Annotated in this window: 791 protein-coding genes, 3 tRNA genes, 3 rRNA genes, 6 pseudogenes and 1 riboswitch (2 of these 804 running past the window's edge); of the genes and pseudogenes, 394 read left to right on the forward strand and 409 right to left on the reverse strand. The window is 66.1% G+C overall.

The features are described from left to right. Nucleotides 1–135, reverse strand: the beginning of a protein-coding gene (locus FAZ98_RS23765; RefSeq protein ID WP_158956445.1) for a MarR family winged helix-turn-helix transcriptional regulator. 357 nt of this gene lie to the left of the window's left edge; only the first 135 of its 492 coding nucleotides appear in the window; the start codon lies at nt 133–135; the stop codon falls past the left edge of the window. A gap of 247 nt (nt 136–382) precedes the next feature. Between FAZ98_RS23765 and FAZ98_RS23770 the strand changes: the two genes are divergently transcribed. The 4 genes from FAZ98_RS23770 to pdeM are packed head-to-tail and all read left to right on the forward strand — an operon-like array spanning nt 383 to nt 6,597. Then, entirely contained in the window at nt 383–1,486 is a 1,104-nt protein-coding gene (locus FAZ98_RS23770) for a ligase-associated DNA damage response exonuclease (protein ID WP_158954662.1), read from the forward strand. Continuing rightward, the gene (locus FAZ98_RS23775; RefSeq protein ID WP_158954664.1) at nt 1,483–3,162 is read left to right on the forward strand and encodes an ATP-dependent DNA ligase; all 1,680 of its coding nucleotides are present in this window, start codon (nt 1,483–1,485) and stop codon (nt 3,160–3,162) included. The genes FAZ98_RS23770 and FAZ98_RS23775 overlap by 4 nt, the downstream gene beginning before the upstream one ends. Then, nucleotides 3,159–5,945 (forward strand): ligase-associated DNA damage response DEXH box helicase, encoded by a 2,787-nt coding sequence (locus tag FAZ98_RS23780; protein WP_158954666.1) that lies wholly within the window; start codon nt 3,159–3,161, stop codon nt 5,943–5,945. Before FAZ98_RS23775 ends, FAZ98_RS23780 begins: the two co-directional genes overlap by 4 nt. Then, a complete protein-coding gene (gene pdeM / locus FAZ98_RS23785) occupies nt 5,935–6,597 on the forward strand; it encodes a ligase-associated DNA damage response endonuclease PdeM (protein ID WP_158954668.1) in 663 nt (220 codons plus the stop codon). The genes FAZ98_RS23780 and pdeM overlap by 11 nt, the downstream gene beginning before the upstream one ends. A gap of 139 nt (nt 6,598–6,736) precedes the next feature. Here the strand turns inward: pdeM and FAZ98_RS23790 are convergent, their stop codons facing one another. Beyond that, a complete protein-coding gene (locus FAZ98_RS23790; protein ID WP_158954670.1) occupies nt 6,737–8,605 on the reverse strand; it encodes a TolB-like translocation protein in 1,869 nt (622 codons plus the stop codon). 513 nt (nt 8,606–9,118) lie between these two features. Between FAZ98_RS23790 and FAZ98_RS23795 the strand changes: the two genes are divergently transcribed. Next, on the forward strand, nt 9,119–10,084 hold the full coding sequence (locus FAZ98_RS23795) for a hypothetical protein (protein WP_233272901.1): 966 nt from the start codon (nt 9,119–9,121) through the stop codon (nt 10,082–10,084). A 126-nt stretch (nt 10,085–10,210) separates the two neighbouring features. Here FAZ98_RS23795 and FAZ98_RS23800 read toward each other — a convergent pair whose 3' ends face one another. The 24 genes from FAZ98_RS23800 to FAZ98_RS23915 all read right to left on the reverse strand — a co-directional run bounded on the left by FAZ98_RS23800 (nt 10,211) and on the right by FAZ98_RS23915 (nt 40,322). Further along, the gene (locus FAZ98_RS23800; protein ID WP_158954672.1) at nt 10,211–11,932 is read right to left on the reverse strand and encodes a dihydroxyacetone kinase family protein; all 1,722 of its coding nucleotides are present in this window, start codon (nt 11,930–11,932) and stop codon (nt 10,211–10,213) included. Nucleotides 11,933–12,104: 172 nt separating this feature from the next. Beyond that, nucleotides 12,105–13,004, reverse strand: a complete 900-nt coding sequence (locus FAZ98_RS23805; protein ID WP_233272902.1) for a hypothetical protein — start codon at nt 13,002–13,004, stop codon at nt 12,105–12,107. A 131-nt stretch (nt 13,005–13,135) separates the two neighbouring features. Beyond that, nucleotides 13,136–14,338: a type VI secretion system protein TssA gene (gene tssA / locus FAZ98_RS23810; protein WP_158954674.1), complete on the reverse strand. Its 1,203-nt coding sequence runs from the start codon at nt 14,336–14,338 to the stop codon at nt 13,136–13,138. Then, nucleotides 14,335–18,549: a type VI secretion system protein gene (locus tag FAZ98_RS23815; RefSeq protein ID WP_158954676.1), complete on the reverse strand. Its 4,215-nt coding sequence runs from the start codon at nt 18,547–18,549 to the stop codon at nt 14,335–14,337. Before FAZ98_RS23815 ends, tssA begins: the two co-directional genes overlap by 4 nt. A 73-nt stretch (nt 18,550–18,622) precedes the next feature. After that, the gene (locus FAZ98_RS23820) at nt 18,623–19,375 is read right to left on the reverse strand and encodes a DotU family type IV/VI secretion system protein (RefSeq protein WP_158954678.1); all 753 of its coding nucleotides are present in this window, start codon (nt 19,373–19,375) and stop codon (nt 18,623–18,625) included. A 70-nt stretch (nt 19,376–19,445) separates the two neighbouring features. Further along, nucleotides 19,446–20,780, reverse strand: coding sequence for a type VI secretion system baseplate subunit TssK (tssK, locus tag FAZ98_RS23825; RefSeq protein ID WP_158954680.1), 1,335 nt, complete (start codon nt 20,778–20,780; stop codon nt 19,446–19,448). Then, a complete protein-coding gene (locus tag FAZ98_RS23830; protein WP_199272437.1) occupies nt 20,777–21,274 on the reverse strand; it encodes a hypothetical protein in 498 nt (165 codons plus the stop codon). Before FAZ98_RS23830 ends, tssK begins: the two co-directional genes overlap by 4 nt. Then, a complete protein-coding gene (locus tag FAZ98_RS23835; protein ID WP_158954682.1) occupies nt 21,271–22,695 on the reverse strand; it encodes a dicarboxylate/amino acid:cation symporter in 1,425 nt (474 codons plus the stop codon). Before FAZ98_RS23835 ends, FAZ98_RS23830 begins: the two co-directional genes overlap by 4 nt. Next, entirely contained in the window at nt 22,692–23,393 is a 702-nt protein-coding gene (cuyB, locus tag FAZ98_RS23840) for a cysteate racemase (RefSeq protein ID WP_158954684.1), read from the reverse strand. Before cuyB ends, FAZ98_RS23835 begins: the two co-directional genes overlap by 4 nt. An 8-nt stretch (nt 23,394–23,401) precedes the next feature. Then, on the reverse strand, nt 23,402–24,676 hold the full coding sequence (locus tag FAZ98_RS23845) for a dicarboxylate/amino acid:cation symporter (protein ID WP_158956451.1): 1,275 nt from the start codon (nt 24,674–24,676) through the stop codon (nt 23,402–23,404). Nucleotides 24,677–24,736: 60 nt separating this feature from the next. Next, nucleotides 24,737–25,735, reverse strand: a complete 999-nt coding sequence (locus FAZ98_RS23850) for an ABC transporter substrate-binding protein (RefSeq protein ID WP_233272936.1) — start codon at nt 25,733–25,735, stop codon at nt 24,737–24,739. A gap of 61 nt (nt 25,736–25,796) precedes the next feature. Continuing rightward, nucleotides 25,797–26,069, reverse strand: a complete 273-nt coding sequence (locus FAZ98_RS23855; RefSeq protein WP_158954686.1) for a hypothetical protein — start codon at nt 26,067–26,069, stop codon at nt 25,797–25,799. Between the two features lie 7 nt (nt 26,070–26,076). After that, on the reverse strand, nt 26,077–26,463 hold the full coding sequence (locus tag FAZ98_RS23860) for a DUF4280 domain-containing protein (RefSeq protein ID WP_158954688.1): 387 nt from the start codon (nt 26,461–26,463) through the stop codon (nt 26,077–26,079). Between the two features lie 68 nt (nt 26,464–26,531). Then, complete coding sequence (locus FAZ98_RS23865; protein WP_325072778.1) at nt 26,532–27,296, reverse strand: toxin-antitoxin system YwqK family antitoxin; 765 nt, start codon at nt 27,294–27,296, stop codon at nt 26,532–26,534. A 15-nt stretch (nt 27,297–27,311) separates the two neighbouring features. Beyond that, the gene (gene tssI, locus FAZ98_RS23870) at nt 27,312–29,240 is read right to left on the reverse strand and encodes a type VI secretion system tip protein TssI/VgrG (protein WP_158954690.1); all 1,929 of its coding nucleotides are present in this window, start codon (nt 29,238–29,240) and stop codon (nt 27,312–27,314) included. 4 nt (nt 29,241–29,244) lie between these two features. Then, entirely contained in the window at nt 29,245–31,977 is a 2,733-nt protein-coding gene (gene tssH, locus FAZ98_RS23875) for a type VI secretion system ATPase TssH (protein WP_158954692.1), read from the reverse strand. Between the two features lie 14 nt (nt 31,978–31,991). Beyond that, nucleotides 31,992–33,146 carry a type VI secretion system baseplate subunit TssG gene (gene tssG, locus FAZ98_RS23880; protein ID WP_158954694.1) on the reverse strand — a complete coding sequence of 385 codons (1,155 nt, stop codon included), beginning with the start codon at nt 33,144–33,146 and terminating at the stop codon, nt 31,992–31,994. Further along, nucleotides 33,101–34,858 carry a type VI secretion system baseplate subunit TssF gene (gene tssF, locus FAZ98_RS23885; protein ID WP_158954696.1) on the reverse strand — a complete coding sequence of 586 codons (1,758 nt, stop codon included), beginning with the start codon at nt 34,856–34,858 and terminating at the stop codon, nt 33,101–33,103. The genes tssG and tssF overlap by 46 nt, the downstream gene beginning before the upstream one ends. 1 nt (nt 34,859) lies before the next feature. Further along, on the reverse strand, nt 34,860–35,312 hold the full coding sequence (tssE, locus tag FAZ98_RS23890; RefSeq protein WP_158954698.1) for a type VI secretion system baseplate subunit TssE: 453 nt from the start codon (nt 35,310–35,312) through the stop codon (nt 34,860–34,862). An 86-nt stretch (nt 35,313–35,398) separates the two neighbouring features. Continuing rightward, complete coding sequence (locus FAZ98_RS23895; protein ID WP_158954700.1) at nt 35,399–35,890, reverse strand: Hcp family type VI secretion system effector; 492 nt, start codon at nt 35,888–35,890, stop codon at nt 35,399–35,401. 74 nt (nt 35,891–35,964) lie between these two features. Beyond that, nucleotides 35,965–37,464: a type VI secretion system contractile sheath large subunit gene (gene tssC, locus FAZ98_RS23900; RefSeq protein ID WP_158954702.1), complete on the reverse strand. Its 1,500-nt coding sequence runs from the start codon at nt 37,462–37,464 to the stop codon at nt 35,965–35,967. Nucleotides 37,465–37,527: 63 nt separating this feature from the next. Next, the gene (gene tssB / locus FAZ98_RS23905; RefSeq protein ID WP_158954704.1) at nt 37,528–38,076 is read right to left on the reverse strand and encodes a type VI secretion system contractile sheath small subunit; all 549 of its coding nucleotides are present in this window, start codon (nt 38,074–38,076) and stop codon (nt 37,528–37,530) included. A 748-nt stretch (nt 38,077–38,824) separates the two neighbouring features. Beyond that, nucleotides 38,825–39,241: a PPC domain-containing DNA-binding protein gene (locus FAZ98_RS23910; protein WP_158954706.1), complete on the reverse strand. Its 417-nt coding sequence runs from the start codon at nt 39,239–39,241 to the stop codon at nt 38,825–38,827. 148 nt (nt 39,242–39,389) lie between these two features. Continuing rightward, entirely contained in the window at nt 39,390–40,322 is a 933-nt protein-coding gene (locus tag FAZ98_RS23915; protein ID WP_158954708.1) for an SMP-30/gluconolactonase/LRE family protein, read from the reverse strand. A gap of 306 nt (nt 40,323–40,628) precedes the next feature. Between FAZ98_RS23915 and FAZ98_RS23920 the strand changes: the two genes are divergently transcribed. Together FAZ98_RS23920 and FAZ98_RS23925 are read left to right on the forward strand one after the other, a co-directional pair. Then, complete coding sequence (locus tag FAZ98_RS23920) at nt 40,629–41,885, forward strand: DUF2252 family protein (protein WP_158954710.1); 1,257 nt, start codon at nt 40,629–40,631, stop codon at nt 41,883–41,885. Nucleotides 41,886–41,952: 67 nt separating this feature from the next. Further along, nucleotides 41,953–43,104: a hybrid sensor histidine kinase/response regulator gene (locus FAZ98_RS23925; protein WP_158954712.1), complete on the forward strand. Its 1,152-nt coding sequence runs from the start codon at nt 41,953–41,955 to the stop codon at nt 43,102–43,104. Here FAZ98_RS23925 and FAZ98_RS23930 read toward each other — a convergent pair. The 3 genes from FAZ98_RS23930 to FAZ98_RS23940 form a co-directional block, all read right to left on the reverse strand. Next, nucleotides 43,101–45,773, reverse strand: coding sequence for an ATP-binding response regulator (locus FAZ98_RS23930; RefSeq protein ID WP_158954713.1), 2,673 nt, complete (start codon nt 45,771–45,773; stop codon nt 43,101–43,103). The genes FAZ98_RS23925 and FAZ98_RS23930 overlap by 4 nt on opposite strands. 357 nt (nt 45,774–46,130) lie before the next feature. Further along, nucleotides 46,131–48,245, reverse strand: a complete 2,115-nt coding sequence (locus tag FAZ98_RS23935) for a phosphocholine-specific phospholipase C (RefSeq protein ID WP_158954715.1) — start codon at nt 48,243–48,245, stop codon at nt 46,131–46,133. A 109-nt stretch (nt 48,246–48,354) separates the two neighbouring features. Continuing rightward, nucleotides 48,355–48,885: a hypothetical protein gene (locus FAZ98_RS23940; protein ID WP_158954717.1), complete on the reverse strand. Its 531-nt coding sequence runs from the start codon at nt 48,883–48,885 to the stop codon at nt 48,355–48,357. A gap of 400 nt (nt 48,886–49,285) precedes the next feature. Between FAZ98_RS23940 and zapE the strand changes: the two genes are divergently transcribed. The 6 genes from zapE (at nt 49,286) to FAZ98_RS23970 (ending at nt 58,139) form a co-directional block, all read left to right on the forward strand. After that, on the forward strand, nt 49,286–50,314 hold the full coding sequence (zapE, locus tag FAZ98_RS23945) for a cell division protein ZapE (protein ID WP_158956457.1): 1,029 nt from the start codon (nt 49,286–49,288) through the stop codon (nt 50,312–50,314). Then, a complete protein-coding gene (locus FAZ98_RS23950; protein WP_407672144.1) occupies nt 50,311–51,795 on the forward strand; it encodes a 3-deoxy-D-arabino-heptulosonate 7-phosphate synthase in 1,485 nt (494 codons plus the stop codon). The genes zapE and FAZ98_RS23950 overlap by 4 nt, the downstream gene beginning before the upstream one ends. Before the next feature lie 150 nt (nt 51,796–51,945). Next, a complete protein-coding gene (locus FAZ98_RS23955; RefSeq protein WP_158954720.1) occupies nt 51,946–52,563 on the forward strand; it encodes a glutathione S-transferase family protein in 618 nt (205 codons plus the stop codon). A 41-nt stretch (nt 52,564–52,604) separates the two neighbouring features. After that, complete coding sequence (locus FAZ98_RS23960; RefSeq protein WP_158954722.1) at nt 52,605–54,683, forward strand: 2Fe-2S iron-sulfur cluster-binding protein; 2,079 nt, start codon at nt 52,605–52,607, stop codon at nt 54,681–54,683. Between the two features lie 46 nt (nt 54,684–54,729). Then, complete coding sequence (locus FAZ98_RS23965; protein ID WP_158954724.1) at nt 54,730–55,638, forward strand: LysR family transcriptional regulator; 909 nt, start codon at nt 54,730–54,732, stop codon at nt 55,636–55,638. Between the two features lie 119 nt (nt 55,639–55,757). Continuing rightward, nucleotides 55,758–58,139, forward strand: a complete 2,382-nt coding sequence (locus FAZ98_RS23970; protein ID WP_158954726.1) for a bifunctional diguanylate cyclase/phosphodiesterase — start codon at nt 55,758–55,760, stop codon at nt 58,137–58,139. Nucleotides 58,140–58,170: 31 nt separating this feature from the next. Here the strand turns inward: FAZ98_RS23970 and FAZ98_RS23975 are convergent, their stop codons facing one another. After that, nucleotides 58,171–59,112, reverse strand: coding sequence for a LysR family transcriptional regulator (locus tag FAZ98_RS23975; protein WP_158954728.1), 942 nt, complete (start codon nt 59,110–59,112; stop codon nt 58,171–58,173). A gap of 181 nt (nt 59,113–59,293) precedes the next feature. On the opposite strand from FAZ98_RS23975, the gene FAZ98_RS23980 reads away from it, so the two are divergent. Further along, on the forward strand, nt 59,294–60,805 hold the full coding sequence (locus FAZ98_RS23980) for a CoA-acylating methylmalonate-semialdehyde dehydrogenase (protein WP_158954730.1): 1,512 nt from the start codon (nt 59,294–59,296) through the stop codon (nt 60,803–60,805). Nucleotides 60,806–60,814: 9 nt separating this feature from the next. Here the strand turns inward: FAZ98_RS23980 and FAZ98_RS23985 are convergent, their stop codons facing one another. Next, nucleotides 60,815–62,107 carry an FAD-dependent oxidoreductase gene (locus FAZ98_RS23985; RefSeq protein ID WP_158954732.1) on the reverse strand — a complete coding sequence of 431 codons (1,293 nt, stop codon included), beginning with the start codon at nt 62,105–62,107 and terminating at the stop codon, nt 60,815–60,817. A 202-nt stretch (nt 62,108–62,309) separates the two neighbouring features. Between FAZ98_RS23985 and FAZ98_RS23990 the strand changes: the two genes are divergently transcribed. Beyond that, nucleotides 62,310–63,716: a uracil-xanthine permease family protein gene (locus FAZ98_RS23990; protein ID WP_158954734.1), complete on the forward strand. Its 1,407-nt coding sequence runs from the start codon at nt 62,310–62,312 to the stop codon at nt 63,714–63,716. A 200-nt stretch (nt 63,717–63,916) separates the two neighbouring features. On the opposite strand, the gene FAZ98_RS23995 is transcribed toward FAZ98_RS23990, so the two are convergent. Beyond that, nucleotides 63,917–64,228, reverse strand: coding sequence for a hypothetical protein (locus FAZ98_RS23995; RefSeq protein WP_158954736.1), 312 nt, complete (start codon nt 64,226–64,228; stop codon nt 63,917–63,919). A 315-nt stretch (nt 64,229–64,543) separates the two neighbouring features. Between FAZ98_RS23995 and FAZ98_RS24000 the strand changes: the two genes are divergently transcribed. Together FAZ98_RS24000 and FAZ98_RS35430 are read left to right on the forward strand one after the other, a co-directional pair. After that, complete coding sequence (locus FAZ98_RS24000) at nt 64,544–65,095, forward strand: type 1 glutamine amidotransferase domain-containing protein (protein ID WP_158954738.1); 552 nt, start codon at nt 64,544–64,546, stop codon at nt 65,093–65,095. Nucleotides 65,096–65,182: 87 nt separating this feature from the next. Then, nucleotides 65,183–65,335, forward strand: coding sequence for a DUF6496 domain-containing protein (locus FAZ98_RS35430; protein WP_199272439.1), 153 nt, complete (start codon nt 65,183–65,185; stop codon nt 65,333–65,335). A gap of 118 nt (nt 65,336–65,453) precedes the next feature. On the opposite strand, the gene FAZ98_RS24005 is transcribed toward FAZ98_RS35430, so the two are convergent. Continuing rightward, nucleotides 65,454–65,657 (reverse strand): hypothetical protein, encoded by a 204-nt coding sequence (locus FAZ98_RS24005; protein WP_158954740.1) that lies wholly within the window; start codon nt 65,655–65,657, stop codon nt 65,454–65,456. A 313-nt stretch (nt 65,658–65,970) separates the two neighbouring features. Here FAZ98_RS24005 and coxB point away from each other — a divergent pair, with 313 nt between their 5' ends. Genes coxB through FAZ98_RS24025 form a run of 4 tightly spaced genes read left to right on the forward strand, consistent with a single transcriptional unit; the run spans nt 65,971 to nt 71,442 of the window. Further along, on the forward strand, nt 65,971–67,047 hold the full coding sequence (coxB, locus tag FAZ98_RS24010; RefSeq protein ID WP_407672133.1) for a cytochrome c oxidase subunit II: 1,077 nt from the start codon (nt 65,971–65,973) through the stop codon (nt 67,045–67,047). Continuing rightward, nucleotides 67,044–69,701, forward strand: coding sequence for a cytochrome c oxidase subunit I (ctaD, locus tag FAZ98_RS24015; protein ID WP_158954744.1), 2,658 nt, complete (start codon nt 67,044–67,046; stop codon nt 69,699–69,701). Before coxB ends, ctaD begins: the two co-directional genes overlap by 4 nt. Then, the gene (locus FAZ98_RS24020; RefSeq protein WP_158954746.1) at nt 69,698–70,147 is read left to right on the forward strand and encodes a hypothetical protein; all 450 of its coding nucleotides are present in this window, start codon (nt 69,698–69,700) and stop codon (nt 70,145–70,147) included. Before ctaD ends, FAZ98_RS24020 begins: the two co-directional genes overlap by 4 nt. Further along, on the forward strand, nt 70,144–71,442 hold the full coding sequence (locus tag FAZ98_RS24025) for a c-type cytochrome (RefSeq protein ID WP_158954748.1): 1,299 nt from the start codon (nt 70,144–70,146) through the stop codon (nt 71,440–71,442). The genes FAZ98_RS24020 and FAZ98_RS24025 overlap by 4 nt, the downstream gene beginning before the upstream one ends. Nucleotides 71,443–71,536: 94 nt before the next feature. Here the strand turns inward: FAZ98_RS24025 and FAZ98_RS24030 are convergent, their stop codons facing one another. Continuing rightward, on the reverse strand, nt 71,537–71,842 hold the full coding sequence (locus FAZ98_RS24030; RefSeq protein ID WP_158954750.1) for a hypothetical protein: 306 nt from the start codon (nt 71,840–71,842) through the stop codon (nt 71,537–71,539). A gap of 190 nt (nt 71,843–72,032) precedes the next feature. Between FAZ98_RS24030 and FAZ98_RS24035 the strand changes: the two genes are divergently transcribed. Further along, on the forward strand, nt 72,033–72,479 hold the full coding sequence (locus tag FAZ98_RS24035; protein WP_158956459.1) for a CBS domain-containing protein: 447 nt from the start codon (nt 72,033–72,035) through the stop codon (nt 72,477–72,479). A gap of 18 nt (nt 72,480–72,497) precedes the next feature. Here the strand turns inward: FAZ98_RS24035 and FAZ98_RS24040 are convergent, their stop codons facing one another. Continuing rightward, on the reverse strand, nt 72,498–73,466 hold the full coding sequence (locus FAZ98_RS24040) for an NADP-dependent oxidoreductase (RefSeq protein ID WP_158954752.1): 969 nt from the start codon (nt 73,464–73,466) through the stop codon (nt 72,498–72,500). Nucleotides 73,467–73,787: 321 nt separating this feature from the next. Here FAZ98_RS24040 and FAZ98_RS24045 point away from each other — a divergent pair, with 321 nt between their 5' ends. From FAZ98_RS24045 to FAZ98_RS24065, 5 genes are all read left to right on the forward strand, one after another. Continuing rightward, the gene (locus FAZ98_RS24045; RefSeq protein WP_407672134.1) at nt 73,788–74,984 is read left to right on the forward strand and encodes an HlyD family secretion protein; all 1,197 of its coding nucleotides are present in this window, start codon (nt 73,788–73,790) and stop codon (nt 74,982–74,984) included. Between the two features lie 144 nt (nt 74,985–75,128). Beyond that, nucleotides 75,129–75,401, forward strand: coding sequence for a BrnT family toxin (locus tag FAZ98_RS24050; protein ID WP_158954754.1), 273 nt, complete (start codon nt 75,129–75,131; stop codon nt 75,399–75,401). Then, nucleotides 75,361–75,639, forward strand: a complete 279-nt coding sequence (locus FAZ98_RS24055; RefSeq protein ID WP_158954756.1) for a BrnA antitoxin family protein — start codon at nt 75,361–75,363, stop codon at nt 75,637–75,639. Before FAZ98_RS24050 ends, FAZ98_RS24055 begins: the two co-directional genes overlap by 41 nt. 132 nt (nt 75,640–75,771) lie before the next feature. Beyond that, nucleotides 75,772–77,358 (forward strand): DHA2 family efflux MFS transporter permease subunit, encoded by a 1,587-nt coding sequence (locus tag FAZ98_RS24060; protein ID WP_233272904.1) that lies wholly within the window; start codon nt 75,772–75,774, stop codon nt 77,356–77,358. A 1-nt stretch (nt 77,359) separates the two neighbouring features. Beyond that, on the forward strand, nt 77,360–78,976 hold the full coding sequence (locus tag FAZ98_RS24065; protein ID WP_158954758.1) for an efflux transporter outer membrane subunit: 1,617 nt from the start codon (nt 77,360–77,362) through the stop codon (nt 78,974–78,976). 9 nt (nt 78,977–78,985) lie between these two features. Here the strand turns inward: FAZ98_RS24065 and FAZ98_RS24070 are convergent, their stop codons facing one another. Together FAZ98_RS24070 and katE are read right to left on the reverse strand one after the other, a co-directional pair. Beyond that, complete coding sequence (locus FAZ98_RS24070) at nt 78,986–79,807, reverse strand: CHAD domain-containing protein (protein WP_158954760.1); 822 nt, start codon at nt 79,805–79,807, stop codon at nt 78,986–78,988. A 42-nt stretch (nt 79,808–79,849) separates the two neighbouring features. Continuing rightward, nucleotides 79,850–81,973 (reverse strand): annotated as a pseudogene (gene katE, locus FAZ98_RS24075) (catalase HPII); the annotation flags it as partial. 155 nt (nt 81,974–82,128) lie between these two features. On the opposite strand from katE, the gene FAZ98_RS24080 reads away from it, so the two are divergent. The 3 genes from FAZ98_RS24080 to FAZ98_RS24090 all read left to right on the forward strand — a co-directional run bounded on the left by FAZ98_RS24080 (nt 82,129) and on the right by FAZ98_RS24090 (nt 85,488). Continuing rightward, nucleotides 82,129–83,685 (forward strand): FAD-dependent oxidoreductase, encoded by a 1,557-nt coding sequence (locus tag FAZ98_RS24080; RefSeq protein WP_158954764.1) that lies wholly within the window; start codon nt 82,129–82,131, stop codon nt 83,683–83,685. Beyond that, on the forward strand, nt 83,682–84,776 hold the full coding sequence (locus tag FAZ98_RS24085; RefSeq protein WP_158954766.1) for an acyl-CoA dehydrogenase family protein: 1,095 nt from the start codon (nt 83,682–83,684) through the stop codon (nt 84,774–84,776). The genes FAZ98_RS24080 and FAZ98_RS24085 overlap by 4 nt, the downstream gene beginning before the upstream one ends. A gap of 94 nt (nt 84,777–84,870) precedes the next feature. Then, entirely contained in the window at nt 84,871–85,488 is a 618-nt protein-coding gene (locus FAZ98_RS24090; RefSeq protein WP_158954768.1) for an SAM-dependent methyltransferase, read from the forward strand. A 207-nt stretch (nt 85,489–85,695) separates the two neighbouring features. Here the strand turns inward: FAZ98_RS24090 and FAZ98_RS24095 are convergent, their stop codons facing one another. The 3 genes from FAZ98_RS24095 to FAZ98_RS24105 form a co-directional block, all read right to left on the reverse strand. Beyond that, nucleotides 85,696–86,439: a PIG-L deacetylase family protein gene (locus FAZ98_RS24095; protein ID WP_158954770.1), complete on the reverse strand. Its 744-nt coding sequence runs from the start codon at nt 86,437–86,439 to the stop codon at nt 85,696–85,698. Nucleotides 86,440–86,520: 81 nt separating this feature from the next. Next, complete coding sequence (locus FAZ98_RS24100) at nt 86,521–87,324, reverse strand: glycosyltransferase (RefSeq protein ID WP_199272440.1); 804 nt, start codon at nt 87,322–87,324, stop codon at nt 86,521–86,523. 447 nt (nt 87,325–87,771) lie between these two features. Then, entirely contained in the window at nt 87,772–89,694 is a 1,923-nt protein-coding gene (locus FAZ98_RS24105) for a potassium transporter Kup (RefSeq protein ID WP_158954772.1), read from the reverse strand. 191 nt (nt 89,695–89,885) lie between these two features. Between FAZ98_RS24105 and FAZ98_RS24110 the strand changes: the two genes are divergently transcribed. After that, nucleotides 89,886–90,899, forward strand: a complete 1,014-nt coding sequence (locus tag FAZ98_RS24110) for a bifunctional helix-turn-helix transcriptional regulator/GNAT family N-acetyltransferase (protein ID WP_158954774.1) — start codon at nt 89,886–89,888, stop codon at nt 90,897–90,899. On the opposite strand, the gene FAZ98_RS24115 is transcribed toward FAZ98_RS24110, so the two are convergent. Next, entirely contained in the window at nt 90,896–92,236 is a 1,341-nt protein-coding gene (locus FAZ98_RS24115; protein WP_158954776.1) for an MFS transporter, read from the reverse strand. The two genes, FAZ98_RS24110 and FAZ98_RS24115, sit on opposite strands and share 4 nt — an antisense overlap. Nucleotides 92,237–92,277: 41 nt before the next feature. Beyond that, nucleotides 92,278–93,162, reverse strand: a complete 885-nt coding sequence (locus tag FAZ98_RS24120) for an isocitrate lyase/PEP mutase family protein (protein ID WP_158954778.1) — start codon at nt 93,160–93,162, stop codon at nt 92,278–92,280. A 208-nt stretch (nt 93,163–93,370) separates the two neighbouring features. Between FAZ98_RS24120 and prpR the strand changes: the two genes are divergently transcribed. After that, a complete protein-coding gene (prpR, locus tag FAZ98_RS24125) occupies nt 93,371–95,371 on the forward strand; it encodes a propionate catabolism operon regulatory protein PrpR (protein WP_158954780.1) in 2,001 nt (666 codons plus the stop codon). Between the two features lie 51 nt (nt 95,372–95,422). Here prpR and FAZ98_RS24130 read toward each other — a convergent pair whose 3' ends face one another. Next, entirely contained in the window at nt 95,423–95,692 is a 270-nt protein-coding gene (locus FAZ98_RS24130) for a hypothetical protein (protein ID WP_158954782.1), read from the reverse strand. 292 nt (nt 95,693–95,984) lie between these two features. On the opposite strand from FAZ98_RS24130, the gene FAZ98_RS24135 reads away from it, so the two are divergent. Genes FAZ98_RS24135 through FAZ98_RS24150 form a run of 4 tightly spaced genes read left to right on the forward strand, consistent with a single transcriptional unit; the run spans nt 95,985 to nt 102,269 of the window. Continuing rightward, nucleotides 95,985–99,548: a response regulator gene (locus FAZ98_RS24135; RefSeq protein WP_158954784.1), complete on the forward strand. Its 3,564-nt coding sequence runs from the start codon at nt 95,985–95,987 to the stop codon at nt 99,546–99,548. Nucleotides 99,549–99,584: 36 nt separating this feature from the next. After that, complete coding sequence (locus FAZ98_RS24140; protein WP_199272441.1) at nt 99,585–100,451, forward strand: CheR family methyltransferase; 867 nt, start codon at nt 99,585–99,587, stop codon at nt 100,449–100,451. A 7-nt stretch (nt 100,452–100,458) separates the two neighbouring features. Beyond that, nucleotides 100,459–101,112 (forward strand): chemotaxis protein CheB, encoded by a 654-nt coding sequence (locus FAZ98_RS24145; RefSeq protein WP_158954786.1) that lies wholly within the window; start codon nt 100,459–100,461, stop codon nt 101,110–101,112. 23 nt (nt 101,113–101,135) lie between these two features. After that, complete coding sequence (locus FAZ98_RS24150) at nt 101,136–102,269, forward strand: hybrid sensor histidine kinase/response regulator (protein WP_158954788.1); 1,134 nt, start codon at nt 101,136–101,138, stop codon at nt 102,267–102,269. A gap of 73 nt (nt 102,270–102,342) precedes the next feature. On the opposite strand, the gene FAZ98_RS24155 is transcribed toward FAZ98_RS24150, so the two are convergent. Next, nucleotides 102,343–103,746 carry a sugar porter family MFS transporter gene (locus FAZ98_RS24155; RefSeq protein ID WP_158954790.1) on the reverse strand — a complete coding sequence of 468 codons (1,404 nt, stop codon included), beginning with the start codon at nt 103,744–103,746 and terminating at the stop codon, nt 102,343–102,345. Between the two features lie 83 nt (nt 103,747–103,829). On the opposite strand from FAZ98_RS24155, the gene FAZ98_RS35715 reads away from it, so the two are divergent. From FAZ98_RS35715 to FAZ98_RS35725, 4 genes are read left to right on the forward strand one after another with little or no spacing between them, the layout of a single operon-like run. Next, entirely contained in the window at nt 103,830–103,967 is a 138-nt protein-coding gene (locus FAZ98_RS35715) for a hypothetical protein (RefSeq protein WP_233272905.1), read from the forward strand. 18 nt (nt 103,968–103,985) lie between these two features. Then, nucleotides 103,986–104,600 carry a LysE family translocator gene (locus FAZ98_RS24160; RefSeq protein ID WP_158954791.1) on the forward strand — a complete coding sequence of 205 codons (615 nt, stop codon included), beginning with the start codon at nt 103,986–103,988 and terminating at the stop codon, nt 104,598–104,600. Next, nucleotides 104,597–104,986 (forward strand): hypothetical protein, encoded by a 390-nt coding sequence (locus tag FAZ98_RS35720; protein ID WP_233272906.1) that lies wholly within the window; start codon nt 104,597–104,599, stop codon nt 104,984–104,986. Before FAZ98_RS24160 ends, FAZ98_RS35720 begins: the two co-directional genes overlap by 4 nt. After that, nucleotides 104,983–105,447 carry an alpha/beta fold hydrolase gene (locus FAZ98_RS35725; RefSeq protein ID WP_233272907.1) on the forward strand — a complete coding sequence of 155 codons (465 nt, stop codon included), beginning with the start codon at nt 104,983–104,985 and terminating at the stop codon, nt 105,445–105,447. Before FAZ98_RS35720 ends, FAZ98_RS35725 begins: the two co-directional genes overlap by 4 nt. Before the next feature lie 31 nt (nt 105,448–105,478). Here the strand turns inward: FAZ98_RS35725 and FAZ98_RS24170 are convergent, their stop codons facing one another. Continuing rightward, nucleotides 105,479–106,267: an AraC family transcriptional regulator gene (locus FAZ98_RS24170; protein ID WP_158954794.1), complete on the reverse strand. Its 789-nt coding sequence runs from the start codon at nt 106,265–106,267 to the stop codon at nt 105,479–105,481. 96 nt (nt 106,268–106,363) lie between these two features. On the opposite strand from FAZ98_RS24170, the gene FAZ98_RS24175 reads away from it, so the two are divergent. Continuing rightward, entirely contained in the window at nt 106,364–106,663 is a 300-nt protein-coding gene (locus FAZ98_RS24175; RefSeq protein ID WP_158954796.1) for a hypothetical protein, read from the forward strand. Continuing rightward, a complete protein-coding gene (locus FAZ98_RS24180; protein ID WP_158954798.1) occupies nt 106,660–107,616 on the forward strand; it encodes a quinone oxidoreductase family protein in 957 nt (318 codons plus the stop codon). The genes FAZ98_RS24175 and FAZ98_RS24180 overlap by 4 nt, the downstream gene beginning before the upstream one ends. A 39-nt stretch (nt 107,617–107,655) precedes the next feature. Here FAZ98_RS24180 and FAZ98_RS24185 read toward each other — a convergent pair whose 3' ends face one another. The 3 genes from FAZ98_RS24185 to FAZ98_RS24195 form a co-directional block, all read right to left on the reverse strand. After that, nucleotides 107,656–107,943, reverse strand: a complete 288-nt coding sequence (locus FAZ98_RS24185; protein WP_158954800.1) for a hypothetical protein — start codon at nt 107,941–107,943, stop codon at nt 107,656–107,658. Between the two features lie 224 nt (nt 107,944–108,167). Next, nucleotides 108,168–108,470 carry a hypothetical protein gene (locus tag FAZ98_RS24190; protein ID WP_158954803.1) on the reverse strand — a complete coding sequence of 101 codons (303 nt, stop codon included), beginning with the start codon at nt 108,468–108,470 and terminating at the stop codon, nt 108,168–108,170. 17 nt (nt 108,471–108,487) lie between these two features. Next, entirely contained in the window at nt 108,488–108,703 is a 216-nt protein-coding gene (locus tag FAZ98_RS24195; protein WP_158954805.1) for a hypothetical protein, read from the reverse strand. Between FAZ98_RS24195 and tkt the strand changes: the two genes are divergently transcribed. From tkt to FAZ98_RS24210, 3 genes are read left to right on the forward strand one after another with little or no spacing between them, the layout of a single operon-like run. Then, a complete protein-coding gene (gene tkt, locus FAZ98_RS24200) occupies nt 108,702–110,807 on the forward strand; it encodes a transketolase (protein WP_158954807.1) in 2,106 nt (701 codons plus the stop codon). The genes FAZ98_RS24195 and tkt overlap by 2 nt on opposite strands. A 1-nt stretch (nt 110,808) precedes the next feature. Further along, entirely contained in the window at nt 110,809–111,192 is a 384-nt protein-coding gene (locus FAZ98_RS24205) for a DUF3175 domain-containing protein (protein ID WP_158954809.1), read from the forward strand. 20 nt (nt 111,193–111,212) lie between these two features. Next, nucleotides 111,213–111,467, forward strand: coding sequence for a hypothetical protein (locus FAZ98_RS24210; RefSeq protein ID WP_158954811.1), 255 nt, complete (start codon nt 111,213–111,215; stop codon nt 111,465–111,467). A gap of 27 nt (nt 111,468–111,494) precedes the next feature. Here the strand turns inward: FAZ98_RS24210 and FAZ98_RS36090 are convergent, their stop codons facing one another. The 3 genes from FAZ98_RS36090 to FAZ98_RS24225 form a co-directional block, all read right to left on the reverse strand. Continuing rightward, the gene (locus FAZ98_RS36090; RefSeq protein ID WP_325072807.1) at nt 111,495–113,033 is read right to left on the reverse strand and encodes a methyl-accepting chemotaxis protein; all 1,539 of its coding nucleotides are present in this window, start codon (nt 113,031–113,033) and stop codon (nt 111,495–111,497) included. Between the two features lie 293 nt (nt 113,034–113,326). Beyond that, nucleotides 113,327–113,521, reverse strand: coding sequence for a hypothetical protein (locus FAZ98_RS24220; RefSeq protein ID WP_158954815.1), 195 nt, complete (start codon nt 113,519–113,521; stop codon nt 113,327–113,329). After that, the gene (locus FAZ98_RS24225; protein ID WP_199272451.1) at nt 113,518–114,693 is read right to left on the reverse strand and encodes a PepSY-associated TM helix domain-containing protein; all 1,176 of its coding nucleotides are present in this window, start codon (nt 114,691–114,693) and stop codon (nt 113,518–113,520) included. The genes FAZ98_RS24220 and FAZ98_RS24225 overlap by 4 nt, the downstream gene beginning before the upstream one ends. Before the next feature lie 220 nt (nt 114,694–114,913). Here FAZ98_RS24225 and FAZ98_RS24230 point away from each other — a divergent pair, with 220 nt between their 5' ends. The 3 genes from FAZ98_RS24230 to FAZ98_RS24240 are packed head-to-tail and all read left to right on the forward strand — an operon-like array spanning nt 114,914 to nt 117,398. Further along, nucleotides 114,914–115,423: a hypothetical protein gene (locus tag FAZ98_RS24230; RefSeq protein WP_158954817.1), complete on the forward strand. Its 510-nt coding sequence runs from the start codon at nt 114,914–114,916 to the stop codon at nt 115,421–115,423. 31 nt (nt 115,424–115,454) lie between these two features. Beyond that, nucleotides 115,455–116,078, forward strand: coding sequence for a superoxide dismutase (locus tag FAZ98_RS24235; RefSeq protein WP_158954819.1), 624 nt, complete (start codon nt 115,455–115,457; stop codon nt 116,076–116,078). 27 nt (nt 116,079–116,105) lie between these two features. Then, nucleotides 116,106–117,398, forward strand: coding sequence for an Nramp family divalent metal transporter (locus FAZ98_RS24240; RefSeq protein WP_158954821.1), 1,293 nt, complete (start codon nt 116,106–116,108; stop codon nt 117,396–117,398). Nucleotides 117,399–117,413: 15 nt separating this feature from the next. Here FAZ98_RS24240 and FAZ98_RS24245 read toward each other — a convergent pair whose 3' ends face one another. Together FAZ98_RS24245 and FAZ98_RS24250 are read right to left on the reverse strand one after the other, a co-directional pair. After that, complete coding sequence (locus FAZ98_RS24245; RefSeq protein WP_158954823.1) at nt 117,414–118,571, reverse strand: fatty acid desaturase; 1,158 nt, start codon at nt 118,569–118,571, stop codon at nt 117,414–117,416. A gap of 3 nt (nt 118,572–118,574) precedes the next feature. After that, nucleotides 118,575–119,264, reverse strand: coding sequence for a DUF2325 domain-containing protein (locus FAZ98_RS24250; protein ID WP_158954825.1), 690 nt, complete (start codon nt 119,262–119,264; stop codon nt 118,575–118,577). Nucleotides 119,265–119,610: 346 nt separating this feature from the next. On the opposite strand from FAZ98_RS24250, the gene FAZ98_RS24255 reads away from it, so the two are divergent. After that, nucleotides 119,611–120,582, forward strand: a complete 972-nt coding sequence (locus FAZ98_RS24255; protein ID WP_158954827.1) for a sulfonate ABC transporter substrate-binding protein — start codon at nt 119,611–119,613, stop codon at nt 120,580–120,582. A gap of 47 nt (nt 120,583–120,629) precedes the next feature. Here FAZ98_RS24255 and FAZ98_RS24260 read toward each other — a convergent pair whose 3' ends face one another. From FAZ98_RS24260 to FAZ98_RS24275, 4 genes are all read right to left on the reverse strand, one after another. Beyond that, nucleotides 120,630–121,640, reverse strand: a complete 1,011-nt coding sequence (locus FAZ98_RS24260; protein WP_158954829.1) for an alpha/beta hydrolase — start codon at nt 121,638–121,640, stop codon at nt 120,630–120,632. Beyond that, nucleotides 121,637–122,932 (reverse strand): MFS transporter, encoded by a 1,296-nt coding sequence (locus tag FAZ98_RS24265; RefSeq protein WP_233272938.1) that lies wholly within the window; start codon nt 122,930–122,932, stop codon nt 121,637–121,639. Before FAZ98_RS24265 ends, FAZ98_RS24260 begins: the two co-directional genes overlap by 4 nt. Before the next feature lie 98 nt (nt 122,933–123,030). Continuing rightward, nucleotides 123,031–124,152 (reverse strand): alpha/beta hydrolase, encoded by a 1,122-nt coding sequence (locus FAZ98_RS24270; protein ID WP_233272909.1) that lies wholly within the window; start codon nt 124,150–124,152, stop codon nt 123,031–123,033. A gap of 70 nt (nt 124,153–124,222) precedes the next feature. Then, nucleotides 124,223–125,323: a porin gene (locus tag FAZ98_RS24275; RefSeq protein WP_158954833.1), complete on the reverse strand. Its 1,101-nt coding sequence runs from the start codon at nt 125,321–125,323 to the stop codon at nt 124,223–124,225. A gap of 175 nt (nt 125,324–125,498) precedes the next feature. On the opposite strand from FAZ98_RS24275, the gene FAZ98_RS24280 reads away from it, so the two are divergent. Beyond that, nucleotides 125,499–126,476: a LysR family transcriptional regulator gene (locus FAZ98_RS24280; RefSeq protein ID WP_158954835.1), complete on the forward strand. Its 978-nt coding sequence runs from the start codon at nt 125,499–125,501 to the stop codon at nt 126,474–126,476. 99 nt (nt 126,477–126,575) lie between these two features. Continuing rightward, nucleotides 126,576–126,872, forward strand: a complete 297-nt coding sequence (locus tag FAZ98_RS24285) for a hypothetical protein (RefSeq protein WP_158954837.1) — start codon at nt 126,576–126,578, stop codon at nt 126,870–126,872. A 96-nt stretch (nt 126,873–126,968) separates the two neighbouring features. Here FAZ98_RS24285 and FAZ98_RS24290 read toward each other — a convergent pair whose 3' ends face one another. Then, nucleotides 126,969–127,982 (reverse strand): zinc-dependent alcohol dehydrogenase family protein, encoded by a 1,014-nt coding sequence (locus tag FAZ98_RS24290; RefSeq protein WP_158954839.1) that lies wholly within the window; start codon nt 127,980–127,982, stop codon nt 126,969–126,971. Nucleotides 127,983–128,143: 161 nt separating this feature from the next. Here FAZ98_RS24290 and FAZ98_RS24295 point away from each other — a divergent pair, with 161 nt between their 5' ends. After that, nucleotides 128,144–129,028, forward strand: a complete 885-nt coding sequence (locus tag FAZ98_RS24295; RefSeq protein ID WP_158954841.1) for a LysR family transcriptional regulator — start codon at nt 128,144–128,146, stop codon at nt 129,026–129,028. Nucleotides 129,029–129,253: 225 nt separating this feature from the next. On the opposite strand, the gene FAZ98_RS24305 is transcribed toward FAZ98_RS24295, so the two are convergent. The 3 genes from FAZ98_RS24305 to FAZ98_RS24315 all read right to left on the reverse strand — a co-directional run bounded on the left by FAZ98_RS24305 (nt 129,254) and on the right by FAZ98_RS24315 (nt 130,784). After that, nucleotides 129,254–129,694, reverse strand: coding sequence for a hypothetical protein (locus tag FAZ98_RS24305; protein WP_158954843.1), 441 nt, complete (start codon nt 129,692–129,694; stop codon nt 129,254–129,256). Nucleotides 129,695–129,951: 257 nt separating this feature from the next. After that, nucleotides 129,952–130,176, reverse strand: a complete 225-nt coding sequence (locus tag FAZ98_RS24310; protein ID WP_158954845.1) for a hypothetical protein — start codon at nt 130,174–130,176, stop codon at nt 129,952–129,954. Continuing rightward, nucleotides 130,173–130,784, reverse strand: coding sequence for a hypothetical protein (locus FAZ98_RS24315; protein WP_158954847.1), 612 nt, complete (start codon nt 130,782–130,784; stop codon nt 130,173–130,175). The genes FAZ98_RS24310 and FAZ98_RS24315 overlap by 4 nt, the downstream gene beginning before the upstream one ends. 82 nt (nt 130,785–130,866) lie before the next feature. On the opposite strand from FAZ98_RS24315, the gene FAZ98_RS24320 reads away from it, so the two are divergent. The 10 genes from FAZ98_RS24320 (at nt 130,867) to FAZ98_RS24365 (ending at nt 142,018) form a co-directional block, all read left to right on the forward strand. Continuing rightward, nucleotides 130,867–131,034, forward strand: coding sequence for a hypothetical protein (locus tag FAZ98_RS24320; protein WP_158954849.1), 168 nt, complete (start codon nt 130,867–130,869; stop codon nt 131,032–131,034). 29 nt (nt 131,035–131,063) lie between these two features. Continuing rightward, nucleotides 131,064–131,441 (forward strand): DUF3022 domain-containing protein, encoded by a 378-nt coding sequence (locus FAZ98_RS24325; protein ID WP_158954851.1) that lies wholly within the window; start codon nt 131,064–131,066, stop codon nt 131,439–131,441. Nucleotides 131,442–131,806: 365 nt separating this feature from the next. After that, a complete protein-coding gene (locus FAZ98_RS24330) occupies nt 131,807–132,958 on the forward strand; it encodes a porin (protein WP_158954853.1) in 1,152 nt (383 codons plus the stop codon). Nucleotides 132,959–133,083: 125 nt separating this feature from the next. Next, nucleotides 133,084–133,971, forward strand: a complete 888-nt coding sequence (gene dapA, locus FAZ98_RS24335; protein ID WP_158954855.1) for a 4-hydroxy-tetrahydrodipicolinate synthase — start codon at nt 133,084–133,086, stop codon at nt 133,969–133,971. A gap of 57 nt (nt 133,972–134,028) precedes the next feature. Continuing rightward, nucleotides 134,029–135,198: an iron-containing alcohol dehydrogenase gene (locus tag FAZ98_RS24340; protein ID WP_158954857.1), complete on the forward strand. Its 1,170-nt coding sequence runs from the start codon at nt 134,029–134,031 to the stop codon at nt 135,196–135,198. Next, a complete protein-coding gene (pdxA, locus tag FAZ98_RS24345) occupies nt 135,195–137,564 on the forward strand; it encodes a 4-hydroxythreonine-4-phosphate dehydrogenase PdxA (RefSeq protein WP_158954859.1) in 2,370 nt (789 codons plus the stop codon). The genes FAZ98_RS24340 and pdxA overlap by 4 nt, the downstream gene beginning before the upstream one ends. Nucleotides 137,565–137,678: 114 nt before the next feature. Beyond that, the gene (locus FAZ98_RS24350) at nt 137,679–139,088 is read left to right on the forward strand and encodes a sodium:solute symporter family protein (RefSeq protein ID WP_158954861.1); all 1,410 of its coding nucleotides are present in this window, start codon (nt 137,679–137,681) and stop codon (nt 139,086–139,088) included. Between the two features lie 55 nt (nt 139,089–139,143). Next, entirely contained in the window at nt 139,144–140,367 is a 1,224-nt protein-coding gene (locus tag FAZ98_RS24355) for a sialidase family protein (protein ID WP_158954863.1), read from the forward strand. A gap of 147 nt (nt 140,368–140,514) precedes the next feature. Continuing rightward, nucleotides 140,515–141,318, forward strand: coding sequence for a DeoR/GlpR family DNA-binding transcription regulator (locus FAZ98_RS24360; protein ID WP_158954865.1), 804 nt, complete (start codon nt 140,515–140,517; stop codon nt 141,316–141,318). 10 nt (nt 141,319–141,328) lie between these two features. Beyond that, nucleotides 141,329–142,018, forward strand: a complete 690-nt coding sequence (locus FAZ98_RS24365; RefSeq protein WP_158954867.1) for an SDR family NAD(P)-dependent oxidoreductase — start codon at nt 141,329–141,331, stop codon at nt 142,016–142,018. 153 nt (nt 142,019–142,171) lie between these two features. Here FAZ98_RS24365 and phbB read toward each other — a convergent pair whose 3' ends face one another. The 5 genes from phbB to FAZ98_RS24390 all read right to left on the reverse strand — a co-directional run bounded on the left by phbB (nt 142,172) and on the right by FAZ98_RS24390 (nt 147,828). Next, nucleotides 142,172–142,915, reverse strand: a complete 744-nt coding sequence (gene phbB, locus FAZ98_RS24370) for an acetoacetyl-CoA reductase (protein WP_158954869.1) — start codon at nt 142,913–142,915, stop codon at nt 142,172–142,174. A 190-nt stretch (nt 142,916–143,105) separates the two neighbouring features. Continuing rightward, complete coding sequence (locus FAZ98_RS24375; RefSeq protein WP_158954871.1) at nt 143,106–144,287, reverse strand: acetyl-CoA C-acetyltransferase; 1,182 nt, start codon at nt 144,285–144,287, stop codon at nt 143,106–143,108. A gap of 203 nt (nt 144,288–144,490) precedes the next feature. Then, the gene (phaP, locus tag FAZ98_RS24380) at nt 144,491–145,114 is read right to left on the reverse strand and encodes a TIGR01841 family phasin (protein ID WP_158954873.1); all 624 of its coding nucleotides are present in this window, start codon (nt 145,112–145,114) and stop codon (nt 144,491–144,493) included. Between the two features lie 409 nt (nt 145,115–145,523). Then, complete coding sequence (locus FAZ98_RS24385; protein ID WP_158954875.1) at nt 145,524–146,534, reverse strand: DNA-binding protein; 1,011 nt, start codon at nt 146,532–146,534, stop codon at nt 145,524–145,526. A 289-nt stretch (nt 146,535–146,823) separates the two neighbouring features. After that, nucleotides 146,824–147,828, reverse strand: a complete 1,005-nt coding sequence (locus FAZ98_RS24390) for a fatty acid desaturase (RefSeq protein WP_233272939.1) — start codon at nt 147,826–147,828, stop codon at nt 146,824–146,826. Nucleotides 147,829–147,990: 162 nt separating this feature from the next. On the opposite strand from FAZ98_RS24390, the gene FAZ98_RS24395 reads away from it, so the two are divergent. Continuing rightward, nucleotides 147,991–148,788 carry a phosphate/phosphite/phosphonate ABC transporter substrate-binding protein gene (locus tag FAZ98_RS24395; protein WP_158956472.1) on the forward strand — a complete coding sequence of 266 codons (798 nt, stop codon included), beginning with the start codon at nt 147,991–147,993 and terminating at the stop codon, nt 148,786–148,788. Here the strand turns inward: FAZ98_RS24395 and FAZ98_RS24400 are convergent. Together FAZ98_RS24400 and FAZ98_RS24410 are read right to left on the reverse strand one after the other, a co-directional pair. Further along, complete coding sequence (locus tag FAZ98_RS24400) at nt 148,785–149,009, reverse strand: hypothetical protein (RefSeq protein WP_158954879.1); 225 nt, start codon at nt 149,007–149,009, stop codon at nt 148,785–148,787. The two genes, FAZ98_RS24395 and FAZ98_RS24400, sit on opposite strands and share 4 nt — an antisense overlap. 222 nt (nt 149,010–149,231) lie before the next feature. Further along, complete coding sequence (locus FAZ98_RS24410; RefSeq protein ID WP_158954881.1) at nt 149,232–150,740, reverse strand: MFS transporter; 1,509 nt, start codon at nt 150,738–150,740, stop codon at nt 149,232–149,234. A 173-nt stretch (nt 150,741–150,913) separates the two neighbouring features. Here FAZ98_RS24410 and FAZ98_RS24415 point away from each other — a divergent pair, with 173 nt between their 5' ends. Beyond that, entirely contained in the window at nt 150,914–151,741 is an 828-nt protein-coding gene (locus FAZ98_RS24415) for a MetQ/NlpA family lipoprotein (protein WP_158954883.1), read from the forward strand. A gap of 96 nt (nt 151,742–151,837) precedes the next feature. Here the strand turns inward: FAZ98_RS24415 and FAZ98_RS24420 are convergent, their stop codons facing one another. Then, complete coding sequence (locus tag FAZ98_RS24420) at nt 151,838–153,211, reverse strand: LLM class flavin-dependent oxidoreductase (protein ID WP_158954885.1); 1,374 nt, start codon at nt 153,209–153,211, stop codon at nt 151,838–151,840. Nucleotides 153,212–153,366: 155 nt separating this feature from the next. Then, the gene (locus FAZ98_RS24425; RefSeq protein ID WP_158954887.1) at nt 153,367–154,296 is read right to left on the reverse strand and encodes a DMT family transporter; all 930 of its coding nucleotides are present in this window, start codon (nt 154,294–154,296) and stop codon (nt 153,367–153,369) included. 100 nt (nt 154,297–154,396) lie between these two features. Here FAZ98_RS24425 and FAZ98_RS24430 point away from each other — a divergent pair, with 100 nt between their 5' ends. The 3 genes from FAZ98_RS24430 to FAZ98_RS24440 all read left to right on the forward strand — a co-directional run bounded on the left by FAZ98_RS24430 (nt 154,397) and on the right by FAZ98_RS24440 (nt 158,044). Next, nucleotides 154,397–155,311, forward strand: coding sequence for a LysR family transcriptional regulator (locus FAZ98_RS24430; RefSeq protein WP_158954889.1), 915 nt, complete (start codon nt 154,397–154,399; stop codon nt 155,309–155,311). 254 nt (nt 155,312–155,565) lie between these two features. Then, nucleotides 155,566–156,951, forward strand: a complete 1,386-nt coding sequence (locus tag FAZ98_RS24435; protein WP_158954890.1) for a dihydrolipoyl dehydrogenase — start codon at nt 155,566–155,568, stop codon at nt 156,949–156,951. A gap of 100 nt (nt 156,952–157,051) precedes the next feature. Further along, entirely contained in the window at nt 157,052–158,044 is a 993-nt protein-coding gene (locus FAZ98_RS24440) for a zinc-dependent alcohol dehydrogenase family protein (protein ID WP_158954892.1), read from the forward strand. 107 nt (nt 158,045–158,151) lie between these two features. On the opposite strand, the gene FAZ98_RS24445 is transcribed toward FAZ98_RS24440, so the two are convergent. After that, nucleotides 158,152–158,781, reverse strand: a complete 630-nt coding sequence (locus FAZ98_RS24445) for a CDP-alcohol phosphatidyltransferase family protein (protein ID WP_158954894.1) — start codon at nt 158,779–158,781, stop codon at nt 158,152–158,154. 352 nt (nt 158,782–159,133) lie between these two features. On the opposite strand from FAZ98_RS24445, the gene FAZ98_RS24450 reads away from it, so the two are divergent. Continuing rightward, the gene (locus FAZ98_RS24450; protein ID WP_158954896.1) at nt 159,134–159,778 is read left to right on the forward strand and encodes a lysophospholipid acyltransferase family protein; all 645 of its coding nucleotides are present in this window, start codon (nt 159,134–159,136) and stop codon (nt 159,776–159,778) included. 18 nt (nt 159,779–159,796) lie between these two features. After that, nucleotides 159,797–160,726, forward strand: coding sequence for a phosphatidate cytidylyltransferase (locus tag FAZ98_RS24455; RefSeq protein WP_158954898.1), 930 nt, complete (start codon nt 159,797–159,799; stop codon nt 160,724–160,726). 33 nt (nt 160,727–160,759) lie between these two features. Here the strand turns inward: FAZ98_RS24455 and FAZ98_RS24460 are convergent, their stop codons facing one another. Then, nucleotides 160,760–161,659 (reverse strand): TauD/TfdA dioxygenase family protein, encoded by a 900-nt coding sequence (locus tag FAZ98_RS24460; protein ID WP_407672135.1) that lies wholly within the window; start codon nt 161,657–161,659, stop codon nt 160,760–160,762. 194 nt (nt 161,660–161,853) lie between these two features. Next, a complete protein-coding gene (locus tag FAZ98_RS24465) occupies nt 161,854–163,170 on the reverse strand; it encodes a sensor histidine kinase (RefSeq protein ID WP_158954900.1) in 1,317 nt (438 codons plus the stop codon). 259 nt (nt 163,171–163,429) lie between these two features. On the opposite strand from FAZ98_RS24465, the gene FAZ98_RS24470 reads away from it, so the two are divergent. Beyond that, on the forward strand, nt 163,430–164,113 hold the full coding sequence (locus FAZ98_RS24470) for a response regulator (RefSeq protein ID WP_158954902.1): 684 nt from the start codon (nt 163,430–163,432) through the stop codon (nt 164,111–164,113). 101 nt (nt 164,114–164,214) lie between these two features. Here the strand turns inward: FAZ98_RS24470 and FAZ98_RS24475 are convergent, their stop codons facing one another. The 14 genes from FAZ98_RS24475 to FAZ98_RS24540 form a co-directional block, all read right to left on the reverse strand. Further along, complete coding sequence (locus FAZ98_RS24475) at nt 164,215–165,312, reverse strand: NAD(P)H-dependent flavin oxidoreductase (RefSeq protein ID WP_158954904.1); 1,098 nt, start codon at nt 165,310–165,312, stop codon at nt 164,215–164,217. A gap of 207 nt (nt 165,313–165,519) precedes the next feature. Continuing rightward, nucleotides 165,520–166,773 carry a YbfB/YjiJ family MFS transporter gene (locus FAZ98_RS24480; RefSeq protein WP_158954906.1) on the reverse strand — a complete coding sequence of 418 codons (1,254 nt, stop codon included), beginning with the start codon at nt 166,771–166,773 and terminating at the stop codon, nt 165,520–165,522. Nucleotides 166,774–166,912: 139 nt separating this feature from the next. Further along, nucleotides 166,913–167,836: a LysR family transcriptional regulator gene (locus FAZ98_RS24485; protein WP_158954908.1), complete on the reverse strand. Its 924-nt coding sequence runs from the start codon at nt 167,834–167,836 to the stop codon at nt 166,913–166,915. A gap of 84 nt (nt 167,837–167,920) precedes the next feature. Then, a complete protein-coding gene (locus FAZ98_RS24490; protein WP_158954910.1) occupies nt 167,921–168,238 on the reverse strand; it encodes a hypothetical protein in 318 nt (105 codons plus the stop codon). A 97-nt stretch (nt 168,239–168,335) separates the two neighbouring features. Beyond that, nucleotides 168,336–169,835 (reverse strand): alginate export family protein, encoded by a 1,500-nt coding sequence (locus FAZ98_RS24495; RefSeq protein ID WP_158954912.1) that lies wholly within the window; start codon nt 169,833–169,835, stop codon nt 168,336–168,338. Beyond that, entirely contained in the window at nt 169,832–170,779 is a 948-nt protein-coding gene (locus tag FAZ98_RS24500) for a VOC family protein (protein WP_407672136.1), read from the reverse strand. The genes FAZ98_RS24495 and FAZ98_RS24500 overlap by 4 nt, the downstream gene beginning before the upstream one ends. 32 nt (nt 170,780–170,811) lie before the next feature. After that, entirely contained in the window at nt 170,812–171,564 is a 753-nt protein-coding gene (locus FAZ98_RS24505; protein ID WP_158954914.1) for a YoaK family protein, read from the reverse strand. Beyond that, nucleotides 171,561–171,803 (reverse strand): DUF1427 family protein, encoded by a 243-nt coding sequence (locus FAZ98_RS24510; RefSeq protein WP_158954916.1) that lies wholly within the window; start codon nt 171,801–171,803, stop codon nt 171,561–171,563. The genes FAZ98_RS24505 and FAZ98_RS24510 overlap by 4 nt, the downstream gene beginning before the upstream one ends. Further along, nucleotides 171,803–172,234, reverse strand: coding sequence for a DoxX family protein (locus tag FAZ98_RS24515; RefSeq protein WP_158954918.1), 432 nt, complete (start codon nt 172,232–172,234; stop codon nt 171,803–171,805). Before FAZ98_RS24515 ends, FAZ98_RS24510 begins: the two co-directional genes overlap by 1 nt. Before the next feature lie 20 nt (nt 172,235–172,254). After that, nucleotides 172,255–174,141: an amidohydrolase gene (locus FAZ98_RS24520; RefSeq protein ID WP_158954920.1), complete on the reverse strand. Its 1,887-nt coding sequence runs from the start codon at nt 174,139–174,141 to the stop codon at nt 172,255–172,257. Nucleotides 174,142–174,254: 113 nt separating this feature from the next. Next, nucleotides 174,255–174,890 carry a hydrolase gene (locus FAZ98_RS24525; protein WP_158954922.1) on the reverse strand — a complete coding sequence of 212 codons (636 nt, stop codon included), beginning with the start codon at nt 174,888–174,890 and terminating at the stop codon, nt 174,255–174,257. Between the two features lie 250 nt (nt 174,891–175,140). Continuing rightward, nucleotides 175,141–176,142 (reverse strand): alpha/beta fold hydrolase, encoded by a 1,002-nt coding sequence (locus tag FAZ98_RS24530; protein WP_233272910.1) that lies wholly within the window; start codon nt 176,140–176,142, stop codon nt 175,141–175,143. A gap of 203 nt (nt 176,143–176,345) precedes the next feature. Further along, nucleotides 176,346–178,430 carry a winged helix-turn-helix domain-containing protein gene (locus FAZ98_RS35740; RefSeq protein ID WP_233272911.1) on the reverse strand — a complete coding sequence of 695 codons (2,085 nt, stop codon included), beginning with the start codon at nt 178,428–178,430 and terminating at the stop codon, nt 176,346–176,348. Between the two features lie 387 nt (nt 178,431–178,817). Next, nucleotides 178,818–179,195, reverse strand: a complete 378-nt coding sequence (locus FAZ98_RS24540; protein ID WP_158954924.1) for a response regulator transcription factor — start codon at nt 179,193–179,195, stop codon at nt 178,818–178,820. A 689-nt stretch (nt 179,196–179,884) separates the two neighbouring features. On the opposite strand from FAZ98_RS24540, the gene FAZ98_RS24545 reads away from it, so the two are divergent. The 4 genes from FAZ98_RS24545 (at nt 179,885) to FAZ98_RS24560 (ending at nt 188,117) form a co-directional block, all read left to right on the forward strand. Continuing rightward, nucleotides 179,885–180,538 (forward strand): response regulator transcription factor, encoded by a 654-nt coding sequence (locus FAZ98_RS24545; protein ID WP_158956480.1) that lies wholly within the window; start codon nt 179,885–179,887, stop codon nt 180,536–180,538. Next, nucleotides 180,535–186,159, forward strand: a complete 5,625-nt coding sequence (locus FAZ98_RS24550; RefSeq protein ID WP_158954926.1) for a trifunctional serine/threonine-protein kinase/ATP-binding protein/sensor histidine kinase — start codon at nt 180,535–180,537, stop codon at nt 186,157–186,159. The genes FAZ98_RS24545 and FAZ98_RS24550 overlap by 4 nt, the downstream gene beginning before the upstream one ends. A 119-nt stretch (nt 186,160–186,278) precedes the next feature. Next, the gene (locus FAZ98_RS24555) at nt 186,279–187,193 is read left to right on the forward strand and encodes a helix-turn-helix domain-containing protein (protein ID WP_158954928.1); all 915 of its coding nucleotides are present in this window, start codon (nt 186,279–186,281) and stop codon (nt 187,191–187,193) included. A gap of 228 nt (nt 187,194–187,421) precedes the next feature. Beyond that, a complete protein-coding gene (locus tag FAZ98_RS24560) occupies nt 187,422–188,117 on the forward strand; it encodes a response regulator transcription factor (protein ID WP_233272912.1) in 696 nt (231 codons plus the stop codon). Nucleotides 188,118–188,165: 48 nt separating this feature from the next. Here the strand turns inward: FAZ98_RS24560 and FAZ98_RS24565 are convergent, their stop codons facing one another. Both FAZ98_RS24565 and FAZ98_RS24570 read right to left on the reverse strand, forming a co-directional pair. Continuing rightward, nucleotides 188,166–188,834 (reverse strand): glutathione S-transferase, encoded by a 669-nt coding sequence (locus FAZ98_RS24565; protein WP_158954932.1) that lies wholly within the window; start codon nt 188,832–188,834, stop codon nt 188,166–188,168. A 176-nt stretch (nt 188,835–189,010) separates the two neighbouring features. After that, nucleotides 189,011–189,175, reverse strand: a complete 165-nt coding sequence (locus FAZ98_RS24570; protein WP_158954934.1) for a hypothetical protein — start codon at nt 189,173–189,175, stop codon at nt 189,011–189,013. A gap of 129 nt (nt 189,176–189,304) precedes the next feature. On the opposite strand from FAZ98_RS24570, the gene FAZ98_RS24575 reads away from it, so the two are divergent. Next, complete coding sequence (locus tag FAZ98_RS24575) at nt 189,305–192,502, forward strand: bifunctional diguanylate cyclase/phosphodiesterase (RefSeq protein ID WP_158954936.1); 3,198 nt, start codon at nt 189,305–189,307, stop codon at nt 192,500–192,502. Nucleotides 192,503–192,531: 29 nt separating this feature from the next. Here the strand turns inward: FAZ98_RS24575 and FAZ98_RS24580 are convergent, their stop codons facing one another. Then, nucleotides 192,532–193,530 (reverse strand): serine hydrolase domain-containing protein, encoded by a 999-nt coding sequence (locus FAZ98_RS24580; RefSeq protein WP_158954938.1) that lies wholly within the window; start codon nt 193,528–193,530, stop codon nt 192,532–192,534. A gap of 104 nt (nt 193,531–193,634) precedes the next feature. Here FAZ98_RS24580 and FAZ98_RS24585 point away from each other — a divergent pair, with 104 nt between their 5' ends. Beyond that, nucleotides 193,635–194,045: a DUF1801 domain-containing protein gene (locus FAZ98_RS24585; RefSeq protein WP_158954940.1), complete on the forward strand. Its 411-nt coding sequence runs from the start codon at nt 193,635–193,637 to the stop codon at nt 194,043–194,045. A gap of 12 nt (nt 194,046–194,057) precedes the next feature. Here FAZ98_RS24585 and FAZ98_RS24590 read toward each other — a convergent pair whose 3' ends face one another. Then, nucleotides 194,058–195,158: an aromatic ring-hydroxylating oxygenase subunit alpha gene (locus FAZ98_RS24590; protein ID WP_158954942.1), complete on the reverse strand. Its 1,101-nt coding sequence runs from the start codon at nt 195,156–195,158 to the stop codon at nt 194,058–194,060. Nucleotides 195,159–195,455: 297 nt separating this feature from the next. Between FAZ98_RS24590 and FAZ98_RS24595 the strand changes: the two genes are divergently transcribed. Further along, the gene (locus FAZ98_RS24595) at nt 195,456–196,184 is read left to right on the forward strand and encodes a DeoR/GlpR family DNA-binding transcription regulator (protein ID WP_158954944.1); all 729 of its coding nucleotides are present in this window, start codon (nt 195,456–195,458) and stop codon (nt 196,182–196,184) included. A gap of 168 nt (nt 196,185–196,352) precedes the next feature. Here the strand turns inward: FAZ98_RS24595 and FAZ98_RS24600 are convergent, their stop codons facing one another. The 12 genes from FAZ98_RS24600 to FAZ98_RS24655 form a co-directional block, all read right to left on the reverse strand. Beyond that, the gene (locus FAZ98_RS24600) at nt 196,353–197,402 is read right to left on the reverse strand and encodes an ABC transporter permease (RefSeq protein ID WP_158954946.1); all 1,050 of its coding nucleotides are present in this window, start codon (nt 197,400–197,402) and stop codon (nt 196,353–196,355) included. A gap of 21 nt (nt 197,403–197,423) precedes the next feature. Next, complete coding sequence (locus FAZ98_RS24605) at nt 197,424–198,959, reverse strand: sugar ABC transporter ATP-binding protein (RefSeq protein ID WP_158954948.1); 1,536 nt, start codon at nt 198,957–198,959, stop codon at nt 197,424–197,426. A gap of 72 nt (nt 198,960–199,031) precedes the next feature. Further along, nucleotides 199,032–200,033 carry an autoinducer 2 ABC transporter substrate-binding protein gene (locus FAZ98_RS24610; protein WP_158954950.1) on the reverse strand — a complete coding sequence of 334 codons (1,002 nt, stop codon included), beginning with the start codon at nt 200,031–200,033 and terminating at the stop codon, nt 199,032–199,034. A gap of 85 nt (nt 200,034–200,118) precedes the next feature. Continuing rightward, nucleotides 200,119–201,168 (reverse strand): ABC transporter permease, encoded by a 1,050-nt coding sequence (locus FAZ98_RS24615; protein WP_158954952.1) that lies wholly within the window; start codon nt 201,166–201,168, stop codon nt 200,119–200,121. A 102-nt stretch (nt 201,169–201,270) separates the two neighbouring features. Then, nucleotides 201,271–202,215 carry a ribokinase gene (gene rbsK, locus FAZ98_RS24620; protein WP_158954954.1) on the reverse strand — a complete coding sequence of 315 codons (945 nt, stop codon included), beginning with the start codon at nt 202,213–202,215 and terminating at the stop codon, nt 201,271–201,273. A 4-nt stretch (nt 202,216–202,219) separates the two neighbouring features. After that, a complete protein-coding gene (locus tag FAZ98_RS24625; RefSeq protein ID WP_158954956.1) occupies nt 202,220–202,690 on the reverse strand; it encodes an RbsD/FucU family protein in 471 nt (156 codons plus the stop codon). A gap of 57 nt (nt 202,691–202,747) precedes the next feature. Further along, nucleotides 202,748–205,129 carry an aldehyde dehydrogenase family protein gene (locus FAZ98_RS24630; RefSeq protein ID WP_158954958.1) on the reverse strand — a complete coding sequence of 794 codons (2,382 nt, stop codon included), beginning with the start codon at nt 205,127–205,129 and terminating at the stop codon, nt 202,748–202,750. Nucleotides 205,130–205,154: 25 nt separating this feature from the next. Then, nucleotides 205,155–206,159 (reverse strand): deoxyribose-phosphate aldolase, encoded by a 1,005-nt coding sequence (gene deoC, locus FAZ98_RS24635; protein ID WP_158954960.1) that lies wholly within the window; start codon nt 206,157–206,159, stop codon nt 205,155–205,157. Between the two features lie 230 nt (nt 206,160–206,389). Then, the gene (locus FAZ98_RS24640) at nt 206,390–208,066 is read right to left on the reverse strand and encodes a cyclic peptide export ABC transporter (RefSeq protein ID WP_158954962.1); all 1,677 of its coding nucleotides are present in this window, start codon (nt 208,064–208,066) and stop codon (nt 206,390–206,392) included. 35 nt (nt 208,067–208,101) lie between these two features. Next, a complete protein-coding gene (fhuB, locus tag FAZ98_RS24645) occupies nt 208,102–210,129 on the reverse strand; it encodes a Fe(3+)-hydroxamate ABC transporter permease FhuB (RefSeq protein WP_158954964.1) in 2,028 nt (675 codons plus the stop codon). Further along, nucleotides 210,122–211,045, reverse strand: a complete 924-nt coding sequence (locus FAZ98_RS24650; RefSeq protein WP_158954966.1) for an ABC transporter substrate-binding protein — start codon at nt 211,043–211,045, stop codon at nt 210,122–210,124. Before FAZ98_RS24650 ends, fhuB begins: the two co-directional genes overlap by 8 nt. 108 nt (nt 211,046–211,153) lie before the next feature. Further along, nucleotides 211,154–213,442: a TonB-dependent siderophore receptor gene (locus FAZ98_RS24655; protein ID WP_233272913.1), complete on the reverse strand. Its 2,289-nt coding sequence runs from the start codon at nt 213,440–213,442 to the stop codon at nt 211,154–211,156. A gap of 346 nt (nt 213,443–213,788) precedes the next feature. Between FAZ98_RS24655 and FAZ98_RS24660 the strand changes: the two genes are divergently transcribed. Continuing rightward, entirely contained in the window at nt 213,789–214,649 is an 861-nt protein-coding gene (locus FAZ98_RS24660; protein WP_158954968.1) for an AraC family transcriptional regulator, read from the forward strand. A gap of 72 nt (nt 214,650–214,721) precedes the next feature. Here the strand turns inward: FAZ98_RS24660 and FAZ98_RS36205 are convergent. Next, a pseudogene (locus FAZ98_RS36205) lies at nt 214,722–215,893 on the reverse strand (GNAT family N-acetyltransferase). 359 nt (nt 215,894–216,252) lie between these two features. Here FAZ98_RS36205 and FAZ98_RS24670 point away from each other — a divergent pair. After that, complete coding sequence (locus FAZ98_RS24670; RefSeq protein WP_199272445.1) at nt 216,253–216,660, forward strand: VOC family protein; 408 nt, start codon at nt 216,253–216,255, stop codon at nt 216,658–216,660. Nucleotide 216,661: 1 nt separating this feature from the next. On the opposite strand, the gene FAZ98_RS24675 is transcribed toward FAZ98_RS24670, so the two are convergent. The 8 genes and pseudogenes from FAZ98_RS24675 to FAZ98_RS24710 form a co-directional block, all read right to left on the reverse strand. After that, nucleotides 216,662–217,066 (reverse strand): 5-carboxymethyl-2-hydroxymuconate Delta-isomerase, encoded by a 405-nt coding sequence (locus FAZ98_RS24675; RefSeq protein WP_158954970.1) that lies wholly within the window; start codon nt 217,064–217,066, stop codon nt 216,662–216,664. Between the two features lie 108 nt (nt 217,067–217,174). Next, on the reverse strand, nt 217,175–218,416 hold the full coding sequence (locus FAZ98_RS24680; protein WP_158954972.1) for a metal-dependent hydrolase family protein: 1,242 nt from the start codon (nt 218,414–218,416) through the stop codon (nt 217,175–217,177). Between the two features lie 12 nt (nt 218,417–218,428). Then, a pseudogene (locus FAZ98_RS36210) lies at nt 218,429–219,749 on the reverse strand (MFS transporter). 161 nt (nt 219,750–219,910) lie between these two features. Beyond that, the gene (locus FAZ98_RS24690) at nt 219,911–220,825 is read right to left on the reverse strand and encodes a LysR substrate-binding domain-containing protein (RefSeq protein ID WP_158954974.1); all 915 of its coding nucleotides are present in this window, start codon (nt 220,823–220,825) and stop codon (nt 219,911–219,913) included. 83 nt (nt 220,826–220,908) lie between these two features. Then, nucleotides 220,909–221,307: a VOC family protein gene (locus FAZ98_RS24695; protein WP_158954976.1), complete on the reverse strand. Its 399-nt coding sequence runs from the start codon at nt 221,305–221,307 to the stop codon at nt 220,909–220,911. 82 nt (nt 221,308–221,389) lie between these two features. Further along, the gene (locus tag FAZ98_RS24700; protein ID WP_158954978.1) at nt 221,390–222,946 is read right to left on the reverse strand and encodes a methyl-accepting chemotaxis protein; all 1,557 of its coding nucleotides are present in this window, start codon (nt 222,944–222,946) and stop codon (nt 221,390–221,392) included. Between the two features lie 213 nt (nt 222,947–223,159). Continuing rightward, the gene (locus FAZ98_RS24705) at nt 223,160–223,621 is read right to left on the reverse strand and encodes a CBS domain-containing protein (protein ID WP_158954980.1); all 462 of its coding nucleotides are present in this window, start codon (nt 223,619–223,621) and stop codon (nt 223,160–223,162) included. Between the two features lie 194 nt (nt 223,622–223,815). After that, nucleotides 223,816–224,844, reverse strand: a complete 1,029-nt coding sequence (locus FAZ98_RS24710) for a DUF2891 domain-containing protein (RefSeq protein ID WP_158954982.1) — start codon at nt 224,842–224,844, stop codon at nt 223,816–223,818. A gap of 440 nt (nt 224,845–225,284) precedes the next feature. On the opposite strand from FAZ98_RS24710, the gene FAZ98_RS24715 reads away from it, so the two are divergent. Genes FAZ98_RS24715 through FAZ98_RS24725 form a run of 3 tightly spaced genes read left to right on the forward strand, consistent with a single transcriptional unit; the run spans nt 225,285 to nt 226,755 of the window. Then, a complete protein-coding gene (locus FAZ98_RS24715; RefSeq protein WP_158956486.1) occupies nt 225,285–225,761 on the forward strand; it encodes an Hcp family type VI secretion system effector in 477 nt (158 codons plus the stop codon). 14 nt (nt 225,762–225,775) lie between these two features. Further along, a complete protein-coding gene (locus tag FAZ98_RS24720) occupies nt 225,776–226,258 on the forward strand; it encodes a DUF2778 domain-containing protein (RefSeq protein ID WP_158954984.1) in 483 nt (160 codons plus the stop codon). Beyond that, nucleotides 226,255–226,755 (forward strand): hypothetical protein, encoded by a 501-nt coding sequence (locus tag FAZ98_RS24725; protein ID WP_158954986.1) that lies wholly within the window; start codon nt 226,255–226,257, stop codon nt 226,753–226,755. Before FAZ98_RS24720 ends, FAZ98_RS24725 begins: the two co-directional genes overlap by 4 nt. Nucleotides 226,756–226,767: 12 nt before the next feature. On the opposite strand, the gene FAZ98_RS24730 is transcribed toward FAZ98_RS24725, so the two are convergent. From FAZ98_RS24730 to FAZ98_RS24740, 3 genes are all read right to left on the reverse strand, one after another. Next, on the reverse strand, nt 226,768–227,385 hold the full coding sequence (locus tag FAZ98_RS24730) for a 2OG-Fe(II) oxygenase (RefSeq protein ID WP_325072850.1): 618 nt from the start codon (nt 227,383–227,385) through the stop codon (nt 226,768–226,770). Between the two features lie 77 nt (nt 227,386–227,462). Next, on the reverse strand, nt 227,463–228,215 hold the full coding sequence (locus FAZ98_RS24735) for a 2OG-Fe(II) oxygenase (protein ID WP_158954990.1): 753 nt from the start codon (nt 228,213–228,215) through the stop codon (nt 227,463–227,465). A 78-nt stretch (nt 228,216–228,293) separates the two neighbouring features. Next, nucleotides 228,294–229,235: a LysR family transcriptional regulator gene (locus FAZ98_RS24740; RefSeq protein ID WP_158954992.1), complete on the reverse strand. Its 942-nt coding sequence runs from the start codon at nt 229,233–229,235 to the stop codon at nt 228,294–228,296. Nucleotides 229,236–229,522: 287 nt separating this feature from the next. On the opposite strand from FAZ98_RS24740, the gene FAZ98_RS24745 reads away from it, so the two are divergent. The 6 genes from FAZ98_RS24745 to FAZ98_RS24770 all read left to right on the forward strand — a co-directional run bounded on the left by FAZ98_RS24745 (nt 229,523) and on the right by FAZ98_RS24770 (nt 236,625). Further along, nucleotides 229,523–231,166 (forward strand): ATP-dependent acyl-CoA ligase, encoded by a 1,644-nt coding sequence (locus FAZ98_RS24745; protein WP_158954994.1) that lies wholly within the window; start codon nt 229,523–229,525, stop codon nt 231,164–231,166. Nucleotides 231,167–231,341: 175 nt separating this feature from the next. Continuing rightward, complete coding sequence (locus tag FAZ98_RS24750) at nt 231,342–232,694, forward strand: MFS transporter (RefSeq protein WP_158954996.1); 1,353 nt, start codon at nt 231,342–231,344, stop codon at nt 232,692–232,694. A 13-nt stretch (nt 232,695–232,707) separates the two neighbouring features. After that, a complete protein-coding gene (locus FAZ98_RS24755) occupies nt 232,708–233,874 on the forward strand; it encodes a thiolase family protein (protein WP_158954998.1) in 1,167 nt (388 codons plus the stop codon). Next, entirely contained in the window at nt 233,871–234,176 is a 306-nt protein-coding gene (locus tag FAZ98_RS24760) for a Zn-ribbon domain-containing OB-fold protein (protein WP_158955000.1), read from the forward strand. Before FAZ98_RS24755 ends, FAZ98_RS24760 begins: the two co-directional genes overlap by 4 nt. Nucleotides 234,177–234,271: 95 nt before the next feature. Continuing rightward, nucleotides 234,272–235,363, forward strand: a complete 1,092-nt coding sequence (locus FAZ98_RS24765; RefSeq protein WP_158956488.1) for a porin — start codon at nt 234,272–234,274, stop codon at nt 235,361–235,363. 212 nt (nt 235,364–235,575) lie between these two features. Beyond that, a complete protein-coding gene (locus FAZ98_RS24770) occupies nt 235,576–236,625 on the forward strand; it encodes an AraC family transcriptional regulator (protein ID WP_158955002.1) in 1,050 nt (349 codons plus the stop codon). A 54-nt stretch (nt 236,626–236,679) separates the two neighbouring features. On the opposite strand, the gene FAZ98_RS24775 is transcribed toward FAZ98_RS24770, so the two are convergent. Together FAZ98_RS24775 and FAZ98_RS24780 are read right to left on the reverse strand one after the other, a co-directional pair. Beyond that, nucleotides 236,680–237,849 (reverse strand): FAD-dependent oxidoreductase, encoded by a 1,170-nt coding sequence (locus tag FAZ98_RS24775; RefSeq protein WP_158955005.1) that lies wholly within the window; start codon nt 237,847–237,849, stop codon nt 236,680–236,682. A gap of 67 nt (nt 237,850–237,916) precedes the next feature. Next, entirely contained in the window at nt 237,917–238,975 is a 1,059-nt protein-coding gene (locus FAZ98_RS24780; RefSeq protein ID WP_158955007.1) for a VOC family protein, read from the reverse strand. Between the two features lie 431 nt (nt 238,976–239,406). On the opposite strand from FAZ98_RS24780, the gene FAZ98_RS24785 reads away from it, so the two are divergent. From FAZ98_RS24785 to FAZ98_RS24795, 3 genes are read left to right on the forward strand one after another with little or no spacing between them, the layout of a single operon-like run. Beyond that, the gene (locus FAZ98_RS24785) at nt 239,407–240,684 is read left to right on the forward strand and encodes an MFS transporter (RefSeq protein WP_158955009.1); all 1,278 of its coding nucleotides are present in this window, start codon (nt 239,407–239,409) and stop codon (nt 240,682–240,684) included. Nucleotides 240,685–240,700: 16 nt separating this feature from the next. Then, a complete protein-coding gene (locus tag FAZ98_RS24790) occupies nt 240,701–241,567 on the forward strand; it encodes an alpha/beta hydrolase (RefSeq protein ID WP_158955011.1) in 867 nt (288 codons plus the stop codon). A 16-nt stretch (nt 241,568–241,583) separates the two neighbouring features. Continuing rightward, the gene (locus FAZ98_RS24795; protein WP_158955013.1) at nt 241,584–242,681 is read left to right on the forward strand and encodes a porin; all 1,098 of its coding nucleotides are present in this window, start codon (nt 241,584–241,586) and stop codon (nt 242,679–242,681) included. A 6-nt stretch (nt 242,682–242,687) separates the two neighbouring features. Here FAZ98_RS24795 and FAZ98_RS24800 read toward each other — a convergent pair whose 3' ends face one another. The 8 genes from FAZ98_RS24800 to andR all read right to left on the reverse strand — a co-directional run bounded on the left by FAZ98_RS24800 (nt 242,688) and on the right by andR (nt 251,333). Next, nucleotides 242,688–244,277, reverse strand: coding sequence for a phytoene desaturase family protein (locus FAZ98_RS24800; protein ID WP_158955015.1), 1,590 nt, complete (start codon nt 244,275–244,277; stop codon nt 242,688–242,690). 22 nt (nt 244,278–244,299) lie between these two features. Further along, on the reverse strand, nt 244,300–245,772 hold the full coding sequence (locus FAZ98_RS24805; RefSeq protein ID WP_158955017.1) for an aldehyde dehydrogenase family protein: 1,473 nt from the start codon (nt 245,770–245,772) through the stop codon (nt 244,300–244,302). 63 nt (nt 245,773–245,835) lie between these two features. Beyond that, on the reverse strand, nt 245,836–246,639 hold the full coding sequence (locus FAZ98_RS24810; protein WP_158955019.1) for an SDR family oxidoreductase: 804 nt from the start codon (nt 246,637–246,639) through the stop codon (nt 245,836–245,838). Continuing rightward, nucleotides 246,636–247,253 carry a cysteine hydrolase gene (locus tag FAZ98_RS24815; RefSeq protein ID WP_158955021.1) on the reverse strand — a complete coding sequence of 206 codons (618 nt, stop codon included), beginning with the start codon at nt 247,251–247,253 and terminating at the stop codon, nt 246,636–246,638. The genes FAZ98_RS24810 and FAZ98_RS24815 overlap by 4 nt, the downstream gene beginning before the upstream one ends. Then, on the reverse strand, nt 247,253–247,783 hold the full coding sequence (locus tag FAZ98_RS24820) for an aromatic-ring-hydroxylating dioxygenase subunit beta (RefSeq protein WP_158956490.1): 531 nt from the start codon (nt 247,781–247,783) through the stop codon (nt 247,253–247,255). Before FAZ98_RS24820 ends, FAZ98_RS24815 begins: the two co-directional genes overlap by 1 nt. Then, nucleotides 247,783–249,126 (reverse strand): aromatic ring-hydroxylating dioxygenase subunit alpha, encoded by a 1,344-nt coding sequence (locus FAZ98_RS24825; protein WP_158955023.1) that lies wholly within the window; start codon nt 249,124–249,126, stop codon nt 247,783–247,785. The genes FAZ98_RS24820 and FAZ98_RS24825 overlap by 1 nt, the downstream gene beginning before the upstream one ends. A gap of 33 nt (nt 249,127–249,159) precedes the next feature. Continuing rightward, nucleotides 249,160–250,161, reverse strand: coding sequence for a PDR/VanB family oxidoreductase (locus tag FAZ98_RS24830; protein ID WP_158955025.1), 1,002 nt, complete (start codon nt 250,159–250,161; stop codon nt 249,160–249,162). Nucleotides 250,162–250,349: 188 nt separating this feature from the next. Beyond that, nucleotides 250,350–251,333 (reverse strand): anthranilate 1,2-dioxygenase regulatory protein AndR, encoded by a 984-nt coding sequence (gene andR / locus FAZ98_RS24835; protein ID WP_158955027.1) that lies wholly within the window; start codon nt 251,331–251,333, stop codon nt 250,350–250,352. A gap of 300 nt (nt 251,334–251,633) precedes the next feature. Here andR and FAZ98_RS24840 point away from each other — a divergent pair, with 300 nt between their 5' ends. Continuing rightward, nucleotides 251,634–252,893 (forward strand): MFS transporter, encoded by a 1,260-nt coding sequence (locus tag FAZ98_RS24840; protein ID WP_158955029.1) that lies wholly within the window; start codon nt 251,634–251,636, stop codon nt 252,891–252,893. 98 nt (nt 252,894–252,991) lie between these two features. Next, on the forward strand, nt 252,992–254,074 hold the full coding sequence (locus FAZ98_RS24845; RefSeq protein ID WP_158955031.1) for a porin: 1,083 nt from the start codon (nt 252,992–252,994) through the stop codon (nt 254,072–254,074). Nucleotides 254,075–254,146: 72 nt separating this feature from the next. Here FAZ98_RS24845 and FAZ98_RS24850 read toward each other — a convergent pair whose 3' ends face one another. The 5 genes from FAZ98_RS24850 to FAZ98_RS24870 form a co-directional block, all read right to left on the reverse strand. Beyond that, on the reverse strand, nt 254,147–254,368 hold the full coding sequence (locus tag FAZ98_RS24850; protein WP_158955033.1) for a hypothetical protein: 222 nt from the start codon (nt 254,366–254,368) through the stop codon (nt 254,147–254,149). 145 nt (nt 254,369–254,513) lie between these two features. Further along, complete coding sequence (locus FAZ98_RS24855) at nt 254,514–255,323, reverse strand: alpha/beta hydrolase (RefSeq protein WP_158955035.1); 810 nt, start codon at nt 255,321–255,323, stop codon at nt 254,514–254,516. Nucleotides 255,324–255,463: 140 nt separating this feature from the next. Continuing rightward, the gene (locus tag FAZ98_RS24860) at nt 255,464–256,267 is read right to left on the reverse strand and encodes a DNA-binding transcriptional regulator (RefSeq protein WP_233272914.1); all 804 of its coding nucleotides are present in this window, start codon (nt 256,265–256,267) and stop codon (nt 255,464–255,466) included. A gap of 96 nt (nt 256,268–256,363) precedes the next feature. Beyond that, on the reverse strand, nt 256,364–257,089 hold the full coding sequence (locus FAZ98_RS24865) for an HpcH/HpaI aldolase family protein (RefSeq protein ID WP_158955037.1): 726 nt from the start codon (nt 257,087–257,089) through the stop codon (nt 256,364–256,366). Nucleotides 257,090–257,108: 19 nt separating this feature from the next. Continuing rightward, entirely contained in the window at nt 257,109–258,428 is a 1,320-nt protein-coding gene (locus tag FAZ98_RS24870; RefSeq protein WP_158955039.1) for an MFS transporter, read from the reverse strand. 424 nt (nt 258,429–258,852) lie between these two features. Between FAZ98_RS24870 and FAZ98_RS24875 the strand changes: the two genes are divergently transcribed. The 4 genes from FAZ98_RS24875 (at nt 258,853) to FAZ98_RS24890 (ending at nt 262,557) form a co-directional block, all read left to right on the forward strand. Further along, on the forward strand, nt 258,853–260,028 hold the full coding sequence (locus FAZ98_RS24875) for a porin (RefSeq protein WP_158955041.1): 1,176 nt from the start codon (nt 258,853–258,855) through the stop codon (nt 260,026–260,028). Nucleotides 260,029–260,100: 72 nt separating this feature from the next. Beyond that, entirely contained in the window at nt 260,101–261,033 is a 933-nt protein-coding gene (locus FAZ98_RS24880; RefSeq protein WP_158955043.1) for an amidohydrolase family protein, read from the forward strand. A 50-nt stretch (nt 261,034–261,083) separates the two neighbouring features. Next, nucleotides 261,084–261,710, forward strand: a complete 627-nt coding sequence (locus FAZ98_RS24885; RefSeq protein ID WP_158955045.1) for a flavin reductase family protein — start codon at nt 261,084–261,086, stop codon at nt 261,708–261,710. Nucleotides 261,711–261,735: 25 nt separating this feature from the next. Further along, nucleotides 261,736–262,557 (forward strand): cupin domain-containing protein, encoded by an 822-nt coding sequence (locus FAZ98_RS24890; protein ID WP_158955047.1) that lies wholly within the window; start codon nt 261,736–261,738, stop codon nt 262,555–262,557. A 35-nt stretch (nt 262,558–262,592) separates the two neighbouring features. On the opposite strand, the gene FAZ98_RS24895 is transcribed toward FAZ98_RS24890, so the two are convergent. Next, complete coding sequence (locus FAZ98_RS24895; protein WP_158955049.1) at nt 262,593–263,576, reverse strand: ketopantoate reductase family protein; 984 nt, start codon at nt 263,574–263,576, stop codon at nt 262,593–262,595. A gap of 142 nt (nt 263,577–263,718) precedes the next feature. Between FAZ98_RS24895 and FAZ98_RS24900 the strand changes: the two genes are divergently transcribed. Continuing rightward, nucleotides 263,719–264,591 carry a fumarate hydratase gene (locus FAZ98_RS24900; protein ID WP_158955051.1) on the forward strand — a complete coding sequence of 291 codons (873 nt, stop codon included), beginning with the start codon at nt 263,719–263,721 and terminating at the stop codon, nt 264,589–264,591. A 2-nt stretch (nt 264,592–264,593) separates the two neighbouring features. Further along, the gene (locus FAZ98_RS24905; RefSeq protein WP_158955053.1) at nt 264,594–265,202 is read left to right on the forward strand and encodes a fumarate hydratase C-terminal domain-containing protein; all 609 of its coding nucleotides are present in this window, start codon (nt 264,594–264,596) and stop codon (nt 265,200–265,202) included. Between the two features lie 6 nt (nt 265,203–265,208). Here the strand turns inward: FAZ98_RS24905 and FAZ98_RS24910 are convergent, their stop codons facing one another. Beyond that, on the reverse strand, nt 265,209–266,291 hold the full coding sequence (locus tag FAZ98_RS24910) for an aromatic acid exporter family protein (protein WP_158956494.1): 1,083 nt from the start codon (nt 266,289–266,291) through the stop codon (nt 265,209–265,211). 350 nt (nt 266,292–266,641) lie between these two features. On the opposite strand from FAZ98_RS24910, the gene FAZ98_RS24915 reads away from it, so the two are divergent. Then, entirely contained in the window at nt 266,642–267,652 is a 1,011-nt protein-coding gene (locus FAZ98_RS24915) for a glycosyltransferase family 2 protein (protein WP_158955055.1), read from the forward strand. A gap of 53 nt (nt 267,653–267,705) precedes the next feature. On the opposite strand, the gene FAZ98_RS24920 is transcribed toward FAZ98_RS24915, so the two are convergent. Both FAZ98_RS24920 and FAZ98_RS24925 read right to left on the reverse strand, forming a co-directional pair. Continuing rightward, nucleotides 267,706–269,187 carry an MmgE/PrpD family protein gene (locus FAZ98_RS24920; protein WP_199272446.1) on the reverse strand — a complete coding sequence of 494 codons (1,482 nt, stop codon included), beginning with the start codon at nt 269,185–269,187 and terminating at the stop codon, nt 267,706–267,708. A gap of 60 nt (nt 269,188–269,247) precedes the next feature. Then, nucleotides 269,248–270,660: an MFS transporter gene (locus FAZ98_RS24925; protein WP_158955057.1), complete on the reverse strand. Its 1,413-nt coding sequence runs from the start codon at nt 270,658–270,660 to the stop codon at nt 269,248–269,250. 207 nt (nt 270,661–270,867) lie between these two features. Here FAZ98_RS24925 and FAZ98_RS24930 point away from each other — a divergent pair, with 207 nt between their 5' ends. Both FAZ98_RS24930 and argG read left to right on the forward strand, forming a co-directional pair. Beyond that, nucleotides 270,868–271,551 carry a GntR family transcriptional regulator gene (locus FAZ98_RS24930; protein WP_158955059.1) on the forward strand — a complete coding sequence of 228 codons (684 nt, stop codon included), beginning with the start codon at nt 270,868–270,870 and terminating at the stop codon, nt 271,549–271,551. A gap of 240 nt (nt 271,552–271,791) precedes the next feature. Continuing rightward, nucleotides 271,792–273,126: an argininosuccinate synthase gene (argG, locus tag FAZ98_RS24935; RefSeq protein ID WP_158955061.1), complete on the forward strand. Its 1,335-nt coding sequence runs from the start codon at nt 271,792–271,794 to the stop codon at nt 273,124–273,126. A gap of 140 nt (nt 273,127–273,266) precedes the next feature. On the opposite strand, the gene FAZ98_RS24940 is transcribed toward argG, so the two are convergent. After that, nucleotides 273,267–274,022, reverse strand: a complete 756-nt coding sequence (locus FAZ98_RS24940) for a helix-turn-helix domain-containing protein (RefSeq protein WP_407672138.1) — start codon at nt 274,020–274,022, stop codon at nt 273,267–273,269. A 433-nt stretch (nt 274,023–274,455) separates the two neighbouring features. Continuing rightward, nucleotides 274,456–275,817, reverse strand: a complete 1,362-nt coding sequence (locus FAZ98_RS24945; protein WP_233272916.1) for a replication initiation protein — start codon at nt 275,815–275,817, stop codon at nt 274,456–274,458. A 1,414-nt stretch (nt 275,818–277,231) separates the two neighbouring features. On the opposite strand from FAZ98_RS24945, the gene FAZ98_RS24950 reads away from it, so the two are divergent. After that, complete coding sequence (locus FAZ98_RS24950; protein WP_158955066.1) at nt 277,232–278,440, forward strand: AAA family ATPase; 1,209 nt, start codon at nt 277,232–277,234, stop codon at nt 278,438–278,440. After that, complete coding sequence (locus FAZ98_RS24955; RefSeq protein WP_199272447.1) at nt 278,437–279,432, forward strand: ParB/RepB/Spo0J family partition protein; 996 nt, start codon at nt 278,437–278,439, stop codon at nt 279,430–279,432. Before FAZ98_RS24950 ends, FAZ98_RS24955 begins: the two co-directional genes overlap by 4 nt. Before the next feature lie 2,922 nt (nt 279,433–282,354). Here FAZ98_RS24955 and FAZ98_RS24960 read toward each other — a convergent pair. Together FAZ98_RS24960 and FAZ98_RS24965 are read right to left on the reverse strand one after the other, a co-directional pair. Continuing rightward, on the reverse strand, nt 282,355–283,032 hold the full coding sequence (locus FAZ98_RS24960; protein WP_233272917.1) for a TetR/AcrR family transcriptional regulator: 678 nt from the start codon (nt 283,030–283,032) through the stop codon (nt 282,355–282,357). After that, nucleotides 283,029–283,994: a LysR family transcriptional regulator gene (locus FAZ98_RS24965; RefSeq protein ID WP_158955070.1), complete on the reverse strand. Its 966-nt coding sequence runs from the start codon at nt 283,992–283,994 to the stop codon at nt 283,029–283,031. Before FAZ98_RS24965 ends, FAZ98_RS24960 begins: the two co-directional genes overlap by 4 nt. Nucleotides 283,995–284,279: 285 nt before the next feature. Here FAZ98_RS24965 and FAZ98_RS24970 point away from each other — a divergent pair, with 285 nt between their 5' ends. The 3 genes from FAZ98_RS24970 (at nt 284,280) to FAZ98_RS24980 (ending at nt 289,676) form a co-directional block, all read left to right on the forward strand. Further along, nucleotides 284,280–285,536 carry a metallophosphoesterase family protein gene (locus FAZ98_RS24970; protein ID WP_158955072.1) on the forward strand — a complete coding sequence of 419 codons (1,257 nt, stop codon included), beginning with the start codon at nt 284,280–284,282 and terminating at the stop codon, nt 285,534–285,536. 3 nt (nt 285,537–285,539) lie between these two features. After that, the gene (locus FAZ98_RS24975; protein WP_158955074.1) at nt 285,540–289,025 is read left to right on the forward strand and encodes an ATP-binding protein; all 3,486 of its coding nucleotides are present in this window, start codon (nt 285,540–285,542) and stop codon (nt 289,023–289,025) included. Between the two features lie 171 nt (nt 289,026–289,196). Then, nucleotides 289,197–289,676 carry an H-NS histone family protein gene (locus FAZ98_RS24980; protein WP_158955076.1) on the forward strand — a complete coding sequence of 160 codons (480 nt, stop codon included), beginning with the start codon at nt 289,197–289,199 and terminating at the stop codon, nt 289,674–289,676. A gap of 75 nt (nt 289,677–289,751) precedes the next feature. On the opposite strand, the gene FAZ98_RS24985 is transcribed toward FAZ98_RS24980, so the two are convergent. Beyond that, complete coding sequence (locus FAZ98_RS24985) at nt 289,752–291,077, reverse strand: MFS transporter (protein WP_199272453.1); 1,326 nt, start codon at nt 291,075–291,077, stop codon at nt 289,752–289,754. A gap of 341 nt (nt 291,078–291,418) precedes the next feature. Continuing rightward, nucleotides 291,419–291,943: a hypothetical protein gene (locus tag FAZ98_RS36215; protein WP_407672139.1), complete on the reverse strand. Its 525-nt coding sequence runs from the start codon at nt 291,941–291,943 to the stop codon at nt 291,419–291,421. A gap of 277 nt (nt 291,944–292,220) precedes the next feature. Here FAZ98_RS36215 and FAZ98_RS24995 point away from each other — a divergent pair, with 277 nt between their 5' ends. The 6 genes from FAZ98_RS24995 (at nt 292,221) to FAZ98_RS25020 (ending at nt 297,844) form a co-directional block, all read left to right on the forward strand. Then, nucleotides 292,221–293,414, forward strand: coding sequence for an MFS transporter (locus tag FAZ98_RS24995; RefSeq protein ID WP_158955080.1), 1,194 nt, complete (start codon nt 292,221–292,223; stop codon nt 293,412–293,414). A 78-nt stretch (nt 293,415–293,492) separates the two neighbouring features. Further along, entirely contained in the window at nt 293,493–294,065 is a 573-nt protein-coding gene (locus FAZ98_RS25000) for an ester cyclase (protein WP_233272918.1), read from the forward strand. Nucleotides 294,066–294,171: 106 nt separating this feature from the next. Continuing rightward, entirely contained in the window at nt 294,172–295,095 is a 924-nt protein-coding gene (locus FAZ98_RS25005) for a LysR family transcriptional regulator (protein ID WP_158955083.1), read from the forward strand. 150 nt (nt 295,096–295,245) lie between these two features. Then, nucleotides 295,246–295,680 (forward strand): PRC-barrel domain-containing protein, encoded by a 435-nt coding sequence (locus FAZ98_RS25010; protein WP_158955085.1) that lies wholly within the window; start codon nt 295,246–295,248, stop codon nt 295,678–295,680. Nucleotides 295,681–295,896: 216 nt separating this feature from the next. After that, complete coding sequence (locus tag FAZ98_RS25015; protein ID WP_158955087.1) at nt 295,897–296,802, forward strand: LysR family transcriptional regulator; 906 nt, start codon at nt 295,897–295,899, stop codon at nt 296,800–296,802. A gap of 121 nt (nt 296,803–296,923) precedes the next feature. After that, on the forward strand, nt 296,924–297,844 hold the full coding sequence (locus FAZ98_RS25020; RefSeq protein ID WP_158955089.1) for a bifunctional helix-turn-helix transcriptional regulator/GNAT family N-acetyltransferase: 921 nt from the start codon (nt 296,924–296,926) through the stop codon (nt 297,842–297,844). A gap of 132 nt (nt 297,845–297,976) precedes the next feature. Here the strand turns inward: FAZ98_RS25020 and FAZ98_RS25025 are convergent, their stop codons facing one another. Further along, nucleotides 297,977–298,555 (reverse strand): TetR/AcrR family transcriptional regulator, encoded by a 579-nt coding sequence (locus tag FAZ98_RS25025; protein WP_233272919.1) that lies wholly within the window; start codon nt 298,553–298,555, stop codon nt 297,977–297,979. 179 nt (nt 298,556–298,734) lie between these two features. Here FAZ98_RS25025 and FAZ98_RS25030 point away from each other — a divergent pair, with 179 nt between their 5' ends. Continuing rightward, nucleotides 298,735–299,100: an H-NS histone family protein gene (locus FAZ98_RS25030; RefSeq protein WP_158955093.1), complete on the forward strand. Its 366-nt coding sequence runs from the start codon at nt 298,735–298,737 to the stop codon at nt 299,098–299,100. Between the two features lie 60 nt (nt 299,101–299,160). On the opposite strand, the gene FAZ98_RS25035 is transcribed toward FAZ98_RS25030, so the two are convergent. The 4 genes from FAZ98_RS25035 to FAZ98_RS25050 form a co-directional block, all read right to left on the reverse strand. Next, on the reverse strand, nt 299,161–300,393 hold the full coding sequence (locus FAZ98_RS25035) for an NAD(P)/FAD-dependent oxidoreductase (protein WP_158955096.1): 1,233 nt from the start codon (nt 300,391–300,393) through the stop codon (nt 299,161–299,163). A 110-nt stretch (nt 300,394–300,503) separates the two neighbouring features. Next, nucleotides 300,504–300,857, reverse strand: coding sequence for a RidA family protein (locus FAZ98_RS25040; RefSeq protein ID WP_158955098.1), 354 nt, complete (start codon nt 300,855–300,857; stop codon nt 300,504–300,506). A 2-nt stretch (nt 300,858–300,859) separates the two neighbouring features. Next, a complete protein-coding gene (locus tag FAZ98_RS25045) occupies nt 300,860–302,386 on the reverse strand; it encodes an amidase (RefSeq protein ID WP_158955100.1) in 1,527 nt (508 codons plus the stop codon). Nucleotides 302,387–302,414: 28 nt separating this feature from the next. Continuing rightward, nucleotides 302,415–303,707: an MFS transporter gene (locus FAZ98_RS25050; protein WP_158955102.1), complete on the reverse strand. Its 1,293-nt coding sequence runs from the start codon at nt 303,705–303,707 to the stop codon at nt 302,415–302,417. A gap of 115 nt (nt 303,708–303,822) precedes the next feature. Between FAZ98_RS25050 and FAZ98_RS25055 the strand changes: the two genes are divergently transcribed. Both FAZ98_RS25055 and FAZ98_RS25060 read left to right on the forward strand, forming a co-directional pair. Next, entirely contained in the window at nt 303,823–304,602 is a 780-nt protein-coding gene (locus FAZ98_RS25055; protein WP_158955104.1) for a helix-turn-helix domain-containing protein, read from the forward strand. A 115-nt stretch (nt 304,603–304,717) separates the two neighbouring features. After that, entirely contained in the window at nt 304,718–305,281 is a 564-nt protein-coding gene (locus FAZ98_RS25060) for a cysteine hydrolase family protein (protein WP_158955106.1), read from the forward strand. A gap of 171 nt (nt 305,282–305,452) precedes the next feature. Here the strand turns inward: FAZ98_RS25060 and FAZ98_RS25065 are convergent, their stop codons facing one another. The 4 genes from FAZ98_RS25065 to FAZ98_RS25080 all read right to left on the reverse strand — a co-directional run bounded on the left by FAZ98_RS25065 (nt 305,453) and on the right by FAZ98_RS25080 (nt 311,039). Beyond that, a complete protein-coding gene (locus FAZ98_RS25065) occupies nt 305,453–308,008 on the reverse strand; it encodes a TonB-dependent siderophore receptor (RefSeq protein ID WP_158955108.1) in 2,556 nt (851 codons plus the stop codon). Nucleotides 308,009–308,180: 172 nt separating this feature from the next. Then, nucleotides 308,181–309,128 (reverse strand): FecR domain-containing protein, encoded by a 948-nt coding sequence (locus FAZ98_RS25070; RefSeq protein ID WP_233272920.1) that lies wholly within the window; start codon nt 309,126–309,128, stop codon nt 308,181–308,183. Between the two features lie 73 nt (nt 309,129–309,201). Then, the gene (locus tag FAZ98_RS25075; RefSeq protein WP_158955112.1) at nt 309,202–309,708 is read right to left on the reverse strand and encodes a sigma-70 family RNA polymerase sigma factor; all 507 of its coding nucleotides are present in this window, start codon (nt 309,706–309,708) and stop codon (nt 309,202–309,204) included. 389 nt (nt 309,709–310,097) lie between these two features. Further along, nucleotides 310,098–311,039 carry a LysR family transcriptional regulator gene (locus FAZ98_RS25080; RefSeq protein ID WP_158955114.1) on the reverse strand — a complete coding sequence of 314 codons (942 nt, stop codon included), beginning with the start codon at nt 311,037–311,039 and terminating at the stop codon, nt 310,098–310,100. Between the two features lie 104 nt (nt 311,040–311,143). On the opposite strand from FAZ98_RS25080, the gene FAZ98_RS25085 reads away from it, so the two are divergent. Genes FAZ98_RS25085 through FAZ98_RS25095 form a run of 3 tightly spaced genes read left to right on the forward strand, consistent with a single transcriptional unit; the run spans nt 311,144 to nt 313,284 of the window. After that, complete coding sequence (locus FAZ98_RS25085; protein WP_158955116.1) at nt 311,144–311,878, forward strand: SDR family NAD(P)-dependent oxidoreductase; 735 nt, start codon at nt 311,144–311,146, stop codon at nt 311,876–311,878. A gap of 13 nt (nt 311,879–311,891) precedes the next feature. Beyond that, nucleotides 311,892–312,659, forward strand: coding sequence for an SDR family NAD(P)-dependent oxidoreductase (locus tag FAZ98_RS25090; RefSeq protein WP_158955118.1), 768 nt, complete (start codon nt 311,892–311,894; stop codon nt 312,657–312,659). Between the two features lie 13 nt (nt 312,660–312,672). Next, nucleotides 312,673–313,284 (forward strand): NADPH-dependent F420 reductase, encoded by a 612-nt coding sequence (locus FAZ98_RS25095; RefSeq protein ID WP_407672145.1) that lies wholly within the window; start codon nt 312,673–312,675, stop codon nt 313,282–313,284. Between the two features lie 63 nt (nt 313,285–313,347). Here the strand turns inward: FAZ98_RS25095 and FAZ98_RS25100 are convergent, their stop codons facing one another. Further along, nucleotides 313,348–314,256 (reverse strand): LysR substrate-binding domain-containing protein, encoded by a 909-nt coding sequence (locus FAZ98_RS25100; RefSeq protein WP_158955122.1) that lies wholly within the window; start codon nt 314,254–314,256, stop codon nt 313,348–313,350. A 212-nt stretch (nt 314,257–314,468) separates the two neighbouring features. On the opposite strand from FAZ98_RS25100, the gene FAZ98_RS25105 reads away from it, so the two are divergent. After that, nucleotides 314,469–314,636 (forward strand): hypothetical protein, encoded by a 168-nt coding sequence (locus tag FAZ98_RS25105; protein WP_158955124.1) that lies wholly within the window; start codon nt 314,469–314,471, stop codon nt 314,634–314,636. A 122-nt stretch (nt 314,637–314,758) separates the two neighbouring features. Further along, nucleotides 314,759–315,157 (forward strand): tautomerase family protein, encoded by a 399-nt coding sequence (locus tag FAZ98_RS25110; protein ID WP_158955126.1) that lies wholly within the window; start codon nt 314,759–314,761, stop codon nt 315,155–315,157. A gap of 81 nt (nt 315,158–315,238) precedes the next feature. On the opposite strand, the gene FAZ98_RS25115 is transcribed toward FAZ98_RS25110, so the two are convergent. The 8 genes from FAZ98_RS25115 to FAZ98_RS25150 form a co-directional block, all read right to left on the reverse strand. Beyond that, entirely contained in the window at nt 315,239–317,740 is a 2,502-nt protein-coding gene (locus FAZ98_RS25115; protein ID WP_158955128.1) for a TonB-dependent siderophore receptor, read from the reverse strand. A 230-nt stretch (nt 317,741–317,970) separates the two neighbouring features. Then, a complete protein-coding gene (locus FAZ98_RS25120) occupies nt 317,971–318,966 on the reverse strand; it encodes a FecR domain-containing protein (RefSeq protein WP_233272921.1) in 996 nt (331 codons plus the stop codon). Continuing rightward, nucleotides 318,963–319,508, reverse strand: coding sequence for a sigma-70 family RNA polymerase sigma factor (locus tag FAZ98_RS25125; RefSeq protein WP_158955132.1), 546 nt, complete (start codon nt 319,506–319,508; stop codon nt 318,963–318,965). The genes FAZ98_RS25120 and FAZ98_RS25125 overlap by 4 nt, the downstream gene beginning before the upstream one ends. Nucleotides 319,509–319,938: 430 nt before the next feature. After that, complete coding sequence (locus tag FAZ98_RS25130) at nt 319,939–320,751, reverse strand: helix-turn-helix transcriptional regulator (RefSeq protein ID WP_158955134.1); 813 nt, start codon at nt 320,749–320,751, stop codon at nt 319,939–319,941. Nucleotides 320,752–320,832: 81 nt separating this feature from the next. Continuing rightward, on the reverse strand, nt 320,833–321,954 hold the full coding sequence (locus FAZ98_RS25135) for a porin (protein ID WP_158955136.1): 1,122 nt from the start codon (nt 321,952–321,954) through the stop codon (nt 320,833–320,835). A gap of 74 nt (nt 321,955–322,028) precedes the next feature. Then, nucleotides 322,029–322,487, reverse strand: coding sequence for a RidA family protein (locus FAZ98_RS25140; RefSeq protein WP_158955138.1), 459 nt, complete (start codon nt 322,485–322,487; stop codon nt 322,029–322,031). A 241-nt stretch (nt 322,488–322,728) separates the two neighbouring features. Next, on the reverse strand, nt 322,729–323,403 hold the full coding sequence (locus FAZ98_RS25145; RefSeq protein WP_158955140.1) for an LrgB family protein: 675 nt from the start codon (nt 323,401–323,403) through the stop codon (nt 322,729–322,731). A gap of 2 nt (nt 323,404–323,405) precedes the next feature. Next, nucleotides 323,406–323,807 (reverse strand): CidA/LrgA family protein, encoded by a 402-nt coding sequence (locus tag FAZ98_RS25150; protein WP_158955142.1) that lies wholly within the window; start codon nt 323,805–323,807, stop codon nt 323,406–323,408. Between the two features lie 135 nt (nt 323,808–323,942). On the opposite strand from FAZ98_RS25150, the gene FAZ98_RS25155 reads away from it, so the two are divergent. Next, the gene (locus FAZ98_RS25155; protein ID WP_158955144.1) at nt 323,943–324,413 is read left to right on the forward strand and encodes an Lrp/AsnC family transcriptional regulator; all 471 of its coding nucleotides are present in this window, start codon (nt 323,943–323,945) and stop codon (nt 324,411–324,413) included. Nucleotides 324,414–324,707: 294 nt separating this feature from the next. Continuing rightward, a complete protein-coding gene (locus tag FAZ98_RS25160) occupies nt 324,708–325,961 on the forward strand; it encodes an aminotransferase class V-fold PLP-dependent enzyme (protein WP_158955146.1) in 1,254 nt (417 codons plus the stop codon). A 195-nt stretch (nt 325,962–326,156) separates the two neighbouring features. On the opposite strand, the gene FAZ98_RS25165 is transcribed toward FAZ98_RS25160, so the two are convergent. From FAZ98_RS25165 to FAZ98_RS25175, 3 genes are all read right to left on the reverse strand, one after another. Further along, nucleotides 326,157–326,531 carry a MarR family winged helix-turn-helix transcriptional regulator gene (locus FAZ98_RS25165; protein ID WP_158955148.1) on the reverse strand — a complete coding sequence of 125 codons (375 nt, stop codon included), beginning with the start codon at nt 326,529–326,531 and terminating at the stop codon, nt 326,157–326,159. Nucleotides 326,532–326,794: 263 nt separating this feature from the next. Further along, nucleotides 326,795–327,436 carry an HD domain-containing protein gene (locus FAZ98_RS25170; protein ID WP_158955150.1) on the reverse strand — a complete coding sequence of 214 codons (642 nt, stop codon included), beginning with the start codon at nt 327,434–327,436 and terminating at the stop codon, nt 326,795–326,797. 97 nt (nt 327,437–327,533) lie between these two features. Then, complete coding sequence (locus FAZ98_RS25175; RefSeq protein WP_158956504.1) at nt 327,534–328,997, reverse strand: catalase; 1,464 nt, start codon at nt 328,995–328,997, stop codon at nt 327,534–327,536. 887 nt (nt 328,998–329,884) lie between these two features. Here FAZ98_RS25175 and FAZ98_RS25180 point away from each other — a divergent pair. After that, nucleotides 329,885–330,895, forward strand: coding sequence for a helix-turn-helix domain-containing protein (locus tag FAZ98_RS25180; protein WP_158955152.1), 1,011 nt, complete (start codon nt 329,885–329,887; stop codon nt 330,893–330,895). A 285-nt stretch (nt 330,896–331,180) separates the two neighbouring features. Continuing rightward, a complete protein-coding gene (locus FAZ98_RS25185; protein WP_158955154.1) occupies nt 331,181–332,170 on the forward strand; it encodes a GlxA family transcriptional regulator in 990 nt (329 codons plus the stop codon). A gap of 123 nt (nt 332,171–332,293) precedes the next feature. Here FAZ98_RS25185 and FAZ98_RS25190 read toward each other — a convergent pair whose 3' ends face one another. Further along, nucleotides 332,294–333,079 carry a GntR family transcriptional regulator gene (locus tag FAZ98_RS25190; RefSeq protein ID WP_158955156.1) on the reverse strand — a complete coding sequence of 262 codons (786 nt, stop codon included), beginning with the start codon at nt 333,077–333,079 and terminating at the stop codon, nt 332,294–332,296. A 246-nt stretch (nt 333,080–333,325) separates the two neighbouring features. On the opposite strand from FAZ98_RS25190, the gene FAZ98_RS25195 reads away from it, so the two are divergent. The 5 genes from FAZ98_RS25195 to FAZ98_RS25215 all read left to right on the forward strand — a co-directional run bounded on the left by FAZ98_RS25195 (nt 333,326) and on the right by FAZ98_RS25215 (nt 338,345). Beyond that, a complete protein-coding gene (locus tag FAZ98_RS25195) occupies nt 333,326–333,595 on the forward strand; it encodes a UxaA family hydrolase (protein ID WP_158956506.1) in 270 nt (89 codons plus the stop codon). Between the two features lie 78 nt (nt 333,596–333,673). Further along, nucleotides 333,674–334,849, forward strand: coding sequence for a UxaA family hydrolase (locus FAZ98_RS25200; RefSeq protein WP_158955158.1), 1,176 nt, complete (start codon nt 333,674–333,676; stop codon nt 334,847–334,849). Nucleotides 334,850–335,030: 181 nt separating this feature from the next. Next, complete coding sequence (gene dctA, locus FAZ98_RS25205) at nt 335,031–336,371, forward strand: C4-dicarboxylate transporter DctA (RefSeq protein ID WP_158955160.1); 1,341 nt, start codon at nt 335,031–335,033, stop codon at nt 336,369–336,371. Beyond that, a complete protein-coding gene (locus tag FAZ98_RS25210) occupies nt 336,368–337,336 on the forward strand; it encodes a hydroxyacid dehydrogenase (RefSeq protein ID WP_267904868.1) in 969 nt (322 codons plus the stop codon). The genes dctA (FAZ98_RS25205) and FAZ98_RS25210 overlap by 4 nt, the downstream gene beginning before the upstream one ends. A 7-nt stretch (nt 337,337–337,343) precedes the next feature. Then, nucleotides 337,344–338,345 (forward strand): Ldh family oxidoreductase, encoded by a 1,002-nt coding sequence (locus tag FAZ98_RS25215; RefSeq protein WP_158955162.1) that lies wholly within the window; start codon nt 337,344–337,346, stop codon nt 338,343–338,345. Between the two features lie 69 nt (nt 338,346–338,414). Here FAZ98_RS25215 and FAZ98_RS25220 read toward each other — a convergent pair whose 3' ends face one another. After that, nucleotides 338,415–339,293: a LysR family transcriptional regulator gene (locus FAZ98_RS25220; protein ID WP_158955164.1), complete on the reverse strand. Its 879-nt coding sequence runs from the start codon at nt 339,291–339,293 to the stop codon at nt 338,415–338,417. Nucleotides 339,294–339,513: 220 nt separating this feature from the next. Between FAZ98_RS25220 and FAZ98_RS25225 the strand changes: the two genes are divergently transcribed. The 10 genes from FAZ98_RS25225 (at nt 339,514) to FAZ98_RS25270 (ending at nt 348,096) form a co-directional block, all read left to right on the forward strand. After that, the gene (locus FAZ98_RS25225; protein WP_158955166.1) at nt 339,514–340,305 is read left to right on the forward strand and encodes a sulfite exporter TauE/SafE family protein; all 792 of its coding nucleotides are present in this window, start codon (nt 339,514–339,516) and stop codon (nt 340,303–340,305) included. 75 nt (nt 340,306–340,380) lie between these two features. After that, nucleotides 340,381–340,662: a UxaA family hydrolase gene (locus tag FAZ98_RS25230; protein ID WP_158955168.1), complete on the forward strand. Its 282-nt coding sequence runs from the start codon at nt 340,381–340,383 to the stop codon at nt 340,660–340,662. A 220-nt stretch (nt 340,663–340,882) separates the two neighbouring features. Then, entirely contained in the window at nt 340,883–342,157 is a 1,275-nt protein-coding gene (dctA, locus tag FAZ98_RS25235) for a C4-dicarboxylate transporter DctA (RefSeq protein ID WP_158955170.1), read from the forward strand. 67 nt (nt 342,158–342,224) lie between these two features. Beyond that, entirely contained in the window at nt 342,225–342,989 is a 765-nt protein-coding gene (locus FAZ98_RS25240; protein WP_158955172.1) for a succinate dehydrogenase/fumarate reductase iron-sulfur subunit, read from the forward strand. Then, on the forward strand, nt 342,989–343,336 hold the full coding sequence (locus FAZ98_RS25245; RefSeq protein WP_158955174.1) for a succinate dehydrogenase: 348 nt from the start codon (nt 342,989–342,991) through the stop codon (nt 343,334–343,336). Before FAZ98_RS25240 ends, FAZ98_RS25245 begins: the two co-directional genes overlap by 1 nt. Beyond that, nucleotides 343,336–343,689, forward strand: coding sequence for a succinate dehydrogenase, cytochrome b556 subunit (gene sdhC, locus FAZ98_RS25250; protein WP_158955177.1), 354 nt, complete (start codon nt 343,336–343,338; stop codon nt 343,687–343,689). The genes FAZ98_RS25245 and sdhC overlap by 1 nt, the downstream gene beginning before the upstream one ends. Before the next feature lie 80 nt (nt 343,690–343,769). Next, nucleotides 343,770–344,645, forward strand: a complete 876-nt coding sequence (locus tag FAZ98_RS25255) for a fumarate hydratase (protein WP_158955179.1) — start codon at nt 343,770–343,772, stop codon at nt 344,643–344,645. 1 nt (nt 344,646) lies between these two features. Continuing rightward, the gene (locus FAZ98_RS25260) at nt 344,647–345,261 is read left to right on the forward strand and encodes a fumarate hydratase C-terminal domain-containing protein (RefSeq protein ID WP_158955181.1); all 615 of its coding nucleotides are present in this window, start codon (nt 344,647–344,649) and stop codon (nt 345,259–345,261) included. Next, nucleotides 345,258–346,985, forward strand: coding sequence for an L-aspartate oxidase (locus FAZ98_RS25265; protein WP_158955183.1), 1,728 nt, complete (start codon nt 345,258–345,260; stop codon nt 346,983–346,985). Before FAZ98_RS25260 ends, FAZ98_RS25265 begins: the two co-directional genes overlap by 4 nt. A gap of 115 nt (nt 346,986–347,100) precedes the next feature. Further along, nucleotides 347,101–348,096 (forward strand): Bug family tripartite tricarboxylate transporter substrate binding protein, encoded by a 996-nt coding sequence (locus tag FAZ98_RS25270; RefSeq protein ID WP_158955185.1) that lies wholly within the window; start codon nt 347,101–347,103, stop codon nt 348,094–348,096. Nucleotides 348,097–348,273: 177 nt separating this feature from the next. On the opposite strand, the gene FAZ98_RS25275 is transcribed toward FAZ98_RS25270, so the two are convergent. The 3 genes from FAZ98_RS25275 to FAZ98_RS25285 form a co-directional block, all read right to left on the reverse strand. Further along, the gene (locus tag FAZ98_RS25275; RefSeq protein ID WP_158955187.1) at nt 348,274–348,435 is read right to left on the reverse strand and encodes a hypothetical protein; all 162 of its coding nucleotides are present in this window, start codon (nt 348,433–348,435) and stop codon (nt 348,274–348,276) included. 180 nt (nt 348,436–348,615) lie between these two features. After that, entirely contained in the window at nt 348,616–350,175 is a 1,560-nt protein-coding gene (locus FAZ98_RS25280) for a tripartite tricarboxylate transporter permease (protein WP_158955189.1), read from the reverse strand. A gap of 8 nt (nt 350,176–350,183) precedes the next feature. Beyond that, complete coding sequence (locus tag FAZ98_RS25285; protein ID WP_158956510.1) at nt 350,184–350,609, reverse strand: tripartite tricarboxylate transporter TctB family protein; 426 nt, start codon at nt 350,607–350,609, stop codon at nt 350,184–350,186. 484 nt (nt 350,610–351,093) lie between these two features. On the opposite strand from FAZ98_RS25285, the gene FAZ98_RS25290 reads away from it, so the two are divergent. The 5 genes from FAZ98_RS25290 (at nt 351,094) to FAZ98_RS25310 (ending at nt 358,263) form a co-directional block, all read left to right on the forward strand. Next, on the forward strand, nt 351,094–352,746 hold the full coding sequence (locus FAZ98_RS25290; protein WP_158955191.1) for a thiamine pyrophosphate-binding protein: 1,653 nt from the start codon (nt 351,094–351,096) through the stop codon (nt 352,744–352,746). Nucleotides 352,747–352,947: 201 nt separating this feature from the next. Then, the gene (locus FAZ98_RS25295) at nt 352,948–355,884 is read left to right on the forward strand and encodes a molybdopterin oxidoreductase family protein (protein ID WP_158955193.1); all 2,937 of its coding nucleotides are present in this window, start codon (nt 352,948–352,950) and stop codon (nt 355,882–355,884) included. Between the two features lie 15 nt (nt 355,885–355,899). Further along, complete coding sequence (locus FAZ98_RS25300) at nt 355,900–356,634, forward strand: 4Fe-4S dicluster domain-containing protein (protein ID WP_158955195.1); 735 nt, start codon at nt 355,900–355,902, stop codon at nt 356,632–356,634. Between the two features lie 44 nt (nt 356,635–356,678). Then, nucleotides 356,679–357,632 (forward strand): dimethyl sulfoxide reductase anchor subunit family protein, encoded by a 954-nt coding sequence (locus FAZ98_RS25305; RefSeq protein ID WP_158955198.1) that lies wholly within the window; start codon nt 356,679–356,681, stop codon nt 357,630–357,632. Nucleotides 357,633–357,816: 184 nt separating this feature from the next. After that, entirely contained in the window at nt 357,817–358,263 is a 447-nt protein-coding gene (locus FAZ98_RS25310) for a hypothetical protein (protein ID WP_158955200.1), read from the forward strand. A 128-nt stretch (nt 358,264–358,391) separates the two neighbouring features. Here the strand turns inward: FAZ98_RS25310 and FAZ98_RS25315 are convergent, their stop codons facing one another. From FAZ98_RS25315 to FAZ98_RS25330, 4 genes are all read right to left on the reverse strand, one after another. Continuing rightward, on the reverse strand, nt 358,392–359,456 hold the full coding sequence (locus FAZ98_RS25315; RefSeq protein WP_158955202.1) for an alpha/beta hydrolase: 1,065 nt from the start codon (nt 359,454–359,456) through the stop codon (nt 358,392–358,394). Nucleotides 359,457–359,461: 5 nt separating this feature from the next. Further along, the gene (locus FAZ98_RS25320) at nt 359,462–361,906 is read right to left on the reverse strand and encodes a TonB-dependent siderophore receptor (RefSeq protein ID WP_158955204.1); all 2,445 of its coding nucleotides are present in this window, start codon (nt 361,904–361,906) and stop codon (nt 359,462–359,464) included. 87 nt (nt 361,907–361,993) lie between these two features. After that, nucleotides 361,994–363,082, reverse strand: a complete 1,089-nt coding sequence (locus tag FAZ98_RS25325; protein WP_158955206.1) for a FecR family protein — start codon at nt 363,080–363,082, stop codon at nt 361,994–361,996. A gap of 19 nt (nt 363,083–363,101) precedes the next feature. Next, a complete protein-coding gene (locus FAZ98_RS25330; RefSeq protein WP_267904869.1) occupies nt 363,102–363,647 on the reverse strand; it encodes an RNA polymerase sigma factor in 546 nt (181 codons plus the stop codon). Nucleotides 363,648–363,956: 309 nt separating this feature from the next. On the opposite strand from FAZ98_RS25330, the gene FAZ98_RS25335 reads away from it, so the two are divergent. Continuing rightward, on the forward strand, nt 363,957–366,038 hold the full coding sequence (locus FAZ98_RS25335) for a putative bifunctional diguanylate cyclase/phosphodiesterase (RefSeq protein WP_158955210.1): 2,082 nt from the start codon (nt 363,957–363,959) through the stop codon (nt 366,036–366,038). Between the two features lie 66 nt (nt 366,039–366,104). Here the strand turns inward: FAZ98_RS25335 and FAZ98_RS25340 are convergent, their stop codons facing one another. Further along, nucleotides 366,105–366,989, reverse strand: a complete 885-nt coding sequence (locus FAZ98_RS25340) for a LysR family transcriptional regulator (protein WP_158955212.1) — start codon at nt 366,987–366,989, stop codon at nt 366,105–366,107. 137 nt (nt 366,990–367,126) lie between these two features. Here FAZ98_RS25340 and argC point away from each other — a divergent pair, with 137 nt between their 5' ends. Next, nucleotides 367,127–368,056 (forward strand): N-acetyl-gamma-glutamyl-phosphate reductase, encoded by a 930-nt coding sequence (gene argC, locus FAZ98_RS25345; protein ID WP_158955214.1) that lies wholly within the window; start codon nt 367,127–367,129, stop codon nt 368,054–368,056. 61 nt (nt 368,057–368,117) lie between these two features. On the opposite strand, the gene FAZ98_RS25350 is transcribed toward argC, so the two are convergent. Continuing rightward, complete coding sequence (locus tag FAZ98_RS25350) at nt 368,118–368,585, reverse strand: hypothetical protein (protein ID WP_233272923.1); 468 nt, start codon at nt 368,583–368,585, stop codon at nt 368,118–368,120. Between the two features lie 33 nt (nt 368,586–368,618). On the opposite strand from FAZ98_RS25350, the gene FAZ98_RS25355 reads away from it, so the two are divergent. After that, nucleotides 368,619–369,341, forward strand: a complete 723-nt coding sequence (locus FAZ98_RS25355) for a flavin reductase family protein (protein ID WP_158955216.1) — start codon at nt 368,619–368,621, stop codon at nt 369,339–369,341. A gap of 100 nt (nt 369,342–369,441) precedes the next feature. Next, nucleotides 369,442–369,729 (forward strand): putative quinol monooxygenase, encoded by a 288-nt coding sequence (locus tag FAZ98_RS25360; RefSeq protein ID WP_158955218.1) that lies wholly within the window; start codon nt 369,442–369,444, stop codon nt 369,727–369,729. 113 nt (nt 369,730–369,842) lie between these two features. Here FAZ98_RS25360 and FAZ98_RS25365 read toward each other — a convergent pair whose 3' ends face one another. The 3 genes from FAZ98_RS25365 to FAZ98_RS25375 form a co-directional block, all read right to left on the reverse strand. Beyond that, complete coding sequence (locus FAZ98_RS25365; RefSeq protein WP_158955220.1) at nt 369,843–370,379, reverse strand: isochorismatase family protein; 537 nt, start codon at nt 370,377–370,379, stop codon at nt 369,843–369,845. A 215-nt stretch (nt 370,380–370,594) separates the two neighbouring features. Continuing rightward, complete coding sequence (locus tag FAZ98_RS25370; protein ID WP_158955222.1) at nt 370,595–371,221, reverse strand: hypothetical protein; 627 nt, start codon at nt 371,219–371,221, stop codon at nt 370,595–370,597. A gap of 27 nt (nt 371,222–371,248) precedes the next feature. Further along, nucleotides 371,249–372,100 carry a hypothetical protein gene (locus FAZ98_RS25375; protein ID WP_158955224.1) on the reverse strand — a complete coding sequence of 284 codons (852 nt, stop codon included), beginning with the start codon at nt 372,098–372,100 and terminating at the stop codon, nt 371,249–371,251. An 84-nt stretch (nt 372,101–372,184) separates the two neighbouring features. Between FAZ98_RS25375 and FAZ98_RS25380 the strand changes: the two genes are divergently transcribed. From FAZ98_RS25380 to ptsP, 11 genes are all read left to right on the forward strand, one after another. Beyond that, the gene (locus FAZ98_RS25380; protein WP_158955226.1) at nt 372,185–373,168 is read left to right on the forward strand and encodes a sugar-binding transcriptional regulator; all 984 of its coding nucleotides are present in this window, start codon (nt 372,185–372,187) and stop codon (nt 373,166–373,168) included. A gap of 337 nt (nt 373,169–373,505) precedes the next feature. Then, nucleotides 373,506–374,837, forward strand: a complete 1,332-nt coding sequence (locus FAZ98_RS25385) for an NAD(P)H-dependent oxidoreductase (RefSeq protein WP_158955228.1) — start codon at nt 373,506–373,508, stop codon at nt 374,835–374,837. A 34-nt stretch (nt 374,838–374,871) separates the two neighbouring features. Next, entirely contained in the window at nt 374,872–375,015 is a 144-nt protein-coding gene (locus tag FAZ98_RS35445; protein ID WP_199272408.1) for a hypothetical protein, read from the forward strand. After that, nucleotides 375,003–375,899, forward strand: coding sequence for a thiamine pyrophosphate-dependent dehydrogenase E1 component subunit alpha (locus tag FAZ98_RS25390; RefSeq protein ID WP_199272409.1), 897 nt, complete (start codon nt 375,003–375,005; stop codon nt 375,897–375,899). Before FAZ98_RS35445 ends, FAZ98_RS25390 begins: the two co-directional genes overlap by 13 nt. Further along, nucleotides 375,892–376,899 (forward strand): alpha-ketoacid dehydrogenase subunit beta, encoded by a 1,008-nt coding sequence (locus tag FAZ98_RS25395; RefSeq protein ID WP_158955230.1) that lies wholly within the window; start codon nt 375,892–375,894, stop codon nt 376,897–376,899. Before FAZ98_RS25390 ends, FAZ98_RS25395 begins: the two co-directional genes overlap by 8 nt. 1 nt (nt 376,900) lies before the next feature. After that, nucleotides 376,901–378,235 carry an acetoin dehydrogenase dihydrolipoyllysine-residue acetyltransferase subunit gene (locus tag FAZ98_RS25400; RefSeq protein WP_158955233.1) on the forward strand — a complete coding sequence of 445 codons (1,335 nt, stop codon included), beginning with the start codon at nt 376,901–376,903 and terminating at the stop codon, nt 378,233–378,235. Between the two features lie 291 nt (nt 378,236–378,526). After that, nucleotides 378,527–378,973 carry a transcriptional regulator GutM gene (locus FAZ98_RS25405; protein ID WP_158955235.1) on the forward strand — a complete coding sequence of 149 codons (447 nt, stop codon included), beginning with the start codon at nt 378,527–378,529 and terminating at the stop codon, nt 378,971–378,973. A gap of 126 nt (nt 378,974–379,099) precedes the next feature. After that, complete coding sequence (gene srlA, locus FAZ98_RS25410) at nt 379,100–379,645, forward strand: PTS glucitol/sorbitol transporter subunit IIC (RefSeq protein ID WP_158955237.1); 546 nt, start codon at nt 379,100–379,102, stop codon at nt 379,643–379,645. 52 nt (nt 379,646–379,697) lie between these two features. Next, nucleotides 379,698–380,786, forward strand: a complete 1,089-nt coding sequence (srlE, locus tag FAZ98_RS25415; protein WP_158955239.1) for a PTS glucitol/sorbitol transporter subunit IIB — start codon at nt 379,698–379,700, stop codon at nt 380,784–380,786. A 38-nt stretch (nt 380,787–380,824) separates the two neighbouring features. Next, nucleotides 380,825–381,202: a PTS glucitol/sorbitol transporter subunit IIA gene (locus tag FAZ98_RS25420; protein WP_158955241.1), complete on the forward strand. Its 378-nt coding sequence runs from the start codon at nt 380,825–380,827 to the stop codon at nt 381,200–381,202. Between the two features lie 55 nt (nt 381,203–381,257). Continuing rightward, nucleotides 381,258–383,324 (forward strand): phosphoenolpyruvate--protein phosphotransferase, encoded by a 2,067-nt coding sequence (ptsP, locus tag FAZ98_RS25425; RefSeq protein WP_199272410.1) that lies wholly within the window; start codon nt 381,258–381,260, stop codon nt 383,322–383,324. Between the two features lie 12 nt (nt 383,325–383,336). On the opposite strand, the gene FAZ98_RS25430 is transcribed toward ptsP, so the two are convergent. Further along, complete coding sequence (locus tag FAZ98_RS25430; protein WP_158955243.1) at nt 383,337–383,843, reverse strand: universal stress protein; 507 nt, start codon at nt 383,841–383,843, stop codon at nt 383,337–383,339. Between the two features lie 234 nt (nt 383,844–384,077). Between FAZ98_RS25430 and FAZ98_RS25435 the strand changes: the two genes are divergently transcribed. After that, nucleotides 384,078–385,079, forward strand: a complete 1,002-nt coding sequence (locus tag FAZ98_RS25435; RefSeq protein ID WP_158955245.1) for an alpha/beta fold hydrolase — start codon at nt 384,078–384,080, stop codon at nt 385,077–385,079. A 109-nt stretch (nt 385,080–385,188) separates the two neighbouring features. Here FAZ98_RS25435 and FAZ98_RS25440 read toward each other — a convergent pair whose 3' ends face one another. The 6 genes from FAZ98_RS25440 to FAZ98_RS25465 all read right to left on the reverse strand — a co-directional run bounded on the left by FAZ98_RS25440 (nt 385,189) and on the right by FAZ98_RS25465 (nt 392,364). Then, the gene (locus FAZ98_RS25440; protein ID WP_199272411.1) at nt 385,189–385,731 is read right to left on the reverse strand and encodes a glycine zipper family protein; all 543 of its coding nucleotides are present in this window, start codon (nt 385,729–385,731) and stop codon (nt 385,189–385,191) included. 101 nt (nt 385,732–385,832) lie between these two features. Continuing rightward, nucleotides 385,833–387,014, reverse strand: coding sequence for a porin (locus tag FAZ98_RS25445; RefSeq protein WP_158955247.1), 1,182 nt, complete (start codon nt 387,012–387,014; stop codon nt 385,833–385,835). 172 nt (nt 387,015–387,186) lie between these two features. Then, entirely contained in the window at nt 387,187–388,290 is a 1,104-nt protein-coding gene (locus FAZ98_RS25450; RefSeq protein WP_233272840.1) for a cupin domain-containing protein, read from the reverse strand. A gap of 123 nt (nt 388,291–388,413) precedes the next feature. Further along, a complete protein-coding gene (locus FAZ98_RS25455; RefSeq protein ID WP_233272841.1) occupies nt 388,414–389,589 on the reverse strand; it encodes an aminotransferase class V-fold PLP-dependent enzyme in 1,176 nt (391 codons plus the stop codon). A 17-nt stretch (nt 389,590–389,606) separates the two neighbouring features. Continuing rightward, nucleotides 389,607–390,914, reverse strand: a complete 1,308-nt coding sequence (locus FAZ98_RS25460; protein ID WP_158955249.1) for an MFS transporter — start codon at nt 390,912–390,914, stop codon at nt 389,607–389,609. A 31-nt stretch (nt 390,915–390,945) separates the two neighbouring features. After that, complete coding sequence (locus tag FAZ98_RS25465) at nt 390,946–392,364, reverse strand: M20 family metallopeptidase (RefSeq protein WP_158955251.1); 1,419 nt, start codon at nt 392,362–392,364, stop codon at nt 390,946–390,948. Nucleotides 392,365–392,509: 145 nt separating this feature from the next. Here FAZ98_RS25465 and FAZ98_RS25470 point away from each other — a divergent pair, with 145 nt between their 5' ends. Beyond that, entirely contained in the window at nt 392,510–393,418 is a 909-nt protein-coding gene (locus FAZ98_RS25470; protein ID WP_158955253.1) for a LysR family transcriptional regulator, read from the forward strand. A 66-nt stretch (nt 393,419–393,484) separates the two neighbouring features. Here FAZ98_RS25470 and FAZ98_RS25475 read toward each other — a convergent pair whose 3' ends face one another. Then, entirely contained in the window at nt 393,485–394,372 is an 888-nt protein-coding gene (locus FAZ98_RS25475) for a LysR family transcriptional regulator (protein ID WP_158955255.1), read from the reverse strand. Nucleotides 394,373–394,482: 110 nt separating this feature from the next. Between FAZ98_RS25475 and bla the strand changes: the two genes are divergently transcribed. Continuing rightward, nucleotides 394,483–395,355: a class A beta-lactamase gene (gene bla, locus FAZ98_RS25480; protein ID WP_158955257.1), complete on the forward strand. Its 873-nt coding sequence runs from the start codon at nt 394,483–394,485 to the stop codon at nt 395,353–395,355. Between the two features lie 88 nt (nt 395,356–395,443). Here bla and FAZ98_RS25485 read toward each other — a convergent pair whose 3' ends face one another. Both FAZ98_RS25485 and FAZ98_RS25490 read right to left on the reverse strand, forming a co-directional pair. Further along, nucleotides 395,444–396,796, reverse strand: coding sequence for an MFS transporter (locus tag FAZ98_RS25485; protein WP_158955259.1), 1,353 nt, complete (start codon nt 396,794–396,796; stop codon nt 395,444–395,446). A 77-nt stretch (nt 396,797–396,873) separates the two neighbouring features. Next, complete coding sequence (locus tag FAZ98_RS25490; RefSeq protein WP_158955261.1) at nt 396,874–397,722, reverse strand: FAS1-like dehydratase domain-containing protein; 849 nt, start codon at nt 397,720–397,722, stop codon at nt 396,874–396,876. A gap of 367 nt (nt 397,723–398,089) precedes the next feature. Here FAZ98_RS25490 and FAZ98_RS25495 point away from each other — a divergent pair, with 367 nt between their 5' ends. After that, nucleotides 398,090–399,490: an MmgE/PrpD family protein gene (locus FAZ98_RS25495; RefSeq protein ID WP_158955263.1), complete on the forward strand. Its 1,401-nt coding sequence runs from the start codon at nt 398,090–398,092 to the stop codon at nt 399,488–399,490. A 38-nt stretch (nt 399,491–399,528) separates the two neighbouring features. On the opposite strand, the gene FAZ98_RS25500 is transcribed toward FAZ98_RS25495, so the two are convergent. From FAZ98_RS25500 to FAZ98_RS25515, 4 genes are all read right to left on the reverse strand, one after another. Then, nucleotides 399,529–400,425 (reverse strand): LysR family transcriptional regulator, encoded by an 897-nt coding sequence (locus FAZ98_RS25500; protein ID WP_158955265.1) that lies wholly within the window; start codon nt 400,423–400,425, stop codon nt 399,529–399,531. Nucleotides 400,426–400,603: 178 nt separating this feature from the next. Then, on the reverse strand, nt 400,604–401,782 hold the full coding sequence (locus FAZ98_RS25505) for a CaiB/BaiF CoA transferase family protein (protein WP_158955267.1): 1,179 nt from the start codon (nt 401,780–401,782) through the stop codon (nt 400,604–400,606). 11 nt (nt 401,783–401,793) lie between these two features. After that, a complete protein-coding gene (locus FAZ98_RS25510) occupies nt 401,794–402,954 on the reverse strand; it encodes an acyl-CoA dehydrogenase family protein (RefSeq protein ID WP_158955269.1) in 1,161 nt (386 codons plus the stop codon). Nucleotides 402,955–402,992: 38 nt separating this feature from the next. Further along, on the reverse strand, nt 402,993–403,838 hold the full coding sequence (locus FAZ98_RS25515; RefSeq protein WP_158956522.1) for an FAS1-like dehydratase domain-containing protein: 846 nt from the start codon (nt 403,836–403,838) through the stop codon (nt 402,993–402,995). A gap of 177 nt (nt 403,839–404,015) precedes the next feature. On the opposite strand from FAZ98_RS25515, the gene FAZ98_RS25520 reads away from it, so the two are divergent. Together FAZ98_RS25520 and FAZ98_RS25525 are read left to right on the forward strand one after the other, a co-directional pair. Next, the gene (locus FAZ98_RS25520) at nt 404,016–404,966 is read left to right on the forward strand and encodes a LysR substrate-binding domain-containing protein (protein ID WP_158955272.1); all 951 of its coding nucleotides are present in this window, start codon (nt 404,016–404,018) and stop codon (nt 404,964–404,966) included. A gap of 139 nt (nt 404,967–405,105) precedes the next feature. Beyond that, on the forward strand, nt 405,106–405,522 hold the full coding sequence (locus tag FAZ98_RS25525; protein ID WP_158955274.1) for a hypothetical protein: 417 nt from the start codon (nt 405,106–405,108) through the stop codon (nt 405,520–405,522). A gap of 56 nt (nt 405,523–405,578) precedes the next feature. Here the strand turns inward: FAZ98_RS25525 and FAZ98_RS25530 are convergent, their stop codons facing one another. Together FAZ98_RS25530 and FAZ98_RS25535 are read right to left on the reverse strand one after the other, a co-directional pair. Further along, entirely contained in the window at nt 405,579–406,010 is a 432-nt protein-coding gene (locus FAZ98_RS25530; protein WP_158955276.1) for a hypothetical protein, read from the reverse strand. Nucleotides 406,011–406,151: 141 nt separating this feature from the next. Beyond that, the gene (locus FAZ98_RS25535) at nt 406,152–408,308 is read right to left on the reverse strand and encodes a TonB-dependent siderophore receptor (protein WP_158955278.1); all 2,157 of its coding nucleotides are present in this window, start codon (nt 408,306–408,308) and stop codon (nt 406,152–406,154) included. 414 nt (nt 408,309–408,722) lie between these two features. On the opposite strand from FAZ98_RS25535, the gene FAZ98_RS36105 reads away from it, so the two are divergent. After that, nucleotides 408,723–410,294, forward strand: a complete 1,572-nt coding sequence (locus tag FAZ98_RS36105; protein ID WP_325072546.1) for a methyl-accepting chemotaxis protein — start codon at nt 408,723–408,725, stop codon at nt 410,292–410,294. A 415-nt stretch (nt 410,295–410,709) separates the two neighbouring features. Then, complete coding sequence (locus tag FAZ98_RS25545; protein WP_158955280.1) at nt 410,710–412,458, forward strand: methyl-accepting chemotaxis protein; 1,749 nt, start codon at nt 410,710–410,712, stop codon at nt 412,456–412,458. Between the two features lie 83 nt (nt 412,459–412,541). On the opposite strand, the gene FAZ98_RS25550 is transcribed toward FAZ98_RS25545, so the two are convergent. Beyond that, nucleotides 412,542–413,963: an aldehyde dehydrogenase family protein gene (locus FAZ98_RS25550; RefSeq protein WP_158955282.1), complete on the reverse strand. Its 1,422-nt coding sequence runs from the start codon at nt 413,961–413,963 to the stop codon at nt 412,542–412,544. Nucleotides 413,964–414,064: 101 nt separating this feature from the next. Between FAZ98_RS25550 and FAZ98_RS25555 the strand changes: the two genes are divergently transcribed. From FAZ98_RS25555 to FAZ98_RS25565, 3 genes are all read left to right on the forward strand, one after another. Next, nucleotides 414,065–415,039, forward strand: coding sequence for a LysR family transcriptional regulator (locus tag FAZ98_RS25555; RefSeq protein WP_158955284.1), 975 nt, complete (start codon nt 414,065–414,067; stop codon nt 415,037–415,039). Nucleotides 415,040–415,236: 197 nt separating this feature from the next. After that, a tRNA-Leu gene (locus FAZ98_RS25560) sits at nt 415,237–415,321 on the forward strand. Nucleotides 415,322–415,518: 197 nt separating this feature from the next. Further along, the gene (locus FAZ98_RS25565; protein WP_158955286.1) at nt 415,519–416,187 is read left to right on the forward strand and encodes a glutathione S-transferase family protein; all 669 of its coding nucleotides are present in this window, start codon (nt 415,519–415,521) and stop codon (nt 416,185–416,187) included. A 33-nt stretch (nt 416,188–416,220) separates the two neighbouring features. Here the strand turns inward: FAZ98_RS25565 and FAZ98_RS25570 are convergent, their stop codons facing one another. Together FAZ98_RS25570 and FAZ98_RS25575 are read right to left on the reverse strand one after the other, a co-directional pair. Next, nucleotides 416,221–416,448 carry a hypothetical protein gene (locus tag FAZ98_RS25570; RefSeq protein WP_158955287.1) on the reverse strand — a complete coding sequence of 76 codons (228 nt, stop codon included), beginning with the start codon at nt 416,446–416,448 and terminating at the stop codon, nt 416,221–416,223. 58 nt (nt 416,449–416,506) lie between these two features. Next, nucleotides 416,507–417,145, reverse strand: coding sequence for a CGNR zinc finger domain-containing protein (locus tag FAZ98_RS25575; RefSeq protein ID WP_158955289.1), 639 nt, complete (start codon nt 417,143–417,145; stop codon nt 416,507–416,509). A gap of 190 nt (nt 417,146–417,335) precedes the next feature. Here FAZ98_RS25575 and FAZ98_RS25580 point away from each other — a divergent pair, with 190 nt between their 5' ends. From FAZ98_RS25580 to FAZ98_RS25595, 4 genes and pseudogenes are all read left to right on the forward strand, one after another. Continuing rightward, the gene (locus FAZ98_RS25580; protein WP_158955291.1) at nt 417,336–418,187 is read left to right on the forward strand and encodes an alpha/beta fold hydrolase; all 852 of its coding nucleotides are present in this window, start codon (nt 417,336–417,338) and stop codon (nt 418,185–418,187) included. 457 nt (nt 418,188–418,644) lie between these two features. Beyond that, nucleotides 418,645–418,917 (forward strand): annotated as a pseudogene (locus tag FAZ98_RS25585) (DUF3649 domain-containing protein); the annotation flags it as partial. A 92-nt stretch (nt 418,918–419,009) separates the two neighbouring features. Beyond that, the gene (locus FAZ98_RS25590) at nt 419,010–420,626 is read left to right on the forward strand and encodes a PepSY-associated TM helix domain-containing protein (protein WP_199272412.1); all 1,617 of its coding nucleotides are present in this window, start codon (nt 419,010–419,012) and stop codon (nt 420,624–420,626) included. Beyond that, the gene (locus FAZ98_RS25595; RefSeq protein WP_158956528.1) at nt 420,626–420,910 is read left to right on the forward strand and encodes a DUF3325 domain-containing protein; all 285 of its coding nucleotides are present in this window, start codon (nt 420,626–420,628) and stop codon (nt 420,908–420,910) included. The genes FAZ98_RS25590 and FAZ98_RS25595 overlap by 1 nt, the downstream gene beginning before the upstream one ends. Nucleotides 420,911–421,020: 110 nt before the next feature. Here the strand turns inward: FAZ98_RS25595 and FAZ98_RS25600 are convergent, their stop codons facing one another. The 4 genes from FAZ98_RS25600 to FAZ98_RS25610 form a co-directional block, all read right to left on the reverse strand. Then, complete coding sequence (locus FAZ98_RS25600; RefSeq protein ID WP_158955295.1) at nt 421,021–421,203, reverse strand: hypothetical protein; 183 nt, start codon at nt 421,201–421,203, stop codon at nt 421,021–421,023. A gap of 269 nt (nt 421,204–421,472) precedes the next feature. Beyond that, a complete protein-coding gene (locus FAZ98_RS35980; protein ID WP_267904864.1) occupies nt 421,473–421,601 on the reverse strand; it encodes a hypothetical protein in 129 nt (42 codons plus the stop codon). A 102-nt stretch (nt 421,602–421,703) separates the two neighbouring features. Beyond that, nucleotides 421,704–422,864, reverse strand: coding sequence for a DNA polymerase IV (dinB, locus tag FAZ98_RS25605; RefSeq protein ID WP_267904865.1), 1,161 nt, complete (start codon nt 422,862–422,864; stop codon nt 421,704–421,706). 196 nt (nt 422,865–423,060) lie between these two features. Beyond that, the gene (locus FAZ98_RS25610) at nt 423,061–423,948 is read right to left on the reverse strand and encodes a LysR family transcriptional regulator (protein WP_158955297.1); all 888 of its coding nucleotides are present in this window, start codon (nt 423,946–423,948) and stop codon (nt 423,061–423,063) included. A gap of 184 nt (nt 423,949–424,132) precedes the next feature. Between FAZ98_RS25610 and FAZ98_RS25615 the strand changes: the two genes are divergently transcribed. From FAZ98_RS25615 to FAZ98_RS25640, 6 genes are all read left to right on the forward strand, one after another. After that, the gene (locus tag FAZ98_RS25615; RefSeq protein WP_233272842.1) at nt 424,133–425,389 is read left to right on the forward strand and encodes an MFS transporter; all 1,257 of its coding nucleotides are present in this window, start codon (nt 424,133–424,135) and stop codon (nt 425,387–425,389) included. Between the two features lie 118 nt (nt 425,390–425,507). Beyond that, nucleotides 425,508–426,767 carry a M20 aminoacylase family protein gene (locus FAZ98_RS25620; protein ID WP_158956533.1) on the forward strand — a complete coding sequence of 420 codons (1,260 nt, stop codon included), beginning with the start codon at nt 425,508–425,510 and terminating at the stop codon, nt 426,765–426,767. Nucleotides 426,768–426,904: 137 nt separating this feature from the next. Then, entirely contained in the window at nt 426,905–427,195 is a 291-nt protein-coding gene (locus tag FAZ98_RS25625) for a hypothetical protein (protein ID WP_158955301.1), read from the forward strand. Between the two features lie 270 nt (nt 427,196–427,465). After that, the gene (locus FAZ98_RS25630; RefSeq protein ID WP_158955303.1) at nt 427,466–427,789 is read left to right on the forward strand and encodes a ribonuclease E inhibitor RraB; all 324 of its coding nucleotides are present in this window, start codon (nt 427,466–427,468) and stop codon (nt 427,787–427,789) included. A 388-nt stretch (nt 427,790–428,177) separates the two neighbouring features. Continuing rightward, nucleotides 428,178–428,729, forward strand: coding sequence for a sigma-70 family RNA polymerase sigma factor (locus tag FAZ98_RS25635; protein WP_158955305.1), 552 nt, complete (start codon nt 428,178–428,180; stop codon nt 428,727–428,729). Nucleotides 428,730–428,807: 78 nt separating this feature from the next. After that, on the forward strand, nt 428,808–429,905 hold the full coding sequence (locus tag FAZ98_RS25640) for a FecR family protein (RefSeq protein ID WP_158955307.1): 1,098 nt from the start codon (nt 428,808–428,810) through the stop codon (nt 429,903–429,905). A 99-nt stretch (nt 429,906–430,004) separates the two neighbouring features. On the opposite strand, the gene FAZ98_RS25645 is transcribed toward FAZ98_RS25640, so the two are convergent. Then, entirely contained in the window at nt 430,005–431,450 is a 1,446-nt protein-coding gene (locus FAZ98_RS25645; protein WP_267904871.1) for a DHA2 family efflux MFS transporter permease subunit, read from the reverse strand. Between the two features lie 144 nt (nt 431,451–431,594). On the opposite strand from FAZ98_RS25645, the gene FAZ98_RS25650 reads away from it, so the two are divergent. Next, complete coding sequence (locus FAZ98_RS25650) at nt 431,595–432,455, forward strand: LysR family transcriptional regulator (protein WP_158955311.1); 861 nt, start codon at nt 431,595–431,597, stop codon at nt 432,453–432,455. A gap of 39 nt (nt 432,456–432,494) precedes the next feature. Here FAZ98_RS25650 and FAZ98_RS25655 read toward each other — a convergent pair whose 3' ends face one another. Next, complete coding sequence (locus FAZ98_RS25655; protein ID WP_158955313.1) at nt 432,495–433,373, reverse strand: LysR family transcriptional regulator; 879 nt, start codon at nt 433,371–433,373, stop codon at nt 432,495–432,497. Nucleotides 433,374–433,524: 151 nt separating this feature from the next. On the opposite strand from FAZ98_RS25655, the gene FAZ98_RS25660 reads away from it, so the two are divergent. Continuing rightward, nucleotides 433,525–434,481, forward strand: a complete 957-nt coding sequence (locus FAZ98_RS25660) for an AEC family transporter (protein WP_158955315.1) — start codon at nt 433,525–433,527, stop codon at nt 434,479–434,481. Between the two features lie 109 nt (nt 434,482–434,590). On the opposite strand, the gene FAZ98_RS25665 is transcribed toward FAZ98_RS25660, so the two are convergent. Further along, nucleotides 434,591–435,760 carry a hypothetical protein gene (locus tag FAZ98_RS25665; protein ID WP_158955317.1) on the reverse strand — a complete coding sequence of 390 codons (1,170 nt, stop codon included), beginning with the start codon at nt 435,758–435,760 and terminating at the stop codon, nt 434,591–434,593. 416 nt (nt 435,761–436,176) lie between these two features. Here FAZ98_RS25665 and flhD point away from each other — a divergent pair, with 416 nt between their 5' ends. Next, nucleotides 436,177–436,494 carry a flagellar transcriptional regulator FlhD gene (gene flhD / locus FAZ98_RS25670; protein ID WP_158955319.1) on the forward strand — a complete coding sequence of 106 codons (318 nt, stop codon included), beginning with the start codon at nt 436,177–436,179 and terminating at the stop codon, nt 436,492–436,494. Nucleotides 436,495–436,515: 21 nt separating this feature from the next. After that, nucleotides 436,516–437,154, forward strand: coding sequence for a flagellar transcriptional regulator FlhC (gene flhC / locus FAZ98_RS25675; RefSeq protein ID WP_158955321.1), 639 nt, complete (start codon nt 436,516–436,518; stop codon nt 437,152–437,154). Nucleotides 437,155–437,274: 120 nt separating this feature from the next. Here the strand turns inward: flhC (FAZ98_RS25675) and FAZ98_RS25680 are convergent, their stop codons facing one another. After that, entirely contained in the window at nt 437,275–437,934 is a 660-nt protein-coding gene (locus tag FAZ98_RS25680) for an NAD(P)-dependent oxidoreductase (RefSeq protein WP_158955323.1), read from the reverse strand. Between the two features lie 135 nt (nt 437,935–438,069). Between FAZ98_RS25680 and FAZ98_RS25685 the strand changes: the two genes are divergently transcribed. After that, nucleotides 438,070–439,068, forward strand: coding sequence for a LysR family transcriptional regulator (locus tag FAZ98_RS25685; protein WP_158955325.1), 999 nt, complete (start codon nt 438,070–438,072; stop codon nt 439,066–439,068). A gap of 41 nt (nt 439,069–439,109) precedes the next feature. Here the strand turns inward: FAZ98_RS25685 and dctA (FAZ98_RS25690) are convergent, their stop codons facing one another. After that, nucleotides 439,110–440,477: a C4-dicarboxylate transporter DctA gene (dctA, locus tag FAZ98_RS25690; protein WP_158955327.1), complete on the reverse strand. Its 1,368-nt coding sequence runs from the start codon at nt 440,475–440,477 to the stop codon at nt 439,110–439,112. A 162-nt stretch (nt 440,478–440,639) separates the two neighbouring features. Beyond that, a complete protein-coding gene (locus tag FAZ98_RS25695; RefSeq protein WP_158955329.1) occupies nt 440,640–441,806 on the reverse strand; it encodes a mandelate racemase/muconate lactonizing enzyme family protein in 1,167 nt (388 codons plus the stop codon). A 140-nt stretch (nt 441,807–441,946) separates the two neighbouring features. On the opposite strand from FAZ98_RS25695, the gene FAZ98_RS25700 reads away from it, so the two are divergent. Further along, nucleotides 441,947–442,909 (forward strand): LysR family transcriptional regulator, encoded by a 963-nt coding sequence (locus FAZ98_RS25700; RefSeq protein WP_158955331.1) that lies wholly within the window; start codon nt 441,947–441,949, stop codon nt 442,907–442,909. Between the two features lie 18 nt (nt 442,910–442,927). Here the strand turns inward: FAZ98_RS25700 and FAZ98_RS25705 are convergent, their stop codons facing one another. Next, on the reverse strand, nt 442,928–443,911 hold the full coding sequence (locus FAZ98_RS25705; protein WP_158955333.1) for an aldo/keto reductase: 984 nt from the start codon (nt 443,909–443,911) through the stop codon (nt 442,928–442,930). 9 nt (nt 443,912–443,920) lie between these two features. Continuing rightward, nucleotides 443,921–444,331, reverse strand: coding sequence for a (R)-mandelonitrile lyase (locus FAZ98_RS25710; protein ID WP_158955335.1), 411 nt, complete (start codon nt 444,329–444,331; stop codon nt 443,921–443,923). Nucleotides 444,332–444,431: 100 nt separating this feature from the next. On the opposite strand from FAZ98_RS25710, the gene FAZ98_RS25715 reads away from it, so the two are divergent. Beyond that, nucleotides 444,432–445,334 carry a LysR family transcriptional regulator gene (locus FAZ98_RS25715; protein WP_158955337.1) on the forward strand — a complete coding sequence of 301 codons (903 nt, stop codon included), beginning with the start codon at nt 444,432–444,434 and terminating at the stop codon, nt 445,332–445,334. Nucleotides 445,335–445,353: 19 nt separating this feature from the next. Here the strand turns inward: FAZ98_RS25715 and FAZ98_RS25720 are convergent, their stop codons facing one another. Beyond that, nucleotides 445,354–445,725: a winged helix-turn-helix transcriptional regulator gene (locus FAZ98_RS25720; protein WP_158955339.1), complete on the reverse strand. Its 372-nt coding sequence runs from the start codon at nt 445,723–445,725 to the stop codon at nt 445,354–445,356. A gap of 100 nt (nt 445,726–445,825) precedes the next feature. Between FAZ98_RS25720 and FAZ98_RS35985 the strand changes: the two genes are divergently transcribed. Then, nucleotides 445,826–446,086: an NmrA family NAD(P)-binding protein gene (locus FAZ98_RS35985; protein WP_199272413.1), complete on the forward strand. Its 261-nt coding sequence runs from the start codon at nt 445,826–445,828 to the stop codon at nt 446,084–446,086. Further along, nucleotides 446,022–446,792: an NmrA family NAD(P)-binding protein gene (locus tag FAZ98_RS25725; protein ID WP_199272414.1), complete on the forward strand. Its 771-nt coding sequence runs from the start codon at nt 446,022–446,024 to the stop codon at nt 446,790–446,792. The genes FAZ98_RS35985 and FAZ98_RS25725 overlap by 65 nt, the downstream gene beginning before the upstream one ends. 122 nt (nt 446,793–446,914) lie before the next feature. Here the strand turns inward: FAZ98_RS25725 and FAZ98_RS25730 are convergent, their stop codons facing one another. Continuing rightward, complete coding sequence (locus tag FAZ98_RS25730) at nt 446,915–447,418, reverse strand: DUF1993 domain-containing protein (protein ID WP_158955341.1); 504 nt, start codon at nt 447,416–447,418, stop codon at nt 446,915–446,917. A 76-nt stretch (nt 447,419–447,494) separates the two neighbouring features. On the opposite strand from FAZ98_RS25730, the gene FAZ98_RS25735 reads away from it, so the two are divergent. Continuing rightward, nucleotides 447,495–448,427, forward strand: a complete 933-nt coding sequence (locus tag FAZ98_RS25735) for a LysR family transcriptional regulator (RefSeq protein ID WP_233272843.1) — start codon at nt 447,495–447,497, stop codon at nt 448,425–448,427. Between the two features lie 16 nt (nt 448,428–448,443). On the opposite strand, the gene FAZ98_RS25740 is transcribed toward FAZ98_RS25735, so the two are convergent. Further along, nucleotides 448,444–449,010 (reverse strand): winged helix-turn-helix transcriptional regulator, encoded by a 567-nt coding sequence (locus FAZ98_RS25740; RefSeq protein WP_407672122.1) that lies wholly within the window; start codon nt 449,008–449,010, stop codon nt 448,444–448,446. A gap of 262 nt (nt 449,011–449,272) precedes the next feature. Here FAZ98_RS25740 and FAZ98_RS25745 point away from each other — a divergent pair, with 262 nt between their 5' ends. The 5 genes from FAZ98_RS25745 (at nt 449,273) to FAZ98_RS25765 (ending at nt 457,359) form a co-directional block, all read left to right on the forward strand. Next, the gene (locus FAZ98_RS25745; protein ID WP_158955343.1) at nt 449,273–450,523 is read left to right on the forward strand and encodes an efflux RND transporter periplasmic adaptor subunit; all 1,251 of its coding nucleotides are present in this window, start codon (nt 449,273–449,275) and stop codon (nt 450,521–450,523) included. Then, the gene (locus FAZ98_RS25750; RefSeq protein WP_158955345.1) at nt 450,520–453,711 is read left to right on the forward strand and encodes an efflux RND transporter permease subunit; all 3,192 of its coding nucleotides are present in this window, start codon (nt 450,520–450,522) and stop codon (nt 453,709–453,711) included. The genes FAZ98_RS25745 and FAZ98_RS25750 overlap by 4 nt, the downstream gene beginning before the upstream one ends. Then, the gene (locus FAZ98_RS25755) at nt 453,708–455,222 is read left to right on the forward strand and encodes an efflux transporter outer membrane subunit (RefSeq protein WP_158955347.1); all 1,515 of its coding nucleotides are present in this window, start codon (nt 453,708–453,710) and stop codon (nt 455,220–455,222) included. The genes FAZ98_RS25750 and FAZ98_RS25755 overlap by 4 nt, the downstream gene beginning before the upstream one ends. A gap of 76 nt (nt 455,223–455,298) precedes the next feature. Beyond that, entirely contained in the window at nt 455,299–456,474 is a 1,176-nt protein-coding gene (locus FAZ98_RS25760) for an MFS transporter (RefSeq protein ID WP_158955350.1), read from the forward strand. A 60-nt stretch (nt 456,475–456,534) separates the two neighbouring features. Continuing rightward, nucleotides 456,535–457,359, forward strand: coding sequence for an isocitrate lyase/PEP mutase family protein (locus FAZ98_RS25765; protein ID WP_158955352.1), 825 nt, complete (start codon nt 456,535–456,537; stop codon nt 457,357–457,359). A gap of 81 nt (nt 457,360–457,440) precedes the next feature. On the opposite strand, the gene FAZ98_RS25770 is transcribed toward FAZ98_RS25765, so the two are convergent. Continuing rightward, on the reverse strand, nt 457,441–458,355 hold the full coding sequence (locus tag FAZ98_RS25770) for a LysR family transcriptional regulator (protein ID WP_158955354.1): 915 nt from the start codon (nt 458,353–458,355) through the stop codon (nt 457,441–457,443). Between the two features lie 104 nt (nt 458,356–458,459). Between FAZ98_RS25770 and FAZ98_RS25775 the strand changes: the two genes are divergently transcribed. Genes FAZ98_RS25775 through aroE form a run of 5 tightly spaced genes read left to right on the forward strand, consistent with a single transcriptional unit; the run spans nt 458,460 to nt 462,332 of the window. Continuing rightward, nucleotides 458,460–459,419: a ketopantoate reductase family protein gene (locus FAZ98_RS25775; protein ID WP_158955356.1), complete on the forward strand. Its 960-nt coding sequence runs from the start codon at nt 458,460–458,462 to the stop codon at nt 459,417–459,419. After that, nucleotides 459,416–459,808, forward strand: a complete 393-nt coding sequence (locus FAZ98_RS25780; protein ID WP_158955358.1) for a VOC family protein — start codon at nt 459,416–459,418, stop codon at nt 459,806–459,808. Before FAZ98_RS25775 ends, FAZ98_RS25780 begins: the two co-directional genes overlap by 4 nt. 1 nt (nt 459,809) lies before the next feature. Further along, nucleotides 459,810–460,280, forward strand: a complete 471-nt coding sequence (locus FAZ98_RS25785) for a MaoC family dehydratase (RefSeq protein ID WP_158955360.1) — start codon at nt 459,810–459,812, stop codon at nt 460,278–460,280. Then, entirely contained in the window at nt 460,277–461,491 is a 1,215-nt protein-coding gene (locus FAZ98_RS25790; protein ID WP_158955362.1) for a CaiB/BaiF CoA transferase family protein, read from the forward strand. Before FAZ98_RS25785 ends, FAZ98_RS25790 begins: the two co-directional genes overlap by 4 nt. Before the next feature lie 7 nt (nt 461,492–461,498). Further along, nucleotides 461,499–462,332: a shikimate dehydrogenase gene (aroE, locus tag FAZ98_RS25795; protein WP_158955364.1), complete on the forward strand. Its 834-nt coding sequence runs from the start codon at nt 461,499–461,501 to the stop codon at nt 462,330–462,332. A 5-nt stretch (nt 462,333–462,337) separates the two neighbouring features. Here aroE and FAZ98_RS25800 read toward each other — a convergent pair whose 3' ends face one another. After that, the gene (locus FAZ98_RS25800; RefSeq protein WP_158955366.1) at nt 462,338–462,913 is read right to left on the reverse strand and encodes a dihydrofolate reductase family protein; all 576 of its coding nucleotides are present in this window, start codon (nt 462,911–462,913) and stop codon (nt 462,338–462,340) included. 288 nt (nt 462,914–463,201) lie between these two features. Here FAZ98_RS25800 and bfr point away from each other — a divergent pair, with 288 nt between their 5' ends. Then, entirely contained in the window at nt 463,202–463,678 is a 477-nt protein-coding gene (gene bfr / locus FAZ98_RS25805) for a bacterioferritin (RefSeq protein WP_158955369.1), read from the forward strand. 57 nt (nt 463,679–463,735) lie between these two features. Here bfr and FAZ98_RS25810 read toward each other — a convergent pair whose 3' ends face one another. Both FAZ98_RS25810 and FAZ98_RS25815 read right to left on the reverse strand, forming a co-directional pair. Then, on the reverse strand, nt 463,736–464,482 hold the full coding sequence (locus tag FAZ98_RS25810) for a glucose 1-dehydrogenase (protein ID WP_158955371.1): 747 nt from the start codon (nt 464,480–464,482) through the stop codon (nt 463,736–463,738). A 181-nt stretch (nt 464,483–464,663) separates the two neighbouring features. Next, nucleotides 464,664–465,674 (reverse strand): zinc-dependent alcohol dehydrogenase family protein, encoded by a 1,011-nt coding sequence (locus tag FAZ98_RS25815; protein ID WP_158955373.1) that lies wholly within the window; start codon nt 465,672–465,674, stop codon nt 464,664–464,666. 94 nt (nt 465,675–465,768) lie between these two features. On the opposite strand from FAZ98_RS25815, the gene FAZ98_RS25820 reads away from it, so the two are divergent. From FAZ98_RS25820 to FAZ98_RS25830, 3 genes are all read left to right on the forward strand, one after another. Next, nucleotides 465,769–466,680, forward strand: a complete 912-nt coding sequence (locus FAZ98_RS25820; RefSeq protein WP_158955375.1) for a LysR family transcriptional regulator — start codon at nt 465,769–465,771, stop codon at nt 466,678–466,680. A 103-nt stretch (nt 466,681–466,783) separates the two neighbouring features. Next, nucleotides 466,784–468,085 carry an ABC transporter substrate-binding protein gene (locus tag FAZ98_RS25825; protein WP_158955377.1) on the forward strand — a complete coding sequence of 434 codons (1,302 nt, stop codon included), beginning with the start codon at nt 466,784–466,786 and terminating at the stop codon, nt 468,083–468,085. Next, nucleotides 468,082–471,021, forward strand: coding sequence for a bifunctional diguanylate cyclase/phosphodiesterase (locus FAZ98_RS25830; protein ID WP_158955379.1), 2,940 nt, complete (start codon nt 468,082–468,084; stop codon nt 471,019–471,021). Before FAZ98_RS25825 ends, FAZ98_RS25830 begins: the two co-directional genes overlap by 4 nt. 24 nt (nt 471,022–471,045) lie before the next feature. Here FAZ98_RS25830 and FAZ98_RS25835 read toward each other — a convergent pair whose 3' ends face one another. Genes FAZ98_RS25835 through FAZ98_RS25850 form a run of 4 tightly spaced genes read right to left on the reverse strand, consistent with a single transcriptional unit; the run spans nt 471,046 to nt 476,093 of the window. Continuing rightward, entirely contained in the window at nt 471,046–472,065 is a 1,020-nt protein-coding gene (locus FAZ98_RS25835) for a FecCD family ABC transporter permease (protein ID WP_158955381.1), read from the reverse strand. Beyond that, nucleotides 472,062–473,045 (reverse strand): ABC transporter substrate-binding protein, encoded by a 984-nt coding sequence (locus FAZ98_RS25840; protein WP_158955384.1) that lies wholly within the window; start codon nt 473,043–473,045, stop codon nt 472,062–472,064. The genes FAZ98_RS25835 and FAZ98_RS25840 overlap by 4 nt, the downstream gene beginning before the upstream one ends. After that, nucleotides 473,042–473,845 (reverse strand): ABC transporter ATP-binding protein, encoded by an 804-nt coding sequence (locus FAZ98_RS25845; protein ID WP_158955386.1) that lies wholly within the window; start codon nt 473,843–473,845, stop codon nt 473,042–473,044. Before FAZ98_RS25845 ends, FAZ98_RS25840 begins: the two co-directional genes overlap by 4 nt. 28 nt (nt 473,846–473,873) lie before the next feature. Beyond that, complete coding sequence (locus FAZ98_RS25850) at nt 473,874–476,093, reverse strand: TonB-dependent receptor (RefSeq protein ID WP_158955388.1); 2,220 nt, start codon at nt 476,091–476,093, stop codon at nt 473,874–473,876. Between the two features lie 526 nt (nt 476,094–476,619). Between FAZ98_RS25850 and zigA the strand changes: the two genes are divergently transcribed. Then, nucleotides 476,620–477,831: a zinc metallochaperone GTPase ZigA gene (zigA, locus tag FAZ98_RS25855; protein ID WP_158955390.1), complete on the forward strand. Its 1,212-nt coding sequence runs from the start codon at nt 476,620–476,622 to the stop codon at nt 477,829–477,831. Nucleotides 477,832–477,871: 40 nt separating this feature from the next. Here the strand turns inward: zigA and FAZ98_RS25860 are convergent, their stop codons facing one another. Together FAZ98_RS25860 and FAZ98_RS25865 are read right to left on the reverse strand one after the other, a co-directional pair. Next, the gene (locus tag FAZ98_RS25860) at nt 477,872–478,318 is read right to left on the reverse strand and encodes a hypothetical protein (protein WP_158955392.1); all 447 of its coding nucleotides are present in this window, start codon (nt 478,316–478,318) and stop codon (nt 477,872–477,874) included. A gap of 72 nt (nt 478,319–478,390) precedes the next feature. Continuing rightward, nucleotides 478,391–479,308 (reverse strand): LysR family transcriptional regulator, encoded by a 918-nt coding sequence (locus FAZ98_RS25865; protein ID WP_158955394.1) that lies wholly within the window; start codon nt 479,306–479,308, stop codon nt 478,391–478,393. A 102-nt stretch (nt 479,309–479,410) separates the two neighbouring features. Between FAZ98_RS25865 and FAZ98_RS25870 the strand changes: the two genes are divergently transcribed. Then, nucleotides 479,411–480,490, forward strand: coding sequence for an SDR family oxidoreductase (locus FAZ98_RS25870; RefSeq protein ID WP_158955397.1), 1,080 nt, complete (start codon nt 479,411–479,413; stop codon nt 480,488–480,490). 113 nt (nt 480,491–480,603) lie between these two features. On the opposite strand, the gene FAZ98_RS25875 is transcribed toward FAZ98_RS25870, so the two are convergent. Beyond that, the gene (locus tag FAZ98_RS25875) at nt 480,604–480,903 is read right to left on the reverse strand and encodes a hypothetical protein (RefSeq protein ID WP_158955399.1); all 300 of its coding nucleotides are present in this window, start codon (nt 480,901–480,903) and stop codon (nt 480,604–480,606) included. Between the two features lie 297 nt (nt 480,904–481,200). Between FAZ98_RS25875 and FAZ98_RS25880 the strand changes: the two genes are divergently transcribed. Further along, nucleotides 481,201–482,868, forward strand: coding sequence for a thiamine pyrophosphate-binding protein (locus FAZ98_RS25880; RefSeq protein ID WP_158955401.1), 1,668 nt, complete (start codon nt 481,201–481,203; stop codon nt 482,866–482,868). Nucleotides 482,869–482,870: 2 nt separating this feature from the next. Further along, on the forward strand, nt 482,871–484,457 hold the full coding sequence (locus FAZ98_RS25885; RefSeq protein WP_158955403.1) for an aldehyde dehydrogenase (NADP(+)): 1,587 nt from the start codon (nt 482,871–482,873) through the stop codon (nt 484,455–484,457). Between the two features lie 111 nt (nt 484,458–484,568). On the opposite strand, the gene FAZ98_RS25890 is transcribed toward FAZ98_RS25885, so the two are convergent. The 19 genes from FAZ98_RS25890 to FAZ98_RS25980 all read right to left on the reverse strand — a co-directional run bounded on the left by FAZ98_RS25890 (nt 484,569) and on the right by FAZ98_RS25980 (nt 505,444). Next, the gene (locus FAZ98_RS25890) at nt 484,569–485,522 is read right to left on the reverse strand and encodes a LysR family transcriptional regulator (protein ID WP_158955405.1); all 954 of its coding nucleotides are present in this window, start codon (nt 485,520–485,522) and stop codon (nt 484,569–484,571) included. A 122-nt stretch (nt 485,523–485,644) separates the two neighbouring features. Then, nucleotides 485,645–486,670, reverse strand: coding sequence for a porin (locus FAZ98_RS25895; protein ID WP_158955407.1), 1,026 nt, complete (start codon nt 486,668–486,670; stop codon nt 485,645–485,647). 240 nt (nt 486,671–486,910) lie between these two features. After that, nucleotides 486,911–488,023 carry a lactonase family protein gene (locus tag FAZ98_RS25900; RefSeq protein ID WP_233272844.1) on the reverse strand — a complete coding sequence of 371 codons (1,113 nt, stop codon included), beginning with the start codon at nt 488,021–488,023 and terminating at the stop codon, nt 486,911–486,913. Nucleotides 488,024–488,358: 335 nt separating this feature from the next. Beyond that, nucleotides 488,359–489,294 (reverse strand): helix-turn-helix domain-containing protein, encoded by a 936-nt coding sequence (locus FAZ98_RS25905; RefSeq protein ID WP_158955411.1) that lies wholly within the window; start codon nt 489,292–489,294, stop codon nt 488,359–488,361. A gap of 260 nt (nt 489,295–489,554) precedes the next feature. Next, the gene (locus tag FAZ98_RS25910) at nt 489,555–490,580 is read right to left on the reverse strand and encodes a porin (protein WP_158955413.1); all 1,026 of its coding nucleotides are present in this window, start codon (nt 490,578–490,580) and stop codon (nt 489,555–489,557) included. A gap of 143 nt (nt 490,581–490,723) precedes the next feature. Then, nucleotides 490,724–491,617: a substrate-binding domain-containing protein gene (locus FAZ98_RS25915; protein ID WP_158955415.1), complete on the reverse strand. Its 894-nt coding sequence runs from the start codon at nt 491,615–491,617 to the stop codon at nt 490,724–490,726. Between the two features lie 54 nt (nt 491,618–491,671). Further along, a complete protein-coding gene (locus tag FAZ98_RS25920) occupies nt 491,672–492,541 on the reverse strand; it encodes an HpcH/HpaI aldolase family protein (RefSeq protein WP_158955417.1) in 870 nt (289 codons plus the stop codon). Between the two features lie 44 nt (nt 492,542–492,585). Then, nucleotides 492,586–493,572 (reverse strand): DODA-type extradiol aromatic ring-opening family dioxygenase, encoded by a 987-nt coding sequence (locus FAZ98_RS25925; RefSeq protein WP_158955419.1) that lies wholly within the window; start codon nt 493,570–493,572, stop codon nt 492,586–492,588. 121 nt (nt 493,573–493,693) lie between these two features. Further along, a complete protein-coding gene (locus FAZ98_RS25930) occupies nt 493,694–494,974 on the reverse strand; it encodes an MFS transporter (protein ID WP_158955421.1) in 1,281 nt (426 codons plus the stop codon). 111 nt (nt 494,975–495,085) lie between these two features. Continuing rightward, nucleotides 495,086–495,937, reverse strand: a complete 852-nt coding sequence (locus tag FAZ98_RS25935; protein WP_158955423.1) for an amidohydrolase family protein — start codon at nt 495,935–495,937, stop codon at nt 495,086–495,088. A 52-nt stretch (nt 495,938–495,989) separates the two neighbouring features. Further along, on the reverse strand, nt 495,990–497,015 hold the full coding sequence (locus FAZ98_RS25940) for an amidohydrolase family protein (protein ID WP_158955425.1): 1,026 nt from the start codon (nt 497,013–497,015) through the stop codon (nt 495,990–495,992). Between the two features lie 16 nt (nt 497,016–497,031). After that, the gene (locus FAZ98_RS25945; protein ID WP_158955427.1) at nt 497,032–498,009 is read right to left on the reverse strand and encodes an ABC transporter substrate-binding protein; all 978 of its coding nucleotides are present in this window, start codon (nt 498,007–498,009) and stop codon (nt 497,032–497,034) included. A 300-nt stretch (nt 498,010–498,309) separates the two neighbouring features. Continuing rightward, entirely contained in the window at nt 498,310–498,699 is a 390-nt protein-coding gene (locus tag FAZ98_RS25950) for a DUF779 domain-containing protein (protein WP_158955429.1), read from the reverse strand. Nucleotides 498,700–498,768: 69 nt separating this feature from the next. Then, nucleotides 498,769–500,289, reverse strand: coding sequence for an aldehyde dehydrogenase (adh, locus tag FAZ98_RS25955; RefSeq protein WP_158955431.1), 1,521 nt, complete (start codon nt 500,287–500,289; stop codon nt 498,769–498,771). Between the two features lie 185 nt (nt 500,290–500,474). Then, nucleotides 500,475–501,002 carry a molybdopterin-dependent oxidoreductase gene (locus FAZ98_RS25960; RefSeq protein WP_158955433.1) on the reverse strand — a complete coding sequence of 176 codons (528 nt, stop codon included), beginning with the start codon at nt 501,000–501,002 and terminating at the stop codon, nt 500,475–500,477. A gap of 291 nt (nt 501,003–501,293) precedes the next feature. After that, nucleotides 501,294–502,496, reverse strand: coding sequence for an NAD-dependent formate dehydrogenase (locus tag FAZ98_RS25965; RefSeq protein ID WP_158955435.1), 1,203 nt, complete (start codon nt 502,494–502,496; stop codon nt 501,294–501,296). Between the two features lie 205 nt (nt 502,497–502,701). Continuing rightward, nucleotides 502,702–503,619, reverse strand: coding sequence for a LysR family transcriptional regulator (locus tag FAZ98_RS25970; protein WP_158955437.1), 918 nt, complete (start codon nt 503,617–503,619; stop codon nt 502,702–502,704). A 104-nt stretch (nt 503,620–503,723) separates the two neighbouring features. Next, the gene (locus FAZ98_RS25975) at nt 503,724–504,341 is read right to left on the reverse strand and encodes a M24 family metallopeptidase (protein ID WP_233272845.1); all 618 of its coding nucleotides are present in this window, start codon (nt 504,339–504,341) and stop codon (nt 503,724–503,726) included. A gap of 335 nt (nt 504,342–504,676) precedes the next feature. Beyond that, nucleotides 504,677–505,444, reverse strand: a complete 768-nt coding sequence (locus tag FAZ98_RS25980; RefSeq protein ID WP_158955441.1) for a DUF899 domain-containing protein — start codon at nt 505,442–505,444, stop codon at nt 504,677–504,679. Nucleotides 505,445–505,596: 152 nt separating this feature from the next. On the opposite strand from FAZ98_RS25980, the gene FAZ98_RS25985 reads away from it, so the two are divergent. Then, a complete protein-coding gene (locus FAZ98_RS25985; RefSeq protein WP_158955443.1) occupies nt 505,597–506,817 on the forward strand; it encodes a helix-turn-helix domain-containing protein in 1,221 nt (406 codons plus the stop codon). 82 nt (nt 506,818–506,899) lie between these two features. Next, nucleotides 506,900–507,544, forward strand: a complete 645-nt coding sequence (locus FAZ98_RS25990; RefSeq protein WP_158955445.1) for a Vgb family protein — start codon at nt 506,900–506,902, stop codon at nt 507,542–507,544. A 112-nt stretch (nt 507,545–507,656) separates the two neighbouring features. Here FAZ98_RS25990 and FAZ98_RS25995 read toward each other — a convergent pair whose 3' ends face one another. After that, nucleotides 507,657–509,564: a TonB-dependent receptor domain-containing protein gene (locus FAZ98_RS25995; RefSeq protein ID WP_158955448.1), complete on the reverse strand. Its 1,908-nt coding sequence runs from the start codon at nt 509,562–509,564 to the stop codon at nt 507,657–507,659. Nucleotides 509,565–509,672: 108 nt separating this feature from the next. Further along, a riboswitch (cobalamin riboswitch) is annotated at nt 509,673–509,865 on the reverse strand. Nucleotides 509,866–510,061: 196 nt separating this feature from the next. Beyond that, complete coding sequence (locus FAZ98_RS26000; RefSeq protein WP_158955450.1) at nt 510,062–512,041, reverse strand: S9 family peptidase; 1,980 nt, start codon at nt 512,039–512,041, stop codon at nt 510,062–510,064. A gap of 299 nt (nt 512,042–512,340) precedes the next feature. Between FAZ98_RS26000 and FAZ98_RS26005 the strand changes: the two genes are divergently transcribed. The 3 genes from FAZ98_RS26005 to FAZ98_RS26015 all read left to right on the forward strand — a co-directional run bounded on the left by FAZ98_RS26005 (nt 512,341) and on the right by FAZ98_RS26015 (nt 515,958). Next, nucleotides 512,341–514,149, forward strand: coding sequence for a cytochrome c biogenesis protein DipZ (locus tag FAZ98_RS26005; RefSeq protein WP_158955452.1), 1,809 nt, complete (start codon nt 512,341–512,343; stop codon nt 514,147–514,149). Nucleotides 514,150–514,211: 62 nt separating this feature from the next. Next, the gene (msrA, locus tag FAZ98_RS26010; RefSeq protein WP_158955454.1) at nt 514,212–514,949 is read left to right on the forward strand and encodes a peptide-methionine (S)-S-oxide reductase MsrA; all 738 of its coding nucleotides are present in this window, start codon (nt 514,212–514,214) and stop codon (nt 514,947–514,949) included. Nucleotides 514,950–515,154: 205 nt separating this feature from the next. Then, a complete protein-coding gene (locus FAZ98_RS26015) occupies nt 515,155–515,958 on the forward strand; it encodes a transporter substrate-binding domain-containing protein (RefSeq protein ID WP_158955456.1) in 804 nt (267 codons plus the stop codon). On the opposite strand, the gene FAZ98_RS26020 is transcribed toward FAZ98_RS26015, so the two are convergent. Next, nucleotides 515,952–516,245 carry a hypothetical protein gene (locus FAZ98_RS26020; RefSeq protein WP_158955458.1) on the reverse strand — a complete coding sequence of 98 codons (294 nt, stop codon included), beginning with the start codon at nt 516,243–516,245 and terminating at the stop codon, nt 515,952–515,954. The genes FAZ98_RS26015 and FAZ98_RS26020 overlap by 7 nt on opposite strands. Here FAZ98_RS26020 and FAZ98_RS26025 point away from each other — a divergent pair. Then, on the forward strand, nt 516,238–517,605 hold the full coding sequence (locus tag FAZ98_RS26025) for an ATP-binding protein (RefSeq protein ID WP_158955460.1): 1,368 nt from the start codon (nt 516,238–516,240) through the stop codon (nt 517,603–517,605). The two genes, FAZ98_RS26020 and FAZ98_RS26025, sit on opposite strands and share 8 nt — an antisense overlap. A gap of 78 nt (nt 517,606–517,683) precedes the next feature. Here FAZ98_RS26025 and FAZ98_RS26030 read toward each other — a convergent pair whose 3' ends face one another. Further along, the gene (locus FAZ98_RS26030) at nt 517,684–518,463 is read right to left on the reverse strand and encodes a dienelactone hydrolase family protein (RefSeq protein WP_158955462.1); all 780 of its coding nucleotides are present in this window, start codon (nt 518,461–518,463) and stop codon (nt 517,684–517,686) included. A 187-nt stretch (nt 518,464–518,650) separates the two neighbouring features. On the opposite strand from FAZ98_RS26030, the gene FAZ98_RS26035 reads away from it, so the two are divergent. The 3 genes from FAZ98_RS26035 (at nt 518,651) to pstS (ending at nt 522,115) form a co-directional block, all read left to right on the forward strand. Continuing rightward, nucleotides 518,651–519,304, forward strand: coding sequence for a glutathione S-transferase family protein (locus FAZ98_RS26035; protein ID WP_158955464.1), 654 nt, complete (start codon nt 518,651–518,653; stop codon nt 519,302–519,304). A 211-nt stretch (nt 519,305–519,515) separates the two neighbouring features. Further along, on the forward strand, nt 519,516–521,003 hold the full coding sequence (locus tag FAZ98_RS26040) for an MFS transporter (protein ID WP_158955466.1): 1,488 nt from the start codon (nt 519,516–519,518) through the stop codon (nt 521,001–521,003). A 59-nt stretch (nt 521,004–521,062) separates the two neighbouring features. After that, nucleotides 521,063–522,115, forward strand: coding sequence for a phosphate ABC transporter substrate-binding protein PstS (gene pstS / locus FAZ98_RS26045; RefSeq protein WP_158955468.1), 1,053 nt, complete (start codon nt 521,063–521,065; stop codon nt 522,113–522,115). A 38-nt stretch (nt 522,116–522,153) separates the two neighbouring features. Here pstS and FAZ98_RS26050 read toward each other — a convergent pair whose 3' ends face one another. Continuing rightward, complete coding sequence (locus tag FAZ98_RS26050; RefSeq protein WP_158955470.1) at nt 522,154–522,720, reverse strand: TetR family transcriptional regulator; 567 nt, start codon at nt 522,718–522,720, stop codon at nt 522,154–522,156. An 82-nt stretch (nt 522,721–522,802) separates the two neighbouring features. On the opposite strand from FAZ98_RS26050, the gene FAZ98_RS26055 reads away from it, so the two are divergent. After that, a complete protein-coding gene (locus tag FAZ98_RS26055; protein ID WP_158955472.1) occupies nt 522,803–523,696 on the forward strand; it encodes an SDR family oxidoreductase in 894 nt (297 codons plus the stop codon). Nucleotides 523,697–523,825: 129 nt separating this feature from the next. On the opposite strand, the gene FAZ98_RS26060 is transcribed toward FAZ98_RS26055, so the two are convergent. The 7 genes from FAZ98_RS26060 to FAZ98_RS26090 all read right to left on the reverse strand — a co-directional run bounded on the left by FAZ98_RS26060 (nt 523,826) and on the right by FAZ98_RS26090 (nt 529,324). After that, nucleotides 523,826–524,587: an ABC transporter permease gene (locus FAZ98_RS26060; protein WP_158955474.1), complete on the reverse strand. Its 762-nt coding sequence runs from the start codon at nt 524,585–524,587 to the stop codon at nt 523,826–523,828. Then, on the reverse strand, nt 524,584–525,561 hold the full coding sequence (locus FAZ98_RS26065; protein ID WP_158955476.1) for an ABC transporter ATP-binding protein: 978 nt from the start codon (nt 525,559–525,561) through the stop codon (nt 524,584–524,586). The genes FAZ98_RS26060 and FAZ98_RS26065 overlap by 4 nt, the downstream gene beginning before the upstream one ends. A 243-nt stretch (nt 525,562–525,804) precedes the next feature. Continuing rightward, a complete protein-coding gene (locus FAZ98_RS26070; RefSeq protein ID WP_158955478.1) occupies nt 525,805–526,086 on the reverse strand; it encodes a hypothetical protein in 282 nt (93 codons plus the stop codon). A gap of 291 nt (nt 526,087–526,377) precedes the next feature. Further along, nucleotides 526,378–527,100, reverse strand: coding sequence for an amino acid ABC transporter ATP-binding protein (locus FAZ98_RS26075; protein ID WP_158955480.1), 723 nt, complete (start codon nt 527,098–527,100; stop codon nt 526,378–526,380). Then, on the reverse strand, nt 527,087–527,737 hold the full coding sequence (locus FAZ98_RS26080) for an amino acid ABC transporter permease (RefSeq protein ID WP_158955482.1): 651 nt from the start codon (nt 527,735–527,737) through the stop codon (nt 527,087–527,089). The genes FAZ98_RS26075 and FAZ98_RS26080 overlap by 14 nt, the downstream gene beginning before the upstream one ends. Continuing rightward, the gene (locus FAZ98_RS26085) at nt 527,734–528,411 is read right to left on the reverse strand and encodes an amino acid ABC transporter permease (RefSeq protein WP_158955484.1); all 678 of its coding nucleotides are present in this window, start codon (nt 528,409–528,411) and stop codon (nt 527,734–527,736) included. The genes FAZ98_RS26080 and FAZ98_RS26085 overlap by 4 nt, the downstream gene beginning before the upstream one ends. A gap of 106 nt (nt 528,412–528,517) precedes the next feature. Beyond that, the gene (locus tag FAZ98_RS26090; protein WP_158955486.1) at nt 528,518–529,324 is read right to left on the reverse strand and encodes a transporter substrate-binding domain-containing protein; all 807 of its coding nucleotides are present in this window, start codon (nt 529,322–529,324) and stop codon (nt 528,518–528,520) included. Nucleotides 529,325–529,601: 277 nt separating this feature from the next. On the opposite strand from FAZ98_RS26090, the gene FAZ98_RS26095 reads away from it, so the two are divergent. Further along, the gene (locus FAZ98_RS26095; protein WP_158955488.1) at nt 529,602–531,134 is read left to right on the forward strand and encodes an MFS transporter; all 1,533 of its coding nucleotides are present in this window, start codon (nt 529,602–529,604) and stop codon (nt 531,132–531,134) included. A gap of 39 nt (nt 531,135–531,173) precedes the next feature. On the opposite strand, the gene FAZ98_RS26100 is transcribed toward FAZ98_RS26095, so the two are convergent. Then, nucleotides 531,174–532,070, reverse strand: a complete 897-nt coding sequence (locus tag FAZ98_RS26100; protein WP_158955490.1) for a LysR family transcriptional regulator — start codon at nt 532,068–532,070, stop codon at nt 531,174–531,176. 149 nt (nt 532,071–532,219) lie between these two features. Between FAZ98_RS26100 and FAZ98_RS26105 the strand changes: the two genes are divergently transcribed. Both FAZ98_RS26105 and FAZ98_RS26110 read left to right on the forward strand, forming a co-directional pair. Continuing rightward, complete coding sequence (locus FAZ98_RS26105; RefSeq protein WP_158955493.1) at nt 532,220–533,800, forward strand: MFS transporter; 1,581 nt, start codon at nt 532,220–532,222, stop codon at nt 533,798–533,800. A gap of 103 nt (nt 533,801–533,903) precedes the next feature. Beyond that, nucleotides 533,904–534,863 (forward strand): LysR family transcriptional regulator, encoded by a 960-nt coding sequence (locus FAZ98_RS26110; RefSeq protein ID WP_158955495.1) that lies wholly within the window; start codon nt 533,904–533,906, stop codon nt 534,861–534,863. A gap of 48 nt (nt 534,864–534,911) precedes the next feature. On the opposite strand, the gene FAZ98_RS26115 is transcribed toward FAZ98_RS26110, so the two are convergent. Further along, complete coding sequence (locus FAZ98_RS26115; protein WP_158955497.1) at nt 534,912–536,063, reverse strand: alpha/beta fold hydrolase; 1,152 nt, start codon at nt 536,061–536,063, stop codon at nt 534,912–534,914. Nucleotides 536,064–536,331: 268 nt separating this feature from the next. Here FAZ98_RS26115 and FAZ98_RS26120 point away from each other — a divergent pair, with 268 nt between their 5' ends. From FAZ98_RS26120 to FAZ98_RS26125, 3 genes are read left to right on the forward strand one after another with little or no spacing between them, the layout of a single operon-like run. Continuing rightward, the gene (locus tag FAZ98_RS26120; RefSeq protein ID WP_158955499.1) at nt 536,332–536,703 is read left to right on the forward strand and encodes a GFA family protein; all 372 of its coding nucleotides are present in this window, start codon (nt 536,332–536,334) and stop codon (nt 536,701–536,703) included. Next, nucleotides 536,700–536,837, forward strand: coding sequence for a hypothetical protein (locus tag FAZ98_RS35455; RefSeq protein WP_199272415.1), 138 nt, complete (start codon nt 536,700–536,702; stop codon nt 536,835–536,837). The genes FAZ98_RS26120 and FAZ98_RS35455 overlap by 4 nt, the downstream gene beginning before the upstream one ends. Then, complete coding sequence (locus FAZ98_RS26125) at nt 536,834–537,577, forward strand: response regulator (RefSeq protein ID WP_158955501.1); 744 nt, start codon at nt 536,834–536,836, stop codon at nt 537,575–537,577. Before FAZ98_RS35455 ends, FAZ98_RS26125 begins: the two co-directional genes overlap by 4 nt. A gap of 6 nt (nt 537,578–537,583) precedes the next feature. On the opposite strand, the gene FAZ98_RS26130 is transcribed toward FAZ98_RS26125, so the two are convergent. From FAZ98_RS26130 to FAZ98_RS26145, 4 genes are all read right to left on the reverse strand, one after another. Further along, nucleotides 537,584–538,507: an alpha/beta fold hydrolase gene (locus tag FAZ98_RS26130; RefSeq protein ID WP_158955503.1), complete on the reverse strand. Its 924-nt coding sequence runs from the start codon at nt 538,505–538,507 to the stop codon at nt 537,584–537,586. A 76-nt stretch (nt 538,508–538,583) separates the two neighbouring features. Beyond that, nucleotides 538,584–539,141: a TetR/AcrR family transcriptional regulator gene (locus FAZ98_RS26135; protein ID WP_158955505.1), complete on the reverse strand. Its 558-nt coding sequence runs from the start codon at nt 539,139–539,141 to the stop codon at nt 538,584–538,586. A gap of 130 nt (nt 539,142–539,271) precedes the next feature. Beyond that, on the reverse strand, nt 539,272–541,320 hold the full coding sequence (fusA, locus tag FAZ98_RS26140) for an elongation factor G (RefSeq protein WP_158955507.1): 2,049 nt from the start codon (nt 541,318–541,320) through the stop codon (nt 539,272–539,274). Nucleotides 541,321–541,613: 293 nt separating this feature from the next. Then, entirely contained in the window at nt 541,614–542,501 is an 888-nt protein-coding gene (locus FAZ98_RS26145; RefSeq protein WP_407672141.1) for an AraC family transcriptional regulator, read from the reverse strand. 184 nt (nt 542,502–542,685) lie between these two features. On the opposite strand from FAZ98_RS26145, the gene FAZ98_RS26150 reads away from it, so the two are divergent. Together FAZ98_RS26150 and FAZ98_RS26155 are read left to right on the forward strand one after the other, a co-directional pair. Then, a complete protein-coding gene (locus FAZ98_RS26150; protein WP_158955509.1) occupies nt 542,686–543,573 on the forward strand; it encodes an NmrA family NAD(P)-binding protein in 888 nt (295 codons plus the stop codon). A gap of 82 nt (nt 543,574–543,655) precedes the next feature. Next, nucleotides 543,656–544,798 carry an aromatic ring-hydroxylating dioxygenase subunit alpha gene (locus FAZ98_RS26155; protein ID WP_158955511.1) on the forward strand — a complete coding sequence of 381 codons (1,143 nt, stop codon included), beginning with the start codon at nt 543,656–543,658 and terminating at the stop codon, nt 544,796–544,798. A gap of 119 nt (nt 544,799–544,917) precedes the next feature. On the opposite strand, the gene FAZ98_RS26160 is transcribed toward FAZ98_RS26155, so the two are convergent. The 4 genes from FAZ98_RS26160 to FAZ98_RS26175 all read right to left on the reverse strand — a co-directional run bounded on the left by FAZ98_RS26160 (nt 544,918) and on the right by FAZ98_RS26175 (nt 548,868). Further along, the gene (locus FAZ98_RS26160) at nt 544,918–546,060 is read right to left on the reverse strand and encodes a branched-chain amino acid ABC transporter substrate-binding protein (RefSeq protein WP_158956541.1); all 1,143 of its coding nucleotides are present in this window, start codon (nt 546,058–546,060) and stop codon (nt 544,918–544,920) included. 169 nt (nt 546,061–546,229) lie between these two features. Next, nucleotides 546,230–546,967, reverse strand: coding sequence for a cysteine hydrolase family protein (locus FAZ98_RS26165; RefSeq protein WP_158955513.1), 738 nt, complete (start codon nt 546,965–546,967; stop codon nt 546,230–546,232). A gap of 88 nt (nt 546,968–547,055) precedes the next feature. Beyond that, a complete protein-coding gene (locus FAZ98_RS26170) occupies nt 547,056–548,327 on the reverse strand; it encodes a Zn-dependent hydrolase (RefSeq protein WP_158955516.1) in 1,272 nt (423 codons plus the stop codon). Beyond that, a complete protein-coding gene (locus FAZ98_RS26175; RefSeq protein WP_158955518.1) occupies nt 548,320–548,868 on the reverse strand; it encodes an L-2-amino-thiazoline-4-carboxylic acid hydrolase in 549 nt (182 codons plus the stop codon). The genes FAZ98_RS26170 and FAZ98_RS26175 overlap by 8 nt, the downstream gene beginning before the upstream one ends. Nucleotides 548,869–549,057: 189 nt before the next feature. Between FAZ98_RS26175 and FAZ98_RS26180 the strand changes: the two genes are divergently transcribed. Then, nucleotides 549,058–549,987, forward strand: coding sequence for a LysR substrate-binding domain-containing protein (locus tag FAZ98_RS26180; protein ID WP_158955521.1), 930 nt, complete (start codon nt 549,058–549,060; stop codon nt 549,985–549,987). A 488-nt stretch (nt 549,988–550,475) separates the two neighbouring features. Here FAZ98_RS26180 and FAZ98_RS35990 read toward each other — a convergent pair whose 3' ends face one another. Both FAZ98_RS35990 and FAZ98_RS26185 read right to left on the reverse strand, forming a co-directional pair. After that, the gene (locus FAZ98_RS35990) at nt 550,476–550,604 is read right to left on the reverse strand and encodes a hypothetical protein (RefSeq protein ID WP_267904866.1); all 129 of its coding nucleotides are present in this window, start codon (nt 550,602–550,604) and stop codon (nt 550,476–550,478) included. Between the two features lie 262 nt (nt 550,605–550,866). Further along, nucleotides 550,867–551,973: an alkene reductase gene (locus tag FAZ98_RS26185; RefSeq protein ID WP_158955523.1), complete on the reverse strand. Its 1,107-nt coding sequence runs from the start codon at nt 551,971–551,973 to the stop codon at nt 550,867–550,869. 184 nt (nt 551,974–552,157) lie between these two features. On the opposite strand from FAZ98_RS26185, the gene FAZ98_RS26190 reads away from it, so the two are divergent. Next, the gene (locus FAZ98_RS26190; RefSeq protein WP_233272924.1) at nt 552,158–553,039 is read left to right on the forward strand and encodes a LysR family transcriptional regulator; all 882 of its coding nucleotides are present in this window, start codon (nt 552,158–552,160) and stop codon (nt 553,037–553,039) included. Between the two features lie 403 nt (nt 553,040–553,442). Next, on the forward strand, nt 553,443–555,020 hold the full coding sequence (locus FAZ98_RS26195) for a methyl-accepting chemotaxis protein (protein WP_158955527.1): 1,578 nt from the start codon (nt 553,443–553,445) through the stop codon (nt 555,018–555,020). 6 nt (nt 555,021–555,026) lie between these two features. Here FAZ98_RS26195 and FAZ98_RS26200 read toward each other — a convergent pair whose 3' ends face one another. Continuing rightward, the gene (locus FAZ98_RS26200; protein ID WP_158955529.1) at nt 555,027–555,941 is read right to left on the reverse strand and encodes a LysR substrate-binding domain-containing protein; all 915 of its coding nucleotides are present in this window, start codon (nt 555,939–555,941) and stop codon (nt 555,027–555,029) included. A 196-nt stretch (nt 555,942–556,137) separates the two neighbouring features. On the opposite strand from FAZ98_RS26200, the gene FAZ98_RS26205 reads away from it, so the two are divergent. The 5 genes from FAZ98_RS26205 (at nt 556,138) to FAZ98_RS26225 (ending at nt 560,390) form a co-directional block, all read left to right on the forward strand. After that, nucleotides 556,138–556,863 carry an amino acid ABC transporter ATP-binding protein gene (locus FAZ98_RS26205; protein ID WP_158955531.1) on the forward strand — a complete coding sequence of 242 codons (726 nt, stop codon included), beginning with the start codon at nt 556,138–556,140 and terminating at the stop codon, nt 556,861–556,863. 38 nt (nt 556,864–556,901) lie between these two features. Beyond that, nucleotides 556,902–557,720, forward strand: a complete 819-nt coding sequence (locus FAZ98_RS26210) for an ABC transporter substrate-binding protein (protein ID WP_158955533.1) — start codon at nt 556,902–556,904, stop codon at nt 557,718–557,720. 60 nt (nt 557,721–557,780) lie between these two features. Beyond that, nucleotides 557,781–558,587, forward strand: coding sequence for an amino acid ABC transporter permease (locus FAZ98_RS26215; RefSeq protein WP_158955535.1), 807 nt, complete (start codon nt 557,781–557,783; stop codon nt 558,585–558,587). A gap of 17 nt (nt 558,588–558,604) precedes the next feature. Next, nucleotides 558,605–559,942, forward strand: coding sequence for an NAD(P)/FAD-dependent oxidoreductase (locus FAZ98_RS26220; RefSeq protein WP_158955537.1), 1,338 nt, complete (start codon nt 558,605–558,607; stop codon nt 559,940–559,942). Between the two features lie 97 nt (nt 559,943–560,039). Then, nucleotides 560,040–560,390 (forward strand): cupin domain-containing protein, encoded by a 351-nt coding sequence (locus tag FAZ98_RS26225; RefSeq protein WP_158955539.1) that lies wholly within the window; start codon nt 560,040–560,042, stop codon nt 560,388–560,390. A gap of 93 nt (nt 560,391–560,483) precedes the next feature. Here the strand turns inward: FAZ98_RS26225 and FAZ98_RS26230 are convergent, their stop codons facing one another. The 10 genes from FAZ98_RS26230 to FAZ98_RS26275 form a co-directional block, all read right to left on the reverse strand. After that, on the reverse strand, nt 560,484–561,641 hold the full coding sequence (locus FAZ98_RS26230; RefSeq protein ID WP_158955541.1) for an iron-containing alcohol dehydrogenase: 1,158 nt from the start codon (nt 561,639–561,641) through the stop codon (nt 560,484–560,486). 8 nt (nt 561,642–561,649) lie between these two features. After that, nucleotides 561,650–562,264 (reverse strand): ANTAR domain-containing response regulator, encoded by a 615-nt coding sequence (locus FAZ98_RS26235; RefSeq protein WP_158955543.1) that lies wholly within the window; start codon nt 562,262–562,264, stop codon nt 561,650–561,652. Continuing rightward, nucleotides 562,261–563,430 carry a transporter substrate-binding domain-containing protein gene (locus tag FAZ98_RS26240; protein WP_233272848.1) on the reverse strand — a complete coding sequence of 390 codons (1,170 nt, stop codon included), beginning with the start codon at nt 563,428–563,430 and terminating at the stop codon, nt 562,261–562,263. Before FAZ98_RS26240 ends, FAZ98_RS26235 begins: the two co-directional genes overlap by 4 nt. Then, a complete protein-coding gene (locus tag FAZ98_RS26245; protein WP_158955547.1) occupies nt 563,427–564,968 on the reverse strand; it encodes an amidase in 1,542 nt (513 codons plus the stop codon). Before FAZ98_RS26245 ends, FAZ98_RS26240 begins: the two co-directional genes overlap by 4 nt. A gap of 13 nt (nt 564,969–564,981) precedes the next feature. Further along, nucleotides 564,982–565,686: an ABC transporter ATP-binding protein gene (locus FAZ98_RS26250; RefSeq protein WP_158955549.1), complete on the reverse strand. Its 705-nt coding sequence runs from the start codon at nt 565,684–565,686 to the stop codon at nt 564,982–564,984. Continuing rightward, nucleotides 565,679–566,416, reverse strand: a complete 738-nt coding sequence (locus FAZ98_RS26255) for an ATP-binding cassette domain-containing protein (RefSeq protein ID WP_158955551.1) — start codon at nt 566,414–566,416, stop codon at nt 565,679–565,681. The genes FAZ98_RS26250 and FAZ98_RS26255 overlap by 8 nt, the downstream gene beginning before the upstream one ends. Further along, nucleotides 566,413–567,456, reverse strand: a complete 1,044-nt coding sequence (locus FAZ98_RS26260; RefSeq protein ID WP_158955553.1) for an ABC transporter permease subunit — start codon at nt 567,454–567,456, stop codon at nt 566,413–566,415. The genes FAZ98_RS26255 and FAZ98_RS26260 overlap by 4 nt, the downstream gene beginning before the upstream one ends. Further along, nucleotides 567,456–568,325 carry an ABC transporter permease subunit gene (locus FAZ98_RS26265; RefSeq protein WP_158955555.1) on the reverse strand — a complete coding sequence of 290 codons (870 nt, stop codon included), beginning with the start codon at nt 568,323–568,325 and terminating at the stop codon, nt 567,456–567,458. The genes FAZ98_RS26260 and FAZ98_RS26265 overlap by 1 nt, the downstream gene beginning before the upstream one ends. 8 nt (nt 568,326–568,333) lie before the next feature. After that, nucleotides 568,334–569,569, reverse strand: a complete 1,236-nt coding sequence (locus FAZ98_RS26270; RefSeq protein WP_158955557.1) for an urea ABC transporter substrate-binding protein — start codon at nt 569,567–569,569, stop codon at nt 568,334–568,336. Nucleotides 569,570–569,951: 382 nt separating this feature from the next. After that, on the reverse strand, nt 569,952–570,614 hold the full coding sequence (locus FAZ98_RS26275; protein WP_158955559.1) for a TetR/AcrR family transcriptional regulator: 663 nt from the start codon (nt 570,612–570,614) through the stop codon (nt 569,952–569,954). Nucleotides 570,615–570,827: 213 nt separating this feature from the next. Between FAZ98_RS26275 and FAZ98_RS26280 the strand changes: the two genes are divergently transcribed. The 6 genes from FAZ98_RS26280 (at nt 570,828) to FAZ98_RS26305 (ending at nt 578,293) form a co-directional block, all read left to right on the forward strand. Further along, entirely contained in the window at nt 570,828–572,576 is a 1,749-nt protein-coding gene (locus tag FAZ98_RS26280; RefSeq protein ID WP_158955561.1) for an FAD-binding protein, read from the forward strand. Nucleotides 572,577–572,677: 101 nt separating this feature from the next. Further along, on the forward strand, nt 572,678–573,616 hold the full coding sequence (locus tag FAZ98_RS26285; RefSeq protein ID WP_158955563.1) for a VOC family protein: 939 nt from the start codon (nt 572,678–572,680) through the stop codon (nt 573,614–573,616). A gap of 23 nt (nt 573,617–573,639) precedes the next feature. Continuing rightward, nucleotides 573,640–574,896 carry an MFS transporter gene (locus FAZ98_RS26290; protein ID WP_158955565.1) on the forward strand — a complete coding sequence of 419 codons (1,257 nt, stop codon included), beginning with the start codon at nt 573,640–573,642 and terminating at the stop codon, nt 574,894–574,896. 55 nt (nt 574,897–574,951) lie between these two features. Beyond that, nucleotides 574,952–575,449: a DUF3237 domain-containing protein gene (locus FAZ98_RS26295; RefSeq protein WP_158955567.1), complete on the forward strand. Its 498-nt coding sequence runs from the start codon at nt 574,952–574,954 to the stop codon at nt 575,447–575,449. 13 nt (nt 575,450–575,462) lie between these two features. Then, nucleotides 575,463–576,266 carry an SDR family NAD(P)-dependent oxidoreductase gene (locus FAZ98_RS26300; RefSeq protein WP_158955569.1) on the forward strand — a complete coding sequence of 268 codons (804 nt, stop codon included), beginning with the start codon at nt 575,463–575,465 and terminating at the stop codon, nt 576,264–576,266. Beyond that, nucleotides 576,266–578,293 carry an FUSC family protein gene (locus FAZ98_RS26305; RefSeq protein ID WP_158955571.1) on the forward strand — a complete coding sequence of 676 codons (2,028 nt, stop codon included), beginning with the start codon at nt 576,266–576,268 and terminating at the stop codon, nt 578,291–578,293. The genes FAZ98_RS26300 and FAZ98_RS26305 overlap by 1 nt, the downstream gene beginning before the upstream one ends. A gap of 57 nt (nt 578,294–578,350) precedes the next feature. Here the strand turns inward: FAZ98_RS26305 and FAZ98_RS26310 are convergent, their stop codons facing one another. The 6 genes from FAZ98_RS26310 to FAZ98_RS26335 all read right to left on the reverse strand — a co-directional run bounded on the left by FAZ98_RS26310 (nt 578,351) and on the right by FAZ98_RS26335 (nt 584,865). Beyond that, nucleotides 578,351–579,520 (reverse strand): porin, encoded by a 1,170-nt coding sequence (locus tag FAZ98_RS26310; protein WP_158955573.1) that lies wholly within the window; start codon nt 579,518–579,520, stop codon nt 578,351–578,353. A gap of 182 nt (nt 579,521–579,702) precedes the next feature. After that, complete coding sequence (locus FAZ98_RS26315; RefSeq protein WP_158955575.1) at nt 579,703–580,956, reverse strand: MFS transporter; 1,254 nt, start codon at nt 580,954–580,956, stop codon at nt 579,703–579,705. Between the two features lie 95 nt (nt 580,957–581,051). Further along, a complete protein-coding gene (locus FAZ98_RS26320) occupies nt 581,052–581,822 on the reverse strand; it encodes an SDR family NAD(P)-dependent oxidoreductase (protein ID WP_158955577.1) in 771 nt (256 codons plus the stop codon). A 57-nt stretch (nt 581,823–581,879) separates the two neighbouring features. Further along, the gene (locus tag FAZ98_RS26325) at nt 581,880–582,659 is read right to left on the reverse strand and encodes an SDR family oxidoreductase (protein WP_158955579.1); all 780 of its coding nucleotides are present in this window, start codon (nt 582,657–582,659) and stop codon (nt 581,880–581,882) included. Nucleotides 582,660–583,071: 412 nt separating this feature from the next. After that, nucleotides 583,072–583,734, reverse strand: a complete 663-nt coding sequence (locus tag FAZ98_RS26330; RefSeq protein ID WP_233272849.1) for a TetR/AcrR family transcriptional regulator — start codon at nt 583,732–583,734, stop codon at nt 583,072–583,074. A gap of 213 nt (nt 583,735–583,947) precedes the next feature. Further along, nucleotides 583,948–584,865, reverse strand: coding sequence for a helix-turn-helix domain-containing protein (locus FAZ98_RS26335; RefSeq protein WP_233272850.1), 918 nt, complete (start codon nt 584,863–584,865; stop codon nt 583,948–583,950). Nucleotides 584,866–584,878: 13 nt separating this feature from the next. Between FAZ98_RS26335 and FAZ98_RS26340 the strand changes: the two genes are divergently transcribed. After that, a complete protein-coding gene (locus FAZ98_RS26340; protein ID WP_158955583.1) occupies nt 584,879–585,709 on the forward strand; it encodes an NAD-dependent epimerase/dehydratase family protein in 831 nt (276 codons plus the stop codon). 233 nt (nt 585,710–585,942) lie between these two features. Here the strand turns inward: FAZ98_RS26340 and FAZ98_RS26345 are convergent, their stop codons facing one another. Further along, nucleotides 585,943–586,260: a hypothetical protein gene (locus FAZ98_RS26345; RefSeq protein WP_199272416.1), complete on the reverse strand. Its 318-nt coding sequence runs from the start codon at nt 586,258–586,260 to the stop codon at nt 585,943–585,945. Between the two features lie 480 nt (nt 586,261–586,740). After that, the gene (locus tag FAZ98_RS26350) at nt 586,741–588,882 is read right to left on the reverse strand and encodes a TonB-dependent siderophore receptor (protein ID WP_233272851.1); all 2,142 of its coding nucleotides are present in this window, start codon (nt 588,880–588,882) and stop codon (nt 586,741–586,743) included. A gap of 479 nt (nt 588,883–589,361) precedes the next feature. Between FAZ98_RS26350 and FAZ98_RS26355 the strand changes: the two genes are divergently transcribed. Next, nucleotides 589,362–589,802 carry a hypothetical protein gene (locus FAZ98_RS26355; protein ID WP_158955586.1) on the forward strand — a complete coding sequence of 147 codons (441 nt, stop codon included), beginning with the start codon at nt 589,362–589,364 and terminating at the stop codon, nt 589,800–589,802. Nucleotides 589,803–590,168: 366 nt separating this feature from the next. After that, nucleotides 590,169–591,200, forward strand: coding sequence for an alpha/beta fold hydrolase (locus FAZ98_RS26360; protein ID WP_158955588.1), 1,032 nt, complete (start codon nt 590,169–590,171; stop codon nt 591,198–591,200). 142 nt (nt 591,201–591,342) lie between these two features. On the opposite strand, the gene FAZ98_RS26365 is transcribed toward FAZ98_RS26360, so the two are convergent. Beyond that, nucleotides 591,343–591,903 (reverse strand): thioredoxin family protein, encoded by a 561-nt coding sequence (locus FAZ98_RS26365; RefSeq protein ID WP_158955590.1) that lies wholly within the window; start codon nt 591,901–591,903, stop codon nt 591,343–591,345. Between the two features lie 345 nt (nt 591,904–592,248). Here FAZ98_RS26365 and FAZ98_RS26370 point away from each other — a divergent pair, with 345 nt between their 5' ends. Continuing rightward, complete coding sequence (locus tag FAZ98_RS26370) at nt 592,249–592,638, forward strand: DUF4148 domain-containing protein (protein WP_158955592.1); 390 nt, start codon at nt 592,249–592,251, stop codon at nt 592,636–592,638. 130 nt (nt 592,639–592,768) lie between these two features. Here the strand turns inward: FAZ98_RS26370 and FAZ98_RS26375 are convergent, their stop codons facing one another. After that, the gene (locus FAZ98_RS26375; protein WP_158955594.1) at nt 592,769–593,242 is read right to left on the reverse strand and encodes a winged helix-turn-helix transcriptional regulator; all 474 of its coding nucleotides are present in this window, start codon (nt 593,240–593,242) and stop codon (nt 592,769–592,771) included. A gap of 142 nt (nt 593,243–593,384) precedes the next feature. Between FAZ98_RS26375 and FAZ98_RS26380 the strand changes: the two genes are divergently transcribed. The 5 genes from FAZ98_RS26380 to FAZ98_RS35460 all read left to right on the forward strand — a co-directional run bounded on the left by FAZ98_RS26380 (nt 593,385) and on the right by FAZ98_RS35460 (nt 596,827). Further along, entirely contained in the window at nt 593,385–594,731 is a 1,347-nt protein-coding gene (locus FAZ98_RS26380) for a pyridoxal phosphate-dependent decarboxylase family protein (RefSeq protein ID WP_158955596.1), read from the forward strand. Between the two features lie 449 nt (nt 594,732–595,180). Further along, nucleotides 595,181–595,390 (forward strand): hypothetical protein, encoded by a 210-nt coding sequence (locus tag FAZ98_RS26385; protein WP_158955598.1) that lies wholly within the window; start codon nt 595,181–595,183, stop codon nt 595,388–595,390. 11 nt (nt 595,391–595,401) lie between these two features. Continuing rightward, nucleotides 595,402–595,809: a DUF3331 domain-containing protein gene (locus FAZ98_RS26390; protein WP_233272852.1), complete on the forward strand. Its 408-nt coding sequence runs from the start codon at nt 595,402–595,404 to the stop codon at nt 595,807–595,809. A 274-nt stretch (nt 595,810–596,083) separates the two neighbouring features. Continuing rightward, complete coding sequence (locus FAZ98_RS26395) at nt 596,084–596,551, forward strand: hypothetical protein (RefSeq protein ID WP_158955601.1); 468 nt, start codon at nt 596,084–596,086, stop codon at nt 596,549–596,551. Nucleotides 596,552–596,683: 132 nt separating this feature from the next. Further along, a complete protein-coding gene (locus FAZ98_RS35460) occupies nt 596,684–596,827 on the forward strand; it encodes a hypothetical protein (RefSeq protein ID WP_199272417.1) in 144 nt (47 codons plus the stop codon). 86 nt (nt 596,828–596,913) lie between these two features. On the opposite strand, the gene FAZ98_RS26400 is transcribed toward FAZ98_RS35460, so the two are convergent. Continuing rightward, the gene (locus FAZ98_RS26400) at nt 596,914–597,771 is read right to left on the reverse strand and encodes an NmrA family NAD(P)-binding protein (protein WP_158955603.1); all 858 of its coding nucleotides are present in this window, start codon (nt 597,769–597,771) and stop codon (nt 596,914–596,916) included. Nucleotides 597,772–597,930: 159 nt separating this feature from the next. On the opposite strand from FAZ98_RS26400, the gene FAZ98_RS26405 reads away from it, so the two are divergent. Next, nucleotides 597,931–598,863, forward strand: coding sequence for a LysR family transcriptional regulator (locus FAZ98_RS26405; protein WP_158955605.1), 933 nt, complete (start codon nt 597,931–597,933; stop codon nt 598,861–598,863). A 4-nt stretch (nt 598,864–598,867) separates the two neighbouring features. On the opposite strand, the gene FAZ98_RS26410 is transcribed toward FAZ98_RS26405, so the two are convergent. Further along, on the reverse strand, nt 598,868–599,296 hold the full coding sequence (locus tag FAZ98_RS26410) for a hypothetical protein (RefSeq protein WP_158955607.1): 429 nt from the start codon (nt 599,294–599,296) through the stop codon (nt 598,868–598,870). A 318-nt stretch (nt 599,297–599,614) separates the two neighbouring features. On the opposite strand from FAZ98_RS26410, the gene FAZ98_RS26415 reads away from it, so the two are divergent. The 4 genes from FAZ98_RS26415 to FAZ98_RS26430 all read left to right on the forward strand — a co-directional run bounded on the left by FAZ98_RS26415 (nt 599,615) and on the right by FAZ98_RS26430 (nt 605,118). Further along, the gene (locus FAZ98_RS26415; RefSeq protein ID WP_158955609.1) at nt 599,615–600,967 is read left to right on the forward strand and encodes an MFS transporter; all 1,353 of its coding nucleotides are present in this window, start codon (nt 599,615–599,617) and stop codon (nt 600,965–600,967) included. 10 nt (nt 600,968–600,977) lie between these two features. Beyond that, a complete protein-coding gene (locus tag FAZ98_RS26420) occupies nt 600,978–602,714 on the forward strand; it encodes a dihydroxy-acid dehydratase (protein WP_158955611.1) in 1,737 nt (578 codons plus the stop codon). A gap of 72 nt (nt 602,715–602,786) precedes the next feature. Beyond that, on the forward strand, nt 602,787–604,376 hold the full coding sequence (locus FAZ98_RS26425) for a TonB family protein (protein ID WP_158955613.1): 1,590 nt from the start codon (nt 602,787–602,789) through the stop codon (nt 604,374–604,376). A 244-nt stretch (nt 604,377–604,620) separates the two neighbouring features. Further along, on the forward strand, nt 604,621–605,118 hold the full coding sequence (locus FAZ98_RS26430) for a hypothetical protein (RefSeq protein ID WP_158955615.1): 498 nt from the start codon (nt 604,621–604,623) through the stop codon (nt 605,116–605,118). A gap of 11 nt (nt 605,119–605,129) precedes the next feature. Here the strand turns inward: FAZ98_RS26430 and FAZ98_RS26435 are convergent, their stop codons facing one another. After that, nucleotides 605,130–605,291 (reverse strand): DUF1328 domain-containing protein, encoded by a 162-nt coding sequence (locus tag FAZ98_RS26435; RefSeq protein ID WP_158955617.1) that lies wholly within the window; start codon nt 605,289–605,291, stop codon nt 605,130–605,132. 478 nt (nt 605,292–605,769) lie between these two features. Between FAZ98_RS26435 and FAZ98_RS26440 the strand changes: the two genes are divergently transcribed. The 3 genes from FAZ98_RS26440 (at nt 605,770) to FAZ98_RS26450 (ending at nt 610,229) form a co-directional block, all read left to right on the forward strand. After that, nucleotides 605,770–607,689 carry an AAA family ATPase gene (locus FAZ98_RS26440; protein ID WP_158955619.1) on the forward strand — a complete coding sequence of 640 codons (1,920 nt, stop codon included), beginning with the start codon at nt 605,770–605,772 and terminating at the stop codon, nt 607,687–607,689. Nucleotides 607,690–607,872: 183 nt separating this feature from the next. Beyond that, nucleotides 607,873–608,259, forward strand: a complete 387-nt coding sequence (locus FAZ98_RS26445; RefSeq protein WP_158955621.1) for a response regulator — start codon at nt 607,873–607,875, stop codon at nt 608,257–608,259. A gap of 185 nt (nt 608,260–608,444) precedes the next feature. Beyond that, on the forward strand, nt 608,445–610,229 hold the full coding sequence (locus tag FAZ98_RS26450) for a PAS domain-containing hybrid sensor histidine kinase/response regulator (RefSeq protein WP_158956547.1): 1,785 nt from the start codon (nt 608,445–608,447) through the stop codon (nt 610,227–610,229). 24 nt (nt 610,230–610,253) lie between these two features. Here the strand turns inward: FAZ98_RS26450 and FAZ98_RS26455 are convergent, their stop codons facing one another. Continuing rightward, the gene (locus FAZ98_RS26455; protein ID WP_158955623.1) at nt 610,254–610,658 is read right to left on the reverse strand and encodes a hypothetical protein; all 405 of its coding nucleotides are present in this window, start codon (nt 610,656–610,658) and stop codon (nt 610,254–610,256) included. A gap of 505 nt (nt 610,659–611,163) precedes the next feature. Between FAZ98_RS26455 and FAZ98_RS26460 the strand changes: the two genes are divergently transcribed. Next, the gene (locus FAZ98_RS26460; RefSeq protein ID WP_158955625.1) at nt 611,164–612,372 is read left to right on the forward strand and encodes a GGDEF domain-containing protein; all 1,209 of its coding nucleotides are present in this window, start codon (nt 611,164–611,166) and stop codon (nt 612,370–612,372) included. Between the two features lie 400 nt (nt 612,373–612,772). Then, nucleotides 612,773–613,483 carry a substrate-binding domain-containing protein gene (locus tag FAZ98_RS26465; protein ID WP_158955626.1) on the forward strand — a complete coding sequence of 237 codons (711 nt, stop codon included), beginning with the start codon at nt 612,773–612,775 and terminating at the stop codon, nt 613,481–613,483. A 121-nt stretch (nt 613,484–613,604) separates the two neighbouring features. Here FAZ98_RS26465 and FAZ98_RS26470 read toward each other — a convergent pair whose 3' ends face one another. Together FAZ98_RS26470 and FAZ98_RS26475 are read right to left on the reverse strand one after the other, a co-directional pair. After that, nucleotides 613,605–614,174: a DsbA family protein gene (locus FAZ98_RS26470; protein ID WP_158955628.1), complete on the reverse strand. Its 570-nt coding sequence runs from the start codon at nt 614,172–614,174 to the stop codon at nt 613,605–613,607. Between the two features lie 268 nt (nt 614,175–614,442). Then, complete coding sequence (locus FAZ98_RS26475; RefSeq protein ID WP_158955629.1) at nt 614,443–616,437, reverse strand: SMP-30/gluconolactonase/LRE family protein; 1,995 nt, start codon at nt 616,435–616,437, stop codon at nt 614,443–614,445. Between the two features lie 555 nt (nt 616,438–616,992). Between FAZ98_RS26475 and FAZ98_RS26480 the strand changes: the two genes are divergently transcribed. The 3 genes from FAZ98_RS26480 to FAZ98_RS26490 are packed head-to-tail and all read left to right on the forward strand — an operon-like array spanning nt 616,993 to nt 619,643. After that, nucleotides 616,993–618,435, forward strand: coding sequence for a cytochrome ubiquinol oxidase subunit I (locus FAZ98_RS26480; RefSeq protein ID WP_158955631.1), 1,443 nt, complete (start codon nt 616,993–616,995; stop codon nt 618,433–618,435). A 22-nt stretch (nt 618,436–618,457) separates the two neighbouring features. Next, on the forward strand, nt 618,458–619,465 hold the full coding sequence (gene cydB / locus FAZ98_RS26485; protein WP_158955633.1) for a cytochrome d ubiquinol oxidase subunit II: 1,008 nt from the start codon (nt 618,458–618,460) through the stop codon (nt 619,463–619,465). A gap of 25 nt (nt 619,466–619,490) precedes the next feature. Continuing rightward, nucleotides 619,491–619,643 (forward strand): DUF2474 domain-containing protein, encoded by a 153-nt coding sequence (locus FAZ98_RS26490; protein WP_158955635.1) that lies wholly within the window; start codon nt 619,491–619,493, stop codon nt 619,641–619,643. A 22-nt stretch (nt 619,644–619,665) separates the two neighbouring features. On the opposite strand, the gene FAZ98_RS26495 is transcribed toward FAZ98_RS26490, so the two are convergent. The 5 genes from FAZ98_RS26495 to FAZ98_RS26515 form a co-directional block, all read right to left on the reverse strand. Beyond that, nucleotides 619,666–619,881, reverse strand: a complete 216-nt coding sequence (locus tag FAZ98_RS26495) for a zinc ribbon domain-containing protein (protein WP_158955637.1) — start codon at nt 619,879–619,881, stop codon at nt 619,666–619,668. A gap of 153 nt (nt 619,882–620,034) precedes the next feature. Beyond that, nucleotides 620,035–620,907: a substrate-binding periplasmic protein gene (locus FAZ98_RS26500; protein ID WP_158955639.1), complete on the reverse strand. Its 873-nt coding sequence runs from the start codon at nt 620,905–620,907 to the stop codon at nt 620,035–620,037. Next, nucleotides 620,900–621,631 (reverse strand): ABC transporter permease, encoded by a 732-nt coding sequence (locus tag FAZ98_RS26505; protein ID WP_233272925.1) that lies wholly within the window; start codon nt 621,629–621,631, stop codon nt 620,900–620,902. Before FAZ98_RS26505 ends, FAZ98_RS26500 begins: the two co-directional genes overlap by 8 nt. Before the next feature lie 160 nt (nt 621,632–621,791). Beyond that, on the reverse strand, nt 621,792–622,646 hold the full coding sequence (locus tag FAZ98_RS26510; RefSeq protein WP_158955641.1) for an ABC transporter ATP-binding protein: 855 nt from the start codon (nt 622,644–622,646) through the stop codon (nt 621,792–621,794). Further along, complete coding sequence (locus tag FAZ98_RS26515; RefSeq protein WP_158955643.1) at nt 622,643–623,740, reverse strand: ABC transporter substrate-binding protein; 1,098 nt, start codon at nt 623,738–623,740, stop codon at nt 622,643–622,645. Before FAZ98_RS26515 ends, FAZ98_RS26510 begins: the two co-directional genes overlap by 4 nt. A gap of 298 nt (nt 623,741–624,038) precedes the next feature. Here FAZ98_RS26515 and FAZ98_RS26520 point away from each other — a divergent pair, with 298 nt between their 5' ends. Together FAZ98_RS26520 and FAZ98_RS26525 are read left to right on the forward strand one after the other, a co-directional pair. Next, nucleotides 624,039–624,224, forward strand: a complete 186-nt coding sequence (locus FAZ98_RS26520) for a hypothetical protein (RefSeq protein WP_158955645.1) — start codon at nt 624,039–624,041, stop codon at nt 624,222–624,224. Nucleotides 624,225–624,719: 495 nt separating this feature from the next. Then, on the forward strand, nt 624,720–625,910 hold the full coding sequence (locus FAZ98_RS26525) for a porin (RefSeq protein ID WP_158955647.1): 1,191 nt from the start codon (nt 624,720–624,722) through the stop codon (nt 625,908–625,910). A gap of 181 nt (nt 625,911–626,091) precedes the next feature. Here FAZ98_RS26525 and FAZ98_RS26530 read toward each other — a convergent pair whose 3' ends face one another. Both FAZ98_RS26530 and FAZ98_RS26535 read right to left on the reverse strand, forming a co-directional pair. Continuing rightward, nucleotides 626,092–627,273 (reverse strand): GGDEF domain-containing protein, encoded by a 1,182-nt coding sequence (locus FAZ98_RS26530; protein WP_158955649.1) that lies wholly within the window; start codon nt 627,271–627,273, stop codon nt 626,092–626,094. Nucleotides 627,274–627,420: 147 nt separating this feature from the next. After that, complete coding sequence (locus tag FAZ98_RS26535) at nt 627,421–628,380, reverse strand: LysR family transcriptional regulator (protein WP_158955651.1); 960 nt, start codon at nt 628,378–628,380, stop codon at nt 627,421–627,423. A 129-nt stretch (nt 628,381–628,509) separates the two neighbouring features. Between FAZ98_RS26535 and FAZ98_RS26540 the strand changes: the two genes are divergently transcribed. After that, nucleotides 628,510–629,811, forward strand: a complete 1,302-nt coding sequence (locus tag FAZ98_RS26540; protein ID WP_158955653.1) for an aspartate aminotransferase family protein — start codon at nt 628,510–628,512, stop codon at nt 629,809–629,811. A gap of 135 nt (nt 629,812–629,946) precedes the next feature. On the opposite strand, the gene FAZ98_RS26545 is transcribed toward FAZ98_RS26540, so the two are convergent. The 6 genes from FAZ98_RS26545 to FAZ98_RS26570 form a co-directional block, all read right to left on the reverse strand. Then, nucleotides 629,947–630,966, reverse strand: a complete 1,020-nt coding sequence (locus tag FAZ98_RS26545; protein ID WP_158955655.1) for an alcohol dehydrogenase — start codon at nt 630,964–630,966, stop codon at nt 629,947–629,949. Between the two features lie 250 nt (nt 630,967–631,216). Next, nucleotides 631,217–632,206: an NHL repeat-containing protein gene (locus FAZ98_RS26550; protein ID WP_158955657.1), complete on the reverse strand. Its 990-nt coding sequence runs from the start codon at nt 632,204–632,206 to the stop codon at nt 631,217–631,219. Between the two features lie 309 nt (nt 632,207–632,515). After that, nucleotides 632,516–633,901 (reverse strand): efflux transporter outer membrane subunit, encoded by a 1,386-nt coding sequence (locus FAZ98_RS26555; protein ID WP_158955659.1) that lies wholly within the window; start codon nt 633,899–633,901, stop codon nt 632,516–632,518. Between the two features lie 4 nt (nt 633,902–633,905). Then, nucleotides 633,906–635,963 (reverse strand): MacB family efflux pump subunit, encoded by a 2,058-nt coding sequence (locus tag FAZ98_RS26560; protein WP_158955661.1) that lies wholly within the window; start codon nt 635,961–635,963, stop codon nt 633,906–633,908. Continuing rightward, a complete protein-coding gene (locus FAZ98_RS26565) occupies nt 635,957–637,150 on the reverse strand; it encodes an efflux RND transporter periplasmic adaptor subunit (protein WP_158955663.1) in 1,194 nt (397 codons plus the stop codon). The genes FAZ98_RS26560 and FAZ98_RS26565 overlap by 7 nt, the downstream gene beginning before the upstream one ends. Before the next feature lie 121 nt (nt 637,151–637,271). After that, a complete protein-coding gene (locus FAZ98_RS26570; RefSeq protein ID WP_158955665.1) occupies nt 637,272–638,129 on the reverse strand; it encodes an AraC family transcriptional regulator in 858 nt (285 codons plus the stop codon). Nucleotides 638,130–638,385: 256 nt separating this feature from the next. Between FAZ98_RS26570 and FAZ98_RS26575 the strand changes: the two genes are divergently transcribed. Beyond that, a complete protein-coding gene (locus FAZ98_RS26575; protein ID WP_158955667.1) occupies nt 638,386–640,614 on the forward strand; it encodes a TonB-dependent siderophore receptor in 2,229 nt (742 codons plus the stop codon). Nucleotides 640,615–640,734: 120 nt separating this feature from the next. Further along, nucleotides 640,735–641,184 (forward strand): low affinity iron permease family protein, encoded by a 450-nt coding sequence (locus FAZ98_RS26580; protein WP_158955669.1) that lies wholly within the window; start codon nt 640,735–640,737, stop codon nt 641,182–641,184. A 33-nt stretch (nt 641,185–641,217) separates the two neighbouring features. Here FAZ98_RS26580 and FAZ98_RS26585 read toward each other — a convergent pair whose 3' ends face one another. Together FAZ98_RS26585 and FAZ98_RS26590 are read right to left on the reverse strand one after the other, a co-directional pair. Continuing rightward, nucleotides 641,218–641,979 (reverse strand): hypothetical protein, encoded by a 762-nt coding sequence (locus FAZ98_RS26585; RefSeq protein ID WP_158955671.1) that lies wholly within the window; start codon nt 641,977–641,979, stop codon nt 641,218–641,220. A gap of 102 nt (nt 641,980–642,081) precedes the next feature. Further along, nucleotides 642,082–642,975, reverse strand: coding sequence for an AraC family transcriptional regulator (locus FAZ98_RS26590; protein ID WP_158955673.1), 894 nt, complete (start codon nt 642,973–642,975; stop codon nt 642,082–642,084). Between the two features lie 133 nt (nt 642,976–643,108). On the opposite strand from FAZ98_RS26590, the gene FAZ98_RS26595 reads away from it, so the two are divergent. Further along, nucleotides 643,109–643,864: an SDR family oxidoreductase gene (locus FAZ98_RS26595; protein WP_158955675.1), complete on the forward strand. Its 756-nt coding sequence runs from the start codon at nt 643,109–643,111 to the stop codon at nt 643,862–643,864. 96 nt (nt 643,865–643,960) lie between these two features. On the opposite strand, the gene FAZ98_RS26600 is transcribed toward FAZ98_RS26595, so the two are convergent. Continuing rightward, nucleotides 643,961–645,259, reverse strand: a complete 1,299-nt coding sequence (locus FAZ98_RS26600; RefSeq protein ID WP_158955677.1) for a gallate dioxygenase — start codon at nt 645,257–645,259, stop codon at nt 643,961–643,963. 103 nt (nt 645,260–645,362) lie between these two features. Here FAZ98_RS26600 and FAZ98_RS26605 point away from each other — a divergent pair, with 103 nt between their 5' ends. After that, nucleotides 645,363–646,358 (forward strand): LysR substrate-binding domain-containing protein, encoded by a 996-nt coding sequence (locus FAZ98_RS26605; protein ID WP_158955679.1) that lies wholly within the window; start codon nt 645,363–645,365, stop codon nt 646,356–646,358. Nucleotides 646,359–646,399: 41 nt separating this feature from the next. Continuing rightward, on the forward strand, nt 646,400–646,876 hold the full coding sequence (locus FAZ98_RS26610) for a pyridoxamine 5'-phosphate oxidase family protein (RefSeq protein ID WP_158955681.1): 477 nt from the start codon (nt 646,400–646,402) through the stop codon (nt 646,874–646,876). A 99-nt stretch (nt 646,877–646,975) separates the two neighbouring features. Here FAZ98_RS26610 and FAZ98_RS26615 read toward each other — a convergent pair whose 3' ends face one another. Beyond that, nucleotides 646,976–647,566 (reverse strand): TetR/AcrR family transcriptional regulator, encoded by a 591-nt coding sequence (locus tag FAZ98_RS26615; RefSeq protein ID WP_158955683.1) that lies wholly within the window; start codon nt 647,564–647,566, stop codon nt 646,976–646,978. Nucleotides 647,567–647,755: 189 nt separating this feature from the next. On the opposite strand from FAZ98_RS26615, the gene FAZ98_RS26620 reads away from it, so the two are divergent. Both FAZ98_RS26620 and FAZ98_RS26625 read left to right on the forward strand, forming a co-directional pair. Next, nucleotides 647,756–648,589 carry an aldo/keto reductase gene (locus FAZ98_RS26620; RefSeq protein WP_158955685.1) on the forward strand — a complete coding sequence of 278 codons (834 nt, stop codon included), beginning with the start codon at nt 647,756–647,758 and terminating at the stop codon, nt 648,587–648,589. A gap of 79 nt (nt 648,590–648,668) precedes the next feature. Next, nucleotides 648,669–648,950: a DUF1488 family protein gene (locus tag FAZ98_RS26625; RefSeq protein WP_158955687.1), complete on the forward strand. Its 282-nt coding sequence runs from the start codon at nt 648,669–648,671 to the stop codon at nt 648,948–648,950. Nucleotides 648,951–648,980: 30 nt separating this feature from the next. On the opposite strand, the gene FAZ98_RS26630 is transcribed toward FAZ98_RS26625, so the two are convergent. The 6 genes from FAZ98_RS26630 to FAZ98_RS26655 form a co-directional block, all read right to left on the reverse strand. Then, entirely contained in the window at nt 648,981–649,877 is an 897-nt protein-coding gene (locus FAZ98_RS26630) for an alpha/beta fold hydrolase (RefSeq protein ID WP_158955689.1), read from the reverse strand. Nucleotides 649,878–650,075: 198 nt separating this feature from the next. Then, a complete protein-coding gene (locus FAZ98_RS26635) occupies nt 650,076–651,329 on the reverse strand; it encodes an MFS transporter (RefSeq protein WP_158955691.1) in 1,254 nt (417 codons plus the stop codon). A gap of 185 nt (nt 651,330–651,514) precedes the next feature. Then, on the reverse strand, nt 651,515–652,000 hold the full coding sequence (locus FAZ98_RS26640) for a lytic transglycosylase domain-containing protein (protein ID WP_158955693.1): 486 nt from the start codon (nt 651,998–652,000) through the stop codon (nt 651,515–651,517). 92 nt (nt 652,001–652,092) lie between these two features. Beyond that, entirely contained in the window at nt 652,093–652,425 is a 333-nt protein-coding gene (locus FAZ98_RS26645; protein WP_158955695.1) for a hypothetical protein, read from the reverse strand. 4 nt (nt 652,426–652,429) lie between these two features. Then, on the reverse strand, nt 652,430–652,807 hold the full coding sequence (locus FAZ98_RS26650; RefSeq protein ID WP_158955697.1) for a hypothetical protein: 378 nt from the start codon (nt 652,805–652,807) through the stop codon (nt 652,430–652,432). Beyond that, complete coding sequence (locus FAZ98_RS26655) at nt 652,804–653,118, reverse strand: hypothetical protein (RefSeq protein ID WP_158955699.1); 315 nt, start codon at nt 653,116–653,118, stop codon at nt 652,804–652,806. The genes FAZ98_RS26650 and FAZ98_RS26655 overlap by 4 nt, the downstream gene beginning before the upstream one ends. On the opposite strand from FAZ98_RS26655, the gene FAZ98_RS26660 reads away from it, so the two are divergent. Both FAZ98_RS26660 and FAZ98_RS26665 read left to right on the forward strand, forming a co-directional pair. Beyond that, nucleotides 653,117–653,746 (forward strand): LysE family translocator, encoded by a 630-nt coding sequence (locus tag FAZ98_RS26660; protein WP_158955701.1) that lies wholly within the window; start codon nt 653,117–653,119, stop codon nt 653,744–653,746. The genes FAZ98_RS26655 and FAZ98_RS26660 overlap by 2 nt on opposite strands. Nucleotides 653,747–653,940: 194 nt before the next feature. After that, a pseudogene (locus FAZ98_RS26665) lies at nt 653,941–654,270 on the forward strand (ATP-binding cassette domain-containing protein); the annotation flags it as partial. Between the two features lie 112 nt (nt 654,271–654,382). Here the strand turns inward: FAZ98_RS26665 and FAZ98_RS26670 are convergent. Continuing rightward, the gene (locus FAZ98_RS26670; RefSeq protein ID WP_158955703.1) at nt 654,383–655,141 is read right to left on the reverse strand and encodes a 4'-phosphopantetheinyl transferase family protein; all 759 of its coding nucleotides are present in this window, start codon (nt 655,139–655,141) and stop codon (nt 654,383–654,385) included. Nucleotides 655,142–655,294: 153 nt separating this feature from the next. Next, nucleotides 655,295–655,915, reverse strand: a complete 621-nt coding sequence (locus FAZ98_RS26675) for a nitroreductase family protein (RefSeq protein ID WP_158955705.1) — start codon at nt 655,913–655,915, stop codon at nt 655,295–655,297. A gap of 248 nt (nt 655,916–656,163) precedes the next feature. On the opposite strand from FAZ98_RS26675, the gene FAZ98_RS26680 reads away from it, so the two are divergent. Further along, a complete protein-coding gene (locus FAZ98_RS26680; protein ID WP_158955707.1) occupies nt 656,164–657,000 on the forward strand; it encodes an ATP-binding cassette domain-containing protein in 837 nt (278 codons plus the stop codon). A gap of 21 nt (nt 657,001–657,021) precedes the next feature. Here the strand turns inward: FAZ98_RS26680 and FAZ98_RS26685 are convergent, their stop codons facing one another. Together FAZ98_RS26685 and FAZ98_RS26690 are read right to left on the reverse strand one after the other, a co-directional pair. Continuing rightward, the gene (locus FAZ98_RS26685) at nt 657,022–657,696 is read right to left on the reverse strand and encodes a cation transporter (RefSeq protein ID WP_158955710.1); all 675 of its coding nucleotides are present in this window, start codon (nt 657,694–657,696) and stop codon (nt 657,022–657,024) included. A 205-nt stretch (nt 657,697–657,901) separates the two neighbouring features. Continuing rightward, the gene (locus tag FAZ98_RS26690) at nt 657,902–658,342 is read right to left on the reverse strand and encodes an Rrf2 family transcriptional regulator (RefSeq protein ID WP_158955712.1); all 441 of its coding nucleotides are present in this window, start codon (nt 658,340–658,342) and stop codon (nt 657,902–657,904) included. A gap of 141 nt (nt 658,343–658,483) precedes the next feature. On the opposite strand from FAZ98_RS26690, the gene FAZ98_RS26695 reads away from it, so the two are divergent. Continuing rightward, a complete protein-coding gene (locus tag FAZ98_RS26695; RefSeq protein WP_158955714.1) occupies nt 658,484–659,389 on the forward strand; it encodes an NAD(P)/FAD-dependent oxidoreductase in 906 nt (301 codons plus the stop codon). A gap of 66 nt (nt 659,390–659,455) precedes the next feature. Here the strand turns inward: FAZ98_RS26695 and FAZ98_RS26700 are convergent, their stop codons facing one another. Beyond that, the gene (locus FAZ98_RS26700; RefSeq protein WP_158955716.1) at nt 659,456–660,139 is read right to left on the reverse strand and encodes a TetR/AcrR family transcriptional regulator; all 684 of its coding nucleotides are present in this window, start codon (nt 660,137–660,139) and stop codon (nt 659,456–659,458) included. A gap of 191 nt (nt 660,140–660,330) precedes the next feature. Between FAZ98_RS26700 and FAZ98_RS26705 the strand changes: the two genes are divergently transcribed. Both FAZ98_RS26705 and FAZ98_RS26710 read left to right on the forward strand, forming a co-directional pair. Next, nucleotides 660,331–661,473: an FAD-dependent oxidoreductase gene (locus tag FAZ98_RS26705; protein WP_158955718.1), complete on the forward strand. Its 1,143-nt coding sequence runs from the start codon at nt 660,331–660,333 to the stop codon at nt 661,471–661,473. Nucleotides 661,474–661,834: 361 nt separating this feature from the next. Continuing rightward, nucleotides 661,835–662,986 (forward strand): GGDEF domain-containing protein, encoded by a 1,152-nt coding sequence (locus FAZ98_RS26710; RefSeq protein WP_158955720.1) that lies wholly within the window; start codon nt 661,835–661,837, stop codon nt 662,984–662,986. 136 nt (nt 662,987–663,122) lie between these two features. Here FAZ98_RS26710 and FAZ98_RS26715 read toward each other — a convergent pair whose 3' ends face one another. Both FAZ98_RS26715 and FAZ98_RS26720 read right to left on the reverse strand, forming a co-directional pair. Next, nucleotides 663,123–663,410, reverse strand: a complete 288-nt coding sequence (locus FAZ98_RS26715) for an H-NS histone family protein (protein WP_158955722.1) — start codon at nt 663,408–663,410, stop codon at nt 663,123–663,125. Between the two features lie 132 nt (nt 663,411–663,542). Then, nucleotides 663,543–664,538 carry an MDR/zinc-dependent alcohol dehydrogenase-like family protein gene (locus tag FAZ98_RS26720; protein ID WP_158955725.1) on the reverse strand — a complete coding sequence of 332 codons (996 nt, stop codon included), beginning with the start codon at nt 664,536–664,538 and terminating at the stop codon, nt 663,543–663,545. A 126-nt stretch (nt 664,539–664,664) separates the two neighbouring features. Between FAZ98_RS26720 and FAZ98_RS26725 the strand changes: the two genes are divergently transcribed. The 4 genes from FAZ98_RS26725 (at nt 664,665) to FAZ98_RS26740 (ending at nt 671,393) form a co-directional block, all read left to right on the forward strand. Next, nucleotides 664,665–665,555, forward strand: coding sequence for a LysR family transcriptional regulator (locus FAZ98_RS26725; RefSeq protein ID WP_158955727.1), 891 nt, complete (start codon nt 664,665–664,667; stop codon nt 665,553–665,555). A gap of 46 nt (nt 665,556–665,601) precedes the next feature. Then, the gene (locus tag FAZ98_RS26730) at nt 665,602–667,560 is read left to right on the forward strand and encodes an amylo-alpha-1,6-glucosidase (RefSeq protein WP_158955729.1); all 1,959 of its coding nucleotides are present in this window, start codon (nt 665,602–665,604) and stop codon (nt 667,558–667,560) included. Nucleotides 667,561–667,728: 168 nt separating this feature from the next. Further along, the gene (locus tag FAZ98_RS26735) at nt 667,729–670,452 is read left to right on the forward strand and encodes an MGH1-like glycoside hydrolase domain-containing protein (protein ID WP_158955731.1); all 2,724 of its coding nucleotides are present in this window, start codon (nt 667,729–667,731) and stop codon (nt 670,450–670,452) included. Between the two features lie 41 nt (nt 670,453–670,493). Beyond that, complete coding sequence (locus FAZ98_RS26740) at nt 670,494–671,393, forward strand: VOC family protein (protein WP_158955733.1); 900 nt, start codon at nt 670,494–670,496, stop codon at nt 671,391–671,393. Between the two features lie 60 nt (nt 671,394–671,453). On the opposite strand, the gene FAZ98_RS26745 is transcribed toward FAZ98_RS26740, so the two are convergent. Further along, nucleotides 671,454–672,476, reverse strand: coding sequence for an alpha/beta hydrolase (locus tag FAZ98_RS26745; protein WP_158955735.1), 1,023 nt, complete (start codon nt 672,474–672,476; stop codon nt 671,454–671,456). A gap of 311 nt (nt 672,477–672,787) precedes the next feature. Between FAZ98_RS26745 and FAZ98_RS26750 the strand changes: the two genes are divergently transcribed. The 3 genes from FAZ98_RS26750 (at nt 672,788) to FAZ98_RS26760 (ending at nt 675,107) form a co-directional block, all read left to right on the forward strand. Then, entirely contained in the window at nt 672,788–673,360 is a 573-nt protein-coding gene (locus tag FAZ98_RS26750; protein WP_158955737.1) for a TetR/AcrR family transcriptional regulator, read from the forward strand. Nucleotides 673,361–673,465: 105 nt separating this feature from the next. Next, entirely contained in the window at nt 673,466–674,344 is an 879-nt protein-coding gene (locus FAZ98_RS26755) for an NmrA family NAD(P)-binding protein (RefSeq protein WP_158955739.1), read from the forward strand. Nucleotides 674,345–674,390: 46 nt separating this feature from the next. After that, nucleotides 674,391–675,107, forward strand: a complete 717-nt coding sequence (locus tag FAZ98_RS26760) for an SDR family oxidoreductase (RefSeq protein WP_158955741.1) — start codon at nt 674,391–674,393, stop codon at nt 675,105–675,107. Between the two features lie 82 nt (nt 675,108–675,189). Here FAZ98_RS26760 and FAZ98_RS26765 read toward each other — a convergent pair whose 3' ends face one another. After that, a complete protein-coding gene (locus tag FAZ98_RS26765) occupies nt 675,190–676,086 on the reverse strand; it encodes an AraC family transcriptional regulator (RefSeq protein ID WP_158955743.1) in 897 nt (298 codons plus the stop codon). A gap of 139 nt (nt 676,087–676,225) precedes the next feature. Between FAZ98_RS26765 and FAZ98_RS26770 the strand changes: the two genes are divergently transcribed. Both FAZ98_RS26770 and FAZ98_RS26775 read left to right on the forward strand, forming a co-directional pair. After that, nucleotides 676,226–677,020 carry an SDR family NAD(P)-dependent oxidoreductase gene (locus FAZ98_RS26770; RefSeq protein WP_158955745.1) on the forward strand — a complete coding sequence of 265 codons (795 nt, stop codon included), beginning with the start codon at nt 676,226–676,228 and terminating at the stop codon, nt 677,018–677,020. A 120-nt stretch (nt 677,021–677,140) separates the two neighbouring features. Further along, a complete protein-coding gene (locus FAZ98_RS26775) occupies nt 677,141–677,539 on the forward strand; it encodes an FKBP-type peptidyl-prolyl cis-trans isomerase (RefSeq protein ID WP_158955747.1) in 399 nt (132 codons plus the stop codon). Between the two features lie 139 nt (nt 677,540–677,678). On the opposite strand, the gene FAZ98_RS26780 is transcribed toward FAZ98_RS26775, so the two are convergent. Continuing rightward, on the reverse strand, nt 677,679–678,059 hold the full coding sequence (locus tag FAZ98_RS26780) for a cupin domain-containing protein (protein WP_158955749.1): 381 nt from the start codon (nt 678,057–678,059) through the stop codon (nt 677,679–677,681). Between the two features lie 2 nt (nt 678,060–678,061). After that, on the reverse strand, nt 678,062–678,685 hold the full coding sequence (locus FAZ98_RS26785) for a LysE family translocator (protein WP_158955751.1): 624 nt from the start codon (nt 678,683–678,685) through the stop codon (nt 678,062–678,064). Between the two features lie 112 nt (nt 678,686–678,797). Between FAZ98_RS26785 and FAZ98_RS26790 the strand changes: the two genes are divergently transcribed. Then, a complete protein-coding gene (locus FAZ98_RS26790) occupies nt 678,798–679,688 on the forward strand; it encodes a LysR substrate-binding domain-containing protein (RefSeq protein ID WP_158955753.1) in 891 nt (296 codons plus the stop codon). Nucleotides 679,689–679,825: 137 nt separating this feature from the next. Here FAZ98_RS26790 and FAZ98_RS26795 read toward each other — a convergent pair whose 3' ends face one another. Continuing rightward, a complete protein-coding gene (locus FAZ98_RS26795; protein WP_158955755.1) occupies nt 679,826–680,455 on the reverse strand; it encodes an alpha/beta fold hydrolase in 630 nt (209 codons plus the stop codon). A 375-nt stretch (nt 680,456–680,830) separates the two neighbouring features. Between FAZ98_RS26795 and FAZ98_RS26800 the strand changes: the two genes are divergently transcribed. After that, nucleotides 680,831–682,900, forward strand: a complete 2,070-nt coding sequence (locus FAZ98_RS26800; protein WP_158955757.1) for a putative bifunctional diguanylate cyclase/phosphodiesterase — start codon at nt 680,831–680,833, stop codon at nt 682,898–682,900. On the opposite strand, the gene FAZ98_RS26805 is transcribed toward FAZ98_RS26800, so the two are convergent. Next, nucleotides 682,890–684,095 carry a sugar transporter gene (locus FAZ98_RS26805; RefSeq protein WP_158955759.1) on the reverse strand — a complete coding sequence of 402 codons (1,206 nt, stop codon included), beginning with the start codon at nt 684,093–684,095 and terminating at the stop codon, nt 682,890–682,892. The genes FAZ98_RS26800 and FAZ98_RS26805 overlap by 11 nt on opposite strands. Before the next feature lie 200 nt (nt 684,096–684,295). On the opposite strand from FAZ98_RS26805, the gene FAZ98_RS26810 reads away from it, so the two are divergent. The 4 genes from FAZ98_RS26810 to acpA all read left to right on the forward strand — a co-directional run bounded on the left by FAZ98_RS26810 (nt 684,296) and on the right by acpA (nt 690,842). After that, the gene (locus FAZ98_RS26810) at nt 684,296–685,183 is read left to right on the forward strand and encodes a LysR family transcriptional regulator (protein WP_158955761.1); all 888 of its coding nucleotides are present in this window, start codon (nt 684,296–684,298) and stop codon (nt 685,181–685,183) included. 130 nt (nt 685,184–685,313) lie between these two features. Further along, on the forward strand, nt 685,314–687,374 hold the full coding sequence (locus FAZ98_RS26815) for an aconitase family protein (protein ID WP_158955763.1): 2,061 nt from the start codon (nt 685,314–685,316) through the stop codon (nt 687,372–687,374). A 162-nt stretch (nt 687,375–687,536) separates the two neighbouring features. After that, entirely contained in the window at nt 687,537–688,931 is a 1,395-nt protein-coding gene (locus FAZ98_RS26820; protein ID WP_407672142.1) for an MFS transporter, read from the forward strand. Between the two features lie 147 nt (nt 688,932–689,078). Continuing rightward, nucleotides 689,079–690,842, forward strand: a complete 1,764-nt coding sequence (gene acpA / locus FAZ98_RS26825) for an acid phosphatase (protein WP_407672124.1) — start codon at nt 689,079–689,081, stop codon at nt 690,840–690,842. 40 nt (nt 690,843–690,882) lie between these two features. Here acpA and FAZ98_RS26830 read toward each other — a convergent pair whose 3' ends face one another. Continuing rightward, nucleotides 690,883–691,812 (reverse strand): LysR family transcriptional regulator, encoded by a 930-nt coding sequence (locus FAZ98_RS26830; protein WP_158956556.1) that lies wholly within the window; start codon nt 691,810–691,812, stop codon nt 690,883–690,885. Nucleotides 691,813–692,352: 540 nt separating this feature from the next. On the opposite strand from FAZ98_RS26830, the gene FAZ98_RS26835 reads away from it, so the two are divergent. From FAZ98_RS26835 to wecB, 4 genes are read left to right on the forward strand one after another with little or no spacing between them, the layout of a single operon-like run. Next, nucleotides 692,353–694,782 carry a cellulose biosynthesis cyclic di-GMP-binding regulatory protein BcsB gene (locus tag FAZ98_RS26835; RefSeq protein ID WP_233272853.1) on the forward strand — a complete coding sequence of 810 codons (2,430 nt, stop codon included), beginning with the start codon at nt 692,353–692,355 and terminating at the stop codon, nt 694,780–694,782. A gap of 2 nt (nt 694,783–694,784) precedes the next feature. Then, nucleotides 694,785–696,968 (forward strand): glycosyl transferase family protein, encoded by a 2,184-nt coding sequence (locus FAZ98_RS26840; RefSeq protein ID WP_158956560.1) that lies wholly within the window; start codon nt 694,785–694,787, stop codon nt 696,966–696,968. Then, nucleotides 696,965–699,508, forward strand: coding sequence for an NfrA family protein (locus tag FAZ98_RS26845; protein ID WP_158955767.1), 2,544 nt, complete (start codon nt 696,965–696,967; stop codon nt 699,506–699,508). The genes FAZ98_RS26840 and FAZ98_RS26845 overlap by 4 nt, the downstream gene beginning before the upstream one ends. A gap of 52 nt (nt 699,509–699,560) precedes the next feature. Continuing rightward, the gene (wecB, locus tag FAZ98_RS26850; protein ID WP_158955769.1) at nt 699,561–700,715 is read left to right on the forward strand and encodes a non-hydrolyzing UDP-N-acetylglucosamine 2-epimerase; all 1,155 of its coding nucleotides are present in this window, start codon (nt 699,561–699,563) and stop codon (nt 700,713–700,715) included. A gap of 87 nt (nt 700,716–700,802) precedes the next feature. Here wecB and FAZ98_RS26855 read toward each other — a convergent pair whose 3' ends face one another. Then, complete coding sequence (locus tag FAZ98_RS26855) at nt 700,803–701,849, reverse strand: DUF4434 domain-containing protein (protein ID WP_233272854.1); 1,047 nt, start codon at nt 701,847–701,849, stop codon at nt 700,803–700,805. A 130-nt stretch (nt 701,850–701,979) separates the two neighbouring features. On the opposite strand from FAZ98_RS26855, the gene FAZ98_RS26860 reads away from it, so the two are divergent. The 3 genes from FAZ98_RS26860 (at nt 701,980) to FAZ98_RS26870 (ending at nt 704,781) form a co-directional block, all read left to right on the forward strand. Then, nucleotides 701,980–702,540: a flavin reductase family protein gene (locus FAZ98_RS26860; protein ID WP_158955771.1), complete on the forward strand. Its 561-nt coding sequence runs from the start codon at nt 701,980–701,982 to the stop codon at nt 702,538–702,540. Nucleotides 702,541–702,692: 152 nt separating this feature from the next. Beyond that, complete coding sequence (locus FAZ98_RS26865; RefSeq protein WP_158955773.1) at nt 702,693–704,045, forward strand: MmgE/PrpD family protein; 1,353 nt, start codon at nt 702,693–702,695, stop codon at nt 704,043–704,045. After that, nucleotides 704,038–704,781 (forward strand): MmgE/PrpD family protein, encoded by a 744-nt coding sequence (locus FAZ98_RS26870; protein WP_158955775.1) that lies wholly within the window; start codon nt 704,038–704,040, stop codon nt 704,779–704,781. The genes FAZ98_RS26865 and FAZ98_RS26870 overlap by 8 nt, the downstream gene beginning before the upstream one ends. 138 nt (nt 704,782–704,919) lie before the next feature. Here FAZ98_RS26870 and FAZ98_RS26875 read toward each other — a convergent pair. The 4 genes and pseudogenes from FAZ98_RS26875 to FAZ98_RS26890 all read right to left on the reverse strand — a co-directional run bounded on the left by FAZ98_RS26875 (nt 704,920) and on the right by FAZ98_RS26890 (nt 710,578). Continuing rightward, nucleotides 704,920–706,226, reverse strand: a pseudogene (locus tag FAZ98_RS26875) (chloride channel protein). Between the two features lie 45 nt (nt 706,227–706,271). Continuing rightward, on the reverse strand, nt 706,272–706,715 hold the full coding sequence (locus tag FAZ98_RS26880; protein ID WP_158955777.1) for a MarR family winged helix-turn-helix transcriptional regulator: 444 nt from the start codon (nt 706,713–706,715) through the stop codon (nt 706,272–706,274). A 145-nt stretch (nt 706,716–706,860) separates the two neighbouring features. Further along, entirely contained in the window at nt 706,861–709,446 is a 2,586-nt protein-coding gene (gene acnB, locus FAZ98_RS26885; RefSeq protein WP_158955779.1) for a bifunctional aconitate hydratase 2/2-methylisocitrate dehydratase, read from the reverse strand. A 184-nt stretch (nt 709,447–709,630) separates the two neighbouring features. Further along, on the reverse strand, nt 709,631–710,578 hold the full coding sequence (locus FAZ98_RS26890) for a GlxA family transcriptional regulator (RefSeq protein WP_158955781.1): 948 nt from the start codon (nt 710,576–710,578) through the stop codon (nt 709,631–709,633). Nucleotides 710,579–710,802: 224 nt separating this feature from the next. Here FAZ98_RS26890 and FAZ98_RS26895 point away from each other — a divergent pair, with 224 nt between their 5' ends. Both FAZ98_RS26895 and FAZ98_RS26900 read left to right on the forward strand, forming a co-directional pair. Beyond that, complete coding sequence (locus FAZ98_RS26895) at nt 710,803–711,642, forward strand: SDR family NAD(P)-dependent oxidoreductase (protein WP_158955783.1); 840 nt, start codon at nt 710,803–710,805, stop codon at nt 711,640–711,642. 45 nt (nt 711,643–711,687) lie between these two features. Continuing rightward, complete coding sequence (locus FAZ98_RS26900) at nt 711,688–712,083, forward strand: tautomerase family protein (protein ID WP_158955785.1); 396 nt, start codon at nt 711,688–711,690, stop codon at nt 712,081–712,083. 157 nt (nt 712,084–712,240) lie between these two features. On the opposite strand, the gene FAZ98_RS26905 is transcribed toward FAZ98_RS26900, so the two are convergent. The 3 genes from FAZ98_RS26905 to FAZ98_RS26915 all read right to left on the reverse strand — a co-directional run bounded on the left by FAZ98_RS26905 (nt 712,241) and on the right by FAZ98_RS26915 (nt 719,432). Continuing rightward, on the reverse strand, nt 712,241–713,134 hold the full coding sequence (locus tag FAZ98_RS26905; protein WP_199272418.1) for a transglutaminase family protein: 894 nt from the start codon (nt 713,132–713,134) through the stop codon (nt 712,241–712,243). After that, nucleotides 713,131–715,815 carry a circularly permuted type 2 ATP-grasp protein gene (locus FAZ98_RS26910; protein ID WP_158955789.1) on the reverse strand — a complete coding sequence of 895 codons (2,685 nt, stop codon included), beginning with the start codon at nt 715,813–715,815 and terminating at the stop codon, nt 713,131–713,133. Before FAZ98_RS26910 ends, FAZ98_RS26905 begins: the two co-directional genes overlap by 4 nt. A gap of 86 nt (nt 715,816–715,901) precedes the next feature. Next, the gene (locus FAZ98_RS26915) at nt 715,902–719,432 is read right to left on the reverse strand and encodes a transglutaminase family protein (RefSeq protein WP_158955791.1); all 3,531 of its coding nucleotides are present in this window, start codon (nt 719,430–719,432) and stop codon (nt 715,902–715,904) included. A gap of 164 nt (nt 719,433–719,596) precedes the next feature. On the opposite strand from FAZ98_RS26915, the gene FAZ98_RS26920 reads away from it, so the two are divergent. Continuing rightward, nucleotides 719,597–720,664: a zinc-binding metallopeptidase family protein gene (locus FAZ98_RS26920; RefSeq protein ID WP_158955793.1), complete on the forward strand. Its 1,068-nt coding sequence runs from the start codon at nt 719,597–719,599 to the stop codon at nt 720,662–720,664. A 23-nt stretch (nt 720,665–720,687) separates the two neighbouring features. Here FAZ98_RS26920 and FAZ98_RS26925 read toward each other — a convergent pair whose 3' ends face one another. Both FAZ98_RS26925 and FAZ98_RS26930 read right to left on the reverse strand, forming a co-directional pair. Beyond that, a complete protein-coding gene (locus tag FAZ98_RS26925) occupies nt 720,688–721,656 on the reverse strand; it encodes an alpha-E domain-containing protein (RefSeq protein WP_158955795.1) in 969 nt (322 codons plus the stop codon). Between the two features lie 52 nt (nt 721,657–721,708). Then, entirely contained in the window at nt 721,709–723,181 is a 1,473-nt protein-coding gene (locus FAZ98_RS26930; RefSeq protein WP_158955797.1) for a circularly permuted type 2 ATP-grasp protein, read from the reverse strand. A 391-nt stretch (nt 723,182–723,572) separates the two neighbouring features. Here FAZ98_RS26930 and FAZ98_RS26935 point away from each other — a divergent pair, with 391 nt between their 5' ends. Then, on the forward strand, nt 723,573–724,439 hold the full coding sequence (locus FAZ98_RS26935; RefSeq protein ID WP_158955799.1) for an AraC family transcriptional regulator: 867 nt from the start codon (nt 723,573–723,575) through the stop codon (nt 724,437–724,439). A gap of 67 nt (nt 724,440–724,506) precedes the next feature. Then, the gene (locus tag FAZ98_RS26940) at nt 724,507–724,914 is read left to right on the forward strand and encodes a DUF2000 family protein (RefSeq protein WP_158955801.1); all 408 of its coding nucleotides are present in this window, start codon (nt 724,507–724,509) and stop codon (nt 724,912–724,914) included. 12 nt (nt 724,915–724,926) lie between these two features. On the opposite strand, the gene FAZ98_RS26945 is transcribed toward FAZ98_RS26940, so the two are convergent. Next, complete coding sequence (locus FAZ98_RS26945) at nt 724,927–726,318, reverse strand: aminotransferase-like domain-containing protein (protein ID WP_158955803.1); 1,392 nt, start codon at nt 726,316–726,318, stop codon at nt 724,927–724,929. A gap of 384 nt (nt 726,319–726,702) precedes the next feature. Here FAZ98_RS26945 and FAZ98_RS26950 point away from each other — a divergent pair, with 384 nt between their 5' ends. From FAZ98_RS26950 to FAZ98_RS27005, 12 genes are all read left to right on the forward strand, one after another. Next, nucleotides 726,703–727,185, forward strand: coding sequence for an MSMEG_0572/Sll0783 family nitrogen starvation response protein (locus FAZ98_RS26950; protein ID WP_158955805.1), 483 nt, complete (start codon nt 726,703–726,705; stop codon nt 727,183–727,185). Nucleotides 727,186–727,212: 27 nt separating this feature from the next. Continuing rightward, nucleotides 727,213–728,229 (forward strand): Nit6803 family nitrilase, encoded by a 1,017-nt coding sequence (locus tag FAZ98_RS26955; protein ID WP_158956564.1) that lies wholly within the window; start codon nt 727,213–727,215, stop codon nt 728,227–728,229. Beyond that, entirely contained in the window at nt 728,180–729,301 is a 1,122-nt protein-coding gene (locus tag FAZ98_RS26960) for an MSMEG_0568 family radical SAM protein (protein WP_158955807.1), read from the forward strand. Before FAZ98_RS26955 ends, FAZ98_RS26960 begins: the two co-directional genes overlap by 50 nt. Further along, nucleotides 729,298–729,858, forward strand: a complete 561-nt coding sequence (locus FAZ98_RS26965; protein WP_233272855.1) for an MSMEG_0567/Sll0786 family nitrogen starvation N-acetyltransferase — start codon at nt 729,298–729,300, stop codon at nt 729,856–729,858. The genes FAZ98_RS26960 and FAZ98_RS26965 overlap by 4 nt, the downstream gene beginning before the upstream one ends. After that, nucleotides 729,855–730,859, forward strand: coding sequence for a sll0787 family AIR synthase-like protein (locus tag FAZ98_RS26970; protein ID WP_158955811.1), 1,005 nt, complete (start codon nt 729,855–729,857; stop codon nt 730,857–730,859). Before FAZ98_RS26965 ends, FAZ98_RS26970 begins: the two co-directional genes overlap by 4 nt. A 13-nt stretch (nt 730,860–730,872) precedes the next feature. After that, nucleotides 730,873–731,154, forward strand: coding sequence for an MSMEG_0570 family nitrogen starvation response protein (locus tag FAZ98_RS26975; protein WP_158955813.1), 282 nt, complete (start codon nt 730,873–730,875; stop codon nt 731,152–731,154). Nucleotides 731,155–731,173: 19 nt separating this feature from the next. Next, entirely contained in the window at nt 731,174–732,433 is a 1,260-nt protein-coding gene (locus tag FAZ98_RS26980; RefSeq protein ID WP_158955815.1) for an MSMEG_0569 family flavin-dependent oxidoreductase, read from the forward strand. Beyond that, on the forward strand, nt 732,417–733,304 hold the full coding sequence (locus FAZ98_RS26985; protein WP_233272856.1) for a Pnap_2097 family protein: 888 nt from the start codon (nt 732,417–732,419) through the stop codon (nt 733,302–733,304). The genes FAZ98_RS26980 and FAZ98_RS26985 overlap by 17 nt, the downstream gene beginning before the upstream one ends. Beyond that, nucleotides 733,297–735,381 (forward strand): methylmalonyl-CoA mutase, encoded by a 2,085-nt coding sequence (gene scpA, locus FAZ98_RS26990; RefSeq protein WP_158955817.1) that lies wholly within the window; start codon nt 733,297–733,299, stop codon nt 735,379–735,381. The genes FAZ98_RS26985 and scpA overlap by 8 nt, the downstream gene beginning before the upstream one ends. A gap of 140 nt (nt 735,382–735,521) precedes the next feature. Continuing rightward, complete coding sequence (locus tag FAZ98_RS26995) at nt 735,522–737,039, forward strand: DHA2 family efflux MFS transporter permease subunit (RefSeq protein WP_158955819.1); 1,518 nt, start codon at nt 735,522–735,524, stop codon at nt 737,037–737,039. Nucleotides 737,040–737,058: 19 nt separating this feature from the next. Further along, complete coding sequence (locus FAZ98_RS27000) at nt 737,059–737,934, forward strand: ABC transporter substrate-binding protein (protein ID WP_158955821.1); 876 nt, start codon at nt 737,059–737,061, stop codon at nt 737,932–737,934. Between the two features lie 292 nt (nt 737,935–738,226). After that, complete coding sequence (locus FAZ98_RS27005; protein ID WP_158955823.1) at nt 738,227–739,381, forward strand: hypothetical protein; 1,155 nt, start codon at nt 738,227–738,229, stop codon at nt 739,379–739,381. Nucleotides 739,382–739,442: 61 nt separating this feature from the next. Here FAZ98_RS27005 and FAZ98_RS27010 read toward each other — a convergent pair whose 3' ends face one another. Continuing rightward, nucleotides 739,443–740,621, reverse strand: coding sequence for a CaiB/BaiF CoA transferase family protein (locus tag FAZ98_RS27010; protein WP_158955825.1), 1,179 nt, complete (start codon nt 740,619–740,621; stop codon nt 739,443–739,445). A 116-nt stretch (nt 740,622–740,737) separates the two neighbouring features. Between FAZ98_RS27010 and FAZ98_RS27015 the strand changes: the two genes are divergently transcribed. After that, nucleotides 740,738–741,499 carry an IclR family transcriptional regulator domain-containing protein gene (locus FAZ98_RS27015; protein ID WP_158955827.1) on the forward strand — a complete coding sequence of 254 codons (762 nt, stop codon included), beginning with the start codon at nt 740,738–740,740 and terminating at the stop codon, nt 741,497–741,499. A 29-nt stretch (nt 741,500–741,528) separates the two neighbouring features. Here the strand turns inward: FAZ98_RS27015 and FAZ98_RS27020 are convergent, their stop codons facing one another. From FAZ98_RS27020 to FAZ98_RS27040, 5 genes are all read right to left on the reverse strand, one after another. Continuing rightward, nucleotides 741,529–742,854 carry an MFS transporter gene (locus FAZ98_RS27020; protein ID WP_158955829.1) on the reverse strand — a complete coding sequence of 442 codons (1,326 nt, stop codon included), beginning with the start codon at nt 742,852–742,854 and terminating at the stop codon, nt 741,529–741,531. Between the two features lie 21 nt (nt 742,855–742,875). Continuing rightward, the gene (locus tag FAZ98_RS27025) at nt 742,876–743,649 is read right to left on the reverse strand and encodes an isochorismatase family protein (RefSeq protein ID WP_325072549.1); all 774 of its coding nucleotides are present in this window, start codon (nt 743,647–743,649) and stop codon (nt 742,876–742,878) included. Between the two features lie 155 nt (nt 743,650–743,804). Next, complete coding sequence (locus tag FAZ98_RS27030; protein ID WP_158955833.1) at nt 743,805–745,055, reverse strand: MFS transporter; 1,251 nt, start codon at nt 745,053–745,055, stop codon at nt 743,805–743,807. Between the two features lie 322 nt (nt 745,056–745,377). Beyond that, on the reverse strand, nt 745,378–746,193 hold the full coding sequence (locus FAZ98_RS27035; RefSeq protein ID WP_158955835.1) for an AraC family transcriptional regulator: 816 nt from the start codon (nt 746,191–746,193) through the stop codon (nt 745,378–745,380). 29 nt (nt 746,194–746,222) lie between these two features. Continuing rightward, nucleotides 746,223–748,007, reverse strand: coding sequence for a hybrid sensor histidine kinase/response regulator (locus FAZ98_RS27040; RefSeq protein ID WP_158955837.1), 1,785 nt, complete (start codon nt 748,005–748,007; stop codon nt 746,223–746,225). Nucleotides 748,008–748,245: 238 nt separating this feature from the next. Between FAZ98_RS27040 and FAZ98_RS27045 the strand changes: the two genes are divergently transcribed. After that, a complete protein-coding gene (locus tag FAZ98_RS27045) occupies nt 748,246–748,761 on the forward strand; it encodes an SRPBCC family protein (RefSeq protein WP_199272419.1) in 516 nt (171 codons plus the stop codon). Nucleotides 748,762–748,791: 30 nt separating this feature from the next. Here the strand turns inward: FAZ98_RS27045 and FAZ98_RS27050 are convergent, their stop codons facing one another. Continuing rightward, entirely contained in the window at nt 748,792–749,463 is a 672-nt protein-coding gene (locus FAZ98_RS27050; protein WP_158955839.1) for a GntR family transcriptional regulator, read from the reverse strand. 263 nt (nt 749,464–749,726) lie between these two features. On the opposite strand from FAZ98_RS27050, the gene FAZ98_RS27055 reads away from it, so the two are divergent. From FAZ98_RS27055 to FAZ98_RS27080, 6 genes are all read left to right on the forward strand, one after another. After that, nucleotides 749,727–750,989: a major royal jelly family protein gene (locus tag FAZ98_RS27055; protein WP_233272857.1), complete on the forward strand. Its 1,263-nt coding sequence runs from the start codon at nt 749,727–749,729 to the stop codon at nt 750,987–750,989. A 129-nt stretch (nt 750,990–751,118) separates the two neighbouring features. Further along, nucleotides 751,119–752,120 (forward strand): C-terminal binding protein, encoded by a 1,002-nt coding sequence (locus FAZ98_RS27060; protein ID WP_199272420.1) that lies wholly within the window; start codon nt 751,119–751,121, stop codon nt 752,118–752,120. 103 nt (nt 752,121–752,223) lie between these two features. Then, on the forward strand, nt 752,224–752,874 hold the full coding sequence (locus tag FAZ98_RS27065; protein WP_158955841.1) for an RraA family protein: 651 nt from the start codon (nt 752,224–752,226) through the stop codon (nt 752,872–752,874). A 22-nt stretch (nt 752,875–752,896) separates the two neighbouring features. After that, nucleotides 752,897–753,826: a sugar kinase gene (locus tag FAZ98_RS27070; RefSeq protein ID WP_158956574.1), complete on the forward strand. Its 930-nt coding sequence runs from the start codon at nt 752,897–752,899 to the stop codon at nt 753,824–753,826. A gap of 86 nt (nt 753,827–753,912) precedes the next feature. Then, nucleotides 753,913–755,235 carry an MFS transporter gene (locus tag FAZ98_RS27075; RefSeq protein ID WP_158955843.1) on the forward strand — a complete coding sequence of 441 codons (1,323 nt, stop codon included), beginning with the start codon at nt 753,913–753,915 and terminating at the stop codon, nt 755,233–755,235. Nucleotides 755,236–755,246: 11 nt separating this feature from the next. Next, complete coding sequence (locus FAZ98_RS27080) at nt 755,247–756,566, forward strand: MFS transporter (protein WP_158955845.1); 1,320 nt, start codon at nt 755,247–755,249, stop codon at nt 756,564–756,566. A gap of 44 nt (nt 756,567–756,610) precedes the next feature. On the opposite strand, the gene FAZ98_RS27085 is transcribed toward FAZ98_RS27080, so the two are convergent. From FAZ98_RS27085 to FAZ98_RS27105, 5 genes are all read right to left on the reverse strand, one after another. Further along, nucleotides 756,611–757,435: an IclR family transcriptional regulator gene (locus tag FAZ98_RS27085; protein WP_158955847.1), complete on the reverse strand. Its 825-nt coding sequence runs from the start codon at nt 757,433–757,435 to the stop codon at nt 756,611–756,613. Nucleotides 757,436–757,505: 70 nt separating this feature from the next. Continuing rightward, nucleotides 757,506–758,234: an SDR family NAD(P)-dependent oxidoreductase gene (locus tag FAZ98_RS27090; protein WP_158955848.1), complete on the reverse strand. Its 729-nt coding sequence runs from the start codon at nt 758,232–758,234 to the stop codon at nt 757,506–757,508. 32 nt (nt 758,235–758,266) lie between these two features. Continuing rightward, on the reverse strand, nt 758,267–759,568 hold the full coding sequence (locus FAZ98_RS27095; protein ID WP_158955850.1) for an MFS transporter: 1,302 nt from the start codon (nt 759,566–759,568) through the stop codon (nt 758,267–758,269). 43 nt (nt 759,569–759,611) lie between these two features. Further along, nucleotides 759,612–760,349: an SDR family NAD(P)-dependent oxidoreductase gene (locus tag FAZ98_RS27100; RefSeq protein ID WP_158955852.1), complete on the reverse strand. Its 738-nt coding sequence runs from the start codon at nt 760,347–760,349 to the stop codon at nt 759,612–759,614. Further along, on the reverse strand, nt 760,346–760,867 hold the full coding sequence (locus FAZ98_RS27105) for a 2,4'-dihydroxyacetophenone dioxygenase family protein (protein WP_158955853.1): 522 nt from the start codon (nt 760,865–760,867) through the stop codon (nt 760,346–760,348). Before FAZ98_RS27105 ends, FAZ98_RS27100 begins: the two co-directional genes overlap by 4 nt. A gap of 416 nt (nt 760,868–761,283) precedes the next feature. On the opposite strand from FAZ98_RS27105, the gene FAZ98_RS27110 reads away from it, so the two are divergent. From FAZ98_RS27110 to FAZ98_RS27145, 8 genes are all read left to right on the forward strand, one after another. Continuing rightward, nucleotides 761,284–763,665 carry a TonB-dependent hemoglobin/transferrin/lactoferrin family receptor gene (locus FAZ98_RS27110; RefSeq protein ID WP_158955854.1) on the forward strand — a complete coding sequence of 794 codons (2,382 nt, stop codon included), beginning with the start codon at nt 761,284–761,286 and terminating at the stop codon, nt 763,663–763,665. Nucleotides 763,666–763,690: 25 nt separating this feature from the next. Then, nucleotides 763,691–764,788, forward strand: a complete 1,098-nt coding sequence (locus FAZ98_RS27115) for a hemin-degrading factor (RefSeq protein ID WP_158955855.1) — start codon at nt 763,691–763,693, stop codon at nt 764,786–764,788. Then, on the forward strand, nt 764,785–765,699 hold the full coding sequence (locus tag FAZ98_RS27120; protein WP_158955856.1) for a heme/hemin ABC transporter substrate-binding protein: 915 nt from the start codon (nt 764,785–764,787) through the stop codon (nt 765,697–765,699). The genes FAZ98_RS27115 and FAZ98_RS27120 overlap by 4 nt, the downstream gene beginning before the upstream one ends. Further along, nucleotides 765,699–766,856, forward strand: a complete 1,158-nt coding sequence (locus FAZ98_RS27125) for a FecCD family ABC transporter permease (RefSeq protein WP_158956576.1) — start codon at nt 765,699–765,701, stop codon at nt 766,854–766,856. Before FAZ98_RS27120 ends, FAZ98_RS27125 begins: the two co-directional genes overlap by 1 nt. A 24-nt stretch (nt 766,857–766,880) precedes the next feature. Beyond that, entirely contained in the window at nt 766,881–767,702 is an 822-nt protein-coding gene (locus tag FAZ98_RS27130; protein ID WP_158955857.1) for an ATP-binding cassette domain-containing protein, read from the forward strand. A 100-nt stretch (nt 767,703–767,802) separates the two neighbouring features. After that, nucleotides 767,803–768,519 (forward strand): GNAT family N-acetyltransferase, encoded by a 717-nt coding sequence (locus tag FAZ98_RS27135; protein ID WP_158955858.1) that lies wholly within the window; start codon nt 767,803–767,805, stop codon nt 768,517–768,519. A 76-nt stretch (nt 768,520–768,595) separates the two neighbouring features. Then, nucleotides 768,596–769,558, forward strand: a complete 963-nt coding sequence (locus FAZ98_RS27140) for a GlxA family transcriptional regulator (protein ID WP_158955859.1) — start codon at nt 768,596–768,598, stop codon at nt 769,556–769,558. Nucleotides 769,559–769,677: 119 nt separating this feature from the next. Further along, nucleotides 769,678–770,112, forward strand: a complete 435-nt coding sequence (locus FAZ98_RS27145; protein ID WP_158955860.1) for a Fur family transcriptional regulator — start codon at nt 769,678–769,680, stop codon at nt 770,110–770,112. Nucleotides 770,113–770,203: 91 nt separating this feature from the next. On the opposite strand, the gene FAZ98_RS27150 is transcribed toward FAZ98_RS27145, so the two are convergent. The 8 genes from FAZ98_RS27150 to FAZ98_RS27185 all read right to left on the reverse strand — a co-directional run bounded on the left by FAZ98_RS27150 (nt 770,204) and on the right by FAZ98_RS27185 (nt 777,023). Continuing rightward, nucleotides 770,204–770,674, reverse strand: a complete 471-nt coding sequence (locus FAZ98_RS27150; protein ID WP_158955861.1) for a DUF2269 family protein — start codon at nt 770,672–770,674, stop codon at nt 770,204–770,206. Between the two features lie 3 nt (nt 770,675–770,677). After that, nucleotides 770,678–771,925 (reverse strand): SDR family oxidoreductase, encoded by a 1,248-nt coding sequence (locus FAZ98_RS27155; protein ID WP_158955862.1) that lies wholly within the window; start codon nt 771,923–771,925, stop codon nt 770,678–770,680. A gap of 94 nt (nt 771,926–772,019) precedes the next feature. After that, entirely contained in the window at nt 772,020–772,550 is a 531-nt protein-coding gene (locus tag FAZ98_RS27160) for a GbsR/MarR family transcriptional regulator (RefSeq protein WP_158955863.1), read from the reverse strand. Nucleotides 772,551–772,619: 69 nt separating this feature from the next. Next, nucleotides 772,620–773,363: a VWA domain-containing protein gene (locus FAZ98_RS27165; protein WP_158955865.1), complete on the reverse strand. Its 744-nt coding sequence runs from the start codon at nt 773,361–773,363 to the stop codon at nt 772,620–772,622. Next, the gene (locus tag FAZ98_RS27170) at nt 773,348–774,409 is read right to left on the reverse strand and encodes a hypothetical protein (protein ID WP_158955867.1); all 1,062 of its coding nucleotides are present in this window, start codon (nt 774,407–774,409) and stop codon (nt 773,348–773,350) included. Before FAZ98_RS27170 ends, FAZ98_RS27165 begins: the two co-directional genes overlap by 16 nt. A gap of 19 nt (nt 774,410–774,428) precedes the next feature. Beyond that, nucleotides 774,429–775,067 (reverse strand): TerD family protein, encoded by a 639-nt coding sequence (locus FAZ98_RS27175; protein ID WP_158955869.1) that lies wholly within the window; start codon nt 775,065–775,067, stop codon nt 774,429–774,431. A 15-nt stretch (nt 775,068–775,082) separates the two neighbouring features. Further along, nucleotides 775,083–776,276, reverse strand: a complete 1,194-nt coding sequence (locus FAZ98_RS27180) for a hypothetical protein (RefSeq protein ID WP_158955871.1) — start codon at nt 776,274–776,276, stop codon at nt 775,083–775,085. A gap of 9 nt (nt 776,277–776,285) precedes the next feature. Beyond that, nucleotides 776,286–777,023 carry a YjbE family putative metal transport protein gene (locus FAZ98_RS27185; protein ID WP_158955873.1) on the reverse strand — a complete coding sequence of 246 codons (738 nt, stop codon included), beginning with the start codon at nt 777,021–777,023 and terminating at the stop codon, nt 776,286–776,288. An 838-nt stretch (nt 777,024–777,861) separates the two neighbouring features. Here FAZ98_RS27185 and FAZ98_RS27190 point away from each other — a divergent pair. The 4 genes from FAZ98_RS27190 (at nt 777,862) to FAZ98_RS27205 (ending at nt 782,394) form a co-directional block, all read left to right on the forward strand. Then, nucleotides 777,862–779,013: a porin gene (locus FAZ98_RS27190; protein WP_158955875.1), complete on the forward strand. Its 1,152-nt coding sequence runs from the start codon at nt 777,862–777,864 to the stop codon at nt 779,011–779,013. Nucleotides 779,014–779,022: 9 nt separating this feature from the next. Then, entirely contained in the window at nt 779,023–779,703 is a 681-nt protein-coding gene (locus FAZ98_RS27195; protein WP_158955877.1) for an ABC transporter ATP-binding protein, read from the forward strand. A 76-nt stretch (nt 779,704–779,779) separates the two neighbouring features. Further along, complete coding sequence (locus FAZ98_RS27200; RefSeq protein ID WP_407672129.1) at nt 779,780–780,682, forward strand: ABC transporter substrate-binding protein; 903 nt, start codon at nt 779,780–779,782, stop codon at nt 780,680–780,682. Beyond that, nucleotides 780,682–782,394, forward strand: a complete 1,713-nt coding sequence (locus FAZ98_RS27205; RefSeq protein WP_158955882.1) for an ABC transporter permease — start codon at nt 780,682–780,684, stop codon at nt 782,392–782,394. The genes FAZ98_RS27200 and FAZ98_RS27205 overlap by 1 nt, the downstream gene beginning before the upstream one ends. A gap of 70 nt (nt 782,395–782,464) precedes the next feature. On the opposite strand, the gene FAZ98_RS27210 is transcribed toward FAZ98_RS27205, so the two are convergent. After that, nucleotides 782,465–783,040: a hypothetical protein gene (locus FAZ98_RS27210; protein ID WP_158955884.1), complete on the reverse strand. Its 576-nt coding sequence runs from the start codon at nt 783,038–783,040 to the stop codon at nt 782,465–782,467. Between the two features lie 117 nt (nt 783,041–783,157). On the opposite strand from FAZ98_RS27210, the gene FAZ98_RS27215 reads away from it, so the two are divergent. Continuing rightward, nucleotides 783,158–783,511: a hypothetical protein gene (locus FAZ98_RS27215; RefSeq protein WP_158955886.1), complete on the forward strand. Its 354-nt coding sequence runs from the start codon at nt 783,158–783,160 to the stop codon at nt 783,509–783,511. 16 nt (nt 783,512–783,527) lie between these two features. Here the strand turns inward: FAZ98_RS27215 and flhC (FAZ98_RS27220) are convergent, their stop codons facing one another. Further along, entirely contained in the window at nt 783,528–784,106 is a 579-nt protein-coding gene (gene flhC, locus FAZ98_RS27220) for a flagellar transcriptional regulator FlhC (protein ID WP_158955888.1), read from the reverse strand. 445 nt (nt 784,107–784,551) lie between these two features. On the opposite strand from flhC (FAZ98_RS27220), the gene FAZ98_RS27225 reads away from it, so the two are divergent. Next, complete coding sequence (locus FAZ98_RS27225; protein ID WP_158955890.1) at nt 784,552–785,490, forward strand: tyrosine-protein phosphatase; 939 nt, start codon at nt 784,552–784,554, stop codon at nt 785,488–785,490. A gap of 57 nt (nt 785,491–785,547) precedes the next feature. Here the strand turns inward: FAZ98_RS27225 and FAZ98_RS27230 are convergent, their stop codons facing one another. The 3 genes from FAZ98_RS27230 to FAZ98_RS27240 all read right to left on the reverse strand — a co-directional run bounded on the left by FAZ98_RS27230 (nt 785,548) and on the right by FAZ98_RS27240 (nt 788,496). Continuing rightward, on the reverse strand, nt 785,548–786,816 hold the full coding sequence (locus FAZ98_RS27230) for an ATP-binding protein (RefSeq protein WP_158955892.1): 1,269 nt from the start codon (nt 786,814–786,816) through the stop codon (nt 785,548–785,550). A 12-nt stretch (nt 786,817–786,828) separates the two neighbouring features. Further along, complete coding sequence (locus FAZ98_RS27235; protein ID WP_158955894.1) at nt 786,829–787,566, reverse strand: response regulator; 738 nt, start codon at nt 787,564–787,566, stop codon at nt 786,829–786,831. Nucleotides 787,567–787,644: 78 nt separating this feature from the next. Beyond that, nucleotides 787,645–788,496, reverse strand: coding sequence for a lysozyme inhibitor LprI family protein (locus FAZ98_RS27240; protein WP_158955896.1), 852 nt, complete (start codon nt 788,494–788,496; stop codon nt 787,645–787,647). A 375-nt stretch (nt 788,497–788,871) separates the two neighbouring features. On the opposite strand from FAZ98_RS27240, the gene FAZ98_RS27245 reads away from it, so the two are divergent. Continuing rightward, nucleotides 788,872–789,465: a hypothetical protein gene (locus FAZ98_RS27245; RefSeq protein WP_233272858.1), complete on the forward strand. Its 594-nt coding sequence runs from the start codon at nt 788,872–788,874 to the stop codon at nt 789,463–789,465. Between the two features lie 83 nt (nt 789,466–789,548). Further along, the gene (locus tag FAZ98_RS27250) at nt 789,549–790,283 is read left to right on the forward strand and encodes a response regulator (protein ID WP_158955898.1); all 735 of its coding nucleotides are present in this window, start codon (nt 789,549–789,551) and stop codon (nt 790,281–790,283) included. 66 nt (nt 790,284–790,349) lie between these two features. On the opposite strand, the gene FAZ98_RS27255 is transcribed toward FAZ98_RS27250, so the two are convergent. The 4 genes from FAZ98_RS27255 to FAZ98_RS27270 all read right to left on the reverse strand — a co-directional run bounded on the left by FAZ98_RS27255 (nt 790,350) and on the right by FAZ98_RS27270 (nt 792,461). Next, nucleotides 790,350–791,048, reverse strand: a complete 699-nt coding sequence (locus tag FAZ98_RS27255; protein ID WP_158955900.1) for a flagellar basal body L-ring protein FlgH — start codon at nt 791,046–791,048, stop codon at nt 790,350–790,352. Nucleotides 791,049–791,137: 89 nt separating this feature from the next. Continuing rightward, nucleotides 791,138–792,037, reverse strand: a complete 900-nt coding sequence (locus FAZ98_RS27260; RefSeq protein WP_158955902.1) for a hypothetical protein — start codon at nt 792,035–792,037, stop codon at nt 791,138–791,140. 14 nt (nt 792,038–792,051) lie between these two features. Continuing rightward, nucleotides 792,052–792,285 carry a DUF6726 family protein gene (locus tag FAZ98_RS27265; protein WP_158955904.1) on the reverse strand — a complete coding sequence of 78 codons (234 nt, stop codon included), beginning with the start codon at nt 792,283–792,285 and terminating at the stop codon, nt 792,052–792,054. After that, the gene (locus FAZ98_RS27270; RefSeq protein ID WP_158955906.1) at nt 792,282–792,461 is read right to left on the reverse strand and encodes a hypothetical protein; all 180 of its coding nucleotides are present in this window, start codon (nt 792,459–792,461) and stop codon (nt 792,282–792,284) included. Before FAZ98_RS27270 ends, FAZ98_RS27265 begins: the two co-directional genes overlap by 4 nt. Nucleotides 792,462–792,748: 287 nt before the next feature. Here FAZ98_RS27270 and FAZ98_RS27275 point away from each other — a divergent pair, with 287 nt between their 5' ends. Further along, the gene (locus tag FAZ98_RS27275) at nt 792,749–793,516 is read left to right on the forward strand and encodes a GntR family transcriptional regulator (RefSeq protein ID WP_233272859.1); all 768 of its coding nucleotides are present in this window, start codon (nt 792,749–792,751) and stop codon (nt 793,514–793,516) included. A 38-nt stretch (nt 793,517–793,554) separates the two neighbouring features. Here the strand turns inward: FAZ98_RS27275 and FAZ98_RS27280 are convergent, their stop codons facing one another. The 10 genes from FAZ98_RS27280 to FAZ98_RS27325 all read right to left on the reverse strand — a co-directional run bounded on the left by FAZ98_RS27280 (nt 793,555) and on the right by FAZ98_RS27325 (nt 804,756). After that, entirely contained in the window at nt 793,555–795,237 is a 1,683-nt protein-coding gene (locus FAZ98_RS27280) for an ABC transporter ATP-binding protein (protein WP_158955908.1), read from the reverse strand. 16 nt (nt 795,238–795,253) lie between these two features. Next, nucleotides 795,254–796,084: an SDR family oxidoreductase gene (locus FAZ98_RS27285; protein WP_158955910.1), complete on the reverse strand. Its 831-nt coding sequence runs from the start codon at nt 796,082–796,084 to the stop codon at nt 795,254–795,256. Continuing rightward, the gene (locus tag FAZ98_RS27290; RefSeq protein ID WP_158955912.1) at nt 796,081–797,622 is read right to left on the reverse strand and encodes a class I adenylate-forming enzyme family protein; all 1,542 of its coding nucleotides are present in this window, start codon (nt 797,620–797,622) and stop codon (nt 796,081–796,083) included. Before FAZ98_RS27290 ends, FAZ98_RS27285 begins: the two co-directional genes overlap by 4 nt. Nucleotides 797,623–797,661: 39 nt before the next feature. Beyond that, a complete protein-coding gene (locus FAZ98_RS27295) occupies nt 797,662–798,555 on the reverse strand; it encodes an ABC transporter permease (RefSeq protein ID WP_158955914.1) in 894 nt (297 codons plus the stop codon). Further along, complete coding sequence (locus FAZ98_RS27300) at nt 798,552–799,544, reverse strand: ABC transporter permease (protein WP_158955916.1); 993 nt, start codon at nt 799,542–799,544, stop codon at nt 798,552–798,554. The genes FAZ98_RS27295 and FAZ98_RS27300 overlap by 4 nt, the downstream gene beginning before the upstream one ends. A gap of 13 nt (nt 799,545–799,557) precedes the next feature. Further along, on the reverse strand, nt 799,558–801,228 hold the full coding sequence (locus tag FAZ98_RS27305; RefSeq protein WP_233272860.1) for an ABC transporter substrate-binding protein: 1,671 nt from the start codon (nt 801,226–801,228) through the stop codon (nt 799,558–799,560). Nucleotides 801,229–801,274: 46 nt separating this feature from the next. Then, a complete protein-coding gene (locus tag FAZ98_RS27310; RefSeq protein WP_158955920.1) occupies nt 801,275–801,715 on the reverse strand; it encodes a PaaI family thioesterase in 441 nt (146 codons plus the stop codon). Next, nucleotides 801,712–802,728, reverse strand: coding sequence for a quinone oxidoreductase family protein (locus tag FAZ98_RS27315; protein ID WP_158955922.1), 1,017 nt, complete (start codon nt 802,726–802,728; stop codon nt 801,712–801,714). The genes FAZ98_RS27310 and FAZ98_RS27315 overlap by 4 nt, the downstream gene beginning before the upstream one ends. Before the next feature lie 70 nt (nt 802,729–802,798). Then, on the reverse strand, nt 802,799–803,902 hold the full coding sequence (locus FAZ98_RS27320; protein WP_158955924.1) for a M14 family metallopeptidase: 1,104 nt from the start codon (nt 803,900–803,902) through the stop codon (nt 802,799–802,801). Then, nucleotides 803,899–804,756 carry a VOC family protein gene (locus tag FAZ98_RS27325; protein ID WP_158955926.1) on the reverse strand — a complete coding sequence of 286 codons (858 nt, stop codon included), beginning with the start codon at nt 804,754–804,756 and terminating at the stop codon, nt 803,899–803,901. The genes FAZ98_RS27320 and FAZ98_RS27325 overlap by 4 nt, the downstream gene beginning before the upstream one ends. Before the next feature lie 313 nt (nt 804,757–805,069). Here FAZ98_RS27325 and araD point away from each other — a divergent pair, with 313 nt between their 5' ends. The 6 genes from araD to FAZ98_RS27355 all read left to right on the forward strand — a co-directional run bounded on the left by araD (nt 805,070) and on the right by FAZ98_RS27355 (nt 813,334). After that, nucleotides 805,070–806,872 (forward strand): L-arabinonate dehydratase, encoded by a 1,803-nt coding sequence (gene araD, locus FAZ98_RS27330; protein ID WP_158955928.1) that lies wholly within the window; start codon nt 805,070–805,072, stop codon nt 806,870–806,872. 25 nt (nt 806,873–806,897) lie between these two features. Continuing rightward, nucleotides 806,898–807,650 carry a ribonuclease activity regulator RraA gene (locus FAZ98_RS27335; protein ID WP_158955930.1) on the forward strand — a complete coding sequence of 251 codons (753 nt, stop codon included), beginning with the start codon at nt 806,898–806,900 and terminating at the stop codon, nt 807,648–807,650. 124 nt (nt 807,651–807,774) lie between these two features. Next, nucleotides 807,775–809,058 carry an MFS transporter gene (locus tag FAZ98_RS27340; protein WP_199272459.1) on the forward strand — a complete coding sequence of 428 codons (1,284 nt, stop codon included), beginning with the start codon at nt 807,775–807,777 and terminating at the stop codon, nt 809,056–809,058. Between the two features lie 253 nt (nt 809,059–809,311). Further along, nucleotides 809,312–810,508 carry a porin gene (locus FAZ98_RS27345; RefSeq protein ID WP_199272421.1) on the forward strand — a complete coding sequence of 399 codons (1,197 nt, stop codon included), beginning with the start codon at nt 809,312–809,314 and terminating at the stop codon, nt 810,506–810,508. A gap of 30 nt (nt 810,509–810,538) precedes the next feature. Beyond that, nucleotides 810,539–812,128: an aldehyde dehydrogenase (NADP(+)) gene (locus tag FAZ98_RS27350; RefSeq protein WP_158955934.1), complete on the forward strand. Its 1,590-nt coding sequence runs from the start codon at nt 810,539–810,541 to the stop codon at nt 812,126–812,128. 75 nt (nt 812,129–812,203) lie between these two features. Then, nucleotides 812,204–813,334, forward strand: coding sequence for a LacI family DNA-binding transcriptional regulator (locus tag FAZ98_RS27355; protein ID WP_158955936.1), 1,131 nt, complete (start codon nt 812,204–812,206; stop codon nt 813,332–813,334). Between the two features lie 45 nt (nt 813,335–813,379). Here FAZ98_RS27355 and FAZ98_RS27360 read toward each other — a convergent pair whose 3' ends face one another. Further along, nucleotides 813,380–814,135: an SDR family NAD(P)-dependent oxidoreductase gene (locus FAZ98_RS27360; RefSeq protein WP_158955938.1), complete on the reverse strand. Its 756-nt coding sequence runs from the start codon at nt 814,133–814,135 to the stop codon at nt 813,380–813,382. Nucleotides 814,136–814,308: 173 nt separating this feature from the next. After that, nucleotides 814,309–815,214: a LysR family transcriptional regulator gene (locus tag FAZ98_RS27365; RefSeq protein ID WP_158955940.1), complete on the reverse strand. Its 906-nt coding sequence runs from the start codon at nt 815,212–815,214 to the stop codon at nt 814,309–814,311. Between the two features lie 123 nt (nt 815,215–815,337). Here FAZ98_RS27365 and FAZ98_RS27370 point away from each other — a divergent pair, with 123 nt between their 5' ends. Further along, nucleotides 815,338–816,477, forward strand: coding sequence for an Ldh family oxidoreductase (locus tag FAZ98_RS27370; RefSeq protein ID WP_158955942.1), 1,140 nt, complete (start codon nt 815,338–815,340; stop codon nt 816,475–816,477). 62 nt (nt 816,478–816,539) lie between these two features. After that, nucleotides 816,540–817,862, forward strand: a complete 1,323-nt coding sequence (locus FAZ98_RS27375; RefSeq protein ID WP_233272861.1) for an MFS transporter — start codon at nt 816,540–816,542, stop codon at nt 817,860–817,862. A gap of 79 nt (nt 817,863–817,941) precedes the next feature. Here FAZ98_RS27375 and FAZ98_RS27380 read toward each other — a convergent pair whose 3' ends face one another. Together FAZ98_RS27380 and FAZ98_RS27385 are read right to left on the reverse strand one after the other, a co-directional pair. Further along, entirely contained in the window at nt 817,942–818,925 is a 984-nt protein-coding gene (locus tag FAZ98_RS27380) for a 2-hydroxyacid dehydrogenase (RefSeq protein WP_158955944.1), read from the reverse strand. Between the two features lie 76 nt (nt 818,926–819,001). Continuing rightward, nucleotides 819,002–820,363 carry an MFS transporter gene (locus tag FAZ98_RS27385; RefSeq protein ID WP_158955946.1) on the reverse strand — a complete coding sequence of 454 codons (1,362 nt, stop codon included), beginning with the start codon at nt 820,361–820,363 and terminating at the stop codon, nt 819,002–819,004. Nucleotides 820,364–820,500: 137 nt separating this feature from the next. Here FAZ98_RS27385 and FAZ98_RS27390 point away from each other — a divergent pair, with 137 nt between their 5' ends. The 6 genes from FAZ98_RS27390 to FAZ98_RS27415 all read left to right on the forward strand — a co-directional run bounded on the left by FAZ98_RS27390 (nt 820,501) and on the right by FAZ98_RS27415 (nt 826,253). Continuing rightward, a complete protein-coding gene (locus FAZ98_RS27390; protein ID WP_325072570.1) occupies nt 820,501–821,673 on the forward strand; it encodes a citrate synthase family protein in 1,173 nt (390 codons plus the stop codon). Nucleotides 821,674–821,701: 28 nt separating this feature from the next. Next, a complete protein-coding gene (locus tag FAZ98_RS27395; RefSeq protein WP_158955948.1) occupies nt 821,702–821,920 on the forward strand; it encodes a DUF3717 domain-containing protein in 219 nt (72 codons plus the stop codon). Between the two features lie 104 nt (nt 821,921–822,024). Continuing rightward, nucleotides 822,025–822,807 (forward strand): DeoR/GlpR family DNA-binding transcription regulator, encoded by a 783-nt coding sequence (locus FAZ98_RS27400; RefSeq protein ID WP_158955950.1) that lies wholly within the window; start codon nt 822,025–822,027, stop codon nt 822,805–822,807. A gap of 52 nt (nt 822,808–822,859) precedes the next feature. Next, nucleotides 822,860–824,008, forward strand: coding sequence for an MFS transporter (locus FAZ98_RS27405; protein WP_158955952.1), 1,149 nt, complete (start codon nt 822,860–822,862; stop codon nt 824,006–824,008). 224 nt (nt 824,009–824,232) lie between these two features. Then, nucleotides 824,233–825,885, forward strand: a complete 1,653-nt coding sequence (locus FAZ98_RS27410) for an ankyrin repeat domain-containing protein (protein WP_158955954.1) — start codon at nt 824,233–824,235, stop codon at nt 825,883–825,885. A gap of 173 nt (nt 825,886–826,058) precedes the next feature. Beyond that, complete coding sequence (locus FAZ98_RS27415) at nt 826,059–826,253, forward strand: hypothetical protein (protein WP_158955956.1); 195 nt, start codon at nt 826,059–826,061, stop codon at nt 826,251–826,253. Between the two features lie 72 nt (nt 826,254–826,325). On the opposite strand, the gene FAZ98_RS27420 is transcribed toward FAZ98_RS27415, so the two are convergent. Beyond that, the gene (locus FAZ98_RS27420) at nt 826,326–827,072 is read right to left on the reverse strand and encodes an AraC family transcriptional regulator (protein ID WP_158955958.1); all 747 of its coding nucleotides are present in this window, start codon (nt 827,070–827,072) and stop codon (nt 826,326–826,328) included. Between the two features lie 321 nt (nt 827,073–827,393). On the opposite strand from FAZ98_RS27420, the gene FAZ98_RS35755 reads away from it, so the two are divergent. Continuing rightward, a complete protein-coding gene (locus tag FAZ98_RS35755; RefSeq protein ID WP_233272862.1) occupies nt 827,394–827,606 on the forward strand; it encodes a hypothetical protein in 213 nt (70 codons plus the stop codon). 128 nt (nt 827,607–827,734) lie between these two features. Here FAZ98_RS35755 and FAZ98_RS27425 read toward each other — a convergent pair whose 3' ends face one another. Both FAZ98_RS27425 and FAZ98_RS36110 read right to left on the reverse strand, forming a co-directional pair. After that, nucleotides 827,735–828,967: an MFS transporter gene (locus tag FAZ98_RS27425; RefSeq protein WP_233272863.1), complete on the reverse strand. Its 1,233-nt coding sequence runs from the start codon at nt 828,965–828,967 to the stop codon at nt 827,735–827,737. A gap of 98 nt (nt 828,968–829,065) precedes the next feature. Then, nucleotides 829,066–829,383 (reverse strand): zinc-binding dehydrogenase, encoded by a 318-nt coding sequence (locus FAZ98_RS36110; protein ID WP_199272423.1) that lies wholly within the window; start codon nt 829,381–829,383, stop codon nt 829,066–829,068. Between FAZ98_RS36110 and FAZ98_RS27435 the strand changes: the two genes are divergently transcribed. Further along, on the forward strand, nt 829,367–829,690 hold the full coding sequence (locus tag FAZ98_RS27435; protein WP_158955962.1) for a winged helix-turn-helix transcriptional regulator: 324 nt from the start codon (nt 829,367–829,369) through the stop codon (nt 829,688–829,690). The two genes, FAZ98_RS36110 and FAZ98_RS27435, sit on opposite strands and share 17 nt — an antisense overlap. Before the next feature lie 54 nt (nt 829,691–829,744). On the opposite strand, the gene FAZ98_RS27440 is transcribed toward FAZ98_RS27435, so the two are convergent. Further along, nucleotides 829,745–830,578 carry an oxidoreductase gene (locus FAZ98_RS27440; protein ID WP_158955965.1) on the reverse strand — a complete coding sequence of 278 codons (834 nt, stop codon included), beginning with the start codon at nt 830,576–830,578 and terminating at the stop codon, nt 829,745–829,747. Between the two features lie 154 nt (nt 830,579–830,732). Here FAZ98_RS27440 and FAZ98_RS27445 point away from each other — a divergent pair, with 154 nt between their 5' ends. The 10 genes from FAZ98_RS27445 (at nt 830,733) to FAZ98_RS27490 (ending at nt 840,670) form a co-directional block, all read left to right on the forward strand. Continuing rightward, nucleotides 830,733–831,644: an AraC family transcriptional regulator gene (locus FAZ98_RS27445; protein ID WP_199272424.1), complete on the forward strand. Its 912-nt coding sequence runs from the start codon at nt 830,733–830,735 to the stop codon at nt 831,642–831,644. Between the two features lie 478 nt (nt 831,645–832,122). Beyond that, nucleotides 832,123–833,652: ribosomal RNA gene (locus tag FAZ98_RS27450) — 16S ribosomal RNA — on the forward strand. A 66-nt stretch (nt 833,653–833,718) separates the two neighbouring features. Further along, a tRNA-Ile gene (locus FAZ98_RS27455) sits at nt 833,719–833,794 on the forward strand. Nucleotides 833,795–833,888: 94 nt separating this feature from the next. Then, a tRNA-Ala gene (locus FAZ98_RS27460) sits at nt 833,889–833,964 on the forward strand. Between the two features lie 307 nt (nt 833,965–834,271). Then, a 23S ribosomal RNA gene (locus FAZ98_RS27465) occupies nt 834,272–837,141 on the forward strand. A 200-nt stretch (nt 837,142–837,341) separates the two neighbouring features. Next, nucleotides 837,342–837,455: ribosomal RNA gene (rrf, locus tag FAZ98_RS27470) — 5S ribosomal RNA — on the forward strand. Together the 16S, 23S and 5S rRNA genes with 2 tRNA genes alongside form the textbook arrangement of a ribosomal RNA operon. A gap of 398 nt (nt 837,456–837,853) precedes the next feature. Beyond that, nucleotides 837,854–838,891 carry a zinc-dependent alcohol dehydrogenase family protein gene (locus FAZ98_RS27475; RefSeq protein WP_158955969.1) on the forward strand — a complete coding sequence of 346 codons (1,038 nt, stop codon included), beginning with the start codon at nt 837,854–837,856 and terminating at the stop codon, nt 838,889–838,891. 91 nt (nt 838,892–838,982) lie between these two features. Next, nucleotides 838,983–839,111 carry a CBS domain-containing protein gene (locus FAZ98_RS27480; protein WP_158955971.1) on the forward strand — a complete coding sequence of 43 codons (129 nt, stop codon included), beginning with the start codon at nt 838,983–838,985 and terminating at the stop codon, nt 839,109–839,111. Between the two features lie 334 nt (nt 839,112–839,445). After that, nucleotides 839,446–840,324: a PilZ domain-containing protein gene (locus tag FAZ98_RS27485; RefSeq protein WP_158955973.1), complete on the forward strand. Its 879-nt coding sequence runs from the start codon at nt 839,446–839,448 to the stop codon at nt 840,322–840,324. A gap of 124 nt (nt 840,325–840,448) precedes the next feature. Next, on the forward strand, nt 840,449–840,670 hold the full coding sequence (locus FAZ98_RS27490; protein WP_158955975.1) for a hypothetical protein: 222 nt from the start codon (nt 840,449–840,451) through the stop codon (nt 840,668–840,670). Between the two features lie 30 nt (nt 840,671–840,700). On the opposite strand, the gene FAZ98_RS27495 is transcribed toward FAZ98_RS27490, so the two are convergent. Further along, nucleotides 840,701–841,801, reverse strand: a complete 1,101-nt coding sequence (locus FAZ98_RS27495) for a TAXI family TRAP transporter solute-binding subunit (RefSeq protein WP_158955977.1) — start codon at nt 841,799–841,801, stop codon at nt 840,701–840,703. Between the two features lie 73 nt (nt 841,802–841,874). Beyond that, entirely contained in the window at nt 841,875–842,873 is a 999-nt protein-coding gene (locus FAZ98_RS27500; RefSeq protein WP_158955979.1) for a zinc ribbon domain-containing protein, read from the reverse strand. 404 nt (nt 842,874–843,277) lie between these two features. Here FAZ98_RS27500 and FAZ98_RS27505 point away from each other — a divergent pair, with 404 nt between their 5' ends. The 9 genes from FAZ98_RS27505 (at nt 843,278) to FAZ98_RS27545 (ending at nt 850,485) form a co-directional block, all read left to right on the forward strand. After that, a complete protein-coding gene (locus FAZ98_RS27505; protein ID WP_158955981.1) occupies nt 843,278–843,871 on the forward strand; it encodes a cytochrome b/b6 domain-containing protein in 594 nt (197 codons plus the stop codon). A 5-nt stretch (nt 843,872–843,876) separates the two neighbouring features. Further along, complete coding sequence (locus FAZ98_RS27510) at nt 843,877–844,662, forward strand: molybdopterin-dependent oxidoreductase (protein ID WP_158955983.1); 786 nt, start codon at nt 843,877–843,879, stop codon at nt 844,660–844,662. Between the two features lie 46 nt (nt 844,663–844,708). Further along, on the forward strand, nt 844,709–845,323 hold the full coding sequence (locus FAZ98_RS27515) for a hypothetical protein (RefSeq protein WP_158955985.1): 615 nt from the start codon (nt 844,709–844,711) through the stop codon (nt 845,321–845,323). Between the two features lie 349 nt (nt 845,324–845,672). Beyond that, entirely contained in the window at nt 845,673–845,876 is a 204-nt protein-coding gene (locus FAZ98_RS27520; RefSeq protein WP_065064791.1) for a cold-shock protein, read from the forward strand. A 363-nt stretch (nt 845,877–846,239) separates the two neighbouring features. Next, complete coding sequence (gene infA, locus FAZ98_RS27525) at nt 846,240–846,506, forward strand: translation initiation factor IF-1 (protein WP_158955987.1); 267 nt, start codon at nt 846,240–846,242, stop codon at nt 846,504–846,506. Between the two features lie 302 nt (nt 846,507–846,808). Continuing rightward, nucleotides 846,809–847,876 carry a hypothetical protein gene (locus FAZ98_RS27530; RefSeq protein WP_158955989.1) on the forward strand — a complete coding sequence of 356 codons (1,068 nt, stop codon included), beginning with the start codon at nt 846,809–846,811 and terminating at the stop codon, nt 847,874–847,876. A 253-nt stretch (nt 847,877–848,129) separates the two neighbouring features. After that, on the forward strand, nt 848,130–848,963 hold the full coding sequence (locus tag FAZ98_RS27535; protein ID WP_158955991.1) for an ABC transporter substrate-binding protein: 834 nt from the start codon (nt 848,130–848,132) through the stop codon (nt 848,961–848,963). Between the two features lie 110 nt (nt 848,964–849,073). Beyond that, a complete protein-coding gene (locus tag FAZ98_RS27540) occupies nt 849,074–849,805 on the forward strand; it encodes an amino acid ABC transporter permease (protein WP_158955993.1) in 732 nt (243 codons plus the stop codon). Beyond that, nucleotides 849,802–850,485 (forward strand): amino acid ABC transporter permease, encoded by a 684-nt coding sequence (locus FAZ98_RS27545; protein WP_158955995.1) that lies wholly within the window; start codon nt 849,802–849,804, stop codon nt 850,483–850,485. The genes FAZ98_RS27540 and FAZ98_RS27545 overlap by 4 nt, the downstream gene beginning before the upstream one ends. Before the next feature lie 42 nt (nt 850,486–850,527). Here the strand turns inward: FAZ98_RS27545 and FAZ98_RS27550 are convergent, their stop codons facing one another. The 3 genes from FAZ98_RS27550 to FAZ98_RS27560 form a co-directional block, all read right to left on the reverse strand. Further along, entirely contained in the window at nt 850,528–851,301 is a 774-nt protein-coding gene (locus tag FAZ98_RS27550) for a YoaK family protein (protein ID WP_158955997.1), read from the reverse strand. Nucleotides 851,302–851,428: 127 nt separating this feature from the next. Continuing rightward, nucleotides 851,429–852,775, reverse strand: a complete 1,347-nt coding sequence (locus FAZ98_RS27555) for a sensor histidine kinase (protein WP_158956000.1) — start codon at nt 852,773–852,775, stop codon at nt 851,429–851,431. 189 nt (nt 852,776–852,964) lie between these two features. Then, entirely contained in the window at nt 852,965–855,232 is a 2,268-nt protein-coding gene (locus FAZ98_RS27560; protein ID WP_158956002.1) for a TonB-dependent receptor, read from the reverse strand. A gap of 1,072 nt (nt 855,233–856,304) precedes the next feature. On the opposite strand from FAZ98_RS27560, the gene FAZ98_RS27565 reads away from it, so the two are divergent. From FAZ98_RS27565 to FAZ98_RS27590, 6 genes are all read left to right on the forward strand, one after another. Further along, on the forward strand, nt 856,305–857,849 hold the full coding sequence (locus tag FAZ98_RS27565; protein WP_199272425.1) for a TolC family protein: 1,545 nt from the start codon (nt 856,305–856,307) through the stop codon (nt 857,847–857,849). Nucleotides 857,850–857,906: 57 nt separating this feature from the next. Then, nucleotides 857,907–858,749, forward strand: a complete 843-nt coding sequence (locus tag FAZ98_RS27570) for an efflux RND transporter periplasmic adaptor subunit (protein ID WP_199272426.1) — start codon at nt 857,907–857,909, stop codon at nt 858,747–858,749. Nucleotides 858,750–858,850: 101 nt separating this feature from the next. After that, a complete protein-coding gene (locus FAZ98_RS27575; RefSeq protein WP_158956006.1) occupies nt 858,851–872,080 on the forward strand; it encodes an Ig-like domain-containing protein in 13,230 nt (4,409 codons plus the stop codon). Next, entirely contained in the window at nt 872,073–873,458 is a 1,386-nt protein-coding gene (locus FAZ98_RS27580) for an HlyD family efflux transporter periplasmic adaptor subunit (RefSeq protein WP_158956008.1), read from the forward strand. Before FAZ98_RS27575 ends, FAZ98_RS27580 begins: the two co-directional genes overlap by 8 nt. Beyond that, complete coding sequence (locus FAZ98_RS27585; protein ID WP_158956010.1) at nt 873,455–875,563, forward strand: HlyD family efflux transporter periplasmic adaptor subunit; 2,109 nt, start codon at nt 873,455–873,457, stop codon at nt 875,561–875,563. The genes FAZ98_RS27580 and FAZ98_RS27585 overlap by 4 nt, the downstream gene beginning before the upstream one ends. Before the next feature lie 206 nt (nt 875,564–875,769). Then, nucleotides 875,770–876,114, forward strand: a complete 345-nt coding sequence (locus tag FAZ98_RS27590) for a zinc ribbon domain-containing protein YjdM (RefSeq protein ID WP_158956012.1) — start codon at nt 875,770–875,772, stop codon at nt 876,112–876,114. Nucleotides 876,115–876,126: 12 nt separating this feature from the next. On the opposite strand, the gene FAZ98_RS27595 is transcribed toward FAZ98_RS27590, so the two are convergent. Together FAZ98_RS27595 and cls are read right to left on the reverse strand one after the other, a co-directional pair. Beyond that, the gene (locus tag FAZ98_RS27595) at nt 876,127–876,534 is read right to left on the reverse strand and encodes a DUF6632 domain-containing protein (protein ID WP_158956014.1); all 408 of its coding nucleotides are present in this window, start codon (nt 876,532–876,534) and stop codon (nt 876,127–876,129) included. A 142-nt stretch (nt 876,535–876,676) separates the two neighbouring features. Continuing rightward, a complete protein-coding gene (cls, locus tag FAZ98_RS27600; protein ID WP_158956016.1) occupies nt 876,677–877,948 on the reverse strand; it encodes a cardiolipin synthase in 1,272 nt (423 codons plus the stop codon). Between the two features lie 204 nt (nt 877,949–878,152). Here cls and FAZ98_RS27605 point away from each other — a divergent pair, with 204 nt between their 5' ends. Both FAZ98_RS27605 and map read left to right on the forward strand, forming a co-directional pair. After that, nucleotides 878,153–878,365, forward strand: a complete 213-nt coding sequence (locus FAZ98_RS27605) for a ParD-like family protein (RefSeq protein ID WP_158956018.1) — start codon at nt 878,153–878,155, stop codon at nt 878,363–878,365. Then, the gene (map, locus tag FAZ98_RS27610) at nt 878,362–879,129 is read left to right on the forward strand and encodes a type I methionyl aminopeptidase (RefSeq protein WP_158956021.1); all 768 of its coding nucleotides are present in this window, start codon (nt 878,362–878,364) and stop codon (nt 879,127–879,129) included. The genes FAZ98_RS27605 and map overlap by 4 nt, the downstream gene beginning before the upstream one ends. A 56-nt stretch (nt 879,130–879,185) precedes the next feature. On the opposite strand, the gene FAZ98_RS27615 is transcribed toward map, so the two are convergent. Then, entirely contained in the window at nt 879,186–879,827 is a 642-nt protein-coding gene (locus FAZ98_RS27615; protein WP_158956023.1) for a LysE family translocator, read from the reverse strand. Nucleotides 879,828–879,981: 154 nt separating this feature from the next. Between FAZ98_RS27615 and pdxR the strand changes: the two genes are divergently transcribed. Continuing rightward, nucleotides 879,982–881,475 (forward strand): MocR-like pyridoxine biosynthesis transcription factor PdxR, encoded by a 1,494-nt coding sequence (gene pdxR, locus FAZ98_RS27620; RefSeq protein WP_158956025.1) that lies wholly within the window; start codon nt 879,982–879,984, stop codon nt 881,473–881,475. 25 nt (nt 881,476–881,500) lie between these two features. Here the strand turns inward: pdxR and FAZ98_RS27625 are convergent, their stop codons facing one another. Then, the gene (locus FAZ98_RS27625; RefSeq protein WP_158956027.1) at nt 881,501–882,262 is read right to left on the reverse strand and encodes a 3-oxoacyl-ACP reductase; all 762 of its coding nucleotides are present in this window, start codon (nt 882,260–882,262) and stop codon (nt 881,501–881,503) included. Nucleotides 882,263–882,672: 410 nt separating this feature from the next. On the opposite strand from FAZ98_RS27625, the gene FAZ98_RS27630 reads away from it, so the two are divergent. The 3 genes from FAZ98_RS27630 to FAZ98_RS27640 all read left to right on the forward strand — a co-directional run bounded on the left by FAZ98_RS27630 (nt 882,673) and on the right by FAZ98_RS27640 (nt 886,428). Next, a complete protein-coding gene (locus tag FAZ98_RS27630) occupies nt 882,673–883,122 on the forward strand; it encodes a hypothetical protein (RefSeq protein ID WP_158956029.1) in 450 nt (149 codons plus the stop codon). 110 nt (nt 883,123–883,232) lie between these two features. Further along, nucleotides 883,233–885,611 carry a TonB-dependent receptor gene (locus tag FAZ98_RS27635; RefSeq protein ID WP_158956031.1) on the forward strand — a complete coding sequence of 793 codons (2,379 nt, stop codon included), beginning with the start codon at nt 883,233–883,235 and terminating at the stop codon, nt 885,609–885,611. Between the two features lie 97 nt (nt 885,612–885,708). Continuing rightward, on the forward strand, nt 885,709–886,428 hold the full coding sequence (locus tag FAZ98_RS27640; protein ID WP_158956033.1) for a Fe2+-dependent dioxygenase: 720 nt from the start codon (nt 885,709–885,711) through the stop codon (nt 886,426–886,428). Between the two features lie 23 nt (nt 886,429–886,451). On the opposite strand, the gene FAZ98_RS27645 is transcribed toward FAZ98_RS27640, so the two are convergent. Beyond that, nucleotides 886,452–887,780 (reverse strand): sensor histidine kinase, encoded by a 1,329-nt coding sequence (locus tag FAZ98_RS27645; RefSeq protein WP_158956035.1) that lies wholly within the window; start codon nt 887,778–887,780, stop codon nt 886,452–886,454. Then, nucleotides 887,758–888,459 carry a response regulator transcription factor gene (locus FAZ98_RS27650; protein ID WP_158956037.1) on the reverse strand — a complete coding sequence of 234 codons (702 nt, stop codon included), beginning with the start codon at nt 888,457–888,459 and terminating at the stop codon, nt 887,758–887,760. The genes FAZ98_RS27645 and FAZ98_RS27650 overlap by 23 nt, the downstream gene beginning before the upstream one ends. Before the next feature lie 452 nt (nt 888,460–888,911). Between FAZ98_RS27650 and FAZ98_RS27655 the strand changes: the two genes are divergently transcribed. Beyond that, nucleotides 888,912–890,456 (forward strand): methyl-accepting chemotaxis protein, encoded by a 1,545-nt coding sequence (locus tag FAZ98_RS27655; RefSeq protein ID WP_158956039.1) that lies wholly within the window; start codon nt 888,912–888,914, stop codon nt 890,454–890,456. A 105-nt stretch (nt 890,457–890,561) separates the two neighbouring features. Here FAZ98_RS27655 and FAZ98_RS27660 read toward each other — a convergent pair whose 3' ends face one another. The 4 genes from FAZ98_RS27660 to FAZ98_RS27675 all read right to left on the reverse strand — a co-directional run bounded on the left by FAZ98_RS27660 (nt 890,562) and on the right by FAZ98_RS27675 (nt 894,008). Beyond that, complete coding sequence (locus FAZ98_RS27660; protein WP_158956041.1) at nt 890,562–891,482, reverse strand: hypothetical protein; 921 nt, start codon at nt 891,480–891,482, stop codon at nt 890,562–890,564. Between the two features lie 94 nt (nt 891,483–891,576). Then, nucleotides 891,577–892,926, reverse strand: a complete 1,350-nt coding sequence (locus FAZ98_RS27665; protein WP_158956043.1) for a sensor domain-containing diguanylate cyclase — start codon at nt 892,924–892,926, stop codon at nt 891,577–891,579. Between the two features lie 160 nt (nt 892,927–893,086). Continuing rightward, the gene (locus FAZ98_RS27670; protein ID WP_158956045.1) at nt 893,087–893,671 is read right to left on the reverse strand and encodes a hypothetical protein; all 585 of its coding nucleotides are present in this window, start codon (nt 893,669–893,671) and stop codon (nt 893,087–893,089) included. A gap of 103 nt (nt 893,672–893,774) precedes the next feature. Then, nucleotides 893,775–894,008 (reverse strand): hypothetical protein, encoded by a 234-nt coding sequence (locus FAZ98_RS27675; RefSeq protein WP_158956047.1) that lies wholly within the window; start codon nt 894,006–894,008, stop codon nt 893,775–893,777. A gap of 305 nt (nt 894,009–894,313) precedes the next feature. On the opposite strand from FAZ98_RS27675, the gene FAZ98_RS27680 reads away from it, so the two are divergent. The 3 genes from FAZ98_RS27680 (at nt 894,314) to FAZ98_RS27690 (ending at nt 897,127) form a co-directional block, all read left to right on the forward strand. Beyond that, nucleotides 894,314–895,708, forward strand: a complete 1,395-nt coding sequence (locus FAZ98_RS27680; RefSeq protein WP_158956049.1) for a DNA-binding protein — start codon at nt 894,314–894,316, stop codon at nt 895,706–895,708. 185 nt (nt 895,709–895,893) lie between these two features. Further along, complete coding sequence (locus FAZ98_RS27685; protein ID WP_158956052.1) at nt 895,894–896,277, forward strand: hypothetical protein; 384 nt, start codon at nt 895,894–895,896, stop codon at nt 896,275–896,277. 154 nt (nt 896,278–896,431) lie between these two features. Then, complete coding sequence (locus FAZ98_RS27690) at nt 896,432–897,127, forward strand: O-methyltransferase (protein ID WP_158956054.1); 696 nt, start codon at nt 896,432–896,434, stop codon at nt 897,125–897,127. A 42-nt stretch (nt 897,128–897,169) separates the two neighbouring features. Here FAZ98_RS27690 and FAZ98_RS27695 read toward each other — a convergent pair whose 3' ends face one another. The 9 genes from FAZ98_RS27695 to FAZ98_RS27735 all read right to left on the reverse strand — a co-directional run. Next, complete coding sequence (locus FAZ98_RS27695; protein ID WP_158956056.1) at nt 897,170–898,981, reverse strand: ABC transporter transmembrane domain-containing protein; 1,812 nt, start codon at nt 898,979–898,981, stop codon at nt 897,170–897,172. A gap of 98 nt (nt 898,982–899,079) precedes the next feature. Next, nucleotides 899,080–899,322 carry a hypothetical protein gene (locus FAZ98_RS27700; RefSeq protein WP_158956058.1) on the reverse strand — a complete coding sequence of 81 codons (243 nt, stop codon included), beginning with the start codon at nt 899,320–899,322 and terminating at the stop codon, nt 899,080–899,082. Nucleotides 899,323–899,359: 37 nt separating this feature from the next. Beyond that, nucleotides 899,360–899,695: a hypothetical protein gene (locus FAZ98_RS27705; protein ID WP_158956060.1), complete on the reverse strand. Its 336-nt coding sequence runs from the start codon at nt 899,693–899,695 to the stop codon at nt 899,360–899,362. A 96-nt stretch (nt 899,696–899,791) separates the two neighbouring features. After that, the gene (locus FAZ98_RS27710; RefSeq protein ID WP_158956062.1) at nt 899,792–900,379 is read right to left on the reverse strand and encodes an RNA polymerase sigma factor; all 588 of its coding nucleotides are present in this window, start codon (nt 900,377–900,379) and stop codon (nt 899,792–899,794) included. Nucleotides 900,380–900,474: 95 nt separating this feature from the next. After that, entirely contained in the window at nt 900,475–901,689 is a 1,215-nt protein-coding gene (locus FAZ98_RS27715) for an SAM-dependent methyltransferase (RefSeq protein ID WP_158956064.1), read from the reverse strand. Next, on the reverse strand, nt 901,686–902,735 hold the full coding sequence (locus FAZ98_RS27720; protein WP_233272864.1) for a DUF1365 domain-containing protein: 1,050 nt from the start codon (nt 902,733–902,735) through the stop codon (nt 901,686–901,688). The genes FAZ98_RS27715 and FAZ98_RS27720 overlap by 4 nt, the downstream gene beginning before the upstream one ends. Continuing rightward, nucleotides 902,732–904,087 (reverse strand): NAD(P)/FAD-dependent oxidoreductase, encoded by a 1,356-nt coding sequence (locus FAZ98_RS27725; RefSeq protein ID WP_158956066.1) that lies wholly within the window; start codon nt 904,085–904,087, stop codon nt 902,732–902,734. Before FAZ98_RS27725 ends, FAZ98_RS27720 begins: the two co-directional genes overlap by 4 nt. A 192-nt stretch (nt 904,088–904,279) precedes the next feature. Then, nucleotides 904,280–904,894, reverse strand: coding sequence for a lipocalin family protein (locus FAZ98_RS27730; protein WP_158956068.1), 615 nt, complete (start codon nt 904,892–904,894; stop codon nt 904,280–904,282). After that, nucleotides 904,891–905,823 carry the 3' portion of an SAM-dependent methyltransferase gene (locus FAZ98_RS27735; protein WP_158956070.1) on the reverse strand. The gene runs 267 nt beyond the window's last position, so only the last 933 of its 1,200 coding nucleotides appear in the window; its start codon lies off the right edge, out of view — the gene reads right to left on this strand; the stop codon is at nt 904,891–904,893. Before FAZ98_RS27735 ends, FAZ98_RS27730 begins: the two co-directional genes overlap by 4 nt.

Genomic DNA, 905,823 nt, shown 5'->3' on the forward strand with positions numbered 1-905,823 from the left:
GCTGGACTGCGAGAGATTGAGATCGCCGGGATGCGCTTCCGTGCGCAGGCGGCGGATGAGCTGGCCGATCGCCATCGTAAGATCGGCGACGACGGTATCGAGCGGTGGAGGAGTGCGAGCCATGTGCCGGAGCATAGAGGACGACAGTTTGACTTGCAAGTTAACCTGTTGATTCGAGCCGTATGCGCGAGCCGGGAACGGCGTTCGCTACGGGCTGTGTATCCGACCCAATTACGGTTCGATGTCGAGGTTGCGCGAGCGGCGCGGCATCGGCGCAATGCAGTTTCGTCCGTCCGATTAGACTCGGCCTGACCGGGCGGGCGGCCCCGTCCGCCCTCAACGCCGCGCGTCCGATGTCGCGCCTTAACGCCGGGAACCCCGCGTGGAGCATTCGTCCGACCTGATCGTCGCCCGCCCCGAAGGGCTCTACTGTCCGCCGGGCGACTTCTATATCGATCCGTGGCGGCCCGTGGAGCGCGCCGTCATCACGCACGCGCACGCGGATCACGCGCGCTTCGGCCACGCGCACTACCTCACGGCGCAGCCGGGGCTCGGCGTGCTGCGCTCGCGCCTGCCCGGCATCGACGTACAGGGTCTGGCCTACGGCGAGCAGATCGACCACCAGGGCGTGCGCGTCTCGCTGCATCCGGCGGGCCACGTGCTCGGCTCGGCGCAGGTGCGCGTCGAGCACGGCGGGCGCGTCTGGGTCGCCTCGGGCGACTACAAGGTCGAGCCTGACCCGACCTGCGCGCCGTTCGAACCCGTGCGCTGCGACACCTTTATCACCGAATCCACCTTCGGCTTGCCCATCTACCGCTGGGAGCCGCCGCACACCGTGTTCGAGGGCATCGACGCCTGGTGGCGCCACAACGCCGCCGAAGGCCACGCCTCGGTGCTGTTCTGCTATTCGTTCGGCAAGGCGCAGCGCGTGCTCGCGAGCGTGGATCGCGGTATTGGCCCGATCTTCTGCCACGGCGCCGTCGAGCCGCTCAACCGCGCGTATCGCGAAGCCGGCGTCGATTTGCCGGCCACGCGCCTCGTGAGCGAAATCGCCGCGCGCGACAAGGCCGCGTTCCGCGAAGCGCTGATCGTCGCGCCGCCCTCCGCGCAAGGCAGCACGTGGATGCGGCGCTTCGGCGACTACCGCGACGCGTTCGCCTCGGGCTGGATGCGCCTGCGCGGCACGCGGCGGCGGCGCGGCGTGGACCGTGGTTTCGTGCTGTCCGATCACGCCGACTGGCCTGGCCTGCAACACGCCATCGACGCGACGGGAGCCGAGCGCGTGATCGTCACGCACGGCCAGATCGAGCCGATGGTGCGCTGGCTCACCGAACAGGGGCTCGACGCGGGCGCCTTCACGACCGAATACGGCGACGACGCGATCGAAGCCGACGCGGCCGATGCGGCTCAAGCAACGGAACCCGGCGCGCAGGCCGCGCCGAATGACGCTCCTTCCACCATCTCTCCCACGAGCACGCCGCGATGAAACGCTTCGCAGCGCTCTACGCGGCATTGGACGCCACGACGTCCACCAACGACAAGCTCGAAGCGCTCGTCACCTATTTCGCGAGCGCCGAGCCCGAGGACGCCGCGTGGGCCGCGTACTTTCTCGCGGGCGGCAAGCCGCGTCAGTCCGTGCCCACGCGGGTGCTCGTGGAATGCGCGCGCGAGCGCGCACGCCTGCCCGAGTGGCTGTTCGAAGAGTCGTATCAGGCCGTGGGCGACCTCGCCGAAACCATCGCGCACGTGCTGCCGCCCGCCACGCGCGAATCCGAACTCGGCCTCGCACAATGGATCGAAGACCGCGTGCTGACCTTGCGCGGCGTGGATCCGGACACGCTGCGCGCCCGCCTCTACGACTACTGGGACGAACTGAACTGGAGCGAACGCTTCCTGCTCACCAAGCTCATCGGCGGCGGCTTTCGCGTGGGCGTCTCGCGGCAACTCGTGGTGCGCGCGCTCGCGCGGGTTGCCGACGTCGATCACAAACGCATCGCGCAGCGCATGGTCGGCTGGACCGATTCGCGCCAGTCGCCGAGCGCGGCGCGCTATCTTCGGCTGGTCGCGCCCGCGGCCGATGGCGACGACGTCGACACACCGCACGAAAGCGATATCGGCTTGCCCTGGCCGTTCTTTCTCGCGCACCCGCTGCAGGTCGATCCCGCCACGCTCGGGCCGCTCACCGACTGGATCGTCGAATGGAAATGGGACGGCATTCGCGCGCAACTCGTGAAACGCGCGGGCCGCGTGTGGATCTGGTCGCGCGGCGAAGACCTCGTGACCGAACGCTTTCCCGAACTCGCGGCGCTCGGCGAGGCATTGCCCGACGGCACCGTGATCGATGGCGAAATTCTCGCGTGGGAGCCGGGCGCGAGCGCGCCGCTGCCGTTCGCGCGGCTGCAACCGCGCATCACGCGCAAATCGCTGACGAAGAAAGTGCTCAGCGACTCCCCCGCCACGATGCTCGCCTACGATCTGCTCGAAGCCGAAGGGCGCGACTTGCGCACCGAACCGCTGCACGCACGGCGCGCGCGGCTCGACGCGCTCGCGCAGACGCTCTCGCCGGCCGGCACGCCGCCACTCGCCGCCGGCTTGCTGCGCGTTTCGCCGCTCGTGCACGCCGAAGACTGGCAAGCGCTCGCCGCATTGCGCGAGGAAAGCCGCGCGCGCGGCGTGGAAGGCCTCATGCTGAAGGAGCGCACGTCGATGTATGGCGTGGGGCGCACCAAAGCCTCGGGCACCTGGTGGAAGTGGAAGATCGACCCATACGCGATCGACGCCGTGCTGCTCTACGCGCAACGCGGCCATGGCCGGCGCGCGAGCCTCTACACCGACTTCACCTTCGCGGTGTGGGACGAAGCCAATGGCACGCGCACGCTGGTGCCGTTCGCGAAGGCGTATTCCGGTCTCACCGACGAAGAGATGCGCAAGGTCGACGCCATCGTGCGCAAGACGACCGTCGAGAAGTTCGGGCCCGTGCGCAGCGTGACGCCCACGCTCGTGTTCGAGATCGGCTTTGAAGGCATCCAGGCGAGTCCGCGCCACAAGTCGGGCATTGCCGTGCGCTTTCCGCGCATGTTGCGCTGGCGCACCGATAAAGCCATCGAAGACGCCGACACGCTCGACATGCTCAAGGGCTTTCTCAACGAGGCGCAGGCATGAGCGATCACGACGACTCGCGCGAGATCGACGAGAACGACGCCAGCGACCTCGACGAAACCAGCGCCGGAGCCAAAGCCAAAGCCGGAACGAAACGCAAGCCGCGCCCGCGACGGATTCCGCGCACGCAGGCGGCGCAGGCCAGGCTCGATGCCGCCGCCGAGTCGTTCAAACCCGCGCCGTTTCACTACGATCCCGACGAAGCGGCCAAACCCATGGAAACGCGCATCGCGCAGTGGTTCGCGACGCGCGGCTGGCAGCCGTTTCCGTTCCAGCGCGAGGTGTGGCGCGAAATGGCGCGCGGCGCGAGCGGGCTGTTGCACGCGACCACGGGCGCGGGCAAGACATGGGCCGTGTGGCTCGGCGCGCTCGCCGCGTATGCCGGGCACGGCGCCCAAGACCGGGCGGCCAAGAACGCGGCCCAAAACGCAAAGGCAAGCGCAAAGGCAAGCGCCAAGGCAAACGCGAGCAAAAGCGCGCAGGCGAAAGCACCGGCCGTGACGGCCAGACTGCCGCTCCCCGCGCCGCTCACCGTACTCTGGATCACGCCGATGCGCGCCCTCGCCGCCGACAGCGCACGCGCCTTGCAGCAAGCCGTGGAGGCGCTCAACGTGCCGTGGAGCGTGGGCCTGCGCACCGGCGACACCTCGTCCACGGAACGCGCGCGCCAGAGCCGCCGCATGCCCTCGGCGCTCGTGACCACGCCCGAGAGTCTTTCGCTGATGCTCACGCGCACCAATGCGCGCGAGGAACTCGCGCATCTGCGGCTCGTCGTGGTCGACGAATGGCACGAACTGCTCGGCAACAAACGCGGCACGCAAACGCAGCTCGCGCTCGCGCGTCTCGCGAGCTGGCGACCCGATCTGCAGGTGTGGGGCCTTTCCGCGACGCTCGGCAATCTCCCGCTCGCGCACGATGCGCTGCTGCATTCCACGCACACGCCGCGCGTGGTGGTGCGCGGCGCGCAACCGAAAACCCTCGTCGTCGATACGTTGATTCCCGAGCGGATCGAGCGCTTTCCGTGGGGCGGCCATCTCGGCACGCGTCAGGTGGGCGCGGTCGCCGACGAAATCGACGCGGCGCAAAGCTCGCTCGTGTTCACCAACACGCGCTCGCAATCGGAAATCTGGTATCGCGCGCTGCTGGAGTTGCGGCCCGAGTGGGCCGGCCTGATCGCGCTGCACCACGGCTCGCTCGACAAGGAAGTGCGCGACTGGGTCGAACTCGGCCTGAAGAACGGCAAGCTCAAGGCGGTCGTGTGCACGTCGAGCCTCGATCTGGGTGTCGATTTTCTGCCCGTGGACCGCGTGTTCCAGATCGGCTCGCCCAAAGGCGTCGCGCGCCTGATGCAGCGCGCCGGCCGCTCGGGGCACGCGCCGGGGCGCGTCTCGCGCGTGACCATCGTGCCCACGCATGCGCTCGAACTCGTCGAGGCGGCGGCCGCGCGCTGGGCCATCGAAACGCAGCGCATCGAAGGCCGCGACATGCCGCTCAAGCCGCTCGACGTGCTCGTGCAGCATCTCGTGACCGTGGCGATCGGCGGCGGCTTCACGCCCGGCGCGATCTACGACGAGGTACGCACCGCGTACGCGTACCGCGATCTCACGCAGGCGGAGTTCGACTGGGCGCTCGCCTTCGTCGAACGCGGCGGCGCCTCGCTCGGCGCGTATCCCGACTATCACCGCGTGGTGGCCGGCGACGACGGCGTCTACCGCGTGCCGCGCGAAGACCTCGTGCGCAGGCATCGCAACAACGTCGGCACAATCGTTGCTAACGCAACCATCAACGTGGCGTATCTCTCGGGCGGCCGCATTGGCGCGATGGAGGAATCGTTCATCGCGCGGTTGAAACCCGGCGACGTCTTCACGTTCGGCGGCCGCGCGCTCGAACTCGTGCGCGTGCGCGACATGACCGCCTACGTGAAGCGCGCCACCTCGTCGCGCGGAGCCATGCCGCAATGGGCGGGCAGCAAGATGCCGCTCTCCTCGGAACTCGCCGAAGCCGCGCTCGTGATGCTCGCGCGCGCCAACGACGGCATTTACGACGAACCCGAAATGCGCGCGATCAAGCCGCTGCTCGACCTGCAGGCCACGTGGTCGGCGTTGCCCGGTCCCGGCGTGCTGGTGGCGGAAAGCGTGCGCTCGCGCGAAGGGCACCACTTTTTCTGCTATCCGTTCGCGGGCCGTATGGCGCATATCGGGCTCGGCGCGCTGATCGGCTGGCGCGTGGCGCGCGATCAACCGAGCACGTTTTCCATATCGATGAACGACTACGGCTTCGAGCTGCTCTCGGCGCAACCGTTCGACTGGCAAGCGTTGATCGACGGCGGCCTGTTCTCGCCGGAGCATCTCGAACACGACATCCTGGCGAGCCTCAATGCCTCCGAACTCGCCGCGCGGCGGTTTCGCGAAATCGCGCGCGTCTCGGGGCTCGTCTATCAAGGGCATCCCGGGCAGCAAAAAAGCGCGCGCCAGCTTCAGGCGTCGAGCAGCCTCTTTTACGAAGTCTTTCGCAAGCACGACAGCGCGAACCTGCTGCTCGCGCAAGCCGATCAGGAAGTGATGTTGCAGGAACTCGAACTCAAACGTCTGCGCGAAGCCCTCGTGCGCATGAGCGAAAGCCGCTTCGTGCTCACGCACCCGAAGAAGCCCACGCCCTTCGCGTTTCCGCTGATCGTCGCGCGCCTGCGTGAGAAAGTGACCACGGAAAAGCTCGCCGATCGCGTCGAACGCATGCTCGCGGAACTCGAAAAGGCCGCGCAACGCGAGGACAGCCATGAGCGCTGATTCGCTGACCGTCGACGTGCAGGGCCACGCGTTGACGTTGTGCGCCGAGCGCGCGGCCTTCGACCCCGTGCTCAAGAGCCTGTTTGTCGCCGACGTGCATCTCGGCAAGGACGCCGTGTTCCGCGCGCGCGGCATTCCGGTGCCCGCGGGCTCGACCGAAGAAACGCTCGGACGGCTCGATCGTTTGATCGCCGCGCATGCGCCCGAATCGATCGTGTTTCTCGGCGACTTGCTGCACGCGCGCGAATCGCACGCTGCCGAAATGCTCGGCGCGTTGCGCCGCTGGCGCGCGCGGCACCCCGCGTTGCCGCTCGTGCTGGTCGAAGGCAATCACGACCGCCACGCGGGCGCGCTCCCCGACGAGTTCGGCATGGAAACCGTGATCGAGCCCTACCGGTTCGGGCCGTGGGCGTTGTGCCATCATCCGCAAACCACGGAGCACGCGTATGCGCTCGCGGGCCACGAACATCCCGTGCTGCGCATTGCCACCGGCAGCGATCGCGCGCGCTTGCCGTGCTTTCGCTTCGGCGCGCGCGCGGGCGTGCTGCCGGCGTTCGGCGCGTTCACGGGCGGCTTCGAAGTCAGCGCGCAAACGGCGGGCGAAGCCGTGTACGTCGTGGCCGGCGACCGCGTGTTTCGCGTCAAGCGATAAACACGTGGCGGTCAGCGCGTGACGATATGCGCATGGCGATATGCGCATAACGGTCGCTCACGCCATCGACGATAAAAAAAGCGCCGTGCAATGCACGGCGCTCAAGTCGCTACCTGCGGGAGATCGCTAGAACCCGGCGTTATGGGTTCGGCACATACATCGGCATGGCTTCTTCCCAGAGCGTGTCGGTGATCGCGTGCGGGTCGCTGCCGTCCGCGTTCATCACCCAGTTCTGGCCATCGGGCTGGAAGCTGTTGTCGTAGAGCGCGAGTTCGTCGCGAAAGCCATACGTACCCGAGCTATAGGCGATACGGCCGTCGTAGGTCCACACCGCATGGCCCTGGTTCGAACCGTCCGAAGTGAGGCGGCGCAGATCGCTGCCGTCCGGCTTGATCGTGAACACGTCGTAGTTGAATTTGTTCGGATCGGCCGGGTTGATCTGCTTGCGCGTGAACACGATCTTCGAGCCGTCCGGCGACCAGCCCGGCAGATTGTCTTCCGCCGTGGTCAGCACGGTGGTCTGATGCGTACCGAGATCAAGGATCCGCAGGCCCTTGTCCTTCTCGCTCCACACGCGGTACACGAGCTTCGTGCCGTCCGGCGAATAGCTCGGGAAGCCTGCGTTTTCCGTGCCGTCGGTCAGCACTTCGGGCTTGCCGTCCATGCTGCCGTCCGTCTTGATGCGCATGATGCGGCCGGGACCGCCCGCGCGCATGAAGAACCAGTTGCCCACGCCGAACGCGACCCACTTGCGGTCGGGCGACCACGTGGGCTGAAACGCGCCCGCGAGACCTTGCTTCACGAGCGTGGCGTCGAGACCGCTCGTGGCCGGATCGTAAATGCGCTGGTAACCGCTGAGATCCGCGTTCATGATCGCGATCGACGAGTTGATCGCTTTTTCCGTGTACACGAGTTGCTTGCGGTCGAGCGAAAGCTGCGGGAACACGTCGATATACGTGTACTTCCACTTCGGATCGAAACTGAACAGCGGCGTGCCGTTCGCATGCGCGGGACGGAACGTGACCTTCTCGTACACGACCTGCTTGCCGTCGTATGAATAATGCGGCGAGCGCAGGCCCGTGTCGCGCGTGCCGCGGAACATGCCCGCCGTGTTGTAAAGGCCTTCGGTGTCGCCGCCCTTCACGTGATACGCCACGGTTGTGTCGTTCACGTATTGCGGAAATACCTTGAAACCGGGCGTGGCAGTGAGTTCACTGCGCGCGTGCGAGGCGAGATCCACGGCCACGATCTGCGAGCTGACCTTGTTGATGCCCTCGGGACGATGCGCGCCCCAGGTGGATTCGACCGGCGTTTCGTAGAACACCACGCGCTTGCCGTCGGGCGAGAACGAGGGCGAGCCTTCGTCGTAGCCCGCGCGCGAGGCGATCTTCCTGAAACCCGTGCCGTCCGGATGAATCATGTAGATGCTGCTTTCCTGCGTGCGCTCCCAGCCCACCGGCAGATTGTGCCCGCGCCAGTCGCTGCCGATGTCGGACGACAGCGCGATCCACTTGCCGTCCGGCGACCACGAAGGACGGAAGAAGCTATGCGGCTTCGACGCATCAAACGGGAGCTTTCCAGTCACGTTTTTCAGCGCGCCCGTGGCGATATTCAGCGTCCAGATATTCGTGGTGCCGAAACCGTTCGCGCCGCGGCGCGACGACACGAACGCGATCACGTTCGGGTTCGTGGGCGAGAACGCGGCCGCGTCGTCCACGGCAATATGGTCGGTGAGTTTTTGCAGACCCGACCCATCGATTTTCACGCGATACAGATTCGATTCGCCGTAGCCGTCACGCTCGGAAGTAAACACGATCCACTCGCCGTCTTTCGAGAACGACGCGTGATAGTCGAAGCCCGGCGTGGGCAAGAGCTTGTGCTCGTTCGAGCCGTCGGCGTTGGCCACATAGAGGTCGGAGGTGACGGGACCGATGCGGTTGAGCAGCAGCATGCCTTCTTGCGCCGCTTGCGTTGCCGGTTCCGCCGCATTCGCCTGCGTCAACGTCATCGCGCAGGTTCCACTTAGCGCCACGCCCGCCGCGCTTGCCACGAGAGTTTTCAAAAACGTACTGAAATCCACTGCGAAGTGCCTCCGTTATTTATTCGTCAACGCGTGCCATGCGCTTATTGCCACCGCTCGTTGCCACCGCTTATTGCCACTACGCATGGCCACAGGGCGTTGCCGCATTGCGTTGCGCGTGCTGTCTCCGTTCGCGTGAGTCGCCGCCGCGCGGGATGTCGTGGCTTGCCGGCCCGCATTTTTATCCCTTAACGCCAAGGTTAGGCGAAGCGCAGGCGGGCGTCCCTACACAAATCGCAGTTTCACTGGGACTTTTTACCGCGCCCCTCGCACGCCCTGCGAAGAAAGAGAAAAAGTGCCAGCGAATCGGCGTTTTGTATAGGGGCACGCGGCGATTGTTCTCTTAGTATCAGCGGCAGCCGAGGCCACCCGGCTTTCCATCGCCCGATGGAATCGAGACAACGCACGTGGTCGATAAAGAACAGAAAGGCAACGGAGACAATGAAGACGACACTGAGCGCTATGCGCAAGCCCCTCGTTGGCATCGCCGTATTGTGCTGCCTGACCGAATTCGCACACGCGGAAGTGGTATCCGCGCCGAACGGCTCAGCGCCCCCGCAATCGCAGTCCACGCAACCCAACGGCGCGGCGCCCACCGCCGGCCAGGTGCAGCCCGACGACGGCAGCCCGCCGCTTGTCTGGAACGACACGTATATCGGCTACCGTTACGGCAGCAACTTCCACTACCCCGGCGTGCCCGACAAGGTCGCGCAGAACATCGGCTACCTCACCACCACGGGCGGCTTCCGCTTCGGCAGCTACGCGTTCAATGTCGATTACCTCGTCTCCAACTCGGCGAATCCCGAGGCGGGCGGCCCGTCCAACGGCGGCGCGCAGGAAGTCTACAGCGTGGGCCGGGTGGAACTGAGCGCGGGCAAGATTCTCGGCCGCTCGGTGGGTCATGGTTTCGTGCGCGACTACGGCGCGACCATCGGCTATGAGTTCGGCACGAAAAACGATTCGTACTCCGAACGCGCACGCATGCTGGTGTTCGGCCCGACCATCGAATTCGCGGTACCGCGCGGCTTCTGGAACATCACGGCGGGCGGCCGCACCGAGAGCAACCACAACGGTATCGTGGGCGTGGACGTGCACTTCCACACCGCGTGGCACATCGAAAGCTCGTGGCTCGTGCCGTTCCGCGTGGCCATGGTGCCGTTGGTGTTTCGCGGCTTCGCGAGCGTGACGGGACCGAAGGGCCGCGACGGCTTCAACGTGCCGACCACCACGGAATTCCTCACGCGCGTCTCGCTGCTCGCGGACGTGGGCTCGTTCGCGGGGCATCCGCGCACGGCATATGTGGGCGTGGGCTACGAATACTGGAAGAACATGTACGGCACGCCGTCGAGCGAAACTGTCAGCACGAAAACCTCCGCGCCGATGGTAATGGCGGAGTTTCACTTCTGAGCGTCGACGTTCCGTGATTCCGCCTCCATCGGCTGAATCATCTGGATTCCTGATCATGTGAAGGCAAACGAAAACGCGCGTGGCAGGCGCTTGCCACGCGCGTTTTCGCGTCTTCGTTTTTGCCTGTTATTTCGTATCGACGATAAACGGCGTCAACGCTTCGAGCCAGCACGCCACCACCACCGCACCGCCGTCACGCGTACCCACGGCGCGTTCCCCCAGATAGCTCGCGCGGCCCGCGCGCGGCATCATTTGCGCCGTGTCTTGCGCGCCCGTTTGCGCGGCGTGCACCGCATCCTGCCACGCTTGCGCAGCGGGCTTGCTTGCGTCGAGCGCTTTCTCGAACGCCTCCGCCGCGGGCACGAGCGCGTCGAGCATCGTACGGTCGCCCGGTTTCGCGCCGCCCAATTCGCCAATCGCTTGCCCCGAAGCGCGCAGCGCGTGTGCCCAGTCGCGCGCGCCAGGTTGCGGGAGATCCGCCAGCACGCGGGACGCGCGCAGCAAAGCCGTGGCGTAGAACGGGCCGGAACTGCCCGCGATCGCACGCCGCAAGGCGCCGCCTAACGCGGCGAGCGCACCGGCGGGCGAACCCAGGGCGCTCGCCGGCACCGCGCGCATTGCCTCTGCGGCGCGCCGCATGCTCGCGCCCAGGTCGCCGTCGCCTGCTTTCTCGTCCAGTTCGGTGAACACGGCTTCGTGCTCGAGCAGCGCTTGCGCCACGGCGGCGAACGCGGGCTGAAGCCGCGCCGACCATGCCGGATCATGCGCGCGCGCGTCGGGCGCGGCGGGCGCGTCGTCGCGCGCGATCGCCGTATCCGCTTCGATGCGGATGCGCGGGTTCACCGCGCCGCCGCCTGGCCACGCGCGAGCCTGCGTGGCGGCGTCGAGCAACGCGAGGGTGTCGTCGCTCACGCGCAGCAGCGAGATCGAGCAGCCCGGCATGTTCAGCGCCGACAACAACGTGCCCGTCCATGCGCGCTCGACCGTCAGGCCGCGCGCGCCCAGTTGCTCGAACGCGGCGCGGGTCACGATCGCCAGTTCCATTTCGGGCGTCGCGCCCAGGCCGTTGACGAGCAGCGCCACGCGCTCGCCGCGCTGGAGCCCGAGTTCGTCGACGATATTCGCAAGCAGCGTTTGTGCGATGGCGTCGGCGCTCATGGGCGCGACGCGTTCGACGCCTTTCTCGCCGTGTATGCCCATGCCGAGTTCGATTTCGTCGGCGGCGAGCTGGAAGCCCGCGTGGTCGGCGCCCGGCAGCGTGCAGCCGTCGAGCGCCACGCCCATGGTGCCGAGATTACCGGCGGCGGCACGCGCGAGCGCGGCCACCTCGTTCAACGGCAGGCCGCGCGCGGCCGCCGCGCCCGCGATCTTGTGCACGAGCACCGTGCCCGCAATGCCGCGCCGTTGCGCACGCGAGGTGGTCGCGCGCAGCGAAACGTCGTCGGCGACCGTGGCGATCTCCACGGGAATGCCCTCGGCGCGTGCGAGCTCCGCCGCGAGGCCGAAGTTGAGCCGGTCGCCCGTGTAGTTCTTGACGATGAGCAGCGCGCCGTTCGGCCCGGCGCTCGCGCGAATGGCGGCGAGCACGGCGTCGGTGGACGGCGAGGTGAACACTTCGCCGCACACGGCCGCGCTCAGCATGCCCTCGCCCACGTAGCCGCCGTGCGCGGGTTCGTGGCCGCTGCCGCCGCCCGAGATGACGGCCACCGCACGCGCTTCGCGCGCGGGCAGCGGCTGGCGCACGAGTACGTTTTCGTCGCCGAGCACGGCGACATGCGGTGCGGTGCACGCGATGCCTTCGAGCATCTCGCGCACGACCTGCGACGTTGCGTTGACGAGTTTCTTCATGGCGGTCTCCGGGCCGGGAAAGCGAATGACGGAAGCGGCACGGGCGAATCGCCAGGGATTCGCCCGTGGGCATGCCGTCTATTGAAGCACGAGTGCGCCGTGCGCCTTGCCGGCGTGCGCAATCGTGCTCGAGAATCGCTCGTGTGCCCGGGAAACGCGCCGTGCTGCCGGATCAGCTCGTGAACTTCGAGTTGTTCGAGTCGGACGAGTAATCCTGGCCGCGCACCGCGATGGAGGCTTGCGCGACCGGCGCAAGGAAGCGCGACACGTCGCCGGCGCGCCGCTTCACAGTTTCCCAGTTGGTGTTGGCGTCGTACTTCGCTTCGAGCTTGAAGCAGCACCAGTTCTTGCAGTTGGTGTGCTCGGCCATCATCTGGTTGATGAGCGTCGCGTGCGCGGGCACGGTCTTGTTGAGTTTCACGGCGAAATCGGCCTGCACGCGCGTATAGCTCTTGATCGACTCCTTCTCGGTATGCAGTTGCGGGAACTGCACTTTTTCGAGGTCCTCCACCCACTCGTTCACGCTCTTGAGTGCGGCGGTAAACTTGCCGAGTTCCTCGAGCAGCAACGATTTGCGACGCTCCACCTGTTCGACCAGCAGTGCGAAAGCATACAGGTCGTCGCAATTCTGGCCGCTGTTGTTATAAGCCTGCATGCCGGTGTTGAGTTCCTCGAACGCATGCGCCAATTTCCAGCGATAACGATCGAGATTTTCGACCGTCAGGTCCTTGATCTGGAATTTCGCGAGATCGGCCTTCGAGAGTTTCTTGGTGCCGGGCTTGGTGCTGGCGTGCTCGTCGAGCATGGCCGTGCGCTTCGCGCCGCGTAGCGCGCCATCGATCTGGTCGACCACCGCACCCACCACCGAACCCACCACCGGCACCGGAATCAACGCGAGAAACAGCTTGCCCGTGCCGAGCGCCGCGCTCGCTGCCTTGCTGACAAACGAGCCCTGGCTGGAAAACGCGCTACGCACCGAATGGAACAAGGATGAGTGCCCGATCTGATCGGTCCAGCTTTTGTTCGCGACATGTTCCGCGGCCTGCGCGAACGGATCGGCTTTAAACGGCATTTCAATCTCCTCGAATGAGTTGGCTTATCCGCGGCGGCACGTTTGGCACACTCGACAAAATAAGTAATCCTGATCGACACTTCCACTTCGCCGCGCCGTACCCCCGCGCGGGCTTTTTTACCGCGTCCGGGTCACTCGACGCCGAGCATCGAGAGATAGCGCGACATGTCGCCTTCCGTGCGCACGATCTCGCGCATCAGTTCGGGCAGCGGCATTTGCCCCCATTGCACCGCGCGGCGCAGCAGGAACGGCGTCGGGCTGTGCGGCTCGTGCTCGCTCAGATAGCGCGCCACGAGTTCGAGCAACTGATACGCGTGCGCGCGGCTTTCCACGCGCGCGGTATTCGCGACGGCGCCCGCATGCACGGCGGGCAGGATCGGGGTCGCGGGCGCCACGATGGCGCTGTCCAGCAGGATGTCGCTCATGGCGCGCTCTCCGGAAACGGGGGCGAAAATCGCCTCGGAAGCCATCGGTTCATAACCGTTCGATTCGACTGCGACCGGCACGGGGACCGGCTCGAGATGCCGCTGCACGGGCAGCGCGCGGTCGCCGATCAGGCTCGTGACCGCCTGCGCGAGCCGCATCAGCACGTCGCGCACGCGGCCGAGATGCGGTGCGTCGTGGCCGAGGCGGTCGTCGAGCATGCGGCCGAACGCGTCCCACGCCGCGATTCCCGCTTCGAGCTGCTGATGCAAGGCAACCAGCGCCGCGAGATTGCCGCCACGCGTGGTCTGCTTGTCGAGCGCTTCGCGGGCGGTGCCCGGTTCGTCGTCCTCGTCGTCCATCGCGCCGGTGATCACGCGCTGCCATTCGTCGAGATTCACGAAGCCCGGCTCGCGGCCCTCGATCGTCACGAGCGGCACTTCGAGCGTGAGCACCATGGCGAGCGTGTCGTTGAGCCACATGAACGGGCCGACGCGCGCCTCGGTATCGCCCGGCTCCAGCTCGGGCCACGCGTGCTCCCAGTAGCGCTCGGCGAGCGCGGTCATGACGCGCGTGCCCGCGATCAGCCCTTCGATGTGATGCAGATGCGTCCACGCCTCGCAGAGCCACGCCGCCAGCTGAAAGTCCTTGCTGCGCGTGGCGATGGCGTCCGCGCACAGCGCCGCCACGCGCTTCCAGTCGGCCTTGATGAGCGGGCGTTCCCATTCGCCCATCGGCACGCTCGCGTCGTCCTGCGTGCGCGCTTCGCGAATCTGCGGATACACCGCGTCGTAGCGCAGCGAGATGCCCACGCCATGCGCGGCCTCGTCCTCGCCGGGCACGGGCGCGAGCAACGCGTCGGCATCCACGCTGAAGCGCGACGCGACCTCCATCGGATACGACTGTTTCATAGGGCGCTCCAGTCCGGTGCGCGCACCGGGAAGTTGCCGGGCCACGGCAGCGGCGTTTTCTTGCCCGCGGGCATCAGCGTCACGCGCAGATACGCGCGCCCGTGCGCCTGCTTCGGCAGATAAGCGGAATCGGAGGCGGACAGCGTGCCGAGCGGGAATTCGAGCTTGAGCGTCTGCGCGGCGCGGTCGCCGCGCGGGCCGGCGTCGGGCACGCGCTCGCGGCTAATGAAGCTGATGAGCGCCCACGGGTCCGGGAACTGCCACGTGAGCGTGCGGCCGTCGGTGCTATAGCCGCGTTGCGTGGGATCGGCCACGGCCGTGAGCGGCGAATCCTTCGCGAAACGCAGCACCAGCGTGACCGGCGTGCCGTAGTCCCAATGCAGCGTGCGCGGCGCGTCGTTCATCGAGAGACTCTGCGAGCCGATCGTGATGGTCCAGTCGATCATCTGGTTCGCGGCGACTTCGGCGTTGCGGTTCACGCGGAACTCGACGTTGAGGTCGTAGCCCGTGGGCGCGCCGTCGTCGGCCGGATACAGCGGCGCGAGCAGCGTCTTCACCTGGTCGAAATTGTCGATGAAGGTGCGCACGCGCGCCGCCGTGAGCGCCGCCGAGCCGCTCGCCGCGCCATGCGAGGAGGCGCGATACGTCTCCGAGACCGCGGCGTAGCGCTTGAGCACCTGGCCGAGTTCGCCGAAGTCGGCGGCGTTGACGGGGTTCAGGTTGTTGCGCGCGGCCACGTGCTGCAACTCGCCGTTGTCGAACGGCGCGCGGCCCGCCACGCTCTCGTTGAAGGCGCTCGCGAAGCTGCCCCATTGCTGGCGCAGGTCGAGCACGTAGCCTTGGCTGCAACGCGCGTAGAGACGGTCGTAGAGGCGGGCGTGCAGCGTGGCGAAGTAGTCGTCGCCGCCATTGGTGGACGGCCGTCCCGCAAACTTCGACATGCAACCATCCGGGCCGGAATCCGCCGCCACCTGCAGCGCGAACTGTTCGAGGCGCAGCAGGCTGCTGTTCGGATTCTTCAGCCGATACCGCTCGAGGTCGCGGTCGATCGCCTGCCAGCGCTGCGCGAGCGGCGAACCCGCATCGCTCGTATCCAGCGCCGCGAGGTACACCGAAGCCTGTTTGCCGAGCGCGAGCGCGCGCGACGACTGCTGGTCGAGATACGGCGCGAGTCCCGCCGCGTCGTTCACGCCGAACGCGGCCAGCACCGGCGAGCGCGTGCGGGCGCTCGCCGCGCCGCCGTCCTCGCGCGTGGCGTACAGCTCCGACTGCGCGAGCGCGTCGTCCACGCGGCGCAGGTGCGCCATCGCGTCGGCGGAAACCAGAGCGTTGAGGTCTTCGAGTTGCGCGCTCGCGCCCAGCTCCGCGAGCAGCGTGCCGATGCGCGCCAGCCGCGCACGCGCCGCCTCGAACGCGGCGCTGTCCGGCTCGCCCTGGAGCGGCGCGACGGTCGCGGCCGCGGCGGTCTGGTCGAGCACGAGGCGCGCGAACTGCGCGTCGAGCGCGGCTTCGATGCCGGGTCGCGCGGTCGCGGGCAAGCTGGCGAGGCCATCCGTGAGGAAGCGCTTGCGCACGTCGCCGAGCGCGAGCGCCTGGTCGAGCTGCGCGCGGTCCCACGTCACGCCCATGCCGTCGGGCAGCGTGGGCAGGTCGCGGTTGTGCGAGGCCACCATGAACGGCTGGTTCAGCAGATTCGCGAGACCGTCGCGCAACGCGGCGCGCGCGGGCGAGACGCTGTAGCGCGCGTCCTTGTCGACCCAGACGATGCCGCTGTCCGCGCCGCCGAAATGCAGCGCGAGATCGCTGCGGAACGCCTGGAACGCGCTGTCGTCGCGCGAGCGGATCTGCGCCGCGAGATCGGCGCCCAGCAAGCGGTTCTGCGCGACGTGCGAAAGCGTGCGCTCGTACACGGGACCCGGCGCGAACTGCGCCTGATGCAGCCAGCCGCCCTTGCCCGAGGCCAGCAGGTCGCGTTGCGCGTCGATGCCCGACACCACCGAGCGATAGCCCGTGGCGATCTGCGTGACGTCGCTCGCGCCCGCGTCGGCGGCCGAAAGACTGCCGAGATTCGCGCCGATCGTGCGTTCGGCCACGAGCAGCGGATTGTTGGTGAACAGACCGGCGTCCAGTTGCTGCGCGCCCTTGTCGAGCGTGCAGCGCAGCGCCTGCTGCACGGCCGCCACGTTCACGCCGGGCGCGCCGTCCGCATAGGCGTCGCGGCCGTTGGCGCGGCGGTAGAAGTACGGCACGCTGCCCGCCACGTTGCCTTGCAGGTCCGCGCCCAGCGCGTAGCGCACCACGAGGCGCAGCGCGTCGGCGTTGTCGGGTGCCGGATGCTGAAGGCGCTGCAACGCCTGCAAGGCGGCATCGAATTGATCGACGTTGTTCACGTACAGCTGCAGCGCACGCATGGCGGGCTGATCTTCCACGGCGAGGCTCGGCGGCACGCCCGCGTCGGTGCGCGTGAGCGGCGCGGCGCAGTCGTCGCCGATAATCAGCTGGCCCGTGTTCGGGTCGCGGCCCACGCCGGTCAGCTGGCTCACGCGCGCATACATCTCGCGCTCGAGCGCGGCCACCGCGATCTCGCCGAACTCGCGCTCGAAGCGCTCCTTCACGCGCGGCTTGAGATCGTCGACAAAGCTCCACGAGCCCGGCATGAACACGGTCCACGCGCTGTCGGTGCGCAGCGTCTGGTTGAGCGCGATGAGCGCGAGCGCCTTGCGCCGATACCACTCGGCGGGCAGATCCTGGCCCTGTTGCGCGGCCATCGCGCGTTCGCCCGCGTCGCGGCGCAGCGAGCCGAGCGCGGCCACGAGTTCGCCGTTGCGATGATTCAGTTGCACGGTCGCGACCACGAGGCCCACGCCCCACGTGCCGAGCAGCGCGATGCCGCCCCAGCGCAACGCGCGATGCAGCACGGGCCGCGCGAGATGCTGCGAGCGCGACGGCCGCGTGAGCCCGTACTCGGAGAAGATCTTCTTCTCGAACAGGTCGCGCAGAAAGGCGGGTTGCAGCATCAGGTCGTTGACCTGGCCGGCCGGTTCGCGGCGGCCGTCGCCCATTTCGGCGTCTTCCGCGAACTCGTCGCGCGTGTCGCGACCCTCGCGCGCCGGCGCTTCGGCGGCGCTCGCGCCGGCCACGTAGGCATCGGCGGAATCGTAGTCGCGTGCGGCCTCGTACGAATCGGCGTGGCGCGCGCTCGCCTGCGCGAAACTCATCTGCGCGAATTCGCTCGCGTCGCCGGTCAGATAGATGCCGCGAAAGAAGAACGGCTCGTGGTAGGCACTCGCGGCGAGCAGTTCGTCAACGTAAAGCTGCAACTGCGCGCGCATGGCGTCGATGCGCGAGGGCAATTGCAGGAACTGGCGCGCGTCGAGATGCGCGGGATCGAGCGCGAACAGTTCCGCGCTCGCGTCCGAGACCGAGCGCATCACGCTGTTCATCGCCGTGTCGACCCAGCCGGGCTGATACGTGGTCGAAAGATCGTACGGGGAGGACCAGCCGAGCATGCTCGCGCGCAGCGGTTCGGGCAGTGCGCGCGCGAAGGTCGAGAAGCCAGGCAGCGCCTCGCAGCCCGTCACCACCACGTACACGGCGAAGCGCATGGCGAAGCGGTTCTGCGCGAGCCACAGGCGGCGATGCGCGAGCTTGGCATGACGCACGAGTTGCAGGCGCGCGTCGGTGTCGTCGGCGAGCAGCGTGGCGGCGGGCACCGTGATCACGACCGAGTCGAACGGCCGCTGCTGGCGATACGCGCGGCACAGGCTCAGGAATTCGTCCCACGGCTTGCCTTCGCCGTCGTCGTCGGGCGAGCCGAGATAGGCCGCCTTGATGTCCACGACGATGCCGCGATCGAAGAAGTGCCACGAGATGCCTTGCGTGGCGGCAGGGCTCGCCGTATCCGCGCCGAGCACGCTCGCCACGCCGGACTGCGCGATCGGCAGCGGGCGCGGGTCGTCGTTCTCGTCGAGCACCATGATCCACGGAATGCTGTAGCGCTCCGCGCGCGTGGCGATATTGCCTTCGATCAGTTCGACGGCCTGGCGGAACGCGCTGCGCAGCGAGTCGGAACGCAGCCGCACGACCTTGCGCTCGGCGGCGGGCTTCGCGTGCGAGCCGTGCAGCGCGAACCAGATCACGGCGCCGAGCACCGCGCACACCACGAGCACGAGCACCGCGATCGACAACAGGAACAGATTGCTGGTCAGCATGGGCGCACTCCGGCCAGCGACACATGTCCCGGCGACTGCATTTCAAGCGGATGACTCATCGGACGGCGCGGCCTCATGGGTTGGCTCCCGGCGCGGCGTCGGCGTGCAGCGCGTCGCGCACGGGCCAGGACTGCCACAGCCACAGCACCTCGGAAACCGCCAGCATCGACACGGCCGTGAGCATGAAGATCACGGCCCAGCGGCTCACCGTGGGGAGCTTGCGCGGCGCGACGTGCGAAAGCGTGTTCGCGTAAGCGGCTTCGGCCAGCACGCGGTCGCGGCCGCCCAGGTCCGCGCGGCGCTGATAGACGAACTCGTAGAGTTCCTCGCGATAGCTGCGCAGGCGAGCGTTGGCGTCCGTGCCGCGAAAGCGGCCCTGGAAGCCCATGGCGAGCGCGAACAGGTAAAGGCGCGCGATGCTGCGGCGCGACGGCTCGCGGTCGGACAGCAATTGCTCGATACGGCGAAACACCAGATCGCCCGCCACGTTGGTGCGAAACAGCGTGGATTCGAGCAGATACGCGGTCCAGCGCTCGCGCCCGGCCCACGCCGTGTTGAGCAGGATTTCGTCGGCCAGCACGGCTTTCAGGTAACGCGCGTCCGCCACGGTTTCCATCTCGAAGCGCGTGGAGTCGCGGCGCGATTGCAGCGTCTGGATTTCGAGCAGGTTCAGCAGGTCGCGCGAGAGCCCTTGCGCGGCGAGATCGGGGTCGGCGTCGGGCAGCTCGGAATAGCGCGCCTGGGCGCGCATCAGCTCGTCGAGAAAAGTGCGGAACTGTTCCGTGACGAGATCGTCTTCTTCGGGTTCCGGTCGGTTGCGTGCCATGCTCTAGCCTGCCTTGTTCATCACGGTCGTCGCTTGCGCGATCGTTGCAAAGTGCGTCATCGCCGCGCCATCAGCCCTTCACGAACAGCAGCATTTCCTGCGGCCGCTGCGCGCTCGCGCCTTCGTTGGGATTGCCGATCACGAGCAGTTCGCTCGCGAGCACGAGCGCCGCTTCGGCCTCGACTTCGAACAGCAGATAACCCGAGCCCGAGCGCAGGCCGAGGTCTTCCGCGTAGTCGATACCGCGGCGCGCCGCGCCCAGCACGCGGCGGCTGCGCAACGAGGCGTAGACCGACTGCGAGCCGATCACGGCGCCGTCCATCCATGCGAGCAGGTCGCGGTCGGACTGGCCGCGCAAACCCACGACGAGCCGCTCGCCGATCCAGTCGGCGTTGAGCGCGATCTCGAACGCGCCGTGGCGGAACTCGAACTTGTGCTCGCGATATTCCTCGTTGACCTCCGACATCGACTCGCGCAGCGAACGCACGAGCGGCGTGAACACGGCGAGCGGATCGGCGTGGTCGTAGTCGGGCGGCACGGGCGGCAGGCCGCCGGGCTTGAGCATGGCGAGCGAGCCGTTGAGCGCCGCGAGCGCGTGATAGAGCGCGAGCGGATGCAGATGCGGCGTGCGCAGCACGGCTTCGGCGAGCGGCAGCGCGCTCAGCAGGCTGCGCAGGCGGTCCTTCAGTTCGAGCTGGGTGAGGCGGTCGTCCACCTTCGACGACGGATTCGCCGTCTGGCGCGCGACGAACGCGGCCTTGCCGCGCAACTGGCCGAGCAGCGAGGCCACCGCGGTCCAGAGCGGATTGTCGCGGGCGATCTCGAGCAGCGGCGGCTGATGCTCGCCGAGCCGCACGACCTCGTTGTCCTTGTAGAGCGAGCCGAGACGCAGCCACACGTGACTCGCCGAAGGCAGTTCGCCGGCCGCGAGCGCGAGATTCGGCACGAGCCGCGCGATGTCGGCGGCCGGGGCATCGGACACCTGATCTTCCACCGGCGCGCCCGCGCTCGAGCGATAACGCTTGAGTTGCGCGCCACGGCGCAGCGTCGCCACAGCGGGCAGCGTCAGGTAGAAGTCGAGCGGGCCGAGCGAGAGTTGATCGGCGAACGGATCGAGCGCGAGTTCGAGGCGCGCGGCGCCTTCGGCCTGCGCGTCGTAGGTGAGCGCGGTGCCGTCGGGCAGGATCGCGTCGAGTTCGAGCACGCGCAGCAGACCGGCGGGCAGCAGCCCCTGATCGAACACGAGGCGGCGCACGCCCCAGCTGAACGGCGCGGCCGCCAGCGTCTGCCAGGCCACCAGCGAGTCGAGACGCGCGCTCGTCTGCTGGAAGTGCTGCGGCGAGAGCACCATGCCCTCGAACCATTCGATACGCTCGGTCACCGCGAGGTGGCGGTCATGCATCATTTCGAATCCGTCACGGAAAGATTGTTGCTGTTCAGCTCGACCACCATGTGGCCGCTGAACTTCTCGATGCGCACGCGGTGCGCGCCGGGATCCTGATAATTGGCGAACACGAACGCGCCCTTCACGCGCGGGCCCGCGAAGTCGTCGCCGCTCACTTCCAGACGCTGGCTCGGCACGATCTCCCAGCTGCGATAACGCAGGCTGGTGGGGAACGTGCTGGCCAGATCGTTACGGCCCGCGAACCACTTCGAGGCGGGCATGTCGGCGAGGCGCGCGAGCATGGCGTCGTCGCTCACCAGCACGACGTCCACGGCCACGGGCGAGTTGTAATTGGCGTCGTCGGTCGCGCGCAGCGTCACATCGCTCCATTTGGCTTTTTCGCCGCTGAACATGCCGCAGCCGCCCAGCAGCAACACGGCCGCCATCGACATCGCCAGCGTCATTGTCGTGACCCCATGGCGCGCGCGGCGCATGTCGGTTCCCTGCTTGCTCATCTCGCTCCTACTCCCATTCCCAACAGCACGATCAGCGAAGCCACCGTGACCGCGCAACCGCCCGCGAGCACGAGCTGGCCGCGCGTGAACGTGAAGCGCAGCACGCGGTCGAGCGCCGCCGCGCCGCCCTCGGGCGCGGCCACGGCCATGCGCTCCGAAGGCAGCCCCGCCGAAACCAGCGCGATCACCGTGCACGCCGCGAGCAGGCTCAGCACGTTGCGCGGCCCTTCGCAGATCAGGTCGATGGTGACGAACAGCACGCCCGCCGCTTCCACCGGCAAATGCAGCAGCGAGAGCACGAGGCCCGTGTAGCCCACCGTCGCCACCCCGCTTTGTCCCGCCGAAAGCAGCGCCGCCGCCACCGAAGCCGCGCACACGATGGCAAGCTCGACCGCGCCGAGCGGCCTCTCGTACAGATTGGCGACGAACAGCGTCGCCAGCGTGAAATAGAGCGCCGCGCCCGCGCGCACGAACACCGAGCCGAACGGCACGACGAGTTCGACCACGCCGCGCGAGAAGCCGAGCTTCTCGCTCATCGCCTCGATCGTGTGGGGAATGGGCGCCGTGGCGCTGCCCGACGTGAGCGCGACCAGCAGCGGCGCCTTCAGGTTGGAGAGCGCCGTGAAGAACGGCTGGCCCGCGCGCGCCGCGATGGTCGCGAGCGCGGCGATGGCGAGCGCGGCCGCGGCGAGCGCGAAGCACACGAGGAAGCGGCTCATGGCGTCGAGCGTCGCGCCCTGGGTTTGCGACGTGAGGTGCGCGGCCACGCCGAACACCATCACCGGAATCAGCAGATTGGCCTGCGCGATGATGGTTTCGAAGCCGCGATACACGCCCTCGAACACGCTGCTCAGCATGCGCGTCTGCTCGCGCGAGAGCGCCGCGAACGCGAGGCCGAACAGGATCGTGCCCGTGAGGATGCCGAGCGAATGGCCCTGCGCGAGCACGCGGTAGAAGTTGTCGGGCACGATGTCGTTGACGTCGACGAAACTCGCGCCGCCCGCCGGGTCCGCGCCGTGGGCGAACAGCGCCACGTGCATGTCCTCGGCTTCGCTCGCGCTCTGGAACACGAGCTTGCCGAGCTGCGCGTGCGCCGCGTCGCTCAAATGCTGGCCCGGCCCCACGGCCACGCCCAGCAGCGTGCCGCCCACGGCGCTCAGCACCACGATACCGAGCGCGAGCAGCATGATCGTGCCCACGCGCGTACGCGGACGCGGCAGCGCGATCACCTGGCGCAGGCCGAAGAAGGTCGCCACCACGAGCAGCGGAATGGCCGCCATGTTGACGACCGAGAGATACAGTTGACCGACGAAGTAAGCCACCGCGCCGGCCGGCTCGGCAAAGACGCCGCACAGACCGCCCACCGCGAGGCAGACGATCAGTCCCAGCGTGCTTTGCGAGAGCGTGTGCAGTGCTTTCATTGCGCGCGGTTCCAGCCGCGCTCGCACGCGTATTTCACGGTGGCGCGCGCGAGTTCGAGCGTGCTGTCGATCAGCTTGACGGCCGGTTCGGCGATGCGCGCGGCGGCGAGCGGAATCTCGGTGCACGCCATCAGCGCCGTGCTCACGCCCTGCTCCGCGAGCAAGCCGAGCACCGCTTGCAGATGCGCGCCCGCGGCGTCGAGATCGCCCGCCTTCACTTCGCGAATGCACGCGGCCACGAGCGGCTGCATCTCGGCGTTCGGCACCATTGGCTCGATGTCGAGATCGGCGAGCGCCTGCTGATAGAACCCGGAGACCAGCGCGCCGCCGGTCGCGAGCACGGCCACGCGGCGCGCCTCGCGCGGCACGGCCGCGACGCAGGTCTGCGCGATGTGCAGCACGGGCGCGCCGCTATGCGCGCTCATCTGCGCATACCAGTGGTGCGCCGAGTTGCACGGGATCGCGATCAGGCCCACGCCGTTGCGGTTGAGCAGGTCGATGCCGTCGAGCAGCGCGGGCAGCGGGTCGGCGCCGTGGTCGAGAATCGCGCTCGAACGGTCGTCGATATGCGGCAGATTCGCCACCAGCAGCGGCAGGTGTTCCTGGTCGCGGCTCGCCGTGGTCAGGCGCACGACCTTGTCCATGAAGTCGACGGTAGCGAGCGGACCCATGCCGCCGAGAATGCCGATCAGTGCCATGCGGGCTCCTAGATTTTCAGCGGACGCGGGCAAATCACGCACACGGCCGCGGCATTGCCGATCACGAGCACGAGCGTGCGCAGCATGTCGCAGATCGGATCGACGGCGAGGAACAGAATGAACGCGGCTTCGAACGGCAGGCGCAGGTACGCGCAGGTCATGCCCACGAGCGACACCGTGACGAGACCCGTCATGCCCGCCGAGGCGAAGCCCGCGAGCACCGAGGCGAGCAGCACCGTGACGATTTCCACCACGCCGAGCGCGTGACCGTAGAGCTGCGCGATGAAGAGCGTCGCGCACACGTAGTACACCATTGGCCCGATGCGCAGCAGCGAGATCGTGAGCGGCACGAGCAGTTCGACGCGCGAGCGCGCGAAGCCGAGTTCGTCGGCGAGACTTTCGATCATGCTCGGCATGCACGCGGCGCTGTTGCGCGTGGCGAGCGCGAGCGCGAACGGCGCGCGCAGCGCGTCGAGCGTCTTGCCGAGGCTGTGGTTCGAACGCTTCCAGATGATCGCGCCGGCCACCACGACCAGCAATGCCGAGGCGATCAGGAACGCGAGCACGAACTGCAGCATGGCGTGCAGCGGACCCACGCCCGACTTGCCGAGCTGCGCCGCGCTCATGCAGAACAGGATCAGCGGCAGCGGGTAGCTGAGCCAGTGCATGAGCTTCTGGCACGCGTGATAGATGGTTTCGAGCGACTGCGACAAGCCCACCGAGATGCGCTCGGGCACGCGGCCCACGGCGAGACCGAACAGCAGCGCGAACACGAGCGCCTTGAGCGCGTCGCCGTTGGCGAGCGCGGCGAAGATGTTGGTCGGCACGAGGCTCGTGAGCACGTCGGAGAGGCTCAGCGACTTCTGCGGCAGGTCGGCGCCGTAGAGATTCATCACCGTGTCGCTGGACGAGCTGTCGCTGCCCACCATCAGGCCGAAGGTCTGCATCGTCGCCGTGGAAATGTTCGCGCCCGGATGCATCACCAGCAGCACGATCGCGCCGACGATGGCCACCGTGGCCGACGCGCCGATGAACACGGTGAGCACGCGCATCAGCAGCTTCGAGGTGCCGCCGTCGCGGAACAGGCGTTGCAGGCTGAAGATCACGGCCGAGATCATGAACGGCAGCGTGGTCATCTTCAGCAGATCGACGTAGATGTCGCCGAGGAAGCCGAGCTTTTGCGCGACCTCCGGCAGGAACAGGCCGAACGCGCCGCCCAGCGCGAGGCTGCCGATCACGACCCACGGGTTGAGGACGAGCGCATAGATCCGGCTGGCGCTCAGGAAGCTGATTTTCGGTTCGGTATTGACGCTGGCGTGCATGGCTGGGGCCTTTATCCGTATTTAATGATCGGCCGCTTGCAGCACGGTGCTCACATCGAGCTTGACGCTGCGGTCGGACAGAAACTGGTTGATGAACGAAAGCATGGCGGGCGCATTCACGTTCACGCCAATGGCGAGCGTGTCCTCGAGGTCTTGCAGCGTCACCACGCGCAGGCGCAGCGAGGCGGTCGGGTCGACCTTGAGCACGCGCTTCACTTCGAATTCGTCGCGATAGGCGGCCGTGACTTCGCCCGCGTTGAGCGCCTTGAGCACGTCGTCCCACGTGGCGTAGCTGCGCACCTGGGCATGCGGGAAGTTGCTCACCACGTAGCCCGCATACGACGAATTGGCGACCACGCCGATGGTGCTGTCGTACGAACGCACGACCTCGGGCACCGAACGGCCGTGCGCGAGTTGCGCGAACTTCACGCGGTTGAGCAGCAGCGCGCGCTTCAGGCGCAGGTACGGCGTGCTGAACGAGATCACCGTGGCGCGCGTGAGCGTGCGCGAGAGCTTGCTCACGGCGATGTCGGCCTGGCCGCGCGCGAGCAGCGTGACCACGTCGTCGAACGAATGGGCGTCGCGGTTGAAGCGCACCTTCACGTGCAGCTTGTCGGCGATCTCTTTCGCGAGGTCGATGTCGAGGCCTTCGAGCTTGCCGTTCTTTTCTTCGAAGAACGGCGGTTGATCGACGCTCAACACGGCGACCACGAGTTCGCCGCGGCCGATGATGCGGGCGAATTCGGGCGCGAGCAGACGGCCGTCGGGCATCTGCACGAGGCCCGTCGAGGTGGTGACGAGCGGCGCGGCCGGGGCATCCGCGGGCGCGGGCGTGGCCACGGCGGCCACCATGGCAGCCGATGCGGCCGGCGGCGTGGCGGCGTGCGCGGCCGACGCGAAGCCCGCGGCGAGCGCGACGGCGGCGCAGGCCGCGACGGCGACGCCGCGAAGCCCGGCGCCGAGCGCGCGCAACGGACGGCGCGCGTCCCAGGAAGTGTGAAGGTGCGGTGTTTGCAGCATGGAGAGCGGTCTCTGGTTTCTCAATCGGTATTCGTTGGAATGCGCGGGTACGTGTCCTGCCTCACAGCGCCGACGACGAAGCGGGCGTGGCCACTGCCGCCGACGTGGTCGTGGCCGGTGCGTCGCCGTTATCGTTGGTGGCGCCGCTAACGGTCGGTACGGTCGGCACCGTGGGCACGGCGGCCGCGGCGAGCGCCGTGCTCGCCGCCGGCGCGCCATGCGTCATGCGCGCGCCGATCTCCACGCCCAGCAGGAACAGCAGGATGCAGAGCAGCACGGCGCTGGTCACGGCGATCGTCACCATGCGCGAGGTCATCGAAAAAACGTATTGCATGGCGGGCTCAGGCGGTCATGGTGGTGAATTGCGCGGGCGCGACGACCTGGATCACGCCGCCCCACATGCACATCAGCTTCGAGGAGTTCTGCAGCGCGGGCAGCGAGCCGATCAGCACGGTCGGCGAGCCCGGCGCCCAGGGCGCGACGGTCGCGGGCACGCACGGCATGGGCGTGAGCACGCCCAGCGCGGCGGCCGTGGCGGCGGCGACCATGGGGTTCGCCATCGACATGCACTGGCCGAACGGCTGCACGTTGACCATCGGCGCGCTGTCCATGATGTTGGCGGCCGGCGCGCCGCACAGCACGCGGTTCGCGGGCAGCACCTGCAACGCCGCAGGCGCGGCGCCGAAGCTGCATTGCAGCATCGCGCCCGAAGTCACCTGAATTCCCATCGCTCAACCCCCGTATTGCTTTTTGTCGCTGCTGCTTTGTTGCTCGATTGCCCGCTTCGCTCGCGAGGTCAGCCCCGCACCCACTTTTCCATCTTGTTCACGAGGCGCTGGCCGCGGCCGCCATTCGCGTCGCTGGCCGCGTCCACCGCGCGCCATTCGCCCACGGGCTTGCCCTCGCGATAGACGCGCTCGTGCGTCACGGCGCCGTCCGGCGCATAGCGGCGCGCCGTGCCGTGCAGCAGATTCGCGCGATACGGCAGGCTCTGCGCGAGCGCGCCGCTTTCGGCGTATTCGCGCGTCTCGCCTTCGAGCTTGCCCTTCGCGTAGCGCGCGCGGCGCACCACGATGCCGTCGTGCAGCCACAGCGCCTCGCGTTCGAGCTTGCCGTGCTCGTAGTGCAGGCGCGACGTCACGAGCCCCGAGGCCGCGTACGTGAGGCTTTCGCCGTGCAGCACGCCCTGCGCGTAGTGCTGGCGCCCCGCCACGCGGCCTTCCTGGTACACCGCGAGCACGCCGTCGAGCTTGCCCTTGCGGTACTGCGCTTCCTGCACCGGCAAACCGGCCGCGTCGAAGCTGCGCAACGTGCCGTCGAGCAGCCCGTTCCGGTACTGCGCCGCGAGTAGCGTCGTGCCGTCGCTCGCGTAGTGCACGGTCTCGCCGTGCGGCACGCCGTTCGCGAAAGCCGCACGGTTCACGAGGCGGCCCGCTTCGTCGTACGCTTCGACGATCTGCATATCGGCGTGCGTGTCGACGTGCGGGTCGACGCGCGTTTCGGCATGCGCGGCGCCCGCGTGAGCGTCGCTCTGTTTATCGGCAGAAAACCCGGCGGACATGAACGTAAATTCCGCTTAATTCAACTGCACGATGCCGCCCTTCAGGGCGAGCTGGCCACCGCCGTCCACGGTCTGCGAAGCGGAAGCCTTGTGCGACACCGTCATGCCTTCGCTGCTGAGCGTCGTGCCCGCCTTGATCGCGTACGAGGTGCCCGCTTCGGTGGACAGCGAGGTGCTCGACTTGATGCTGACGGAGCCGCTCACTTCGATCGTCAGGTTGCCGCCCACCTTCAACGTGTAATTGCCGTTGATGGTGTGCGCATGGTCGCCCGTGATCGTCTGCGTGTACTTCGCGTGGTTCGTGTGGGTTTCGTCGCCGGTCACGTCGAGCGTGCGCGTGCCCTTGACCGTGTGCGTCTCCTTGCCCGCGCTCACTTCCACGCTGCGGTCGCCCTTCTGCACCACGTGGGTTTCCGCGCCCGCCTTCACCGTGGTCGTGAGCGCGTTCTCGATCTCCACGTTCATGTCCTTCTGCGCATGCAGATACAGCTCCTCCGAGTCGAGCTTGTCTTCCATGCGAATTTCGTTGCCCGCCGAGCCGTTCTTCGAGGAGCGCGAGCGGATCACGCTCTGCGTCTGGTTCGCGGGCAGCGTGACCGGCACCGCATTGGTGCCGTTGTAGACGCAGCCCGTCACGAGCGGCCGGTCCGGGTCGCCGTCGACATAACTCACCACCACTTCCTCGCCAATGCGCGGCAGGAACAGATGCCCCCAGCCCGGCCCCGCCGTGCTCTGCGCCACGCGCACCCAGCACGAACTGTTCTGGTCCGTCACCGTGGCGCGGTCCCAGTAGAACTTGACCTTGATGCGGCCCTGCGAGTCGGTCCAGATTTCCTCGTCGCTCGGGCCCACCACCCTGGCCGTGTGCGTGCCCGCCACGACCGGGCGCGGCGTGAGCGCGGGCGCGCGAAACGGCACGGTCGCGGGCAGCACCTCGAACTCGTTGCTGTACGACCGATGCGAGGCCGTGTGCGTGACCGCGCGCACCACGTAGCTCACGTCGAGCGCCGCGTTCGGATGCCCCGCGAGCGTGAACGTCGTGCCCGCCGTGAGGCCGTAGTAGCCGCCGCGGCCGTTGCCGGTCTGCTGCGCGGCCATGTGCGCTTCGAGTTGCGTGCCCGAAATCTGGTCGCCCGCCGAGGCGCTCGTGTACTTACCCGGAAACGTGAAGCGCTGCCCGGTGTTCAGCGTCGACGACCCCTTGGCCGTGGACAGCAGCGTGGCCGGCTGCGTGTAGTCGTAGTCGCTCACCACGTGCTCGCCCGCCACCACGCCCTGCGCCATTTCGAACGCCGTGAGCCGCTGCGCCTGCGCGGCGATACTGGCGTCCGGCGCGAAATACAGCGTGCTCACGCTCGCGGCCGTGTGCGCGGAAGGGTCGTCGGCGAGCACCATGGTGTGCGTGCCGTTCGCGAACGTGAAGAAGTAGAAGATGCCTTCCTCTTCCATCAGCCGCGAGATGAAGCTGAACGCGCTTTCGTCGTACTGCACGCAGTATTCGCGCTGCAAATAGGCGCTGCCGCGCTGGGTGCGGTCCTCGACCGTCACGCCGAAGGTGCCCAGCACGCTCGTGACGATGTCGAGCGCCGTCTGGTTTTGCCAGATCACGCGGTCGCGGCCGAGCGTGAGCAGCCACAGGCGCGGCGAGAGTTCGGCGGAATAGAAGCCGTACTGCACGTCGGCGCCCGCGTGCGCGAAGCGCGTGACAATGCCGTTGAAATAGCGCGCGACGCCCGTGCTGTCGGTGAGCGTCACCGTCACGCTCTTGCCCACGATCTGCGTCGCGTCGAGCGCCTTGTTGGTCGAACGCATGCGCAGGTCGAAACGGAACAGCTCGGACATGGCCTCGCGGCCGCCGAACCCGTCGAGCAGCAGCACGTCGTCGCCGAACGGCGTCGAGACCGATACGAAGCAGTTCGCCTGGCTGGGCGTCGTCGACGACATGCGCTCAGGCCTCCTCGGGCGCGCGGAAACGGTACGCGATCTCGTCCGCCGCCGTGAGCGAGAGATGCACGCCGCCGAACGGCTCGGCGATCGAAATGCGCTCCAGCACCTGGCGCGCGAGTTCCGGCAGCAGCGACTGCGTGAGGATGTGATCCACGTTGCGCGCGCCGCTGTCCACTTCCTTGCAGCGTTGCGCGATCAGCGTCGCGAGCGCCTCGTCCCACGTGAGACGCGCGTGATGATTGCGCTCGAAGCGCTGCGCGATGCGTTCGAGCTTGAGGTTCACGATCGCGTTGATCTGCGCGTCGCCGAGATGGTAGTAAGGCACGATCACCATGCGGCCGAGGAACGCCGGGCTGAACTGGCGCAGCAGCGCCGGGCGCAATTGCTCGACGATCGCTTCCGGCGCGGGACGGCGGCCGCCGCGGCACGCCTCGGTAATCACGTCCTGCGCCGCGTTCGAGGTGAGCAGGATGAGCGTGTTCTTGAAGTCGATCGGCACGCCTTCGCCGTCTTCCATCACACCCTTGTCGAACACCTGGAAGAACAGTTCGAGCACGTCCGGGTGCGCCTTCTCCATTTCGTCGAGCAGCACGACGCTGTACGGACGGCGGCGCACCGCTTCCGTCAGCACGCCGCCGCGCCCGTAACCCACGTAACCGGGCGGCGCGCCCTTGAGCCCGGAGACGCTGTGCGCCTCCTGAAACTCCGACATGTTCACGGTGATCATGTTGCGCTCGCCGCCGTAGAGCATGTCCGCCAGCGCGAACGCCGTTTCGGTCTTGCCCACGCCGCTCGGTCCCACGAGCAGGAACACGCCCACCGGCTTGCCCGGATCGTCGAGATCGGCGCGGAACGTGCGCACGCGGCGCGCGATCGCGTCGAGCGCTTCGTCCTGGCCCACCACGCGCTCGGCGAGCTTGTCCTGCAGATACAGCACGGTGTGCAGTTCGTCGGCGAGCATGCGGCCGACGGGAATGCCGGTCCAGCCCGAAATGACCTTGGCGACGGTGGCCGAATCCACGCACACGGGCACCATCGGCTCGTCGTTCTGCACGGCTTCGAGGCCTTTTTCGAGGCGCGACAGATTGGCCGCGAGCGATTCGGCGTCCTCGCCGTCGGCGGCGCTGGTTTCGTCGGCGAGAAAACCGCGAATCTTCTTGCGCCACGCGATGATCTCGTCCACCGCGCGCTTTTCCGTGCCGAGTTTTTCGGTGAGGCGCGTGCGCTGGGCGCGTTCCTCATCGAGCTGTTTCGTGACAGCGGCGATGGCGTCCGCGCGGTCGGCGCCCGTGGCCGCTTCGTGGCGCAGGATGCGCAGCTGGTTCTCGGCGCCGTCGATCGACCGCGCGAGCGCCTCGATCTCTTCGGGCACGCCGTTCTGGCCGATCGCCACGCGCGCGCAGGCGGTGTCGAGCACGCTGATCGCCTTGTCCGGCAACTGGCGGCCCGAGATATAGCGATGCGAGAGCTTCACGGCGTCGCGCACGGCTTCGTCGAGAATCTCCACGCCATGATGTTCTTCGAGCTTCTGCACCATGCCGCGCAGCATGTCGACGGCGACGGGTTCGCTCGGCTCCTCGACCTTCACCACCTGGAAGCGGCGCGCGAGCGCCGGATCGCGCTCCACGTACTTCTTGTACTCGGCCCACGTGGTCGCCGCGATGGTGCGCAGCTCGCCGCGCGCGAGCGCCGGCTTGAGCAGGTTCGCGGCGTCGCCCTGGCCTTCGCTGCCGCCCGCGCCGATCAGCTGATGCGCTTCGTCGATGAAGAGGATCACCGGCACCGGCGACGCCTTCACTTCGGCGATCACCGACTTCAACCGGTTCTCGAATTCGCCCTTCACGCCCGCGCCCGCCTGCAACAGCGCGAGGTCGAGCGAGCGCACGCACACATTGGCGAGCGCGGGCGGCACGTCGCCCTGCACGATGCGCTGCGCGAAGCCTTCGACCACGGCGGTCTTGCCCACGCCCGCTTCGCCCGTGAGGATGGGGTTGTTCTGGCGGCGGCGCAGCAGGACGTCCACGAGTTGGCGGATCTCGCTGTCACGGCCGCGAATGGGATCGATCTTGCCTTCGCGCGCGAGCGCCGTCATGTCGACGGTGAATTGATCCAGCGCCGACTGACGGCCGCCGTTGCCTTTACCGCCCGCGCCCGGATTCATGCTCGGCATGGCCGCGTTCGCACCGTGCGTTGCCGCCGCCGGGCTCGACGCCTGCGGCTGCCCGGCCTGCGCCGCCGCGTTGCGCGCGCCGCCCGCGTCTTCGGCGGAACCCGCGAGGATCGCCGCGAGCTGGTCGCGCAGCGTCGCGCGCGGCACGTTGAGCAACGCGGGCGCGGAGTCGAGCAGCATGCCGCGCAGGCTGTCCACTTCGAGCAGCGCGAGCACGAGCGTGCCCGAGCGAATCTGCTGCTCGCCGAGCAGCATCGAACTCAACAGCCACGCTTCCTGAAACAGCGGCGAGAGATTCGGCGAGAGCGCGGGCGTACGGCCGTTGCCGCGCTTGAACGCGTCGACGGCCTTTTGCAGTTGCGTCGTGAGCGTCTGCGGCTTGAGGCCGAAGTGCGCGAGGATCGCCTGCAGATCGGGGGCGTCGGATTCGAGCAGCGTGAGCAGCAGGTGCTCGACGTCGACGTTGTAATTCGTCTGACGCACGCACAGTTGCGCCGCCTGCTCCATCGCGTGCTTGCATTCCGGATTGAGCCGGGAAAGCAGGGTGCGAATATCGATATCCATGCGCGGCGTGGTCCTCAAAGTGTCGTCGGAGCGGGCACGGCGGCCTCGCGCATCGCGAAGCGCACGGGCGCGCTCGCATGGTTGGGATGGCGCGGCGCGCCGAGCCACGTGGTCCAGCCGAGCCGCGCGGCATGCGCGCCGCCGGCCTCGCACGCGCGCGGTTGCGGCGCGAGATGCAGCACGAACTGCACGTCGAAATCCTGTTGCAGATACGCGCGCACGAGCCACGCGGCGAGCGCGTGATCGGCGCCGCCGGGCAGCAGCGCCTCGAAGCGTTCGCGAGAAAGCGCCGGAAATTCCAGGCAGATGCCGCTCGCCTGATCCCACGTACGGCGGCCGAGCACGGCCACGCCGTGCGGGCCGCCCAGACGCGGCGCGGCCGTGCGCGCGAGGCGCAGCGAATCCGCCGCGTCGATCTCGCGCCAGCCGCCCACGAACTGCGCGCCGCGCACCGTCACGCCGAGGCGGTCGGAGAGCAGCGCCGTCAAGCCCGCCATCGAGCGCGGCGCGGCGCTCATCAGACCCGCGTGACGCAGCCACGGCCGCGCGCCCCGCGGACCTTGCACGCCCGCGCGCAAGCCCAGATTGCTCGCCGCGTCGAGCGTGCCCGCGAGCGCCGAAGCGTGCGGCGAACGCCAGTTCAGCGCGGGCGCGTGCTTCTTGCGGCTGCGGTACAGAAACGACAGAAAGCGGTGATTGAAGATGTCGAGCAGGTCGCCCGTGGCCGTGTCGCGCTGCGCGCGCCGTTCGAGCACGAGTTCCGTGAACGCCATCGGCAGCGGCGCGTTCGCGCCCGCGAGCGTGAGCACGGGCGTCGAAAGCGTGTAGGTCGTGCGGGGGGCGTAGTTCGCGTCGGCGGGCCGGTCGACGTTTCGGTTGACGTTCCGGTCGGCGACCGGGTTCGGCGCGCGTGCGACATCGGCATCGCCCTCCGGCAACGCCTGCGCACGCACGCCGCGCACGTCGCTCGGTTCGAACGTCAGCGAAACATGACCCGAGAGCCGCACCGCCTCGCCCGCGCCGTTGCCGCGCCCGAGCGGCCGCGCCCACGGCGTCGCCCGCTCCAGCAGACTGATCGCCTGGAACAGATCGAAGCGCTGCGGGTTCGCCGTGAGACGGGCGATCAGAGCAGCTGCTGGCAACCGGTCATCGGCTCCCATTGCTTCCATATCTCGTCTCCACGGCGTACCACCAGCCGTACAAAGGAATTGACCGACGTGTAGAGCGCGAAGAATCGCGCGAGCACGGCGCCCATCAACAGGGGCGAACCGCCCACGAAGGCTTCGGGATCGAACTCGACGGTCACTTCGGTGCCACGGCAGTAGCCGCGCCACGCCTCGCCGCCCACGTGCGCCGTGACGCCGCGCGCCTCCACGCTGCGAATGCCGCGAATCTGGTCCTGCTCGCGCGTGCCTTCCGAGGCGAACAGGCGCAGCATTTCCTGCAACTGCGCGCGGCCCGTGGCACCGCTCACGAGCGAGTGATAGTTGAGCGTGAGCAGCGAGATCAACCGCCAGAGCGTTTCGCTGCCGAGCGCGGGACTGCGCTGCGCCGTGGGTTCGTAGAGACAGCGCACGCGCGCGTTCTGCGAGACCTTTTCGACCAGCAGCCGCGCGCCCACGGGCACCTGCTCCGCGAGACGCCGGTTCGTGCACAGCACGTTCGCGTAGATCACGGGCGCGCCCGGATCGGCCTGGGTATTGCTCGCATCGACGAAACTCAGGAACGTGTCGGTGCCCTGCACGTTCTCGCGCAGGCTGTGCTCGCGGCGCGCCGACCAGAACGCCGCGCCGCCTCCGGCATCCCCATGATCGATGGCGGAGAAACACGGCACCGTGGCCGTGCGTTCGAGCGACGGGTCCGACGCGACCACCGAAACGATCGAATGAATTTCGGTGATGGACTCGCGGCGCTGATCGGCCACGAGACGATATTCGTAATGGCGATGATCGACGACGATCGGCTCGCTCGTCTGCGAAAACAGATTGACGATGGGCGTGCAGCCGAGCGCGAAGTGCGTGGCGCGCAGCATGCCGAGCCCGCGCGGCGCGCGCGACAGATGCAGCACGATTTCGCAGCTGCGGCCCGTGCCCAGACGGCCGCGCAGATGATGCAGATCGAAGAAGTGGAACTTGCGCGGAAACGCGAAATATTCCTGCATCAGCGCATAAGCGGGCTGCGCGTTGGCCGGGCGCGGCAGCACGTCGTCGGCTTCGCCGTAGCCCACTTCGCGCCACGCGCGCGCGGGCAGCGGCAGCGCATGCGCGCGGCCTTCGGCGCGCACGGACACGTCGGCCACGCCCGACACGAGCAGCTCGTAGAGCGGCATCGTCGTCATCCAGTCGCCGTTCAGATGCAGGCGCAGCGTGTCGATCTCGAGTTCGGCGAAGTCGGTGCCGGGCGCGCATTCGAGCGTGAGGCGCAGCGTGGCGTCGTCGCCGAACGCCGCGCGGCTGATCGTGAGCGGCCACAGCACGGTGTCCCACGCGGTGCGAAAGCGGCACACGTCGCCGCCTTCGGTGCGCGCCTGCAACGCGGTGTGGCGCGGCACGGCAAAGCCCGCCGTGACCTTGCCCTGGGTGGGATCGAGCTCGAACTGCGCGACTGTCATCGACGGCACGGGCTGCACGAGCGTCGGACACACGTTGTCGAGCAGCGAAGAGGCAACGTGCGGAAACTCCTGGTCGAGGTCGCGATGCACGCGCGCGGCGAGAAACGCCGTCGCCTCGACAAGGCGTTCGGTATGCGGGTCGAGCGATTCGGTGCCGTGCAGCGCCAGCTTCGAAGCGATCTTCGGGTAGCGGCGCGCGAAGTCGGCACCCTGCGTGCGCAGGTACGACAGCTCGCGTTTGTAGTATTGGAGAAGGTCGTCGGCGGCCATGTCATTCACCGCGCGAACGGGCGGCCTGCGCGGCGCCGGCGTCCGCCGCCAGCTCGAACGACACGTGCGCGACGTGCGGCCCCGAACGCACTTCGCCGCCGATCATCATCACGGCGCGCGGAGCATGGTCCGAGGCGAAAGCGAAATTCACGCTCACGTTGGCGAGCCGCGGCTCGAACAACGTAATGGCATGACGGACGGCCGCGGCGATAGCGTCGCGGTCCGGGCCCGAGTGCAGCGAGCGCTCGGCGAAGTCGGGCACGCCGTAATCGAGCACGCCGCCCTCGCTCGCGGCAAAGGCCTCGAACGTGAGCGGCGAACGCGTATTCATGAGTCTCGCGAGGTCGCGCGCGACCGACTCCCGCAGCGCCTCGGCGCCCGAAAGCTGTGCCTCGCCATGAGCGGCGAGACGGTCGAACAGTGGCATCGGTGAACCGCTGACGATGGCCGGCATTGCGCGAAAACTCCAGGGAGCGCGGGCGGTAACGGCAACCGCCCGCGTGGGACTCGATGCGATCAAACGAAGCGGATCGCGAACGATCAGGACGCAGCCGGCGTGGCCGCGACGTTCTTCGTCAGATCCCAACCGAACGGCGCGTTGCCCTTCTTCGTCGAGTCGGTGTTCTGCTGCGTGTAGACGCAGGTCACCTGGGTGTAGTTGATCGTGAAGCTGTCGTGGCTCGAACCGCCGCCGCCCGTGTTGACCGACGAGATCATCGCGTTGCTCAGCACGTACTTGAACAGCGACATGAACGTGCCGTTTTCGTTACGGCCGACCGAGATGGTCGCGTCGCCGAGCTTGGTGCCCGCGGCGCAGGCGCTGTAGAGACCCGGCGTTGCCAGGTCGGTCGACTTCGAGAAGCTGAACTCGTTGAACGTCGGACGGCCGAGCGTACGCTCGGTGTTCGTGACGTCGTGGTTCATGGGCAGCTGAAGGCCGAACGAGAACGAATCCAGCACGATCTGGTCGGTGGCGCCTTCGAGCGTCGAGTTGCCCTTGATGTCCTTGATCTGCAGAAGAACGATATCCATGACTGTCTCTTTTCAATAGATGACGAATGCGTGGCTCGCGCGCGGCGCTCGCCGCGCGCGTTCGGGTAGGCGTGTTAAGCCGCGGCGGCCGGCAGTTCCGCGACGAGGCGGATCGAAGCCGTCAGCTCTTCCATCTGGAAGTGCGGCTTCAGGAAGCACGTTGCGCGATACGCGCCCGGCTTGCCCGGCACTTCGGTCACGTCCACGCGGGCTTCGCCCAGCGGGAAGCGCGCCTTTTGCGCGTGCGACGCCGACGGGTTGATCAGCACGTAGTCGGCCACCCAGTTGTTGAGGTAAGCCTCGATGTCGCCGCGCGTCTGGAAGCTGCCCACCTTGTCGCGCATGATGACCTTGAGGTAATGCGCGAAACGCGAGGCCGCGAGCACGTACGGCAGACGCGCGGAGAGTTGCGCGTTGGCGTTGGCGGCGTCCTTGTTGTACGTCTTCGGACGATTCGTCGTCTGGCCGCCGAAGAACGTGGCCGAGTTCGAACCCTTCGAGTTCACGAGCGCGATGAAGCCGAGGTCGTTCAGTTCCTTCTCGCGACGGTCGGTGATCGTCACTTCGGTCGGGCACTTGAGGACGATGTCGCCCTCGCCGGTCTTGTAGGCGTGCGCAACCATGTTGTCGACCTTGCCGCCGCCTTCCACGCCGCGGATCGCCGTGGTCCAGCTGTATTGCGCGAACGCGTCGGTGATACGCAGGCCGAGCTGGTACGCCGAGTTCGCCCACAGGTACTTGCTGTGATCCGTACCGTCGACGTCTTCCTCGAAATTGAAGTTATCGACCGGCTTGGTCTTCGCGCCGTACGGCAGACGCGCGGCGTACGACGGCAGCACGAGCGAGACGTAACGCGAGTCTTCGGTGTCGCGGAAACCGCGCCATGCGGCGAGTTCGGCGCTCTCGAAGGTCTTCGAGAGATCGCGCGTGACGCCCAGTTCCGTGTACGACTTGAGGTCGAACAGGCTCGGCGCGGCCGAAGCGATGAACGGCGCGTGCGCGGCGGCGGCCACCTTCGAAATGCGTTCGAGCAGTGCGATGTCCTGCGGATGACGGCCGAACGAGTAGTCGCCGATCAGCAGCGAGTACGGGTAGCCGCCGAACGTGCCGTATTCCTCTTCGTAGATCTTCTTGAAGAGCGTGCTCATGTCGTGATCGACCGCGGTCTCGAGGTCCTTGAGCAGTTCCTTCTTCGTCACGTTCATGAGACGCAGCTTGAGCTTCGGGCCCGTTTCCGTGCCTTGGACCATGTCGTGCAGACCCGTCCACGAGGCTTCGAGCGCCTGGAACGACTCGTCGTGCATGATCGCGTTGAGCTGGTCCGAGAGCAGCTTGTCGATTTCGGCAACGCGCTCGTTGATCATCGCCACAACGCTCTTGTCCGGGCTCGTGCGCATGCCTTCGTCGAGAATCTGCGAAGCGAGCTGGCCGATCAGCTTCTTGGCGTAGCCGCTTTGCGACGGCTCGACGGCCATGTTGCCTTCCTGAACGATCTGCTCGAGCAGGCTCAGGTTGGCGCCTGCGAGCGTCTGGGTTTCGCTTGCGGCGTGGCCGGCGGCGGAAGTGCTTTCCATCTGGATCACCTATGAAAGTTCGTGGTGCCCGCGTGCGGGCATGAGAGTTCGGGCCGTGGAGCGTCAGGCAGCCGGTGCGTCTTCCGACGCGACAGCAGCCTCGCCTTGCGCCGGCGCGTCGCTGGCGTTGGCCTGGCTCTGAACTTTCTTCAGCTCTTCGCTGTTCTGCACGATGCGCTCGAGCATCGAATCCAGCTCGTCGTTACCGTCGAGCTTGCCGAGCAGGTCGCGCAGTTGCTGGCGCGCTTCGAGCAGCTTCGCGAGACGCGGCACCTGCTTGACGATGCTTTCCGGATGGAAGTCTTCGAACTTCTCGAACGTGAGTTCGACCTTGATGTTGCCTTCGCCCTTGAGCGTGTCGGCGACCGAGAGGTCGAGACGCGGGGCGATCTTGCCCATGATCTCGTCGAAGTTGTCGCGGTCGATTTCGACGAAGCGACGCTCCTTGAGCTTGGGCAGCGGCGTGGCCGGCTGACCGGAGAGGTCCGCAAGCAGGCCGACCACGAGCGGAAGCTCGCGCTTTTCAACCGCGTCGCCGACTTCTACGTCGTAGGTAATCTGGACACGCGGCGGACGGTTACGTCCGACCCACTTCTGCAAACTGTTCGACATGGATTTCTCCGGGAAACGCTCGGCTGTGTTTAGAAAAGCCCGCCTGGCCCGCGGGCAATGGGCATCGATACGAAATGGGTCGAAAAGCGTGGGCCGGCCGCCGCGCGAAAGACGCGCGTGCACCAACCCCGCGTGACGGGATATCGTCAACGTGGCGCTGTTCTTTAGTACTCTTGATTAAACAGGCTACCCACTGCGATGGGATGGAGCGCGCCTGCGCTGGTAGCAGGCGGCCTTATGGAGGGCACCGGTAGCAACGGCGCCCTTTTCCCCCGTGGCGGCTTCCAGGCCAAAAACGTTACCTTGGTCAGGGGTAATGGCAAAACCGGAAACCACCGTTTATTTCTAATTGGGGCCGACGAGATTCACGCGATCGGCGTGTCCTCTTTTTAGTCGACCCAAAAAACTGGCTGCATTAGAACACAGACTTATTACAGCCACAATACACTAAACACAGTATTCAGGAGTCCTGGTAAACGGCCGTAAACCACGCGAAACAAGCCCGCACGGATGTGCTTTTTTGCATTGGCAAAAGCGGGGTTTTTACCGGAAAACCCACAGCTCGACAGCCAGCCGAAGCCGAATTAATTGGCGTCTCGCGCGCGAGTTTTAATTCGTCTTATGAATACTTTTAAACGAAGACTTCACAACTTTATCTTCCGCTTGCGTAACGGCTTTTGCTGTGTATAAGCACAATTAACGGCGCGGAGTATACGTCCTGCGCAAGTCGGCGGCTTGACCCTGCGTCTCAACAACGATCTTTTTTATTCGTTGACGCGTGAATTTTTAATTCGGCGTAGCCCGTTTGCGGGTCGATCTCACGCGCAAAGCGGTATTCGGGGAGCAGCGCGAGCAGTAACTCCGCCGTCGTGCGGACGATACAGCCGGCCGCGACATGGCCGCCGTACACCTTGCCGTGCGCGTCGGATACTGTCATGTGCAGATGTGCGCCGTCGGGAGAAACAGAACCGGCGAGCGTGAGAATTTCGAGGTCGCCGCGCAATTCGGTGGGCACTTCGGCGCCCGCGTAGCGCAACTGCACGATGCCGAGACTGCCGATGCCTTGCAGCACGAACGCGGCGCTCACGTTGCATTGCGCGAGCGCCGCGACGATCGTCGAACGCAGATCGTCGCCGGGCGAAAGACGAAGGGGCTGGGTTCGCATGAGCGCCGCTCCTTGACGATGAATCCTCGTGCGCCGCCAGCGAATTTGACCGGCGGCGCGCGAGAACGTTTGCGTGATGCGTTTATTGCCTACACGCGAGCAAGCCAACGTTTGCGCCGCGTACCCGGGCGGCGCGTTCACGGCCGCATCACGTGCCGGCGAAGTCGATGCCGGTGAGCGGCCCGAGATGCGCCACGTTGGTGAAGTGCGCCGCTTCCTTCGTGTCGATGTCGAACTCGTGCACCGTGCCGCCGAGGTCGGTCACGAACGCGCGGCGACCGCGCGCGTCGAGCGACACTCCGATGCCTTCCTTCAACTCGCGCGCGAGCACTTCGCGATCGACGAGACCGCCCGCCGTGATGCGCGCGCGATTGAGCGTGTTGCCGTCGTGCGCGTCGTCGCCGCGATCGGTCCAGTAGAGCATGCCGTCACGATGATCGATGTCGAGATCGATCGGCTCGGGCAGATTCTCGAGCAGGCATTCGATATCCGGACGATCGTGCGGCACCGCACCTGCGGGCAGATCGATGCCCGCGCGGAAAATGCGGCCCTGCCCCGCGTCGGGCGCGCCCTTCTGGGTCCAGTAGAGGTGACCGTTGGCCTTGTCGAGCACGATGCCCACGCAATGGCGCGTGGCGTCGGCGATATCTTTCGGGAATTCCCCCGTGCGCACCAAAACGGTGACGTCGCTGCCGTCGAGCCGCGCGCGCATCACGCGCATGCCTTCGCGGTCGCACCAGTAGAGGTGGCCGCTCTCGGCGTCGAGCACGATCTCCTTGGGCGTGCCGGCCTGGCCCGAGGGCACCAGCACGCGATGGCCGCTACCGTCGAGCTTCGCGCACTCCACGGTGCCGTCGTTGGGTGGCAGGGGACCGGAAACCGGATCCCCGTCGACCAGATGAATGCCCGTGCCCATGTTGGTCCAGTAGACCAGTTCGTACACGGCATCGACCTTGATGCCGTCGGGCGTGCGCGTGAGATTGGCGAGCACGACTTCGTGCGAGCCGTCCGGCCACAGCGCGATGATCGCGGGAGGCCGCGCTTGCAGAACGTACAGCGTACCGCCGTTGTTGGTAGTCACAGTCAATACCCTCCGTGTGGAAGTGAAGTGCCGCTGCAAGTGCCTCATGAGCTATCCCATGAGGCGCACCATGAAGCGACGCCGGTTTCGTGGACCCGCTTGCCGCCAACCCGTTCCCCAGAGGCTACATGAGGTCGCGGAAATCTCCGTGAATACTGCGCAAGCTCAACGCGGTTGCGCCGAGGCTTTCAACGTGAAGGCTTTCAATTAGCCGTCACCTCCACGGCACGCGATTTGCGATCGCTAACGCGCGCGCGAGCCACGACGGCACGCGCGTCGTAACATCAAAACAAAAGAGGAATTCGTATGGCCAACGACAAGCGCAGCCAGAGCGCGAAGCGCAACGAGCACAACAAGCGCAACAAACGTCTTCCGCAACCCGACGAACGCCAGGCAATCCTCACTGAACAGCGGCGCCTCAAGATGGCGCGCTCGCCGCACGCCTACGTGCGCGGCGCCACCGCGCAGTTCTACGAATGGATCGTGGAGACCAACGGCAGTTCGCTGCCGCACGGTCCGGCCGTCTGGATTTGCGGCGACTGCCACACGGGCAATCTCGGACCGCTCGCGAATCAGGACGGCAAGGTCGAAATCCACATTCGCGATCTCGACCAGACCGTGATCGGCAATCCCGTGCACGATCTCATCCGTCTCGGTCTCTCGCTCGCCACGGCCGCGCGCGGTTCGGCGCTCGCGGGGCTCACCACCGTGCACATGATGGAAGCACTCGCGGCCGGTTATGAATCGGCGTTCGCCACGCAGCGCAAGAAGCCCGCGCTGCCCGAGCGGCCCGAACCCGTGCATCTCGCGATGAAACAGGCGGTGCGCCGCTCGTGGCGTCATCTCGCCGAGGAACGGATCGACGATCTCAAGCCGACCATTCCGCTCGGCAAGCGCTTCTGGCCGCTCTCGCGCAACGAATGCAAATCCATCGACGCGCTCTTTCGCGACGAAGCCATCGCGAGCCTGCCCACCGGTTTGCGCGGCCGCAAGGATACGGGCGCCGTGGAAATTCTCGACGCCGCCTACTGGGTCAAGGGTTGCAGTTCGTTAGGACGCCTGCGTTACGCGGTGCTGCTCGACGTGGACGGCGGCGTGATCGAGGGCGACGACCTGTGCCTCATGGACATCAAGGAAGGCGTGAAAGCGGCCGCGCCCCGCTACGGCGACGCCGCCATGCCGCGCGACAACGCCGAGCGCGTGGTGGAAGGCGCGCGTCATCTCTCGCCGTTTCTCGGCGAACGCATGCGCGCCGCGCGCATGCTCGACCGCGCCGTGGTGATCCGCGAATTGCTGCCGCAGGACCTGAAACTCGAGATCGACGAAATCAGCGAGGACGAAGCCCGCGAGGTGGCGTTCTATCTCGCCGCCGTGGTGGGCAAGGCGCACGCGCGCCAGATGGACCCGCCCACGCGCCGCGCCTGGCTCGCCGAGTTGCGGCGCAACCGCTCGAAAACCATCGACGCGCCGCTGTGGCTCTGGAACAGCGTCGTGCAACTCGTGAGCAGCCATGAAGCGGGCTATCTCGAACACTGCCGCCGTTATGCAACCGGCGTAAATTGACCGTCAATCGGGCACCGCGCGGCCGCACTCCGGGTAAGATGTCCTCAATACCCACGGGCGATACATCATGACTGCATCACCGCCGCCGCTTGCCATTCTGTTCGTCGACGACGACGAGATGTCGCGCGTGCTGTTCGAGCGCGCCATTCAAGGCCTCTTTCACGGGCTGTACCCCGTGCATTTCGCGCGCAGCGCCGAAGAAGCCTTCGAAACGCTCGAACGGCACGGTCACGAAATCGCCGTGCTCGTCACCGACTTCCGACTGCCGGGCCGCAACGGCGACCATCTGCTGCGCGAAGCGGCGCAGCGCTACCCGCATATCGTGCGCATTCTCGTGACCGCCTACGCGGACAAGGAAATGCTGATCGAAACGGTGAATTCGGGCGAGGTGTTCCGCATTCTCGAAAAGCCGCTGCGCGCGAACGTGCTGCGCGAACTGCTGCAACTCGCGTTCGACCGCTATACGGAAACGCGCGCGCACCGGCAGCAACTGCTGGCAATGGACGAAACGCTCGCGTTTCTCGTGCACGAGTTGAGCACGCCGCTCGCCACCATCGCGCTGTTCGCGCGCACGCTCGAAGGCGAGCACAAGGAGCGGACCGGGGAACCGGCGCCCGCGCGGGAAGGCGGCGCGGCAAGCCCGGCCGCCGCCATGCTCAACAATGCGCAATACTGCCTCACGCTGGTCTCGTCGTTCTGGGAAACGGTGCATAAGAGCAGCGGCGCGCAGGGTTCGCCGAAGGAATCGAATCGCGAGATGAGCGCCTCGCGGCTCGTCGCCAATCTGCTCGACACGTACCCGTTCGCGGGCGCGCAGCGCGAGTGGATCAGCGTGCACGTACGCAACGATTTCGTGGTGCGCGCCATGCCCAATTGCGTGGCGCTGGTGCTCTCGTCGCTCATCTCCAATGCGTTGCGCGAACTCGCGGCGATCGAATCGCCCGCGCTGGAAATCGACGTGATCGCGCAGGACGAGCCGCAAATCCGCATTCGCGACAACGGTCCCGGCATCGCGCCCGAGATCATGGCGCGATTGATGCAAGACCCCGTGACCACGCATGCGGAGTCCGGCGGTCACGGCATGGGCATGATCTTCTGCAATCGCATCATGCGCTCGGCGGGCGGCAGCCTGCGTATCGACTCGGCGCTGCACCAGGGCACCACGGTGACGATGGCGTTCGGCAAGCCCAAAGACGCCGGCGCGGAGGCCGCCAGCTAGTCTTCCGGAGTCGACGCGGAGGCGGCCACGAAATAGCGGTGCAACGCGTCGGCGGAGCGTTTGCCGAGCGCGAGCACCTGCGCGAGCCAACTGGCGTCTTGCGGCCACTGCCCCTCCAGCACGCGCGGATAAATCAGCCTCACGTGGTCGTGCAGCGCCTTCGCCCCAATATTGCCGCTGATGCCGAGCAGGATATGCAGCGTGTAGTGCGCGCTCTTGATGTCGTCGGCCTGCACGCTCGTCGTGAGTTGTTCGAGCAGCGAGCGAATCTGCACGATGCCCTTGAGAAACGTGGGATCGAGCATGTCGAGCGACGCCAGTTCCTCCAGATGCGCCTCGTCGAGCAACGCGCTGTCGTCGGCCTCCTGCAAGGCGGCCTCGCTCATGGCGATGCCGTCCGGCTCGAACGCTTGCGCAACGTGCAAGACGGCTTCGCGCGGCACGTTCTCGCCGCGCACGGCAGCCGCCGATTGCGAGAACTGCCGCGACAGACACGTGTAGAGCGCGCCCACGCGCACCGGCTTGATGAGCACTTCGTTCATGCCCGCCGCGAGACACGCGCGCAGCGCCTCCACGCCCGACTGGCCCGTCAACGCAATCACGGGCACCTTCTCGAACACGCCGCCGCGCGCGCGAATGCGCGCCGCCGTGGCGAGGCCGTCGAGGCCCGGCATGTTCAGATCGAGCACGATGGCGTCCACGCTGCGTTGCGCACCGAGCGTGTCGAGCCAGTCGAGCACGGCCTGGCCGTGCTCCGCTTCGATCACGCTCGCGCCGCAGCGCTCGAGATAATTCTTCGCCATCATGCGGCTATAGGTTTCGTCGTCGGCGAGCAGGATCGTCTTGCCCGCGAAACCGTCGAAGCGCTGATTGCGGTTGCGGCGGTCGCCGTTTTCCATCAGCGCCTGCAACGCGCCCATCAGCTCCACGGCGCTGCTCGACTTGCTGATCGACTCGTCCATGCCCGCCGCCAGCGCGAGCCGGTGCGCGACGCTATGCGGCTCCACGGTATGGCCGATCACGAGCACGTTGCGGTTGCGATTGCTTTCGTCGGCGCGCAACAGTTCGGTGGTCGCGTAGCCGTCCATGCCGGGCATGTTCAGGTCCATCAGCACGGCGTCCCACGGCGCGGCTTCGCGCAGCATGGCGAGCGCGACTTCGCCGCTGCTCGCCTCGCCCACGTGCGCATGCACGGCGGACAGCGCGAGATGCACGCGCGCGAGCTGGCTCACGTCGTCGTCCACGACCAGGATGCGCTTGCCCTCGAAGAACTGCGCCGCGCGCGCGACCAGATGGCGGCGATGATCGGCGATCTCCAGTTCGGATACCGGCGGGAATGCGAGCGTGAATTCGGTGTACTTGCCCGGCTCCGCGTGACAGGCAATCGTGCAGCCGAACGCGAGCATCGCGCGTTGCCAGTAGGCGAGACCGAGGCCCGAGCCGGCCGCGTAGCCGGGCGCGCGCGCCGCGTTCGAAGCACTGGATGCACCCGGCGCTTCGATGCGATGCGGCTGCAGGTCGGGCACGACGCCGGGCGCGGTGTCGAGCACCGTCACCTTGTGACGCTCCACGGTGATCGTGAGCGTGGAGGCCGGCGCGCTCGCCATCTGCTGCAAGGCGCTGCGCACGAGGTTGAACATCGTGAACAGATAGACCGTTTCGTCCACCTTGAACGTGAAGTCCTCCAGCACGACGAGGCGCACGCGGCTGCGCTCCTTGCGGTCGCTGAAACCGTATTCGTCGAGCGCCTTGCGCGTGGTGGCCGCGGCGCTGAGATAGGCGAGATTGTCGGCGCGAATGGGTTTGGCGCTCACTTCGTCGAGCGTCATGGCGATGATGCGCAAGCCGCGATCGATCGCGAGCTGACCATGCGCGACGTGCTGCGCGAGCGACGCGACGTTCTCGGCCTGGGACACGTGTGACGCTTGCGGCGAGGATTCCGCGCGCGCCACGCGGGCGGCGTGGCCGGGGTTGGCGGCGTCGAGACCGTCGAGCGCGTCCTCGATACGGTCGAGCACGTAACGGAGCTGGCTGAGCGGATTGCGCATCTCGTGCGCGATGGTGCCCGCGAGCGCGCGCAGCGCTTCGCTCTTCGCCTGGGCCGTCATGCCCTTCAGGTTGCTATAGCTGAACGTCACGCCCGCCACGATGCCGAACGTGAACACGGGCAAATACGTATAAAGGAGCAGATGCGGATCGGCATGCAAGGATTGCGGAATCAACCAGTTCGCGCACAGCACGGCCAGCCCGACACCAATCACGAGGTTCACCGTGAGCGCGATAATCGACGGGAATATCGCGATCAGAAAGAACACCATGCCCACTTCCGCCATCGACCAGATCATCGAATAGTGGCTGGACACGAGATACCACGTGAAGAAAAACGGCAGCGTATAGGTGACAGTCGCGAAGTAATACCAGGGCAGAAAGCGCGCGGCCCACGCGGGCCAGAAGCGGCGCAGCAGCAACAACAGGCACGACAGCGAACCGGCGAGTCGCATCCAGCCGTTTTCGTTCGGTTGCGGGTCGACGAAGGTCCACCACAGCCAGTACAGCGGATGCCCGATCGTCCCGACCAGCCCGACCGCGAATACGCTGTAACCGGATACGCGATACGCATCGCGCACCCGCCGCGCCAGATGACGAATGCCTCCTTCAATGGCTTCCATATTGCCTTTCGCTGCCCTTTTTTATTACCGGCCTTACCCGCTATGGCAATGCATTACCGCTCGATTGCGATGTAAAACGCATAGCCCATTTTTACCGATGCGCTTATCGATACTTTTAACGATACTTTTATCGATACTTTTTCGACGCTTTCGCCCTGTTTATATCGGCGAATTCGCCTGCCCGAGCCTCGTGCGCGAGGCACCGAAACGGGAGGATGGTAGCGCGGATTCGCGCCGCGCGTGACGCTCCACGAGTAAATTTCGGAGTCGGAAGCATGGCGTCAATGGCGCGCCCATAAAAAAACCACGGCGGCGCGCGAGGCACCGCCGTGGTCTTGACTGCGCACCGCGCGGAACTTAGCCGCCGAGCGCCGGGTCGCTGAAGCTCGCGCGGCCCGTTTCCACGTGACCCGCAAGACGGCGCACGAAGGTCGGGTCGCTGTCGACGGTGACCGTCAGGTCGTACCAGCCGTAGGCGTTGCGCAGGTCGAGGTAGAGCGACTCCGTGTCGCCGCCGCGCACGCTATGCGTGATTTTCGTCGACGGATCGTAGGCGTTCACGATGGTGAACTGGCAACGCGCGCCGCCCGGATTTTCGAGCCGCAATTGCAGGTTGCCGTTCGCCACGTCGTAGCCTTCGACCACTTCGGGGCGCGCCGTGGCCTTGCCGCCGAACCAGCTGCCCTGTTGCACCTGCGTACCCGCGAAGCGGCGCAGGAAGCCGTTCGGACCGTGCACGCTGAAATCGTATGCGCCCGTGGCGGGAATCGTCAGCGTGTCCTGCAGATGCTTGCCTGCCTCCACCGTGTAGGTGCGCGGCGCATCGGTGCTGTCTGCCGTGTAGACGAGGAACACGGCGCCCGCGCGGCCCGAATTCACGAAGCGCATGCCGCCCGCATGGTGACCGCTCGCGTCGAAGCGCACGAACAGCTCGTACGGCAGCGCACGCGCGTGACGCACGCCGCTCTCCTGCTTCGGCACGCTGCCCACAGCGGGCGGCAGCGGCACGTAGTCGGGGTGACGCACGCTGTCGGGCGGCGCGTAGCCCGCCGTCGAGGGCAGCGTGGGCAGCGCGGCATTGGGCGTGGAGAAGTCGAACGCCGTGGTGAGGTCGCCGCACACCGCGCGACGCCAAGGCGTGATGTTCGGCTCCCGCAAATCGTGGCCCGCGCCGAAGCGTTTTTCGATGAAGCGGATCACCGAGGTGTGATCGAAGGTCTGCGAGCATACCCAGCCGCCACGCGACCACGGCGAGACCACGAGCATCGGCACGCGCGGCCCGAGGCCGTAAGGCCCCGCCGCATACGTGCTGCTGCCCGGGAAGATTTCGTTGGCGGTGGAGACCGTGGAGAGACCGTTCGCGCTCGAAGCCGGCGGGAACGGCGGCGCGATGTGATCGAAGAAGCCGTCGTTCTCGTCGTAGTTCACGAGCAGCACGGTCTTGCTCCACAGGTCCGGGTTCGACGTGAGGATCTGCAGGACCTGATCGACATACCACGCGCCATAGTTCGCGGGCCAGTTTGGATGCTCCGAATACGCTTCCGGCGCGACGATCCACGAGACCTGCGGCAGCGTGTTGTTCGCCACGTCCTGCTTCAGCACGTCGAAGTAGCCGCCGCCCGCGAGCACGTTCGTACCCGTGCGCGCGTTGTCGTAGAGCGGGTTGCCCGGCTGCGCGTTCTGATACTGATGGAAGTAGAGCAGCGAGTTGTCGCCGTAATTGCCGATATACGGGTTGTCGCCGGTCCAGCCCCACGAGCCCTTCGCGTCGAGGCCCTCGCCCACGTCCTGATAGATCTTCCAGGAGATGCCCGCGTTTTGCAGGACTTCCGGATAGGTGGACCAGCCGTAGCCGGCCTCGGCGTTGTCGACCACGGGGCCGCCGCCGCTGCCGTCGTTGCCCACCCAGCCCGTCCACATGTAGTAGCGGTTCGGGTCCGTCGAGGTCAGCGTCGAGCAGTGGTAGGCGTCGCAGATCGTGAAGGCGTCGGCGAGCTGGTAGTGGAACGGGATGTCGTCGCGCGTGAGGTACGCCATCGTCGTCGTGCCTTTCGAGGGCACCCACTGGTCGTAGCGGCCGCCGTTCCACGCGGCGTGCGTGGTGGGCCAGTCGTGCGGCAGATCCTGGATGAACTGCAGGCCGAGATTGGCCGCCGTGGGATGGAACGGCAGCACTTCGCCGAGCCCGGCCGCGAGCGGCTGGTTCCACACCGGCTTGCCGTTGGGCAGATTGATCGTGCGCGTGTCGCCAAAACCGCGCACGCCGCGCAGCGTGCCGAAATAATGATCGAACGAGCGGTTTTCCTGCATGAGGATGACGATGTGCTCGACGTCGCGAATGCTGCCCGTGCGATTGTTCGCCGGAATCGCGAGCGCGTTGCGGATGCCTTGCGGCAGCATCGTCAGGGCGGTGGCCGAACCGGCGCTCATCGCGGCGGCGCGGAGAAAGTCACGGCGGCTTCTCGAATTCATATTGTGGTTTCCTTCTTCGGTTGAGAAATGCGCGCGCGGTGCGCCCTCGCCGCCCGTCGTGCTGACGACGTTCGGACGGCGAGCGGCAAAGGCCGCGCGGCCGGTTACGTCATTCGGCGGTGTGAATCTCGGGTGGTGCGAGCGGCGCGTTCTGCGCCGTTTGTGCGTCTTGCGCGGTCTGAGCGGCGTCGGCGTTCAAGGCGTTGGCGTTGCCGGGCGCGTTGGCCCCGGCGTTCGCGGGTGCGTTGCCTTGGGTATCGATGGCGAACGGCTTCGCGGGCGAGCGCACGGTGTTCGCGGGCAAGGTCACGCCGGAGTCGGCGCTTTGGCTGCTATCGGCGAAACTGGCAGACGTGGCGCCCGGCGATGGCGCGCCGAACGCGGCGTGCGCGCTGCCTGGCGCGGTGGTTTGGGTATCGGCGAGTTCGCGCGCGGCATTCGCGGTGAGCGCGACGCGCGCGTCGCCGGGGCGATCGCCGCAGCCCGTGATCGCACAGGTGGCGAGGGCCGTGCAGGCGCACGCGAACAGCATGAGCGCGGCGCGCCAGTGCGCGCGGGCCTGTGGCTCCAAACGTTTGCGCAGCGGTTGGCGCGGCGCGAGGCGCGATAGCTCGTGCGCCGGCGCGGATTCGACCGTCATCGAAGTCTCCGTCCAGATAGGGGCAAGATAGAGGCACAACAACGGCTCGAGGAGGCGGCCCGAGCTGCGCTCGCCACGCCATGCAAAAGCACGGCGGCGGCTGAGCGACGGCCCAGCATAGCGAGGCCGCTTTTAAGTTTTGTGACGGCGAGAACGTTTTCGTGGCCGCCTTCGCGGCACTTCGCAGGATTTCGCAGCCCTTCGCGGCACGGCTTTCATCCACATTACATGTCGATCGCCGCCCGGCGCGCGCGAGGTGCCCTGCTACACTGGCGCGATCGCTTCGGGCGCCCGTGCGCGAGGCCCGGCCTGCCTGCCCTGGCGTACGGGCCGGCTGCGCGTCTCGCGCGCGCGGCGCGGCATCTCGCCCGGCTTGCCTCCGCTCAACCGTCTTTCCCGCATGTTCGACGCTTCCACCATCGACCGCGCGCTGGCCGCGAAACACATCGTCGCCGACGCCAGCCAGCGGCGCGCCATCGCCGCGCTCGACGCGCTGCTCAACGGCACCGGCCCGCAAGGCGTGCAAGGTGTGTATTGCCACGGGCTGCCGGGGCGCGGCAAGAGTCTCGTCGTCGACACCCTGTTCGCGCTCGCGCCGTGCACGAAGCGCCGCCTCCATTTCCACGCGTTCATGCGCGACGTGAACCGCCGCGTGGTGCAGGCGCCGCCCAGCGAAGACCGTCTCGGCGATGTCGCGCGCGCGTGGCTCGACGGCATCGAGCTGCTCTGCTTCGACGAATTCCACGTGCACGATATCGCCGACGCGTTCCTGATCGGCCGCTTCCTCGAAACGGCGCTGGCGCTCGGCACACGCATCGTGCTCACCTCGAACTACCGGCCGCAGGACTTGCTGCCCGACCCCGAGTTTCACGCGCGCTTCGAGCCGACCATCGCGCTGATCGAGCAGCACTTCGCCGTGATCGCCTTCGACGGCGCGCGCGACTACCGGCAGCACGGCGAACGCGCCGCCGAGCCACGTTTTTTCGCGCCGCTCGACGGCACGCGCGAGGCGCTCTGGGCGATCTATCGCGCGCACGAAACCCAGGCCGCCGTGCATCCGGCCACGGTGGAAGTGGCGGGACGCCTGCTGCCCGTGACGGCGGCGGGCAAGCACCTGCTCTGGGCCGATTTCGAGGCGTTGTGCGGCGCGCAGCGCTCGCATCTGGACTTTCTCGCGATCGCCGAGCGCTGGCAGGGCGTGATCGTCGACAGCCTCGACACGGCGCAGCTCGCGCGCCGCGACGTGCTGCAGCGTTTCGTGTGGCTCGTCGACATTCTTTACGAGCACCGGCGCGCGCTTTACATTGCCGCCGACAAACCAGTGCGCGCGGCGCTCGAAGGCCTGGAGGGCGCGCACGACGTCTCGCGCACCACCAGCCGTCTCGCGGAAATGCAGTCGCGCGACTACGCGCTGGCAACGGGGCACTGAACGCGATGCCGGCCGCGCCGTTGCTCGCCGCGATTTTGCGCAGCACCGCGCGGCGTTATCGGCTGCCGCCGCTCGACACGCCAACAGACGAGCAAGACGCGCACGACACGCGGCCCACCCGCAGCGCACCGCCCGCCACCGTACTGGCGATAGCGATCGAGCACGCGCGCCGCGCGCTCGCACGCAACGAGGCGCCGGGCCCGCATCTCGAACGAACCTGGGTTGCCGCGCTCGCGGCGCTGATTCGCGAAGCCCTGCGCGACGACACCGTGTTTCAGGCGATGCTGCTGCGTCATCGCGACGTGCGGGTGCGCGAATACGCGTCGCTTTCCGCGCATGCCGAGCAGGACCGCCGTTCGATCTACGCGAACGTGAACGCGATCGCGCATCCCGCGCGGCTGGCGCGCATCGCCGATACCGCGCAACGCGAGGCGCTCGCCCAGGTGCAGGCGAGCGCGTCAGCGATGGCGTGGCCCGCCTTGCACGCCGCCGCGCGCGCCCTGTTCGCGCTGCCCGACCTCGCGCACGAGAGCGAGTTGCAACGCGGCCTCGCGCGCCTCGTCGACAATCCCGCGCTGCCCCGCCTGCAACGCCTGAACACGCTCGCCACCCACGCGGCCGTGCAGCAGTACGAAGCACTCTGGGACCGCCAGGGACCGCGCCCCGGCAGCGCCGACGCCATGGCGCAAGGCTCCGCTTCGCAGCAGCGCGGCGCGGCCGTGGAGGCGCTGGCCGCGCAGGCGCTGAGCGCATTGGCGGCGCGGCTCGACGCGGCGGAAGGCGAGCGCGGGCGCTACCGCGTGGTCACGTCGATGCGCGTGCCGGCCGCGATTCCCGCCAGCGCCGAGCGCGCGAAAAGCGAATGGGACGCGGTGCTGCTACGGCGCGCCGATACGTCCGATACGTCCGATACGTCCGATACGCATCGTGCCGGCGAGGCCGCCGGCGTGTGGGACGTGTGCCTGCTCGTTGAGGCGAAAGCCTCCATCGACGCCGCGACGACCGATTTCCCGCGACTGCTGCGTGGCCTGCGCCTGCTCGCGCACGCCCGCGCGCACGAGACCTATGCGTTCGACACGCGGCAAGGCGCCGTGCGCCTGAACGGCGCCGCGCTCCACGCACTGTCCACCGGCGAGGCCGCCGTACGCGACACCGTGCTCTATTGCTCCGACGCGGCCGCCGTACGCGACACCGTGCTCTATTGCTCCGACGCGGCCGCCGAAACCGCGCCGCGCCTGCTCGGCGCAGCGAGCCGCATGCAGTTGCTCTCGGCGCCCGCGAGCCTCGCGTTCGCGAGCGCCATCGCCGAGGGCCGCACGCCCGACACCGCGCTGCTCCACGACGTGTGGCGCGACCTGCTCGCTTCGCCGCGCTGGGCCACGGTGCGCGATCAATATCCCATGCTCGACCGCGTGCGCGGCCTGATGGTCCATGCCGACGATCTCGCGGCCGCGGCCGCCGAGACCATGCCGGAAGCCTGAGGGAAGCCTGAGGAAGGCCGATCCGCGCCACTATTCTCGTAACGAGAATAATCAATTCTCGCCGCGGCGGATTCTATGCGGCGCCCGCGCTTCTTACACTGCGTACTCGAGTGACGGGGCCGTCCCGTCGCGTGAACCGAGGACACCATCATGAAGCTCTATCACTTCCCGCTTTCCGGCCATTCGCATCGCGCCCGGCTGTTCCTTTCGCTGCTCGGCATGCAGCACGAACTGGTCGAAGTCGACTTGCGCGCGGCCGAGCACAAGTCGCCCGAATTCCTCGAACTCAACGCGTTCGGCCAGGTGCCCGTGCTCGTGGACGGCGACACCGCCATTGCCGACTCGAACGCGATCCTCGTCTACCTCGCGCGCAAATCCGGCAACGCGAGCTGGCTGCCGCAAGCGCCCGAGCACGAAGCCGTCGTGCAGCGCTGGCTTTCCGTGGCCGCGGGCGAGATCGCGTACGGGCCCGCCGCCGCGCGCCTGATCAACGTGTTCGGCGCGAAGTTCAACGCGGAGGAAGTGATCGCCCGCGCGCACCGCGTGCTGAAACTGATCGACGACACGCTCGCGCAACACGACTTCGTCACGGCCGCGCATCCCACCATCGCCGATGTCGCGCTCTATAGCTATATCGCCCGCGCGCCCGAAGGCAACGTCGATCTCTCGTACTACCCGCAGGTCCAGGCATGGCTGCGCCGCATGGAAGCGCTGCCCGGTTTCGTCGAGTTCGTGAAGACGCCCGTGGGTCTCGCCGCCCACGCCTGATCTCGCCGCTCGCCGCCCGCCCCGCTCGCAAGGACATTATTATGGATGCCGAATCGATTCAAACCGGCTCGCCGTGGCATGCGGGCGAACTCGCGCTGCAAACGCAGGCGGGTGTGGTGGAAAAGATGAGCAGCGTCGGGCGGCGCGTGATACGCGACTATCTGCCCGAGCAGCACCGGGCGTTCTACGCGCAACTGCCCTTTATCGCCGTCGGCGCCGTGGCGCGGGATGGCGACGTGTGGGCCACCTTCGCGTGCGGGCGGCCGGGCTTCATCGCCTCCCCCAGCACGAAACATCTGCATCTGGCGGCGCGATTCGATCCGCACGATCCGGCCGCCAGCGGAATTGCCGAAGGCGCGGCCATCGGTCTGCTCGGCATCGAGTTGCACACGCGCCGCCGCAATCGCATGAACGGCACGATCCGCCATGCAACGCCGGACGGTTTGGATATCGAAGTGGGCCAGAGCTTCGGCAATTGCCCGCAATATATCCAGTTGCGCGATTTCGATTTCGCGCGCGAACCGCAGACGTTTTCCGCCATCGCGCCCGAGGCATCGAACGCGCTGGACGAACGCGCGCGCACGCTGATCGCACACGCCGACACGTTTTTCGTGGCCTCATATGCCGACGAAGCCGCGCGCCGCCAGGTGGACGTCTCGCATCGCGGCGGCAAGACCGGCTTCGTGCGCATCAACGCCGACGGCACACTCACGGTTCCCGAGTTCGCGGGCAATCTGTTCTTCGCCACGCTCGGCAACTTTCTGCTCAATCCGCGTGCGGGTCTCGCGTTCGTCGACTTCCGCACCGGCGACGTGCTGCAAATGACGGGCGACGCGCGCGTCGATCTGGAATCGGCGGAAATTGCCGCATTTCAGGGCGCGGAACGGTTGTGGCACTTCACGCCGCGCCGCGTGATCTGGCGCGCCGAGGCGCTGCCGCTGCGCTGGTCGTTCCAGACCGAAGGCTGGTCGCCGAACGCGCTCATGACGGGAAGCTGGGACGAAGCACAAAGCCGCCTCAAGGCCGCCGCATTGGCGAACGCGTGGCGGCCGTTCCGCATCGCCAGGATCGTCGACGAAAGCACGCAGATCCGCTCGTTCCATCTCGAACCCGCCGACGGCGCCGGTTTCATCGCGCACGCGGCCGGCCAGCACTTGCCGATACGCGTGACGCTGCCCGGCAACGACCAACCCGTGCTGCGCCACTACACGCTCTCGACCGCGCCATCGGACCGTTTCTATCGCATCAGCGTGAAGCGCGAGGGCGCGGTGTCGTCGTATCTGCACACATTGGCGGTGGGCGGCACGATCGAGGCGCGCGCCCCCGCCGGGCAATTCACGCTCGACGCGCTCGCGAAGCGCCCCGCCGTGCTGCTCGCCGCGGGCGTGGGCATCACGCCCATGCTCGCCATGCTGCGCCATATCGTGTACGAAGGCCTGCGCAAGCGCGCGGTGCGGCCCACGTGGTTGTTGCAGTCTGCCCGCACGTTGCGGGAGCGCGCTTTCGCCGACGAAATCGCGCAACTCCAGCAGGCGGCCAACGGCGCGGTTCGCGTGGTGCGGGTCTTGTCCGACACGAGCGCTGCCGCCGAATCTCAGGATTACGAATCAACCGGCCGTATCGACCTAGCCTTGTTGCGCAACACGCTACCCTTCGACGATTACGACTTCTATCTCTGCGGGCCGGCAGGGTTCATGCAATCGATTTACGACGGCCTGCGCGACCTCAACATCGCCGACGAACGCATTCATGCCGAAGCGTTCGGCCCTTCGGGACTCGAGCGCCGCCGCGACCCCGCCACCGCCAGCAGCCCACCGCCACGCGTGGCCGCGAGCGCACCGGTGCCCGTCGTCTTCACGAAAACGGCGAAGGAAGCGCGCTGGCACCCGCAAAGCGGCACGCTGCTCGAACTCGCGGAAGCGCGCGGCCTCACGCCCGAATTCGGCTGCCGCAGCGGGGGTTGCGGAAGTTGCCGCACGCGCATCGTGGCGGGCGCGGTGGCGTACCCCACGCCGCCGGCGTTCGCCGTGCCCGAGAACGAAGCGCTGATCTGCTGCGCCGTGCCCGCACAAGCCGAAGCGGGTGGCGAGGGTGGCGGGCGTTTGATGCTCGACCTGTAAGCGCGCGTGCCACGGCACGCCGAACGCCGATGCTACTATTCGACCCATGGACAGACTTCAGGCAATGACCACCTTCGTGACCGTCGTGGAAACGGAGGGTTTTGCATCGGCGGCGCGCAAGCTCGGCGTCTCGCCTTCGGTCATCACGCGGTTGATCACCGAACTGGAGGAACACCTGGGCGTGCGCCTTCTCACGCGAACCACGCGTGTCGTGCGCGTGACCGATGCGGGCGCAACTTTCTTCGAAGACTGCCGCCGCATTCTCGCCGACCTCGAAACCGCCGAGTCCTCGGCGGCCGGCGCGAACACCACGCCGCGCGGGCAGCTCACCGTCACCGCGCCCGCGCTGTTCGGCAAGCTGTACGTGATGCCCGTGGTGGCCGAATATCTCTCGCGCTATCCGTCCGTGAGCGCGAATTGCTGGTTTCTCGACCGCGTGGTCAATCTCGTGGACGAAGGCGCCGACGTGGCCGTCCGGATCGGCGAGTTGCCCGACTCCACCTTGCAGGCCGTCGCGGTGGGCAAGGTGCGCCGCGTGCTGTGCGCCTCGCCCGGCTACCTGCGCCGGCATGGCACGCCCACGCACCCGAAGGACCTGAACGGCCACGTCACCATTCAGGCCACGGCGCTCACGCATATTCCCGAATGGCGCTTTCGCGTCGACCGCAAGACCACGACCGTGCCCATCCAGCCGCGCCTCGTCACCACGACCAACGATTCGGCCATCGCCGCCGCGATGGAAGGCGTGGGCATCGCGCGCGTGGCGTCGTACCAGATTCCGCAGGAACTCAAGGACGGCACGCTCGAGATCGTGCTCGCCGACTACGAACTCCCGGCCTGGCCCGTGCACGTGATTCATCGCGAAGGACGGCACGTGAACCAGAAAGTGCGCGGCTTTCTCGACCTCGCCATCGAAAGACTGCGAGCGAGCGCCGCGATCTGGACCGTGGACTGAGGACGCGCAAGGTGCGGGCGTGACCTGAAGCGAGCGCTTCCTAACCCGCGCCTCCCCGTCCGGCTTTCGTAAAGCTATACTGGGCGCCATTTCGTCTGACAAGTCGTCGGAGCGCGTCCATGCGGCCCACCGTTTTCCCTTTTGCGATCGCCAAAGGCGACCGGAAACGTTTTCATGATCGCTCGCTCGATCATCAGCGGCCGCTGTCATTCGGCACGATGATGCTGTCCATCGGCGCGTATGTGCTGTTCGCCGTCGCCCGCGCGACGCTCGTGGCCGCGCCGTTTCCGCTGGCCGTGAGCGTCACCGCGCTCGTGAGTCTCGCCTTGCTCGTGATGGCCATTCCGCGCACGCACACCACGGCGCAATTCGGCCTCGTGGGCGTGTGTTACGTCGTCATCATGCAGATGGCGGCCAACGAACTCGTTGCGGGCACACTCAATCCGCTCGCGTGGATGCTGCCCGCCGTGGTGGCGATCATGGTCTGCGCCGCACCGTTGTGGCTCACGCCCGCGCATTTCATCACCGGCTCGATCTGCTATTACGCGGCCACGCTGCCGTTCTTTTTCGGCCTGCATGGCCAGCCCGAGAGTCAGGCGATCTTTCTCGTCTGGGTGGCCATTTCGTTCATGACCGCGTGCGTGTTTCATTTCGGCTTTTATCGCTTTCGCTATCGCCATTTCCAGCTCGAACAGCAACTCACTTCGCGCGCCGACACCGACCCGCTCACCGGCGTGAAGAATCGCCGCGCGTTTCTCGATGCCGCGACCGCGCGTGTCGAAGCGAGCCAGCGCGCGAAGCACGGCCTCATGCTGTTGCTCATCGACGTCGATCTCTTCAAGTCGATCAACGAGCAATTCGGTTACGGCGCGGGCGACAAGGCCTTGCAAAACGTGGCGAACGCGATCGTCGAAACGGCGCCCGTGCCTGCGCTCAGCGCGCGCATGGGCGGCGAGGAATTCGTCGTGCTCGTCGACGAGAACGCCTTGACGTCCCCCGCCGAATTCGCCGAAGCCATGCGCGCCGCGATCGCGCGCGTGCCGCGTCCTGACGGCTACGTGAGCGCCAGCATCGGCGCCGCGCGGCTCACGCCCGAGGACACCATCGCCTCGCTGCTCGAGCGCGCCGACGAAGCGCTGTTCCGCGCGCGCCAGGCCGGCCGCAACCAGGTGGCGTTCGAGCGCGGCCGCACGCTCGTGCCCGTCCGCAACACGGCATCCTCCGGCGCTGCGAGCACGCTGGCCTCGTTCGCGCCGCTCGCAGCGCCGCCGCACGATGCGTCACGAGAAGCCGCTACGCCCACGCGCTGGCGCAACGCCACGCTGGTCTCGCATTTCCAGCCGCTATGGAGCTTGCCGCGCGAAACGCTCGTGGGCGTGGAAGCGTTGCTGCGCGGCGAGGACGATGCCGGCAACCTGGTCGCGCCCGCCACGCTGTTCGCCGGACTCACGCTGGCCGAACTCGGCGAACTCGACGTGCTCTCGCACGCCTGCCATCTGCGCAACGCGAGCGGGCGACTGCCCGCGGGCGCACGGCTTTTCCTCAACATCCTGCCGTCCACCTTCGTGCGCGCGGGCTATGAGAACGAACTCGCGCGCATGGCGGACGAAGCCGGGCTCGACCCGCGCAACATCGTGCTGGAATTGCTCGAATCCGACGATGCGAGCCCGGACGCGCTTTCGCTCGCGGCCAACCGTTATCGCGATTGCGGCTTCCTGATCGCCGTCGACGACTTCGGCGCGCGCTATTCGAATCTCGACCGGCTGCTGCGCATTCAGCCCGACCTCGTGAAACTCGACGGCGAACTCATTCGCGCGCGCAACCGGCGCTCGGGCCGGCCGCTGCTGCGCGACCTCGTGATGCTGCTGCATCAGGCCGACATCGCCGTGGTCGTGGAAGGCGTGGAAACCACCGAGGAACTGGTGCTCACCGTCGAGTCGAAAGTGGACATCGTGCAAGGCTTTCTGCTCGGCCGGCCCACGGCTTCGCTCAGCCCGCCCGCGCTCGCGCCGGCGCGTATCGACCATGCGTTCGACGTGGTGGCCGAATCGCGCAGCGTGCGCATGTGCCGCTTCGACATGATGATGCAGCCGCTGCTGGACACGCTCGCGCAGGCGGCCGCGCATGTGCGGGCCGGCATGCCCTTCGCCGGCGCGCTCGAGGAGTTGCGCGCGGGCGCCTTGTGCGTGCGCGTGTTCGCGCTGGGGCCGCTGGGGCGCCCCGCGCTGTACGAGGCCCATGGCGCGGCCAACGCGTGCGTGAACGACGGCCGCTCGGTCAGCACGGGCACGCTCGACGGCCGCTGGGATCATCGCGCGTTCTTCTGGAAGGCCGCGCGCAAACAGGGCCGCGCGATCTACTCCGGCCCGATGCTTTCGCCGCTCACGCATTGCCTGTGCATCATCGCCTCGATCGCCATCGAGATGCACGGCGAACAGATCCTGCTCGCGGCCGAACTCGACTGGGCCTCGCCGGAATTGCCGTGGCCGGAAGCAGCTTGATTTGCGCCTGATCCTCGCTCGAACTGCGCGATCAGTCGAGCGGGAAGCCTTCCTTGAAGGTCGCGCGCAGATATTCGGCAAAGCGCTTCACGGCGCGCGGCACCTGCGCGCCGTACGGCCTCACCACGTGCAGTTGCGAGGCGAACGCGTCCACGGGGCGCCAGTCCGGCAGCAGCACCACCAGCTTGTTCGCGTGCAACGCAGCCTGCGCGCTGAAGTCGGGCAAGAGCGCAATGCCGAGATGTTCGAGCGCGGCGTCGCGCAACGCCTCGCTGTTGTTCGCCGAGAACGGGCCGTTGACCGTCACGCTCACGCGGGTTCTATCGGCTTTGCGCCCGGGTTTCTCGAACGACCACTGCGCCGCCCCGAGACTGCGCGGATAAAACAGGCAGTCGTGCTGCGCGAGGTCGTCGGGGCTTTGCGGCGTGCCGCGCTGTTTCAGGTACGTGCGCGTCGCGACGATCACCGAACGCGTCTCGCACAACTTCCAGGCCACGTGCGTTTCGGGCACCTGCGCGCTATGGCGGATCGCCAGATCGAAGCCTTCGCTCGCGATGGACGTGAGGCGGTCGGAGAGTTCGAGCTGCACGCGCACTTCGGGATTCGCCCGCGAGAATGCCGCAAGACGCGGCACCAGTTGCTGCCGCGCGAACGCCACCGGCGCGGTCACGCGCACCGTGCCGCGCGCGACGTCGGCCATTTCGCGCACGCTCGCAAAACTCTCGGCAATGCGGTCGAATTCCGCCCGGGTTTCCTCCACGAGACGCTGTCCCGCCTCCGTGAAGCGCACACTGCGCGTGGTGCGCTGCACCAGCGCGACACCCGCCACGCGCTCCAGTTCCGCGATGCGCTGGCTCATGGCGGCCTTGCTCACGCCGAGCCGCGCGGCGGCCGCCGTATAACTGCCCTGGGCGGCAAGCACGTTGAGCCAGTGCAGATGCGTCCAGAGTGCTTCGATTCGCTGCGTATCCACGGGTGATAGTCCTCGCTGAAATCGCGCTCGATACTAGCATCTTTCACCGCTAGAACCGGCGATTGTTCACATCGGCAAACAATCAATTCAGCGCCCATGGCTTTGCCAGCGCTCGCGCGCTTCGTACACTGCGAGTCACGACATTGCGCTCACGCGATTTTGCACACGAGGAGAAGAGGACATGCAGGCTTATACCGATTCGGCGGACGTGGTTCATTACATCGGCGGCAAGATCGCGCGCGGCGCGGGCGACCGCACGCAGGCCGTGTTCAACCCGGCCACGGGCGCCGTGGCGCGCCGGCTCGTGCTGGGCGAAGCGGCCGACGTGAATAGCGCCGTCGCCGCCGCGAAGGCCGCGTTCCCCGCATGGCGCGACACGCCGCCCATTCGCCGCGCGCGCGTCATGCTGCGCTTCCTCGAACTGATGAACCGCCACAAGGACGAACTCGCCGCCATCATCACGGCCGAGCACGGCAAGGTGTTCGCCGACGCGCAGGGCGAGGTCGCGCGCGGCATCGACGTGATCGAATTCGCCTGCGGCATTCCGCAGTTGCTCAAGGGCGATTACACCGAACAGGTTTCCACGGGCATGGACAACTGGACCGTGCGCCAGCCGCTGGGCGTGGTGGCGGGCATCACGCCGTTCAATTTCCCGTGCATGGTGCCGTGCTGGATGTTCCCGGTCGCGCTCGCGGCGGGTTGCACGTTCGTGCTCAAGCCGAGCGAGCGCGATCCGTCGGCCTCGCTGTTCATGGCGAAGCTGCTCACGGAAGCGGGCCTGCCCGACGGCGTGTTCAACGTCGTGCAGGGCGACAAGATCGTGGTGGACGCGCTGCTCGAACATCGCGACGTGAAGGCCGTGAGCTTCGTGGGCTCCACGCCCATCGCGAACTACATCTACGAAACCGGCGCGAAGCACGGCAAGCGCGTGCAGGCGCTGGGCGGCGCGAAGAACCACATGGTTGTGATGCCCGACGCCGACATCGAGCAAGCCGTGGATGCGCTGATCGGCGCGGGCTACGGTTCGGCGGGCGAGCGCTGCATGGCGATCTCGGTGGCCGTGCTGGTGGGCGACGTCGCCGACAAGATCGTGCCGCGCCTCGCCGAACGCGCCCGCGCGCTGATCGTGAAAAACGGCATGGAAGCCGACGCCGAAATGGGCCCGATCGTCACGCAGCAGGCGCTGGAGCGTATCGAGGGCTATATCGCCACGGGCGTGGCGGAAGGCGCGACGCTGGTGGTCGACGGGCGCGGCCTGAGCGTGCCCGGCCACGAGAACGGCTTCTTCACGGGCGGCACGCTGTTCGATCACGTCACGCCCGCAATGCGCATCTACAAGGAAGAGATCTTCGGACCGGTGCTCGCGTGCGTGCGGGCAAAGGACTTTGCCGAAGCCGTGCAACTCATCAACGATCACGAGTTCGGCAACGGCGTGGCGTGCTTCACGCGCGACGGCAACGTGGCGCGCGAGTTCGGCCGCCAGATCGAAGTGGGCATGGTGGGCATCAACGTGCCGATTCCGGTGCCGATGGCGTGGCACGGCTTCGGCGGCTGGAAGCGCAGCCTGTTCGGCGACATGCACGCGTACGGCGAGGAAGGCGTGCGCTTCTACACGAAGCAGAAGTCCATCATGCAGCGCTGGCCCGAGAGCACCGAGAAGGGCGCCGAGTTCACGATGCCGGTGGCGAAGTGATGCTCGCGCTCACGCGAGCAGGCTCTTGAGCTTGACGGCGGCGTCCGCCAGCACGGCGGGCGCCGCCGTCACCTCGCGCTCCACCAGCATGCGCGCCACGCGCATCTCTTTCGCGAGGGCATTCGCTGGACCGAAACCGCTCGCCGCAACCAGGCGCGGTACGTGGCCGTCATGGCCGGCGCGGCGCTCATCGGCGAAATCAAAGCGGATCTGCGTGTTGCCGTCGAGCGCTCGCACCACGGTCTGCCGCGCCAGCGCGGGCTCGCCCGCCACCTGCAGCTGATGGTCGTACTGGTCCGACCAGAACCACGGCAATTCTCGATATACCTCGCGCGCACCGAGCAGATTGTGCGCGGCCACGCGCGCCTGGGTTTCGGCGTTGTGCCACGTTTCCTGGCGCAGGCGATGCGCACCGAAGCGGCTCGGAAACACGGCCACGTCGCCGGCCGCGTAGATGCCGGGCGCGGACGTCTGCAAGGTTTCGTCGACAAGAATGCCGCGCTCCACCGCCAGCCCCGCCGCGCGCGCGATCTCGTCGGCGGGCTCGATGCCAATGCCGACCACCACCGTGTCGGCCTCGACCGAATCGGCGGACTCGCCACTGCCGTGCAAAACCGCGAGCGCGCCGTTCGCGTGCGCCTCGATCGCCTGCACGGCGGCTCCCAGCACGATGCGCACGCCGTTACGCGCGTGCAGCGCGTGGACCTGCGCGGCGAGTGCCTCGGGCACCGCGCGGCCCAGCAGGCGCGGGCCGCCTTCGATCACCGTCACTTCGCAACCGCGCGAACGCGCCGACGCCGCGACTTCGAGGCCGATGAAACCGCCGCCCACGACCGCGAGGCGCGCGCCCGGCGCGAGGCGTGGCGCGATGGCGGCCGCGTCGTCGAGCGTACGCAGATACAGCACGCGAGCGCTCGCCGCGGCCGAAACGGGCACGGCGAGCCGCCGGACGTGGCCACCCGTGGCGAGCAGCAGCGCTTCGTAGTCCAGGTGGGCGACGTGGGCCAGCATGCCGCCCGTGTCCAGCGTGAGCGTGCGCCGCGCGGGGTCGAGCGCGAGCACGCGGGCATGCAGGCGCTCGATATGGTCGTCGCGCCAGGCCTGCGGCGCGCGCAACGCGCATTGCTGCGCCGCGCGCTCGCCGGTGAGCAGGCCTTTCGAGAGCGGCGGCCGCTCGTACGGCCAGTGCGGCTCGGCGCCCACCAGCACGATGCGTCCTTGCCACCCGGCCTCGCGCAGCGCCTGCGCGGCGCGTCCGCCCACGTGTCCCGCGCCGACGATCGCCATCGCCCGTTGCGTCATGTTGCGCTCCTCATGGCCGAACATGGCTTCACGATAGGCCGCGCGCCCGAGGCGCTCAACGCGAATCGTGATGAAATTTCGTCAGCGCGCGGCAACGGCAGGCGATTTCCGTGACGTGCCGAATCGCTCAGGCGCCTGCCCGCCTGCGCCCATCCGCTAAAATCCCGCCTTTCTTTCGTTTTCGCTCATCCGCCGCTTCCCGATGCAAGCCCCCGATTCCCGCACCACCCAGCCCGCCGCCCTTCAAGATCACGACAGCGATCACAACAGCGAACCGGTCCACGACCTCGTCTACGGTCCCGACGACCGCCCCGCGCCCACGGTCGCCTTCGTGGCCGCGCTTCAGCATTTGCTGGCGATCCTCGTGCCGATCGTCACGCCCGGCCTGCTGATCTGCCAGGCGATCGGCGTGTCGAGCCGCGACACCACGCTGATCGTCTCCATGTCGCTCGTGATTTCCGGCATCGCGACCTTTTTGCAGTGCAAGCGCTTCGGCCCACTCGGCGCCGGTCTGCTGATCGTGCAGGGCACGAGCTTCAACTTCGTGGGGCCGCTCATCGCGGGCGGCAGTCTGATGGTGAAGCAAGGCACGCCGGTCGAAACGGTCATGGCGGCGATTTTCGGGGTGGTGATCGCCGGTTCGTTCGTGGAAATGGGCGTGTCGCGCATCCTGCCGTTCGTGAAACGGCTCATCACGCCGCTCGTGACGGGCATCGTCGTCCTGCTGATCGGGCTCACGCTCATCAAGGTCGGCCTGATCAGCATGGGCGGCGGCTACGGCGCCATCGCCAAGGGCAATTTCGCGAGCGTGCAGAACCTCACGCTGTCTTGCCTCGTGCTTGGCACGATCGTCGTGCTCAACCGCGTGCCCGTGGTGTGGGTGCGCAGCACGGCGCTGGTGATCGCGCTCGCGCTCGGCTATCTCGTCGCGGGCCTGATGGGGCGGCTCGATTTCACCGGCGCGCGCGAAGCCGCGTTGTTTCAGATTCCGACCCCGCTGCACTTTGGCATCGGTTTTTCGTGGGCGCTGTTCGTGCCGATGCTGATCATTTATCTCGTCACCTCGCTCGAAGCCATCGGCGACGTGACCGCGACCAGCAAGATCTCGAAGCAACCCGTGGAAGGTCCGCTGTGGATGCGGCGCATCAAGGGCGGCGTGCTCGTGAACGGCGCGAATTCACTGCTCGCAGGCGTGTTCAACACGTTTCCGAGTTCGGTGTTCGCGCAGAACAACGGCGTTATCCAGCTCACTGGCATTGCGAGCCGTCACGTAGGCCTCTGGATCGCGGCCATGCTCGTGGTGCTCGGTCTCTTTCCGCCCGTGGCGGGCGTACTGCAAGCGGTGCCCGAGCCCGTGCTCGGCGGCGCGGCCATGGTGATGTTCGGCGCGGTGGCGGCATCGGGCATCAATATCCTGGCGGGCACGCGGCTCGACCGCCGGGCGTTGCTCATCATCGCCGTTTCCCTGGCACTGGGTCTGGGTGTTTCGCAGGTGCCTGAAATTCTCGTGAGCCTGCCGCATGCGCTCAAGAACGTGCTCGAATCGGGCGTGGCAACCGGCGGCATTTGCGCGCTGCTGATGAACTGGTTCTTGCCCGAAAAGCGCTAAGAAGCAGGCGGACGATGGCGCGCGTCATGGCCTGATACACCATGGCGCGCGACCCGCTGAAGCGAGATGTCGATACACAATCAAACCGGCTGATCCGGCAACATCGTTTCGGATGCCGAATCAACCGGTAGTCAGACCACTCCGTCAGGCCACGCCAGGTGGCAAACTTACCTGGGCGAACGAGGCGCCCTCATCGCCCCTCATTGACCGTTGCTGCCGCCATTCATGGTGCCGTTGTTCATGGTGCCGTTCGGCGACATTGTCGAGTTGCCCCGCATCGACGAGCCCCGCGCGGGAGCCGGCGCCGCGCCCGTTCCCGTGCCCGCACCGCCGCCCATGGCCGCCGTGCCTGGCGAGCCGTAGCCGCTGTCCGCGCCGCCGTTCATGTTCTGCGCCGGTCGCGCGGTGTTCACGCCGCCCGCGCCGCCCGCCGTGCCGCCGCCCGCGCCCACGCCGTTGCTACCGCCCATCGCGCCGCCGCCCGCGCCGCCCGCGGACTGGGCAAACGTCATTGCGGAACACGTCGCCAGAGCGACCCCTGCCAGCACACGCTTCATCGATCCGTTCATGTCGATCTCCTTGAGTTCGGGTGGATGGAACTGCGGCGTGGCGCTGGTGCTTCGCCACGCCCCACGCCTCGTTCATCACGCAAGCGCCATACCGCGCCAGGGCATCGCTGAGCGCGGCTTCCAGGCGCCCAATGCCAAGGCACCCTTCGCGCCCCGACATCAGCCGATATTGCGTGCGATGCGCGGCATCCGTCTTGCGGGACGATGACCACGAAGTTGCCGTTCAACGTTGACACTCATTTAACGGAGGAAATCGCCATGGCCAACTCACTCCAACACTGCAAGGTCGCCATTCTTGCCGTCGATGGTTTCGAGGAATCCGAACTCACCGAGCCGCAGCGCGCGCTCACCGAAGCGGGCGCCAAAGTCGAGATCGTCTCGCAAAAGCGCGGCGAGATTCAGGGCTTCAAGCACGTCGACAAGGGCAGCAAAGTGAAGGTCGATCGCACGTTCAGCGACGCGAGCGCCGACGACTACGATGCCGTCGTGCTGCCCGGCGGGGTGGTGAACGGCGACGCGATTCGCGTGATTCCCGAAGCGCAGGCGTTCGTGCGCGCCGCCAACGACGCGCACAAGACGATCGCCGTGATCTGCCACGGCGGCTGGCTGCCGGTCTCGGCGGGCATCGTCAAGGGTCACACGATGACGAGCTGGCCCACGCTCCAGGACGACATTCGCAACGCGGGCGGCAAGTGGGTCGACAAGCAGATGGTTCACGACGGCAATCTCATCACGAGCCGCAAACCCGACGATCTCCCGGCGTTCAACGCGGAATTGATCTCGACGCTTTCGGCGGCGCGCGCCGCGTGATGCGCGAGGCCGTGATGCGCGAGGCGTGCGGGCCACGATGCGCGCACGCCGCATTTTGTTCGATCAGTCTCGATCAGGAGATCCATCATGCCGCTCAGCAAAGGAAAAACTCGCGAAGCGATCTCGAAGAACATCAAAACGGAAGTGAAGGCAGGCAAGTCGCAGAAGCAGGCCGTGGCGATCGCACTCAATCAGGCACGTAAATCAGGGGCGAAAATCCCGAAGAAAAGTCACAAGTAATTTGCCACTTAATTTGCCACCTTAATTTGCCAACCCGATTGCCGATAGAAAAAGCGCCGCCATCATCTGGCGGCGCTTTTTATCGCGTGATTTTCAACGCGGCGTCTGCGCCCGGCGCTCAGCCGTCTTCGCCTACCTCCACGGGATCGGGCAATTCGGGCAGCCCTTCGTTCGGGTCGGGGTGCGTTTCCCCCTCGCGATCCGGTTGCGCGCCGTCGTCGCCTTCGGCGGGTTTCTGTGCAGCCGTCATTGCCGTCAGATCGAAATGGGCGATGTCGAAATGCACGTCGCGTCGGAGCAAATCATAGTGGAGTGGCGTCATGTCGGTTCTCCTTTCGGTATCGTTCGCAAACACTCACTGCGCCTGCATGCCCGCCTCGGGTACGGGCCCTTGCACCATGCGGTAGTGGTCTTCGAGTCGATCTGCAAAGCGCAATCGACATACCGCCCGTTTCGCGCTGCGATCCGGCCAATCCGCATTAATATCGGGCACGAAGAATGCGCGCGTAGCCCCGATAAGGTTTGAAAACACCTGGCTTTTCCCCGCTTGCCTCGCCCCAAGGAGACTCTTCCATGTCACGCGCTCGCCCCGCCACCGCGCCGTCACGCGCGCCTTTGTCGCGGGAACGTTGGCGTTGGCTGCCGTGAAGTCTCGCGTGCCGCGCGCGTTACGCCCGTGCTGCTCGCCGGGGCGAGTGGCACGCGTTGCGGTGGGCATTTCCCTGGGCGCTTTCGCCGCCATCGGCCGCGCACAAGACCTGCGGGAGTCCGCGACTCCGCTCGCTTATTTCCTGCATAGCGCGGGTCCCGCCGCCGCTCCGGTGCGCGTGCTCGACTGGGCACTCGCGGCGTTGTGCGCGGGCGTCTGCGTGGTGATCGCGGGCTTGCTGGGGTTCGCGATGCGGCGCAAACGCAACGTTGCCGATCCCGCGGCAACCACCCGTGACGTCACCGCGAATCGCATCGTCCTCGTGGGAACGATCGTCTCTTCGCTGCTGCTGCTCGGTGCGCTCGTGGCCATGCTGCGCGTGCTCGCCGCCGTTGCCGAACCGCCCCGCGAGCCCGCGCTCACCATCCAGGTCACGGCCTACGACTGGTGGTGGAAAGTGACCTACATCGGCCCCTCGGGTCTGCCGTTCAACACCGCCAACGAGATCCACATTCCCACCGGCGAGCCCGTGCGGATCCTGCTGCAAAGCGCCGATGTGATTCACGCGTTCTGGGTGCCCGCGCTCGCGGGCAAGACCCAGGCGATTCCCGGCCAGGTGAATCGTCAGTGGCTGCAAGCCGACCGGCCCGGTATCTGGCGCGGCCAATGCACGCAGTTTTGCGGGCCGCAGCACGCGCATATGGCGATGGAAGTCATCGCGCAATCGCCCGACGACTTCGCGCATTGGCTCGACGCCCAGGCGCATCTCGTGACCGCGCCGGACAACGAAGCAGCGCAACGCGGCGAGCACGTGTTCGCCGTGCACTGCGCCGCGTGCCACGCGGTGCGCGGTTCGCTCTCGAGCGGCGCGCAGGCCCCCGATCTCACGCATCTCGCCTCGCGCCGCTGGCTGGGCGCGGGCACGCTCGTCAACACGCATGCGAACCGGCTCGACTGGGTCGCGCACGCACAACAGATCAAGCCGGAATCGCTGATGCCGAACATCGTGCTCACGCCCGATGAAACGCACGACCTGGGCGCATGGATGGACACCCTGCAATGAACGACCTTCCGACCACGCCTTCCGCCAACGGGCCCGCACGCGCCGCGCTGCCGCGCCGCCCGCGCGCCGGGCGGCTCTCGCGCGTGCCCGAAACCGCCACCGCGCCGCTCGACGCCGAAGCCGAGCGCCGCCTCGCCGCGATCTGGGCAACGCGCCCCGGCTGGCGCGGCTGGCTTTCCACGGTCGACCACAAGACCATCGGCCTGCGCTATCTCGTCACAGCGTTCGTGTTTCTCGTGCTCGGCGGCGTGGAGGCGCTCATCATGCGCGCGCAACTCGCGCGGCCGAACGAGACGCTGCTCACGCCGCAGCAATACGATCAGCTCTTCACGATGCACGGCGTGACGATGATCTTTCTCTACGCGTTGCCGGTGCTCAGCGGCTTTTCGAATTATCTGTGGCCGCTCGTGCTCGGCTCGCGCGACATGGCGTTTCCGCGCCTCAACGCGCTCTCGTACTGGCTCTTTCTGGGCGCGGGCATCCTGCTCTATGCGAGCTTTCCGCGCGGCCAGGGTCCGGACGCGGGCTGGTTCAACTACGTGCCGCTGTCCTCCGCGACCTACGACCCCGGCCCGAACATCGACATCTACGCGCTCGGCATGGTGCTGCTCGGCATCTCCACGACCGTGGGCGCGGCCAACTTCGTCGTCACGTTCCTGCGCATGCGGGCGAGCGGCATGTCGATCGCGCGTCTGCCGATCCTCGTGTGGGGCACGCTCACGGCGTCGTGCGCGAACCTGCTCGCGGTGCCTTCGGTGAGCCTCGCGTTCCTCATGCTCTGGCTCGACCGCAATGCGGGCGCGCACTTCTTCGACACGTCCGCTGACGGCCGCCCGCTGCTCTGGCAACATCTCTTCTGGATCTTCGCGCACCCGTGGGTCTACGTGGTCGTGCTGCCCGCCATGGGTATCGTCTCCGAGGCGCTGCCCGCGTTCTGCCGCCGCCCGATTGCCGCGTACGCCGCCGTCGCGCTCTCGACCGTGGCGACCATGCTGATCGGCTTCGAAGTGTGGCTTCATCACATGTTCGCCACGGGCTTGCCGCCGCTCGCGCTGGCTTTCTTCGGCGCGGCCAGCATGGTGATTTCAGTGCCGAGCGCGATTGCCGTGTTCGCGTGGATCGCCACGATCTGGACCGGCAAGCCCGTGTTCAAGACGCCCTTCCTCTACTTCGCGGGCTTCGTGCTGATGTTCACCGTGGGCGGCGTGTCGGGCGTGATGACGGCAGCCGTGCCGCTCGACTGGCAACTCACCGACACCTATTTCGTGGTCGCGCATCTGCACTACGTGCTGCTCGGCATCAACGTGTTTCCCGTGCTCGGCGGCATCGCGTACTGGTTCCCGAAATTCACGGGCCGCATGATGCACGAACGCTTCGGCAAGTGGACCTTCTGGGTGCTGTTCGCCGGCTTCAATCTCGGCTTCTTTCCGATGCATATCTCCGGGCTGCTCGGCATGCCGCGCCGCGTGTACACCTACCCGGCGCACATGGGCTGGGACACCGCGAATCTGCTCACGAGCGTGGGCGCGTTCGTGTTCGCCATCGGCATCGCGATGTTCATCGGCAACGCGCTTGTGAGCGCGAAGCGCGGCGCGCGCGCGGGCGCGAATCCGTGGCAAGCGGCGGGACTCGAATGGTCGACCTCGTCGCCGCCACCGCCGTACAACTTCGCGATCCTGCCGAGCGTGCGGTCGCGCGATCCGCTCTGGGCCGACGCCAACGACAACACGCCGCGCCCCGGTTATCTGCTGCATCGCGGCCGCGAAGCGCTCGGCGTCACGCCGCTCGGGGGCGAACCCGACGTGATCCTCAAGATGCCCGCGGACGCCTATTCGCCCTTCGTGCTGGGCGTGGCCGCAACCGTGGTGTTCGTCGGCGTGCTGCTGCATTCGGCCATGCTCACCGCGCTCGCCGCCATCGTCTGCGCGCTCGCATTGCTCGCGTGGATGTGGCCGCAGCGCGCGCTCGGCCAGCGCGAACCGTTCCCGGCGCACGCGCAGAGCGATGCCGCCGATGCCGCGGATTCCACCGATACCCGGCACGCTTCACGCCACAGCGAGCACGACACGCTCGCATTACCCGTGGGCAGCGCGGGCGAGCATGCGGGCGGTTGGTGGGGCGTGCTCACGCTCATCGTGACCGAAGCTGCCTTGTTCGGATACCTGATCTTTTCGTATCTCTATCTCGCCTCGCAAAGCGCGCAGCCCTGGCCGCCCGAAGGCCTGCCGAAGCTCGGCATCAGCGGCATCAATACGGCGCTGCTGCTCGCGAGCAGCGTGTTCGTCTGGCTCGCGGGATGGTTCGTGCGGCGCGCGCGCAAGTGGCCCGCGTTCACTGCGATGCTGGGTGGCATCGCGCTCGGTGTGGCTTTCGTGACGATCCAGTGGTTCGAGTGGCGCGCGCGGCCCTATGGTCTCGCTTCGAATCTTTATGGCTCGCTCTATTTCACCCTCACCGGTTTTCACCTCGCGCACGTGATCGCGGGCGTGCTCATGCTCGCCTGCCTCGCGTTCTGGATCGCGCGCGGTTATTTCGACGGGCGCCGCGACGCCGCGCTCACCATCGGCGGCCTGTATTGGCATTTCGTCGATGTCGTGTGGCTCTTCATCTTCGCCGTGCTTTATCTTTCCCCGTACGGAATGCGAGGCCGATGATGTCGCCGCCCGCTCACGTTCCCGCACCTGAACCGGAATCCGGCTCCCGATCCGCCGCGCCCACGCGCGCGCAGCGTGTCGCCGTGGGGTTCGCACTGCTGGGCGTGCCGCTGGTGTGGGCGGCTCACGTGCTGCTCTGCCAGTGGCTCGCAGCAACCACCTGCACGGGTGGCGTCGTGCAACGCAATGCGCAATCGTGGAGCGTTGTGCACGGGACGCTCGCGGTCTTCTCTGCGCTCGCGTTTGCGCTGTCCCTGGCGGGCGCGCTCGCCGCGCGGCGCGTGTTGCGTGAGGCCACGCGCTTCGCCGCGCCACAGCGCGAAACATTCCGCTTTCTCGCGTGGTGCGGCACGGCCGTCGCCATTGCGTTCACGGTCGCGCTCATGTTCACGATCTGCGTGCTGTTCGCGTTGCCGCTCGAACGGCTCTGCGGGGCACTGTCATGAAACGGCGCGCCCTCTCCGTGCTCTACGCCGCCACACTAACGTTGCTCGCGGCGTGCCAACACCACGACGACTTCGCGCAAACGAAGCCGCCGCCCGACGCCGCGCAAATCGCGCTCGGCGAAAAACTCGCCAAGGCCGGCGACTGCGCCTCGTGCCACGACTCTGCGCAGCACGAGCCGTTCGCGGGCGGCGTGGCCGTGAATTCGCCGTTCGGACCGATCTACGCGAGCAATATCACGCCCGATCCGCAGCACGGCATCGGCCGGTACACACCCGCCCAATTCGCGGCCGCCGTGCAGCGTGGCGTCGCCCCCGGCGACAAGCGGCTCTATCCCGCCATGCCTTATCCGTCGTTTGCGGCGCTGGACGGCAGTGAAGTCAACGCGCTCTATCAGTACTTCATGTACGGCGTGCAGCCCGTGCCGAACGCCGCGCCCGCGACGCGTTTGCCGTTCCCGTTCAACCAGCGCTGGGCGCTGTCGATCTGGCGATTCTTCTTTGCGCGGCATGGCCGCTACGAAGCCGATCCCGCGCGCTCCGCGCAATGGAATCGCGGCGCGTGGCTCGTGCAAGGGCTCGGACATTGCGGCGCCTGCCACACGCCGCGCGGCCCGGCCTACGACGAAATGGGCTACACGGAACGCAGCCCGCTCTATCTCACGGGCGGCGTGGTCGACCACTGGTACGCGCCCAATCTCACGGGCGATCCGGGCAGCGGACTCGGACGCTGGAGCGAGGACGAGATCGCCACGTTTCTGCGCGACGGCCACAACGACCGCGCCTACGCATTTGGGGCGATGGCGCCCGTGGTGAGCGCGAGCACGCAATTCATGAGCGACGACGACCTGCATGCCGTGGCCGTGTATCTGAAGTCGCTGCCGGCACGCGAACCCTATGGCGATTACGCCGATACCCCGGCCGCGCGCAACGCGACGATGGCCAGCCTGCGCCGCGGCATGCCCTCGCGGCCCGGCGCCGGCCTCTATCTCCAGTTCTGCTCGAAGTGTCATGGCGCCGACGGCTACGGCACGCAAAGCAAGGCGCCGCCGCTCGCGGGCAGTTCGCTCGCGCTTTCGCGGGACGCCACGAGCCTGCTGCGCCTGATCCTGGAAGGCAGCGCGAGCCCCGCGACGGCGGGCGGCGGCGAGCCGCGCAAGATGCCCGCATTCGGCGCATCGTTCACCGACGGCGAAGTCGCCCAACTCGCGAGTTTCGTGCGGGGCGCGTGGGGCAATCACGCGCCGCCCGTGGCCGCCGCCGACGTCACGCGCCTGCGCGCCGCGCTTCGTCGCTGATCGTTCCGGCGCAACGCCACGCGCAAACAACAATGGCGCGACAAACGTCCTGCTTGTCGCGCCATTCCCTGGCATCGCTAACTAATGACCCGCGTTACTGGCCCTTCGTGTCGCTGCTGGCGTCGGCGCCCGGCGTATTGGTCGTGTCGTTCATCGGCTTCTTGGCCTTCGACTTCGAGTGCATGCTGTGCGTCTTCGACTTATGCATGGTCGAACCCGTGCCCGATGCGGCCTGGTCGGGATACGCGTTGGCACCCGCGCCGCCCGCGCCTACCGTGCCGGTTCCGGTGCTGCTGCTACCGCCACCCGAGCCGCCGCCCGCACCTTGTGCGAGCGCGGCGCCAGAGGCCGCAAGCGTGAGCGTGGTAACTGCCGTAATCAGGTAGTGACGTGCTTTCATGACTGGTTTCCTCATCGTCGCGTTAAAAAAAGAACCGCGGGCGCAGCGCCCGCGCGGTCATTCCGTAACCCGCACGTCGCGTGCCTTGCATTCCTGCGCATGCCGCGCAGAACACCGCCTCGAACCTCGCGCGCGAGGCACGCGCGATGCGCGCCCACACGCCTTGAATCCCGCTTTCGAAGGAGCCAACATGACACCGGTACGCGAAATCATGTCGCGCGATATCGTGCGTATCGCGCCTGCCTCGACCATTGAAGACGCCGCGCGTTTGATGCGGCAATACGACGTCGGCGCGTTGCCTGTCTGTGACGGCAAGCGGGTGGTAGGCATGGTGACGGATCGCGATCTCGCGGTTCGCGCGCTCGCCCTGCAGCGCGCCCCGCACGACGCGATCGAGCAGATCGCGACCGAGAACGTTCAATGCTGCTTCGAAGACGAGGACCTCGACACCGTGCAGCGTCGCATGGCCGAGGCGCAGGTGCGCCGCGTGCCCGTGCTGAACCGGCAGCGCGAGATCGTGGGCACCGTGTCGATCGGCGACTTCGCGACGCGCTGCGCGGGGGCGCAACGCGCACACGTCATCAATACACTCGAAGATATTTCGCAGCGGCGCGTGGCAGGAGAGCCGAAGGAATAGCCGGGCACGAGTGCCGCATCATGGCACCGCGCGCGCCTGACGCAGCACGGCGAGCTTGCCGTGCAGATGCCCCTTCTTCAGTCGCTCGAAACCTTTGGCGGTTTCGTCGAAGGCGAAGCGTTCGACGACTTCGATCTTGACTACGCCCAGCTCCACGAGTTCGACGATCTGCGCCAGTTGACCGCCGTCGGGACGCGCGGTGTAGCGCGTGCCCCGCGCACCCCGCGCCGACGCTTCGGATTGCGAAGGTTCGTCGAGGGTGGACACGAGCGCGCCGCCCTGCTTCACGCGCGGCCAGGCGTGCGTCTGGGCTTCGCCGCCGAGCAGGTCGAACACGAGATCGACTTCGTCCCCGATATCCTCGATATCCTGCGACGTGTAGTCGATCACGTCCTTTGCCCCGAGCGCGAGCAACGCACTGTGCTCGTGCGCGGAGGCCGTTGCGACGACCTGCGCACCCGCATGGCGCGCGAACTGCACGGCGAAGCGCCCCACGCCGCCGCTGGCCCCGAGAATCAGCACACGCTGGCCGCCTTGCAGCTTGCCGTAGTCGAACAGACCTTGCCACGCCGTGAGCGCGGCAAGCGGCAACGCACCGGCGGCGTCGATCGCGCAGCTCGACGGAACGCCCGCCAGCGCGCTCGCGCTCGCCACCACGTATTCGGCGAGCGCGCCCTGGCCCTGGCCAATGAAGCCGCAGACGCGCGCCCCTTGGGGCCACGCCTGCGCATCGGCGCCGCGCTTCACAATCACGCCGGCCACGTCGCGCCCGAGCGTGAGCGGCAAGGTGTCCTGCTTGACGAGTGGAAAGTGCCCTTGCAGCGTTTTCAGATCGACGGGATTGAGTCCGGCGGCCTGCATCTCGATCAGCACTTCGTCGGCGCGCGGTTCGGGCACCGGAATGTCGAGCTGGCGCAGCGCGTCGAGTCCGCCAAAGCGCGTGGCGCGCCAGGCGAGCATGGTGTGAGGCAGCGAACTGGCGGTCATCGTGCGGCTCCTTTTCCTGGTGCAACGCGCGGCATCAAGCGGATTGAAAGCCGCGCCATACGGCGTGCGCCGCGCAATCGGCGAACCCGCGTGCAAGCGCGAGCCACGCAGGCATGCTAGACCATGGGCACATGCTTTGCTAACTCAACGCGCCGTCTCGCCCGCGAGACGCTTCCGGCCGATGCCTTGCATCGTCGCCTCGATTCACCGCCTTCCCCAGGAAGCCGCCTTCATTCGAGCGCCGCATGACCTCTCCTGATTTTGCCGCGGCGTCGACCACGGCCTTCGCCATCGACATGATCCGCCAGCCGGGAGCCGCACATGGCTGACGAGCGCGCCGCACCGAACGACATCGGCGCATTCTCGCGCCGGCATCGCGGCAAGCCGCGCAAAACCGACGCCGCCCGATCGTCGAAAGAGGACGACATGCCGAACGACGGCAAGAGCGGCGGAAAAAACGGCGAGGCGGCAGACCGCAAAAAACCCGGCAAAAAGCCGCTCATCATTCTCGGCCTGGTGGTGCTGGTGATCGCCATTGCCGCATTGATCTGGTGGCTCCTCACGCGCAATCAGATCAGCACCGACGACGCCTACACGGACGGCAACGCCATCACCATGGCGCCCAAGGTGTCCGGTTACGTCACGAAGCTCAACATCAACGACAACGTCTACGTGCACAAGGGCGACCTGCTGCTCGAGATCGATCCGCGCGACTACGCGGCGCAGGTTGATCAGGCGCGTGCGCAACTGGGTCTCGCGAAGGCGCAACTGCTCTCGGCGCAGGCGCAACTCGACATCGCGCGCGTGCAATATCCGGCGCAGTACGAGCAGGCGCGCGCGCAGATCGAGACCGCCAACGCCAACTACGCGAAGGCGCAAGCCGACTACGAGCGCCAGCACGCGGTCGACCCGCGCGCCACGACGCAGCAGAACGTGGATACGGCCACCGCGCAGCAACGCAGTTCGCACGCGGACGTCATGAGCGCGAAGGCGCAATTGAAAACGGCGAGCCTCGTGCCGCAGCAGATTCGCCAGGCCGTGGCGGCCGTGGAGGCGCGCCGCGAGCAGGTTGCGCAAGCCGAGGCGCAACTGGAAACGGCGCAGCTCAATCTGGCGTGGTGCGACCTGCGCTCGCCGTCCGACGGCTGGATCACGCGCCGCAACGTGCAGTTCGGCAGTTTCCTGCAGGCGGGCACCTCGCTCTTTTCCATCGTGACGCCGCAGGTGTGGATCACGGCGAACTTCAAGGAGTCGCAACTCGCGCGCATGCGTCCCGGCGACAAGGTCAAGATTACCGTGGACGCGTATCCGAATCTCGAGTTGCACGGTCATGTCGACAGCGTGCAGCTCGGCAGCGGTTCGCGCTTCTCCGCGTTCCCCGCCGAGAACGCCACCGGCAACTTCGTGAAGATCGTACAGCGCGTGCCGGTCAAGATCGTCGTGGACGACGGCTTGCCGAATAACCAGCCGTTGCCGTTGGGGATTTCGGTGGTGCCAACGGTGTACTTGCGGCATTGAGCGCGGCGCCCGGCGCGCTTCCATCTCGATACCCATCTCGATATTTCTGGACATTCGGCCGACTGGCGCGGCCGGATGACTCGAATTATTGTACTTACAAAAATTCGTGGTCTTCCCTATTTTTTGTAAGTACAATAATTCGCAATGCAGATCGAGTTCGACGCAAACAAGCGCGACTGGACTTTCGTCGAGCGGGGTCTGGAGTTTGGCCGGGCCGCGGAAGTCTTTCTGGGACCGCATCACACGCGCCCCGACGCTCGCAGGCACTACGGCGAGGACCGCTATCTCACGATCGGTCTGCTCGACCAACGCGTCGTCGTGGTGGTCTGGACCCAACGCGGCCACGCGCGCCGCATCATCAGCATGAGAAAAGCCAATGAACGTGAAATTGCGTACTTCGCCCGAAACAGCGGTTGATCCGGACGACGCCCCCGAACTCACGGAAGAATGGTTCGAGCAAGCCGACTTTTATATCGGCGACAAACTCATTCGTCGCGGGCGCCCGGCCGGCAGCAACAAAACGCCCACCACCATCCGCCTCGACGACGACATTCTCGAAGCCTTCAAGGCCACCGGGCCGCGCTGGCAGTCGCGCCTGAACGCCGCCGTACGCGACTGGCTCAAAACCCACTCGCCGGACGAAGTCACGATCTGAGCCCCGGCCGGCCGCACCTCGCCGGCCACACCTCGCCGGCCGCCCGTCAAGGCGCTTTGCAAGGAACAACTTTTGCTGTCCTTCGCGCGACCTGAACCGCCGTTCCCACGGCGCACGGGAACCGGAGGACACGTGCCTGGCTCATCCCGACAAGCGAACTGGCGTCCCGCGGGCAACCCGTGGCTGATCGCCATTTCGGTCACGCTCGCGGCGTTCATGGAGGTGCTCGACACCACCATCGTCAACGTCGCGCTGCCGCACATCGCAGGCACGATGTCGGCGAGCTACGACGAGGCCACGTGGGTGCTCACCTCGTACCTCGTCGCCAACGGCATCGTGCTGCCCATTTCAGCGTTCTTCGCGCGCGTGCTCGGCCGCAAGCGCTACTTCATGGTGTGCATCGTCGCGTTCACCATTTGCTCGTTCCTGTGCGGCGTGGCCACGAGTCTCGGCCAGCTCGTGATCTTCCGCGTGCTGCAAGGCTTCTTCGGCGGCGGCCTGCAACCGAATCAGCAGTCGATCATTCTCGACACCTTCGAGCCCAGCCAGCGCGGCCGCGCGTTCTCGATTTCGGCCATCGCGATCGTCGTCGCGCCCGTGCTCGGGCCCACGCTCGGCGGCTGGATCACCGATAACTTCACGTGGCGCTGGGTGTTCCTGCTCAACGTGCCGGTGGGCATTCTCACGACGCTCGCCGTCATGCAACTCGTGGAAGATCCGCCGTGGGTCAAGAAGGAAACGGCGCAGGGCCTGAACTGGCGCACGGTGGACTTCCCCGGCATCGCGCTGATCGCGGTCGGGCTCGGCTGCCTCCAGGTCATGCTCGATCGCGGCGAGGACGACGACTGGTTCCACTCGCCGTTCATCGTCACGTTCACGGTGCTTTCCGTGCTCGGGCTGGTGGGCGCGACCTTCCGGCTGCTTTACGCGAAGCATCCCGTGGTGGATTTGCGATGTCTGCGCGACCGCAATTTCGCGCTCGGTTGCCTGATGATCTTCGCGTTCGCCACCGTGCTCTATGGCAGCTCGGTGATCGTGCCGCAGCTCGCCCAGCAGCAACTCGGCTACACGGCCACGCTCGCGGGTCTCGTGCTCTCGCCCGGCGCGCTGCTCATCACGATGGAGATTCCCGTCATCAGCAAGCTGATGCCGCATATTCAAACGCGGCTGCTCATCATGACGGGCTTCATCCTGCTGACGGCCGCGCTCATCTACGCGCGCACGCTCGTGCCCGATGTCGATTACGACACGCTGGTGAAGATGCGCGCCGCGCAGTCGATCGCCATCGGCTTTCTGTTCGTGCCCGTCACCACGCTCGCCTATCTCACCGTGCCAAGCGCGCTCAACAACGACGCCTCGGCGCTCTTCACGATGTTCCGCAACGTCGCGGGCTCGATCGGCATCTCGGTGTCCACGGCGCTGATCCGCGAACGCTCGCAGGCGTGGATGGCGCATCTCTCGGGGCACATGTCGCCGCTCTCGCAGAACTATCAGGACACGCTCATGCGCGACGCGCAAACCGTCATGGCAAGCACCGGGCAGCCGCTCGCGCAGGCCCTTCAGACCGCCAACGGGCATCTCTACGAAACCTTCGTGTCGCAGGCGACGATCCTCGCCTATATCGACGTGTTCGGCATTCTCGCCGTGTATTGCGCGATCTTCGTGCCGGTCGCGCTGTTCTTCTCGCCGGTGAAGGCCGCGGGTCAGGGAGGCCATTGAGATGCGCCTGCGCTCATCCACGCTGGTAATCCGCCTGCTGCCCTGCGCGCTCGCGGCGGCGCTCAGCGCCTGCACCGTGGGCCCCAATTTCAAACCGCCCGACGCGCAAGCGCCCACCGACTGGAACGCCACGCACGCCGGCAATCCCGCCAATGCGCCGGGCGAGAAAGTGGCGGCGTCCACGCCCACGGTGCAATCCGATCCCGATCCGCGCTGGTGGCAAGGCTTTCACGACACCACGCTCGACTCGCTCATCGACCGCGCGCTGCGCGGCAATCCCGACCTGCGTATTGCCGTTGTGCGCATTGCCGAGGCCCGCGCGCAAACGCAGCAGGCCGCCGCGCAGGGCCTGCCGAACGTGCGCGCGAGCGCGAGCTACGAGCGCGAGCAACTGGGCGCGAAAGGTCTGCTCGAATCGCAAGGCGTCTACGACAAGGTCGATGCGCTCGGTGCGCCCGGTTCGCCGGTCAACCAGTTCGCGCCCGGCGAAGGGCCGGCGCTCGAAAGCGGCGTGCGCAACGCGCTCAATCAGCTCACGACGCCCGTGAATCTCTGGCAAGTGGGCTTCGACGCCTCGTGGGAAATCGACCTGTTCGGCCGCGTGCGCCGCTCCGTCGAAGCCGCGAACGCGCAAACCGACGCCGCCATCGAATCGCAGCACGACGCGCAGGTCTCGCTCGAAGCCGAGGTGGCCGAGACCTATCTGCAATTGCGCGGCGCGCAGATGTTACGCGCCACCGCCGTCGACATGATCCGCCAGCAGCGCGAGACCGTCGACCTCGCGCGCAACGCCGCGAAGCACGGCCTGGAAAGCCAGCTCGACGTGGAGCGTTCGCAGGCCGAGCGCGCGCAAACCGAAGCGCTGCTGCCGCAATACGATCAGCAAATCGCGCAGTCGCTCAACGCGCTCGCCGTGCTGGTGGGCGAAGCGCCGGGCGCGCTCGACGCCGATCTCACGCCGCCGGGCACGCTGCCCGCCACGCCGCCTTCGGTGCCCGTGGGTTTGCCGGCCACGCTGGCGCGCCGCCGCCCCGACATCCGCCGCGCCGAAGCCTCGCTGCATGCGGCCACGGCCAACGTGGGCGTGGCGGTCGCGCAGTTCTATCCCGACATCTCGCTCACCGGCGAGGTGGGCACGCGCGCGACCACGCCGCACGATCTCGCGCATTGGTCCAACTTGTTCTGGTCGTGGGGGCCGAGCGTTTCGCTGCCAATCTTCCAGGGCGGCGCGCTGGTGTCGAACCTGAAACTCTCGAAGCTGCAGCAGCAGGAAGCCGCGCTCGACTATCGCAAAACCGTGCTCGGCGCATTGCGCGACGTGAACAATGCGCTCACGGTGTATCAAACCGATCAGTCCAAGCTCGTCTCGCTCGACGAAAGCGTGGCCGCCCAGCGCCGCGCGTTCGCGCTCGCGCGCGACAGCTATCGCAAAGGCATCGTGACCTTCATCAACGTGCTGGACGCCGAGCGTCAACTGAGCAGCGCGCAGCAGAACGCGCAGCAAGGCGAGTTGCAGGTGTGTACCGACCTCGTCTCGCTCTACAAGGCGCTGGGCGGCGGCTGGAGCGACGCCGCCGCGCCGGTCGCGTCAGCGCCCGCACCGGCTTCATCGCCCTGAAAAAACGCATCAATGCAACGACTTCGCCGCCGCCCGGCGGCGACGCTTGCGCTCGCGTTTGAGGGCGGCGAGCGCGGTCTCGGCGCTGGCCGAGTCGGCGAACACTTCGGGATGCGCGGCGAGCAACTGCTCGGTCGCCACCGCGTCGTTGAGCTTGCCGAAGCGCTTTTGCAGCTTCTTCAGCGACTCGAGCCGGTCGATATCGCGCGCTTTTAGCTCGGGCCCGAAAAACTCCAGCAGATAGCGCAGTTTCTTCGCGCCCTTGCGCACCTCGTGCCACGCTGCGTAGTCGCCGCGTTTGGCCTTTTCAGCGCGCCGCCTGCGCTGCTTGAGCGCGCGCCGCGCGTCGTCCACACGCTCGCGCGCGAGCCGCTTCACCGGCGTGCGTTGCGAGGACGTGTTCAACGCGCGATTGGTCGCGTGCAGCATCTCGCGCAACGCGTGCTTGAGATCGGCGGCCGAGAGCGTGACCGCCGCGCGAGCGCGCGCCTCGCGCCGCGCGGCCTCGAGACGTTCGCCCGCGAGCGACTCGCCGGCTTCGTCTTGCGCGCCCAGCAGCTTGACCGCGATATCCCAGTCGCGCGCCTCGCCCGCCGCCGCGGCGGCGCGCTTGAGAAACGCGCGCTCGCGCTCGGCCGCGTCGCGCCCGAGTAGCGGCCGCCACGCCCACAACAGCGTGCGCAACCGCCGCAACGCGATGCGCAGCTTGTGGAAGTCGTCCGCGTTCGGATCGACGAGCGCCGCACGTGTCAACGCTTCGTCGACGAGCGGCCTCGCGTAATGCGCGAACTGCGACTGCGCACTCTCGGCCGGATCGGTGGATTTCGTCATGGCTCGCTCCTTGCGCGACTCGGGTTGAGGAAGATGCCGCGTTCAGGCCGGCACGCTTTCGGCCTGCGCCGCGCGCGACCACACGCGATGCTGGCCCGCCGTATCGACGAACTCCTTCAACACGCGCGCCAGCTCCTTCGCGTCGCCGGTCGCCACGCCATCGGCCTGGTCGGGCAAATGCGCGGCCTGCAGCACGAGCCGGCCCGTGTCCACCGCGCCCAGCGCCTTCAGATGCTTGAACGCTTCGAGCACGAAGTGGCGCGCGTCGCCGGACTGCGAAAGCACCTGCGCGGCCGCCTCGCCGCCCGGCACGAACACGGCGTCGAACATGACCGAGGGCATGCCCGCGATGGTGGCGTCGGGCGTGATGTCGCCAATGGCCGCGAGCGTGGGCGCGATCACGAGCGCCGTGGCGCCTTCCTTCGCGAACGCGTCGCGCAATTGCTTGAGCATGGCGGCGTCCGCGCCCGGCGCCGTGAGCAGCGCGATCTTGCGCGTCTTGATACCGGGCTTCACGCGATTCATCAGGCTCAGCGCGGGCGAATCCGCCGTCTTCGGCTTGCCGGGCTTGCTGCCCGCCTTGGGCTTGGGCAGACCGAGCGCCTCGGCCACGCTCGCGGCGAGGTCGGCGTCGATGTTGGCGAGAATCTCGTTCACCTCGCGCTCGCGAATCTCGGGCCTCGTGACCTTGCCGAGTTCGAACGCATAGGAAGCCTTGATGTGATCCTTCTCCGGCTCCGACATGCTGTTGTAGAACATCGTGGCCTGCGAGAAGTGATCGGCGAACGAGTCGCTGCGCACGCGAATCTTCGTGCCTTCCATCTTCTCCTGGTAGCTCTCGAAACCGCCATCGGCCGGATCGGTTTCCTTGGGCCAGCCGCCGCCCACCGAGTTCGGCTCGTACGACGCCTGTCCCACGTTGAGGGTTTGCCGGTGCATGGCGTCGCGCTGGTTGTTCTGGAACGGACACACCGGGCGATTGATCGGCAACTCGTGGAAGTTCGGGCCGCCGAGACGGCTGATCTGCGTATCCGTGTACGAGAACAAACGGCCTTGCAGCAAGGGATCGTTCGAGAAGTCGATGCCCGGCACGATATGGCCAGGATGGAACGCGACCTGTTCGGTCTCGGCGAAAAAGTTGTCGGGATTGCGATTGAGCGTCATCTTGCCGATGATCTGCACCGGCACGAGTTCCTCGGGAATCAGCTTGGTCGGATCGAGCAGGTCGAAGTCGAAGCTATGTTCGTCGCTTTCCTCGATCACCTGCACGCCCAGTTCCCATTCGGGGAAATTGCCGCTCTCGATCGCTTCCCACAGATCGCGCCGGTGAAAGTCCGGGTCCTTGCCCGAGATTTTCTGCGCCTCGTCCCACACGAGCGAATACGAGCCGAGCACGGGCCGCCAGTGCCATTTGATGAAGCGCGCCTTGCCCTGCGCGTTGACGAATCGAAACGTATGGACGCCGAAGCCTTCCATGGTGCGCAGGCTGCGCGGAATCGCGCGATCGGACATGGCCCACACGACCATGTGCGCGCTTTCCGGCACGAGCGAAACGAAGTCCCAGAACGTGTCGTGGGCGGTCGCGCCGGTGGGCATTTCGTCGGGCGCCTCGGGCTTCACCGCGTGCACGAAGTCAGGAAACTTGATCGCGTCCTGAATGAAGAACACGGGCATGTTGTTGCCGACCAGATCGAAATTGCCTTCCTCGGTGTAGAACTTCACGGCGAAGCCGCGCACGTCGCGCACCGTATCGGCGGAACCGCGCGGGCCTTGCACCGTGGAAAACCGCACGTACACCGGCGTTTCCTTCGCGGGGTCCTGCAGAAAGCCGGCGCGCGTCAGTTCGGACTGCGATTCGTAGACCTTGAACACGCCATGCGCGGCCGACCCGCGCGCGTGCACGATCCGTTCGGGAATGCGCTCGTGATCGAAATGCGTGATTTTTTCACGCATGATGAAATCTTCGAGCAGCGACGGGCCGCGTGGGCCCGCGCGCAAACTGTTCTGGTTGTCGGCGATCTTCACGCCTTGATTGGTACGCAACGCTTCGCCGTCGGCGCGTGCGCGAAACGGTTCGAGGCTCTGCGATTTGGCGTCGGATGAAGACGGCTTGCCCGGCGAGCGGTGACTCTTCGACATGGGGAACTCCTTGGAATCGGTCGCGCATGCGGCCTTGGGTGAGTGACCGTCCTCCGCAAACGTTGTGCCGTTTGTCGTGCTGTTTGTTATGTCGATATGAACGCGCCCGCACTCGATCAGCGAATTGAAAGGCGGCACGGCGATTGCGCTCCCATGCGGATAACCACACTGGGGAGCCGCACATGGCTGGCTGGATCAAGGCGATGGACGCCGCCGCGCTACCCGCGCACGGCATGAAGCGCGTCGAGCCGAATGGCGTGCCGATCCTGCTCGTGCATAGCGGAGAACGTTTGCGCGCGTTCGGCGCGGATTGCCCGCACGCGGGCGCGCCGCTCGACGAAGGCGCGCTCTGCAACGGCCGCATCGTGTGTCCGTGGCATAAGGCGACCTTCGAGATCGAAGACGGCGCGCTGGTCGAACCGCCCGCGCTCGAAGGCCTCGCTTCGTACGCGGTGCGCGTAGACGGCGATCAGGTCCTCGTGAATCTCGACAACGCGCAACGGCCCGCGGCGGAGCGCAAGCCTGCCGCGAACCGCGCAGCTTCGAACGCAACACCGCCGCGCAGGTTTGCGATCGTCGGCGGCGGCGCGGCGGGCGCGGCCGTGGCGGCCACGCTGCTGGAAGGCGACGCGAACTGCGAAGTCACGCTGTACGCCGCCGAACCCGAAGCGCCCTACGACCGCACCTGCCTCAGCAAATTCGTGCCCGCAGGCGAAATGCAGCCCGGCGAGGTTCCGCCGATCCTGCCCGACGCCATCGCACGTGACGCGCGTCTTCACATCGAACATGCCGGCGTCGAGCAGGTCGATGCGCGCGCCAAACGCATCAGCTCGCGCGACGGCCGCGCGGCCACTTACGACGCCGTGGCGCTCGCAAGCGGTTCCGTCGCGCAACGTCCCGACGTGCCCGGCGCGGAACTCGGCAACATTTTCACGCTGCGCAACGTGCACGACGCGGGCGCGATCCTGCACGCGCTCGCACCCGGCGAACACGCCGTGATTCTCGGTGACAGCTTCATCGGCCTCGAAACCGCTTCGGCTTTGCGCAAGCGCGGCGTGGATGTCACCGTCGTCGCGCCGAGCGGCCTGCCGCTGCAAAAGCCGCTCGGCGCGCGTGTAGGCGCGCGGTTTCGCGAATGGCACGAAGCGCACGGCGTGGTGTTCCGGCGCGCGAAGGCCGTAGGCTTTATCGGCGAAAACGACGTGGACACGATCGAACTCGACGACGGCTGGACCACGCGCGCGAAGGCCGTGATCGTCGGCATGGGCGTGCAGCCGGCCACGGGTTTCGTCGGCGGCATCGTGCTGGACGACGACGGCGGCTTGAGCGTCGACAACACGATGCGAGCGTGCCCCGACGTCTACGCCGTGGGCGACATCGCCCGCTTTCCGTGGGGCGGCAAAACGCTGCGCATCGAGCATTGGCGCGTGGCGCAGCAACAGGCGCGCGTGGCCGCGCTGAACATGCTCGGCCGCGAGACGCGCTACGAAGGCGTGCCGTACTTCTGGACGCAGCATTACGACCAGCGCGTCGATTACCTCGGCCACGCCGCAGACTGGGACGATCTCGTGATGCAAGGCAAGCCCGGCGACGCGCGCTTCGGCGTGCTTTACGTGCGCAGCGGCCGCGTGCTGGCCGTGCTCGCCTGCGGCTACGAACGCGAGACGGCCGAACTGAGTGAGCGCATGCGCGAACGGCTTTCCGTCGATACCGCGCGCGACATCCTGGGGTTCCAATGACGCGCGATCTCCACCTCGTCTCCACGCGATCCGTTGCGGCGGTCATGCCGGAAAACGGTGCCGTCGATTGCGCCGCGCTGCTCGACGGGCTCGCGCTGCCGCTCGACGCCGCGAGCTTGCCCGACGCCACGCGCCAGGTGATTGCCGCATGTCCTTCGCTGCCGCAGCCCGGCGGCGGTCATACGCTCGCGCGCTGGCAATTTCTCGCGGGTCTCGCGGGCCGCGATCTCTCGCTCGTGAAGATCTACGAAGCGCACGCCGACGCGCTCGCGATCCTCGCCGAAATCGGCGCGCCGCGAACCTGCGCGGCGGGTGCCGACAGCGCCACGCCGCCGATCTGGGCCGTGTGGGCCGCGCGGGCGCCGCACGACGACTTGCGCTTCACGCACACGCGTGGGTCGAACGACGAAACGCGCGTGCTGCTCTCGGGCACCAAGCCGTGGTGCTCGGGCGCGGCGTTCGTCACGCATGCGCTCGTGACTTGCATCGACGACGAAGGCCGCGACTGGCTGGCCGCGCTGCCGCTCGATCAGCCGGGCGTGACCGTGACCGGGCGCGGCTGGGAAGCGGTGGGCATGGCGGCCACGCGCAGCGTGGAAGTCGAGGTGCGCAACGCGCACGCCACGCTGATTGGCGCGAGCGGCGCGTATTTGCGGCGCGCGGGCTTCTGGCAAGGCGGCGCGGGTATCGGCGCGTGCTGGTACGGGGCGGCCGCCGCGCTCGCCGTGCACCTGCGCCATGCGGCGCAACGGCGCGACGATCCGCATCTGCATGCACACCTGGGCGCCGCCGACACGGCGCTCGTGGCCGCACGCGCCGTGTTGCGCGAAGCCGCGCAGCACCTCGACGCCCACCCGCAAGACGACGCCATGACGCTCGCACTGCGTGTACGCGCGGCTGTGGAAAGCGCCGTGGAAACGGTGCTCACGGCCTGCGCGCGCGGCCTGGGCGCGGGACCGTACTGCCGCGACGCGTGGTTCGCGCGCATGGCCGCCGACCTGCCGGTGTTCGTGCGGCAAAGCCACGCCGAACGCGATCTCGCGGCGCTCGCGAAAGCGGTGGCGGAGCGCGGCGAAGACTGGGCGCTCTGATGCGCTAAAGCACGCATCCCGCCTCGAACCGGTATTGCCTCAACACGACATCGACATCGACACACCTACTACGACATCAATGACCGCACACGCCATGGAACAACCCACGTCGCTCGCCGAGTATTTCGACGGCCAGTTCGCCGAAGATCCCGACCCATGGCGCTATCGCACGAGCTGGTACGAAGCGCGCAAGCGCGCGATGCTGCTCGCCTCGCTGCCGCGCGTGCGTTACCGGCGCGCGTTCGAACCGGGTTGCGCCACCGGCGAACTGTCGGCGGCGCTCGCCACGCGCAGCGACGCGCTGTTGAGCGCCGACTTCGCGCCGCGCGCCGTGCACACCGCGCGCATGCGCCTCGCGCCGTTCGCGCAGGTGCAGATCGAGTGCCTCGCCATGCCCAACGATTGGCCCTCGGGCCGCTTCGACCTGATCGTCGTGAGCGAGATTGCGTACTACCTCGGCGCGGAGGGTTGCGCCGCGCTGGCTTCGCTCGCCACGGATTCGCTCGATGCGGACGGCACGCTCGTCTGCTGTCACTGGCGCCACGGCGGCGAGGCGTGGATGCTCGACGCCACCGACGTGCACGAGACCTTTGCGCTCGCCGCGAAGCGCGCGTCGCTGCATCAGGTCACGCGAGTGGAAGACGCCGACTTTCTGCTCGACGTGTGGAGCGCCGATCCGTTGAGCGTGGCGCGCCGCGAACGCGCAAGATGAGCGGGTGTGTCGCGTACGCATCAAGCGGGTCGATCGCGCAATCTGCGTGCGGATGTTTCGCGTTGTCCGCGTGAGGCGCTGTCGCGTATGACGCTTTTGGTGAACGCATAACGCGCGGTTGGATCGATCGCGTAACGCATCGCTCGCGTATCCCGCCCGCGCGCGTTATCCGCTCGCGAAGCGCGTGGCTTTCGCGAAGCGCGTGGCTTAGATCCGCTCCACGCGCCAGAACCGCTCGGGCTTGGCGAGATCGGCGGGCACGCGCTCGCCGAACGCGCGCAACTGGCTGTCGTAGGCCACGATCCCGCGCCGCTTGATGTCGAGCGCGCGCGCGCTCAGCCGTTCGGGGCACCACGTCGCGTCGAGTGCGGTGAGGCGCAACCCGGCTTTATCGAGTTCCGCGAGACGCTTTTCGACCACGCCGCGCGCCGCGCGATGGATCGCGTCTTCGTAGACGATGCACGACGCCACGCGACCCGCGCGCAACAGCGTGGTCCAGGCTTCGCCCACGCGGACATGGTCGGGGTGATGCACCCCGAGCGGCACCACGAGCGTGGTGTCGTCGGCATGCTTGCTGCGCTTTTGCGCGAGCAGCGCGTCGTAGAGTGCGTCCGCGAGCGTGGGCGTCTCGGGCAGCGGGCCGTACTGGCCGTCGAGAAAACCGAGGCGCACTGGTTTGGCGCTGCACACGTCGAGCGCGCGGTCGTCTTCCCGGTAGCGTCCGCGCATCGCGAGCGTGGAGTCGGCGAACCCGGCGGCGCGATCCCATTCGGTATCCTGACGATTGGGCGGCGTGCCCGCGAACACGGTGCAGACGCGCGCGCCCGGGCGTGCGGCTAGCAACGCGGCGCAACCGAACACGGCGTCGTCGAGATGCGGCGAGACCACGAACAGCGTGCGCGCGGCGTCGAGTTTGCGGGTGGGCGAAAGCGTGTCAGGATCGATATACATGGCGCGATTTCCGTCGATGTGTTGTGTCGATGCGGTGGGCAACAATGAGCCATACGTGCCGCAAACGCCGTTCCGTGCCGATCAAGGCGCCGTCACGGCGGGGGCTTCGCCGTCGCGTTCCTCGCGTCTTGCCCGCACCGCACGCCTCGCCGCGTCGTGGACCGCGGCAGCGGCCACCGGCGCGGGCGCCGCGCCGCCTTCGGCGTCCGCCTCGACGCTCGGGCCATCGCCCAGTTCGTGCGCCCAGGCCGCGAGCGTGTCGCCGAAACCGCCGCGCACGCGTGCGTCCGTGCGCGCGCTCGTGACCACGCGCGGCGCGGCGCTCCAGGCGATCACGGCGCCGCTCGCGCTCAACAGGTCGACGAGCGCCACGTCTTCGCCGCACGCGAGCGGCGCGAATCCGCCCGCGCGCCGGTAGGCCTGCGCCGAGACGCCGAGATTCGCGCCGTGCACGTGCCGGTGGCCGTCGGCGTCGTGATAACGCTCGAGCCATGTTTGCCGCGTGCGCGCCGGATGATCGCGCCAGCTGTCGACCATCACGGGCCCGCACACGGCGTCGGCGCCCAGCGCGAGTTGCGCGGCGAGCCAGTCCGGCGCGACGCGGCTATCGGCATCGGTAAACGCCAGCCAGCGCGCACCCTGCTCCAGCAGAAGACGCGCGCCCGCCGCTCGCGCGGCGCCCACGTTACGCGCATGAATCGCCAGCGTTTCCACGTTCGAGCGGCGCGCGATGTCGGCCGAGGCGTCGGTGCAGGCGTCGAGCACGACGACCACGCGCACGGCTTCACCGCCGAGCGCGGGATGCCGCGCCGCTGCTTGCGCCGCGACGAGGCATGGCGCGAGCAGCGCCGCTTCGTTGTGCGCGGGTATCACGATACCGATCATGGTCAATCCTCGAACCGCGGTGGATGCCGTGAAGTTCCGGCGGATTCGCCCGGCGCCGCGCGCCGGTTGCGTTCGAGCGTTACCGCAACCGCGATACCTGGCTTTCCATTGCCCGCGCGCGCAGAAGGGCACGAGGTCTGCGGAAGCGCAGCCCGCTCAGGGCGATCGCGCGACACCTGCATTCGCGCGGACTGTGCATTCACAACAAAACGCAGTCACGAGCAGAAACAATGATCGCCACCGAAACCCGCCCGGCCCGCTGCATCGTCACGTTCTATCCGGTTAGCCGCATCGTGCACATCAGCGCGGAAGGCGGCCGGTGTTTCGAGGAAATGCGCTGGCTGTGCGGCTGGCGGGCCTTGCTCGAAGCGATGGGACAAGTGAAAAACGAGGTACAGCCCAGACGCCGGGCGCGTATGCCGTCGTGTCATCCCGCGGCGATCCGCCTCACAGCGCCACCTGCACCCCCAGCTCCACCACGTGCTCCGGCTGCAGCCCGTAGTACTCGGCGCTGGAGGCCGAGTGAAACGACATGAACGCGAATAGCCGCGCGCGCCATGCGCTCACGTCGTGCGCCGCGGGGCTGCGCAGCACTTCGTCGCGCGGCAGATAAAACGTCGTGAGCTTCGGCTCGAAGCGCCACGGCCCCAGCCGCCCTTGCAACGATTCGAGCAGATTCGGCAAATTGGGCCGCTCGACGAAGCCGTGATGTGCGATCACTTCCCAGCAACCGCCGCCGAGATCGCGCGTTTCGATACGCGTTTTCTCGTTGGCCTGTGGTGCGGACTCCGAAACATTCGCGAACACGATCACGGTGTCGTGCAGCACGTGATTGTGGCGCACGTTGCTCTTGAGCGCGGCCGGCGTCATGCCCGGCGCGTTGCCCGGATACACGGCCGTGCCGGGCACGCGCGCGGGCCCGTCGGCGGCGCCGCACAGATCGCGCAAAAACGCGTCGACGGGCAGGCCGCCGCGCGCATGGCGCGCTTCGAGCTGGCGCCCGCGATGCCACGTGCTCATCGTCACGAACAGCAGTGCGCCAACGGAAACGGGAAACCAGCCGCCGGTGGGAATCTTCGGCACGTTCGCGGCGAGCAGCATGCCGTCCACGGCCAGCAGCGGCACGCAGGCGAGCGCCGTCGCGAGGCGCGACCAGCCCCACACGTGACGGCACACGGCCAGCATTTGCAGCGAGGTCGTCAGCATCGTGAGCCCGACCGCCAGCCCATACGCCGACGTCAGCTTCTCCGAGCTGCGGAAGAACAGCACGAGAAACACCACGGCCACGAGCAGCCCCGCGTTGACCGCCGGTACATAAACCTGGCCGCGCCGTTCGCGCGAGGTTTCGATCGTGCGCATACGCGGCAGAAAGCCCAGTTCGATCGCCTGGCTCGTCATCGAAAACGCGCCCGAAATCACGGCCTGCGAAGCGATGATCGTCGCGAGCATCGCAATGCCCACGGCCGGAATCAACGCCCAATGCGGCACCGAGCGAAAGAACGGCTGGCTCGCGCCCTGTGGATCGGCGAGGATGGTCGCGGCCTGGCCGAAATAGCCGAGCACGATCGCGGGCAGCACCACGCAGAAGAACGCGAGCCGGATCGGGCGTTTGCCGAAATGGCCGATGTCGGCGTACAGCGCTTCGGCGCCCGTCAGCGCGAGAATCACGGCGGCGAGCACGCCGAACGCAAGACCCGGCTGCGTCGCGGCGAGCCGCAGCGCCCACAGCGGGGAAGCCGCCGCGAGGATCGCCGGATACCGCACGATGTGATAGACGCCCACCGCGGCGAGGCTCACGAACCAGAGCGCCATGACCGGGCCGAACGCGCGCCCGACCGCCGCCGTGCCGCGCGACTGGAACAGGAACAACGCCACGAGAATGACCAGCGCGATGGGCAGTACGGCGGGACCGAACGCGGGGCTGATCTCCTTGAGCCCTTCCACGGCCGAAAGCACGGAAATGGCGGGCGTGATCATGGAGTCGCCGTAGAACATCGCCGCGCCCACGAGGCCTGCGAGCAGCAGCGCGGGCGGCGCGTGGCGTCCGGCGCGCTGAAAACCCGTGCGCACGAGCGCGGTGAGCGCGACGATCCCGCCCTCGCCTTCGTTGTCGGCGCGCATGACGAAGCACGCGTACTTGAGCACCACGACAATCAGCACCGCCCACAAGATCATCGAGAGCACGCCCATCACCACGAATTGCGCGGTGGAATGGGCGGTCTGCACCGCCTCGCGCAACGCATAAATCGGACTCGTGCCGATGTCGCCGAATACCACGCCCAGCGAGCCGAACACGAGTGCGGCAGGCCCGGGTCCCTTGCGCGACGGCGCCGCCGTGCGGCTGGAAGAGGAAAGGCGAGGCTCGAGCATGGTCGCGCGCTTATTTCGGCGAAAAGCCGTGGAGCTTCGTGCAAAGCAATCGGCATTCCGCAAGGCTTCGGCGAGCTTGCGTTCGTCGCGGCGCTCTCCTATATTTCGATCGTTGGTTGCGAGTCGCAACCAACCACGCCTGTACGCCTGTAGCCTGACCGTGTCACGGCGCATTGCACCGGAGAGCGAACATGGATTTCGTCGATGCCCCCGCGCAACCGCGCGAAGCGACCATTCTGGAATTGCGCGAGTTCTCGCGCCGGCTCGTGCGCGAACTGGGCTTCATGCGTTCGACGCTCGCGGGCAGCGAGCTGGCGCCCTCCGCCGTGCACGCGATCATCGAGATCGGTGCGGCGCCCGGCATCAACGCCAAGGCGCTCGGCGAGATTTTGCGGCTCGACAAGTCGAACACGAGCCGCCAGGTCGCGCGGCTCGAAGCGGAAGGCCTCGTGCGCCGCCAGGCCGACGACGCCGACGCCCGCTCGTCCACCCTGCACCTCACCGCCGCCGGACAGAAGCTGCGCGCGAAGATCGACCGCTTCGCGACCGACCAGGTCTCGAGCGCGCTGCGCCGCCTCGTGCCCGCCGATCAACAGGCGCTGGTCCGCGCACTCGCGCTCTATGCCGACGCGCTCGCGCACGACAATCCCAACAGTGCAGGCCACACGGCGTCGGCGAGTACCACGGGCGTGCAGATCGTCGAAGGCTACCGGCCCGGCTGCATCGGCGACATCGCAAGCCTGCATGCGCGCTTCTACGCGGCGAACTGGGGCTTCGGCGCGTTCTTCGAACAGCTCGTCGCCACCGGGCTCGCCGCATTCGCGCAAGGCTTGCCCGCGGCGAACCAGGCACTCTGGCTCGCCATGGAACGCGGCCGCGCGCTCGCTTCGCTCGCCATCGACGGTCATGGCGGTCAAGATGGCCAGCCCGGCGACGGCCACGCGCATTTACGCTGGTTTATCGTCGACGATTCGTTGCGCGGCACCGGTATCGGGCGGCAACTCATGACGCGCGCGATGGATTATGTCGACGCGCGTTTCGCGCAAACGTACCTGTGGACGTTCAAGGGTCTGGATGCCGCGCGACATCTCTACGAATCGTTCGGCTTCGAACTCGCCGAGGAAGCCGAGGGCAGCCAGTGGGGCACGAAAGTCACCGAGCAACGCTTCGTGCGCCACCAGCCTGCCAACGGAAAACGCGTTTAAGCCGACGCCGGCGCGCGCCCGCGCGTTTCCGGCATGCGCAGATAGACGATCAGCGAGATGGCCGCGCAAGCCGTGACATACCAGTAAAAGTACTGCTCGTGCCCGCTCGCCTTGAAACGCAGCGCGACGAACTCGGTCGTGCCGCCGAGGATCGCCGTGGTGAGCGCGTAGGGCAGACCCACGGCGAGTGCGCGGATGCGCACGGGGAACAACTCGGTTTTCGCGAGCATGTGCACGGAAGTAAAGCCGCTTAGCATCACGAGCCCCGCGAACGAGAGCAGGAACGCCACGAGCGGGTCGTGCGTGTGACTGAGCGCCGTGAAGAGCGGCACGGAAAACAACGTGGTCGAGAGCCCGAAACCGATCAGCACGGGGCGGCGGCCGAACACGTCGGAGACAAGGCCGAACAGCGGTTGCAGCGGCATATACAGCAGCAGTGCGCCGGTGGAAACGAGCGTCGACATCTCCTTGGAAAGGCCCACGGTATTCACCAGATACTTCTGCATATACACCGTGAACGTGTAGAAACCCACGGTGCCGCCGACCGTAATACCAATGGCGAGCAGGATCTGCCGCCAATGCGCAAGCAACTGCTGCAGCACGGGCGGCCCTGCGTGGCGCGCGCCACGCTCGAATGCTTCGGATTCCGTAACGTGACGCCGCATGTAAAGAGCGAATAGCGCCAGCGCCCCGCCAATCACGAACGGCACGCGCCAGCCCCAAAGCTCGATCTGGTGCGGCGTCATCAGCAGGTTCTGCATCACCAGCATGAGCGCGAGCGCCACGAGCTGCCCGGCCACCACGCTCACCTGCAGGAAGCCGAGATAAAAGCCGCGCCGGTTCGCGGGCGCGATCTCGCTGAGATAGGTCGCGCTCGTGCCGTACTCGCCGCCCATGCTGAGGCCTTGCAGCAGGCGCGCGGCGATCAGCACGACCGGCGCGAGTACGCCGATGGTTGCGTAGCCCGGCGTGAGCGCGATCATCAGCGAACCCACGCACATGGCGGTGACCGACCATGTGAGCGCGCGCTTGCGGCCATGGCGGTCAGCGTAAAAACCCACCAGCCAGCTACCGAGCGGCCGCGCCACGTAGCCCACGGCGGCAATGGCCGCCGTGTTCATGAGTTGCACCGTGGGTTTGTCGCTCGGAAAAAACGACTTCGCGAAGTAGATCGAAAAGATGCTGTACGCGAGAAAGTCGTACCACTCGATCAGATTGCCCGCGAGCCCGCCCACGATCGAACGAATGCGCGGACGCGCTGGCTCATGGGTATCGGCGCTATGTAACGTCTGCGTTATCGACTTGTTTCGGACTGCGAATTCCGTATCGCTCGACATCGGTCTCTCTCCTCCCCGCCTTCAAAATTTATTGGATGTTGTTAGTCTTTCGCGGCGTAGTCGCGGTCGAGCTGGTCGTAGAACGGCTTGTTGACGAGACGCTGGCGCTCCGCGAACGGCGCGACAATATTCGCGTCTTCGTCGAGGCGGCCGTTCGCGCTCAACTGGCCGAGCGCGCGCTGCATGCCGACCACCGCGCCTTGCAGCGCCGCGTTCGCGTAAAGCACGAGCGCATAGCCGAGACCCGCGAGCGTCTCGCGCGACTGCACCGGCGTCTTGCCGCCGATCACGATGTTGATGAGCTGCGGCGCGTCGATGAGCTTCGGCAGGCGTTCGATGTCTTCGAGCTTTTCGGTCGCCTCGATGAAGAGAATGTCGGCGCCCGCTTCAATGAACGCCTGACCGCGCGCGATCGCGTCTTCAATGCCGTGCACGGCCGCCGCGTCGGTGCGCGCCATGATGAGCAGATTGCCGTCGTCGCGCGCGTCCACGGCCGCGCGGATCTTGCCCACCATCTCCGCCTTGCCGATCACTTCCTTGTTGGTGAAGTGGCCGCACTTCTTCGGCATCACCTGATCTTCGAACTGGATCGCGTCGGCGCCGCTGCGCTCCAGCGTGCGCACGGTGTGGCGCACGTTGAGCGCGTTGCCGAAGCCCGTGTCCGCATCGACGATCAGCGGCAGACCCACCGCGTCGCGCACGCGCGCCGTGTGCTCGGCGATATCCGAAAGGCCGATGAAGCCGAGGTCCGGCATGCCGAACGACATGTTCGTGACGCCCGCGCCCGTGAGGTAGAGCGCCTCGAAACCGGCGTCCTCGATCACGCGCGCGCTCATGGCGTTGAACGCGCCGGGCACGAGCAGGCCGCGGCGTTCGTTGACCTTGGCGCGGAAGGCGGCGCGGCGGGCGGCGGTGGAAGTGGTCATCGCATGACTCCGTTGTGTCTGGTTTTCAGGATGCGCGACGGGAATGCACGATATGTGCCAATTCGCAGTCGCACGATCCGAGCTTAGACGAATCAAGGGGTTAGCGTGCACGGACGTTTCATGTCAAAATCGCTGAAACGTTTCATGGAACGTTTTTTGGAACGCACCATGAAACAATCTTCGTTTCGAGAACGATCGAGGTTTCGCCGTGCTACCCGCTTCGCCCGCTTCCGCCAGCCGCCCGAGCATCGCGCTCGTGAGCATCAGCCGTTTGCGCAACCTCTGCGAGACCATCGCACCGCGTTACGCGAGCGAGGCGCGCTTCTTCTACGTGCGCGAGGGTTACGGCGACGCCGTCACCGCCTTGCAGCCCTATATCGAATCGGGCGGCGTGGACGTCGTGCTCGCCGCCGGCTCGAACGGCGCGTACCTGCGCGACAACCTCGGCGTGCCCGTGGTCATGGTCAAGGTGAACGGCTTCGACGTGCTCGCCGCCATCACGCACGCGAACGCCACGTGGCCCGGCGCGCCCATCGGCCTGATCCTGCACGACAGCGTCTCGCACGAACTCGCCGACCTCGGCGCGTGGCTCAATCTGCAACTCACGCAGCGCGCGTATCGCTCCGTCGACGAAGTCCGCGCCGCCGTGAGCGCGCTCGCGAGCGCGGGCTGCCGCGTCATCATCGGGCCGGGCATGGCGTGCGATCTGGCGCAGGCGGCCGGGCTCGAGAGCGTGTTCCTCTATTCGATGGGCGCGGTGCACGAGGCGTTCGAGCGCTCGGTGGAACTCGCGCGCGTGAGCCGCGAAAAGGAATCGAAGCGCGTGCGCCTGAACACCATCGTCGCTCACCTGCGCGACGGCGTGGCCGCGTTCGACGCGGCGGGCCAGCTCGAAGCCGTCAATCCGGCCATGCTCGACCTGCTGGGCCTCGACCGCGCGCGCGACGTGCCCGCGCAACTCGCGCGGTCGGTCGCGCCGCTGCTGCGCGATCTCGCCGATGGCGCCGCGCCCGTGGACGACCGCATCGAGCAGATCGGCGGCCGCTCGCTGATCGTGAGTTGCGTGCCCATCGTCGAGCAGGGCGCGCGCTCGGGCGCGGTGGTCACGGTGCAGGACGCGCTGGTCGCGCAGCGCATCGACCGTTCGCTGCGCACGACGCAACGCCCGCGCCATCTCGTCGCGCGCTACGAACTCGACGATCTCGTCGGCGGCTCGGCGGCCATGGCGCGCGTGCGGCGTCTCGCGGCGATGAGCGCGGCGCACGACGCCACCGTGCTGATCGGCGGGGAAAGCGGCACGGGCAAGGAACTCGTCGCGCAGGGCATCCACAACGCGAGCCCGCGACGCGGCAATCCCTTCGTCGCTTTCAATTGCGCGGCGCTGCCCGAAGGGCTCATCGAAAGCGAACTGTTCGGTCACGAGGAAGGGGCATTCACGGGCGCGCGGCGCGGCGGCAAACCGGGGCTCGTCGAAATCGCCCATACGGGCACCTTGTTTCTCGACGAGATCGGCGAAATGCCGCCCGCGCTGCAAAGCCGCCTGCTGCGCGTGCTGCAGGAACGCGAGGTGATGAAGCTCGGCGCGAGCCGCGCGACGCCCGTGGACGTGCGCGTGATCGCGGCCACGCACCGCGACTTGCGCGCGATGGTCGCAGCGGGCGCGTTTCGCGCCGACCTCTATTTCCGGCTCAATCTGCTGCAAATCGCGCTGCCGGCGCTGCGCGAGCGGCGCGAGGATCTGCCCGCGCTCGCGCGCCATCTGCTCGAACGCATGGCCGCACGTTATGCGCTGCGCCCCGCCGCCATCGAGCGCGTGCTCGCGCGCTTCGCGCCGTATTTCGCCCGCTATGCGTGGCCGGGCAACGTGCGCGAACTGGAAAATCTGCTGGCGCGCGCCGCGATTTTTTTCGCCGATGAAAATACGGAAACAAGCGCGGACAGTACCGGCGCAGCGCATGCCGATACTTCGCTATCCGAAATATTTCCGGAATTCGCCGAGGAAGATGGCGATAGCAACAGCGGCACCAACGGCGTCACGCCGCCGGCGATCGCGCACCGAACCACGCTTTCCGCGCCACGCGACGCAACCCCGCTCACCCGCGCCCAGATCGAACGCGTGCTGGCGGCGCATGGCGGCAACCGCGCCGCCGCGAGCCGCGCGCTCGGCATCGGCCGCACGACGCTATGGCGTCTGATGAAGGACGATTGATCGCGCGGGTGCTACGCCCGGCACAGGGAACGGGAGACCCGGGCAGCGATCTCAGGCAGCGGCGAACTGCGCGCCGCCAACCGGGAATCCGCCCGCGAGATCCGCGCCGCGCGGTGCCGGCTTCGCCGCCGCCGCGCTTTCCATGGCGATCTCGCGCAGGGTCGTGAGCAGTTGCGCCCAGCTCGCTTCCCAGCGGTCTTCGCGCAGGCAGCGGCCGGCGGCGTCGGAGACGCGCAGCACGCAGGTGTCGGGGTAATAGGTGAACGTCACGGGCGCGCCGTCGATGACGCAAGTCGTGGTGCAGGGCCGGGTCGTGTACATGGTGTTATCCGCGAAGTTAGTTAGCGTGTAGCAGCGAGCCCTTCGAGCAATCGGCGTACCCGACCCCGGCGTTGCGCGTTTTCCCGTGTCAAACTGCAACGCCGCAACCCGCAATGATCGCTTCGCGCCCAGGCCGCGATTTTGTATGATTGCGTATGCATCGATTTCGCCCTTAATTGACGGGCAAAAAGCGGCAAAGCACGCTAACGCCAGACTAAACAGCGTGACTTGGCCCGAATAAACCGGTCGACTTTTCCGAACGTCGACCCACCACACGACCCATTCGGAAAAAATGCCCGCTTTTATCGCGATCGACCAGGAACGCTTCAAACGCATCATTCAACGCAACGTCGCCCTGCCGCTCGCGGCGGGATTCGCCATTGCCGTGGCCTTCGTCGCGCTGATCGCCTATCTCGTCTCGACCATGAACTGGGCCGAGCATTCCGAGCGCGTGATCGGCGAAGCTTACGAACTCATGCGCGTGCAGGCCGACCGCGAGTCGAGCCTGCGCGGCTTTCTGCTCACCGGCGACGAACGCACGCTGGCGCAATACGAGGTGGGCCGCCCGCGCTTCGACGCGCAAATCGACAGCTTGACCGAACTCGTCGCCGACAACCCGCCCCAGGTCGAGCGCCTCAAGCGCGTGCACGCCATGGCGGCGCAATGGGACGGCTTCGCGCACGACGCCATTGCCGCGCGCCGCGACCATGACTCGACGCTCGCGCTGGTGCAGGTCGACCGCAGCATGACCAACGCCAACGCGATCCGCAGCGAATTCGCCAATTTCCTCGACGAGGAAACGCGCTTGCGGCAGGAACGCACGACCTCGGCGCGCCAGCTCACGATCACGACCGTCGCCATTTTCCTCGCGCTCACGATCATCGTGAACGGTCTGCTCGCGTGGCTCGGGCGCCGCGAAATGACCTCGCTCTCGCGCACCTACGACGACGCGTTGCGCGGCCAGGCCGAGCAGTCGGAAGCGCTCGCGGAACAGGTGTGGCTGCGCTCGGGTCAGCGTCTGCTCGCCGAAAGCGGCATGAATCACAACGCGCTTTCCGAGGTCGGCGGCGCGATGCTCGATTGCCTCGCCGGTTACCTGAGCGCGAGCGTCGCCACGCTGTACGTGCGAGATCCGCAGGCGGGCGTTCTACGCCGCATCGCCACGTTCGGCTTCGGTGCCGAAAGCGCCTACGACATTGCCGAGCTGCAAGACGGCGAAACGCTCGTGGGCCAGGCCGCCGCGTCGCGCCGCGTGATGGAGTTGCGCGAGGCGCCGGCCGGTTACCTCAAGGTCGAATCGGGTCTCGGTTCCGCCACGCCCGCCTCGCTGCTGATCGCGCCCATCGACACGGCGGGGAAGATCAACGGCGTGGTCGAACTCGGCTTCCTCCGGCCGCTGCTGTCGCGCGACAGCGAATTCCTCACGCGCGTCTCCACGACCCTGGGCGACCTGATCGAAGCCGCCATCGCGCGCGAACGCCTGCAAGCGTCGTACGCCGAATCGCAGCAGCTCAATCACGAGTTGCAGGTGCAGCAGGAAGAGTTGCGCGTGGCGAACGAAGGTCTGGAGGAACGCGGCCGCGCGCTGATGGATTCGCAGGCACGCCTCGAGGCGCAGCAGGTCGAACTCGAACAGACCAACGTGCAGCTCGAGGAATACGCGCGCCGGCTGGAAACGCAAAAGAGCGAACTCGTGCGCGCGCAGGACGAACTCACGCGCAACGCCGAACGCCTCGCGCAGTCGAGCCGCTACAAGTCGGAGTTCCTCGCCAACATGTCGCACGAGCTGCGCACGCCGCTCAACAGCTCGCTGATTCTCGCGAAGCTGCTGCAGCAGAACCGCACCGGCAATCTCAGCGAGGAACAGGTGCGCTACGCGGCCACCATCCACGCTTCGAATACCGACCTGCTCGCGCTCATCAACGACATTCTCGATCTTTCCAAGGTCGAAGCGGGCCAGGTTCAGCTGGTGCTCGAAACCGTCAAGCTCGACGACATCACCGACTCGCTGCGCGACACGTTCTCGCCGCTCGCGCGCGAAAAGCGCGTCGAACTCGCGATCGACCGTCTGCCCGGCGTGGCCGACGCGCTCATGACCGACGGCCAGCGCGTGCTGCAAATCCTGCGCAACCTCATGTCGAACGCGCTCAAGTTCACCTCGGAAGGCGAAGTGTCGCTGTCGATTTCGCCCGTCGATGCCAACGTGGTGCGCTTCGACGTGCGCGACACCGGCATCGGCATCGCGGCGGACAAGCTCGAAATGATCTTCGAGGCGTTCCAGCAAGCCGACGGCTCCACGAGCCGTCAATACGGCGGCAGCGGCCTCGGCCTGTCGATCTCGCGCGAACTCTCGCGTCTGCTGGGCGGCCGTATCGGCGTGGCGAGCGAACTGGGCAAAGGCAGCGTGTTCACGCTCTGGCTGCCGCTCGACAGCACCAACGCCGCCGCCGCGAACGACGCGCAGGCGCAGGCCGCCGCACAGCCCAAGCTGTTCGCCGCCACGCCCGCCCCGCGCGTGCAGGCTGGCGCCCCCGCCCGCCTGCACGCCAACCCGGCCGCGCTCGAAAACGCCGCCGCGCCGGTCAACGTGCCCGCGGCCATGCTCGAGGCCAGCGCGCCGCGGCCCGCGGAAGCCGCTGAAGTCACCGGTCTCGCCGACGACCGCGACCAGCGCACGCCGGGCAACCGCGCGATCCTCGTGATCGAAGACGATCTGCACTTCGCCGAAATCCTGCGCGACCTCGTGCGCGAACTGAACTTCGACTTTCTGCACGCGCCCGACGCCGCGAGCGGCTTCGCGCTCGTGAAGGACGCCGCGCCCGTGGCCGTGCTGCTCGACGTGGGCTTGCCCGACCGCTCGGGCCTCTCGGTGCTCGAATGGCTCAAGAGCGACCCGCTCACGCGTCACATTCCCGTGCATATCGTCTCGGCCACGGACCATGCCGACAAAGCGCTGCATCTGGGCGCGATCGGCTACACGCACAAGCCCACGGCGCGCAGCACGCTCGAAGCCGCGATCCGCCGCCTCGAAACGCGCCTCGAACAGCGCGTGAAGCGCGTGCTCGTGATCGAGGACGACCAGGCGATGCGCGAAAGCATCCGCGCGCTGCTGGTCGGCGACGGCGTGGAGATCGTGGCCGTGGGCACGCTCGCCGACGCCCACGCGCAAATCGCCGAAGGCGCGTTCGACTGCATCGTCACCGACCTCACGCTGCCCGACGGCACCGGCTACGATCTGCTCGAAACGCTCGCGGGCAACGCCGACACCGCGCCGCTGCCCGTGATCGTCTATACGGGCCGCATGCTTTCCGACGACGACGAGCAACGCCTGCGCCGTTATTCGAAATCGATCATCATCAAGGGCGCGCGCTCGCCCGAACGCCTGCTCGACGAAGTCACGCTGTTCCTGCACAGCGTGGAGTCGCAGCTCGCGCCCGAACAGCAGCGCATGCTGCGCGCGGTGCGCCAGCGCGACGACACGTTCGAGGGCAAGACCGTGCTGCTCGCCGAAGACGACGTGCGCAATATCTTCGCGCTCTCGCACGTGATCGAGCCGCTCGGCGCGAAGCTGCTGATCGCGCGCAACGGCCGCGAGGCGCTCGACCTGCTCAACATCACGCCGCGGATCGACCTCGTGCTGATGGACGTGATGATGCCGGAGATGGACGGCATCGCCGCCATGCGCGCGCTGCGCCAGGACACGCGCTTCGAGCGCCTGCCGGTGATCGCGCTCACGGCGAAGGCCATGGCCGACGACCGTATGCGCTGCCTGGAGGCAGGCGCCGACGACTACGTGTCCAAACCCATCGACGTGGACAAGCTCGTGTCGCTGTGCCGCGTCTGGCTGCGCAAGTAAGCCGCACGAAGACGTACCGAACGGAAAACGCGATTCATGACCGACACTCCGACTCCCGCTCCCCCGCCCGCGCTGCACGCGCGCCGGACCATGAGCGACTTCGACATCGAGCTGCGGCTGTTGCTCGAAGCGATCTACCTGAAGTATCAGCACGACTTCCGGCACTACTCGCTGCCCTCGCTGCGGCGCCGCCTCGAACAGGCGCGCCAGGATTTCGGCGTGGCGAGCCTGAGCCAGTTGCAGGACCGCGTGCTGCGCAGCACCGACGACTTCTCGCGCCTGTTCGGCTACATGACGATCCAGGTGAGCGACATGTTCCGCGACCCGGAATATTTCCTCGCCCTGCGCCGCAACGTGCTGCCGGTGTTGCAAACGTATCCGTCGCTCAAGGTGTGGGTGGCGGGCTGCAGCACGGGCGAGGAACTGTGGTCGCTGAAGATTCTGTTCGAAGAGGAAGGGCTCGCCGAGCGCACGCTGTTCTACGCGACCGACATCAGCCCGGAAGCGCTGGAGCGCGCGGAATCGGGAATTTATCCGGTCGACCGCTTCGCCGGTTTCAGCCAGAACTATCTGGCCGCGGGCGGCAAGCGCACGCTTTCCGACTACTATCACGCCGCGTACGGCAGCGGCCGCATTGCGAGCGCGCTGAAAGAACGCGTGGTGTTCGCCGACCATAGCCTCGCCACCGACGAAGTCTTCCTCGAAGCGCACCTCGTCTCGTGCCGCAACGTGCTGATCTATTTCGACCGGCCGTTGCAGGACCGCGCGATCGGCCTGTTCGAGCACGCGCTCGTGCGACGCGGCTTTCTCGGGCTCGGCAGCAAGGAAAACCTGCGCTTCTCGAAGCGCCACGAAGCGTTCGACGAGTTTTGCGCGGCCGAACGCATTTACCAGAAACGCTAAGCTCACCATGCGCGACGCACCCCGCAAACCGCCCGCCTCGCCCGACCTGCGCCGCACGCCGCGCAGCGCGGGCCGGCGCGCGCGCGGACCGTTCGACTGCGTGGTGATCGGCGCGTCGGCGGGTGGCGTGGACGTGCTCGGGCAGATCCTGCCCTCGGTGCCCGCGAGCTTCGAAGCCGCGTTGCTGATCGTGATGCATCTGCCACCCGCCTCGCCGAGCTTTCTCACCCAGGCGCTCGGCAGCCGCTGCGCGCTGCCCGTGTCCGAACCGGACGCCGGCGAGCCGCTCGTCGGCGGTCACGCGTATGTCGCGCCGCCCGACTATCACATGCTGGTGGACGCCGACGCCACCGTGGCGCTCTCCATCGAGGCGCCCGTGCGTTACTCGCGGCCCTCCATCGACGTGCTGATGGAGTCGGCGGCGAACGTGTACGGCGCGCGTCTGCTCGGCGTGCTGCTTTCCGGCGCCAACGACGACGGCACGCGCGGCCTCGCGGCGATACGCGCGGCGGGCGGCACGACGTGGGCGCAACTGCCGTCCACGGCGGTCGCGCCGCAAATGCCCGAAGCGGCGATCGCGGCGGGCGCCGTCACTGAAATACTCTCTCCCTCGGCACTCGCGGCGCGCCTCGCCGCGTGGCCGAGGCTGACAAACGAATGACAGGTATGACCGGGATTGACCGCATGACACAGCCCACCGTCAATGTTCTGATCGTCGACGACATCGAACACAACCTCACGGCGCTCTCGGCCCTGCTCGCGCGGCCGGAAGTGCGGCTGCTGCTCGCGCGCTCGGGCGTCGAGGCGCTCGAACTGCTGCTCGAACACGACGTTGCCGTGGCCGTGCTCGACGTCAACATGCCGGGCATGAGCGGCTTCGAGCTGGCCTCGTTGATCCGCGGCAGCCCGCGCACCTCGCACGTGCCGATCATCTTCCTCACGGCCACCTCGCAGGACGCGATCCGCACGTTTCAGGGCTACGAAGCCGGTGCCGTCGACTTTCTCTACAAGCCGATCGAGCCGCGCATCGTGCAATCGAAAGTGGGCATTTTCGTGCAGCTCGAAATGCAGAAGCGCCAGCTCGCGGAACAGCTCGCGGCCACGCGCCAGATGCTCGAAGCGAACGAGATGCTGATGGCCGTGCTGAGCCACGATCTGCGCACGCCGCTCTCGGCCGTGATGGTGTCGGCGGAATATCTGATGCGCGCCTCCAGCGACGAGAAGATCGTCACCGTGGGCCGCCGGATCGAGAACTGCGGGCGCCGCATGACGCGCATGGTCGAGCAACTGCTCAATCTCGCGCGCCTGCAAGGCGGCCGCCTGCCGCTGCGCCGAACCATCGTGCAGCTCGACACGCTGTGCCAGAACGTGCTGGAAGAGTTCGCGCCGAACGTGGCCGAAGGACGCCTCACGCTGGAACGCAGCGGCGACCTGAGCGGTTACTGGGACGCCGATCTCGTCGCGCAGGCCATTTCGAATCTCGTGAGCAACGCGCTCACGCACGGCGCGGCCGGCACCGCCGTGCACCTGAGCGTGCGCGGCGAAGCGGCGGGCGAAGTGCTGGTGACGGTGTCCAATCGCGGCGCGATCGCCTCCGACGTGGTGCCGCTGCTGTTCGACGCCTACAGCGCGGCCACGCGCGCCGGGCATCAGGGCTCGGGCCTCGGGCTCGGCCTGCACATCGTGCGGCTCATCGCGCGTTCGCATGGCGGCGACGTGAGCGTGACCTCGAACGAGCAGGACGGCACGGCGTTCACGGTGCGCCTGCCGCGCGCGGGCGTGGGACGCAACGAGGTGGTGAGTTCGTTGGGGCGCTGAGCCGCAAAAACAAAGGGCGGCGCCTCGCGCGCCGCCCTTCGGTGTTGACAGGCGCCCTCCGGCGCTTGCGCGGTTACCGCCCGATCTCGCGCAGCGGCTTGCCCGCCAGCAGATTTTCTTCGATCTTTTCGAGCGGCACGCCGCGCGTTTCCGGCACGAAGAAGAACGTGAACGCGATGAACGCGGCGTTCAGCACGGCGTAGAGCCAGAAGGTCTGCGCGTGACCGAGCGAGTTGAGCAGCGTGAGAAACGTTGCGCCCACCACGGTATTCGCGACCCAGTTCGTGAACGTCGAAGCCGCAATGCCGAAGTCGCGGCCCTTGATCGGCTGGATCTCCGAACACAGGATCCAGATCATCGGGCCCGCCGACATGGCAAACCCCGCGATGAAGATGAGCAGCATCGCCACGGCAAAGAGCTGCTCTGCGTGCGTGGAAACGCCGAGATGCAGGAGCCAGCCGAGCGCGCCCATGCCCACCGTCATGACGCCGAAGCCCGTGAGCAGAATCGGGCGGCGGCCCCAGCGATCCACGAGGCCGATGGCGATGAACGTCGCCACCACGTTGACCACGCCCACGATCACGGTGCCCCACAGCTGCGCCTGATGGCCGCTGTAGCCCGCGAGGCCGAAAATGCGCGGTGCGTAGTACATCACCACGTTGATGCCGGTGAGCTGCTGCACGACCTGCAAGCCAATGCCGAGCGCGAGCGAGCGGCGGAAGTCGCGGTTCTTGCGCAGCAGCGAGAAGCCCTGCTCCTTGACCTGCAACTGGCGCGCGATGTCTTTCATTTCCTGCTCGACCACGGCCGTTTCCGGCCGCACGCTGTTGAGCACCTTGCGCGCTTCGTCGTTGCGGTTCTTCATCATGAGCCAGCGCGGGCTGTTCGGCAGCGCGAGCACACCCAGCAGAAAGATGCCGGCCGGAATCGCCACCACGCCCAGCATCCAGCGCCAGGCGCCCGACGAAGCGAAGGCCGTATCGGAGAGAAACGCCACCAGAATGCCCACCGTCACCATCAGCTGATACGCGGACACCATCGCGCCGCGCACCTGCCCCGGCGCGATTTCCGAGAGATAGAGCGGCGCCGTGAACGTGGCGATACCCACGGCCACGCCCAGCACGAGCCGCGCGCCAATCAGGAACGCGGGATTCGGCGCGCTCGCGCACAGCAGCGAACCGACGATGAACAACGCCGCGCCGAGCAGCAGCGAATATTTGCGGCCGAGCCAGAACGAAAGGCCGCCCGCCGCGAGCGCGCCCACGGCGGCGCCCACCATCATCGAACTGACGATCCATTCCTGCAGGTGGTCGCTGACCTGAAAGTCTTTGGCGATGAACGGCAACGCGCCCGCGATCACGCCGATGTCGAGACCGAACAGCAAGCCCGCGAGCGCGGCCATCGCGCAGGTCATGAAAACGCGCGTGCGCGCGCTGCCGTGCAGCCCGGTGTGGGTAGATGAGGCGTAAGTGCCCATGTCGAATCTCCTGCTCAAACGCGTATGCGTGACCGTTATTGTGCGGAGCCCGCGCGCGACTTCACGCGGCGCCACGTGTTTATGTGATCTCCGTCATCGCGCACGGCGCGTGCGAAGCGGGCATCGACCTCGCGCGCGAAGCGGAGCAACACGTCACGCCCAGCAATCGACGTGCCTTGCGCTTACGCGGCTCGGGTAAGATGAAAGGTCCCACCTTCTGAATGCGCACGCATCCGATCATGGCCAATTCTTTCAGCGTTCTGCTCGCGCTCGCGGGCGTGTTGTTTCTGAGCGTCGCGAGCCCCGGTCCCAACTTCGTCGTCGTCACGTCCACGGCGCTGGCTTCGCGTCGCGCGGCGCTCGCCACGGGCCTCGGTCTCGCGGCCGCCTCGGGCACGTGGGCGTGGGTCGCCATCGCGGGCTTGAGCTTCCTCGTCGCGCACGTGGCGTGGATGGCCACCGCGTTGCGTCTGGCGGGCGCGGCGTATCTGATCTGGCTCGGCGCGAAGATGCTGTGGACCGCGCGCGACCCCTTGCCGTTGCGCGCGCAAGCAGCGGCTTCGGCGTGGCGCGCCGCGAAGAAGGGCTACGTGGTGAGCATGACCAATCCGAAGGCGCTGGCGTTCTACGGCAGCATCTTCGCGTTGATGGTGCCCGCAAGCGCACCGTTCGCGCTGAACGCCGCCGTTGTCGTACTCGCGGTGCTGATCTCGTTCGCGTGGTATGGCTCGATGGCGCTGCTCGCCTCGCATCCCGTGGTGCGCGAGTTTCTGCTGCGGCGCAAGGCCGTGCTCGACACGGTCGCGGGCGCGGTGCTGGTCGCGCTCGGCGGCCGCATGCTGGCAGGTCGATGACGATGCGCGCCCTTGCCTTGCGGCTGGCCCTCGCGCTCGCGCTGGTGCTCGCTTTCGCGCAGCGCCCGGCCTTCGCACAGGAAGCAACACCGCGCGTGATCGACATTCCCACGCGCGAAGGCGTGACGCAGCGCTTCCTCTATCTCGCGCCGCCCGCGCCCAAGGCCATCGCCGTGTTGTACGCGGGCGGCCACGGCGGCTTGCAGATCGGCTCGAACGGCACGTTCGGCTGGGGACGCAACAACTTCCTCGTGCGCGCGCGGCAGTATTTCCTCGAAGAAGACGTGGCCGTGGCGATCGTGGATGCGCCGAGCGACCGTCTCTCGCCGCCCTGGCTCACCGGCTTCGCGAGACGCCCGAGCACGCGGCCGACGCGCGCGCCGTGATCGCCTGGTTGCGCGCGCAAGCGTCGCATGCGACGCAATACGCGGTGCCCGTCTGGCTGATCGGCACGAGTCGCGGCACGCAGTCGGTGGCCGCCATCGCCATCGCGCTCGGCTCCGGCGACGGCGGCCCGGACGGCATCGTGCTCACCTCCACCATCCTGCGCGAAGGCCGCGCGGGTCACGCCGCCGACAAAGCCGTGCCCGACCTCGATCTCGCGGCCATCAAGATTCCCGTGCTGGTCGTGCATCATCAGGACGACGCGTGTCCGCTCTGCCCAGTCGCCGACACGGCCGCGCTCATGACGAAGTTCACGCAGTCGCCGCGCACGAAGCTCATGGTCGTCTCGGGCGGCAACACGCAAGGCGATGCCTGCGAGGCTTTCGCCTACCACGGCTACAACGGCATCGAAAGCGAGGTCGTGCACGCGATCACGGCATGGATGCTCGCGCCTTCGCCGTGAAGTTTCGCCACGCGCCCAGGCGAACTCGCGGCTAGCTCGCGGCCTTCTCGGCCAGCGCATAGCGCCCCGGCGTCGTGCCGGTCGCGCGCTTGAACATGTCGATGAACGCGCTCACGTTGTCGTAGCCCAGTTCGAGCGCGATGGTCGTCACGCTCACGCCTTCGGCCACGCGTTCGAGCGCCCGCAGCACGCGCGCCTGCTGACGCCATTGCGCGAACGTCATCCCCGTTTCGGCGATAAAGCGCCGGCTCAGCGTACGCGGCGACAAACCGGCCCACTCGGCCCATTCCTCCAGGCGGCGCGTATCGGCAAGATCGCACGCGAGCGCGTCGGTGATCTTGCGCAGGCGCGGCTCGTCCGGGCTCGGCAAACCGAGCGGCGCGGGCGGCGCGGCGGCCAGTTCGTCGAGAATGATTTCGGCGATGCGGGTTTGCGCCGCGTCGAGCGTCGCGCCCGGCCACGAAGCGGCGCGATGCACGGCTTCGCGCAGCAGCGCCGTCGCGCGAATCGCACGCGGTTCGATCGGCAGATCCGCGCAGCGCGCCTCGGCGATAAACACGCTCCAGCCCGAAAACGGCCCGTACGAACGCACCGAATGCTCGCAGTGCGGCGGAATCCAGATCGCGTGGATCGCGGGCACGACCCACTGCTGCCGGTTCACGCCCACCGAAACGAGACCGCTCAGCGCGCCCATCAACTGCCCGCGCGCATGGCTATGCGCGGACGTCGTGCGTGCCTCCGGTTGCGTGAGTTCGCCGGCCGCGAGAAACGGGCCATGGGCGGAGAGCACGAGATCGGGGCGGATCAGCGGAATGTTCATTGGCCAGAATGCAGTATCGATTGACCTTTATACCGGAGACGGGGCAAACGTGCTTTCGTAGAGTGTCGACATCTCTTTCGATCACGGAGCCAAGTCATGCGAGCCGAACACTTACTTCCCGATGCCGTCGATGCGGCGCAGCTGCACGGCGTGACCATCCGCAAAGGCACCGTGGGTGCGTTTCTCGTCAACGCGCGCGTCTGGTGCGATCCCGACGCGCCCGAGGCGGCGCGTGCGGTCGCGGCCGCCGACATGAGCGACGCGCTGCCCGCGCTCGCGGCGCTCGGCTTATTCGACGTGCTGGCGCTTCGCGACCCGGCCTTGCGCGCGTGGGTCGACGCGCGAATCGCCGCGCAACGCGGCGCGGCCGATTTGCACAACGAGGTGCACGCATGAAAGCCGCCGTCGTAACGCAAGCGGGCGCGGCGCCCGCCTATGCCGATTTCGCCGATCCCGCAGCCACGCCCGGCCATCGGCTGATCGATGTCGATGCCAGTGCGCTCAGCCACGTCACGCGCGGACGCGCCTCGGGCACGCACTATTCGTCGTCGGGCGCGTTCCCGTTCGTTGCGGGCGTGGATGGCGTGGGCCGCGGCGAGAACGGCGAGCGCGTCTATTTCTTCGCGCCCGCTGCGCCGTTTGGCGGACTCGCCGAGCGGACGCTCGTGGCCGACTCGCATTGCGTCGCGCTACCCGCTTCGCTCGACGCGCGCACGGCGGCGGCCATCGCGATTCCGGGCATGTCGTCGTGGGCGGCGCTCACCGAACGCGCCCACTTCAAAGCGGGCGAAACGGTGCTCGTGAACGGCGCCACCGGCGCCTCGGGCTTTCTGGCCGTGCAGATCGCGAAGCACCTGGGCGCCGCGAAAGTGATCGCCACGGGGCGCCACGCGCCAACCCTGGCCGCGCTCGAAGCCGCGGGCGCCGATGCCGTCGTTTCACTGGATCAAGACGCTGCCGCGCTTACTGGCGCGCTCGAGTCGCACTGCCGCGCGGGCGTGGACGTGGTGCTCGACTACCTGTGGGGCGAAAGCGCGCAAATGCTGTTGACCACCGCGGCGAAGACGTTGCCCGAGGCGTGGCCGCTGCGCTTTGTGCAGATCGGCTCCATTAGCGGGACGCACATCGACCTGCCCGGCGCGGTGTTGCGCGCCTCCGCGATCACGCTGCTCGGCAGCGGGATTGGCAGCGTGCCGCTGTCACGTCTGATGAATGCGCTGCGCGAAGTGATGCTCGCGGCAGCGCCCGCGAAATTGCGCATCGAGACGCGTGAGGTCGCACTCGCCAATATCGCGGAAGGCTGGAAGCGCCACGATGCGCGGGCGCGTACAGTCGTCACGATGAGCTAACCCCGGCGTGAACCGGCGTCGGCTCGACCTCTCGATCCATCACGCGCCCGGTTTCCCGTCCCGCGTCACGGGCGGGCTGTTGTGGCCGCGCGAGCCGGGCGGCGCCGATTCGCCGTGGTGGCCGAGCGGCACTTCCGCCGTCTGCTCGGGGTGCGGGCCGCCTTCGCGCGGCATCACCTCCGGGTGCGGTTCGGGCTGATCGAAACTACCTGGCGCACCGCGCGCGGGCTTGTCGCGTTCGGCGGCTTTCTGCTGGTTTGCGGCGTCGAGGTCGTCGTCGCTCGCACTCGCCTCGTCAGGTAGCGGATTTTGCGTCGAAAGTCCCATTGCGTCCTCCTTGAGCCCACTGATTTTGCGATCGCGACAACCCGGCCATACAGCGAGCCATACAGCGCGCGTCGTCGAATTCCTGCCAATATCGGCATAGGCGCTTTCACTTATCGCAACAATCGCCGGGTCTGCTGCCATTGCCTGTGTTGACCGAATTGAAAATCCGCGCGGCATGCTTGTAAATTCGCACGCACGCGAACTCGCCAACTCACGCCAATACCTCACTCCAGTTCCGCTTCGCGATACGCGGCCATGACGATCCACATATCGCGCTCGCCATTGCTGACCTCCGCGGCGAGCGCATAAGGATCGTGCGGGCTGCACGCGGCCTGCAACGCCTTGCGCGCCTGCTCCGTGTTGTCGAACTCCCGCCTTTCCAGTGGCCGCACGTCGTCCCGGCCCTCAAACATCTTGTGGTCTTTGCGATAAATGAGCGGTTCGTTTTTCCACTCGTGAAAAACTTCGCGCACGTGATGAAAATCACCGCCACAAACATTCACCTGATAGCGTGTAGTGGATTTCATTTCGATTACCTCCTTATTCACTGCCGCGCCCGCGCGGGCTCCTCGAGCCGCGCGCGCGCCTGCACACACCAGTTGGACGCATCGCGCGTTCCCATGGCGCCGCGCGAGCCAAGATTTTTCGCCTCGATGCGCGCGCCCGTCTCACGCATGGCATCGCATTTGCTCAATGTCGTGACCTGTTCGCTGCGCCGCTCGCGCCGCAGCGCCCCGCCGCCAGAGGAGTTCTCGCTCATGTCCAGCACCGCACCGAAGTCTTCCGCCGATCTCGACCTGCTCACCATCGACACGATCCGTACCTTGTCGATGGACGCCGTGCAGAAGGCCAATTCCGGCCACCCCGGCACGCCCATGGCGCTCGCGCCGCTCGCGTACCAGCTCTGGCAGTACAACCTGCGCTATGACCCCGAGGCGCCGCAGTGGCCCAACCGCGACCGCTTCGTGCTCTCCAACGGACATGCGTCGATGCTGCTGTATTCGCTGCTGCATCTTGCGGGCGTGCAGGCCGTGGATGCGCACGGCAAGCGCACCGGCAAGCCCGCCGTGTCGCTCGACGACATCAAGCAGTTCCGCCAGATCGACAGCGTGACGCCAGGCCACCCGGAGTACCGCATGACGACCGGCGTGGAGACGACCACGGGCCCGCTCGGTCAGGGCCTCGGCAACAGCGTGGGCATGGCGATGGCCGAGCGCTGGCTCGCCGCGCGCTACAACAAGCCCGACATCAAGCTGTTCGACTACCGCGTCTACACGATCTGCGGCGACGGCGACATGATGGAAGGCATCTCGCACGAGGCCGCCTCGCTCGCGGGTCATCTCGGGCTTTCGAACCTGATCTGGTTCTACGACAGCAATCGCATCACCATCGAAGGCCATACCGATCTCGCCTACAGCGACGACGTGGAATCGCGCTTCAAGGGCTATCACTGGCACACGCTGCACGTGGACGACGCCAACGACACGAAGGCGATCGAAGCCGCCATCGAGCAGGCGCGAGCCGTGACCGACCGCCCGACACTGATCGTCGTGAAGAGCATCATCGGCTGGGGCGCGCCGCACAAGCAGGACACGGCCTCCGCGCACGGCGAGGCGCTCGGCGAAGACGAAGTGAAGCTCGCGAAACGCGCCTACGGCTGGCCCGAAGACGCGCAGTTCCTCGTGCCCGACGGCGTGCGCGAGCATTTCGCGCAGGGCATGGGCGCGCGCGGCAAGGCAGCGCACGCCGAATGGCAAAAGCAGTTCGACGACTACGCGCAGCGTTACCCGCAGGAAGCGAAGGAAATTCGTTTGCTGCTCGAAGGCAAGCTGCCCGATGATTGGGATGCCGAAATACCTACGTTCGAGCCCGACGCGAAGGGTCTCGCCACGCGCGAGTCGTCCGGCAAGGTCGAGAACGCGATTGCGAAGCGCGTGCCGTGGATGATCGGCGGCGCGGCCGATCTCTCGCCATCGACGAAAACCAACCTCAAGTTCGACGGCGCGACGAGCTTCGAAAAAGGCCACTACGACGGCGCGAATCTGCACTTCGGCATTCGTGAGCACGGTATGGGCGCCGTGGCGAACGGCCTCGCGCTCTCGGGCCTGCGGCCGTTCGCCTCCACGTTCCTGATCTTCAGCGACTACATGAAGCCGCCTATCCGGCTCGCGGCGATCATGGAGCTGCCGGTCGTGTTCGTGTTTACGCACGATTCGATCGGCGTGGGCGAAGACGGCCCCACTCACCAGCCGATCGAACAACTCGCCTCGCTGCGCGGCGTGCCTGGCCTCACCACGCTGCGCCCCGCCGACGCCAACGAAGTGGGCGAGGCGTGGCGCGTGGTCATGACGCGCCCGCACGAACCGTCGTGCATGGTGCTCACGCGCCAGCCGCTGCCCACGCTCGATCGCACGAAATACGCGAGCGCCGAAGGTGTGCGCCGCGGCGCCTATGTGCTCGCCGACGCGCCCGACGGCAAGCGCCCCGAAGTGCTGCTGCTCGCCACCGGCAGCGAAGTGTCGCTGTGTATCACCGCTTACGAAACGCTCAAGCAGGAAGGCATCGCGGCACGCGTCGTTTCCATGCCGTCGTGGGATATCTTCGAGAAGCAGGACGACGCGTACAAGGACGAGGTGCTGCCGCCCGACGTGCACGCGCGCGTGGCCGTCGAGCAAGCCGCGACGCTCGGCTGGGATCGCTACGTGGGCCGGCTCGGCTCGCAGATCGTGATGCACACCTTCGGCGCCTCCGCACCGCTGCAGGCCTTGCGCACCAAGTTCGGCTTCACGCCCGAGCGCGTGGTGGAAGAGGCGAAAAAGCAGATGGCGCGCAGCAAGAACGAGAAGGCGCCACGCGGCGAATGACATGAGCACGGCGCACCCTTCCACGCGGCGCAAGGGCGGCCGGCCCGCGCGCCAGCGTCATGCGCACGCGAGCACGACGAAGCGCGCCACCGCCGCGGCGCCGCGCGGCGGCAAGCCGCGCTGGTCGCAGCACGTGACCGAAACGAGCGACGCCATGGACCTGAAGTCGGGCGTGTTCACGAGCGGCAGCGCGGAGGAGATCGCGCGCTCGCTGAAGGCTTCGGCACAGCGCAGCAAGCGGCGCAAGGGCACGCCGTATCAATCGGCCATGTCGATGCTCAACTTCTATATCAACCGCGCGGGCCGCAACTTGCCCAAAGCGCAACGCAACACGCTCGCGCGGGCCAAAGGCAAGTTGCGCGAAGCGTTTGGCCGCAAGCCGTGAATGACTCCAGGGAGACACGCATGAACATTCGGATTGCCAGATCACTCGCCTGCGCCGTGGTGGCAAGCGGCGCGGCCGCTGCCGCCGTGACGGCCTACGCGCAGGCCATCGCGCCGCAGCCCGTCACGCCGATGGCGAAAACGCCCGAGGTGGCGTCGGGTGCAGCAAGCGCGACCAACCCCGACCATATGCCGATGAAAAAACCGCACAAGCGCGCGACGAACGACGAAGACATCGCGCGCCCGCCGCCCGCAAGCGGCGCGGCGGCGAAATAGGCGCAGCTCGCTCGCGGGCGTCGACGCTTACGCGCGCACCTTGAAGATCGACACGGCCTCGCTGAGGCCGCTCGCCTGGTGCGCCATCGACTGCGCCGCCGCCGAGGCCTGCTCGACGAGCGCCGCATTTTGCTGCGTCACATGGTCCATCTGCGAGACGGCCACGTTGACCTGACCGATGCCCGTGCTCTGTTCTTCGGACGCCGAAGCAATTTCCTGCAGGATGTCGTTGACGCGCGAGACGTCGCGGATGATGTCGGCAATCGTGCTGCCCGCGTCGTGCACGAGCTTCGACCCCGCGTCCACGCGCGTGCTCGACTCGCCGATCAAACCGCGAATCTCGCCGGCCGCCGTGGCCACACGTTGCGCGAGCGTGCGCACTTCCGAGGCGACCACCGCGAAGCCGCGGCCCTGATCGCCCGCACGCGCCGCTTCCACGGCCGCGTTGAGCGCGAGAATGTTGGTCTGGAACGCGATGCTTTCGATCACGCTGATGATCTCGTTCATGCGCGACGAGCTGTCGGCGATCTCGCGCATCGTGTCCACCACGTGACCCACCACGGCGCCGCCGCGCTGCGCGGTGTCCGAAGCCGCGCCCGCGAGCGAGGTGGCCTGGCGCGCGTTGTCCGCGTTGCGGCGCACGGTGGCCGTGAGTTCTTCCATGCTCGAGGCCGTTTCTTCGAGCGACGCGGCCTGTTCCTCGGTGCGTTGCGAGAGATCGGTATTGCCGGCCGCAATCTCGTGCGCGGCCGTATTGATGGCGCTCGCGCCTTCGCGCACCGAACCGATCATGTCGATGAGTTTTGCCTGCATCGACTTCACGCCTTCGAGCAACTGGCCCATTTCGTCGAACGAGCGCACTTCGATACGCGCGGTGAGATCGCCGTTCGAGATCGCCTTGAAGTGGTCGAGCGCCTGCGCGAGCGGCCGGCCGATCGCGCGTTGCAGCGAAATCCACGCGAATCCGGCGGCGGCGAGCGCGAACAGCACGCCGATCACCGCAATGACGATGAACCAGTGAAAGCGCGCCTGCGCGCTGTCGTAGGTCGTTCGCGCGGCGACGTTCTGCTTCTTCTGCAACACGTCCAGACTACTCGTCACATCGCCGTAAATGGCCGCCGAGGTATTGGCGACCGCCGTGCGGATCTGTGCGCTGTCGCCGCCCGCGATCACTTGATAGATCGGCTCATAGGCGCTGGTCACGAGATTCTGAAGCTTCGCGTCGATCTGGTCCGAGCTGCGCGCTTCGTCTTCGTCGTAAGTGGGCAGCTTGCGATAGGCGTCCCATGAATGCTTGGCTTTCGCGAGCTGATCGCGCGAGTTCTGCTCGAATTTGGCGATATCGGGCACATCCGGGTTGATCGCGATGCGGAACAGCCACAGGCGGCTGCGCGCGAGGGCCACGCTGGTTTCGCCGAGCGCCACCGACGAAGCGAGCTGATTCGCATAGAGCGCGTTCAAGTCGCGATTACTGAAATTGACGCCTGCGATCCCCATTGCCCCACCGAGCACGAGTAACGCCCCGAGAAACCCCATTGCCAGCGCGAGACGCGCGCGGATTGTCATTTTCCTGAACATATCTTTATTAAAAACTTGCAGGTAAGGCTGGATGATTGACCCAGAACGGGCCGCCGAACGCTTATACGGCGCGGAAAAGAAAAACTTGAGGCAAACGTGTGCGTGCGCGACGAAATTCTCCCATTACCTTGCTGGAAGGCATGAATGGTGCATTTCGTGCCAAGGAAATGGGTTGAACGGCGTGCGGGCGTCGATTGAAAACCGACGCCCGTGAATGCGTCACGAATGCGCCGTGAATGCGCGTGATGCATGCCACACGCCGGCGCGCGATTTCGGCGGCTTCAGCGCGTGTTTCGCGCGCCCGCGCGCAACACGAAGCGCGCCGCCACCGCGATCGGCGCGGCGAGGCACAGCCACGACAGCGGCCGCCACGCTTCGTCGCCGAGCAAGGCCGCGCCAAGACCGAGCGCGGTCACGACGAACAGGATCACGGGCATCAGCCAGATTTCCCGCAAGGTATTGGCTCGACGGCTCATGACGCGGCTTCCTCCGATTCACGCGCTGCGGCGAGCGCTTCGATACGCGCGGCCACGGCATGGCGGCGCGCGAACCACAAATACAAACCGCTGCCGAGCACGACGATCGTCAGCAGATCGAGCAGCGCCCAGAGCACCTTGAGCGGCATGCCGCCGTAATCGCCGAAATGCAGCGGCCGCGACACTTCGAGCGCGCGCAGATACCACGGCATTTGCAGCACGTGCGCGAGCTGGCCCGTGCGCGCGTCGACCAGAACGGGGCTGAACAGGCGCGAGGTGAGCGTGGTATCGCCCTTCGCCCACAGCAGGTAATGCCACGGGCTGCCGTTCACGCGCGTGGGGAACGTCACGCCCGTGATCGTCATGCCCGGCACGGCGCGCTTCGCGGTATCCAGCGCCGCCTGCACCGAGGTGAGTTCGTTCTGCGCGGGCGGCGTGGCGTCGCGATACTGCGCGAGCATGTGGCTCACGTCGCCGCGCTGCCAGAGCGCAAATAGCGGCGTGGCGAGTTCGTTCATCACGCCCGTGGCGCCCACCACGAACGCCCACGCGAGCGTGACGATGCCGAGCAGATTGTGCAGGTCGAGCCAACGGATGCGCGGCGCGCGGTCCGCGCGCACGGTGCCGAATTTGAGGTTCTTCATGAACGGGCCGTAGAGCACGACGCCCGAGACGATGGCGATCACGAACAGGAGACCCATCACGCCGAGAAATAACTCGCCCGGCAGCCCGGCGAACAGGTCGCGATGCACGCTCAGCATCACGTTCATGAATTGCCAGCGTTGTGCCTGCATCGACTGCGAGCGTTCGAGCAAGGCGCCCGTGCGCGCATCGAAGCGCAGAAAGTGGCGCGACGCGGGCTCGTCCTGCATCGCCTGCCACGAGGGCGCCATCCACACGTAGGCCTGCGGTTCGTCGTCGTCGATAAATACCGAGGTGACGATCTCGCCCGGGTAGCTCGCGCGCGCCTGCGCGACGAGGCGGTCGAGGCTCGCGGGCGGCGTGCCCGCCGGTACGTCGGCGTAGACATGCGGCGTGAGCCAGCCGTCGATTTCGTCGGAGAAGAGCAAGGGCAGCCCCGTCACGCAGATGGCGAACAGGAACAGCGTGCAGACGAGACTGGTCCAGCGATGCACGAGGGACCAGCGGCGTATCGAAAGGGTTGGCACGATCGAATGTCTCGGTGGGCGGTGCGGTCCGCCGGTGTCGGGTGGCTGAAGCGTACGGGGCTCGGGCGGTCATGCCGCCGCGGCGTTGACCCTGCCGCCAGGCGGGGTTTGAGCCGAAGCTTGCCAATTATAGATGAGAATGATTACTATTAAGAGACCCGAGTACGAAGGCGCAGTTGTCCACGCAAAGGGGCACCCACAGGAATCGCCTGGAGCCTTCGTCATGCATGCACGCACCGCGCCGTACCTTGCCGTTTCCCCCGCTCGCCTGAGCCCGAGCCTCGCCGTCTGGGAGGCCGTCACGCGCGGCGCGCTAGCCGCCGAACGCGCGGGCCGCGCCGTGGTCGCGCTGGGCGGGTATCGCCGCGCACTCGCCCTCGCGCGCCAGTTGATCGATTTCGCCCCGCTCTCGCCCCGTGCGCCGCTGCCGCCGGCCGAAGACCGCGTGGCCGCGCTGGTGGCGTCGTGGCACAACCTCGCCACCCTGCTCGCCGCGCGCGGCGATCTCGCCCGCGCCGCCGCCCACCTCTGCGAGGCGCACGAGGCCGTGGTCGCCCTTTATCTCGACACGCATCGTGACGCCACATTGCGCCGCGCGGCCCTGCGTCATAGCCGCGAAACCCATCTCGCGCTCGTGTACCACGAAAAGGCACACGGGCCCCATCCGCTCACGACGCGCGCGCTGCGCGCCGGCCAGCTCGCGCTCGACGTCGACCGCGCTCGCACCCACTGACACCCGCCACTCTCGCGAAAGGAAACCGCGCATGCCCTATACGCTCCCCGCCCTGCCCTACGCCACCGACGCGCTCGAACCGCATATCGACACGCGCACAATGGAGATTCATCACTCGCGTCACCATCAAACCTACGTCAACAACCTCAACGCGGCGCTCGAGGGCACGGAGTACCAGAATCTGCCCGTGGAAACGCTTGTCGCCCAGATTATTTCGTTGCCCGAAGCATTGCAGACGCCCGTGCGCAACAACGGCGGCGGTCACGCGAACCACAGCCTGTTCTGGACGGTGATGTCGCCGCAAGGCGGCGGCACGCCCACGGGCGAACTGGCGCGCGCCATCGACACCGACCTGGGCGGTTTCGACGCGTTCAAGGACGCCTTCACCAAGGCCGCGCTCACGCGTTTCGGCAGCGGCTGGGCGTGGCTTTGCGTGAACCGCGAGGGCAAGCTCGTGGTCGAGAACAGCGGCAATCAGGACTCGCCGCTCATGGCGGGCCTGCTCTCGGGCAACACGCCCATCCTCGGGCTCGACGTCTGGGAGCACGCGTATTACCTCAAGTACGAGAATCGCCGCCCCGAGTACATCGCCGCGTTCTACAACGTGATCCACTGGTCCGAAGTGGCCCGACGCTACGCCGCCGCGCGCGGCTGACGTCGCTTGCGGCGCGGGGAGACCTCCATGAATACCGTGGCCGGCAAAGGCACGTTGACGGGCCGCGCCACCGCGGCGATGCAGGACGTGCTCGCCGGCAAGCGCCGCGGGCCGGGCTCGGCGCTGCTGTTCGCCGGGCCGGCCGTGATCACCTCGATCGCGTACATGGACCCCGGCAACTTCGCGACCAACATTCAGGCGGGCGCGCAGTTCGGCTACGCGCTGCTGTGGGTCGTGCTGATGGCGAACGTGATCGCCATGCTGTTTCAGGCGCTCTCCGCGCGGCTCGGCATTGCCACCGGGCGCAATCTGGCCGAATTGTGCCGCGAACGTTTTCCGCCGCGTGTCGTGCTGGCGATGTGGGTCGTGAGCGAAATCGCGGCCATGGCCACCGACCTCGCCGAATTCCTCGGCGGCGCCATCGCGCTCGCGCTGCTGCTGCACATTCCGCTGCTTGCGGGCATGGCCATCACGGCCGCGATCACCTGCGCGATTCTCGCCATCGACAAGAACGGCTTCCGGCCGATGGAGCTCATGATCGGCGTGCTCGTGGCCGCGATCGGTCTCTGTTACGTGGCCGAGATGTTCATCGCGCCCATCGCGTGGGGCGACGTGGCGCGCCACACCTTCATCCCGTCGCTGCCCGCGCTGCCCAAAGGCGAAGCGCTCACCGTGGCCGTGGGCATTGTCGGTGCGACGGTCATGCCGCACGCGATCTTTTTGCACTCGGGGCTCATGCAGGCGCGCTTTCCCTCGCCCGGCGCGAGCGAGCGCCGCCAGCTCATGCGCTTTTCCGGCTACGAAGTGGTCGTGGCGCTCGGCGTGGCCGGGCTCGTGAACATGGCGATGGTGATCATGGCGAGCGCGGCGTTTCACCCGGGCCACAGCGGCGTGGCCGACATCGGCGTGGCGTACAGCACGCTCACGCCGCTGCTCGGTGCGGGCGCGGCCGGACTCTTTCTCGTTTCGCTGATTTGCGCGGGCGTGTCCAGCTCGGTGGTGGGCACGCTCGCGGGACAGTTGATCATGCAGGGCTTCGTGGGCTTTCGCATTCCCGTGTGGGTGCGCCGCGCCGTGACGATGGTGCCCGCATTCGTAGTGGTGGCGATGGGCTGGAACCCGACCCAGGCGCTCGTCATGAGCCAGGTGGTACTCTCGCTCGCGTTGCCCGTGCCGATGATCGCGCTGGTCTACTTCACGCGCCGCCGCGACGTGATGGGCGAATTCGCCAATAACCGCCTGACCGACGCCGCCGCCATTGCCGCGACGGCGGTCATCGTGGTGCTCAATCTCGTGCTGGTGGTACAGGCGGTTTCGTGAGGCTTCCGCCGATCGTCAGGATGACTGACGACCGTCGAACTTCAACCACTGCCGCGCCTTGAAATCGTACAGCTTGCAATGCTGTGCCGTGGCGAAATACCAGCGCCACGAGAACGGCTGGATCACGATACGCTGCGGCAGCATGGCTTCGAGTTGCGCCTGCGCCTCTTCGAGCTTGTAGAGCGGAATGCTCATGTCGAGGTGATGCGCCGTGTGCTCCATGATGTGATGCAGCAGCGCGCCGAAGCGCCAGCGGAACGTGAGATGCACGGTGGTCGTGACGAACGGCTGCGCGCGCGCCCATTCGGCGCGATCGTCGTACCAGCTCACGCGCTCGTGCGTGTGATGCACGTACACCACGAAGCCGATCATCGCGCACCAGAACAGGAACGGCACCACGAAGCCCAGGACCAGCACGAGCGTGACCGACTGCGCGGTGGCGAGCGCGGCCCACACGAGCACGGCGAGCCACACGGCCGCGAACACGCTCACGAGCCAGCAGTCCTTGAAGAAGATCGGGCGGCGCGTGGGCATGGCGGCCCGGCTCGGGAACATCATGCGGCGCCACCAGATTTCCAGCATGTAGTAGAGGCCCGGCCCCCAGCCGCTGCGGTAGATGCGCTCCATCACACGGCGCGGACGCGACAGCGCCTGATACTCCTCCACGCTCAACGGCGCCCAGATGAAGTCGAAGCCCTTGAGGTTGGTGTAGCCGTGATGCACCACATTGTGCCCCGCTTCCCACAGGCTGTACGGCGTGAGCGACGGCAGGAACGCGATGCGCCCGAGCCACTTGTTGAGCCTGCGGTGCGGCGTGAGGCTCTGATGGCACGCGTCGTGACCGATGATGAAGAGCCGCCCGATCACGAAGCCCGCCACCAGCGCGCACACCAGCTTCACGATCCCGCTTTGCGCGAACACGATCCCCGCTTGCAGGCCGCCAAAGATCGCGTAATCGAACACGAGCAGCAGCAGCGGGTAGAGCGTCGTGCGCTGCACGAGCGGTTCGAGCCAGCCACGCAGGATCTTGCGATGCGGCAGCGGGTCGCCGGGCGGGATCGGTTGCAGCGGCGGTTGCGCCGGAGTTTCCGGGGTTTGCGCGCGCGCCGTATGGGGCGCCTGCTGTGCCTGAGGCACTTGCGCCATGGATTGCGCGGTTTGGTGAGTCGTCATTCGTTAGCTTTCCTCATCTTTCGTGTCCACGCCGGCCGCAACCGGTACGCGCGCCGCGATCACGCGCCGCAAGGCATCCGGTTCGTCGACGAGCACGCAGGGCTTGCCCGTGCGCGTGCAGTAATTCTTCATCCGCCACCAGTCGCCGTGGCTCACGCAGCCGACCTGGCAGATCACGAGGTCGGCGTCGGCGAGATCGCTGTCCAGCCGCGCCGCGTTCTCGCCGCTCGTTTGCACGAGACGCAGGCCCGCGCTCGCGGCCGCGCGCTGCGTGAACGCCGATTGCAGGTCCGGTTGCACGTCGGCGCGGCTCACCCAGAGCACGACTTTTTCCGCGGATGCCGGTGCGCGCGCGGCCGCGGGAGCGGCCACCGCGGGTCGCGCCGTTTGCGCGCGGATCAGCGCCCGTATGCGCGTTTCCAGCGTGCGCACATGCCCGGCGAGCGCGCGCCGCTTCGGCAAACCGGGAATGGCCGCGTGCAAGGCGTCCGTGTCCTCGCGCGCCCATACCAGCGCCGTCTGCCGCACGATCGCCGCCGCGCGCAACTGCATGACCTGCGCCTCCAGCGCCTCGATGCGGCGCGCTTGCGCCGCGATGAGCCGCGAAGCGCGGCGCTGTGCCCGCCCGTAGGCGGAGACCACGCGCCCGTGCTCGTCGCACAGGCGCAACCAGTCCAGTTCGTTCGGGGTCATGGCGCTCGCTCCTCGCGTTCCCTGCGTGGCTCGCGCGCGCCACGGCGGCGCGCGCGGACGGCACGGACCCGCGCCGCCCTCAAATAGAAATGATTCTCATTATCGTAAAATCAGGCGGATTCGCCAAGTCGCGCAGTCGAAAAAAAAGCGGCGTCTCGAGGTCGCGCACATTCTCGGCGTTTCGCTTTATTTCGTGTCGCGACATAAGGGCGCGTTATCGAAGCATCAAAACGCGCTATTTGCGCGTTATCAATTTTGGGAATGAGGAACGGACGATTCGTTGTTTTCCACTTCGCGGCGCGGCTTCTACCATCGGCGGCTATCTTCACTCTCGAGCCCACCGCGCATGAACGCACGCCGCCGCTTTCTCCAGCTTTCCGCCAGCACCGCCGCGCTTGGCGCGCTTCCCGCGCTGAGCGCGTTTTCCCTGCGCGCGAACGCCGCCACGGGCGCGCCGCGCACGCTGCGCATCGGCAATCAAAAGGGCTATCTGACGTTGCTGAAGGGCCGCGGCACGCTCGAAAAGCGGCTCGCGCCGCTGGGCGTCGGCGTGACGTGGACGGAGTTCGAGGCGGGTCCCGTGCAGCTCGAAGCGCTCAACGTGGGGTCGATCGACTTCGGTGACGTGGGCGAAGCGCCGCCGATCTTCGCGCAGGCCGCGGGCGCGCCGCTCGCCTACGTGGCCGCGACGGTGCCGCGTCCGCAATCCGAGGCCGTGCTGGTGCCGCGCTCATCGGCCATTCATGGCGTGGCCGACCTCAAGGGCAAGACGGTCGCCCTGAATCGCGGCAGCAATGTGCACTATTTCCTCGTGAAGCTGCTGCGCGCGCATAACCTGAACTATGCCGACGTGAACCTCGTGTTCCTCGCGCCCGCCGACGCGCGCGCGGCGTTCGAGCGCGGTTCTATCGACGCATGGGTGATCTGGGATCCGTTCCTCGCGGCCGCGCAGAAGACGCTGGACGCGCGCATTCTCGCCGACGCCACCGGCGTGGTCGGCAATCGCGCCTATTATTTTTCTTCGCTGAAATACGCGGCGCAGAACCCCGACGTCATCAAGATTCTCATCGACGAACTGAGCCAGATCGATCAGTGGGGACAGCGCAACCGGCCGGAACTCGCGGCCCAGCTCGCCAGGTTGTGGGGCTTGCCGCCCGAGGTGGCGAATGTCGCGATCGAGCGCGTGCAGTTCGGCACGGGCCCGATCACGAAGGCGATTCTCGCGGAACAACAGCAGATCGCCGATACCTTCTTCGACCTCAAGCTGATCCCGAAGCGCGTGAGCGTGCTCGAGGCGGCGGCGCCGGGGCTCGCCTGACGCGCGAACCACAGCCGCAGCCGCAGCCGAAGCCGCGGCGCTCGCGTTCAGCCGAACAGCGCCGCGCGGCCGGCGGCCGAACCGAACACGGCGTCGGCGTCGTGGCCCGCGCCCGCGATCTCGTGCACAGGGTGCGCCGGCTCGCCCAAATGGCGTTCACGCAAATACTGTGCATACGCACGGCCGCGTTCGAGCCGGTTCGCGCCTTGCGCGAGCGCGGCGCACGAGCGGTCGAGCGCGGGATGCTCGGGGTCGCAGTCGCGGTCGCCGAGCAGCAGCGTCACGTCGCGGCGCACGTAGGCCGCTTCGAGCGCGGCCGGCGTGAGCGCAGCCTCGGGCGATAACCCGGCGTTCCGCGCATACGAAGGCAGCGCTTCGAGCCCGTACTTCCAGCGATTGAAACCGGGGCAGCGCGCCTCGTCGAATGCGGCAAAACCGCCGTGCGCGTCGGGGCGTTGCACATCGAAATACACATACGACGACGGATTCGCGATCACGTAGCTCAGCTTCACGCCGCGCGCCGCGAGCGGCGCCTCGCCACGCGCGAGCACGGCATAGCGATGCGCGACCTGCGCGCCGCCCGAATGCCCCGCCACCACCACTTCGCGCAGCGAGGGAAACGGCAACGGGTCGGCGAGCGTGGCGAGCAGCGCGTCGAGCACGTCGAACGAACTGAGCGGCGCGGGCGCGAGCGCGTCGTCGCCGCCCATCCAGCTGGTCCAGTCCCAGCGCAGCGTGGAGGCCGGCAGGCGGTGCGCCTCCACATCCTCGCTGGCGAGAAATTGCGGCACGAGCAGCAGCGTGTGCGCCGCCGCCTCGCCCGCATGGGCGCGCGCGCGGTGCGCGAGCTGGAAGTAGGCGTCGGCGTTGCGCAGGCGGCCGTGCAGCAGGATCACGGCGCGCGTGACCTCGGGCTGCGGCGCGTGCCAGGCGCCCGAGGCGTAGAGCGGCACCGTGCCGCGTCCGCGCGCGGTCGCGACTTCCAGATGCATCGGTGCGACGACAGCGACGGGCCGTTCGTTGGGCGCGCGTTCGTCGTTGGGATCAAGCAGGGTCATGCAGCGGAGTTCCTTGTGGAGGGATGGCGTTCGCCGTCGGCGCGGGCGTGGCCGCGTCGCGTGCCATAGACGAGCACGAGCGAGAACAGCCCGGCAAAAATCAGGTAGAACGCGGGCGTGAGGCTCGAACCCGACATGCGCGTGAGCCCGGTGATGGTGAACGGCGCGAGGCCGCCGAACAGCGTCACGGCGATGTTGTACGAGATCGCCACGCCCGAGGAGCGGCTGCGCACCGGGAAGAGCGTCGCGAGCATGCCGGGATGCGCGCCCGACATCGCCGCGAGAAACACCGTCGAGATCACCTGGGCGACGAACAGCCGCTCGGCCGAAGGCGCCGACACCACGTACACGAACAGCGGGTACGCGCACACCATCCACGCGATCGTCACCGGATAGAACAGCCGGTACGCGCCGAAGCGGTCGGCAAGCTTGCCCGAGAGCGGAAACAGGAACAGGTTGAGCACGCCGCAGAAGAACGCGCCGCGCAGCGCGACGGCCAGCGGCAAATGCAATTGCCGCTCGACGTACACGGCCATATACGAATGCCACACGTAGTTGGTCGCGGCGCCCACGGCGATCACGCCCATCGCGCACAGCGCGGCGCGGCCGTTGTCGCGGCAGAACTGCCGCAGCGTCGTGCGCGGCGCGCGGCTTTCGTGCGCGCGCAGTTCGACGAACTCCGGCGACTCCGCCACGCGATGGCGGATATAGAAGCCGATCGGCCCGGCGAGCGCGCCGCACAGGAACGGCACGCGCCAGCCCCACGCCACCAGTTGCGCATGCGTGAGATGTGTGGTGAGCAGATAGCCCGTGCCCGAAGACAGCAGCAGCGCGAACGACTGCGCCGTCATGTTGAAGCTGCCGTAGTACATCTTGCGGCCCGGCGGCGCGTACTCGACCAGCATGGCCGAGGCCGTGGCGAACTGGCCGCCCACCGAAAGCCCTTGCAGCACGCGCGCGAACACGATCAGCGCGGGCGCGGCGAGGCCGATGTGCGCGTAGCCGGGCGTGAGCCCCATCAGCAGCGTGCTCACCGCCATCGAGATGATGATGAGCGAAAGCGCGCGGCTGCGGCCCATGCGGTCGGCGTAGAGGCCGAGCAGGATGCCGCCGAACGGCCGCACCACGAAGCCGATCGCGAAGGTCGCGAGCGCGAGCATGATCGACAGGAAACCGCTGCCCGCAGGAAAGAACACCTGCGCGATCGTCTTCGAGAAGTACGCGTAGATCAGGAAGTCGAACCATTCGAGCCCGTTGCCGAGCACGGAGGAAAAGATCGCGCGGCGCACCATCGAAGGCGAGAGCGCGGCGCGCGCCTGCGCGACGGCGCTGCTTTCGGCGCTGTTTTCCGGATCGGCTGACACGGTGAGATTGGAAGTCGATTGACGGTTCATGGCGTGCATCCCGGCGTGTCGTACATGGCGGCGAGCGCGCACGCCGAAGTCAGCATGCGCGCGCCGTTGTGGCCCACGCCCGGCACGACGTCGAGCCGCTGGTCGATGCCTTCGGGGTGACGCGCCTGCAGGTAGTGAACATACGCCTGCGCGCGCGCGACGCGCTGCGGGCCTTGTGCTTCGGCGGGACAGCTCTGGTCGAGCGCCTTTTGCCGCGGATCGTTGTCGTTGCCGCCAACAAGATATTGCACGCGGCGCTTCACGTACGCCGCTTCGAGCTGCGCGGGCGTGCGGTCGGCGAGATACGCGGGGCGCTTCTGCATGCCGTATTTCCAGTCGTCGAAGCCCGGGCACGCGTTCGCGTCCACCGGCTCGGGGCGCGTGGCGTCGAAATACGCATACGACGACGGGCTCGACACCACATAGCGCACGTCGATGCCGTCCCGCGCGAGCGCGCCGGTTTCGCGCGCGGCCACCGCGTAGCGCTGCACGACCTGGCCGCCGCCCGAATGGCCCGCGAAGATCACGTGACGCAGGTTCGGAAAGCGCGTGCGGTCGGCGAGCCGCGCGACGATGGCGTCGAGCACCGCGTACGAACTCACGGGCGCGGGCGCGACGGCGTTTTCGCCCGCCATCCAGCCGTTTTCGTGCCAGCGCAGCAGGTCGGCGGGTTCGTCGCGGCCCGCGAAGTCGAGCGTGGCGAGGAACTGCGGCGCGATCAGCAGCGTGCCGGCCGTGTCCGCGCCTTGCGCCCTGGCCGCGTCGCGGGCTTGTTCGGCGCTGTGGAAATACGTGTCGGCGTTGCGCAGCTTGCCGTGGATCACGATGATCGCGCGCGTCACCTCCGGCTGCGGCTGCGCCCAGTCGCGCGACACGTAGAGCGCGAATTCGGCGGCGCCCGCGGGGGTGTCGATACGCATGCGCGTGTCCGAAATCTGCGACACGGGCCGCAAATGCGGGTTGTAGACGTGCGCGGCGGTGGCGGCCTGCGCGCTCGCCGGCATCATCGCGCCGAATGCGCCCAACGACGCGAGCGCACCGAACACCGCCAGCGCCGCGGCGCCGCGTGCGAACCGTCGCGCCTTCGTGCGCGGGCCTCGAACCGGAATTGCTGTCATGCGAACCACTCCCTCGAAGGCCCGCGTCGCGCGCGGGCCGCATTGCAAACTCGCCTGCCTGACTCGCCGATCAGAACTTGTGGAACATGCCGAGCGTCACGCCCGTCTGGTTCGGACCGAACGCCGTGCTGTCGTTCGTGCCGACCGGCGTGTAGGTGCCGTTGGCGTAACGCGTGGCTTCGGCGTAGGCCACCGTCGCGTAGAGCGAGGTGCGCTTCGACAGCGCGTACTGCGCACTCAGCACGCCCATCCACGTATTCGACATCTTCGGCGTCTTGTCGACGTCGTAGTAATACGCCGCCGTGAGCTTCAGGTTGCGCATCACGGGGTAGCGCACGCCCGCGAAGAACAATTCCTGCGCCACCGAAGCGCTCTTCGTGGGGTTGTACAGATAGTGCTCGTAACCGCCCAGGATTTCGCCCGCGCCGATATTCTGGCGTGCCGAGAGGCTCAGGTTGCGCGACTTCGTCCACGTGCCGGTCGAATTGATCGCGCCGTTGCGATAGTCGTAGGCCACCGCGAGGCCGAAGGTGCCGCCGTCGTAGTCGAGACCGCCGCTATAGGCCGCGCTGCTCTGGAACGAGCCCGCGTCGCCGCCGAAGCTGTAGTCGGCGATGGCCGTGAGACCGCCGAAGCTGCCCACGTACTTGACCGAATTGCTGTCGCGCGCGCGAAACGCGAAGTCGTCGGAGGAACCCGTTGTCGGGAACCACGTGTATTGCTGCGAGAACGACATCGGATCGTAGTGCAGCAAAATGTCGTACATCGCCGTGTACTGCAAGCCGAACGAGAGCGAGCCGAAGCGCGGGTTCGACAGACCGACCGCCGCCGTGCGGTTGAACAGGGTGCCGGCGGTGGCCTGCGTGCCGTCGTTGCTGTTGAAGCCCGATTCGAGCACGAACCACGCCGTGTTGCCGCCGCCGAGCGCCTCGCTGCCGCGCACCCCGAAGCGCGAATTGTGGATGCCGCCCGAGTTCTCGCGCACGAGCGAGCCGCCCGTGGCGCTGGCGTGCGAGAGGAATTCCACGTTGGCGTCGACCACGCCGTAGAGCGTGACGGAACTGCCGCCACCGCCGCCCATGGCGGTAGCGAGGGCTTCGTCGATTTCCTGGGCGTGGGCGGCGCTACAGCCCGCGACCAGCGCGAACGCGGCGGCGTGGTGCTTTTTCATGGAGGGTCTCCGATGTTGTTGTAAGACGCGCGCAACGGTGAAGTCAGCGCGGAATGGTCGCCATCGTAGGGCCGGCACCGGTAGATGTAAAATATCGATTGAATGACCCCGCCATATATTCTGAATATGGCAGGAGCCGCGCCGTTCGTTTCCACCTCTCACCGGAAGCCCCACGATGGAGCTACGCCATTTGCGCTACTTCCTGGCCGTTGCCGAGGAAGGCCAGTTCACGCGCGCCGCCGAGCGTCTTGCGATGCAGCAGCCGCCGCTTTCGCAGCAGATCCGTCTGCTCGAGGAAGAGGTGGGATTCGACCTGTTCGTGCGTCTGCCGCGCGGCGTGGAGCTGACGCCCGCGGGCGAGGCGTTCGCGCAGAACGCGGCGGTCGTGCTCGACACGCTCCAGCAGGGGCTCTCGCACGCGCGGCGCATCGCGCGGGGCGAGCTGGGCTCGATCTCGATCGGGCTCACGAGTTCGGCGGGGTTTCATCCGCTCACGACGCATTTGATCCGCGCGTTCGGCGCGGCGCATCCCGACATCGAAATCGACCTGGCCGAACTCAACGCGGCCGAACTGATCGAGCGACTGCTTGCGCGGCAGATTCACCTCGCGTTCCTGCGCAAGCCCGTGGAAACGCCCGCCGATCTCGCGTTCACGCAGTTGCTCGACGAGCCGATGGTGGTCGTGCTGCCGCTCGGGCATCGGCTGCTCGCGGGCAAGAAAGGCGCGAGCGCCGCGGCGAAAGGCGGCACGAACAAGCGCATGAAAGGCGGCACGCCCGCCATCCCGCTCGAAGCGCTCGCGGAAGAAAACTTCATTCTCGTGCGCCGGCCCGGCGCGCCCGGCATGTACGCCGACATTCTCGCGGCGTGCAGGAGCGCGGGCTTCCTGCCGCAAGTCTCGCGCGAAGTGCCGCGCATGCTCACGGGTATTCACATGGTCGCGGCGGGGCTGGGCGTCACGCTCGTGCCCGCGTCCATGCGCCACTACGATCACGAGAACGTGGCGTTCTGCCGGCTCAGCAACGCGCACGGCTTGAGCGCGCCGCTGCATCTCGCGTATCCCTCGGAGATGCACAATCCGGCGGCCGGGCGCTTCGTGGCGTTCGCGCAGGCACGGCTCGCGAGCGGGCTGGACGCGCCTGCGTCGCGCTGACGTGCGGTATCGGCGGATCGAGCGGCCGGGCGGGAAAGCGCCACGGCATGACGATTGCTCCCTTTCAGCCCACGTACAACTCACACAGGGAGCCACGTCATGCCGACGATCCTGAAACCCGCCCGCCGCCTCAATGCCTCGCTGAGCGCTGTCGTGCTCGCCCTTGCGGCGGCAGGCGCATGGTCCGTGACGAACAGCGCCGTCGCGCAAACCAACGACGATCCGTCCGCCGCGCCGGCGACGCACGCGGACCAGAAGGCCGCGAAGAAGCAGTCGAAGGCCGACAAGAAGGCGGCCGTCGCGCAGGCCAAGGCCGACAAGGAAAAGACCGACGCGCAAGCCGACGCCGACAAGGAAAAGGCCAACGCGCGCGTGAAGGACGCGAAGGATCAGTAAGCGGATGATGAGGCGGCGCGTACCGCTATCGATCGATTCGCCGATTAATCGGGATGGCTAATCAATCGGCGAATCGACTGCACGGCGCCGCCGCGCTCACCACGTCGCGCAGATCTTGCCGAAGTGCGCGCCGGCCTCCTGATGCCGGAAGGCCTCGGCGAGTTCGTCGAGACCGAACGTGCGATCGATCGCCGGGCGCACGCCCGCGCGATCGAGTGCGGCCACGTACTCCTGCTGCTGCCGCCGGCTGCCGACGATCAGCCCTTGCAGCCGCGCCTGTTTCGCCATCAGCGTGGACGTGGGCACCGTGCCCTCGCGGCCGGTGAGCACGCCGATCAGCGCGATATGGCCGCCCACGCACACCGCGTCGATCGATTGCGCGAGCGTGCCCGGGCCGCCCACCTCGATCACGTGATCGACGCCTCGGCCGCCCGTGAGATTGCGCACGAGCGTGCCCCAGTTCGCATGCTGCCGGTAATTGACGACGTGATCGGCGCCCAGCGTTTTCGCGCGCGCGAGCTTCTCGTCCGACGACGAGGTGACGATGACCGTCGCGCCCATCATCCGCCCGATCTGCAACGCGGCGATCGACACGCCGCCGGTGCCGAGCGTGAGCACCGTGTCGCCGGCCTTGAGGCCACCGTCCGCGACCAGCGCGCGCCAGGCGGTCAAACCGGCCGTGGTGAGGGTGGCGGCTTCGGCGTGGGTCCAGCCGCGCGGGGCGTGCGTGAACGCGCTCGCGGGGCGCACCGCGTAGTGGGTGGCGAAACCCTCGGCGCCGTCGCCGGGCGTTTGCGCGAAGTTGCCAACCGCCTGCCACGGCAAACCGTCGGGCCATTGCGGGAAGAAGCAAGAAACGACGTGATCGCCCGCCTTGAAGTCGCTCACGCCCGCGCCGACCGCTTCCACCACGCCCGCGCCGTCCGACATCAGCACGCGGCCGTCGGCGGTGGGAATCGCGCCGTTGGCGACCAGCAGATCGTGGAAATTCAGCGAGGTCGCGTGCAGCGCCACGCGAATCTCACCGGGGCCGGGCGCGCCGGGATCGTCGATCTCGCGCAACTCGATGCGATCGAGCCCGCCCGGCGCGCGCACCACGGCGGCCTTCATGGCCGCGCTCCCGGCAGTGAGCGGGTTGCATCGGCAACTGTCTGCACGTTCATGTTCGCTTTCCTCGTTCGATACGGATTGGACCGGATTCGGCTCGCGCCTCGCTGACATCACTTTCGCCGCATAATGACGGCGTCGCCATCAGTTAGGCTGATATCAGCATGCTAGACCTGAATCTCTTGCGGGCGCTCGACGCCTTGCTCGACGAACGCAACGTCACGCGCGCCGCGCAACGCCTGTCGCTCACGCAACCGGCGGTGAGCGCGATGCTCACGCGTCTGCGTGAGAGTTTCGACGATCCGCTGTTCGTGCGCACGCAACGTGGCATTGTGCCGACCGAACGCGCGCTGCAACTGGCCGTGCCGCTCAAGCAGGTGCTCAGCGACATCGAACAGATGATGCAACCGCAGGCCTTCGTGCCCGAGACGGCGGAACTGACCTTCACGATTGCCTCGACGGATTACGCGCTGCGTGCGCTCGTCGTGCCGTTTCTCGCGCGGCTGCGCGAAACGGCGCCCGGCATTCGCGCCGTGGTCGTGCCGGTGCAGCACGAGCGCCTGAGCGCGCAACTCGAGAGCGGCAACGTGGACATCGCGCTCATCACGCCCGAGACCACGCCGGCCGACCTGCACGCGCGCCATCTCTTCGAGGAGCGCTACGTGTGCGTGATGCGCACCGATCATCCGGCGGCGGCGCAGCCGCTCACGCTCGAACGCTTTTGCACGCTCGATCACGCGCTCGTGTCGTACACGGGCGGCAGCCTGCGCGGCGTCACCGACGAAGCGCTCGCGCGCATTGGGCGCTCGCGGCGCGTGACGGTGTCGGTGAACAGCTTTCTGGTGCTACCCGAGATCCTCTCGACCAGCGACCTGATCGCGGTGGTGCCGTCGCGGCTCGCGCACGGGTTGCAGGGGCTCAAGATCGTGGAGCCGCCGCTGGCCATCCCGGGCTTTACGAAGACGATGGTGTGGCACGAGCGCACGCATCGCGCGCCGGCGCACCGGTGGGTGCGCGAGGTGATGGGGGAGACGGGGGCGGGGATGTGAGGGCGACGATGTGACAGGCGTTGCCGGCCGGGACCGTCAGGCGTCGAACGGATTGAGCGAGCGAACACCCGTGCCCGCGAAATCGCCTACGTCGCGCGTGACCACGACGAGATCGTGAATCCAGGCCGTCGCCTCGAGCGTCATGCCATCAACGATGGCAGCAGCGAGAAACGCCAAAAACAGAGGTCAAGAACGGGCGTACGCGACGCTGGCAACGCGAGTGCTTCAGCAAGCCCCACCACGCCCCATGCACCCCACCGCCGCCGGTTGCGCATGCGCCACCATCACGCCGATCGCCCCGCACCACTGCACGCTGCTCGTCACGCAGGCTTCGGGCGCCACGTGGGTATTGTCCAGACCGCGCTGCACGTTCTGCGCATTGAATTCATGGCGCTGGCGCGCGGCCAGCGCGGGGCGTAGCGTGGCGTCGAGCCACCATGCGAACGCGACGATGCAACCCGCCGCCACCGCGAGCAGGATCAAATGCGGCACGCGCAGGCGCATGGCCGCCAGCACGCGCGGTTTGACCGGCGCGGTCCGCGCGCCCTGCACTTTGTCCACGAGCGCCGACACCTGCGCCGGCATCGCTTCGAGGCGTTCGGCAACGCCTCGCTCCACGTGCTCGATGGCCGCGACGGCCGGTGTTTCGATGAGTTCGGTTGCCACTGTCTGTTCGTCTTGCTGTTGTTGCTCTTGTGATTGCACGCACGCCCGGCTGGCGGCTCCGGTCGTACGGGTTAACGGCAAGTCGCCGCATTACGACAGGGCGGCGGCGAGATTATTTTCGGCTATCGGCGTAACGGCTGTGCGCTAGCGCACGAAATAAAGCAAAAAGCATCGTCCCAACCCTTCGACAAAAACGCCCTGCCCGTCCGGGCAAACCGGACGAACAGGGCGACGCGCTAAACCCCCGTCATCGGCGGCTAGTGCCGCTCTTTGGGTGTACTGCCATTGTCCGGCGAACTCCCGCCGGTGCGCCGCTGATAGTCGTCGCCACCGCGCCGGTCGGTGTCCTGCAAGCCGCGTTCGAGATCGCGCTGCGCCTGCCGGCCGACCGAACGCGTGTCGTGCGACTCGTTGCGCCCCACCGGCTCGCTGCCCTCATGCTGGGGACGCTTCGTATGCGGCTCGACGTTGCCCGGTTTCATCGTGCGCCTCCTTCCGCCGCGCGCAGCGGCTGGACCGTGCGCGTCGGGTCGAAATCGGCCCAATGGCCTTGCTGCCAGCGGCCGTCGGCGCGCTCGATCTCCATCCCGCCCGCCGCGCCCAGCACCTGCGCCGCCGTCTGCTGCGTGCCCGGGCTCACATGCACGGCCACCAGCACGCCCGACTCGCGCGCCTTGGGCGTGCCGTCGGGTTCATGGCCGAGGTCGCTGTGATCGACCTCGCGCTCCGCCGTCTTGCCGCCGCCGCGCGTCTGCCACAGCGCGCCGCCCAGCGTACCGACGTAGGCGCCCACGCCCGCCGCCACCGCCAATACCAGCAATGACCGGAACAGCACGTACGACAACAGCACGCCGACGATCAGACCGACCACGGCACCCGCCGCCGCCCCCGTTGCCGCGCCCAGCGACGACTTGCGCGCGCCCGGGTCGGCGAATTCGTCACCGCCCACCGGAAAACGCGCATGCTGGCCGCCCGGATTCACATAGAACGAGGCGACATCTTCGTGAACGAAACCATTGGCCTGCAACTTCTCGACCGCCACCTCCGCATCGTGCAGCGTCGTGAAGCGACTCGCTACGATCAGTGACATGACTCCCTCCTTTGGCCCTCGACGTCCGGGCGCTCGCTGCGTCACGCGATTGTTGTGCTGCCATCCATGACGCCATTCCCGCATGCGCCGTGCCGTCTCGTGCGATGCGTACAACCGTTTCGTGCCGACGATGGTTGCGCCGACGATGGCAAACCGGCTCGCCTGCAATAAAGCGCATCGCGTGTGCCTGTTTGACGATCCCGACGATTACGTGCGGCTTCGCATGCCTGCGGTATGCGCGATGCGCTGAAGCCTTGTCCGACTCAATGAGGAACGCTCATGAAAACCTTCGACTTCGATCAACGCGTCGAGGAAATCCAGCTTGCCATGGTGGATGTTTTCGACTCGCCTAAACGGCCCGCCATCAGCCTCGTCGACGAGGGCGAGACCGTCTTCCTGCAAATCTCGTGGGTCGTGGAGTCGCATCGCGATACCACGCTCGACGCCCGCTGCGCCGCCACGCTGCGCTTCACGCGCGCGCAACTCGACCGCTACGCGGCGCTCGACACCGCACGCCGCGTCGAGGTTCAACAGCGCCTGCGGCAGCGCGTACGCGAACGATTCGAGGCCGAACGTCCGCCCGCGCATGACGGCGAGTGCGCATTCGAACTCGCGATCTCCGACACCGAATTCGACACGCGCCCCGCTTTCCAGTAACGCCATCCTTCCGCGCCGTGGTCAGCGTGCAACGCGCTGGCCCGCCCGCTCGGGTTTCGCGCAATCGGCAATCAAACTCCTACGAAAATGATCGATTCGCGCATTGATGCGCCTGACTGAGTCCGCCACCGTCCCTTCCCCCAAGTGCGAATTACCCGTCGACAGGCCGGACAGCGCGCCGCGCAGCGGCTGTTCGAGCCTTTTAAATGATCGATTCAATCATAATTCGGGGTTTTCCCTCGGTTGAAACGCGCGTTTCGCTCAAATAAGATGACGCAAACGGTCATTCCAGCCGCATCGGCATGGCCGCAGCACCGCAATACTGATCGAATCAGTCAAATAAAAACCTGCCGGAGACACCACAGATGATGAGAAGGTCCACCGCATTGCTTGGCTTGTTGGGCGTCGCGATCGGCGCGCATGCGCAGAGCAATGTCACCCTCTACGGTTTGATCGACACTTCGCTCGTGTACACGAACAACCAGAAAGGCGCCGACAACTACCAGATGTCGAGCGGCGTCGAATCCGGCAGCCGCTGGGGCCTGAAGGGCGCGGAAGATCTCGGCGGCGGCTACGCGGCCATCTTCCAGCTCGAAAACGGCTTCAGCAGCACGGCGGGCACGCTCGGCCAGAACGGCCGCATGTTCGGCCGCGCCGCGTGGGTGGGCGCCGCCACGCCGTACGGCACGGTCACGCTGGGCCGCCAGAACGAACCGTCGGCGGACTTTCTCGGGCCGCTCGCGGCGTCGAACCAGTGGGCGGGCGGCATCGGCGCGCATCCCGGCGACACCGACAACCTCTACGTCAACTCGCGTATCAGCAACAGCGTGAAGTTCCTGAGCCAGAGCTATCACGGCTTCCGCGCGGGTGCGTTGTTCAGCTTCGGCGGCACGGCGGGCGACTTCAACAACAACCGCATCTGGAGCGTCGCGGCCGGTTACAACCAAGGGCCGCTCGCGGTGGGCGTGTCGTATATCGACACTTCGCGCCCGAACACGGCGCTGTGGGACGGCACGGCGGGCTCGGCCGCGATCTCGCCGAACAACTCGCCGATCTTCTCCGGCTACACCTCGGCGCGCACGCAGCGCGTGGCGTCGGTGGCGGGCAACTACACGTTCGGCCGGGCGAAGTTCGGTCTCGCGTATTCGAATTCGCGCTTCGAGGATCTCGGCTCGGGCGCCGCGGCGGCGCCGCTCGCCGCGTACCGCAACGCCACGGCCGTGTTCGACAACGCCGAAGTCAACTTCAACTATCAGTTCACGCCGTCCGTGCTGCTCGGCGTGGCGTACGACTACACCAACAGCCACGGCGCGGGCGACGCGCACTATAACCAGTTCAACCTCGGCGGCGACTATCTGTTCTCGAAGCGCACCGACGTCTATCTCACGGCCGCCTACCAGCACGCGAGCGGCACGGATTCGACCGGCAAGGCCGCCGTGGCGGCGCTCTGGCCGATCACGGCGTCGAGCAATTCGCACCAGATCGTCGCGGCAGTGGGGCTGCGTCACAAGTTCTGAGCCGGTGAACGCAGACTGAAACCCGGCGGCGTTCGAGGCGAGCGCCGCCCCCTCCGTCGCACGGCGCGACAATGCACGCAGTGTGCCAAAGAACCGCCGCGCGACGGCGAAGTGGAGATACGAGCATGACAGTGAATTTCCGGGGCATCGTCCCTGCCCTCATCACCCCGATGACCGCCGACGAGGAAGTCGACGAAGCGGGCCTGCGCACCCTCGTCGAGCGCCTCATCGAAAAGGGCGTGCATGCGCTGTTCGTGCTCGGCACCAACGGCGAGTTCATCGCGCTCTCGGAAGCGGAAAAGCTGCGCATCGCGCGCATTGCCGTCGACCAGGCGCGTTCGCGCGTGCCCGTGATCGCGGGCACCGGCGCCTACGCCACGCGCGACGTGATCGCCCTCAACGCGAAGATGCAGGACGCGGGCGTGGACGCGCTCTCGGTCATCACGCCGTATTTCAACGGCGCGACGCAAGCGGAACTCTTCACGCATTACGAACGCATCGCGCGCGCAACGCCGCTGCCCGTGATGCTGTACACGATTCCCGCCAAGGCCGGCATTACCTTGACCGTCGATACGGTGCGCCGTCTCGCCGAGATTCCGAACATTCGCGGCATTAAAGACAGCGGCGGCGACTTCGACCGCCTGCTCCAGCTCATCAACCTGCGCCGCGACGACTTCGCCGTGTTCACCGGCACCGACTCGATGATCCTGTGGACGCTCATCGCGGGCGGCGACGGCGCCGTGGCCGCCACGACGAACGCCGTGCCCGACGTCGTCATGTCGATCTGGAATCACTTCCAGGCTGGCGAGATCGAAGCCGCGCGCCGCGCGCAGGAATCGCTGCGCGCACTGCGCGACGCGTTCGCGCTCGGCACCATGCCGGTCGTGCTCAAGACCGCCGCCGCCATGCTCGGCATGCCGGCCGGCCCGGCGCGCGCACCCGCTCAGGCGCTCGACGCCGCCACGCGCGAGAAGCTCGCCAAGGCGCTGGCGATCTATCCGCGCGTCGCCTGACCTTGTTATCGAAGCCCTGACGAACACCGCCACATCGCCGAAACCGAGACTCACGCCATGAACCCCGTTTATCACTTCCAGACCGTCAAGCACGTCGTGCACGGCGCCCACAGCCTCGCGCAGTTGCCCGAAAAACTCGCGCTGCTCGACACGCCCGTGCGCCGCGTCGCGTTCATCACGCAGCCCGTGATGGAGGAGACAGGCGTGGCCGCGCGCGTGGTCGCGGCGCTCGAAGCGAAAGACATCGAAGTGCTGATCGTGCGCGACGTGCAACCCGAGCCGACCATCGAAAACGTGGAGACGGTGTTTCGCGGCCAGATCGAACCGTTCAAGCCCGACGCGGTGCTCTCGATCGGCGGCGGCAGCGTGCTCGACGCCGCCAAGCTGTTCGCCGTGCGCCTCACCAACGACCAGCCGCTGCGCGAATGGCTCGGCATCGACCTCATCAAGGCGCCGGGCGTGCCGCTCATTCTCGTGCCGACCACGGCGGGCACCGGCTCCGAAGTCACGCCCAACGCCATCGTCACGCTGCCCGACGAGGAACTGAAAGTGGGTATCGTGAGCCGCCACCTGCTGCCGCAGCTCGTGATTCTCGACGCCACGCTCACGCTCGATCTGCCCAGGCCCATCACCGCGGCCACCGGCATGGACGCGTTCATTCACGCGCTCGAGTCGTATATCTCGACCAAGGCCAACCCCATCAGCGACATGTTCGCGATGGAGTCGATGCGCCTGATCGGCGCGAACCTCGTGGAAGCCTACGAGAACGGCCATTCGCTCAAGGCGCGCGAAGCCATGATGCTCGGCTCGATGTACGGCGGCCTCGCGCTCACGGCGGCGGGCACGGCGGCCGTGCACGCGCTCGCGTACCCGCTTGGCGGCATGTTCAACATCACGCACGGCGTGGCCAATTCGATGCTGCTGCCGCACGTGATGGCGTTCAATCTCGACGCTATCGTCGGCCGCCTCGCCACCGTCGCGCACGCGCTGAACATCGCGCAACACGACGACAGCGAACAGGCCGCCGCCGACAAGTTCCTCGCCCGCCTGCGCGAGTGGACGGCGGCGCTCGCGATCCCGCAGGATCTGCGCGAATTCGGCGTTTCGGAAACGCATCTCGACGCGCTCTCGGTCGCCGCCGCGAAGGTCAAGCGCCTGCTCGGCAACAACCCGAAGGCGTTGAGCCTCGACGACATCAAGTCGATTTACGCGCGCCTGCTGCCATGAACACGCCGCGTCTGCTGATTCTCGGCGACGACCTCTCCGGCACCGCCGACTGCGCCGTGAAATGCACGCATCGCGGGCTGACGAGCGTGGTGTGCCTCGACGCTGCGCACGCGCTCGCGAGTGCCGCCGTCGCCACCGAAGCCGCCAGCGCCGACGTGCTCGCCATCGACACGGACACGCGCCGCGCGACGCACGCCGCGGCGGCCACGGCGAACGCGAACGCGTGGCGCGCGCACGCGGCCGACCGGCGTCTCTACAAGAAGATCGACTCGACGCTACGCGGCAACGTGGCCGCCGAAGTGGCCGCGCTCGCGGCGCACGCGGGCATGGCGATCGTCGCGCCCGCGCTGCCCGAAGCGGGCCGCACCGTGGTGAACGGCCATCTGCTCGTGCACGGCACGCCGGTGGAAGCCACCGAAGTGTGGCGCAACGAAGGCATCGCGGGCAGCGGCGACGTGCCCGCCATGCTCGCCGACGCCGGTCTGAACGTCGCGCATGTCGATACGCACGCCGTGCGCGAAGGCGTGAGCGCATTGCGCGCGCGGCTCGACGCGTATCGCACGCAAGGCGTGAACGCCGTGATTTGCGACAGCGCCACCGACGACGATCTGCGCATCGTCGCGCAAGCGTCGGCCGCGCTCGACGGCGTGTTCTGGGTGGGCTCGGCGGGTCTCGCGCAAACGCTGATCGGCGCGCTTTGCGGCGATGAAACCCGCACGGAGCAAGCGGTTGCGTCCGCAACGATCATGCCTGCGCGTCAATCGAATCACGCGCGCCACGCGAACCATCCGCGCGGCGTGCTCGTCGTGGTCGGCAGCATGTCGAGCGTCTCGCACGCGCAGATCGAGGCGTTGCGCGGCGAAGCCGCCGCGGCTTTCGAATACTTCAGTGTTGATGTCGCCGCGCTGCTCGATCCCGTGAGCCCCGCTTCACTCACGCTCGGCACGCGCGTGGCGAATGCGCTGATGCGCGGCCGTCACGTGGTGGTGGCGATGAACCAGGCGGAGCGCGCAAGCGCCGCTATCGGCGATCAACTCGCGCGCCAGCTCGCGGAGCGCCTCGCGCCCGCCGCCGCGCACGCGGGCGCGCTCGTCGCCACGGGCGGCGAAACGGCGCGCGCGCTGCTCGCGGCCATGGGCGTGCAGTCACTGCGCGTGCTCGAAGAACTCGAACCCGGCGTGCCGCTGATGGCCGCCACCGGAACGGCGCGCGTCTTGCCCGTCGTCACCAAGGCGGGCGGCTTCGGCGCGCCCGATACGCTTTATCGCGCGTGGCGGCGGCTCGCCCACGCGCAACCCGACTCCCCCCGATCCACCGAATCCAGCGCAACCCGCGCATTGAGCAACGAGGAAGCCATGACTTATCGTCCCGTAATCGGCATCACGATGGGCGATGCCGCCGGCGTGGGCCCGGAAATCATCATGAAGAGCCTCGCGCACCAGTCGGTGTACGACGGCTGCCGCCCGCTCGTGATCGGCGACGCGAAGCGTCTCGTCGACGCGGCGCAGCGCACCGGCGTCTCGCTCGAAGTGCGGTCGATCGCCACGCCCGCCGACGCGCGTTTCCAGCCCGGCGTGGTCGACTGCATCGACCTCGACCTGATTCCCGCAGCGCTGCCCTACGGCCAGCTCTCGCCCGTGGCCGGCGACGCCGCCTACCAGTACATCGCGCGCACCGTCGAACTCACCTCGGCCGGCGAACTCGACGCGATCTGCACCGCGCCGCTCAACAAGGAAGCGCTGCACGCGGGCGGCCACATCTTCCCCGGCCACACGGAAATGCTCGCGCACCTCACCGGCATTCCCGAAGTGTCGATGATGCTCGTCGCGCCCAAGCTGCGCGTGATCCACGTGACCACCCATATCGGTTTGCTCGACGCCATCCGCAAGATCGAACCGGGCCTCGTGCAGCGCACGATCGAACGCGCGCACGACACGCTGGTGCGCGCGGGGATCGAGAACCCGCGTATCGGCGTGTGCGGGATCAATCCGCATGCGGGCGAAAACGGCCTGTTCGGTTACGGCGAGGAAGAGGAAAAGATCATGCCGGCCGTGGCCGTGCTGCGCGAACGCGGCTGGAACGTGGAAGGCCCGCTGCCCGCCGACACGCTGTTCTTCCGCGCCGGCCGCGGCGACTTCGACGTGGTCGTGGCGATGTATCACGACCAGGGCCACGGCCCCGTGAAGGTGATGGGTCTCGAAGCGGGCGTGAACGTCACGGTTGGTTTGCCCGTGATCCGCACCTCGGTCGACCACGGCACCGCGTTCGATATCGCGGGCACCGGCATCGCCGACGAACGCAGCATGCTCGAAGCGCTCAAGCAGGCACAAGACCTCGCTACGCGCCGCGCCGTCCACGCCGCCTGACGCATCGCGCGACGCCCGCGCGCGCCGCGTGCACAGCGTGCCCGGTGCGCCGGGCGGGCAATCGCAGGCGGATTCGCGTGCGTTCGTTGAGTACACAACAATCGGAGACACAAGATGAATCACTTCACCGCGTGGGACACCACCGTCATCATTGCGATGGTGGTCGTGTACATCGTCGTCACGGCCTGGATCAGCATCCGGCTGCGCAGCAAGACCACCGAGCAGTTCATGGTCGCGGGCCGCTCCACGCCCGCCGTCGTGATCGCCATTCTGCTGATGTCGGAATACATCGGCGCGAAGTCCACCATCGGCACCTCGCAGGAAGCGTTCAATGTCGGCATCGCGGCGTCGTGGTCGGTGATTTCGGCCTCCATCGGCTTCCTGTTCTTCGGCCTCTTCATGGCGAAACGCCTGTATCGCTCGGGCGAATTCACCATCTCGGGCTTCATCGCGCAGAAGTACGGCAAGGCGGCGAAACTCGTGGTCTCGGCGATCATGATCTACGCGCTCTTCATCGTGAACGTGGGCAACTACGTGAGCGGCGCGGCGGCCATTTCCACCGTGATGCGCGTGAATCTGCCCACCGCGGCGTTCATCACCGCGATCGTTTCCACGATCTACTTCGCGTGGGGCGGCCTGAAAAGCGTGGCGTACGTAACGATCCTGCATAGCGCGGTGAAGCTCATCGGCATCGGCATTCTCGTGTGGGTCGCGTTGTCGATGACAGGCGGCATCGCCCCGATGATGCACGCCATGCCCGAAAAATACTTCACCTGGAACGGCGCGCTGAGCGGCGGCACGATTGGCGCATGGATCATCGGCACGGCGGGCGCGATCTTCTCCACGCAGTTCATCATTCAGGCTATCTCGGGCGCGAAGTCGGCGGAAGACGCGCGCAACTCCACGCTGATCGCGGGCGCGCTGTGCATTCCCATCGCGCTGGCGCTCGGCTTTCTCGGCGTCGCGGCCAAGTTCCTGTTCCCGAACATCAAGAGCCTCTACGCGCTGCCGATCTTCCTGCAGCACATGAACCCGCTGCTCTCGGGCGTGGTCACGGTCTCGCTGGTGGCGTCGATCTTCGTGAGCGTGAGCACGGTGGCGCTCGCCATCGCCTCGCTGATCGTGAAGGACTTCTACGTGCCGCGTTATCGCCCGACGCCGGAGCGCGAACTGCGCGCCACGCGCATGATCTCGTTCGTCGTGGGCTTCCTGCCGCTGATCTTCGTGCTGTTCGTGCCGCAGATTCTCGCGCTCTCGTTCTTCACGCGCGCGCTGCGTCTTTCGGTGACAGTGGTCGCGCTCATCGGCATCTATCTGCCCTTCTTCAACAGCAACCGCGGCGCGATCTGGGCGCTCGTGGTCGCCACGCTCGCCACCACGGTCTGGTACGTGCTCGGCAATCCGCTCGGTATCGACAACATGTACGTGGCGCTCGTCAGCCCCGCGATCGTGATGGTCATCGACAAGCTGCTCACGCCTTCGGCGAACAACAATGCCCGGCGCGTCGCGCATACGGACTCGTAAGCGCGCGGTATTGCGCCCCGCATTGCGCCCTCGCCCAGCAATCAAGGAATTCATCATGACGACTGTTTCCACCCTGCCCGACGCCGCGTTTACGATGCCCGGCCGCCTGCACGCGGCCGCCGGCGACGCCGCGCGCACCGACGCCTATCTGCCCGCCGCGACCGTGCAATGCCACGCGGCCAACCTGCTCGCGCTCGCCAACGGCGACGTGCTGTGCGCGTGGTTCGGCGGCACCCAGGAAGGCGTGCCCGACATCTCGATCTATTGCTCGCGCCTCGAAAAAGGCAGCGAAACGTGGAGCGAACCCGTGCGCCTCTCCGAGGACGCCACGCGCTCCGAGCAGAACCCCGTGCTGTTCGCCGCGCCCAACGGCGACCTCTGGCTCATCTACACGGCGCAGCTTTCCGGCCACCAGAACACCTCCATCGTGCGCCGGCGCATTTCGAAGGACCAGGGGCGCACGTGGGGCGCCATCGACACGCTGTTCGACAAACCGGGCACCTTCGTGCGTCAGCCCATCGTGGTGGCGCGCGACGGCGCGTGGCTGTGCCCCGTGTTCCTGTGCCGCGTGCAGCCGGGCGAGCGCTGGTCGGGCAACGACGACGTGAGCGTGGTGATGCGCTCGACCGACGGCGGCGCGAGCTGGCGCGAACACGCCGTGCCCGGCAGCGTGGGCTGCGTGCACATGAACATCCAGACGCTCGCTGACGGCACGCTGCTCGCGCTCTACCGCAGCCGCTGGGCCGACCATATCCACGCGAGCCGTTCGCGCGACGGCATCGCGTGGAGCGCGCCCGAAGCGCTGGCGTTGCCGAACAACAATTCGTCGATCCAGTTCGTCGCGCTCGCGAACGGCCATCTCGGCCTCGTGTTCAACGCGAGCAGCGCGGCGCAAAGCAAGGAACGCCGCGCCTCGCTCTACGACGACATCGAAGACGCCGAAGACAGCGGCGAACTCGTCACGCAGGCGGCCTCGGCGCACGGCACCGCGTTCTGGGGCGCGCCGCGCGCACCGATGACGCTCGCCATTTCGAGCGACGGCGGCCGCACATGGCCCGTGCTGCGCAACCTCGAAACCGGCGATGGCTACTGCATGACGAATAACTCCACGGACAAGCTCAACCGCGAGTTCTCGTATCCGTCGATCGCGCAGTCGCCCGACGGCCGCCTGCATATCGCTTACACGTACTTCCGCCAGCGCATCAAGTACGTGAGCGTGACGGAGGACTGGGCCAGCGCGGCGACGCAGGACGCCGGCGCGGCGCACGCAAGCGTGTAAGCGCGTGAGACGCCGACGAGATCCCGCGCCATGGGCAAAGTGCAGCGGAACCGGCAGCGGAAAGTGGATAAACTACGTGCGCGCCGGATTGTCCACGCCGTTTGCCTCGCTGCGGGGCGACGTCCCGAACCCAACCTCGAATCGTCCATGAAAGTAGCCCGCCGCCGTGAAGCCATGCTCCAGGCCGTTCTCTCCGGCATGACCGAAGTGTCCGAGTTGTGCGAACACTTCGGCATGTCGGAGGCCACCGTGCGCCGCGATCTGCGCGCGCTCGCGGACGAGCGGCTGATCTTGCGCACCTACGGCGGCGCCGCTTCCGTGAGCACGCATGCGCCCGAGGAATCGCTCGAGCAGCGGCGCCAGAGCTTCCAGGCCGAGAAGGACGCGATCGGCCACGCGGCGGCCGCGCACGTCCAGGCGGGCGACACGATCTTTCTCGACAGCGGCACGACCACGGCCGCGCTCGCGCGGGCGCTCGCCAGCGCGGGCCGCCACGACGTGCGCGTGGTCACCAACAACCTGCTCGTCGTGCAGGCGCTCGCCGCGAGCAACGTGCCGCTCACGCTGATCGGCGGCGAGGTGCGCGAGTCGAGCATGAGCACGCTCGGTCCCATCGCCCAGTTGGCGCTCACGCGCGTGACCGTCGATAAGGCCTTTCTCGGCGCCGACGGCGTCGTGCCCGGCCGCGGCCTCTGCGAAGCGACCGCCGACCAGGCTTACCTCAAGGAATGTTTGATGCGCCAGGCCGCGAGCCTCTATGTGCTCGTGACCGCCGACAAACTCAACCGCGACAGCCAGCAGCATTGGGCGCCCATCGACAAACCGTGGACGCTCATCACCGACGCGAACGCCTCGCACGCCGGCTTGCAGCCGTTCCGCGATCTCGCGGGCGTGACGATCGAAGCGATCGCGGTGGCGGCGAGCGGAGCGGGCATGGCGCTATCGCACTGAAATCGCTCTTATGAACCACGCAAGCCAGCAACGTTTTGTCGTCACGGGCGCCAGCTCGGGCATTGGTTACGCGATCGCGCGGCATTTGCTCGACGCGGGCCACGCTGTGATCGGCGTGAGCCGTAGCGCGCCCGATTTGCATGACGCACGCTTCACGCACGAAGCCGCCGATCTCGGCGATACGGCGTCCATCGTGCCCCTGGCGGCGCGCCTCGGCGCAGTGGACGGCCTCGTGCACGCGGCGGGCTTCATGCAAACCGCGCGCCTTGGCGAACTCGACGCGGCGAGCGGCGAGGCCATGTGGCGTTTGCACGTGGCCGCGGCTGCGGCGCTGGCCGACTCGCTCGTGCCCGTCATGCGCGCGGGCGGGCGCATCGTGCTGATCGGCAGCCGCGTGTCGGGCGGCGCGGCGGGGCGCAGCCAGTACGCCGGTGTGAAAGCCGCCATGGTGGGCATGGCACGCTCGTGGGCGATGGAACTCGCGCCGCGCGGCATCACCGTGAACGTGGTCTCGCCCGCCGCCACGGAAACACCCATGCTCAAGGACCCGCAGCGCACCTCGAGCGCGCCCGTGCTGCCGCCTATCGGCCGGTATGTGCGCGCGGAGGAAGTGGCTTCGATGGTGGCGTATCTGCTCGGGCCGCAGGCCGGAGCAATTACCGGGCAGCAGATCATGATTTGCGGCGGGAGTTCGCTTTAAATACGCTGCGCCGCGTTAAACACGTTTGCAAATGAAAATCGCCAGAAACGCAATAACGTTTCTGGCGATTTTTTATTCAGGCTTCAATCGTACGAATGATTTGCACAAAAGTAGCCTGACAAGCGCAATTGCTCGCGGCTCAATGCCGCCGATTTACTGCATATGCTGGCCGCCGTTAATCGGAATATTCGCGCCCGTGACGAAACCGGCGTCCTCCGAACACAGAAACAGTACGAGCGCCGCGACTTCATTCGGGTTGCCGAGACGGCCCATGGGAATCTGCGGCAGGATTTTCGAGTCGAGAATGTCCTGCGGAATCGCCGTCACCATTTTCGTGGCCAGATAACCCGGCGAAATCGTGTTGACCGTCACGCCCTTGCGCGCCACTTCGAGCGCGAGCGACTTCGTGAAGCCGTGCATGCCCGCCTTCGCGGCCGCATAGTTGGTCTGGCCCACCGACCCTTTCGAGCCGTTCACCGAAGAGATATTGATGATACGGCCCCACGCGCGCTCGACCATGCCGTCGCAGAGCGGCTTGGAGATATTGAAGATCGAATCGAGATTCGTGCGCAGCACCGCGTCCCAGTTCACCTTGTCGAGCTTGCGGAACGTCATGTCGCGCGTGATACCGGCGTTGTTCACGAGTATGTCGATGGGGCCGATCTCGCTCTGGATCTTCGTCGCGCCGCGCTGGCACGAGTCGTAGTCGGCCACGTCCATCGCATAGGCGTGAAATTCGCGATCCGTCGCGCGCATGCGCGCGAGCCAGTCCTGCGCGCCCGCGTTATCGGGTGAATGCGTCACGACGACGCGATAGCCCGCGTCGTGCAGCTTCATGCTGATGGCTTCGCCGAGGCCGCCCATGCCGCCCGTCACCAATGCAATTCGATTAGTCATCCTGTCTATCCGCGTGAGTTTTACGTCAATGAAGGGCGCCTTGTTGTTGACGACAAGGCGTGAAATCGCGCGGGTTTTATTCAACTGCTGATATTGCGCGTTGCAACTGCAAGGGATCGCCACGCCGGGGTGGCGCGGCGATCCGGTTTGATTTCTCGTTACCGAAAAAAGCGGCTCTTGCGGCGACTGCCTAGCCGCGCTCGACCGCGAGCGCCACGCCCATGCCGCCGCCGATGCACAGCGACGCCAGGCCCTTCTTCGCGTCGCGCTTCTGCATTTCGTGCAGCAGCGTGACCAGAATCCGGCAGCCCGACGCGCCGATCGGGTGACCGATCGCAATCGCCCCGCCGTTCACGTTGATCTTCGACGTGTCCCAGCCCATCTGCTTGTTCACGGCCAGCGCCTGCGCCGCGAACGCCTCGTTGATCTCCATCAGGTCGAGATCGTTCGGCGTCCAGCCCGCGCGCTCCAGCGCGCGCTTCGACGCCGGCACCGGACCCATGCCCATCATCTTCGGATCGACGCCCGCGTTCGCGTACGCCTTGATGCGCGCCAGCGGCTTCAGACCCAGTTCCTCGGCCTTTTTCGCCGACATCACCACGACCGCCGCCGCGCCGTCGTTGAGCCCCGAGGCGTTCGCCGCCGTCACCGAGCCTTCCTTGTTGAACGCCGGCTTCAGGCCCGCGAGCGATTCGGCCGTCACGCCGTGACGCACGAATTCGTCGGTGTCGAACACGAGCGGGTCGCCCTTGCGCTGCGGAATCTGCACCGGCACGATTTCATCGGCGAAACGGCCCGCCTTCTGCGCGGCTTCCGCCTTGTTCTGCGAGAGCGCGGCGAATGCGTCCTGCTGCTCGCGCGTGATGCCGTATTCCTTCGCGACGTTTTCCGCCGTCTGGCCCATGTGGTACTGGTTGTACACGTCCCACAGACCGTCGACGATCATGGTGTCGACGAGCTTCGCGTCGCCCATGCGGAAGCCGTCGCGCGAGCCCGGCAGCACGTGCGGCGCGGCGCTCATGTTTTCCTGGCCGCCCGCAACGACGATCTCGGCGTCGCCGGCCAGGATCGCGTTGGCCGCGAGCATCACGGCCTTCAGGCCCGAGCCGCAGACCTTGTTGATGGTCATCGCCGGCACCGAGGCGGGCAGCCCCGCCTTGATCGACGCCTGGCGCGCCACGTTCTGGCCCGAACCGGCCGTGAGCACCTGACCCATGATGACTTCGCTGACCTGCTCGGGCTTGACGCCCGCGCGCTCGAGCGCGGCCTTGATGACGATGGCGCCGAGCTCCGGCGCGGGAATCTTCGCCAGCGAGCCGCCGAATTTGCCAACCGCCGTGCGTGCGGCCGAAACGATCACAATGTCAGTCATGCTTAGCTCCTGCTTTGTTGATACGCGTGTGGAAATCGATGCTGCGAATCCGCGAGCGACACCGCGCCGCGCCATCGACCGGTGAGGACGATGGCGGGCGGGCATGCCCGGGTGATATCGATACGTAGCCTGGACTTTGCCGGGATGCGAGGCGAACGGCCGACCTGGCCGGTCTGGCCTGCGCTACCCGGCCCGGGAGCCGATCAAGCCTTCGCGCTTGCCTTGGCTGCCGTGGCTTGCGCGGCTTGGGTCGCTTGTTGCGTCGCGGCTTGAGCCGACGCCGCCGCGTTCTGGAAACCGCTTTGCGCCGTTTCGATGGCTTGACGGGTCGCGCCGCGCATGGTTTCGGCGGCGTTGTTGAACGCGGCGATGCTGGAGTTCATCGCGGCGATGAAGGCGTCGGCACCGAGCGGCGCCTGCTGGCCGTACTGCGCGAAGGGCGCGGTGAACGGGCCAACGAACGGGGCGAAGCCTTCAGACGCGGCCTTGAAACGCTGGCCCTGCTCGCCCGATTGCGTTTGCGCGGCTTCGACCAGCGCTTGCTGCGTGTGCGACGCGATTTCGGCGAGGTGCTGACCGTACGAGACGGCCTTGGCGACGGCGTGCTGCGACGCGCCCACTTGCTGGGTCACGAATTCGGCGGGGTTGCTGCTCTGCAGCGCGCCCTTGAGCGTGGATTCGCTTTCCGCCAGCGCCGCCTTGCTCGTTTGCAGGTTCAGGTCGATAACGGCCTGCCAGCCTTGAAACAGCGGCTGGGCAAATGCGAGAAACGTGGCAATACCGGCCTGGTAATTCGCGCGGAATGATTCGGGTGCGGAAACGGACATCAGCAATGCTCCTTGGTTAGTCTTACTGAATAAAGCGCCAACCCCCGAAGGCATGATGTACGGCTGCGTGCGATTTATGCAGATTGCTTCATCGCCGTCATCAATTTAGAGCAGTCATTCTAAGGCAGAATTTTGACAATTTTGTGCGCCACACAATTAGGGGATTTCCCTTATGACACCGATTCGGGTTTGGTTCTTGCAGTTGTCTGGCAACGTTTAAGGGAAGGATTAATGCTATTTAAATCGCGCGTTATCTGTACAAAATCGATCCATGCATTTTCATGGATTAACGGCTTTGGCGTTGCGCGCTAAATCGTCGCGATCCTTCACCCACGACAAGCGCGCAATTTCGCATATCGGAGTGAATGCGCACCGCGACGATTGTTTCGCCCCACCCAACACCGCCCCCTCAACCCTTCCCCTTCCGCACAGCCCGCACCGGCTTCGCCGCCTCGGTCGCCACGCGCCCCGTGCGTCGCGGCGCGCGCCGCACAGCCGGCGCCCCCACCGCCGCCCGCTCGCGCGCGGCGTCCAGCTCGCGCGCCTGCGCGTCGTGACTGGCGCGCAACGCGTCGAGCCGGCCTTCGAGCATGCCGGCCTGGTGCCGCATATCGCCGAGCTGGGCCTGCAAGCCCTGGATCTCCGCGCGCGCGCTTTCCTCGGCACGCGCGGCGCGCTGCGTGGCGGCATCGGTTTCGCGTTGCAAGCGCAGGTTGGCCGTGCGCTCGCGTTCGATTTCGAGCAACGCGCGCTTTTCGGCGGCCTGCAAGCGCGTTTCCGCGAGTTCGGCGCTAGCGCGCAGCTTGTCGAGTTCCGCGGCGAAATCGGCGCGCGCCTGGGTGAGCGCCGCGTCGCGCTCGCGCTGGCTCTGCTGCGAGCGCGCCAATTCCGCTTCGAGCGCGCTGCGCGTCGCCTCGGCGGCGGCCTGCGCCTGCTCGAGTTCCTGAATGCGCACCTGCGCCGTGAGCAGTGCCGCCGTGCGCTGCTCGAGCGCCTGCTCCGTGTGCGCGAGATCGGCGCGCGTGGCGGCCACGGCGGCTTCGGCGGCCTGCCGCGCGGCTTCGACTTCCTCGCGCAACGCACCGAGCGAATCGCGCGCCGTTGCCGCCGCACGCTGCCAGAGCGCCGCGACGAGTTCGCCCGCCGCGCCCTGCAACTCCACGGGCAGATCGGCGTGCTCGATCCGCACGCGGCTTTTCTCGCGCAACTCGGCCCAGAACTCGCCGAGCACGGCCGTGGGCGTGCTCATGCTGCCGCGGCGCACGTGCTGATAGAGCCGGTTGGCGGTGGGCGTAATGCCGAAGCGGAAGAACATCAGCGCGCAAACTTCGCGGTAGAGTTCGCGGGTCTTCGGGAACTCGGCTTTGAGGCGCTCGATTTCGGCGTTGAGGCGGACTTCGTCGGGAACGGCTTCGGACATGAGGCAGGCGTGCAATTTCGAATGGGCGAACATTACAACGTAAATCGCTCAATTTCTACTATTGCGAACCGCCAACGCCAAATTGAAAGCCCGGTTGCGGCCGGACAAAGCTGTTCTAATCGGCCGCCATTCGCTCGAAATCGGCCTGAGATCGCGAAGCACCACGAGCGTGGCTCGTCGAATGCGCAACGGCGCGCCGAGCCACCGGTCACCGTCGCGCCCGATAGGGGAGCGCCGGCCGCCACCCTCGTCGCGCCAACACCCGGTACGCCACGAAACGCCGCGAAGCTTACCGCGCGGCACCATCGTAGAACGGGTGCGCGGGCGCGTCGGTGGCGCGCCATGCATAGCGACGCAGCAGCGCCACATAGCCGTCGATCACGAAGCCGCCGCATTTGTCGTGATAGTCGTCGCGCCGCAAGCGGTACGCGAGCGGCAGATGAAACCACGGCAGCCCCGGCAAATCGTGATGCACGAGATGGTAGTTGTTGTTCAGATATAGCAACCGCATGACGATGCCCGCCTCGTTGATGGCGATGCGCGCCTTCGGCGACGACGCCGCCCGATGCTCGTAGAGCGAGCGCACCATCGCCAGCCCGAGCGCGGGCCAACTGATCGCCACGAGATAGAACCACCACGGCACGCCCGCGTAACGCTGCACCGCGGCGAGCAGCAACGCGACCGCCGCAACGTGCGCGAGCCACATCGGCAAGTGACGCGTATCGCCCGTTCGCGCCGTTTTCGCCGCGCCGGTCAGCATCGTCCCCACCGCCATCGGCGGCCCGATCACCATGCGCCCGACGAAGCTCTTGCGCGCGCGCCACAGCACGCGTTGCCAGCGGGGCAGGCGCGTCCAGCGTGCGGGCAGCACGTAATTCGTTTCGGGGTCGATGCCGGGCACCGTCAGCGCTTCGTCGCGGTGATGCGCCATGTGGCTCTCGCGATACAGCGTGTACGGGAACCACACCGCGAGCGGCGGCCAGCCGAGCGCCATGTTCACGCCGGCCAGGCGAGTGGGATGCCCATGAATGAGTTCGTGCTGCAGCGACATATGCCACGCGCACAACACGATCAGTAGCGGCGTGGCCGCTGGCAGGGAAAGATGGCCTGCGTGCAAACCCGTCAGCACGCCGAGCCAGCCGCCATAGATCACGGCGATAAGGAGCCACGTGGGCCACTGCGTACGCGCGGCGAAGCGTTTGCCGAGCGCGGCGATGTCGCGCGCGTGATCTGCATCGAAATATTCGGCCATGTCGTCAGTTCCGCGTTCGTGACGATACGGACCACGAACCATCACCGAGCGCTCACGATAACCAGGCCCGAACCGCGCGCCAACCAACGGATTGGCATTTGCTTATTCGTTGCCGCTTCACTTCGTATGCAATGCACGACGCGAGCCTCATCCACGTAAAATGCGTGTATGAACTCGCCCGCCCGCTGGACCGCTTCTTTGCCGATGTACAACGTCACGCCGCATCACACGGCGCGATGGCGCGCGTTGTTGCACGACTGTGTAAAGGCGTTCGCCGATGCGCGCGGGCCGCGCGAGGTCAGCGTGATCGCGTCGCCCGAAGGCGCGCTGCTGCCGCATTGGCGCGACGCGAATTTGCTGCTGTCGCAGACCTGCGGCTTCCCGTATCGCATGCTGGGGTTGGAGCGCGATGCGCAGCTCGTGGCCACGCCGATCTTCGAGGCCCCGGGCTGCGAAGGCCCGCGTTATCGCAGCGTGATCGTCGTGTCGAACGCGGCATGGCGCAACGGCGCAACGACGCTCGAAGCGTGCCGCGGTTTGCGCGCGGCCGCGAATAGCATCGACTCGCACAGCGGCATGAATGCGCTGCGTCACGCCGTGGCACCGCTCGCGCAATCCCGGCCTTTCTTCAGCTCGGTCACATGGACAGGCTCGCATGCCGCCACGCTGCGCGCGCTCGCCGCGCAAGACGCCGACGTGGGCGCCATCGATTGCGTCACGCTGGCCTTGTTGCGCGATGCCGGGTTCGAGCCGCTGCGCCATGTGCGCGAGATTGGCATGACCGTGGATGCGCCCGGCTTGCCGCTGATCGCAGCGAAGTCGCTCGATGATTCGGATCTCGAAGCATTGCGCGACGCGCTCGATACGGCCCATGCCACCAGCCCGGCGCGCGCGCGCGAATTGCGCCTGCGTGGCTTCGCGCGGCTCACGCCCGGCGCTTACGCGGAGATCGAAACCCTCGCGCTCGCCGCGGGCGAGCAAGGCTACCCCGAACTGCGCTAACGTGCGTTTCCGTCGCGCGCGAGGAACGCCGCGCAACGATCCTCGGGCGTGGTGAGCCGGTCGTGATGCAGGCACAGGCGGCTCGCGCCCACGGTCGCGCCCCACGCCGAGCCGAACGACGCGAGCCCCGCGATGCGCGCTTCGAGCAGCGCGCGATCATCGGCCCAACACGCGCAACGCGTGCACGCGTCGTGGGCCACGGCGAGCACGGCGGCGCTCATTGGCCGAGCGCCGACCAGAACGACGCGAACACCTGCGCCGAAAGCAGATAGCCAATCACCTCGTTCACCGCCGCGCCCGCCGTGAAGGCGAGGAACGGCTTCACGCCGTGTTCGAAAGCGCTGTGAAGCGCGTGGTGAGGCCGATGCTCAGAAAGCAGAACGTGAACGCCCACGTGCGCAACGCGACGATCAACGAAACTTAAATCACTTATCGATCCAGGCTCATTGCCCCGGCGCGGGCTGCGCGTAATCCTCGGCGTCGATGTCGTAGCCCGACGGCTCCCAGCGAATCGCGAGCAGCACCAGCAGCGAGGCGAGCGGTGCGAGCGCGATCACCCAGAACACTTTGGTGCCGAGCGCCGCCGCGAGAATCGGAAACAGGAACAGCGAGACCGTCGACGAGGAGCGCACCAGCGTCTGATTGAACCCCACGCCAATACCGCGCAGCGAGGTCGGGTAGCTGAGCGACGCATAGGTCATGCTGTGCGAACCGGGGCCGAACCCCTGACCGAACAGATAGCCGCCGAGCAGCAGGATCGCGAGCACGACCAGCACGCCGTTGCCCGGATGACCGATCAGCGCGAGACCGATCAGCGAAACGAATTGCAGACTGTGGCCGAGCACCGTCATCTTCCACGCGCCCACCGTGGGCGCCGTGCGCACGCCGATCAGGCCGCCCACGAACGCGAACAGCAGGTTGAGCGCGAGCGCGGCGACGATGGTCGTGAGCGGGCCCTGTTGCAGGAAGCTCGCGATGATCACGGGCAGCCCGAAAATGATCGCGTTATAGCCGAACGACGAAGCCGCGCCGATGGTAGCCGCGAGTATCGTGCGGCGCCGGTAGGTGGCGTTGAACAGCACGCCGTAGTTGCGCCACGAAGCGGCGCGCGGTCGCGTCTGCGCCGCGTGCGGGTCGCCGCCTTGCGCGCGCTCCACCACCGCATCCACACCATACGTACGCTTGAGAATACGCGCCGCGCCTTCGAGATCGCCCTGATTCGCGGCCCACACCGGCGACTCGCTGATATAGCGGCTGCGCACCGCGATGATGACGAGCGCCGGTACCGCGCCGAACGCGAGCGTGAGCCGCCAGAGCCAGCCCAGTTGATGCGCGGGCAGGATCGCATAGAGCCCGAGGATCAGCAGATAGCAGGTGCTCGTGGCCGCGTACCACGCGGGGCACCATGCCGCCACGCTCGCCGCCTTGTTGCCCTTGCCCGCCACGCGCGAGAACTCGGCGAGAAATGCCATGGCCACCGGCAGGTCGAGGCCCACGCCGAAGCCCATCAGAAAGCGCGCGCCGCCCAGCACCCACGCATTGGGCGCGAGACCCGCCGCGATGGCCGCGACCACGAAGAACAGCATGTCGGCCATGAACACGCGGTAGCGGCCAATGCGGTCGGTGAGATAGCCGCCGAACAGCGCGCCGAGAATCGCGCCGAAGGTGATCGCCGCGGAGACGAAGCCCACTTGCACGGGCGAGAGCGCGAATTCGCGCGCGATGTCCTTTACGCCATAAGCCAGCGAGGTGAGATCGTAGGCGTCGAGAAACACGCCGCCGAGCGCGATGGCCAGCACGACGCGCGCATTGCTGCCCGTGGCGGCGCCCGCGTTGACGAGGCGCGCGACGTCTTGCGCCGAGCGGATCACGGCGGGCGCCGCGGCGTGGGCGGCGTGGGCGTCGCGCGCGGCGGCATCGGCCGGAGGAGTGGGTACCGCGATAGTGGACATGATGACGGACGCTCGCGAAGGAGAACAATCGTGGAAGATCGCTGCATCCTAGCCAGCCTCGCGGCGCACGCAAAACGACGAATTTTGCTAAGCATTGCGCACGAAATTGGTTGGCCGCGCGCATGCCGCTCTCTAGCATCGCGTCATCTTCCACTCGTCCCGTGACGGACATCATGAATAAAAGAACCCTTCTCGCCACCACGCTGGCCACGCTCGCCCTGGGCGTCACGTTCGCCGCCGCGCCGCTCGCCCACGCCGCCGATCAAACGCTGCGCGTGGGCATCATGTCGGGCGAAGACGAGGACGTCTGGCGCGTGGTGGCCGCCAATGCCGCGAAGCACGGCCTCAAGGTCAAGGTGACGACGTTCGCCGACTATACGCAGCCGAACGAGGCCCTCTCCGAACACGATCTCGACGCCAATTCGTTCCAGCACAAGCCCTATCTGGACGCGCAGGTCAAGGCCCGCGGCTACAAGATCGTGCCCGTGGGCTTCACCTACGTGCAGCCCATCGGCCTCTATTCGCACAAGGTGAAGTCGGTGGCGGATCTGCCGCAGAACGCCACCGTGGCCGTGCCCAACGACCCGAGCAACGAAGGCCGCTCGCTGCTGTTGCTGCAGGCGCTCGGCCTCATCACGCTGCGTGCCGACGTGGGCCTGCTGCCCACCGCGCGCGACATCGCGAAGAATCCGAAGAACCTGCGCATTCGCGAGCTCGACGCCGGTATCGTGGGCCGCTCGATCGACGACGTGGACGCCGCCGTCATCAACACCGACTGGGCCGTGAAGGCCGGTATCAAGATCCCGCAGGACCGTATCGCGCAGGAAAAGGTGCCCGGTAATCCGTATCGCAACTTCATCGCCGTGAACGAGAAGGACGCGAATGCGCCGTGGGTGCATACGCTCGTGGAGAGCTATCAGCAGGCAAACGTGGCAACGGAAATTCTCTCCGTCTATCACGGTGCAACGTTGCCTGCCTGGAAGGATGCGCCGCAGCAGTGAGTCCCGAGCAGTGCGTTTTGTTTAGCGCCTGCGAGAAGAACGAAAAGCCATTGATTCGGTATCCCGATCAACGGCTTTTTTACGTCGACAAAACCCTCAGACGGCTTCCGTCACCTTGCGATAGCTCGCGCCCGCATGACGTTCGGGCAAAGTCGGGCCTGCCTGAAAGAGCTTGTCGCGCAGCGTGCCTGGCGCATATTGCGTCTTGTAGAGGCCGCGCGACTGCAATTCCGGAATCACGAGGTCGACGAAATCCTCGTAGCTTTCCGGCACCACGGTACGGCTCAGATTGAAGCCGTCCACGCCGGTCTCCGCGACCCACGACTGCAGTTCGTCCGCGACCTGCGAGGCGCTGCCGAAGATGGCCGGGTAACGGCCGCCGAGTTCGAACATCTCCAGCAGCTTGCGGCGCGTCCAGCCATGCTGCTTCGCCGTGCGCGTGGCCGACTCGATGGCGTTGCCCGGCGCGTAGTCCACGGGCGCGTCCAGGTCGTACTGCGCGTAGTCGATACCGGTGCTCGAGGCGAAATGCGCGAGACCCGCCTCGCGGCTCGCGTACTGGCGATAATCCGCGTACTTCTCTCGCGCTTCCTGTTCGGTCGCGCCCGCCACCACGGCCGCGCCCACGAACACCTTCACGTCGTCGGGACGCCGCCCCGCCAGCACCAGTTGCTCGCGCAGCGCGCGCACCGTTTCGCGCGCGGCGGCGCGGTTGGGCGGCGAGATGAACACGCATTCGGCGTGGCGCGCGGCGAAACGCTGGCCGCGTCCAGAACTGCCCGCCTGGAACAGCACCGGCGTGCGTTGCGGCGAGGGCTCGGCAAGGTGATAGCCGTCCACGCGGTAATAGCGCCCGGCATGCTCGACGCGATGCACCTTGGCGGGATCGGCGAAAACGCGTGCGGCCTTGTCGCGGCGTACCGCGTCCGCCTCCCAACTGCCTTCCCACAACTTGTACAGGACTTCCAGGTATTCGTCGGCGCGATCGTAGCGTTCGTCGTGCGGGAGCTGTTGTTCGAGACCCATCGCGCGCGCGGCGCTGTCGAGATACCCCGTGACGATGTTCCAGCCGATGCGGCCATTCGTGAGGTGATCGAGCGTCGAGAAACGCCGCGCGAGCAGATAGGGCTGCTCGTAAGTGAGATTCACCGTCACGCCGAAACCCAGATGTTCGGTGACGGCCGCCATGGCGGGCACGAGCAGTGTGGGATCGTTCACGGGCAACTGGATCGACTCGCGCAACGTGACGTCGACATTGCGCTGGTACACGTCGTACACGCCCACGATATCGGCGAGAAACAAGCCGTCGAACAGGCCGCGTTCGAGCGTGCGCGCGAGATTGGTCCAGTACGCGAGCGTGCGGTAATCGGTCGAGCGGTCGCGCGGGTGTGTCCACAAGCCGTGGTTGATATGGCCCACGCAATTCATGTTGAATGCGTTGAGCAGAATCTGCTTGTCCGGTTTCGCCATTTGCCATGCTCCATGCAGGATCGTCTGTCATTGGAACAGTGCGAACGCCAATTCACTACCAGTTTATTCGCGATTGCATATGCGCTTTCACGATGAGGCCGATGACACCCGGCGCGTCCAGCGCATCACGTCACGGCCCATCACATCACGTGACATCACGCCGCGGCGCTTGCATCGCGCGCCGCAGCAGCCGCGGCCGCCGCGCGCGGCTGGCGCTCCAGCGCCATCACCGAAGCCGCCACGATCAGCAAACCACCCATCCACGCCGAAACCGTCAGGCGCTCGCCGAGCCACAGCACCGCGAACAGCGCGCCGAACACGGGCTCGCTGCCCATCAGCAAGGCCACGCGCGTGGGACTGCTGCGGCTCACCGCGTAGTTCTGCACGAAGAACGCGAACAGCGTGCAGGCGGCCACGAGCCAGATCACGCTGCCCCAGAACGCGGCGTGGCCCTGCCACGCGGGCAGCGCCTGCCATTGCGCGGGCGCGACGGTGAGTGCGAGCGCGGCGCAGCCGAACGCCACCACGCCCGCCTGCACCGCCGTGATCGTGAGCGGCGGCACGGCGCCCGCGCCCATCGCGCGCTTGACGGCGCAACTCGTGAGCGCGCGCAGCAGCGCGGCGAGCACCACGAGCGCGTCGCCGGCGCTGAGCGCGACGTGGCCGCCCGTGAGCAGGAAGGCGCCCAGCATCGAGACCGCCGCCGCGCCCCATTCGATCGCGCGCGGCGCCCGGCGCAGCCAGGCCCATTCCACGAGCGGCGTGAAGACCACGCACAGGCTGATGAGGAACGCCGCGTTCGAGGCGCGCGTGAGCGACACGCCGAAGGTCTCGGCGAGAAAGATGCCCAGCAGCAGCACGCCCGCGCCGAGCACCGCCGCGCGCTCGCGCCAGCCCACGTTCAGCAGCGCGCGCAACGCGGGCGAGAGCAACACGAAGGTGATGCCGAAGCGCAGCGCGAGCAGACCGAGCACGGGATAGACGAGCAGCGCGCCTTTGACGACGCCGTAACTCGTGCCCCAGATGAGCGCGACGACAACGAGCAGGGCATCGACGGTACGGGGCGAACGCAGCAGGCGGAACATGGGGGCAACCGGAAAAGAAGGAGGAAAGCCGATTGTCCGCCATTGCACTCGCGGCGATAATCCAGCTCAACGGAACATCATCTATGTCGGTAATGCACAAATGAACCCGAGTGATCTCCTGCCTCTGCTGCCCGATCTCGCCACCTTCGCGCGCGTGGTCGAGGCCGGCAATTTCTCGCTCGCGGCACGCCAGCTCGGCAGCACGCCGTCCACCGTCAGCCGCCAGATGCAGCGGCTCGAACGCGCGCTCGGCACGCGCCTGCTGGAGCGCTCCACGCGCAGCCTGCGGCTCACGGAGTCGGGTGGCGAGGTGTACCGGCATTGCGCGGATATGCTCGGCGCGGCGGCGAGCGCGGCCGAAGCTGCCAGCCGCCTGAGCGAGCGCCCGCACGGGCGCGTGAGTGTGAGTGCGCCCATTTCGTTCGCGCAGAGCGTGGTGCATCCGCTGATCGCCGGATTCCTGCGCGCGTATGAAGACGTGGACGTGCAACTGATGTTCACCGACCGCGACGTCGATCCGGTGCGCGATCACGTCGACGTGGTGATCCGCCCGACACCCGCGCCGCCGCCCGGCCTGGCCGCGCGGCGCGTCGGCAGCTTGCGCTGGCTGCCTTGCGCCTCGCCTGGCTACTTGCGCGACCGCGGCATGCCGCAGCACCCGAAGGACCTCGCGCAGCACAACTGCCTCTATCTGGGCGAAAGCGCCGACGACAACCGCTGGTCGTTCCGGCGCGGCGCGCGCAGCCACACGGTCGAGGTGCGCGGGCGCTACAGCGCCAACGACGTGACGGCCCGGCTCGACGCCGCCCTCGACGGCTGGGGCGTGGCGTGCCTGCCCGAATTCGCCGCCACCGAGGCGTTGCGCGACGGCCGCCTCGTGCGTGTGCTGCCCGAGTGGGCGCTGGAGCCGCGCGCGTACAGCGGCCCGGTGTGGATGCTGTATCCGCCCAACCGCTTTCTGCCGCCCAAGGTGCGCGCGCTGATCGACTGGCTCGGCGAGCGGCTGCCGGCGTGAGCGTCGCGCGGGGCGACGTTTCGGGCGACGTTTCGGGCGACGTTTCGGGCGATGTTTCGGGCGACGTTTCGGCGACGTTTCGGCGACGTTTGGGCGACGTTTGGGCGATGTTTAGGCCGCCGCTTGATCGGCGAATGAAAGCCGCGTGAGACGATCGGGCATGAACTTGAGTCGTCTCGACATTCATTTGCGCACGGCCGCCACCTAGACTGGGCTATCGATACCACGAAGCGCGCAGCGCGGAAGGACACGTCATGCAAACCCTGCGAACGGATGTCGCCATCATCGGGGCCGGTACGGCCGGTCTCTCCGCCTACCGGGCCGCCAAGGCCGAAGGCAAGCAAGCGGTGCTGATCGAAGGCGGCGCGTACGGCACGACCTGCGCCCGCGTGGGCTGCATGCCGTCGAAGTTGCTGATCGCCGCCGCCGAAGCCGCGCATGCCGTGCAACTCGCGCCGCGCTTCGGCGTGAACGTGAGCGGCGTGGAAGTGGACGGCCGCGCCGTGATGGCGCGCTTGCGCAACGAGCGCGACCGCTTCGTCGGCTTCGTGGTGGACGGCGTGCACGCGCTGCCCGCGGCGGACCGGCTGGTCGGCCACGCGCGCTTTATCGACGACAACCTGCTGCAATTAGGCGATCACACCACGCTGCGCGCCGCGAGCGTCGTGATCGCCACGGGCTCCACGCCCATCGTGCCCGAGGCGCTCGCGGGTCTCGGCGACCGCCTGCTCGTCAACGACGACGTGTTCGAGTGGCAAGACCTGCCGCGCAGCGTGGCCGTGGTGGGCGCGGGCGTGATCGGCCTCGAACTCGGTCAGGCGCTCGCGCGGCTCGGCGTGCGGGTGACGCTGTACGGCGGCTCGCGCGGCCATATCGGTCCGCTCACCGACCCGCAGGTGATCGACGAAGCGCATCGCGTGTTCGGCGCGACCCTGCATCTGGAACCGCGCGGCCGCGTGGTCTCGGCCAGCCGCACCGAGGCGGGCGTGACGCTGCGCTATGCGCGCGCCGACGGCACGCATAGCGAAGACACGTTCGATTACGTGCTCGCCGCAGCGGGCCGCCGCCCGAACGTGGCGCATCTCGGTCTCGCCAACACGTCGCTGGAACTCGATGCGCACGGCGTGCCGCGCTACGACGCCGCCACGCTGCAAGCGGGCCGCGCGCCGGTGTTCCTCGCCGGCGACGTGAACGACGCCCACGCGCTGCTGCACGAAGCCGCCGACGACGGCCGCGCCGCCGGCCGCAACGCCGCGCGCTTCCCGGCGGTGGAACCGGTCGCGCGGCGCGCCGCGCTGGCGATCGTCTTCTCCGACCCGCAGATCGCCATCGTCGGGCAAGCTCACGCCACGCTCGAAGCCGGTACGTTCGTGACCGGCGCGGTGCATTTCGAAGATCAGGGCCGCAGCCGCGTGATGCTCAAGAACCACGGCCTCGGCCATGTGTACGTCGATCGGGAAACGCGGCGGTTGCTCGGCGCGGAATGGTTCGGGCCGGCGGCCGAGCATATCGGCCATCTGCTCGCGTGGAGCGCGCAGATGCGGCTGAGCGTGGACGACATGCTCGCGATGCCGTTCTATCACCCCGTGATCGAGGAAGGCTTGCGCACCGCGTTGCGCGACGCCGCCGCGCAGCTGTGAACCCGTGGGTTCGACCCACTACGCGACCCACTACGCGACCCAACGCGCGCCCCGATCCGCGACGCGATACCCTGCAAAAAACGCAAAGGAAACCGCCATCATGAAAGCGCTCGTTCTCAGCCAGTACGACGGCCCGCTGGAAGCCGTCACGCTCGAGGTTCCGCAGCCGCGCGCGGGCGAAGTGCTCGTGCGCGTTCACGCGGCCGGCCTCAATCCGCTCGACACGAAGATCCGTGCGGGCAAGGCGGCGCATGCGCAGCACCCGCTGCCGCTCGTGCTCGGCATCGACATGGCGGGCGTGGTGGAAGCCGTGGGCCCGAGCCGCGACGGGCGGCCCGCGCGTTTCGCGCCCGGCGACGCCGTGTACGGCATGACGGGCGGCGTGGGCGGCATACAAGGTTCGCTCGCGCAATATGCCGCCGTCGACGCCGACCTGCTCGCGCGCCAGCCCGCGAATCTCTCGATGCGCGAGGCGGCCGCGCTGCCGCTCGCGTTCATCACGGCGTGGTCGGGCATCGTCGACCGGGCGCGGCTTCAGGCCGGTCAAAGCGTGCTCGTGCAAGGCGGCGCGGGCGGTGTCGGGCACGTGGCCGTGCAGATCGCGCGGGCGCTCGGCGCGAGCGTGTTCGCCACGGGCAGCGCGCGCAACCAGCACGCCATCGCGCAGTGGGGCGCCACGCCCATCGACTACGGCGCACAAAGCGTCGAGCAGTACGTGGCGGCGTACACGAACGGCGCGGGCTTCGATCTCGTGGTGGATACCGTGGGCGGCGCGACGCTCGACGCGTCGTTCGCGGCGGTCAAACACTTCGGCCACGTGGTGAGCGCGCTCGGTTGGGGCACGCATGCGCTCGCGCCGCTGTCGTTTCGCGAAGCCAGTTACTCAGGCGTGTTCACGCTGTATCCGCTATTGAGCGGTGCGCATCGCGCGCATCACGGCGAAATGCTCGGCGAGGCGACGCGGCTGGCCGAAGGGGGTCAGCTCGCGCCGCGTGTGGATGCGCGGCGATTCGCGCTCGAAGAGGCGGAGCGCGCGTATGCCGCGCTCGCGGACGGCAGCGCGGCGGGCAAGATCGTCGTGGACGTGGCGTAACGCGGGATCAGCGCGCGGTCAACGCGTGGTCAACGTGCGTTCAACGCGTGGTCGGCGCGTGGTCAACATGGTTAGCGTGGTTATCGCGGTTAGCGCGGTCGAAGCGATTAGCGTTGCGCGCTGGCGCCCGCTTCGGCGCAACCCGCGCGCACGCGCCGCACGATCGTCACGCACGAGAGCACGATAAAAAGCCGCCATAGCCACGCGGCCACGCCACCCACCTCGCCCAGCGCAAGCCCCACGCCAATCCACAACGCGAACGCGCCGAGCACGAACGCGCGATCGCTCTTGCCGAACGGACCGTCGTAGCGGCGGCTCGCGCCCGCGAGCGGCCCGATCAACCCGGCGCACTCGACCACGGCAGCGGCCAGCGCGAACAGCCAGACATCGGCAGAGGTGAACGCGCGCACGCACAGAAAGGGCAGCGCGAGCGCGATGTCGGAGATCACGTCGCCGAGTTCGTTGAGATACGCGCCCAGCGTGCTCTTCTGGCCGTGCTCGCGCGCGAGCATGCCGTCGATGGCGTTGAGCGCCATGCGCAGGAACAGCCACACGGGAATCAGCAGAAACACGCGCGGCGCACCGCCGCCGCATGCGCCGACGATCGCCCCGACCACGATCGACCCAAGCGCCGCGCCCAGCGTGACCTGGTTCGCCGTGACGCCGTGCGCGGCAAGCCAGCGCGTGATGGGACGCAGCAGATTCTGAAATTTCGGTTTGAGGGCGTAGAGGCTCATCAGCGGCTCATGGCGGTTCGAAAGCGCGTTAAGTGGGTTAGACACGGTCGGTCGGTCACGGTCGCTCAGACACGGTCGATCGGATCGGGGCGGACGAAAGGAATCGCCCGCTACAATGCCACAACGGCGATCCCGCGCAACATGAGGCGAATCCGAAACGGACGGTCCCGGTTCGCGCGTCGTCAAGATTGTTGAAAGTCGCGCGCCACCAGACCCACGTCAAACCGGTTCGATCCGACGGCGCACGGCCAGCGCGCACTGAGGCCAGATCGCGCACAATGCCACGCGCATCGCCGTACGCGGCCTGCATGCGTCATTCTAAAAACACGCGGCGACTTTAGAACAACCAACGATGAAGACACTCTGGCATGTCTGGCAACGCGACGCGCTACTCGCCCTCGTGCGGCTGCTCGTGGGCGCGTATCCCGTCTGGCATCGGCAAGCGCTTGCGGAGTCGGCCAACGCGCAAAGCATCTGGTTTTCCAATCACACGAGTCATATCGACACGCTCGCGATTCTGGCCGCGCTGCCACGCGACGTGCGCGCGCGCGTGCGGCCCGTCGCGGCGCGCGACTACTGGGACAGCGGCAAGCTCAAGCGGCATATCGCGCGCAACATACTCAACGCGGTGCTGATCGACCGCCATCGCGAGTCGGGCGGCGATCCGCTCGATCCGGTGCGCGAGGCGCTCGCGCAAGGGCATTCGGTGCTGATCTTTCCCGAGGGCACGCGCGGCACGGAACCGCTGCCGCAGCCCTTCAAGAGCGGGCTCTTTCATCTGTCGAACGATTTTCCGGCCGCCGCGCTCGCGCCCGTGTATCTGGAGAATCTGCAGCGCATCATGCCGAAGGGCACGATCTGGCCCGTGCCGCTCATCTGCAAGGTGCATTTCGGCGAGACGCAGCCGCGCCTCGAACACGAGGACAAACCCGCGTTTCTCGCCCGCATGCACGCGGCCATCGTGGCGCTCGTGCCGCATCGCCCTGAATCCTCCTGACCTCGGACCGATCACGACATGCAGAATCCCTTCTGGAGTCTCGTTACCGGCGTGGTGGCCGTCCTGCTGATCGCCACCTTCGTGGGCGCGATACTCGGCGCGCGCGGCGGCAAGGACAATCCCACCATCGTCAATCTGAACCAGCGTATTTATGCCTGGTGGGCAATGGTCGCGGTCATGGTCGTCGCGCTCGGCCTCGGCAACAACGTCACGTATTGCGTGTTCGCGGTGTTCTCGTATCTCGCGCTGCGCGAATTCATCACGCTCACGCCCACCACGCCCAGCGACCACAGCACGTTGTTCATCGCGTTCTTCGTGGCCATTCCGGTGCAGTACATCCTGCTCGGCGTGAACTGGTACGGCATGTATTCGATCTTCGTGCCGGTGCACCTGTTCTTCGCGATGTCGCTGGTTTCCGCGCTCACGCAGGACACGCGCGACTTCCTGAGCCGCAACGCCAAGATCAACTGGGCGCTGATGGTGTGCGTGTACGGCCTGAGCCACGCGCCCGCCGTGCTGATGCTCGACATTCCGCACTATGCGGGCAAGAACGCGCTGCTGCTGTTCTTTTTCCTGCTCGTCGTGCAGATCAGCGACGTGCTGCAATACGTGGTCGGCAAGCTGTTCGGGCGGCGCAAGATCGCGCCGCGTCTGTCGCCGTCGAAAACGGTGGAAGGGTTCGTGGGCGGCGGCTTGCTCGCCACCTTATGCGGCGCCGCGCTGTATCGCGTGACGCCGTTCAGCTTTGGCGCGGCCTTGCTGGTCTCGCTCGCCATCGTCATTGCGGGTTTTGTCGGCGGACTCGTGCTCTCGGCCGTGAAGCGCTCGCTCGGCGCCAAGGACTGGGGCTCGATGATCGCGGGACACGGCGGCATGCTCGATCGCGTGGATTCGATCTGCTTTGCCGCGCCCGTGTTTTTCCATCTCGTGCGGTATTTCTACGTCTGAAACGCGCTCACGCGGCGCGGCTTTGGCACGGTCTCACACCGGCGCGTCGCCTTCGATCGTGGTGCGATACAGCTTGCGCCGCAGATGATCGGGCGTGCCCGCCGCGAGATGCATGAGCGAGCGGTTGTCCCAGAACACGAGATCGTGCTCGCGCCAGGCGTGGCGGTACACGTGCGCGTCGAGCACGCTATGCGCGAACAGCGCGTCGAGCAGCGCGCGGCTTTCGTCCTCGGGCACACCCACGATGCGCGTGGTGAAATGCTCGCTCACGAACAGCGCCTTGCGGCCCGTTTCCGGATGCGTGCGCACGACCGGATGCACCACGGGTTTCACCTGCGCGATCTGTTCCGCCGACAAATTCGGCCGCCACGGGCTGCGCGCCTGCAATTCCGCATAGCGCGCGAGATAGGTGTGTTCGGCGCGCAAATCCTCGACGGCATCGCGTAGCCCGGCGGGCAAGGTGTCCCACGCGAGATGCATGTTGGCGAACAAGGTGTCGCCGCCTTCCGCGGGCAATTCCTGCGCGTGCAGGAAGGAGCCGAGGCTCGGCTTCTCCTTGTACGAGAGGTCCGAATGCCAGAAGTGGCCCGCGTCGCCGAGACCGATCGGCTGACCGTTTTCGACGATGTTCGACACGATCAGCACTTCGGGGTGCCCCGCCAGCGCGAACTGATGCAGCACGTGAATCTGCAGCGGCCCGAAACGGCGGCTGAAAGCGACTTGCTGAGCGGGCGTGATGCGTTGATCGCGAAACACCAGCACGTGATGATCGAGATGCGCGCGATGAATGCGCGCGAAATCCTGGGCGGAAAGCGGCTGCGCGAGATCGAGGCCGAGCACTTCGGCGCCCAGCGGCGCGTCGAGCGCGCGAATCTCGAAGTCTTGCCGATGCACGCCGGCGGCGCGCTCGTGGAGGGTGGCGGTCGTGGTCACGCGTCGAGCCTTGTCGAAAAGATGAGAGCAATCAGAACAATCGGCTCAATCTACGTGCGCGCGCGGGCGCTGGCAACGAAGCAAATGCCATACGTTTATCCGCTGCGGTGATAACGGCGCCGCTACGGCGTCGAGAGGCGCCATCCCCATCGGCATAACGCATCCCGCCGCGCCCGCTCCGGCCCCACGCGCCGTCACGCCGAAGGCAAGCTCACTTCGGCGATCAGACCCGATTGGCCGTCCGTGCGATTGCGCAGCGCGACCGTGCCGCCGTAACCGAGCACGATCGCGCGCACGATGGCGAGGCCGAGCCCGCTGCCTTCCACGCTCTGGCTCACGCGAAAGAAGCGGTCGAACACGCGCGGCAACAGGTCTTCGGGAATCCCGGGGCCGGTGTCGCGCACCTCCACGCGCACCGTGCCCGCGCCCGCCTGCACGCGCAGGTCGACGGCGCCGCCTTCGGGCGTATAGCGCAGTGCGTTGCCCACGAGGTTCTTCACGACGGCGCGCAAGTCGGCCTCCGTCGCGCGCACGTGCGCGGCCATCAATTCTTCCGCGCCGATGTCGATGCGCCGCTGCGTGGCGATCGGCAGGAGTTCGGCCACGACCGAGGTCACGAGCGCGGTCACGTCCACGTCGGAGGGCGCGGCCACGGCCAGATGCGCGTCCGCGCGCGCGAGTTGCAGCAGTTGCGAGACCAGCGCACTCGTGCGTTCGATGCCGCGATGCAGCGCGTGAAAGCGCTCGCGATTGCCCGGCGCGATATCGCCGCGCAGGTTGTCGGCTTGCAGCTTGAGCGCCGTGAGCGGCGTGCGCAATTCGTGCGCGGCGTCGGCGATGAAATCGTGTTCGAGCTGCAAGGAGGCGTCGAGCCGTTCGATCATGCGGTTGATCGAACTCACGAACGGTTCGAGTTCGACGGGCAACCCTTCGGCGGGCAGCGGCACGAGGTGGGTCGAATCGATCGCCTGCACGCGGCGGCCGAGCCGGTCGAGCACGCCGAAGGCGCGCCGTACGCACAGAAACACGGTGACCCACACGGCGGGAATCAGCACGAGCATGGGCAGGAGCGCGCGCACGGCGCTCTTTTCCGCCGCGCGCTCGCGCACCGACATGCGCTGCGCGATCTGGATCACTTCGTTGTACGCAACGAGCGTGTACACGCGAAACGCCTCGCCGTTCGCGCGCTGGTCGGAGAAGCCTGCGGGCGTGTCGCGGTCGAATACCACGGCGTTGTCGGTGGTGCGCGTGGGCGTGTCGCGATGCCCGGTCCACACCAGCACCACGAGGTCTTCCGCGTTGCCCGAGCCCGTCGAATCGCGCGGAATGGCGGCTTCGTACACGTCGCGCACGCGCCCGGCCACGTTCGAGAGCCGGTCGTCGAGCAGCGCGTTCACGCCGATCAGCGCGAGCCGGTACGAACTCACGCCCTGCGCGAGGGCGAAGAGCGAAACGAGCAGCCCGAGTGAGACGATCAGTTGCGTGCCGAGAGACCTGGCCTTGACGAGCATGAGTGCGCCTCGCGAGGGTCGAACGGAGTGCGGATGCGGTGACGCAAAGAGAACGGCGGCGGGTGCATCCAACGATAGCAGAATGGGCCGAAGGTGCCGCACATGCCGGCCATGACGCATGCGCCGTCCCCGCGCGCCCACCGTCGCTCATGCCCGCGGCGGCTCGCCTATACTGGGCGGATCGTTGCGCGCTCCACGCAGGCCGGCACCGGGCCTGACTTCCCGCCGATTTGACCCCAACGCACGCGGACGGACCACCATGCGCATTCTCATCGTGGAAGACGATCTCGACATCGGTCAGGGCTTGCTGCGCGCGCTCAAGGACGCGGGCTACAGCGTGGACTGGATCCGCGACGGCGCGAGCGCGCAGGAAGCCATGCTCGGCAACGCGTATTCGATGGTGCTGCTCGATCTCGGCCTGCCCGGCTCCGACGGCATCGACGTGCTCTCGTTCGCGCGGCGGCGCGGCTGCACGACGCCCGTGCTGATCGTCACCGCGCGCGACGACATCGAAACGCGCATACGCGGCCTCGATATCGGCGCCGACGACTATCTGCTCAAGCCCTTCAACACCTCCGAACTGCTCGCACGCATTCGCGCGATCGTGCGCCGTCACGCGGGCGCGGCCGTCTCCACGCTCGGCGACGAGACGCTCTCGCTCAATCTCGACAAGCACGAACTCACGTTTCGCGGCCACAGCGAAGTGCTGCCCGCGCGCGAATTCGCGCTGGTGGCCGCGCTGCTCGAGCATCCGGGCACGATCCTCTCGCGTGCGCAGCTGGAAGACAAACTCTACGGCTGGGGCCAGGAAGTTGAAAGCAACGCCGTGGCCGTGCTCATTCACGCGGTGCGCAAGAAGTTCGGCCACGACGTCATCCGCAATATTCGCGGCTTCGGCTGGACCATCGACCTGAGCGCGCCCGCTACGGCCGCGCCCGGCTGAACCGCACGCCGGTCGAAGCGGCTTTCGTCGCGCCGATTAACCCTCGGCGCGCGCTGCGAACCGCGCATGCCGACAGGCTTCGATACGCGCACCCCCCCGCATCACCACGCCGATTGCAGCGCCGCGATGCTCGCGCGCGTTTCGCGCTCCAGTTGCGCGACGAGTTCGGCGGCGGGCAGCGCCCGTGCGAGCGCCGCGGCCTGGCCCGCCCATTGCGCGCCGTAGCCCGCTTCGCCCTGCGACTTCGCGGCGGCGTTGAGCGCCTTGCCCGCGTCGTACGTGATCGGGTAAGCGGGCGTGGCGGGCGCGTCCGGCTGTTCGCCCAGCGCCGTGAAGCGGTTGACGAGACTGCGCGCCACGCGCCCCGAGATCGCCGAAGTGAACGTCGTATGGCGCGCCGCGTCGCCGAGCAAGGCGCTGCGGTAGCCCGCGTCGATGGCGGTTTCCGCGCACGCCACGAATGCCGTGCCGAGTTGCGCGGCCTGCGCGCCGAGCGCGAGCGCGGCGGCGATGCCCGCGCCGTCCATGATGCCGCCCGCCGCGATCACGGGCACCTCGAAGCGCGACACGAGCAGACGCGTGAGCGCCAGCGTGCCGAGTCCGTCGTCGCGTTCCGTGGCGTCGAACACGCCGCGATGGCCGCCCGCCTCGATACCCTGCGCAACCAGCGCATCCACGCCCGCTTCCACGGCGGCCGCGGCTTCGTCCGGCTGGGTCGCGCACGCGAGCAGCGTGATGCCCGCGCCCTTGAGCGCGGCGATCACGGCGTCGGGCGGCAGGCCGAAGTGGAAACTCACCACGGCGGGCCGCTCTTCGAGCAACATGGCCTGCATCGCCTCGTCCACCACGAAGCTCGTGTAGATCTCGGCGAGCGCCTGCGGCGGCGTCGCGCCGTAGGCGCTGAACACGGGCGCCAGCCAGTCGAGCCAGGCGCGCTCGACGGCGGCATCGGGCGTGGCCGGGCGATGGCAGAACAGATTGACGTTGAAGGGCTGGGCGGTGAGTTCGCGCGTGTCGCGAATCGCCTTGCGCGCGGCCTGCGCGTTCATCGCGCCGAGCCCGAGCGAGCCGAGCGCGCCCGCGTTCGACACGGCCGCGGCGAGCGCGGGCGTGCTCACGCCCGCCATCGGCGCCTGAATGATGGGCTTCTGAATGCCGAGCCTGCGCAGCAGCGCTTTGCCGTTTGCCTGAGTGCTCATGGTGCGTGTCCTCCTGATTCCTTGCGATTCAATGCCGATGTCGATGTCGATGTCGATGCCGCGCGAGCGTCGAGCATGCCACGGCGCGGCGGGCGGCGCGCGCCGCCTGCCCGCGCGAGACCCGTGCGGCTCTCATCCGCAGGCTTTATCCGCCGACTTAATCCACAGACTTAATCCGCCGATGAGCCCCGCGCCCGCCTTCTCCGCTCACTTCGTGCGCAACGCCGCGAACAGATCGACGATCAACGCCACCATGAGCGCCGCCGCGCCGATCATGAACAGCAGCCGGTAATTGCCGCCGCTCGCCGAAAACGCGAACGACAACCCGTACGCGGCCACGGCCTGCATCACCGCGAAACTGGTGGTCGCGCGCGTCCAGGCGCCCTTGGCGGCCGCCGGATGATGCGCGAGCAATTCGTTCACGCGGCCGAGCACGAGCGGCACGATGCCAGGCGTGAACGCGCCGATCAGCACGCTCGACACCATCAGCCCCGGCGCGCCGCCTAGGCCCCACGCGGCCAGCGCCACGGCCGCCGCTTGCAGCAGATACGCCACGCGCAGCGCGGGTGCGAAGCCCGTGCGGTCGGCGAGATGCCCCGCCGCGAGCGGCCCGACGATCGCCCCGATGCCGTACAGCACCCAGAACTGCGCGCCCGCGTCCACGCCCTTGCCGAGCCCGCGCGCCACGAAATCGACGAGAAAGATCATGTGCGGCACGAGCCCCACGGCGTTGAGCCCGTATTCGACATAGAGCGCGCGCAGGCCGGTTTTCGGATACGCGGGCGCGTGCTCGAAACGCGTGGCGGCATTGGCATGCGCAGCGGCGTGCGTGTTGGCGTGCGTCGCGCCGCCGGGCGTGGCCGAAGCATCGGGCCAGCCGTTCCAGCCCGCGAACGTGAGCAGCAGCGAGACGGCCGCGAGCCCGAGCCACGTCACGGTCAAGCCCTGGCGCAGCAGAATGGGCACGATCGTCCCCGAAGCCGCCACGCCCAGCCCGATGCCGGTGAAGATGCCGCCGCTCGCGAAGCCGCGCCGCGCGGCAGGCACGTGCGCGAGGATCGTGGGCGCCGCGAGCACCATGAGCGCGCCGCCCGAGAGCCCCGAGGCGAAGCGCCAGACGAAGAACCACAGGAACGACACGGGCACCGCGCAGGCCACGAAGGCGAGCGTGGCGAGCAGCATCATCGCGCGCAGCACCGTGGCCGGTTTGGCCGCGCGCGCCATCGCGCCGGCCGCGAGCGCGCCCGCGAGATAGCCGCCGAGATTGGCCGCGCCGAGATAGGCCGCCGTCGAGGCCGGAAACCAGTGCGCACCGATGATGGCGGGCAGCAGCGGCGTGTAGGCGAAGCGCGCGAGACCGATACCGATCAGGCTGGCGCTGGCGCCGGCCAGCGTGCCGCGCCAGACGTTGAAGGCCGCGGGCCCGGCCGGGCGGGAAAAAGAGGGTTGCGATGGTTGCATGACGACTCCCGTTCCGATGCTTTGAAGCACCTGCTGAAGACAGAAGTCAGTCTAGGTTAATGCGCGCGGAGAGAGAATCGCCGCAGTGCGGAAGTCATTCTTCCGCGCCACGCACGAATACGGAGACGGCGGCGTGCGCTCAGCCGTCGGTGATGCGCCACGCTTCCTCGAAAAACGTGCGCAGCCGCGGCACCGCGAAATCGACGAAACTGCGCACCTTCGGCACCGAAAGCCGCCCGTGCGGCGTTACGAGATTGGCGGGCAGCGGCGCGTGTTCGTTGTCGCGCAGCACGATCACGAGGCGGCCGGCCTTGACCTGCTCGGCCACGTGATAGGAAAAGAGCCGCGTCACGCCATGCCCTTCCACCGCCGAGGCCACGGCCGCGCGCACCGTATTCACGACGATGCGCGGCGAAAACTGTACGACCTGCGGCAGCGCGCTCCGGCCCGCCGCCGGGAACGCCCACGAGTCGATGCCAAAGTGCGTCATCGAAATGATCGAATGGCGCGTGAGGTCGGCGGGCGTCTTGATGGGCGGGTGCGCGGCGAGATAGTCCGGCGAGGCCGCCACCACGCGCCGCACCTCGCCCACGGGCAGCGCGACGAGCGTGGAGTCCTGCAAGTGCGCGATGCGCAGCGCGATGTCGATGCCTTCATCGATCAGGCTCACGGGCCGGTCGAGCAGATGCAGCCGCAGCGAGACCTCGGGATTGCGGTCGAGGAATTCGTCGACCATGGGCCGCAGCGCGGTTTCGCCCACGGCCACGGCGGCCGTCACGCCCAGCAGCCCGCGCGGCGCGGAACGCTCGTTGGCCGCCAGCATGTCGGCTTCCTCGAGGTCGGCGAGAATGCGGCGGCAGGCGAGTGCATAACGCTCGCCCGCGTCGGACAGACGGATCGTGCGCGTGGTGCGGTAGAGCAGCGGCGTGCCCGTATGCGCTTCGAGAAACGCGATCGCGCGGCTCACCGCCGCGGGCGAGCGGCCGAGCCGGCGACCTGCGCCCGCAAGACTGCCTTCGTCGAGCGTGGCGACGAAAACCTTCATGGCGTCGATACGGTCCATGCGCGTGGGGCTCGCTTTGCGCGTGTCGCGCTGAGTGGATTCCGCGACGATGGTAGCGGAATTGCGCGCCCGCGCGCAGCGAACTCACCAGACTTGCGCAAGCAGCGTGGCGTTCGCCGTGGCGTTGCGGTTCGCCGCCGTCTTGCGGCGCCGGTGCAGCTTGGGCTGCGCCTGGGCGAGCCCGCTCCACAATTGCGCGGCGCGCCGCACGGCGCCGTCGAACGAGTCGTCCTCCACCGAGGCGCGCCCGTCCACCGTGACCTGCCAGCCGCCGCGCGTGCGCGTGCAACTCACGCGCTCGTCTTCCATGAGATCGGCGTACCAGCGCCATACGCGCGCGTCGTCGATATTGGCGCGCACGGCCGCGTGCAGACGCGCGACTTCGATTGCTTCCAGATGCATGCTCACCTCGTTCCCCTGTCGATTAAGGCGTCGATCGCGCGACGCATGCCGCCCCGCGCGATGTCACGCGGGTTATCCATCAACGCGCCCACCACGCTCACCAGCCGAATTTCGCTTCCACGCCCACGTAGTCGGCGTTGCGCGCGCCCAGCGAGCGCAGCGAATCGCCCACCTGGAAGTGCACGGCTTCGAGCGCGAGCGCCACGTTGTCGCTGACGAGCCAGTCGGCGCGCACCTGCGCATACATGCCCGTGTAGCGATTGCCCTTGCCCGCCGTGCCCGGCACCGTCGCCATGCCCTGGCCGTAGACCGCGTCGGCCGTGGTATCGCGCCACTGGAAGCCGAGCGCGGTGAGCAGCGTGAGCTTTGGCGTGAGCTTGAAGGTGAGCGAGGGCTTCACGTGGATCAGGTTGCTGTAGCCGGTGTAGCCCGCGAGCGCGAAGTAATAGCCGTTCGGAAACAGCGGGTTGAACGTGGACACGCGGCCGTCGCCGGGATGCCGGTCGCCGGAGGCGCCATCCACCTGCAAGCCCACGCGCGGCGTGCCCGGCAGCGCGGCGAGCGTGTAGCCGCCGAGCGCGCCGAACGCCCATGCGCCGATCGTGCTCGCGCCCACGTGACCGGTTTGCAGCATGGCTTCCACGTCCCAGTCCCAGGGCGCGCTTTTGCCCGCGTAGCGCGTGTCGAACACGTCGCGCCGCTCGTTGCCGCTCGCGTCGAGAAAGCGCGCGTTGTCGCGCTCGTAGCGCGACCAGTACGCCGATAAGTCGCCGGGCCCGACGCTCGCGCGCTCCACGCGCACGCCGCTGAACGTGAGATGGCCGTTCGAGACGTCGTCGAACGCGTCCACGTCGCGGTACTGCACGGGCTGCGTGAGATAGCCGATGAAACGCCATTTGCCCACTTCGTAGTCGGCCCAGAGCGCGTCGAACGCCTGACGCACGTTCGGGCCGTCGCGCACGGCCACGAAGCGCTGCAAGTCGAACGCCATTTCCTGGCGCCCCACGCGCGCCTTGAACGTGCCCGGTCCCACGCCATAGACGAACGCGACGAACGCCTGCTCCACGTCGAGCGGATTTTTATCGACGGTCGATACGGAATCCTTACCGAACGGTCGCGCGTCTTCGAGCTGGAAGAACGCCTGCACGTGCTCGCCGAGATGCGCGTCGGCGTGAACTTCGACGCGCTGGATCACCCAGTTGTCCGGCCGCGCCGCGCCCAGACCGAACAGCGGCGTGTTGTTCAGCTCGAAGCGCTCGCGCAGGTTCGCGCCCAGCGAGAGATACCACGCGGGGTCGCTGCTCGAGAGCGGCAGGTATTTGAGCGAATCGAGCGGCTTGCGCGGCACGCACGGATTCGCGAGCGCGCCCCAGTTTTCCTGCCACCGGTTGAAGGCGGGCACGGGACGCGTCGCGCTGCACGGCGTTGCCGCCGGGGTTGCCAATGCGCTTGCCGATGCATTTCCCGATGCCGGTGGCGTGGCTTCGGCCGCGCGCGACGGCGCCGCGTGCACCGCCGCAACCGTTGCGCCCGCAACGAATGCGACGCGCGCCGCATGAAAGCGCGAACGCCGGCGAGACGTGAACATGCCGCTCATTTCACGCGCTGATGAATCTCCGCGACGTAGCCGCCCGGAAATTCGACCATGGCCGTGCGGCCTTCCACGTTCTGCGCGGGCGCCACGAGCACCTTCACGCCGGCCGCCTGCGCCTTCGCGAGCGTCGCGTCGAGATCGGGCACGTCGTAGCCCGTGGTTTCGCGGCCATACGGGTAAGGCAGCTTGCCGTCGGTCACGAACACGAGCATGCCGCCAAAGCCCGACTGCAGGCGCACGCGGCGGATCGTTTCGCCGTTCTTGCCGATTTCGGCGCCATCGGCATGGCGGTTGTCGGACACGACCTTGCCATGCGAGAAACGCACGAAGCGCTTGATGAAGTTATTCGCTTCGTACTTCGAAACATATACACGATTGTCGGGCACGTACTCGAGCGGCGCATACGAGGGCGCCTTGGTGTGCCAGTAGAGCTGCATCGTGAGGCCGCCCGGCCACTGGATGATGGCGTCCTTGCCGATCGGGTCGTCGAACGATTCGGTGACGATGTCCGCGCCCGCGGCGCGCGCGGCCCGCAGCGCCTTGTCGATATCGGTGACCAGATAGCCCGTGCGCTCGTTGCCGAACGGGTAAGGCACCGGCGTCTGGAACGCGAACACCGAGAGCATGCCCACTGGCGTCTGCACGTACTGCGAGGCCGTCTTGCTCGGCGTGGGCGTGACCGTGAACACGGCGCGCGGCGAGGCCTTGCCGCCGAAGGTGGCGAGGAAACTGTCGACGAACGCGTCGATGTCCGCGTTCGAGACGTACACGTGCGTGGTGTCGTACTGCGGGCCGACCGAGACGACCGGCGCGGCGGCGGCTTGCGGATACTGCGCGTCGTCGGCGAACGCGTGGCTCGCGGGCAACGCAAGGCCGAGGGCGGCCACGGCAATGGCCAGCGCGCGCAGCGAGCGGCGCGGCGAAAGATTCAACGTGAGGAAGTTCAAGTGAGGCTCCTGATAAAAAAGGGAATGCGGGCTCAAGCCGCGTGGCGATCGGCCCGGCATGCCACGACCGCGAGCGCGGCGAGCATGACGAGCGGCAACGCGAGCGCCCAGAACGAGGCGAGCAGATAGCCCAGCGCCCCGCCGCCCGCGCCCACCGCGAACGCGGCCACGGGCGGCAGCGTGTGCGCGAGCCGTTCGCGCGCGGCGCGGCGGTCGGGATGCGCGGTGCCGGGCACGAGCAGATCGAATACGTCGATCACGGCTTGCGTCACGTTGCCTGTCATCACCGTGTTGGCGACCACCGAGCGCGCGGTGAGGCGGCCGTGCGCGTTCTGCACGCCCATGGCGGCCGCGCCGAGCAGGCCGCAGACAATCGTGAGCGGCGCGTCGGCGTTGGTGATGGGCGCGGCGAACAGGCCCGCGATCATGAACGCGGCGAGCAACACGATCTGCATGGCGTAGAGGCCGCCCACGCGCAAACCGTGACGATGCGTGCGCAAGGTATCGTCGAAAATACGCGCGCCGACAATACCCGCCACGAACGCCGGAAACGCCAGCCATTTGACGAGCAGACCGGTGCCCGCGCCCGCGAGCCCCGAGCCGATCAGAATGAAGTTGCCGGTCACGTGGGCCGTGAAGAGCCCGAACAGCGCGACGAAGCCGAGCGTGTCGACATAGCCGGCCACGAAGGCGAGCACGACGTTCTCACCGCGCAACGGATCGAGCGTGGCTTTGGCGCTCGCGGCGCCGCTCAGCGCGCCGGAGGTGGGAGCGTTCGCGCTCATGGTTGCGTGCCCGAAGCCGAATCGGCTTTCACGGCAGCCGTGTTCGCCGACGCTGCCGACGATTGCGATGTTTGCGCCGTCTGCCATTGCGCCTGCACGAACGGCACCGCGTGCTCGCCGATCACCATGCCGAGCAGCCCGATCAGCGCGACGAGCGGCGGCGCGGGCGACTGCACGCGCGAGAAGTAATAGAGCAGGCCCACGACGAGGCCCGCGCCCAACGAGATCAGATACGACATCAAGCTCTCTCCGTGCGGTCGTTCGAACGATCGCTCATGCGGTCGATCAATCGACCAGAATCGACCCGGATGCGCCCCGCGCCGCCAATCGCCACCGTGCCGAACATCACCAGCAGCATCCACGCGAACTGCCCTTGCGCGATGCTCCAGTCGGGATGCACGAGCACGAGCGCGACTGCGGTCACGACGAGGATCGGCAGCGCGGCGAGCCGCGTGACAACGCCGGCGATCATCAGCAGCGGGCACACGACTTCCGCGAACACCGCGAAAGCCAGCGTGAACACGCTGCCCAGATGCAGCGGGTCCTCGATCGCGCCCAGTTGCGCGTGCCAGTGCAGTGCCTTCGGCAAGCCGTGCACGATCAGCACGAGCACGCTCGCGCTCACGCGCAGGAACAGCAGCGCGAAGTCGGTGGCGTCGTAGCGTTTCATGGTTCGCTCGCGGCTCAACGTTAGAACGCGAAGCAGCTGCAACCGAGCGCGCCCCAGAACGCGTTCGCGTCGCTGGCCGGCACGTTGCTGCGCCATGCCCACGCGTGGCCGTGCTCGTGCACGCCGCACAGGTTCACGCACGCGTCGTGGCACGACTGCGCGAGCGAAGCCTGCGAGGCCACCGGCTGATAGCGCGCGTAGCCGCCGAACTCGGCCACCGGCGACCACAGCGGGCTCACGGGCAGCGCGGGCGGCCCGAACGATTCGAACTCGGCGTCGGCGTACACCACGCGGCCGTTCACCACCGTCATCACCGAAGTCAGATGCTTGATCGCTTCTTCGTCGACGGTGAAGAAGTCGTCGCTCAGCACGGCGAAGTCGGCGTACTGACCCGGCACGAGCGCGCCCTTCTTCGTTTCGTCGTTCGAGAACCAGGCGCTGCCCACCGTATAGCGGCGCAGTGCCTCCATGCGTTCGAGCCGGTCGCGCTGCGCGTACAGGGCCGTGCCGCCCACGGTGCGGCCCGAAACGAGCCAGTACAGCGAGACGAACGGGTTGAAGCTTGCCACGCGCGTGGCGTCCGTGCCCGCGCCCACGGGCAGCCCCGCTTCGAGCATCTTGCGCACGGGCGGCGTGTGCGCGGCGGCTTCGGCGCCGTAGCGCGAGATGAAGTATTCGCCCTGATACGCCATGCGATGCTGCACGGCAATGCCGCCGCCGAGCGCCGCGATACGTTCGATATTGCGCTCGGAAATGGTTTCGCAGTGATCGAAGAACCAGCGCAGGCCGTTGAACGGCGTGTCCTGATTCACGCGCTCGAACACGTTGAGGAAGCGGTCGATGGATTCGTCGTAGGTCGCGTGCAGGCGCCACGGCCAGCGGTTTTGCACCAGCAGGCGCACCACGTCTTCGAGTTCCTGCTCCATGCCGTCCGGCAGGTCGGGGCGCGGCTCCAGGAAGTCTTCGAAGTCGGCGGCCGAGAACACCAGCATTTCGCCCGCGCCGTTGACCTTGAGGAAGTCGTCGCCGTCGCCGGGACGCGTGGCCTTGACCCACTTCGCGAAGTCCTCGATCTCGCGCTTCGCGTTCTGCGTGAAGAGGTTGTAGGCGATACGCACGGTCAGCTGGTCCTGCTTCGCGAGGTCCATGATGACGGCGTAGTCCTCGGGGTAAGCCTGATAGCCGCCGCCCGCGTCGATGGCGCTCGTCACGCCCAGCCGGTTCAGCTCGCGCATGAACTGGCGCGACGAATTCTTCTGGTCGTCGAGCGCGAGCTTGGGGCCCTTCGCGAGCGTCGCGTAGAGCAGCCCCGCGTTGGGGCGCGCGATCAGCATGCCGGTGGGATTACCACGCTTGTCGCGCTGGATCTCGCCGCCCGGCGGGTTCGGCGTGTCGCGCGTGTAGCCCACCGCGCGCAGCGCCGCCGCGTTGAGCAGCGCGCTGTCGTAGAGATGCAGGATGAAGACGGGCGTGTCCGGCGCGATCGCGTTGATTTCCTCGAGCGTCGGGCCGCGCTTTTCCGCGAACTGGAATTCGTTCCAGCCGCCCACCACGCGCACCCATTGCGGCGCGGGCGTGCGCGCGACCTGCTCGCGCAGCATGGTGAGCGCGTCGTGCAGCGAAGGCACGCCGTCCCAGCGCAGTTCCATGTTGAAGTTCAGGCCGCCGCGAATCACGTGCAAGTGCGAGTCGTTGAGACCCGGAATCACCGTGCGGCCGTTGAGGTCGATACGGCGCGCGTCGTCGCGCGCCCATTGCATGACGTCGCGCTCGGTGCCGGTGGCGACGACCTTGCCGTTGGCCACGGCGAGCGCCGTCGAGAACGAGCGGCGCTCGTCCTGCGTCGCAATCTTGCCGTTGTAGATCACCAGGTCGGCGATACGCTGAGGTTGATCGGATGCGCTCATCGACGCTCTCCTGTGTCGGTTCGGTGGATCAGAATCCCGGGCGCGCGCCGCGACATCGTTGCGCGGCGCGCCCTTGTGTTTCAGACGGGTTCGGGCGGATTGCGCCCGCGAACTCAGCCCGCCTCGCTCGCGTGCTCGCCGAGGATCTGCTTCGCGTAACGCACGCCGATGCCGTATGCGCTATGCGCCTTGAAGATGTCCATGCAGCCGTCGTAGGTTTCGCTGCGCGCCCAGTCCCGTTGCAGTTCGCACATGAATTGCAGCGAGTTCATCGGCACGGCGCCCGCCTGGACGATGCGCTGCACGGCGCGCTCGTGCGCCTCTTCGGTCACGTCGCCGCACGCGTCGGTGGGCACGTAGATTTCGAAGCCTTCGGCCAGCATCTGGATGGTCGGGAACGTCACGCAGACTTCCGTCCACAGGCCGGCGATCACGATCTTCTTGCGGCCCGTGGCCTTGATCGCTTCGCGAAAGCCGGCGTCTTCCCACGAGTTCATCGAGGTACGGTCGATCGGCTTCGTTGCAGGAAACACTTGCTGCACTTCGGGCAGCAGATGGCCGCTGAACGATTCCGAGGCGATCGTCGTGAGGATCGTCGGGACCTTGAAGAGCTTCGCGGCCTTCGCGAGGATCTGCACGTTGTGCAGCACGGCCGTGCGCTCGTGCGAGTGCGTGCCGAAGAACATCTGCGGCTGATGGTCGATGAGCGCGAGCGCGCAGGTGTCGGGCGTGAGCAGTTCAAATGCCATGGGAAACTCCGGTGAGGTGTCGAGTGCGGCGCTGCGACGGCATAGCCATCGCGGTCAATGCACAGCTTAGGGAGCGCGCCGCTTAAAGTCCTTTTGAAAACCTGAAGGCTTCTGAAGCCTTCATCGCTTGATCGGCCTGCATGTCACAGAAATGCAAAAGACCGCTTCGACATGACATCGAAGCGGTCTTTCCGGCGCGCAGCGGCGCGAGAAAAGCGCCTTGTTTCAGGCACTTTCTTCACCTGCCGGTTTACGCCTTGAGGAACGCGAGCAGATCTTCGTTGACCTGATCCACATGCGTGCTGCACATGCCGTGCGGCGCGCCTGCGTAGATCTTGAGCGTGGCGTGCTTGACGAGCTTCGCCGAGAGCTTCGCCGAGTCGTCGATCGGCACGATCTGGTCGGCGTCGCCGTGCAGGATCAGCGTGGGCACGCTGATCTTCTTCAGGTCCTCGGTGTAATCGACTTCCGAGAACTGCTTCACGCACTCGTATTGCCCCTTGATCGAGCCTTGCATGCCCTGACGCCAGAAGTCCTGCACCAGACCTTGCGAGACCTTCGCGTTCGGACGGTTGAAGCCGTAGAACGGCGTGGCGAGATCGAGGTAGAACTGCGAGCGGTTCGCGGCCACGCCCGCGCGAATGCCGTCGAACACCGACATCGGCAGACCGTTGGGATTGGCCTCGGTCTTCACCATGATGGGCGGCACCGCGCCAATCAGCACGGCCTTCGCCACGCGCTTCTCGCCATGACGGCCGATGTAATGCGCGACTTCGCCGCCGCCCGTGGAATGGCCGACCAGCATCGCGCCTTTCACGTCGAGCGCGTCGAGCACCGCGGCGAGGTCGTCGGCGTAGGTGTCCATGTCGTTGCCCGCGCCCGGCTGGCCCGAGCGGCCGTGGCCGCGGCGGTCGTGCGCGATCACGCGATAGCCCTGGTTCACGAGGAAGAGCATCTGCGGGTCCCACGCGTCGGCGCTCAGCGGCCAGCCATGCGAGAACACCACCGGCGTGCCCGTGCCCCAGTCCTTGAAGAAGATCGGCGTGCCGTCCTTGGCGTTCACGTAGCCGCCGCCATGATGATGGCCGGTCGCGCCGTGCGCGTGGCCCGTGCCGGCGTTACCGCTCGAAGTGGCCGCGCTCGCGCTCAGGCTCGACATGGCGGCCATGGCGCCCGCCATGCCTGCGCTGGCCGACAACATGCGGCGGCGCGATGTCGACGGCGGGGTCGTGTGGGTGGCTTGCGTGTTCATGCAGGTTCTCTCCGTCGTTGCGTGTGGTTGAGGGTGTGCGAGGTCAAACGTCGATGCGATGCGAACGCGCAGGCGAGCCCACCGAAGGACGCATGAAATGAAGCGCGCAGATTACGCGCGGCATGGCGGTGACGTCCTGAGCCGAAGCTGAAGCGTCCTGAAAGGCGCGCGCGGCAACGCGCATGGCGGCGCATGGAAGCGCCTCAGGCCGCGCTCCAGACGAGATACGGATTGAACGCGCCGTAGGCGGACCCGTACGCCGAGCCATAGGCCGCTCCGTTCGCGGCGCCGTTCGCGCTCTCGCGCGGCGCGTGCGGCACGGTGCGGTCGTGCGCCGCGCGTTCGTGGCGGGCTTCGCGTGCGGTGGCATCGAGCGAGTTGGCTTCGTAGGCGTTGGCCTCGCGTGCGTTCGCGTCGTACGCGTTGGCATCGCACGCGCAATCGGCATCGAACCCGCGCAGGTCGTCGAGCGCGCGCAGGATCGTCGCATCGACATGACGTTGGGCGGTCGTGCGCACCGCGCGGCGCGCGAGCCATTGCGCCTCGCCTGCGCGCACCAGCTTGTCGAGCGCGAACGCGCGCGTCACGCGCGTGAGGCGATACCGCATGCCCGCCGTGGCCGCGTCCGGTTCGATCGTCACGAGCGACCCGGCGATCAGCCCGGCAATGCCGTCGAGAACCGCGTTCGCGTCGAGCACGGCGCACGCGGCGATATCGAGCGCGGCGTCCAGCCCGAACGGCGTTTCGAAGATGGCGAGACGCCGCAGCACGGTCTGCTCGATCACGTCGAGCCGCGCATAGCTCCAGTCGAGCGAAGCGGCCAGCGTGCGCTGGCGCCCGGGCACGCCGCGCAGGCCGTTGGGCAACGCGAGCGCCGCCTGCGCGTCGAGTTGCGCGTGCAGCGGTCCCACGCCGATCAGCGCCGCGCGCTGGGCCGCGAGTTCCAGCGCGAGCGGCAGGCCGTCGAGTTCGCGGCAGACCTGCGCGACCATGCGCAACGGCACGCCGGAGAGGCTTGCGGCCGCGCCCGCCGGTTCGAGCGCATGCACGCGGGCGAAGAACAGTTGCACCGCGGCGCTTTCGAGCAACACGGCGTCGCGGGTTTCGTCGCTGCCGGGCACGTCGAGCGGCGCGACGCGCACGAGGCGCTCGCCCGTCACGCGCAACGGCTCGCGGCTCGTGGCGATCACCTGCACGTGCGGATGCGCGGCGGCGATCGCGTGACAGCGTTGCGCGGCGGCGTCGATGTCGCCTTCGCAACCGTCGACGATCACGAGCGTGGCGCGTTGCCGGTCGATGTCGGCGAAAAGTCGCGCGTCGGCATGGCGGGCATCATGCGATGGCGCCAATTCCACGGCGTCCGCGATCTCGATACGGCGCACCACGCCGCCGGTGCGGGCGACCCAGCCGTGCGCGAACTCGTGCGCGAGCGCCGTCTTGCCCACACCGCCCGGGCCCACCAGCGTGACGAGCCGCGCTTCGTCGAGCAGCGCGTGCAAGTCCGCCAGCGCGCCGTCGCGGCCGGTCAGCGCGATGCGCGGCGGCAGCCACGCGGCCGTGAGCGCGGCGCGTTCGTCGCGCATCGCGGCGGGCTGCGCGCCCGGCTCCTTCCAGGGCTCCGTGATTTGCTGCGTGATTTGCTGCGTGATTTGCTGCGTGCCGTGCTGCGTGCCGTGCTGCGTGCCGTGTGGCGAGGCAGGCGCCGAACCCGCCGGAAGCGGTGCCGCGCACGCGCCGCATTGCGCGCAGGCGGCACGCTCGGGTGCGCCGGTCGCGTCGTCGGCGGCGTTAGCGGGCTGGGCGGCGTGGGCGGTGGGGGCTGCATGAGCGGCGTGAGCGGCGTGAGCGGCGTGGGCGGCGTGGGCGGCGTGGGCGGTAGAAGCGGTGGAAGCGGCGTGAGCAGTGAAAGCGGCACGGCCGGCGTAATCGGCACGACCCGCAGAATCGCCACGCCCCACCCATGCGGCACGATCCGCGAAAGCGGCGCGATCGGCATGGCCATCGGGCGCCGCGAGCCGGTAGCCGCGCCCGGCCACCGTGCGAATCCAGCCGCGCTTGCCGCCGAGCAGCTTGCGCAGCGCCGAAATATGCACCTGGATGTTGTTGTCGATGACGACAGCGTGCGGCCACACGGCGTCGAGAATCGCGCCCTTCGACACGATCTGGCCGGCCGCGGCGATCAGCAGTTCGAGAATGTCGAACGCGCGCACGCTGACGTGTTGCGGCGCGCCGTCCAGATAGACTTCGCGGCGCTCGAGAGAGACCGTCACCCGATCGAACTGGTACATGATTTTCTCGCGCTAGGGAGTGAGCCGTCGCCACGCGGCGTGGCAGGAACGCTCGTTTATTACCGGCCGTTACCGGCGTGAGTTACCGGTATCGTAGGGAACGCGCGCGGGCTTCTCCATCATCCATAGGTGTGCTCCGGCTACGCCATGAGCACGAGCGCCGCGCGGCCGCGTGCGCGGGCCGTGCCGCGCGAAGCCCGGCGCGACGCGCGAGGCGCGCGGGCGGCCCGCATGAAAACGATCACACTTTGGTATGAGCGAGCGATGCGGGCGGCAGGGGAAACGGCAGGCGGAACGGCGTTCGCATCGGCCCCGAGCGACGGGAAGCGGGGCCGCGAGAGGCCGCGTGGGGCGGCAAGGGGCGGCAAGGGGCGGCAAGAACGCGCGTCAGACCGAGCGGTCGAGGCCCAGCGCGTGTTCGAGGCAGCGCAGGATGTCGGTGTCCTGAAACGGCTTGTTGAGAAAGCAGGTCGCGCCGAGCGCCTTCGCGCGCGCTTCGTCGCCGTCTTTCGCGAAGGCCGTCATGAGGATGACGGGCACGGCGAGCCCGCGCAGACGCAACTGCTCGCAAATGGCGAAGCCGTTCATCTCGGGCATGTGCAGGTCCGTGATGACGCAGTCGATCCGGCGCGGCGCGCTCGCGCCGAGCAGGTCGCGGCCGCTCGCGTACAGCTCGACGGCGAAATCGAAGGAGCGCACGAGTTGCCCCATGGCTTCGCGAACGAATGCGTCGTCGTCGACGATCGCGACGACAGGCGTGGTCATCACACAAATCCCTTTCAGGTGGCCGCCTGGCGGCATAGCGTGCGGCCCCGTCAAGGGTCGGCGGGTGGCCGGTTGCGCGCGATATTGTGCGGGCGTGCCCCGGTCGTGCCCAAACGTGCAACAGGCCCGCACGCCGGAGGCAGCGCCACGCGGCTCACTCCACAGCGCTCAAGCATACTGCGCCGCCGCGCGCGGCCAAATCATACGGTGGTATTGGTGCGCGCGCATCGATTCATGCGCGCGCCGTGGTGTATCTGCACACCGCGGCGGTTCGCAACGACCCGGCGCGGCCGCCACGCGGCGAGCCAGTCCGGCCGCGCCAATACCAAAGTGCGGCCTTCACGGTGGCCGCTTGCGCCTTCCGGCACACAACGGCACGCAACGGCGCGCGACAGCACGCCACGGCACGCACGCGCCAGCGCCCCGCTATCGGCAAAACGGCCGCCAGCCCGCGCCCGGCACCGCAGCATACGCGCCGCGCGCCCTAACACGTTCGTCTGATAGGCAACCCGGCCGCGCTGTGATGCAATGCCGGGCGGCCCCCGCAGCGGGCGCGAAACCCGGCGACTCGTGCCGTTTATGCAATCCGCGCCCCGACCCTGGAGAATCCGATCGTGACAGCCCGCGGTGCCCCGCCCACCCACGGCGGCGAAGGCGGCCATGGCAACGACGACGGCGCAGCGGCGCTGGTGCTGATCGTCGACGACGAAGCCGACATTCGCGCCGGCCTCGGCAGCCTGTTCCGCTCGGTGGGCCTGCAAGTCGCGCTGTTCGCCTCGGCGGCGGAACTGCTCGCCTACCCGCTGCCCGACCTGCCCTGCTGTCTCGTGCTCGACGTGCGTCTGCGCGGCCCGAGCGGCCTCGATTTGCAGGCGCGGCTCGCGCAACTCGGCGTGCCGCTGCCGATCATCTTCATGACCGCGCACGGCGACATCCCCATGACCGTTGCCGCGATGAAGGCGGGCGCCGTCGATTTCATGGCCAAGCCCGTACGCGAGCACGATTTGCTCGAAGCGGTGGCGGCGGCGCTCGACCAGGATCGCGCGCGCCGCCGCGGCCTGTCAGAAACCGGGGCGATGCGCGCGAACTACGCCACGCTCTCGCCGCGCGAAGCCGAGGTGATGCGGCACGCCGTGGCCGGTTTGCTCAACAAGCAGATCGCGGGCGAGATCGGCATCAGCGAGGTGACGGTCAAGATGCATCGCGGCCAGGCCATGCGCAAGATGCAGGCGCGCACCTATGCCGATCTCATCGTCATGGCGCAGCAACTCGGCATCGGCCGTTTCGCGACCGCCGCACACCCCGCGCGCCCCGCATCCCCCGTGAGGGCGCCCCGCTCATGACCCCGCCGCCGCCGCGCCCGCCCCGCTTCGACGCCTGCCCGCGCGCGGCTTCGGCCGTCCCCACGGCGGCCGTCGCCACGGCGGCCGGTTTCGACGCCGCGTGGCTCGCGCGCTGCGAACTCGCCGCGCTCGACGAGAGCGAAGGCGTCCTCACGCAGCGCGCCTACGATCCCGTCACGCTCGCCTCGTGGTTCGTGCGCAGCGCGCCGCTGTACACGGGCGCCGCCGACACGGGGTATCAGCGGCTGCAACGCGAGATCGCGCTCGCGCCGCCCGCGGAGGCCGCGTGGGCCGCGCAACCGGTCGCGATCTTCTGGACGCCCGAGCGCATGGCGTGCGTCTATGCCGCCGGGCCGGGCGCGCGGCTCGCGTCCGAGGCCGCGCGCGCACCGCTCGCGCTCGCCACGTTCCTCGAAGTCGCCGTGGGCGCGGCGCGCGCGCTCGGCGAGGCGCACGCGCAAGGCGCGACCCACGGCGAGGTGCGGCCCGCGCGCCTTTTGCTCGAAGGCGACGGCAGCGTGCGCTTGATCGGCCTCGGCGCCACCGGCACCGCGCCGTCCGGGCCGCTGGCCCTAACCACAATGAGCACAATGAGCGCAACGAGCGCCATGAGCGCCGCGCCGGGATCGGCAGGATCGCCCGGCTCGTCGGCCGCGCCGCTGCTCGCGCCGTTGCCGGCGCCCGCGCTGGCTCCGCTTCTGGCGCCCGGGCTCGCGCCCTTCCTCGCCCCCGAACTCGCGCGCGCGAGCGCCACCGCCGACCTCGCGAAAGCGGATCTCTACGCGCTCGGCGTCACGCTCTACATGCTGCTCACCGGCGCGCTGCCGTTCAGCGCCAGCACGGCCGCCGCGTGGCAGCACGCGCACGTCGCGATCGAACCCGCGCCGCCGCAAACGCTGCGCGCCGAGGTGCCCGACGCGCTCGCCGCCATCGTCCTCAAGCTGATGGCGAAGGACCCGCGCGACCGCTACGGCACCGCCGCCTCCGCGCTCGCCGACCTGTTGCGCAGCCGGCACGCGCTCGCCGCGCACGGCCGGATCGACGGCTTCGCGCTCGACGTCGCGAGCCTGAGCGCGCCGCTCGATCCGGGCCTGCGCCTGGTCGGCCGCGCACCCGAGATCGCGCAACTGCACGCGGCCTTGCAGCGCGTCGCGCAAACCGGCGCGGCCGAACTCGTGCTGGTCGGCGGCGGTCCCGGCTCGGGCAAGTCCGCGCTGGTGGCGGCTTTCGTCGACGAAGCCCTGCGCGACGCGCCGCACCGCGCGCTGCGCCACGCCGCGGGCAAGGGCGACGCGCGCCGCCAGAACATTCCGTACGCGCCGGTCGTCGAGATCGTGCGCGCGCTCACCATGGCCGCGCTCGGCGCCTCCGACGCCACGCTCGCGCGCGTGCGCGACGACTGGCTCGCCCGCCTCGCGGGCCAGGGCGACGCCGTGGCGAGCCTCGTGCCCGAAGCCGCGCACGTGATCGGCGCGAGCCCGCCGCTCACGCACGTCGCCGCGCCGCAGGCGCAATCGCGCACCGGGCGCGCGGTGCTGCAAACCTTCGCCGCGTTCGCCGCGTCGGCCCAACCGGGCGCGCCGCTCGTGCTGTTCATCGACGACCTGCAATGGGCCGACGCCGCCACGCTCGCGCTGCTCGAAGCGTTCGCCGCCGGGCCGCCCGCGAACGTGCTGCTGATCGGCGCTTACCGCGACGACGTCAAACACGGCGAGGCAACCCGCGCGAGCAGCAACGACGCTCCCGCGCAACGCCTCGCGTGGCTGCTGCACGATCCGCGCGCGCAGCGCCGCAGCGCGATCCGCATCACGCGCCTGCATGCGCGCGCCTTGTCGGCGGCCGAACTCGGCGAGCTGTTCGCGCTCACGCTCGACGAAGCGCCCGCGCATCTCGCGCTGCTCGCGCACGCCGTACACCGCAAGACCGGCGGCAATCCGTTCTTCTCGTGGCAACTGCTGCGCGCGCTGATGGACGACGGCGTGCTCGCCTACGACGTCGATCGCGGCGAGTGGGGCTGGAGCGAGAGCGCCGTCGCCAACCTGCGCGACTCGGACAACGTCGTCGACCTGATGCTGAACCGCCTGAGCCGCCTGCCCGCCGAAGGCGCGGCGCTCGTGCAGCAGCTCGCGTGCATCGGCAGCCGCGCCGAAGCGGCGCTGCTCGCGCGCGTGGCCGATACCGACGAAGCCACGGTGCGCGCGCGCCTCGCGCCGTTCGTGGAGGCGGGGCTCGTCGCCGAGGACGCCGGGTGCTACGCGTTCCCGCACGACCGCGTGATGGAATCCGCGTATTCGATGCTCGACGCCGCCGCGCGGCCCGCGCTGCACGCGCGCATCGCCACGATCCTGATCGGCTGCCGCTGCCAGCGCGTCCAGCAGCACGTGTTCGACATCTGCAACCAGATCGAGCGCGCCGACATGGACGCCTGCACGCCGGGCGAGCGCGCCGCGTTCGCGCGCGCGTTGATCGAAGCGGGCAAGCACGCGCGCCACGCGGCCGCGCTGTGCCAGGCCAAGCGCTACGTGAACGACGCGCTCGCGCTCATGAGCGCGTCGTGGTGGATCACGCATTACGAACTGGCGTTTTCGGCGCACGTGCTGCGCTGCGAGTATCTGCTCGCGCAGGCCGACCACGAGACGGCCGCGCGCGAGATCGACGCGCTGCTCGCGAAGGCGCTGCCCACGCTCGACAAGGCCGCCGTGCACCGGCTCAAGGCGCGGCTGCAAACCGTGCGCTCCGACTACGCGGGCGCCATCGAGACCGCGCTCGCGGGGCTCGCGCTGCTCGACGTGCGCTTGCCGCGCGAGCCGTCGCGCGCGCAGCTACGCGCGGGTTACGACGCCGTGCGCGGCGCGTTGCGCGGCCGCGCGATCGCGAGCCTCGGCGCGCTGCCCGCCAGCACCGAGCCGCGCCTGCACACGGTAATGGGCTTGCTCTCGGCGCTCTCGGCGGCGTTTTTCGTCGACGAAGGGCTCGCGCTGCTGCATCTCGCGAAGATGGTCGAACTCACGCTCGAGCACGGCGCCACGCCCGAGTCGCCCTACGGGCTCGCCTGGTTCGGCGTGTACGCGGCGAGCGCCTGGGACGCTTACGACGACGGCCTCGCGTACGGGCTCGCCGCCACCGCGCTGATCGACCTTCACGGTTACGAAGCCGCGCGCGTGGCCGCGCTGGTCGCACTCGACCAGATCAGCGCGTGGACGCGGCCGCTCGCGTGGTCGCTCGACCGCGCGTTGCAGGCGCGCTCGCTCGGGCGCGTGGCGGGCGACATCGGCATGGCCTGTTACGCGTGCCATCACATTGCGTCCGATCTGTTGTCGATGGGCGCGCATTTGCGCGTGGTCGAGGAGGAGATCGCGAGCGGCCTCGAACTCACACGCCAGGTGCAGTATCGCGACATCGAACGCATTCTGCTGGCGCAGGCGCGTTTCGCGCGGCAATTGAGCGGCGAGGGCGCGGCGCTGGCCGCTTCGTCACCCGCTTCGTCACCCGCGTCGCCGCCCGCTTCGGCGGCACTGTCACCGTCATCGCCGGTCGACGACGATCCCGGCACGCACGCCGAGGCCGCGAATTCGCAGGCCACACGCTTTTTTCTGCGGCTCTACGCGGGCATGGCGCGCGTCTACGACGGCGATTACGCCGCCGCGCAAGCGCCGCTCGCCCAGGCCGCCGCGCTCGCGTGGGCCGTGCCCGCGCACATCCATCTCGCCGATTGCCGCCTGTTCGAGGCGCTCGCGCTCGCCCACGCGCCCGGCGCCGAAGCCGCCAAAACGCGCGTGCTCGCCACGCTCGGCGCGCATCGCGAGCGGTTCGCCCAGTGGGCGCGACTCAACGCGCTCACGTTCCGCAACAAGCTGCGGCTGCTCGAAGCCGAAATCGCGCGCCTGAACGGCAATGTGTTCGCCGCGCTCGCGGCCTACGAGCAGGCCGCCGAAGCCGCTGCGGCCGCCGGATTCGTGCACGAGCAGGCGCTCGCGCACGAGTTCGCGGGCGCGCTGTGCGCCGCGCACGGGCTCGACACCTCGGCGCGCGAGCACGTGCGGCGCGCGGCGGCGGGGTATCGGCGCTGGGGCGCGCGGCGCAAGGCCGCACAACTCGCCGCGAAATGGGCGGCGCGGTTTTCAGCGGCGGACTTCGCAGCGAATTTCCCCGCCGACGCTGGCGCGACCTGCGCGGATGAAGCGGCCTCCGGCTTCGGCAGCGCGCCCGCGCCGCATGCGCACGTGCACACGCCCAACGCGCCCGAACGCGGCGCCGCGCCGGGCTGGGCGCTCGGCGTGAACACGGCGCGCGCGATGTCGGGCGAAGTCGTGATCGACCGCCTGATCGAAACCTTGATGACGAGCGTGATCGTCCACGCGGGCGCGCAGTACGGCCTGCTCCTGCTGATGCGCGACAACGGCCCGCGCATCGAGGCCTCGGCGCGCGTGATCGAGCACGCGGTCACGGTCACGCTCGGCAGCGCCGCGCCCAGCGAGGAAGCGCTGCCGCTCGTCGTGCTCAACAGCGTGCTGCGCACGCACGAACCGCTCGTGCTCGCCGACGCCGCCGTGGACGCGCCTTCCCTGCTCGCGCGCGCGCCGCTGCGCTCGGTGCTGTGCCTGCCGCTCGTGCGCGGCGGCGCGCTCGTCGGCGTGATCTATCTGGAAAACAATCTGGCCTCGGGCGTGTTCGACGCGCACCGTATCGCCGAACTCGAAGTGCTCGCGCCGCAACTCGCCATTTCGCTGGAAACGGCGCGCCTTTACGAGCAGCTCGTGGAGGAAAACGACCGCCGGCTCGCCGCCGAAGTCAGCCTGCGCGCCGCGCGCGCGGAACTCGCGCGTACCTCGCACGTGACGGTGCTCGGCAATCTCGCGGCCTCGATCGCGCACGAGGTGAATCAGCCGCTCACGGCGATCACGGCTTCCGTCGACGCGAGCGTGCGCTGGCTCAACCGCCCCACGCCCGAACTCGCCGAAGTGCAGACCGGGCTCGCCAACATCAAGCGCAACAGCGTGCGCGCCGCCGAGATCATCCGCGCGCTGCGCGCGCTCGCGAAGCAGGCGCCCACGGTGTTCGCGCCGCTCGCGCTGGACCCGCTCGTGCGCGACGTGCTCGATCTGCTCAAGCCCGAACTCGATGCGCAGCGCGTGCGCGTGGTCGTGCGGCTCGCGGCTGGCGATACCGGCGCACATAACGACGCAAACGCCGGCGCACATGCCGACACAAACGCCAACACAACCGCCGACGCGGCCATCGTGACCGGCGACCGCGTGCAGTTGCAGCAGGTCGTGCTCAATCTGCTCACCAATGCCATCGAGGCGATGAGCGAGACGCCCGTCGAGCGGCGCGTGCTCGAAATCGCCTCGGTGCGCGAGGGCGGCGAAGTGGTCGTGAGCGTGCGCGACCACGGCCCCGGCATCGCGCCCGGGGAACGCGAAGCGATGTTCGCGCCGTTCTACACGACCAAAAGCTCGGGCATGGGCATGGGGCTCGCGATCTGCCGCTCGATCGTGGAGGCGCATCGCGGCACGCTCGAAGCGCACTCGCACGGGGGCGCCGAACTCGTGTTCCGGCTACCGCTCGCGGCGGCGGCCGTGTCGGCCGAGGCGCCGCCCTCGTCGGCGGGCGCGCACTAAACATCGCTAAACGCGCAGCTAAACTCACGCAACAGGCGTCTCAGAAAAACCTGACATGGCCTATACTCTCCGTCCGACGGCGCAACGCGCCGCCATCGCCGCTCACGGAGACGACGCCTGTGATCACCGAGAACCGAACGCTTCGCGCGCCCGCCAGCTCCGCTCCGGTCGACCGGCTCGGTTGCGCGCTCGACCGGCTCGCGCTCAGCCAGCAGCTCGACGTCGGCGAACTGCGCTTTCATCGCAAGCACGCCCAGCACGGCGCGTTCGGCAAGGTCGAGACGCCCGCCGAGGATCGCGGCTTTTTGATCGGCGTGTCGCTCAAGGGTGGCCACCAGCGCCGCATTCTGCGCGGGCCTGACGCCGCCACGCACGAGTTCGCCGAACACGCGATGTACATTCGCGACTTCGCCACCGACTACCGCGCCGAACTCGCGGGCTCGTTCGATTTCGTGCTCACCGAAGTGCCGCGCGCGTGGCTCGAACGCCTCGGCGCCGACGTCTCGCGCCATCGCGTGCAGGGCATCGCCGCGCGCACGGGCGAGCGCGACGACGTGCTCGGCCATCTGGTGCGCGCGCTGCTGCCCGCGTTCGACGCGCCCGGCGCCCACGACAAGCTGTTCGTCGAACAAATGGGCGTGGCGATCGGGCTGCATCTCGTCTCGCGCTACGGCGGCACGAGCCTGCGCAGCGCGCCGCGCCGCGCCGAACTCTCGCGCTGGCAGGAAGCGCGCGCCAAGGAACTGCTGCTGGGCGGCGCGAGCACGGCGGTATCCATTGAAGCGATCGCGGCCGAATGCAAGCTCTCGCCGAGCTATTTCATTCGCGCGTTTCGCGGCTCGACGGGGCAAACGCCCTACCAGTGGCAACTCGCGCAGCGCATCGCCCGCGCGCAGCATCTGCTCACGCGCAGCGCCTACTCGCTCGTGGAGGTCGCGAGTGTGTGCGGCTTCACCGACCAGACCCACTTCACGCGCGTGTTCTCCAAGGCCGTGGGCGTCGCGCCCGGCGCCTGGCGCAAGCAGAACACCTGATTCGCCTCGCCTGCCCGCCTGGCACGAACGTCCGTCAAGCGCCGCTAAAATCACAGCTAAAACGTTAGCTATCGCTTATCGCACGCAAACTCCGCGTAGTTGTCCCGTGGATGGGGACACGGGCAATATTTTTGCCAAAACGGGACGATTACTGCCAAGACAACGGGTTAACGCCAAGTTAGGATGGCCGCACGCTCGCCGTTGCGCGCGCCGACCCGGAATCGAATCGTGAACCTGCCGTCCCGCACCGCTGCCCGCCTGGAGAGGGAACTCGCCAGCGAACCGTCGACGGTTTATATCGTCGACGACGACGCGTCCGTCAACGAAGCGCTCTGCATGCTCGTGCGCTCGGTCGGTCTCGCCGCGCGCGGCTTTCTCAACGCCCAGGCGTTCCTCGCGTGCGAACGCGGCGAAGGCCCGTCGTGCCTCGTGCTCGACGTGCGCCTGCGCGGCAACAGCGGCCTCACGCTGCAGGACACGCTCAACGCCATGGGCGACCCCATTCCCATCGTCATCATCACGGGCCACGGCGACGTGCCGATGAGCGTGCGCGTGATGAAGGCGGGTGCCACCGACTTCCTCACCAAGCCGTTTCGCGACCAGGATTTCCTCGACGCGATCGGCGTCTCGCTCGAACGCGACGGCGCGCGCCTGGCACAAAGCCGCGCCAACCACGACGTGGCCGCGCGTTTCCGCTCGATGTCGCAGCGCGAGCGCGAAGTCATGGCGCTCGCCGCCTCGGGCCGCATGAACAAGCAGATCGCCGACGAACTTGGCATCAGCGAAGTCACCGTGAAAATTCATCGCGGCAGCGCCATGCGCAAGATGCAGGCGCGCTCGTTCGCCGAACTCGTGATCCTCGCGCACCGCCTGGGCGTGGCCGAAGCCGGTTGCGAACGGCGCGTGCTCGCTTCGGCATCCTGACGAATCTTCCAAGGCGCGCCGCGTACCCGGGCACGCCCCACACGTACGTCACGCGTAGTCGTATTTCCCGCCCCGCTCGAGCGCGCGCTGATACGCGGGCCGGGCGTGAATGCGTTCGAGGAAACCGGCAATGGCGGTGAGCGACGCGTCCGCGCCGCGCGCGCTCGCGGCTTCGAGCGGAAAGCTCATTTGAATGTCGGCGGCGCTGAAGTCGTTGCCGACGAACCAGCCGGTCTTGTTCAACTCGTCGTTGATAAAGCCGAAATGCAGCTTCAATTGCGGATCGACGAAACTCGACTGCAACGCCTGCGCGATCTTGCGCGCGATCGGCTTCGCGAAGAACGGCATGGGCGCGCCCGCAATGCGCAGCGCCACGAGCTTGAGCAACAGCGGCGGCATGGCCGAGCCTTCGGCGTAGTGCATCCAGTAGCGAAAGCGCTGCCATTCCGGCGTGCCCACGGCGGGCGCGAAGCGGCCTTGGGTGTCGTACTTGTGCAGCAGGTATTCGATGATGGCGCCCGACTCCGCGACCGTCTGCTCGTCGTCGACAATCACGGGCGACTTGCCGAGCGGGTGAATCTTGCGCAACGCGGGCGGTGCGAGCAGGGTTTGCGGATCGCGCTCGTAGCGCTGGATCTCGTACGGCACGCCCAGTTCTTCGAGCAGCCACAGCACGCGCTGCGAGCGCGAATTGTTCAGGTGATGGACAGTGATCATGGTGAGCGCCCGCGGTGAGTTGGACCCGGCACTATGCGCAAGCGGGGTGCGCGCGTCAATTTTCCGCGCGGTTTTTTGGCGTGATTAGACTAAACCGTCGAATTGCCGGGGGCGCGCACGGAACGTGCCCGTCATTCGATGATGGCTAGCCCGCACGCGCGCGATTCGTAGATTCATCACGCCATTTTTCCTGTGGTCACGATCTTTTTACCGTGCGGAATTTTGCCGATGCGTGTGCCAATACGTGTGCCAACACGCGCTCCAATCCGGTGCCAATCCGGTGCATTCCGCACCACCATAAAGTGATTGCGCATCGCGATGGGGAATGCGTCGTTCGCCACTAAAGTTCGTTCGATGTGCTGCCGTTACGCCGAGGTGGAGTGGGCTTGTGCAGGGCCATTTTCTTCCGGGCGCGTCGAGTTTTGAGTTGGGAATGCGACGTAATTCAAGGTGTCGTGATGGCGCGAACGATGAAACAGAATCTGTTTTTCCGGCTGCTGGGACGCTTGCGGGTCGGGCGCAAGCTACTGCTGATTTATCTGCTCGACTTGAGCGCCGTGCTGTATATCAGCGGCATTCTCATTCACGAGAAGTATATTTCGATCGACTTCTCGCAGAAGGAGATCGTCGGCAATGCGTATCTCGGCACGGTGCGCGACGCGCTGATCGACGTCGCCATGAGCGGCGCCACCGCGCGCGTGAACGCGCCGCAACTCGCGCAGATGAACCCCGCGCTCGCGGGCGCCGAAGCACGCTACGGCGCGAACCTGCAAAGCGCGGCCTTGAACCAGCAGGTGCGCCGCGCGCTGGACGCGCTCGCGGCCTCGGCACACAGCGGCCAGCCGCTTTCGCCCGCCGCCGTGAGCGCCGCGCTCGAAGCCTGCCGCGAACTCATCACGCGCGTGGGCAACCAGTCGAACCTGATTCTCGACCCCGACCTCGACAGCTATTACTCGATGTCGCTCTCGATCCTGCGCTACCCGGCGCTGCTCGAAGCCGTGAACGGCATTGGCCAGCGCTTGCGCGAAGGCAGCGACTCGCCGCAGGCGCGCCGCGAACTGAGCACGCGCTATCTCGTGCTCGAGGGCCAGCTCGACGCCGTCTCGCAAGGCTTGCGCTCCGACTACGCCGAAGCGGGCGCGGCCAACGAAGACGTGAAGCGCGCGCTCGCCATGCCGATGGCGAATCTGCTCAACGCCGTCGAGGCCTACCGCGAGGCCGCCCGCGCCCTGGTCGCGCAAGGCGGCGGCGACGCCGCGAGCCGCGCCGCCGCGCAGGCGGCCCACGCGGCCCTGGTGGCGCGCGTGGGCGACGCGTGGCACGCCACCGGCGACGAACTCGACACGCTCCTGCACGCGCGCGTGCGCGGCCTGTTCTCGCGCATGTGGCTGCATCTCGGCACCGCGCTATTCCTGCTGTGCGGCATTCTCTCGATGGTCTATCTCGTCGCGCAGCAGATCTCGCGGCCGCTGCGCGAACTCGCGCGCGTGATGGACACCGTGCGCCGCACCGGCGACCACGGCGTACGCGCGTCGTGGCACAGCCAGGACGAGATCGGTCAGCTCGTGACCGGCTTCAACGACATGCTCGTGCAGCTCGACCGCGAACGCGACGTGCAGAAGGAACTCGCCGCCACGGCGCGCGCGTCCGAAGCGCAGCACGCGCTCGTGGAGGCCACGCCCGTGCCGATGATGGTCACCGCGGTGCCCGGCCACGAAGTGCTGCACGCGAATCATCCGGCGCTCTACTGGCTCAACGGCTGCACCGCCGACCCGTGGGCCAGCGGTCTCGACTCCGCCGTGCGCGCGCGCTTCTTCCAGCAGCTTTCCGACCGCGACGCCGTGGACGAATTCGAAGTGCGCTGGATGGCGAGCGCCGAGCCCACGTGGGCCATGCTCTCGGCGCGGCGCCTCACGTTCCAGGGCCGCGACGCCGTACTCACCGCCTTCACGCCGATCAACCAGATCAAGCTCATGGAGCAGCGGCTCGAACTGTGGGCGAAGGTGTTCGAGGCGTCGTCGGAAGCCATTCTGATCCTCGACGAGAACCGCCGCCTGCTCACGGCCAATGCCTCGTTCTACCGCGCGACCGGCTATCGCGCCGAAGACGTGTGCGGCACGTTGCCCGACTTCGTGGTGGCGTCCACCAACGGCGGCCCGCTCATGGCGCAACTCGCCGAACTCGTCGACATCTCCAGCGTCTGGAACGGCGAAGCCGTGGTAAGGCGGCGCGCGGGCGGCGACTATCCCGCGTGGCTCATGATCAGCGCCGTGCGCGACAAGCGCGCGAGCGTTTCGCATTACATCTGCACGCTCATCGACATCACGGACCGCAAGAAGAGCGAAGCGCGCATCCAGTTTCTCGCGGAGCACGACGTGCTCACCGAGTTGCCCAACCGCGCGCTCTTCACCCGGCGCCTCGGCGCGGCCATCGAGCAGGCGCGTCACACGCGCGGGCGTCTCGCCGTGCTGTTCATCGACCTCGACCGCTTCAAGGACATCAACGACACGCTCGGCCATCATGCGGGCGACGGCCTGCTGCGTTCCGTGTCGCGGCGCCTGTTGCAGTCGGTGCGCGCGGGCGACACGGTGAGCCGTCTTGGCGGCGACGAGTTCACGGTGCTGCTGTCGAGCGCGGGCGGCAGCGGCGACGTCGCGCGCCTGATCGACGAACGGCTGCTGCCGCTCGTGCGCGAACCGCATTCGATCGGCGGCATGACCTTGCAGGTCGCGTGCAGTATCGGCATCGCCATGTATCCCGACGATGGCGACACGATCGAAGCGCTCATGCAGAACGCCGACGCCGCCATGTACCGCGCCAAATCGAGCGGCCGCAATCTCGTCAAGTTCTTCTCGCCCGACATGGCCGAGAGCACGCGGCATCGGCTCGAACTCGAAGCGCATTTGCGCACCGCCATCGAGCGCGAGCAGCTGTGGCTCGCGTATCAGCCCTGCGTGGACGCGGCTACGGGCGAGCTCATGAGCGTGGAGGCGCTGCTGCGCTGGCAGCATCCGCATCTCGGGCTCGTGCCGCCCGCGGAATTCATTCCGATCGCCGAGGAGACGCGCCTGATCCTGCCGATCGGCGCATGGGTGATCGAAGAAGCGTGCCGCCAGATCGCGCGCTGGCGCGACGCCGGTTTGCCCGCCATGCGCGTGTCGATCAATCTCTCGGCCATGCAGTTGCGCGACGACGAGCAACTCGTCACGCATCTGCGCGAAAGCCTCGCGGCGCACCACGTGGACGCGGGCAGCCTCGAGCTGGAAATCACGGAAACGGTGCTGATGGAAAGCGTCGGGCATCATCTCGACGCCATCAAGGAGATTCGCGCGCTGGGCGTGAAGCTCTCGCTCGACGACTTCGGCACGGGCTATTCGAGCTTGAGCTATCTGCATCGCTATCCGCTCGACCGGCTGAAGATCGACCGCGCGTTCGTGCACGGCCGTCTCACCGCGCCCGCCGATCTCGCGGTGATTCGCGCCATTGTCGAACTCGGGCACGAGCTGGGCCTGCGCGTGGTGGCCGAAGGTGTGGAGCAGGAACACGAGGCCGCCGCGCTGCGCCGTATCGGCTGCGACGAATTGCAGGGCTTCCTGTACGCGAAGCCGTTGCCGCACGAGGCGCTCACGGAGTGGCTGCGTTCGCGCGATGCGGCGTTGATCGACTGAGCGCGGTGCCGGGCGCTACACCGTGCGCCCTACAACTCACCGATCCTCAACCAGCGCACCGCAGGATGATCGCCCGCGAGCGCATGCGGCAGCACTTCGTGCACGAGGCGCAGGCCGCGCGCCGAATTCGCGAACCACACCACGGCGTCCTGCGTTGCGCGATTGCCCATCACGAAAGCGCGAAAGCCCGGGCAATTGCCCCAGTGAAAGCAGCATTGCTGCGCGGGTTCGAGGCCCCAGCCGAGTCCCCACGCCACGTGCGGATCAAGCGGATTCGCTCCGGCGAGGTCTTCGGCGTCGTTGCCCTGGCGCGTCGGTACGGCGGGCGTGAACCAACGCGCATGACTGTCGCGCGACAAACCTTCGCCACGCAAAACGGCGCGCACGAAACGCAGATAATCCTGCGCCGTCGTCACGAGCGACCACGAAGCCTGCGCCGTTTCGAGCCGGCGTTTGGCCACCGGCTCGCCGTCCCACTCGTGGCCTTGCGCGTAATTCGCCTCGAAGCGCGCCTGCCAGATCAGGCTCGAATCGCGCATGGCCAGCGGCGTGAAAATACGCTCTAGCGCCAGCGCTTCGAGCGTTCGGCCGCTCACCGCTTCCAGCGCGCGCTGGAGCCACGCGAACGCGCTGCTGCCGTAGCTGAAGCGCTCGCCGGGTGCGAAGTAGGTCTTGAGCGGCGCAGCCTCGCGCACGATGTTGGGCAAACCGCTCGTGTGGGTGAGCACGTGCCACGCGGTGATCGCATGCGAACGCGCATCACCTGGCAGGTAGTCGCCGCCGATGTCGCGCAGCGGCGCATGCAGATCCAGCCGGTTTTCGTCGGCGAGTTGCAAGGCGAGGTACGCAACCAGCGGCTTGGTGAGCGAAGCCGCTTCGAACACGGTGCGCGTGTCGATGCGTGCTGCATCGTGCGCACCGCGCCAGCCGCCCGCGTAGGCAAAGGCCGGTTCGCCCGCGCGCAAGGTCGCCAGCGAGACCCCCGGAATGCGACCGCTCGCGATCACGTCGTCCAGCCAGGTTTGCATGCGCGACTCCGGTGAGCGTGGAGCGAGCAGCATACACGCGCGGGCCGCGCCTGCGCGCGCCGCGTGGAGAGTGCTACATTACGCACCTGAAAACGGGAGACGCCATGAACGCTTCGCAACACATCGACGAACTGATCGCGGGACTCACCGACTGGCGTCGCGAGACGTTCGTCGCCATGCGCGAGGCTATCCTCGCCGCCGACGCGGAAATCGTCGAGGAATGGAAGTACATGGGCAGCCCGGTCTGGTATCGCGACGGCATGATCGCCGTGGGCAACGCGCACAAGGGCAAGGTCAAGCTCACGTTCGCGAACGGCGCGAGCCTCGCCGACCCCGACCAGCTCTTCAACGCGGGGCTCGAAGGCAACGCGCGGCGCGCGATCGACTTTCTGGAAGGCGACAAGGTGCCCGCACAAGCGCTGAAAAAACTCGTGCGCTCGGCCATCGAACTCAATCAGTCGAAAGCCAAAAAGAAAACGCCCGCCAAGGCGGGCGCCATCAAGAAGGCCGGCTAAAGTCGCGCCGGATCAGGCGAGGTCGCTGACTTCGCGAATCGGGATCACGGTGCGGTCGCCGCAATTGCGCAGCACGTCGCGCAAATCGTTGATGACCGGAAACACCTCGTGGTTCCAGTCCGCGCCCTGCGCGTCGTGCGCAGCCTGTTCCATTTCGACGATATCGCGGTCTTCCTTGAAGATGCGCTCGGTGAACCACACCAGCAGCGGCCACGCGAGGTCGAGCATGAACGGCACCGAGGAAGGCCGCCGCACCGAGAGCAGCCCGAAGGTGCGGTTGGTGCGCTGCTGCGCGTCGAGCGGCACGTAGATGATCCACAGGTCCATCACGAGCGTGTCTTCGTCGGAACGAATGCGCAGCCGCTGATACGGATATTCCGTGCGGATCGTCATCACGCTCTTGCCGCCCTGGTCCGAGCGATTCTTGCTCGAGCCGAACACGAGCGCCTCGCCCGTGGGCTGCTTGCCGCCTTCGCGCTCGAACACGTAGTCGACTTCCACCCAGTCGTCGCCGCGACGGCGGCCGAGCGAGCGCGCGCGCATCTGCCCCATTTGCTTGCGATGCAGAAACTGATGGTTCATGTCCATCAGGTTCTCGTGCATGAACGAGTAATGGCAATTCACGGGCTTGCCGAAGCGGCGCGTCTTGAACGCTTTATCGGTGAGCGAAGGCAGTTCGGGCAGCTGGCGCGACTCGGCGAGCGTGGCGTCGCCGGGGAACACGAAGATCAAGCCGTGCACTTCCTGGCACGGGTACGCGCGCACGCCGTTGGGCAGGCGCTCGCGGCCCAGATACGGCACGTCCACGCATTTGCCGGAACAGTCGTAGGTCCAGCCGTGATAGCCGCAGCGAATGCCTTCGCCGTCCACCACGCCCGCGTGCAACGGCACCTGCCGATGCGCGCAGCGGTCTTCGAGCGCGTGCACCTGGCCCGAGGCGGTGCGAAACAGCACGATCGGCTCGCCCGCGAAATGGACGCCCAGCGTCTTGCCGCTTTTGACTTCGCGCGACCAGGCGAGCGGGTACCAGTTGTCGGGGTGAATGGGCACGCGCCGAAGGTCGCGCACGGGCGCCTCGATCGTTTGGCCGTCACGTAAAGGCATTGCGCGCATGCAAAAACTCTCCTGTCTAAAGCCGGATCCAGCGCTGCGAGAAGACGGGTCGCTCCCCACGGGATTCGCCATGGTACCGGATCACGGCCTGCACCGTGTACCGCGCCAAATCCCTGACGCCGGGAAGGAGCCGCCAGTGCGCAATTTACATGCCGATGCAAAACGGCTTCCAGGTTCACGCGGGATCAGGTGGATAGGTATGTTGGCGCGCTCGCTTGCTTGTTATAATTCGCTCACACTTACGAAACAAATCTAACGTTCGCCGCGCGATTCGTCGCCGTCAGACCGCCCCCGCTCATGGCCAAAACCGACCGGCTGCGCGCCCTCGCCGACGCGCTCGCAAAACACAACGTCATGCATCTGCGCGATGCCGCCGCGCTGCTCGGCGTTTCCGAAATGACCGTGCGGCGCGACATCGGCGCGAATCCCGAACGCTTCACCTATCTCGGCGGCTATATCGTCAGCGCGAGCGACGTGCCGAACTCCGCGGGTTACTCGCTCGAACACGAGAAGGATCACTTCGCGCAAGCGAAGGCGCAGGCCTCCGCGCAGGCGGCGCGGCTCATCGCGCAGAACGACACTATTTTCATCGATTGCGGCACGACGCTCGCCGCGCTCGCGCGCCTCATCCCCTCTTCGCTGCAGGTGACGGCCGTGTGCTACTCGCTCAACGTTGCCGAAATCCTGCGGCGCATGCCCAACGTGCGCATGATCCTGCTGGGCGGCGTCTACGTGCCGTCGTCGGATTCGTTTTCGGGCGAGGAAAGTCTCGAAACGCTGCGCCGCATGGGCATCAACAAGGCGTTCATTTCAGCGGGCGGCGTGGATGCGGCGCGCGGCGTGACCTGCTGGAATTTTCACGAAGTCGCGCTCAAGCAGGCGGCCATGGCGAGCGCCGTGGAAAGCCATCTCGTGGTGGACGCGAGCAAGTACAACGTGGTCAAGGCGTGGCGCTTCGCGCCGGTGGACGCGTTCGCTTCCATCATCACCGAGCAAGGACAGGCGTTGCGCGAGCCCAGCGCGTGAGATCGCGGCAGCGGTTCTAGCGGCGCGCACGTTGCGCACGCGGCGCCCTCACCGCAACGCCGCTGGAACCCGGCCTAAACCCAGCCGGAATGCCGCGGAAACGCCGCCGGAACGCCGCCCAAACTACGCCAGACCTCAGCCGCGAACGGGCCTCGCAGCCACCGCAAATCAGCTGCGCCGGCGCAGCGCGAACAGCGTGCCGGCCACGAGTATGAACGCGCCCACGATCACCTTCTGCCACGTGCTCGGCACGCCCACCAGAATCAGCACGTTGTTGATGAGCGTGACGAGCGCCACGCCCAGCAGCGTGCCGACCACCGTGCCGCTGCCGCCCGTGATGCGCGCGCCGCCCAGAATCACGGCCGCGATCACGTCGAGTTCCGAGCCCACCAGATCGAACGGGTTCGCGAGCCGGTTGTTCGACACGTGCAGGATGCCGGCCACGCCCGCCAGAAACCCCGTATAGCCGAACACGAACAGCCGGATCGCGCGCAGGTTGAAGCCGAGCCGTTCCGCAATCGCGGTGCTGCCGCCCATGGCGTACACGGCGCGCCCCATCATCGTGCGATTGAGCAGCCACCACGTGAGCAGCGCGCCCGCCACGAGCGCGATGGCCGAGACGGGCAGCACCGCGTTGAGGCCGTCGGCGGTCTTGTAGGCAATGAGCGCGTAGCGCCCGAAATGATCCATGCTGTGCGGGATGTTCATGAAGAACGTGGTGCCGACGAAGGTCAGCAGCAACCCGCGATACAGATACTGCGTGCCGATCGTGACGATCAGCGAAGGCGCCTGCAAGCGGTCCACGAGCAGGCCGTTGATGACGCCGAGCAGAATGCCGCCCAGCGCGCCCGTGAGCAGGATGAGCACGAACGGCGCCTCGGGCCACCAGGCGAACACGGCCTTGGTAATGGCGTACATGGTGAACGCGCCGATGGCCGTGAACGATACGTCGATGCCGCCCGAAGCCAGCACCACGAGCGTGCCCAGCGCGAACAGCGAGGTGGTGGTGGCCGAGTGCAGCAGGTCGAACAGCGTCGCCCATTGAAAGAAGCGCGGGTTGATCGACGCGACGACCACGCAGGTGATGACGATCAGCGTGGCCGTGAACCACTCGGGATTGCGCGCGAGCTTCGCGCGCCAGTTGAGCGGCAGCGTGTCGCGCGCGTGATCGACGGGCGAGGCGGGTTGGGAAGATGAGGACATGGTCGTGGGATTCATGACGGTCGAGCGCTCCGGCGATCAAGCCGCTTCGGCGAGCAGCGCGCGATACAGTTGCGCCTCGGTGAGCCCTTCGGCGCGATGCGCCTCGGCGAGGCGGCCCTTGCGCATCATCAGCACGCGGTCGCAGTTTTGCAGCAGTTCGGGCAGGTCGTCGCTCACGAGCAGAATGCCGATGCCGCGCTGCGACAGTCTTTGCATGATGCGATAGATGATGTCCTTCGAGCCCACGTCCACGCCCACGGTCGGGCCGTGCAGAATGAGCACGCTCGGGTCGATGGCGAGCCAGCGGCCGATCAGCACGCGCTGCTGGTTGCCGCCCGAGAGCGACTGCACCGCCTTGTCCACGCTCGGTGTGGCGATCTGCAATTCCTTGACGGTCTCTTCCGCCAGCGCGCGGGCGCGCGAGCGGTCGATCTGGCCGAAGCGGTCGCGCAGGCTCGAGATCATCGCGGTGATGACGTTGTCGCGAATGGGTTTGTCGAGGAACAGCCCTTCGTTCAGGCGGTCCTCCGGCACATAACCGATGCGCGCGCGTTTGGCGTCGCCGGGATTCGCGAGCCTGATCGTGCGGCCGTCGAGCACGACGTCGCCTGCGTCGGCGGGCGCCACGCCCGCCAGGGCGCGCGCGAGTTCGTTGCGGCCCGAATCGAGCAAGCCGGTCACGCCGAGTATCTCGCCGCGATGCAGCGTGAACGACACCTCGCGAAACTGGCCCGCGCGGCCGAGATTGCGCACGTCGAGCAGCACATCCGCGGCCGGTGCTTCGGTGCGGTAACGTTCGGTGGACAGCTGGCGTCCCGTCATCAGTTCGCTCAGCTGCGCCTTGGTGTAATCGCTGATCGGCCCTTGCGTGACTTTCTGGCCGTCGCGCAGCACGATCACCTCGCCGCCGATCGCATAGCATTCGTCGAGCTTGTGGCTCACGAACAGCACGGTCACGCCCTGCGCGCGCAACTGGCCGAGCACGGCGATCAGGTTGGTCACTTCTTTCTGCGTGAGCGAGGTCGTGGGTTCGTCCATGATGACGAACTTCGCCTCGCTCGCAATCGCACGCGCGATGGCCACCAGCTGGCGCGTGGCGAGCGGCAGCTGTTCGATCAGCGTGGCCTGGAAGTCGGCGTCGCCGGGCAAGCCCACGGCTTCGAGCGCGCGTTTCGCCGTGCGCGCGAGTTCGCGCCGGTCGAAGGTGCGCGCGAGACGCCCCGCGTGTGCCGCGAGTTCGGTCGTCAGGCCGACGTTTTCGCCCACGCTCATATTCGGCAGCAGCGAAAGATCCTGATAGACCGTTTCGATGCCGGCCGCGAGCGATTCGAGCGGCGTGAGCTGCGTGTGGCGCGCGCCGTCGATCACGAGTTCGCCTTCGTCGGGCGGCTGCGCGCCCGAGATGATCTTGATGAGCGTGCTCTTGCCGCAGCCGTTTTCGCCGAGCAGATGATAGATCTGCCCGCGCGCGAACGTGAGCGTCACGCCGCGCAGCGCGTAGACGCCCGTAAAGCGCTTGTGCACGTCGAGCACCTGCAATAGCGGTTCCGGGGCAACCATGGTTTCACTCATCGCGTTTCACTCATCGGGTTTCATGCAGCGCGCGCCCTGCTCAACCGCGTCGCGCGCGCCGCTCGTCTCCGGTCAGAAGTTGTATTGCTTGTAGTTCGACTTGTCGACGCTCACCCAGCCCTGGCCGCGCACGATGACGCCCTTGCCCGGACCCTTGGAAACCGTGACCTTCTCGTAGCCCGGCAAGCCGAGGTTCGCGCCGTTCTCGACCGTCTTGCCGTCGAGCAGCATCTTGGCGATCTTGTTCATGGCCATGCCAGCCGTTTTCGGGTCCCAGAACGCAATGCCGTTGATGGCGCCGCTCTCCAGATACTTGCCCGCTTCCGTCGGCAGACCCGTGCCGTACACGCAGATCTTGCCTTGCAGGCCCGCCTCTTCCACCGCGCGGCCAATGCCGATCACGTCCAGCGACGACGAACCCTGGAAGCCCTTGAGGTCCGGATGCTTGCGCAGCACTTCCTTGGCGACTTCATAGGCGCGCTCGCCGTCGTTGTTGGTCTCCAGATTCGTTTCCACGAGCTGCATCTTCGGGAACTTCTTCTTCGCGTTGTCGATGCCGCCGTTGGCCCACTGCACCTGCGAACGGCTGCCGAGCGAACCCACCAGCGTGGCCCACTTGCCTTCGTTGTGCATGCACGCGCCCAGCCGGTCGTTGAGCGCCGCGCCGTACGCCGAGTTGTCGAACGCCTCGACGTCGACCATGGTGTTCTTCTCGTTGTCGGCTTCGTGCGTGACGACCTTGATGCCGCGATCCATCGCCTTCTTGAGCGCCGGTTCGAGCGTAGGCGGGTCGTACGGCACCACGGCGATCGCGCTCACTTTCTTCGCGATCAGGTCGTCGATGATCTTGAGCTGCTGCGCGGCGTCGGCGCGGCCCGGCCCGGTTTGATAAACCGTCACGCCCGGATTCTCCTTGCCGAATTCCTTGACGCCTTCTTCCATGCGATTGAACCAGCTGATGCCGGTGACCTTCACCACCGTGACGATGGTCTGATCCGCCGCGTGCGCCGCGGCCACGAGGCCCGCCGCCAGCGCGCAGGCCGTGAGGGCCACGCTGAGTCGCTTCATCTTCATGTCTTGTCTCCGTTATTGGCAGTCGCCCCGAATTGGATGGCGGCGGACCTCCGAGGCTCGACGTCCGCCTTGCACTGGAAAGACGTTAGCCGGACGCCGGTTTCTTCCGCGCGGGCTTGCTGGTGGTGGCCGATTTCGCCGTGCCGAAGATCGCGCGCACGCGCTCGCCGCCCGCGAACGCGAGCGAGGCGAGCAGCAGGAAACCCCACGCGCAGTCGCCGAAGAACTGCGAAACGCCCATCAGGTTGAACAGGCTCGACAGGAATTGCAGCACCGTCGCCGCGAAAAACACGCAGATGATGCGGCCATAGCCGCCGGCGGGATCGACGCCGCCCATCACCGCAATGAGGATCGCGATCAGCAGATACGAATTGCCGTAATCCCATTTCGCGCTCGACGTGTGCGACACGCTCACGAGCCCGGCGAGCGAGGCGAGCACGCCGCACATCGCATAGGTCAGGACGAGCATGCGCGCGCGCGGAATGCCCGCGTAGAACGCGGCGCGCTGGTTCGTGCCCATCAGGTAGAGCCGCAGGCCGAACGGCGTGCGCTTGAGGAGCCAGCCGAGCAGCACGACCACGGCGATGAACAGCAGCAGCGAGATCGGTATCTGGAAGAACGTGCCGTTGCTGATGTCGGCGAGCGGTTCGACGTAATCCACGTGCACCGAGGCGCCGTTGCTGAGCGCCACCGCGAAACCCGTGAACAGCAGTTGCGTGCCGAGCGTGCAGAGAATGGGCGTGAGCCCGAGCCGCGCGATCACGATGCCGTTGAGCAAGCCGCCGATCAAGCCCATGCCCACGACGATCACGCAAAAGAGCGCGGTGTAGAGCACGGGCGAGTCGTCGCCGCTCACGAAATGCGGCACCACGAGCGCGGCGATCATGCCGGAGAGATTCGCGAGGCCCACGCCCGAAAGGTCGATGCCGCCGTTGCCCGAGAGCATGGACAGCATGATGCCGAGCGCGAGCAGCGCGACTTCGGGCAGTTGCGCGCCCATCGACTGGAGATTGTCGATGCCGACGAACTGGCCGTGCGAGACCCAGATCGCCACGAGCACGACGAGCAGGTTCACGGCGAGCAGGAAGTTGAGCTGCCGGTCGCCGAACCATTTCGCAAGCAAGGCTGACTTCATCGTTGCGGTTCCTTTTACGGTTCCTTTTACGGTTCCTTTTACGGTTCCTGCTGCAGGTTCCCGCGCGCGGCGCCGCGTTCCGGGGCGCGCGAGACGCCTGCGCTAATGCGCTTCGCTCGTGGCGAGGATCGCGTCCACTTCCGCGCGCGTGGGCATCGAAGGCGCGGTGCCGGGGCGCGTGACCGAAATGCCCGCGAGCGCGCAGCCGAAGCGCATGGCCGTGAGCGCGTCGTCGCCGCGCGCGAGCGCCGCCGCGAAGCCGCCCGTGAAGCCGTCGCCGGCGCCCGCCGTCTCCACCACGGCGCCGCACTGGAACGCGGGCAGCAGCACCGAGTCGTCGCGCGTATGCAGGAGCGCGCCCGCCTCGCCGAGCGTGACGATCACCGCGCCCGCGCCTTTCGCGAGCAGCACGTCGGCGGCGCGGCGCGCGTCGTCGGCGTTGTGAATGTCGATGCCGGTGAGCGCGGCCGCTTCGGTCTCGTTCGGCGTGACGTAGTCGCAGAGCGGAAAGAGGTCGTCGGGCAGCGCCATCGCCGGCGCCGGATTGAACACGGTGATCACGCCGTGGCGGCGCGCGAGTTCGAGGCCGCGCCGCGCCGCCGCCAGCGGCTGTTCGAGTTGCGTGACGAACACCTGCGACTGCGCGATATCGGCCTCGATGGCGTCGGCGTCCGCCTCGCTCATCGTGCCCGCCGCGCCGGGCGCGACGATGATCGCGTTCATGCCCGTGGTTTCGTCGACGAAAATATGCGCCGCGCCCGTGGCCACGCCCGGCACCGGCTGCGTGCGCGCCGCGATGCCTTCGTCGGCCCAGGTCTTGCGCGCGATCGCGCCGAACGCGTCGTCGCCCACGCGCGTGCAGAACACCACTTGCGCGCCCGCGCGCGCGGCGGCCACGGCCTGGTTCGAGCCCTTGCCGCCCGGCCCCATGGCGAACGCCGAGCCCGCGATGGTTTCGCCGATCACGGGCATGCGCGTGGCGCGAAACGCGAGATCGGTCACGAAGATGCCGAGAATGACGACGCGGCCTTGCTGATTGGCGGCCATGGCGTCACTCCCGGGCCGCAGGCGCGTCGGGCGCGAGCAGCACGCCTTTGGTGAACACGAAGCAGCCGTAGCCGCGCGCCTCGCCCGTGGCGATCACGCAGTACGCCTGGCGGGCGCGTGCGTAAAACGCGTGGCGCTCGATGGACGCGAACGGCGTGGCGCGGCCTTCGGCGGCGTCCACTTCGGCTTGCGCCTCGCGTTGCACGGCGGGGATCGTCTGCGGCTCGCCGACCACTTCCATGCGCATGGCCGGCGACTCCACGAAGGTGTCGAGCGGCAGCACCGAGAGAATCGCGCGCACGGCGCGCGGAGCGCTGGCGCCGTCGATACGCAGCAGCTTGCCCGTGACGGTGGCGCGCGCCACGGAGTCGGCGGGAAAGTTGGCGTCGCACACGACGAGTTCGTCGCCGTGGCCCATCGCACTCAGCGCTTGCAGGACATCGGCGTTCAGAAGCGGGTCGAGATTCTTCAGCATTTGTCTTGTCTCCAGCTAGTTTTTCTTGGTTTCGCGGGCGTTCGCTACGCCGGGCGTTCAATCGCCATACGGTATCCAGATGTTCTTCACCTGCACGGCGTGACGCAGGAACGGCACGCCCGCGCTTGCGCGCTCGAACCAGTCGAACTGCCGCCCGTGATCGACGAAGGTGCGTTTGAGGTTGCCCACCGACTCGCGCTCCACCAGCGCCGAATCCTGCGCCGAGCCGAAGCACCAGAGCGCGTCCACGTCGTCGTGCTTCGCGAGCGCGGGCAGCATGGCCGCGCGTTCGCCCGTGAGAATGTTGAGCGCGCCCGCGGGCACGTCCGAGGTTTCCACGACCTGGTAGAAGTCCGTCAAGGCGAGCGGATTCGCCTCGCTCGCGAGCGCCACCACGCGATTGCCCATGGCCAGCGCGGGCGCGACCAGCGAGACGAAAGCGAGCAGCGGCGCTTCGTCGGGGCAGGCCACGCCGACCACGCCGATCGCCTCGTGCATGGCCAGCGCCACGCCACGCAGCGGCGGCGCGTGCACGGCGCCGTCGAACTTGTCGGCCCACGCCGCGTAACCGAACAGGCGGTCGATGGCGGCCTCGACCTCGCGTTCGGCGTCGCGCGCGTCGTGACCCGCGCGGCGCATGAGTTGCCGGGCAAATTCCTCGGCGCGCGCGCTCAGGTTTTCGGCAAGGTAATACAGCACCTGGGCGCGGCCGTGCGCGCTCATCTGCGTCCACTTCTGCGCGCCGCGCGCGGCAGCCACGGCGTCGCGCACGTCCTTGCGACTGCCCGCGCCCACCTCGCCCACCCACGCGCCGTGCGGGGCGTGCACGGCGTACGAGTAGCCGCTGTCGGGGCGCACCTGCTTGCCGCCAATGAAGAGCTTGGGCGTGCGGTCGAGCGTGCCGACGGCAGCGCTCTCGTCGAAGGTCTGCCTGCTCGGCGCGCGCGCGGCGCGCATCGGCAATTTGCTCCAGCTCGCGGGCTTCAGATACTCGAACACGCCTTCGCGGCCGCCCTCGCGCCCGAAACCGGATTCGCGATAGCCGCCGAAGCCCACGCTCGCGTCGAACAGATTGGTCGCGTTGATCCACACCACGCCGCATTGCAGGCGCGGCGCGATGTCGAGCGCGCGGCCGATGGTCTCGCTCCACACGCTCGCGGCGAGCCCGTAACGCGTGTTGTTGGCGAGCGCCACGGCTTCTTCGGGCGTGCGAAAGCTCATGGCCGCGAGCACCGGCCCGAAAATTTCCTCCTGCGCGAGCGTGGAAGCCGGGCCGATATTGGTGACGAGCGTGGGCGGATAGAAGCAGCCGCCCGCGGGCAGGTTCACGCCTTCGGCTTGCCAGATCTCGCAGCCCTCGCGCTTGCCCGCCGCGACGAGCGTTTCGATTCGCTCCAGTTGCACGGCATCGACAATCGCGCCCAGGTCGATGCCCTTGTCGAGCGACGGCCCCACGCGCAGCGTGGCCATGCGCCGCTTCAGTTTGTCGATGAAGCGCGCCTCCACGCCCTCCTGCACCAGCAGGCGCGAGCCCGCGCAGCACACCTGGCCCTGGTTGAACCAGATCGCGTCCACGACGCCTTCCACCGCGCCGTCGAGGTCGGCATCGTCGAACACGATGAACGGCGACTTGCCGCCCAGTTCGAGCGTGAGCGACTTGCCCGTGCCCGCCGTGGCGGTGCGGATCAGGCGGCCCACTTCGGTCGAGCCCGTGAAGGCGATCTTGTCGACGCCCGCGTGTTCAACGAGCGCCGCGCCCGTGCCGCCGTCGCCGGTCACGACGTTGAGCACGCCCTTGGGCAAGCCCGCGCGGTGCGCGAGTTCGGCGAACAGCAGCGCCGTGAGCGGCGTGTATTCGGCGGGCTTGAGCACCACGCAGTTGCCGAGCGCGATGGCGGGCGCGACCTTCCACGCGAGCATCAGCAGCGGAAAATTCCACGGCACGATCTGGCCGATCACGCCGAGCGGCGCGTAGCCCGCGAACTCGCTTTCCTGCAATTGCGCCCAACCCGCGTGATGCAGGAAGTGGCGCGCGACCAGCGGCACGTCGATGTCGCGCGTCTCGCGAATCGGCTTGCCGTTGTCGAGCGCCTCGAGCACGGCGAACAGGCGGCTGTGCCGCTGCACCATGCGCGAGAGCGCATACAGATGACGCGCGCGCGCCGCGCCGCCGATCGCGTACCACTCGGGTTGCGCGGCACGCGCGGCGGCCACGGCGGCGTCGATATCGGCGGCATCGCCCTGGGCCACGCTCGCGAGAACGTCGCCGCTGGCCGGTGCGCGCACCTCGAAGTGCGCGCCGCTCGCGGGCTGGCGCCAGGCGCCGTCGACAAAATGGCCGAACGTGCCTGCGTGCTGCGCGAGCCACGCGCGCACGGGCTGATCGTCCTCGGGGGCGGGACCGTAATCCATGGTTCGAAAGTACTCGGCTACGCTCATAGTCGGTTCGGTTTCCGCTCGGGTCTCAGGCAACGGGATGACGATGGAACGCGGAATAGCGCCCGCTCACGTGGTGTTCGAGCTGGCGCTCGATGTCGGCGAGCAGACTCGACGCGCCGAAGCGGAACAGATCCGGTTCGAGCCACGGCCGCCCGAGTTCTTCCTTCATGAGAATCTGGTACGCGAGCGCGGCCTTCGCCGTGGAGACGCCGCCCGCCGGCTTGAAGCCCACGCGCGCGCCGGTGCGCTCGCCGTATTCGCGAATCATGCGCACCATCACGAGCGACACGTCGAGCGTGGCGTTCACGCCCTCCTTGCCCGTGGACGTCTTGATGAAGTCCGCGCCCGCCATCATGCAGATCATCGAGGCCTTCGCGACGTTCGACAGCACACGGATGTCGCCGGTCGCGAGAATCGTCTTGAGATGCGCCTCGCCGCACGCCGCGCGGAAGTCGCGCACTTCGTCGTAGAGCGCGCGCCAGTTGCCGGTGAGCACGTACTCGCGCGTCACGACGATGTCGATCTCGCGCGCGCCATCGGCAACCGAGGCTTCGATCTCCCTGAGCTTGAGTTCGTGCGGATTGAGCCCGGCGGGAAAACCGGTGGACACGGCGGCCACGGGAATGCCGCTGCCCGCGAGCGCGTCCACGGCGGCGGCCACGAAGCGGTGATACACGCACACGGCGCCGGTTTTGATGGATTCGGGCGGCATGCCGAGCGCGGCCAGCAGGTCCGCGCGCACGGGGTGGCGCGCCTTGGTGCAGAGGCGGCGCACGCGGCCTTCGGTGTCGTCGCCGCTGAGCGTGGTGAGGTCGATGCAGGTGACCGCTTTCAGCAGCCACGCCGCCTGCGCGTCTTTCTTGACGGCGCGGCGCGTGCCGAGCGTGGCCGTGCGGCGCTCGACGGCCGACTGGTTGACGCGCAAACCGTCGAGCCAGGCGGCGTCGAACGGCACGCCGGCGTTGCGGTCCGCATGCCCGGCAGCCGTGCCATGCAGCACGACGAGCGAATTCGTTGAGGCTTCTGACATAGGCTGGGAGGCGAATTTGTGCAATGCACATCAAACCGTGATGGTTTATTCGCGACCATCCTATACCCATGAAATGATCGTGACAATGCTCGTTACAATCCCAACTAGGCAGACGCGGGAAACCGTGCTAAACCGTGCGCAGCAGGAAGTTCTGTCGGATTGAAGCGCGGCTGCGCTCAGCGATCCCCCGTGATCCCTCAGTGATCCACGCGTGAGCCGTTAGTGAGCGCTCACGCCACGGCGCGCCGCCGGTCGACGATCTCGACGATCTGCCCGCCGCTCACGCGCACGATGCGGTCGGCGGCGTCGAAGAAGCGGTCGTCGTGCGACACCGCGATCACCGTTTTGCCCATGCGCTGGAGTTCCGGCAGGAACTCGCGATAGAACACGCCGCGAAAGGTCGGGTCCTGGTCGGCGGCCCATTCGTCGAGCAGGATGATGGGCCGCGCTTCCAGCATGGCCTGCACGAGCGCGAGGCGCTTGCGCTGGCCCGTCGAGAGATCCGTGGTGGTGAACGCGCCGTTTTCCACGCTGACCTTGTGGGCGAGTTCGAGGCGTTCGAGCCAGGGCGCCGCGCGCGCCGGGTCGGCGGCGCCGTCGGTCACGACATCGTCGAACAGGAAGTAATCGGCGAACACGGCGGAAAAGAGTTGCCGGTAGCCGTCGAGCGCCGCGCGGCTCACGCTCGCGCCGTTGAGCAGCAACGCGCCCTCGTGCGGCGTGTAGAGGCCGAGCAGCAATTTCACGAGCGTGGTTTTGCCGCTGCCGTTTTCACCGACGATAAAGACGATCTCGCCACGCGTGACTTCGAGGCTCGCCGGTCCCAGCGTGAAGCCGCGCGCGCCGCCCGGCCCCGGAAACGCGTAGGTCGCGTCGCGCAACGCGAGGCGCTCGAACGCGGGCGTGGCCGCCGGCGTACCGTCGAGCAGGTCGGGCTCGCTCTGCGCGAAGGCGGCGGACAACGCGGCAATACGCCGGAACGCCACCTGCGCCTGACCGAACGCGGGCAGCGCGCCGGCGAGCTGCTGGATCGGCCCCATCACGTAGAGCAGCACGATCACGAAGCCGCTCACCACGGCGGGCGCGACGCCCAGCCGGTGCTGGAGCAGCACGATCGCGCCGATCACCACGAAGAACAGCAGCGTCGAGGCGCTGTCCTGGAGCCAGAAGAGCGTCATCGCGCGCGTCTTGAGCTGCGCGATCAGATCGACGGCGCCGCCCAGTTGCGCCTCGTACACGCGCAGGCGGCGCGTGCGATTCATGCGCAGTTCCTTCGCGCCTTCGGTGATCGAGCGATACTGCTTTTGCAGGTCGTCCTGCGACTCGCGCACGCGGCGGTAGTAGTCGTCCCAGCGGCGCCGCGCCCAGCGCGCGAGCCACAGTCCCGCGACGATCGCCACTGCCGCCAGCGCGAACAGCGGCGGCGACAACACGAGCAGATAGACGACGCAGCCGAGCGTGACCGCGAAGGCGATCGCGTAACTCGAGAAGTTGTAGGTGAACGCGCTGACCGTGTCGATGTCGCCGTTGAGCGTCGTGATCAGCTTGTGCACGCGGTAATGCTCGATCGCGGCGAGCGGCGCGCAGACGATGCGCGAGGAAATGTCCTTGCGCAATGCCGCGATCACCTTCTGCCCAACCACGCTGTTGCCCACGCCCGCGATCAGGTTGCCGCCCACCGTGAGCGCGCACAGGCCCACGAACGCGCCGATGGTGCGCGCGCTCACGCCGCCCGCTTCGTGCAGGCCGTCGTTGACGGTCGCGAGCAGCCATGCGGTGGAAAAGCCGCCGATGCCGCCCATGGTCGTGGCGAGCAGCGTGAGCGGCCAGAAGCGGCCGATCAGGCGCAGCGCTTCGCGCAGCGCGTTGGGCGTGGGAGATTGCGTTGCGGAGTTTGCTTCGCTCACCGAACCATCCGTTTGAGTTGCGTCGCCGCGCGGCGTTAGCGACCGAGCGACACCATCAGATAGAGACCGCCCGCGAGCATCGCGAGCAGGCCCGCCGGCATTTGCTGCGGAAACAGCACGTTGCGGCCGAGCCAGTCCGACACCACCATCAACAGCGCGCCGAACAGCGCCGAGGCCAGCAGCTCGGCGGCGGCGCGCCGCACGCCCATGCGGCGCACGATATGCGGCGCCATCAGCCCGATGAACGACAGCGGCCCGACGATCATCGCCGCCGCCGCGCTCAACAGGGCTGCCAGCAGCAGGATCACGAAGCGCGCGCGCCGCACCGGCACGCCGAGCGCCGCCGTGACGTTCGCGCCGAGCGGCAGGATATCGAGCCAACGCGTGCAGAGTAACGCGAGCGCGAGCAAAGCGACGGCGAGCGTGAGCGCCATCGACGCAAAGGTTTCGTCGATCAAATAGGTCGAGCCCATCAGCAGATTGCGCAGCAGAGGCGCAAACGGGCCGCTGCCCGCGATCACGAGGCCGAACACGGCTTGCGACAGCGCGCTCACGGCAATGCCCGCGAGCAGCATTGGCTCTGGCGCGAAGCCGCTGCGGCGCGCGAGCGCGAGCATCGCCAGCAAGGTCGCGAACGCGCCCGCCGCGCAGGCCGCGAACAGGAGCGGCGCGCCCGGCGCACGCACGAGCCACAGCAGCACGAGCATGCCAAGCATGCCGCCGCCGCTGATGCCGAGCACTTCGGGGCTCGCCAGCGGATTGCCGGAGAGCCGTTGCAGCAGCGTGCCCGCCAGCGCGAGCAGCGCGCCCACGGCCAGCGCGCTTTCGATGCGCGGCACGCGCCAGTGCGCGAGCGCCGTCCATTCGGCCGCGCTGGCCCAATGCCAGCCCGCCGCGCCGCGCCCGAAGCCCGCCGCCAGCGCGACGGCGACGAGCAGCGCGCCACCGGCGAGGATCAGCAGCTTGCGCGTGGCGGCGGCCCGGCTCGGCGTGCACGGCGGGCTGGGGAGTTGCGCTTGCACGCCCGGCGGCGCGGCGCGCGCCTTCAGGCGCGGCACCAGCCACAGCAGCAGCGGCCCGCCGAACAGCGCCGTGGCCGCGCCCGTGGGGAGCAGTTCGCCCGCGAGGCCGCCCAGTTGCTGCACGGCCTGGTCGGTGACCCACAGCAGCAATGCGCCGATGAGCGGCGCCCACGTGAGCTGGTCGCGCAGCCGCCGCGCGCCGCAGGCCCGCGCCAGCGCGGGCGCCGCGAGGCCGATAAAGCCGATCATGCCCACGGCCGCGACCACGAAGGCCGTCAAGGCCACGGCCGCGGCGAGCGCCGCGAAGCGCGCGCGCGACAACGAGAGACCGAGGCTGCGCGCGCCCGCGTCGTCGAGGCCCGCGAGCGTGAGCGGGCGCACGAGCGCCGCGCACGCCATCGCGCACACCGCCACGCGCGGCAGCAGCCAGCGCGTCGTATGCCAGTCCTGCTGCGCGAGCGCGCCGCCGCCCCAGATGAAGAGCGCCGTGAGCGAGCGCTCGTAGACGATCGACAGCGCGAGGCCCAGCGCGCCGCAATAGAGGTTGACGATCATGCCGCCGAGCACGAGCGCCACCGGCGCGAACGCGCGCCGCCAGGCGAGCGCGAACACGAACAGCATCGCGAGCGCGCCGCCGCCGAGCGCGACGCCTTCGCGCCACGCGAGCAGCCATGCGGGCGCCCATAGCGTGGCGAGCATGAGCGCGAGCCACGCGCCCGCGGCAACGCCCACGGTCATTGGTTCGGCGAGCGGATTGCGCAGCACCTGCTGGAACACCACGCCCGCGAGCGCGAGCGCGCCGCCGCACAGCAGCGACAGCACGAGGCGCGGCAGCCAGCTGTAGTGCGCGACCATTTCGCCGATGTGGTCCGGCGCGGGCGCGAACGCCGCGCGCAGCCACGCCTCGCGCGGCACCTGCGCCGCCCAGCCATGCAGCGTGAGCGCAAAGGCCAGCGCCAGCAACGCGAGCACGGCTAGCACGGGGCGGCGCGCGTGGCGCAGGCCGGGCGCGCTCGCGCGCGGGATCGACAGATCAGGCATGGCCAGCCTCCGCGAGCAGCGCGTCGGCGAGTTGCCGGGCGAAGCGCGCGCCGCTGTAGAGCGCGCCGCCCGGCGAGACCTTCGGCATGGCCGCCACGCGCCGCGCGCGCGCGAACGGCAGGCTGCGCCAGAGCACGCCGCTTGCGAGCGTGGCCCGCGCGGCGTCGGGCAAGGGTTCCAGATAGACGAGGCACGCCTCTCCCGCGTCGCGCACCGCGGCGAGACGGGTGAAGTCGGTCATGGCGTAGCCGCGCGCATTGGTGTCGCGGGTCCACGCATTCGCGAGGCCCACGCGGGTCATCACGTCGCCGAACAGGCTGGGCGCGCCGAACGCGAGCACGTGCCGGTCATCGACGAACTCGACGACGAATACCGGCCGCTTCAAGACATCCGGGCGCGCCGCGAGACGTTGGCGCACCTGCGCGAGCGACGCCTCGGCGCTGGCGATGGCCGCCTCCGCCGCCGGCTCGCGCGCCAGGCGTTGCGCCAGCCGGCGCGTTTCGGCGGCGATCTGCCGCCACGGCGCCACGCCCGGCGCGGACAACGCCAGCGTGAGCGTGGGCGCGATGCGCTCCAGCTGCGCGCGCAGCGGCGCATGGGCGGGCGTGATGACGAAGAGATCAGGACGCAATTGCGCGAGCAGTTCGAAATTGGGCTGATACAGCAAACCGATGTCGATCACGCTCGCGGGCAGCGGCGGCGCGACGTTGGTGCGCCGATACCAGTCCGGCACGGAGGTCGCGAGCGGCGTCACGCCGAGCGTCAGCAGCATCTCGATGAGCCCGAAATCCATCGCCACGATGCGCCGCGGCGGAGCGCTCGCCAGGCTTTGCGCGCCGGCGCCCTGCCCCGCGCACGCGCTCGCCCCGCCGGCGAGCGCGGCCAGCGCGAACTTGAGCGCGTCGCGGCGATTCATCGTCGAAGCCAAGGCCAAACCGTTTCCTCCAGCACGAACGCGGGACGTGTCGCCACGCCCCGCGCATCACCGCGCATAACCCGTCACGCACGCATCGTCATGCGGGCGTCACCATTGATACTTCGCCGTTCCGAGCACGCCGATCGTCGAACCGTAGTAGCACGCGCCGCCCGAGCAATACGCCACGTACTTGCGATTCGTGAGGTTCGTGCCGTTGAGCGCGAACTTCCAGTTGCCGATGTCGTAGTGCACGGCCGCGTCGAGCAGCACCACGCTGCCCACGTCGAACGTGTTGGCCGTGTCGCCCGCCGACATGCCCAGATAGCGCACGCCGCCGCCGAAGCCCAGGCCGCGCAGCGGTCCGCCGTGCAGCGTGTAGTCGGCCCACAGCGAGGCCATGTTGCGCGGCGCGATGGGCGGCCGCTTGCCCAGCTGCGAAGCCGTATTGCTCTTCGTCACGACCTGGTTCACGTAGGTGTACGACCCGAGCACGGCCAGCGAGTCGGTGAGCTGCACGTGCCCTTCCAGTTCGATGCCGCGCGAGCGTACTTCGCCCGTCTGCACGGCGTAGCCCGGATGCAGCAGGTCCGTCGTGGAAACGTTCTGCTGCGTGAGGTTGTAGAGCGACAGCGTGTAGAGCGCGTTATAGCTCTTCGGCTGATACTTCACGCCCACTTCGTATTCCTCGCCCGTGGTTGGCACGAGCGCGTCGCCGGCGAAAGTCGTGCCCACGCTCGGCTGGAACGACTTCGCGTAGCTGAAGTACGGCGCCACGCCGCTGTCGAGCAGATACGACACGCCGCCGCGCCACGTGAACGCATGCGGCGTTTGATGCTGGAGCGTATTGGCCGTCGTGGTCTGCGTCTGGATGTTGGTCGCCGTCCAGTCGTTGCGCGCGCCGAGCGTGACGAGCCAGCGGCCGTACTCGATCTGATCCTGCACGTACACGCCCACCTGGTCGGTGGCCGTGTCCACGCGCTTGTTGGTGGTCGTGATCGCCGCGAGATGCGAGAAGTCCGCCACGAACGGATTGAGCGTGCCGACCGCGCCCGTGCCCGAGTTCACGCCGTTCAGGAGGCGCTGGTAATCCACGCCGAACAGCACCGTCTGCTTCAGCGCGCCCGTGGCGAATTTCGCCTGCAACTGGTTGTCCATCGAGAACTGGCTCAGATGCTCGCGGTCGAGGAACGCGTTCATGTTGAGCGTCGAGGTCGAACCCGTCGCCCAGTTGCTGAAGAACGTCTGGTGATAGTCGATATCGTCGTGCAGATACCGCGCGTTCGAGCGGAACGTGAAGGTGTCGTTGAGCTTCTGCTCGAAGCGGTAGCCGAATGCGTACTGCGTGCGGCGGAAATAGTCGTCGTTGGGATTGCCGACGTAGGTGCCCGTCGCGATCTTGCCGTTGGGGTTGTACGTCGCCACGCCGCTCACCGGCAGCGAATCGAACAGCCCGCCCGCCGGGTCGCGCTGATACTGCGCGTAAAGCGTGAGCGAGGTGTCTTTGGTCGGCCGGATCGTCACGCTCGGCGCGATGGCGAGACGCTGGTCCTTGATGCCGTCCACCTGGGTGTCGGCGTCGCGCCCGAGGCCCGTGAGGCGATACAGCACCGTGCCCGCCTCGTCGACCTTGCCGCCCAGGTCGAAGCCCGCCTCGTAGCCGTCGTGGTTGGCGAACTGGAGCATGACTTCGTGCACCGCTTCCTCGGTCGGCAGCTTCGACACCAGGTTGACGATGCCCGCCGGACTGCCCGCGCCGTACAGCACCGAGGCCGGGCCGCGCAGCACTTCCACGCGCTCCACGAAATACGGGTCGATGCGCGGATTCGCGTAATACGCGCTCGGCTGCAGAATCATTCCGTCGAGGTATTCGGAATAGTCGAAGCCCCGCCCGCGCAACTGGTCGAAGCGGAAGTCGGTCGAATCCTGCGAATACACGCCGGGCGTGTAGCGCAGCGCCTGGTCGACGGTCCGCGCGCCTTGCTGGTCCATCTGGTCGCGCGTGACCACGGAGATCGACTGCGGCACGCGCACGATGGGCGTATCCGTTTTCGTGCCCGTGATGCTGCGTTTCGCGACGATGCCGGCCGTCGGGCCCGTGGGCGACTCGCGCTGCGTCGTGACCTGCACGGCGGGCAGCGTGGCGCTGGCCGCGGCTTGTGCCGATTGTGCCGATTGCGCCGGTTGCGCCGCCGGTTCCGCCGGGGCGGACTGTGCCGCGCGTGCGGGCGCGGCGGCGGCGCTGTCGGTGCCGTCCGTTGCCGGCTGCTGCGCGTGCACGATGCCCGGTAGCGCCAGCGTGAGCCCCGTCATACCCGTCAGCCCGAGTCGCGCGAAGTGCGCGAGCGGCGTCTGCACCCGGCGGCGCCCCGTCGTGTTGTTCTTGTGTCGTCCCTTCATCTTCGAATACCGAGTGAATGTTAATGATAATGCTTCTTGTTACACTTGCGAAAGCGACGAATTCCCGGGCGATCGATATCGCGGGGAATCGGCAGAAGCGCTTTTCTCGGGGGACGTGGTCTGGGAAGACAGCCGCGGCGCGCTTTCAGCAGGAGCGAGGCGGTTGCGAGCTTGTCGGATATAGATGATACCGACGCGACTCGCGCAGAGGTGGACAACCTTGGGGGCGCACTGGACAATAATCGTCCACTGGAGACGGTTTCGCCGATTTTTCGCATCGAATCGACATCCGGAACCCGCGGGACACGCGCAGCCCCACCCTTGGCCTCAACGCAGGAACACACGCATGGACACGAGCCTCCACCTTCCGGCGCGCTCGCTCGCGGCCGCCGCCGCGCGGCGCGAACTGCCCAACGTCTTCGGCCAGTCGATCGAATACGAATCGGGCGCGCGCGAAGTCGCGCACACGCACCCGCGCGCGCAACTGCTCTATGCGACGAGCGGGCTGATTCGCGTGCGCACGCCGGGCGCGAGCTGGATCGTCGGTCCGAATCGCGCGCTGCTGGTGCCGCCGCGCGTGGAGCACGAACTGGAGATGGTCGGCACGGTGGCGTTTCGCACGCTCTATATCGAGCCGTGCCCCGTGACGGAAGAGGTCGAGGGGCGTCTGCTGCCGGTCAGCGGCTTGCTGCGCGAGGCGATCCTCGCGATGGTGGCGGAGCCGGTGCGCCCGCACGCGCCGGGCAGTCTCGCCGACCTCCTCGCGCAACTCATCGCCCGGCTGCTCGACGCGGCCTTGCAAAGCGCCGACGCCGTGCCCGACGTGCTCGCGGCCAGCCCCGACGCCATTGCCGCCGACGCCGGGCGCCTGCCGATGCCGCAGCACCCGCGCCTGCGCAAGATCTGCCAGGCGCTCATGGACGACCCCGCGAACGCGGAATCGCTCGAACATTGGGGCGACCGGCTGGGCGCGAGTTCGCGCACGCTCGCGCGGCATTTCCAGCGCGAAACCGGCATGCCGTTCGCGAAGTGGCGCGAGCAGATGCGGGTGTCGGAAGCGATGTGCCAGCTGTCCACCCAAACGCCCATACCCGACGTGGCCGCGCGCCTCGGTTACGCCGACGCCAACACGTTCGCGGTGATGTTCAAGCGCGTGCTCAACATGACGCCGCTGAAGTATCAGGCGATGATGTGCCCGCCGGCTTGAGTTCGAGCTGAGTTCGAGCTTCAGATCGAGGTTGAGCTTCGACCTTGCCGCTGTTCCTTGAAATGCCGCGTATCAGAACAGCACGCGATACCGCACGAAATCGTCGGCTAGCGTGTAGCTGTCGTAGAGCTGGCGCGCCGGGTTGTCGCGCTGCGTGTGCCAATAGAGCCGCGACCAGCCGCGTTCGCGCGCGAGCGCCACGAGATCGTCGATGAGCCGCCGCCCGATACCGCGCCCGCGCCACGCCGGGTCGACGAACAGATCCTCCAGATAGCAGAGGGGCGCTTCCACCCACGTGCCTTCGTGCAGCACGCTCAGGCTGAAACCCACCACGCGCCCCTCGCATTCGGCAACACGCCCGAACAGCGGCACGTTGGCGTCGAGCAGGCGCTGCCACGTGCGCTCGCTCACGCGCGGCGCGACTTCCGTTTCATAGAACGCGTTGTAGCCGGCCCAAAGTTGCCGCCACGCGTCGTAATCGGCGGCGGTGAGATCGCGCACGACAATATCGGTTTGCGCCGATGTCATGGCGCCGCCGCCTCGCGCAAGCTGGCGAGCGAGGCGCGCTGCTGGCCTTGGGCGTCGAAGTTTTCGGGCGCGAGCCACGTCTCGAATGCGGCCTTCACGCGCGGCCAGTCCGGGGCGATGATCGCGAACCACGCCGTGTCGCGGCTACGGCCCTTGTATACGATCGCCTGGCGGAAGATGCCTTCGAATTCGAAGCCGAGCCGCAGCGCGGTCTTGCGCGAGGGCGCGTTGAGGCTGTCGCACTTCCACTCGTAACGGCGATAGCCGAGTTCGTCGAAGGCATAACGCATCAGCAGATACTGCGCCTCGGTGGAAATGGGCGTTTGCTTGAGCAGCGGCGAGAACGTCACGCTGCCCACCTCGATCACGCCGTGCGCGGGCTCGATGCGCATGAGCGCGAAGGTGCCCACGGCCTTGCCGCTCACGCGGTCGATCACGGCGTAATGGAACGGATCGCTCGATGCAGCGATCTTCGCCAGATACTCGCGAAACACGCCGAAGTCGCTGAACGGCTCCGCGAACAGGTAGGTCCAGTCGCGGCCGTCGCCGGCCTTGCCGTAAGCGTCGAACAGATCGTTCGCGTGGCGCTCCACGTCGATCGGCTCGATGCGGCAGAAGCGCCCTTCGAGCGTCACGCGCGCGGGGCGCTCGCGCGGCTGCCAGCCGCTCATGGCCTCGCCGATGGGTTGACCGTATTCGTTCGTACGTGCTGCCATGCTTGACATACTCCTCTTGCCCGTTGCGCGACACCGTCGCAGTCGCGTTACGTTACGCCTCTTGTGGTTCCACGAAAAGATCCACGCGGGCGTGGGACGTTGGGGCCACCGGATTCGCCTTCGAATACACGGCGCAGCGTGATGCTCGCCGTCGCTCGTTGGCGTCCATTAGCGCCGAATGCGAGCCGGTCCTCGCCGCACGCTTCAGCGCCGGCCGCAAAGCCTTGTCGCATAAGGCCTTGCGCGCGCCGCGCACGAACGCGCAATGCGAGTTTGGAATGCGAGCATTTGCTTATATTCTGAACACCTCGGGCGGCAATGGCATCGGGCCCCGCCGCCGGTTCTAAAGAGACGCCACCATGACGAACGTCACGCAAAACATGAAGCTCAACCACCTGAGCTTTCCTTCCTCCGACACGGCCGCGACGGCCGCGTTTTTCGAGCGCTATCTGGGCTTCACGATCGCGGGCCAGTGGGACCAGTCGTATATCCTCAAACGCCCCGGCTACGACGTGGTGATCGACCACTCGAGCGACGAAACGCCCGCCTGGCCGAAGAACTTTCACGTGGGGTTCGAGTTGCCGAGCCTCGAAGCCGTGCAATCGCTCTACGAGCGTTTTTCGGCCGAAGGCGTGCAGATGGAAACGGGCGTGTTCAACAACGGGCGCGGCTCGCGCTTCTTTTGCCGCGCGCCGGGCGGCGTGATGTTCGAGATGAACACGCGCGTGGACGCCGCGCCCGAATATCGCGGCACGTTCGACAACTGAGTCAAGGCTGGCCGGAAGCCGCGCGCTTGAGCCGCGCGTGGATCGTGTTCGCCTTGAACGAACCGTCCTCGTCGGCTTCCTCCACATAGAGCGAGAGCGCGAACGGCCGGCTGTCGAAAACCGGCTGGAAGTGCGCCTTCGCCATCTCGAACAGCGCGCCGAAAAAGCGTTTTTTGAATGCCGCGTCGCGGCCGCCACCGATCTTCACCGTGATGTTCACGAACGCGTCGTCGCCCTGGTTGTCGGCGATCACGTATTCGGTCAGGCGAATGGCGCGCACGCGCACGCCACCCACGGGAAACACGCCTTCCGAGTCGCGAAAACGCGCGGCGAGTTGTTCGAGCAGCACGCGGATACGCGCCTGCTCGCCGAGGTTGTCGGTGTATTCGACGGTGCAGTGAGGCATGTCTCGCTCCAGGGTGGTTTTGCCACACAGTGTAGCGAAGAACGCCTCGCGTGCCGCAGCGCGGCCGCCTTCAATGCACCGCGCGATTGCGTCGCTCAATGCGCCGCTTTAAAGCGGGTTCCGCGGCGCTTTCACGATCTTGCCGCGCTGAAGCACGTAATCCACGCGCTGGCCGTCGCTGGCCACGACTTCGATATCGTCGAGCGGATTGCCGTCGAGCACCACCACGTCGGCGAACGCGCCCGGCGCGATCACGCCCAGTTCGCCCGTCATGTTGACGATGTCCGCGGCAGCAAGCGTGGCCGAACGCAGCGCTTCGAGATTGCCGAGCACGTCGGCGCGAATACGGAATTCGCCGCTCTGGAACGCCTGCATTTCGCCGAGCAGATCGGAGCCGAAGCCCATGCGCACGCCCGCGTTCGCGTAGATTTCGAGCGATTCGCGGCCCTTTTGCTGGACCGAGGCCACCTTCGCCACCGAATCGGGCGGCAAGCCGTATTGCGCGCCGTGCTGCGCGAGCGCGTCGTAAGTCACGAGCGTGGGCACCACGAACGCGCCGCGCTCGCTCATGAGTTGCGCGGCCGCTTCGTCCACGAGATTGCCGTGTTCGATCGTGCGCACGCCGCAACGCACCGCGCGCGCGATCGCGCGGCCCGTGTACGCGTGCGCCATCACGTAGGTGTTGGCCGCTTCGGCTTCGGCAACGATCGCGCGAATTTCGTCTTCGGAATACTGCGTGTTGTTGATCGGGTCGGTGGGCGACGCCACGCCGCCCGAAGCCATGATCTTGATCTGCGTGGCGCCCTTCTGGATTTCCTCGCGCACGGCGAGGCGCACCGCATCCACGCCATCCACCACGCGCGCGATCGCACCGGTACGAAAACAGCATGAACACGGTTCGAGCAGATCGCCGCGCGGACGAAAGTCGCCGTGACCGCCCGTTTGCGAGAGCGCCTTGCCCGAAGGGAAAATGCGCGGCCCCGGCACGAGACCGGTTTCGATCGCCTGCATCAGGCTCCAGTCCGCGCCACCCGCGTCGCGCACGCTCGTGAAACCGCGCGAGAGCATGCCTTCGAGAATGGGCAGCGAGCGGATCACGGCGAGAATGTTCGGCTGCGCCGCGTTCGCACCGAGGTTGGCGTTCGAGGCGAGCACGTGCACGTGACAGTCGATGAAGCCGGGCATCACGGTCTTGCCGCGCACGTTCACGATCTGCGCGTTCGGCAGGTCGACGGGGCGATCGGTGACTTCCACGATGCGCTCGTCTTCGATCACCACATGGTGATGTTCGAGCAGCACGCCGCGCTCGAGATCGAGCACGTTGCCGCCTTGCAGGACGGTAATCGACATAATCCGGATTCCTTATTGAGTTGCGGCGTTCACGCGACGCGTGTCCTTCACGTAGAACGTGCCCACGAAGCTGACCGCCGCCGCGACGACCACGTACAGCGCGGGCGCCATGTTGCTGCCCGTGCGCGCGATCAGCCAGGTGATGAGGAACGGGGCGAAGCCGCCGAAGATCGTGACCGCGAAGTTGTATGCCACCGAGAGCCCCGTCGACAGCACTCGCGTGGGGAACAGTTCGGAGAACGCCGCGAGGATCGGGCCCGTGTACGCGGCGATCAGCACGCCGAACACGGCCTGGAACACGAGCAGCGAACCGAGGCCCGGCGCGCGGTTGATCCACGCGAACATCGGCCAGGCGAGCACGAGGATCGCGAGCGCCGCGCCGCTCAGGAACACGCGGCGGCCGTAGGCGTCGGCGAGTTTGCCGACGATGGGCGAACAGCACATGATCACGAGGCCGCCAATCATGCCCGCCGCGAAGCCCGTCGACTGCGGCAGGTGCAACGTGCGCACCGAATAGGTCGGCATGTAGAACATGCAGCACGTAGGTGCAGACGGTCCAGAGGATGACCATCGAAAAGCTCGCGAAGGTTTCGCGCGGGTAACGCGCGAACACGTCCTTGAGCGGCGAGTTGTCTTTGGCCTGCGCTTCCACGGCGCTGAAGGCCGGCGTTTCGTCGATCCGGCTGCGGATGAACCAGCCCACCGGCCCCACCAGAATGCCGAGCAGGAAGGGCAGACGCCAGCCCCAGCTGTGCAGCGCCTCGGCGCTCAGCGAGGACGTGACGAACGTGCCCGTGGCCGCGCCCAGCAACACCGCGAAACCGATGCTCGACTGAATCCAGCTCGAGTAGTAAGCGCGTTTTTCAGCGGGCGCGTATTCGGTGAGGAACGCCGTGGCGCCGCCCATTTCTCCGCCCGCCGAAAAGCCCTGCAGCAAGCGCGCGACCACGATCAGGATCGGCGCGGCGATGCCCGCCTGCTCGTAGGTGGGCGCGAGGCCGATCAGCGCGGTGCCGAACGCCATCAGCAGAATCGTGAGCGAGAGCGCGGCCTTGCGGCCCACTTTGTCGGCGTACACACCGAGCACGATGCCGCCCACCGGGCGCATGAAGAAGCCCACGCCGAACGTCGCGACCGTGAGCAGCACCGAGGTCAGCTCGTTGCCGGTGGGAAAAAACAACTTGGCGATGATGACCGCGAAGAAACTGTAGACCGTGAAGTCGAACCATTCGAGGCCGTTGCCCAGCACCGTCGCGACAATCGCGCGGCGGCGCTGCTGCGCGGTAGTCGTGGGCCGATCGTGCGCAACGCGTGGCGATAGCGTTCCTTGCATGGTCTCTTCCTTGTTTCGTTGATCGGGGTGTAAGCCGTATGTTGGTGATCCTAATGACACCCCGATTTATTTCTGAAACGAAAGATACGCATGCACGCATGCGCCCAGCGCATGCAAAACCGCGTTTTGGCGCATCGATGCGCATTGCTGCGCGCCGCAACTCACGCCCCGGTTTGCATCTCGGCCTGCTCGAACAACCAGCGCGCGAAAATACGCGCGCCCTGGCTCTCCTTGCGGTCGTTGGGCGAGATCACGTAATAGCCGCCGCCGTGGCTCGCGGCCGCCTCGCCCACGCGCACGAGCAAGCCCTGGTCGAGACACGCGTCGATCATGTAGCGCCAACCGAGCGCGATGCCTTCGCCGAGGATGGCCATCTGCACGAGCTGCGGATAGTGATTGATGACGATGCCGTGCCGCTGCGGCGCTTTCGGCAAGGTCACGCCGTTGAGGTCGAACCATTCGGGCCACGACATCCACTGGCGCTGGCCGTCTTCGAGCAGCAGCAGGGTTTCGCCGACGATGTCGGCGGGCGCGAGCGTGCGGCCCGCGAGATACGCGGGCGAGCACACCGGAAACACCTGTTCGTTGAACAGGCGGCGCGCCGCGAAATGCGCGGGTGCCTGCTGGCGCACGTAATACACGCCCACGTCGAACTCGGCGGGCGACATCGAGTTCAGCCCGTCGCGCACGATCAGACGCAGCTTGATGTTGGGATAGGCCGCGCGGAACTGCGGCAGGCGCGGCGTGAGCCAGAGCACGGCCACGCCCGACGAACACGCGATGGTCAGTTCGAGATCGCCGTAATGCTTCATGACGTCGAGCGTCGCCTCGGCGCATTGCGTGAGCAAACGGTGCACTTGCGCCGCGTATTGCTCGCCCGCGATCGTGAGCCGCAGCGCGCGATGCTCGCGCACGAACAGCGAGCGCCCGAGGAACGCTTCGAGCTGATGGATCTGGCGGCTAATGGCGCTTTGCGTGAGATGCAGTTCGGCCGCGGCGCGCGTGAAGCTCGCATGGCGCACGGCGGCTTCGAACGCGACCAGACAGGGAAGAGGCGGCAAGGGCGTGATGCGCATGGCGGGCGGCGGAAACGGTCGAGTTGGTCACATGATAAAGCCCCGCGCGGGCCGCCATTTTCGAGAGGTTTGTGTCGACGCGATCACGCCGCCGCGTGACACACCGCCTCGATACGATTGCCGGCCGGATCGACGAGAAACGCGCCGTAGTAATGCGCGTGATAGTGCGCGCGCACGCCCGGCGCACCGTCCGAGCGGCCGCCCGCCGCCAGCCCGGCCGCGTGAAAGGCGTCGACCTGAGCGCGCGTGGCGGCCTTGAAGCACCAGTGGCGTTTGTTGACAGCGTCGATGGCCGTGGCGTCGAGATAGACGGCGAGACAGCTGGAATGCGTGTCGGCGGCGTCGCAGCGCTCGCCGTAGCCGAGTGCCTGCGGGCGGTCGTAGACCTTGAGCGCGCCGAGCGCCTGCATCACGGCGTCGTAGAACGGGCGCGCGGCGTCGAGATCGGGCACGCCGATCGACACATGATCGAGTAGCTGCATCGTGGCTCCATGCGTGGGAACGAGCCACGCACTATACCGGCTGCGGCCCGCGCACGCCGCGGCAAGCCGCGCGGCGCGCGCCTCAGTGCGCCGTGCGAAACACCGAAACCGCGGCGTTCAGGCGATGCGCCTCGCTTTCCAGCGAAGAAGCCGCCGCCGAAGCCTGCTCGACCAGCGCCGCGTTTTGCTGCGTGACGAGATCCATCTGGCCCACGGCCACGTTGACCTGATCGATGCCCGTGCTCTGCTCCGAGGCGGCCGAGGCGATTTCGCCCATGATGGCCGACACGCGCGCGATGGCATCGACGATCTCGCTCATGGTCGAGCCCGAGCGTTCGACGAGGCTCGCGCCGCTCGCCACGCGCGAGGTGGACGATTCGATCAGCTCCTTGATCTCCTTCGCCGCCGCCGCGCTGCGTTGCGCGAGCGAGCGCACCTCGCTCGCGACCACGGCGAAGCCGCGCCCTTCCTCGCCCGCGCGCGCCGCTTCCACGGCCGCGTTGAGCGCGAGAATGTTGGTCTGGAACGCGATGGTCTCGATCACGCCGACGATCTCGCCAATGCGCCGCGAGTCGCCCACGATATGCTGCATCGTGCCCACCACTTCGCGCGAGAGATCGCCGCCCTGGGTCGCGAGCCCGGAGGCGCCCTCGGCGAGCGAACTCGCCTGGCGCGCGTTCTCGGCGGTCTGCTTGACCGTCGACGTGAGTTGCTCGATGCTCGCCGCCGTTTCTTCGAGCGACGCGGCCTGTTCCTCGGTGCGCTGCGACAGATCCGTATTGCCCGCCGCGATCTCGCTCACGCCCTTGTCGATCGACTCCGCGCCTTGCCGCACGGTGCTCACCATCGTAATCAACGAAGCCTGCATCTGCTGCAGCGCGGCCTGCAGGCGGCCCATTTCGTTGTTGCTCGTGGCCGCCACGGCGCCGCTCAGGTCGCCCGCGGCAATGCGCTGGAACTGCGCGATGGCCGCGTCGACAGGATGCACGATCGCGCGCATCAGCGCCGTGCGCGCGATCCAGGCGCATAGCAGCGAGAGCGCCATGCCGACGGCCACCGCCGTGCTCACCCACTCGAAGCGCTGCTGCGCGGTTTGATAACGCTGCGCGCCGTGCTCGATCTGGCGCTGCTCCAGCACCAGCATCGCCTTTTCGTAGCTGTTGTAGAGCGCGGGAAGCTTGTGGCCCTGAAGTTCCTGGAACGCGGCTTTGTCGCCCGCCTTGAGCGCCGCGAGCGCGGGTTCGACGCCGTCGTGCAGGAAGCCGTTGCGCTTGCCCTGCATGTCGTCGATCAGGCTCGCGTCTTCGCTCTTGCCCGCGATCGACAGATAGTGATCGAGGCGATCGTTCGAGTTCTTGAGGTATTGATCGAAGCGTTTGAGCACCGCGTTGGCGGCTTGCTGATCGCCGAGATCGGCCAGCGACGCATAGGTCGCGAGCGCGAGGCGCAGGCGCAGCAACTGGCCCGCGCTGCCTTCGAGATCGGCGACGGCCGGGGTGTCGACCGTGTACATGGTGCGCAACGCGTCGTTGCCCGCGCGCATCGACAGAAGTCCGGTCGCGGCGCCGATCAGCAGGACGATCCCGAAGAAGGCGATCATCAAGGTCAGGCTCGCGCGTATCGACAGCTTGTGAAGCATGCTGGTCTCTCTCCGTGGGCGCGGCAAGGATGCGCGCCCTATGTCGTTATTCGTCTGATTGTTTCGACCTGCCAGGCATCGGCGATGCGTGGGCGTCAGTCGTGACAACGGCAAAAAATCGCCGGACTTTACGGAGATCGAGCAAAAGCCTGCGCGCGCGCAACGGCAATCGTTTGCGCCGCGCGCGGCGGTCTGGCCTGGCGTTACACGGGATTACGCGGGCGCGCCTTCATCGTTGTCGGCAGGTTCGGCGGCTTCGCCAGCCGGTTCGTCGGCGGGCACGAGATAGCGCAGCACGTCGCGCCAGCTCACGATACCTACGGGCCGGAATTCGGTATCGACGATCGGGAGGCACGAAATCTTGTTGTCGAGGAACAGCGCGACGGCTTCGGGCAGCGTGGAGTCGGGACGCAGCGTGATGGGCTTGCGGCTCATGATCTGATGCACGCGCTTGTTGAGCGTGCCGAGATCGCGCGCCTGTTCAACCACGCTGTCGATGAAGGGGCTGATCGCGCGCAGCAGGTCGCGGTCGGAAACGACGCCTTGCAGCTTACCGTCTTCGACCACGAGCAGATGATGAAAGCTCGCCTTGGCGAAGATCTCGCGCACGGTTTCGAGCGTGTCGTCGAAGCCGACGGTGACGACGCGGCGCGTCATGAATTTTTCGACTTGCATGGGCAGTTCGGGCGCTGGGGGGTTCGACGCCCCGCATCGGGGTGTTCCGGCCGGTTTTCAGTCGGTTCCGGCCGCTTCCGCCGACACGGGCTGAGCCCGGTATAACGGCCAACGCCCCGCAAATCTTCAGTCGAATGACGCGTGCAACGAGGTCAGCGACCTTGGCGGCCTCAACAACACCATCGCGCAGCGCGTTACGCCTCCAGCGCGAGCGTGGCGAAGGTCGCGAGCCAATGCTCGCCCATGTAGTCGCCCGCGACGTGCTCGAGCGCGCTCGCCAGATGCGTGTTCGCGGCTTCGTCTAGCACCGCCACGCGGGCGTCACCGGCGGGCAGCACGCGTGCGATCGTGCGCTGGCACCAGGCGCGGCTGAGGTTCAGCCCGTCGAGGTGCGCGATCTTGCCGTCGCTGCGGTCGGCGACCGTGGCGGGCGTGAACAGCGTGGCCGGCTCGCGCGCGGCGAGGTTCGGCAGGAAGCGCGTGAACCACGGCTCGAAGTCTTGCGCGTTCAATACCCGGCTCATCAGCAAGGCCACGCTCAGCGCGGGCGAGAGGAATTCGTCGCCACCCGGCTCCCACGCCTGGCAGTTCGCGTCGTGCGCGTGCCAGCGCTGCGCGGTAGTTTCGATCAGCGCCGCCAGTTCGGGCCGCGCATTCGCGCGCGCGAAGTCGAGTGCGAGCGTGAGCGCGAACGCCGTGTTGAAGTGCGTCCCCACGCGCAGCGGATAGGTCGCCTTCGGCAGAAATTCCTCGAAGCGGTCGACGAAGGTCTCGGTGAGCGGCGCGAGCGCGGTTTGCCAGCGCGCGGCTTGGGGCAGCCGTGGTGCGTGATGTTGCGCAAGCGTGCTTACCTGCGCCGCGAGCGCGAGCAACCAGGCCCATCCGTAAGGGCGTTCGAACCCGCGATTGTGCGGCAGGTCGAGATACGCCATTTCGCCGGCCATGTTCGCCTCCGTGAAATGCGCGTCGACCACGGCGACGATACGCGCGGTCTCGGGCAGATCCGGGAACCGTTCGAGCAGATGCAGCACGAGCCAATAACCGTGCACACACGAATGCCAGTCGTAGCTGCCGTAGAACACGGGATGCAGCGCGCGCGGGCTCTGCACGTCCTGCGCGCCGTCGAGGCAGTGCGTGAGCTTGTTCGGGTATTCGCGCGTGAGATGGGCGAGCGCGAGCGTCGCGAATTTCGAGGCGTGGGCGGCGGTGAGGTGATGGGACATGGCGAGGTCTCTCTACGTGCGATGACGGCGCGAGGGAGCTTGCATTCTCCGCTTGCGGTGGAAGTGGCGTTGGCTGCGTGTCGCGCGAGGGACGAATCTACCATGAGACTTTATCGATAAATAGTCGATAAAGTGGTGGGTTAGGGTAAGTCCGTGGTGGTGGTTTGCGAAAGCGAAATTGGTGATGTGTGGCCGGGTTTCTGAGGCGGCGCGACGGCGGCTTGCGGCGTGAGAAGGCTGGCGCGCGGCCGCCTTGGCAGTTAGTTGCAATCGCATTGCGATCATGCGGGCACATGGTTTTGTCGATCGTGTTGCATTTAACTATCCCGATTGCTTATCTACGAATAAAGATCGGAATCGTCCTGTTGCCTGTGCCGTTCCGGAAATCCTACGATGCGTCGAGGAAATTTTTTGAAACCCATCCGGAAGCGAGAATCACCATGGCACAGGATATTTTTATAAAAATAAACGGCATCGACGGCGAATCTCAAGACGCCATTCACTTGAATGAAATCGACGTCATTTCCTGGCGATGGAGCGTTTTTCAACAATCCAGCATGCATTCCGGCTCGGGCGGCGGCGCGGGTAAAGCGACGGTATCGGATCTGGAATTCACGCATCGCATCGATCGCGCCAGCCCGAATCTCGCGCAGGCTTGCTTCACCGGGAAACATATTTCGGAGGCGAAGCTCACGATGCGTAAAGCAGGCGGCTTACCTCACGAATTTGTGCGAATCACGATGTATGACGTGATTGTTGCTCGTGTGGAGCCTGTTGCCGGCGGCGAGTATTGTTCGGAAGAAGTGCGCCTTTCCTTCGCCAGAATGAAGAATGAGTACATTCTGCAAAATCCCATCGGAGGAAAGGGCGGCACGATTACCGCATTGATCGACGTGAAAGCCAATCAAACCAGCTGACACGCGAGGCGGCCATGCCGGTGAAATGCACATTCGTTTTGAATAAGAAAGACACAACCCTGCTAGCGTGTGATGGAACGACGCCGGTTACGGCATTCTCGGGTCAGAGACAAGGTAGAGATAATCCGGACGCCACGGACAAGGAGAATATCGGCCCGCTACCGCGAGGCCAGTATTTTCTGATCGACCGGCAATCAGGCGGTTTTCTCGGCGGCCTGCGGGACTGGTGGAGTGCGCACGGCTATGGAACCACGGATCGGGCAACCTGGTTCATGTTGTGGAATCCTGCTACTGGCGACCAAACCAATATCAACGGAATGATTCGCGGCAATTTCCGGCTTCACCCGATGGGGCCACGAGGCTTGAGTGAAGGCTGTATCACGGTCGTCAATGCCTATGAGTTCGATCGACTGCAAAAATTTATACGCACGCAAACGCCATCGCTACCCGTCCCGGGTTCCTCATTGAAGGCATACGGAACACTCGAAGTGAAATGAAAAGATTTTTTTGCTGGGCGATATTTTTCATCGCTAACCTCGCGGGCGGCTGGTTCCTTGCGCATTTGTACGATGCGATTCCCATTAATATGCCCTCTAGCGTCGATGGTTTCTTGCGCGCGAGTCTGACGTTATTCCATCGAAGCGATCTCGCGAATCCTGACGATATGGAAGTACTCGCGTTACTGCTTTACTGGTTGGCGACTTCAGCACTACTGGGCGTTTTCCTCTTGTCCAGCAAAGCGTTCCTGCGATGGGAGCCGCCGTCGCCCAGCGCGTCTTTTCTTCTCGCCGCAATAACGGGCGGATGGTTTGCGGAATGCGCCGCGATTACTTTCATCGGCCCGATATCGCGCGTTTTCGCATCGCTCGACTCCGAGCCCGCGGTGCACACTGCGCTTATCGAATACGGATTCGGCGCGACGATTCTCGTCGGCGTACTGCTGATCGTTGGCGGCAAAGCGCTGAGGCGGGTCAAGCGCCGCCCGCTGCATTAACGGCAACGCCCCCTAAAACCCCACCTCCAATCCCACCCGCTCCCCTTCCCGCACGCGGCTGATCGCGTGCTTGAGATTCACGCGATACACGCCATTTGCACCATGAAACGGCCGCTGCGCCGTCGCGATAATCGCCGCGTCGCCTAGCCCAAGCGGCACTACCATCGGGCGCGACTGCATGCGCGGACGCTGCTCCGTCATCACGAATTCGCCGCCCGTGAAGTCCTCGCCCGGCGCGGAAAGCAGCGCCACCACCTGAAGCGGAAACACGCGCTCGCCGCTCGTGCACTGATGCAGCGCGAGAAAATCCTCTGCCCGCAGGCGGCTCACATACGATTGCGCGCGCATTGGTGCTTCTGCGCGATCACGCTCGACAAACGCACTCCATTCCGCGGGATAGCGGTATGCCTCACCCAACGCCTCACTCCAGCCATTCGCAATTGGCGCGAGGTAGCGATACCAACCCTCGCGCCACGCCGCCAACGGCGGCGGCAAATTTGCGTCGAAATAAAACCGCTCACCGCGCCCAAGATCGACCGCTTCGAGCAACTCGCGCCGCGCTGCATTTTCCGCCAGCGTCGCGCGTGCCAGGGCGCGAGCTTCATCGGCATGAAGCCAGCCCGGCAACACCGCATAGCCTTCGCTGTCGAGTTGCGCCTCGATCGCGCGCCAGTCATAAGCGGCGAGCTGCGTGTCGATATGCGTACTCATCGCGCGTCGTGGAAAATCAGGCCGAGCGTGTGCCGTTTGCCGCTGCGAATCTGGCTCACGCCATGGCGCATCACGACCTTGCGCGTGCCGCCGCGCTTGCCCGCCGCCGGCCGCTGGTTCACCGTGAACAGCACGGCGTCGCCCTGCTCCAGCGCGATCACTTCGGCGTGCTGTCCGCTCGACGCGGTTTCGGTCATGACGAATTCGCCGCCCTCGAAATCGCGGCCCGGTTGCGATAGCAAGATCGCCATCTGCAACGGAAACACGTGTTCGCCGTAGAGATCCTGATGCAGACAGTTGTAATCGCCCGCGCCATATTCGAGGATCAGCGGCGTCGGCCGCGTCTGGCCCGCGCGATGGCATTCGTCGAGAAACGCCGCGAGTTCGAGCGGGTAACGCACGTCGAGTCCCATCTGCGCATTCCAGCGATTCGCGATGGGCGCGAGATACGGATACAGCGCGTGGCGCAGCTTGTGCAACAGCGGCGGCAGCGGATACGCGAAATACTTGTATTCGCCGCGCCCGAAGTTGTGCCGCGCCATCACGATACGCGAGCGAAAACAGTCGTCGCGCGAGTAAAGCGCCGCGATCTGCCCGCACTGCGCCGCACTCAACACCTGCGGCAACACGGCATTGCCGCGCGCATCGAGCGACGCCTCGATCGCGGACCAGTCGAAGCTGCGGGACGCGCGTCGCTCGGCGCGAGCGGGATCGGCGGTGGTAGTGGAAATGTCGGTGGCGGTATTCATCGCGGCAATTCGAAGGCGGGACAGTTCCAAGCTTACGCGAAGGCGCGGCACGCGCCGATCCGCTTCTTGCGCTGCAATTCAGATACGCAGCTTCTCGACGTTCGCGAGCAGGTCGGCCATCAAGCCGCGCAACCACACGATGCCTTCGTCCTGGTCGAAATGCTCGTGCCAGTGCATCGTGACCGGCGCCTTCGGCAGCGGCACGGGCAGCGCATAGATGCGAAACGTGCCCGAGCGATTGAGGATGCGCGCGAGCCGCTCGGGCAGCGTCGCCATCAGATCCGTCGATGCCAGCACGCCCGGCACCGCCACGAAATGCGGCAGCGCGAGCGCGATGTTGCGGCCCACGCCCTGCGCGCGCAGCGCGTCGTCCATGGCGTGATGGCTATGCTCGAACGAGCGCACCTGCACGTGCGTCGCGGCCACGAACTGCTCGAGCGTGAGCGCGTTACCGCGCGGCAGCCGTTCGCGCTTGCGCGTCATGCACACGTACTGTTCCTCGAACAGCAGCGCATGGCGCGTACGCGGCAGCAACGCAGGCAAATTGCCCACGGCGAAGTCGAGCCGGCTCGAGCGCAGCGCCTCTTCGATCTGCTCAACGGGCAACGGCTCCACGTGCAGCTTCACGCGCGGCGCGACCTCGCGCAACGCGGCGCAGAGCGCGGGCAAATACGCCATCTCGCCCGCGTCGGAGAGCGAGAGACGAAACGTGCGTGTGCTCGTGGCCGGGTCGAAGCTTTCCGCATAACGCAGCGCCTCGCGCACCGAATCGAGCGCGCGCCCCACGATCTCCGCGAGTTCCAGCGCCACCGGCGTGGGCTGCATGCCGTCACGCGTACGCACGAACAAGGTGTCGTCGAACAGCGTGCGCAGGCGCGCGAGCGAATAGCTCACGGCGGGCTGCGAGAGCGCGAGGCGCTCGCCCGCTTTCGTGAGGCTGCGTTCTTCGACGATCGCCTGAAACACACGCAGGAGATTGAGGTCGATATGGTCGATGGAGGTCGTCACTGGCTCGGTCATATAGGCGCCGCTGATGCGCACGCCGGAGGTTCATCGATGGCATGCATGATCGGCGAAACGCGCAGGCGCTGTCAACGCGCCCGAATTTTGCCGACAAACGCGCGGCGAATCTCGCCGATATTTCGGCATCCAAACTATTTCGCCGACAAAAATTCCCACCAGGTGCACTGCAACATCGCAGCACCCAAAATCAGCCAGATTTATGCCGTCAATAATATTGATGAATTTGACAGATAACGGCTGCGGCAACCAGACTCATCCCATTACCAGACGAGGAGAAAAGCCGTATGGGCAGCATTGACGACAGCGCGACGCTCGGCACCGCCACCGCGGTCCGGAGCGCACCGGCACTAACGCTGCCCGCCCTGCTCGCGGCACGCGTGCAACGCAACAGCGTCGCGCCGCTGTTCTCCGACCGCAAGCTGCGCTGGAGCGGCGCCGAAGCCGTGGATATCGCCGCTCGCCGGGCCGGCGCGCTCGCGCAACACGGCATCCGCCGCGGGGATCGCGTCGCGCTGCTGTGCAGCAATCGCAGCGAATTCATGGAGATCGTGCTGGGCTGCGGCTGGTTGGGCGCCGTGGTCGTGCCGATCAACACCGCTTCGCGCGGCATGCAACTCGAACACATTCTCGCCAACTCGGGCGCGAAGCTGATGGTGGCGGAAACGCATCTGGTCGGCGCCGTGCTCGCACTCGATCACAGCAAACTCGCGCTCGAATCGATCTGGCTGATCGAAAGCGAAGCCAGCCAGGACGACGCCGGCGCCGCGCCACTCGCCAGCCCGATCCACGCGCAACCGCTGCCGCCGCGTGGCGAAGCCCTTGCCGCGGCCGATCTCGGCGACGGCGAAGCGCTCGCGATCCTCTACACCTCGGGCACCTCGGGCCTCTCGAAGGGCGTGATCTGCCCACACGCGCAGTTCTACTGGTGGGCGCGCCACACGGCGAGCCACCTCGGCGTCGTGCCCGGCGATGTGCTCTATACCTGCTTGCCGCTCTTTCACACCAACGCGCTCAACGCCTTCTTCCAGGCGCTCACGCACGACGCGGAACTGGTCGCGGACCGCCGCTTCTCCGCGAGCGGCTTCTTCGGCGCGCTGATCGAGACGAACGCCACGGTCACCTACGTGCTCGGCGCGATGGTGCCGATCCTGCTCGGCCGCGAGGCGCAGCCGCAGGAACGCGCGCATCGCGTGCGCATTGCGCTCGCGCCCGGCGTGCCCGGTCACTTCCAGCAGGAATTCACCGACCGCTGCGGCATCGCGCTGCTCGACGGCTTCGGCTCGACGGAAACCAATTTTGTGATCGGTGGCGGTATCGCCGATCAAAAGCCCGGCTACATGGGCAAGCTCGTCGCGGGCTTCGACGCGCGCGTGGTCGACGACAACGACCGCGAAGTGCCCGACGGCGAGGCGGGCGAACTGATCGTGCGCGCCGACGAACCCTACGCCTTCGCGAGCGGCTACTTCGGCATGGCCGAGAAGACCGTGGAGGCGTGGCGCAATCTCTGGTTCCACACGGGCGACCGCGTGGTACGCGAAGCAGGCGGCTACTACCGTTTCGTGGACCGGCTCAAAGACGCGATCCGCCGCCGCGGCGAAAACATCTCGTCGTACGAAGTCGAGCAGGTCCTGCTGAGCCACCCGGCGGTGGAAACGGCCGCCGTGTTCGCCGTGAAATCCGAATTCGCCGAAGACGAAGTGATGGCCGCGCTCGTCTTGCGCGCGGGCGAGACGCTCGACGCACTCGACCTGATCCGCTATTGCGAGCCGCGTCTGCCGTATTTCGCGGTGCCGCGCTATCTCGACTTCGTCGCCGATCTGCCGCGCACGGAGAACGGCAAGATCCAGAAGTACAAGCTGCGCGACGTGGGCATCACGGCCACGGCGTGGGACCTCGAAACCTCGGGGTATCGGCTGAAACGCTCGTAGGAAGGAACGTAGCAACGCAGGTCGCAACTCCGTACCGGCGCGGCCCACGCGCTGTACAAACGCAGTACAGGCACGGACACAAGCAGGCAAAAAGACTCGCGCGAGGAGACACGCGCGCTCGCATAACGCAGCATTCCCATCGTCGGTGCCGCCCCACGGCACCAGGAGAAGCAGCATGGCAAGCACCCAGACCTGTTCCGCAGGCGCGTCCGACCCCAACGCGCCCGGCGCAAAATCCGCGGCGCTCGATCCGCGCGCGCTGCGCCGCATCGTGATGGCGTCCGTCGCGGGCAACGCGCTCGAATGGTACGACTTCTTTCTCTACAGCACCGCCGCCGCGCTCGTGTTCGGCGAACTCTTCTTCCCCAAGGGCACCGACCCGCTGATCGGCACGCTCGCCGCGTTCGCGGGCTTCGCCGTGGGCTTCGCGGCGCGGCCGATCGGCGGCATCCTGTTCGGCCATCTCGGCGACCGTTACGGCCGGCGCGGCGCGCTCGTCTGGACGCTCTCGCTGATGGGCGGCGCGACCTTCCTGATCGGCCTGTTGCCCACCTATTCGCAAGTGGGCATGTGGGCGCCCGCGCTGCTCGTGCTGCTGCGTATCGTGCAGGGCATTGCCTCGGGCGGCGAATGGGGCGGCGGCGTGCTGATGATCAGCGAGTCGGCGCCTGCCGAAAAACGCGGCTTCTACGCCTCGTGGAGCCAGATCGGCGTGGGCGGCGGCTTCGTGCTGTCGGCCGCCGTGTTCTTCGTCGTGCAGACGCTCGCGCACGACAGCTTCATGAGCTGGGGCTGGCGCATTCCGTTCCTGCTCTCCATCCTGATCTTCGGCGTGGGCGTGTATATCCGCTCGACGCTGCCCGAAAGCGCCGAGTTCGCCAGGACCGAAGCGGCGGGCAAGACCTCGCACACGCCCGTGCTCGAAGCGATCCGCAAGCATCCGCGCGCGATTCTCGTGGCGATGGGGCTGCGCGTGGCCGAGAACGGCGGCTCGTACATCTTCCTCGCGTTCTCGCTCGTGTACGGCAAGTTTCTCGGCGTGCCGGGTCCGGTGATGCTCGCGGGCGTGATGGTCTCGATGATGGTCGAACTCGTGACCATGCTGCTCTGGGGCCGCCTCTCCGACCGCATCGGCCGCAAGCCCGTATATCTGATCGGCGCGATCGGGCTGATCGTCGTGGCGTTCCCGTTCTTCTGGCTGCTCGACACCAAGGTGCCCGCGCTGATCTGGCTCGCGCTGCTGCTCGGCAACGCCGTCTGCCATGGCGCGATGATCGGCACGCAGCCGAGCCTGATGGGCGAACTCTTCAGCACCGAAGTGCGCTATTCGGGCATGGCGCTCGGTCACGAAATCGCCTCGGTGTTCGCGGGCGGACTCTCGCCGCTGGCCGCCACGGCGCTGCTCGCGAAGTATCACGCCGCGTGGCCGGTTGCCTTGATGTTGATGGCGATGGGCGCGATCACCGCGATCGCCGTGCTCTGCACCCGCGAGACGGTCAAATCCCGGGCCAATCCCACCCTTCGCTAAGGAACCCGAAGCAATGCGATCCCGTCCTTACGATGGCGCGCTGCTGTGCGCCGGTGTGGAAGTGCCGTACCGCCGCCAGGCGCCCGACGCGAGCACCGGCGACCTGCTTGCCCAGGCGTTCGCGGCCGCGCTCGAACAGTCTGGCTTCGCGGCGCGCGAGGTCGACGGCCTGGGCGTGGCCTCGTTCACGCTCGGCCCCGATCACGCCATCGACATGGCCTGGCGCCTCGGGCTTTCGCCGCGCTGGTGCATGGACGACTGCCACGGCGGCGCGAGTGCGATCAATCTGTTGCAGCATGCGATCCGCGCGATCCAGAGCGGCGACGCCAACGTGATCGTGCTCGTTTCCGGCGACCGTTTCGAGCCCGCCGACTTCAAGCGCCTCGTGGAGCACTACAACCTCACCACGCGCACGTGGCTGCGCCCGCTCGAAAGCGGCGGCCCGAACGCGTTGTTCGCGATGCTCACGCAGCGTCACGCCGAACGCTACGGACTCACGCGGGCCGACTACGGCGCGCTGTGCGTCGCGCAACGCGCGTGGGCCGAGCGCAATCCGCTGGCCGTGTATCGCACGCCGCTCACGCTCGACGCGTATCTGGACGCCCCCATGGTGGCCGCGCCGCTCGGCCGCTTCGACTGCGTGCCCGTGGTGTGCGGCGCGAACGCCGTGGTGGTGGCGCGCGCCGACCTCGCGAAGCCCGGCCGTCACGTGGCCGTGCGCGCGCTTCAATGCAACTACAACCCCGACCATCAGGCCGGCGACGGCATGCAAACCGGCCTCGCGGCCATCGCGCCCGCGCTGTGGGAACAGGCGCAGGCGCAACCCGGCGACATCGACATGATTTCGGTCTACGACGATTACCCCGTGATGTCGCTCGTGCAACTCGCCGATCTCGGCTTCGCGCCCGACGGCGACCTGCGCGCGCTGATCGCTCGCATCGCCTCGCACGAACTGCCCGTGAACACCTCGGGCGGCCAGCTTTCGGCGGGCCAGGCGGGCGCCGCGGGCGGCATGCACGGCCTCGTGGAAGCGCTCACGCAATTGCGCGGCGCGGCGGGCGAACGTCAGGTGGCCGATGCGCGCCTCGCGCTCGTGAGCGGCTATGGCATGGTCGAATACCGCTACGGCATGTGCGCGAACGCCGTGGTGCTCGAAGCAACGGCAGGAGACGCACGATGAGCCCGCTCGAAGTCTTCCGCTGCAATGCATGCGGCACCACGCTCTTTCCCGCGCGCTACTTCTGCCCCAGCTGCGGCGGCGCGCAGTTCACGGCGCTCGCGGCCACGCGCGGCACGGTGGTCGCGGCCACGGCGGTGCTGCATCGCGTGGGCGCGCAGGCGAGCGGCGACCTGCATCTCGCCAGCGTCGCCACGGACCTGGGCCCGACCGTGATCGCGCGGCTCGACACGGCCATCGCCGCGGGCGCGACGGTCGCGCTCGAGGTCGACGAAACCCAGCGCATTCTGGCGCACCCGCTGTAGCCACGCGCCGCTCGTACACCACCAGCAGTTTCGATAACGATTCTTTGAAAGGGGAAGCCGTGAGAAAGCCGTTTGCCTACACACTATGTTTCGGCATGCTTACGATGTGCGGCGTCGCGCAGGCGCAGAGCAGCGTGACGATGTACGGCATCATCGACGATGGGTTGACGTGGACGAGCAATCAGGGCGGCCACAGCGCGGTACAGATGCAAGGCAGCATTTCGCAAGGCAACCGCTGGGGCTTTCGCGGCAACGAAGACCTGGGCGGCGGCACGAGCGCGATCTTCCGGCTCGAAGGCGGCTTCAATGGCAACACGGGCGCGTTGAGCCAGGGCGGCCGGCTGTTCGGGCGGCTCGCTTATGTAGGTCTCAGCAACACCCGCTACGGTACGCTCACGCTGGGCCGCCAGGGCGAGGCGATCGGCGACTATATCGGCGTGCTTTCGGCGAACGGCACGCTGCCGGGCGGCATTCTGTTCCCGCACCCGGGCGATCTCGACAACAACGGTATCGACTTTCACCTGAACAACGCCGTGCGCTACGTCACGCCCACCATCGCCGGGTTCAGCGGCATGGCGAGCTACAGCTTCGGCGGCGTGGCGGGCAACATGGCGCAGAACAGCGCAAAGTCGTTCGCCCTGCAATACGTGAACGGCGGCCTGCAGCTCGTGGGCGCTTACACGGCGATCGACCACCCGGCGCAAGCCGTGACCGAAGGCGTATGGACCGCGTCGAACACCGTGGACGGCAACTACGGTCTCGCGGCCGCCAGCTACAAGGTCTTCGGTCTGGGCGCGGCCTACACGTTCGGCTCGCTGCGCCTGAGCGCCGACTGGACCCACACGCAGTTCGGCGATCTCGACCCCACGCTCGGCGCGAAGATCAACGGTCACGTGACCTTCAATATTGGCGAAATCGTGGCGGCGTACATGCTCACGCCCACGCTGCAACTGGGCGCCGCGTACAGCTATACCGAGGGCAACGTCTCCGCCACGGGCCAGGCGCCGCATTACCACGAAGCCGACGCCAGCCTCGACTACTACCTCTCGAAGAGCACCGACGTCTACGCGAGCGCGACCTATATGCGCGCGGGCGGCGGCGCCGTGGCCGATCTCGCGCCAGTGCTCGCGCCGTCGAACTCGATCAACCAGGTGGCGTTGCGCCTGGGCATCCGCAAGAAGTTCTGAAACCGGCGTGATCGTCGAGAAAAAAGGGCGCTCGCGGGAGCGCCCTTTTTCTATGGAATTCCCCAATTATCGGCGGCGGCAAGACCGAGAAGAATTGATGGCATAACCGCGCGCGCAAACTGGCCTCGTTCTTGCATCATGAGAACCCGAGAGCCGGTCGGGCAATTTCACGAACACCGGCACGGACGCCACGTTTTCGCTCCCCACATCGCATGCTCAGCCCATCCGTTCCCTTCGCGTCGAGCCTCGAGCGGCCCAACCTCGACAGTTGGCACCGCGAACTGAATGGCGCGCAGGATTTCGATCAGGTCACCGAGGTCGTCGGCCGCGCGTTCAAGCCGCACGCGATGACGCTGCGCGATCCGCATCGGGCACTCAATACGCACCTGTACTCGAAGAAAGTGGGGCAAATTTCGCTGCACCTGCTCGAATATGGTGCGGAGGTGAAGGTCGAGCCGGACTGCTTCGACGGTTTCGTGCTCGTGGAAATCCCGTTGCGCGGCGGCGGGCGGTATCGCTGCGGGCGCGAGTCGCTCGACGGCGACACCAATCATGCCGTAGTGATGTCGCCGGGCAAGCCGGTGCATCTCGATCTCGCGCCGTCGCTTTCGCAGTTGATCGTGAAGCTCGACCAGCAACTCGTCGATCGCACCTGCGCCGCGCATCTCGGCTATCAGACGCGCGACCCGGTGAGCTTCGATCTCGGGCTCGACCTGAACGGCCGCGCCGGTCGCGCGTGGATGAGCACGCTGCGCCACGTGATCGAAGGCAGCGAGACGTTCCCCGAATTGCTCGACAACGCCATTTATTGCGCGCATATCGAGCAGATGCTGATCGACGCGCTGCTCTATGCGCATCCGCATTCGCTCTCGCACCGTTTTGCGCTCACGCGCGCGTTGCCGTCGGTCGCGCCCGCGTATGTGCGCCGCGCCGTGGACTACCTCGAATCGCACGCGGCCGAGCCGATCACGATCGAGACGCTCGCCGAAGCGGTGGGCGTGAGCGCACGCGCGCTCTTCAACGCGTTTCGCAGCACCTTCGACCAGACGCCCATGGGCTATCTGCGTGAATTGCGCCTGCATCGCGTGCGCGAGGCGCTGCTCGCGGGCGCGCCGCAAGCCGACAACCTCACGCAACTCGCCATGCAATGGGGCTTCTTCCATTACGGGCGCTTCGCGCAGTACTACGGCGAGCGCTTCGGCGAACGCCCGCAAGATACGCTGCGCCGCGCGCGCGCCGGCGCACGCGGTCCGGCGCAGTAAACCGGGCGCGCGAAGCCACGCGCGCCGCGGCTTACGCCACCTCGCGCATCGGCATCACGCCACGCTCGCTGGCATCGCGCGACGCTCGCGCGTACCCGTTGGCCGATGATGCGCCGCGCGGTTGATCTGCTCGATCACCCACGGGTTGCTCATCGCCGCACGCACGGTGGCCGAGCGCACCTCGTCGGGCAGGAACGCCACTTCGCCATAAAGCGTGGACCACTTCTGGCAATGGTCGACGAGCGGCCGCTCGCGCGCTTCCCACGCTTCGAGCGCGGCCGGAATCTGCTCCGCACGCTCGACGCCTTCGAGCGCGCAGGCGAGCGCGAGGCCGTTCTGCATCGCCATGCCGCCGCCCTGGCCGAGATTGGGCGGCTGCGCATGCGCGGCATCGCCGAGAATCGCCGTGCGGCCCGCCGACCACGCGCTGCACTGGATGATGCTGTACACGCCCCAGCTCACTTCCGGGCCAATGCGATCGATCAAATGCGCCCACTGCGCAAACGCCTCGCTCCAGAGCGCCTTGTCGATGCGCGTGTCGCGCGCCGCGCGATCGCTTTCGGGGCAGGTGAGCGCGAGATAGATCTGCGTCTCGTTGATCGGCGTGACGAGAAAGCGGCGGTTGCCATTCCAGTTCTCGATGTACTTGCCCGCGTCGGCCGCCGCAATATCGCCGGGGCGCCGTTCGATCACCGTGCGCAGCGCGCCTTCCACGGTCTGCTGATGAAACGTTTCCAGCCCGAGCGCCTCGCGCACGCGCGACCAGATGCCGTCCACGCCAATGGCGAGATCCGCGCGCACGAGATCGCCGTTCGCGAAACGCAACTCGCCGCGCGGCGTCGCGCCGATCACTTCCGACGACGTGACGACCTTCACGCCCGCGCGCAACGCCGCGTCGCGCAGCGAATCGAGCAGCTGGCTGCGCTTGACGGTGATAAGGCGCCGCTCCGCGCCCACCGGCGCCGAATCGATCACCGCGCCGTGCTTGTCGCGCTGCTCGAACGCGACGCCTTCGAACGCGTCGCGCACGGCGTCGTCATAGGCGCCGAGCGCTTCGAGCACGCGCAGGCCGTTCTCCCAGATGTAGATGCCCGAGCCCGAGGCGCGCAGCGCGCTCTGGCGCTCGTAGACGGTCACGTCCCAACCGCGTTGCGCGAGCGCGGTCGCGGCGGCGAGGCCGCCCAGACCGCCGCCCGCGATGATGGCCGACAGTGTCTTGTTCATGTATGTGCTCTCCTTCGTGATGCTTTCGTGTTGCCGATGCGGGCGGGTGATGCGACGAAACCTGCGCTCACACGAGCCATGCGGCGTCCGGCGTCGCGCTCGTGAGGTCCGGCTCCGCGCCGCGGCGCACGTACCATTCGCTGTGCTGGCCGTCCGGATCGACGAGGAACATCGCGCGTTTCCACGGCAGATCGACCACGCGCGCGGGCGTCATGCCGCGCTCGGCCAGGCGCGCGAGCGCCGCGTCGAGGCTCGCTTCGTCGGCGAGTTCGAACGCCGCATGATGGTAGGACGCCGTATCGCCCGCGACCAGCACGAGGTTGTACGGATACGCGCCGTGACTCGCGGCGAGCCACGCGATGCCGGGCGCGCGGCGCACCGCGTGCAGGCCGCCCACGCGCGTGTAGAAGTCGAGCATGGCGTCAAACCGCGCCGTGACCAGCACCGCGTGCGTGATGCGGCGCGGGTGCACGGCCGCGCCTTCCACGTGGCGTAGCGCGGGCGCGTCGTCGTACAGGCCCACTTGCGACGGTTCCTGCGCGGCCGGGTCCCACGTGCTCGTGAGCAGTTCCATCTCGCCACACAGCACCGAGCGCCAGTCTTTCACCGTGTCGCAGTAGAACTCGTTGTAGTTGCGGTCGGGGTCGAAGACGTAGACGCTATGCGCCACCTGATGATCCACGGTGATGTCGAGCGGCACGCCCGCGTCGCGCAAACGCCGCCACGCGGCCACGAGTTCCGCCTCGTTTTCCAGCTCCCACGCGAGATGATTGAGCCCCGGCTTCAAGCCGATGGTGCCCGGCAGTTGCAGCAGCCCGTTGCGGCCGTAGCGGTCCACGCCGCCCGTGGTCTTCATCATGCCGAGGTCGTGCGGCGTGTGGCCGGTGCCGAGAAACGTGGCTTGCAGATCGGGTTCCCAGAACTCGATGTTCAGGCCGCACACGTCGCGATAAAACGCCTCCGAGCGGCCCAGGTCGTCGACCCAGAGGTTGACGTGGCCGAGCCGGCGCGGCGCGAAATAGTCCGCCGACGGCGTGGATCGCGCGGCTTGCGCGCGGGGCGTGGGTGTCGGTGACGTCGATAAAGCCGGTGACGTCGGTGACGTCGATTGCTGCGGGGAAGACATGAAGCGCACTCCTTCTCCGAAAGAGGTCGGGCAAAGCCGCACGTCGCGCGCGCGGCCCGTGGGATGAGAGGTGGCGCCCGCCCGGCGCGGCATGCCCGAGGTCGCTGACACAGCACGACATCGGTATCCAATCGGCACTCAATCAGCACTCAATCAGCACCCGATCGGCACGAATACCCATGCGGCGCTTTCCGGCGAGGCGTGAGGCGATCTTATCGACGGCGCAAGCCGCCGTGACAAGCCGCGCGCATTTCGATGCGGGAATCGGATGTCCGCTTCATTTTCCGGACTGCGGCAACCCCGCCCCTTGCCCAACAATGCGTTCACCGCACGACGCTCACGCGTTTCGCATGCTCCAGCGCGCCGTGCGCCGCGCCGCATTCACCATCGATCGACGCCGGCCCGCGCCGGCAAGGCCAGGGAGACTCTTCATGCTTTGGACGCAAACCAGCCCGGCCGAGCGCCGGGCGATCCGCACGTGGCAGTGCTACGCCCTCGCCATCGGCATACTCGGCGAACTCTTTCTCGCCGGCGACTGGTACGGCTTCGCGGCCGTGATGACCTTCGTGTCGCAAACCCTGCATCTGAGCCCCGCCGAAGCCGGTTTCGTGCAGGGCGCATTCGCGATCACCTACTGCATCGGCATGCTGTTCTGGTCGCCGTTCGCGCGCAAATGGTCGGCGCGCAAGCTGTTCGCGATCGGCCTGCTCGGCACCGGCGTGTTCATGCTCGCGCAGGCCGCGGCGGGCAGCTTCGCCGAACTCGTGGGCGCGCGTCTGCTGATCGGCTTCTTCGACGCCGCCGTGTGGGTGGGCACGATGAAGCTGATCGTGGGCTGGTTTCCCGCCGAGCGCCACGGCGCGACCATGGGCACGCTGCTCGCGGCGTTCAGCCTCGCCATCACGCTCGACTTCGCCGTGGGCATTCCCATGGCCGTCTCGCTCGGCTGGCGCGCGTTTCTCGTCACGCTCGGCGTGCTCACGCTGCTGGTGGGCGTGATCGGGCTGCTGACGATCAAGGGCAGCCCGCAGGATCTCGGCCTCGCGGCGTTCCGCTGGCAGGCCGGGCCGGAGCCGTCGCATCACGGCGGCGGCGAAGTCGCGCTCTCGCAGATCTTCCGCGCGCGCTGGATCTATATCGGCTGGCTCGCGATTTTCGGCGATACCTTCGCGCTCGCCGCCACCGCCACGTGGGTCGTGCCCGCGTTCATCCAGCAGCAAGGCATGCCCGTGCAGAACGCCGCGCTCATCGGCACGTTGATGGGACTTTCGCAGGTCGTGTTTCTGCTGATCGGCGGCTGGCTCTCCGACCGCATGTCGCGCGTCACGATGATCCGGCTCGGCGCGGCGCTCTCGCTGGTTTCGGCGCTGAGCTTCGTCGCGGCCACGCACTACCCGATGTCGTGGGGCATGCTGCTCGCCATCGCGGGCGCGAGCGGCGTGGCGGTGCTTTCGGGCGGCGCGATCTTCAGCCTCGTGAGCGAGAGCTACGGCGAAAAACTCGCGGCCACGGCCATCGGCTATGCGGAACTGGGCGGCATCGTTTCGACCTTCATCGCGCCCACGCTGATGGGCGGCGTGATCGATGTGACGCATTCGTTCATGGCCGCGTTCATGGCGTTTTTCGTGGTGGAAGCGGTGATCCTCGTGGCGCTGCTCGCGATTGCCGCGAAGCGCAGCACGGCGCCCGCCGCCGCCATCGCGCACTGATGCGGGAGCGAGGCGCATGCAAAACGACACCGCACGCGAGATCGACATCGATCCGCACAACGAAGCGAACTACAACGTGCGCCAGCGCCACGCCGACGCGCTCGACGTGATGAGCGCGTGGAAGCGTTACGCGGCCGAGGCGCGCGAGCAACTCGCGGGCTGGCGCGAAGCCGCATTCGGTTCCGGCGACGACGAGCGCATCGACGTTTTCCCCGCTGCCACGGAAAACGAAGCGAAGGCGCCCGCCGTGCTGTTCATCCACGGCGGCTACTGGCAAGGCGGCGACAAGCGCGACGTGTCGTTCGTCGCGCCGCTGCTCGTGCGCGCGGGAGTGACGGTGGCGATCAACAACTATGCGCTCGCACCGGGCGCTTCGCTCGACACGATGCTCGCGCAAACGCGCGCCGCGCTGCGCTGGCTGCACGGCAACGCGGCACGCCTCGGTATCGACGCGAATCGCCTCTATGTGATGGGCCATTCGGCGGGCGGCCATCTCGCGGCGATGATGCTCACCGAGCATGGCACGAACGACGACGCGCCCCTGCGAGGCGCGATTGCGTTGAGCGGTCTGTTCGATCTCGCGCCGCTCGTGACCACAAGCATCAATCGCGCGCTCGGGCTGGACGCCGCGCAGGCGCAACGCCTGAGTCCGGCGCGGCTCGAGCGATGCGGCCGCGCGCCGGTCTACACGCTCGTGGGCGCCGACGAAACGCCGGGCTTCTTCGAGCAGCAGGCGCGGCTCGGCGAGCACTGGCACGACGTGCACGCGCTCGCGCCCGCCACGGGCAAGCATCACTACACGATTCTCGACGTGTTTCGCGAACCCGCGAACGCAACGCTCGCCGACCTTACCGGCATTCTCACTCGCAACGTGCACGACTAAAACAAACGGGACCCACGTGAAGACAACCTTGATGACGCGGGCCGCGGCGGCGGGCGCGGCGGCCTGCCTCGCGGCTTCGGCCGCCCATGCGCAAAGCAGCGTGACGCTGTACGGCAATCTCGACACCGGCCTCACGTATTTCAACAACGTCGGCGGCAAGCATTTCGCCGGCACCGAGGACGGCAACTTCATCCCCGACTTCTTCGGCCTGCAGGGCAGCGAGGATCTGGGCGGCGGCCTCTCGGCCATCTTCAAGCTCGAAGCGGGCTTTCTGCTCAGCAGCGGCAAGTTCACCGTGGCGAATCAGCTGTTCCAGCGCGAAGCCACGGTTGGCCTGAGTTCGGCACGCTACGGCACGCTCAAGCTCGGCCATCAACCGAGCTTCATGTTCGACGTGCTTTCGCCGCTGAGCACCGGCTATATCGGCGGCGGCTTTCCCACCTTTCACCAGGGCAATCTCGACGAACTCGCCAATACCTTCGAATTCGACAATTCGGCCAAATACCTGAGCCCGAGCTACGCGGGCCTCTCGTTCGGCGCGCAATTCGGCTTCGGCAATCAGGCGGGCAATTTCGCCAACGGCCGCAATTACGGCTTCACCGTGCAGTACAAGAACGGGCCGCTCAAACTGGGCGCGGTCTACGCGAACGAGAACGACCGCTATCTGGAGTTTGCCGATTCCATCGGGCTCCGCAGCTTGCTGGGCACGCCGCTGCCCGCCGGCGGCATGGTCGCGAACCGCGTGCAGAACTGGGGCGCGGGCGGCAGCTACGCGCTCGGCAACTGGCTGTTGCACGCGATGTTCACGCAAACGCGCATCGACATGCCCACGGCGAGCGCGAACGCCAATACCGTGGACGCGGGCGTGAGCTATACGCTCGCCACGGTGGATACGATCGGCGTGGGCGGCGCCGTCGAAAATCTCGACGGCGGCCATTGGGTCACGCTGAGCCTCTCGAATCTGTACTCGATCTCCAAACGCACGCTGCTTTACCAGCAGGCGATGTATCAGCGCGCGTCCGGCGCGAACGCGGTGGCTGCGCTGCTGGGCGCGGGGCAGGCGTCGGGGCGCTCGCAGGTCGGGCTCGCGATCGGCATTCAGCACTTCTTCTGAGCGCTTCTACGTGAGCTGGTTCGCGACCATCCAGCCCGAAGCGCCGCCCAAACCCGGCCCCGGATGCGTCGACGCGCCGATCTGATACAGGTTCGCGTACGGCGTGGCGTGCACGCGTTTGCCCCGCTCGCCCGCGAACGGCCGCAGCCAGAAGAACTGGTCGGGCGAGCACACGCCCGAATACGGGTCGCCGCCCACGAGGTTGCAGTTGAGCTGCTGAAGGTCGCCGGGCGAATACGCGCGCCGCCCGACGATCTTCGCGGCAAGGCCGGGCATGACCGTTTCGAGGCGGCGCTGCACGCGGTCGGCCACCTGCTCGCGCACCGCCTCGGTCCAGCCGCCGTCCGCCGGTACCGCGATCTCGCCCGCCGCGTCGCCCACGAGCCGCGCGGGCATCTCCTGCAATTGCAGCCAGAGAATCGCGCCGCCCGCGGGCGCGCGGCTCGGATCGACGGCCGTGGGCTGGCCGATGGCGATGGTGGGCCGCGCCGGAATCAGCCCGTTGTTCGCCTGCGCCACGGCCATGCACACCGACTCCATGCTCTCCGTGAGATGCACGAGCGGCACGCGCGCGAGGTCGGGCGCGCACCACTCGGGCGCGGACGAGAGCGCGAAGTGGATCTGCATGTCGCCGCGGCCGAACTGATACGCTTGCGCGCGTTCGCGCCACGGCGCGGGCGCCTCGGGCAACAGCCGCCCGTACAACTGGCGCGGCGTGACATTGCAGACCACGGCCTGCTTCGCGCGCCACGTCTTGCCGCCCGATTTTTCGTCGACGGCAACGCCCACGGCGCGGCCGTTTTCCGTGAGCACGCGCTCGACGTCGGTGCCGGTGAGAAACACGCCGCCGTGCCGCTCGATCACCGCGCGAAACGCCTTCACGATGTTCGCGCTGCCGCCCTTCACCACCGGCATGCCACCCGCGACCACGGCCGCGAACGTGAGCTTGCCGATGAGCGCCGAGCCGGCGTCGTCGGGGCCGAGGCCCGTGTGCAGCGTCCACGGCGCGATGGCGGCGCGCGCGAGGTCGGAGTGCAATTCGCGCGTGCCCCAGCGCCGGAAGTTTTCGAGCGCGCCGCCCACGAACGCCGCGAGGCCGTCCACGCCGCGCGCGCGCCATTCGCGCCACAGCAGCTTCACCATCTTCCAGCCGTACGGATTCTCGCCGAGCAAGCCGAAGGTCAGCGCCGCGTCCGCGCCGAACAGGCGTCCCGCCGCCGCCGCGAACGCCGCACCGTCGCCCGCGTGCAAGGCGTCGAACTGGCGCGCGATATCGGCAATATCCGTGCGGAACGCCATGGCTTCGCCCGTGGGCGTGACGATACCGGTCGAATACTCGCCCTGCACGAATTCGAGCCCCTGCGCGTGCAATTCGTCCTTCAGCTCGGCATACGCAGGACTGCCGATGAAGAGCGGATACCACGACGAGAGCACGTCATGCGTGTAGCCCGGAAACAGTTCCTCGCTGCGAATGCAGCCGCCCGGCTGCGCGTTGCGCTCGATCACCACCACGCGCTTGCCGCGCCGCGCGAGCACCGCCGCGCACACGAGCGAGTTGATGCCGCTGCCCACGATGACGACATCGGTTTCTTCCATCGCGACTCCGTTTTATCGTTGTTCAGAAAGGGAACTGGCGCTGACCCATCTGGATCGTGATCCACTTCACCTCGGTCATCTCTTCCATGGAATAGCGGCCGCCCTCGCGCCCCACGCCGCTCATCTTGGTGCCCCCGAACGGCACGTGCGCTTCATCCGACACGGTCGTGTCGTTGATGTGCACCATGCCCGCCTCGAGCCGCAGCGCGAGGTCGAAGGCCTTCTGCAAGTCATTGGTGATGACGCCCGACGACAAGCCGTACGAAGTGTCGTTGGCAACGCGCAGCGCTTCCTCCGCGTTCTCCACGCGAATGATCGACGTGACCGGTCCGAAGCTTTCCTCGTCGTAGATCTGCATGCCCGAGTTCACCTCGGCGAGCACTGTCTGCGTATAGAAGTTGCCTTCGTGCGTGCCGCCGAGCAGCAGGCGCGCGCCTTTCGCCTGGGCGTCGGCCACCTGCGCGTCGATCACGTCGCATTGCGTGCGGCGAATGAGCGGCCCGATCACCGTGTCGGGATCGCGCGGATCGCCCACCTTGTAGGTCGCGGCGCGCGCCACGAAGCGCTCGACGAATTCGTCGTACACGGGCGCCTCCACGATGATGCGCGAGTTCGCCATGCACACCTGGCCCTGGTGGAAGAAGATGCCGAAGCACGCGGCGCGCGCGGCGTAGTCGAGATCGGCGTCGCGCAGCACGATGAGCGGATTCTTGCCGCCCAGTTCGAGCGTGACCTTCTTCATGTGCCTCGCGGCTTCCACGGCCAGGTGACGGCCCACGCGCGTGGAGCCCGTGAAGGTGAGCATGCGCACGCGCGGGTCGGTGAGCAGCACGTCGCCGATCTCGCTCGCCGGTCCCGGAATCACGTTGAGCACGCCCGCGGGCAAGCCGCCGCGCTCGAACAGTTCGGCGATCTTCAGACCGGTGACGGGCGTTTCCTCGGAAGGCTTGAGCACGAACGTGTTGCCCGCCGCGAGCGCGAGCACGACCTTCTTCATGGCGAGCCAGAACGGCGCGTTGAACGGCGCGATGCCCGCGATCACGCCGAGCGGGCGGCGCAGCGTCAGGCCGATCTGCCCTTGCATGCTGTGCGGCAGCGTTTCGCCGAAGATGTGGCGCGCGTCGCCGGCCGCGCTGCGCAACAGGTCGATGCCGCTCATCACCTCGAACATCGCCTTCGGAAACGTCGAGCCCGATTCCTTGATCAGCACGTCGCGCACGTCGTCGGCCATGGCGGCGAGCGCGTCGGCGCACGAGAGCAGGATTTCGGCGCGGCGCGACACCACGAGATTGGCCCACTCGTCCTTCACGCGGTGCGCGGCGTCCACCGCGCGAATCGCGTCGGCGCGCGTGGCCTGGTGCACCTGCGCGAACACTTCGCCGGTGGCGGGGTTGTAGTCGGGGCGCACGTCGTTGGCGGAACCTGCCGTCCAGCGGCCGTCGATGAAAAGCTTGCCTTCGCGAACCTCGCGAGCGGCTTCGGTGGAAGCGTTCATGCTTGACTCCAGGGGAATGCCTGATTGAGAGAGAACCACGGACTTCGCGACAGCAAACTCATTTCATTGGGACGACGCAAACCACGCGCGCGGCGAGACGCCTTGATCGGGGCCGAGCGTGGAAAAACCGCCGTCCACCGGCAAATCCACGCCCGTGATCCACGAGGCGTCCGCCGAGCACGCGAACGCGACCACGCGCGCGACTTCCTCGCCGCGCCCCACGCGGCCGAGCGGATGCAGGCGCTTGCCCACGCGGTCGGCGGTTTCGATCGAGCCGCCCGCGAGGGTTTCGAGCGACGGCGACCACGTCCACGCGGGCGAGACGCTCACGGCGCGAATGCCGCGCGGCCCGAATTCCATGGCGAGATTGCGCGTGAATTGCAGCATCGCCGCCTTCGACGCCGGATAAAGCGCGCGCCCCGCCGCGCCGAACTTGCCGCCCGTGCTGCCGAGGTTGACGATCACGGCCTGCTCGCGCAGATACGGCGCGGCCTTTTGCACCAGCATCGCCGCCGAAACGAGATTCACGTCGAGCAGCCGGTGCCATTGTTCGCGCGTGGAGGCGATGCCCGCGTCGTCGTAGCTGCACGCGTTGTTCACGATGAAGTCGATGCCGCCGTGGGTCTCGCGCGCGAGGTCGATCAGGCGGTCGAGTTGCGCGTCGTCGGTGATATCGGTTTCGACGAAGCGCGCCCGCGGGCCGATCGACGCCGCCACGTCGCGACCGGCCTGCGCGCCGCGCCCGACGATCAGCACGTGCGCGCCGTCCTGGGCGAGCGCGCGGGCGATGTCGGCGCCCAGACCTTGCGTCGCGCCCGTGACGATCGCGACTTTGCCCGCCAGCTTGTCATTGCGTGATTCGCTCATGCGCGCTCCCTGAAAATTTCGCCGACGGTGGCAATTGCCGCGATCAAGCGCATCGCGTCGAGCGAGGCCTCGTGCGCGCGCCGGTCCGCGCACGAGCACGCGTCGGCGGCGACCGTGGCTGTGTAGCCGAGATCGACGGCGTGGCGCACGGTCATCTCCACGGTCGAATGCGTGGCCACGCCCGCGACGATGAGATGCCGCACGTCGTGCGCGGCGAGGATCTGTTCGAGCGGCGTGCCGATGAAACCGCTCGTGCGCCGGTGATGCAGCACGTAGTCGAGCGCGCGCGAGGCGTCGGGTTCGAGGCCCGGATAGAACTGCGCGCCCCACGTGCCCTCGCGCAGCGCCCCCGCTTCGGCCGTGCGCACGAAGATCGGCGCGTTGCGCAGCAGGTCGGCGTAATCCGGCCGAAACGCAATACGTATGTGGATGAGCGGCAACCCCTGCGCGCGCGCCTGCGCGAGCAACGCGGCCGCCGCGTCGAGCACGGCCGCGCGCTCGGGTTGCGCCGCGTCGAATCCCACGCGAATCTGGCCACCCGGATCGAGCACGTCGTTCTGGTAATGCAGCGCGATCACGGCCGTGCGCGCGAATTTCGCGGAAGCGGTCGCCATCACACGAACACCTCGAGATTCGCGAAGGCGTCGGTGGAATTCACGAGGTCGACGCGCTTGAGATAGATCTTCCAGTCGTCGCCGCGCGTGTCGAGCTTGTGCGTGACGAGGCCCGCGAGCGTGCGCTGGTCGAGCCGCCACTCGTTGACGAACAAGGTGGAATGCACGATCAGGCGCCCCGCCTCGTCGTAACCGTCGACGATCACGTTGCCGACGAGTCGCGCCGTGCGCGTGGGCGGCTGCTGCGACCAGTTGCGCGCGTTGGAGAGGCGGCGCGCGCGCACTTCGCGCAGCGTGGCGTCTTCCCAGAACAGCGAGATGTGATCGCGCGCGCTGGTCTGACCGGCTTCGTGCGGCAGCCAGTACATGCCGTCGGGCGTCCACAGATCGAGCCACGCGTCGAACGCGCGCGTGTCGAGCAAACGCGCCTCGCGGTAGAGAAACTGCTCGGCTTCGGCACGCAGCGCGGCATCGAACGGCACCGCGCGCGCAGCGGCGGTGGAGAGATCGTAGGTCGGATCGTTGAGCATCATTCGTCTCCCTGCTGTTGCGCTTGCGCCTGGGTATCGGCGGATTCTTGCGCCATGAAGCGCTTCCACGCCGCGAACTGGTTGCGCATGGGCAATTCGCTCGTGCCGTTGATCGAGACGAAACCGTCTTCCACGGCGCGGTCCGTGCCCGCGTAGCGATGCATGCTGACCCACTCGCCGCCGCGCGTCCGGTTGCCTTCCTGGCAGCGCGCGTAGACTTCCACGTCGTCGGGCATCACGTTCGACGAGGGCGAGTTGATGACGTTGGCGTACGTGAGCGCGCGGTCGAACACGGCGTCCGGTGCGCCCTTCAGGCGAAACACCTGAATCTCCACGAGGGTTTTGTCGACGGCAATGGGCCGGATCACGCGGAACTGCTGGAACACCGTGTGCGGCGAGCCGCTGCCGTAAATCACCGTGTTATGGCGGTTCATGCCGAGGATATTGCGTGCGCGTTCCTCGCCGTAAGCCTCGGTGAGCGTGGCGAAATGCGCCTTCGTCACCGGGTCGCGCGTGGCCGCCGTGGGATCGAAAATACCTTCCATGTAGCCGTGGCCGAACTCGTAGGCGCGCAACTCGAGCTTCTCCCAGAACTCGTAGGGCTCGCCGTTGCCGTCCATGATGAGCAGTTCGAACGGCATCGCGCCCATGTCCTCGGCCTGCGCGCGCGCCGACACCACCGACGACTCGTGCGTGACCGGCGCATGCATCGTGTCGTGCAGATTCTCGTAGAACACTTTCCAGTTCGAGCGTTGCAGCACGCGAAACACGCCGCCCGCGACTTCCACTTCGCCCACGGGCGAGCGGTCGCAGAGATTGTCGATGGAGGACGCCACGCCGTTCAGGAAGGTCTTGAGATCGGGGCCGTCGCTCGCCTGGTTCGCGAACACGAAACCGCGATAGCTCTCCACGCGCGCGACGCGGCGCATCGAAAAGTCGGGGTGTTTCGGGTCGAAGCAGGTGTTTTGCAAGCCGTTGCGCAGCGGCGCGGAAAGATGCGTGCCGTCGAGCTTGAAGGTCCACGCGTGATACGGACACCGAAAGAACTTGCCGGTGGAGCCTTCGCCGTCCGGCACGACTTTCGCGCCCTTGTGCGGGCAGCGGTTATAGACCACGTGAATCTGGCCGTCCGAGGCGCGCACCATCACCACGTCCTGATCGCCGAGGCGCGTGGTGTGATAGTCGCCGGGCGCCTTCACCTGGCTTTCGTGACCGACGTAGATCCAGGCGCGGCCGTAAATGCGCTCCATCTCCAGCGCGAAAATCTCCGGGTCCGTGTAGACGCGCTTGTTGACGCTGTCCGGCCGCACGAGGCTCGCGAGGGTCTCAGTGTTCAGGCTCATGCCGCTTCCTTGCAGTGAGGTTCAAAGAGGGGTTCAAAGATCGAGCACGAGACGCGCGCTCTTCGCACGCGAGACGCACGGGCAGAACGCGCCGCGCGCGTGGTCGTCCCCGGTCAGGCAGATGTCGCGATGATCGGCTTCGCCCTCGAGCAGTTGCGTCGTGCACACGCCGCAGTCGCCGCGCTTGCAGTCGTAGAGCGGGTCGAGGCCCGCTTCGATCATCACGTCGAGAATCGAGGTGCCGGGCGGCACGACCAGTACGCGGTCGGAGGCCGCGAGGCGCACTTCGAACGGCGCGGATTCGGCGGCCTCGGCGCCCCCGGCGGCGGTCGGCGCGGCGGCGAACCGTTCGCTGTGCAGCGCGTCGTCGGGCCAGCCGAGCGCGCGCGCGGCCGCCAGCGTCGCCGTGATGAGGCCGCCGGGACCGCACACGTAGAGGTGCGCGCCGGGCTCGGGCCGGCCGATGGTCTCGGCGAGCGGCATGCCATGGCGCGGGTCGCCGCCGTCGAACCAGCGCGTGGCGTCGCCGAGCGCGCCCACTTCGTCGTGATACGCCATGGAGATCGCGTCGCGGGCCGCGTAGTGCAGCGCGTACGTTTCGCCCGCCGCGCCCAGCGCGCGCGCCATGGCGAGGATGGGCGTGATGCCGATGCCGCCCGCGATCAGCAGATGACGGCGTGCGCCCGGCGCGAGCGGAAAGTCGTTGCGCGGCGCGTCGATGTCGACTTCGTCGCCGGGCCGGAGCGCGTGCATCCAGCGCGAGCCGCCGCTGCTCGCGGGTTCGAGCAGCACCGCGATTTCATAGTGGTCGGGGTTGAACGTCGGGTCCTGCGACGAAGCAGCGGCGTTCACGAGCGAATACGCGCGCCGTTGCGTGCGCTCGCCGAGCGGCACGTGCACGCCGATGTGCGCGCCGGCCTCGAACGCGGGCAGCGGCGCGCCGTTGGCGGCCACGAGATGCAGGCGCCGGATCGCGGCGGTCAGGGCATCGATGCGCGCGACGCGCATCCGCAAAGGCGTCCCGGAAGCGGACATACAGCGACTCCGTTGAATTCAGACGGATCGACTGTAGGGTGGTCAAAATCGGCGGGATATCCGCGAATCGCAGCGGCTGTCCGGGGCGCGCAGGAATCGACGCGAAATGTTCATGGACGATTCGATGCGGGGGTTTGCTGCGCTGCGGCGAAGCGCGCGGGATCGGCGTTATCGGCGAAAACCGCGACTCAGCTCGCGCGCTGGCGCACGAGGCGCAGCGTCGCCGAAGGCGTCTCGCCGAACTTCTCGCGGTAAGCGTTCGCGAAGCGGCCGAGGTTGGCGAAGCCGCAGCCCAGCGCGATATCGGCCACGCGCTCCGTGTCCCGCGCGCGCAGCAGCAGGTCGCGCGCGCGTTCGAGCCGCGACTCGCGCACGATCTGCATCGGGCTCGCGTGCGAGTAACGCTGGAAGCTGTCGAGCAGCGTGCGCACGGGCACGCCCGCGGCTTCGGCAATGCCCGCGAGCGTGATGGGCTCGCAGGCGTGTTCGTCGATATACGCCTTCGCGCGCTTGACCGTGCGCGGCACGAGCGCGGCCGGCGTGGTGCGCGTCTGGCAATGATGCGGCTGGCCCGCGAGCAGCATCGTCACGAGCAGGCGTTCGAATTCCACGCCCACGCGGCGGTCGCGCTGCGCGAGCGCGATGGTTTCCGGCGACGACGCGAGCAGACGCAGTTGCGCGAGCCACGGCGCGAGTTCGGGGCGCGTGAGATCGAGCGTGGGTTCGATATGCAGATGGTCGTAGCCGGTATGCGCGAGCATCGCGCGCTTGTCGATGCGCACGAAGAACTGCTCGCAGTCGCCGGAAAACGTGCCGCCGAAGCGCATCTGCGGCCCGACGATCACGCCTTGTGTCGGCCCGACGATGGTGCGCCGCCCGGCCACCGTGACATCGGCATAACCCGAGAGGCTCAGGATCGCGAGGTAGTAGTCCTCGATCTCGCCCGCGTCCACGCCCATCGCGCCCGCGTAGCCGATGGTGCCGAAGCCGAGACCGTCGATACGCACGTAGTTCATATGCGCCGAATGGCCCGCGCGCACCACGCCCGGCGTGAGCCGATGCGGCTGGAGCACGGTCGCGATGCGCTGGCGCGTGTCGTCGACGTCGGTCGACTCGAAGTACCGGTATTGGTGCAACAGCGCCGGCTCGATCAGCATGGAAGTTGGCGACATGGGCGTTCTTCGCTGCGTATTCGCTACGTATTGAGGGATCGCGGGGATCGGGCGGCGCGGGTCGATGGCCCGCGCACTCTCCCAAGCGTACCTCACTGTACACGTTCGTGATCTACATCAAAAAAACGCCATAACGAGGGTGCGAACCACTTGCCAGAAATGAACAACGCCGCGCCGGGCGTTGCGCGTAGTGGATAGATGGCGATTTTCGGCCGCCGAACACTCCGTCTGCCCTGCTTCGGCATCGGCCACAACACTACGGCACCCATCGATACGTCCATTTCCCCAGGGGAATCCCTCATGAATACGGTCTCATCCTATGCCGTGCACGCACCGCGATTGCGGGCGTGGCAAACCTTCGCGCTGTTCGTCGGCGTGCTCGGCGAGTTGTTTCTCGCGGGCGACTGGTACGGCTTCGCGGCGGTCATGCCGTTCGTCTCGCACGCGCTGGCGCTCTCGCCCGCCGAGGCCGGTTTCGCGCAGGGCGCGTTCGCCATCACCTACGGCGTGGGCATGTGCGTGTGGTCGCCGCTCGGGCGCACGCTGAGCGCACGCGTGCTGTTCGCGGTGGGCTTGCTGGGCGCGGGGCTCGCGATGTTCTGGCAGTCGCATGCGGCTTCGTACGCGATGCTGATCGCGCTGCGCCTCGTGATCGGCTTCTTCGACGCGGCGGTGTGGGTCGGCACGATGAAGCTGATCGTGGGCTGGTTTCCGCCCAGACGCCACGGCTTCACGATGGGCGTGCTGCTCGCCGCGTTCAGCCTGGCCATCACGCTCGACTTCGCCATCGGCATTCCGGTGTCGGAGGCATTCGGCTGGCGCACCTTTTTCGCCGCGCTCGGCGTGGCGACCTGCGCCGTGGGCGCGTTCGGCGCGCTCGCGATTCGCGGCGGCCCGCGCGAGATCGGTTACGCGGATTTTCGTTGGGACGACGAGGCGGGTCACGCGCACGCGCATACGCACAACGAGGCGCCTCGGCAAGCCGTGTCGATCTGGGCCGTGTTCCGCTCGAAGTGGCTCTACGTGGGCGCGCTGGCCATTTTCGGCGACATGTTCGCGATCTCGGCCGTGACGACCTGGGTCGTGCCCGCGTTCATCGAGGTCCAGCACATGCCGGTGCCCGCCGCCGCGACCGTGGGCGCCACCATGGGCTTCGCGCAAGTGGTCGTGCTGCTCGTGGGCGGCTGGCTCTCCGACCGCATGCCACGCACGGCCATGTTGAAGGTCGGCGCGGCGTGCTGCGTGGCGGCGGCGCTCGCGTTCGTGGCCACGACGCTCGTGCGGATCGAATGGAGCGGCCTGCTCGCGATCTCGGCGTTCAGCGGCGTGGTCGTGCTGAGCGGCGGCGCCATCTTCAGCCTCGTGAGCGAAAAATACGGCGAAGCGCTCGCGGCCAGCGCGATCGGCTTCGCGGAGCTGGGCGGCATCGTCTCGACCTTCGTCGCGCCCGCGTTGCTCGGCGCGGTGATCGGCGCGACGCAGTCGTTCGCGGTGGCGTTCGGCGTATTCGCGGCGGTGGAAGTGCTGATCTTCGTCGCGTTGCTGGTGGTGGCGCGTTGAGCCGGCGTTAGGCGTCTCAAGTGGAAAGAGCGCCTTCGTATCGGCATTGATTCGGATACCCAATTATTTTTGATGTGCCTTGCCCTGGAGACCTCTCGATGAAAAAAGTATTCGCCGGCGCGCTCTGCGCAGCGCTCGCTTCTGCCGCGCATGCGCAAAGCTCGGTCACGCTGTACGGCATGCTCGATGCCGGCATCACCACGCTGTCGAACGACGGCGGCCATCGCACCACGGTCATGGACACGGGCGTGCTCGTGCCGAACCTGTTCGGCCTGAAGGGGCGCGAGGATCTGGGCGGCGGCTGGTACGCGGTGTTCAACCTCGAAGGCCAGTTCGAAGTGGGCACAGGCGCGCTCGACGGCAATCTGTTCGGGCGCCAGGCGTGGGTGGGTATCGACAGCGACCGCTACGGCACGCTCACGGCCGGTAACCAGTACGAGTTCATGTTCATGTCGCTCTCGTACAACCGGCTCGGGCCGGAACTGCCGTACGTGTCGCTCACGAACCTGCGGCAAGGTCCGTTCGACGCGCTCGGCAAACCGGGGCCGTTCAGCGGCGATTTCGACTTCGACCGCACCGCGGGCGCGTCGCGCATGGCGAATTCGGTGAAGTACGAATCGCCTTCCATCGGCGGCCTTTCCGTGGGCGCGATGTACGGCTTCTCCAATCTCGCGGGCGGCTTCTCGAACCAGAACGCGTACAGCTTCGGCATCGACTACGACCAGAAGGCGTATTCGATCGACGCAGCCTACACGATGACGAAGTACGCCGAGATCAACAACGGCGCCGACGGCATCCGCAATTTCGGCGTGGGCGGCCGCGTCGCGATCCTGAGCGGCTGGGCCGACCTGCTCTACACGAACACGCGCAACACCTTCACGGGCGCGACCATCAACGTGATCGAGGTGGGCGGCACGGTGCCGGTCGGCCAGGCCATGCACCTGTACACGGCGTATCAATATATGAAGGGCAACGACGTGCTGGAGAACAATCGCGCGCATCAGGTGAACGTGACGCTCGATTACACGCTGTCGAAACGCACCGATATTTACGCGAGCGCGGCCTGGCAGCACGCGAGCGGTGACGGCGATACGGCGAAGGCGTGGATTCTATTTACGGCGGGGCCTTCGTCGAGCGGCAATCAGGCGTTGCTGCGCGTGGGCATGCGGCATTTCTTTTGACGGACGATACCGCGACGAGGCGCGCGCGATTCAGAAGGCCACGCGTGCCTCGTTGCTCACTGGCTCACGGGCTTACTTGCTCGCGCATAGCGCGACGTAAGCGGCCAGAAACGGCACGAACATCAAGGTGCCGACGAGCAGGCTTTTGAGTTGTGTGTTGCGATGGTCTTTTCCTGCGTTCGTTTCCCGTGCGACGGTGGCTTCTGCCGTTTCCTCGCCGGGTGCGAAGGAGTACAGCGTGTTGACGCGGTTGAGCAGTTGGGAATGATCGACCAGCAGCAGAAGCGGGCTCATGACGGTTCTCCGTGACACGTTGTTTGCAGGACAGGTGTCAGGATAGGCGCGGCGGGTTGGCGGTTCTATCGAAGGATTTCGAGATGAAAGCCGGAGCCGCGGAAGAAGGCTGGAGAGCGGTCTGGCGGCCGCTCCCGGCGTGGGATTAGACCCCCAGTTGCCGATCCACCCACCCCCTCACCCTTCGCGCCAACCCCTGCGCCGCCGCCCCCAACAGCACGTTGTGCCCGAACCCCGGCTCCAGCCAGTACTCGCAGCCGTACAGGCCAGCCAACGCGCGCCCCGTCCCGGGCGGCGTCAGCACATCGAGTTCACCCGAAACCAGCAGCGTGCGCCCGCCCGGCACGCGCGCCGCGTCCACCTCGAGCGTCCAGCGCGTCGCTTCATACACGCGCTTCGGCGACTCGGGCACGAGCAGCGCCTGATAGTGCCGCGCTTCGTCGTCGCTCAGGCCCTGGAAGAACAGCTGACGCGCGACCTCGGCGGGCGGCGGTCCCCATGGCGCGGCAAAATCGGCGATCGGCAGTTCGATCGGCTCGGGATGCACATTGGCGGGCACCACCGGCGTCAACAACACGAGCGCCGCCACGTCGTAACGCGCCGCGTAAAGCTGCGACGCCAGCCCGCCCATCGAATGCCCGACGACCACCGGCGGCAAGTCGAAGCGGCTCGCGACCGCGCGAATATCGTCCACTACGTCGGCAATCGACAGCTTCACGAAACGCTCGGTGGGCACCGCCGCCGAACCACCCCGGCCGCGCCAGTCGAGTACGTGCACGTCGTAGCCCGCCGCCGCGAATTCGGGCGCGTACACGTCCCAGCACCACGCGCCGTGGCAGCCGCCGTGCACGCAGAGCACGGGCGGGCGGTCCGGCATGGCGTCGGGCGAAGTGAAGCGCTCGACGTGAATGCCGTCGGCGTTGTAGGTAGCGTGATCAAGCGTGGTCGATGGCATGTGCGGTCTCCTCGCGAGGTCGTCTGAGACTCGCATTCTTCGGAGGCCGAAATGGCTTGGCTAGCCGATATACGCAGCGCCGCCGCGTAGCAAGGCCGGATTGCGCAAGCGTCGCGCATCGGTGCATCAACGCAGCGGCGTCAAAGCTGCTCGGAAATTCGCCGCGACACGTCCTGCAATTGCCCGAGATAGCGCTCGACGACTTTCTCCACCGTGAGCGCCGACGAGAACCACGTGAGCCCGATCGAGGCCGCGACGAATTCCTTCGCCATCACCGGCACGGCGATCGTGCCCGACACGGGCCGCACCGTCGTGTCGCGCAACGCATAACCGCGCTCGCGCGTCTGCGCGATCATCGTCTGCACGGCTTCGCGATCCTGCGCGAGACGGTCTTCGGGATGATGGCTCTGGCGCACCACTTCGAGCAGCATCGCCTGCTCCTCGGGCGCGCAAAACGCGAGATACGCGCGGCCGAGCGCGCGCGAAACGAGCGAAAGCCGCATGTTGATCGACGAATGCAGCAGCGAGAGCGGCGAATACGGAATCGTGCTGTAACGCACCACGAGCGCATCCACGTCGAGCATACCCACGGCGATCGGCCACTTGATCTCTTCGGTCAACGCGCGCACGAGCGGCGCGGCGATCTCCACCACGCGCGGCACGTGGTGATAGCCCGAGTTGAGCGCGTTCACGCCTTCGAGCAGCCGGTATTCGCCGGGGCGTCCGCCGCGCGCCACGAGGCCGAGTTCCTCGAACGTGCGCAACAGACGGATCAGCGTGGGCTTGGGCAGCAGCGTGAGTTGATGCAACCCGTCGAGCGTCGAAACGGGCATCTGGTTCAGCGCGCGCAACAGGGTGATCGCACGCTCGACGGCGCGAATCGATGAGTCGCGTTCGGGCATCGTGTCTTTCGGGCGAGTGATGAGGCGCGGCGCGCGGCTCATGCGAACCTCGCGCCGGCACCGGCGAAACCGCGCATTATCGCAACTCCTCGCGCGGCTTACATCGGGCACTACCCGCAGCGCGCAGCGGCACGCGCATCACGCCATCAGCGCGAGCGCGCCCTTGCGCAGCAGCGACTGGTCCGAGCCGATCACGAACCACGTCGCGCCCATTGCCGCGAATTCGTCGCACTCGCTTGCCTCGCCGCACGCCACGCCCGCCGTCTTGCCCGCGCGCCGCGCGATGGCGAGCGCCTCCACGGTCGCCTGCATGACCTCGGGCGCGCGCGCGTCGGTCAAGCCGAACGAGAGCGCGAGATCGGCGCGGCCAACGAACAGACCCGACACGCCATCGACATCGGCGATCGCCTGCGCGGCCTCGCAGCCCGCGCGGCTTTCGATCTGACACAGTATGTCGATGCCATCACCGGCCGCCACCGCTTTCTTCATGCCGAGCGCGCCGTAACCCGCGAAGCGCGGCGAGCTGGAAAAGCCGCGTTCGCCGTCGATGAAGCGCGTGCGCGCGACGAGCTGGCGCGCTTCGTCGGCGGAATCCACATGCGGCACCAGCAGGCCGGACGCGCCCAGATCGAGCGCGGATTGAATCGTCGCCGCGCTCATGTCGGGAATGCGCACGTAGAGCGGCAGGTTCACGGAACGCGCCGCGATCACCATGACGTCGAGCGTGCCGCGGTCGAACGGCGCGTGCTCGGCGTCGATCACGACGAAGTTCAGGCCCGCGCCGCCGAGAATCTCGACGATCTGCGGCGCGCCCGTTTTGACGAAGGTGCCGATCCGGCGCGTGGGGGTGTCGTTGGTGGACATAGTCGAAAGCCGATGAAAGTTACGAAGCCGGGGAGTTGACCGTCGCGCGGCCGCTCGCCATCTGCATGGCCAGCGCGGTCAGACCGAGCGCGAGCAGGCACAACGCGGGCAGCAGCATGGCGTAGCCGGGATGGCCGAGCGCCTTGCCGATCCACGGCATCGCGTTCTGCGCGAGAAAGCCGCCGAAATTGCCGATGCTGCTGATGGTCGCGAGGCCCGCGGCGGCGCGGCGTCCGCTGAAATACTTCGAGGGCAGCGACCAGAAACACGGCAGCAGCAGCGAGGTGCACGGCGTGCCGATCACGAGCGCCACGTAACGCGCGGCCGGATCGGTCACCAGCAGGCTCGCGATGAACGCCACGCAGCCGATCACGCCGATCGCCGCCGCCGCGTAACGCACGCGGCTTTCGGTTCTGAGCAGGCGCGGCACGATCAGCAGAAGCGCCGAGGTGAGCGCCCACGGAATCATCGTCAAGAGACCGTTGAGCGAACTGGACACGCCGAAGCCCTTGATGACCGTCGGCAGCCAGTAGATCAGGCCGTAGAGCGAGGTGAGCAGCAGCGTGTAACCCAGCGCGAACACGAGCACGGCGCGGTCGAGCAGTACCGACCAGATGCTGCCGCCGTGATGCGCCTCCGGCGCTTCGTCGGCGACCATGCGCGCGAGGCGTGCGCGTTCCTGCGCATCCAGAAACGACGCGGTTTCGACGTTGCGCGGCAGGCACCGGAGCACCACCGGCGCAAGCACCAGTGCCAGCAGCCCGGTCACGATGAACACCCACTGCCAGCCCGCGTGATGCCACACGCCGTCGAGCGAGAGCAGCACGCCGCCGAACGCCGAGCCGAGCATGTTGCCAAGCGCGCTGCCGAGCGTGAGCAGCGCGAGCGCGCGCACTTGATAGCGGCGCGGAAACCACACCGTGAGGTAATAGACGATGCCGGGATAGAGCCCCGCTTCCGCCGCGCCCACGAGAAAGCGCAGCGCCGCGAACATCGAGCCCGACGAGATATACGCGATCAGCAGCGTGGCGACACCCCAGCTCAGCACGATGCGGAAAATCCACCTGGGCGCGCCGAACCGATGCACGCCCAGCGCGCTCGGAATCTCGAAGATCAGATAGCCGATAAAGAACAGCGACGACGCGAGGCCGTACGCCGTTTCGGTCAGGCCGATCTGGTGCACCATCTGGAGCTTGGCGAAACTCACGTTCATCTTGTCGATGACCGAAACCAGATAGGTGACGAGGATCAGCGGCATGATGCGCCACCATACGCGCCGGATCAGGCGTTCGTCCTGCTGCGCATCCCACGCGACATCGGCGCTCGCCGACGTGCTCATTGATATCTCCATCGCTCCTCCAACTTAAGCGCCCGGCTTGGCGCCGCGCGTCGCGCGGCGTGCTGCCGGCTTTTGTGTAATCGGGGTCCGCCATTTCCAGCCGGTTCACGGCAGGTTCGCGGCCCACGGCGAGCAATACTACGTGCCCCGGCGGGACCCACCAAGCGCGAAACCGCAAGATTCCGCGTGACGGAATCGCTATGAAAGCGCCCTATTTTGCGGGGCATTGCGACGCCCGTTGCTTTTCGCTCTGCGGAATGTCGCCGAAACGCGCTTGGTCGGCGAGGCCGTGCGTGGAAACATACGGGGCGTCGAAACGTTGCGCCGCGGCCCGCATGCGCCGGTTGCATCGGCAACGGAATGCGACGACGAATCCATAGTCCCGCAGCGCACGGCTCGGGAGACAATACGCGAGGAGACCCCCATGAAAAAACCGTTGTTCCTGATCGCCGCGTGCAGCGTGGCCTGCGCGGCGCACGCCCAAAGCAGCGTGACGCTCTACGGTATCGTCGACGCCGGCTTTCGCTACGTGAGCAATGCCGGCGGCAAGTCGCAATACGCGCTCGCGGGCGGCAACGAAAGCGCCTCGCGCTTCGGCCTGACCGGCGCGGAAGACCTGGGCGGCGGCTACAAGGCCATCTTCACGCTCGAAAACGGTTTCACCACCAACACGGGCGCCCTGCAAGGCGGCCTCATGTTCGGGCGTCAGGCTTTCGTCGGCATGTCTACGCCTTACGGCACGCTCACGCTCGGCCGCCAGTATCTGACGCTCTCAGGCTATCTCGGCCAGTACGCCTCGGGCACCGACTGGGCCGCGCGTGGCGCGGGCTGGGGCTATCACCCGGCCGGTCTCGACGACGTGGACGGCACCGAGCGCGCCAACAACGCGATCAAGTTCGCGAGCGCGCGCTACCGCGGCTTCCAGGTGGGCGGCACCTACAGTCTCGGCGGCGTGGCGGGCAACACCACGCAGAACGAAATGATCTCCGCGGGCGTGGATTACGACGGCGGTCCGTTCAAGGCTTCGGCGGCCTATCTCTTCGTCAAGAATCCTAACTATGCGCTGTTCGGCAACAACGCCACGAGCAGCGCGACCGGCAACAACATGTCGGCGAGCCCGGTCTTCAGTGGCTACGCCACCGCCGCTTCGCAGCAGGTGATCGGCGCGGGCGCATCCTATGTGTTCGGCAAGTTCACCGTGGGCGGCATCTGGACCAATACGCGCTTCAACGATCTCGGCGGCACCGTGGTGACAGGCGTGACCACACCCGCGAGCCAGCGCGGCAAGAGCGTCACCTTCAACACGGGCGAGCTGAATCTCAAGTATCGCCTCACGCCTTCGCTGCAACTCGGGGTGGCGTACGAATACACGCGCGCCAGTTCCTATCTGGGCCTGAGCGGCGCGAGCTATCAGCAATGGAACATCGGCGCGGACTATGCGCTGTCGAAGCGCACCGATCTCTATCTGATCGGCCTGCGCGAAACGGCCGGCGGTTTCGATTCCACCGGCCAGCGCGCCGTGGCCGCGCTCACCTTCGCGACGCCCTCGAAGAGCGACGCGCAAGCGGGCGCGCTCGTCGGCATCCGGCATCTTTTCTAACGCCTGAGCGCGAGTCGCGGCAACGCCAACACACAGCGACTCGCGCGCTTTTCGCTTCATTCTGGAGACGTCATGGCATCCGCCAAACTCAAGCTGTTCGATTCGCACGCCCACCTCGTCGCCGACGACCAGAGCCGTTATCCGCGCAATCCGATGAAGCGCTCGCCCAACGCGCCGCCGCGCCTGCCCGGCGTGATCGGCCTGCCCGGCGGCGCGCACGGCCCGAACCCGATCAACGAAGTGCCCGACGTCGCGCGCATGCTGCCGTGGATGAAGGAAGAAGGCGTGGAAGGCGCGGTGGCCGTGCAGAAGCGCATGATCTACCGCTACGACAACAGCTACATTCTCGATTCGTCGGATGCCTATCCCGAGATTTTCTCGGCCGTGGTGATTCTCGACGCCGAAGACGCCGCCACGCCCGAACTCGTGCGCTCTTACATCGAGAAGCATGGCTTGACCGGCGTGCGTCTTTTCGGTGGCCGCGACACCGACGGGGCGATGCCGTGGCTCAACTCGCCACGCGCGCTGCAAACGTGGGCCATCGCGAACGAATACGGCATCTGCATGGATCTCGAAGTGCTCGCCGTGGGCGGCGGCGGTCCTTCGGTGCCCGCGATCATCGAACTCGCACGCCAGCATCCGAACGTGCGCGTCGTGCTCGACCACATGCTCGAACCCGAAGCCGAAGACGAGAACTACGGTTTCGACGCGCGCTTCGTGCCGCTCGCGGCCGAGCCGAACATTTTCTTCAAGTTCACGTCGATCAACCTCGACATCTACCGCGAAACGCACACGCCGGCCGACAAGGCGTTGCGCGCGGCCGTCGACATGTTCGGCGCGGATCGCATCATGTGGGGCTCGGACATCGGCACCTCGTCGGGCACTTATCGGGACATGGTGCAGCGCATGCTCGACGCGGCCGCGCTGCTCACGCCCGAAGAACGCCACGCGGTGCTCTACGAAACCGGCAAGCGCGTATTCGTCAAGGGCGGCACGGTCGGCTAACGGCGCTTGCGGCACCGCCGCAACACCACTTCACCCTGCAGGAGATGTCGATGTTTCTCGATCCGGCCGCCACGCCCGGCTTCAAGCGCACGCTGTTCAACGCGATCGTCGCGCCGCGACCGATCGGCTGGATCAGCACGATCAACGGCCGGGGCCAGGTGAATCTCGCGCCGTTCTCGCACTTCAACCTCGTCTCGACCGCGCCGCCCGTGGTGATGTTCTCGTGCAACGCGCCCGCCGATCGTGCCGAAAAGGACACCATCGCGAACGTGCGCGAGACCGGCGAGTTCGTCACCAATCTCGTCACGTGGAATTTGCGCGAGCCGATGAACCTCAGTTCGTTCAACGCGCCCTACGGCACCGACGAATTCGAACTCGCGGGCCTCGAAAAAGCCCAGAGCACGCGGGTGAAGCCGCCGCGCGTGGCCGCCTCGCCCGCGAGCATGGAGTGCAAGCTGCTGCGCATCGTCGAGATCGAACCCACGGCGCCTGGCGAGACCTTCAGCAACGTGGTGTTCGGGCGCATCGTGGGCGTGCATCTGGACGAGCGGTTCGTCGACGCGGACGGCCGCTTCGACACCATCGGCACCGAGCCGCTCACGCGCCTCGACGGCAACAACTACGCAACGGTCGGCCGCATCGACGTGCTCGGACGCCCGAGCCCGCGCCGCGACTGATGCTTGCGTCATCAAGGAAACCAACATGACCTCATCCCCCGAAACCGGCGTGCGCGACACGGCCGTGTACAACCTCGCGCCCGGCAACGTGGCGCGCGGCCAGAACTTCTACGTGCAGTGGCTCGCGGGCGGCGGCGCCCCGTTCGCGGCGCAAAGCGCGCGCGAAACGCTGTTGCTGCTGCCGGACGCGAGCGGCGCGCAGATCCGCGCGGGCGGCGGCGCCCTCCAAAGCGTGCCGGGCCGCAGCGTGTGCGTGCTGCCCGCGGGAGAGATCGAAGTGACCTGCGATGAAGGCGGCCGCGCGGTGCTGCTCGCCTCGTCGCGCGCCGACCTCGCGCCCGGCGTCTCGATCAACGACGACGACTACGCCACGCCCGACGCGCGTATCGTGGGCAGCGAAGCCGGTTATGCGCGCACGCGCGGCCAGGGCGAAGTGCAGGTGATCCGCATCGACGACATCGTGCCGCCCGCCGACAAGCCGCGCCTCAAGATGCTCCAGAGCGACACGCTCAGCATCAACTGGGTCGAGTATCAGGACGCGCGCGACCGCAGCAAGCTGAGCCCGCACAGCCACACGAACTTCGAACAAGGCTCGCTCGCCATCGACGGTCATTTCGTGCATCACCTGCGCGTGAACTGGGGCCCGGACGCGAACCAGTGGCGCGAGGATCAGCATCTCGAAGCGGGCCCCGCCTCGCTCATTTCGATTCCCGTGCAAATGATCCACACGACCGAAGGCGTGGGTGACGGCCGCCACCTGCTGATCGACGTGTTCTCGCCGCCGCGCGAGGATTTCATCGGCAAGGGCTGGGTCGCCAACGCGGGCGACTACACGCGCGGCGAATGAAGCGCATGCGCGCCGTCGCGAATGGCTCTGGTGCTTCAGCCGGTTTGCGCGGCGCGCAGTCGCGCGAGCGCGTGAACGGCGCGCATGAGCGGCGCGTCGAAGCCCACGCGCGCGGCGCATTCGAGCGGCGCGCCGAGAATCGCGTCGAGTTCGAGACGGCGCCCCGCTTCGAGGTCTTGCAGCATCGAGGTCTTGATAGCCCCGAGCGCACGGGTCTGGGCGAGGCGCGCGGCCACGTCGATGTCGACGGCAAGTCCCGCGCGACGCCCGAGCGTCACGCACTCGCGCATCAGATCGGCGAACACAGCATGCGTGAGCGGATCATCGACAATGCGGTCGGTGCTCGCCTGCGTGAGCACGCTGAGCGGATTCGCACACACGTTGCCGAGCAGCTTGAGCCAGAGATCGCGGCGAATGTCGTGGCTGGCCGTGGCGCCAAGTCCCGCTGCGGCGAGCACCTGCGCCCAGTGCGCGGCGCGTTCGCTCATGCCGCCGCCCGGCTCGCCGAGCACGACCTTGCCGCCGCTGTGATGCACGACGCAGCCGGGCGCGGGCGAACTGCACGACGCCATCACGCTGCCGCCCAGCACGCGTTCGATGTCGATGGCGCGCTCGATGACGCCCGCCGGATCGACGCTCGTCAGGCGCAAGCCTTCGAGCGGTTGATCGCTGACGAGGAAGTACCACCACGGCAAACCGTTGCCGACCGGCAGCACCACGGTGCGCGCGCCCATCAACGGCGCGAGCGACGCGGCCAGCTCCGGCAGCGCATGCGATTTGAGCGCGATCACCACGAGATCCTGCTCGCCGAGCGCGGCACACTCCCCGGAAGCGTTCACGTCGATGGCGCGCTCGCCCTGTTCCGGCGAGGCGTAGCGCAAGCCGTGTTGCGCGAGCGCCCGCAAGGTCGCACCCCGCGCGAGCATCGACACCTGATGGCCGGCCAGCGCGAGCCGCGCCGCGAAATGTCCGCCGATCGCGCCCGCGCCAACAATGGCAATGCGCTTCGCTCCGTTCATGCGTGTCTCCTCCGCGTGCTCCTGGGTGTTCGCGTATTGTCGCCGCGCAGCGTCGAGCGCATGCCGCGATCTGCACGCTTTTCTCCTGGTGGAACGCGGGCAATTTCGCCTGCATGCGTTCGCCTTTGAAGGAACCACGACAATGGCCATCGACAGTTCGATTCTCAAGCGCGTGACCGCGCAGCTTTACGAGCGCTCGCTCAAGGCGATTCCTGACGACACGCGCGCGTTCCTGCAACGGGCCGCGAGCACGGAGACCGACACCACGGGCAAGGCCACGCTCACGATCATGCTCGAAAGCGCCGACGGCGCGAAACGCAACGGCACGCTCGTGTGCAGCGACGTGGGCATTCCCACCTATAGCGTGAAAATCGGCACGCGCGTGCAATTCGACGGCCCGGTGCGCGGCGCGATTCGCGACGGTTTTGCCGAACTCGCGGCGAACATCACGCCGCCCATCCTCAAGATGGTGACGAATCCGCTCACGCACGAGCGCAGCTACGCGGGAAAGGACATGCCGATCGTCAGCTTCGACATGATCGACGACGCCGATTACGTCGACATCGTCTGCGCGCCCAAGGCGATGGGCACGGGCCGCTGGGAAGCCATCGACGCGTTCGTCTATCCCACGCACGAGCAGATCGAACGCTTCGTGCTCGACACGATGATGCGCGCCGGCTCGCAGCCCTGCTTGCCGCTCGTGATCGGCGTGGGCATTGGCGGGACATTCGACCACGCGGCGCGGCTCGCGAAGGAGCAGATGCTGCGGCCGTTCGGCCAGACCAACCCCGAACCGATTCTCGCGCGCATGGAAGAACGCCTGCTCGGCGCCGTCAACGCGATGGGTTTCGGTCCAATGGGCACGGGCGGCGACACGACCGCGATGGCCGTCAACATCGACTATTCCGCGAGCCACGGTTTCGTGCCCGTGGCCGTGTGTTTCAACTGCTGGATCAACCGGCGTACGGCGGCGCGCATTCATCACGACGGCCGCGTCGACTATCTGGAGTCCTGACGATGAGCGTGATTCGCGATCTGCAACTGCCGCTTTCCCGCGAAAGCGCGCTTGATCTGAAACTCGGCGAGCTGGTGCGCGTGTCGGGCGAGATCACCGTGAGCATCGGTTTGCCCACGCATAAACGGCTTGCCGAAGCCGCCGCGACGGGCGCCGCGCTGCCCGTGGATTTGCGCGGCGGCGCGTTCTTTCACCTCAGCACCTATGTGCAGGACACACCCGGCGGGCCCGTGCCGCTCTACCTGAATCCGAGCACGAGCACGCGCTACAACGCGTTCATGCCCGCGATCGTCGGCGGTCTGGGCGTACGGCTCGTGGGCGGCAAAGGCGGTCTCGACGAAGCGAGCGCGCAAGCCATGCGCGAGACCGGCTGCGTGTATCTCTCGTTTCTCGGCGGCGGCGCGCATGGGCTTTCGCAGGCGCTGCGCCGCGTGGTGTCGATGCACTGGACCGAGTACATCTCGCAGTTTCGCCTGCTCACGCTGGAGGTGGACAAGCTCGGCCCGGCGACCGTCGCCATCGACGCGCACGGCAACAGCCTGTATCGACAGTTGCACGAGCGCGCCGCGGCGCGCCTGCCGGCCATCACGCGCGCGCTCGGGCACAGGTGAGTCGCCCTACGCCACGCGCAAATGCTCCGTGTGCATGTCGCTCAGGCGGCTCAGCAAGATGCCGTAACCCGTGAGATGGCCGAGATAGACGCTCGAGTACACGCCCGTTGCGGGCAGCGCTTCCACGAGCGCCTGCAATGCGGCGTACGGCAGCGGGTTCGCTTCGAGCGCGGCGCGTTCCACGCGCAGGTCCGCCCGCAGGGCGAGTTCGTGGTGCACGTTCACGAGCCGCGTCAGGCCGCGCCGGTAGCCGTCCTGCCAATGCCCGTCGAGCGCCTCGAACTGCGTGTTGAAGGTATCGAGCGTTTCGAGAAACGACACGATCGAATCGAACAGCTCGTGATAGCACCAGAACAGCGGCAGCCGGTCGCGATTGCGTTGCAGATGCGGCGAAACCCACGACTGTTCGAGGTCGGCCTTGAGCAGATCGTGCGCTTCCTTGAGGCGGCTGCTGGCGAGGCGCAACGTTGCTGTCGAGGCTTTGAGCCGGGTGCGGTCGAGCGTGTTCGCGGCCACGTCGGTGAGCAGCGTCGTGGCGGCGTCGTTGCCGTCGTTCACGAGCGTATTCGCCCAGAAGCCGTGATCGGGCGGAAACACGATCTGCTGGATCAGGTAGCCCAGCAACATGCCCAGCACCACGCCGATCAACCGTTGCTCGAGCAGCGGAATGTGCTCGCCCGTGTAGAGCACGAGCGTCATCGGCACGGTGACACTCGTCATCTGAAACACCGAAGGCTTCAGGCCCACGATCGTGAAGATCACCACCGGCAGCAAAATCACGCCGATCCACATATGCGGCGCGGTCATCCAGATCAGCAACGTGCCGATGGGCATCGCGACCACGTTCGACATCACGCGCTTGTAGAAGTAGCCGCGCGCCGCCGAGATCGAACTGCCCATGGCGAGCGTGAGCATCGCCGAGCCCGAGAGCGCCACGGCCGCGTCGGGATAACCGAGCGCGTACGGAATGCCGAAGCCGATCCACATGCCGAGCGTGAGCTTCGCGTATTTCGCCAGTTCCGAGAGCGAGAAGCGCGCGATCGCGCGGCGAAACGGCGTGAGAGGTTTGTGAACGTAGGACGTGGCGATCATGGCGGCGTGGGCGCGTTGCGGGCGAATGAAGCGAATCGTATCGCGAGTTGATTCGGCCGATCGCCAATGCCCATTCATGCCTGTCCATGCCGTTCGCTTTGGCGCGCCACGCCCCGGCGCCGGCTTATGCATCGCGCAATTTTCTTTAGCGGATCGTTCTGGCCGCCGCGGATACATCTTTTACAGATCGCCGGAGCCCGTCCCACAAGGCGCGGCGGCGCGCCCGCCGCAAGCGTCATGCCGCGCGAATTATTTCCTATTTCTTTCGGTTTTTTTTCATTTACCGTCATGCCAACCCTTGAAGTTCGCAATGCGAACCTATCGAAATCCCTGGTATGAGGTGCGCCATGACGACAACCACGGTCTCCCTTTGTGTGCCGACCTGCGACCGCCCCGACCTGCTCGTGCGTTGCATCGACTCGTGTCTCGCGCAAACGCACACCGGCATCGAAATCGTCATTGGCGACGATTCCGGCGACGAGCGCACCGCGCAAGTTATCGCCGAACGCAATGGCAACGACGCGCGCATCGACTATCGGCGTAATTTGCCGGCGCTAGGCCAGGCGCGCAACGTGGCGAGCCTGTTCGAGCGCGCGCGCGGCGACAAGATTCTGCTGATTCACGACGACGACTTTCTGCTCGCCGATGCCATCGCGCGGCTGCTCGCGCCGTGGCAACGCCATCCGGATCTCGAAGTCGCGTTCGGCGATCAATACGAAACCGGTCACGACGGCCGCATCGACTACGCCGCGAGCCGGCGCATGAATCACGCGTACCACCGCACGCCTGCCGCGGCCGGCCTGCAGGCGTTGCCGGGGCGCGTGGGCATCGTGCAGATGTTTCCCAACAACGGCTGGCTCGCGAACGCCGATCTCGTGCGGCGTATCGGCTACGACGCGCAATACGGCACCTGCTGCGATTACGTGTTCGGCACGCGCCTGTGTCTTGCGGCCCGGCGCGTGTTCTACGTGAACGCGCACGTTTCGTGTTACCGCATCACCGACGTTTCGGTATCCCAGGCAACGCGGCACACCATGAATGCCTCTTCGATTGCGGCCTGGCAATTTCTCGAGAGACTCGCGTTGCCGCGCGAGCTCGAAGCGGCGCGCAAACTCGCGATGAAGCGCCTCGTGCCGATCGTCGTGTCGCTGCATGCGCGCAATCATGAAGCGCGCGCGGGCTTCGCGCTGGCGCTCGGCAATCTGTACGCCTACCGCTTCGGGTTGAGCGTACGGCTCTACTATCATCTGCTGATGATCTGGAAAGCCTCGCGTAACCAGCGCGCGGAAACAATCCTGTTGCGCGGCGTGCCGGACGAACCGCCGGCCGTCGATACCACGCGGGCGCGCATGCCGTAGCGCCGCGCCGCCGGCGCATTCCCACCGGCATGGTTAGTTAGCGATACGAACGATCAGGCGGTCAAGAGCGAACGGAGTTCCGCCACGTTCGCCACGTTTTCCAGGCCGTTCACCCGTTCGATCAGTTGCGCGGTTTTCTGCCGCCCGAGCACGGGTTCCATGAGGTCGCGGGCCTTCTCGTTGACCTGCGCGACGCTTAGCCGGTTCTCCTTCGTGCCCGGTGGAAAGCGCGTGTAATGCGACACGGTGCGGCCGTCGGTGGTCGTGACTTCCACGCTCGCGCCGCGCGGCGCGGCCGGATCGGCGAGCTTCGGGTCGGCTTCCACGCGGATCTTCGCGCGCTCGGCCAGGATGTGCGGATCGTGCATCAACGCGACGTCGTGGCTGTCCGCGAACGAAACCGCGCCCTTCACGAGCGCGAGCGCGACCATGTGCTGGCAGTTCACGTCGGGCATGGCGCTCTCGCCGACAATCCCGATCGCGTCGGGCGGCACCTTCACCGTGATGCTGCGCACGTTCTGCGGCGTGAGCTGATATTGCTTGCGCAGGATGAGCAGCGCGTCGAGCAGCGACTGGATCGGATAGCCAACCGAGTACGTCTTGATCGCCGTGTCCATCACGAAGAAGTGCGTGCCGAGACCGTCGATCATGGCGTGCGGCTGCGGCTGCGTGGAAAGCGCGATGAAGAGATTGTGAGTGCCGTCGAGCACGTCGGCCACCCCCGTCATGCCGGCCTGCACCATCGTCACCGCCTGCACGCCGTTGCGCGCGCCCATGCCCGCGAAATCGAAGGCCTTTTCAATGTGATCGTGGTCCTTCACCCAGCTCCACAAACCCGAGACCTGCTGCGCCGAATACGAAATCGCATAGCGCGTGTTGCGTTCGTCAAGGCGCGCAAGCGCGGCCGCCGCGCCGAGTGCGCCGAACGTCGAGGCGGTGCCTTCCGCGCTGCGATGCGAGGCGCGCACGAGGTCGGGGCCGAGTGCCATCAGCAGCCGGCAGGCCATGTCGTAGCCGAGCGCCACGGCGCGCACGAACGCCGCGCCCGAGGCGCCGTTCGCTTCGCCCATCGCGAGCGCGGCGGGTATCGTCGATGAACCGGGGTGCGCCTTCGTGACCGGCTCGAAGTCGTCGGTCTCGTCGGAATGCGCGCACATCGCATTGGCGAGCGCGGCGTTGATCGTCGTGGTGCGCAGCTCCGAACCGACTACCGTTGCCTGCGCCGTGCCGCCGAGCGAGCGCACGTATTGCGTCGCGAGCATGCCGGGCCGCATGCGCGAGCCCGACACCATGGCGCCGAACGTATCGAGAATGTGGTTCTTGCATTCGAGCAACACGGCGCCGGGCAACGGCGCGTCGCGGGCGCTCACCATATAGCGCGCGAGTTGCGCGGTGATGCCGTTTTCGTTCGAGGCGGCGGGGGCGCGCTCTTCATCGGCGGCCAGACCGCTTTTCATGCCGATGGCAGGCAGCAGACCGCACGCGGCGGCGCTCAAAAGCCAACGGCGGCGCGACGGCAAAAACGCTGACGACATACGCACAGACTCCTTGTTTTCAAGGCCCGAAGTCACTCGGGCAAGTTCGGTCGGATACGGTCAGCTGGACAAGGTTTCGAGCCGTACGCCGTTGGTCCGCGGTCCCCACACGCCCACGGCCACGACGATCACGAGCATCGCCGCCGAGATCAGCGCGAACACGGCCGGCACGCCATAGTGCTTGAGCAGCGCCGCGACCCAAAAACCCACGAAGATCGAACTCAGGCGGCTCCAGCTGAACACGAAGCCCACGGCGCGCGCGCGAATGCGGGTGGGATACAACTCCGCCTGATACGTGTGAAAGATGCCGATCAACCAGTTGTTGGCGATCGTCACCGCACTGCCGAACAGCAGAATGGGCACGGCGTCGCGCGCCTGGCCGAACAGCACGCCCGCCACGGCCACGACGAGCGCGCAGCCCACGAGCTGCCATTTGCGCTGGATGCGTTCGGCGCACGCCATTGCGCCTATCGCGCCCAGCGGCGTGGTGATCGCGATCACCATCGTGTAGAGCAGCGAGTGCGTGATGGTGATGCCCTTCGAGGCAAGCAGCACCGGCACCCACGCGCCGAAGCCGTACACGCCGAAGGTCTGGCAGAAGTTGAACAGCGAGAGCATGAGCGTGCGGCGCAGGTAGCGCCCCTGCCACATCTCGCGCCAGGCGCCGCGCGCTTCGAGCGCCTGCGCGTCGGGGCCGGCGGGCAGCGCGGCGAGCGGCCGGCCGGTTTCGGCAATCACCTTGCGCTCGATTTCGTCGACGATCTCGCGCGCCTCGCCCACGCGTCCCTGGCTTTCGAGCCAGCGCGGCGACTCGGGCAGGCCGTGGCGGATGAACCAGATCAGCACCGCGCCCGCCGCGCCGATGATCATCACCCAGCGCCAGCCTTCGAGCCCGAGCAGGGTGTGCGGCACGAGCAGATAGGCGATCACGGCAACCGCGGGCACCGAGGTCAAAATCACGAGAATGCTGAAGGCCGTGTAGCGGCCGCGCGCGTCGTGCGGCGTGAGTTCGGAGATGTAGGTGTCGACGGTGATCAACTGCATGCCGATCCCCACGCCCGCGACGAAGCGCCAGGCGTCCATCGCCACGGCCTCGTGCTGGAAGGCGGCCGCGAAGCTGGCCACGGAGTACGTGAGCATCGCGAAGGTGAACACGGCGCGGCGGCCGAAGCGGTCGGTGAAGCCGCCCAGCGCCACGGTGCCGACGAACATGCCCGCGAAGAACGCGCCGAGAAAGCTCGCGAAGCCGTTCACATCGAAAATACCGGCCGTGGTCGCGCGGTACAACCCGCTATGGATCAGGCCGAGCGAGATGTAGGCGGCCATGAACATCTCGTAGAACTCGAACCAGCCGCCGATAGCGATGCGCGCGACGAGCCCGCGAAAATAGCGCGTGGGCGGCAGGCGGTCGAGCCGCGCCGAAACGCTCGCCTCCCCCTGCGCCGTCCTGCCGGTCTCCGTTCCCATGTACATGGCGTCTCCTTGCCTCCGATGGGTCGTCGGTTGCCGATTTGTGTCGACATTTATCGCCAGTATATGGCGATTTTCGAGCGATCGATGCGTCTCGGTGCTTTTAGTGTATACACTTAGCGTCGACGCAGCGGTCGCCATCGCCTTTGTTACAATCGGCGGCGCCGCCGTCGGGCGCGGCTTGGCGAGGACGCAGCGAGGACATAGCGCATGGATGAAGACGTCGATCTGCACGCCGCACCGGATGCGGGCGATTCGTCGAGCGTGGCCGAGATCGTCGACTGGGTGGCGCGCGGCATCATCGAAGGCCGGCTGCGTCCCGGCGACGACCTGAATTCCGTCGATCTCGCCAAACGCTTCGGCGTGAGCCGCACGCCCGTGCGCGAGGCGCTCTTCACGCTCACGCGCGAAGGACTCGTGGATTGGCCGCCGCGCCGCCGGCCGCGCGTGGCCGCCATGCACCTGAAGGAAGTGCGCGAAATCTACGAACTGCGCGCGCTGCTGTACGGCCAGGTGTCGCTCGCCATCGTCGAACACGCCACGGAAGACGACCTCGCGGCGCTCTGGCGCGCCCACGCGAAGCTCGCGGAAGTGGCCGCGCAAGGCGACGTGGACGGCTACTTCTGGGCCAACGTGGCGTTTCGCGACGAGGAACTGCGCGTGAGCCGCAACGGCATCGTCAAGGAAGTGCTCGACTCCATGCGCCTGCGCACCAACCGGCTGCGCCACCTGAGCACCTCGCTGCCGGGGCGCCTGCAGCGCTCGTGCACCGACCATCAGCGGCTCTGTGAAGCCTATGCGGAGCGCGACGGCGTGCTGGCCGCGGCGCTGAACCGCTCGATCGTGATGGGCGCGCTGCGCGCGATCGAAGCGGCGTGGGACACCATGCGCTAGCCGCGCAACGCGTTGGCGCAATGGCGTGAAAGCCCGCGTGCGAAGCGCCTGCGCATTTCCCGCACGCGCCCCTATTTATTTGCGCGAAAATCACGTTTCCGACGTCGGATTTTCGGGCGGGCGGCCCGCGCGCGAAGGCCGTCCGCGCGGCCGTCTGAGCTTGCCGAAAGCCCGGCGATACAAGATACTTGACGATTCGACCGAAATTCCTCCGCTTCTCGTTCTACCGGGTTCCTTCTCATGAGCACAATTCTCGAAAGCCTTCCGACCGGCCAAAAGGTCGGGATCGCGTTCTCCGGCGGCCTCGACACGAGCGCCGCGCTGCACTGGATGAAGCAGAAGGGCGCCGTGCCCTACGCGTACACCGCGAACCTCGGCCAGCCCGACGAAGACGACTACGATTCGATCCCGCGCCGCGCGACCGAATACGGCGCCGCGGGCGCACGTCTGATCGACTGCCGCGCGCAACTCGTGGCGGAAGGCATCGCCGCCCTGCAATCGGGCGCATTCCACATCACCACGGCCGGCGTCACGTACTTCAACACCACGCCGATCGGCCGCGCCGTGACGGGCACGATGCTCGTCGCCGCCATGAAGGAAGACGGCGTCAACATCTGGGGCGACGGTTCGACCTACAAGGGCAACGACATCGAGCGCTTCTACCGCTACGGTCTGCTCGTCAATCCGGACCTGAAGATCTACAAGCCGTGGCTCGACCAGCAGTTCATCGACGAACTCGGCGGCCGCGCGGAAATGTCGGAGTTCATGCGTCAGGCAGGCTTCGCCTACAAGATGTCGGCGGAAAAGGCGTACTCGACCGACTCGAACCTGCTCGGCGCGACGCACGAAGCCAAGGATCTGGAAAGCCTGGAATCGGGCATCAAGATCGTCAACCCGATCATGGGCGTGGCGTTCTGGCGCGACGACGTCAAGATCGACCGCGAGGAAGTCACGATCCGTTTCGAAGAAGGCCAGCCGGTCGCGCTGAACGGCCAGACCTTCGCGAACCCGGTCGAGCTGATGCTCGAGGCGAACCGCATCGGCGGCCGTCACGGTCTGGGCATGAGCGACCAGATCGAGAACCGCATCATCGAGGCGAAGAGCCGCGGCATTTACGAAGCCCCCGGCCTCGCGCTGCTGTTCATCGCCTACGAGCGCCTCGTCACCGGCATCCACAACGAAGACACGATCGAGCAGTACCGCGAAAACGGCCGCCGTCTGGGCCGCCTGCTCTATCAAGGCCGCTGGTTCGATCCGCAGGCGATCATGCTGCGCGAAACGGCGCAACGCTGGGTCGCGCGCGCGATCACGGGCGAAGTGAAGGTCGAGCTGCGCCGCGGCAACGACTACTCGATCCTGAGCACGAAGTCGGACAACCTCACGTATCAGCCGGAGCGTCTGTCGATGGAGAAGGTCGCCTCGACGTTCTCGCCGAAGGATCGTATCGGCCAGCTGACGATGCGCAACCTCGACATCACCGATACGCGCGACAAGCTGCGCGTGTACTCGCAAGTGGGCCTGCTCTCGCCGGGCGAGGCCTACACGCTGCCGCAGATCAAGGACGACACGAAGTAACGTCGCGCCGGTCGTTGCGCGCGCAATGAGCGCAACGACAAAGGGGCAATGACAAAAGGGGGAAGGCCTTGGGCCTTCCCCCTTTTTGTTTTTGCTCGATACGTCTCGCGACTTCGCGCGCGCGTGCAGCGTGCTACGGCTTAGAGATCCTTGAGCCCGTCGATGTCGACAATGCGAATGAGCTTGCCGCGCGCGTCGATGAGATTGCGCTTCTGGAAACGCGACAGAATACGGCTCACGGTTTCGAGCGTGATGCCGAGGTAGCTGCCCATGTCCTCGCGCGACATCCGCAGATGAAACTCGGCGTGCGAATAGCCGCGCTCCCAGTTGCGCTCGGAGACGTCGAGCAGAAAGGCGGCCACGCGCTCTTCCGCCGAAAGCGAGCCCAGCACCATCATCTGCGAGGCTTCCTGATTGAACTGATCGCCCAGCAGGCGGTGCAGGCGGTCCTGCATCGTGCCGACCTCGCGGCACAGGCGCTTGAGCGCGCCGTAGGGGAGCGTGCAGATCGAGCTGTCTTCGAGCGCGACCGCGCTGAACGCGTGCACGTCCGTCGCGATGCCGTCGAGCCCGAGCGCCTCGCCCGCGAGCCGCAGCCCCGTGATCTGCTCGCGGCCGTCGCGATGCACGATCATTGTCTTGAGCGAGCCCGTGCGCACGGCGTAGAGATTGTCAAAGCGGTCGCCCGAGCGATACAGCGCCTCGCCGCGGCGCACGCGGCGCGCGCCGCAGATGAGCGCTTCGAGCCTGGGCACGTCTTCGGCAGGCAAGCCCTGCGGCATGCAGAGATGGCGCATGGCGCAGCTGGAACAGCGCGGAGCAGCCGAGGGTGCCCCGACCGGTGCGCGGCCCGCCTGGCGCACGACGATATCGGATCCTGCGTTGGGTGACAGCATCGGACGACTCCTGTGATCGATTCCGGGCCATTGTCACACCGGGTCTGCGCGCCAACCTGGTGGCAAAATGACGCGCAGTGGAACAGCGGGTCGTTGAGGCTTGTCAGGTGGCCATTTGCAGGAATATGCCGACACGGACGTCGGACAAGGCCACCGGAAAAACAACAAATGGTTGAGTGAAACGCTAGAGGTTGCGTGCGCAACCACGTTTGTTGTGCATGCGGTGAGCCGTATTCGTCTGCGGAGTTGTCCACAATTTTGCTGGATAACTCTGTGAAGAACCCCCGGAACGAATTACCTAGTCCGTTGATCCGTCAAGGATTTTTCGCTGCGGCGCCCGGATCGGCAGCGTGCTCATCAAGTGAGCGTCTTCGCCTCGAATTTTCACACGCTTCAGGTTCGATCAGGCATCGAGCGTCTGCGCAGACGCTTCCTACGCGGCAAGTTGCTTCATCTTGCCGTAGACGAATTGCCCGAAATACCACGAGAGATCGGAGTGATTCAGGATGTTGGCGTCTGACAGCGCGCCTGCCTCCAGCTTCAGCCGGCGCAGCATGAGCTTGCCTGCCTGCGAGGCGATATAGAGGCGCACGAGCTCCTTGCGCGTCTTGTCGTCGGCCGACTCGAAGTGATCGCGGCCGCGCTTGACCTCTTCGTTGCGCTGCGAGCGCGCCTCTTCGTCGCGCGCGGCAATGCTCTGCTTCACCGCCGCTGTGGCTGCCTCTTTCGCCGCTTCGCGCGCGGTTTCCTGCTCCGTGGCCACGGTTGCGGCGATCGCCAGCTCCGACTGGATCGCGACCATCTTGCGCTCGGCCTCGGACACCTGCCAGTTGTGGCTCAGCGCCTTCATCAGATAGCCCGCCGGGCTTTTCGTGACCTTGCCCTGGTTCAGGCGGAAGCGCGTGTACTCCATGGCCTGCTGGATCCGCTCGTCGGTCCAGCTCAAGCGGTGCTCGGCGATCACGTCGAACTGCTTGTTGCTCAGCCCGAACTCCTCCTTGAGCGTGAGCATCAAATCGTGCGCGTCGGGCTGCCGGCTCAGCATGGCCGCCACCGTGTCCTTGCGCTTCATGCGAAAGCGGATCTTGTTGATTTTGCGAGACGTTTCCGAGTCGGCGCGGGTCTCGTAGTTCAGCTCGATGTCGGAAAGCTCGTTGATCTGCCGCACGGCCGGGTCGAGATATTTCGGCCGGAAATGCTTGAATTCGGATGCGCTCGTGCCGAGCTTGCCGGGCCAGCGACGCATGACGTCGAGCTCGATCCACTCCGTGATACCGGCGCCCACGTAGGGCATTACGAAGTCGTAGATCGCACGCGCATAGGTCTGCGAAAACGACGCGGTAATGCAGAGGTTGAGCCAGTGATGCTTGTCCGGACCGGTGATGTGACGCAGCATCAACGGCGGAATGCGAAACTGGATGCGTCCTTTGCCAATCTTGACGCTGCCCATCAACTGCTCGGAAATCCACTGGTCGTCTTCGTTGGGCGCGCGGTCGGGCGGCGTGTCCGTCACTTCGATCAGCACCCGCTGCGCTTCCTTGATCACGCTTTGCAGATGGCGCACGTTGCGGCTCTCGTAACGCATGAGCCACTTGAAGTAGTTCAGGTCGACGTCGTAGGTCTCGCGGGGTACCGGTTCCTGGGCCGCGACAAAATACGCCGCATCGATAAACCGACGCGACGACAGTCCCAGCCCGTTGATGGCGACGAACACGTTGTTGCGCTGGAAGCCGATCTCGCGCGTGCTTTCATTGATCGGCTGACCGGACATCTCCTCAAAGAGACCCAGCGACATCTGCTGTGTTGTCGTACTTCGCCCGCTGCTCACCTCCGACATTCACGCTCTCCCCGTCGACATTGGCGGGGACTGTATCACTCCGCAAACACAAGTCAACACAATAAACGTTACCGCAAACGGGCGTTGCAGCGCCTCCGCGCACAAAAAACGTACCGTGTTGCACAAATTTCTCTGCATCAGCGACACATAGAACGCGACATCGGCGCACACAAAACGGTGCAATTCGCACAGGAAACGGTGCCTTTCCGAGCTAAGTGACTGAATCTAATGGAGTCAGCGTGCTCTGTTTGTTGGTTGGTAAGGTTTTTGTTTCTAAGTAAACAAACCAACCCCGCGACATTAGACGCTTTCGCTAAAAAATTACGCTGGATGTATCGCGAGACGGATGAGAAATTCGTGGCGGCCAATTCGCTTCAATGGCGGACAGCACGGGCTTTCCGGTGGGCGTAGCTTGGCTGAAATTGGGAGATTCTCGTCACTGGGTGGATGGCAGAGGTAGTGATTTGTGTGCGAGCCACCCACCAAAGGTCGCGTTTTTTGTGCGCGATGCACCAAAACGCCTTGTACCAGGGTCTTCCCTGGTCGGCGGTGATGAGTGCTCATTGGCTTCTGCGATACGAGACGGGACGACCGGTAACGGATTTTGTGCAGGCAGCAAACGATCACGATAGCAACGGTTTTTGTGCAAGCGCGGAAACGGTGGCGCACACGGTAACGGAATTTGTGCGGGAGAAAGTGACGGCGATTTTTCCGGCGTCTCGCTCGATGTCGGCGCAAAGGTAACGGTATTTGTGCCCGGAAAGCCGGACTGTGCGGACGTTCCCGTCCGGCGGTGCGTCTCGGTGGGCCTTGCGGCTCGATACCCGACTACGTGTGCCGTGGAAAGGTCACGTTTTTTGTGCGATCCCTGCCACGTGGGGCATCCGCAGCTCAACGCCCTTCTCGGAGGTAGCGGTTTTTGTGCAACTTTGCCGGCTTTTGAACTTTGCGATTTCCACACAAGCACAAAAAGCGTTGCCTTCCAGTTCCAAAACCACCCCGCGTTCACGGCGCAGATCTGGGTGAGATCGGGTGCTCGAGTTAATGCCGATGGCGACGATTCTCTCGCTACAAGCGGTCACTTGGTGCGGCAATGAGCGCGGGCGTACAGAAAGTGCTCCGCGAAAGCGAAACGTAAATACTCTTTTATTGGGATATTTGATTAAAATTTAGGCAATATCCCTGGGGCTTGATTAACGGCCGCAGGCGCCGTTGCAGCTCGACTTGAGGTAAAGGCCTTGCCTGGGCGTTAGCAGGCCCGTATAGACCGTTTAAAAAGGTCATTTTTTGAAATAGCGTTCTCAATTAGTGTGTTTCTAGACGCTTTTGCTGTATTCTACGCTTTATCCAAATTCTGATAAAAAGCGTATTAATGGCGAAGACTATCGAATTACCGTCGATCGATCGACGCGTGGACCTTTCCGCGATCACCGAGTTTGCCGAAGAGGCTGGCCGTCTGTCAGAAGAACTTCGGGAAATGATGCTGGCGCCGCGTCCGCGGAAAATGGCACCCACTTTCACGTCGGCGCAAGTCGCTGAGATGTGCGGCATCGACCGCATCAAACTGAATAACCTGCTCGCCACGCGCGAGGGCTTGCCGCAAGGCGTCGCGCAGGGTTCGGGCCGTAGCCGCGTCTTCACGTTGCCCGAAGCGCGCACCTGGGTGCAGCAAGTCTCCGATATCTATCAGACGCCGCTGCATACGGGCGTGCGTGATGCGGATGGCAAGGTCATTCTCGTCGCCAACTTCAAGGGCGGCTCGACCAAGACCACCACGACGATGTGTCTTGCGCAAGGGCTGACGCTGCGCGGGCGTAAGGTCTTGCTCATCGACCTCGATCCGCAAGCTTCGCTGACCGAGCTGTGCGGTCTCTATGCAGAAAAGGAAGTGACCGAGGATAGCACGGTGCTCCCCTTCATTTATGACCCACAAATGGAAGGTGGCCTGCTCAATTTCGTGCAGGAAACGTATTGGGATGGTCTCGACGTCATTCCGGCGCACCCCACGCTGTTCTCAGCGGAGTTTCATATTCCCGGTACGGTGATCAAAAATCCGGGCTTCAAGTTCTGGGACTTGCTGCGCCAGGGCGTGGAGGCGCTGCGTGCGCAATACGATTACATCATTCTCGACACCGCGCCTTCGCTCTCGTATCTGACCATCAATGCCTTGATGGCAGCGGACGCGATGGTCATGCCGCTCGTTCCCGAAAGCCTCGACTTCATCAGCTCGGTGTCGTTCTGGAGTCTTTTCTCGGATCTCGCACACACGATCATGGAGCGTGGCGACGAGAAGACCTACGACTTCGTATCGGTGCTGCTGTCGAAGGTGGACTACGGCAAGACCTCGTCGGCGCCTGTCGTGCGCTCGTGGGTGCAGCGCACCTATAAGGATTGGGTGAACGCGCTCGAAGTGCCGGCGAGTTCGGCAATGAGCAACGGCGCGCTTGCCATGGCGACGGTGTTCGACATCAGCAAGGGCGATCTCGCAGATAAGACGGTGGCGCGGGTGCGTCAGCCGCTGACTGATTACGTGCGCTGGATCGACGATCTCTACGTTGAGCAATGGAGGGCCGGCAAGTGAGCTCCTTTCGCGACAAGATGGCGGCCAAGACGGCCGAGTTGGGATCGTCTGCTGAGCGGCAACCCGCCGAGCGTCCGGCCGCGCCTGCTCCGGCCGAGCCGCGCCGCAGCAGCGCGTTCAAGACCGGGCCGGGCATGCTGGGCGCGCTTGCCGTTGCGCAGCAGCGCATCCAGGAACTGGAGAGCACGAGCGACAAACTGATGCTCCCGGTTAGCGCAATTCAGCCGAATCCCTGGCAGCCGCGCAAGGTGTTCAGCGACGAGGGGCTGGCTTCGCTCGCCGAGTCGATTCGCGAAGTGGGCCTGGTCGAGCCGGTTGTGGTGCGGCGCGCGGGTGAGGGTTATCAGCTGATCGCCGGTGAGCGTCGCTTGCGCGCCCATGCGCTCATCAAGGCGCAGGACATTCGCGCCTCGGTGATCGAGTGTTCCGACCAGGACATGGCGGTGCTCGCGCTGGTGGAAAACGTGGGCCGCGAAGATCTGACCGACTATGAGATCGGTCAGTCGCTGCGCCGCGCCGAGCACGAGTTCCCGACGCGTAAGCGTATGGCGGAAGCGCTAGGGATGTCGCGGAAAGGTCTATATCGTTTTCTGGCGTTTGAGAATTTGCCTGATTTCATCAAACGGGATCTGGATTTGAACCCGCGTTTGCTCGGTGGATCGGCCGCCGACGAGGTTGTCTCGGTGATCAAGAAGCATGGACATAGCGGTCTGGCTGCCGCGCGTGAACTGTGGCCGGCGGTGGTGGCGCGCACGCTGGATCAAGGGAAACTGGCTGCGGCGATTGGAGCGCACGTGAATCGGGCGCCGGTGGCGGAGAGTGTTTCTGAGCGCAGTATCGAGAAGATTTTTTCGGGGAAGAGCCACGCGGGGAGCATTACGAAGGACACCAATAGCTTCACGGTCAAACTGAAGACGGGCGTGCTCTCGGATGCGCAGGAGACCCAGATTCGCGAATTGATCAGCCAGCTGTTCAATGTGAAGCCTGGTTGAGTTCAAGAAAATAGATTGGTTGGATGTGATGAAGCCCGCGATTGCGGGCTTTTTTTCGTCCCTAGGGTTTGTGTGTCGAGTCGACACATGGGTGTATTTGTCGACCGGGGCGGCGCGGATGTTGGTGCGAGTTGGTTTGTGGCAAGCGCGGGCGAGGTTGGATCTGTTCGAACTGCCGGGTGTGTAACGATGGATCATCGGCAATCATCTTTTTGATGTGTCGACTCGACACACCAGCGCATGGGCTCTGCTCGGGTACGCGATTAGTCAGGAGCCTTGATCCTGCTGGTGCGGAACGAGATTCTTGCGTGTGCTGCTAGTCGCCGCTTGATCTAACTTATCCGCCTACGAAGTGGGATCGGCGCGTGATGTGTGTCGAGTCGACACATGGCTTACGTGGCTTTTAAGTAATAGAGATGGGTGATCGGGAATGCTCTCGGTGAGCAAGCCTCGCCTATGCGCGGGGCAGCGTGGGGCGTCCGAGATCAACGCGCGGATGCTTACGTGAACTGCTCGTGTCCAGTCACTGCTTCACGTGTCAGTTAAAGTGTGTCGAGTCGACACAAGCCGAAGGGGGAGAGATTAGCGTCATAGCAAACGTGAGGATTCGGAGGGTTTTGCGCATGATTTGCCATTGGCCGCTCCGCGATTCGATGGCAACCGATCATTAACGTTGTAACACCCCAAACCTCCGCCCTCCGATATGTGTCGAGTCGACACACGTCTAAACGCTCGGGATTCAGGCTCATAGAGTGCTTAGGTGAGCGCGAGCAGGCAATTCTAATCAGCCAGTTCTCTGTTGGCCAGCGACTGGCGAAGGGTGAAACGGGGTGCCCTCCAACCTGACCGCAATCGATCCGGTTTGGTTATTGACGAGTTGGGTTGTGCCAACGGTTTCCACACTGATGCAGAGCAATGTGTCGAGTCGACACACCTTGGCGTTCGCTGATTATTAGGCGCCCCGCGATCAGCAGATCGGAGCACCTCGTCTTCCTGCCTGTGCCGGTATTCGTCAATCTATGTTCACGTCGCTAGAGGAGCGGATTACTGCGCTGCCCACAGACCCAACTGCCGAGTCAAGGCAGGGCCGAGCGGAACCTGGCAGAGTGTCGAGTGGACTCATCGAGCGTCTGAGTAGCAAGGTGCGGCGCAATCGGCGGATCAGCGCGCCTCGCCCCCTCTCTTTATCTAGCGTTCGTCGCGGGCGCATGGTTGCGGCCGTTATGGAGCAAACTTCTGCGCTGGGACGCGACCAATCGGTGATACACGGCAATGAAGGGAAGGAACCGGAAGATGTGTCGAGTCGACACATCTTGAGCTTACGAGAAACACGGAGCGTCCCGCATCGTTGGATCTAAAGCCGTGCGTTCCTATTTGGAAAGGTAGCCGTCGACACTCTCGTCGCGATATGGGTAGCCCTAATCAGGGCGCTGAACGAACAGATCGGCGCTTCGCAGTCCATGAAGAGGTGAGCTTGCTGATGTGTCGACTCGACACACTTTGGGTGTGCGGGGGCGCTGCGCGACTTCATTAGCGATTAATCCGTCTCGCTTTCTCTATCAGTAACCGTCGTTTTCGGACCTATGGTTGCGGCGTTAGTCAAGCGAATGCTGCGCCAATCGAGCGATCAATTCGGTGACTGAAGTCCGTGGGGAAACTAACCTTGTGGTGTGTCGAGACGACACACCACTCGCTATGATGCCGCCATCGGAGTCGATGATGTTTCGTCTCGCCTCGCCTCGAAGCCCAACCGTTGCGCTGTCGATTCTTACGAGGGTCTTCAGGGCTGATTCAATCTTGTCTTGACCGGGAGTGACGAGAGCAATCCTTTGCTATGACCCAACCCGCGATTCGAGTCATCGCAATCCCCTGCGTCGTCTACCTCTAACGCCGCCTGCCTTTGCAATGAATCCCGGAAAATCGAGATGCTGCGCATATCAACGCGGCCTCGGTGGATTTTCGGCGACGAACGAAAGCGGGTTCAACGTGAGGACTCGCTGATCTCGATACATCACGACAATCAGCGGTTCCGGCGCTCATCGTGCGCATTGCTCAACACCGTTTCAGCCCGGCCGCATTCACGCGCTCATCCGGCAAAATTGCGATGAGCAAGTCGATGGCACACCCGGCAAACGGATACCGCAGCGGTCCAAGAAGGAATCGCGCTATTCAATTGCAAGTCGAATGGCACCACGCTGGGCGAACCACAAGCGCGCTGAACTCGGCTAACCGTATGTACTTGGTATAGAGACAAAGGGAAAGACCCATGCTCGATAGACGCCCCGCGTCAGGCATATCACAAACGACGAGACATCATGGCGACACCACCGGGGGCATAACTCTCGCAACATATCGAGCTATCAAGCAGCGGGCTTACGTCGTGTTCAAAGCCGTCGACACTCGCGGATAGAGGAAACGGCATTGCGAAGCGCAACGTAGCCGTACGGAGTAGGGCGCATCCAGCATCATGATCGCCAACGCCCGTCACTTCCATTAATGCAACTAACTGACTTTAACGGCCGACTGTGCCGAAATCGACAACGCAACCTGCGCCCACCTCACCCGCCCGCTCATCACTATGGCTCGCGCGCCGATGCACGCCGCGGGGCGCATCTTTTATCTCATGAAAGAGAGCAGAACCCAGGCACCTTTTTGCTGATAAACGCATATTCCTCGCGTGAAACTCGTGAAACAAAATACAAGGCTGTAAAAATATGAGAAATTCCCTTATCTGTCAGTCACTTATCTGAGAAAACAACCACGTTTCGAGGAAATGTTTCACGTCGATGTGCCGCGTCAGACCCCGAAACGTGCCTAATACCGCCGGAAATCGCGTCAGTCCAACCCGAAAAACCAAATCGTATAAAACACTACGTGTTTTGTAGTGTGTGAAGCCGCGCGAAAAACCCGTGCCAAACCGGCCTAACCCAACATCCCCAGCGCCGTCTCCAGCACCACGCGCTTGTATTTCCGCTCCTGTTCCGGCAGCGTCGAAAACACGCGCATCAAATGTCCATACGCAACGGTCTTGCTGATCCCATTGAGCAGCATGAAGAACAGCACCTCCGCATCCACCACCTTCAGCGCTTTCTGCTTCCCGGCATCGGCCAGCAGTGGCACGAGCACATCGTGATACGGCCGCACCATTCGCGCGACGAGCAGATCGAGGCGAGCGCCTTCCTCCGTCGCGGCGGTCGCGAAGAACAAACCGATGTCGGGTTCGCTGAACACCTTGTCGATATAAATCGCGATCGCGCGCTCGACGCGTTCGCGCGTTCCGAACGGCGAGGTACGCAACGCGTCGGTCGCGGCGATCATTGGCGCGGCGTGTTCGGCGATCTGCACGACCACGGCTTCCCACAGCGCGTCCTTCGAGCCGAAATGATGCGCGAGCAGCGCGGCATCGACGCCCGAGACGCGCGCGATTTCCCGCACGCTCGTCGCTTCGTAGCCGTGCTTGGCGAAGGTCTTGCGCGCATTGCGCAGCAGGGTTTCGCGATCGACCGACGCGCCCTGGGCCGGACGCCCTCGCGCACGCTTGACGGCCGGCAAGGCGTGAGCCGCCGCCGGCGCCTTCATGCGAGCCAGCGCGCGGCTCATTCGACGCAAGCCATTGCACGATCGCGACGCGCCTGCGCCGCATCGAGTGCCTGTTCGTATTCGGCAATCTTCTGCGGGACCGCTTCGCGCAGGAATTCGACGAGCGTCTTGATCTTCGCGTCCAGATATTGTCGCGACGCGTAAAGCGCGAACACGTTGTAAGGCAGCGTGCGCACATCGGGCAGAACCACCACGAGACTGCCGTCGCGAATGCCTTGCACAGCCGTGGGAATCGGCAACATGCCGATACCCATGCCCGCCTGGACCGCCTGGGCGAGCGCCTCGGCGATATTGACCGTGAGCGGCGCCGCCTTCGGTACGCGAAACGATTCGGCATCCTCATCATCGAACAACCATTGCGCAGCCGGCATATCCTGCAGATTGAGCTGCAAGCCGGTGTGCTGCTCGAGATCGGCGAGCGTGCGCGGTTCGCCGCGTTGTGCGAGATAGCGCGGCGAGGCGCACAGCACCGAACGCGTATGGCCGATGCGCTGCGAAACGAGCGACGAATCCTTGAGGCTCTGCGCGACCACGATCGCTACGTCGAACTTTTCCTCGAGCAAATCGGGCGTGCGTTGCGACAGCACGAGATCGACCGACACATCTTCGAACTGCGACGTGTACTGCGCAAGCAGCGGCATGAGGTAGTGCTGACCGAAGCTCGCGGTGGCATGAATGCGCAAGCGGCCGGCAGGGGCCGCGCTCGCGCCTTTCGCTTCCGCATCGGCGAAATCGACCTGGTTCAGGATGCGTTCGCAATGCACGAGATAACGCTGCCCGGCGTCCGTCAACGAAATTTGTCGCGTGGTGCGATTGAAGAGCCGCGTTTGCAGATTCGACTCGAGATCCTGAATCGCGCGCGACACGGCCGCCGTGCTCAGCGACGCGCGCGTGGCGGCTTTGGCGAAGCCGCCGGCGCGTGCGACCCTTACAAACATCTTCATGCTGGCCAGCTTGTCCATCTGATTCTTTTCGCTGAAGGCAATGCGCCGCGTCTGGCCGTGATTGCGCGCGGGAGAAAGGCGTACTGCGGGTGAGGCGCGAGCGTGCGCCGGGGACATGTCGCTATTTATTCAACGAGCGATGAATAATTCTACTGTGCGGGTTAGCCCTATGTCAAAGCGCTTAGGCGCGGACCTCGCCATGCTCGCGTCGATTAAAATTGGCCGCGCAATCGCCTCCGCGATATCCGCGGCACCCGCGATATCCCATCGCGCCGCATCAGCTATCTATATAGAGGACAGGTCGTGAAGTTCATCCACGCCGCAGACATTCACCTCGACAGCCCGCTCCACGGTTTGAGCGCCTACGCCGACGCGCCCGCCGCGCAATTGCGCAACGCCACGCGCGAAGCGCTGCGCCTGCTTGTCGATCGCGCACTCGAAGAAGAGGTCGCGTTCGTCGTGATCGCCGGCGATCTTTACGACGGCGACTGGAAAGACCACAACACCGGCATTTTCTTCGGCCAGCAAATGGGGCGCTTGCGCAAGGCGGGCATACGCGTGTTCGCGTTGTGGGGCAATCACGACGCCGAAAGCGAAATGACGAAGAAACTCACGCTGCCCGACAACGTGATCGTGTTCAATCATCGCAAGCCGGAGACGCATCGCCTCGACGAATTCAACGTGGCGCTGCATGGGCAAAGCTTTCGCGACAAAGCGGTGACCGACAATCTCGCCGTGAATTATCCGCCGCCCGTGCCCGGCTATTACAACATCGGCGTGCTGCATACGGCGCTCGAAGGCTACACCGCGCATGCCACTTACGCGCCGTGCACGCGCGCGGAATTGCACGCGAAGGGTTACGACTACTGGGCGCTCGGTCACGTGCACGAGTTTCAGCAGTGGTCCGGGCCATCCACCATCGTGTTTCCCGGCAATCTGCAAGGAAGGCACATCCGCGAGACGGGCCGGCGCGGCGCTGTGCTCGTGAGCGTCGATGGCGCACGCACCGAGGTCGAGCGACTGTACCTGGACGTGTTGCGCTGGGAAGCGGTGCGTGTGGATGCGAGCGATTGTCTGAGCATCGCCGATCTCTCGCGCAAGATCGGTGCGGCGCTCGAAGCGTTGTTGAGTGTGGATGCGCACGTGCCGCGCGCGGTACGCGTGACCGTGACGGGCAAGACGCCCGCGCATGGACTCTTCTTCGGCCGCGCCACGCAATTGCGCGCGGAGGTGCTGAATCAGATCGGCATCATCGGCAACGACAAATTGTGGCTCGAAAAGGTCAAGGTGGAAACCGAAACCGCCGCAGCCGATCCCAGCGCCGCGCACCACGAGCCGCTCGAAGCGCTCGCCGACCTGAAGCAGATCCTCGAAGCCGCCGCGCAAGACCCGGAATTTCTCGCGCTGCTCGAACGCGACCTGCGGCCCTTCGTCGGCAAGGTGCGCAGCGAAGTGAAGGAAGAGGCGCGGCTGCTCGATTTCGCACGCGAAGCGAAACTCGCCGCGCTCGTCGAGCAAGTCGGTCCCGCGCTGCTGGCGCGTCTTTCCACGGGAGAATGAGCGGTGCGTTTGAAGCAACTCGATCTGATCAAATACGGCAAGTTCACGGATTCGACTTTGTCGTTCCCGCGCGCCTCGTTCGACTTTCACGTGATCGTGGGGCCGAACGAGGCGGGCAAGTCCACGGTCCGCACCGCCGTTTCCGAATTGCTGTTCGGCATGCGTCTGCAAACGCCGCTCGACTTCCTGCACGGCACGCCCGAATTGCGTCTTGGCGGGGTGCTCGAAAACGGCGGCGAGACGCACGCGTTTCATCGCGCGCGCGGCCGCAATTCGCTGCGCTCGCCGCTCGACGACAAACTGCCCGATGACTTTCTCGCGGCGCTGCTCGATGGCGCGAGCAAGGAGTTTTTCGAGCAGATGTTCGGGCTCGATCACGCGCGTCTCGTCGAAGGCGGCCGCAGCATTCTCGATGCGTCCGACAAGCTCGGCCAGGTGCTGTTCGAATCGGCCGCGGGTGTTGGCAGTCTCGGGCCCGTGCGCGAAGAACTCGAAGCGCGCGCGACTGAACTCTGGGCGCCGCGCCGCAACAGCAGTGCGTATGCCCAGGCCGAAGCGGCCTTCGCGCAGGCATCGGCGGAATTGAAGGCCGCGCAGGTGCGCACGCGCGATTGGGTCGAGAAGAAAGACGCGCTCGATAGCGTCGATCAGGCTATCGCCGATCTTCGCACCGAACAGCGCGCGCTCGAAGGCCAGCGCGCGAAACTCGAACGCGTGCGTCGCCTCGCGCCCTATCTCGCGGAACTCGCCCGCAAACGCGACGCGTTGGCCGAGCTGGGCGAAGTCGTCGAATTGCCGCCTGGCGCGTATGCCGATCTCGCGAAGGCGCAGGGCGACATTGCCGCCGAGCGCAAATTGCACGAAGCGCGCGAAGCCGAAGTGCGCGACAAGGAAGCCGCGCGCGACGCGTTCACCCCCGACGCGCCGGCGCTCGCACTGGCCGCCGAAATCGACGCGCTCGACGCGCTGCGCGGCGCCTGCGCGAATCATCCGCGCGAATTGCTCAAATGCGAAACGGAGATCGAAACGCATCGGGACGCCGCGTTCACCGCCGCCGCGCAACTCGGTTGGCCCGGCGACGAAGCCGCGCTGCTCGCCGCGTTGCCGGGCGCGTTGGCGCTGAAGACGGTGACCAACGTGTTGCGCGACCATGGCGTGCGCGAGCAGGCGCTTGAAACCGCACGCGATGCGTGCGACGAGCAGGCGCGCAAGCTCGCGCAACTGCAGGCGCAACTCGCGAATCTGCGAGCCGTGGAGGTATCGCATGCGTTGCGCGCGGCGCTCGAGACCGCGCGCGATTTCCGTCATCACGCGGCCGAAGACAGCGCGCTAGAACGCGAGATCGCGCAGGTGCAACGCACGCTCGACCAGAAGCTCGACGCGTTGGGGCAGTGGCGCATGAGCATCATGGTATTGCGCGCGCTCGACGTGCCTTCGGCTGCGCGCCTTGCCGCGTTGCAAAAGGAAGAAAGCGAACGCGCGAGCGCGCTGGCCAATGCGCGCGAAGCCGCCGAATCGGCGGACGCCGAAGCGCAACAGCTCGCGTTGCAGGAGCGGCATTTCACGGAGGGCAACAAGGTCGTCACGAACGCCGAGGTGCAGCAGGCGCGCACGCGCCGCAACGAGGCGTGGGATGCCGTGAAAAGCGCGCGTGTCGTGCTCGCGGAGGGCGCGCCTATCGTCGACGATGCCATGCGTCTTGCCGATGAACTCGTCGACGCGCAACTCGGCACGTCGCAGGCCGCGGCGGCGTTGCAGAACCTGCGTCAACAACTGGAAATCGCGCGAACGAATGCCGAACGTAAGCACACCGTAGCAACGGATCGCGCACGGGAATTCGAAGCGTTTCAAGCAACGTGGCAACACATTGCCGAACGCGCGAAGGTGCCGGGCATGCCGCTCGCCGACATGAGCGCGTGGCTCGCGCATCGCGAAGCCGCGCTTGCCGCGCACGCCGAATGCGAGCGGCGCGAAGCGGCCTATGCCCAAAGCCGTGCCGCACGCGAAGCCGCGCATGCGGCGCTCGTGGACGCGTTGGCGAACGTGCCCGGCATCGATCGCGCCGACGCGCTGCCGACACTCGTCAACGCCACCGACACTTACGTGCAGGCGGCGCAGAAGAACGCGGGGCAACGCGAAAGTCTCGAAGCGCAATGGCGTGACGCCGAGCGCGAACACGAAGGCGCGCAAACCAGGCGCCATGCCGCGCAAAGCGCGTATGAGGCCTGGCAAGCGCAGTGGCGCGAAGCGCTGGCGCAAGCGAATCTCGACGCGCGCGCGGCCACGCTCGCAGCGGCGGAAGGCGCGGTCGACCTCGCGAATGCCGTGGCCGCCGCCTTCGCCGAAGCCCAGGCGCCGCGCCATCGGGTTCGTGCGATCCGCGCGGAAATGGCGGGCTTCGACGCCGAAGCGCGCCGGCTCGCTCAACAACTGGCGCCCGAACTCGTCGCGAACGACCTGTTCGTGTCGAACGACGCATTCGACATTGCGCGCACGCTCGCCGCGCGGCTCGCGCACGCGCGCGATACGGCGCGCTCGCTCGCGCAGGCCGAGGCCGAATTGCAGCGCGCCCGCACGCGTGCCGCCGACGCGGCTACGTCCATCGCCAGCGCGCAGGCCCGCATCGAACCTATTCTCGATCTCGCGGGCGCGAATACGATCGAGGCGGCGCTGCCACTGGCCGAGCGCTCGAACGCGCGGCGAGCGCTGGTCGACGCAATCGCGGCCGCGCAGGACGCGCTCGTGCGCGACGGCGACGGCCTCACGCAAGACGCCATTGCCGCCGAGATCGCGCAGCAAGCTATTGCCGAGGTACCGGCCTTGCTCGAAGCGTTGAAGCAGCAACTCGACGCCCTCGGCACGAAACTGAGCACGAATCTGCAGGCGCAAGTCACCGCTTCGCAAGCGTTCGAGGCGATCAACGGTCAGGCGAACGCGGCGCTCGCCGAAGCAAAGCGTCAGGAAGCCCTGAGCGCGATGACCGACGCGGCCGAGGAATATATCGAGGCCGCCACGGCGTCGCGCCTGCTCAAATGGGCAACCGACCGCTATCGCGACCAGAAACAAGGCCCGATGCTGCGACGCGCGGGCGAGATATTCAGCGGGCTCACGCTCGGTGAATTCACGCGGCTCGTGGTGGACAACGAACGCACGCCGCCCGCGTTGCACGCGCGCCGCCATAGCGGCAAACCGGTGGAAGTGACTGGCATGAGCGAAGGCACGCGCGATCAGCTATTTCTCGCGTTGCGCATTGCGGCACTCGAATTGCAACTGGCGAGCAAAGCGGCATTGCCATTCGTCGCCGACGATCTCTTTATCAATTTCGACGACGGCCGCTCGAAAGCGGGATTCGCGGCATTGCGCGAACTTTCCGCGAAAACCCAAGTGTTGTTTCTCACGCACCACGACCATCTTTTGCCGTTGATTCGCGATGTTTTCGGTGCTCGGGTCAATGTCGTGGAGTTGCAGCGCACCGCATTGACGGCCTGATTTGTCGCGTGATTTGTCGCGAAACGGACGCATCGAATTTGCAATATCGGGAAACTTGACATCATAATAAAAGTGCCTTTTGCGACTCACCCCGATATTGCGTTCGATTTGCATTGGTCGAATGGGAATATTGAAGGGTGCCCGTAAAAAAACGTGAGTAAGGAGGTTTGAATGGTCACCCTGGATGCAATCCAATTGAAGATTTCGAAACTGCAAAAGCAGGCCGAATCGCTCGTCCAACAACGGACCTCGAGCGGCCTCACGAAGATTCGCGATCTGATGGCGAAGCACGGTTTGAGCGTGGCCGATATCGAGCAATTCATTGGCAAGCGGCGTGGCCGCAAGCCTGCCGCAGGCGCCAAAAGCGCGACGAAAACCGCGGTAAAACGCACCGTTGCGCCGAAATATGCCGATCCGAAAACCGGTGCCACGTGGACGGGCCGTGGCCTCGCGCCCGTATGGATTCGCGACGTGAAGAACCGCTCGAAGTTCCTGATCGACGGCAGCGCGGCGAACGGCGCGGCCAAACCGGCGGCCCGCAAGACCGCGGCGAAGAAAACCGCCAAAACGGCCGCACGTCCCGCGGCGAAAAAGACCGCAATTAAGCGAACGCTTGCGAAGAAAGCCGCGCGTAAAGCCGCCGCGCACTAGATTCATGCGCAATGGCGCATAAAAAAGGCCGCCCGGTTACCCTGCCGGGCGGCCTTTTTGTTGGCGTTCGCGGCTTCAGTGACTGATCGTTTCGAGCGCGAGCCCGCGCGTGACGGGTCCCAGCACGATCATCACGATCCCCACCAGCATCGAGGCGCCGATGAATACCGCAACGCCTGGCACTCCGTAGTGATGCAACAGGATGCCGATGGCGAGGCCGGCGAAGGCGGCCGCAATGCGGCTCCACGAATACACGAAACCTACGGCGCGGGCCCGCACGCGCGTGGGATAGAGTTCGGCCTGATAGCCGTGATACGCATACGACATCACATTGGAGGCCAGCGTGAACATTACGCCCAGCACGATGAGCAGCCACGGCTGCGAAGCCTGCGCAAAGAGCGTGATGACAACGCCCATCGTCAGCAAGCCGCCAATAATCTGCGTCTTGCGCTCGAGTTTGTCGGCGAACCACACGCCAATGAGCGGCCCGAACGGATTGGCAATGGCGATCACGAACGCGTAGGCAAGGCTTTGCGTGACGTGCACGCCGCGCTCGATCAGCAAGGTCGGTACCCACGCGGCGAAGCCGTAAAAGCCGATGACCTGCGCCATATTGAAGATCGACAGAATGACCGTGCGCCGCAGATACGGTGCGCGCAACACTTCGCCGAGCGAACCGCGGCCCGCTTTTTCGACCACGATCGGCCCGGGGGGCGGCAAGGCGACGCCTGTCTCGGCCGTCACGCGGCGTTCGATATCGGCGACGATCTGCTCGGCTTCTTCCTCGCGACCGTTGCGCGCGAGCCAGCGCGGGCTTTCGGGAATGCGGCGGCGCAGGAACCACACGGCGACGGCACCCACGGAGCCGATCAGAATCACGATGCGCCAATAGTCGAGCCCGAGCGGCTGCGTGTCTTTGAGGATATAGGCGAGAAACGCCACCACGGGCACGACGCTGAAGGTGATGAATTGATTGACTGCGTAGGCGCGGCCACGCTCGGCGCTGGGAATGAGTTCGGAAATATATGTGTCGATGGTGACGAGTTCGATACCAATGCCGATACCCGCAATGAAGCGCCAGATATTGAGTGCGAGTCCCGTGGTTTGAAACGCCATGATGGCGGTGCACACCACGTACCAGATCAGTGACCACGTGAAAATCATGCGGCGGCCGAAGCGGTCGGCGACCTGGCCGAACACGAGCGCGCCCAGCCATAATCCCGCGAACGTCGAGAACACGAACGTGCCGAAGCCCGCGACCTTGAGCGGCCCGAGCGCGGAAAAGAAACCCAGCGAAGCAGGGGTGAACAAACCCGAATGCACCATGCCGGGCGCGACATAGCCCGTGAAAAACAGGTCGTAGAATTCGAATATGCCGCCGAGTGAAAGCAGAATCACCATCGTCCAGACCGTGCGTGAAGGCGGCAGCCGATCGAAACGCGCGGCGATTTCCGCCGATTTTTCCATGGACATCGCGAGCCTCATTACAGTTTGAAAGCGCGAGAAACGTGGCCGATTGGAAAAACGCGGGCCATGTCGCCAGCTTATTGATGGTGTGACACGGAGGCACCTGGTTGAAACCCACACGGGCGCCGAACACGACGCCGTGAGCGCGATGCGGCGACTGAAAATGCGAGTGAGTTTTTTTCTCGCCGGGAGCCGACGAATCAGCGATTAGGCAAATCAGCGAAACGGCCAATCGGCGAATCGACACACGTCCCGCCGATCGCAGTGAGTTCGCGCTATTGCGGTTGCGCCGTCAACGTACGCAATTGCTCGACCAATTTCATGGCGGGGCTCGGCAGAATGCCGTAACGCCGCCGGAACGCGGTGAGCGTGCGCCGGCCTTCCACGCCCGGCAACGCCGTTTTCGCCCGCACGTAAGGCGCCAGCGAACTCCGGCCGAACTGCGCGCGAGCCCACGCCGGCGGGTTGCGCAACCACGCGAGTTCGTCGCGCATCAAGGCGGCCGCGTGCGACGGCGTCGCCACCATGACAGCCGCTTCCCACGCGTCGCAGGTCAGCACTTCGCCGCCCGCGTGAATCACGTCGATCTCGCGGCCGCTTGTGGCCGCGGCGATCTGCGGCCAGGTTCGTGTGGCGAAGCCGCCTTCGGCGCGCAGGTCGCTTGCCGCGAGTCCGGCGAACAGCAGTTCGCGGTGCGGCAGTTCACGCGTGACCATCTGCGCGACGACCCGCGCGATCAGCAGGTCGCCGAAGTTGTGACGGTCGAAAGCACCAAAGACGACGACGGGCGGTTGTGGCATGGCGGGTCCAAGGTTCGCGCGAGCGTAAGTGTAAGCGCTCACCCTCGCGCAACCGGCGCGACGATGCGGGGAGAGGCCAGGCGCCGTAGCCGCTCGCAATAGCAAAACCAATAGCAAAACCAATAGCAAAACCAATCGCAAAACGTTAGCAATCCGGTCTCCTTATTCTCGTTTTATTTGAAAATCATTCAAAAACCGGCCCAATTATCAAATCGTGCAGCGGTAAGCAGAATGACGTCACTTTCACCGTGTGGCTTTGCCTCGCAAGGAGACCGTCATGCCGCTTCCAATTCTCGCCCTCGCGCTCAGCGCGTTTGCCATCGGCACCACCGAGTTCGTCATCATGGGCATCCTGCCCGACGTGGCGCACGCGCTTTCGGTGTCCATTCCGTCCGCCGGTCTGCTCGTGAGCGGGTACGCGCTGGGCGTCGCCGTCGGCGCGCCGTTGCTCGCGGTGCTCACGAGCCGCATGCCGCGCAAGTGGGCGCTGATGCTGCTGATGGGCATCTTCATCGTCGGTAACGTTTTGTGTGCAGTCGCGCCCGGCTACACGAGCCTGATGATCGCGCGTGTGGTCACGTCGTTCGCGCACGGTGCGTTCTTCGGCATCGGCTCGGTGGTGGCCGCCTCGCTCGTGCCGCCCGCGAAGCGCGCGAGCGCCGTTGCGCTCATGTTCACGGGCCTCGCGCTCGCCAACGTGCTGGGCGTGCCGCTCGGCACCTTCATCGGCCAGACGCTCGGCTGGCGCGCCGCGTTCTGGGCCGTTGCCGCAGCGGGCGGCCTTGCCGCCGTCGCCCTGTATGCGCTCGTGCCGGATGCGCACGACGCGAAGCCGGTCAGCCTCGCGCACGAAGTAGGCGTGCTCAAGCAGCCGCAAGTGTGGCTCGCGCTGCTGATGACGGTGCTCGGCTTCGGTGGTGTGTTCGTGGTGTTCACCTACATCACGCCGATACTCGAGCAGATGGGCGGCTTCGCGCCGCGCCAGGTCACGCCAATTCTCGTGCTGTTCGGCGTGGGCCTCGCAATTGGCAATGCGCTCGGTGGCAAGCTCGCCGACCGCGGCGTGATGCGGGCGCTGATGGGCGTGTTCCTCGCGCTGCTCGCGATCATGGCGATCTTCAGCCACACCATGCATCACCCGCTGGCTTCGCTCGTGACGATTTTCGCGTGGGGCGTCGCGGCGTTCGCGACGATTCCGGGCCTGCAAACCCGTGTGCTGAGCAAGGCCGCGAACGCGCCGAACCTCGCTTCCACGCTCAATATCGGCGCCTTCAATGTGGGCAACGCGATGGGCGCGTGGCTCGGCGGTCTCGCGCTTGCGCAAGGCCATGCGCTCGACACGTTGCCGATCATCGCCGCGGTGGTGACGGCGCTGGCGCTCGCCGTTACCGCGTTCGCCATGCGACTCGATCGCAAGGCAGCGGCTTCTGCCGCGGTTGCCGTCGGACACGACACGCAGGCTTCGATCTGACTTTCGCCCGTGACGTTCGCCCGTGACTTCCACGCCACGCGCTGACTAACTCACTCACTCATTCAAGAGGATTCGATCATGAACACGCATGCCGCCATGCGCTTCGTTGCGCGCGCAACGACCGCCGCCGCGACCGCCGCCGCGCTCCTGGGCGCGACGTCTTCCGCCAACGCCAACGCCGCCGCCGACAACCTCGTTCAACCGAAGCAACTCATCGTCGACAAAAGCCTTCCGCAGCGGCAGCTTCAGCAACAGATTCGCGCCGCGCGCCTTTACGACACGTTCTGGAGCACCGGCGACGAAGCGCAGGCGCGCGAAGCGCTCGCCGCCAACTTCACGGACCGCACGCTGCCCGCCGGACGCCCGCAAGGCGTGGCTGGCCCGCTCGCCGCTTCGAAGGGCTTTCATGGCGCGGTGCCCGACGTGCACGCCGAAGTCGAGCAGATGATCGTCGCGGGCGATCGCGTGGTCACGCATCTGCACTTCACCGGTCACTTCACGGGCACGTTCAACGGTGTGCAGGGCAAAGGCCAGCCCGTCGATTTCATCGCCACCGATATCTATCGCATTCGCGACGGCAAGATCACCGACAACTGGCACCTCGAAGACAATCTCACGTTCCTCCAGCAACTGGGCGTGGTGGCGAAATAACGCTGCCTCGGGCGGCTCGCGCACGGCGCACGCCACCGCGCGCGCCGCGTTACCATCGCGGGCGTCGCCACGCGACTTTCATCGACCCTTTACGCAACGCGCGACCATGGACAATCTCGGAGACATCCGTCTTTTCGTCGAAGCCGCGAGCCTCGGCAGTCTTTCCGCTGCCGGCCGCAAGCTCGGGCTTTCGCCGGCCGCGGCGAGCGCGCGGCTCGTGAAGCTCGAAGGCGCGCTGCATACGCAGTTGTTCGAACGCTCGACGCGCAAGTTGCGTCTCACCGACGAAGGTCGCATGTATCTCGTGCATTGCCAGCACGCGCTGCAAACGCTCGACGACGCGCGCGCCGCGCTGCAGGCCGGGCGCGAAACGGTGAGCGGTGCACTGCGCGTTTCGGCCACCTCGGATTTCGGCCGCGTGACGCTGCGCCACTGGCTCGACGAATTCAACGCGCGGCATCCGCAGGTGGCGCTCACGCTCGTGCTCTCCGACTCGCTTTCGCATCTGTTGCAGGACGATATCGATCTCGCCATCCGCTTCGGCGTGCCCGCCGACAGCGCGATGATCGCGAAGCGCATGGCCGACAACCGGCGCGTGCTGTGCGCCTCGCCCGCGTATCTCGCGCGCCATGGCACGCCGAGCCACCCCGACGACCTCGGCGAGCATGCGTTCATCCTGCTGGCTTCGGCGGCGGGCGTGGCGAATCAATGGCGTTTTGCGCGCGACGGCGAAACCGCGCTGTTTGCCGCGAACATCGAAGCTTCGCGTCAAACCAACGACGGCGCGCTCGCGCGCGAATGGGTCGTCGAAGGACGCGGCGTGGCGATGAAATCGATCTGGGATATCGGCGCGGACCTGCGGGCGGGACGTTTGCAACTGCTGTTGCCCGAGTGGCGCACGCCGGACGTGCCCGTGCACGCGCTCTTTCAGCGCACGCCCTATATGGCGCCGCGCGTGCGCAGCCTGGTCGATTTCCTCCAGGAGAAATTTACTGAGGCATCCGAAGCATTGGCGCCGTTTTTACGCTGATGGCGCGGCGTCGAAGCGTCGAAAATCGCGCCGTTCCGCCGCGCCGGACGAAGCGCCGCCGCGGCGTCGCACCATCTTAAGCGCAGGGTTGCGCCATCCCGGCTACCATGAGCGTCCATTTATCGACACTCATCACCAGGAGCCCAAACCATGCGATTTCGCACCACTTTGTTGACCGTCGCGGCCGCCGCCGCCGTGCTCGGCAGCGCCACGGCGCAAGCCCAGATCGCAGGTGCGCAGCCGCTCAGCGTGACCGTCGAGCAATCGCAGGCGCTGCTCGAAGGCTGGAGCGTGAAGAAGAGCGTGCTCGGCAAGGCGGTTTATAACGACGACAACGCGAAGATCGGCACCGTGCGCGATCTGATCGTGGCGCCGGACGGCTCGGTGTCGGCGGCGATCGTCGCGGCGGGCGGCTTCCTCGGCGTCGGTTCGCACGACGTGGCGGTGCCGATCGCGTCGCTCGACGTGCGTCAGGGCAACCTCTATCTGTCGGGCGCGACCAAGGAAGCGCTCAAGGCCACGCCGGCGTTCCAGTACGCGAAGATCCAGTCGCCGCCGAAGCCGAAGAAGGCCGAGAAGCAATAAGCGCCCGGGTCGTTCGAATTACCCCAAATCACCCGTATCGCCGATAAGAAAACGCCACGCGGGCGCGCTCGCGTGGCGTTTTTTTTGAGCCGGCCGCGCTGAGTGCCGGGTCACGCGGCGTCGCTCGCGCGCGCCGTTGCGCGACGCTGGGCGCGAACGCGCTTCGTGTACAGTGCGCTTACTCTTTTCACGCGACCCCACGACACGCTGCGGCCCATGATTCGACTGGAAGACCTCGTCATCTTCATCAGCGCGGCGGACAACGGCAGTTTGTCCGCGGCTGCGCGCCAGCTCGATCTCACGCCCGCGGTGGCGAGCGTCGGGTTGAAGCGTCTCGAAACCGAACTTGGCACGCGCCTGCTCGCACGCTCCACGCGCAGCCTGCGCCTCACGCCCGACGGCGAACGCTACCTCGCCCACGCGCGCACCATCATCGAACAGGTCGATGCCGGTCATCACGCCGTGGCGCACGGCCGCACGACGATCGGCGGCACCGTGGCGTTGTCGCTGCCTTCCGATCTCGGCCGCAACGTGCTCGCGCCGTGGCTCGACGCGTTCCAGGCGCAGCATCCGGCCGTGGCCTTGCAGGTGCGGATCGGCGATCACGTGGCGGACATGTTTCGCGCCTCGATCGCGGTGGCGATCCGCTACGGTGTGCCCGAGGATTCGACGCTCGTGGCGTTGCCGCTCGCGCCCGACAACCGCCGCGTGCTGGTGGCGTCGCCCGACTATTTCGCGCGCCACGGCCGCCCCGAGCTGCCCGCCGATCTCACGCGCCACAACTGCCTGCGCTTCGCGCTAAGCGACGTGCTGCACGACCGCTGGACCTTCTGGCGCGGCGACGAAGCGACGGTCGTGAGCGTGCGCGGCGATCGCTGCAGCGACGACGGCGAACTCGTGCGGCGCTGGGCCGTCGCGGGACACGGGCTCGCCTACAAGTCGCGGCTCGACGTGCTCGCGGATCTCGACGCCGGCCGGCTCGAAACGGCGCTCGATGCGTACACGGGCGAGGGCGCGCCGCTGCATCTCGTCTGCGCGCATCGCACGATGCTCTCACCCACAGTGAATGCGTTGCGCGAGTGGTTGGCGGAGCGCGTGAGCGCGCTCGCCACGTTGCGTTGACAAGGCGCCAGCCGCGCTTATTTGACCCCATAAAAGTTCGTATTGATTTCGCAATAGGTGCGTTGACATAGTTGCTTGAGGCAAATTAGTATTTGCTTCAGGCAAATTACTTGCGACGACCATGTCAACGACTTCAATCGACCAGCGCGCGCTCGCCGTGCGCGACTTCAATCGCTACTACACGCGCCAGATCGGCGTGCTGCACGAGCATTTGCTGGAGAGTGATTACTCACTCACCGAAGTGCGCATCCTGTGGGAACTCGCGCATCGCGACGACTTGACCATGACCGATCTGTGCCGCGAACTCGGCCTCAACGCGGGTTATGTGAGCCGCGTCATTTCGGGCTTCGAAAAGAAAGGGCTGGTCGCGAAAACGCGGGCGGCCGACGACGCGCGCGTCTCGCGTCTCGAACTCACCGCGCTCGGCCGCGCGACCTTCGCACCGCTGAGCGACGCCTCGCAGCGCGAAGTCGTCGCCATGCTCGAACGCTTGCCGGAAAGCGCGCAGCAACACCTGGTCGAGGCGATGACGCAGATCCGCTCGATGCTGGACAAACCGCAGCCGGGCTACCTCCTGCGCGACCCGCAACCGGGCGACATGGGCTGGGTCGTGCAGCGGCAAGCCGTGCTCTATGCGCAGGAATACGGCTGGAACGCGGAGTACGAGGCGCTCGTGGCGGAGATCGTGGCGAAGTTCATCCGGGAATTCGATCCGCGCGCGGAGCGTTGCTGGATCGCGGAGAAGGACGGCCGCCCGGTGGGCTCGGTGTTCGTGGTGCGCGAGGACGAAACGACGGCGAAGCTGCGGCTGCTCGCCGTGGAGTCGAGCGCGCGAGGTCTCGGCATCGGGCATCGGCTGGTCGACGAATGTCTGCGTTTCGCGCGGCTCGCGGGCTACACGCGCATGGTGTTGTGGACCAACAGCGTGCTCACGGGCGCGCGCAAGATTTACGAGCAGGCCGGTTTCCGTCTGGTCGAAGAAGCGCCGCACCACAGCTTCGGCAAGGATCTGGTCGGGCAGGTCTGGGCGCGCGATCTCTGAGCGCCTGGGCGCCGGGCTGATCGGCATTGGGGCCAACGCCTGGCGCGTGGTGCGCATGGGACGCGTACCGTCTCGCTTCGTTTCGGTGTCGCGTGCCGCCACGGCTGGGCGGCATGCCCCGTGGCAATCGACTTAGCGCGTAGCAGGCGCGGCGGCCAGCAGGCTGCGCAGGAACACCATGATCATGTGCCCGATGGGCACCTCGGCGAGTCTCGTTCGCTGCAAGGCGAGCCCTTGCGAGAGTCCCATGAACGCCGCCGCGAGGACCGACGGCGACTCTGGCGGCACCTTGCCCATGCGCGCGAAAATTTGCGCGATGCAATAGGCGAGGCCGTCGCGGTGGGCGTTCAGCAGTGCATCCGAAGCCGCGGCGAACTCCGGGTTGCGACGCCCTTGCAGCGTGAATTCCACACCCAGTACGGACCATTCCGGCTCGGCGTCGAGTTGCTTCGCCCAGCGTTCCAGCGCCGCGAGGATGTCTTCCGCCGACGCGGCCGGATCGCTCAAGGCGCGCGCGATGTCGCCAACCTGCGTCTTCGAGCGCTCTCGCATCAATTCCACGAACAGCGCTTCTTTGCTGGCGAAATTCGAATAAAAAGCGCCCTGCGTATAGCCGGCCTCGGCCGCGATATCGCGCAGCGAGGTCGCGCCGAAACCGCGCTCGACGAATAGCCGCTTTGCCGCTGCCAGCAAATGCGCCCGAGTCTGCAATCGACTGGCTTCGCGGCTCAGGCGTGGGGAGGGGGAGGCCGCTTTCATGGCCGGAAGGATATCAGTTGATATTTAAATATCAACTGGATATTATTACATTCATATATCAAGTGATATGTGAATGTAATGGTGGCGTTGATGACGGCAACGGCCACGCCATGTACGACGGGAAAAAGCACATGAACAGCAAGGTGAGCGTGTTGAAGCAACAACTTGCGCGACTCGACGAGCGTATTACGGTCGCCTGGCAACAGGAGCAGAAAGCCGCCATCGAGCACATCCGTCAGGTCATGAACTTCTTCAATCTGGTTCCGAACCAGCTCCGTGTCGACCGGCGGGGCACCTACAACACCAAACCGTTGCAGATGAAGTACCAGGACCCGGTCACCGGGGCGACCTGGACCGGCCGCGGGCGCGCGCCGTCCTGGATTCGCAACCGAAGCTACGACGAATTCCTCGTCCGGCAGCCCGATGGCGCCAATCCTGCCGCAAGGGAAAACCGCCGGAACCGCCAGCGCGCCGCGACCGACCGGCATGGCGAGTGAACGCCGCGGCCCGCGAGCGTCGCGGGGCGGCCAGGTCGTTAGACGGTGTGTCGGGGAAAACTAGAATCGATCGGCGCGGAACGGCTCCGGGTCGACAAGGGTGGGCGCGCCCGTGATCATTTCGGCGATGAGCCTGCCCGTGACCGGCCCGAGCGTGAGCCCATGATGCGCGTGGCCGAACGCGAACCACAGATCGCGGTGACGCGGCGCGGCGCCGATCACCGGCATCATGTCCGGCGTGCACGGCCGCGCGCCGAGCCACGGCTCGGCGTCGACGCGGGCGCCGAGCGGAAACAGGTCACGCGCGAGCGGCTCGACGGCTTCGAGCTGCACGGGCGTTTTCGCGGCGTCGCGAAAGCCGAGTTCGACGCCCGTCGTGAGGCGGATGCCACGCACCATCGGCGTAATCATGAAGCCGGCTTCCGCGTCGAGCACCGGCTGATTCAGCTTCGCGCCGTTCGCGGGCGTGTAGTGCATGTGATAGCCGCGCTTCACGGCCAGCGGGAGCCGATAACCGAGCTTGCCCGCGAGGTCGCCCGACCACGGCCCCATGGCGACCACTGCCGATTGCGCTTCCACCGGCCCTTGCTGCGTCATGACGCGCCACGACGGTTCGAGCGTCGCGGCGTCGCCGATCAGCACCTTGCCGCCGAGTTGCTCGAAGAGCCTGGCGTAAGCGGTGACGAGCCCGGACGGATCGCTCACCGAATCCGACGAGGTATAGCGCACCCCGCCCACGAGTTTCGGATTGAGCGAGGGTTCCGCGGCCTGTAGCGCCGCGCGATCGAGCGTGTCGTATTCGACGCCGTATTCCGCCTGCCACCGCCGTGCCTCCGCGACCGCCTGATTCAGCGCGCCTTCGGTACGGAAAATCTTCATCCAGCCGCCGGTGCGCAACAGCGCCTGCGCGCCCGCCGCCTCGATCAGCGCGCGATGTTCGGTCACGCAATGTTCGATCAGCGTGGAGTACGCGCGCGCGATGCGCGCATGGCGATCGGCGCGCGAATGATGCCAGTAGCGATACAGGAAGGGCATCAGCTTCGGCATGGCCGCGGGGTGATAGCGCACGTCCGTCGCGTGATTGCCTGCATAGCGCGCGAGCGAGCCGAAATCGCGCGGAAACGCGTAGGGATAGACGCCTTCGCGCTGGATCAGCCCGGCATTGCCGAGCGATGTCTCGTTGCCCGGCGCCTTGCGGTCGACCAGTGCGACGGCGAGACCGCGGCGCTGCAACTGCAACGCGACCGACACGCCGACGATGCCGCCGCCGAGCACGACCGTATCGAACTTCATCGTCCAGATTCCTTGTTAGGGACGTGCCGCGCACGTCCCGAATGCCATGGCAAAGCGCGCCGCCGACCGGACGGGTCCGCGGCGCAAACCGCTGACGACGCGCGCCGGGATCAGGCGAGCGCCGTGACGGCGACTTCCACGTCGAGGCCCGGGCGCATCAGCAGCGCGGTGACGCACGCACGCGTGGGCGCGTGACCCTCGGCGACCCAGGCGTCCCATACGGCGTTGAACGCGTCGAAGTGCTTGGGGTCGGAGAGCCACACGTTGGCCGTCAGCAGGCGCGTCTTGTCGACGCCCGCCGAGGCGAGCAGCGTGTCGATGCGCGAGAGGATTTCGTGCGTCTGCACGTCGATGGGTGCGCCCGCCGTATCGGGCACCTGGCCCGACAGATAGACGACGCCGCCGGCGATCACCACCTGGCTCATGCGGGCGTTGGTTTTCAGTCGTTTGATCGATTCAGTCATGGTTACACCATTGAGAGACCGGCGGCGTTGCCGTCGGTCGGTTTGAAAACGGGCGGCGCGGTCACGATGGACGTGAGCGCCGGATTGGCTTGCGCGAGACGCGCGAGGTCGGGACGCGGGCGGCGCAGCGCGGGCGATGCGGCGAATGCCGCTTCCAGCGCCTGCGCGACCGCGAGCGTCTTCATGTCGCCGCGAAACGGCCCCACGATTTGCAGGCCGAACGGCATGCCCGCGCGATCGACGCCGCACGGCAGCGCGATCGCCGGATGCGTGGTCAGCGTCACGACATACGTGAGCGCGAGCCAGCGATAGTAGTTTGCCTGAGCGTGGCCGTCGATCTCCGTCGCGTGCATTTGCGTCCACGGGAACGGCGAAACCGGCGTGGTCGGCGACACGATCACGTCGAAGCGCGCGAAGGCCGGCTGGAAGCGCTGGAAAATGCGCGTCTGCTCGGCCTGCGCCCACGCGCTGTCGGCAAGCGACATCTGCGCGCCCATTTCGTAGTTCGCGCGCGTGTTCGGACCGAGCGCGCCCGGGTCGCGCGTGTAGGCGGCGTGCAGCCCGGCGACGAAACTCTCCGCGCGGATCACGTCGAAGCAGCGATGCGCGTCGCCGAGATCGAACGTGACGGGCTCGCAGGTGTGCACGATGCGCTTCAGTGCGTCGATGCGCGCGCGAAAGGTTGCGCGGATCTCGGGGTCCACGTCGCAGCAGCCGAAATCCTCGGTGTAGCCAATACGCAGCGTGGCCGGATCGACATGCGGCGGCAGGGCGAACGCGAGCGGATCGACCGCGTAGCTCAGCGGATCGCCGCTCGATTCGCCCGCGGTTGCGGCGAGTTGCAGCGCGGTATCGGCAACGTCGCGGCCCATCGGGCCGACCACGGAAATGGGCGTCCAGCCGAGCAGGCGGCGCGAATTCGGCACCAGTCCCGGCGACGGCCGGAAGCCGACCACGCCGCATTTTGCGGCCGGAATGCGCAGCGAGCCGCCCGTATCCGAGCCGGTGCAGACCGGCAGCATGTCGCAGGCGAGCGCGGCGGCCGAGCCGCCCGAGGAGCCGCCCGCGTTCAGTGCCGGATCGAACGGGTTGCCGGTCGCGCCCCAGACGGGATTGCGCGTGTTGGCGCCCGCGCCGAGTTCCGGCACGTTGGTTTTGGCGACCACGATCGCGCCCGCCGCGCGCAGCCGTTCGACCAGCGCCACGTCGCGCGAGGGCACGTTGCCGCGCGACATCGGCGAGCCGTAGGTGGTGAGCAGCCCGGCGGTGTCTTCGAGATCCTTGACGCCGAGCGGCAGGCCGTGCAGCAGGCCGAGCGGTTTGCCCTCGACGACCGCCTGTTCGGCCGCTCTGGCGGCGGCGCGCGCGGCGTCGAACCCGGTTGCGGTGATGGCGTTGACCGCGGGATTCACGGCCTCGATCCGCGCGATGCAGGCGTCGAGCAGTTCGACGGGCGAGATCGCTTTCGCGCCGATCAGCTTGCGCAGCGCAACGGCGGACAAGCTGACGAGTTCGGCATGGTCGGACATGGTACGGATTCCTGACGAAAAGGGGAGATCAGCCGATCGACTCGCCGGTGCGGTCGCGCAGCCAGATGACCGGGACCAGCGACACGGCGCAGGCCGCCGCCACGTACCAGGCGGGCGCGAGCGGGTTGCCGGTGCGCTCGACGATCCAGCTGGCGATGAGCGGCGAGAAGCCGCCGAAGAACGAGGCGCTGACCACGTAGGTGAGCGCGATTCCCGTCGCGCGCACTTCGCGCGGGAACAGTTCGGGGATCATCACGAGCACCGGCACGATTTGCGCGGCGACGAAGATCGACAGGTACGCGGACACCGCGCACAGCAACGCCATCGAAGGCGCGGCGGACAGCAGCGCGAACGCCGGATAGACCGTCAGCAGCAGGATCACGCGCGAGGTCACCAGCACGCGCTTGCGGCTGAAGCGGTCGGCGAGCTTGCCCGCGATAGGCGCCATGACGAACAGCACGAGCGAGCTGACCACGCCCGAGGTCACCGAAGCCGTGGACGACAAATGCAGCGTGCGGATCGCATGATTCGGCAGGAAAAACGCGGTGATGTACACGGACACCGAGCCGCCGAGTTCCGCGAAGGTGCCGAGGATCGTCAGTTTCAGATGCGTCGTGAGCGCGGCTTTGAGCGCGCCGCGCCGCTGCGTGGCGCGGGTTGCCGAAGGCCCGGCGCTCAGCGTCTCCTCCAGCCGCCGGCGGATCAGCATGCCAACGGGCGCCGCGACGATACCGAGCAGAAACGGCAGGCGCCAGCCCCACGTATTCACGATGTCTTTCGGCAGCAGCACGTTGACGAGCGTGGCGACCACGGCGCCGAGCGCGAGCCCGAGCGCCGTGGCCGCGAAATTCCAGCTGGCGAAGAACGCGCGCGTGCGGTCGCTCGCGTATTCGACGAGCAGTGTCGTGCCGGGACCGAACTCGCCGCCCGCCGCGAAGCCCTGGATCAGCCGCGCGGCCAGCACGATCAGCGGCGCGAAAATCCCTGCCGTGGCGTAGGTCGGCGCGCAGGCGATCAGCGCGCAACTGAGCGCCATCAGCATGATGGTCAGCACCATCGCCTTCTTGCGGCCCGAGCGGTCGGCGTAGGCGCCGATCACGATGCCGCCGAGCGGCCGCACCACGAAGCCCACGCCGAACACGCCGATCGACAGCAGGAACTGGTTCACCGGCGTGGCCGACGGAAAAAACAGCTTGCCGATCTGGATCGCGAAGAAGCTGTAGATGGTGAAATCGTAGTATTCGAGCGCCGTGCCGAGCGTGGTGGCGGCGATGACCTGAGCTTTCGACAAGCCCGTTTTCTGCAATGCGAGAGATGCCACGACACGGCTCCTGAAAGGCGGAGAGGGGAACTGCGAGTTATCATATACGAGAAAAAAATAATTCTCGTATACGACAAAACCCTCGGCGAAACGCCGCGAACGGAACCGGTTTTTTATGGCAAAGGCAACGACGGCAAAGACGCCGGCGAAGGTATCAACGAAGGCGTCCGCGAAAGCGAAAGCGCCGGCGAAGACGGCGGCGAACACGGCGCGGAAAGAGGCGGCGAAAGAAGCGGCGAACGCGAAGGCAAGGCCATCCGCAAGTCGCGCCGCCGCGCAACCCGCCGGGCAGGACGCGCAGATCGACCATCAATCGGTCGGCACGCGGCTGCGTCACGCCCGCAAATCGCGCGATCTCACGTTGATGCAGCTCTCCGAGCAGTCGGGCATTGCGGTGTCGACGATCTCGAAGGCCGAGCGCGGCGATATCGCCCTCACGTACGACAAGTTCGCCGCGCTGGCGCACGCGTTGAACGTCGACTTCGACACCATCTTCGGGCGCACGAAGCGCAAGGCCGGCGACGGCACCATGCAAGCGACGCTGACGCGCTCGGGCACGCAGCCCATTTACGACACGCCCAACTACGAATACGGGATGATCGCCAACGATCTGACGGGCAAACGCATGGTGCCCATGCGCGCGCATATCCGTGCACGCAAGCTCGACGATTTCCCCGACTACATTCGCCACAGCGGCGAGGAATTCGTATTCCTGCTGAACGGGCAACTGGAGTTGCGCTTCGAGAACGGAACGGCGTTCCGCCTCGATCAGGGCGACAGCCTGTATTTCGACAGCGCGGTGGGCCACGTTTATCTGAGCGTGGGCAAGGAAGACGCGGAGGTGCTGGTGTGCTGCGTGGATACGGAATTGCACCGGCCGCCGCAGACGCTGTGAAGACGGCGCCTGTGTGCCGATGCGGTCGGCTGGCGGCGTTGTGATGAGTGGAGCGAAGCGCGATGCCGTTCGCGCGTTGCGCTGAACCGGGTTGCTTCTCACGAGGTGTTGCTTGATGACTACGCTGGCCAATCGTCCCCATACCGCCCTGGTGTTGATCGATCTGCAAAACGATGTGGTGGCGGGGGCGTATCGTCGTAACGAAGTCCTCGACGCGGTCAACGTGCTGATCGCGCGCGCCCGCGCCGCGCGGGTGCCGGTGGTCTGGGTCCAGCACGCCGACGAAGCACTCGCGGCGGGCAGCGAAGCGTGGAAGATCGTCGCGGAACTGACGCCCGCGGCAGGCGAAACGATCGTCGGGAAGCGCTATCGCGACGCGTTCGAAGGCACCGATCTGGAGCGGGTGCTCGCGGGGCTCGGCGTTGGCAAGCTGATCGTGGCCGGTGCGCAGACGGACATGTGCGTTCGCTCGACGCTGCATGGCGCGTTCGCGCGCGGCTATGACGCGGTGCTGGTGAGTGACGCGCATACGACCGTGGACATGACCCAGCGTGGCGCGCCGCCGCCCGATGCCGTGATCCGGCATACGAATATGTATTGGAGCGGGCAGAAGGCGCCGGGGCGCTCGGGCGGGATCGTCGAGAGTGGGCGGGTCGAGTTTGGGGAATCGGGTAGATGAAGGGGGCGCCGCGATAGCCTCAACTCGCCATTCTCCATAGGCTAGCCTTTGGCGTTCGCGCAACACCATCTTGCACGCCAGTCGCGCCGCGCGCCTCATGACGGGCTGTCATGTTCGAGCGCTCATGCCGTTATTACGGCGCTTCTGGCGGCGTCGCAGAGCGCGTTCGCGTCAGATTTTGGCGCGCAGCGAGAAGAGCACGAGCCTCGGGTCGCCGTAGTAGTTGCCGCCAGCGCCTGCGGCAGTGCGAATATAGGTCCGATTCGCAAGATTGGTCACCGCGAGCGACGCCGACATGTTCTTCGTCAACTGGTAGCCAACGTGCGCGTCGAACGTTGCATAGCCCGGTCCGACAATACGATTCCCGCTGTCCGAGAAGTACGTGTAACTCGACACATAGGCGCCCGCACCGATGCTCCACTTGTGGAATTCGCCAGGCAACTGGTAGTTCGACCAGAGCTTGAAAAGATGCTTTGGCGTAGTGACGCCGAAGGCCGCCCCGACGCTCGTGCTGTCGTCCAGCGACGACGCCATCGTGTACGTATAACCTCCGGACAGCGTCAGCCCCGGCAATACTTCGCCGCTTGCCTGCAATTCGACGCCGCGGCTGCGCGCCCGGCCCTGGGCGATGGAAAAACCGATGTTCTGCGGATCGCCGAACGCCCGGTTGCGCTCGTCGACCTGGAACAACGCCAGCGACGTATTGAGCCTGCCGCCGAAATACTCGCCCTTCACGCCAACCTCGTATTGCGAGCCGGTGACCGGCTTGATCATCTGGCCGCTGACCGTAAATGCGCTGGTCTGCGGCTTGTAGATCGACGTATAGCTCGCATAGGCCGAGTACGTGTCGTTGATGTCGTAGACCAGGCCGACGAACGGCGTGAACTTCGGCCCCTCGCGGGTATCGTTGGGCGTGTTGCCGAACACGTTGTAGTACGGGTCGGGGTTCGGCGTGCTCACGCCATGCCACCACGTCACGCGGCCGCCCACGATGAGCGTCAGCGGATCCGTGATGCTGAAACGCGCATTGCCGTATATGCCGTACTGGTTCAGGACGCGCTTCGCATCGTCCTGGGGGCCGCCAGCGAATGCGTTCGCATAGCCCGACGTATCGTAGAGGCCGTTGTAAACATCGGCCCAGACGTCGAGGCCGCTGTCCGGATTGGCGTAATACTGGGAAAGCTGATCGCTCTGGTGCAGCCAGTTCGCCCCGACGGTCAACTGATGTTCGCGCCCGAACAATCTGAACGGGCCGGACGCATACACGTCGATCGCGTCCTGCGTATTGTTGTCCAGCGTTTTGAAGCTCGATTTGTCCACCGCATCGAGCGCAGTCGGATCGACATAGTCACCCACGTAGCCGAACTGCGACATCTGGTGAATCTGCCGGTGGTTGTACGACACCTTCGCCGTCCAGCCGGCGCCGAGCTTCTGCTCGACTTCCGCGAACGCGTTGGTCGTCTCGACGTTCATGTAGTCCCAGTCCGCACCGATATACGCACTGCGCGGTACGTCGACGATCGAGTAGTCGGTGTACGTCGGGATGCCCCACATGACGTGGCCGAACTGGTGCGAATAGCTGATACCGACCCGTGCAAGCGTCGTCGGCGTCAAATCGGCCTCAAGCGTGCCGTAGACCTGCTGATCGCGCTGCCAGGAGCCCTCCTGCATCTCGTGGCGATCGTGCTGCATCGCGACGACGCGCCCGCGCAGCGTGCCCGCCGCATTCAGCGGGCCGCCGATGTCGGCCATCACGCGCCGGTCCGCATAGTTCCCGACCGATGCATCCACCGACGCCTGAAACTGCGACGGCGCGCGCTTGCGCACGAGGTTGATCACGCCGCCGTCGCCGCCGAAGCCGTTGAACAGGCCGGCCGGGCCGCGCAGCACCTCGACGCGATCGTACGCGGCCACGTTGTCCGCCGTCATCGAGCCGCCGCTCGCCGGGATCGCGGTCGGCACGCCGTCGAGCTGGACCGTCGAAATCTGGAAGCCGCGCGAATAGTATGCGGTGTCGTTCGGCTGGAACAGATTGACCGTGACACCCGGCACATACTTGATCGCATCGTCGACCGTCGTCGCATTCTGTTCCTGGAGTTGCTTCTGCGGAACGACCGTAACCGAGTTCGGAATTTCACGCTGCGCAACCGGAACCTTCGAGCCGACCGTGGTTTCGGGATTGAGCGCCTCAGCCCGCGTCGCGGCCCTCGAAGCATTGGCGGTCACGCGGACGGGCGGCAACGTCGTTGGCTGTGCACCGGCGGCATCGGCCGATACCACGGGCGGTCTCGCCCGGCGCACCGACCACGCACCGTTGCCCTTGTCCTCCGGCTCGTAGCCGCTGCCATCGAGCAGCGCGTCGAAGCCTTCCTTCACGGTGTAGCGTCCGCGCAGTCCGGGGCTTTTCAGGCCGTCGAGCGTGGCGGGGTCGAAGGAAAGCGGCGCATGCGCCTGGGCGGCGAATTGCGCGAGGACGTCGCCGAGCGGTCCCGGCCCGATCGCGTAGGCCGCCCGCTGCGTTGTTCCGGCGGATTGCGCCATGGCCGGTTCGCTCATCTGGAACACGGCGAGCGCGGCCGCCACCACCACGGGACGCATCTTGAAGGCCATCCGCGCACCCGGTCGCCAGTCGAGGAGGCGGTGGCCCAGGCCAACCGGCGAGCGGAGCGCTAAGGCGCGGCCGGACGTCGATGGCGTAGGCGCGTGATGGGAAGCCTGGGTGGTCATGCCGTTTTCCTTTTTGTCGTGAGCGGTGTAGTCGGTTCGGCGACGCGGCAATTCGCACACGTCTTATCCGGTACACCGGACGAAGCGGAAAAAAGTGTCATGCGTCGTCAAGATTTTTTTCGACGCGCGACACCCAGGCATGGACGGTCGAGGGACCGCCGGGGCTCGCGTATCACGAGCGGCGCGGGCCTACGCCGATCCACAGCGGTGTGAAGGTGGTCAGTTGGACCGGCAGCGTGCGCGCGAGCAGGCTGAGGCTCGCGTCGATATCGTCGAGCGGGAACGCGCCCGACACGCGCAGGGCGGCGACGGCGGGGTCGCAATGCAGCACGCCGTGGCGGTAGCGCGCGAGTTCGGCGAGCACGTCGGCAAGGCGCTGGTTCTGGGCCATCAACATGCCTTGCTCCCATGACGACGCTCCCGCGGCCGCGGGTTCGACCGCAGTCGTGCCGGTCGCCAGCATGCCGGCCTGCTGGCCGGCGCGCAGCATCTGCAACGCACTGCCACCGGCCGGCTTGAGCACCACGACGCCTTCGGCGACCGAAACGGTGGTCGCGTCCGGTGCCGGCTCGCCGGTTCGCACGGTGAAGCGGGTGCCGAGCGCCTGCGCGGTGCCTTGCGCGGTTTCCACGACGAACGGACGGTAGCGGGCAGCGCCCGGGTCATGCCCGGTGGTGACCCGTACGCGGCCGGAGACGAGACGCAGACGGCGCGTGTCGCCGTCAAACGAGACGTCGATTGCCGTCGCCGTATCGAGCAGCACGCGCGTGCCGTCGGCCAGCTCGATGCGTTTCTGCTCCCCGGTGGCGGTGCGATAGTCGGCCGTCCAGTCGCGCCACGGCAGCGCGCGTGAGGCGAACCACGCGACCGGCGCGCCGATCAGCAACGCGCCCAGCCCGCGCAATGCCGAGCGCCGCTGGCGGTCGCGCAACTGCCCGACCGCGTCGGCGGCGATGCCCGGCGGCACGCTGGCGAACGTCGCGCGTACCCGTTCGGCACGTGACCACGCGTCTCGATGCGCTTCGCTCTGCGCGCGCCAGCGTTCGAATTCCGCATGCTCATGAGGCGAAAGCGCCGCCTCCTGCATGCGTACCAGCCAGCTGGCTGCCTGGGCGAGCAAGGTATCGTCGGGTGCGGCGGCGCGCGCGGCGTCGTGGGAAGAGATCATCGGCCAGCCCGGCCGCGCCGGCGCGTCACAGCGCTTTCATGCAGGCCACGAAGGCCGTCTGCATGTGCCGCTTGACCGTCGCGAGCGACACGCCCATCTGGTCGGCGATGCTCTGATAGGTCAGGCCGTCCAGTTGGGACAGCAAAAAAATCTCGCGAGTCGGGCCGCGCATCGCATCGAGCATGGCGTCGATGCGGTGGAGCGCTTCGAGAATCAGGTGCCGCACTTCGGGCGACGGCACTTCGGGTTCGGGCAGATGCGCGATGGCGTCCAGATACGCGCGCTCGACGTCCTGACGGCGCCAATGATCGATCACCAGGCCCTTCGCGATATGCGTGAGGAGCGCCCGCGGCTCCGACTTCAGATCGAAGTTACGACGCGCCGCGATGATCCGTACGAAGGTGTCGTGCGCGAGATCGGCCGCATCGAAGGTATCGCCAACCCGCCGGCGCAGCCAGCTGAGCAGCCAGGGATGATGGTCGCTGTAAAGCGAGGCCACCGGATCCGGATAGTTGGGCAGAAAGGCCGGCACGTCGCGACGCCGTTAGGTGAGAATGATAATTACTCGCATTCTAAAGAGGATGCTGGATAACGACAATAGATGGTGCGGTCACAACAAATCGAGGTCGATAAACCGGTTCGGGATTGGGCGGCAACGGGCTGATTCGCGGCTCGCATCGCTCTGGATTCACGCAGAAGCGGAACCCGGCGAGGAACGCGTTGCCAGTGGCATCCTCGGCAGAAGTCCTTCTGCTTCACGGGAGGCGCGCGCGCCCGGACGCTGCTCCGTGCACAGCATGAATCGCTCGATGGAGGCGTACCCGGAGAGATCGATACTCACTCGCGGCGGCCAGCAGAGAACGTTGTACAGACAGCCTTGGGCGACCGCGGCCGCAGGAGGCCGCCGCAAACTACCCCCCGTCAGCGACCGCGCTTGCCGCTGGCCTCGGTCTTCCCACCCTTCGAGACAGGAGGCCGTTTGCCAAGGAGCTCGACGAGCCGTGTCTCACATTCGGAAAACGAGTGCCCGCGCCGCTGCGAGATCATGAACGTGAGGGGGCGCATGTGCCATGCGCGCCGCTGGAGTTCGACAAGCGTTCCTTTCGCGAGGTCTTCGGCAACCAGATGATGCGGCATGTGCCCCCAGCACAAGCTCCCCTTCAGCAGATCGTGCTTCGCGCCGAGATCGTTCACGAGCCACTGGCGTTCACTGGCCACCCCCTGTTGGGTGCGTTCCGCATCGGGCTGATTGTCGGTGACGACCAGCTGAATGTGCCGGCCGAATTCCTCGCGCGGGATCGCCCCGGCCATGGCGGCCAGCGGATGCGATGGCGCACAGACCGTCACCATTTTCTCGTCGCACAGGTGCAGTCTTTCCAGCGTGCCCGAGCCCGGTTCCGGCACGTCCGCGATCGTCACTGCCAATGCGCACGTGCCGTCCAGCACCAGACGCTCGCCGCCCTGCATGGTTGTCATGCGCAGATTGATGGCGATCGTCGGCGAGTCCACCTGAAGCGTGCGCAGGGATTCGATCAGAAGCGCACGCGGGAAATAGGTATCGACGGCAATCGAGACCTGCGGCACGCCGGCCTCGGCAATCGACACCGCGCGCATCTTCATTTCCTCGGTGCGGGAAATCACGCCGCGCGCATCGGGCAGGAGGCTGCGGCCTGCATGAGTCAGCGTCGCTTTGCGCGTGTTGCGCTCGAACAGCATCACGTCGAAGGCGGTTTCCAGTGCGCTGATGGCGTGACTGATTGCCGACTGCGCGCGCCTCAATTCGCGCGCCGCGCCGGAAAAACTACCTTGGTCGCACACGGCGACGAAAGCCCGAAGCTGGTTGATCGTGACGTTGTCGAGCATGGTTATCTAAAAAGTAGATGGTATTGATAGATTTTTAGTCAATTGTCTTCATCAATCAAGCGTTCCAGAATCGAGGCCTCACTTTGCTTCGAAGGACGCATCAAATGAACAGGTTGAATGGAAAGACCGCCGTGATCACCGGCGGCGCGACCGGCATTGGCCGCGCGGCGGCCCAACGCTTCATCGAAGAGGGCGTGTTCGTGTTTATCTTCGGCCGCCGGCAGGACGCGCTCGATGCGGCCGTGGCCGACCTCGGGCCGAATGCCCGCGCGGTCAAGGGCTCGGTTTCCGATCCGGCGGATCTCGATCGGCTGTATGCGGCGGTAAAGGCGGAGCGGGGAACCCTCGACATCGTCTTCGCCAATGCCGGGGCGGGAAGCATGCTTCCGCTCGGCAAGATCACTGCCGAGCATATCGACGAAACCTTCGACACCAACGTGAAGGGCACGATCTTCACGGTCCAGAAGGCGCTGCCGCTGATGAGCGAAGGCGGGTCGATCATCCTGACCGGATCGAGCGCCGGCACCACGGGCGCCCCGGCAATGAGCGCCTACAGCGCGAGCAAGGCGGCGGTGCGTAATCTCGCCCGGAGCTGGGCGGAGGACCTGAAGGGCACCGGTATTCGCGTCAACGTGCTGTCGCCGGGAGCGACCGCCACCGAACTCGCGAAGGAAGCGCTGGGCGAGGAGGGGCAAAAGGTCTTCGCCTCGATGACGCCGCTTCTACGCATGGCCGATCCCGCGGAGATCGGGGCGGTGGCGGCTTTTCTCGCTTCGCAGGACAGCAGTTTCATGACCGCTAGCGAGGTCGCCGTCGACGGCGGTCTGGCGCAACTTTGAGGAGAACAATCCCATGACACACTCGTTAAGTGGCAAAACCGCGCTCGTTACCGGGGCATCGCGGGGTATTGGCCGTGCCATCGCCGAACGTCTTGCAAAGGAGGGCGCGACGGTCGCGCTGAGCTACAACGCCAGCCGATCCGGCGCGGACGAGGCCGTCGCGGCCATCGAGAAAGCGGGAGGCGCTGCGTTCGCTGTCCACGCGGATCTCGTCGACCCGGCGAGCGTCCCGGCTCTGTTCGAGAATCTCGACGACGAATTCACCCGGCGCAACGGCAGCACAGCCCTCGACATTCTGGTCAACAACGCCGGCAATTCCGGCTGGCTCGGCTTCAAGGACGCGACACCAGAAAGTTGGGACACCTTAATGGCGGTGTACGCCCGCGCCCCTTTCTTCATCGTTCAGGCCGCCCTGGATCGTCTCGCCGATGGCGGGCGCATCGTCAACATCTCTTCCGCGGCCGCCACGAAGCCCGTGACCGCCGCACCCGTCTACTCGATGGCCAAAGCGGCCATCAACAACCTGACTCACGCGCTCGCGGCCGAGTTGGGGCACCGCGGCATTACCGTGAACGCGGTCGCGCCAGGCTACACGCGAACGGACGCGAACGCCGCCGTTCGCGAGAATCCTGAACTCGTGAAGGCCGTGGAGGCGGAAATCGCGCTGGGACGCTTCGGCGAACCATCGGAAATCGCTGCGGTGGTGGCGTTCCTGGCCTCCGACGAGGGTCGCTGGGTGACCGGCCAGACGATTGAAGCGAGCGGCGGCTACAAGCTCTGACCGCGTCTGACAACTGAAGGAGAATCTCATGAGCTACGCAATCATCGGCTTCGGCAAGATCGGCCAGGCGCTGGCCAAGGCGTTTGCCCGCAGCGGCGTCGAAGTGTCCGTTGCAACCACACGTGACCCGGCGAGTTTTGCTTCCCAGGCGGCGGTGATCGGCCCCACGATCCTTCCCACCACCCTGGCGGAAGCGGTCAAAGCGGAGGTCATCTTTCTGGCCGTCCGTTTCGAGTCGCACCCGGAGGTCGCCGAGGCGCTGGCGGACTGGAAAGGCAAGACCCTCATCGACGCAATGAACACCCAAGCTCCGCCTGAGACACTGGGCGGTCTTCCTTCCTCCGCCGTTGTCGCGAAGGCGTTCGCCGGGGCCGATCTGGTCAAAGGCTTCAATCATCTGGTCGCTGCGGTCCTCGATCAGGACCCGGCCGTACACGGTGGCAGGAGAGTGGTGTTTCTCGCTAGCGACGATGACCGGGCCGCGGCAGAGGTCGGCGCGCTTGCGACCCGGCTCGGTTTCGCGCCAATCCAACTCGGCAGGCTCGCCGAAGGCGGTCTGCTCGTTCATGCGCGCGGAACCCGTTGGGGACAACTGATCTTCCAGGACTTGATCAAATTCGATTGATCGATCGAAGTTGCCGGGCAGTTCGCCAGGTCCGGTTGGGATCGCAACCTTTACCTGCAATCACTACCCGGCCGCCGTCAATCCCGCATCGACGAGATGCTCGTGCAGCGTTTCGCGCAGGATGGCTCCCAGCCGGGCGACGGCGGCGGCCGGCACCTTTTCGGCGCGATGCAGCGATAGCGCGATGGGGGGAAGTTCTGGGAGCCCCGCTTTTTTCGGGTCCAGCGCGATCAATGTCTTCGGCATGCCGATGGGCGTTCGAAGCGTAATGCCGAGCCCCGCTTCCGCTGCGGCCCAAAGCCCGGCGAGGCTGGGGCTCGTGAAGGCCACCCACCAGGGTATGGCGGCATCGTCCAGCGCAGTGACGCCCGGGGTCCGAAATACGCAGGGCGGCTCGAACGCGACCAACGGCAACGGCTCTGAAGCCAGCGCCTTCACACCCGGCCAGTCAGGGCGTGCAATCCAGACCATCGGCACGCTCGCAAAATGCTCGGCAAAGGGCGCCTCGCTTCCGTCGCCCCACGCGAGGGAAAAATCGAGTTCGCCCTTGATCGTTTTCTCGACCAGCGCCAGGTTCCCCTCCGACCGAACCTCGACTCTGACTTTCGGGTGCGCACTCGAAAAGCGGCCGAGGACCGCCGGTAGCCAATTTTCGGCGAAATCCTGCGGTAGACCGAGTCGCACCGTTCCCTCGACCTCCGAGACGCGGACCGAAGCAACCGCTTCGTCGTTCAACTCGAGGATGCGTTTGGCGTAGCTCAGCAGGCGGTCGCCAGCGGGAGTGAGCGCCAGATTCCGCCCTGATTTCTGCACGAGCGGCTGGCCAACCTGCTCTTCGAGCCGCCGCAGTTGCGTGCTGATCGCCGATTGAGACCGGCCCAGGCGCTCGGCCGCGCGAGCGAAGCTCCCTAGCTCAAAGCCCGTCACGAAGCTGCGCAGGATATCGATGTCCAGATTGGTTCGATGGAACATGATTCGATTTTGTGAAAGTGTACGTTCAAAACTATCTAATTTTCATAACTATTCTTCGTGTCTATATTGATCCTGTCAAGCCAATCCGGTCGCTCGCCACCGTGGCGACATCTTCAGGCAGGGGCGGCTAGATGGCGGCGTAGAACATCGCGTGCTTTTGTTTTGACGCGCTTTCACTTATTAACTCGTCGATATGATCGGGAGTCCGAATCATGAAATTCTTCCTGAGTGTCTTCATTATTGCCGTCTCGCTTCTTGTCATGTCTGGGGGCACCGATGCGCACGCCCGTATCCGGCACGTGATGGCGAATTCGTCGGAGATCTTCGCCCGCCTGGCGCCGCCTGCCAACATCCAGCCGGGCGACTTCGTAGCGGATTGATCCAGCCGCAAACCGCACGGCGCAAAGATTCTCGCATTGCCTCTGCGGCCAGGGAACATCGGAAAAGCGGCAATTCCCGTTCTCGACTCACTCATTCACTTATTCACTTTCAGGAGCCTGAGATGCCCCACATCGTCATCCATTTGAGCGGGACGCCCGACGCCGCGCTCGCGCGTCGCGCCGCCGATACCGTCGCCGAATTGACGCAAAGTGTGCTCGACAAGTCGCTTCCCGTTATCTCCATCGCGGTGCAGTTCATCCCGACCGATCAATGGTTTATAGGAGGGCAATCGCTCGACTCGCAGAAAAAGCGGGCGTTTCACCTCGACATCAGCATCACGGATGAAACCAATACCAAGGCGGAAAAAGCGCGCTATGTTCGCGAGGTGTATTCGGCATTCACCGACCTGCTGCCCGAATTGCATGAAGTGAGCTACGTGCACCTGGTCGACGCACGCGCAGCGGCGTACGGGTACGGCGGTCGAACTCAGGAATGGCGACATCAGCAGAGCGGGGTGTAACGCGAAAGAGCGACAATCACTGCCGCTTACCGTAGCAATCCGGCGCCGGCCCCCCGGCGCCAGCCCCACCGAATTACCCGATCAAAAGTCCGAACGAACCGTCAGCATGGCATTACGCCGATCCCCCATCACGCTATAAAACCGGCCAGGCGGGCGCAGGTAGTATCCGCGATTGAACAGGTTATTCAGTTGCAACGTCGCTTCAACGTGCTTGTTGAACCGATACCCCACCTGCGCATTGAAAATCGCATAGCCGCCTTGCACTACCCCGCGCGTGATCTGGCTCTGCGCGAGCATGCCGCCGCCAATGCTCACGTTGCGCAACATGCCCTGTGAAAACTTGTAGTCGGTCCAGAGCTTGAACAGGTGCCGCGGATCGGTGCCGTCGGTGAGATTCGCGGTGTCGTCGTCGTAGCGAACGTTCAGATAGGTATAGCCCGCGTAAACATTCCAGTTCGCAGTGGGTTTGCCGGCGATTTCAAACTCCACGCCCTGGTCACGTGCCGCGCCGCCGGGAATATAGCCGTTGGCATGCACGGGGTCGGAGATCGCGCGGTTGTTATCGTCGATACGAAACAGCGCGACCGTAGTGCTCAGCCGATCCCCGAAGAAGCTGTTCTTGACGCCCACTTCGTATTGCTCGCCCGAGCGCGGCGGCAACATCGATCCCGTATAAGTGGTTTGCGTTTGCGCCGCCAGAAAGCGCGAATAACTCGCGTAAGCGGTCATCGAGGGCACGATGTCCCACACGATGCCGGCCGAGGGCAGGAAGCGGTGGTTGACCTGCGCCTCGGTCTGCCAGTCGTCCACGGTCGGAATGAGCGACTGCGTGCGCTCCTGGAGGAATGCCTCGCGCGCGCCGAGCACGAGCGTGAGCGGGTCGGCAATGCGAATGCGCGCCTGTGCGTAGAGACCGTATTGCTCGAGCCGGTCGTTCACGCCGCTGGTATAGGCTACGGGCACTTCGGGCACGACGTTGGGATCGAACAGATTCCAGGTTCCGCCGATGCCCGGGCCGGTCACGCGCTGGTAGCCGTAGTATTCGGAATCGGTCATCAGCGAGTAGTTCGCGCCTATCGTGAACGTGTGCGTGCGTCCGAAGGCCTGAATCGGCCCGGACACGTGCGTATCGGCGCCGAACCAGTCGAACGAGGCGCGCTGGCGCTGATCGCCAAAGTACGAATAGCCGTTCGCGAGCGCGCCGGGACCCGAATACGCGTAGTACGACTTCAGCAATTGATGCCGATAAAACAAGGTGGTTTCGGACTGCCAACCGTTCTCGAAGCGATGCGTGAGGTCGGCGTTGGCTTCCTGCACGGAGGTGAATGCGGAACTCCAGGAGGGCGTGAAGTTCTGCGACCACGACGACGGCACGCGACCCACGAGCCCCGTGAGCGTACTGTTGTAGACGCCCGAGGCGCCGTAGTCCACGCCGCTGAGCGGCATGACTTCGTAGGTCCCGGAAAGCGAGAGTGTGGTGCGCGGCGTGAGGTCGAAATCCAGCGCGCCATACGCCATGAATTCCTTCTTGCGCGTGGCGTCCACGGACTGCAGGCCATCGCCGCCGACGATCACCGCGCGGCCGCGCACGGTGCCTTCCTTGTTGAGCGGCCCGGTCACGTCCACCATTTGCCGCACGCTGCCGAACGTGCCGATCTGCGTTTCCGTGGACACGTGAAACTGGTCCTGCGGCCGCTTGCGTACGAGATTGACGGTGCCGCCGGGCTGCTCCATGCCGCTCATGACGCCGGCGGGCCCGCGCAGCACTTCCACGCGATCGTACATGGCGAGATCGAATTGGGGCTTGTATTGCAGGCCGCTCGCAATCGGGGTGCCGTCGAATTCCACACCTAGCTGATTACCGCGCGCGCGAAAGTAGGCCGTGCCGTCGCCATAGTCGATCGATTCGACACCGGTCACGTAACGCAGTGCTTCCTGCAGCGTCGTCATGTTCTGGTCGTTCATGCGCTCGCGCGTGAGCACGGAAACCGAAGCGGGCGTTTCCTTGATCGACTGCGCAACGCGTCCCGCCACCGTCGAGGCTTTGGCCGCGTAGGAACCGCTGCCCTCGGTGGTCGCGTCGAGTCCGTTCGAGGCGCGCACGGCGATGGCGGGCAGCATGGCGTCGGCGGCCGCCCCGGCGGGCGCGGCGCGCAACATGTATTGGCCGTTGGGACCCGGCACGGCTTCGAGTCCGCTGCCCGCGAGCAGCGTCGAGAACGCGCCGGAAACGGTGTAGCGGCCGTGCAGTCCGGTGCTCGACTTGCCTTCGGTGAGGTCGCCGGTGCCGCTCAGGTAGACGCCGGCCGTCTGCGCCACGCGGTTGAGCGCGACCGTGAGCGAGCCCGCCGCGATATCGAAGCGATGCGTCGCCTCGCTAGCGCTCGGGGCCTGGTTTGCGGCCTGCGCGCGGGCGCTGCCCGTGAGCGCGCCCGTGGCGATGAGCGCACCGGTCAGGGTGACGATCGCCGCGCGGGTCGCGCTCACGAGCGGGCGCTCGATGAGCGCTGCGGGACGGCGCGCGTTGGCAGGGGATCGGGCGGGCAGGCAGCCCGGCGCGCGGCGGGCGGAAAGGCGAAACATGACTGGGTCTTCCTCATTGGCGTAGGCGTGTTGACGAACGAGGAGAAGGTCCATCGGGACGGATTTGGCTGGCGCGTCGTGTAGTGGCGACGACAGGCGTGCGGTGCGTGGCTGGTCGATAGCCGATCGGTCTTCTCATCGACAAGACCGGACGAGATCGAAAAAGGGGAACCGCAAAGCGCCCATTTTTTTCTGTCGACCTGACTCGACCCGACTCGACCTGATGGGCTCTAGCGCGGCGTGATGCGGGTCCACCAGGGCAGGGTATGCGTCACGCGAATCGGCAGATTGTCCGCGAGCATGGCGAGTGCGCGGTCGGGGTCGCGTGCCGGATACACGCCGATCACGCTCAGTTGCGCCACCTCGGGCGCAACATGGATCAGCCCGTGCCGATACCGCGCGAGTTCGTCGACGAGTTCGCCGAGCGGCACCGCATTGGCCATGACGATGCCGTGAATCCACGCTTCGCGCGCGGGGTCGGCGGCGAGCGGCGCCTCGATGGCGTCGGCGTCGAAACGTGCCTGCGAGCCGGCTGCGATCCGCTCGATGCGGCCCGCGCGAGTGCGGATCTCCACGCTGCCCTCGAACACATCCAGTTGCGCGCGCAACGGATCGAGCCGCACCGTGAAGCGTGTTCCGAGCGCCTGAAGGCGCGCATAAGGCGTTTGCACGTAAAACGGCCGCCGTTGCGGGTCGTGCGCGGTGGCGACGAGGATCTGCCCTTCCACGAGGCGTACGGTGCGCGAGGCGTCGTCATAGTCGATGTCGATGGCGCTCGCCGTGTCGAGCCAGACGCGCGTGCCGTCGGCGAGACGCAGTTCGCGCTGCTCGCCTGTGGCGGTGCGCTCGTCGGCGCGCAGCGCGAGCACGCGTTGCGGCAACGCCGTGCGGCGCAGCCCGAACCACGCGATCAAGCCCACGCCCGCCACGCTGGCAAGCGAGCGCAGCGCGCGGCGGCGGCCAGTCTGTTTGAGCGCGCTGCGCGAGGCCCGCGTGCCCGCGAGCACGGCGTTGGGGCCGCCCGCGTCGTGCAACGGCGCGAAGCGCTCGCTCACGGCTTCGACGTGCTGCCACGCGCGCGCGTGAGCCGGGTCGGCGGCAAGCCAGCTTTGCCAGGCGCGGCGTTCGGCCTCGGTCGCATCGTCGGCGCGCAAGGCGGCGTACCAGTCGGCGGCGGCCTGCAACGCGGCAAAGTCGACCGCGGGCGGCGGGGCGAGTGCGCTCACGCGGCCGGCGCCAGGCCGGCGTCGATCAGCGCGCATTGCAGCATGCCCTGCGCGACGTACTTCTTGACCATGCGCTCCGAGACGCCGAGGTGTGCCGCGATCTCCCGGTACCGCACGCCGTCGATCTGCGCCATCACGAAGGCTTCGCAGGCTTTCTGCGGCAGGCGGCCGAGCATCGCGCCGATTTGCACGAGGGTTTCGACGACGATAGCGCGCTGTTCGGGCGAGGGTTCCCAAGGTTCGGGCAGTGCCGCGAGCGTGTCGAGCCACGCTTGTTCGACGTCGCGGCGCCGCCAGAGGTCGATACACAAGCCGCCCGCGACCGTGCGCAGATAGCCGCGCGCCTCGATGCCGTTCGCGAAGCCGCGCGCGGCCGGTTTGACGAGCAGGCGCACGAAGGTGTCGTGCGCGAGATCGGCGGCGTCGGCGCCATTCCCCAGGCGCCGGCGCAGCCAGCCGAACAGCCAGCCGTGATGATCGCTGTAGAGATCGCCGATGGCGCTGCCCGTGCAGCTTGTCTGTAGTGAATCCGATGCGCTCACGTTGCGGCACCAACCCCGAGTGCAACCGGCTTCAAGCCGGAAAAGCCTCAAAATGTAAATGACAATTATTCTCAATCAAGGCGAATATTACCTGAAATTTCGGCGTGAGCAATGGCGGCGCGCGAGATGCGGGAAGCGGATGGCGGTCGCGACAGGGTGCGGTTGACTGCGTCGGTTGCCGCGTGACGGTGGCGGATGGGGAGCCGCTCACCTTGTGCTTTCCATCATCGCGCATGGCCGGGCAGCGTCGATCGCAAGTCACAACGAGTTCGCTGACGCCTCTAGTCAAACGACGACGTCACTCGTCCAGACCGTGTGCCGATTCCGTGAAAACCCACTCACCGGCAATGTGCGCGCAATCACGGCGATCGGCGCAGCACTCATGTCCTCATTCCCATGAGACTACGCCCGCGCCATTCCGGCGTTCGCGCTACGCCTTCTTTCTCTGCTGCTTTTTCGTGGGCGCTTCGACTTGCGTGCCGTTGCGGCGGCGGCACTCTTCGAGGTAGTTATAGATGGTGTAACGCGTCACGCCGAGCGAACGCGCCGCGCTCTCCACGCTGCCCTTGACGATAAAAAGCCCGCGCTGAAGCATGACATCGACCGCATGCGTTTTTTCTTCCTTGTTCATCATCGCGGGCGGTTTGCCGAACTTGTTGACCGCGTCGGAGATGATCTCGTTCATGAGCGCGTCCATGTCCGCGGGTTCGGCGGCCGTGGGCGCCTGCTCGACGCTCGTGTTGAGCATCTTCTCGAGCCAGCTGTGAGCGAGTTTGATGACGGTCATGTCGGCGTTGAAGCAGAGCGCCGCGTAGGGCTCGCCGGTGCTGTCGCGAAACAGCGCGGTGGCGGAGCGCAGTGGCTGTCCATTCGGCGCGAAGGTCGGATAGTCGCCCATGACCGAGTGCGACGCGATGCCGGCCGAAGTCAGTTCCACCTCCGCGGCAAGAAACGCTTTATCGTTCTTCGGGCCACTCAACACCGATTGCCCCACGACGCGCCCGGAGACATGTCCGTTGGTGATCGCCACGATGGAGCTTTCGGGTTGAGTGAGGTCGTGCAGCACGACCTCGACGTTCGGCCCGAGCATGGATTTCAACACGGTCACCACGGCTTCCATCGCCTGCATGACGGCGCGCCGTTCCGCAAGCACGCTCGCGGGAACGCTGGCTGATTTCGCGCGCGGCTTGCGTCTGGGGGGCGTGGTGTTGGCGGTGGAATTGGCCATGATCGTGGGCAGCATTCTGGGGTGTCGATCATACACCGCCGCAATTCGCCGAAGGGGCGGCGCAGGGGGCGTCGCGCCCTGCGCACGGGATCGACGTCAGAAGCGCGTTCTGAGACCCAGTCCCACGCCGGTCCGGGTGCTGCGGCCCGCGAACGTGAGCGGCGGATTGTTCGGGTCCGTGACCGACGCGCCGCTGAGCCAGTTGCGGTCGAATTCCGCGTAAATGTCCGTGCGCTTCGAGAGGAAATAGTCGACGTTCACGAGCGCCGTGCGAATCTTGCCGCTCTGCTGGTTGACGACGTGAGCCACGTTGTCGAGGAAATAGCCGCCCGTGAATACCAGCGTGGGCGTCACCTTGTAGGACACGCCGAGCGAGAGATACGAGTCGACGCGTTGCGCCGTTTGCGTGTTGGGGCCGAGTATCGTCGTGCTGTTGCCGATCAGGCTCGTGTTCGCGAGCGGCGCGCCGGTCGTGGACGACGTCGTGAATCCCGCGTCGCGACGCGCATTGAGGTACATGAGATACGCCGTGACCGGTCCCACGCTGTAGTTCGCGCCGCCGCCCAGGATCACCGCTTTGCGATTGCTGGCGTCGCGCGATTCGTGCGCAACGCCCGCCACTTCGAACTTCGCGATTTTGTATGTCACGGCAACGGCGGTCGTGCTGCCTTGCGAAAGGCTGCCAGCCTGGCCGCCGAAGCTGCGCTGAAGCTCGAGGCTCACCGGGCCGCGCGCAATGGAGTAGTCGAGCATGTTGTCGTAGCGAACGCCCACAATGCGCGCGAGGTAGGAGTTCTCCAGATAGTTGCCGATCCCCAGCGGGTCGAAATCGCTCAGCATGCCGAACGGAATGCCATAGATGCGCCCGGCCAGCAACCGGCCGAACGTGGGGTTGCTCAGCCCGACCCATGCCTGGCGGCCGAACAACTGGCCTTGCTGGTCGAACGTGCCGTTGTTGAGGACGAAGCCGTTCTCCAGGTCGAACAGCGCTTTCGTGCCATTGCCGAGATCCTCGGCGCCTTTGAGGCCCCAGCGGCTGCCCTGAAAACCGCCCTGCGTAAGCGCGAATTCGTTCGCGGGACCGTTCGCGCCCGCGTTGCTGGTCGTGTAGCGCAGGCTCGTGTCGATGGCGCCGTAGAACGTGACGCTGGACTGGGCATGGACGGCAGAAGTTGCTCCCAGCAGGCACAGCGCACCCCAGGCGGTGGTCTTGATCATCGGGAATCCTTATTGAATGGCGAGAAGTTGTTGTTGTCGATGGCGGGTGTGACGATACGAAGGGCCGGCCGCTGTTACGGGGCGATCGCCGCGGTCAATTCGATTTCCACGGGAATGTTGAACGGCAGCACGTTCACGCCCAGTGCGCAGCGCGTATGGAGGCCGTTCTCGCCGAAGAGACTGACCAGCAGGTCGGAAGCGCCGTCCACCACGCGATGCTGCCGATAGAAGTCATTGGCGCTGCTGACCCAGCCGGTGAGCCGCACGATGCGGGCAATGCGCTCGAGGCCGATCGCGTCGTGCAGCGCGGCGAGCGCGTTGAGCACGGCGAGCCGCGCGGCGTCGTAGCCTTGCTGCTCGGTCACGCTCTCGCCCACGCGCCCGGTCACGACCGGATCGGCGCCGACCATCGGTCCTTGTCCGGACACGTAGACGAGATCGCCTTCGCGACGCACCGTCACATAGGTCGCGGCCGGTTTGGGCGCTTCGGGCAGCGTGAGATTGAGTTCGGCAAGTCGGTTCAATACGGTCATCGTCGTCTCGGGGTCGTCAATGGCGCCGGCATCGGGAATAGGGGGGCCGTGCGCCTCGTCGAACGCCACTATTCAGCGCCAAATTGGCGATGTCAACAAAATGTTGAATGTTCAATCGATTGTTGTATCGATCCCGTCGGGCCGGTGTGGTCGTGGCGCGGGGCGCGCCCAAAAGAAAAAACGGCCGCGAAAGCGGCCGGTTCGACGAGGTCGACGGAGGGATCGCACGCGGCACGCCGCGCTAGAACAACCTCGCGACCCAAGGTGCAAACACCACGGCGAAGCCGCCGCTGAACACCATCGTCAGGCTCGCCATGACGCCATTGGGCAGCCCCCGTTCGTGCGCGCGCACGACGCCCGCGACCTGCGCGACGGCGCCCAGCGTGGCGCCGTGAGCGTGTGGCGTGCGCAGGCGCATCAGTACGAGGAGCAGGTCGCCGATCACGATGCCCGCCATGCCGCTCGCGACCACGAAGAGCGTGGTGAGGTCGCGCGTGCCCGCGAGCTCGTCGGTGACCACGAAGGCGAACGGCATCGACACCGAGCGCGCGATGAGACTGTGCGCGACCGCCGCCGGCAAGGCGAACCAGCGCGCCAGCGCGACGCCGACCAGCATCGTCACGAGGCCGGACACTACGGTGCCGACCACCAGCGCGGGCCACCATCGCCTGATGTACTCGCGCTGCTGATAGATCGGCACGGCAAGGGCGACCGTCAGCGGCCCCATCATCCAGACCAGCGAGCGCGTGGCGTGCACATACGCGTCGAAGGGCACGCGGGCCGCGTAGAGCCCGGCGATCAGCACGGCGGGCGTGAGAATCAGCGGCGAGGTGAGCACGCTGCGCCAGCGCCGGTAGACGCGCAGATTCACCGCATACACGGCAAACGTCGCCATCAAACACGTCAGGAAGCCCATGCTCAGGATTCCTGCACGAGACGCCGCGCGACCACTTCGACCGCGAAGGCGGTGGCCGCGCTGGAGACGACCGTGCCGCCCACCAGAATCGCGAGAAGCGGTGCCCAGTCGGCCTTCAGTACGTGGCTTTGCCGCGCGACGGCGACCACGGCCGGCACGAGAAAGAGGGCGCTTTGCGCGATGATGAGCCGCGCGCCGCCTTCGACGGCATGCAGCGGAATCAGCCGGAACGCCAGCGCGACAAGCAGGATGACGAAGCCCGTGAGCGCCGGATTCAGCGCAATGTGCGCCGACTGCATGGCAACGGAGAGCAGCAGGAACGCGCCGGTGAGCGCGGCCGCCTGGGCGAACTGGCGGGGCGGAAGCGCGGCAAAGGCGCTTTTCGGCTGGGTTGGGCTGGCCATTTTGGGTTAACTCGACTTCTCTATCGGAAGCTTCTATGCTATGCGCCGCATCCCGCAACCATTATTCAACAACTCGTTGAATTGCGGTCCAGGGTGCAAAATCCTTTCATCGCCGCTCCGTTTCGCGAAACAAATATGGAACTCGACCACTTCGACAGAAAGATTCTCGCAATTCTTCAGGTCGATGCCAGCGTCTCGATGAGCACGCTCGGCGAGCGCGTCGGCCTGTCGCAGTCGCAGGCGTGGCGGCGCGTGGAAAAAATGGAACGCGAGGGCGTGATTCTGCGGCGCGTGGCCGTGCTCGACCGCGCGAAGCTGGGCTTGAGCGTGCAGATGTTCACGCAGATCAAGCTCAACAAACACAGCGAGCGGGCCGGCGAGCGCTTCGTGGCGGCGGTCGCTCACTTTCCCGAAGTCACGGAAATCCATACGGTGCTCGGCGACGTCGATTTTCTCCTGCGCATCGTGACCACGGATCTCGACGCCTACAAGAAGCTGCTCGCGGACCGGCTCTCCACGCTGTCCATGGTGCAGGACGTCCATACGCTCATCAGCTTGTCCGACGAAGCGATCCATCGCGGACTGCCCGTGTCGCTCGTGCTCTAGCGTTCGGCCCGCCACTGCTGGAACGTCGCGCCTCGTGGTTGCCGCGTCGCGTCGCATAGTTTCGGCGCGCGCGGCGTCGCCCGCGCGCGCATTGTCTCGACCGCGCCGTTTCCCCCGGGCCGCCCCGCAAGTCGCAACGCAGAGCTTGCCCAAATGACAACGTTCGGTTGAATGTTCAACATTTTGTTGACATCCGGGATTTGGCGCCGAATAGTGTCGACACCGACGCGGCGGGCGCCTGGGTTTCTGCGCCGCACGCATTCCATCCCACATGAATCGGGCGACCCCAAGACCATGAGTACGACTCGCAGACACTTCCTGAAATGCGGCAGCCTGTCGATTGCGGCGGCATTCGGCGCGCCGGCCGGCGCCTTCGCTTCTTCGGAGGCGGCACCGGACAGTGTGTCCTTGAGCCGCGCCTTGCCGGCGCGAGCGGTCTTTCCCGGCGTGGCGGGGAAAATCTATCTGAACTCGGCGGCGCAGCATCCGTGGGGACTGCCGGCGCAAAAGGCGGCGCAGCATTACACGAGCGAGAAGCTCCAGGGCGAAGACGTGTTCGCGGACGCCGCGGCAAGATTCGCGCGCCTCGTCAATGCCGACGCCGACTGCGTGACGTATGCGCCATCCACCTCGATGGGCGAGTATCTGGTGACGCGTGCGCTGGGTCTGCCCGAAGCGGGCGGCCGCGTCGTGACCGACGCGTTGCATTTCGTCGGCTCGTTCTACCTGTACGAGCAGTATCGGCAGCAAGGCCTCGACGTCGTGACGATTCCGATGGACGCGTCGTACCGCATCACGATGGAAGCGATGGACAAGGCCATCGTGCCGGGCACGAAGCTGGTCGCCATGTCGCACGTGTCGCTGTACAACGGCTTCACGCACGATCTCAAGGCCGTGTGCGATCTGGCGCATTCGCGCGGCGCGCTGGTGTATGTCGACCTGATTCAGTCGGCCGGTGCGATGCCCGTCGATCTGCGCGCGGCCGGTGTGGATTTCGCGGCATGCGGCACGTACAAATGGCTTATGGGCGACTTCGGCTTTGCGTTTCTCTATGTCCGCAAGGATCTGCTGCCGCGACTGAAGCGGCCCTGGTATGGCTACTTCCAGACCAACAATTTCGCCGCGCCCGAACTGCACGCCTATCCGCTCGACGCGCCCGGCGCGCAACCGTATGTCAGCTCGCAAAAGCAGACCGTGGGCGGCTATTTCAGCGGCGCGCTGCCCGCACTCGGGCCGATGTGCATTTGCGCGTCGTCGCTCGAATGGCTCGAGTCGGTGGGCGTGGGCGCGATCGAGGCGCACCGGCAGCCCATGTTGGCCGCGCTGCAAAAAGGACTCCGCAGCCGAGGCTTCCAGGTCGTCACGCCGCCGGAATCGCGCTCACCCATCGTGACCTTCGCCTACCGGAACGCGGCGCAACTCGAGCCGCGTTTGAAAGCGGCTGGCATCGAGATTACCTTGCGCGCGAATCACGCGCGCATCTCGCCCTCGGTATTCAACGATATCGCGGACATCGACGCGTTTCTCGCCGCTGTGGGCTCGCCATAGCCGCTTGCCGGGTTCTCTAACGCTCGACGCGCTCGATGCTGCAACGCACGGCGCGCCGAACGATCGCAAAACGGTCGTGAGCGAAGGCTGGGAGGCGAACTGATTGGCTTGCCACGATATGACGAAGACGGCTTACCGGGTTTCCACGGCACTGAGTAAGTTGCAGAGTTCGTCGAACCTTTCCAGAGTGAGTTGCTAGAATCGCGACTGCAACAATGGTGCAATCTGACCGCATAAATGATGGACGGACTCGTCGCCGAGATTCGTGAGTCGAAGTTCCACCTTGCGCCGATCGATTCTGCGCCGGGAGCGCACGACCAGAGACTGCTCGACGAGCTTGTCCAACGTTCGTGTCACCGACGCGGGCGCCCTATCCAGAACCTTGGCTAGCTCGGAAGCGAAGCGCCCTTCCTTGTTCGACAAGGCGACAAGAAGGGACATCTGATCGTAGTCCGATGCCACGTGCGCCAAGGCAGTATCGATGTCCGACGATACGCAGCGGGTAATTTTTCTCAGCCGCAAATAGAGGCCGTAGTGGCGTAGAAAATCCTCGGGGAGCGTTCCTTTCATGACGATCTCGGTATCGAATTGAAGGAAACCTGTGTCCCTTGCCGTCACGCATGGCGAAAGACCGCTCGCCCGACCCGATGGTCACGCGAGCGGTCTCACTCCCGCACTCGAGTGACGGGTGCAAGGGGCTGGTGGGATGCGCCTGGCGCACGCCTGGGTGCTGCCTTTCTCTCAGGTTCGCCACGGCAGCGCTGGATCGACGCTCTGCCTGCGTGATGTATTGTGTTGAAGATCGTGGCGTGCGGGACGATTGCCCGCCCGGTTCATGCCGGCCAGTGCGAACAGCGAATCACGCTGCAGAAATTGCCGCGATGAAAGTGCGGGTCCTTGTCGGCGATCACATCCGCCTTCACGTTGCCGAAGGTCGTGTCGGGCTTATGTTTGATGCCGTTGTAGAAGGCCTCGATGATGTCTTCCTTGAACTTAGGGCTTCGCGGGTACGCTGCCACGACCGCATCGCGCTCGATCGCCTTGTACTGGTCGTAGGTCAGACCGAGAACGTCCATCTCCACGCCGGCCGTGACGAGCGCGATTACCGGATGCATGTGAACCGGAATGCCGGGGGTGGTGTGAAGCGCGATCGCGGTCCATACGGTGTCGATCTCCTGTTGCGCGATGCCGTGGCTGGTCAGGAAGTTGCGGGCCGCGTTGGCGCCATCCACCTCGAAGCGTTCCGTGTCGCTGCTGTAGTCCTTCATCAGACCGACGTCATGAAACATGGCGCCCGCGTACAGCAGTTCCGGATCGAACTTGAGGCCTCGATCGCGGCCCGCGAGCGCACCCCAGTAATAAACCCGTGCCGAATGGTTGAACAGCAACGGCGTGACCGTTTCGCGCACGAACTCGGTAACCTGTTTTGCGAGGGCGCTGTCCGGTACCTTGACGCCGCCAATATCGTTCGACATGACCTGTTTCTCCTGTGAGAAGCCGATGTGGGAAACCGGGGCGGGTGAGCCCGCCTTGAGGTTTCTGCCAGAGCACAACTGTTTGCAATGACTGCGCTTACAACACGTTCGGCGGATTGTTCCGGTCGAGCGTTTCGAATGCCGCGAGTACACCGGCGCCATACGCGGGATCGGCCTTCATGCAGTGTTCGATATGCAGGTTGCGCACAGGCAGCGAAACGCCCTGCATGGCACGCGCCGTATTGTCGAACAGGCTCTGCTTCTGGCCATCGGACATCAGCCGGAAGAGATCGCCCGCCTGGCTGAAGTAGTCGTCATCCACGCGATGATCCCAATGCGCCGCCTGACCTTCGATCGCCAGCGGCGGTTCGCTGAAGTCGGGTTGATCGAGCCAGGCGCCTTTGGTGTTCGGGTTGTACGAAGCCGTGCCGCCCCGATTCCCATCCACGCGGCAATAACCATCGCGGTGGTAACTGTTGTAGTGCGTGGCGGCTTTCGGTGCGTTGACCGGAATCTGATGGTGATTCACGGTCAGGCGGTAACGCTGGGCGTCGCCATACGAGAACAGCCGCCCCTGCAGCATTTTGTCCGGCGAGAAGCTGATGCCGGGAACCACGTTGGCGGGATTGAACGCGGCCTGCTCGACGTCGGCAAACCAGTTCTCGGCATTGCGGTTGAGTTCGAAATAACCCACTTCCACGAGCGGGTAGTCTTTCTTGGACCACACCTTGGTCAGGTCGAACGGATTCACGCGGTAGGTGGCCGCGTCCTTCTCGGGCATGATCTGGAAGTACATCGTCCAGCGCGGGAATTCCTTGCGCTCGATCGCTTCGTAGAGGTCACGGTGGTGACTTTCGCGGTCGGTGCTGATGACGGAGCACGCTTCTTCATCCGTCATGTTGGCGATCCCTTGCTGGGTCTTCATGTGGAACTTGACCCAGAATCGCTCGTTGTTCGCGTTGATGAGGCTGAACGTATGGCTGCCGAAGCCGTGCATGTGCCGGAAGGAGCGCGGGATGCCACGGTCGCTCATGACGATGGTCACTTGATGGAACGCTTCCGGCAGTTGCGTGAAAAAGTCCCAGTTGCTGTTGGCGTCGCGTAACCCGGTTCGCGGATCGCGCTTGATGGCGTGATTCAAATCGGGGAACTTGAGCGGGTCGCGCAGAAAGAAGACCGGAGTGTTGTTGCCTACTAGATCCCAGTTGCCTTCTTCGGTATAAAACTTGAGCGCGAAGCCGCGGATATCGCGCTCGGCGTCCGCGGCGCCGCGCTCGCCGGCCACGGTCGAGAAGCGCGCGAACATCTCGGTCTCTTTGCCGATTTCGGAGAAAATTTTGGCCCGAGTGTAGGGCGTCACATCGTGCGTTACCTTGAACGTGCCGAACGCACCGGAACCCTTTGCGTGCATACGGCGTTCAGGGATGACTTCGCGGTCGAAATAAGCCAGCTTCTCCAGAAACCAGACGTCTTGTAGCAGAGCCGGACCGCGGGGGCCGGCCGTTTGCGTGTTCTGATTGTCGACTACCGGGGCACCGAATGCCGTGGTCAGTTTGCTCACGATTTTCTCCGAAAGTGAAACTGCAGTCGTTGCGTTTAACCAGGCGGCCCGACATTCTGAAATTGCGAGACGAAAAGGCGCGATCCGGCCTGGAAAATTCCAGTGAATGGGTGATGCCAATGCTTTTAGATCGGGTACTGACTCGGAAATGGACCAGGCAGTCGGCGCTGCTATTCGTGATGAGTCGGTTCGAATCAGACTTCATCGTTTTCGATACGCCCCGTCAGTGACCGGAGTCTAGTTGAGGTGAGTTGTCGAAATAAACGGAGCGCGCGCTCCATGATGTTTTTGTTCCCGCTCACTAAAGTTGCAGTGAAAATAGTTCGCCGCGCAAGTAATTTCGACCGGCGCGGAGCGTGCTGACCCGCAGTGCGGTGCGGTCCGGCTCAGAGCGTCGTGCACCCAATGCGCAACGGGCTGATCGCGAGGCAGGGCTTCGCCTATTCCTCGGACATTTCGCTTTCGTCCACGCTCGCGGCATGCCGTCTCACATCCGTTCGAACGTTCGGACTGACAACGGCGAATAAGTTACCGACGAGACAGGTTGGGAAACATGACGATTCCTCGCGACGCCAATTCTGTCTTTTAAAAACCAATTGATCGAATTTGGCCATGCCGTATGAAATATTCCTGAATTCCCTTTTACGGATTTATTCCGAGGTAAAATTCGACGCGTTCAAACGGCCATTTATCCAGGCCCGAGTTCAGAGCGCTCACAATACCCATGCCGAATCGACATGCAGTCATTCCGGGCATGCGAAAACAGCGATCCCGAATGCCCAGGACAGACTTTCGCGCTCCGGGCATATCGCGGTAACGGGGTGAACGGATCACGCGGAAGCTCGCTTCCGCGTACGGTTGAACGACCCGTAGGGAGGAGGTTGCGCGTGAAGACTGCCCCGAAAGTTGTCACCACCGACGTCGTCGCGCCAGGCGAAAGGCTGGACTTCTGGCAGGCCCAGATCGGCAGTCTGCTGACGCATATCGAATGCTCCAGCAGCGAACGCCACACGTTTTCAGGTCTGGTCAAAGCGCACCAGTCTCAACCGGCGAGCCTCCTGGAGATCGACACGGCCACGCACGCCATTGCCCGTGCGAGACCCAAGATCAGTCAGGTCGGCGAAGAGCAGATATTCATCTGCATTCAGGTTGAAGGCGAGGCTCAGGTTGAGCAGGACAGCCGCTTCAATGTCCTGAAACCCGGTGACATCACGTTGCTCGACACGTCGAGATCGTTCCGCGCGCACTTTCCGGGCGCGTTGCTTCAACACGTGATTCAGGTTCCTCGCGCGCTAGTGCGCAAGCAGATCGGTGCCGTGGAAAACTTCACGGCCACCATCGTTCCGGCGCAGAGCACCGTTGGCCAGCTCACCCGGGATTTCATTGGCGGGCTCGTGCGAAATTTCGACAAGCTCGACGCCGTCATTGCGCAACGGCTAACGGAACAGGCCACGGAGATGGCCCTGATGGCATTCATGTCCAGCCTCGGCGCAACCGGGGGCGCTGCCCCGGGATCGCCGTCGGTCGGCAAAACCGTGTTGGCGCATCGTGGCCGCGCGTTCATCGAACAGAATCTGCGTCATGCCACCCTGCAGCCCGTGATGGTTGCGGAACATCTCGGCATCTCGAAGCGATACCTGAACGCGATATTCGCGGTTCATGGGCAATCGGTCGAGCGCTTTATATGGGACCGAAGACTGGCGAAGTGCGCGCGCGATCTCAAAGACCCGAATCAAAGCAGTCGCGCGATCGGCGATATTGCTTTTTCGTGGGGATTTCATAGCCTGACTCACTTTAGCCAGGCCTTCAAAGCGAAGTTCGGTGAGAGCCCGCGCGCATTTCGCAAAACCCAGATACCGGCCTCAAGCACTGAAATGGGGCGCATCGCTGAAGTTTGAAGCGGTTCCGCGAAGCGTCACCCGTCTCTACGCACGCCGGTCGTTCGTTCTCCATGCGCTGGCTTCCGGGTCTTCCTGTGCGTTGCAGGTGGCGGCGCGTAGTATTGCTATGTTCGGCCCGAACGGCTCTCGCCAGCGCTACCTGATCGTCCCCAGCGTGAACCCCAAATTCGTGCCGATAGGCCTGCGGCCGCACGTGCCGCGCGACCGGCCGGCGCCTCTCCCGTCTGCTTGCCGCCCACGCGAAACCTGGATCACCCACTTCCTCCACAAGGAATGCAAACGATGCGAAGCGTTTCCGTTGGAATCGTGCTCTTTCCCGGCTTTCAGTTACTCGACGTTGCGGGCCCCAAAGACGCCTTTGCCGAAGTCGACATGCTCAGCAAGGGCGGGTCGCGCTATGAAATCGTCACGGTGGGCACGACACACGGCAGCATCCGCTCTTCGAGCGGACTTGCCGTGACCCCGGAACGAACCATTTTCGATCCGTGCCCTCACTTCGACACGGTGATCGTGCCGGGCGGTCTGGGCATCTTCCCGTTGCTGGAAGACAAGGCGTTTTGCGCCTGGCTCGTCGCCCGGCGAGCGGCGAGCCGGCGTCTCGCGGCGGTCTGCAACGGGGCATTCGCGTTCGGCGCGGCCGGTCTCCTCGAAGATCGAACCGTCACCACTCACTGGATGGATGCGCCGCGACTGGCCGCCATGTTTCCGCGCACGACGGTGCAGCGCGACAAGATCTTCGTCAAGGACGAGGGACTCTATACGACAGCAGGCGTCAGCGCGGGTGTCGATCTCGCGATTGCCATGATCGAAGAGGATTTCGGACGATCGGTTGCGCTCGCGGTCGCCAAATATCTGATCGTCTACGTTCAGCGCTCGGGCGATCAGTCCCAGTTCAGTCCGTTGCTCGAGGCGCCCACTGCCGCCGAAAGTCCGATGCATCGGCTCCAGACCTACATGCTGGAAAACCTGACCGAGAACCACACGATGGAGAGCCTCGCCGACGAGGCGAACATGAGTGCGCGCAATCTGTCGCGAGTATTCGCGCGCGAGTGCGGCGTCAGCGTGATGGCTTACCTTGCCGACGCCAGGATCGACGCCGCCAGACAGTTGCTCGAAGCCACGGACGCGCCGCTCACCGAAGTCGCCCGACGTTGTGGATTCGACGGTTCGGAAGCGTTGCGGCAAGCCTTCAACCGACGGCTGAAGATCAGTCCACTGGAATATCGGAGCCGCTTTCAATCGAGCGAGCCGGTCGCGGGCACGCCAGGCTAGGCGCGTTCGAGGCGTTCAAACGGCGGCCAGGATGGGTGCCCCGGCGCTGCGGCCCGATGGCGGATTAGCAATCGGCCAGGCCGAACCGCCCGCATTGCCCGCATTGCCCGTATTGCGTCGCGTCTAGATGGGCTCCTCGTGCGACGCGGAAGGTCCGACGTATTCGTAGCGCGCCGTATTCACGTGCGAGATGCGAAGCTCGACGGGCTCCTGGTGATACGAATACGCGATGCGTCGGACCTCGAGCAGCGGCGTGCCTTGCGGTACGTCGAGCAGCTCGGCGTCGGTCTCGTTCGCCGTGACCACGCGCAATCGTTCCTCGGTCCCGACCACGTTGATGTGAAACGCGTCCTGGTAGAAGTTGTAGAGCGTGCTGGGCCGCTCGCGCAACGCGGCTTCGGTGAGGCCCGCGAAGCGTTCTTCCGCCACCGTGATGCTGTCGATCATGACCGTCTCGCCGTGCAACGCCAGCCGGTTGACGAACGAGAACACGCGCGCGCCGGGCTCGATGCCGAGCGCCGCCGCGACTTCGCGCGAGGCCTTCGCCCGCGCGAACGACATATGCGTGACCGTGGGGTAGGTCTTGTCGCCGTCCTGGCGCACCACGCGGAAAAACCGGAAGAAATAGCGGTCGCGCTGGTGCTGGGCGACGAACGTGCCGAGCCCTTGATGCCGCACGAGGATGTTGTCCGCGACGAGTTCGTCGATAGCCTTGCGCAACGTGCCGATCGACACGCCAAAGCGCTCGGAGAGCTTCTTCTCCGAAGGAATCGCCTCGCCGCCCTTCCATTCCTTCGCCGACAACGCGGCGAGGATGCCGTTTTTCACTTCCTTGTACCGTGTTCCCCCAATGACCGGCGCGTGGCTTGCCGCGCTCGTCTGGGTCACGCCGTTTTTCACTGCGCTCATGGCGCCTGCTCCCTTCCTGGCTTGTCTTTCCAGCGTTTCGACGATTCTACCCCATCTGGGTGATCCAACACATATAGATGATATGGTTGACATGGATGAGTGAGGTGACTATTATCCGCTCCATGGCCCCGTGCCAGACCTCGTGAACACAATGGAGACACTCAAATGAGCCAGGCAGCTCAAGCGGCACAGCAGGCGAATTCGACGGCACCTCAAGGCGATCCGGCGCGCAGAACGATTCACATCGTGCTGCACGAGGGCAAGGACACGGTTGGCGTCGCGGTGGTGGAGGGGATCAAGGCAGGCACGCAGTTGAACGCGTGGATCATGGACGAAGACGAAGTGGTAACGGTCGCGGCGAAGCAGGACATTCCCATCGGTCACAAGGTGGCGCTCAAGGACATGGCCGTGGGCGACACGGTCTACAAGTACGGCGTGGATATCGGCAAGGTCGTGGCGCCCATTCAGGCCGGCGAGCACGCTCACGTGCACAACATCAAGACGAAGCGCTGGTAAGCCGCGCGCCGCATTGCGCCGCGAACTTTCCCGCGCACAGCCTGTTTGCCGCATTCCTCCCATTCAGAGAGAGACACCATGAGCGTGATCGACCAGAACACTCTTTTCCGCGGCTATCGCCGCACGAACGGCCGCGTCGGCGTGCGTAACCACGTCATCATCCTGCCCGTCGACGACCTGTCGAATGCCGCCGCGCAGGCGGTCGAGCACAACATCAAGGGCACCATGGCCCTGCCGCATCCGTACGGGCGCCTGCAGTTCGGCGCGGACCTCGACCTGCATTTCCGCACGCTGATCGGCGCGGGTTGCAACCCGAACGTCGCGGGCGTGATCGTGATCGGCATCGAGGAAGGCTGGACCAAGCGCGTGGTGGACGGCATTGCGAAATCCGGCAAACCGGTCATGGGATTCGGCATCGAGCTGCACGGTGACCACGACACGATCCTGCGCGCCTCCAAGGCGGCCAAGGAAATGGTGCAATGGGCCACCACGCTGGAGCGCGAGGAATGCCCGATCTCCGAGCTGTGGGTGTCGACCAAATGCGGCGAGTCGGATACGACCTCGGGCTGCGGTGCGAATCCCACGGTCGGCAATGCGTTCGACAAACTGTATGGCCTCGGCACGACGCTCGTGTTCGGCGAGACCTCGGAGTTGACGGGCGGCGAGCAGATCGTCGCGGCGCGCTGCGCGAACGATCAGGTGCGCGAGCGCTTCCAGTTCATGTTCGATCGCTATCAGGACATGATCAACCGCTGGAAAACCGACGACCTTTCCGAGTCCCAGCCCACCAAAGGCAATATCGCGGGCGGCCTGACCACCATCGAAGAAAAGGCGCTCGGCAATATTCAGAAGATCGGCAAGAAGTGCCGCGTGGACGGCGTGCTCGACAAGGCCGAAGAACCGACGCATGCGGGCCTGTGGTTCATGGATTCCTCTTCGGCCGCGGCCGAAATGGTGACGCTGTGCGCGGCTTCCGGTTTCGCGGTGCACTTCTTCCCCACGGGCCAGGGCAACGTGATCGGCAACCCGATCGTGCCGGTCATCAAGATCTGCGCGAATCCGCGTACCGTGCGCACGATGAGCGAGCATGTGGACGTGGATGTTTCGGGTCTGTTGCAGCGCGAACAGAATCTCGATCAGGCCGGCGACAAGCTGCTCGAGTCCATGCTGGCCACCGCGAACGGGCGCTGGACCGCGGCGGAAACGCTGGGTCATCGCGAGTTCGTGCTCACGCGCCTGTTCGAGAGCGCCTGACGTTTCAAGCAGGATTTCGCAAGCGCGCCCGCGCGGCGCGCTTGCGAACGTCGTTTCGCCACAGTGGCGCGCACCGTTGCACACAAGGCCGCGTGAATACGGCCGCCCTACCGGACGCAGAGGTCCGAGCCGGTGCGTGACACTGTCTCACGAAGCAGCAGCGAGTGGAGGAGACACCATCTTGCGCGTGCTCAGACATCTCTATGCCCAGGTCCTGCTCGGACTGGCGGCCGGTATTCTCGTCGGCTATTGCTGGCCGCATTTCGGCGTGCAAATGAAGCCCTTGGGCGACACCTTCATTCGCCTGATCAAAATGCTCATCACGCTGGTGATTTTCTGCACCGTGTCGCTGGGTATCGCCCGCATGGAAAACCTCAAGCATGTGGGGCGCGTGGGCGTGAAAACGATCGCGTATTTCGAGGTCGTGACCACGCTCGCGCTCGTGCTCGGGCTTGTGGTGGCGAATGTGCTGCATCCGGGCGAAGGGCTCAACATCGACCCCGCCACGCTCGACCCGCAAGCCGTCAGCCACTACGTGAGCGAGGCGCACGCGGCCGCGTCGCAGAGCTTTCTCGACGAGATCGTGCCGAACTCGGTGATCGGCGCGTTCGCGCGCGGCAACCTGTTGCAGGTCCTGCTGTTCTCGGTGCTGTTCGGCGTTGCCTTGTCGATCATGTCGCGCCGCAGCCGGTTTCTGTCGCGCGTGATCGAGCAAAGCGGCGAGGCGCTGATGCGCATTGTCGAAATGATCATGCGGCTCGCGCCGCTCGGCGCGTTTGGCGCGATGGCCTTCACTATCGGCAAATATGGGATCGGCAGCTTGCAGCAACTGGGCCTGTTGATCGTGTGCTTCTATCTCACGAGCATCCTGTTCGTCGTGCTGGTGCTCGGCACGATTTGCCGCTGGGCGGGCGTGGGTTTATGGCCGCTGCTCAACTATCTGCGCGAAGAACTGCTCATCGTGCTCGGGACCTCGACCACCGAGTCGGTCCTGCCGCGCCTGATGGAAAAGCTCGAACGGCTGGGTTGCCCGCGCTCGATCGTCGGGCTCGTGCTGCCCACCGGCTACTCGTTCAATCTGGACGGCGCCGCCATCTATCTCACGATGACGTCGCTGTTCATCGCGCAAGCGACCAATACGCATCTTTCGCTGTGGCAGCAACTCGGCTTGCTCGCCATTTTGCTGCTCACCTCGAAGGGCGGCGCCGGGGTCGCGGGCGCGGCGCTGGTGGCGCTCACCGCGACGCTTTCCACGCACAACATCATTCCGGTCGCGGGCATTACGCTGATCATCGGTATCGACCGCGTGCTCAACGAGATTCGCGCGATCGTCAACATGATCGGCAATGCCGTGGCGACGATCGTGGTCGCGCGTTGGGAAGGCGCGTTCGATGCCGAAAAAGCGCGCGCGGTGCTGACCGCGCCGCGTGCGAGCCGCGCCCACGGCGAAGCGGCGGCCGGGCCCGCTCAGGGCGCCGAAGAGCGTGCGCCGCGCGCCTATGCACAGGAGCGATCGCGTTGAATACCAGGCGGAAGAAGGTCGTCGTCAGCGAGTTCATGGACGAGGCGGCGGTGGCGTCGTTGCGGCATCATTTCGACGTGCATGCGCACGCCTCGCTCGTCGACGAACCGGAGCGTTTGCGTGCGCTGCTCGCCGACGCCCACGCGCTGATCGTGCGCAATCGCACCCAGGTGAGCGCCGCGTTGCTCGACGGCGCGCCAGGCTTGTCGGTGGTCGGGCGGCTCGGCGTGGGCCTCGACAATATCGCGCTCGATGCATGCAAGGAGCGCGGCGTGCAGGTGTTTCCGGCGACGGGCGCGAACGCGGCCGCCGTCGCCGAGTATGTGATCGCCGCCACGCTGATCTTGCTGCGGGGCGCGTACGGTTCGAGCGCCGAGGTCGCCCGCGGACTGTGGCCGCGCGCGGCGCTCTCGAACGGCCGCGAAGCGGCGGGCGGCACGATGGCCGTGATCGGTTTTGGCGGCATCGGGCGTCTCGTCGCGCGGCTCGCGCGCGGTATCGGCATGCGGGTGGTGGGTTACGATCCGCAAATTGCCGCGGACGCGCCGTGCTGGCAAGAAACGGGCGCGTGCGGCATGACGTTCGACGACGCGTTGCGCGCGGCCGACGTGGTGACCGTGCACGTGCCGCTCGTCGAAAGCACGCACAATCTGATCGGCGCGGCGCAACTCGCATTGCTGAAGCCGCACGCCGTGCTGATCAACACGGCGCGCGGCGGCGTGATCGACGAACGCGCGCTGGCCGCGGCGCTCACGCATGGCCGCCTGGGCGGCGCCGCGCTCGATGTTTTCGTCGACGAACCGCTCAAGGCGGGTTCGCCGCTCGAAGGCGTGCCGAACCTGCTCCTCACGCCGCATATCGCGGGCTTGACGATGCAGTCGAACGAACGCGTCAGCACGCTGGTCGCCGCGCGCGTGACCGAGGCGCTGCTCGCAAGCGAACCCGAAATCACGACAACGAGGTAGCACCCCCATGACGCGGATATCGTCCGATGATCTCACCCACCTGGCCACGCGCACGCTGCTGGCGGCGGGCGCCACGCCGCGCACCGCGACGGCCACCGCGCGCGCGCTCGTCTACGCCGACGAGCGCGGCTTGTCGTCCCACGGCGTCGCGCGGTTGCCCATGTATGTCGCGCAGTTGCGCAACGGCCGCGTGGACGCGAAGGCGACGCCGCGAATCGTCGAGTCGCGCAACGCGGCGGTCCTGATCGACGCCGCGGACGGCATGGCGTTTCCGGCCTGCGAACTCGCCGTCGAAACGCTGCTGGGCCGCGCGCGCGAGCACGGCAGCGCGGTGGCGAGCGTCACGCGCAGCCATCACCTGGGCGCGGGCGCGTGGCATCTGGAGCCGGTGGGCGCGGCCGGCCTGGTGGGGCTCGCGTTCAGCAACACGCCCGCGGCCATGCCCGCGTGGGGCGGGCGGCACGCGGTGTTCGGCACCAATCCCGTGGCGGCGGTGTTCCCGCGCCGTGACGGGCCGCCGCTGATGATCGACCTGTCGCTGTCCAACGTCGCGCGCGGCAAGATCATGGTGGCGGCGCGCGAGGGCAAGCCGATTCCCGAAGGCTGGGCGACCTCGCGCGACGGCCAGCCCACCACCGATGCGAAGGTCGCGCTGGACGGCATGATGCTGCCGTTCGGCGGCACCAAGGGCGCGATGCTCGCCTTGATGGTCGAACTGCTCGCGGCTGCGTTGTGCGGCGCGAACTTCGGTTACGAGGCGGGTTCGTTCTTGACGGAAGAGGGCGAGCGCTCGCGCGTGGGGCATCTGTTCTGGGCGATCGATCCGGGCGCGCTGGCGGGCAATGCCGTTTATCTGGCGCGGGTCGAAGCGTTGATCGAGGCCATGTTGCAAGACGCCGAGGTGCGGCTGCCGGGGCAGCGGCGGGGGGAACTCGCGGCGCACGCGGCACGCGACGGCGTGGAGATTCCCGAGGCCTTGCTCGTGCAGTTGCAGGAACTCGCGGGATGAACGATGCAGATTCGCGCGGCTAAATGCGGCTAGGTGCAGATAAGCGCGGGCGCCCGGAAGGCGCGTGCACTAAACCGCCGTGAAGTAGCTTTTGATCGCGTCGGTGAACGCGGTACGGCTGTGTTTGACGCGTTCCAGCAATCCGACATGACGGCGTACGTCCACGCCGTCGAGCGGCATGACGCGAATCGCGCGATCGCTTTCGAAATCGACGTTGGCGAGTTTGGGCACGATCGAAATGCCGAAGCCCTGGCGCACGAGCGCGACGATCGCCTCGACGGAGTTCAGCTCCATTGCCTCGTTGACTTCGACCTTGCACTGATCGAGCACGTTTTGCACGAGATGCCCGGTCCACGTCACGCGGTCGAAGCGCATGAACGGCGCGTGGCGAAGGATTTCGAGCTGCTCGCCGGGCAAATCGAAGTGCGGTGCGGTGGGCAGGATGAGAATCATCGGTTCCGAATAGAGCGGCGTCCAGAGCAGCGTGGAGGCCAGCGCATGCGGCGATTGCGTGACGACGGCCGCGTCGAGTTCGCCGATTTCGACCTGGCGCGCGAAGTCGCTGGACATGCCCGCGAGCAGATGCACGTCGAGGCGGGGATGTTGCCGGCGGATGGTCCACAAGGCGTCGGCGAACGCGCCCATCAACGCGGAAACGAGTGCGCCCATGACCACGGTCCCCGACATTTCGTCGCCGCCCGCGGAGACCTCCAGCAGTTCATAGCGGCGCACGATTTCCTCGATCTCGGGAATGAGTGCGCGGCCGACCGGATTCAACACCGCCGCGCGTGCGTTGCGGTCAAAAAGCTGAACATTGAGATCGCTTTCGAGTGCGCGAATTTGCAGGCCGATGGCCGCCGCGGTGAGTCCGACCTTATTGCCGGCGGCGGCGAACGTGCCGCATCGGGCCACGGTGAGAAAGATTTTGAGGGTGCGTATGGAGGGCATTGTTCGCGATGAACGGCAAAGACATGCGCGATTCGAATCAAGAAATTCTACGCAAGCTAAAGCTTCTCCTGGTCTCAGGAAAACCATTACTGCGTTTATCTTTATCTAATAGCGGGCAACAATGGACGCAGCGATGCGGCCGCAATCTCATGCGCGACTCACTCCCCTTGTCGCGCGTCTTTTCCCCCAAACACGAAAACCACACCGAGGCTTTTCATCGATGATCGCCTGGTTGAATGCGCAACTCGCCGCGAGCGCCGTGGGTTTCGGCGCGATGTCGATCGTGGTGGCCGGAAGCGTGGTCGCCTTCGCGTATCTGGTCTATGGACTCACGGGCTTCGGTTCCTCCATCGTCGCCATCCCGTTGCTCACGCAACTGGTGCCGCTGCGCACGGCCACGCCGGTGATGCTGGTGCTGGATCTCGTGGCGGGCATGCTCGTGGGCATGCGCAATCTTCGCTCGGTACAAACCCGCGAACTCCAGCGGCTCGCGCCGTGGTTGTGTATCGGCCTTCTGCTCGGCGTGAGCGTATTGGTGTCGGCGCCGGAGAAACCGCTCGAACTCATACTCGGCGTATGTCTGCTCGCGTACTCGCTCTGGCGCGTGACGAGCCGCGGTGAGTTCCGCGAAATAGGCGGACGCTGGGCACTGCCGCTGGGATTTTTTGGCGGATGTCTCACCGCCGTATTCGGCACGGGCGGCCCCGTTTATACGATTTATCTCGCGGGCCGTTTGCGCGATCCCGACGAACGGCGTGCCACGATCAGCGCGCTCATTACGGCCACGGCGGTGGCGCGGCTGGGTCTGTTCGCGGTGTCGGGGCTGTATCGCAACCCCGCCGTTTTGCCGCTCGCCAGCTTGCTGCTGCCGTGCGGCGCAGTGGGGCTCTTTGCCGGAGCGAGACTGCGGCGCGCCATCTCCGCGCCGCGCGTTTTCCTGCTGCTATGGATCGTGCTGATTCTCGCGGCGCTCAATTTGATCATTCGTTCCGTACCTGCTTTGTTCGGTTAGTGCGCGTGCGCGCCGAAGCCCGAAGGGCGACGCGCGCCGGTTCACATTCGATTCCGTTTAAACAAGGAGAAGACGATGATTCACGCGGTATTGCATGAGCACGAAGACACGGTCGGCGTGGCCGTGGTGGAAGGCATCAAGGCCGGCGTGGCCCTGAACGCCTGGATCATGGACGGCGACACGCTCGTCGAGATCGTGGCCCGGCAGGACATTCCCATCGGCCACAAGGTGGCGCTCAAGGACATGGCCGTGGGCGACACGGTCTACAAATACGGCGTCGATATCGGCAAGGTCATCGCTCCCATCAAGGCGGGCGATCACGCACACGTTCACAACATCAAGACGAAGCGCTGGTAGCGCGCTGATCGCGAGGTTCGATCGGGCGTGCCTGCGCGATCGAACGACCGAGGCGCCGTGGCCGCATTCGTCCGCAAGAGGCGATCGCCACGCCGTCATGACAACAGGTCCGAGTGCCGGGTCTGCGCGGCCCGACCTGCGCGGCCCGACCTGCGCGGCCCGACCTCTTTCTCGCCTCGCGCGGCGCCAAAGCCGCGCGAGGCGAGAGCAAGGAGACACCATGTTGCGTCGTATCTGCAAGCACATCTATGTCCAGGTGCTGATCGCCATTGTGATCGGCATCGCGCTCGGCCATTTTTTTCCGGCCTTCGCCCAATCCCTCAAGCCCTTGTCCGACGTGTTCATTCGTCTGATCAAGATGATTACGCCGCCGCTGATCTTCACCACGATCGTTTGCGGCGCTTCGCAGATCGGGGAAATGCGCACGCTTGGCCGGATCGCGGGCAAGACGATCGTCTACTTCGAGGTGGTGACGACGATGGCGTTGCTGCTGGGCCTGTTGATGGTCAATGTGTTCGCGCCGGGCGAAGGCATGAATATTCAGCCCGGCACCGCCGATGTGCACGTCCTGGCGCAGTACCAGACGGAAATGCATCAGGGCGGCGGGTTGACCGGGTTTTTTCTCCATATCGTGCCGTCGAGTTTCCTGAGTCCGTTTGCTTCGGGCGACATGTTGCAGATCGTCGTGATTGCCTGCCTGTTCGCTGTGGGATTGTCGTATGTCGGTGAGAAAGGCAAGCCCGTGCTGACGTTCTTCGACGGCGTCTCCGAAGTGCTCTTCAGGATAGTCGGCTTCATCATGAAGCTCGCGCCGCTCGGCGCACTGGGCGCGATGGGTTTCGCGGTGGGAAAGTATGGTGTCGCGGCGCTGAACTCACTCGGCATGCTGCTCATCACGATCTATGTGGCGACGATCTTTTTTCTCGTGGTCGTGCTCGGCACCATCTGCCGCCTGAGCGGGTTCAGGCTGCTGCGCCTGCTCAACCATTTGAAGGGCGAAATTCTTCTCGTGCTGGCCACCACGTCCTCCGAGTCGGTCTTTCCCCAGTTGATCCGCAAGCTGGAAGGCATGGGTTGCCCGAAGCAGGTCGTGGGCATCGTGATGCCGATGGGCTACTCCTTCAATCTGGACGGCACCTGCGTGGCTCAGGTGATCTGCGCGCTGTTCATCGCGCAGGCGTACAACGTGCCGCTTTCGTGGGGCGATCAGATCGGGCTGATGGTGCTTTCGATGATCAGCTCGAAAGGCGCGGCCGGTGTGTCGGGCGCGGGCTTCGTCACGCTGCTGGCCACGCTCACGGCGTTCAAGCAGATTCCCATCGAGGGCGCGGCGCTCATTCTGGGCGTGGACCGGTTCATCTCCGAGGTTCGCGCGGTGACCAACATGATCGGCAACGCGGTCGCCACGCTCGTGATTTCCGGGCTCGAGAAGGAGCGTGACAACGTGCAGATGGCCACGGTGCTGAAGCTTCGCCGTGTGCCGGGCGAGGCATAGAAAAGCTTTACCTGAACGCCAGAATTACTCGATTTTTCTTGATGACGACCTGGTGAACAATGCCCTTATGTCATCGGTTCCGTTTCACCGCGTCAGCCATTCATCGAGAGGCATTGTGAACAAGGACACACTTCGGGTCAAAGTATGGAGAAGCGCCACGCGGGGGCTCGCCGCCTTCGACGTGCCGCGTCACGAGAGTCAAACCGTGCTGGACGTCGTGACGTTCATTCAACGGCAGTTGCAGCCGGATCTCGCCTACCGGTTCGCCTGTCGCGTGGGCATGTGCGGCTCCTGTGCGATGAACGTCAACGGCAAGGCGCGCTGGACCTGCCGCACGCATGTTTCGAAAGTCGCGGTGAACGGCGAACTGGAAATCGCGCCGCTCTCGAATCTGCCGGTCATCAAGGATCTGGTGACGGACATGAGCGCGTTCTTCGACAAATGGAGCCGCGCGAAAGGGCAGTTCTCGGGCGAGCGCACGCGTCACGACGACTTCGCGCGAGTGAGTCCCGAAAGCGCGCCACGCAAGGCCGCGGACGCGGGAATCGAATGCATCGGTTGCGGCGTGTGCTATTCGTCCTGCGACGTGGTGACGTGGCGCCCCGACTACCTGGGGCCCGCCGCGTTGAATCGCGCGTGGACGCTCATGAACGACGAACGCGACACCCAGGCGCGCGAACGCCTGCGCGCGGTGGCGGGCGACGCGGGTTGTCACTCGTGCCATACGCAGGCCACCTGCACGGAACGCTGCCCTAAACATCTCTCGCCCACGGCGGGCATTGCGGGTCTCAAGCGCATGACGATGAAAGCCGCGCGCGAAGGAGACCTGTGATGCAGGGTCTCTCACTGCGCACGCAGGCGCGTCTCTGGTACTGGCAGCGCATGAGCGCCACGGTCCTCGCGCTGTGCGTGTTCGTTCACCTCGGCGTCATCCTGTACGCGGTCCATAGCGGCTTGAGCGCGGCGAGCCTGCTCGGGCGCACGCGCGGCAATCTGGTGTTCGGCGCGTTCTACGCGCTATTCGTGCTGGCATGCACGATCCACGTGCCTGTCGGCCTGCTGCGAATCGCAGAAGAGTGGCTGCACTGGCGGGGCAAGTCCGCGCAACTGGCGTGTCTTGCCTTTTCCGCCGTCCTCGCGGTCATGGGATTGCGCGCCGTTTATGGAGTCGTAATGTGATGCGAAAAAACGACTACCGTGCCCGCACGCATCCCGCCTGGTGGGCCTTCCTCGTGCACCGGCTTTCGGGGCTGGGTCTGGCCGTGTTTCTTCCGGTTCACTTCTGGGCACTCGGCCACGCCATCACGGGCGAGGCTGCACTGGACGGCTTTCTTCGCGCGACCGACCAGCCGCTATTCAAGTTCGGCGAGTGGGGGCTCGTGGTGCTCCTCTCGCTTCACCTGATGGGCGGCATTCGGCTCCTGCTGATCGAATTCCTGCCCTGGACGGGCTTGAGGAAAAACTGGCTTGCCTTCGGGTTGGGCGCGAGTACCTGTACCGGGCTCGCCTTCCTGCTCGCGCTGATCCATTAGCGATTCATGAGCGCGGAATCCAAACGATCCGCGCCACCCACGTTCCCACACTATGCGGTACCGATCTGGAATGGACGACCATGAAACTTGACCTGAATGTCGTCGAGGAAGCGTCGAAAGAGCTCTATATTCGCGCGCTCAAGTTGCTTCCGCCCGACGTGAAAGATGGCATCGACCGACTTTCCGCCAACGAGACGTCGCCCGTGGCGCAGCGCGTCTTGTCGACGATGCAGACCAATATTCGTGTAGCCGAGGAAACCGAGAATCTGCTCTGCCAGGACACGGGCATTCCCATCTACAACGTCGTGCTGGGCCGTAACGTGGAGTTCGACGGGTTCGAATTGAAAGCGGCCATCCGCAAGGGTTGCGAGCGGGCCACGCGCGAGCATCCGCTGCGGTCTTCGGTGGTGCATCCGCTCACGCGCAAGAACAACCATACGTCCTGCGGCATTGAGGTTCCCGTCATTCACGTCGACTTCACGGACGAGAACGAGACCGCGACGATCGAGATGGTGCCGAAGGGCAGCGGCTCGGAGAACAACTCGTTCCTGAAGATGGCCGTGCCGGCCGAGGGTATCGACGCGATCAAGCTGTTCGTGGTCGATTGCGTCGTGGCGGCTGGAGGCAAGACCTGCCCGCCGACGATCGTGGGCGTGGGACTCGGCGGCACGTCCGATCTCTCCATTGCGCTCGCCAAGCGTGCCGCGACGCGTGCGCTCGGCACCGTGTGCGCGGACCCGCAAGGCGCGCAGCTCGAGCGCGAACTGTCCGACGCGGTGAACCGCCTCGGCGTTGGCCCGCAAGGTTTGGGCGGCGACAGCACCGCGTTCGCGGTGCATATCGAGCTCGCCGCCACGCACATCACGATGAACCCCATCGCCGTGAACATGCAATGCCACTCGGCGCGGCGCGCGCGCGCGCAACTCACCTCGAACGGCGTCACTTACGGATTCTGATATGGCTCACTTCGACCTCTCTACGCCTGTCGACGAGTCGCAGATTCGCAAGCTGCGAGTGAACGACACGGTGACCTTGCACCGGACGCTGTTCGGCATTCGCGACGCGACGCAGATCCATCTCTTCGACAAGGGCCGCACGACGGCCTTCGATCTTCGCGGGCACGCCGTGATTCACACCGCGCCGAACGTGCGCAAGGTGACGCCGAGCGAAGCGTTCCCCGCGGGCTACGAGCCCATCTGCATCGGCACCACCACCTCGGACCGCATGGAGCGATTCACGCGGCCGCTGATGCAGCAATACGGCGTGCGCATGATCGTGGGAAAGGGCGGCTTGCGGGAAGCCTCGAAGTCGGCGTTCGAGGAACTGGGCGGCGTCTACCTCGCGATCATCGGCGGCACGGCGGCGCTCGAAACCACGTGGATCGAGCAGATCGAGGCCGTCGATCTCGACGATCTGAATCCCGAGTCGCTGTGGCAATTCCGTATCAATGCCTTCGGTCCCTTGCTCGTCGCCATGGACAGCCATGGCGCGAGCCTCTACGACGCGGTGAAAAGCGATACCGCAGCGCGCCGTGCCGCCGTGCTCGAAAGCCTGGGAGTGCCGGCGAAATGACGATCGAGCGCGTGCAGACGGATATCCTGATCCTGGGGTCGGGCGGCGCGGGTCTCTTCGCCGCGCTTCATGCGCACAAGGCGGCGCCCGAACTCTCGATCACGGTCGCGGTGAAAGGGCTGCTCGGCAAATGCGGCTGCACGCGCATGGTGCAGGGCGGCTACAACGTGGCTCTCGCGCCCGGCGATTCGGTCGAGCGCCACTTCATGGACACGATCGAAGGGAGTAAGTGGCTGTCGAACCAGGATCTCGCCTGGGCGCTGGTGAGCACGGCGGTCGAGCGCGTTCGCGAACTCGAAAACGAACTCGGCTGTTTTTTCGATCGCAACCCGGACGGCTCGATTCACCAGAAAGCGTTCGCGGGCCAGACCTTCGATCGAACGGTGCACAAGGGCGACCTGACCGGCATCGAGATCATCAACCGCTTGTCCGAACAGGTGTGGAGCCGCGGCATTCATCGCCTGGAGGAACATCGCGCGATCGAACTGATCCCCACCGCCGACGGCGCGCAGCTGGCCGGCGTGCTCATGATCGACATGCGTACGGGCAAGTTCGTTTTCGTACAGGCGCGCGCGGTGCTGCTCGCCACCGGCGGCGGCCCCACGATGTACAAGTTTCATACGCCGTCGGGCGACAAGAGCTGCGATGGGCTGGCGATGGCACTGCGCGCCGGTCTCACGCTGCGCGACATGGAAATGGTCCAGTTTCATCCAACCGGTTTGCTCGCCGGCAATCACACGCGCATGACGGGCACGGTGCTCGAAGAGGGCCTGCGCGGCGCCGGCGGCTGGTTGTTGAACGGAGCGAAAGACCGCTTCATGGAGCACTACGACAAGCGCGGCGAACGCGCGACGCGCGACATCGTCTCGCGCGGCATTTACGCGGAAATGCGCGCGGGTCGCACCTCGCCGAACGGCGGCGTCTACATCCAGATGAATCATCTCGGCCCGGACAAGGTCCGCAAGCAGTTCAAGGGCATGGTGGAGCGTTGCGCCGACTGCGGGTTCGATCTCGCTGGCGGCCTGGTCGAAGTCGTGCCCACCGCGCACTACATGATGGGCGGCGTCATGTTCGACACCGACTGCCGTACCGCGTTGCATGGCTTGTTCGCCGCGGGCGAAGACACGGGCGGCGTGCACGGCGCCAACCGGCTGGGCGGCAACGGCGTGGCGAATTCCACCGTATTTGGCGGCATCGCCGGCGACAGCATGGCGAAGTGGGTGGTCGCGCACGGTCAGTTCCGTGAGCCCGATGCGCACGCCATTCACCATGCGATCGAAGAGGCGGAAGCGCCGTTTTCGAAAACCGGAGCCGGTCTGGAGGACATTCGCGAAGCGCTCTACGACTGCATGTGGAAGCACGTGGGCATCATTCGCGACCGCGACGGGCTGCTGCGCGCGCGCACGGTGCTGGGCGAACTCGCGCGGCGCTTGCAGGAGACGGGCGTGGTGGACGGCGACCGTGCATTCAACGCGCAGTGGCACGACTGGTTGAACCTGAGAAACCTGATTGCGGTGAGTCAGATCATTACCGAGGCGGCGCTCTCCCGCGAGAACTCGCGCGGCGCGCATTTTCGCGAAGACTTTCCCGAAGCCGGCGCACTGGAAACCTCCGCGTTCACGACCATTCGCCAGCGCAACGGCGAAGTCGTGATCGAGCAGGAGCCCGTAACCTTCAGCCGGGTACGGCCGGGAGAGACGATCCTCACCGAACAGATGGCGTAGTAAGGCGTGTCGAGGTCGACACGCGGTTGCGCGAAGCGCCTCGTGGCGCAGTTCAAGCCGTTCTGCTGCGAGTCGTTCCCGTGCCGAATCCATGATTTCAAACGGAGACAACGCAATGACCCCCACATTCGTTCGCACGGTCCGGCGCGGACTCGTGCTCGCCGCCGCGCTGGCCGCGGTGTTGCAGGCGCCATCGATCGCCAGCGCGGAAGACGCCTGGCCTTCCCAGCCGATCCGGCTCATCGTGCCGTTCTCGGCAGGCGGTTCGACCGACGTGCTGGCGCGCGCGCTTGGCCAGGGTTTGGGAACGCTGTGGAAACAGTCGGTGGTGGTCGACAATCGTCCCGGTGCGGGCGGCATGATCGCCGCCGAGGTCGAGGCCAAGTCGGCGCCCGACGGCTACACGTTGATGCTGGCTTCGGGCAGCATGTTCACCGTCAATCAGTACATCTACAAGAAGCTTCCTTACACGGCCAAGGACTTCAGCTATATCACCACGGTCGCGAGTAATCCCATGGTCGTGGCCGTCGCGCCTTCGCTGCCCATCCAGAATCTGCAGCAACTGATCTCATACGGCAAAACGCAGCATCCGAAGCTGAATTTCGGCTCGGCCGGTATCGGCAGCCAGGTGCATATGGCCGACGAAGCCTTTGCCGGAGCGGCGGGCATTCCCATGGTTCACGTGCCGTACAAAGGCGAAGTGCTGGCGTTGAACGACCTGATGGCGGACCGCGTCCAGGTGGTGTTGCCGAACATTGCCGCGGCCGTGCCGTTCATGAAGGGCAAGACGATCAAGGTGCTGGCGGTGACCGGCGACCATCGGTCCAGCGCGTGGCCCGATATTCCCACGGTGAGCGAAGCGGGCTTGCCTGGTTTCAACGTGACGGGCTGGTTCGCGCTCGTGGCGCCGGCCGGCACGCCGGCGAACGTCATCAACAAGATTCAGCAGGACACCGTGAAGGTGCTGGCCCAGCCTGAGACGCGTCAACGGCTGGCTGTGCTCGGCATGGACCCGGTGGGCGACACGCCCCAGCAACTCCAAAGCAAAATTGCGACGGAATCGGCGAAATGGCAAAAGATCGTGAGTTCCAGCCATATCAGCGCGAATTGAAACTTCGCCCTGAAGCCATAACCATTCGAAAAGAAAGAGAAGGCTTCGATCTCGCGCTTTGAGTATCGATTGCTCAGAAGAAAAAAGCCCGCCGGATACCGGATCCTGGCGGGCTTTTTATTGAGCGAGTGAGTTTGGGGTAAGCGAAATTTAAGGTCCGCAACAAGCTCGAAGCAGTCACTCGAATCGGCATGCCGTGGTGCGTTGCTCGACCGCCGCTTTCAGGTCGCTGACGTCGTCGTGCAATTCGAGCATCCAGCGTGCGGCGGACGCGAGCTGGCGTTGAATGCGTTGGAAAGAGTCGGAGGAAGTACGAACGGGAGAAGAAGGGGTATTCACGAGAACTCGGGTTATCCGTTAAGTAGTAACCCGTATTGTACGCGCGTTGCAGTGCAGCGGCACTTGGAGCAATAGAAACTATGGTCTGATTACAACGATCGTTGGGAATCCGAATCGCGCCAGGAAAATGAAAACCGCCCGGCACATGCGTCGCCGGGCGGTTGCTTTTCCTGCCCCTTTTTAATCGCTGGTCGTACTGGGCATTTCGGCGTGCGCATTGTTCTTGGCGACGCGTGGAGTCTTGTTCGCGCGACGGCGGTTTCGTTGCGCGGAGAGCGTGACCATCACCACGAGCAACAGGGAAGCCGCGAGGAATCCGCAGCTGATTGGCCGGTCGATGAAGATCGACATGTTGCCGTGCGAGATGAGTAGCGCGCGGCGAAAGTTCTCTTCGATCATCGGTCCGAGCACGAAGCCGAGCAGAATGGGCGCAACGGAAAAACCCAGATAACTGAACACCGTACCGATCAAGCCGAATGCCAGCACTTGCCACACTTCGAAGAGACTGTTCTGGGTGCTGAATACGCCCACGGCAATAAAGAACATCGCGGAAGGATAGAGATAGCGATACGGCAGCTTCAGCAATTTGATCCACATGCCGATCATTGGAACATTCAGCAGCACGAGAAGAATATTGCCGATCCAGAAACTCGCAATGAGTCCCCAGAAGATATCGGGGTGCTCCGAAATCAATTGCGGGCCGGGCGTAATGCCCTGAATGATGAGCGCGCCCAGGATCAGCGCCATCACCGGATCGCCGGGGATGCCGAGACTCATCGTCGGGATGAAGTCCACCTGGGTTTTCGAATGCGACGAGGCCTCGGGCGCGGCCACGCCGGCGATCATGCCGGTTCCGAATGCTTCGGGGTGCCTGGAAAGTTTTCGCTCCAGCGCATAGGCCACGAACGTGGTGATGGTCGGGCCGGTGCCCGGCATGGCGCCGAATAGCGCGCCCACGGCGGTGCCCCGCGTCATCGGCCAGAACGTGGCTTTGAGTTCCGCGCGCGTGGGCCGCATGTCCTTGAGGCGCACATCGAGCGACTTGTTCGAGACCTGCATGCGGTTGACGTTGCAGAGGAAGTCGGCCACGCCGAACAGCCCCATGGCGATGGCGACCAGTTCGAGCCCGTCGTTCATGTCGGTCAGGCCGAACGTGAAGCGGAACGTGCCCGTATTGACGTCGGTGCCGGCCATCCCGCACAGCAAGCCGAACAACGTCATGGCAATGCCTTTGAGCGCCGAGCCGCGCGACATCGTCGAGCCCGCCAGCAGACCCAGCAGCATGACGGAGAAAATCTCCGCCGGGCCGAACTTGAACGCCATGGCCGTGAGCAAAGGCGAAGCGAAGATCATCAGGACGATGCCCGTCGAAGCCGCGAAGAACGAACTCAGCATGGTGATGCCGAGCGCCGCGCCGCCGCGGCCGGCCTTGGCCATGGGGTAACCGTCGAGGCAGGTGATCGCGTGCGGCGGGTGCGACGGCAGATTGAGCAGAATGGCACCGATCGCGCCGCCGTATTGCGAGCCGTAGAAAATGCCGGCGAGCATGAGGATCGCGGGAACGGGATGCATGACGTAGGTCAGCGGCAACAGGATGGAGATCGCCGACAACGCCCCCATGCCGGGCAGCACGCCCACCATGTTGCCCACGAGGACGCCAAAGAACGACCACATGAGGTTGGTGCCCTGAAGCGCAACCGAGAAGCCGTAAAAGAGGTCGTGCAAGGATTGTTCGATCATGTTGCTCACTATCCCCAGGCGAATGGCGCCAACTGAAGTTTTAGCGCCCATGAGAAGACAACGAGGGCGATCGCGCACATGACGATCGACAACGCGGCCGCGCGAAACACCGTGTTGGTTCGATCGCCGAGTGCCGAAATGAATACGATCGCGAAGGTGGCGGGAATCAGCCCGCCGTACTTGCCGATGAGGATGAACGCCAGCGTGCCGGCGATGATGCACACGGCGCCGCGCAGATCGGGCAGTCGCGCATGCGCGTCGCCGGGATTCGATGCGGCTTTGGGCAGGTCTTTGGCCGCGAGCGCGATCAGGATGCCGACGACAGCCAGCAGCGCGCCCACGGCCACGGGAAAGAATCCCGCGCCCATGCTCGTCAACGTTCCGACGTCATAGGACAAACCGGCGTACACCGCGCTCACGCCGATCACGACCATCAACGCGCCCGCGTAGTAATCCTTGCTGAACGAGAGTCTGAGATTCAACGCATACCTCCGCCGCGTGGGCGATTGGCATCCGCAGCGCAACCGGGCGCATGAGAACTGGACAGCGAGGTCCGGCAGCGCTGCCCGGCCGCATGGGAACGGGAGGAAACCCGCACTACGAATCGAAAGGGGTCGCGTGACCGATGTGCACGAACGGCTGGCCGCCGCGTTGCCTTCACATCACAGTCATACAACTCATCTGTATGAGTTGAATGTAGTGTGTTAGCCTTCAATTTGCCATCAGGGAAAACATGGGTGCGAGTTTTTGCTCGTCCCTACGTCTCGCGCGAACGACCGAGACGTGGAAGCCAAGCCGAAGAGAAGCTTTCGTTCACGTCAAGAATTACTGACTTTTCGCGGTGGGCGATGACGCGAATAATCCACTCGCCATGATCCAATCGCAGCATTCAATACGTTCTCAACAGGAGATATCGCCATGTCGGATGCACGCCGCGGCGCGGACGCGCTGGTCAACGCACTGTCGAAAGCGGGGGTGAAGCACATCTTCACGCTATCGGGCAATCACATCATGCCCGTGTTCGACGCGTGTATTGGCGCGGGAATCGAGTTGTTCCATACGCGGCACGAGGCGGCGGCGGTGCACATGGCCGACGCCTACGCGCGCCTGACGGGCAACGTGGGCGTGGCGCTGGTCACCGGCGGCCCGGGCCACGCGAACGCGGTTTCGGCGCTCTATACGGCGCAGATGGCGGAGTCGCCGGTGTTGCTGCTGAGCGGGCATGCGCCGCACAACCAGTTGGGCATGGGCGCGTTTCAGGAAATGCGCCAGGCCGATGTGGCGGCGCCGCTCGTGAAGCTCGCGATGACCGCGCAGCATGCTCACACGCTCGTCGACGAGGTGATTCACGCCATGCGCACCGCGCGGTCGGGGCGACCCGGCCCCGTTCATCTGAGCCTGCCGGTGGACGTGCTGGAAGCCGACGCGTTCGTGCCCGAAGAAGTCAGCGCCGAGCGCTTTCTGCCGGCCGTGCAGCCGCTCGACGCTGCCATCGCCACGCGTTTCGCCGCGAGCCTGGCGCAGGCTTCGCGGCCGTTGATACTGGTCGGCCCCGCGTGCATGGGGCAGGCAGGACGCGCGCACACCGAAGCGCTCGCGGCCGCCTCCGGTATTCCCGTGATCGGCATGGAAAGTCCCCGCGGCATCAACGATCCGGCACTGGGGGCGTTCGCCGAAGTGCTGGCTAAAGCCGACTGCGTGATGCTGCTCGGCAAGCGCATGGATTTCACCCTGGCGTTCGGTCAATCGCCCGCGTTCTCGCCCGACTGCCGCTTCGTGCAGATCGATCCGGAAGCGCAGGAGATCGCCCGCACGCGACGCGCCGTGGGGCAGCGTTTGATCGGCAGCGCCGTCGCGGACAGTTTCCCTGCGCTCGACGCCCTTGCCGTTGCGTGCCGGGCCAGCGGGCACCGCTGCGACGAGCGCTGGACGCGCGACGTGCAGGCCGCCGTCGCGTGGCGGCCGGAGCAATGGGGCAAGGCGTCGTCGTCGATGGAGAAGCGCGTGCATCCGGTCCAGGCGCTCGCGCCGTTCCAGGCGTGGCTCGACAGTCACCCCGACGCGGTGTTGATCTCCGACGGTGGCGAGTTCGGCCAATGGGCGCAAGCCTGCCTGCACGCGCCGCATCGCGTGATCAACGGCGTGGCGGGCGCGATCGGCGCGGCGCTGCCGTTCGCCGTGGCGGCGCGCGTCGTGCATCCGGATGCGCCTATCGTCGCCGTGATGGGCGACGGCACCTTCGGCTTTCATTCGGCGGAAATGGACACCGCCGTGCGCTACGGGCTGCCGTTCGTGGCGGTCGTGGGCAACGACGCGCGCTGGAACGCCGAGTATCAGATTCAGTTGCGCAGCTACGGCGCGGAGCGCTTGATCGGTTGCGAGTTGCTGCCCGCGCGCTACGATCGCGTCACGGAAGCGTTCGGCGGCGTCGGTGCGTTCGTCGAGCATCCCGAAGCGCTTCAGGACGCCATCGAACAGGCGCACGCGGCGCAACGCGCGAAGCAGCCCGCTTGCGTGAATATCATGATCGAAGGGTTGGCGGCGCCGTCGTTCAAGAACCGGACCGCGTGATCGGGAACTCGTGCTCGAGCTTTCGAGTACCCAACGGCGCGGTGGGTTCGGGCGCTGGCGCACCCGCGCGGTGCAGGTATCGCGCGCGCCGATGATTCAGATCGCCAATTGCGAGTTTTCTTATGGGCGGCACGTCAATAGGATGTTCGCTATCGGCATGAAGCTCGTGCCGCTCGCCTCGCACGCGCATTGGGAGGAGTCATGGAACATACGCCCCGCACCCAGAATGAAAAGCTCGAAGTCAAAACGACGACCTGCTACATGTGCGCGTGCCGATGCGGGATTCGCGTGCATCTGCGTGATGGCGAAGTGCGCTATATCGACGGCAATCCGGAGCATCCGCTCAATCAGGGCGTGATTTGCGCGAAAGGCTCGTCGGGCATCATGAAGCAGTATTCGCCCGCGCGCCTCACGCAACCGCTCATGCGCAAGCCGGACGCGTTGCGAGGGACAGCGCAGTTCGAGCCGGTTTCGTGGGACGTCGCGTTCGAGGTGCTGGAAAAGCGGCTCGCGCATCTGCGCGCGACCGACCCGAAGCGGTTCGCGCTGTTCACCGGCCGCGACCAGATGCAGGCGTTGACCGGGCTCTTCGCCAAACAGTTCGGCACGCCTAACTATGCGGCGCATGGCGGCTTTTGCTCGGTCAACATGGCCGCGGGCATGATCTATACGATGGGCGGTTCGTTCTGGGAATTCGGCGGCCCCGATCTCGATCGCGCGAAGCTCTTCTTCATGATCGGCACGGCCGAAGATCATCATTCGAATCCGCTCAAGATCGCAATCTCGAAGTTCAAGCGCGCGGGCGGCCGCTTCATCGCGATCAATCCCGTGCGCACGGGGTATGCGGCCATCGCCGACGAATGGGTGCCGATCCGTCCGGGCACCGACGGCGCGCTGTTCATGGCGCTGATGCACGAGTTGATCGAACACGGCGCTTACGACCGCGAGTTCGTCGAGCGCTACACGAATGCGGGCGAACTGCTCGACATGCGCGAAGACAGCGACACCTACGGTTTGTTCGTGCGCGACGAACACACGCCGGAACGCAACGCGCTGTTCCCGCAAAATCATCTCTGGTGGGACCCCGTCGGCCAGAAGGCCGTGCTGCACCATACGCCGGGCGTGCGCCCCGCGCTCGAAGGGCGCTATACGCTGGCGGACGGCACGGCCGTCGTGCCTTCGTTTGCCCTGTTGCGCGAGCAGGTGGCGACGTGTACGCCCGAGTGGGCGGCGGAGATCACCGGCATTCCGGCCGAAACGATCCGGCGTCTCGCGCGCGAAATGGCCGACGTCGCGCGCGATCAGAAGATCACGTTGCCGATTCCCTGGACCGACTCGTGGGGCGAAACGCACGCCAGCGTGACGGGCGCGCCCATTGCCTTTCATGCGATGCGCGGACTCGCGGGCCATTCGAACGGTTTCCAGACCATCCGCGCGCTGGCGGTGCTGATGTCGTTGCTGGGCACGATCGACCGGCCCGGCGGCTTCCGGCACAAGTCGCCGTACCCGCGCGCGGTGCCGCCCTCGGCCAAACCGCCCAATTGCCCCGACGACGTGAAGCCCAACACGCCGCTCGCGAACGGGCCGCTCGGCTGGCCCGCCGGTCCCGAGGATCTGTTCATCCACGATAACGGCGAACCCGTACGCATCGACAAAGCCTTCTCGTGGGAATATCCGCTCGCCGTGCACGGCCTCATGCACAGCGTGATTACGAATGCCTGGCGCGGCGATCCGTATCCCATCGACACGCTGATGATCTTCATGGCCAACATGGCGTGGAATTCGTCGATGAACACGGTCGAGGTCCGCAAGATGCTCGCGGATCAGCACGAGAACGGCGAGTACAAGATTCCGTTCATCGTGGTGTGCGATGCGTTTCAGTCGGAGATGACCGCGTTCGCCGACCTGATCCTGCCCGACACGACTTACCTCGAACGGCACGATGCGATGTCGATGCTCGACCGGCCGATCTCGGAGTTCGACGGTCCGGTCGATTCGGTGCGCGTGCCGGTCGTGCCGCCCACCGGCGAGTGCAAGCCGTTCCAGGAAGTGCTCGTCGAACTGGCCGGGCGCCTGAAACTGCCGGCTTTCATGACGCCGGAAGGCACGCGCAAATACCGCGACTACCCGGACTTCATCGTCAATCATCAAACCGCGCCGGGTTCCGGCGTGGGCTTTCTGATCGGCTGGCGCGGCAAGAACGGCGACAAGGCGCTCGTGGGCGAAGCGAACCCGCGGCAATGGGAGGAATACGCGCAGCACAACTGCGTGTATCACTACACGCTGCCCGAGACGATGCAATACATGCGCAACTGCAACGGTCCTTACCTCGAGTTCGCGGTGGAGAACGGCTTTCGCAAATTCAGCGAGCCGATCGTCATCGCCCTGTACTCGGACGTGATGCAGAAGTTCCGGCTCGCCGCGCAAGGCAAGACGAAGGGCCGGCAACCGCCCGAGTCTCTGCGCGCGCGCATCGACCGGTATTTCGATCCGTTGCCGTTCTGGTACGCGCCGCTCGAACACGACAGCACCGATCACGCGCGCTTTCCGCTCGCGGCCGTCACGCAACGGCCCATGGCCATGTACCACTCGTGGGACTCGCAGAACGCCTGGTTGCGGCAGATCCACGGTGAAAATTATCTGTACATGAATCCGCGTACGGCGCGTGCCGAAGGTATCGCGGATGGCGGCTGGATCTACCTCGAATCGCAATGGGGCAAGGTGCGCTGCATGGCGCGCCATAGCGAGGCGGTCGAGCCGGGCACCGTGTGGACGTGGAACGCCATCGGCAAGTCGGCGGGCGCGTGGAATCTCGGGCCCGACGCCAACGAATCACAGCGCGGCTTTCTGCTGAACCACCTGATCGCCGACGAAATCCCGGGCCAGCACGCGAATCATGCGCGCACCTCGAACTCCGATCCGGTCACGGGACAGGCGGCATGGTACGACGTGCGGGTGCGTGTCTATCCGGCGGAGGCCAACGCGAACCACACGCTCCCGCAGTTCGCGCCCATGCCGGCGCTGCCGGGCGAACTCGGCACGGGCGCGGCGGGCTTCATTCATCGCGTCGTGCAGACCTATTTCGCCGGGCGTGGCGAGTTTGCCGCGCGTCTCGCGAAGGCGGCCAGGAGCAAGTAACCCGGAGAACACGTTATGACCCAGATGGCGCTCGTAATCGATCTGAATGTGTGCGTCGGATGCCACGCCTGCGTGACGAGTTGCAAGGAGTGGAACACCTCGGGAGAAGCGGGCAGTCTCGCCGACTTCCGTCCCTACGACGCCGACCCTTCGGGCACGTTCTTCAACCGTGTGCAGACCTTCGAAGCCGGCAAATATCCGCTGGCCGACACCATTCATTTCCCGAAATCGTGCCTGCACTGCGAGGACCCGCCCTGCGTGCCGGTGTGTCCGACCGGGGCCAGCTACAAGCGCAAGGAAGACGGCCTCGTGCTGGTCGACTACGACCGCTGTATCGGCTGCAAATACTGCGCGTGGGCGTGCCCCTACGGCGCGCGCGAGATCGACGAGGCGCGCAAGGAAATGACCAAGTGCACGCTGTGTTCGGACCGCATCTATAACGAGGCGCTGCCCGAGCGCGACCGCAAGCCCGCCTGCGTGCTTGCGTGTCCGACCTCGGCGCGCCTGTTCGGGGATATTCACGATCCCGATTCCGTCGTCTCGCAGGCGATTCGCGAGCGCGGCGGTTATCAGCTGATGCCGGAATGGGGCACGCGCCCCTCGAATCACTATTTGCCACGCCAGCCCGTGACGTCCTGCGGCGGCGGTGCGTGCTCGTGCAAGACGGCGCAAGAGCTGGAACCCGTCACGCTCGAGGCACAGCTCGAACATGGCGCGCTCAATCTGGCTTCGGTCGCCACGCGCGTTTGACGCGGCGTGCCTTTCGCGCGCGATATCGGATCACGGAGAACGGTATGAATCCGGCATTTTCTGTTGTGTTTCTCACGACACTGAGCGGCGCGGGCCAAGGTCTGCTGGTCGCGCTCGTGGGCGTCGAGCTGGCGTTGCGGCTCGGTTTTGGCGATTCGGCCGCGGTTCCGGCGCTGTTCTACGTGGCGGGCGCCGGGCTGGCGTGCGTGCTCGGCACCTTGGGGCTCGTCGCCTCGTTCTTTCATCTCGGTCACCCCGAGCGCGCGTGGCGAGCCATCGCGATGTGGCGCACGTCGTGGCTGTCACGCGAATGTCTGTGCCTTCCCGCGTTTCTCGCCTGCACCTTCGCCTACGGCCTCGCGCATCTTCTGGGCGTTTCGCAAACGCTCGCCATAGGCGGCGTGGCCGTGGCCGCCAGTGCATTGCTCTTCGTTTGCACGGGCATGATTTACGCGTGCCTGCGTTTTCTCCAGGAATGGGCGACGCCGCTCACGCTCGTCAATTTCGTGCTGCTCGGTTGCGCGTCGGGTTTTACGCTCGCGACGGCTTGCGCCGCCGGGTTGGCGCCGCACGTGGCCGCGCCGCTGGCGGTTTGCGCGTGCGTGTTGACGCTGGCCGGTTGCGCTTCCCGTTCCGCCTCGCTCATGCGCAATGGCCGGTTGCGCCCGAAGTCGACGGTTCAATCCGCAACGGGCATTCGCGCGCCACGGGTGGAGCAGAAGTCGCGCGGATTCACGGCCGGTGCCTTCAATCTGCGCGAATTCTTTCACGGCAAGACGCAGCAAACGCTCGACCGCATCCGGTGGCTGTTCCTGATCGCGGCATTTCTCGCGCCGCTGTGTCTCGTGACGCTCGGCGGTGTCATGCAGTCCGTTGGCGCCTCGTTAGCGCTGTTTTGCGTGGCGGCCGTCGTTCAGTATGCGGGGCTGGTTGCGGAACGCTGGTACTTTTTCGCCGAGGCGCGGCATCCGCAGAATCTTTATTATCAGCGGTCGTAGCGGTGCGCTTAAGCACGGTAGCGAGGCGCGCGGGCGTTCACATCGCGCCGCCGCCCGCTTTCGGCGAGGCTAGGCGCCGTGGCACGAACGGCCCGGGTCGGCGCAGGACGACGGCAGGTGCGGTACTCTCCACGGGCCGTGCGGCTTAACCCGACCGTTATCCACCCACCCAAGGACCCCGACCATGAATGGCGATCTTCACCGCGAGTACGCGCGCCAGCGCCTGTTGTTCTTCGTCGCGCAGGATGTCGATGACGAGATCGCCGCAGCGGTGAAACAGACGGTCCACGATCTCGCGGCGGCGACGTGGCTGCTCGCGCCGCCCGTCTTCGTGGATCGTGTGGACGACGCGCGCAGCACTAGCGTAGACACCGAGGATCGCACGGTGGGCGGCGCGCTCGAGATTCTCGGCACGGCGGCCAACACGCTGCCGAAAGACCTCGACGCCGCCACGTTCGCGGACGTCGATCGCGTCGTGCAGGCGGTCCGGGCGTTGTCGGCGCAATGGTCGCTCGAAGTGGAGTTCGAGCTGGACGGCGCCTGCGTGGGCGCGATCGAGGACGGCGTGCTCGACCGGAGCCTCGCCGAAGGGCTGCTCGGCGAATGGCGCCGGCACCTCGAACGCGCGTGATTGCGGCCGCTCTCGCGCCGAAGTTCGCGGAAGCCACCACCGCGATCGGCGCCGGGCGAGAAGATCGCGCCGCTGTCCGGCAGGCGCCGGGCGCCGGGCGCCGGGCTACGGGCGCCGGGCTACGGGCATTACCGCTCGGGCCGTTTCACGTCCACCGTCTCGGGCGCCGCTGCCAGTGCAACGGCCTCGCTGATCGCCGCGGGCAAGTACGAAACATGATTCTGGCCGGCGTAGACCTGGAGATCGACGTCGAAGCCGAGCGCGGGCGCCTGGTTCACGACCTGCGCGAAGGTGCGTGCGTTGTCGAGCATGGCCGCGTGCGTCACGCGTTCGATGCGGGCGGCCGACGCATCGGCGGCGAGTCGCTGTTCGTCACCGCCCAGGCGGATGGCGAGCGCAACGGCGGGGCGTCCGGTCGCGCGCGCGGTCGCGGCGCGTGCGTCCGCTTTCACCTGTGCCACTAGCTCAGCACCGCTCCACCACAGCGACGGACTGGCCGCCATATAGCGCGAGTACGCACCGGGGTGAGAAAGCGCATCGTGCAAGACGAGGAAGCCGCCGAGCGAATGCCCGAACAGCATCTTGCGCGCAGGCGAGCGACCGGTGCGCTGCGCGATGGCCGCTGGCAGGCGTTCGTTGAGCAGGGCCTCGAAGGCTGGCGCGCCGCCCGTCGCGAGCGGTACGCCGCGCGCGTCGCGCGGCACGCCCCAGCCGTCGGGCGAGGGCGTGGTGTAGTCGCGAAAGCGCTGTGACTCGTCGAACAACGTGTCGTTATTGGCGGCAATGGCGGCGATCATCACCGGCCCGATCACACGTTGCTGAAGGCGCGCGGCGCTCACGGCGAGCGCGAACGTCGCGTTGCCGTCGAGCAGGACCAGCAGCGGTGGCGCGGCGTCTTGCGTGGCGGCGCGACGCGTTTCGCCAGGGGCTTGCGGTGGCTCACGCGCGGCCGGCGCGGCGCGCGGGAGATACAGCCAGATCCGATAACGCAGCCCTTCCGCGCCGCTTTCGATCACGAACGATTGCGTGTCGGGCAACAACGCGCGTGGCCACGCGGCCGATGCGGGATTGTCGTCGACGACCGGCGGCACGCTCGACGCCAACGGTGCTTGCGCGTGGGCGCCAGTCGCGGCGCTCGCGGCGCAGAACGCCGCGCACGCCCCCATCGCAAGGTATCGCTTTGTCTTGAGCATGCGGGTCACCATTGATATCGCGCCGTGCCGATCACCTCGCGTCGCACGCCCCAGAAGCATTGCGTGCTGCTCGCGCAGGCGGCCACGTATTGACGGTCGAAGAGGTTCGAGGCGTTCACGGCAAAGCGCCAGTTGCGCAGGTCGTAGTGCAACGCGAGATCGACCAGCGTGTAGGAGCCCACCTTGAACGAGTCGTCGGCCGCGCCATAGCTACTGCCGATATACCGGATGCCCGCGCCCATCCCGAGGCCCTTGAGCGTGCCGCGATGCAGCGTGTAGTCGGCCCACAGCGAGGCCGTTTGCTTCGGTACCGCGGCCGGCGTGTGGCCGAGCGACGTGTCGTTGGCGCTGGCGACCCACGCGCTCGTGTAGCTGTATGCGGCGATCAGCGAGAGATCGCGCGTGACGTTGAGATGCGTTTCGACCTCCACGCCGCGACTGCGCACGGCGCCGGTTTGCACGCGATAGCTCGCGTTGTTCGGGGCGGGCGTCGAGACGTTGTTCTGATCGAGGTCGTAGAGCGAGAGCGTCGTGAAGCTCGTCGTGCCCGGCATCTGATACTTGAGCCCGACTTCGAACTGCCGTCCCGTGGAAGGCTTGAGCGGGCTGCCGCTCGCCGTCGTGCCCGACGTCACGGGCTGGAACGAGCGCGAGAAACTCGCGAACGGCGAGACGCCGTTGTCGAACGCGTAGAGCACGCCCGCGCGCCACGTGAACGCGCGATCGAACTGATAGGACGAAGTGTGTTTCACGTATTCGTTCGCGCTCGTCGAAGCGTAGTCCTCACGCGCGCCCAGCACGAACGACCATTTGCCGAGCGTCATCTGGTCCTGCGCATAGAGGCCCAGATCGTCGGTGCGCTGGCGCGTGTAGCTCGCGAGTGCGGGCATCGCGAGCGTCTGACCATAGACCGGCGCGGCGATGTCGAGCGCGGGCGCCTTGCCCGAGGCGAGACGGCGGTCCGCCATCGTCATCTGATAGTCGAGGCCCATGAGCACCGCGTGGCGCACGGCACCGGTCTGGAAGTCGGCTTGCGCCTGGGTGTCGGTCGAGAACGCGTCCAGGTGTTCGAGCGAAGCCGTCGTCAGCCGGTTCAGATAGCGATTCGCGCTGCTGGTGTAGCCGCTCGAATAGACCGTCTGGTAGTCGCTCCACATGTGCATGTAGCGCGTGTTCTGGCGCACGGTCCAGGTGTCGTTGAAGCGGTGCGTGAACGCGTAGCCGAGCGTGGTCTGCTCGCGCCGGAAATGGTCGTAGTCCGGTTCGCCGTCGTTGAAGCCCGTGCCGATCTGTCCGTTCGGGTTGTACGACACCGTGCCGTAACGGGGCAAAAAGCCGTAGTAGCCGTTGTTCGGGTCGTACTGGTAACTGGCGAGCAGCGTGAGTTCCGTGTTGGCGTCGGGGCGCAGCGTGAGCGAGGGCGCCACGTAAATGCGCTGCTCCTTCGTGCCATTGACCTGCGTGTCGTTGTCGCGCGCGAGACCGACGAAGCGATACAGCACGCGTTTGTCGGCATCGAGCGCGCCGCCCAGATCGAAGGCGCCTTCCCAGCGATCGTGCGTACCCGCGCCCAGCATCACCTCGTTGACGTGGTCCGCTTCGGGCCGCTTGCTTTCGAGCACCACCACGCCACCGGGATTCGCCTGACCGTAGAGTATCGAACTGGGACCGCGCAGAACCTCGATTCTCTGGAGTCCGTATTGTTCGATTTGCGGCACGGCGTACGAGAGCCCGCGTCCGAGATTGAGCCCGTCGAGAAAGCTCACGTACACCGCGTTGCCGCCGAAGCCGCCGAACCCGCGCATCTGCAGGCTGTCGTAGCGGTCGCCGATACCGCGCGTTTCCGGCACGATGCCAGCCGAGTAGCGCAACGCCTGCGCGACGGACTGCACGTTCTGCTCGTCCATCTGTTGACGCTCGATCACGGAAACCGACTGCGGCGTGCGCGTGAGCGGCACGTTCGACTTGAGCGCCGCGCTCGCCACGGTCGGGTCGTTCTGCTCGCTCACGAGCCGGTCGGTGACTTTCACCGCAGGCAGTTCGCGTCCCGCGCCGCCGAGGTCGGCGGGCGCCGGTTCGGGTTCGAGCAGGAAGGCGGCATTCTGGCCGCGCACGGCTCGCAGGCCGGTGCCGCGCAACAGTTCGGCGAGGGCGCTGGCGGGGTCGGCGCGACCCGAGAAGCCCGCGCTGTGCCGGCCGCTCACGAGTGCGCTTGCGTAGACGATCTGAATGCCGCTCGCTTCGGCAAATTGATTGAGTGCGCTGTCGAGCCCGGCGGGCGCGATGTGATACTCGCGCGCCGGTGTGCCCTGCGCCGTGTCCGGCGGCGTCGCCGTGGGCGCGATGGTTTGCGAATGGGCGGGCAATGCGGCGAAGAGGGCCGAAAGGGCAAAGAGGGCCGTGACCGCGGTGCAGATGGCGAGCGGCCGGAAAGAAGCGTGTGTCGACAACGAAATTCCCCGTTTTGTGAGCGATTGGGGGAATAGACGTGGGCGCGCCGAAAAACCGGATGTCGCTCGCGAAATTTTTTTGCGGCGTTATCGGTCCGCGGCGGAATCGGCTGCGGACAACAACACGATGCGGCCCGCGATCTGCGTCGACTGCAAGCGCAAGGTTTCGGCCAGCGTCGCGACCGCTTGAGCGGGGGCGTCCGTCGCGAAGTTGCCCGAGACGTGCAAGCTGGCGGCGCGCCCGCGCACATAGACGAGATGGCCGGGCCAGTAGCGATTGAGCGCCGCGACCACCTCGGCGAGCGGGGTATCGGCGAACACCATGCGGCCGCGCTGCCACGCGGTGGCGCTGAACAGATCGACATCGACGCGGCCGGGCGCGTGCGACGCGTCGCCGTACGCCACGCTTTGTCCCGCCGAAGCTTCGGTGCGGCCCGCCGGGTTGCGCACGGCCACGCGCCCCTGCGTCACGGTGACGAGCGCCGCCTCGCCGCGCGTCGTGCCGGTCACACGGTCGGCACCCTGCGTGGCAAGCAGCGGCGCCGTGCTGACCTGAAACGCCGTGCCGATATCCACGGTCTCGCCGCCGCCCGCCTGCACGACGAAGCGACGCGTATCGCCGTGTCTGACGTCGAAGGCGGCGCGCCCGCGCGCCAGCACGACGCGACGCTCGCTCGGCGAGTACCGCACGTCGATGGCCGAGTCGGCGTCGAGACGCACGACGCTGCCGTCGGCGAGCGCGAGGGTGCGCATCTCGCCGGGCCGGGTCGCGAAGTCGGGCGCGTGCAGCCAGAGCGCCGCGCCCAGGCCGCCCGCGATCAGCAGCGAAGCGAATGCCGCGCGCGGCCCGGTGAGGGCGAAGCGCCAGCGCGAAGGCCGCGATGAGTGGCGTCGCGGCTCGCGCGTATCAGCGGGAACGGAAGTGGGAGCGGGCGCGTGAGCGGGCGCGGGCGCGGCTTCGCGCAGCGCATCGGCGTTGCGCCACTGTTCGAGCGCGGCATCGAACCCGGCGCGGTGCTCGGCTGAGCGCGCGCACCACCGCAGGAGCCGGCTGTCGTCGCGCGCGGCCCTGCCCGCATCGATGCGAACGACCCACACCGCCGCTTCGGCACGAATGCGGCGCGTGCGCCTCGCGATCGCCACGGCGGCGGCTTCTGACGGAGAGAGATCGGGCATACCCGCTGAGTGAGAATCCTTAATCATGGTCCGGCACACGGGCGGCTTCGGGCGTCGGGCGATCGAACTCGCCCAGTCCGAGCAGCGCGCGCTTCAAATGCTTCTCGACCATGTTCCGGCTAATACCCAGCCGCGTAGCGATGGCTTCGTGTGACAGCCCCTGCACCTTGCGCAGGACGAACACCTCGCGGCAGCGGGGCGGCAAGGCGTTCACGGCCCGTTCCAGCGCGCGGGCCGTTTGCGCCGCTTCGGCGAAGCGGCTGGGGTCGTCCGGGTCGACGGCCAGTTCGGCGCAGGCGTCATTATCGTCGTCCGGCATGGCGATGTGCAGATGGGTCGTCGCACGGCTCTCGCGAAACCGGTCGATCAGCAGATTTTCGATCACGCGCACGAAAAACGCGCGGGGCTGCCGGACCTCGTCCGCGGGCAGCGAAGCGACCTTGACGAAAGCGTCGTGCACGAGATCCGAAGCCGCTTCCGTCGACTTCATGCGGCGCCGCGCGAACGCCAGCAACGTGCGGTAGTGCACGGCGAAGGCATGGGCGAGACTCGTGGAGGGCTGCACGGCGGGAACGTCGGAAACACGGCGCCGGGAGGGCGCGGTCTTTTCAGATGGCTTTCGATTTGGAAATGAGAATTATTATTGTTTGATCGAAATTGCGCAAGACCGATCGCGCGCGGGCGATGATACGAAGAAATTCAGGTAAAAAATACCTGATTCAAAAATATATTCAGTATGGAGGCTTCAGGCCAGTAACTATTGCGCCGTTACGCATGCGTATAGGATCAAAACTAAAAGCGCGCGGTCGGCCGGGCGTTCGCGACGGCGGGTGTCGACGCGAGGGAACAATTTCGAAAAAGAAAGGATTCACCGATGCTGTCCAGCACCTATAGCCAGGCCCTGGTCGCTTGCTCACTGCTCGTCGCGATCTTTGCGTCTTACACGGCGCTGGATATGGCCGGCCGGGTCGCCACCGCGCAGGGGCGGGAGCAGCACTGGTGGCGCATTGGCGGCGCGTGCGCCATGGGTCTCGGCATCTGGTCGATGCACTTCGTCGGCATGCTCGCGTTCAGCTTGCCGATTCCGCTCGGCTACGATCCGCTCATCACGGTGATGTCGCTGGTGATCGCGATCATCGCCTCGGCCTACGCGCTTTCGCTGGTCGGCGAGGCTTCGCTGCCGTGGCGCCGGCTGGTGGCGGGCGCGTTCCTCATGGGCCTCGCGATCGCCTCCATGCATTACACGGGGATGGCGGCCATGCGCATGTCGCCCGCGATTCAGTACGATCCGGGCCTGCTGCTGCTTTCCATCGTCATTGCCATTGCCGCGTCGGGCGCCGCGCTCTGGATCGCGTTCCAGCTGCGCCAGTATTCGACGCGCGTGCGCCGCTTGCGCGCCGGCGCGGCGCTCGTCATGGGCGTGGCGATCGTCGGCATGCACTACACCGGCATGGCGGCGGCGAGTTTCCCGATCGGCAGCGTCTGCCGGGCGGCGCGCGACGGCGTGAATACCGGCTGGCTCGCCGTGGTGATCCTGATCGTCACGCTCGCGGTGCTGGCGATCGCGCTGATCATCTCGGTGCTCGACCGGCGGCTCGAGTCGCGCACCGCCGTGCTGGCGCATTCGCTCGCGGAAGCCAACGAGGAATTGACCTACCTCGCGCTGCACGACGGGCTCACGAAGCTGCCGAACCGCATGCTGCTGCAGGACCGCCTGAAGCAGGCGATTCATTCGGCCAGCCGCGGCAACACGCGCTTCGCGCTGATGTTCATGGATCTCGACGGCTTCAAGGCGGTCAACGACGCTTACGGCCATCAAACCGGCGACCGTCTGCTCGTCGACGTCGCGCGGCGCATTGCGGAGAGCGTGCGCGGCGAAGACACCGTGGCGCGCGTGGGCGGCGACGAATTCGTGCTGGTCGCGAAGATCGGCGCGCCGGAAGACGCCGCCTCGATCGCGGAAAAGCTGACGACGGCCATCGAAGTGCCGTTTCAGCTGGCCAATTTGGAACTGCGGGTTTCGACCAGCATCGGCATTGCGATCTATCCCGGCGACGGCGCCAGCGAGCGCGAATTGCTGGCCAATGCCGACGCCGCGATGTATCACGCGAAGTCCACGGGCCGCAATTGCTATTGCTTCTTCGAACCCTCCATGAACGCCGACGTGCACGCGCAGATGCAGATCATTCAGGATCTGCGGCTGGCCATGGAACGCCGCGAACTCGTGCTGCACTATCAGCCGAAATTCGACGCGCCCGCAGGTCCGATCATCGGCGCGGAAGCGTTGATCCGCTGGAACCATCCCACGCGCGGGCTGGTGCCGCCCGCGCAGTTCGTGCCGTTCGCGGAGAAGTCCGGCTTGATCGTGCCGATCGGCGAATGGGTGCTCGACGAGGCGTGCCGCCAGATGCGCGAATGGTATGACGCGGGACACGTCGACTGGACGATCGCCGTGAATCTCTCGCCGCTGCAATTCGCCCACACGGGTCTGATCGAGACGGTGCGCAACGCGCTGGCGCGCCATGCGCTCAAGCCCTCCAGCCTCACGCTCGAAATCACGGAGTCGACGGCCATGGCGAACGTCGAGGTCAGCCTCGCGATTCTCCGGCAACTGCAGGAAATGGGCGTCAATATCTCGATCGACGACTTCGGCACGGGCTATTCGAGCCTGCTCTATCTGAAGCGGCTCCCGGCCACCGAGCTGAAGATCGATCGCGGCTTCGTGCGCGATCTGTCGCAGGAAACCGAGGACGCCGCGATCGTTTCGGCGATCGTCGCGCTGGGGCAGAAGCTCAACCTCAAGATCGTGGCGGAGGGTGTGGAGACCACCGAGCAGCAGGCCATGCTGACCGAACTCGGCTGCGACACGCTGCAGGGCTTCCTGCTCGGCCGGCCGATGCCGCCCACGCAGTTCCTCGAGAGCGTGGAAGCTCGCGCTTCGGCGGATTGCGAATGAAGGCGGCGGCTTGAGCCTGCTTGAGCCTGCTTGAGCCTGCTTGCGCCGGGCACGCGCTAGCCGCCGCTACGCCAGTCGCAAGTCCCACAACACGTCCAGCACGTGTTGCGTGGAGCGCTCGACGTGCCCCGCGCGATGGGCGATGCCGAGCCGCCGCCACAACGCCGGGCGCAGCGGACGCATGACGATGCGGCTGTCGGGTTCGGGCGTCGTGGCCTCGTGGGGCAACAGCGCCGCGCCATAACCGGCGGCCACCAGACTCTTGATCGCGTCGTTGTAGTTGAGCTGAATGCGCGGCGCGGGATGATGGCCCGCAGTCGCGAACCACTCCGCGGTCAGCCGCGAGAGACGCGTGGTCGCGTCATTGAGAATGAGCGGCTGGGCGGCGAGCCATTCGGGCGTCACGCGCGCCGGACAGCGCCAATGCGCCGGCACGAACGCCATCACCGGGTCGCGGCGCCAGGGCTTGATGACGAGGCCCGCCACCGGCGGCTGCGGCAACGCGACCAGCCCCACGTCCAGCGTGCCGTCCACCAGCCGCGAGAGCGTTTCCTGCGAAGTCAGCACGGCAATCTGAATGTCGATGGCGGGATGATGCTCGCGCAACACTTCCAGCGCCTGCGGCAGCAGATGCGCGATCGCACCCGTGGAGGCGCCAAGCCGCGCACGCCCTTCGAGCCCTTCCACCTGGCGTTGAATGTCGTCGAGCGCCTGCTCCGCGTCGGCCAAGAGCCGGCGTGCACGCTCCACCAGCACCGCGCCCACCGGCGTGGGTCCCACGTGCCCGCGCTTGCGCAGCAACAGCGGCGCGCCGATGCGGGCTTCGAGTTCCGCAATATGCAGGCTGACGGTGGGCGGCGCGAGGTGCAGTGCGCGCGCCGCATCGGCAAAAGAAGCCTGGTCGGCCACGGCAACCAGCGTGCGCAAACGGTCCAGGCTGATCTCTCGCATGACGGTTTCCCGATTCAGAAAAGCTGAATGTTTTGGTTGTGAAATTCAACTTTCCCTATTCTAGCCGGGCGCGCAACATGGAGGCTCGTTAGCGGTTTCCTCTTTCATTCCCTCTTCAGTCAGCGGAGTCATCGCGCATGAGCTCTCCCGTAGTTTTCATCGACGGCGATCAAGGCACCACCGGGTTGCAGATCCACGACCGCCTGCGCAACCGCACCGACATCCAGCGGCTCACGCTTGCCGCGGCGGAGCGCAAAGACGCGCGCCGCCGCGCCGAAGCCATCAACGCCTGCGATATCGCCATCCTCTGTTTGCCGGATGCCGCCGCGCGCGAGGCCGTGGGCAGCATCGTCAATCCCGCGGTGCGGGTGATCGACGCGAGTTCCGCGCATCGCACCCAGCCGGGCTGGACCTATGGGTTCGCGGAAATGACGCCGGGGCAGGCCGAGCGCATTGCGAGCGCCAGCCGCGTGACCAATCCCGGCTGCTATCCGACCGGCGCGGTCGGGCTGCTGCGTCCGCTGATGGAAGCCGGGCTCGTACCGGGCGATTACCCGATCAGCGTTCATGCGGTGTCCGGCTACTCCGGACGCGGGCGTGCCGGCGTGGAGGCACACGAGGGAGCGGAGGCGGCGCAGGCGCCTGCGTACCAGGTCTACGGCCTCGAACTCGCGCACAAGCACACGCCGGAGATCCAGCAGCACGCCGGGCTGGCGCAGCGTCCGGCTTTCGTTCCCGCATATGGCGCGTTTCGCCAGGGGATCGTGCTGACGGTGCCGCTGGCGGTGCGCTTGCTGGCACCCGGCGTCAATGGCGCGACCCTGCACGACTGTCTCGCCCGCCACTACGCCGGGGCGACGCATGTCAGCGTGATGGCGCTGAGCGAGTCGCGCGACGTGAAGCAGCTGGACCCGCAGGCGCTGAACGGTACGAACGACATGCGGTTGAGCGTCTTCCACGATGCGGATCACGAACACGTGCTGCTTGCCGCGGTGCTCGACAATCTCGGCAAAGGCGCCTCCGGCGCCGCGGTTCAGAACCTGGACCTCATGCTCGCGCGGCAATAGCGGACCCGGGCTTGGACCCAGGCTCGAGCGATCGCGCGGCGTGCGCGCTCCGGCAATGGCGTCAACGCTTCACGGCTCGCAGCAAGCTGCCGTTCGGGTTGATCGCTTCGTCATCCTTCCGGGTCGGGTAGTACGCCTTCTTTTGTTCGAGTTCGTAGAACAGGGTGCCGTGAATCCCGTTGGCGGCCTTTTTCTTGACCGGCCGCTGCCAGATTGCTTTGAACGCGGCGTTGAGCAAGACGGCGTCGCCGCGTTCGTAGACTTCGTCGATGAACGCGATGTCGGTGTCGCCGGGGAAGATCAAGGCGAATTGCTCCTCCGTCGCGGCGAAGAGGTCATATACGCAATTGACGGCACCGTCGATGATCTGGATGTTCTTCATGATGGGCAAGGGAGCGTGGGTGTGAACGCCGATGAGATCGCGCACTTGCGGCGCCGGGAATCTCGAACAGTACACCCGATGTTCGACTCCGGCATTCAATGACACCGCAATAAACGGCACGCGACCCCGCGCCCGATCCGCGACCATGGGGTCTCGTTCCACTCGTCACGAAACCCCATCATGTTCACCTCCGCCAGCCCCGCACCGCACCTGCGTTCCGAGCCGTCCATCCTGTATCTCGGCACGCCCGTCGTGCTCCTCAGCACGTTGAACGAGGACGGCACGGCCAATCTCGCGCCGCTGTCCTCCGTCTTCTGGTTGGGATGGCGCGGCGTACTGGGTATCGGCGCTTCGCAGACGGCGCTCAACCTGGTGCGCACGCAGGAATGCGTGATCAATCTTCCGTCGCATCGCGAGGTGGCTTCGGTCGATGCCATCGCGCGCACGACCGCGCGTCATCCCGTGCCGGAATGGCGCCAGAGCATGGGCTACGAATACGAGCCGGACAAGTTCGCGCGCGCCGGCATGACGCCGGTTGCCTCGGAAACGGTGGGCGTGCCGCGCGCGCTCGAATGTCCCATCCAGCTCGAAGCCGTGCTCGCCGCCCGCCATGAGATGAACGAGGACACGCCGCAGGAGAAAGGTCGGATCTCGATCTTCGAAGTTCGCATCACGCGCGTACACGTGTTGCCGGAACTGCTGCTCGACGGCAACCCGAACCGGATCGATCCGGATCGCTGGTCGCCGCTCATCATGAGCTTCCAGAAGTTTTACGGACTCACGCTGCCGGCGCTCCATCCGTCCAGGCTGGCCGAGGTTCCCGAAGACATGTACCGGAGCCACGATGTCGATCGCGCGCGCGGCGAAGTTCGGCCGCGCAGCGAGCAAGCTGAAGCCGCGTAGCTCGCCTGTGCTGCGCAGCGCGTCGAGATCCTGCGCGCCTCGACGCGCCGCCCGCGCATTAGTGGCAGACTCGCGACGTCACCTTTGTCGGAGAACCGAAATGAGCATCGAAAACATCGTCGCGATCATCGTCGCCCAGCCCGACCACGCGGCCGCCGTCGCGCAAGCGCTCGAAGAGGCCGTGCACGCCGTGCGCAAGGAGTCGGGCTGCGAGCAATACGATTTGCATCGCGATCGCGTGAATCCGAATCGCTTCATCATGATCGAGCGCTGGCGCGACGAAGAGGCGGTGCGCGCGCACGGCACCGGCGAGGCGCTCCGCAAGCTCGGCGCCGCGCTGGGCTCGCGCGCGACGCTCGACGTGATCCGGCTCGACGCGGTGGTGTGAACGGCGCGCGGGGGATCGTCGGTCTGGCGTAGACCGGGGTCGCAATGGCAGCGCAAACGTGTGAACGCGCAAAGCGCCGCGCCCGAACGCGAGCCCGGCATCGCGACCGCGTTTCAGAACGCGCATTCGTCGGCGTTCACGAGCGTGACGAACGCGCCATCGAGCGTGCGATTGTGATGCGCGACGATCGCCGCCGCCGGTAGCACGGGCGTGTCCATCGAGGTATGCGCGTCGGCGGCGAGCAGCGTCTTGAAGCCGAGATCGGCGGCGGCGCGGCAGGTCGTATCGACGCAATATTCGGTCTTCATGCCCGCGATCACGAGTTCGTCCACCCGCGCCTGCGCAAGCCGTTCGGCGAGCGCCGTGCCCGCGAAGCAACTCGGGCGGCGTTTCTCGAACACGCCGTCGCGGCTCGCATCCACATGGAGTTCGGGAATGAGTTGCGTGAGCGCGCTGTCGGGCGCGAGCGGCGAACCCGGCGGCCCGACGTGACGCGCCGCGAAGATGGGCGCCCGCGCGGCGCGCGCACGGGCGATCAGGCGGTTGATGGCGGCGAGCACGCGCGCGCCGTCGTGCGGTTGGTCGGCGCCATGAAAGAGGCCGACCTGCATATCGACGATCAACAGCGCGCGGTGGTTGTGGCTGGACATGATGACGCTCCGGTGGTGGTGCCCGCAACGGCCGGCGCGTATGCCGCAAAAACAGCAAGGCCCCGTCCATTGCGGGCGGGGCCTTGTGATCGATACGGAAACTTATGCGCGCACCGAACTCACGACCCGCCAGCGGCGGTCGTGGTTGTTGTCGTGGCGGTGAAGTGGCGCGCGTTCATGCCGTCGATCATGAAGGAAGCGTTGCGCGGCGTCAATCAATGCCGCGCGGCCGCGCGCTCGCCCACGAAACACGGATTGCGCCAGTTGGGCGCGACGCCCATGAAGTCGTCGAAGTAGGCAATGGCGATGGACGGCTCTTCGAGCAGGTTCTCGCGAAACGACTGCCACACCTTGATATTGCCGAGCTTCCCGGAGGCGGCCACGATCTGCGCGCATTCCTGCGCCGTGACCTTGCGCACGAGATCCACGCAAAAGTGCGTGAGCGCATAGCCTTCCGGCCACCATTGCGCGATGGCGTCGCCGGGTTTGCCGGGCTGATCTGGATGAACGGGATGCGCGGGGTGAGGTGCCGCGTCGCTGTGCACGCTCGGCAGCGCATGCACCGCGTGATGACGCAGCAGTTCGGCGAGCAGCGCGCCGCACAGGAACTGGTAGTAGTCGGGCGCGTTGCGATGCAGGTGCGACTCGGCGTTTTCGAGCACCTGCGTCCACGCGAAGAACGCGTGCGTTACCGCGCGGTCGCTGGTTTCGAGCGAGACGCCCTGATTCGCCGAGATGGCGCGGCACCAGTCGGCGAGTGCTTCCTTGAACGACGACAGCCGCGTTGCGCCTTGCCACGCGTTTTGCACGCGGTTGCGCGCACTCACATATTCCTGAAGCATGGTGTCCCTCGCCTTTCGCGAACGGTCTCAGAGATAGTTGACGATGCGTGCGAATTCCTGCTGCAACGCATGCTGCGCATTGGGCGCGCCGAGCAGGTCGCGCAAACGCGACTCGCGGCTGCCGACGATATCGCCCGCGAGATGCAAGGTGCCGTCGGCGTCGGCGGGCAGGGCTTCGGGACGCACGGCCTTCGCGCAGCCGATCAGGCCTAGCAGCAGGAACACATAGGCGTTCGGTTCCGCGATCAGCCACCACGGCGCGATCACGTCGGGCAATTCGTCGAAGCGCGCGCTGCGGATCGGGTGCTTGTCGATGAGCGCGAGCGTGAGGCCCGCGAACGTGTGGGCGGCGTCGTGCAGCGTGTCGGCCGAGGCCGGGCCGCTCACCACGGCTTCGGGCGGCGCGGGCAGTTTCTCGTGGCGCTCGCAGAACTCGGCGAGCGCGTCGTTGATGCGATGCTCGAAGATCAGCACGTCGCGCGCGCCCGCATTCAGAATGAAGCGTTTGGCCGCCGCGTAATAGAGCGACGCGTAGCTGCGCAGGCGTTTCGCGTCGCCGTGATCGAGCAGCAGGCGTTCGAGATCGACATCGAGGTGCACCGGCAGCTTCCAGTGATCCTGAAGCGGCGGAATGGCCTGGCCGGCGTAGGTTTCGGCGGTTTCGAGCAGGGTGTCGGCGATCTGGCCGACCGAGCCGAGGAATTGCGGCAGGGGCTTGGGAAAACTGCCGTGCGGCGTGGGCACGCGAGCCGCCGCCGACTCCGAGCCGGGCACGTTGCGCGCCGTGTAGCGCAGTTGCCGCGCGCAGTCCACCAGAGCGAGTCGAACCTGATTCAGGTCCGGCGCGATATGGAGAGGGATCAAGGATTTGGCTTCCATGGCGACCTCGAACGTGCAACATTTGCAGTTAAGATAGCACAATTGTTCACTTTTAAACGCCACTGAAAAGCGGGGGAAACCAGCGTGCCGAGAGCGACCAGCAAGCCGCGCGAGGACGACCTCGACGAGCAGAATCCCGCGCGCCGGCTGCGTCTGCGCGCCGCCTGGATGTATTTCGTCGAGGAAATGACGCAGCAGGAAATCGCGCAACGGCTGGGCGTGGGACGCGTGACCGTGGTGCGGCTCCTCGCCGCCGCGCGCGAGCGCAACGAAGTCAAGATCGTGATTGGCGACCGGCTCGCGGAATGCGTCGAACTCGAACGCCGGCTCGAAGAGCGCTTCGGCATTCAGGAGGCGATCGTCGTGCCGCTTTCGGCGAACGGCGCGGACGCGACCGGCCCGGTGAGCGCCGCGGCGGGCGAGTATGTTTCGTCGATGGTGCGCTCGAACATGAAGATCGGCGTGGGCTGGGGCCGCACCCTCATCAGCTCGCTCTCCTACATGAGCGAGCGCCCGGTGGACAACGTCTCGGTGGTGTCCATGCTCGGCGGCATCATGAAGGCGCGCCACTTCAACCCGGCCGAATTCGCCTGGCGCTTCGCCACGCTCTATCAGGCCGACTGCTATCTCATGACGGCGCCGCTCGTGGTGGACAGCCCGCAAACGCGCGCCACGCTCATCGAGCGCTGCGGGTTGAACGATCTGTTCGAGATGGCGCGCACGCTCGACGTGATCGTCACGAGCGCGGCGGGCATGGGCGTGGATGCCACCTCGCACCGCTCGCGCCTCATCAGCGACGAAGACCGCGAATCGCTCATCAAGGCCGGCGCGGTGGGCGACATGCTGTTCAATTTCCTCGACGCCGAAGGCCATCTCGTCGATCACCCGATCAACGAGCGCGTGATGTCGGTGCCGCTCGACATCCTCAAGCAGGTGCCGCTGCGCGTGCTCGCGGCGGGCGGCTCGACCAAGGTGCGCGCGATTCTCGCGAGCCTGCGCGTGCTCAAGCCCACCACGCTCATCACCGACCAGTACGCCGCGCAGGACGTGCTCAAGCTCGCGGGCTGAGCGCTCGACGATCAAGCGCTGATTAAGCGCTGATCAACCGTTGATCAACCGCTGAGCCGCGCGCACCGCGTTGTCCCGGCACGCGGCGCGCTTCCCTCCCTGTTTTTCCTCCGACGAAATGCCGCCGCTCCGGCCGCGTTTCGCGCGCGCTCGCGCCCTCGAATTTCCCTCCCTTAGCACTTTCCCTGGGAAGCCGCTTTTCCCGGCGACTCCGCTTGTCCTCGAATGAACAAAGCGCTATTGTAAAAAACAAATGTGCACGATTTAACGCCTTGCGGCTTCCGGTTGAAGGCACATGTCGGCGCCCGCGCGCCCTTCACTTCAGGAGACATCGCTGATGCTGAACATCACTCCCAGCGGCCTCGCGGCCGACCTCCAGACCCGCGCGCAGTCGGGCAAGCCCATCCGCATCGGCCTGATCGGCTCGGGCGAAATGGGCACCGACATCGTCACGCAGGTGCGGCAGATGGCGGGGCTCGAGATCGGCGCGATTGCCGACCTGCGCGTGGAGGCCGCGTGCGACGCGGTGCGCGTGGCGCGTCAGGCGGACGAGGGCTATCGCGTCGTGGACAGCGGCGCGGCCATCTCGAAGGCCATGGAAGCGGGCGAGATCGCCATCACGCAGGACGCCGCTTCGATCTGCACGCACGACCAGATCGACGTGGTGATCGACGCCACCGGCAAGCCCGCCGTGGGCGCGCAGATCGGCCTGCTCGCCATGGAGCACGGCAAGCATCTCGTGATGATGAACGTGGAAGCGGACGTGACGATCGGCGCGTTCCTGCGGCGCGAGGCCGAGCGGCTGGGCGTGGTCTACACGCTCGGCGCGGGCGACGAACCCAGCTCGACGCTCGAACTGATCGACTTCGTGAGCGCGCTCGGCTACCCGATCGTCGCGGCGGGCAAGGGCAAGAACAACCCGCTCAACATCGACGCCACGCCCGACGACTACGCCGCCGAGGCGAAGGCGCGCAACATGAACCCGCGCATGCTCGTGGAGTTCGTGGACGGCTCGAAAACCGCCGTGGAAATGTGCGCGATCGGCAACGCCACGGGCCTCGTGCCCGACGTGCCCGGCATGCACGGCCCGGCCGCCACGCTCGACGAGTTGCACAAGGTGCTGTGCCCGGTCGCGGACGGCGGCGTGCTGAGCCGTAAGGGCGTGGTCGATTACTCCATCGGCAAGGGCGTCGCGCCCGGCGTGTTCGTGGTGGCGGAACTCTCGCATCCGCGCTTGCGCGAGCGCATGCACGACCTCAAGCTCGGCCCCGGCCCGTACTACACGTTCTATCGCCCGTATCACCTCACGAGCCTCGAGGTACCGCTCTCGTGCGCGCGCGCCGTGCTCTACGGCAAGGCCGACATGCGGCCGCTGCCGGTACCCGTGGCCGAAGTCTGCGCCGTGGCCAAGCGCGACCTGAAAGCCGGCGAAAAGCTCGACGCGATCGGCGAATACACGTACCGCGCGTGGGCGATGAGCGTGGAAGACGCGCTTGCGCAGGGCGCCGTGCCGTGCGGTCTGCTCGAAGGCGGCGTGGTGCGCCAGCCGGTCAAGCGCGGCGAACTGCTCACGCAGCAGAACTGCGCCGTGGACGCGAACGCGGCCATCGTGGCGCTGCGCCGCCGCCAGGACGAGATGGTGCTGGGCGCACGCCGCGCGGCGGCCTGACTTTCGCCCATTCCCGATACGCGAGGAGCCAACGATGGCAGACGTGGCAGACAAGATCGAACCGGCGCGCGCGGTGTACGCCCGCGTGCCCGAAGCGGCGCTGCGCGAGGCGCTGCGCAAGATGTATCTGGTGCGCCGTTTCGAGGAAGCGCCGAACAGGCGTATATGCGCGGGCTGATTCACGGCACGATGCATCTGTCGATCGGGCAGGAGGCGTCGGCGATCGGCATGACGATGCTGCTCTCCGACGACGACTACATCACCTCCACGCATCGCGGCCACGGCCACTGCATTGGCAAAGGCGCGGACCCGAAGCGCATGTTCGCCGAGTTCTTCGGCAAGGAAACCGGCTATTGCCGCGGGCGCGGCGGCTCGATGCATATCGCCGACGTGAGCCGTGGCAACCTGGGCGCGAACGGCATCGTCGGTGGCGGCTTGCCGATTGCCGTGGGCGCGGCGCTTTCCGTGCACAAGCAGAAGCGCCAAGCCGTGGTCGTGTGCTTTTTCGGCGACGGCGCGAACAACGAAGGCGCGTTCCACGAGTCGCTGAATTTCGCGGCCATCTGGAAGCTGCCGGTGATCTTCGTGTGCGAGAACAACCGCTACGGCATGTCGATGTCGGTGGAGCGCTCCACGGCCGTGGGCCATATCGCGCAGCGCGCCGTGGCGTACGACATGCCGGGCGTGACGGTGGACGGCAACCGGCTCGCCGACGTGCTCGCCGCCGCCGAAACCGCCATCGCGCGGGCCCGCAACGGCGAAGGCCCGACGCTGATCGAATGCGAGACCTACCGCATTCGCGGCCACTCGAAAAGCGACCGCAACCGCTATCGCACGCGCGAGGAAATCGAGGCGTGGGGCGCGCGCGATCCTATCGGCATCTTCGAGCGCGAATTGCTCGACGCCGGTTTGATCGACACGGCGACGATCGAGGCCACGCGCGCCGCCGTCGAGCAGGAGATCGAAGCGGGACTCGCGTTCGCGCAGGACAGCCCTTCGCCGCACGTGAGCGAACTCACGCGCGACGTGTACACCTCCGTTCAGGAAGCCGCCCATGAGTGACCAGACTGTCGAGCCGCGCGAACTCACCTACGCCCAGGCGATCAACGAGGCGCTCGCCATCGCGCTAGAACGCGACGAGCGCGTGTTCCTGATGGGCGAGGACATTGGCGTGTATGGCGGCGCGTTCCAGGTGACGGGCGACCTGTATCAGCGCTTTGGCGCGGACCGCGTGATGGACACGCCCATCTCCGAACTCGCGGGCGCGGGCATTGCCGTGGGCGCGGCGCTCACGGGCTCGCGTCCCATCTACGAATTCCAGTTCTCCGACTTCGCGACGCTCGCCATGGAGCAGATCGTCAACCAGGCCGCGAAGATGCGCTACATGCTGGGCGGCGGCGTGTCCGTGCCCGTGGTGATGCGCTTTCCCGCCGGCTCGGGCACGGGCGCGGCCGCGCAGCACAGCCAGAGCCTCGAGGCGTGGTTCGCGCACGTGCCGGGCTTGAAGGTGGTGCAGCCGAGCACGCCGCACGACGCGAAAGGCTTGCTGCTGGCGGCGCTCGAAGACCCCGACCCGGTGATGATATTCGAGCACAAGCTGCTCTACAAAAGCAAGGGCGTCGTGCCCGAAGGCTATTACGTCGAGCCGCTCGGCAAGGCGGTTGTGCGCCGCGAGGGCCGCGACGTCACGATCGTCGCGACTTCGATGATGAGCGTGCGTTCGCTGGAAGCCGCGCAAACGCTGGCGGCGGAAGGCATCGACGTGGAAGTGATCGACCTGCGCAGCCTGCGCCCGATCGACCGCGACGCCATCGTGCAGAGCGTGCGCAAGACCTCGCGGCTCGTGTGCGTGTACGAAGGCGTGCAGCAACTGGGCATTGGCGCGGAAATTTCGGCGATCGTGAGCGAGGGCGAGGCGTTCGATTACCTCGACGCGCCCATCGTGCGGCTGGGCGGCGCGGACTGCCCGCTGCCGTACAACCCGCAGCTCGAAAAGGCGGCGGTGCCGCAGGTGGACGATATCGTCGCCGCCGTACGGCGCGTCGTGGGCGGGAGGGTCTGAGATGCCGACCGAGGTGATCCTTCCGCGCGTCGACATGGACATGACCGAAGGCGCGATCACGGCGTGGTACGCCAAAGAGGGCGATTCGGTCCGGCAGGGCGAGCCGCTCTTCGACATCGAAACCAGCAAGGCGACGATGGAAGTGGAAGCGCCCGCCACGGGCGTCGTGCGGCAGATCACGGCGGGTGTGGGCGAGACCGTGCCGGTGGGCACGGTGATCGCGTGGATCTACGCGAGCGGCGAGGCGTTGCAGGAGCCGCCGAGCGCCGTGCCAGCGCGCGAGATGGCAGCCGATGCCGATGTCGATGCCAATGCCGAAGCGGAGGCGCTCGCGCTCGAAACGGCCACGGCGCCTGCTGAGACCGCTGAAACGTGGGTCGCCGAGCGCGCCGCGCCGCACGATGCCGGTTTGCGCGCCACGCCCGCCGCGCGTCGCGTGGCGCGCGACCGGCACGTCGCGCTCGCGGGTGTGCGCGGCTCGGGGCCGCACGGGCGCATTGGTTGCGCGGACGTGCTGGCCTCGCTGCAAGCCAGCGCGAACGCGCCCGCCACGCCGAAGCTCGACGCGAAGCTCAACCGCCTCTGGCTGCAACGCGGCGCCGCGGCCACGCTCGTGTGCCTGCACGGGTTCGCCGCGGAAGCCAATAGCTGGCGGCCGCTTTTCAACGCGCTGCGCACGGCGGGGCTTGCGCGCGACCTGGGCGTGCTCGCCATCGATTTGCCGGGCCACGGCAAGAGCCCGGCTGACGACGCGCTTTCGCTCGATCGCACGGTCGCCGCGCTGGCCGCGGTGCTCGACGCGGAGCAGGTGGACGCGTGCCATCTGGTGGCGCATTCGTTCGGCGGCGCGCTCGCCATCGCGCTGGCCGCCTCGCAGCGCGCGAACGTGCAGTCGTTGACGCTGATCGCGCCCGCGGGCCTCGGCACGAGTTGCGACTGGGCGTTCCTTCGCGGCTTGACGCAGGCCGCCGATCGGACCACGCTCACAGGCTGGCTCGCGGAACTCGTGGCGCAACCGGCGTTCATCGACGAAGGTTTCATCGCCAGTGCGCAGCAGCAGTTGGCGAGCGAGCCGAAGCGCGCGACGCTCGCACGCATTGCCGAGACGTTTTTCCCGGACGGGCGCCAGAAGCTCGACCTGCGCGCCACGCTCGCTTCGCTCGCCATGCCGGTGCGCGTGGTGTGGGGCGCGCGGGATCGCATCATGCCCGTCGCGCATACAGAAGGCTTGCCGGGCCGCGTGGCGCAGCATCGTTTCGCCGATGTGGGGCATATGCCGCAACTGGAAGCGGCGGCGGAGGTGGCGCGGATTATCGGCGAACAGCTGCGGCGCTGAACGAATGGCGTTTTCCCCGATTTTGTCGCGCGAATAAATGCATTAATAGAAGCGACTGAAGTTTAAATATCAAGATATGCCCGGGCGACGGTGGTCGGTGGGTGTGGGACGTTGGGACGCGCTGGGTCAAAAGAAAAGCCAGCAAAGGCAGCGCTGGTTCAAGCGCGCCGCGCGTTCGCGCGGCATGGGACGTCAGGAAGCGCTGGTTCAGGCGCGCCGCGCGTTCGCGCGGCATGGGACCAGAGTAAGCGCTAAAGCGCTAACTCTGGTCGACACAGGAGACAAAAAGCAATGGAACTGGTTCGGCTAGGACTGTTGTTGCTCGCCGCAATGTGGGCCATGCAGATCGCGGCGGCCTGGGTGCAGATGCGCTACTACCGCGACACCGTGCGGCGCACCGCGCAGCACTGGCACAGCGGCTATCTCGGCGTGGGCACCTTCAAGCGGCGCCTCGGCCCCGGCGCGGTCGCGATCGTCGTGATCGATTCCGCCGACGAAGGCGCCGTCGTGCGCGAAGCGCTCAGCATGTCCGGCCTCTCCGTATTCGCGCGCTTCAAGCCGCTCGCCGAACTCAGCAACGGCCCCATCGGCGAATTCACGCAGCGTCTCGCCGCCGCGAAACTCGCGCCCGCCGCCCGGCGCGCACTCACCAACGCATTCGAAGTCGCATGCCGCACGGCAAGCGAACGCCAGCAGGTGTCGTCGTCGCAGATGTCGCAAGTGTCGCAAATGTCGTAGCGGTCGTAAGCGTCGCCGTCCGCCATCGCGGGCGCGGCGCGGCAAGGTTGCACGGATGGTTCCCGCGGCGCAGCGTTTCGACGCACACGCGCAACTCTACACGGCAGTCTTCATCAGGAGAGCAGCATGGAGTTCCTCACGCACGCCGCCGAGGCGTTCATCGGCATCTTCAATGCGGGCGGCAAGACCTTCGTCGGCTTCGTCACCGGCATTCTCCCCACGCTGATCGTCTTGCTCACGGCGGTCTACACGATCATCGCGCTCGTGGGCGAACAGCGAATTCAAGGTCTCGCCCGTTTCTTCTCGAAAAACGTCATCACGCGCTACACGCTGTTGCCGTTGCTCGCGATGTTCTTCCTCACCAACCCGATGGCCTACACCTTCGGCGTGTTCCTCGAAGAGCGCCACAAGCCCGCGTTCTACGACTCGGCCGTGTCGCTGTGCCATCCCATCACCGGTCTGTTCCCGCACTGCAATCCCGGCGAACTGTTCGTCTGGCTCGGCGTGGCGGCGGGCATCACCAAGCTCGCGGAAACCAACGCCGCGCCGTTCTCGCTGCCCAAGCTCGCGCTGTTCTATCTGGGCGTGGGGCTCGTGGTGAATCTCATCAAGGGCGTGGTGACGGAAGCCATCACGCGCCTGATCGCGAAACGCGAAGGCATCAAGCTCTGATAACGGCGAGACACGGACAGAGAGATACCGGTAAACGGTAGAGGAGACAGACATGGACACGCGTACTTATCGAGCCGTTCGCGTTCAGAAGGGCCCCAACGGCTGGGGCGGCCCGCTCGTGATCACGCCCACGGTCGAGCGCAACAAGATCGTCGCGGTGACGGGCGGCGACATTCCGAAGGTCGCGCACCGGCTCGCCGAGCTGACCGGCGCGACCGTGATCGACGGCTTTCACAATCCGCCGCTCGAATCCGAAATCGCGGCCGTGGTGATCGATTGCGGCGGCACGGCGCGCTGCGGCGTGTATCCGCGCAAGCGCATTCCCACGGTCAATCTGAGCCCGGTCGGGCAGTCGGGACCGCTCGCGCAGTTCATCACCGAAGATATCTACGTGTCGGGCGTCGGTCTCGACAGCCTGCAGGCGCTCGAAGACGGCGAGACGGGCGACGCGGCTGCGGCGAACGCGGCGGCCTCCACCGCGCTGACCGGCGAGAGCGGCGCGCGCGCGGCCACCGCGGCCACGGGCAGTTTCAGCACGCCCGCGCAGGCTTCGGCGGCGCTCGCGGCTTCGGCCACGGCGCGCGGCGAAACGGAACCCGCGCACTCGGGCGGCATCGTCGGCTGGATCACGGCGATCGGGCGCGGCATGGGCGGCGTCGTCAACATTCTCTTCAACAGCGGGCGCAAGTCGATCGACACGGTCATCCGCAACGTGTTGCCGTTCATGGCGTTCGTGACGATGCTGATCGGCGTGATCAACTCCACGGGCATCGGGCTCGGCCTCGCGCACGTGCTCTCGCCGCTCGCGGGTAACATCATCGGTCTGCTGGTGCTCTCGGCGATCTGCGGCCTGCCGTTCCTCTCGCCGGTGCTCGGCCCCGGCGCCGTGATCGCGCAGGTAATTGGCGCGGCGATCATCGGGCCGGCCATTGGCAACGGCACGATTCCGCCGCACATGGCGCTGCCCGCGCTGTTCGCGTACGACACGCAGGTGGGTTGCGACTTCGTGCCGGTGGGCATGGCGCTCGGCGAGGCCAAGCCGGACACGATCCGCATCGGCGTGCCCGCGGTGCTCATCAGCCGGCAGATCATGGGGCCGGTTTCGGTGCTCATCGCGTGGGTCGTGAGCTTCGCGCTTTAAACCCGCGACATCTTTTAGCCTGGAAGGGAACCGCTGTCATGAACTACTACAAGACCGTGATTTCGTCGATCGGAGAGGAAGTCGAGTCGCTGCTCGAAGGCGGCGTGCTGATTCTCTACTCCGACGGCGCGCCGCCCGAGCTTGCCGAAGTCTCCGTGCTGCATCGCGTGGAAGCGGCGAGCAGCAGCGTGCCGCGCATCGGTTCGTTGCTGCGTATCGGCGAGGCGTCGGCGGTCGTGACCGCGGTGGGTCCGACCGCCTGGAACAAGGTGAGCGAGCTGGGGCACGTGGTCATCAACTTCAACGGTTCGCAAACGGCGGAGCGCCCCGGCGAGATCTGCGCCTCGGACATCGATCGCGACCGGCTCTTCAGCGGCATGAAGAACGGCACGGTGATCGAGATCGTCGATGCGTGAGTCGCGTCACGCGCCCATCGTTCGCTTTCCTTACTGAGTCACGCGAGGCAACGTCATGCTGGAAACGCCGGTCATCGTCAAGGTACACGAAGGGTTGCACGCGCGCCCCGCCACGCAGTTCGCCAAGCTCGCGAAGGGCTTTTCGTGCTCGCTGAAGATCGGGCGCGGCGAGTCGTGGGCGGACGCGAAAAGCGCCGTCAAGCTGATGTTGCTCGGCGTGAAGCAGGACGAGCGCATCGTGCTGCGCGCCGAGGGCGAGGACGAGCGCGAGGCGCTCGGCAAGCTCAGCGAGTTTCTCGGCGACGCCAGCGTGAATCTGCCTGCCGGCGAGGAACCGGCGGCCAGCGTTGCGCGAGCGGCGGCGCCCGCCGTGACGCCGCAGGAAACGGCAACGCCAGCCGCAGCCGCATCGACGCAATCGACGCAACCCACGCAACCCACCGCGACGCCCGCGCTCAAGGGCGTACCCGCGAGCGAAGGCGTGGCGTTCGGCACGGTGTTCGCGTACTTCCGCGAGGAGATCGTCGCGGACCGGCAATTCGTCGCGCCGCACGAGGTGGACAGCGAACTCACGCGCTTCGGCGCCGCGCTCGAGGAGACCTTGCGCGCGATGCTCGCACCGCGCCCCGGCGCGCAATGCGACGACGAAACCGACGACGAAATCTTCGCCGCGATCGCCGACGTCGCACGCAGCGACGACTTCGCGGGCGCGATCCGCACGCTCGTGGCTTCGCGCTGGAGCGCGGAAGCCGCCACGCTCAAATGCGGGCTCGACCTCGCGGTGGCCTTCGCGACCTTGCCCGACGAATACCTCAAGAGCCGCGCCGACGACATTCGCGGCCTGACGCGCGCCGTGGCCGCCACGCTGCTCGGCAAGCCCATGCCTTCGCTGTCCGACCTGCCCGGCCCGAGCATCGTGATTGCCGAGGAGTTGAGCGCCCCCGACCTCGCGCGCGCCGACCTGCGCCATATTGTGGGTATCGTCTGCACCACGGGCAGCGCGACCTCGCATGTGGCGATCATCGCGCGCTCGCACGGCATTCCCGCCGTGCTCGGTCTCGACGCGCATCACGACACGCTGCGCGCCGCCAGCCGCGCGGCCATCGACGGTAGTAGCGGCGAAGTCTGGCTCGACCACGCGCCCGAACTCGAAGCGGCCATGACGCAGCGCATCGCGGCGCAGCGCGAGGTGGACGCCGCGCTGCTCGCGTATCGCGACGTGGAGCCGCAAACGCGCGACGGCCGCAAGGTGGTGGTGGCCGCGAATCTCGGCAGCGTGGCCGAAATCGAACCGGCGCGGCGCGCGGGCGCGATGGGCGTGGGCCTCTTTCGCACCGAATTGCTGTTCATGGACCGCCAATGCGTGCCCGGCGAGCAGGAGCAATACGAGGTCTACGCCGAACTCGCGCGCGCGTTCGCGCCGTGGCCTGTCATCATCCGCACGCTCGACGCGGGCGCGGACAAGCCGCTGCCCGGCGTGCGCTTCCCGAAGGAGGAGAACCCGTTTCTCGGCTGGCGCGGCATTCGCATGTGCCTGGACAGCCCCGAGATTTTCGAGCCGCAACTGCGCGCCTTGTTGCGCGCGGCCGTGCACGGCAATCTGTGCGTGATGCTGCCGATGGTCGACGACGTGGACGAAGTGCGCCGCGTGAAGGCCATCATGGCGCGGCTCGCGGCCGAACTCGCGGCGGCGCAGGTGCCGCACGCGCTGCCGCGCCTCGGCATCATGATCGAGACGCCCGCCGCCGTGCTGACCGCCGACACGCTCGCGCGCGAAGTGGCGTTCTTCTCGATCGGCACGAACGATCTTACGCAGTACATCATGGCCGTCGACCGCATGAACCCGAACCTTGCCGCGCTCTATCGCACCGAGCATCCGGCCGTGCTGCAGGCCATACGCATGGTGTGCGACGCCGCGAAGCGCGCCGGTATCAGCGTGGGCGTGTGCGGCGAGGCCGCGGGCAAGCCGGCGCTGATCCCGACGCTCGTGAATCTGGGCGTGGACGAGTTGAGCATGAGCCCCAACGCAATCCTGCGCGCGAAGAAGCTGGTCACGGAGATCGAACCCGTGCGCAACGAAGCGGCGCGCGCCTTGCCCGAGCGCGTGTGTAGCGACGAGTAAGCGCCGCGCGGCTCACGCGTAACCGCCCAGCTTGCGCGCGTTGGCCGTGCGCGACGGGCGGCGCGCGCCCCCTTCCGCGCCCGCATCCGGCACGAACCGGAGAGGCGTGCGCGTGGCGCGCCGCACGTCCTTCGCCACGTCCTCGCGCAGCCACCACGGCCAGCGCGTCTTGCGCGCGCCGAGCAGGATCAGATCGGCGCCGTGTTCTTCCGCGAGCGCCCCGATCGCGCCGCCCGTGGTCAGGCCGGAGAGCGGCAGCAAGATCATGTGTGTGTGCGCTTCGCACGCGGCCGCGGCCAGCACGTCCGCGATATGGCGCGCCGTGCGCCGGCCCTGCGCTTCCAGCGCCTCGAACACCACGCCGCCATCGTAATGCTCCGCCGCGCCGAAGCACGGCGAAGGATCGACCACGTGCAGCGCGATCACGCGCGCCTGGTGTTGACGCGCGAGATCGATGGCGGCGGGTAGCAGGATGGGGGCGGAATGGTCGCTCAGGGCGACGAGAATCTTCGAGATCATTGGGGGTGCCTTGTTCGGTCGGGTTGCGATGTCGCGTGCTGACGTTCGCGGTGGGCGAATGCGTGCGAGGCGCGCGTTCCATGACCGTGATCGTGGTCCGGCAAAGTGAGTGCGGAGTTAGCGCGTTCGGCCCACTTCGCCGCGTTGCGTCGCGCTTTCGAGGTAGCCTTCGGGGTCGCCGTGCGGGTCGCTCGTGTTACGCGCCCGCGCGCCACCGAAGGAGAACCATCGAGCATGAAGCCGATCCGAACCGCCCTCGCGCGCGCGATGTGGCGCAAGCCAGGCGTTGCGCTGGCGGCCCTTTGCGCGTTGCTCGCGGCATGCAACGCTCAAGCGCGTCCACTCGCGTTTCACCCCGACACACTCTGCGCGAAAACGCTGCCGTCTCCCGCGCCCGCCAGTACGGTGCAAGCGCGGGTGCTCGACACGGGCCACGGCAAGATCGGCTATGTGCGCTTCGGCCGCGGTAGCCCGATCGTGCTCGTCACGGGTTATCGCTCGACCATCGCCGAATGGAACGTGCACTTTCTCGCCGAACTCGCGCGCCATCACGAGGTGATCGTGTTCGACAATCGCGGCGTGGGCGCGTCGCAAACGCAGGCCACGGGTTACACCGCGCGCGATCTCGCGAGCGACACGGCAGCGCTGATGCAAGGCTTGGGCGTCGAGCGCGCGACGGTGCTGGGCTGGTCGATGGGCGGCATCGTCGCGCAGCAACTGGCGATCGAAGCGCCCGCGCGCGTGGCCAAGCTCGTCCTGCTTTCGTCGATGCCGCCCGGCGCGCGAGCGCAACCGCCTTCGGCCGAAGTGATGCAGGCGTTGTCGGGCAGCGGCGCGGATCATTTCGCGCGCGTGATGGCGGTGCTATTTCCGGCTTCGGCGTTGCAAGCGGCGCAGGCCTGCTTTGTCGGCGCCATGTTCGCGCCTGGCGGTTACCACGAGCCGAAGATTGCCGACGACGTTGCGCGCGCGCAGGACGCGCTCATGACGCAATGGCAACACGACGATGCCGCGGTGCAGGCGCTGGCGCGCGTGAACGTGCCCGCGCTCGTGCTGGTGGGGACGCAGGACGCGGTGCTGGTGCCGCGCAATTCGCAAGCGCTCGCGCATGCGTTGCCGAAAGCGACGCTCGTGGAGATCGCGGCGGGCGGTCACGCGATGATGTACCAGTATCCCGTGCAACTCGGGCGGCGCATCGATACGTTTATCGCCGCAGGAGAGCATTCAGCGCGTTGAGTGTTGAGCGTTGCGCGTGCGGCGGCGCGATGGAACGGCGTTAAAAAAGCACGCGGCATTCGAGCGGCGTGCTTCGAGACCTCATGTTTGCGCGTGACGCGCGCCCACCTCACCACGCCCAGTAAGCCGGCCGCGGATACCCGTAGATCACGGGCGGTGGCGCATACACCACAGGCGCCGTTTGATACACCGTGGTCGCGGGCGGTGCGATGCGGTTGCCCTTCGACGCCATGCACTGCGCGTAGGCCGCGTCGTAACGCGCCTGCATGCTCTCCGAAGAAACCTGCGAACCGTGCGCGCCCAGCGCGCCGCCGAGCAGCAAGCCCGCGCCCGCACCGATCGCCGCGCCCACGCCCGCATTGCCGCCCGCCGCGCCGAGCAATGCGCCCGCCGCCGCGCCGCCGAGCGTGCCGACCGCCGTGGTGCCCGCGCCGCTTTGCAGCGCGCCTGGCGAGGCCTGGCCCGCGTCGTCGTTGCGGAAGGCGTAGTCGCGGCAGGCGTAGTCTTCCTGCTGAAACACCGTCAAGGGCTTGCCGCCGGGCGGCAGCGCGACAACGGAAGGGCCGCTCGGCGGCAGCGCGGCGCAACCCGCGAGTGCGAATACGACGAGGCCGAGCGGCAGCGCGGCGCGTGGAAGGCGTGGGTTTTTCATGATCGTCCCCGAAATGGATGGCATGGGTTCCATCGTAGGGACGCAGGATTAGCGCTGAGTTAGCGCGGCGCTCGCCAGACGCCGCGTGCCGGATACGACCCTCAGAACTTGTGGCGCATGCCGAGTTGCACGAAGGTTTGCCGGTCGCTCGACGAAGCGGTGAGCGCATTGAGCGTGGCGCGCGCGGCGTGGCCCGTGGAGTCGGTGCCGCTCGCGAATTCCGTGCTGCCGATCACATAGACGTCGGTGCGCTTCGAGAGGTAGTAGTCGAGCGAGAGCGAGATATTGTTGTAGCTCGATCCGCCGATCGTGCCCACGCCCGACCCGTGCGTGTATGCGTAGACGAACTGCGAAAGCAGGAAGGGCGTCCAGTAGTGCGTGACGTTGAGCTCGCCCGTGTCGAACTTCGCGTTGCCCGTGAGGCGCAGCGGATTCGCGCCGCTCGAGGTGTCGCCGAGATCGCGGAACTGCACGTTGCTGTACACGAGGCCCACGGTCGTGCCCTCGAACGTGTAGCGCGCGGCGGCCGCCACGGCCTGGTACGTGTGCGCCGAGGCATAGCCGCTGTACACGGGGCTCGCCGTCATGTTGTTGAGCGACGCGCCCGCCACGTTGGTCGGCGCGCTGGTGAACCACGACTGGTTCGGATTGCGCACGTTCATGTACGCCACGCCCGCCGAGAGATTGCCGTAGTCGTAACCGGCGCCCACCGACCAGATCTGGTTGCGGGCGAAGTCGCCGGCCTGGCCGCCGAAGCCGTACACGCCGCCAAAGGTGAAGCCGCCGAAACTCGGGCTCATGTACTTCACCGAATTGTTGACGCGCTTGCTGTTGTTGAGGTTGTCGAGGTCGCCGGGGTGCGCCGTGGTGCCGCCGCCGTAGTTGGCCGAATTCATGCGGCCCTCCACGAAGGTCACGAGCGAATCGTACTGGCGGCCGAGCGTGAGCGCGCCGTAGTCGCGGCTCGACAGCCCCACGTACGCCTGGCGTCCGAACATCAGCCCGCCTTGCAGCGACTTGCCCGTGCCCAGATCGAAACCGTTTTCGAGCTGGAAGATCGCCGACAAACCGCCGCCCAGATCCTCCACGCCCTTGAAGCCCCAGCGCGAGCCTTGCATGATGCCGCTCGCGCCGCCAATCACGCGGCCGCCGCCGCTGTTGCTCTGATAGTTGATGCCGTAGTCGATGAGGCCGTAGAGCGTGACCGAACTCGCTTCGGCGTGCGCGAGACCGCAGAGCGTGAAGAGCGCGGTACAGGGGATGATTTTTTTGATAGTTAGCATGGCGAAGTAATCGGGCGATTGAAAACCGGTCAAGGAGTCACGGGGAGGGCGCGCCGTGGAGCCGGATGCGTTCGCCGTGCTCCACGTTCCAACAGTAACGCCACTGCGAATTTCGGGTATTCGCAATCTATCAAGCGGGGTTTGCAATGCGCGCAAGCCTCGCGTGCGGGCGTCAACCCAGTTCGAACTCCGCGGGCAGCGTGACCTCGAGCAATTCGAGGTCGTCGCTGGCATTCGCGAACGTATAGGCGAGATTGCCGGGAATCGCGATGCTGTCGTCGGCGCGCAGCGTCCAGCGCTGTGTGTCCTGCGCTACGTCGAGCGCACCCGCGAGCACGAAGAAGAAGCAGAACTCGGTGTCGTGGCGGCGCGTGACGGCGTGTGCCGGGCTGCCCTCGCTCGCGCGCCGCACCACGCGCACACCCGCGAGCCCGTTCGTGGCCGCACCAATGCCGGTGTCCGTGGCCACGAAGCCCGGCGATTTCCACGGTGCCCACCGCGCCTGCGCCGCCACGTGACGCACGAAGCGCTGGCCATTGAAGTCGTGATCGGTGGCGTAGCGTGCATTCGGCAGCGTCATTGCGTGATCGGCCATCGTGATGTGATCGGCGGGACTGCCGATCTCCACGACTTCCGCGCCCGCCGAGCTTTCGAGCACGCGGTGGCGGATCTCGGGCGGTTGCAGCACGCAGTCGCCCGCATTGAGGACGAACGGCTCGCCCTGGCCTTCGTAGACGAGACGCACCCAGCCCTTGCGGCAGAAGATCATCTGGAAGCGGATCTTGTGAAAGTGCACGTAGTCGGGCACCGGGCCGCCTTCGAGAATGCGGATATGCGAGGCGATGAACGCGCCGCCGTGCCGCTCGGGCAGCAGGTCGCGGTAACGCATGCCCGCACGGCCCACGCTCCACGGCGTCTCGCCTTGCGCGTTCGCGAGTACGAGCGTCTGGCGCGTCACCGGCGTCTTGAGCGGCGGATTCGCGTGCACGAGGCGCAGGCGCACGCCGTTGGGCGCGACCAGTTCGCGTACGCTGTCGGCAAGGCGCGCGGGGTCGTCGCAGAGCACGTCGAGTTCGGTCACGCCGTTGCGGACCTCGGTGCCGAGGCGCAGCGTGAAGCCGTCGCGCGAGAGGATCGCGGTGCGCGGGCTATCGGCGGGAAAAATCGCGTCGATACGAAAGCCGAGCCGTTCGATGAAGAACGTCATGGTCGCGACGAGGTCGGTGCAGTGCATCGGCACGTGAAAGCCGCGCACCGTGTGATGGGATGAATTCATGATGATGAGCGTGTTGACGGTGGGAGGAGGTTCGAACGCACGACGTTCGAAGCGGCGGCCCCGTCAACACGCAGGCAAACCCGGCGCGCCGTGGCGAGCGCGAGCGCAGGCCGTGGCCGGGCTTCAGCGCGGCAAGCATGTTACGAGGCGCTCGAGCCCGGCCGCGGTCGTGCAAACGCCGGGCGAGAAACGCAGCGTGCGGCCGCGCGCGTCGACGAACAGGCGCGACTCGGCGAGCGTGCGCGCGACTTGCGCGGCGTCGAGATGCTCGGGCACGCGCGCCATGATGCTGCCGCCGCGCGCTGCGTCCTCGCGCGGCGAGAGCAGCGTGTAGCGCTTCTCGTCGAGCAGCGCGATGAGCGCGTGCGACAGCGCGAGATTGTGCGCGCGCAACTGGCCCGCGGGTTGCGCGCGTACCCAGCGCATGCCTGGCTGCGAGGCGATGAACGGCAGCACCGAAGGCGTGCCGGTGTCGAAGCGCCGCGCGTCGGGCGCGTAGGCGAAGCGTTCGAGGTCCCAGTTGAACGGGTCGTTCTGGCTGAACCAGCCGCGCACCGAAGGTTCCATGCCACTCGCGAGCAAACGCGGCGCGACGTAGCCGAGCCCGGTGCCGGGCGCGCCGCAGAGCCATTTGAGCGTGGAGCCGCCCACGAAATCGAACGGCGTCTCGCGCAGATCGAACGGCAGGATGCCGATGCCTTGCGTTACGTCGAGCGCGACCAGACTGCCGCGGCGCCGCGCGTGCTCGCTCATCGCTCGCAGGTTCACGCGCTTCGAGGTGAGCGACGAGACCCACGTGACGAGCGCGAGCGCCACGTCGCCGGTCCAGGCGGCGAGGAAATCGTCGTCGCGCACATAAGCCTCGCCGTCGCGCACAGGCACGGTGCGGACCGTGAAGCCGCGCCGTTCGGCTTCGCCGCGCAGCAGGAAATGCAGGCTCGGAAAGCAGTCGGCGGCCACGAGCACGGTTTTGCCGCGCAGCGTAGCGTCGTCGAGGCCGTTGAGGAAGCGCGCGAACGCCTCGGTCACGTTCTGCGCGCCGAATACGTCCTGCGCCTGGGCGCCGATCAGCTCGGCCCAGTCGGCGAGCAGTTGCGCACGGGCGGCAAGGGCCGCGTCCCAGCGCGCGTCGTCGGCGGCGCACCAGAGCGCGGCGAACTGCGCGAGCGCTTGCGTCATCGCCTGTTGATGGCCCGGATACACGCCCACGGAGTGATACATCAGCCAGCCGCTGCGGTCCGCGTCGTCGCTCGACGAGGGCATGGCGGGCACGAGGTGATCGGTGGAAAGCAGGTTCATGTCGTCGCCGAAAATGATTAGAGATGCTTGACGATCTTGTAGTGATAGATCGCGATGCAGGCGAGGCTCAGCGCCGCGCACGCCATCAGATAGAGCGCGGGCGAGAGCGGGTCGTGGGTCCAGCCGATCATGGCCGTGACGAGCCACGGCGTGAAGCCGCCGAACACCATCACGCCGATGTTGTAGCTGAAGCCGAGCCCGGTGCTGCGCATCTGGGTGGGAAACAGCGAAGACAGCACCGCGGCGAGCGGCCCGAAATAGATTGCCTTCAACGCGCCCGCCAGAATCATGATGGTCATCAGGACGCCGAACGAAGGACTCGCGAACAGCCACGCGAAGCACGGGTAGATCGTGGCCAGCGTGACGAGGGCGGAGACCGTCATCATGCGGCTGCGGCCGTAGCGATCGGCGAAGTGACCCATGAGCGGCGTGAAGAGCATGAGGATCGCGCCCGTGACGACCGTGGCCGCGAAGCCCGTGGAAGGCGGCAGATGCAACTGGCGGATCGCGTAGGTGGGCATGTAGAGAATCATCAGATAGCTCGCCGCCGTGGAGACCGCCATGATGCCGGCGGCCAGCAGGATGCGCCCTTTGCAGTGCGCGAGCAGGTCGCGCACGGGCGCGGCGCGCTCCGCGGCTGCCGCGTTCGCCACGTCGGGCTGGGCGGTGAGCGTGTCGTCGATATGGCGGCGAATGTAGAGCCCCACCGGCGCGACCAGCAGGCCGAACACGAACGGCGCGCGCCAGCCCCACGACTCGATCTGCGCATTCGAGAGCTGCGTGCTGAGCGCGAGACCCGCGCACGACGCGAGCACGGTGCTCATGCCCTGGCTCGAAAACTGCCAGCTCGCGAGAAATGCCTTGCGCTTCGACTTTTGCTCGACCATCAGCGCGGTGCCGCTGCCGAACTCGCCGCCCGTGGAGAACGCGATCAGGATGCGCGCCGTCATCAGGCCGAGCGGCGCGGCGAGGCCGATGCTCGCGTAGGTGGGAATCGTCGCGCAAATGAGCGTGCCGAGCGTGGTGAGCGCGAGCGAGGCGAGCAGCGCCGCCTTGCGCCCGCGCCGGTCGGCGTAGCGGCCCAGCACGAGCGCGCCGAGCGGTCGAAACACGTACGAAAGCCCGAACGTGCCGAACGTCATGAGCAGCGAAACGGTTTCGTCGTGCGCGGGAAAGAACAGCTTCGAGAGCGTGACGGCGAAGAAACCATAGGCCGCGAAGTCGAACCATTCGAGCGCGTTGCCGATGCTCGTGGCGACGATCAAACGCCGCAGCGGTTGGCGCCCGGCGTGCGTGCGGCTTTCGTCGATGAGGGTGGAGTCCATGACGTGTGGGTCGTCCTGATGAGGAGGGGAATCAGCGTGCCGCGTGGCCGCCGGTTTCGTGTGCAACTGCGTGAGGCGTTTCGCCATTGCCGAGATCCCAGAAGAGGCCCGTCATGAGCGTGAGCGCTTCGCCGAACACGCTCGCGAGACCGTGTTCGTCGGGCGCGTGCTGGCGGCAGCCCGGGTACGAATGCGGCACCCAGAGCGTGGGGAGTCCGAGGGTTTGCGCGAAGCATTCGTTGGGGATCGTGCCGCCCAGATTGGGCAGGATCGTCACGGGCTTGTTCGTCGATGTGGCGATCGAGCGCTCGGCCCATGTGACCCACGGATGGTCGGGGTCGAGCCGCGTGGCCGCGCCCGAGGCTTCGATTTCCACGTCGATCTCGCCGAAGCCTTCGCGGGCGAGATGCGCGCGAATCAGGTCGCGCGCGTTGTGCCAGTCGGTGCCCACCACGAAGCGCAACTGGCACACGGCTTCGGCGCCGGCGGGAATCGCGCTGATGGGTGCGCCGATGTTGCCCGCGTTCATCGCCAGCACTTCGAGCGTGTTCCAGGCGTAGACGCGCTCGGCGGGCGTGAGGCCGGGTTCGCCCCAGTTCGCCGAGAGCGCGGGATCGCCTTCGTCCACGCCGATCTCGAGACCGGCGATGCGTGCGCGCACCTGCGGCGGAATCGGCGGCGGCAGCAGACCGTTGATGCGGATGCGCCCGCGGCCGTCCACGAGCGAGGCGAGCGCGTTGGCGAGCACCGTGGCCGGATTCGCGAGCACGCCGCCCCAGTTGCCCGAATGGCGCGCGCCCGCCGGATTGCCCACGCGCAGGCGGAAGTGCAGCGCGCCGCGCGAGCCGAGAAAGAGCGTGGGGGCGCTGGCGCGCTGGCGCGGGCCGTCGGAGGCGATCAGCAGGTCGGCGGCCAGCCGCTCGCTGAGCGTCGCGCAGAGCGCGTCGAGCCCCGGCGAGCCCACTTCCTCGCCCATTTCGAACAGCACCTTCGCGTTGAAGCCGAGCCGCCCGCGCGCTTCGAACACGGCGGCGAGCGCGGCGAGATTGACGCTGTGCTGGCCTTTGTTGTCGGCGATCCCGCGGCCGTACCAGCGCTCGCCTTCCTCGCTCAGTCGCCACGGCGAGCGACCTTCGCTCCAGCGCGCGTCGTCGCCGCGGATCACGTCGCCGTGGCCGTAGAGCAGCACCGTGGGCAGCGCGGGCGATTCGATGCGTTCCGCGACGAGAAAGGGCGGCATGCCCGCAACGGGATTCGCGACGATCTCGCACGCGAAGCCGAGCGCCGCGAGCGCGCGCGCGATTTCGTCGTGGAGATACGCATGCAGGACCGGCGCGGCTTCGGGGCGCTGGCTTTCGGTGGCGAGCGCGACGCGGCGGGCGAGGTCGGCGCGCAGGGCGCCGCTTTCGAAGTGCTGGCGAGCGAGATTCAGGGCGTTTTCGCGGGACATTTCAGGGTTTACGCGAGGCGATCGGTAGAGGACATGACAGTCAATTTATCGCCGTGTGAGTATTTTTGTATTCGCAATCAAACAAGGTAGACTTGCGCTTTTCGCAAACCTCGCCGTCCAACTCACTCCCTTCAGGGGGCCGCCGATGCGCAAATTGCTCGAACCCTCGCTCTACTACTTTTCGGTCGTGGCGCAGGCGGGCTCGCTGAGCGCGGCCACCGAAAGTCTCGGCCTGACGGTCTCCGCGTTGAGCCGTCATATCGCCAAGCTCGAAGGCGATATCGGCGTGCCGCTGTTCGAGCGTCACGCGCGCGGCATGGTGCTCTCGCACGCGGGCCGCATGTTGCTGCGCCACGCGCAGCGCACGCTGGCCGACGCCGAAGCCGTCGTCGACGAAATCCAGGGCGAAGCGCAGCGCCGCGCGCGCACGCTCACGATCGCGTGTACCGAAGGCTTCGCGTTCGACTTTCTGCCGGTGTCGCTCGGCGCGTTCACCGCGCGACATCCCGACGTCACGCTGGAAATCGAAGTGGTGTCGAGCGAGCGTGCCAACCAGATGCTGCTGGCGGGCGAAGCGTCCATCGCGCTCGCGTTCACGTTCAAGCCCGAGTCCGGCGTCGTGGTGGAACTCACGCAGCCCGCGCCCGTGATGGCGTTGATGCGCGACGATCACCCGCTCGCGCGCCAACGCAGCGTGGCGCTCAAGGACCTCGCGCACTATCCCGTGCTGTTGCAGGACAAAGGCACCACCAACCGGCAGCTGTTCGACATTGCGTGCGAAGTGGAAGGCATCGAGATCGTGCCGCTCGTGAGCAGCCGTTACGTGGCGGCGCTGTACCGTTTCGCGCAGGTCGTGCCGCGCGCGATCATGCCTTCGGGTTATGTCTCCGTGGCGAATCGTCTGGAGTCCGATGCACTCGTGGCATTGCCGTTCGACAATCCGCTGCTCACGCAACGGCGCCTGCAAGTGAAGACGCTCGCGGGCCGCGCGCTCGACGGCGTGGCGAAGGAATGCCTCGAATGGATCATCGAGGAACTGAAGCGGCTCGGTTGAACGCCGCGTACGGGGTGCATGTCGTGAGCGCCTCGTGCGCATCGTGCACGTTTTGCATCGGCACGCTCAATGCCATGCGTCGATGGCGTGCGCGCCCGCTTCCTTCACGAGCCACTGGCCGAACGCGCGCATGGCGGGCGTGGCGGCCTTGCCCTTTTGCCACGTGAGCCAGTAACTGCCCGCGTGCACGTCGATGTCGAAGGGCCGCACGAGGCGCGCCGCCGCGAGATCGTGCTCGAACATCGCCGCGGGCGCGAGCGCCACGCCCGCGCCTTGCATCGCGGCTTCCACCATCAAACGCGACGAATCGAACACGGGCCCGCGCACGGGGCGCGGCGCGAGTTGCGCGGCGTCGAACCAGTGCGCCCAGTCGTCGGCGCGATAGGAGCGCAGCAGCGTTTCGTTCGCGAGGTCGGCGGGCGTGGCGAGACGTTGCGCGATCTCGGGCGCGCACAGCACCGCGAGCGGCGCGTCGAACAGTTTCGCGGCGCGCGAGCCGGGCCAGGTGCCGTCGCCGAACCGGATCGCGAAGTCGAGCCCTTCGGCCGCGAGATCGACGAGATTGTTGTTCGTCATGATGCGCAGCTCGACGAACGGATGCGCCTCGCGAAACGACTTCAAACGCGGCATCAGCCAGCCCACCGCGAAGGTGCCCACGGCGCCCACGCCCAGCACCTCGTGAAAGTGGCCGCCTTCGAACTGGCGCAGCACGGCCTCGATGCGATCGAACGCGTCGCTCAGCACGGGGCGCAGCGCGAGCCCTTCTTCGGTGATGGCGAGGCCGCGCGGCAGGCGCTTGAACAGCGTCGCGCCGAGCCGCTCCTCGAGCGAGCGGACCTGCTGGCTCACGGCCGCCTGGGTGACGTTGAGTTCGTCGGCGGCGCGCGTGAAGCTCAAATGCCGCGCCGAGGCTTCGAACGCGCGCAACGCATTGAGGGGCAGATACGGACGCATGATCGAGCCATTAGTTTTTCTGGGGATGGGCGCAATTTATCATCGTTTGCCCGGGCTGCGCCAACACGCGATAGTAGCGCGTCCAACTCGCGAAAACAGGGAAAAAACCCATGGTGACACGGCGTACATTCACGTTGACGATGCTGGGCGGTGCCATAGCTGGCGTTGCGGCTCAGGCATTCGGCGCGCAGCGCTCCGCGCTCGAACAGCAACTCGCGGCCATCGAGTCGCAAGCGGGCGGGCGCCTCGGCGTGGCGATCCTCGATACGGCGAACGGGCGCGTGGAAGGCTGGCGCCTGCACGAGCGCTTTCCGATGTGCAGCACGTTCAAGGTGCTGCTGGCCTCGGCGGTGCTCACGCGCAAGGACCGCGGCGAGGAAGACCTCGCGCGCAAGATTGCCTATACGCAGGCGCAGGTCGTGTCGTATTCGCCGGTGAGCGGGCCGCGCGCGGGCAGCGACGGCATGACCGTGGCCGAGTTGTGCGAAGCCGCGCTCACGCGCAGCGACAACACGGCGGCGAATTTGCTGCTCGACAGCCTGGGCGGACCGGCCGCGATCACGGCGTTCGCGCGCGGTCTCGGCGACCCGCATACGCGGCTTGATCGCAACGAAACCACGCTCAACGAAGCACTCGAACACGATCCGCGCGACACCACCACGCCGGCCGCCTATATCGCCGACATGCGCGAATTGCTGCTGGGCGAACGGCTGACGCAGGCATCGCGCGAGCAATTGATCGCGTGGCTCGTGGCGAACCAGACCGGCGACGCCCGCTTGCGCGCGGGCTTGCCGAAGGACTGGCGTGTCGGCGATAAAACTGGCACCGGCGATCGCGGCACGGCCAACGACGTGGCGATCGTCTGGCCGCCGAATCGCGCGCCGCTGCTCGTGACCGCGTATCTCACGGGGGCGCTGCACGCGACGCCCGCGCAGCGCGACGCGACGCTTGCGAAGGTGGGCGCGCTGGTGGCGGGCAGGTAACGCGAAGGTAGCGGGCAGGTAGCGCGCAGGTAGCGGGCAGGTAGCGGACGATACGTCCGCGCCGGCTGCGCGCGCGTGATTTATCGCCTCAGTCCGGCATGCCCTCGCCGCGCGTTTCGGGCAGGAACCAGGCAATGGCGATGCCGGCCACATACGCGGAGCCGAGTGCCATCGCGGCTTGCGGGGCGCCGCCGAACGACTTGACGATCGTGCCCGCGATGATCGGAAACACCCACGCGATCAGGCGCGCCGCGTTGAACACGAAGCTGCTGGCCGTGGAGCGCACCGTGCTCGTGAACAGCTCGCACGGGTAGATCGCCATCCACACATAGGCGAAGCCGAGCGTGAAGAAGCCGTTGATGGGCGCGACGATCATCATCGCTTCCACGGTGTGCGTGAGCTTGTAGGTGACGAAGGTGATGACGAGCGCGCCCACGAAGGTGAGCGAGATGAAAGCGCGCCGGCCGACCCAGTCGATTACGAAGCCGCCGATGGTGTAGGCCACGATCGCGCCGATCGTATAGGTGATGGAAATGCGCGTGCCCCATGCGGCCGGATCGGCGACCTGTTCCGCTTTGGCGAGCGAGACCGTGTACGCGGGCAGCAGCGTGGAGATCGCCCACCAGCCGATGGTGGCGACCACCGAGAGCAGGAACAGCAGGATCGTGCGGCGCGCGGCCTCGCGTTCGCGGAACAACTGCGCGAGCGTGAACGGGCGCTTGCTTTCGCGATTGCGGTCGAGCGCGGGTTGCTCGGCGTTGGTCGCGTTCCAGCGCTTCTCGCGCACGGCGCGCTGCCACTTCTCGGATTCGTCCACGCCGCGGCGGATATACAGCACGAACAGCGCGGGAATCGCGCCGAGCACGAACATCAGGCGCCACGTGTCGGCGCCGAACGGATGCGCGCCCGCGAGCAGATACCACACCACGGCGGCGAGCAGCGTGCCCCAGCCGAAGCCCGATTGCAGAAAGCCGGCGCCCTTGGCGCGCGCGCGCTCGGGCCACGTTTCGGAGAGCAGCGCGATGCCGGTGCTCCACTCGCTGCCCATGGCGAGGCCGGTGAGAAAGCGCAGCGCGCACAGCACGTAGATGTCGGGTGAGAACGCCGTGAGCCCGGAAAAGAGCGCATAGAGAAACACCGACCACAGCATCATGCGCTTGCGTCCCACATAGTCGGCGAGCACGCCGCCGATCAGCCCGCCGAGTCCCCAGCCGAGCAGCGTGATGCCGATGACGATGCCCGCGTACACCGGCACCGAAGCCGACTGCGCGGGCGTGAGCAGCGAGTGCAGCATCGGCACGAGCACGACGACGATGGCCAGCGTTTCGTAACCGTCGAAGATCCAGCCGAGAAAACTCGCGCGCAGCACGCGCCAATGCATCGAGGTCAGTCCGTCGTACCAGCGGCTGCGCAGGCCGAGGGTGACATTGCCCTGTTCCATGTTCGTGTGTCTCCTTGCTTGAGCTATTGTGCTTTTCGCGCGCCGCGCGCGCCTCTAGTCGCTTGTTGCGCTGCGGACTACCTGAAAGTGGCGCTGGCCTGCATCGTCAGTTCGCCTTGCAGGCTGCGCGACCAGAGCAGCGCGCCGGTTTCGCCTTCGGGGCTGCCGCACAGAAGAAACGGCCCCGTGTTGAAGGTGGGATGGATGCCGCGGTAGGTGAGGCGCGCGACGCTGCGTTGCGGTACGTGGCGGCGCACGAGATCGGCGAGCAGGATCGCGATCAACGGACCATGCACGATGAGGCCCGGATACCCTTCGACCTGCGTCACGTACGGGTGATCGTAATGAATGCGATGACCGTTGAGCGTGAGCGCGGAAAACTTGAACAGGATGACTTCGTCGGGCGTGAACTTGCGGTCCCAGAGATGGCTGGCGGGCGCGAGTTGCGCGGGCGCGGCCGGCGCGGCGCCGGGCGGCGTGACCTCGCGGTAGACGATGTCCTGCTCCTCCGCGAGCGCCATGCCGCGTTCGGTCGAGAATTCGTTGCGCACGGTGACGAACACGAGATCGCCGGTGCGGCCCTGTTTGTGCTCCACGGCGAGAATGCGCGCGTGACGCGTGACCACGTCACCCACCCGCAGCGCGTGCGTGTAGTTGATGCGGCCGCCCGCGATCATGCGGCGCGGCAGCGGCACGGGCGGCAGAAAGCCGCCGCGCATCGGGTGACCGTCGGCGCCCACCTGCGAGCTGCGCACGATCGGCAGGAAATACATCCAGTGCCACAGCGGCGGGACGGCGTCGCCCACGGCCGCCGGAGCGTCGTCGCGGTCGAGCAGCGCGTTGAGCGCGTCGATCGGCGTGGGCGCGATCGTGTCGGTGCGCGTCTCGCTGCGGCCGATCCATTGCTTCAGATAGTCGATGTCCACGGTGCGCGTTCGAGGTTGAGCCTGCTTTGGTGCTGCCTGGAGTCACGCCCCGAGCGTGCAATATCCCGCGCGCCAGCGGAATTCGAAACTCCTGAAGGCGGCCTTTGCGCGCGCTAAAGGTCGCGCCAGCACGGCGTTTGCGGGGCGTTCGCCACCGCGCGCCCAGGGAAAGCGAGCATCGCCGCACGCGCCGCGCACGCGTTGCTTAAGGCGAGGCAAAGCGACCCTTTTGAACTTTCGAATTCCCGATGTCGCGCCGCTCGCGCATGCTGATGGGCATTCGGCTGGACATCCGGCTCCGGCCGCCATCGACACATTCAACCGCCACGACGCTCGTCGAGCAGTTCGTGAGCAAGGAGACACGCGCGTGACCTCACATCCCGGACAGGAACTGGCCGCCTTCGCAGCGGCGCTGGCGTTTGACGATCTGCCGCACGCGGTGGTCTCGCGTGTCGAGGATCTGTTTCTCGACTGGGTCGGCTCGACGCTGGCGGGCAAGGGCGCACGGCCGGTCGAAGCGATCGACGCCTTCGCGCGCCGCATGAGCGGCCCGGGCGATTCCGTCGATTCCGGCGATTCGGGCGATTCGGGCGATTCGGGCGGTCGCGCCGAAGTGCTGATCTCGCGGCGCAGCACCACGCCGTACTTCGCGGCCATGGTCAACGCGGCGGCCTCGCACTACGCGGAACAGGACGACCTGCACAACAGCTCCGTGCTGCATCCGGCCACGGTGGTGTTTCCCGTCGCGCTCGCCATCGCGCAGCAGGAAAAGCTGTCGGGCCGCGCGTTGATCGCGGGCGCGGCGGCGGGCTACGAAGTGGGGATCCGCGTGGGTGAATTTCTCGGCCGCTCGCACTATCGCGTGTTTCATACCACAGGCACGGCGGGCACTCTGGCCGCTGCCGCCACGGCGGGGCACATGCTGAAATTATCGGCGGAACAGATGCTGCATGCGTTCGGCTCGGCGGGCACGCAGGCCGCGGGACTGTGGGAGTTTCTGCGCGACGCGGCCGATTCGAAGCAGTTGCACACGGCCAAGGCGGCCGCGAACGGGTTGATGGCCGCCTATCTCGCGAAGGACGGCTTCACGGGTGCCTCGCGCATCTTCGACGGCGCGCAGGGCATGGCGGCCGGCATGTCCACCGACGCCGATCCCGCGCGCCTCACCGACCGGCTCGGCGAACGCTGGGCGCTCGCGGAGACCTCGTTCAAGTACCACGCGTCGTGCCGCCACACGCATCCGGCCGCCGACGCGCTGCTCGCCGTGATGACGGAGCACGCGCTTTGCGCCGACGACATCGCGCAGGTGACCACGCACGTGCATCAGGGCGCGCTCGACGTGCTGGGACCGGTGGTGGATCCGCGCACCGTGCATCAGGCCAAATTTTCGATGGGCACGGTGCTCGGCCTGATCGCGCTCTATCGCAACGCGGGCCTGAACGAGTTCGCGCAGCAGTTCAGCGAGGCGCGCGTGCGCGCGTTTTGCGAGAAGGTGCGCATGGAACTGGACCCGGAAGTGGACGCGGCGTATCCGGCGCGCTGGATCGGCAAGGTCACGGTCACGACCACCGACGGGCGCACGCTACGCGCGCGCGTGGACGAGCCCAAGGGCGATCCCGGCAATACGCTGGCGCGCGAGGAGTTGCGCGCCAAGGCCTTGCGGCTGGCGGCGTTCGGCGAAGGCGCTTCGGAGGCGGAGATGCAGCGTTTGTTCGCGCGGCTGGCCGCGATGGCGCAGACGGAGCAGGTGGGGTTGTTGCTCGGTTGATGGGGGTCAGCGCGAGGCCCGCCTATCGCGGGCGTTTTTCATCGCGCCTCGTTCGTGAGTTGCACGATCAGCGCCCGCGCGAAGCCCGGCAGCGCTTCGAGGCTGCGCGTGCAGATCTTCAGATTGCGCTCGGCCCACTCGTCGTTGAGCGCGAGAATGCGAATGGCCATTTGCTTTTCATAGCGGCGCGCGGGCAACTCGGGCAGGATGCCGATGCCCACGCCCATTTCGATCATCCGGCACAGCGCCTCGAAGTTGCCCACGTGTACGCGCGTGCGCAGCGGCCGGTTCAGCACACGCGCGGCCTGCACGGAAAACGCGTGAATGGCGCTGTCTTCGTGCAAGCCGACGAAGTCGTAGTCGAGCGTGTCGCGGTAATCGACGGCTTCTTGCTGCGCGAGCGGATGCGCGGCGCCCACCGCGATCACCAGGCGGTCCTGCCGATACGGCAACACGTCGAGTCCTTCCGTCAACACGCTGCCCGCGACAATGCCGATATCGGTCATGCCGTCGCTGACCGCCTTGACGATGTCGCCGCTCAGGCGTTCGCGCAGTTCGATATCGACATCGGGATGCGTGGCGAGGAAGCGGCTTAACGCGGTGGGCAGCATTTCGGTGATGGCGGTCGTATTCGCGGCAATGCGCAAGTGACCTTTGACGCCGTCCGAATACGCCTGCAAGTCGCCTTTGAGCCGTTCCATCTGTTGCAGCATGATGCGCGCGTGATGCAGCAGCGCGTCGCCGGGCGGTGTGAGCGTGACGCCGGTGCTCGCGCGATAGAGCAGCTTCACGCCAATGTCGTCTTCGATATTCTTCACGCGCAGGCTCGCGGCCGGCAGCGAAATGCCGGAGCGCTCGGCGCCGCGCGTGAGGCTGTTGCTCTCCGCGATGTTGACGAACAAACGCATGTCAGCAAGATCGAGATGTAATGACATCGGCTTCTCCAGGCGATCCGGGGACTGTAGCGCATCTCGCCGGTTCGGGTGGGCCGCACCGGCAGGCCCGCCAGATCTGTCCCATGACGCGCAGGGCGAAACTCACTCACACGATCTCACTCACGCAAATAAAAAAGGCCGACTCCCAACGAGCCGGCCTTTGCCTTGCCGCGAAAACTCACACCGCGCCCATCGCTTTTAACGAACCGATACGCTCCGCGTCGTAACCGAGTTCGGCAAGAATGCTTTCGGTATGCTGTCCCAACGCGGGCACGGCATCCATCCGATAACCGCTGTCCGGCGCCATGCCCGGCGGCACGAGCGCGGGCACCTCGCCCGCCGGAGTCTCCACGCTCGCCCAGCGGCCCCGCGCCCTGAGTTGCGCATGCTCCCACACCGCGTGCATATCGTTCATATGCGCGTTGGCGATCTTCGCGGTTTCGAGCCGCTCGATGACCTGCTCCGCAGTGAGTTCCGCGAATGCCTGCTCGATCAGGCGGCCCAGTTCAGTGCGATTTTCCGTACGCCGGCTATTGGCCGAGAAGCGCGCATCCGTGGCGAGTTCGGGTTGCCGAATCACCGTTTCGCAGAAACTCACCCACTCGCGTTCGTTCTGCAAACCGAGCATGACCACTTTGCCGTCGCCGGCCTTGAACGGGCCATAGGGATAAATCGTGGCGTGCGACGCACTCGCGCGTCGCGGCGCGCTCTGGCCGTCGATCGCGTAATAGAGCGGATAGCCCATCCATTCGACCATGCTCTCCAGCATGGAAATGTCGATATGGCGGCCGCGCCCGGTCTTGCCGCGTTCGATCAGTGCGGAAAGAATATTCGTGAACGCGTACATGCCCGCCGCAATGTCCGCGATCGAGCAGCCGGCCTTGGCGGGTTCGTCGGGCGAACCCGTAATGCTCAGAAAGCCCGATTCGCTTTGAATCAGCAGGTCATAGGCTTTCTTGTCGCGATACGGGCCGTTCAGCCCGTAACCGGAGATATCGCACACGATCAGCTTCGGGTAGCGCGTCTTCAAGGTCTCGAAGTCGAGCCCCAGGCGCTGGGTCGCGCCGGGCGCGAGATTCTGCACGAACACGTCGGCGTCGGCGAGCAAGCCATGCACGACGTCGAGCGCTTGCGCCTGCTTGACGTCGAGCGTGATGCTTTCCTTCGAGCGGTTGGTCCACACGAAATGCGAAGCGAGACCCTGCACGCGTTCGTCGTAATTGCGCGCGAAATCGCCCACGCCCGGCCGCTCGACCTTGATGACGCGCGCGCCGAGATCGGCGAGTTGCCGCGTGCAGAACGGCGCGGCAATCGCGTGTTCGAACGTGACGACCTTGATGCCGTCGAGAGAACCCATGGCGATGTCCCTCAGAAGGAGCGCGGCAAGCCGAGAATGTGCTCGGCCACGTACGAGAGAATCAGGTTCGTCGAGATGGGTGCGACCTGATACAGGCGCGTTTCGCGGAACTTGCGCTCCACGTCGTATTCGCAGGCAAAACCAAAGCCGCCGTGGAATTGCAGGCACGCGTTGGCGGCTTCCCACGAGGCGTCGGCGGCCAGCAGCTTCGCCATGTTCGCCTGCGCGCCGCAGGGCTCGTGCGCGTCGAAGCGGCGCGCGGCCTCGAAGCGCATGAGGCTCGCGGCTTCCACGTTGACGTACGAGCGCGCGATGGGAAATTGCACGCCCTGGTTCTGGCCGATCGGGCGGCCGAATACGACGCGGTCCTTCACGTACGCGGAGACCCGGTCGACGAACCAGTAGCCGTCGCCGATACACTCGGCCGCGATGAGCGTGCGCTCCGCATTGAGGCCGTCGAGAATGTACTTGAAGCCCTTGCCTTCCTCGCCGATGAGGTTTTCCGCGGGAATCTCGAGGTTGTCGAAAAACAGCTCGTTGGTTTCGTGATTGACCATGTTGAGGATCGGCTGCACCGTCATGCCCTTGCCGATGGCCTCGCGCAGATCGACGATAAAGATCGACATGCCTTCGCTTTTCTTCGTCACCTCCGCGAGCGGCGTCGTGCGCGCGAGCAGAATCATCAGGTCCGAATGCTGCACGCGCGAGATCCACACCTTCTGACCGTTGATGACATAGCGGTCGCCCTTGCGCACGGCGGTCGTCTTGATCTTCGTGGTGTCGGTGCCGGTGGTGGGCTCGGTCACGCCCATCGACTGCAACCGCAACTCGCCCGAAGCGATCTTCGGCAAATAGCGGTCCTTCTGCGCGGCGGAACCGTGACGCAGCAGCGTACCCATGTTGTACATCTGCCCGTGGCACGCGCCCGAATTGCCGCCGCTGCGGTTGATCTCTTCCATGATGACCGAGGCTTCCGTCAGCCCGAGCCCCGAGCCGCCGTACTCCTGCGGAATGAGCGCCGCGAGCCAGCCGGCCTTGGTGAGCGCATCGACGAACGCTTCGGGATAGCCGCGCGCTTCGTCGATCTTGCGGAAGTATTCGTCGGGAAACTGGCTGCACAAGTCACGCACGGCTTCGCGGATGTCTTGATACGGATCGGTCGAGTGAGTCATGGCGGAGTGAGTTCTCGTAAGCGGAGTCAGCGGATGGTTCAGGCGAGCGCGGCGTGCGCGGACATGGTCAGCCAGCCTTCGTGATCTTTGGCCCAGAGGTCGACGGACTTGCCGTCGGGCGACACGCGGCCGCACACGGTGAAGGCGTTGCCGAGGAACGTGGGGCGGATGGCCTTGTACGCATACATCTCGACCACGGCGTTCGGCACGAAGCGCGCCACGCTTTCGAGGAGCAGCGTGGCAATGAGCGGGCCGTGCACGACGAGATTGGGATAGCCCTCCACATTGCGCGCGTAGTCGTGGTCGTAGTGAATGCGATGGCCGTTGAAGGTGAGCGCCGAATAGCGGAACAGCAGCGCCTCGGTCGGCGTCACGGCGTGGGCCCAGTCCTCGCCAGTGGGTGCGGCGGTGGGCGCGGGCTGCGGCTGGCCAGGCTGCGCGGGTTCGCGATAGACGATGTCCTGCTCCTCGCGAATCACGAGGTCGCCTTCGGCATGAATGGCGTGCTCCACCGTCACGAACGCGAGCCGCCCGCTGCGGCCCGCCTTTTCATTGACGGCGAGCACGCGCGAACTACGCTCGGCATTCGCACCGATGCGCAACGGTTTCAGGAAGGTCATGCGGCCGCCTGCGGCCATGCGCCGGGGCAAATTGAGGTCGGGAAGAAAGCCGCCTTTTTGCGGGTGCCCGTCCGCGCCGAGTTCGGCTTGCGCGGCAATCGACCAGAAGTAGAGCCAGTGCCAGATGGGCGGCAACGCGTCGCCCAGGTCCGGACGATCGGGCCGGTCCAGCGTCGCGCTGAGCGCGATGGCGGGCGTGAGGGTAATGATGTCGCGAACGGTTTGCGAGGTTGGCTGCGTGGCCTGTTGCGGCGCGCGCGCCAGATCGCTGGTGGAGTGAGTCGATGCGTGAGTCACGATTGTCTCCGGGGCCGGTTGTCTGCCGTGCGTTCGAATAGGAATAGGGCGACTTTAGGCTAACCACCACGCGCGCGGAAATATCGATTGCTTGTGATGGCCATAGGCGTATCCTATGCCTTTCGTCATTGCGGGGATCGGTGCGTGGATATCCGGCAGCTGCGCTATTTCGTCAACATCGTCGATTACGGCAGCCTCGGCAAAGCGGCGGAAAAGCTGTTCGTCGCGCAACCTTCGTTGAGCCAGCAGATCGCCCGGCTCGAAAGCGACGTGGGCGTGCCGTTGCTCGTGCGCAGTTCGCAAGGCGTGAAGCCCACGGCGGCCGGCCAGGCCATGTACCGGCATGCGCGGCTCGTGCTGCATCAGATGGAGCAGCTGCGCCAGGAAGTGCGCGAAGGCGTGGGCGCCGAGTCGGGCACGGTGGCGGTGGGCTTTCCCACCACCATGTCGTCGGTGCTCGCCATGCCGTTGTTCGAGCGCGTGCGCTTGCGGTATCCGGGCATTCGCCTGCAATTCTTCGAAAGCATGAGCGGTTACCTCAACGAGTTGCTCGCGAACGGCCGCCTCGATATCGGCATTCTGTTTCGCGAAACCAATACCGCGGGCATTTCCGCCATGCCGGTGCTGGACGAGGAGCTGTATCTGCTCGGCGACCTCGGCAAGCGCGTGTCCGAGCGAGCCAAAACCTGCCCGTTGCCGGTGCTCGCCGACGTGCCGCTGGTCGCGCCCGGCGCGTCCAACGGCCTGCGCGTGCTGCTCGAACGCGTGTTCGCGCGCGAGCAGGTGCCGCTGAACATCATTGCCGATATCGACTCCTTGCCCACGCTGCTCTCGGTCGCACAATCGGGCGCGGCGTGCACGATCTTGCCCGCTTCGGCCGTGGCGCTGCGCGCGCCGGCGGACCGGCCTCGCATGCGCCGCCTCGTGGACCCGATGATCCGGCGGCCCGCGAGTTTGTGCTGGCCGAATTCGTTGCCGGTCAGTTCGGCCTCGCTGGCGGTGCGCGACACGATTTGCGAGTTGATCCGCGAGCTGTGCGCGGCGGGCGTGTGGACCGGCATCGACTTGCGGCAGATGGAAACGGGCGCCGCGTGACGCCAGTTTTTGTCGAACACGCTTGAACGAACCATCGGGCAGCGCGCACGCGCGTTGCGGCGAGGTTCCAGCAATGGCCGATGGAAAAGGACGATGGCGGCCGTTAGCCGGGATATCCGAATTCGAAGGAGAACACGTGGTGAAAACAGCGATGCTGGCCGCAGCAGGCATGGCGGCGATCTTTCAGGCGGCAACCGCGGCACAGGCCGCGCCGGTCGTCTGTGCGATAGCGGGCGACTACCAGGGCCAGTATGACGGCCCGAACGACCGCGGTTTTCTGCGCGTGAGCGTGGCGTCGGGCGACGGCGCGCTGACCGGCAAGGCGCAGTCGGCGGTCACGGGCGAGGTGTTCGCGGTGGGCGGCGTGCTGAACGCCGACGGCACGCTCGCGGCAGGCAGTGCGACGGCGAGCGGCGCGCAACTCACGGGGCGCTTCGTGCCGAACGTGGGCTCGGGCAACTGGAGCAAGCTCGTGCCCTACAGCGACGGCACGCAGCGCACGCTCACCGGCAGCTGGGGCGTGGAGCGCATCGCGGACGACGACGACTGCCAGTGAGCTAAGCGCAAAACAGCGAGCGCCGCCCCCGCGTGGCGCCGCCATCGAGCATGGAATCAGTAACGCGGGCGCAGCAGCTTGCGCAGCGTGTAACCGCCGCCCACGAGAGCCGCGAGGCCGAACATCTGCGTGTACCACGCATCCCACCAGAGGCCGCCGCCGGTGCCGTCCTCGGCGAACGAGACCGAATTCGACGAGAAGTAGTCGACGCCGGCCGCCCAGTAGTCGAAGGCCGGCCACGTGGAAATCCACACCAGACCGAGCAGCACCGGCCAGACCTTGCCGAACGCGAACGCGCCGGCGCCGCCTTGCATGCGCGAGATGCGCGCGAGGAAAGCGGTGATCGCAAGGCCCGTGAGGACCTTGAGGCCGGTGACGAGATCGAGCCCGAACGTCGACGAACTCTTCCACACGATCCCGAACACGACGAACGTGGCAACCACGACCGCCAACAGCGCGAAATCGCGGTCATTTTTGCCGCTTTCCATGATGATTTCCCCGTAAAAATGCGTTAACGGCACTTATCGGGAAACACTTAAATCAGGCGGCCCCTCGGCGGTCCCCCTCGGCGGGCCCCCTCGGCGGTCCCCCTCGGCGGTCCGCCTCGGTCGAAACCGGCGGAACCCGTCTTACCACTGATACCGAGCCGTGCCGATCACCGAGCGGTCGGAGCCGTAGTAGCACTGCGTGCTGCTGTTGCAGTAAGCGATGTACTGGCGATTGAAAATGTTGTTGGCGTTGATCGCGAAGCGCCAGTTGCGCACGTCGTAATGGACCGTTGCGTCCACAAGGAAGTGGCTCGGCACCTTGAACGTGTTCGCGTCGTCGCCCGCCGATGCGCCGATATACCGCACCCCGCCGCCAAAGCCGAGCCCGCGCAGGCCGCCGCGCTGCAGCGTGTAGTCGAGCCACAGCGAGGCCATGTTGACCGGCTCGCCCGTGGGCGGCGTCTTGCCGAGCGAAGGGTCGTCGGCGGCGGCCGAGATCACCGTCTGGTTCAGGTACGCATACGACGCGATCACATTGAGCCCTTCCGCGAGGCCCATGCGCGCTTCCGCCTCGAAGCCGCGCGAGCGGATCTCGCCGGTCTGCTTCGTGAAACCGGGGTGATCGTCGTCGAGCGTTTCGACGTTGGTCTGGCGCAGGTCGAACGCGGCGAGCGTGAAGAGCGCGTTATAGCCCTTCGGCTGATACTTCACGCCCACTTCGTATTGCTTGCCGCGCGTGGGCTGGAACGGCGTGCCGTCGAACGTGCTGCCCGCGTAGGGCTGGAACGATTTCGCGAAGCTCGCGTAAGGCGCGATGCCCGTCTGGAACTCGTACGAGAGACCCGCGCGCCAGGTGAACGCATGCTGATGGCTGCGCGTCTGCACGCCGTCGGTGGTATCGGTGTTGTAGGCCCAGTCTTGGCGGCCGCCGAGCGTGAGCGTCCAGCCGCCGTAGCGAATCTGGTCTTGCGCGTAGAGGCCGAGATCCGTCTGCCCGATGTATTCCTTCGTGGTGTCCACCACGTACGGAATGGCGCTGTAGTCGGGCGCGAAAATGTCGATGGTGCCGAGCCCGTAACCGCGGCTGATGCGGTTGGTCACGCGCTGCACGTCGAAGCCGAACAGCACGGTGTGATTGAGCGCGCCCGTGTCGAATTTGCCTTCGAGCTGGTTGTCGAGCGTGTAGTTGGCGAGATGCTCGTCGTTGTTGTTCGTGTAGAGGCCGGCCGTGCGCTGGTCGTCGGCGAGGCTGCCGAAAATCGAGTTCTGGTAGAACTGGATGTCCTGATGCAGATAGCGCGCGTTCTGGCGGAACTTCCAGGCGTCGCTGAACGCGTGCTCGAACAGATAGCCAAGGGTGAGCTGCGTGCGCTTGAAGCGGTCCGTGGCCGGATTGCCGAGATAGTCGTGCGAGGAAATCGTGCCGTTGATGTTCGGCAGGACCGTGCCCGCGGCGGGCACCGGATTGAACAGGCCGCCCTGCGGATCGTACTGATAGCTGCCGAGCAGCGTGAACGTCGTGTTGCGGTCGGGGCGGAACGTCACGGAAGGCGCGATGGCGAGGCGCTGCTCCTTCACGTGATCGGTTTGCGAGTCGGCGTCGCGCGCGAGGCCCGTCACGCGATACAGGATCGTGCCGTTCTGGTCGACGGGGCCGGACAGATCGAACATGCCCTGATAGCGGTTGTCGCTGCCGATCTGCATCTGCACTTCGTGGAACGGGTAAGCCGTCGGCAGCTTGCTCGTCATAAGCAAGGCGCCGCCCGGACTGCTCTGGCCGTACAGCACGGAAACGGGGCCGCGCACCACGTCGATACGATCGAGGAAATACGGGTCGATGCGCGGCGTGGCGTACCACGTCGTGCGCAACAGGCGCATGCCGTCGAGATACGAGTCGTCGCCGAGATTGAAGCCGCGCGAGGTGACCTGATCGAAGCGCAGATCGTTGTCCTGCGAGACCACGCCCGGCACGTAGCGGATCGCGGCGTCGACGGTTTGCGCGGCATAGGCGTCCATCTGGTCGCGCGTGACCGTGGAGACCGACTGCGGAATTTCCGTCACCGGCGTGTCGGTCTTGGCGCCTGCCACGCTGCGTTTGGCCACGTAGCCGTCCACGCCGGAGGTGTCTTCGCGCGGCGCTGTGACGGCCACGGGCGCGAGGGTCGCGCCAGTGCCGGTCGCCGCGTCGGCGGCCGTCGTGCCGCTCGCCGTCGTCTGGGCGTGGGCGCCGGCGGCCGCGGCCAGCCAGACCAGCATCGCGGCGCGATGCAGGGTCGTGAGTCGTTGATGGGTGCGCATCGGTTTTCCTCGAGTCGTTATTCTTGTGAATATGGTTGTAAATGCGAATCATTCTTGCGTCTGGCGGCGGAAAGGATACGGGAGTGGCGCGCTTGCGTCCGGCCATTGGATGTCGCAAACCGGTCAAGTTTTGGCCGGTTCGGCATCCGGCCCTTTGCGTCGAACCTATGAAAAATAATTCGTTCACGCGGCCGTTCTATTCTTCAGATGTTTGGATTCGTGTCGTTATTAAGCGAACGAAGAACAGGGCGCGCGACGACGCGCACCGCGCCAGCAAACCGGCACAGGCCGGCCGCCTGGGCGTCGGGAACAGGGTTCGTGGCATGAGAGGAGACCGTTGCTCGCACCACCGGGTGGGCAACGATCTGCATCGCGAGCGATGCGGGATTGCAAAAGACCACCTCTCGAGGCTGTATGAACGATTTGAAGATTTCCACCAAACTGTCGCTGGGTTTCGGCCTGCTCACGATCCTGCTGGTGCTCGTGTCGGGCTTGTCCGTGTATGGGCTGCATCAGCTGCATGCGCGGGTCAACGTGATCACCGAAGTCAACGACGTCGAGGCGCGGCTCGCCAGCACGATGCTCAACAGCATCCTGCAGCGCGCGGTATCGGCGAGAAATGTCGTGATGGAGCAGGACAAGGACGACATTGCCGGGCAACTCAAGCTGATCGAGACGGAGAAGGCGCGCTACGCCGAGGCCTACACGCATCTCGCGGCCATGATCCACGACGATCCCACGTCGTCGGACGAAGAGCGCTCGCTCGTGGCCGCGTTGCGCGACGACGACGCCAAAGTTGGGCCGCTCATCGCTCGCGCGCTGCAATTCGCGCTGGCCAACGACGCCGCCTCGGCCACGAGAACGCTGGTCGACGACGTGCGCGCGCCGCAGCGTGCCTGGATGAACGACGCCAAGGCGCTCGCGGCGTTCGAGGAAAAAGACAGCGCCACGCTGGCCGAAGCGGCCGCCTCCACCTACACGGCGCTGAAAGCGACGATCGCGGTAGTCGTGGCCGCCTCGCTCGTGGCCGCGTTGTGCGCGGGCGTGATGATCCGGCGCAGCATCCTGCGCCAGCTCGGCGGCGAACCGGCCGAAGCGCAGCGCATCGCGAGCGAAATCGCGGCGGGCAATCTCGCGGCGCGCGCCACCGTGGCGGCCAACGACAGCACGAGCTTGATGGCATCGCTCGAAACCATGCGCATGCGCTTGTCGGAGATGGTCGCCACGATCAAGCAGTCGGCGGAATCGATCGCCTCGGCGGCGGGGCAATTGTCGACGGGCAACACCGACCTCTCGCAGCGCACCGAGGAACAGGCGGCTTCGCTCGAAGAGACGGCGGCGAGCATGGAGCAACTGACCGCCGTGGTGGGCCAGAACAGCGAGAACGCCACGCAGGGCCAGGTGCTCGCCTCGATCGCTTCGGAGTCCGCGCGCGCGGGCGGCGCGGTGGTGTCGCAAGCGGTGGAGACCATGCGCGATATCTCGTCGAGTTCGACCGAGGTCTCCGAGATCATCGCGATGATCGAAAGCATTGCGTTCCAGACCAACATTCTCGCGCTCAACGCGGCCGTGGAAGCGGCGCGCGCGGGCGAGCAGGGGCGCGGCTTCGCGGTGGTCGCGAGCGAAGTGCGCACGCTCGCGCAACGCAGCGCGGCCGCCGCGCGCGAAATTCGCGAGCTGATCGGCAACTCGGGCGCGCACGTCGCGAGCGGCGTCACGCTCGTCAACGACGCGGGCAAGAAGATGGACGAGATCGTGGGTGCCGTGAAGCGCGTGAACGATCTGATGGGCGAGATCGCCGCGGCGTCGACGGAACAAAGCCGCGGCATCAGCCAGGTCAACGTGGCCGTCACGCAGCTCGATCAGGTCACGCAGCAGAATGCGGCGCTGGTCGAGCAGGCGAGCGCCGCGTCGCAGGCCATGGCCGATCAGGCGGGCAGCCTCAAGGACCTGGTGGCGGCGTTCCGGGTCGATGCGATGGCTTGAGTCTGCGGCGTGAAATCCCGTCTCGTTCGCGACGAGGGCGTGAGCGAGGCGAGTCCGGCAACTCACTGGGCATCCTTCGTATGCCCGGCACTTCAGCGCTGCGATGGGTCGAGTGAGTTGCGAAATGAATGACGCAGTGAATGCGCGAGTGAGATGCGCAGTGAATTGCCGGGCGAGACGAGTGAGTTATCGCCGAATGCAAAGCGTTGCGTCGAAGCGTACAGCGTCATTGCATGAGATGAATTAGTGAATTCGCTTGATTTAAAAGTCTGCTGAAAACCCCTTAAAACCAGGGGCAAAACGCTAAGACACACGTAAGCCGGCCCGCCGCTTACGCCGTGTAATTATTGCTACATTGCCTTAATTTTTTGGCGTCGCGGTCGAAATACAGTCGATCCCTCACTGCGGCGTTCTCATGTCCTTTCTCACTCGACTCAAAATTGGTCCGCGCCTCGGCGCGGCGTTTGCCATGGTGCTGCTGTTGCTGGGCGCCGTTGGCGGTATCGGACTTATTCAGGCGTCGCGCATTTTCGGCGGCACCACGGAAATCGCGCAAAACTGGCTACCCAGCGTGGAAGCGCTCGGCAATCTTCATGGTCTCGCCGACGACGTGCGCCGCGCGTCGCTGCGCATGATCATCGTGGGTAACGGGCCGGATCAGGCCAAGCTGCACGAGCAGCACGAACAATCGGTCAAGCAGTTCGGCGCGGCGCTCGACGGCTATGCGAAGTTGGTGTCGTCGCCGGAAGAACGCAAGCTCTTCGACGACCTCGGCGTGGCGTGGCAGCACTATCTCGACGACGACAGGAAAGTGGAAGCGCTCGCCAATTCGGCCGACGTGAATTCGGCGGAACAGCGCGTGGCGGTCACGACCGCATCGGCACAATCGTTCCAGGTCGCGCTCGATCTCATCAAGCAGGACGTCGCGCTCAATCACGCGGGCTCGACGGCGCAGGTCGCCGAGGCGAAGGGCGCGTATCAAGCGGCCTTCGCGTGGATCGCCGTGCTGACCGTGATCGCCATCGGCTTTGGCGCGGTGCTCGCGTTCTTCATCACGCGCTCGATCACGGGTCCCATGGCCCGCGCCGTGGAAGTGGCGGAAACGGTCGCGCGCGGCGACCTCACCACGCAGATCGAGGTGCAGGGCCGCGACGAAGCGAGCCAGTTGCTGGCCGCGTTGCGCCACATGAACGAACGTCTCGTCGATCTCGTGGGCCGCGTGCGCACGAGCAGCGAAGGCATCGCCACGGCCGCCGCGGAAATCGCCGCGGGCAACACCGACCTGAGCCAGCGCACCGAGGAACAGGCGGCGTCGCTCGAGGAAACGGCGGCGAGCATGGAAGAGCTGACGGCCACCGTCAAGCAGAACGCCGACAACGCCACGCAAGGCAACACGCTCGCGGGCCAGGCGTCGCAAACGGCCACGCGCGGCGGCGACGTGGTGGGCCGCGTGGTCGACACGATGCGCGACATCTCGCATAGCTCGGAGCAGGTCGCGCAGATCATCTCGGTGATCGAAGGCATTGCATTCCAGACCAATATTCTCGCGCTCAACGCAGCCGTGGAAGCGGCGCGCGCGGGCGAACAGGGCCGCGGCTTCGCGGTCGTGGCCGGCGAAGTGCGCACGCTCGCGCAGCGCAGCGCGACGGCGGCGAAGGAGATCAAGGATCTCATCACCGTGTCGGTCGATCGCGTGAACAACGGCACGGCGCTCGTGGACGACGCGGGCCGCACCATGAGCGAGATCGTGCATTCGGTCAAGCGCGTGGCGGACCTGATGAACGAGATTTCGGCGGCCTCGGGCGAACAGCGCACCGGCATCGAACAGGTCAACACGGCCGTCACGCAGATGGACGAAGTCACGCAGCAGAACGCGGCGCTGGTCGAGCAGGCCTCGGCGGCGGCGCAGTCGATGTCGTCGCAGGCGGGCGCCTTGCGCGAACTGGTCTCGGTGTTCAACATCGGCAACGCAACCGCGAAGAGCAGCGCGCCGGCGTTCGCGCAGACCGTGGCGAGCGCGGCGATCCAGCGCGCTGCCGCGAAGCCCGCGCGGCGTCCCGCGCCGCGCCGGGCGCCGGCTTCCGTGGCCGCGCCCAGGGTCGAACGCCGCGAGCCGGCCGCCGCTGTGGCCGCGACCTCGGACAACGACTGGGAAACGTTCTAGGCAAGTTTGGCGAGGTAGCGCATCGCCATCGTTCGTGGTCCATAGCATGCCCCGCCGGGTTCCGCCTGGCGGGGCATGCTCGTTTACAGCACGCCGAGCGTCGACTTCGGTTCGAGAAACGCTTCGAGCCCATAGGTGCCGTATTCACGGCCGATGCCCGATTGCTTGAAGCCGCCGAACGGCGCGGCCGGTTCGTGCGCGAGCGTGTTGACGAGCACGCGGCCCGCCTCGATCTGCGCGGCCACGCCGCGGGCGCGCGCCGTATCGGCGGAAAGCACGTAAGCCTGCAAGCCATAGGGCGTGTCGTTGGCGATCTCGATGGCGTGACGGGTGTCGCGATACGCGATGATCGACAGCACCGGCCCGAAGATTTCCTCGCGCGCGATCGTCATGTCGTTGCGCACGCCGCTGAACACCGTGGGCCGCACGAACCAGCCTCGCGCGACGCCGGCGGGACGACCGGGACCGCCCGCGATCAGGCGCGCGCCTTCCTCCATGCCGAGGCGAATATAGCGCTGTACGCGCTCCCATTGCTGGCGGCTCACCATCGGCCCGACGGTCGTGCGCGCATCGCGCGGATCGCCCGCGTGAATCTCGCCTGTTGCCTCGACAATGCGGGCCTCGAACTCCGCGAGCCGCGCCTCTGGCACGAGAATGCGCGTGCCCGCGATGCACGCCTGACCGCTGTTCATGAAGCCGGCCTGCAACGCGAGCGGCACGGCATCGGCGAAATTCGCGTCGTCGAGCACGAGCACCGGCGACTTGCCGCCGAGTTCGAGCGTCACGCGCTTGAGCGTTTCGGCGGCCGTGCGCAGGATGGTCTTGCCGACGGCGGTCGAACCCGTGAACGAGAGCTTGGCGACGTCGGGATGTTCGGCGAGGCGCGCACCCACGGTGTCGCCGCGCCCCGTGACGATGTTGAAGACACCCGGCGGCAAGCCCGCGGCATGCAGGGCTTCGGTCACGACGCGGGTTTGCAGGGCGCTCATTTCGCTCGGCTTGATCACGGCGGTGCAGCCCGCCGCGAGCGCGGCCGCAAGCTTGCCGCAGATGAAGCCCGCGTTGCTGTTCCAGGGTGTGATGAGGCCCGCTACGCCGAGCGGTTGCATCGTGACCTCGGCGCTGCCCGCGCGGCGTGTGAACGGGTAAGTGTCGAGCACGTCGGCCGCGTCGCGCAGCACGTTGGCCGCGTGCTGCGCCATCCAGCGCCCGCGCGAAACGGGCGCGCCGTATTCCTCCACGATGGCTTCGAACAGATCGTCTTCGCGTGCGAGCACGGCCGCGTGCAAACACCGCAGCATCTCGGTGCGCTCGCCTTTTCCGGTGCGCGAGAATGCGGGAAACGCGCGTTTCGCGGCGGCGACGGCGGCGTTCGCGTCCTCGGCGTCGGCGAGGCGCACGCGGCCGATCACGGCCTCGGTGGCGGGATTGAAGAGGTTGTACGGTTCGTTGCCGTGGGGCGTGACGAAGGCGCCGTCGAGATAAATCGTGTCGATGTCGTGCATGGCTGCTCCGAAAAAGCGTGGATCACGGCGCCACGATAGAGCCGCTCGATTGCGTTGACTAGCCGTACAATGCGGGATGTCCTGTTGAGCGATTTCGAACAATGAAAACCTCGGGCTTGCTGGAACTCGAAGCGGTGCTGGCGGTGGCGCGCCGCCGCGGCTTTCGCGCCGCCGCCGACGAGTTGAGCGTGTCGACTTCGGCGCTCAGTCACTCGGTGGCGGCGCTCGAGGCGCGCATGGGCGTGCGGCTCTTTCATCGCACCACGCGCAGCGTGTCGCTCACGGAGGCGGGTGCGCAGTTCGTGGCGAATGTGTCGCCTGCGCTCGCCACGATTCGCGAGGCGCTGGAGCAGGCGGGCAGTCTCGCGCAAACGCCTTCGGGCACGCTGCGCATCAATTCGTCGGTGGGCGCGGCGCGTCAGGTCATGCCGGTGCTGATCGCATTTTTGCAACGGCATCCGCAAATGCAACTCGACCTCGTGACCGAAGGGCGCCTCATCGACATCGTGGTGGAAGGTTTCGACGCGGGCATTCGTCTCGCCGAAGTTGTGCCGCAGGACATGATCGCGGTGCCGTTCGGCGACCGGCAGCGTTTCGCCGTGGTTGGGAGTCCCGATTATTTCGCACGTCATGCGAAGCCGCGCACGCCCGCCGATCTCAAGGCGCACCGCTGCATCCGCAGCCGCATGCCGAGCGGTCAGATCTATCAGTGGGAGTTCGAGCGGCGCGGCCAGACCGTGCGTATCGACGGCGCAGGCGCGATCACGCTCGACGAACCGAATCTCATGCTGGAAGCGGCGCGCGCCGGGCTCGGGCTCACTTACCTCACCGAATGGAACGTGAACGCCGACCTGCGGGCGGGCACACTCGTGCGCGTGCTCGAAGACTGGACGCCACCGCTCGACGGCCTGTGCCTCTACTATCCGGGGCGGCGTCACGTGCCGGCGGGGTTGCGTGCATTGATCGACACGATCCGCGAATACGCCGAAGCGAAGCGCGAGCGTGCGCCCGTCAAACGCGCGTTGGCCGCGAAAAAGCCGGCACGCAAGACGGTTTCCAAAGCGCGAGCGCGTTGACGTAGTGATCGGCTTGCACCGACGAGAAAGCGACAGCGAAAATTTTTTTACCACAGGGGCTTCAAAAATCCGAAAAGTCCCGATAGAATTCCGCTCCTTCAAGCCTTGGCGTGAAACGGTGCAGCGCTCTCACTGCCCCAGCCCTGGTTGATAAAGTTGCCGCAGTGCGGGTTTCAGATGCCCGTATTGCTTGCAGTGCCGACGTGGTGAAATTGGTAGACACGCTATCTTGAGGGGGTAGTGGCGAAAGCTGTGCGAGTTCGAGTCTCGCCGTCGGCACCAAAGTGAATTCCGGCAAGCGTTCAAGACCTTGCCGAAGAAAAAACCCGCGAAAGCCATTGGCTTCGCGGGTTTTTTTCATGGGCTCGTGCGATGGCACTTCGAGTGCATGCGAGCGACGTTCATTCGCGCCAGTCAACTTGCCTTTCCCGCGCGCCCGGTGCATGGTTGAGCCATTCGCCATCCCCAGCGAGCCGAACATGTCCCTCGTCCTCTACGGTCACCCGTTCTCGTCGTACACGCAGAAGGTGCTCGTCGCGCTCTACGAAAACGACACGCCCTTCGAGTTTCGCACGCTTGGACCCGAATATCCCGAGCATGGCGCCGAGTTCGTGCGTCACTGGCCGTTGCGCAAGTTTCCGGTGCTCGTGGACGGCGACCGCACGCTCGCGGAGTCGAGCATCATCATCGAGTACCTGCAGATTGCGTATCCCGGTCCGGTGCGGCTCTTGCCCGACGATCCCACGCTGCGCCTCGCCACGCTCGACGTGCGCTTTCTCGACCGCTTCTTCGACTTGCATGTGATGTCGCCGATGCAACGCGCGGTGGACGGCGCGTTGACGGGCGATGCGGCCCGCCGTGCGGAAGGTCTCGCCTACGCGGCTGAAAAACTCGAACGCGCCTACGCGTGGCTCGAGTCGCATCTCGCCGATCGCACGTGGGCGCACGGCCCCGACTTCACGCTGGCGGACTGCGCGGCGGCACCTTCGTTGTTCTACGCGGACTGGGTCGTGCCGATCGGCGAGGACAAGCCCGCATTGCGCGCCTATCGTGAGCGCCTGCTGGCGCGACCGTCGTTCGCGCGCGCCGTGGAAGAAGCGCGGCCGTTCCGGCCGCTGTTTCCGCTGGGCGCGCCGCCGCGCGACTGATGCACGTGCCACGCCGTTGAGGCGCCGCCGCGTTCAACCCACCGGCGTCTCGCCCTCGCCCGACTGCTTGCCGGGCCGGTCAGAGGGCGCCTGCTTGCGGTCCTTGTCGTCGCGCTCGGGCATGGCGCTGCGCTGATCGTCGCTGTGTTTGGGCGGCTGCGGATGCCTGATTTCCTCGGGCATCTCCGCAGAGGCGTCGTCATGCTTCACATCGGCCTTCGTTTCAGCCTGGGCATCGCCCTTCAGTTCACTGTCGCTCATCGCAGGTCTCCCGTTACAGAAAGCCCTCACGACGCCGCAAAACGCGCTCCCGGCGCGCCTACGCTTCGCGCTCTCCGCGCGCCTTCAATCGCTGCCGATGCGCGGCCACCTTGGCCCGGTTGCCGCAACTCGCCATGCTGCACCAGCGCCGCGCGTGGCCGCGCGTGTGGTCGGCGAACAGCAGCGTGCAGCGGTGGCCCTCGCACGCCTTCACGTGCGTGAAATCCTCCGTGCTGACGAGTGTCGCGAGCGCGTCCGCCACCGGCATCAGCAGCGAGTCGGGCGTATGCCAGCGGCGCGACTCGCGGTAAACGAGCGCGCGATCCGCTCCCTCTGCATCGGCAACGAGTTCGCCGTGGCGCTCGTCGCGCGCGAGCAGCGCGTTGAGCGGCGCCAGTGCGCCGAGATCGGCGGCCGCGAGCGGGCGGCCCTTGCGCTCGCCGACAAACCCGCGAAACCACTCGCGTAAGGCGCGCGCCCGCTCGGCGACGGCGTCGAAGTCGGCGGCCGGGAACTGCGCGCGCAGCGCGGCGAGTGCCTCGGGCGGCGCCATGCCGGCCTGCTCGATCCACGCGAGAAAGCCGGCGCCGTCGGCGATCCAGTCGACCGTTTCGTCAACAGGCGTGGCGATCGAGTTGAGGAAGTCGAGACCGGGCGCGTCGGCCACGAACATCGCGGGCAGCGAACGAAATTCCATGATGAAGCAAAGGGCGAGGGCAAACGATGGCTTAATCGTAACCGTCTAAAACGTTCTTGACAAGTTACTCGATTGGTTTGTAACCTGTATTTAAGCAATGAGACGGTTACAAAACACGGGTGCCCCAAAAAGCGAGACCCCAGCCCGTGTGATCCCGCCCCATCGTCATTCATCCACCCAAGGAGCCACCATGACTGCCATCGCCTATCGCCGTGCCAATGTCGACGGATTCAACATGTTCTATCGCGAGGCGGGCCGCGCGGGCGCGCCCAAGCTGCTGTTGCTGCACGGTTTTCCCAGCTCGGGCCATATGTTTCGCGACCTGATTCCGCTGCTCGCCGACCGCTTCCATATCGTCGCGCCGGACCTGCCGGGCTTTGGCCAGTCGGATCTGCCGGATCGCGGCACCTTCGCGTACACGTTCGAGAACATCGCGAAGGTGATCGGGCGTTTCACGGAGGCAATCGGCTTTGACCGCTTCGCCGTGTACGTTTTCGATTACGGCGCGCCCACGGGCTTCCGGCTCGCGCTCAATCATCCGGAGCGGATCACGGCGATCATTTCGCAGAACGGCAACGCGTACGAGGAAGGCTTGAGCGAGGGCTGGAACCCGATTCGCGCGTACTGGCAAGACGCCTCGCCGGCGAACCGCGAAGCGCTGCGAACGATGCTCACGCGTGAGACCACGATCTGGCAATACACGCACGGCGTCCCCGACGTTGCGGCCGTGTCGCCCGACGGCTGGGCGCTCGACGACTACTACATGGGCCGCCCCGGCGCTCACGAGATCCAGCTCGATCTGTTCCGCGACTATCGCAACAACGTCGCGCTGTATCCGCAATTTCAGGAATATTTCCGCACGCACCGGCCGCCGTTTCTCGCCGTGTGGGGCAAGCACGATCCGTTCTTCCTGCCGCCGGGCGCCGAGGCGTTCAAGCGCGATCTCCCCGAGGCGGACGTGCGCTTCTACGACACGGGCCACTTCGCGCTCGAAACCCACGCGGCCGAGATTGCCGCCGCGATCCGCGAATTTCTTGCGTAGTCCCTGGTAATTTCCGTCGATGGAAGGTGGGCAAGCGCGCCGTGGCGACATGCGTCGTAACGGCGCGTTTTGCCGTTTGCGCGCTCGTGGATTTTTCGCGGCCTAGTTGTTTTTTCCTTGATATCGAGTTGTCCCCGAGTCGTTCCCGGGACGCGCGGCTGCGCGCCTCGCCGCGCGCCGCCTGCCGGACGCATTACAATGCAGGATTCATAACGCGGCGGCCGGGCAACGCACCCAGCACGCGGCGACTGCCGGCGCATCGCCCCGGCACACGACAATATCCCCACGATCGCCATGCCCCGCTGCCGCGCGCCGTCGCGCACTGGCGCGCTTGAATTCGCCGGATCAACGCAGGAATCATTGTCATGAAACGCTTTACGCCGCCGCCCGCGCGGTTGTCGTCACCGGATTCGCCGTTGCTCGTGCCCACGCGGCCGTATCGCGCGGGTCGCGCCGCATGAGCGCCGCATTCGCGCGCGCGCGCCGCCATGCGCCGGTCGCGTCGCGTGTCGTCGCGGCGATCGTCGGCGGCTATGCGCTCGGCGCGCTCTCGAGCGTGGCCGCACTCGCCTTGCCGATGAGCGCGACGCAAGGCGTCGTCACGGGCATGCTGGCGAGTTTCGTGGTCTACACGGGCGCGGTGATCTGGGTGTTTCTCGCGCGCAGCGCCACGCGCGCGTGGGCCGGGCTCGCGCTCGTCGCGGCGCCGCTCGCGCTGGCGGCGTGGTGGGCCTCGTCGGTTGCGTCCGCAACGAATCACGCTGCGAGCCACCTGGCGAGCACGGCATCGGCCGCCACGAAGGCGCAGGAAGGCAAACCCCAATGACGCGCAGCGCCAACACCGAACCGAAAGCGCGCGGCGTGCGTCAGAGCATGTCCGACTTGCATACGTGGGCAGGGCTGCTCGCCGGCTGGATTCTCTATGCGATGTTCCTGACCGGCACGGTCAGCTATTTCAAGGAAGAGATTTCGCAGTGGATGCGGCCCGAACTCGCGCATCAGCAGGTCACGCCCGATCCCGCCGAAGTCGCGCAGCGCGTGACCGGCACGCTCGCCACGCTGGCGGCGGGCAGTTCGCAATGGGGCATCCAGTTGCCGACCGATCGCGCCAACGCCGCGAGCGCGTTCTGGCGCATTCCGCCCGGCTCGCACGACAAACGTTTCTTCGATGAAGCGACCTTCGACCCCGCCACCGGCAAGAAGGTGAGCGCGCGCGAGACGCTGGGCGGCGACTTCTTCTATCGCTTTCACTTTCAGTTCTGGTACCTGCCCGCGATGTGGGGGCGCTGGGTCGCGGGCTTTTGCGCGATGTTCATGCTCGTGGCGATCGTGAGCGGCGTCATCACGCACAAGAAGATCTTCGTGGACTTCTTCACGTTCCGCTGGGGCAAGGGGCAGCGTTCATGGCTCGACGCGCACAACGCGCTCTCCGTGTTCGGCCTGCCGTTTCATTTGATGATCACCTACACGGGCCTCGTCACGTTGATGACGATGTACATGCCGTGGGGCGCGCAAACCGCATTGACGACGCCCGCGCAGCGCCAGGAACTCATGACGCAGCTGAACGCGTTCATCCAGCCGGGCAAGCCCTCCGGCGTGCCGGCGCCGCTCGCGAACGTGGCGCCGATGGTGCGCGAGGCGCAGGCCCGCTGGGGCCACGACAACGTGCTGCGCGTGACGATCACCAATCCCGGCGATGCGAGCGCGCGCGTGGCCGTGTCGCGCGGCGAGGCGGCGCGCGTTTCCGTGAGCCCGCAGTATCTGCTGTTCGACGGCGCGAGCGGCAAGCTGCTCCAGGTGAACGACCACGTGGGCGGCGCGGCCGAAACGCGCGGCGTGCTCTACGCGCTGCACATGGGACGTTTCAGCGACCTGCAACTGCGCTGGCTCTATTTCATCGTGAGTCTCGCGGGTACGGCCATGGTGGGCACGGGGCTCGTGATGTGGACCGTCAAGCGGCGCCAGAAGCTGCCCGATCCGGCGCGCCCCTACTTCGGTTTCCGGCTGGTCGAGCGGCTCAATATCGCGAGCATCGCTGGTCTGTCGATTGCGATGACCGCGTATCTATGGGCCAATCGTCTGCTGCCGGTCGCGCTCGCGAATCGCGCCGACGCCGAGATCAACGTGTTCTTCGCGATCTGGGCCGCCACGTTCTTCTACGCGCTCGCGCGCCCCGCGAAGCGCGCGTGGATCGAACTGTTGTGGTGTGCGGCCGCGCTGCTGGCGTTGCTGCCGGTGCTCAATGCGCTCACCACGCAGCGGCCCTTCTGGCACAGCGTGGCCGTGGGCGACTGGGTCTACGCGGGCTTCGATCTGATGATGTGGGCGCTGGCCGCGCTGCATGCGGCGCTCGCGTTGCGCACGGCGCGCCATCGTCCGCGTGCGAAGTCCGCGCCCGCGCGCCGTGCGAGCGCGCTGCGCGAACAGGAGGACGCGTGATGTCGATGCTCGCGTTGATCCTCTGCGTGCCCGCGTTCGTGTGTCTCGCGCTCGCGATGGAACGCCATCAGCGCCTGGTATTCGGCGCGGCGCTCTCGCGCGTGGCCGCGCGCACGCTGCGCGTGACGGGCTGGCTCGGACTCGTCGTCGCGTTGGGGTTGGCCGTAGCGGCGCAGGGCTGGGCGCTCGGGCTCGTGTGGTATAGCGGCTGCACGAGTCTGGCGGCGGGCGTGGTGTACGCGCTGCTCATCGTCTATGAACGGCGGGCGACCGCGCGCCAGTGACGCGATCGATGTCTCGACGGCTGCGTCGATTGATGCCGCGATCGTGACGGTATCGAGCCGCGCGATGCCTATGAACCGCACACGCGCGGTGGCCAAGCCCCGCGCCGTGCTCACGCCGTCACGCGAATCCAGCGCGCAACGAACAGGGCGATGGTCGCGACGATAAATGCCGTCGATGCCACCAGCACGGCCAGGCGCATGGCGTACTCGCCGCGCGTGAGCCTGCGTTTGCCGCTCGCAGGACGAGGCACGCTGTACGAGCGCATGCGCGTACCGTCAGTCGTCTTTTTCATTGCCTTTAGCCTCGACGGCGCGCACGCAGCCAAGCAATGGTTCTCTCAGGTTCTTGTGTATGCCGTCTCTGCAATCGGCCGTTGCAAAGTAGCGGAAAAGCCGGGTGCTGGCAATCCGCAATCCCTTCTAGAGACTGTTAGATTCGGACATCTAACTGACGCATTCAGCGCGAGGCGCAGGGATATATCGCGCGTTATCCGCATGATTTACTGATTGGGATGGACTGAGGTAAGCCTTACGTGCCGATGGCGTGACGCATGAAGCGTGCTCAGGCGAGCGCGCCGCCGCCATCCGCGTACACGGTGCTGCCCGTCAGGCAGGGATTGGCGAGGAACTTCATGACTTCCGGCGTCGAGCCCGTGACGATGGCGGTCTTGCCGGTCAGATCGACGTTCATGCGCGGGTTCTCCGTGAAATGAGGTTGAGGGCCGCCTTCACGGATCGCGTTGCACGTGGCATGTCGAGCCTCGACGCGCGGCCGCCGCGCGGAGCGCATGGCCTATGAGCCGAACGGCAGTTCGCCTTGCACCTGGCGCGGTGCCGGATTGTCCGCCGAAAAACGCTCCAGCGCACTCGCGCGCACGCCGATCAGCCGTATGCGCCGGTCGAGATCGACACGCTTGAGACACTCGCCCGCCGCGCGGCGAATCTCCTGCGCGGTGGACACGGCGTGCGGCAGCGACAGATCGCGCGTGACGATCTTGAAGTCGGCGAACTTGATTTTGATGCCCACCGTGCGCGCGCTGTAACCCTTGCGCTCCAGGTCTTGCGCGACGCGTTCGCACAGCTGCGAAAGCGCGGGCGTGAGCGTCTCGCGGTCGCGCCGCACGTGCATGTCGCGCTCGAAGGTGGTTTCGCGGCTCATCGACTTCGGTTCCGACGAGACCACCACGGCGCGCTCGTCGTGGCCCTGCGCGATACGCGCGAGCCACGCCGCGTACTTCTGGCCGAAATTCTCCTGCAGCACGCCGAGGTCGGCCGCCGCGACGTCGCCGATCGTGTTCATGCCGAGACTCGCGAGGCGCTCGCTCGCGCGCGGCCCGATGCCGTTCACCTTCTTCGCGGCCAGCGGCCAGATGCGCGTTTCGAGGTCGGCGCTCGTGAGGATGGTGAGGCCGTCCGGCTTGTCGAGTTCGGAGCCGATCTTCGCGAGCAGCTTGTTGGGCGCGATGGCGATCGAGCAGGTGAGGCCGGTGGCCTGATTGACCGCGCGCTTGATGCGTTCGCCCAGTTCGCGCGACTCGCCTTCGACTTCGGTGAGATCGATATAGATTTCGTCGATGCCGCGGTCTTCGATCTGGTCCGTGAAGGTATGCACCGCGTCTTTGAACAGCCGCGAGTAACGGCGGTACGAGTCGAAGTCGGTGGGCAGCAGGATGGCCTCGGGCGCGAGTTGCGCGGCCTTCATCATGCCCATGGCCGAGAACACGCCGAACGCGCGCGCTTCGTAAGTGGACGTGGTGACCACGCCGCGCCCGACGTAATCGCGCAGCCGCGCGAAGCGCCGTGTGCCGTTGGCGAGCAGTTCCGGCGCGGCATTGCGGCCCCCGCCGATCACGACCGCCTGGCCACGCAACTCGGGATAGCGGAGCAGCTCCACGGATGCGTAGAACGCGTCCATGTCGAGATGAGCGATGCGGCGGGGCGGCGCGTGGCTCACTTCGGCGACTCTGCGAAATTGCTCAACGGATCCACTCGTGTTCTCGCGCGCGCCGGCACGCAGAAAAGGGTCATGACAGCCCGGCGGCCTGTATATGCATACAGTAGTTTACTCACGGGCGGGAGTTCGCGCAAGACGGGGCGTGAGACTGCGCGAAAGGCGAGAGCCGTGCCGCGACCGGCAAAACGCCAGCGCGTCAACCCGCCTCGGCGACCGCTGCGATGAAGGCGTCGAGCGCCGGATTGACCGCGTCGGCGCGCCAGACGAATTCGACGGGATACGACAAGGTCAGGTCCGCGTGCTCGATCAGCATCACCTGGTTCGGACAACTATAGATGCAGGCCTCCGGCACGATCGCGTAGCCCATGCCGGCGGCCACGAGGCCGAGTATCGTCGAGACGTCGCCGCCGATCGGCACGATGCGCGGCGAGAAACCGGCAAGCTGGCATTGATGGATCAGAAAGTCGTTATAGGCCGGCGCCACTTCTCTCGCGAACCACATGAACGGTTCGTCTTTCAGCTCGGCGAGACGCGTGGGCACCACGGGCGCGGAACCGTCGGCGGGGCGCGGGACCGCGAGCCGCAAATGGCAGTCGAACAGATGACACGCGTTGAACGCCGGGTCGCGCGGATCGCGCCACGCGAGGAACCCGCCGTCGAGACTGCCGCTCGCAATGCGCGCCAGTTGCTTCGCCGCCAGCGCGGGCTCGAGCATGACGGTGACGTCGGGATGCGTGGCCTTGAAGTTACGCACGGGTTTCAGCGTTGCCGGATGCCAGCTGTAATTGGGCGCCAGCCCGATCTTCAACGCGCCCGCCTGGCCTCGCGCGAGCCGCACGAACAACTCGCGCGCGGTTTCCAGATCGCCCAGTAACCGCCGCGCGTCGATGGCGAAGCGCTCGCCCGGCACGGTCAGTTGCACGCCCTTTGCATTGCGATGAAACAGGTCGCTGCCCAGTTCTTCTTCGAGATCGCGGATCTGTCTGCTCAATGCGGGCTGGACGATATGAAGTCGTCGCGCGGCTTCCGCCACGCTGCCGCAATCGGCGACGGCAAGGAAATATCGCAGGTGTCGGAGTTCCATGGTCCCTGTGGGTCGACTCGCCTATACCTCAAAAGTATAGCCGCCATTTTTGAAGAGTATGCGTGTCGCCGCACGCCTCGCGTTTAGGCTGTTCACACGTCAAAACGATGAGAGACACAACATGGCGAGTGAGAACACGGTCTTGCGACGATCCGACGCGGTGGTCGCTTCGAGCCGACGAGCGGTGGCAGCCGCGTCGGTCGGCAACATTCTGGAAATTTACGATTTCATTGCCTACGGCATCTTCGCCGTTCCCATCTCCCGCACGTTCTTTCCCGCCAGTTCGGACTTCGCCGCGCTGATCCTCACATTCATCACGTTCGCCGTGGGTTTCCTCGTGAGACCGGCCGGTGCGCTCGTGCTCGGCCGCTACGCGGACCGGGCGGGCCGCAAGAAAGCGCTGAGCCTCACCTTGCTGCTCATGGCCGCCGGAACCGTGGTGCCGGCCGTGTGCCCGTCGTATGCCAGCATCGGCGTGGCGGCGCCGCTCCTGATCGTGCTGGGCCGCCTCGTGCAGGGCTTTTCGGCGGGTGGCGAAATTGGCGGCACGGTGGCCATGCTGATCGAGAACGCGCCGCAATCGCGCAAAGGGCTGTTCGGCTCGTTCCAGCAGATGTCGCAAGGCGGCGGCACGCTGATCGCCGGACTTGTGGGACTCGCGTTGACGAGCTGCTTCACGCAGGCGCAGATTTTCGGCGGCGCGTGGCGACTGGCGTTCGCGTTCGGGCTGCTGATCGCGCCCGTGGGCTGGTACATCCGGCGCTCGGTGGCCGAAACGCCCGATTTCGAACACGCGCAGCGTGCGCCGCGCCGTGCGCTGTGGCCGCAACTGGTCGAATACAAGGGGCGCGTGCTGACCGGCGTGGCGATCATGGTGTTCTGGACGATTGCGACCTACGTGTCGAATTACTTCACGACCTATGCGGTGCGCGAAGTGCATTTGAGTCTCTTCGACAGTTATATCGGGCAGGTGAGTTACGGCATTGCGATGATGACGATGTGCCCGATCGTGGGCGCGCTCTCGGACCGTATCGGCACCCGGGCGCCCATGCTGTTCGGCGCCGCGCTGACCGCGGTTGTCGCGTATCCGCTCTTCCTGCTGCTCGCGCATTACCCGAGTCTCGCCACGCTCGTGGCGGTGCAGGTCGCGATCGCGTTTTTGCTCGCGTGCTATGCCGCGTGTGCGTCCACCGTGCTGGGCAGCGTGTTTCCCACCGGGTTTCGCGCAACCGGCGTGGGTCTCGCGTACGCCATCGGCGTGACGGTGTTCGGCGGCTTCACGCCGGTGGCCGTGACCGCGCTGATCGGCTTCACGGGCGACCGGCTCGTGATCGGCTATTACCTCGCGGCGGCGGCGCTGATCAGTTGCGTACCCGTGCTATTTATTTCGCACCGCGAAGGAAAAGCGGCGCCGGAAGCGGCGGCCGTTCAATTCGAATGATGCGCGTTCACGCGACGCGATTCGCTTGTGCGAATGGCGCGGCGTGAAGCCCAGTTTTAAGCCTGAAGGGAAGCCTGAAATGAAAACCGTAGTGAAACCGGGCAGCACAAGGAACAGGATGATCGTCGAGGAATCCATTGCCGCCTTTCAACCCGAACTGACGCGGATCCGGCGTCACCTCCATGCGCATCCCGAGTTGCGCTTCGAAGAACAGCAAACCGCCGACTATGTCGCGACGCTGCTCGAAGCCTGGGATATTCCGGTCGTGCGGGGCATTGGCGGTCACGGTCTGGTGGGCATCTTGCGCGGCGAAGGCAACGGCAAGCGTTCGATCGGACTGCGCGCCGACATGGATGCGCTGCCGATGCAGGAAGCCAACACGTTCGCGCATGCGTCGCGGCACGAAGGCAAGATGCACGCGTGCGGCCACGACGGGCACACGGCCATGCTGCTCGGCGCGGCGCGTTATCTGTCGCAACATCGCGACTTCGACGGCACCGTGAATTTCATCTTTCAGCCTGCGGAAGAGGGCGGTGCGGGCGCGCGCCGCATGATCGAAGACGGCCTGTTCGAGCGTTGCCCCATGGATGCCGTGTTTGGCGTGCACAACTGGCCGGGCCTGGCGGTGGGACGTTTTGGCGTGCGGCCCGACGCGCTGATGGCGTCCAGCAACACGTTCAGCCTGCAGATCGGCGGGCGCGGTTCGCACGCGGGGCAACCGCATCGCAGCGCCGACCCGGTCATGATCGCCACGCAGATCGCGCAGGCGTGGCAGACCATCGTCTCGCGCAATGTCGATCCCAACGACTCCGCCGTGTTGTCGGTCACGCAGATCCACGCGGGCGACGCCGTGAACGTGATTCCCGAACACGCGGTGTTGAGCGGCACGGTGCGCAGCTTCAGTGTCGACGTCACCAATCTGATCGAGAGCCGGATGCGCACGATCGCGGAAGGCATTGCCGCGGCCTTCGACGTCGATCTCACGTTTCATTTCGCGCGCATCTATCCGGCGCTCGTCAATCACGCCGTCGAAGCCGGTCTCGTCGCCGACGTCATGGGCGAACTGGTCGGCGCGGAGAACGTCGACGAAAACATGACGCGCACCATGGCCTCGGAGGACTTTTCGTTTTATCTGCTGCACAAGCCGGGCGCCTATGCCTTTATCGGCAACGGCGACGGCACGGAGCGCCTGCCGGGCCAGGCGGAAGGCCCGTGTCAGTTGCACAGCGCGAGTTACGACTTCAACGACGCGTTGCTGCCGCTCGGCACGAAATACTGGGTCGCGCTGACGCACGCGTATCTCAACCGCGTGGAGTATCCGCTGCGCTGTATTCAGGCCACGCATCGCGGCTGGCCAGTGGCGAAGGCGGGTGCCTGAAACACGGAAGCGGCGGTACAGGGCGGCATGCCGGGCGAAGGGCGGTGTACCTCGTGTCATCGTCCGGACGACTTCATGTGCTACTGTAGATGTTCGGAGCCAGTAGGACGTTTCATTCGAACACCAGAAGGATGCTCATGGAATTCAACAATGGCGCTGTACTCGAAGCTCTACGACTCGCGTTGTATCGACAAATACCGTGGCATAAGCGGCCGGCTATTTTCACGCTGCTTCGCTCGCAGGGGCTGATTCAGACCATTGACCAGAAACCTCCGCCCAGCACGAAGTTTCTCCCCACTCTCCAGATTGCTGTCCTGACCGAAAAAGGACAGAAAGAAATTCAGCGTATCGAGGCTTCCGTGCATGTCGCGGGTTGGCTCGAAGACGATTACTTCGCCACATTTCTCGCCGAAGTCGCGTTCGTTTGATCGGCGTGATCGCGCGGTGGCGCGTATTTGGGGTTCGATAAAGGTTTCGATAGCGGTGCGAACGGGTCTTGGAAAAGGCCCGTTTTTGTTGTGTGCCCGAATGCGGGTTCGTCGTTATTCACGAGCACGGCTTTGCTGGTGATGGCTGCCGGGCAATCGCGCCGCGCGCGACCCGCGTGCATCGAATGAAACGACGCGCTCTGCCAAACTTTTTCCTGATCTTCATTACCAGAATAAAAGGGGAAAGCCGTGTCAGTCGTGGAGACTTTGGTGAAAACCGCCCTGGCGGACGTCGACCATTTGCGTGCGATGGATGCGAAGGGCGATGACTTCAGCCTGTCGCGCGATGTCGAGTTCTGCCTGCTTGCGCCTTCCGCGGAAAAAGCGGCAACGGTTGCCGGATTCATCAACGACTACCAGTACGGCCGCGCCTCGGTGCAGCACGTCGAGGCGCAATGTCGGGTGCTCGTTCTCGTCCACATGCCCGTGCTTCAGCACAATATTCTGGCGGTGTCGGGGTTCATGACGTGTATCGCGGCGCTCTTCGGACTCACTTACGACGGTTGGGGCTGCGTCGTTCAGCAGCGGAACTGACGAACTCACTCGCCATTGGGCCGCAATATCGCCGCATTCTTCCGCCCGGCGAAGCGCATTAAAACCGCGCCCACGCTGCAACCGTCAGTCCATGTCGCGCCTTTTGCGTGGCGCTGGCTAACCGCACCGCCGCCCACCGCCTGACCGGCCGCGCCGCGCGTTCCGATCCTGCGAACGCGCGAACGCGCGAATCCGCGATTCCGCGAACGCGCGAATGGCCCGCATTCCCTTTCCCAACCTTTCCCATCCGCATTTCCCTCTTGCTCCCATCCCCGGTTCGCGACGATAATGGAACAAGAATGATTCGCATTTAGAAATTAGCACCTGCAAGCAACCTGCTCGACCGCGCCCCGCCCGGATCCGGCATAGACGAAACCCGCCGATTCCCGTGGTCGAACGCTACTACCGCGAACTTGTTCGCTTCCTTTCCCGGCTGGTCAATGACGGCGATACCGCCGCGGATATCGCCCAGGAAAGCTACGTTCGCGTGCTTTCGCTGCGCAATACCGGCGCGGCGATCAGCGACCCGCGCGGCCTGCTGTATCGCACCGCGCGCAATCTCGTGATCGATACGCACCGGCGTGCTACAGTCCGCGCTCACCACGTGGACGAGCTGGAGACGATCGACGAGCCCGTCGCGCCCGTGTCGAGCCAGCCCGAGGCCGCGTGGGAAGCATCGCGGCGCACGACCGCGCTGGTCGCCGCCATCGACGCCCTTCCGCCGCGCTGCCGCGAAGCCTTCGTGCTGCACAAGTTCGACGGCCTGAGCCATGCCGAAGTCGCCGCGCGCATGGGCATTTCGCGCAACATGGTCGAGAAGCACGTCATACGCGGCGTGGTCGCGTGCCGGCAGCGGCTGGCGGCGTTCGAGTGCGCGACGGCGGAATCCGCGAGCGCGGAAACGTGCGCCAGGCCGCGCGCCGAAGCGCGGGCCGAATGACGCGCGATGCAAACGGCTCTGATGTCAGGTTTTCGCGGTGTCGCGCGTCTTCCAGATATACGCGCTGACGACATGACGATGGAACGACCCCACTCTCCCCCGAACGAGCCCCCGCATCCCTCTCCCGCCAACGCCGATATCGAAGCGCAGGCGGCGGCGTGGTTCGTCCGGCGGCAGGGCGACGCGCACGGGCGGCGGCAGGGCGGCGCCGGCGACGAAGCCGCGTTTCGCGCGTGGCTCGGGGAACACCCGGCGCACGGCGCGGCCTATGAGCAGATCGCGAACGCCTGGCAGGCGCTCGACCGGTTGCCCGCGCACGAGATCGCGCGCTGGCGTGCCGAAGCCCATGAGCAGGCGAAAGCCGGCGCCGAAGCCCGCGCGCTCGCGTCTCCCGGCCGCCGCGCCTTCGTGCCGCGCTTCGCGCTGGCCGGCACCGCGTTCGCGCTCCTGGGCGGCGGCGCGCTGGCCTGGCGGCTTTGGGAAACCACGCCGACGTTCAGCGCGAGCTACGAAACGCCGCGCGGCGCGTTCCAGACCGTGTCGCTGCCCGACGGCAGCAAGCTCGACCTCGACACCGATACGCGCGTCGAGGCGCGTCTGTACCGGCATCGGCGCGAAGTGCGTCTCGTGCGCGGCCAGGCGATGTTCGCCGTGCGTTCCAATGCCGGTTGCCCGTTCGAGGTGCTCGCGCGCGGCGTGACGGTGACGGTGGTGGGAACGCGCTTCGCCGTGCGCTGCACCGAAACAGGCCTCGAGCACGGCAACGTGCGCGTGGCGGTGGAGGAAGGGCGCGTGCGGGTGGCGGCGGGGTCGGCATCGGCTGCGGGATCGGTGCCGGCGCAACAGGACGTGGTCGAACTCACGGCGGGACAAGCCGTGGCCACGGACGCCAGCGGCGCGCTGCGCGCCATCGGCACGATCCCCGCCGCCGACGTGGCCGCCTGGCGCGACCATCGCGTGACTTTCGACAACACCACGTTGCTGCGCGCGTTGCAGGAATTCGAGCGCTACGGCGCGACGAACGTGCGGGTGGACGCCCCCGCGGTGGCCGCCATGCGCCTCACCGGCAGCTTCGACGTGCGCCAGGCGAGCCGCTTCGTGTACGCGCTGCCGCGTGTGTTGCCCGTGCGTTTGCGCGCGCGCGGCGACGCGATCGAGATCGTGCGCGCGGTGTAGAGCCAGTTAGCGAAGACCGCGATTGTCGATGTGAAATGACGCCGATGTTGCGAGCGCGTGGCGCGTATCACTGCAAAAGGTCGACAAAGAAAAAAGCGCTCAGCGACCGCTCGCCGCCGCTTCGCCGGCGCCGGGCGCGGACGCAACGGGTTTCGCGCCCGTGGGCGGCTCCGTTTCGATGCGCCGGAACACCAGCGCCGAAACCAGCGTGATCAGGCCCACGCCCGCGAAGCTCACGCGAAAGCCCAGCGCCACCGAGCCCCATTGCGCGGCCACGAGGCTCACGAGCGCGCCGCCGATCGTCACGCCCAGACCCATCGCGAGCATCTGCACCATCGAAAAGAGACTGTTGCCGCTGCCCGCGTCCTCGTGCGAAAGCCCCTTGAGCGTGACGCTGTTCATCGCCGCGAACTGCATCGAATTGGCCGCGCCGAAGACGGCGAGCACGATCACCTCGACCGCCATGGGCGTGCCGCGCGAGATCAGCGCGAACGCGACGATCGACGCGCCCACGATCACCGTGTTCACGAGCAGGAACAGTTCGTAGCCGTAGCGGCGAATCAGCGGCGCGATCCAGCGTTTCGCGAGCGTGCCCGAGAGCGCGGCGGGCAGCATCATCAAGCCCGAGCGCAGCGGCGAATAGCCGAGTTCGAGCTGCATCAGCAGCGGCACGAGAAACGGCACGGCACTCGATCCCACGCGGCACACGAGATTGCCGATCAGGCCCACGCTAAAGTTCGGTTCGCGGAACAGCGCGAGACGGAACAGCGGATTGCGGCGGCGGCGCGCGTACGGCACGTAGGCGAGCGCGGCCGCGATGCCGAGCACGAACAGACCCGCGGACCACGCGCCGCGATGCGTCTGCACCGGCGCGTCGAAGGCCAGCGAGAGCGCGATCATGCACAGCGAGAGCAGCGCGCAGCCGGCCACGTCGAAGGGCGGCGCGGCCGTGCCCGAGGCGCGCGGCAAATAACGCTGCACGGCGAACAGGCCGGCAATGCCGATCGGCACGTTGATCAGGAAGATCCAGTGCCACGAAATGGCCTCGACGAACCAGCCGCCGAGCGTCGGCCCGACAATCGGACCCACCTGGCCCGCGACCGAGATGAGCGCGAGCGCCGCCACGTATTCCTCGCCCTGGATCGAGCGCAGCACGGCGAGCCGGCCGATCGGCAGCAGCATCGAGCCGCCCACGCCTTGCAGTACGCGCGCGACCACGAGTTGCGTGAGCGAGTGCGCGCTCGCGCAGCACAGCGAGCCGAGCACGAACACGAGGATGGCGGTGAAATAGACGCGGCGCGTGCCGAAACGGTCGGCGAGCCAGCCCGAGGCGGGCGTGAGCATGGCCATCGTGAGCGTGTAGGCGACGATCACCGGCTGCATCACGAGCGGCTTCACGCCGAGGCTATGGGCGATGGACGGCAGCGCCGTGTTGACGATCGTCGTGTCGAGCGCCTGCATGAAAAAACCTGTGGCGACGATCCACAGTAGCGCGGTCTGGCTTGAATCTCGGGTCATTGCAGCGTCTTGATGCGCCGCGCGAATGCTCGGGAGTGGGGCCAGATCGGCGGCGCAATATCTTGAATACGGTCATGATATTGTCACCGCTGTCCATCGGGAACCCCACTAAGGGCACTCACTGTCATCGGGGTTGCCGATAACCGTCGATCCTTGCTCACCGTGCAGACCATGCTCAACCCCATCTGGCTCAAGACTTTCGCGGCGGTCGCGGCGTGCCACAGCTTCACGGAGGCGGCGCGCCAGCTCGGGCTCACGCAGTCGAGCGTGAGCGACCACGTGCGGCGGCTAGAAGAGGCCGTCGGCCGCCGCCTGTTCGTGCGCGACACGCATTCGCTCGCCATCACGCCCGACGGCGAGGCGATGCTCGCGCATGCGGGCGCGATACTCCAGGCCATCCACCGCGCGCAGGCACAGTTTCGCGCGCCGCGCCTGCGCGGCCGCGTTCGCCTCGGTTCCTCCGATGACATCGCGCTCGGTCCGCTGCCCACCGTGCTGGCGGCGTTTCGCAACGCGCACCCGGACGTCGAGCTGGAGATCACCATCGGCATGACGGGACGGCTGTACGAGTTGCTCGACGCGGGCGCCATCGACCTGATGGTGGGCAAGCGGCGGCTCGGCGACCGGCGCGGCACGGCGCTGTTCACGGGCCGCCTCGAATGGCTCGCGCGCACCGGCACGATGGTCGATCTCGAACAGCCGCTGCCGCTGCTGCTGGTGGCCGAGCCGAGCGTGACGCGCGCGGTGGTGCTCGACGCGCTCGCGCAAACCGACTTCCGCTGGCAACTCGTGTGCACGAGCAGCAGTCATTCGGGTTGCGTGGCGGCGGCGCGCGGCGGGCTGGGCATTACCGTGCGGCCGCAATATCTGGCCGCGCGCGGGCTCGCGCCGCCGCTGAACGTGGCGAGCTTGCCGCTGTTGCCCGACGTCGAATTCATCGCGCTCGCGGCGAAGCGGCTCTCGCGACCCGCGCAAACGCTGCTGGAATTGCTGCACGAAAGCGATTTGCGCGGCGCGTGGGTGGGCGAATAAGTCCGACCGGCTGGATTTCGCCGCGCGCTCGCACGCGCGTTATGCCGCGCGCTGGGTGAGATCGAGAAAGTGGCGCAGGCACGGGTTCGGATTCCCGGCGCGCCAGACCAGCACCTGCTCGATATGCGGCGCGTCCAGGAGCGGGCGGAACACGACCTGGTCGAACGCGGCCTTCGTCATGGAAAGCGGCACGAGCGCAATGCCGGCGCCTTCGTTCACCAGACTCAGAATGGTCTGCTGAAGCTGCACCTCGAAGCGGATCGACGGAAAAAACCCCGCCGCGAGACAGTGATCGACGATGGCGTTGCGCAGCGCGGGCGCGACGTCGGGGATCGCCACGACGAAGGCTTCGCTGGCGAGACGCCTGGCGGCAATGCGGCGGGCGCGCGCGAGCGCGTGGCCGCGATGGAGCGCGACGCAGAGCGGCTCCGAAGTGACTGTGCGGCGTTCCAGGCCGAGTTCCGCGGCGCCGGGAATCAGAATGGCCGCGTCCATTTCGCCCGCGCGCACTTTGGGCGCGAGGTCTTCGGACACCACCTCGCGCAGTGCCAGCGTGACTTCGGGAAACGCGCCGCTGAAGGCGGTGACGAAGCGCGGCACGACGCCATAAGCGGCGCACATGGTGAAGCCCAGTGTGAGTTTGCCGATGCTGCCGTGCTCGGCGGCCACGGCGTTGCGCGCGGCCGCGCCGGTGGAGGCGAGCAGCGCTTTCGCATCGGCATAAAACTGGCGGCCCGCAGCCGTCAATTCCACGTGGCGCGAATTGCGCTCGAACAGGCGTACGCCGAGCGATGCCTCGAGCGCCGCGATCTGGCGGCTCAACGGCGGCTGCGAGAGATGCAGCGCTTGCGCCGCCTTGCCGAAGTGACGCGTTTCCGCGAGCACGACGAAGTAGCGCAGCGGCTTGATATCGAGCATGGCCGATCCCGGTGGATCAAACGCATTGAACGGAAGCGCCGTGAGCGAAACCGAATCAATGCAGAAAAGGTATTGTTGCTTGCCGATAATAGCATTGGAATGTATTAATCGGCTTCGCTATAGTGCGCGGTTCCGATTCCGTCCCGCCGCCATGCTTTCCACTTTTTCGATTCTTCTGCCCATTTTCGGGCTCATTCTCGCCGGCTTCGTGTGTGCGAAACGCGGTGTACTGGGCCCGACGGCGGCTTCCGAACTCAACAAGTTCGTGGTGTGGCTCGGCTTGCCCGCGCTGCTGTTCAACATCATGGCGCACTCGACCTGGCAGCAGCTCGACCAGCCGGGCTTCATTGCCGTGTTCTCGATCGCGAGCGCCGTGCCGTTCCTCGTGACGCTCGCGGGCCGCCTGATCGCGCGCCGCCGCCTCGCCGACGCGAGCATCGACGCCATTGCCGCCTCGTACCCGAACACGGGCTATATCGGCTTTCCGCTGTGCCTGCTGCTGTTCGGCCAGTCGTCGCTGACGCCGACCACCATCGCCACGATTCTTGTCGCGTGCGTGCTGTTCGCGGTGGCGATCGTGCTGATCGAAGTGGGCTTGCAGGTGGAGCGCGCGCCGCACAAGCTGGCCGCCAAGGTACTGATGGCGCTGGCGCGCAACCCGCTGATCGTTTCGCCGATCGTGGGCGCGCTCGCGTCCGCGGGGCACGTCACGGTGCCGGAAAGCGTGGAGACCTTCCTCAAGCTGCTGGGCGGCGCGGCGAGCCCGTGCGCGCTCGTGAGCCTCGGCCTCTTTCTCGCGAAGAAGAAGCCCGAGGGCGAGCAGGTCGGCGGCGCGGTGGTGCGCGACGCGGTCGTGCTCACGCTCATCAAGCTGATCGCGCAACCGTTGATCGCCTGGTGGCTCGCGACGCGCGTGTTCGCGCTGCCCACGGCGCTCGTCAACGTGACGATCCTGCTGGCGGCGCTGCCCACCGGCACGGGGCCGTTCATGCTGGCCGAGTACTACCGGCGTGAAGCGAGCATCACCTCGCGCGTGATTCTGTTTTCGACCTTGGGCGCGATCGTTTCGCTCTCGCTGGTGATGACGTGGCTGATCCGGCCGGCTTGAGCGTGGCGGCATCAAGCGTGTCGCGCGCTGCCATAAGCACCGGCGCGCGGCGATAAAAAAGCGGCGGACCGGTTTTCGGTTCGCCGCTTTTGCTGGGTCGCGACACCACTTATTCCGGCGGCAGATGGTCCTGCTTGAGCGCCATCGTCACGAGCCGCTGCGTGATGTTGGGGTCACGCGCCTGGGCAGCCAGCTGCCCGGCGTGATGGTAGATGAGATCGACCTTCTGCTCGCGATCGGGTTCGGCCTTGATCGCCGCCAGTTCGGGGGTACCCGCGGTCTTGTTGCGAACCCAGTCCGCCAGTTCGGGCGTCACGTGTTTCGGCGGCCCGGACGTGGGTGCGGCCGCCATGTTCGCACGCATCTTGAGCAGGTGGTCCGGCATGGAAGGGGGAATGTGCGCCACTTCAACGAGGCCGAATTTGGCAATGGCTTCGGGATGAATCTTGCGCTCGGATTCGCCGGTGTCGGTGCCTGCGATGTAGTCGCCCTGATGGCCCGGCGCGGAAACGGGCGCTTCCCACGCGTTGTGCGTGTGAACCTTGCCGGGTTTCAACTCCGCTTTCGCGGGATGAACCACGGCGAACATGACGTTGGTTTTGTCGGCTTGCGCATAACCGTCGGTCGGTTCGCTCGACGTGTAGAGCCCGGCGCCGTGAAAATTCTTGCCGCCGATACCGCCGCCTTTGCCCTGGTTGGCCTCGGCGGAAAAACCGTGCTGCCGGATGGCGTTGGCGTTCTCTTGCGTCGTCACGTGATAGCCGAACACCTCGACCTCGCCGTGCTCGGCTCGCAGCGTTTCCTTGATACGGGCTTCCATCTTGCCCACCTGCGCGCCTTGAGGCACGCCCGTATGCAGGGCAAGGCCGGGCGCGTCGAGCACCTTGCCGCCCAGCGGCTTGACCCCCGCCGCGGCCGAGACCGCACTCGTGGCCGCGACCGGCGACGTCTGCACGTTGCTCGACGCCATCGCCATCGAATGATGCCATTCGGATTCCGAAGCAGGCGATTTGGCTTCGGCGCGCTCGGGCAGAATCGCGTTGAAACGGGGGCGCTTGTTCGGCGTGTCGGCGCCGGATTCGTCGACGGGCGAGCCGGTGCGTTTCGTCGACCCGCTGCGCGACGGCGAGGGCGCGCGCATACGAGCGAGGCCGCCTAGCGCGTGATGCTCGGGCGGCCGCGTGGGCGTACCGGCATTGGGCCGGTTGCCGCCGGCGGGCTCGCCGGTGTGGTGATTGCCGCTCTCGTGAATCGCGTCGTTCGAGCCTATGCGCACCATGGTTGACGGGTCTCCGAAGATCGTCGATCCGTCATCGTAGCGGCCCCGCGAGCCGTCTTTGCCGCCGCGTGCGAAGCGGGCTTCAAATGTGCGAACACGCTCTGCGCCGGCATTCGCGCTACGCGCTCTTTAAGGGCGCGAATGTCAAAACGAAAGCGTTTATATCGTGCCGTAGAACAATTTCCGATAACGGCTTTATCACCGAGAACTGTTGTCGATTGATTAAATTTATTCGTATGAATATTGACCCACCCCAGGTGCCGGACTAATCTGGGAATTGCAAACATCTACCAAGCGCCCGGTTCGTCGGCCTTTTTGGGAACGCATCATTGCGGAGTTTGCCGGCGAAGTTGGTTGATGAAGGGAGCCAGGCGTTTAGCGTAGTCGCTAAGGTTCAGCGATCGAGGCTAACAACCATGAACACGCTCGACATTCAGGAAAGCATTCGCGAAGTCAATCTGTCTTATCTCGTGCTGGCGCAGCGCATGCTGCGCGAAGACCGGGCGATCGGCATGTTCCGGCTCGGTTTATCCGGCGAGGTCGCCGACCTGCTGATGGGCCTGTCGCTCGCGCAGGTCATCAAGCTCGCGTCGTCGGATCACTTGTTATGCGCGTTCCGCTTCAACGACCAGATGCTGCTCTCGGCGCTCACGCAGCCCGCGAAGCACGTTGAGGTCGGCTCCGCCCATGCCGCCATTCTCATGGCCGGTCATCCCGTCGAACTTCTCGTCTAAGCCCGTTCCGTCATGAACACAATGACCCGAAAGAGCGTCACGGAAGACGCTCAGGAAGTCTTTCGCGCCATCGCGCTGATCGAACTCGGCGCGCGCATGCAGGTGCTCGAGAGCGAATTGTCGATTTCGCGCGACCGCCTCATCCGTTTGTATCGCGAGTTGCGCGGCGTCTCGCCGCCCAAAGGCATGCTGCCGTTTTCCGCCGACTGGTATATGCCGTGGCTGCCGAACATCCATGCCTCGCTGTTCTTCAACACGTATCTGTTCTTGCGAAAGGAGGCGAGCTGCTCGCATCTCGACGCGCTCACGAAAGGCTACAAGCTCTATCTGGAGCATTGCACGCGCACGGACGCCGAGCCCGTGCTCGACCTGACGCGTGCGTGGACCCTGGTGCGTTTCTTCGAAGCCGAGATGCTGCAACTCACGCCGTGTTGCCGCTGCACGGGCAAGTTCGTCGCGCACAAGCACGACTTGCAGAAGGGTGTGGTGTGCGGTGCGTGCCAGCCGCCGTCACGCGCGGGCAAGACGCGCAAGGCCGCGGCGCGCGCGGCGGTGCAGGCCTTTGCCGAAGTCACGCACGAGGAAGTGATCGAGCCGATAATCGACCCGATCGAAGCCGTCGATGCCGTGAACGAAGTGGCGGCATTTCAGGCGGCTTGACCGGCGCTCTCGAAGCGGCTTCAGGCTCGCGCGCTCACGCCTGGGCCGTGCGAGGCGCTGCGTAACGCGGGCCTTTTGCAACGTTTTTTTTGCGGTGGCCGCGCCAGGCGCGACACGGCGTTAGACGTTGCGCGCGGCCGTGAAACGCGCCTTGATGTGACGCGGCGTTTCGAGTTCATCGACAATCGCCACGGCGAGATCCGCCACCGCTATGCCGGCGGGCTTGTCGCCATCCATCAGCAGATCCTCGTTGCCAAGCCGATACGTGCCGGTGCGCTCGCCTTCTTCCAGGAAGGCGGGCGGGCTCACGAACGTCCAGTCCAGCACGGTGTTGCCGCGCAAGTCGGTCAGCGCGTCGCGCGCGGCCTTCGCGCCGGGGACGATATTCGGCGGCACGTGCGCGATGAAGCCCTCGGTATCCACGAGTTGCACGCCGGGCGCGACGAACAGGCTGCCCGCGCCGCCGATCACCACATAGCGCTTCACGCCGCTCGCTTCCACGCCGCGCACGATCGCGTCGTTGCCGCGCAGGAAGTTGTCGAACAGTTCGGGATCGTTCCAGCCGGGATTGAATGACGACACGACGGCGTCGTGACCTTGCACGGCGCTCGCGATCGACGCTTGCGAATACGCGTCGCCGCTAACCACGGTCAAACCTTCCTGCGGCGCGAGGCTGCCGCTCTTGCGGGCGATGGCCGTGACCTCGTGCCCGCGCGCGAGCAGTTCGCGCAACACGTGCTTGCCAACGAACCCCGACGCGCCAATCAACGCAACTTTCATGAAACCTCCTGGGTGCGTGCTCATGAGGCGGTGCTGCATGGGCACGCGGTGGGTAGATACGGAGGTATGCTACCGGCCGGGTCGTCACTTTAAAATACCGTGAAAGCTACTAACTCTTTTAAGTCCGACTTCAAAATGGGCGATCTGCGCCAGCTGGTGGTGTTCGCGGAAACGGTCGCCAGCGGCTCAATGAGCGCCGCCGCTGCGCGGCTCGGCATGACGCCCTCCGCGGTGAGCCAGACCATCAAGGCGCTGGAGCGGCAGGCCGGCGTCACCCTGCTGCATCGCTCGACGCGCAAGCTCGCGCTCACCGAAGACGGCAAGCAGTGCTACGCGCATTGCGAGCGGCTGATGTCGTCGTGGAAAGCGGCCAGCGATTCGCTCTCGCAGGCGCGGGACGCGCCCAGCGGCGAGCTGCGGATTGCCGCGCCGCTCGGTCTCGGGCCGCTGATCGCGCCCGCGCTCTCGCTGGTGTTGTCCACCTGGCCGCAACTGCGCTTGCGTCTCATGGTGAGCGACGACATGGTCGATCTGATCGATGCGCGCGTGGATCTCGCCATTCGCATCGGCAAGCTGGCGGACTCCGGCTGGACGGCCCAGAAGCTGTGCGAGCTCGACACCATCCTGTGCGCGTCACCGGCTTATCTGGAGCGTCATGGCACGCCCGGTACGCCCCAGGCGTTGAGCGGGCATCACTGGATCGCGCTGGAGCGCGAGGTCGAGGCCGCGCGCTCGCTGGATGCCGCGGACGGCGCGGCGCCTGCGATTCCGGTGACGCTCTACACGGAGAGTCGGGCGGAAAAACGCCCGGAAAAACGCCCGGAAAAGCGTACGGAAAAGCGGGTGAAGCAGACGGTACGCGTGAACGTGCGCGCGATGAGTACGTCGCAACCGGCCGTTCAGCAACTTTGCGAGGAAGGCATGGGAATCGCGCGCGTGTCGTATGTCGAGGTGCTGGCGCAACTCAAGAGCCGCAGGCTGGTCCACGTGCTGCCCAAGTGGGCGTTTGCGCCGCTGCCCGTGACGCTCGTGACGCCGCGCAAGGAAGGCCAGCCCGCCAAGGTGCGGGCGGCGGTGCAGGCGCTACGGGATTATTTCCGCGATCTGCCGGTGGTTCGGGCGAGCGGGGAGTGAGCAATGCCTTGATGCCGTGCGCTCCCCGCATTTGTGTGGTCTTAGCGCCGGCCGGTGCCCGCCACCGGGTCGCCCACCGACAACCCAAAACCGGTCGACTCCGGCGCGGCATGCGCCGTATCGGCATCGCCCGCGTCGAAGTCGGGGTCGCGATTGAGGATCGCGCGCGCACGATCGACATCCAGCGCGCCTTCCCAGCGCGCGACCACGATCGTCGCCACGCCATTGCCGATCAGGTTGGTCACGGCGCGCGCTTCGTTCAGGAAGCGGTCCACGCCTAGCAGCAGCACGAGCCCCGAGACCGGTATCTTGTGCATGGACGCGAGGGTCGCGGCGAGCGCGACGAAGCCCGCGCCCGCCACGCCGGCCGAGCCCTTCGAGGTCAGCAGCAGCACGCCGAGCACCACGAACTGATCGAGCAGCGTGAGATGAATGTTCATCGCCTGGGCCACGAACAGGGCGGCCATGGTGAGATAGATCGCCGTGCCGTCCGCATTGAACGTGTAGCCGGTCGGCAGCACCATGCCCACCACCGGACGCGAGCAGCCGAGATGCTCCATCTTCACGAGCATTTGCGGCAGCACCGCTTCGGTCGACGCCGTACCGAACGTGATCAGGATTTCGTCGCGGATATAGCGCAGATACTTCCACAGCGAGAAGCCGCACACGCGCATCACGAGACCGAGCCCGACCGCGACGAACAGGATCGACGTCGCGTAAAGGCACAGCATCAACTCGCCGAACGATGCGAGCGTGCCGAGACCGTACTTCGCGATGGTGAAGGCCATGCCGCCGAACGCGCCAATGGGCGCGACGTACATGACGATGCGCACGATGCCGAACATGCCTTGCAGAAACATGTCGAGCATGTCGACGAGCGGCGCGGTGCGCGGGCCGAGCTTGGCGAGCGCGATGGCGAACAGCACGGAGAAGAAGATGATCGGCAGGATCTCGCCGTTCGCGAACGCGCCCACAATGCTGTTCGGCACGATGCTCATGAGGAAGCCGAGCGTGGTGTGATCGTGCGCGGCGTGGGCGTAGCTGGCGATGGCCGAACTGTCGATATGCGCGGGATCGATATTCATGCCGCTGCCGGGCTTGATCGTATCGACCACGACCATGCCGATCAGCAGCGCGACGGTGGATGCCGCCTCGAAGTAGAGCAGCGCTTTCACGCCCACGCGGCCCGCTTCGTGCAGATCGTTCATGCGCGCAATGCCCACGACAACCGATGCGAAGATGATCGGCGCGAGCGCCATGCGAATCAGCTTGATGAAGAGATCGCCCAGCGGTTTGAGGTCGGCGCCTATGTCGGGGTAGAAGTGACCGACGGCAATGCCGGCCACGATGCCGATCAGTACCTGGACGTAGAGCTTCGAAAGATATTTTCTGAGTTTCGGGGGCCGCATGTCTGTCTCCTGAGCATGGCGCCATCCAGATGAGTTCGTGCGACCGCCAATCGCCGTGCATGCGGCGATTATGTTTCCGGTCGCGGCTGTGTTGCCGTCGTCGCGCCTTGTGCGTGGCGAACGCGGGCGTCGGCCAAAAATGGCCGGCGCCCGCGAGCGGCCTTACGCCGAGAGCTTCTGCATTTCCGCGTAGAGATCGGCCTTGCCCTCGAAGCCGATGCCCGGCAAATCCGGCAGGGTGATGTAGCCGTTGTCGACCTTCACGCCGTCGGGGAAGCCGCCGTACGGCTGGAACAGATCCGGATAGGACTCGTTGCCGCCGAGGCCGAGGCCCGCCGCGATGTTCAGCGACATCTGGTGGCCGCCGTGCGGAATGCAGCGGCTCGGCGACCAGCCATGCTGGCGCAGCATCTCGAGCGTGCGCAGATATTCGACGAGACCGTAGCTCAGCGCGCAATCGAATTGCAGCCAGTCGCGGTCCGGGCGCATGCCGCCGTAACGGATCAGGTTGCGCGCGTCCTGCATCGAGAACAGATCCTCGCCGGTCGCCATCGGATTGTCGTAATAGTTGCGCAGCGTGGCCTGCAGTTCGTAATCGAGCGGATCGCCCGGTTCCTCGTACCAGAACAGGTCGTATTGCGAGAGCGCCTTCGCGTACTGGATCGCGGTATCCAGATCGAAGCGGCCATTGGCATCGACCGCGAGTTTCTGGCCGTCGCCGAGCACGCTCAGGATCGAGTCGATACGGCGCAGATCCTCGTCGAGCGACGCGCCGCCGATCTTCTTCTTCACGACCGTGTAGCCGCGGTCGAGATAGCTGCGCATTTCGTCCTTGAGCTTTTCGTGATCCTGGCCCGGGTAGTAATAGCCGCCCGCCGCGTAGACGAAAATCTTGCGGTCGGGCTGGCCGTTGCCGTAGCGGTCGGCGAGCAGCTGGAAGAGCGGCTTGCCCGCGATCTTCGCCACCGCGTCCCACACGGCCATGTCGATCGTGCCGATGGCGACCGAGCGCTCGCCGTGACCGCCGGGCTTTTCGTTGGTGAACATCGTCGCCCAGATCTTGTGCGGATCGAGGTTGTCGCCGGCCTCGTCGACGAGCGTGGCGGGGTCGGCTTCGAGCAGGCGCGGAATGAAACGCTCGCGCATGAGCTTGCCCTGGCCATAACGGCCGTTCGAATTGAAACCGTAGCCGACCACGGGTTTGCCGTCGCGGATCACGTCGGTGATCACGGCGACGAGGCTCAACGTCATCTTGCTGAAGTCGATATAGGCGTTGCGGATCGGGGAACTGATCGGAACGGTCTTCTCGCGAATCTCAACGATTCTCATGGTGCGGTCTCCTGGACTGGCGCGATGGCTGGACGTTTCACAGCGCGGTTGATGGCTGCAATGGCCCGTAGCATAGCCCTGGAAGAACCGCCTATACTTCACCTCGATTCATTTCATTTTTTACCAAAAGTGAGAACGGTATGAGAACCGATGCCACTTCCGACTTCGAGTTCTTCGTGCAACTGGCGAAGCTCAAGAGCCTTTCCGGCGCGGCGCGGTCAATGGGCATCACGCCGCCCGCGGCCACCAAACGGCTGGGCATACTCGAAGCGCGTTTCCGTACGCGGCTCGTCAACCGCACCACCCGCAGCGTGAGCCTGACGCCCGAAGGCGAGACATTCGCGCGCTACGCCTCGCAGATCCTCGAACAGGTGCGCGAAATGGAAGACGCGATCGCGGGCTCGCCCGCCGACCCGCACGGGCGCTTGCGCATCAACGCGACGCTCGGTTTCGGGCGCACCACGATCGCGCCGCTGGTATCGGAATTCGCCAAGCGCTATCCGCATGTCGATATCCAGTTCGTCGTGACGGACCGCCCCGTCGATCTGGTCGAAGGCGCGTTCGACATGGCAATCCGCTTCGGCGAGTTACCGGATCAGCGCTTGCGCGCGCGTCGGCTGATGAGCAACCGCCGCTTCCTTTGCGCCTCGCCGAAGTACCTGGAGCGGCACGGCATGCCGCGGCGCAAGGAGGATCTGGTCGATCACCGCTGCATCATCCACACGCAAAACGACGATGCGTTCGGCGTGTGGCGTTTCATGCAGGAAGATCATCTGGAGGCGCTGAAGGTGAACGGCTCGCTCGCGAGCAACGACGGCGATATCGTGCTGCGTTGGGCGCTGGATGGCCATGGCATTCTGATTCGCTCGGAATGGGATCTCGCCAAATACATTCAGAGCGGCAGGCTCAGCCTCGTGCTGCCGGAGGTGGTGCTGCCTTCCGCGGATCTCTTCGTGTATTACCCGGGGCAACGCAACGAATCCATTCGCGCTCGCGCGTTCATCGACTTTCTGGTGAAGCATTTCGAGGCGCCATTCGTGCCGGTGGATATTGGCAAGCCGGCTGGCGGGCGGAAGCGGGCGGGGCGGGGGAAGGGGGGATGAGTTTCCTCCCCACGCGCCTCACTTCCCCACGCGCGCCTGCAAATGCGCCGGATAGCGCTCGCCCTGCACGGCGATGGGCGCAAGCCGCGCCTCGATATCACGCAGATTTTCCGCCGAAAGCGCAATGGCGGCGCCGCCGATATTCTCCGTCAACCGCGGCAATTTCGTCGTGCCTGGAATCGGTGCGATCCACGGCTTCTGCGCGAGCAGCCACGCGAGCGCGATTTGCGCGGGCGTTGCGTTCAGGCTCGCGGCGATCTGCTTGAGCACGTCCACGAGCGCCTGATTCGCCTTGCGATTTTCCTCGGAGAAGCGCGGCACGATATTGCGGAAGTCCGTTTGATCGAAGCCGGTGCTGGCGTCGATCGCGCCCGTCAAAAAGCCCTTGCCAAGCGGGCTGAACGGCACGAAGCCAATGCCGAGTTCTGCGAGCAGCGGCAGGATCGCGTGTTCCGGCTCGCGCCACCACAGCGAATATTCGCTCTGCAACGCGGCAACGGGCTGCACGGCATGCGCGCGGCGAATCGACTCGACGCCCGCTTCCGACAGGCCGAAGTGCTTGACCTTGCCCTGCTCGATCAACGTCTTGACCGCGCCCGCGACGTCTTCCATCGGCACCTCGGGATCGACGCGATGCTGATACAGCAAATCGATGCGATCCGTGCGCAGGCGTTTGAGCGCCGCCTCGGTGACCGCGCGAATGTTGTCCGGCTTGCTGTTCACGCCCTGCTGGACGTCGCCGCCTTCGAAGCCGAACTTGGTCGCGATCACGACCTGGTCGCGAAAGGGCGCGAGCGCCTCGCCGAGCAGCGTTTCGTTTTCGCCTTGCGCATAGGCTTCGGCGGTATCGAAGAAGGTCACGCCCTGCTCGAACGCGGCGCGGATCAGCGCGATCGCGTCGGCTTTGTTCGTGGCCGGCCCGTAGCCGTAGCTCAATCCCATGCAGCCCAGTCCCATTGCCGAGACTTCCAGGCCGCTATTCCCCAGCATCCGTTTTTGCATGTTCGCTCCTTAGCGTGCGGTTGCGCCCGCGTGATAGTGCGCGTCCGAAACGGGTTCCATCCACGTGACCGGACTGCCGTCGAGTTGTTCGGCGATGGCGATATGCGTCATCGCGGTGGTGGCGGTGGCGCCGTGCCAGTGCTTTTCGCCGGGTGCGATCCAGACGATGTCGCCCGCGCGAATGTCTTCCACCGCGCCGCCGTCGCGCTGTACCCAGCCGCGGCCGGCCGTGACCAGCAGCGTCTGGCCGAACGGATGCGTGTGCCACGCCGTGCGCGCGCCCGGCTCGAAGGTGACGGTGGCGCCGCCGGTCCGGGCCGGCCCGGTGCCGGCGAAGGGCGCGTCGATGCGCACCGTGCCGGTGAAGTAGTCGGCGGGTCCGGCCACGGACGATTGCGAACCGCATCGGGTGATCTGCATGATGGTCCTTGCGAGCGTGTCTTGAGGCGTTCAATGTAGCAATCCGGCGTCAAGCGATAAAGCGCTAGAATCCGCATGAAGTTATAAGTGAGGCTTATCAATGGCGCGCTCCGATCTCTCCGATATTTCCGCCTTTCTCGCGGTCGCGCGGGAAGGCAGCTTCACGCGCGCGGCCGCGAAGCTCGGCGTGTCGCAGTCCGCGCTCAGTCAGACCGTACGCAATCTGGAGGCGCGGCTCGGGCTGCGTCTGCTCACTCGCACCACGCGCAATCTGGCGCCCACCGAGGCGGGCGAGCGGCTGATCCAGTCGGTCGGTCCCCGTCTCGACGAGATCGAGGCCGAACTGAATGCGCTCACGGCGCTGCGGGACAAGCCGTCGGGCACGGTGCGCATTGCCGCGGGCGATCATTCGGCGGAAATGGTGCTGTGGCCGGTGATCGAGAAACTGCTGCCCGGCTATCCGGACATCGCGATCGAAATCGTCATCGACAACGGGCTCACGGACATCGTCGAGCAACGGCTCGATGCGGGCGTGCGGCTCGGCGAGCAGGTCGCCGGAGACATGGTGGCCGTGCGCATCAGCCCCGACGTGCGCATGGCCGTCGTGGGCACGCCGGGCTATTTCACGAGGCACCCGAAACCGAAAACGCCGCGCGACCTCACGGCGCACAACTGCATCAATATCCGGCTGCCAACAGCCGGTGGACTCTATGCGTGGGAGTTCAGGAAAGCGGGGCGCGAGTTGAACGTGCGCGTGGAAGGACAACTCATCTTCAATAGCGCGACCATGGCCGTGAAGGCCGCGCTGGCGGGCGCCGGTCTAGCCTACGTGACCGAGCAGCGCGTGTTGCCGCACCTCGAAAGCGGCGAACTGGTGCGCGTGTTGCCCGACTGGTGCCCGTCGTTTGCGGGCTTTCATCTGTACTACCCGAGCCGCCGGCAACCCACGCCGGCGTTCGTGGTGGTGGCTAATGCGTTGCGCGAGGGCGCCCGGGTGCGATAGGTGCGATAGCGCGCGCGGGTTAGCGATCGTCGCCTGGGCCTTGTGCGGCGAACGCCTGCTGCGCGGCCTTGATGTCGTCGCGGTGCGCGTCCACCCATTGCAGCAGCGCACGCAGATGCGGCTCCAGCGAGCGGCCCAGCAGCGAGATCTCGTACATCACGGCAACCGGCGCCGTGCTCACCACGGAGCGCTTGACGAAGCCGCTCGCTTCGAGCCGCCGCAAACATTGCGTCAAGGCGCGTTGTGTGATGCCGTCGTTGGCGCGGCGCAACGCGTTGAAGCGCATCGGGCCCGCGCAAAGGTGCCCGAGCACCAGCAACGACCATTTGCTCGTGATCTCTTCGAGCACGAGGCGATTGAGTTCGAGCGCTTCCTGATCCTGCGTTGCCATGACGGGATACTCCGTGATACCTGGTTGTCTTCAAGTGCCTGATTGTATTCAGGTATAAATTCTATACCATGGGAAACACTCAACTTGACGGAGTGTCATCATGGTCGATCAGCGTGAAAACAAGGTGGATGAGGGCGCGAATCACGGCGTGCAACGCGTGCTGGTGTTCGGCGCAACGGGACAGCAAGGCGGCGCGGTCGCGGCGGCGTTGCTCGCGAAAGGCTGGCCCGTGCGGGCGCTCGTGCGCGACGCAAAGAGCGCGAAGGCGCAGGCGCTCGCGGCTCGCGGCTCGCGCCGTGGACGTGGTAGAGGGCGACTTCTCGAACGCCGACGCGTTGCAGGCGGCCATGCGTGGCGTTGATGGCGTCTTCAGCGTGCAGCCGAGTTCGGGGCAAGGCGCCGCCTACAACGTGTCCGACGCCGACGAGATCCGCTACGGCAAAACCGTCGCCGATCTGGCGAAGGCCGCCGGTGTAAAACATCTCGTCTATACCTCGGTGAACGCCGCGGGCGCCGAACCAACCGGCATGGGCCACTTCGACAGCAAAGCGGAGATCGAGGCGCATATTCGCGAGATCGGCATACGCTACACGATCGTGCGGCCCGCCGGATTCATGGAATTGCTGATGCTGCCGGGCATGGGCCTCGACCAGGGCAGGTTCACGTCGTTTTTGCGGCCGGAACAGCGCGGCCAGATCATCGCGGCGCAGGACATTGGGCGCATCGTCGCGGCGATTTTCGGCAACGTGGAGCGCTACGCGGGCCAGACGATCGAGATCGCCGGGGACAGCGTCACGGGGGCGAGTTTGCAGGCGAGCCTGAGCCGCGCGGCGGGCCAGCCTATCGCCTACTCCCGCTTTCCCGAGAGCCTGTTGCGGGAGAACGCGTTTCTCGGCCGCCTGGCCGATCTGTTCGACAATGGCCGGCTCGCGGGCAACGCGGATATCGCGGCGCTGGGGCGAGCCTTCGGACCGCTGCTGAGCTTCGACGCCTGGCTCGCGGGTCCGGGCAAGCCGCTGTTCGAAGCCGCGCTCAACGCCGAAGCGGCGCCCATCGCGCTGCGTTAGCCGCGCGGTTCATCGCTGGATCGTTGGCACAATCGGGGCGAGGAGCGCGGCCTGGCCCGCTGCACCACGGGCCACAGCCCTGCCCGAACGCGAGCGGTGCACATGCACACCAAGGCTGCCGCTCACACATCGAACGAATCCACCGGGCCGATGAAGTCGCGCTTCGTGAGGTCGACGCCATTCGCGCGCAAGATCGCGTACGCCATCGACACGTGGAAGTAGATGTTCGGAATCACGATCTGCAGCAGGTAGGTTTCGCCGCGCAGTTTGCCCGGCACCCACGATACCTTCACGATCCGGCTGGCGGCATTGGCGTAGTGGTCGGCCGTTACGCTTTCGGCGAACGCAAGGGTCTTGCGGATGCGCGCCCGTGCCTCGGCGAGCGTCTGCTCGTTGTCTTCGTGGCGCGGCGGCTCTTGTCCGGAGAGCCACGCCGCGCCGCCCTTCAGATAGTCGCACGCGCTCTGTATCTGATAGAGCAGGCCGGCCATGTCGGGCGCGAGGCGCGTCGTCAGCAGCACGCCCACGTCGAACTGTTTCGTGTTCGCAAAGCGCTCGGCCTTGTCGAGATACGTCTCCAGCGTGCGAACGGCCTGCACGCATTGCGCCATGGCTTGTGCATACATCGTTGATCTCCGTGAAAAGAAGTGGGGCACGTGGCGGCCGCCCGTTTCCCCTACAATAGGTCGACCTTGATTCCCCGTGAGCGAACGCGTGGACCGACTCGAAGCCATGGAAATGCTGGTGACCGCCGTGGATGGCGGCAGCCTTTCGGCCGCCGCGCGGCAACTGAAAACACCGGTCAGCACGCTCACGCGCAAGGTCGCCGACCTCGAAGCGCTGCTCGGCACGCGCCTGCTGATCCGCACCACGCGCAAGCTGACTTTGACCGATACCGGCATGGCCTATGTCGCGGCGGCGCGGCGCATTCTCGACCTCGTGCGTGATCAGGAGCACGAAGCCACCGGCGAATTCGCCACCGCACGCGGCGAACTGGTCGTGACCGCGCCCGTGCAACTGGGGCGCCTGCATGTCCTGCCCATCATCAACCAGTTTCTCGCGCAGTATCCGGACATTACCGTGCGGCTGCTGCTGTCCGATCGCAACGTCGACCTGACCGACGCGCATGCGGATCTCGCGGTGCGTATCGGCGAGTTGCCCGACAGCAATCTGATCGCCACGCGCATCGGCGCATTGCGGCCCGTCGTGTGCGCGAGCCCGGCTTTTCTCGCCGACCGCGCGCCGCCGCGCGAACCCGACGACCTCGTGAAGTATCCGTGCGTGGTGTTCAACAGCCCGTATCTTTCGCCGTGGCGCTTCCGGCTGCCCGCGACGAAGAAAACCTATCTGCTCGAAGTGAAGCCGCGGCTCGAGGTCACCGCGCCCGACGCCGCCGTGAGCGCCGCCGTGGACAACGCGGGCATCACCTTCGTGTTCGAGCACGACGCCGACGAAGCGGTACGCGGCGGCCAGCTCGAGATTCTGCTGCCGCAGTTCGAGATCGAGCCCGTGCCCGTTCATCTCGTGCATGTCTCGCGCAACCTCATGGCCGTCAAACTGCGCCATTTCATCGACTTCGCGGCGCCCCGGCTGCGCGAATCGCTTGCGCGGTTCGGCAAGCGCAAGCGGTCCTAGCCGTTTGCGCCGATCTTCACGATTCGTGGCCCGAGTCGACTGACTCGCCCGACCCCTCCAACCCGTCCAACTCGCCGAGCACGCGCTCGTTGCGATTCTCGATCACGCTGCGCGTTTTTTTCGTCGCGCCGGGACCGGCCGCGAAACGCACGTCCTGATATGTGAGCGGCTGGCCGTTCGTGGCGCGCACCTCCACCGTCTGCACGGGCTGGCCGCTCGCGTGGTCCACGAGCTGGATATGCGGCTTGCCGTTCGGCGCGAGCCACTTGTCGCCCCATTGCATGAGCGCGACCAGCACCGGGTAGAGATCCACGCCTTTTTCCGTCAGCCGGTAACCAAACGTGTTCGCGCGTTCCGCGATCGGGAAGCGCTCGAGTATTTCCAGCTCGATCAAGCGTTCGAGCCGGGCCGTGAGGATATTGCGGGCGATGCCGAGTCCGCTCTGGAACTCGTCGAAGCGCCGGCTGCCCTGCGTACATTCGCGGACGATCAGCAGCGTCCACCACTCGCCAACCTCGTCGAGGGCGCGAGCGATCGAGCAATCCATTCCATCGAAGCGTTTTCTGTACATGATGAAGCGCATCTTAGCGCAAGTTTCATCATGCAACTTAACCGGTTTGTGGGGAGCAGCTTCCCGGTTTCGTCCCGTAGCGTGACGCAACTGTGTTCCCTATAGTTGCGTCACGAAACTCAAGCGGCGGTGGTCCCGGCGTGGTCTTACCGGTCCGCTGCCCTCTCCAGGTTTAGCGCGCCGCCGGCATCGTCGGCGGCAAAGCAGGATCACCCCACGGGCGAGCCGCGACTTATCTGCTCACGGATCGCCTGTCCCTATCGTTAGGAATGCGATGAATACTCCAGCCGAAGAAGTCGCGCTCGAAGTGCCGACCGCCGAGCGTCCCGTTCCGCCTCGACCCGTTCGCTGGGTCGGCAAAGGCGTGGCCGCCGTGGTCGTGGTCGCCGTGGCGGCAACCGCGTTTCATCTGCACCGTTCGGGCGCGACGGCCGTGGTCACGCCGCCGCCGCCCTCGGTGGCCGTGAGCACGCCGTTGCAACGCAATATTGAAGGACGGCTCGGCTTTCTCGGCCAGTTCTCGCCCGTGAATCGCGTGGAATTGCGCGCGCAAGTGGGCGGCACGCTCACGCAGATCCACTTCAAGGACGGCGATGTCGTGCACAAGGGCGATCTGCTGTTCGAGATCGATCCCGAGCCGTATCAGATCAAACTGAGCGAGGCGACGGCCGCGCTCGAAGCGGCCAATGCGCGCCTCGCGCTCGCCACGCGCGAACTCTCGCGGGCCCAGGAACTGCAACGCTCCGAAGCGGGCACGGTCGAGAACGTCGATCAGAAGGTGGCCGAGCAACGCGCGGCGCAAGCCGCCGTCGACAGCGCCAATGCGCTGGTGCGCGACGCGCGCTTCGACCTGGATCGCTGCCGGATCGTGGCGCCGTTCACCGGCCGGATCGGTACGCATCTCGTTTCCACCGGCAATCTGGTCTCGGGCAGCCGCGCGGGCAGCGGCCCGACCACGCTGCTCGCCACGCTCGTGTCGCTCGACCCGATCTATCTCGACTTCGACATCAGCGAAAACGACTACGCGGCGTTTCAACGTTCGCGCGACAACCGCGGTGGACCGCTCGCGGACGCGGTGGCCGTCTCGCCCACCGGCGACAGCGGCTTCTCGCGCAGCGGCACGCTCAATTTCATCGACAACACCCTGGACCGTTCGAGCGGCACGATTCACGCGCGCGCCACGATCCCGAACGCCGATCTCGCGCTGACGCCCGGCGGTTTCGCGCGCATCCGGCTCGCCACGACCGCGCCGCAACCCGCCTTGCTCGTCCCCGACGCAGCCGTGCTCGAGGATCAGACCGATCACATGGTGTACGTGGTCGGGCAAGACGACGTCGTCACCCCGCGCAAGGTGGAGGTGGGCGATCTGCGCGGCGGTCTGCGCGTCATCAAGTCCGGGCTGGCGCCGAGCGATCGCATCGTGATCGACGGCATTCCGGCTGTGCATCCCGGCGCGAAGATTGCCCCGCACGCCGGCGTTATCCCGTTCTCGCCGGCACAAGGCGACGCAGGAGCGAAGTCATGAAACTCACGCACTTCTTTATCGAGCATCCGCGCTTTGCCGCCGTGCTGAATATTTTCGCGGTGCTCGTCGGTCTCGCGACCATGCTGTCGTTGCCCGTGGCGCAGTATCCGAACATCGTGCCCACGACCATCCAGATCACGACGTCGTATCCGGGCGCCTCGGCGGACACCATCGCGCGCACGGTCGCCACGCCCATCGAGCAGTCGGTCAACGGCGTCGAAAACATGGACTACATTTCGAGCCAGTCCACCAGCAATGGCCAGTTGACGATCACGGTCATCTTCAAGGTGGGCACCGACCCGAACGCGGCGCTGCTGCTCACGCGCAGCCGCGTGGAAGACACGCTCTCGCGCCTGCCCGTGGAAGTGCAGGCGCAGGGCGTGCAGGTGAAAAAGACCATCCAGGCGCTGCTGCTCGGCGTGCACGTGTATTCGCCCGACGGCTCGCGCAGCCCTGAATATCTGTCGAATTACATGCTCAAGGTGCGCGACCAGATCGCGCGCTTGCCGGGCGTGTCGGACTTTCAATTGTTCGGCGAGCGGCAGTACGCCATGCGCATCTGGATCGATCCGGACAAGGCGGCGTCGTACCGCATCAGCGCGAGCGAGATTCTCGCCGCGTTGCGCGCGCAGAACGCCGCCGTCTCGGCGGGCGTGCTCAATCAGCCGCCGGTCTCGCACAACGGCACGGGCGCGTATCAGATCAACGTGGATGCGCTGGGCCGTCTTTCCACGCCCGAGCAGTTCGGCGACGTGGTGGTGAAGTCGGACGCGCAAGGGCGGGTCACGCGCATTCGCGACATTGGCCGCGTGGAACTGGGCTCGGTGGACTACGGCTCGAAGGCGTACGCCGACCGCTACGCGTCCACGCCGTGGTTCGTGATCGCCACGCCCGACGCGAACGTGGTGAAGGTCGAGCATGAGGTGTGGGACAAGATGGCCGAGCTGAAGAAGAGTTTTCCGTCCGGCGTCGACTACATCAAGATCTACGACCCCACCACCTTCGTTTCGCAGTCGATCCACGAGGTGGCCAAGACCATCTTCATCGCGGTGCTGCTCGTTGTGGGCGTGGTGTATCTGTTCCTGCAGAACTGGCGCGCAACCCTCATTCCGGTGGTGGCGATTCCCGTGTCGCTGGTGGGCACCTTCACGATCCTCTCGTTGTTCGGCGCGTCGATCAACAATCTCTCGTTGTTCGGGCTCGTGCTCGCGGTGGGGATCGTGGTGGACGACGCGATCGTGGTGGTCGAGAACGTCGAGCGCAACATGGCGCTTGGCATGTCGCCGCGCGAGGCTGCGCATCGCACGATGGACGAAGTGTCGACGGCCATCATCGCCATCGCGCTCACGCTGTGCGCCGTGTTCGGGCCCACCGCGTTGATGTCAGGCATCTCGGGTCTGTTCTTCAAGCAATTCGCGATCACGATCGCGGCGTCCACGGTCATCTCGTGCTTCGTCTCGCTCACGCTGAGCCCGGCGCTGTGCGCGGTGCTGCTCAAGCCGCATTCCGCCGATAAGGCCCACGGCGGTGCGACCGCGCTCGGCCGCCTGCACGACGCCGTGTTCGGCCGCTTCAACACCTCGTTCGACTGGCTCTCCTCGCGCTACGGCAAGATGACGGGCCGCGCGGTGCGCGCCACGACCGTGATGCTGGTCGTCTACGCCGGTTTGATCGCCGCCACGGGCGTGCAGATGTCGAGAATGCCCACGGGCTTCATCCCCGATCAGGACATCGGTTATCAAGCCGTGATCGCGTTCCTGCCGCCGGGCGCGAGCCTCGAGCGCACCGACAAGGTGATTCGCGAAATCAACGACATCGTGCTCACCACGCCGGGTATGCAAGGCGTGACGCACACCTCGCCCGTGGCCGGTTTCGACGTGACGACGGGCACCATCGCGCCGAACGTGGGCACGCTGTTCTACGGCTTGCCTTCGCTGTACGGCAAGCACGTGCCGGGCGTGAATGCGGCGTCGATGCTGGTCGAACTGCGCAAGCGCGTGGCCACGGTCAAGGACGCCGTGGTCGTGGTGGTGAATCCGCCGCCCGTGCAGGGCCTGGGCGCGGCGGGCGGTTTCAAGCTGATGCTCGAAGACCGCGCCGGACTCGGTCCGCAGGCGCTCGCCGACGCGGCCCACACGCTCGTGGCGGCGGCCAACAAGGACAAGGTGTTCGGCGGCGTCTTCACGCTGTACAACGCGGGCGCGCCCTCGGTCTATGCCGACGTGGATCGCCTCAAGGCGGAGAAGATCGGCCTCACGCCCACCGACGTGTTTTCGACCATGGAGCTGTATCTCGGCTCGCAGTACGTGAACGACTTCAACTTCATGGGCCGCACCTACCAGGTGCGCGTGCAGGGCGACGAAGCGTTCCGCCGCACGCCGGAAGATATTGGCCGCCTCAAGGTGCGCAACGCCACGGGCGACATGGTGCCGATCAGCAGCGTGGCGACGTTCGAGAACACCACGCAGCCGTATCGCGTGCCGCGCTACAACATGTACCCCGCCGCCGAGATCATGGGCGCGGCCGGTCCCGGCTACTCCTCGGGCGAAGCCATCGCGCATATGGAGCAGCTTGCCGCGCAGGTGCTGCCGAACGGCATTGCGTACGAATGGACCGACCTCGCGCATCAGCAGAAGGGGCAGACCATGTCGCCGCTCGTGATCTTCGCGGCGTCCGCGCTGTTCGTGTTCCTCGTGCTCGCCGCGCAGTACGAAAGCTGGAAGACGCCGCTCGCCATCGTGCTGATCGTGCCGATGTGTCTGCTCGCGGCGGCCATTGGCCTGAACCTGCGCGGCATGCCGATCGACATCCTCGCGCAGATCGGGTTCGTGGTGCTCGTGGGGCTGGCTGCGAAGAACGCCATTCTGATCGTCGAATTCGCGAAGCAACGTCAGGAGGAAGACGGCGTGAGCGCCGAGGACGCGGCCACGCATGCGGCGCACGTGCGGCTGCGCCCGATCCTGATGACGTCGTTTGCCTTCATCGCGGGCGTGGCGCCGCTCGCCATCGCCAGCGGCGCGGGCTCGGAAATGCGGCAGTCGCTCGGCACCACGGTGTTCTTCGGCATGCTCGGCGTGACGCTCTTCGGGCTCGCGTTCACGCCGGCGCTCTACGCCTTCGTGCGCAAGCTCGGCCTCAAGGACGCGCCCGCGTTGCCCCGCAAACTCAGCAGTGGAGAAGCGAAATGAATGCCTTTCTCGCCAGAACCGCGAAGGCCGTCGCGGGTGGCCTGTTCGTGAGCGCCTTTCTTGCGGCGTGCGCCGTGGGGCCGAACTACGAAAAGCCCGCCATGCCGATGACGTCGTTCCACAACGCGCAGCGCGTGGCCGAGCGGCAAACCGCGCTGCCGGCGCCGAGCCTGGACAACTGGTGGACCGGCTTCGACGATCCCGAGCTGGTCAAGGTGGTGCAGCGCGCGCTCGATCAGAACCTGGGCATTCAGGCGGCAATCGCCCGCGTGACGCAATCGCGGGCGGCGGCGCAAGCGGCGGGCGCGCAGTTGCTGCCCACGGTCGACGCCAATGCGTCGTACACGGCGGAGCATCAGAGCCAGCAGAGTCCGCTCGGCACGCTCGCGAGCGCGTTTCCCAACTACAGCCGCGATCAGAAGGACTACGTGGCGGGCGCTTCGGCGAGTTGGGAGATCGACCTCGCGGGCGGCTTGCGCCGTGCGCACGCGCAGGCCACCGACGAAGAACAGGCCGCCGAGGCCGCGCAGATGGGCACGCGCGTCACGGTGGCCGCCGATGCCGCCGACGCCTACCTGCAGATTCGCGGCTTGCAGGCGCAACTGGCCGTGACCGCGGACCAGGTCGAAACCGACGCGCATCTGCTGCAACTCGTGCAGGCGCGCAAGCAGGCGGGCGCGGCCGACGAGCGCGAGGTCGCGCAAGCCGAGGCGCTGCTGCGCCATGCGCGCGCGAGCCAGCCGGATCTGCGCGTGGCGCTCGAAGCGCAACTGAACCGGCTCGACGTGCTGATGGGCGCGCAGCCCGGCACCTACGCGGCCGAACTCGGCGCGCACGCGGGCGCGATTCCCGCGGTGCCCGCCATCGGCAGCGGCGATCAACCGCTCGACGTGCTGCGGCGCCGCCCCGACATCATCGCGGCGGAGCGGCATCTCGCGGCGTCCAACGAAGCGATCGGCGTGGCCATCGCCGACTACTACCCGAAGATTTCGCTCGCGGGCGCGCTGGGCTTCGACAGTATCAGCGGCAGTCACTTCCTGAGCGCGAAATCGTTCCAGCCGGTCGGGACCGGCGCGCTGCAATGGCGTCTGTTCGATTTCGGCAAGGTGGATGCCGAGGTCAAGAACGCGCGCGGGTCCTATGCCGAAGCGCTGGCGCAATACCGCGAGGCGGCGCTCAAGGCCACCGAAGACGTGGAGGACGCGTTCATGGCGCTCTCGCAAACGGAGCTGCGCGCCCAGGAACTCCAGCAGGAAGTGGCGGCGTTGACGAAGGCGCGCGAGCTCTCGGAGAAGGCGTATCGCGCGGGTTCGATCACGCTGACCGACGTGCTCGACGCCGACCGGCAACAGCTCGACGCGCGCGACGCGCTCGACGCCACGCGCGCCGACGCGGCCCGGGCCGCCGTGCGGACCTTCCGCGCGCTCGGCGGCGGCTGGGCGGCGCCGCAGCAGCAGGTCGCGCAGACCTCGCCGGTTTCCGGGGAACAGCTTCCCGGTTCCGCCCGGTAGTGCGAGGCCGGCGGCGCTTCTATAGTTTCGTCACGCAACTCAACTCGTTCATTGCCATTTTTCTGGAGCCGCCGACATGGATCGCCGCCTTCTCTCACTCTCTCTCGGCATGTTCGCGCTGGGCACGGACAGTTTCGTGTTCGCGGGCATCCTGCCGGAAATCGCGCACTCGTTTCACGTCGGCATCGGCGCGGCCGGTCAGCTGATCAGCGTGTATGCGCTGAGCTATGCGCTGCTCGGCCCGACGCTCGCCGCGCTCGCCGCCAATGTCGAACGCAAACGTCTCCTGCTGAGCGGCATTGGCCTGTTCGTGCTCGCCAATCTCGGCACCCTGGTCGCGCCGAATCTGGCTATCGCACTCGCCACGCGCGCGCTGGCGGGCCTCGGCGCCGCGATGTTCTCGCCCACGGCCAGCGGCACCGCCGCGGCACTCGTCGCGCCCGAACGCCGCGGCTACGCGCTTTCCATCATCGTGGCGGGGCTCACCACCGCCACCGCGCTCGGCTCGCCCATCGGCGCCGTGATCGGCGGTCTGGCGGGCTGGCACTGGACGCTCGTGCTGGTCGCCGCGCTCGGTGCGGCCGCGTTCGCGGGCATTCTCGCGTTCATGCCGCACGTGCCGCTGCCGCCCGCGATCTCGCTGCGCCAGCGCCTCTCGCCGCTCACGGATTCGCGCGTGGGGCTCACGCTCGCGACCACGGTGCTCGCGCAGGTCGGCACCTTCATCATCTTCAGCTACTTCTCCGTGGTGTTCGACCGCGCGACGGGGCACAACGCGCTGGTGCTGGGCGGCCTGCTGGTGTTGTGGGGTCTGGCGGGCACGTTCTCGAACCTGCTGACGGGCCGGGTGCTGGACCGCATCGGTTCGCACAAGGTCGTGATCATCAAGCTGAGCCTCGTGGCGCTCGTGCTCGTGACCTTGCCGCTCACGAGCGCGCACCTCTGGAGCGCGGCACTCGCGGTAACCCTCTGGGGCGCGTGTGCGTGGGGCGTGCTGGTGCCGCAGCAGTTCCGTCTCGCGAGTCTCAATCCGCCGATGACCGCCGTGCTGGTCGGCTTGAATACCTCGGCGACCTACGTGGGCGTCTCGATTGCCGGCACGCTCGGCGCGGCGATGATTCCTGTCGTCGGCAGTCACAACCTGGGGTATCTCTCCGCCATACCCGTCGTGATCGCGATCATGGTGTCGCAACTCGCGACGCGCCGCATCGCTGCGTTTGCACGAAGCGGCAAAAGCGCGCTAGCGGCCTGAATGGCGCCATCGCTTCGCATGCTCCCTTTCATCATTCGTTCCAGTTACGAGGAAACCGTCATGTCCAACGTCAACGCATCGGCGAGCGCATTTCGCCAGTTGCACCACAACGCCACGCCGCTCCGTTTGCCGAACGCCTGGGACGCGGGCAGCGCGCGTCTGATCGAGGCGCAGGGCGCGCCCGCCATCGCCACCACCAGCGCGGGGTTCGCGTGGGCGCTGGGCTATCCCGACGGCCGCGTGCTGCCCGTGGAGGAGGTTGTCGCTTCGGTGCGGCGCATCGCGCGCGTGCTGAAGGTGCCGCTTTCCGTCGATGTCGAAAACGGTTATGCCGACGACCCGAAGCAGGTCGCGGAGCACGTGATGCGGCTCGTGGACCTCGGCATCGCCGGGATCAATATCGAAGACGGCCCCGACGAAGCCTCGCTGCTCGCCGCGAAGATCGAGGCGATCAAGAACGCCGTGGCGAAAGCGGGCGCGGATCTCTTCGTCAACGCGCGCACCGACGTCTTTCTCGCGAGTCTCGTGGAGCCGGCGCGGCAGCCGCAGGAGGCGATCGCGCGCGGCAACGTGTATGCGCAGGCGGGAGCCGACGGCGTGTTCGTGCCCGCGCTGATGAATCCTTCGGATATCGAAACGATCGTGGCGGCCACGCGGCTGCCGCTGAACGTCATGGCGCTGCCGGGTCTCGCCGATGCCGCCACGCTTGGGCAGCTCGGCGTGCGCCGGTTGAGCGCGGGCAGCGGGATCACGCAGGTCGTGCTCGGCCGGGTCAAGGCGATGGCGCAGGACTTTCTCGCGAACGGCCGCTCCGGGACGCTCGCCGAGCAGCCGTTGCCGTACGCCGAAATGCAGCGTTTGTTCGAGGTCACGGGCGCGGAGTGAGCCCGAGGAGGGCTCGCGCTGGCGAGGCGTTGCACGATCATGGCCTGAACGTTGGCGCGGACTTCGGCCTGCGCGTGGGCCCTACGCGCCGCCCGCCGAAGCCCCGAACAACCGCGCCACCACCGAGCGCAGCCAGCGGTTGCCCGCCTCGTGGTGATAGCGCGCGTGCCAATGCTGTTTCACCGCGAAACCGTCCACCGGCAGCGGGCACGCATGCACGGCGAGGTCGCTGGCTTGCGCCAGGGTTTCGCCGATATGGCGCGGCAGCGTCGTGATCAGGTCGGTGGTCTGCACGATCGCGCCGAGCCCCAGAAAGCCGGGCAATTCGAGCGCGATGCGCCGCTCGATCCGCTCGCGCAGGAGCGCCTGTTCGAGCAGCGCCGTGCCGGTTCCCGCGGTAATCGCCACGTGCCCTTCGCTGCGGTACGCCTTGAGGCTCAAGCGCTTGCGTATGCGCGGATGATGCCGGTTCGCGAGACACACCCAGTCCTGCGCGTAAAGCTGCTGCTGATAGATGCCGCCGCTCAGCCACGGCACGTAGCCGATCGCGAGATCGGCCTCGCCCGATTCGAGCGCGCGTTCCGTATTGCCGTCGATACGCGCGGCCTCGAGCCGCACGCCGGGCGCCTGCGCGCGCACATGGGCGAGCAGGCGCGGCAACAGCGTCACATGGCTCGCGTCGGTCATGCAGATGCGAAAGCGCCGCTGCGCCGTGGCCGGATCGAAGGCGATCTCCCAGGCCGCGAAGCGCCGCAGCGATTCGAGAATTTCGCGGCACGGGCCGATCAGCGCATCGGCTTGCGGCGTGGGCGCCATGCCGCCCGGCGTGCGGATAAAGAGCGGATCGTGCAGATGCTCGCGCAGCCGCGCGAGCCAGATGCTGATGGTGGGCTGGCTCTGTTCGAGTTGCTCCGCCACGCGCGTGACGTTGCGCGTGTCGTAGAGCAGGTCGAACAGTTGCAGCAGCTTGAGGTCGGGCAGCTCGGTCGGGGTCATCGTTCTTCGCCATCATTGCGTGAGGCAATGACGCCATTGTAACCATTGCATTGCGACATCGCGCGGCGGCTCTTATCGTGACGTCACACGTTAAGGAGACGCTCTTGAAAATTGCCATTCTGGGTGCCGGCGCGCTGGGCTGCGCGATCGGCGCGACACTCACCGAAGGCGGCCACGAGACCTGGTTGATCGACCGCTCGCCCGCGCATGTGGAGGCGATGCGAACGCAGGGCTTGCGCGTGGACGACGCGCGCGGTACGCGCCGGGTTCCGGTTCGCGCGACCACGGAGCCGGGCGAGGCGGGCGTGGCCGACGTCGTGATCGTGCTCGTCAAGTCGTTTCATACTGAGGCGGCCATGCGCGGCGCGCTGGCGCTGGCGGGCCCCGAAACCGTGGTGCTCTCGCTGCAAAACGGTCTCGGTCACGAAGACATTCTCGCGGATGTCGTGGGCCGCGAACGCGTGCTTGCGGGCAAGACCTACGTGGGCGGCGTGCTGCGCGGCGCGGGCCATATCGAGTCCGGCGTGGTGGGCAAGCCCACTATCGTCGGCGAACTGGACGGGCGCGTGACGGAACGCGCGCGTCGGATCGCCGAAGCGTTCAGCGGCGCAGGCCTGGCCACGCAAGTGAGCGACAACATCGTCGGCACCATGTGGGACAAGCTGCTCGTGAACGTCGCCACGGGCGCGCTCACCGGCATTACCTCGTTGACCTACGGCCAGCTTTACGACGAACCGTTGCTCAAGGCCGCCTCGCTCGCGGCCGTGGCCGAAGCGATCGCCGCCGCCCAGGCCGCGGGCGTGACGCTCTCGATGACCGATCCCGAGCAGGCGTGGACGCTGGCGGCGCAAGGCCTGCCCGCCGCCTTCAAGACCTCGATGCTGCAAAGCCTCGAAAAAGGCTCCATCACCGAAATCGACTTCATCAACGGCTCGGTCGTGCGCTGGGGCGCGCGCCATGGCGTGCCCACGCCGGTGAACGCGACGCTCGTGGCCTGCATCAAGGGTCTCGAACGCGCCATGGCCGATCGCGAGCGTCACGGGCGCAGCGAGGTGCGGGCATGAGCGCGCCGCGCGCCTACCTCGAACACGTGGCCGTGTTCGTGCGCGACATCCACTGGCATATCCGCTTTTTCGAGCAGGTGTTCGGCATGACGATGCGCGAAGTGGACGGCACGCCCGAAACGCCGCGCCAGTACTGGACGCTCGGCGGCATGCAGTTCATCCACCAGCCCGGGTTCGCGGGGCCGGAAGGGCGGCTGGGCCATCTCGGCATCATGTGCGAAGACGTCGAAGCGGCGCTCGCCGCCGCGCGCCGCCACGACGTGCAGCCCATGCCGCAAGGCGCGAACTGGCTGCGTTTGCCCGATGGCCTCGCCATCGAATTCATTCAGGCGAAACCGGCGCGCTGCGTGGCGCAGGCGCTCGCCATCGACCCGCGCGCGGAGGCATGACATGACGACCACCCCGATCGTCGAGAAATACTGGGACGACGCGAGCGAAGGCGACGCCTGCGTGAGCCCGTCGTACACCGTCACGAAGGAGCGCATTCTCGCGTACGCGGATCTCACGGGCGATCACACGCCCGTGCACGTGGACGAAGACTACGCGAACGCGAGCCACTTCGGCTGCCTCGTCGCGCATGGGCTGTTCGGCCTCTCCATTGCCGACGGCCTGAAAACGCAGAGCGCGTACCGCTTTCTGCCGGGCATGTCGCTGGGCTGGAGCTGGGACTTCGTGCTGCCGATCAAGGTCAACGATGTGCTGCACGTGAAGTTTCGCGTGGGCGCGATGCGGGCGAGCCGGAGCCGTCCCGGCTGGGGCATCGTCGTGCTGCCTTCGGAACTCATCAACCAGCACGGTGAAGTGGTGCAGCGCGGCGAGCATCGCTTGATGGTGCCGCGCCGGCCGGGAGTCACGCCATGAACCAGGCTCGTCCACTCGAAGGCATGCGCGTTGTCGATTACAGCCACTTTCTCGCGGGTCCGTATGTGGGCCGCTGTCTCGCGGCGCTCGGCGCGGAAGTGATCAAGGTCGAGCGGCCGGGCAGCGGCGACGCGGGGCGCCAGCACGCGACCGTGCTCGATGCGCGCAGCAGCGGCTATTTCCTGCAGCTCAACATGGGCAAGCGCGGCGTGAGCGTCAACATGAAAGACCCGCGCGGCAAGGCGTTCATGGAGCGTCTGTGCGATTCGGCGGACGTGTTCGTGGAGAACTATCGTCCCGGTGCGCTCGACAAGCTCGGGCTCGGCTACGAGGCGCTCGCCGCGCGTAATCCGGGCCTCGTGTACTGCTCGATTTCCGCCTACGGGCACACGGGGCCGGACGCGCACCGCGCGGGTTTCGGCCTGATCGCCGAGGCGAAAAGCGGCATCATGCAGATGGTCGGCACGCCGGGCGAGCGGCCGCCGCTCCTGCGCATTTCGCTCGGCGACATGTACACGGGCATTCACGCGGTGGCGGCGATCAACGCGGCGCTGCTCGGGCGCGTGAAAAGCGGGCGCGGCCAGCATATCGACATGGCGCTGTACGACACGCTGGTTTCGATGCACGAATACGCGGTGCAGTGCTACACGCTCGCCGATGTGCTGCCCGAACAAACGGGCCACGACATGCCCGGCTCCACGTTGTATGGCGTGTTTCGAGCGACCGACGGCGATCTGGTGATCGCGGCGCAAGTGGACGATGCATGGAAACGCTTCGCCGCGCTGGTCGAAGCGCAGGGCGGGCCGCCGGGTTTCGGCGCCGACGCGCGTTTTCACGACAGCGTGGGGCGCAACACGTATCGGCGGGAGATTCTCGCGGTGGTCGAGCCGTGGGTGGCGGCACGCTCGGTAGCGCAGATTCTCGAATTGCTCGACGGCATCGACGTGCCCTGCGCGAAGGTGCAACGCATCGACGAAGTGCTCGCGGACCCGCAAATTCAGGCGCGCGGCATGATCGTCGAACAGGAGCATCCGCGTTACGGCACGCTGCGCTTGCCGAACCTGCCGTTCCGCTTTTCCGCGTGCGACACGACGATACGCGAAGTCGCGCCCGATCTCGGCCAGCACAACGCCGAAGTCGCGCAGTCGCTCGGCTTCACGCCCGCCGAGATCGACGCGATGCAAACCGACGGCGTGCTGTTCGAACAGTGAGGAGACCATGAGCGACACTTACGCCGTGATCGGCAATCCAGTCAGTCACACCAAATCGCCGCTGATTCATGGGCTGTTCGCCGAAGCCACGCGGCAGGCGCTGCGCTACACGGCGATCGAAGGGCCGCGCGAGCCCGCCGAGGCGTTCGCCGCGACCGTGCGCGAATTCATGGCGGCGGGCGGCAAGGGCATGAACATCACCGCACCGTTCAAGCTCGCCGCATTCGACATGGCCGACGAGCGCAGCGAGCGCGCCACGCTCGCGGGCGCGGCCAACGCGTTCCGGTTCGAAGGCGGCCGCATTCTCGCCGAGAACTTCGACGGCATCGGCCTGTTGCGCGACATCGAGGTGAATCTGCATGCCCCGCTCGCAGGCAAGCGCGTGCTGCTGCTCGGCGCGGGCGGCGCGGCGCGCGGCGCGTTGCTGCCGTTTCTGGGCGCGTGCCCCGCCGAACTCGTGATCGCGAATCGTCATGTCGACAAGGCGCAGAGGCTGGCGTCGCAAGTGGCTGCGCAGGGGCCGGTGCTGGCCTGCGCTTACGGCGAACTCGAGCGCCTGGGGCGCTTCGATCTGGTGGTGAACGCCACCTCCGCGAGCCTGACCGGCGACTTGCCGCCCGTGCCGCCGGGCGTGTTCAGTCCACAGGGCACGGCTTACGAACTGGCCTACGGCAAGCGCCTCACGCCGTTTCTGCGGCTCGCGCGCAATGCGGGCGTTGCCGGAGTCGCGGACGGCGTGGGCATGCTGGTGGAGCAGGCGGCTGAAGCCTTCGCATGGTGGCGCGGCGTGCGGCCGCAGACCCAGGGCGTGATCGACCGGCTGACCGTGCCGCTCGACTGAGCGCGTCAGGTTTCGAGCGGCCCCGCGCAACGATAGGTGCAAAGATTGACGCCCGTTGACGTGGTGTGGGTTTTTAGGAGTTCGAACGAACACGCCGGTGTGCCTTGCGCGAAAAAGCGCTTGCCGGCGCCCACCAGCACGGGATACACGATGAGCAGCAGTTCGTCGACGAGACCGTGTTCGAGCAAGGTCGAGGTCAATGTCGAACTGCCCCACAGGATCAGTTGCGGGCCGTCCTGCGATTTGATCCGCCGGACGCCTTCGGCAAGGTCTTCGCCCACGCAGCTGTGCGGGCCCCATTTCAGGCTTTCGGGCCGATGCGTGACCACGTACTTCGTGGCCGCATTCAGGCCGTCGGCCATCGGACCGCCTGGCGCCTTGGGCCAGTAGTCCGACCACAGATCGTAGGTACGGCGGCCGAGCAGCAAGTCGAAGTTTTCGCCATGTTCGGCGAGGACGGCGTCGCGGCCGGCGGGCGTGCGATACGGCACGGTCCAGTCGGCATAGGGAAAATCGTCTTCGCCGGTGGATTGAATCACGCCGTCGAGCGAGATGTGTTCCATGATCTTGAGCGTGCGCATGGCGTCTCCCGGAGTGTGTTGCGCGCTGTCGCCATGATGCCGTTTCAGCACGCGCGGTGCTTTTGGCGTGCTTCCGGTCTGCCGAAGCCTGACGCGTCGACTGACACGGCCGCGCGAGCTGTTCATGCCCCAATGACGCGTGTGTCGGCAACCTCGGCACGATAGGCGGAATCGCCATATTCGGCGAGACGGGAATGCTTCTGATTGACGCCTCCGTTCGCGCGGCCTCGCTTCTGAAAGCCTATGCTGATACGGTCAACCCAGTCCGCCGAAAACAAGGGAGCCGCCATGCAAGCCGATCCGAAAGTGATTCAGTACCTGAACGCGGAATTGAAGAACGAACTCACTGCCATCAATCAGTACTTTTTGCATGCGCGGCTTTACAAACATTGGGGGCTCGAAGCGCTCGGCAAGCATGAGTATGAAGAATCGATCGAGGAGATGAAGCATGCCGACAAACTCATCGAGCGCATTCTGATGCTCGACGGCTTACCGAATCTTCAGGATCTGGGCAAGCTGCTCGTGGGCGAGAGCGTGCGCGAAGCGCTCGAATGCGACCTGAAACTCGAGTACATCGCGCAGGGGCAGTGCAAGGAATCCATCGTGTATTGCGAGTCGGTGCGCGATTTCGTATCGCGTGAAATCTTCGTCGAAATTCTCGACGACACCGAAGACCATATCGACTGGCTGGAAACGCAACTCGGCCTGATCGACAAGATCGGCATCGAGAATTATCAGCAGTCGAGCATGGGATCGATTGGCTGACGCCACGACCCGGCGCGTGTCGAGCGCTCCGGATCGTGGACCGGTGATCTACCTGGCTTAACGCATGCCGCCGCTGGCGACGATATGTTCGCCGGTCAGCCAGCGCGCGTCGTCCGACGCGAGGAACACCACGGCCGCGGCAATATCGTCCGGTTGCCCGAGGCGGCCGAGCGGCGTTTGCGCGAGCGCGCTGGTTTCGAACTCGGAGCCGATCACGCCCGCGCTGTGCGCGCCTTCGGTCACGACCACCCCCGGATTGATCGCGTTCACACGAATCTTGCGCGGCCCGAGTTCGCGCGCGAGCACGCCGGTGATGGCATCGAGCGCGCCCTTGGTGCCGCTGTACACGGCGGTGGCGGGCGGCGTGAGGCTCGTCACGACCGAACTCACGTTGACGATGCTCGCGCCTTCGCCGAGATGCTTGACGGCGGCCTGGGTGGTGAACAGCACGCCGAGCACGTTGATGTCGAATTGCCGGCGATAGTGCGCCTCGGTGATTGCTTCGATCGGCGCGAATTCGTACACACCCGAGTTGTTCACGAGAATATCGAGGCGGCCATAAGTTTCGATCGCCGTATCGATGATCCCTTGCGCATCCGCGGCCTTCGAGACGTCGCCTCCCACGGCCACGGCCTTGCCGCCGGCCGCCGTGATCGCGGCCACGACCGCGTCCGCGCCCGCCTGACTGCTCGCGTAGTTGACCACCACCGCCGCGCCTTGCGCCGCGAGCGCCTTCGCGATGCCCGCGCCAATGCCCTTCGACGCGCCCGTGACCACCGCCACCTTGCCTGCCAGCTTGCTCATGATGAATCCCTCTGCGTAACTCGTGCCATGGATGGAGGCCGGCGCACCTCGGCGTGCGAAGCAGCGAACGATGCGCCGGCGTTGGGTATCAATGTAGGGGGACGCGACGCCGCGATAAAGCGGCCGCAGACGAATTGACTGGTGGCATGAGACGAACAATCGGGTTGCGCGCGGGCCGGGCTCAACCGGCCGCGATGTCGACCACCACCTTGCCGAAGTGATGCGCTTCCTGAAGATACGCATAGGCTTGCGGCGTTTCCTCGAAAGCGAAGACGCGGTCGATCACCGGTTCGATGCGCGACTGGGCGATGGCGCGCGTGACCTCGGCGAGATTGGCCGTCGAGCCCGTCTGACTGCCCACGATCTTGAGCGTCTTGAGCATGATGGCGAGCACGGGAAACGTCACGTCCATGCCGCTCACGAAGCCCAGCGTGAAAATCGTCCCGCCGATGGCCGCCACGTTGATCGAGCGCTGGAACGTGGCGGGCCCCACGGTTTCCAGCACGAGATCGGCGCCGCGCCCGCCGGTGGCCGCGAGCATGGCCTCGTCCCATGCGGGCGTGGTGCGGTAGTTGACGAGATCGTCGGCGCCCAGGGCGCGCGCGCGTTCGAGCTTGGCATCGGACGACGAGGCAATCAGCACGCGTGCGCCTGCCGCCTTCGCGAGTTGCAGCGCGAAGAGACTCACGCCGCCCGTGCCGAGCAGGGCCACGGTCGAGCCGGGCCGCACCGCGCCCGCCACGAGCCCGTTCCACGCCGTGGTCGCGGCAATCGGCAAGCTCGCGGCCTCGCGGTACGAGAGCGACGCGGGCAGACGCACGAGCGCCGTGACCGGCACGACGGCGTATTGCGCGAGCGAGCCCGGCATCGACACGCCGCGGATGCGCTTGCCGGCCTCATGCGTGTAAGGCCCGGCGGCCCAGTCGGCGAAAGTCCCGACGATCACGCGCTCGCCCACCGCCCAGCCCTCCACGCACTCGCCCAGCGCGGCGATCTCGCCCGCGCCGTCCGTGCCGGGGATGAAGCCGGGCGCAATCTCGCCGAAGCGGCCGCGCGCCACCATCAGATCGAGATAGTTGAGGCTGGCCGCGTGCAGCTTGACCAGTACTTCGCCGGCACGCGGCGCGGGTGTGGGCAGGTCGCTGCGCTGCAAACGGTAGGTCTCGCCGGCGGTCAACTGGAAGGCTTGCATGGTGTTCTCCTTCGAATGGGGTAAGACCATGCTACCGAGCCGCGCACGCTAAAATCGATCGCCAAAACACGACATTGCTGCATGGGGCGCATGAATGGACAGCCTGCAAGCGGATCAGACGACAGCCTTTCTCGCCGTGCTGGAAACCGGCAGTTTCACGGCGGCGGGGCGCATGCTGGGCCGCGACGGCTCCGTGATCTCGCGCCGGGTCGCGGCGCTCGAAGCCCGCCTCGGTATCCGGCTGCTGGAGCGCTCGACCCGGCGCGTCGCGGCCACCGAGGCGGGCGCGCGCTTCCGGGCCCGCCTCGGCGAGGCGCACGCGATCCTGCGCGCGGCGGAAGACGAGGCGCGCTCGATGGCCGAAACGCCCACGGGCCTGCTGCGCGTGAGCCTGCCTGCCGGTTTCGGGCGCCGCTGGGTGGCGCCGCATCTGCCGGAATTCCTGGCGCGCTACCCGTCGCTGGAAGTGGAGTGCAGCCTCAGCGACCGCTATGTCGACCTGATCGCCGAGCGCTACGACGTGGGCCTGCGCATCGGCAAGCTCGAGGACAGCCGGCTGGTCGCGAAGCCGCTCGCGACCATGCAGCGGCTGCTGTGCGCCTCGCCCGAGTGGGTGCGCCGCCATGGCCACGTCGCGCATCCGCGCGATCTCGCGCACCGGCCGTGCATCGGCTTCACGCCCCTCGCGAGCTGGCCGGTCTGGCACCTGCAGCGGCGCGGCGAGCATCACGCCGTGCGCGTGCACGCGCAACTCGCCACCGACGACGTCGATACCGCGATCCACGCGGCCATGCGCGGCGCGGGCATCATGCTCGGCGCCAACTGGCTGGTCGGGCGCGAACTGCATGAAGGCAAGCTCGTGCGCATCCTGCCCGCATGGACCGTGTCGGACGACGAAAAACTGAGCGTCGTGCGCGCCTCGCGCAAGAACGAGCCCGCGAAAACGCGCGCGTTCGTCGACTGGTTGAGCGAGCGGTTCCGGCAACCGCCCTGGCAAGAAGACTGACGCGCCGCGCTCCGCGCCAAACCCTCAAGCTGCCCCCGATTTCTGCCGATAAGCAGGGTGGTTTTCTGACCCCAGCTATCCCGAACCCGAAAGCGAGCGTGACGTGCGAGGACTCAAGTTTGCGGCGTTGATTGGCGGCCTGACCGGCTTGCTCTGCCTGCTCGCGCTCGGCGGCTGCGAGCCGCGCGACGCGACGCGCGCGGCTACCGCCGCCGCGCCCGTGCGCACGACCGTCACCGCGCTCGTGTGGGCGCCCGACTGGCCCGAGGAAATGCTCAAGATCGCCGCCGAGTTCGACCAGGCCAATCCGGACGTGCACGTGAACGTGCAGTTCATGATCGGCAACTCGGTGGAGGAGAACATCAAGCCGCGCGTGGCCGCGGGCACGTTGCCCGACCTCATCAGCGTGAATCCGAACGCCTACGCGGCGGAACTCGCCGACCAGGGCATTCTGGCCGACGTGCGCGGGACCACGGCGTGGAGCCAGATGCTGGAACCGCTCAAGGGCGACTGGACCAGCCGGCGCGGCAAGGGTTTCGGCATCTCGGGCGGCGTGGCCACGACGATGATCTACTACAACCGCGCGATGTTCGCGCGAGCGGGCATCAAGACGCTGCCGACCAACTTCGACGAGTTTCTCGACGTGTGCGCCCGGCTCAAGCGCGCGGGCATGATCCCCATCATGTGGAACGGCGGCTTCCCGAACATGCTCGGCAACGGGCCGTTCGCCTCGGGGTTCGCGAACAACGTGGTGGCGCGCGAGCCCGACTGGAAGCAGAAGATGGCCGACGGCACGCTGAACCTGAACACGCCGGAAGTCGCCGACATCTTCGCGCGCATCGCGCTGATTCCCGAGCGCGGCTACGTGCAGCCCGCGTTCATGACCACCGGCTACGACGAAGGCATGCGCCTCTTCAAGGACGGCCAGGCAGCGATGGCCTTCCAGGGCAGCTGGGCGGCGGGCATGATGATGCGCGGCAACCGCTTCGAGGCGGGCGTTTTCGTGCCGCCGTGGAACGCGCCGGGCCAGACGGTCGTGCCCGTGCTCGGCAGCGAAACCGGCTTCGCGGTGTGCGAGACGCCGCGCAAGGCCGCCGCCATGCGCTTCCTGGAGTTCATCGCCGGCCGGGGTTTCCCCATTCTGCAGCGCAAGCGCCACAACATTTCGCCGTTCGAGAACGGCGCGGGCACGGCCGTGAGCGACCGCGAGATCGTCGCCTATACGCAGACGCTCAGCCGCTATCCCGTCACGGCGAGCCCGTATTATTCGTCGCTGCCTTCCAACACGATCGAACTCGTGCACAACCTCATGCACGACGTGCTGCTGAAGAAGATCACGCCGCGCGAAGCCGCGAAGCGCCTCGACGAATCGGTCAAGACTGAAGCGAAGATGCATTACAAATGAACTCACTTTCCGCGTGGCTCAAACGCGCCTTCGATTACTTCTGCCAGGACCTGCTGCGGCGCGTCGAGATCCGGTATCGGCTGATCGCGGCGTTCATCGTGCTCTCGCTGCTGCCCGTGGTGATTTCGGGCTGCATTTCCTATGTGAAGTCGATTGCGGCGATCAAGGAGAACGCGCAGATCTTCTCGAAGGAAGTCGTGCGCCAGGTGTCGCGCAATGTGCAACTGCGCATGGAGCAGATCGAAACCGAGAGCAACCTGCTGGTGCTTTCCGACCGCGTGCAGGGTGCGCTCGCGCGGGTCGCGAGCGGCAACGCGCGCGAGCAGAGCGAGGCGCGCCAGGACATGACGCGCCTGCTGCTCGATCACTACGGTTCCGTCGATTTCATCAACCAGAAGTATCTGCTCGACGGCAACGACAAGATTCTCGACACGCAGGCGTTCGCGCAGCTCACGGCGGGCGTGACCACGCTCGTCGCGCGCGCCGAGGCCGCGCATGAGCGCAGCTACTGGGGCAGTTACGACGACGGTGTGGGCCAGCAGAATCTCGGCATGGTGCGCGCGATCTACGACAAGACCAACAATCGCAAGATCGGCAATCTCGTGCTGGTGGTGCGCCCCGAGTTCTTCTCGACCATCTTCAACGACGTCGCTTCGGGCAGCGGTACTGAAATCTACGTGCTCGACGCGAGCGACAACAAGCTGATCGTGGTGGCCGACAACTCGGCCGCCGCCGCGGCGGGCACGACGCCGGAACCGGGACTCGCCGACGATATCGCGCGCCACGCCGAGTCGGGCGAAGCGAGCCGCTTCGTGATGTACTCGGGCAAGCACGGCGGGCGCTATCTTGCCGCCTACTCGCGCATTCCGGGCACGACGTGGTTCGTGGTGAGCACCATCGCCGAAAAAAGCCTGACGGCCGAAGCGCAGGCCGTGCGCACGCAGATCGTGGTGATCGGCATCTCGGGCTTTTTGCTGTCGATCTTTCTGGCGTGGTTCATTTCGCACAGCATTTCCGCGCCGCTGCGCGATCTCGTGCGCCGCATGCACGCGACCGGCGGCGGCGCGGGCGCGCTCGACGACGTCGACGGCGACGAGGAAGGCGACGGCGACGAACTCGCGCGGCTCTCGCACCGCTTCGAGCGCATGCGCGCCGCCATCCGGCAGAAGATCCAGAAGATCAAGGAGATCAACGCGTCGCTCGAACAGACCGTGGTCGAGCGCACTTCGGAGCTCGTCACGCGCGAGCGCGAGGCGCGCACGCTCATCGACAATTCGCCCGACACGATCACGCGCTACGACCGCGACTTGCGGCGCACCTATGCGAACCCGGCGTTCTGTGCCTCGGCCGGTTGCGAGCTTGCCGCCTCGCTCGGCAAGCGGCCTTCGGAGTTGCCGGGCGGCCCGAACGCGCTCGTGTACGAGCGCAAGATCCAGGAAGTGATCGCCACGGGCCAGAAGACGCAGTTCGAGCTGCGCTGGACCGGCCGCGACGGCCAGGAGCAATGCACGCATATCCGCATCACGCCGGAAGTCGATCTCGCGGGGCATATCACCTCGGTGCTGGCGGTTGGGCGCGATCTGTCCGATCGCATGGCGTTCGAGGCGACCATCTGGAAGCAGGCCAATTTCGACGCGCTCACGGGCCTGCCGAATCGCCAGTTGTTCCATGACCGGCTGAACCAGGAGGCGACCCAGACGCGCCGCGCCGGCAGGCGCATGGGGCTGATGCTGATCGATCTCGACCGCTTCAAGGAAGTCAACGACTCGCTCGGCCACGACACCGGCGACGTGCTGCTGATCGAGGCGGGGCGGCGTATCAGCGAATGCGTGCGTGAAGTGGACACGGTCGCGCGGCTGGGCGGCGACGAGTTCACGGTGATCCTCCCCGACCTCGACGACATGGCGCTGGTCGAGCAGACCGCGCGCGACATCAACCGCAAGCTGACCGAGCCGTTCAAGCTCGGCACGGACGAGGCGTATATCTCCGCGAGTATCGGCGTGACGGTGTTCCCCGACGACGCCGAGGAACTCGACACGCTGTTCAAGCACGCCGACCAGGCGATGTACGCCGCGAAGAACGCGGGCCGCAACGGCTTCAGCTACTTCACGCGCGACATGCCCGTGGAAGCGGAAAAGCGCCTGCGCCTCACGAGCGACCTGCGCGCCGCGCTGCCGCGCAACCAGTTGCGCGTGCTTTACCAACCCGTGGTCGATCTCGCGACGGGCCGCGTGTGCAAGGCCGAGGCGCTGATTCGCTGGCAGCATCCCGAGCGCGGCATGGTGAGCCCGCTCGACTTCATTCCGCTCGCCGAAGACACGGGCCTGATCGTGCCGATCGGCGACTGGGTGTTCCAGCAGGCCGTGGAGCAGGCGCGGCAATGGCGCGCGCGTTACGACGCGTCGTTCCAGATCAGCGTGAACATGTCGCCGGTGCAGGTCCGGCAGGACACGCTGATGTGCGAGCGCTGGTGCGAATATCTCGACCACGCGGGCATGCCGGGCCAGGGCGTGGCGGTGGAAATCACCGAAGGGCTGCTGCTGCACGCCGAAGCGAAGATCGACGACAAACTGGTGGACTTCCGCCGCGCGGGCATCGGCATTTCCATCGACGACTTCGGCACGGGGTATTCGTCGCTGGCGTATCTGAAGCGCTTCGACATCGATTACCTCAAGATCGACCGCTCGTTCGTGCAGAACCTCAACGTCGACGAAGGCAATCAGGTGCTCTGCGAGGCGATGGTGGTGCTCGCGCACAAGCTCGGCATTCAGGTGATCGCCGAAGGCGTGGAAACCGTCGAGCAGCGCGATTTTCTCAAAGGCATCGGCTGCGATTTCGCGCAAGGGTTCTTGTATTCGACACCGGTTTCGCCGCAGTGCTTCGAGCAGCTGTTCTGGCCGGCGTATGCGGAAGAGGCGGCGGTGGACCCGGAGTGAGGGCGCGGGCGCGGTGACGCCGGTTCAGCGCGCGCCGCGCACGAGCCACACGAAAAACACGCCGCCGAACAAGCCCGTCACCACGCCGATCGGCAAGTCGTCGGGGGCGATCAGCGTGCGCGCGATCACGTCGGCCCAGATCAGCATGATCGCGCCCACGAGCGCGCAAACGGGCAGCATGCGCGCGTGGCTCGCACCGGCGAACCGCCGCGCCACGTGCGGCGCCACCAGCCCGACAAAGCCAATCGCGCCGCTCACCGCGACCATGCCCGCCGTGAGCAGCGAGCACACCACGAAGAGTTCGCGCCTTAGGCGCGCGACGTTCACGCCGAGCGTCACGGCGGCGACGTCGCCGCTCATGAGGGCGTCGAGTTCGCGCCGGCGGCCGAGCAGCAGGAGCGCGCCGATCCCGACGAGCGCCGCGGGCACGCCCAGCAGCGACCAGCGCGCGAGGCCGAGACCGCCCAGCATCCAGAACAGCACCGAAGTCGCCGAGCGCTGATCGCCGAGATACAGCAGCAGATTCGCGAGCGCCATCAGCACGAACGAAATGGCCACGCCCGCGAGCAGCAGGCGCTGCGCGTCGAACTGGCGATGCCGCGTGCCGTGCGTGCCGCACGCGATCACGAGCGCCGTGGCCGCGAGCGCGCCCGCGAACGCGCAACCGGGCAGCGTGAGCGCGCCCCATGCCGCGCCGAGCCACAGCGTGGCCGCCACGGCACCGACGCTCGCGCCCGCGCTCACGCCGAGCAGATGCGGATCGGCGAGCCGGTTCGCGGTGGCGGCTTGCAGCACCGCGCCCGCCAGGGCGAGCGCCGCGCCCACCAGCGCGCCCAGCAGCACGCGCGGCAAACGAATTTCCCAGACGATGGCGTCGTTCGTCGCGCTCGCGGGCACGCCGTCCAGCACGTGCGCGGCGATCGCGTGCAGCACGTCGCGCGCGGCGATCGGCGTCGAACCGCAGCCCACGGCCAGCACGACGGACACGGCGAGCACGGCCGCGAGCGCGGCGAGCAACGTAACCCGCGAGGCGCGCACCTTCATCGTTGCGGGGCGGCGGCGAACGCTTCGGGATGCAGGCCGCGCGCGAGCGTTTCGATGGCCTGCGCGTTCTGCACGCCGGGCGTGGCGGCGTCGTACGGCACGACCACGAAGCGCCGGTTGCGGATGGCCGCGACGTTCGCGAGCGCGGGCGAGCCGAGCAGGAACGCCGCTTTCTGCGCGGCCGTGACCGCGCCGTAATCGACGATCACGATCACTTGCGGGTCGCGCGCCACCACGCTTTCCCAACTGACCTGGGCCCAGCTTTGCGCGAGGTCGTCCATGACGTTGCGGCCGCCCGCCGCGCGAATCAGCGCGGTCGGCATGGCCAGGTCGCCCGCCGTGAAGGGCTTGTCCTCGCCGCTGTCGTAGACGAATACGCGCGGGCGTTCGTGCGTGCTGTTCAGCGCCTTCGCGACGGCGGCCACGCGCGCCTGCATCGCGGCGATCACGCTTTGCGCGCGCGCATCGACGTCGAAGATCGCGCCCAGATTGCGCAAGTCGTTGTAGACGTCGTCGAGCGAGGCGGCCGGGCGCGGCATCACGTGCGCGCACGACTCCGTGAGTTCGTACGTGGCGATACCGAACGGCGCGAGCGTCGCGGGCGTGATCGGGCCGCCCACGCGCATGCCGTAATTCCAGCCCGCGACGTAGAGATCGGCGTGCGCGGCCACCAGCGTTTCGAGCGAGGGATAACGCTGCGCGAGTTCGGGCAAGCCTTTGAGTTCGGCTGCGAGTTGCGGATTCGCGGTCTTCCAGCCGCTGATGCCGGTGTAGCCCGCCATGCGCGCGCGCACGCCGAGCGCGAGCAGCATTTCCGTGAGATTGACGTCGTTGCTCACGGCGCGCGAGGGTGCGTGCGCGAACGTCACCTGGCGGTTGCAGCTTGGCACGGTCACGGGATAGTGCGCCGCGTGGGCAGCGTGGAAAGCGGCGCTGCCGAGTATCAGCAGTAACGCGGAGAGTCGGGTCGTTTTCATCATGGCGATTCGAAAGTCGGTGCGATGAGCGTGATGCGCGGACAACCGCTGACAGGATGTCGATCCACGAGCGCCTCGACGCCATACACGCGTTCGAGCAGCGCCTCGGTGAGCACGCTTTCGGGCGTGCCATGCGCGACGATCTCGCCAGCGGCGATCACGTACAGCCGGTCGCAAAACGCGGCGGCGAGATTGAGGTCGTGGATCGTGGCGAGCGTGGCGATGCGCTGCCGCTTCACGAGCGCGAGCAGCTCGAGTTGATGGCGCGGGTCGAGATGATTGGTCGGTTCGTCGAGCATCAGCACGCGCGGCGCCTGCACGAGCGCGCGCGCGAGCAGCGCGCGTTGCCGCTCGCCGCCCGAAAGCGTCGCGAAGGGGCGCGTGCGCAAATTGGCGAGGCCGGTGTCGGCGAGCGCGCGATCGAGGCGGGCGCGGTCGTCGGGCGTCTCGCCGTCGAGCGCGCGCCGGTGCGGCGTGCGCCCCATCGCCACGACTTCTTCCACGCTGAGCCCGAAGTCGTCGGGCGCGTCCTGCAACAGCACGGCGATGCGCTGCGCGCTCCAGCGCGCCGATTGCGCCCAGACTTCGCTGCCGTCGAGCGCGATCGTGCCGCGTTGCGGCTTCGCGTAGCGAAACGCGCAGCGCAGCAGGCTCGTCTTGCCGCTGCCGTTCGGCCCGATCAGCCCGACGAACTCGCCGGGCCGCACCGCGAGCGCGATCGACCTGAGCAGGGCGCGGGCGGCGGCGCCCCCGGATGAGCCGCCCGCGGGCGACCAGGTGAGTTCGTCGATATGCAAGGACATGACGGGCTTCGCGAAGAGGAACCGGCGGCTAGAACTTCATCGTTGCCGTGACCCAGCCCGAACGCGGCGCGCCCAGCAGCCATTCGCCGCCGTCGTTCTGCGTCGTCACGGCATAGACGCGGTTCGTGAGGTTACGCAGATACAGCGCGAGCGTGAGGTTGCGGGTGACGCGCCACGACGCCGAGGCGTCGATCAGCGTGTAGCTCGGAATGGCGACGGTGTTGGCGTTATCGCCGAAACGACGGCCCACGTAATGCACGCCCGCGCCCGCGCGCCAGCCCGGCGCGAAAGCCCAGTCGAGCCACACGTTCGCGGTCTGCTCGGGAATGTCGTACGGCACGTTGCCCGCGCGCGAGAAGCTCTGGCCGTTCTCGACCTCGTTGAAGTCGTCGTAACGCGCGCGCAGCAGCGAGGCGTTGGCGTCGATCGACCAGCCGCCGCCCAGTTGCACCGCGCCCGTCCACTCCACGCCGCGCGACGACTGCTTGCCCACTTGCTGCGTGACGTCGGGATTCGACGGGTCGACGCTCAGCAGATCGCGCTTGACGATCTGATAGAACGCGAGCGTCCACGAGGCGCGGCCGCCCCACAGTTGCTGCTTCACACCGGCTTCCCATTGCGTGCCGCTCGCGAGCGAGAACTGGCTGCTCGACTTCGAGAGCGTGACGAGCGAACCGACGCCGTCCGCGCCCGTGGTGTACTGCGCGTACACGGAGAAGTCGGGCGTGAGCGCGAACACGAGACCCGTGCGCCAGCCCGTGTGCGCGAAGGTGCGATCGAACGACGAAGCGGGACCGTTGACGGTCGCGAAGGTGTCGCGGTGATAGTCGAGATGGTCGTAGCGCAGGCCCGCGATCCACGCGAGGCGATCGGTCAGTTCGAGGCGGTTTTCCGCGTAGACCGACGCCTGATGCGTGGTGGTCTGGAACTGCGGCACGGTCGGATCGGGGCTCGCGAACACGCCCGGATCGAAGCCGAACTGCGGTACGACGGAGGAGCCGTCATAGGGCGAATTGCTCGTGTCGAGAAACGAGATCACGTTGAAGTCCGCGCCCACGACGAGGCGATCCTGGCGGCCGAGCAGATGGCCGTCGAAGGTCGCGTCGAGCGTATCGCCGGCCTGCTTTTCGTGATGCAGGATCTCGAGGTAGTCGCTGCGCAGCACGTTGCCGTCGCCGGTCAGCGAGTAACTTTCGCTGTCGTGCCAATGACGGTTGGTCAGCAGGTAATAGAGCTGATTGCGCAGTGTGATGCCGGGCGCGGCGTTCCACTTCGTATTGAGGCGCGTCCACTGGTCGTAATACGCGATCGACGCATTGCCGACGTTGTAGTTCTGGCGTTCGAGCGCGGGATCGAGTGCGCCGTTCGTCACGGGTACGCCGAAGTAGCGCGCCGGCAGCTGGCGGCCGTAGTCGTAATCGAGCGTGAACGAGAGACGCGGATTCACGTCGAGCTTGAGTGCGCCGCCGAGGGCCGTGCTGTGCGACTCGCCGCGCGGCACCCAGCCGTTGTTGCGGTCGTCGGCGAGATAGAAGCGGTACGAAAGCATCGGGCCGAGCGCGCCGGTGGTGTCGAGTGCCACGCGCTTTTCGCCGTAGGTGCCCGCGCCGAGCTGGATCGTGGTGGCGGCCTCGCGCTGCGGCGCCTTCGGCACGATGTTGACGACGCCGCCCATGCCGCCTTCGCCGTACAGCACGGAAGCCGGGCCGCGCAGCACTTCGATGCGTTCCGCCGACCATGTGTCGAACGGGAACGACACGGTGCCCGCGCCCGCGTACATGCGCAGGCCGTCGTAGAGCGTGGTGACCGACTCGGGGCCGCTGAAGCCGCGCACCGACACCGAGGTGCCGCCATTGCCCGGCGCGGCGTCGGTGGCGAAGCCGGCCGCGCGCGTGATGGCTTGCGTGACGTTGTTGTCGCCGCGTTCGGTGAGTTGCGTGCCGGTGATGGCTTCGACGCTCGCGGGCGTGTCGAGGCTCGATAGGCCCAGGCGGCTGCCGGTGGCGAGCGGCGCGGCGAGGTCGGGCGTGTCGGCGTCTTCGCGGCGCGCGGCGGTGCCCGTCACGTTGACGGCGGGTAGCGTCGGCGAGGTCGATGCCGATGTCGATGCCGATGTCGAGGTCGATGCGGCGGGCGCGGCGTTATCGGCATCGGCGAAAACCGGGGCCGCGTTGGCGAGGCAGGTGCAGGCGAAAGCGCTGTGCACGGCAAGGCGCCGCGCGCGGAAAAGCGGTGTGGATGCGTCCATGTTCGACGGTGCGTGGTGAGTCGTTGTTGTTATGGGCCGCGCGGGCGAGGCGCCGAGGCCAACGCGCGCGACAGCAACTCGCGCCGCGGCAAGCCGGCGCGAGCAATGACGGGAAAACGGTGAACGCCGGCGCTAGACGGAGTTGCGAACGGCGGGGGGCACCACGCAGAGGTCGGGCGGGACGAGGAACGGCGGGCGGCTGCGCGCCGCGCTGACCGGTGCAGTCATGCTGGGTTCTCCTGGGGTTTCGCGCCCCGAGTTGCGGTTGGAATGTGCCGATGCCCAGGTCTGACTTTCGGCTCGATACGCGATGGAGGCCGATTACAGTGGCGCGACCGCGCTGGATTTGCACCAGCTTCCGGACATGGCGAGGGGATTGTACAGGCACCGCACCGCCTCGATGACGCGGAAATTTGCCGCCGGATTTGTACCGCTTATAGGTAATGTTATAACATAACAAAAATGCGCGAAACGATGTCTTACCGATGCCGCGGCGCGCCGTTCCCCACATCGAAGGAGTCATTCCATGGATTCGCGACTGCCCGTGACGGTGCTGTCCGGCTTTCTGGGCGCGGGCAAGACCACGCTGCTCAACCACATCCTGAGCAACCGCGAAGGGCGGCGCGTGGCCGTCATCGTCAACGACATGAGCGAGGTGAACATCGACGCCGCGCTGGTGCGCAACGGCGGCGCGGAGCTGTCGCGCACCGACGAAAAGCTCGTGGAGATGAGCAACGGCTGCATCTGCTGCACGCTGCGCGAGGACTTGCTGGTGGAAGTGAGCCGGCTCGCGGAGGAAGGCCGCTTCGACCAGCTCGTGATCGAGTCGACGGGCATTTCGGAGCCTTTGCCGGTGGCGGAAACCTTCACGTTCGCCGACGAGGCGGGCAAGAGTCTCGCCGATGTCGCGCGCCTCGACACCATGGTGACCGTGGTGGACGCCCTCAACTTCCTGCGCGATTACGGTTCGCAGGACAGCCTGGAGGCGCGCGGCGAGTCGCTGGGCGAGGAGGACAATCGCACCGTGGTGGACTTGCTGATCGAGCAGATCGAGTTCTGCGACGTGATCGTCGTGAACAAGATCGATCTCGTGAGCGAGGCCGAGCGCGAACGGCTCATGGCGATCCTGCGCGGGCTCAATCCGCGTGCGCGCATCGAGATCAGCGAGTTCGGCCGCGTCGCGCTCGAGCGCGTGCTCGACACGAAGCTGTTCGATTTCGACGAAGCCGCCAAAGCGCCGGGCTGGCTCGCGGAACTACGCGGCGACCACAAGCCGGAAACCGAGGAATACGGCATCGGCAGCTTCGTATGGCGGGCGCGCCGGCCGCTGCATCCGCAGCGTTTCTGGGCGCTCGTCAACAGCGAATGGCCGGGCGTGGTGCGCTCGAAGGGCTTCTTCTGGCTCGCGAGCCGCCCGACGCACGCGGGGTCGTGGTCGCAGGCGGGCGCGGTCTGCCGTCACGGCCTGGCGGGGCTCTGGTGGGCGGCGGTGCCGAAGTCGCAATGGCCCAGCGACGACGAATCGCTCGCGTTCATCGAACAGAACTGGCATTCCGAGGTGGGCGACGCGCGCCAGGAACTCGTCTTGATCGGCATGGAGATGGACGAAGCCGCACTGCGCAAGCGGCTCGACGCGTGCCTGTTGAGCGACGCCGAGATGGCCGAGGGCCCCGCGAACTGGGTGCGTTACGCCGATCCGTTTCCCGCCTGGGGCGTGCGGGACGAGGAGCCCGCGTAAGCGCGGGACGCTACGAATCAGCACCTAGGGCGCCGCGCGTTCAATGATAAATCGTCATTGACGATTGCAGTTTCGTGAGCTTGCCGTTCATCAGCCGATACCAGCCCTGCGAGCCCTGCAGCACCACTTCGTCGCGCTGCCAGAACACGCGCCGGACCGTCATGCGCACGCCGGTGCGCTGCACCAGCGCGGGCCGGCGGCGCAGGTCGTAGAGCACGGGCCCGTTGTCGGTTTGCACGAGCAGGCGCGGCACCGTGTCGCCGTGCTCGCTCACATCGTCGAAATGCGTGAGCGACGCCGCGCCGAAGCGGTCGAGCTCGGCGTTGTCGAGCGTCGCCGCGAAGTCGCGGCCCGCGTGCGTGAATTGCAGCGTGCCCGCTGGCGTGGCGAGCGCGGGCTCGTGGCTTTGTGCGTGCGCGAGGGTGCTGAACGCCGTGCACGTGGCGAGCGTCGCGACGGTCGCGGCGGCGAGTAGCAGTCTTTTCATGAGTCGGTCCGGGTTCGGCGGCGCGCTGTGTTCAAGGCGCGCGCGATGAAGGCATTATCGACCACCTCGCGTTCAGCGAATCCGCAACTGGGCTTCGAGCATACGCGCGAGCACGCTGACCTTTGGCACGCGTTGGCGCGCCACGGGCCAGAGCACGCTGAGCGGCAGGCCGTCGGTGGCGGCGTCGGCGAGCACTTCGACAAGGCGTCCCGCCCGCAGGTCGTCGCGCACGAGCCAGGTCGCGAGTTGCGCGATGCCCAGTCCCGCGCGCACGAAGGCGAGTTGCGCTTCGGCGTCGCCGGCCACGACGTGCGGGCGCACCGCGCACTGGCCGACGCGGCCATCCGCCTGCGCATAGGTCCACGGCAATGGCGTGCCGTCGGGGCGGCCGTAGACGATGCAGTCGTGATCCTGCAGATCGTCGATGGCGCGCGGCGTGCCGCGCCGTTCGAGCCACGCGGGCGCGGCGCAGAAGATCAGCCGCTCGCGGCCCAGCACGCGCTGCGTTTGCGACGCCGGCAAGTCGCGCGGGCCGCCGATGCGCACGGCCAGATCGATGCCTTCCTCGGCGAGATCGACGAAGCGATCGGCGAACAGCAACTGCGGACGCACTTCCGGGTATTGCGCCGCGAACGCCAGCAGCACGGGCACGACACATAGCCGCCCGAACGACGCGGGCAAGGCGATGCGCACCGTGCCCACCGGCTCGCGCTGCTGCGCGGCGAGCGTCGCTTCGGCCTCGCTCAGGTCGGCGAGCATGCGGCTGCAGGTGTCGTAGAACGCGCGGCCCGCGTCGGTGAGCGCGAGGCTGCGCGTGGTGCGCTCGAACAGCTTCACGCCGAGCCGCTGTTCGAGCCGCCCGATGCTCTTGCTCACCGCCGAATTCGTGAGATTCAACTGCTCGGCGGCGGCCGTGAAACTGCCCGCATCGGCGGCCCAGACGAACGGGACGATGCCTTTCAGGCGCTCGGTGGCCGGCACGTTGGACATGATCGATTGATGACGTGAATTCGCTAAAGTGACGAAATTTTATCGGAGATAGGAATTTCAGTCCGAATTAACATCGTGACTTCGACGCACGGAGAGCGATGAATGAGCAAAGAAGCGGATAAACAGGCGCTGATCGTGGGCGCGAGCGGCATTGTCGGGCGCGCGCTGGCGCAGCGCCTGCTGGCGAGCGGCTGGCGCGTGCACGGGTTGTCGCGCGGACGCAATGCGGGCGTGACGGGCTGCACGCCGATCGTGGCCGATCTCACCGACGCCGCTTCGGTCGCGCATGCCACGGCGGATCTCGCGGCCACGCACGTGTTTTTCACCGCGTGGTCGCGCCGGGCGAACGAGCAGGACAACATTCGCGTGAACGGCGCGATGGTGCGCAACGTGCTCGACGCGCTCGGCCGCACGAAGACGTTGCAACACGCGGCGCTCGTGACCGGCCTCAAGCACTATCTCGGGCCGTTCGAAGCCTATGCGTCGGGCGCGGTGCCCGACACGCCGTTTCGCGAGGCGCAAGGGCGCCAGCCGGTCGAGAACTTCTACTACGAGCAGGAGGATCGCCTGTTCGAGGCGGCGGCCCGCGACGGCTTCACGTGGAGCGTGCATCGTCCGCATACGGTTATCGGGTTCGCGCCCGGCAACGCCATGAACATGGGGCAAACGCTCGCCGTCTACGCGACGCTCTGCAAGCAAAGCGGCCAGCCGTTCGTGTTTCCCGGCTCGGCCGCGCAATGGCACGGTCTCACGGACATGACCGATGCGCGCCTGCTCGCGCGGCATCTCGAATGGGCCTCGACGAACGCCGCGGGGCGCAACGAAGCCTTCAACGTGGCAAACGGCGACGTGTTCCGCTGGAAGACGCTGTGGACGTTGCTGGCGGACTATTTCGGCGTCGAGGCGGCGCCGTTCGACGGCACCGTGCGGCCGCTCGAAGGCCGCATGCAAAACGCCGCGCACGAATGGCGCGAGATCGCCGCAAAGCATGATCTGAAAGAACCGGAGATCGAGCGCCTCGCGTCGTGGTGGCACACCGACGCCGACCTCGGCCGCCCGATGGAAGTCGTCACCGACATGACCAAGAGCCGCAAGGCCGGTTTTCTCGACTATCAGAGCACGCCGGACGCGTTCTTCGATCTGTTCGAGGCATTGAAGGCGCAGCGGCTGATCCCGGCTTGATTCGCGCCTGAGCGGTTCAGTCAAACACGATAAAACGCACGCGGCGGCCATCGGCGAAAACAAGCGGAAAACGTTTGCCGATGGCCGCCGCGCGTCCTCACGCGAAAGCCGTATCAATAACCCCAGCGGCCTTGCTGGTAGCGCTCGCGTTCATGCCACTCGTGCTCGCGCCATTCGTGACGACGCCACTCGCGGCGACGCCATTCGTGTTCGCGCCAGCGGCGTTCGCGCCAGTCGTCGCGATAGCCGATCGCCACCGGCGCGGGCGCCGCGTAGACCGGTGCCGGCGCGTAGGCCGCGCCCGGCACGCCGATCCCCACGGCCACATCCACATGCGCGGACGCCGCCGCCGAGAAGGCCAGCGCCGCCGCGCCGATCGCCACACTAACCGCGCCAAGAATCGTTCGCTTCATGTCTGACTCCTTCGCACTCGCGTGCGTTGCTGATGAGCATGGATTCGAGTGTAAGAAGCGCGTAAAGACACAGGTGATACGACGCTGCTAGTTTGGTAACAGACCGTAAGCTTGCTTACGGTCGCCTTGATTACACTATCGGGGCGAGCGCATGCCGGCGGCGGAAGCCGGAAAGCGGCGCATAGCTGCTATGCGGTGCGCGCACGGCCGTTGCCGGGGACGCCGCGCATAATTTCAGGCATTCCAACGCGCATGCGGGCACCGCGCGCCGACCCCGATCCAAGGAGCCAGAAACTCATGTCCGAAACCGCACAGCCGCGCAACGGCGGCCGCATTCTCGTCGATGCGCTCGCGCGCAACGGCGTCGACACCGTCTACTGCGTGCCCGGCGAAAGCTATCTGCCGGTGCTCGACGCCTTGCACGACACGCATGGCGTGCGCACCATCACGACGCGCCACGAAGGCGCGGCGTCGAACATGGCCGACGCCTACGGCAAGCTCACGGGCCGCCCCGGCATCTGCTTCGTCACGCGCGGCCCCGGCGCCACGCACGCGAGCAACGGCGTGCACACGGCCAACGAAGACTCCACGCCGATGATTCTCTTCATCGGTCAGGTCGATCAAAGCATGATCGGGCGCGGCGCGTTCCAGGAAGTCGACTACCGCCAGATGTTCGGCGGCCTCGCCAAGTGGGTCACGCAGATCGAGAGCGTCGAGCGCATTCCCGAGATCGTGGCGAAGGCGTTCAGCATCGCGCAGTCGGGCCGTCCGGGTCCGGTCGTGATCGCACTGCCCGAAGACGTGCTGTTCGGCTCGGCCACGGTCGCCGACGCGCCGCCCGTGCGCATCGCCCACGCCGCGCCTGAAGCGGCCGCGCTCGAGGAAATGCGCACGCTGCTCGAAGCGGCCGAGCGTCCGCTCGTCGTGGTCGGCGGCACGGGCTGGAATGCCGAATCGCTCGCGGCGCTCAAGCGCTTCGTGCACGCGAACAATCTGCCCGTGGCGGCCTCGTTCCGCCGCCAGGACCTGTTCGACAATCGCGATCCGCATTACGTCGGCCAGCTCGGTCTGGGCATCTCGCCGAAGCTCTCGGAGCGCGCGGCCAACGCCGACCTCGTGCTCGTGATCGGCTCGCGTCTCGCGGAAACCACCTCGTCGGGCTACACGCTGTTCACGAGCCCGGTGACGAAGCAGCCGATGATCCACGTGCACCCCGACGCCGAAGAACTCGGCCGCGTGTATCAGGCGCGTCTGCCGATCCACGCCTCGCTGCGCGCCTTCGCGCTCGCGCTCGACGGCGTGGCGCCCGCGAGCACGGCCGCGCGCGAACGCTGGCACGGCTGGACCGAAGCGGCCCGCGCCGACTACCTCGCGCACTCGACGCCGCCCGCGAATCCGCAGATCCAGGGCGTCGATCTCGCGCAGGTCGTCGCGCATCTGAACGACGTGCTGCCCGAAGACGCCGTGATCTCGAACGGCGCAGGCAATTACACGGTCTGGGTGCACCGCTTCTATCGCTATCGCAGCCCCGGCACCGAACTCGCGCCCACCAACGGCGCGATGGGCTACGGCTTCCCGGCGGCGGTGGCCGCTTCGCTGGCCGACCCGAAGCGTTCGGTGGTCTGCTTCGCGGGCGACGGCTGCTTCATGATGTATCCGCAGGAACTGGCCACGGCCGTGCAGTTCAACGCGCCGCTCATCACGATCGTCGTGAACAACAACATGCTCGGCACGATCCGCATGCACCAGGAGCGCGAGTATCCGGGCCGCGTTTCGGCAACGCAGTTCGTCAACCCCGATTTCGTGGCGATGGCGCAGGCGTTCGGCGCGCACGCGGAACGCGTGGAGCGCACCGAAGACTTCGCGGCGGCGTTCGAACGCGCCCAGCAGGCGGGCAAGCCCGCTCTCATCGAACTGCGCACCGACCCGCTGCAGATCACTCCCGTTAGCCGTTTGAGCAAGTAATCATGACCAGCACCATTCAAGGCGAGATGTTTATCGGCGGCGCGGCCATCAAGGGCGCGGGCAACGCAACCTATGCCGTCGCGGCCGCCACGGGCGAAAAGCTCGAACCGGCGTTCGGCACGGCCACGAAGGACGATCTCGAACGCGCCTGCACGCTGGCGGGCGAGGCGTTCGACCCGTATCGCCAGTTGCCCGACGCGCAGCGCGCGGCGTTTCTCGAAGCGATCGCGCAGGCGATCGTCGATCTGGGCGCGGAGCTGATCGAGCGCGCGCATGCCGAAACGGCGCTGCCCATCGCGCGTCTCGAAGGCGAGCGCGGCCGCACCGTCGGCCAGTTGAAGCTGTTCGCCACGCTCGTGCGCGAAGGCCGCTGGCACGGCGCGATCGTCGATCCCGCCCAGCCGCAGCGCGCGCCGCTGCCGCGCGCCGACCTGCGTCTGCGCCGCATCGGCCTCGGCCCGGTGGCCGTGTTCGGCGCGAGCAACTTCCCGCTGGCGTTCTCGGTGGCGGGCGGCGACACGGCTTCGGCGCTGGCGGCCGGTTGCCCCGTGATCGTGAAGGCGCACCCGGCGCATCTGGGCACCTCGGAACTCGTCGGCCGCGCGATCCAGCGCGCCGCGCGCGAAACCGGCATGCCCGAAGGCGTGTTCTCGCTGCTGATCGGCGAAGGCATCTGGCTCGGCGAAGCGCTTGTCGCGCATCCCGAGATCCAGGCGGTGGGCTTCACGGGCTCGCGTCAGGGCGGGCTCGCGCTGCTACGTATCGCGCAGGCGCGCCCCGAGCCGATCCCCGTCTACGCGGAAATGAGCAGCATCAACCCGGTCGTGCTGTTGCCCGAGGCGCTGGCCGCGCGCGGCGAGCAGATCGCCCGTGATTTCGCCGATTCCGTGGCGCTCGGCGTGGGTCAGTTCTGCACGAATCCCGGCATCGTGCTCGCGCTCGAAGGCGCGGCGCTCGACGCATTCTGCGCAACGGCCGCGCAAGCCATCGCCGCGAAGCAGGCCGCGACCATGCTCACGCCCGGCATTCACGCCGCGTATTGCCGCGGCGTCTCGCACCTGAGCGCGCTCGAGGGCGTGAGCGAACTCGCGCACGGCGTGGCCACGAGCGGCGCGCACGACGCGGTGCCCACGCTCCTGCGCACCGAGGCGCGCGCGTTCCTCGCGCAAGCCGCCATGGAAGAAGAGATCTTCGGGCCAAGCTCGCTGATCGTGGCATGCCGCGATATCGGCGAACTGCGTGCGGTGCTGCGCCGTATGAGCGGCCAGTTGACGGCCACGGTGCAACTCGACGAGGGCGATTACGAACAGGCGCGCACGCTGCTGCCCACGCTCGAACGCAAGGCCGGCCGCGTGCTGTTCAACGGCTTTCCGACCGGCGTGGAAGTCTGCCACGCGATGGTGCACGGCGGCCCGTTCCCGGCAACCTCCGACACGCGTACGACTTCGGTGGGCGCGACCGCCATCGACCGTTTCCTGCGGCCGGTGTGCTATCAGTCGGTGCCCGACACGCTGCTGCCGGAAGCGCTCAAGCACGGCAATCCGCTCGCCATCTGGCGTCTTGTCGACGGTGAACTGACGCGCGATTGAGTTCGCTGCTGCGTTGCGGTTCGCGTTGCGCTTGTGTCTTGCGTCGGCCACGCGAGCCGTCACGTAAAAACGCCCGCATGGTCGTCATGCGGGCGTTTTTTTATGAGCCGATCACGTTTTCTCCGCCGCCGCGGGCAGCGACGTGCCCGGCCATTCGTCCGTTTTGACGAGATCGGCGGCGAGTTCGCGGATCATCTGCGTGACGCTCCACACGCCTTCGGGCATGGCGCGATTTTGCGGCCAGGCGATGGCGACGTCGCGCTTGACCACGGGATTGGCGAGCGGGATGCAGTTGAGGCGGCCTTCCGCGACTTCCTCGATCACCGAGGCGGCGGGCAGCACGGTGCAGCCGCAACTGGCCATGACGAGGCGCTTGGTGAGCGAGATCGAGCCGTCGCATTCGAGCGCGATGCGCGGCGTGAAACCATGGCGCCCGGCCAGCGATTCGACCAGCACGCGCAAGCCGTGATGCGTGCTCGGCAAAATGAGCGGCACTTCGCCGAGCAGACTCACGTTGGCGCTGCTCGCCGATTTGACGGGCAGCGTGAAGCGCGCGGGCGTGATGAGGCACACCTGCTCGGAGAGCAGCGTGTCGAACTGCATGGCGCCGCGATGCTCGGGCACGTACATGAGTGCGAGATCGATCTCGCCGTCGGTGAGGCGGCTCAGGATCTGGCTGCCCAGGCCTTCGACGAAACGAATGCGGGTGTTCGGATAGCGCGCGCGCAGCCGGTGCCCGAGACTGCCGAACATGATGCGCGCGATGGTGGGTTGCGCGGCGATGGCGAGGCGCGCGGGACCGTTCTCCACGCCGCTGCGCATGGCGCTACGCGCCTCGTCGAGCGTGCGCTCCAGGGTTTGCGCGTAATTGAGCAATTGCGCGCCGCGCTCGGTCAGCCCGACGCCGCGGCCGCTGCGGCGAAACAGGCGCACGGCCAGCTCGGCTTCGAGCACGGCAATGCGGCGGCTGATGGTCGACTGGTTCGCGCCCAGCTCCATGGCCGTGCGCGAGATGCTGCCCGTCTTCGCGACGTGCGCGAAGACGGCGAGGTCGTCTGAATTCATGAGCGATTCACGGCGAATTGGCGTGCGTTTTTCCGGCGATTCAACATCGTAATGCGGAGCGAGACTGGCGGTCGATTCGCCGTTATATCACGCGCAAAGCCTGAATTCAGCGCCTCGGGCGTTCAAAACTTGTGCGAGATGCCGACGATGATGCCGCGTGCATTCGAGCCCGGCAACACGGAAACGCCCGAATATTCCGTACCGTTGAGCGTATAGGCGGCTTGATGGCGATTCTGGATGAAGCTGCCCGCCGCATAGATCATCGAGCGCTTCGAGAGAAAATACTCGTACGCCAAACCCACTTGCTGCGCATTGTTGCCATTGCCGGTGCGATCGTGCAGATAGCCGTAGAACGCGGCGATTTCGTTGAACGGATTGAACAGGTAGGAGGCGGATGCCGAATACGTGGCCTCGTTCTCGCTGTGATCCGATTGCGTTTCCGTGTGATAGACGAGGTAGAAGCGCGCCGCGCCCACCTTGAGCGAGGAGGCGGCGGTGAAGACCTTCTGCACCGAAGTGCCCGCCGCGTTGTCCTGCTGCTCGTAACCGGCGGCCAGGTGCCACGGCCCATTGATGTACTTGAACGCGACGTTGTAGAACTGCAGCCCGTTGGACGGTTTGGTGGTGGAGTCGCGCATGGCCACCATCGTTTGTATCGTCAAGCCGTTCCACGTGGGCGTGAAATAGGCAATGGCATTGCTCGCGCGCACCGTGACCGAATCGAAATCGTTGAGCGAGGACGCGATGGATTTGGCGGCGGTGGGATCGAGTTCGCCGTCGAGAAAGAGGTACTGCGGCTTTTTCTGGCGCCCAAAGCGAAATTCGCCGAAGTGCCCCGACATGCCGACCCACGCGAGCCGGTTGAAGGCATCGGCCGCATTGGATGCGGCGCCCGTGAATGCGGAAAAGCCTTGCTCCAACTGAAAATTGACGCGCGTGCCGCCGCCAATCTCTTCGTGGCCGATCAGGCCGTAGACGGTGGCGAACATACCGCCCGACGAAGCGCGCACCACGCCGCCTTTACCGCCGTTTTGATATTCGATGCCGTTATCGACCACGCCATAAAGCGTGACCGACGATTGAGCTTGTGCGAGTTGCCACGTGCACGCGGATACGAGGGCTGAAGCAGCCAGAATTGCCTTTTTCATTTGCCTCCGGATATTGTTTATTTCGTTTTTACCGTATTCGATTTGCGTTATTGCATTCGAATAACGGAGCACGTTTTCAGTGCTCGGAGAATGGTAGGCAAGGAATTAGAGTGAGTCCCGGTATAAAACCTGGATTCACTGGCATTTTTTGAAGTGAGTTTTAAGCGGGAAAATCCAATCGGACCGGCGCGAGAAAGCCGGCGCTGAAATAGCCGCCGGCCCGGAAAACGTCAATGGAATTTACTGCACGAACGTGACGCTGCTTGCGTCTGGAACGGGCGCGGATCGACCGCTGTCCGTGAGTTCGCCCGTTTCGGTATTCACGGCGAATACGCTCACGTTGCCGCTGCGCTGATTCGCGACGAACAGCCACTTGCCCGAAGGATCGAGCGTGAAGCCCCACGGTTTGTCGCCGCCGGAGGCAATGCGCTGGACCAGCGCGAGTTCGCCGGTGGACGCATTCACGCGATACACGACGAGTGAGTTTTCCCCGCGATTCTCCACGTAGACGAACTTGCCGTCGCGGCTGAGCGCCATTTCCGCGCCGCTTTTCTGGCCGCTGAATCCCTCGCTGCTGACCGGCAGCGTTTGCACGGGCGTGAGCGTCGCCGTGGCCGCGTCCCAGCGCAGCACGGTGACTTGCGCGCTGAGTTCGGTGAGCACGTACGCATAGTCGCCCGTTGCCCCAAACGCGATGCGGCGGGGACCGCTCCCCGGCGGCAAGGCGAATGCGCGCGGCGCGGCGCCCGCGAGTTGCGCGAGCGCGTGCGTCGCGCGGTCGAACCGGTAGATGAAGATGCGGTCGGCGCCGAAGTCGGGCACGAGCGCGTACTGGCCAGTGGGGTCGATCGTCACCCCGTGCGCGTGCGCGCTGGCCTGCCGCGGGTTGGGTCCCGAGCCGGTTTCTTCGAGCGTGGACGCAAGCGCGCCTACGCTGCCGTCCGGGTTCACGGCCACGCTCGAAACGGAGCCGCTGTTGTAGTTGGCGCTGAGCAGCGTGGACGAGGGCGTGTCGAAGCGCAGGAACGTGGTGCCGCGGCCGCCCGTGAGCACGTCGTCCATCTTCGTGAGCGCGCCGCTCGACCGATTCACGGCGTAGGCGGTAATGCTGCCGTCTTTCGCGCGGTCGTCGTTCACGGCGTAGAGCACGGGCAGCGAGGGATGCGCTTCGACCCACGTCGCGCGCAGTCCTTCGGCAACGGTGCCGAGCGGCGTCAGCGCGCCGGTGGCAGTGTCGAAGCGCAAGGCATGGATCTGCGGTTGCAGGCTGCCGATATAGACGAATTCGGTAGGCGGCGCGTCCGCCGCGAAGGCCGGCGCGGCGGAAGCGAATGCGACCAGCGCCGCAATCATGAGGCGGTGTCGCGAGTTTCTTCTATCTGGGTATTGCGCCATATTCGAATTGAGTGGAAAAGGCGGAAAGAAAGAATGCGATTGAGGGGTGTGATCGGAAAAAGGATAGGCCTCGTGACATCGCCGGTCCCGGTACTAAATCCGGTTTCGCTGGCACTTTCCGCACGAACCAGGGATAGTCCCGGTGCGGTATGGGCGTATCGATAGCGCGGCGAGCCTGAGGGAAGCGAGCGTGGAGCGTCGTTCGAACCACGCGGCGCAAGGCGTGGTTCGAACGAGTGGAAAGTATCAATGCGTGGTCAATGACTGCTCAATGCGCCGCGAAATGCGCGGTGCTATTTGCGCGCTTCCATGCGGAACTGGCTGGGTGCCTGGCCCACTTCGCGGCGGAAAAAGCGCGTGAAATACGCGGCGTCGGCAAAGCCGAGCCAGAAGGCGATCTGTTCCACCGACATGTCGCCGAAAATAAGTTCGCGCTTGGCCTCGGTAATGATGCGCGCGTGGATCATCTTGGTCGGACTCTTCTCCGCCGCCGAGGCGCATGCGGCGCGCAGTTGCACGAGCGAGACTGCGAGCATCGACGCGTAATCCTGCAACGGCAGATTGCTGCGGTAATGTTCGTCAATGAGCTTGCGAAACCGTTCCACGAGACGCACGTCGTTGCGCGGCGTGCCGTCGTTGACCGTCTGTTCGAGATGCGCTTCACGGGCGAGCGACAGCAGCATCATGGTCAGCAAGGCTTCGGTGCCAGCCACCTGACCCACGGCGTCCGACTCCACTTCCTGTTTCAGCCGCTGAATGAGGGTATAGAACTCGTTGGACTTGCCCGCATCGGCGAGCGAAATCATGCGCGGCGCCGACCACAGCGCGATGAACTCGTGAAGTTTCGCGTTGACCTGCGTGAGATACGACACTTCGATCGTAACGACCCAGCGATCCACGTCGATTTCGTAATCGAGACCGTGAATGCATTCGGTGGGCAGCAGCAGCGCGCAGGGCGCTTCGAACGGCACGCTGCGGCCTTCCAGATTCATCACGCCGCGCCCGTTGCGTACGAAGATCAACTGGCCATAGGCGGGATGCGCATGCGGTTCGGTGCGCCACCGGCCACGTTCCGTGACGTGGCCGACATGGACGAACCAGTTTTCTTCTTCGGGACGCTCGACGTAGAGGCGAACCTTCGGCACGGCGGTGAGTCGCGTTTCACCGGCGAGCTTGCGTGGGGGTTTGATGACCGATGCGCTGTGCGCACCGTGAGCACCCTGGGCCATGACGTCTCCTTGGCGGCCGGACTTGCGCGCCGCCATTGCGATTGAATTTGTGCCGGAACGCTGCGGCTGAAAGCCGTGCCTCCGTGCGACATGCTCGCGAGACCCGCAAGAAAAACGGCGGGCGTGAAGCTCGTCATATTTTTCCATATCCCGTTGTGCAGTGCGACTTGCGATTTACCCCAACGCGAGGTCGTAATAACCGGTAAGAAAATGCAAAAAACCCCGGTAAAAACGGCCTCGTTCGTCACGCGGTCAAGGCATCAGAACGTGTGGACGATGCCGAGAATCACACCGCGCGTGTTGGAGCCGGGCGCGACGGTCACGCCTGCATAGGCAGTGCCATTGAGCGTGAATTTGGCCTGATTGCGGTTCTGCAAGAATGCCGCCGACGCGTACAGCGTCGTACGCTTGGAAAGATAATGCTCATAGGTCATGCCGATCTGCTGCGCGTTGTTGCCCTGGCCCGTTTTATCATGCTCGTAGCCGTACATGACCGCGAGCATGTCGGCGGGCGAGATCGTCCACGAACCGGAGCCTTCGAACACGTCGCGCTTAACGCTGTCGTCGGTCTGGCGTTCCGTGTGATACGCGAGAAAGAAGCGCGTGGGGCCGATTCCCACCGAAGCCCCCGCGTTGAACAGGCGCAGCGCCGAAGTGCCGGTGGCGCTGTCGGCCTGTTCGTAACCGGCGGCCACGCGGAACGGGCCGTTTTCATAGCGCACGGCCGCGTTGTAGAACTGCAGGCCGTTACTCGGTTTCGTGGTGCTGTCGCGCATGGCCACCATGAACTGCGCGGTCACGCCGTACATCGTGGGCGTGAAGTACGAAATCGCGTTGTTCACGCGGATCGTCAGCGAATTGAAGTTGAGCATCGGCGAACCCATGCTCATGACGGCAACGGGGTCGAGTTCGCGATTGATGAAGATGTACTGCGGCGTATTTTGCAGGCCGAAACGCACTTCGCCGAAGTCACCCGACAAGCCCACCCACGCCTGGCGATTGAACGCTTCGGCCGAGTTCGCGGCGGCGCCGGTCATGGCCGAGAAGCCTTGTTCGAGCTGGAAGTTGACCTTCAGGCCGCCGCCGATGTCCTCGCTGCCCTTGAAGCCGTAGCGGCTCGCATACAGGCCGCCCGAGGTGGCGCGCACGACCTTGCCGGCACCGCCGTTCTGAAATTCCATCGCGTTGTCGATGACGCCGTACAGCGTGACCGACGATTGCGCGTAGGCCGTGTTGAACAGGCACGCCGACGCTACGCCGGTAGCCATTACGAGCAGCTTCTTCATGTGTGTCTCCATGATATTTCTAGTTATCGAGCGGATTCGCCTTGTTTTTCCGGCGATTTATCTTGTTCTTCTATCGTTCGTTATCCGAACGAAATGCCGTCGCGTCGGGTTGTCTTGGGAGCGCGACGGCGGGGTACGGCGAATTAATCGAGCGCGCCGGTCACGTCGTCGAACAGTTCGTCCACGCCCAGTCGATGCGGAATGATCTTCTGGTCGAGCGCCCAGTCGATGGCGAGCTGTATGCCCTTGCGGTTCGCCTCGAGCCCGAGCGGCGGAAACACCGCCGGCACGCCTTCGGCCTGCTCGCGGCTTTCGCGGATCATGCGGTAGATCTCGCGCACCGCCTCCGGGTGCTGCTTCGACACGTTCTCGTGCACCACGAACATGTGATTGATCGGCACCACGTTCTCGCGCGCGAACCAGTCTTTCGCGGCGTTCTGCGCGTCCGGCACGAGCGTGCGCACGCGCGGGTCCTTCGGCATGTCTTCGCCCAGCAGCGCGGCGGCGAGTTCGCCGTCGAGCATCATCTGCGGAATCGACGAACCCTTCGGCAGACGCTGGCAGTTCGCGGGGTCGGTGAACTCGGCGAGATGGCCGTCGCCGAGCGTCATCCACGTGACCTTGTCGAGATCCACGCCGTATTCGTGGCGCAGGATGCCGCGAATCCACAGCGCCGTGGTCTGCGTGTAGGTGCGCACGCCCACCTGTTGGCCTTCGATATCCTTCGGATCGAGATGACCGAAGTCGAGGTTGTAGCCCGCGCAATGATGCTGGAAACGGCCCGAAATGGGCGCGGGCAGCAGCACGTAGGGCTTGCCGTACGCCCTGGCCTGCAGGAACGTGACGATGGCGAGTTCGCCCGCGTCGAACTGGTTCTCGCGCACCATCGCCTTGAAGCCGTTGTGCGCGGGCGTGGGGCCGCAGTAGTCGAGCGTGACGCGGTCGGACGTGACACGCCCGTCCTTCATCGCCTTCGTCACGGCGTAGTCGGCGAGGTTGGTGCGCAGCGTGGGCGCTGCGCCGGCCGTCGTGGACATGTTGGGATTCCTTACTATGGGTAATTGGCTGTCGATGTCGTGACGTCAGGTGCCTCAGTAACCGGCCATTTCGCGCGCCATGCCGACCACGCCGTAGCTGCGCATTGGCGCGGACATCAGGAAGCGGTAGCCTTCCTCGATCAGCCGCTTGTGATTCTTCGCCGTCACGTGCGGGTTGCCGACCACGACGTTGTGCTTGTGGCAGGTTTCCACGATCTGGCGCATCGCATCGACCACCTCGGGGTGCTCGTACTGGCGCGGGAAACCGAGCTCCTGCGAGAGATCGCCTTCGCCAATGAGAATGAAGCCGATGCCGGGCACGTTCGAGAGAATGTCGTCGAGGTTCTGGATCGCCTGGGTGCTTTCGCACATCAGGCCGACGAGAATTTCGCCCTCGGGTGCGAGCGGCCAGACGTCGGCCTTCCGGTAGTAGTCGGCCATGCTGAGGCCCCAGTAGCGCGCGGCGGTGGCGGGACCGTCGCCGCGCACGCCCTTCGGCTCGTAGAGCGGGGCGCTTTTGGGGCGCGCGTAGCGGCACGAGGCCACGGCGTTATAGGCCTGCTCGACGGTGGCCACGTGGGGCCACACCACGCCGTACGCGCCGCGGTCGAGCACCTGCTTGGCGAAGGCCTGGTTCATTTCCACGCCATTGGCGGGAATGCGGGCGATGGGCGTGACGCGCGGCGAGACCGAGCCGGATTCCGCGATCTCCTTGCGGTTGAGCATGTACTGCATGGCGTCGCCGAGGGCGGCCACGTCGTAGGGGTTGTGCTCCATCTCGAACACGATGCCGTCGTAGGGGGCATCGCTCATTTCGATGGCGGTCTGCTTGTCGAGTTTCGAGAACGCGGCGAACGCGGGCTTGCCCGATTCGAACGCGCGAATGATGCTGTTGAGGCGTTGCGGATTCGTAGTAGTGCTCATGATGTATGTCTCTTCAATCGGTCAAATAAGGGAATGCAGCGCGTTTATTCCGCGGCTTTCCAGTACATGAAGCCCATGCCTTCGCCAGTTCCGGCGGGCGTGCGCCAGCAGGGCACGTAATCCACGAGCGTCATTTCGGCGCCGGTTGCCTGCAAGGCCTTCATCACGCTCACGTAGAGCTTGATCTCCGAGGTGCCCGACTGATACGAGCGATCGTCGACCGCCGCGAGTGCGTCGTAGTCGTAAGTCCCGAGCATTTTCATGATCTGGTGATCGAACTCCTCGTCGTTGACGAAGTGCGAAAGGCCGCCCGACGCGAAAATGCCCACGCGCACGTCTTCGGGCCACGCGGTGATCGCGTCGCGCAACACGCGGCCGAACTCGATGCAGCGCGCCATGGAAGGCTGCGTGGGCGGATAGAAGCAGTTCATGATGACCGGCACGTTGGGCGGCGGGTTGTCGCTCATGATCTGGTGATACACGAAGCTGTACGCATGCGGCACCACGGGATACTCGGGCAACGGCTTCATCCACACGTTGTCGGGCCACGCGAACAGATCGGTGAGATCGAAGTTCTCGTTCTGGAAGTACTTGATGAGGTACGTGGCCAGTTCCGGATGGCACGCGTGCGTGACGTGATGATCGGGCGCGTAGACCGAGCGTTGCGGCGGCCCGTTGTGCACTTCCGCGCCGCTATAAATGGCGATGGAAGGCGAAAAGTCGGTGAAGATTTCCTTCTGGTCCTTGCCGAGAATGATCGCCACGTCGATCTTCGCCTCGCGATACGCTTCGGCCATTTTGTCGAGCGCCACGCGGCAGCGCGCGGCGCGTGCGGTGCGCTCTTCGAGCGTGAGGAAGGGCGCAAACGCGGCTTCACGGTGCGCTTCCAGTTCGGGGTAGGTCCACGTGCGATTGCGGAACCACAGTTCCGGATTGTTGCGGTCGCGCTCGCCGTTCTTGAGCCAGTCTTCCGGCGCTTGCCCGAGCATGCCGCTGTGCGGCACCGCCATCCCGAATACGATCTTCGCCATATATGTTGTTTCCAGTTTTTCAGTCGGTTACCACGGGCAAGCCGTTGGCTTGAATCAAGGTCGCGCGCGAGCGTGCCGATCGCGGCGCGGTCGAATCGTCAGGAGTACGTTGAATGGAGCTTCAGGCTTCGCGCAGTTCGCAATGCGGCTCGCTCACCTTCGGCGCCCATTCGCGTCGATACAGAATGGCCGTGGCCGTTGCGCCCACGAGCAGGAATACGAGGATCACGAGCATCGGCAGGTCGTAGCTCTTGCTGATATGCAGCAGCCAGCCCGAGAGACTGGCCGCCACGCCGCCCGACAGACTCGTGGCCACCTGCTGCACGCCGGTCACGAGCCCGATAGTGGGCTTCGGGATCAGCGTGAGGCGCGACAGCACGAGGTTGTTCGCCGTGGTCATGCCGAGTAGCGAGAGCGAGAGCACGTTCCAGAACAGCGCCACTTCGAGCGAGTGGGCATATGCACCGAGCAGCACCGTGCAGCCGCCCACGAAGCCCGCGATGGTGAACGCCTTGCGCACGAAGATCGCGTCGGCGCCGCGCGCGATGATGCGGTCCGCGGCCCAGCCGGCAACGGCCGCGACGATCGCGATGCCCGCGAAACTGAAGAACGTGAAGATGCCGGATTGCCCGATCGAGAGGCCGCGCTGCTCCACGAGATACGCGGGCATCCACGTCATGCAGAAGAACGTGAAGTAGCCGTAGCAGAAGTTCGTGATCATGCCGCCCCACACCACGGGGCTCGTGAGAATGCTCGCAAACGAAACCGAGCGCGCGCTGCGGTCGGCGCGCTTGAGTTGTTCGCGCGAGGGCAGGTCGTTGCGCACCGCGAGCAGCCAGGGCACGAGCCAGAGCAGGCCGACGAGACCCGTGGCCACGAACATGGCCTTCCACGAATAGTTGACGATGAACCAGGCGCCCACCGGCGCGCCAATGGCGGGGCCGAACTTGTTGCCCATGGCGAGAATGCCGACGGCGAGGCCGTTCTGGCTTTCGTCGAAGTTGTTGCGAATCCAGCGGTAGCTGGCCGGAATCACGATCGCCTCGGCAATACCGATGATCAGGCGCATGACCACGAGGCCCGTGAGCGTGGTGACCGTGCCCATCAGTGCGGTGGCGAGGCACCAGAGTGCGAAGCACACGGCATACGGCCACTTCACGCCATAACGGTCGGCGACCCAGCCCATCGGCACCTGAAAGAGACCGTACGACCAGAAGAACGCGGAATTGATCCAGCCGCGATCGACGTTGGTCAACGCGAAATGCCGGATGAAGTGGACGTCGGCCAGAACGCTCGAGATGCTGGTTCGGTCGATAAAGGACGTCAGGACGCCAATCGCGAGCAGGGCGAGTATGCCCCAGTGATACGCGAAATTCGTCCGTACTGTTTTGCTCGTCTCCATCTGCTTTTTCTTCGTGACCTGAAACTATTGCTGTTGCGCGGCTGGCCGTGGGCCGTGTGGCGTGGCGTACGGCCAGCCGCTCCGATGCAGCGTCAATCTAACTCAATGCGCTCAGCCCAGCGCGGGGTAAAGCTGTTGCGCGGTCTTGCCGAAAATCCATGCGCGGTCGGCGGCATTCAGGCACGCGAGTCCCGCCTGCGCGGTGCCGAGAATCTCTTCTAGCGCGCCCGGCGAGGTGGGATAGTTCGAACCCCACGCCATGCGCTTCGCACCGAACGCTTCCACCACGCGCGGGAAGAACGTTTCCGCGCTGGCCTTCTCTTTCTTCACGTCGCCGAAAATGCGCGGCGTGAGTTTGAGGAAAATGTTTTCATACGGCGCGAGATCGAACAGACTTTGCGCGTTCGCGTAAGGCGCGCCGTCGAGCACGTCGGGGCGGCCCAGGTGATCGAGCACGATCGGCACCGCGGGAAAGCGCTTCGCGAGGGCCGTCACCTGCGGCAGGCCCACCGGCCCGGTCTGGATGCACATCGGCAGGCCGAGTTCGGCGCACAACTCCCACGCCGGGAACGAACGCGGGTCGTCGAGTTCGCTCGGATCGAACTCCTTCGTGCTGCCGCCCGTGAACAGACGCAGGCCCGCGAGACCGCGCCCGACCCACTCGCGAATGCGCTGCGGCGCGTCTTCCTGCATCACGTCGACGGAACCCACGGCCACGAGACGGTCCGCGTAACGCGCGCAGCTGTCCACCACGTAACTGTTGTCGAAACCGTAGGTCGTGGACGAATGCACCACGGCCGCCTTGCCGACGCCCGCCGCGTCCATCGACGCGATCAGCGTTTCGACCGTGGTCGGACGTTCCTTCGACCAGTCCGAGCGCTTGCCGAACAGCGGCGCGGGCGGGTAGCGCGTTTCGTCGTCGGAGATGATGTGCGGGTGAATATCAACGATGGGTGAAGCCATTGTCTGCCTCTGTCCTTTTGTGATCCTGTGTGATGCCGGGGACTTTAAAAACTCACTTGCCCTGCGCTTTCAGCCGTGCGTCGAGTCGCGGATACACGCGGCGCGCATTGCCCTCGAAAATCTTGTAGCGGTCTTCGTCGCTCAGTGCGGAGCACGCGTCGATATAGCGCTTCGTATCGTCGAAATACTCGCCGGTATTCGGATCGCGACCGCGCACCGCACCGATCATCTCCGAACCGAACAGCACGTTGTCGGCCGGAATCACCTTGGTGAGCAGTTCCACGCCCGGCTTGTGATACACGCACGAGTCGAAGAAGATGTTGTCGAGCAGGCCCTCGAGCGGACGGTCGCGCATCTCCAGCGACATGCCGCGATAGCGGCCCCAGTGATACGGCACCGCGCCGCCGCCATGCGGAATCACGAGGCGCAGCTTCGGGAAATCCTTGAACAGGTCGGATTGCAGGATCTGCATGAACACGGAGGTATCCGCGTTCAGGTAATGCGCGCCCGTGCCGTGGAAACACGGGTTGCACGAGGCGGCCACGTGAATCATGGCCGGCACGTCGAGATCGACGAGCGCCTCGTAGAGCGGATACCACTCGCGGTCCGTCATCGGCTTGCCGGTCCAGTAGCCGCCGGTCGGGTCCGGGTTCAGGTTGCAGCCCACGAAGCCCATCTGCTCCACGCAGCGGCGCAGTTCGGCAATGCTGTTGGCGGGGTTCACGCCCGGCGACTGCGGCAGCTGGCACACGGGCGCGAAATTCTCGGGGAACATCTCGGTCACGCGATAGACGAGATCGTTCGAGATCTCGGCCCATTCGAGGCTCGTGCGCTCGTTGCCGAGGTGATGGCTCATGAGGCCCGCGATGGGCGAGAACAGCGTGAGGTCGCTGCCGCGCTCGCGTTGCAGCTTGAGCTGGCCGTTGCCGATGGCTTCGCGGATCTCGTCGTCGCTCACGAAGGCGCCGTTGCGCGAGGGCGCGTTAGCCGGATCGTTGGCGAATTCGACCTGTTTGGCGCGCCAGTTGCGGAACGAGGCGGGAACGGTCGTGAAGTGACCGTGGCAATCGATGATCATGGTGTCTCCGTGCGGGTCACTGCGCGAGCGGATCGACGAACAGCTCGTCCATCGACATGCGGCGCGGCGTGAGGCCCTGTTTGAATGCGGTGGCTTCGAGCGCCTCGATCGTCTTGCGGTTCTCCTCGATGCCGTAGGGCAGCGGGTCGTTGCCGACGATCTTTCGCAATGCCTGGTATTTCTTGTCGCCGGCGGTGTTCGCCTCACCGGCATCGAGGCGGGCGAGCCATTCCTTCTTCGCCTGGTCGAACGCGTCGTAGAGCGATTTGGCGACCCACGGATGCTCGGCGAGTACGGAATCCTTCACGACGATGGTGCCGTGCATCGGGTAGATGCCGGTGCGTGCGTAGTAACCGGTTTCGAGTTCGGTGGCGTTGGGCAGCAGGTCGGGGTAGTCGGCTTCCACTTCCTTCCAGCCGCCGGTGGGCGCGCCGGTGCGGCCGATGCCAGCGGCGGCCGCGAAGCCCGCGGCGAGTTCGCCGCTGGCCATCATGTCGGCGAGCGAGGTGCCGGCGGGCGCGTGAATCACGTTGGGCGGCAGCTTGAGCTGCGTGACGTGTTCTTCGTCGTCCACGACCCAGGTGACCTTCGAGGAATCGAGACCGAATTCGTCGATGAGCACCTGGCGCGTCCACACGCCGGTGGTGACGGAGTAGGCGCGCACGCCCACTTTCTTGCCTTCGAGGTCTTTGGGCGTCTTGATGCCGGCGTCGGGGCGCACGAGCAGGCCGCCGTGGTGGAAGCGGCGCACGACGAAGATCGGCAAGCCGACGAACGGTGCGCCATAGGCGCGGGCGATGATATAGGTGGTCGGCGCGAGTTCGCAGACATCGAATTCGACGTCGCGCACCATGCGGCGGAACGCGCCGATCTGCGGCTGAACCGTGACGAACTCGGCGTCCACGCCCTCGATGGGAATGGAGCCGTTGCGGATCGCGGACGTATGCGGGTGTTCGGCGATCGCGAGTTTGAGCCGCACTTTCTGAGTCAACATCCTCTCCTTTCAGTGAACGTCGGGCGGCGCGGTAAGGGCCATGGCCGGACGTTGCGTTTCAATGGGAGAGAGAATATTTGACCGGGGCGTTAACGTCCCTACACAAAAGGAAGAATCGATGGCACTTTTTTCTCAACGCGGCCTGCGGCTGGCGTTGCGGCCGCAAACGGCGCGCACACAGGCGCTTTGTCGTGCCGAATCGCGTGATGTGAGCAAGCGGCAAAAGGGCGGCAGCGCGCCCTTGCGCAAGAGATCGAATGGCGTTTACCCGAATTGCGCTTTGAGAAAGCGCTGCTGCTCTCAGCTTTCCGCGCGCTCTACCGGATGCGCGTCGAGCCACGCGTTTTCGTCGTCGTCGTAGAGGCGCGAGCGCGTGAGAAAGCGCAGGCCCGTGGGCCGTTCGAGCGAAAACATGCCGCCGTTGCCGGGCACGCAGTCGATGATGAGTTGCGTGTGCTGCCAGTACTCGAATTGCGATTCGCTCATGTAGAACGGCACGCCCGCGATGTTGCCGAGTTTGACGTCCGAGCCGCCCACCATGAATTCGCTCACGGGGAAGCACATGGGCGCGCTGCCGTCGCAGCAGCCGCCCGATTGATGGAACAGCACGTTGCCGTGTTCCTTTACGAGTTTTTCGATCAAGTCGATGGCGGCGGGCGTGGCGATCACGCGAGCAACGGCGTCGGCCATGTACGGTCTCCCTGAGCAAAAGTGGGCGTCTCGCGTGCCGCGAGGCGCCCGTCGCGTCACGATGCGCCGTTAGAAGAAACCGAGCGGCTTGTCGCTATAGCTCACCAGCAGGTTTTTCGTCTGCTGATAGTGGTCGAGCATCATCTTGTGCGTCTCACGCCCGATGCCCGACTGCTTGTAACCGCCGAACGCCGCGTGCGCGGGGTACGCGTGATAGCAGTTGGTCCACACGCGGCCCGCCTGGATCGCGCGGCCGAAGCGGTACGCGCGCGTGCCGTCGCGCGTCCAGATCCCGGCGCCCAGGCCATAGAGCGTGTCGTTGGCGATCTGCAGCGCTTCTTCCTCGGTCTTGAACGTGGTGACGGACACCACCGGCCCGAAGATCTCTTCCTGGAAGATGCGCATCTTGTTGTTGCCCTTGAACACGGTCGGCTTGATGTAATAGCCGTTCTTGAGTTCGCCCTGCAACGCGTTGCGCTCGCCGCCCGTGAGGCATTGCGCGCCTTCCTGTTTGCCCAGATCGAGGTACGAGAGAATTTTCTCGAGTTGTTCCTGCGAAGCCTGCGCACCGATCATCGTTTTCGGATCGAGCGGATGGCCTTGCACGATCGCACCCACACGCTGGATCGCGCGTTCGATGAAGCGGTCGTAGATTTTCTCGTCGACGATCGCGCGTGACGGGCAGGTGCACACTTCGCCCTGATTGAGCGCGAACATCGTGAAGCCTTCGAGCGCCTTGTCGAGGAAACTGTCGTCGTGATCCATCACGTCGGCGAAAAAGATATTCGGGCTCTTGCCGCCCAGTTCGAGCGTCACCGGAATGAGATTCTGGCTCGCGTACTGCATGATGAGGCGGCCCGTGGTGGTCTCGCCCGTGAACGCCACTTTCGAAACGCGCTTGTTCGAGGCGAGCGGTTTGCCCGCTTCCAGACCGAAGCCGTTCACCACGTTCACCACCCCCGCGGGCAGGATGTCCTGAATCAATTCCATCAGCACGAGGATCGAGGCGGGCGTCTGCTCGGCCGGTTTCAGCACGACGCAATTGCCGGCCGCGAGCGCGGGCGCGAGCTTCCACGTCGCCATCAGAATGGGGAAATTCCACGGAATGATCTGGCCGACCACGCCGAGCGGTTCGTGAAAGTGATACGCCACGGTGTCGTTGTCGATTTGCGAAATCGCGCCTTCCTGCGCGCGGATCGCGCTCGCGAAATAGCGGAAGTGATCGACGGCGAGCGGTATGTCGGCGGCCATGCTTTCGCGTAGCGGCTTGCCGTTGTCGATGGTTTCGGCCACCGCGAGACGCGTGAGATTCGCTTCGATGCGGTCGGCGATCTTGCTCAGCAGATTCGCGCGGTCGGTGGGCGAGGTTTTGCCCCACGCGTCTTTTGCCTTTTGCGCCGCGTCGAGCGCGAGTTCGACATCGGCTTCGCGCGAACGCGGGATCGAGGTGAACGGTTCGCCGGTGATCGGCGAAATATTGTCGAAGTACTCGCCGCCGGTTGGCTTGACCCACTGTCCACCGATGAAATTCTCATACTGCTTGCGGAACGGATATTCCGTGCTCAGGTACTGAAGTTCTGCGTGGTTCATGGGACGCGCTCCTCGCATGCGACAACAGGTTGACAGAGAGACTGCTCCGTTGTATCGCAAGGAATATTACGCGTCTCGGCGAGCGACGTCCGAAGTTTTGATTTTGCGCCGCACAAGGTTTGGCCCTGTTTTACAGGGCCCATATTTGAAAACGTTCGGATGAAAACAAACGGGTGATAGTGAGGTTATAGCGCGAGCACGCGGGCCTCGATACGCACGAGACGCTTCACGTGGCGCGGCGCGGGCACGAGGTCGGTGCCCGAATACAGTACGGGCGCGCCTGTTTCGGCGTCGAGCGGCGCACCGCCGCATTCGTACGCGACCAGCACCTGCTCGCCCACTGGTGTGTTGAACAACTCGTGCCACGAGAACGTCACGAAATAGCCGTCGTGACCGACCGCGAAGAAGACCATGCGCTTGAAGTCGCCGGGTTCGTCGCAGCGCAGTCCGGCCTCTTCGAGCAGTGCGGTGAGGCGCACGCCGCGATAGGGCGGCACCGTGCGGATAAAGCGGCCCGTGGTGTAGCAGCGCAGGTCGAACGGCGCGCCCAGCGTGCCCGGGTAGCGGCGCAGCGCGTCGAGCGTGAGCGTGGCGGGGCGCAGCAGGCTGCCCGCGAGGCGCAGCGTGCCGGCGGCTTGCGTCGATGCCGGGTTGCGCGCGAGGTCGGCAAGGGCGGTGTTCTCGGCGGTGGCGGTGGGGGGCGCGATGTCCATCCTCGGGTCTCCAGGCCGCGAACGGCCAGCGTGTCAGGGCGATATAACCTCGCGTATATTACGCGGGCTCGCGCGCCGTGGCGAGATCGGCGAGAAACATGGTGGGCATGTGCGTGGCGTTATGGGGCGCAAGGCGCTGTGCTGTGATCTTTCGGTCGCAAGCCGGTGTGCCATTTCAACTGCCGTATCCAGACGAAAATCCTGCCGATGAAATTCATCGGCAGGATTCCTGATCAATCGATGCAATCGATGCAATCGGTGCAGTCGGTGCAAAAGGCGCAATCGGTGCAATCACGCAGGCTGGTAGCGGCTCGCTTCCTCCGAGCCCTTCGTCGCATCGCCTTCGCTATACGAATGCGCGCCCACGCCCGCGAGCTTCCCGCCATCGACGATCAGATACTCGTCGCGAATGGGCGTGCCCGCGAAGAAGCATTCGAGAATTTCGCGCGTGCCCGCGGCATAGCGCGCCTGCGCGGAAAGCGTGGTGCCCGAGGTGTGCGGCGTCATGCCCTGATGCGGCATGCTGCGCCACGGATGATCGCGCGGCGCGGGCTGCGGGAACCACACGTCGCCGGCATAACCGGCGAGCTGGCCGCTTTCCAGCGCGCGCACGATGGCGTCGCGGTCGCAGATCTTGCCGCGCGCCGTGTTGATGATGTACGCGCCGCGCTTCATCTTCGCGATCAGTTTTTCGTCGAAGAGATGTTCCGTTTCCGGATGCAGCGGGCAGTTGATCGTGACGATGTCGCACACGCGCACCATCGACTCGACATCGGCGTGCCAGGTCAGGTTGAGTTCGCGCTCGACCTGCTCGGGCAGGCGATGGCGGTCGGTGTAATGAAGCTTCACGTCGAACGGTTTCAGGCGCCGCAGCACGGCCGCGCCAATGCGCCCCGCGGCCACCGTGCCCACGTGCATGCCTTCGAGATCGTAGGCGCGCTCCACGCAATCGGCGATATTCCAGCCGCCTTGCTTGACCCACTCGTGCGAGGGCAGATAGTTGCGCACCTGCGAAAGAATCATCATCACCACGTGCTCGGCCACGCTGATGCTGTTGCTGTACGTGACTTCGGCAACGGTGATGCCGCGCTTGACGGCCGCCTGCAGATCGACGTGATCCGAGCCGATGCCCGCCGTGAGCGCGAGCTTGAGCTTCGGCGCTTTCGCGATGCGCTCGGCCGTGAGGTACGCGGGCCAGAACGGCTGCGAGATCACAACGTCGGCGTCGGCGAGTTCTTTTTCGAAGCGCGAGTTCGGGCCGTCCTTGTCCGAGGTGACGACGAGCGTATGACCCTGCGATTCGAGGAAGCGGCGCAGGCCGAGCTCGCCGGAGACACTGCCGAGCAGCTCGCCCGGCGTAAAGTCGATGGCCTTGGGCGTGGGCGCGGTTTGCCCGTCGTGATAGCGCGTGATGTCGGGCACGGTGTCGCGCGCGTAGCGCTTGGGCATGCCGTTCACGGGGTCGTCGTAAAGAACGCAAAGAACCTTGGCCATGATGTCTCACTCCACGTTGGATGACTGCTTCGGCGGGCGGCGCGCTGGCGTTGGCCGTTTGGCGCCGCGGTGTCGATCGTTCGGTGCGGGAAGGATCGATGGCCAGAGTGTTGTCGACACAGCGAGGCGGGTCCAATCGTTTGGAGAGATGGCCTGATAAGCGGCGCTTATCAAACGGGCGGCGGGTGCGTCCGTGCGCCGGCGTTCAGGCGCCTTCGAGCAGGGCGTCGAAGCGGCTTTGCAGATCGAGGCGTTGCGCGCTGTCCCAGAGCGCCGCCACGAGCGGCGGCATGACGGGCGCGTTGCGCGCGATGAGGCCGATCTCGCGCGTGAGTTCGGGTTTGAGCAAGGTGGCCGCGAACGGGCCGCTGCCGTGCACGACGCTCAGCAGGCTATGCGGCAACACGCTGTGGACCTGCACATGTTGCACGGTTGCGAGCAGCGTGAGCAGCGAGTCGGCTTCGGCGATCACGGTGGGTTGCACGCCCGCGCGGCGAAACGCGGCGTTGATGACCTGGCGGTTTTGCATCGACGCATCGAGCAGACAGAGTTCGAGGCCGCCCATCGCGTCCCAGCGGTCGAGACCGGCGCGCGCGCCCGCGTCGCCCTGCGCGGGCGAAACGAGGATGTAGCGCTCGCGATAGAGCGGCGAAACAGCGAAGCCCGCCTGCACGTCGTGGTCGAGATAGGTGAAGCCGAGGTCGAGCTCGAAGTCGTCGAGTTGACGCAGGATCGCGTCGGAACTCAGCGAGCGCAGCGAATAGCGGATGCCCGCGTGTTCCGCGCGGCAACTCGCGAGCAGCAGGCTCACCACGGGCATGGTGGTCGGAATCACGCCGATGCGCAGCGTGCCCGCGAGTTGCACGCGCGCCGCTGAAGCGTCCTGACGCATGTGTTCGAGCGTCGCGAGCGTTTGCCGCGCCCACCCGAGCACGCGCTCGCCTTCCTCGGTGAAGCCGAGAAAGCGCCGCCCGCGCCGCACGATCACGAGCCCGAGTTCGTTCTCGAGACTGCGGATCGCCGAGGAGAGCGCGGGCTGCGAGACGTTGCAGACTTCGGCGGCGCGCGCGAAATGCTGCTCGCGCGCGAGCGTGACGAGGTAGTTGAGCTGGCGAATGAACATCGGCGGCGTACCTCGTGCGTGGCGCGCGAGACCGCGCGTGGGTCAGTCGATGAAGCGGCGTATCGGTGTTGCGGGGTGGAGGCCCGCTCGAACGAGCCGGCCGGTCAGGCGAGCAGATCTTCGTAGAACGCGCCGAACGACCGTGTTGGGTGGGCGATCTGGATTTCGAGGATCCACAGGCCGGGCGCGGGTTCGTGCGCGAATTCGCCGAGGTCGCCCGCCTTGTAGATCGCGTGCGGAAAATCGCTCACGCGGTGGCCCTTGATGTCGAGATTCAGGCGCCAGCCGTGGGCCTTCGCGCGTTCGGCGGCATAGTCGTAGAGCGCGATGCCGCTGCACCCGGTCGTGCGCCAGTGAGCGGCCACTTCGTCGTAGATCGTTTTCGCGGCTTGCGCGCAGGCCTGCATTTCGGGGTCGTTGCCGGTGACGAAGGTCGCACCCGAGTCGCCTTCGTGCTGGTCCCAGACCACGCCGATGTCGACGAAGAAAATGTCGTCGGCGCCGAGCACCGGGTCGCCCACCGAGCGTTCCTTGAAGATGCGCAGCGTGTTTTCGCCGAAGCGGATCAGCACCGGATGCCAGATGCGGTCCATGCCCATTTCCGCGAGGATCGCCTTGCCGCGCGCGTTGGCTTCCGATTCGCGCATGCCCGGCTGCATGGCGGCGGCGATGCGCTCGACGGCCTCCCACGTTTTCACGCGCGCGTGTTCCATCGCGGTCATCGAAAATTGTGCGCCTACTGCTTCTTTCGTTTCGCTGCTCACCGGCTTGCTCCGTGTCGTTTCGTATTGTGTCGTGGGTTGACTACGCGTTTCGTTATATTCTCGCGTATATTTCGCCACGTTGACAACGGCATGACATCGGAGTCGTATCGGCCGGGAGGAAAGCGGATTATCGGGCCAGCTGCGCAAGCATCGCGATCCCTATGCCGATGCCCACCGCGCCCACGAGGCGCGCCGCGGCCGCGCGCCACAACGTGGCGGCGGCGCTCGGCGCGAACGGCGCGGGTGCCGCGAACCCAACCGGCCAGCGCGCCGTATCGCGTGGCCGCGCGCGTTCACGATGATTCGGGATACTCATCATGACGCTTCCACCAGACGCCCGTTTCGTTGCGCCCGCGCGGTGCGCGATCGAGCCATTGATACATGCTCCAGATGCCGTCCAGGCCGCGCGCGTAGGTCGAATACGTGTGATACACCACGCCGTCTTCGAGCACGAAGGCGCTGAGTCCGGGGCGATCGCGCGTGTAGGTGGCCGCGTCGGTGCCGCAGCTCGCCGCGAACTGCGCGACGGGTTCGGGCGGCGGCGTCATGTCCATGGCGTGGCCCTCGCGCGCGTAGTTGTATTCGAGGTCGCCCGAGCGCTGCTGCGCCTCGGTGAACGAGACGTTGAAGTCGTAGTTGAACGCGTCGCCCTGCGACGACGCCCACGGAAAGCGCCAGCCCATGCGCGTGCGATACGCGAGCAGCTTCGCGAGCGGCGCGCGCGAGACGGCCATTAACGTGACGTCGTGATGCGCGAGATGCGTGGCCACGCCGTCCATGCCGTCCGCGATCGCCGAGCACGACGGGCAACCGGCCTGGTAGTCGGGACCGAACATGAAGTGATAGACGAGCAGTTGCGAGCGGCCCCCGAACAGCTCGGGCAGCGCGGCCACGCCGTTTTCGGTATCGAATCGATACGACTTGTCCACGCGTACCCAGGGCAGTGCGGCGCGTTGCTGCGCGAGCGCGTCGCCGCGCCGCGTGTGTTCCTTTTCCGCCGCAAGCAGGGCGAGCCGCGCGGCGCGCCATTCTTCGTGAGTTCCGGTTCGATGCGTCGTCATGTGTTCCTCCTGATAATGGTGCGGTGCACGCAAGGCGCCGCTCGATCGTGGAAGCGCGGGATCTCCGTGTTAGCGCCGTGTTAGCGCCGTGTTAGATTAGGCCCGTTTATCGACCGCGGGGGAGTGACAAGTGTGGCGGGATTCCGATGAGCATGGATTCGCTGATCACCGCTGCCGCGCGCGCCCTCGCCGCCGGTGACCCGCTCGGCGCGCTCAACCGCGTGGCGCTGCGCGAAGACGCCGCCGCGCTCGCGTTGCGCGGCATCGCCATGGCGCAACTCGGCGATCTCCCACGCGCGAAGGCGCTGTTGCGCGGCGCCGCGCGCGCGTTCGGCCCCCGCGAGGCCGTGGCGCGCGCACGTTGCGTGGTGGCCGAGGCCGAAGTCGCGCTGGCCTCGCGCGATCTGAACTGGCCGCCCGCCGCGCTGGCCGCCGCGCGGCGCACGCTCGAAGCGCACGACGACCATCACAACGCCGGGCACGCACGCCTGCTCGAAGTTCGCCGCCTGCTGCTGATCGGCCGTCTCGACGACGCCGAGCGCCTGCTCACCGAGGCCGCGCCCATGACGTTGCCGCCGCCGTTGCATGCCGCGCAGGCGCTGATCGTCGCGGGTATCGCCATGCGGCGTGTGCGCACCCAGGCCGCGCGCGAGGCGCTGGCCATGGCGGCGAGCGCCGCGCAACGCGCCGGCATTGCCGCCTTGAGCGCCGAAGTGGAAAGTGCCGCGCAACTGCTGGCCGCGCCCGCCGCGCGCCTCATCGCTCGCGGCGTCGAGCGCCCCTTGCTGCTGGACGAGGTGGAAGCGCTGCTCGCGTCGCCGGCCTTGATCGTCGATGCCTGCCGCTACGTCGTGCGGGCGAAGGCCACGTCGATCGAGCTGGCTCGCCGTCCCGTCTTGTTCGTGCTCGCTCGCGCGCTCGCGCAGGCGTGGCCCGGCGACACGCCGCGCGACGCGCTCATCGAACGCGCCTTCCGCATCTCGCACGCGGACGACACGCATCGCGCGCGCCTGCGTGTGGAGATCGGCCGCCTGCGCGCGCTGATCGAACCGCTCGCGCGCATCGACGCCACGCAACGGGGCTTTGCGCTGACGCCGCGCGCGGCGCAAGAGGTGGCCGTGCTCGCGCGGCCCGTGGAGGAAAAGCACGCCGCGCTGCTGGCGTTTCTGGCCGACGGCGAGTCGTGGTCGAGTTCGGCGCTCGCCATCGCGCTGGGCGCGAGCCAACGCACGGTGCAGCGCGCGCTCGACGCGCTGGCCGCGGCGGGCAAGGCGCAATCGTTCGGCCATGGCCGCGCGCGGCGCTGGACCACGCCGCCCGTGCCCGGATTCGCGACGACCTTGTTACTCCCCGCGCCGCTGCCGGGGGACTAGCATGAGCCGATCGAGAGGCATCGGCGCATCGATGTAACGATGTATCGGCGCCATCTCGCATCGACAAAACCCGGAGGCAGACATGAAGCGCGCGCGTGCGGAGATTCTCCGCGAATACGGCCCCTTTCCCGGCATCGAAGCGGTGCACGGTCTCACGTACGACGGCCGCCAGGTGTGGTTCGCGGTGGGCGACGGCCTCGTGACGCTCGACCCGGCGAGCGGCCAGACGCGGCGCGCGATCGAGATGGCCGCGCATGCGGGCACGGCCTTCGACGGGCGTTATCTGTTCCAGATCGCCGAGCGTCGCATTCTGAAGATCGAGCCCGAAACGGGCCGCGTGATCGCCACGATTCCGGCGCCCGGCAATGGCGGCGATTCGGGGCTCGCGTGGCATGACGGCACGCTCTGGGTGGGCGAATATCGCGCGCGCAAGATTCATCAGATCGATCCGCAAACGGGCGCGATTTTGCGCACGCTCGAGTCGAGCCGCTTCGTCACGGGCGTGACGTGGGTGGAGGGCGAGTTGTGGCATGGCACGTGGGAAGGCGACGAAAGCGCCTTGCGGCACGTCGATCCGCAAACCGGCGACGTGATCGAGCAACTCGACATGCCCGAAGGCACCGCGATCTCGGGCGTGGAAGCCGACGGCGCGGGGCAGTTCTTTTGCGGCGGCGGCACGAGCGGGAAGATCCGCGCCGTGCGCCGCCCGCCGAAGAAGCAGGGTTGAAGCGCGATAAAGGTGACTCAAAGCGCGATTTGAATCGGGATTCGCGTGGCTTTGAATCGCCAGCTCTAAAGCGCTTTAAACGCGCTTTAAAACGCGCTTTTAACACGCGTTTTTAGAACGTATAGCTGATCTTGCCGAACGCCGTGCGCCCGAGCGAGTTGTAGCCGTACGCGGTCACGTATTGCCGGTTGAACACGTTCGCCAGCGAAGCCGAGAGCGCCAGATGCGCATTCACGCGATACGACGCGCGCAAGCTCACGGTGGTGTAGCTCGGCAGATACGTGCTGTTGAACTGGTCGTCGAAGGTCGAGCCGCCGTAGAGCAGCGAAACGCCCGTGCTCAGCGCGTGCAGATGAAACTCGTCCCACGTGTGATCGACGGCAAGGCTCACCGTCTGGCGCGGGCGCCGGTTCAGCCAGGTTTGATCGCTCACGTCCTGCGGATTCAGAATGCCCACCGCGAGACTCACCGGCGTGTATTTCCCGAGCGTGCCCTTGTACGACAATTCAAGGCCCTGAATGTGTGCCTTGCCCACGTTCACGGGCAGATACGTGACGGCGTCGTAGCTGATGAGATCGTGCACGCGCGTGTCGTAAATCGCGGCCGTGAAGGTGCCAATGCCCGTGGTCGCGTCGAGCGCCGCTTCCACCGTATCGCTGCGCTCGGGCTGCAGGTCCGGATTCGCGTAGCCCGGGTAGTACAGGTCGTTGAACGTGGGCAGGCGGAACGCGTTGCCGTACGAGACGCGCGCCGTGTACACCGGCGTGATCGCCCACGCGAGCGCCGCGTTGCCCGTGTTCACCGCGCGGCCTTGCACGATCTCGTGGCGGCCCGCGAGGAACAGCGTGAGCGGGCCGAGCGTTGCCGCCTGGTGCATGGAGACCGCCGAATCGTTGCGCGCGGGCACGCCGTTCGGAATGTCCACGGGCAGGAACGCCAGTTCGCGCGTGAAGTCGTACGCGAGCCGGGTTTCGCCCGAGAGCGGCTGGCCGAACAACGTGTGGCCCGTTTCCTGATGCGTGATCGAGGTGGACGTGGAGAGGCGCGTCGAGTCGATCTCGTCGGTGGCGATCGTGGGGTCGTTCGCGTAGAGGAACTGGCGGTCCGTGGCATAGCCGAGCGACTGATCGAACTGCGTGGTCGGCGTGAGGTCCAGATGGAACGCGATGCCCGTGGTGAGCTGGTTGTCGCGCTGGTGGTCGTCGCCGCCGAGAAAGTCGTACGAAAGATCGCTGCGGTGATAGAGCGCGAAGGTTGAGATCGACCAGTTCTCGTGCGCGTAGCCGAGGCGCGCGTCGAGGTCCTGCGCGTGATACGGGTTGCGGCCGTTTTCGTGGCCGTAGGCGTAGGGCGCGGTCGCGTCGATGCCGGCCGTGTTGTAGTCGTGCAGCCCGAGCGAGTACGTGACGCCGCCGAGCGCCGCGAGCGGGCCCGTCGACGGGATCGTGCCCGAGGTGCGCAACTGCGTGTCGAAGGTCTTGTTCGAGCCGCCGCCGAACGACACCGTGGTCTGGTTCGGCTGATTCGCGGCGCGGCGCGTGAACAGTTGCACCACGCCGCCCATGGCGTCGGCGCCGAACGAGGCGGCCGCCGGACCCGAAATCACCTCGACGCGATCGAACGCGTCCGTCGGCAGATCGGCCCACTCGGCGGTGCCCGTGGTGGCCGAGCCCACGCGAATGCCGTCGATGAATACCGCCACCTGGGTCGCGGACGAGCCGCGGATGCTGACCGCCGCCGTCGTGCCGGGGCCGCCGTTCTGCAGCACGGTCACGCCGGGCAGCGTGGCGAGCGCCTGGGTGATGCTCGGGTCGGCGGGCGAGAGACGGTCGAGATCGGCGCGCGTGAGCACCTGGGTGCTCGCGTAGCGGCCGTCGAACGACTGCGGCAAGTGCTGCGTGTCCCCGGTGACGAGGATGTTCGGCAGCGTGGTGTCGGTGTTGGTATTGCTGTCGGCGTGGGCGGCTTGCGAGGCGCAGGCGAGCGCGGCCGTGGCGAGTAAGGTATAGGGAAACTTCATGATGCGGCTGGAAACAGCTCCTGATGGCGGGCTGTCCGTGCAACGGGCGCACGCGCGCAAGCACGCGCGCGACGCTTTTGCGCATTGGGGGACCCCGCCCGCTGCGGCTGCTGGACTCGAGCGATGGCAGGTCTCCTGGCTCGCGGGTCGTCGCTCGATGCCGGCCTTCCCGGTTTCCCAGTGGCCACGCGTGGCATGAACTCGCCGCTGACAGTTGCGGGGGCAGCCGCAGACTCGGCGCGCGCGCCTCACTGCGTTCCCTTTTGATCCCGTCGCCGGGAACCATCAGCGCGCAAGGGTAAGGGCGGTGCGGTACGGGCGTCAACTTGCGTCGACGTCCGGCACGCGAATTCGGCGCGAAGTGTGGTGAAAACGCCGGAACGCGCGCCGCAAGACGAGGTTCCGGCGCGGTTTTCGGTCGCACACGGGGGCGGCGCTGTGCGCAACGGGTCGCTTTGCCGGTATCCGGCGCGCGCGCCGCCACGCGCGCCCGCGCTTCAGGCTAGTTCGTGCATGTCTCCGGCCTCGACCACCTGCATCGACGAAGCCTGCCGTTCCGCCGCCGTCATGGGCTCGGCGCGGCCGCCGAGATAGCGCGCGAGAAACGCCTCGGCCACCGCGTAGTACGAAAAGCGGTTCACGGGGCGCGCGAAACCGTGGCCTTCGTCGGGATACAGCAGATAGGTCACGGGAATGCCGTTGTGCTTCATCGCCGCGACCATCTGGTCGCTTTCGTCCTGGCGCACGCGCGGGTCGTTCGCGCCCTGCGCGATCAGCAGCGGCCGGGCAATGCGGTTCGCCTGGTGCACGGGCGAGCGTTCGCGCAGCAGCGCGAGACCCGCTTCCGTGGCGGGATTGCCCATGGCGTTGACGAGTTGCGCGCGCATCGACTCCCACCACGACGGCACGGTTGCGAGCAGTGTTTCCAGATTAGAAGGCCCGACCACGTCGATACCGCACGCATAGCGCTGCGGGTTGCGCGTCATGCCCGCGAGCACCGCGTAGCCGCCGTAGCTCGTGCCGACGATGGCAACGCGTCCGGGGTCGGCGATGCCCTCGCGCACGGCCCACTCGACGGCGTCGAGCAGGTCGTCGTCCATGCGGCGGCCCCACTCGAGGTCGCCGGCCGTGACGAAGCGCTTGCCGAAGCCGGTCGAGGCGCGGAAATTCACGCTCAGCACGCTATAGCCGCGGTTCGCGAGCCACTGATGCTCGGGATGAAAGCCGAAGCCGTCGCGCCCCCACGGACCGCCGTGCACGAGCAGCACGAGCGGTCCCGCGCCTTCGGCCTGCGCCGGGCGCGTGAGATACGACACGAGTTCGAGGCCGTCGCGCGCGCGGATCGTGACCGGTTGCATCGGCACGAGCGGCGCGTGGGCGAGATCGGGGCGCGTGTCGAACAGCAATTCCAGGGCGCCGGTGTCGCGCCGGTACAGATACGCCTTGCCCGGTGCGAGCGCCGACTTGCCGATGATGACCCACACGCTGTCGTCTTCGGTGCGGCTCACCATGTGCCATTCGCTCAGGCCGTGCTGCGCGAAGCGGTCGAGATCGGTCTGGAAGCCGGGCGTCAACGCGTGCCACGCGTGCTGCGTGTAGTACGAGCCGTAGCCGATCGGCTCGCGCGTGTCCTTGTCGACGATCACGCCGCCCAGGTCGCAGCGCGCGTCTTCGGCGAGCACGCGGCGCTCGCCCGTGGCGAGGTCGAGCCGCACGAGCGCGGCCGTGTCGCGCGCGCGGCTGTCGCTCAGAAACAGCGCGGTGCCGTCGCGGTTGAGAAAGAGCGGATGCGAGACGCGCGCGTCTTCCGGAGCGAAGCTGAACCACGGTTTCCACGGCGCTGCGCTGGCCTTGTCGACATCGACATCGACATCGTGATGGCCGTCGCGCTCGAATAGCTGGAGCGTGCCGTCGGCGTCCAGACGCGTGGCCACGCGCACGTTGAAGCGCTCGTCCACGATGAACGAGGCCATGTTGGTGTTCTGCTCGATCAGCTGCAATTCGCCGCTTTCGATGAAGAGCGCGTAAAGGTCGAAATACTTGGGATCGCGCCGGTTCATGGCGATCAGCACGCGGTCGCGCACGAGGTGACTTCTCGCGTACACGGCCGCGAAAATGCCCTCGAACGGCGTGAGGTCGCGCTCGACGCCCGTCGTCACGTTCACGCAGTGGATGTGATAGCGCTCGTTGCCGTCGGCGTCGCGCGGATACAGCAGGTGCGGGCCCGCGAACGTCCAGCTGTACGAATGAATGCCGCGCTTCGTGTCGCGTGTGACGGGCGCGGCCTGCCCGGGCGCGCCGGCCGGCGCGACCCAGATGTTCAGCACGCCGTCCACGGGCGCGAGCCACGCGAGATGGCGGCCGTCGGGGCTGATGCTGGGCAGCGCTTTCTCGGGATTGCCGAAGAGCTGGGCGCGCGGAATCAATGCGGGATTCGGCGCAATATGGGAGGTGGCGTTCGATGCGGCTTCGCTCATTCAATCACTCGCTGCGGGTTCGACGATCCCCGATTCTATGCAAATCGGGGTGAGCAGGCCGCGAACCGGGCGATGTCGCGGGGCGGCGCCCGGCGTAAATGGTGCCAAAGCGTTGCCCGGTTTGTCTTCAGGCGGGCGCGGGCGCGTGAACGTGGCGTGGCGCGGCGCTCGACATCATCGGCGATACCTTCTTTCCGCGACCCGCGACGGAATAGACGGGCCGCCGCCGTGTTTATCCCTGTGAAAGCCGCCGGAACCGCAGCGCAGCTCGCGCGCGGACGGCGGTGGAGATCCGCAAAATGGCTGTGTTCCTGATTGCCTGGCTCGGTGGCGTGCTGACGATCGTCAGTCCCTGCATCCTGCCCGTGCTGCCTTTCGTGTTCGCCCGCACCGGGCGGCCTTTCGTGCGCAGCGGCCTGCCGCTGCTGGTTGGCATGGCGCTGTCGTTCAGCGCCGTGGGCGCGCTCGCGGCCGTGGGCGGCGGCTGGGCCGTGGCGGCGAACCAGTACGGGCGCGTGGCCGCGCTCGTGCTGCTGGCGTTCTTTGGCGTGACGCTGCTCGTGCCGGGGCTGGCGGAGCGGCTCACGCGTCCGCTCGTGGCGTTCGGCTCGCGCCTCTCGGAAACGGCCGGCGACGCGCAGCAAAAGGGCTCGGGCGTGGGCGCGTCCTTGCTGCTGGGCCTGGCGACGGGCTTGCTGTGGGCGCCGTGCGCGGGCCCGATTCTCGGCCTGATTCTCACGGGCGCGGCGCTGCAGGGCGCGAGCGCGCATACCTCGCTGCTGCTGCTCGCGTATGCGGCGGGCGCGGCCACCTCGCTGGCGCTCGCGCTGCTGGTGGGCGGCAAGGTGTTCACGGCCATGAAGCGTTCGCTCGGCGTGGGCGAATGGGTGCGGCGCGCGCTGGGCGTGGCCGTGCTCGCGGGCGTGGCCGCCATCGCGCTGCATCTGGATACTGGCTTTCTCACGCGCGTCTCGCTCGCGGGCACGAATCAGATCGAACAGGGTTTGATCGATCGCGTGAAGCCGAATCAGCCGAATGCGCAAGCCAATGCAAACGGCACCGGCAACGCCAACGCCAACGCCAACGAGAATGCCGATAACCCCGGCAACGCACTGGCGATGAAAGCCTCGGCCACGGGCGCGCTGCCCGTGGAAGGCAAGCTGCCCGACCTGAGCGGCGCGGTGCAATGGCTCAACTCGCCGCCGCTCACGGCCGCCGATCTGCGCGGCAAGGTCGTGCTGGTCGACTTCTGGACGTACTCGTGCATCAACTGCCTGCGCGCGCTGCCGTACGTGAAGGCGTGGGCCGACAAATACCGCGCTTCCGGCCTCGTCGTGATCGGCGTGCACGCGCCCGAGTTCGCGTTCGAGAAGGACATCGGCAACGTGAAGCGCGCGGTGAGCGACCTCAAGATCGATTACCCCGTGGCGATCGACAACAACTACGCGATCTGGCGCGGCTTCGACAACCAGTATTGGCCGGCGCATTACTTCATCGACGCGCAAGGGCAGATTCGCCACCATCACTTCGGCGAAGGCAATTATCAGGAATCCGAACAGGTGATTCGCGACTTGCTGGTGCAGGCGGGCGCGAAGAACGTGCCGGGCGGTTTCGTCAGCGACACGGGCACGGGCGCCGAAGCGCCGCCCGCGATGGACACGGTGCAGTCGCCGGAAACCTATCTCGGCTATCAGCGCGCGCATGGTTTCGCTTCGCAGGGCGATCCGGTCGCCGACGCGCCGCACCGCTACGTGGCCGGGCCGCTCGATCTGAACCAGTGGGCGCTCGCGGGTACGTGGACGCTGGGCGCCGAGCACACCGACCTGGACGCGGCGGGCGGCGACATCGTCTATCGCTTCCATGCGCGCGACCTGCATCTCGTGCTCGGACCGGCCGCGGACGGCAAGCCCGTGCGCTTTCGCGTGACTGTGGACGGTGCGCCGCCCGGTGCGAACCATGGCGCCGATACCGACGCGAACGGCAACGGTGTCGTCGACGGCCAGCGTTTGTATCAACTCGTGCGTCAACAAGGCGACATCGTCGATCGCACGTTCGAAATCCGCTTTCTCGATCCCGGCGTGCGCGCGTATTCGTTCACGTTCGGCTGAGGCTGGCCGTGCAGTGCCGGGTTGTTTCGATTCGCTCGCCCCAGGAGCCAAGGAGATTCATCATGCGTAGTCAGTCAACGAAGGGCCGCGGCAAGACGCTGCGCGCCGTGGTGAGCGCGCTGGCGCTCGCGGGCGTGGCGGCCTTCGGCGTCAATCATTCGCGCGTGTTCGCCGCCGACGAAGCGCACGCGGTGCCGCCGCCCGCTGTCGACGAACCGGTCAACGCGAACGCGCACAGCGAAACCGTGGTGCTCGCGGGCGGCTGCTTCTGGGGCGTGCAGGGCGTGTTCCAGCACGTGAAAGGCGTGACCGAAGCCGTTTCGGGCTACGCGGGCGGCGCGCGCGCGACCGCCGGCTACGAGATGGTGAGCACGGGCACGACGGGCCATGCGGAGTCGGTGCGCGTGACCTTCGACCCGCAGCAGATCAGTTTCGGCCGCATTTTGCAGATCTATTTCTCGGTGGCGCACGATCCGACCGAACTCGACCGCCAGGGCCCCGACGAAGGCACGCAGTATCGCTCGACCATCTTCCCGACCACGGCCGGGCAGGCGAAAGTGGCGCAAGCCTATATCGCGCAGCTCGCGGGCGCGCACGTGTTCCCGCAGCCGGTGGTGACGACGGTCGAAGCGGGGCGCACGTTCTATCCGGCCGAGACCTATCACCAGAACTATCTGACGCTGCACCCGGACGCGCCGTATATCGCCATCAACGATCTGCCGAAGGTGGCCGACCTGAAGCGCCTCTTCCCGGCGCAGTATCGCGACAAGCCGGTGCTGGTGCCGACGCGCGCGACGTAAGCGACGTAACGGCGCGCACGGTTCAAACACGGCGCAAACACGGCGCAAACGCCCCAAAACGCGGGAAACCCCGCACGTCCTGGCCCTTCGGCGCGCTCGCGGATCGTAGTATTCTCTTGCGACGCGCTGACGGTTGCCCGCATTTGGCTGTCATTGCCGGCACCGGGCCGCGCTGTTCACAGGCTCAGCTAAAAGGGGACGTTTAATGAAGTTGTCGAAGCTCCTGCTCACCAGCGCGCTCGCTGCCTCGGCGCTCGGCTTTACCGCCGTGGCCGCGCACGCGGAAGACGTGCTCGATTCCATCAAGCAGTCCGGCGTGCTCAAAGTCGGCCTCGAAGGCACCTATCCGCCGTTCGACTCCCGCAACAGCAAGGGCGAGCTCGAAGGCTTCGACGTGGACGTGGCCAAGGCCGTGGCCGCCAAACTCGGCGTGAAGCCCGAATTCATTCCCACCGAGTGGAGCGGCATTATCGCGGCGTTGCAGGCGGGCAAGTTCGACGTGATCGTCAACCAGGTGACCATCACGCCGCAGCGCAAACAGGCCGTGGACTTCAGCCAGCCGTACACGTATTCGGCGGCGCAGCTCATCCAGCGCGCCGACGACAAGCGCGATTTCAAGTCGCTCGACGAATTCAAGGGCGACAAGAAACTCGGCGTCACGCTCGGCACCAACTACGACCAGATGGCGCGCGCCGTGCCCGGCATCAACGTGCAGACTTATCCGGGCGCGCCCGAAAAGCTGCGCGATCTGGCGGCCAAACGTATCGACGCCACCATCGACGACCGCCTGATGCTGCCGTACATCATCAAGAACTCGAACCTGCCGCTGCGGCCGGGCGCGGTGCTGCAAGGCGCCGATCAGGACATGGGCATTCCGTTCCGCAAGGGCAACCCGAAGTTCGCGAAGGCGCTCGACGACGCCATCACGTCGCTCAAGCAGGACGGCACGCTCAAGAAGATCTCGATGCACTGGTTCAATACCGACGTCACGCAGCCGATCGGTCACTGACCTTTGCCGATGCAATACGCGCGCCGGGCATGCGATGTCCGGCGCGTTGTCGTTTCTGCGGCGAGGTTTTTCCCCGCGCCGATCCTGCGCCTGCCTTGCGCGACCCGCGCGCTGCAATAAAGTGTGTCGCGCCGCCGCGCCGATACACTGCGATACAAAGCCTCGCGCGCCTTGCGGTATAACCGCAACATTGCCCGTTCGATTCCCGGAGTTCTCCATGCCTGCCGATGGTTTTGCGGACCGCCACCGCCGCGCGTTTGCGATTGCGGCGTCACGTCGATGAGCACGCTCGGCGCGCCAGGCGCCCCCCGCGCCCCTGACGTCACGGGTTTCACGCGCGCGCTCTACTGGCCGCGCACGCTGTTCGCGCGGCTCGCGCTCATCCTGTGTATCGGACTCGTGCTCTCGCAGGTGCTGTCGTTCACGCTCACGATGACCGAGCGCGACGACGCCACCGCGACCATGATGACCGACTACATCTCGCGCGAGGTGGCCATTTCGGTGGCGCTGCTCGACCATCTGCCGGCGGCCGAACGCGCGCAGTGGCTGCCGCAGCTCGCGCGCCGCAGCTACGGCTTCATACTCGGGCCGGGCACGCCCGGCGAGCCGCCCGACGCGAGCCGTTCGCGCCAGGTGGAAGCGGCGATCACCGCGGGTCTCGCGGGCCGCTACGCGCTCACGTCCAACTCGGTGCCGGGCGTGGGCGAGCATCTGCAGATCCATCTGCAACTCTCGGACGGCTCGCCGCTCACCATCGACTTTCGTCCCGCCGCCGCGCTGCCGCTCTCGAACTGGCTGCCCGCGGTGATGGTCGCGCAACTCGTGGTGCTCGCGCTGTGCTGCTGGCTGGCGGTGCGCGTGGCCACGCGGCCGCTCAACGAACTCGCGCGCGTGGCCGACGCGCTCGGCCCCGACCTCAAGGCCGAGCGTCTCGCCGAAGAAGGCCCTTCCGAAGTCGCGCGCGCGGCGCGGGCGTTCAACGCGATGCAGGAGCGCATTGCGGGGCACGTGGCCGAACGCATGCAGATCCTCGCGGCCATTTCGCACGACTTGCAGACGCCGATCACGCGCATGCGCTTGCGCGTGGACGTAATGGACGACAATTCGGAGGCGGCGAAACTCACGCAGGACCTGCGCGAGATGGAGCAACTGGTGAAAGAGGGCGTGGCCTATGCCCGTACGCTGCACGGCACGGGCGAAGCGCCGCGCCGCGTGGACCTCGACGCGCTGCTCGACAGTCTCGTGTGCGATTACGTCGATGCGGGTTCGCCCGTGAGTTACGACCCGCGGCTCGACGTGGCGATCGTCACGCGCGTGCAGGCGCTGCGGCGGATCGTCGGGAATCTCGTCGACAATGCGCTCAAATACGGTGGCGCGGCGGCGATTGCCGTGAGCGAGAGCGCAGCGCATGACGCGGTGACCATCGCCGTGCGCGATCACGGCCCCGGCATTCCCGAGGAAGCGCTGGAGAAAGTGTTCGAGCCGTTCTACCGGCTGGAGACGTCGCGCAATCGCGGCACCGGCGGCACGGGTCTCGGCCTCGCCATCTCGCGGCAACTCGCGGTCGCGATGGGTGCGCAACTCACGCTGCGCAATCATCCGCAGGGCGGTCTCGAGGCGCGGCTCGTGCTGGCGCGCGCCGCCTGAAACACAACGGGCGATGCGGCCGCGCTGGCCCCATCGCCCGTTGTGAATATTGCGCCACGAACTGGCGCAGGCTCGCGTTTAACCGAGCGTGCGCGCGTAGAGCGCGAACAGTTCCTTCCAGCCGCGCTCGGCGCCTTGCGCGTCGAACACCGGCATGTCCGGCTTCATCCAGCCGTGCGCCTTGCCTTCGTAGATCTCGCTCGTGTGCTTGACGCCCGCCGCCGTCAGGGCGGCTTCGAAGCGTTGCGCCATGTCGAGCGGGTAGCTGTGGTCGTTGTCGGCGCCGGCCACGAGCACTTCGGCCTTGACCTTCGGCAGTTGCAGATGCGGGCTGGTGGGCTGGTCGGTGGCGAGATTGCCGCCGTGGAAGCTGGCCGCCGCGGCAACGCGCTCCGGATACCACGCCGCCGCCGTGAGTGCCATGCCGCCGCCCATGCAGAAGCCGACGGTGCCGACCTTGCTGCCCTTCACGTCGCTGCGGCTGTCAAGATACGCGAGCAGCGCGGCGGTGTCGTCGGCGGCCTTGTGATTGTCGGTGCTGGCCATCATCGGGCCCACCGTGGCGCGGAAGTCGCCCTTGAGCACTTCCTTCGGATCGAGCGGGCCGTAGGCGCCGAAGCGATAGAACAGATCGGCGAGCAGGACCACGTAGCCCTGGCTGGCGATATGGCTGGCCATTTCGATCATGGCGGGGCGAATGCCAAACGCGTCCATGTAAAAGATCACGCCCGGCCATTGGCCTTCGCCTTGCGGCGTGAGCACCCAAACCTGGGTGGGGCCGTCTTTCGCCTCGACCGTGATCTGCGTCTGGTTGACGCCGTGGGCGTTCACGGAGGTGGCTTGATTCGAGTTCGACATTGAAAGATCCAGTAATGAAAATGCAAGCGAAAACACTAGCGAATGCCGTGCAGGCGCGCAAATGCCGCGCTTTTCGTGCGGAGGCTCAAGTTTAAGCGACTATGTACATCTCTGCTTTCGCGGCCTCCGGTTCCGGGTTTCAGGCTGCCCCTAAAATACGAAGCTCTCGCGAACGGAACTCACCTCCATGACCACAACAACGCTGTTCTATTACCCGGGCAACGCCAGCATGGCGCCCCACATCGTGCTGGAAGAGATTGGCGAGCCTTTCGAACTTATGCTGGTCGATCGCACGCAGGGCGTGCACAAGTCGGCGGAATATCTGCGCATGAATCCGAACGGCCTGATTCCCGTGTTGATCGACGGCGACCTCACGCTGTACGAAGCGGCCGCGATCTGCCTGCATCTGGCGGATACGCATCCCGCGAGCAGCCTCGCGGCCGCCTTGGGCACGCCGCAACGCGCCGAGTTTTACAAATGGCTGATGTGGCTGACGAATACGCTACAAACCGCGCTGATCGCGTACTTCTATCCCGAGCGTTGGGTCGATGTCGACAACGCGAGCGGCGCGCAACAGGTGAAGGCGCATGCCGAAGCAAAAGTGGTCGCGCTGCTCGATCAGCTCGAAGCCCAGCTGCAGGCGAGCCGTGGCCCGTGGCTGCTCGGCGCGCCGTACACGCTGCTCGACGCTTACGCGTTCATGCTCTGCCGTTGGACGCGCGGCTTCTCGAAGCCCGCGCGCGAACGGCCGCTCATTGGCGCGTGGCTGCAACGCATGCTCGCGCGTCCCGCTGTGCAACGCATGATTGAAACTGAAAGGCTCGTTGAACCCCTGGTGTAAGTATTCAGGTGGCCGAAGTGTATTTACGAAGGTAGTCATCTTCGGCCGATGCTTCGCTTCTGCGCGGCTTCCGCTGCGCCTGTCACGGACGTGACACGGTTCGATTTCTAGAATCTGTTAATGCGAGTCACTTGCAGGTTGCCACGCAGGCAAGCACGCGAGTGACCGCGTTCCCTGCCACGCAAGCGGCGCACAACAGAGGAATTCGAACATGGCGGATCACACGGCGACCTTGAGCGCAGCGTCGCGGGCCAGCGCGAAATCGGTACAGGAATATATCGACGAATGTCCCGTATGGCCGGACGGCACGCGGCTCCTGTCCACGCCCATGACGGCGATGCAGTGGCGCATCTGGTCGCTGGCGGCTGCCGGCAAGTTCTTCGAAGGCTTCGTCGTGTTCATGACCGGCGTGGCGCTGCCGCTCATCTCGCGCGAGTTCGGTATCGGCGCGGCGCAAAACGGTCTGGTCTCCGCGGCGAGTCTGATCGGCATTCTGGTGGGCGCGCTCGGGCTGGGCGGCATGTCCGATTACTTCGGCCGCAAGCGCATGTTCATCATCGAGATGGTGCTGTTCTGCTGCTTTCTCGTGCTGCTCACGGTGTGCGGCAACTACACCTCGCTCGTGGTGAGTCTGTTCGGTCTGGGCGTGGCGCTCGGCTGCGACTATCCCACCGCGCACATGATCATCTCGGAGAGCATCCCGAGCGCGAGCCGCGGCAAGCTGGTGCTCGCGGCGTTCGGCTTCCAGGCGCTCGGCGCGCTGGGCGGCACCGGCATCGGCTATCTCGTGCTCTCTTTCATGCCGACGCTCGAAGCGTGGCGCTGGATGTACGCCACGGCCATCGTGCCCGCGGTGATCGTGACGGTTGGCCGCTTCTTCATCACCGAAAGCCCGAGCTGGCTCTATGTGCGCGGCAAGGTCGACATGGCGCAGGAAGCCACGCGCCGCTTGCTGCATCGCAAGCCGGCCTATCCCGCCGATATCTCGCTGCAGCACGCCGCGGAAGAAGCCGAAAAACACGGCGGCCTGCAGCAGTATCTGCAACTGTTCAGCCTCAAGAATCTGCGCGCGACGATCTTCTCCTCGGCGCCGTGGTTCCTGCAGGATCTCGGTACGTACGGCATCGGCATTTTCACGCCGACGATTCTCGCCGTCGCGCTCGGCAGCAAGCCCGATCACGTGCGCAGCGTGAGCGATCTCATCATGAACGACATTCTTGCGGCGAAGGGCGCGGCGCTCACCACGTCGCTGCTGATCGTGGGGATTCTGTTCGCGGTGATGCTCGCCGACCGCTTCGGGCGCGTGAAGCTGCAAGTGGTCGGCTTCGTCGGCTGCGCGGTGGGTTTGTTCATCGCGGCGCTGTCCGGCAATTTCGACGGCAGCACGAAGACCATGCTGATCTTCGCGGGCTTCATGCTCTTCAACTTCATGACGAATGTCGGGCCGAACGCGCAGACCTATCTGCTCGCGGGGGAAGTGTTCCCCACCGCGATTCGCGGCGCGGGCGCGGGCTTCGCGGCGGCCGTTGGCAAGATTGGCGCGATCCTGACGGCGTTTCTGTTCCCGATCCTGCTCGTCAGTATCGGCACGAGCACGCTGCTGTACTGCCTCGTGGTGACCTCGCTGCTCGGCGCGGTGGTCACGTGGCTGTTCCGTATCGAGACGACCGGCGTGCGTCTCGATGAAATCGGCAAATAAGCACGATCGACGGTCATGCCGATGCGCATGGCCGCCGCCCACACGCAACAGGGGACACGATGACCGTAGCACGACGACTTTCCTTTCTCGCGCTCGCCGCCGCCTTTCTGTGCGGCCACGTCTACGCGCAACAGGTGACCACGCTGAGCGAAACCGGCTCGACCTTGCTCGCGCCGCTGTTCAAGACATGGAGCGACGCTTACGCGAAGGCGCATCCCGACGTGCACCTTTCGGTGGGCGCGACGGGTTCGCAGGCCGGTATCGATCAGGCGGTAGCGGGCACGGTGAACATTGGCGCGTCGGATGCGTTCATGTCCGATGCCGACGCGATGAAGCATCCGCAGATCATCAGCGTGCCGCTCGCGATTGCCGCGCAGACCATCAACTACAACGTGCCGGGACTCAACGGCACGCATCTCAAGCTCGACGGTCCCACGCTCGCGGGCATCTACACGGGCGCGATACGCGCATGGGACGCGCCGCAGATCGCCGCGCTCAATCCGGGCGTGACGCTGCCGCATCACGACATCGTGCCGGTGCGCCGCGGCGAAGGCTCGGGCGACACGTTCGTGTTCACGCAATTCCTCACGTTCTCCACGCCCTCGTGGGAAAACGCGCTCGGTTACGGCACGTCCGTCGCGTGGCCCAACGTGCCCGGCGCGCTCGCCGCAACCGGCAACGCGGGCATGGTGAGCACGCTCAAGGCGACGCCTTACTCGGTGGGCTACGTGGGCGTGAGCTACGCGAAGGACATCGCGGCGGCGCAACTCGGCACGGCCGCGCTCAAGAACGGCGCGGGCGAATTCGTGCTGCCCACCAAGGCGACGATCATGGCGGGCGCCGCCTCGCTCGGCGGTCGCACGCCGCCGGACGAGCGCCTGAGTCTCGTGTTCGCGCCCGCTTCGGGCACGTATCCGCTCGTGAATTACGAGTACGCCGTGGTCTCGAAGCAGCAGCCGAATCCCGCCGTGGCCGCCGAGATCCGCAAGTTCCTCGAATGGTCGATCCTGCCTTCGGACGAGAACGCGGCGTATCTGGAAGCCGTGCATTTCATTCCGCTGCCGCCGCATACGTGGGAACTCAGCACGAATCAGATCGAATCGATTCGCTGATTGTTTGACTTCGACGACGCCCGCTGAATCTTGCCGGTTCACCGGGCCGTCAGCTTCCTCAGTCGCGCCAGCGACTCCACCGCGATCTCGCCGTAGCCGCGCGTTTCGGCCTCGCTCACCCATTGCGCGAACGCAATGCGGAACACGGCGATGCCCGCCTCGGCCGCGAGACTCGCATCCGGTTCTTCGACGCCGCGCGCGCGCAACGCCTGCGCGAGCGCGCCGGACAGCGTCGCCATCTTGATCAGTTCGCGCTCGTGCAACTCGGGGTTCGCGGCCACCACCGCGTAGCGGATGCGCGCGAACGGCCGGCGTTCGTCGTTGAAAAATTCGCCCGCCGTGGCGAGCGCGGCGCCGATCGCCTCGAGCGGCGCCGCGTCTAGCGGCGCGCGTGCGAGCGCCTCCACCATCGTCTGCTGCAATTGCTCCGAGCCCTTGAACAGCACTTCGCGCTTGTCGTCGAAGTAGCGGAAGAACGTGCGCGCGGTCAATCCGGCGCGCTGCGCGATGGCGGCTACCGTGGTGCGCTCGAAACCGATTTCGCCGAACAACTCGATGGCCGCGACGAGAAAGCGTTGCTCAGTATTGGGCTCCCAGCGACCCATGATGCTCCCGGAAAAAGTGTTGACACAGTGTGACATCATAGCGCTATACTGATGTCACTCAATGACATCAACGGAGTCACTCATGCGTATTCTCGTCACCGGCGCGTCGGGCTGGATCGGCTCGGCCAGCGTCACGGAACTCATCGGCGCGGGGCATCAGGTGCTCGGCATGGCGCGCAGCGACGAAGCCGCCGCGAAGATCGAAGCGCTGGGCGCGCAAGTCGTGCGCGGCAGCCTGGACGACATCGCGAGCCTGCGCGACGCGGCCGCCCAGGCGGAGGGCGTCGTGCATCTCGGCTACAACCACGACTTCTCGCAGATGGCCGCCGCCGCGCAAACGGATCGAGCGGCTATCGACGCCTTCGCGGACGTTTTGCAGGGCACGGGTGGCCCGCTGCTGATCGCGTCGGGGGCGCTGGGTCTGCCGCCCGGCCGCGTGGGCACCGAGCGGGATCTACCGCAGCCGGGCGGCCATCCGCGCATGGAAACGGCGGCGTACACGCTGGGTCTGGCCGAACGCGGCATCCGCTCGATGGTCGTGCGCTTCGCGCCCACGGTGCACGGCGCGGGCGGCGATCACGGCTTCATGGCGGCGCTGGCGCGCATTGCGCGCGAGAAGGGGATCGCGGCATATATCGGTGAAGGGCTGAATCGCTGGCCGGCCGTGAACCGGCTCGACGCGGGCAAGCTCGTGGCATTGGCCATCGACAAGGCGCCCGCGGGCGCGGTGCTGCACGCGACGGCCGAAGAAGGCGTGGCCACGCGCGATATCGCGGCGGCGTTGGGCCGCTATCTAAACGTGCCGGTGGAGTCGGTTCCCGCCGACCGGGCGCAGGCGCACTTCGACTGGCTTGGCATGTTCTTCGGCGCCGACATGGCCGTGTCGAGCGAATACACGCGCGAGTTGCTGGGCTGGCACCCGGCGCACGCGACCTTGCTCGAGGACATCGCGGCGGGACATTATCCCGGCGAGTGAGCGGGAGTGCCTGGTGAGGGAATCCGCGCGAATCAGGCGGTACAGGCGGGGAAGGTGGTAGAGGCAAGGGCGCGCCGCTCCATCATCACGGCCGGCGCGCCCTTGCAGGGGATCGACTGATCGGCCTGCTCAAGTCTTCAGCCGATACCCCGTCTTGAAGATCCACGCCGTGATGCCGATGAACACCGCGAGGAACGCGGCGGTCATCACGAGACTCACGCTCACGTCTACGTCGGCGAGCCCGTAGAAGCTCCAGCGAAAGCCGCTGATCAGATACACGATCGGATTGAGCAGCGTGATCGCGCGCCACGCGGGCGGCAGCATGTCGACGGAATAGAAGCTGCCGCCGAGGAACGTGAGCGGCGTGATGATGAGGAGCGGCACGATCTGCAGCTTCTCGAAGTTGTCCGCCCAGATGCCGATGATGAAGCCGAGCAGGCTGAACGTGATGGCCGTGAGCAGCAGAAACAGCATCATCCAGAACGGATGCTGGATCTGGATCGGCACGAACAACGCCGAGGTCGCGAGAATGATGAGGCCCAGAATGACCGACTTGCTCGCCGCCGCGCCCACATAGGCAATGACCGCTTCGAAATACGACACGGGCGCGGACAGCAGCTCGTAGATCGTGCCCGTGAAGCGCGGGAAGTAAATGCCGAACGACGCGTTCGAAATGCTCTGCGAAAGCAGCGAAAGCATGATGAGGCCGGGCACGATGAACGCGCCGTAGCTCACGCCGTTCACTTCCTTGATGCGCGAGCCGATGGCCGAGCCGAACACGATGAAATAGAGCGAGGTCGAAATCACCGGCGCGACGATGCTTTGCATCAGCGTGCGGCGCGTGCGCGCCATTTCGAACCGGTAGATGGCGTTGATAGCGTAAAGATTCATGACGAGGTCACCGGTCCGTTGTCGTTTTGCGTGGCCTTCGCTTCGGCGGCCGCGTCTTTGCCGACGAGGCTCACGAAGATGTCCTCCAGCGAACTCTGACTCGTTTGCAGGTCGGTGAAGCCGATGCCGGCGTCGCTCAGGCTCTTGAGCAACGTGATGATGTCGTTGCGTTCGTTTTCGGCGTCGTAGGTGTAGGTGAGCGCGGTGCCGCCTGCGCCGAGTTCCAGATGCCAGTGCGCTAGCGCGGGCGGAATCGCGCTCAACGGCGCTTCGAGTTGCAGCGTCAACTGCTTGCGGCCGAGCTTGCGCATCAGCGCGTCCTTGCGCTCGACCAGCATGATCTCGCCCGCGTTGATCACGCCGATGCGGTCGGCCATTTCCTCGGCTTCGTCGATGTAATGCGTGGTGAGGATGATCGTCACGCCGTTGGCCTTGAGCCCGCGCACGAGCTTCCACATGTCGCGGCGCAACTCGACGTCCACGCCTGCCGTGGGTTCGTCGAGAAACAGCACCTGCGGCTCGTGCGAGAGCGCCTTGGCGATCAGCACGCGGCGTTTCATGCCGCCCGAAAGCGTGACGATCTTGCTGTCGCGCTTCTCCCAGAGCGAGAGATCGCGCAGCACGCGCTCGATATAGGCGGGATTCGCGGGCTTGCCGAACAGGCCGCGGCTGAACGATACGGTCGCCCAGACGGTTTCGAAAGCGTCCGTGGTCAGTTCCTGCGGCACGAGGCCGATCAGCGAGCGCGCCTTGCGGAAGTCGGTGACGATATCGTGGCCGTCCACGCGCACGCGGCCCTCGCTCGCGTTGACGATGCCGCAGATGATGCTGATGAGCGTGGTCTTGCCCGCGCCGTTCGGCCCCAGCAACGCGAATATTTCGCCGCGATGGATCTCGAGGCTCACGTTCTTGAGCGCGCGGAATCCCGTAGCGTAGGCTTTCGAGAGGTTCTCGATGGAGAGGATCGTTTGCATAGGCGAGACATTAGCAGAAGCCGATGCAATGCATACGGTCGCGCCCCAATCGGGCGTGGATAGCGGCGAGCGATCAGCGCGGGATGAGCGGCCATGAAAAAACCGCTGCGGGTGAGGGCAGCGGTTCTTTCCGGTGGCGCGAGTCGCTAAAACCGGGCGATAACAGCCAAAGCTGCCAGGTTCTTTACGCCCGCGCTCGTCGATTTAAATCGCAGAGTCGTTCCTGGTGTTCGATTGCGGTACTTACTGGCCGGACGGCGCTTTTGTCGAGGGCGTCGCCAGCGTGTTGTTCGTGCCGTACGCCGCCGTGGGCGCGGTGTTCACGCCGTTGGTCAAGGCCGGATTGGGCGAGCCCGTGCCGCTTTCCGAATTGGCGGCGGCGGGCGTGCCGTAGCCGCTCGTGGTGGTGGCGGCCGCGGCCGGCGAGGTGACGCTCGGCGTGGCCAGCGTATTGTTGCTCTGTGCATATGCACCGGCCGACAGCGTCAGCGCGGCGGTAGCCACGATCAGGGTTGCCTTGTTCATGAGTCGCTCCTCCATGTTGGACTGGAATCATTGCGCCAACGATCTTTTCGTCGTGTTGATTGCCGATCGAATGACGCCCGGCTTTAAGCCATCCCACATATCGATACCGCGCGAAATCGGGGAATCGGCAGCAGCCAGTTAATGCCAAGTTTAGAAAAGACGACGCGGATAATTAAGCGCATGGTGCGCAATGGTGAGTTTCCGTTTTTGATATCAAGCGGGCGGCCGAAAGTGTGTCACGCAACCTTGCATTGTTCTCGATTCACGGAATGATCGAAGGCGATAAGTGGATCATTGCTGAATAAAGCGCCGCATTTCCACGGTCGTGGGCCGCTCGAACATGGCTTCTGGCGGCCCGCTTTCCCATACGCGGCCTTCGTGCATGAACACGACCGTATCGCTCACCGCGCGTGCGAAGCGCATTTCGTGCGTGACCATGATGAGCGTCATGTGTTCGCGCGCGAGACTCTCCACCACGCTCAGCACTTCGCCCACGAGTTCGGGATCGAGCGCGGACGTGATCTCGTCGCAGAGCAGGACGCTCGGCTTCATCGCCAACGCGCGCGCAATGGCCACGCGTTGCTGCTGACCGCCGGAAAGCTGCTCGGGATACGCGTCGAACTTGTTGCCGAGACCCACGCGCTCGAGCATCTGTTGGGCGGTTGCGCGCGCCTCGCTGCGCGAGGTTTTCTTCACCACGGTCTGCGCGAGCATCACGTTTTCGCCCGCCGTGAGATGCGGGAACAGGTTGTATTGCTGGAACACCATGCCCACTTTCAGGCGTAGCGCGCGCAAGTCGGCGTGCCGCGCATCGACATGTTCGCCGTCGATCTCGATCGAGCCCGCGTCGATGCTTTCGAGTCCGTTGAGCGCGCGCAAGAACGTGCTTTTGCCGGAACCGCTGCGACCGATGATGCTGACGACCTGACCACGCTCCACGGTCAGATCGATGCCTTTGAGCACGTGATTTGCGCCGAATTGCTTTTCGACGCCTTGAGTTTTAACGAGCGGCATGCCATTTCCTTTGCAGCGAACGTGCATAGCGCGTGAGCGGATAGCACAAGACGAAATAGATCAGCGCGACGAGTCCGTACACCAGAAACGGCCGGAATGTCGCATTGGTGATTTGCGTGCCCGCTTTCGTCAATTCGGCGAAACCGATAATCGACACGAGCGCGGTGTCCTTGATCGCCTGCACGCCGAAACCGACCGTCGGCCCGACGGCAATGCGCGCGGCTTGCGGCAGGATCACGTGACGCAGTTGCTCGAAGTAATTCATCGCGAGGCTCGACGACGCTTCCCACTGGCCGCGGGGGATGGCCTCCACGCAACCGCGCCAGATCTCCGCGAGATAGGCGCTCGTGAAGAACGTGAGGCCGAGCGTGGCCGCGATCCACGGCGAAACGTCGACACCCACCAACGGCAGGCCGAAGAACACGATGAAGAGTTGCAGCAGCAGCGGCGTGCCCTGAAACACCTCGATATACACGCGTACGAGCGCACGCAGTACGCGCGAGTTCGACACGCGCATCACGAGCAGCACGAGTCCCACGGCGCCGCCCGCGACGAACGAGACGAGCGAGAGCACGACCGTCCAGCGCGCGGCGAGCAGCAGTCCTTCGAGGATCTGCGCGAAGGTGAATTCGATCATCGCGCACCTCGCAGATTGCGTGCGAACAGACGGCGTCCGGCCGCGTTGAGCGCGGCGCGCAGCACGAGCGCCATCGCCAGATAAATGCCCGCGATCAGGAAGTACGTTTCGAACGCGCGGAAGTTGCGCGACTGCACGTAGCTCGCCGCGTAGGTGAGGTCGGCGACGGAGATCTGCGAGACCACGGCCGAGCCGAGCATGGTGATGACGATCTGGCTCGTGAGCGCGGGAAAGACCTTCGCGAACGCCTGCGGCAGCAGCACGTGCAGGAAGGTCTCGCGACGCGACAGCGCGAGCGCGGCGGCGGCTTCGTGGTGGCCGCGCGGCACGGCGTCGATACCCGAGCGCAAGATTTCCACGGCGTATGCACCAAGATTGAGCGTCATGGCGAGCACGGCCGCCGTGTATTCGCCGATATGCACGCCGAGCGCGGGCAAGCCGAAGAACACGAAGAACAGTTGCACGAGAAACGGCGTGTTGCGGACCGCTTCCACATAAGCGTGAACGATCGCGCGCGCCGTCGCGTGGCGGCTCTGGTACGTGGCGGCGCCCGCCACGCCGAGGCTCACGCCGAGCACCGTGGACGCCGCGGTGAGCGCGAGCGTGACGGCCGCGCCGGACGCGAACATGCCGCTATAGGCGGCGAGGTCGCCGAACTGAAGCTGATAGCTCATGAACGAAAAGAGAAGGCACGCGGTGAAAGCGCGCGCCGCGTGAGGCGGCGCGAGTGATCGGCAATCGATGCGAGGCCGGTCGGCGTTGCATCGACGAAAGGCTGCGTCAGAGACCGGCCGGCAGCGGCTGGCCGAACCACTTCTTCGACATCGCCTGGAGCGAGCCGTCCTTCTTCGCCTGGTCAATGGTGGCGTTGACCTTGGCGAGCAGTTGCGGCTCGTTCTTGTCGAGCCCGACGAAGCACGGCGAATCCTTGATGATGAACTTCATCTGCGGCTCGCGCGGCGGATGTTTCGCGAGAATGGCCGCCGCGACGATGTTGCCCGCCGCGATCAACTGCACCTGGCCCGAGAGAAACGCCTGGATGGTGGCGTTGTTGTCGTCGAAACGGCGAATGGTCGCGTTGGGCGCCATGTTGGTGAGCGCGACTTCCTCGAGCGCGCCGCGTGTCGCGCCGACGGTCTTGCCGGTGAGATCGGCGGGACTGCCGACCTTGACGTCGGCGGGACCGAACACGCCCTGGAAGTACGGCGCGTAGGCGGCCGAAAAGTCGATGACCTTCTCGCGATCGGGCGTTTTGCCGAGCGACGAAATCACGAGGTCGACCTTGTCGGTTTGCAGATACGGAATGCGGTTCGCGCTGTTCACGGGCACGAGTTGCAGCTTCACTTTCATCGACTTCGCGAGCAGCGCGGCCATGTCGATGTCGTAACCCTGCGGCTGCATGTCGGGGCCGACCGCGCCGAACGGCGGGTAGTCCTCGGGCACCGCCACGCGCAGCGTGCCGCGCTTCTGGATGGCGTCGAGCGCGTCGGCGTGGGCGGCTTGCGCAGCGAACAGCGTGAGCAGGGGCGCGGCGAGCAGCGCGGCGAGCGCGCGGCGGCGCGGCGAAAAGGTCGATTCGAAAGCCATCTGGGTTCCCCGGAGAGTGACAGGCGCGATAAGACGTTCGCGAACGGAAGCTCTCTAAGCAAGGTGTGCGCCAAGCCTTGTGCAACGGGCAAGAGCGCCCGAAACGCGAATGACCCCAGCGGCGATTTGCGCGTACCGGAACGCCCGATTCACCAATCTGGTGCGTGAGCGCGCGCCGTATCGGCGAAACGAAAATAGTGCCGTTACAAGGCCTCGAAACGTGTGCACGCGTTGCCTGCTATCGTCATTCTCGAACCCGAACCGCGTGGGAGCGAGCTTGGCCAACCCGAACGTTCTCAATCGTGCAGCGCGGCCCGCGCACGCCGTACCGGCGCAGGCCAGCCCGTGCGACGAACTGGTCATTCGCGCGCAGCCCAGCGCCGTCGACCGGCCCTGCCAGCGCAAACGTCTCGCGCTCGCGGCCACCATTCTGGGCTCGAGCATGGCGTTCATCGACGGCTCGGTGGTCAATGTCGCGTTGCCGTCCATTCAGGGCGAACTCGGCGCGAGCGTCGCGGGCATGCAGTGGGTCGTCAACGCGTATCTGCTGTTTCTCGGCTCGCTCGTGCTGGTGGGCGGGTCGATGGGCGACAAGCTCGGCCGCCGCACGGTGTTCATCGCGGGCATCGCGTTATTTACGCTGGCTTCGGCCGCGTGCGGCTTCGCGCCCGGCGTGGGGGCGCTGATCGCGGCGCGCGCCGTGCAGGGCATTGGCGCGGCGCTGCTCGTGCCCAGCAGTCTGTCGATCATCGGCGCGGTATTCGACGGCGAAGCGCGCGGCCGCGCCATCGGCACCTGGGCGGGCGTGGGCGCGATCACCTCGGCGGTGGGGCCGGTGGCGGGCGGCTGGCTCGTCGACGCGTTCTCGTGGCGCGCCATCTTCTTTCTCAACGTGCCGCTCGCGGCGGTGACGATCGCGCTCGCCGTGGCTTCGGTGCCCAACAGTCACAAGTTCGACGCGCCGCAAAAGCTCGACTGGCTTGGTGCGCTGATTGCCGCCGCCGGGCTGGCCGCGCTCACATTCGGTTTGACGCAGGCTTCGGCGCGCGGCTTCGCGCATGGCTTCGTGCTCGCGCCGATCGGCGGCGGCGTGCTCGTGCTGGCCGCGTTCGTGGCAATCGAAGCGCGCAGCGCGAACCCGATGATGCCGCTCGACGTGTTCCGCTCGCGCGACTTCAGCGGCGCGAATCTCGTCACGCTGCTGCTGTATTTCGGGCTGGGCGGCGCGTTGTTCTTTCTGCCTTACACGCTGATCCGCGCGCACGGTTACAGCGCCACCGAGGCGGGCGCGGCGTTGCTGCCGGTGCCCGTGATCATCGGCGTGCTCTCGCGCTTCACGGGCGGGCTCACGACCCGCTTTGGCGCGCGCGCGTTGCTGACGGTCGGGCCGGCGGTGGCGGGGCTGGGCTTTGTCTTGCTGGCGATGCCGTTTGCGCGTGGCGATTACTGGGCGGGTTTCTTTCCCGCGCTCGCGGTGCTCGGGTTGGGATTGACGATCACGGTTGCGCCGCTCACGACCACCGTGATGGGCTCGGTGGCGAGCGACCGGACCGGCGTGGCCTCGGGCATCAACAACGCCGTGGCGCGCGTCGCGAGTCTGCTGGCGATCGCGGTGCTCGGCATCGTGTTCACGTGGTCGCACGACGCGCGGCTGGCGAGCGGCGCGCTCCGTGGTGTCGCCGCGGAAGGCGATGCGATCGAGGCGGGGTTGAGGGCGGTGGCGCTGGTTTCGGCGATCTGCGCGTTCGTTGGCGCGGCGGTGGCGGCGGGGACGATTCGGGCGGGGCGGGAGGCGGGCGCGGAGCCATGACGCGCGCTTCCGGCCCGCGCGAAATCTGCCTCGCTTCGCTCAACTCATCCCCACCACCCCCTCCACCAGCGCATCAATCGCACACCGCGTCTTCAACGGCACATACGGCGTCTTGATCCACACCGCGTGAATCTCTTGCGGCCGCACGCCGCAACGCTCCCGCACCGCAACCAGTTCCCCGCTCGCCATATACCGCGTCAACAGCCAGCACGGAATCTGCACCAGACCCAGGCCCGCCACACCTGCGCCGGCGATCGCCTGGATATCGTCGAGACTCAATTTGGGCTCGATCTTCAGGTCGTGTTCATCGCCATTCTCATCGCGCATGCGCCAAGGCGAAACGCGGCCATCGCGCGAGTAGGCAATGCCGTGATGCCCCGCGAAATCGTCGATGTCGACGGGCATGCCGTGCCGCGCCAGATACGAGGGCGCCGCGGCGATGCTCATGTCCTGCACGCCCAGCGGCCGTGCCGCGAGACTCGTACTGTCGCGCAATGCGCCGATGCGCACCGCCAGATCGACGTGTTCTTCCACGAGATCCACCATGCGGTCCGTGAACGAAATGTCGATCTGCAACTCGGGGTGCGCGTGCGCGAGGCGGAACAGCACCGGCGCGACGCATTGATGCCCGAACGCAATCGGCGCGCTCACACGCAAGCGGCCGCGCGGCTCGCGGTGGCCGCTTTCGAGTTCGACCTCGGCGGCATCGAGTTCGGCGAGCGCGCGTACGCAGCGGTCGTAGTACGCCTGGCCGGCCTCGGTCAGCGTCTGGCTGCGCGTGGTGCGCTGGAGCAGTCGCGCACCCAGCCGCTGTTCGAGCCGCGCGATCACCTTGCCCACGGCCGAGCGCGTGAGGTTCATGCGTTCGGCGGCCAGCGTGAAGCTGCCCGCTTCGATCACCTGCACGAAAACGGCAACGCCATCGAGCTTGTCCATTGCATTGGGTCCTGAAAAGAACAATTCACGGGAAAAGTGCGCGCAAATCGGGAAGGATATTCCCGATATAGTACCTCCAACGACGCGTTGCTCTATCCGCCATCGGCGTGCACACCGGTGGATCTCACGACGTCCTTTTCCTCGCGACCATGACTCCACGCCGCCCCATTCACAACGCCCTCGCGCTCGCAGCGGTCTGCCTCACTTCGCTGATGTTCGGCCTTGAAATCTCGAGCGTGCCGACCGTGCTCTCGACGCTCGAAACCGTGCTCCACGCCGACTTTCGGCAGCTGCAATGGATCATGAATGCGTACACGCTGGCCTGCACGACCGTATTGATGGCGACGGGCGCGCTGGCCGACCGCTTCGGCCGCAAGCGCGTCTACGCGATCAGCATCGTCGCGTTCGCGATCACGTCGCTGCTCTGCGGCGTCGCGCACAGCGCGGCCGTCTTGATCGCGAGCCGCTTTCTGCAAGGCCTCGCCGGGGGCGCCATGCTGATCTGCCAGGTGGCCGTGCTCTCGCATCAGTTCCAGGAGCCGGGCGCGCGCAGCAAGGCGTTCGGCGCGTGGGGCATCGTGTTCGGCATCGGGCTGGGATTCGGGCCGATCGTCGGTGGCCTGATCGTGGCCGTCGCCAGCTGGCAGTGGGTGTTTCTCGTGCACGCGTGGATTGCGCTCGTCGCGCTCGGTCTCGCGCATGCCGGCGTGCAGGCGTCGCGCGATCCTTCCGCGCAGCGCCTCGACGTGCCCGGCATCCTGACGATGTCCGTGGCCACCTTCGGCCTCGTCTTCTTCATCACGCAAGGCCCGGATCTCGGTCTGCGCAGTCCCGCGTCGCTCGGCATCGTCGCGGCCACGCTGGCGAGCTTCGCCGCGTTCGTCGTCATCGAAAAGCGCAGCGCGGGGCCCATGTTCGACTTTTCCGTGCTGCGCATCCGGCCGTTTTCCGGCGCGTTGTTCGGGTCGATGGGCATGAACTTCAGCTACTGGCCATTCATGATCTATCTGCCGATTTATTTTCAGGGTGCGCTCGGCTATTCGTCCGTCGCGGCCGGGTCGGCGCTGCTCGCCTATACGCTGCCAACGCTCGTGGTCCCGCCTTACGCCGAACGGCTGGCGCTGCGCATCGGCGCGCGCCGCGTCATCCCGCTCGGGCTGTTCATCATCGGCGTGGGCTTCGTGCTGATGAAGTTCGGCGCCGGCGCGTCGCACGCGAGCTGGCTCACGATGCTGCCCGGCTGCGTGCTCTGCGGCATCGGGCTCGGCATGACGAACACGCCCGTCACGAACACGGCCACGGGCGCGGTGTCGCCGGACCGCGCCGGCATGGCGTCGGGCATCGACATGAGCGCGCGGCTCATCAGTCTCGCCATCAACATCGCGCTGATGGGCTTCCTGCTGCTCCAGGGCGTGCTCGCGGCGCTCGCGCGCACTCTGCCCGGCGTAGCGCCTCATGCACGCTTGCGTTCGCTCGCGGAGCAGATCGCGGCGGGTTCGTTCGACCGCCTGACGACGAACAACGCCAGCCTGGCCGCAGCCGATCCGCACGGCGCACTCGTGCATGCGGCGCTCGTGCACGGCTTCGAGATCGTCATGCTGTATGGCGTGCTGGGCGCGTGGGCACTGGCGCTGTGCAGCGCGCTCGCGTTCGGTCCGGCCGTGCGTGCGCGTCGTCCCGTGGGCGCGTTGAAGACGTGCGCGAGTGCGTCGAGTTCATCGAGCCAGTAGCCTACGCTGCCTGGCGCGTTCGAACGGTTCATAATCCTGATTCCGCTTGGCGTATTCGATCGTTTCGTGATCGAATTCATGCCGATCCCCATCGAGGAAAATCATGGACCGTTTGACCGCCATGGGCGTGTTCGTGGCCGCCGTGGACGAAGGCAGTCTCGCCGCCGCCGCGCGCCGCTTCGGCCTCTCGCCCGCCATGGCCGGCAAGTACGTGAGCGCCGTCGAAGCCGGGCTCGGCGCGCGGCTCCTGCAACGAAGCACGCGCCGGCTGAGCCTGACCGACGTGGGCCAGGTCTACTACGAACGCTGCCGCCACATTCTCGAAGCCTGCGACGAAGCGAACCGCGAGGCCAGCGAAGCGCAGGCGAGCGCGCGCGGTGTTCTGCGTGTGGCGGCGCCCGTGACCTTCGGCGCGATGCATCTGGGCGAGGTGATCGCGCAATACATGGCGGCGTGCCCCGAGGTCAATGTCGAGGTCGCGCTGAGCGACCGTTATGTCGACCTGCTCGAGACCGGCGTCGATCTCGCGGTGCGCGTCGGCCGCCTGCCCGACTCCACGTTGATCGCGCGGCGGCTCGCGCCGTGCCGCATGGTCGTGTGCGCGTCGCCGGGTTATATCGAGCGCCACGGCTTGCCGCGCAAGCTCGACGATCTGCGCCGCGCGCCCCGCCTCACGTTCAGCGAGGCGGTGTCGTCCGGCGACTGGACGCTCACCGACGCGAACCAGCGCGTGCACGTGATCGACGGTCCGTGCCGGCTCGCCGCGAACAACACGCAGATGCTGCTGGCGGCCGCGCTCGCCGGCGCGGGCATCGTGTACGGGCCGACCTTCGTGTTCGGCGAGGCCATTGCGCGCGGCGAACTGGTCGAACTGCTGCCGGGTTACCGCGCGACCGACCTGACGATCCAGGCGGTCTACCCGAGCGCGCGCCACCTGCCGCTCAAGGTGCGGCAATTCCTCGACTTTCTCGCCGCGGCGTTCGGCGACGACCCGCCATGGGACCGTGCCATGCCGGTGGCCGCAGCGCGCTCGCCGCGGCCGAAGGCGCGCAAGCGCGCGTGACGGCGCGCGATCGTTCCTGATCGTGCCTGAAGGCGCGTTGGCGTCGCCTTACTGCACGCCGGGCGGGTTCGAGATGCGCAGCGTCCAGATGCCGGCGGCGTCGCGCGTCATCACTTGCGTGGCGGTGCCGCGTTGCGTGAGCGGCTGGCCGTCCGGCGCTGTGGCCGTCGTGGTCCAGTCGAGCAGCACGAGCGCGAGATCGTCGCTCACGAGCGTGAGGCGCACGTCGTTGCGAATTTGCGGCTTCGTCTCCAGCAGCCGCGCAAACGCCGCACGCAGCGCCTCGCGGCCGTGCGCCACGGTCGTGCCGTCGGCCATGCGCATGGTCGCGTGCTCGCTGAACACGCCGATCAACCGGTCGAGGTCGCCCGCATTGAACGCGGCGTCGAATGCCACGGGCACCTGCTCCGGCGAGCGCGGCGCGTCGAGTCCGGCCACGAAGGCGCGCACGGCGGCGGCCACCTCGGCGGGCGCTTCCAGCGGCGACAAATGCCCCGTGCCCGGCAACACCTGCAGGCGCGCGCCGGCAATGCGCGGCAGCAGTTCGCGTTGCAACGTGTCCAGCCGGTCGACCTGATCCGCTTCGCCCGCGACCACGAGCACCGGCACGCGAATCGATGCCACCTCGCGCGTGATGTCTTCGAGCATCGCCGCCATGGGCCACGCGGCTTTGGCAGGCGCCGCGCCGCACAGGCTGTCGGCGATCACCTGTTCGCGTTGCGCGGGCGTGAGCGGCCGCGCGGTGAGCACGTGGTCGAGCACGGCTTCGACCGAGGCGCGCGTGGCATAGGCCGCTGCCATCGCCTCGCGCTGCTCCAGGGGAAACGCCATGGGCGAGGGCGGCGAGGGCGCGACGAGCACCACGCCCGCGAGTCCGGCGGGCTGGCGCGCGGCCAGCAACTGCGCGACCTTGCCGCCCATCGAATGCCCGACGATCACGTAACGCGTGAGCTTCAGCGCCTCGATCACGTCCTGCGCGTCGTCGGCGAGATCGGCGATCGCATAGCCCTGCGCGGGCGCCTCCGATTCGCCCCAGCCGCGCTGATCGAGCGCGACGGTGCGGCAGGTGTCCGAAAGCGCGCCCGTCACCGCGTCCCACGTGCGTGACGAGCCGCCCCAGTAGTGCAGAAACACGAGCGCCAGCTCGCCTTCGCCTTGCACACGCACGTGAATACGGGTCTGCCGCGTTTGAATGTCCATGTCGATGCTCCCTTCGATCGTGAAGCGGCGCGGCCTCATGCCGAGCCATGACGACATTGTCGATTGCATCGTCGATGGTGATAATCCACTCATTGCGACATTCAGTCGATCATGTATCGATCGAATCCGTTTGCGCGCGAGCGAGCCGTATCGGCTGAAAATTGCAAGGTGTTGTGTCCACCCGCGCGGCGGATACATTGCGATACAGAAGCCCGCGCGGCTTGCGCTATAAATCCGACACGACATTCACGAAAAGCGGAGAGGGCGAATGAGCACGACGGTTTTTAAAGGCGCATGCCATTGCGGCGCGGTAAAGTTCGAGGTCGAGACGGCGCTCGAAAGCGCGGTGCGTTGCAATTGCAGCCTGTGCCGCCGCCGCGGCGCATTGATGAGTCCGATGTTCGACGCGAACCGCCTGACGATTCTCGAAGGCGAAGACGCACTCACGCTGTACCAGTTCAATTCGCGCGTTGCAAAGCACTATTTCTGCAAGCACTGCGGAATTTATCCGTTTCACCAGACCCGGAAGGACCCCGCGCGCTGGCGCGTGAATCTCGGTTGCCTCGAAGGCGTCGATGTCTACGCGCTGCCCGCTGCGGTGGCCGACGGCGCGAGCCTCTCCGTGGTGGAGGACGCATGAAGCGGCTCATCGCCATCGTGCTGTTCGCGGCAAGCGGTCTGGCGGCGGAGATCGTGCATCCGGTGTACTGTTCGTGCATCGCCGAACGCGGCGCGCGCGAGTCACGCAGAAGGCAAGGAGACGACCCCCGATGACGGAAAAGCTGGATCACGTGCTGGTCGTCGACGACGATCGCGGCATTCGCGAACTCGTCGGCGCCTACCTCGAGAAGAACGGCATGCGCGTGTCGCTCGCCGCGAACGGCCGCGAAATGCGCGCCGCGCTCGAAAACGGCGCCCCCGACCTGATCGTGCTCGATCTGATGATGCCCGGCGACGACGGCCTCGTGCTGTGCCGCGAGCTTCGCGCGAGCAAGCATCGCGCGGTGCCCGTGGTCATGCTCACGGCGCGCAATGAAGAGACCGACCGCATCGTCGGTCTGGAAATGGGCGCCGACGACTACCTGCCCAAGCCGTTCGCCGTGCGCGAACTGTTCGCGCGTATCCGCTCGGTGCTGCGCCGCACGCGCATGCTGCCGCCCGGCATGCAGGTGAGCGAAGTCGCGCAGCTACTGGCTTTCGGCGACTGGCGGCTCGACACCACGGCGCGCCATCTGCTCGACGCCGAAGGCACCATCGTCGCGTTGAGCGGCGCCGAATACCGGCTGCTGCGCGTGTTCCTCGACCATCCGCAACGCGTGCTCACGCGCGACCAGTTGCTGAGTCTCACGCAAGGCCGTCAAGCCGACGCGTTCGACCGTTCGATCGACCTGCTCGTGAGCCGGCTGCGTCAGCGCCTGCGCGACGAAGCGCGCGAGCCGCGCTACATCAAGACGCTGCGCAGCGAGGGCTACGTGTTTTCCTCCGCGGTGAATACGGTGGACGCGCCGCAATAGCGCGGCTCACGTGTGATTCGCGCCGTGCTCGCCGAAGAAGTCGATGAGTTGCGCGGCCACCGCCTCGGGCTGTTCCTCGGGCAGAAAGTGGCCGCACTGCGCGAGCGTCGCGCCGCGCACGTCGTCGGCAAACGCGCGCAGCGGTTCCGCCATGCTGGGAATCGACCCCTGGTCCGCGCTCAATGCCAGCACGGGCATGCGCAGTTTCCCCTGTGCCACGAGTTCGCGATTCTGCCGCGCCGAAAGCGCCGCCGCGCGGTAGTAGGCGAGTCCGGCGCGCAGGCCGCCGTCACGCAGGAAGACGCGCAAATATTCGTCGATGTCGGCCTCGCTGAACGTCTGCGGATTCGCGGTCTTGCGGCGCAAAAACCAGTCGAGATACGCGCGCTCCTTTCCTTCGATCAACAGTTCCGGCAGATCGGCGATCGCATGAAACGCGAAATGCCAGGTGCGCCATGCGCGCTCGGGCGCGACGGGCAGCGCCTCGGGCAGCGTCACGCCGGGAATGCCCGCGTCGAGCAGCGCGAGCCGCTGCACCGTGCCGCCGAAGCTGGCCGCATAGGTAAACGCCACCCACGCGCCCACGTCGTGCGCGGCCAGATGATGACGGCGCACGCCGAGCGCGTCGAGCAAGGCGCGCAAGCTGGCGGCGAGCGATTGCGTGTCGTAGCCGTCGAGCGGCCGGTCCGAGTCGCCCTGGCCCGGCAGATCGGGCACGATCACGCGGTAGCGCGCGGCCAGCAACGGCATGACCTTGCGCCACGCATGGCCGCTTTGTGGGTAACCGGCGAGCAGCACGACCGTCTCGCCCGACGCGTTGCCGCCCGTGACGTAATGCAGCCGCGTGCCGTGCACGGTCTGAAAACGATGATCGAAACCGGCGAGTTGCGTATCGGCAAACGAAGCGGGCGGACAGGCGATGAGCGTCATGAAGAATCCCCTTTAATTGGAAATGATCGTTTCCAAAATGAGCAAAAAATGTCGCGCAAGCTGCGCGAACGCGAAATCAACCGAGAAGACGCATGGCTTCGTCCGCGGCGGCGAGCATGTCGCGCTGCGTGCGTCCCGCCTTGCCGATCAACCGGAAGCCCTGCAGCAAGGCCATCAGGCAGCGCGCCATGGCCGCCGCGTTCACGCCGGCCGCCACCGAGCCGTCTTTCTGGCCTTCGTCGAGTAGCTGGCGCAGCAACGTTTCCGTGCGGCGCATGGCGGCTTCCACGCGCGCGCTCATCTCGTCGTCGAGCGTGGCGAGCGCCGTGGCGCTGGATACCACGAGGCAGCCGCGCCGGCCTTCGCTGCCGTGCGAAAGCTCCGCGTACGAGCGCAAAATCACGTGGATCTTCGCGCGCGCATTGGGTTGCGCGTCGATCAGGCGGCGCAGTTGCACGTGGCGCGCGTTCACGTAATGGTCGAAGGCCGCGAGAAAAATGCCGCGCTTGTCGCCGAACGCCTTGTACAGGCTGCCGGCCGTGAGGCCCGTGGCTTCGCTGAGATCGCCGAGGGACGTCGCGTGATAGCCGCGCTCGCGAAATACGCGCACGGCGCCCTCGACGACCGTACGCATGTCGAATTCGCGCGGGCGACCCGGGCTACGCGCCTGAACGTGGGGAGTGGATTCCGTTGCCATTCGCCGATTATAGGAAATGTTCATTTCCTAATCAATAGCCTGTGCGAAAACCCGGAAATCGACGGAGTCAATCGGGGCTTTCGGCCCGGCTCTTATGCTGTGCCGCGAGCTTTTCCTGATGATTCGGCGGCACCGGATCGTAGTGGCTCAACTGGATGCTGTAATTGCCGTGGCCGCCCGCGAGCGAATTGAGCCGCGACTGATAGTCGTTGAGTTCGGCGAGCGGCACCTTGCCCGCGATCACCATGGCGTGGCCGCCCAGCGTGCGCGTGCCGTGCACCTGGCCGCGCCGCGAGGAGAGGTCGCCGATGATGTCGCCCATGGCCGCTTCGGGCGTCATCACCTCGATGTCGACGATCGGTTCGAGCACGATGGGCTGCGCCTTGAGCACGGCGTCGATGAACGCCTTGCGTCCCGCCGTGACGAACGCGACTTCCTTCGAATCCACGGGATGACTCTTGCCGTCGAACACGGTCACGCGCAGGTCCTGCATGGGAAAACCCGCGAGCGGCCCGTTGCCCATCGCCTGCAGGACGCCTTTTTCGACCGCCGGCATGAACTGCGAGGGTATCGCGCCGCCTTTCACCGCGTCGACGAATTCGAAGCCCGCGCCGCGCGCGAGCGGCTCCACGCGCAACATGACTTCGCCGAACTGCCCGGCGCCGCCCGTTTGCTTTTTGTGGCGGCAATGGCCCTCCGCCTTGCCGCCAATGGTCTCGCGCCACGCGATCGTGGGCGGCCGCGTGACGACCTCGAGCTTGTACTGGTCCGTGAGCCGCTCCAGCATATAGCGCAGATGCAGTTCGCCGAGACCGCGCACCACGGTTTCGTTGGTGCCCGCGGGATGCTCGATATGCAAACACGGGTCTTCGGCCGCGAGTTTTTGCAGCACTTCCCACAAGCGCTGTTCGTTGCCGGGCCGCGCGGGCTCGATGGCGAGACCGTAGATCGGATTCGGAAAATCGGGCGGCGTGAGATGGATGTTGCCGTCTTCGGGTGCGTCGTGCAGCACGTCGTCGAAACCGATCTCGTCGGCCTTCGAGACCGCGCAGATGTCGCCGGGACCCGCGCGCAGAATTTCCGTGTGATCCTTGCCTTGCAGCATCATCAAATGCGCGACCTTGAACGGCTGCCGCGCATTGCCGATATACAACTGACTGTCGCGCGCGACCGTGCCTTGATGCACGCGAAACACGGCCATCTTGCCGATATACGGGTCCATCACGATCTTGAACACATGCGCGAGCACATGCTGCTTCGCATCCGGTCGCGCATGCACGGGCTCGACCTTGCTCTCCGTTTGCCGATAAAACAGCGGGGGATTGCCTTCGGTCACGTTGGGTAGCAGCTTCACGAACACGTCGAGCAACTGCGCGATACCCGCACCCGTGGCCGCCGAGGTGAAGCACACGGGCACGAGATGACCTTCGCGCAACGCGCGCTCGAACGGTTCGTGCAGTTGCTCGGGGCGGATGGCTTCGCCCTGTTCGAGATACAGCTCCATCAGTTCGGGATCGAGTTCGATCACCTGATCGATGAGCGCGTTGTGCGCCGCTTCCACCGAATAAAAATCGGCCTCGCCGGCCGGATTGAAGAAACAGTCGACCACGTCGCGGCCACCGTGCGCGGGTAGATTGATCGGCAAACAGGTCTTGCCGAAGGTCTCCTGGATCTGTTCGAGCAGCGCGGGCAGGTCGACCTTTTCGCCGTCTATGCCGTTGACGATCACGATGCGGCAGAGCTGGCGATCCTGCGCATAAGTCATCATGCGGCTCGTGGTCATCTCGATGCCCGTGCGCGCATTGATGACGATCGCCGCCGTTTCCACCGCCGGCAGCGCGCTAATCGACAGCCCGGCGAAGTCGGGGTAACCGGGCGTATCGAGCAGATAAATGCGCGTGTCCCGATGATGAAAATGGGCGATGGCGGAGCTGAGCGAATGATGATATTTGCGTTCGAGCGGATCGAAGTCGCACAACGCGGTGCCGCGACTCACGCTGCCCGCCGAATGCAGCGCGCCGCCCTCGTGCAGCAGCGCTTCGGCGAGCGAGGTCTTGCCGCAACCGGCATGGCCGACGAGTGCGATCGTGCGGATGGCTTCGGGAGAGTAGTCCATGGCCGCCGTCGTCCAGTAGGGAGATTCGGGGAATTATTGGCGAAAATCGGCCGCTCTGCCAAATGGGCGCCCGCATGCGCGTTTTACGCTGCATTGCAATGTTCAGGAACCCTGATCGTCACTGGCGTTGCTGCAACGCGGGATATTTCGAAGGGACGGATCGATTCGTCAGGCGAACGGCGCGCCGCGCGCGGCACCCGCAAGAAACGGCGATCTTTAAAGTGTGGGCGCTTTCCGTCGAATGCGCGGATGCCTCCGCGAAGGGGGGCGCGCAGCCTGGCGCTTGCCGCGCCTCATTCGTCCACGCGCTGGGCTGCCGCACGTGCAATCTCACGCGGCGTGACACCGAGCGTGCGCTTCATCCACGCCGCCATGTGGCTCGCGTGCGCGAAGCCGCAATCGAGCGCGATGCGGCTCGCGGGAAGGCGCCCTTGCAGCAGCAGCGTCTGCGCGCGCTCGACCCGCTTTTCAACAACATAGCGGTGCACGGGCATCGCGAAGCTCGCGCGAAACAGCGCCTTGAAATGCGGCACGCTGAGGCCTGCCACCTGCGCGAGTTCGGCAAGCGTGAGACTCGCGTCGAGGTGGGCGTCGATATAGTCGATCACCCGCAGCGCGAGATGACGTGGGAGCGCAGGCGGCGATGCTTTGGTATCCGAATTATCTGCGCCTTCGGCGAGACGCACGATCATCGCCACGCAAAGGCTTTCGGCGTAGAGCGTGTCGGAGGCCTGCGGGGCTTCCAGTTCCGCGCGCAACGCCCACGCGAGATGCTGAAAGCGCGGGTCGCGCCACTGGAAGCGCGGCCGGATCTGCGCGCTCGTGCCGCGCCGTTCGAGCGCCGCGAGCGTGGGTTGCGCGAATTCCGCGCTGAACGCGATGCGCAGAATTGTGCAATCGGCGTCGTCGGACCACACGCCGTCGTAGCCGGCGGGAATCACGTCGGCGTCGCCCTGGCTCTGGAGGCGCGACATGCGGCGGCCGTCGCACTGGCAATGCGCGGCGACCGGAGGGCCGACATGCACGCCGACGCGATGCGCATTCATGGCCGGCACGCGATGCGCGCCCGCGCCAATGCCAACGAGTTCCGCGCCGAAGCCCGACCAGCCGAGCGCGTCGCTCGAACGCAGGCGCTCGCTCGCGCCGGCGGCCAGGTTCGCGATGGGTTCCTTCGCGTTCACGGTTCGTACCTCGATCAAAGCGGTTTTGCGCATTATGCATGGATGCGCCGCCGCGCGCGCCGCGTGGCGTTCGTGCGCGCACGCGATCATCCGAATCTGCCTGGCGCCAGCCGTTTCTGCGCGTAAGCCGGGCGCCGCCGCGCTACGCTGGATCGACCTTAAACCAGTCGACAGGAGTCGAGCCATGTATGTGATCTGGGGCGCTGCGGGAACGGTTGGATTGGCCACGGCGAAGGCACTGCGGCACGCGTCGCTGCCGGTGCGCGCGGTGGTGCGCAACGCGGCGCAAGGGGACGCGCTCGCGAAACTCGGGTGCGAAGTGGTGGTGGCGGATCTGCACGACGCGCTCGCGCTGGCGCGCACGCTCGACGGTGCGCAGGCCGTGCAGGCGTTGGTTCCGCTGCCGCGCGGCGAGGCGCGTCCCGCCGACACGATGCGCGCGACCATCGACGGGATCGCGCGCGTGCTGGCCGCGCATCGCGACGTGCCCGTGGTCGCGCTGTCCGACTACGGCGCGGAATTGAGCGAAAACACCGGCATCACGACGCTGTTTCATGCGTTCGAGGCGGCGCTGCGCGAGGTGTCGTCGCAACTCACGCTGCTGCGCTCCGCCGAGCACCTGCACAACTGGCAACGCGTGTTGCCGGTCGCGCTCGCGAGCGGCGTACTGCCGAGCTTCCACGATCCCGTCGACAAATCCTTTCCGGCCATCGCGGCCGCCGACGTGGGCGTGGTGTCGGCGCGCCTGCTGCGCGAAGGCGGCGCGTTGCGCGGCACACGTCTCGTGAGCGTCGAAGGCCCGGCGCGCGTGAGCGCGAGCGACGTGGCCCGCGCCATCGAAAAGGCGAGCGGCCGGGCCGTCAAGGCGCGAGCGTTGCCGCGCGACCAATGGGAAGCCACGCTCGCGCAAGGCGGCTTGAGCCCGCAGCACGCGCGGCTCGTCATCGACCTGTTCGATGTGCACAACGCGGGGCGTATCGACGTGGAGACGCCCGCGAGCGAGCGCGCGTTCGGCACCACCACGCTGGAGCAGGCCATGGCGGCCATGCTCGGTTCAAACCGCGCGTCTTGACGGACGGCGCCCACGCAGTCGATCTGCAAGGGACCCATGCGCTCGTTTAGACTGCGTGGACGTTTTCTCGCGATCTGACCGCATGCTCAAAAATCTCTGGTACGTCGTGGCCGCTTCGGCGGCGTTGCGCGACGATTTGCTGCCCGTGACGCTCATCGGCCATCGCTTCGTGGCGTTTCGCGACGAGGCGGGGCGCGCGCATCTGCTCTCGGACATCTGCGTGCATCGCGGCGCGTCGCTTTCCGCGGGACGGCGCGTGCAGGGCGGCGTGCAATGCCCGTATCACGGCTGGCGCTATGGCGGCGACGGCGTGTGCACGCACATTCCCGCGCAACCGCAGGCGCGCATTCCCGCGCGCGCCCGCGTGGACGGTTATCCCGTGGTCGAGCGGCACGGCTGGATCTGGGCGTTGCTGGGCGACGTGCCCGAGGCGGAGCGCCCGCCGCTACCCGACCTCGCGTGGGCCGACGACCCCAACGTGCGCGTGATACACGGCACGTTCGAGTGGGCGGCGAACTGGGAGCGCATTGTCGAGAACGGGCTGGACTTCGCGCACGCGCCGTTCGTGCACGGCACATCGTTCGGTGCGCCGGACCGGCCCGAGATCGGCGAATTCGACGTGGTGGCGCAAGACGCGTGGAGCGGTTGCGCGACGCTCACGATGCGGCGGCCGCGCCGCAAGGGGTGGCTCAAGCGCACGCCAACGGGCGAGCACGTGGAAGTCGTCACGCAAACCGGTTTTCATTTGAGCGGCCCGTGCGCGACGCTCGAACTCACGCTGGGCAACGGCTGGCGAATCTTCATCGCTTCGGCGCACGTGCCCGTGGATACGCTGCAGACGCGCACCGTGTGGATGATGGGCCGCACCTTCCTGAAGACCCCGCTGCTCGACGCGCGCTTTCGCAAGCGCAACCTGAAGATCTTCGAAGAGGATCACGCGGTGCTGCGGCGCATTCGTCCCGAGTGCGTGCCGGAAGGCTGGCAGAGCGAGGTCTCGGTGAAGTCGGACGCGTTGCAGATCGCGTTCCGGCAGCGCGTGCAGGCGCTGGAGCGGCGCGGCTGGCTTGCCGGGCCGGCGAATCAAGCCAGTGCTGCGGCCCGTTCGAATGCCGATACCGAAGCGCGGCGCAGCGTGAACGTGATCGCCTGTCCCGCGCGGCACGCGGTGAAAACGTGGGCGCTGGAGGCGGCGCTCACGCAGCGGGAATCGCCGGATACGCCTTGACGGCGCTCGCTTCCCTCGAGCTGCGCGCCTGCTTCGCCGAGGGGCGCGGGCTGCGGCGCTCGCGCGCGGCCCGTGCGTTCGCCAACTGACTTCGCGCTTACTTCGCGCTTAATTCGCGCTTACTTCGCGGCGACAGCCGTCTCGCCGCCGAGCAGCTTCTCGATCTTCCACTCGCCGCCGCTGACCTTGAAGATCGTGAACGCGGGGTCGCGCAGATTGCCTTGCGCGTCGAAGGCGATGGTGCCCGTCACGCCCTGGCGGCTGATCGCGTGCACGGCGGCGGTGAGCTTCGCCGGATCGGTCGACTGGGTTTGCTCGACCGCCGCGATGATCGTCGCGGCCGCGTCGTAGGCGAACGGCGCATGCAGTTCGACCGGATGATGGTATTTGGCGCGATAGGCCGCGTCGAATGCCTTGCCGCCCGGCATTTCTTCGAGCGGACGGCCCGGTTCGAGCGCGATCACGCCTTCGGACGCATCGCCCGCGAGCTTGACGAACGTGTGGCTGGTGCCGCCCGCGCCGAGCAGCGTCGCCTTGATGTTCAACTGCTTCATGCGGCGCGCGACCTGCGCTTCCTCGGTATCGAGGCCGCCGAAGAACAGCACGTCCACGCCTTTGGATTTCAGCGTGGTCAGCACGCCGCTGAAGTCGACGGTTTTGTCGTCCACGTATTCGTGATCGACCACGGTGCCGCCGTTCGCCTCCACGCCCTTGACGAATTGCGTGGCGAGGCCGGAGCCGAATGCCGTGCGGTCGTCGATCACGCCGATATGCTTGCCCTTGAGCGTCTTCACCGCGTATTCGCCGGTGATCGCGCCGCTCAGATCGTCGTGGCCCATGATACGGAACGCGGTGTTATAGCCTTGCAGCGTGTACTGATGCCCGGTGGACGCGGGTGCGATCTCCGGAATACCGGCCGCGTTGTAGACGCGCGAAGCGGGCACGCTGCAACCGGTGTTCCAGTGACCGACCACGCCCACCACGTGCTGGTCCACGAGTTGCTGCGCGACCGTCACGGCCACGCGCGGATCGGAGGCGTCGTCCACCGAGGCGAGCGCGAACTTGACGGGTTGGCCGTTCAGCGTGGGATGTTTCGCATTGGCGTCGTCGATGGCGAGACGCGCGCCGTTTTCGAGGTCCTTGCCGATGCGCGCTGAAGGGCCCGTGAGCGGGCCGGCCACGCCGATCAGGATCGTGCGCGGGCCGGTCGCGGGCGTGGCCGCCGAGGCGTTTTGCGCGTGCGCGAAGCCGCCTGCGATCATCGGCAGGATGGCGGAGAACGCGAACGCCAGCGGTTTGAGGAACGATGCAGAGGAATGCGAAGTATGGCGTTTCATGGTCGGGATGGAATCGGAATCGGTCTGGGGAAGGCGAGCGCTACGCGGCTCGCCGTGGGTCGGATGGAGTCGGTTTGGGTCGCTTACGCGGGCTTCATGAAGGGCTGGCGGCGTTGACGTTGGCCACGTTTCGAATCGCGCCGAGCACGGCGGCCGTATCGGCGACCGCGCCGAACACGCCGCTCTTCTTGACGAGCAGGCGCAGCGCGGCCTCGTGCACGTCCTCGGTGCCGGCGGCCGTGGCGTCCGACACCGTGAGCGTGTCGTAGCCACGGTCGAGCGCTTCGCGCACCGTCGTGTGGATACAGCAGTCGGTGGTGAGCCCCGCGAAGATCAGGTCGCGGATGCCTTGCTCGCGCAGGTAGGCGTCGAGATCGGTGGTCGCGAACGCGCCGTACGAAGGTTTGTCGAAAATGCGCTCGCCGGGCAGCGGCGCGACTTCGGGAACGATGTCCCAGCACGCTTCGCCGCGAATCAGATAGCGGCCGTTCGGCCCGCTGTCGCCCACCGCCACGCCCTTGCCGTCCGCGCCGCGCCAGAGCCGGTGCGGCTGCACGTCGGAGAGGTCGGCGGAGAACGTCTCCCGCGTATGGCAGATGGTGATGCCGTGCTCGCGGCACGCCTCCAGCAACTCGCGAATGCGGGGAATGGGCTTGCGCAGCGCCGTCAGGTCGAAGCCGAAACCGGCCATGTAGCCGCCTTCCGCGCAGAAGTCGCCCTGCACGTCGATAACGATCAAGGCCGTGGTGGCGGGCGAGATCGCGCGATTCAGCGGGAACGCGTAGGGGATGGCGGGCACGGCGCCGATCCGGTCCGGGGGCGTGGAAGTCATGGTGATACTCGCAGTGGTGCGTCGTGGGGACGCGGATTCAGTCGATGGCGTTAGCGGGCCGCGCGTTCGATCGGCATTCAATCGGTATTCAAGCGGCGGAAATCACGCCCGCGCTGCGCACGACGGCGTGCAGCAGCACGTTCGCGCCCGCCGCGGCCCATTCCGGCGTGATGGCTTCGGCCTCGTTGTGGCTCAGGCCGCCGACGCACGGGATGAAAATCATGCCCGTGGGCGCGACGCGCGCGAGATAACACGCGTCGTGGCCCGCTCCCGAAACGATGTCCTGATGCGGCAGATCGAGGGCGCGCGCGGCGTCGCGCACGGCGTCGACACACGCCGGCGCGAACGGCACCGGCGCGTAGTCGAAGATCTGCGCGATCTGCGCTTCGAGGTTCCGGGCCGCGGCGATCCGTTGCACGGCCTCGCGCAGGCTGGCGTCCATTGCGTCGAGCACGGCCGACTCGGGGTGACGAAACTCGATCGTGACGAAGCACTCGCCGGGCACCGTGTTGCGGGAATTCGGCCGCGCCTCGATCATGCCCACGGTCGCGCGGCCATGCGGTGCGTGCGCGCGGCCCACGCTATCGATGAAATCGATCACGCGCGCGGCGCCCACCAGCGCGTCGCGGCGCAAGTCCATGGGCGTCGTGCCCGCGTGGGCGTCGGTGCCGCGCAAGGTGAGTTCGTACCAGCGCTGTCCCTGACCCGCCGTGACCACGCCGATGGTCGCGCCCGCGCGCTCCAGAATCGCGCCTTGTTCGATATGCAGCTCGTAAAACGCATGCACCGGAAAGCCGACGGGCTCGGCACCCGCATAGCCGATGGCGTCGAGCGCCTCGCCGATCGTCACGCCCACCTTGTCGGCGCGCGCCAGCGCGTAGTCGAGCGAAAACGCGCCCGCGAACACGCCCGAGGCGATCATTGCCGGGGCGAAACGCGAGCCTTCCTCGTTGGTCCAGATCACGACGTCGATCGGGCGTTCGGTCTCGATGCCCGCGTCGTTCAGCGCGCGCACGACTTCCAGGCCGCCCAGCACGCCGTAGATGCCGTCGTATTTGCCGCCCGTGGGCTGCGAGTCGGCGTGCGAACCGGTGACGACCGGCGCGGCGTTAGCCTGCCGCCCGGGGCGGCGCGCGAACACGTTGCCCATCTGGTCGACGCGTATCGTGCAGCCCGCTTCCTTCGCCCACGCGACGAACAGGTCGCGCGACTCGCGGTCGAGTTCGCTCAGCGCGAGACGGCAGACGCCGCCCTTGGGCGTGGCGCCGATCCGGGCCATGCGTTCGAGCGAGTCCCAGAGGCGCGCGCCATCGACGAAAGGCAGTTGCGCCGCGGCGGGCAAGGCGAGGGCGTCACGCATGGCGTTGCCCCGTGGCAGGGGACGCGCCGTTTTCCGTCAACCGGTAGCGGAAGTCGCAACGCGGGCCGCCCTGCATGATCGTGGTCGTGCGCGTGAGTTCGATGCGCGGGTCGTAGCCTTCGATGAACAACGCGTCGCGCGCGCAACTGAGCAGATGGCCGATCTCGCCGAGACCCATCTCGTGATACATCTCCGCGTAGCGGCAGCGGTGCACGTCGTAGTCGTAGTGCGTCTCGTCTTCGCGCCGGACCGCCACCGTGAGCGCGTCGTCCTTCTCCCACAGCACTTGCAGCGCGACGAACGACGCGATGCTCGTGCCGTTTTCTTCCTGCGCCGCGAACGACTGCCCCGCGCCGATCGCCGCGCCGCGAATGGCTTCGCCGATCACCGCCTGCGCGCGCTCGATACCCAGGTCGCGCTTGAGGATCTCGTAGATCGGTTTGATGATTTCGGCTTCGATACGGCGGCGCGCCAGAATGCCGAGACGGTCGTCATGGCTGGCGGGCTCTTGCTGGATCGGAATGATCCGTTCTTGCGTCATGGGGTGGGCCTGCGTCTGTCTGTATATGTGAAAAATATTAATCTTTTGTCGAGTCAATCCCAAATGAAAAATAAATGTATCTACAGACGTAAAACGATATATGGACGAATATTTCGGTTGATATCCGTTATTTGCCGGGGTAATGGCTGAGATTGAAGCGGCGCGTGTTTCTGTCGTAAAATTCAAAACATGAAAAATATCGAACAATTGCAGGATGATCCGCCGTTACGCGCCGTGCGGGCGTTCGAGGCATTTGCCCGGCTGGGGTCGGTCACGCGCGCGGGTGCGGAACTCGACATCACGCCCTCGGCCATTAGCCATCAATTGCAGTTGCTGGAGAGCTTCGTGCAGACGCCGCTCACGTTGCGGCAGGGACGCACGCTCGTGTTGACCGACGAAGGCCGCGACTATTACCGCTCGATCAGCGCGGCGTTTTCGGTGTTGCGCAGCGCCACGGGCATCGTGCGCAGCCGTATGGCGCCGCGCCAGGTATCGATCAGCCTGATTCCGCTGTTCGGCATGGGCTGGTTCATTCCGCGTCTGAGCGGGTTTCTCGCCGCGAACGAAGACGTCGACGTGAACGTGCTGTACGCGAATCACCGCAACTACCACAGCGACGCGTCGGATCTGTCGATTCGCTTCGGCGCGAGCGACTGGCCCGGCTATACGCGCACGAAGCTGCTTTCGGGCGAGGTGGTGCCGGTGTGCAGCCCGGCGTTTCTGGCGAAGCACGGGCCCATCAAGCGTGCCGCCGACCTCGCGGGATTGCCGCTGGTGCACGACGAGGATCGCGCGACGTGGGGTGCGTGGCTGCATCGCTATGGCGTGACGAACGTGGGTCACGCGGGCCACGTCAACCCCGCGATCGGGCCGCTATTCGAGGACGGGCAGCTGACGCTGTCGGCGGCGCGGGCGGGCATGGGAGTCGCGTTGCTGCGCGAGCCGCTGATCGCGCGCGAGCTGGCTTCGGGGGAACTCGTCAAGCTGCTCGATGCGCCGCTCGACGACGGCCGCGATTACTACCTGTGCACGCGTAGCGGCACGGAATTGCCGGACGGGGCGCGCAGGCTGGCCGAATGGATTCAGGAGGAGATGAAGCGTGGCGAGGCGGGAAGCTGAAGTCGCGGCCAACGCGTAACGTTGAGCGGTGCCATGGACGAGGTGTGCGGCGACGAACGTGGAGCAGCAATGCGTCGCAGCGCGCGGCCAGGCATACCGGTTTCGGCGAAGGGAACGGACGAGAGAAGGCGTTCGCTCGCGCGCCGCCGGGAAGCCAGTGTGCGCGAAGCGTTGCTACATGAAGCAAAGCCTGGCGCCGGTGCGGTTGCACGGGCGCCACTAGCTGGCTCGTGTGGGATGCACGCACAGCGCGCAAGCCTGCAAGGGCGCGCGCAACGCGTGACTTTTCGAAGCAACGCCCGAAGCAACGCCGAAAGCGCGCTGCCGAACGACATTGGGACAACCGCAAGCCAACGTCAGCAAAATTCTAGACGCCGGCTCACATGCGAACGCCGCGCACATCTACCGCGACAAGGCGTCCGATCCAGCAGGGCCGCAGGCGATTCCAGCGGCTGGTACTGCGACGACTTTTTGTTGCTACGCCGTGCTTAGAACGAGCGGCGTTGGGCTTCTGCGAGCAGTTCGCAGTACTCGAGGTGACGGTCGAGCGCTTCGGCGCCAAGGCGGCGGAGGCTGCTCAGGAAACGGGTGGCATGTTCAAGGATCGCTGCGGTCATGATGTTCTCGCTGGTCTAGGGGAATGCACCTAAGGGATAACCCTGATTATAGTGATCGCGAGACGGATTGCAAGTCGCTTGTTGTCTAAATGCACACTCCGTAAGTGATTTTGATGTGGCGCTTATATCCGGGGCGGCATGGCGTCGCGGTGCCGATGGAGAGAGCGGCCGATTGCGTGGCTCGCCGCCACGCCGTTCGTCGCGCTGCGTTTCAGGGAGGAGCGAACCGCCGCACGGGACGCGTGCGGTTCGCCGTCGCGCCTCAGGCCGCTTCGCCCGCGTAATGCGGGTAATCGGTGTAGCCGCGTGCGTCGCCGCCGTAGTAGGTGCTTTGATCGACTTTGGCGAGCGTCCAGCCATGGCGGAAGCGCTCGACGAGGTCGGGGTTCGCGATATACGGCGCGCCGAAAGCGGCGAGATCGATGGTGCCGTTGCCGATCAGCTCGGCGGCCTTCCGGAAGTCGAGGCCGCCCGCGAGAATCAGGGTGCCTCGCCAGGTCTCGCGGAATCGTTCGAGAAAGCCTGCCGGCATGGCGGGCGCGCCACGGCTCGCCTGATCCATGATGTGTACGTAAGCGATACCGCGCGCGCCCAGTTCGCGGGCGAGATGCAGGAAGGTCTCGGCTTCGCCTTCGAAGTCGCCGAGTTCATGCAGACGGCCGAACGGCGAGAGCCGGATGCCCACGCGCTCGCGGCCGATGCGCGCGATGCAGGCGTCCACCACGTCGAGCGCGAAACGCGCGCGATTTTCCACCGTGTTGCCGCCGTAGCTATCGGTTCGATCGTTCACCGCGCCGTTGATGAACTGCTCGACCAGATAGCCGTTCGCGCCGTGGATTTCCACGCCGTCGAAGCCGGCGGCCACGGCGTTCTGCGCCGCATTCGCGAAATCTTCGATCACGCGCGCGATTTCGTCGAGCGTGAGCGCGTGCGGCTGGCTCGCGGTCACGAACGCGGGCTTGCCGTGGTCGTCATAGCCGAACGCGGAGCTTTTCACCGCTTGCGCCGTGGTCGAGCTGACGGGCGCCGCGCCGCCGGGTTGCAGCGACACGTGGCTCATGCGGCCCACGTGCCAGATCTGCGTGAAGATCGTGCCGCCGAGATCGTGGACCGCATTCGTGACGTTGCGCCATGCCGCGACCTGCAGGTCGTTCCAGATGCCCGGGCAATCGACGAAACCATTGCCTTCGGGACTGATCGGCGTGCCTTCCGTGACGATCAGGCCCGCGCTCGCGCGTTGCGCGTAATAGCGCACGGTTTCCTCGTTGGGCGTGTGGCCCGGCGCGCGGGCGCGCGTCATGGGCGCCATCACCACGCGGTTTCTGAGTGGTCGGCCCGACAGATCGTAGGCGTCGAAAAGTGTCGTCATGTTGCTTCCAGTCGAATACAGCGGAATACGGCGAATACGGCAAATACGGCGGATGACCGCGGCGCGTGCGCCCCGAACCCTGAATTGTGGCGGCGCGCGCTACCTTTTCCTAGCCGATGCGAGGGAATATCATTTGTGAATCGAATTCTCAAATTACCAGTGCATGGACAGTCGAAGCGGGGAGATGCGCGTGTTCACGCGGGTGGTTGAAACGGGCAGTTTCTCGGCGGCGGGTAAAGCGCTGGGCCTGACGCCCTCGGCTGTCAGCAAGCTCATCGGCCGGCTCGAAGCTCGGCTGGGCGTATTGCTGTTTCAGCGCTCGACGCGGCATCTCGCCGTGACCACGGAAGGGCGGCAGTTCTACGACAGTTGCGTGCTGATCCTCGACGACATCGACGAAGCCGAGCAGGGTATTGCCGAAGGCACATCCGCGCCGCGCGGCGCGTTGCGCATCAATGTGTCGATCCCGATGGGCACGCACTACATCGTGCCGCTCATGCCGCTCTTCACCGCGCGCTATCCGGGCATTCGGGTCGATCTGTCGTTGACGGATGCGGTGGTGGATCTACAGCGCGAACGCGTGGACGTGGCCGTGCGCACGGGGCCGCTCCCGGACGCCAACTTTCACGCGCGCAAGCTGGGGTCGACGGGGCGCGCGGTGGTGGCCGCGCCAGGCTATCTGGAAGCGCATGGCGTACCGCGGGCGCCCGGGGATCTGGCCGGGCACCGATGCTTCAATTTCAATTTCCGGCGCTCGATGGACGAATGGCCATTCCGCATCGACGGGCGCACGTTTCACTTTCCCGTGCGCGGCGACATCCTGACGAACAACGGCGCGACGATGCGTCAACTCACGCTGGCGGGACTCGGTATCAGCCGTCTCGGGCTGTTTCATATCAAGGACGATCTCGCTGCGGGGCGGCTCGTCGAATTGCTGGCGGCCTACAACCCCGGCGACATCGAAGATATCCACGTGATCTTCAGCAGCCAGCGGCATATGACGGCGCGCGTGCGGGTGTTTATCGACTTTCTCGTTGAGATGCTGGAGCCGTTGCTGCGGTGTTGAGTTGTCGTTTGCAAGGTCATGGGCCGCCTTCCGGGTGGGTGGGGGTGGGTGGGCCTGGATGAGGTTCGGCATGTGACAGCGCGCTGTTCGAGGCCATGCGAACTGCCGCTCGGGCAATCTGTTTTGTTTATTGGAATTTCGCTGAGCGAATCGTTTGGCGAGACATGGTTCGACGGCCGCGAAGCCGGTCTGCCAAGGCGATCGAAGCACGAATCGAATCGATCGATGGGTTGCCGGCCGCCGCGATGCCGCTCGCGGCGTGTTCGAGCAAGGGCGTTGGGTCTGCCTCGCCGCTCAAGGCAATGTGCAGCCGGTCGTTAAAGCGGACTGCGGCAGTGGGCGCGAGCGGGATTCGGGCTCCGCAGTCATCTTGGACGAACGCTACACAGGATTTCCCTTCTCCATGTCAACGGTCTCACCTCGTGCGCGCACGACGCTCACGCTCAACCAGAAGCTCACGTCCACCATCGTCGTGCTGTGGGTCGGCCTGCTGCTGATCGCGGCGATCGGTATCTGGCAAACGCGCGCGGCCATTCTCGCTGAAAGACGGCTGCATCTCACCACGTTGATGGACGAAGCCGTCAGCGCCGTCAACCGTTTTCACGATGAAGCCGCGCGCCAGCAAATCAGCGAGGCCGAGGCCAAACGGCAGGCGATCGCGGTGATCGCGTCGCTGCGTTACGGAAAGGATGGCTATATCACGGTGTGCGATCCTCAGGCCGTGATCGTCGTGAATCCGCTCAAGCCGGAGATCACGGGCAAGAGCATGGCCTCGATGGCGGACACCAACGGCAAGCGCTTCTACGCGGATCTCATCGCGGCTGCGCAAGATTCTCGCGGCGGCTTCGTTTCCTATTACTGGCCCAAACCGGGCGGCAGCGCGCCCATCGAAAAGCTCGCCTACTCGCGGCAAATTCAGGACTGGAACTGGGTGCTGTTCACCGGCGCCTATGTGGACGACATTCGCGGAACGGTGATGGCTTGCGCCGAACGCTGGCTGGCCGGCGTTGCGGTACTTGGCGGCCTGGCGACGCTCGTGATGACGCTGGCCCTGCGGAGCGCGCGCCGCGCGGTGGGCGGAGAGATCGAGAATGCGGTGGCTACCGCGCATTGCGTGGCCGAAGGCAATCTTGGCGTGCGCGTCGCGGTGGCGCCCGGCGACACCGGAAGCCTGATGTACGCACTCGAAACCATGCGTGCCGACCTCGAGACCGCGATGATGGGCGTGCGCTCCAGCGCGGAAAACATCGCACTCGGCTCGGCGGAAATCGCGGCCGGCAACGCCGATCTTTCGCAGCGTACCGAGCAACAAGCCGCAGCGGTGCTCGAGACGGCGTCGAGCATGAATCAGATGACGCAGAACGTGCGCAAAAACGCCGAGAGCGCGAGCGTTGCCGCGAGACTCGCCGATGACGCGGCTGCCATCGCTGCGCGCGGCACCAGCGTCGTGATGCAGGTCGAGCAGACGATGGAAGCGATCTCGCAGAGTTCGAACCAGATCAACGAAATCATTGCCGTGATCGACAGCATTGCGTTTCAGACCAACATTCTCGCGCTCAATGCGGCCGTCGAGGCCGCCCGAGCCGGCGAGCAAGGGCGCGGCTTCGCGGTGGTCGCGTCGGAGGTGCGCAACCTCGCTCAGCGTTCGGCCACGGCGGCGCGCGAAATCAAGCAACTGATCGAGTCTTCGGCGACCACCGTCCAGCGCGGCGCCGAGCAGGTGGCAAGTGCCGGGTCCACGATGAGCGAGATCGATCAGGCCGTGCGTCACGTCAATCACATCCTGCGCGAAATCAGCCACGCTTCGCGGGAACAAAGCGAAGGCATCGATCAGGTCAACACCGCGGTGAGCCAGATCGACAAGGTGACGCAACAGAATGCGGCGCTCGTCGAACAAGCCGCCGCGGCGGCGCAGTCCCTCAACGACCAGGCGGGTGCGTTGCGCGAAGTCATCGGGCGCTTCTCGCTGGCGGCCGCGTGAACCCCGTCAGGCGCGATGCGCCCTCGGCAGATGGTCGATCGCGGCCTGCAGCGAAGCCCTCACGAGCCCGATGAATTCCTGAACCAGCGGCTTGGGCGTGCTCAGCCGGGTGTGCAGGATATAACCGCGCGCATACATGACGGGCTCGAACGGCAGAAACACCACGCTCTCCGGATTGCCGTCCATGGTCGCCAGACCATTCGTCAAGCCGATGCCGAGCCCGCGCGACGCCATGGAGACGATCAGCGCCGCATAGGGCGTTTCGATCGCGGGCACCTGGTCCACGCCCGCCGCGCGCAAGATCCGGTCGATGGGCGCGCGCGGTTCGTCCGCGTACGACGGCAGGATCAGCCGCTCGTTGCGAAGATCGCTGGCCATGATCCTGGTCCGTCCGGCCAGCCGGTGCGTGGTCGGTAGCACGCAAAGCAGCGGCAACCGATACAGGTCTTCGGACGTGAGCGCATAAGCCTCGGGCTCGACCGACCCGATCCCCACATCGTAGTGCCCCGACGAGACCCAACGCTGCATCGTCGCTTCGCTGCGCATTTCGAGCGACACGAAGACTTGCGGATGCCGTTGCACGAACTGCTCGACGATCGCGGGCAGAAAGTTCAGCGCGAACAACGGCGCTGCCACGACCCTCAAGCGGCCGCCCGCCATGGTGCGTATCTCGCGCGCCGACTGTTCGAGCATGTCGAGGCCGACAAAACTGCGCTCCACGTCGCGATAAAAGGCCACGCCGGCTTCCGTGATCTGAATCCGGCCGCCATTGCGCGCAAAGAGTTGCAGGCCCGTTGACGCTTCCAGTTCGGCGATCAGCCGGCTGATGCCGGGTTGCGAGGTGCCGAGTTCCTCGGCCGCCGCCGTCATCGACCCGCGTAACACCACGAGACGAAATGCCTCGATCTGCCTGACGTTCATGACTCGCTCGTTGATTCGACGGCCCAGTTTGCCATATCAAAAATGAATAGAACGCTATTTTGTCGGTATTTGCTCTGCTGAATGGCTGGCCTCACACTGGTTTCGAACGAGGGCGTCCTGCATGAGCGGACCTCGCGGCAAGCTGCCAAGGCGTACTGACGATGCACGACGCGTCGAACCGAAACGGGGAATTCCTATGATCGAGCTGACTTCCATCTCGAAGTGGTACGGGCAGCATCAGGTGCTGAACGACTGCTCGGCTTCCATTGGGCGCGGCGAAGTCGTCGTGATTTGCGGACCCTCGGGCTCCGGCAAATCGACGTTCATCAAGACCATCAACGGACTGGAAGCGGTGCAGCGCGGCCAGATCGTCGTCAACGGAATCGACGTGACGGCGAGGCGTTCGAATCTCGCGGCATTGCGCGCGAAAGTCGGGATGGTGTTCCAGCATTTCGAGCTGTTTCCCCATCTTTCCGTGAGGCGCAATCTGATGCTCGCGCAGATGAACGTGTTGCGCCGGAGCGAAGACGAGGCCGCGGCGAAAGCGGTGTCCCTGCTGCGCCGCGTGGGCTTGAGCGAGCACGCCGACAAATATCCGGGTCAGCTGTCGGGCGGCCAGCAGCAGCGCGTGGCGATCGCGCGGGCGTTGTCGATGGACCCCGTCGCCATGCTGTTCGACGAACCGACCTCGGCACTGGACCCCGAAATGGTCAACGAGGTGCTCGACGTCATGAGTTCGCTCGCGCGGGACGGCATGACGATGGTCTGCGTCACGCACGAGATGGGCTTCGCGAAGCGCGTCGCGAGCCGCGTGATGTTCATGGACAAAGGCGTGATCGTGGAAGACGAGCCCAAGGCGGCGTTCTTCGACCGGCCGCGCTCCGAGCGCGCCCGGGAATTTCTCTCGCGCATTCTGCACTGATTCAGGTAGCACCCAATAAATCACCAGGGAGTGAAGGCATGAAGATTCAAAGCGTGTTGAGAGGCGTCATCGCGTCGGTGGCACTGGTCGGATCGATGTTCTCCGTGGCCCACGCCGCCGATATCGGCACACTCGCGGCCGGGCAGATTCTGGCGGGCGTCGATACCAACAACAAGCCGTATTCGTATATCGAGAACGGCAAGGTCACCGGTTTCGACGTCGAACTGATTCGCGCCATCGCGGCCAAACGCGGCATGACCGCGGAATTTCGCGCCCAGGACTTTTCAGGTCTGCTCCCGAGCGTGGCGAGCAAGCAGATCGACCTGGCCGCGGGCTGCATTTCGATCACGAACGACCGTCTCAAGATCGTCGACTTCTCCGACGGCTACGTGTTCGACTACCTGAGCGTCGCAACGCTGCCGGGCTCGACGTTGACCAGCGACGTGGCGAGCGTGAAGGGTAAGCGCATCGGCGTGATTCAAGGGACCATCGAAGACACTTACTGGGAGAAGTACCTGCCGGGCGCGCAAATCGTGCGCTTCCCGAATCTGACTGCGGGCTTCCTCGCCTTCCGCAACAAGTACATTGACGGTTACTTCGTCGACAAGAGTCTCGTCGACGGCCTCGAAGCGAAGTATCCGCAACTGAAGATCACCACGAAGATCGACATCTCGGCGCTGGATCAGCCGGCCGGCTTCGCGATCCGCAAGGGCAACAAGACGCTCGAAGACGCGCTCAACGCCACGCTGAAGGAACTGATCGCGGACGGCACGTGGATGAAGCTCTACATGCAGTTCCATCCCGGCTACAAGGAACCGTCGCCGCTGCCCCCGTATCACCTGAAGACGGGAAGCTGAGCGCGGCTCGCCCGATCTTCATGACGGTGTCGCCGTCATCCCGCTTTACGGAGAATGGACATGGAAGCCTTCGTACAAAACTTCTTCAACGTGTCGTTGCTGGTCGACTCGATTCCGTCGCTGCTCGAAACCGGCTTGATCAACACGCTCGTGCTTTCGCTGTTCTCCACGGTGATCGGCATTGCCGCGGGCATGGTCCTCGCGCTGTTGATGGTGTCGAACGTCCGCTGGCTCACGGTCCCCGCGCGCGTTTATATCGACGTGCTGCGCGGCCTGCCCGCGGCGCTCGTCATCTTGCTGGTCGGGCAGGGCCTGGCGCCGGTCGGCCTCGAGATTTTCGGGCCTAACCCGTATCCGCTCGCGATCGTCGCGCTGGCGCTCATCTCGTCGGCTTATATCGCCGAGATCTTTCGTTCGGGCATTCAGAGTATCGGCCGCGGGCAAATGTTCGCCTGCCAGGCGCTGGGCATGACGTACTGGAGCAGCATGCGTTACGTGGTCGTGCCGCAAGGCCTGAGACGCGTGTTGCCCGCGCTGGCGAATCAGTTCATCGCCATCGTGAAGGACTCCAGTCTGGTGTATTTCCTCGGCTTGCTGACGTCGCAACGCGACCTCTTCACGATCGGGCAGAACGCGTCGGTCAATATGGCGAACCTTTCGCCGCTCGTGGCCGCCGGGCTCGTCTACCTGATGATCACCGTGCCGCTGACGCACCTGATCAATCACATCGACCGCTGGACCAACCGCTTTTCGAATCCGGGCGTCCAGAACAAAAAGGCAGACGACAAGACGCTGGCGGCCGGTAGCACCGCGGCGGTGGCGTTATCCGGCGCGCCATCGTTGACCGACGAATCCGGCAAACACTAAAGAACGTGTATTGAACTATGGGACCTCAAGTCGATTTGGTGGCTCAGGATATCGAGCTGCCTGAAAGTGTGGATGTCGTGGTGGTGGGCGGTGGCATTATCGGCGTATCCAGCGCGCTCTATCTCAGCCAGAAGGGGTTGCGTGTCGCGCTTTGCGAAAAAGGCACGATCGCGGGCGAGCAGTCCAGCCGCAACTGGGGTTGGGTGCGGGTGACGCGGCGCGACGCGCGCGAGTTGCTGCTGAGTATGGAAAGCCTGCGTTTGTGGCGCACGCTGGATCGCGATCTGGGTATCGAGACGGGCTTTAGCGAATGCGGCATTCTCGCCGTATCGAACAAGGACGACGTGCTGGCGAGACACCAGCGCTGGCTCACGCGGGCGCGCGACATGGCCGGCGACGCGCTCGACACGCGCGAAGTCTCCTCAGCGGAAATCGCACGCCTCATGCCGGGCGCTTCGGTGTCGTTCAAGGGCGGCATCTATACGCCGAGCGACGGCCGCGCCGAGCCGCAAAAGGCGGCGCCCGCCATCGCCAACGCCTTGCGCAAGCGTGGCGTGAAGATCCTGACGCCGTGCGCCGTGCGAGGCGTGGAGACGAGCGGCGGACGCGTCAGCGCCGTCGTCACCGAGCACGGCACGATCCGGTGTGATGCCGTGGTGGTCGCGGGCGGCGCGTGGTCGCGTTATTTCTGCGGCAATCTGGGCGTTTCGCTGCCTCAGCTGCTCACGCGCGCTTCGGTGCTGCGGACCCGGCCGGTGCCGGGCGGCCCCGAGTGCAGCGTGACCACGGGCGATTTCGCTTACCGCAAGCGCATGGACGGCGGCTATACGATCGCGCCGGGCATGCGTACGCACGCGGACATCACGCCGGACGCGTTCCGGCTCTTCTTCAAGTACATCGAGGCGCTGAAGAGCCAGCTGGGCGTGATGCAGCTGCGCTTCGGCCAGCGCTTCTTCGAGGAATGGCAGCGTCCGCGCAAGTGGGCGCTGGACCGGCCCACCGTGTTCGAGACGGTGCGCACGCTCGATCCCGACCCGGTGATGAATTACGTCGACAACGGCCTGATCCAGTTCATGAAGGCTTACCCGCAACTGGGAACGATCGAAGTCGCGCAACGCTGGGCCGGCTACATGGACGTCACCCCCGACGCCATTCCCGTCATTTCCGGCGTGGCCGCGTTGCCGGGCCTGTTCATCGGCACGGGTTTCTCCGGGCACGGTTTCGGGATCGGTCCCGCCGCGGGCAAATTGATCGCCGACCTCGTCACCAACGACACGCCGCTGGTGGACCCGCACCTGTTCCGCCTCGACCGTTTCTCGGACGGCACGCCGATCACGGTCGACGAAGGCTTTTAAGCGCGCTTTTTTCCGAGCACGATTTTTTCGAATCCGGCCGCGACCGGAGGCAGGATCGCGGCCTTCTTCATGGTTTGCCGATTATCAGGAGTGGTGCATGACCCAAACGTATTTCCATATCGACGAAGACGTGGACTTTTCGCCTTCCCGACCGGCCGATGGCCGTAGCGAAGGTTCGTATGCGCGCCGCGTCTGGACCGACACCGGCACGGAACACCCGGCCGCCGTGGCCGTGTGGCGCGCCACGCCGGGCACGTACAGCTATCCGGCGCGCGCGCTGGACGAAACCTTCGTCGTGCTGAGCGGCACGGCGCTGTGTCAGGTTGGCGCCGGCGAGCACAAGGAAATCGGTCCGGGCAGCATCGTCAATATCGCCAAAGGCGAGACGATCACGCTGCAGGTTCATACGGAACTGCGCAAAGTAGCCACGGTCATCCCGAAGCCTTGACGTTGCGGCACGCCTTCGAGCGTTGCGCCGCGCGCGATTCCGGTCGCGCGGCACCGTAACGGCCACGGTGCCGCGCTCGATCGAACCGGCGGCTTATGCCAGCGCGCGCCGGTAGATGGCGACCGCGTCGCGTTCCTCGAGCGGGCAGGGATTGTTCATCAGCAAACGCTGCTGCAGCATGGCGTCGGCGGCGAGGCGCGGCACGTCTTCGTCGCTCACGCCCACGGCGCGCAGGCTGGTCTGCAATCCCGCGTCGCGCGCCAGTTGCTCCAGATACGCGATGAACGCCTCGGCGCGGGCTTCGATCGAGCCTTGCGCACTCAGTCCCACGACGCTGCCCAACTCCGCGTAGTCGCGCGCCGCCACGCGCGCATTGAAGCGCAGCACGTGCGGCAGCACCAACGCGTTCGACAGGCCGTGCGGCACATGGAAGATCCCGCCGAGCGGATACGCGAGCGCATGCACGCCGCCAACCGGCGCATTGGCGAACGCCTGCCCCGCGAGCATCGCGCCGAGCAGCATGGCCGAGCGCGCGTCGAGATCCGCGCCGTTGCGGCACGCGGGCAGCAGGTTCGCGCACAGCAGTTGCAGCGCCTTGCACGCGAGATGATCGGAGAGCGGATTCTTCAGGCGCTTGCTGGTGTACGCCTCGATCGCATGCACCATGGCGTCGATGCCGGTGGCCGCCGTCGCGGCGGGCGGCAGCCCGACCGTCAGCTCGGGGTCGAGCAGCGCGGCGTCGGCGTACAGCTGCGGCGCCACCACGCCGCTCTTGGTGGTCTTGCCCGTGGTGACGATGGCGATGGGCGTGACCTCGGAGCCCGTGCCCGCCGTGGTCGGGATTTGCACGAGCGGCAGGCGCGCGCCGCGCACCTTGTTCACGCCGTACATCTCGGCGAGCGGCTGGTCGCTGCCGCAGAGCACGGCCACGAGCTTCGCCACGTCCATCGACGAGCCGCCACCGAGGCCGATCACGAGTTCCGCGCCGAAGCCGCGCGCGCGCTGCGCGGCCGCGAGCACGACCTCGTCGGGCGGGTCCGCGATCACGTCGTCGATCACGAGCACTTCCCAGCCCGCCGTCGCGAGGCTCGCGAGCGCCGGTTCGAGCGCGCCGCTGCGATGCAGAAAAGAATCGGTCACGACGCACGCGCGCGCACCGGCATGACGTTCGCGCAACACGGCGCCAAGGCGGCGCGCGAGGCCCGCTTCGAGCGCGATATGCGGAACGGTCTGAAAGGAAAAGGCTTGCATGATGAGGTTCAGGAGAGTTCGTTGATGATGGCCTGCGCCGTGTCTTCGAGCGACGCGCGCGACGCCATGGCGCGCGCCTGGATCGTGCGGTGCGCCTCGTTTTCCGTCATGCCTTCGCGGGCGATCAGCAGGGTTTTGGCCATCGTGACCTTGCTGATGGCCGCGTAGCGTCCCTGCAACTTGCGGATCTGCGCGAGCGTGGCGGCGTGCTGCTTCCACGCCGTGCGCGCGAGCAGTAGCTGCGTGAGCAGGCCGAACGGCCGGATGGGCCGCTCGATCACGCCCGCGCAGCCGCTTTCGAACACGAGCTGCAACGTGGCCGGATTCTCGTATTCGACGATGCCGATCACGGGCGGGCTCAGTTCCGAAAAACTCTGCGCGAGCGTTTGCACCGCCTCGCGCTGGCCCTCTTCGATCGTCAGCAACACCACGTCGGTGTCGGTGGTGATGCGCTCGGGAATGGGCCATTGCTGCTCGGGCGTGCAGCCGATACGCCGCAGATGCGACACCAGCAACTGCGCTTCGGCGTCGCGCGGATGCAGCACGAGCACGCGCAGGCCGTTGAGTTCGCGCAGCGTCGGTTTCGCGCTCGCGGCGGCAGGACGGGAGGAGGGGGCGCTCACGTTGTCGAGTGATCGTCGAAGTCGAGCGCGTGATCCACGAGATACGGCACGGGGCGCACGGGCGCAGGCGCGGAGTAGAGGATGTCGAAGCGGCGCTGCGCGTCGATACGCGCGATGCGCGGCCACAACCACGTGTGCTGCGTTTCGCCGTCGATCGTCACGCGTCCTTGCGGCGCTTCGAAGCTCGCGCCGTTGAGCGCGGGCATCAGTTCGGCAGCGGCGAGCGAGCCCGCGCGCCGCGCCGCGTCGGCGACCAGGTGCACCTGGAAGTAGGCCGCTTCGGCACCCGCCGTGATCGGCGCGTCCTGGCCGTAGCGCGCGCGGTATGCCTGTACGAAACGGCGGCTCGCCGCCGATTCGAGCGAATCGAACCAGGGCGCCGCCGTGATGTGGCCTTCGGCGGCTTCGGCGCTCAGGGCGGCCACGTCGGTTTCGTTGGTCGCGAGACTCACGATCGGCATGCGCGCGGGGTCGAGGCCCAGTTCGCGATAGGCGCGATACAGCTTGACGATGTCGCGGCCCACGACCGTCGAGTAGATCGCGTCGGGCCGCTCGTCGCGCGCGCGTTTCAACACCTCGGCGAAATCGGCTTGCGGCGCGTCGAGCGGCAGATAGGTCTCGCCCACCACGGTGCCGCCCGCATGCTCGTACAGCTCGCGCATGATGCGGTTCGATTCGCGCGGATACACATACTGGCCGCCGACGAACAGCACACGGTCGCCGTAATGGCGCATGACGTGACTCGCGAGCACCACCGAATTCTGGTTCGGCACCGAGCCCGTGTAGAAACAGTACGGCGAGAACTCGAAGCCCTCGTAGAGCGTGGCGTAGAACAGCAGCACGCGGCGGCTCTCGATCACGGGCAGCACCGCCTTGCGCGTGCTCGACATATGTGTGCCGAAGATCACGGGCACGTTCTGCGTGTCGCACAGCCATTCGGCGGCGCTGCGGTACGCCTCGGGCGTCGCCCCGACCTCCGGCGCGACGGGCACGAGCGGCACGCCGCCAATACCGCCTTGCGCGTTGATTTCGTCGATGGCGAGCCGCGTGGCGTTGTCCTGCGTGATCTCGGTGGCGGCGGTCAGGCTCGTGCGCGAGAACAGCAGGCCGACGCGATGGCCCGCTTCCCGCGTGTTGCCTGGCGTGGCAGGTATCGGCGCGCTCACAGCGTGGTCCATTCGAAGGCCCGCTCGAACGCGTGAGCGAGGCGATACAGCGTGGCTTCGTCGCCGCGCCGGCCCACCAGCATCATGCCGACGGGCAAGCCGTCGCGGCTCGCGCACGGCACCGAGATCGCCGGGTGGCCGGTCACGTCGAATGGCGCCGTGTTGGCATTCATCTCGAGCGCGCGCGTGACCCACAGGCGCGCGTCGGCGTTCGCGGGCGGCAGGGGCGGCGCTTTCATGGGCACGGTGGGCATGAGCAGGGCGTCCGCATGTTCGAGGGCGGCGTCGTAGGCGGCGCCGAGCTTGCGCGCGAGATTCTGCGCCTTGGCATAGTACTGCCCGCCGTAGCGCGCGTAAAAGTACTCGCCCGCGATCAGGCAGCTTTTCACGTCGGGCGGGAAGTCGTCGGCGTGCGCCTGCCAGTCGCGCTGCGCGCGCATCAGGCTCGTGACGTACAAGCCCTTCCAGTTGGTGCCGTAGTTGTAGCCCTTCATCTGCTGCGTGGTGCCTTCCACGGCAATGGGCGTCCAGATCGCGTGGCCGTGGCGGTGCATCGGCACCGCGAGGTCGTCCACGCGCACGTCGAGTTCCGCGAAGCGGCGCGCGGCGGCCCGCACGGCGTCGTCGACATCGGCTTGCGAGTTGTGCCAGCCGAAACCTTCGGGCACCACGCCGATGCGCAGCCCGCGCAGCGGCTGTTCGAGCGCCGCGGCATAGCGCGGCGCGCGGGCATTGTTGACGGAACCCGCGGCGACCGGTAGCGCGTGCTGGCGCGGATCGAGGCCGTCGGGACCGGCGAGCGCGTCGAGCAGCAGCGCGTTGTCGGCCACGTTGGCGCTCATGATGCCCGCGTGGTCGAGCGTCATTTCGATCGGCATGATGCCGGTGTAGGGAATCAATCCCCACGTGGGTTTCATGCCGACGATGCCCGAGTACGCGGCCGGAATGCGCACCGAGCCGCCCTGGTCGGTGCCGATCGCCAGCTCGGCTTCGCCGGCCGCGACCAGCGCCGCCGCGCCCGAGGACGAACCGCCCGCCGAGTGCGCGAGGTTGCGCGGGTTGCGCACCGGGCCGGCCGCGCCGGTGTGGCTGCTGCCCGAGACGCAGAAGAATTCGCAATGCGCCTTGCCGACGATGCGTGCGCCCGCGTCGAGCATGCGCGCGACCACGGTGGCGTCGGTGTCGGGCGTATAGCCGCGCAGCGACGACGCGCCGTTCATCATCGGCACGCCCGCGAGGCAGACGTTGTCCTTGAGCACGACGCGCTTGCCCGCGAGCGGGCCGTCCGGCTTGCCGTCGATCTCGGTGCGCACATACCACGCGTTGAGCGGATTGTCGGCGGCTTCGACGCGCACGCCGGGCGTGCGCGCGTAGCTCGCCACGGGCGGCGCGTCGATCAGCGCGTCCACCACGTCGTAGTCGGCGAAAGTCGCCTGCAGGATCTCGTCGTAGGCGCGCAATTCCTGCTCGCCGAGGTGCATGCCCAGATTGCGGGCGGCCTGTTCGAGCGCGCCGGGCGAGGGGCGAGGAAGAGACATCGATGGCTCCGTTTCAGGTTTGGAGACCGCAATAGCGTTGTGCGATCTCCTGGGAAGTCAGGGAAGCGGACGGAAAGTCCGCGATCAGTTCGCCTTTTTCGAGCACGAGAATGCGATCGGACAACTCGCGCAGAAAGTCGATGTCCTGCTCCACGAGCAGGATGGCGATGCCGTGGCTCTGGCGCAAGGTCTTGAGCGTTTCGACGATCTCGTCGCAGATCGAGGGCTGGATGCCTTCGGTCGGCTCGTCGAGCAGCATCACGCTGGGCTTGCCGCACAGGCAGCGCGCGAGCGCCAGCAGTTGTTGCTCGCCGCCCGACAGACTGCCGCCTGCGCGGTCGAGCAGGCGTTGCAGGCGCGGAAACACGGCGAGCACGGAATCGATCGTCGTGCGCGCGTCGCCGAGCGCCTTCACGCAGCCCATGCGCAGATTCTCGGCCACCGTGAGCGCGGGAAAGATCTGCCGGCCTTGCGGCACGAAGCCGATGCCGTGACGCGCGCGCGCATGCGGCGCGAGACGCGTGAGATCCTGGCCGCCGAAGCGCAGGCTGCCCGCCGTTGCGGCGACCTCGCCCATCAGCGTGCGCAGCAGCGTGGTCTTGCCCATGCCGTTGCGGCCGAACACGCCGGTGAATTCGCCCGCGGCCATGTTGAAGCGCACGCCGTTGAGCACCGGCACGCGTCCATAACTGGCGCGAATATCGAGCACCTCAAGCATGCGTGTCTCCCTGTTTGCCGAGATAGGCGGCGCGCACGGCTTCGTGCGCCATGATCTCGTCGAAGCTGCCTTCCGCGAGAATCTCGCCTTGATTGAATACGGTGATGCGCTGCGCGATCAGGCGGATGAACGCCATGTCGTGCTCGACCACGACCACGGTGCTGTGCCGGTTGATCGCCGCGATCAGTTCGGCGGTGCGCCGCACTTCGCGATAGGTCATGCCGGCGGCCGGCTCGTCGAGCAGCACGAGTTCGGGGCGCGAGGCGAGGATCATGCCGAGTTCGACCCACTGGCGCTGACCATGCGCGAGCGTGTTGACCGCGCGCCCGGCGATGGCGCCGAGTTCGATTTCGGCGAGCGTGTCGCGCGTCACGGCGTCGATGGCATCCTTCGTGCGCAGGCCGGAGCGCTGCGCCGCCGCGAGCGACAGATTCTCGATCACGCTCAGGCCTTCGAACACGCTCGGCACCTGCGTCTTGATGCCGATACCGAGCCGCGCGACCTGCCACGCGTCGAGCCCGTCGAGCGAGTGGCCCTTGAACGCGACCGAGCCGCGCGTGGGGCGAATCTGGCCCGAGAGCATCTTGAAGAACGTGCTCTTGCCCGCGCCGTTCGGACCGATCAGGCAACGCACCTCGCCGCGCGCGAGCGCGAAGTCGACGCGGCCCACGGCATGCACGCCGCCGAAGCTCACGCCCAGTCCCTGGGTTTGCAGGAGGATGTCGCTCATACGGAGTCTCCCGAGGAATGAGAGGCCACGCCGAGATCGCCGGGCGCGCTGCCGCCGCGCGCGCGATGGCGCAGGCGCTCGAAGCCGTCGGCGAGCGTGGGCACGAGACCGCGCGGAATCACCAGCACGAACAGCGCGAGAATCACGCCGAGCACGAGGCCGGTATCGACCGTTTGCTGCTGGCCGAGCGAGGTCACCATCCACTGAATGCCCACGCACGCGAGGATCGGTCCGATCAGCGTGCCGCGCCCGCCCACCAGTACCCAGATGATGATCTGCGCCGATTGCGAGAGCCCGAACACGCCGGGACTCACGAACGCGCCCCAGTTCGCGTAGAGCATGCCCGCGAGACCGGCGAGCGCGCCGCCGATCGTGAAGGTCGCGAGCTTGTAGCGATTGGCGTCGTAGCCGAGCAGACGCGCGCGCTGTTCGTTCTCGCGCACGGCGGCGACCACGCGGCCAAAGCGCGATCGCTGCACCATACGCAGTCCGAAATAAGCGCCGATCAGCAGCAGCGCGGCGAGCGTGAACATCGCTTCGGGCGAGAGCGGATCGCTGGCGCCGGGCAGCGTGAGCGGCGGTATCGACGGAATGCCGTTGAAGCCGCCGAGCAATGCCGCGCCAATGCGGTACGCGTCGCCCGAGGTCGAGTTCATCACGTTGAAGAGGATCAACGTGACGGCCAGCGTGATGACGCCGAGATACACGTCGCTGATCTTGCCGTAGAACATGAAGTAGCCGAGCAGCGCCGCGAACGCGGCCGGCACCACCACGGCCAGCGTGACCGCCGCGAGGCCGGGGCCGAAGTTGAAGGCCGCCACGGCGTACGCATACGCGCCGAGCCCGAAGAACGCCGACTGCCCGAAGCACAGAATGCCGCCGTGGCCCCACACGAAGGCGAGGCTCAGCGCGAGCAGCGCCATGACGAGATAGACCGTCATGGAGAGCAGGCTGAACATGTCGACGGCGGTGGGCAGGGCGAGCGCGGCCGCGACGGCCGCCACGCCGAGCGCGGCCTGAACGAGAGTGGAAGTGCGCATCAGATTGCCCGCTTGAAGAACCGGCCGGTGATGCCTTGCGGCAGGAGGCGGATCAGCACGACGGCGGCGAGCAGCAGCGCGACCTGACCGTACACGGGTGTCGCCACGAAAGTCACGCCCTGGCTGATCGCGCCGAAGAAGCCCGAGGCCGCGAGCGTGCCCGCGATCACGGCCGTGCCGCCGCTAATGACCGTGATGAACGCCTTGGCGATATACGCCGCGCCGATCGTCGGGATCACGCCGGAGAGCGGTGCGAGCGCGGCGCCCGCGAGACCGGAGAGCGCCGCGCCGAGCCCGAACGTGAGCTTGTAGACGGTGTCCGGGTTCATGCCGAGCGCGTCGGCCATGGCCGCGTTCTGCATGCACGCGCGGGCGCGCAGACCGAAGTCGGTGAAGCGCAGCAGCGCCCACAGCGCGAGCATCACGCCAGCGGCCAGCGCGATCAGGAACACGGCGTAGCCGCTCGCCTGGCGCGAGCCGATCGCGATGCTGCCGAGCGGCGTGGAGATGCCGACGGTCGTGTTGCCGAACACCATCGTCGCCACGCCGATGATCGCGAGACTCAGGCCCCACGTGGCGAGCATCGTGTCGATCATGCGGCCGTACAGATGACGCACGAGCAGATGCTCGACGATCACGCCGAACACGCCCACCGCGAGCGGCGCGAGCACGAGCATGGCGATCCAGATCGGCACGCCGAACCGGTGGGTCGCGAGGATCGTGACGTAGCCGCCCAGCATCATGAATTCGCCGTGCGCGAGGTTGATGATCTTCATCATGCCGAACACGACCGCGAGACCGACGCTCAGGAGCGCCAGCATCGCGATCGCGCTCAGGATGTCGATCGCGTAGATGAGAAAGAGGTCCATGGCGTCGTTCAGAATTTGATCGCGTACTGGCGGTTGTCGGCCGGGTTCTTGATCAGATTGCACACGGCGGCCGTGTCGGCCGGCTTTTGCTGCGGGAAGCTCTGCACGAGTTCGAGCTTGTGGTTGTTCACGCGCGCGATATGCACGTCGAGAATGCAGTGATGCGTGGCCGGGTCGAGCGTGACCTTGCCGCTCGGCGCGTCGATCGCAATGCCGGTCTCGAGTGCTTCGATCACCTTCATGCGGTCCACCGAATTCGCTTTGCGCACGCCGGCCGCCCACAGCATGAAGCCCTGGTAGGCGCCCATTGCGAGTTCGGTGATGTACGGGTAGTTCTGGCCGTAGCGCGCATGGAAGCGCTTCACGAAATCGGCGTTCACGGCGCCGGGCAGCTCTTGCAGATAGTTCTGGCACACCATGAAGCCGTTGCATTCTTCCGGCGAGAGCACGATGTGCTCGTTGCCGCCCGCGAACGTGGTGGAGGCGAGCGGAATCTTCGTCGTCATGCCGGTGGCTTTCCACTGGCGATAAAACGACATGTGCGCGCCGCCCACGAGCGCGGACCAGATGAAGTCCGGCGAGGCAGCCTGGATCTTCGAAATGGTCGCGCCGAAGTCGGTCACGTCGAGCGGGAAGAATTCCGTCGCGACAACCTTGCCGCTCGACTCCGCCACGTACTTCTTGACCCACTCGGAAACGATCTGGCCGTAGTTATAGTCGGCGGCAACGATATAGACTTTCTTGCCCCAGTTGCGCACGGCCCACGGCACGAGTTTCGCGACCGTTTGCGCGGGCGTCACACCCGTGCCGAAGTAATTGCGGTCGCACACGCCGCCTTCGTACTGGTTGTCGTAGAAGTAGAGCGTGCGGTAGCGGTCGAGCACCGGGCGCACGATTTCGCGCGATGCGGAGGTAATGCCTGCGTGGACCACGGCGGCACGGTCGCGCAACGCGGCCTGCTGCGCGAATTGCGCGTAAAGCTGCATGTTCGACTGGGCGTCGTAGCTGATGAAGTTCAGCTGCTGGCCGAGCAGGCCGCCTTGCGCGTTGATTTCCTCGGCGGCAAAGCGCAAGGCGTCCATCACGGGCTTGCCGTAGATGTCGAGGCCGCCCGAGAGATCGTAGATCGCGGCCACGTTGATCTTGCCCTGCGCGAACGCGCGCGTGGCGTTCAGACCGAGCAGTGTCGCCCCGGCGACCGATGCGGCGGAAGTTGAGAGGAAACGACGGCGGTTCATGCTCATATGCGAAAACCCTCCTGACGCGAATGCCACGCGCGACCAGGCCGCCGTGCGCAACGCGCCGACGAGCGAAGTCCCGCACGATGCAATCGCGCAGCTGTGAGTGAAAGTGGATGTGCCGGGAAATCCGGCTGAGTGCCGACGCCGTTGTCGACCGATGGGGAACTACCGGGAGCGCCTCGCCTGGATCACGTCATTGGAATCCGGGCGCGGGACTTCTTCGGGAAAGAAGTGGGGCGATCTTAGAAGAGCCAAAATAGATTACCCACTCGGGATAACCCTTATTTTGCTGTGATGGGGGTAGGCGTTTGCTGTCGCGCGCAGGCGGCGGAACAACGGGGCGCGCGGCGGCGCCTTCCATGCCGCCGCCTTGCGCGCACCCGGCTCAGGGCATCTCCCGTGCCAGCGCCACCCACTTCTCCTTCACGGGCGCCTTGAGGATCGTCGGATGCTCCAGACCGAAACTGGAGCGCCGCAGAAACACCATCAATCCTTGCCAGTGCGAATAGATGAACGCACCGCGCACCCAGGTTTCCTCGACCGTCAGTTTCGGGTTGATCTGCCCGACCAGATCGCTGAAGAGCGAGTGATACGTCTCGCTCACTCTCTGCATGATCTCGCGCATCCATTCGTGCCGCTCCGCCAGTGACCAGCACTCGAAGGCGAATGGGCTGATGATCGAGTCGCGCGCCGTGAAGGTGTCGAAGGTATGGTCGACAAACGCTTCGAGCCGCCCGGTTGGCGAGAGCTTCGACTGTTGCACGATCTCGTGCGAGATCGTCATGTAGCGCCGCGAACTCTCTTCGATCGCGGCCTTGAGCAATGCTTCGCGGCTGTCGAAGTAGTGCTGCAAGGTGCCGAGCTGAATGCCGGCCTCGGACGCGATTCGTCTTTGCGTGAAACCGCTGTCGCCGCTCGCGGCGAAGATCTGGATCGCCGCGTCGAGAATGGCGGGCACGCGCGTCGTGCGGTTGCCGCGACGCCTGGCCGACTGCCCCCGTGGTCCAGTACGTGCCTGACCGTCGATGCCCGATGTTGGGGTGCTCATAGCGCTCCGGGATCAAAAAATTAACAAGTCACGCGAACAATTATAAACCAAGGTGCGATCCCGGTTGAATCCCGAATTTCGGCGCCGGATCTTGGGGTAACCGCGAACAGGCCGAGCGTTTTCCCTGATTATCGCCTCGTTGATTTTGAGTCAGTTGACCTGTTAATATTGGTCGTGTGACTTGTTTTTGGCGATGAACTGGAGAGAGACACCATGTCAGTTGAGAACCCCTGGGACCGCGAAGTCGATGTTCTCGTCCTGGGCGCAGGAGCGGGCGGCATGGCGGCCGCGCTCGTCGCTTCGCTCGAAGGTCTCGAGCCTTTGGTGGTGGAAAAGACCGGCCTCGTGGGCGGCACCGCATCCACCTCGGCCGGGTCGATCTGGATTCCCGGCAACCAGCAAAGCCGTGAAGCCGGCTTCGCGGACGATCCTGAGGATGCCGAACGATACATGCGCGCGCTGGCCGGCAAGAACGAGCGCGACCCGATCCGCGACGCCTATCTCGCCACGGGGCCGCGCGTGGTGGACTATCTGCGTGAGCGCTCCGACGTGCGTTTCGTCCCTTGCGGCAAGCATCCCGACTATCGCGACATGCCGGGTTCGGCCGTCTATGGCCGGGCGCTGGTTCCCGAGATGTTCGACGGCCGCCTGCTGGGCGCCGCATTCGAAAAAGTGCGGCCGCCCATTCGTGAGTTTCTCGTGCTTGGCGGCATGATGGTCGGCAAGGCCGATCTGCCGCCGCTGCTGGGCCGCTTCCGCTCGGTCCGGAATTTCGTCTATGCGGGGCGGCTGGTGTTGCGCTATTGGCTCGACCGCTTGCGCTTCAGTCGCGGCACGCGCCTCGTTATGGGCAATGCGCTCGTGGCACGGTTGTTCCACAGCCTGCGCCAACGTGGTGTCGCGTTTCAGTTCGATGCGCACGCAACGAGTCTGATCAGGGAAGGCGACCGCGTGATCGGCGCCGTGGTGAAAACCGCCGGCACGAGCGAGCGGATTCGCGCACGAAAGGGCGTGGTCATCGCCACGGGCGGTTTCGGTCATAGCGCCGCCTTGCGAAGCGAACTCATGCCGACCAACCCCGCGGACTACTCGCTCGCCTGCGCCGCCAATACAGGCGACGGCATCGAACTCGGGCGCCAGTCGGGTGCGGCAATCGCCGTGAAGGAGCATGGCCGCGGCGGGTTCTGGACGCCCATGTCGGTTGTCAAGCGCGCCGACGGGAGTACGGGCCTGTTCCCGCATCTGCTACTCGACCGCGCCAAGCCCGGCCTGATCGCCATCAACGGCAAAGGGCAGCGCTTCGTGAACGAAGCGTGCTCGTATCACGATTTCGTCGACGCCATGCTGTCCGAGAACGGCCCCGCGCGCGGCACGCCCGCGTGGCTCGTCTGCGAAACGGCATTCGTCGAGAAGTACGGTCTGGGCGCGATCTATCCCGGCACGCGCAACCTGAAGCCGTTCGAGCGCAGCGGCTATCTGCACGTTGCGAATTCCATCGAAGAACTCGCGCGCAAGCTCGACGTCAACGCCGCGGCGCTGGCCAGCACGCTGCGCCGCTACAACGAATTCGCGCGCCAAGGCAAGGACGCCGACTTCGGCAAAGGCGAGACCGAACTGAATCGCTTCAACGGCGACCCCGCGGTCACGCCGAACCCGTGCCTCGGCGGAATCGAACGCGGGCCGTACGCCGCGCTCGCGGTGTGGCCCGGCGATATCGCCACGAGCGCAGGCCTGCGCACCAACGCCGACGCCCAGGTGATCGGTGAACACGGCGAGGCCGTGGCCGGTCTGTACGCCTGCGGCAACGACATGGCTTCCGTCATGCTCGGCACCTATCCCGGTCCTGGCACGACCCTGGGCCCCGCGCTGACCTTCGCGTATCGCGCCGTCATGCACGCCGTGGGCAAGTCGGATATCGCGCGCTTTTCCGCAGCCGCCTCGAGCGCGCAACCGGTCGGCTGAGAGCCCCATCGCGCGTCGCGCTCATCACGCTTATCGCGTTTATCGCGTTCATCGCTCATCGAATTTCGCACCATCGATCAACCCTTGAGGATCAGTAAACCATGTTCAACCCTATGCCGATGATGTTCCATCCGACCGTGCTCGTCGACGACCTCGACCAGACGACCGCGTGGTTCGCCCGCGTGTTCAATCGCCCGCCCGTGCGCTGGGAGGAGAAGTGGAACGTCGACTGGCTCAACCCGACGTATCCGCTGAATTATTCGTACTTCTACGTGATTGCCGACGTGTGCCTCGACGCCTTGTGCCCGCCGCTTCTGCAGTTGCCCGACGGCAAGAAAGCGGTGTATCCGGAGGTTCGGCAACTCGTGGATATCGCGTGGTACACGGACGACATCAAGGCGGTGTCGATCCAGCTGGAGAAGCACGGCTTTCGCACGCGCAACCAGGAAGGCACGGTGATTCGCGACGGTGACGTGCCGCCGTCGAACATGGTGGCCGACTGCCCGATGATCTGGTCCATTCCCGAGGATACGGGCCTGACCTACGAATTCTTCGAAATGGGGCGCCGCCACTGGGACTACTACTCGGAGAAGGGCGATCCGCGTCTCGCCGCGAGCTGGGAGGACGGCCGTGTGAACGCGCACGATCCGCTTGGCATCGTGCGCTCCGCCTGGCACGAGATCCTCACGTACGACCGCGCGCGTGCCGTGCGTCTCTATGTGGACGTGCTCGGCGGCAAGATCGTGGACGAAGGGCACGACGAAACTCTCGATGCCGACTACGTGACGATTGCCTACGCGAAATCGAACCTGCGCTTCGCGATGCCGCGCAGCGGCCGTATCGTGGATATCGACGGCGCACCCGCGAAAAGCGATCGCTATCTCGGCATCGCTTTCGAGGTGGCGGATCTGGACCGCGCCGCCGCGCATCTCGAAGCCCAGCACGTTCCGTTCGAGCGCACCCGGCAAGGCCTGTTCACGGACGCCGCGCAAACCCTCGGCATCCGCTGGGGATTCTGTGCCGCCCAATCCCACGCCTAAAAGAAAAACACGGGGAGACATTCATGGAGACGACTTCGGCGAGCGCCGCTGCCATCGGGCAAACCGGCAAGCTGCGCCCCTGGCTTTACGTGCTGACGGGATTCGTGGCGCTGATCTTCGGCGTCAACGTGGTCAATGTGTTGTTCAACGTGCTCACGCCATCGCTGGTGAGCACGTTCGGCTGGAACCGGCTGCAGATTTCGTCGGGGTTGTCCATCTTCACGGTCTGCGACGGCATTGGCTTGCTGGCGCTGGGCTTTCTCGTCGACCGTTACGGCATTCGCATCGCCACGCCCATGGCGATTCTCTTCGGCGTGGGCATCATCGTGTTGTCGCAACTGCCGGCGAGCCTCACTGCGCTCTATGTCATCTGCGCGTGCATCGGTCTTGGTGCGGGCGCGGTGACGCCCACGGTCTATTCGATCGTGGTGACCGCATGGTTCGAGCGCAATCGCGGCCTCGCACTCGGCATTCTCAACGTGGGCCTCGGCTTATGTGGAACGCTCACGCCATTCATCATCTCCTTTATTCTGAAAGCGCATGGCTGGCGCACGGTGTTCGCGGCGATGGGGGCGATCGGCGCGGTGCTGCCCGCGCTCGCCTATATCTTCGTGTTGCGCATGCCGAAAGCGTGGGAGCGCGAGCGCCTCGCGGCGAAAGCGCAAGGTCATTCCGCCGGCGTGCCGATGCGTACCGTGTTGAACCATCGCGCGTTCTGGCTCATCTGCTTCGCGGTGTTCTTCGTTTCGGCATCAACTTACGGAATGATGTCGCAGATGGTGTCCATGACCATCGATCGCGGCTTCGCACCCGCGACGGCGGTTGCCGTGCTCTCCACCGTGAGCCTCAGTTCGATCGCCTCGCGTTTCGTGGTGGGCGCGCTGCTGGACCGCATGTTCGCGCCGGTGCTGACCGCCATCATCTTCGCGATCTGCACGGCGGGCGTGGTCGTGCTCAGCACGACGAATTCGCTCGACATGCTCTATGTGGGCGCCGTGTGCATCGGACTCGGTCTGGGCGCGGAAGGCGACATCGTGGCCTACATCATCGGCCGCTATATTCCCCGGCAGTTGTATGCACGCGTGCTGGGCGTGGCCATGTTTCTGTTCGCGCAGGGCGGGGCGTTCGGCATCTTCGCACTGAGTTCGTCGTTCACGCTGACCGGCTCGTACAAGCTCGCCATTGTGGGTATCGCGATCTCGGTGGTGATCGCCGGTGTGCTCATGCTCTGTCTCGGACCGTACAAGTACGAGACGGACGGAAGCCGCACACCCGCATAACGCCGATTTAATTCGTCATCCTGATGTATTTCAATTTCGCTTTCCGAGGTCGCCGATGTCCAGTCCGCCGTTGATGCAGGATCTTCCCGCCGCTTTGCAGTCGCTCGAGGCCGCGCCGTTGTTCGTCATCCAGCTGGCCGTGAAGCCGCCTGTTGTCGTGGGTCAGACCGCCGGGCCGGATCGCCGTATCGGCGTGGTGGGGTCGGGCGCGTTCAAGGGCGAGCGTATAGCCGGAGCGGTGCTCGAAGGGTCGAGCGATCTGCTCGCGATCCGCAGCGACGGCAGCACGACACTCGACGCGCGCCTGATTCTACAAACCGATGACGGCGTGCCTATCCTCATGACCTATCGCGGTATCCGTCACATGTCCGATGAGGTCAAGGCGCGTATGGAGCAGGGCGGCGACGTCGATCCCGCGAGCTACTACTTTCGCATCGCGCCGTCGTTCGAAGCGCCGCGCAGCAAATACGAATGGCTGAATCGCGTGATCGCAGTGGGCGTGGGGCATCGTCTCGGTTCCGGGCCGGTGTACAGCGTGTTCGAAATCCTGTGAGCGGGAGCCTGCGATGAAACTCAACGGAAAAGTGGCCGTGGTCACGGGCGGCGCGCGGGGGCTCGGGCGCGCCTATGCGCTGCGTCTCGCGCAACTCGGCGCGGATATCGTCGTGGTGGACATCGACCTCGACGCCGCGCGCGAATTCGGCGAAACCTTGAGCGCCGCTTCGGTGATGGACGAGGTGAAGGCGATCGGGCGCAGGAGCATGGGCATTGCCGCCGACCTCACCGATCGCGCTCAAGTCGATGCGATGGTGCAAACGGCGATCGCCGAATTCGGGCGGATCGACCTGCTCGTGAACAACGCGGGCGGCGCGTTAACGCCCGCCGAACGCAGCGCCGCAAGCGAAATTCCGGAAGCCGACACGCGCTTTCTCATGGACCTGAACTATATGAGCGCCGTGTTTTGCTGCCAGGCCGTGGCTCCGGTCATGAAGCGCCAGGAGGCGGGCGTGATCGTCAATACGTCGGCGCAAAGCGGCATCACCACCTACAAAGGCGGCAAGCTTTCGGGCTATGGGGCGAGCAAGGCGGCCGTCACGACCTATACGCGCTATCTCGCCGCCGAACTCGGCCCGTTCGGCATTCGCGCGAACTGCATCTCGCCCGGCGTGATGATGACGGCGCGCATCGCCGCCAAAGCGGTCGAACGCGGCGTGGGCACGGCGGACGAGATGGCCGCCATTCCGTTGCGCCGCTTCGGCGTGGCGGAGGACTGCGCCAACGTGCTGGAGTTTCTCGCCACCGATCTTTCGCAGTACGTAACGGGCCAGGTGATCTCGGTGTGCGGCGGCGCGGTGCTGACACCGTATTGATGACACTTCCCGATCGCGAGGCGTGGGTCTTTTCGGCGAAGACCTACGCTGCCGCGCTGCTTGCCCTGTATCTCGCGCTCGCCGCCGGACTCGACCGGCCCGGCTGGGCCGTGACCACCGTGTACGTGGTGTCGCAGCCCTTTGCGGGCGCGACCGCTTCGAAGTCGCTGTATCGCGTGGCCGGTACGCTACTCGGCGCGGCGGCGGCCGTTGTCATGGTGCCCGCTCTCGTGCAGACCCGCGAATTGCTATGCGTCGCGCTCGCGTTGTGGGTGGCGGGCTGCCTCTATCTCTCGTTGCAGGATCGTTCGCCGCGCAGCTATGTGTTCATGCTCGCGGGCTATAGCGTGGCCTTCATCGCGTTTCCGGGCGTCGATCGTCCGGACGACATCTTCTACACCGCCGTGGCGCGTGTCGAGGAGATCACGCTCGCGGTGATCTGCAGCGCGCTCGTGCACGGCCTGATGTTTCCGCGCAGCGTGGTCGATGCGGTGCGATTGCGCGTGGATGCGTGGCTGCACAACAGTAAGCGCTGGGCGGCAGCCGTGTTGCGGCAGGCGGCGTCCCCCACGACGGACGCGGCCTCGGCAGCGAGCCTGCTTGCAAAGCATCCGGTCGATCTCGAGTTGCTGCTGGCCAATCTCGCCTACGACAGTTCGGCCTGGCGCAGCGAGGCAGCCACACTGCGGGCGCTGCAATGGGACCTGGAGCGGCTGCTGCCGATTCTCGCCGCCATCGACGATCGTCTCGCGTATCTGCGCACACGGCAGGTCGAATTGCCCGCGACGCTCGCCGGCTTCATCGAAGAACTGAATGGGTGGTTGCGCAAGCCGGAAGGTGGGGCGCCGCCCGCGCGTCTGCATGAAATCTTGCTGCGAGTTCGTCACGATCAACTCGATCAGGCAACGGCCGATACGGGGTATCGGTTGCTATGGCTCGGCCTCATCGAGCGGTTCCGCGAACTGCTCGAAGCGCTGCGCGCCTGCGAGTCGAACCGCGAACGTCTGCGGCAACACAGGGTAGATCGCCAACCTTTCGCGAAGCGCCGGGCGTTCCGCTTCCGGCGTCACGTCGACCGCCGCCTCGCCGCGTTGTCGTGCGCCACGGCCGTGGCGTCGATCCTCGCGGGATGCGCGGTCTGGATCGGCACCGGCTGGGCAGACGGCGCCTCGGTTCCGATGATCGCCGCCGTGGCCTGCTCGTTCTTCGCAACCCAGGACAGCCCTTTGCCTTCCATGATGAAGTTCGGCAAGTTCGCGCTCGTCGCGGTGATCGTCAGTCTCGTGTATTCGAGCGCGATTTTGCCCGCGGCGACGAGCTTCGAAATGGCCGCCTTATTCATGGCGCCTGCGTTCGTATGGCTCGGTCTGCTGATCGCGAAGCCGTCGACCAACTTTGTCGGCATGGTGATCTCGACGAACGTGTCTACGCTCGTGGGTTTGAACAACCGCTACGTCAGCGACTTCGCGGCAACGCTGAACGGTTCGCTGGCGCTCCTGGCCGGCGTGTTGCTGACCGCGCTCGTGATGAGCGTCATGCGCGCGCGAACCGCCCAATGGAGCGCCCAGCGGATCGCGCAATCCGCTCGACTCGACCTGATGCGCGTCTTGCGCAACCCGCGGCGTGCAACATACTCGCGCAAGGCACGTGCGGCGTTCGTTCGAAGCATGCTGGACCGCTACTATCTGGTTGCCTCGCGGCGGCCGGGGCTCGACGAGGCGCATGCGCAACGGCTCGATCGAAGCGTGCTTCAGGCGCTGCGCATCGGCGCCAATGCCATCGATCTGCGGCGGCTCTCGCGTGCGCTTGCACCTTCGCTCGCAGCGAAAACGCAGCGGCTCCTGGCTGCTGTCGAGCAGGCATTCGCCGCGCTGGATGCCGATTCGAACCGGCTGCCATCTTCGCTGCGCGATCAACTCGACGATCTGCTCGCCGAACTGTCGACGCTTTCCCAAGGCCGCGCCAGTGCACTCGTGCTGGCGCTCTTCGGCATGCGTCTCGCGATGTTCCCCGACGACACGCCGTAACCGTAGTACTCGCTGGCCACAAGACCGGACCAGCGAGCGCCCAATGACGCCGAACGATCAGAAGCGGTGGCGGATGCCGATACGAACGAGCACGGTCTTGTTGTTGGAGGAGTCGGTCTGGTTGTCGATGTTCGCGACCGCCGGCAGGCCGAGCGACGACGTGCCGGACGCGCGTTGCCATCCCGCGCCGCCATAGACGTCGGTACGCTTCGAGAGGAAGTAATCGGCGAGGAAGCCGAACTGGTTGAAGTGCTGATCCCCGACAATGCTGCCGCTCGCCGTGGTCACCGCACGGCCGCTCATGTAGTCGTAGGCGATGCCCGCGGTGAGCGTGGGCGAGAAGCGGTAGCTGATGCCGATATCGTAGTTGTTGAACACCGCCGTGCCATTGTTGAACGACGCGCCCAGATTGGCATACTGCACGTTCGAATACGAGGCCGCCACGGTGAAATTGCCGAACCGGTAGTTGGTGCCGATCACCGCCGACTGATATGCCTGGGCCGTGCGATAGGCGCGATTGAGCGCGAAGGCGAGCGGCGTCGCGCCATTGGCGAAAGCCGTGAAGAAACCGGTGCCCGGCGAAGACGTCGGATTCTTAAAGTAGTCGAAGGCGGCGGCAATCTGGAAGGGACCGTTGGTGTAGTTCGCGCCGACCGAATAGCCCGAGGTCGACGTAAAGTCGCCCGCCACGCCGCCGAAGCTGTATTCCGCGCCGAACGTGAGGCCGCGAATATTCGGACTCATGTAGCGCACGGCGTTGTTGAAGCGAATGGTGTTGCCGGCGTTGTCGAAGTCGCCCGGGTGCGCCGTGACCGACGCACCCACCAGCGCATTCGCGGTTAGCGGCTCGGGGAAGTACCAGATCATGTCGTACTGGCGGCCCAGCGTGATCTGGCCGTAATCCTTGCTGCCGAACCCCACGAACGCCTGACGGCCGAACTCGGTGCCGCCTTGACCCAACTGACCGTTGCCGAGGCTGATGCCCGATTCGAGCGTAAAGAGCGCCTTGATGCCGCCGCCGAGATTTTCTTCGCCGGTAATACCCCAGCGGCTGCCGACAATGCCCGAAAGCGAATCGAACCACACGCGTTTGCCGGGGCCCGCATTGGTTTGATACTGAATGCCCTGATCGATCAGGCCATACAGCGTTACACGGTCCTGTGCGTGCGAGGCCGAACACACCGTCCCCAGCAGCGTGCCCAGAAAGAGGGCGCCTTTGCGATTCATAACGTCTCCAGTTTATATTTGATGCTTCGTTCGATTGAGCATTGATTGCCCGTTGACGGGCAGCGAGAAGATTTTATTTGGTAGTGCTATTGAAACAAAATCTGACAAGTCGAATACGTGCCAGTCAGTGCAGAGAGACGGCGTTTCGCGTTCGCCGCTGCGCTGCGCAGCGACTCAGCGAATCAGGCCTGCTCGGGCGCGCGATCGACCGAGTATCGGTACGGGCCGAGAATGGCGATGAACAAGGCGGCCAGCAGCACCAGCGCAACGATCAGATACAGCGCGGCCGTATAAGACCCGAGTACACCGTAAGACTTGCCGAGCACGAATACGCCGAGTCCGCCGCCCTGCGCGAACAGGAACATGACGAGGCCGAATGCGCGGCCGTAACTCGCCTTGGGCACGTAGCGGCTCAGGATGTAGGCGGCCACATCGCCTTCGGCGCCGAGTCCCACGCCCACCAGCAACGCCGCCAGATAAATGCCCCACACCGCGCTCGTGTAGGTCAGCAGCAGCACGCCGGCTGCGGTCAGAACGAAGATGAACGCGGCGAGCAACGGTGCGAACAGGCGGTCGAGCAGCGCGCCCACGATCATGCGCGAACACACCGAGCTGAGGCTGATGGTCGACAAGGCGGTCAGCGCCACGGACATCGCAATGCCCTTGTCGACCGTGACCAGCACCATCTGCGAGAGCAAGCCGTAGGTCGCTGCGGAGACGAAGAAGATCGAAAGCGCGATCAGCCACAAGTGCTTCGACTTCGCCAGCGTGGCGAGCGAGGCGCCTGCGACCTTGCCCTGACTGCGCGCGTTGCGGCGCTCGCGTTCCCAGCCCGATGGCATGCGCAACACGAACACGAGATTGACGAGCGCAAGCACCATGGAGGCGCCGCCGACCGTCATCACCGCGCCGCGCCAGCCCCCGGTCTTCAGCAGATAACTCAGCAGGAACGGCATCAAGGTCCCGCACAAGCCGAGACCGACGTTGAGAATGCCGAGCGCGAGTCCGCGGCTGGCGTCGAACCAGGCGGTGATGACGATCGAATAGACGGTGGGGGCGACCGCGCCCGCACCGAGGCCGATAATCGCGCAGAGCAGATACATCCATTCGATCTGCGGCGGCGTGAACGCCAATGCAATGAGACCGCCGCCGAACGCGAAGGCCATCGGCACGACGGATTTGATGCCCTTCCGGTCGACCAGCGCGCCGACGGCGAGCATGCTCAGGCCGTCGCAGAACGTGAACACTGCGAGTCCCGTGGAAATTTGCGGGCGCGTCCAGCCGAATTCCGCGCTCAGCGGCGCGCCGAGCAGGTTGAACATTACCGGCACGATGTTGACGCCGAAGATCAGCGCGATGAAGCCCGCGATCACGTAGCGCCACGACGCGCCGGCCGGATGGGCGGCGAGGCCGGGTGCGTTCACTGGGGTGGTCATGATTTGTCTCCTGAGGCTTGTTATTTTTTTGACGCTCGATGCGAAACGACCCGTCTGTTCGAGGCAGACGGGTCGGGTGCCGTCGATGAAGCGGCTTACTTGCCCGCGTAGGTGCTGAGCACGTAGCTCGGCATGCTGAGCGCGCCGTCGATGACGATGTCCTGGCCCGTCACGTAGGCGGCTTCGTCGGTGGCGAGATACAGCGAGAGATGCGCCACTTCGTCGGACGAGCCGGCGCGGCCGAGCGGCACGCTCTTGCGCAGCGCCTCGAGATAGGGCTGCCCCGCGTTGAACTCGTTTTCGATGAAGCCCGGGCACACCGTATTGACGCGAATCTTCTCGCCGACAAACTCGCGCGCCGCGATCTTGCCGAGCCCGCGCATCGCCCATTTGCTGGAACTGTAGGCGGCGTAAGGCGTGCCCGTGACACTCGACGTGGAGCCGATATTGATGATCGAACCGCCGCCTGCCTTGCGCATGAGCGGCACGACGGAGCGAATGCCGAGGAACATGGTCGTCGCGTTGGTTTCGAGCGTATTGTTCCAGTCGGCGAGCGTCGTTGCCATGATCGAGTTGCGATCGTTGGTGCCCACGTTGTTCACGAGCACGTCGAGCTTGCCTTGTGCCGCGTCGATATGGCCGATCGCCTTTGCCCAGTCTTCTTCGCGCCGCGCGTCGAGATGCAGATACTGCGCGTCGCCGCCTGCTTCGCGTATGCTTCGAGCGAGCGCTTCGCCGCGATCGTCCAGGAGGTCGGCGATAAACACGGTCGCGCCTTCTTGCGCGAACAGCTTCGACTCCGCCGCGCCGATGCCGCGAGCGCCGCCGACGTTGAGAACGATCTTTCCTTGCAGCCGTTTCGACATGATCAGGAATCCTGTATAAAACCGGGGGTTGTTCGTATTGGTTGGCGCTGAGCGGTGTCAGCCCATGAAGGAGCCGCCGTTCACGTCGACGGTCACGCCCGTGATGTAGGCTGCGCCGTCCGAGCACAGAAACGCGACCGTTTCCGCGATTTCCTGCGGTGTGCCCACACGCGCGAGCGGGATATTCTTCATCGACTGGGCGATGATCTCGGGCGACTGGCGGTCGGCGATCGGCGACGTGACCCGTCCGGGAGCGACGCAGTTCGCGGTGATGCCGAACGGACCGCATTCGCCCGCGATCATGCGTGTCATGCCGATCAGCCCGGCTTTCGAAGCCGAATAATGGGCGTTGCTCGCCGGAATATAGGTGCGTCCCGCGCGTGACGCGATGTTCACGATGCGGCCCCAGCCGCGTTCCTTCATGCCCTGTACGAAGCCGCGGCACAGTACGAACGGCGCGCGCAGGTTCACGTTGAGCATGAGGTCCCAGCTCTCGTTGTCGATATCCTCGGTGAACAGCTTCGAACCGTCCGGCTTGTCGAGGTTGATGCCCGCATTGTTCACGAGCACGTCGCACGGACCGAACTCGCGCAGCGCCGTCGCGATGAATTGCTCGACCTGCTCACGGTTCGAGAGGTCGACCTGAAACCCTTTCGCGGTTTCCGCGGCGCCGCCCAGCTCGGCGGCCAGCGCTTCGACGCGGGCATCTTTATCGAGCAAGAGCACGGTCAGGCCGGTCTCGTGCAGTCGTTTGGCGATGGCAAAACCCATTGCCCCCGCGCCGCCCGTTACGACGGCTACCTTGCGGGCCTGATGGGGAACACGCTCTGCGTTCATGAAGTCTCCTGAATGGTGTCGTTAATAGTTCGTGGTTGCGAGCGCGCGGGCACGTACGGCGCCGGCCGTCTGCTCATCCGCACGACCGGTCGTCGGCATAAACAAGTCACGCGACCAATAATATAAGTCATGTGACTTGCTTTCAAGCGATTGTTGGTTGGGGAAAACACTAGGCGCGCGGCCACGAACGACGCGCCATCGAGCGGATGTGACGGGGAAACCGGGGATTTTGGAGCGCGCTTTGTCGCGCGGCGCGGCGTGCGTTAGCGAGCGATCCGCGCGGGAAGAGAAATAGGTCGATTGACCTGCTAATTCAATTGGAGAGGCAACGCGCGGCGATCCGGCGAGACGTTTGGCTAACGTCGGGGAATGTCAGCGGGACGAGGGCGTCACGCTTTGAAACCGGCGGAAATCAGGGCTTTTCCCGCGCGTTGGCGAGCCAGATGGCCTTCACCGATTCCTTGATCGCGAGAGGCTGCGCGCGGCCGAAGCGGCTGCGCCGCAAGAAGACCAGCAGACCTTCCCAGTGGGCGTAAATGATCGCGCCGCGAATGCGCGTTTGCTCGACCGTCAGTTTGGGGTTGAGATGCCCGACGAGGTCGCTGAAGAGCGCGAGATAGCTTTCGCTGTTGCGCTCCATGAGTTCGCGCACCCAGTCGTGGCGCTCGGCCAGCGCCCAGGTTTCGAGCGCGAACGGGCTGACGAACGTGGCGGGGTCGGAAAACGTCGCAAACGTGTTGTCGATGAATGCCGATAACCGTGCCTCGGGCGAATGATCGAGGTTGCCGACGAGCGCTCTCGACTGCTCGAGATAACGGCGCGAGCTTTCTTCGATGGTCGCGCGCAGCAGCGCCTCGCGCGAATCGAAATAGTGTTGCAGCGTGCCGAGGTTGATGCCCGCCTCGGCGGCAATGCGCCGTTGTGTAAAGCCGGCGTCGCCGCTGGTCGCGAAGACGCGAATGGCGCAGTCGAGAATTTCGGGTATGCGCGTCGTGCGGTTGCCGCGACGCTTCGGCGCTGGCGCGCGCTTCTTTGCTGCGGTGGGCGTTTTGGCTGGAGATGAAGCGTCGCTCATAGGCCTGTCGAAGTACGGAAAGTCGTGGTACGCAACACGCGTGTCCCCAGCGTTTTCTCGAGGTCGGGCATGGGAGTCCGCACCGTGCCTGCACCGTTTGTCTTGCGGGCGCGCGCGACCGCTTTCACACGGCGGGGTCATTGGCGGCGTCATTATATCGCGGTGGTCTGCGGCGAACGCTTGCAAGGTTTGCGGTCGGGCGCGCGGCGGCGCTCACGCGCGTGCCGTGCCGTCCAGTCTCCTGAGAACGTCGGTGTTGCCGAGTTCGCGCCGGAACGCTTCGGGCGTGGTGCCGGCAAAGGCGTGAAAATCCTCGATGAGATGGGCCTGATCGTAGTAGCCGGCTGCGGCGGCAATGCTCGCCCAGGTGCGGCGGCTGTTGTCGCGCGCCAGGTCTGCCGCGCGCGAGAAGCGCATGAGCCGCGCGAACCGCTTCGGGCTCATGCCGGTCGTGTCGAGAAACACGCGGCGCAAGTGTCTTGCGCTGATATTCAGTTCCGCGGCCACGGCGCTCACGTTCGCGTCGAGCAATCGCCGTGCGGCTTCGAATGCGAGCGCGGCAGGTTCCCCTTGCAGGTGATCGAGCGGGAGCCGTGCCGAGATGGTTTGTTCCAGGATTGTCGCGGCATCCGTGGGGCTTGCTGCCTTCAGCAACTCGTCGTAAAGGCTTCTTGCGTCCGAGGCGCTCCACACCTGTTCCAGCGGGACGATGTGCTCAGTGAACGCGGCGGGGGGCGCGCCAAGCACGGACCTCGTGTGCGCCAGCGTGAGACGGGCCAGTATGGTCCACTGTCCCTCGCGAACCGTTTTTCGGGTGACATGCTGGCGCGGCCCGAGAACGTGGATGTCGAGGCCCCGCTGCGCCGAAGGTCCGAAGCGCACGGCAATATGCAACTCGGGGCGCGGCATCATCATCCGTGGCGCGTCCTTCAGGCACTCGTCGACGAAGGTGGCTTCGACGATCGGGCGGATGCGAGTACGTGGCAATGTCGGCCGGATTGAGTTGGCGTGGATGTGCATCGGCCCATTGTAATGTGCGTTCGATGCGGGCGCTTGTGAAGCCCATGTTGTCCGTTTTTTCCAATTCAAGCGTTCTTCGAGCGAATACAGTCGTCGGACCTCAATCGACATCGGGAGTTGCTGTATGACCGTTCTCGTAACCGGAGCGACCGGAAAAGTCGGCAGTCGTCTCGTCAAGGATCTGGTCCGGCGGGGCATTCAGGTCCGCCCGCTGGTGCGCGATCGGCGGCGCGCGACACCCCTCCGGGGCGAGGGCATCGAACTCGCCGAGGGCGACCTGCTCGATGCGGGTTCGCTCGCGGCCGCCGTCTCGGGTGTCGACGCCGTGGTGCATTGCGCCGCTTTTTTTCGTGGCGCGACCGCTGGCCAGGTGCATAGCGTCAACGATCTTGGCACCCAGCATCTTGCCGCGGTCGCGCGTGCCGCTGGCGTGCGCCGATTCATTTTCACGAGTACGGGTCTGGTTTATGGGCCGACCGGCGGACGTCCAGCAAGCGAGGACGATTCCTGCGCGCCGGTTGCCGCGTACCCGGTGAGCAAACTCGCGGCCGAACGATTCCTGCTTGGCCTGAGTGATCTCGATGTCAGGGTGCTGAGGCTCGCGTTTGTCTATGGAGACGGCGACGCGCATATTGCGGAAGTGGTGCCGCTTATGAACCGCTGGTCGCCCCGCCAATGCATGTCGATGGTGCATCACGCGGATGTGGCGCAAGCGGTCGCGTTGGCGCTCGATGCCTCGCAGCCGGGCTATCGCGTCTACAACGTGGTCGACGAGGAAGCGTCCGCGATCGCGGAACTCTTTGCCTCTGTCGGCGCGCCGCCGCCGGATGGGTCGGATGCCGGGCAGGGGGCTGCGCTGGACACGACGCTGGATGGTCGCCGGATACGCGAGGACCTCGGTTTCAGGCCGCGTTTTCCCCGGTTCGCGGATGCGGTTTCCGCGGGTGGGCTTTGAGGGATGAGACTCGCTCGTTGATCGAGTGGACGGATCGGCGTGCCGTGAGTGACGCGAACGTCGGCTCATGTGCCCCAGAGCGATTCGCCGTGCCTGGTACACCGAAGCAAGTCCACGCGCTATCTGCTCGCCAGTCACGGTGGCCCGCGCATGGTGTTGCCGCGTGTGATCCGCGGAATCGCGGACGTGTCGCAAATCCTCGGGTAGCAGTGCCCATTAGGGCTCGCTACGGCTTACCGGCTCACTACTGCGCCTTCGGCACCAACCGGTAATCGCCATTCCCGATCGACGGTCCGGTCCGGCAATCGATCGGACGCACGGCTTGCTTGCCATCGACCATGCGAGGCAGGCAACTGCCGCCGTGCGCGCAGTAAGCGGTTTGCCATGATCGTCGCGGGCAATATTTTTCCCGGTTGCCAGACGTTACCCACATCGTCGGTTACCGGGCGCAGCACGCGGATCTGGCATTCGGGCGCGGCGAAAGCGGGCGGCGTGATGGCCGCGAGGGCGAGCGGCACGGTGGCCACCAGCGCGTAGGGAATCATGCGCATGAACGTGCTTCCTTCTACGTTAGTCGGTTAGAGCGTTGCGCCTGATCACGACCCCGTTCAAACGCGGCCATGAAAGGGAACGCAAACCCGTTCGCAGCGTTCGTGCCCGATCCCGAAAGTGGTGGCGCGCGCATCGAACGAACCGGTTCACGCGATGGAATCGAGCGCGATCGCCGAAGAAGGCGAGCGTCGCGGGGAGGTTCCCAGATAGTGAGCCGAGTACGCGGAGCGTGGCGTTGGCGAGGTGGGGATGGCCAGCGAAGTCCATCGCTGGCGGGGGCGTGACCATCAGCCCGCATGGAAAATTACGTGTCCAGCTAACTGCGCCAGGACACGAGCCGAGCCGGCGGTGCCGGATCGATTGCCTCCACTAGGGTTCGCGAAATGACAGTGATTGTTCGAACCCGGTGGAGGCTTATGCCGCCAACGTGCATCGCGTCACGAGATCGACCGAAGTCGTTCGCGAGCGCGATGTCGCGATCAGAATTCGACCGTCGCGTTGGCGATGAACGTGCGCACGGCGCCCGGCAGCACGTAGTAGCCGTAGCCCGTGGTCCAGTAGCGCTTGTCGAACAGATTGTTGATGCCTGCGCGGAACGTCACGCTCTTGCCGCCGATTTCCGTGTCGTACTTCCCGCCGATATCCACGGTCGTGTACGAAGGCACGATGAACTGGTTGGCCGCGTCCAGCGCCATGTTGCCCGTGTACTTGACGCCCGCGTCGAGCGTGAGGCCGTGCACGACCGAAGGCGAATACTCCACGCGCGCGGTCGCCTGGAAGCGCGGCGTGCCGTAGATACGCTTGCCGTTCACACTCGCGTCGTCGATACCCACGCCCTTGGCGTTGAGCGCGAGCACGCCCGCCATCACGCGCCAGTCGCGTACCGGCGAGAACCAGGCGCTGGCATCGAGGCCCATGTAACGCTCGGTGCCGTCCTGCACGAAGATGTTCGCGGTGTTCGTGTAGTCGTAGCCGCGGTCGATGCGGAACAGCGCCACGTTGCCGCCCCAGCGCTCGCGATCGGTCTTGAAGCCCACCTCGTACTGCTTGCTGCGCAACGGGCCGAACACTTGCGGATAGTTCGCATTGAACGCCGAAGCCGCGCCGCCTTGCTCGAGCGACTCGACATAGCTCGCGTAAGCCGTCGAGTACGCGTCGGTCTTGAACATGATCGCGCCGGTCGGCGTGACGGGCGACTTGCCGTATTGCGACGCGTAGGTCTGGTCGACGTTATAGACGTCCTGACGATAGTGCGTGTAACGCACGCCCACCAGCGCCGAGAGGCGGTCGGTGAACTGCATCGTGTCGCTCGCGAACAGTGCCGCCTGAGTGGTCGTGTTCTGGCGATACAGCTGCGAGTTGAACGAGACGGCCGGGTTGTACAGCGTGATCGGCGTATAAATGTTGCCGGTGCCGAGCGAATAGCCGCCGGCGAGGCCGCCCGGCTGATTGTCGTATTCCGCGGTTTGATTGGAATATTCGGCGCCGAACGCGACGTCGTGCTTGATGAAGCCCGTCGAGAACTTGCCTTGCACCATGGCCGTCGCGTCCGAATAGAAATAGCGCGTCAGTGCGGTGTAGAGCGTATTCGAGTAGTCGCCCTGGGCGTCGTTGACCCACAGCAGGCTGTCGTCGTTGTAACGGTTGAGCTTGGAGAAGCGGTAATTGACGCTCGCTTTCCAGTCGTCCGAAATCCGGTATTGCAGGCCGGTGCCGACCGAAGTCGTTTCCGTTTCATACCAGTTCTGCGGCTGCGTGAGGCTGCGCGTCACGCGGCTCGCGTCGGGAATGGCGGAGTTCGCACCGTAAATCATGATGTCGAACAGCGTGCCGTTCTGCTTGGTCTTCTGGTACAGCGCGTCGGCCGTCAGCGTGAGATCGGGCGTGACCCGGAAATCCAGCGCGAGCGAGGCCACCTGGCGGCGGATATGACCGTTCGCCTCGGCGGTGTTGCCGTCTTCGTTCACCGCATTCAGGCGATAGCCGAAGCGCTTGTCGTTGCCGAAGCGGCCACCGAGATCGGCGCTTTCGGTGAACACGCCCGCCGACTCGTAGCCGAACGTGAACGCATGATACGGTTCGTCGGTCGGGCGCTTGAGCACGTAATTGACGATGCCGCCCGGCGCGCTGAAGCCGTACATAAAGCCGCTCAAGCCTTTGAGCAATTGAACCTGCTCGAACGCTTCGAGCGGCAGATTCATGTCCCAGCCCGTGAAACTCTGGCCGTCGATCTTGTTGCCGTTGAGCTGGTCGAGCTGAATGCCGCGAATGCTGAACGTCGAGTTCTCGCCGGTCCGCCCATTACCCACGATCGACACGGCGGGGTCGTACTTGAAGACGTCGTTGACGCTCGTTGCACGCAGGTCCTTGATGTCTTCGCTCGACTTCACGTCGGTCGAGAACGGCGTATCGACCTGCTTGCGCGCGCCGAGCGCGCCCGCGCTGACGCGGTCGGTACGCAGTGCGTCGTCGGCCGCCGTCGCGGTGACTTTGACCGTGGGCAGGGTCGGCGCGGAGGCGGGCGTATCGGTGGCCGCGGGTGCCGAAGCGGCCACCGCCGGGGCGGCCTGCGCGGCACTCACCGTAGGCAGCACCGCGAATGCGGCACTGACGAGACTCAAAGCGGCCAGCGAGATGGGAGAGCGGTGCAGGAAAAACGTGGAAGCATGCGACGCTCGCGGCACAGCGCGCGAGGAAAAGCCCGTATTGTTGTTCATTCTGTGTGAAGGAGTGGCGGGTGCGCGACCTTCACGACATGGCGATCGGCACTCTTTATGAGAATCGTTCGCATTATCATGAAAATGCATGAGTCTTTCAAGCGATGTTGCGAGGACACCACGACATGGCCCGGCGGGATCGAAGTCGACTGCAACGGGGCACGCGCATGAAGGCGTGGAGCGCCGAAACGTCGTGTTATCGGCTCGCCACTGCCGGTCTGAAATTCGGTCTGAAATTCGATCTGAAGCCGACACATGCAATTCGAGACCGCTGAGAGGACGATGTGGGCACTCGTGCAGACCCATACGGGCCGGGTTGGCTACGCGCGCGGCATCAAGTCCGAAGGTCTTTCGGCAAACCCGCCGGTCATCGACTGCTCGGGGTGGGTGAGGTTGCTGCTCACAGCGCGATGCAGGCGGAGAACGAGGCCACGGGCCGCGCGCGGTTCAACCCGGCTGACGTGAGCGCTATTCAGGTATGGTCCGACCGGCTGATTCACGAGATCGAGGCGCGAACGGGCTTCGTGCTCGCGGGCGGCGAGATCACCATGCGCAGTCTGCCGCGCTGCGCCACGATGGGACTGAAGCTGGGCGCGCCTGCGTGGGCAAACAATCATCCCCGTCCTCGCGGGATCACTCACGTCGTGCAGGTCGTGCGCCGGCCTGGCGACGACGCGCCGTTCGTCTCCGAGTCGATCGGCAGCGCCGTAGCGCCGGGCGTGCGACTGACGGCGCTCGAAACGTGGCTCGCGTGCTCCGAGGCGCACCTTCGCGCCCGCGAAATCTGGGCTGTCGATCCCTTCCTGCTGGCCGCGAAAACTTGAGCGTCGCGCGCGTGCCGCGATTCGAACTCGCCGCGCCAGGCTGTGCGATCTTCTGATTGACGGTGACGCGTGATCGGCCGCAATTCGACGGAGCGCTGAATGCGTTGACAACTCACTCCGCATTGCGCGGCCGGATCGATAATCCGCCGCGCATTGTTTATTGCGCGGCATTAAGCCTGTTTATTCCACCGCTCAAGCTGATTTCGCCCGCTTTTTTGATTCGCTTTGTGTCCGTACTTTCGAGAGACACATTGCGATACATGACGCAAAAAGCCTTCGGCTATAACTACACGCAAGCGAATGGTTCATCGCCGCGAGCGCACTTGCCCGATCCTCGGGTTTGCAAACAATACAGGAGAATGCGTCATGTCAGATCCCGTCAACGTCCGTCGTCGCCGTTTGCTCGGCACCACGCTCGCGGGCCTCACGCTCGCCGACTTCGGACTCGGCAACCTCGCGCACGCGCAATCCGGCGGCAATACGCGCACGGGCAGCAGCGCCTCGTTCGGCCCGATCCAGCAGATCGACGCCGGTGTGCTCAACGTGGGTTATGCCGAAGCGGGGCCGAAGCATGGCCCGGTCGTGTTCCTGCTGCACGGTTGGCCCTATGACATCTACAGCTATGCCGAAGTCGCGCCGCTGCTCGCGGCCAACGGCTACCGCGTGATCGTGCCGTATTTGCGCGGCTACGGCACCACGCGTTTTCTTTCAGCCGATACGCCGCGCAACGGCCAGCAGGCGGTGACCGCGGCCGATATCGTCGCGCTCATGGACGCGTTGAAGATCGATCAGGCCGTGTTCGGCGGCTACGACTGGGGCGCACGCACGGCGGACATCATCGCGGCGCTGTATCCCGAGCGCGTCAAGGCGCTGGTCTCGGTCAGCGGCTATCTGATCGGCAGCCAGGCAGCGAACCGCAAGCCGTTGCCGCCGCAAGCCGAGTTTCAGTGGTGGTATCAGTTCTACTTCGCGACCGAGCGCGGCGCGCAAGGGTACGCAGCCAATCGCGACGCGTTCAACAAACTGATCTGGCAACTGGCCTCGCCCAAATGGAATTTCGACGACGCCACCTACGCACGCAGCGCCGCCTCGTTCCAGAATCCCGACCACGTGGCCGTGGTGATTCACAACTACCGCTGGCGTCTGGGTCTCGCGCAGGGCGAAGCGAAATACGACGAGATCGAGCAGCGCCTCGCGAGCGCACCGCCGATCACCGTGCCGACCATCACGCTGGAAGGCGACGCGAACGGCGCGCCGCATCCCGAACCGGCCGCCTATGCGAAGAAGTTCACGGGCAAGTATTTGCATCGCAATATCGGCGGCGGCATTGGTCACAATTTGCCGCAGGAAGCGCCGAAGGAGTTCGCCGAGGCGATTCTTCAGGTCACGCATCTGTGAGTGCTACGCGGTAATCCCAGGCAATCGTTCAGAAGAAAACGGCGCGCCAGTTCAGGCGCGCCGTTTTTTGCTTCATGACGTAAGGAATAGCCCGACGATGCCGCCAGGCGCGGCATTGCCGGGGCACGGGCGCCGTGCGCGATCAACCTGGCTTCGGCAAACCCAGCGCGTGACGGATCGCCGCCTCGGTTTGCCCGTAGTCGCCTTCGCCGTAATGGCTGTACACGAGCTTGCCGCTTGCGTCGATCAAATACACGGCGGGCCAATATTGATTGCCATAGGCATGCCACGTGGCGTACTGATTGTCCTGCGCGACAGGATAAGCAATGCCGTATTGCTTGATGGCCTTCCGCAAATTGCCGGTGTCGCGCTCGAACGCATATTCGGGCGTATGCACGCCCACCACCACGAGTCCTTTGTCGCGATAGCGGGCGTCCCAGTCTTTTACGTGGGGAATCGTGTGCACGCAATTGATGCATTCGAAGGTCCAGAAGTCGACGAGCACGACTTTGCCGCGCAATGCCTTTAGATCGAGCGGCTCGCTGTTGATCCAGGTATTGATACCCGTGAAATCGGGGGCATTCATGCCCATTTGCAGCGAGACGGAAGAGGGCGCGGGCGCTTCGGCGGCGGCATAAGCGGCGAGGCCAGCGGTCGCGGCGAGACCGGCCACCACGGCAGTGAGTTTGAGACGGGACAGCATGACGGTTCTCCTTGAGTGAGTGACGAAGGCTGAACCGATTGAATCGCGCGCACGTATCTCGGGAATGTCGCATAAGCGGCTTGCGCGCAACGTAGTGTGTCGGTGCGCGAGCGGGATACATGGCGATACAAAAGCGCGGCAGGCCACGGGCCTGCGCGCAATTTGTACGGTTGTGTATCTACGCACGCCACGGACAAACACGCATGCAAACCGGCACCGGATCGAAACACGGCAGATACATCGCGGCGTTCAAATATCTCTACGCCAGCACGACATATCGCTCGCGACGCAGCACTCCCGTTATGCAGTTCGCCGTGTTTTGAACATCACCTTTGGAGAAACACCATGAAAGCTCTCAAGATCCTCGCTCTCGCCGCGCTCGTTGCCGCCCCGCTCGTTTCGTTCGCGCAGTCGAATCAACCCGTGACGCGTGCCCAGGTGCGCGCCGAACTCGTGCAGTTGCAGCAAGCGGGCTACAACCCGGCCAGCGACGAGACGCAGTATCCGGCCAATATCCAGGCCGCGCTGTCGCGTATCGAGGCGCAGCAGAACGCGCAAACCGCAACGGCGCCGGTGACACCGATGGCCACGACGTCGTACGGCGGTGTTGCCGATGGCGTATCCGCGGCGGGTGCGCATCGTCGTGTCAAAGCGGCGGTTGCGTCGAGTGTCTCGAATCCCTTGCCGGTGCCGGACGATATTCCCGGCCTCGGCCCAATCTACGCGCACTCGTAATGAGCACTCGTAATGCGCCCGCTAAATGGCGCGCAGGGAAGTTTGGCGCAGCGGCGGGCAATCTGAAAGCGCTGCGCCTGGCACGCTGTTACGCTGGCGGATCGCGTAGTGAGGGGTTCAACCGCTGTGTTCAGGTATCGCGGCGCGCTCGTGGCAACTTGACTTCGGTATCCGCGCGCGAGACGGCGCGGCCGTCGCTCGCGTGCGGCGACATGAGCGGCAGCGGCTTGCGCGTGGTTTTGTCGACGAGACGCGAATGCCGCTCGCCACGCGCGAACAGATTGCGCTCGCCCCATTGCTGAAGCGCGACGATCAGCGGAAACAGGCTTTCGCCCTTGCTCGTGAGCCCGTATTCCAGATAGTTCGTGCCGTCCGAAGCCGGACGCGTTTGCAGAATACCCGCTTCCACGAGCCGGCCGAGGCGCCCCGAAAGAATGTTGCGCGCGACGCCCAGATTGCGCTGGATATCGCCGAAACGATGCACGCCGTCGAACACGTCGCGCAGGATCATGAGCGACCACTTGTCGCCGATCACATCCACGGAGCGCGCCACGGGGCAGGTAGGGGAAGCGGGCGTGGGATCAGGCGGTTGACTGCGCGGCATGGCGGTTTTTTCCATCGAATCGATCTGGTTGCATTTTAAAACTAGTGGGCCTACCATTCAATCCCGTTCGACTGGTTTTATTTTGAAACCAGATTGCGAAGCTGGATCGTAAAGGACATTCGAGCGGCAAAACGGAGATCCGATGGACGAACTGAGCTTGCTCGCCGCGGCCGACGCGCGCGGCCGGCGTTATACCGAAGGCAACGCCACGCGGCGCGTGTTTCCCTCGCCCGAAGCTATCGCGGCGCTCGCCGCTTTCGACGAGGCGCTGCCCGCGCAGGGCCGCTCCGCGGAGGACACGCTCGCGCTGCTCGACCGCGCGGGCTCGCCCGCCACCACGGCGTCGAACGGGCCGCGCTACTTCGGCTTCGTGATCGGCGCGTCGCTGCCCGCCGCTGCCGCCGCCGAGCGGCTGATGCTCGCCTGGGACCAGTGCGCCTCGACCTTCGACAATTCGCCCGTTGCCGCCACGCTCGAAGGTCTCGCGGGCCGCTGGGTGCTCGACGCGCTTGATCTGCCGCGCGAGAGCGCCGTGGGATTCGGCACGAGCGCCACGGCCTGCACGCTGGCGGCGCTCGCGGCGGCACGGCGCGCGCTGCTCGCGCGCCAAGGCTGGGATTTCGACCGGCAAGGGCTGATGGGCGCGCCCGAGATCAAGGTGGTGATGCCGGCGCTCGCGCATATCACCGTGAAAAAGGCGCTGCGCGTGCTCGGCTTCGGGCTCGACCGGCTCATCGAGGCGCCCGTCGACGAATATGGCCGCGTGGATCCCGCGCGCCTGCCGTCGCTCGACGCGAGCACGATCCTTTGCTTGCAGGCGGGCGAGGTCAATACCGGCGAATTCGATCCGTTCGCGCAAATTTTGCCGATCGCGCGCGCGGCCAACGCATGGGTGCACGTGGATGGCGCGTTCGGTCTCTGGGCGCGGGCGTCTTCGCTGGCGGCGCTTGCCGAGGGTATCGAACTCGCCGACAGCTGGACCACCGACGCGCACAAGTGGCTCAACACGCCCTACGACTGCGCGATGACGATCTGCCGCGACGCGCAGGCGCTGGCCGCCGCGATGAATTGCGACGCCGTGTATTCGACCGCGAGCGCCGACGCGCAGAAGAACCTCACGCTCGAATTCTCGCGCCGCGCGCGCGGCATTCCCGTGTGGGCCGCGTTGCGCACATTGGGGCGCGCGGGCGTGGCCGAACTCGTCGACCGCCATCACGCGCAGGCGCGGCGTATTGGCGAGGCGCTGGCGGGTGCGGGCTTCGCGGTGCTCAACCGCGTGGTGCTCAACCAGGTGCTGTTCCGCTGCGCCACCGACGACGCGACGCACGCGCTGCGCGCCGCCGTGCAGGCTTCGGGCGAGGCCTGGTTCGGCGGTACCGTGTGGCAGGGGCGGCCGGCGCTGCGCATCAGCGTCTCGTCGTGGCGCACGGGCGACGCCGAGATCGAGGCACTCGTAAGCCTGCTCGTGCGGCTCGGCACGCCGCGCTGATTCCGCGTGACGCGCCGCGCCAGCGGCGGCGGCACGCGCGCACGGCTACGGGCGTCCTTCCCCGGTCGTCTTTCTCGTCGACATAACCCGTTGCACCCGCCCGGCGGCATGACCGGGCTCTCCGAACTCCCTGCCTTCCTCGCCAACCCCGATTGGTGAAGCGTTCCCCGCCACGACTTTTGCGGCCGATCCTCGCGGGCCGCCAGGCGCCGCAACGGCCGCCATCGCCGGAAAAACCGGCCTCGCGCTTCCTCGTTTCCCGATCCCGCCCCGTCAGGCAAGCGGCTTGCGATGGCACGCCCATTGCGTTGCGCCAACGCGCCGGGCGTTTCCCCGTTTTGCTCCCGGCGCGCGGCGCAACCGGCTCGACGTCGCGCCCGCGGGCGCGCGCGGCGTTGGTTTTCAGGCGTTTCGCGGGCGATACGCTTATTTCGGGAGGAATGGCAGCAATGGGTTTCGACAGCGGCTTCGACAGCAAGGTGGCGCGTTTCATGATGCACAGCGCGCAATATCTGCTCGACATGACGATCGACGGTCATACCTCCACGGTGCCCCGCGAACCCGCTGCCGCGCCCGGCGCGCAAGCGCGCCATGCCAATGCCAACGGCAATGCGAACGCAGCACCCAGCCCAACCGGTCAAGCACACCACACGAATTGAGGAGCCGAAACATGATGTCGATTGAAACCACCGTTGCCGATCCGTGGGCGATGACCATTGGCTTGCTGGGGCAACTCAGCGGCGCCTCGAACGCCTTGGGCGCGGCCTGCGCGCGGGCGAAACCGCGCAAGGCGTCGCGCGGGCCGGCGCGCACGGCGGTGGCCGGGCTCACGGTGCGCGTGATCGAACGTTCGACCGCCGACCGCGTCACGCTCGCGTGGCGCGACCCATCGCGCTGCGCCTACGGCGATCAGGAGTGGTATCTCACGCGCGCGCGCCGCTCGGGCGTGTGCGCGGTGACGGGCCAGGAGATCCGGCGCGGCGAAGCCGTGTATCGCCCGCGACCGATGCGCCCGCAGGCGCTCAACGCCGACGCCATGATTCATTCCACGGTTTTGCAAACCGAACTCGCGGCGTGACGCGAGGCGTGACCCAACCGGCCGCCTGACTCGTCGTCGATCCCGCGGCAGTCAGGCAAGCTTTCTGCTCTACGTTCGCGCCCGGTGCGGCACGCGCGTTTCCCGCGAGCTTGCGGCAGCCAGACAGCGTGTTGGCCGAGGCAGCGATGCAGACCGCTCAGGTATGAAAAGCAGGTAGTTAACGACAATTAATCGATAGATAACCACATGTTTCGGCAATGCCGCTCGTGCGCACGGACGTTCGTGCGCGGCGGCAGCGCAAGGGAGAAGGGAGATGGCACACGACGAAATGGGCTCGCCGACGCTGCGCGACCCGGCCGCGCTCGACGAACCGTCGAATTTCGCGGACTTTTCCGACTGGCTGCAAACGCGTGGCGACCGCCGCACGCGGCGCAGGCGCCCGCGCGGCGCGACGGCGTGGCTCGTGAAGGCTTCGGCGCTGTGGGCGCTCATCGAACTGCCGGTGGAATTCTGGGCGTCGCAGGGCGTGACCGAGCGCGCGGCGCTGCTGTTTTCTTCGGCGGTGTGGGTGTCGCTCGCATGGCTCGTGTTGCGCGGCAACGGCGTGGCGCGCGGCGTGTTCATCTTTCTCTGTGCGCTGGGCGTGCTCGCGGTGGCGCCCGCGTTACCGGCCGAATACTCCACGTTTCCGCTCGCGTTCTACCTCTCGCTGACCGAATGCGTTTTGAAGGCGTTGCTATTCGTGGCGTTCGTGTCGCGCTATATCGCCATGGAATCGTGAGCCTTTCAGGCCACGGAAGACGAATGACAAAGGGAATGCAGACGGCGTGTAATTCGACTCAAGCCGTTTGAAAGTCGCGGGTTCGCGGCGTGCTAACTCCCCATACCTTCAACTACCCATAGGGTATGGACGATGAAAAAGCTCATTCTGGCGCTCGCCGCTACGCTCACCACGCTTGCTGCCGTTGCTCCGGCATATGCGGACGACTATCACCACCATCACCCGGTTTGCCATAAGGTGAAGGTGCATGGTCATTGGGAAAAGCGCTGTCATTGAGGCGTCATTGAGCGCTGAACTCGCTGCGGTCACGAAGGCCCATCGAATGAAGATTCGATGGGCCTTTTATCGTCAGACGATGCTTTTTACCGCGTAACGAGTTCGCGAATTACCGTGTCGAGCGCCACTTCGCCCTTGAGCGACGTGGCCGGCGTTTCGAATTCGATCCAGCCTTCGTTGAAGCCGTCGAGCATCTGCATGCGCGGCAACGGATTGTTCATTCCTTGAGCGCGAAATAGCGCGTCCCACTCGCCGCGCGCGACCGTTTCCATCCGCACCGGTTGGTCCAACGCCTCGGCGAACGCCGTGGCGAGTTCGTTGGGCGTGACGCGCCGGGGCCCCTCGAGCTCGACCACGCGTGCGCCTTGCCACGTTTCCAGCAGCAATTGCGCGGCCACGCGGCCAATGTCGGCGGTGGCGACCATCGGCACGGGCTTGTCGAGCGGTTGCAGGAAGCTCGGGATCACGCCCGTGGTGCGCGCCGGTTCGACGTCCCACACGGCGTTTTCGTAAAACCACGCGGCGCGCAGGAACGCGACCGGCATGGGCAGACTACGCAGCGCGTCTTCCATGAGACCGAGTTGCTTGAGCAGATTCGGCTGCGTGGCCTGTGCGCCGATAGTCGACAACACGACCACGCGTTCCGGCCTGGCCGCGATCAGCGCGTCGCGCAGCGCGGCGATATTGCGCTTCGATTCGGCGAAATCGGGCGCGGGATCGAATACCGGCGGCAACAGCACGAACACGCCGCGCGTGCCTGCGAAGGCGCGCTGCAAGGCGTGGGCGTCGTGCATGTCGGCGAGCGCGACCTCGCAACCGCGCGCGGCCCACGCCGCGCCTTTTTCCGCGCTGCGCACCACGGCGCGTACCGCTTGACCCTGTGCGATGAGGCGCTGCGCCACCACGCCGCCAACCTGACCGGTAATGCCTGTAATTGCAAACATATGCGTTGCTCCCGTGCGAAAACCATGAATGAACTTGCGTTCGACGGGGTGAATTGTGGGCGCATGCCATGCCTTACGCCATGACATGAGTATCATATGAGTCATGACACAACGGCATGAATCCCGTACGAAGCATGCCGTGCACTTCAGGAGCGGAACATGGCTTTCGACGAACGCGTACTCAACGGCATGGGCGTGATGACGGCCATTGTCGACAGCGGCAGTTTCGCCAGCGCGGCGGAACGGCTCGACATGTCGCAATCGGGCGTGAGCCGCTCGGTGGCGCGCCTGGAGGCGCGTCTCGGTATACGGCTTTTCGACCGTACCACGCGCACGCTCACGCTCACCGACGAAGGGCGGCGCCTCTACGAGCAGGTCGTGCCCTTGCTCGACGGCCTGGAAGAAGCCGCCTCCTCGGCGGCGGGCGGCGCGACCGCGGTGCGCGGCCGTTTGCGCGTGAACGTGGACCCGTTCTTTTCGAAGATCGTGCTGAGCCCGCGCATTGGCCAGTTCATCGAGCGTTACCCCGACCTGCAACTGGACTTGATGACGCGCGATCAACTCGGCGACATGGTCGCCGAAGGCTTCGATCTCGCCATACGCTTCGGCGTGCCGCGCCCGTCCACGCTCGTCGCGCGCAAGCTGCTGGAGACGCGCATCGTCACCGCGGCCTCGCCCGCGTATCTCAAGAAGCGCGGGCGGCCGCTCAAGCCCGCGGATCTCGAACGCGAGCCGCATCAATGCATTCAATACCGCGACCCGGAAACGGGCCGGCCCTTTGTGTGGGAATTTCACCGGCCGCGCAAGAAGATCGCTATCGACGCGCGCGGCCGGCTCATGCTCAACGACGTCTCCACCCTGCACGGCGCGTGTCTCGCCGGTCACGGTATCGCGCAGATCATGGCGCTCGGCACGCAGCCGCTATTCGAAAGCGGGCGCCTCGTCGATCTCTTCCCCGACTGGCCCGACGAGCGCTTTCCGCTCTACGCGCTGTATCCTTCGCGGCGGCATCCTTCCGCGAAGGTCCGCGCGTTTCTCGACTTCATCGTGAAGATCACGGGCGCGCCGCTCAACGACACGCCCTGGTATTGACGCGTCATTTTCCGTTGCGCGCGCGGGCCTGTTCGGCCAGCGCCTTATAGTCGTAGGTTGGATAGAACTCCGTACGATAGCCGCCCCAGGCCGTTTCCTCGATCGCGCGATTCACCTCGCGCAAACGCTCGGCGGGCACGCGCAACGTCACCACCTGGCCAATGCCCATCATCACGTACCACGAGACCACTTCGGTGCCGGGCGGCGGAAAGGCCTTGTAAAAGCCCTGCTCGGCGAGTTGCTGATTGATTTTCGGCAGCGGTTTCGATTCGTCGTGCTTGAGAAAGATCGTCAGCAAAAACGTGCCGTCGCCAGCGGGCGTGGCGGCGGGGGCGTTTTGCGGGGCACTTTGCGCGAACGCGGCGTTCGGCGCGATTGCCGCGACGGCGGCGGAAAAGACTGCGCGGGCGATCCATTGGCGGGCAAGCGGCATCGTTTCTTCTCCTGAGCAAGGGGGTGTGAGTGCAACGGGGTCATGATGAGGGACAGGCTTCATCCGTGACTATTGAACCGTAGCCAGGGTGTTGCCAGATACGCGAGTGACTTCATTTCGGGCGGTATTTTCATCGGCGTAATAAAAACGTAAGCAGAAGAACCTTGCGTGTATCGAGCACGTAGTGCCGCGCTGACCCGCTGTAAAACAAACTTTCGGATCGCGCGTCGAGCGTCTAGTCTTTAAGCACATTAAACGGACGGGCGAACGTCGGGGCGGAGTGCGCCGGCGCGCGACGCCGATCTCAAGGAGACATCGATGGAGCTCGAAACACGCACCATGGCGCGCGTGACGGCGCGGCTCGTACCGTTCCTGATGGTCTGTTATTTCGTGGCGTACCTCGACCGCGTCAACGTGGGGTTTGCTGCGCTGCAAATGAACAAGGCGCTCGATCTTTCCGCGAGCGCTTTCGGTTTCGGCGCGGGGATTTTCTTCATCGCTTACTTCTTTTTCGAAGTGCCTTCCAATTTGCTGCTGGAGCGCTTCGGGGCGCGGCGCTGGATCGCGCGCATCATGTTTACGTGGGGCATCATCGCGGGCGCGATGGCCTTCATTCCGCACATCGCGAGCTACACCGGCATGTCCAACGCGCACGTGTTCTACGTGCTGCGCATTCTGCTCGGGATCGCCGAGGCGGGCTTCTTTCCCGGCATCATTTTCCTGCTCACGATCTGGTTTCCCGCGAAGTATCGCGCGCGCGTGGTCGGCTATTTCATGGCCGCCATTCCGCTGTCCACGGTGATCGGCGGACCGATCTCGGGCTCCTTGCTGTCGCTCGACGGGCGGGGCGGACTCGCGGGTTGGCAGTGGGTGTATCTGATCGAAGCGATTCCCGCGCTCGTGCTGGCGTTCGGCGTGCTGCTCTATCTGACCGACAAGCCCGCGCAAGCGAGCTGGCTCGCCGACGACGAACGCGACTGGCTCGTGGCGCGTCAGGCGCAAGAGCGCAAGCACCGCGAGGCTGTGCACTCGTTCAGCGTGATGGAGGCGCTCGTCAATCCGCGCGTGCTCGCGGTGGCGCTCATCTATTTCGGTGCGAACGCAACCAATTACGGCTTGAGTTTCTTCTTGCCGCAGATCGTCAAGGCGTTCGGGCTGACGAATCTGCAAACGGGTTTCGTGACGTCGCTGCCGTATGCCGTGGGCGTGGTGTCGATGATCTTCTGGGGCCGTCATTCCGACCGCAAGCTCGAACGCAAGCGCCACGTGGCGTTTGCGCTGGTCGTCGCGGCGGCGGGCATTGCGGCGGCAGCGGGGCTCGACAGTCCCGTGCTGAAAATGCTGGCGCTTTCCATTGCCGGCTTCGGCATCTTCGGCTGCCTGCCGGTGATCTGGACGCTGCCTGCGGCGTTTCTATCGGGCGCGGCGGCGGCGGGCGGCATTGCGGCCGTCAACTCGCTCGGCAATCTCGCGGGCTTCTTCGGACCGTATGCGATGGGCTGGATCAAGGACAGCACGGGCGGCTTCGGCGCGGGCTTGTTGTGCCTCGCCGGCGCCGGGCTCGTGGGCGCGGGCGCCGCGCTGATCCTGCATCACAATCCCGCTCTCGAAACGCTCGACGACGCCACGCCCCCGCACGCGCACGACGACGGCGAAGTCGTGCGCCCATGAGTGAGCGACGATGACCGGAAAAAATACTAAGGCATCCAGAACGAAGGCCAATTCACCGGATACGCCGCACGGCTTCGCGCGCGGCCTCACGAACTACGGCGACCGTGACTTCAGCGTGTATTTGCGCCGCACGTTCGCGAGTTCGATGGGCTATAGCCGCGACATGCTCGACCGCCCTATTGTCGGCATTGCGCATTCGGCGAGCGGCTTCAACAACTGTCACCGGCACTTCCCGGAGCTGATCGAGGCCGTCAAACGCGGCGTGCTCGCGGCGGGCGGCTTGCCTGTCGAGTTCCCGACCATCTCGCTCGGCGAGACGTTTCTCGCGCCCACCAGCCTCAAATTCCGCAACCTGATGTCGATGGACGTGGAGGAAATGACGCGCGCCCAGCCCATGGACGCCGTCGTGCTGCTTGGCGGTTGCGACAAGACCGTGCCCGCGCAGTTGATGGGCGCGGCCTCGGCGAACATTCCGGCCGTGCAACTGGTGGCGGGACCGATGTCCACGAGCCGCCATCGTGGCGAACGGCTCGGCGCGTGCACCGACTGCCGCCGCTTCTGGGCGAAGTTTCGCGCCGCGGAGATCGACGCGCAGGAGATCGACGCCGTGGAACGCCGCCTCGCGTCCACCGCGGGCACGTGCGCCGTGATGGGCACCGCGAGCACGATGGCGATCCTCGCGGAAACGCTCGGCATGATGCCCGCGAACAGCGCCGCCTGCCCGGCCGTGGACGCGGACCGTTTGCGCATGGCGGAGGAAACCGGGCGCGTCGCGTTCGATCTCGTTGCCAACCCGGTGCGGCCCAGCGACATCATCACGGCGCAGTCCGTCGAGAATGCCCTGCGCGTATTGCTCGCCATTGGCGGTTCCACGAATGCGGTGATTCATCTCACGGCCATCGCAGGGCGCCTCGGCATTCGCGTCGATTTGCAGCATCTGAATGCGCTGAGCGAAACCACGCCGGTACTCGTCGATTTAAAACCCACTGGCCGGTTTTATATGGAGGATTTATACGCGGCGGGCGGCGTGCCCGCGATTTTGCGCGAACTCAAACCGCTATTGCATCTGGAGTGCCGCACGGTCACGGGTGAAACGCTCGGTGAACGGCTCGACGCAGTGAGTTGGATCGATCACGAGATCGTGCATCGCTTCAGCGAACCGGTGCGCGAAACTGGCGGGCTCGTAGCGCTATTCGGCAATCTCGCGCCGCGCGGCGCGATACTCAAGCGGTCGGCCGCCGACCCCGCGTTATTCGAAAAGGAAGGGCGCGCCGTCGTGTTCACTTCGCTCGAAGACCTCGCGAACCGTATCGACAGCGACACGCTCGACGTCACGCCCGACGACTTTCTGGTGCTGCAAAACGCCGGTCCCGCGAGCGAGGCCGCGATGCCCGAAGCCGGCTATCTGCCGATACCGGCGAAACTCGCGCGTGCGGGCGTGAAAGACATGGTGCGTCTTTCCGACGCGCGCATGAGCGGCACGGCCTACGGCACCATCGTCCTGCATATCGCGCCCGACGCCGCTTCCGGCGGGCCGCTCGCGCTCGTGCGCAACGGCGACCGGATTCGCTTGAGCGTCGCCAAACGTTTGCTCGAATTAATGGTCACGGAAGCAGAACTCACTCGACGTCGCACTGAAAATTCACTACGCATCAATCAACCCACACGTGGTTACGCGAAACTCTACGCACGCGAAATTTTGCAAGCCGATGAAGGCTGCGATTTTCGTTTTTTAAAGCCGGAGTGAATTGACGATTTAGTGTGGCGCGAGTTAGATTGCACGCATAAATAAAACTGTAGACCACTCGAAAGAATAAAAATGAAAGCTTTAACGGGGATGTACCGCGCGGGGATGTACCGCACGGGGATCGTCGCGGGAGTGAGCGCGTGTCTCGCGCTCGCCGCGTGCACGACTCCGGTGCGTGAGACTGCGCTTTCCGGCACCACGGCGAACGCTGCCGCGTTGGCCAGCCTGCCAACGCCCACTGCCGGCACGCCTTGTCATTTCTTGCGTCCCGCGTACACCGCGGCCGAGCGTCAGCTCGGCATGCACGGCAGCGTGCGCGTGGCCTACGTCATCGACGAAACCGGTCATATCGAGCGTGCCGTCGTCGTGCAGAGCAGCGGCAGCGAGCAGCTCGACGCCGCCGCGCGCAATGCGGTGGCGCAGGGCGTCTGCGCGCCGTATCGTCTGAACGGCGAGCCGCGTCGTATCTTGCAGCACACCACGTTTCGCTTCGAGGCCGGGCAGGGCAGCGCGCTGGGGGCGCTGCCGTTGCACGGCGACGACGATATCGCGGCACTCGCGATGGCGCCGCAGCGGCCGCCTGAACTCGCCGCGCGGCCGCAGCCGTGGCAACCCGAGCCAGGGCTTGCCGCGCCTTCTGTCACGCCGCCGGCCGTGCCGCCCATGCCCGCGTTGTCGCTGGACGAAGCGTTGCGCGACGCGATCTTCGATCGCATGGGCATTCCGCCCGGTTCGCCCAAGGCCACGCTGGTGATGAGCTGGACCCGGCGTATCACCGAAGATCCCGACACCGGACGCTTTCTCGGCAAAGGACCGACCCACGCAAACGTTTTCGCGTTGAGCCCGCCATTACGCGCGGTGTTCTTCACCGAGGCCATGTTGCGTTTGACGCCCGAGCAGCGCGCCACGATGTTCACGCTGATCGCGCAGGCCTTCAACAACGCACCGGCGGATTGCGGCGGTGTGAAGAGCGTAGCGGTCGTGCTCTCGCGCAACCTGCAATGGTCGCAACTCTCCGAAGCCGATATCGACGCGTATTTCAGCGTGATCTACGCAATGTTCAAGCAGTCGGCGTTGCAGAGTCCCGAGGCGAAAGTGGGCGTGCAGCAGGGCATGGAAGGACGGCAGGCGATTCTGGACACGCTCAAGAACGAGTTGCGTAGCGACCCGCAAGCCACGCGCATCCTCGCCGCGTCGCTTGCGAGCGGTGCGAGCGAGTCGCCCGCGCTGTGGTGCGCGAAGATGCGCATCATCAATCACGCGGTGATCACGGCGCCGCAGCCGTATCGCGACTGGTTCATCGTCAATATGGAAATGGACTCGCTCGAAAAGTATCAAACGCTCGCGCGACGCAGCGCGCCCGCCGCGCAGCCGAACGTCGCGGAGCCGAACGTCGCGCCCGAGGATTATTCCTCGCGCGTGCAGCGGCGCGTGCGGCCCAACGTCGTCTGGGCGGGCCCGATCGACGGCCTGCAAACCTCGATCCGGGTGATTTGCGCGCCCAACGGCACACTGCTCTCGGCCATGGTCACGCATGGCAGCGGCAACGCGGCGTGGGACGCGGCGGCGCTGCAAGCGGTGCAGCACTCGGACCCGATGCCGGTCGACGCGAGTGGTCATGCGCCACGGCAATTCGTCATCACGTTGCGGCCGGTGGGTTGATTCACGGGGAAGTCCGCCCGCGGCGCGCTGTTTAAGCGCCGCGAGTTGCAGCGATTTCGCACTCTCGTTCGTAGCGTTTTTTCGCAGGTGTCATCTTTTGGCCCCAAAAATTTCACGCGAAAGACTGAAGCGACCGGCCTATGTTGCCGATATCCGGGGAAATGTCTTCGGTTTCCTTCGATCAATGGCTCGTTCCCGTTCCAGACCGGTCAGGCGCACTCACGCCACTCCCATGATTGGGAAAATGCTGCCATTGTCAGACGACACGGTGCGGCAGCGGCTGATCGGCTATCACATGATGCTCGCCAACCTGCGCAACCAGTGCGGCGATCTCGCGCATTTCGTCACCATCGCGAAGGTGGTCGTGAGCGCGTCGCATTTGTTCGACGCCGGTTACGGCCATGCTTGTCTCGAAGGGCTGACCGAAGCGCACGACGCGCTCGAGCGCAACGTGCGCGCTTCGGTCGAGCGCGGCGTCTGGGGTATCGACGAAATCACGTTCGAATTGTTCGCCGACCTGCTCACGCTTTACGAAGCGCAATTGCGCGAGGCGCCCGCCCAGGCGGTGACGCTCGCGCTGGAGAACACGGCGCTCAGCCGTGCCGATTCGGTACGGCCCATTCATCGCGAGCGCCTGGCCGCCGCGCAGGCCGGGTCGCCGGTGGCCGCACACGACAACGCGGCCGCGCCCGGCGTGATGGCGCCGGACCACGGCCGCGTGGATATTGCGAATGCGGCTTGAGGCCTCGATCGTTATCTTCTGACCACGCCCATGATGAGCGTGACGAGGAAGATCACGAGGAAGATGAAGAACAACACTTTCGCAATGCTGGCGGCGCCCGCCGCAATACCGCCAAAGCCGAGTGCCGCGGCAATGATCGCGACGATAAAAAAGACCAGCGCGTAATAAAGCATGATGGACCTCCGTCGCCCAGACGATTTTCGGGTCGTACCGTGCGAGTGCCGGAATGGCCCGGCGGCGCACGATGCGTGCGAGGCAGTGCGCAAAACGCGTGCCGCGTTTTAAAGCAGAAATCGGTAAAAATGGGGACGTGAAAAAACAACGTTAATCGTGTTTCAACGAAAAATTCGGGCAATTTGGCGGTTTGCCCTGGTTTTAGGCCCAATTCGGCTTTTTGCGCGCCGCGCAATGCGGGCATAATGCGAATGGAGCAGTACGAATAAAAAGGGTCGAGGTCGCTTTACCCGGTTTTCATTCGGATTAATTGCGGCCCGCAATTAGCACTCGATCATTGCGTTGAATTCGAACGGTTTTATCTCGCGATTCAACGCAGAGCGATATCCCCGCCACGAACGCGCAACGCGTTCGCCTGCCCCAATCCCTACATGTGTTTTCGGACGTCCATGGGTGCGTCCGTTCAGGAATTGATTGATGAAACCGGCAAGGAATTCATTGTGGTCGCGTGTCGGCCGCCATGTGGCGTTTGGTGTGACGGCGACCGCGCTCGCGGCGACGATTGGTCTCCTGTATTACCGCCATGAAGCGCGTATTGCGCAAACGCCGCCGCCCGCGTTGACGGGCGTGGCCAATGAGATGCGCCACGACGCGGCGGCATGGACGCACCAGGAAAAAGACGCTTCGGCCATGCTGCGCGATATCCATACGCGCGACGTGGCGGCTATTGGCGTGAGTCGCGACGCGATTCTCGTCTCCACGCTCGAAGGCGAAAAATACTATGTGGCCGACCACAACGGCACGTTCTCGAGCGTGCTGCTGTTCGGCGACCTGAAGCCGGGCGCCGACACGCCGTATCAACTCGTCTGGCTGCCCGACGCCCAGGTGCATACGGGCGCGGCGCGCTGGGCCGAGGCCTTCGAGCGCCTGCGCGACATCATCAGCCTCCTGTTGCCCATTCTGCTGATTGGCGGCGTGGCGTGGTTCATGCGCCGCGAAATGACGGGCGGCGCGCGCCTGCTGAGCAAGACGCCCACGCTGCGTTTCGACGACGTGATCGGCGCGGGCGAAGCGAAGGCCGCGCTCGCCGACGTGCGCGCGTGGCTCACCGAACCCACGCAATTCACCGGCATGGGCGTGCGCGCCCCGTGCGGCATCCTCATGACGGGCGGGCCCGGCGTGGGCAAGACGCGTCTCGCGCAGGCGCTCGCGGGCGAGTGCGGCGCGAACTTCATTGCGATCACGGGCAGCTATTTCAGCGCGAAGTACTACGGCGTGGGCATCCAGAAGGTCAAGCACCTGTTCGAGCTCGCGCGCAAGAACGCGCCCACGGTGATCTTCATCGACGAAGCCGACGGTCTCGGCAAACGCACCGACACGGGCGGCGGTCCCGTGGAAGCGGAAAGCAACCGCATCATCAATCAACTGCTCGCGGAGATGGACGGGTTCGCCTCGAACGAAGGCGTGATCATCGTGGCGGCCACGAATCATCCGGAGAATCTCGACGAAGCGTTGCGCCGTCCCGGCCGCTTCGACCGCACGGTGCCGGTGCGCTTGCCCGACGTGGAAGATCGCGCGGAAATCCTGCGCTTTTACGCGGCGAATCTGAAAACGCACGGCAACGCGATCGACTTCGATCAGCTCGCGCGTCTGACCACGGGTCTTTCACCCGCCACGCTTTCGATGATCGTGAACCAGGCCGGACTTGTCGCGCGTAAAGCGGGCGCGAAAGCGGTGAGCGCCGAGCACTTCATCGAGGCGATCAAGATCGCGCGGATCGGCGACGTGAATGGCGCGGAGCGCGCGCTGTCCGACGACGAACGCACGCGGATCGCGATTCACGAAGCGGGCCACGGTCTCGTGGCGGCGCTGCTCGACACGGGCGTGCTGGAAGAAGTGACGATCCTGCCGCGCGGCGGCGCGCTCGGCGTGGCGCTCATCACGAAGCGCCAAGACAAGTACCTGTACCGCGAAACGGAAATGCGCAACGAAATCCAGGTGCTGCTGGGCGGGCGCAATGCCGAACTGCTGATGTTCAACGAGGCATCGAGCGGCGCCGCGTCGGATTTGCAGGAGGCTTCGCGTATCAGCCTCGACATGGTGTCGAAGCACGGCTTCAACGCCGACGGCAATCTCTTCAGCCTCGCGGCGCTGCCGCAGCAATACGCGGGCTTGCAATTGAAGAACGCGATCGAGCATGCGAACGCGTTGCTGCACGATCTCAACGACGCGTGTTTCGCGTTGCTGCGCGCGAACGAACCGGTGTTGCGCGCCATTGCCGACCAGTTGCTCGAATCGGAAACGGTGCCGGGCGAAACGGTGTATCGCCTGATTCGCGAGCATGCGGCCGCGGTCGAGCGCGCGCAAACGCCGGTCATCGCGCAAGAGGCGGCGTAAGCGCAAAGCGGGGCGTCGGCAAGGTCAACTAAAAAATCACGCAGCACGCTCACGGCGTGCCTCTCGCGAGGCACGCCGTTTTTCATGGGGCCGAGGCGCGGCATGGACAACGTTTGCGAGCACATGAACTTCGCTACTGGTAGTCTGTCGACGATTAAGTCGTAGCAGCGATCAGGTGGGTCCATGTCCAAACGTATTTTGCTTGTCGACGACGATCGCGATATCACGGACGCCGTCGCCATGCTCCTCGAATTCGAAGGCCACGAAGTGCGCAGCGTCAACGACGGCGCGAGCGCGTTGCAGGCGGTCCAGTCGTTCGTGCCCCATGTGGCGTTTCTCGACTGGCGACTGCCCGACATGAGCGGCGCGGAACTCGCCGCGCGTCTCAAGGCGCACCCCGGCGTTGCGCAAACGCGCTTCGTGCTGCTCTCCGGCTTCGTCGCGCCGGAAGCGTTCGAGCGCGCCGCTGGCGGTGGCGCCGGCACCCCGTCCGATGGGGCACCTCTCAGCGAGTTCGACAAAACTCTGACGAAACCCGCAAGCATCGAAGACCTGCTGTCCTGTCTTTGAGCGCTGGCGGCACGGGAATGCCGTTTGCTCGCCCGATGGAATTCGGCGTGGGGTCGCGCACTTCCGGTCGCGCGCACGATTGCAATCATTCCTCGCGCCGTATTTCGTTCACCTGTGTTTTTGCCATGAGTTCGATCGACTTGACGACGCCTCCCAACGTGCAATGCCCCGGCTGGCAGGGCGAAATGGCGCAGCGTATCGCCGCGTTCGACTGGAGCGGTACGTCGCTCGGCCGGCGCGAGACGTGGTCGCCGAGTCTCGTCGCCGCGGTGCAGTTGCTGCTCGCCTCGCCGTCCCCGCTCGTCATGCTGTGGGGGCAGGAAGGCTCGATGATTTACAACGACGCCTATGCCGTGTTCGCGGGCGGCCGCCATCCGTTTCTGCTCGGCAAGCCGGTGGAAGTGGGCTGGCCCGAGGTGGCGTCGTTCAATCGCAACGTGGTGGATACCTGTCTCGCGGGCGGCACGCTCACGTTCAAGGACAAGCAACTCGTGCTGTATCGCGAGGGCAGCGCCGAAGACGTGTGGATGGACCTGAGCTACAGCCCCGTGATCGAGGACGACGGCCGGCCCGCGGGCGTGATCGCCATCGTCTTCGAAACCACGGAAAAGATTCTCGCGGAGAAGAAGCGTCAGCAGGCCGAAGAGGCGCTGCTGCAACTCACGCAAACGCTCGAGCACCGCGTGGCGACCGAAGTGAGCGCGCGCGTTTCGATGGAAGAGCGCCTGCGCCAGGCGCAGAAGCTCGAAGCGATCGGCAGTCTCACGGGCGGCGTGGCGCACGACTTCAACAACGTGCTGCAGGTCATCTCCGCGAATCTGCAACTCATCGAACTGGCGACGAAAAGCAACGAGGCGCTGCAACGGCGCGTGGCCGCGGTGGGCACGGCCGTGGCGCGCGGCGCGAAGCTCGCCTCGCAACTGCTCGCGTTCGCGCGGCGCCAGCCGCTCGCGCCCGCCGTGTTGCGGCCCACCGAACTGGTGGACGGCATGAGCGAAATGTTGCGCCGCACTTTGCCCGAAACCATCGCGCTCGATATTCCCGTGCGCGACGACGCCTGGAATATCTACGCCGATCGCAACCAGCTCGAAAGCGCGCTGCTCAATCTCGTGATCAATTCGCGCGACGCGATTCAGGCCACGGGATCGATCGCCATTCGCATCGACAACGTCGACGCGCAACGCGACGCGCGCGCCACTCATGCGGGCGTGCCGCCGGGCGAGTACGTGCGGCTCTCGGTGGGTGACACCGGCAGCGGCATGCCCACGCACGTGAAGGCGCGCGTGTTCGAGCCGTTCTTCACGACCAAGGCGGAAGGCAAGGGCACGGGGCTCGGCTTGAGCATGGTGTTCGGTTTCGTCTCGCAGAGCGCGGGCTTCGTCGACATTCAAAGCGCAGAAGGCGAGGGCACGGCCGTCGACCTGTATTTTCCGCGCAGTCTCGCCGCGGAACCGCGCGCGCCGCAGTCAGCGGTATCGAGAGAGATTCGCGGCGGCGAAACGATCCTCGTGGTCGAAGACGACGCCGGCGTGCGCATTGCCGCCATCGACATGCTCGCGCAGCTCGGCTACAAGGTGCTCTCCGCGCAGGACGGCGACGCCGCGCTCGCGATCGTGCAAAGCGGCCAGCATATCGACCTGCTGTTCACCGACGTGGTGATGCCGGGGACCGTGCGCAGCAGCGAACTCGCGCGCATCGCGAGCGGGTCGCCGTACAACGCGCGCGTGCTGTTCGCCTCGGGCTACACGCGCGACATCATCTTCCACGACGGCAAGCTCGACGAGGGCGTGGCGCTCATCGGCAAGCCGTACCGGCTGGACGACCTCGCCAGCGCCGTGCGCGACGCGCTCGAAGCCGCGCATGCCGTGCCTTCCGTGGCGCCGCGCGCGAACGAGGAACAGGTGGCGGCGCAGACCCAAACCCAAGCGCAGACGCCAACCCCGCCGCCGCAATCGCACGCGGCGGGCTGACGCGCAGCGCGCGGACGCATGCCACTATTTCAGCGTGACCGCGAAGCCGCCGGGCGCGGTGGTGTGCAAGGCGCCGTCGTCGCCGGGTGTGACGGCCGCGCACCAGTGCTGGGTTTCCGCAGGCCAATGCACGGTGAGGCAATAATTGCCGCCAGCGTCGACGCTCCATTCCGCCTGCGCCGTCTTGCTGTGGCTTTTGCTGAAGCGCGCGTCGGCGAAACGCGTGACGAGCGCCGTGCCGTCGGCGTCGTTTTTCCAGCGCAACAGCAAGCCGCGGCTGTTCACATAACTGCCTTCCGTGCCGGCGATGCGTTTGACGAGCGCCTCGCGATCCAGAGACGTGGCCGACGCGGCATCCGTTTGCGCCGATGCCGCGAGCGGAGCGCCTGCCGCCGCCGCTGCGGCCACCCCGGCTACGACGCGCGCCATCGCATTGCCGCGACGCCCGCGGCGGCTTCCATTCGAATGTGACATCGGCAGATTCCCGTGACGGGAGGCACCCGGTTGAACGACTCGACACGCACCACCCGCACCCTACGATGATTCGCGCCGCCGCGAAAGCCGTGGCAAACGCGGATCCCGCAGACGTTTCGGACCACGGATCAATGGCCGATGCGTCGGGCGGCATTCTTCCGTGACACGCAAAAATCGTTGCGCGCGCATCGACCTCGCCATGCGCGTCGAGGACGCTGCGAGCGCCGAAGGGTGGCGCGGAAGCGGCCAAAGCCCGATAATGGCACGGTCGTCATGTGGAATCGCATAAATTCAAGCCGCATAAATCCGCATGCGACGATCCGCGCAGTTCGAGGCGGCGCCAGCGAGTTCGGGGACTCGCCATGCGTGCCGCCCGGCAGCCTTGCGCCATCGCGTCAGCCTCCCTGAATGCCGCATGCCCGCGCTGAGGCCGGATTGCGGACGCCCGACGGTGTCGCCATTGAATAGTCCGAACGAAATTTACTCCTTGCCGCGCAGCCGCCTTGCGCGCTGGCTCGCGGCGCCGGGCGAGCAAACGCCGCGCGATATTCGCGTCGCGCTCGTCGGCACGTTGTTCGGAACCCTGCCGATTTTCTTCGGCGGCGTCTTCAACACCATCGCCGTGGCGGGTGTGCTCGTGCGGCGTCATCCCACGCTGCCGTTCAAGGTCTGGTTTTTCGCCGAAGTCACGGTGTGCGTGCTGCGCTTCATCGTGCTGCTGATCTCGCGGCGCCGCGCGGCGGCGGGCCGGTCCACGCCCACCGATCTCTATCTGCTGCTTGCGCCGCTGTGGGGCGCGACGGTCGGCTACGGCGCCTTCGTGAGCGCGGTGAGCGGCGACTGGGTGGCGGCCACGCTGTCGTTTCTCTCGGCGGCGGCCATGGTGGGCGGCATCTGCTTTCGCAATTTCGCCGCGCCGCGTCTCGTCGCGGTCATGATCTTCCTCTCGCTCGGACCGTGCTGCCTGGGCGCGCTGGTCGCGCACGAACCGGTGCTGCTGCTCACGCTGCTGCAAATTCCGTTCTACCTGTTCGCGATGAGCGTGGCGGCGCAGCGCCTGAACGGCCTGCTCATCTCGACGATGAAGGCCGAGCGCGAGCACAGCCATCGCGCGCGCCACGACGCGCTCACGGGCCTGCTCAACCGCGAAGGGTTGTTCCGCGCCGCGAATCGCGTGGGCTCGACGCCTATCGCGGCGGGCTCGACCGTGCTGTTCGTCGACCTCGACGGCTTCAAACTCGTCAACGACGCGCACGGTCACGAAGCGGGCGACCTGCTGCTCGTGCAGGTCGCGCTGCGCCTGCGCTCGCTCGCGGGCAAGGACGCGCTGATCGCGCGGATGGGCGGCGACGAGTTCGTCATCATCGACTGTCCTTCCGTGCGGCCCGCGCATGAACTCGCGGCGCTCGTGACCGAAGCGATCGAGCGGCCGTTCGACCTCGCGCCCGGCTTGCTGGTCAAGGTCGGTGCGAGCGTCGGGCTGGCCACGGTGACCGAGGCCTCCGCCGACGTCGATCAGGTGCTGCGTCACGCCGACATGGCGATGTACGCGGCCAAACGCCAGAAAGCGTTCGCGCGCCGGCACGCGGAAACGGCGGGGAAGACGGCCGACGGCGTGGCCGCGTCACCGCTTTCGTCCTCGTATTTGTCGCCGGAACAAGGCGATTAGCCGGCCGCTTCAAGGGTTTGGAACGGGCTTTAAAGCGCGCGAGTTAAATCGTTTCTTGCACGAAAACGTTTGCAGAATTCGAATGACGCTGGAATCGCGCAAGACCGAACCGGTAATACGGCGCAAAGGCGCTCCCTTGCGAAGTCGTTCATACGGTATTGCATTTGCTTATCGCCACGGGACTGCGTCGCCCCGCTTCGCATAAACATGACTAAAGCGGGAGAATTCGTGCAAGCCTTATCCAGCAAGGCTTGGCGAGCCATACGCCGCAGCGGCACACGGGGTTTAAACGCGTTGCGCACGCGCAGACACGCATCGCATCTGGTTAACCCGTGCTGGATTTGGGGGCGCGCCATCTTTATCGTCGTGCGAATTCCGCTTTGAATCAAGGATCAATCGCATGACCCAACATTCGCCGTTGACCGGCATTTCTTCGATGGCAACGCGGCTCGTGCTGGCCGATCTCGTGCAGGCCTGGCAGGCGCAGGGCGGCGCACCGGTGCAGATCGAATCGGTGGGCGGCGTGGAAGCCGCGCGCCGCGTGACGGAGGGCGAAGCGTTCGATCTCGTGATCCTCGCCGACGACGCGCTCGCGAAGCTCGCCAGCGCCGGTCACGTCGATCTGGCCACGCGCGTGGATCTCGCGCGTTCGGCCATCGCGTTCGCCGTGCGCGCGGGTACGCCGCATCCCGACCTGAGCCGCGACGAAGCCGTGCGCGCCGCCGTGCTCGCCGCGCGGCGCGTGGGTTATTCGACCGGCCCGAGCGGCACGCATCTCTCGAAGCTGCTGGAGCGCTGGGGCATTGCGCAGGAGATGGCGTCGCGCCTCGTGCAGGCGCGCCCGGGCGTGCCCGTGGCGTCGCTCGTCGCGCAAGGCGAGGTCGATCTGGGCCTGCAGCAGGTCAGCGAACTCGTGAACGTGGATGGCGTGGAGATCGTGGCGGCGCTGCCAGCCACGGTGCAACGCGTGACGACGTTTTCGGCGGCCTGCGCGGCCACCTCGCCCGAGGCGCGCCGCGCGCTGGCGGCCGCTTTCCTCGCGTTTGCCGCCGCCCCCGCGAACGACGCGATTCGCGAGCGTCACGGCATGGAGGCGCCGCTGCGCGCGTGAACGGCGCGTGTGGCGGGTGGTGTGCGGCAAGCGGCGCGCGGCAAGCGGTGCGCGACTAGCGGCGCGCGGCAAGCGGTGCGCGACCAGCGGTGCGCGGCAAGGGTACGTTTGCTGAAAGCCGTTATCGCAGCAGCGCGGCCCACGCGGACACGTCGTCGCCACTGCTGATTTTCGGATCGGCGAGACCGTCGACCATGAAGGTCGGCGAAACGTGAATGCCGTTTTGGCGCGCGTATTTCGCGTGCCATTTGATCTCGCGATCGAGATCGGGAATTTCGAACGCCTCGCGCAGTGCCACGCCGCTGTACTGCTCGATGCGCGCGATGATGTCGTTGGGCGTGGCGTCGCGGTTCGCGCCGCCGCAGTGGTGCGTGAACTCGAACGCTTCGCGATGCGCCGCCACGGCCGCCATCACCTGCTTCGCTGCTTCCTTGCCGCCCGGCAAGGTGGAGGCCGCGAGAATGCAGCGCACGATCACGCCCGAATACATATGCCACGGCTGCGATTGCAGGCGGATCTTCACGGTGATGTTATCCGCGCCCGCTTCCTGCAACAGCGCGTCGATCTTGTTGAAGGCGCGCACCGAGTACGGGCAGGTGGGTTCGAGAAACATTTCGAACACGCGCGGGCCGTGGCCCCATGTGAGCGCGTCGGCTTTCCATGCGGGCGTGGCGGCGGAATGCGGGGTCATGGGCATCGGTCCTCGTTGAATGTCGCTCGGTCGTGGCAACGAACGGAGGGCAGTATCGCATGGGGGGCGCGATCGAGTCGCGGCTCGCACATCGAGCGCGCGTTTCGAATTCTTTCTATGTCGTGCGTGCCTCGATAAGCCGATACTGGCTAAGTCGAATGCGCCTCCGTATTCGACAGACTGATCGGTATTTCCGTACCTTTTTGCCCCGCTTTCGCGGGGCTTTTTTATCGGGCGGAGAATTCGCCATTGACGCCGCTCATCGGCACTATTTCGATACGAACGGCGAAGCGAGCATGGCTTGGGTGACGGGCGCCGCCGTGGCCGTTGTGCCCGCGGCGACCGCGGGCGTCCACCGGTACACCACGAGATTCGAGCCGTTGTAATTGTCTTTCGTCACCACGTATTCGCCGCTCGCGCGCTGGAACGAACGCAGACCGTACATCGAATCGACATCGTTGCCCACGTACACCGCATTGGGATTGCTATTGGTGAAGGTCGTGTCGAGCTTGCCGGTGGTGAGATTGAACGCGTCGATATTGGGCACCGTGTGCACATAACCCACGAACAGTTCGTTGCCGCTTGCCGTAATCGATTTCGGATTCGCGCCCGAAATGGTAATGACAGGGTTCGGCGTGCCCGTATTGCCCGCGAGCCAGCCGTGATACACCTCCACGCGCGAGCCCACGGCGGTCCAGTCGGTATTGCCGGTGATACCCTGCGCGAGAATCATCGTGTCGCTTTCCGGCAGATAGATGATGCGCGTGAGTTGCGAGATCGTGCGCGGGATTGGCGTGGTCTTCGGCGTGCCCCAGACGGGTTGGCCGCTCGCGTCGAAGCCGGTGAGCGGGTAATGCGAAATCACGTTGGTCTTGTCGAGACCGGCCCAGATATCGCCTTTGCTGTCGAGGCAAAAACCGTCGCGCACACGGGCGGTCGTATTGAACGCGGCGCCCGGCATCGTCGCATCGGGAATCGCGATATAGCCGCTTTGCGGATTGAAGTGGAAGAAGTAGAACGTGTCGGGATTCTGGCTGGCCGCAACGAGAATGCGATGACCGTTCACATAGGCCACTTGCGCGAAATGTTCGCCGCGCTCGTGATCGGCGAGATTGATGCGCGGGTCGGACGGGTACGTGACGGGGTCGATCGTATTGGCCACGAAGGTGCCACCGGCCGCGCCCGCATACACGTGCGTGCCGCCGTAAAACAGCACGCCGTCGGTGCCGGGGTCGGGGGCGCCGTTGCCTTCGAAATTCAGCGACTGCAATTTCCAGCGCAAATAACCGCTGCCGTCGTACGCGTGAATATCGGTGCCGCCGTCGCGGCCCAGATCCCACGAGCCGCCCCATGGGTTGTTGAGCACGTAAAGATTGCCGGCCGAATCCTTGCCGATCCCCGCCACGCGCGTGAAGCGCTTGTCGCCCACCTGGCCCTTGAGGCCTGTGGCCGTGTTCAGATAACCGCCCTTGACGCCGAACGTGCCGGTGGCGATCGGTGCGCCCGCAACGTTGTACAGCTTGATGTTCATGTCGGGACCGGAGTCGCCGATCATCAATTGCGCCGTTTGCGTGTCGAAATAGAGCGACGATGGCCGCGCGGTCGCGCCGAGTTGAATCGTGTTGCGCTTGTCGCCGTTCGGACCGAATTCGACCACGGCACCCGCGCTCTTTTGCGCGACCCAGAGGTTGCCGGCCGCGTCCACGGCGAGCGCGCCCGGTCCCGCAATGCCGATATCGCGTTGCCACACGCCCGCGGTCGTGAACACGCGCACGCGGTTGCCGGGGAAGTCACTGGCATAGAGCAGCGAGCCCGCGGTGGCGAGACCGGTCACGACGTCGGCGAGCCGTTCGGTGGTCGTGTCGCTCACGCTGATGAGCAGATCGCGCGCACGGCTCGTGCGGTTGTAGCGTCCGACCTTGCCACTGCCGTACGTGCTGTTGAATTGCATGGCGACGAACAGCGAGCTGGTGTTGCCCGTGATCGCGCCGCCCTGAAAGTCGCCGTGGCCGCCGATCGAGCCGAGGCTTTGACCGTTCTGATAGAGCGCGATGCCGCCTTCGTTTTCGTCCCACATCGACGACGTATAGATCACGCCTTCGGGCGCGACCCACATCGAGCGGGCCACGCTGCCCACGCGCGTGGCGTTGCTGCCGTAGCTGTTCGCCAGCCAGTCCGTTGAATATTGCGCTTCGCACACGGGCGCGAGCGCCGCCGTGAGCGCGACCGCGAGGCTCGCGGCGCAGAGTCGTTTCACAACCATGAAAGAAAGATAATTCCGTTACACGTCACGCGCCGGGCGCGTGTTCGAGAGTCGCGGGGGAGCCATGTCCGCAAAGTGCAAGCCGGCCCTGACGATTCGAGCGTGGCGTCGGTCGCCCGTTGCGAGTGACGCGTCGAAATGGTGGGGATATCTCTGCGGGTTAACGGCAGGTATGGAGTGAATTGAAGCGAATTCTAAAAGGGTATGAATGGCGCTTTAAAAAGCACTAATGGCTTTCCTTTGCATGAATGCGCTTACGGGTATGCAAGCTGCGGCCATTCATCGCCATTCATTCCAGCCAGGGGAATTGCATCATGACAGCGACGGACAATACCGAGGCGTTGCGCGGCGCGAGCGTGGACCCGCCTCATGCAGCCATGAATGCGAGCGCTGTCGACGCACCGAATCCGGTTTCGCGCGATAGTACGCGGGCGTACCGTTCTGGCGCCCTGCGTTCGGGAGTACCATGAAGCGCATCGCAAAGCTGTTGCACCCGCTCGCGGCGCGGCACGCGCCCGGCGCTTAGGCTCACATCTCACGCCCCGAGAGCCGCCTATGGACACTCAGGCCACCACTGCTTTCTTTCTCGCGCGCATTCAGTTTGCGTTCACGGTCGGCTTTCATATTATTTTTCCGGCCATTACGATCGGTCTCGCGAGTTTTCTCGTCGTGCTCGAAGCGCTTTGGCTCAAGACGGGCCGCGAGGCGTATCGCGATCTCTACCACTACTGGTCGAAGATCTTCGCCGTGAATTTCGGCATGGGGGTGGTGTCGGGCGTGGTGATGGCCTGGCAGTTCGGCACCAACTGGAGCCGTTTCGCGTATTTCGCGGGCGGCATCACGGGGCCGCTGCTCACGTACGAAGTGCTCACGGCGTTCTTTCTGGAAGCCGGCTTTCTCGGCGTGATGCTGTTCGGCTGGAATCGCGTGGGGCGTGGTCTGCATTTTCTCGCCACGGCAATGGTGTCGCTCGGCACGCTCATCTCCACGTTCTGGATTCTCGCGTCGAATAGCTGGATGCAAACGCCGCAAGGCTATCGCGTGATCGACGGGCGCGCGGTGCCGGTGGACTGGCTCGCCGTCATTTTCAATCCGTCGTTTCCGTACCGGCTCGCGCATATGGCCATCGCGGCGTTTCTCGCGACCGCGTGCTTCGTCGGCGCGTGCGCCGCCTGGCATTTGCGCAGACGAAACGACAACGCGCCCATTCGCACGGCGCTCTCCATGGCGATGTGGATGGCCGTGATCGTCGCGCCCATACAGGCCGTTGTGGGCGATCAGCACGGCCTGAACACGCTCGAGCATCAGCCCGCGAAAATCGCCGCGATCGAAGGGCACTGGGTCAACGTGCCGGGGCAGCCCTCGCCACTCGTGCTGGTCGGCTGGCCCGACATGAAAGCCGAGGAAACGCGTTATGCCATTGAAGTTCCGGTGCTCGGCAGTCTCATTCTCACGCACAGTCTCACGCGGCAGATTCCGGCGCTCAAATCGTTTCCGCCCGAGGATCGGCCCGATTCCACCATCGTGTTCTGGAGCTTTCGCCTCATGGTCGGCATGGGCGTGCTGATGATCCTGATGGGCGTGTGGGCGCTCGTGTTGCGTGTGCGCGGCGCCTTGTATTCGTCGCGCGCGTTCCTGTTTTTCGCGCAGTACATGGGGCCCGCCGGGCTCGTTGCGTTGCTGGCGGGCTGGGTCACGACGGAAGTGGGCAGGCAACCGTGGGTCGTCTACGGCGTGATGCGCACCGTGGACGCCACGTCGCCCACGCCCGCCGTACAACTGGGCCTCAGTCTCGCGTTGTTCGTGGTGGTGTATTTCGCGCTGTTCGGCACCGGCATCGTCTATATCTTGCGGCTCGTGCGCAAAGGTCCGCAGCCTCACGAAGGCGAACGCGTGCGCCACGGCGGCGCGGGCCGGGCACGCACGCCGGCGCGGCCGCTTTCGGCGGCATCCGAGGACGGCGACGAGCATCGCCAGTCGAGCGATGCGCAACGATGAAGCGCATTAGGGAGAGCCGCGCATGGGCGTCGATATCACGCTGATCTGGGCCGTCATCATCGCATTCGGCATCATGATGTACGTCGTGATGGACGGATTCGACCTGGGCATCGGCCTCCTGTTTTTCACGGTGCGCGACAAGGAAGAGCGCGACGTGATGATGAATACCGTCGCGCCCGTGTGGGACGGCAACGAAACCTGGCTCGTGCTGGGCGGCGCGGGTCTGTTCGGCGCCTTCCCGCTCGCGTATTCGGTCGTGCTGAGCGCGCTGTATCTGCCGCTCATCGTCATGCTGATCGGGCTGATCTTTCGCGGCGTGGCGTTCGAGTTTCGCTTCAAGGCGCACGAGCGCCGCCGTCATCTCTGGGACATGGCGTTTATTGGCGGCTCGCTGGTCGCGACCTTCGCGCAGGGCGTCGTGCTCGGCGCGTTCATCGACGGCTTGCCGGTGCGCGATCACGCGTATGCGGGCGGCAGTCTCGACTGGCTGCGGCCATTCCCGCTGTTTTGCGGCCTCGCGCTACTCGCGGCGTATGCGCAACTCGGTGCGACCTGGCTCATCATGAAGACCGAAGGCGAGCTTCAGGCGCACATGTACCGGCTTTCGTTGCGTCTCGCGTGGACCTTGCTGGCCGTCATCGTGCTCGTGAGCTTGTGGACGCCGCTCGCGCACGCGGCGATCGCGCATCGCTGGTTTTCGCTGCCCAATCTGCTGTTCTTTTCGCCGGTGCCGGTACTGGTCGCGCTGTGCTTCGTCGCGAAGCTCTATGCGCTCGCGCACAGGCATACGGTCACGCCGTTCATCATCACGTTGATGGTGATCTTTCTCGGCTACAGCGGGCTCGCCATCAGTTTGTGGCCGAACATCATTCCGCCTGCCGTGTCGTTATGGGACGCGGCCGCGCCGCCCGAAAGCCAGTTGTTCTCGCTCGTGGGCGCGCTCTTCATTCTGCCTTTCATACTCGTCTACACCGCGTGGAGCTATTACGTATTTCGCGGCAAGGTGAGAGTGGGCGACGGTTATCACTGACGACCATGGACACCCGGGTGCGGCGATGAAACTCGAACGCGGAGAACGCGAAGGCGGCACGTGGTGGAGCAAGCTGCTGTGGTTGGTCGGCTTGTGGGCCGCGAGCGTGAGTGTGGCGGGCGTGGCGGTGTTGTTGCTGCGCGCCGCGATGGAAGCGGCGGGCTTGAAGACGCACTGAACCGCGCTTGGTCGTGACGTTTTCAGCAACAGGAACAGCCGCCGCGATGGCGCATGCCGTAGCTGCCCGCACTGTCGCCATCGCTGTCTGCGCCGCCCACGGAGGCGGCTTTCGTATTGATATGACGTTGCGCGGGATCGCCGCATGAGGGGCAGGCCAGCGCTTCGTCGCGCTCGGCAATGCGGCGCGAGGCTTCGAACAGGCCGCAGCTGGGGCAGTCGTAATCGTAAAAGGGCATGACGCGGGCCGGTCGAATGAGCTTGCGCGGCCGACGCGGCACGCGCGAAACGCAGAGTATGCAACAGATTCGCGGCGCGGGTGTGGCACGCGGGAACGCGCAGGATCGTGCGCATTCGACAAAATTCGCCAGGATAGGCGGCGCTTTTGGCGCCTAGTGGCAATACAGGTCGTTTTCGGCGTTGAACATGTCGAAGGCCAGGTTCGTGGCTTGACCGGCGCGCACGGTCGCGAGCCAGCGATCACGGCGCCATGCCGTGACGGTATGTTCGACGAAGGCGGTGCTCGCGGCGTCGCCGCTGCGCGTGGCGACATAGGCGGGCGCGGGCGCGATGCTACCGGGCAGCGCGCGGTAGTACATCCAGTCGGGTTGTTTGAGCAGCGAACGCACCACGTATTCGTCGGCGACGAGCGCGGCGCAATCGCCGGCCTGGAAGGCGAGCAGCGCGTCCAGCGGGCGGTCGAAGCCCTGCACGTTGGCGTGATAGGCGTGCGCCGCGCGGGCGGCATACGGGTCGCCGCTGGCCGCGCACACGGGTTTCGCGCGCAAATCGTCCCAGCGCTGCACGCTGCCGTGGCGCAACACGAGCGCGAGGCCCCGGCCCGTGGCGTACGCCGTGGGCGCGAACGCGAGCGACGCATCGGGCGCGAAGCCGAGCCCGGCAATCGCGACATCGGCGTGACCCGTGGCCACCGCCGCGCGCGCCGCATTCGAATCCGCGAGCAGCAACTCGACCGGCAGCCCGGCACGCTGCGCGAGATCGTTCGCGAGCGCGGCCGCGAACGGGTCGGGCGCCCGCTGGCGGCGATCGACCTTGCCGACATACAGCGTGGGCTCGGGGCGAGACGGCACCGCGACGATCAGCGTGCCGCGCGCGACGGCCGCCGCGAACGGCCGCGCCGATTCGAAGCGTTCATGCCACGCGGCGAGCGCGAGCGACACCACGAGCAGCGCGAGCCACAGCGCGAATCGCGCACGCGGCGCGAGCCGCGGGGCGCGAACCGGCAGCGCGAACGCGTCAGCCATTTTGCGCGAGGCCCACGCGCCAGCGCAGCAAGCGCCGTTCGAGCAGCGAGAGGCTCTGATTGATCAGCAATCCGAAGAGGGCGAGCAGTACGATGCCTGCATACATATCGGGAATCTGGAAGGTCTCCTGCGAATTGAGCGTGTAGAAGCCGAGGCCGGAACGCGCGCCGATCATCTCCGCGGCGACCAGCGCGGTAATGCTGTAGGCACCCGCCAACCGGATACCGGTGAGTATTTGCGGCAGCGCGGCGGGCAATACGACCTTGGTGGCGATAAAAGCCTGCGAGGCGCCCATGACGCGCGCGCAGTCGATCAGCATGCGCTCGACCTGCTTGACGCCCGCGATCGTGTTGAGCAGCACCGGCCAGAACGCGGCCCACACGACGATGGCGATCTTCGACGATTCGCCGATACCGAGAAACAGCATGAACACCGGGAACAGCGCGAACGCCGATACCTGACGCAGCAGTTGAAACACGGGGTCGACGATACGCTCCACGCGGCGGAACCAGCCGAGCGCGAAGCCGCACACGATACCGCTCGCGATCGCGAGCAGCAGGCCGCTGATCGAGCGCAGCGCGCTGGCGCCCAGATGCGTCCACACTTCACCGCTGGCGGTGAGCCGCGCGATGGCGGCCACGACCTGCGAAGGCGGGCTCAGATACGCCGGATTGACGACGCCGAGCCGTGGCAGCAACTCCCAGAGCAGCACGAACGCGATCATCGCAATGGATCGCTCGAAGGCGCCCACGAGCACCCCTCGCGCGTGCGTAGCGCGGTGCGGGCCGTTTTGTGGCGATGTCTCGCGCGCACGAGCCGTACCAATCGCACCCATCGCACCCATCGGCGCGGCGGAAAATGAAGAACGGCGCACGCCGTTTTGTTCAGACATGCTGCGCTCCCGTGGCTTCCCGTAGTACGCCGAACGATGCGTGCTCCTGCGCGCGCGGCGCGTCGAGTTCCACGCGCAAACTCTCCCATGCGCGCTGCCGCAACGCGACGAATTCCGGGGCATGACGCAAGGCCGCGTTGCGCGGGCGCGGCAAATCGATCTCGATGATCTCTTTCACGCGGCCCGGACCGCGCCCCAGCACGGCGACGCGGTCGGAGAGAAAGATGGCCTCGTCGATGCTGTGCGTGACGAATACCACCGTTTTCGCGCTGTGTTCCCAGATGCCGAGCAATTCCTGTTGCAGCGATTCGCGCGTTTGCGCGTCGAGTGCGCCGAAGGGTTCGTCCATCAGCAGGATCTCGGGGCCATAGGCGAGCGCGCGCGCAATGGCGACGCGCTGGCGCATGCCGCCCGAAAGCTGGTGCGGATAGTGATCGGCGAAATCGAGCAGCCCGACCAGCTGCAAAAAGCGTTCGGCTTCGCTGCGCCGTTGCGCGCGTTTCACGCCGCGAATTTCGAGCCCCGCTTCCACGTTCTTGCGCACCGTGCGCCAAGGAAACAGCGCATAGCCCTGAAAGACGAAACCCAGTTTGCGGCGCGCCGCGCTCACGGGCTCGCCGCTCACGCGAATCTCGCCCGAGCTGGGCGGCACGAGTCCGGCGAGGACATTGAGGAACGTGGACTTGCCGCAACCGCTCGGCCCGAGCAGCGACAGAAACTCGCCTTCGCGCACGCTCAGGTCGAAATGCCTGAGCACGGTGTGCGCGGGGTGCGTGGCGGTATGCGGGTAAGTCAGCGTGAGATCGCGCGCGACGATCTTTTCGCGCAGGTCCGCGGCCGCGCTCATGAGCGTGCGCCGGCGGCGGGCGCGGCGGTGTTCGCTTGCGCCTCTTTCGCGGCGAATGCGTTGTACTCGTTGGTATAAACGTCCTTCACGTGGACCTTGCCTTTGGGAATCTTGCCGGCCTGTTCGAGTATGTCGATGTAGTACTGAATGGGCGGTTCGGTCACGACGAGGTCTTTCACATAGGCATAGCGTTCGACGAGTTTTTCGTCGATACCGAGGCGCTCGGCGGTGAGTTTGCGCGCTTCGTCGGGGTGCTCGTTGACCCAGTTGCCCGCTTTGGCGATCGCGCTCACGAAGTCGCGCACGGCTTGCGGATGCGCGCGCGCGAACGCGCCGTTCACGCTATAGGGCGCCATGCCGCCGAGCCCGTGATCTTCGTCCCAGTCGCTCCACAGCTTGTGCAATTGCGGGTCGGCTTCGGCCGCGCCCGAGAACGGCGGATGAATGATGGCGATGTCGACGTTCTTCGTGACCAGCGCCTGCTCCGACTGATTGTCGGGCACCACGAGCCAGTTCACCGTCGAGACGTCCACGCCGTGCTGCGAGAGATATTTCTTCGTCACGAATTCGGCGCATGCACCGAAACTGTTGAACGCCACCGTTTTGCCTTCGAAGTCCTTCGGGCCGAGAATGCCCGAGTCCTTGCGCGTGAAATACTTCATGTGCGGTGCGTCCGGCAGCGTTTCGCCGCCAGCGGAAACCACCTTGATATCGGCACCGCTCGCAATCGCCGAAATCACGAGCGGCACCATGCGCGTGCCGAAGTCGATCTCGCCGGTGCCCACGAGCGGAATGATCTGCGGCGCGGAAATCTTGCCCACGTATTGCGGGCGCGTGCTCGTGTTGTTGAAGTAGCCGAGCTTGTCCGCGAGATACACGAGATCGAATGCGGGATTGTCGGGATACTTGAAATAGACGATCTGTTGCTTCGCCTGGGCGTTGCCGGGCGCCGTCGTGGCCGACGTTTGCGCGGGCGTGTCATGGCGCGAGCAGCTTTGCAGCAAGACGGCGGCCACGGCGCAGGCCGCGAGCAGCGCGCCTTTCGCGAAACGGGGCCGGGTGGGCGTACGAAGTGAGGAAGTGCGCGCCTTCATGGAATCAGCCTGACGAAGTACAACGAGTGAAAGTAAGCCCGCGCGAGAAAGCAAGAAAGCGAGAGGGGCGTGCCGCAAGAGAATGCGGCTAGATTCTCGCGCTGCGCAGGCGGCGCGCAAACCAACAAATCGTGCTTTGGTTATCGCGGGTTTGGGGAGGTGAAGGGCACGCACTGCGAATGGCATGGTGGCGAAATCGCACGCCGCGTGGTCGAGCTAAGCATTGCAGAATTGCTTGTTTGGGCCGCTTTTTGCCGACGACTAGATTAAAGAAGTCATTCGTCACGAGGCCTGAATTATGTCCGCTGCAACGATTCCGCTGCTACAGCGTCTATTCGCGCGTCGCAGTCCCGCGCCGCAACCCACTGCGGCCAATAGCGCCGAGCGTCTCGCGCATATTGCCGTGTGCGCGCACTACGGCTATTTCAACATGAGCTATACGCCGCTGATGTTTCCTTTCGTAGCGGAAATGCGGCTCGACTGAGCACGGCGCCCACCATGAGCGAGATCGTGGCCGACTCCCGCTGAAGCCGCCCTGAAGATCTACGATTCCGCGGGCGGCAGCACGGCGCGCTTCACCGCGCACACGGCGTTCGATGATTCCGGTTCGCCGTTCGATACGCCGCCGTGCCGCAGTATCGAATTGCGCTCACTGTTGCGCTTCTGATACGCATCGATCAACACGAACTCACTCGCGCGAGTCCAAAGCCGCGCGAAACTCACTGCTCGATCGACGGCCGCAGCCAATGCTGCGGCCGTTTTCGTTGTATCGGCAGCAAGAACGTTGCGTGTGCAACGTCATGAAAGAATGAATTCGGATAGGCGTAAAGCTTAGTCAAATAACTTCGTTTGCAGTCCTTGGGGTGATCCCTAGACTCGGTGGCCGCGCAGCACTCATTCGGGAACGTCAGGGGTCCACGTCTTTCCCGCGCCACGCGTACACGATTCACACCTCGATAACCACAGAAGACTCAAACAGATGAAAATCAACAAGATCAGCGCAGCGGCCATCTCGCTCGGCCTTTTCGCCGGCGCAGCGCAGGCACAAAGCAGCGTCACGCTGTACGGCGTCGTCGATGCCGGTTTCCTCTACAACAACAACGTGAAGGGCGGCTCGCTCTACGGTCTTTCTTCGGCCACGTCCTCGCGTTGGGGCCTGCTCGGTTCGGAAGATCTGGGCGGTGGTCTGAAGGCCATCTTCGATCTCGAAAACGGCTTCACGCTCGGCACGGGCGCGCTCGGTCAGGGCGGGCTGGAATTCGGGCGCAAGGCGTACGTGGGTCTGTCGAGCGCGACGTGGGGCACGCTCACGGCCGGCCGCCAGTACTCGGCCAGCAACGACGCGACCAGCTCGTTCGCTTCGGGCGCGGACTGGGCCGCTTCGGGTCTCGGCTACGGCACGCGCGCCGCCGACGTCGACAATGTGGACACCTCGAACCGCATCCAGAACGCCGTCAAGTACACGAGCCCGAACGTCGCGGGCTTCACGCTGGGCGTGCTGTACAGCTTCGGCAACGTGGCGGGCAACTTCGGCCAGAACGCGGTGAAGGACGTGGGCCTCGCGTATGCCAACGGTCCGCTCAAGCTCGGCGCGAGCTATGAGTTCACGAATCGTCCGTACTACGCCACGTTCGGCAATCAGGGCAATTCCTCGACCTCGGGCACCGGCACGAACAACAACATGCCGAGCCGCATTTACGGCGGCTATGCGTCCGCGGGTTCGCAGCAAATCGTCACAGCAGGCGGTTCCTATGCGCTCGGTCCGGTGACACTGGGCGTGCTCTACTCGAACACGCAGTTCCAGAACCTGGGCAAGATCGCGGCGGGCGGCAGTTACGGCACCGTCTACAACGGCGGCACGGCCACCTTCAATTCGGGCGAACTCAACGTGAAGTACGCGCTGAGCCCGGCGCTCACGCTGGCGGCGGCGTACATCTACACCCACAACAGCGGCGCGGGCGGCTACGACAGCGCGCACTACAACCAGGTCAACCTGGGCGCGACCTATCTCGTGACGAAGCGCACCTCGCTCTATGCGGACGCGTTCTACGAGGCGGCTTCGGGTACGGATTCGACGGGCAAGGCGGCGGTGGCGAACTTCAGCGGCTCGACCTATTCGAGCACGAGCCACGCCGTGGCCGCGATCGTTGGCGTGACGCACCGGTTTTAACGATGGCTGTTTAAAAGCGTGGGTTTAAATCGGCATACGGCTTTACATGCGGCGATTTAAAGCGCGTTTTACAGTACGTTTTAAATCGCCGTTTTAAACCGCGCTGCCGGATTGTGGATCGAGCCGGAACGCGGGGCCTCGCGCCCCGCGATGCATCGACACAAACAGCAATGTGTAATGCTCAGGCCGCGGCGGTTCGTTCGCTCACCGGCGCAAGCTCGAGCCGGTTGCCGCCCAGCGACTTCGCGCGATAAAGCGCCTTGTCGGCGGCGGCCAGCAAGTCGGCGAGATTGGGTGGCGCCGATTCGTCGCTGGACTGTGCGAGCCCGATGCTCACGGTGGCGTGAATCGGCAAGCCGCTCGCGCGCTCGGAAACGCTTTGCGCGAACCGCACCGCAATGGTTTCGCCCACTTCGCGCGCGCGCACGCTGTGCTGGCCGCACAGGAGCGCCGCGAATTCCTCGCCGCCAATGCGCGCGATGATCGTCTCCGGCCCCGTCACTTCTCGTGCGACTTCGGCGAACGCCTTGAGCACTTCGTCGCCGGTCTTGTGGCCGTGACGGTCGTTGATTGCCTTGAAATGATCGAGATCGAACGCGAGCAGCGAGACCGGCCGGTACGCATAGCCGCTCGCGATCAGGCGCGCGCCTTCCTCGAAGAACCAGCGGCGGTTGCCGAGCCGTGTCAGATAGTCGGTTTGCGATTCGCGCAGCAACTGGCCGTGGGTTTCCTCGCGCACGAGACGCAGCAGCGTCATCGGCAGCACGACCGAATAGAGCACGCCTTCGTACATCGTGGCCTTGCCGGCCGCCATCAGCATGTCGTGGCCGTAACGCGCGGCGAGCGCCGGCAGCAGGAACGCGCGGAACGCGTAGAACGCCGCGTGGATACCGGTAACAATCACGCCGATATGACGCGACTGCGCGTGCGCCATGCCGTCGCCTTTGGCGAACTCGCGTGCGGTGATCAACGAGATGATCGTGATCGGCACTGAACTGCCGTAATTCCACATGGCCGCTTGCCACGACATGCCGCCGATCGCCCACGTGAGCGCGAGCGCGACGACCACGACGACCGAGAGCGCGCGATAGCCGCGCCCGTTGAGCGCGGCCACGCCGTCGAGTATCAGCAGATAGCCCACGACGATCACCACGTTGCACAGCGCCGGCCCCAGCATGCCGGGCAGCGCGGTGCGCGTGGTCGCGAGCACGCAACCCAGCGCGAGCGTGGTGTAGGCGAGCGCGAGGGTTTTGAGAACCGCACTGCGGCGCGGATGCGTGCGGTGCTCCCAGAGCGTCATGAACGCGCTGGCTAAAAGGGTTCCGATCGCGAGGAGATAGAGAGTGGGGAGATCGACGTGCATCGCGGATGAAGGCTTTACGCCGATACATCGCGGCGCCAGCCGCATTTTACGATGAAAATGCCGCAGGACGATGAAAGTTAAATTTCATCCAATTGGCGTCGATCGGCGCCGAATTGCACCGCGCAATCGTTCTCCGCGGCAGGCTCGCTACAAAATCGGTAGGGTTTGCCGAATATGCTCCGCAAACGCGCCCGCGAGCGGCGAAGGCCGCGGGCGGCCGCATTTCACGGTGATGCCGACGGCGGGCAGCGGCGGCAGCGCGGCGTCGGCGGGCAGCACCGCCAGGTCGGGCGGCACGGCGGTCTGCGTAATGACGGCGAAGGCCTGGCCCGCACGCACCAGCGCGATCAGGCCGGAGAGGCTGCTGCTCGCGCAGGCGATGCGATACGCGCGGCCGGCGCGTTCGAGCGCGGCGCGCGCGGCGAGGTGGTCGAGCGTGTCGGCGTCGGAGAGCGCGAGCGGCAGCGGCGTGAAATGCGCGGGATCGAGCCCCGGATAGCCGATCCAGACGAGCTGCTCGCGGCGGATGATGGCGCCGCCGGTTTCGATAGCCGTTTTTGTCGCCGCTTGTGTCTCCGCTTCGGCTGCCGCTTCGGTCGCCGTTCTTGTCTGCGTTCGGATATCGGCTTCGGCGCCCAGGCGTTCGTCCGTATCGGGCAGCGAGATCATTGCCAGATCGACGGCACGGTTATCCAGCTGTTCGAGCAGGCGCGGCGTGGGCGCGCACACCACCTCCACGAGCGCGTGCGGATGCTGGCGCGCGAACTCGCGCATCAGCGCAGGCAGAAACACGGCCGCATAGTCGTCGGGGCAACCGAAGCGAATGCTGCCCGACAAACCCGTGCCGCGCAGGTCGGCCATCGCTTCGTCGTGCAGCCGCAAGAGGCGCTGCGCGTGCACGAGCAGGCGCTCGCCGGGATGGGTCAACACCACGCCGCGCCCGGTGCGCTGAAAGAGCGGTTGGTCGACGATCTCCTCGAGCCGCTTCATCTGCTGGCTCAGCGCCGACTGCGTGCGGCCCACGCGGCTCGCGGCGCGGCTCAGCGCGCGCACCTCGGCGATCACCGTAAAGGTTCTCAGCAAATCGATGTCCAGCGCCTGGCTCATGGCATTCGGCCCGCCTAAAAAATCGTCCCGCTCAGATATTAGCCGTGTTTCTGGCTGCCATTAAAACTATTCGATTTTGTAAATGCAGCGCGCTGGCTAGACTGCAAGCTCACCCCGAGGAGAACGCCCGTGTCCCGCAACGACGACGCCACTTTCTGGCTCAACGCCCGGCAACATCTGATCCGCTACGGCGGCACGTTCGAACCGATGATCATCGAGCGCGCGCAAGGCAGCTTCGTCTACGACGCCGACGACCGCGCGATCCTCGACTTCACCTCCGGCCAGATGAGCGCCGTGCTCGGCCACAGCCATCCGGAGATCGTCGCCGTCATCAACGAATACGCGGGCAAGCTCGACCATCTGTTCAGCGGCATGCTTTCGCGGCCCGTGGTCGATCTGGCCACGCGTCTCGCCGACCTCACGCCGCCGGGGCTCGACCGCGCGCTGCTGCTGAGCACGGGCGCGGAGTCGAACGAAGCCGCCATCCGCATGGCCAAGCTCGTGACGGGCAAGTACGAGATCGTGGGTTTCGCGCAGTCGTGGCACGGCATGACGGGCGCGGCGGCTTCGGCCACGTACAGCGCGGGGCGCCGCGGCGTGGGTCCGGCGGCCGTGGGTTCGTTCGCGATTCCCGCGCCGTTTCCGTATCGCCCGCGTTTCGAGCGCAACGGCCAGTACGACTGGCGCGCCGAACTCGACTACGCGTTCGATCTGATCGACCGTCAATCGAGCGGCAATCTCGCGGCCTTTATCGCCGAGCCGATCCTGAGTTCGGGCGGCATCATCGACCTGCCCGTGGGCTATCTGGCGGCGCTCAAGGAAAAGTGCGAAGCGCGCGGCATGCTGCTGATCCTCGACGAGGCGCAAACGGGCGTGGGCCGCACCGGCACGATGTTCGCGTTCGAGCGCGACGGCGTGACGCCCGACATCCTCACGCTCTCGAAGACGCTGGGCGCGGGCCTGCCGCTCGCGGCCGTGGTGACTTCGGCGGCGATCGAGGAGCGCGCGCACGAACTCGGCTATCTGTTCTACACGACGCATGTCTCCGATCCGCTGCCCGCGGCGGTGGGTCTGCGCGTGCTGGACGTGGTGGCGCGCGACGGCCTCGTGGCGCGCGCCAACGTCATGGGCGAGCGCCTGAAGCACGGCCTGCTCGATCTGATGGAGCGTTTCGACTGCATTGGCGACGTGCGCGGGCGCGGCCTGCTGCTCGGCATGGAAGTGGTGAAGGACCGCCGCACGAAGGAACCCGCCGACGGTCTGGGCGCGAAGATCACGCGCGAATGCATGAAGCTCGGCCTGAGTATGAACATCGTGCAGTTGCCGGGCATGGGCGGCGTGTTCCGCATTGCGCCGCCGCTCACGGTGAGCGAGGAGGAGATCGATCTGGGCGTGTCGTTGCTGGGGCAGGCGATCGAGCGGTCGCTGTAAAAGGGGTCGCTGTAAATCGTCCGCTGTGAATCGTCCGCTGTAAAAGTGGATACGACGGCGGCGATAAACGCGGCATCGGCATAAAACGGCGGCGCGTCCATCACGCGCCGCCGCTTTTTATCGTCGATGACAAGCTTATTTGCCCGGCGTGAGCACCACCCGAAAGCGCGCCTTGCCGCTCATCATGTGCGCATACGCTTCGGGCGCCTGCGCGAGCGGATATTCCTCCGTCATCGGCTTCACGCCGGAGAGCGCGCTGAACGCGAGCGTTTCCTGCGAGTCGGCGGCGGTGCCCGAGGGCCAGCCCTGCACCGAGTTGCGGCCCATGATGAACTGCGCGATGGGGACTTCGACCGGCTCCTGCGAGATGCCGACCATGATCATCTTGCCGTCGATACCCAGGCCGCCGATGGCCGCGCTCATCGCCTTGCCGCTCGTGGCCGTGGCGAGAATCACGCGCGCGCCGCCGAGCTGCTGGAGCGTTTCGGCCACGTTCTGCGCTTCGCTGTCGATGTAATGGTGCGCGCCCAGTTGCTTCGCGAGCGGCGCCTTGTCCTCGCCGCGCGCGATGGCCACGGTCACGAAGCCCATCTTGCGCGCGTACTGCACGCCCAGATGCCCGAGCCCGCCAATGCCGAGAATCGCGACCACGTCGCCGGCGCGCGCGCCGCTCTTGCGCAGGGCGTTGAAGGTGGTGATGCCGGCGCATAGCAGCGGCGCGGCGTCGATGTCGGAGAGATCGTCGGGCATGCGCGCGAGCGCTTCCTGCGGCGCGATCATGTACTCGGCGTAACCGCCGTCGTAACTGATGCCGGGCACGAGCGCGTTCTGGCAGAGCACGAAGTCGCCGTGCCGGCAGCGTTCGCAATGGCCGCAATGGCCGCCGTGCCAGCCCACGCCAATGCGCTGGCCCGCTTGCCAGTCTTGCACGCCCGCGCCCACCTGCTCGATCACGCCCGCGATCTCGTGCCCCGGCACGCGCGGAAACTGCAGGCCGGGCCACTGGCCTTCCACGGTGAGCGAGTCGCTGTGACAGATGCCGCACGCCTGAACCTTCACGAGCACGTGGCCCGCAGGCGGCTCCGGCACGTTGCGTTCGACGACTTCGAGAGGACCGCCCGCTTTCGTTACCTGCACTGCCTGCATCGTTCGCATACGTGCTCCTTGCAATCTGCCAGAGAGAGAACCGGAGGGGATCGTGCGACGCGTCGCGCGCGCCGCACACGAGACATGCGGCACTACCGTCGCGACATTGTAGGACAGGATGCGCAAGCGCCGATTCGAGCGCGGCGTGCGCCGTTTTGCGTTCGGTTTGCGCGCGGCTTGCGTGCGATCGGCTTTCGATCGGCGTTGAATCGGCGCAGGCCGGCGCGGTTCGGCGTCGGTCGGACGCCGGCGCCGTGGTTCAGGGGTGCGCGCCGTCCAGGTCGATCGTGCGGATCAGGCTCGGCGCGTTGGAACTGCGAGCGCGATCGACCACGTAGAGCCGATGCCGGGTTTCGTCGATGGCGACACCGCGCGCGTCCTCGAAATCGCCCGCGAGTTGCGTGAGCGTGCCGTCGGGCGCGATGCGGCAGACGCCGTGCGCGCGGCACTTCGTGTAGAGCGCGCCGTGCGCATCGGCGGCGAGCAGGTCGGGGCCGTCGACACTCGCGAAGACCGGGCCGCCATTCGCGGGCGCGGACGCGGCCAGCAGCGCGTTCAGCGAGTAGCGCAGGATCGCGCCGCGCGACTGGTCGGAGACGAACACGGTGTCGCCGCTCACGGCCACGCCCACGGGTTTCGCGAGCCCCACGACCAGATCGCGCTCGCTCGCGGCGTGCGTCGCGGTGTCGTAGGTCACGAGGCTCACGCCGCCCGTGATGGGCGCCGCGCCGTCCTTGACGAACCAGCTCGAGAGCGCGCGGCCCGCGCCGAGCGAGGCGAGCCCGAGACGGCGGCGCTGCGGCGCGAGTCCCGCGAGCGGCGCCGCCTGGCCCTGATCGACGACGAACACCGTGCCCGCCGTGCCAAAGCCGAAGCGGCTCACGAGCAGCACGCCGGGTGCCGCGAACACGGGCTGGCTCAGCGAATTGGCCTGGCCCGCGACGGCGGGCACGCTGGCCAGCGTGCGCGGGCTGGCCTGATCTGCGGCGACGAGTAGCGCGTTGTTGCGGTCGTCGGTGACGATGCGCGCGCCGTCGCCGGGACGCACGGCAATGCCGTTCGCGCGCGCCGCGAGCGGTTGGGCGATCACGTTGCGCGTGGCGGTGTCGGCAGGCGTCGCGTCGGGCGCGCGCGACGTGGTGCAGGCGCTCGCGAGCAGCGCAACGGCCGCGGCGGCGGCGGCGGCACGCAGCGTGAGGCCGCGCGCGGGCGCGGCGGGCAGCAAACGGGCGGAGAACAACGGCGTCATGGCGAGTCCCTTCGGTGTGCGTCGGATCGCGAGGATTCTACGCAACGCGAGCGCGTGCGTGCGGCCACGGGTGCAAAGTGTTGGGCGCGGGTATTGGTCCGCGTCGCCGCCTGATGTATCGCCGTGTCGGTACGGTGATCTGCCGATCCGCCGATCCGCCGATCCGCCGATCCGCCGACCCGCCGACCCGCCGACCCGCCGACCCGCCGATCCGCCGATCCGCCGATCCGCCGATCCGCCGAACCCGTCGACCTGCCGCTAAGTCGCTAAGTCGATGCCGCCCCATCGATCCGCCGCCCCCGCGCCGCTTCACGCGCCTGCGCGTTGCCAGCCGCCGCCCAGCGCGCGATACAGCGACACCGCGCCTTGCAGCCGCGCGAGCCGCAATTGCACGCCTTCGTCCTCGGCCGCGAACAGCGTTTGCTGCGCATTCAGCACGACGAGCAGCGTTTCGGCGCCCGCGCGATAGCGGCTTTGCGCGAGCGCGAGCGCGCGCCGCGCTTCGTCGAGTTCTTCGGCGTGCGCGGCCAGTTGGGCCTCGATGCCGTGAATCGCGTTGAGCGCGCGCTCGACGTCGCCGAACGCCGCCACGATGGCCGCGCGGTAATTCGCCAGCAATTCGGTGCGCTGCGCGATGGCGAGATCGCGCCCGGCCGCGAGCGAGCCCGCGTTGAAGATCGGCGCGGTGAGCCCCGCCGCGACGCTGTAGAGCGAGTTGTCGAACAGCGTGCGCACGCGTTCGCTGCCGAAGCCCACGGTGCCCGAAAGCGTGAGGCTCGGCAGCATGGCGGCGCGCGCGGCGGCGACGTTCGCGCTGGCGGCCGCGAGCTGCGCTTCGGCGCGCGCGAGGTCGGGGCGCTGCACCAGCACGGCGGACGGCACGCCCGCGCCGATCGCGGGCACCTGCACGGCGTCGAGCACCGTGGTCGCCACCTGCACGCGCGTGACCGATGCGCCGAGCAGAACCGCGAGCGTGGCGAGGCTGTCGTTGGCGTCCTCGCGGCGCGCTTCGAGCGTGCGCCGCTGCGCCGCGACTGCCGCGCGTTGCTGCGCCACGTCGAGCCGCGTGGCCGCGCCCGCGCGATATTGCGATTCGACGGTCGCGAGAATCGCGCCGGCCGTGTCCAGGTTGCGCTGCGCGATCGCGGCGCGCTCGCGCAGCGCGACCGTTTGCAGCCAGCTATTGGCGGTGTCGGCGCAAACGGTGAGCGCCACCGTGTCGCGGTCGAAACGCGAGGCGTCGTAGTTCGCCACGGCCGCATCGCGCAGCGCGCGATGGCGGCCCCAGAAGTCGAGTTCGTAGCTGGCGGCGAGGCCGAGGTCGAAACTCGTGCCCGCGACTTCGTTGTTGACGACGAGGCCGCCCTGGCGCCCCGCATCGGCGAAACCCGACACATTGGGCCAGAGCGGCGCGCCCGCAATACGCGCGCTGGCCTGCGCCTCGCCCACGCGCGCCACGGCGGCGGCGATGTCGTTGCTGTTCGCGTGGGCTTGCTGCACGAGCGCGTCGAGTTCGGCGTTGCCGAACGCGGTCCACCAGTCGCGCGGCACGGCCGCGCCTTGCGTGTCGGCGGCGGTGGCGAATTGCCATGCGGCGGGCGCGCTCGTGGCCGGTGCGGCGGGGCGCTCCAGGCTGCATGCGGCGAGCGCGAGCGAAACCAGAGAGAAGGCCAGGGCAGCGAGCGTGGGTTTCATGAGGTCATTCGCTCGCAAGGGCCACCACCGGATCGAGACGCGCGGCCTGGCGCGCGGGCATGAAGCCGAACACGAGGCCCGTGAGCAGCGCGCACGCGAACGCGCCGAGAATCGCGCGCACCGAGAAGATCGCGGGCGCACCCACCGCGATCAGAATGGCGCCGATCGCGAGACCGCACACCACGCCGAGCACGCCGCCCACGCCCGACACCAGCGTGGCTTCGGTGAGGAACTGGCGCAGGATGTCGCGCTGGCGCGCGCCCGTGGCAATACGGATGCCGATCTCGCGCGTGCGCTCGCGGACCGTCATCAGCATGATGTTCATCACGCCGATGCCGCCCACCACGAGCGAAATGGCCGCGATCAGACCGAGCATGAGCGTGAGCGTGCTTTGCGTTTCGGTTTGCGCTTTCACCGAAGCCGCGCGGTTATAGACCTGGAAGTCGTGAACGCGATGCGCGGCGTCGAGCGCGGCGGTGATGCGCTTTTCGGTGTCGTCGGCGAGATCGAGCCGGTCGATCAGCACCGAGATCCACGAGAGATTCGTGGTGCCGACAATGCGGCGCGCACCCGTGGACCACGGCATGAGGATCACGTTGTCGTCGTCGGAGTCGCCGGAACTCGCGCCTTTCTCCTCGAGTTCGCCGATCACCTGGAAGGGCACGTTGTTGACGAGCACGTAGCGGCCCACGGGGTCGGCCTCGCCGAAGAGCTTTTCGCGCATGCGCTTGCCGATCAGCACCACGGTCGCGAGGCGGCGTTCGTCGTCGGCGGTGAAGAAGGTGCCGCGGCTCGTTTTCCAGTTGAGCACCGTGGGCGCGTCTTCGGTCACGGCCCAGAGCGCGGCCTGCGCGTCCACGTTGCCGTAGCGCGCGGTGGCGTAGGTCGCGAGAAACGGCATCGCCATGCCCACGTTGGGCACCTCGCGCACGATATCGACATCGGCCATGGAGAGCGTGCCGCCGGGCCCGCGCGGGTTGTCGCCGCCCGGAATCACGTAGATGCGGTTGGTGCCGAAGCTCGCCATCTTCTCGATCACCTGCTTTTCCGTGCCCGCGCCCACCGCCATCATCACGATCACCGAGGCCACGCCGATGATGATGCCGAGCAACGTGAGCAGCGTGCGAAAACGGTTGATCCACAGCACGCGCCACGCGGCGCGCAGCGCTTCGCGCGTTTCGGCGAGGAACGACGCGGTATGCGCGACGCCGTCTTGCATCGCCGCCATGAATGCGCGCGCATCGAGCAAAGCGGGCGAGGCGAACGAGGCGCGCGCGCCGTGCCCGTGGCTCGCACCGGCGCTGTCCTGGGAATCCGAAACAATCTCGCCGTCGCGGATCTCGATCGTGCGATGCGCATGCGCGGCCACGTCGCGATCGTGAGTGATGAGCACGACGGTGTGGCCCGCGCGCGCGAGGTCGTCGAGCAGCGTCATGACTTCGGCGCCGCTATGCGTGTCGAGCGCGCCCGTGGGTTCGTCGGCGAGCACGATGTGGCCGCCGTTCATGAGCGCGCGGCTGATCGACACGCGTTGCTGCTGGCCGCCCGAGAGCTGGCCGGGGCGATGATCGAGCCGCTCGCCGAGACCGAGCCGCGTGAGCAGCGCGGTGGCGCGCGCCGCGCGTTCGGCCATGGGTACGCCCGCGTAGATGGCCGGCACCTCGACGTTCTCGCGCGCCGACTCGGTGGCGATCAGGTGGTAGCCCTGAAACACGAAGCCGAACGCTACGCGGCGCAGCCACGCGAGTTCGTCGGCGTTGAGGGCGGCGATGTTCTGGCCTGCGAAACGATATTCGCCCGAAGTGGGCCGGTCGAGGCAGCCGAGAATATGCATGAGCGTGGACTTGCCCGACCCCGAGGCGCCCACGATCGCGACGAACTCGCCCGAGCGGATCGCCAGATTCACGCCGCGTAACACCTCCGTGGTGGGAAGCGGTTTGCCGTCCGGGCCGCGCGTCTTGCCGCCGTACGACTTGCGGATCGCGCGCAATTCGATGAGCGGCGGGGGCGCGCTGGTGTCGTGATCGGCGGTTGCGCCGTCCGCGGAGGCGGGCGTTACCACGTGAATCTCCCGTCGGCGAGATGCGAGTGCGTGACGCCGGTCACGAGCCGGTCGCCCACGTTGAGGCCCGAGAGCACTTCGCCGCTCAGGCGGTCGTGCACGCCGATGCGCACGTCGCGCGTTCGCATGCGGCCGTCCACCTCCACGCGCGCGGTATAGCGGCCCGCCGTGGCGTTCACGGCGGTGAGCGCGGTGAGCGGCGCGACGATCACGTGGCGTGCGCGCGCCGCGACGAAGAAGACCTGCGCGCTCATTTGCGGCTTCAACTGCGCGTCGGTGTTGGCGACGTCGAACAGCACGGTATAGAGCACGACCTTGCCGCTGGTGGGCGCGTTCGCCTGCGTGCCGGTTGGCTGGCCGCTGCTTTCGGGCGAGGTGGCCGGGTTCGGCGGCGCGGGCAGGATCTGGCGCACCGTGGCGTTCCAGCGCCGGTCGGTCGAGCCGAGTGTGGTGAAGTACACCGGCATGCCCGGCTTCACGCGCAGGATGTCGGCTTCGGACACCTGGGTCCAGACCGTCATCGTCGAAAGATCGGCAATGCGCAGGATGTTGGGCGTCTGGTAGGTCGCGTTGAGCGTCTGGCCTTCGCGGGCGTCGAGCGTGACCACGGTGCCGCTCATCGGCGCATAAATGCGCGTGTAGCCGAGCTGCGCCTCGTCGCCCTTGAGGTTCGACTGCGAACCGGCGATCTGCGCGCTGAGATTGTCGAGCGTCGCGCGCGCGGCCACGAGCGCGGCCTGCGCCGTTTGCAGGTCTTCCTCGCGCGTCGAGCCTTCGGCCGCCATGCGGCGCTGGCGGTCGTACTGCTGTTGCGCGAGCACGCGTTGCGCCTCGGCGCCCACGCGCTGCGCGCGCAGGCTCGCGAGCGTGGACTGATCGACGTCGACCTTGGCCTGCTGCACGCTCGGATCGATCTCCACGAGCAGCGAGCCGCGTTGCACGAGATCGCCGGGCTGCACGTGCAGATGGCGAATCTCCCCGGACGCCTGCGAACCCACGTCGACATAACTATGCGGCTGCACGGTGCCGAGCGCGGTCACGCTCGACTCGATGTCGCCGCGCGCGATCGTCACGGTCGTGACGCGCTCGACGGTGCGAACGAACACGGCCCAGGCGCTCCACGCGACGAGCAGCAGAACGATCAGGAACAGGGCGGTTTTCGACCGCCGCTTGAACAGGGAGATCATGGGCGCAGGAGAGTGGGTCGCGCGAAGGGCGGGGCCATGCTACCTCAACTGGCGCGCATCGGGCCGATGTCTCGTCGATATCGGCGGCCGGCCGAACCGCGTCGAGCCGCGCCGAACCGCGTCACGCGTTTTCGAGCCGCCGCAGGTAGCGTTGCGGCGTGTCGCCGAGCGTCTTGCGGAACATCGAAATGAACGCGCTGGAGCTTTGATAGCCGAGATCGGCGGCGATGGTCGCGACCGGCACGTCGAGCGCGAGCTTCGCCACGGCCTCCACGAGCCGCAGCTGCTGGCGCCATTGCCCGAAGCTCAGGCCGGTTTCCTCGCGAAACAGCCGCGCGAGCGTGCGCACGCTCGCGCCCACGCGCTCGCTCCAGATCTCGATCGTGTCATTGTTCTGCGGAAAGCTCAGCAACTGCTCGCAGATCGACCGCAGACGCCGGTCTTGCGGCAAGGGCAGCGTGCCGCTCGTGAGCGGCGAGGCCTGCGAGAGTTCGAGCAGGAACAGCGAGAGCGCGAGCGCCGAGCGGCGTTCCGGCGCGCCGTTCGCGGCGCGGCTTGCGCCGCCGTTCCCGTCCGCATCCTGCTGGGCGACGAGCGTGTTCACGAGCGCGTCGAGCAACTGGCCCACGCGCAGCACCCGGCACGACGTCCAGCGCGCGAGTGCCGCGTCGGCATCGGGCAGCACCCACGCCGAGCGCACGTTCACCGCGCCGATCGCGTGCAGTTCGTGCGGCACCGTGGGCGGCAGCCAGATGCCGTGAAACGGCGGCAGCGTCCAGATGCCGGCGGGCGTGAGCACGCGCAGCACGCCGCGCGTGACGTACACCAGTTGCGCCTCCTCGTGCGCGTGCCAGACCTCGCGAAAGCCGTTCTCGTATTCCCACGTGCGCGCCTCCACCAGCGCGGCCTGCGTGGACGCGCTGATCGTGTAGCGCTGGCGCCAGATCGGATTGACGTTCTCGATTTCGATTTGATCCATCGAATTTAGGCAAAAAGTTGACCGTTTTGCGACATAGGTTGGCAATACAAAGCAAAGGTGCCGCCCGTATCCTTGTCAGTAGCTCGCCGCGCCGTGGATGATGGCGATCGCAAGCGGGAATGATTCTCATTCTCTCATGAACTTTACGTTCGGCTGAACGCTTTGCGCGGCGCTTTTTGCGAGGTCGCGCACTTTTCTGCGCGGTTTTCGCGCGACTTTTTGAACTCACAACGAACTTTCGGGGATGAAACCGGGGATGGCACGACAATCAGCGGGCCGGGCGCGACCCAGCCTGCATCGCACGACGCACACCACACGCCACACGCGGGCCTTCCCGCTTTCGATGATCGCCACGGCCTGCCTGCTGGCGAGCCCGGCTTACGCGCAGACCAGCGCGGGCACGAGCACCGGCACGGACAGCAGCGCCGCCACGGCGGCGACGCTGCCCGCCGTGCGTATCCTGGGCATGCGCGAGGCCGAAACGGCGACGAGCCCGGTGGACGGCTACGTGGCCACACGCACCGCAACGGGCACCAAGACCGACACGCCGCTCGTCGACGTGCCGCAGTCGATCTCGGTCATCACGGCCGACCAGATCGACGCGCAGGGCGCGCAGACCGTGGGGCAGGCGCTGCGCTACACGCCGGGCGTGATCGGCGAACAATACGGCGGCCTGAACACGACGATCGATTACTACGTCGTGCGCGGCTTTCCGAACCAGTTTCCGTTCGTCGACGGTTTGTCGACGCAAACCTACTTCACGCTGCTCGCGCCCGCCGTGGACCCGTACGCGCTCGAACGCATCGACGTCATGCGCGGCCCGACTTCGGTGCTCTACGGGCAGAACATTCCCGGCGGCATGATCAATCTCGTGACCAAGCGGCCCACCGAAACGCCGCTGCACGAAGTCTCGTTCGACGTGGGCAGTCACGGCACGGTGGGCGGCCGCTTCGACTTGAGCGGTCCGCTCACGAAGGACGGCACCGTGCTGTATCGCGTCACGGGCGAGGCGGGCACGGCGGGGTCGCAGGTCGATTACCAGACCGACAAGCGCTTCTTCCTCGCGCCCGCGCTCACGTGGAAGCCTTCCGCCGACACGAGCTTCACGCTGCTGTCGCACTTCAGCTATCGCAACAGCAGCGATCCGACCGACGACCTGCCGGCTGTCGGCACGCTCGTTCCGGGGCCGAACGGCGCGCGCATCGGCACGAACGTGTTCGACGGCGAGCCCAATTTCAACGAGATTCGCCGTAGCGAGGCGTCGATCGGCTACGAGTTTTCGCACCGCTTCAACGAGGCGTTCACGGTGCGCCAGAACCTGCGCTATACGCACGTGAATCTCAACGAAGACGTAATGGGCAATGCCGGTCTGGAGGACGACCAGCAGACGATCGACCGCTACGCGTTCAACGCGCGGGCGAGTTCCGACGTGTTCTCGCTCGACAACCAGGCGCAGTTCAAGTTCGACACGGGCGTGTTGAGTCATACGGCGCTCGTGGGCGTGGACTATGTGCATTCGATCGACCGCTGGGCCGAAAACGACGGCACCGTGGACCCGCTCAATCTCTACAGCCCCGTGTACGGCAGCCCCGTGCAACTGGGCGGCGTGGACTACAGCGTCGAACATCATCTCGATCAGGTCGGCCTCTATGCGCAGGACCAGATTCGTTTCGGCAAGCTGGTTGCCACCTTCGGCGTGCGCCAGGACTGGGCCAGCACCGACGAGTACGATCGCCTCGCAGGCGCAACCGATCAGGACAACGATGCAAAGCGCTTCACGTATCGCGCGGGGCTCGTGTACCAGTTCGACAGCGGCGTGGCGCCCTATGTGAATTACGCGACCTCGTTCCAGCCGGGCCTGGGCGTGACCTACGACGGCTCCGCGCTCAAGCCCACCACGGGCCAGAGCTTCGAAGTGGGCGTGAAGTATCAGCCGCCGGGGCAAAAGAGCTTTGCCATGGTGTCGCTCTACAACATCCTGCAAAAGAACGTGACCGAGGCCGACGTCGATCACCCCGAAGGCAGCTATGTCGTGCAGACGGGCGCGCAGCGCGTGAAGGGCATCGAGGTCTCGGGCGTGGCCGACCTCGGCGCGGGGCTGAGCCTCACGGCCGCGTACACGTACATGAACGGCACGATTGCGTCGAGCGATCAGGGCTACGCGGGCAACCAAGCGCCCAACGTACCGCACAACATGGCGAGCGCGTGGCTCGACAAGACCTTCCAGCGCGGCTGGTGGCGCGGCTTCGGCGTGGGCGCGGGCGTGCGCTATATCGGCCCGCAATACGGCGATCAATCGAACGACGTGAAGATGGCGTCCGTCACGCTGGTGGACGCGGCCATTCACTACGATATCGAGCGCTGGCGCTTCGCGGTGAATGCGCAGAATCTGTTCGATCGCGTGTACGTGAATTGCCAGGGCACGAATTACTGCGCGTACGGCGTGCGGCGCAGCGTGATCGGCCGCGCGACTTATCAGTGGTGATTGCGCTTCGTGCGCTTCGTGCGTTTCGTGCGCGCGCCGGGGCCAGGGCTTGCGGGCGTAACGCGTAGGCGCACGACTTGCTCCTGATCGGTATCGACGGTGCGATCAGGAGCGGTCACCATGAACAGAAGCTGGTTTTCCCGTTTTTCCAGCTGGCTTTCGTCGATGGCGGGACGGCCCGCGACCTTCGTGCTCGCGGCGGTTCTCGTCATCGTCTGGGCGGTGACCGGTCCCATGTTTCATTACAGCGACACGTGGCAACTGGTCATCAACACGTCGACGACGATCGTCACCTTCCTCATGGTGTTCCTGATTCAGAACACGCAGAACCGCGACACCGCGGCCATGCAGATCAAGCTCGACGAATTGATCCGCGCCTTGAACGGCGCGCATAACGCGCTGCTCGATCTGGAAGAACTCGACGAGAAAGAGTTGACGCGCTTTCGCCGGCAATACGAAAAGCTCGCGGACGAGGCGCGCGTGGCCTTGCGCGACGGCACGCCGGACACCGACTCGCCGTTCGTCAGTAGCAACGAGGAAGACGGCGAAGGCAAGCGCGACGGCGCGTAAGTCCGTCGCGTGACAGCATGCAGCGCCGCCGTGTTACAGCAGTTCGGCGGCGAAGCGCCGGTAGATCCATGCCGAGCACGCGGCGACCAGGAGCGCGAACCACACGGCAAACAGGTCTTCGAACAACTGGGCGACGGCATGCAGGCTATTGCGGCCGAATATCGCGGCGATAGCGAACACGAGCAGGATCACGGGGAGTGCCGCGAACCCTCCCGTGACGCCGAGCACGCACAACGTGCCGTAGATCTTGCGCGCATTGCCGCGCGTGTCGCGCCACGCGGCGCGCCAGCGTAGCGGCCTGCCCAGCGAAGCCTGCGTGTTGATGAGACTAATGCGCGCGCTGAGCCACGCATAGACCCAGGCCAGCACCACCGCGAACACGGCCACGCCGCCCCTGCCGGGCCCATGCGACTGGATGGCCCAACTCAGGCCGGAGAACGCGAAACACGCGACGATGCCGACGACGATAGCGAGGAAACTCAGGCCATACGTGACGACGACATGACGCCAGTACGCGCCGCCCAGAAATGCGTGCCGGCTCACGGGCGGCTCGTCGAGCACGACGAAACGGTGCATTTGAACGATCGCGATACTCAGTAGCAACGCCTGTAGCGCCCAGAGCACGCCCAGTGCGGCATAAGTGGGCAGCGTGTTAGCGTGGGCCGATCTCACATAGCTGCGCTCGAGGTCGAGAAAATAGACCCCCGCGACCAGCAATGCGATGAACAACGGACTGCGCCGCGTGATGCGCCACGCATCGACCCAGGCTCCCGTCACACACTGAGCGAAATTCATCGTGTTCCCCGTTGCGTTCTTTTCGCTGCGCGGGCGTGGCGTCTCGTCTGGAATGCCTTGTGCCCGCTCTTGCGCATTGATTTTTTCGATCGAATGTCGCGTTCAGCCGCCCTGCAAAAACTGACTCGGCGATACCCCCACGTGACGCGCGAAGGCCACGCTGAACGCACTCGCGGAACTATACCCGACCCGCTCCGCCACTTGTGCGATCCCGCCCACCTTGCGGCGCAGGAGATTTTTCGCGACCGCCATGCGCCACGAGAGCAGGTACTCCATGGGCGCGACGCCCACCGCGCGGCTGAAGCGCTCGAAGAACGCGGAACGCGACAGCGCGGCCGTCTCGGCGAGTTGCGCGACGGTCCACGCTTTTTCGGGGCGCTCGTGCATCTCGCGGATCGCGAGGGCGAGGCGCGCGTCGGTGAGGCCGCGCACGAGGCCGGGCGCGGTTGCGGTTTGCGTGGAGCGCAGCGCTTCGATCAGCAGCACTTCGAGCAGCCGCGCGAGCACGACGTCGCGCGCGGGCCGCTGTTCGCGTGACTCGTCGCGCACGAGTTTGACGAGCGTGCCGAGGCGCGGGTCGCCGCGCACGTGCACGAGTTCGGGCAAGAGCGAAAGCAGCAGGGCCGCGTCGGGCGAACCGAATACGCAATGGCCGATCAGGAACTGCACGTCGGCAGGCGCTTCGGTATCGCCGAGCCGAAAGCCGCCGCCGATGAGCTCGGTGGGTGCCGTGTCGTCGTCGCTGGGTGCGGGCGGTTCGAGACTCGTCATCTCGAACGACAGCACCTCGGGCAGGAGGACAAAGTCGCCGGCCTCGAGTGTGATGGCGGCTTGCCCGTTCGGGCTCAGCCGGCTGCCGCCTTCGAGCACGACGCAATAGAACGGATCGGTGCCGCAACCGCGGCGCACACGCCACCGGCCCGCGCCGCCAACGACCTTGGAGAACGTGGCCTGCGGTTGCAGCAGCGTGACGATCTCCGCGAGTGGGTCGATCATTGCCGGACTCTCTCGAATGAAAAGTGGACGCTCGATTGTAGCAAGTCCGGTCGCGGCGAATTATCGTTATTCACACACCGCGCCGCGCGTTGCGCCACAACTCGCGCCGCATTCAACCCGCAAGGAAACGCTCATGCAAACCGTACTGATCACCGGCTGTTCGTCCGGCTTTGGCCTCGAGACCGCCCGCTATTTTCTCGAACGCGACTGGAACGTGATCGCGACCATGCGCACGCCGCGCGAAGACGTGCTGCCGGCGTCGAACCATCTGCGCGTGATCGCGCTCGACGTGACCGACGCACAGAGCATTCGCCGCGCCGTGGACGAGGCCGGTCCCGTTGACGTGCTCGTCAACAATGCCGGCATCGGCTTTCTGAATGCGCTGGAAGGCACGCCGATGGACACCGCGCGCGAAGTGTTCGAAACCAACACGCTCGGCACGATCGCCATGACACAGGCCGTGTTGCCGCAAATGCGCGAGCGCAAGAGCGGGGTGATCGTCAACGTGACGTCGACGGTGACGGTGCGCCCGCTGCATCTGCTCTCGGTGTACACGGCGAGCAAGTCGGCGGTCAATGCGTTCACGGAATCGCTCGCGCTCGAACTCGAACCGTTCAACGTGCGCGCGCGCATCGTATTGCCGGGCCGCGCGCCCGACACGCGTTTCGGCGACAACGCCCGTACGCGCATGCTCAACGGTTTCCCCAAGCCGTACGAGGGCCTCGTGCAGGACGTTTTTGCGCGCTGGGAGAAGGACCCGACCATCACGCACTCGCGCGATGTGGCGGAAGCCGTCTATCGCGCCGCCACCGACCCCGCTTGCCCGATGAGCCTGCCCGCGGGCGCCGACGCGCACATCTGGTGGAATGCCGCGCACGCGAAGGCGTAAGCCTTGCCGCTGGCGTTGCGTGGCCGCTCGATAACTGCCCGATAAGCGCCCGACAAGCGCTCGATGAATGCGGGAAGGCGGCCACGCAACGGGGTTTTACGGCTGCGCGGGCGCGTTGCTCCACGCCGCGGCCTCCGCCGTTTTTCCGGTGACGGAATAGAGCACTTTGGTATTGCGTGTCTGCAGGAAGTCGTCGAGCGTTTCGCCGCGCATGGCCGCGTAGATGTGCAGATTCGACACGCCCACGACCGCGCCGAGCTTCTCCAGCATGAAGAAAATCACGCCGTAGTGAATCAGCCCGCGCCAGTCGCGGCGGCGCACGAGATCGCGCTCTTCCTCGCTCAGGCCCGCGGCTTCGAAAGTCGCTTCGGGATCCTCAAGAAACGCGCGTCGATGCGCCTCGCCGATCATCGCGTGCAGATACTTGTTCAGCCGGTACGCCTTCACGCTCGCCGCGAGATCGAACGGATACGTGCCCTCGAGTGCGCCGGCGCCGTCGAGCTGTTGGGCGATATGCGCGCGCTGCCGTGCGTTGGCCGCGCCCGGTAGCGGCTTCGCGGTGTTTTCCAGCACGAGCGTGCCGATGCCCGTCATCGAAGGCAGGTAGTAGCCGCTGTGCACCGGCTTGACGCTGCCCGCGAGCGCGCCGCGCATGATCAGCCACATGATGACTTCCGCGCCTTCCAGACCGCCTTGTGCCGCGAGTTCGGCGTGCGTCATTTGCGCGAGCGCTTCGGGATCGTGCGTGATCGCTTCCATGAACTGATGATCCCACGGCACGTTGTTGAAGCCCGCGCGCTCGCCGTGCACCTGATGCGAGAGACCGCCCGTGGCCATCACGACCACGCGCAAATCGTCAGGATAACTATCAATGGCGCGGCGCAGCGCCTGACCGAGCTTGTAGCAGCGGCGTGCGGTCGGAATCGGGAATTGCAGCACGCCCACCTGGAGCGGCACGACCGTGGTGGGCCAGCCGGTTTCGTCGTGGTCGAGCAGCGCCGACATTGGCGAGAAAAAGCCGTGATCCAGCGGCTTGTCCTGGAAGAACGCCATGTCGAATTCGTCGGCGCACAGGCTCATGCCCAGGTGTCGCGCGAATTGCGGATTTCCCGCGACGGGCGGCAGATCGCGCACGCCGCCGCCTTCGTCGGCCACATGATATTCGCCGCCGATGCCGAGCGCGAACGCCGAGTAATGGTCGAAGAAGAACGAGGTCACGTGATCGTTGTAGACGTACACGATCACGTCGGGCCGTTGCTCGCGCAACCAGCGCTTGACGGGCTCGAAGGTCGCGAAGATCGGCGCCCAGGCCGGATCGTCCTGCTTGTTCGCGTCGAGCGCGAAGCCGATGGTCGGGGTGTGCGAAACGGCGATGCCGCCAACGAGCGTGGCCATGAGTCTCCTCCTGTACGTGAATGCGATGCGATGATCCGCACTTTAGATTTAAGCGCCGGTTAAGTAAATTGACATTTTTGGCAAAAATCAATAACCTCAGGTTATGAAAAGCGCCGAAATTACCGCTGCCGTGCCCGATTTTCTTGCCGATGCCGCAGCGGAGCCCACGAGCGAACCGCGCGCGCGCATCCTCGCGCGGCTGCGTCTCCGGCACCTCAATTGCATCGTCGCCATCGCGCAGGAGCGCACGATGGCGCGTGCCGCGGCACGCCTGCATCTGAGCCAGCCCGCCGTTTCCAAAACCCTGAGCGAACTGGAGGAATGGGCGGGCACGCGGCTCGTCGAGCGCGGGCGTAACGGCGCGTCGCTCACGGCCGAGGGCGAGCATTTCCTGCGTTACGCGCTGGACGTGCGGCGCGCGGTGGACGCTTCGGCGGCGGCGCTCGCGCGCGAGCATCCCGCGCAGGCGGCCGCGGTGCGTATCGGCGCGCTGCCCACGGTGCAGACAGCGGTGCTGCCGCGGGCGATCGTTGGCCTGCAGGCGGTCATGCCGGGCGTGGGTGTGAAGGTGGAAGTGGCCTCGAACGCCGACCTGCTGGGCGCGCTGAAGGCAGGCGACATCGACATGATGATCGGCCGCATGGCCGAGCCCGCGAGCATGCCCGGCATCTCGTTCGAATATCTCTACACGGAGTCGCTGGTGCTCGTGGCGCGCGCGGGGCATCCGCTCGCGCAGGCACGCGCGACGCTATCGCTCGAAGACGCGCTGGCGTATCCGCTGGCGATCGCGGGCGAGCACACGGCGCCGCGTCATCACACCGAGGCGTTCTTCGAGTCGCGCGGGCTGACATTGCCGGCCGGTTGCGTGGAGACGCAGTCGCTCGCGGTGGCGCGTCTGGTCGTGATGCGCTCGGACGCGGTCTGGATCGTGCCGCAGCGCGTGGCCGACGACGATATCGCAGCCGGACTGCTCGCGGTGATCGACGTACCCGCGCCGCGAGGCGTGGAGCAGATCGGCATGCTGCGCCGCAGCGCCGAACCGCTTTCCGAAGCGAGCGGCGCTTTTGCCGAGCAGTTGCGCCGCGCGATCCTCGTGTGAAGCGTGCGCCGGGCGCGGAATAAAACGCAAGGGAGAAAGGAATGCAGAACGGGCAGAACGCGGCGCACGAGTTGCCGCGGCAAGTGGTGGAAGACTTCAACGGCAATGGTCTGGAAGCGCGCCTGGGCGACGCGTTCCGGCTTTCGACCGTGGGCGAGGATGGCTGGCCGCATGCCGCGCAGTTGAGCGTGGGCGAAATTCTCGCGGTGAGCGCGGTGGAACTGCTCGTGGCGGTATGGCCGAATTCACATACTGCCGGGAATCTGAAACGAGACGGCAAGCTCACGCTGTCGCTCGTGCACGACGGCGCGCTGCTCGAGATTCGCGCCACGGCGCGCATGGCCGCCGAACAGCAAACCGCGCTCGGTCTCACGGTGTTTCGCGTGACGGTCGCGGCCGTCAACGAACATCGCGCGAAATACGCGGAGGTGACCAGCGGCGTGACGTTTCGTCTGCATGACCCGCAAGCGGTACTTGCGCGCTGGCGCGAGCAGATCGCGATGCTGCGCGCGATCTGAGCGTGACCGGATCCTCGAATTCTTGTTAGTATTCAAATACTGGTGAGTATTCGAAAGCCGTGCGGCGCGCTGTGAAGTTGCGAGGCCGCTACGCCGCTCTCAACGGCGCGTGTCGACCGGTGCGCGAAACACGCCGTGCAGGGCCACGCGCAGCAGATCGCCGGAAGTCGGCTTGCTGACGAAACTCATGGCGGGCGCGTAGGTCAGTTCGAACACGAGCGCGCCCACGGTTTCGGCGGCGAGGTCGGTATTGCCCGCGAGCGCGAGCAGGCGTTCGCCCAGCGCGCCCCATTGCGCGCGCAGCACCTTTTCCTGCGACTTGCGAAACGTGGCGGCGGGCTTGGCGTTGCGCGAGTAGTCGAGGATCAGCGAGGGCCAGTTGCCTTTGCGCGAGCTTTTCTCGGCCCAGTGCGCAATGGCGTCGATCGCTTCGTCGATCGTGCCGGCGCCGGCGAGCGCCGCGAGAATGGCGGCGAGACTCTGCTTGCCGTGCTCGTCGAGCACTTCGAGAAAGAGGCTTTCCTTGCCGTCGAAGTTGGAGTAGACCGCGCCTTTACTGAAGCCGGCTTCTTCGGCAATGCGGTCGAGCGACGTGGCCGCGTAGCCGTCCCGGGTAAACAGCGTTCGCGCAACGCTGACGAGTTTGGTGCGGGTCAGCGCCTGGCTTTCCTCGCGGGTCATGCGGGCCATACAGGGTCCTCGGCGTATTCGTTGGTGTTTTGTATTGCGTGCGTGGCGGAATCTCGATACCGTCGGGTATTCCGATGCGACGCTTATTTTTTTATGCCGGGTGGCCTGATAGTGCATGCCGACGGCAGACGCGCATTCTACCAAGCCGCGCCAGCGGCCATGGCGAAGTTCAACCAGCAAGGAGCCACGATGACGAACCATCCCGCACCGACGATCAAACTGCACAACGGCGTCGAGATGCCGCAAACCGGTCTGGGGACCTGGCCGCTCGACGATACGGGCGCGGCCCAAGCCGTGGCAAGCGCGTTGCAGACCGGTTATCGGCTCGTGGACACGGCGGAAAACTACGGCAACGAAACGGGCGTGGGCGAGGGCATTCGTCAGTCGGGCGTGGCGCGCGACGCGATCTTCGTGACGAGCAAGTTCAATCGCGCATGGCATAGCGTGGAAGGTGCGCAAGCGGCTTGCGAGGCGAGCTTGAAACGGCTCGGGCTCGACTATCTCGACCTGCTGCTGATTCACTGGCCGAATCCCGATCAAGACCGCTATGTGGAGGCGTTCGAAGGACTCGTGCGTCTGCTCGAAGCCGGCAAGGTACGCGCGATCGGCACGTCGAACTTCAAGCCCGACCACTTGCAGCGCCTGTTCGACGCGGGCTTCGTGCCGCATGTGAACCAGATTCAGCTCGATCCCTATCACGCGCGCGAAGATCTCGTGGCGATTCACATGGAACGCGGCATCGTGACGGAAACCTGGAGCCCGATCGGGCGCGGCGGCGAATTGCTCGCCGAGCCGCTGGTCGTGTCGATCGCGCAGCGTTACGGGCGCACGCCTGCGCAGATCGTGTTGCGCTGGCAGGTGCAGCGCGGTTTTGTGCCGGTGCCGAAATCGGCGGACCCGGAGCGTCAGGCGCTGAATCTCGACATCTTCGATTTCCAGCTCACCGACGAAGAAATGACCGCCGTGGCCACGCTCAAACGCGACGACCCGCAGATGCTCGACGCGGACGTCTTCGGGCACTGAAGACTGCGCAGCGGGTGCGGGGCACGCTGGTACGTCGCTTGCTCAAATGGTGGAAACGGTCTTGCGGAGTCCACCCATCATGACGATTTCGTTCCCTGAAGGCCCGCTCGTCTACGACGGCGATCAGCTCGCGCTCATCTTTACCGCTCAGGCAGACGGCGAAGCGGTCGAGTGCCTCATCACGGCCGAGGCGCTCGAAGATCATTGCGGCGCGAAGTCGGCGCGCGAGCCAGACCTGCGCGCCGCGTTCGAGTCGCATCGGGGCGCTATTGAAAAAGCGGCCGCCCGTCTTATCGAAGAGACGCAGGCGGCCGCGGTCAAGCTGCACAGCGGCTATTTGCGCATGTACGGCAGCAAGTAAGCGCTCAATGAGCGCTCAATGTCAAAGCGCTCAACGCAGATGCTTCGCGAGAAACGCGTGCATCAGCGCGGCCGCTTCGTCCACTTTCTCGTCCAGCGCGAAGTGGCCCGCGTCGAGCAAATGCACTTCGGCTTCGGGTAAATCGCGCTGATACGCGGCGCCCGCCGCGGCGATGAACGACGCGTCGTAGCGCCCCCACATCACCAGCGTGCGAGGTTGTTGCGCGCGCAACCACGCTTGCCATTTCGGATACGACGCCACGTTGGTGCGATAGTCGTAGAGCAGCGCCGCCTGAATCTCGGCCTGGCCGGGACGCGTGAGAAACGCGTATTCGTCGCTCCAGGTGTCGGGGTTGTAGCGCTCGGGGTGCGGGCTGTCGCCATCGTGACGAAACTTCGTGCCTTCATAGGACGTGAAGGCGGTGAACACTTCCGGGTGCGCCTGCGGGTCGGCCCAATACTGCTTGATCGCGGCCCATTTGCGGCCGAGACTTTCCTCGTGGCTGTTCGCGTTCTGGATCACGAGCGTCTGCAAACGTTCGGGATGCGCGAGCATGATGCGAAAGCCGATCGGGCCGCCGTAATCCTGCAGATACAGGCTATAACGGTCGATGCCGAGTTGTTCGAGCCATGCGTTCGTGACCTGCGCGAGATGGTCGAACGTATAGGCGAATTGCGCGGGCGGTGGCGCGTCGCTGTGACCGAAGCCGGGATAGTCGGGTGCGATGACGTGATAGCGCGTGGCGAGCAGCGGGATCAACGTGTCGAACATGCGCGAGGACGAAGGGAAGCCATGCAGCAGCACGAGCGTGGGCGCGTCGGCGGGACCGGCTTCGCGATAGAAAATACCGATGCCGTCGACGTTCGCGCGGCGGTACGCGATCAACGTGGAATCGGAAGGGCTGGGTGGCATGGCGTTGTCGTTCATGATGGGCTTCCACGGTTCGCATGAAGGGCGGGTTCAAGCCGCATCATGACGCGGGCGGCGCGCCCGCGGTATCCCTCGCGCGCGACAAACATCCTCCCGAAAAACGGGAGAGTGTGGCGCAGCGATAGGCGTAACTCAGGGACATAACCCAGGGACGTAACCCCGGAACGCACCGCGCTCGACGAAGAACGAACACACTCAAGGAAACAGCGCGGTCGCGTCGAGGTCGGTCATCTTGTCGAGCGTGTCGCGGCGCGAATCGCAGTCGCGGCGGATCACGGCGCCGCGCGCGACCCACACCGCGATCGAGACGAGCGCGAGACTGCCGAGCGACACGAACGCCACGGGATAGCCGAAGCGGTTGGCGAGCCAGCCGCCCAGCAGCGGGCTCAGACAGCCGCCCGCGGCCTCGACGGTGAGCACCGCGCCCTGGCCGAGATTCACGCGCCCGCTGCCGTGCAGCAGATGCACGACGAGCGCCGGAATGGCCACGGCCTGCAAACCCGAACCGAGGCCGTCGAAGATCTGCACGGGCACGATGCCCCATGTCGACGTGAGCCATGCGGCCGTGAGCGCCCGCGCGGGCAGCGTGACGAAGGTCGCGAGCATCACCCACCAGAAGCCGAAGCGGCGGATCAGGCGGCTCGCGATCGTGGCCACGATCAGCATGACAATCTGCGAAATGACGATGTTGGCGGCCGTGATGCCGCTCGCGCCGCCGCGATGGGCGGCCGCGACCGCGAGACTGTAGAGCGGCAGCATCGCCGAATTGCCCAGGCTGAAAGCGGCAAGCACGATGGCGAGCAGCAGCAGCGAACGATTACCGAGCAGAATGCGCAGGCTGTCCGCGCGAGTGGGCGAACTGTCCGCGTCGCCATGGGCGAGGCCGCGCGCGTAGTGACGATGCACGGCGCGCGCGGGAATCAGCAGCACGGCAGCCATGCACGCCACACCGAACAGCGCGCCCAGCGCGAATACCCATGGCAGACCGAGCCACCAGCCTACCGCGCCCGAAAGCACGGCGGCGGCGATATTGCCCGCGTGATTGGCGACCTGGTTGCGGCCGTAAAGGCGGTCGAAATTCTTTTGGCCCGCCATGCCGAGCGTGAGGCCCGTGAGCGCGGGGCCCATGACCGAGCCGGCCACGGCTGTGGCGATCTGCGCAAGCGTGATGGGCCAGAAGCCTTGCGACAGCCAGATCACGCCGGCGGCGACAATAGTCAATGCGCTCGCGGCCACGACCACGGCGCGGCGTTGCGAGAGCGCGTCGACGAGGGCGCCCGCGGGCGCCGTCACGAGCATGCCGACAATCGCGCCCAGCGTGATGACGGTGCCGATGGTATCGGGCGTCCAGCCTTGCGCCTGCAGATAAATGCCGAGGAACGGTCCGGCGCCTGCCTGAATATCGGCGGCGAAGAAACTCACGGCGAGAAGAGGAAGAGAGGGCTTCACGCGGGCGCGGCTCCCGGCTGTCCTGGCTGTTGTTGGTATGCGGCGCGGCGTCTGGTTCGACGTCGTGCGGCGTTTTCAGCTTCGACAGCAAGGGAGAGCAAGCGGCGCGCCCGCGCCGTGCTCAAGCACAAAGCCATTGCAACGCGCTGCTGTGACAGGTGATGGCAGCGCGCGATCGCGAAAGGTTACTGCGTGGGTTGCAGTTGTCCCCAGCTCACGAGAATCGCCTGAATACTGCGCGCATACGCGTCGCGTTCGCGCGGCGTTTCCGAGTGGTAAGCGCCGATCGCGCGCCACGTGTTGCCGTATCGAACCATCTTTTGCTTGAGCAGCCACGCAGCCACGAAGATGTTCACGCACGGGTCCGTGAGCGCGCGATGCGGAATGCCTTCGCGCAGCAAGTCGGGGAAATGGATCGAGTTGATTTGCGCCTGGCCCACGTCGATCGAACCGTTCGCATTGTGATTGATCGCGGCGGCGTCGCCCTTGGATTCGCGCCATGCCACCGCACGTAGCACGAGCGGATTGACGCCTTGCCACGCGCCGGCTTTCTCGAAGCATTCTTCGCCGCCGGTCGCGGCCGGGGCCGCCCAGGCGAGCGGCGCGCCGAATGAAACGAAGGTCGCGAACGCGGCCAGCGCGCGCCAGAAATAACGCTTGATCGGGTGCATCGGAAACGACTCCAGGGTGCGAGAGCGCGCGGCTCGTTGCGGTGAATTGCGGCGACGTGTGTATGACTCGGTACGGCGGCGTCGTGCGGAACTCAGCGTGCGAGCGCGACGTCGATCTGCTTTTCGATGTCCTTCAAATACGCGCGCGATGCGTCGGACACGACGAGTCGCGGCGCGGGTGCCGAGCAGCGGCAATCGAGGTGCGCCTTCACTTTCTTCTTGCGTGCGCCCGCATGCGGCGCGGGCAATGTGTCTTCGTCGCCCGCAGTGGGCGGCAACATCGCGAGCGAGGGCAGCGGCGGATACACCTTGTCGGCGGCGGGCGAGGCCGTATAGGCCAGCGTGGCGGTTTGCGCGTGCGCGGCGTTCGTCAGCAAGGCGGACGAGAGCACGAAGACGGCGGCGGTCAGGGCGAAGGCGCGCATCGTCTCAGCTCCCCGAGCGCAGCGGTTCGATCGAGACGCTATAAGTCTGATTCGCGCCGGCCGTGAGATTCTCGAGCGCGGGCTTGCGCGCCTGTTGTGCGGGCACGCCGCGCCAGATCGCGTCGTTGATGTACTTGAGGTCCTGGCCGAGCGCGGTCACGCGAATCACCGTGGGCTGCTTTTGCGCGGCGGCGAGCGCGCCGGCCTTGGTCAGCACGGCGCTCAGTTGCGGATCGCGTGCGCCGAGCGCGTCGGCGGGAATGTCGAAGCGCAGGATCGCGCTCGAAACGGCCGGCGTGCTGACCGGTGCCGTGCTGGTCTGTTGAAGCTGCGCGCAGCCTGCGACAAACAAAACGGTGAGTAGAAGGGCAACGCGCGTCACGTGCAAGTCTCCGGAAAAGGCGTGGCGATGTGCATTTTTTCGGCTTTCCTGGACGCAACTTGATACCCGGGCGGCAAACGTTTGCCAAAAAAGAGAACTTCGCTCGCGAATGCGTGGTTTGCGGAAATGCCGCCGCCGACACCGCGCGTTTGCGGCGATCTGGTTTTCGCTGAAATGAGGGACGTACCCGCCGGACTGTTCACCCGAATGCGCCACAAGTGTGCATGGCCGCGCCGCGCGTTAAGCGGAACAATCGGGTTTTCGCACTCCACCATGCAGCGCGCATCGCGCACCCCGAGAGGCTTCGTCATGAACGCGTTTTTCTCCGCCAATCTCATGCTGGCTTACACGGCCTATTTCATCGGCACGGCGAGTCCGGGGCCGAGCAATCTCGCCATCATGTCGATCGCCGCGCAGCACGGCCGCAGGTCGGCGCTGGCGTTCGCGCTGGGCGTGATTTCGGGCTCGATGTTCTGGGCGACGGTCGCGGCGCTCGGCGTGGCGGCAGCATTGGTCGCGTGGTCGAATCTGCTCGTGGCGCTCAAGGTATTCGGCGGTCTGTATCTGCTGTGGCTCGCGTTCAAGTCGGGGCGCAACGCGTGGCGGTCGCCGGCGGCATCGGCACAAAAAGCCGCGGGCGAATTCACGCTCAAGCAGCTTTATGCGCGCGGCGCGCTCTTGCATCTCACGAATCCGAAAGCCGTGCTCGTGTGGGTGTCGATCATCGCGCTTTCCGCGCACGGTGCGGGTTCGCCTTCGGCGCAGGGCGCGTTGATTTCGGGTTGCCTCGTGATTGGCTGCACGGTATTCGGCGGCTATGCGCTGGTGTTCTCGACAGCGGCCGCGCGGCGCGGGTACGCGCGCGCACGCCGTGCGATGGAGGGTTGCCTCGCGGTGGTGTTCGGTATCGCGGGAATCAAGTTATTGGTGACGCGTTGATGGTGTAGTCGTTCGTCACGGGCGGAAGAGGCGCTCGACTCCCGCTTCGACGTCTACCTTCACATCCACGCCCGCGCTCCCGCGAAGTCGACGCAAGCTACCGATAGATCGGCGAGGAACGAAACGGCGTAGCCGCGAGAGAGTCGCGCGCGATCACCCGCATCAGCAGGCCCTGCGCGACGCACTCGTCGTAGCGCCAGAACCCGCTGGCGGGAACGCTTTCTGGCGGCGAGAAGCAGACGCTCGCGATTTCGCGGGCATTGATGAGTCAGCCGCGGCTGCTGCTCCTCGATGAACCTTCGCTGGGTCTCGCGCCGCTCGTGATTCGCGACATTTTTCAGGCAATCCGCGATCTGCGCGAAGAGGGGCTCACCATTCTGCTGGTCGAACAGATGGCGAAACAGGCGCTTGGCGTTGCGGACAGAGCCTACGTGCTCGAGGTGGGCAAAGTCACGCTGGAAGGCGCCGGGCGCGAGTTGCTGAACGATCCGAAAGTCAAGGCGGCTTACCTGGGCGCGCATTGAGCGCAACGCACGCGTGAGCTGACTTCATCGCGACGATCCGCTCAACGCCGCCGCCGAGGAGCAGGCGCGGCGCGCGCGAACGTTGCGCGACGAACTGGAAGGCTAAATCCGCCTAGCCGCCGGGCCAGCCGAACGCGTGAATGGTGTCGAACGGTTCGTGGGTGGCCACCGCCGCGCAGATTTGTCCCGGCATGGGCAGGTCGACCACGTGAATCTGGCCGCCCGCCTCGGTCTCCGCGATCAACGCGGCGCCGTTTTGCGAGACGATCGCGGGCCACGCGTCGCGTGTGTCGCGCGCATCGTGAGGCAGGCAAAGGCGCAATGCGCTCTCGCGATACAGCCGGTCGCGCGCGTCGTCGAATGGACTTTGCACCGGCTGGCGCAGGACCGGCTCGGGCACGGCTGCGCCGATCGCCAGCCGGCGTTGCGACATGGCCAGCAAGATCCACACGCCCGCGTACGCCACGCGAATTTCGAGGGCTGGTGAACGCACAGGATTCCGAAGTATCAACTCGCCTTCGGTGTGATCGTGCAACTCGATCTCGGCGGGCGTGCAGCCGAGCATGGTCGACAACGTGTGCCGCAGAAACACGCGGCTCACGAGATAGCGCTTGCCCAGCGCGGGACTGAGCCCGCGAATCGCGCGATGTTGCTCCTTGCGCGGAATGTCGAGCGGTGACAGGCCGCGCGTGGTGGCATCCCATTCCGCGCGCAGCCGCCACAGCATCAACTCGCCGGGCGCGGGCAGCCGATCGCGCTGAAGCGCAGCATCGTCGAGCCGCCAGGGCAGAAAATGCAGGCCCGGCGTGCGATACACGGGGTGCGTGCCGCCCCGTTCAGTCGAGGTGGGCCAGTGAACTCGGTTTTGCATCCTGATTCTCGGAGCGCATGGCGAAGGCAGTCATCGGGTCATTCGATTCGGATGCCTGATGAATTGCGTCAGAATCGCATCGCTCGAACGGTGCGCCATCGCAGAGCGGCCTGGGTGAGTGGGATCAAAGCGGCATCAGCGCAACGAGCGCCATCAGATCGACGACGGGCCGAACCATTCGCGCACGTGATTGTCTCGTGGCGCACGGGGCGGCGCGCTTTCGCGCGACTTGGGCGTACCGACGAACAGGAAGCCGATCAAGGCGTCGGTGGGCTCGAAATCGAGCGCGGCTTTCAGCGTGGCGTCGTACGAGTCCACGCCGGTCGCCCAGAAGCCGCCGTAGCCGAGCGCGTGAATGGCGTTGAGCAGGTTCATGGCGGCGGCGCCTGCCGAGAGAATCTGCTCGCTCTCGGGAATCGAGCCGGGCGTGAGCGCCGCGCCGAGCGCGATGATGACGGGCGCGGCCAGCGCACGTTGGCGCCGGTGCTCATGCGCGCTGCGCGGCGTACCGGGCTCGCGCGCGGCGGCGATATCGACGAGCACTTCGCCGAGTTCCGCGCGCGCCTCCCCGCGAATCAGCGCAAAGCGCCACGGCCGCAGGCGGCCGTGATCCGGCGCGCGCAGCGCGGCGTCGAAGATCAGGTCGAGTTCGGCGTCGCCCGGCGCCGGTTCGATCAGCGGCCAGTGCGACTGACGGCTGAGCAGCGTGTCGAAGAAAGCCGCGGTCTCGGGCGATTGGGTCGTTTCGGCGAGGGGGCTCGCTACCGTTTCCATTGCGGTTTCCGAAAAAGGTGGAACCCGCATAATGCTCAAAAATCAAGCTAATTGCAAATGATTCGCATTTATTCAAAAATGCGGGCGCACGGAACGCGCTGCAAGAAAGATGAAAGATAGCGGGCGGTTGTCGTCAGATGCGAGCAAAACGGCGCGGCTTTGCCGTGACAACGTAAATTTCGGTATAGTGAGAATAGAAATAATTCTCATTTGTTGATCACTCGTTGCTCACTTCGCGCTCGTTTCCGATGAACTTTGATACCCAGACTGCCGAACTCGCCCGTGCCACGGTCATCCCGCCCGCTATCCGCGAATCCTTGTACGAGATCGAACGCGCGTCGTTCGTCGTGGGCGAGCGCACCTTGCTCGACGACGTCTCGCTGACGCTGAAGAAGGGCCGCGTGATTGGCCTGATCGGTCACAACGGCTCCGGCAAGTCGACGCTGCTCAAACTGCTGGCGCGCCAGCAGCAGGCGAGCGCCGGTTCGATCGCGTTCGAAGGCCGCGCGCTGCGCGACTGGGATCATCGCGCGTTCGCGCGCGAGGTCGCTTATCTACCGCAGCAGTTGCCGGCCGCCGATGGCATGACGGTGCGCGAACTGGTCGCGCTCGGGCGTTATCCGTGGCACGGCGCGCTGGGGCGGTTCACGCCAAAGGATCGCGAGAAGGTGCAGGAAGCGATGCAACTCACCGACGTCGAGGTGTTTGCCGATCGGCCCGTCGACAGTCTCTCGGGCGGCGAGCGTCAGCGCGTGTGGATCGCCATGCTGATTGCGCAGGACAGTCAATGCATGCTGCTCGACGAGCCGATCTCGGCGCTCGATATCGGCCATCAACTCGAAGTGCTCGGGCTGATTCGCCGTCTGAGCGAGGAGAAAGGGATTGGCGTGGTGGTGGTGCTGCACGACATCAACATGGCCGCGCGCTTTTGCGACGAACTCGTGGCGCTCAAAGGCGGCGTGCTGCTCGAACACGGCAGCGCCGATGAGATGATGACGTCGGCCACGCTCGCGGCGATCTACGGCGTTCCGATGGGTCTCGTGCCGCACCCGGACGGCGGCCGCCCGATCAGTTACGCGCTGTAGCGGGTTGCCCGGACCCAGCGATCACGCGCTATAGGCGCGTGCCGAGAAGCGCGCCCACACGCGGCGGCTGCAACGGCGGATCACGCCGTATGCGCTGAACAGACCCATGCCGATCATCATCGCGCCAATCGAGACAGCGGCCAGTTGATCGAGATGGTGCACGCCCGCGAGCGTACCCAGCGCGCCCACGGCGGCGGCGCCGGCGGAAAGCGCATCGAGGCGCGCATGCCAGGCGCCCGCCTTGAGCGCGTCGACGGCGTGCGCGTGCGAATCTTCGAGTTGCGCGGCGGTGGCATGCAGATGCCGCGCGACCAGTTCTCTCGTTGCGATCACAACGATCGCCACCATCAGCGCACCGGTTTGCGCGGCCGTGGAAGCCGATGCGCCGTCCACCGTTGCATTCAGCGCCTGCGCAAGCATGAACGCGCCGACGAGCGTCGGCAGCAGTGTCGTGGCCGCGGCGGGCAACCATGCGGTGGCGCGTTGCGCGGACCCGCGCGTGAACCAGAGCGGCAGGAACAACAGCGCGTCGATCGCCAGATCCACGAGCGTGTGCATGCCGTCCGCGACGATCGCGTGCGAACCCGTGACATAGCCCGTGGCGATCTGGATCGCCATCAGCGCGAGATTCGCGACCGTGCTGACGCGCGCTGCGCGCAGCGACGCCTGTTCGGAGTGGGCCGTGACCGGTGGCATGCGGGGTTCGTATGCGGAGTTCGAGTCACGTGAGGGTAGGGTCTCTCGATGGCAGTGCGATGACAGGCGGGAGAAAGGTTAGGGAGATAAACCGCTTGAAAACGCTACTAACGACCTGTTTTTGCCGGTTGGGGCGGATGTCTTCCGCCGCGCGAAATACAGCATGTACAACCCGGCGTGCCCAAACCCGGCACCGCCGCATCCATCATCCCCGCGCATTCATCCGCTTTCCCTTGCGCCGGATTTCGCGCGACAAGTCGCCCAGCGTCACTTTCTCGAAGCGCTTGAGCAGCGCCTTCTCCGCTTCCTGCACGGTCGCGAGAAGGTGCGCGTTCACGGCCTGTTCGACAAGGCATAGGGGATCGTCCTCGCTCACGAGATCGGAGAACAGCGCGGGCTCGCCGGCGCTGCGATACACGTCGAGCAGCGTGATCTCGTCGAGCGGCACGCCGAGCACCCAGCCGCCGCCGTGCCCTTTCTCCGACTGCACGTAACCGCTTTCGCGAAGCCCGGCCAGCAGCCGGCGCACGACCACGGGATTCGTGCAGAGCATTGCGGCGATCGTATCCGACGTCAACGGGCCTTCCGCGTGCTCCATATGAAGCAGCGCGTGCAGCAGGCGCGACAGGCGGCTATCCGTTCTCATCCCGCTCCTTTCTCTCGAAACTTGTGAAGTTGCATGAATGATAGCATTCGGCCTATCATGTAACTCATGAAGTTTCGAGAAATGCCGTTGCCGGCATTTCCTCTCCGTTACTCAATGCTCGAACGCAAAGGAAACGTCCCCATGCAGCAGGATTTCGATGTCATCGTCATTGGCGGCAGCTTCGCGGGCCTCTCGGCGGCGATGCAACTGGCGCGCGCGCGCCGCCGCGTGCAGGTGATCGACGCAGGTCGGCCGCGCAATCGGTTCGCCTCGCACGCGCACGGTTTCTTCGGCCAGGACGGTGTGCCGCCGTCGCAAATCGTGGCCACGGCGCGCGAGCAATTGCTCAGGTATCCGAACGTTACGTTCACGCAAGGCGAGGCTCGCCACGCCGCGGGCGAGGCGGGCGGTTTTCGGGTCGAACTGGCGGATGGAGCCATCCGCCACGGCAAGCGCCTGATCCTCGCGCACGGCGTGCGGGACACGTTGCCCGCCGTGCCGGGGCTGGCCGAGCGCTGGGGGATCAGCGTGCTGCATTGTCCCTACTGTCACGGTTACGAAGTGGCGGACCGGCGGCTCGGCGTGCTGGCCACGCATCCCATGTCGATACACCAGGCCATGCTGATTCCCGACTGGGGCCCGACAACGTGGTTCACACAGGGCGTCGTCGAGCCCGGCGCGGAAGAAGCCGCGCAGTTGCAGGCGCGCGGCGTGACGATCGAACGCACGCCCGTGGCGCAGGTGCTGGGCGAGGCGCCGGCTATCCGCGCGCTGCGTCTTGTCGATGGCCGCGAGATCGCGATCGACGCGTTGTTCGTCGGCACGCGCACGGAAACGGTAGGCGATCTGGCGAGTCAGCTAGGCTGCGCCGTGGACGACGGACCGTTCGGCGCCGTGATTCGCGTGGACGACTGGAAGGCGACGAGCGTGCCCGGCGTGTTCGCGGCCGGCGATGCCTCGTCGGCCATGACCAACGCGACCTTCGCTTCGGCCTCGGGCGTGGCGGCGGGTGTCGGCGCGCATCGCTCGCTGATCTTCACGGCTTGATGCCCTTTGCAGCCTGATTCCGGCGATAACGCTTGCGGCCGGAGCGCCAACGCGCGCGCCGCGCGATCAGCGGCGGCGCGCGGCCGGAATGCCCGCGAGTATCAGATCGACGCCCGCGAGGAAGTCGGCGCGGTCGTCGTGCGCGAGCATGTGCGCGGCCACGCTGCGCGTGAAAGGAAATTCCGCGCCATCGAGCTGCGCCCATTCGGCCGATACCTCGCCGAGAAAACTGTCACGTTCGAAGCCCTGTTCGCGCGCGAGGTGCGCGTTCGCGGCGTTCTGCCCGCTCACGCCGAGGATGTAGCTCAATAGCGCGTTGGTGGTGGTCCATTGCGCGGCGCCAGGCACGCCCAGCGCGACCACTTGCTGGCCGATGCGTTCGAGAATGCGCACCATCGGCAAGCTGCCCGGCGCGCGCGTGAGCGCTGAGCCAACCCACGGATGCGTGTCGATGGCGTCGAACAGCGCGAGCGCGAGTGCGCGAATCGCGGGCTTCGGTGCCGCGCTCTTGCGGGCGGTGGCGTGCAGGCTGCGGGCGACGATGGCGTCGCACGCGGCGGTCAGCAAATCGCTCTTGCTCGCCACATGCCAGTAGATCGCGCCCGCGCCCGTGGCCAGGTGTTCGGCGAGCGCGCGGAACGTGAGGCCGCTTTCGCCGCTGGCATCGAGCAAGGCGATCGACGCTTCCACGATCTGTTCGCGGGACAACGACGACTCGCGCCGCCGCGGGGTGGGGACTTTGCGGGTCATATGAGGTTCGGATTCACGGGCGGTGAGCCGGGTTGCAAGCGTTGCGGCGTCGCACTTGACAGTAATGGAACAACGTTCCAATAATACTATGGAATGATGTTCCATGGCATGACGATCGTACGGGTCGGCATGCCCTCACGTCTCGACAATTCATCGAGAACCCAGTGAGAACGACTCAGCGAGAAAAACACATGAACACTTCCGGCAGGTCGATCGCGATCGTCGGCGCGGGCCTCGGCGGCCTGGTGCTGGCGCGTGTTCTGCACGTGCATGGCATCGCCGCAACCGTCTATGAAGCCGAGCCGTCGCCCAGCGCGCGAACCCAGGGCGGTCTGCTCGACATCCACGAGCACGACGGGCAAGCCGCGCTGAAAGCAGCGGGGTTGTTCGAGGCATTTCGCGAGATCATCCACGCGGGCGGCGAGGCGTCGCGCATGCTCGATAAAGCGGGCAACGTACTGCTCGAAGAAGCGGACGAGGGCACGGGCGGCCGCCCCGAGGCGCCGCGTGCGGAACTGCGTCGCATCCTGCTCGAATCGCTACCCGAGGGCACGGTGCGCTGGGGGCACAAGCTCGCTTCGGTATCGGCCATGGCTGGCGGGCGTCACGCGCTGCACTTCGCAAACGGCGCGACAGTCACGGCCGACTTGCTGGTGGGTGCCGACGGCGCGTGGTCGAAGGTACGCCCGCTCGTGTCCGCCGCTCGCCCCGTATATGCCGGGCTGGCATTCGTCGAAACGTATCTGTACGAGAGCGATGCGCGTCATCCCGCGAGCGCGCAGGCGGTTGGCGGCGGTGCGTTGTTCGCGGTCGCGCCGGGGCAGGGCATACTCGCGCATCGCGAGCCCGGCGGCACGCTGCACACGTATGTGGCGTTGAACCGGCCCGAAGCCTGGTTCGCCAGCATCGATTTCGCCGATGCCACCCACGCGCGCCGCTGCCTCGCAGCCGAATTCGAAGGCTGGGCGCCCGCGTTGACGGCGCTCATCACCGAAGGCGAAACCGCTCCCGTGCTGCGTTTGATCCACACCTTGCCCGTCGATCATCGCTGGGAGCGCGTGCCCGGCGTGACGCTGCTCGGCGACGCCGCGCACCTCATGCCCCCTTCGGGCGAGGGCGCCAATCTCGCCATGCTCGACGGCGCGGAACTCGCGCAGGCGATCGCTGCGCAACCGGACGACAGGGAAGCGGCGCTGGCCGCTTACGAGCACACGATGTTCGCGCGCAGCGCGCTCGCGGCGGCGGAATCGGCGCGCTTGCTCGAACGGCTGTTTGGCGCGCAGGCGCCGCAAAGTCTGCTGGACTTCTTCAACGCGATGCGGCCCGCCGACTGAGTGTGGCTGCGCGCCACTCGGACCCGCGACCGCATGGCGCGTTGCGAGGCAATTCGCCGGCTGCAGGCGAAGAATCTCGTCACGCGGCTCGCGGTGGGCGACTACCGCATCGAAGACGAGGCGTTTGCCGAATGGGTTCGTCGGCGAAAATGACGGTGCGCGGCATGGCCTGATTCGTCGCGCCCGATATGCTCCCGATATGCTTCGTCTCGATCGCGGCATCGAGCGCGCGTGTCGATGGAGATACGCCCCTTTTAACCGGCGTTGACACGGCTTGCGGCGGCAGGGACACTCGCGGCGCGAGCCGCGTTCGCCGCCGCGCCGTGATTGCCGCGCTGCCTGCCTTCTTTCCCGTTCCGCCATGTTTCACCACATCGACACTGAAACGCTCCGCCTGTGCAGCGTGCTTGCGAGCACGGCCTTCGGCCTCGTCTTCGCGCTGGTGCGCTTCGACGTCGAAGGGCGGCGCTATTGCTATCACTGGTCGGCGAGTTCGCTGCTGTACGCGGCCACGCTGATCGGCTTCGAACACTCGGCGGGGCATCCGCTATTCAAGGCGGCGCTGCTCGGCTCGCTCGCGTTCACCAACGTGCTGATCGTTTCCGGCTTGCGCGTGTTCGACGGCAAGACGCCGTTTCGCCCGTGGATGGCATGGCCGGTGGCCGGTTGCGTCGCGGCGCAGCTCGCGCCGGCGTGGGTATTGAGCGACCCGAAACTCGTGGCGGTCGCCACGGAGGTGTGCGACACGCTCGCCGTGGCGATCTCGGCAGGCATCGTGGGCGTGAGCTGCCTGGTCGGGCTGCATCGCGAGCGCGCGAACGCCGCCGCCGACAGCACCTTCATGCCGAGCCGCGGCCGCCGTCTCGCGGGCCTCGCCATGCTCGGCTACCTGCCCGGCTACGCGATCGCCATCGCCGGTTATCTCTGGAACGGGCCTGCGCTGGACCTGCTCGCGCTCATCCCGATGCTCTCCGACCAGTTGCTGCTCGGTGTGCTGAATCTGGGTTTGCTGGCGATGCCGGCCGAGCGCGCCCAGCAACGGCTGCGTGCCGCCGCGTTGCGCGACCCGCTCACGGGCGTATGGAATCGCGCGGGCTTTGCGGCGCAGTCACGCCGCCTGATCGCGCCGGGCGCGACGCTGCTCGCCATCGACCTCGATCACTTCAAGCAGATCAACGACCACCACGGCCATCTTGCGGGCGACACCGTGCTGAAGGCCGTCGCCGTGCTCGCGTGCGCCGAAGTCGAGTCGCTGGGCGGCGAGTTCGGGCGGATCGGCGGCGACGAATTTCTTGCGGTGCTACCGGCCGAACGCGCGCCCTACGCGCAGGTGTGCGCGCGGCAGATCCAGCAGGCGTGCCGCCGCCCGCTCGACGGCTTGCCGCCGTGGACCGCGAGCATCGGGCTCGCGCAGATCGAGGCGGGCGAAACGGACTATGCCGCGGCGCTGCAACGCGCGGACCGTGCGCTGTATCGGGCGAAAGTGGACGGCCGCGACAAGGTGACCGCCTGAACGGCGGAGGTCATGCGCGGTTGTTCCAGGTTGTTCCTGGTTTTTCCGGTCATTCCCGGTTGTGCGCGGAATGGGTGGATAACGCGCGCCGGATAACGCGCGGTGCTCACGCTGAGCGAGCGCGCCGCGCGTGCCCTCAACCGTCGATCAAAAACTTCGAGCGGTCCGGCTCGTCCTTGATCCAGTTCGGCGGCTTGCCGCGTCCCGACCATTCGTTGCCCGAGACCGGATCGCGATATTTCGCGGGCGACTTGGCCTTGGCGGGCGGCGTGGCGGGACCGCGAATATCGTCGAAGGTGATCTTGTGCAGCTTCATCTTGCGGCTGATTTCGTCCAGCACGTTCAGCCGCTCTTCCTTGAAGGCGGCTTCGAGCTGGGTTTCGAGCTCTTGCCGCTGGGCAAGGAGTTCCTTGAGGTCGGACATCGTCGGGCAGCCAGGTGATTGAAAAACCGGCCGATTTTAACGCGCCGGCGCGCGCCCGGTCTTTCGGGGTTTGCGAGGCGGCGTGAATGCAACACTCGCCGCCGCCCGCATGGTCATGCGTATTACGCCGTACTACGCGACCAGCATCGCCTTGGCGCCGTTTAGCGGCGCGTACGCCATCGCCGCCTCGATCTGGTCGTAGCGAAAGCGCTCGCCGCAGTGTGTCCTGAACAACGGATCGTCGATGACCGCTTCGAGCGCCGCGAGCGCGGCGCGCAGACGCTCGCGATCCTTGACCGTGCGGCTTTCGAAATTGCTGAAGCGGCGCATGGTCAGATTCTTCGCCATGAACAGCACGGTCGGCAGCGAAACCGGCGCGCCCGCGCCCAGGAAACCGTAGAGATAGATCACGGCGTTCATCGGCAAAGCGGGCGCGAGGGCCGTGAGCAGATCGCCGCCCACGCCGTCGAAGACCGCCGTTGCGCCGAGTTCGGCGGCGAGCGGTTCCAGCGTCGCGGCGAAGCCGGGCGTGGTGACGATCACGTGCTCGGCGCCCGCCTCGCGCAGCGCGTCGCGCGCGGCTTCGTTGCGCACGAGGAAGATCGCGGGCAGCGCCCGCTGTTGCGCGAGGCGCGCCAGCGCGCGTCCCGTGGCGGAATTGCCCGCCGTGACGATCACGCCGCGGTGACCGGCATCGGCAATCTCTTCGAGAAAGGCATACGCCGTCATGACGTTGACGAGCGAGCCGCAGTAGTCGCGCGCCTGCACGTGCTCGGGCAGGATCAGGCACGCGGTGGCGGGCACGTGCGCGCGCTCGCACCACAGGCCGACGCTTTCCGGGCTGCGCTCGAGCGAGCGGTAGATCGCGACCTGGCGGCCCGCGTAGCGGGCGGGCACGCCCGCGCCCACGGCCACCACGCGGCCCGCGCCCGACGCGCCCCACACGTCGTGGCGCCCCAGGGCGAGCGCATTGCCCGCGGCGTTGGGCAGGCGCAAAAAGGTCTTGTCGCCGTGATTGATCGCCGAGGCGTCCATCGCGACGATCACGTGGCCCGGCGCGGGTTCCACGGGGGCGGGCAGTTCGCGAACTTCGAGATCGCGGTTCGGCGTGACGCAAAGGGCTTTCATCGGTTGGCTCCTGAAGCGGTGCTTCGTTGATGGCGATGCCCGTAACTTAAGCCGTTCGATCCATTGCGAAAACGCTGTCTCGTGGCATACCATCAATTCCATTGTGGAATAGATAAGGCGGCGGGCATGGATCGGGTCAACGCAATACGGCTGTTCGCGCGCCTCGTGGAGCGCGGCAGCTTTTCCGCCGTGGCGCGCGAGGAGGGCGTTGGCCAGCCGGCGGTCAGCAAGCAGATTGGCGCGCTGGAGCGGCATCTGGGCGCGCAGCTGGTGCTGCGCACCTCGCGTCAGGTCGTGATCACGGAGGCGGGGCAGGCGTTTTACGAGCAGGCGCGCCAGCTCGTGGACGACTTCGACGCGCTGGAATCCTCGGTGGGCGATCGTCAGCATTCGCCGCGCGGCATGGTGCGCGTCAACACGGCGCCCGCGCACGGCCGCCTCTGCATCACGCCGCTGCTGCCCGAATTCTTCCGGCGCTATCCCGAGGTCGCGATCGAACTTTCGGTGTCGGAGCGTCAGGTCGATCTGGTGGGCGAGGGCATCGACCTGGCGATCCGGCACGGGCGTCTCGTCGATTCGTCGCTGACCGCGCGGCCGCTCGCGGAAACCGACTTCGTGCTGGCGGCGAGCCCCGCGTATCTCGCCGCGCACGGCGCGCCGCAACAGCTCGCCGATCTCGACGCGCATCGCTGTGTCGTGTTCGCGAAGGGCCGCGAGCGATATCCGTGGCAACTCAAGCGCGCGCCCGGCAGCGACGAAACCGTGTCGTACGTGCCGCACGGCAAGCTGTTCACGGGCGACGCCGAACACGTGCGCGCGGCGGTGCTGTGCGGTCTCGGCATTGCGCAGGCGCCGCACTGGCTGCTCGCCGACGAGATCCGCACGGGCGCGGTGCAGGTGCTGATGCCCGGCTTGCAACCCGCGCGCGTACCGATCCATGCCGTGTACCCGGCGGGGCGGCGCGTGCCCATGCGCGTGCGCGTGTTGATCGATTACCTCGTCGAAGCGCTGGCGTAGCCGCTCCATTACACTCGGCGCGAGGCTCAATCCGCGAGGAACACCGATGACGCGTCTCGATTCCCCCATCGACACGAACCGTCTCGACGACGAATGGCTCGAAGCGGACGGCGCGGGCGGATTCGCGTCGGGCACCGTGGGCATCGCGCGCACGCGCCGCTATCACGCGCTGCTGCTCGCGGCGACGCAGCCGCCCACGGGCCGCATGGTGCTCGTGAACGGCGTGGAGGCGTGGCTCGACTACGGCGATCGCAAGGTCGCGCTCACGGCGCAACGTTACGCGCCGGATCTGCTGTATCCGCAGATCGCCGACCGTCTCGCGCGTTTCGAAACCGCGCCGTGGCCCACGTGGCGTTATGCGCTCGACCATGGCGCGACGCTCACGGCCGAAGTGTTCGTGGCGAAAGCCAGCGGCGAGACGGTCCTGCGCTGGCGGCTCGAAGCGCCGGCCGGTGCGAGCGTGCCAACGTTGAAGGTTCGTCCATTGATGTCGGGCCGCGACTATCACGCGCTGCATCACGAGAATCCGGCGTTCGATTTCGCGGCGCGCGTGGAAGGCGAGGCCGTGCGCTGGCAGCCCTATGGCGACGTGCCCGCCATCGTCGCGAGATCGAACGGCATCTACACGCATGCGCCCGACTGGTATCGCAACTTCTGCTACGCGTGCGAACGCGAGCGCGGGCTCGACTTCACCGAAGACCTCGCGACGCCCGGCGTGTTCGCGTTCGATCTCGGCAAAGACGAAGCGGTGCTGCTGCTGCGCGCGGCGTTGCCAGGCGGCGCACCGGTCGCGAATGCCGGCGCGCAAGAGGACGCCGCACAACTCGCCGATACCGAAACCGCGCGCCGCGCCGCGTTCGGCTCGCGCCTGCAACGCTCGGCCGACGCCTACGTGGTCGCGCGCGGCACCGGCCGCACGATCGTCGCCGGTTATCCGTGGTTCACCGATTGGGGCCGCGACACTTTCATCGCCATGCGCGGCCTGCTCCTCGCGAGCGGGCGCCACGGCGAAGCGGGCGCGATCCTGCTCGAATGGGCGAGCACGGTTTCCGAAGGCATGCTGCCGAACCGTTTCCCCGACGCGGGCGGCGCGCCCGAATACAACTCCGTCGACGCCTCGCTGTGGTTCGTGGTGGCGGTGCACGACTATTTCGCCGCCGAGAGCGCGCAGAGCGTGACGCCCGAGGCGCGCCGCACGCTGCGGGCGGCCGTCGATGCGATCCTCGCGGGCTACGCGCGCGGCACCCGCTACGGCATCGCCGCCGACGCGCGCGACGGCCTGCTGCGCGCGGGCGTGCCCGGCGTGCAGCTCACGTGGATGGACGCGAAAGCGGGCGATTGGGTCGTCACGCCGCGCATCGGCAAGCCGGTCGAAGTGCAGGCGCTGTGGATCAACGCGCTGCGTATCGCGAGTGCGTGGGACGCGCGCTGGCGCGAACTCGAAGCGCGCGCGAGCGCGGCGTTCGCGGCGCGCTTCGTCGAGCCTTCGTCAGGCGCGCTTTACGACGTGATCGACGCCGATCATGTCGACGGCAAGCTCGATCGCGCGGTCCGGCCCAATCAGCTCTTCGCGGTGGGCGGCCTGCCGTTCGCGCTGCTCGACGGCGACGCGGCGCGCGCGGTGGTCGCGCAATGCGAAGCGCAACTGCTCACGCCGCTGGGATTGCGCACGCTCGCGCCCGCCGAGCCGGGCTATTGCGGGCAGTATCGCGGCGGCGTGCTGGCGCGCGACGGCGCGTATCATCAGGGCACCGTGTGGCCGTGGCTGCTCGGGCCTTTCGTCGACGCTTGGCTGCGCGTGAACGGCGACACCGCGCCGCAACGCGCGCTCGCGCACGAGCGCTTCGTCGCGCCGCTGCTCGCGCATCTCGACCGCGCCGGGCTCGATCATGTTTCCGAGGTCGCCGACGGCGACGCGCCGCACACGCCGGGCGGCACGCCGTTCCAGGCATGGTCGCTCGGCGAACTGCTGCGCGTGCTGAAGCGGCTCGGCGTGCCGTTCTAGTCATGCGCGCCGCTTGCGGGCGGGAGCGCGGCCAGGCCGCAAACCGCGCTAGCATGTGAGCCACGAACGCCAACCGTGACGCGACCGTAAGCGTCCTGAAACGCGGCTCGAAGCACCGCTTGAAGCAGGACTCGAAGCACGGCTCACGGCACCATCAAGGAGATATTCATGTTGCAGCGTAGCGCCGGCCTCCTGGAGACGGATGAAGGCAAACGCCTGTACTCGAACGACTACGCGCGCTGGCAGCGCTGGGGACCGTATCTGAGCGAGCGGCAGTGGGGCACCGTGCGCGAGGACTACAGCGAGCACGGCACCGCGTGGGCGTATTTTCCGCACGATCACGCCCGCATGCGCGCGTATCGCTGGGGCGAGGACGGACTCGCCGGCTTCGCCGACGAACGCCTCAACTGGTGCGTGTCGCTCGCGCTCTGGAACGGCCGCGATCCCATCGTGAAAGAGCGGCTGTTCGGCCTCACGAACGACGAAGGCAATCACGGCGAGGACGTGAAGGAGCTGTACTTCTATCTCGACGGCACGCCCACGCATTCGTACATGCGCATGCTCTACAAGTATCCGCAGGGCGCGTTTCCGTATCAGGATCTGCTCGACGAGAACGCGCGGCGCGGCACCGGCGTGCCCGAGTACGAGATTCTCGACACCGGTATCTTCGACGACGAACGTTATTTCGACGTGCAGGTCGAGTACGCGAAGCACACGCCCGACGACGTCGTCATGCGTATCACGGTGGAGAATCGCGCGGGCCAGCACGCCACGCTCGACGTGCTGCCGCAGATCTGGGCGCGCAATACGTGGTCGTGGCAAGACGTGGCGCACAAGCCGTCGCTCGCGCTGGTGTCGTCGGCGCAAGGCAACTACGTGGTCGCGCATAGCGACACGCACGCGCCGCTCGTGGTGACCTCCACCGCGAGCGCGGGCGCAAGCGTGGAATGGCTGTTCTGCGAGAACGATACCAATGTGAAGCGGCTGTTCAACATGGACGGCGCGGGTCCTTTCAAGGACGGCATCAACGATTATCTCGTGCACGGCGCGAGCGACGCGGTCCGGCGCGACGCGGGCACCAAGGCCGCCGCGCGCGTGCATCTCGAGCTCGCGGCACACGGGCGCGCCGTGGTCACGTTGCGCTGGCGGCCGCAATCCGTGCCAAAGGAAGAGGTCGCGCTCGATATCGACGCGCTGTTCGCGCATCGCATTGCCGAGGCGGACGCCTTCTACGCCGCGTTGCAACGCGATATCGAGAGCGCCGACGCGAAGCTCGTGCAGCGCCAGGCGCTGGCGGGCATGCTGTGGTCGAAGCAGTACTACCAGTACGACGTGAATCGCTGGCTCGCGGGCGATCCGCTGCAGCCCACGCCGCCCGCGAGCCGTCAGCACGGCCGCAACGCCGACTGGCGGCACCTGAGCAACGCCGACATTCTTTCCATGCCGGACAAGTGGGAGTACCCGTGGTACGCCTCGTGGGACCTCGCGTTTCAGGCGGTCGCGTTCGCGCTGGTCGACCCGATGTTCGCGAAGAAGCAGATGCTGCTGCTCGTGAAGGACCGCTACCAGCATCCCAACGGCCAGTTGCCCGCCTACGAGTGGGCGTTCGGCGACGCGAACCCGCCCGTGCACGCCTGGGCCGCCTGGCGCGTGTACGAGATCGACCGCTCGATCACGGGCAAGCCGGACAGCGAATTTCTCGAACTCATCTTCCACAAGCTGCTGCTGAATTTTTCGTGGTGGGTGAACCGCAAGGACGCGGACGGCCACAACATCTTCCAGGGCGGCTTTCTCGGGCTCGACAACGTGGGCATCTTCGATCGCTCGCAGCCCTTGCCCACGGGCGGCCATCTCGATCAGGCCGACGGCACCGCGTGGATGGCGGGCTACGCGCTGGACCTCATGCGCATTGCGCTCGAACTCGCTTTTTCGAACCACGTGTTTGTCGATATCGGCGTGAAGTTCTTCGAGCACTTCCTGTATATCGCGGGCGCGGTGAGCTGCGACGACGACTGCGAAACGGGGCTTTGGGACAGTGTGGACGAATTCTTCTACGACAAGCTCAAGCTGCCCGACGGCACCAGCACGCCGTTGCGCATGCGCTCGATCGTCGGGCTGATTCCGCTGTTCGCGGTGCACGTGCTCGAAGAACGCGTGCACGGCAACTTGCCCGGCTTGCGCGACCGGCTCGTGTGGTTCCTCGAGCATCGCCCCGATCTCGCGCGGCTCGTGTCGCGCTGGAACCAGCCGGGCAAGGGCAATTCGCTGCTGCTTTCGCTGCTGCGCGGCCATCGCATGAAAGCGCTGCTCAAGCGCGTACTCGACGAAAGCGAATTCCTCTCCGATCACGGCATTCGCGCGCTGTCGCGCACGCATCTCGACGCGCCTTTCGTGTACCGCTACAACGGTTGCAATTTCACGGTGAAGTATTTGCCGGCGGAGTCGGATTCGCGCGTGTTCGGCGGCAATTCGAACTGGCGCGGCCCGATCTGGATGCCGGTGAACTATCTGCTGATCGAGTCGCTGTACGAGTTTCATCGCTATTACGGCGACGACTTTCTGGTCGAATATCCCACCGGCTCGGGCGAGAAACGCACGCTGCAACAGATCGCTGACGAACTCGCGCGCCGCGTCACCACGCTGTTCCTGCTCGACCGCAACAACGAGCGGCCGGTGATGGGCGCGTATCCGCTCTTGCAGGCCGACCCGAAGAGCCGCGATCTCGTGCTGTTCCACGAGTATTTTCACGGCGACAACGGGCGCGGCGTGGGTGCCTCGCATCAAACCGGCTGGTCGGGACTCGTCGCGCTGCTGTTGCAGCCGCGCGTGATGAGCCCGTCGGGCAACGTGCCGGCGGCGGGCGAGATCGAAGAGGGCGCGGCGGTGAAATGAGCGCGGTGCGTACCGCGCGCGACAGCATGTCGAGGCAAACGATGGAATCGACCCGTAACGATCACGACCGTGTTGACGGCTATGCCCGCGAGGACGTGGGCAATCTCGTGCTGCTCGAACACGTCAATCTCACGATCCCCGACCAGCGGCTCGCGACGGCGTTCTATGTGAGCGCACTGGGACTCACGCGCGATCCGTTCTTGATGACGGGCGTGACGAACATGTGGATCAATATCGGCCGCTCGCAGGTTCACTTGCCGCACGGCCGGCCACAGCGTTTGCGCGGGCATGTCGGGCTCGTCGTGGGCGAGCGTCAGGCGCTGCTCGCGCGCCTGCGCGCCGTGCGCGAGTTGCTCGAGGGCACGGCGTTCGGCTGGGAGGAGCGCGCCGATCGCGTAACGGTGATGTGTCCGTGGGGCAATCGCTACGATTGTCTGGACTGCCAGGCATTGCGTGGCACGGTGCCGTGGGCGGATCTCGACCTGGGTATCGCGTATGTGCAGCTCGGCGTGCCGGTGCGCAGCGCGGCACCCATCGCCGCGTTTTATCGCGAGATATTCGAGGCGCGCGCCGAGGTGCGCGAGCGCGACGGCACGGCGCAGGCGGTGGTTGCGATCGGCACGCATCAGCAACTGGTTTTTGCGGAGACCGCTGCGCCCATTGCCGCTTACGACGGCCATCACATTCAGCTCTATGTCGCCGATTTTTCGCGGCCTCATGCGCGGCTCGCGGAGCGCGGTCTCAGTTACGGCGAGGAGCCGCATCAATATCGTTTCGCCGAGATCGTCGATCTGGCGAGCGGCGCGTCGTGCTTCCAGCTCGAACACGAAGTGCGCAGCCTGCGTCATCCGCTTTATGCGCGGCCTTTGGTGAACCGCAATCCCGAGCAGAGCAATCGCGACTACCGCCAAGGCGCGGATGCGCGTGCGGGCGCGTTTTAACGGGCTTCAGCGTGCTTGAGCGTACTGGAACGTGCTCGCGCTGATTCGTGCCGGTAACGCTTACGTTGCGTCCGGCAAGTGCGCGTGCACGAAGCGGTGGACCTCCGCGCGCAACTCGCGATCTTCGGGCGCGCCCATGAAGCCGCCGTGCGGCATGGCTTCGAAAACATGCAATTCGCACGGCACGTTCGCACGCCGCAATGCGCGATGCAATCGAACCGCATTCGACAGGAACAGGTCGCGCGTGCCGCTTTGAATGAAGGTCGGCACGAAGCCGCGCGAAAAGTCGCCGAATAGCGGCGACAGGTACGGATGCGCGAGATCGGCGCCCGCGGCATACAAACGGTTCTGCGGCATCAGCGAGTGCGGCAGCACGACGTCCACGAGCGGGTTGAGCGCGAAGCTGTCGCCCGATTCGGTCAGGTCCACTTCCGGCGAGAGCAGCACCAGCGCGGCAGGCAGCGGCAGCCCTTCGTCGCGCGCCCGCAGCAGCATCGCGGCCGCGAGATTGCCGCCCGCCGACCGTCCGCCCACGACGATCCGGTGCGCGGGATAGCGTTGCAACAGGCGGCGATACACGGCGAGGCAGTCGTCGAGCGCGGCCGGATACGGATGCTCGGGCGGCATGCGATAGTCGATACCCCAGCAGCGCAGCCCCAACTGATCGGCCTGCATCTGCGCACCCGTGCGGCACGCCGCGCCGCCGCCCATCACCAATGCTCCGCCGTGCAGATCGACGTAAATCGCGTCGTCGGCGCCGGGCTCGGCGGGTGTGGCGACATGCACCGTCGCGCCCTCCACCTCGACCGTTTCCACGCTCGAACGCAACTGACCCGCGAGGCTCGCCAGCGCGGCGCCGTATTGCGCGTCGGCGGCGGCTTTCAGGCGCATCCAGCCGTCGATGTCGTGCAATTCGGGCAGCACGTGCAAGGCGTTGAACGGCACGCCTTCGGCGTTCACGAGACGGCGCAGCGCGGCCTGGGCCTCGGCACTGATGCTGCGGGGGAAGGGAACGGTGCGGGCCGGAAGGCGCACGCCTTCGGCAGGCGTGGCGTCGGGGGTTTCGTTCGGTTCGGCGGTCATGTCGGCGCGGTGCACGGCGGGGTTCGTGGGCGGAATCATAGGGCAAGGGAGTTAAGTCACGTTGGCTCGGTGTCGTCACGCTTTGTCAGCGGCCGCATGTTCGACATCCAAAAATGCTACTAACTGCCAATTCCGGCTTGCGCCATCGAGTGCCCGATCGTCGATCCCACCGGTGACGGCGACCTCGGCTTGCAGCAATGCGGCCCCACAGCGCATCTTGCCGACGCAACTTTCCTGCGCGATCGTCCTTGACTTCAATTTAGATGATGACTACCATCTAAATCACGTTGAACGACAGAGCACCGCGCATCATGAGGAAATCGAAAGCCGAAACCGCCGAAACGCGCCAACGCATCGTCGAGGTGGCGGCCGGGCTGTTCCGGGCGAACGGCATCCACGCCACCGGTCTGGCCGATGTGATGGCCACTGCAGGCCTCTCGCACGGCGGTTTCTATCGCCACTTCGAGTCGAAGGATCAACTCGTGGCGGAAGCCTGCGAGCAAGGACTGATCGGGATCGTCGGCAACCTGGAGGCGGCGGCCCAGGGCTGCGAGGGCCACGACGCGTTCAATGCCGTTGTCGATGCGTATCTCTCGACGTCGCATAGAAACGCTCCCGAGCGCGGTTGTCCGCTGGCGGGCATGGGCAGCGAGCTGGCACGCGCGGACGAAGGCACGCGGGCGGCGGCGGTGCGCGGTTTCGACGCGCTGGTGGACATGCTGGCAACGCGCCTTGGCAGTGCGCAGGACGAAGCGGACCGCTCGCGCGCCACGTTCGCGCTCGCCGCCATGATCGGTGGCATGACGATGGCGCGCATCATGGCCGATCCGGAAGCCTCGGCGGCCTTGCTGCAAGATATCCGGCAACAGATCGAATCGATTTAAAACGCCGCTGGCATTCGTGCCCGCGACCTCGTTTCATCTAAAGTGTGCATATGCACATTATGGGTTTAATCAGTAGTCCAGACATCACTCAACGGAGGTCTCACCATGCAACGCAAATTCCTGATCACGGGTGCAACGGGCAAAACCGGCTCGCATATCGTCCACAATCTGCTCGCGGCGGGCCACGCCGTGCGCGCCATGGTCCGCAAGGAGGACGCGCGCAGCACGGCGCTGCGCGAGGCGGGCGCCGAGATCGTCGTGGGCGACCTGCTCAATCACGACGATCTGATTCGCGCGACCACGGGCGTGACGGGCGCGTATCTCTGCTATCCCGTCTCGCCGGGCTTCATTCAGGGCACCGCCTATTTCGCCGATGCCGCGCGCCGCGCCGGTCTCGAAGTGGTCGTCGAGATGTCGCAGATTTCGGCGCGTGAAAACGCGAAGAGCCATGCCGCTCGCGATCACTGGATCGCCGAACGCGTGCTCGACTGGTCGGGCGTGCCCACGGTGCACATCCGCCCGACGTTCTTCGCGGAATGGCTGACCTTTCCGTGGGTGCTCGACACGATCAATCGCGACGGCAAGATCACGCTGCCGTACGGCGCCGGACGTCACGCGCCGATTGCCGCGGTCGACCAGGCGCGCTTCATTGCCAAGGTGCTGGCGGAGCCGGCGCAGCATGTCGGCAAGGCTTACGAATTGTGCGGCTCGGTCGAACTCGACCATCACGGTATCGCCGAAGCCATGAGCGAAGTGATCGGCCGGAAGATCGTGTATCGCCCTTCGACGCTCGACGAGTATCGCGAGCATTTGCGCCAGTATGGTCTCTCGGAGTTCATGATCCAGCACTTCATCGAAGTGGCCGTCGACTACCAGAACGGCGTGTTCGCGGGCGCCGACACCGTGATCGAACCCGTCACCGGCGTCGCGCCGCAGACCGTTGCCGAATACGTACGGGCGCATCGGGCGAAGTTTCAGGCCTGAGCGCGGGGCGTGAATTTTTTCCAGTCTGGTTAATCAGGATATCGAAATGAAACTCGAAAACGCTGTTGTGTTCGTGACCGGCGCGAGCCGCGGTCTGGGTCTCGCATTCGCACGCGAAGCCCTCGCGCGCGGCGCTGCCAAAGTCTATGCGGGCGTGCGCGACCCCAGCCGCTTCAGCGAGCCGGGCATCGTGCCGGTCGCGCTGGATGTGACCGATGCGGCTTCGGTGGCGGCCGCCGCGAAGATCGCGCCTGACGTCACGCTGCTGGTCAACAACGCGGGTATCGCGGAAGTCGTGGAGTCCCCGTTCGCGGAGGCGAGCGAGGCGCAGGCGCGGCGCCTCTTCGAGACCAACTTCTACGGCGTGATGCGCACGACGCGCGCGTTCGAATCCCTGCTGCCGGACGGCGGGCGCGGCGCGATCGTCAACGTGCTTTCGGACGTGACGTGGCGGCCCGTGCCGTTTCTCGCACCCTATTCGGCCTCGAAGGCGGCTGCGTGGAGCTACACGAACGCCGTGCGCGTGGCGTTGCGCGAACGCGCGATCCAGGTCGTGGGCGTGCATGTCGGGTTCATCGACACCGATCTCACGCAAGGCTTCGACGTGCCCAAGGTCGCGCCGCTCGACGTGGTTCGGCAAACCTATGACGCGCTCGAAGCGGGCGAGAGCGAGGTGCTCGCCGACGAAGGCACGCGCGCGCTGAAGCGTTCGCTCGCTTCGCCCGTGGCGGGTTACGTCGATCCGGCGACGCTCGATGGCTGAGCGGCAGGGCGCGGCGAGCACGCGTTCGCGCGTGCCGGGCTTGTCCGGCTCGCTCGAAGGGGCGTGGCGCGGCGCTTCCGCATCAAGCCGCTTCGCGCATGGCCTTCGCGTGCTCCGAGTCGCGTCGGGGCGGCGCGCCGAACATGCGCGTGTATTCGCGGCTGAATTGCGAGGCGCTTTCATAGCCCACTTCGAAGGCTGCCGACTGCACGCTCGACGCTTGCGAAAGCAGCAGTCGCCGGGCTTCGAGCAAACGCAGCTGCTTTTGATACTGAAGCGGCGGCAATCCGGTTAGCGCCTTGAACTGCCGGTGAAACGCCGACGGGCTCAATTGCGCGACCTCGGCCAGCGCGTCCACGCGCATGGGCTCGGCAAAATGCAGCCGCAAACTGTCGACGGCGCGCAGCAAACCGTGCGAGGGACTTTCCGTGGAGGCGAGCCGCGCGATCTGCGCGCCGTGCGGGCCCTCGAGCAGCCAGTAGCAGATCTCGCGCAGGATCATCGGGTACAGCACGCCCACCGCGCCGGGCGTGTCGAGCAGGCGTACGGCCCGTAGCGCGCAATCGGCGAGCGGTCCGTCGAAGTTCGCGACGAACACGCCGCGGCTCGTGTCGCCGGCGGGCGCGGGCGGCGCGGGCATCGCTTGCGCCACCGCGCGCACGATCGCCAGATCGAGTTCAAGGATCAGCACGAGGCAGGGCTTGTCGGGGCTCGCTTCGTACACGCGGCCTTGCGAAGGGGTATCGACACCCACGACCAGCGCCTGGCCCGCGCCGTACGCCAGTTGCTCGCCGCCGAAGCTGGCCCATTTCGCCCCTTGCGCGACGATGCAGATAGCCGGGCGCGCCGAGCGAAACGTGGGCGGGCGCGGCAGGTCGGAGCGCAGGACGAAGAGCCCTTCCACGGGCGTGACGTAAGGGCTGCTGCCGGGCTGCGACTCGGTGTAGCGAAGCAATGCGGCGGCCAGTTCGGTCGACATGAGGGGCTCGATTCAAAAGGGGCAGTGTCGGCGAATGGTAGTCAGCGAAGCAGGATTAGGCAAGATTCGGGCAGCTTCGGGTATTAACCCGCGTGAGCCGCGGTCGCAGAATGTCGCTATTCCACAAGGGAGGTGCAGCATGGCAACGGACAACACGGCAACGAACAACGCTAACGCGTCGGGAACGAAAATCGCCATCGTCACGGGCGGCAGCCGCGGCATTGGCCGCGACACGGTGCTGCGTCTCGCGAGCCGCGGCGTCAAGACGATCTTGACCTATCACGCGAATCGCGACGAAGCCGAAAAAGTCTGCGCGCTCGCGGCGGAAGCAGGCGCGCCGGCCATCGCGCTGCAATTGAGCATCGAGAAAGCGGGCGAATTCGCGGGTTTCGCCGAGCGCGTGCGCGAGGCGCTCAAGACGTGGGGCGCGGAGCGCTTCGACTATCTGGTGAACAACGCGGGCACCTCTTCGGCGGCCACCTTCGCGGCGGGCACGGAAGCCGAACTCGACGCACAGTTCGCCGTGCATTTCAAGGGTCCGTTCCTGCTCACGCAGGCGCTGCTGCCGCTCATCAACGACGGCGGGCGCATCGTCAAGATCTCTTCGGGCCTCGCGCGCTTCTCGTTCCCGGGCCGCGCGATCTACGGGCCGATGAAGGCCGCCGTGGAAGCGCTCACGCGTTACATGGCGCTCGAACTCGGGCCGCGCCGCATTACCGCGAACGTGGTGGCGCCGGGCGCGATCGCGACCGATTTCAGCGGCGGCATGGTGCGTGACAATCCGCAAGTCAACAAGGCGATTGCCGATCACACGGCGCTCGGCCGCGCGGGTTTGCCGACCGACGTGGGCCCCGTGATCGCGAGCCTGCTCTCGGACGAGTTCGGCTGGGTGAACGCGCAGCGCATCGAGGTGGCGGGCGGCATGCATATTTGAGGTCGATGGCGTGTGTCGATGTCGATGCCGACGGCCTCGGCGTCGGCGAGGCAGGCGCGCTTCAGCGGGGCGTCGCGGCATGCCCGATATAATCGGCGGGTCATTCAACGAGGACCCCGCATGAAATATCTGATCGCCTTTCTCGCCAGCGCCACCGTCGCATCGAGCGCATTCGCCGCCAATCCCGTCGTGAAGCTGCCCTCGGGCGTCGTGGTCGAGACGCTCAAGGCCGGCACCGGCGCGCAACCGAAAGCCGACGACGTCGTGCGCGTGAACTATCGCGGCACGCTCGCGAACGGTACCGAGTTCGACGCGTCGGCGAAGCATGGCGGCCCGGCCTCGTTCCCGCTCAATCGCGTGATTCCGTGCTGGACGCAAGGCGTGCAGACCATGAAGGTCGGCGGCAAGGCGAAGCTGACCTGCCCGGCGGCCACCGCTTATGGCGATCGCGCGGTCGGCCCGATCCCGCCGAACAGCGAGCTGACGTTCGAAATCGAACTGCTCGGCGTCGGCCAGTAAGCTCGACGTCGGCACGAACGAGAACGGCGCGTGAGCGATGGCTCACGCGCCGTTTTTGTCTGTGCCGTCCTGGTGCGGCGATACAGCCCCGTCACGCCATGCTCCGCGAGCGCATTCGGGCTTTACCGCGCCGCTTCACTCAGCGCAACTGCTCCTCGATCGTCTTCGACAACGGCGACGCCACGTCGCCCGTGTGCTTCGTCTGCACCGGCTCGATCAGCACGATCCAGCATTCTTCCTCGGCAACGGGATTGTGCAGCGTGGCGCGCGGTACCACGTGCATCGACCCGGCCGGCAGATCGACCACGCGGCCGTGTTCGTATTCGATCTTCAAGTGCCCGCGCACCACGAAAAACAGTTCGTCCTCGTGCGCGTGGTCGTGCCACACGAGCTGGCCGCGCACCTTCGCGACCTTCACGTATTGGTCGTTGACCTGCGCGACGACCTTGGGCGACCAGTACGCCGATACGTCGCCGAACGCGGCTTCCAGATCGAACGACTCGGCAAACGGATGCAGCATGACTATCTCCAGGTAGGGATGAGGGAGGCGGCGAGCAACACGCCCATCGCCAGATTCAGGATGCGCCAATGGCGCGGCGTGCTCAATACGCGCGCGAGCAGGACGCCGAGCGCGCACCACAACGCGAGCGACACGCACGCCGCCGCGCCGAACGACGCGCCCAGCAGCAGCGCGAGCCGGTTGGGGCTGGGGGCGAGCAGCGCGAACGAGGCGGCGGCGCCCACCGTCATCGCCCAGCTTTTCGGGTTGAGCCAGAGCAGCAGGAAGCCGTTGATGAGCGTGATGGGGCGCGCGGCGGCGCCGGCGCTCGTTCCGCTCATGCCTGGCGTGCCTTGCGCGGTGACGGGCGGGCCGCTGCGGGCGATACGCCACGCGAGCCACAGCAGATAAGCCGATCCCATCGCCTTGACCGCCGTTTGCAGCACGGGCATGGCCGCGAGCAAGCCGCCCAGCCCGAGCGCGGCCACGGCGGCCAGCAGCGCGAGACCGAGCGCGATGCCGAGCATCAGCGGAATCGAGCGCGTGAAGCCGAAGCGCGCGCCGGAGGCGGTGGCGAGCGTGGTCGCGCCGCCGGGCGTGATGGTCGCGACGGCGACGAACAGCAGCAGAGGCAAAAGGGAAGTCATCGGCGTCATCGGGGCGGCGCAGGCGGTGAGCGAAACCTGCACTGTACGGATCGCCGACGCATCATTAAAGGCAATAATATTGATGCGATGCATTACGCGGCATAATGTGTCGATGACCCGCAACCTCGATCTCGCCCTCATTCGCACCTTCGTCACCGTGGCCGACAGCGGCAGCATGACGGTGGCCGCCAATCTGCTGCACATGACGCAAGGCGCCGTCAGCCAGCAGGTGAAGCGCCTCGAAGACTTGCTCGACTGCCTGCTGTTCGTGCGCAAGACGCGCAAGCTCGAACTTTCGCGCCAGGGCGAGCAGTTTCTCGTCAAGGCGCGCCAGCTATTGCGCCTGAACGACGAAATCTGGGCCGAGACCACGGGCCAGCCGCTGCGCGGCAGCTTGCGCGTGGGCGTGCCTTACGACCTCGTCACGCCGCTCGCGCCCGCGATGAAGGCGTTTGCCGAGGCGCATCCGCTCGTGGAAATCTCGCTGGTGTGCGCGGCGTCGCCGGAATTGAGCGAGGCGGTCGACAGCGGCCGCGTGGATGTCTCGCTGGTCGAAGCGGTGGCGAGCGAGGCCGAAGGCGAGGTGATTCGCGTCGAGCCGCTCGTCTGGGTGACGGGCCGCGGCAGCGACGCGTGGCAAAAGCGGCCCTTGCCGCTTTCGATGGTGGACGAGCGCTGCGCGTTCCGCCCCGTGGTGCTGGGCGCGCTGGCCGATCAGGCGATTCCGTGGCGCACCGTGTTCGAGAGCGGCAACATCGAGGCCACGGCCGCCACGGTACGCGCGGGCCTCGCGATCACCACGTGGCTCGTTTCCACGGTGCCCGCCGATCTGGAGATTCTCGCGCCGCATGCGGCCGGCTTGCCCGCGCTCACGCCCTTCGCGATTTGTCTGCGGCTGCCCGCCACGGTGCAGCCGGCCGCGCTCGAATTCGCGCGCTGCGTGCGCGAGTCGATGTCGGGCGAAGCGGTGGGCGTGCGTGCCGCGCTCGCCAAAGTGGCGTAATAAAGTGGCGTAGCGTCGGCCCCCGGCTGCCGGTTTTGCGCTTCGCGCCAGCCAGGGCGCATTTCAGCGCGCGCAGCAGTGCGACTCAGCGCAACGCGCTGCGCTCGACGCCGCACATGCGCCACGCACCGTGCCGCTCAGCGCGCCAGATGCGCATCCACGAGCGGTGCAAGCGCCGCCGCATGATCGCGCGCCAGATCGTGAGTGCCGCCCGCCACCACGTGCAGGCGCGCGTCGGGCAGCAACGCGCGTAAGCGCTCGCCCACGGCCACCGGGCTGTACGGATCGGCATCGCCCCACAGCAGCAGCACCGGCTGCCGGATGTCGCGCAATTCGTGCGAGAGATCCGATCTGAACGTCGCCAGCCAGTCGGGATACGTCGGGTTCGCGGCGGCGAATCCCGTGCGCCAATCCTGCGCGCCCAATCCTTGCGTATCGATACCGCCCGAGGTCACCGCGAGCACGAGATGCGTGACCTGCTCGCGCGCCGCGAGCGCCGCGCGCACCGCGATCGCGCCGCCGATGGATTGCGCGATCAGCGCAGTCGGTCGATCGATACGCGCGACAACGCGATCGACGAGGTCATCGAAACCCTGAATCGCGGGCGAGGGCGGTTCCTGCCCGAAGCCGGGCCACGCCACCACGGCGCGCGGCGCGCCCGTTTCGAGCCGTTCCGCAAGCGGCTGCCAGAACGCGGTATTGCCCGATGCGCCCGGCAAGAAGAGCAGTTGCGAAGGTGCACGGCGTGACGAAGGCAGCGAAGTCATTGTTCTCGAGGTTCCCGTGACGAAGGTTGTTGGCGCGCTGAAATTGTCGGTGATTTTAAGCGCAATGCATGGGACGAAACGGCGCCGCCATACGTGGGGCCGGATGGAATTAGGTGCGCGTACAACTTTTTTCGCGCATGGTCTAAAGGTTTTTCGGGAGCTGCCGTAAACGATGGGGTAAAGGTGCGTTCCCGCACACGAACATTTCCGCCGCGGTGAGAGACGCGGCGGCACATCAAATCGGCGAGCACGACGCATCGACCGAATCCGCCCTCTGACATGCCATGCATGCGAGGCGACGGCACACGAAGCAGTACCGCAGGATCTGCAGTCAAGCAGTACGCATAACAAGCAACAAATTAGAGGGCCGAAATAATGCAAGGCGTTTACAACCCGTTGTTAACCGGCTTGTCGGTGGTGGTCGCGTTTCTCGCGTCGTTCACGGCGCTGGAAAGCTCGGCCATGCTCAATGCCGTCACGAGTAGCCGCTGGCGCTATGTCTGGCTCGTCGGCAGCGCTTGCGCCATGGGCGTGGGCATCTGGTCGATGCACTTCATCGGCATGATCGCGTTCACGCTGCCCATCGAAATGGGCTACGACATGGACGCCACCGCCGGCTCGCTCGCGCTGGCCGTGCTCGCCTCGCTGCTGGCCTTGTCCACCGCGAGCCGCGGGCAGCTTTCCCTGAAACGGCTCCTGATCGCGGGCACGGTGATGGGGCTCGGCGTCGCGGCCATGCACTACATGGGCATGTATGCGATGCGCATGCATCCCGGCATCGATTACGACCCCGTCCGTCTCGCGCTGTCCATCGGGATCGCCGTCGTCGCCTCGATCGCGGCGCTCTGGCTCGCCTTTCATCTGCGCGAATCTTCCGGGCGTCATATCGCGCCCAAGCGTCTCGGTGCCGCGGCGATCATGGCGTTCGCGATCGCGGGCATGCACTACACGGGCATGAGCGCGGCCAATTTCGCTGCCGCGAGTCTCTGCGAAGGCACGCACAAGGTCGACGGCCACGCGCTCGCGCTGGTGGTCGCCATCATCTCCGCGCTGCTGCTGTTCGGCACCTTGCTGCTGCTCGGCGCGCAGACGAGCCGGCTTTCGGCGTCGCTCAGCAAGGCGGCCGACACGATCCAGCATCTCGGCACGCACGACGCGCTCACCAACCTGCCGAACCGCGCCAAGCTGATGGCGTCCGCGAAGGAACTGCTCGCCCGAAACGCACAGCTGGGGCAAACGTTAGCGGTCCTCTTCATCGACCTCGACGGCTTCAAGGCCATCAACGATTCGCTCGGCCACAAGATCGGCGACGATCTGCTGCGCCAGGCCTCCGCTCGTTTGTGCGCGTGCGCGCGCGAAGGCGATATCGTGGCGCGACTGGGCGGCGACGAATTCGTGATCGTCGCGACCCATCTCGCCGACGCCGCCGTGGCCGAGAATGTCGCCCGCGACGTGCTGATGAGTCTCTCCGCCGAATTCATGCTCGACGCGGCGCTGCCGGTGCGGATTGGCGCGAGCATTGGCATCTCGATCGCGAGCGGCGCGCAGGCCTCGCTCGACACCTTGCTCTCGCACGCCGATTGCGCGATGTACACGGCGAAACGTTGCGGACGCAACACGTTCCGCCGCTTCGAGGAGAGCATGAATCAGACCACGCTGCGCGCGTTGCAGATTCAGCGCGATCTGCATCAGGCGCTGCGCAACGAGACGTTCGATCTGGTGTTCCAGCCCAAATTCACGGTGGAAGGCAACACGATGACGGGCGCCGAAGCGCTGCTGCGCTGGCGCCATCCCACGCTCGGCGACGTGCCGCCGCTCGAATTCATTCCCGTGGCGGAACGCTCGGGGCTAATGGTGGCGATCGGCGACTGGGTGGTGCGCGAGGTGTGCCAGCACATCGTGAAGTGGGATCAAGAGGGCTACGCGAGCGTGCCCATCTCGATCAATCTTTCGCCGATGCAATTCACGACGCCGGGCCTCGCCGCGCGCATCGACGAAATCGTGCTCGCGGCCGGCGTGCCGCCGCAACGGCTGATGTTCGAGATCACCGAGGAAACGGCCATGCAGGACGTGGAGCACACGAGCCGCGTGATCGCCTCGTTGCGCGGACGCGGTTACGCGGTCGCGCTCGACGACTTCGGGCGCGTGTTCTCGAGCCTTGGCCATCTGCAGGATTTTCACGTCGATCAGATCAAGGTCGACCGCTCGTTCGTGAACGATCTCGACAACGCCTCGTCGCGCAGTTCCGCGCTGCTCTCGGCCGTGGTCGCGCTCGCGCGCGTGCTCAGCATCGAAGTGGTGGCCGAGGGCGTGGAGACCGTCGCGCAATCGCTCAAACTGCTTGCGCTCGACTGCGATCAGATGCAGGGCTTTCTCTGCGGCTTGCCGCTCTCGGAGCGCGAGTTTCAGAGCGCGATGTCGGGGTCGATGCGGGTCAGTGCGTAGCCCCCGGCGTGCCGGGCGGCGTGGTGCGTTTCGCGACCCATTGCGCGAGCCAGCACACGCCGAGACTGAGGCCGCCGACCACGCCGCCGAACGAGCCCACCCACGAGAGACCGAGGCCGTGCGCGATGTGGTTGCCGAGCAGCGCGCCCGCGCCGATACCCACGTTGTAGAGCCCGGAAAACAACGACACGGCCAGGTCGGTCGCGTCGGGCGCGAGATGCAGCACCTGGGCCTGCATGGCGAGGCCGAAGCAGATGATCGCGCCGCCCCACACGAGAATATGCACGGCCAGCGTGCCGATGGTGAGCGCGCACGGGAACAGCACGAGCAGACACGCGGCGACCGTGCCCACGGCGCGCAGCAGGAATTTGTCGGGCTCGCGCGCGTAGTAGCGGTTGAAGCAGTACGCCGCGGGAATGCCGGCCACGCCGAACAGCACGAGCAGGAACGTGATGCGGTCGCTGGTGGCGCCGTCGACCTGATGCACGAACGGTTCGAGATACGTATACGCCGCGAAGTGCGCGGTTACCGTGAGGATCGTCACGGCGTAGGTGAGCATCAGCACGGGGTTCTTCAGCAGGCCGGGCAGGCTGCGTAGCGAACCGGTGCGCTCGCTCGGCAGCGCGGGCAACGTGAGCCACACCACGAACGCGGCCAGCGCCGCGACGCCCGCGATGATGAGAAACGTTTCGCGCCAGCCGAATGCTTCGCCGATCACCCTGCCGAGCGGAATGCCCGCGACCATCGCCACGGACGTGCCGATAGCCAGCATGCCGAGCGCGCGGCTCTTGTTTTCCGCCGACGCGAGCCGCACGACCAGCGACACCGAAATCGACCAGAAAATGGCATGCGCGAATGCAATGCCCATGCGGCCGAGCACGAGAATCGCGAAGTTGGGCGCGACCCCGGTGACGATATGACTCGCGATGAACAGCACGAAGATGCGCACCAGCAGCGTGCGCCGCTCGACGTTGCGCGTGAGCAGCGTGAGCGGCAGCGACGCGACGGCCACGGTCCACGCGTAGATCGTCATCATGAGCCCGACGTCGGTGGGCTGCATGTCGAGACTCACGCCGATCGCGCTGAGCAGGCCCACCGGCACGAACTCGGTCGTGTTGAAGATGAACGCCGAAAACGTCAGCGCGAGCACGCCCCACCAGGGGCGCTTGAAATACGAAAGATCGGAAGAAGGCATGGGGACCCGGTTGATGCGCGTACGTTCGCACATCATAACCAGGCATAACCAGGGGGATTTTTTCGTTGCTTCAATGGGCGCACGCGCGGCCAGCGCACGCCGCGCCGTACCTCGCCACCCGGCCCGGTCACGCCGGAGCCTGCGTTAAGATACGCCACGCCCGCGCGCCTTGCGGCCGGGCGCTTCACGAACCTCATCGTATGCGCATCGATCCCTACAGCCTCGAACTGTTCATCGCCGTCGTGCAGGAAGGGTCGATCGCGCGCGCCGCGAGCCGCAATCACATCGCGCCTTCGGCGCTCAGCCGCCGTCTCGCCGATCTCGAAGCCGCCGTGGGCTTGCCGCTGCTGATTCGCTCGCACGGCGGCGTCGCGCTGACCGACGCGGGCCGCCAGGCGTTCGCGCGCGCGCAAACGCTGCACGACCAGTTGCAGAGCTTCGCGCGCGAGGTGCAGTCGCAAAGCGGCGAGATCGCGGGCGTCGTGCGTCTCTATGCGAATGCGTCGGCGATCGTCGGTTTCCTGCCGGAGCGGCTGCGCGCGTTTCAGGCCGCGTATCCGCTCGTGCAGATCGCGTTGACCGAGCAGATCAGCGACGAAGTCGTGCGCGCGTGCGTGGACGACCGCGCCGACGTGGGCGTTTCGGCCAGCGCGGCCGCGCCCGCCGGGCTCGACACGTGGCACTTCGCAAACGATCCGTTGATCGTGGTGCTGCCGCCCGACCACGAACTCGTTGCCAGCGAGGCGCCCACCTTCGCCGAAGTGCTGCGCTTTCCGCTCGTGGCGGTGCAGGCGGGCGGGGCGCTCGACCGGACGCTCAAGGAACGCGCCGACGCCGCGCAGTTGCCGCTCGACGTGAGCGTGACCGTCAACAGCTTCGACGCGCAATGCCGCATGGTCGAGGCGGGTCTCGGCATCGGCATCGTGCCGATCAGCGCGGCTTCGGCGTTCGCGGGCTCGCGCGGCTTCGTGCGGCGGCCGCTCAAGGAAGCCTGGGCGGAAACGCGCGCGCTGCGCGTGCATGCGCTGCGCAAGTCGTCGCGGCTCAAAGCGGTGCAGGCGCTGATCGACGCGTTGATTGCGCCGTGAGCGCGCGTTCGTCGACATGAAAACGCCCCAGGGTTAGCCCGGACATCGCCATCCGCGATGCCCCCTTTGCCAATCGAGCACTTCGCCGCGCGCGCGTGGGGCGTCTAGATTGCGCACAAGGAGAAGAAGTATGGCCACCCCGCATACCGCCCTCGATCTGGGCGGCCGCATCCTGTTTCTGTGCAGGGACGCGGCGCAGATCGACCGTCAACTCGCTGGCGAAACGCTCGCCAACGTCGCGCCCGACGCATTGCGCGACGACGTCTCCACCGACGAAATCACGCCGATGAGCGTGCTCACGCGCTTCGACGAACGCCTTGGCCGCGTGCCCTACGTGGGCCTGCGCGTGGACGGCCGCAACCCTGTCGGCATCGACGCCGTGCGTGGCGGCGGGTTTTGCGTGACGGTCGCGGGCAATCGCTACGGCAAGGGCTCGTCGCGCGAGCATAGTCCGCTCGCCGAATTCAGCGCGGGCATCCGGCTCGTGATCGCGCGAAGCTTCGAGCGCATCTATCGGCAAAACGCCGACAACCTCGGCTTGTTCACCTCGACGGATTTCGGGCTGATCGAGCGCATCCAGCGCGGCGAGCCGATTTTCATCGACGAACTCGTGGCCTCGCGCGACAGCGTCGCGGCCGAGATCCTGCGCAGCGGCGGCCTGCTGCGCTACGGCGCGCGGCATAGGCGCGAGATTGGCGCGACGCCGGTTCCTGTCGACGAAAAACCGCGCGCAACGCAGGACGAAACGCCGAACGCAGCGCAGGACGAAACGCCGAACGACAACCCGCGCACGCTGGCGCAGAAGATTCTGGAGCGCCACGCGCTGCGCGTCGCGGGCACGAGCGACACGCTCACGCCCGGCGCGGGCGTATTCGTGCGCGCCGACTGGCGCTTTATCCACGAGTACTACACCGGCATGGCGACGCATATGCTGCACGCCGCGTTCGGCCGGCCGCTCGCGCTGCGCGAGCCGCACTCCATCCTCGCGTTCGAGGATCATCTCTCGTATGCGCACAAGAGCGAACTGCACCTGCGCAACGGCCTGATGCCCGACGTGCGCGAACTCTCGGCGGCGCACCGCGCGTTCGTGAGCGACTACGGCATTCGCAATCACGGCTATCTGAATCAGCTGAGCGAGCTTCATTCGAGCGAGAACGGCGGCGCGCCTTCCGCCGACGAAGGCTCCGAAGGCATTTCGCACGCGATGATGGCGGAGCGCTACGCGCTGCCGGGGCAAGTGGTGGTGGGCACGGACTCGCACACGCCGCACAGCGGCGCGCTCGGTTGTGTCGCGTTCGGCGTGGGCACGACCGACATGGCGAACGCGTTCGTCACGGGCGCGGTGCGCATGACGGTGCCGCAGTCGCTGCTGATCCGCTTCGACGGGCCGCTGGCGCCCGGCGTGACGGCCAAGGATCTCGTGCTGCATCTGCTCGCCGACGCGCGCATTCGCGCGGGTCTCGGCGTGGGCAAGGTGTTCGAGTTCGCCGGTTCGGCTATCGCGCGCCTCTCCACCGACGAGCGCGCCACGCTCACCAACATGGTCGCGGAACTGGGCGGCTTCACGGGCCTCGTGGCACCCGACGCGGAAACCGTGCGCTTCCTGAAGGCGCGGCGCGGCATCGACTTCACGCTCGAAGCGTGGATGCGCAGCGATCCCGGCGCGACCTACGCCGACATCATCGACATCGACTGCACCGGTATCACGCCGATGCTCGCGGCGCCCGGCGACCCCGGCAACGGCGTGGCGCTGCGGGATCTCGCGGAGCGTCCGCGCATCGACATCGCCTATGGCGGTTCGTGCACGGCGGGCAAGCGCGAGGACTTCGATCACTATCACGAAGTGCTCGCATGGGCCGCCGCGCGCGGCTTGCGCGTGCCCGAGGGCGTCACGCTGTATCTCCAGTTCGGCACCTCGGACGTGCGCGACTACTGCGCCACGCAGGGCTATCTCGCGGCATTCGAACAGGTGGGCGCCGTCATGCTGCAACCGTCTTGCGGCGCGTGCGCGAACTGCGGGCCGGGTGCTTCGACCGAAGCGGGGCAGGTCACGATCAGCGCGATCAACCGCAATTTCCCGGGCCGTTCCGGGCCGGGCCAGGTGTGGCTCGCGAGTCCGCCGACCGTGGCGGCGAGCGCGCTGGCGGGCGCGATTGCGTCGTTTGCCGAATTGCAGGCGCGCCATCGTTGAAATTCGAGCAAAATAGCGGGCTTTGCGCGCGCAACGAATTCGATCGACATTGATCGAGCGCGGCACTTCACCGCAACGAAGTTTCAGGAGACAAGCATGGCCTCATTCGAGGTGCCGGGCGCGGCGAATGGGCGCCACGATTCCGCCACGGCGGCCGTCGCCATGGCGCCCGCCGCGCTGGCGGCGCAAGGCAAGGGCGCGATTGCCGCGCGCCTCGACCGGTTGCCCGCCACGCGCGCGGTCTGGAAACTGGTGCTGCTCCTGAGTCTCGGGTTCTTCTTCGAGCTGTACGACCTGCTGTACACCGGTTACGTCGCGCCGGGCCTCGTGAAAAGCGGCATTCTCACGCCAACCACGCCGGGCCTGTTCGGCACCGCGGGCGTCGCGAGCTTCATCGCCGCGCTCTTCAGCGGACTCTTTCTCGGCACCATCGCGTGCGGCTTTCTCGCCGACCGCTTCGGCCGCCGCTCGATCTTCACGTGGTCGCTGCTCTGGTACGTGGCCGCCAATACGGTGATGGCGTTCCAGGACACGGCCACGGGCCTGAACTTCTGGCGCTTCGTCTCGGGCATGGGGATCGGCGTGGAACTGGTCACCATCGGCACCTATCTCTCCGAACTCGCGCCCAGGCACCTGCGCGGCCGCGCGTTCGCGGTGTGCCAGACGATCGGCTTTTCGGCGGTGCCGGTGGCCGCGTGGCTCGCCTACCGGCTCGTGCCCAGCGCGCCGTATGGCCTCGACGGCTGGCGCTGGGTCGTGCTGCTCGGCGGCGTGAGCGCGCTGTTCGTCTGGTATTTCCGCCGCAATCTGCCGGAAAGCCCGCGTTGGCTGGCGGGCCAGGGCCGCGTGGCGGAAGCCGACGCCGTGCTCGCGCGCCTCGAGGCGCAGGTCGAGCGCGAATACGGCCAGCCGCTGCCCGCGCCGGCCGCCGCCGAACCCGTGGTGGAGAAGGCCGGTTTCGCCGAGATGTGGAAGCCGCCGTACCGCAAGCGCACGATCATGCTCGTGATCTTCCACGTGTTCCAGACCATCGGCTTTTTCGGCTTTGCGAACTGGGTGCCCACGCTGCTCGTGAAGCAAGGCATCTCGGTAACGTCGAGCCTGCTCTACACGACCGTGATCGGCCTCGCGGCGCCGCTCGGCCCGCTGCTCGGCTACTGGATCGCCGACCGTTTCGAGCGCAAGCATGTGATCGTGTTCATGTCGGCGGTGAATATCGTGGCGGGGCTCGTGTTCAGCCAGGTGAGCTCCGCGGGGGCGATCGTCGTGCTGGGCGTGGTGCTCACGCTCGCGGGCAACATCATCTCGTTCAGCTATCACACCTATCAGCAGGAGTTGTATCCCACGGCCATTCGCGCGCGCGCCGTGGGCTTCGTGTATTCGTGGAGCCGGCTCTCGGCCGTGTTCAGCTCGTTCGTGATCGCGTTCACGCTGCGCGAGTTCGGCGTGACCGGCGTATTCGTGTTCATTGCCGGGGCGATGGCGCTCGTGATCGTCGCAATCGGCGTGATGGGCCCGCGCACGCTCGGCAAGTCGCTGGAGAGCATTTCGCACTGACTCCGGCGCGAAGCCGCGCGCACGGGCGCGCCGGGACGAAAGCGCGCACGCGCGGCGGAGCACGTTCAAGGCGGTGTCACGGAATTGTCACGATAATCACGCGAAGATGTGGCCCCACCGCTCCTTCCCGAGATCGACGGAATTCCGATGAAACAGCCCGACGCGCCGCACGACCGCCCCGACACGCAAGACGAAACCCCCGAAACCGCCAGCCACGCGGACCAGCCCAAAGCGCCCGCTCGCCCGGGCCGCCGCCGCTTCATGGGCGGCGCCGCGGCGATGGCGGTGGGCGCGGGCCTCGCGGGCTGCGCCTCGCCGCAGTCGCGCGAGAGCGCCGTGACGGGCGTGGCCGCCGGGCCGGAATTCGACCGCTCGCTGCGCAGCAAGGTCAAGACGGTGGTGGTGATCTACGCGGAAAACCGCAGCTTCAATAATCTGTTCGGCGACTTTCCCGGCGTGGAGCGTCCGCTTGCGGCCGTGAAGCCCGAGGACTACACGCAGCGCGACCGCGACGGTTCCGTGCTGCCGAAGCTGCCCGCGGTGCCGGGCGGCTGGCTGCTGAAGGATCAAACGGTCGATGGCGTGAGCTACAAGGCCGGCCAGCAATACCAGACGAACTTGCCCAACGCGCCGTTCGCGCTCAAGGGCCCGCACGGCGAAAACCTGCCGCTTTCGCTCGTCACGCACGATCTGTGGCACGTGTTCTATCAGAACCAGATGCAGATCAACGGCGGCAAAAACGACAAGTTCGTGGCATGGGCCGACTCGGCCGGTTTCACGATGGGCCACTACGCGAACACGAGTTACGACTTGCGCATGTGGGACCTCGCGAGCGAATACGTGCTTTGCGACAACTTCTTCCAGGGCGCTTTCGGCGGCTCGTTTCTCAATCACCAGTATCTGATCGCGGCCACGCCGCCCGTGTATGCGGACCCGGCCGGGAGCATCGCGAAGTTCCAGATCGCGACCACGGTGAGCGGCCGCCCCGACGACCCCAATCTCAAGCCGCTCGAGGTCTCGCCCAGGAGCGCGATGGAAGGCATTCCGAAGTTCGGCCCGAGCGCGCTCACGCCGCCCGAAACGCTCGCCAGCGGCCGCACGGTGAGCTACGCCGTCAACACGATGATGCCGCCGTTCGCGCCCACGATCTATCCGCTCAAGGCCGACGGCGTGGTCGACTTCACGCTCGACAGCAACGCCATGGCGGTGCCGCCGCAAACGCACGAGCACATCGGCGACAAGCTCGACAAGCGCGGCGTCGGCTGGGCGTGGTACGCGGGCGCGTTCCAGCAGACGCTGGAGATGCACGGCAAGAACCTCACCGACGGCACGCCCGTCATTCCGAACTTCCAGTACCACCATCAGCCGTTCAACTACTTCGCGAACCTGGGTCCCGGCACGGCGTCGCGCGCGCAACACTTGCGCGACGGCGGTCTCGGCGACGACGAAAGCACCAACCGCTTTCTCGCCGACGCGCGCGCGGGCCGCCTGCCGGCCGTCACGTTCTACAAGCCGCAGGGCAATCTCAACATGCACGCTGGTTATGCCGACGTCGCTTCCGGCGACCGCCATATCGTGCACGCGGTGAAGGCGCTGCGCGCGAGCCCGCAGTGGGAGAACATGGTCGTGGTGATCACCGTCGACGAAAACGGCGGCTGGTGGGATCACGTCGCGCCGCCCAAGGGCGACCGCTGGGGTCCGGGCACGCGCGTGCCGGCCATCGTGGTCTCGCCGTTCGCGAAGAAGGGTTACGTCGACCACACGATCTACGATACGGCGTCGATCCTGCGCCTCGTCACGCGCGTCTACGACCTCGAACCGCTCGACGGTGTGCGCTCGCGCGACGAAGCGATGCGCGCACGCGGCCAGGCGCCCATGGGCGATCTGACCAACGCGCTCAATCTCGCTTGAGGCAGGGGAGTACGCGCGGCGTGGGCGCGCTCGAGCGCCTTTAAGCGCCCTTGATCGCCGCGCGTTCCGTTTCGAGCAGCCCGGCGAGCAATTCGCGGAACCAGCGATTGCCGTCGTCGCCGTCGTAGAGTTCGTGCCAGTGGATGGTCGACTCGAAACTCGGAAACTCCACCGGCAGCGGGTAAATCGCGAAATGGCCGCCGGCGTTGTAAAAGTCGGCCACGCCGCGCGGCAGCGTCACCATCCAGTCGGTGCGGCGCAGAATTTCCGGGCACACGTTGAAATGCGACACGCGCAGCGCGATTCGCCGGTGCAGCCGCGCGAGCCGCAGCGATTCCTCGATCAGCACATGGCTGCGATCGAGCGATGCCACCGCCACATGCGACATCTCCAAAAATTGCGCCGCCGAGATTTTGCGCGCCGGCAATCCCGGCCGTTTACGCGTCATGCACGCGTATTCCTCGTGAAATAACAGCGCATATTCGGTCGTTGCCTTCAGCGAAGGCAGATTGCCGATGGCGAAGTCGAGTTGGCCGAGCCGCATGTGTTCTTCGATGTCAGTGAGCAGCACGGCTTCGGCGGAAATCCGCACGCCCGGTGCGAGCCGCTGGAGCTGTTCGCAAATGGCCGGCAGAAACACCTGTTCGCCGACATCGGACATCGACACGCGAAATTCCCGCGTGCTCGTGGCGGGATTGAACGGCTCGCCGTGCCGCAACGCCTCGCGCGCCGCGGCCAACGCCCGGCCCACGGGATCCTTGAGCCGTTGCGCGACGGACGTGGGCAGCATGCCTTCGGGCGTGCGCACGAAGAGGGGATCGTCGAACAGCGAGCGCAGGCGGCCCAATGCGTAGCTCGTGGCGGGTTGCGAAAGGCCGAGCCGTTTGCCCGCCTGCGTGAGGCTGCGCTCTTCGAGCACGGCCTGAAACACACGCAGCAGGTTCAGGTCGACCTTGTTGAAATCCGTCATTGCCGCCACTCGCTCGCTCGTGCATTGGGACGGCAAGTATAAGGCGGCGCGCTGCGCGTGCGGCCAGGCCGCCAATAAAACTTAAAGGAACCTTAAAGCGATTGGTCCGTCTTTTAAGGAAATAAATTATCAGATCATTACGAATTTCCAACGCGTTTATTCGAAGGTGGAAATGATTTGATTAAAAATGAGACTTAAATGAGTATTGCGAATACTTTAAATCGCTGTAAATTTTTCTCTGTCGTTTTAAAGCAGGCAATAAATCCCGTTTCAGAATTTATTTCTTACATTTGAAACATCAGATTTAAGTGGGTCCCGACTTAAGATCTAATTCACCACGCATATATCGGGACAGCGAATATGAAGAAAAAGATTCTGTCTGTACGGGGTCGTTCACTCCGCTTCGTCACGCTCGCGCCAGCGGGCGCGCCACGTCACGTCCTGGCGCCGCCCAGCGCCTGACGAAGCCATCCCAGCTTCGCGTTTTCACGCGACGAACCCAGGTTCGGCGCCGGTCCAACTCGTTTCGAGAGAACCAACTTGCCTCTTCGCACGCCACGCCGCCGCCTGCCGCGCGCGGCAAAATCGCCCGTTCTGTCCACGCTTCTCGTTGCGCTCGCTCTCACGTCGGCGAGTGCGTTCCCGGCTGTCGCCCACGCGGCGTCAGCGGCTGCGGCCGCGCCCGCTTCTTCGTCCGTTGCGGACACCACCAGCGCAAGTCCGGCCGCGAGCGCGGCGGCCAATGCCGATAACGCCAGCGGCGCCAACGGCTTCGCGCAACTGAACCGCAGCGTGAGCGTCACGCGCACGGTCACGCTGCGCGAACTCGGCCTGCTCTCGGCCGTCACGCTCACCGCGCCCGACACGCGCCGCGAGTTCTTCCTGCCCGTGCCCGCCGACGTGCCGATCCACAACGCCACGCTGCAATTCGACGGCGGCTACGTGCGCGGCGACGGCGGCCGCACCACGCTGCTGGTGTCGCTCGACGGCTCGCCGGTGGCGGCGCGCGCGCTCGACAAGGCCGACGGCGGCGTGAATGTGAATCTCGGCGTGGACGGCGCGCCGCGTTCGGTCGGCTTCGTGCGCCTCGGGCTCGGTTACGCCTCGGTGATCAGCGACAACGTGTGTACCGATCAAACGGCGATCGGCAACGTGCTGCGCGTCGATCCCTCCACGCGCCTCAGCTACAACTTCGATCCCGCCGACGTGCGCGACCTGCGCACCGCGTGGAGCGCGCTGCCGTACGCGCCCATGATGACGATCGCGGGCACGCACCTGAGCGAAGCGTCGCTCGACACCGCATGGCGCACCGACGCGCTGCTGCAACGCGACGGCAAGCGCCCCGTGACCCAGGCGATGCCCGCCGTGGGCGCGACGGTCGATCTGCGCGACGTGAACGTGCCGGCTTCGCTGCGCGCGATTCCGGCCTTCAACGCGCTCGCCGCGGCCGCGAGCGGCGCGAACGCGGGCCACGCCACCGTCGCCGACGCGGCCGAACTTGGCGCGCTGCTCGCGCTCGCGCCGCGCAGCGCCTTCGGCCCCGACGTGCTGGTGGCCGACAACGCCCTGCGCACGACCTTCAACGGCGCGCTCGACGCGCTGCGCACCCAGGTGGCCGCGAGCGCGCCCGCCATGCTCGCGGCCTTCGACGCGTGGCGCACGGGCACCGCGAACCAGATCGCCGGGCCGCTCGCGGCCGGCGAGGCGCGCGTCGCGCATTACGGCGGCCGCGCGGTGATCGTGGTGGGCGACAACGCGGGCGCGGCCGTGCTCGCGCGCGTGTGGCGTCCTATCGACGTGGCGCAGCGCGTGGTCGTGCATCAGATCGCGCCGGGCGCGCACCTGCAGGGCAACGCGATCCTGCTCTCGGATCTCGGCGGCGAGCCGCGCAGCGTGGACGTGCACGACACGGCCTCGTGGGAAGCGAGCTTCGATCTCGCGGCCGCTTCGGGCCAGGGCAAGCTGCCCGACGAAGTCGTGCTCGACCTCGCCGCGTCGCCCACGCTGTCCAACGGCGCGGCATCGGCCACGGTCTATTTCAACGACGTGATGATCGGCGCGAAGCTGCTGAACGTGGATGGCCGCCGCGAGCGCCTCACGCTCAAGGTGCCGCGCTATGCCCTCGCGCGCACCAACAATCTGCGCGTGACGTTCCGCCGGCAGCCCGACGCCGGTTGCCAGGCGCGCCAGTCGTACCCGGTGGCGGTGCTGCCGAGCAGCTATCTGAAGCTCGCGGACGGCACGCCGAGCGCCGACTTCGTGGGCATGGCGGCGCGCTTCGCGTCGGCGGCCACGGTGTATGTGCCGCACGCGTATCTCGACGACGCCGTGCACGCCATTCCGCGCCTCGCCACGCTTACGGGCGCGGCCGGCGTCGCGCCGCTGCCCGCGCGTTTCGAAGTGGTCGCCGCGGGCGCCACCGCGAAGCCGTCCGGCCCGTTCCTCGCCGCCGATGTCGCGCTCGCCGATGAAACCGATCCCGTGCAGTTCTCGGCCGATCACCTGAAGCTGCAATCGCCGAAGGGCGACACGCTGATCGACGTCTCGGGGCTCTCGCGCCTCGGCGTGGTGAGCGTGGGCAAGTCGGGCGACGCGACCGGCATCGTCTATCGCTCGACCGGCAACGCGCCCGTGCTCACCGACAAGCTGCAACTGTCGCGCGGCAACGTGGCCGTGGTCGACGCGACCGGCGTGCTGCAACGCTTCGACACCGCGCACCCCGACGACCTCGCGGCCACCGGCGACGACAGCACGCAGTGGGTCACGCGGCATTGGGCGCGCTGGGGCATTCCGTTCGTGCTCGTGATCCTGCTGATCGTGCTGATCGTGGTGGCGCAGATCGCCCGCAAGCGCAAGAAGGCGCAGAGCAGCGAGGAACGCCGCGCGGCCGCGCAACAGCCGCCGCAATCGCCGCAATCGCCGTCGTCGTCGCAAACGTCGAACGATGGCACGCCGCGGGATCGCCAATGACGATGACGCTCGCGACCCTGGGGTTCTATGGCCGCGTGATGCTGGCCGAGTACTACCAATGGCTCGAGCACGCCGCGTTCGTGGTCTCGGCGGCGATCCTGCTGTCGAGCCTCGACGATCTCTTCATCGACCTCTGGTACTGGATACGCGAGGCCGTGCGTTTCTTCACGGTCAGGCGCCAGCACAAGCCGCTCACGGTCGCGCAGTTGCAGCAGCGCGCCGAGCAGCCGCTCGCGATCATGGTGCCCGCGTGGCACGAGCACGACGTGATCGCGGCGATGATCGAAGACCTCGTGCGCGTGCTCGATTACCGGTCCTACCGCGTGTTCGTCGGCACCTACCAGAACGATGCGGCGACGATCGCCGAAGTGGAGCGCATGCGGCATCGCTACAAGCATCTGCATCGCGTGGAAGTGCCGCACGACGGACCGACCTGTAAGGCCGACTGCCTCAACTGGATCATTCAGTCGATCTACCGCTACGAGTTCGAGTCGGGCACCGAGTTCGCGGGCATCATCATGCACGACAGCGAGGACGTGCTGCATCCGCTCGAACTCAAGTTCTTCAACTATCTGCTGCCGCGCAAGGACATGATCCAGCTGCCGGTGGCGTCGCTGGAGCGCGAGTGGTGCGAGCTGGTGGCCGGCACCTACATGGACGAATTCGCCGAGTGGCACGCGAAGGATCTGGTGGTGCGCGAAAGCCTCGTGGGCACGGTGCCTTCGGCGGGCGTGGGCACGTGTTTCTCGCGCCGCGCGATGCTCGCATTGATGGCCGAAACCGACGCGCAGCCGTTCAACACCGAGAGCCTCACCGAGGACTACGACGTGGGCGAGCGCATCGGGCGCATGGGCATGCAGGCGATCTTCGCGCGCTTTCCCGTGCAGTTCGTCACGCGCCGCACCACGTGGTTCGGGCTCGGCAAGGAACGCGAAGTCACCACGACCATGCCGCTGTGCGTGCGCGAGTATTTCCCGGATACCTTGCGCACCGCGTGGCGGCAACGCGCGCGCTGGACGCTCGGCATCGGCCTGCAAGGCTGGACGCTCACGGGCTGGAGCGGCTCGCTCGCGAACCGCTATCTGCTGCTGCGCGACCGCAAGGGCATCGTGACGTCGTTCATCGGCATGGTGGGCTACCTGCTGGTGATCCAGTTCATGTTGTTCGCGCTCGCCTCGCTGGCGGGGCTCACGCCCGACCTGTTCCCCTCGCCGTTCATCGACTCCCCGTGGATGAGCGCCATGCTCACCGCCAACTTCTGCGCGCTCACGCTGCGCGTGGTGCAGCGCGTGATCTTCACCACGCGGCTTTATGGCTGGGAACACGGCGTGCTGGCGGTGCCGCGGCTCGTTATCAGCAACTTCATCAACTTTCTCGCCGCGCTGCGGGCGTGGCGGCTTTTTCTCATTCATGTCGTGACCGGAAAACCGCTTTCGTGGGACAAGACGATGCACGACTTTCCGAGCGCGGGCGGCGTGCGCAGCACGCGTCAGACGCTCGGTGAACTGCTCGTGTCGTGGCAGGCGATCGAGCCGGAAACGCTCGAACGCGCGCTCAAGGAAGAACACGCTCGGCACGCGCCGCTCGGCCGCGTGCTGATGGCCAATGGCTGGCTCGACGAAGAAACGCTCGCGGAAGCCATTGCGTTTCAGAGCGACCTGCCGCGCGGCGAACTCGTGCCCGAGTGGCTCGACGATCCGGCCAATACCGTGCCGCTCGACGTGCTCGTGCGCTTGCGCACGCTGCAGCAGGGCGTCGATGAAAACGGCCACGCGCGTTTCATCGCCGCGAACCTGCTCGCCGATACCGCGCTCGACCAACTGCACGCGATCACGGGCCGCATCATCACGCTCGCGATCGTGCGCGAGAGCGAAGTCGCGGCGGGCTTGCGCCTGAAGCGCGGCGTGGACGAAGCGCAGTTGCGCGAAGCCCTCGACGGCGACGACGAAGAGGGCGGCGGCGAAGCCGTGACCGTGCGTGGCACGCCGCTGCTCGGCGATCTGCTGATCGAAATGGGACTGGTGTCGCGCGAGCGTTTCGAAGCGGCGATGAAGGCGTATCGCCCCGACCGCGACGGCCGGATCGGCGACTACATGGTGGCGCGCCACGTGATCTCGCGCGAGGCGCTCAAGAGCGCCGTGGCCGCGCAACAGCGCCTGCGCGAAGCGCAATCGGGAGGCCGATGAAGCGCGCCATTCCGAAAGCCCTGCCTACGCCGCGCAGTGCGCCGTTCCTGTCGCCGCATGCGCTGCCGCGCCATGCGGCCGTGGCCTCGCTGCTCGCGGCGCTGCTGGCGCTGCATGCGCCGCAGGCGCGCGCCGACCACGCCTTGCCGCTGCCGCTCGCCGGCGCGCCGTACCGCGTGGCGCGAGAGGCCTACGCGGCTTATGACGCGCACCGTTATGCCGATAGTGCCGCGCTCGCGAGCGAAGCCATACGCCAGCGGCCCGACGTGATCGAGCTGCGCATGCTGCTCGCGAACGCGCTGGCCGCCGACGGTCATCTCGACGCCGCCGAACGCAGCCTGAGCGACGCGATCGACACGCTCGGCCCCGACCGCCAGTTGACCGCGCGGCGCGCGCAGATCGCCTCCGTGGCGGCGGGCGGCGGTGGCGCCACGGACGTGCCGGGACCGGCCGGCGTGGCCGCGCGCGCCGCCTACGACGCGTATTCGCACAAGGACTACGACGCGGCCATCGCCGAGGCGCGCCGCGCCATCGAACTCGCGCCCGAGGTCGAGCGCCTGCGCTATCTGCTGATCGACGCGCTCTACGCCGATCATCGCGACGAAGACGCCTGGGCCGCGATTCAGGACGCCGACGCGCAATTCGGCGCGCAGGACGCGTTGCGCACGCGCAGCGAATACGTGGGCGCGCGGCTCGCGCCGGTGGCGTCGAACGCGGCGTTTTCGGCGCGCGAGCACGGCGATCTCGCCACGGCGCAAACGCTCGCCGAAAAAGCCGTGGCGTACGCGCCCGATCGCGACGCGTATCGCCTGCAACTGCTCGACGTGCTGTTCGCGCGCGGCGACTACGCGGGCGCGGAGCAGGCGGCGAGCGATGCCATCGCGGCGAACCGCAACGACGTGATGGCGTGGACCTTGCGCGGCTACGCGCGGGCGGCGCAACACGAACCCGCAGCCGACAGCGATTTCGCGCAGGTGCTGGCGTTGACCTCGGCGAATGATACGGATACCGAAGCAAGCAGCGACGCCACGAAACGCACCGCGCGCGACGACCGCGTGGCGCGCGTGATCGTGGCCGATGTGCGGCTCGCCGAACATCGGCCGCAAGACGCGCTCGACGTGCTCGCGCCGTTGCAGACGCAACAGGACGACACCGACGCCGTGATCGCGCTGCGCCGCAAGCGCGCGCAGCGCATGCTCGCGGCGAACCCGGCAAACCCGGCGAACGAAATGCAGGCCACGGCCACCGCGCCGTTGAGCGCGCAAACGCAGCCGGTGTTCGATTGCCGCGCCGATCAATACGGCGCCTCCTGCGACCTCTACGCCGCCGATCCCGCGTTCGCCGACGTGCGCGGCGCGCGCGCGGCCACGGCGCGCGGCGATCATGCGGCCGCGGTGAAGGCGATGCGCGCGGCCGTGGCGGCCGTCCCCGACGACCCCACGCTGCAACTCGCGCTGATCGACGCGCTGGTCGCGAACGGCAATACGCGCGCGGCTCGCGCGGCCGCGCGCGAAGCGTTGGCCTCGGGCGCGGCGGACGGCATGGCGCCGCTGCAAACCGCGTATCTCGCGCAGCGTGCGGGCGACTCGCCGCGCGCGTACGCCGAGTTCGCGCGCGCCGACGCGCAGGGCCAGTTGCCGCCGGCGGCGGCGGGCGACGCGGGGTATGCGGCGTTGCAGTCGCATCACAACGCGCAGGGCGCCACGTGGCTCGAACACGCGATCGACTATGGCACGCAGCCGCCCGCAGGCGTCGCGCCGATGACCGACGCGGCGCTCTCCGACGCGCGCCACGCGCATGCGGACGCCACGCGCAACTGGGGCTTCACGGCTTCGGTCAACTATCGCGGCGGCGGCATCCAGAGCGGCCTCGCCAGCAACAACCCCACGCCGGGCCTCGAAAACAACTGGCAGGCGGGCACCGAAGCGTACTGGCGGCCGTTCGGCAGCCTCGGCGAGCGCATGTTCGAACTCTACGCGCGCGGCTACGAAAACTTCGGCGTGAAGGGCGACGCGCCCTCGGGCGTGCAGACGCTGCAAACGGCCATCGGTGCGCGCGTGAAGCCGTTCACCTCGACCAACGCGATTTTCGCGTTCGAGCGCATCTTGCCGATCGGCTCGGCGGTGCAGGGCGACTGGCTCGGGCGCGTGGCGTGGTCGGACGGTTTCGGCGACGACCTGCGCGGCGGCGCGCCGAGCTGGTGGACGGGCACGGTGTACGGCGAAGCGGGCCACTACATCCAGCATCCGTCCACCTACGCCACGGCCAACGCGCGCATCGGGCGCACGTTCCGGCTCGACGCCATCAGCCCGAATCTCACGGTGTTCCCGCATCTGGTCGCGGGCGCCGACTACGACTCGACCATCGATCACAGCGTGCCCGTAGGCATCGGCGCGGGCGTCTCCGCGCGCTGGTGGTTCCGCGGCGGCCCGTACGACGCGCCGCGTTCGTTCGTCGACATGACCGTGCAATACCGTGTGCGCGTGGCAGGCGATTCGCGCGCGCGCGGCGTGTTTCTCGGCGCGACGTTCTCGTACTGAACGCGAATTCAGTACGAAGCCCGGCGCCGATCTCGCGAGAAGGAGCGAAACCATGAAAGTCCTGACTCTGTTTGGCACGCGGCCCGAAGCGATCAAGATGGCGCCGCTCGTGGGCGCGCTCGCGCGCGAACGCGAGGTGCAGAACGTCGTCTGCGTGACGGGTCAGCATCGGCAGATGCTCGACACGGTGATGTCGCTGTTCGGCATCGAGGCGCAGCACGATCTCGACGTGATGATGCCGGGGCAAACGCTGAACGGCCTGTTCTCGCGCGCCGTCGCGCGCATCGACGAGGTGCTCGAAGCGGAGCGGCCCGACCTCGTGCTGGTGCACGGCGACACGAGCACGGCCTGCGCGGGCGCGCTCGCGGCGTTTCACCGGCGCATCGCGTTCGGGCACGTGGAAGCGGGCTTGCGTACCGGCGATCTCGCGCGGCCGTTTCCCGAGGAAATGAACCGCCGGATCGTCGATATCGGGGCGAACTGGCTGTTCGCGCCCACCGAAACCTCGCGCGCGAATCTCGTGAGTGAACGGGCGCCGGGGCGCATCGTCGTGACGGGCAACACCGTGATCGACGCGCTGGCGGCCCTGCAACCCAGGCTCGCCGACGACATGCCGCTCGCGCGCGCGGCGGCGGCGCGCTACCCGTGGCTCGATGCGTCGCGGCGATTGCTGCTGGTCACGGGCCACCGCCGCGAGAGTTTCGGCGACGGCTTCCGGCAGATTTGCGGGGCGCTCGCGGAACTCGCGGCGCGCGAAGACCTGCAGATCGTGTATCCCGTGCATCTGAACCCGGCCGTGCGCGATCTCGTGACGGCCGAACTCGCCGGGCTCGAGCGCGTGCATCTGATCGCGCCGCTCGACTACGTCGATTTCGTCTGGTTCATGCAGCGCGCGCACGTGATCCTCACCGACTCGGGCGGCGTGCAGGAAGAAGCGCCGTGGCTCGGCAAGCCGGTGCTGGTGATGCGCGACGTGACCGAGCGCCCCGAAGCCGTGGCGGCCGGCACGGTCGCGCTGGTGGGCGCGCATCGCGAACGCATCGTGGAAGGCGTGGCGCGCCTGCTCGACGACGATGCCGCGCACGCGGCGTTTGCGCGGCGCGTGAATCCGTACGGCGACGGTTTCGCCTCGCAACGGATCGTCGACGCGCTGCTCGGGCGCGAGGTGGAGGCGTTCGCGCCCATCGAGCTCGCGAGCGCGGCATAGCGCGGGCTCGATGTATCGGCGTATCGATGTAGCGAGGGATCGGCGCGAGGCGGCTCGCGCGTGTTAGCGCGTTAGCGGTTTAGCGGTTTAGCGCAACGCCGAGCGCCACGCGTCGCGCAGCGCGTGCGCGCCCGGCGCGTCGCCGATCACGTACGGATCGAGCGCGAACGCCACCACGCGTTGCGCGCCGTAATCGCGCGCGATCTTCCACTGCGCCTGCACGCGCGCGTAGGTCGCGGCGCGCGCCGCGAAACCCGCGTTGCCGTTTTGCGGGGGCGCCCCGTGCGGCGCGACGTTCTCGAATAGCTCGACGATCAGATCGAACGGCACGCCTTGCGCGACGAACAGGTCGTGCAGCGGCTGCAAGGCCGTGTAAGCGCCGAGGCCTTCGGCGCCCGCGCCGTCCTGGATCATCGGATGCACGTCGGCGTGCGCGAGCAGCGTGCGCCAGAGGCCGTCGAGCGTGGCGTTCGCATGCGGCGCGGCGAGCCGGCTGTGATAGGTGGAGAGCGTGGGCGCGCGCGTGCTGGTGGCCTTCGCGACCTCGGCGAGCGTATGCAGCCAGGTGGCGAGACGCTGCGCGCGCGCGGCATCGGCCCAGGAATATTGCTCGATCTCATACGGCACGTACCACCCGCCGAACGCGCGATGACGCGGCCACGCCGCCGCGCGCATCCAGGCGGTCGCGCGCGCGGCCGTGCTCGCGAGAAAGGCGTCGAGCGCGTTCACGTCCGCCGCGCCGATCACCTGCCACCAGCGGTCGTCGTAGGGCAGCCCCAGATGCACGGTGATGCCGAGTTGCGCGCAGTCGTCGAGCAGACCTTGCAGCAGCGTGTCGGACGCCGCCCAGTCGTGGTTCTCGCTGCTGTTCTGCGTGTCGATGGCCACCCATTGCACGAAGATCGTCGTGCAGCCGAACTTGCGCGTGGCCGCGAGGCGGCTTTGCCATTGCTCGCGCGACCAGTCCAGATGCTCGCGCCACAGCTGCACGAACGTGCCCGCGAGCGCGACGGGCGACTCGCACGCCGCGAGCGGCAGGCAGGCGGCGAGCGCGGCGGCTTGCAGCAGGCGGCGGCGGGCGGGCGAGGTGGGCGCGGAGGGCACCAGGCGGGAATGGGCGCGCGTAAAAGGCATGCGGACGTGATGAGTGGCGAAGCCTGCATTTTAAAGGCGATGGCGCAAGGCGCGCCGCTTCGGCGTCGGGCGCGCGAGGGTACGGCAATTGCGAAAACGGCGCTTTCCTTTTTCGCGAAGCCCGCACGTCATGGCGACACTCCCGAAGCGCGAAGCTTTTCCCGTCGAACGCGCGCGACGCTACCTCGAACCCGGCCCGATCGTGCTCGTTTCATCGCGCTGGAGCGGGCACGACAACATCATGACGCTGGGCTGGCACACGGTCATGGAGTTCTCGCCCTCGCTGATCGGTTGCATGATCGCGGGCGGCAATCACAGCTTCGAGATGATCCGGCGCAGCGGCGAATGCGTGCTCAACGTGCCGACCACGCGCCTGACCGACGCCGTCGTGAAGATCGGCAACACCTCGGGCGCCGATCTCGACAAGTTCGCCGAATGCGGCCTCACGCGCGGCACGATGCACGGTGTGAGCGCGCCGTCGATCGAGGAATGCCACGCGAGTTTCGCGTGCCGGCTGCACGACGACGGCTGGGTCGACAAATACAACTTCTTCGTGTTCGAGATCGTCGATGCGCGCGTCGCGCCGTCGCCCGATTTGCCCGAGACGCTGCACTACACCGGCGACGGCGTGTTCACGCTCTCGGGCAAGGCCATCTCGCGCAAGCGCTGGTTCCGGCCGGAGATGCTATAGGGCGTGGTGCGCGAGCCGAAGCGATCCGGCCAGTTCCACTGCGCACGCTTAAGTGTCGACACTTTATGCGTAAAATCTCGTATTAAGGCAAAATGCGAGCGTACAATGCAGAAAGTGTCGACGTTAAACCGCCGTCAGGAGGAATCGACCGCATGAGTTCCGTTGCCGCCGCGTTCGCCCGCGGCCTGCATCAACTGGCCCGGCAGCCGCTGCCGCCCGAGGTCGTCGCGGAGGCGAAGCGCTCGCTCATCAACGTGATCGGCACGTCGATCGGCGCGTCGCGGCATGCGGGCGTGACCGCGATCCTCGCTGCCGCGCGCGATCTCGGCGTCGTTACGCTCGCGCCGGTGCCGGGCCGCCGCGAGCGCGCGGACGAGCATTTCGCCGCGCTCGCCACCGGTTTCGCAGGCCATCTCGACGACTTCGACGACACCCATCTCGCCACCGTGATCCATCCCGCCGCCTCGGTGTGGGCGGTGCTCACGGCGCTCGCCCCCGCCACGCAGCCCACGGGCGCGCAGGCGCTCGCGGCGTTTGCGCTGGGCTGCGAGGCGCAGTTGCGCGTGGGCGTGTCGATCTCGCCCGAGCACTACGATCGCGGCTGGCACATCACGGGCACCTGTGGCGTGATCGGCTGCGCGGCGGCGGCGGCGCTGCTGCTGAAACTCGACGCCGGCGGCATCGCGCGCGCGTGCGAGATCGCCGCGTCGATGTTCGTCGGCCAGCGCGAGGCGTTCGGCACCATGACCAAGCCATATCACCCCGGCAAGGCCGCGGCGAACGGCATCGCGGCCGCGCGGCTCGCGCAGCGGGGCCAGGCGGCGCAGGCGGAGATTTTCGAGGCGCCGGGCGGCTACTCGCACTCGCTTTCCACCCGCGTCGACTTCGAGCGCATGACGGGGCAGATGGGCGAGCGCTGGGAACTGCTGTCGAACACGTACAAGCCGTATCCGTGCGGGATCGTTGCGCATCCGGCCATCGACGCGGGTCTCGCGCTCGCCGCGCAGATCGCCGAGGCGGGCGAGATCGAATCGATCACGCTGCGCTGCCATCCGCTCGTGCCGGAACTCATGGGCAACCCGCAGCCGAAGGACGGCTTGCAGGCGCGCTTTTCGGCGATCCACGGCGTGGCCGCGGCGCTCTGCGACAAGCGCGTGGGCCTCGCGCAATACGACGACGCGCGCGTCGTGCAGCCCGACGTGACGGCGTTGCGCGCGCAGACGACGCTCGCGCCCGACGCCAGCGTGAATCGCGACGAGGCGTTTATCGAGGCGCGCCTGCGCGGCGGCCGTACAGTCGCGCATCACGTCGAGCATGCGCGCGGCAGTCTGGCACGGCCGCTCACGAACGCGGAGTTGCGCGACAAGGTCGAGCAGTTGATCGATCCCGTGCTCGGCGCGGGCGCGGCCGCGCGTATCGCCGGGGCCGTGCACGACTTCGACGCGTTGGCCGCGCTCGGACCTTTCTTCGAACTTTGCCTGCCTCGGGAGCCGCACCATGCATGAGGCCGCCGCGCATTCCGCTGTTTCCGAAGCGCTCGTGACACTCGCGCTCGCGCCCTTGCCGAACGAAGCGCAGGGCGCCGTCGAGGCGGCGCGGCGCGCGTTGCAGGAGAGTCGCGAACACGCTTCGAGCGGCGACGGCGTTTCACGTCGGCTAACGCAGCCGTTGCAGCCGTTGGCGGAGCGCGCTTCCTCGAACGATGCCCGACTGCGCGCGTGGACGCTCGGCGCGCAACTCGCGGCGCGCGGCGAGCCATCGCTCGCGACGCCGGTGCTCGCGGCCGCGGTGGCGGCGGGCGAGCGCTTCGGCGCCTCCGGGGACGCTATCGCCGCGGCCGTCGCCGCGGGCACCGAGGCGGCCACGCGCGTGCTCGCCGCGCTCGACAGCAGCGACTATCGCGCGCGCTGGAACGTGGTGTCGTCGATCGGCGTGCTCGGCGCGACGCTGGCCGTGGCGCGGCTCCTCCAGCTCGACGCGCCGCGCACGCGGCACGCGCTGGGCGTGGCCGCCACGCAGGCGGCGGGCCTCGCGCGCAACGCGGGCACGGCACTGGAAGCGATCGAGATCGGCAAGGCGGCCGCCGACGCGATCGAAGCGGCATTGATCGCAAAGCACGGCTTCACGAGCGCGGCAGCGGCCATCGACGGCAGGCGCGGGCTGGCCGCGCTCATGGCGTACCGGTTCGACGCGGGGCAGATCGTCGGGCGGGTGGACGCGGCGTGGCTGAGCGGGGCGTAGGCGGGGGACGGTTGGACGACGCGCGGTCTGGTGGGTGCCGAAGCGCGCGCTTCAAGCGCGCACCAGCGGGCAATGCGCGTAATGATCGAACGATCGAGGAAAGCGAGGGCGGGCGATGCGCTCCGCCGTAGGGCCGCCTCAGCGCCCCAAATACCGCTGCGCCAGCGCCTCGTACAGCGGCGGTGCGAACAGCTTCGACACCTGACTCGACACCAGCGCGGTTGCCATCAGCGAAATCACGAGCGCATGCCCATTAATCATTTCGATGACGATGACGAACGCCGTGATCGGGCTTTGCGTGACGGCCGCGAGATAGCCAACCATGCCCAGCGCGATCAGCATCGGCAATTGCATTTGCCCGAACACCATGTGCAGCGCGTTGCCGATGCCCGCGCCAATGGCGAGCGAAGGCGCGAATAAACCACCCGGCGTGCCCGGCAGGTACGAACCCACCATCGACGCCATCTTCAGCAGCGGATACGCCGCGCCCAGTTGCGATTGCCCTTCGAGCATGCCGCGCGCTTCCGCATAGCCGCTGCCGAACAGATGGCCGCCGCTCGCCACGCCGATCACGGCGATAAACAGACCGCATGCTGCGCCAAACGCCACGGGCCGCTCGTTGCGGAAGGCGAACACGCGCGCGGGCATCCATTTTTTCGTATTGAGCAGCAGCCAGCAAAAGACGCCGCCCGCGATGCCCGTCAGCACGCCGACCAGCACCACGGCCACGAACAGCAGATTCGGCAGCTTGCCGTTGATGGCGATCGTGCCGAAATACACGTAGTTGCCTTGCAGCGCGAGCGACACCACGCCCGCAAAAATGATGGCGGTGATGATGACGCCGCTCGTGCGGGCCTCGAAGCTGCGCGTGAGTTCCTCGATGGCGAACACCACGCCCGCGAGCGGTGCGTTGAATGCGGCCGACAAGTTACCGCCGCGCCCGCGAGCGCGAGCTTGTGCTCGAGCCCCGCGCGCGTGACGCTACGCAGGCGCGCCGGATAAAAACGCCGCAGCGCGAACATGAGGGCCGCGCCCACATGAATGGTCGGACCCTCGCGGCCAATGGTGAAGCCGCCGAGAATCGCGAGAAAGGACACGACGATCTTGCCGACCAGAATGCGCAGCGTGAGCAAGCGCGGCCCCAGTTCGCGCACGTCGTGCAGCGAAGCGATCACCTGCGGAATCCCGCTGCCTTCGGAGCCGGGAAACCAGCGCCGCGTGATCCAGACGCCGAGCGCGGCCACGGCGGGCGTGACGAGCAGCGGCAGCCAGAAGGCGCGCGCCGTCATCTGCAGGAAGAGGTCGTAGCCGAAGTCGATCAGCCGCGCGTAGAGCACCGCGACGAGCCCGGTGGCCACGGCGCCCAGCCAGAAGGTGCCGAAATAGATCCAGCGGCGTTGCCGGCGCCACAGCCTCGGTCGTTCGAAAATGGAGAAGATGCGCATGGGATCGCCGCCAGAATGCCAATTAAGGCATATTGTGACATAAATTCACTCGTCGCTTCGCGACCCGAACGAGACGCCCGTGCCGTCGAGGACCCAGTGGAACGCGCCGTAGATCGCCTTGTGCCTGGCCGCGAGATCGAGCAGAAACCGCTCGCCGGTGGGCGTGAGATGCACCTGCACCTGGCGCCGGTCGGCCGGATCGGCCTTGCGCGTCACGAGGCCGGCCGCTTCGCAGCGCGACACCAGCGCGGCGGTGCCGTTGGGCGCGGCCTGCAGGCGTTCGGCCAGTTCGCCCACGGTGGCCCATTGGCGCTCCGGAAAGCCGCGCACGTGCAGCAGCAATTGATATTGCAGCGTGGTGATGCCGGCGGCATTGGCGATTTCCTCGGAGGCGCGCAGAAATTTGCGCAGGTCGTAGCGAAACGCCGACATCGCTTCGAGATCGCGCTTGTTCAGCGCCGCGTGCTTCGCTGGCTTGCGTGTGCCCATGGTCGTCCTTTCGATGATGCGGCCATCATGCCAAAAAAAATGGCGCCGCAGGCCATGAGCCTGCGGCGCCATTGCGCGCGACACAGCAACGCGAACGGGCGGCGCGTACGGCATGAGAACCGTTGCGCCGGCGTTCAACGATGGCTTACATCGACACGGTGTCGGCCACTTCCTTGAAGTCTTCGATCTGGTCGAAGTTCATGTACTGGTAAATCTTGTCGCCGTTCGCGGTGAGCACGCCCATGTCGGCCATGTACTCTTCCTTGGTCGGAATCTTGCCCAGACGCGAGCAGATCGCCGCCAGTTCCGCCGAGCCGAGATACACGTTGGTGTTCTTGCCCAGACGGTTCGGGAAGTTACGCGTGGACGTGGACATGACCGTCGCGCCTTCGCGCACCTGCGCCTGGTTGCCCATGCACAGCGAGCAGCCCGGCATTTCGGTACGCGCGCCGGCCGTGCCGAACACGCCGTAGTGACCTTCTTCGGTCAGCTGCTTCTGGTCCATCTTGGTCGGCGGCGCGACCCACAGCTTCACGGGAATGTCGCGCTTGCCTTCGAGCAGCTTCGAAGCGGCACGGAAGTGACCGATGTTGGTCATGCACGAGCCGATGAACACTTCGTCGATCTTGGCGCCGGCCACGTCCGAGAGCGTCTTCACGTCGTCCGGATCGTTCGGGCAGGCCACGATCGGTTCGTGGATGTCGGCCAGATCGATTTCGATGACGGCGGCGTACTCGGCGTCCGCGTCCGGTTGCAGCAGTTGCGGGTCGGCGAGCCAGGCTTCCATCGCCTTGATACGGCGTTGCAGGCTGCGCGGGTCCTGGTAGCCCTGCGCGATCATCCACTTCAGCAGCGTGATGTTGCTGTTGAGGTATTCGATGATCGGTTCCTTGTTCAGGTGCACCGTGCAACCGGCGGCCGAACGCTCAGCGGAGGCATCCGACAGTTCGAACGCTTGCTCGACCTTCAGGTCGGGCAGGCCTTCGATTTCGAGGATGCGGCCCGAGAAGATGTTCTTCTTACCTTGCTTCGCGACCGTCAGCGAGCCTTCCTTGATCGCCCACAGCGGAATGGCATTGACGAGGTCACGCAGCGTGACGCCCGGCTGCATCTTGCCCTTGAAGCGCACGAGCACCGATTCCGGCATGTCGAGCGGCATCGTGCCCGTGGCGGCCGCGAACGCGACCAGACCCGAACCCGCCGGGAAGCTGATGCCGATCGGGAAGCGCGTGTGCGAGTCGCCGCCGGTGCCCACCGTGTCGGGCAGCAGCATGCGGTTCAGCCACGAGTGGATCACGCCGTCGCCCGGGCGCAGCGCGATACCGCCGCGCGTGCTGATGAAGTTCGGCAGCGTCTGGTGCGTCTTCACGTCCACCGGCTTCGGATACGCGGCCGTATGGCAGAACGATTGCATGACGAGATCCGACGAGAAACCGAGGCACGCGAGGTCCTTCAGTTCGTCGCGGGTCATCGGGCCGGTCGTATCTTGCGAGCCCACCGAGGTCATCTTCGGTTCGCAGTACGTGCCCGGGCGCACGCCCTGGCCTTCCGGCAGACCGCAGGCGCGGCCGACCATCTTCTGCGCGAGCGAGAAGCCACGGCCGCTGTCGGCCGGTTGCTGCGGCAGGCGGAACAGCGTGGACGGTGCGAGGCCCAGCGCTTCGCGCGCCTTGGCGGTCAGGCCGCGGCCGATGATCAGCGGAATGCGGCCGCCGGCGCGCACTTCGTCGAACAGCACGTCGGACTTGACCTGGAATTCGGCGATCACGGCGCCGTTCTTGAGCGCCTTGCCTTCGTACGGGCGCAGTTCGACCACGTCGCCCATTTCCATTTGCGAGACGTCGAGTTCGATCGGCAGCGCGCCGGCGTCTTCCATCGTGTTGTAGAAGATCGGGGCGATCTTGCTGCCGAGGCACACGCCGCCAAAGCGCTTGTTCGGGATGAAGGGGATGTCTTCGCCCGTGAACCACAGCACCGAGTTGGTGGCCGACTTACGCGAGGAGCCCGTGCCGACCACGTCGCCCACGTAGGCGACCAGGTGACCCTTTTCCTTCAGCGATTCGATGAACGCGACCGGGCCGCGCTTGCCGTCTTCTTCCGGCGTGATGCCCGGACGCGCGTTCTTGAGCATGGCCAGCGCGTGCAGCGGGATGTCGGGACGCGTGGTGGCGTCCGGGGCCGGCGAGAGGTCGTCGGTGTTGGTTTCGCCCGTGACCTTGAACACGGTGATGGTCAGGCTTTCCGGCACTTCCGGACGGCTCGTGAACCATTCGGCGTCGGCCCAGCTTTGCAGCACGGACTTCGCGTTGGCGTTGCCCTGGTCGGCGAGTTCCTTGACGTCGTGGAACTGGTCGAACATCAGCAGGGTTTTCTTGAGCGCTTCCGCGGCGACCGTACCCACGGCGGCGTCGGACAGCAGTTCGATCAGCGGGGCGATGTTGTAGCCGCCCAGCATCGTGCCGAGCAGTTCCGTGGCGCGCTCGCGCGAGATCAGCGCGCAGGCGGTTTCGCCCTTGGCGACGGCGGCGAGGAAGCCGGCCTTGACGCGCGCGGCTTCGTCCACGCCCGCCGGCACGCGGTTCGTGATGAGGTCGAGCAGCGTTTGCTCTTCACCCGCGGGCGGGTTCGTCAGCAGTTCCACCAGCTCGGCGGTTTGCTGAGCCGTCAGCGGCAGGGGGGGGATGCCGAGCGCAGCGCGTGCGGCAACGTGAGCACGAAAGTTTTCAAGCATGGGGGGACCTGCTGATATTTGCGTTTCAGGGGGAGGCTTTCCTGGCGCGCCGAGGCGCTTCCGGGCACTGCTTTGAGCGCGATTTTACGGGAAAACGCGCTCTATCGTCAAATGTCTTATGTCTTATATAAGAGTTGGAAGATCGAAAGTGGGCCCGGTTCAGGGCGCGAGCCCCGCGAATGCGTTACAGCAAGGGTTCCGCGACGCCGGACGTGCGCTGGATGGCCTGCGGCGGCTGCCCGAATGCGCGCAGAAACGCCTGCCGCATGCGCTCCCGGTCGCCGAATCCGGTCTCGCGCGCGATCACCTCGATCGGATGCCGGGTGGTCTCCATCAGCAAGCGCGCGGCCTCCACGCGCAGCCGCTCGACGGCCTTGGCGGGCGACTGGCCGGTTTCCTCGCGGAACACGCGGCTGAACTGGCGCGGGCTCAGGCGCGCGACATCGGCGAGCACCTCCACGGACAGATCGCCGCCGAGATGTTCGGTGGCGTGCGCGAGCGCCAGCTGCACGCGGTCGGACTTCGCGTCGAGTTCGAGCAGCGCCGAGAATTGCGACTGGCCGCCGCCGCGCCGCTGGTGCAGCACGAGCTTGCGCGCGACGTTGCGCGCCGTGGCCAGCCCGAAATCCTTTTCGACGATGGCGAGCGCGAGATCCACGCCCGCCGTCATGCCCGCCGAGGTCCAGATCGGGCCGTCCACCACGAAGATGCGGTCTTCGTCGAGTTGCACGCCGGGGTATTGCTTGCGGAACGCCTGCGCGTGAAACCAGTGCGTGGTGGCGCGCCGGCCGTCGAGCAGCCCGGCGGCGGCCAGCACGAAGGTGCCGGTGCAGATGGCCGCGACGCGCCGGCTGTGGTCCGGCGCTTCGCGAAGGTAGTCGAGCAGGCTCGCGGGCGGCAGGCGGCAGTCGTTGTCGCCGGCCACGATCAGCGTGTCGTAGGTGGCGTCGCGCAGGCGGTCCGTGTTGACCGAAAAGCTCTGCGAGGTCATGACCGGGCCGCCGTCTTCGGAAACCAGCCGGAACTGGTAGACGCGCTCGCCGCGCAGGAGGTTGGCGTATTCGAACACGCTCGCCACGGCGAGGCCCATCGTCTGAAAACCGGGGTACACGACAAGTCCGATTGAGTGCACGATCGCCTCGCAAAGAGTGGCGGAAAACCTCGTATGTACCACAAAACGGAAATTTCGGTGATGGCGCGAATGGCGCGTGTTCTGGCGCTTTCATCACACCGCGCATGTCTTTTGGTGTGTCCGGAATCATTGCATCTATGTCATTGAGGATGTGGCGTGCCGGGATCAGAATCGCCTTCAGCTTCGGCACCCCGTCGATGCACCCATTCGCAAGAGATACGACCATGACTTCCACGCAAACTTCCCACGCCACGCAAGCCACCGAGGCCACGCGGGGCACCGCGCTCATCACGGGCGCTTCCGCCGGTATCGGCGCGATTTACGCCGACCGTCTCGCGAAACGCGGCTACGACCTGATTCTCGTGGCGCGCGACGCCGACCGGCTGAACGCGCTGGCCGCCCGCCTGAGCGCTGAGACCGGCCGCACGATCGACACGATTCCCGCCGATCTCAACGACAAGGCCGCGCTCGCGCGCATCGAGCGCCTGCTGCGCGACGACGCGCGCATCACCATGCTGGTGAACAACGCGGGCGTGGGCTCGGTCGCCTCGGTGCTCAAGGACGACGTGGACGCCATGGAAGCGATGATCGGCCTGAACATCACCGCACTCACGCGCCTGACCTATGCCGTGGCGCCGGCGTTCGCGAGCCGGGGCGCGGGCACCATCGTCAATATCGGCTCGGTGGTGGGCATTGCGGTGGAGCTGCTGAACGGCGTGTACAGCGCGTCGAAGTCGTATGTGCTGAGCTTCGGCCACGCGCTCCAGCGCGATCTCGCCGACAAGGGCGTGCGCATCCAGACGGTGATGCCGGCCGCCACGGCCACGGCGTTCTGGGACGTGGCGGGCTACGCGCCGCAAAAGGAAGCGGCCACGACGATGTCGGCGGCGGATCTCGTGGATGCCGCGCTGGCCGGGCTCGATCAGGGCGAACTCGTGACGATTCCCACGCTCCAGAACGGCGACGACTGGACACAATGGGAAGCGGCACGCCGCGCGCTCGCGCCGAAATTCGCCAACGCGAAGGCCGCGCCGCGCTACGCGCTGGCGTCGAGCCAGGCTTGAGTTCAGCCGCAGCCCGCGCCCGATCCATCATCAGGAGTTCCCACCATGCCTTATCTGCAACTCGATACGACCGGGCGCTTTTCCGTCGCGCAAAAGCAGCGGCTTGCCGCGCGCATGAGCGAGACTTACGCGCGGATGATGTCGGTGGATAGTCGCCGTATTAGCGTGGCGATCCGCGAACTGGGCGAGGGCGGCGTGTGGCGCGTGACGGCCGAGGGGAGCGAGCCGGAGCCGGTTTCGGTGATGATGCTCGACATCCGCCGCGGCCGGCCGCCGGAACTGCGCATGGCGGTGGCGCAGGCGCTCTGCGCGCATTGCGTGGAGATTCTGGGCTTGCGCGAGGATCGCCTCAACGTGGAGTTCACGCAGCACGCGGGCGACGAGATGTATCACCCGGCGCTGGGCGGTTACAGCCCGGAATGGGAGCCGGGCGAAGCGTGAGCGCGGGGGCTTGCGCGACTCGGCCTGGGCCGATGCGCGCAAGCTCCCACGCCGATTCAGCGCGGATTCAGCGCGGACTCAGCGAATAGACAGCGAAGACTCGACGAAGCGTCCACGAAGACTCATCGACGGCTCACCCAGGCCTTCACGCGCGGATTCACTCCGCCTGCACCTTCACCGCAACCTCCACCTCGTGCGCGCCGCCGCCGAGTATCACGCCGCGCAGCAGCGAAACGTCGCTGTAATCGCGGCCGATGGCGAGCGTCACGTGGCCCTGGTCGGCGAGCACGTCGTTGGTCGGGTCGAGATCGACCCAGCCCGCGTGCCGGTCGCCGGGCACGTGCAGCGACACCCACGCGTGCGAGGCGTCGGCGCCGATCATGGGCGCGGCGCCCTCGGGCGGGTCGTTGCGCAAATAGCCGCTCACGTAGCGCGCGGCCAGCCCGAGCGTGCGCAGGCAGCCGATCATCACCTGCGCGAAATCCTGGCACACGCCGTGACGCAATTCGAAGGCGCGCGCCGCGGGCGTGTCGAACGCCGTGGCGGCGGGGCGATACGCGAAATCGGCGTGAATGCGATGCATCAGGTCGATAGCGCCCGCGAGCACCGGCGTGCCGGGCGCGAAGCTGTCGAGCGCGTACGCGCGCAACGCCGGCGAGAGCGCGATATTCGGCGAAGCGAAACAGAATTCGGACTCCGCATGAAACGCGCCGCCCGCCTCGTAGCGCAGCGCGTGCGCGACGCTCTCCCACGCGGGCGTGGCCTCGGCGTCGAGCGCGGCGTAGCGCGGCGCGAGCTGCACGCGCGTTTCGCTCGTCATGCGCAAGTGATCGTGCGGCGCGTCGAACGAAAAGTAGAGCACTTCGTTGCCGAACGCGTCGAGCCGGCTCGTGCGATACGAGGGCGTGGGCGCGATGCTCGCGCGCGAGTCGAGCACGCGTTGCCACGGCAGTTCGAGCGGGCGGATGGTCGCGAGATGCTGCGCCGTTTCCACCAGCGTGGAATAGCGGTAATCCGTGCGATGCACGACCGAAAGCACGATGTCGCTCATGGCCACACCTGCGCGGCGGGCGGCATCGCGTGGCTGAACCAGCGCGCGCTGATCTCGTTCGAGACCGCGGCCATGTGGGCGGCGAGGCTGTCGCAGAGCGCGGCGAGCGCGGGGTAGCGGCCGTCCTCGCCAGGATCGCAGAGCGCTTCGAGCGAAGGCAGGGCGTCGACGGAAGCCAGTTGCGAGGCGAACGGTTCGCGCTTCGGGCCGCCGGCCGCGTGGGCGATCTCGTCGAGGCGCGTGCGCAGGCGGCCGTACACGCCGTACAGGCCGCGCGGATTGGTCGGGTCGGTCACGATCAGGTCGAGCAGGGCGGGCACTTCGAGTCGCCCGGGGTAGAGCGCGCGGTAGGTGAGCGTGCTGTCGAAGAGTTGCAGCAGCAGATCGAAACCGGCGGGCGTGGCCAGCGTGCGTTCCTGCGCGACGATGCGCAGCACCGTGGCCATGGCCGCGATGCGCTCGATGTGGCGGCCCGCGAACAGCAGCCGCCACGCTTCGTCGCGCGTCATGCGGTCGCCCTGGCAACCGCTGATCGCGCTCAGTTGCGTGGCGAGCGTGTCGAGCGCGCGCATCAGGGTCACGCGGTCGTAGGGCACGGAACGGCGGAATTCCAGGGGAGCGCCATAGCCGGGCGCGCCATGGCGAGGGGCGCCGTTGCGCGGCGCGCCCGGTCGCGCGGGCGCGAGCGAAAGCGCTTCGAGCGCGTCGCGGAAGTCGTTGCGCGAGGCCAGCACGTTGCGCCAGTGGTCGCTCGAAAGCCGGCCGCGAATTTCGCCGCACGCGTGGGCCTGGCTCGCAAGCGTCTGGCCGATGCTGGCCATGCCCGCGTTTTCGTGCAGACTGGCCGCGAGCACGCGTTCGAACACGTCGAGTCCGCGCTGCGTTTCGCCGGCCGCCGCGGGCACGAGGCCGCTCGCCGCCGCGAGTTCGACGAAGGTGCCGAACAGCTGCTCGGCGTCGCTGCCCTCGAGCGAGCCCAGCATGAGGCGTGCGAGGCGCACGCCGTTTTCGGCGCGCTCGCCGTAGCGGCCCGCCCAGAACAGGTTCTCGGCGGCGCGGCTCGGCACGCGGCGCGCGGCGCGGCGCACGTCGCCGGGTTTCATCGGCGTGGGCAGGAGCGAGAAGGTCGAGCCGGGCTGGCTCGACAGCACCCAGGTGTCCACGCTGCTGCCGCCCGCCTGCATCGACACGGATTCCTGATGCTCGGCCGCGAGCCGGGTGAACCCGCCCGGCAGCACGCGCCAGCCGTCCGGCGAGGCGGGGTCGGCGATCGCGTAGACGCGCAGCACGGCCGGGCGCGCGCCCAGCACGCCGGTGCCGGGCTCGAAACGCGGCACGTAGCCGTAGCGCAGCGGCTGCTGGATCGTGAAGGCGTCGGGCATGGCCTCGATGCGCGTGCGCCATGCGTCGAGTGCCTGCGGGCCGGCCGCGAGCCCGGGCGGCGCGTTGCCCGCGTCGCCCTTGCTGCGCGCGGTCGCGGCGCCGGGCCACGTGGGCACGAGCATGCCGTCGTCGAGATGCGCGAGCGCGTCGCGCCAGGCGGCGTCCTCGCCGCACCACCAGGTGGGCACGCCGGGCAGCGCGAGCGGTTCGCCGAGCAACGCCTGCGCGATGCCGGGCAAAAAGCCGTGCAGCGCGGGCGATTCGACGAAACCCGCGCCCGGCACGTTCGACACGATCACGTTGCCCGCGCGCATCACCTGCAACAGGCCCGGCACGCCGATGGTCGAGTCGGCGCGCAGTTCGACGGGATCGCAGAACGTGTCGTCCAGACGGCGCAGCACCGCGTGCACGCGCTCCAGTCCGCCGAGCGTTTTCAGATACAGCGTGTCGTCGCGCACCGTGAGGTCCTTGCCCTCGACCAGCGTGAGGCCGAGATAGCGCGCGAGAAAGGCGTGCTCGAAATAGGTTTCGCTGAACGGCCCCGGCGTGAGCAGCACGATATGCGGCGAAGCGCCTTCGCCCTCGCGCATGAGCGAGCGCGCGCCCGCGGCCAGCGTGCCCACGAGTTGCGAATAGGTCGGCGCGAGCCGGTTCACGCGCATCGCGCGGAACGGCTCGGCGAACAGGCTGGACACGATCAGCCGGTTTTCGAGCAGATAGCCGAGGCCCGAAGGCGCTTCGGTGCGATGCGAGACCACGGTCCACTGGCCGTCCGGCGCGCGCGCGAGGTCGAGCGCGACGGTTTGCAGATACTGCCGGTCGGGCGGCGCGAAACCCTTCACCGCGCGCAGGTAGCCCGGATGGCCGAACACCAGCGCGGGTGGCACGAGACCGCGCGCGAGCAGGGTTTGCGGCCCGTAGATATCGGCGACGATCTCGTTGAGCAGCCGCGCGCGCTGTGCGACGCCGCGCTCGATCTGCGCCCATTCGTTTTCGTCGATGATGAGCGGCAGCAGGTCGAGGGCCCACGGCCGCGGCCCGCCGCCATCGGCATAAACGTTGTAGGTGATGTCGTTCTCGCGCACCTGGCGCGCGACCGAGGCCGCGGCGCCGTCGAGCCCGGCCACGCCCGGCTTGCCGAGCAGGGCGAAAAACTGCCGCCACGGCTCGCGCAGCGTGCCTTGCGGCGTGTGCAGCTCGTCCCAGTGGCCGCCGCGCACCGGAAGCGTGCGCAGCGGCGCGGCCGCCTCGTCGTCGTGGGCCGCGGAATCGAACGGCAGGGTGGATTGAGTCGGCAAGATCGTGAATGGTGGTGGCGCGCCCGGACTGCGGGGCGCGCCTTCGGTGGGTTCTACCGTGTTATCGGCACGGGCGCCGCGCAAAATTAGCGGCGCCGCCGCAGGTCCAGCGTGAACGGAAATTCGAGGCTGCGTGCGGGCGGCGCGACCTCCACGGGGCCCGGCGTGTGGCCGGTCGTGAAGAAGCGCGCGCGGCGGCGGCTCTCGGCTTCGTAGGCGTTGACGGGAAACGTCTGATAATTGCGACCGCCCGGATGGGCAACATGATACTGGCATCCGCCGATGGCGCGGCCACTCCACGTGTCGACGATATCGAGCGTGAGCGGCGCGTGCACGCCGATGGTCGGGTGCAGCGAGGCCGATTGCTGCCACGCCCGGAAGCGCACGCCCGCCACATGCTCGCTCGCGCGCCCTGTGGGTTGCAGCGGCAGCGCATGGCCGTTCACGCTCACGAGATGGCGGTTTTCGTTCGCGCCGAGCACGCGCACTTCGAGCCGTTCCACCGACGAATCGACATAGCGCACCGTGCCGCCGGGCGCGCCTTCCTCGCCCATCACGTGCCACGGTTCGAGCGCATGGCGCACCGTGAGCGCGATGCCGCCCGTGTTCAGCTCGCCGATCAGCGGGAAGCGGAATTCGAGGTGCGGCGCGAACCAGGCCGAATCGAGCGCGAAGCCGGCGGCGGCCGTTTCGGCGAGCACGTCGTCGAAATCCATCTGCACGAAGGTCGAGAGCATGAAGCGGTCGTGCAGTTCGGTGCCCCAGCGCGTGAGGCGCTGCGTGTACGGCGTCTTCCAGAAGCGCGCCACCAGCGCGCGCAGCAGCAGTTGCTGCGCGAGGCTCATGCGCGCGTGCGGCGGCATTTCGAAACCGCGCAGCTCCAGCAGGCCGAGGCGGCCGGTCGGGCCGTCCGGCGAATAGAGCTTGTCGATGCAGAACTCGGCGCGGTGCGTGTTGCCGGTCACGTCGATCAGGATGTTGCGCAGCGCGCGGTCGATGAGCCACGGCGGCACGCTCTGGCCGCTTTGAGCCGCCGCGCCGAAGCCGCGCAGCAGGTCGACCTGGCGCTGAATTTCCGCGAAGGCGATTTCCAGCTCGTAGACCTGGTCGTTGCGCGCCTCGTCCACGCGCGGCGCCTGGCTGGTCGGTCCGATGAAGAGGCCCGAGAACAGATACGAGAGCGACGGATGGTTGTGCCAGTAAGCGACGAGGCTCGCGAGCAGGTCCGGGCGGCGCAGGAACGGGCTGTCGGCGGGCGTGGCGCCGCCGAGCACGAGGTGATTGCCGCCGCCCGTGCCCGTGTGGCGGCCGTCGAGCATGAACTTCTCGGTGGACAGCGCGGTTTCGTGCGCGGCCTGGTAGAGGAATTCGGTGCGCTCGACGAGGTCGTCCCAGCTGGCGGACGGGTGGATGTTCACCTCGATCACGCCGGGGTCGGGCGTGACCTGGAGCATTTTCAGGCGCGGGTCGCGCGGCGGCGGATAGCCTTCCACGACCACGGGCAGCGCGAGATCGGCGGCCGTGGCCTCGATGGCGGCGAGCAGGTCGAGATAGTCGTCGAGTTCCGCTAGCGGCGGCATGAACACGTGCAACTGGCCGCGCGCCTCGCCGAACGCGGCGGCTTCGGCTTTCGGCCCGGCGGCGCGCGACGGATCGCGCGCTTCCACGCACAGCGCCGTGCGGCGGATCCAGGCCGCCGATTCGCCGCGGTCCGGGTAGCGCTCGGCGGCGGCGTGCCCGGCGGCGCCGTGAGGGGCGTGCGCCGATGTTCCCGCCAGGAGTCCAGCCGATAACCCCGCCGGTACTCCATCGCCCGAGGCAAGCGCATCGCCCGAGCCAAACTCGGCGCCGTGGCCGCCTTCGTACTGCATGCGCAATTCGGCCGCGCTGCGCAGCGGCGCGCTCGCGGCGAACGGATCGCGCGCGTGCTGCCACGGGTAATCCGCCGCCGCGACCCACGGCAGCGAGTCGAGCGGCAGGCGGTAACCCATCGGCGAGTCGCCCGGAATCAGGTACATGCGCTCGTCGCGGAAGAACCACGGGCCGCTGACCCAGCGCGCGCCGCCCAGCGCGGGCTGGCGGGTGGACAGGTGCGCAGGCCGATCGGCGTCGTCGCGCGCGAGCGGCAGCACGTAGCCCGTCACGGTGTCGAGGCCCGCGTCGAACACGCGGCGCAGGCGCATGCGCTCGAGTTCGTCGTCGAGGCGCGAATCGAACGGATCGACGTTCACGGGCAGGCGGCGCTCGCGCCACAGGTAGTACCACGTGTCTTCATAGCCGGGCAGCACGTGCTGCGCGTCCACGCCGAGCTTGCCCGCGAGATGCGCGATGAAGCGCTGGGCGTCGGCGGCCGTGTGATGCGCGGGCGTGCCCTCGTCGGCGAACAGCTTCGGGTCGCGCCAGCACGGCTCGCCGTCCGCGCGCCAGAAGAGCGAGAGCGCCCAGCGCGGCAACTGCTCGCCCGGATACCACTTGCCCTGACCGATATGAAGAAAGCCGGGCGCGCCGTACTGCGCGCGCAGTTTGTCCATCAGCGAGATCGCGTAGCGGCGCTTGGTGGGCCCGAGCGCGTCGGTGTTCCATTCGGGTGCGTCGCGGTCGCTGGCGGCCACGAAGGTCGGCTCGCCGCCCATCGTGAGGCGCACGTCCTGCGCGTCGAGCGCGGCGTCCACCTGCGCGCCCATCGCGACCATGTCCGACCATTGCGCCTCGGTGTAGGGCTTGGTCACGCGCGGCGTTTCGAGCACGCGCGAGATCGTCATCGAATGCGAGAACTCCACTTCGCAGTCGTCGAGCGCGCCGGAAATGGGCGCGGCGCTGCCCGGCTCCGGCGTGCAGGCAACGGGAATATGGCCTTCGCCCGCGAGCAGGCCCGAGGTGGGATCGAGCCCGATCCAGCCCGCGCCCGGCAGATAGACTTCGCACCACGCGTGCAGGTCGGTGAAATCGGCTTCGGCGCCCTGCGGGCCGTCGATTGCCTTCACGTCGGGCGTGAGCTGCAGCAGATAACCGGAGACGAAACGCGCCGCCAGACCGAGCTGGCGCAGCGTCTGCACGAGCAGCCAGCCCGAGTCGCGGCACGAGCCCGAGCGGCTCGTCAGTGTTTCTTCAGGCGTTTGCACGCCCGGTTCCATACGGATGAGATAGCCGATGTCGTGCTGCACGCGCTGGTTCAGATCGACGAGAAAATCCACCGTGCCGCGCGCGCGCCTGTCGATCGATTCGACGAACGCGGCGAACCGCGGCGTGGGCTCGCCGCGCACGAGATAGGGCGCGAGTTCGGCGGCGAGTTCGGGCTCGTACGCGAACGGAAACTGCTCGGCGCTCGGCTCCAGGAAGAAGTCGAACGGGTTGTAGACCGCCATTTCCGCGACCAGGTCGATGGTGACGCGGAACTCGCGCATCGGCTCGGGAAAGGCGAGGCGCGCCTGGTAGTTCGAGAACGGGTCCTGCTGCCAGTTGACGAAGTGATCGGCGGGCTCCACGCGCATCGAATACGACACGATGGGCGTGCGGCAATGCGGCGCGGGCCGCAGCCGCACGACATGGGGCGCGAGATTGACGAGCCGGTCATAACGATACTGCGTGACATGGTTTAACGCGACACGGATGGACACACCCGACTCCTCGTTCGACGTGAATGAAAATATGGCGATGCCGATGACGGCGGCGCGGCGCGCGCGCTCATGATGCAAGGCGCGCGAGTGCGGAATATGACAACGGCGCCGCGCGGCACGCCGCGTGCTGGCGCAGCGTGCGCACTCAACCGGGGACAGCGGCGATGAAGACCTTCCACTGCGATCACTGCAATCAACTTGTGTTCTTCGAGAACGCGCGCTGCGAGCGCTGCGACTCGCTGCTCGGCTATGAGCCGCTCGTCGGCGCGATGCACGCGTTCGAGGACGCCGGCAACGGCCAGTGGCGCAGTCTCGCCGCCGACGCGCAAGGCGCGCTTTACCGGCAATGTCATAACTACGCGGTCGAGAACGTCTGCAACGGCATGATTCCCGCCGATTCGCCCGACACGCTCTGCCGCGCCTGCCAGTTCACGCGCACGATTCCCAATCTCGAACGGCCCGAGAACCGGCTGTACTGGTACCGGCTCGAGACGGCCAAGCGGCGCCTGCTTTACACGCTCGGCACACTCGATCTGCCGCTCGCCACTCGCGCCGAGGACCCCGAGAACGGCCTGCAATTCGAATTTCTCGAAGACACCCCCGACGGCCAGCGCGTGATGACGGGGCACGACCACGGCCTCATCACGATGAATATCGCCGAAGCCGACGACGCCCATCGCGAGCGCACCCGCGTCTCGCTGCACGAGCCGTATCGGACCTTGCTCGGGCATTTCCGCCACGAGATCGGCCATTACTATTTCGAGCGGCTGATCGTGGATACGCGCCGGCTCGAGCCGTTCCGCACGCTGTTCGGCGACGAACGCACCGACTACGCGGCCGCGCTCGCCACGCATTACGAGCACGGCGCCGCGCCCGACTGGGCTTCGCGCTATGTGAGCGCGTATGCCTCCGTGCATCCGTGGGAGGATTGGGCCGAAACGTGGGCGCACTATCTGCACATGGTCGACACGCTCGACACGGCCACGGCCTGCGGCCTCTCGCTCGTGCCCGAGGCGCCCGACGAACCCGTGCTGCTCGACCAGACGCCGGTGGACGAGGCGAGCTTCGACAGCCTGATGGGGCGCTGGTTTCCGCTCACCTATGCGCTCAACAGCCTGAACCGCAGCCTCGGCATGCCCGACGGCTATCCGTTCGCGCTGGCGCCGCCCGTGGTCGACAAATTGCGGTTCGTGCATCGCGTGATCTCGGCGGTGGCTTCGCAGCGGTCGTAGCGCGGGCGGGCGAGCGCGGCGGCTCAGGCCGCCGCGGCCGCGGTTTCGGCGATGGCGGGCCGCACGAGGTCGCGGCCCACGCGGCGCGCGAGGTCGTTGATGCGCGCGATCAGCGCGATCAGCCAGCCGCGCAGCGCGGCCGGACTCGCACCGGCGAGCGGCGCCTCGCGAATGTCCTCGCACAGTTGCAGCGCGAGCCGTTCGATCTGCGCGGAATGGCCGCTTTTGCCGTGGATGCCATGGCTGCTCAGCCGCCCGACGATGGCGCGCACTTGCGCGAGACTCGCCGCGAGCGAGCCGGGCCATTCGGTGCGCTGGATCAGCAGCACGGCGGCGCGCGCGGGATCGAGCGCGTCGCGGTGCAACTGGCGCCAGGCGTCGGCGGCGGAACTCGCGTGCAGCAGCGCGTTCAGCCGGTGCCAGTCGAATGCGGCCGTGCGCGCGTCGAGCACTTCGGCGTGCGCTTCGAGCAGCCGCGCCATGTGGTCGGCGCGCTCGATCGCGGCGCCGAGCCGCAGAAAGTCGAGCGCTTCGTCCTGCACGGGCGCGGCCAGTTGCACGCCGCGCGCGAGATGCGAGCGCGCCTTGACCCATTCGAGAAACGCCTGCGTGTCGTGCTCGAACGCGCGTTCGGCAATCAGGCGCTGCAAGTCGAGCCAGGTGGCGTTGAAGGTTTCCCACAGTTCCGCCGGGGCCCAGCCGCGCACCGCGCGCGCGTTCTCGCGGGCAAAGCGCAAGGTGCTCACGAGGGAAGAGGGATTGGCGGCGTCGGCGCTCATGAACGCGATGACCTCGCTGCCCACGAGGTCGTGATGCGTGAGCCGCCAGGCCTCGCCGAGTCCCGCCATCGACAGGACGGCGAGCCAGCATTTGCTTGCCGCGGGTTGCGTCAGCGAAAGTTGCCAGCTCGCTTCGAGCAGGCGCGCGAGATGTTCGGCGCGCGCGGTGTGACGGGTCATCCAGAACAGGTGTTCGGCGGTGCGGCTCAGCATGAAGCCTCCATGGTTACGCGTTGATTCGGCATCCTGATGAATGGCATGGAGGTCAGCGTTCGAGCACCCATGTGTCCTTGGTGCCGCCGCCTTGCGACGAATTCACGACGAGCGAGCCTTCGCGCAGCGCCACGCGCGTGAGGCCGCCGGGCACCATGCGCACGTCCTTGCCCGAGAGCACGAACGGCCGCAGGTCGATATGGCGCGGCGCGATGCCGGCCTCGACCCACGTGGGGCAGGTGGACAGCGAGAGCGTGGGTTGCGCGATATAGCGCTCGGGATGCGCGACGAGCGCCGCGCGAAACGACTCGATCTCGGCGCGCGTGGCCGCCGGGCCGATCAGCATGCCGTAGCCGCCCGCGCCGTGCGTTTCCTTCACGACGAGTTCGCTCAGGTGGTCGAGCGTGTATTGCAGATCGTCGGGCTTGCGGCAGATCCACGTGGGCACGTTGTTGAGGATCGGTTCCTCGCCCAGATAGAAACGCACCATGTCGGGCACGTAGGGGTAGATCGATTTATCGTCGGCGACACCGGTGCCCACGGCGTTGCACAGCGTGACGTTGCCCTTGCGATACACGCTCATCAGGCCCGCGACGCCGAGCGTCGAGTCCTTGCGGAACACCTGCGGGTCGAGGAAGTCGTCGTCCACGCGCCGATACACCACGTCCACGCGCTGCGGCCCCTGGGTCGTGCGCATGTAGAGATGGTCGTTGTCGACGAACAGATCCTGGCCTTCGACCAGTTCGATGCCCATTTGCTGCGCGAGGAACGCGTGCTCGAAATACGCCGAGTTGTACATGCCCGGCGTGAGCACGACCACGGTGGGATTGTCGCTGCCCGCGGGCGCGGCGGCGCGCAGCGTGTCGAGCAGCAGGTCCGGATAGTGCGCGACCGGCGCGATGCGGTTGCGCACGAACAGGTCGGGAAAGAGCCGCATCATCATCTTGCGGTTTTCGAGCATGTACGAGACGCCCGACGGCACGCGCAAGTTGTCTTCGAGCACGTAGAACTCGCCTTCGCCCGCGCGCACGATGTCGATGCCGGCGATATGCGCGTAGATCTCGCGCGCCACGTTCACCCCTTGCATTTCCGGGCGATATTGCGCGTTGCGCAGGATCTGCTCGGCGGGCACGATGCCGCGCTTGACGATGGCCTGCTCGTGATAGATGTCGTGGATGAAGCGGTTGAGGGCGTTCACGCGCTGGCGCAGGCCGCGTTCGAGCTGGTTCCATTCCTGGCGCTGGAAAATGCGCGGGATCACGTCGAAGGGAATGGTGCGCTCGGTGCCCGCGCCGGTCACGTCCTTCTCGCCATACACGGCGAACGTGATGCCCACGCGCCGGAAGATCGCGTCGGCCTCCGCGCGCTTGGTCGACATCTGTTGCTCGCTCTGGCTGCGCAGCCACGCGAAGAAGTCGCGGTAATGGGCACGCGGCTCGCCCGCCCGCGCGAACGTCGCGGCGGCCATGCCGCGAACGTCGAATTCCCCGTGCTCGAACATCTCGTTGAAGAATGTTTGCTTCATGTCCGTTCTTCCGTCCGCTGCATTTTTTAGCTGGGTTGTCCCCGACCATGTCCCGACTGCGTGAGTCGGCCGGTGCTTGCGTCTGACGAATACGGCGCGCGTTGCGGTTCCGGCGCGCCTTATCAGCGGATTCGCCTGATCGAAAGCGCGTGGGCGCATGCCGGTGATCGGGCTCGCGGGACTTATGCAACTTCCATGCCGATACAGAAAAGTGCCGCGCGCCGCGCGTTCGCGGTGCATCCCACCCAAACCGCATGGCGACGACGAGGCGCCGCCGCGTGCCATGCCCGGAGATGGTGCGCGTGGGGCATGGCGCGCCTTGGCGTAAACTACGCCGGTCGATCGTCGGTCGATCGCCGGTCGAATCACGAAACACGCAAAGGAACGAAGCATGGCGCCCGTCCACCCGCACGAGAGCACCGCCGACCACTGGCTGCGCGCGTGCCGCGACCCGGAGACGGGCATCGAGGGCGTGCGCGCGCATTTTAGCGGCCACGCCTACGATCCGCACGATCACGACGACATGCTGATCGGCTATACGGAGCAAGGCGTGCAGCGTTTCCAGTGCCATCGCTCGGTGCACACGAGCGTGCCGGGCCGCGCGATCCTGATCGAGCCGAATGCGCTGCACGACGGCCACGCGCCCGAGGCGGGCGGCTTCACCTACGCCATGCTGTATCTGCCGCAGGCGTGGGTCGAGCGCGCGGCGCGGCGGCTCGACCTGCCGGGCCTTGGCGGCGTGGAGGCGGTGTTCGACCGCACGCTCGTCGACGACGCGCGACTCGTCGCGGCCATACGCGCGGCGTTTCTTGCGATCCACGGCGGCGAAGGGCGGCTCGCGCGCGATCAGTCGCTCGACCGGCTGCTCGCGTATCTGGGCACGCAGTTGCGGCCGGCGCCGCTCGAACGCGACGCCGTTTCCCCTGCCGTGGCGCCCGAACTGGCGCGCGTGCGCGATTATCTGCATACGCAAATGGACACCGACGTCGGGCTCGACGACCTCGTGGCCGTGGCCGGCGTGGACCGCTTCAAGCTGACGCGGCGCTTCCAGCATGCGTTCGGCACGTCGCCGCACGCGTATCTCGTGCGCCTGCGGCTGCGCGCGGCGCGCCGTCTGCTGGCGGCCGGGCGCACGCCCGCGCAGGTCGCCGCCGAAACCGGTTTCGCCGATCAGAGCCATCTGGGCCGCTGGTTCCGCCGCGCGTATCGCATGACACCGGCCGCGTACCGGCGGCTGTGCACAAACGTTCCAGACTGAACGCGCGCCTTCGCGCACCATGAGCGGCTCGTTCAACGCCGTTTGTCCGTTTCAGGCCGGAGCCCTCATGTTCGATACCAAGGTCGCGCTGATCGTGCGCGACGACCTCGCCGTCTGGCAAAAACTCAACGTCGTGGCGTTTCTCGCGACCGGCATCGCGGCCGCGCAGCCCGACGCGCTCGGTGAGCCCTACGAAGACGCCGCGGGCCGCCAGTACGGCCGCATGCTCGGCCAGCCGATGATGGTGTTCGCCGCCGACCTCGCAGGCTTGCAGGGCGCGCACCGGCAAGCGGTCTCGCGCGAACTGACGATCGTGCCGTACGTGCACGCGATGTTTTCCACGGGCCACGACGCCGCGAACCGCGAGGTGTTTCGCGCGGGCGACGCCGAGCATCCCGACTTCGTCGGCATCGCGCTGATCGGGCCGAAGAAGGCCGTCGACAAAGCCATCAAGGGCCTCAAACTGCACGCCTGAGCGCGCGGCGGCTCACAACATCGGCGAATGCAGATGGTCAGGATGGTCGATCATGTCGGCCACGAGATGCAGCGACTCTTCCATCGCGAGCGCGTCGCCGGGACCGCCCAGGCAAATGCGCACGGCGTTGGGCGGATTGCCGTCGGTGCTGAACGCCGCGCCCGAGACCACGCCGATCTGCTTCGTGCGCAAGTGCGAGGCGAGTTCGGACGCGCTCCAGCCCGTGGCGGCGGGCACCGTGAGCCACAGATGAAAGCAGTCCTTCGAGGTTTCGAATGCGCGCGAGGCGAAGACCTGCGCGGCAATGTGCTGGCGCACCGCGCACTCGCTCCGGATGGCGGCGAGCATCTGTTGCGCGATGCCGTTCTCGATCCAGCGCGCCGCGAGATGCGACATGTACGGGCTCGCCATCACGGTGGTCGCGCGTAGCGCACCCGAGAGCCGCTGCGCGTGACGCGCGCTCGGCGCGACCACGTACGCCACGCGCAGCCCCGCGCCGAAACACTTCGACATGCCCGTGACGTAATAAGTGAGTTCGGGCGCGAGCGTGGCGAGCGCGACGGGAGTCTTTTCGCACAGCATGCCGTAGGCGTCGTCCTCGATGATGGGCACGTCGTAGCGCAACGCGATGTCGGCGATATGCTCGCGGCGATTCTGCGAGAGCGTGCGCGTGGTCGGGTTCTGGAGCGTGGGATTGCAATAGAGCACGCCGGGCTTGCGCGTCTTGCAGAGCGCTTCGAACGCCGTGGCGTCGAGCCCTTCGTCGTCGCGCGGCAGCGGCGCGAGCGTCATGCCGAGTTGATTCGCAATCACCTTCAGGCCCGGATACGCGAGGCAATCCACGCAGATCGTCTCGCCCGGTTTCACGAGCCGCAGCAGCAGCGCGACGAGCGCGTTGTGAATGCCGGGGCACACCAGCACGGCGTCGGCGCGATGGTCGGGCACGGTGTGGCGCAGCCACTGGCTCGCCACGCTGCGCTCGAACTGCGTGCCGCCGAAGTCCTGATACCGCAGCAGCGACCACGCGTCGGCCGCACCGATGATCTGCGCCGACGACTCCGCGAGCAGCGCCGTCATTTCCGGCGGCTCGGGCGGCATGTTCATCGTCATTTCGAGCGCTGTGCCCGCGCGCAACGGCACGGCCGGCGGCCGCCCACGCACATAGGAGCCGCTGCCCGCGCGCGAATCGATCAGGCCGCGTTTGCGTGCCTCGGCATAACCGCGCGCGAGCGTGGTGTAGTTGATCTTCAAGGCGTCCGAAAGATCGCGTAGCGCGGGCAGGCGATCGCGCGGGCGCAAGCGGCCGCTCGCGACATCTTCTTCGATGAGATCGGGAATGGTCTGGTAGACGGGCTTTTCGCTTTCGGCGAGCCGCTTGAGCCAGTGGGCGGTGACGTTCGACATGGGATTGACGCGTGACGTATGAGTCGCTCGGGGTATCGGCGAATTCATTCTAGTCACACATCGCGCGAAAAAATAAATCAATTGATTGCACGCGATTGCATCGAATGATCCGAATTGATGCATGCGCGCACCGAAGCGAGAAGCGTATTCCCCATGGCGGGGCGGGCGGCGAATTCGTCTGCGTAGAAGCGGGTTCGCGCGCTTCGGCGACGGCGCGTGTCACGAAAATTTTTTCGCCTGGATCATTCCCGTCATGCGGCATTGATTGGAAATTGATTGCATGACGTGTGCCGCTTGATGGCATGGCCGTTGCAAAAAGAAGGGCGCCGGCAGTGAGTTTTGCTGGCCACCCAATCAGCCCTCAATTTCGAACGGAGTCACGCAATGCCCGCCATCACTACACCCGCCCACAAGACCGGCGACTTCCTCGTCGACTATGAAGAGAAGGTGTTCGAGGACGTCAAGGCGGAACCCGGCGAGAAAGCGCTCGTCACGTTCCATACCGTTGCCTTCGAAGGGTCGATCGGTTTCGTCAACATGCTGCAGGCCACGCGCCTGCAACGCAAGGGCTTCGAAACGTCCATCCTGCTCTACGGTCCGGGCGTGATGCTGGGCGTGCAACGCGGCTTTCCGACGCTCGGCGCGGAAGCGTTTCCGGGCCATCTGAACTTCAACAATCAGCTGATGAAGTTCATGACCGAAGGCGGCAAGGTCTATGCGTGCCGCTTCGCGCTGCAAGCGCTCTACGGCCACGGCGAAGCCTCGCTGATCGAAGGCGTGCGCCCCATCAACCCGCTCGACGTGCTCGACCTGAAGCTGTTGCACCGCAAGTCGAACGCGCTCGTGATCGACACCTGGACCGTTTGAGCGCGCACGGGTATCGCCATGTCGATCATAACTTCGAAGCGCATCGTGCGCGCGGCGGCCGTGCAGATCGCGCCGGATCTCGAATCGGGCGCGGGCACGCTCGCGCGGGTCTGCGACGCGATCGTGGACGCCGCGCGCGAGGGCGTGCAGCTCGCCGTGTTTCCCGAAACGTTCCTGCCGTACTACCCGTACTTCTCGTTCGTGCTGCCGCCGGTGCAGTCGGGCGCCGAACATCTGCGGCTTTACGAAGAAGCGGTGACGATACCCGGCCCGGTGACGGACAGCGTGGCCGCGCTCGCACGCGCGCACGGCATGGTGATCGTGCTCGGCGTGAACGAGCGCGATCACGGCAGCCTCTACAACACGCAACTGATCTTCGACGCGGACGGCCAGATCAAGGTCAAGCGCCGCAAGATCACGCCCACGTTTCACGAACGCATGATCTGGGGGCAAGGCGACGCCGCCGGCCTCAAGGTCGCGCAAACGGCCGTGGGCCGCGTGGGCGCGCTCGCCTGCTGGGAGCACTACAACCCGCTCGCGCGCTACGCGCTCATGACGCAGCACGAAGAGATTCATTGCAGCCAGTTTCCCGGCTCGCTGGTGGGGCCGATTTTCGCCGAGCAGATCGAAGTGACGATACGGCATCACGCGCTCGAGTCGGGCTGCTTCGTCGTGAACTCGACCGGCTGGCTGACCGATACGCAAATCGTCTCGATCACCGCCGACCCCAAATTGCAGAAGGCGCTGCGCGGCGGTTGCAACGCGGCGATCGTCTCGCCCGAAGGCCAGCATCTCGCGCCGCCGCTGCGCGAAGGCGAAGGCATGGTGATCGCCGATCTCGACATGGCGCTCATCACCAAGCGCAAACGCATGATGGATTCGGTCGGCCACTACGCGCGCCCCGAGCTGCTGAGTCTCGCGATCAACGACCGTCCCGCCACGCCCGTGATGTCTTTCGACGATGCGCCCATCGTCCCTTCCTGGAGTGCTTACGATGAATGCCAGCGTCAAACTGCCGGAATCGAACCTGCAACTCTTGACTGAGCTGCAATCGAGCGGACTTCGGCTCGCCGCGCCGCAAACCGACGGCCTGTCGCGTCGCGGCGGCGCCGGGCCGTCCGATCACAAGGCCGTCACGATCGACGGCGTCACGCTGATGGTGCCGGTGCATACGCACGGCGCGCATCAGTCGGCGTTCGTGGCCGGAGCGCCCGACGCGCACGGCGTGAGCACGCTCACGCGCGGCACGATTCCGGTCGCGCAGATCGCCTTCGCGAAGGCGCCGCGCTTCTACAAGCTGCAAACGCTCGACGGCGTGCCGTATTCGCACATCGCCACGCTGCACGGCACCGACGTGCTCGCGACCACGGTGCTGCAAACCTGTATTCGCTACGAGAGCCGCAAGAAGGCGTGCAAGTTCTGCGCGATCGGCCAGTCGCTCGCGGCGGGGCGCACCATCGCGCACAAGACGCCCGAACAGCTCGCCGAAGTCGCGCGCGCCGCCGTGCTGCTCGACAACGTGAAGCACATGGTGCTCACCACGGGCACGCCGCCCACGCCCGATCGCGGCGCGGCCATCCTGTGCGACAGCGCGCGCGCGATCAAGCGCGCCGTGAACCTGCCGATCCAGGCGCAATGCGAGCCGCCCGACGACGACGCGTGGTTCGCGCGCCTGCGCGAGGCGGGCGTGGACACGCTCGGCATGCACCTCGAAGTGCTGGGCGAGGCCGAGCGCGCGCGCATCATGCCGGGCAAGGCCACGGTGCCCGTGAGCCGCTACATGGTGGCGTTCGAAGCCGCGGTGCGGGTGTTCGGGCGCGGCCAGGTGAGTACCTATATTCTCGCGGGCCTCGGCGATACGCCGGAGCGCATTCTGGAAACGGCGCACCAGCTCGTGCGGATCGGCGTGTATCCGTTCGTGGTGCCGTTCGTGCCGATCTCGGGCACGCCGCTCGAAGACCAGGCGCCGCCCACGCCCGAATTCATGCGCTCGATTCTCGCGCCGCTCGGTGCGCTGGTGCGCGAAGGCGGTTTGCGCGCCGAGGACATCAAGGCCGGCTGCGGCAAATGCGGCGCGTGCTCGTCGCTGTCCTCGTACGAAAAGGTGGCGGCATGACGACGTTCGATACGGAAGCCGGGATCGTCGTGCGCTGGGCGCGCGAAGCGTGGGAGCGTGACGGCGCGTACGCGATTCGCCGCGACGTGTTCTGCGAGGAACAGGGCATTTTCGAGCACGACGACCGCGACGCTATCGACGACCATGCGCAACTGCTCGTGGCGGTGCTGCACGCACCGAACGCGGCGCCGCGCGTGGTCGGCACCGTGCGTATTCATCGCGACGCGAATTCGGCTACCGATTTGGCCACCAATCCGGCTAGCACCTGGTATGGCTCGCGGCTTGCGGTGAGCGCCGACTTCCGCCGTCACGGCCGGATCGGCGCGACGCTGATCCGGCTCGCGGTGAGCAGCGCCCATGCGCTCGGCTGCACGACGTTTCTGGCCCACGTGCAGGCACAAAACGCGCCGCTGTTTCGCCGCCTGCATTGGCGCACGATCGAGGAGGAGATTCTGTTCGGCCGCGCGCATCACGTGATGGAAGCGGATCTCGCGCAGTATCCGCCGTGCGCTGCGCCGTACGAAGGCTTCGCGATCGATCAACGGAGAGCCGCATGACGCTCGATGGCCTTGTCGAAAAACTGCGCGCGAGCCGTGGCATCGCGCACAAAACCGACATCGCGCCCGTGCTCGCGGCGCTCGGCGCGGGCCACGGCGAAAGCGCGGTGATGGCGGCCGGCGACGACTGCGCGGCGATCCCCGACGGCGACGGTTTTCTGCTGTTCGCGGCCGAAGGCATGGTCAGCGATCTGATCGACGCGATGCCGTGGTTCGCGGGCTATTGCTCCGTGCTCGTGAACGTGAGCGACGTGTGTGCGATGGGCGGGCGTCCGCTCGCCGTGGTCGACGTGATCTGGAGTGCGGGCGTCGAGCCCGCCGCGCCCGTGCTCGAAGGCATGGCGGCGGCGTCGCGGCAACTGGGCGTGCCGATCGTTGGCGGCCACAGCAACGCGCGCAGCGAGCGCACGCAACTCGCCGTGGCGATCGTGGGCCGCGCGCAGCGTCTCCTTTCGAGCTTCGAGGCGCGCGCGGGCGAACGGTTGTTGATGGCCGTCGATTTGCGCGGCGCGTTCGTCGAGCCGTATCCGTACTGGAACGCCGCCACCGAAGCGCCCGCGGCGCGCCTGCGCGGCGACCTGGCCGTGCTGGCCGGCATTGCCGAGGCCGGGCTTTGCGCGGCCGCGAAAGACATCAGCATGGCCGGCATCGTGGGCACGGCCATGATGCTCGCGGAATGCTCGCGCGTGGGCGTGCGCATCGACCTCGAGCGCATTCCGAAGCCCGCCGGCGTGCCGCTCGAACGCTGGCTCGAAATCTTCCCGAGCTACGGCTACTTGCTGAGCGTGCCGGAACCTCACGTGAACGAGGTGATCGCGCGGTTCGGCGCGCGCGAGATCGACTGTGCGGAGATCGGCAGCATTCAAGACGAAATGCATATCGATCTGCACTGGCACGGCGAAGCGCGCACTGCGTGGCAACTCGATACGCAAGCCTTCATCGTGCCCGGCGACCGCCGCGCGACGCGCGCGTTCGAGACGCCAAACGTCTCAATCGCTTGAAACGGAGAACCCGATGCCCGTAACGCATTTCGTCGTGCGCTGGCCCGACGGCACGGAAGAGCGCTGCTATTCGCCTTCCACGATCGTGCGCGAGTACCTGAAACCCGGCGCGTATGCCCTCGACGACTTTCTCGCCTGCGCGCACGCCGCGCTCGACGCGGCCTCGGGGCGCGTGCGCGAGAAGTTCGGCTATGCGTGTTCCTCGGCGCTCGATCAATGGCAGGCACTCGAGCGCACCGCAACCCAATACCGTTCGCAACCGGCGGCGCAGGTCACCGTCGTGAGCGTCGACTGAATCTTTGAAGGAGAGTCGCATGTCCACTCATGCCGAGGAGCATGTCAGCGTGGTTGTCGTCGGCGGCGGTCAGGCCGGTCTGTCGATCAGCTATTACCTCAAGCAGTACGGCGTCGATCACGTCGTGCTGGAAAAGCGCACGCTCACGCATACGTGGCGCGAGCAGCGCTGGGACGCGTTTTGCCTCGTCACGCCGAACTGGCAGTGCGCGCTGCCCGACTATCCGTATCGCGGCAGCGATCCGCACGGCTTCATGAAAAAGGACGAAATCATCGCGTGGCTCGACGGTTTCGTGCGGCACGTGGATGCGCCCGTGCGCGAAGGCATGGCCGTCACGCGCGTGACGCGTCGTGCGCAAGGCGGCTTTCTCGTGCAGACGAGCGCGGGCACGTTGAGCGCGGATCAGGTCGTGGTGGCGTCGGGCGGCTATCACACGCCTGTCGTGCCGCGCATGGCCGAGCGTTTGCCCGCTTCCATCGTGCAGATCCAGTCGTCGGAGTATCGCAATCCGGCGGTGCTGCCCGAAGGCGCGGTGCTCGTGGTCGGCTCGGGACAATCGGGCGCGCAGATCGCGGAAGACCTGCATCTCGCGGGGCGCAAGGTCGTGCTCGCCGTGGGCGAAGCGCCGCGTTGCGCGCGCTTCTATCGCGGCCGCGACGTGGTGGACTGGCTCGCGGACATGAAGTACTACGACATGCCCGTGGAGGAGCATCCGCTGCGCGAAGGCGTGCGCGACAACACCAATCACTACGTGACGGGCCGCGACGGCGGACGCGACATCGACCTGCGCCGCTTCGCGAGCGAAGGCATGGAACTGTATGGCGTGCTCGAAGACCTCGAAGACGGCGCGCTGCGGTTTCGCCCCAACCTGCGCGCGAGTCTCGATAGCGCCGACGACACCTATAACCGCATCAACGCGTCCATCGACAAATTCATCGCGCAACAAGGCATCGAGGCGCCGCCCGGCGAACCGTATCGCCCCGTGTGGGAGCCGCAACAGGAGCGCGCGACGCTCGACCTCGCCGCGAGCGGCATCGGCAGCATCGTGTGGTGCATCGGTTTTCGGCCGGATTTCAGCTGGATCGACCTGCCCGTGTTCAACGGCCGCGGCTATCCGGGCCACGTGCGCGGCGTGACCCCGCACGAAGGTCTCTATTTTCTCGGCCTGCCGTGGCTGCATACGTGGGGTTCCGGCCGCTTCTCGGGCGTTGCGCGCGACGCCGCCTATCTCGCCGACCGTATCCTCACGCAAGCGAGGCCCGATGCGCGCGCGGCGTGACGCGGTACGCCATGCGGCTCGCGAGGCCTTGCCGGTCGCGCCAGTCACGCGCACGAACTACGTGGCGGGCATGCCCGAACTCGCCTTCGCGGGCTTGTCCGAGCAATGGTTGTTGCGCACGTGCGGGCAACTGCACTGGAGCGCGCTCGCCGCGCAGGCGCGTCTGGCGTCGCCCGACTTCTACGATGAGGCAGGCCACAAATCGTACGCCGCGTTCACGGCGATCCGCGTTCGCGAGGCGCGGTTCGAAGACGTGAGCGAGAACCAGCGCTTCGCCATCGAAGCCGATGTGCGGCGCATTGCGGGCGCGCGGCACTTCGGCGCTTTCCGCGTGTTCACGACCGAAAGCGCGATTGCGCAAGTGGAGCTGCTGTCCACGTTCGTGCGTCGCGAGCACGCTGGCGACAATCGTTCGGTGTGCAAAGCGATGTTCACGGGCGCGCCGCCCGCCGCGATGCCAGCCGGGGCGCAAGCGCTGATCGACCAGAGCAGGCGCCTGCGTGCCAACGACTGGACTGCTCATGGCAGGCTCGAACGTGCGACGCATGCGGTCGAGCACAAGGTCGACTATCTGCCGTGCCCGTCGCTCGATTTCAACGGTGCGCATCTGCTGTATTTCGCGAGCTTCCAGTCGATGGTCGAGCGCGCCGAATGGCATTGGCGCTCCGCGCCGCAGTCGGCGCCGCCCACGCTCGTCGAGCGCGACATGGCGTTCTACGGCAACGCGAACGTAGGCGACCGTCTCGTGTTGTCGTTCGGTGCCCGTCACGCGGGTCATGACGGGCTCTCGCACTGGTGCTCCATTGCGCGCGCGGGCGACGGCGTGCGCATTGCCGACGTCGTCACGCACAAACGGTGGTCGCATGAGTGACACGCATGCGTTGCCCCGCAAAGCGCTCTATACACATGCCGATATCGCCGACATTCCGTGGCTCGACGCGCGCCCCGGCGAGTTTCCGTTCGCGCGCGGCATTCACGCGACCATGTACACGCAGCGGCCGTGGACGATCCGCCAATACGCCGGTTACGCCGACGCCGCCGCGTCGAATCTCGCGTATCGGCGGGCGCTGGCACAGGGCGCGAAAGGGCTCTCGGTGGCGTTCGATCTGCCCACGCATCGCGGCTATGATTCGGATCACGAATCGATTGCCGCCGACGTGGGCATGGCAGGCGTGGCGATCGATTCCGTCGACGACATGAAACGCCTGTTCGAAGGCATCGCGCTCGACGACGTTTCCGTTTCGATGACGATGAGCGGCGCGGTCTTGCCCGTGCTCGCGGCCTATATCGTGGCGGCGCGCGAAACCGGCGTGAGCACGGCGCGCTTGCGCGGCACCATCCAGAACGACATTCTCAAGGAGTTCATGGCGCGCAATACGTATATCTTTGCGCCCGAACCCTCGTTGCGCATTGCCAGCGACGTGGTGAGCCACGTGCTCGATCACCTGCCGCATTTCAATGCGATGTCGGTGTCCGGTTATCACCTTCAGGAAGCGGGCGCGAGCGGCGTCCTGGAACTCGCGCTAACGCTTGCGAATGCGCGCGAATACGTGCTGCGCTTGATGGAGCGCGGCGCGAACCCCGACCGTGTGTGCGCGCAGCTGAGTTTCTTTTTCGCCGTGGGCCGCGACTTCTTCGGCGAAATCGCGAAGCTGCGCGCGGCGCGCATGTTGTGGGCCGAACTCGCGCGGTCGCTGGGCGCACACACCGCGCGTGCGATGCAGTTGCGCATGCATTGTCAGACCGCGGGCTCGACGCTGAGTGCCGAGCGTGCGCATAACAACGTGGTGCGCACGACCGTGGAAGCGATGGCGGCCGTGTTCGGCGGCACGCAGTCGTTGCATACGAATGCGTGGGACGAGGCGCTGGCGCTGCCTGGCGTGGCGGCCGCCACGCTCGCGCGCGACACGCAACGGATCTTGCAGCACGAAATGGGCTTGTGCGATACGGTCGATCCGCTGGGCGGTTCGTACCTCGTCGAATCGCTCACGGCGCAAACCATTGATGCGGTGAAGACGACGCTCGGGCAGATCGACGCGCAAGGCGGCGTGATTGCCGCCATCGAATCCGGCTGGGTTCAAATGCTTTTGCATCGCGGCGCGGCGCAACTCCAGGCGCGTACCGACACGGGCGAGCACGTGATCGTGGGCGTGAATCGTTTTCGCGAAGCCCAACACGCCGCGTACGAGTCGTTCGACGTAGATGGCCGCATGGTGCGCGCGCAGCAAGTCGAGCGTTTGCGTCATCTGAAAGCCACGCGCAATGGCGAACACGTGCGCATGGCGCTCGCCGCGCTCACGCGAGTCGCGGCAACGGGCGAGGGCAACCTGCTCGCGGCCACCATCGAGGCGATCGCCGTGCGTGCTACGGTGGGGGAATGCACGGCGGCGCTCGAATGCGTCTGGCCGCGCTGGCGAGCGGCGTTGCATGCCGAGGCGAACGCCTACGCCGCGGGCCGCGAGCACGATGCAGCGTGGCAGCAATCCAAAATGCGCGTCGCGGCATGGCGCGCGCAGCACGGGCGTCAGCCGCGCATGGCGCTCGTGAAACTCGGGCAGGACGGTCATGACCGCGGCGCGCGGGTGATCGCGGCGGCGCTCGGCGACGCGGGCTTCGAGGTGACGCTCGGCGCGTTGTTTGCCACGCCGCACGAGGCGGCTCGCTGGGCAATTGCGCAAGCGCCCGATATCGTGGGCGTTTCCACGCTCGCGGGCGCGCATGCCACGCTCGTGCCGCAACTGTTGCACGCGTTGCGCGAAGCGGGCAGCGCGACACCCGTGGTCGTGGGCGGCATCGTGCCGCAAGCGCATGGCCATGCCTTGCGCGAAGCGGGCGTGGCCGCCATTTTCGGCGCGGGCACGCCGCTCGAAACCATCGTGCACGCGCTGCTCGAGTGCCTTGTCGTGCCCGAACCGGCAAATAGCGGGGTTGACTATAATTGCCCGTGACGTTAATTAACCACGGGCAATTGCATGAAAAAGAATGCCTGCTCGGCGATGCCTCGAGACACATCGCCAATCGTAGTATCAAGCCGTTCGTCAATTCACTGTAACGCATTCGTCATCGAGTCGCCTGCGCGGTCGCCGCGATGAAATGGCGTGGCGCGACGGAACGTTCGATCGAACGCACGCGGCCCTTCGTCACCGTTGCGGTCATGTTGTCCACCATCATGCAGGTACTGGACAGCACGATCGCCAATGTCGCGCTTCCCCATATGCAGGGAAGCTTCTCGGCCACGCAGGACCAGATCACCTGGGTTCTCACGTCCTATATCGTTGCGGCCGCAATCGGTACGCCGCTCACCGGCTGGGTGGCGGCGCGCTATGGGCGCAAGCGCCTGTTTCTGTGGTCGGTCGCGGGTTTTACGGCGGCGTCCATTGCGTGCGGTATGTCGGAGACGCTCGTGCAGATGGTGAGTGCGCGACTGCTGCAAGGCATCTTCGGCGCTTCGCTGGTGCCGCTCTCGCAGGCGGTGCTGCTCGACATCAATCCGCCGGAACGGCACGGCCGCGCGATGGCGGTGTGGGGCGCGGGCGTGACCGTCGGCCCGATTCTGGGTCCTACGCTGGGCGGCTGGCTCACGGACAGCTATAACTGGCGCTGGGTCTTTTACGTCAACGTGCCGATTGGCGCCATCGCGTTTCTCGGCATCCTGGTGTTCATGGCGGAAACGAACACGAGTGCGCGCAAGCTCGACATATTCGGTTTCGCCACGCTGGGCCTGGCCATTGGCGCACTGCAACTCTTTCTCGATCGTGGCGAAGTGCAGGACTGGTTCGATTCGATCGAAATCTGGATCGAGTTCCTCACGGCGGTCATCGCGTTTGCATTCTTTCTCGTGCATACCTTGACGGTGGAGACCACGTCGTTTTTCAATCGCGAACTCGCGAAGGATCGCAACTTCGTGATTGGCTGCGGCTTCTATTTCGTCATGGGCGCGGTGCTCTACGCCACGCGTGCGCTCCTGCCGCCGCTGCTGCAAAATCTCATGCAGTATTCGGTGGTCGACACGGGCCTCGCCACGGCGCCGAGCGGCGCGGGCACGATGATCACGATGATGCTGGCCGGGCGGCTCGTGGGCCCCGTCAAGCCGCGCAATCTCATTGCGGTCGGCTTCGCGATTGCGGCACTCTCGCTTTGGCAGATGTCGCGCTACAACCTGTACATGCCGGAAAGCCTCGTCGTGTGGTCGGGTTTTCTGCAAGGTCTCGGGCTGGGGTTGATTTCGGTCTCGCTCACCACGGCCACGTTTTCCACGCTCTCGCCGCAATGGCGCGGCGACGGCACCGCCATCTATAGCCTGAGTCGGAACGTGGGCAGCAGTATCGGCATTTCGTTCGTGCAGACCGAACTCACCCGCAACACGCAAGTCGCGCATTCGTCGCTGGTCGAGTACGTCAACCGTTTTAATCCGCTCGCGCAACCGGATGTGTTGCCTTCGCTCTGGAATCTCAACGACGCTTCAGGCGTGGCGGCCTTGAATGCGGAAGTCACGCGGCAAGCCGCGATGGTCGCGTATGTCGACGACTTTCATTTGCTGTTTACCCTCACGCTCGCGGTGATTCCTCTTCTTTTGCTGATGAGAACGCCGAAGCGAACACGATGACTCACTACCGGAAAGCTATATGTTCAACTCACTGCCTTATCGAGCCAGAAGATCGTTGCTGAAGACGGCGTTCGGTGCAATCTTGCTGGCGCTGACCGCAGCCTGCGCGCAACAGCAGAACGCGTTGGGTAGCGCGAACGCGAACGTCGATCCCGCCATTGTGAAGGCGTTCGCGCCCACGGGCACGCTGCGCGCGTCGATCAACCTCGGCAATCCCGTGCTCGCGAGTCTCGAACCGAACACCGGGCAACCGGTTGGCGTGTCGGTCGATCTCGCCACTGCCTTCGCGCAACGTCTGCATGTGCCGCTCACGCTGGTGGTATCGCGTTCGGCGGGCGACTCCGTCGACAAGGTCGCCAACGATCAGGCCGATATCGGCTTCTTCGCCATCGACCCGAAGCGCGGTGCGCAGATCGCTTTCACGCAGCCTTATGTGCTGATCGAAGGCTTCTACCTCGTGCGTAGCGACTCGCCCATTCACACGAACGCGCAAGTCGACCAGCCGGGCGTGAAAGTCGCGGTGGGCAAGGGCAGCGCTTACGATTTGTTTCTTTCTCGGGAGTTGCAGCATGCGACTATCGTGCGTACGCCCACTTCGCCGGTGGTCGTGCAAACGTTTCTTGACCAGCATCTCGACGTGGCGGCGGGCGTGAAGCAGCAACTGGAACGCGATGCCGCGAAAGCGGGCGGCCTGCGTTTGCTCGATCAACGCTTCATGGTGATTCGTCAGGCCATGGGCGTGCCGAAAAACCGTGGTGAAAATGCCGCACGTTATCTCGACGCTTTCGTTGCGGAGCAAATTCACTCGGGTTTCGTCGCGCGGGCGCTAAAACGGCACCATATCGACGAAGCACAAGTGCCTGCGGGTGAGAACGCATCGGCTAACGGGAATTGAATTGGGGACTTGGCACGAAATAAATAAAAAATAAATCAGAAATAAATCCGAATCGGTACGGATCCGCCAGGTGGCGGAATCCGCCGATTGATCTTCATGGCAAACTAGACCATATTCGAGCGGTCAGGTTTGACGTTCACTGCCGTGTTCTCTACACGGACATACATACGCTGCGCCGTGCCTTCGCTGGCAGCAGTGAGTTCGACGCCCTCAACGCACTCTCACTCCCATGCCGAACGAAACTGTACAAGCCTCTAACGGGCCGTGGTTTTGCCATCACTGCGGCACCCGCATGAAAGCGCCGCTGATCTTCTGCCCGCATTGCGGCACGAATCAGTTGGGTCCGACTTCCGCACCGGCTGCGGGCGTACCGGCTGCGGGCATACCGGCGCACGCCGCCGCGTCGACCGCTTCGGTGGGCGCCGCCGCGAGTGAGATACCCGGCATGACGCCGCGCGAACCGGTGTGGCGCGAGCCGTCGTCGCAATGGCGCGAGCCGCCGCAACCGCAGCCCGCGCACGGCGGTAACGCCGCCGCGGCGCGCGCGGGCGAGCCGCTCTTTCGTAGCGCTTTCTATCCCGACGACTACTCGCCGCAACCCGAGCCGAACTACATGCGGCGCCGCCAGTGGAGTGCGTGGGGCAGCTCGCGCGAAGCGCTCTATGCGGTAGGTGCGGTGGCGATCGTGGCGGCGGTGGTGGCCGCGTTCATGGCCATGAATCGTGACGATGCGTCGATCGGTGCGCCGCTCAACAACGCGCCGGCCAGCACGCAATCCAGCCCGCAGGACGCGGTGCAGTCGCAGGACGATAGCCGTGTGGCCACGGGTGCGGTGGGCGATCCCCTGGCGAGCAAGTCCGCGCCGCCGCCCATGCTGCCCGCTGCGCCGGCGGTAGCGGCCGCGCCTGCACCCGCGCCCAGCGTGGCCGTGGCGCCGCCGAGTGTGGCCACCGTGACCGTGCCCGCGGCGCCCGCGGCGCAGCCGCGCGTGACGAACGCCGCCGTGGCGCCTTCCGCGGAACTCGCGCCCACGCGCGTGCCACCCGACGACAACGCACGCAGCGCCAAATCCGGCGGCTATGCGCACGCCGATCTCGCACGCAATCTGAGCATCGCGCACGCGGGCCTCGACAAGGACAATCTCTCGCTGGCGCGCTCCGCCGTCAATCGCGTGCTGTCCGAACAGCCGCGCAACGGCGACGCGCAGCAGATGCAGCAGGACCTGACCTCGCGCGAATCCGACCGCGACGCGTTGCTGGGTTATGCGCGTCTCTGCGCGCGTCAGCAGAACTGGACCTGCGCGTGGCAGAACGCCGGGCATGCGCTGACGATCGACTCGTCGAGTCAGGATGCGCGTTCGCTGCTCGCGCAGGCCATGGCCGAGCAGGGTTCGGTCGCCACGCCGCCGCAACCCGACGTACCCGCCGTGCCGGCCATGCGGCAGTGAGTTTTCACTGCCGCTCGCGGGCGGGCGCGGTTTGCGCTGACTGAAAACGCATGCGGCTGAATCAAGCGGTCGAACTCACTGTCCCCAGTGTGTTTTGCACGCCCGCTTCGGCCAGCACTTCTTCGGTATGTTCGCCGAGATTGGGTGCGAGCCGGCGCACGTCGCCGGGCGTGCGCGAGAACGTCACGGGTATCGCGACCGTCGTGAGCGCGCCTTCGGTGGGGTGGGTGTCGGCGCGGAAAAAGCCAGTTGTGCGCAGATGCTCGTCGTCGAGCAGTTGTTCGGGGCGCAGTACGCGCGTGACGGGCAGGTCGGCGGCGCTGAGTACGTCGACCCATTCGTCGGTGCCGCGTTGCGCGACGATCTCGGTGACGAGCGCATAGAGCGTGTCGATATGGCGGCTGCGCGCGGCGGTTTTGTCGAAGCGCGGGTCGTCGGCGTGATGCGCGCAACCCGCTACTTCGAAGAAGCGCCGCCATTGCGCGTCGGTATAAGGCAGGAGTCCGATATAGCCGTCTTTCGTGCGATACGGCCGCCGGTGCTCCGAGAGCACGCGGTCGTAGCCCGCCGGTCCGCGCGCGGGCCGGAACGTCTGCCCCGCGAGATGTTCGGTGAGCAGGAACGACACCACCGTTTCGAACATCGGCACCTCGATCGCCTGCCCCTGGCCCGAACGCTCGCGCTCGAATAGCGCCATCGAAACCGAATAGGCGATCGTCAGGCCCGCTACTTTGTCGGCGAGAATCGTGTTCATATAGGCCGGCCCCGACTCGCTGCCGTGGCCTTGCAGCGCGGCCGCGCCGCTCATCGCCTGCACGATGTCGTCGAACGCTGGGCGGCCCGCATACGGCCCGCGCTCCGAGAAGCCGTACGCGCCGCAATAGATCAGGCGCGGGTTGATCGCGGCGAGCGTCGCGTAGTCGAGACCGAGCTTTTGCATCGACTGCGGCCGCACGTTGAACACGAGCACATCCGCTTCTTTCACGAGCGCGAGCAATGCTTCACGGCCCGCCGCCGTTTTCAGGTCGAGCACGGCGCTGCGCTTGTTGCGGTTCAGATTCAGAAAGGCCGCGCCCATGCCTTCGTGCACGCACGGCGCAATGTGGCGGAACACGTCGCCCGCCTGCGGTTCGATCTTGACCACATCGGCGCCCATGTCGCCAAGAATCTGTGTCGCGTACGGACCCATCGCCACCGAAGTGAGATCCAGCACGCGCACGCCTTTCAACGGTCCACTCATTCACGGCTCCAGTCAGTCGTTTTCGTCGCGTTTTCGTCGACACTGCCGCGTGCTTTATCGGCACACGCGGCCAATCCACTACAATCTGCGTTTTCCATCGATCCCGCTTTCGCCCCATGCCTTCGTACGAGCCTATTGGCGCGCTGCTGCGCGGACTCGAAGTGCTGCACGCGCTCAACGACCGCGGCCCGCAAACCATTGGCGAGCTGCATGGCGTGACCGGCATTTCGAAGCCCACGCTCGTTCGTATCGTCGAGACCTTGCAGCATGCGGGCTACGTGAACGCCGGCGACGCGCAACGCCGCTACGCCGTCACGCCGCGCGTGCTCGGCCTCGCGAACGGCTACGAGCCGCAGCGCTGGCTCATGGATGTCGCCGGTCCGTTGCTCGACGCGTTTCGTGGCGCGGCTGGCTGGCCCGTCGAACTCGGCGTGTTCGACGGCGACGCCATGGTGATCCTCAACACGAGCCGCGAACCCGGCTTTCTTTCGGTGAACCGCAAACCCGGCTCGCGCGTGCCGTTGTTGCGCACGGCGCTCGGCCGCGCCTTCGTCGCGCATCTGCCCGCCGACCGGCGCGCGGCCGTGATCGCGCAACTCGCCACGCGCGGCGACAGCGACTTCGCGCTCGCACGCGACACCCATGCGCTCGACGCGCTCGTGGCCACCGTGGCGCAACGCGGCTATGCGATCGCCGACCAGGAAACGCTCAGCAACGGCCGTGCGCTCGCGGTCCCGGTGCTGGTGCGCGGCGAACCCATCGCCAGCGTGAACCTCGTGGTTCATTCCTCGGCAATGACGATGAGCGAACTCGAAGCCAAATGGAGCGGCAAGCTCATCGCGCTCGGCAACGAAATCGCGGCGCAGATTCATCGCTGACACGCTCCACGCGAAGACCGATAGCGGCATTACACCGTGGCGTGACGGCGCACGATGAAGAGCGCCACCGCGCCGATCGCCATCAACGCGCCCATCAGCAGCAGTGAGCCGGTGTAGAGACCCGTGAGCGCCGTGATCTTGCCCACGGCCAGCGGCGCGCAGAAGGCGCCCGCGATGCCCACGGCGCTCACGAGACCGATGCCGCCCGCGGCGGAACCGCGCGGCAACATGTCCGAGGCGGTCGCCCAGAACAGCGGGTAGCCCGAAAGCACGCCCGCCACCATCATCACGAGCGCGAGCCCGAATCCGCCGATGCCGTGCAGCCATGCCGCGCCGAGATAGCCGATGGCGGCGAGCGCGAACGCGGCGGGGCAGATCAGACGCGAGCGCGTACGGTCGGCGCTGCGGCACGAAAAGTACATGGTCACGGCCGCGACCAGATACGGCACGGCCACGAGCAGGCCGATCTCGAAGTCGGCGGTGGCGTAACCCGAACTCTTGATGATGGCGGGCAGAAACGCGCCAATGGTCGTGATGCCCGCATTCAGCGCGAAATAAGCGACGAACAGCGCATAGACGCGCGGCCGCGCGAGCAACGCCCAGAAGCTCGTGCGCGCGCCGTCCTGCACGCGAGTGTGCGGCGCGGCTTCGTCGAGGCTGGCGCGAATCAGTTCGCGCTCGCGGTCGTCGAGCCAGCGCGCGTCGCGCGGGCCGTCGGGCAACGTGACGAACAGCAGCAGGCCGAGCACGATCGACGGCGCGGCCTCGATCAGGAACATCCAGTGCCAGCCTTTCATGCCGAGCGTGGCGGGCATGTTGCCGATGATCCAGCCCGAGAGCGGTCCGCCGATAAAACCCGCGAACGCGAGCGGCAACATGAAGATCGACATCATGCGCGCGCGCTGGCCCGCGGGAAACCAGTAGGTCAGATAGAGCAGCACGCCCGGAAAGAAGCCCGCTTCGGCCGCGCCCAGCGCGAAGCGCACGGCGTAGAGATGCGTCGCACTGCCAATGAATGCCATTGCGCCGGAACACACGCCCCACAACACCATGATGCGCGAGAGCGTGCGGCGCGCGCCCGCTTTCTCCAGCAGCAGATTGCTCGGCACCTGAAAGATCAGATAGCCCGCGTAGAAAATCGCCGCGCCAAAGCCATACTGCTGCGGCGTGAGATTGAGCTCGTGGCTCATCGATATCTGCGCGAAACCGATGTTGATGCGATCGAGGAAGGCAAGTACGTAACCGAGAAATAAGAGCGGCAGAATGCGCCGCGCGACCTTGCTCTGCACTTCGGCGATATGCGGCGCGGCCAGCGGCGCGGCTGCCTCCAGCGCGGGCGAACGGGAACTCGACATGGCGGTCTCCTGAGGCTTTTTTTATGCGGTCGTGGGCGAGGTGGTGGACAGGGCTTCGATAAACGCGTCGGCGTGGCTGACCCAGCCGAAGAACGTCTCGATGTTGAAGAGCGTCGCGCGAAAGGTTTCGTCGGGGCCAGCGTGCGTGGAGGCGTCGGCGAGCAGCGCGCAGAAGTATTCGAGGTGATAGGCGTCGCGCAAGGTGGACTCCACGCACACATTGGTCGCCACGCCGCAAAACGCCAGCGTGCGAATGTCACGGGAGCGCAGCAGGCTGTCCAGCGGCGTGTTGAAGAAGCCGCTGTAACGCGTTTTGGCAACCACGAGATCGCCGGGTTGCGGTCGCACCGCGTCGACAATTTCGTAATCCCAACTACCTTTGGCGAGCAGCGTGCCGTCGAGTTCGGCGCGCTGGCGCATGGTTTTCAGCGCATTCGATTTGTGCCAGTTCGGCGCGCCGGGACCGCCCGCTTCCACATAACGGGCGTCCCAGCCGTTCTGCAGATAGACGAGGGTGACGCCGGCCGCGCGCGCCGCCTCGATCACGCGCGCTGTCTGCGCGATGGTGGCCTGCGCATGGCCAATGTCGAACCCGGCCGCGTGCATGTAGCCGCCTTCGGAGAGATAGGCGTTCTGCATGTCGACGACCACGAGCGCCGTGCGCGCGGGTTCGAAGTGCAGATTTTCGGGGCGCGCGCGCAGGCAACACGAGTTCGGCCCGAGAAAGGCCGGGCGACCCACGCGTTCGGCGTCGGTGCGGGGATTCAAGGCGGTGGCGGTTTCGTCGCGTTTCATCGTCGTCATTTCCCTGTGTGAAATGGCATTTCATAAATTTTACGGCGATGGATTGGGCGTCGACATCGTGGTTAACCTTGACCGGCGCGCCAGATGCAAAACGGGCGGTGCGCTGGCACGCACCGCCCGTTAGCGGACAGGGAGAAGCCTGACGCTCAGTCGAGCGACGGGCTGCACTCGCATTCGAGGTCGGCGACCTTGGCCTGGGCGCGGGCCGGGCGCTCCATGGCCGCAAGCCGTTGCAGCGTGACGAGGCCGAGCACCGCGAGCCCGATGCCGAGCACGAAGTCGGCGCGCACGCCCGCCCGGTCGACGATCGTGCCGCCCACCGACGAACCCACGGCGATCGCGACCTGGATCACGCTCACGAACAACGCCGAGCCGGCTTCGGGCCGGTCGTCGGTGCTGCGCTGGATCCATACCGAGAAGCACAGCGGAATCGCGCCGAACGCGACACCCCACATCAGCATGGCGGCCGTTTCGGCAATGCGCATGTGGTCGAGCAGGATCATGGAGGCGAGCGCGCACAGCAGCAGCGCCGTCATGGCGGCGACGGAGGTCTTGAGGCGCTTCGAGACCACCATCGACATGAGCGCGTTCGAGAAGAAACCGATCACGCCGAAGCCGAGCAGCAGCAGCGTGATCGTGCTCATCGAAAAGTCTTCCTGCAGGAGCGGCGCGATAAACGTGTAAGTGGAGAAGTGCGCGCCGAACACGAGCGCGACCATCAGCATGCTCAGGCGCATGTGCGGGCGGCGCATGAGCGCGACGAAGTCGGCCACGCGCAGCGCCGTGGCCGAAGGCAGCGCGGGCACCAGCAGCGCCTGCAACACCAGCGCGAACGCGACAAGGCCGCCCGTGACGATGAACGACATGCGCCACGAGGCGAGGCCCGCGATGAAGGTGCCGAGCGGCACGCCGATCACGGTGGCGAGCGTCACGCCGGTAAGGATCACGGCGGTTGCGCGCGGGGCGTCGCTGCCGTGCACGAGGCGGCCGGCGGCGGCCGTGGCGAGCGTCCAGAAACCGCCGAGCGCGGCGCCGAGCATGGCGCGGCCGATCAGCATGGTGGGCAGATTCGTGGACCAGGCGGAAACGAAGTTCGACACGAGCAGCACGGCGGTGAGCAGCAGGAACACCGTGCGGCGGTCCATGCGCCCCGCGAACACCATGAGGCCCGGCGCGAAGATCGCGGCCATCACGCCCGGCGTGGTGACCATGAGGCCGGCCGTGCCCGGCGTCACGCCGAGATCATGGGCGATTTCGGTGAGCAGGCCGACGGGCAGGAACTCGGCGGTCACGAACGCAAAGGCGCTGATGGCGACGGCGAATACCGAAAGCCATTGACGCAACGTCGTTTCGCCGGGCTGTGCGGACGTCGAAACGGAAGAACGGTCGTTCATCATCGGATAACTGTTTTGTGTGGGTCGACTAATAAAACCGATTGTTAGGAAAATGCGCGCTAAAAATCGGAGAAAATCGCCGGATTAATCGAATTCGCGAGAATGGCGTTCAACTTAGCATCGTTGAAAAAAACGCGCTGACGCTTGCCGAGTAACGCTGCTGGCCGCAGGGTTATGAACGGAATGTGAAGCAATGGCATTAAATCCGGGGATGCGGATTATGCATGGTCGCACAGAAAAATTAAATAAGAATTAGCGCATTCCTTATTCGACCCTGTATCGGATCGCGGCAGGAATCGCGGGCGTCGCGCACCGCGGGTCGAGTCTAATGCGTGGCCGGCGGCGCGTGTTTGCCGGCCATCGTGGAGCGGGCCGTCTCGCCGCCGAACTCGCTCGGCGAGGTTCCCAGTTCGCGCCGGAACATATCGCTGAAGCTGCTCGGCCGATAACCCAGCGAACGCGCCACGGCGCTCACCGGTTGCCCTTCGGCGAGCTTCGAGACGGCGATCGCGAGTTGCACCTGGCGCCGCCATTCCGCGAAACCGATGCCGAGCGTCTGCGAAAACAGGCGCGCGAGGGTACGCACGCTCGCGCCCACGTGCGCCGCGTGCTGCTCGAAATGGATCGCCGCCGAAGGATTGTCGATCACCGAGCGGCACAGCACGTCGAGCCGCCGGTCGCTCTGGTCCGGCAGCGGAATACGCAGCGAATAGCGCGCCGCAGTGCCCAGTTCGAGCGCGACGAACCGGTAGGCGAGATCGAGATAGTCCTCGCTGCGCGTCGCGCTGGATTCGGCGAGCGTGGTGATGAGTTCGCGCAGCAGGCCGTTGACTTCGAACACGTCGGGCTGGCGGCTCAGATGCGGCACATCGGCTTCGCGCAGATAGAGGTTGCGCATCTCCACGGCGCTCATCATGCGGATCGAGTGCACCGTGCCGGGCGGCAGCCACACGGCGCGCTGCGGCGGCACGACCAGCGCTTCCTGGCCGACCTCGACCCACATCACGCCGGAAATCGCGTAGAGCACCTGCGCCCAGTCGTGGCGGTGCGGGTCGATGCGCATGCCGCGCGGGTAAGTCTTCGCAACGGATTGACCGTGTCCGGCGTCGTTGGAGAGATCGGGGGGCGTGGCCTTCGGCATGCGTCTCGCAGGGGCGGCGGGCTGGCGGCTTAAGCGACTTTCGCCGTTTCGAGCGCGGCCGTGAGCCGGTCGACGCCGATGGGCTTCACGAGATGCTGGTCGAAGCCCGCGCGCGCGGTGCGCAAGGCGTCGTCGGCCTGGGTCCAGCCCGTGAGCGCGATGAGGTGCAGCGTGCGGAAATCGGCGCTCGCGCGTACGCGCCGCGCGAACTCGCAGCCGTCCATGCCCGGCATGTCGAGATCGACGAACGCGACCGCGGGCGTCACGCGCGCGAGCGCCTCGAGCGCGCTGTTGGCGTCGTAGAACACGGCGCATTCGCAGCCGAGCAGGCCGAGCAGCTCGCCGAGGCTGTCGGCGGCGTCGCGGTTGTCGTCCACGACGAGCACGCTCTGGTTGTCGAGCGTGGCGATGCAGCTCGAAGGACCGGCCGGGGCGTCGGCGTCGGCCTCGGCGCCGTTGTTGTCATTACCGGCGGCATGATCGTCACCCGGTTCGCCGCTGGCGAGCGGCAGCGACACGACGAAGCAACTGCCGCGCTGCTTGCCTTCGCTCGTCGCCGTGATCGTGCCGCCGTGCAATTCGACGAGCTTCTTCGCGAGCGCGAGGCCCACGCCGAGTCCGTCGGTCTGGCGCTCGGGCTGAAGGCGTCCGAACAGCGTGAACAGCAGCGACGTGTCGTCCTGCGAGAAGCCGATGCCCGTGTCGGTCACCGACACGACCGCGTGATCGTGCACGCGCTCCACGTGCACGTCGATGCGGCCGCCCGGCGGCGTGTACTTCGCCGCGTTGTTGAGCAGATTCGCGAACACCTGGGCGAGCCGCACGTCGTCGCCATGCAGTGGCAGCGGACCGGCCGCGTCGTGCAGCGTGAGCGTGTGCCGGCCGAGGTCGACGGTGGGGCGGCTCAGGTCGAGCGCGCTCTGCAGGATCGCGTCGAGTTCGACGCGGCGGCGCCGCAACGGAATCGTGCCGCTGTTGATGCGCGCCACTTCCATCAGGTCGTCGACGAGCCGCACGAGGTGGCCCAGTTGACGGTCGAGCATGCCGAGCACGCGTTCGCCGTCGCTTTCGCCGGGCTTCGAGCGCAGGATCTGCAAGCCGTTGCGAATGGGCGCGAGCGGATTGCGCAACTCGTGCGCGAGCGTCGCCAGAAAATGATCCTTCATGCGATCGCTTTGCTGGAGCCTGGCTTCGCGCTCGCGCAGCAGCGCTTCGTCGTGGGTGCGCGCGATGAGGTCGGCGGCCTGTTTCGCGAGGATGTCGAACAGCAGCAGTTGCCGCTCGGCGGGCACGTGAACGGTGCGCCAGTGCGTGGAGAGCATGCCGATGATCTTGCCGTCGCGCGCGCGTAGCGGCGTGGTCTGCATCGCGCGAATACCGGTTTCGCGATAGATGTCGAGGTCGGCGGTGCCGGCGAAGTCGGGGCAGGTTTCGGCGTCGGCAACGATCACGCGTTCGCCGCGCGCCCAGGCGGCGCCGCAGCTCGTGGTGGAGTCGATATACACGACGCGCCAGTGTTCGGCGGCGGCCAGCGAGAAGCCGCAGTGCGCGATCAGGTCGAGCCGGCGCAGGCCGTGTTCGGGGCCCGAAAGCATTTGCAGACTCGCGAAGTCGGCGCGCAGCAGTTGCCGCGCCGCCTCGACGATCCGGCTGTAGAGCGCAGCGGGTTGATGCTCCACGAGCAGATGCAGCGACAGCTCGTGCAACGAACGGCTGTCGGACAAATCCTCGTTGAGCAGCGCGATGAGTGTGGCGGCATCGGGGAGCGCGTCCGCATGCGGATGCATGATCGGAGCGGCGTCTCGCGTCGTCATCCTGTCTCCGTGGGCAGTCGCCCGGGTGGCACAGCAGGCAATCCCGATATTTTAGGCGGCTTTGGCGAGCGTGTGTTTTTTAGTCCCAGATGATTTCGCAGGAAGTTTTCATGCCCGGTACATTGATATCACGCCGGTTGATGACTGTGATTCTATTTTGTGATTGGATTTATTTCAGGGGCGCGCCGATCATGACCCGCATCCAAACGATGTCGAACCGATCCCTGGGAGCACGAACATGAACACGCGTATGAACGCCATCATCTGGCCCGCCGGTTATCTGCCGGGCACCACCGAAAATTTCGCCTCGAACGAGGTCATCGTGGCGGGGCTCAGTGCCGCCCAGGTGTGGCCGTGGCTCGCCATCGCGCCGCGCTGGCCCGAGTACTACGCCAATTCCGCGAATATCCGCTTTTACGACGGCAAAGGCCCGGAGCTGGCGGCGGGCGCGCGGTTTTATTTCGAAACCTTCGGTTTTCCGGTGGAAGCGGAAGTGACCGAATACGTGCCGCCCGTGGCGGGCGAACCGGGCCGCGTGGCGTGGCACGGCTGGGCGGGTGAGGGCGAGACGCGTCTGGACGTGCATCACGCGTGGCTGGTGGAGGATCTCGAAGGCGGACGCGTGCGCATCCTCACGCAGGAAACGCAGAAGGGCAAACCGGCGGCGGATCTGGCGAAGGCGCAGCCGAATCCGATGATCAACGGTCACCAGGCCTGGCTGGACGGGCTCGTGAGCGCCGCGCGCAAGGCATAAGCGCGCGAGGCGCTGGCGGGCCGCGCCTGCTCAGGCGCCCGCTTCGCTGGGCTGCATCTGGCTCGCGCGCAGGTACGAATGTTCCGTGCTGCGAATATGGGCGCGCAATTCCGCGCAGGCTTTCTTCGCGTTGCCTTCGCGGATCAGTTCCATGACGTGCGCATGCGTGTCCTGGCACGAGTCGACGGATTCGTCGGCCACGGAAAGCCGCGCACGCAGCGCCTGGATCTTGTCGGCCACGAGCTGATACGCCTGCTGGAGATAACTGTTGCCGCACGCCTCGACAATGGCGCCGTGAAACGCGGCGTCCTGGTCGCGCGCGCGCCAGTCCTGACTGCCGTGCGCGCGCGCGAGGGTGGCGCCGAGCGTGGCGGCCAGCCCGGCGTGATCGGCCTTCATGGCCAGTTCGAGCGCCGACGACTCCACGATCTCGCGGAAGCGGCAAATTTCGCGCACCTGCGCCTCGGTCGGCTGGAAAACGTACGTGCCCGATTGCGGCTGCACCTCCACCAGACCTTCGAGCTTGAGCTGCACGAGCGCTTCGCGCACGGGCGTCTTGCTCACGCCGAGCTGGCTCGCGAGCACGTTCTCCGAAAGCTGGGAGCCGAACGCGAGATCGCCTTCGACGATCGCGCGCCGGATGCTTTCCTTGGCGATGGCCGTGAGGGATTTCGGGCGCTCGCCCAGTTTTTCGATGCTCATGTTCAGCGGTCGGCTCGAGGATCGGACCTGCGGATCCGATGCGTATGACGGGGACGGGGTGCGATGCGGGCGCGTTCGACGCGCGTTGCGCGCGAAACGCGCCGCATGACGCCACACCGGTTTCGCAGAAATATACCATCCCCTCTTGCGGACGTGGCATCTGCTATCTAAGATATCAGTTGTCGAGGCGATGTAGCCGATCCTGTCGCTCGGTGCGCGCGACATCGACGAAAACGAGAAATCACAACCGGAGGAGATGACACATGCAGGAGATCATGAGCCGATCGGGGCGGCACGCGGTGCGCGTGCACGGCCTCGTCAAAACGCTCGCGGCAACCGCGGCGCTGCTCGGCGCGTGCTGCGCGTTCGCCGCATCGACGGAAACCGGCACGCCCGCCGTGCCGAAGCTCGAAGTGGTCGCGCAGTGGAACCGCTTGCCCTACGACCTCGACGCGAAAGACCAGCAGGCTTACGACGCGAACGAGACTTACAAGAAGGTGCTGCTGCAAGGCGTGAAGCTCGATTCGAAAGGCACGATGTACGTGAGCACGGCGCGCTGGGGCGGCCCCGAGGTGCCCGCCACGCTCTCGAAGCTCGTGAAGAAAGACGGCCAGTGGGTGTTGCAGCCGTTCCCGAGCGCGGCCATGAACAAGGTGGGCGACCCGCAGGCGCTGCAGTCGGTGCTCGGCTTCGAGATCGATCGCAACGACGTGATGTGGATCCTCGATCAAGGCCATATTGCCGGGCAGCCCTCGGCGGCCGGCGCGGAAAAGCTCGTGCTCTGGGATCTGAAAACGAACCGCGAGATCCAGCGCTACGTGTTCAATGACGCCGACACCGACAAGAAGTGCTCGTTCCTCAACGACGTGGTGGTCGACAACGATCGCGGCTTCGCCTACATCACCGACTCCGGCATCTTCTGCGATCACCTCGACGGCGGTTTGATCGTCTACGACATGAAGCGCAATCGCGCGCGCCGCGTGCTCGATCAAACGGTGTTCACCACCGACGAGGCGAATTTCCACTTCCGCATCAATAACGCACCCGTGCTGAGCAAGACGCCGATGCGCACCGGCGCGGACGGCATCGCGCTGTCGGGCGACAAGAAAACGCTCTACTGGACCAATCTTTCGGGACATACGCTGTATTCGCTCGATACCGCGTTGCTGCGCGACTTCGACGCGAGCGAGTCGGTGCTGCGCACCTCGGTCAAGCGCGTGGCCACGCTGCCTTCGAACACCGACGGCATGATCGCGGACCGCGCGGGCAATCTCTACATGACGGCGCTCGAAATGAACGGCCTCATGTATCGCGACGCGAAAACCGGCAAGATTTCGACCTACGTGATTCATCCCGAGATGGTCTGGCCCGACACGCTCAGTTGGGGCCCGGACGGCAATCTCTACGTGGTCGCCGGCCATTTGAACCTGTGGGTCGACAACGCGATGGACTTCGATCACCCGGCGGTGCCGAACTTCCGTATCTGGAAGGTGCAGGCGCACGGGCGCAGCTATAGCGCGCAGTAACGCTAGCAAAAGCGGCTGGCAAAAACGCTGGCAAAAACGCTGGCAAAAACGGGCCGCGCGAGCAACACGGCATACGCGCGGCCCCTGCAAAAAGCGCGCGTCGCGAGGCGCGCGGACGTGGAGGCAACGGTGGAAAGCAGAGTTGGAGAAGCGGGGCAAGCGGGGCGCAAGCGCGTGGTCGTGATCGACGATGGATACGGTTCGTACGACACGGAGCGGCGCATTCTTGCCGAGGTACAGGCGGATGTGGAGATCGTGCCGTGCCGCGGCGACGCGGCGCGCGTGCTCGAAGCGGCCCGCGACGCGCACGCGCTGCTGGTGCGCGAATCGCCCGTGACCGCGCAGGTGATCGAGGCGATGCGGCATGGCCGCGCGATCGTGCGTTACGGCATTGGCGTGGACAACGTCGATCTCGAAGCGGCGCGCGCGAAACGCATTTACGTGGCCAACGTGCCCGACTACGGCGTGGAAGAAGTCAGCGATCAGGCGCTCACGTTGCTGATGGCGGTGGCGCGTCACACCGTGCGGCGCGATCGCGACGTGCGCGCGGGCGCATGGAACGTGTCGCGCGAACAGAAGATGTATCGCATCGCGGGGCGCACGCTCGGGCTCGTCGGTTATGGCCGCATCGCCCGTGCATTCGAACGCAAGATGCGCGGCATGGGTGTCGCGCGCGTGCTGGTGCACGACCCGTATTTCGACGTGACGCTCGCGAACGGCGTGGAATGCGTCGATCTCGACACGCTCTGCGCGCAAAGCGACTACATCTCGCTGCATTCGCCGCTCACGGAAGCCACGCGCAAGCTCATCGACACGCGCCGTCTCGCGCTCATGAAACCCACCACGATTCTCGTGAATACGGCGCGCGGCGGTTTGATCGACGAAGCGGCGCTGGTCTCGGCGCTGCAACGCCACGTCATTTTCGGCGCGGGCATCGACGTGTTCGAGCACGAACCGCCGCGTGCCGACCACCCCTTGTTCGCCTGCGAGAACGCCGTGCTTTCCGATCATACCGGTTGGTATTCGGAAGACTCGGTGGCGGAGCTTCAGCAGAAGGCCGCGCTCGACGTCGCGCGCGTGCTGGGCGGCGAGCGCCCGAAGTATTGGGTCAATCCCTGGAAAGACGCGTAACGTCGCCGTTTTTTATCGATCCGATCGTCGTGCATCAAGTTTCGATGAGCGACGATCGAATCGATCGGTTAGTCATCCTATTGAAATAACAAGGAGTAACAGCATGGACTTGCAAGCGCTCATCAGCGGCTTCGAAAAAGTGGCAACGGCTTCGGTGGCCGACGCCGTCGACCAGATCGCGGGCCGCCGCGGCTTCATGGATCAGGCGATCAAGCCGCGCATCAACGAGCGCAAGATCGTCGGCCCGGCCGTGACGATACTCGAAGCGCCCACGCACGAGAAAGTGCCGCCGCAACACGCGCTCGACGCCATCGACGAATCGCCCGAGGGCAGCGTGATCGTGATCGGCATTTACGGCGAGCCCAACGTGGCGGTGTGGGGCGGCCTGATGACGGCGGGCGCGGTGGCCAATCGCCACGCGGGCGCGATTCTCGACGGCGGCGTGCGCGACATCACGGAAATTCGCCGTGACTACGACTTTCCCGTGTATTCGCGCTCGGTTTCTCCGGGCACGACGGTGGGCCGCTTCACGACGCTGGCGGCCAATATCGAAGTGGAGTGCGGCGGCGTGAAGGTCAACGCGGGCGACATCATCGTGGCGGACATCGACGGCGTGGTGGTGGTGCCGCGCGAACACGCGGAAGCTGTGCTCAAGATGTCCGAGGAGATCGATGCGCGCGAACTCGAACAGGCGCGCCTCATCATCGGGGAAAAGTCGCTGCGCAAGGGTCTCGCGAAGTATGGCCGGATCTGACGCGATGACCACGCTGGTTGCCGTGTCCGCCGCCGTGCCTGCGATCCTCGCCATCGGCGAGCCGATGATCGAGTTCAACCAGGCGAGCGCCGCCAACACGGCGCAGTTCCTGCAAGGCTTCGGCGGCGACACGTCGAACTTCTGCGTGGCGGCGGCGCGCCAGGGCGCGAGCGTGGGCTATGTGACGCGTCTCGGCGACGACACGTTCGGGCGGCTGTTTCTCGACTTGTGGCGCGCGGAAAACGTCGACGTGCAAGGCGTCGCGCTCGACGCCGAAGCGCACACGGGCGTGTATTTCGTCACGCATGGCGAAGCGGGCCACGCGTTCAGCTACCTGCGCAAAGGCTCGGCAGCCAGCCGCATGACGCCCGAGACGCTGCCGCTCGACTTCATCGCGGCTACGCGCTTTCTACATGTCTCGGGCATTTCGCAAGCGATCAGCGCGAGCGCCTGCGACGCCGTATTCGCGGCGATCGCGCAGGCGCGCCGTGCGGGCGCTGCGGTCACCTACGACCCGAACATGCGGCTCAAGCTGTGGCCGCTCGCGCGGGCGCGCGCCGTGATCGAGGCGACGGTGCGCGAAGTGGATTACCTGCTGCCGAGCCTCGAAGACGCGCAAACGCTCACAGGTATTTCGGATCCCGAAGCGATCGTTGCGCACTATCTCGCGCTCGGTCCCCACACCGTGTGCCTGAAGATGGGCGGCGACGGCGTGCTGGTCGCGAGCGGCACGCAGCGTACGCGTATTGCCGGTCACGCGATGAACGTGGTCGATGCGACCGGCGCCGGCGATTGCTTCGACGGTGCGTTCGTCACGCGTCTCGCGGCGGGCGAGACACCCGAAGCGGCGGCGCGCTATGCGAACGCGGCCGCGGCATTGTCGACGCAAGGCTTCGGCGCCGTTGCACCGATTCCGCGCCCGGAAGCCGTAGCGGCGTTGTTGAACGCATGACGTCGTCGCGCGCGCTGCACGCTTGCCGGTGTGCGGCGCGCGCTCGACCGCAATAAAAAACCGCAGACAAAGGTGAGGAGACAAGCATGAACACGGATCTGGCGCTCGAAAAGCGCACCATGAGCAAGGTCACGCGGCGCTTGATGCCGTTTCTGATCCTGCTGTACTTCTTTGCGTTCCTCGATCGCGTGAACGTCGGCTTTGCGGCGCTCACGATGAACAAGGACATCGGTCTGACCGCCTCGCTGTTCGGCTGGGGCGCGGGGATTTTCTTTATCGGCTATTTTTTGTTCGAAGTGCCAAGTAATCTCGCGCTCGAAAAAGCCGGCGCGCGCATCTGGCTCGCGCGCATCATGATGACGTGGGGCGTGGTGTCCGCCTGCGGCGCGTTCGTCAAGGGCCCGACAAGCTTCATGGCGCTGCGCTTCATACTGGGCGCGGCCGAAGCGGGCTTTTTCCCCGGCGTGATTCTCTATCTCACGTTCTGGTTTCCGTCGCGTTACCGCGCGCAGGTGGTCGGTTTGTTCATGCTCGCGAATCCGGTTTCGACGGCGCTCGGTTCGGTCGTCTCGGGCTTCATTCTGCGCATGGACGGGCTGTTCGGCATGGCGGGCTGGCAATGGCTCTTCATTCTCGAAGGCCTGCCTTCTGTCGTTATGGGCTGCATCACGCTGCGCTATCTGAGCGATTCGCCCGCGAAGGCGGCGTGGCTCGATAGCGCCGAACGCAACTGGCTCGACACGCAGATCCGCGCGGAAACCGCCGAGCGGGCGCGCCGCCACAAGATGACGCTCGCGCAAACGCTCGCGAATCCGCACGTGCTCGTGCTCGGCCTGATCTACTTCCTGATCGTCACGGCGAACAACGGCCTGGTGTTGTGGCAGCCGCAGATCATGAAGGCGCTCGGCCTGCCCGAACACTGGGTGGGCCCGGTGAACGCGATCCCGTTCGTGGTGGGCGCGGTCACGATGCTCGTGTGGGGCCGTCTCGCCGACAAGCGCGGCAAATATCGCGTCGATCTCGCGTGTGCCTGCACCGTCGCGGCGGCCGGTCTCGCGCTTGCCGCGGCGTCCACGCAACCGCTCGCGGTGATCGCGGGTCTCGTGCTGGCGGCCGTGGGCGGTTACGGCGCGCTGCCGTCGTTCTGGGCGTTGCCCACCACGTTCCTGAGCGGCACCGCGGCGGCGGCCGGTCTCGCGCTCGCGAACTCCATCGGCAATCTGGGCGGCTTCGCGGGACCCTACATGATCGGCTATGTGCGCTCGACGACGTCCGGTTACGCCTACGGACTCGCCGTGCTGGCCGTGGCCGCGCTGCTCGCGGGCATCATCGCGCTGCGCGCCCGCGGTCCCGGCGGCGACGAAAGCGTGGATGCGGTGGAAGTTTCGCTCGATTCCCGCGCGCGTTGACGAGGCCGACGATGACGAAGCAAGGCGAACGCATCGCGCGGCGGCGCTGGTTGATCGGCGTCTTCATCGGCGTGGGTATTCTGGTCAACTACGTGGATCGCGTGACGATTTCCGTGGCCGCGCCGCAACTGCGCGAGGCGTTCGCGCTGTCGCCCGCGCAACTGGGTGTGCTGTTCAGTGCGTTCTCGTGGACCTATGCGCTGCTCCAGATTCCCGCGGGCCTCGTGCTCGACCGCTATGGCGTGACACGAGTGGGGCGCTGGGGTGCGCTGCTGTGGGCGGTATCGTCGCTGGTCACGGCGCTCGCCTCGGGGTTCGGCGGCTTGCTGGCGGCGCGTTTGCTGCTGGGCGTAGCGGAACCGCCGGGGCTCGCCGTGTGCTCGAAGGCGACCGGCTACTGGTTTCCGCGCGCCGAGCGAGCGCTCGCCACCGCCCTGTTCGACGCCGCCGCGAAGTTCGCCAACGTGATCGGCGTGCCGTTCATCGCGCTGATCGTGGTGACGTTCGGCTGGCGTTGGGGCTTCGCGGCCTCGGCAGCGCTGAGCGTGGCCTATTTCGTGGGCTTTTGCGTGATCTACCGCGATCCGTCGCACGACACGAAACTGCAGGCGGCGGAACTCGCATGGATCCGCGAGGGCGGCGCGACGCCCGAAGGCGCGGCAACGGCGGGCGCGGCGGGCATGTTCGGCTATCTCGTCACGCACCGCAAAGTGTGGGGCCTCACGATCGGTTACGCGGCCTACGATTACGCGTTCTATCTGTTCCTCACGTGGCTGCCGAGTTATCTCGTCGACGTGATGCACATGAGCATGCTGCGCTCGGCGGGTCTCGCCATGATTCCGTGGGCGTGGGCCACGTTCACCGATCTCGCGATCGGCGGCTGGCTCATCGACACGCTCATCGCGCGCGGCCGCGACGAAAGCCGTGTGCGCAAGGCCGTGCTGATAGCTGGGCTGCTGAGCGCGCTCGGCATACTCGGCGTGATCGGCACGCACGACGCGCGTTGGGCCATTGCGTGGATCTCGGTGTCGCTCGGCGGCCTCGCCATCGCGGGCGCGGTCACGTGGTCGATTCCTTCGCTGATCGCGCCGAAGGGCGCAGTGGGCGCGGTGTCGGGCATCATGAATTGCGTGGGCAACGTGCTCGGCGCCATCGCACCGATGCTCACGGGTTTCATCGTGAGCGCGACGCATTCGTTCGAGAACGCGTTCTGGGTCGCGGGCGCCATCATCTTCGCGGGTATTCTCGCGATCGTGTTCATGCTCGGCAAGATCGAGCCGATAGCGGGGCCGCAGATCGTGCGCGCACGCGAGCGCGACGCCATGAGTTGATGCGCGCCCAGGTCGTGCGAGGCGTTATCGCAGGCGTTTGGCGATCAGCGCGCCGAAACCGGGCCGAGCCGCGCGGCAATCGTGCGGCACGCCGCGAGCAGCGGCTCGATATAGCGGCTTTGCGCGTCGGTTTCGCGGCGGAACATCGGCATGCTGATGCTGATGCAACCCACCGCGCGACCGTCCGCGCCAAGAATGGCCGCGCCGTAACACCAGATGGAGAGCTCGTTTTCCTCGCGATCTTCCGCGTAACCGCGTTGCGCGGTGAGGTCGATTTCGGCGCGTATGGCGTCGAGATCCGTCATGGTGTTTTCGGTGAAGCGCGTGCGCGGCGCCTGCAACAGCAGCGATTCGCGCTCGGCGGGCGTGAGCGTTGCGAGCCATGCCTTGCCGACCGAACTCGACGTGAGCGACACGCGCGTGCCGATTCTCGACGCCATGCGCACTGCGTGCGGGCTTTCGAGTTTTTCGATGTAGACCATCGCGCCGTCGCTGGGTACCGCGAGATGCACCGTTTCGGACGTGGCATTGCGCAATGCCATGAGCGCGTCCACGGCGGCGATACGCAAATCCGAACGTTCCCAGCTGCGGCTCGCGAGACTCACGAGCCGTGAACCGAGCGTGAACGTATTGCCGCCGCCGCGTGCGACCACGAGTCCTTCGGCCTGCAACGCGGCCACGATGCGATGCACCGTGGGGCGCGGATAACCGCTGGCCGTCGCGAGTTTCGCAACGGTGGGCGGCGTCTCGGCATCGGCGATCAATTGCAGTACGGCGATGAACTTCGAGAACGCAGCCGCGCCGGCGACGGTTTTGGCGTCGCCGGTTTGCGCGTTGGCAAGGGAGTCGGTCGAATCGTGCTTGGACATCGGAAAACAGGCGGGCGTCATGAACGCGTCATTATGCCCGCAATCCCCGCGCGCGGGCTCATGCACAGACTCATGCGCAAAGATAGCCGCCGTCCACGGGCACGATCGCGCCCGTCATGAACGAGGCCGCCGGCGAGCAGAGGAAGGCGGCGACGTTGGCGACTTCCTCGGGCAGGCCCCAGCGTTTCATGGGCGTGCGTTCGAGGATGCCTTGCGAGCGGCCGTCGTCGTCCTGCAACGCCTGGGTGAGCGGCGTGGCGATCCAGCCGGGCGCGAGCGCGTTCACGCGAATGGAGTCGGCCGCATAGGCGATGGCGAGCGAGCGCGTGAGTTGCGCCACGCCGCCCTTGCTCGCGCTATACGCGGGCACGAGGCCGCCGCCGAAGAAGCTCAGCATCGAAGCCGTATTGACGATGCACCCCGACGAGGCCTTGAGCAATTCGCGAGCGCTCGCGCACACACGCATCGTGCCGTTGAGATTGATGTCGAGCACGCGCTCGAATACGTCGATCTGATGTTCTTCGATCCGGCTGATCACGCCCGCGCAATTCACCACGATATCGAGCTGGTCGAAGCCGCCGATCACGCGCGCGACGTCATCGGTCGAACGCACATCGAGCGCGGCGCGCTGCACGTTGGCGTCGAGTACGTCGGGCGTTCCGGCGGGCGCGGGCAGGCCCGCCGCCGTGGTGCGCGCGCCCAGTTGCGCGAGACGATTGGCGATGGCCGCGCCGATGCCGGAGAGTCCGCCCGTGACGAACGCGACCTTGCCTTCGAGGAGATTGTGCTGAAATGTCATGATGCGCTTTAGGCCTTTAAAACAAGGGGATTTCAGGTGGGTTGCGTCGCCGCCGCCCGATTCGCGCCGTGCGGCGCGACTTCCTTGACGACGAAGAGATAGACGAACGCCGCCGCGAACGCGACCGCCGCGCTGATGAGGAGCGCGTTCACGAACGAATGCGTCTGGTCAACGACGATGCCGGTGATGACGGGCGCGAACGAGCCGCCCAGATAGCCGCCGAAGTTCTGCATGCTGCCGAGCGACGCCACGAGATGACGCGGCGCGGCCACGCTCACGAGCGCCCACGCGCTGCCGCTCGAGAGATTCACGAAGAACATCGCGAGCGAGACATAAGTGATGGCGAGCGCCGTGCTGGGCGTGTACGCCGCGGGCACGGTGAACGCGGCCGCGCCGATCAGACCAATGCACAAGGGCCACTTGCGGCTGCGAATGGGCGCCATGCCGCGCTTGAGCAGCCAGTCGGCGATAAAGCCGCTGCTTGCCATGCCGATCGTGCCGAACACATAGGGAATGGCGACCAGCCAGCCTGTATGCGCGATGCTCAAATGACGCTCTTTCTCGAGGTAGGCAGGCAGCCAGGTGAGATAGAGCCACACCATGTAGATCACGCCCATGAAGCCGAAGACCATGCCCCATGTATTGCGCAGTTTCAGCAGCATGCCCCACTCGGCGAAATCGAAGCCTTTCTTTTGCGGCGCTTCCTGCGCGCCGTCTTCGAGCCACGCGGTTTCGGCGGCGGTGAGCGCGACCTGATCGCGATTGCGATACACCAGGTACCAGCCGACCGCAACCAGCACGCCGAGGACACCCATGATGACGAACATCGGGCGCCAGCCGAACGACAGCATCAGGACCGTGAGCAGCGGCGGGGCGATCATCGGCGCGATGGTCGAGGACGAAATGAACGTGCCGGTCGGGCCGCCGCGTTCGCGCACGGCGAACCACTCGTGTATCACCTTCGCGCCGGCGGGAAAGAGCGGCGCTTCCGCGACGCCTAGCACGATGCGCGCCGCGAGAAAGTGATTGAGCGTCTGGATGAAGCCGCCCGCCACCTGGGCCAGCGACCAGACGAGCATGCCCAGCCCCAGCATGACGCGCGAACCGAAGCGGTCGAGCAGCGCGCCCACCGGCAACTGCGCGAAGGCATAAGCGAGCGAGAACGCGGAGAGCAGCAGGCCCATTTGCGCGCCGTTCAGGTGCAATTCCTCGGCCACCGAATGATTGGCGATGGAGAGCGTGCTGCGATCGAGATAGTTGACGATGCCGGCGAGCGTGAGAAACACGATCGCGATCGTCTGGGTGCGTTTCAGCCGGCTCGATTTTTCGGGCATGGCGCGTCTCCTTGGGGCTGTCGTTATGGGTGTGGGGTCAGGCTCAATACGTGGCGCGTCCGCCGGACAGGTCGAAGATCGCCCCCGTGCTGAACGTGCAGGAATCCGAACAAAGCCACAGTGCGAGACCGGCGACTTCGTCCACCGTGCCCAAACGCTGGAGCGGGCTCTTGTCGATCATCGTTTGCACGTGCGCGGGCGACATTTGCGCGAGCAGCGGCGTGGCCACGGCGGCGGGCGCGATGCCGTTGACGAGTACGCCGGCTTGCGCCAGTTCCTTGCCGAGCGATTTCGTGAGCGCGATCACGCCAGCTTTGGCCGCGCTATACGCGGACGCGTTGGGCGTGCCTTCCTTGCCGGCGAGCGAGGCGATGTTGACGATACGGCCGGCGCCCGCGCGCCGCATGGCCGGTACGACGAAGCGGCACACGTGATACGTGCCCACGAGATTCACGTCGACAATGCGTTGCCATTCGGCCGGATCGTATTCGTCGAGCGGCACCGTCGAGCCCGCGAAGCCCGCGTTGTTCACGAGGTAGTCGACGCGGCCGTAGCGCTCGAGCGTGGCGGCCAGAGCGGCTTCCACGGTGCCGGGGCGCGTGACGTCGACCTCGACGTGATGCGGCGCGTGCGCCACGTCCAGCGCGCCGGGTACGCGGTCCCAGTTGACGCACTGCGCGCCCGCGAGGGCGAAGGCGTCGCTGATCGCGCGGCCGATACCGCCTGCCGCGCCCGTGATCACGGCCACGCGGCCCGCGAAGTCGTAGTGCGCGCGGCTCATCGGATGAACTGATCGACGTAGTCTTCGCCGAGACCGACCGACGCGTAATGCTTGCGGCACATGTCGATCTTCGTGAAGACGTCTTCGTAGCCCGTGTAGTTGCCCCACGGGTCGCAATAGAACATCACGCCGTTCACCTGGAAGTAGGTGATCATTTCCTCCACGTCTTCGGGCACGTAAAGCGTATGGGTTTCGCCGGGCGGCTCGAACACGTAGCTGCCTTCCGTGGCCTCCCAGTCGTGCTCCAGGTAACGCCAGCGGCCCTTGAGGACCATGCCGTGCACGGCTTGCGGATGACGGTGCCTGCTTAGCACACCCGACTTTCTCACGCGCAACAAATTCATCCAGTAGCCTTGCGCGGCATTCAGGCACAACGGGCGGAACCAGACGTTCTCGGCCTGCGGTACCCAGACGCGCTCGTCGGTGGGAATGGCCTGTGGCACGACGATTTCCTGCTGGGCTTCCTTGGGAAACGGCAGCTGATAGGGCGTCATGGGGGAATAGGTTTTGTCCGGCATGGGGTTGTCCTTGTTTGTCCATAATATGGACGTATAGTCCACGATATGGCTATTGTGGCTGTGTTTTTTGACTCCGGTCAATGCCGGGGTTTGCCCTGGGCGCCTGGCACAAAATCGCCGCGCGTGTCGATATCCGTATCCAAATCGTGGTCAATTTGTAAGGTAGAGGCGACAGTCAAGAAAGCGTGCGCCTGGTGATGCGACATCTCTGTACAGATCTGAGATTGCGTGTAAGTCATTGATGTGGCGTTGTTTATGTTCTTGTTCCACTGGTTTTTAGCGACCACCAACGACCGTAATCCAACGTAACTTTTAAAAAAAGCAAATGAGAAGCATTCGCATTCCAGGGTAGCATTCGGATCTGTTTTCAAATCGCCGACGAGCGAAAAGAATCGACTGTGAACGGGGTAGATCGAATGCAACTCAAACGAAGCCTGGTGAAGGTCGTGGTGCCGGCGTTACTCGCCGAAGCCACTGCCCTGTACGCCGGACAAGCCATTGCGGACCAGCCGTCCGCCAACACGGTGGTGCAGCAGAACGCGAATGCTTCGGCGAGCGCACAGGACGCGTCGGCGAAATCCACACGCGGCGCGAAACCGGGCGGGGCTCAGCGCGACGAAGCGCTCAAGGCCATTTCGGTCACGGCGTCGCGCGGCGGCGCGGTCAACCTGAATCGCACGGCGGCCACGGTATCGGTCATCACCAGCGACGACATCGACGAAAACAACGCCAAAGATATTAAGGATGCCTTGAAGTACGAACCGGGCGTGGAAGTGCGCCGCTCCGCGTATCGGCCTGCGGGGATCACGGGAACCTCGGGCCGCGGCGGCAACGAAGGCATCAATATTCGCGGCCTCGAAGGCAACCAGGTGCTGCTGCTCGAAGACGGCGTGCCGTTGCCGCAGTCGTTCGCTTTCGGTTCCGGGTCCGCGGGCCGCGCCGATTATCTGAACACCGACCTGTATCAGCGCATTGAGATATTGCGCGGGCCGACCTCGGCGCTCTATGGCAGCGACGGTTTGACGGGCGCCGTGAATTTCATCACGAAAGATCCCGCCGACCTGCTGGCGATCTACAACAAGCCCACCTATTTCTCGCTGAAAGCCGGTTACGATTCCACCGATCGTAGCTGGGGCTCAACCGCCACTGCGGCGTTCGGTGGCGACGTGGTGCAGGGCATGGTGGTGTTGAGCGGCCGGCACGGTCACGAAACCGACAACAAGGGCGACAGCAACACGCTCGGCGCCACGCGTTCCACACCGGATCCGCTGACCTACAACAATCGCAACGCGCTCGGCAAGCTCGTGTTCAAGCTGAGCCCGCAGGACACGCTCAAACTCACTGCCGAAACACTCGACAATTCGAATTCGAGCGACGGGCTTTCGCAACTGGGCGGCGCCTATACGTGGACTTCGGGCGTGACGAAGTACACGGCCAACAGTTACGTGACCGGCAACGAGGTGACGAGTCACCGCGTGCAACTCGACTACGATCATCGCGACGCGAGCAATCCGTATTTCCAGTCGCTGCATGCGTCGCTCTATTACCGCAACGCGGCCACGCAGCAGACGCTGGCGATTGGCGGCGCGAGCACGGCGGGCGCAACCGCCTCGCGCTCGCGCAGCAACGACTACGGCGACAACATCGTAGGTGGCAACGTGGTGGCCGACAGTACGTTCAAGACCGGCCCGTTCGATCACAAACTGACCTATGGCTTCGACGCCAGCGTGTCGCACTACAGCACCTCGAGCGCGGCGGGCTCGGAGTGGACGCCGGGCGGCGACGGCTATCCGGAAGTGTTTCCGAAGACCACACAGACGAATTTCGGTGCTTTCGTGCAGGACGAAATTCGCTGGAACAAGCTGAGTGTCGTGCCCGGTTTGCGCTTCGACTATTACGACATGACGCCGCACCCGGACGCCACGTACGAAACGGCGGCCGCCACGTCGACCAAACCCACCGCGACCTCCACGGGCAATGCTGTTTCGCCGCGCCTCGCGATTCTTTATGAAGTGTCGCCCGCGTTCGTGCCGTACGTGCAATATGCGCATGGCTTCCGCGCGCCTTCGGCGTATCAGGTCAACAGCTATTACAACCCGGCCGGTTCCTATGGGCTCTTCTATCAGCAGGTCGGCAATCCGGATCTGAAGCCCGAGACCAGCAATTCGATCGAACTCGGTTTGCGCGGCAAGCTCGGCGTGGGCAGCGGTCATGTGAATTACAGCGCGGCGGCATTCGCGGGCCGGTACAGCAATTTCATCGATACGAAAGTCGTGGGCGGCAGCGTCACCTCGTCGACGAATCCGTATACCGTGCAGTATGTGAATTACTCGAAGGCCTCGATTCAGGGCCTGGAAGGCAAGGCCGACTGGTACGTGAACGACGCGCTCGAAGTGAAGGGCGGCTTCGCGTGGATTCACGGTACGGAGTCGAAGGACGGCGTGACCACGGGCCTCGACACCGTACCGCCGCTGGCCGTGGTGCTGGGCGTGAATTACGCGCCCACCGCGCGCTGGTTCGCCGGCGCGGACGTCATCTACAACTCGCACAAGAACAAGTCGCAGATGTCCAGTTCGTCGTATTACGCGACACCTTCGTACACGATCGTCGATCTCCACGCCGGCTACAACATCACGCGTCACGTGAGCGTGACAGCGGGTATCGACAATCTGTTCGACCGCAAGTACTGGATCTGGAACGACGTGCGCGGTCTCGCCACCAGCGACGGCGCCGCGAAGATCGACGCTTATACCGCACCCGGCCGGAACTTCAATGTGGCGATGAAGATCGACTTTTGATTTTCAAAAATAGTAAGGATTCCACATGACACAAATCATTCTCCAATCTTCGATCAATCCCGCCGCGCTCGAATTGCTGCGGCGCGAGTTCACCGAGCTGCGTACGGTGCGCAAACTGCGCCATCGCGATGCCGCCGCCGAACTGGGCGTGAGCGAAGGCGAAACGCTTGCGGCATTCGTCGGCGAACACGTCGTGCGGCTCGACAACGATTTTGCGGGATTGTTCGAAGCACTGCCGGTGCTCGGCGAAGTGATGGTGCTCACGCGCAACGAAGCCTGCGTACACGAGAAGACCGGCACGTTCGGCAAGGTCACGCGCACGGGGCCGGTCGGGCTGACGGTGGGCCGCGAAATCGACCTGCGCATTTTCTATGGGAAGTGGGCGTCCGGGTTCGCGGTGCGCGAGACTTACGACGACGGCGTGCGCAAGAGCCTGCAGTTCTACGACGCGCAAGGCGTGGCGGTGACGAAGGTGTATCTGCGCGAAGCGAGCGATCACGCCGCGTTCGACGCGCTCGTGGCGAAGCATACGGCCGTGCCGCAAGTCGTCGGTCTCGACGTCGCGCCCGCGCCCGCAGCGGTGGCGCCGCGCGCCGATGCGCGGATCGATGTGACCGGTTTTCGGGCAGCGTGGGCCGCGATGCAGGACACGCACGAGTTCTTCGACATGTTGAAGCGATTCGAGGTTGCGCGTTTGCAGGCGCTACGGCTCGCCGATCCGGAACTCGCGTATCCGCTCGAACTCACTGCGATCGAGTCGCTGCTCAACGACGCCGCGCGCACGCAGGTGCCGATCATGGTGTTCGTCGGCAATCCCGGCATGATCCAGATTCATACGGGTGCGGTGCAAAACGTTCGCGCGATGGGGGCTTGGCTCAACGTGCTCGATTCGCGTTTCAGCCTGCATTTACGTACCGATCTCGTGGCGCACGCGTGGGTCGTGCGCAAGCCGACGGCCGATGGCATCGTCACGTCCGTCGAACTCTACGACGCGAACGGCGAAAACATCGCGATGCTGTTCGGCGAGCGCAAACCCGGCAAGCCCGAACTCGAAGGCTGGCGCGAGATGGTCGCGCGTCTCGCGCGTGCAGGTGCCACGACGCAAACCGGAGCACGAGCATGACGGGCGATGGCTTCGACGCACGGCGCCGGCGCTGGTTGACGGGCACGGGCGGCCTGCTGCTCGCGGCGGCGGCCGGCATGGCTTATGCCGCCGACGCCGCGCGGGGTGCGAACGAGGCGAGTCGCGCGCGCGTGGTCGTGATCGGCGGTGCGCTGGGCGAGATCGTCTATGCGCTCGGCTGCGCGAACACGCTGGTTGGTGCGGACACCACGTGTACGTATCCGGGCGAGGCCCAGGCGTTGCCGAAGGTCGGCTATCAGCGTGCGCTTTCCGCGGAAGGACTGCTCTCGCTGCGGCCCACGCTGATCCTGGCGTCCGCCGAAGCCGGACCGCCTTCGGTCTTGCAACGCGTGGCCGAGGCGGGCGTGCGGCTCGTGACGTTTGCGGAGGGGCACGACGTGGCTTCCGTGCGCGAGAAGATCGAGGGCGTGTCGCGCGCGCTCGACGCGCCAGGCACGGGCCAGACACTACTCGCGGGGTTCGATCGCGCATGGCAGGACACGCAGTCGAGCATCGCACAAACCAGCACGTCGCGCACCTCGCGCGCACCGGGCGTGCTGTTCCTGATGAATCCGGGCGGCACCCAGCCGATGGTGGCCGGTCAGCACACGGCCGCCGACGCCATGCTTGCCTATGCCGGTGCGCGCAACGCCATGCAGGGCTTCTCGGGCTATCGCGCGCTCACGCCCGAGGCGCTGGTGGCCGCGCAACCCGATATCGTACTGACCACCGACGACGCGCTGAAGGCCGCTGGCAGCAAGCGCGCGCTACTCGCTTCCGCGGGTTTCGCGCTCACGCCCGCGGGCAAGTCCACGCGCGTGGCGGCGCTCGACGCGCTATTCCTGCTTGGCTTCGGTCCGCGTTTGCCGCAAGCGGTGCTGGCCCTCAACCGCAGCCTCGCGAGCGCATGATGCATGCCGAAGACAGCGTGCGTCCCGCCATGCCGAAGTCGCCGTTACGCATGACGCCCGCGCAGGCGACCGCGCTGGCCACCCGGCGCCCGCGCACGCCCTTCGTGCTCGCCGCGCTAGGCGTGCTGCTCGCGTGCGCCGTGATTGCCGGCGTGTGTCTTGGCGCCTATCCCGTGTCGCCCATGACGCTCTGGCATGCGTTGCTCGCGGGCAATCTCGAGGCGGGTGCGCAAGGCGACCGTTCGGCGCTCGTGCTGCTCGAACTGCGCTTGCCGCGCGTCGCGCTCGGGGTGTTGCTCGGCGCGGGCTTCGGCGCGGCGGGCAGCGCATTGCAGGCGCTATTGCGCAATCCGCTCGCCGACCCGGGCCTGATCGGCGTCTCGAGCGGGGCGGCGCTCGGCGCTTCGCTGTTGATCGTGTTCGGAGCGTTCGTCGTGCCGCATCTGGCGCTCTCGCTGCCAATGTCGACCGCGGTGAGCCAGATCGTCGAAGGCGGTCAGGCCACGGCGCTCGCGGCGTTCGCGGGCGCGGTGGGCGTGACGCTCGTGGTGTACCGGCTCGCGGTGTCGAACGGCCGCGTCGTATTGCCGATCCTGCTGCTCGCGGGCGTGGCGGCCAATGCGCTCGCGGGCGCGGTGATCGGCATGCTCGCCTACGTGGCCACCGACGCGCAACTGCGCTCGCTTACGTTCTGGAGCCTCGGCAGCCTTGCCGATGCGCGGTGGTCCACGCTCGGCGCGATCACGCCGTTCGTGTTCGCGGGCGTGTCGATGATCGCGGTGCACACGCGCGAACTCAACGCGATGCAACTCGGCGAACTCGATGCGCATTACCTCGGCGTGCCCGTGCGGCGCGTAAAGAACACGATCCTGCTCGCGGTGGCGCTGGCCATTAGCGCGCTGGTGTCGTGCACGGGACAGATCGGTTTCATCGGGCTCGTTGCGCCGCATTGCATCCGCCTGCTGTGCGGCCCCGATCAACGTGTCGTGCTGCTGGGGTCGATGCTGCTGGGCGCGTTGATCACGGTAGTGGCCGATCTCATCGCGCGTATCGTCGTCGCGCCCGCCGAGATTCCGCTCGGCGTACTCACGGCCTTGATCGGCGCACCGTTCTTCATCTTTCTGCTCGTGCGCGGGCGCCGCCAGTTCGGGCTGTAAACGTCGTATCAGGACGCATCACTCATGCTTGCCATTCAGAACCTTCGTATCGGCTATCGCGGCGCGCGGTTGTTCGACGACTTCTCGCTGACCGTCGCGCCGGGCGAACTGGTGATCGTGCTCGGTCAGAACGGCGTTGGCAAGAGCACGCTGTTGCGTGCGCTCGCGGGCGACTTCGCGCTCAACGGTTTCCCCGACGCGTCGAGTGGCGCGAAGCTCACGCTCAATGGCGACGACGTGCGCAGGATCGCGCCGCGCCGTCTCGCGCAGTTGCGCGCGGTGCTCGCGCAAAGCACGCCGAATCTCTGGCCGATGCCCGCGAGCGAGGTGGTGCAACTCGGCCTGTATCCGCATCATGGCGGGGCGGCGTTGCCGTTTTCCGCCGATACGCTCGCGCAGGACATGCTCGCGCTCGCGGGCATCGCGCAACTCGCGCGGCGCGACGTGACGACGCTTTCAGGCGGCGAATTCGCGCGGGTGCAATTCGCGCGCGTGCTTGCGCAACTGTGGTCGCCGTGCATTCGCAGCGAGCCGCGCTATTTGCTGCTCGACGAACCGACCGCCGCGCTCGACCTCGTGCAGCAGCACCGCCTGTTCGCCACCGTGCGGCGCCTCACGCGCGAGTGGCGTCTGGGTGCGTTTGCGATCGCGCACGATTGCAATCTTGCTGCGCGTCACGCCGACCGTCTCGTGCTGATCGCCGAAGGCAAGTGCATTGCCGATGGACCGCCGCAAGACGTGATGCGTCCGGATCTGCTGGAGCGTTGCTACGGGGCGCCGATGCAGATCGCCGACGCGGATCGCCAATCCGGCACGAACGGCGTACCCTGCATCTTCCCGGCATGAGCGGGTTGTCGTAAATGGTGTCAATCTTGTCATTTATGACTCTGGTGAGGGCGCGGTTCGCGGATTAGACTGCGAGGCATGATCAACGCAGGAGCGAACGATGTCTGACGTCACCGTACACGAAGCGATCGACAGCGTGCATCCGCTGGACAACGTGACCTGGAATGCCCTCACGAGCAAGCACCGCGCGTTCGCGGAAGGCGACGGCCGGGTCTTGCGTTATCCGGCCGCCGTTGCGCCTTTCACCGCAATCACGGACACGCTGCCCTCGACGTTCGACGCGCTCCATGCGCTGGTCCAGCGCCATGGCGTTTCCGCATTGACAACGCGGGAGGCGCTCGCGGTGCCCGGGCAGTTCACGGTCGTGCGGCATGCGAAACTCGCGCAAATGGTCTGGCAGGGCGAAGCCGTAACGGGCGCCGCCACCGACTACGTGCGGCTCGGCGAGCGCGACGTGCGGGACATGATGTCGCTCACCACGGCCACGCAGCCTGGACCGTTCGGTGTTCGCACGTTCGAATTGGGCAATTACTACGGGATCCGCAGCCATGGCCGGCTGATCGCCATGGCGGGAGAACGCATGCGGCTCGACGGCTTCACGGAAATCAGCGCGGTGTGCGTGGACCCGGAATTCCGCGGCAAAGGCCTTGCAAACGGCTTGATGAAACTGCTGATCGCGACGATCCGCGAGCGCGGCGAAGTCCCTTTCCTGCACGTGCTGACCTCGAACCAGGGTGCGATCGCGCTGTATCGTACGCTGGGGTTCGTCGAGCGCGCCGAACTCCATCTCACGGTAATCGGCGACGCTACGCGCTGAGCGGCTGCCCTCGGCCTGGACACCGCCGGCCCCGCGCACTATAGTCGCAAACGACATCATCGATATCATTTGTGACATGCGAATCGTCATTCTCGCGTTCGACGGTGTCTTCGACACCGGTATGACCGTGCTGCTCGATACCTTCGCGATGGCGAACGAACTGGCCGCCATGAGCGGCTTTGCCAGGCCGCCGTTCGACGTCAAACTCGTGGGCGTGCGCAAACGCCTGCGCACGGCGCTCGGGCTCACCACGCTCGTCGAGCCGCTTTCGGCCATACGCAAACCCGACTGGTTGATCGTGCCCGCCATCAACGCCAAGCAGCCCGAGAAACTCGCGCAGGCGCTAGAACGGCGCGACGTGCGCGAGGCGCTCGCGCAACTCGGGCCGTGGCACGCGAAGGGCGCGGGCATTGCCGCGGCGTGTATCGGCACGTTTTTGCTTGCCGAAGCCGGGTTGCTCGACGGGCGCGAGGCCACCACAACCTGGTCGCTCGCGCCGTTCTTTCGTCAGCGTTATCCCGCAGTGCGTCTCGACGACTCGCGCATGGTGGTGGCGAGCGACCGTGTGGTGACGGCCGGCGCGCTCATGGGGCATCTCGATCTCGCGCTCTGGCTCGTGCGCCAGATGACGCCCGATCTCGCCACGCTCGTTGCGCGTTTCATGCTGATCGACAAGCGCGCCTCGCAGGCGCGCTACATCGTGCCCGATCATCTGGCGCATGCGGACCCGCTGATCGCGGGATTCGAGCGCTGGTCGCGCGAACATCTTTCCGCGGGTTTCTCGCTGCAGGATGCCGCGAGCGCACTGGCGGTACACACGCGCACGCTGCAACGTCGCACCGAGGCCATTCTGGGCAAGTCGCCGCTGGCGTTCTTTCAGGACCTGCGTATCGAGCACGCGCAACACCTGGTGTCGTGCGGATACGACCTGGAAACGATCGCGGGCGAAGTGGGGTACGCCGACGCCGCCACCTTGCGCAATTTGCTGCGCCGTAAATTGGGGCGCGGTGTGCGGGAATTGCGGGCGGAATTGCGCTAGCGGCGGCCATGGCGCGCTGGACTGCGCGCAATCGCCGCGTGGGTTGGGGCGGCCGGGCTTAAGGTGACCTTAAGCTCACGTCGGCGACACTTCGGGATTGCCGACTCATACGCGACGTCATGCGAGCGATTTATTCCGAACTCAAGCGCGCCCAGATGCGGCCCACCTCCAGTCGCGTCGTCGTGCTCAAGCTGTTCCATGAATATCCGCACGATCACATGACGGCGGATCAGGTGTTTCGCCGCGTGCCGCAAGGGCTCGAGCAGTGCAGTCTGGCGAGCGTCTATCGCGCGCTCGGCGGTCTCGCGCAGGCGGGGCTCTTGACCAGCACGTCGATTGGCGAGCAGCGCGTGGTGTACGAACTGGGCCACGGTCCACACGCGCATCTCGTGTGCGAAACCTGCGGCGCGATCCACGACATCCATGACGCGGAGATGGACGCGCGCAACGCGGCCATTGCGGCGGCCAGCGGGTTCAACTATGCGAGTTCGAGCCTCGTCGTGTTCGGACAGTGCGCTGTGTGTACGCACAAGCCGGGCAGCGCAGCCAACTGACCGTCGCGCCATTCGATTCCCGAAACGCCTGCTGGCTTGAGGACGTTTTCGGTAAGCCGTTTTAATGTGAATCGAAAGGGAGCGCTCTGGTTTACGCCGGCTTGAACACCATCAGCAGATACACCGCGACCATTGCGAGAAACGCCGGATAGCCGAGCCATTCCCACCGCCGCGCGAATTGCCAGTAGCGCGGCGGCAATTCGGTCGCACCCGCGGCGAGCGCGAGCCCGGCCATCCTGGTGAGTTGCAGTTGCAGCCACACCACGGGCAACCAGCACACGCCCGCCACCACGTAAAGCGCAGCCGCCGCCACGAGCCAGGTGCTCGACCATGGCCAGCCCGCGGCATGTGCGAGCCACATACCCGAGAGCGGCTGGAAAATGACAGCGGGCGTGGTGAACCACCAGTCCGCGCGCACGACCAGCTTGCTCACCGAAGCAATGACGGGAACCGAACGCGTGCGATTCGCGAAAAACAGATAGAACGCCGAGCCGAATCCGGTTCCCACCAGCAGCACGGACGACATGATATGAAGCGCCTTGACGGTCAGATAGACATTCATGATTTAGACATCCTGATTAAAAAGAATCAGTAGAAGAACGAATATCGGCAGGTTCTTGAGGATGGCGCCGAACGGGTCCCAGAGGGTTTCGGGCATCGTGACGGCAATGATCGTGGTGTAAGCGGCGATCAACAGCGCTTGCGCGAGCCACAGCAAGCGGCGCGGCCTCAGCAGTGTCAGCAGGCCGAACGTCAGATCCAGCACGATCGCGAGATAGAACGCCGCGGCCGCGCTCGCGCCATGCAGATGCGCGCGCCGTAGCAACGCCATGCTCGCGCTACGCGGGTAAAGCAAGAGGCTGGCAACGGCGGTCCAGATCCACACGAACGCCAGCGTGATTCTCAGCAACGCGGGCTGCCAGGCGTCGAGCGCATCGCGGCGCAGCGTCGGTGCGTCGTTGCCGATGAAGCTGCGCAGGCCGCGTGGCGGACGTTGAAGCACGCTGGCCGTGGCGCCGGCGTCACCGGTGTTGTCGGCTTGCAGCATGCGCCAGGTGTCGCGCGTCAGCATCGAACCCGGTACGCGGTCGAGCAACGCCGCACCCATGCCGATCAACCCACGAGGCAGGCTTACGCGCAACGCCGCGCCGAACCCGAGCGAGCGCCGGTAAATCGCCAGCATCTCGCGATAGGCCACTTCTTCGCCGCCCACAACGTCGAGCGTGCGAGGCGCGTGATCGCGGCGCTCGATCAGACGTTCGACGATCTCCGCCAGGTCGTCCACGTGCACGGGCCGCAGCCGCTGATGACCGCCGGCCGGCAGGGCGTGGACCGGCAGGCTTGCGAGCAGGCGGAAGAACGCCGCCGAGGTACCCGTGGGGCCGTACACGAGCGCAGGCCGCACGACGCAGGAGCGGATGGGCAGCGACTGCAGATGCGAGTCGGCGGCGAACTTGCTTGCGAAATAAGGCGTGATTCGCGTGGGTGCGCCGAGGGCCGAAATCTGGATCACCTGCTTGACGCCCTGGCGGACGCTCGCCTCGAAGAGCGCACGGGGTGCCTTCGCGTGGACCGTCTCGAAGCGTTGACGGCCATGCTCGATGAGGATGCCCACCGCGTTGATCACGACATCGACGCTTTGCAAGCGTGCGTCCCAATCGTCCGGATTGACGTCGCGCGTGTAGTCGATCGCGCATTCATTGCTGTCACGGACCTCGCGCACGCCGCGAATCACCCGATAGCCCCTGCGTTCCAGCCTTTCGCAGAGCGCGGCTCCGACAAAGCCGCGCGCACCGCAGACGAGAATGTTCATGTTCTATTCGTTTTAAAGTTACTGTTATTTCTGTATAGACAGAAATAACAGGTTCAAAAAAAAGCGGACCTTATGTCCGCACCGGATCGATGCCTTAGCTCGACTTGCGGCGCACCGCTCGGCTGAGCTTGGCGCCCATGCCCAATGTCTTCATCAACGTTTCCGGCTTCAGGCGCAGCATTTCGTCGGACCATGCCGTGAGCGTTTCGAGAAAATTCAGCGTGTCGCGCAAGCGCTGTTCGACTTCCTTGCTTTCTGCGGCGAGGCCCGGATCCATGAGGCTGTCGCGCAGCATGGTCAGCGTGGGGTCGATCTCGCGCTGGCGCCGGCCTTCCACGATCAGCTTGAAGAGTTCCCAGATGTCCGTGGAGGTCTCGAAGTGGTCGCGCCGGTCGCCCATCACATGGACGATCTTTGCGAGCCGCCACGCCTGCAGCTCCTTCAGGCTCGTGCTGACATTCGAGCGCGCGACACCCAGGGTTTCGGCGATTTCGTCGGCGGCGACGGGGCGGCCGAGCAGATAGAGCAGGGCGTGAATCTGCGCGACGGTGCGATTGACGCCCCAGCGCGAGCCCATTTCGCCCCAGTGGAGGATGAATCGTTCGGCGAGCGGTGTGAGTTCCATGGAGGCGAATGTATCGGCTTCAGTTATTTCTGTCAAGACAGAAATAACTGAAGCGAGGCAATTGATGGATCACGCCTTGAGCCACGCGATCAACTCGTCGCTGATGAGTTGATCGTTGAGTTCGTCGTCGGAAAGCGACACGAAGCGGCGTAGATCGCTGATACCGCAAAAACCCGTGTTGTCGAAGTCTTCGCCGAGACGTTCGAGGAACGGGAACTTCGTGCCCTGATTCGACACGCCGATAAAGATGAAGTACACCTGATCGTGACGCGCCTGCGATGCGCGCAGGATCTCGGCGGTGCGGATCTGGTCGGTGTTCTCGCCGTCCGTGATGACCATCACGAGGCTTTTGCGCTTTTCACCCGCTTGCACGACGCGGTCGGTTTGCCCGAACATGCGCCCCAAAAAGCCCGCCTTTTGCACGACTGCCGCCCAGCCGAAATGCGCGAGCAGGCGCTCGATCACGTACGAGTAGTCGGTGCCCCCGTTCCAGCCGGCCACGCGTTCGATCACGTTGCGGCGCACGAAATCGCCATAGTTCGCGGGCGTGATCGGGCCGACATCGACAACGTGGTTCGCGCCGTTCGAAAACGTGAAGCAGTCCACTTTCTTGTCGGGGTCGAAGGCGAGTCCCCAGGGCACGAGGCGAGTCAGCAGATCATTGGTGACGCCGTCGCGATGTTCGTCCTCGAACGAACCGGACACGTCGAGCGCGAAGCCGACTTCGAGTTCGGGAGGTGAGTTGACGCCGGCTTTCTGCAAATTCAGCTTGAGGGCTTCGGTAGCCTTTTCCAGATTTACGACGAGTGCCATTTCCTGGTCCTTTCGAAAAGTTGTGCCAACTCGCCGAGCGCGTCCCGCGCCAGATAACGTTCGGTTTCGTTCGGCTTGTCGGGAAGCATGGCGAGTTGCGCCGCGACCGCCGGCAGTTTCACGAGCACGCCGTCCTGGAGCAGCGTTACGAGTTCTCGCAACTCGTTGCGTTGCTGCACGAGCATCAGGCGGTTCTGCTGCGCGAGTTGTTGCGAGGCGGTGAGGGCGGTGAGACGCGCATGCAGCCATTGCGCGTCGTCCCCGGCTGGCGGGAGCGTGTCGAACGTATAGGTGCCCGCGAGGAAGAACGCTTCGAGTTCGTCATGCGCCGCCGCGTAGCGGCCATCGAGTTCGTCGAGTGCGTCGAGCGTTTGCAGCAACGCGTTCGCGTGCGCGCCAAGACGCGTTTCGATATGGCGCATTTCCGGCTCGTGCTGGCTCCAGACCGCGCGAGCCGAACGACGGAACAAGCCGCCTTCCAGTGCGCCGCCCACCTCCTCGAGAATCGAGTAAAGACGCGCGAGCAAGGTCGGTGCGTCGCGTTTCGCGCTGGCGTCGAGCAAGGCGATTTGCGCTTTGATTGTGGCATTGACGGCGGTTTGCCCCGCGACGCCATACGTGAGCCACGTGTTGGCGCCTCCGGCTGCCGGACCGTGCCCGACCAGCAAGGCCCGCACGCGCGCGCGCAGGGCAGGCGTGGCGTTGGGGAAGCGATGAGCGATGGCCTTGATCGTCGCCGTGCGTGCGGCGTTGAACGCGCCGCCGATCGCGGTCACGGCGATCGGCGTATTCCCCGGCAACGGCGGCGGCTCTGTGTGCGCTTCCGGCTCCTGCTCCGTTTGCGTCGTTGCTTCGGCGCCGAGCCGCGAGACGGCGAGCGCTGCAGTTGGGTGCGCGTGTGAATCCGGTGCCGGCATGGCGGCGTGTTGCGAGACCGCGGTAGGCGGCAACGCAGGGCCGCGTGCAGGCGCGGGGGTCGCAGGGTCCGTGGGACGCGGTTCGAGCTCGTCGTCGCGGCCGCCGATCACCGTCACCGGAATCGTCATGATGCAAGCTTTCCGCGGCTCAGGAGAAGTGACCGAGTACGCCGTTGAAGTCGGTGTTGAACCCGGCGGCGATCGCGACGAACGACGATACGCCACTCGCGTCGATAACGATGGAACCCATCTGCACGCCGACGTAGTCGCCGAACTGGGCCGAGAGACTGGCATCGAGCAACTGCTGACCGTCGCTGTCCTCGATGATGACGCGCGCGTTGGCGACCGACTTGAACTTCTTGCTCGACGATTGCGGATGAATCATCGCCAGCAACGGAATTTCGATCTGACCGGCGCTCGGGCGCGTCAGCAAATCGGGCTTGACGAGAATGTATTCGTCGTCGCCGTCCGCGCTGCCGTCGCGCGCGTCGGGGCTATGCACGAGCGCACCGTCGTGGATGGAGAACGTGCGATCCGGCGCGAGGGGTAGCGTGCCCACATCCTGGCCGCGAATCAGGCGTTTGACGTTGTAGGTCGAGAGAATGTCGCCGAGGCTGGAGGCTTTCGCGCCATCCCCCGTGTTGACGGTGACGATCGCGTGCAGGTCCAGGTCAGTGTCGCCGTCCCACGACAGCCGCACCTTGAACTGTTCGCCTTTACTCAGGTTCAGCGCGAGCTTTTGCGCCGTATCGCCCGGTTTCGACAGATTCAAAACGAGAGAGCCCATGTCACTCCTTGCGTGTCAGATATGCGGCGCGACCGTCGCCGCGGGATTCAACTTCTGGCCGAGTTCGAGCAGGTCCTGGCGCACACCGGCCAGCGTGGTGCGCGCTTCTTCGAATTTGGCGCGATTGGCCGTGCGGGCGTTGTCGACGATCGCCTGCAATGCCTGCGTGTCGGCCACCACGCGCTGGAGGCTTTGCGCCTGTTCCAGGCGATTGTTGCCGGGCGCATGCGCCGCCGTTTCCACCACGCCAGCCATCAGGCGCGCGCGGACTTCCTGCAGATTGCGGTCGAGATGAGCACCCGATTGCGCGAGCCGCTGGACGTTCTGCACCATCTGGCTGCCATGTATCGTCAGCAGCGTCATGCGGATGCTCGCGAAGCGGTCGCCCATCGTCGTGATGACTTCCTGCAGTGTCGAAACGCCTGCGTTCTGCACCTGGCGAATCACGATCTGCTCGGAAGGCAGGCGCGTCATCATCGTCTCGCGAGCAAGCGCCACCGACGCGAGCGCCTGCAGCTTGTCATCGATTTCGTTGCAACGGGCAATGTCGGCGCCGGCCGCCGCCCGTTGCGCGGGTGCCTCGCGTTGCGCCTTCGCAAGCGCGCTGTTCAGAAAGGCCGTTTCTTCCGCGAACGAAACGAAGCGCGTGCGATATTCCGTTTTCAGCGCGTCGAGTTCGCGAAGCTCCTCGTTGAGCGTGGCCATCTCCGCACCGAGCTTGCGTTCCATGTCGGTGACGACATCGGAAAGCGTGCGGGATTTGAGCCTGGCCGCGCGCTCGAGATCCTCGTAGACGCGATCCAGCGCGCGACGCAACGCTTTCTTGTTGAACAAGCCAACCAGGCGGTCCATCAAGCCGGGTTTCGCATTGAGGATGTTGTCCGCCAGTTCTCCGAGCCGTTCTTTCGCGACGGCTTCGTCCAGCGCGGGAATCAGCTTGAAGATCTGCGGATTCTCCGCGCGGTTGATGCGCGCGAGCAAGCTGTCGAGCACGCGGTTCAGCGCGAGCGTCGGTTCGGCGCCGAGCAGGGCGATCTGCTCCTGTGGCGTGGAAGCGATATCGAATGCGGCGATACGTTGCCGGAGGCTCGCGATTTGCCCGGGTTGCAGCGTCAGCGGGAAATTCGCGGGCAGCACGAGCGCGTCGTCGCGCGTGGATTCCGCGGGCGCAACCGGCGCGGCGACCGCGCCGAAGGAGGTGGGCTGCATCGTCGATCCTCAGGCGGTAACGTCGACGTCGACGTGGATCGCGCTGGCCTTGCGTGCGGCGCGGCGGCGGGCGACCCACGCGGCCAGCACCACGGCCGCGAAACCGAGTACTTCCGCGACCGGCACTTCGAGACCTTGCACCGCGACGGAGAACGCGGCGGCATACGGCTTGAAGAACGTATCCGAGAGCGCCATTTCGACGCCCACCCAGCCGAGCAGACCGCCGCCCAGCCAGACGATGACGGGGAATCGATCCATCAGTTTCGTGAGCGCGCCCGCGCCGAACACGATCACCGGAATGCTCAGGCACACGCCCGCGATCGCGTAGATCGTGCTGTGTGCGGCGGCAGTGTGAGCGGCAGCCGCAACGGCGAGCACGTTGTCGAGGCTCATCATCAGATCGGCGACGACGATGGTCCAGACCGCTGCGAGCACCTTGTCGTTCTGCTTGATCTCGGGATCGTCGTCTTCCTGGGAGGCCAGCAGCTTGTAACCGATGTAGAGGAGATAGGCGCCTGCCGCGATCTTGAGATACGGAATGTCCATCAGGAAATTCGCCGCGCCGAGCAGCGCCGCGCGCAATACGACCGCGCCCGCGGTGCCGAGCAACAAGGCACGAAGCCGTAGCGCGGCGGGTAGTGCGGCGCAGGCCAGCGCAATGACGACGGCGTTGTCGACGCCCAGCATGATATCGAGCACGACGATACGGCTGATCGCGCTCCAGTCGATCACAGACAGGAAGCTCATGACGGCACTCGGTGGTGAGAAAAGGGAATAGCGAAGATCAGTGACGGCAATCGATTGCCGGCCGCATTAATGGCGGTGTCGCGAATGGCGAGCGTGCGCTGAGAAACGCAAAAGCCGCGGCGAACAAACGCACTTTACGCATACGCTTTTTAAATCCTGCGTAACCGCGCAATTGCGTCACGGGTTCGCCGTATTGAAACGGCCTCACGGACCCGTATTCGCGTGAATTCAGGAATGAACGAGTTGGCAGGTATGACGCGCGTTGCCTCCCGGCAAAGCAGGAGAAAAGCGTGACGATCCAGACGGCAAGCGGTGATTGACTGCTGAAGAACACGTACTGCCAATGTCTTCTTATATGCATGTCGCATTTTTTCGCAACGAGAACGTATTCACGTTGCGAGTTCCCCGACTTCTTGTTTATCTAAATCTAGATTAGCAGCTTTTCTTAAAGCTTGAAAGCCGTTTTCTTAAGATTGGACAACACGTAACGAGGAGTGAGATCCGCGCTATGGAAAAACTGGAATTGTCATTCTAAAACTGGCGCAAACGATTGCGTCATCACATTCGCTGACTCATTGCCCAATAGTTATTCGAGACTTTCCCGCAATGCCTCCGTGCGCGCCACAGTAAAACAGTGAACTGGACTTCGATTGCCTGGGAGTGGGTTGGTGCTCGCGCGTTGCGCCAGGTCGCACCACGAAACAGGCATGGGTAACTCGCGCAACCGCCGCACGAATCGCGAGCGGGGGCCCAATGCCAGCTTTCGTTTTGTCACGCCGTTGACTTAAGCACCGCTTACATTCGTGGCTCAAATTTAATCCCAAAGAGGACACAACCTGTGAACCACTCCTACCGCAATGCGGCGGTAGGCTGCTGTCTGGCCGTTTGCGCCAGCCTGCCTGCCTACGCGCTCGCCGATGAAACGCCTCACGCTGGCGGCTCCGCCGTCACGCTCTACGGAATTCTCGATTCCGGCCTCGAATACCTGAACAACGCATCGAGCACGAACGGGCAGACGCATAGCGTCACGCGCCTCACGTCCGGCGACATGTCCGGCTCGCGCTGGGGCATCCAGGGCCGCGAAGATCTCGGTGGCGGCACGCGTGCATTCTTCCTGCTCGAAAGCGGCGTGAACGTGAACACCGGCGCTTCGCTGCAAGGCGGTCGCGAGTTCGGCCGTCTCGCCTACGTGGGTATCGCCGACGACAAGCTCGGCACCCTCGTGCTGGGCCGTCAGGGCGGCCTGTTCCTCGACTGGGTGAGCGAATACAACCCGCTCAAGAACGCGGTCTATGCGATCAAGATGCAGGACCCGGCGTTCTCCGACCGTCTCGACAACACGGTGCGTTACGAAAAGCAATTCGGCTTTGGTCTCTCGGCGATCGCGCAATACAGCTTTGGCTACGACGCGGTCACGTACGGCGCGCAACCGGCCGGCGACACGCGCTTCGCACGCGTGATCGAAGGCGGTCTGCGCTACAAGAACGGGCCGTTCAGCGCGACCCTCGTGTACGACCAGAAGAACGGCGGCAGCACGACCGTCACGGCTGCGCACACGACCAAGGCAGGGGGTTACGAAGGCGACCAGGACCGTCGCGTGGCGCTTGCGGCGAGCTACAAGTTCTCGACCGTGACGACGTATGCGGGCTATCGCTACCTCTCGTCGCACTCGATCCATCTCACGACGCTCGACACCTCGCCGCACGAATCGACCAGCCTGTACTGGCTCGGCGCCACGTGGCTGGCGCAGCCGAACCTCGCGTTCTCGGGCACGGCCATGTATCAGGACTTCTACGGCAGCAACCGCGACCCGTTCTCGTTCCAGGCCGACGTCGATTACTTCCTCTCGAAGCGCACCGATCTCTACGTGAACCTCGGCTACGTGCTGAACCGCAACGGCTCGAATCTCGGCCTGAACGGTTTCGGCACCGACGTGGTGGCGGGCAAGAACCAGTTCGGTCTGATGGCCGGCATTCGCCACAAGTTCTAAGGAGTTCGAATGACCAGTGCGAGTGTGGCGATCCAGGTAAGTGGACTGCGTCAACGCTTCAACGGCCAGACCGTGCTCGACGGGATCGATCTCGACGTGCCCGCGGGGACCACGCTCGCGCTGCTCGGACCGTCCGGCTGCGGCAAGAGCACGATGCTCAAGCTGCTGGCCGGCCTGCTGCGTCCCGACGAGGGGCGTGTCGTCTTCGGCGGCCAGACCGTTGCGGATGCAACGAGCTACGTGCCGCCCGAGGCGCGCGACCTCGGCATGGTGTTTCAGGACTACGCACTCTGGCCGCACATGACGGTGGCGGGCAACGTGTCGTTTCCGCTCGAAATGCGCGGCGTACCGCGTGCCGAGCGCGCCAGGGCCGTGACCGAGGCGCTCGCCCGCGTCGGTCTTGCGCAGATGGCGGGGCGGCGCCCCGCGGCGCTTTCGGGCGGCCAGCAGCAACGCGTCGCGCTCGCGCGCGCCATTGTCGCGCGCCCGCGCGTGCTGCTCTTCGACGAACCCCTTTCGAACCTCGACCCTGAATTGCGCGCCTCGCTCAGCGAGGAAATTCGCGCGCTGCTCGCGCAACTCGGCGCGACGGCCGTGTACGTGACGCACGATCGCGGCGAGGCGGAAACGCTCGCGCACGCGACCGTCACGCTGGATCGCGGCCGTGTCGCGCAGATCGTTTACCGCTAACGGAGTCGGTACAATGCACAAGATCCTTTCTACAACTGTCGTTTCCCTTCTTTTGGCTTTCGGGCTGAATTCATCCGTGCACGCTCTCACTGTCTACACCGCCGGCCCCGGCAATCTCAGCAAAAAACTCGCGCAAGGTTTCGAGCGCAAGACGGGCATCAAGGTCGATCTCTTTCAGGCGACGACCGGCAAGCTCATGGCGCGCGTGGAAGCTGAGGCCAGCAATCCGCACGCCGACGTGCTGATTTCGGCGTCGTGGGATACCGCGCAGGATCTGGAAAAGCGTGGCTGGCTCGCGCAATACACGAGCCCGAACGCAGTCCACGTTCCGCCGATGTTCAAGACTCCGTACTATGTGGCGCAGGGTATCTCGGCGCTCGGTATCGTCTGGAATACGCGCACGGGCAAGCCGGAACCGCAGGATTGGAGCGATCTCGCGGCGCCCGCGTATCGCGATCAGGTCACGACCCCGAACCCGGCGCTCTCCGGCGCCTCGCTCGACCTGCTGCTGGGCTTGCAGGATCGACTCGGCGAATCGGCGTGGACGCTGTTCGACGGGCTGCACAAGAACGGCATGGTCGTGCTCGGGCCGAACGCACAGGCGATCAACCCGGTGCTGCAGGGCGCGAAGTCGGCGGTGTTCGGTGCGGTGGATTATGTGGCGTACGGCGCGGCCGCGACCGGCGAGTCGGTGAAAGTCATCTTCCCGAAGAGCGGCACGGTAATCGCGCCGCGTCCGATGATGATCTTCAAGTCGTCAAAGGTGCAGGACGAAGCGCGCGCATTCATCGACTACGTCCTCTCCGACGAAGGGCAGAAACTCGTGGCGGCGGCGTGGCTCATGCCGGCGCGCGACGACATCGAGTCGCCGCGTCCGCGTTTCAAGGACCTCAAGCTCTTGCCGCAGGACGACGGTAGCAACAAGAAGACGCGCGCCGAGGTTCTCACGCGTTTCAACGCACTGTTCGGCGAGCACTGATGGCCAGCGTCATCGCGCGGCGTCCGGCCGCGGCACGCGCACGTCCGCGCGGCGGCGTGGCACGCGGTCTCGCGCTGGCATGGCTGATCGGCACGCTGTTCGTGCTGGTGGCCTTGCCGCTCGCGTTCGTCGCGTTGCAGGCGGTGTTTCCGGGTGTGGGCCAAGGCTCGTTCGCGCAGCCGTTCGCGGCGGTACGTGTCACGCTTGCGCGAGCGGATACGTGGCCGTTGCTCGCCAACACGTTGCGTTTCGGCGTGAGCGTGGCGGCGGCGAGCGTCGTGCTCGGCGTGCCGCTCGGTGCGCTGCGCGGCCTCACGCGGCTGCCGTTCGCGCGGCTCTGGGACCTGCTGTTTCTCGCGCCGTTCCTGATTCCGCCGTATCTCGGCGCGCTCGGCTGGATGTTGCTGCTCCAGCGTAACGGTTATCTCGCGCAACTCGCGGGCTTCGATCTCGGCGGCTTTCTGTTTTCGTTCACGGGCGTCACGTTCGCGATGACGTTGAGCGTGTTTCCGGTCGTCTACTTCTCGGTGTCGCGCGCGTTGATGGCAAGCGGCGGACGTCTCGCACAAGTCGCGCGGGTTTGCGGCGCGACGCCGTGGCGCGCGTTCGTGCGCATTACGCTGCCGCTCGCGGCCCCCGCGATCGCAGCGAGTGCCTTGCTCGCGTTCACGATGGCGATCGAGGAGTTCGGCATTCCGTCCGCACTCGGTGCGCGCGCGGGCTTCAGCTTGCTGGTCACGTCGATCGAAGCGCGCTTCTCCGACTGGCCGATCGATTTGCCCGGCGCGTCCGTGCTCTCGGCGTTGCTCGCCGTAACCGCGCTGATCGCGTTCTTCGCGCAGCGTCGCCTGCTCGCGGGCCGCGACTTCGACACGCAAACGGGCAAGCCCGTGGCAAGCGAGCCGTTCGAGCCCGGCCGCTGGCGTATCGCGCTCGTATTGTTGTTCGGCGCGGTGGCGTTTTGCACGACGATCGCACCCATCGCGACGATCGTCGCCACGGCGTTCGTCGGCACGTTGTCGGGCGGCTTGCATGCGTCGAACTTCACGCTCGCGCACTTCAGTGCGATCGCGTCCGACGGCGACGGCGCGAGTGCGCTCGTAACGAGCCTCGCGCTCGCGGGCGGCACGGCGGCACTCACCGGCGTGCTCGGTTTCGTGGCCGCATGGGTGCTCGTGAAAACGAAGTTGCCTGGCCGCGCCGCGCTCGACGGTCTTACGCTTTTGCCGCACGCCATGCCCGGCATCGTGGTGGGCGTGGGACTGATTCTCGCGTGGAATCAGCCGTTCTGGCCCGTCACGCCGTACAACACGTGGGGCATTCTGCTGCTCTCGTATGCGTGCCTGCTGTTGCCGTACCCGGTGCGATATGCGAGCGCGGCGCTGCGTCAGTTGGGCGGTAGTCTCGAAGCCGCGGCGCGCGTGCATGGCGCGAGCGGGGCGCGTGTGCTGTGGCGCATCGTGTTGCCGCTGGTCGCGCCGCCGCTCATCGCCTCGATGATGATCGTGTTCGCGGTCGCCTCGCGCGAACTGGTCACGTCGCTGCTGCTCGCGCCGAGCGGCGTGCAGACGGCTTCGGTATTCATCTGGCAGCAGTTCGAGCAAGGTTCCATCGGCGACGGCATGGCGATGGGCACGCTCATGCTCGTGATCAGCGCGGTCTTACTCGCGATCGCCACGCGCTTGACGAAGCGGTTCGACACGGTGCGTTGATCGAGAGCGGTAGAGGAAAGGAAAAAGGGCGGTTCGCTGTTGCGACCGCCCTTTTTGCATGAATGCCGCTTCAAATGAACAGCGAAACGATACCGCCGAGCGTGATGCCGGCCGCGATCCATTGTCCCGCCGAATACGCGTGGTTCGGATCGGTCGGTTGATCGGGGCGATCCAGGCCGAGCGCGCCATAGACCAGCGACTTCACCGGCTGGGCGTTCGCCTCGGACGATGTTTCCGGGTCCGAGTCTGTAGCGTCCGCGGCATGGGCGGCGTCCGACGCATGGGCGGCGTCCGACGCATCGGCGGCGGTTGGGGAGTCGGCGTTGGCCGCATCGCTCGCCCCGTCGTCGCCGTCGATCACGACGACGAGGTCGTCATCGCCGTTGTCGCCGCTATCGGCATCGTTCGCCGCCGTGGCCGCATAGCCTTCCGGCGAGATCGTGACCGCGTCGTCCTGGGACCGCGCCGCCGACGCAAGGCTCGTCGTGTCGTCGCTCGCCCGTGTTGCGTCCTGGGTCGCCTGATCGGGCACCGTGCCCGAATTAAACAGACGCGCGGCGGTGCCGTCGTTGCCGAAACCGTTACTACCCCCGATTTGCATGATCGATTCCTTTCGACTTTTTATAACGCCCACTGTGATTTTCACTGCTCGCGGCCGAATCAGGCTCGACGAATAACGCAAAGAAATTCGCGATATTCCGCGGCCTGTTTTTTCTCTCGCTCTGCCACAATTCCGCTATCGATATTCCGCCTCTCACCGCCTGTGGATGACGTCTTCACGCCTCGCCAATCCGCTCGCGCTATCGAGGAACTGCGCTCGAGCCGGCCTTCGCCGCGACGCGTATTCGAAGCGCTGTATCGCGCGCACTATCTGCAAACGCATGCCCGCCTGCCGGAAGGTCTCGAGCGCGATCCCAACGGCGAGTACACCCAAAGCGGCGCGCAAATCGCATGGGAAGTCTGGCAAATCGCGCACGTGCATGCCGTCGAGATGGCCGCGCAATTGTGCGAGCGTCGCGCGGCCAACCATTCGAGTCACGATCACAAAGCGCTGTGCCGGGTGGTTGCACGCGACATCCGCGCCTTGCTGAACGATCCTGACGAAGACGCCAAATAGCGTTACGAACGACGCTTCAAGCGTCGCTGGGGGCGGGCAGCAATGCGCAACTCACGGGCGCCTTTGCGGCAGCGGCCAATGCGCTACGCGTGGCGCCCGCACGCGACGGCGGCGCGCACAGCGAGCACGTGAACGGCTTGTGTCCGTCGCTCATGTGGCGCACGAAACGGCCGGTGCAAACGTTACACCGCGAGAGCGTCAACAAGCCGCCTTCGAAAAAGCGCAGCAAGGTCCAGGCGCGCGTGAAGCTCAAAACGCGCTCGGAATCCGAATGTTCGCAATGTTCGATATAGAGCCGGTAGGCGCGCGTGAGCGCGTCGAGCCGGCTGCATTTGGCGGTATCTTTGAGAAAGAGAAAGACGTTGTAGAACAGCGAGGCGTGGATGTTGGGCAGCCACGTGAAGTACCAGTCGGCCGAGAAAGGCAACATGCCTTTGGGGGGCGAGGTACTCTTGAGCTCGCGATACACGCGAATCAAACGATTGCGCGAGAGCGTCAATTCTTTTTCGAGCACTGGCATGCGTGCGCCAAGCTGAATCAGCTCGATTGCGCGCAGCACTTCGCGCGCTTCTTCAGTCACACTGCCTTTGTACATGACGCGCTACTCCCAAGGGCTTCCACCTGTTTCACGGGCGATTATAAAAGCGCGGGAATAAGCGTCAAGAATAATATTCTGGAAGAATTGGATGGTATTGGCAGGAATTTAAGTGCTGTTTTTTGTATTCGTGAAAGCGAATGAAATGATGAAAGCGGAACGTTATCGGCGCCCTTATCTTCGGGAAAGAATTGGAAAGACATGGCTTGAAACGGCCCTTTAAAAGCTCAATCGGCGTTTTAATGGCGTCCTATCATGGCGTGCGCCGATCGGCAGCGACCGCATGCCGCATCGCGCCCTAAAACAATACGAACTATTACAGAGTTTTGCACGGTAACCTTTTCGGGTGCATCTCACTGTAAACTTCGGCCTTTCCGAACGCATGCAGCGCGCGACGTTGCAGCGGCTCGCAGAGTGTGCGAGTCCCAACATAAGTTGCCCATTGATGAATCTGCTTTTCTCCGCCTACTCGTCCTCGCTCGCGCAGGCGCGCAAGCGCTTGCCCGTGCCTGGCCCCGCCTCCGTGGCTGGCGGCTTCGCGCATGGCAACGCCGGGCTGGCCAGCCTGCCGCGGCGCCGTCTGCTCAAGGGGACGGTGAGCGTGCTCGCGCTGGGCGGCGCGAGCCCGCTCCTGAGCGCGTGCGGCGGGGAATACACGGGCGAGGGCGGCGTGCAGGACGCGCCCACGCCCGTGATGCATTCGGTGGCGAACTTTCGCGACATCGGTGGCGCGGCACCGGGCTATTCCACTTCCGACGGCGGCCACGTGAAGCGCGCACAGATCTACCGGTCGGACACGCTCACGCCCAACGCCGACGACGCCACCACGCTCGAGCACATGGCGCTCACCTATATCTACGATCTGCGCACGCCGGGCGAGGCGGGCAACACGCCGCTCGGCGCGCCGGGCACCGCCAACAGCCTCGCGCTCAACGTGCTGGGCACGCTCGCGCCGCCTTCGTTCGCGAATATGCAGGCCGGCGAACTGGACGCGGCCATGCAATGGCAGTGGCGTAACTTCGTCACGGGCCGCGCGCAATGCAACGCCTATGGCGCGTTGCTCGAACACATTGCGGAAGCGCCGGGGCCGCGCCTCATTTGCGGCGGCACGGGCGTGGACGTGGTGGGATGGGCGAGTGCGTTGCTGCTGCTGATCGCGAACGTGCCGCTCGAAATCGTCGTGGCCGACTTTCTGCTGACGAATGCATGGCGCTCGACCAGCGCCGACACGCTCAACGTCGCGCCACCGGTGCAGGCGAGTTATCTGCAAACGGCCTTCGACGCATTGCAGACTAATTTCGGCGATCTCAATCGCTATTTGAGTGCGGGGCTCGGCTTGTCGTCGACGACCGTGAACGCGCTGCGCGCGCAATTACTCGCGTAACTCACGCATGCCTCGCGCGCCTGAAGCGCGTTAATCGTTTCAATCGCGTCAATCTCTTCAATCGGCCGGCAGCGCGATGATCACGCGCAGGCCGCCTTCGGGATGATTGGTCAATTCGCAGCGGCCACCCTGGTTGCGCACGAGCCGCGTGACGATCGCGAGACCCAGCCCGCAATGACCTTCGCCGCCGCGCGCTTCGTCGAGGCGCACGAATGGTTTGATCGCGGCCGCCACGCGTTCGGCGGGAATGCCGGGACCGTGATCGCGCACCTCGATGATCCATTGCGCGCCGTCGCGGCGCGTGGCGATGTCCACGGGCGGCACGCCGTGTTCGAGCGCGTTGTCGACGAGATTCGACACCAGCCGGTCGAGCAGCGTACGCGGCAAACGGAAGTCCGGTCCGGCTCGGAGGTCGAGTTTGAATAGCGAGTGCGGGTCGTCTTCGTCGGCGGACTCGGAAACGAACTGCTCGCTCAGTAAAGTATCCACCGCGACTTCGGGGCCGTTTTCCGGCCGCTGGCGCGCGAATTCCAGAAACTGCTGCACGATGTCGTTGAGCGAATCCACTTCGCGCGTGAATTGCTCGCGCTCGCGTTCGGAAGCGAGCATGCTCGCGCGCAATTTGAGCCGCGTGAGCGGCGACTTGAGGTCGTGCGCGACGCCCGCGAGCATGACGGCCTGATCGTCGTCGGCGTCGTTGAGCTGCTTCATCATCACGTTGAATTCGCCGATCAACTCGCGCAATTCGCGCGGACCGTGCACTTTCACGGGCGCGGGACGATTCCCCGAGCCAAAGGCACGCGCCGTTTGCGACACGAGCGAGAGCGGGCGTTGCATCTGCCACATCGCCAGCAAGGCGAGCAGCAACGAGATAGCGAGCACCGAGCCGAACTGCGGGAGCAGGTTCGGCACGGGCGGCAGATCGACGGGCGCGACGATCCACGTGGGACGGCCCGCGAAACGCACCCATAGCGCTTCGTGATGACGCATGTCCGCGAGAATTTCGGTGCCGGGCGGCAAGTCGCGCAGCAGTTGCTTGCGCAGGTCCGCGAGCGGCTCGCGCTGCGGCACTTCGAGCTTCACGTCGACGGGCATATTCCACGTGGGCACGAGATGCACGCGCAACGCGGGCGCGAGTTCGAGTTCGTTGGGCGCCGCATTGGTGGCCGTGTGCAGCATGAGCAGCAGGCCGCGCTCGAAGCCTTCCAGCTCATGACGGCGCGGCTGCGGGGCGAAAACGACGAACCAGCACGCCTGAATGGCGAACAGCACCAGCGCGGAAATCAACGCCATCCGCCCGAACAGCGTATTCAACGGATTGTTCATGCGTGCGGGAAATCAGGCGGGCGGCGCGGTGTTGCCATCGACTTGCCGGTCGCCGAGCGGCACGAACACGTAGCCCTTGCCGCGCACGGTTTGCACGAAGCGCGGCTGCGAAGGATCGTCTTCGATCACGCGGCGCAGGCGCCAGATCGGCACGTCGAGGCTGCGCTCGTGGTATTCGAGGCCGTCGGCATAGAGCAGATCGTGGATCAGCACGCGTGAGAGCACGCGATACGGGTGGCACGTGAACACTTTGAGCAGCACGAACTCGCTGTCGCGCAGCGGCACGCGCGCACCGTCGCGCAGCAGGGCGCGTGAGGCGAAGTCGAGTTCGAACGGCCCGAAGCGGCAGCTTTCGCGGGCCTCGGGCGCGGCGGCGGGTGCCGCGCCACGACGGCGCAGCACGGTTTGAATGCGCAACAGCAGCTCTTGCACGTCGAAGGGCTTGGCGACGTAGTCGTCGGCACCCAGTGCGAGGCCCGCGATGCGGTCGGGCACTTCGGCGCGCGCCGAGGCGAAGATCACCGGAATGTCGTCGCCTTTCGCGCGCAGCGAGGCGAGCGCGCGCAGGCCGTCGGTGCCGGGCATCATGACGTCGAGCACGATCACCGAAGGCCGTTCGCGTTCGAGACGTTCGCAAAGGTGCGTACCGTCATGAAGCACGGAGACTTCGAAACCGTTGGTTCGCAAGAAGCGGGAGAGGAGATCGCGCACGACCGGATCGTCGTCGACGATGAGAACGTGTGGACTCATTACGCCATTTTATTTGATATCGGCGTAATCCCGAAACGCGCGAATCTTACGATTTCTTGCCTGCGTTTACCGCGCGGCTCATTTCAGCGCGACGGACGTGTCTTCCTTCGTGTCGGTCTTCGCTTCGTTTTTCGCGGGCGAGTGAGTCGAAGGTTGTTCGGGCGCCTTTTCTTCCGCGTTCTTTTTGTCGTGCGCAACGGGCGTGTCGATGGGGGCGATGCCCGCCGCCTTCGAGAACGCGCCGTTGGCCGAAGCCATTTTCGCTTCCGTGGCCGAAGGCGCGACGTCGCCCGCGGGAATGTGATGCGCGTGCGCTTCGGCGAGACGCTTCGCGCGCGCGTCGGCCACCATGCCGCTCGGCATTTTCTTCAGATGCAGCGAGGCGTCGGCGGCCGCGGTATTCGCCGCCGCTTTCGTCGTACCTTTGCTACCGTCCGCCGTGGCGGGCGTGACGTTCTGGCCCTTCGCCGGTTCGATGTGTTTCATTTCGAGCACGGCGTCTTGCGCGGAAGGCGCGAGATGCTGCTCGACCACGCCGTCTTTCACGCGTTGCACGGCGGCCTGCTTGCCGTGCTTGACGTCGCCTTCAAGTTCGGCAATGCGGCGGTTATACCAGTCCGTCACGCACGCCTTGTCCTTGCAATTGTGCTGACGCCATTGCCACTGGCTCACGCGGTCGGCTTCGAGCGCGGTCGTGTCGCTCGATGCGTCAACGGCATTGCGATAGAGCGAGGCGAGTTGATCGTCGAGCGCGGAGAGCGTGGGGTCGTTGCACACCAGACGCTCCGAAGCCGACGCGTTGTGCGGGCAATGGAAACTCGCGGCGTGCGCGAACGGCGAGCCGGCTAGCGACGCGAAGAGCGCGATCGCCGCGACGTTCAGGCCGCGAGGGAAGAAGTGGGCGCGACGGATTTTCGTTTCTCGGTTCATGGCAGGCATGATGTTGTTGAATGGCGGGCGGCGCGGGACGGCTCGTCCTGCATCGCCACGGCGCACGGCGCCGCAGTGAAAACAATAACGCAGTGAGTTCTGTGCAAAACCCCACACAAAAGGCAGAACGCGGCAGTGCTTACCAAGCCTTACTCCGCTTTCGTGTGCGGTAAGAGTTGGTCGGAATCGAGAGAGAAACTCACTCGGGTGTCTTACCGCCAGAGAGATTCGAGAAAGAAGTGGAAAGCGCCATTCAAGTTTTCCCGATGACTCGACCATCGCGCGGAACGCTTTATCGCGAAGATACACACCGGGTCCTGCCCGCGCGCGTGGTGCGTGCGCGGCACTCTGTCAACGTGTCGGGTATCGGTTCTCATGCCACTCAAAATGTTCTCCTGTGCCGGCCGCGAGCGCGCGGCGAAACTGGGCGTCACGCTCGCCGCGGCGCTCGCGCTCAACGGCTGCGCGTGGACGCTCATCACGGCCGCCGACGCGACCGGCTCGGTGATCCAGGCGGGCTATGCGGTGGCGTCGAATTATTCGTCGCCCAAGTTCATTACGGGCCGGCCGGTGAATGTTTCGTCGGTTTGCATCGAAAACAATCCGATGGTCACCTCGGCCGACTTCGTGCCCTCGCTGCAACTCGTGCTGGCCCAGCGCGGCGTGCAGTCGGACGTCTACAGCCCGGGTACGGAGCCGGTGAGTTGCGACGCGCGCATTGTCTATAACGCGTCGATCGAATTCGGCAGACCGACGTTCAGCGACGACAGCCGCGCCTATCTCTCCACCATCAATCTCACCATTCTCGTGCGCAACCATATTGCCGTTTCCGCGCGCTACGAGGTGCATGGGCTCGGCACCGACCGCTATTCGAGCGCGGCAGTGAAGCTCAAGGGCTTGATCGACGGCATGGTGGTCGATCAACTGGATCTGGGCAGCACGTTGGCCTCGACCTCTAACGGGCAATAATCTTTCACGCGGGCGCGCGGCGGGAAAGGAATGGTAAGGCTGGCAGCCTATGCCGCCCCGTGCCCGTCCCTTACGATTTCTGCATGGCAAATACAATTTTTCTCGTTGACGACGATCCCGTCGTGCGTGACGTCACGGCCGAATATCTTCAGATGCGCGGCTTCACGGTGACGAAGCTTCCCTCTGCGCGCGCGTTGCAGGAGCGTTTGCGCACCGAACGGCCGCAGGTGGTCGTGCTCGATATCATGATGCCGGAGCTGGACGGATTGAGCGCGTTGCGCATTCTGCGCGAGAGCGGCGACGACCTGCCGGTCATCATGCTGACCGCGCGCAACGAGATCGTGGACCGCGTGATGGGACTCGAATTCGGCGCCGACGACTATCTGGGCAAGCCATTCGATCCGGGCGAACTGGCCGCGCGCATTCGCTCGATTCTGCGCCGCCACAGCATTGCCACGCTCACGGGCGCGCCGGAAAGCCGTGCTTCGTTCCGCTTCGGCCCGTTCGAACTGCAATTCCACTCGCGCGAACTCTTTCGCGGCGAGGAGCGGATTCCGTTGCGTTCGAGTGAGTTCGCGTTTCTGAAAGTGTTCGTCAATCACGCCATGACGACGCTCTCGCGCGAGCGCATCATCGAAATCGTCTATGGGGAAAACGGGCGATACAGCAATCGCAGTCTCGACGTGGCGATCTGGCGCCTGCGCCGCTTGATCGAAACCGACCCGTCCGAGCCGCGTTATCTGCAAACGGTATGGGGACACGGCTACGTGTTCGTGCCTGATGGCGAAGTGGGTTACGCCGAGCAATTCGGCGAATAACAAAATGTTACGGGTGAGTTCGCCGAACTCACCCGCCTGTCACCTCTTCGACTCCCTTCAACTCACTCAGAACGTCAGCACGCTCAGGAACATGCGCTGGAGCCAGCCCACCGTGGTGGCGTCGTTGAGCATGCCGTGCCCGAGCTGTTCGATGCGCGCATTGGCGATCTTGCCCGAATCCACGTAGTTGTCGGCTTCCACGTCGTTCGGATTGACGATGCCCGAAAGACGCAGGCGCTGGTGCTCGCCGCTCATTGCGATGATCTTTTCGCCCGACACCACGAGATTGCCCGTGGGCGTCTTGCTGATGACCGTCACGGCCAGCGTCCCCGACATATCGCTCGTGAGCGAGTGGCTGCCCGTGCCGTTGAACGAGGTCGACGCCGAGCCGATATTGAACAGTCGCGCGAGACGTGCGGCCGCGCCGGTCGACTGATCGGCGGCCGTGGCGGTGATCGCGCTGTCGCGCTTGGCGGCGGCACTGGCCGTGTCGTTGCCGCTATAGGTTTCGGAAAGCCGTATCGTGAGCACGTCGCCGATGCGCTGCGCCCGAGGCGTTTCGTAGAGCGCGATGGCAGTGCCCATCTGATAGATCGAGCCGCTCGTGTTGACGTTGAGCGCGGGTTCCGCGAGCGGCGGCGTCATGGGCGTGTCGACGATCGATTGCGGCGTGGCGCAACCGGAGAACGCCGCGACGATCGACGTGCACAGCAGCGTGCTGCGAAGGACGCTGGACAGTGAGGATTCCGATGTATTGAGAAGCATGGCGATGAGACGGGGCGCGAAAATTGACTGGTTTTTGTTGTGGGCTAGCGTGAAAAGCGATTCGGCATGCGTAGGCGTGTGCGCGGCGTTCAGCCCTCGTCGAACTGACTGATCTTCAAGGTCTTGTCGATACCTTTGCCGGCGGGCACGGCGGGCTTGAGCATATAAGTGAGCGTCGCGCGCTGATTGTCGGGCAGCAGGCAGATCGTGATCGTGCTCGTGCCGTTGTCCCAAACCAGCAACGGCAGCGAAGGCGCGCCGAGCACGCGCGGTTTGCCGTAGCGCGACGCGAGCAGGTCGCGCAAATCGAACGCCGTCCCGCCGTCCACCACGAATGACATCTCGTAGAGCCGCAGCGGTTCGGTGGCCGAGGCATGCGCGAAACGCAGAATGTGATCGAGCGCCGGCACGCCATCCACCACGGCGCGCGAGGGCGTCCAGCCTTGATGCGTGCGATGCGCCCAGCGGCACGCCACGGTCAGGCTGGCGTCGCTCTTGATACGCATGCCGATGTCGCCGCCGGCAATATCGGTTTCGCACAGCAACTCGCTTTCGTGCGGCGTGGCGCGCACCATGCTGGTGTCGCGCAACGCCGCGAGCGTGGTGCCGAGCGGAATGCCGCGAAATGCGAACGGCGCGTCGTCGGGGGCGCTTGCGCGCGCGCGGGCCGTCGAGACCGCGGGCGTTCTGGGCGCGCCGCGCCGCTTCAGCACGGCATGTGCGCCGCTCGCGGCCTTCGCGGCCTTCGCGGGGACGCGGGTCTTCGCGTCGGATGAAGCCTTCGCCGCCGCAGCGACTGCCGCCGGAGGGGCGACGGGTGCTGCGCCTGGCGCGACGAAGGGCTGCACGTGGCCTTCGAAACGGGTATCCGGGCGCGCTGCCGCGCGGCTATCCGTAGGCGTGTCCGCGTATCCGCGCACAGGCGGGGTGACCCAGGCCGCCGCGACGACGGCGTAAGCAGCCAGAGCGATCAGTGACGGCCGTTTCATGGCGTGAACCCGAATCAGTCGATCGCGGACGCGCACGCGTCGAACGGCACGGAGGCGGCATGGCCGACCACGGGCACGATTTTCAGCGTCGCCGAAGCGAGTCGGCAGGGAAGAGCCGCTGCCGCACAACCTTCGAGCGGCAGGGCAAGGCAAGCAATTGCAATGGCCGACGAGGCACGCACGAGATACGTGGGCACGCGGGAATGGCTGCGCGCGGGCAGTGCCTTGCGCCAAAGCGAATTCGTCATGCGGTGGTGTTGATGTTGTGACCGAGCGGGCCGACCGGCGCCGGATGCACGGTTTCGTGTTGTGCGGGCGTGTCGGTGGACGTGCCGGTATTGGTCTGGCCGCTGTTGCGGTTGGTGTTCGTCGACGTGAGGGCCGACGCGAAGGGCGAGCTGCTGGAGCCGATAGGGCTGGTCATGAATGTCCTCCTTGGCGGAACGAAACGAAAAGGAGGACGCGCCGAGAGAGAGAAGAAGCGCGTCCCCGCGTCACGCGAACAGGGAGATCTCGTGACGCGGGGCAAATCTTCGCCGCTATAGGGCTTGGACGATGGAGAAATCAGCGGGGGCTTTGGCCAATGCCTTACGAGTCCTTGCGGAGCGATACCGTCGTGAAAGACGCGTATTGCCCGCAAATCGGAATCCCGTACATCGATTGCCGGATTCGTTCTTTAACGGCGCGTGGAAATACCACTACGATGCCTTGATGGCGTTTCCAGATGCGGCGCGTGAGCCGCTCACGAAGGCGAGCACGATGACCGACGACCCGCACACGACGCCCGCGCTGCGCGGCGACAACGCCTACACGCGCATTCGCCACGACGTGCTGTCGTGCCGCATCATGCCGGGCGCGACGTTCACCGAGAGTCAGTTGATGGAGCGTTACGCGCTTGGCAAGAGCAGTTGCCACGTCGCGCTCGTGCGGCTCGTGCACGAAGGGCTCGTGCGCGCCATGCCGCGCCAGGGGTATCGCGTCGCGCCCATTACCGTGCGCGACGTGGAAGAGGTGTTCGCGATGCGCGTGCAACTCGAACCGCTCGCGGCGCGACTCGCCTGCGGCCGGCTCGATGCCGCGCTCCTCAAGCGGCTCGACGACGTGTGTCGCGTGCGGCATCCGGAGCGCGAAGTCTCGGAACAGATCGACGAATTTCTCGACACCAATCGCGCGTTTCATCTCGCCATTGCCGAGGCGAGTGGCAATACGCGGCTGTATCGCACGCTCGCGGGCTTGATGGATGAGATGTCGCGGCTCGTGGCGCTGGGGTTCGGCGTGGAAGGCACGCGGCCCGACTTGCGCCACGATCACGACGCGCTCGTGGAGGCGTTCGAGGCGAAGGACGCGCGCCGCTCGGAAACCATCGCGCGGCGTCATATCGAAACCTTCCGGGCAATGACGCTGGATCGCGTGTATGCGAGCCTCTCGCGTTCGGGCGCGGTGTTGCCGGCCTTCACCGTGGCCGAATTGCGCGGCTGACCGCGGTTAGCCGCGCTGCGTGAGCGCTTTTCTACGCACTATCCCGTTGCCAGTACGAGCGCGGGTTCGGTTTCGGCGTCACGCTTCGGCGGGTTCCAGGCGCGGCCCGGCACGGCGTCGAGCAACGCGCGCGTGTATGCATGGCGCGGGGCGACGAACACGTCGCGTGCCGCGCCGTATTCGACGATCTCTCCATCCTTCATCACGGCGATGTGATCGCACAATTGCGCGGCCACGCGCAGATCGTGCGTGATGAACAGCATCGACAGTCCGAGGTCGGCCTTCAATTGCGCGAGCAGTCGCAACACCTGCGCTTGCACGGACACATCGAGCGCCGAAACGGGTTCGTCGGCGACCAGCACTTTCGGGTCGAGCGCGAGCGCGCGGGCGAGTCCCACGCGTTGGCGCTGGCCGCCCGAGAATTCGTGCGGAAAGCGCGCGAGCGCGTCGGGGGCGAGGCCGACGAGCGCGAACAATTCGCGGGCGCGCGCATACGCGGCTTCGCGGGATACACCTTGTGCGATCGGGCCTTGCGTGACGATGTCGCCCACCGTTCTGCGCGGATTCAGCGAGCCGTACGGGTCCTGAAAGACCATCTGCACGCCGAGCCGATGCGCGCGTTGCGCCGACGATTTCGCGCGTTGCGCGAGGTCGTCGCCGTCGTAGTCGATCGAGCCGGCGTCGGGCGCGAGCAGACCCATGAGGGTACGCGCGAGTGTGGATTTGCCCGAGCCGCTTTCGCCAACGATGCCGAGCGTCGAACCCCGCGCCAGCGCGAACGAGACGTCGCGCAACGCGGCGGTGCGCACAGCGCGGCGCACGCGCGAGCGGTACGTTTTCGACACGGCGTGGACGTTCAGAATCGCTGGCTTGTCTTCCACGGCGGGCGTCGCGGCTCGGGCGGCAGGCGCGGCCTGTGTGCTCTCGTGCGAAGGCAAGGGCGGCACCGCGTCGATCAGCGTTTGCGTGTACACGTGGCGCGGCCGGTTGAGCACGTCGCTGGCCGCGCCGAGTTCGACGAGTTCGCCTTGACGCATTACCGCGATGCGATCGGCGATCTCGGCCACCACGCCGAAATCGTGCGTGATGAACAGCACGGCTGTGCCGTTGCGGCGTTGCAGGTCGCGGATCAGATGCAGGATTTGCGCCTGCGTGGTGACGTCGAGCGCCGTGGTCGGTTCGTCGGCAATCAGCAATTGCGGTTCGAGCGCGAGCGCCATGGCGATCATCGCGCGCTGGCGCTGGCCGCCGGAAAGTTCATGCGGGTAGCGCCGCAGCGTTTGAGCGGGATCGGGAATCTGCACGGCGTCGAGCAGGTCCAGCGTGCGCGCGCGAATGGGTGCGCGGCCAAGGCGCGTGTGCGTGCGAAACACTTCGGCAATCTGGTCGCCGATGGTGCGCAGCGGATTGAGCGCCGTCATCGGCTCCTGAAAGATCATGCCGATACGGCTGCCGCGCCAGCGTCGCAATTCGGCGCGCGGCAGCGTGAGCAGATCGGTGTCGTTCTGCCAGCGCAACGCGCCGCCGGCCACCGTCACGCCTTCGGGCAGCAGACCGAGCAGCGCGCCGGCGGTCATCGACTTGCCGGAGCCGCTTTCGCCGACCATGCAGAGCAGTTCACCCGCGTCGAGCGTGAAGGAAACATCGCGCAATGCGTGCGCGCGGTCGGCGCCTGCGGGCAGCGCGACCGTGAGATGGCGTACGTCGAGTAGCGTAGTCATGGCGCAATAGGCAGTGTCAAAGGCGTTGGCCGCCGCTCGCGTCGATCTTCTGGCCGGTGATCCAGCGCGCCTCGTGGCTCGCGAGAAAGGCCACGATATCGGCGATGTCGTCGGGTTGGCCCACGCGGCCGAGCGCGATGGACTGTGCAATGGCACGGCTCGCCACGGGGTCGCGGGCGTCGCGGTTCAGGTCGGTGGCGGTGGCGCCGGGCAGCACGGCGTTCACGGTGATGCCGCGCGCGCCTAGTTCGGCGGCCAGCAGCAGCGTGAGCGCTTCGAGCCCGGCTTTTGCAGGCGCATAGACGCTCATGCGCGGATACGCGGCGCGCGTGCCCATCGACGAAATATTCACAATGCGTCCGTTGTTACGCAGCAAAGGGAGTGCGTGCTGGATCAGGAAGAACGGCGTCTTGAGATTGACCTGCATGATGCGGTCGTAATCTTCGCTGCGCACTTCGCCGATTGGCGCACGCAGGCCTTCACCCGCGTTATTGATCAGGATGTCGAATGATTCGGTCACACCGCGTTCGAGCAAGGCGGCGCGCAAGTCGTCGATCAATTGCCGAGCGCCGCTCTCCACGGCAAGGTCGGCTTGCAGCGAAAACGCCGTGCCGTCCGCAGCCGCGATCTCGCGCACCACGGCTTGCGCGGCTTCGCGCGACTGGCCGTAATGCACCGCGACCCATGCGCCGCGCCGGCCGAGCGCCAACGCGATCGCGCGCCCGATGCCGCGGCTTGCGCCTGTCACGAGCGCGACCTTGCCCGCGAGGTTGCCTGCCTGGGCGCCTACGCGGTTGCTCAGGAGCTCGCTCAGGTGGCCGCCTGCGCCGTTGCCGATCTCGCTCATGCGGGAACTCCTTGCGCGTCGTGGCTCCAGCCGTTCGCCGCTTCCAGTTCGCGCGCACGTTGCAGCAGCGCGTGCCGGTCGACCTTGTTGGTGCCTGCCCACGGCAGGTCCGCCACGAACGCCACGCGGCGCGGATGCTGATACGCAGGACCTTGCGCGAGCGCATGCTGCTTGAGCGCGTGCACCGACAATGTACTGCCGGGCTGACGCACGACGAACGCCACGGGCACGGCCGCACGTTCTTCGTCGGGCAGCGGCACGACGCTCGCCTGGCGCACGTCGGGATGCGATTCGAGCAGCTTTTCCACTTCGACCGGATAGATGTTTTCTCCCGCGCACACGAACATGTCGTCGGCGCGGCCCACGAAATAAAAGAAGCCGTTCTCGTCGCGGCGCATCACGTCGCCGCTGTCGTACCAGCCGTCGTTGAGCACTTGCGCGCTTTTTTCGGGCAGCCGGTGATAACCGTGCATCACGGCGGGATTGCGCATGAGCAGCACGCCCTCGCGGTCGGTCGCGCCGTTCACGAGCCGCACGTGGTCCTCGAACAACGGATAGCCGAGCGCGAGCGGCGGCGTCGGCAAGCCGTGCGGATGCGGGCCGAACACGCTGGGCCCGGCTTCGGTCGTGCCGTAGCCGTGCACGATGCGCGCGTGCGGAAAGGCGGCCTGAATGCGCTCGAATAACGCGAGGCTCATGGGTGCGGAACCCAGCATGATGCGCGTGAGTGCCGAGAAGTCGCGGCCCTCGTGATACGCCGCGTCCTTGACGATGCGCGCGAACATGGTCGGTACGGCGGCGAGCACGGTGATGCGATAGCGTTCGAGCGCATCGACATAGGCGCCCACTTCGAAGCCCGGCTGGATCACGAGCAGACCGTTCACGGAAAACGCGCGCTTCGCCATGAACAGGCCGTTCATATGGAACAGCGGTTGCGCGAGCAGATAGCGCTCGGCCGAGGGGTCGGCAGGCTTCGCGTAGGTGGCGGCGAGCGCCCAGAGTTGCCCCGCGTGCGTGAGCGGCACGCCTTTGGGCTTGCCGGTGGAGCCCGACGTATAAAGCATTTGCGCGACCTGATCGGCGGGCGCGGCCACCGCTGCGAAATCGGCGGGACGAATCTGCGCGGCAAAGCCCGCGGGACCGGTATCGTCGAAATCGATCACGGGTACGCGCGCGGCGAGCAAGGCGTGACGATCGGCATCGACGAAGGCGAGCGCCACGTCCGCGTCGCGCAACACGTAGTCGAGATTCTCTTCCGACTGCTTGATGTTGATGGGCACGGCCACAAGGCCCGCGCGCATGATGCCGAAGTACGCGATCACGTACTCGGCGCGATTGAGCGAGGCGATGGCCACATGCGTGCCGGCGCGCAAACCGAGGGCGAGCAGGGCGACAGCCACGCCGTTGGCGAGACGGTCGACTTCGGCATGGGTCCACGTCACGGGCTGCTGGGCGTTGCGCAAGTCGACGATGGCGGGTGCCTGCAGATCGAGCGTGCGGTCGACGAGGTCGCCGAGATTGGTCCAGCGGTGCGTCATAAGGATTCCGTATTACATGAGGTTGGATCGGGCCGTGGCTCAGCGCTTGCGGAACACGGGATTGAGCGCGTCGTTGAGGCCGTCGCCGATCAGGTTCAGCGCGAGCACGACCAGCATGATGGCGATGCCGGGTTCGGCGCACAGGTACCACGACGAACGAATCAGCGTGCGGCCTTCGCCGATTTGCCGGCCCCAACTGGCGAGATTCGGATCGCCGAGACCGAGGAACGACACGACCGATTCGTAGAGAATCGCGCCGGCCACCACGAGCGAGCCCATCACGAGCACGGGCGGCAGCGCGTTAGGCAGAATTTCGCCGAACGCGATGCGCCAGGGGCTCAGACCCGACGTGCGGCACGCGGCCACGAAGTCGCGGCTCTTGAAGCTCAGGCATTCGGCGCGCGTGAGCCGCGCGATGGCGGGCCACGAGACGACGGCCACCGCGATCACGGTGTTCTGCAAACGCGGCCCGAGTATCGAAACGATCGTGAGCACGAACACCACGTTGGGCACGATCTGGAACAGCTCGGTCGCGCGCATCAGCAACTCGTCGATCCAGCCGCCGTACCATGCGGCGGCGAGTCCGACAGCCAAGCCCACGAGCGTCGCCAGCAGGCTCGCGCAAAGGCTCGCGAGCAGCGTCGCGCGCGCGCCGTGTGCGAGCAGCGCGGCCATGTCGCGGCCGAGCGCGTCGGTGCCCAGCGGAAACGCGCGCGAGTCGAATGGCCAGGTCTCCGGCGTGCCCACGATGCGCAGCGGATCGCCGGGATAGAGCCAGCCCGCCGCAACGGCGAGCAACACGGTGAGCGCGAGAACGAGCGCGCCGAACACGGCGCCGCGATGGCGCAGGAACTGCTTGAGCGCGCGGCGTTCGCGCGGCGTGGCGAAAGTGGTTGCGGTCGCAACGGTGGCGAGCGGGTCGAGCGCGGTCATGACGCCTCCGTGCGAATGCGCGGGTCGAGCCGCAGATAGAGCAGATCGACGAGCAGATTGGCGATCACCACGAGCAGCGAACTGAGTACGAGAATGCCGAGTACGATGGGATAGTTGCGGCTCGTCACGCTGTCGAACAGCACGCCGCCAATGCCGGGCCAACTGAATACGGCCTCCACGACAATGCTGCCGCCGAGCACCGCGCCCAGTTGAATGCCGAGCAGCGTGACCACGGGCAGCATGGCGTTGCGCACCATATGCGAAAACACCACGCGGGCGCGCGTGAGGCCTTTCGCGTAGGCGGTGCGCACGAAGTCGAGCCGGTGCACTTCGAGCATGGAAGCGCGCATCACGCGTGCGTAGGTGGCCGCGTAGAACAGACCGAGCGTGACGGCGGGCAGCACGAGATGGCGCCCGACGTCGAGCGAGGCGTGCCAGTAACCGGCGAGCCCCGCGCCATAGTCGGCGCCGATGGTCGTCATGCCGCCCACGGGAAGCCAGTCGAGCCGCACCGCGAACAGGATGATGAGCATGATGCCGAGCCAGAAACTCGGCGCGGCGAAGCACAGCACGGCGGCGGCCGAGACGACCGTGTCCCACCATGTGTTGACCTTCACGGCCGCGACGATGCCCGCGCCCACGCCGACGATCACCGCCACGGCAATGCTCGTGAGCATCAGCACGAGCGTGGCGGGCAAATGCTCGACGATCACGTCGATCACGGGCTCGTTGTGACGATACGAATAGCCGAGGTCAAGCTGCGCGATGGAGCCGATGTAATGCAGCAGTTGCTGCCACAACGGCTGATCCATGCCGTAGAGCACGCGCAAACGTTCGATGAGCGCGGGGTCCGTGACTTGCTGATCGGCGGTCATCACGTCGAGAAAGCTGCCGGGCACCGAGTGAATCAGAAAAAAGTTCAGCACGACCACGCCCAGCAGCAGCGGAACCGCTTGCAGCAAACGGCGCAGGATCAGTCGTATCAGCATCGCGATGCTCCGTTCAGGTTGCGAGCCACGCCGTGCCCAGCGAATCGCCCTGCACGTTCGCGCTCGTCGTGAAGCCGCGCAGGTTCGCGCGTGCGAGCGTGAACGACTGCATTTCCACGAGCGGCACGATCGGCACGTCGGTGGAGGCGAGGCGTGCGAAATCGTGCGCGAGCTGCTTGCGCTTCTCGGGGTTGGTTTCGGTGCTGAGCTTGTCGACGAGCGCGTCCATCGCGGGGTTCGAATAGCCGGTGGCGTTGTGGAAGGCCGCGCCTTTGACGATGCCGTCGGTGGTGAAGTATTGCGTGACCACCGGCACCGGTTCGAGCGGCGCCGTGAAGTTCGAGATGGCGATGTCGTAGTCGTAGTCGGTGTAAATGCGCTTGAGCGCCGTGGCCCGATCCACGGAATCGAGCTTGACCTTCACGCCAATATCCTCGAACGCCTGCTTGAGATACTGGCCGAGCTTGGCGTTTTCCTCGAACCACGCGGCCGCGAGCAGGTTCACCGTAAAGCGGCCGCCGTCCTTGTTCGGCAGGCCCGCGGCGTCGAGCAGCGCGCCCGCGCGTTTCGGGTCGAACGGGTACTTCGGCACGTCGTCGGTGAAGAACAGCGGGTTGCTGTGGAAGAGGGGCGAGACGGCGGGGCGGCCGCGCCCGTAATAGATCGTGTCGACGATGAACTTGCGATCGATCGCATGCAGCAGCGCCTGACGCACTTCGCGGCGCTTCACGTGCTCGCGGCGCTGGTTGAATTCGGCGGTCACGGTCCACGCGGAATCTTCGTAGCCATGCGTGTCGAGCACCACTTTGCCCGTTTTCACGAGGCGGTCGATGTCGCGCGCGGGCACAGGGTTCGAATAAGCGAGGCCGAGTTCGCCGGTTTCGAGTGCGGCCGAACGCGAGGCGGCGTCGCCCCACCAGGAAATCACGAGCTTGTCGAGGTAAGGCTGATTCGGGCTCCAGTACTGCTCGTTGCGCGCGAACTCCACCCGGCTGCCGCGCACCCACGAACCGTATTTCCACGGACCGGTGCCGATGGGCGTGTTGTTGAGCGGATTCGTCAGCAGGTCCTTGCCCGCATAGCGATGCTTCGGCACGAGCACCTGATACTGACCTGCGAGCACCGACTTCAAAAAGAACTCGGGCACCGGTTTCGTAAAGCGCAGTGCAACCGTGAGCGGGTCCACGGCCTGCGCGCTTTGCAGCGTCTTGAGCGCGATGCCCGCCGAAATGGGCTTCCAGTATTCGAGCACGTTGAACACCACGTCGTCGGCGGTGAAGGGCTGACCGTCGTGCCAGCGCACGTTGGGACGCAGCTTGATCGTGTAGGTCTGGAAGTCGGGCGAGGGCGTCACACTGGTCGCGAGCAGCGGCTGAAACACGAGCGCGTTGTCGAGCTTGAGCAGGCGTTCGAGAATTTTCGTCGACGTTTGCAGCGGGCTCGAACCGCCGCCGCCGGGCACGAACAGCGCCTGCGGTTCGAGACCGCCCCAACTGGCGACCAGCGTGCCGCCGCGGCGCGGCGTGGCGGCGGCGGGCGCGGCCGCGAAGGCGTTCGAGCTGGCTAAACCACCGATTACACTAATTCCGCCGATGCCGAGCGTGCCCGCCGCGAGCGTGCCGCGCGCCGACTGCGCGAGGAAGGCGCGGCGGCCGGGGTGAAATACGGACTGCATTTTCTTCATGTCGAGAGGGCTACGTAGCGGTGTGGTGATGAAAGGACGCGCGCGTTCAGGCCGTGGCGTAGCTCGCGCGGCCGATGGCGACAAGCGCGCGTTGGTCGTTGTAAAGCTCGACGTCGGCGACGCTCACGCTGCGGCCCAGACGCCGCACGATCGCCACCGCTTCGAGGTCGGTGTCGATGGCGGGGCGCAGATAGTCCACGCGAAAGTTGATGGTCGGCAGGCCGCGGCCCACCAGCATGCCCACCGCGAAGTCGCCCACCGTGTCGATGATCGCGGCGAGCGGGCCGCCATGCCATTGACCGCTGGCCGCGCCGCGCTCGAAGCCGGGCTGGAACGGAATCCGCACGCGCAGCGTTTGCGTGTCGTAGTTGGCGTCGAGCGCTTGCAGTTGCAGCGAGGCGATATACGGCGAACGGTCGAACGCCTGCTGGATCTGTTCCAGCGTGAGCGTGGCCGGTGCGCGGGCGGTCCCGGTCGTCGTGCTCATGCGCCCACCAGCACCTTGCCGACCACTGCGCGGTTTTCGAGCGAGGCGAGTGCCTGCGCGCCCTCTTCGAGCGGCCATTTACGGTCGATCAGCACGCGCAGTTGCTTGCTCTGCACGAGCTCGAGGAGTTCGTGCAGATCCTCGCGTTCCCAGCCGTTCGAGCCGCGAATCTGCAATTCGAAGGTCCAGATATAGCGAATGTCTTCCTGCGGCGCGTAGCCCGCCGTCGCGCCGCAGGTGAGCAGGCGGCCGCCCAGGCGCAGGCAGCGCAGCGAGCGCGTCCACGTGTCGCCGCCGGTGAAGTTCACGACCACGTCCACGCCGCCGCGCTCGCTGGCGCCGCGGCGCCGCGCGGGCTTGCCGAACTTTTCCTGCACCGCTTTGAGGAAATCCTGTTCGGTGTACAGAATGATGTGATCCGCGCCCAGTTCGCGCAGGCGCTCGCCTTTTTCGGGCGTGCCCGCGCAGGCGATCACTTCGGCGCCCGCGAGCTTGGCGAGTTGCACGGCGCACACGCCCACGCCGCCGCTCGCGCCCAGAATGAGCACGCGTTCGCCCGTCCTGACTTCGCCGATACGCCGCATCATGCGCAGTGCGGTGCCGTAGGCCACGGGCAGCGCGGCCGCTTCGTCGTAACTCACGCCTTCGGGCAGGCGGATCAATTGATGCGCGGGCACGCGGCAGAGTTCGGCGAGACCGCCGTGCGTGGTTTCGCCCACGAGCCCGCCGTTCACGCGGTCGATTGGGTCCACGAGCACGCGGTCGCCGGGTTGCCAGTCGCGCACGTCCTCGCCCACGGCCACGATCTCGCCCGCCACGTCGAGCCCGATGATGACGGGGAACGGCAGTGTGATGCCGGGCATGCCGCGCCGCGTGAACACGTCGTGATAGTTGAGCGACGAGGCTTTCACGCGCAGCACCACGTCGCCGGGACCGGCAACGGGATCGGGGAAACCGCTTTCGAGCTGGAGCTTGTCGAGGCCGCCGTGCTCGCGCAATACGATTGCTTTCATGATGACAATAAGTGATTAGGAATTCGAAGGATTGGCGTTGCTGAGCCAGCAGACACTCACGCCATGCGATTTACCAGCGTGCGAGTCCGTCCAGCGTTTGCGCCGTGATGGCGAGACCGTGCGTCACGACGCTCTCGCGCCACAGCGACGAAAACGGCACGAACGCGTCGATCAGATCGGCGCGCAGTTGCGTGTCGCGTTCCACGTCGGGCGCTTGCGGCGCGCGAAAGCGCAGCCATTGATCGAGCCGCGAGGCGAGGCTCGCATTCGGGCCGCGCGTGCCGAACTCGACCACGGCGCCCGCCATCGGCCGGCCGCCCAGAAAGCGCTCCACGCCGCGAAACACGAGTCCGCGATAGTCGGGCCGCGCGAGTCCGTGCGGGCGCTGATCGAGCACGCGGTCTTCGCCCCACCATTGCGCAGCGCGTTGCTGCAACGCGCTGCCTTCGGCGTTGAAGCACAGAAAGAACGGCTGGCCGTATTCGCCAATGCCCGTGTGCCAGTCGATCAGCGCCACGCGCTCGGCCTGCGCGAGATGCGTGGCGACGATGCGTTCGAGCGTCAGGTTCGACCATTCGCGCTGACTGCCGCCGTAGATGAGGCCGTCGGCGTGCGTGTACTGGCCGCTCGCAAGCGTGTTGAAGAGCGTGTCGGCGCCATGCGCGTCGCGAAAGCGGTCGGTGGCCGCTTTGGCGGCCGCGAGCGTGTCGCGGTCCCAGCGCTCGGGAATCAGCCAGCCGTGCAGCGCGTCGTAGTGCGGATTGACGGGGCGTGGCACGTCGAAATCGACGAAATTGCGGTTCAGGTCGACGTTGTTCTCGGTCGTGCGCGAGGCGTGCGCGAAGCCGTACGGGTTGAGCGCGTGCACGAGCGTCACGGCCACGTCGGCGGGCAAAGCCTGCGCGGCCGTGTCGAGCCACGCGACTTGCAGCGCCGACCCCGCCGCGCCTTCGAGCCCATGCGTGCCGCTGATCGCGAGCAATTGCCTGGACGCGTGTTGCGGGCCGATGCGCGCCACGTCGATCGCGAGCGGCGCGCCGTTCGGACCGTGCGCATGCGGGTGCGTATAAGTGACGACTTCGGCGTGCGCGCGTTGCGCCGCCTGAATGAAGCGTTCGCGGGCCGCCGCGTAGTCGGGGGCGAAATAATGCCAGAAGGCTGCGGCTTCGCTCACGCGGCACCGCCTTCCTGAAAGCGCAGCGCCACGCCGGCCGCGTGCGAAGCCGCCACGCGCACGGCGCCTTCGGCGGTCTCGACGAAGGGCACGCCGTTGCGGGCAAAAAGCGCGCGCAACGCCGCGAGCGAGCGCACTTGCAGGTCGAGCGCCACATAACGCTCGCTGCCGTCGTTCGTGGAGGCGACCGCGCCGTAGCGGCGCTCGGCCTCGGCGGGCGTGACGAACTCGACGTTCGCGCGGCCCGCACGCAGGCGGTAATGCGCGGCGCCCACGGTGTCGATCACGCCGGGCCCGAACAGCCGCTCGTAAAGATCGGCCACGGTTTGCGGCTCGGGCGACGCCACCACGAAGCCGACGATCTCCGTGACGCCGTTCGGATGCTGGCGATCCTCGTCGCGCCACACGAGTTCGGGCGTGAAGTGATGGCAGAAGAACGTGCGGCCGTTGCGCACGAGTTCCGCGCCCAGCCGCACGGTGCGAAAACGCGCGTCCTGCGCGCCGCCGGGCAGCTTCACGGGGCGGAAGAATTCGGCGGGCGGCTCGACGGCCAGGCCGCGCGCGCCGATCGCTTCGTGCAGCGCGAGCGAGTCGTCGGTCTTGAACACGAGGCCGGAAAGCCCGGGCGGCGCATCGACGATATCGGGCCGGCTGGCGGTCTTGCCGGTCTCGAAGCCGAGCAGTTCCAGATAGTTCTCGCCAAAGATCGCGAGGTGGTTGCTCGAACCGAGCGAGTGATGGCCGCGCTCGGTCAGCGCGAAGCCGAGTTGGCGATAGACGGCGGCCGCGTCGTCGAGCTGGTGTTTGACGTTGACGACCACGTGGTCGAGGACAGGCGCGGGAAGGCGACTCATTGCAGCAGATCTCCGGGTGCAGGGCGGAATGCACGCCGCGTGGACCGTCGCGATTCCGTAAGAGGGAAAACCGCTAAAAAGTCTAAGGACCGGAACGCGCAATCCCAACCAACCGTTTTTGCTTTGCTCTGCGCGTTTTGCATGAACGTGAGCAGCTCACGCGCGGCGCGTGCACCTGGCTCCCGGCGCGCGTGCACCTGGCTCCCGGCATTTGGGCCGCCCGTTTATCCGTGTTTGCCCCAGGTACTGATTTGCCGATGATAGCGTTACCATCCGTCTCACATGATAACGCTACCATCGTGAAGGAGCGATAGTGTCCTCTCCCCGTAAAAAGCCTGAAGAGTTGCGCAGTTACCGCTGGTATGGCGTCAACGACCTCCGTTCGTTCGGTCATCGCTCGCGCACGGCGCAAATGGGCTACCACTCGTCCGAGTACATGGGCAAGCCGGTCATCGCCGTGCTCAACACGTGGAGCGAGATCAATTCCTGCCACACGCACTTCAAGCAGCGCGTGGAAGAGGTGAAGCGCGGCATCTGGGCGGCGGGCGGCTTTCCCGTGGAAATGCCCGTCTCCACGCTCGCCGAGCCGTTTCAGAAGCCCACCACCATGCTCTATCGCAACCTGCTCGCGATGGAGACGGAAGAAGTGCTGAAGTCCTACCCGTTCGACGGCTGCGTGCTGATGGGCGGCTGCGACAAGACCACGCCGGGCTTGCTGATGGGCGCCATCAGCATGAATCTGCCCGCCATCTACTTGCCCGCCGGGCCGATGCTGCGCGGCAACTGGAACGGCCGCACGCTCGGCAGCGGTTCGGACACCTGGAAGTACTGGGCCGAACTGCGCGCGGGCAAGATCACCGAAGACGAGTGGAAGGGCATCGAGAGCGGCATCGCGCGCTCGCCGGGCCATTGCATGACCATGGGCACGGCCTCGACCATGACGAGCGCGGCCGAGTCGCTGGGCCTCACGCTGCCCGGTTTTTCGTCGATTCCCGCCGCCGACTCGCGCCACGCGCAGTTCGCGGCGCTCACGGGCCAGCGCATTGTGGAAATGGTCTGGACCGACCAGAAGCTCTCGGACATTCTCACCGCGAAGTCGTTCGACAACGCCGTGACCACGGTGCTGGCGATGTCGGGTTCGACCAACGCCATCGTGCACCTCGTGGCCGTGGCGCGGCGCGCGGGCATCAACCTGACCACGGCGCGCTTCGACGAACTCGCGCGCATCACGCCGGTGCTCGGCAACATCCGCCCGGCCGGTCAGTATCTGATGGAAGACTTCTATTACGCGGGCGGGCTGCGCGCGCTGCTGGTCGAACTGGGCGAACTGATCGACGGCACGCAGATGACCGTCAACGGGCAGACGCTCGGCGAGAACATCGCGGGCGCCGAAATCTATAACGACGACGTGATCCGCACGCGCGCCAATCCGCTCGTCGCGCGCGACGGCCTCGCCGTGCTCACCGGCAATCTCGCGCCGGACGGCGCCGTCATCAAGCCCGCGGCGATGGAGCAACATCTGCGCAAGCATCGCGGGCCCGCGGTCGTGTTCAAGGACTACAGCGACATGGCCGCGCGCATCGACAGCGACGACCTCGACGTGACGGCGGACTCGGTGATCGTGCTCCAGCACGCGGGTCCGGTGGGCGCGCCCGGCATGCCCGAGTGGGGCCAGTTGCCGATTCCGCAAAAGCTGCTGAAGGAAGGCGTGCGCGACATGCTGCGCATTTCCGACGCGCGCATGAGCGGCACGAGCTACGGCGCATGCGTGCTGCACGTGGCGCCCGAGTCGTTCGTGGGCGGTCCGCTCGCGCTCGTGAAAGACGGCGATATCGTCGAACTGGACGTGGACGCGCGCCGCCTGCATCTGGCGGTGAGCGACGAGGAACTCGCCGCGCGCAAGGCCGCGTGGGTGCCGCCGAAGCGGCCGTTCGAGCGCGGTTTCGGCGTGATGCACCAGATGCACGTGACGCAGGCGAACAAGGGCTGCGATTTCGATTTCCTCGAAACGCCATCGACATGCGGCTCGCAGGAGAGCGCGCAAGGACAGGCGCACAGTGCGCAAGGCGCGCAGGTTACGTCGAGCAAGCCGAGCACCGAACCCGAAATCCACTAACCGTATTCCGCCGATAAACCCCATCATGACCGCATCGACCCACGATACCCAACACGTCAACGTCAGCGACGCCGCGCTCGAACAACTGCGCCACGTCAGCACCGCGACGCTTACCACGCAACTCTTCAAGCGCGGCCTGCGCAACGTGTTCCTGCAGGGCGTCGGGCCGCTCGTGAAGCCCGCGCCGGGCGTGCCGAATCTGGTCGGCCCGGCGTTCACGCTGCGCAACATTCCGGCGCGCGAAGACCTCGATCACGTGGGTGTGTTCCAGGACCCCGACCATCCGCAGCGCAAGGCCGTGGAATCCGCGCCGGCGGGCAGCGTGCTGGTGCAGGATTGCCGCGGCGAGCAGAGCGTGGCTTCCGTGGGCTCGATACTGGCGCTGCGGCTCGCGAAGCGCGGCGTGGCGGGCATGGTTTCCGATGGCCCCGTGCGCGACAGCGGTACGATCTCCGGGCTCGGCCTGCCGCTCTGGTGCACGGGCGCGAGTGCGCCGCTCAATCTCGCGAAGCATCACGCCGTGGATATCAATGTGCCGATCGCCTGCGGCGGCGTGCCCGTGTATCCTGGCGATATCGTGGTCGCGGACGTGGACGGCGTGGTGATCGTGCCGCGCGAAATGGCCGAGGAAGTCGCGCGCGACGCGGCCGAGCAGGAACTGATGGAGGAATTCATCACGCAGCGCATCGACGAAGGCCGCCCGCTGCGCGGCACGTATCCGCCGAACGAGGAAACGCTCGCGGCGTATCGCGAGTGGCGCGCGCAGCAGGGCAAGTAACCCGCGCGGCGAACCGCGCCAGCGCCTTCAACAGACAAGAAAGCCCGCGCATCACGCGGGCGCAGGAGACAGTGTGAACGATGTCAATGCAGCGACGATCGACGAATCGCGTCTGATCAATCGCATGGGCTGGCGGCTGATGCCGCTGCTCGGCGTACTCTATCTGGTCGCGTATATCGACCGCTCCAACATCAGCTTCGCGAAGCTGCAGATGCTCGGCAGTCTCGGGCTCTCGGAAGTCGCGTACGGGCTGGGCGCGTCGCTGTTTTTCATCGGCTATCTGATCTTCGAGATTCCGAGCAACGTGCTGCTGCACAAGTACGGCGCGCCGCGCTGGATGGCGCGCATCATGTTCACGTGGGGCGTGGTCACGATCCTGCTCGCCTTCACGCAGAACGCCACGATGTTCTATGCGCTGCGCTTTTTGCTGGGCGCCTCCGAGGCGGGGCTGTATCCGGGCGTGATCTACTACCTCACGCTGTGGTTTCCGCAGCGGCATCGCGTGCGCATGCTCGGCTATTTCACCGTGGGCAGCAGCCTCGGCAACATGGTGGGCGCGCCCATTTGCGGCTATCTGCTCGACAAGGGCGGGCTGCTCGGTCTGCAAGGCTGGCAACTCGTGTTCGTGGTCACGGGCATTCCTTCGGTACTGCTGACGTTCGTCGTGCTGTATCTGCTGCCGAAGTCGCCGCAGCAGGCCACCTTCCTCAACGAGGGCGAGAAGCGCTGGCTCGTGAATACGCTCACGGCGGAAAGCACCCAGGCGCGCAGCGCCGCGCGTCACGGTTCGTTCCTGAGCGTGCTCACGGAACCGCGCGTGCTGGGCATGGCGTTCTATTACATGATGCTGTCGATTTCCGTGTACGGCGTGAGCTACTGGCTGCCCACGCTCGTGAAGGGCTTCGGCGTGAGCAACACGACCAACGGTCTGCTCAACATCATTCCGTGGCTGATGGCGACCATCGTGCTGGCCACGTTGCCCTCGCGGCTGCGCAAGGGCAATCGCGCGGTCGTCGCGATGCTGGTTTCGTCGCTGCTCGGCATGGTGTTCTTTCTGTCCTCGGTATTTCTGCCCAGTCACGGGTTGCGCTTCGCCGCGCTGTGTTTCGGCGCGCCTTGCCTCTATCTGCTGATTCCGTGCTTCTGGACCATTCCCTCGAAGTTCCTGCACGGCGCGCGTGCGGCGGCGGGCATCGCGGCGATCAACTCGCTCGGCAATATCGGCGGCTTCATCGCGCAGAATCTCGTGCCCTTCGTGAAGCAGGTCACCGGTAGCACGCGCGCGCCGATGCTGGTGCCGTCGTGCTGCATGGTGATCTTCGCGGTCGTCACGCTGCTGATCCTGCGGCGCGGCCAGCGCGAACCGCAACGCGCCGACGATTCGGCGCTGCCGCATAACGCGCACTGACACGCATCGGGTTTTCGTCTTTTTTTCGTCGCTCATTAGCGTCGCTTATCTGCGTCGCTGATTGTGGCGCTCAGTAGCGTCGCTTGTCGTCGTTCTTTCTTTCCCGCCCGCGGTTTTCCGCATCGTCGTCATGTCGATGCGATTTTCCCGCCCGTGAATGATAACGCTACCATCGCGCCACAAGAAAAGCGGCGCTCGCAGCCCTCAGCGGTTCGAAGACAACCGCCTTTATTTCATCCCTTGGAGACACGTAGTGAAGAAGACCACCATTCGCATGATTCCCGTTGGTTTGCTGGGTCTGGCCGCGGCGGGCGCGGCGCACGCGCAGAGCACCGTCACGCTGTTCGGCGTGATCGATCAGGGCATCAGCTACACGAGCAACGCGGGCGGCCACAACCAGTGGAGCATGGCGGGCGGCGTGCTGCAGGGCAGCCGCTGGGGTCTGCGCGGCAGCGAAGACCTGGGCGGCGGACTCAAGGCGATCTTCCTGCTCGAAAGCGGCTTCGACGCGAGCAGCGGCAAGTTCACGCAAGGCGGCTTGCTGTTCGGCCGCCGCGCGTTCGTCGGGCTTGCGGATGCGCACGTGGGCACGGTCACGCTCGGGCGCCAGTACGACGACGTGGTGGACTACGTGGGCGTGTTCGCGGATCGCGCCTTCGGTGGCGGCTACGTGGCGGCGCATCCCGGCGACATCGACAATTTCAACAACGGCTATCGCACCAACAATTCCATCAAGTACGAGAGCGCGAATTACTCGGGCCTGCATTTCGGCGGCATGTACAGCCTGGGCGGCGTGGCCGGCGAATTCACGCGCAACCAGACCTACTCGCTCGGCGCGGGCTACGAGCACGGCCCGTTCTCGCTGGCGGCCGCGTATATGAACGTGCGCAACCCGAACATCAGCTTCTTCGGCAACAGCAGCACGAGCGCGCCGAGCACGGGCGCGGCCAATATCGCCTCGCCGGTGTACAGCGGCTTTGCTTCCGCGCGCACCTACCAGGTGATCGCGGCGGGCGGCGCGTACCGCATCGGCGCGGCCACGCTGGGCGCGACGTGGTCGAACATCCAGTTCACGCATCTGGGCGATACGGCCGAGTCGGGCGTGAATCCTTCGGGCTATCGCGGTTCGGCGCACTTCAACAACGCCGAAGTCAACGTGCAGTACCAGTTCACGCCCGCATTCTCGATGACGGCCGCCTACGACTACATGAAGGGCAGCAGCGTGTCCTCCGCGACCGGCCAGAACGGCGGCGCGACGTATCACCAGGGCGCGCTGAGCGCCGATTACCTGCTCTCGAAGCGCACCGACGTGTACATCATGGGCGTGTATCAGCACGCCTCGGGCACGGACTCGCGCAACCAGCCGGCCGTGGCCGCGATCAACGGTCTCACGGCTTCCACCAGCAGCAGCCAGGCCACCGTGCACGTGGGCTTGCGTCACCGTTTCTAATTCATCTGGATACCTAAAGGAGTTATGTCGATGCCCATCACCGGCGACCTGTTGCTAGGCCAATCTCTCGTGCGCGGCACCGGCCGCGCGTTGCAGGCCATCGATCCTTCGACGGGCGCGGCGCTTGCCGAGCCCGTGTTCGCGAGCGGCGAGGCCGAAGCCGTCGAGCGCGCCTGCGCGCTGGCGGAAGCCGCGTTCGACCCGTTTCGCGCCGCGCCGCTCGCCACGCGGGCGGCCTTTCTCGAAGCGATCGCCGAAGGCATCGCAGCGCTCGGCGACGCGCTGATCGAACGCGCGCACGCCGAAACGGGCCTGCCGAAAGCGCGTCTCGAGGGCGAGCGCGGCCGCACCATCGGCCAGCTCAAGCTGTTCGCGCAGATCGTGCGCGACGGCCGCTGGCTCGACGCCACGCTCGACTCGCCGCTGCCCGAACGCAAGCCGTTGCCGCGCGCGGATCTGCGCATGCAGAAGATTCCGCTCGGACCGGTCGCGGTGTTCGGCGCGAGCAATTTTCCGCTGGCGTTTTCCGTGGCGGGCGGCGACACGGCGTCGGCGTTCGCGGCGGGTTGCCCGGTGATCGTGAAGGCGCATCGCGCGCACCTCGGCACTTCGGAACTGGTCGGGCGCGCGGTGCAGGCCGCCGTCGCGCAATGCGGGCTGCCCGAGGGCACGTTCTCGCTGATCCACGGCGAAGGCGGCACGATCGGCGCGGCGCTGGCGGCGCATCCGTCGATCAAGGCGGTGGGCTTCACGGGCTCGCGCAACGGCGGTCTCTCGCTGATGCGCGTGGCCGCCGCGCGCCCCGAACCCATTCCGGTTTACGCGGAAATGAGCAGCATCAACCCGCTGTTCGCGCTGCCCGCCGCATTGGCCGCGCGTACCGACGCCATGGCGCGCGGTTTCGTCGATTCGCTCGTGCTCGGCGCGGGCCAGTTCTGCACGAATCCGGGTCTCGTGATCGCGATCGACGGCGCGCCGCTCGCGGCCTTCATCGAAGGCGCGAGCGCGGCGTTGCGCGCGAAGGCCGCGCAAACCATGCTCACGCCCGGCATTCACGCGGCGTACGAAAGCGGGCTCGCGCATTTGCAGGCGCAGGACGGCGTGGCGCTGGCGGCGCGCGGCGAGGCCGGCAGCGGTCCGTCGCAGGCCTGCGCGGCGCTGTTCGTGACCGACGCGCACACGTTCCTCGCCAACGCCGCGCTCAACGACGAAGTGTTCGGCCCGGCATCGACCGTGATTCGCTGCCGGAACGCCGACGAACTGCTGCAAGTGGCGCGCAAGCTCGAAGGCCAGCTCACGGCCACGCTGCATCTGGATGAAACCGATGCCGCCGATCTCGACCTCGCGCGCGCGTTGCTGCCGGTGCTCGAACGCAAGGCCGGCCGCGTGCTCGCCAACGGTTATCCGACCGGCGTGGAAGTCTCGTACGCGATGGTGCACGGCGGCCCGTTCCCGGCGACCTCGGACAGCCGCGTGACCTCGGTGGGGGCGAGCGCGATCGAACGCTTCCTGCGGCCGGTGTGCTACCAGGACTTGCCGGCCGCGCTCGTGCCCGAGGCGTTGCGCGACGGCAATCCGCTCGGCGTCTGGCGTTTGCAGGACGGCGAACTCACGCGTTGATCGTTAAAGGGACGAAGGCCGGAGCAGGGCGATTCAGTACAATGCCAGCTCAGGCCTTCTCCCTCGCACACATTCATGCCGACCGCCAAATCCACCGCATCGACCGCCGATAAAACTGGCAGCCACGCTGGTACCCGCGCGGACGCCAATCCAGACGCCGGTGTGGAGACGGCTGCGCGTCCGAAGCGCACGCGCGGCGGCCCGAAAGGCTTGCGTATCACCGACGTGGCGGCGCAGGCGGGCGTCTCGCCCATTACCGTGTCGCGCGTGTTCAACAGCCCCGAGTCGGTGGCGCCGGAAACGCTCGAACGCGTGCGTCAGGTCGTGCAGAAACTCGGCTACGTGCCGAACCGGCTGGCGGGCGGTTTGTCGTCGTCGCGCTCGCGGCTCGTGGCGGCCATCGTGCCGACCATCGCGCACTCGCTGTTCTCGGAGACCATCCAGGTGTTCAGCGAGACGCTGTCGCGCGCGGGCTACGAAGTGCTGCTCGCGCTGAGCGGCTATAGCGCGTCCAGCGAGGAAAGCCTGCTCGATACCGTGCTGAGCCGGCGCCCCGAAGGCGTGTTGCTCACGGGCGTCGCGCACACGGATTCGCTGCGCGAGCGGCTCGCGAACGTCGGCATTCCCGTGGTCGAAACGTGGGACACCACGGCAACGCCCATCGACATGCTGGTGGGTTTCTCGCACTACGAGATTGGCGCGGCGGTCGCGCAGCACTTTCTCGAGCGCGGGGCGCGGCGTCCCGCGTTGATCTCCGCGAACGACGCGCGCGCGCTCGCGCGCCGCGCCGGATTTCGCGAGCGGCTCGCGCAGGCGGGCATCGTGGCGGTGGCCGAGGAGATCGTCGCGCCGCCCAGTTCGGTGGCCGTGGGCAAGCGCGCCTTGCCCGACTTGCTCGCGCGCGCGCCGGGCACCGACGCCGTGTTCTGCGGCTCCGACCTGCTGGCGATCGGTGCGCTCGGCGCGGCGCGTCAACTCGCGCTCGACGTGCCGGGGCAACTGAAGATTTGCGGCTTCGGCGACCTGGAGTTCGCCACCGAAACCGCGCCGCAACTCACCACGGTGCGCGTGGACGGCACGCGTATCGGCGTGAGTGCCGCGCGTTTTCTGCTCGATCGCCTGAACGGCGAGAGCGCGCGCGGCGAGCACCACGAACATCGCGTGATCGACGTGGGCTTTACGGTGCTCGCGCGCGAATCGACCTGATTGTCGTGGGCTCGTTCGCGTTCGCGAATCGATGCTTCACATCGATCAGCCTTGCACCGAGTAGCCGCCATCCACGGGAATGGCCGTGCCGGTAATGAAGTCGCACGCGCCCGAACAGAGCGCCACGGCAATGCCCGCGAGATCGGCGGGACGTCCCCAGCGCGATTGCGGCGTGCGCGCCAGAATGCCCGCTTCGAGATCGGGAAACAGCTGCTTCGCTTCGGCCGTCAATTCGGTTTCGATCCAGCCGGGCAGGAGCGTATTGACCTGAATGTTGTGCGGCGCCCATTCCACGGCCAGCGCGCGCCCGAGTTGCACGATGCCGCCTTTGCTGGCCGCGTAAGCCGCGCCGTGCGTCGTGCCGAACAGTGACAGCATCGAGCCGATGTTGAGGATCTTGCCGCCACCCGCGCGCCCGAAGGCGGGAAACGCGGCCTGCGCGCAATAGAACGCGCTGCTCAAATTCGTATCGACGATCTGATGCCACTGCGCATGCGTATAGTCTTGCGCGTGATGGCGGAGGTTCATGCCCGCGTTGTTCACCAGAATATCCACGCGGCCGAACACCTGCTCCACGCGTTCGACCATGCGCGTGCACGATTCGGCGAGGGCGATGTCGGCCTGCACGTAGATCGCGTTGTGCGCGGCGTCGAGTTGAGCGAGCGCTTTTGCGCCGCGCGCTTCGTCGCGGCCGATCAGCGCGACGCGTGCACGCGCTTGCAGCAGGCCTTTGGCGATGCCCAACCCAATGCCGCTCGTGCCGCCCGTGACGATGGCCACTTTGCCTGCGAGATCGAACATGATTGCGACTCCCTGCGAGATGAGGAAGCGCGATTATAAAAAGCGCGGAGTGACGGACCGACACTCGGGTTGCGCGATCTTTTTGCACGACGAGCATGCGTTTTTCTCAACGTCGCCGTATTTTGCCCCGGATGTTGTGCCGCCCGTCTCGTTGCGATCGCAACGACCTGCGCTCAAGCGAGCCAACGCGGGTCGCGCAGCGCCGCCACCACGTGCTCCACGGCACTCGCGCAGGCGGGATTGTCGCCGGGCGTGCGCCACGCGAGCAGCAGATCGGCGGTCACGTCGTCCACGCCACGCAGGCGCTTGAACACCACATCGGCGAAACGCACGCGCTCGGCCGAACGCGGCACCAGCGCCACGCCCAAACCGGCACCCACGAGCGCGAGGATCGAATGCGTTTGCGTGACGTGCTGGGTTTGCGCGACCGTCACGCCTTTGGCATGCAGCAGCCCGGTGATGAGGCTGTGGAAATACACGCCTTCCACGGGCGGATACGTGATGAAGTTCTGCCCCGCGAGGTCTTCGAGTGCAAGCGTGTCGTGCGCGGCCAGCGCGTGCGTGTGCGGCAGCACCACACTCAGCGGCTCGCGATAGACGCGCAGTGACGCCACGCCCGGCTCGATGATGGGCGGCCGCGACAAACCCATGTCGATCTGCTCGGCGCGCAACGCGATCAACTGCTGCGCCGAATTCATCTCGCGCAGCGTGAGCGACACCTCGGGCATGCACGCGCGCAGCAGCGCGACGAAGCGCGGCAGGAACACGTAGCTCGAGGCGGCCGTGAACGCGATGGTGAGCGAGCCCGCGTCGCCGGCCGCGATGCGGCGCGCGTCGAGCACGGCGTCGCCGGTTTGCGCGAGGATGCGACGCGCCGAGCGCGCGAACGCGTGACCGGCCGCCGTGAGCTTGACGGCGCGCGCGCTGCGGTCGAACAGTGGCGCGCCGATCGCGTGTTCGAGCGCCTGGATTTGCCGCGTGAGCGGCGGCTGCGTCATGTTCAGCCGGTCGGCGGCGCGGCGAAAATTCATTTCGTCGACGACGGCAAGAAAGCAGCGAAGTTGGGCGAGCGTGACCATTGATACAGAATAAGTATCAACCGATGCCCGCGCAAGTCTTTCGGGTATCGAACGAGACCTCTACGCTAGGTGAGACCGTCGCGGGCCAATCCGCGGCGCGTGAACCTGGAGTTTTTTGTCTCGATGAATCTCGCCGCTACTTTCCCCGCAACCGCCAGCGCCCATTCCGCCGCGCATTCGTCAGTCGATTCGTCTGCCGATAACGCCGCGCCGCGCCGCCACGACCCGCGCGCGCTGGCCGCGCTTGCGACGCGCCTGTTCACGGCCGCGGGCATGGACGCCGGCAAAGCCGCGAGCGTCGCCGACCTCCTGCTGCTCACCGACATGATGGGCCGCGGCACGCACGGCCTCGCGCAGTGCCCCGCGTATCTCGACGAACTCGTCAACGGCCGCATGACCGGCGATGGCGAACCCGAAACCGTGCGCGACACCGGCGCGACGGTGGTGTGGGACGGCGGCTACCGGCCCGGCTTGTGGCTCATGCAACGCGCGCTCGAACTGGGCTTTGAGCGGTTGCCCGAGCACGGCGTGTTTTCGTTCGCGATGCGGCGCAGTCACCATATCGGCTGTCTCGCGGCCATCGCGAAGCAGGCCACCGACCGCGGCTACTACGCGATGATCGCCTCCTCGGGACCGCATACGAAAGTGGTCGCGCCGTTCGGCGGCAAAGAAGGGCTGTTCAGTCCGAACCCGTTCGCGTTCGCGTTTCCGACCTCGCATTTTCCGGTGCTCGTGGACACCTGCGCGTCGCTCACGACCGTCTCCATGACGCGCCAGAAGGCCGCCGCCGGCCAACCGTTCGAGCACGCGTGGCTGCTCGACGAACACGGCCAGCCGACCCGCGACGCCGCCGTGATGGAGCGCAGCCACGACCGCGGCAGCCTGATGCTGCTCGGCGGCGAGGAAGCGGGCCACAAGGGCTTCGGTCTCGCGCTGATGGTGGAAGCGCTCACGCAAGGCCTGGCCGGTTTCGGCCGCCGCGACGCACCTACGCGCTGGGGCGCCAATGTCTGGCTGCAACTCATCGATCCGGCCGCGTTCGCGGGCAGCGACGAGGCGCGCGCGCAAATGGACTTCTTCGTCGATCGCTGTCACGCGAATGCGCCCGTCGATCCGGCGCGGCCTGTGCGTCTGCCCGGCGAACAGGCGTCGCGCAACATCGCGAAGCACTTGCGCGACGGCGTGAGCTTGCCCGCGCCTACGGTCACGGCGCTGCGCGCATGGGCGCAACGTCTGGGCGTGGACGCTGCGCCGGTCGACTGAGCTTCGCTGGCGGCACCCATCGTCGTAAATCATAAGCATAGCTAACAACACGGAGACAAACGATGAAGAACGATCTGCCCGCCGACGCGCTCGGGCACGGCAAACTCGTGCTCGCGCACCGGCGCACGCGGGCGCGATGGACAATGTTGGGGCTCGTATTCGTGGGCACCATCGTCAATTATCTGGACCGCACCAACATGTCGGTGGTCGCGCCGCAGATCGCGAAGGAGTTCGCGCTGAGTCCGGTCGCGATGGGCGTGCTGTTCTCGGCGTTCTCGTGGGCGTTCGCGCTGGCCACGCTGCCGGGCGGCTATCTGCTCGACCGCTTCGGCACGCGGCTCACCTACGGCTGGTGTCTCGCGGCATGGTCCGTCATGACGGCCGTGCAGAGCTTCGCGGGCGGTTTCGCTTCGCTGTTCGGCCTGCGCTTCGGCGTGGGCGCGGCCGAAGCGCCCGCGTTTCCCGCCAACAACAAGGTCGCCACGTCGTGGTTCCCGCAGCGCGAGCGCGGCGTGGCGGGCAGCGTGTGTTCGATGGGCGTGTACGTGGGCACCGCCTTTCTCACGCCCGTGGAGTTCTACGTGGCGACGCAGTGGGGCTGGCGCGGCGTGTTCGCGATCTCGGGCCTGCTCGGGCTCGTGTGGGCCGCGGTATGGTTCCTCGCGTATCGCGAGCCCGCGCAAAGCCGCCTCGCCAACGAAGCCGAACTCGACTACATCCGCGCGGGCGGCGCGGTGGTGGAGCGCACCGGCAAGAGCGAGCGCTTCCGCTGGGACTTGTGCTGGAAGCTGCTGAAACATCGCCAGATCTGGGGCGTGTGCATCGGCAAACTCGCGGCCACCACCACGCTGTACTTCTTCCTCACGTGGTTTCCCACTTATTTGATGCAGGCGCGCGGCATGAGCATGCTGCACGCGGGCGCGGCCGCTATCGGCCCTTATCTCGCGGCGGCGGCGGGCGTTATGTTCGGCGGCTGGTGGGGCGACACGATGATCGCGCGCGGCGTGAGCGTGAGCGCCGCGCGCAAGACGCCGATGGTGATCGGCCTGCTGTTCACGGGCACGATCGTGCTGGCGAACTTCACGGCGTCGAACAGTCTCGTCATCGCCATTCTGTGCGTGGCCTTCTTCGCGCAGGGCATGTCGTCCACCACGTGGGTCGTGGTCTCGGAGATCGCGCCGCACGAGCTCGTGGGCATGACGGGCAGCATTGCGAGTTTCGCGAGCAATCTGGCGGGCATCATCACGCCGATCACGATCGGCTTTATCGTGCAAAAGACCGGTTCGTTCGAATGGGCGCTGGGCTTCTGCGCGATCGTCGCGTTGCTGGGCGTGGTGTGCTACACGCTGGTGCTGGGCAAGATCGAGCGGTTGAAGCTCGAATGATCGTTGCCTGAGCGAGCGCGTTTTGCGCCAACAAAAAAGCGCCGCATTTGCGGCGCTTTTCGCTTGCCGAGGCGTGGCGTTACAGCGCGGCGACGGCTTTGTCGGCGTCGGCATGGGCCGCCAGCGCCGCCACACTACGCGGCCCGACGATACCGAAGTGACTCGCCAGCACGTCCACGACATTGTCGGCCATGGCCGTGCGCGTTTCCTCGGTCGCCGAGCCGATATGCGGCGTGAGCACCACGCGCGGATTCGCGATCAACGCCGCCGGCACCTGCGGCTCGTGCTCGAACACGTCCAGCGCGGCGCCCGCGATGCGCTGCGTGTTCAGCGCTTCGATCAGCGCTGCTTCATCCACCACGGGACCGCGCGCGATGTTGACGAGAAAACCGTTGGGGCCGAGCGCGTCGATCACCTTCGCATCGACCAGATGATGCGTTTGCGGCGTGAGCGGGCAGGTGAGGATCAGCAAGTCGCTGTCGGCGGCGAGACGTGTGACGTCGTCGTAATACGGCAGGTCCACGGACTTGCGATTCGGGCCGTAATACGCGAGCTGCGAGCCGAACGCGCGCAGGCGCTTCGCGATGGCCGCGCCGATCGTGCCGAGCCCCACGATGCCGACCTTCATGCGCGAGATCGAGCGGCCGAGCGGCAGCGCGCCGTGCGTGGCCCAGTTGCCCGAACGCACGTAGGTATCCGCTTTGACGATGTCGCGCGTGAGCGCGAGCGCGAGACCGATAGCCGTGTTCGCGACGTCTTCGGCCAGAATGTGCGAGGAATTTTCGATGCGGATGCCGCGTGCCTTCGCGCTCTGCACGTCGAGATTGTCGAGGCCCGCGCTATAGCTCGCGATGATTTCGAGCGCGGGCAGGGCGTCGAGAAAGGCCGCGTCGATCTTCGTCTTGCGCAGCGCGATGCCGCGCACGGCGGCGCCGTGCTGCGCGAGAAACGCGCGCGCTTCGTCGGTGTGCTTCGGCAGGTCGAGTACCGTGAAGAGCGACGCGAGTTCGGCCTGGGTGCGCGCGGGCAGTTCGGCCGCGTTGAGAATGATGGGTTTCGACATGATGAATCGGAGTTCCGTTTTTTTACGTTCGATGCCTGAATACGGGGATGCCATGGCGCGTGGCGCGCGTTTGCGCTCAACCGCGGTTCAGCTCCACGCGCTCGATGCGGCCCATGAACACGAGGTAGACGATGGCCGCCACGAGGCAGTGTGCCGCGACAAAATACAGCCCGGCGGTATAGCCGCCCGTGGCTTGCACGATATAGCCGAAGGCGATGGGCGTGACGATACCGCCAATATTGCCGATGCAGTTGAAGATCGCGCCGGCAAGACCCACGGCTTCGCGCGGCGCGGTGTCGCTCGCGATGGCCCACGTGCCCGCGCCGGCCGCCGCGCCCTTGCCGAAGAACGCGAGCGTCATGAGCAGCACGATCGCCGTGTTGCTTTCCGTGAACGCGGAGAACACGATGCCGCAACCCACGGCCATACCGACGATATACGGCGTCTTGCGCGCCCACGACACGCTCCAGCCGCGGCGGATCAGCCAGTCCGAAATCGCGCCGCCCGCGATGCCGCCCAGAAAGCCCGAGATGGCGGGCAGCATGGTCGCGAGACCGGCGTGCAGGATGTCCATGCCGCGCGCCTGCACGAGATAGATGGGGAACCACGTGATGAAGAAGTAGCTCAGCGCGATCACGCAATATTGGCCGATATACGAGCACCACAACATGCGGTTGCTGAGCAGCAGGCGCAGCGTTTTGCCGGAGATGGCGGGGCGCGCGAGCCGTTCGTGTTTCGCGTCGATGTCGACCATCGCGCCGCGCGAGACGAGCCAGTCGAGTTCCGCCTGCGACACGCGCGGATGCTTGCGCGGCTCGTGCATCACCACGGCCCACACGCCCGCCGAAGCGATGCCGATCAGCCCGAGCGCGAAGAACGGCGCGGGCCAGCCGAACTTGCCGGTGAGCCAGCCTGCGAGCGGCGAGAAGATCGCCACCGCGAAATACGATGCGGAGGCGAACAGCGAGGTCGCGAGACCGCGTTCTTCCTTGGGGAACCACATCACCGTGACGCGGCTGTTGGCCGGAAAGCTGGGCGCTTCGATCAGGCCGAGCGCGAAACGCAGCGCGAACAGAAGGCCGAGCGCCATCGACAGGTCGGTGGTGACGTGGCCGACAAACCCGACAAGGATCGTCGCGATCGACCACAGGACGAGCGTCGCGCCGTACATGGTCTTGGTGCCGAGCCGGTCGAGCAGCAGGCCGCCCGGAATCTGCCCGACCACATAGGCCCAACTGAACGCCGAGAGCACGTAGCCGAGCTGCACGTGGTTGAGCCCGAATTCCTTCGCGAGGCCGGGACCGGCGATCGAGAGGATCGCGCGGTCGGCGTAGGCGACGGTCGCGAGCAGCAGGATCGCGGCGAGAATCGAATAGCGGGTGCGCGTGACGCGGGTGGCGTCGGCGGCGAGATAACTGCTCGTTCTTTGCGTGGACATCGATTGTCTCCATGGTGCGTCCTGCTGCCCGGCAAACCGTTGAAAACAGCCTTGGAAACGGTCGACGGGCGGCGGCGCTATGATTGTTGGAATCGGCACTGCCTGAATTTGACGCGCGCCCGCCAAGGGCGTCAACCTTGATTGAGACAATCAACGTGCAAAACTGGATGACACAGGAGGAGGCGTGCCATGCGCTGGGCGTGCGCAAGCAGACGCTCTACGCCTACGTGAGCCGCGGGCGCATCGAGGTGCGCTGGGACCCCGAGCACGTGAGCCGCAAGCTGTATCGCGCCGCGGATGTCGCGGCGCTCATGAAACAGCGCGACGTGGGGCGCGCGCGCAAGACCATCGCCGCGAGCACGATGGCGTGGGGCGAGCCGATCATCAACACGCATCTTTCGACCATCGTGCGCGGGCGGCTCTATTACCGCGGGCGCGATGCGATTGGGCTGGCGGCCGGGGCCAGCTTCGAAGAGGTCGCGCGCCTGCTGTGGGACTGCGAGTGCGTGCCGGTTTTTTCGACGGTGCGCGATGCCGTGCCGCTGCCGGCCGGCGCCTCGATGCGCGCGCGGGCCTATGCGTCGATCGCGCTGGCGGCCAGCGACGCCGCGCCGGGCGGCACGATGGATCTCGCGCAACTGAATGCCGAAGCGGCGCGCCTCGTGAGCCGTCTCGCGAGCGGTTTCGTCGCGTTGGGCGATGAAGACGGTGCGCTGCACGTGCGTATCGCCAAGGCGTGGCGCTGTGAAACGCACGCCGGTTTGCTGCGCCAGGCGCTCGTGTTGCTCGCGGATCAGGAACTGACGACGTCGGCGTTCGCGGCGCGCGTGGCGGCTTCCACGGGCGCGTCGCTCGGCGCGTGCATGCTCGCGGGACTGGCGACGCTTTCGGGGCCGCTGCATGGCGATGCGGCTTCGCGGGTGCGGGCATTGCTGCTGGAGGTGGACGAACCGGGCGTGGAAGCGGGTATCGCGCGCTGGAAAGCGAAGCACGGCGTGCTGCCGGGCTTCGGTCACGCGCTGTATCCGCAGGGCGATCCGCGCGCGGCGGCGTTGCTCGCGGCGTTCGACGTGCCGGATACGGTGCGGGCGTTGATCGACCATGTCCGGGCCACCGAAGGCCTTGCGCCCACCATCGACATTGCCTTGATGGCGCTGGCCATGCGCTGCGCGTTGCCGCACGACGCCGTGTTCGCGTTGTTCGCGATCGGGCGCAGCGTCGGGTGGATGGCGCATGCGATCGAGCAGATCGTGAGCGGCAGTCTGCTGCGGCCGCGCGCGAATTACGTGGGACCGGGCGTGGCGGAGTGAGTGGATGCCTTTTCGAGGAGAGCACGCGATGAATGCGCAGTCCGAACCGGTGTCGATCGCGCAGATCGAAGCCGCCATCAACTTCTGGCGCGAACGCTGCCCCGCGGATGCGCAAAATCCGTCGCTGTGCGCACCGGCGAGAGCGCTGGCCGATGTCTACGGGTTGATGATCTATAGCGGGAAAACGAGTGTTGCGCGGGCGGCGTTGAGCCGCGAGCAGGCGGAAGCGTTGGCGGGGGCGGAGTAGGCGGATCGCCGCGGTAGTCACCCAGTTCACCCTAAGCGTGCCACACTAAACGTGCACGTTCATGCACGTTTACATTTCTTGTTCATGCACGTTATCATGCGTGCATGAACGATGACCCCCCACTCGCGCGGCGCGACGAAATTGCCAGCCGCCTCGCCGAAGGCAATGCGGTAGTCGCCGCCGCGCTCGCGCTCGAATTCGCGGTTTCCGAAGACGCGATTCGCCGCGATCTGCGCGCGCTCGCCGCCGAAGGCCGCTGCCGCCGCGTCTACGGCGGCGCATTGCCCATTACGCCCGCCTCCGCGCCCATGGCGGCGCGCATGGATCTCGCGCGCGAGCGCAAGGCGGCACTCGCGCGCGCGGCGGTGCCGCTGATCGAGCCGGGTGAACTGCTGTTTCTCGACAGCGGCAGTACCAATCTCGCGCTCGTCGACCTGTTGCCCGAAGACGCCGACCTCGCCGTGGCGACCAATTCCATCGACATCGCCGCGGCCGTGCTGCGCCGTCCCGATCTGCAACTCATCATGATCGGCGGCGCGGTGGACGCGGCGGTGGGCGGCAGTGTCGACGCGAAAGCCGTGCAGAGTGTTGCGCAGTTGAACATCGACCGCTGTTTTATCGGCTCGTGCGCGATCTCGCCCAAAGAGGGCATCAGCGTATTCGGTTTCGCCGACGCCCTGTTCAAGCGCGCCGTGCTCGAAGCCAGCGCGCACAGCGTGGTGCTCGCGCTCAACGACAAGTTCGGCACGCGCGCGGCGCATCGCGTCGCTACGCTCAAGGGCATTGCGTGTCTGATCGTGGAGCAGGATATGCCGCGCACGGAGCGCGCCGCCTTGTCGAAGGCAGGCGTTTCGCTGTTGCGGGCCGAAGCGCCGGCGCAGGCATGAACGTGTCCACGCAAAGCATCAGCACAACCAGCCAACGCGGAGTGAATGCACCATGCAAACCGTAGTCACCACGCCCCCTCTTTCGGCGGCGCGCCTCGCCACGCGGCTCGCGTTTCTCGTAGCCGGATTCGGCGTGGCATGCTGGGCGCCGCTCGTGCCGTTCGCAAAAGCGCGGCTGGGCGTTGGCGACGGCGTGCTCGGCATGCTGCTGTTGTGCATCGGCCTTGGCTCCGTCGTTGCCATGATGCTCACCGGCGCGCTCAGCGCGCGCTACGGCAGCAAGCCGATCATCGTCGCGGGCGGCTGCGGGCTCGCCGTGATCCTGCCGTGCCTGAGCGTGGTGAGCACGCCGCTCGCGCTGGGGCTGGCGTTGCTCGCGTTCGGCGCGTCGCTGGGTTCGCTCGATGTGGCGATGAATATCCACGCGATCGAAGTCGAGCGCCGCGAAGCCCGGCCGCTGATGTCGGGCTTCCACGCGCTCTTCAGCGTGGGCGGATTCGCGGGCTCGACCTTCATGACCTTCCTGCTTTCGCTGCACGTGAGCGCGCTCGCGAGCACGCTGCTGTGCGCCGCGCTCATGCTCGTCGCCACGCTGCTCGCGCGTTCGCGGCTCATCGAAACGGCCGAGGCGAACGAGGGGCCGCTGTTCGTCGCGCCGCGCGGTATCGTGCTCGTGCTGGCGGCGCTCACGGCCATCACGTTTCTCGTCGAAGGGGCGTTGCTCGACTGGAGCGCGTTGCTCATCACCGGCACGGGGCTCGTGGCGGCCGCGCATGGCGGTCTCGGCTACATGCTGTTCTCGATCGCGATGACGGCAGGGCGCTTCGGCGGCGACGCGCTGACAGCGCGCGTGGGCGACCGCGCGATGATGTTCTGGGGCGGCCTGCTTGCCACGGCCGGTTTCGTCGTCCTGCTGATCGCGCCCGTCGCGCTCGTGGCCATGGCCGGCTTCCTGCTGATCGGGCTCGGCGCGTCCAATGTCGTGCCGGTGCTGTTCCGCCGCGCCGGCTCGCAACGCGCGATGCCCGCGGCGCTCGCGGTCGCGGCCGTCACGACGACCGGTTACGCGGGCAACCTCGTCGGCCCGGCGGGCGTGGGCTTCGTCGCGAACGGCGTGGGCCTGCCGAACGCGTTCTGGATGCTCGCCGTGCTGATGTTCCTCGTGCCGTGCTGCGCGCGCTGGGTAACGGCCAAACGCTAGCCGGACCGACACACGCGGGTTCGCAACGGACCGTGCCGTACCGCGAGGGCGCTCGCCGAGGTTGACGATCGCACAGGCCGTGACCTAGCATTCGCTATAGCGGTGCAGGCCGCTTCCGGGTCCGCGGAAAGGGTTGAACCCACCTGTCGCGATCATGCACGTTTCGCTCATCCTTTGTGCTGCCGGTATTGCGGACCTTCGGCCATGACTGCACGAGGATGCTCATGAAAACGCTGCCACCCAACGCCCATTCCGATCACCTAAAGAAGCAGGCCAAGGAACTCTTGCGCCGCTATCGCGAGGGCGACGCGCACGCCGTCGCCCGTTTCATCGGCGCGCTGCCCGCCGCCGCGCAGCGTACCCACGAAGAAGTCATCGCGCTCGATTTGCGGCTGCACGACGCGCAGTCTTGCGTCGCGCGCGAATACGGTTTCGTGTCGTGGACCGAACTCAACGATCATGTCGACGCGCAGACCGTCGCGCGGCACGCGACCTCGCCACTCGCGCGCCGCTGGCTCGATCTCGCTTATGGCGGCGACGTCACCGGGCGTTACGATGCGGCGCGCCCGCGCGTGGCCGCGCAATTGCTGCGCGATCGTCCCGAACTGCTAGCGGCCGATGTCTGGGTGGCGTGCGCGGCCGGACATCGCGAGAGCGTGGAGCGCGCCCTGCACGCCGATCCCGCCTGGGTGAACCGCGCGGGTGGTCCGCTGAATCTGCCGCCGCTCGTGGCCGTCACGCATTCGCGCCTCGGTCAGCTCGCCGGGTACGCCGAACGTCTGCGCGAGTGCGCGCGCCTGTTGCTCGACGCGGGCGCCGATCCGAACCAGCGCATCGGCAATCGCTACCCGCCGGCTTCGCTCGCCCAACCAGACGAGGCCGGACCGCTTCCCGCGCTCTACGGCGCCGCGGGCGTCAATCGCGATCCGCAGCTCACGGCGATGCTGCTGGACGCGGGCGCCGACCCCAACGACAACGAGTCGCTCTATCACTCGCTCGAGAACCCGGTGGTTACGCGCGTGCTGCTCGAGCGCGGCGCGCGCGTGAGCGGCACGAACGCGTTGCGCCGTGCGCTCGATATGGCCGACGCGACCGCGCTCGAACTCTTGCTCGCGCATGGCGGCGATCCCAACGAACCGGGGCGCGGCGAAGTGGCGAAGACGTGGGGCGCGCCGCTATTGCGCGCGATCGCCGTGCGCTGTTCGGTCCGGCATATCGCCGCGTTGCTCGCGGCCGGCGCCGATCCCATGGCGAAGACACCGGATGGCGTGAGCGCCTGGCGGCTGGCCATGCAGACGGGGCAGGTCGACGTGGCGGAAGCATTGCGCGCGGCGGGCGCGGCGGAGGCGCTGGATGCCGAAGACGCGTTCGTGGCAGCGTGCGCCCGCGCCGACGTCGTCGCGGCACGCGCGCTTCAGGCAGCGCGCCCGGATCTGCCGGGCGCGCTGCCGCACGCGCGGCTGCGGCTGTTGCCCGACGCCGCCGCCTGGGGTTCGACCGATGCGGTCAAGGTCATGGTCGAACTGGGCTGGCCCGTGGAGGCACGCGGCGGCGACTGGGACGCCTCGGCGCTCAATCACGCGGTGTTTCGCGGCGATGCCGCGCTGAGCGCGTTTCTGCTCGCGCACGGCGCGACCTGGCGCGCGTTGCAGGGCTTCGGCAGCGACGTGCTCGGCACGCTCTCGTGGGCCTCGATCAACGAGCCGGACGGCGTCGAGCGGCCCGACTGGAAGGCCTGCGCCGAAGCGCTCCTGGCGCACGGCTTGCCCGCCGTCGAGCGCGATCCCGCGCAGACCGGCTGCGTTCGTATCGACGGCAGAACGATGCGCTTTTCGGACGAGGTGACGGACGTGCTGCTGGGAACCGGCGCCGCGTAGACACGGCGGCGGCGAATGTCGATCGGGCACGCGAGCGGAATCGCCTTACCGTATTGCATTTTGGTAAGGCCTCGCAGTTGTTGCGCGTTACTCCACGAAATTGTCACCGTGTTGAGCCGGTATGCTCGAACGCTCAAATACGGGAAGTGCAATTTGCAAGGACACGCCACACCATGTCACAACGACGTACCGCTTCGCGACCTTTCGCGTGCGTGCTGATTTCGCTGCTGCTCGCCTCGACTTCGCTATTGCAGGGCTGCGCGACGACCGCGCAAAACATCGCACTCGGGCTTGGCATCGGCACGGTGGGCACCGTCTCGGCGCTCGGCTGTCTGCTCACGTGCCAGTTGAACGATCCGCGTTGGTGATCGCGCGGAACGGCGCGGAATCGCCACGTTAATGCGCGGCTTTCATGCGCGGCGTTATAGCCGATGCCGGTCCTACTCGACCCAGTCGGAGCGATCGAGTCGCGCAGCGGGCGTCTCGCCCTGACGCAGGTCTTGCGGCGCGAGATCGAACGAGCGGCGAAACGCACGCGTAAACGCGGAAGCGCTGCCGAAGCCGAATGCGTAGCCCACGTCCTTGATGGGAATGCTCGGATACCGCACCAGTTCGGCGGCGGCGGCCCGCAAACGCAGGCCCTGGAGATACGCGCCGAGACCGCCTTCGTGTTGAAACAGCCGGTAAATCGTGGGGCGCGAGAGCCCGAGTTGATCGATGATCGATTCCGGCGAGAGCGTGCTGTCGCCGAGATTGGCGCGCACGAAACGGCGTACGTCGTCGAACATCGCGGCACGCGCGAGGGCGCTCCGGCTGCCGCTCAAGCCGGCTTCCTCGCCGAACGCCGCGAGGATCAGCGTCAATAGCGACGTGAGATGGCGCAGGCGCTCGGGCGTCGGCATCGAGCGAATCGTCCTCAATAGCTCGTTGGCGCGCGCGACGATCAGGCGCACGGCAGGCAACGCCGAGGCCAGCACGCGGCCGTGCAGGATGCCCGGATCGGCGAAAACCGGGGTCACGTGGGATGCCGGCACCATGAACGTGATGTGCCGGCAGGCGCGCCGTAATACGTTCACGGGCTGATCCATGTCGACGGCCACGATACCGGCGTCGAGCGGCGTGCCTGGTCGTTTCGACGAATGCGAAATCACGCTGCCCGAATCGCCGCCCAGGAAAATCTGAAACACGACAGCGCGCGCATTATCCTGCGAAATGCGTGCGATAGACCGGCTGAGCGTGACTTCGTCGCTATAGCAGTCGCTAAAAACATATTCGCCAATCGCATACCGGTCGAAATACGCGTGAAAAGGATTACGCGTTTGTTCGAGCGTCGGCAATACGTCGATGACTTGACCCACGCGATTACGCCAGGCGAGAAACTGTTGATGCCTGGGTAATGCCGATACGTCGAAGCGAATCGGTTCGACGATGGGCGGCGCACTGTCACCGGCCAGAGTGGGTCGAGGCGGCATGGAGGCGAAAGCTCGTGAGGTCGGACGAAAAACAGAATGCGGCAAATCGTGCGGCAGACAGGGGAAACCGGCGGTAATGCAGGCCATCAAACCGTACGGCCAATTACCACGCCCAAATTAGTCAAAGAAAAACGGCGCGTCAAGAAGGCAAACGTTTGCCAAAAATTTAATCTCGCATTCGGAAATTATTGCGGGGTTTTCGCGGTATTGATCGCCGGAATTGGGGTAGTAAAGAAGCACAGCCGCTGAATGCGGCTGTGGAAATCGGTGCTCGTCGGGTGAGTTTTTATGATTCGCGTAGTGCCGATTTCTTTGCGGATATTTCCGATTCTGACCTGACGGTGTTCAAAATCGACGGGACGGAGAAAGCGTTTGAATCAGGCCGCGCGCCGGTGCGCCCACTGTGCGAGCACCGCGCAGGCGATCAGCAATGCGCCCGTCACGAAGAACACCGCATGCAGCCCGAGATGCACGCCGATCGCGCCGCCGATCAACGGGCCCACGACCTGCCCCGAAAATTGCGCCGATTGCAGCCAGCCGAGCATGCGGCCCGTGCTGCGCTCGTCCACGGACTGGCGTGCGAGTTTCCCGATCGACGGCAGCAGGCCCGCGAGCGTCATGCCCATCAGCACGCGCAGCGCGGCGAGTTGCCACCACGCATGCACGAATGCTTGCGGGATCATCGCCAGACCCGTGAGCACGAGACACGCAACGATCACGCGCCAGCTGCCGAAGCGGTCCGCCCATGCACCCAGCCGCGCCGCCGTCAACATGCTGCCCAGCGCCGAACATGCCATCACGACGCCCGCGGTACGTGCGAGATGCGCCGCGCCCACGCCGAGCGAGCCGATATACACGGTGATGATCGGCTCGATCGACATGTTGGCGAGCAGCACCATCATCGCCGTCACGAGCAACGCGGCGACCACGGCGGGATTGGTGCGATGCGCGGCGTGCGTGCCGCTCGACGCCTGCGCGCGATCGCGCTTGCCGAGGCGTGCGTCGAGCGCGGGATTAAAGTCTTCCTTGACGATGAAAATGGTGAGCAGGGCCGCAGCCGCGATCATCGCGCCGCCCGCGAAAAAAGTGCCGCGTATGCCGAGCCAGTCGGGCAGCACGCCACCCACGAGCGGGCCGATGAGATTGCCGGCCAGCGCGCCCGTGGAGAGCACGCCGAGCGCCCAGCCCGCCCGCTCGCGCGGCGCCTGGGTGCCGACCATTACCGTCGACGCCGACGCGTAGCCGCCGATCAGTCCGGCGAGCAAGCGCAATGCGACGAGTTCGTAGACGTTGTGCGCAAGCCCGATCAACGACATCACGATCGCCATGCCGATGGCGGCGCGCACGAGCATGGGCTTGCGCCCGAAGCGGTCGGCGAGGCGCCCCCAGATGGGCGCGGTCACGGCGGTGCCGAGGAAGGTGGCGCCGAACGCGACGCCCGACCACTGGATCACATCGGCCTGCGCGCTCACGCCGAGCTGGCGCACATAGAGCGGCAGAAACGGCAGCAGCATGCTCAGGCTCACGAGCGTCGTGAACGAACCGAACACGCAGACGATCAGATTGCGCCGCCAGTACTGCCCATTCCGCTCGGCATAGCTGCGGGGCATTGCGTTTGACGATGCGGCGGATGCCGCGGGTTTTGAAAGCGTTTGCTGCATGGCGACTCTCGCGCGACCGATGATTGGAAGACGAAAACGAGTTTACGTTAAGCCGCCGGGCGAGAGAATCGATGTGCGACGGAAGTCATTCTTACGCGCAGCGATCGAGTGGCCGCTTTGAATCGACATGAAAAAGCGCCGATCGGATCGAACACTACGCGCGCGCCCTTGTCGTGCGTGATGGCTTTTACGCGTGCCGCGAGGTCTTCTTCTTCGGTGGCGATCACGTGGTGTGCGCCGGCGTCGAGCAGCGGCTGCGCTTTCGCCCGGGTGCTTTTGTAGTGAGTTTGTAATTTGGAGTGGATGGTGCCAAAACGGCGTGAATACGATGAAGTGCTCGAGTGCGCGATGGTCGCGACGCTCAATCTGATCAACGGCCGCTGGAAGGGTGTGATTCTTTATTACCTGCTCACCCACGGCACGATGCGATTCAACGAATTGCACCGGCAATTGCCGGGCTGCACGCCACGTCTGCTCGTCAAGCAATTGCGCGAACTCGAAGACGACGCGTTCATTTCCCGCACGGTTTATCCGGTCGTGCCGCCCAAAGTCGAATACGCGTTGACGGAAGAAGGCCGCACTATCGGCCCGATCCTTTCGCAACTCAACGAGTGGGGCACGGGCTGGCTCGAACGGCGCGGTTTGCGACCCAGGGCCGAGGAAACCGCATGACGCTCGCCGCGGATTGGGTGAACCGCGCTGACGTTGCCGCGCGGTTCGCTCGAATTAACCGTCCGTCGAACGGGTCACGGTTTCCCACGCGCTGATCTCGGCTTCGAACGCCGCCAACTTCTCGCGCACGAGTTTGAGCGCGTCGCTGCCCAGCAACAGATGCGCTGGCGGTTGCTCCGCGTCGATCGCCGCGAGCATTGCGCGCGCGGCCTTCTTCGGGTCGCCCAGTTGCTTGCCGCTTTTCTCGGCGCGCGCCTGCCGAATGGGATCGAAAATGGCGTCGTAATCGGCGATCGAGCGCGGCGTGCGCGCCATCGAGCGGCCGGCCCAGTCGGTACGAAAAGATCCCGGCGCCACGGCGGTCACGGCGATGCCCAACGAGGCTACCTCTTTACCGAGCGCTTCGGAAATGCCTTCGAGTGCGAACTTGCTGCCGCAATACCACGTGATGCCCGGCATGGTGATGTGGCCGCCCATCGACGTGATGTTGATGATATGGCCGCGACGGCGCTCGCGCATGAAGGGCAGCACCGCTTTCATCATCGCGGCCGCGCCGAACACGTTCACGTCGAACTGGTGGCGCATTTCTGCGAGCGTCGATTCCTCCATGACGCCTTCGTGGCCGTAGCCCGCGTTGTTCACGAGTACGTCGATCGGGCCGACGTTCGTCTCGATCTCGGCGATCACGCTGTCTATGGCGTCGAAGTCGGTGACGTCGAGCACGCGTGCATGCGCCTGGTTGGCCGATAACGATTCGAAATCGCGCGCGGCCTGCGCGCTTCTCACCGTCCCGACGACCGTGTGACCCGCCGCCATGGCCTCTTCGGCGAGCGCGCGACCGAAGCCGCTGCTGACGCCGGTAATGAGCAAGATTTTGCTGGCTGCCATCTAAGCCTCTCCCGAGTGAAGGTTTAAAAGTGCATGCTAGTCTGATGATGTAGGCTTAATAAGCCAGATTTCGCTATTTTTATTGCACAAAACTATGAGCGCCAAGCGTATCGCCGAACCGCAACCCCAAGCCTCCTCGCGTAGTCAGAAGCGCATGATTGCGTTGTTGCGCGCGTTGGCACCCGACGAGGGCTACAACCTCACCGCACTGCCGAGCGTGCGTATCCTGCGCTCGGATCGAGCGCTCGCGCGTACGCCGGTGCTCTACGACCCGGGCATCGTGATCGTGTGCCAGGGCCGCAAGCGGGGCTATTTCGGCGGCGAGCTGTATCTCTACGACGAGCGTCACTATCTCGCAGTGTCCGTGCCCGTGCCCTTCAGCATGGAAACCGACGCCACGCCGGAGCGACCGCTGCTCGCGCTGTATCTGCACCTGGATTTCGCGCTCGCGGCGGAACTGGCGGCGCAAATCGATAGCGAAGGCGGCCAGGAGCGTGTGCAGGCTCCGCAAAGCATGATGTCGACGCCCATGGACGAGGCAATGCAGATGTCCGTGCTGCGCTTTCTCGAAGCGATGAGCCGACCGCTCGAAGCCTCCGTGCTGGGGCAAGGTTTGTTACGTGAGTTGTATTTCCGCGTGCTAACGGGCGCGCAGGGCAGTTCGTTGCGTGAGGCGTTGGCAATGCGCGGCCAGTTCGGGCGCATCGGCCGGTCGCTACGCCTGATACACGCGGGCTACGCACAGTCGCTCGACGTCACACAACTGGCGGAAGCGGCGGGCATGAGCGTGCCGAGTTTCCATAGTCACTTCAAGACGATCACGCAGGTGTCGCCCATGCAGTACGTGAAATCGACGCGCCTGCATCAGGCGCGACTGCTGATGGTGCGTGAGGATTTGACCGCCGAGGCGGCGAGCCACGCCGTGGGTTACACGAGTCCCTCGCAGTTCAGCAGAGAGTTCAAGCGGCTGTTTGGCTTGACGCCGGCGGCGGAGACGAAGCGCATGCGCGAGAGTTTCGCGATTCCTGCTGCGTTCGCCGATGCAACGTATGTGTCGTCGCATTGAAGAGCGGTGCGCGTTAGCTCGCGACGAGGTACGGCGATGGCGTTGGACTCGGACCCTGAATCGGTTTTCGCTGCTTCTGGATTGGATTTGGGGCAAGCGGCAAGTGGGTCGAGAACACGTAAGTCACGGATGTATTTGGGTTTCTTCTTTGTCGCCCAAAAAATCTTTAATTATTTTCCCCAATACGCTTGACGAGTGGTTCTGAGGCCTGCATAATTCGCCTCCTTGCTTGATGCAGCGCGAAAAAAACAGCGGAATTAACGCGGTTTTTCAGCGAATCGATCTTTAAAAATTTACAGCCGATAAGTGTGGGCGCTTGATGCGGTGGCGGCCTGAAACGTTCTCCGGAACGCTTCAGGATAAGCAAAAGTATCAAGAGTCTCACACTAAAGTAAGTCAGGTTTTTGAAGCAATTCAGATTCCTGTCAGCTTTGAGTGAGCGACCGGTTCGAAAGAACCGAAAAACAGTAACAGGTTTGAACTGAAGAGTTTGATCCTGGCTCAGATTGAACGCTGGCGGCATGCCTTACACATGCAAGTCGAACGGCAGCACGGGTGCTTGCACCTGGTGGCGAGTGGCGAACGGGTGAGTAATACATCGGAACGTGTCCTGTAGTGGGGGATAGCCCGGCGAAAGCCGGATTAATACCGCATACGATCTACGGATGAAAGCGGGGGACCTTCGGGCCTCGCGCTATAGGGGCGGCCGATGGCGGATTAGCTAGTTGGTGGGGTAAAGGCCCACCAAGCGACGATCCGTAGCTGGTCTGAGAGGACGACCAGCCACACTGGGACTGAGACACGGCCCAGACTCCTACGGGAGGCAGCAGTGGGGAATTTTGGACAATGGGGGAAACCCTGATCCAGCAATGCCGCGTGTGTGAAGAAGGCCTTCGGGTTGTAAAGCACTTTTGTCCGGAAAGAAAACCATCTGGCTAATATCCGGGTGGGATGACGGTACCGGAAGAATAAGCACCGGCTAACTACGTGCCAGCAGCCGCGGTAATACGTAGGGTGCAAGCGTTAATCGGAATTACTGGGCGTAAAGCGTGCGCAGGCGGTGATGTAAGACCGATGTGAAATCCCCGGGCTTAACACGGGAACTGCATTGGTGACTGCATCGCTGGAGTATGGCAGAGGGGGGTAGAATTCCACGTGTAGCAGTGAAATGCGTAGAGATGTGGAGGAATACCGATGGCGAAGGCAGCCCCCTGGGCCAATACTGACGCTCATGCACGAAAGCGTGGGGAGCAAACAGGATTAGATACCCTGGTAGTCCACGCCCTAAACGATGTCAACTGGTTGTTGGGGATTCATTTCCTTAGTAACGTAGCTAACGCGTGAAGTTGACCGCCTGGGGAGTACGGTCGCAAGATTAAAACTCAAAGGAATTGACGGGGACCCGCACAAGCGGTGGATGATGTGGATTAATTCGATGCAACGCGAAAACCTTACCTACCCTTGACATGTACGGAATCCTGCTGAGAGGTGGGAGTGCCCGAAAGGGAGCCGTAACACAGGTGCTGCATGGCTGTCGTCAGCTCGTGTCGTGAGATGTTGGGTTAAGTCCCGCAACGAGCGCAACCCTTGTCCCTAGTTGCTACGCAAGAGCACTCCAGGGAGACTGCCGGTGACAAACCGGAGGAAGGTGGGGATGACGTCAAGTCCTCATGGCCCTTATGGGTAGGGCTTCACACGTCATACAATGGTCGGAACAGAGGGTTGCCAAGCCGCGAGGTGGAGCCAATCCCAGAAAACCGATCGTAGTCCGGATCGCAGTCTGCAACTCGACTGCGTGAAGCTGGAATCGCTAGTAATCGCGGATCAGCATGCCGCGGTGAATACGTTCCCGGTCTTGTACACACCGCCCGTCACACCATGGGAGTGGGTTTTGCCAGAAGTGGCTAGTCTAACCGCAAGGAGGACGGTCACCACGGCAGGATTCATGACTGGGGTGAAGTCGTAACAAGGTAGCCGTATCGGAAGGTGCGGCTGGATCACCTCCTTTCCAGAGCTTTCTGCTCACCGCGTTTTAAGCGCTCACACTTGTCGGCTGTAAAGAAGACAGACTCAGGGGTCTGTAGCTCAGTCGGTTAGAGCACCGTCTTGATAAGGCGGGGTCGATGGTTCGAATCCATCCAGACCCACCATGTCGATTGACCGTTGGTGCTTCAGCACCTACGGGCATCCCATCCCCGCAGGGGACAGGGCGTGTGCATGCCACTGGGTCTGAATGGTACGAGCGGGGGATTAGCTCAGCTGGGAGAGCACCTGCTTTGCAAGCAGGGGGTCGTCGGTTCGATCCCGTCATCCTCCACCAATCCTCAATGCCTAGTGTCCGGTTTGAACACAAGCCGGGTATTAAGCATTGGCGATTGAGCCAGTCAGAGCGATGTGAGTAAAACCATATCGGCTGTCGTTCTTTAACAATCAGGAAGAAGTAGTAAAGAGATTCATCGGAAACACACTTAGAGATGGGTGTGGAGTACGTGAATCAGGGTTGTGATTGTATCAATGTATTTTTAAGTGATCGAAAGATCGCCTTGAAATACGGCGCAACACGAATACTCAACCTGTAACGCGTGACTCTCGCTGTGAGCAATCACACAGAGACACACCCGTTATAGGGTCAAGCGAACAAGTGCATGTGGTGGATGCCTTGGCGATCACAGGCGATGAAGGACGCGGTAGCCTGCGAAAAGCGGTGGGGAGCTGGCAAACAAGCTTTGATCCACCGATATCCGAATGGGGAAACCCACTCCGTATGGAGTATCCATGACTGAATACATAGGTCATGTGAAGCGAACGCGGCGAACTGAAACATCTAAGTAGCCGCAGGAAAAGAAATCAACCGAGATTCCCAAAGTAGTGGCGAGCGAAATGGGACCAGCCTGCATTCTTTATCTGTACCGTCAGCCAAACGCTCTGGAAAGTGCGGCCATAGTGGGTGATAGCCCCGTAGGCGAAGACGGAATGGAAGAACTAGGTATGCGACAAGTAGGGCGGGACACGTGAAATCCTGTCTGAAGATGGGGACCATCCTCCAAGGCTAAATACTCGTGATCGACCGATAGTGAACCAGTACCGTGAGGGAAAGGCGAAAAGAACCCCGGAGGGGAGTGAAATAGATCCTGAAACCGCATGCATACAAACAGTCGGAGCCTCGCAAGGGTGACGGCGTACCTTTGTATAATGGGTCAGCGACTTACATTCAGTGGCAAGCTTAACCGAATAGGGCAGGCGTAGCGAAAGCGAGTCCGAACAGGGCGTCCAGTCGCTGGGTGTAGACCCGAAACCGTGATCTATCCATGGCGTGTTGAAGGCACGGTAACACGTGCTGGAGGACCGAACCCACTAACGTTGAAAAGTTAGGGGATGAGCTGTGGATAGGGGTGAAAGGCTAAACAAACCCGAAATAGCTGGTTCTCTCCGAAAACTATTTAGGTAGTGCCTCGTGTATCACCTTCGGGGGTAGAGCACTGTCATGGTTGAAGGGTCCATTGCGGATTACTTCGCCATAGCAAACTCCGAATACCGAAGAGTGCAATCACGGGAGACAGACATCGGGTGCTAACGTCCGGTGTCAAGAGGGAAACAACCCAGACCGCCAGCTAAGGTCCCCAAATATGGCTAAGTGGGAAACGAAGTGGGAAGGCTAAAACAGTCAGGAGGTTGGCTTAGAAGCAGCCACCCTTTAAAGAAAGCGTAATAGCTCACTGATCGAGTCGTCCTGCGCGGAAGATGTAACGGGGCTAAGCCATATACCGAAGCTGCGGATGCACATTTATGTGCATGGTAGGAGAGCGTTCTGTAAGCCTGCGAAGGTGCATTGGAAAGTGCGCTGGAGGTATCAGAAGTGCGAATGCTGACATGAGTAGCGATAAAGGGGGTGAAAGGCCCCCTCGCCGTAAGCCCAAGGTTTCCTACGCAACGTTCATCGGCGTAGGGTGAGTCGGCCCCTAAGGCGAGGCAGAAATGCGTAGCTGATGGGAAACAGGTCAATATTCCTGTACCAGTGTGAAATGCGATGGGGGGACGGATCGCGGAAGGTTGTCCGGGTGTTGGAAGTCCCGGTCGCTGCATCGAAGAAGGCACTTTGGCAAATCCGGGTGCGCAATTCAAGGGTGTGGCGCGAGCGGCCTCGAGCTGCGAAGCAATCGGAAGGGGTTCCAGGAAAAGCCTCTAAGCTTCAGTTTCACATTGACCGTACCGCAAACCGACACAGGTGGGCGAGATGAGTATTCTAAGGCGCTTGAGAGAACTCGGGAGAAGGAACTCGGCAAATTGGTACCGTAACTTCGGGATAAGGTACGCCCCTGTAGCTTGATGCGCCTGCGCGCAGAGGGTGAAGGGGTTGCAATAAACTGGTGGCTGCGACTGTTTAATAAAAACACAGCACTCTGCAAACACGAAAGTGGACGTATAGGGTGTGACGCCTGCCCGGTGCCGGAAGATTAAATGATGGGGTGCAAGCTCTTGATTGAAGTCCCGGTAAACGGCGGCCGTAACTATAACGGTCCTAAGGTAGCGAAATTCCTTGTCGGGTAAGTTCCGACCTGCACGAATGGCGTAACGATGGCCACACTGTCTCCTCGAGACTCAGCGAAGTTGAAGTGTTTGTGATGATGCAATCTCCCCGCGGCTAGACGGAAAGACCCCATGAACCTTTACTGTAGCTTTGCATTGGACTTTGAACCGGTTTGTGTAGGATAGGTGGGAGGCTGTGAAGTGTGGACGCCAGTCTGCATGGAGCCGTCCTTGAAATACCACCCTGATCTGTTTGAGGTTCTAACCTTGGCCCGTGATCCGGGTCGGGGACAGTGCATGGTAGGCAGTTTGACTGGGGCGGTCTCCTCCCAAAGGGTAACGGAGGAGTACGAAGGTACGCTAGGTACGGTCGGAAATCGTGCTGATAGTGCAATGGCATAAGCGTGCTTGACTGTGAGACCCACAAGTCGAACAGGTGCGAAAGCAGGTCATAGTGATCCGGTGGTTCTGTATGGAAGGGCCATCGCTCAACGGATAAAAGGTACTCTGGGGATAACAGGCTGATACCGCCCAAGAGTTCATATCGACGGCGGTGTTTGGCACCTCGATGTCGGCTCATCTCATCCTGGGGCTGTAGCCGGTCCCAAGGGTATGGCTGTTCGCCATTTAAAGAGGTACGTGAGCTGGGTTTAAAACGTCGTGAGACAGTTTGGTCCCTATTCGCCGTGGGCGCTGGAAGTTTGAGGGGGCCTGCTCCTAGTACGAGAGGACCGGAGTGGACGAACCTCTGGTGTACCGGTTGTCACGCCAGTGGCATCGCCGGGTAGCTATGTTCGGAAGAGATAACCGCTGAAAGCATCTAAGCGGGAAACTCGCCTCAAGATGAGACTTCCCCGGGGACTAGATCCCCTTGAAGGGTCGTTCGAGACCAGGACGTTGATAGGTCAGGTGTGGAAGCGCAGTAATGCGTTAAGCTAACTGATACTAATTGCCCGTAAGGCTTGATCCTATAACAGGTGTGTGTCGGCAGCCGCCAGTGCGTCAGCACGAAAGGGTGCCCCATCCTGCACAAGGTGCAGGATCTTGGAGAACACATACGGTTGAGATCGTTGTTGTGCCTGAAACAACACAACCCCAATTCAGCAGCACCTCTTTACGCTTCTTCCCGATTGGCTGTGGCGCAGAAATGCGACGCAGCAACCCGTCATGCCTGATGACCATAGCGAGTTGGTCCCACCCCTTCCCATCCCGAACAGGACCGTGAAACAACTCCACGCCGATGATAGTGCGGATTGCCCGTGTGAAAGTAGGTAATCGTCAGGCTCCTCATGCTGTAAAGTCGAAACCCCGGTAACTCCGAAAGAGTGCCGGGGTTTCGGCGTTTACGCGTGCAGAAACAGCCGCACGCCAGACAAAAAAGCCGCCGGTGAGGCGGCTTTTTGTATTCACACGCCAATTCTTTCCGCGCAGATAAATCGCACTGAATTCAAATACCTCACCGCACTGCCATTACGTTTGAATCGCGCTCACTCAGCGTTTCACTCCCGGCGTACCGCCTTCTGAGTCAACGTGCCGCATCGCACGCCCCCCATTCGATCCTGCGTCACTTGACATAAATCAGCCCATATTGGCCCGCGCCGCCCATCATGAACGAGGTGGCCCGCGTGCTCTCGAAGGTCGCACGCCGTGCCGACTCATTTCCGGGAACGCTGGGAGGACGCATGAAAGCACTGGTTTATCACGGTCCGGGTCGCATTACGGTCGAAACGCGCCCCATGCCTCAACTGCAGGATGCGGGCGACGCGATCGTCAGACTCACGAAGACCACGATCTGCGGTACGGATCTACACATCATCAAAGGCGACGTGCCGAGCTGCACGTCCGGACGCATCCTCGGTCACGAAGGCGTAGGCGTGATTCACGAAGTGGCAAATGGCGTGAGCACGCTGAAGCCCGGCGATCGCGTGCTGATCTCATGCATTTCTAGCTGCAGACAATGCCATTACTGCCGGCGTGGCATGTATTCGCACTGTCAAACCGGTGGCTGGATACTCGGCAATCGCATTGACGGCACGCAGGCCGAATACGTTCGCATTCCCCATGCGCAAACGAGCCTCTACCGGCTTCCCGAAGGCCACGACGAAGCGGCGCTCGTCATGCTCTCCGACATCCTGCCCACGGGCTTCGAATGCGGTGTGCTCAACGGCAAGGTCGAACCGGGCAGCACAGTCGCCATCGTCGGTTCGGGGCCGATCGGGCTTGCGGCGCTGCTGACCGCGCAGTTCTACTCGCCCGCGCAAATCATCATGATCGATCTCGATGCGAACCGGCTCGAATGCGCGAAGCGTTTCGGCGCGACGGCATGCGTCGATTCGCGCGTATCCGATCCGCGAGAGTCGGTTATGGAATTGACCGATGGCGTCGGCGTAGATTGCGCCATCGAAGCGGTGGGCGTACCGGCGACGTTCGAGCTGTGCCAGCAACTCGTGGCGCCCGGCGGCACGATCGCGAACGTTGGTGTGCACGGGGCGCCAGCATCGCTCTTTCTCGACAAGCTCTGGGACCGCAACGTGACCATCACAACACGTCTCGTCGATACAGTCAGTACGCCCATGCTACTCAAAACGGTCTGCGCAGGTCGCGTCGATCCGGGCCGTCTGATCACGCACCGCTTCGCGTTCGAAGACGTACTCGAAGCGTACGAGACGTTCTCGCAGGCTTCGAGTACGCAAACGCTCAAGGTCCTCATCGAAATGTGACCCGGGCACGATCGATCGAGGCCTCGGCAACACGGCCGGCCGCTCGCGAACGGAAGCGCCCGCGGACGCCGGCACACCCATGGAGAAACTCATGCAAGCATCGGACATCATGACCACCGAAGTCATCAGCACGCGTCCTGATACGTCGGTATTCGAAGCGGCAACGCTGCTCGCCGAACATCACATTAGCGGTTACCCGGTGATCTTTGCGCAGATGTGACACGGAGTGAGTTTGGTGACGTGCCAATCACGGCGCGCTACCTGAACGCTATTAACAGGCCGCTTTCTCAAAGAATGAGATGCGGCCGTTTTTATTTGCCTGGTGTCATATTCGTCATGCCGAATTCATAAAGACTTACATGTCTTTTTTATTGCCCTTTGTTGACGAATAGATCTACGGTGCATCAAAAAACTGTTGCGCGAATGGCGATAAAGATTCTTCATACTTAGCCGATATGCAAGGTGCATGATTTATTTGCATACATGTAGTGCATGACGACGAATGCCGGCCTGCCGGCGAGCCCCTGAAGTGATCGCCTTTCCTGTGAGCCTCTATGTCTTTAGTCAAGCTTCAACCCGGGGATATCGAGTCGGATAGTCCCATTCCGTTTCCGATCTACGCAGCAGACGGAAAGTTGTTGCTTCAGGAAGGGCAGGTCGTTGCATCGGAAAGCTTGCTGGGCCGGCTTTACGACCTCGGGCACCGCAGGCTGCCCAGCTCACTGGAGGGTAATGGCGCCTTGCTCGCCAGCGCCGCAGCGTCCCAAGATCCGGTAGCGGTTGCGGGAACGGCAAAGCCGTCCGGCGTAATCTCGTTGCCCGATCTCGCGCGCCGCGTGGATTTTTTTCACCTCACGCCCGCAGGCGGCTCGGGCACGATTCAGGTTGAACTGGTGGGCGTGGTGCGCGAAGAGGCCATCATCGTAAAAGGCCTGAATCCCGAGACCAAACTCGCGCTCGATCCGTTCAACGACTACGACGCCAAACTGCTCGCGGGCTGTCATCTTTCTTCGTTTTCGACACGGCTCACCGATGGCGGCGAGGGCCCGTTCGGTTGTTTCTTTCTGACCTACCCGGAGAATCTCGCGCATTCGACGGTGCGCCGCTACCGACGCATCGTCACGTCGTTTCCAGCGAAGGTGCAATCGGGTGACTATTTGCGCGCCGCGGTCGATGTCACCGTGTCCAATATGAGCCTCGTTGGCGCGGGGGTGTCGTCGGACGTCGACTGCCTGAGCGTGGGACAGAACGCGCGTCTCGTGATGAATCTGCCCGTCGGCAATCATCTCCGGCCGGTGCTGGTCACGGTGGAAGTGCGAAACCGGCGCGAACGCGATGTGGGCTTTTTCTACGGCCTCGAATTCGTTCGTATGAGCGAAGAGGTGCGTCACGACATCAAGGACTTCGTGTTCGACAAGCTGTCGATGCTGTAACGCGCCACCTTCATCGCCATTCGACTGATTATTGGCAAGTCATCGCAAAGCGGGACGCAGCGGCTGCCTGATTGGCCATGCTAAGGTGCGTGGCGAATGAGCCAGCAAAGGGCAAGGAGGTCGGATGAATCGTATTTTCATGTCGCGCGAAGACGCGATTCGCCTCGTGCTCGAAGCGTACGACGCCGCGTCCGGCAATCGTTCCGCCACGCTGTTCCGGTCGGTGGGCGAGATATCCGGGCGGGTGGACGCGCTGGGCCGCTTGCTGCTCGACATCCGCGCCGGGCGCCTCGACGAGTTTCAGTTCGAAACCGACAAGTCCCAGCGCATCTTCATCAAGAACTAGTCCATGCCCGCGCAACGCCAGTGAGTTCGCTCACTTGCCGCACAGCAGCAGCAGGCGCTCCTGATCCGAACACGGCCTTCCCGTGACCTTTTGCGTGTTGGCCGCGGCAGCTTGAGGCGCGGCAGTGCCGCCGTTGGCCCGCATTGCCGTGCGCTGGGCCATGCACGCCCTGAGATGCCGTTCAACCGGCGGATAGTACTTCCACCCCTTACCGAGCGCGGGCAGATCGAGCTTGACCTGTTTCCATTTCGGGTGACCGTGTTCCTGCAGATTGTCGAAGTTCGTGCACAGCGAGTCGGCGAAGCGATTCAAATTGCCCACTGTGTCGCGCAAGTTGTAGTCATAGGTCACGAGAAACGCCTTGACCGTCCAGGTGGGCACGTCTTCCTTCAACCAGTTCGGATAGCTCGAGACGCGGATCGTTGCCGGGAAGTAAGTCTGTTTCGCGCGCGCGGTTTCGGGCGCATTCGGATCGACGCGCAGAAAGCGGATCTGCCGCAGCAGGTCGGGATTCATGTCGGTGAACAGCTTCGCGGGCTGCCCGGCGACGATAATCGCCACGTCGATCTTCTTGACGATGAGCGCCGCGAGCGCGTCTTCGTTGCTGAGATGCTGCGCGTTCTGTTCGGGAATCGGCTGATTGAACATCAGGCGATAGAGCGTCGTGGCCGATTGCGCCGTGCCGCTGCCGATCAAGCCCACGCTGATCGTTTTGTCCTTGATCTCGTTGATCGTTTTCATCGGCGAATCATTCCGTACGACGAAATAAATTTCCTCGTCGTAAAGCGGCATGATGAGCCGTAGCGGGCGAATCGTCGTGCCGGCATCCGCGTTGCCGGAATTGGCCATGTCCACATAGGCCTGGTAGACGTCCGACTGCACGAGCGCGAGCTTCACGCCGGGTTCGTAGCGCATGCGCTGGACGTTTTCCGCCGAGCCTTTGGAGGGCAGCACGTCGAGCGCGATGCCGGCCGGTTGCGCGACCCACTTCGACAGGTCTTGCCCGATCTGGATATAGGTACCGCGTTCGGGGCCGGTGGTGATCTTGTAGTGCGCGTCGTCGGCAACTGCGAGCGTCGTGAAGAGCAGGGCGATTAATCCCGTCAATCCCGCCAGTATCGTTTTCAGCATGGTCTCTCTCCCGCTTTGGATGGGATGTGCGGCAGGCTTCAATGTGCAGCTTCGCGATTCTCTGGATTCCTGATCAATGCGCGGGTTGCGCGGGCGCGTTCCGCCACCCTGACTGCACGATCGCGCGCTGCTGGGCCTCGACGCTGTTGTCACCGCTGGCCGGACCGGCCGTGCCGGGAGCGGCGCGGGTCGCGACGACCGCTGGCGCGGCACCGCTCGGCGCAGTCGGAGCCGTGCCCGGCTTCTGCGCGGCCAGCGGCGTCCATCCCGTCTGCAAAATCGCGCGCTCCATCAAGGACTGCGCCTGCGCGCTGCTCGAATCGATTGCGAGCGCATCCGACGCTTGTTGCTGCACGCACGCCCACGCATGCTGCGTGGCGCATTGATCCGCATTTCGCAGCGCGGTGTCGCGCCGTTGCGTGCGGGCGGCGATGTCGCGCTGGATGGCGTGCGCGTCGTCGTTGTCGGCTTCGTGCGCGAGCGCGGCATTGTTGGCGGCAATGGCGCCGGCGAGATTGTTTTCGGCGAGGCTCGCCCGCGCGGCGCGCAAGCTGCTGGGCACGTCGGTAAACGCCGGCGTGGCGGATTTCGCGGCCGTATCGGTCGCAGCCGGGGGCGTGTCGGGCTGATGGCGGCCCAGAAAAGCCGAGATGGCGCCGCCGGTCGAATGCGCTCGGTCGTCCGGGCCGCCGTTGCCGCCGATCAGCAGATGCGCGGCCACGGCGATCGCGAGCACGAACGCCACCAGCAAGATGCCCTTCGTGTAGATGCGCCGGCCCGTGGGCCATGTCTGCGCACCGGCGTCGTACGGCCCGTGCTGGAAGTCCGGTTGCACCGAAGGGTGGTCGGGGTCGGGCATGCGGTGCGCCGCGGGTTTCGTGGCCGCGGGCGAAGGCGGCGGCGTGGGCCCGAGCGGACCCAGCGCGATTTTCGCGTGCGGGTCGAGCGCTACCGTTTCGAGCGGTCGATTCGTGCCGCAGTACGGGCAGAAGTCGACGACCTGATAGAGCACGCCGCCACAGCGCTTGCAGGCGGCGGGGAAACTCTGGTCACGAATAGTCTGAGCGGACATGTTGACCCACCGTGATGGCGATGCCATTTCGACATGCTCAGGGATCGTTGTTGAAGCGGTCGGCTAAGACTCGCGGAACTCACGATCGACATGCGCAGGAAAGCGGCCGGGCCAGACCGAACGCAGCCGCTGGAAGAAAATATGGGTACTTTCCAACGGCGCGTCAATCGCCGTTGTTACCTACCGCACATAAGCGCAGCCGCATCGTGCGCCCGCATGAGCGGATCGCGGCCGTTTTTGCAGCCCATGCGTGTTTCGCGCTGCGGGCGCTGACGATCCCGCGTAAACCCTGATTCGCCGAAATTTATTCAACCGTTCTGGAATAAACGCTCGCTTACGTTGTTTGCGGGCTATCACGGCAATTGCCAATTGCCGTCGGCACTCTTTCATCGGCGAGCCTGGAAATGAGTCGAACGACCATTCAACCTGTTTGGGTACGTATCACGCACTGGATCAATGCGCTTGCGGTGGTGATGATGGTGATGAGCGGATGGCAGATTTACGATGCCTCGCCCATTTTTCCGCGCATCCAGTTTCCCGCGTCGATCACACTGGGCGGATGGCTTGGCGGCGCGCTGCAATGGCACTTCGCGTTCATGTGGCTGCTGGTCGCGAACTTTCTCGTCTATCTCGCGCTGAATATCGTCTCCCGACGCCTGTGGCGAAAGTTTCTGCCCGTGAGTCCCGCGGCCGTGGCGCGCGATCTCGTCGCCGCGCTGCGCGGCAAGCTCGGTCACGACGATCTCTCGCGCTACAACGCGGTGCAAAAGTTCGCGTACCTCGTTGTCATCGTCGACATCGCCCTTGTGATTCTCTCTGGGCTCGCGGTCTGGAAATCGGTGCAATTTCCTTTGTTGCGCACGCTGATGGGCGGTTACGACAACGCGCGCGTCGTGCACTTCTTTGCCATGAGCGTGCTCGTGGCGTTCTTCGTCGTGCACGTCGTCATGGTCGCGCTCGTGCCGCGCTCGCTGCTCCTCATGATTCGCGGACGGTAATCGACATGAGTCTGTTCAAGAAGAAGCCCAGTGATTTTCTGCTCACGCATGGCGATTCGATCATCAAGGACGCACAGCGCGAATTGAAGAATCCCGCGCGCCGTCTGCTCGGCAAACGGCTTCTCACGCTCGGCGGCATCGCGATGCTGTCGGGCTGCGATCTGTCGAACGATAAATCGGTCGATTCGGCTTTGCGGCAGATTTCGTTTTTCAACGATCGCGTGCAAGGGCTGCTATTCGATCCGAACGAGATGGCGCCCACCTATCCCGAGTCGATGATCACGCGGCCGTTTCCGTTCAATGCGTTCTACGACATCGACGATGTGCCCGAAGTGGACGCCGCGACCTACAAGCTGCAGGTGAGCGGGCTCGCGAAGGGCAAGCAGACGTGGACGCTCGACGAATTGCGCGCGCTGCCGCAGGAAAGCCAGATCACGCGGCATATCTGCATTGAAGGCTGGAGCGCGATCGGGCATTGGGGCGGCGTGCGTTTCTCCGACTTCCTGCGCCGCGCGGGCGCCGATACGAGCGCGAAATACGTTTCGCTGCATTGCGCCGACAACTACTGGACCAGCATTGACATGCCCACGGCGCTGCACGCGCAGACGCTGCTCACGCTCACCTACGACGGCGACGTCTTGCCGCCCAAGTACGGCTTCCCGATGAAGCTGCGCATGCCGACCAAGCTCGGCTACAAAAATCCGAAACATATCGTCGCTATTTCGGTGACGAACACGTATCCCGGTGGTTATTGGGAGAACCAGGGCTACAACTGGTTCGGCGGTTCCTGAAGTGCATCCGGTTTTTTTCCAGTTCAACTCACTCAACGGAGCATCCATGTCCATTCGACTGAAACTCGGCGTCACCCTGGCCGCCATGGCGCTCGCGAGCGCTGCCATGGCACAAACGCCCAATGCCAAGCCCTCGCGCATTCGCGGCGACATCGTCTCGCTCGACGGCAACACGCTGAAGGTGCACCGCCGCAGCGGCGACACGGTGTCGATCGACCTCGGCGCGAACACGCCGGTGGCGGCCGTGAAGTCGATGCAACTGTCGGACATCAAGCCGGGCTCGTTCGTGGGCACGGCAGCCACGACGGGCACGGACGGCAAGCTCACCGCGACCGAAGTGGTGGTGTTCCCCGAATCCGCGCGCGGTACCGGCGAGGGCCACTACGCGTGGGACCTGGGTCCGAACAGCACGATGACGAACGCGAATGTGGACACGGTCGTGCAGGGCACGGATGGCCGCAATCTCAAGCTCTCGTACAAGGGTGGCAGCAATGAAGTAACGGTGCCGCCGAACGTGCCCATCGTGACGTTCACGCCGGCCGCGCGCACCGACCTCGTGCCGGGCAAGCAGGTGTTCGTGGTGGCCGCGAAGGCCGCGCAGGGCGCTTACACGGCGCAGCGCGTCGTGGTCGAAAAGAACGGCGTTGTGCCGCCGATGTAATGCCGATGGCGCGCCGCGCGAGGCGCGCCTTTCGCTCGCTGTGCGTCGCCCAGAATCGTGGCCGACGCGCAACAGGTATAATGGTTCTCCTGGATTGATCCCGACGAGCTTCCGCCCCGCGGCCGTTCCGCAGCGATTCGGCACGGGCCGGCGAATAGTCATCCGACCCGATATCAAAGAACCTCTTGACGCAGCGCGTCACTACGCGTAGTGTCCTAAGCCAGCTATTACAGCACGCTCGACTGCTCATCTTTTGGCTGCAATTCGCAGCTGTCGTTGACCTCTCCAGCTTAATTTTTCATCTTGCCCTGTTTGGGGCAGATATTTTTGTTTGTTTAAGGAACACCTAATGGAAACCGGTACTGTCAAGTGGTTTAACGATAGCAAGGGCTTTGGCTTCATTACCCCGGACAAGGGCGGTGACGACCTGTTCGCCCACTTCTCGGAAGTGCGCGGCACGGGCTTCAAGACGCTGGCTGAAGGCCAGAAGGTCAGCTACGAAACGAAGCGCGGCCCGAAGGGTCTGCAAGCTTCGAACATCACCCCGCTGTAAGTGATTTGAAGGGAATAACGCCGTCCATTGGGGCGGCGTTATTCTTTTGCCTTGAACCGTGGCATGTTCGTGCCACGCGTGTCCGCTGTTTTTCCCTGCGTTCATGGTCGTTGCGCCTGCTGATTGAGGGCGTGGCGTCATTCAATGGTCCCGCGTTCGCGCGGTTCGTCGGTGGCAGCACGAGCCGATCAACCGTCTGGAACCGGTTCGATCATCGCGGGTGCGTTTCGCCCGTCTCTCGCCAGCGCATCGACATGCGCCGGTCAAATAGCACCATCAACATCACCAGCGTGGTTGCACCAGCTAGCAGGACTTGCTGACGCCTCTCTATGAAGCGGCACTACGCGCACTGGAGGAATCGATTTGGCAAAAGAAGAACTGCTTGAACTCGACGGCGTCGTCGACGAAGTGCTGCCGGACAGCAAATATCGCGTGACGCTCGAAAACGGCGTGGTCGTGAACGCGTACGCGTCGGGCCGCATGCGCAAGAACCACATCCGCATTCTGGCTGGCGACCGCGTCACGCTCGAACTCTCGGTCTACGATCTGTCGAAAGGCCGCATCAACTTCCGTCACAAGGACGAGCGCGCCCCGGTCGGTCAGACGCGCGCCCCGATGCGCCGCCGCTAAGCCCGTGTCGCCGGTAACGGCGTAACGGCTGCTCGCATCAGCGTAACGGCTTCGCGAAGATCGGCGAGCCGTTTCGCGGTGTGTGCCGTTCGGCACGCACGCCCCTTGCATTTCCCCTCGCATTCGCCGTCTCGACCCGCATTCAGCGGTCTCGACGCGCATCCCCATGTATCGCCCGCAGCGACTTTTATCGGCCGGGGCGCGATATCCCGCATACTTTCGACGCTGACATAAAAACTCGCCGCCTGTAGCGGCAAGATACGTTTTCAACGTCAAAACAAACATACAAACGGGGTAGCGCGATGCCAATCACCTTGCAGGGCAAGTCGGTCGTCTCCATTCGACCCATGCAACTCGCCGCGGTCAACGACCACAACTGGAGCACGTTCGGCACACGGCCCGTGTTTCACCTCGTGTGCGGTGACGGCACGCAGCGCGCGCTGAAAGGCGAAATCATCGATGAAAACAGCAACGCGCAAAACGCGAGCGACAATGCCGCGCTGATCGGCGAACTGCAGTCGCTGGTGGGCGTGAATCTCGACGTGAGCGTGCTGGGCGCCGCCGACGTTCAGGCGCTGACCGGCGTGACCCCGGCGATGATGGTGCACGCCAACCCGAACTGCGCCGCCGCCTATCTCTCGGGGCTGGCCGGCTCGGGCATGTTCGTGTTCTACACGATGACCTACATCGAGAGTCTGAAGACGCTCGAGAAGCAGCAGGTCAAGCAAAAAGACGTGGACGGCATGCGCCAGTTCGGCGCCGTCAAACTCGCGCGCAAGATGCGCGGCGACGCGCAACTGCTGCCCGCGCTCGGGCGCGTCGTGGCCGTCGATCTGTTCTGCGGCAACTTCGACCGCTTCGCCGCGAACGGCGACATCGTCAACGTGGGCAACATCATGTTCCAGAAGGACGCCGACAAGAAGTACACGCCGGTCGGCGTCGACTTCTTCGAAGCGCAGGGGCAGTTCGCCCGCATGACGGCGCCGTTGACCGCCGCCCAGTTGCTCAACTGGCCCGGGGCGATTCTCGCGGATGCGATGCGTCTCGACGCGTTCGCCTCGCGCGCCGTCATGGGCCTGAACCAGGCGTTCCAGCACGGCGTCTCGCCCCATGCGATGCCCGCCGACGCCATTCTCGACGCCACCGACGTGCAGGCGTTCCGCACGGGATTGAGCGAAGGCGCCGAGGCGCTGCGTAGTTATCTGCTCGGCCTGCGGCATCGCGGGGTGGCGTCGCCGGGCGTTCAGTCGCGGCTCGACGCGCTGGGCTGGACGCAGACGGCATGGGGCGGCGCGCGCGCGCCGCAGCCGCGCGCCGGGTGGGTCAACGCCCAGCCGGCCACGCGTGGGCTCGGTCCGAACCGGCGTTAATCACGCCACTCGCGCTGCTTGCGCGAAGCACACGGATCACACGAATCACGCGCGGAGAGCCGGAGACGGCGGCGCGGGCCTGGCGCGCGCGCCGTCCGCCACGCCCGCAAATCTCCTGCGCCGCTTTCGATCTGAAAAATGGTTGGTTCCTTCGTGTTCGCCGCCCCGATAGGCTGCGATCTTCGCCAGCGCCGCTGTTCACGCGCATGCCGGTCACGGCGCACGGCGTATCACGAACGAAGGAATTCCGACAATGAAAAAACGAACCTGGGGCGCGGTGCCTGGCGCACTGTTGACGGCACTGCTGGTCGTGGCATCCACGGCGGCGCATGCCGATCGTCTCGACGACATCAAGCGCGCGGGCGTGCTGCGCGTGGCCGCATTCGACAGCAACCCGCCATTCGGTTTCGTCGATCCGAAAGACAACCAGATCATCGGGCTCGACGTGGATTACGCGCGCGCCGTGGCGCAAAGCCTGGGCGTGAAGCTCGAGATCCAGCCGACCAATCCCGCCAATCGCGTGGCGTTCCTGAAGTCCGGCAAGGTCGATCTGGTGTTCGCCAATTTCACCATCACCGACGACCGCAAGAAGGAAGTCGATTTCAGCACGCCGTACTTCGCGTCGGGCACGCAGTTCATCGCGAAGAAGGGCGTGCTCAAGTCGCCGGACCAGCTCAACGGGTTGCGGATCGGCGCGGACAAAGGCACCACCAACGAGCAGCAGGTGCGCGCGAAATTCCCGAGCGCGACGATCGTCGCTTACGACGACACGCCGTTCGCGTTTGCCGCGCTGCGCACGGGCAACGTGCAGGCCATCACGCAGGACGGTCCGAAGCTGGTCGCGTTGCTCGCACGCGCGCCGGACAAGGCGAACTACGAGATCCCCGCATTCACGATCTCGAACGACTATGAAGGCGTGGGCGTGCCGAAGGGCGAGACGCGCCTGCTCGACGCCGTGAACGGCACGCTCACGCATCTCGAAGCGGACGGCGAGGCGGCGCGGATCTACGACAAGTGGTTCGGCCCGAAGAGCGCCGCGCCGCTGCCGCGTCTCTTCAAGATCGGCGATCCGGAGAAGAACAGCTAAACGACGAGGCGTGCGTGGCCGGGCACGCGGCCTCATATCGCCTGCCTCGCTCGAACGCCTCGAGGCTTCCTGCGTGCCGTATCGCAATGTGCTTTTCTCTTCGCCGATGTATGCATAACTGGCTTGAACCGAAGTATCTCGCTTGGCTCGAACAGGGTTTCGTCGTCACGCTGGGGTTGTCGGCGTGCGCGTCGGTGTGTGCGACGCCGCTCGGTCTGTTGCTGGCCGTCGCGCGCCACGAACGCCGCGGGGTGTTCGCGCGGGCCGCCGCGCTCTATGTATTCGTGTTTCGCAATTCGCCGCTGCTCGTGCAACTGCTGTTCTGGTATTTCGGCGTGGCGGTCTTGTTGCCGTCCGACTGGATGACGTGGCTCAACACGCCGCACACGGCGGCGCTCGGCGCACTGACGCTGCGCTGGCCCAGTTTCGAGCTATTCGCGGGCTGGGTGGGCTTGACGTGCTACACCACGGCGTTCGTCGGCGAGGAATTCCTCGCGGGCCTGCGCGGCGTGAATGCGGCGCAGGCCCAGGCCGCGGCTGCGCTCGGCATGAGCCGCTACGCGACGCTGCGCCATGTGATCGTGCCGCAGGCGCTGCGTATCGCAACGCCGCCGCTCGCGGGCCAGTACATGAACGTCATCAAGAACTCCTCGCTGACCATGGCGATCGGCGTGGGCGAACTCTCGTACATGTCGCGTCAGGTCGACACGGAAAGCTTTCGCACGTTTCAGGCGTTCGGCACGGCCACCGCGTTCTATGTGCTCGCCATCGCCGTGATCGAAGTGGCGCTGGTGCTCTGGCAGCGCAGCGGCGCGCGCCCCCTGCTGCGAGGTCGCGCATGAGCGGGTTCGCGTGGTGGCCCGCGCTGCGCTATCTGCTGCTTGGCACGTTCCCGGCGGGACCGCTGGGCGGCGTGGCGCTGACGGTCGCGCTGTCGATCGCGTCGGCGCTGCTGGCCGCGCTGATCGGCCTTGCGGGCGGCATCGCGCTCGCCGTGACGCGCGGTGTGGCGCATCTCGCGCTCACGGCCGTGGTCGCGTTCTTCCGCGCGATACCCGTGCTGATGCTGATCTTTTGGACCTTCTTCCTGATGCCGATCCTGCTGCACGTGGACGTGCCGGGACTCGCGACCGTGGTGTGCGCGCTCGCGCTGATCGGCGGCGCCTATCTTTCGCATTCGGTGCACGCGGGCATCCTCTCGATCGGCGATGGGCAGCGCCAGGCCGCGCTCTCGCTCGGGCTCACGCGCTGGCAGGCGTTGCGCGACGTGATCCTGCCGCAAGCCGTGCGCGTGATGATGCCGTCGTTCGTGAATCAGTGGGTGTCGCTCATCAAGGACACGTCGCTCGCGTATATCGTGGGCGTGCCGGAATTCACGTTTCTCGCCAATCAGCTCAACAACCGGCTGATGGTGTATCCGGCGCAGATTTTTCTGTTCGTCGGCGTCGTGTATCTGCTGTTGTGCGGGGCGTTGCAATGGTTCGCCAACGCGTTGATCGGGCGTCGCGAAGCCGCGCGTTGAGCGGTCGCCGGGTGCCGGGCGGCGCGCCGGTATCGTCGATGGCTAATCCGTCTGTCGCGTAGGGCGCGTGCGTTTCGGCGCGCGGCGCAGATCGTCGGCCACGGGCACGCAGGCCAGCGCGAGGAGCAGCACCGCGAGCACCGCGCCCGAGACGAACCCGAAGTGCCGGAACGCGAGCGCGCCCACGGTGCCGCCCAGAAGGAACATGCCGAGCAGCGAGGCCAGCACGCGTACGCGCTGCTTATCGGCCTGCACGGCCTGCGCGACGCGCGGGTCGCTCCGGTTCCAGTACAGGCCCTTGCCGAGTTCGATGCCGAGATCGGTGACGATGCCCGTCATGTGCGTGGTGCGAATCTCGGCGCGCGAGATCTTGGTGATTATCGCGTTTTGCAGCCCCATGACGAAGCACAGCAGCGCGACCGCGGCGGGCACGAATCCCACGCGGTGCGGCGCCATGTTCGCGCCGAGCAGCGCGAAGCCGAGCAGCAGGGCGGCTTCGAGCAGCATCGGCAAGGCGTAGGCGCTGTTGACCGTGCGGCGGCGGCCCCAGTTGATCAGGATGGCCGAGACGGCCGCGCCGCCCGCGAACGACGCGATCGAACCGAGCGCCGCGAGCGCGAGGCTCAGGTCGCCGAGCGCGAGGTTGTCGGCCACCGAAGAAACGATGCCCGACATATGCGAGGTGTACTGGCCGACCGCGAGAAAGCCGCCCGCGTTGGTCGCGCCCGCGATGGCCGCGAGCGCGCGCCCGAGCCGCAGATTGGCCTTGTCGGTGCGTTCCACCGAGGTGAAGCTGCGCAGATACTGAATGGGCACGTCTGGGCTCCTCGCGGACGACATGCCTCAGTGTACGGCGGCGCGCCTTGACGGATTCGGCAAATCCGGCGAGTGAGGCGTGTGGCGGATTGTCGCGTTTATTGCGTTATCGGCGGCGCGGTGGTTTTCAACCTGCTGCCTTCAGCCCGCTCACCGCCACCGTCAGCCCTTGCTCCGCGTTGTTGCGCAGCGTGAGCGCCAGCGCGTGCCGCGTGGCGAGCGTCGACACGATCGACAGGCCCAGCCCGCTGCCCGTGCCGTGACTCGTGGCGTTGCCGCGATAGAAACGGTCGAGCACGCGGCCCAGATCCTCGGCGGGAATGCCCGGCCCCGTATCGACCACTTCGAAGCCGATCTCGCTCGCGTGGCGCGTCAACACGAGATCGATCTTGCCGCCGGGCGGCGTGTAGCGAATCGCGTTGTCGAGCAGATTGCTCACCATCGTCATGAGCGCGTGCGCGTCGCCGTGCACGTTGCAGGCGTCGGTGGCGGTCACGGGCGCTTGCGATTCGATGCCGAGATCGATGCGCTTTTCCTCCGCGAGCAGCGAGAACTCGCCGATGGCCTCTTCGGCGATCCGCCGCAGGCTCACGCTCGCCGAAGCGGCTTCCGTTTGCGCGTCGGCGCGTGCGAGCGTCAGCAACTGATGCACGAGACGGATCAGCCGGTTCAGGCGCGCGGCGATGCGCTCCAGCGCCTGCGGGTCGCCGCTGAGCGAACCGTCGCGCAGCGCGGCCTGGTACTGGAGCTTGAGCGCGGCGAGCGGCGTGCGCAGTTCGTGCGCGGCATCGGCGATAAACGTGCGCTGGGTTTGCGAGGCGGCGTTCAGGCGCGCGAGCAGATCGTTGAGCGCGTCGATGAGCGGGCGCAGTTCCATGGGCGCCGACTCGTCGAGCCGCAACGGGTCGAGCGAGCGCAGGTTGCGCGTGGCGAGCAGGTCCGAAAGCGCCTGGATGGGCGAGAGCCCGCGCCGCACCACGACCAGCACGAGCACGACCACGATCGGCACGAGCAGCCCGATCGGCCAGAGGATCTTCAGCGCGAGATGGCGCGCGAGCGACGCGCGGATCGACATCGGCTGCGCCACCTGAATGTAGAAGCCGGCGCGTTGCAGGCCGAACACGCGCCAGGCTTCGGCGGCGTGATTGACGGTCTGGAAGCCGGGGGGAAAGCGCTGCAACGTGGTCGCTTGCAGGCTGTGATAGACGAGGCGCCGGTCGTCGCTCCAGATCTGGATCAGGATCCGGTCGTCGTCGATGCCGTCGTAGCCGGGACCGCCCGCCTGGGCGCTTTCGACGCTGCGCGCCGTGGCTACGTCGGGCGGCATGGAGACCGCCACGGCGCGCAGTTCGTAGTCGAACAGCTCGCCGGCCTCGTGGCTCGCGCTCTGGAAGATGCCGTAACCGGCAATGGCGATCGTGGCCGCGAAACCGCACGCGAGCCAGCCGAGCAGGCGGCGGCGGATCGACTTCATGAGCGCGGTGGCGCAACCCGCGCGCGGGGTGGGAAAAGCGTGACGTGGCGCATGCGTGAAAGAACCCGGGTGGAGCGCGCCGCCACGTCCCGACCGCTCGAGGGCGGTACGCGGCGGCGCGACGGACCAGAACGGTATCACGTCGCGCCGCCGCCGCGCCCGATTACTGCATTGCCGCGAGCGTCGCGTTTACTGGTAGAAGTTGAGCGTGACCATGGCCGAGCGGCCCGGAGCCCAGGTCGCATAGATCGGATACGCGGTCTGGTAGTACTCGCGGTCGAAGATGTTGTTCACGTTCAGTTGCAGATCCACCTTCTTCGAGACGTGCCACGTCGCCGAGGCGTCGAAGCGCGCGTAGCCCGGAATCCACTTGCGCGACGTCGCAGCCACCGAGGCGTAGGTCAGGCTCGACACCGTCGCGCCCGCGCCCACGTTGAGTTTGGGCAGCACGTCGTAGCTCGTCCACAGCGTGAAGTTGTGCTTCGGCACCATCACCATCGGCAAGCCGGAGAGCGTGGGGCTGCCCGGGCCGGCGTTGGTCGTGATGGCGTCGAGGTACGAATAACCGCCGAACATCGACCACTTGTCGGTCACGTTGCCCGCGAAGCCGAACTCGACGCCGCGCACGCGCTGCGAACCCGCGTTGATCGTATTGCCGAGGCCGTCGCTCACGCGCGCGTTGGTCTTGTCGGTCTGGAACAGCGCCGTGGTCAGCGAGAGGCGGCGATCGAGCACGTCCCACTTCGCACCCACTTCGATATTGCGCGCGCGTTCGGGCGCGAGATCCTGGTTCGCGGTCACGAGCTGGTCGGTGCCGCCGCCGAGACCCGCGTTCGCGCCCGGCGGATTCGCCGAGGTCCCGTACGACGCGTAGAGACTCACGGTCGGGATCGGCTTGAACACCAGACCGAACTGGTAGCTGAACAGGTTCGCCGTGTTGTTCAGATCCGCCACGCCGGCCTGCTGCGCCGTCACGTCATAGCGGTCGTAGCGCAGGCCCGCGTTGAACAGCCAGCGCTCGGACAGCTGCACGCTGTCGAACAGGTAGGCCGAGGCGATGTTGGTCTGCGTATGCGTGGCCGGGCCGGGGAAGCTCTTGTCGCCGTTGAGCAGGAGGCTGCCGGTCCACGGATTGTTCGGGTTCCAGCCGCCATAGAGCGTGGTGCAGTTGTACGCGACCGTGCACGGGCCGCCCGAGCGGATGTTGTTGCCCGCCGAGTCGCTCACGAGGTAGCCCTCGTAGAGATCCTGCTCGTGGCTGAATTCCACGCCCGCCGTGAGCGTGTGGCGCATGCCGTAGAGGTCGAACTTGCCGTTGGCCTCGGTCTGGTTCGCGATGCTGTTGGTCGCGTACTTGCCGCTCTTGGCCTGCAGGCTGAGGATGTTCGAGGTCGCGGTCGTGAGCTGCGGATTGGTGGCCACGTAGTCGAGCGTGGAACGGCCGAACATGGTCGTATTCTTGATCTTCCACGCGTCGTTGATGCGGTGCTCGACCTTGATCTCGCCCGTGTCGGTCTGGCCGCGCCGGTAGTCGCGCGTGTTCAGGCCGTAGAACTGGCCGCGGTCCGTGTAGACCGGCGTGCCGCCCGTCGAGCGGAACGGCGCGCTGAAGTCGGGCATGTCGTAGGTGTTGAGGTGGTAGTAGCTCAACGTGACCGTGGTCGGCGTGTTCAGGCCGAACGCGATCGAGGGCGCGACGCCCCAGCGCTTGCTGTAGACGTCGGTGCGGCCTGCCTGGTCGGCGTCGTGGCCCATCGCGTTGAAGCGGAACGCCGTGGTGTCGTTGAGCTTCTGGTTCCAGTCGATGGTGGCGCGGCGGTAGCTGTCCGTGCCGAGTCCCACGCTGCCGTTGATGAAGTTCTCCGCCTCGGGCGTCTTGGTCGTGATGTCGACGCTGCCGCCCACCGAGCCGCGGCCCGCGTAGACCGAATCCGGACCCTTGACCACGCTGACATTCTGCACGTCGAAGGTCTCGCGATTCTGCACGCCGGAGTCGCGCATGCCGTCGACGAAAATCGAATTACGCGACTCGAAGCCGCGAATCACCGGACGGTCCGCCGAGGGATTCGCCGCCGCGTCGCCGCCAAGGAAGGTGATGCCGGGCACCGTGCGCAGCGCGTCGGCGAAGGTCGTGACGTTCTTCTCCTTGAGCACTTCTTCCGGGATCACCGTGATCGAGCGCGGCGTGTCGATGAGCGGCGCGGTGAACTTGTACGAATCGAGCGCCTTGGTCTGGAAGTCCGACGCGCTCGACGACGTCACCTTGACGGCGGGCAGCGTCGGGTCCGCCGAAGTCGCGGCGGGATTGGCCGCGGTGGTCGAATTCGTGGTGCCGGTCGCGGCGCCGGCTTGCGGCTGGGCTTGCGCGTGCGCGGCGCTCGAGGCAAACAATCCGGAGAAACAGGCAGCGGCGGCCCAGGCGGTCGCGCGCATCTTGCGAGGAGGAGAGGCGGTCATCGTGTGCGGTTGGTGAAAGCATCCGTTGCCGGACGCGGGTGGCGCGCCGTCTAGGGCGGCGCGGTCTTTTGTGTGCAAATGAGTTCGATTCGCATTTGCGTTTGGCGGATTTTAAGAATTGGTAACATCCAAGTAAATGTCCACTGCATTGTTCGTAATGAAACTGTTGGTTTTTGTACAAATTCTGTAGGGAGCCGCTTGACTTAAGGTTGTCTTAAGGTTTGGTAAGGCATGCGTGAGCTATGCGCTGGCCTTATCGATTGCGCGCGAACGTTCGTGCCTGGCGCTGGCACCCGGTGTTCGCCGGAGGAAGGGGGTGATGAGAGTGCGCTTGGGTAGAGCGCGGCGCGGCGTGGAAACGATTCGGCCGCCGTTTTTGGGCGCCGTTCTGCCGACGAGATTAAGCGCGCGAGAATTGGCGCTTCAGAGAATGGCAACGACGTAATCGAAGCAATCGACGTAATCGACTTAAGCGGCGCAAGCGAAAATCGCCTGGCGGTAAAACGTTTGCGCGCGAAACCGGCGAAGCGTTTTTTGCGGCAAAAAACCGTTGCATAGACATGAAAATATTACCGCGACGCTGCCTGTTTAGAAGGCGCCCATCGTGCGCGGAATTGGCCATTTAAGCCGCGCAAACGTTTGACGTAAAAATTGCCGTCGTTTTTTGATAAATCCCGTCGCGCTGTCGTAGGAAGCGTAAATATTTGTGTGTAAGATCGCGTAAGTCGCGGCCGTGCGTCGATTTAACGGGCCGCACGGGGACACACGCCAGCAGGCACTCGTTCGCGCACGAGAGTGCTTTTTTCGGCGGCCGGTTTGAAATCGGGCCGTTTGCCGGAAAGGACCAGGGCGTAATCCAATCGGTAAGTTTGTCCAGCAGCAGTGCGGGTTTAGACGTCACTCGCGTTTTCATCTTCTCGTAATTCGAAAGCGCGTGGAATCTATGATTTTCAATAATGAAAGTTTCGAGCTTTCTAGAACAATAGATTAGAACGATAAAATGAGTGATTTTGTTCGGCGGGCGTTTCGGGTCGCTCCGCTTGTGGTTGCAGGTGCGCTTTTGAGTGGATGCGTGACCAGTCCGCCGAGTCCGCTGCGTTCAGACGAAATTTCCAAAACCAGTGCGCAGGATATCAAGCGTCTTTACGCGGAAGTCGAGCCGCTCGACCATCCGCTCACGCTCGACGAAGCCATTGCGCGCGCGCTCAAGTACAACCTCGACGCGCGCGTGCGGGTCATGGAACAGGCCATGGCGCTCGACCAATGGGACGTGGGCCGTTACGACCTGCTGCCCAAGGTGGTTGCCGACGCCGGTTACACGAGCCGCAACAATTACCTCATCACGCGCAGCACGAATTCGATAACGGGCGAGCCGGATCTGGCCGCGCCGTATATTTCGAGCGACCGCATTTCGATGCAGGAAGACCTCGGCTTCACGTGGAGCCTGCTCGACTTCGGCCAGAGTTATTACTCGGGCAAGATCAATTCCGACCGCGTGCTGATCGCCGAGGAACACCGTCGCAAGGCGGAATACCAGCTGATCGCCGACGTGCGCACGGCATTCTGGCGCGCGGCTAGCGCGCAGCGCCTGCAAGCCACGGTGCAGACGGCGATCAAGGAAGCGGAGTCCGCGCTTTCGCTGTCGCGCAAGTCGCAGAGCGAGCGTCTGGCCAACCCGCTGGAAGCGCTGCGCTATCAGCGTCAGTTGCTCGAAAACCTGCGTCTGCTCGAACAGGTGAACCAGGAGCTGTCGTCGGCGCGGATCGACCTCGCGTCGCTCACGCGTCTGCCGCTCTCGGGCGACTTCCTGATCGCCGAGCCTTCGTCGGAAATCAGCCTCTGGTGGCAGACCGCCTCGGTCGATCAACTGGAAAGCCAGGCGATCGCCAAGAACGCCGATCTGCGCGAGTCGTTCTACGACGTGCGCATCGCCCAGGCCGAAGCGCATCGCGGCCTGCTCAAGCTGTTCCCGGGCCTCTCGTTCAGCTACGCGGTCCACCACAGCAACGACAGCTACCTCATCAACAACGTGTGGAACGGCGCGGGCATTTCGCTTTCCGTCGACATGCTGCAGGGCTTGATGCGCATTCCCGCGCAAAAGCGCATGGGCGAAGCGGGCGTGGCCACGGCCGACGCGCAGCGTCTCGCCACCACCATGAGCGTGCTCGCGCAGGTTCACCTCGCGCGCCTCGCGCTCTCGGACGCGTATCGCCAGTACCGTCGCGCCGACGAAATCTGGAACGTCGACGAAAAGATTGTCACGGAAGTCGATCACCGCTCGGCGGCGCAGGTGGAAACGCCGCTCGATCGCGTCGCGAACGAAACCAGCACGATCCTGAGCGAGCTGCGCCGCTATCAGGCCATGGCGCTCGTGCAGGCCGCCGAAAGCCGTCTGCAGGCGACGCTCGGCGTCAACCCGGACATCAAGGGGGCGTCGAACATGTCGGTGGCCGATCTCACGCACCAGGTCTCGGCGTCGCTCGAACGCTGGGAGCGCGGCGAGGTGTTCGATCCGCTGCCCGCGGACGCCACGGTGTCGAGCACGACGGCCTCGCAAGGCATCGTGCTGTCGCAAAGCCGTTTGCTCGACAAGGCGGCGCCCGCCGCCGCGCATTGATGTCGCGCAGCGACGTCGCGCGTTGAAGTCGTATTGAAGAAAGAGGCAGTGAGTGTGATGAAGACTTTGGCACAACGGACCGGCGCCGCCGTGTTGATCGGCGTGTTCTCGCTGGCGGGCGCACAAGCCGCACAAGCGGCACAAGCCGCCGCGACGGCGACGGCGCCTTCGCCCGCCGCGCCGCGCCCGCCGGTTTCCGCCGACGATCCCGCTGGCGCGGGCGGCGCACGTCGCGAGATTCGCGCGCAACTGAAGCCCCTGCATTACACGACGCTCGCCGCCGAGATCGGGGCACGCATTCGCGCGCTGCCCGTGAGCGAAGGCGGGCGCTTTCGCCAGGGCCAGCCGCTCGTGAACTTCGACTGCTCGCTGCAGCAGGCGCAGGTCAACAAGGCGCGCGCGGCCGTGGATGCGGCCAACACGACATGGCAGGCCAACCAGCGTCTGAACGAGCTGAAGTCGGTCTCGACGGTCGAATTGAACGTCTCGCACGCCGATCTCGCGAAGGCGCAGGCCGACCTGGCGGCGGAAGCGGCGGTCGTGCGCAAGTGCACGATCGTTGCGCCGTTCCCGGGGCGCGTGGCCACGCAGAAGGTGCGCGAAGACCAGTTCGTGCAGCCGGGCCAGGCGCTGCTCGACATCATCGACGACTCCTCGCTCGACCTCGAATTCCTGGTGCCGTCGCGCTGGCTGATCTGGATGAAGCCGGACCAGCACTTCCAGGTGCAGATCGACGAAACCGGCAAGACCTACCCGGCGCGCATCAAGCAGATCGGCGCGAGCGTCGATCCGGTGAGCCAGTCGATCAAGGTGACGGCGGTCATCGACGGTCATTTTCCCGAGCTGATGGCGGGCATGAGCGGGCTCGTGCTGCTCTCGCCGGCCGCCGCGGGGCACTGAGTCGTCGGACCCGGTTTCGGGCGCGCGCTGTCTTGCATGACTCGCGTTGGGCGCCCGGACGGTTTTTCTATTTACGCGTTCTGTTTGTTTGAGGATAGGGCATGCCCATTTCCCGCGCTCCCAAGTCGAAACCCGCCACGAAACTCGCCGGAGATGTCACCGCGCCAGCCGCGCTGAAGCCCGCCGCGAAGCCCCTGGCGGGCGTCAAAGGCAGCGGGCCGGCACCGCTCGTTCTCGAACAACGCTTCATGTACGACGGCGCGGCCGTGGCCAGCGCCGTGCAGGCGCACGTGCACGACGTGTGGCGTCACGCCGAACACACCACGCCCGCCGAAACCGTCGCGAGCCGCACGACCGAGCCGGCCGCCGCGGCGGCGACCGGCGCGACGACCGCAAGCGCGGCAAGTACCACGGCCAATGCGGAAGCGCCCGTGCGCGAGACGTCGGCGGCGGCGTCGCGCGACGTGTCGTCGAGTGCGTCCGCAAGCGCCTCGTCGAGCGGCAACGCCATTGCTTTCGTCGATACCAACGTGAGCAACTGGCAGCAGCTGGTGGCGGGCATCAGCCCGAACATCAAGGTCGTGCTGCTCAACGACAACGAAAGCGGCATCACGCAGATCGTGGATGCGCTGCAAGGCCAGCACGATCTCTCGGCGATCTATATCGTCGGCCACGGCGCGCAAGGCGCGGCGGAGATCGGCGGCACGGTGCTCACCACGGCGAATCTCGCGAGCTACGAGAGCGAACTCGCGCAGATCGGCAAGAGCGTCGCGGCGGGCGGCAGCGTGCTGCTGTACGGTTGCGACGTGGCGCAGGGCCAGGCGGGCGAGACCTTCGTCACGGACCTGAGCGAACTCACGCACACGACCGTGGCGGCGTCGAGCAACGAAACCGGCAGCGCGCAGGCGGGCGGCGACTGGACGCTCGAATATTCGACCGGCACGGTCACGGCCGGCCCGCTTCTGACCGAGCGCGGCGAAGCCGACTACCTGGGCGTGCTGCAAGCGCCCACGGTACAGTCGATCATCCTGCAAACGCCGAGCTATTCGGAAACCAACGCCGACAGCGTGACCTTCCTCGTGACCTTCAGCGAGTCGGTCAAGAACGTCACGGGCGACGCGTTCACGTTCACGTCCGATTCGGTCTCCGGCGGCACCGTGCAACTCGTGACCGCGGTCGCGGGCAGCAACGGCACGCAGTACGAAGTCACCATCGGCAATCTGGCCAAGCTCTCGGGTTCGCTCACGCTCGACGTGTCGCAAACCGGCTACCGCACCGTCACCAGCGCGGACGGCACCAACACCGCGCTCATCAGCAACGGCTTGCTCGTGGAAGGCAGCGCGAACGACCAGAGCTTCGAGCTGGTTCACACGATCAGCACGCCCACCGTGACCGGCCTGCTCACCAGCACCGGCGCGCAGGGCGACAGCGGCGTTTCGGCGAGCGACTTCCTCACCAACAACTCGCATCTGCAATTCACCGGCAGCGCCGACGCAGGCGACACGATCCAGGTCACGCTGGACGGCCGCGTGATCGGCCAGACCACGGTGCAGTCGAACGGCACGTGGACCTTCGATTACAGCGGCACGAGCATCGCCGACGGCAGCCACACGCTCGCCGTCACCGCCTCGGACAAGGCCGGCAACATGGCGGATTCGGCCGCGCAGACCTTGATCGTCGATACGGCCTCGCCCGCGGTGCAGAGCGCGAGCGCCAACGGCTCGCTCGTCACGCTGAGCGTGGCGGAGGCGAATACCCTGGGCTTCGCGCTGGACACGGGCAGCGTGCCTGCCGCGAGTTCGTTCACGGTGATGGACAACGGCGTGGCGAAGGAGGTCTCCGGCGTACAGGTGAGCGCTTCGGGCACGGTCCTGATCCAGTTGAAGACCACGGTCAGCGCGGGCGACACGGTGACGGTCGGCTACACGTCGCCGGGCGCCAGCTCGACGATCAAGGACGCGGCCGGCAACGCCATGACCTCGTTCAACGCGATTACCGTGACGAACACGACCACGAACGGCAGCGGCCCGAGTATCTCGGGCGTGGGCGGTTCGACCTGGTACAACCTCAGCGGCGCGCCTTCGCTGGTGTTCGTGACCTCGCAGGACGCCCAGTCGGCGGGCACGGCCACGCTGCAAACCGGCACCACGGCCGCCGAGTCGCTGAAGATCGTCGATGGCGATCCCAACGCGTGGCTGCTTTCGGCCACCATCACGATCAGCAGCGGCAAGCAAACCGGCGACGTGCTGAGCGTGCTGGGCTCGCTGCCGAGCGGCATCACCGCGAACTATGCCAACGGCGTGCTGACCCTGACCGGGCCCGCGACCATCGCGACCTATCAGCAGGTCATCAACGAGGTGGCGTTCTCCACGACGAGCACGGCGCAAAACACGGCACGCGTCATCGGCCTCACGGTCCAGGACTCGCGCAGCCTCACGGGTAGCACGGGCGGGGCGAGCGCGTCGGGCACGGTCACGTCGGGTATGGTCGGGCTGCCGGCGGCCACGGCGCTCGGCTCGAACAGCGTCACCATGAACGTGGTGGGCGCCTCGTTCGGCGCGGGCAACTCGACCACGGCGTATCTCGTCGCGGGCGGCTCGCTGTACGGCGTGAATCTCGTGATGGACACGCTCACGCCGATCAAATCGAGCATCACGTCCGACACGCTCAACGGCATGGGCTTCAACGCCCTGACCGGCTTGCTGTACGCGTCCGACAACACCAAGCACCAGGTCGTATCGATCGACGCGAACGGCACGGTGACGTTGATCGGCCCCGCCTATGGCAACGACGCCAATGCGCCTTCCTCGAACTTCACGTCGAACGCAGCCGACGTCGGCCCTGACGGCGTGCTGTATCTGTTCGACACGAGCGGCGACAAGACCATTTATCGGCTCGACGTGAATCCCACGTCGCAGTTTTACCTCCAGTGGTTGCCGAAGATCACGCTCTCGCAGTCGATCACAACGGTCGACATCGCGTTCAATCCGGTCAACAACACGATCTACGCAGTGTCGAGCACCGGCGTGCTGTGGTCGATCTCGCCCTCGGCCACCAGCGCGACGTGGACGGCGACTTCGCTCGGCGCGGTCAGCAACGTCACGCTGGGCCAGAACAATAGCGCGTCGTTCCCGATGCAGTATTTCGACGAGAACGGCTATTTCTACTTCACCTCGGGCGGCGGCACCAACGGCCAGGCGACGCTCTACCGCGTCGATCTCTCGAAGGGGCCGACCACGGCCACGGACGCGCAGAACGATCACTCGCTGACCGCCACGCGGCTCACGGCGCAAATGCTCACCTCGAGTGGCGCGATCAGCACCTCGAATTTGCCCAACTCCGGCGACGCCGCGCGCATTTCCACCGTCGACCTCGACTTCGGCGACGCGCCCGACAGCTACGGCACCACGCTCGCGAACAATGGTGCGCGCGACAACCAGCTCGGCAACCAGACGTATTTCGGCAGCACGGCGCCCACCGGCAATCAGGGCGACGGCAACGCGACCGCGCTTTCCTCCGGCACGAGCAGCTCGACCGGGCTCACGACCTACGAGTACTCCGGCACGACTGTCTCCGGCTCGAACCTGAGCGAAGGCGTGGTGACGGTCGTCGGCAACTCGGCGGTGACGTCGTGGACGCCGCTCGAAGACGGCATGACGACCTACAGCGTGACCGTCAACGTGAGCAATACGGGCTCGACGCCCGCCGTGGTGGTCGGCTGGATCGACTTCTCCGGCACCGGCAAATTCACGCTGGCCGACGCGGCTTCGGCTACCGTCGCCGCGGGCACGGTCAACGGCACCGTCACGCTCACGTGGACGATCCCCGGCGGCGAGACGCTGGCGGCGGGCACGACCATCTACGCGCGCTTCCGCGTGGCGACCAACGCGGCTTCGGCGGCCTACGGCGTGAACTGGGCGCAGGCCGCCACCGACGGCAAGGGCACCGGCGCGAACACGCTGGACTCGCGCTCGGTGGGCGCGCTCATGGACGGCGACGTGCAGGATTACGCGATCCAGGTGCTGGCGGCCAACACGGCGCCGCCCACGGTCACGTTCGCCCCGATCACGTCGCCGCGCAGCTCCGACGTGGGCACGGAAACCATCACCTTCACGCAAACCGTGGGCAGCCAGTCGCTGCCGGAGAACGTCACGGGCGTGACGATCGGCGACTTCACGCTGACAAAAACCGTCGACGGCGTGACGCAGACCATCAGCCTCGCGGGCGCGACGCTCACGGGCAGCGGCTCGACCTATACGATCAGCGGGCTCGATGCGCTCACGAAGTCGGAGGGCACCTACACGCTCAGCCTGAACAGCAACGCCACGAGCATCGTCGATGCGCAGGGCACGGCGGTGGTGGTGAGCAATCCGGCGCAATCGGTCACGTTCGAAGTGGTGACCACGGCGCCGACGATCGATCTCGCGCCCGCCAACGCCAGCGCGCCCGACTACACGGCCGTGAGCGCGAGCGGCGCGGCCGTGAGCCTGACCGACGTGGCGGCCGGCGACGCGGGCGTGGTCACCGATTCTTCCGTGGACGGCGCGGGCCAGCTCACGCAGCTCGCGCTGACGGTGAGCGGCGCGCGCGACGGCAGCAGCGAAACGCTTAACTTCGGCGGCACGGCCATCGCCGTCAATGCCTCGGGCAGCCAGACCAGCCTCACGGTGGGCGGCGTGACGGTCAACGTGACGTATGCCTCGGGCGCGTTCACGATCACCTCGGCGTCGGGCGGCACGTTCACCACGGCGCAGGCGCAGAGCATCCTCAACGCCATCACGTATTCCGACGGCGCGAACTATCACGGTACGTCGGACGTGACCGCGGGCGCGCGCACGATTGCCGTGACCGCGACCAACGTGGCGGGCATCACCTCGACGGCGGTCGAAACCACCATCGACGTGACCGCGACGACGGCCGCCCCGGCGCCCGTCATCACCAGCGTCTCCGACAGCAGCCTGACCAACGGCACCTATCTCGCGGGCACCACCACGCCGACCATTTCCGGCACGGCCGAGCCCGGCAGCACGGTGAACATCTACGTGACCGAAAACGGCACGACGGTCTCGATCGGCACGGTTACGGCGGACGCCAACGGCGCGTGGTCGATCGCCGACAGCGGCGCGCCGCTGGCCTCCGACGGTTCGAGCGCGACGGTCACGGCCATCGCGACGAACGCCTCCGGTCTCGCGAGCGCGTCGTCGCCGGTCGTGTCGGTCGCGTACGACGCGAATCTGCCCGCGATCACGTCGATGACCAACACGGACTCGCACGGCAGCGACTACAACACCGCCAACACGACCTTCGTCACCAACGACAGTGGCAACACGCTGGAGTTTTCCGGCACGGCCACGGCCAACCAGACTGTCACGCTGGCGCTCACGAACAGCAGCGGCGGCACCGTGACGACCGGCACGGCGACGGCCGATGCGACCGGCCACTGGACGTCCTCGGTGCTCGTTCCCGGTTCGCTCGCGGACGGCAACTACACGCTGACGGCCAGCACGGGACAAGGCGCGCAGCAGGTGCAGGTCTCGCAGGCGGTCAAGGTCGATTCGACGCCGCCCGCGCTGACGGCGTACACGCCGTCGCAGTCGTCGAGCGGCACGAACGTCTCGTACGGCGCGGCGAATACGGCGAGCGGCGTGGCGGTCTCGTCCACGCTCGTGCTGACGTTCACCGAGCCGGTGTCCGGCGTCGCGGGCGGCACCATCACGCTGAGCGACGGCACGCATACGCAGACCTACACGATCGGCGGCGCGGGCGTGACGGTGAGCGGCAGCACGATCTCGATCGTGCCGTCGAGCTATCTCGACGCGGGCGCGAGCTACACGGTGACGGTCGCGGCCGGCGCGGTGAAGGACGCGGCGGGCAACGCCAACGCGGCGAGCCACGTCGCATTCGCGACGGCGTCGAGCACGCCGCCGCTCGTCACCGACGTGGTGGCGAACGCCACGCACCTCGACGTCGCGCAGAACGGCGTGATCAACGCGGCAGCCGCCGCGCAAGGCACGACCGTCGACGTGAGCCTCGCGGGCACGGGCGCCACGGCGGGGCAAACGCTCTACGTGAACTGGGGCAGCCAGCAGGTCGCCTACACGCTCACGGCCACGGACATCGCGAACGGCACGGCGGCGGTCACGATTCCGAAGACGAGCCTGACCGCGCAGGGCGACGGCACGGTGAACGTCACGGCGCACATCGGCACGTCCACGCAGCAGTCGAACACCTACGCGGTCGTGGTCGATCAGACGCCGCCCGGCGCGCCCACGGTGAATTCGCTCGAAACCAACACCATCACGCCCACGGTCACGGGCAAGGCCACCGTACCGGCCGGCGACGTGCTCACGGTCACGCTCAACGGCACGACCTACAGCACCGCGACCGCCAACAGCCCGCTCACCTACAACGCGAGCACGGGCACGTGGTCGCTGGCGGTGCCTTCGTCGGCGGGACTGGCCGAAGGCGACTATCCGGTCACGGCAACGGTCACCGACGCGGCGGGCAACGCCACGTCGCGCAGCGGCGATCTCGACATCGTGCTGACGCCGCCCAAGGCGCCCACGGCGAACTCGCTCGACACCAACGTCCATACGCCCACGCTCACCGGCACGGTCACCATCGACCAGGGCGACTATCTGACCGTGACGGTCGGCGGCGTCACCTATACGGAAGGCCAGGGCGCGCTCACGCGCGTGGGCGGCAACTGGACGCTGACGATCCCGGCGGGCAACGCGCTGCCGGACGGCACCTATCCCGTCACGGCCACGACGCACGACGGCGCGGGCAACGTCACCAACGGCACGGGCACGCTCATCATCGACACGACGCCGACTTCGGCGCCCACCGTGTCGATCACGACCGACGCGAACCACGACGGCTGGCTGAACGCGGCGGAAGTGGGCAGCGCGACCACGGCGGCGGTGAAGGTCGGCTTGCCGACCAATGCCGTGGCGGGCGACGTGCTCACGCTCACGTCGAACACCGGCGCGACGCAAACGCACACGCTGACCTCGACGGACATCGCGAACGGTTACTGGAACACGACCGAAACGCTGCCCGCGAACGGCAACGCGCTGCAGCTGAGCGCGACGGTCACGGACGCGGCGGGCAATGTCTCGCAGGCGGCGAACGCCGCGGCGACCGTCGATACGACGGCGCCGCTCGCGCCCGTGCTCACGATCACGACCGACGCGAACCAGGACGGCTATCTGAACGCGGCCGAAGTGGGCAACGCGAGCACGGCAACCGTGCTGATCGATCTGCCTGCGGGCACGGTGGCGGGCGACGTCGTCACGCTCGTGTCGAACGGCACCTCGACGCAATACACGGTCAGCGCGCAGGATCTGACGAACGGGTATGTGAACGCGACGGTCGCGTTGCCCGCCTCGGGCAGCACGCTCGGCGAAAGCGCGACGATCACCGACGCGGCGGGCAACGTCTCGCTGGCGGCAACGGCTTCGGCCATTGTCGATACGGTGGCGCCGCTGACGCCGACGATCGCGATCACGACCGACGCGAATCAGGACGGTTATCTGAACGCGGCGGAAGTGGGCAACGCGAGCACGGCGGCCGTGAAGATCGGTTTGCCGGCCAACGCGGCCGTGGGCGACGTGCTCACGCTCACCTCGAACACGGGCACCCCGACGACGCACACGCTGACCTCGGCGGATATCGCCAACGGCTACTGGAGCACGACGGAACCGCTGCCCGCGAACGGCAGCGCGTTGCAGGTGAGCGTGACGATCGCGGACACGGCGGGCAACGCATCGCAGGCGGCGGACGCCACGGCCACCGTCGATACGACCGTGCCCACGGCGCCCGGCGTCACGATCAGCACCGACGCGAACGGCGACGGCTATCTGAACGCGGCCGAGGTGGGCAACGCGACCACGGCGGCGGTAACGGTCGACTTGCCCGCGGGCGCGGCGGCGGGCGACGTGCTCACGCTCACGTCGAACACGGGCACCGTGCAGACGGTCACGTTGAGCGCGACGGATATCGCCAACGGCTACTGGAGCACGACGGAACCGTTGCCCGCTAACGGCAGCGCGTTGCAGGTGAGCGCGACCCTCACGGACGCGGCGGGCAATGTCTCGCAACCGGCCAGCGCGGCGGCGACGCTCGACACGACCGCACCCGCCGCGCCGACGGTCACGATCACGACCGACGGCAACAGCGACGGCTACCTGAACGCGGCCGAAGTGGGCAACGCGACCACGGCGACCGTGCACATCGGCTTGCCGGCCGGCACGAACGTGGGCGATACGGTCACGCTCGACTCGAACGGTACCGCGACGCAATACACGGTCACGGCGCAAGACCTGACGAACGGCTATGTGAGCGCGACGGTGGCGCTGCCCGCCAACGGCAGCACGCTCGACGAAACCGCGACCGTGACGGACGCGGCGGGCAACGCATCGCAGGCGGCCAATGCCGCGGCGCTGGTCGATACGACCGTGCCGCTCGCGCCCGGCATCACGATCACGACCGACGCGAATCAGGACGGTTATCTGAACGCGGCCGAGGTGGGCGGCGCGAGCACGGCGGCGGTGCAGATCGATCTGCCGGCGGGCGCGGCGGCGGGCGATACGATCACGCTCGTGTCGAACGGCACCGCCACGCAATACACGGTCACGGCGCAGGATTTGACGAACGGCTATCTGAGCGCGACGGTGGCGTTGCCCGCTTCGGGCGGCACGCTCACTGAATCCGCGACGCTCACCGACGCGGCGGGCAATGTCTCGCAGGCGGCAAGCGCCGCGGCGATCGTCGATACGACTGCGCCTTTGGCACCGACCATCGCGATCACGACCGACACGAACCAGGACGGTTATCTGAACGCGGCCGAAGTGGGCAATGCGACCACGGCCACGGTACAAGTTGGCTTGCCCGCGAACGCGGTGGCGGGCGACGTGCTCACGCTCACGTCGAACACGGGCAACGTGCAAACGGTCGCGCTCACGGCAACGGATATCGCGAATGGCTACTGGACCACGACGGAAGCGTTGCCCGCCGAAGGCAGCACGCTCCAGGTGAGCGCGACGGTGACCGACGCGGCGGGCAACGTCTCGCAGGCGGCGGACGCCGCGGCAACGGTCGATACGACCGCGACCGCCGCACCGGCCGTGACGATCGTCACCGACACGAATCAGGACGGGTATCTCAACGCGGCGGAAACCGGCGGTTCGCCCACGGCCACGGTGCAGATCGATCTGCCGGCCGGGACGAATGTCGGCGACACGGTCACGCTCACGTCGAACGGCACCGCGACGCAATACACGGTCAGCGCGCAGGATCTGACGAACGGCTATGTGAGCGCGACGGTCGCGTTGCCCGCCACGGGCAACACGCTCACCGAGACGGCCACGATCACCGACGCGGCGGGCAACGTCTCGCAGGCAGCGAGCGCCGCGGCGATCGTCGATACGACCGCGCCTTTGGCACCGACCATCGCGATCACGACGGACACGAACAACGACGGCTATCTGAACGCGGCGGAAGTGGGCAATGCGACCACGGCCACGGTACAAGTTGGCTTGCCCGCGAACGCCGTGGCGGGCGACGTGCTCACGCTCACGTCGAACACGGGCGCGACGCAAACGGTCACGCTGAGCGCGACGGATATCGCGAATGGCTACTGGACCACGACGGAGGCGCTGCCCGCCGAAGGCAGCGCGCTGCAAGTCAGCGCGACGGTGACCGACGCGGCGGGCAACGTCTCGCAAGCGGCGGATGCTGCGGCAACCGTCGACACGACCGCGCCGCTGGTGCCTGCGCTGACGATCACCACCGACGCGAACCAGGACGGTTATCTGAACGCGGCGGAAGTGGGCAACGGGACCACGGCCACGGTGCAGATCGATCTGCCCGCAGGCACGGTCGCGGGCGACACGATCACGCTCACGTCGAACGGCACCGCCACGCAATACACGGTCAGCGCGCAAGACCTGACGAACGGCTATCTGAGCGCGACGGTCGCGTTGCCCGCCACGGGCAACACGCTCACTGAATCGGCGACGATCACCGACGCGGCGGGCAACGTCTCGCAGGCGGCAAGCGCCGCGGCGATTGTCGATACGACCGCGCCGCTGGCACCGACCATCGCGATCACAACCGACACGAACAACGACGGCTATCTGAACGCGGCCGAAGTGGGCAATGCGACCACGGCCACGGTGCAAGTTGGCTTGCCCGCGAACGCGGTGGCGGGTGACGTGCTCACGCTCACGTCGAACACGGGCAACGTGCAAACGGTCGCGCTCACGGCAACGGATATCGCGAACGGCTACTGGACGTCGACGGAGCCGCTGCCTGCGGACGGCAGCACGCTCCAGGTGAGCGCGACGGTGACCGACGCGGCGGGCAATGTCTCGCAAGCGGCGGATGCGGCGGCAACCGTCGACATGACCGCGCCTCTGGCGCCGACCATCGCCATCACGACCGACACGAACCAGGACGGCTGGCTGAACGCGGCCGAAGTGGGCAACGCGACCACGGCGGCCGTGAAGGTCGGTTTGCCGGCCGACGCCGTGGCGGGCGACGTGCTCACGCTCACGTCGAACACGGGCAATGTGCAAACGGTCGCGCTCACGGCAACGGATATCGCCAATGGCTACTGGACGTCGACGGAACCGCTGCCTGCGGACGGCAGCGCGTTGCAGGTGAGCGCGACGGTCACGGACGCGGCGGGCAACGTCTCGCAAGCGGCGGATGCCGCAGCGACCGTCGATACGACGGCGCCGCTCGTGCCCACGCTCACGATCACCACCGACGCGAACAACGACGGCTATCTGAATGCGGCGGAAGTGGGCAACGGGACCACGGCCACGGTGCAGATCGATCTGCCCGCCGGGACGGTGGAAGGCGACACGATCACGCTCACCTCGAACGGCGTCGCGACGCAGTACACGGTGGGCGCGCAAGACCTCACGAACGGTTACGTGAACGCCACGGTCGCGCTGCCCGCCTCCGGCGCGACGCTCACCGAAACGGCCACGATCACCGACGCGGCGGGCAACGTCTCGCAGGCGGCGAACGCCGCGGCGATCGTCGATACGACCGCGCCTGCGGCGCCGACCATCGCCATCACGACCGACACGAACCAGGACGGCTGGCTGAACGCGGCCGAAGTGGGCAACGCGACCACGGCGGCCGTGAAGGTCGGTTTGCCGGCCGACGCGGTGGCGGGCGACGTGCTCACGCTCACGTCGAACACAGGCGCGACGCAGACGGTCGCGCTCACCGCGACGGATATCGCGAACGGCTACTGGACGTCGACGGAACCGCTGCCCGCCGACGGCAGCGCGTTGCAGGTGAGCGCGACGGTGACCGACGCGGCGGGCAACGTCTCGCAAGCGGCGGACGCCGCGGCAACCGTCGATACGACGGCGCCGCTCGTGCCCACGCTCACGATCACCACCGACGCGAACAACGACGGCTATCTGAACGCGGCCGAAGTGGGCGACGCGAGCACGGCCACGGTGCAGATCGATCTGCCCGCCGGGACGGTGGAAGGCGACACGATCACGCTCACCTCGAACGGCGTCGCGACGCAATACACGGTGGGCGCGCAAGACCTCACGAACGGCTATGTGAACGCGACGGTCGCGCTGCCCGCCTCGGGCGCGACGCTCACCGAAACGGCCACGATCACCGACGCGGCGGGCAACGTCTCGCAGGCTGCCAACGCCGCGGCGATCGTCGATACGACGGTGCCCGGGGCGCCGTCCGTCACGATCACGACCGACGCCAATCGCGACGGTTACCTGAACGCGGCCGAGGTCGGCGACTCGACCACGGCCACGGTGCAGATCGGTCTGCCGGCGGGCACGGTGGCGGGCGACACGATCACGCTGGAGTCGAACGGCGTATCGACGCAATACACGGTGGGCGCGCAGGATCTCGCGAACGGCTACGTGAGCGCGACCGTTGCGTTGCCGTCGAGCGGCGAAACGCTCAGCGAAACCGCCACCGTCACGGACGCCGCGGGCAACGTCTCGCAGGCGGGCGCGGCGTCGGCGGCCGTGGATACGGTCGTGCCGGGCGCGCCCACGGTCACGGTCACGACCGACGCGAACCACGACGGCTATCTGAACGCCACGGAAGTGGGCAGTTCGAGCACGGCCACGGTGCAGATCGGCCTGCCGGCGGGCACGGTGGCGGGCGACACGATCACGCTCACCTCGAACGGCGTATCGACGCAATACACGGTGGGCGCGCAGGATCTCGCGAACGGTTACCTGAACGCCAGCGTGACCCTGCCCGCGAGCGGCGCCACGCTCACAGAAACCGCGAGCATCACCGACGCGGCGGGCAACAAGTCGGCCGATTCCGGCGCCGCGACGGTAATCGTGGATACGGCGGCCCCCGCCGCGCCCACGGTCACCCCGCTCCTGACGACCGACACGCAGCCCACGCTCAGCGGCACGTTCGACGCCGCCGACGCGGCGGGCGGTTTCAGCGTCACCGTGAACGGCCACACCTACACGCTCGGCAGCAACGATCCCGCGTTGACCGTCAACGGCAACGCGTGGAGCCTGAATCTCGCCACGGCGGGTCTCACGCTGCCGTCGGGCTCCTCGTGGACGGTGACGGTGGCCGTGACGGACGAGGCGGGCAACACGAGCGAGGGCAGCGGCACGGTGCAGATCGGCGCGGTGCCCACCTTGACCCAGCAGCGCGTGGCCGACACCACGGCGTCTTCGCCGTGGGTCGCCGGTCGCCCCACGGCCTCGGCGGTGAATCTCACGACCGCGAGCACGAGCAGCGCGGTCGACAGCGATCTGCCCACCCTGGCGGTGGGCTGGAGCCCCGCGAAGATCGAGATTCCGGAGTACGTGGCGGACACGCGTCTCTACGACGTCTACACGCCGAAGGACGAAGGCGCGATCCAGATTCCGGTGATTCCGGCGCTCGACGCGCGCCTGATCGTGTTCCACGGCGTGCCGGATCAGGACTTCGACTCGGGCACCGTGGTGCGCTTCCGCCTGCCCGGCGACGCGTTCGCGAGCACGACGCCGGACGCCGCCGTGCGTATCTGGGCCGAACGCAGCGACGGCGGTCCGCTGCCCGCGTGGCTGCATTTCAACCCGACCACGGGCGAGTTCACGGGCAAGGCGCCGCTCGACGCGCCGCCCGAGGTCGTGGTGCATGTGATCGCGCGCGACAACCACGGCCACAAGGCCGAGACGACGTTCCGCATCAAGATTCACGGCGACGAACGCGCGGTGAAGGGGCGCCAGAGCCTGAGCGAAAAGCTGCGCCAGTCGCACGCCGCGCCGGCGCGCCAGGCGGTGCCGGTCAATCCGCGAGTGAGTGGTCATGCTTGACGAAGGCAGGGTGGGCCAGCAGCTGATGACGCTGCTGGGCCTGATGAAGCGGGCGCGCGACGCGGGCACGACGGCGGAAATGTCGTTCATGCTCGTGAACGACACGCGTGCGCTGGCGGTGTATCGGCAGGCCGCGCTGTGGTTCGCCGAAGGCGGCGTGCAGGCGCTCTCCGGCGTGATCCAGCCGGAAGCCAACGCGCCGTACGTGCACTGGCTCGAACGCGTGTGCGCGCAGTTCAGCAAGACGTATTCGGAGCAACCCACGCTGGTCTCGGCGGCGAGCCTCACGCAGGACGACGCGCGCGAATGGGCCGACTGGCTGCCCGAGTACGGCCTGTGGCTGCCGGTGAGCTTGCCGGGCGAGGCGGCGCCGGGCGGGCGGGCCGCGCACGGCGGACTGCTGCTGGCGGGCGACAGCGTCTGGCCGGCGGAAACGGTCTCGCTGCTGCAGGAATGGGTCGATGCGTGGAGCCAGTCGTGGCAGGCGCGTCAGCGCCAGGCGTCGTGGTCGTGGCGGCGCGTGCGCGACGCGCTGCTGGGCGCCTGGAGAACCCGCGCGGCCGTGCCGTGGTGGAAGCAGCCGCGCCTGCGCTGGCTGGCCGGTATCGCCGTGGTGCTGCTGTTTCCCGTGCGCCTGACCGTGCTCGCGCCGGGTGAACTCGTGCCCGCGCATCCGGCCGTGATCCGCGCGCCGCTCGACGGCGTGATCGAGCAATTCGACGTGAAGCCCAACGCGGTCGTGAAGGCGGGGCAGCCGCTGTTCCGTTTCGACGAAGCCGCCATCACCGCGCGCCGCGACACCGCCGCGCAGCAACTGGCCGCGGCGGAAGCCGAATATCGCGCGGCGGCGCAGGACGCGCTCGCCGACGACAAGTCGCGCAATCAACTGGCCACGCTGCTCGGCAAGGTCGAGGAAAAGCGCGCCGACGCGACCTACTACAACGAGCAATACACGCGCTCGCACGTGGTCGCGCCGAGCGGGGGCATCGCCATGGTCGACGATCCGACCGACTGGATCGGCAAGCCCGTGCAGACCGGCGAGCGCATCATGAGCATCGCCGCACCCGACGACAAGGAAGTGGAAATCTGGCTGCCGCTCGGCGAAGCCATCGACCTGCCGCCGGGCGCCGAGGTGAAGCTGTACCTCGCGGCCAGCCCGCTTTCGGCGGTCACGGCGCGTGTGCGCTACGTGGCCTACGAGTCGCAGGTGCAGCCGGACGGCCTGTACGCCTACCGCGTGCGCGCGACGCTCGACGGCGCCAGCTCGCAGCGGGTGGGCGAGAAGGGTACCGCGAAGCTCTACGGCGGCCACGTGCCGTTCGTCTATTGGGTGCTGCGCCGCCCGCTCGCGGTGATCCGGCAACGGATCGGGCTATGAACGCGCCCCGCCTGCCGCCGCTGCGCGAGGAGCTGGATCTGCTCGCCGGCCCCGTGCTGCGCGACGGCCAGCCCACGCACACGCTGCACGACCCGGTGCGCAACCGCTTCTTCCAGCTCGACTGGCCGACCTTCGAGATCCTGCGCTTCTGGCATCTCGGCGATCCCACGCTGGTCGCCGAGGCGGTGGCCCGCACGACCACGCTGCAGGTCGACGATATCGACGTGACGCGCGTGTTCGATTTCCTCGCGCAAAACCAGTTGCTGATGATCCCGCCGGGCCACGCGAAGACCTATGCGGCCCAGCTCGAGCGGCAACGCGGCTCGTTCTGGAAAATGCTGCTGTCGAGCTATCTGTTCTTTCGCATTCCGTTGATCCGCCCCGACCGCTGGCTCGACGCGTGGGCGCCGCGTCTCGGGTGGCTCTACGGCCGGACGTTCTGGACCGCGACGCTCTGCGCGCTGCTGTTCGGCGTGTTCGAGGTCTATCAGCAGTGGGACGGCTTCACGACCACGCTAGTGGATACCTTCACGTGGTCGGGCATGGCGAGCTACGCGGTCGCGCTCATCGTCGTCAAAACCCTGCACGAGTTCGGCCACGCCGTCACGGCCAAGCGGCTGGGCTGCCGTATTCCGTCGATGGGCGTGGCGTTTCTCGTCATGTGGCCGGTCGCGTACACGGACACCAACGACGTCTGGCGGCTCACCTCGCGCCACGACCGCCTGCGCGTGAACGCGGCGGGGCTCGTGACCGAGGTGACGGTGGGCGTCTGGGCGATCGCCGCGTGGGCGTTGTTGCCCGACGGCACGCCCCGCGCCATCGCGTTCGTGCTCGCGACCACCACCTGGATCACCTCGGTGATGGTGAACTCGAGCCCGTTCATGCGTTTCGACGGCTACTACATCCTGTCCGACTGGCTGGAACTGCCAAACATGCATGCGCGCGCGTTCGCGCTCGCGCGCTGGGATCTGCGCGAGCGGCTGTTCGCGCTCGGCCGCCCGCGCCCCGAAATCTTCAGTGCGCGGCTGCATCGCGGCATGATCCTGTTCGCCTGGGTGACGTGGCTGTATCGGCTGAGCGTGTTCTTCGGCATCGCGGCGCTCGTCTACGCGTTCTTCATCAAGGCTGTGGGCATTCTGCTGTTCTGCGTGGAAATCGTCGTGTTCATCATCCTGCCGCCGCTGCGCGAGGTGATGGCGTGGCGCAAGGACTGGCCGGCGATCCGCGCGAGCCGGCGCGGCAAATACAGCGCGCTCGTCGCGCTCGTGCTGGTGCTGCTGGTGGCGGTGCCCTGGCCCGGCCGCTTCGAGGCGAGCGGCATGCTGCGGCCGCAAAACCTGTTCGTGGTTTATGCGCCCGCGCACGCGCAACTGGCCACGCTGAACGTGGCGCGCGGGCAAACGGTCAAGGCCGGCACCGTGCTCATGACGATGCACGGCCCCGACATCGAGCGCGAGCGCGCGGCGGCGCTCGCCCAGCGCGACAGCCTCAAATGGCTGGCGACGGCGGGCGCGTTCGACCAGAACGCGCTGAAGCGCTGGCAGGTGTCGCAGCAGGAACTCAACGCCGTGGATTCCGCGCTCGACAACATTCAGGCCGATGCCGCTTACTACGCGCCGCGCGCGCCGTTCGACGGGCGGCTCGTCGATCTGCAACCCGATCTCTCGCCGGGCGACTGGCTGACGCGCCGCGAGCCGATCGCCACGCTGGCCGCCGACGACAGCTGGCAAGTGGTCACGTATCTCGACGAGCGCGAGATCGGCATGATTCACGTGGGCGCGCGCGGGCATTTTTATAGCGATGGCTTGAGCCTGCCCGTGATTGCGCTCGAAGTGACGAACATCGAACCCGACGCGAGCCACACGCTCGCCGAAGGCGAACTCGCGAGTTTCGCGGGCGGCAGCGTCACGGTGCGCAACGAAAAGGGCGTACTGTATCCCGACCGGCCGATCTTCCGCGTGACGCTGAAGGTGGCGGATACAGTGAATTTCCCGCGTATCCACGAATGGCGCGGTCACGTGGTGATCGACGGCGCGGCCTCGGTGCCCGCGTGGCGGCTGGTGAAGAACGCGCTGAGCGTGTTCTGGCGCGAGGCGGGGTTTTAAGGGGCGGAGCGCGCGTTCCGCGCCGATCACCGGCGTTTGCAAACCTGCGGCTCGCGCGGCGGTCGTGCGCGCCTCCGCCGGATTTGCCGGTGCGATGATCGTCCCGCGACCGACCCGCGACCGACTGACGCGGCGCAAGATGCCAGCGCTATCGCTCAGGCTATACTCTCGCGCTTTTATTGCCGCGTCTGCACCGAGGAGTTCCCATGAGCGCGTTGCCAGCCTGCCCGAAATGCCAGTCCGAATTCACCTACGAAGACGCGGGCGTCTACATCTGCCCGGAATGCGCGCATGAATGGTCGGCGGAGGCGGGCGACGCGGTGGCCGAACCGGCGGCGAAGGTGTATCGCGATTCGGCCGGCAACGTGCTCCAGGACGGCGACACCGTCAACGTCATCAAGGACCTGAAGCTCAAGGGTTCGGGCGGCACGATCAAGATGGGCACCAAGGTGAAGAACATTCGCCTCGTGGACAGCGATCACGACATCGATTGCAAGATCGACGGCTTCGGCGCCATGAGCCTGAAAACGGAATTCGTGCGCAAGGTGTGAGCGCGCCGCGCTTTACGTGCGCAAGCGCGCGACGTGTGCGCCGCGCGGCGTGAGCCAGGCCAGCGCCGCCGCGACGATGAACAGCGCGGGCACGTCGCCGAGCAGATGGCCGAGATGGCCCATGCCGTCCATGCCGGTGCCGAACGACTGCACGGCCATGATCGCGCCGTGCACGACGCTCGACCACACCGTGAACCAGATCAGGCTCAAGTGCTGGAGCGGATCGCGCGACGCCAGCAGCAGGAACACGCCGAGCGTTGCGTAAATGCCGACGATCATGAGCGGATAGTCGGAGTGGCCGCTGTGCCATGTCCAGCCGGAAGGCCATACGATCATGAGCGGCCCGATCGCGAACACGGCGATCAGCCCCACGACGATCAAGGCGATGCGCAACGCGGCAAGCCGTTGGGTATCGTTCATGTCGCTCTCCTCGAAAGCGCGCATGCCTGCAAACATGCGCGCGTACGTGCTACGTGTGCAAAGACGTATGCAAATGCGCGAGCGAATTGCCGCGCGGGCGCGCGCGGCGGCGTTGCGGTTAGGGTTGCGGCTGAAGTTGCCGCTAGAGTTGTGAGTCGAGCAGCGCGGCCACGCGTTCCAGTAGTTTCTCCCTCAGCGGGCGCCGGCGCCAGTCCTCCAGCGTGATGCGCTTCGCGTGCGCGATGTCTTCGTCGAATATCCGGGTCTGCTGGCGCGCGAAATCGCGGTCGTAGATGTTGAGGTTCGCTTCGTCGTTGAGCTTGAACGAGCGGCTGTCGAAGTTGGTCGAGCCCACCGAGACGAGCAGTTCGTCCACCACGATCAGCTTGCAGTGGAACATTGTTGGTTGATATTCGTGCATCTCCACTCCGGCCGCGAGCAAGTCGCCCCAGCACGCGCGCGACGCCTCGCGCACCGTGTGCGTGTCGATGCGTTTGCCCGGCGTGATGATGCGCACCTTCACGCCGCGTTTGGCCGCTTCCACGATCGCGTTGATCGTGAGTTTGTCGGGCACGAAGTACGCGCTCGACAACTCGATGGTGTGCGTGGCGGCCGTGATGGCCATGAGGTACATGAGCTGCATGTCGTCGCTGCCGCCCGAGGGCGAACTGCTGAACATGTGCGCGTAGCCGTCGCCGGCTTCCTCGATGGCGGGAAAGTACGCCGCGCCGTGCAGCACGTTGCCGGTGGCCTTGACCCAGTTGTCCATGAAGACCGCCTGCATCTGCCCGACCACGGGGCCTTCCACGCGAAAGTGCGTGTCGCGCCAGTGCTTTTCGTTCTGCGCGTGCCCGGTCCATTCGTCGGCGATCCCCACGCCGCCCGTGAAGCCGATGTGCCCGTCGATCACGAGCAGCTTGCGGTGCGTGCGGTCGTTCATGCGGCCGAGTCCGGTCCAGTGCGGCTTGTGATACTGCACGACTTCCGCGCCGGCCTCGCGCAGCATCCGCAAATAGCGCTTGTCCATTTTCGACGTGCCGACCCAGTCGAGCAGCACATGCACCGCAACGCCCGCGCGCGCCTTGTCCGAGAGCGCCTGGGCGACTTCCTCGCCGATCGCGCCGGACCAGTAAATGAAGGTCTCGAAGGTGATGGTGCGTTGCGCCGAGCGTATGCCTTCGAGCATCGACGGAAAGATCGCGTCGCCGTTCACGAGCACCTCGAAGCGATTGCCGCCGACCACGGGCGGCCCGAGCAGCAGTCCCATCGAGCGCGCGAACTGCGGATCGTCGCTCCCGTAGAGCCGTTCGATCTTGTGCTCGATTTTTTTCTCGCCGCTCGTGAGGTTCGCCATCACCAGAACGACGACGAGCGTGACCACGACCGTCAGCACCACCAGGGCAATCGCCGGCATGCGCAGGCTCCGTGTAAGGGACGGGTGTCCGGAGCGGGTAGTGTACGGGCGTTTGCGGCGGCGCATACGTTGGCGGTCGCCGGTGCGGTGCGGGCTGAGCGAGCCGTGCACCGTGGCGCGATCGGCGTGTCGATGAAAACAGCGCTTGCGCGCCGCCAAGGTAAACCTATATGATTCGTATATGGATCATATAAGGAGTGTAGTGTGGGCATCGTGAATATCGACGACGAGTTGCACGACCAGATTCGCAAGGCGAGCGCCGTGTCGTGCCGGTCGATCAACGCGCAAGCCGCTTTCTGGATCAAGATTGGTATGTTGTGCGAAATGAATCCCACGCAGACCTTCAACGAGATCGTGGCAAGCGAGCTTCGCAGCGCGGGCGTGGCGCCGCAGAAGATCAGGGTCTCGGCGTCATGATTAAAAGTCCTGAAGAAATCGAAGTCATGGCCGAGTCGGGCAGGCGCCTCGCGGAGGTGTTCGCGCATCTGGACCAGCTCGATCTCGCCGGCATGTCGACCCTGCAGGTGAACGATCTGGTCGACGACTTCATCGTGAACACGCTCGAATCGCGCCCGGCCAGCAAGGGCCAATACGGCTATGCGTATGCCCTGAACGCCTCGCGCAATCACGTGGTGTGCCATGGCGTGCCGTCCGCCGCCGAGATCCTGCAACGCGGCGACATCGTCAATCTCGACATCACGCTGGAAGCCAACGGTTTTATCGCCGATTCCAGCAAGACCTATCAGGTCGGCGAGGTCTCGCCGCTCGCGCAACGGCTCGTGCAGGTCACGTACGAGGCAATGTGGAAGGGGATTGGCGCGGTGCGTCCGGGCGCCACGCTCGGCGACATTGGGCACGCCATCGAACGGCACGCCAGAAAGCACGGCTATTCGATCGTGCGCGAATATTGCGGGCACGGCATTGGCCGCGAGATGCACGAGTCGCCGCAAATCCTGCATTGGGGACGCCCGCGCACCGGGTTGGTGTTGCGCGCAGGCATGGTGTTCACCATCGAACCGATGCTCAATCAAGGCCGCCGCACGGTGCGAACCGAAGACGACGGCTGGACCGTCGTGACGTGCGACGGGCAACTGTCCGCGCAATTCGAGCACACCGTGGCGGTCACGCGCAACGGCGTGCGCGTGCTCACGTTGCGGCCCGGCGAGCGGCAGCTGAACTAGCGCAGCCTGGCGCGAGCCTGCTCAAACTCGCGCGAACTCGCACGGACTCGCGCAAATCAGCGCAGCGCCGAAAGCGCGATCAAGCCGCCAAAGCCGATCAAGACTGTGCCCGTCAAGCGCTTGCCCCAACGCGCATTGCCTTCGCTGCGCAAGAGCGGCAGCACGCGCGTCGCGATACCCGCATAACCGCCGAGCACGATCAGCTTGATCGCGACAAAGAGCGCGATGAGTTGCAGCATGGTCGCGGAACCCGCCTGGGTGGGATCGACGAATTGCGGTAGCAGCGAGGAGAAAAACAAAATCGCCTTCGGGTTGCTGATGCCGATGAGAAACGATTTGACCCACAGCGCGCGCACGGAGGCCGGTTGCCGTGCCACGTCGTTCCGGCTTGCGGTCGCCTTTACCGCGCCGCGGCGCGCACCGCGCCATTGATTCACGCCGAGCCATAGCAGATACAGCGCGCCCGCGATCTTGAGCGCGGCGAACAGGCGCGGATTCGCCATCAGCATCGCATCCACGCCCAGCAGCGAGAGTACGGCAAGCGCGCCGATGGCGAGCAGATCGCCGGTGAGAATGCCCACCGCGCGCAGCCAGCCCACGGCCACGGCATTGTCGACGACGAAGACCGTCGAGGGCCCCGGCGAGCCGACCTGCAAGGCGGCAATGCCGCAGAAAACGAAATAGTGCGCGAGTGTCATGGCCGTGCCGTCGAAAGGTCGAAGTGAGTTTGCTAAGTGGGTTTGCAAAGCGAGTTTGCTAAGCGAGTACAAAAAAGCGTACGCCCGAGTGGCAGGATAGGGCGTTTGTGGCCTATCCTGAAGAGCCGTAAATCGCAATCACCACTGGACCACTATGGCGCGAGGCAAAACGCCCGTTCCGCTCGATCTGCCGCTGCCTGCCGCCGTGGACGAGAACGGCAACGCCGTCAACAAGCACGACAGGGCGTATCGCGCGTTACGCGACGCGATCCTCGAACGCCTGCTGCCCGAGGGCGCGCGCCTGCCGTCGAGCCGCTTGCTGGCCGAGCGCTGGCAACTCTCGCGCGGCACAGTGGAAAGCGTATTCGATCGCCTGCGCGCCGAAGGCTACGTGACGCGGCTCGGCGGTTCCGGCACGCGCGTGTGCGCGGTGATACCCGACAACTATCTGCATGCGCCGCCGCCACGAGACGCGAAGCGGGCCAGCGCCGCGGCCGCGAAACGCGCGCGCAGTACTCAACGGGCCGCGCAGGCGGCCGCGCCGGAGGGCGCGCGCGTGGGCGTGCCGTTCGTCGCAAAGCTCGCGAATCCGCGTTTGTTTTCGACCGAGGCATGGGTGCGTCACGTGCAGCGCGCGATCGCATCGGCGTCGCTGGAATTGCTGTGTTCGGCGCAGCCGAGCGGCATGGCGCCGCTGCGCGAGCAGATCGCCGCGTATTTGCGCGCGCACCGCGGCGTGGCCTGCCATGCCGACGACGTGATCGTCACGACCGGCATCCGCCACGCGATCGACCTCATCGCGCGCAGCACACTGCGCGAGGGCGACAAGGTGTGCGTGGAGGATCCCGGGTATCGCGCCGTGCATCGCATCTTCGAACTCACGGGCGCCTCGCTCGTGCATGCGAGCGTCGACGCGCAAGGCGTGAAGGTCGACACCGTGCGCGAGCACGCGGGCGTGCGGCTCGCGTACGTGACGCCCGCGCATCAATCGCCGCTCGGTGTGACCATGTCGGCCACGCGACGGCTCGCGCTGCTCGAATGGGCCGCCGAACGCGACGCCTGGATCATCGAGGACGACTACGACAGCGACTTCCGCTATCAAAGCGCGCCGCTGCCCGCGCTGAAGGCGATCGATCGCGGCGAGCGCGTGATTTACTGCGGCAGCTTCAATCAGGCGCTGTTTTCGAATCTGCGGATCGGTTACATGATTGCGCCCGAAGCGATCCGCACGCGCATTCTCGCGCTATGGCAAACCATCGGGCGTTCGGTGGGCGTGACGGAGCAACTGGGGCTCGCGGCCTTCATCGAGCGCGGCGCGCTCGTGCAGCATTTGCGCGTGGCGCGGCTCGAATACCTGAAGCTGCGCGACATCGTCATGAGCGGATTGAGCGTGGCACCCGCCGTGGCGCAAGGCCGCGCGCGCATCACCGGCGCCGAGGCGGGTTTTCACTTCATTCTGTGGCTGCCGCGCCCATGGAGCGAAGCGGCGTTTTGCAAGGCCGCGCAGGCGCAGGGCGTTGCGTTGCAGCCGCTCGCTTCGCTATGCCACGCGGTGCGTTTGCCGCCCGCGGTGGTGATCGGCTATACGGCGTTGACGGCGGCGCAGGCGCGGCTCGCGACGAAGCAACTCGCGGCCTTGCTGACATAGCGGGCCGCATGGGTGGGCGCGTGCCTCAGTCCTTGACCAGCCCGCCATCGACGACGAGATTTTGCCCCGTCACCGCGCGCGCCCACGGCGAGAGGAAGAACAGCACGGCGTCGGCGAATTCGGCGGGCGTGGTGACGCGGCGCAGCGGCGTGAAGCCCGCGATCATGTCGAACACGGCTTCGGGCGTCGCGCTGCTCGCGTCGGTGGTGCGCAGGAGGCCGCCCGAGACCATGTTCACGGTGATACCGTCCGGCCCGAGGTCGTTGGAGGCGGTGCGCGTGAGCGAAAGCAGGGCCGCCTTGGCCGCCGTGTAATCGTGATACGGCACGACCGGGTTCTGGAACAGATTGGTGCCCACGTTCACGATGCGGCCGAAGCCCGCCGCGCGCATGTCGGGCAGCGCGGCCTGGATCGTGTTGAGCGCGCCCTTGAGCGCGCCGTCGATCTGTTGCTGAAAGCGCGACCATTGAATCTCGCCGAGCTTCGGGCGCGCGTCGCCGTCGAAGCTGAATTCGGCGAGCGCGTTGTTCACCACGGCATGCACGGGGCGGCCGCTTTTCGCGCGCGCTTCCTCGAACAGCCGCGCGACGGAGGCTTCGTCGGTGATGTCGGCCTGCACGGCCACCACGCGCGGCCCGAGGCGTTCGACGAGCGCCTGCGCGCGCGCTTCGCTGCGGTGATAGTTGATGACGACGCTCGCGCCCTCGCGCGCGAGCGCTTCGGTGATGGCCGCGCCCAGCCCGCGCGCGCCCCCGGTGACGAGGACATTCTGTTCAGACAGCAGCATCGGCTTCTCCGCAATTCGTTGGATCGATCGATGCATTATGCCGTACGGATTGCCGCAACGAAGCCGATACCCCTGTGCTGACGCGGTGCTTGAGCGGTTTTTAAAATGATTTGCCGATTATTCGTCACGCATGTTTTATCACGCCGATTCGGCCATTTTTTCTCGCGCGTAATAGGCGCGTTATTCGTGTGTGTGAAATATTTTCCGGCGTTGCGCATGAGGACGCGCCTGAATCATTTAAATGTCATCGTCACGCGAGAATTCGTCAGTTTATTGACTATAATCGCGAACAAATTTTATATGACCATCACAGCGTGCCGTCCCCATGAATTACGACTATTTCAGGGATAAAAGTGCCGCCGCTTTCATTTTCGTGAAATAGCGTTTTCACAAATACGAGTTCGATAATCATGCCCAAAAAAACGATAAAGCGTCGGGCGACGGGGAAATCACCGGGAGGTCCGCGCAGCAAAGCCATGTTATTGCCGCCGAGCGTGGCATCGGTCAGGCAGCAATGTTTGCAGTGGCATGTCGCGCTCGCGGCATTCCTGAGCGCGCAGGGCAACGGGGCCTTGCTCGCGCAACTCTGCAAGGCGTTCTATCTGGCCTGGTATTTGTGCGAGGCGGGTTATGGCTCAGCGGAGCGCGAATGGTTCGTGGCGGTCGAGGCGATTATCGTCGCGGCGGCGCGCGGTGGCCGCGACGATCTCTGGCGTATCGACGCCACCGACCGCCCGGCCGTCATTCGTATTCTGGATTTGCACGAGCAGCAATTGCTGAGCGCGCCACGTCATGCGATCACCGAAGCGGAACGCCGCTTGATGCGTTTCAGTCAGGGCGACAAAACCTCGCCGTGGTGAATATCCCCGCGCGCAATCGGCGGTCGTGTGAAGCGGTCTTAACATTTTCTTGACGCGCGTTTCCCTACCATCGCGAATCGAATTATTTTCATTTGCGGTGGACCTAAAAGATGAAGTTGCATCGGGGAACGAAAAGGGCGCCTTCCGGGCTGCTCTGCAGCCTGCTGGGCGCGACGGTGGGCTGCCTGAGCATGGCGGCGCACGCACAGACCGCCGCGGCGGGGAACGACACGAATGCCACCGGCGCGACGGCCACCGCGACCGTGTTGCCCGCCGTCAAGGTCACGGGCCAGAACGCGCCGTATCAAACAAAATATCTGCAGTCTGACCAGTTCACGGCGCCTTTGCTCGACATCGCGCAAAGCGTGTCCATCGTGCCCAAACGCGTGCTCGACGAGCAGCAGGCGCAAAGCCTTCAGGACATCCTCAAGAACGTGCCGGGTATCACCTTCACTTCGGGCGAGGGCAATCTCGGCTGGGGCGACATGTTCACGATCCGCGGTTTTTCCGGCGAGCAGAGCGTGACGATCGACGGCATGCGCGACGCGGGTCTCGCGAGCCGCTCCGACACCTTCGACGTGGAGAGCGTTGAAGTGTTCAAGGGCACCGGCACCGTCGAGTCGGGCGTGGCGGCGCCGGGCGGCAGCGTCAATCTGGTGACGAAAGAAGCGCATCTGGGCGACGCCTACCATCTCTCGACCACGCTCGGCAGCGCCCGTTATCGGCGTGTGACGGCGGACCTCGACAAGCAGATCGGCGAGCATTCGGCGTTGCGCCTGAACCTCATGCGCCATACCCAGGACGTGGACGGGCGCGCGAACGTGCACGACGACCGCTGGGGCGTGGCGGGTTCGCTCGCAATGGGTCTTGGCACGCCCACGCGCGTGACGCTCGATTATCTGCATCAGCAGGACAACAACGTGCCCGACACGGGCGTGCCGATCGAACGCGGCACCGGTGGTCAGCGCATGCCGGGCGTGCCGCGCAACGGCTGGTACGGCGACCCCGATCTCTACAAGGATCACTCGACCACCAATCGCGCGAGCGTGAAGATCGAGCACGATTTCAACGACACCACGCGCATTTCGAACATGACGCGCTGGGAGCAGACCGACCGCACCACGGTGCTCGCACCGGCGCGTTTCAATTCGACGAGCGGCACCTCGTACGGATACGCGGGCACGGGCGGGCTGGTGACGAGCGGCTCGGGCATTCTCTCGTACAGCGGTTTCACGGCCGACCCGAATCTTTCTCCGCTCGCCGTGCTGCGCGGGAACAATTACGGCACCTCGAAGCGCTACGACATCCTCGCCGACGAAACCAACCTCAACACCGCGTTCGACACGGCGGGCTTGCATCACGATCTCGTGCTCGGCGCCGAGTTTTATCACGAGCGTTATGGCGATCTGCCGCGCAGCGTGCTCGCGCCATCCACGAATCCGGTGATGAATCTCACCAACGCCTACGGCACGAGCATGGGCGGCGTGGAGACGATGGAAGGCACCACCGGCGACTACGCGGCCGTGAACGACGCGGGCGTGTATCTGCGCGACACGGTAACGATCACGCCGAAGTGGATCGTCGAAGGCGCGGCGCGCTACGACCACTTCTGGGTCAAGCAGGTGAGCGGCGCGGCCAACGCGCACACGGTCCTGCGCAGCAGCGACGGCGCGTTCAGCGGGCGCGTGGGCGTTACGTACAAGCCGGTGCCGTTCGGCAGCATTTACGCGAGCTATGGGCGCGCGGCGCAGCCTTCGGCGGTGGGCGCGACGACCAACAACACCATTTATGGCGATACCTCGGCGGCCACGGCCAGCCTCAAGCCGGCCGTCGCGCAAACGTGGGAAGTGGGTTCGAAGTGGGATTTGCTGGAGCGCCGCCTCTCGCTCACGGGCGCGCTGTTCCGCACGGAACTCAGCGATTCGTGGGATTACGGCGATACGACCTCGAGCGTGGTGCGGGAATTGCCGCCCAAGCGCGTGGACGGCGTGGAGTTGGGCGTCTCGGGCAATATCACCGACAAGTGGTCCGCGTTCGCGGGCGTGGCGGCCATGCGCGCGCGCATCACCAAAGGCGTGAACGAAGGCCAGCGCCCCGGCAACGTGCCCAACGCCACGTTCAACCTGTGGACCACCTATGCGGTCACGCCGGCGTTCTCCGTGAGTTACGGCGTGCAGTACGTGGGCACGCGCCGCTATACGGACAACGAATTCGTTGGTGGCCAGAGCAACAACAGCAGCACGGTGAGTGGCGCGAGCGGCAATCATCCCACCTATGTGTACGACTCGGAAAAGGCCCCCGCCTTCTGGCTGCATTCGCTCGCGGCGCATTACACGGTGAACAAGAATCTCTCGTTGAGCCTCAACGTGCAGAACCTGTTCAACACGTTCTATTACTCGGCGATCGGCGCGTCGCTCGACGGCTTCCAGCTTTACGGCGTGCCGGGCGCGGGCCGCACGGTGCTGCTTTCGGCCGACGTGCGGTTTTGACCGGCGCGGTCTTGATCGGCCTGTTGCGCAGCTAGCTTGATTGCGTGCGGCGACTCGCTTCCGGCCAGTCGCCGCACGGTGTTCTCAGAGTGAAAACATGATTGTCGAAATTCCGGGCGTATTCAGTCCGCAGGAATCGCAGTATCTGGTGGAGAAACTGCGCGCCGCGCAGTGGGTGGACGGCAAGGCCACGGCCGGCGCGCAGTCGCAGCGCGTCAAGCACAATCGTCAACTCGCCAGCGACGATCCACTGGCGCGCGATATCGGCGACGCCATCATCGACCGTCTCGCGAAAGATGCGGTGTTCATGTCGGCGGCGCTGCCCAAGCGCATTTATCCGCCGCTATTCAACTGCTATGCGAGCGGCGAATCGTTCGGATTCCATATCGATAACGCCGTGCGCGGGATACGCGAATCGCGCGAACGCGTGCGCACGGATCTTTCGGCCACGCTGTTTCTCGCCGATCCCGCGAGCTACGACGGCGGCGAACTCGTGATTCGCGACACCTACGGCGAGCAGCGCGTGAAGCTGCCCGCGGGTCACATGATCCTGTATACCGGTTCGAGCGTGCACAAGGTCGAGCCGGTCACGCGCGGCGAGCGCATCGCCTCGTTCTTCTGGATCGAAAGCCTCGTGCGCGACGACGCGCAGCGCGCATTGCTGCTCGACATGGACGTGGCGATCCAGCGTCTCACGCAACAGGGGCAGCAGGCCGCGAGCGTTGCATCGCCGGGCGACGAATCGCCGGGCGGCGAGCCGCTCGTGCAACTGACGGGCTGTTATCACAACCTGTTGCGGATGTGGGCCGATTGTTGATGCGGTGAATCGCGGCGGCGCCACTACGCGCCCGGCGCAAGATCGATATGAAAACGCGTACCGACGCCGGGCTGCGTATCGAGCGTGATACGCCAGCCTTGATGCTCGCAGATGCGTTGCACGAGTGACAGCCCGAGGCCGAGATTGTCCGCGTTGGCCGCGCCGCCGCGCACGAACGGCGTGAAGATGCGCGGCGCGATCTCGGCCGCGACGCCGGGGCCGTCGTCGATCACGTCGAGATGCTGCGCGCCCGTGCGCACGATGATCTGCGTGCCGCTCGCGGCGTGTTGCAACGCGTTGCGAATCAGGTTCGAGAGCACGATGCGCATGAGCGCGGCGGGAAACTGCGGCGGTGCGGCGGCGGGCGCGCCCTGTGGCGTTTCGTCGGGGCGCGCGAGCAGGCGCAAGCCCAGTTGTTCCGCGCGGTTGCGCCAATGCGCGACCTCTTCCGCCGCCGCCGCGGCGGTCGTGCTCTGCGAAAAGCCGCTGGCGTCGGCGGAGTCGCGCGACAGCATCAAATACGCGGCCAGTTGCTGCTGGATATCGCTGGACGCGGCCTGCATGCGGCCGAGCTTGTGGCGTTGCGCGGGCGTGAGCGCGCTGTCGTCGAGCAGCAGTTCGCACGAACTCGCGATGACCGTGAGCGGCGTGCGCAACTCGTGGCTCACGTCGGCGGTAAAGAGTTTTTCGCGCTGCAACGCCGCTTCGAGCTGGTTGTAGGTCGCGTCGAACGCCGCCGCGAGCCGGCCGATCTCGTTGCCCGGAAACGCATGCGCGAGGCGCGTTTGCGGGGGCAGGCCGGGCCGTTTGAGCACCTGCTCCGCGAGACCGACGAGCGGCCGCACGAGCCGCCGCGTCATCACGGCGCCCAGCAGAAACGCCATCAGCAGGCTCGCGCCCACGCCTGCCACCGTGAGCCAGTGCGAGCGCGCGCGGCGCTGTTCGAATGCGGTGTAGTCGCGCAGCAGCATGAAGCGCACGCCGTCGCGGTCGTCGGTCATCACGTGCCAGTCGCGCTGGTCGTGCTCCAGCCGCGAAAAGCCGGGCTCGACCTCGCGCAGCCACGCCGGAAATGTGTCGCCGCCGGGCTCGCCGTGAAAGAAGCGCGTGGGCCGGCCCACGTCCTTGCCCGCGAGGTATTCGTCGCGCACGCGGTCGAGCGCCATGCCCATGTCGATCTGCTGGAGATGCGTTTCGAGCCGGTTCACCGTCCACACGGAAACGAGCGAGAGCAGGGCGCCGACGAACACCGCGAGCACCAGATACGCGAGCACGAACTCGCGCGCGAGCGTGCGATGCCAGCGCGGGGCGGCGGCCGTGCCGCGAAGTTCAGCGTGTAGCGTCGCCGGCATCGTTGAGCGGGGCGAGCAGGCGATAGCCCACGCCATGCACCGTGCGCAGCAGCGCGTGCGCGAACGGCTTGTCGATGACATGACGCAGTTGATGGATATGCGTGCGCAGGCTGTCGCTGTCCGGCGGCGAGTCGAGCCAGAGCGCTTCTTCCAGCCGCGCGCGCGGCACCACGGCCGGGCTCTCGCGCATGAGCATGGTCAGCAGCGTCATGGGCGCGGGCGGCAGCCGCAACGTGCGGCCTGCGCGCACGACTTCGCGCGTGTTGGGGTCCAGTGTCAGGTCGGCGACCTGCAACGCGCGCGTGGCGCTGCGCTTGCGCGAGCGTTGCAGCAGGGCGTTGACGCGCGCGCCGAGCTCCGCAAGCGCGAACGGCTTGACGAGGTAATCGTCGGCGCCTGCTTCGAAACCGCTGAGCCGTTCGTCGAGCGTGTCGCGCGCGGTCACCATGATGACGGGCGTGTCGCATTCGGACTCCACGCGCAGCCGCCGCGACAGTTCATAACCGTCGAGCCGCGGCAGCGCAAGGTCCATCACGATCACGTCGTAGTCGTTGCGCGTGGCGAGCGAGAAGCCCTGCATGCCGTCCAGCGCGCAATCGACCATGAAATTTCGGGTTCCGAAATAACTGGCGATATTGCCGAGAATGTCGGGGTCGTCCTCGATGGCGAGCATGCGCATGGTCGACACTCAGTCTGGGCGGCCGGCATACGGGCAACCGGCATACGGGCAACCGGCGTACGGGCAACCGGCATACGGGCATCCTGCGTACGCCCGAAACGGGGCTGCTGGGAGGGAGATGGCGGCGGTCCGCGTGACGACCGCTGAACGGAATAAAGGATGACGCATCGGTGAACGAACCCGGCGCACGGGCACCGGTCGGATACACGTGACGTAAAGTTAATGAGAATCGTTATTAATTGCGCGCATCGTACTACGGGTTGCGCTTCGTCCGCAATCAAAGCTTTCAGTGCGCCTGATGTCCGCCGGGGAGCCGGGCGCGGCGTTCGCGTGATAAATCGCAATAAATCAGACAATTAGACGTCGCGCGAACGTGCGTAAAAAAGTGAAGTTCCGGGGCGGACGTGCCGATAACGCAAAGAATGAATTCTTCGTTTTCCTCACGCGCCCGCATGAAGCTCACCATCAAATTTCGTCTCCTCGCCACGCTCGTGCTACTCGGTCTGCTGCTGACCGTGACCGGCGTGCTCGGCATCAGCGGCATGGAGGCGTCGAGCCGCGCGGTCGCGCAGGCCTACGGCAGCGACGTGGCAGCGGCCACCGCGCTCGGCAAGTCGAATCTCAATCTCACCGTGGTGCGCACCACGCTCGACCGCGTGCTGCTGCACCCGGAGGCGCCGGACACGGCCGCGCTCATCGACAAGGCGCTCAACTACCTCTCGGTGTCCGACGCCGCGTGGAAGGACTATCAGTCGCTGCCCGCGACCGATGCCGAAGCCGCGCTCTCGCAAGCCGTGGCCGACGCCCGCGCCGCCATGCTGCACGGCGCGCTCGAACCGCTGATCGACGCCATGCGCCACGGCGACCACCCGCGCGCCGACCACATCGCCATGGTCGACATGCCGCCGCTCGCCGCGTCGCTCACGCAAAAGAGCGCCGCGCTCGACAAGTTCCGCAACGAGCAGGGCGCGCGCCGCTATCAGGCCGCGCAGAGCCGCTACGAGATGCGGTTCGCGTTCACGGCCGTCGCGATCGCCGTGGGCTTGCTGGCGTGCGTGACGTGCGGCTTTTCGCTACTGCGCGCGATTTCGCGGCCGATCGCGTTGACCGTGCAGCACGTCGAGCGCATTGCGCAAGGCGACATGTCGCAGCAACTGAGCCTCGATAGCAACGACGAAATGGGGCGTCTCGTGGCGAGCGTGGGCAAGATGCAGAGCGGCGTGGCCGCGATGATCGAGCAGATCGCGCGCGGCAGCGAGTCGATCTCCGCGGCCACGCAGCAGATTTCGGCGGGCAACGCGGACCTTTCGGCGCGCACCGAGGCGCAGGCGGCCTCCGTGGAAGAGACGGCGGCGAGCATGGAGGAACTGACCAGCGCCGTCACGCAGAACGCCGAGCACGCGCGCGAAGCGCGCGAACTCGCCGAGGCGACCAGCGTGACCGCGGGCCAGGGCGCCGATGTCGTGAACCAGGTGATCGACGCCATGCGCGACATCAACGAAGGCGCGAAGCGCATGAACGAGATCATCGCCACGATCGAAGGCATCGCGTTCCAGACCAATATCCTCGCGCTGAACGCGGCCGTGGAAGCCGCGCGGGCAGGCGAGGAAGGGCGCGGTTTCGCGGTGGTGGCGGGCGAGGTGCGCACGCTCGCGCAGCGCTCGGCGAGCGCGGCCAAGGAGATCAAGGCGCTGATCGACGCGTCCGCGTCGCGGGTCGACGACGGTTCGCGCCTCGTCGGTCAGGCGGGGCAGACCATCGGCGAAGTGCGCTCGGCGGTGGGCCGCGTCTCGACGATCATGAGCGAGATCGCGCGCGCCTCGGCCGAGCAGAGCGTCGGCATCGAAGAGGTCAACCGCGCGGTTTCGCAGATGGACGAGATGTCGCAACAGAATGCCGCGCTGGTCGAGCAGGCCGCGGCGGCCGCGGCTTCGCTGAAGGATCAGACCGATCTGCTCAAGTCGGCGGCGGCGCGCTTCCGGCTCGCCCGCGCGTGACGACGTGGCGGCGGGGACGCCGCCGCGGTTGTCGTTCGCGCGGTCACGGGCATCGTCATCAGCATTGTTCGCGTCAGGCGTGACGGGTCGCTCGCGCGGCGCGTGTCAGGCGATCTGATGCACGCCCAGCGTGGCGTCGGGCGGAAAGAACGGAATGGCAATCGCTTGCCCACCCGTGAGACTTTGTGTGAATACGTCGAACTTTTCGGCGCCGTAGAAGTTGCCGATGGGCGTGCGGTCGACGTTGGCGCCGCGCTCGACCGCCTGGGCGCTCCGCATGAAGCCGAGAAAACCGGCCGCGCTACCCGTGCTCTGGGTGAGATCGACCTTGTTGCCGCTCAGATCGTAGACGGTTTTGTCGTCGATATGGGGCACCTGGGTGGCCGCGCCCATCTGGCCGAACAGATTCAGGAAACTCACGAGCTGATCGGCCTGCCGGCTCACCGCCTGGGTTTGTTCGCCGCTGAGCGGCGTGCCTTCGGCGTTGGCCCATGCCGTATAGCCGTTCACCAGATCGTCGTGGAACGTCTGCACCGCCTGCACCAGGCCGCCGTTGCTGTTCAGCAGGTTCTGGAGCCACGCGCGGTCGGTGTCGCTGAGCGTGCTGGACGTCACCTTGATCGCGCCGTTGTCGGCCTGAAAGTCGAATTGGGCGTGGGCGAGATCGGGCCGCTGCTGCATCAGTTGCTGCATCGACGGCACCAGAGCCGTGGCCACGGCTTCGGCGTTCTCGCCGCTGCGCGCGTTGCTGTCGAGCGCCGTCTGGTATTTCGCCAGCAGCGCCGCCGTCTCGCTCGACGGCGCGGCGCCCTGTAGCGCGGCCGGCGTGATGCCGTTCGCCGCGAGCGTGCTTTCCACGCCAATCCACTGTTGCTGGAACGCCTGATTCGCGGCGAGATCGACGGGCGTCACCGCGGTGACGGTCGTTGCCGCGGTGGCATTCGCGGTTTGAGCGCGCGCCGTGGCGCCGAGGTTCGAGAGGTCGCTCGAGGCGACGGGGTTCGTCGGGTTGATACTCAGGTTCACTGGGGTCTCCGCCGTGTCGACTCCTCTTTTACGGCAGCGCGGCTAGGCAACTTGAATGTGCGGATGCGCGAACCCTGCAACCGCGCCGCCTGCCTCAGCCGCTTTCCACGCGATTGCGGCCCGACTTTTTCGCGCGATACATCGCGCGGTCGGCGCGTTTCATCAGTGCGTCCACGTCGCGCTCGTCGCCTTCGCGCGTGACCACGCCGATGCTCACGGTGAACGGAATCGGCTTCAGGCTCCACGCGTGCTCGAAATCCTGCTGCTCGATGTGACGGCGCAATTCGTCGGCGATCTGGCGCGCGAGCGCGGCGTCCGCGCCCGGCAGCGCCGCGACGAATTCCTCGCCGCCCCAGCGCGCGAACAGATTCGACTCGTGCAGGCTCGACATGCCGATTTTCGCGAGCACGCGCAGCACTTCGTCGCCCGCGTCGTGGCCATGGCGGTCGTTGATCTTCTTGAAGAAGTCGATGTCGAGCATGAACACGGAGAGCGCGCCCGCGCTGCCCGCCGTATCGAACACGCGCGCCACGAAGTCGAGAAATGCACGGCGATTCGGCAGGCCCGTGAGGGCGTCGGTGCCGGCTTCCTTCTTCAGTTGCGCCATGAGTTGCGCGCGGTCCGTAATGTCGCGCACGACCGCCGTGAATTCGTACGCGCCGTCCACTTCGATGCGCGACACGGCGATCTCGACCGGAATGATCGAGCCGTCGCGATGCAGGCCGTACACGCTGTTGCTGCCGTCCATGCGCGGCGGCGTGGCCTGGCGCACGGCGGGCTGATACGCGTCGGCGAAATTGTTCACGCGGCGCGGATGGTCGGCGCGAAAGCGTTCCGGCAGGAGCATGACGATCGGCTGGCCGAGCACGTCGGCGGCCGCGTAGCCGAACAGGTTTTCGGCCGCGCGATTGAACAGCGTGATGTTGTGGCGCTGGTCGATGGTGACGATCGCGTCGTAAGCCGAGTCGACCACAGCGCGATAGCGCGCCTCGTTCATCTCCAGCGTGCGTTGCGCCTGATCCGCCGAGTCGCGCTTCGGTTCGGCGGGCGTGCCGAGCCTCTCGCCCGTGATGAGCACGTCGATGGCGGCCGCACCGCTTCCCGCGCGCGTGACCGCCGTGACGGGCATGAGCGACGTGAGCGTGAGACGCCAGCGCGGCGCGCCGGCGTGCGTGCCGTAGACTTGTTCGAGCGTCTGCGGCGCGCCCTCGGCGAGGCATGCCGCGAGCGCCGCCTGAAGCTCGGCCAGCGCGGCGGCGGGCACCAGCGTGGCGAGCGCCACGGGAAACGCTGGCGTGTCGGCGCGCGTGGCGCCCGTCATCAGGAAGAACGCGGCGTTGCAGGCCGTAACGACCGGCTCGCCGCGCGCATCGTGCCCGACGACGGCCACGCCGGTCGCGGCGCCGCCCGCTGGCTCGTGGGGTGGTTGGGACGAATCGGACATGATGTCACCTTGCGAGAGCCTTACACTTTATCGGCTTAAAATCTTCTGAGCAATTGCTCGATTGTTGCACAGAGATGCGGGGCATTTCGATGAAGCGTGGCGCCTTCACGGTGAATGGCAGGTGAACATCCGGCGCGTGGGTATCGTCTATAACACGGGTCTACAACACGGCGCGCTCGTAAAACCACTGCGATAACGCCAACGGCACGGTGTCGAAAGCGCGGTGCAACGCCGGAGCGAGCAGCCCGCTGGTCCAGCGCGGGTCGCGCATGGCGTGCGCGAGAGGTTGACTGGCGAGGTCGCAGGTGAGCGCCCACGCGTGTGCGACGGCTGGCGGTTCGGCGAAGGCGTTCACGGCCGAGAGCGGCATGCGCGCGAGCGGTTCGCCAGCGGCCGTGCGGAACATGTCGATGGAAATCGCGCCGACTGGCGGGTCCGGCATGGCCGCTGTCTCGCTCGAATCGCAGGCGCGCAGGTTGCCCGCGCCGTCGCCTTGCACGCCCAGAAAGCGCAGCAGATCACGGCAGTGCAGGGCCGCGACGCAAGTCACGGAGCGCGTATAGGCCAGCAGCACGTTGTATTGAACGGCGTTGCCGTCGGCGCGAAGTTGCAGCGGATGCTGTGCGTCGTGCCGCGCTTCGAGATCGAGCGCGGCCCGACCGGCGGCCACGCCGCGCACCCGGTGTGGAATCATCGTGTAGCGCGTATCGCGCAGCAGCGACAGGGAAGGAGCCTCGGTCGTCATCGACATGAATGCGGGAGAAAGCCGCTCGCGCGTCGTCGCCAGGGCGGCGCGCGAGCGGCAATCCCGTCAGGGATTCATCAAGGGATGCACCATGACGCCGCGCTTACTTCGGCGCACTCGCCCCTTGCGCGGCGGCGGCCTTTTCCTTGTCCTTCTTCTTGGCTTCGTGGTGGCCGATGGCGCAACCCGCCGCGCCGCCCGCCACCGCATGATCGCCCGCCACGTGGCCCGCCACGCCGCCCACGGCCGCGCCTTTCAGGCAGCCTTCGGCAAGAGCGGGCTGAGCCGCCGCAGCCAGAAAACCGGCAATCGCAACACTGGCTAGAATCGAACGCATGAGAATACCTCCCGGTTTCGTTATGAGTTGAGCATGCCGGGGTGCTGTCGCAACTGCGGTGCCCGCGCGGCACGGCGGATGCGCGCAGCGGGCGGTAAAACCGGCCGCGAGCGGCGGAGAAAGGGCTGCCGGGTGCGCCAAAGCGGTGCAATCGCACGAACTAGTCCCCGAAATCCGGGCTTTTCGACCGATTAACCGTGCCCCGCTTCACGCACAATCTCTATCCATGCGAGGTGGACCACTCGAGCGAGTCCACCGGCCGAAAGACGAAACGGTTTCGTCATCATTTGCACCTTGGGGCAGACATGTCGAGCAGCAACATTACGATCACGGACGAACAAATCGCGGAAATCGCGAACCGCATGGCCGATGAGGGCCAGAACGTCTCGCCGCTGGCCATCTGGTCCGAAGTCCACACGGGATCGGTGGTCGCGGTCGCGGCTTCGCTGCGCAAGTGGCGCGAAGCGCGCACGCCGCGCGCGACGCAAGTCGTCGAACGTCCCGCGCTGCCGGAATCGGTCACGGACACGATGCGCGACGCGCTCGACCGCCTGTGGTCGTCGGCGCAGGACGAAGCGGAACGCTCGGTGTCGCGGCGCCTCGCGGCGCTGCGCCAGCGCGTGGAAGACGCGTGCAACGAGCGCGACGACGCTCTCGCCGAACTGCAGAGCACGGTGCAGGAACTCGACTCGCTGCAAGTCGAACTCGACAAGATTTCGACCGCGTACGAGTCGAAGGTCGATGCCGACTCCGGCATGGACGAAGATCTCGCCACCGCCATGTTGCGCGCCGACACGGCCGACAAGCGCGCGGCCGAACTCACGGAACGCGTCTCGACGCTCGAAGCCGAACTGGAAAGCGCCACCGCCGACCTCGCGGCGGCACGTGAAGCCGAAGCCGCGCGCGAAGCCGCCGAAGTCGCGCGTGTCGAGGCAATCGCCGCCGCGCCGGTCGAGCCCGCAGTGGACGTCGCGGCGCTCGAAGCCGAGCATTCGGAAGCGGTCGCCCGTCTCGAAGGCGAAGTGGAAGCGATTCGCGCGGCGCTGCAAGCCGAGCAGGAAGCGCACGCTGCGCAACGCGACGAAGCCGCCGGCGCGCAAGCCGAACGCGACGCCGCCGCGAGCAAGCTGGAAAGCGCCGAAGCCCAACTGGCCAGCCTGACCGAAGAACGCGACGCGGACGCCTCGGAAATCGCGCGTCTCTCGGCGAGCCTGAGCGAAGCGCAGAAGCGCGCCGAAGAACTCGCCGAAAGCGCGGCCCAAAGTGCGGCCATGAGCGCGCCGGCCGAAGACGTGGCATTGGCCGCGCCGGAAGCTCCTGTCGCCGACAACACGGAAGAGATCGAAACGCTGAAGGCGCAACTGGCGCGCGAAACGGAAACGCACGCCGCCGCCATTGCCGAAGCGCGCGAGACCGTGAAGAAGTGGTCGGAGTACGCGAACGGCCTGAAGCAGCAACTCGCGCAAGCCAACGAAAAGGCGCTCGTCGCGCTGGCCCGTGGCGCGGGCGAAGCCGCACTGAGCCGCCGTCTCTCCACGGAACTCGGCCAGGTCGTGCCCGAGCACGAAATGCTGCGCAAGGACGCGCAACAGCAAGTGATCGTCGAGGCGATCAACGCGCAACTCGAGCAGCAAGGGTATCGCTACGACGCGAAGACCGGCGCCGTCTCGAAGCTGAGCACGGAAAACGCATCGGCTTGAGGTCGAACGCGATGAGGTGACGCCGCGCGAGCCGCGTTGCGATCCTCATCGAGCGTAGGGAAAAGAGGGGCTGCCATTGCGGGCGGCCCCTTTCTGTTTGGTCGATGCGAGCGGATCGGGTACAGTGCCGCACACGCCGTTGCACTACCGCACCACCGTAATATCGCACCATCGCACCGACCCGAATGATCCGCATCGCCCGCACTGGTTTTATCGCCGCATCCCTGGCTTTTCTCGCACTGCTCGCCACCGCCACCGAAGTTCAGGCGCAGCCCGCTTCCACCGCGCAACACGCTCCGCATTCGAAACGTCCCGCCGATCTCGCGAAGGCGACGCGTCTCGTCGATCAAAGCCGTCAACTCGTGAGCCATGCGCATCGCCGCGATCCGCACGCCTATGGCGGCCATGAAGCGCGCGCGGCGGCACTCTTGCGTCGCGCGGCGCTCGAACTGGACGAAGCCAGCGTCTATCAACGCTACAACCAGCGCAAAGGCGCGCCGAAGGCGTCTTCCCCGGCGCATCGTGCGCCGGTGGTCGCGCGGCGCGGGCACAGCGCGAAAGCCGCGTAAGCGCCCCGGCACCACGGCGCGCAGGCGCGCGCACGATTGGCGAGAAATCCCAATCGTCTGGCCGCTTGCAGCAATGCGTTTGGCGGCTCGCGTGCTTACCATGCTTCGAACGGCGTACGGAATTCCCCGCGCCGATTCTTTCGGAGTACCAGGCATGAATTCGTTGCACACGGTGCGCGTCGCACAAACCTTGGGGCGTCTGTTCGCGCAAGCCGAACACGCCGACCGGCAACTGATGGAAAGTTTCGCCGATGCCGCATCCAACGGCCAGTTCGAAGCGCGTCTCGCCGAGCATCTCGCCGACGAACAACGCGACGTGCGCGCCACCTACCGCGCGGTGGCCGACAACTTCCTCAACGTCTCGCAGGCCTACGGCCGCTTTCTTTATCAATGCGCCCGCGCGCGCCGCGCCACGCGTATCGTCGAGTTCGGCACCTCGATGGGCATCTCCACGCTGTATCTCGCGGCCGCGCTGCGCGACAACGGCGGCGGGCGCTTGATCGGCACGGAACTGGAGGCGGGCAAGGCGGCGCGCGCCCAGGCCAATCTCGACGCAGCGGGGCTCGGCGATCTCGTGGAGATTCGCGTGGGCGACGCGCGCGAGACGCTGGCGGATCTGGCGGCCGAGATCGATTTCGTGCTGCTCGACGGCGCGTTCAGCCTGTATCTGCCCGTGCTGAAGCTGCTCGAACCGAAGCTGGCGAGCGGCACGCCCGTCCTCGCGGAAAACGCCATCGACATCGACAATCCGTATCTCGCCTACGTGCGCGATCCCGCGGGCGCTTATCTCTCGCAGCCGCTCGCCATTGACGAAGGACGCGGCAACGAGTTCAGCGTTTTCACGGGCTGACTTCGCGAGACTCGCCCGCCGCGCGTGATCGCGATCACGCGATCACGCCGGCGCCTGGCGAGGTTCGGCGGGATCGCGCAGCGGCATTTCGCCGAATTGCAGCGCCGCCAGTTGCGCGTAGAGCGGCGAACTTCGCAGCAGATCCGCGTGACGGCCTTGCGCGACGATCCGGCCTTGCTCCAGCACGACGATGCGATCCGCCTGCTGCACGGTCGCGAGCCGGTGAGCGATCACGAGCGTGGTGCGGTTGTGGGCGGCGTTGTCGAGCGCCGTTTGCACGAGCCGCTCGCTCGCGGCGTCGAGCGCGCTGGTGGCTTCGTCGAGCAGCAGGATGGGCGGGTCCTTGAGAATGGCGCGCGCGATCGCGATACGCTGGCGCTGGCCACCCGAAAGCCGCACGCCGCGCTCGCCGAGGAAGGTGTCGTAGCCTTGCGGCAACTCGGCGATGAACCCGGCGGCCGCGGCCATTTCGGCGGCGCGCTGCACCTGCGCGAGCGTGGCCTCGGGCATGCCGTAGCGAATGTTGTCGAGCACGCTGCCCGAGAAGATCACCGATTCCTGCAACACCACGCCAATGGCCTGGCGCAGCGCGGCGAACGACACCTGATGGGTCGGCACGCCGTTGATGAGAATGCGGCCCGCTTGCGGGTCGTAGAAGCGCAGCAGCAGCTGGAACAGCGTGGTCTTGCCCGCGCCCGACGGGCCGACCAGCGCGACGTGCTCGCCGGGCCGCACATCGAGCGAAAAGCCTTCGAGCGCGGCGATACCGGGCCGCGACGGATACGAAAAACTCACGTGGTCGAAGCGGATGCCGTCGCCGCTCGCGGAGCTGGGCAGCGGCAGCGGCACGGGCCGCTCCGCTTCCGCAACGGGCGAGCGCGCCGCCAGTAGTTGCAGCAAGCGTTCGGTCGCGCCCGCCGCGCGTTGCAGATCGCCCCAGACTTCGGCGACCGCGCCCACCGCGCCCGCCGTGAAGACCGCGTAGAGAATGAACTGCGACAGCTGGCCGGCCGTCATGGTGCCGGCCAGCACCGCCTGCGCGCCGAGCCACAGCACGAACACGACCGCCGCGAATACGAACACGATCACCACGGCCGTGAGCCCGGCGCGGGCGCGAATGCGCGTGAGCGCCGTGTCGAACGCCGCTTCCACCGCGCCGCCGAAGCGCCGCGTTTCGTGCGTTTCCTGCGTGTACGACTGCACCGTGGGCATGGCATTGAGGATTTCGCCCGCCAGCGCGCTCGCGTTCGCGACCTTGTCCTGGCTCGCGCGCGAGAGCTTGCGCACGCGCCGTCCGAAGATGACGATGGGCGCGACCACCACGATCAGCGTCGCGATGATGTAGCCCGAGAGCACGGGGCTCGTCGCGATCAGCATGGCCACGCCGCCGATCGTCAGCAGCATGTTGCGCAAGCCGAGCGAGAGACTCGTGCCCACCACGGCCTGGATCAGCGTGGTGTCGGTGGTGAGGCGCGAGAGCACTTCGCCCGTTTGCGTGGTTTCGAAGAACTGCGGACTCATGCGCATGACGTGGGCGTAGACGGCGCGGCGCAGGTCGGCGCTCACGCGCTCGCCGAGCCACGAGACCCAGTAAAAGCGTAGCGCCGTCGCGGCCGCGAGGATCAGCGAGACCACGAACAGGGCGATGAAGTAGCGGTCGATATGCGCGCGTTCGCCGCTCGCGAAACCGCGGTCGATCAGGTAGCGAAACGCCACCGGCAAGCCGAGCGTGGCGCCCGCCGAGGTCACGAGCGCGAGGAACGCGAGTACCCAGCGTCCGGCGTAGGGCCGCAGAAAAGGCAGCAGGGCAAGGAGCGGCGTGACGCGCGGCGCGCGGGCGGCGGTTTCAGGCATGAGCGATTCGCGGTGATTCGAAGGGAGGGTGGGCGGATGACCGCGCCGAGCCTGGCGCGCGGCGCGGTGAGCGCCGGTCACAGCGGATTATCCGCTTATCACGCGTGCGGTTCGCGCGAGTGCGCCGCGTCGAGCCGCGCGGCGGCGTCGAGCAGGCGCAGGCCCGCGGGCGTCAGCACCAGACGGCGCCACGCGCCGGAGCGCTCGGCGCGCGCGGGTGCGCCGTCCAGCGCGATCAGCTTGCTGTCCAGCAGCGCGTCGAGTTCGACGCGCGTCATGTCGATCTGTTCGGGCGCGGCGCGCACGAGCATCAGCGTGGCCAGTTCATGGGGGCTCAGCATGGGACTCTCCTCAACCGGTTCCTCGGGCGCCGTTCGCTCACTGGGTTTGCGCGTTGCCCGACTCGCCCGTGCCGCTCGCGCGCGGCGGCGTGTCGTTGCGCAGGTGGTCGCGTTCCTGTTGCGTCATGCGCTGCCATTGCTGCCAGTGTTGCCATTGACGGCGTTTCGAGCAGCCGCGATGGCCACGAAAGCCGCCGAACAGAATGCGGCACAGCACCAGCAAGCCGATCGCATGCGGAAAGTCGATCGCGTGCGCCTCGATGCCCAGACCCGGGATCACCCAGTTCCACAGCCGCATGACGACCCAGCCCATCAGCGCGATCAACACGACGAACAGCAGCGCCTTGGCGAAAAATTTACGGCGAAATCTCATGATTGGCTCCTTCGATTCAATTCAGTCAATGCGCGGTTCAATGCGCAGTTCAATGCGGGTTCCGCGCGTGATTCAAGTTCGATTCGGGCGGCGCGCTCACGGCTCCAGCCCGTCGTAAGACGATCGCAAGCGTTCGCGCAGATGCAGCACCGCATAGCGCTTGCGTGCGAGCAGCGTGTTGACGCTCACGCCGGTTTCGGCCGCCATCTCCTTGAAGCTGCGGCCGTCGAGTTCGTGCGCGACGAAAACGTCGCGCTGGTTCGCGGGCAATTCGTCGAGCGCGGCGCGCAGCGTGTCGAGCAGCGCGGCGCGCGCGTAGGCGGCTTCGGGGCCGGCGTCGGGCGAGGGCAGCGCGAGATCGAGGCGGTATGCTTCGTCGCTTTCGTCGGGCGTGGCCGACTCGGCAGGCTCGTGCAGCGGCACCTCCTTCTTCTTGCGAAAGCGGTCGACGATGCGATTGCGCGCAACCCGGAACAGCCACGCGCCCACCTGCTCGATAGGGTCGGTCAGGCGCCAGGCACCCACCAGCTCCTCGAACACGTCCTGAAGAATGTCCTCGGCTTCGTCCTGGTCGATCACGCGGCGGCGAATGAAATTGCGCAGGCGCGGCCGCTCGCGAGCGACGGCGTCGGCGATCTCACGGTCCTGCCCGGTGAGCGTGGTCGGGGTGTGCGGCGGTTCCATACCCGTGAAGACGAATCGGGAAGGGAAATATTGTGGCCCCGGCGGCCACATCGGCGAAATTTTTTAATTGTCGATGAATGCCGATGTCGCGAACCTCAGTCCGCCGCGCGCACGACGAAGTGCACGACGTCGGTGCGGTCCTCGTCGAAGGCGGCTTCGCAGTAGGCGAAATAGAGGCGCCAGATGCGGATGAACGCTTCGTCGAAGCCCAGCGCCCGCACCTGGTCGAGATGGGCGTCGAACGCCGCGCGCCACAGCCGCAGCGTGTGCGCGTAGTCGCGGCCGAAGGCGAACACGGCTTGCGCGTCGAGCCGCGCGAGGCGCGCGGCGCTCACGAAACGCCCGGGGCTCGGCAGCATGCCGCCCGGAAAAATCGTCTCGCGGATAAAGTCGCTCGACGCGCGATAGCGCTCGAACTGCGCGTCGGCAATGGTGATCGACTGCACGAGCGCACGCGCGCCGGGCTTCAGCAAGCGCCGCAGCGTAGCGAAATAAACCGGCCAGAACATCTCGCCCACGGCCTCGAACATTTCCACCGACACGATCGCGTCGTACTGGCCTTCGAGTTCGCGGTAGTCGCGCAAACTCACCTCCACGCGCTCGCCGAGATCGGCCGCCATCACGCGTTCCACCGTCATGGCGTACTGCGCCTGCGAGATCGTGACCGCGTGCACGCGCAAGCCGAGCCGCGCCGCATGCAGCGCGAAGCCGCCCCAGCCGCAGCCGATTTCCAGCACGCGCATGCCGCGCGCGAGCCCGAGCGTTTCGACGATGCGCTGATACTTCGCGGCCTGCGCCTCGGCGAGCGGGCGATGCGGGCGCCCCTCGAAGCAGGCGGCCGAATAGGTCATCGTCGGGTCGAGCCAGAGGCCGTAGAACGCGTTGCCCAGATCGTAATGCGCGTGAATGTTGCGGCGGCTGCCTTCGCGCGTATTGCGCCGCAACCGGTGCCGCAGCGCATACCAGAGCCGCGCGAACGGGCCGCCGTGCAGCGTGGTCGCGGCGGCCGCCTCGTTGCGGATCGCGAGCCGCATGAGCGCCGTTAGATCGGGCGAATCGAGCCATTGCGCGCGCAACGCATCCGCAAAGCCGATGTCGCCCGCGCGCAGGATCGCCTGACACGCGCGCCAGTCGTGCAAGTGCAGCGTCGCGGCCGGTGCGTCGTGCGGATCGCCGTACACCTGGCGCGTGCCGTCGGGCAGCGTGAGCGTCAGATGGCCATGGCGGATCTTGCGCAGCAACGCGAGAAAGAGCCGGGACGAAAGCGGCATCGGCGGATGCGAAGCCGAAGGCAGGCGTAGCAGCGTCATGAACGGACCTCGTGATCGGGATGACGTGTGAGCGATGCGTCGGGTGTGTCGGGCGTGTTGGACGCCGATCCGGCCGATGAACGCGGCGACGCCTGCGCCCGCCGCGGCGCGGGCGGCGTCTTGCCGAAGAACGGCACGCGCAGGCGCCACAAACGCAGCGCCTGCCAGTGAATGCGTAGCACCACGGCGAGCGCGTTGAACGGTTGCAGCGCGACGGCCTGAAGCGCGCGCGCCGCGTCGAGCGGGTCGGCGCGCAGTGCCACGGACGTGCGCAGCAGCGGGCCCGCGCCGGGCCCGTGGTCTGCGTCGTCGCTATCGTCGCTATCGTTGGTGTCGTCGTGGTAATCGATCGCCACGGTCAGATGCGCCTCGCGCTGGCGCACGCGAAACGTGTAGCGTCCTTCGACACGGCAAAACGGCGAAACATGAAACGTCTTGCGGCAGCGCAGTTCGGTGTGTTCGTCGATGGGCGCGTGTCCCGGCGCGCTCAGCAAATAGCCGTGATACGCGCCGAAGGTGTTGCGCACGTCGGCGTACAGCGCGCGCAGGCGGCCGTCGCGGTCGTAGCAATACCAGAACGCGACCGGATTGAACGCATAACCGGCAATGCGCGGAATCGCCTGCAGCCAGATTGCGCCATCGGCGGGAATGCCGGCTTCGGCGAGTTGCGCGCGCATCCACGGCGCGAGCGCGCGGCCGTCGCGCGGGCCGTAGTCGCGTGTGTCGAGCGAGAGCAGGCGTCTGCGGTTCACGCCAAACCAGCGGTTGTCCGCCGCGTCGAGCCGGTCGAGATCGCAACACACCTGGAACAGCGCGTAGGTGAACGCATGGCGCACGGGGCGGCGGCGCTCGTGATACACGAGGCCGGTGAGCCAATACGCGGCCGGGGGCTGGAGCGCGGCGCGCGCGAACGGCGGCGCCTTGACGGCGTTCGCGCGGGCGTTCTTGCCGGCGTGCGAATCGAGGTCTGCATCGGCGTTCGTTTCGGCATTCGAAGCGTTTCCGGCGGCGTCGATCTCCGCGTCGGGACCGGCGGCGCGCATCATGGCTGCGCCCACGGCGGCGACACGCCGAAGTCGCGCGCCACGCGCAACGCCGACTTCAGGCCGTCTTCGTGAAACCCGTAGCCGGTCCACGCGCCCGCGAACCACGTCGAGCGGCGCCCTTGCAGCGCGGGCAGACGTTGCTGCGCGTCGACGGCGGCGAGATCGAGCAGCGGATGCTCGTAGGTGTAACGCCCGAGCACGCTCTCGGGCGCGGGTTCGGCAACAGGATTGAGCGTGACGACCACGGGCGTGCGAAACGGCAGCGGCTGCAACTGGTTGATGAGATAGCTCACGCAAACGGGCTGCTCGTGGCGATCCGCGTGGCTCGCTTTGCCCGTGCCATCGTCGTCACGATGGCGGCTCAGATAATTCCACGCCGACCACACGCGGCGGCGGCGCGGCAGCAAGGCGGTGTCGGTGTGGAGCAGGGCGAGATTGCGCTGATACCGCACGGCGCCGAGCACGTCGCGTTCGGCGTCGTCGGCATCGGCGAGCAGGGCCAGCGTCGTGGGCGCGTGGCTCGCGAGCACCACGGCGTCGAAGGGCTCGGCACCGCCCGCGTCGGTGACCACGCTCACACCGCCGCCCGCGCCCTCGCCATCGACAGGATCGTGACGCCGCACCGCGCGCACGGGCGTGTTCAGGCGCACGTCGTCGAGCGTCGCGGCCATGCGCGCCACGTATTCGCGCGCGCCGCCCGCCACCGTCTTCCACGGCGGCCGGTTGTTCACCTGCAGCAGCGCATGGTTGAGGCAGAAGCGCAGAAAGGTCGCGGCCGGAAAGCGCAGCACGTCGCGCGCGGCGCTCGACCAGATCGCGGCCGCCATCGGCAATAAATAGTGGCGTTGGAACGGCGCGCCGTAGCCGCCCGCCACCAGCAGTTCGCCAACCGAAAGCCGCTCGCGCCGCGCCGTTTCGAAGTTGCTTTCGGCGGCGGCGTTGAAGCGCAGGATGTCGCGCAACATGCCGATAAAGGTGGGCGAAACCAGGTTGCGGCGCTGCGCGAACACGGTATTCAGATTGGTGCCGGCCCATTCGAGCGCGCCGCCGTCCACGGAAACCGAAAACGACATGTCGCTCGTGTGCGTGCGCACGCCCAGTTCCGCGAACAGCGCGACGAGATTCGGATAGGTGCGGTCGTTGAAAACGAGAAAGCCGGTATCGACGGGATGACGCGTGCCGTCGAGTTCGACCTCCACCGTGTGCGCGTGCCCGCCGAGGTAATCGGCGGACTCGAACAGCGTCACGCGATGGCGGCTCGCAAGCCAGTAAGCGCTCGCGAGCCCGGCGATACCGGCGCCAACCACGGCCACGCGCTGGCCGGGCGGCAAGACCGCAAATTCAGGCTTCATCTTGTCAGGCTCCCTGATTCGTGCGTTGTCGTTATGGTCCTGTGGTCTTGTGATCGTGGTCCCTTGCCATGCGGTAGGCGGTGGTCTCGCTCGCGCCGTTTTGCCCCGTTTTTTGCGTCGCTTGTGCGTTTCTGTTACTCCACTCGTACGGATATACGGTCGATAGCCGCGTTCGGATGCAGCGCGCGCGCATCAAGGCGTGGCAAACCCCGGTTGCCCCACTTGCGACGGCAGTTGCGGCACGCGCCGGAAGCGCGTGGTGTCGTAGCCCATGGCGTCGAGCCGCGCCAGCAACGAGCGGTAGGTGGCGTCGTCCATGGTCGGTTCGCGCGCGAAGATCCAGCCGAGCGACTTGCCCGGATAGCCGAGGATCGTGTAGCGGTAGTCGGGGTCGACATAGAGCGTGAGCTGCGTCACGTGAATGGGCCAGAAGAGCCGCACGCGCCACTCGCCGCCGCCGCTGCCGGGCGCGACGGTATCGACGAAATGAAAGTGCTTTTCGGGCGCGTCGAAGCCTTTGCGGCCGAAAAAGGCGTCGTCGATCCGGCCGTCGTCGCGCAGCGTCCACTCCGCGCGGCTCGCGACGAAACCGCGCTCCGCGAAGTACGGAATATTGGCGATCACGTACCAGCGCCCCATGTAGCGCGGCAGGTCCACGCTCACGGGTTCGAGCGGGGCGCTGGCGCGCGGGTTGGGATTGGGCGGCCCGTTGCTGCAACCGCTCAGCGCGAGCGCGACGAGCGCGGCCGAGGCCACGAGCGCGGGCAGCGCGATGCGGCGTACGCGGCTTGACGGCGAGCGCTTCATTGCGCGCCTCCGCGATGCCCCGCCACAGCAGCCGCCGATGCCACCGATGCCACCGATGCCACCGGAACGGCCGCGCGCTTGCGCAACGCATAATGCGCGACGCCCCATTCCTGCCCGCGCGCGTAACCGAACAACTCGGCCACGGCCATATAGAACATGCGCCAGCGCTGCAACGCGAGACCTGCGTTACCGCTGGCCGCGAGCAAGGGCAGCGCCCGCCCGCGCGCCGCATCGAGCGCGGCGAGCCACTGGTTCGCGGTGCGCGCGTAATGCGTGCCGTCGATCCACCATTGGCGCGTGATCTGCAAATCGTCCTGAAACCGCAGCAGCAGGTTCGCCGAGGGCATCGTCCCGCCCGTGAAGAAATGGCGGGACATCCAGTCGCTTTCGTCGCGGACGTTGAAGTGATACGCGAGCAGCCGGTGCGCGAAGAGATGCACGAACACCTGGCCGTCGTCGGCGAGCCAGCGCGAGATTTTTTCGAGCAGCAGGCCGTAGTGCTTCATGTGCTCGAACATTTCGATGGAGATCACGCGGTCGAACTCGGGCTCGCCGGGCGCGAACTCGAAGCTCGCGACATCGCCGGTTACGATGCGCAGGTTCGACAGACCGAGTTCGTTCGCGCGCCGCTCGATGAACGCGCGCTGTCCGTGCGAATTCGACAAACCCACGATCTGCAACTGCGGATAACGCTGCGCGAGCCATAGCGTGAGCGCGCCCCAGCCGCAACCAAGGTCGAGAATGCGCTGGCCCGCGCCGAGCTGATCGAGCTGGGCGCGTTCGGCGTAGAGCGCGAGCATCGCGTCTTCGGCTTGCGCGAGGGTTTCGTCGCCGCGCGGGTAATACGCGCACGAGTACTTGAGGCGCGGTCCGAGATGCGCCGCGAAGAACTCGCCGGGAATCTCATAGTGCTGCGTGTTGGCGGCCTG

The organism is Paraburkholderia acidisoli (assembly GCF_009789675.1).
Classification (GTDB): Bacteria; Pseudomonadota; Gammaproteobacteria; order Burkholderiales; family Burkholderiaceae; genus Paraburkholderia; species Paraburkholderia acidisoli.

What these genes read in the sequence shown, in the direction of transcription:
- FAZ98_RS23775 (WP_158954664.1), top strand. Translation starts at nt 1,483, where the DNA reads ATGAAACGCTTCGCAGCGCTCTACGCGGCATTGGACGCCACGACGTCC.
- FAZ98_RS23780 (WP_158954666.1), top strand. Translation starts at nt 3,159, where the DNA reads ATGAGCGATCACGACGACTCGCGCGAGATCGACGAGAACGACGCCAGC.
- pdeM (WP_158954668.1), top strand. Translation starts at nt 5,935, where the DNA reads ATGAGCGCTGATTCGCTGACCGTCGACGTGCAGGGCCACGCGTTGACG.
- FAZ98_RS23790 (WP_158954670.1), bottom strand. Translation starts at nt 8,605, where the DNA reads ATGACGTTGACGCAGGCGAATGCGGCGGAACCGGCAACGCAAGCGGCG.
- FAZ98_RS23795 (WP_233272901.1), top strand. Translation starts at nt 9,119, where the DNA reads ATGAAGACGACACTGAGCGCTATGCGCAAGCCCCTCGTTGGCATCGCC.
- FAZ98_RS23800 (WP_158954672.1), bottom strand. Translation starts at nt 11,932, where the DNA reads ATGAAGAAACTCGTCAACGCAACGTCGCAGGTCGTGCGCGAGATGCTC.
- FAZ98_RS23805 (WP_233272902.1), bottom strand. Translation starts at nt 13,004, where the DNA reads ATGCCGTTTAAAGCCGATCCGTTCGCGCAGGCCGCGGAACATGTCGCG.
- tssA (WP_158954674.1), bottom strand. Translation starts at nt 14,338, where the DNA reads ATGAAACAGTCGTATCCGATGGAGGTCGCGTCGCGCTTCAGCGTGGAT.
- FAZ98_RS23815 (WP_158954676.1), bottom strand. Translation starts at nt 18,549, where the DNA reads ATGCTGACCAGCAATCTGTTCCTGTTGTCGATCGCGGTGCTCGTGCTC.
- FAZ98_RS23820 (WP_158954678.1), bottom strand. Translation starts at nt 19,375, where the DNA reads ATGGCACGCAACCGACCGGAACCCGAAGAAGACGATCTCGTCACGGAA.
- tssK (WP_158954680.1), bottom strand. Translation starts at nt 20,780, where the DNA reads ATGATGCATGACCGCCACCTCGCGGTGACCGAGCGTATCGAATGGTTC.
- FAZ98_RS23830 (WP_199272437.1), bottom strand. Translation starts at nt 21,274, where the DNA reads ATGAGCAAGCAGGGAACCGACATGCGCCGCGCGCGCCATGGGGTCACG.
- FAZ98_RS23835 (WP_158954682.1), bottom strand. Translation starts at nt 22,695, where the DNA reads ATGAAAGCACTGCACACGCTCTCGCAAAGCACGCTGGGACTGATCGTC.
- cuyB (WP_158954684.1), bottom strand. Translation starts at nt 23,393, where the DNA reads ATGGCACTGATCGGCATTCTCGGCGGCATGGGTCCGCTCGCTACCGTC.
- FAZ98_RS23850 (WP_233272936.1), bottom strand. Translation starts at nt 25,735, where the DNA reads ATGCTGCAAACACCGCACCTTCACACTTCCTGGGACGCGCGCCGTCCG.
- FAZ98_RS23855 (WP_158954686.1), bottom strand. Translation starts at nt 26,069, where the DNA reads ATGCAATACGTTTTTTCGATGACCTCGCGCATGGTGACGATCGCCGTG.
- FAZ98_RS23860 (WP_158954688.1), bottom strand. Translation starts at nt 26,463, where the DNA reads ATGGGAATTCAGGTGACTTCGGGCGCGATGCTGCAATGCAGCTTCGGC.
- FAZ98_RS23865 (WP_325072778.1), bottom strand. Translation starts at nt 27,296, where the DNA reads ATGTCCGCCGGGTTTTCTGCCGATAAACAGAGCGACGCTCACGCGGGC.
- tssI (WP_158954690.1), bottom strand. Translation starts at nt 29,240, where the DNA reads ATGTCGTCGACGACGCCCAGCCAGGCGAACTGCTTCGTATCGGTCTCG.
- tssH (WP_158954692.1), bottom strand. Translation starts at nt 31,977, where the DNA reads ATGGATATCGATATTCGCACCCTGCTTTCCCGGCTCAATCCGGAATGC.
- tssG (WP_158954694.1), bottom strand. Translation starts at nt 33,146, where the DNA reads ATGGAAGCAATGGGAGCCGATGACCGGTTGCCAGCAGCTGCTCTGATC.
- tssF (WP_158954696.1), bottom strand. Translation starts at nt 34,858, where the DNA reads ATGGCCGCCGACGACCTTCTCCAATACTACAAACGCGAGCTGTCGTAC.
- tssE (WP_158954698.1), bottom strand. Translation starts at nt 35,312, where the DNA reads ATGCCGGCCATCGTCAGCGGTTCACCGATGCCACTGTTCGACCGTCTC.
- FAZ98_RS23895 (WP_158954700.1), bottom strand. Translation starts at nt 35,890, where the DNA reads ATGGATATCGTTCTTCTGCAGATCAAGGACATCAAGGGCAACTCGACG.
- tssC (WP_158954702.1), bottom strand. Translation starts at nt 37,464, where the DNA reads ATGGAAAGCACTTCCGCCGCCGGCCACGCCGCAAGCGAAACCCAGACG.
- tssB (WP_158954704.1), bottom strand. Translation starts at nt 38,076, where the DNA reads ATGTCGAACAGTTTGCAGAAGTGGGTCGGACGTAACCGTCCGCCGCGT.
- FAZ98_RS23910 (WP_158954706.1), bottom strand. Translation starts at nt 39,241, where the DNA reads ATGCGAACCCAGCCCCTTCGTCTTTCGCCCGGCGACGATCTGCGTTCG.
- FAZ98_RS23920 (WP_158954710.1), top strand. Translation starts at nt 40,629, where the DNA reads ATGGCCAACGACAAGCGCAGCCAGAGCGCGAAGCGCAACGAGCACAAC.
- FAZ98_RS23925 (WP_158954712.1), top strand. Translation starts at nt 41,953, where the DNA reads ATGACTGCATCACCGCCGCCGCTTGCCATTCTGTTCGTCGACGACGAC.
- FAZ98_RS23930 (WP_158954713.1), bottom strand. Translation starts at nt 45,773, where the DNA reads ATGGAAGCCATTGAAGGAGGCATTCGTCATCTGGCGCGGCGGGTGCGC.
- FAZ98_RS23935 (WP_158954715.1), bottom strand. Translation starts at nt 48,245, where the DNA reads ATGAATTCGAGAAGCCGCCGTGACTTTCTCCGCGCCGCCGCGATGAGC.
- FAZ98_RS23940 (WP_158954717.1), bottom strand. Translation starts at nt 48,885, where the DNA reads ATGACGGTCGAATCCGCGCCGGCGCACGAGCTATCGCGCCTCGCGCCG.
- zapE (WP_158956457.1), top strand. Translation starts at nt 49,286, where the DNA reads ATGTTCGACGCTTCCACCATCGACCGCGCGCTGGCCGCGAAACACATC.
- FAZ98_RS23955 (WP_158954720.1), top strand. Translation starts at nt 51,946, where the DNA reads ATGAAGCTCTATCACTTCCCGCTTTCCGGCCATTCGCATCGCGCCCGG.
- FAZ98_RS23960 (WP_158954722.1), top strand. Translation starts at nt 52,605, where the DNA reads ATGGATGCCGAATCGATTCAAACCGGCTCGCCGTGGCATGCGGGCGAA.
- FAZ98_RS23965 (WP_158954724.1), top strand. Translation starts at nt 54,730, where the DNA reads ATGGACAGACTTCAGGCAATGACCACCTTCGTGACCGTCGTGGAAACG.
- FAZ98_RS23970 (WP_158954726.1), top strand. Translation starts at nt 55,758, where the DNA reads ATGCGGCCCACCGTTTTCCCTTTTGCGATCGCCAAAGGCGACCGGAAA.
- FAZ98_RS23980 (WP_158954730.1), top strand. Translation starts at nt 59,294, where the DNA reads ATGCAGGCTTATACCGATTCGGCGGACGTGGTTCATTACATCGGCGGC.
- FAZ98_RS23985 (WP_158954732.1), bottom strand. Translation starts at nt 62,107, where the DNA reads ATGACGCAACGGGCGATGGCGATCGTCGGCGCGGGACACGTGGGCGGA.
- FAZ98_RS23990 (WP_158954734.1), top strand. Translation starts at nt 62,310, where the DNA reads ATGCAAGCCCCCGATTCCCGCACCACCCAGCCCGCCGCCCTTCAAGAT.
- FAZ98_RS23995 (WP_158954736.1), bottom strand. Translation starts at nt 64,228, where the DNA reads ATGACGTTTGCCCAGTCCGCGGGCGGCGCGGGCGGCGGCGCGATGGGC.
- FAZ98_RS24000 (WP_158954738.1), top strand. Translation starts at nt 64,544, where the DNA reads ATGGCCAACTCACTCCAACACTGCAAGGTCGCCATTCTTGCCGTCGAT.
- FAZ98_RS35430 (WP_199272439.1), top strand. Translation starts at nt 65,183, where the DNA reads ATGCCGCTCAGCAAAGGAAAAACTCGCGAAGCGATCTCGAAGAACATC.
- FAZ98_RS24005 (WP_158954740.1), bottom strand. Translation starts at nt 65,657, where the DNA reads ATGACGCCACTCCACTATGATTTGCTCCGACGCGACGTGCATTTCGAC.
- ctaD (WP_158954744.1), top strand. Translation starts at nt 67,044, where the DNA reads ATGAACGACCTTCCGACCACGCCTTCCGCCAACGGGCCCGCACGCGCC.
- FAZ98_RS24020 (WP_158954746.1), top strand. Translation starts at nt 69,698, where the DNA reads ATGATGTCGCCGCCCGCTCACGTTCCCGCACCTGAACCGGAATCCGGC.
- FAZ98_RS24025 (WP_158954748.1), top strand. Translation starts at nt 70,144, where the DNA reads ATGAAACGGCGCGCCCTCTCCGTGCTCTACGCCGCCACACTAACGTTG.
- FAZ98_RS24030 (WP_158954750.1), bottom strand. Translation starts at nt 71,842, where the DNA reads ATGAAAGCACGTCACTACCTGATTACGGCAGTTACCACGCTCACGCTT.
- FAZ98_RS24035 (WP_158956459.1), top strand. Translation starts at nt 72,033, where the DNA reads ATGACACCGGTACGCGAAATCATGTCGCGCGATATCGTGCGTATCGCG.
- FAZ98_RS24040 (WP_158954752.1), bottom strand. Translation starts at nt 73,466, where the DNA reads ATGACCGCCAGTTCGCTGCCTCACACCATGCTCGCCTGGCGCGCCACG.
- FAZ98_RS24045 (WP_407672134.1), top strand. Translation starts at nt 73,788, where the DNA reads ATGGCTGACGAGCGCGCCGCACCGAACGACATCGGCGCATTCTCGCGC.
- FAZ98_RS24050 (WP_158954754.1), top strand. Translation starts at nt 75,129, where the DNA reads ATGCAGATCGAGTTCGACGCAAACAAGCGCGACTGGACTTTCGTCGAG.
- FAZ98_RS24055 (WP_158954756.1), top strand. Translation starts at nt 75,361, where the DNA reads ATGAACGTGAAATTGCGTACTTCGCCCGAAACAGCGGTTGATCCGGAC.
- FAZ98_RS24065 (WP_158954758.1), top strand. Translation starts at nt 77,360, where the DNA reads ATGCGCCTGCGCTCATCCACGCTGGTAATCCGCCTGCTGCCCTGCGCG.
- FAZ98_RS24070 (WP_158954760.1), bottom strand. Translation starts at nt 79,807, where the DNA reads ATGACGAAATCCACCGATCCGGCCGAGAGTGCGCAGTCGCAGTTCGCG.
- FAZ98_RS24080 (WP_158954764.1), top strand. Translation starts at nt 82,129, where the DNA reads ATGGCTGGCTGGATCAAGGCGATGGACGCCGCCGCGCTACCCGCGCAC.
- FAZ98_RS24085 (WP_158954766.1), top strand. Translation starts at nt 83,682, where the DNA reads ATGACGCGCGATCTCCACCTCGTCTCCACGCGATCCGTTGCGGCGGTC.
- FAZ98_RS24090 (WP_158954768.1), top strand. Translation starts at nt 84,871, where the DNA reads ATGGAACAACCCACGTCGCTCGCCGAGTATTTCGACGGCCAGTTCGCC.
- FAZ98_RS24095 (WP_158954770.1), bottom strand. Translation starts at nt 86,439, where the DNA reads ATGTATATCGATCCTGACACGCTTTCGCCCACCCGCAAACTCGACGCC.
- FAZ98_RS24100 (WP_199272440.1), bottom strand. Translation starts at nt 87,324, where the DNA reads ATGATCGGTATCGTGATACCCGCGCACAACGAAGCGGCGCTGCTCGCG.
- FAZ98_RS24105 (WP_158954772.1), bottom strand. Translation starts at nt 89,694, where the DNA reads ATGCTCGAGCCTCGCCTTTCCTCTTCCAGCCGCACGGCGGCGCCGTCG.
- FAZ98_RS24110 (WP_158954774.1), top strand. Translation starts at nt 89,886, where the DNA reads ATGGATTTCGTCGATGCCCCCGCGCAACCGCGCGAAGCGACCATTCTG.
- FAZ98_RS24115 (WP_158954776.1), bottom strand. Translation starts at nt 92,236, where the DNA reads ATGTCGAGCGATACGGAATTCGCAGTCCGAAACAAGTCGATAACGCAG.
- FAZ98_RS24120 (WP_158954778.1), bottom strand. Translation starts at nt 93,162, where the DNA reads ATGACCACTTCCACCGCCGCCCGCCGCGCCGCCTTCCGCGCCAAGGTC.
- FAZ98_RS24130 (WP_158954782.1), bottom strand. Translation starts at nt 95,692, where the DNA reads ATGTACACGACCCGGCCCTGCACCACGACTTGCGTCATCGACGGCGCG.
- FAZ98_RS24135 (WP_158954784.1), top strand. Translation starts at nt 95,985, where the DNA reads ATGCCCGCTTTTATCGCGATCGACCAGGAACGCTTCAAACGCATCATT.
- FAZ98_RS24140 (WP_199272441.1), top strand. Translation starts at nt 99,585, where the DNA reads ATGACCGACACTCCGACTCCCGCTCCCCCGCCCGCGCTGCACGCGCGC.
- FAZ98_RS24145 (WP_158954786.1), top strand. Translation starts at nt 100,459, where the DNA reads ATGCGCGACGCACCCCGCAAACCGCCCGCCTCGCCCGACCTGCGCCGC.
- FAZ98_RS24150 (WP_158954788.1), top strand. Translation starts at nt 101,136, where the DNA reads ATGACACAGCCCACCGTCAATGTTCTGATCGTCGACGACATCGAACAC.
- FAZ98_RS24155 (WP_158954790.1), bottom strand. Translation starts at nt 103,746, where the DNA reads ATGGGCACTTACGCCTCATCTACCCACACCGGGCTGCACGGCAGCGCG.
- FAZ98_RS24160 (WP_158954791.1), top strand. Translation starts at nt 103,986, where the DNA reads ATGGCCAATTCTTTCAGCGTTCTGCTCGCGCTCGCGGGCGTGTTGTTT.
- FAZ98_RS35720 (WP_233272906.1), top strand. Translation starts at nt 104,597, where the DNA reads ATGACGATGCGCGCCCTTGCCTTGCGGCTGGCCCTCGCGCTCGCGCTG.
- FAZ98_RS24170 (WP_158954794.1), bottom strand. Translation starts at nt 106,267, where the DNA reads ATGAACATTCCGCTGATCCGCCCCGATCTCGTGCTCTCCGCCCATGGC.
- FAZ98_RS24175 (WP_158954796.1), top strand. Translation starts at nt 106,364, where the DNA reads ATGCGAGCCGAACACTTACTTCCCGATGCCGTCGATGCGGCGCAGCTG.
- FAZ98_RS24180 (WP_158954798.1), top strand. Translation starts at nt 106,660, where the DNA reads ATGAAAGCCGCCGTCGTAACGCAAGCGGGCGCGGCGCCCGCCTATGCC.
- FAZ98_RS24185 (WP_158954800.1), bottom strand. Translation starts at nt 107,943, where the DNA reads ATGGGACTTTCGACGCAAAATCCGCTACCTGACGAGGCGAGTGCGAGC.
- FAZ98_RS24190 (WP_158954803.1), bottom strand. Translation starts at nt 108,470, where the DNA reads ATGAAATCCACTACACGCTATCAGGTGAATGTTTGTGGCGGTGATTTT.
- tkt (WP_158954807.1), top strand. Translation starts at nt 108,702, where the DNA reads ATGTCCAGCACCGCACCGAAGTCTTCCGCCGATCTCGACCTGCTCACC.
- FAZ98_RS24195 (WP_158954805.1), bottom strand. Translation starts at nt 108,703, where the DNA reads ATGAGCGAGAACTCCTCTGGCGGCGGGGCGCTGCGGCGCGAGCGGCGC.
- FAZ98_RS24205 (WP_158954809.1), top strand. Translation starts at nt 110,809, where the DNA reads ATGAGCACGGCGCACCCTTCCACGCGGCGCAAGGGCGGCCGGCCCGCG.
- FAZ98_RS24210 (WP_158954811.1), top strand. Translation starts at nt 111,213, where the DNA reads ATGAACATTCGGATTGCCAGATCACTCGCCTGCGCCGTGGTGGCAAGC.
- FAZ98_RS36090 (WP_325072807.1), bottom strand. Translation starts at nt 113,033, where the DNA reads ATGACAATCCGCGCGCGTCTCGCGCTGGCAATGGGGTTTCTCGGGGCG.
- FAZ98_RS24220 (WP_158954815.1), bottom strand. Translation starts at nt 113,521, where the DNA reads ATGAGCCGTCGAGCCAATACCTTGCGGGAAATCTGGCTGATGCCCGTG.
- FAZ98_RS24230 (WP_158954817.1), top strand. Translation starts at nt 114,914, where the DNA reads ATGCATGCACGCACCGCGCCGTACCTTGCCGTTTCCCCCGCTCGCCTG.
- FAZ98_RS24235 (WP_158954819.1), top strand. Translation starts at nt 115,455, where the DNA reads ATGCCCTATACGCTCCCCGCCCTGCCCTACGCCACCGACGCGCTCGAA.
- FAZ98_RS24240 (WP_158954821.1), top strand. Translation starts at nt 116,106, where the DNA reads ATGAATACCGTGGCCGGCAAAGGCACGTTGACGGGCCGCGCCACCGCG.
- FAZ98_RS24245 (WP_158954823.1), bottom strand. Translation starts at nt 118,571, where the DNA reads ATGACGACTCACCAAACCGCGCAATCCATGGCGCAAGTGCCTCAGGCA.
- FAZ98_RS24250 (WP_158954825.1), bottom strand. Translation starts at nt 119,264, where the DNA reads ATGACCCCGAACGAACTGGACTGGTTGCGCCTGTGCGACGAGCACGGG.
- FAZ98_RS24255 (WP_158954827.1), top strand. Translation starts at nt 119,611, where the DNA reads ATGAACGCACGCCGCCGCTTTCTCCAGCTTTCCGCCAGCACCGCCGCG.
- FAZ98_RS24260 (WP_158954829.1), bottom strand. Translation starts at nt 121,640, where the DNA reads ATGACCCTGCTTGATCCCAACGACGAACGCGCGCCCAACGAACGGCCC.
- FAZ98_RS24265 (WP_233272938.1), bottom strand. Translation starts at nt 122,932, where the DNA reads ATGGTGCGCCGCGCGATCTTTTCCTCCGTGCTCGGCAACGGGCTCGAA.
- FAZ98_RS24270 (WP_233272909.1), bottom strand. Translation starts at nt 124,152, where the DNA reads ATGACAGCAATTCCGGTTCGAGGCCCGCGCACGAAGGCGCGACGGTTC.
- FAZ98_RS24275 (WP_158954833.1), bottom strand. Translation starts at nt 125,323, where the DNA reads ATGAAAAAGCACCACGCCGCCGCGTTCGCGCTGGTCGCGGGCTGTAGC.
- FAZ98_RS24280 (WP_158954835.1), top strand. Translation starts at nt 125,499, where the DNA reads ATGGAGCTACGCCATTTGCGCTACTTCCTGGCCGTTGCCGAGGAAGGC.
- FAZ98_RS24285 (WP_158954837.1), top strand. Translation starts at nt 126,576, where the DNA reads ATGCCGACGATCCTGAAACCCGCCCGCCGCCTCAATGCCTCGCTGAGC.
- FAZ98_RS24290 (WP_158954839.1), bottom strand. Translation starts at nt 127,982, where the DNA reads ATGAAGGCCGCCGTGGTGCGCGCGCCGGGCGGGCTCGATCGCATCGAG.
- FAZ98_RS24295 (WP_158954841.1), top strand. Translation starts at nt 128,144, where the DNA reads ATGCTAGACCTGAATCTCTTGCGGGCGCTCGACGCCTTGCTCGACGAA.
- FAZ98_RS24310 (WP_158954845.1), bottom strand. Translation starts at nt 130,176, where the DNA reads ATGAAACCGGGCAACGTCGAGCCGCATACGAAGCGTCCCCAGCATGAG.
- FAZ98_RS24315 (WP_158954847.1), bottom strand. Translation starts at nt 130,784, where the DNA reads ATGTCACTGATCGTAGCGAGTCGCTTCACGACGCTGCACGATGCGGAG.
- FAZ98_RS24320 (WP_158954849.1), top strand. Translation starts at nt 130,867, where the DNA reads ATGCGCCGTGCCGTCTCGTGCGATGCGTACAACCGTTTCGTGCCGACG.
- FAZ98_RS24325 (WP_158954851.1), top strand. Translation starts at nt 131,064, where the DNA reads ATGAAAACCTTCGACTTCGATCAACGCGTCGAGGAAATCCAGCTTGCC.
- FAZ98_RS24330 (WP_158954853.1), top strand. Translation starts at nt 131,807, where the DNA reads ATGATGAGAAGGTCCACCGCATTGCTTGGCTTGTTGGGCGTCGCGATC.
- dapA (WP_158954855.1), top strand. Translation starts at nt 133,084, where the DNA reads ATGACAGTGAATTTCCGGGGCATCGTCCCTGCCCTCATCACCCCGATG.
- FAZ98_RS24340 (WP_158954857.1), top strand. Translation starts at nt 134,029, where the DNA reads ATGAACCCCGTTTATCACTTCCAGACCGTCAAGCACGTCGTGCACGGC.
- pdxA (WP_158954859.1), top strand. Translation starts at nt 135,195, where the DNA reads ATGAACACGCCGCGTCTGCTGATTCTCGGCGACGACCTCTCCGGCACC.
- FAZ98_RS24350 (WP_158954861.1), top strand. Translation starts at nt 137,679, where the DNA reads ATGAATCACTTCACCGCGTGGGACACCACCGTCATCATTGCGATGGTG.
- FAZ98_RS24355 (WP_158954863.1), top strand. Translation starts at nt 139,144, where the DNA reads ATGACGACTGTTTCCACCCTGCCCGACGCCGCGTTTACGATGCCCGGC.
- FAZ98_RS24360 (WP_158954865.1), top strand. Translation starts at nt 140,515, where the DNA reads ATGAAAGTAGCCCGCCGCCGTGAAGCCATGCTCCAGGCCGTTCTCTCC.
- FAZ98_RS24365 (WP_158954867.1), top strand. Translation starts at nt 141,329, where the DNA reads ATGAACCACGCAAGCCAGCAACGTTTTGTCGTCACGGGCGCCAGCTCG.
- phbB (WP_158954869.1), bottom strand. Translation starts at nt 142,915, where the DNA reads ATGACTAATCGAATTGCATTGGTGACGGGCGGCATGGGCGGCCTCGGC.
- FAZ98_RS24375 (WP_158954871.1), bottom strand. Translation starts at nt 144,287, where the DNA reads ATGACTGACATTGTGATCGTTTCGGCCGCACGCACGGCGGTTGGCAAA.
- phaP (WP_158954873.1), bottom strand. Translation starts at nt 145,114, where the DNA reads ATGTCCGTTTCCGCACCCGAATCATTCCGCGCGAATTACCAGGCCGGT.
- FAZ98_RS24385 (WP_158954875.1), bottom strand. Translation starts at nt 146,534, where the DNA reads ATGTCCGAAGCCGTTCCCGACGAAGTCCGCCTCAACGCCGAAATCGAG.
- FAZ98_RS24390 (WP_233272939.1), bottom strand. Translation starts at nt 147,828, where the DNA reads ATGGTTCGTGGTCCGTATCGTCACGAACGCGGAACTGACGACATGGCC.
- FAZ98_RS24395 (WP_158956472.1), top strand. Translation starts at nt 147,991, where the DNA reads ATGTACAACGTCACGCCGCATCACACGGCGCGATGGCGCGCGTTGTTG.
- FAZ98_RS24400 (WP_158954879.1), bottom strand. Translation starts at nt 149,009, where the DNA reads ATGAGCGCCGCCGTGCTCGCCGTGGCCCACGACGCGTGCACGCGTTGC.
- FAZ98_RS24410 (WP_158954881.1), bottom strand. Translation starts at nt 150,740, where the DNA reads ATGTCCACTATCGCGGTACCCACTCCTCCGGCCGATGCCGCCGCGCGC.
- FAZ98_RS24415 (WP_158954883.1), top strand. Translation starts at nt 150,914, where the DNA reads ATGAATAAAAGAACCCTTCTCGCCACCACGCTGGCCACGCTCGCCCTG.
- FAZ98_RS24420 (WP_158954885.1), bottom strand. Translation starts at nt 153,211, where the DNA reads ATGGCGAAACCGGACAAGCAGATTCTGCTCAACGCATTCAACATGAAT.
- FAZ98_RS24425 (WP_158954887.1), bottom strand. Translation starts at nt 154,296, where the DNA reads ATGTTCCGCCTGCTGCGTTCGCCCCGTACCGTCGATGCCCTGCTCGTT.
- FAZ98_RS24430 (WP_158954889.1), top strand. Translation starts at nt 154,397, where the DNA reads ATGAACCCGAGTGATCTCCTGCCTCTGCTGCCCGATCTCGCCACCTTC.
- FAZ98_RS24435 (WP_158954890.1), top strand. Translation starts at nt 155,566, where the DNA reads ATGCAAACCCTGCGAACGGATGTCGCCATCATCGGGGCCGGTACGGCC.
- FAZ98_RS24440 (WP_158954892.1), top strand. Translation starts at nt 157,052, where the DNA reads ATGAAAGCGCTCGTTCTCAGCCAGTACGACGGCCCGCTGGAAGCCGTC.
- FAZ98_RS24445 (WP_158954894.1), bottom strand. Translation starts at nt 158,781, where the DNA reads ATGAGCCTCTACGCCCTCAAACCGAAATTTCAGAATCTGCTGCGTCCC.
- FAZ98_RS24450 (WP_158954896.1), top strand. Translation starts at nt 159,134, where the DNA reads ATGAAGACACTCTGGCATGTCTGGCAACGCGACGCGCTACTCGCCCTC.
- FAZ98_RS24455 (WP_158954898.1), top strand. Translation starts at nt 159,797, where the DNA reads ATGCAGAATCCCTTCTGGAGTCTCGTTACCGGCGTGGTGGCCGTCCTG.
- FAZ98_RS24465 (WP_158954900.1), bottom strand. Translation starts at nt 163,170, where the DNA reads ATGCTCGTCAAGGCCAGGTCTCTCGGCACGCAACTGATCGTCTCACTC.
- FAZ98_RS24470 (WP_158954902.1), top strand. Translation starts at nt 163,430, where the DNA reads ATGCGCATTCTCATCGTGGAAGACGATCTCGACATCGGTCAGGGCTTG.
- FAZ98_RS24475 (WP_158954904.1), bottom strand. Translation starts at nt 165,312, where the DNA reads ATGAGCACTCAGGCAAACGGCAAAGCGCTGCTGCGCAGGCTCGGCATT.
- FAZ98_RS24480 (WP_158954906.1), bottom strand. Translation starts at nt 166,773, where the DNA reads ATGCAACCATCGCAACCCTCTTTTTCCCGCCCGGCCGGGCCCGCGGCC.
- FAZ98_RS24485 (WP_158954908.1), bottom strand. Translation starts at nt 167,836, where the DNA reads ATGGACCGTATCGACGCCATGAAGGTTTTCGTCGCCACGCTCGACGAA.
- FAZ98_RS24490 (WP_158954910.1), bottom strand. Translation starts at nt 168,238, where the DNA reads ATGCATCTGGAAGCAATCGAAGTCGCGCGTCTGCACGCGGCCGTGCGC.
- FAZ98_RS24495 (WP_158954912.1), bottom strand. Translation starts at nt 169,835, where the DNA reads ATGAGCGGCATGTTCACGTCTCGCCGGCGTTCGCGCTTTCATGCGGCG.
- FAZ98_RS24505 (WP_158954914.1), bottom strand. Translation starts at nt 171,564, where the DNA reads ATGAGCGCGAACGCTCCCACCTCCGGCGCGCTGAGCGGCGCCGCGAGC.
- FAZ98_RS24510 (WP_158954916.1), bottom strand. Translation starts at nt 171,803, where the DNA reads ATGTCGTATCTGATCTCGTTGGGCGCGGGCCTCGTCGTGGGCCTGCTC.
- FAZ98_RS24515 (WP_158954918.1), bottom strand. Translation starts at nt 172,234, where the DNA reads ATGAAACGCTACGACGCCACCGACTTCGCGCTGCTGTTCCTGCGCGTG.
- FAZ98_RS24520 (WP_158954920.1), bottom strand. Translation starts at nt 174,141, where the DNA reads ATGAGCGCATCCGATCAACCTCAGCGTATCGCCGACCTGGTGATCTAC.
- FAZ98_RS24525 (WP_158954922.1), bottom strand. Translation starts at nt 174,890, where the DNA reads ATGGCATTTGAACTGCTCACGCCCGACACCTGCGCGCTCGCGCTCATC.
- FAZ98_RS24530 (WP_233272910.1), bottom strand. Translation starts at nt 176,142, where the DNA reads ATGAACACGCAAGCCACCCACACGACCCCGCCGTCGACATCGCGCCGC.
- FAZ98_RS35740 (WP_233272911.1), bottom strand. Translation starts at nt 178,430, where the DNA reads ATGTACCAGTTCGATCGGGTGACGGTCTCTCTCGAGCGCCGCGAAGTC.
- FAZ98_RS24540 (WP_158954924.1), bottom strand. Translation starts at nt 179,195, where the DNA reads ATGACCACGCCTGTCGTCGCGATCGTCGACGACGACGCATTCGTTCGC.
- FAZ98_RS24550 (WP_158954926.1), top strand. Translation starts at nt 180,535, where the DNA reads ATGACCCCGCCGCCGCCGCGCCCGCCCCGCTTCGACGCCTGCCCGCGC.
- FAZ98_RS24565 (WP_158954932.1), bottom strand. Translation starts at nt 188,834, where the DNA reads ATGATCACTGTCCATCACCTGAACAATTCGCGCTCGCAGCGCGTGCTG.
- FAZ98_RS24575 (WP_158954936.1), top strand. Translation starts at nt 189,305, where the DNA reads ATGAAACAGAATCTGTTTTTCCGGCTGCTGGGACGCTTGCGGGTCGGG.
- FAZ98_RS24580 (WP_158954938.1), bottom strand. Translation starts at nt 193,530, where the DNA reads ATGCAAACCTGGCTGGACGACGTGATCGCGAGCGGTCGCATTCCGGGG.
- FAZ98_RS24585 (WP_158954940.1), top strand. Translation starts at nt 193,635, where the DNA reads ATGAACGCTTCGCAACACATCGACGAACTGATCGCGGGACTCACCGAC.
- FAZ98_RS24590 (WP_158954942.1), bottom strand. Translation starts at nt 195,158, where the DNA reads ATGCGCGCAATGCCTTTACGTGACGGCCAAACGATCGAGGCGCCCGTG.
- FAZ98_RS24595 (WP_158954944.1), top strand. Translation starts at nt 195,456, where the DNA reads ATGGCCAAAACCGACCGGCTGCGCGCCCTCGCCGACGCGCTCGCAAAA.
- FAZ98_RS24600 (WP_158954946.1), bottom strand. Translation starts at nt 197,402, where the DNA reads ATGAATCCCACGACCATGTCCTCATCTTCCCAACCCGCCTCGCCCGTC.
- FAZ98_RS24605 (WP_158954948.1), bottom strand. Translation starts at nt 198,959, where the DNA reads ATGAGTGAAACCATGGTTGCCCCGGAACCGCTATTGCAGGTGCTCGAC.
- FAZ98_RS24610 (WP_158954950.1), bottom strand. Translation starts at nt 200,033, where the DNA reads ATGAAGATGAAGCGACTCAGCGTGGCCCTCACGGCCTGCGCGCTGGCG.
- FAZ98_RS24615 (WP_158954952.1), bottom strand. Translation starts at nt 201,168, where the DNA reads ATGAAGTCAGCCTTGCTTGCGAAATGGTTCGGCGACCGGCAGCTCAAC.
- rbsK (WP_158954954.1), bottom strand. Translation starts at nt 202,215, where the DNA reads ATGGCCGCCAATCAGCAAGGCCGCGTCGTCATTCTCGGCATCTTCGTG.
- FAZ98_RS24625 (WP_158954956.1), bottom strand. Translation starts at nt 202,690, where the DNA reads ATGCTGAAGAATCTCGACCCGCTTCTGAACGCCGATGTCCTGCAAGCG.
- FAZ98_RS24630 (WP_158954958.1), bottom strand. Translation starts at nt 205,129, where the DNA reads ATGAGCGTAGCCGAGTACTTTCGAACCATGGATTACGGTCCCGCCCCC.
- deoC (WP_158954960.1), bottom strand. Translation starts at nt 206,159, where the DNA reads ATGTCAGAAGCCTCAACGAATTCGCTCGTCGTGCTGCATGGCACGGCT.
- fhuB (WP_158954964.1), bottom strand. Translation starts at nt 210,129, where the DNA reads ATGCCTGATCTGTCGATCCCGCGCGCGAGCGCGCCCGGCCTGCGCCAC.
- FAZ98_RS24650 (WP_158954966.1), bottom strand. Translation starts at nt 211,045, where the DNA reads ATGAATCGCCGCGACGCGCTCAAGTTCGCGCTGGCCGCGCTCGCCGGC.
- FAZ98_RS24655 (WP_233272913.1), bottom strand. Translation starts at nt 213,442, where the DNA reads ATGAAGGGACGACACAAGAACAACACGACGGGGCGCCGCCGGGTGCAG.
- FAZ98_RS24660 (WP_158954968.1), top strand. Translation starts at nt 213,789, where the DNA reads ATGGACACGAGCCTCCACCTTCCGGCGCGCTCGCTCGCGGCCGCCGCC.
- FAZ98_RS24670 (WP_199272445.1), top strand. Translation starts at nt 216,253, where the DNA reads ATGACGAACGTCACGCAAAACATGAAGCTCAACCACCTGAGCTTTCCT.
- FAZ98_RS24675 (WP_158954970.1), bottom strand. Translation starts at nt 217,066, where the DNA reads ATGCCTCACTGCACCGTCGAATACACCGACAACCTCGGCGAGCAGGCG.
- FAZ98_RS24680 (WP_158954972.1), bottom strand. Translation starts at nt 218,416, where the DNA reads ATGTCGATTACCGTCCTGCAAGGCGGCAACGTGCTCGATCTCGAGCGC.
- FAZ98_RS24690 (WP_158954974.1), bottom strand. Translation starts at nt 220,825, where the DNA reads ATGCGCATCACGCCCTTGCCGCCTCTTCCCTGTCTGGTCGCGTTCGAA.
- FAZ98_RS24695 (WP_158954976.1), bottom strand. Translation starts at nt 221,307, where the DNA reads ATGCAGCTACTCGATCATGTGTCGATCGGCGTGCCCGATCTCGACGCC.
- FAZ98_RS24700 (WP_158954978.1), bottom strand. Translation starts at nt 222,946, where the DNA reads ATGCTTCACAAGCTGTCGATACGCGCGAGCCTGACCTTGATGATCGCC.
- FAZ98_RS24705 (WP_158954980.1), bottom strand. Translation starts at nt 223,621, where the DNA reads ATGCAAGTCGAAAAATTCATGACGCGCCGCGTCGTCACCGTCGGCTTC.
- FAZ98_RS24710 (WP_158954982.1), bottom strand. Translation starts at nt 224,844, where the DNA reads ATGTCCCATCACCTCACCGCCGCCCACGCCTCGAAATTCGCGACGCTC.
- FAZ98_RS24715 (WP_158956486.1), top strand. Translation starts at nt 225,285, where the DNA reads ATGGCACAGGATATTTTTATAAAAATAAACGGCATCGACGGCGAATCT.
- FAZ98_RS24720 (WP_158954984.1), top strand. Translation starts at nt 225,776, where the DNA reads ATGCCGGTGAAATGCACATTCGTTTTGAATAAGAAAGACACAACCCTG.
- FAZ98_RS24725 (WP_158954986.1), top strand. Translation starts at nt 226,255, where the DNA reads ATGAAAAGATTTTTTTGCTGGGCGATATTTTTCATCGCTAACCTCGCG.
- FAZ98_RS24735 (WP_158954990.1), bottom strand. Translation starts at nt 228,215, where the DNA reads ATGAATACCGCCACCGACATTTCCACTACCACCGCCGATCCCGCTCGC.
- FAZ98_RS24740 (WP_158954992.1), bottom strand. Translation starts at nt 229,235, where the DNA reads ATGACCGAGCCAGTGACGACCTCCATCGACCATATCGACCTCAATCTC.
- FAZ98_RS24745 (WP_158954994.1), top strand. Translation starts at nt 229,523, where the DNA reads ATGGGCAGCATTGACGACAGCGCGACGCTCGGCACCGCCACCGCGGTC.
- FAZ98_RS24750 (WP_158954996.1), top strand. Translation starts at nt 231,342, where the DNA reads ATGGCAAGCACCCAGACCTGTTCCGCAGGCGCGTCCGACCCCAACGCG.
- FAZ98_RS24755 (WP_158954998.1), top strand. Translation starts at nt 232,708, where the DNA reads ATGCGATCCCGTCCTTACGATGGCGCGCTGCTGTGCGCCGGTGTGGAA.
- FAZ98_RS24760 (WP_158955000.1), top strand. Translation starts at nt 233,871, where the DNA reads ATGAGCCCGCTCGAAGTCTTCCGCTGCAATGCATGCGGCACCACGCTC.
- FAZ98_RS24765 (WP_158956488.1), top strand. Translation starts at nt 234,272, where the DNA reads ATGCTTACGATGTGCGGCGTCGCGCAGGCGCAGAGCAGCGTGACGATG.
- FAZ98_RS24770 (WP_158955002.1), top strand. Translation starts at nt 235,576, where the DNA reads ATGCTCAGCCCATCCGTTCCCTTCGCGTCGAGCCTCGAGCGGCCCAAC.
- FAZ98_RS24775 (WP_158955005.1), bottom strand. Translation starts at nt 237,849, where the DNA reads ATGAACAAGACACTGTCGGCCATCATCGCGGGCGGCGGTCTGGGCGGC.
- FAZ98_RS24780 (WP_158955007.1), bottom strand. Translation starts at nt 238,975, where the DNA reads ATGTCTTCCCCGCAGCAATCGACGTCACCGACGTCACCGGCTTTATCG.
- FAZ98_RS24785 (WP_158955009.1), top strand. Translation starts at nt 239,407, where the DNA reads ATGCTTTGGACGCAAACCAGCCCGGCCGAGCGCCGGGCGATCCGCACG.
- FAZ98_RS24790 (WP_158955011.1), top strand. Translation starts at nt 240,701, where the DNA reads ATGCAAAACGACACCGCACGCGAGATCGACATCGATCCGCACAACGAA.
- FAZ98_RS24800 (WP_158955015.1), bottom strand. Translation starts at nt 244,277, where the DNA reads ATGGAAGAAACCGATGTCGTCATCGTGGGCAGCGGCATCAACTCGCTC.
- FAZ98_RS24805 (WP_158955017.1), bottom strand. Translation starts at nt 245,772, where the DNA reads ATGAACGCTTCCACCGAAGCCGCTCGCGAGGTTCGCGAAGGCAAGCTT.
- FAZ98_RS24810 (WP_158955019.1), bottom strand. Translation starts at nt 246,639, where the DNA reads ATGAGCGAATCACGCAATGACAAGCTGGCGGGCAAAGTCGCGATCGTC.
- FAZ98_RS24815 (WP_158955021.1), bottom strand. Translation starts at nt 247,253, where the DNA reads ATGGCGACCGCTTCCGCGAAATTCGCGCGCACGGCCGTGATCGCGCTG.
- FAZ98_RS24820 (WP_158956490.1), bottom strand. Translation starts at nt 247,783, where the DNA reads ATGCTCAACGATCCGACCTACGATCTCTCCACCGCCGCTGCGCGCGCG.
- FAZ98_RS24825 (WP_158955023.1), bottom strand. Translation starts at nt 249,126, where the DNA reads ATGAGCCTGAACACTGAGACCCTCGCGAGCCTCGTGCGGCCGGACAGC.
- FAZ98_RS24830 (WP_158955025.1), bottom strand. Translation starts at nt 250,161, where the DNA reads ATGTCCGCTTCCGGGACGCCTTTGCGGATGCGCGTCGCGCGCATCGAT.
- andR (WP_158955027.1), bottom strand. Translation starts at nt 251,333, where the DNA reads ATGTCGCCAACTTCCATGCTGATCGAGCCGGCGCTGTTGCACCAATAC.
- FAZ98_RS24840 (WP_158955029.1), top strand. Translation starts at nt 251,634, where the DNA reads ATGAATACGGTCTCATCCTATGCCGTGCACGCACCGCGATTGCGGGCG.
- FAZ98_RS24845 (WP_158955031.1), top strand. Translation starts at nt 252,992, where the DNA reads ATGAAAAAAGTATTCGCCGGCGCGCTCTGCGCAGCGCTCGCTTCTGCC.
- FAZ98_RS24850 (WP_158955033.1), bottom strand. Translation starts at nt 254,368, where the DNA reads ATGAGCCCGCTTCTGCTGCTGGTCGATCATTCCCAACTGCTCAACCGC.
- FAZ98_RS24855 (WP_158955035.1), bottom strand. Translation starts at nt 255,323, where the DNA reads ATGCCATCGACCACGCTTGATCACGCTACCTACAACGCCGACGGCATT.
- FAZ98_RS24860 (WP_233272914.1), bottom strand. Translation starts at nt 256,267, where the DNA reads ATGAGCCGCGCGCCGCGCCTCATCACTCGCCCGAAAGACACGATGCCC.
- FAZ98_RS24865 (WP_158955037.1), bottom strand. Translation starts at nt 257,089, where the DNA reads ATGTCCACCAACGACACCCCCACGCGCCGGATCGGCACCTTCGTCAAA.
- FAZ98_RS24870 (WP_158955039.1), bottom strand. Translation starts at nt 258,428, where the DNA reads ATGAGCACGTCGGCGAGCGCCGATGTCGCGTGGGATGCGCAGCAGGAC.
- FAZ98_RS24875 (WP_158955041.1), top strand. Translation starts at nt 258,853, where the DNA reads ATGAAAAAACCGTTGTTCCTGATCGCCGCGTGCAGCGTGGCCTGCGCG.
- FAZ98_RS24880 (WP_158955043.1), top strand. Translation starts at nt 260,101, where the DNA reads ATGGCATCCGCCAAACTCAAGCTGTTCGATTCGCACGCCCACCTCGTC.
- FAZ98_RS24885 (WP_158955045.1), top strand. Translation starts at nt 261,084, where the DNA reads ATGTTTCTCGATCCGGCCGCCACGCCCGGCTTCAAGCGCACGCTGTTC.
- FAZ98_RS24890 (WP_158955047.1), top strand. Translation starts at nt 261,736, where the DNA reads ATGACCTCATCCCCCGAAACCGGCGTGCGCGACACGGCCGTGTACAAC.
- FAZ98_RS24895 (WP_158955049.1), bottom strand. Translation starts at nt 263,576, where the DNA reads ATGAACGGAGCGAAGCGCATTGCCATTGTTGGCGCGGGCGCGATCGGC.
- FAZ98_RS24900 (WP_158955051.1), top strand. Translation starts at nt 263,719, where the DNA reads ATGGCCATCGACAGTTCGATTCTCAAGCGCGTGACCGCGCAGCTTTAC.
- FAZ98_RS24905 (WP_158955053.1), top strand. Translation starts at nt 264,594, where the DNA reads ATGAGCGTGATTCGCGATCTGCAACTGCCGCTTTCCCGCGAAAGCGCG.
- FAZ98_RS24915 (WP_158955055.1), top strand. Translation starts at nt 266,642, where the DNA reads ATGACGACAACCACGGTCTCCCTTTGTGTGCCGACCTGCGACCGCCCC.
- FAZ98_RS24920 (WP_199272446.1), bottom strand. Translation starts at nt 269,187, where the DNA reads ATGTCGTCAGCGTTTTTGCCGTCGCGCCGCCGTTGGCTTTTGAGCGCC.
- FAZ98_RS24925 (WP_158955057.1), bottom strand. Translation starts at nt 270,660, where the DNA reads ATGTACATGGGAACGGAGACCGGCAGGACGGCGCAGGGGGAGGCGAGC.
- FAZ98_RS24930 (WP_158955059.1), top strand. Translation starts at nt 270,868, where the DNA reads ATGGATGAAGACGTCGATCTGCACGCCGCACCGGATGCGGGCGATTCG.
- argG (WP_158955061.1), top strand. Translation starts at nt 271,792, where the DNA reads ATGAGCACAATTCTCGAAAGCCTTCCGACCGGCCAAAAGGTCGGGATC.
- FAZ98_RS24940 (WP_407672138.1), bottom strand. Translation starts at nt 274,022, where the DNA reads ATGCTGTCACCCAACGCAGGATCCGATATCGTCGTGCGCCAGGCGGGC.
- FAZ98_RS24945 (WP_233272916.1), bottom strand. Translation starts at nt 275,817, where the DNA reads ATGTCGCTGGGTCTCTTTGAGGAGATGTCCGGTCAGCCGATCAATGAA.
- FAZ98_RS24950 (WP_158955066.1), top strand. Translation starts at nt 277,232, where the DNA reads ATGGCGAAGACTATCGAATTACCGTCGATCGATCGACGCGTGGACCTT.
- FAZ98_RS24960 (WP_233272917.1), bottom strand. Translation starts at nt 283,032, where the DNA reads ATGAGCCGCGCGCTGGCTCGCATGAAGGCGCCGGCGGCGGCTCACGCC.
- FAZ98_RS24965 (WP_158955070.1), bottom strand. Translation starts at nt 283,994, where the DNA reads ATGGACAAGCTGGCCAGCATGAAGATGTTTGTAAGGGTCGCACGCGCC.
- FAZ98_RS24980 (WP_158955076.1), top strand. Translation starts at nt 289,197, where the DNA reads ATGGTCACCCTGGATGCAATCCAATTGAAGATTTCGAAACTGCAAAAG.
- FAZ98_RS24985 (WP_199272453.1), bottom strand. Translation starts at nt 291,077, where the DNA reads ATGGTGATTCTGCTTTCACTCGGCGGCATATTCGAATTCTACGACCTG.
- FAZ98_RS36215 (WP_407672139.1), bottom strand. Translation starts at nt 291,943, where the DNA reads ATGCCACAACCGCCCGTCGTCGTCTTTGGTGCTTTCGACCGTCACAAC.
- FAZ98_RS24995 (WP_158955080.1), top strand. Translation starts at nt 292,221, where the DNA reads ATGCCGCTTCCAATTCTCGCCCTCGCGCTCAGCGCGTTTGCCATCGGC.
- FAZ98_RS25000 (WP_233272918.1), top strand. Translation starts at nt 293,493, where the DNA reads ATGAACACGCATGCCGCCATGCGCTTCGTTGCGCGCGCAACGACCGCC.
- FAZ98_RS25005 (WP_158955083.1), top strand. Translation starts at nt 294,172, where the DNA reads ATGGACAATCTCGGAGACATCCGTCTTTTCGTCGAAGCCGCGAGCCTC.
- FAZ98_RS25010 (WP_158955085.1), top strand. Translation starts at nt 295,246, where the DNA reads ATGCGATTTCGCACCACTTTGTTGACCGTCGCGGCCGCCGCCGCCGTG.
- FAZ98_RS25015 (WP_158955087.1), top strand. Translation starts at nt 295,897, where the DNA reads ATGATTCGACTGGAAGACCTCGTCATCTTCATCAGCGCGGCGGACAAC.
- FAZ98_RS25020 (WP_158955089.1), top strand. Translation starts at nt 296,924, where the DNA reads ATGTCAACGACTTCAATCGACCAGCGCGCGCTCGCCGTGCGCGACTTC.
- FAZ98_RS25030 (WP_158955093.1), top strand. Translation starts at nt 298,735, where the DNA reads ATGAACAGCAAGGTGAGCGTGTTGAAGCAACAACTTGCGCGACTCGAC.
- FAZ98_RS25035 (WP_158955096.1), bottom strand. Translation starts at nt 300,393, where the DNA reads ATGAAGTTCGATACGGTCGTGCTCGGCGGCGGCATCGTCGGCGTGTCG.
- FAZ98_RS25040 (WP_158955098.1), bottom strand. Translation starts at nt 300,857, where the DNA reads ATGACTGAATCGATCAAACGACTGAAAACCAACGCCCGCATGAGCCAG.
- FAZ98_RS25045 (WP_158955100.1), bottom strand. Translation starts at nt 302,386, where the DNA reads ATGTCCGACCATGCCGAACTCGTCAGCTTGTCCGCCGTTGCGCTGCGC.
- FAZ98_RS25055 (WP_158955104.1), top strand. Translation starts at nt 303,823, where the DNA reads ATGGCAAAGGCAACGACGGCAAAGACGCCGGCGAAGGTATCAACGAAG.
- FAZ98_RS25060 (WP_158955106.1), top strand. Translation starts at nt 304,718, where the DNA reads ATGACTACGCTGGCCAATCGTCCCCATACCGCCCTGGTGTTGATCGAT.
- FAZ98_RS25065 (WP_158955108.1), bottom strand. Translation starts at nt 308,008, where the DNA reads ATGACCACCCAGGCTTCCCATCACGCGCCTACGCCATCGACGTCCGGC.
- FAZ98_RS25080 (WP_158955114.1), bottom strand. Translation starts at nt 311,039, where the DNA reads ATGCTCGACAACGTCACGATCAACCAGCTTCGGGCTTTCGTCGCCGTG.
- FAZ98_RS25085 (WP_158955116.1), top strand. Translation starts at nt 311,144, where the DNA reads ATGAACAGGTTGAATGGAAAGACCGCCGTGATCACCGGCGGCGCGACC.
- FAZ98_RS25090 (WP_158955118.1), top strand. Translation starts at nt 311,892, where the DNA reads ATGACACACTCGTTAAGTGGCAAAACCGCGCTCGTTACCGGGGCATCG.
- FAZ98_RS25100 (WP_158955122.1), bottom strand. Translation starts at nt 314,256, where the DNA reads ATGTTCCATCGAACCAATCTGGACATCGATATCCTGCGCAGCTTCGTG.
- FAZ98_RS25105 (WP_158955124.1), top strand. Translation starts at nt 314,469, where the DNA reads ATGAAATTCTTCCTGAGTGTCTTCATTATTGCCGTCTCGCTTCTTGTC.
- FAZ98_RS25110 (WP_158955126.1), top strand. Translation starts at nt 314,759, where the DNA reads ATGCCCCACATCGTCATCCATTTGAGCGGGACGCCCGACGCCGCGCTC.
- FAZ98_RS25115 (WP_158955128.1), bottom strand. Translation starts at nt 317,740, where the DNA reads ATGTTTCGCCTTTCCGCCCGCCGCGCGCCGGGCTGCCTGCCCGCCCGA.
- FAZ98_RS25130 (WP_158955134.1), bottom strand. Translation starts at nt 320,751, where the DNA reads ATGCTGCCCACGATCATGGCCAATTCCACCGCCAACACCACGCCCCCC.
- FAZ98_RS25135 (WP_158955136.1), bottom strand. Translation starts at nt 321,954, where the DNA reads ATGATCAAGACCACCGCCTGGGGTGCGCTGTGCCTGCTGGGAGCAACT.
- FAZ98_RS25140 (WP_158955138.1), bottom strand. Translation starts at nt 322,487, where the DNA reads ATGACCGTATTGAACCGACTTGCCGAACTCAATCTCACGCTGCCCGAA.
- FAZ98_RS25145 (WP_158955140.1), bottom strand. Translation starts at nt 323,403, where the DNA reads ATGGGCTTCCTGACGTGTTTGATGGCGACGTTTGCCGTGTATGCGGTG.
- FAZ98_RS25150 (WP_158955142.1), bottom strand. Translation starts at nt 323,807, where the DNA reads ATGGCCAGCCCAACCCAGCCGAAAAGCGCCTTTGCCGCGCTTCCGCCC.
- FAZ98_RS25155 (WP_158955144.1), top strand. Translation starts at nt 323,943, where the DNA reads ATGGAACTCGACCACTTCGACAGAAAGATTCTCGCAATTCTTCAGGTC.
- FAZ98_RS25160 (WP_158955146.1), top strand. Translation starts at nt 324,708, where the DNA reads ATGAGTACGACTCGCAGACACTTCCTGAAATGCGGCAGCCTGTCGATT.
- FAZ98_RS25165 (WP_158955148.1), bottom strand. Translation starts at nt 326,531, where the DNA reads ATGAAAGGAACGCTCCCCGAGGATTTTCTACGCCACTACGGCCTCTAT.
- FAZ98_RS25170 (WP_158955150.1), bottom strand. Translation starts at nt 327,436, where the DNA reads ATGTCGAACGATATTGGCGGCGTCAAGGTACCGGACAGCGCCCTCGCA.
- FAZ98_RS25185 (WP_158955154.1), top strand. Translation starts at nt 331,181, where the DNA reads ATGCGAAGCGTTTCCGTTGGAATCGTGCTCTTTCCCGGCTTTCAGTTA.
- FAZ98_RS25190 (WP_158955156.1), bottom strand. Translation starts at nt 333,079, where the DNA reads ATGAGCGCAGTGAAAAACGGCGTGACCCAGACGAGCGCGGCAAGCCAC.
- FAZ98_RS25200 (WP_158955158.1), top strand. Translation starts at nt 333,674, where the DNA reads ATGAGCGTGATCGACCAGAACACTCTTTTCCGCGGCTATCGCCGCACG.
- FAZ98_RS25215 (WP_158955162.1), top strand. Translation starts at nt 337,344, where the DNA reads ATGACGCGGATATCGTCCGATGATCTCACCCACCTGGCCACGCGCACG.
- FAZ98_RS25220 (WP_158955164.1), bottom strand. Translation starts at nt 339,293, where the DNA reads ATGCCCTCCATACGCACCCTCAAAATCTTTCTCACCGTGGCCCGATGC.
- FAZ98_RS25225 (WP_158955166.1), top strand. Translation starts at nt 339,514, where the DNA reads ATGATCGCCTGGTTGAATGCGCAACTCGCCGCGAGCGCCGTGGGTTTC.
- FAZ98_RS25230 (WP_158955168.1), top strand. Translation starts at nt 340,381, where the DNA reads ATGATTCACGCGGTATTGCATGAGCACGAAGACACGGTCGGCGTGGCC.
- dctA (WP_158955170.1), top strand. Translation starts at nt 340,883, where the DNA reads ATGTTGCGTCGTATCTGCAAGCACATCTATGTCCAGGTGCTGATCGCC.
- FAZ98_RS25240 (WP_158955172.1), top strand. Translation starts at nt 342,225, where the DNA reads ATGTCATCGGTTCCGTTTCACCGCGTCAGCCATTCATCGAGAGGCATT.
- FAZ98_RS25245 (WP_158955174.1), top strand. Translation starts at nt 342,989, where the DNA reads ATGCAGGGTCTCTCACTGCGCACGCAGGCGCGTCTCTGGTACTGGCAG.
- sdhC (WP_158955177.1), top strand. Translation starts at nt 343,336, where the DNA reads ATGCGAAAAAACGACTACCGTGCCCGCACGCATCCCGCCTGGTGGGCC.
- FAZ98_RS25255 (WP_158955179.1), top strand. Translation starts at nt 343,770, where the DNA reads ATGAAACTTGACCTGAATGTCGTCGAGGAAGCGTCGAAAGAGCTCTAT.
- FAZ98_RS25260 (WP_158955181.1), top strand. Translation starts at nt 344,647, where the DNA reads ATGGCTCACTTCGACCTCTCTACGCCTGTCGACGAGTCGCAGATTCGC.
- FAZ98_RS25265 (WP_158955183.1), top strand. Translation starts at nt 345,258, where the DNA reads ATGACGATCGAGCGCGTGCAGACGGATATCCTGATCCTGGGGTCGGGC.
- FAZ98_RS25270 (WP_158955185.1), top strand. Translation starts at nt 347,101, where the DNA reads ATGACCCCCACATTCGTTCGCACGGTCCGGCGCGGACTCGTGCTCGCC.
- FAZ98_RS25280 (WP_158955189.1), bottom strand. Translation starts at nt 350,175, where the DNA reads ATGATCGAACAATCCTTGCACGACCTCTTTTACGGCTTCTCGGTTGCG.
- FAZ98_RS25285 (WP_158956510.1), bottom strand. Translation starts at nt 350,609, where the DNA reads ATGGTCGTGATCGGCGTGAGCGCGGTGTACGCCGGTTTGTCCTATGAC.
- FAZ98_RS25290 (WP_158955191.1), top strand. Translation starts at nt 351,094, where the DNA reads ATGTCGGATGCACGCCGCGGCGCGGACGCGCTGGTCAACGCACTGTCG.
- FAZ98_RS25295 (WP_158955193.1), top strand. Translation starts at nt 352,948, where the DNA reads ATGGAACATACGCCCCGCACCCAGAATGAAAAGCTCGAAGTCAAAACG.
- FAZ98_RS25300 (WP_158955195.1), top strand. Translation starts at nt 355,900, where the DNA reads ATGACCCAGATGGCGCTCGTAATCGATCTGAATGTGTGCGTCGGATGC.
- FAZ98_RS25305 (WP_158955198.1), top strand. Translation starts at nt 356,679, where the DNA reads ATGAATCCGGCATTTTCTGTTGTGTTTCTCACGACACTGAGCGGCGCG.
- FAZ98_RS25310 (WP_158955200.1), top strand. Translation starts at nt 357,817, where the DNA reads ATGAATGGCGATCTTCACCGCGAGTACGCGCGCCAGCGCCTGTTGTTC.
- FAZ98_RS25315 (WP_158955202.1), bottom strand. Translation starts at nt 359,456, where the DNA reads ATGCTCAAGACAAAGCGATACCTTGCGATGGGGGCGTGCGCGGCGTTC.
- FAZ98_RS25325 (WP_158955206.1), bottom strand. Translation starts at nt 363,082, where the DNA reads ATGCCCGATCTCTCTCCGTCAGAAGCCGCCGCCGTGGCGATCGCGAGG.
- FAZ98_RS25335 (WP_158955210.1), top strand. Translation starts at nt 363,957, where the DNA reads ATGCTGTCCAGCACCTATAGCCAGGCCCTGGTCGCTTGCTCACTGCTC.
- FAZ98_RS25340 (WP_158955212.1), bottom strand. Translation starts at nt 366,989, where the DNA reads ATGCGAGAGATCAGCCTGGACCGTTTGCGCACGCTGGTTGCCGTGGCC.
- argC (WP_158955214.1), top strand. Translation starts at nt 367,127, where the DNA reads ATGAGCTCTCCCGTAGTTTTCATCGACGGCGATCAAGGCACCACCGGG.
- FAZ98_RS25350 (WP_233272923.1), bottom strand. Translation starts at nt 368,585, where the DNA reads ATGGTCGCGGATCGGGCGCGGGGTCGCGTGCCGTTTATTGCGGTGTCA.
- FAZ98_RS25355 (WP_158955216.1), top strand. Translation starts at nt 368,619, where the DNA reads ATGTTCACCTCCGCCAGCCCCGCACCGCACCTGCGTTCCGAGCCGTCC.
- FAZ98_RS25360 (WP_158955218.1), top strand. Translation starts at nt 369,442, where the DNA reads ATGAGCATCGAAAACATCGTCGCGATCATCGTCGCCCAGCCCGACCAC.
- FAZ98_RS25365 (WP_158955220.1), bottom strand. Translation starts at nt 370,379, where the DNA reads ATGTCCAGCCACAACCACCGCGCGCTGTTGATCGTCGATATGCAGGTC.
- FAZ98_RS25370 (WP_158955222.1), bottom strand. Translation starts at nt 371,221, where the DNA reads ATGCTTCAGGAATATGTGAGTGCGCGCAACCGCGTGCAAAACGCGTGG.
- FAZ98_RS25375 (WP_158955224.1), bottom strand. Translation starts at nt 372,100, where the DNA reads ATGGAAGCCAAATCCTTGATCCCTCTCCATATCGCGCCGGACCTGAAT.
- FAZ98_RS25385 (WP_158955228.1), top strand. Translation starts at nt 373,506, where the DNA reads ATGCTGAACATCACTCCCAGCGGCCTCGCGGCCGACCTCCAGACCCGC.
- FAZ98_RS35445 (WP_199272408.1), top strand. Translation starts at nt 374,872, where the DNA reads ATGGCAGACGTGGCAGACAAGATCGAACCGGCGCGCGCGGTGTACGCC.
- FAZ98_RS25390 (WP_199272409.1), top strand. Translation starts at nt 375,003, where the DNA reads ATGCGCGGGCTGATTCACGGCACGATGCATCTGTCGATCGGGCAGGAG.
- FAZ98_RS25395 (WP_158955230.1), top strand. Translation starts at nt 375,892, where the DNA reads ATGAGTGACCAGACTGTCGAGCCGCGCGAACTCACCTACGCCCAGGCG.
- FAZ98_RS25400 (WP_158955233.1), top strand. Translation starts at nt 376,901, where the DNA reads ATGCCGACCGAGGTGATCCTTCCGCGCGTCGACATGGACATGACCGAA.
- FAZ98_RS25405 (WP_158955235.1), top strand. Translation starts at nt 378,527, where the DNA reads ATGGAACTGGTTCGGCTAGGACTGTTGTTGCTCGCCGCAATGTGGGCC.
- srlA (WP_158955237.1), top strand. Translation starts at nt 379,100, where the DNA reads ATGGAGTTCCTCACGCACGCCGCCGAGGCGTTCATCGGCATCTTCAAT.
- srlE (WP_158955239.1), top strand. Translation starts at nt 379,698, where the DNA reads ATGGACACGCGTACTTATCGAGCCGTTCGCGTTCAGAAGGGCCCCAAC.
- FAZ98_RS25420 (WP_158955241.1), top strand. Translation starts at nt 380,825, where the DNA reads ATGAACTACTACAAGACCGTGATTTCGTCGATCGGAGAGGAAGTCGAG.
- ptsP (WP_199272410.1), top strand. Translation starts at nt 381,258, where the DNA reads ATGCTGGAAACGCCGGTCATCGTCAAGGTACACGAAGGGTTGCACGCG.
- FAZ98_RS25430 (WP_158955243.1), bottom strand. Translation starts at nt 383,843, where the DNA reads ATGATCTCGAAGATTCTCGTCGCCCTGAGCGACCATTCCGCCCCCATC.
- FAZ98_RS25435 (WP_158955245.1), top strand. Translation starts at nt 384,078, where the DNA reads ATGAAGCCGATCCGAACCGCCCTCGCGCGCGCGATGTGGCGCAAGCCA.
- FAZ98_RS25440 (WP_199272411.1), bottom strand. Translation starts at nt 385,731, where the DNA reads ATGAAAAACCCACGCCTTCCACGCGCCGCGCTGCCGCTCGGCCTCGTC.
- FAZ98_RS25445 (WP_158955247.1), bottom strand. Translation starts at nt 387,014, where the DNA reads ATGCTAACTATCAAAAAAATCATCCCCTGTACCGCGCTCTTCACGCTC.
- FAZ98_RS25450 (WP_233272840.1), bottom strand. Translation starts at nt 388,290, where the DNA reads ATGAATTCATCCCATCACACGGTGCGCGGCTTTCACGTGCCGATGCAC.
- FAZ98_RS25455 (WP_233272841.1), bottom strand. Translation starts at nt 389,589, where the DNA reads ATGAACCTGCTTTCCACCGATCACCTCGTGCCCGCCATGCCCTCGTCG.
- FAZ98_RS25460 (WP_158955249.1), bottom strand. Translation starts at nt 390,914, where the DNA reads ATGGACTCCACCCTCATCGACGAAAGCCGCACGCACGCCGGGCGCCAA.
- FAZ98_RS25465 (WP_158955251.1), bottom strand. Translation starts at nt 392,364, where the DNA reads ATGTCCCGCGAAAACGCCCTGAATCTCGCTCGCCAGCACTTCGAAAGC.
- FAZ98_RS25470 (WP_158955253.1), top strand. Translation starts at nt 392,510, where the DNA reads ATGCGCAAATTGCTCGAACCCTCGCTCTACTACTTTTCGGTCGTGGCG.
- FAZ98_RS25475 (WP_158955255.1), bottom strand. Translation starts at nt 394,372, where the DNA reads ATGCGTCCGTATCTGCCCCTCAATGCGTTGCGCGCGTTCGAAGCCTCG.
- bla (WP_158955257.1), top strand. Translation starts at nt 394,483, where the DNA reads ATGGTGACACGGCGTACATTCACGTTGACGATGCTGGGCGGTGCCATA.
- FAZ98_RS25485 (WP_158955259.1), bottom strand. Translation starts at nt 396,796, where the DNA reads ATGGAACAGGGCAATGTCACCCTCGGCCTGCGCAGCCGCTGGTACGAC.
- FAZ98_RS25500 (WP_158955265.1), bottom strand. Translation starts at nt 400,425, where the DNA reads ATGTCATTACATCTCGATCTTGCTGACATGCGTTTGTTCGTCAACATC.
- FAZ98_RS25505 (WP_158955267.1), bottom strand. Translation starts at nt 401,782, where the DNA reads ATGGGTTCTCTCGACGGCATCAAGGTCGTCACGTTCGAACACGCGATT.
- FAZ98_RS25510 (WP_158955269.1), bottom strand. Translation starts at nt 402,954, where the DNA reads ATGACTCACTCGACCGATCCGTATCAAGACATCCGCGAAGCCGTGCGT.
- FAZ98_RS25530 (WP_158955276.1), bottom strand. Translation starts at nt 406,010, where the DNA reads ATGGAAAGCGGCAAAAATGACCGCGATTTCGCGCTGTTGGCGGTCGTG.
- FAZ98_RS25535 (WP_158955278.1), bottom strand. Translation starts at nt 408,308, where the DNA reads ATGCGCACCCATCAACGACTCACGACCCTGCATCGCGCCGCGATGCTG.
- FAZ98_RS36105 (WP_325072546.1), top strand. Translation starts at nt 408,723, where the DNA reads ATGAACGATTTGAAGATTTCCACCAAACTGTCGCTGGGTTTCGGCCTG.
- FAZ98_RS25545 (WP_158955280.1), top strand. Translation starts at nt 410,710, where the DNA reads ATGTCCTTTCTCACTCGACTCAAAATTGGTCCGCGCCTCGGCGCGGCG.
- FAZ98_RS25550 (WP_158955282.1), bottom strand. Translation starts at nt 413,963, where the DNA reads ATGCACGACATCGACACGATTTATCTCGACGGCGCCTTCGTCACGCCC.
- FAZ98_RS25555 (WP_158955284.1), top strand. Translation starts at nt 414,065, where the DNA reads ATGAAAACCTCGGGCTTGCTGGAACTCGAAGCGGTGCTGGCGGTGGCG.
- FAZ98_RS25565 (WP_158955286.1), top strand. Translation starts at nt 415,519, where the DNA reads ATGTCCCTCGTCCTCTACGGTCACCCGTTCTCGTCGTACACGCAGAAG.
- FAZ98_RS25570 (WP_158955287.1), bottom strand. Translation starts at nt 416,448, where the DNA reads ATGAGCGACAGTGAACTGAAGGGCGATGCCCAGGCTGAAACGAAGGCC.
- FAZ98_RS25575 (WP_158955289.1), bottom strand. Translation starts at nt 417,145, where the DNA reads ATGGAATTTCGTTCGCTGCCCGCGATGTTCGTGGCCGACGCGCCCGGT.
- FAZ98_RS25580 (WP_158955291.1), top strand. Translation starts at nt 417,336, where the DNA reads ATGACTGCCATCGCCTATCGCCGTGCCAATGTCGACGGATTCAACATG.
- FAZ98_RS25590 (WP_199272412.1), top strand. Translation starts at nt 419,010, where the DNA reads ATGACGCGCAGCGCCAACACCGAACCGAAAGCGCGCGGCGTGCGTCAG.
- FAZ98_RS25595 (WP_158956528.1), top strand. Translation starts at nt 420,626, where the DNA reads ATGTCGATGCTCGCGTTGATCCTCTGCGTGCCCGCGTTCGTGTGTCTC.
- FAZ98_RS25600 (WP_158955295.1), bottom strand. Translation starts at nt 421,203, where the DNA reads ATGAAAAAGACGACTGACGGTACGCGCATGCGCTCGTACAGCGTGCCT.
- FAZ98_RS35980 (WP_267904864.1), bottom strand. Translation starts at nt 421,601, where the DNA reads ATGAACGTCGATCTGACCGGCAAGACCGCCATCGTCACGGGCTCGACG.
- FAZ98_RS25610 (WP_158955297.1), bottom strand. Translation starts at nt 423,948, where the DNA reads ATGGAACTCCGACACCTGCGATATTTCCTTGCCGTCGCCGATTGCGGC.
- FAZ98_RS25620 (WP_158956533.1), top strand. Translation starts at nt 425,508, where the DNA reads ATGATCGTCGAGGAATCCATTGCCGCCTTTCAACCCGAACTGACGCGG.
- FAZ98_RS25625 (WP_158955301.1), top strand. Translation starts at nt 426,905, where the DNA reads ATGGAATTCAACAATGGCGCTGTACTCGAAGCTCTACGACTCGCGTTG.
- FAZ98_RS25640 (WP_158955307.1), top strand. Translation starts at nt 428,808, where the DNA reads ATGGAACGACCCCACTCTCCCCCGAACGAGCCCCCGCATCCCTCTCCC.
- FAZ98_RS25650 (WP_158955311.1), top strand. Translation starts at nt 431,595, where the DNA reads ATGCTCAACCCCATCTGGCTCAAGACTTTCGCGGCGGTCGCGGCGTGC.
- FAZ98_RS25655 (WP_158955313.1), bottom strand. Translation starts at nt 433,373, where the DNA reads ATGCTCGATATCAAGCCGCTGCGCTACTTCGTCGTGCTCGCGGAAACG.
- FAZ98_RS25660 (WP_158955315.1), top strand. Translation starts at nt 433,525, where the DNA reads ATGCTTTCCACTTTTTCGATTCTTCTGCCCATTTTCGGGCTCATTCTC.
- FAZ98_RS25665 (WP_158955317.1), bottom strand. Translation starts at nt 435,760, where the DNA reads ATGGTGCGCATAGGCTCGAACGACGCGATTCACGAGAGCGGCAATCAC.
- flhD (WP_158955319.1), top strand. Translation starts at nt 436,177, where the DNA reads ATGAACACGCTCGACATTCAGGAAAGCATTCGCGAAGTCAATCTGTCT.
- flhC (WP_158955321.1), top strand. Translation starts at nt 436,516, where the DNA reads ATGACCCGAAAGAGCGTCACGGAAGACGCTCAGGAAGTCTTTCGCGCC.
- FAZ98_RS25680 (WP_158955323.1), bottom strand. Translation starts at nt 437,934, where the DNA reads ATGAAAGTTGCGTTGATTGGCGCGTCGGGGTTCGTTGGCAAGCACGTG.
- FAZ98_RS25685 (WP_158955325.1), top strand. Translation starts at nt 438,070, where the DNA reads ATGGGCGATCTGCGCCAGCTGGTGGTGTTCGCGGAAACGGTCGCCAGC.
- dctA (WP_158955327.1), bottom strand. Translation starts at nt 440,477, where the DNA reads ATGCGGCCCCCGAAACTCAGAAAATATCTTTCGAAGCTCTACGTCCAG.
- FAZ98_RS25695 (WP_158955329.1), bottom strand. Translation starts at nt 441,806, where the DNA reads ATGAGAATCGTTGAGATTCGCGAGAAGACCGTTCCGATCAGTTCCCCG.
- FAZ98_RS25700 (WP_158955331.1), top strand. Translation starts at nt 441,947, where the DNA reads ATGAGAACCGATGCCACTTCCGACTTCGAGTTCTTCGTGCAACTGGCG.
- FAZ98_RS25705 (WP_158955333.1), bottom strand. Translation starts at nt 443,911, where the DNA reads ATGCAAAAACGGATGCTGGGGAATAGCGGCCTGGAAGTCTCGGCAATG.
- FAZ98_RS25710 (WP_158955335.1), bottom strand. Translation starts at nt 444,331, where the DNA reads ATGCAGATCACCCGATGCGGTTCGCAATCGTCCGTGGCCGGACCCGCC.
- FAZ98_RS25715 (WP_158955337.1), top strand. Translation starts at nt 444,432, where the DNA reads ATGGCGCGCTCCGATCTCTCCGATATTTCCGCCTTTCTCGCGGTCGCG.
- FAZ98_RS25720 (WP_158955339.1), bottom strand. Translation starts at nt 445,725, where the DNA reads ATGGCAACGCAGGATCAGGAAGCGCTCGAACTCAATCGCCTCGTGCTC.
- FAZ98_RS35985 (WP_199272413.1), top strand. Translation starts at nt 445,826, where the DNA reads ATGGTCGATCAGCGTGAAAACAAGGTGGATGAGGGCGCGAATCACGGC.
- FAZ98_RS25730 (WP_158955341.1), bottom strand. Translation starts at nt 447,418, where the DNA reads ATGTATGCACAAGCCATGGCGCAATGCGTGCAGGCCGTTCGCACGCTG.
- FAZ98_RS25740 (WP_407672122.1), bottom strand. Translation starts at nt 449,010, where the DNA reads ATGCGCTTCATCATGTACAGAAAACGCTTCGATGGAATGGATTGCTCG.
- FAZ98_RS25745 (WP_158955343.1), top strand. Translation starts at nt 449,273, where the DNA reads ATGAATACTCCAGCCGAAGAAGTCGCGCTCGAAGTGCCGACCGCCGAG.
- FAZ98_RS25750 (WP_158955345.1), top strand. Translation starts at nt 450,520, where the DNA reads ATGAAACTCACGCACTTCTTTATCGAGCATCCGCGCTTTGCCGCCGTG.
- FAZ98_RS25755 (WP_158955347.1), top strand. Translation starts at nt 453,708, where the DNA reads ATGAATGCCTTTCTCGCCAGAACCGCGAAGGCCGTCGCGGGTGGCCTG.
- FAZ98_RS25760 (WP_158955350.1), top strand. Translation starts at nt 455,299, where the DNA reads ATGGATCGCCGCCTTCTCTCACTCTCTCTCGGCATGTTCGCGCTGGGC.
- FAZ98_RS25765 (WP_158955352.1), top strand. Translation starts at nt 456,535, where the DNA reads ATGTCCAACGTCAACGCATCGGCGAGCGCATTTCGCCAGTTGCACCAC.
- FAZ98_RS25770 (WP_158955354.1), bottom strand. Translation starts at nt 458,355, where the DNA reads ATGACCCCGACCGAGCTGCCCGACCTCAAGCTGCTGCAACTGTTCGAC.
- FAZ98_RS25780 (WP_158955358.1), top strand. Translation starts at nt 459,416, where the DNA reads ATGAGCGCGCCGCGCGCCTACCTCGAACACGTGGCCGTGTTCGTGCGC.
- FAZ98_RS25785 (WP_158955360.1), top strand. Translation starts at nt 459,810, where the DNA reads ATGACGACCACCCCGATCGTCGAGAAATACTGGGACGACGCGAGCGAA.
- FAZ98_RS25790 (WP_158955362.1), top strand. Translation starts at nt 460,277, where the DNA reads ATGAACCAGGCTCGTCCACTCGAAGGCATGCGCGTTGTCGATTACAGC.
- aroE (WP_158955364.1), top strand. Translation starts at nt 461,499, where the DNA reads ATGAGCGACACTTACGCCGTGATCGGCAATCCAGTCAGTCACACCAAA.
- FAZ98_RS25800 (WP_158955366.1), bottom strand. Translation starts at nt 462,913, where the DNA reads ATGCGCACGCTCAAGATCATGGAACACATCTCGCTCGACGGCGTGATT.
- bfr (WP_158955369.1), top strand. Translation starts at nt 463,202, where the DNA reads ATGCAAGCCGATCCGAAAGTGATTCAGTACCTGAACGCGGAATTGAAG.
- FAZ98_RS25810 (WP_158955371.1), bottom strand. Translation starts at nt 464,482, where the DNA reads ATGAGCAAGCTGGCAGGCAAGGTGGCGGTGGTCACGGGCGCGTCGAAG.
- FAZ98_RS25815 (WP_158955373.1), bottom strand. Translation starts at nt 465,674, where the DNA reads ATGCAAGCCTTCCAGTTGACCGCCGGCGAGACCTACCGTTTGCAGCGC.
- FAZ98_RS25820 (WP_158955375.1), top strand. Translation starts at nt 465,769, where the DNA reads ATGGACAGCCTGCAAGCGGATCAGACGACAGCCTTTCTCGCCGTGCTG.
- FAZ98_RS25830 (WP_158955379.1), top strand. Translation starts at nt 468,082, where the DNA reads ATGAACTCACTTTCCGCGTGGCTCAAACGCGCCTTCGATTACTTCTGC.
- FAZ98_RS25835 (WP_158955381.1), bottom strand. Translation starts at nt 472,065, where the DNA reads ATGAAGGTGCGCGCCTCGCGGGTTACGTTGCTCGCCGCGCTCGCGGCC.
- FAZ98_RS25840 (WP_158955384.1), bottom strand. Translation starts at nt 473,045, where the DNA reads ATGATGAAAACGACCCGACTCTCCGCGTTACTGCTGATACTCGGCAGC.
- FAZ98_RS25845 (WP_158955386.1), bottom strand. Translation starts at nt 473,845, where the DNA reads ATGTCCTTGCATATCGACGAACTCACCTGGTCGCCCGCGGGCGGCTCA.
- FAZ98_RS25850 (WP_158955388.1), bottom strand. Translation starts at nt 476,093, where the DNA reads ATGGACGCATCCACACCGCTTTTCCGCGCGCGGCGCCTTGCCGTGCAC.
- zigA (WP_158955390.1), top strand. Translation starts at nt 476,620, where the DNA reads ATGGATTCGCGACTGCCCGTGACGGTGCTGTCCGGCTTTCTGGGCGCG.
- FAZ98_RS25860 (WP_158955392.1), bottom strand. Translation starts at nt 478,318, where the DNA reads ATGAAAAGACTGCTACTCGCCGCCGCGACCGTCGCGACGCTCGCCACG.
- FAZ98_RS25865 (WP_158955394.1), bottom strand. Translation starts at nt 479,308, where the DNA reads ATGTCCAACGTGCCGGCCACCGAGCGCCTGAAAGGCATCGTCCCGTTC.
- FAZ98_RS25870 (WP_158955397.1), top strand. Translation starts at nt 479,411, where the DNA reads ATGAGCAAAGAAGCGGATAAACAGGCGCTGATCGTGGGCGCGAGCGGC.
- FAZ98_RS25875 (WP_158955399.1), bottom strand. Translation starts at nt 480,903, where the DNA reads ATGAAGCGAACGATTCTTGGCGCGGTTAGTGTGGCGATCGGCGCGGCG.
- FAZ98_RS25880 (WP_158955401.1), top strand. Translation starts at nt 481,201, where the DNA reads ATGTCCGAAACCGCACAGCCGCGCAACGGCGGCCGCATTCTCGTCGAT.
- FAZ98_RS25885 (WP_158955403.1), top strand. Translation starts at nt 482,871, where the DNA reads ATGACCAGCACCATTCAAGGCGAGATGTTTATCGGCGGCGCGGCCATC.
- FAZ98_RS25890 (WP_158955405.1), bottom strand. Translation starts at nt 485,522, where the DNA reads ATGAATTCAGACGACCTCGCCGTCTTCGCGCACGTCGCGAAGACGGGC.
- FAZ98_RS25895 (WP_158955407.1), bottom strand. Translation starts at nt 486,670, where the DNA reads ATGAAAAAGGCAATTCTGGCTGCTTCAGCCCTCGTATCCGCGTGCACG.
- FAZ98_RS25900 (WP_233272844.1), bottom strand. Translation starts at nt 488,023, where the DNA reads ATGATTGCGGCGCTGGTCGCATTCGCTTCCGCCGCGCCGGCCTTCGCG.
- FAZ98_RS25905 (WP_158955411.1), bottom strand. Translation starts at nt 489,294, where the DNA reads ATGGCCCAGGGTGCTCACGGTGCGCACAGCGCATCGGTCATCAAACCC.
- FAZ98_RS25910 (WP_158955413.1), bottom strand. Translation starts at nt 490,580, where the DNA reads ATGAAGAAGCTGCTCGTAATGGCTACCGGCGTAGCGTCGGCGTGCCTG.
- FAZ98_RS25915 (WP_158955415.1), bottom strand. Translation starts at nt 491,617, where the DNA reads ATGTCCACGACGGCCGGCGCAGCGCCCACGCTGCGCACCAACCTCGCC.
- FAZ98_RS25920 (WP_158955417.1), bottom strand. Translation starts at nt 492,541, where the DNA reads ATGAGCACTACTACGAATCCGCAACGCCTCAACAGCATCATTCGCGCG.
- FAZ98_RS25925 (WP_158955419.1), bottom strand. Translation starts at nt 493,572, where the DNA reads ATGGCGAAGATCGTATTCGGGATGGCGGTGCCGCACAGCGGCATGCTC.
- FAZ98_RS25930 (WP_158955421.1), bottom strand. Translation starts at nt 494,974, where the DNA reads ATGGAGACGAGCAAAACAGTACGGACGAATTTCGCGTATCACTGGGGC.
- FAZ98_RS25935 (WP_158955423.1), bottom strand. Translation starts at nt 495,937, where the DNA reads ATGGCTTCACCCATCGTTGATATTCACCCGCACATCATCTCCGACGAC.
- FAZ98_RS25940 (WP_158955425.1), bottom strand. Translation starts at nt 497,015, where the DNA reads ATGATCATCGATTGCCACGGTCACTTCACGACCGTTCCCGCCTCGTTC.
- FAZ98_RS25945 (WP_158955427.1), bottom strand. Translation starts at nt 498,009, where the DNA reads ATGTTGACTCAGAAAGTGCGGCTCAAACTCGCGATCGCCGAACACCCG.
- FAZ98_RS25950 (WP_158955429.1), bottom strand. Translation starts at nt 498,699, where the DNA reads ATGGCCGACGCCGTTGCTCGCGTGATCGCCACGCCCGCCGCCATCGAC.
- adh (WP_158955431.1), bottom strand. Translation starts at nt 500,289, where the DNA reads ATGAACCACGCAGAACTTCAGTACCTGAGCACGGAATATCCGTTCCGC.
- FAZ98_RS25960 (WP_158955433.1), bottom strand. Translation starts at nt 501,002, where the DNA reads ATGGACATCGCGCCCCCCACCGCCACCGCCGAGAACACCGCCCTTGCC.
- FAZ98_RS25965 (WP_158955435.1), bottom strand. Translation starts at nt 502,496, where the DNA reads ATGGCCAAGGTTCTTTGCGTTCTTTACGACGACCCCGTGAACGGCATG.
- FAZ98_RS25970 (WP_158955437.1), bottom strand. Translation starts at nt 503,619, where the DNA reads ATGTTCATTCGCCAGCTCAACTACCTCGTCACGCTCGCGCGCGAGCAG.
- FAZ98_RS25975 (WP_233272845.1), bottom strand. Translation starts at nt 504,341, where the DNA reads ATGACCGCGATGGAACACGCGCGCGTGAAAACGTGGGAGGCCGTCGAG.
- FAZ98_RS25980 (WP_158955441.1), bottom strand. Translation starts at nt 505,444, where the DNA reads ATGACGACGCATCGAACCGGAACTCACGAAGAATGGCGCGCCGCGCGG.
- FAZ98_RS25985 (WP_158955443.1), top strand. Translation starts at nt 505,597, where the DNA reads ATGGATTCGCTGATCACCGCTGCCGCGCGCGCCCTCGCCGCCGGTGAC.
- FAZ98_RS25990 (WP_158955445.1), top strand. Translation starts at nt 506,900, where the DNA reads ATGAAGCGCGCGCGTGCGGAGATTCTCCGCGAATACGGCCCCTTTCCC.
- FAZ98_RS25995 (WP_158955448.1), bottom strand. Translation starts at nt 509,564, where the DNA reads ATGAAGTTTCCCTATACCTTACTCGCCACGGCCGCGCTCGCCTGCGCC.
- FAZ98_RS26000 (WP_158955450.1), bottom strand. Translation starts at nt 512,041, where the DNA reads ATGAGCGAAGCCGCATCGAACGCCACCTCCCATATTGCGCCGAATCCC.
- FAZ98_RS26005 (WP_158955452.1), top strand. Translation starts at nt 512,341, where the DNA reads ATGGCTGTGTTCCTGATTGCCTGGCTCGGTGGCGTGCTGACGATCGTC.
- msrA (WP_158955454.1), top strand. Translation starts at nt 514,212, where the DNA reads ATGCGTAGTCAGTCAACGAAGGGCCGCGGCAAGACGCTGCGCGCCGTG.
- FAZ98_RS26015 (WP_158955456.1), top strand. Translation starts at nt 515,155, where the DNA reads ATGAAGTTGTCGAAGCTCCTGCTCACCAGCGCGCTCGCTGCCTCGGCG.
- FAZ98_RS26025 (WP_158955460.1), top strand. Translation starts at nt 516,238, where the DNA reads ATGAGCACGCTCGGCGCGCCAGGCGCCCCCCGCGCCCCTGACGTCACG.
- FAZ98_RS26030 (WP_158955462.1), bottom strand. Translation starts at nt 518,463, where the DNA reads ATGTCGAACTCGAATCAAGCCACCTCCGTGAACGCCCACGGCGTCAAC.
- FAZ98_RS26035 (WP_158955464.1), top strand. Translation starts at nt 518,651, where the DNA reads ATGACCACAACAACGCTGTTCTATTACCCGGGCAACGCCAGCATGGCG.
- FAZ98_RS26040 (WP_158955466.1), top strand. Translation starts at nt 519,516, where the DNA reads ATGGCGGATCACACGGCGACCTTGAGCGCAGCGTCGCGGGCCAGCGCG.
- pstS (WP_158955468.1), top strand. Translation starts at nt 521,063, where the DNA reads ATGACCGTAGCACGACGACTTTCCTTTCTCGCGCTCGCCGCCGCCTTT.
- FAZ98_RS26050 (WP_158955470.1), bottom strand. Translation starts at nt 522,720, where the DNA reads ATGGGTCGCTGGGAGCCCAATACTGAGCAACGCTTTCTCGTCGCGGCC.
- FAZ98_RS26055 (WP_158955472.1), top strand. Translation starts at nt 522,803, where the DNA reads ATGCGTATTCTCGTCACCGGCGCGTCGGGCTGGATCGGCTCGGCCAGC.
- FAZ98_RS26060 (WP_158955474.1), bottom strand. Translation starts at nt 524,587, where the DNA reads ATGAATCTTTACGCTATCAACGCCATCTACCGGTTCGAAATGGCGCGC.
- FAZ98_RS26065 (WP_158955476.1), bottom strand. Translation starts at nt 525,561, where the DNA reads ATGCAAACGATCCTCTCCATCGAGAACCTCTCGAAAGCCTACGCTACG.
- FAZ98_RS26070 (WP_158955478.1), bottom strand. Translation starts at nt 526,086, where the DNA reads ATGAACAAGGCAACCCTGATCGTGGCTACCGCCGCGCTGACGCTGTCG.
- FAZ98_RS26075 (WP_158955480.1), bottom strand. Translation starts at nt 527,100, where the DNA reads ATGCCGCTCGTTAAAACTCAAGGCGTCGAAAAGCAATTCGGCGCAAAT.
- FAZ98_RS26080 (WP_158955482.1), bottom strand. Translation starts at nt 527,737, where the DNA reads ATGATCGAATTCACCTTCGCGCAGATCCTCGAAGGACTGCTGCTCGCC.
- FAZ98_RS26085 (WP_158955484.1), bottom strand. Translation starts at nt 528,411, where the DNA reads ATGAGCTATCAGCTTCAGTTCGGCGACCTCGCCGCCTATAGCGGCATG.
- FAZ98_RS26090 (WP_158955486.1), bottom strand. Translation starts at nt 529,324, where the DNA reads ATGGCTTTCGAATCGACCTTTTCGCCGCGCCGCCGCGCGCTCGCCGCG.
- FAZ98_RS26100 (WP_158955490.1), bottom strand. Translation starts at nt 532,070, where the DNA reads ATGGACAAGCTCGATGGCGTTGCCGTTTTCGTGCAGGTGATCGAAGCG.
- FAZ98_RS26105 (WP_158955493.1), top strand. Translation starts at nt 532,220, where the DNA reads ATGACTCCACGCCGCCCCATTCACAACGCCCTCGCGCTCGCAGCGGTC.
- FAZ98_RS26110 (WP_158955495.1), top strand. Translation starts at nt 533,904, where the DNA reads ATGGACCGTTTGACCGCCATGGGCGTGTTCGTGGCCGCCGTGGACGAA.
- FAZ98_RS26115 (WP_158955497.1), bottom strand. Translation starts at nt 536,063, where the DNA reads ATGGACATTCAAACGCGGCAGACCCGTATTCACGTGCGTGTGCAAGGC.
- FAZ98_RS26120 (WP_158955499.1), top strand. Translation starts at nt 536,332, where the DNA reads ATGAGCACGACGGTTTTTAAAGGCGCATGCCATTGCGGCGCGGTAAAG.
- FAZ98_RS35455 (WP_199272415.1), top strand. Translation starts at nt 536,700, where the DNA reads ATGAAGCGGCTCATCGCCATCGTGCTGTTCGCGGCAAGCGGTCTGGCG.
- FAZ98_RS26125 (WP_158955501.1), top strand. Translation starts at nt 536,834, where the DNA reads ATGACGGAAAAGCTGGATCACGTGCTGGTCGTCGACGACGATCGCGGC.
- FAZ98_RS26130 (WP_158955503.1), bottom strand. Translation starts at nt 538,507, where the DNA reads ATGACGCTCATCGCCTGTCCGCCCGCTTCGTTTGCCGATACGCAACTC.
- FAZ98_RS26135 (WP_158955505.1), bottom strand. Translation starts at nt 539,141, where the DNA reads ATGCGTACGGTCGTCGAGGGCGCCGTGCGCGTATTTCGCGAGCGCGGC.
- fusA (WP_158955507.1), bottom strand. Translation starts at nt 541,320, where the DNA reads ATGGACTACTCTCCCGAAGCCATCCGCACGATCGCACTCGTCGGCCAT.
- FAZ98_RS26150 (WP_158955509.1), top strand. Translation starts at nt 542,686, where the DNA reads ATGTATGTGATCTGGGGCGCTGCGGGAACGGTTGGATTGGCCACGGCG.
- FAZ98_RS26155 (WP_158955511.1), top strand. Translation starts at nt 543,656, where the DNA reads ATGCTCAAAAATCTCTGGTACGTCGTGGCCGCTTCGGCGGCGTTGCGC.
- FAZ98_RS26160 (WP_158956541.1), bottom strand. Translation starts at nt 546,060, where the DNA reads ATGATCGCAGGCGGCTTCGCGCACGCGCAAAACGCCTCGGCGGCCACG.
- FAZ98_RS26165 (WP_158955513.1), bottom strand. Translation starts at nt 546,967, where the DNA reads ATGACTTCCACGCCCCCGGACCGGATCGGCGCCGTGCCCGCCATCCCC.
- FAZ98_RS26170 (WP_158955516.1), bottom strand. Translation starts at nt 548,327, where the DNA reads ATGCGTGACGCCCTCGCCTTGCCCGCCGCGGCGCAACTGCCTTTCGTC.
- FAZ98_RS26175 (WP_158955518.1), bottom strand. Translation starts at nt 548,868, where the DNA reads ATGACGCAAGAACGGATCATTCCGATCCAGCAAGAGCCCGCCAGCCAT.
- FAZ98_RS26180 (WP_158955521.1), top strand. Translation starts at nt 549,058, where the DNA reads ATGAAAAATATCGAACAATTGCAGGATGATCCGCCGTTACGCGCCGTG.
- FAZ98_RS35990 (WP_267904866.1), bottom strand. Translation starts at nt 550,604, where the DNA reads ATGACCGCAGCGATCCTTGAACATGCCACCCGTTTCCTGAGCAGCCTC.
- FAZ98_RS26185 (WP_158955523.1), bottom strand. Translation starts at nt 551,973, where the DNA reads ATGACGACACTTTTCGACGCCTACGATCTGTCGGGCCGACCACTCAGA.
- FAZ98_RS26190 (WP_233272924.1), top strand. Translation starts at nt 552,158, where the DNA reads ATGCGCGTGTTCACGCGGGTGGTTGAAACGGGCAGTTTCTCGGCGGCG.
- FAZ98_RS26195 (WP_158955527.1), top strand. Translation starts at nt 553,443, where the DNA reads ATGTCAACGGTCTCACCTCGTGCGCGCACGACGCTCACGCTCAACCAG.
- FAZ98_RS26200 (WP_158955529.1), bottom strand. Translation starts at nt 555,941, where the DNA reads ATGAACGTCAGGCAGATCGAGGCATTTCGTCTCGTGGTGTTACGCGGG.
- FAZ98_RS26205 (WP_158955531.1), top strand. Translation starts at nt 556,138, where the DNA reads ATGATCGAGCTGACTTCCATCTCGAAGTGGTACGGGCAGCATCAGGTG.
- FAZ98_RS26210 (WP_158955533.1), top strand. Translation starts at nt 556,902, where the DNA reads ATGAAGATTCAAAGCGTGTTGAGAGGCGTCATCGCGTCGGTGGCACTG.
- FAZ98_RS26215 (WP_158955535.1), top strand. Translation starts at nt 557,781, where the DNA reads ATGGAAGCCTTCGTACAAAACTTCTTCAACGTGTCGTTGCTGGTCGAC.
- FAZ98_RS26220 (WP_158955537.1), top strand. Translation starts at nt 558,605, where the DNA reads ATGGGACCTCAAGTCGATTTGGTGGCTCAGGATATCGAGCTGCCTGAA.
- FAZ98_RS26225 (WP_158955539.1), top strand. Translation starts at nt 560,040, where the DNA reads ATGACCCAAACGTATTTCCATATCGACGAAGACGTGGACTTTTCGCCT.
- FAZ98_RS26230 (WP_158955541.1), bottom strand. Translation starts at nt 561,641, where the DNA reads ATGCAAGCCTTTTCCTTTCAGACCGTTCCGCATATCGCGCTCGAAGCG.
- FAZ98_RS26245 (WP_158955547.1), bottom strand. Translation starts at nt 564,968, where the DNA reads ATGTCTCTTCCTCGCCCCTCGCCCGGCGCGCTCGAACAGGCCGCCCGC.
- FAZ98_RS26250 (WP_158955549.1), bottom strand. Translation starts at nt 565,686, where the DNA reads ATGCTTGAGGTGCTCGATATTCGCGCCAGTTATGGACGCGTGCCGGTG.
- FAZ98_RS26255 (WP_158955551.1), bottom strand. Translation starts at nt 566,416, where the DNA reads ATGAGCGACATCCTCCTGCAAACCCAGGGACTGGGCGTGAGCTTCGGC.
- FAZ98_RS26260 (WP_158955553.1), bottom strand. Translation starts at nt 567,456, where the DNA reads ATGCGCACTTCCACTCTCGTTCAGGCCGCGCTCGGCGTGGCGGCCGTC.
- FAZ98_RS26265 (WP_158955555.1), bottom strand. Translation starts at nt 568,325, where the DNA reads ATGGACCTCTTTCTCATCTACGCGATCGACATCCTGAGCGCGATCGCG.
- FAZ98_RS26270 (WP_158955557.1), bottom strand. Translation starts at nt 569,569, where the DNA reads ATGAGCATGAACCGCCGTCGTTTCCTCTCAACTTCCGCCGCATCGGTC.
- FAZ98_RS26275 (WP_158955559.1), bottom strand. Translation starts at nt 570,614, where the DNA reads ATGAGCACCCCAACATCGGGCATCGACGGTCAGGCACGTACTGGACCA.
- FAZ98_RS26280 (WP_158955561.1), top strand. Translation starts at nt 570,828, where the DNA reads ATGTCAGTTGAGAACCCCTGGGACCGCGAAGTCGATGTTCTCGTCCTG.
- FAZ98_RS26285 (WP_158955563.1), top strand. Translation starts at nt 572,678, where the DNA reads ATGTTCAACCCTATGCCGATGATGTTCCATCCGACCGTGCTCGTCGAC.
- FAZ98_RS26290 (WP_158955565.1), top strand. Translation starts at nt 573,640, where the DNA reads ATGGAGACGACTTCGGCGAGCGCCGCTGCCATCGGGCAAACCGGCAAG.
- FAZ98_RS26295 (WP_158955567.1), top strand. Translation starts at nt 574,952, where the DNA reads ATGTCCAGTCCGCCGTTGATGCAGGATCTTCCCGCCGCTTTGCAGTCG.
- FAZ98_RS26300 (WP_158955569.1), top strand. Translation starts at nt 575,463, where the DNA reads ATGAAACTCAACGGAAAAGTGGCCGTGGTCACGGGCGGCGCGCGGGGG.
- FAZ98_RS26305 (WP_158955571.1), top strand. Translation starts at nt 576,266, where the DNA reads ATGACACTTCCCGATCGCGAGGCGTGGGTCTTTTCGGCGAAGACCTAC.
- FAZ98_RS26310 (WP_158955573.1), bottom strand. Translation starts at nt 579,520, where the DNA reads ATGAATCGCAAAGGCGCCCTCTTTCTGGGCACGCTGCTGGGGACGGTG.
- FAZ98_RS26315 (WP_158955575.1), bottom strand. Translation starts at nt 580,956, where the DNA reads ATGACCACCCCAGTGAACGCACCCGGCCTCGCCGCCCATCCGGCCGGC.
- FAZ98_RS26320 (WP_158955577.1), bottom strand. Translation starts at nt 581,822, where the DNA reads ATGTCGAAACGGCTGCAAGGAAAGATCGTTCTCAACGTCGGCGGCGCT.
- FAZ98_RS26325 (WP_158955579.1), bottom strand. Translation starts at nt 582,659, where the DNA reads ATGAACGCAGAGCGTGTTCCCCATCAGGCCCGCAAGGTAGCCGTCGTA.
- FAZ98_RS26330 (WP_233272849.1), bottom strand. Translation starts at nt 583,734, where the DNA reads ATGAGCGACGCTTCATCTCCAGCCAAAACGCCCACCGCAGCAAAGAAG.
- FAZ98_RS26335 (WP_233272850.1), bottom strand. Translation starts at nt 584,865, where the DNA reads ATGTCGATTGAGGTCCGACGACTGTATTCGCTCGAAGAACGCTTGAAT.
- FAZ98_RS26340 (WP_158955583.1), top strand. Translation starts at nt 584,879, where the DNA reads ATGACCGTTCTCGTAACCGGAGCGACCGGAAAAGTCGGCAGTCGTCTC.
- FAZ98_RS26345 (WP_199272416.1), bottom strand. Translation starts at nt 586,260, where the DNA reads ATGCGCATGATTCCCTACGCGCTGGTGGCCACCGTGCCGCTCGCCCTC.
- FAZ98_RS26360 (WP_158955588.1), top strand. Translation starts at nt 590,169, where the DNA reads ATGTCAGATCCCGTCAACGTCCGTCGTCGCCGTTTGCTCGGCACCACG.
- FAZ98_RS26365 (WP_158955590.1), bottom strand. Translation starts at nt 591,903, where the DNA reads ATGCTGTCCCGTCTCAAACTCACTGCCGTGGTGGCCGGTCTCGCCGCG.
- FAZ98_RS26370 (WP_158955592.1), top strand. Translation starts at nt 592,249, where the DNA reads ATGAAAGCTCTCAAGATCCTCGCTCTCGCCGCGCTCGTTGCCGCCCCG.
- FAZ98_RS26375 (WP_158955594.1), bottom strand. Translation starts at nt 593,242, where the DNA reads ATGCCGCGCAGTCAACCGCCTGATCCCACGCCCGCTTCCCCTACCTGC.
- FAZ98_RS26380 (WP_158955596.1), top strand. Translation starts at nt 593,385, where the DNA reads ATGGACGAACTGAGCTTGCTCGCCGCGGCCGACGCGCGCGGCCGGCGT.
- FAZ98_RS26385 (WP_158955598.1), top strand. Translation starts at nt 595,181, where the DNA reads ATGGGTTTCGACAGCGGCTTCGACAGCAAGGTGGCGCGTTTCATGATG.
- FAZ98_RS26390 (WP_233272852.1), top strand. Translation starts at nt 595,402, where the DNA reads ATGATGTCGATTGAAACCACCGTTGCCGATCCGTGGGCGATGACCATT.
- FAZ98_RS26395 (WP_158955601.1), top strand. Translation starts at nt 596,084, where the DNA reads ATGGCACACGACGAAATGGGCTCGCCGACGCTGCGCGACCCGGCCGCG.
- FAZ98_RS35460 (WP_199272417.1), top strand. Translation starts at nt 596,684, where the DNA reads ATGAAAAAGCTCATTCTGGCGCTCGCCGCTACGCTCACCACGCTTGCT.
- FAZ98_RS26400 (WP_158955603.1), bottom strand. Translation starts at nt 597,771, where the DNA reads ATGTTTGCAATTACAGGCATTACCGGTCAGGTTGGCGGCGTGGTGGCG.
- FAZ98_RS26405 (WP_158955605.1), top strand. Translation starts at nt 597,931, where the DNA reads ATGGCTTTCGACGAACGCGTACTCAACGGCATGGGCGTGATGACGGCC.
- FAZ98_RS26410 (WP_158955607.1), bottom strand. Translation starts at nt 599,296, where the DNA reads ATGCCGCTTGCCCGCCAATGGATCGCCCGCGCAGTCTTTTCCGCCGCC.
- FAZ98_RS26415 (WP_158955609.1), top strand. Translation starts at nt 599,615, where the DNA reads ATGGAGCTCGAAACACGCACCATGGCGCGCGTGACGGCGCGGCTCGTA.
- FAZ98_RS26420 (WP_158955611.1), top strand. Translation starts at nt 600,978, where the DNA reads ATGACCGGAAAAAATACTAAGGCATCCAGAACGAAGGCCAATTCACCG.
- FAZ98_RS26425 (WP_158955613.1), top strand. Translation starts at nt 602,787, where the DNA reads ATGAAAGCTTTAACGGGGATGTACCGCGCGGGGATGTACCGCACGGGG.
- FAZ98_RS26430 (WP_158955615.1), top strand. Translation starts at nt 604,621, where the DNA reads ATGCTGCCATTGTCAGACGACACGGTGCGGCAGCGGCTGATCGGCTAT.
- FAZ98_RS26435 (WP_158955617.1), bottom strand. Translation starts at nt 605,291, where the DNA reads ATGCTTTATTACGCGCTGGTCTTTTTTATCGTCGCGATCATTGCCGCG.
- FAZ98_RS26440 (WP_158955619.1), top strand. Translation starts at nt 605,770, where the DNA reads ATGAAACCGGCAAGGAATTCATTGTGGTCGCGTGTCGGCCGCCATGTG.
- FAZ98_RS26445 (WP_158955621.1), top strand. Translation starts at nt 607,873, where the DNA reads ATGTCCAAACGTATTTTGCTTGTCGACGACGATCGCGATATCACGGAC.
- FAZ98_RS26450 (WP_158956547.1), top strand. Translation starts at nt 608,445, where the DNA reads ATGGCGCAGCGTATCGCCGCGTTCGACTGGAGCGGTACGTCGCTCGGC.
- FAZ98_RS26455 (WP_158955623.1), bottom strand. Translation starts at nt 610,658, where the DNA reads ATGGCGCGCGTCGTAGCCGGGGTGGCCGCAGCGGCGGCGGCAGGCGCT.
- FAZ98_RS26465 (WP_158955626.1), top strand. Translation starts at nt 612,773, where the DNA reads ATGACCCAACATTCGCCGTTGACCGGCATTTCTTCGATGGCAACGCGG.
- FAZ98_RS26470 (WP_158955628.1), bottom strand. Translation starts at nt 614,174, where the DNA reads ATGACCCCGCATTCCGCCGCCACGCCCGCATGGAAAGCCGACGCGCTC.
- FAZ98_RS26475 (WP_158955629.1), bottom strand. Translation starts at nt 616,437, where the DNA reads ATGGTTGTGAAACGACTCTGCGCCGCGAGCCTCGCGGTCGCGCTCACG.
- FAZ98_RS26480 (WP_158955631.1), top strand. Translation starts at nt 616,993, where the DNA reads ATGGACACTCAGGCCACCACTGCTTTCTTTCTCGCGCGCATTCAGTTT.
- cydB (WP_158955633.1), top strand. Translation starts at nt 618,458, where the DNA reads ATGGGCGTCGATATCACGCTGATCTGGGCCGTCATCATCGCATTCGGC.
- FAZ98_RS26490 (WP_158955635.1), top strand. Translation starts at nt 619,491, where the DNA reads ATGAAACTCGAACGCGGAGAACGCGAAGGCGGCACGTGGTGGAGCAAG.
- FAZ98_RS26495 (WP_158955637.1), bottom strand. Translation starts at nt 619,881, where the DNA reads ATGCCCTTTTACGATTACGACTGCCCCAGCTGCGGCCTGTTCGAAGCC.
- FAZ98_RS26500 (WP_158955639.1), bottom strand. Translation starts at nt 620,907, where the DNA reads ATGGCTGACGCGTTCGCGCTGCCGGTTCGCGCCCCGCGGCTCGCGCCG.
- FAZ98_RS26505 (WP_233272925.1), bottom strand. Translation starts at nt 621,631, where the DNA reads ATGATCGCGTTCGTGCTGCTCTGGGAGTTGCTGCCACGGCTCGGCGTC.
- FAZ98_RS26510 (WP_158955641.1), bottom strand. Translation starts at nt 622,646, where the DNA reads ATGAGCGCGGCCGCGGACCTGCGCGAAAAGATCGTCGCGCGCGATCTC.
- FAZ98_RS26515 (WP_158955643.1), bottom strand. Translation starts at nt 623,740, where the DNA reads ATGAAGGCGCGCACTTCCTCACTTCGTACGCCCACCCGGCCCCGTTTC.
- FAZ98_RS26520 (WP_158955645.1), top strand. Translation starts at nt 624,039, where the DNA reads ATGTCCGCTGCAACGATTCCGCTGCTACAGCGTCTATTCGCGCGTCGC.
- FAZ98_RS26525 (WP_158955647.1), top strand. Translation starts at nt 624,720, where the DNA reads ATGAAAATCAACAAGATCAGCGCAGCGGCCATCTCGCTCGGCCTTTTC.
- FAZ98_RS26530 (WP_158955649.1), bottom strand. Translation starts at nt 627,273, where the DNA reads ATGCACGTCGATCTCCCCACTCTCTATCTCCTCGCGATCGGAACCCTT.
- FAZ98_RS26535 (WP_158955651.1), bottom strand. Translation starts at nt 628,380, where the DNA reads ATGAGCCAGGCGCTGGACATCGATTTGCTGAGAACCTTTACGGTGATC.
- FAZ98_RS26545 (WP_158955655.1), bottom strand. Translation starts at nt 630,966, where the DNA reads ATGCGAACGATGCAGGCAGTGCAGGTAACGAAAGCGGGCGGTCCTCTC.
- FAZ98_RS26550 (WP_158955657.1), bottom strand. Translation starts at nt 632,206, where the DNA reads ATGACGCCGTTGTTCTCCGCCCGTTTGCTGCCCGCCGCGCCCGCGCGC.
- FAZ98_RS26555 (WP_158955659.1), bottom strand. Translation starts at nt 633,901, where the DNA reads ATGAAACCCACGCTCGCTGCCCTGGCCTTCTCTCTGGTTTCGCTCGCG.
- FAZ98_RS26565 (WP_158955663.1), bottom strand. Translation starts at nt 637,150, where the DNA reads ATGATCTCCCTGTTCAAGCGGCGGTCGAAAACCGCCCTGTTCCTGATC.
- FAZ98_RS26570 (WP_158955665.1), bottom strand. Translation starts at nt 638,129, where the DNA reads ATGGATCAAATCGAAATCGAGAACGTCAATCCGATCTGGCGCCAGCGC.
- FAZ98_RS26575 (WP_158955667.1), top strand. Translation starts at nt 638,386, where the DNA reads ATGGCACGACAATCAGCGGGCCGGGCGCGACCCAGCCTGCATCGCACG.
- FAZ98_RS26580 (WP_158955669.1), top strand. Translation starts at nt 640,735, where the DNA reads ATGAACAGAAGCTGGTTTTCCCGTTTTTCCAGCTGGCTTTCGTCGATG.
- FAZ98_RS26585 (WP_158955671.1), bottom strand. Translation starts at nt 641,979, where the DNA reads ATGAATTTCGCTCAGTGTGTGACGGGAGCCTGGGTCGATGCGTGGCGC.
- FAZ98_RS26590 (WP_158955673.1), bottom strand. Translation starts at nt 642,975, where the DNA reads ATGATCGACCCACTCGCGGAGATCGTCACGCTGCTGCAACCGCAGGCC.
- FAZ98_RS26595 (WP_158955675.1), top strand. Translation starts at nt 643,109, where the DNA reads ATGCAAACCGTACTGATCACCGGCTGTTCGTCCGGCTTTGGCCTCGAG.
- FAZ98_RS26600 (WP_158955677.1), bottom strand. Translation starts at nt 645,259, where the DNA reads ATGGCCACGCTCGTTGGCGGCATCGCCGTTTCGCACACCCCGACCATC.
- FAZ98_RS26605 (WP_158955679.1), top strand. Translation starts at nt 645,363, where the DNA reads ATGAAAAGCGCCGAAATTACCGCTGCCGTGCCCGATTTTCTTGCCGAT.
- FAZ98_RS26610 (WP_158955681.1), top strand. Translation starts at nt 646,400, where the DNA reads ATGCAGAACGGGCAGAACGCGGCGCACGAGTTGCCGCGGCAAGTGGTG.
- FAZ98_RS26615 (WP_158955683.1), bottom strand. Translation starts at nt 647,566, where the DNA reads ATGGCCCGCATGACCCGCGAGGAAAGCCAGGCGCTGACCCGCACCAAA.
- FAZ98_RS26620 (WP_158955685.1), top strand. Translation starts at nt 647,756, where the DNA reads ATGACGAACCATCCCGCACCGACGATCAAACTGCACAACGGCGTCGAG.
- FAZ98_RS26625 (WP_158955687.1), top strand. Translation starts at nt 648,669, where the DNA reads ATGACGATTTCGTTCCCTGAAGGCCCGCTCGTCTACGACGGCGATCAG.
- FAZ98_RS26630 (WP_158955689.1), bottom strand. Translation starts at nt 649,877, where the DNA reads ATGAACGACAACGCCATGCCACCCAGCCCTTCCGATTCCACGTTGATC.
- FAZ98_RS26640 (WP_158955693.1), bottom strand. Translation starts at nt 652,000, where the DNA reads ATGCACCCGATCAAGCGTTATTTCTGGCGCGCGCTGGCCGCGTTCGCG.
- FAZ98_RS26645 (WP_158955695.1), bottom strand. Translation starts at nt 652,425, where the DNA reads ATGCGCGCCTTCGCCCTGACCGCCGCCGTCTTCGTGCTCTCGTCCGCC.
- FAZ98_RS26660 (WP_158955701.1), top strand. Translation starts at nt 653,117, where the DNA reads ATGAACGCGTTTTTCTCCGCCAATCTCATGCTGGCTTACACGGCCTAT.
- FAZ98_RS26655 (WP_158955699.1), bottom strand. Translation starts at nt 653,118, where the DNA reads ATGACGAAGCCTCTCGGGGTGCGCGATGCGCGCTGCATGGTGGAGTGC.
- FAZ98_RS26670 (WP_158955703.1), bottom strand. Translation starts at nt 655,141, where the DNA reads ATGCAAAACCGAGTTCACTGGCCCACCTCGACTGAACGGGGCGGCACG.
- FAZ98_RS26675 (WP_158955705.1), bottom strand. Translation starts at nt 655,915, where the DNA reads ATGGAAACGGTAGCGAGCCCCCTCGCCGAAACGACCCAATCGCCCGAG.
- FAZ98_RS26680 (WP_158955707.1), top strand. Translation starts at nt 656,164, where the DNA reads ATGAACTTTGATACCCAGACTGCCGAACTCGCCCGTGCCACGGTCATC.
- FAZ98_RS26685 (WP_158955710.1), bottom strand. Translation starts at nt 657,696, where the DNA reads ATGCCACCGGTCACGGCCCACTCCGAACAGGCGTCGCTGCGCGCAGCG.
- FAZ98_RS26690 (WP_158955712.1), bottom strand. Translation starts at nt 658,342, where the DNA reads ATGAGAACGGATAGCCGCCTGTCGCGCCTGCTGCACGCGCTGCTTCAT.
- FAZ98_RS26695 (WP_158955714.1), top strand. Translation starts at nt 658,484, where the DNA reads ATGCAGCAGGATTTCGATGTCATCGTCATTGGCGGCAGCTTCGCGGGC.
- FAZ98_RS26700 (WP_158955716.1), bottom strand. Translation starts at nt 660,139, where the DNA reads ATGACCCGCAAAGTCCCCACCCCGCGGCGGCGCGAGTCGTCGTTGTCC.
- FAZ98_RS26705 (WP_158955718.1), top strand. Translation starts at nt 660,331, where the DNA reads ATGAACACTTCCGGCAGGTCGATCGCGATCGTCGGCGCGGGCCTCGGC.
- FAZ98_RS26710 (WP_158955720.1), top strand. Translation starts at nt 661,835, where the DNA reads ATGTTTCACCACATCGACACTGAAACGCTCCGCCTGTGCAGCGTGCTT.
- FAZ98_RS26715 (WP_158955722.1), bottom strand. Translation starts at nt 663,410, where the DNA reads ATGTCCGACCTCAAGGAACTCCTTGCCCAGCGGCAAGAGCTCGAAACC.
- FAZ98_RS26720 (WP_158955725.1), bottom strand. Translation starts at nt 664,538, where the DNA reads ATGAAAGCCCTTTGCGTCACGCCGAACCGCGATCTCGAAGTTCGCGAA.
- FAZ98_RS26725 (WP_158955727.1), top strand. Translation starts at nt 664,665, where the DNA reads ATGGATCGGGTCAACGCAATACGGCTGTTCGCGCGCCTCGTGGAGCGC.
- FAZ98_RS26730 (WP_158955729.1), top strand. Translation starts at nt 665,602, where the DNA reads ATGACGCGTCTCGATTCCCCCATCGACACGAACCGTCTCGACGACGAA.
- FAZ98_RS26735 (WP_158955731.1), top strand. Translation starts at nt 667,729, where the DNA reads ATGTTGCAGCGTAGCGCCGGCCTCCTGGAGACGGATGAAGGCAAACGC.
- FAZ98_RS26740 (WP_158955733.1), top strand. Translation starts at nt 670,494, where the DNA reads ATGGAATCGACCCGTAACGATCACGACCGTGTTGACGGCTATGCCCGC.
- FAZ98_RS26745 (WP_158955735.1), bottom strand. Translation starts at nt 672,476, where the DNA reads ATGACCGCCGAACCGAACGAAACCCCCGACGCCACGCCTGCCGAAGGC.
- FAZ98_RS26750 (WP_158955737.1), top strand. Translation starts at nt 672,788, where the DNA reads ATGAGGAAATCGAAAGCCGAAACCGCCGAAACGCGCCAACGCATCGTC.
- FAZ98_RS26755 (WP_158955739.1), top strand. Translation starts at nt 673,466, where the DNA reads ATGCAACGCAAATTCCTGATCACGGGTGCAACGGGCAAAACCGGCTCG.
- FAZ98_RS26760 (WP_158955741.1), top strand. Translation starts at nt 674,391, where the DNA reads ATGAAACTCGAAAACGCTGTTGTGTTCGTGACCGGCGCGAGCCGCGGT.
- FAZ98_RS26765 (WP_158955743.1), bottom strand. Translation starts at nt 676,086, where the DNA reads ATGTCGACCGAACTGGCCGCCGCATTGCTTCGCTACACCGAGTCGCAG.
- FAZ98_RS26770 (WP_158955745.1), top strand. Translation starts at nt 676,226, where the DNA reads ATGGCAACGGACAACACGGCAACGAACAACGCTAACGCGTCGGGAACG.
- FAZ98_RS26775 (WP_158955747.1), top strand. Translation starts at nt 677,141, where the DNA reads ATGAAATATCTGATCGCCTTTCTCGCCAGCGCCACCGTCGCATCGAGC.
- FAZ98_RS26780 (WP_158955749.1), bottom strand. Translation starts at nt 678,059, where the DNA reads ATGCTGCATCCGTTTGCCGAGTCGTTCGATCTGGAAGCCGCGTTCGGC.
- FAZ98_RS26785 (WP_158955751.1), bottom strand. Translation starts at nt 678,685, where the DNA reads ATGACTTCCCTTTTGCCTCTGCTGCTGTTCGTCGCCGTCGCGACCATC.
- FAZ98_RS26790 (WP_158955753.1), top strand. Translation starts at nt 678,798, where the DNA reads ATGACCCGCAACCTCGATCTCGCCCTCATTCGCACCTTCGTCACCGTG.
- FAZ98_RS26795 (WP_158955755.1), bottom strand. Translation starts at nt 680,455, where the DNA reads ATGACTTCGCTGCCTTCGTCACGCCGTGCACCTTCGCAACTGCTCTTC.
- FAZ98_RS26800 (WP_158955757.1), top strand. Translation starts at nt 680,831, where the DNA reads ATGCAAGGCGTTTACAACCCGTTGTTAACCGGCTTGTCGGTGGTGGTC.
- FAZ98_RS26805 (WP_158955759.1), bottom strand. Translation starts at nt 684,095, where the DNA reads ATGCCTTCTTCCGATCTTTCGTATTTCAAGCGCCCCTGGTGGGGCGTG.
- FAZ98_RS26810 (WP_158955761.1), top strand. Translation starts at nt 684,296, where the DNA reads ATGCGCATCGATCCCTACAGCCTCGAACTGTTCATCGCCGTCGTGCAG.
- FAZ98_RS26815 (WP_158955763.1), top strand. Translation starts at nt 685,314, where the DNA reads ATGGCCACCCCGCATACCGCCCTCGATCTGGGCGGCCGCATCCTGTTT.
- FAZ98_RS26820 (WP_407672142.1), top strand. Translation starts at nt 687,537, where the DNA reads ATGGCGCCCGCCGCGCTGGCGGCGCAAGGCAAGGGCGCGATTGCCGCG.
- acpA (WP_407672124.1), top strand. Translation starts at nt 689,079, where the DNA reads ATGAAACAGCCCGACGCGCCGCACGACCGCCCCGACACGCAAGACGAA.
- FAZ98_RS26830 (WP_158956556.1), bottom strand. Translation starts at nt 691,812, where the DNA reads ATGACGGATTTCAACAAGGTCGACCTGAACCTGCTGCGTGTGTTTCAG.
- FAZ98_RS26840 (WP_158956560.1), top strand. Translation starts at nt 694,785, where the DNA reads ATGACGCTCGCGACCCTGGGGTTCTATGGCCGCGTGATGCTGGCCGAG.
- FAZ98_RS26845 (WP_158955767.1), top strand. Translation starts at nt 696,965, where the DNA reads ATGAAGCGCGCCATTCCGAAAGCCCTGCCTACGCCGCGCAGTGCGCCG.
- wecB (WP_158955769.1), top strand. Translation starts at nt 699,561, where the DNA reads ATGAAAGTCCTGACTCTGTTTGGCACGCGGCCCGAAGCGATCAAGATG.
- FAZ98_RS26855 (WP_233272854.1), bottom strand. Translation starts at nt 701,849, where the DNA reads ATGCCTTTTACGCGCGCCCATTCCCGCCTGGTGCCCTCCGCGCCCACC.
- FAZ98_RS26860 (WP_158955771.1), top strand. Translation starts at nt 701,980, where the DNA reads ATGGCGACACTCCCGAAGCGCGAAGCTTTTCCCGTCGAACGCGCGCGA.
- FAZ98_RS26865 (WP_158955773.1), top strand. Translation starts at nt 702,693, where the DNA reads ATGAGTTCCGTTGCCGCCGCGTTCGCCCGCGGCCTGCATCAACTGGCC.
- FAZ98_RS26870 (WP_158955775.1), top strand. Translation starts at nt 704,038, where the DNA reads ATGCATGAGGCCGCCGCGCATTCCGCTGTTTCCGAAGCGCTCGTGACA.
- FAZ98_RS26880 (WP_158955777.1), bottom strand. Translation starts at nt 706,715, where the DNA reads ATGGGCACACGCAAGCCAGCGAAGCACGCGGCGCTGAACAAGCGCGAT.
- acnB (WP_158955779.1), bottom strand. Translation starts at nt 709,446, where the DNA reads ATGCTTGAAAACTTTCGTGCTCACGTTGCCGCACGCGCTGCGCTCGGC.
- FAZ98_RS26895 (WP_158955783.1), top strand. Translation starts at nt 710,803, where the DNA reads ATGACTTCCACGCAAACTTCCCACGCCACGCAAGCCACCGAGGCCACG.
- FAZ98_RS26900 (WP_158955785.1), top strand. Translation starts at nt 711,688, where the DNA reads ATGCCTTATCTGCAACTCGATACGACCGGGCGCTTTTCCGTCGCGCAA.
- FAZ98_RS26905 (WP_199272418.1), bottom strand. Translation starts at nt 713,134, where the DNA reads ATGAGCGACATCGTGCTTTCGGTCGTGCATCGCACGGATTACCGCTAT.
- FAZ98_RS26920 (WP_158955793.1), top strand. Translation starts at nt 719,597, where the DNA reads ATGAAGACCTTCCACTGCGATCACTGCAATCAACTTGTGTTCTTCGAG.
- FAZ98_RS26925 (WP_158955795.1), bottom strand. Translation starts at nt 721,656, where the DNA reads ATGCTGAGCCGCACCGCCGAACACCTGTTCTGGATGACCCGTCACACC.
- FAZ98_RS26930 (WP_158955797.1), bottom strand. Translation starts at nt 723,181, where the DNA reads ATGAAGCAAACATTCTTCAACGAGATGTTCGAGCACGGGGAATTCGAC.
- FAZ98_RS26935 (WP_158955799.1), top strand. Translation starts at nt 723,573, where the DNA reads ATGGCGCCCGTCCACCCGCACGAGAGCACCGCCGACCACTGGCTGCGC.
- FAZ98_RS26940 (WP_158955801.1), top strand. Translation starts at nt 724,507, where the DNA reads ATGTTCGATACCAAGGTCGCGCTGATCGTGCGCGACGACCTCGCCGTC.
- FAZ98_RS26945 (WP_158955803.1), bottom strand. Translation starts at nt 726,318, where the DNA reads ATGTCGAACGTCACCGCCCACTGGCTCAAGCGGCTCGCCGAAAGCGAA.
- FAZ98_RS26950 (WP_158955805.1), top strand. Translation starts at nt 726,703, where the DNA reads ATGCCCGCCATCACTACACCCGCCCACAAGACCGGCGACTTCCTCGTC.
- FAZ98_RS26960 (WP_158955807.1), top strand. Translation starts at nt 728,180, where the DNA reads ATGAATGCCAGCGTCAAACTGCCGGAATCGAACCTGCAACTCTTGACT.
- FAZ98_RS26965 (WP_233272855.1), top strand. Translation starts at nt 729,298, where the DNA reads ATGACGACGTTCGATACGGAAGCCGGGATCGTCGTGCGCTGGGCGCGC.
- FAZ98_RS26970 (WP_158955811.1), top strand. Translation starts at nt 729,855, where the DNA reads ATGACGCTCGATGGCCTTGTCGAAAAACTGCGCGCGAGCCGTGGCATC.
- FAZ98_RS26975 (WP_158955813.1), top strand. Translation starts at nt 730,873, where the DNA reads ATGCCCGTAACGCATTTCGTCGTGCGCTGGCCCGACGGCACGGAAGAG.
- FAZ98_RS26980 (WP_158955815.1), top strand. Translation starts at nt 731,174, where the DNA reads ATGTCCACTCATGCCGAGGAGCATGTCAGCGTGGTTGTCGTCGGCGGC.
- FAZ98_RS26985 (WP_233272856.1), top strand. Translation starts at nt 732,417, where the DNA reads ATGCGCGCGCGGCGTGACGCGGTACGCCATGCGGCTCGCGAGGCCTTG.
- scpA (WP_158955817.1), top strand. Translation starts at nt 733,297, where the DNA reads ATGAGTGACACGCATGCGTTGCCCCGCAAAGCGCTCTATACACATGCC.
- FAZ98_RS26995 (WP_158955819.1), top strand. Translation starts at nt 735,522, where the DNA reads ATGAAATGGCGTGGCGCGACGGAACGTTCGATCGAACGCACGCGGCCC.
- FAZ98_RS27000 (WP_158955821.1), top strand. Translation starts at nt 737,059, where the DNA reads ATGTTCAACTCACTGCCTTATCGAGCCAGAAGATCGTTGCTGAAGACG.
- FAZ98_RS27005 (WP_158955823.1), top strand. Translation starts at nt 738,227, where the DNA reads ATGAAAGCGCCGCTGATCTTCTGCCCGCATTGCGGCACGAATCAGTTG.
- FAZ98_RS27010 (WP_158955825.1), bottom strand. Translation starts at nt 740,621, where the DNA reads ATGAGTGGACCGTTGAAAGGCGTGCGCGTGCTGGATCTCACTTCGGTG.
- FAZ98_RS27015 (WP_158955827.1), top strand. Translation starts at nt 740,738, where the DNA reads ATGCCTTCGTACGAGCCTATTGGCGCGCTGCTGCGCGGACTCGAAGTG.
- FAZ98_RS27020 (WP_158955829.1), bottom strand. Translation starts at nt 742,854, where the DNA reads ATGTCGAGTTCCCGTTCGCCCGCGCTGGAGGCAGCCGCGCCGCTGGCC.
- FAZ98_RS27025 (WP_325072549.1), bottom strand. Translation starts at nt 743,649, where the DNA reads ATGAAACGCGACGAAACCGCCACCGCCTTGAATCCCCGCACCGACGCC.
- FAZ98_RS27030 (WP_158955833.1), bottom strand. Translation starts at nt 745,055, where the DNA reads ATGATGAACGACCGTTCTTCCGTTTCGACGTCCGCACAGCCCGGCGAA.
- FAZ98_RS27035 (WP_158955835.1), bottom strand. Translation starts at nt 746,193, where the DNA reads ATGCCGAAGGCCACGCCCCCCGATCTCTCCAACGACGCCGGACACGGT.
- FAZ98_RS27040 (WP_158955837.1), bottom strand. Translation starts at nt 748,007, where the DNA reads ATGACGACGCGAGACGCCGCTCCGATCATGCATCCGCATGCGGACGCG.
- FAZ98_RS27045 (WP_199272419.1), top strand. Translation starts at nt 748,246, where the DNA reads ATGAACACGCGTATGAACGCCATCATCTGGCCCGCCGGTTATCTGCCG.
- FAZ98_RS27050 (WP_158955839.1), bottom strand. Translation starts at nt 749,463, where the DNA reads ATGAGCATCGAAAAACTGGGCGAGCGCCCGAAATCCCTCACGGCCATC.
- FAZ98_RS27055 (WP_233272857.1), top strand. Translation starts at nt 749,727, where the DNA reads ATGCAGGAGATCATGAGCCGATCGGGGCGGCACGCGGTGCGCGTGCAC.
- FAZ98_RS27065 (WP_158955841.1), top strand. Translation starts at nt 752,224, where the DNA reads ATGGACTTGCAAGCGCTCATCAGCGGCTTCGAAAAAGTGGCAACGGCT.
- FAZ98_RS27075 (WP_158955843.1), top strand. Translation starts at nt 753,913, where the DNA reads ATGAACACGGATCTGGCGCTCGAAAAGCGCACCATGAGCAAGGTCACG.
- FAZ98_RS27080 (WP_158955845.1), top strand. Translation starts at nt 755,247, where the DNA reads ATGACGAAGCAAGGCGAACGCATCGCGCGGCGGCGCTGGTTGATCGGC.
- FAZ98_RS27085 (WP_158955847.1), bottom strand. Translation starts at nt 757,435, where the DNA reads ATGTCCAAGCACGATTCGACCGACTCCCTTGCCAACGCGCAAACCGGC.
- FAZ98_RS27090 (WP_158955848.1), bottom strand. Translation starts at nt 758,234, where the DNA reads ATGACATTTCAGCACAATCTCCTCGAAGGCAAGGTCGCGTTCGTCACG.
- FAZ98_RS27095 (WP_158955850.1), bottom strand. Translation starts at nt 759,568, where the DNA reads ATGCCCGAAAAATCGAGCCGGCTGAAACGCACCCAGACGATCGCGATC.
- FAZ98_RS27100 (WP_158955852.1), bottom strand. Translation starts at nt 760,349, where the DNA reads ATGAGCCGCGCGCACTACGACTTCGCGGGCCGCGTGGCCGTGATCACG.
- FAZ98_RS27105 (WP_158955853.1), bottom strand. Translation starts at nt 760,867, where the DNA reads ATGCCGGACAAAACCTATTCCCCCATGACGCCCTATCAGCTGCCGTTT.
- FAZ98_RS27110 (WP_158955854.1), top strand. Translation starts at nt 761,284, where the DNA reads ATGCAACTCAAACGAAGCCTGGTGAAGGTCGTGGTGCCGGCGTTACTC.
- FAZ98_RS27115 (WP_158955855.1), top strand. Translation starts at nt 763,691, where the DNA reads ATGACACAAATCATTCTCCAATCTTCGATCAATCCCGCCGCGCTCGAA.
- FAZ98_RS27120 (WP_158955856.1), top strand. Translation starts at nt 764,785, where the DNA reads ATGACGGGCGATGGCTTCGACGCACGGCGCCGGCGCTGGTTGACGGGC.
- FAZ98_RS27125 (WP_158956576.1), top strand. Translation starts at nt 765,699, where the DNA reads ATGCATGCCGAAGACAGCGTGCGTCCCGCCATGCCGAAGTCGCCGTTA.
- FAZ98_RS27130 (WP_158955857.1), top strand. Translation starts at nt 766,881, where the DNA reads ATGCTTGCCATTCAGAACCTTCGTATCGGCTATCGCGGCGCGCGGTTG.
- FAZ98_RS27135 (WP_158955858.1), top strand. Translation starts at nt 767,803, where the DNA reads ATGTCTGACGTCACCGTACACGAAGCGATCGACAGCGTGCATCCGCTG.
- FAZ98_RS27140 (WP_158955859.1), top strand. Translation starts at nt 768,596, where the DNA reads ATGCGAATCGTCATTCTCGCGTTCGACGGTGTCTTCGACACCGGTATG.
- FAZ98_RS27145 (WP_158955860.1), top strand. Translation starts at nt 769,678, where the DNA reads ATGCGAGCGATTTATTCCGAACTCAAGCGCGCCCAGATGCGGCCCACC.
- FAZ98_RS27150 (WP_158955861.1), bottom strand. Translation starts at nt 770,674, where the DNA reads ATGAATGTCTATCTGACCGTCAAGGCGCTTCATATCATGTCGTCCGTG.
- FAZ98_RS27155 (WP_158955862.1), bottom strand. Translation starts at nt 771,925, where the DNA reads ATGAACATTCTCGTCTGCGGTGCGCGCGGCTTTGTCGGAGCCGCGCTC.
- FAZ98_RS27160 (WP_158955863.1), bottom strand. Translation starts at nt 772,550, where the DNA reads ATGGAACTCACACCGCTCGCCGAACGATTCATCCTCCACTGGGGCGAA.
- FAZ98_RS27165 (WP_158955865.1), bottom strand. Translation starts at nt 773,363, where the DNA reads ATGGCACTCGTCGTAAATCTGGAAAAGGCTACCGAAGCCCTCAAGCTG.
- FAZ98_RS27170 (WP_158955867.1), bottom strand. Translation starts at nt 774,409, where the DNA reads ATGACGATTCCGGTGACGGTGATCGGCGGCCGCGACGACGAGCTCGAA.
- FAZ98_RS27175 (WP_158955869.1), bottom strand. Translation starts at nt 775,067, where the DNA reads ATGGGCTCTCTCGTTTTGAATCTGTCGAAACCGGGCGATACGGCGCAA.
- FAZ98_RS27180 (WP_158955871.1), bottom strand. Translation starts at nt 776,276, where the DNA reads ATGCAGCCCACCTCCTTCGGCGCGGTCGCCGCGCCGGTTGCGCCCGCG.
- FAZ98_RS27185 (WP_158955873.1), bottom strand. Translation starts at nt 777,023, where the DNA reads ATGAGCTTCCTGTCTGTGATCGACTGGAGCGCGATCAGCCGTATCGTC.
- FAZ98_RS27195 (WP_158955877.1), top strand. Translation starts at nt 779,023, where the DNA reads ATGACCAGTGCGAGTGTGGCGATCCAGGTAAGTGGACTGCGTCAACGC.
- FAZ98_RS27205 (WP_158955882.1), top strand. Translation starts at nt 780,682, where the DNA reads ATGGCCAGCGTCATCGCGCGGCGTCCGGCCGCGGCACGCGCACGTCCG.
- flhC (WP_158955888.1), bottom strand. Translation starts at nt 784,106, where the DNA reads ATGTACAAAGGCAGTGTGACTGAAGAAGCGCGCGAAGTGCTGCGCGCA.
- FAZ98_RS27225 (WP_158955890.1), top strand. Translation starts at nt 784,552, where the DNA reads ATGAATCTGCTTTTCTCCGCCTACTCGTCCTCGCTCGCGCAGGCGCGC.
- FAZ98_RS27230 (WP_158955892.1), bottom strand. Translation starts at nt 786,816, where the DNA reads ATGAACAATCCGTTGAATACGCTGTTCGGGCGGATGGCGTTGATTTCC.
- FAZ98_RS27235 (WP_158955894.1), bottom strand. Translation starts at nt 787,566, where the DNA reads ATGAGTCCACACGTTCTCATCGTCGACGACGATCCGGTCGTGCGCGAT.
- FAZ98_RS27240 (WP_158955896.1), bottom strand. Translation starts at nt 788,496, where the DNA reads ATGAACCGAGAAACGAAAATCCGTCGCGCCCACTTCTTCCCTCGCGGC.
- FAZ98_RS27245 (WP_233272858.1), top strand. Translation starts at nt 788,872, where the DNA reads ATGCCACTCAAAATGTTCTCCTGTGCCGGCCGCGAGCGCGCGGCGAAA.
- FAZ98_RS27250 (WP_158955898.1), top strand. Translation starts at nt 789,549, where the DNA reads ATGGCAAATACAATTTTTCTCGTTGACGACGATCCCGTCGTGCGTGAC.
- FAZ98_RS27255 (WP_158955900.1), bottom strand. Translation starts at nt 791,048, where the DNA reads ATGCTTCTCAATACATCGGAATCCTCACTGTCCAGCGTCCTTCGCAGC.
- FAZ98_RS27260 (WP_158955902.1), bottom strand. Translation starts at nt 792,037, where the DNA reads ATGAAACGGCCGTCACTGATCGCTCTGGCTGCTTACGCCGTCGTCGCG.
- FAZ98_RS27265 (WP_158955904.1), bottom strand. Translation starts at nt 792,285, where the DNA reads ATGACGAATTCGCTTTGGCGCAAGGCACTGCCCGCGCGCAGCCATTCC.
- FAZ98_RS27270 (WP_158955906.1), bottom strand. Translation starts at nt 792,461, where the DNA reads ATGACCAGCCCTATCGGCTCCAGCAGCTCGCCCTTCGCGTCGGCCCTC.
- FAZ98_RS27275 (WP_233272859.1), top strand. Translation starts at nt 792,749, where the DNA reads ATGGCGTTTCCAGATGCGGCGCGTGAGCCGCTCACGAAGGCGAGCACG.
- FAZ98_RS27280 (WP_158955908.1), bottom strand. Translation starts at nt 795,237, where the DNA reads ATGACTACGCTACTCGACGTACGCCATCTCACGGTCGCGCTGCCCGCA.
- FAZ98_RS27285 (WP_158955910.1), bottom strand. Translation starts at nt 796,084, where the DNA reads ATGAGCGAGATCGGCAACGGCGCAGGCGGCCACCTGAGCGAGCTCCTG.
- FAZ98_RS27290 (WP_158955912.1), bottom strand. Translation starts at nt 797,622, where the DNA reads ATGACGCACCGCTGGACCAATCTCGGCGACCTCGTCGACCGCACGCTC.
- FAZ98_RS27295 (WP_158955914.1), bottom strand. Translation starts at nt 798,555, where the DNA reads ATGACCGCGCTCGACCCGCTCGCCACCGTTGCGACCGCAACCACTTTC.
- FAZ98_RS27300 (WP_158955916.1), bottom strand. Translation starts at nt 799,544, where the DNA reads ATGCTGATACGACTGATCCTGCGCCGTTTGCTGCAAGCGGTTCCGCTG.
- FAZ98_RS27305 (WP_233272860.1), bottom strand. Translation starts at nt 801,228, where the DNA reads ATGAAGAAAATGCAGTCCGTATTTCACCCCGGCCGCCGCGCCTTCCTC.
- FAZ98_RS27310 (WP_158955920.1), bottom strand. Translation starts at nt 801,715, where the DNA reads ATGAGCACGACGACCGGGACCGCCCGCGCACCGGCCACGCTCACGCTG.
- FAZ98_RS27315 (WP_158955922.1), bottom strand. Translation starts at nt 802,728, where the DNA reads ATGAAAGCAATCGTATTGCGCGAGCACGGCGGCCTCGACAAGCTCCAG.
- FAZ98_RS27325 (WP_158955926.1), bottom strand. Translation starts at nt 804,756, where the DNA reads ATGAGTCGCCTTCCCGCGCCTGTCCTCGACCACGTGGTCGTCAACGTC.
- FAZ98_RS27335 (WP_158955930.1), top strand. Translation starts at nt 806,898, where the DNA reads ATGACCGCATCGACCCACGATACCCAACACGTCAACGTCAGCGACGCC.
- FAZ98_RS27340 (WP_199272459.1), top strand. Translation starts at nt 807,775, where the DNA reads ATGGGCTGGCGGCTGATGCCGCTGCTCGGCGTACTCTATCTGGTCGCG.
- FAZ98_RS27350 (WP_158955934.1), top strand. Translation starts at nt 810,539, where the DNA reads ATGCCCATCACCGGCGACCTGTTGCTAGGCCAATCTCTCGTGCGCGGC.
- FAZ98_RS27355 (WP_158955936.1), top strand. Translation starts at nt 812,204, where the DNA reads ATGCCGACCGCCAAATCCACCGCATCGACCGCCGATAAAACTGGCAGC.
- FAZ98_RS27360 (WP_158955938.1), bottom strand. Translation starts at nt 814,135, where the DNA reads ATGTTCGATCTCGCAGGCAAAGTGGCCATCGTCACGGGCGGCACGAGC.
- FAZ98_RS27365 (WP_158955940.1), bottom strand. Translation starts at nt 815,214, where the DNA reads ATGGTCACGCTCGCCCAACTTCGCTGCTTTCTTGCCGTCGTCGACGAA.
- FAZ98_RS27370 (WP_158955942.1), top strand. Translation starts at nt 815,338, where the DNA reads ATGAATCTCGCCGCTACTTTCCCCGCAACCGCCAGCGCCCATTCCGCC.
- FAZ98_RS27375 (WP_233272861.1), top strand. Translation starts at nt 816,540, where the DNA reads ATGAAGAACGATCTGCCCGCCGACGCGCTCGGGCACGGCAAACTCGTG.
- FAZ98_RS27380 (WP_158955944.1), bottom strand. Translation starts at nt 818,925, where the DNA reads ATGTCGAAACCCATCATTCTCAACGCGGCCGAACTGCCCGCGCGCACC.
- FAZ98_RS27385 (WP_158955946.1), bottom strand. Translation starts at nt 820,363, where the DNA reads ATGTCCACGCAAAGAACGAGCAGTTATCTCGCCGCCGACGCCACCCGC.
- FAZ98_RS27395 (WP_158955948.1), top strand. Translation starts at nt 821,702, where the DNA reads ATGAATGCGCAGTCCGAACCGGTGTCGATCGCGCAGATCGAAGCCGCC.
- FAZ98_RS27400 (WP_158955950.1), top strand. Translation starts at nt 822,025, where the DNA reads ATGAACGATGACCCCCCACTCGCGCGGCGCGACGAAATTGCCAGCCGC.
- FAZ98_RS27405 (WP_158955952.1), top strand. Translation starts at nt 822,860, where the DNA reads ATGCAAACCGTAGTCACCACGCCCCCTCTTTCGGCGGCGCGCCTCGCC.
- FAZ98_RS27410 (WP_158955954.1), top strand. Translation starts at nt 824,233, where the DNA reads ATGAAAACGCTGCCACCCAACGCCCATTCCGATCACCTAAAGAAGCAG.
- FAZ98_RS27415 (WP_158955956.1), top strand. Translation starts at nt 826,059, where the DNA reads ATGTCACAACGACGTACCGCTTCGCGACCTTTCGCGTGCGTGCTGATT.
- FAZ98_RS35755 (WP_233272862.1), top strand. Translation starts at nt 827,394, where the DNA reads ATGCGGCAAATCGTGCGGCAGACAGGGGAAACCGGCGGTAATGCAGGC.
- FAZ98_RS27425 (WP_233272863.1), bottom strand. Translation starts at nt 828,967, where the DNA reads ATGCCCCGCAGCTATGCCGAGCGGAATGGGCAGTACTGGCGGCGCAAT.
- FAZ98_RS27435 (WP_158955962.1), top strand. Translation starts at nt 829,367, where the DNA reads ATGGTCGCGACGCTCAATCTGATCAACGGCCGCTGGAAGGGTGTGATT.
- FAZ98_RS27440 (WP_158955965.1), bottom strand. Translation starts at nt 830,578, where the DNA reads ATGGCAGCCAGCAAAATCTTGCTCATTACCGGCGTCAGCAGCGGCTTC.
- FAZ98_RS27445 (WP_199272424.1), top strand. Translation starts at nt 830,733, where the DNA reads ATGATTGCGTTGTTGCGCGCGTTGGCACCCGACGAGGGCTACAACCTC.
- FAZ98_RS27475 (WP_158955969.1), top strand. Translation starts at nt 837,854, where the DNA reads ATGAAAGCACTGGTTTATCACGGTCCGGGTCGCATTACGGTCGAAACG.
- FAZ98_RS27480 (WP_158955971.1), top strand. Translation starts at nt 838,983, where the DNA reads ATGCAAGCATCGGACATCATGACCACCGAAGTCATCAGCACGCGTCCT.
- FAZ98_RS27485 (WP_158955973.1), top strand. Translation starts at nt 839,446, where the DNA reads ATGTCTTTAGTCAAGCTTCAACCCGGGGATATCGAGTCGGATAGTCCC.
- FAZ98_RS27490 (WP_158955975.1), top strand. Translation starts at nt 840,449, where the DNA reads ATGAATCGTATTTTCATGTCGCGCGAAGACGCGATTCGCCTCGTGCTC.
- FAZ98_RS27495 (WP_158955977.1), bottom strand. Translation starts at nt 841,801, where the DNA reads ATGCTGAAAACGATACTGGCGGGATTGACGGGATTAATCGCCCTGCTC.
- FAZ98_RS27500 (WP_158955979.1), bottom strand. Translation starts at nt 842,873, where the DNA reads ATGTCCGCTCAGACTATTCGTGACCAGAGTTTCCCCGCCGCCTGCAAG.
- FAZ98_RS27505 (WP_158955981.1), top strand. Translation starts at nt 843,278, where the DNA reads ATGAGTCGAACGACCATTCAACCTGTTTGGGTACGTATCACGCACTGG.
- FAZ98_RS27510 (WP_158955983.1), top strand. Translation starts at nt 843,877, where the DNA reads ATGAGTCTGTTCAAGAAGAAGCCCAGTGATTTTCTGCTCACGCATGGC.
- FAZ98_RS27515 (WP_158955985.1), top strand. Translation starts at nt 844,709, where the DNA reads ATGTCCATTCGACTGAAACTCGGCGTCACCCTGGCCGCCATGGCGCTC.
- FAZ98_RS27520 (WP_065064791.1), top strand. Translation starts at nt 845,673, where the DNA reads ATGGAAACCGGTACTGTCAAGTGGTTTAACGATAGCAAGGGCTTTGGC.
- FAZ98_RS27530 (WP_158955989.1), top strand. Translation starts at nt 846,809, where the DNA reads ATGCCAATCACCTTGCAGGGCAAGTCGGTCGTCTCCATTCGACCCATG.
- FAZ98_RS27535 (WP_158955991.1), top strand. Translation starts at nt 848,130, where the DNA reads ATGAAAAAACGAACCTGGGGCGCGGTGCCTGGCGCACTGTTGACGGCA.
- FAZ98_RS27540 (WP_158955993.1), top strand. Translation starts at nt 849,074, where the DNA reads ATGCATAACTGGCTTGAACCGAAGTATCTCGCTTGGCTCGAACAGGGT.
- FAZ98_RS27545 (WP_158955995.1), top strand. Translation starts at nt 849,802, where the DNA reads ATGAGCGGGTTCGCGTGGTGGCCCGCGCTGCGCTATCTGCTGCTTGGC.
- FAZ98_RS27555 (WP_158956000.1), bottom strand. Translation starts at nt 852,775, where the DNA reads ATGAAGTCGATCCGCCGCCGCCTGCTCGGCTGGCTCGCGTGCGGTTTC.
- FAZ98_RS27560 (WP_158956002.1), bottom strand. Translation starts at nt 855,232, where the DNA reads ATGACCGCCTCTCCTCCTCGCAAGATGCGCGCGACCGCCTGGGCCGCC.
- FAZ98_RS27570 (WP_199272426.1), top strand. Translation starts at nt 857,907, where the DNA reads ATGAAGACTTTGGCACAACGGACCGGCGCCGCCGTGTTGATCGGCGTG.
- FAZ98_RS27575 (WP_158956006.1), top strand. Translation starts at nt 858,851, where the DNA reads ATGCCCATTTCCCGCGCTCCCAAGTCGAAACCCGCCACGAAACTCGCC.
- FAZ98_RS27580 (WP_158956008.1), top strand. Translation starts at nt 872,073, where the DNA reads ATGCTTGACGAAGGCAGGGTGGGCCAGCAGCTGATGACGCTGCTGGGC.
- FAZ98_RS27585 (WP_158956010.1), top strand. Translation starts at nt 873,455, where the DNA reads ATGAACGCGCCCCGCCTGCCGCCGCTGCGCGAGGAGCTGGATCTGCTC.
- FAZ98_RS27590 (WP_158956012.1), top strand. Translation starts at nt 875,770, where the DNA reads ATGAGCGCGTTGCCAGCCTGCCCGAAATGCCAGTCCGAATTCACCTAC.
- FAZ98_RS27595 (WP_158956014.1), bottom strand. Translation starts at nt 876,534, where the DNA reads ATGAACGATACCCAACGGCTTGCCGCGTTGCGCATCGCCTTGATCGTC.
- cls (WP_158956016.1), bottom strand. Translation starts at nt 877,948, where the DNA reads ATGCCGGCGATTGCCCTGGTGGTGCTGACGGTCGTGGTCACGCTCGTC.
- map (WP_158956021.1), top strand. Translation starts at nt 878,362, where the DNA reads ATGATTAAAAGTCCTGAAGAAATCGAAGTCATGGCCGAGTCGGGCAGG.
- FAZ98_RS27615 (WP_158956023.1), bottom strand. Translation starts at nt 879,827, where the DNA reads ATGACACTCGCGCACTATTTCGTTTTCTGCGGCATTGCCGCCTTGCAG.
- pdxR (WP_158956025.1), top strand. Translation starts at nt 879,982, where the DNA reads ATGGCGCGAGGCAAAACGCCCGTTCCGCTCGATCTGCCGCTGCCTGCC.
- FAZ98_RS27625 (WP_158956027.1), bottom strand. Translation starts at nt 882,262, where the DNA reads ATGCTGCTGTCTGAACAGAATGTCCTCGTCACCGGGGGCGCGCGCGGG.
- FAZ98_RS27630 (WP_158956029.1), top strand. Translation starts at nt 882,673, where the DNA reads ATGCCCAAAAAAACGATAAAGCGTCGGGCGACGGGGAAATCACCGGGA.
- FAZ98_RS27635 (WP_158956031.1), top strand. Translation starts at nt 883,233, where the DNA reads ATGAAGTTGCATCGGGGAACGAAAAGGGCGCCTTCCGGGCTGCTCTGC.
- FAZ98_RS27640 (WP_158956033.1), top strand. Translation starts at nt 885,709, where the DNA reads ATGATTGTCGAAATTCCGGGCGTATTCAGTCCGCAGGAATCGCAGTAT.
- FAZ98_RS27645 (WP_158956035.1), bottom strand. Translation starts at nt 887,780, where the DNA reads ATGCCGGCGACGCTACACGCTGAACTTCGCGGCACGGCCGCCGCCCCG.
- FAZ98_RS27650 (WP_158956037.1), bottom strand. Translation starts at nt 888,459, where the DNA reads ATGCGCATGCTCGCCATCGAGGACGACCCCGACATTCTCGGCAATATC.
- FAZ98_RS27655 (WP_158956039.1), top strand. Translation starts at nt 888,912, where the DNA reads ATGAAGCTCACCATCAAATTTCGTCTCCTCGCCACGCTCGTGCTACTC.
- FAZ98_RS27665 (WP_158956043.1), bottom strand. Translation starts at nt 892,926, where the DNA reads ATGTCCGATTCGTCCCAACCACCCCACGAGCCAGCGGGCGGCGCCGCG.
- FAZ98_RS27670 (WP_158956045.1), bottom strand. Translation starts at nt 893,671, where the DNA reads ATGACGACCGAGGCTCCTTCCCTGTCGCTGCTGCGCGATACGCGCTAC.
- FAZ98_RS27675 (WP_158956047.1), bottom strand. Translation starts at nt 894,008, where the DNA reads ATGCGTTCGATTCTAGCCAGTGTTGCGATTGCCGGTTTTCTGGCTGCG.
- FAZ98_RS27680 (WP_158956049.1), top strand. Translation starts at nt 894,314, where the DNA reads ATGTCGAGCAGCAACATTACGATCACGGACGAACAAATCGCGGAAATC.
- FAZ98_RS27685 (WP_158956052.1), top strand. Translation starts at nt 895,894, where the DNA reads ATGATCCGCATCGCCCGCACTGGTTTTATCGCCGCATCCCTGGCTTTT.
- FAZ98_RS27690 (WP_158956054.1), top strand. Translation starts at nt 896,432, where the DNA reads ATGAATTCGTTGCACACGGTGCGCGTCGCACAAACCTTGGGGCGTCTG.
- FAZ98_RS27695 (WP_158956056.1), bottom strand. Translation starts at nt 898,981, where the DNA reads ATGCCTGAAACCGCCGCCCGCGCGCCGCGCGTCACGCCGCTCCTTGCC.
- FAZ98_RS27700 (WP_158956058.1), bottom strand. Translation starts at nt 899,322, where the DNA reads ATGCTGAGCCCCCATGAACTGGCCACGCTGATGCTCGTGCGCGCCGCG.
- FAZ98_RS27705 (WP_158956060.1), bottom strand. Translation starts at nt 899,695, where the DNA reads ATGAGATTTCGCCGTAAATTTTTCGCCAAGGCGCTGCTGTTCGTCGTG.
- FAZ98_RS27710 (WP_158956062.1), bottom strand. Translation starts at nt 900,379, where the DNA reads ATGGAACCGCCGCACACCCCGACCACGCTCACCGGGCAGGACCGTGAG.
- FAZ98_RS27715 (WP_158956064.1), bottom strand. Translation starts at nt 901,689, where the DNA reads ATGACGCTGCTACGCCTGCCTTCGGCTTCGCATCCGCCGATGCCGCTT.
- FAZ98_RS27720 (WP_233272864.1), bottom strand. Translation starts at nt 902,735, where the DNA reads ATGATGCGCGCCGCCGGTCCCGACGCGGAGATCGACGCCGCCGGAAAC.
- FAZ98_RS27725 (WP_158956066.1), bottom strand. Translation starts at nt 904,087, where the DNA reads ATGAAGCCTGAATTTGCGGTCTTGCCGCCCGGCCAGCGCGTGGCCGTG.
- FAZ98_RS27730 (WP_158956068.1), bottom strand. Translation starts at nt 904,894, where the DNA reads ATGAAGCGCTCGCCGTCAAGCCGCGTACGCCGCATCGCGCTGCCCGCG.